Raw genomic sequence first — 922,746 nt, 5'->3', positions numbered from 1 at the left:
GCGAATGGGAGGGCTGGGGGTATTCCGGAGCCGAGAACGAGGAGGATTATCTGATCCGGCTCAAAGCCGTGGTGGATCCGATGTTCTCTTCCCCGGTGATCCAGGGATACTGCTACACGCAGCTGACGGACGTCGAGCAGGAAATCAACGGCCTGCTTACGTATGACCGTAAGCCGAAGGCGCCGCTCGAAACCATTCGCAAAATCATGACGGGACAATAGGAGGCACATAAAATGGGCGGGACGAATGCCTATGAAGGCGTATACCATAACGAGAAAGCCGTGTTTCTGCGGGCAGGAGCTTATGAAGCGGTCATGCTCCCGGATATCGGCGGTAATTTGATAGCGTTTCGGGACATCGAAAAGGGCTACCGGTTTCTGCATGAGCCGACGCCGGAGGAAATGCCGGCATTCAAAGCAAGGCCGATGATTCACGGCATTCCGGTATTGTTTCCCCCGAACCGGTATCAAGATGGCCGGTTCCGGTGGAACGGCAAAATTCTTCAGCTTCCGGTCAATGAAGAGGCGACGGGACATCACCTGCATGGATTTCTGTACAACATTCCATGGGAGGTGGATGAATACGGGCATACCGGGCAGGAAGCTTATGTGACCGTGTCCGTCCGCGTGGACGAACAGCATCCGATATTCGAACACTTTCCGTTCCGGTTCCGCATTCAGCTTCGCTACGGCTTAAGCGATCAGGGATTGTCTCAGCGGTTATTGATCACCAATATGGGCACGGAAGCCATGCCGTGTTTGCTGGCGTTTCATACATCCGTTAACGCGCCGTTTGCCGAGGGGGGCGACGCCCGGGATTACCGCTTAAAGCTGACCGTCGGGAAGCGATGGGAGCTGGATGGGCGAATGCTCCCCACTGGCTCCCATCAGGAACTGTCCGCGAATGAACGGGCCATGCAAGGCGCAGGCGTTTATCCGTTCTTCGAAAGCATGGACAATCACTATACCGCCGTGCCCCAGAACGGAAGGAACCGGATGGAGCTTACCGATGAGGCCGTGAAGGTCACTCTGGTTTATGACGTGGGCACTTCCTACAAGCAATGGATGATCTGGAACAACCAAGCGACCGAGGGATTCTTTTGCCCTGAGCCGCAGATCAACCTGGTCAATGCCCCCAATATGGATATGCCTTCCGAAGAAATCGGGTGCTTCAGTCTCGGGCCGGACGAAATCTGGGAAGAGACCAGCCGGCTGTACGTAAAGGAAAGCCGGGGCTAAAGCCCAATTAAACATAATAAAAAGGAGTTCGACATGACTCAATTAACACTACCGCGTCCCGAATACCCTCGCCCGCAATGGGTAAGGCCGCAATGGATCAATCTGAACGGTTCATGGCAATTCGAAATCGACCATGGCCGGAGCGGGAAGGAGCGCGGACTCCATGAACCGGGACATGAGCTGTCCGGAACGATCACCGTTCCATTCTGTCCCGAAAGCAAGCTGTCCGGCGTTGAGTATAAGGATTTCATGGCAGCGGTCTGGTATAAGCGGGAGTTCGAGGTCCCCAAGGATTGGAATGGCAGAATTCTGCTTCACTTCGGGGCGGTGGATTATGAAACCGAAGTCTGGGTAAACGGAGTATCCGTAGGAACGCATCGCGGGGGATATACGCCTTTCGGTTTTGATATCACATCGCATGTGAAGCCGGGCGGGAATATCGTTACCGTCTGCGCGGAAGACGATGTCCGTTCCGGACGCCAGCCGCGCGGAAAGCAAAGCGGACGCTTCTATTCGCATGGCTGCGATTACACCCGTACGACAGGGATTTGGCAAACGGTATGGCTGGAGCAAGTGCCGCAGGCTTATATGTCCGACATGAAGCTGGTGGGTGACCCGGATAATGGCTGTGCCCACCTCGAGATTAAAATCGACGGGAACGCAGCAGGCCATAAACTGACCGCATCCGCCTTGTATGAGGGAAATGCGGTAGGGAATGCAAGTGCTGTCGTATCCGGGCCGTCCGTCAAACTCACCATTCCACTGTCGGAGGTCCATTTGTGGGAAACGGGTCAGGCCAGGCTGTACGATCTGGAATTATCACTGCAAGGAGATGGCCAGGCGAGCGATACTGTCCAATCGTATTTCGGCCTCCGAACCGTCATGCTGGACGGCATGGCTTTCCGCATCAACGGCAAATCCGTATTTCAGCGCCTTGTGCTGGACCAAGGCTTCTATCCGGATGGAGTCTATACGGCTCCAAGCGATGAGGATCTCCGCAAAGACATCGAAATTTCGATGGGACTGGGCTTTAACGGCGCCAGGCTTCACGAGAAGATATTCGAACCGCGCTTTCTGTATTGGGCGGACCGATTAGGGTATCTGGTATGGGGGGAGCATGCGAATTGGGGGCTGGACATTACCACTTCCGAGGGATTGTCCCATTTCCTGCCGGAATGGCTCGAAGGCATGGAACGCGATTTCAATCATCCGGCCCTCATCGGCTGGTGCCCGTTCAACGAGACGTGGGACCGGGACGGCGCCAAGCAAAATAACGATGTGCTGCGCATTGTATACGAGGTCACGAAGAAAATGGACCCGACGCGCCCCGTGATTGATACGAGCGGCAACTTCCATGTGGTGACCGATATTTTCGATATCCACGATTATGACCAAAATCCCGAAACGTTCAAGCAGCGATATGAGCCGATGAAGAACGGTGGAGAGGTATACAACAGCTTCCCGAATCGGCAGCAGTATGGCGGCCAGCCTTATTTTATCAGCGAATACGGCGGCATTTGGTGGAATCCGGATCAGAAAGACGAGAAGTCTTGGGGTTACGGCGACAGGCCGACATCCGAGGAAGCGTTTCTGGAGCGTTATGCGGGCTTAACGAACGTGCTGCTGGACCATCCCATGATGTTCGGGTTCTGTTATACCCAATTGTACGACGTGGAGCAGGAAGTGAACGGATTGTACACCTATGACAGACGATCGAAATTCGATCCTGAAGTGATCCGCCGCATTAACGCCCGCAAAGCCGCGATAGAGGATTAAGCGCCCATTATGACCGGTATCTTGAAGTAGGCTTGTACCATGTTTGGTGTATGATTGCACATTATCCGAAAGGAACGTGACGAAAGGATGAAGGTGAATTACCGGAATAAATTGTTGCTCACGATATGCGCATTTCTTATTCTTCCGATGGGTCAGGCGACGCATGCGGCCACGCTTCAGAACAACTTTTACAACGTGGTCATGCAGGATGGAGCGGATCCTTGGGTGTATAAACACACGGATGGCTTTTACTACTTCACGAAAACGACCGGCGGCAACGTGACGATATGGAAGTCCGCCCAGCTTACCACGGTGGACGCGGCTCCGACGAGGGTCGTGGAAACGGGCTGCTGCGGGATCTGGGCTCCCGAATTGCATTACATCAATGGCGCCTGGTACATCTACTATGCCAAGGATGACGGGGATAACGTCAACCACCGCATGTATGTCATGGAGAACACGTCGGCGGACCCGACGCAGGGAACCTGGCAGTACAAAGGCCAGATAACGGACCCGACAAACAAATGGGCGATTGACGGCACGGTGCTGCAGGTTAACGGTCAGCTGTATTTTATCTGGTCTGGCTGGGAAGGGGACACCAATGTGCGGCAGAATCTGTACATCGCCCATATGAGCAACCCTTGGACGATTGATTCAAGCCGCGTCGAAATTGCGAGGCCTACGCACAGCTGGGAAACGAATCATTCCCCGCATGTAAACGAAGGACCCCAGGTGATTGTACGCGGCGGCGTCATCAGCCTGGTGTACTCGGCAAGCGGAAGCTGGACCAATGATTATTGCCTCGGCCTGATCACGGCAAGCACAACCAGCGATTTGCTGGATCCGGCTTCCTGGACCAAACGCAGCCAGCCTATCTTCAAGTCCGGCAACGGGCTGTACGGCCCGGGCCACCATTCGTTTACCAAGTCACCCGACGGAACGGAAGACTGGATGCTTTACCATGTCGCCAAATATAACAACGCGGGATGGAACCGTGAGGTCCGAGCGCAGAAATTCACATGGCACGGCGACCATACGCCAAACCTCGGCGTGCCGGCGAATCCGAATGCTCCGATAGCGCTGCCTTCCGGCGAAGCGGCCCACACCCGTTATGAAGGTGAGGAGGGAACGTTCGGCGGCGTCGCCTATGCATCCCAAAGCCCTAACGGCTCGGGAGGCATGAAAGCGGGGCATATCGATACGCCGGAGAGCTACGTGGAATTTTCGGTGCATGCCCCGTCCGCAGGCGACTACATTTTGCTGGCCCGCACGGCGAACGGAACGGCCGGAGGGAATTGGTCCCATCTTATGCTCAGCGTGAATGCCGGAACGGCCGACAAATTCCATATTACGAATAAAGGGTGGGAGAACTGGGGCTTGTCCACGGCGCGGGTTCAGTTAAAGGCCGGCGTGAACACGATACGTTTTTCAAAAGGCGAAGGATACGGAGAAATCGACTTCTTCGACATCAAGCCGGCGAATTAGGACCAGCGGATGGCTTAGTCAACCGAAAAATGAAGTGCTGAGCAAGCTCAATCATGGATGGCTTCCGGTTCTCCCGGAAGCCATTTCTGGCTAGGAAGGGACTGTTTTTCTTCGCTGCTTCCAGGCTCATGCACTATGGCAAAATGCGGGGAGATCATGGATGTAAGCCCTTGCAAGCATGATTGTTTTTCAATTCATTAAGAGATAAGATGAAAGGTAATGAATATGTTTAAAGGAGAGCGGATTTGTGCTGGAACTTGGTTTTAACGACCCGGAAAGACTGGTCACGGTAGCTCATGCCTTGTCAACGCGTTCTCGGGTGGATATCCTGAGGCTCTTGAATTCCAAGAACCTGAATATCATCGAAATCGCCGAGAAACTCAAACTTCCCGTTTCGACGGTGGCGAGCAACATCAAAGTGCTGGAAGCGGCCGAGTTAATCAATACGGAATTGCTTCCGGCTTCGCGCGGGGCCATGAAGGTGTGCAGCCGGAACTATGATGATATCCATATTGCGTTGAATTTGAAGAATTCGGTTCCTAAGGGAGTCACGCATGTCTATGAAGTCGATATGCCGATCGGCCATTACAGCGATTGCGAAGTGGCGCCTACCTGCGGAATGGCCAATGCGGACGGGTACATCATCAAGGAAGACGAGCCGGCGAGCTTTTACCATCCCAAGCACGTGAATGCCCAGATCATCTGGCTTCGCAAGGGATACCTGGAATACTTGATGCCGATGGATATTCCGGCAGGAGCACGAATCGAATCGCTGGAACTGTCCATGGAGATGTGCTCAGAGGCCCCCAATTATGATCATAACTGGCCTTCGAATATTTCGGTGTGGGTCAATGGCGTGGAGATCGGCATGTGGACAAGCCCCGGCGATTTCGGGGATCGCCGCGGCAAGCTGAACCCGAACTGGTGGTACGATTGGGCAACGCAATACGGGTTTCTGAAAATATGGCGCGTGGATGATGAGAAAACGACGCTGGATATGGAGAAGATATCGAGCGTTACTTTGGATCAGCTGAATATTGCTGCAAGCCCCAAACTGCGGCTGCGCATCGGCATCAAGCCCGATGCCGTGAATCAGGGAGGGCTGAATCTGTTCGGCCGCCAGTTTGGCGATCACGAACAGAATATCATCATGCAGGTGAAATATACGATGGATCAGGATGAGGAAGAGCTTTAAAAGGTTTTACGTTCACTAGTGGCTGAAGAAGGCTTTGCAGTGGATGCACAAGAACCGTCCGTAACGCATTTCGGCAACGGGGGTATTCGTTTTCTGATAAGACATACCGTGGTGGCAGTGCAGTGATTTTTTCTGCGCTGTCACTTTTTTTGTTGAGGGATAGCAGGGGCGTTGTGTACTGCCGATCCCCGACTCTGATGGTAGAGGGTTATTTTTCGAGCCTATTCTTCTCCCGGTTTACATTCCGTTTAAGTAGGGGTGTTACGATCCAAACATCATCTGTTAAGCGAATAGGAGGAGTCATAATGGAGCATGCAAACAGAAGGAACATGGAATACAGCCCTGGCGACTTGGCTGTCGAGGCTTACGGGCTGGTCAAAACGTTCGGCGATAACCGCGCCGTGGACGGCGTGGATTTGAACGTGCGCGCCGGTACGATTTATGGCGTGTTGGGACCGAACGGCGCAGGCAAGACGACGACCATCCGAATGCTGGCCACCTTGCTAAAGCCGGATGCGGGTTCGGCCCGAATCTTCGGGCACGATGTGCAGACGGAATCGCAGATTGTCCGTCAGTTGATCGGGGTCACCGGCCAATACGCCTCGGTGGATGAATCGCTCAGCGCTACGGAGAATCTGATCATTTTCTCCCGCTTGTTGGGGCTGGGACGCACGGAGGCACGGCAAAAGGCGGGTGAGCTGCTTGAGGAATTCGGGTTGTCGGAAGCCGCCAAACGGCCGCTCAAACATTTCTCCGGCGGCATGCGGAGAAGGTTGGATCTGGCGGCAAGCCTCATTGCCCAGCCGCCGCTCATCTTCCTGGATGAACCGACGACGGGGCTGGATCCAAGGACGCGTTCCCAGATGTGGGATACGATCCGCCGATTGGTGAAGACCGGCTCAACGGTGCTGCTGACCACGCAGTATCTGGAGGAGGCGGACCAACTGGCAGACCGGATCGCCGTTATTGATTACGGGCGGGTCGTGGCCGAGGGGACGGCGGATGAACTGAAGATGTCGGTAGGGACTTCCTCGCTGCACTTGACCGTCCAGGATGCAGTGGATATGGGCCGCGCCCGCCACACCGTGGAACAGGTGCTGGGCGTTCATGCCAACATATCGCCGGAAGCCGGAAAGATAACGGCGCCGATGGCTAATGCGGGTCTTGTTACAGACCTGTTGATCGAGCTGCGCACGGCAGGCATCGGCTTGTCCGAGATGAGCGTGCAGAAGCCGACCCTGGATGAGGTGTTCCTGACGATCACCGGCCACGGCGTGAAGGAAGACGATGTCCCATCGTCTAATGAACCCAACGATAGAGAGGTGACAAGAGTATGAGCAGCACGATCATGAAATCGGGGACGGAACGCCGGCTTAAAAACCGCACGAGTTTCGGTCAGACGGTACGAAACTCGTTGACGATGGCCTACCGGGGTCTGCTGAAGCTCCGGCGCACGCCCGAGCAGCTGTTTGACGTTACGTTCCAGCCCATTATTTTCACGCTGATGTTCACCTATATTTTTGGCGGCGCCATCTCCGGCGACGTGGCCAGTTATTTGCCTGTCATCATTCCCGGCATCCTCGTTCAAACCGTGATTACGACCTCCGTCGTCACGGGCGTTCAGCTGCGCGAGGATATGGATAAAGGCGTATTCGATCGATTCAAGTCGCTGCCGATAGCGCGAATTGCTCCGCTTGCAGGGGCCCTGCTGGCAGATACCGTTCGTTATACCATTGCAACGGTGCTTACCTTTTCGATGGGATACGTCATGGGTTACCGCCCGGGCGGGGGCCTGGGTTACGTTGCTCTTGCCGCGCTGATCGTCATTGTATGCTCATGGGCGATCAGCTGGATATTCGCGTTCTTCGGCGTGATTGCAAGATCCGCCTCCGGCGTGCAGGGGATATCGATGATCGTGCTGTTTCCGCTCACGTTTCTCTCCAACGCCTTCGTGCCGGTAGATACGATGCCGGGCTGGCTGCAGTGGTTCGTGAACATCAACCCGATATCGCATCTGGTGACGGCTGTCCGGGATCTGACGAACTCCGGAACCGTGGGCTGGGATCTGACGATATCCTTGGTCGGCGCCGCGATCATCGTGGCGATCTTTGCTCCGATCACGGTTCGTGCATATATGCGCCGCACCTAATATTCTGGGGACACCTCCGGCGGTATTCACCCATGCTGCCGGGGTAAGCGGGACGTCCGTCCAAAACGGAGTTGACATCGATTTATTAATTCACTATACTGTCTGTAATCTTATAAGCGACATACGTTGAAAGAGCCCAGTAGCAGCTTGGTCCCTGTTCTAGAAAGCCGGGGGGCGATGGAACCCGGTACATACCAACGCAGCGAATTACACTCTGGAGTATCTCGGGTAATGCCGAGCGGAAACGGCGAACGATACCTCGTCTAATGAGCGGCATGAATGGCGCGCGGCAAGCGCTGCAGACCATTCGTGCAATCTGGGTGGTAACACGGTTAATAATCGTCCCTATGTCTGTAACAGACAAGGGGCGATTTTTTGTTTTTCAACGGATGGGCGCTTCGTTATAAGGAAAAATCATGTATTGAAGGAGTGTTAACGCTGTGAATATTATCGACGAACTGGAATGGCGCGATGCGATCAACCAACAGACGGATGCCGAAGGCCTCCGGGAGCTTACGAATGAAAAGTCGATTTCGCTGTACTGCGGCGTGGATCCTACGGGCGACAGCATGCATATCGGTCACCTGATTCCCTTCATCATGCTCAAACGCTTCCAGCTTGCCGGCCATCGTCCGGTCATTCTGATCGGGGGCGCGACCGGCACCATCGGGGATCCAAGCGGACGTCAAACCGAGCGCTCCCTCCAGACGCTGGAGCAGGTTCAAGCTAACGTGGACGCGCTCACCGGACAAATGAAAAAGCTCTTCGTGACGGAGGGCGACAATCAAATCCGCATGGTCAACAACTACGACTGGACGCATAAGATCAACATTATCGAATTCCTGCGCGATTACGGGAAGAACTTCAGCATCAACTCGATGCTGGCGAAGGACGTGGTTGCGAGCCGGCTTGACAGCGGGATTTCGTTTACGGAATTCTCATACCAAATCCTGCAGTCGGTCGATTACCTGCATCTGTACCAGCATGAGGACGTGCAGCTGCAAATCGGCGGATCGGACCAATGGGGCAACATTACAAGCGGCCTGGATTTGATCCGGAAGAAGGAAGGACCCGAAGCCAAAGCCTTCGGCCTGACCATACCGCTCATGCTGAAGGCCGACGGCACGAAGTTCGGCAAAACGGCCGGCGGCTCGATCTGGCTTGACCCGAACAAAACGACGCCGTTCGAGTTCTACCAGTTCTGGGCGAACACCGACGACCGAGACGTCGTCAAATACTTGAAATACTTCACCTTCCTGACCAAGGAGCAAATTGACGAGCTGGCCGAAAAGGTGCAGAGCGAGCCGCATAAACGCGAAGCGCAAAAAACGCTGGCCGAGGAAATGACGAGATTCGTGCACGGCGAGGAGATGCTGGAGCAGGCCAAGCGCATCACGGCGGCTCTGTTCAGCGGCGATATTAAATCGCTCACGGCCGATGAGATCGAGCAGGGCTTCAAGGAGATGCCGACGTTCGAAGCGACGCCGGAAACGAAGAATATCGTGGACTGGCTCGTGGATCTGGGCATCGAGCCTTCCAAGCGGCAAGCGCGCGAGGATATCACCAAAGGCGCGATCTCGATGAACGGCGAGCGCGTCAGCGATTTGGGCCACGAGGTGACAGCCGACCAGGCGATTGGCGGCCGGTTTATCATCATTCGCAAGGGCAAGAAAAACTACAGTTTGGTGAAAATGTCCTAGAAGGGTAACCATCAGGGAAATAGGTCTCCCCGGACGAATGCACCCGCAAAAGCCGCTAAGCACTTTTCATGTGCTTAGCGGCTTTCGTATGATTCAGGTTAGCCAGAATCTTCTGGTTGGCCTTTATATTAGAGATGAGAAAAAACTTCGAAGGCTTACTCTCCTGATCTCGCCAAAAAAAATGCTGTATGCGGTCTGTCTTCGAGAGGGTACGTCGATTGGCGTTTTTCTTTTATTTGAAAGTTTCTCTCTTTTAATAGGATAATATCTGTAGCGTTAAAGGAGGTAGATGATATCATGAACATTCAACTGCAGACCGAGCTGTGCGATCGGTTTGGCATCCGTTATCCGCTTATATTGGCTGGAATGGCCGGAGGGCCGACAACCGTTGAGCTGGTCGCCGCCGTATCCAACGCAGGCGGGCTCGGTACGCTGGGTGCGGCTTATATGGAGCCGGCCGCCATTCGCCATAGCATCCAGGAAATCCGCAAGCGGACGGATCAACCTTTTGCCGTCAACCTTTTTGCGTCCCGGGCCTCGGATCGCCAGGAGCGAATCGAAGATGTTCAACAGGAGTTAAACCGGATGCGCGGCGACCTTGGCATTCCCCATGCGGGGTCGGAACACGTAACAACGCCCGATTGGTTTGAGCAGCAATTCGCGGTTCTGCTCGAAGAGAAGGTGCCCGTTATCAGCACGGCATTCGGTATTCCGGATGAGCCCCTTATGCGGCAAGCGAAAGAAGCTAAACTGCTTGTGGTTGCGATGGCAACCACGGTGCGCGAAGCTATCCTGGCCGAGCAAGCAGGCTGCGACGCCGTCGTTGCCCAAGGCAGCGAAGCAGGGGGGCATCGGGGCACGTTTGATATTTCGGAGCACCCGATGGGGGCCCAAATCGGAACGTTTGCTTTGGTGCCGCAGATCGTGGACCGGGTCAAGATTCCCGTCATTGCCGCCGGGGGCGTCATGGATGGACGCGGACTTGTGGCCTCGCTTGTTCTTGGCGCCCAAGCCGTTCAGATGGGGACGCGGTTTCTGACGGCGGCCGAATCGGGTGCGCATGAGGTTTACCAGCAAGCGCTGCTTCGCAGCACGGAAGAGAGCACGGTCATTACCAAAGCGTTCTCGGGGCGGCCGGCGAGAGGCATCCGCAATGCCTTCATTAAGCAATGGGATGCAAGCGGCATAGAGCCGCTGCCTTTCCCTACGCAGAATACGGTGACCCGCGACATACGAAATGCCGCCAATCGCCAAAGCAATCCGGAATATATGTCCTTATGGGCAGGGCAAGACACAAGAGGGCTCACTTCGGGCCAATCCGCAGCAGATATCGTAGCCGAGACGATCCAAGAAGCGCTGTTGATTTGTCCATATCGCAACTCCGACGATGAGAGCTGAGAGAGGTTATGCGTCTAAACTTAGGAAATTCATTTATGCAGCAGGCCGCCTAAGGAAGAACCTTTGGGTGGCCTGCCAGCCTTTTATCAGAAATCGTAAGTATTTCCGCCAAACTTGAAGGATGGCTTGATCATCATATAAAACCTTCTCACTAATTTCGACATTCAACCGTTCAGTCGGAATCGCTGCATTGCGTTGTTCTCTCTTACGCCTATAACCTCGCCTTTGAATCGGACTCCTGTTAAAGCGCTCTAATTATAAAATCTTTCATCGTATGCCCAACCCTTCCAATCATGCTTCCTGTCCGACTGCAGCGAGCGGAGGTAGCGCACAAGAGGGAAAACCCTGCATCCGTCGAACACTTAAACATAGCAAACAATAAGTTGAAAACTGCTGCAATGACGGCATAACGGGGGTTATGATGTCCACGACGATTTTGTCCACGAAATTATATATTCCTTCTTCACGGTCCCAGGCTGTCCTTCGTCCCAGGCTGATCGAACGTTTGAACGAGGGGCTGCGTCTGCACCGGAAGCTGACCACGATTTCCGCCTCTGCCGGGAGCGGCAAAACCACGCTGCTCAGCCAATGGATCGGGGGTTGTCCGCAGCCCGTTGCCTGGCTGTCCTTGGAAAAGGAGGACCGTGAGCCATCCAGATTTTTCGCTTACCTCTTGGCTGCCCTGCAAACCATCGGGGTTGATATCGGAGAGAGGGTGGTGAGCACACTCCACGCCCCGTCACCGCATCCTCTGCCAATCGAAGCCATCGTTATGGCCATGCTGAATCAAATCACGGCCAAACCGGACCGTGTCATCCTTGTGCTTGATGATTACCACGTGCTTGATTCCAAACCGATAGACCGCGCTCTTGGCTTTCTCATTGAGCACATGCCGCCGCAGATGCATGTGGTTATTGCCAGCCGCAAGGATCCCGATCTGCCCGTGGCCCGGCTCCGTGCAAGAAACCAGCTGACGGAAGTGCGGACACCGGATTTGCGGTTCACCTCCATTGAAACCTCCGAATTCATGCGGCATGTGATGGGGCTGGACCTGTCAGGGGAGGATGCAGCGCTTATTGCATCCCGTACGGAAGGCTGGATCGCCGGCCTGCAGTTAGCGGCGCTGTCCTTGCAGGGCCATCGAGACGCTGCGGGCTTTATTCGATCCTTCAGCGGCAGCCACCGCTACGTGCTGGACTATTTGATTGAAGAAGTGCTGCAGCAGCAGCCTGAGAGCGAGCAGGATTTTTTGCTGCGCACTTCCATTCTCGACCGGCTCAGCGGTTCCTTGTGCGAATACGTTTTGCAGAGGGAAGACGGTGATTCCCCGATGGCGGCCGTTTCCGGACAAGAAACCCTGGAGTACCTGGAGCGTGCCAATCTGTTCATCGTTCCGTTAGATAACGAGAGGCGCTGGTACCGGTATCATCACTTGTTCTCGGATGCATTGCGGCAACGCCTATCCCGAAAAAGCAAGGATGCCGAAGACGGGAAGAGGATCGTGGCGGAACTGCATCGGCGTGCCAGCGACTGGCATGATCGTCATGATTTTTGGCTGGAGGCTTTCCAGCATGCGGCTGCTGCCCAGGACATGGATCGCGCCGCGCGTCTGATTGAAGGGGAGAGGATGCCCCTGGTCTTCCGTGGAGCGATCCACCCCGTGCTCGATTGGCTGGATTCCCTGCCGAAGGCAGAATTGGACGCAAGGCCGGCGCTTAATGTCATGCATGCCTCCGCTCTCCTGATGGTCGGCCAAATGAACGGCGTCGAACGCAAACTTCAAGCTGCCGAGGTTCATTTGCCAGCCGAGGAGAACGGCAATACCCGGGACCTCATAGGACATATTGCCTCCATACGTGCGACGCTTGCCGTCAGCAAGCATCAGCCGGAAGTCATCATGACGGAATCGCGACGGGCCTTGGAATATTTAAGTCCGCATAATCTGCCTGTCCGCACGGCCGCGATGTGGACGCTGGGATACGCTTACCAGCTCCAGGGCGATCGTGCCGCAGCAGGCCGGGCCTATGAGGAGGCCGTTGCCATCAGTCAGAAGATCGGACATTTTATGATCGCCATGATGGCAACGCTCGGACTCGGACTTCTTCAGGAAGCGGATAATCAATTATATGCAGCAGCCGTGACCTATCGACGCGTTCTGGAATTGGCGGGTGACCCTCCGCCGCCGGCAGCATGCGAAGCGCATTTGGGCCTGGCCCGAATCTGCCGTGAGTGGAACGATCTCGATGCCGCTGAACGGCATGGGCTGAAGGCCCTTCAATTAGCCGGGCAGTTTGATCAAACCGACAGAGCCGTGGCTTGCGAGGTGTTTCTCGCGAGGCTGAAGCTATCGCGAGGAGAAGTGAGGGAAGCAGCCGCCATGTTAGCTAAAGCGGATCGCCTCGGGCGTCAGCAGCAGTACATGAGTCAGCTACCCTTCATTGCCGAAGCGCAGGTGCTTGTCCTGCTTCAACAAGGAGATTTCAGTGAAGCTTCCCAGCTGGCGCAGGAGCATGGAATTCCTCTCAGCCAGGCCAGAGTTTTGTTGGCTAAAGGGCAGGCGGGGGCTGCTCTGGCGATCATGGAACCCTTGCTGGCGCAGATGGAAGCTAAGGAATGGGCCGACGAGCAGCTTAAGGTCATGGTCGTGCTGGCCCTGGCTCTGCATGCCCAGGGTGATAGGCTGAAAGCTGCCCGGATCGCCGCAAAGGCTGTGGCGAAGGCCGAGCCCGGCGGTTTTATCCGGTTATTCATCGATGAAGGGCCGCCGATGCAGGAGCTGCTCAGAGCAGCATCTGCCAGCCAACCGATACGAGATGCAACCGGAACCCAACCGATGCATGATTATCTGGAGAAGCTGCTGCATGCTTTTGAGATGGAAGGACTGGAAAGCGCGGGCAAGTCCTCTCCAAGCCAGCTTCAGCTTGCAGAGTCTCTGATCGAGCCCCTGAGCCGGCGGGAATTGGAGGTGCTGCGTCTCATTGCCCAAGGACTTTCCAATCGCCAGATCAGCGAAAAGCTTTTTGTTGCGCTTAGTACCGTCAAAGGGCATAACCGGATCATATTCGATAAACTCCAGGCTACCCGCCGTACCGAAGCTGTTGCGCGTGCGCGCGAGCTGGGCTTGCTGTAGGTGACAGCCCGGTTTGAATACCGTATTTCATTCGAAAACCATACTAAAGTATCTATATCCCGGTGCGTCTCGGCAGATATACTGATTGCAAAAGCAGGTTTGGAGGAAACCCATGAAAGCAATGGTATGCACCGCATACGGACCACCGGAGGTGTTACAGCTCCAAGAGGTAGCGAAGCCTATTCCTAAGGATCACGAAGTTCGGATCAAAATTTATGCCACTACCGTCAATTCGGGGGATTGCCGCGTGCGGGGATTTCGCAGTCCCCTATTGTATAAAATTCCCATGCGATTGGTGCTGGGTCTGAGGAAGCCGAGACAACCGATTCTCGGGGTGGAGCTGGCGGGGGAAGTGGAAGCGATAGGCCAGGATGTTACAAGGTTCAAGATCGGCGATCAGGTTCTGGCATTCAGGGGAATGCGATTTGGCACGTATGCGCAGTACATCTGCATGCACGAAGACGGGATGATCGTAATGAAGCCGGAGCACGTGACTTATGACGATGCGGCCGCGATCTTTTTCGGAGGGACGACGGCCCTGCATTTTTTTAGAAAAGCGAACATCCGGCAGGGGCACAAGGTTCTGATCTATGGTGCATCCGGCGCGGTGGGGAATTTAGCCGTACAGCTTGCCAAACATGCGGGAACCGTGGTTACCGGCGTTTGCAGCACCGTGAATGTAGAGCTGGTGAAGTCGCTCGGAGCCGATCAAGTCGTGGATTATACCCAAGAGGATATTTCGAAAAGCGGGGATCGGTACGACATCATTCTGGACGCGGTCGGCAAACTGCCGAAATCCCGTTGCAAGCATTTGCTTGCCGCGGGCGGGAGTTATGTAACGGTAGAAGGGCAGGGAGTAGCCAAGGTGCTGATGGAGGATTTGCGACGGCTTACGGATCTGCTTGGGGAAGGGAAGATCAAACCGGTCATCGATAGAAGGTATGCATTGGAGCAAATCGCCGAGGCACACCGATACGCGGATACAGGGCGTAAGAGGGGCAGTGTTGTCATCACGGTGGGGCATGATCATTGAGGAAAGAAAAGTTGACTTCGCGATGCGCATGAAGTATGACAGCAGAAGAAGCAGGAACCGTCGTCGTTCACGGTGCGTATGAGTGTGACAGCAGATGAATGAGGAACAGTCGCCACTGTGCTGAATGTGACAGCAGATGAATGAGGAACAGTCGTCACTGTGCTGAGTGTGACAGCAGATGAAGCAGGGACAGTTGTCGTTCACGGTGCGTATGAGAGTGACAGCAGATGAAGCAGGGCATCATCTTTCCGTTACATCTAGTCGACAGCCATCCAAGCATGCCACTGACCACGTACCGTGCGCGTGGGAGTAGTGTGCACGATGTACAAAATCAGGCCGATCCTGCAGCGGGTCGGCTTTTCTCATTGGGAGCGCTGGACAACGTCAGAGCGCAGCAGCAGGAAGAATATCTCCAAACCTTCTAAGGAAGTGAGATATAATAGAACAAACGGCAAACGAAGGAATTCCAAGGGAAGGACGGCTGCACACGATGTCCAAAGCGGATAATATGCTGGAAATTCTTTGGCTGCTGAAATCGCGCAAAAGAATTTCGGCAAAACAGCTATCGGAGGAACTGGGCGTTCACATCCGAACGATTTACCGGAATATCGATGCCCTATGCATTTCGGGAGTGCCTGTCATTTCGGAGATGGGACGCGACGGAGGGTACTCCATTCCGGATCATATCAAGCTGGAGCCCTTGTTTTTTGATGCCGATGAGCAAAAAGCGCTTCTTCATGCAGCAGCATTCGCACGGGAAGCGGGGTATCCATCCGAAGAGCCGCTGAATCGGGCCATATCCAAAATCAAACGATATACGAATCCGGAGCAGTTGAAGCGTTTGGAGCAACAGGAGAACAGCATCGAGGCCATCCATCCGCCTGCAGCTTCCGGGCTTACCTCCATACTGCATGAGATCGAAGCCGGGATCGACCGGCAAACCAGTCTCGAGATCGATTACACAACAGGCTATGATGGCGTTAAGCAGACACGGACCTTAGATCCTTATGGGCTCGTTCACTGGAAGAGCAAATGGTATGCGGTTGGCTATTGCCATCTGCGCGGTGAAATTCGCTCCTTCCGTGTCGACCGCATGGGCCAGATTCGGCCTACCGACGTCGTGTTTAACCGCCCGGCGACATTTTCCCCGCGTGAATTTTTATTGGACAGCCTGTTGACGGAGCAAGGCTCCGAATCCAATCCCCATTTGGTTTCCGTGCATATCCAAGGCATCCCCCAAGCTTTGGACGATTTATGCGGGCATTGGCTGCTCGGCCACGCGCTCGTCGAACGTACGGCGGAGGAGGCGGTGTTTAGACTGGATGAGTCTACGTTGTATACGCAAGTTGCCTACTATCTTCTATCCTTCGGCGGTAAGATTCGCATCGTCGGGCCCGAGGAGCTGAAATCAGGTTTGGCCGATATTGCCGAGTCGTTATTCAAATATTATCAAAGCTGATGATAAACACTGACCTTCTTTGTCAGTGTTTGTGTTATATAATGAACTCCATCAGATCGTATCAGGAGGAGAGCGCGCGATGGTTGGCTCCATTTTTAAACAAGAAGTGATAAAGGCAACGGAACGTTCGTGGGAAGCATGGGTCGTAGCCCTTGGGCAGGAAGTGGACCCACTCTGGTCCCATGAGCAGATCAGAAACCACATTGTCGAGCAGCATCAGGTATCCGGGGAGTGGGGCGAATGGATCGCCACGATGTACGAACAGCTGATGGGCCGGGTGCCTGTCGGCGTTACGAAAGATGCCGGGGTTCAGATCGGGGTCAGGAAAACGATGGCCGTGACAAAGGAGAGCCTGTGGGATTTCCTCACGTCTCCAGAGGGCCTGTCATTATGGATCGGAGCTGTTCCTTCTCTGGAGCTGCGGGTCGGGCAGGAATATGAGTCGAAGGAAGGCGTGTCCGGCAAAATTACGGTGGTCGTCCCTTACCATAAGCTGCGCCTGACCTGGAAACGTAAGGAGTGGGACAACCCGTCCCGGCTGCAAATTTATGTGCTGTCCACGAAAACGGGAAACACGACCATCGCGATCCATCAGGAGATGTTGGATGACGTTTATGTGCGAGAGATCATGAGGCGTTTTTGGGATGAGACGCTGATTGAGATCCAGCGTCAGGTGGAGGGCAGAAGTAGTGAGGTTTGAGGACTGAGGTTCCGCTATTTTTGTAGGTACGGGCTCGCGTTTGTGACCGTTGCAACTTGATGAGGACCGAGGTTCCGCTATTTGGTCTTAAATGGCGAGTTTTGGGTTATATGAGGACACCAGATCCGCTATTGCTTAGAAAATGGCTGATAATCATGGTGTTTAGAGTAAATAGCGGATCCTGTGTCCATAAATTAGGATAAAGTGGCGGTTTATTTCGAAATAACGGATCTGGTGTCCACTTAGTGCAACTAATATTCATTTCTCTGGTCTGTAATATCTGCAAGAACTACATGAACTTCAAGAACTGCAAGAACTTCAAGAACTTCAAGAACTTCAAGAACTTCAAGAACTTCAAGAACTTCAAGAACTTCAAGAACTTCAAGAACTTCAAGAACTTCAAGAACTTCAAGAACTTCAAGAACTTCAAGAACTTCAAGAACTGCAAGAACTGCAGAACTTCAAGAATTGCAAGAACTGCAAGAACTGAAGAACTGCAATATCCGCAAGAACTCCAAAACTGTTGCATTCCCCCATCATCACTACCATTTACTAGCGGAGTTTGTAGGTACGGGCTCGCGTTTGTGACCGTTGCAACTGATGAGGACCGAGGTTCCGCTATTTGGTCTTAAATGGCGAGTTATGGGTTATATGAGGACACCAGATCCGCTATTGCTTAGAAAATAGCTGATAATCATGGTGTTTAGAGTAAATAGCGGATCCTGTGTCCGGAAGTTCGGATAAAGTGGCGGTTTATTTCGAAATAACGGATCTGGTGTCCACATAGTGTAACTAATATTCATTTCTCTGGTCTGCAATATCGCCGGTACCCATCACAAGCCCCCCCTCCTTGCTGTCCTCATATTCTCACTTGGAAGAACGCATGTCTCCCTTCTTCTTCCAAGAACTGTTGTATCCCCCCGTCATTACTACCATTTACAAGCGGAGTTTGTAGGTCCGGGCTCGTTGTTCTCCGCTTGCGATGTCCAGAATCCGGAGCTCCACCAGTTTGTGCAATATTCGTCGGGTATGCCGGTCGCTTATCCTAAGATGGGCGGCAAGCTCCAAAGGGGTTATCGGGCGCAGAAGTCGCCGGGCAAATCGCACAGCTTCAGCCTCCAGCCAGCTTAATGATGCAGGTACATCGGTTGCAACGAATCTGCCGACGAAGGATAGGATGAGCTGCTGGCACTGCTTTGGCTCTTCGACGATGGAGGGATAGGCTATGGGAAGGAATGTCCAGCCATCCAATGCCAATAAACAATGGCGGCGGCATAAATCCTTAAACCTTCTGACGTCCAGATCGCGGGCATGCGGCCCGTACCCTTGTATTTCGATGCCTCCTCTAGCATCACCTGGCATATAGGCGAGGTCCAAATAACGATAACCATTGCTGAAATCGCGTACTTCCCATTCCGGATGCAAGTCATTGAAATGACCGATCGCTGGAAACCATACGGAACGCAGAAACTCGAAGGTGCCATGGCCTAGGCCTTTATTAAGGATTTCGAGCCTGCGGGGATTCTTTTCATTGAGGATATTCGTGTGTATCCAGAGCTCATATTGTTGATCGAACCGTGACATGATCAGTTACCCTCCTCAGTATAAGACGGAATGCGATTTTGCTAGAAAATAAAAAAGCCGCCCCATACAATGCAACCCCAATCCTTCATTGGGGCACTTTGCATAGAAGCGGCGTGTTCTTCACGTCCTTATGTTGGCTAGTATAACTTGTGTTTTGCGGGTTTAGCAATAGGTATTGTTCTCATGATTGAATGGATACCGATATTCGGATCCTAATTACATCAGTCTATATCGACCATGAAAAAATGCCCCTGATGAGAAGCCGATGCAATGCTGCCTAAATCATGGGGCTTTTTTATTGGTTTCACTATAAGCCTCCAAGCAGACATCAGATGAAACTCGTTTCTTTCGGTACCTCTGGTACGAGCTCATTGGTATAAGAGGGGAGGTGAAGTATCCAACCAGCACTAGCAATTGAAAACCCAAATAACTTTGAGATATTCACCGAATTAGGCTCTGAGCCAATTATCTTTCGTCACCGATTATCTGATCTTGTCTGGGAAGCTTCATGAAGTATCCCAACCAGCACAAGCGATTAAAAACTCAATGACTGCGACATATCTCCTCCACAAGGCATGATGGACATTGAGGAGACACGGAACGATAGTTTGTTTAATATGACGTCATATATAATGAAAATAACTATTTTTTGAATATATATTGTGTATTATATATTTATGGTGTACATTAATTACAACCGATTCATATTTAACATACTTAATTGGAGGTGAATCGAACCCAAAGAGAAGTAGCGGAAATGGAGGTTCGGTCTGTAGGTAAGCAGGAAGCACATGGCTGGAAGTTCTGAACACAAATCTGATACCAAGAGAGGATGAGTGAAGCATGAACGATTCCGTTAAAAAGGTGAATATGGGTGTCATCCTATGCAGACATTGCAACGCTCTAATCGATACGGTGGATACGAATCGAATCGCGACCTTTTATGGCGTATGCAATCAACCGGAATGCCGGCAGCAGCGCAGCGCTACGAATGCGTCGATACGTGATGTAACAGAAGAAGAGTAAATGGACAGGAACCGGCTATTATTCTCAAATGAACGCGCCACTTTTATGTGGTGCGTTTTTGTGTTATGCGAATACGGCGAGGATCCACCCGGCTTGGCAAAAAAGAGCTTGTAGTGCGCTTGACTTGATTTGGCTGCTTCCGGGTTAACCGTGTTGATCATCTGCGCCGGGGATGAATTGGCACGGTCTGCCCGATGAAAAGTGGCCCTTAAGGATGCTTATCCATCATGCTAAGATGGAACTGCAATTCCAATTTACGACAGGACCAGGGCCCCTTAATGTCTTTCACTCTCGAAGGGTTCCATTCATTTTATATCTAACGAACAGGAGGTTGTCAGTTTATATGAACATATTTGTTGCAGGCTCTACGGGAGTCATCGGCCAGCAGCTGCTTCCCAAGCTGGTGCAAGCCGGTCATGAAGTTACAGGCATGACCCGCAATAATCAGGGTAAAGGGTTGATCGAATCCTGGGGAGCAAGAGGGATCGTTGCGGATGCTTTTGACCGCGAAGGAATGATCGCCGCAATCGGGGAGATCCGGCCGGATGTCATTATCCATCAGCTTACTTCGTTAAGCCAATGGAATCTGGAGGATAATGCCAGGATTCGGATAGAGGGAACGCGTCATTTGGTGGAAGCCGCCCAAATCCATGGCGTTAAGCGAATGATTGCCCAGAGCATTGCTTGGGCGTACGAGCCGGGAGAGCATCCCGCCACCGAAGACGCCCCCCTGGATGTCCAAGCGCTTGCACCTCGCAAGTCGACGATAGACGGTATCGTATCGCTGGAGCATGCCGTTGCCCAAATGCCGAGCCACGTCATTCTAAGGTACGGAATGTTCTACGGACCCGGCACGTGGTACGACGCCAACGGAATCATGGCGGAAAAAGTACGAAGTCGAGCTCTGCCGGCAACGGATGGCGTTCAGTCCTTTCTCCATGTCGAGGATGCGGCGCTTGCCGCTCTGCTGGCATTGGACTGGCCGTCAGGCCCGGTCAACATCGTTGACGATGAGCCTGCCGCGGGAACGGCATGGCTGCCGGTGTATGCCGATGCGCTGCAAGCACCAGCTCCAGCCTATCAAGCAGGGAGCAAGCGCGGCGAGCGCGGCGCATCCAACGCCAAAGCCCGGAAGGAGTATGGCTGGCAGCCGCTCTATCCCACGTGGCGAACCGGGCTAGCGCAATCGCTGAGGTGAAAGAGCTTAACTGTCCGTCGCCAGGCTAGGGTTTAAGAGTCGATACGCTCGGAGTATGATATTCCCCTTTCTCGCGTTCATTTTTCTGCATGAACAACTCCCTGATGTAACAGGTTTTTGTACATCGTGCGCACTGCTCCCTGCGCGCACGATGCGTGGTTCGGGGCATGCTTGGATGGCTGGTTGCCATATGCCTTTCATGAAGGATCGCTATTTTCGGTAATATGCGTTTCCGTCGAATATTGCGTATTCATAGACGTTAACCGATCTCGCCTTTCTTGTGGTGATAGATCCCGAAGATAAGAGAGCTCCTTGTTGATATGGGAATGAAAAGAAAGCTATAGTTAATAGAGGAAATTCATGGCCATGAGAAAACAGGCCGGGCTCCAGCTGAGGTGGACTTACCATAGAGTAGGAGCCGGGCTCCAGCTGAGTGGACTTACTAGAATAAGGAGGGGACCGCATGACAGAACGGCTGCCATGCCGAAGCGAAGGATGTTCGGCAACGATATTGCCGGCAACCGCGGCCAAAACCGGCGGTTATTGCATGCCGTGCAAGCAGGAGATGGAGCGCGCAGAACGGCAGCGTTACATAGAACAGCACCGGAGAGATATCGACTTGTACGAGGGGATAACGGACCCGGTAGAGATCCTTAAGATCATGCATGCCCCGGTGAAGCGGGATCCATTAATCCGATATATTCCCTATCATCTGAAAAGAGAAGAGGTATATTCCGCTTTATCTGCGGGTGATGCCTACCGCATGCTGAATGCAGCCCTTGAACTGCTCGAATCGGGCGATGAGGACACCTGCCAGGAGATTCTTGTGTCCCTGATCTGCTATCGGGACTACTCGCTTGAATCCTGCATACCGATACTGCTGGAGCGGGGGATCTATTACCCCGGCATTTTGTTCAAAGATGCCCCTACCCGAGGCCGGGACCGGATGCTTCAATTCGTTGAGCAGGACAGGGAGAACCGCAACCATCTGCTGTTGGCCTTGGCTTGGATCGGCGATGATCAGGTTGTGCGCCAATTTCAAGAATGGAGGTCCAATCCTCCATCTTGGGCTAAGGAGCTGTATGTTCCGCCTGAAGCTTATGCGCATGAGGGGGGCTGGGAGCTCACGGAGAATGGGAGCAAGCGCCGACTATTCTACCATGACAGCTACGCCATAGCGAAAAAAGTGCCAACAGAAAGCACCTATGCAGTTGAACCCGAGCCCGGACAATTTTTGAAGGAGGATTCCGCTTCCTGTCCATGGTGCGGAAGCAGCCTGACCATTTTGGCGGATCTGGACATCAGCCATCCGAAGCTTCGATTCCTGGGGTTGTCCGGAGAGAGGCTTCGTGTGAGCACCTGCGTGAACTGCAGTTGTTACGAAACGATATACATGGATGTGGATTTTCACGGAAAATCCGAATGGAGCCAGACTAATATTAAACCGGAATATGTGCCTGGGCCTGATTCCGGGGAGGATGAGCGAAGCTTTACGTCCGCGGGACGCTCCTTGCGGATTGCGGACAAGCCTCGCAGCAGCTATTATGCCGCCTATTGGGCGCTCGGTCCGGCGGTCTCGCAAATCGGCGGTTATCCGGCTTGGATCCAGGACGCCGTCTATCCTTCCTGCCCTTGCTGTTCCCGGAGCATGACATTCATCGGGCAGCTGGATTGGGAACAGATCGAGGAGTACGGGGAAGGCATCTATTATATGTTCCTGTGCGCGGACTGCAAGGTCACGGCAACTCTATTCCAACAAACATAGGCTGAATCCTGCCATGTTTGAATAACGGCTTCCAGCTATCAGAAAGCGAGTATACTATTTTTTCCCTACCATCTTTTGATATGGTATTATATACCATTATAGATTGAGAATGGAGGCCTCATTCATGAAGAAAATGAATGGCAGAGTAGCATTTATGTTAGTGACGATACTATTAGCAGTCAATTGTACGGTGCTTGGCGCTGCGGGAGCGGCGGAAGCAACGAATGTAGATTCCCGCTCCATACCGGTAAGCGTGGCTGGGGGCAGCGGACATGGTGTTGCGGCATGGAGCGACGGCTCCGTGACCGCCTGGGGTTATAACAAGTCAGGTCAAGTAGGTGACGGGACCAGCATTCATCAATTGGTGCCCAAGCAAGTCGCGGGTCTGACTGATATTGTTCAGGTGGCGGCAGGCGACAATTCTTCATTTGCCTTGGACAAGAACGGGGACGTGTGGGCTTGGGGCGATTATTACTCGCCTTATATTAACGGGGATCCGTTGTTGCCTTTCCAAAAAAGGGGAGGGCTGATCAAGCTGGAAGGACTTAAGGATGTAGCCAGCCTGGCCATTTCAAACCATGGTTCTGTCGCATTGCATAAGGATGGGTCTGCAACGATATGGAGTCCGACGTTTGATCCGAATGATCATTTAAAGATGACGGTGAAATACTTTCCTATCAAGGGAGTCACGAATGCAAAAACAATAGTGGTCGCCGGACATGAGGCCCTGATTCTCGCTAAAGACGGCAGCGTCGATATGTTAACGGTATATAATAGTTTCTACGACCGGTTCCGCCTGGAACGCGAGTTTCGCGAAGTTAAACCGCTGGTTGCTTCCTCCATTACCGGAATCGCCGCGCATTGGTATGACGTGTTTCTGCTGCATGAGAACGGAACGGTGCTGCGGTGGAATGTGAACACGAAGCAGCAAGCGCCGGCTGCGGTGAAGGGATTAAACGATATCCAAGAGATAAGAACGGGGAACAACCGTTTATTTATGCTTAAAAACGACGGCACGGTCTGGCAGTGGAATTACAACGATCCGACGGCAAAGCCTTTCCGAGTGAAAGGTCTGACAGGTATAACGGCACTTTGGGGAAGCAAGGGATATACCGGTTATGCAACCAATCAGGACGGCAAGGTCCTGGCTTGGGGAGAAGAGAAATATCAAGGCAGCGGCTCGCCTAACGAGAACGATGGGAATCCGGTCATGGTGCAGCCTCCTTTATCTTGGACGGTAAACGGACAAACGGTTAGCTTCTACGGTTCTTCCGCCATGGTGGAAGGCAAGCTGTATGTACCGTATAATAGCGTATTTGAAGCCCTGGGGATCAAAGTGAAGCGCGGGCAGTCCAATCCGGATCCGAAACAGGGAAAACAGCGGTTTCCGATATGGTCTTTCTCTTATGGCGGAAATACCGTATCCATTAAATCCAGTGATCCCGCCGTTGTATTGGTGAACGGGAAGGTGACGCGAGAAGATGCAAGCGTTCCATTCCTGGCGAATTCGACCATGTTTCCATTGGAGTTGATCACATCAAAGCTTGGCATTCCGATGTCCTGGAATAAGACGACAGGCGAAGTGATCCTGGGGAAAACGCCATAAGAATAGGATGAAGGCACGCCCAAACGGCGTGTCTTTCGTTATTTTGAGGAACTGCATCCATAGGAACTGTATCCATAACGATAAATAGAGAGCTTCCAAAATAATTGGCGTATGGGCTGGAAGCGCGCCACTGTTCGTGGATATTCTAAAAGATCGCCACCCCGTTTCCGAGGGAAGCGATCTTTTGTAGTTTGAATTACTATCAGTGGGCACCTTTAGCGCCTTTGGTCACGGCCCAAAAAATAAGAGCAACAGCGCTGACGGAGGCCCCGAGCACGCATACCCCATGCCAGCCGAAGTGTGCGTAAACATGGGTCGAAGTTACGGAACCGGCAGCACTTCCGATGGAGTAGAACATCATGTAGCCGCCAACGATCCGACTGCGCGCCTTCGGCCGCAATGCAAAAATCATGCTCTGATTCGTGACATGCACGGCCTGTACAGCCAAGTCCAACAGAATAATGCCAATGACCAAGGCGAACAGCGACCGTTCCGTGTAGCCGATGGGCAGCCATGACAGCAATAGCAGGAACAATGCAATTCCCGTCGTTCGCTGTCCATAACCTCGATCGGCCAGCTTACCGGCCTTTGCTGCAGCCATTGCCCCGACGACGCCCACGAGGCCGAACGCCCCGATAGCCGAGTGCGAAAGGGATAGCGGCGGCGAGCTCAGAGGCAGTACCAATGGGGTCCACAACATGCTGAAAGCCGTAAAAATCAGCATAGCCAACACAGCGCGGATACGTAATAGCCGTTCTTGCAGGAACAACATCCATACCGACTTAAGCAGTTGAGCATAAGAAAGAGTCTTTACCTTGCGCGCAGCATTTGGCAGCACCTTATATAATGCGTAAACCATGAGCAGCATCAACGCAGCCGAAACCAAATAAACGAAGCGCCATCCTGCAAGATCCTTCAGGATTCCCGAAACGGTTCGCGCAAGAAGGATCCCCATCACGATTCCGCTGGTTACCATGCCGACGACACGCCCTCTTTCGGCAGGGGCAGCCATAGTTGCCGCGAATGCCACGATGGTCTGCGTCACAACGGCAAGCAGTCCTACCAAAGCCAACCCTGCGAAGAGCATCGCACCGGAGGAAGCAGTACCAACGATAACCAGAGCTGCTGCGGAGATCGTCATCTGACCGATAATCAATCGGCGCTGGTTCAGCAAATCTCCCAGAGGTACGAGCAGCAGCAGTCCCATTGCATAGAAGACCTGCGTGACGGTAATCACAATGCCGATGATGGAATAATCCATGTTGAACTCGATTGACAGCTGATCGAGCAGCGGCTGTGCAAAGTAGATGTTAGCAACCGACATGCCGCAGGCAATCGCAAACAATAACGTCACGTAACGAGTCATTGGAGCAGCATAAATGCCTTCAGACGAACTTGGCGCCCCCTGTGACGTATCAGCCCCCGTTTCGTTACGGGCTGCTTTTTTATCCAGCATTCCCTCCATTTTCATATCCAATCCTTTCGTTTTTTTGTGTACCGATCAGTATAATAAAATCATCGATAAATATATCCCACAATGACAATTCATGTCAATACGTTTATTGAAATGATTAGAATTATACTTGCGGGTGTTGATATAGATGTAAAAATCGGATGTTCGGTGTTTGACAAAAGCATTCGTAGATCTTAAAATTAATTTACTGATTGGTAATGAAATTAAACTATTTGCTTACCGCCTGTGATCATCGAGCTTCCTTTAAATCTAAAGTAACGAGAGGTAATTAACGATGGGACGAGTCCGCGAATTTGATGAAGAGAAGGTATTGGATGCCGCGATGCAGCTGTTTTGGGAGAAGGGATATGAGGCTACTTCATTAAGCGATTTGACCTCCAGAATGGGCATTCAGCGGCCCAGTATTTACTCTGCGTTCGGAGACAAAAAAGAGCTGTTCGAAACCGCGCTGCGCAAATACACGAGAGGGCATGCTTCCGAGGTGCGAACCAGGCTGCAAAATCATCGATCGGTCAGGGATGCGTTTCGAGCCTATTTTGAGAATGTGGTGGATGAGGAATACGCCGAAAGCCGCAGCCGCGGATGTTTTTGCATTAACACGATGGTCGAGCTTGCGCCTCATGATGAGAAATTTGAAATTCTGACAAGGGAGCATCAGATGTATCTGGCGGTCATATTCCAAGAAACCATTGAGCGGGGCATACAATCGGGCGAGCTTGCGAAGGGCACAGACGCCAAAGCTTTATCGCAAGCGCTGATCGTATCCTTGATTGGGCTGACCGTGATGTTGAAATCCCGTCCGGAGCGCTCTTTCGTAAACAATACGATAGAGGTGACTCTTACATTGCTTAAATAGGATGCTTTCGAGGGTCATGCGTTACGAGTTGTTGCAGCCGTCCAACCATAGTAAACTGTTCTAAAAAAACAATAGTAGGTGTTTCGATGAATATGAACATACGGACGGGACGGACAGAGGACCTTCAGGAAATCATGGCTTTGGTTGCACGCTGCGTTACGTTTATGCAGGCTGGAGGCAGCGATCAATGGGATGATCAATATCCGAACCGGGAGGTAATCGGTGAGGATTTACAGCGCGGAACGTTGTTTGCGGCTGAAGGCGAAGGCCGTATTTTAGGGATCGTTGTTCTCGACGAATCGCAGGCAGAACAGTACCAAACCATTAGCTGGAAGCAGGACGAGGGACCGCATCTTATGATGCATCGCCTTGCCGTCGATCCGGAAGCACACGGGCAGGGCATCGCGCGAACATTGGTAGCTTTCTCCGAAGAGTACGGCGCGCGCCAGGGTTACCGAAGCTTACGACTGGACACCTATGCCAAGAATACGGCTGCGCTTAAGCTGTATCAAGGCTTAGGTTATGACCTGCGGGGAGAAGTGAATTTCCCGGATAGAGCAGCAAGCTTTCCGGTATTCGAGAAGGTGCTTGGATAAACAGGCCGTGGAGCAAGCCTGCTATGGATCAGCGTGTAACGCGGGTCCGTGGCGGGCTTTCGTCGTTTATAGGCAAACAATAATTACGACCATGGCGATGGGGATTGACGGGATGCCCATTTTGCATTCTATTTAGATTTTTTTCAAAATAGGTATTGCAATTGAATGCAGATGTAAGCGATAATGTATTTAGATGAAATTCTAAATAGAAATATGGGTGATGCACATTGGGGTTTCCGGAAACATTCAAGGCGTTATCTGATCCGGTGAGACGGGACATCCTGGTTATGCTCAAACGCGGCAAAATGTCTGCCGGAGAGATCGGTCAGCATTTCGATATGACCGGGGCGACCATTTCGTATCATCTGTCGCAGCTGAAGAAGGCCGGACTGATATTTGAAACAAAATATAAAAATTATATTTATTATGAGATCAACGTGTCCGTCTTCGAAGAAATCATGCTGTGGTTTTCACAATTTAACGGGGGGAAACAAGATGAGGAAAAAAAATAGCTCGATGCTGGTTTTAACAACGCTGATATGCTTATTGCCGATTATTTTATCGATGACGCTGTACAGCCAATTGCCTGAGCAAGTGGCTGTTCACTGGAATGCGGCGGGCAATCCGGATAATTATGTGCCGAAGGCGGTTGCGGCGTTTGTGCTTCCGTTGATTACGGCGGTTATTAACGTCATTGTCAATGTGGGGCTTAACAACGATCCTAAGAAAATGAACGCTGCCCCGGTTTTAAGAACGATGGGTCTATGGCTCATCCCCGCACTGTCTCTCATTCTCATGCCAATCACGCTGTTTAAGGCTATGGGGGCCGAGCTGCCGATCCAGACGATTGCACCGGCTCTAGTGGGCATGCTGCTCGTGATCACCGGCAATTATTTGCCGAAGAGCAAACAGAACTATACGGTGGGCATCAAGCTGCCTTGGACGCTGAACAGCCAGGATAATTGGAATAAAACGCATCGTTTTGCCGGGTACCTGTGGATGGCAGGCGGAGCGTTCATGATACTGACGGCGTTTCTGAAGGTGAACCTTGCCATCGCCATCGTCCCTGTCATTATTCTGATCGCGGCGGCTCCGGCGATTTACTCTTTTTCTTTGTTTAAAAAGGGCGTGTAACGGACAGGGCTGCAACAGATGAACAATATTGCGAACGGCAACAAGCTGAATCCATAATGTGGGTCAGCTTGTTTATTTTACGGCATAGCTTGTGACGGCTTATTTGCCGTATGGGTTAATCGTCTCGATGGTGCCGTCCTCGTTGTAGGTCAGCTCGGTAAATTTGACGCTGCGTTTGTTGTCTGCTCCGCCGGACAGGGAACTGTCATGGTAGAAGAGATACCATTTGTCCTGGAACTGAACGATGGAGTGATGGGTCGTCCAGCCGATAACGGGTGTCAGAATCGTGCCCTTGAACTCAAAGGGGCCCGTCGGACTTTCACTCGTGGCATAGACGATTTTGTGCGTTGATCCGGTGGAGTACGATAGATAGTAGATGCCTTTGTATTTATGAACCCAAGGCCCTTCAAAATATCTTCGCTCTTCATCCCCCGCAACGATCGGGTTGCCCTTCTCATCCACGATGGATATTTCTTGGGGCGACTCCTTAAAAGTAAGCATGTCGTCGCTCAGCTCAGCGACCCGCGGTCCGATGGCAGGCGCATCTGCTGCAGGTCCCTCCGCATCCGGAATGTGTGAACCGGTCTGCCATTGTTCCAGCTGTCCGCCCCAGAGACCGCCGAAATAAATATAGGCCCGGTTATCGTCGTCCACGAATACGGCAGGATCGATGCTGTAGCTGCCCGGAATGTAATGGGGCTCCGGCTTGAATGGACCGGAAGGCGAAGAGCTTGTAGCTACGCCAAGACGAAAAATATCGTCATGGTCCCTGGCAGGAAAATATAAATAGTAAGTGTCGTTCTTGAAGGCAGCATCCGGTGCCCACATTTGCTTCTTCGCCCATGGAACATCCTTCACATGAAGGGCTTCGCCATGGTCCACGCATGGAGCATTCACATCCTCCATCGAGAGAACGTGGTAGTCCTCCATGTCATATTGGTCGCCGTTATCATTGGACGTGTTCTCGTGATCCAGGTCGTGGGATGGATAAATATAAATTTTACCCTCGAATACGTGGGCGGAAGGGTCTGCGGTATAGATATGGGTTACGATCGGTTCGTTAGGCTTTACGGGCTTGGTCATCACATGTCCTCCTCGATTCTTGCATTGTAAGCGCTTGTATATATTTTATCAGACGCTTTCCACTCAAAAAACCTAATAAAATTAGGTTTTTCACCTAAAAATATTAGATCTTTTGGGATAAAGGGGAGTCGGATATAATCAAGCATAGAAAAGACAGGAGGTGCATGATGCAAAAATACTTGTCCATTCTCTCGGAGCTGGAAACCAAAATTTCGGAAGGACAGTATCGTCCGGGGCAGAAGCTGCCTTCCGTGCGGCGTGCGGCAGCCATGTACGGATGCAGCATCAGCACCGTACTGCGGGCATACGCCGAGCTGGAGAAACGGCATGCGATTTATTCCGTATCCCAAAGCGGGTATTATGTGGTTGACCGTCCGAAATCGGAGGAGGACGGGAGCGTTCATGCGATGATCGATTTTTCTTCGGCCTCCCCGGACGTGAATGTATTCCCGTATTTGGATTTTCAACATTGCCTGAACAAGGCGATTGATACCTATAAATATGAGCTGTTTACGTATGGCGATACGCAAGGGATGGAGAAGCTTCGCCATACCCTGGTCTCTCACCTGGCCGGAAATCAGGTGTTCACTACCGCCGAGAGAACCGTGGTCACGGCAGGCGCTCAGCAGGCGCTCGAGATCTTGGCGAAAATGCCGTTCCCTGGCGGAAAGTCCATCATTCTGGTGGAACAGCCCAGCTACAATAACTACCTGAAGTTTCTGGAGAGCGAGGGGTTCCCCGTTATCGGAATCGCGCGCACGGCAGCTGGCATCGACCTGCAGGCTTTGGAGGAGCAATTCCGAACCGGACGCATTAAATTTTTCTATACGATGCCGAGATATCATAATCCGCTGGGTACTTCCTACGGCGCCGAGCAGAGGAAGGCCATTGCAAACCTGGCAACCCGATATCGCGTTTATATTGTGGAAGACGACTATATGGCCGATTTAGGCGAAGAACGGGGATACGATCCAATCTATGCGTACAACAGATCCTCTCACGTGGTGTATCTGAAGAGCTTTTCGAAGATCATTTTTCCCGGACTGCGATTAGGGGCCGTCGTCCTGCCGGAACGATTGCTCGAAACGTTCCATGCCTACAAAAGTTACGGGGATACGTCGCTGCTTTCCCAAGCGGCACTCGAAATTTATATCAGCAACGGGATGTACGAGCGGCATAAACAGAAAATTTACAGCCAGTACGAAACCCGAATGCAAGTTTTGAACGCTGCGGTGCAGCGGATCGAGGGGACCGGGTTCATTGAAGCCGTGCCCGGCGACGGCGGTATATATCAGTTGTTTAAGCTGCCCCAGACCGTGAACCTGGAGCGGTTGATCAGGCGGCTGAAGGAACGGAACGTTCATGTGGTGTCCGGCAAGCTGTTTTATCTGTCCGACTACCTGATGCGCGAGAAGTTTATACGTATCAGCATTTCCAGAGCGCGATTGGATCAGATCGAGGAAGGTGTTCGTGTTATAGTGGAAGAAGTAAAGCGGGAGATCGGAAATCTGTGGTAATGCCATATGTGTAACGAAGGAGCGAGGCTTGCATGGAGTCTAAAGAAAAAGTGTACAACACGGCGGTCGAAGCTACGCTGGAGGTCATTGGCGGAAAGTGGAAACCGGTCATTCTCTTTCATCTTACTTTCGGCAAAAGGCGAAATAGCGAATTTTTAAGCCTGATTCCCCAGATCACCCAGAAAATGCTGACACAGCATCTGCGGGAGCTGGAAGAGGAAGGCATTATAGTACGCAAAACGTACAATCAGGTTCCACCCAAGGTGGAGTATGAACTGAGCGAGTATGGCTGGAGCCTGAAGGAGATTCTTCATCTGATGTGCCGATGGGGAGATGCGCATATCGAGCGAAAATACGGCGAGTCCGCAACCGTGCTGGAAAAGCCTGCGCTTGAAGGAACGCATTAACCTGCAGGAGAAGAGCGGCTATTCCTCTTATAGTCGGCTCTTCGTCATGCAGGTTGCGCGTTCGCTTATGGAATGACTTTACGCCGCCGGAGCTCGTCAAAGATGTTCATGAACATGGCCTCCGTATCGACATACTCATGAAACCCGAAGCGGCGGGCCTTCGAGCCGTCTGCAAAGAAATCATAATCCCAGGAGAACACGAAATCACCGAACTTCCAGGATGAAAGCTCTTCATAATCGTGCTTCGCAAGCCCATGCTTCTCAATCATGCGATTCCAAACCGGCTCTTTATCCGCCATGACCGTTTCCAGATTCATCTGAAGGGGCGGTGCGGTTTCCATCTCAAAATACGATGCGATCTTCGGCCACAATTCGTTCCAGCGGAACAGGTCCCCGTTCGTAATATTGAAGGCTTGATTGGCGCAGCGTTGATCGGTCGCCGCCCAAACGGTCGCCTTCGAGAGCAGATCGGCATCGGTCATCTCCAGCAGGCTGTGATAGGCTCCCGGCTTACCTGGAAAACGCAGAGGAATGCCGAGCTCTTTCGAGATCGAGGCATAGACGGCAATGACCATCGCCAGATTCATCGGGTTTCCAAGGGCGAATCCGCTGACAACGGAGGGGCGCAGCGCGGACCAGGTCCAGGCTTTGCCTTGCTGCCGTACCTCCAGGAAGTTCTGCTGATCCACATTGAACTCCGGCGGCATATGATTCGCATCCGTTTCCCGGGCCGGCGTCTTGAACGGACCGAGATGCGCGCCGTATACCTTATAGCCCTGCATCAGGCTGACATGCTGCAGATTGTTGGCAATGGGCTCGATCGCCTCCACGACATGAACGAGCATGGCCAGATTCGGCGCGACAAGTTCGGCCCATGTTGGCCGGTCCTGATAGGCTGCGTAGAAGATATGCGTCACTTCGGTCAAGGAGCTTAATTTGGCGATCGTATCCTCCCGATCAAGCAGGTCCGCGGAGATATAACGTACGCGGTTCGTAGATTCCCCGCCTCGGCGCGATACGCCGATGATATCCCAGCCTTGAAGCGTCGCAAGGTACTCGATGAGGTTGCGGCCGATCACCCCGTTGGCCCCTACAACCAAAGCCGTTTTTTGCGAATGATGTGAACGTTGATCTGTATTCATATAAGTTCATCTCCTAACGTCATGTTCTTGATTAATGTCATTTTGCACGTTAGGGTTCGGCTTGAGAAGTACGCACTTTGAAGTGATGTAATTACTTTTTGGTAACGTTTAAGCAGTACCAGCCCTTTTAACCAAGGAAATATTTGAACTGCATTTATTGAGGACAAGAACTTGCAACGTGTATCCTTATCAATATCCGTGTAATGCTGCTAAGTGTAGGGCACGATTTGCGTCCGTAAACCAAAAAAAGAAGCAGCTCATGAGCTAACTTCTAAAACCTGCTTTCCTCATCGGATTCTGATAATAGCAAAGACAGAAATTGGACTCGACAGCCTGCTCCCATCGGTGATTGAGCGACCACACCCGCAGTAAAAGGAACCGGGGCATCCATTCCGAAGTATCGAATCAATTTCCAAACCTCACCATCGGATGAGTAGTAAAAGGAAATCGTTTTGTCTTTCTTCGTCATTTTCAAATAAGGATTGCTGACGAATACACGCTCAGAATTACAGTCATCCGAAACACCGTTCCGAGTAACAACGGAAACGATGGTAGCATGCTCGCCATTGAATTCATAACATAGCTTGGCCCAATTGTTCTCGTCTGCCATCAACATCAAGCACCCGGAATCATATAAATGGTGCATGTCTACCTGAAGCTGCGTTATTAGCTGGAATGTTGAATCAACCTGAAGATGAAGATAGGGTGCAGAATGAGCAAAATGTTTTCCTGCAGGGTCTTTGAAAAAATCAGCTTTCGATGGAGCATCCATGATGAGCCCGTCATCTGTCGTAAACTCCCAATGTCCAGGTTCATTAAGCCACATTAGTTTCTCTCTTGCTTCAGGATGAAATAAATTGTTACTCATCGCCATTTCTCCTCTTTTACGTATATGATAACGCGGATAGCATCAATTGCAAACTTTTTCCTCATTATCCCATAAGACCCAGACGATATGAGATCAAGATATCCTTAAACTGGCGGATCCCAAAAAAGACTTCCGGTAATTTCCCGGAAGCCTTTTTATCGAGAGGGATGGTTAATCCCAAGTGCTCGGTTAGATATAGGTAAGAAACAGGGTAGCGATGCCAAAGTAGATAACAAGCGAGAGAATATCGTTAATGGTTGTAATGAGTGGACCGGAAGCCACAGCCGGATCGATCTTGAATTTGAACAGAATGAGGGGGATGACGGTGCCGGCCATCGTGCCCACGATCAGCGTGGCAATCAACGAGCTTCCGACCACAAACCCCAAGTAGAGGTTGCCCTGCCAAAAGTATGCGATCAGGGAAATCAGAATGCCGCACGTCACCCCGATCATCAGCCCGACCTTCAGTTCCCTGGCTAACAGCCGAAACACCAGCGATTTGGTCATTTCTTTGGTGGTCAAGCCTCTTACGATGACAGCAAGCGACTGCGTTCCGGTATTTCCGGTCATTCCTGCAATCATGGGCATGAAGAAGGCCAGCGCCACAACCTGCGCCAGCGTCTCTTCAAATCTGGAAATGATCGTTCCCGAGATCAGCCCGATGAATAAGAGCAGGATCAACCACGGCAATCTTCGATAGGCGGCAACGGTTGCTTTGGTGTTGAAGTCGATGGTTTTGCCTCCGGTGGCGTTCATTTTCCGAATGTCCTCATCGGCTTCCTTAATGACGACGTCCAGGATATCGTCAACCGTAATGATCCCAACAAGACGGTTGTCCTGCTCAACGACGGGGATGGCAACCAAATCGTATTTTTGGATTATGTGCGCAACTTCCTCCTGATCGGCATCCACGGGCACGGACAGCACCCGGCTGTGCATGATGTCCACGATATATTCCTCCGGCTCGGCCAAGATGAGTCCCCGGTAAGACACCACGCCCATCAGCTTCTTGTCATGATCAATGACGTACAGATAGTTGATGGTTTCCGAAATGGAGACGTAGGTTTTCAGCTTCTGGACCACCTCCGAAACGGTGTAATGCTGGGGGATCCACACATAACGGTTCGTCATGATTCGGCCGGCGGTTTCCGGCGGGTATTTCATCAGGTTCAGGACAAATTGGGATTCCTCGTCCCGCATTCCCTTGAGAAATTCGTCCTTCTGCTCGGGTGACAGCTCGTCCAGCAGAATGGCGAGGTCGTCGTTATCCATCAAGTCCAGGATGATGGCCGTTCTCTCTTTGCCCAGCCTGCCCAGAACTTCGATTTGCTGGTCATGCTCCATTTCCTGAATCATGTCGGCAAGTTGTTCCTCGTTCAGAAACTGCAGAAAGCGGGTTTGTTCCGTGTCGCTCAGGTGGCTATGTATTTTTGCCAGGTCATAAGGGAGAAATTCGTCGATGATGCGCTGAAAATCATTTGACGTCTTTGCCTTTAGACTCTCTGTAATGTCCGGCATCCATTGCTCAAGTGTCCGGGAATTCACGCCATGACTCCTCCTTTCTTGTTCCGTCCCATGATAACGAAATGTACGTATTATAGGGTTCACCATAACGACTTGTTGTTAAACAGCATGGATACGGCGAGTGCATGAAAAAAGGATCGGCGAACGAAAAAAGAATCCTCGGCAAGAGTTGCAAACGCTTGCATTTTACAATAAGATATAGGCGCACAAATTCATGAGTAGGGGTGAGTATATGAAATACAGACGTCTCGGGAAAACCAATTTGAAAGTATCGGTAGTCGGTGTGGGAACCTGGCAGTTTGGCGGTGATTGGGGGAAGGATTTCAACCAAAAGGAAGTCGATGCCATCTTGACGCATGCCAAGGAGCTGGGCATTAATTTGCTGGATACAGCCGAATGTTACGGGCCCCATCATATGTCCGAGAATTTCATCGGTGATTTCTTGGCGCGCGACCGCCGCGAGGATTGGGTCATTGCCTCCAAGTTTGGCCATCGATGGCATGAGCAATGGGAGAATGCTTGGGATGCGAAGCAGATCCGAATTCAGCTGGAGGAATCACTTAAAGCGCTTCGTACCGATTATATCGACCTGTATCAATTCCATTCCGGCTCGGATGAAGTGTTCAACAATGATGAGATGTGGACGATGCTGGACAAGCAGGTCCAAGCGGGAACCATCCGCAATCTGGGCATATCCATCGGAAGCAACAGAAATATCTATCAAACCGACAAGGCGGCGGAGGTGAATGCCAAAGCCATCCAGGTCGTGTATAACCGTCTCGATCAGGCGCCGGAGGAAGAGGTTCTCCCTTCATGTTTGAAGCAGGATCTTGGCGTATTGGCGCGAGTTCCGCTTGCGAGCGGCTACTTAAGCGGAAAATACAAGCCTGGAACGGTGTTCAGCGACAATGTGCGCAAGAACCGTGACCAGGATGAGATCGACGCCAAGCTGAAGCTTGTGGAGGAGATCAAGCAGAATGAAGTGCCGGAGGGCGTGAATATGGCCGAGTGGGCCTTGGCCTGGTGCTTGAAGCATCCGGCCGTCAGCTGCGTCATTCCCGGCTGCAAGAGCGTGGAACAGGTGGAGATGAACGCGAAGGCCGTGGAGCTGGATTTGGTGCAGGACGACCATCCGGGAGCCTGGAAATCTTAATACCCGCCCCGAATCGATAGCGAAGAGGGCGATAGCAGAAAAAGCACCCGCGGGTGCTTTTTCTTGTGTCATCCCTATCCTGCCTGCGAACCGGCAACCGTCCGCTTCGCAGGCAGGAATCTGCGATTTTACAGAGCTGGTATAGGGTAATAGACTCACTGTACGGGACTTTGTTATAGTAAACCTAACGGGATTTTTTGGGGAGGAACAGATGAAACCTATTAATAAACTCAGCATACAAGATGATTTTGTCGGTTTTTATTTGTTAAAAGAATTGAATATGAGACAGACCAACGGCACGCCGCCGAAAGACTATTTCGATATTGTTCTCGCGGATGCCAGCGGTCAAATATCGGCCAAGTACTGGGATGTGACCATACAGGATAAAGAAACGTTCCTGCCGATGCAATTGGTCAAAATCCAGGGAACCGTACTGAGCTACAGGGACCAGCCTCAAGTCAAGATCAGCCGTATCCGCAAGGCCACCGATGCGGATGGCGTCTCGTTAACGGATTTTGTGAGGGCGGCGCCCATTCGCCCCGTGGATCTGTTACATACGATCAAACTTACGATGAACGAGATTACGGAGCCGCAGGTGCGAAGCATCGTACAGTATTGCGTGTCGAAGGTGGAAGAGAAGCTGATGCATTATCCGGCTGCCAAAACCTATCATCATGCCTATTACGCCGGGCTGGCTTACCATATCGTCCGCATGCTGGAGATTGGCGATTTCATCTGCAAGCAGCGGCCGTTTCTGAATCCGGATTTGATCAGGGCGGGCATTATCCTGCATGATATCGCGAAGCCGGAAGAGATGATCGCGCAGATGGGCATCGTAACGGATTACAGCAACCAGGGAAAGCTGATAGGGCATATCGCCCTGGCGTCCAACTGGATCGTGGAGGCGGCGATCGAGAACGGCATCGCGCTTGAATCCGAAGTAGTTTTGGGCTTGCAGCATTTGGTGCTTTCCCATCATAACCTCGGAGAGTGGGGCAGCCCGGTTCAGCCGCAAACGGCCGAGGCCGTCGCGCTGCATCATATCGATCTGCTGGATGCCAAGATGCAGATGGTAGAGGACGCCCTGGATACGACGATTGAAACGGAGCCGTGGACACCAATGATCCGCGGCCTGGATAATAAAGCGATTTATCGGTTGAAGGTATGACGATAAAGGCATTCCCCGATCCATTGGATTGTGGGCATGCCTTTTCATTATGGTGTAGGACGGCTCATGTTCCCTGGATCGGCAGCGTAAACCGCACCGTTGCCCCGCGAATCGGGTTGTTCTCGGCAACAATATGTCCTCCATGGTGCTGAACGAGAAGTTTGGCGATATACAGTCCCAGACCGGAATGCCCTTTTTGCCTGGAAGAATGAACCTGCCCCTGATAAAAAGGCTTAAACACCTGCTGCAGATGCCGCTGCTGCCCAAAGCCTGTTCCGTTATCCGTGACGGCCATCACTACCTGCTGCTCGGTGATCTCGATGTGCCATAGAATCCGCCCGGCTTCAGGGGTGTAGCGAAGGCTGTTGGATACGAGATTGTCCAGAACCTGGATGATGCGATAGGGATCGAGCATGATCGGAGTCTTGGCCGTTCGGTTATCGTAAACCTTCGATTGGAAGGCGATGTTCTTCCCCCTGCATAAAGCGGCATATTCCCCGGTTTTTTCGTCCGCCAATTCTTCGATATCCACGGGAAGCGGCTGGAGCCGAAAAGACACCTTCTCGATCTCCGCCATGGTGTTCATGTCTTGAAGAAGCTTCGAAGCGCGGGTTGTGTTCCGTTTGATGACCTGCAGGTACTGCAGCCGTTTGCCTTCATCAGGCTCCCCGTTCATCTGCTCCAGCCCCTCGACATGGCCTTGAACAATCGTTAGCGGCGTCCGAAGGTCGTGAGCGAGCGCCGCAAACATGGTGCTTCGTTCTTGCTCCATTCTCCACTCCCGCTCGATGGAATGCTCCAGCTCCTGACGCATGTCTTCAAAAGCCTTCGTTAGCCGGTTTACCTCCGTAATGGACGAAGCCCCGGACATGCTAAAGCCTAAATTACGCTCTTTAATCATTTCGGCTCCTTGCAGAAGCTGCTGCAGCGGAGCGCTGATTTTTCGGCTGAACCGCCTGCCGAATACCAAGGTGAACAAAACGATATACAAAAATGGCGTCAGGAAGAACGCAAGGAACCCAAAGGTCACCAAGGGATTCAGCGCAGGATTGGCCGCCGTTACCTTCAGGCTGTATCCAACCAACAGAGCCCCGATCAGATTGCCGTCCCGGGAGACAACCGGCTTGTATACTACGATTTCATTCATGCCGCTGCGCGTCTGGTTTAATCGCGCCAGGATCTTCTGCCGGTTAAGCGATTCATGGATATGAAGATCCCCGTACAAGGGTTTGCCGGTAAGGGACACGACCAGGTAGGACATGCCCTGTGAGGGAATCACCTTTTCCAGCTCGGCTTGCCCCTCCGTGCTCATGATGGAGTCGCCCCGGCTCTGGGCGTATTCCGTAATCACGGGGATTTGCGCCTCGTAATGATTTGCCGGGAGCGCGATGTCATGGTTGAACAAGTAACCCAGCAGCATCACGAGCAGTCCCCAGGTCACAAGCGTAGCCAGCAAACTGCAGAGCAGAATCGAGACGAAATGGCGGGCGAACGTATTTTTGATGGAACGATGTTTCGTCATTGGGGATCCCACTTGTAGCCGATGCCCCAGACGGTTTGAATAAAGCTGCGGTTCTGTGCGTGGGCGGCCAGCTTGGCCCGGATTTTCTTGATATGCTCGGTGATGGTAGAGTCGTCCCCATCGGCGTCCAAACCCCATAACTTCTCGTAAATCTGCTCCCTGGAAAAGACCTGTCCCTGATGCATCGCCAGCAGTTCTACGATCTGAAATTCCTTATTTGTTAGCGTGAGGTCGTGCCCGTTGCAGCTAACGGCATGCCCCCTGCAATCGATCGTCAGGGCTTGGAACCGCAGGATGCCCTGTTCTTTTTGCGTGTGGATTCGCTGTTCCCGCCGCAGATGGGCATGGATTCGGGCTTTTAATTCCGCGAGGCTGAATGGCTTGAGCAGATAATCATCCCCGCCTGCCGCCAGACCTTTAATTCGGTCCATTTCACTCTGGCAGGCGCTCAGGAACACAATGGGGCACAACGTCGTTTCCCTTAGCTGCTTGCAGACCTCAATGCCGTCCATCTCGGGCATCATCACATCGAGTATGATCAGGGACGGATGCTGCTTGCTCTGGATTAACGCCTCCTGTCCGCTTCCGGCCGTGAGTACGCGGTAGCCTTCAAGCTCCAATGAATCTTGTATAAAAGAGATGATTTCTTCTTCATCATCCACCAATAGGATCGTTTCGTTTGCCATATCCATTACATCCTCCAAGAAATAGCTATTCAAAAGGTCTATCTGGTAAGTGTACACGTCATTTCTAAAGAAAGAATAAAGAAATGGCCTGTTACTTGAAGTTTATATATGCCCCTACTTCAACGGAGCAGGCGGAATCGTTCTGGAGAAGCGGCAGCGGTCGCCTGAAAGCTTTCCAAAGGAGCTGGCATCGGAAGCAAACACTGCCCCCGAATTTCAACCATTCTTAAATGGATAGATAGAAATCTGGGGGCAACAGCGATCGGAAGAATGATCCGCATGCGCAGTGATGCTTAAGCTGCTGTATACTTACAGGCCAATTTGAGTTTCTTTATCCTTTCTTTATGATTGTACCTTAACCTGTAGGCACAATGATAAGGAGGTACGATGATGGCAACGAATTCACAGCCCAGAATACAGCTCATCGATAGCTTGAGGGGATTTGCACTATTAGGCATCTTTTTGGTGAACATTACGTTTTTTACGACATCGCTGCAAACCATTTCGATCGGGGTCGAATTATGGTCGGGCTGGTACAATGAAGTCCTGATGATGCTGCGCGGGATTGTCATTGACGGCAAATTCATTTTGATTTTTTCCTTCCTGTTCGGCTACGGCATGGTGCTGTTACGGGAAAGCAGTCAGGCGAAAGGCCGCAGTTTTAACCGCATCTATGCCCGAAGATTAACGGCTCTGCTTCTGATCGGCCTGATCCACGGAATCTTGATATGGTACGGGGACGTTCTAACGCACTACGCGCTTATGGGATTCCTCCTGATGCTGTTTCAGCGCTGCAAGCCGAAAACGCTGCTGATCTGGTCGGTATCCCTGCTGCTGCTCGTTCCCGTTCTGCTAACGGGGGCAAGCCTGCTGAACCCGGCATCCGGCCAGGTATTCGAGCCGTTTAGCCCGGCGGATGCACAACAGATGGGGATCTATTTCCAGGAGCGGGATGCCGCTATTTACGGGGAAGGGTCGATGGCCCAGATCATGGCTCAGCGGCTGAACGATTATATCAGCTCGATATTCAACATGGTGATTTTTTACCCGCAAATTTTAGGCATGTTCCTGATGGGCGCCTACTTCTGCAAGCGCCGGATATTGCACGAGGTCCCGAAGCACCGGCAAGGGATTATCCGATTGGCCCTTCTGGGCGGAATCGCAGGTCTTGCGCTTCAGGTCGTGATGACGCTGGCGGTTGGACTTCCGTCCTGGGTCGAGGCCGCAGCCTTGTTCGTGGGGGCACCGCTCTTGGCGCTGGCCTACATCGGAGTGTTTGCACTTTTATACCAGAATAATTTCTGGAAGAAGGTGCTTCAGTGGTTTTCCTATCCCGGCAAAATGGCCTTCACCAACTATTTGATTCAATCGATCCTGTGCGGATTGATTTTTTACAGCTACGGTCTGGGGTGGTACGGAACCATTGAGCCGGTCTGGCAGATGCTGATGGCCGTGATTATTTTTATTGTGCAGGCAGCCTGCAGCAAAGTCTGGCTCAAACGGCTCCCGATCGGCCCGTTCGAATATGTTTGGCGCCTGTTTACGTATTGGGGAAATCCCGTGAAACAAAGAGAAAGGGTGCATGCACGTTCCTGAAGAATCAGGCCGCCCATTTAAATCATCGCTGCATCAAAGCACCCAAGCTTTAAATAAAACTCTTGCAATTTCAATCCGGGGTGTAATACAATGCTTCTTAATTAACCAACACGATATGTTATAACAAGCGATGATGGAAAGAGTAAGCGAAAGAACGTTCCTGACAGGAAAGGGCTGCCACCGACTGAGAGCGCCCAGGTGAAGGTTCTCCGCCGAAGTTCATTCCGGAGCTGGTATTCTGATCGTTTGCATGTTTCGTGCAAGCCGTAGGTTTACCCGTAACCCTTGCGTTAAGAGGTTCAAGTGAGATGTGCTTGCTATATTTTTCGCATATCTAATAAGGGTGGTACCACGACTCCTCGTCCCTTTCCGGGCGGGGGGTCTTTTTGTTTATATATACCAGAAAAAAATGCGAGGGAGAGATTCTAGATGAGTCAAGGACGTTTGGAGCAATTGAGATCGGAGCTTGATACCGTCAATCTTCAGCTGTTGGAACTGCTGTCGGAGCGGGCGCGGATCGCCAAGGAAATCGGTCAGGAGAAAGTGAAGCAGGGAGTGCCAGATTTCGATCCGGTACGCGAGAAGAAAATGCTGGACACCTTGGTGGAACATAACCAAGGCCCTTTCGATAATGAGACGGTGCGTCATTTGTTTAAACAGATTTTTCAGGCATCCTTAAAGCTGCAGCAGGTCGATCATAAGAAGCATCTGCTGGTGAGCCGGAAGAAGAAGCAGGAGGATACGCTGATTCAGCTGGGCAGCACGGTGATCGGCGGCGGCACGCCGGTGATGATTGCAGGACCTTGTTCGGTTGAGAGTTATGAGCAGGTGCGCCAGGTTGCGGCAGCCCTCAAGGAAGCCGGCATTACCGTCATGCGCGGAGGAGCGTTCAAGCCGAGAACATCGCCTTACGATTTTCAGGGCTTGGGCGTGGAAGGCCTGAAAATTCTGAAGGAAGTGGCGTCCGAGTTCGGGCTGAAGACGATCAGCGAAATCGTGGATCCTGCCCATATCGAGCTTGCGTGCGAATACATTGACGTCATTCAGATCGGCGCGCGGAACATGCAGAACTTCGAGCTGTTGAAAGCGGCGGGGGATGTCCAAACGCCGGTGCTGCTGAAACGCGGGCTTGCGGCTACGATCGATGAGTTCGTGCACGCTGCGGAATACATCGTGTCCCGCGGCAATACCCAAGTTATGCTGATTGAACGCGGCATTCGGACGTACGAGAAGGCAACGAGAAACACCTTGGACATCTCGGCGGTGCCGATCCTGAAACAAGAAACGCATCTGCCGGTGCTGGTGGACGTGACGCATTCCACGGGGCGCAAAGACATTCTGGCCCCATGTGCCAGAGCGGCGCTGGCTGCGGGTGCAGACGGCGTGATGGTCGAGGTTCATCCCGATCCGGCCACGGCGTTGTCCGATGCGGCGCAGCAGCTGAATATTCCGGAGTTCCATGATTTCCTGGCTAACGTTAGGAAGTCTGGATTGTTGTAAGAAGCGTCGTTTTTAACTTCTGGAAAATGAAGGGTTGACAAATCGCCGTTCATTCCCTAAGATAGTTATCAAAATTCATATCGAAATGTTTTGATTAGAAATAGTAAAAGCGAAATGACTTTTCAGAGAGCCGTTGGCAGGTGCGAAACGGTAACGTCGTTCCCTTTGAACTCGTCTATGAACAGCTGCCTGAACATGTAGGGTTAGCCGGAGTTCCACCGTTACAGGGATAGATGGTGATGGCCATCGAAGAAGATCATTTTGCATAAAATGAATTAGAGTGGTACCGCGGGTTCAACCCCGCCTCTATACGTAGAGGCGGGGTTTTTTGTTGGTTAAATTCCGGGTTTAACCAACCCTGCTTGATATAGATAAACCAAGATCAGCGACCAAGGAGGAATTCCGAATGGAACGAAATATTATCGTATTGGACACAACCTTGCGCGACGGAGAACAGGTTCCCGGCGCCAAATTGAACGTACAGCAAAAAATCGAGTTTGCGCAGCAGCTGAAGCGGTTGAACGTCGATATTATCGAGGCGGGCTTTCCCGCGTCTTCGGCAGGAGACTTTCAGGCGGTTCAGGAAATCGCCCGCACCGTGGGCGACAGCGTATCGATCACTGCGCTTGCGCGCGCGGTGAAGGGCGATATCGATGCCGTATATGAAAGCATTAAGCTTGCGCAAAACCCGCTGATTCATATCGTGCTCGGTACCTCGAACATCCATGTGGAGAAGAAATTCAACCGCTCCAAGGATGCAGTGCTTCAGATGGGCGTAGATGCCGTGAAGTATGCCAAAACGCTGCTGCCTCAAGTTCAGTATTCGACGGAGGACGCATCCAGGTCCGATTTTGAATATCTGTGGAAAACGATCGAGGCCGTGGTAAAGGCCGGGGCAACGATGATCAACGTGCCGGACACGGTCGGTTATGCCGTGCCGGACGAATTCGGCGAATTGATCCGCAAAATCAACGAACGCTTGAAAAACCTGAACGATCAGGTGATCCTCAGCGTTCACTGTCATAACGACCTGGGGCTTGCTACGGCGAACACGCTCAGCGCCGTGCGGAACGGCGCCGAGAAAGTGGAATGCACCATCAATGGTTTAGGGGAGCGCGCAGGCAATACTTCGCTGGAAGAAGTGGTCATGGGACTGAAGGTCCGGGAGAATCATTTCAAAGCTTCCACCAATATCCGGCTCAAGGAGCTGATCCGAACCTCCAGGCTGCTGACGCATTTGACGGGCCTGGATGTGCAGGTGAACAAAGCGATAACGGGCGAGAACGCATTCGCGCACTCTTCCGGTATTCATCAGGACGGTCTGCTGAAGGATAAGCAGGTCTATGAAATTATGTCGCCGGAGGAAGTCGGCGCCGACAGCATGGAGCTGATCCTGACGGCGCGTTCGGGAAGGCATGCGTTCAAGAACGCGGTGGAGAAGCTGGGCTTCGAGACGGGCGAAGGCGAAGATTTTGAAGCGCTGTTTGAGAAATTCCTGCTGCTGGCCGATGCCAAGAAGGAAGTATATGACCATGACGTCTTTTATCTGGTGACCCAGCACCGCACCCATGAAGAAGTCAGCAGCCATCTGTACGAGCTGGACTCCTTCCAGGTCGTCACCAATGATCTGTATCCGACGGCAACCGTGAAGCTGAAGAAAGGCAGCGAGACATTCAGGGACAGTATGGTGGGGGATGGTCCGATCGATGCGCTGTACAGTGCCATTAAAGCGTTGGTCGGTTTGGACGTGCAGCTGAAGGATTACAAAATCAACAGTCTGTCGAGGGGAAAAGAAGCCATCGGCCGGGTAAACATTCGTATCGAATACCAGGGCAAAATCTATTCCGGACGCGCGATGGATACGGATATTATCAAGGCCAGCGCGCTGGCATTTCTTAACGGAATCAACGCGGTATTGCTTGATGCCGGCCACGATTCGCAGGCTCAGGCGCAAGCGCCGGTGAGTGCACGATAATAATGCCGATGAAACGGTTTGGGCAGCGGCAGGACATCCGAAATCCGTGTTTGCCTGTACGCCCCATGAGTTGGCTGCGTTCACCGAAGGGCAAGTAATAACAGTAAGTAATATAAATGAAAGAACCGACTTCGCGTAGCCCCGGAGTCGGTTTTTTTGTGCGTTGCGTAAAGTAGCGTTGATGACAGCGTTCCGATCCGGGCATATAACGGGCCAGCATAGGAAAACACAGGCGGGCTGAAAAAAGTACATGTCAACCGACGGGATTTGAATGATATTATGAAAGCGTTTTATAACCTAGGGTGATACTCTTCGGGGGGAGCGGGCTATCCGGCTTCATCCAAAGCCGGGGAGACTCGAAATCCGGGCAGTCATGTAGAAGCAACTGGATAGGCAATCTGCAAGAATAGGGAAGGAAGCGATGTGGATGAGAAGAAAATGGAGTTTTATTGTGATGAGTGCGCTAATCGCCTTAACGGCAGTCGGCTGTAACGGTGCCAAGGAATCGGATGGAGGGAAAGCCGGTTCGTCCGGGGCCGCGGCCGATGGCAGGCTGTCCTTTACGATGTCCATGGCAACCAGCGGGAACAAACACGCCGAGCGTTCGAAGGATGTGAACGAGGAGAGATGGGTGAAGGAGCTTGAAAAGCGGACCAATACGGACATTCATCTGACGATGCTTCCGCTGAAGGATTTCGATAGCAAAATGACGCTGATGTTCGCTTCCAACGATATTCCTGACGTTGTCCAGAACGTGGGAGGGGCCACGAGCAAGGGGATGTCCGGCTCCGTAGAGGCCGGCGTATTCATGCCGCTTGACGATTTGCTGAAGGAGCATGCGCCGAACTTGATGAAGAGCGTGCCGAAGGAAGCGTGGCAGGAGACCAGCTATGACGGCAAAATATACGGAATCCCGGCCTGGCTGTCCAATCCGTCCCGGCGGGCGTTGTTCATCCGTACCGATCTGCTGGAGAAAACCGGCCTTCCGGCGCCCAAGACGGTGGACGAGTTTCTGGACGTGATGCGTGCGATGAAGAAGGAAGGCGTGGAATTCCCGTATCAGATGCGGGAGAATTTTAAATATGCCGATACGATATTAGGCGCTTTTGATGTGCTGCCGTCCCAGTTTGAGCTGCAGAACGGGGAGGTCGTACCCAAGTTCTTCGACGTGGAGAATATGACGAAGGCGCTGGAGACCTATAAGACCATGTACGACGAAGGCTTGATTCCGAAGGATTTTGCAACCTTGACATCCAGTGACTACGGCAAAAACAACGAGAGCGGCAAGTCGGGCATGTGGTCGGCCAACGCGCAGCTGCTCGCGGAATACCGCGGCAAGCTGAAGAACGCCGTGCCGGAGGCTAAACTGGACATCATTCCTGCGCCGAAAGGACCCGAGAACGTCGGAGGCCATCTGCTATACTCCAGCATTAATACGTCTTACTACATTAACAGCAAGGTGTCGGAGGAAAAGGCGATCGGCATCATCAAGTTTTTCGATTGGATGCTGACACCGGAGGCGGAAACGTACTTCTCGTTCGGAATTGAAGGCGAAACCTATACGAATGAGAATGGAACGGTAAAGTTCACGGCGCCGACTACGCCGGAGGCCATGGATGAGGACCGCTTCCGCGCCATGTTCTGGTTTGTGCACGATATGGTTTATAACAAGGCAAGAGAAGAGCTGACGGAAGACGGGCGGGACATGATCAAGTATATGGATACCGTGGTCTTCAAGGAAGGGCTCGGATCGATACGCTTCTCGCCTGCACTGGACGCGTATGCCAAATATCCGGATGCTGCCCCGCAGGGCGATGACGTGGGCCCGAAGCTGGTTCTTGATCATATGATCAAAATGATCTATGGCAGGGAACCGATCTCGGACTGGCCGAACGTAATCGAGGAATATAAGAAAAAAGGCGGCCTTGAAATCATCAAGGAAGCGACCGACCGTTACAACGAAGGGAAGGGCGTCGTCGTTTCGGAAAATCGAAAGTAGGCGATTTTTGAAGCGAAGGAGATGTTGGCATGAGCCTGCATGATAACGGCGGCAAACAAGCCGTGTTTTTTGAGCGAATTATGGGACTGCCGGTCTTTGATACCCATACCCACCTTGTCGGCGATCGGCTTGGCGCAAGGGATTTCTGGGAAATCGCGCACTACTTCTGGTTCTATCGGGAGCTCCAAGCCGGAGGCTATCCGGATGGAGCGGAGAAGCTGCCTGAGGAGGAACGCATAGCTGTATTTCTGAATGCCTACCGCTCGACGAGAAGCACGCTGATGAACTGGACATTCACTTCCATTATGCGCGAGTTATACGGGATCGGGATCAAGGATGAAGATTCGATCAGGGAAGCCATAACCGCAGTGCGGCATTCGGCCGCCGAAGAGGGATGGGCACAGCAAACGGCAGACCGGATGAATATCCGCCGGTTTGTCGTGAACCATCCGGAGCACGCTGCATTTCAAGGCATGCGGGATCCTGCGGTATGGATTCCCCGGATTGACGGAGCGCTGGGCCGATGGGTCGATCAGATCGTGCAATCCGACGAACCGGCCTGGACGTTTCACGCGATACGGGACGAGATAAACCGGCAGCTTGACGGTTATAAAGATGCGGGCTGCCCGGGCATTATGACCACGCTGCCGCGGTATGAATCGAGCGCGAACCTCCGCCAGGAGATCGGCTCGGCAAGCGGACGTGACGACATCTTGATGGAGCTGCTGCACTTTATCTGTGCGGCAGCCGATCGAAACGGCTTGCTAGTCCAGCTGTTTCTGGGCGTCGAGAGGTCATGGTGCGGCACGGCGTTCCCTGCGAACGATACGGAGCGGATCCTGAAGCTCGCCGCTTTATTCGAGACATACCGTTGTCCTTTTGAGCTTGTGCTTGCGTCGGAGATGAACAATCTGGATGCGGTGCAGGATGCCTGGAATTTTCCGAACGTTCATGTCGGGGGGATGTGGTGGTTCAACTTCCGGGCAAGCACGTACCGGGACAGCATGCAGTACCGTCTGGAAGCACTCCCGGCCAGTAAAAGCTCGGTGATCGTTTCGGATGCCCGATGCATGGAATGGAGCTACGGCAAGATCCTGCTTGTGAAGAAGCTGGCTGCCGAGTTTCTGTGGGAGCGGGTCACGTCAGGCTGGATCGATGAAGAAACGGCGCTGCAGACGGCAGAAGAATGGTTCTACGCGAGTGCCGTGAAACGCTACGGTATATCCGCCGGAGGAGCTTGACGGACAACGAAAGTTTTTATGCAATAGTCGATCCTAACGGGATCGGCTATTGCTGGTTCAACAAGAAACCGTAGGAATCAGGATTGACATATCGATAAATCTCGATATAATGATACGTATGAAACCAATCGAAGTGTTTAAAGCGTTGTCCAATGAATCAAGACTGGAAATATTGCAGTGGCTCAAGGAACCGGAACAGCATTTTACGCCCCACGAAGGGATTGATATGAGGGAAATCGGGGTATGCGTAAGCCAGGTGACCGAGAAATTGAACATGACGCAGTCCACAGCATCGCAGTATTTATCGATTCTGCATCGGGCAGGCCTGATCAAGACGGAACGCTTGGGGAAATTTACGTATTATAAGCGGGATGAAGAAGTGATCCGGGAAATCGGAGAGTATTTGAAGCAGGAGATATAGAACAGGAACTGAATGTTTCCTTAGAGTAAGGAATATTCAGTTTTGTTCCGCATTACGTATCTATATATTGCGATATGTCTTTTCATTGGTTTAACATATCGACAATTCACGATATGTAAATATAAAATAAAGGAGTGGAATCATGACAGGTTCATGGAAAATTTATGTTTTGGCAATCGTCAGTTTTTTAGTAGGGACGTCGGAGTATATCATATCGGGGGTGTTGGATAAAATCGCGGATTCGTTAGGGATTACCATCACCGCTGCCGGCCAGCTAATCACGATTTTCTCGTTGGTATACGCAATCTTGACTCCCGTGCTTATGGCATTGACGGCTAAGGTGGAGAGACGGAAGCTGCTGGTCTATTCGTTAGGCGTGTTTGTGGTTGCCAATCTTTTGTCATTCGCTCTGCCGGGATATATCCCGTTTGTCATCGCCCGCGTACTTATGGCGATGGGCGCTGGCATGGTGGTTGTCACGGCGCTTGGAATCGCCGCCAAAATCGCGCCGCCAGGCAAGCAGGCGAGCTCGATCGCCACGGTGGTCATGGGCTTCACGGCTTCGCTCATCATAGGCGTTCCGCTCGGACGAGTCGCAGCCGCTGCTTTTGGATGGAAGTCGGTGTTCGGGTTGATTGCCGTCCTGGGGATTCTTTCGATGTTTGTCCTGCATAAGGCCATTCCCAAAACAACAGGCGATGCCCCTGTCCCGCTGCTCCAGCAGTTCGCCTTGCTCAAGAAACCCAAAGTGGCACTTGGTTTGGCGATTACGTTCTTCTGGCTGGGCGGGTATTCCGTCGCCTATACGTACCTGTCCCCTTATCTTCTGAACGTGAGCGGTTTGAACGAACAATGGATCAGTTCAGCCCTGTTTGCCTTCGGCATTGCCAGTCTCATCGGCTCCAAGTTCGGAGGGTTCAGCACGGACAGATGGGGAGTACCGCTTACCTTAATCGGCGGCATGCTTCTGCATATTATTGCTTTAATCGTCCTGACTTTTACCGATGCGGGCGCATCCGTCATGCTCGTGTTTGCCGTACTCGTGATTTGGTCGCTGGCCGCTTGGTCATCCGGGCCCACGCAGCAGTATAATCTCGTCCAGCTGGAGCCGAATTCCTCGGGGGTCATGCTTGGCCTGAACCAGTCCATGATGCAGCTGTCCATGGCGGCAGGCGCGGGTATCGGAGGAATCGCGATCGAACGAATTTCGTTGTCGTCCATTGCCTGGATCGGCGCTGCGGGCGTTGCAATAGCCGCGGTTGTGTCGCTTGTACTGTTTCAATCCAACAAGCAGGAGAGCACGGATCACGCGGCACTCGATGCTTGAAGGCATGACCGATTGTAACAGCCTGCTGCTCCGGGACCTGCGATGCTCCGGCAGCATCGCTGCTGAGACCGGCTTTGTTACTAAAATTCGATAAGGGAAGAAAGCAGTAGCTACGGCTGAGGCCGAGACTCCTCGTACAGCCAAATGGACATCCATTTGACGCCCTCCAACCGGAACGTTTATGCTATGATCAATGATAGCGGAAAATTTGGTTCCAAATTTTGCAGGAGGAGGAGATCGATTGGCTAAGCTTAAAGACATCGCCGAAAGGGTCGGCGTATCCATATCCACGGTTTCTCGGGCCATCAGCAACGATGCTAACCGTCCGGTCAATGAAGAAACCAAGCAGAAAATTCGGGAAGCGGCGCTTGAACTCGGTTATAAACTACATGAACCACCCCGAAGCGTACATGCTTACAATACGGCCGACAAACGGGTTGTCTGTGTCGTCCCCCAACATCTGATGGACGATCACCCGTATTTTTCAACGGTTCTAGCCGGTTTTCATAAAAAAATGGAGGAGCTGGGCCAGCCCCCGGCTATCGTCCGCACATGCGAAGAGGTCGGGGATGCGGACCGGATACGGCTCATGCTGAGGGAGACGGGAGCGCAGGGTATTGTAGCCATCAGCTGGTACGACAAGGAGCTGTTTGAGTTGATGCAGCAGGCCGGAGTTGCCATCATGGGCGTGAGTTTGAATGATGACCGGCTGAACGTCCCGGTAGTAGACTGTGACCGGATCCTATCGGCGAGGGCAGCCGTACGCCACCTGATCGACCAAGGGCATTCGCGGATCGCTTATATCGGAGGCCCCGCATATTCCAAGCAGATGGAAAGCGAGGAACGGTATGTCGGATACAAATTCGCTATGCTCGAGGCCAACTTGGAGGTGCGCGAGGAGTGGCAGATGAACACCGGATGGAACGTGGATCGAAGCTTCAGTAAGTTGTCCGAGCTATTGGGAGGGCTTCCCAAAGGGCAATGGCCGACGGCAGTTTTTTGTGCAAGCGACATGCTTGCCATTCCAGCCATGCGGGCCGTCGTCGAGAACGGCGGCCGCATACCGGAGGATATCGCGATCGTAGGAATGGATAACATCGATGTGGCCCAGTATACAACGCCGCCGCTGTCCTCCGTATCCGTTCCCAAATACGAAATCGGCAGGGTAGCGGCCAAATCGATTGTGGATTATTTGGATGGCCATTTCCCGATGGCAACCAAGATATTGCTGCCATGCTCATTGATTGTGCGGGAATCCTCCAGATTTACCCGAAACGAGTAAAATATAACTTATCATGTTTAATTAACTGACATATGAAGAAGAGAGAAAATGATCAAACAGCCGTCGGCTTGAAAACCGGCGGCTGTTTTTTGCTGTTGCTCACCAAAAAATAAATCATTTCACGCCAAAAATATCCAAAAAAGTGTTTGACTTTGCCAAATGCCTATATTATTATGATTGAAAATCAATGAGGCGTTTGGCGCTGAATCTTCCTTTTTTGGAGTTAGGTAATCAACGCCTGTATCATGCCATTCATATATTTGATTTCGTTTTCATTTCTTTGATATAAAGGTAATCTAGTGATACAAAATATTCCCCGTAGAGAAGTTGAAGCCCCTTCGATTTGCAAGTTCAAACTCATGCAAGTATCGATAGCTATCCAAAATAAATCCAATTATAACATGGTATTGTCCAAAAATAATTCCAAATCACTAGAATAACGTCCGACTCCATCGGATTTATTTATAAACTCAGAAGGTGTCATTATTGATGACATGGAATTCCTGGAATGCCGCATTGAATAACTGAGCCTTAATGCGGTTGTCGTTTTGTCAGATGACGATAACGGAGCAAAGGAGGGAAATCGTAAACCGAGTGCTTTACCCGCTGGATCCATAGGAAGAGAACACGATCCCCAGAAGGAATCCGGTTGAGCAGGGGGACCATGGAATGTAATTGTTTGTTTTGTTGGCGTTTCTAGATTAACCAATACATACCGAGGTGATGCTCATTGGCAAATACGACCCTGCAGCCCGCAGCAAAAGCGGTTTCCGATACGAAGCGTAAGCGCTTCATGTGGAATCGCATCCTACGTAATTGGCAGCTTTATGCTCTGATTTCACCGGTCATCGCCTATTACGTCCTGTTCCAGTACGTTCCGATGTACGGCATCCAGATCGCCTTTAAGGACTTTATTGCAACGCAAGGGATATGGGGCAGTCCGTGGGTCGGCTTTGAGCACTTTGACCGATTTTTCAACAGCTATTATTTCTGGCGCTTGATCAAGAACACGCTGGGCATCGGTTTATACAGCCTGGCCGTCGGTTTTCCGATCCCGATTATTCTGGCATTGCTCATGAATGAGATACGGGCCGAACGTTTCAAGAAATTCGTGCAGACCATCACCTATGCTCCTCACTTTCTTTCTACCGTGGTCGTTGTCGGGATGATGATGATCTTCCTGTCCCCCCGTTACGGCATCATCAACCATTTCATTGAAATGTTTGGAGGCCAGCCGATCAATTTCATGACGGAGCCCTCCTGGTTCAAGTCCCTGTACGTGCTGTCGGATGTATGGCAGACCATGGGCTGGAGCTCCATTATTTATTTGGCTGCCCTTGCCGGCATTGACAACCAGCTGCACGAAGCCGCGCGTGTCGATGGTGCGACCAGGCTTCAGCGCATATGGCATATTAACATCCCGGGCATCATGCCAACGATCATCATCCTCTTGATCCTGAACATGGGCAGCATTATGGGCATCGGGTTCGAGAAGGTGCTCCTGATGCAAAACAACCTGAATATGGAGAGCTCCGACATTATAGCCACCTATGTCTACCGAATGGGGATCCAGAATGCCGAGTACAGCTTCTCCGCGGCGATCGGATTGTTCAATTCCGTCATCAATTTCATTCTGCTGGTTGCGGTGAACTTTATTTCGAAGCGGGTTAGCGAAACAAGTCTTTGGTAAAGAGGGGAGCATCGAACCATGCAAATTGAATCCAGAGGGGACCGTATTTTTAATGTCATCAACTATGCGATTCTGATCCTGGTCACCATCATCGTCATGTACCCGCTGCTTTTTGTGCTCAGCGCATCGTTTAGCGACCCGCAGGCGGTTCTGCGGGGCGAGATGCTGTTGTGGCCAAAGGGAGTCAACCTGAATTCCTACGCGAAAATATTCCAGAACCAGGATATCATCAGCGGCTTTACCAACACGCTGGTGTACACATCGCTGGGCACGTTCATCAACCTCACGATGACCATTCTTGCGGCCTATCCGCTGTCGCGGAAGGATTTTGTCGGGCGAAATGCCATCATGGCACTATTGGTTTTCACGATGTTTTTCAGCGGAGGGCTTATTCCGACGTATTTGCTGATCAAGAACCTCGGCATGCTGAACACGCTCTGGGTCATGATTATCCCGAATGCCGTATCCATCTGGAACATCATCATCATGCGCACCTTCTTTCAGCAGTCCATTCCCGGCGAGCTGCAGGAGGCCGCGACCATCGACGGCTGCTCGAACATCAAAATATTGACCCGGATCATATTGCCGTTGTCCATGCCGATTATCGCGGTGACCATTCTCTTCTATGCGGTCGGTCATTGGAATGCGTTCTTCAATGCACTGTTGTATCTATCGGACAAAGATAAATTTCCGCTGCAGCTCATCCTGCGCGAAATCCTGATTCAGGGACAAACGAACGACATGGTCAAAATGTCACCGAATCGGCGATCAAGCAGCAAAGGGAAGTGGAGGGCATCAAGTACGCGGTGTTGGTCGTGGCCAATATTCCGGTGCTGGCGCTCTATCCGTTCCTGCAGCGATATTTTGTCAAAGGCGTGATGATCGGGGCCATCAAAGGATAAATTCCTTGCATGGATAAATGGATGGAACACGATAAAGGGGAGGATTACGGATGAAGCTGAAGCAATGGGGAAGTTTTCTGTTGACCTGCATGTTGTCGGTATCGCTGGCGGCGGGCTGCAGCCCGAAGGGTTCGGGCGGAACGGACTCGGCCGATGAAGGGAAAGCCGCGATAAATGAAACGGGATTTCCGATTGTCGACGACAAGATGACGGTGACCGGCTTTGCCGGAAAGTTCTTTGCCAATGCCGACTGGAACAACATCAAACTGTGGCAGGAATATGAGAAAATGACCAATATCAAGGTGCAGTGGGACACGGTGCATAAAGACAATTTGGCCGAAAAACGCAACCTGCTGCTTGCCGGCGGCGATTATCCGGAGATGTTCTATGCTTCCGCATTCCCGAGGGCGGATTTGCTGAAGTACGGCAAGCAGGGCGCTTTTATCCCGTTGAATGACCTGATAAATCAATACGCGCCGAATTTTAAAGCGTTGATGGAGAAATATCCGGTCATCGAGAAGGGGATTACGATGCCGGACGGCAACATTTACGGGCTGCCGACGCTGTATGACCCGGAATTCCGGTCCGTGCTGTACGGAACGCCGTGGGTGAAGACGGAGTGGTTGACCAAGCTTGGGCTTCAAGAGCCGCAGACGCTGGATGAATTCTACGATATGTTGAAGGCGTTCAAGGAGAAGGATCCGAACGGCAACGGCCAGAAGGATGAATATGCTTGGGGTGGCGTAGGAACCGCCGGCATCGTCAACTATTTGCGGGGTTCGTTCGGCCTTAATTATCACGGAACCTCGAACATTAACGTGGATACCGACCCGGCGAGCGGGAAGGTCCGGTTCATTCCGACGGATCCAAGATACAAGGAACTGCTTCAATTCGTGAACAAACTGTATAAGGACGGCCTGCTGGAGCAGGATATCATGTCCGTGAAGAGCACGGAGGTGGACGCTAAAGGCGTGGAAGGCCTTCTCGGCGTTGTCGATAACGTGGACCCGGTCGCCATCTACAACCAGGAGGGTTATGTGGGGCTTCCGGTATTGAAGGGGCCGCACGGCGATCAGATGTTCAGCGCTACAGGCTCCCCGCTGGGGAACATCGGGATGTTTGTCCTGACCGATAAAGCGAAGAATCCGGCCGCGCTGATCCGCTGGATGGATTATTTCTACAGCGACGAAGGCATCCGCATGTTCTTCATGGGCTGGAAAGACGAAACGTATAAGGAAGATGCGGCCGGCAATGTGGATTACGTGGACGAAATCAAGAACAATCCGGAGGGTCTCAACCTGGACCAAGCGGTCGGGCAATATCTGATATGGCCCGGCGGATATTATCCGGGCTTCGTGACGCAGAAATATTTCAAGGGAGCGGAAGGCCTGCCGACGTCCGTAGAAAACGCAAAGAAAGCCGAGCCGTACGTCATCCCTCAAGACAAGGTCTGGCCGCCGTTTAACTTTACGGCCGATGAGCAGTCCGAGCTTACCGGAATCCAGACCGACATTCACACGTACGTGGATGAGATGCGGGACAAATTCATAGCCGGCAACGAGTCTTTTGATAACTGGGACCAGTATGTCGCTAACCTGCAAAAGATGGGGTCGGAGCGCTATCTGTCCATTTATCAATCCGCGGCCGACCGATATACCGAATAAGACAAGTACCAGAACATTAAAGGAGCGACATGAGATGACACAATTGAAAGCCATATTGATCGGGGCAGGCGCGCGCGGCGCCGGGGGGTATGCCCCCTATGCCCTGGACTACCCGCATGAACTGGCCTTCGTGGCCGTAGCCGAGGCCGATCTGGCGCGGCGTACCCGATTTGCCGAGGAGCATGGCATCCCGCCGGAGCGGTGTTACGATACCTGGGAACCGCTGCTGGCCGAGGCCCGGCTTGCCGATATCGCCGTCATTTGTACGCAGGACCGTATGCACTATGGCCCAACCATGCAGGCATTGGAGAAACAGTATCACGTGCTTTTGGAGAAGCCGATGTCCCCGGAGCCGAAGGAATGCCTGGAGATGGAGCAGGCCGCCATCCGTAACAACAGGCTTTTGACCATATGCCATGTGCTGAGGTATACCCCCTTTTGGAGTGCCATTAAACGCGTGCTTCAGGAAGGGACCATCGGCGAGGTGGCTTCGATCCAGCTGAACGAGAACGTGGGATATTGGCATATGGCGCACAGCTTTGTGCGGGGGAATTGGAATAACTCCGACAAGGCAAGCCCGATGATTCTGGCCAAATCGTGCCATGACATGGATGTGCTGTCTTGGTTGATGGACCGTCCCTGCACGCAGGTCACTTCGTTTGGCTCGCTGATGCATTTTCGTGAGGACCAGGCGCCCGAAGGCTCGGGGGACCGATGCCTGGATTGCAAAGTGGAACCCGTCTGTCCCTATTCCGCTCCCCGGTTTTACTTGAGCGATGAGTACAAGGGCTGGGCAAGGCATTTTACCCAGGAGCTGACCAAGCCGAACATTATTCAGGGGCTTCGCGAGACGGACTATGGCCGCTGCGTATATCGGAGCGATAACAACGTCGTTGATCATCAGGTCGTCAATATGGAGTTTGAGGGCGGGGCCACCGCGATGTTCAGCATGTGCGGATTTACGCATGAACAGGAGCGCAGAATCCAAATTATGGGTACCCTCGGCGAGCTTCGGGGAGAGGAAGGCAAGATCACGGTATACGATTTCCTGACCGGTCAGAAGACGGAGATTACGATTCCTTCGCAATCCAGCGGACATGGCGGGGGCGACAGCGGGATCGTGGCCAGCTTCCTGAGAGAGGTTCGGAGCTATAATGGACAGGAGAGCCTGACGTCGGCAAGCGCCTCCGTGCGGAGCCATCTTATCGCGTTCGCAGCGGAGAAATCGAGGCTGAATCAAGGCCGGTCCATCAATCTGAACGAATATGCGCGGGAATTGATGGCTGAAGAAAACGCGGTAAAATAAACGGAAGTATATTTAAATTTCATCATATGAAAAATTCAGAATAGATTTAAAAGAAGAAGCGGGCTGATCCTGGGGACAGCCCGCTTCTTCTTTTTATTTGACCTGGTCAATGGACAGGCTGACTTTATAATTCCCGTACTTCAGAAGCTCTTCCAGAAAATCGTTCAAATCCTTGGGCGAACCCGCCCGTACCCTGAGCCAATAACAGCCCTCACCGCTGACGCGGTGGGTTTCGGCGACCATGTCGTGCGACTGAATAAAGGACAGGAAAGGAGAGTGAGCCGTATGTAACGCCAAGAACACGGTGACAAAAGCGTGTACGGTCAGACCGATTTTGTCCGGATTCCAACGAAGCGTAAAGCCTTCAATGACACCCAGATCCTGCAGCTTGCGAACGCGGGCCCCGACGGCTTGTCCCGTCAAATGCACCCGCTGTCCGATCGCTTTGTGAGACAGGCTTGCATCCTCGAGCAGGTGCTGCAATATGCGAAGATCGACTTCGTCGAATTCATGAGCGCTTGGCATGCGAATGTTCCTTTCACGATGAAAGTGAGTTCCCCTAATTCCTTTCACGAAGCCGTAGGCAGGAATTATAGCGATCTCTATAATGGGTTTAAGAACCATATTAATTGAAACAAAGGGGAAATGAAAGTGAAACTTCAGCTTATACGTAATGCTACGTTAAGAATACAGTACGCCCATCTTGAACTGCTGGTCGATCCGATGTTTAGCGATGCCAAGGCGAACCCGCCCGTCTTCAACTCCGCGAATGACAGACGGAATCCGCTTGTCCCGCTGCCGTTCTCCATGGCTGACAAGCTCCGTCCGAACGCGGTGCTGGTCACGCACCTGCACCCGGATCACTGGGATCAAGACGCGATCGACGCACTGCCGAAGTCAACGCCGATCCTGTGCCAACCGGGAGATGAGGATACCATATCATCACAGGGTTTTGCGTCCGTGACGGCAGTATCGGAATCCTTGGAATATGAAGGAATCTCGATCATCCGAACCGGCGGCCGGCATGGAACCGGTGAGATCGGCCAGATGATGGGGCAGGTATCCGGCTTTATTCTGAAAGCAGAAGGACACCCGACGCTTTATATAGCGGGCGATACCATCTGGTGCGATGAAGTGGAAGAAGCGCTCGATGCACATAAGCCCGATATGACGGTTGTCAATGCCGGCGGAGCCCGGTTTCTCGCGGGGGACCCGATCATCATGGATGAGGACGATGTGATCGAACTGCTGCGGTATGCTCCATATACGAAGGCCGTTGCGGTCCATATGGAAGCCATCAACCACTGCCTAGTGACAAGAGAAGCGCTGTCCGGTCGTCTGGCAGCTGAAGGCCTTGGCTCGCGAATCGAAATTCCGCAGGATGGCCAATGGGTCGAGTGGAAAGCGTAAAACCGCAACATGTTGCCGTTCGTTATAGCAGCGGGAAAAGCTTGCTGCCATCCGATGGCTTCAGCAGCAGTGAGACCGTCTGAATATGATATAATCTATGCAGGAAGCTCCGTGATACGGAGCTTTTTTGTTGTCCCGCCTCATCTACTGCTTTTCATAAAAATAATCCCTATTTCAACGGGAACGTAATTCAATCCTGACATGCTAGATGTCAGGATTTATGGTTTAACATTCGATTCAGAAGTCAAAAAGGACGAAACGCAAGGAGTGTAAACGATGAAGCTGGACCGGCTGCTTGGCATTACGATGGAATTGTTGACCAAAAGAAGAGTGACCGCCACGGCGCTGGCTGCTAGGTACGAGGTTTCGGTTCGCACGATTTACCGCGATGTGGACCTCATCAATCAGGCCGGCATTCCAATCGCTTCCTATCCCGGTGCGGATGGCGGGTTTGAACTGATGAGCGGGTTCTACCTGACGAGGCAGCACTTCTCCGTGGATGACTTTTTGGCTATCTATAATCTCTTAAAGGGCATCGAAGGGACTGTGAAAGGGAGATATACAGCGATCATGAATAAGCTCGGAACCCTGCAGCCTGCCCTGTTGAACGGAGGATGTCATGAACAAATCATAGTCGAGATGAGCACGTCGGAACATGAGCGGACATGGGTCCGGCAAATGTTGAAAGCCATTGAAGGCTCGAACCTGATAACCCTTCATTATACCAGCGCATCCGGCAGCCGCTCAGAGCGGCAAGTGGAGCCGCTGCAGCTGTACTGGGAACAAGGCGTCTGGTATTTGGAGGCTTACTGCTTGCTCCAGGAGTCGAAGCGAATTTTCAGGGTATCTCGCATAACCGGTCTTGAAATATCCGAGAACACGTCCGAAGAGAGGGCCTGGAGCGGGAGGAGCAAGAGGAAGTGCAGGGAATTGAGGCGCATCTTCGTTTCGATCCGTCCGCCGGTCCGCGGGTGATCGAGCAGTTTCCGGATGCATGCGCCTCCAGCGAGGGATGCTTGGATGTCCAAACCATCTTCTACACCAAAGCGTATGCTGTCTCGGTGATCCTAAGCTACGGTGCCAAGGTGGAGATCCTCTCGCCGCCGGAGCTTAAGGAAGATTTGCTGAAAGAGCTGGAGGACATCCGTAAACGTTACGAACCATGACGCAACAAATATACGCGTACCTTTAATCAACGCACAAGGAGGATTTCCATATGACCATTTTAATAACAGGCGCTACCGGAACCGTTGGAAAACACATCGTGCAGCAGCTTGTGCTGCAAGGAAACGAAGTGAGAGCGATCTCACGCCATCCGCGGCAGGCGAAAGTGCCCGAGGGCGTTCAGATGTATGCCGGCAATCTCAATGACCCGGATAGTCTGATCCCCGCCCTGCAAGGCGTAACCGCGATGCATCTGATCATTTCCAGCGATGAGGCTTACGGAACCCTTCAGACGGATCCGCGGATTATCGAGCTGGCCGAGAAGGCGGGCGTAAAGCGGGTAACGGTATTGGTGGGCTATGAAGAAGGTCCCGTAGAAGCAGCTCTGCGAAACAGCGGAATGGAATGGACCCTGCTCAAGCCCGGTGAGTTTATGGCGAATATACGGACCGATTGGCAGGAATCGATCCGTGACGAAGGCGTTGTCCGCGAGCCGTTCGGCCATGCGTTGAGTGCGAGAATCCATGAAGCCGATATCGCTCGCGTGGCCGTTGCCGCACTTCTGGAGGAAGGTCACCATGGCCAAGAATATTTCCTTACGGGACCGGAGGCCCTCTCGCGAACGGAAGCGGTTCGGATCATAAGCGAGGTAACAGGCAAGGAGATCCGTTTTGTCGAACTGACCGAGGAACAGGCGAGAGAGCAATGGAGAGAGCAGGGCTACGACGAAGAGTCGATTGAGTTTTTTGTGCAAATGGGAAAAAATCCGCCCGAGATCGGTTATACGGTACTGCCGACGGTGGAGGAGGTCACCGGGCGGCCGGCAGCAACGCTTGCCGATTGGGTCCGTGATCATCTGGACGATTTTTAAGAGCGGGCCTTCTTAAGATGATGGAGACCGCGATGATAAAGGAAGAGAAGGGAATGTGATACTTGTCTTACGCCATTGAAACGAAAGGGCTTCGTAAATCCTATAACGGAACGGAGGTCGTTCGAGGAATCGATCTGCGAGTCGAACAAGGAGAGCTCTTTGCCTTGTTAGGTCCGAACGGCGCCGGAAAAACAACCACCATCCATATGTTATCCACCCTGATAAAGCCGGATGGCGGGTGCGCCAGCGTAGCCGGATTTGATATCGTGGGCTATGCCCGAAACGTTCGGAGAAGGATTAGCTTGACGGGCCAGTTTGCGGCACTGGATGAAGGACTCTCCGGTCTTCAGAATTTAAAGCTGATCTCCAGGCTATACGGTCATTCGGCAAAAGCGGCCCGGTCCGTAAGCGAGGAGCTGATCGAAGCCTTCGGACTCAGCGAAGCGAAGGATCGCGCGGTGCAGCATTACTCCGGCGGGATGCGGAGGCGGCTGGATATTGCCGCCAGTATCGTTACCGAGCCCGATGTTATTATTCTGGATGAGCCGACGACGGGACTGGACCCGCAAAGCCGTGTTCAAGTGTGGGATGTTGTAAGGTCGCTCTTGAAACGGGGGACAACGGTGCTGCTCACAACCCAATACTTGGAGGAAGCTGATCAACTGGCGGACCGGATTGCCGTGATGGATAAAGGGAACCTGATAGCCGAAGGGACGCCCCGGCAATTGAAGGCTTCGATTGGCGACAGGACGTTAACCGTCCAATTCAACGAGCAGGCCGATCGGGATAAATTGGGTACGTGGTTATACGAGGCGCACGCCCTGACCGTATTGCAGGACGATCATCCGTTGGTACATAAGATCCCGGTGAAGGATGCGATTTCTGCCCATCGGGCCATCCATACGCTGATGGAGAACGGGTTCGCCATTGACTATTTTGCCTTAAGCGAGCCGAGTCTGGATGAGGTCTTTCTGTCCCTGACCGACGCAAAGTCGAAAGGAGGCGCTCCATGAGTGCAAACCAGCATACAGCGACAGCGAATAAGGACGGCTTGCCGACGGTTCGGCGAGCGGTCATCGATCCTCCCTCTATCCTGACGTCGATCCGAATCTTTATGTGGAGAACCTGGCAGCATACCAAGCATAACGGGTTTGGTCTGGTGATGGATGCGGTTCTGTCGCCGGTTCTGCTGCTGCTCATCTTCAGTTACCTGTTCGGCGGTGCCATGGCCGGGTCAACCGGGGCTTATATTCAATTCCTCTTGCCCGGCATCCTGATCCTGACGGTCGTTCCCATGACAGTGTACAGCGGAACCACGATATGCTCGGATATTACCAAAGGGGTGTACAATCGTTTCCGAACGCTGCCCTTCTGGCAGCCCGCATCCGTGATTGGCTCCATCCTTACGGATGGGCTGCGTTATGCGGCCGGCGTTACTGCTGCCCTCGGTACGGGCGTGGCGCTGGGTTTCCGCCCCGAAGGCAGCGCCGTTCAGGTGTTGTGCGCCATAGCCTTCATCCTGTTGTTTGCCTTCAGCGTCAGCTGGATATTTGCGCTGGTCGGCGTCGTGGCCAAGCGGCCGGAGACGGTGTCGGGGTCCAGCATGATCGCGATATATCCGCTGCTGTTCGCCAGCAGCATTCTGGTGGATTCGTCGACGATGCCGAAATGGACAGCGACCCTCATTGATCTGAATCCCGTCAGTATGGCGGCAACCACCGTCAGGGCGCTGATGAGCGGTACGCCAGGCCCGGCCGTGATTATGACCGGAATCGGAGTCTGCGTGCTGTTTATGGGGATATTTGCCCCGCTTACGCTTTATCTGTACCAGACGAAAAACGAGCGGTAACAAGCACAAAAAAACCAGGCCTGCATGAACATGCAGCCTGGTTTTTATCTATGGTACGTCATTTGCAGTCTATGTCCATCGTATCGCTATTTTTGGACCCACGATAAATACACAATACTACAACGGAAAGTATAAGTCTATATTTTTTTCGGGAAACCCCTATACTTAGAGCTATTCTTTAGCGAAGAGGGGGAAATCGGAGTGCTGAATCCAAACGAAAACGCAGAGCGGGAATATCTTGCATTGGTATTAAAGGAGCTTCAACGGGCATCGGAGGAATTAGAGGGGAAGGTGTCCGATTCGTATAAGGATATCATTGAAGCCAAGAAATACCTGTGGGTCAACATGGCCCAATTGGATGCGGCGGAGCGTGCGGCCAACCGGGTTGATATTTCTTTGTCGATCGATACCGGAGAGAAACAGGCGGCCAGGCTGCAGAGGATGCGCAAGCTGCTTGCCTCGCCTTATTTTGGGAGGGTGGATTTTCGTACGAATGAACCGAAGGAAGAAGAAGGCGCCTACTATATCGGCACCCATTCGTTCACGAACCCGGAGAGTCAGGAGCATCTCATCTATGATTGGCGCTCGCCGGTGGCCAGCCTGTTTTATGATTACAATGCCGGCCCTGCGTCGTATGAAGCGCCCATGGGGAGGCTGCAGGGCGAAATTACCGTCAAAAGGCAGTATAAAATCAAAGACGGCCACATGGAATATATGATCGAGAGCTCCATGAACATCAATGACGACGTGCTGCAGAAGGAGCTCAGCAGCAACTCGGACGAGAAGATGAAGAATATCGTGGCTACCATCCAGCAGGAGCAAAATGCCATCATCCGAAACGAAACCGCGCTTGAGCTGATCATTCAGGGAGCGGCAGGCTCGGGCAAAACCTCGGTGGCCCTGCACAGGGTGGCCTTTCTCCTGTATCGCCATAAGGAAACCTTGACTTCCAGCAACGTGCTAATCATATCCCCGCATAAAGTGTTCTCGGATTATATATCGAGCGTGCTGCCGGAGCTTGGCGAAGAGAAAATCATGGAGGTCACGATGGAGGAGCTTGCTGCCAAAGAGCTCCGAGGATTATGTCAGTTCCAGACCTTCTCCGAACAGGTGGACGAAATCGTACACGCCCATGACGAGCAGGCCATCGAACGGATCCGGTACAAGGCCGGTTTGGATTTTGTGCATGAGCTGGATGCTTATCTGGAATATGGTGATCAGCAATTTTTCCAGCCAACGGATATTCAGATGAAGGGGGTGCTCATACCGGCCTCGGAGGTTATGGATAAATACCTTGGCAGCATGAGTTTGCCGGTCAGGCAGCGATTGGAGAAGACCGCCTCGGTCCTGTCGGGGCAGGCCCGTACGGAGGACGGTGAGAGGCTGACTTCGGCGGAAGCCAATAAAGTCAAAGCCGCGATCCGAAAAATGTTCAAATATCAAAATGCTTTAAGCCTGTACAAGGCATTCTTCTCATATCGGAACATACCGGATCTGTTCATCATGAAGGGGAGGAGAACGATCGAATACGCTGACGTTTTTCCGCTGATTTACCTCAAGATGCATCTGGAAGGGAGTACCTCCTACGATATGGTAAAGCATCTGCTGGTCGATGAAATGCAGGATTATACTCCGATTCAGTATGCCGTCATCTCCAAATGGTTTGCTTGCAAAAAGACGATTCTCGGCGACAGCAACCAATCGGTCAACGTGTATACTTCAACCTCGCTGCCCGATATCCAGCGCGTGTTTCCTCAAGCCGATACTATCGAACTGGTAAAAAGCTACCGCTCCACGCTGGAAATCATGAAGCTTGCAAAGCGGATCCATCCGCGCAGCACCATGATTCCCGTGGAGCGGCATGGTGAAGAACCGCTGCTGATCCGGTGTCATGATGCGGCGCAGGAGCTGGCGTTCATTCAAGAGCTCACCCGAAACTTTCCGAATGCCGGGATGCAGACGATGGGGATCATATGCAAAACGTCATCGCAAGCCCGGCAGGTGTACGAGTCGGTCAAGGGGTTAACGGACAACGTGAGCCTGCTCGATTTTAGCAGCGACCGCTTTCCGGAGGGAATCACGATTACCTCCGCCCATATGGCCAAAGGGCTGGAATTCGACCAGGTTATCGTTCCTTTTGCGGGCGCCGCAAACTATCGTACCGAGATGGATCGAAGCTTGCTCTATATTGCCTGTACCCGGGCCATGCATAAGCTGCTGCTGACCTATTCCGGCGAGCCCGCGGTATGGTTGGCCGGCTCGGCGTAAACCGGATCAGGATTTTGCCATGCATAAGAATATATCGTTATCCGGAGTCGCGCCCCATGGGCGCGGCTCTATCTTTAGATTATTGGACTCGAATGACCTTGATTGACGTTATGTCTAAATTTAAATAAAACATCAGGCGGTTTAGGAAGGAGGACTCCTTTATATCTAGAACCTATTAATATGGGAGCATCACAGCAAACGTATGGAAGGGGGAACGTAACGGACTGAATAATCCAATAACAGGACAGGAAGTGATATGGGACATTGGACTCTCATCGAATACTTGGAGACTTTTTCAGGAAGACGTGGCCATTTTATGTGTTGTCGATTTGCTGTCACTTGGTAGCCAATATCATCCACGTGAATTTCCCGAGGGTGCTGGGCAATTTCACGGATGAATTGAAGGATGGTTTATTGTCGGTCGGCGGCGTTGTGCAGTACAGCTGGACGCTGCTGGGTATCGGCGTCGGCTTTGCCGTCATCGGCGGGATCGGCCAGTTTCTGGTCATGTACACGGGACGTTATTTCGAATTTATGAACCGGCGCCGCCTGTTTGTCCATTTTACGGGGCTCAGCGAGCGGTTTTATTCCAAGAACGGCGTCGGCAAGCTGCTAAGTTATTTCATGAACGACGTGACGACGGTAAGGGAAGCGATCTCGATGGGGATCAATCAGACGGCAAACGCCTCGATCCTGCTGGTCTCCACGATAGTCATGCTGCTGATAACGAATGTTCCGCTGTATCTGGTGGCCGCAAGCATCGTTCCTTTGCTGCTGATACCGATCATCGTTGTCTGGCTCGGGCCGATCATCAGGAGAAGATCGCTTCAGGTTCAGGAAGCGCTGGGCGTGATGACGGAATCGGCGGAGGAGCAGTTTGGCGGGATCCGCGTCACGAAGAAGTTTGCGGTGGAAGAGACGATGAAACGGCGCTTCGGGACGACGGTGGACAGCATCCGGGACAAGCAGCTGCGGCTGGTGCGCGTGTCGTCGCTCTTTCAATCGATCATTCCGTTTCTAGGCGCATCCTCCCTTATTATCGCCCTCTCATTCGGCGGTTACTTAACGATCATGGGACGCATCTCGGTCGGTAACTTTGTCGCATTGACGCTTTACATTCGCATGCTGATGAACCCGCTGCAGCAGATCGGGAATGTCATTAATGTCGTCCAGAGAGCGAGGGCCTCGCTTGACCGCTTGAACGATCTGCTTGATAAGCAGGCCGACATTAAGGAACTGCCTGGCGCCAAGGAGCTGAATCTGGAGTATCCAGGGATTGAGGTGCGGGATTTATCTTTTTCCTACGATGCTTTGGACGGCCATGAAGGAGGTTCCAGGCAGGTGCTGCGCGGCATTCGGCTGAGCGTTCCGCCCGGCGCGACGCTGGGCATCATCGGCCGTACGGGAAGCGGAAAAACCACGCTGATGAAGCTGCTGCTGCGCACCTACGACCCGCCTCCGGGGAAGGTGCTGATCGGCGGCGAGGACATTCGGAAGCTTACATTAAAAAGCCTGCGCGAAGGAATCGCTTACGTTCCCCAGGACGGCTTCCTGTTCAGCTCGACCATCCGCGAGAATATTGCTTTCTATAGAAGGGACACGGAACCGGCCGTCGTCGAGGAAGCGGCGCGAAAGGCACGGGTGCATGACAACATAGCGGAGTTTCCGGACAAGTTCGAGACCCGCTTAGGGGAGCGCGGCATTACCCTTTCCGGCGGACAGCGGCAGCGGACAAGCCTGGCGAGGGGAATCATCAAGGATGCGCCCATCCTCATTCTGGACGACAGCGTAAGTGCCGTCGATGCGGTGACGGAGACGGAAATCATGGAGACGATTCGCGATATCCGCCAGGGGAAGACCACGATCATCATTGCCCACCGGATTAGTGCATTGAAGCATGCCGATGAGATCAACGTCCTGGATCAGGGAGTGATCGTCCAGCGGGGTACGCATGAAGAACTGCTGTCTACGGACGGACTGTACCGGACGCTGCATGACATTCAGGAAGAGGGGATGAAGCAACATGGCACAGGCCATTAACAATTGGCAGCTGGATCAGAAGGCGGATTTGAACGCCCCTCAGTCCAAGCCAAAGTATATTTCCACGTTCCGGGCTTTGTCGGGTTATATGAAGGAACACCGGCTGACCTTTGCCGGGTTTATCGGCTGCACCTTGATTGCCATCTCGGCAGAGCTGCTGCAGCCGTACCTGATGAAAATCGCGATCGACGATAATCTGATGGTCGGCAAGAACGATTACAAGAGCCTGATGATCATCTGCGGCATCTATTTTTCGTTATCGCTGCTCAGCATGATGTTTACCTATCTGCAAAATAATTTGCTGCAAAAAGCGGGGCAGAGCATTGTAGCGAGCATTCGCAAACGGCTGTTTGCCCATATCTCGAGGCTGTCGATGTCGTATTTCGACAAGGTGCCGAGCGGCAGCTTGATTACGCATGTATCCAGCGATACCGAAGCGATCAACCAGTTTTTTAACCAGGTGCTGCTCAGCCTGTTTCGTGACGGCTTCACGCTGATCTTCATCCTGGTGATGATGTTCCAGCTGGACGTCACGCTGACCTTATACTGCCTCATCCTGCTGCCGATCATTGCAGGGATCGCGATTGCGTTCCGGCGGTATATGCGCCACACCTACCAGATGGCGAGAACGCGGTTATCCCGGCTGGTGGCTTTCGTGGCGGAGAATCTCTCAGGCATGAACCTGATCCAAGTGTTCCATCAGCAGAAGGAGCAGGAGAAGCAGTTCGAGGAGCGGAACGACTCTTATTTCAAAGCCAACATCCGGGAGATCCGGACCAATGTGCTGTTTAACCGCTCCTACGAGATATTGAACAACCTGGCGATTGCGTTCGTGACGTGGCTCGGCGGGCAAGCCGTTCTGGGGACGACGCTGGAGTTCGGCGTGCTGTATGCTTTTATTACGTATATCCGTTTGTTCTTCCAGCCGATCAATACGATCACCCAGCAGTGGAATACGCTGCAATCGGCGACGGTGGCGATTAACCGGATATGGAGCCTGCTCGCGATTCAGCCTGAGGTTACGGATCGACGCATGCCGGAGGCCTTGGAGAAGTCGAAGGTTCAGGGCCGCGTCGACTTCGACCGGGTCACGTTCGGTTACGAAGGCGGGGCTCCGGTCATTCGGGATTTGGATCTTCATATCCAACCCGGGGAAATGATCGGGATCGTCGGAACCACCGGCGCGGGAAAAAGCTCGCTCATTAGCCTGCTGTGCCGTTTTTACGACGTGAACGAAGGGAGCATTCGGATTGATGGAATCGACATCCGGGAGCTGGCGCAGTCCGATCTGCATCGGATCGTGGGCCTTGTGCAGCAGGAGCCCTATCTCTACTCCGGAACGGTGCTGGACAATGTACGGCTGTTCGATGAGGACATATCCAGGGAACGGGTGATCGAGGCTTGCCGCTTTATCGGCGCGGATTCAATCATCAGGAGGATGAAGGAGGGATATGACACCCGGCTGTCGGAGCGGGGCAGCGGCTTGTCCGCCGGCGAGCGGCAGCTGATCTCCTTCGCGCGAATCATCGTGTTCCAGCCCAAAATTCTCATTCTGGACGAAGCGACCGCCAACCTGGATTCGCACACGGAGCAGCTCATCCAGAATGCGCTGCAGCTCGTTGCCGAGGGGCGGACGACCCTTGTCATTGCCCACCGCTTATCCACCATCATGGGGGCGGACCGCATCTTGGTCATGAGCAGAGGCCGAATCGTGGAGCAAGGAACCCATGAGGAACTGTTGGATTCCCATGGGTATTACGAAGAGCTGTATCTTCACTCCCAAGGACAGAAGCAGGAGCGGGAGGGGGTCGCAGGCTCGTTGTATCGCACGAAATAAACGGCACCCTGTTGGAGGACGGAGCTTCATTAGCTCTGTCCTCTTTTTGCTGCTGGACATCCGATGAGGTTCGCAAATCTATAAGGTGCTAGCCAACAGGTCAATGAAGTTCAGCGCCGTTCTGGAGACATGGTGATCCTTCAGCCAGATTAAGGCCGAGGAGGCCGCAGCCGGGGTGTCCTTGATTTTGAAGGCATGCACCGCTGCGGGCAGCCGCTGTTTGATCAGGGTCTCGGGAACGATCGCCACGCCGAACCCCGAAGAGACCAAGCGCAGCAGCAACGAAATGTCGGAGCATTCGGCTACGATGTTGGGCTGCAGCTTCTGCTCCGAGAAAGCCATCTGGATCGTATAATACACGCCCAGCCCTTCCGTGCTTGGCAGAATAAGCGGATGCTGCGCGATATGGGGGAGGGTCGTCTCCTGTTCGATGGATGGCTCCGAGGTGAGCATGTAAAAAGGCTCCGTCTGCAGATGAAGGATCGAGAAATCGTCCAATTCAAGCGGCAGGCGAACGATCGCTACTTCGAGCGACCGGTTTCGCACGAGCTCACAGAGCTGATACGACTCGTTTTGCTGAATTTTATACGAGACTTGGGGATATCTTGCCCTGAACTCATGGAGCCATGACGGCAGCTCTACCGAAGACAGGGTATTGATACCAAGGCTCAGCGTTCCTTTATCGCCGTTCCCGACCTCTTTCACTTCGGCTTTAGCCTCTTCCATGAGCTGGGTCATTTGGAGCGCGTATTTGTACAGCGCTTTCCCCGATTCGGTGATTTCCAGCCGCTTCCCTCTTCGATATACCAAGACCGATCCGAGTTCTTCCTCCATGGCTTTCAGCTGCTGACTGAGCGGCGGCTGGGATATATGAAGCCGGTTGGCGGCGAGCGAGATGGTGCCTTCCTCCACGATGGCAATAAAATAGCGGAGCTGCCTGATATCCATATGCTTATGCAAACCTCCTTGTATATGAAAAACCTTCATAAATTCAATTTTTTAAGTATTTTTCATATGGTTCTGTCTCATGGTAGCATACCCATATATACGATAGAAAGAGGGGGAGTATCGGGTGCTGCGTATAACAGCTATGCTATTGATCCTTTTCCTGTCGGCCTGTCAACCAAATTCGGAGAAACACGAGGTGAAGAAGAATATGGATCGTCAACTCATTGAATCCGCCGAGCAAGGGAATACGGAGCAAGTACGACAGCTTCTTCAATCCGGCGCTAACATCGATGCGACGGATGAACAGGGAAGAACGGCGGTGATGGCGGCAACCTACCGCAATCATGTCGATACGGTAGACGCCTTGATTCAGGCTGGCGCCGATATCAATATTCGGGATCATCAACTGAATAATGTGTTTTTGTATGCCGGTGCTGAAGGAATGCTGGACATCCTGAGGTTGGCCATTAATGCCGATGCGGATGTGACGCTCACGAACCGTTTTGGCGGTACGGCTCTCATTCCGGCCTCCGACCGCGGTCATGTGGAGATTGTGCAGGAGCTGCTGACCCGGACCAGCGTCGATGTGAACCATATTAATAATTTGAACTGACCGCGCTGCTGGAGGCTGTCATTCTCGGTGACGGCAGCGAGAACTATCAGCGTATCGTGAAGCTGCTGCTGGATCATGGGGCAGACCCTGAGCTTCCGGACGGGAACGGCGTAACTCCCCTGCAGCACGCCCAGGAGCGGGGATATCAAGAAATCGAACGCATCTTAATGGAGGCTGCGAACTAAGGGATATCGAAAAGAGGGCAGATATTAGCGAGAAGGGGATGAAGGTTATATGAACAAACACAGCAAGGCATACTGGCTGCTGCATGTCCGACTGGAAACGGGTTACCGCTACGAGGATGACGTGGTGACCGGAACCGAAACGGGACTTTTTCATGTGAAGATAGAGAATGGGGCTTTTTCTGAGATTCGTCCCGCGGAGGCTTTGCCGGATTCGCTGCTGCCGTCATGGGATATGAAGGGGAATCTGATGCTGCCCTCTTTTAGAGATATGCATATCCACCTGGACAAAACCTATTATGGAGGACCATGGAAGGCACCGCTTCGTCCGGCTCACGGAATCTTCAGCCGGATCGAGGAGGAAGAGAGGCTGCTTCCCGAGCTTCTTCCCACCGCCAAGGAGCGAGCGGAGGGACTGCTGGATCTGCTGCTGGTTTACGGTTCTACCCATGTCCGCTCCCACTGCAATGTGGATCCCGTCGTCGGTCTGAAAAATTCGGAAGCCACCTTGCAGGCGGTTGAAGGATATAAGGAAAAAGCTTTTGTGGAGATCGTTGCTTTTCCTCAGCACGGCTTGCTTCGCAGCCAGTCCGTATCCCTGGTCAGGGAAGCGCTCCGGAACGGAGCCGCGCTGGTAGGCGGGCTGGATCCCACGACGGTGGACGAGGATATGGAGAAATCGCTGAACACCGTGATGGAGCTGGCGGTGGAAGCCAACGCCGGCATTGATCTGCACCTGCATGAGTCGTCCCAGATCGGACTGAATGCCTTTAAACGGGTAGCTGATCTTACGGAAGAGGCGGGTTGGAACGGAAGAGTCACGCTCAGCCATGCCCTCGCTTTCGCGGACGTCTCACCAAGCGAGGTGGATGAAGTGGCGATTCGGTTAGCGGACTTGGGTATTTCCGTCACCTCCTCCGTACCGCTTGGCCGAACCATCCCGATCCCGCAGCTGCACCGCCGCGGCGTGAACATCTCGCTTGGGCAAGACAGCATTATGGACCATTGGTCCCCGTTCGGCAAAGGGGATAATCTGGACAAGGCGGGCACGCTGGCCGAACGCTTCCATATGAGCGATGAGCGTTCGCTCGGACAGGCCCTCGGGTTTATTACGGGAGGCGTGACGCCGCTAGACCAGGACGGCCGCTATGCGTGGCCAAACGTCGGGGATGCGGCGGATGCGGTGATTGTGGAAGCCAGCTGCTCCGCAGAAGCCGTTGCCAGGCGGTCCCGCCGCCATGCTGTGCTGTTTAAGGGAAACCCGGTTTACGGAATATGATAAAGGGGCAGCCGCTGCATGCCGGACTTTTCCGGCCTGCAGCGGCTGTTGTTGGTTGATGGGCATTAAGGCGCCAGGCCCCTTATTGATGAACGCCTTTGACAACGAAACCGTCTCCCGCCCGGTTCGGATTGGAGGGAATGGAGGTAACGGTTGAATTCTGAAGCATAATGCCCCCATCATCCGCCGTGAGTTTGGGGCGTTTCCCATTGACGCGGCAGCAGGAGAAGACAACGGGGGACAATCGTGCCATCGTGGCAAGCGCCCCATTGATTTGCGGCGCTTCGACGATCCATTCCGCCGAGGTCTGGGGACCGCCGTACCGCTGCAATGTTCGAAAGGTCCAGTTCCGGGATACGTTGCGAAGGCAGATCAGCCAGTTCGACCCGCTGCACTTGATGATGCTGGCATGCATGCGGTCACCCGGCTGAATGGGCAGCGGAATGATCGTAACCGAGGCGGGGAGAATCTCCCACCAAGCATAATAATAAGCCTTGCCGTCTATCCAATCATGACCCGTTCCGGTCTGTATCAAATTGCTGTTGCTGAATCCGTCAATGCCGATCCAGGCCGAGGAGTAGGACGCCCCGCGGCTTGGCCGAACAAACGGCACGTTCCATTTGGCGGAGACCCGTTTGAAAGCCCCTTTTTTTCCAGTGATAGAGTATCCGCTCCAATTGCTTGATATCCATCCGATGTTACGACGCGGCTTGGCTGAAGTGTCAAGTTGGCATGTGTGATTCCACTGACCTGTCGTGGAAATCTCCATAATCTCCACCGCCTTTACTAGATTGATAGTATATCTAATGAAGGATCGGTAGAGTTGGTATGGGTTATGTGTTAGAAAGTTTGAACGGCGGCTCTTAAATCTAGTTTTCAGGTTTATCCAGTCTTAAGGGATATGCCGTAAGGCAAAAACAAACAGGATCATGGCCCCTATGGAGGTGACCGTCCGGACATGGTTCCAGGCCGTCCATTTACTTAGGTAGGCATTCCAGACCTCGCTTCCTGCGCTGCTCGCAGGATCAACGGCAGCCAGCGCGTCATTGAGCGGGACATTGAAGGCCATCGTTACGATGAATCCCGTCAGATACAGCAGACCGGCCGTCAGCAAGTAGACGGATCCCGGTTCTCCCCAGCGGAGGACGGATAGGACCGCAAGAACGATACTGGTTAGGGCGGTACCTGTAAACAGTGCACCGAACGTGGGGTTGAGTATCGTTGCATTGATGGACTGCATGGCGTTAATTCCCTGTTCGTTCGGAATCCGCGATAAAGCGGTCATCATGAAGGATGAGAAGGCGAAGAACAGGCCGGCTATGAGGCCTGAGCCAGTCACTGAAAATAGAGCCAGCAAAAAAATCAAGCGATCACTCATGGGCAGGTTACCTCCAGTTTTAGCTGTGATTCTGACATTTGATTCCATGTATATCCACTTAATAATTGTTTGTACATACAAATATATTAGCGTTTTCGGCAAAAGTAAAGACCTAAAATTGAAGGAATGAAGATATAGAGGGATCTGTATACTTGTTTTTACTATATATGGTAATGAGCATATCTACGCTATTTACTAAATAGAGTTGAATATACGCTTTCGTAAGCGTATCCAAAATTTGGATCATATATTCAATGTGTTCAGCCAAAAGGAGGGATCCGTATGAAGTCAGGCAAGAGGGGGATTTGGCTAGTAACGACGGCTTTATTAAGCGTTTCTTTGTTGTTCGGTTGTACCGGTGGCAAGGGAACGCCGGCCGATACCGGCGATCCGGAGCCGGGAAAGGACGGAGAGACGGCCAAGAAAATCATTACCGTTACGTTTCGGGATGACGGGATCGGCGAGAACGGAGCGTTCTATAAATGGCTTAAGGAAGTGTCGGCCAGTTACCCTGACAAAAGCGTAGAGATTAAGCCGACACCGATTCAGGCATCGGAAGGCGATTATTTTGCCAAGGTGGCCCTGGCGCTGAAATCCAAAGATACGGCGCCCGATATCGTGACGGAAGATACCTTCATCTTGAACTCGGATGCCAGCGCCGGCTATCTGGAGCCGCTCGACGATAAATTGGCGGGATGGGAAGACTGGGGCAACGGCTCCTTCATCGAAGCGATGAAGAAGGGCGTCACTGCCAGCGATGGCAAGGTATACGGCGTGCCGTATAACACGGATTCCAGGGGCCTTTGGTATAACAAGGATATTTTCAAACAAGCGGGTCTTCCGGAGGATTGGCAGCCTAAGAATTGGGAGGAGGTCTTAAACGCTGCGCGAACGATCAAGGAGAAGGCGCCCGACGTTGTACCGATCTGGATGAACATGGGCAAGGCTACAGGCGAAGCTACCTCCATGCAAACCTACGAGATGCTGCTCTACGGAACGGGCGAAAGGCTGTATGACGATGCCAGCGGCAAATGGATTACGAAAAGCCAGGGCATTCTGGACGCGCTGACTTTTGTGGAAACGGTCAACAAAGAGAAGCTGGGACCGCCGCTCTCCAAAGTATTGAACGGCCAGGCAGGCAACACGGCTTCCCGCGAATACCTGCCGCAGGGCAAGCTGGCGATTTCGCTGGACGGCTCCTGGATCACAGGCAACTACATGGAAACAGGCGCGGCGCCATGGCCAGAATACAAAGACGTGCTCGGCTTTGCGCCGATGCCGACCAGCCAAGGACAGGAGCCCGGCTCGATTACGCTGGCCGGAGGCTGGGCGCTGTCGATTCCAAGCAATTCCAAGAACAAAGACGAGGCATGGGAATTTATCAAGTATGCGCTGGGCAAGGAAAATACCCAGAAGCTCGTCATGTCCTCCGGCAATATTACGGTGCGTGCCGATGTTGCCAAGGATCCGGAATATACGAAAATGCCGTTTAACGAAATCGCGACCGAATACCTGCAGAACGCAGAGTTTAGACCGGCTCAGGAGAAGTATCCGGAAGTGTCGACGCAGATCCAGACGATGGTGGAATCCGTAGCAACCGGAACATCGCCTGCGGATGCCATGAATAAATACGCGCAGGATGTTACCCGCATCGTTGGTGCGGATCATATCGTGGAGAAATAACCTGCTATAAGCAAAACCGGCTTGCTCAAGCGCTCCCGTCATCGCGGAGACTTGGGCAAGCGGTTTTTCAGATCATCCGTATGGAAGGAGAACCACACATGAGCAGTCTGTCCGTGGACGTTTACCCGAAACGAAGAAAAACGTATACCTGGCTCTTTTTTTTGCTGCCTTCAATCGCGATTATGCTCGTGTTTTTTATATATCCCATCCTGTTAACGTTCTTCTATTCCTTCACCAATCTGGCCTTGACCGGGGAAGCGGCGAGGGAGCTCAAATTTATCGGCCTCGACAACTATACTCGGATGTTCCAGGATCCCACGGTTCGGATCAGTATTTGGAACACGCTGGTTTTTCTTATCGGTTCGGCGGTGATCGGGCAGCAGGTGCTGGGATTTCTGATTGCGCTGCTGATGAAGCAGAGGAACAAGACCTTTCGGCGCGTGATTGGAACGATTGTGCTTGCGGGCTGGGTAACGCCCGAGATCGTGTGCGCCCTTTGTCTGTACAGCTTCTTCGGGGATGAAGGCACGCTGAATGCGATTATCACATTTTTCGGATTTTCGGAAGTGACCTGGCTGTTTACCGTACCGATGCTGACGATCATTCTTGCGAATATTTGGCACGGCACGGCCTTCTCGATGCTGGTATTTCAAGCCGCGCTGGATGACGTGCCGAACGAAATCGAGGAAGCGGCGGTAGTGGATGGAGCCTCCAAGTGGAAAATCTTCACGCGCATCATCATCCCTTACATCAAAAGCACCATTACCACGAACATGATGCTGGTTACTTTGCAGACGCTCGGGGTGTTCGGGCTCATCTATGCGATGACCGGAGGCGGTCCGGGCAACTCCACGACGACCCTGCCGATCTTTATGTACAATCAGGCGTTTGTGAACTATCAATTAGGCTATGGAACCGCTATTTCGCTGCTGCTGCTGTTGATCGGGATTGTGTTAAGCCTCCTGTATATCAGGTCGATGAAAGAGTAACCAGGGGTGAAATCATATGAATGCCAAACAACGTAAATTAGTCTATCGAATTCTGCCGTATGCGATTCTTGCGGGGATCGGCATTTGCTTCGTGCTGCCGCTGCTCTGGGTGCTTGTGGCTTCCGTCGATCCGAATGCAATGCAATCCCTGAAAGTGCCCAGCAAGATTACCGGCGCCAATTACGTAGAGGTGATTACCAGCAGCGAGAACCAGCGCGCTTATCTGATCGGCCTGGTGATGTCGCTTGGCCAAGCCGTATTGGTTGTCCTGCTGGCGCTGCTAGCGGCTTACCCGTTATCCCGTTATCAGATGAAATATAAGAAGCCCTTCATGCTCACCATTCTGTTCATGACCTCGCTGCCGATTACGGCCGTTATGGTCCCTGTCTACCAGCTGTTCCTGGGGTTAAAGCTGTATGACAACATTTTTGGCGTCATCTTGTTCTATGTAGCGTCGTCCATGCCGTACGGGATATGGATGATGAAGAATTTCATGGATTCCGTGCCGAGCGATCTGGAGGAAGCCGCATGGGTGGACGGGGCCTCGGTGTTTACGGGGATCCGCAAGGTGGTGGCGCCGCTGATGGTTCCGGGGATATGCACGGTGTCAATCTTTACGTTCTCGGGCAGCTGGGGCAATTTCTTCGTTCCGTATATCTTGCTGCAATCGCCCGAGAAGTTCCCGGCATCCCTGAAGCTGTACCAGTTCTTCGGGCAGTACGGCATGGTCGACTACGGCAGCCTCGCGGCCTTCTCGGTGCTGTACGCCATCCCGGCGATCATCATGTATATTCTATCCCAGCAGTTCATGTCCAAGGGCTTCGGGCTGCAGGGCGGAACGAAAGGATAGCATGCGAATAAAAGGCAGGGCCGCTTGGTGCCCGACATAAAAAAACGGCAGAAATGCCGTTTTTTTATGTTTGACTGACGAATCCCTTCCGTTTTGCTGTTCGTATCCGATCGGGTTTACGTTTCGTGCGTGCCGAAGTCCAATGAGTCGCGAAGACGTTTGATATCCCGGATCGGAGGCAATCCGAACATGCGGGCATATTCCCTGTTGAACTGGGTGGGGCTCTCATAACCGACCTGAAATCCGGCGTCGGCGGCCGCGAAGGTTTCCGAGAGAAGGAGCCGCCTGGCCTCTTGCAATCGGATTTGCTTTTGATATTGAAGCGGGCTCATGGCGGTGATTTCCTTGAAGTGATGATGAAGCGAAGAAGGGCTCATATTGACGGCTGCGGACAGCTTGGCGATGTGCAAGGGCTGATTATAATCACGCTCGATCAACTGGGCAGCCGCCGCGATGCGCTGCGCATGACTGCCGCTGACGGCAAACTGCTTCAGGGATTGCCCTTGGTCGGCTTGAAGGATTCGATAAAGAATTTCCTTCGTGAACAGGGGGGCCAGGACGGGAATATCCTCCGGCGTATCCAGAAGGCGCACCAGACGGACGACGGCATCCAGCAGCGCTTGATTCATCGGGCTGACAAACAGGGCTTTTTGGGAGTCGGATTTCTTGGGAGGGGTCTCTTGGCCGGGTTTGATTAGCTCGAAAATCTGATGCTTGTCAAAGTCCAGCCGAAGGCACAGATAAGGCCGCTCGGGTGCCGCCTGGATTACTTGGCCGGATATGGGCAGCTGCAGCGAGACGACAAGATAGCTGGACGGGTCGTAAACATAGCATTCTTGTGCCAGCATGATTAATTTTCGGCCTTGGACCACGATGCATAGCGCGGGTTCATGAATCGTGTGGACCAATTCCGTCTCGCTGGATGCCCGTATAAAATGCAGAGCGGGTATCGACGTACTATATGTACCGTCCATGCCCGTGTATTTTTCAATGTATCCTGCAAGTTCGTTGTGCGGATGGCTTCCTTCATGGTTGAACATTCAGGGTCGGTATCCTCCTCCGATGGTATATGGTTCAATCTTAATCAATCATGCAGGAATAGGCAAGAATCATGGTGGATTCGGCTACCGGATGAATGCGGTGTGAACGCATAATAGAACTATCCTCAATGGTTAAAGGCAGACAGCTATAAATGAAACTCAAGAGGATTAGATAAGAGCGAAGAGGAGGGAATGGAATGAATCCAGCTCTTGATGCGAATGGGGCGAAGCATCCCTATGCAGGCATGTGGGTTACGAAGGACGGATATATCCGCCACGAGCTCCTCCCGAACGGGCGTTATGATGAAGCAAGAGGACCGCGGCAAAGCGCCTATCAAGGCCGCTATTTCATGGAAGGCGATCACATCGAATATGTGGATGATACCGGGTTCACGGCCGACGGCGATTTTCGGGACGGCGTTCTCTATCATGCCGGAATGGTATTGTATCGGGAAATCTAAGTTATGTCATGGCAAAAATGCGGAATGGATTTCGAAATACAGAACAGGAACGGGAGGAGCGTTGTTGCATGTCTAGCGTAAAAGGAAAAGTCGTGGCCATTACAGGCGCGAGCAGCGGGATCGGCGAAGCGGCGGCCCGGCTGCTTGCTCAGCATGGCGCACATGTGGTGCTCGGGGCGAGAAGAACGGACAGGCTGGAGACGCTGGCTGCCGCATTGAACGGGGAAGGCGGCTCAGCCGTTTACCAATCGCTGAATGTCGTTCATCTCGATCAGATGGAATCCTTCATCGACTTGGCGGTGAGCCGATTCGGGCGGGTGGATGTCATCCTCAACAATGCAGGCGTCATGCCTCTATCGCCCTTGGAAGCCTTGAAGGTGGACGAATGGAACCGGATGATCGACGTGAACGTCCGCGGCGTCCTGCATGGCATTGCGGCAGGGCTGCCGTTGATGCAGAAGCAGGGCTTAGGTCAATTTATCAATATCGCTTCCATCGGTGCGTATGAGGTATCGCCTACCGCGGCCGTTTATTGTGCCACCAAGCATGCGGTTCGCGCAATCTCGGAGGGGCTGCGACAGGAGGTCGGGAGCAAAGGTATCCGGGTTACGCAAATATCGCCGGGCGTGACGGAGTCGGAGCTGGCCGACAGCATTTCCGATGATACGGCCAGACAAGTCATGAAGGAGTATCGAAGAATATCGATCCCGGCGATATCGATTGCGCAAGCGATTGTGTATGCCATCGAGCAGCCGCCGGAAGTCGATGTGAATGAAATCATCATTAGGTCAACTGCATCAGGGAGCTAACGAATCAGCTGTTGAGTTCAATCTCAACAGCTTTTTTTGTTGGAAGGATTTGTTATGCTTTTTATCAAGATGTGTTGGGACTGGATAGGATCATGGATCACGGCTGGATCACCACTTATGGCTCGCAGGAGAAGATGAGCGTTCAGATCAGCTTTGCTTCCGAGGGGGGCGGCGGCACGCCGGCAGCTCTCTGCTAAGACCCTGATTCGCCCTCTTTACCTATGGATGATGAGATGTGTTATACTGTTTATAATATAAACAATTATTTAATATCAGATGCAAGGATGCAGAAAGGAAACATGATCATGTCTAACGATGAGACGATAGATCCGGATATTGGATCCAAGCTGCCCAGAGGGGCGGCTCTCAGCTGGGGATTGGTTAAGCCGCCGCAGCGGGGACCGAAACGGGAGATGAGCCTTTCCCAGATTGTAGATACGGCCATCGACATTGCCGATAAAGAAGGGCTTTCAGCTGTCTCCATGAATCGAATTGCGTCCACTTTGGGTTTTACCGCCATGTCGCTGTACCGGTACATATCCAGCAAGGACGACCTTTTGGTGCTGATGCAGAACGCCGCGTGCGATATTCCCATTCCGGCGGAAGATTCTGCTGACTGGCGCGAGAATATGCGGGTCTACGTCAAATCGACGATGCAGGTATTCCGGGATCACCCCTGGTTCGGAGACATTCCGATTACGGGTATTCCCATTACGCCGAACAATCTGCGATTTATCGATTGGGGTCTGCGGTTCATGAAGGATCTTCCGCTGAATGATTATGAGCGGATGTCCTTGATTCTCTTGTTAAGCAATTATGCCAGAACGAGCGGCATGATGCAGCGGGATATGGACCGCGCCATACAGGCAGGCTCCACCCCGGAACAGTTCAGTGGACTCGATTATACGGAAGCGCTGAAACAGCTTATGAAGCCGGATCGGTTTCCGTTCCTGTACCCGGTTGTGATGTCGGGGGTCTATACGGAAGACAGCGAGGAAGTGAATCCGATAGGCAATGACATTGATTTCGGGTTAGAACGCATTTTGGATGGCATCGAGCAATATTTTCAAGCCAAGAAACAACAGGAACCCTCGGACAAGCCATGATGTCGGCCAAGTTACGGGGCTTGGTCGATCCAAAAAGTGCAGCAACAGCCGAGCAAAAAAAACGATCCTCTCATGAGGATCGTTTTTTTTTGCTGATTGAGTCGGCCCAAGCCCGACTTGTTCAGCGCCCGGTTGGTTGGTATCGTTCCGGCCGGACTTTCATTAACGTTAGTTACGGGGGTACTGGTGGAATGACCGACTATGAGATAGGAAGGACACGGCAGCCTTTTGGAAGCGGATGGAGTATCCTTCGCGCGCCCTTAGTAAAGCAGCCACCCGTATTTAGCGTCGTCCGGCTTTCCTCTTAAACGTCCACATGCTCCATACCATCGAGCCGATCAGGATGAACAGGCACCATCCGATCGCCCAGCCGATCTGATCCTGGATGGAGCCTCCCGTCAGTAATCCGCGAATGGATTCGATGACCGGCGTAATCGGCTGGTTGCTTGCGATCCCTTGCAGCCAAGCCGGCATCGTCTCGGTGGGAACGAAAGCACTGGAGAGGTAAGGGAGAAAGAGCAGGATGAATCCATAACTGCTGGCCGCTGCCGGACTGCCTGCAACGAGACCGATAGCGGCGTAGAGCCAGGTGAAGGCAAAGATGAAGAGCGCGATCAAGCCGATGGCGAGTATCCAATCCATAAGCCCTGCTGATGGCCTGAATCCAACGAGCAGAGCCACTGCGATAACAACGCCTGTCGCAAGCATGTTCCGGGCAAGGCTGGCGACCACATGCCCCGTGATGACACTCAAGCTTTGAATGGGCATCGTGCGGAAGCGGTCAATGATGCCATTGGTCATATCCTGGGAGACGTCGACGGCCGTGCTGGACGATCCGAAGCCGGCGCATAGCAGGATGATCCCCGGAACCACGTAGTTAACATACTGTCCGCTGGGATCGAGGGCACCGCCAAATACATAGGTGAACAGCAGCATCAGCATGATCGGCAGCACCATTGCCGTTATCATCGCCTCCGCGTTGCGGATGCTGTGACGCAGGCTGCGGCCGATAAAGACAGACTGGGTAACTGCTAAGGACGTTGTTTTTGTTTTCGTAGCCGTTGCCGTTGCTCTTATCATACAATTCCCTCCATTTTCTTGTCGGTAAGCGACAGGAATACATCATCCATATTGGGTCTGTGAAGACTTACGCGCGTCTCATTCGGGAGCAAGCGTATGAACTCCTGAAGCGTATGTGCGACGTCGCCGATGCTGCCGCTTGTCGGAATCCTGTGGATCACTTCGTCACGTGCGTCGCGAAGCTCCAGCATTTCACCACCGACCCGGGTCTTCAGCTCGGCCGGACTACCTTCAGCCACGATTCGTCCCCCATCCAGAACCGCAATCCGGTCCGCGAGCTGGTCGGCTTCCTCCAAATACTGCGTGGTCAGCAGGATGGTGATGCCTTGACTTTTCAATTGAAGGATGATATCCCACAGCGCACGGCGGCTGCGCGTATCAAGTCCTGTGGTCGGTTCATCGAGGAACAACACGGGCCGCGGTACGACAAGGCTGATCGCCAGATCAAGCCGTCTCTTCATCCCGCCGGAATACGTCTTCACGCGCTTGGCCGCCGCGGCCGCCAGATCGAAGTGCTCCAACAGCTCGGCGGTTCTCCGCCCGGCTTCCGCCGCGGATAGACCCGACAGCCTGCATATCATCCTGAGGTTTTCTTCGGCGGTCAGCACTTCGTCAACGGCCGCGAACTGGCCGGTCAGACTGATGGACTGCTGAACCTCCTGCTTGTGATCGCGGAGATCGAACCCGTTGATCCTCACGCTCCCGGCATCGGGCGTCACCAACGTGGACAGGATGTGAATCAAGGTTGTTTTGCCGGCCCCATTAGGACCGAGAAGAGCAAATACGTTTCCTTGCGGCACGCTCAGGTCGATCCCGTCCAGAACGGTCTGGTGCCCAAAGCTTTTGCGAAGCTGACGAATTTCAACAGCATAGGTAATCATGAACCGAACATCTCCTTTAAATAATTGTGTATTATATAAACAGTTTAATTGATAATTAGTATATTGCATAAACAGTTATTGTGCAATACGATTTTTTTGCGTTTTGAAAACGGCATGATGATCTTGGGAGGACGAGGCGTCCGGACATAAAAAAGCCTGACGCGATGTAACGAAACATCGAGTCAGGCTCTTATAGGGATTAGTTCATGTATAAGCGATCTTATCGTTACGAACGATCCGATTCGTCATAAAGCTCCAGTTCAATGACGGTATTGCGTTTGTCGGGGAGCGGATAGGTAAAGTGTTCGGGACGCGCGAAGTTCACGAATGCGTCCTCGACGAATTCGGCGGCGCTCCATGGGCGGCTGAGGAACAATTCGTATCCGTCCGCGAGCAGCCGGGCCTTCTTCACCTTGTCGGCCATGCCGATGAGATTGATCGGTCCGATGGACTCCTCAAAGACGTGGGCATACAGTGTATTGCCTTTTTGGGTATAACGACCCCACTCCGGTTTCGGATAATCGGCAGCCGCGCAGCCATAGATGCTGTCTCCGTTCTTGCTCATCCAGTCGCCGATCTCCTCCAGCACGTCGAGGCTCTCCTTCGGAATGGAACCTTTCGCGTCAGGACCGACGTTCAACAGCATGTTGCCGTTCTTGCTGACGCATTCCACCAGCTTGCGGATGATGGTGGTTGCCGATTTGTAATTGCGGTCAGCTGCGGCATAACCCCAGTTGTTGTTCAGCGTGATACAGGCTTCCCATGGAATCGGGGCACCTGTCTGGTCCACAACCCCGTGCGGCGGAATGATCTGTTCCGGCGACGCGAAGTCGCCGCTGTATACGGACGGATCGGTGGTATAGATGCTGCCGCCGCTCTCGCCGCTTCCCTCCAGCCGATTGTCGATAAGAATGTGCGGCTGAAGCTCGCGGATCATTTTCATCAGCTCGGTGGCGCGCCACACCTCGCCGCGCATGTTATCATAAGAGAAGTCAAACCACATGATATCGAGTTTGCCATAGCCTGTGAGCAGCTCACGCACCTGCCCATGCATGTAATCCAGGTATCGGTCGAAGTTTTTCGGATCGCGCTTGAAGGCTTCGTTCGCCCGCATCGGGTGAATCCGGTCTCCATAAGCCGGGTAGTCCTCATGATACCAGTCGATCAGCGAGAAATAGAGGCCGACTTTAAGGCCTTCTTCACGGAAAGCTTCCAGAAATTCCTGCACGAGATCCCGGCCGGCTTTGGTATTCGTTGACTTATATTCCGTCAGCTTGCTGTCGAACAAACAGAATCCGTCATGATGCTTGGCCGTCAGCACCGCATATTTCATGCCTGCTTTCTTGGCCGCTTTGGCCCACTCCCGAGGATTATAGTCAACGGGATCAAATTCATCGAAATAGGCCTGATAGTCCTCGATGCTCATCTGTTCCGTGCTTCGGAGCCATTCGCCTCGGGCCGGGATGGAGTAAAGCCCCCAGTGAATGAACATGCCGAAACGGTCGTTCTGGAACCATTGCACGCGCTGGTTTCGATCATGGATGACTTGATTGGTTGGAGTGGTAGTCGTTGTCATGGATTCAAACCTCCGATTCTTGGAATTGTCGAGTTTGATTTTAACAAGAATGTGTTAGTATGAATAGATAATTACTTAACTCCGACGGGTATTATAATAACTTTAGAGGATAATTGAAGATGAAGAATGAACGAAATGAACATGAAGCCATTCAGCAGATGCTCCTGAACATGCAGGTTCAGATCTGGGAGGCCGAAAGAACGCAGTGCTGGCCGGAATGGAAGGAATTCGACTACACCGTGTCGTACAACAAGCTCTATTTTATCCTGGATGGGGAAGGGTGGGTGAAGATCGGCGATGAGGAGCTGTATCCCGTACCGGGTCAATTGGTTCTGATGCCGGCACGGACGCGGCAATCCTACTCTGTCATCAGCGGCCGTCCCTATCTTAAATACTGGTCTCACTTCTCGGCGACCGTGGGCGATTCCGATGTGTTTTCCTGGCTGAACGTGCCCCATTGCTACGATTTGTCGGGAAACGCGGAGATGCCGGCATTATTCCAGCAGCTCGTCGATGCGCATCGTTCCGATACCCTCGCCGCGCGATTGAGGGAAAAGTCCGTGATGCTGGACATTCTCTCCCGCGTGTTCGAACACCAGCAGCCGCAGATTCATGCGGACAAAATGGAGGATATGGGCAGGCTCCACAAAGTGCAGCAGTACATCAAAAATCATCTGCATGAGGAAATTACGCTGGAGCAGATGGCGGGAACGCTGCATTTGCACCCGAATTATTTTATTAAGTATTTCAAACGGCATTTCGGAATCACGCCGCAAAAATATTTAAGCCTCAAACGGATGGAGCAGGCCAAACTCATGCTGAGGACGACGTCTCTAAGCATCAAGGAAATTGCGGATGCCACCGGCTTTGAATCGGCGAACTATTTCTCGAAAACCTTTCGGAAAGAGGTAGGCTACAGCCCCTCGGAATATCGTAACAATATATAGCAAAAAAGAGGCTGCTCCTGAATTTCGATTCGGGAACGGCCTCTTTTATTCCTAACCGGAATTGAATTGCCTAAAACCCTTTGCCTCCAAGCGGCTTAAGCCTGAGCGGCTCTGCGCCGGCAATCAGCGCCCGCCCGCGCTGCAGCAGCTCGGACGTATCCGCTCCCTGCAAGGAAGCGGCATGCGCGTCTTGGCTGCTCCACAATTCCGTGACCCATACGGCATTCGGATCGCTGTCCGAGACGTTGACGATATAAAGCTCACAGTCTTCGTTATCGCGAAGCATCGCGGCTGCTTCAAGCAGGATCTCCGCAAGTTCATCCCGTTTGCCGGGATGGGCGATCAATTTCCCGTACATTGCAAATTTCTCCATGGGTATCATCCTTCCTTTTTGGTCATGCCGATTAACATGTGTTCGTAATGGAGTGCTAGGCTTGTCGTGATCTCGGACAGTTTCAGGACGAGCGAAGCTGGCTCCAGAATGGTTAAAGCTTTGCCGTAGGGGAGAAGGAAGTAGGGCACATAGGACGTCAGCGAAGACGTGTCCAGCCCGAAACGAGCCTCGCCATCATGACGCGATACGAGGGTATGCCCAAACAACCAATGCTGGCTCAATTCATTCAGAACATGCTCGTGGGCTTGGATGACAACATCGACCAGGGGTTCCGTGCTGCGTGGATCCGGGAGAAGACTGCCAAGCAAGACATCCTTGGCAGAAAAATCAACGGGCCGCTCAAAGACCAGGTCTGTCGTCTCCAGACCGAGGATCCGGTCCACGCGAAAATTGCGAATCTCTTGGCGCAGACGGCAGTAGCCCGCAGCATACCATTGGCCTTTCCAATGGATAATGCCGTAGGGATCGAAGTCTCGGACGGTTCCGGCGCCTTCCCGGCCCTTCGAATACGTCATCTTCAGGGTTTGTCCCTGTGCCGCGGCATTCTCCAGCGTCTGCAGCAGCGGGCGAAGCCCGTCATGGACAGGAGGCTGCAAAACCGCGATGCCGCTGCTGTGCCGTTCGATCTGATGAAGCTGCTCCTCGTTCGTATAAAGCTTCAGCTTGCCGATCGCCCGCTCCAGCGCGTCCGTGAACGGATAGCCGGTTTCTTTGGCAAAAATCGAGGCATGCACCAAAGCCTTCTGCTCTTCCGCATCAAACATCAGCGGGGACTCGGCGAACGGTCCGAGAATCCGAAAGCCGCCGTTCGGCCCGGAATCGGCGATGATGGGCGCGCCGCTGGCGCATAACGAATCGATGCAGCGGTACACCGTTCGAACATGGATTTCCAGCTCATCGGCGATTTGCTGCGCGGTCATCTTTTTGCCCGAGCGAAGCATCCACAGGATCGACAGCATATTATCCGCTTTGGACATCAAAACGTGCTCCTTCCTTAGGGACGATCCCAACCGTTTACTTTTAAGTAGATTGTATCTTTTTTATACGAGCGGGTCCATGCCCTTGTCGATCCAGGAATCGTAGGTCGGACCGTAGAGCTCGGGAATCCGCAGGCCGGCTTGTCTCATCAGCACCGTCATTTGTCCGCGGTGATGCGCTTGATGAACCAGGGTAAAATGCAGGAATGCCGCATTGGTCCAAGGCTCTCCGTCGAATTCACGGGTAGCGCGAAGATCCTCCTCGCTCCACTGCGACTGAACCGCATCCAGAAGGGCATGCCGGATCCGGCGGTAGCTGTCGGTAATTTCGGCAGCCGAATCGGGAATTTTCTGCTCGCGGGACGGGCCCTCAAATTGCAAACCGAGCATGGTCATGTATTGAATCGACATGACCAAATGCCACGCCAGCTGACCGAGCGTGCGATGCTGCTCCGTCATGGCGGTTTTAAGCGAATCGTCGGTTAAAGCGTTCATGACTTGTTCCGTTATTTGAGCCTCTTTTAACCATTCTGTCGTAAAATCCGCTTTGCTCATGTTCATGTGTTAACCCTCGCTTTGGTTTAGGATGTGTGCTGCAAATCGAGTATATTACATCATTCCTGACAGTTACGGTCAGTGATTATAGGCCAAAATAAAAAAAAATGGGATTGTATGCTCAACTATTTCGCAGCAGGATGTCTGGCTTGAGGTCAACACGGGTGACCCGAAAGGAGGCTGATATTGTCATCTGAATGGTCTAAGTTTCCTTCTTCATTTATAATGAATGAGGCTCAAGGATCGTGAAGAATTTGGATACAGGAGGTGCAGGGCATGCAGGAAGCGATTCGTGATATCCCGGGGGCTGACGGATGGATTGTCATTCAAGCGGTTGACAAGGGCTGGTCGGCAGATCGTAAATATTATATTCAGGATATGCAAGGCAAGGAGCGGCTCCTCCGGCTATCCGATATCTCTCAGTTCGAGAGGAAGAAATGGGAGTTTGAAACGGTTAAAAAGCTGGATCCCATCGAAATGCGAACGTCTCGCCCGATTGATTTTGGAGTCTGTCATGGTGCCCGGCAAGTGTATTCCCTGTTCACCTGGGTTCCGGGAGAAGATGCAAGGGAGGCGATTCCTTTGCTGGATTCAGAGGAGCAGTACCGGCTTGGCGTTCAGGCAGGCGCATATTTGAACAGGATGCATGGCATTCCGGCCGACAGCGGATTGGATACGTGGGCGTCATATTATAATTCAAAAATGGATAGGTACATAAACAATTATGAGAGCTGCGGCATCCGGCTTGCAGGCGCTGAGAACTTCATCCGTTTTATGGAGGCGCACCGGTATTTGCTAGAAGAGCGTCCCGTTGCTTTTCAACATGGGGATTATCATGTCGGCAACATGGTGGTTACGCCTGAAGGGGAACTCGGCATCATTGATTTCAACCGGGCGGACCACGGTGATCCTTGGGAGGAGTTTAACCGGATTACGTGGGATGCCGCGGTTAGCCCGTGGTTCGCTTCGGGTCGTATTCACGGATATTTCCAAGGACGAGAGGTGCCGGATTCATTTTTCAGATTAATGGCGCTTTATATCGCGAGCAATCAGATTTCCTCCATTCATTGGGCCATCCCGTTCGGAGAGCAGGAAGTGGAGATTATGATGAACCAGGCTCAAACCGTGCTGAATTGGTATGATGGATTCCGGACGCATGTGCCCAATTGGTATATAACGAAAGCCGAGGTTATGGCAAATCGCCGCGAATAACAGCAATCCAGAAGAATTTAACCCAGCTGCTGCATGATAAAATGGCAAAAAACCACAATGGAGGTTTGCACTCATGACATCAGCGGACATTCAGTTTATCGGCGGAAATAATATTGCCATTAAAATTCCGAAGCACAAGTATGAGGAGACCGTGCATTTTTACAAAGAGGTTTTAAGGCTGCCATATTTGGGCTTCAGGGACGGGTCGCATGCTTTTCAGCACGGCCCGAATACCTTATGGCTGGATTGCATGCTCAACTATTCGCAGCAGGATGTTTGGCTCGAGGTCAACACGGAGGTTCCGGAGGAGGCTGCCCGATATTTGAGAGAGCACCGGGTGGACCGCAGGGATGAGGTGGAGGTCTACGAGAACTCGCGGGGCTACTGGATATCGGATCCGTGCGGGACGATCATCCGGGTGAATCCCAGAAAAACGAGTGAATAGACAGCCTCCCCGGTAAATGTGGTTGCCGTTGACTACGCACCCCTTAGACGTGCGAAGTTATGTCGAAGCGCTTAACTCGCACCCGGCGAACTTTTAGGCTCACAACCTAAATTCCATGAACCGGGACACAAAAAACCAAGCATCTCCTATCCAAGATAAAGGATGTGACAGGGAATGCTTGGTTTATCTTTTTTCTGTGGAATTACGCTACGGCTTCAGAACGACCTTGGTGCATTCGTCCTCGTGATCGCTGAATATTCGATAGGCATCGCTTGCCTGTTCCAGGGGAAGCCGGTGGGAGACAATCTCCGTCGGATCAAATTCGCCGGCGGTGATCTTCTTGAACAGCTCCGGCATGTAATGAATAACGGGAGCCTGCCCCATGGTAAGGGTAATGTTCCGTTCAAATATATGGCCGAGCGGGAACATATTGTACAGCGAACCGTATACGCCGGTCAGCTGGACGGTGCCGAATTTGCGCACGGCCTGGATGGCGATATCAATCGCGCTCAACGTTCCGCCTTGGAGCTTCAGCTTTTGGCCGATGGCTTCCATCGTCGACTTCTTCCCGTCCATGCCGACGCAGTCGATCACGATATCCGTGCCGCCTTTAGTGATCTCTCGAATGTATTCGCCCATATCGTCATAGTCTTCAGGCAACCTGCACCCTGTTCGCACGGTACGTGGTCCGTGACATGTAAAGGCTGTCTACCATATTGTATACTTCGGGCTTTAGCGGACACAGGATACGTTATTTGCTCTGATAAGAGCTAAACTTTGATACTTGCGGACATGAGGTCCGTTAATTGCATAAAAAGTCCGTTTTTTAGCGGCGAAAGGGTTAAATAACGGAATTGGTATCCGTTACACTTATAGAATGGCCTGATTTGTGGTAAATAACGGATCTGTAGTCCGATGGGTATGGGGATAACGGCGCTTGTTTGGCGTGGGAACCGCATGTGATGGGAAGAAGCTACCTGTTTAGAATGGAAACCACAAGTGTGTTGAAAAAACTGCCTGTTGGTGTGGAACCGCATGTTGTGGTGAAGGGCTGTCTGTTGGTAGGGAAACCACCGCATACATAGGACCAGCAACCATTTAATATGGCACCGTCTGATTGGGGACCTGCAGGTGTTTAGTCGTGCAGACACGTCCATGGCCGCTTTTCGTCGGTAAATCGAGGCTCCCGCGAGGCTTAAGAATGGCAAGTTGCTCTCACGCCAATGGCCGGCTTAAGAATGGCAAGGGACTCTCACTAAAACAAAAGAACGCGTATTGGAAGGGATTCAATTTATCCCGCCATACGCGTTCTTATTTAGGATGTTACTATGTTACTTTCGGACTGTCGGCGTCACCGTTATACCAGCTTCAAATATTCTACGATCGTCAGCAAGCCCTTATCGAAATTCTCCAAATTAAAATGCTCGTTCGGCGCATGCAGATTCTCGTCCGGCAAGCCGAAGCCCATCATGACGGCAGGGGCGTTCAGCGTGCTGGACAGCTTCTCCACGATCGGAATCGATCCTCCGTCTTTCGTGAACAGTGCACGCGTGCCGTACACGTTCTCGAAGGCGTCTGCGGCTTTTTGCAGCATCGGATGGGACGGATCGATATTGAAGGCGAATGCCTTTTCCTTCGGCTGGAAGGTGATCTTGGCTCCGACCGGGGTGTGCGCATGCAGATGCTTCTCGATCGCGTCAAGTACAGCCTGCGGATCCTGATCGGCGACCAAGCGGCAGGTGATTTTCGCATGGGCTTCCTTCGGAATGACCGTTTTGCTGCCTTCTCCCTGGAACCCGCCGTATACGCCGTTCAGCTCAAGGGTCGGCCGCGCTCCCACGCGTTCAACGAAGGAGAAGCCCTCTTCGCCGTACAAGGAATCAAGGCCGAGGTCCCGCTTCAGTTTATCCTCGTCGAACTCCTGCTTGGCAAATTCCTCGCGCATTTCGGGCGACAGTTCGAGTACGCCGTCATAAAAGCCATCAACCGCGACGCGGCCCTGCTCGTCATGGAGCGAGGAGAGCAAGGACACCATTGCGTGCAGGGCGTTCGGCACGCCGCCGCCGTATGTACCGGAATGAAGATCGGTGTTGGCTGTTTCCAGGGACAATTCCAGCGAGCACAGCCCGCGAAGACCCGTGGAAATGGCCGGTTTGCCAGGCGCGAGCAGGGATGTATCCGAGATCACGATGGCATCTGCCGCCAGCTTGTCCTTGTTGTTGTCAAGGTAGAGCGGCAGGTTGGGGCTGGATACCTCTTCTTCGCCTTCAATGCAGAATTTGATGTTGACCGGAAGCTCCTTCTCTTGCTTCAAAATGGCTTCGACGGCTTTGACATGCAGGAAGAGCTGGCCTTTGTCGTCCGTTGCTCCGCGCGCGTACAATTTGCCGTTGCGGACAGCCGGCTCGAACGGCGGCGTCTCCCATAGATGAAGCGGATCTACGGGCTGAACGTCATAGTGGCCGTAGACGAGCACGGTCGGCTTGCCTTCGGCATGCAGGTAGTCTGCCGTAATAATCGGGTGCCCGGCCGTCTGGTGAACCTCCACATGCTCAAGTCCGGCTTCGGTCAGCTTTCCTGCGAGCCACTCGGCAGCCTTTGCGACATCGCCTTTGTGCTCGGACAAGGCGGAAATGCTCGGAATGGACAACCATTCCTTCAATTCATTCAGATGGGTTTCGCGGTGTTCAGCGAAATACGCTTTATAATCAACGCTCATGAATATGGATCCTCCTTCGATTTACATTGGCATTCGAAAAGATGCCGTATCTTACTATTCTAACCGTTTTTCGGAGAATACGAAATACAGCCGGATCAAATCGGAAACCTGTCTTGAATCTAATCGGGCAGCTGTCATGCAAAATTGTCCAAAAGGTTCTCCAGAACATGCGCAGTGCCGGACTGATCAGCTTTTGCGGTGTCGAACCGCATAAATCCGGCGTTCAGGCATCCAGGACGGAATAGGTCGTGTATGCAGCTTCCCCTCTGCAACACTCCTCTTGTATCGCGGCTTCCGCAATCATGCCGTATCCCAGCCGGAAGCTGAGAATAACCGGAGCATCCGGTCTTCCTAAAATATTATAATTCCATATTAAAAAGAAATAAGCAGCATCATGACGAATCATGATGCTGCTTATTTCAATGGATGACCCTCCATCACCGAAGGGTTAATCAGAATTTATCCCAGCCGTTTCCAATTAGCTGGCGCTGCAGGAATGGCAACTGCTGCTGTTGTTGGATGAACTGCTGACGCTGTTGTTCATGTAATTGCTGTTGCGAACGGAACTGCTCTTGTGCTTGAGTTGGGATTCGCTGCGGTTCAGCAGCATACGTTCCATGCTGCGTTTGATCCTGCGCATTGAAATGCTGCTGGAACAACTGCTGCTGTTGCTGGAACTGCTGTTGCTGCTGCTGCTGCTGAAGAAGCTCATAATCTCGATGGCCAGGGGCTCCTTGATGATAATAGTGCTGATTAAGATGAGATGCGTGAGGCTGATGTTTCATCTGTCCTTGCACTTGCCCTTGCTGCGGGCAGTTTTTTGGCGGCCCGATGACAACCGTGTCGGTGATCGGCGCCAAGGTCTCTTTGACTTTGGCTTCATCCAGGCAGTAGGTATGAGCGAACACGCTGGCCGGCGTCAATCTCAAGAGATCCGAACCTCCAATGAATTCAGGCACCGGCGCGTCAAAGACCGCGATCAGATGCGTATTGTCGACCGTCGCCATTTCATAATGCCACCAGCCTTGGGGCACGAGCGCAACTTGACCGGGCGTTACCGTGAAGTTCAGCAGTTCTTTCGTAAACGGATTGACAAGGGAGACGATGGCCGAGCCGGAAACGACATATACCAGCTCCGATGCATTTTGATGGATATGCGGCTCCACTACGTTTCCGGTACTGAGATATATATCCAGCAGGGAAGCGTTGCCGAGCGTGTTCAATTCTTTTACGGATAGAGAATTAATGTAATTTTGGCTATCTTTTTTGAAAAACGGGTTATTGCTCATATCGTAAGTATACCGAACGGACGGTGAGGTGAAATCCATATAAGAGACTGCCACTGTGACTCCTGCCCTTCATCATGTAGTAGGCGTTGACCCATAACATACGTTATGCCCATGGGCAAACATCCGTGAGCCCATTTTTAAGAATCAGCAGGATGCAAGCCGCTCGTTGACAGGGCGGCTTGCGCTAAACGCTCATAGGGTGGAGCAGGCGAGGTCAGGCCGATTTCGGAATGGAAACCGGCGACTTCCGTCCGGCCGAGAAGCTGACCAGTCCTGCCGCCAAGCCAAGCGCGAGCACGAATCCCCCGAGCCATGGATGGTATTGAAGCGTGGATGACGTATTGACCATGAAGCCTCCTGCACCCGCTCCTGCGGCTAACCCCAGATGGACAATGGAGGTGTTTATGCTGAGAACCAGATTGGAAGAACCCGGTGCCCGCTGGATAAAATAGCTCTGGACAGCCGGGCCCGCCGCAAACATGGACATCACCATGACTCCCATCAGCGAAAGTCCAATGACCGATTGACCGGCGAGCAGCGGAAGCAGCGCAAATACCGCAATATGAACGAGCGTGCTGAGGACAATCACCTTGGCCGCCCCAAAACGGTCGACGCCATAACCGCCGAGCCTGGAGCCGATGGCTCCCAATAGGCCAAAGCCGAGCATAATGATGCTGATGCCGGATGGCGCGATGTGAAAAATATCCTGGATAAACGCCGTCACATACGTGAACAGTACCGAGTTGCCCGATTCCCGGAAGAACGTAAGCAGCAGGGCGCTGACGATCACGAGACTTCCCAGCACTTTGAATTGCTGGCGGAAGGGAACGGGGGCATCCCCTTGAACATCCGGCAGGAGCCTGATAAGGACAAAGGCGACCAACAGACTGAGCAGAGCCAGCAGCAGGAAAATGGACTGCCAGTTCAGCAGATTCGTGATCCATATGCCGATCGGAACGCCCAGCACCATGGCGCTGCTGAAACCCAGCACGATGGTGCCGATCGCACGGCCTAACGTTGCCGGTGGCACCATTTTGGCTGCGGTACCCATTGCGGCAACGAGATAGACGCCTGAGCTTACGCCCAGAATGACACGGGAAGCCATGAACATCCATACCCCGGTGCTGAAAAAAGAAACAAGACTGCCGGCAATGAATAGCAGAAGCGAGCCGAGCAGCACCTTTTTTCGATTGATTCGAGCGGTAAGCGAGACCAGAAATGGTGTTCCGATCGCAAAAGCAAGCGAATAGGCGGTAATCAGCTGGCCGGCAAAAGCCAAGGAAATATGAAGATCGTCAGCAATCGCGTACAGAATACCCGAGACGACCAGTTCCGAAGTAGCGGTAAGAAAAACCCCGAGCGCCAATAAATATATCGTATATCGATTCATATCCATTATCCTTTCCGTTGGGAGATCGATATCCTCAATCGGATCATGGCTAGCACATGCCGTTTCGGATAGTAAAGCATGAAATTTCTTTGTGTTTGTATTATAAGCAGCGCGCATATATGATGTAAGAAGGCAAAGTATTTGGATATTATCCAGTCATTTTGACTAACTTACGATTAGTTAGTGATGGGGTGAGGCAATGGAGCCGGTTAAAGAAGACTTTCAGGAAAAGCCAGGGTTCAATCATATCTGCTCAGTGCTGCAAATTCTTGGAGCCAAATGGGCGTTCCTTGTCATCGCGCAATTAGCCCAAGGACCGAAACGGTTTAATCAGCTTCACCGGGATGCAGCCATCATCAAGACGCAATCCTTGACGGATGTCCTGCGCCATTTGGAAAGCAGCGGTATCGTGAGACGCGAGGTATTCCCTACCGTTCCGGTCTCCGTGGAGTATTCATTGACCGAGAAGGGGATGGACTTCCTGGCTTCTTTGAAGGAGATGGAGAAGTGGGCCGAAAAATGGGGAGTGGAACAATCCTCCTGACGTTGCCGCTGCCGCCAAAATGGTATGATATCAGAAAACTCATTTCCGACGCGTATACAGCGGAAATGAGTTTTCTTTTTTTTGAAAATTTCGTATTCTTATAGATAACATTTTCGAAAATGGGAATGAAGTGATAGGGAGGTGGTTGCCGTTTGCGAATCCATAAGATTAACCTGCTGACCAAGTTGTTGATTTCCTATTTGCTCGTGCTGATGTTTCCCGTGATCGTCATCCTGTGTTATTACTATCCCTATTCGGCAGACGTTGTGAAAGAGAAGGAAATGGACTGGAATGCGCATATTACGGAGCAGTTCATGACATCGATGGATACGTTTACCCGGTATGTATACAATTTGCCGTTCGAGATGGTGCAGAATCGGGAATTCAAGATGTACAAGGCCGAGGAAAGCGACTACCAGCGTGTCCTCATTGCCAATGAGATGAAAAAATACAATGCAACCGATGCATTTATTTACAACACCTTGCTGTATGTAAAGAACATCGGTTATTTGTTTTCCAAAACTGGAAGCGCATACAGTTTGGACGACCTGTCCATTCCGGGCGTCGGTTACTACTATGAAAACTGGGCCGGCGAAGATATGATCCAGACCTTGAATGATCTCGAGTCTCCCATCGTCAGGCCTGTTGAGAACGTGATTGTGCCCGGCAATAACCGGGTTCGAATGCTGACCTTCGTGCAGCCGCTGCCGGTAGGAGGCACGAATTCCCCCGGAGCCGTCATGATCATGGTAAGGGAAGATACGATCGTCCGGATGATGAAGTCCGTCTCGGAAACCTATAGCGGCGATTTTTTTGTGTTTGACGGCCAGGGAAGGCGATTGGTATCTTCCCATGATACGTCATACCAATCCTCCGATGACTTCCGGAAGCTTGTGCAGGGCATAGGGGATGAGACATCTTCCTCTTCGGGCATTTATGCGATCAGCGGATCGGATTATCTGGTATCGTCCTCGGTTTCGGACAAGAATGGATGGAAATACGTGAGCCTGCTGCCGGTATCCTCAACCCTTCAGGGCATTCGGACGATTCAGTTGAATACGGCCATCCTGGTCGGCCTGATCCTGCTGCTTGAAGTGTTTATCATCTATATATCGATCCGGAACAACTATCAGCCGATCCGCCGTCTGGTTGATCTTGCCGTTCAAGTCTTCGAACCGCGGGACCGCAAGCCCATGAACGAGATCGATACGATCAAATATACGCTGGAGGAGCTTTCGCTGGCCAACAGCAAGCTTGACGAGCATGTGAAGGGATCGCTGCCGATTATGCGGGATAACCTGCTGTTTGAACTGGTGAGCGGACATCTTGCAGGCTGGGATGATTTCGAACGGGAAGCAAGAAAGGTCGGCCTCCGGTTTCAGCATGATTGCTTCTCGGTTGCCGTACTATGCTGCGAAGCGGATGGAGCAGAGATGGAGAAGATATTGGATTACTGCCGGCGCTATGAAGGACGGCTGCCGGAGGATATCCAAGGTTATTTCTTTAAAAGCATCTATCCGCAGGAATTGATTCTGGTGTGCTCCCATGCGGAGAATGTCCCGCTCACATCCTGCCTGGAACGGATGCAGGATGAAATATTGGAGCACACGGGCCGGCGAACGGTGATCGGCATCGGCAAGCCTGGCGAAGCCCCGTCTCCGCAGGACCTCCATCTCTCATATCTGCAGGCACTCCGAACGGCGGAGTTTCTGCGCATCCGAAAGACCGACGCCGTGCTGGTCTTTGATAACATCGGGATTCCCCAGACCGGAGCCGTCTCCTATTATGCCGAAATCCTGCAATCCCTCGAGCTTGCGATCCTCAAGAATGATGCAGCCATGCTGGCCTCTCTAGCAGAGAGAATGATCGGTTACCTAAGCAATGACAGCCTGCCGCCACATATGATTCAGAGCGTGTATCTCAATACCGTTACCGTCATCTTCAACGGCCTCCAGCGGTTCCGTCATGACGATCAGAGCCTGCTGCGGCTTACGGATGCGGCATTTAACCATCGTTATACGCTGGAACAGATGATCGGGATCATAAGGGAAAGCTATGCCAAGCTGTGCGATATGATCAAGGAAACCCTCCCCGTTTCCCGGGCGGCAACCCAGGATGAGATCCTGTCCCTGATTGCGGAGAAAGGGATGGATCCGAACTGTTCGCTGCAGATGATGGCCGATTATTTTGATATGTCGGTCTCCAACTTCAGCCATCACTTCAAAAAAACGATGGGGCAAAATTTCAAAGAGCATATCGATCAGCTTCGGATCCAGAAATCCATTCAGCTTCTGCGGGACAGCGAGGAGACGCTCGAAGCCATCTCCCAACAGGTCGGGTACACCAATACCTCGAGTTTTATCCGATCCTTCAAAAAAATGGTGGGCACGACGCCGGGGCAATATCGAAATACGCATAAAGCTTAAAACGAAAGACCGCTGATGCCGATGACAAGGCCGATTACAGCGGTCTTTTATAAACCTGCTTGCTTAGAAGCTATTTCTAGGCAGCTGTTTCACAGGCTAAGATGTTTCAATTTTTGAACATATACAAAATTTGAATTCCAAGCGCCGGTTTGTAATGGATGCGTTTACATTTATGGGATGATAGGCGCCTTCAAAAAATGAGGATGCCTGAAAAACTGTCCGTTTACGGTGCCCGCCGCCTTCATTTAGAGTGAAAACTGTCCCAAGGCAAGGCCGACTCAAGGCCGTATACCCCCATGGACCAGACCAACAAACGAAACCAGGAGGTAATGGAATGAAGAAAAGGGTAAACGTTTTCATCTCGCTTGTCGCCATGACGGCCATGTTGTTAACAGGCTGCAGCGGGGCCGGAGGCGGCCAGAACGACTCGGCGGAGACTCCCGGAGACCAAACCGGCAGCAAAGTAAAGCTTACCGCCATCATTACCAAGCACCCGCTCACGAAGCCGCTGGCCGAAATGGAGTGGCTGCAAAAGGTTGAGGAGACGGCGGGCGTGGACATCGAATGGCAGGAGATTACCGCGGATTGGGGACAGAAGAAAGGGACGATGCTGGCCAGCGGCGATATTCCGGATCTGTTCATCGGGCCGAACGTCATTACGGATGCGGACTTTGCGCAATTCCAGGGTTTGTTCCAGGATCTATCCGGCATGCTGGAGCAGGCGCCCAACGTACAGAACATGTTTAATGAAAAACCGGATACGAAAATAATCGCCACGCAGTCGGACGGCAAAATCTACGGTCTCCCGAAATATCAGCGGTTCTGGCCCGCTACCGCCAGCAGGCAGTTCATTAACCAGCAGTGGCTGGATCACCTCGGTCTGAGCATGCCGACCACATGGGATGAGCTGTATGAAGTCCTGGTGGCTTTCAAAGAGAAGGATGCCAACGGCAACGGCGATCCGAATGACGAGATTCCGATGGATTGGCCGGGAGGCATCGGCGGATATTTTAACCCTGCGGTGCTCCTGGGCAGCATGGGCATTACGCTGACGGACGGCAGCGGACAGGGTTATTTCGTTGAAGACGGTCAGGTGAAGAACTTCCTGACGGATGAACGGTACAAAACGATGGTCGCGTTTCTGAATAAATTGTACAAGGCGGGTCTGATTAACCCGGAAGTGTTCACGCATGATTATACGAAATTTCAATCCATCGCGCGCGGGGAAGGGGATACGGCCAAGGTCGGCTTTACCTGGGGATGGGTGGCGTCCGACCGGTTCGGCGAGCAGTTGGCACCGCAGTATGCTTCCATGCCGCCGATGAAGGTGTCGGCAGATTATGCAGGGGAGCTGTCCTGGAGCTACGATCATTACTCCCTGAATTATGGCACCAACCATATCGTCATGTCCGCCAAGACCAAGAACAAGGAAGCGGCCATGAAATTCATCAACGAGCTTTATGCGCCCGAGGTGGGCATGCAGGTGCTGTTCGGATCCCTCGGACCGAACATTAAAGATAACGGAGACGGTACATATGCCGTTCTGCCTCCGGCCGATGCCAAGATGGATCCGGGCACGTGGAAATGGACCTCGACGATGGCGGACAACGGCGCATTTTATATTCCCGATACCTTAAAGCTGACGCTTGGCACCGATATGCAGGAGGTGCTGGGTCAATCGGAGCCGCTGAAGGCGGCCTTGGGCGTGGATCCCGATAAAGACGTGTTCCCCGGCATGTTCATCAAGTATTCCACCATGGACAATAACGCCATGAGCCTGAACAATACCAACGTGATGAATCTGGCGGAATCCAGCTTTGCGAAATGGGTCACCAAGGGCGGCGTGGAAGCCGAATGGGACGCGTATATCAAGGAAAGCGAGAAGGCAGGCCTGAAGCAGAATCTTGAGATTATGCAAAAATATTACGACGATTACATGAATCAAAACTAGGAGGGAGGATATGGGGCCTCGCAAAAGATTGGACACCTTCAGACGTGATTACCAGCTGTGGATCATGATTTTTCCGGCGATTGCCGTCATTCTGTTGTTTAACTACGTGCCGATGTACGGCATCCAGCTTGCGTTTAGGGATTACGATTTCAGCCAAGGCTTGACCGGCGGAGAGTGGCGCGGACTCGCCTACTTTCAGCAATTCATCGACAGTTACCTGTTCACCGATTTGATGCGAAACACGTTTCTGATCAGTCTGGCCACGATCGTGCTCGGCTTTCCGGCCCCGATCATCTTAGCGCTCATTCTAAACCAGATTCGCCGAAAAAGAATGAAGCAGGTGATGCAGACCACCGTATACCTGCCCCATTTCATATCCATCATCGTGCTGGTCGGGATGCTGAACGTGCTGCTGTCCTCCGAAACCGGGGTTGTCGGTCACTTTATGAAGGCCGTGGGGCTGGGGCATATCAATTTGCTAGCCTCCACCTCGACCTTTATTCCGGTGTACGTGCTCTCCGACATATGGCAGCACTGCGGCTGGAACAGCATTATCTATCTTGCGGCCTTATCCACCGTGGATCCCCAGCTGTACGATGCCGCCAAGATCGATGGGGCCAGCCGCTGGCAGACGATCCGGTACGTCGACATTCCCGCTCTCGTTCCAACCATTATCATCCTGTTCATTCTTAGCATGGGGAATATTCTCGGGACCGGCTTCGAGAAAATATTCCTGATGCAGAATTCGCTGAACCTTCCCGTCTCGGAGGTCATAGCCACCTATGTTTACAAAATCGGGATCATCTCCAACCAGTTCAGCTTGGCTTCGGCCATCGGTTTGTTTAACACGCTCATCAATTTCGTATTTCTGTATGCGATGAACACGATATCGAAGAGAATGTCGGAAACGAGCTTATTCTAATGATCGGGGAAGGAGAAACGGTTGTGGAACATGAAACTGCCAGAATGCGCATCAACGGCAAGGAGCTGGGATTTAAGATCATCTTGGGTTTTCTGTGCGTTTTGATTTTTCTGCTGATTGCGTATCCGCTGTATTTTATCATCATTGCTTCGTTCAGCGACTCAACGCTCGTCTCTACGGGGAAGGTCATGTTTATCCCCAAAAATGTTAGTTTTTTCGGTTACCAGGAAATTTTCAAGGATATGCGGATTTGGACCGGGTACCGAAATACGTTGTTTTACACGGTGTTCGGCACCCTGGTGAACATGCTGTTCACGCTCCCGGCAGCTTATGTGCTGTCCAGAAAGGAATTTCGCGCCAGACGCATCATCATGTTTATTTTCGTGATCACGATGTTCTTCAACGGCGGGCTGATTCCGACCTATTTATTGATGAAGGGTCTTGGCTTGACCAACACGATCTGGGTGTTTATTCTCCCGTTCTCCGTGAATGTGTTTTATTTGATCATTGCGAGGACGTTCTTTGAAAACTCGCTGCCGCAGGAGCTGCATGAAGCCGCCGTCATGGACGGCTGCTCTCACTTTACCTTCTTCTTCAAAGTGGCTTTGCCGCTGTCCAAAGCGCTGGTCTCCGTCATCGGGCTCTATTATTTGGTGGGGCATTGGAACGATTTTTTTACGGCGCTGATCTATATCCGGGATACGAAGCTCCAGCCGCTGCAGATCGTTCTGCGGGATATCCTGCTGTCGAACCAGGTATTCTCGAGCGGTGCGGGAACGGGCGGGGATGCCGGAGGGTACGCGCAGCGATATGCCGACCAGATCAAGTACGGCGTCATTATCGTCTCGACGCTTCCGATTCTGCTCATTTATCCGTTTATGCAAAAATATTTCGAGAAAGGCGTCATGATCGGCTCCATTAAAGGGTGACGCGCCGCGATTTACATTTGGATGATAGACAATAAAAGGGGGCTGTCCCGCTTGATCCTGGATCTGGCGGGAAGCCCTTATGTTATGTCAAATAGCGGGAAAAGGCACCTCCGGCATTTAAGACCGGAGGTGCCTCATGTATAAATGAAAATCAGGATTCGTGCTTGCTTTCATCCGTAAAGTAGATTCCGTTGCCGGAATCATCTTTGGCACTCAACCAGAGGCCGTCGGGAGTTTCGCCCGGTTCGCCGATCAATTGCAGCTTGCCGGGGTTGTTCTCGTATATATCCCGGACAGAGGGCACGAGAAAAACAGGTCCGGCAGCATCCTGGCTTCCTTCCGAGACTTGTTCCACCATCAATTCCACTTTGGTTCCCGGGAGCTTAAAAGCAACCGTGTAATCCCCTTCGCGCCATGATTCTTCCAAACCGAGCGTGTCGCGATACAGGGATTTGGCTGCCTTGATATCTTTGACCGGAACAAAATAAAAAATAACGTTTCCTTCCATGTTCTCACCTCGAAATAGAATATGGTTTCGTGATGTAAGATAATTAGGTTATATTAAACATAACCCAGTTATGTAATTTGATCAAGCTATTTTTGGAAAATGGTTCATTTGCAGCTATGAAAGATTTATATATCTTAAAGAGCAGCTATGTTAGAATTTAAATATCTATGCATGAACGTTTTCGGAGGGAGTTACATGAGTCATATACCAATACCGGGCACCACGCAGCACAAACTCATACAGGCAGGATTAAAGCGTTTTGCCGAGATGGGCTACAACCAAGCGGAAGTTGACGACATTGCTGCCGATGCCGGAGTGACCGTGGGAGCTCTTTATCATCATTACAAATCCAAGAAGAAATTTTACGGCTTGCTTCGGGATGACATAACGCTTCGAATATTGGACCGCATGGAAGCTGTTGCCGATGCGGCTCCTCCCGAGTTGCGCCTGAAATTGGTTCTATTGACCGCCTACGACAGCATGATCCGCCTTAAAGTGGGCCGACTGTTGTCTGAGCCCGATCCCCGCAAAGGAGACAATCCCGTTGCGCGTTATCTCGGTGAACTGGCCGCAGCATCAGGAGAAGAGGCTGGCGAAGAATTGGGCATCATTCTGGCGGAGGCATTGCGTGCCGCATTTGCGCAAGTCGTGGAACACGGAGGCGATGAGGCTGCGATGAGGTCGGTATTAAACAGATTATTATCGTCATAAATGAATGTTATGGTCATCCTTCACATGAATAGAGTAATGATGCTTATTGCTTGATGGCAGCTTTGGTGCTGACGTTAACAGGGGAGACATCGGGGTTATGCCAGTTTCGGCACGCCAGAAAAGAGAAGCCAGGCAGGCAATAATATGTATTAGGGAAATGTAACGGTTCAATGATCGTATGAAAACGATAGGGTAGATACAAGTGAAAATAACGCAAAAAAACAACCCGTATGCCGGAGCAGCATACGGGTTGTTTTCACAGATAAGGCCCAAAGGAACTAATGCAGGCAAGCTCCAAAATGCGCAGCTCCATCTTCCCAAACGACATACGATTAACTTATGGCCGTTCTCGGATCAGCTCCACGAAATTCATGGCGGCAGCGGATAATGCTTCATGCTTGCGGGTGCAAACCGCAATGATATTTTGCAGCTCGATGCCATCGACGTATACCTGGCTGAGCTCACCGCGCTCCACGTATTCCCGCACCACGAGCGAAGACACGAAGTTGGCTCCGTATCCGGCAACGACGGCCGTGATCGCTTCGTGCAGGCCGTTGAATTGCAGCGTGATGCGGGGCGAAGGCGCGCTGTGGGTGCGGCATAAGGCAAATAACCGTTCCCGCGTCGAGCTTCCTTCCTCCCGCATGACAAAGGGCTCTCTCATCATCTCGTCCAGGGAGATATGCTGATTGGCATAACGGTGGTCGGGGGAGACGACAAACCACAGCTCATCCCGGAACAGCTCCTCGGTCTGTATCGTATCCGGCGATTCCTCAGGGAGGCCGCCGTATATCGCAAGATCCACGTCCATGTTCAGCAGCTGCTTAAGCGCATCGCTGGAATTCGTGGTGGTAATGCTCATTTCCACGTCTTCGTACCGCTGCTTGTATTTTGCGAGCCAGGCCGGCAGAAGAAAATGGGAAGGGAGGTAGGTTGCGGCCAGTCGGATATGTCCCCTCGAACCGCTGCGGTAATCCCGGCAGAATTGTTCGATCTGCTGCTCAACCGAGAAGAGCCTTTTGGCAAGCGGGAGCAGCTCGGCGCCAGCCTGCGTCAATCCGATGCCTCTGCCCTGCGGCTTGAACAGGGTAAGGGAAAGCTCCTTCTCGAATTTCTTAACCTGTGCCGTTATGGCCGGCTGGCTTATATTTAATAATTCGGCAGCCCGGGTGACGCTGCCGGTTGTGGCAATGACGTGAAACAGCCGTAAGGCATGTAAATTCATATGGAGCCGCACTCCTGTCTAATTTATATATTATATTTATATAACCCATTTAATTATATATTATTTTTATAATACTAAATCACATACAATGAATGTGTAAAATCCAATTTGAAGTTTAAGGGAGGAAACAGGCATGAAAGCGAATGCGAATGATGCTGCGACTTGGGGCAAAGTCGACGATTATGTGACGGAACATTTGATTCCTTATGACGAGGTGCTGGAGAAGGTGTTGGCCGCAAACCGGGAGGCAGGGTTGCCTGAGATCGATGTATCTCCCGCTCAGGGCAAGCTGCTGAACGTGATCGCTCAGATCAAGGGAGCGAAACGAATCTTGGAGATCGGTACGCTTGGCGGTTACAGCACGATCTGGATGGCTAGGGCGATCGGGGCAGAAGGGCGGCTGATTTCATTGGAGCTCGATCCGCATCATGCGAAGGTTGCCAAATCCAACGTAGCGTTGGCTGGACTGGAGGATAGGGTCAGCATCCGCGTAGGCGATGCATTGGCGCAGCTGGAGCAGCTGGCTGAGGAAAAGGCGGAGCCGTTCGATCTGATCTTCATCGATGCCGATAAACCGAACAATCCGAATTATTTGAAGTGGGCGCTGCAGTTCTCCAAGGCCGGCACCGTCATCATTAGCGATAATGTCATCCGGAACGGAGAAGTCATCGATTATCACAGCACAGACCCTCGGGTGCATGGCATCCGAAAATTCATGGATATGCTGTCGGCAGACTCCTCGATTGCCGGCACGGCCATTCAAACGGTTGGAAGCAAGGGATATGACGGGTTTTATATCGGAATTGTGCAGTAGAGGACATAACGGCCCGTACCATGCTCTGAATGCGATAGCCCTACCCTTACGGGAGAGTGGCATGAAGATTCCGATATTTGGGAGGAAACGACAAAAGGGCTGCATCCCCCGTATGCCTAACGAGGGTGCAGCCCTTTTTATCGTATTCAAATTGTTAATTACATCTTCAGGTCATATCCCGTTCTGGATGCGTCGCCCTGTTCCTTAGGGCTGAACGGCCACCAGTTGGCCCGGCCGAAGATGCGAACCATCACGGGCACGAAGAATGGCAGGAACAGGAGAGCATAAAGCACAAGTCCAACCAAGACGACCGTGGCGATCTGCATCATGGACAATACGCCGGATGGATACATGGCCGCAAAAGTACCGCCAAGAATGACCACCGCGGACAGTATGACCGTGCCCATGTTGCGCATGGCATGGAGAATGGCATCCTGAACGTTCCAGGCTTTGTTCTCGTTGAAGCGTGCCATCAGGAAGATGCTGTAATCCACCCCTAGCGCGATCAGCATGACAAAGCTGAAGAACGGCGTGGCCCAAGTAATGCCGGAATACCCGAAGCCGTGGACGAAGATCATCTCCGTAACGCCGACGGCGGTAAAGTACGTGATGACAAGCGAAATAATCAGGTAGATCGGCATCACGATGGATCGCAGCAGCACGACCAGGATAATGAAGATTCCGCTCAGCATGAGAATCACGGTACGCGTGTAATCTTCATTCGAGATGCTCTGCAAATCGTTGTTGGTGCTGGTAATGCCGCTGATGGCAACCTCGGCGTTCTCCAGCTTCGTGTCTTTAACTGCACGGTCGACGGCTGCCTGAATCTGTTCGACGCTGCCCAGCGCTTCTTCGCTGTACGGATTGGTTGACAGCACCACATCCAGCGTCATCACTTTGCGGTCATCGGACAAGTAGGTATCGAATACCGTCTGGAATTCTTCGTTCTCCAGGGCTTCCTGCGGGATGAAGAATCCGCTGAGGTCCTCATCCTGAACGTCCTGAATTTGCTGCAGGTAATCCTGAGCGGAATGCAGTCCGTCCGAAATTTGTTTCAGCCCGTCGGCGCTGGAATTCAGTCCTTCCGTCAGCTCTCCGATCTGTCCGGTAAGATCGCCGAACCCGTCGGCAAGCTGCTTCTGGCCGCCTTGCAGCTGGTCCAGTCCGCCCGTAATGGAAGGGATCTGGCTTACGATTTGGCCCTGCCCGTTAGCGGCTTGCGAGAGGCCGGATTGAAGCTCTGCGATTCCGGACACAAGCTGCTGAAGACCGTCGGCAAGCGCCGTTTGACCTGCGGCTGCCTTGGCGTAGCCGGCGTTGGCTTCCGATAAGCCTGCCGATGCGCCCTTAAGCTGCTCGGAGATCTGTCCCAACCCCGCGGCCAGCTCTGCCGTGCCTGCTGCCGTTTGGGTAACGGTGCCTTTAATCGTTTGATAATCGGTATCCTGAACGAGTTCCGGATGGCTGCTCTCCAATCCCGTGAAGGAGCCTTCAAGTCCTTTCAGAGCAGCGGCAACGCCGCCCAGCTGTTCCTGGATTCCGGCAACGCCGCCGTTTAGGGCCGCTAATCCGGTGTCGAGCTGCTTGTAGCCTTGAAGCAGCTGGTCGTGGGCAGCAGCCAACTCTTTCGCGCTTTGCGCTGCCTTGGCAAGTCCGGCTTTCAGCTCGCCGGCACCGGCGCTTCCGCTTTGAATCCCTTTTTGAATGGCGCTGAGACCCTGACCAAGCTCGGTGATGCCGTCCTTCAGGTCGGCCGTTCCCTTCGTCAGCTCTTGCGCTCCCGCAGCAGCCTCATTCAGCTTCGGCGCATTCTCGCTGAGCTGCTTGCCTGCTTCGGAAAGTCCGTTCTGAATTTGGGTCAGCCCGTCTTTGGACTCTCCCAATCCTTCATTTAACGTTTTGACTTGAGTCGGAATGAGGAAATCGTTGATTTGCTCGCCGGTTGGTCGCGAAAGTCCGCGAACGCTCGCAACGCCTTCAACCTTTTCCACTTCCCGGCTGATTTTTTCCGCAAGTCCCATGTACTCCGCCGTATCCATCCGGTCATCGTTCTTGATCACGATGGTGGAAGGCAGCGACTGCCCGGGACCGAAGCTGTCCGAAATGATATTAAACCCCTTGACCGAATCATAACTCGGACCGATTTCCTCCAGGCTGTTAAACGACAGCTTACCGCTGTACGTAGCGAGGAATGGCCCGACGATGACGGCCACGACGAGCATGGCGGCCCAAGGACGCTTGAGGGAGAAGGAACCGGCCGCTCCCCATAGTTTATTTTCGCTGTGTTCCAGCTTGCCGCGTGACGGCCAGAAGAGTTTCTTCCCGAGGACCGCCATGAAGAACGGCACGACCGTGACTAACGCAAGAAGCATAACCGCGATGCCGATCGCAACCGCAACCGCGGATTTATACAGAATGAACTTGGATAAACCGATCGCTGCAAAGCCGACGAATACGGCAAGACCGGAATAAAGCACGGTGCCGCCGGCTTTCCGATAAGTTTCGATAATGGCCGATTGGGTATCTTCGGACGTGGTGAGTTCTTCCTTAAACCGGCTGATCAGCAGGATGCAGTAGTCGGTTCCGATCCCGAACATGACGGCCACCATAAAGATCTGGGTAAAGGTGGATATCGGGAAGTTGAACTGGTCCACGAGAAATGATACGACCGACTGGGACACGAGATAACTGAGCCCTACGGTCAACAGCGGCACGAACGGTGCCACGAAGGAACGGAATACAACGAACAGGATCAACAGAATAAAGATGACCGTAATATATTCCGTTTTCTTCAGGCCTTCCTCGGAGCTGACGATGGTATCTTCGTTGATGAGACCTTCGCTGGTCAGATAATGATCGGCTTGAACGCCTTCGAGCACCTGATCGACCTTCCCGGGCAGCTCTTTCACGGCCTCCTCGCCTCCGCTGACCTGAAGCGCGACCATGATGGTCTTGCCGTCTTTAGCGATGAGCGTGTCTTCCAGCTCCGTCTGCGTGAACGGTTCATTTATGGAATCGATATGTAGGCTGTCTTTATTGTCGTTTAAAGCTTGAACGCCCTGCCGGATGCTTTCCTTATCCGCTTCGCTTAACCCGTCGGGTTTGTTGAAGACAAGCGCAACCTGGTTCAGGGTTTCCCCGCCCTCGCCCCCGGAGGCTTCCTTCAGGATTTCAGCCGCGCGCGAAGAGGTATATCCATCCGGCACGGATAGCTGGCCCTTCTCCCGCACCAGGTCCGCCATGGATGGCGCGAACATAAACAGCGCGACGGCGGCCACCAGCCACAGCACGATGATGGCCCATCTTGCTTTCAGTATAGCTCTCAATTCTTTCTCCCCCCTGATTCAAACATCAATTGCCCCAGTTTCTCAAACATGGAGATAAACATTTCGATATCTTTTTCTTCAAAATGCTGCAGGTAAGGGGAGATGATCTCCCTCATCTGCTCCTGGGCCGATTCAAAAATCGTATGTCCATACTCCGTTAAAGTCAGATACACCAGCCTGCGATCCGCTTCGTCCCGGGTTCTGTCGATAATGCCGGCATCCACGAGACGGTTTACGATGGCCGTGACCGAGCTTTTGCCGACCGCGAGCGCTTCCGCCAGATAGGATGAGGTACAGCGATCCATGCCGTTGATCAAGCGTACCACCTGAAACTGGTCGCTGGTCAGGTCTTCGCCGAGCTGCTCTCGAATCTGGGCATTGATCCGCCGCGATACCAGCAGGTAGACATCGACATACCGGTCGATCCACTGCCTTGCTTTGTCGTTCAATGATAGTTCTCCTCTCAAATAGTTCACGTATGAAATAGTTTCATTAATGAACTATATGGCAGAAGGAAGGAAAAGTCAATCTCAGCATGAGAACACATGCAGGCCGCCTCGGAATCAAGCCCTTTGGCATGTCCGCAAGGCCTTTTGATAAAACGAGAAATGTACGAGACAAAGAAGGGGAGAGGAGCGTTATCGCGGATAATACGAAAATCCCGGATACTTTACGACGGGCCACTTCTCCTTGCGCAAAGCGTCGGTGACTTCGTTTCCGACGTTCAGGTTATCCCGGACCAGGTCCCGAGGGGTCAAGGCCATCCATTGATTCAAGGATATATCCTCGAACCGGTCGCTTCTGAACATTTCCAGAAACCATAAGGATTCCGTCCCCGTGTTCTGTATGTAGTGACCGAAGGCAAAAGGCACGTAACCGACGTCGCCGGCTCTGTAATCGAAGGTCCGAGCCGCTCCATTGCCGGCAAATACGGTCATTCGTCCCTGCCCGGTCAAGTAATACTGCCATTCGTCCTGATTCGGATGCCAATGGAGCTCTCTCATGGCGCCAGGTTTGATCTCGACTAACGCGGCCGCAACGGTTTTAGAGATCGGAAAATTGCGGGAATCCACGATTCTTACGCTTCCGCCAGGGGTTATGATCGGTTCTTGCGCTAACAGCCGGTGCTTGAAGCTGAGCGGCACCGTTCCGTAGGGAGACTGCACCTCCTGGCTGGCAAGCGAACCCGGTACCTGGTCTTGAAATATATAAACCTGCTCCTTCGGAATATGGGCAAACGCATCCTCCGGGACGCCGAAGTTGGCGGACAACACGTCCTTAGGCGTGTGGGCAAACCAGTCGGAGATCGATAAGGTGTTCAGGTCCGAGAAGTGGCCGTCGTCAAAGACCAGCAGAAATTCACAGCCTTCCTCGAGTCCTTGGATCGAGTGGGGGAGGCCGGCCGGAAAATACCAAAGGTCGCCCGGTCCCACATCCGCGATAAAATTCCTGCCGCTTGCATCCATGGCCGTAATCCTGGCGCTGCCCCATATCATATAGGACCACTCCGCCTGCTGATGCCAATGCAGCTCCCGAACTCCGCCGGGCGTCAGGCTCATGTTCACGCCGGCCAGCGTGGTCGCAATCGGCAGGTCCCGTACCGTAATTTCCCGCGACCAGCCGCCATGATTCAGCTGCATATGCGTGTCGGAGAACGACATTTTCAGATTCGGCATCAAGCCTGCATCCGTGACCGGAGGTACAAGCATGTCGGGATTCTCGATATCCCTCATCACATCCCGCGGACCATAGTCCGGCCCGCCTGCACCGTCGCTGCGAATCGGCTGGGGTATACGGCCAGCATGTTCTCGTTTCTGGTTCTGATCCTCCATCATCGGTATCTCCCTCCATATGGTGTTTACGTAACGTATCCGGTTTAACTGCCATCCATTAAGCTTATGAGCCGGCGCTTGGCTAATATGTTGAGGAAAACGAAGTCGTCCAGGGGGAGATTCGCAATGACATATCTCACATTTAATCGAAAAGAGTGTTGACTTTTGAAAGCGCTGCACATACAATAGGTCTCAAATAGATCTATGATAGATCTATCATAGATTCAGGAGGGACGAGCATGAACGATAATGAGCTGCTGCTTGCTTTCTATGGCGATGATTTTACGGGTTCGACGGATGCGATGGAGGCGCTGGCCCGAAGCGGTTACCGCACGGTGCTGTTTTTGGAAGCTCCTTCACTCGATCGGCTCAAAAAGTTTGAAGGCCTGCGCTGCATAGGGGTAGCGGGCACCAGCAGAGCCAAATCCCCGGAGGATATGGAGGCCGAGCTCCGGCCGGTATTTGAGAAGCTGTCCATGAGCGGCGCGCCGCTCGTTCACTATAAGACGTGCTCTACCTTCGATTCGTCACCGGAGGTTGGCAGTATAGGCCGCGCGATCGGGGTGGCCAGAGACTATTTTTCCTATCAGGTTACGGTTCCGCTGCTGGTCGGAGCGCCACGCCTCGGACGCTATACGCTGTTCGGACAGCATTTTGCGAAAATGCATGATACGGTGTACCGCTTGGACCGGCATCCCGTCATGTCGCAGCATCCATCCACGCCCATGCATGAGGCGGATTTGCGTCTTCATCTCGCGGAGCAGACGGCCGATACGATTGCATTGATGGATATTATCGAACTGGATGGAGACGCGGATGCGGTTCTTGGCCGATATCGTGATAAACTGGGAGAGAAGCCGGGAATTCTGCTGTTCGATGCCTTGGATGAGGACAGGCTCAAGCGGTGCGGCCGGCTGATTCAGGACAAACCCGAAGGGGCGGGGGCATTCGTTGTCGGTTCGTCCGGCGTCGAATACGCTTTGGCTGCCCATTGGGATGAGCTCGGACTCGCTGCCCCTTCGTCTGAGAAAATCGCGCCCGCAGCGCCCGTCCGGCCTACCGATACGATTCTGGCAGTGTCCGGGAGTGCTTCGCCGGTCAGTCGGCTTCAGATTGAGCGGGCGATAGCCGCAGGTTTCCGCGGCATTCGCATTACGCCGGACGCCATTGAAGATACCCTGGGAACGGCCCGGTCGGAACTTGTTCGACAAGCTGTAGACGTTCTCGCAGAAGGACAAAGTGTTGTGCTCTATACGGCGCTTGGCCCGGAGGATGAAGCGATCGGCGAGACCCGAACGCGATTGAAGGCTATGGGTTTCACCGGAGCGGAAGCGGGCGAGTTTATCGGCAGAAGCCTCGGGAAGTTAACCAAGCAGATCATGGGGCAAGCCAAGCTCGGCCGGATTGTCGTCGCTGGAGGGGACACCTCCGGTTTTGTCACCAGCGAAATGGGCGCCTACGGGCTGGAGATGATATGGGACGTATCCCCGGGAGCTCCGCTCTGCAGGGTATATTCGGACGACGCCAGCCTTGACGGCCTTGAATTGGCTCTCAAGGGCGGGCAGCTGGGATCACCGGATTATTTTATCAGCGTACGGGATGCCGGGTTCCCTGAACCGGATCAATAGCACGGATCAATTGCCAAGATAGGAGAATCAACGAATGACGATGGATAAAAGCAAAGGGACCGCTTCTTCACTTCTGTTAAAAGACGTGGCCTACAATGAAATCAAGGAAAGCATCCTGAACGAGAAGTTCGAGCCGGGGCGTTTCTTGTCCGAGCGGGAATTGATTGAGCTGCTGGGAATGAGCAAGACGCCGATTAAAGCGGCGTTGACGCGGCTGGAAGCCGAGGGCTTTGTCACGGTTTCATCAAAACAGGGCATTATCATCAACGATCTGTCCGTGAACCGGATCGTGGATATCTACGATCTTCGGATCGCGCTGGAGACGTTCAACTGCCAGCAGGTCGAATCTAGGCTTACGCCTGAGCAGATGCAGGAGCTGGAGAGCAATTTAGCCGAAACCGCCGATATCGTCAGCCGGCTTGACGTCAAGAATTTCGCACAGGCCGACCATGATTTCCACCTGATCATTTGCGAGTGTACGGGCAATCAGGAAATCCACAGGGTGCTCCTGAACTACCACGATCATCTTCAGCGAATCACCCGCCGGCATCTGCGGAAGGATCCGCACAGGATGGAGAAGTTCCTTGAGGATCATTGGAAGATCTATGAGGCCTTGAAAACCGGCAAGGAGAGCAGCGCCGACGTGATGCGCAAGCATCTGCAGGAATCGAAGCAAGCGCTTTTTATATAACAGAGAGATACGGGATCAGACCGCCATCTTGAATTACTACGAGGGGGAGAGACAGTGAAGGCTGTATATGTGGAGGATGCGTACAAAGTTGTCGTTAAAGACGTAGACGTACCGGAGATCGGGGCAGGGGAAGTTCTGATCCGGGTCAAAGCCGCCGGTATTTGCGGATCGGATATTCATACCTACAAAGGACTGCACTTGTTCCGGAAGCCGCCCGTCATTATCGGCCACGAAGTGTCCGGCGAAATCGTGAAGGTGGGCAAGGACGTCACATCTTTCAGAATCGGCGATCGGGTGACAGTGGAGCCCCAGGTCGGCTGCGGCAAATGCGATTACTGCCTGACGGGAAGGACGAATTACTGCGCCGAACGGGGAGCGCCGGGCCTCAAGGGATGGTACGGTTCGATGGCCGAGTATTTCGCGGCGCCGGAGGCATGCGTATTCAAACTGCCGGATCAGCTGGACCATGAGCTGGGCGTGCTGGTTGAGCCCTTCGCGGTAGGGGTCCATGCGGTACGCAAGGCCGGGATCGAAGTCGGAGACAAGGTCGCCATCCTCGGTGCCGGACCGATCGGGCTGCTCGCCATGACGGCTGCCAAGGCTGCCGGCGCTACCACGCTTATGGTGACGGACGTCATGGATTATGCGCTGGCATCCGCGAAAGATATGGGGGCGACCCATACCCTGAACATTCGCGGCAAAGAACATTGGACCGAGGAAGCCAAGAAGGAGATTGCCGGCGAGTTCGATAAGGTGCTGATTGCTGCCGGGGTACCCGGGATCGTGGATGATGCCCTTGCCTTGCTTCGTAAAGGCGGCCGCTGCGTAACGATCGCCATGTTCCATGGCACGCAAACCTTCGATATCGTGAATCTGCAGCAAACCGAGAAGGAGATTGTGGGCTGCATGACATACACACGCGAGGATACCATTTCCGCCATCGATTTGTTGGCAAGCGGTGCGGTGGACGTCAGAGCCGTCATATCCCACCGGCTGCCTTATGAAGATGCCGCGGAAGGGTTCCGCCTGGTCGACAAGAAAGAGGACTCATCCCTGAAGGTCATCGTCACCTTTTAATTACCAACATGTCCCCGCAGCTTCTGCTTTCAGTGGCGGAGGCTGCAGGAACTTCATATCAGATTGGGGGAACGACAAATGTGGAAAAGACTCGCAGTTGTCATGGTGGCTGCATTGCTCGTTGTAAGCGCTTTATTTATGACGAAGCCGAATACGGATGATGGCCCGCTCAAGCTAAGGCTCGGTCACATTACGGGTGAATCCGATCCGTGGCATCTGGGCGCGCTCAAGTTTGCGGAACTGGTCAAGGAGAAAACGGGCGGCGAGATTGAGGTAGAGGTGTACGCCAGCTCGATGCTCGGGAATGACCGTGACCTGATCGAGGGGATGCAGATCGGGTCCGTGGATTTTGCCCTGCCGGCGGGCGTGTTATCGAATTTCTACAGTCCTTACGCCATCTTGGAGCTGCCGTATTTGTTCCGGGACAAGCAGCATTTGGAGAACGTGCTCTATGGAGACGTCGGCGATGAACTGAAGCAGAGCCTGCTTGACAATGCCGAGGTCCGCGGCCTGGAGTTCTGGATGAGAACCCCGCGCGAGCTGACGGCCAACAAGAAGATCGAAACGCCCGGCGATCTGCGCGGCTTAAAAATCCGCGTACCGGAAATTCCGGCTTCCATTGCGGCTTGGGAGGCGATGGGCGCGACGCCGACGCCTATGGCTTTTGGCGAAGTGTATTCATCGCTTCAAACCGGGGTTATTGACGCGCAGGAAAATCCGGTTGCTTTTACCGCCAGCTCCAAGATTCAGGAAGTCCAGAAGTATATGATGATGACCGATCATGTATACGGTTACGTGATGCTCGCGATGAGTGAAGTGACGTATCAACGCTTGAATGAGTCTCAGCGTCAGGCTATTGAAGAAGCGGCCAAAGAAGCGACGGAATACGAGAATCAACTGGTCTTTGAACAGGAAGAGCAGATCATCAATGAGCTTAAGGATTTCGGCACGGAGTTCGTGGAAGTGGATAAGGGACCGTTCGAAGCGGCGGCCAAATCGGTGCATGAACGCTTTGCCAACCTGTACGGAAGAGAGCTGTACGACAAAATCATCAACACGCCATAACCATTTTTTCTTCAAGAGGGGGGATAAGCCATGCGGCAGACATTAAAAGCGATCGATACGCTCAACAAACTCGTGGGCATCGCAGTGGCCATGATCCTGGGTGTCATGTCCATCCTGATTATCATGCAGATTATTTACCGGATTGTCGGGTATCCGCTTCACTGGTCCGAGGAGCTGGCCAGATACTTGATGGTATACCTTGTTTTCCTGGGTTCCTCACTGGCGCTGCGCCATCATCGGCTGGTAGCGATCGAGCTGCTGCCGGAACTCGTGAGTGAAGTCAACCGAAAGGTGATTCGCATCACCGTCATGGCGATATGCATCGTGTTTTTCGTTCTTTTGCTGGTCCAGGGCATCGATATTTTGAACCGGGTCTCCGTGCAATCGTCGGCAGCGATGGGGCTTAGCATGTCGGTTCCATATGCAGCTATTCCGATTGGCGCGGTGCTGCTCATCATCAATGCGGTAGCGGTCATTTTGGAAACGATCGTTTCCGATACAATTCCGCCAGCGAAGGAGGAAGGTCTATAATGCCTATCGTATTATTCGGATGTTTGATCCTATTCTTCGCCATCAGCGTTCCGATTGCCGTCTCGATGGGAATGGCGTCTGCGGTAGCGATCTGGTGGGAAGGCGGCACGCCGCTGCTTGTACTCGTCCAGCGTTCGTTCACGTCAACGGATTCATTCCCGCTCATGGCGATTCCGTTCTTCGTATTCGCCGGCACCTTGATGGAATTCGGCGGAATTTCAAGACGGCTGGTGAATCTGGCGAATGCACTTACAGGCCATTTGCCAGGCGGACTTGGACTCGTAACGATTGTAACCTCGATGTTCTTTGCCGCCATATCCGGTTCCTCCGCCGCGGCAACCGCTGCGCTTGGCAGCATCCTGATCCCGGCTATGATCTCCCGGGGCTATCATAAGAACTTTACGGGTGCCCTTCAAGCGACGTCCGGTGAGCTGGGGGTTATCATTCCGCCAAGCATCCCGTTGATTCTATACGGGGTCGCTGCCGAAACCTCGATCGGTGATCTGTTTATGGCGGGGCTTATTCCAGGAATTATGATTGGTTTATCGCTGATGATTGCCGTTTATATCATTGCGAAACGAAAAGGCTATGCACGCGAGAAGAGAAAGACCCCAGCTGAAGTATGGCAGGCTTTCAAGGAATCCTTTTGGGCGGTCCTTATGCCGATCATCATTCTCGGCGGAATATACGGCGGCATCTTCACGCCGACCGAAGCTGCGGGCGTAGCCGTAGCGTATGCGTTCATCGTTGGCGTATTTGTGTATAAGGAGATTAAATTCTCCAAGCTGATCAACATTCTGACGCAATCCACGATTACGACTTCCGTCATCATGTTCATTATTGCAAGCGCAGGATTGTTCAGCTGGATCATGACGCGGGAAGGAATACCGCAGGCGGTTGCAGGCTTCTTCGTGAACATATCCGACAACCCGATCGTGTTCCTGCTGCTGGTCAACGTGTTCCTGCTCATCGTGGGCATGTTCATGGAGTCCAATGCATCCATCATCATTCTGGCACCTCTGCTGGCGCCGGTAGCGGCCGAATTCGGCATCGACCCGACGCATTTCGGCATCATCATGATCGTGAACCTGGCGATCGGGATGTGCACGCCGCCGCTCGGCATCAATTTGTTCATATCGGCCCAAATCGCGAAGATCCGGCTGGATCAAATCACAAGGGGCATGGTGCCGTTCTATATCGTGTTGATCATTGACCTGATGCTGATTACGTATCTTCCGCAATTGTCGATGTTCCTGCCAAACCTGTTAGGCGGCAAATAGCAGCATGCGGGTACTCGTCTTATAAGTAGTTATTGGTTGTAAATTAGGTATTGAAATACAGGAGGTATTGATCATGGCTAGCGCGGAAACGATTAGAAAAGAACTGCAGCACACCGGCAAATATATGATGCAATATGACCTTGCTTGGGGCAATGCGGGGAATATCTCCGCCAGAACGGAAGGGGACCGTTACATCGTTACGGCGAGCGGGACGTTCCTTGGCGAATTGGAGGAAGCGGACTTGATCGAATGCGATTTGTCCGGAAACGTATATGGCGCAAAGGGGCGCAAACCTTCCAAGGAAACGCCCATGCATCGGGCGATTTACGAGAGCCGTCCGGAGATCGGGGCGGTGCTTCATGCTTCTCCGTTCTACACAACGCTGATTGCCTGCTCCGACCTGGAGCTCCCCTCCAATATGTTCGTCGAGACGATGTATTATCTCGAGCGGATCGAACGCGTGCCTTACTATCATCCGGGGAGCGACGCGCTGGGCGAGGGCGTTCGGGAAAAGGCCAAGCTTGCCAACGTGCTGCTGTTAGAAAACCATGGCGTGGTGGTGTACGATACGACCATTCGCGAAGCGCGGATGGCCCTGCAGACCTTGGAAGTGGCCAGCCGGATGCTGATTACTTCGATGAGCGCCAAGGTTGGAATTCAGGGTCTTGGCCCAGAGACGGAGCGGGATTTCCTGGAGAAGGCAGGTTATAAGCCAAGGCGCAACTGGAGCTTGTAGGATAACGCCAATTAGTAACGAATCGAAATGCCGTCGGATGATCGGATCCGGCGGCATTTTTTCTTGTAATGCAGTTTTTGGCGAGGCTATCCAACTCTATTGTTTTAAGAAAAATACCGCTAAATGCGGCCTGACTGCCGAGAAAGTACGTCGATAGACGTTTCTTGTATAGTTCTGCAAGCTGCAGCTTGAAATGTCGAGCAGTCGCTGTTTTTTTTCTGCAATGCACGTATCGGAGCCTACGTATTTATGCGGTGCGGCGCGATTCGTTTACCAAGCGTTAAACCAAACCAGACCAGAAACAGAATGAGAGGCAGGGAGATCAGGGTTCCCATCGCGAATGCCGTGGCATCCACGATTCCAGTGGACAGCAGGCGGTTGAGCGCATAAATTCCGTATGGAATTTCAAGGACCGCAGTTGTAATGACGCCAGGGGTGTATGCCTTCAGCGCGATTGAGGCCCCCACATGTTTCACGCCGTCCAGCAGGAACACCGTAACGAACCCCGCGAACAGGCCGTTGAACGGGCTGCCGATATCGAAGGCGCGCGCCGTTAGAAACGTTACGCAGGTGAGGATGAACCCGATCAGCAGTACGGCAAAGGAGAATTGCAGGGTGATGTTCTTATCCCACGGAATGGAGACGGGCGAAAATTTCGTGATCCAGGGGCTGTTCTTGTTCTTCCTGAGCCACCATTCCATCGTGGCAATCTCTTCTCCGTCGTGAATGAAAAATACAACCGGCAGCAGCCACAACAACATGACGAAATTCCAATCTGGCATGAATGACAGCATAATCCTCATTTCTCCCTTCAATCTAACCATATTAGCGATGCCTAAAGAAAAGAAACTGAGTAAACACTCAAATTGAGAGGATAAAAGAAGCTGATGCAGCATGTTCTATACGGCCATCAGCTATTTGTACACATCGTTCTTCACGGAGAGAAGACGTCATGATCCGGTTCTTCGTTCATCCCATGCAGCAGCAGCCGGACGAGCTCGCGAATATAGGATTCGTCCCCGAGCGGGAGCGCCTCCTCTCCGAAACGGAAATGGAGCATGCTATAGACCAGGATGGACGAGGTCATCATCATCATGGCAACCTGAACCGTGTGTTCCGGTTGACGACTCGATCCCGCCGCCTGTTTGAGCATGCTGCTGCCTGCTGTCCCAAGACCACCGATCAGCCGCAAAACCTCTTTTGATACCTCGGCATCCTTCATGAGTTCAGGTGACCAGATGAGCATCAGATAATCCATGTTCGTCCTGAGGAACTGGAGATATGCGATGCCGTATTGAAACAGGGCCTCGTCCGCAGGAAGCTTAGACAATTCACCTGCATCCTCTTGAAGCTGCGCAGCAAAGGAAAAATTGTTCACAAGAAAGAGCAGCAGTTTCCGTTTATCTCCAAAGTGGTAGAAGATCAGCCCTTCGGCCACGCCGCTTTCGGCCGCAATCTCTTTGGTTGTCGTTGCATGGAATCCCTGCTGGGAGAACAGCTTCAGAGCGGCGTTCAATATCCGTTCCTTCTTGGCATTTCGACGGGTTGTTGTAGGCATAGGCAGATGTCTTTCTCCTTTGGAATGAAATAGGAAAAACTTCCTTGTGGAGCTTCCGGTTTCCATGGATGCTAAATAGTCATGAGGGATGAATTCAAAATACTGAGTGTTTACTCAAAAGTATAATCGTTCCCCAAATATTGTCAACCCTCGAAGTATCACCGCAGGGACTGTTCATTGTGGTCATGTTCTACCAAGGTGCACGGACAGACAACGTGCCCAAATGGAATAGCCAGGGAGTGAAACGGCGCTGCAGGGTTTGAAATTTCGATATCATAAAAAACCACGTCGTTTACGACGTGGTTATGTCTCTCTTACCGTGATCCGCGTAATATTCGACGAGGTAATCGCGGAAGGAAATCGCGGCCTTGGACAAGTATCTGGATTCCAGCCATGCGATTTGGAATACCCGGCGTGCGAGAGGCTCTTGAATGCTGAGCTTCGTCAGCTTTAATTCCTCGCTGCTTCTGCATTCCCCAATTAAAGCCACGCCAAACCCCGAACGGACCAGATCGGCGATGGTCCCGGGGTCTTCCACCTCGCAGACGACCTTCGGTTGAAAACCGGCTTGTTTGCAAAACTCGTTATTCATCTTCTGATACGGATGGCCCTCTTTATAACCCACAAAGGATTCTCCGGCAGCCTCGCTTAAGCGGATGCGATTGTTTCCGGCTAAGCGGTGGGTGGGGGGAACTGCCAAGAACACCTCTTCCACGTGCAATGGCAAGCTGCGTATATCCGGATGCCGAACGGGCATGGAGGTCAGAAAGAAGTCCACTTCATTATGTTCAATCGTCTGAACCATATCCTCCATCGAGGACTGGATAATATGAAAGTTGACCTTCGGATGTTTGCGCAGAAACAAGCGTAAAGGCTCGCGGAGCTGCTCCATGTTGGACAAGGCCAAATGAATGCGCCCATGCTCCAGCCCCGCAAGATCTTCCACTTCCCGCCGTCCCTCTTCCAGCAGCTGCAGGGCAGCTTTGGCTTTCGCCAAAAATGCTCTGCCGTACGGATTGAGGCGGATTTGCCTGCCTTGGCGTTCAAATAACGGAACCCCGAGATTCTCTTCGAGTCTGGAGATCGTCTTGCTGAGCGCCGGCTGAGCAATATGGAGCTCCTCTGCGGCTTTGGTCATATGTTCAAGCCTTGCTACGGTAACAAAATACTTCAGCTGCAACATTTCCATTACGGTTCACCGTCCCTGCTTATATACTCCAGTATATATATACATAGATTATTTTGTATTTTTTATTATCTATCGATGATTATAGAATGGTCTCAGAAACAAGATCAAGGGATGCATGAAAGGATGATCGTTATGAGAGCCGCTGCGTTCAGTACGATTGGACCGCCGGAAGTTTTGCGCGTTATGGACTTCGAAGATCCTCAGGCCGGCAACGGCCAGATAAGAGTTAACGTCAAGGCGGCTGGCGTGCAGCCGGCCGACTGCGGAATCAGGGGAAGCGGCTGGGCGCCGCCCGGGGTGACATTGCGGATGCCGCAAATCCTCGGCAACGAATTCGCCGGAACGGTTGATCAGGTCGGAGAGGGAGTGACGAACTTTGAAATTGGGGATGGCGTCATTGGCTGGTCATTACTCGCCTGCTACGCTGAATATGTCGTGGTCAGCGCAGACCAAGTTGTACGGAAACCCGATTCGATGCCATGGGAGGAAGCGGGTGCCTTGACCGCATCGGGGCAAACCGCCCATACGGCACTTGGGATGCTAGGGGTTGGCCATAAGGATACGGTTTTGATTCATGCGGCAGCGGGGGGAGTCGGCTCTTTTGCCGTCCAGATCGCACGAGCCTGGGGAGCGCGGGTCATCGGTACCGCAAGCGAGCGAAATCATGATTATCTTCGTTCGCTGGGCGCCGTTCCCGTTGTTTATGGACCAGGCCTTGTAGACCGGGTCAAGGCTTGCGCCCCCGAGGGAGTGACAGCCGCGCTTGATGCCGCCGGCGAAGAAGCGCTGCGGGCCTCGGTGGCGCTTGTCGGCGACCGGAGCCGCATCGGAACGATCGTGGCTTTCGATCTGGTAGAAGAATTGGGGGTGCGTCCGATCCGCAGCCAGCGATCCAAGGATCGATTAGCGGAACTGGTCCAAATGTATGAACAAGGGAAGGTGAAAATCCATGTGTCGCAGACGTTCTCGCTGAGCGAAGCTGCTGAGGCGCATCGTGCCGTGGAATCCGGTCATGTCCGGGGAAAGGTCGTGCTGCGGATAGACCAGCCATGAGATCCGCGCATGATTTCAGAGAAAAGGGTTGTTCCAAGAGTAGATCTTTTACTGCCGGAACTCCCTTTTCTTTTTTTTAGCTTGGTCCCCGAATTTCTACCGTTACAAAACCATGATTGAAATTTGGGGGCAACAGCGATTGGAAGAATGATCCGTACGTGCAGCGTCATACAAAAGACGGAGGGGGCGTCCCAGACTAAGGTCCAGGAAGAAACTGGTCCGCGGCAGAGTGTGAACTTTTTCCTCCACGATATAATGGACATATACATAAACAGGAATGGACGTGGAGGATTTGAAGAGAAAACAGAGCATGATGGCCGTGAAAATTTCGTCGCTGTTGATATTTGCCGTGCTGGTCGGATGCGATGCTGCCCAAAATGCCGATGAAGCCGTAAACCGGGAGCTTGATAAATTAGCGCAAATCGGGAACCTAGCCGGCGAATCGGCGATAGCCATCAGCGATCAAGTAAAACGGGAAGGGAAGGAGTTCGAATGGACGACGGCTCAGGAAGCCGGCACGGCCGAGGGACTGGTCATCGACCATGCCGTAGGCAATATCGAGCTTATCGCGGTACCCGGTAGCGAGGTCAACGTGAAAACAACCGTGTGGTTCAACGAAAGTTTTTTCAAGAACGATAACATTCGCACCCGGGTGACGGAGCAGGCCGCTACCTCCTTGGCGCTCCAGGATGGCATGCTGGAATTAAGGACGCATCCTAGAGACGACTCCGGCATTAGCCTGTGGGACTGGTCGCAGAAGCAGTTCGGCGATTCCGGATTCATGATCGATTATGTGATCGAGGTACCGGAAGCCCTGCAGAATATCCGTATCAAGAATGATGTCGGGAAGGTAAGGGTGAACGAGCTGAAGGGGGCTTTCGAGCTGCAGCTGGGAGCCGGGGAAGTTCAACTCAACCAAACGGAAATCACGGGCAGCTCCAGGATCGTATCCGAAGCGGGCAGCATCAAGCTGGATATTGGGCAGATCGACCCTGACGGCTCGCTGACGGCCAACACATCGGCAGGCAGCATCACCGCTGCGTTCGCGCCGTCCATGAAATATACGCTGAATACCGAAACCGAGCTTGGACAGATTACAGGAGCAAGCCGGGGACAGAGCGACGTCAACGGCGGCGGAGCGAAAATATCCCTGACGACCTCGGTCGGTTCCATCAAGGTTAATCCATAAGCGGCACATACACACAAACAAACCCGGATGAGGCTCCGGGTTTGTTTTTTTGTTACAGCAATAACCAATGTGCGAATGGATAGCGGATTACATTAACTTCAATACTTGGCACAATTGATATAAGTAGTGCACGCCACGTATCTGGTTATGATTGAGGTGATTGAGGTACACCAGCGTGTCCTTGAGCACCCGTCTGGCGTTATGAACCTGATGATGCTCGAGCTCATGCAGGACGTCCTTGATGACTTCAAGCGGGTAATTGGCTGAGCGGAGAATCCGAATGATCATAATCTGCCGGATTTGGGCACCATCGAATTTCCGGTAGCCGTTATCCTGATCCCGCGGCAGAATAAGGACGCCTTCCTTCTCCCAATGGCGGATGGCCGAGGAGGGAACGCCGATCTCGGCCGCAACCTCCCCGATGGTCAGCTCTTTCTTGCGGCCTCGGGCATCGACTGCGTCAAGCTGCTCCGTTTCCAGAATGCGGATGGTCCGCTCCGCAAGGATTTTATCCTGCTGGAGGCGGGCTTGCACCTCGCTTACGATCCAGAGCGCATCATCCAGCTCCCTTTCCTGCAGCTTCTTCATGACTTGCTTCGTCACGTCTACGCCGAAACCGGGAAACATGGCGCGGATGCACTCGAAATAAGCGGCATGCTCCTCGGTATATAACCGGTAGCCGTTCGGCGCACGCTCGGCAGGAGGGACAATTCCCCATTTCTCATAGTGCTTGAGCGCACTTGTGGTAATCCCGAGTTTCTTGGCGATATCAATCGGTCGGATGCCCATGATGTCCCCCCTACTTCATCCGGATCTGCCTGAATCCTTACTTATTGGGGGATTGTATCATGAAGTGCGTTTCCGAGAAAAGACGGATGAAAAAATAACCTATCACCTTGGGTGTGAATCATGCTCAGAATCATTGCCGTTCCAAAAATGCCCGAATGTATTGAACGATTTCCGGTCCATGGGATTCCAATGCAAAATGACCGGCACCCTTTAGAAGATGCAGCTCGGCATGAGGCAAATCACGCAGATACGGATGGGCTCCGTTCTCAGGGAAGATGTGGTCGCCTTGCCCCCACACAATCAGGGTTGGCGGCTGAGCATTGCGGAAATATTGCTGCCAAGCCGGATACAAGGGAGGATTCGATCCGTAATCCAGGAACAAATCCAGTTGAATTTCCTGATTGCCGGGACGGTCGAGCAGCGCTTGATCCAAGGTATAGGTGTCCGGGCTGATGAGGGAGGCGTCATCGACACCATGCGTATACTGCCACTTCGTTGCCTCGATGCTGGTAAGCCAGCGCAGAGCCTCGCGTTTATCCGGGTTTGCCGGATCTTCCCAATAAGCTTTAATGGGATTCCAGAATTCTTCGAGTCCCTCATCGTAGGCGTTCCCGTTCTGAATGATCAGGCCTCGGATCCGCTCGGGATGTCGCGCCGCGATCCGGAACCCGACGGGTGCACCATAGTCCATCAAGTACATATAGAAGGTCTGGATATTTAATTGTGCCAGCAATTCTTCGATGAGCTGACTGAAATGGTCAAAGCTGTAACGGAACTGATCATGGTCTGGCGCGCTGCTGTAACCAAATCCCGGATAATCAGGTGCGATCACATGATACTGATCGGCAAGGGACGGAATCAATTGACGATACATATGGCTGGAAGTCGGGAAACCATGCAGCAGTAATACGACAGGCGAGCCGGGAGCTCCTGCTTCACGGTAAAAAATGTCCAAACCGTTGATTTGAGCCGGATGATACTGGATTTTATGTTCCATTGGATAAACGCCTCCTTGAATACCTGCGATTTTTTTATGAAGCGATTGCTATGTAGATCCTTTGGACTGGTCGTCATTTATTTGTAGAACACTTCCTTCCTTTTTATTAACCATCATAACTAATTTAAGGGTATTATATATCCCGAATATTAACCTGTAAAGCTTTATTTTGGGTATTAAAAAAGGAATCTTAGACGATTTATCTAAGATTCCTTCGTTTGTTGTTTCTGACGCTCCAGATAGGCAGCGACCTTCATGCGGTTTCCGCATGTTTTGGGGCTGCACCAGCGCCTTGTGCCGTTTTTGCTATTGTCGTAAAAGCGAAGCACGCACGCCGGATTTTCGCATTTTTTCACCAGCTTCAAGTCATGGGTCGTTAAAAAATCAACGGCAGATGCGGCGATCGGGCTCAGCAGGTCCAGCGGCTTCCGAAAAAGCATCCGGCTTTTGCGGCTGTACGCGCTGCCTTCGGCCACGAGCACGGTGCGCATGATTTGCTCCTTCAGCAGCCCGTTAATGAACTGCAGGCTTGCTTCCGTTGAACTCTCGTTCGCAGTGCCCGGCTGAATCAGATGAAAGAGGTGGTCGCGGAGCAATCTGGCGGACTCCACGATCCGGGCTTCCTCCTCGTTGCCGTTATATACCGCCTTGCGCAGGTTGCGTTCCGCCTCCGACAGCAGGTTCGCCTTCACCATCCAATCCATTAAAGAATCGAAAGTATCCAGCAAATCCAGCGGCTGAGCGTTGACAGCGATCTTGGTATTCACGAAATCCAGCACGGGATGGTTGCCAATAAAATAAAATTCGGGTGCGATTTTTTTCGGCATGGGTACCTCTCCTCTGAAAACACGATACGTAGCGTAGATATTCATAGCCTATTATAAAGTCAATTGCGGTGCACAGACAACCAACAGGGCTTCAAACATTGTACATAAACCTTAAAGCTCCGTGACGGCTTTCGCCGTTGAAAACAGTGGTGGAGCAACCTTCGCAGGTTTGAAATTTTGTACTTGCATCAATGTTGTAAGATGGGTTTGTAAAATGAAGGAGGTAGGGAAGATGGAAGGAACGATTAAGATTCGCGGTGCCAGGGAGAACAATCTGAAAAATGTTTCGCTTGAGATTCCCAAATACAAACTGGTCGTCATGACAGGTCCGTCCGGCTCGGGCAAGTCCACGCTTGCCATGGATACGCTGCAGCGGGAATGTCAGCGGCAGTACATGGAATCCATGGGCATGGTGTCGGACACGGTCAGCAAGCCGAAGGTGGATTCGATTGAAGGGCTCTCCCCGTCGATCAGCGTGGGTCAGCACATTACGAACCGGAACCCGAGATCCACCATCGGAACGGTGACGGATATCTATACGCTGCTCCGGATTCTGTTTGCCAAGCTGGGGGAACGAAGCTGTCCTTCCTGCGGCGACAAGGTGATACCGAGTGTGGACGGAGAAGCCTATCACGGTCCTTCTGACGAGGAAGAAATCAGCGATTCCCACGAGACGGTTCATTGTAGGCGATGCGGTCATGGTCTCGACAAATTGACGATGTCGCATTTTTCCTTTAACAAGCCGGAAGGCGCATGCGAAACGTGCAGCGGACTCGGTCAAACGGTCAGCCTGAACATGGAAGCCGTGTTCCAGCTTGATTTGAGCCTAAGAGACGGCGGGGTGGCAATATGGTACAGCGCTCTTACCGATTATAACATCAGCATTCTGAAAGCAGCAGCCAAGTATTACGGGTTTGTGTTCGATGAGTTTATGCCGCTTCGGGATTATGGCGACGTTCAGCGCGATCTCCTGTATTATGGCGTGGAGAGTGAGCCGTTCAGCCGGCATTTTCCTGACGTGAAGCCGCCGAAGTCCGTAGGACAAGGCAAGTACGAGGGCGTAGTCACCGGAATATGGAGAAGGTACCGGGAGAAGGGGAGCGAGTCCGGGGAAGCGTCCCTGTTTCATGAGCATGTCTGCCCGGATTGCCACGGAACGAAGCTGAAGGAGGACAGCCGACGCGTCCGGATTGACGGCGTCTCCATTAACGAAGTTAACGCATGGTCGATCGGGGAAGCGCTGAATTGGATGGAGGCGCTGCTGAAGAAGCTGACGGCGGACCAATTAACGATCGTGGAACCGCTCATTTATGATTCCGTCGTGAGACTAAAGCGCATCATGGATGTCGGGCTAGGTTACATGTCCATGGAGAGGCAGGTCGTCACGATGTCGGGCGGGGAAGCTCAGAGGCTTCGGCTCGCATCGATTCTGGGCTCCGGCCTCACGGGCGTGCTGTACATTTTGGACGAACCGACGACGGGTCTGCATCCCAAAGATACCAGGGGACTTATCCAGGTTCTGAAGCAACTGAGGGATCTCGGCAACACGGTGCTTGTCATCGAGCATGACGAAGAAGTGATGCGGGCCGCCGATCATATCATTGATATCGGACCGGGTGCGGGAACGATGGGCGGCACGGTCGTCGGTCAAGGAACGCTGGAGGAATTGATAGGGAATCCCGAGTCCGTGACCGGATCGTATTTCCGGGATCCCACGATGTTGGCGGCTCCGAGTCGGCGGAGGACCGGAAACGGCAGCCTGCTGACGATCGAGAATGCACATCTGAGAAATCTGAAACATATTACGACCTCTTTCCCGCTAGGCTGTCTCATATCGGTGACAGGCGTATCGGGATCTGGTAAATCCACGCTTTTATTTGATCTTCTGGCGGAATCCGGAAGCGATCAATCAACTCCAATCCGCTGCAAAGCCATCACGGGCTGGGAATCGGTGGGACAGCTGATCAAGGTTGACCAATCGCCGGTATCCCGAATGCAGCGCTCTAACATTGCTACCTATACGGATGTTTACACTCATATCAGAAACTGGTACGCCAGCTTGCCGGAAGCTAAACAGAATCAACTGACGGCCAAGCACTTCTCTTTTAATACGCAAGGCGGACGCTGTGAGACATGCCAAGGCCTTGGCGTCGTGTCCGTGCATATGCACTTTCTGCCGGAGCTGGAAGTACGCTGCCCGGACTGCAAGGGCAAGCGCTTCAAGGAAGAGGTTCTCCGGGTGACTTTTAACGGTTACACCATTTCCGATATTCTGGATATGACGATTGAGGAAAGTCTTGCCCTGCTGGAAGTGAAGCCAAAGATCATGGAATTGACCCGGCTGCTCTGCGATGTCGGACTTGGATATTTGAAGTGGGGACAATCGGTGAGCACCCTGTCGGGCGGCGAGGGACAGCGGATCAAATTAGCAAAGGAACTGAGTAAAAAAACGAAAAACCACACGCTCTATTTGCTGGACGAACCCTCGACCGGACTTCACCCGGGCGATGTCCGGCAGCTTCTCGTTCTGTTAAACCGTTTGGTGGATGCGGGGAACACCGTGATTTTGGTTGAGCACAATCTGGACCTGATCTGGAATTCCGATTGGATCATCGATATCGGGCCTGGCGGGGGAGCAGCCGGCGGCTCGCTGGTGGCGTCAGGAACACCCGAAGAAGTGGCTGCAGTGGAAGCCTCGTTTACCGGCCGCTTTATCAAAGAAATCTATATGTGACGGGTTGAACGAGAAGGGAGGAAGTCGGAATGGAGCAAACCGTAGATGAGAGAGGCAAGGTAACAAAAACCACGGTTCGATATTTTATCAAGCTGCTGCGTTCTTCGGGCATTCCGAAGCTGGTGCTCTTTCTGGCGATCGTATTAAGTTTGGTCGGGGCGGTGACGGGACTTATCGTCCCGCTCATCACCGGCCAGCTCATCGATAATTTCGCCGCAGATGCGTTTAATATTCGCATGGTCGGCTTTCTGGCCGTCCTCTTCCTGCTGGAAGCCGTGGCCAGTGGTCTTTCGTATTATATGCTTGCCTATGTCGGGAACCAGACGGTGAACAAAATTCGGAAACGGCTCTGGACGAAGGTGCTGGCCCTGCCGGTTCCGTTCTTCGACAAGCATCGCTCGGCCGAGACGATGAGCCGTGTAACCAACGATACGAATGAAGTAAAGACGCTGATCACGGATCATCTGATCGCTTTTTGCTCGAATCTGCTGACCGTTTTGGGGGCTGTTGCGATCCTGTTTTACCTGGATTGGCGGATGACCCTCATCATCCTGATTGCCGTTCCGGTCGGGTTCGGCATTTTGATGCCCATCGGCGGAAAAATGTACAAAATCTCCATCAGCATGTATGGACAGCTGGCCCAGCTGTCCGCCATGCTGACCCAGGTGATCGGCGAGATCAGGCTGGTGAAAGCCTCCAATGCAGAGCGGAGGGAGGAGAAAAGCGGGTATGAGGATATGGACAGCCTGTACCGTTTCGGCATGAAGGAAGCCAAGATTAACTCGGTTCTGATTCCGTTGATGTCGATGGTCATGGTCGTTCTGCTGGTGGTCATCATCGGATACGGCGGCGTTCGCGTTTCTTCCGGTGCGCTCAGCGCCGGCGAGCTGGTATCGTTTATCCTGCTGCTCTTCCAAATTATGTTTCCTTTCAGCCAGTTCGCCACGTTTTACTCCCAGCTCCAGAAGGTGATGGCGGCAACCGAGAGATTGCGGCTTATTCTTGAATTCGAACCGGAGAGCGATCATCGTGCGGTGCGGCTGGCACCGGAAGGTCATCGGGACGTTGAATTCAAAAAGGTTACGTTTGCTTACCATGAAGGTGAAACCATTCTGTCCGACGTAACCTTTTCCATTCCAGCCAAGAAGGTCACTGCCCTGGTCGGGCCCAGCGGCAGCGGCAAAACCACGGTTTTTTCCTTGATCGAGCGTTTCTATGCGCCATCCGGCGGGGAGATTTGCTTCGGTTCGGAAGCAATCCGCGATTATACGCTGGAGTCCTGGCGCCGAAAGCTCGGATATGTGTCCCAGGACAGCCCGCTCATGACCGGAACGATCCGGGACAATATCGTTTATGGACGGGAGGAGCCGGTCTCCGACGAGGAGATTGCGGAAGCAGCGCGGCTCGCGTACGCGGAAGGGTTTATCGAGGCCTTGCCGAGAGGGTACGACACGGAGGTTGGGGAGCGGGGCATCCAGTTATCCGGAGGTCAGCGCCAACGGGTGGCGATTGCAAGGGCTTTGCTGCGGAAGCCGGACATCCTGCTGCTGGATGAAGCGACGGCAAGCCTGGACAGCGACTCCGAGCACGAAGTGCAGAAGGCGCTGAACAATCTGATGGTGGAACGAACGACCGTGGTCATTGCCCATCGGTTATCGACCGTCGTCGAGGCGGACCAGATTATTGTGCTTGAGAAGGGTCATATTACGGGAAGCGGCACGCATGAAGAATTGATCCGAAGCCATCCGTCCTATGTCGAGTGGGCAAAGAAGCAGTTCCAGACGGGGGAATAGGGACGGGGCAGGAAGGATTATTTACAGCCTGAAACGAATATAACGACAAGGTGACATAGCCTTTAGTTTAGATGAGATTAGAGGAGATGAGCAGAGCATGGCACAGATCAAAATTTACGGCTTCCGGGAGCGGCTGAACCCGGTGAAGGAGCAGCTGTCGGAAGTGATACATTCGTGCGTGGTAGACGCATTTGAACTTCCGGCGGATAAGAAATTTCATCGTTTTTTTCCCATGAGTCGGGAGGATTTCTACTTCCCTGACGGGAGAACGGATCGTTACACGGTGATCGAGATCAGCATATTTGAAGGCCGGACGGTGGAGGCTAAGAAACAGCTGATTCGATTGTTGTTCGAGCGGATTCAGCATACGCTGCATGTTTCTTCCCAGGACGTGGAGATTACGATTTTCGAAACACCGCAGCACAACTGGGGAATCCGTGGGCTTCCCGGGGATGAACTGGCTTTAGGGTATAAGGTGAATATTTAGAGGCTTAGCTAGTATTAACAATTGCAAACAAGCGCTCGATTACCGCTGGCTCCGGAAGCCTGGTGATCGGCGCTTGTTTTTTGTTCATTCGTGTTTATTTACGGTGGCACTCCCGATTTCGTAAGGCGTGTAAACCCCCTCATACATGAGATGCATCGACATCCCGGCCGCGGCATGGTCCAAATTGTGGCAGTGATCCATCCAAAGTCCCGGGTTGTCGGCTTCAAACGCTGCTTCATACGTCTCGCCTGGCGCTACATTCAGCGTATCCGTCCACCAGGGACTTCCTACGACGGGTTCTCCATTACGCTTCAAGACGAGAATATGGTGACCATGCAGATGCATCGGATGATCCATGAAACCCCGATTCACAAACTTCATTTTTACGATATCCCCTTCACGTACCATGAGAGACGGCGTATTCGGAAAGACATAACCGTTGATGGTCTGCACATTGGTCATCGTGCCGTTATAGAAGCCCACGCGGTTGTCGAGCACAAGCGTAAAGTTACGGTCATAGACGGTATCGGCGTCAAAAGGAACCGAGGACGGCGTGCCGTACTTGGCCGGATTGAATACCGGGCCCTCCCGGCCAGGAAGCGGCAGGTCCCGATCATTGCCGGCCATAACAATCGCTTCGCTCCGTTCGTTGATCGCATCGGCAGCATGCGTCAATGATACCGCATGATCCGGCATGGCAAAGGAAATATCGTAGCGTCCGCCGGCAGCCAGCAGCAGCTTTTGATTTTGTATCCACTGGGGACCGTTGAGATCCACGCCGTCAATGGAGGTTACTTTAAAGGATGCTCCCGATAAATAAAACATTTTAGGCATGTTATGTGCATTGATTAATCTTAACCTCACGGTTTTGCCCGGCATTACGGTCTGCCGCTGGAGCTTTCCCGTGGCTCCTAAGGTGAGCGTTGTTCCATTGCTCGTTCCTTTCGGATGAGCCATCACGGTTAAATCGACGTCTTCCAAAACGGTAGCGTCATCCGGTTCGATGACAAGCGTGCCATACAGCCCTTTGGCAACCTGCACCGAGGATTGCTGATGGGAATGATACCAGTATGTGCCCGTCTGTTCCGCGATGAACCGGTAGATAAACCGTTCTCCTGGCATGACGGCATTCTGCGTTAATCCTGCCACGCCATCTTCTCCGTTCGGAACATTTAGTCCATGCCAATGGATCGTAACGCCATCCTCCACATCGATATTGACCAGGTTAACCTCGACCAGCTCGCCTTCCTGAATACGGAGTTCCGGACCGGGAACGAGGCCGTTAAAAGCCCATACCTCTTCGGTTTCGCCTGAGGGCATGGTGAGCAGCTTTTTCTGTGCGCTTAATTCGAATGTGCGGTCAGGCGTTGAGGTCTGCGGTCCGCGCAAGCTGGCTACACTGATCGATTCTATATTCTCTGCAGATATGCTCGATGCTTCCGCATGACTTCCATGATGGCTATGGTTCTCGGGGCTTCCGCTGCTGTCATGACGGCCATGGTCCATCATGCTCATTCGGTCAGGCAGCCGGGACGAGATCAAGCCCGCGGAAACCATTATGGAGGTGATGGCAATGACGAGCAGGCACTTCCATGAGAATCGGATAAGTCTCTGCTTGTAGGTTACACGGTGATCCATGTTCAATGAATGCTGCAATTCCTTGAATTGTCATCTGCAGGAAACCCACGCCATGCCCATCAGGATACCGAATGCAATCCAGACGGTTATAAAACTGCTGAATCGGAGTGGAGATTGCGAGAGAAACAACATGTATAAGCAGGAGCATGCTGCTGCGTAGAACGCTGCCGAAAAAGGCGCCGCAAGGATGCGGTTGTTCAGGTATCCGCTTGAACCGTCGTTTAACTTTGCATGAAGCTCCGATAATTTGCGACTCGTTAATAAAGGCAGCGAGAAGAAAAAGACGGCGGAAATCGAGAGCGCATAGAGCGGCCACTGGATGAACACCTTGTCTTCGACAAACGCCCAATCGGCATTCCACAGCACCGCACCCGCAGCGAATTTAAGCCCTGTCATGATTTTGGCGGGCCACAACCAGAAGCGAAGTTTGTTTAGATGCTTAAGCAGGTCTTCCTTCGGTTGCGGCAGGCATGTCTTTTTTGCTCTGTAATAGACGATCCACCATATAAAAAAAATTAGAAACGTTAATACGTAGTCAAACATTAGCCAGCTTCTCACCATTGTGTACGCCCCTTTACATTTGTTTTGCATTCAGTGTACAGATCAAATGTGTAGAACTGTTGGAGATGATCTTTTCATTCTGTGTAGGATCACTTCTTATGCTGGAAACGGGTTATAATGGTTCTAAAAAGTGAGAGGTTATCGCAATGGAAACGACGCTGTTGCTTGTGGAAGACGAAGTGGCGATGCTGAAAACGATGAAGCTTTATTTAGAGGGCGAAGGGTTCCGGATTCTTGCCGTAACCAATGGTCAAGATGCGCTTGAGTGCGCCCGAAGAGAGCAACCCGCGCTTGTGGTGCTGGATTGGATGCTGCCTGGAAAGAGCGGAATCGAAGTGTGCAAGGAGCTGAGGCAATCCAGTGCTTGTGGAATCATCATGGTGACGGCGAAATCAGAGGAAACGGACAAAATTATTGGCCTGGAGCTTGGTGCGGATGACTACATAACCAAGCCCTTCAGTTTGCGGGAGCTGACCTCCCGCATTCGTTCGGTTCTCAGACGAACGGCTCCAATCCAGGTTGAGGCGTCGCCCTTGCAGCGCGGAGATCTGTTGATATCGGAAACCAAATGCCAGGTTACGCGAAACGGGGAGCTCATCCCGCTGACTCCGACCGAGTTCAAGATCTTGCTGACGCTGGCCAACAGGCCGGGGGTTGTGTTCAGTCGATTGCAGCTTATGAAGGCAGCTATGGATGATGATTTCATGAATTATGAACGCACCTTGGACTCTCATGTCAGTAAACTGCGCAAGAAGCTTGAGCCTGATCCTGACCATATGAAATACATTCAAACGGTGTATGGGTTTGGATATCGATTCGGTGAGCCGAGATGACGGTGCGCGGCAAGATATTCATGGCGATGGGCGTCCTGGTTATGCTTGTAACGGCCGCGTATATCGGCACAACGCAAGGCTACTTGGGAAGCCTGTTTGCCCGGTATGCTCCCGAGGGAAGCGGGGGTGGCCTCGGAGGGGAGCATCTCGAGGGATTAAGTAAATATGTGCTTGGCGAAATGAAGATGAAAGCTCTTATGGTGACGTTGTTTGTTGCATGCGCTGTGGTCGTTTTGGGTTACTGGCTTTCAGGTCTAATCATTCATCCGCTCCATAAACTGATCGCGGTCATGCGAAAAGTGGCCGATGGAGACTTGACAACGGAAGTGCCGATCATGCAAAAGGACGAGTATGGTCAGGTTGGGGAGGCGTTCAATTCCATGACGCACCAATTACGAGAGGCCATGGACCTTCGAAAAAGACTTGTCGAAGATATAGCGCATGAATTAAGGACGCCGCTATCCATCGTTCAATCCAAGCTGGAGTTGATTCAGCAGTCCCCAACCGATGTGAAGCCGGAAGTTTTGCTTCCCCTTCACGACGAAGTGCTGCGTCTGGTGTATTTGGTGGATGAGCTTCATCTTCTGAATACGGCGGAAGCGGGGGAGTTAGTCTTATATAAAGAGAAGACCGATCTGAACTTGCTATTGGGCAATCTCATGGAGCTCCTACAGCCGGAGGCGGATGCTTGCTGGGTTACGTTAAAGGGGCCTGAATATCGGGATTCGGCATGGGTTCTGGTCGATCCGAAACGGCTGAAGCAGGTATTACTTAACTTGTTAACCAATGCGCTGCGGCATACGCCGGAAGGTGGAAACATTTCGGTTCGAATCGATGCGAGGGACCTGTCCGGGCAGATTGCGATAAGCATAACGGACACGGGCACGGGCATACCTGCTGATGCGCTTCCTCATGTGTTCGACCGATTCTACCGGGTGGATAGCGGAAGAGGCAGGTCGACAGGAGGCTCCGGTCTGGGGCTTTCGATTGCTAAACAGATTGCAGCGGCTCACGGTGGATACATCCAAGTACAAAGCGAGCTTGGCAAGGGGACGGAATTTACGGTAATCCTTCCCTGGAGCCATGATAGCAGTAAAATTTAACGTGCGAATGTTATCCTTGAAAGTATAAAAAGGGGGAATCACTTTGACCTTACAACAATTAAAGTATGCCATCGAAGTTGCCAACCGTGGTTCCATGAACGAGGCGGCCAAACGATTATTCATTTCCCAGCCCAGCCTTTCCAACGCGATCAAGGATCTGGAGGAAGAGCTTCGCATTACGATATTCGAGCGGACGAACAAAGGAATATCCTTGTCCAAAGAAGGCGCGGAGTTTCTCGGCTATGCGCGGCAGGTGGTGGAGCAGGCAGAGCTTCTGGAAGGGCGTTATCTGAACGCAAAGCCTTCCCCGCAGCATTTTTCGGTATCCACGCAGCACTACGCCTTTGCGGTCAATGCCTTCGTGAAGCTGGTCCAGGAATACGGGCAGGATGAGTACGAATTGGCGCTGAGAGAAACGAAGACCTACGAAATCATCCAGGACGTCAAAACCCTGCGCAGCGAGATCGGCATTCTCTACCTGAACGAATTCAATGCCAAGGTGATCAACAAGCTGCTGAAGGATGCAGGGCTTCAATTTACCAGCTTGTTTACGGCGAGGCCGCATATTTTTATCAGCATCAAAAATCCGCTGGCCAAGCAGTCGATCGTGACCATTGACGAGCTTCAGAATTATCCGTATTTATCCTTCGAGCAGGGGGAATACAATTCGTTCCACTTCTCGGAGGAAATCCTCAGCACGCTGTCTCACAAAAAAAGCATCCGGGTCAATGACCGTGCAACCCTGTTCAATCTGCTGATCGGTCTGAACGGGTATACCATTTCGACCGGGGTGCTGAGCGCCGACCTGAACGGGAACGAGATTATTCCGGTTCCGCTCGCCTGCGATGAGACGATCAACGTCGGATGGATCAGCCATAAAAACGCGACCCTGTCCAAGCTTGCCGCAGCTTATGTCGAGGCGCTGCATGAAGCGATTGCCACCTGATTTTGATGGGATAGCTTCATACTATAGCTGGCTATAGTTAATTAGAGTTACTTATAACAGCAGCATGATGGATACCCTTTCTTACTCGCCCAAACGGAAGAACAGCAGTTGGAGAAACTGAGATTCATTAAAGATTTCGTGTACGAAATTTGGGCCTCGTAATTAATCTATCACCCTTTAGTACTCATAACGGCAGGCTGGTTGGCAGCCTACCATGAATGCTGAGGGGATTTTTTTGTCAGAAAATCTAATATAACATATTTATGTACAGGATATTGCATGAGTGTGACTTTTTGCATACAATGGAATGGTAAATGATATGTACGTTAAGATACTTCGGATCCACGGGAGGAATTTCATATGTCCAGTCAATCGTTAAGCGCTTTCTTACAGGATAATCTAACGGAACTCAAGCAGCAAGGGCTCTATAATACCATCCAGCCTCTTGAAAGTCCGAACGGTCCGCTCATTACCATTCAGGGTCGTGAATTCGTGAATTTATCTTCCAACAACTATCTCGGACTGGCAAATGATGAGCGACTGAAAGAAGCAGCCATCCGGGCTACGACCGATTTCGGAACAGGAAGCGGCGCCGTTCGCTCCATTAACGGAACGCTTTCACTTCATGTAGAGCTTGAGGAGAAGCTTGCGCAGTTCAAGGGAACTGAAGCGGTGCTGACGTATCAGTCCGGTTTCAATTGCAATATGGCGGCGATCTCGGCGGTGATGGGTGCCGGGGATGCCATTTTGTCGGATGAGCTGAACCATGCGTCCATTATTGACGGCTGCCGGTTGACCAAGGCGAAGGTTATTCGGTTTAACCATTCGGACATGGACGATTTGCGTTCGAAAGCAAAAGAAGCGAGAGAATCCGGTTTATACGGCAAGATCATGGTGATTACCGATGGCGTGTTCTCGATGGATGGCGACATTGCAAAACTCCCCGAAATCGTGGAGATCGCCGAGACCTATGATCTGATCACTTACGTGGATGACGCGCATGGATCGGGCGTGCTTGGCGGCGGTGCAGGCACCGTGAAGCATTTCGGGTTGTCGGATCGGGTGGATATCCAGATCGGAACCCTGTCCAAGGCGGTTGGCGTTGTCGGCGGTTATGTTGCCGGATCGCGCGACCTGGTGGATTGGCTCAAGGTTCGCAGCCGTCCGTTCTTGTTCTCGACTGCGCTGCCTCCAGGTACCGTAGCCGCTTGCATTACCGCTATCGACATCCTGCAGAACAGCAAAGACCTGCAAACGAAGCTGTGGGAGAACACCCGTTATCTGCAGGAAGGCCTTAAGCGCCTTGGTTATTCCGTCGGCCGCACGGAAACTCCGATTACGCCTTGCATCATCGGAGATGAAGCAACGACCCAGACATTCAGTACGAGATTGTACGAAGAAGGCGTGTATGCCAAATCGATCGTATTCCCGACGGTACCAAAAGGTACGGGAAGAGTTCGGAATATGCCAACCGCCATGCATACGAAGGAGATGCTGGATCGCGCACTTTCCGCATATGAAACCATCGGACGCGAGCTGGGTCTGATCTAATAAGGGGGCACGAGTTTATGAAACGAATTATGGTAACCGGCGCACTCGGTCAGATCGGCTCAGACCTGGTGGCGAAATTGCGCCAGATTTACGGCGAAGAAGCCGTTCTTGCAACGGACATTCGCCAAATCCATCATGAAACAGTCCTATCGGGACCGTTCAAAACACTGGACGTAACCGATCACCATGCATTTCACGAAGCGGCTAAAGAGTTTCGGGCAGATACGATCATTCATCTAGCGGCTCTTCTGTCGGCCAAGGCAGAATCCAATCCGGCACTGGCCTGGAACCTGAACATGGGCGGTCTGTTAAGTGCGCTGGAGACGGCGCGGGCCTTGTCCTGCCAGTTCTTTACGCCGAGCTCCATCGCGGCATTCGGGGCGGACACCCCCAAAAACGCAACGCCGCAAGACACGCTGCAGCGTCCACTAACCATGTATGGAGTCAGCAAGGTCTCCGGGGAGCTGTTGTGCGACTACTATTACCATAAATACGGAGTGGATACCCGGGGATTGCGCTTTCCGGGACTGATCTCCCATTCCGCGCCTCCGGGAGGGGGAACGACGGATTATGCGGTTGAGATGTATGTGGCCGCGATCCGCAGCGGAAGCTACACTTCTTTTATTGATAAAGGGACCTACCTTGATATGATGTACATGCCAGATGCGATCTCCGCCATCATTGCATTGATGGAGGCGGATCCGGCTAAGCTGAAGCATCGCAATGCTTTCAATGTTACGGCAATGAGCGTCGATCCTGAAGGAATTGCGGCCAGTATTCGCCGGCATATTCCGGATTTCAGCCTCGACTATGACGTGGATCCGATCCGTCAAGCGATTGCAAGCGAATGGCCGGACTCGCTTGACGCAACTGCGGCACGCGAAGAATGGGGATTTGATGTACAATATGATTTGAACCATATGACCGATGATATGGTGTCAAAGCTTATGGAGAAGCGGCGGACTGATCAGAGCAAGATCAGTTAACGGCTTAGTTTCAGAAGGAGGATATGGTTACACTTGGAACCCATTCATAAAAAGGTAGGGAGAAATCTGCAAGCCATCCGTAAATCACGAGGCCTCAGCCTCGATAACGTAGCCGAGTTGACCGGTGTCAGCAAAGCCATGCTGGGACAGATCGAGCGTGGGGATTCCAACCCGACGATCTCGGTATTGTGGCGCATCGTCAGCGGCCTCGGCATTTCATTCACCACACTCATCGAGGAGGCGGAAACCGAAGTGACCGTGGTCTCTCCGGATGAAGTGGAGCCTTTTCACGAGGCAGAAGGCGCGTACCGGGTGCACCCTTTGTTCTCCTACAACCTGCGTACCAAATTCGAGTCTTATATGGTCATCATGGATCCGGGCTGCGATCACGGGTCCGAAGCTCATAATGACGGCGTGGAGGAGTATATTTTTGTGCATCAGGGAGAGCTTGAGCTTTGGCGCGAAGATGAAAGCTATACCGTGCCTGCCGGAAGCTCCGTCCATTTCTCGGCTAACCGGCCTCATCGGTACGTCAACCCTGGTAACGAAACGACGAAATTTTACACGATTATTTTCTACGCGGATGCCGCAGCCAGGGGATGAATACCTTCGTGTTGGCGGGCCAGTGATCGTGGTACTCTAGCGACCGTTTACGAGTTAAACGTGCTGTGAGTTGAGTTGTATGGCGGTGTGACGGGGATGCTTATACAGGTGTATCCGGCATTGCGATGGAGCGATACCTTCAGGGTGCTTGCCAGCGTGGAGCGTCCAAAGCCCTGGCAATGCGGCTTGGGAGTGTGGTCAAAGCCTGGCAAAGCCGCTCGGCCGTGTGGCGCGGCTAAAGTCCGTCAATGCGGCTTGGGCGTGTTGAGCGTCCAAAGCCTGGCAATGCAGCTGGTCTTGTAGTGCGGCGAAAGCCTGGCAAAGCCGCTTGGCCGTGTGGCGGCTAAGCCTGGCCTTGCGGAACAATGGTAATTGCCGTCCTGCCATGCCTTGGTATTCTGCCCAGTGTACACGCGGTGTTTAGCGGACACAGGAGACCTTATTTCGTAGAAAATAGAGGTTTGAGCGAAATTATCGGACAGGGAATCCGTTATTCTCTGAAAAGAGCGGTATTATGGCTGCTTTCGGAGTAAATAACGGATCTGGTGTCCGTTAGAACGTTTAATGGACCTCATATCTGGAAAATAACGGATCTGCTGTCCGTTAGCGCGATACGAGGGCCTCTTATACGGGAAAAAACGTATTTGATGTCCGTTAGCTACGGCGTGGGCGTTCGGCGGGTGTTCTTGTCCCCCGTCGCCGCAGCTTCAATCTAGGCAGAATCACCAAAGCCGAGTGTGGACCGACAAACGCTAGTTTCCTTTGCCGCCTATGCTCCTTTAAGTAGTTAGTTATCGATTTGTCTGACAGTGCATCACCGTTTTTTTGCATACCCATTATGAACAGAGGCGAGATCAGGAATGTAACCTGAAACTTGCCTTTTTGTTTTACCCTCCTGAAAAGCAAAACTCCCGGCAGTATGGGTCATCCTCGTTCCTGTTCCCAGCTATTCTCTCTGTACCTTATTTCGCACATTTCTCAAAGTACCGTTACCAGTTACCGCATTTACGCATTTTCCCCCATGTCTCTATTCATAAAAAAGAGGGGCATTTCTGAGCTTTCTTTCCCTTCCAAGTCATTCCCCCGTGTATCCAATCTCAATAAACACATTATGATCGACAGCCAACCAAGCAAGCCCGGACCACGCACCGGAGGCACGATGCACTTTACTTTGACAAAATAAATTAACTTGTGTTAATTTATTTACAAGAGTTAATCAAAGGTGGTGTATTCCCTTGCAACATCCGGATATCCCATTAAGGGAGTTAAAAAAAGCCAAGAACAAAATCGCGCTGTACGAAGCGGGATTATCTTTGATGAAGGATCGGATGTTCAGCCAGGTCATGCTGGAGGACATCTGCAGGAGCGCCGAAATATCCAAGGTCACTTTTTTCAAGTTCTATCAACGCAAAGAGGATTTGCTGATTTATTTTATGCGGGTTTGGCTGACCGAGCGGATGATCGAGATCGACCAGGAAGGGAAAAAAGGGTTTCAGGCATTCCGCCATCTGCTGTCCGAGGTCGCTAAGGAGCATCAAGTAAGGCCGGGCATGATGCCGAGTTTGATCTCTTTTCTCGCGGAGCAGAACATGCAGCCCTGCATGCCGGAGCTGAGCCGGGCGGAAGTATCGCTGCTCTTTCCCGGTCACGAGGAAGCGGGAAGCGAATCGCCCAACATGCATGCTCTATTCGAGCGGTTCATGAAGGAGGAAGCTCAAGCCGGCAGGCTGAATAAAGCCTTAACCTTGGAGCAAGCCGTACAGATTTGTTTCACCGTTTTTTACGGGGCGTTTCTGACGGCTCAGTTGTACAATTCCACGGAAATCGGCTGCTTTTACGAAACGCACCTAGGTCTGCTCGAAATCAAGGAAGGGGAGTGAGCAAGCATGAGCAAAGTGATTCCAGGTCGATATACCGCACATATGGACGGATCTTTCGTTGTATTCGTGATCGGGTTTCGGATTAACAAGTGGTGGGCGGTCCATAAGTGGCTGCCTGTCATGAATGCCATGACCCCGATGCTTCAGGAGCTGTACCGGAACAAGGAGGAGCTCGGCTTCATGGACGGTACCTATCATTTTTCAGGGTGGGGACTTACCCTCATCCAATATTGGAGAAGCTTCGAACACCTGGAGCATTATGCACGCCACGGAGCCAATCACCTGAAGGCATGGCGGGATTTCAACCGCAAGGTCGGAACGGGAGGGGACGTAGGGATATTTCACGAAACCTATCTTGTTCAGGAAGGGCAGCATGAATGCCTGTACAACAACATGCCGAGATTCGGTTTGGCCAAAACAGGAGCTCATGTTCCTGCGACGGGCCGCAGGGAAACGGCAAGCCGGCGGCTTGGACGTGAGGGAGAACCGGCGGTGCCCACTCCTCCGAATCCATAGTTCCGGTCTGTCGGCGGCTGACCGCTCTTTGCCGAGCAATGGATAATTACCATAGGTTAAGGGCGGTGTAAATGCTATGGAAGTCGTGATGCTTTAGACTTGTTTTTCTTCCGAGGTTCAAAAAAGTGTTGGTAAACCCCGTCCGTTCTTCTATGATGAAATTACTTTCAATCGATGACGAGATAAGGAATTAATCGCTCAGGGGGATGCCTATGGGAAGGAAAGCGTGGTTTTACCGTCAGCTTTTATCGTATATGCCGGTCTTCTTTATCGTGATTTCCTTTGTGTTTTTTGTCTTTTTCCAAATGCTCGGGGAACAGTCGCGGCAGGGCGCGATCCAGGCTAATGAGACGATGATTCAGCAGGCGATGCGTTCGGTCGACAATTCGCTGAAGGCCATCGATCAGATGCTGGTGCAGGAATTGCTGTTCAACCCTGATATGTCGGGATTTTTCAATCAAGAGGATCAGGACAACGTCTATTTGAACATGCAGGCCGTGAAGGCCATGAAGCAGTTCAAGGTTTCCAACCCGCTTGTGGATTCCATGGTCCTCGTTCGAACCCAGGATGAATTCGTCCTAAGCTCTTCGTCCACTTTCCGTTTGCAGGATTATGCGGATTATGACTTTCTCCAGCCTTATCTGAGCCAGGTCAATAGCGAAGCAAAGTGGAGTGCCCTGCGGAGTTTCCGGGAATTCAGCTTTAACAGCACGCAGCAGGTGGTCACCCTGGTACGGGATGCCCCCTTCGTTACCCATGGCAAAGGCGTGATTGCCGTCAATATCAAGGTGGACGCCATACATAACATGATTCAGGGCATGGTTAATCCCGAAGTTAGTTTCATTCATGTGATGGACACGGGGGGCCGTTCCTTGATCGCCGGCACCTCAGGCGCCGAGCACGGGGAACTTGTGTCCCAAGCGGTATCCCCTTACACCGGATGGGTTTACGAAGGGGGGCTTACCCAAGGCAGGGTGGTGGGTATCGTCAGCCAATTGTACAATGTCTGGTTTATCGTCGGCCTTCTGATGTGCATGGCCGGCGTGGTCTGGATCGTATTCGTCACGCGCCGGAACTATAAGCCGATCGAAGCCATCGTGTCCCGGATTTCGAAATATTCGCAGACCAAAACGAGCGTTCTGCTCCATGGCGGCAAACAGGATGAGTTTGCTTTTATCGAATCGGCGCTGGAGAGCCTGCTGGAACAGGCGAGCAGCTTTCAGCAGCAGCACCGGGAAGATTTGCTCCTGCGCAAAGCGTACCTGTTTCAGCAGCTGATGGAGGGACAGTATCCTTCTCATCTGGAGCAGTGGAACGAGCAGCGCGAAGCCATGGGGCTGCCGGACCTGTCCCAACCACAGATCGTCAATGTCATCGAAATCGATAAATACCCGCTGTTTTGCGAACAGTATCCCCAGCAGGACCAGTATCTGATCAAGTTTGCCTTAAAAAGCGTCGTTCAAGAAATTGCAGCCGGGCGGGAAACGATGCTTTGGACGGAATGGATTTCAGCCTCGAAGCTGGGAGTTCTCGCGGCAGCGGAAGATCAGGATCAGAATCGGCATGTGGCCACGCTGCTGGAGCAAGCCCGCCAGTGGGTGGAGGAGCACCTGAAGCTGACCATAACCGTTGGCATCGGGGAGAAAGCGGAGCGGTATACGGATATCCCGGAATCCTATTGGCAGGCACGCGCCGCATTGAAATACAAAATGATCCTCGGCGACAACCGAATCATTCATTACGCCGAAGTATCCGGTGAGGACCGGGGGAATGCATTCGATTTTCTGAACCTGATCCGCTCGATGGCGCAGTCCTTCCGGCTCGTCAACAAGGATTGGCAGGAGAAATACAGCACCCTTATCCATAACATCGAGCAGAACATGCTGGACCGGGACGGCGTGGTGAACCTGGCGGATTACATGATGTACTCGCTGGGACGCGAAATGTCCTGCATGGCGAAGGAATTTCAGGAATTATGGCTTACGGAGGGGCAGCCTGCTTTACGGAACGCGCTTCAGTCGTCCGATACGCTGGAGGAGCTGGAACAGGAACTCGGGGAGGCTTTATCCGCTCTGTACGACAGCATCCTCGCTCTCATGGAGGGCCGAAATCATGCGGACACGATTCAAAAGGTGCGCTTGTTTATGGAGCAGAACTCGAGCAACCCGGACCTGTCCCTCAATTTTTTAAGCGAACGCTTCGGCATGAACTGGAAAACGCTGAGCAAGCTGTTCCGGGAGGAGACCGGCCAGAAATTCGTGGATTATTTGATCGAGCTGCGGATGACCCATGCCCGAAGACTGCTGGAAGAAACCCTGCTGCCCGTACAGGATATCGCCACCGAAGTCGGGTATTCCAACGCCATCTCGTTTGGCCGGATGTTTAAAAAGCTGATGGGAATGTCGCCGGGGGATTATCGTGAGCAAGCTGCTATCAAGCAGCAGAAATTCGGGAATTAACGAGTCCCTCGGAGTCCCTTCCATGCATACCCGAACTAAGTATAGAGCCCTGCGGACGATGCTGTCCTGCGGGCTTTTTTGCCGTCAACGGAGAGAGGTTTAGCGGCGGAAAAAGGTTTATCGCTCTCACGGCCTGCCGGCTCTGAAATTTTCCCCTGCTCGCGGAAATACGTTGATTCGGAGAATCTTGTTTATTGATCGGATGGAACCGTCCGCTCTAAACTTGGGACCAACACAAAGCGAAGGAGGGTGACCCCATTGGCTCGTATGAGCAGCGCAATCCCAGTACCTGCAGATGCACAGGCACCAACGAATCTACCATCGAACAAGCCCATGAACCGAACGAGGAAGAAGCTGATGAAGCACTGGCAGTTCTACCTGCTCGTTTTCTTCCCGTTAGTCTACATCATCCTCTTCAAATACGTTCCGATGTTCGGCGTACTGATTGCATTCAAGGAATACAACGTCGTACAGGGGATCTTCGGCAGTCCCTGGGTAGGGTTCGATTATTTCCGGCAATTGTTCGACGCGCCGTTCTTCTGGCAGTATGTCCGCAACACGCTCGAGATTTCCCTGTACGGCCTGCTGGTCGGATTCCCTGCACCCATTCTGTTGGCGCTGGCACTGAATGAGATCAGGAACGGCCGATTCAAGAAAACCGTCCAGATGGTGACCTACGCGCCGTACTTTATTTCAACGGTTGTTATCGTCTCGATTCTGATCGTGAACCTCTCGCCCAACACCGGGCTGATGAGCAACCTGTTCCGGGCGCTGGGACTGGAAACCGTTGATTTTCTCGGCGTGCCGGAGCTGTTCAAATCGATCTATGTCTGGTCCGATGTATGGCAGTTCACCGGTTATGGCGCCATCATCTATATTGCGGCCTTGGCGGGAGTCAATCCCGATTTGTACGAGGCGGCCCGAGTGGACGGGGCGACCCGGTTTCAAAAAATCATCAATATCGATATTCCCAGCTTGTTTCCGGTCATCGTCATTTTGCTCATATTGAATCTGGGCAATCTGATGAGCCTGGGCTTCGAGAAAATCTATCTCATGCAAAACCCGCTGAATCAGAACACGTCCGAGGTCATCTCCACCTACGTGTACAAGGTCGGCCTGCTCGGAGCGAACTTCAGCTTCTCCGCCGCCATCGGCCTGTTCAATTCCGTAATTAATTTCATTCTCTTGGTCATCGTCAATTACGTATCCAGAAAAGTCTCATCCACAAGTCTATGGTAGGAGGAATCGCATGAGCAGATCAACCGTACGGGAGTCCGCTGCAGACCGGATTTTCCTTGGTATCGTGTATTTGTTTCTATCCGTCGTCCTGATTGTCATCCTGTTTCCGCTGCTGCATATTGTAAGCGCATCCTTCAGCTCCCCGGGCGCAGTGTCGTCGGGCAAGGTGTGGCTGTGGCCGGTGGACGTGACCCTGATCGGCTACAAAGCGGTATTCCAGAATTCCAATATTCTGATCGGGTTTGGCAACTCGCTGTTCTATGCCGTTGTCGGCACGCTTGTCAACGTCGCATTCACGGTGATGCTTGCATATCCGTTAGCCCGAAAGACGTTTTACGTTCGCAACCTCATCATGATGCTGCTGGTGTTCACGATGTTTTTTGACGGCGGGCTCATTCCGAACTATCTTCTCGTGAAGTCGCTCGGCATGCTCGACACGCGCTGGGCCATGATCATACCGGGTGCGTTAGCCGTGTTTCAGGTCATCATCGCCAGAACCTTTTTTCAAACCACGATCCCGGAGGAGCTCGCCGAAGCGGCCGAAATGGACGGCAGCAGCGACATTACCTTTTTTCTGAAAATCGTCCTTCCGTTATCCAAGCCGATCCTGGCCGTGCTCGCGCTGATGTACGCCGTCGGCCATTGGAACTCCTATTTCAACGCCCTGATTTATTTAAAGGACAGCAGCCTGTTTCCGCTGCAAATCTTCCTGAGGGATATTCTGATCCTGAATTCCGTCAGCGCCGAGATGGTGACCAACGTGAATGAGCTGCTGGTCCGCGAAGGGCTTAAGGATCTGCTGAAGTATTCGCTGATCGTGGTGGCAAGTGCCCCGGTACTGGTCATTTACCCGTTCGTGCAGAAGTATTTTGTCAAAGGCGTGATGATCGGGTCCTTGAAAGGGTGATTCCTGCTTATTGTGAAGGAGGTGAGGCCGGCAGTATAGAATGGGTAATTCCGATGATCGGACACATAGGGGGTATATGCAAAATTAGGTTTCGTTTATGAAGTACGGGCAAGCATTTCATATTAGGGAGGAATTGATTTGAAAAGGTTCACTGGATTAGGTTTAAGTCTGATTCTCGCGGCAGTGCTGGTTTTATCCGCTTGCGGCAAATCGAGCGAAACAGGAACTGGAAATCCGGCAAGCCCTCCGGAGTCGGGGGCACCCGTTGAACTATCGGTATTCGCTCCTCAGTCCGCCGGCATCGAGAGCCTCGAGGTCAATCCATTCTCCAAGCATATCGAAGAGAAGCTGGGGATTACGTTCAAATGGAATACGACGCCCGACGCGGTATTCAACGACAAGAAACTGCTGATGCTGGCCAGCGGGGATTATCCGGCGCTTATTATGAATGCCGGCATATCCAAGGCGGATCAGATCAAGTACGGAATGCAGGGGGCCTTTATCCCTTTGAATGATTTAATCGACCAGCATGCGCCGAACATCAAGAAGGCATTGGAGGAAGTTTCCTATTTGAAATCCGCCATGACGGCCCCGGACGGCAATATATACGCGCTTCCGAAGGTGAACGAGTGCCTGCACTGCACGTATGGCCAGCGGATGTGGATCAATACGACCTGGCTCGAGAAGTTAGGGCTTGAAATGCCAACGACCACCGACGAGTTCTATGAAGTGCTGAAAGCCTTTAAGGAGCAGGACCCGAACGGCAACGGAAAGGCTGACGAAATTCCGATGACCACTTCGCTCGATGTATGGGGAGGAGGAGTTGACGCCTTTTTGATGAATGCTTTTATATACAACAATGGCACGACTTATCTAAGCGTGAAGGATGGCAAGGTGATTTTGTCGGCGGCTGAGCCCGAATGGAGGGAAGGGCTGAAATATCTGCGTAAGCTTTACAGCGAAGGACTGATCGATAAAGGAGCCTTTACGCAGAACGGCGATGCCGTCAAGCAGCTTGGCAACAAAGCGGAGAATGTGGTCGGCACCGTCGGTTATGCGCTGATCAGCAGCGTGCTGGAGCCGACCGACGCCAAGCCCCGCCATAAGGAATACGATGTCGTTCCCCCGCTGAAAGGACCGAATGGCGTGCAGCTAGCAGGTTATAGCGTCGGAGCAGGGGACGGGTCGTTTGTCATTACGAACAAAGCGACGGAGGAGCAGCGGATCGCAGCGATCAAGCTGGCGGATTACTTGTTCTCCGAAGAAGGCACCGTCATGACTTCCTGGGGGTTCGAGGGAGACGGATGGCGAAAGGCGGAGTCCGGTGCGCTTGATTACAACGGCGAGCCGGCCGCATACGAAGCGTTGAAGCGGGATGTGCCCGAGGGATCCCTTGACGTAACCTGGTGGCAGCTCGGCACGATGCTGATGGTGAATTCCCTCCGCGAATCCTTTGTTGCTCCTGAAGATTCGCTCGGCAACGGAGCATACGAGTATCGTTTATGGCTGGCTGCCAAGAAATATGAGCCTTTTGCCAAACCGGAGTTAGTGTACCCGACCGATGTGTTCATCGATCCGAAAGACGCAACCTTTATCGCGCAGATTCAGAAGACGATTCAGGATTACGTGAAATCGAACCTGGCCCAGTTCGTAACCGGCAGCAAAGACATCGAGAAGGATTGGGATGCCTATGTCAGCGGATTTAAGGGGCTTCAGTTGGATAAGTATCTGGAGATTCATCAGAAAGCATTAGACAATCAAGGATGAGGTATGGGAGGTTTATCGCTTGCACAATTTCATTGAATACGCTGCCAACATCGAGCCCTCGGAACGTCAATTAGCCGTACAGGAGATGGAGTTCTACGCCTTCTTTCATTTTACCATCAATACGTTCACGGATATGGAATGGGGCACGGGAAAGGAAGACCCGGCGCTGTTCAATCCGGCGAAGCTGGATGCGGATCAATGGGTCAGCGCTTGTGTCAGCGCCGGGATGCGCGGCCTGATCCTGACCTGCAAGCATCATGACGGCTTCTGTTTATGGCCGAGTCAGTATACGGAGCATTCCGTGAAGAGCAGCCCTTGGCGAAACGGACATGGGGATGTGGTGAAGGAGGTTGCCGATGCCTGTAGGAGAAAGGGGATCAAATTCGGCATCTACTTGTCCCCCTGGGACCGGCATGAACCGTCGTATGGGGATTCGCCGCGGTACAATCAATTTTTCCTGAATCAGCTAAGAGAGCTCCTGACCGGCTACGGCGAGATTTTCAGCGTCTGGTTTGACGGAGCCTGCGGCGAAGGGCCGAACGGCAAGCGCCAGGAATACGATTGGGATGCGTATTACGCCCTGATTCGGGAACTGCAGCCGAATGCCGCCATCTCGGTATGCGGGCCGGATATTCGCTGGTGCGGGAATGAAGCGGGGCATTGCAGGGAGTCGGAGTGGAGCGTCGTTCCGGCGTCGCTGCGCCAAAATGAAGCGATCCAGGAAAAGTCGCAGCAAACGGATGACCGGGAGTTCGCGCGCCGCTATGAATCCAGCGAAGAGGATCTCGGCAGCAGGAGCGTCATTCAAGGCGAGAAGGAGCTGGTATGGTATCCGGCCGAAGTGAATACCTCGATCCGTCCCGGCTGGTTCTACCATGCGTCCGAAGACGATAAGGTTCGATCGCTGGAAGAATTGCTGCATATTTATTACGGCTCGGTTGGCGGTAATGCCACCTTTCTGCTCAATATTCCGCCGGATACCCGCGGACTCGTTCATGAGAACGATCTGCGGCGTCTGCAGGAACTCGGGGACGCCATCCGAACAACGTTTGATACCGATTTGGCAGCCGGCGCGGATATTACGGCTTCCGAAACGAAAGCCGGATCGGATGCTCGAAATATGGTCGATGGTAACAAGGATACGTATTGGAGCCCCGAGGAGGGTACGGAATACGCCATGATTGAGCTGGACCTCGGGCGGGCGATCGATTTCGATCATATCGTATTGGCCGAATACCGGTACGGGCAGCGGATCGAGCGCTTCGAGCTTGAATATATGGAAAACGGGAACTGGCACACGATCCAATCCGGGACGGTAATCGGGCGCAAGCGCATCTGCCGCTTTCCCGCCGTACGCAGTCAATATATCCGCCTTACCATTTTGGAATCGAGATGGTGTCCGCGCCTGTCCGGCATGGAAGTTTACCGGAGCTCGAGGGATTGATGGGAGGACTGCAGATCTGCAGCCTCCCCTAAGGATTGGCAGTAATAAGGCGGCCATCGCAAAAGAGCGGTGGCTCCTTTTTTTCGAAAACGCAAAATTTACCTTCCGTTCCATCCAGATTAGTGTAAGATGTACGTGAAAGTACCTCATTCCATTGTAGAGAGGATGCAATCTGCATGAGTCATTCCATAACGTTTGAAACCCGGCTGTTAAGCTCTCTGTCCAAAGTATTCGCCGATGAAGAACTGTCCCCGGCCTCGTACGACGCAGGGGCAGCGTTTAGCAATGAGACATTCTCGTTTCAAGTTGCCTACCGTTCCAATCGCTTGTTGAAAAACATCCGGGTTATTCTGCAATCCGAGTTAAGCGAACGGGTTACCGTCCGCTCCGTAGGCCTGGTTCCGTCGGAGCTGCCTACGTATCATGACCATGACGAGTTTATCTTAAGAGCTACGCCCGGGCTATATCCGGACCCGCTGCTGCCTCTGGCATCAGATCCTGTTATAACCGGATGCCCGGGCCAGTGGAGAAGCCTCTGGATCACGGTACAGCCTGAGGAAGCGATCCAGGGAGGTACATATGAAATCCGGATCCGTTTTGAAGCGGAATCGGGAGATACGCTTGGAGAAGAGGTATTTACGCTGGAAGTGATTCCGGCAGCCTTACCTGCGCAGAAGCTCATTCATACGGAATGGTTCCATGCCGATTGCCTGGCAAACTACTATGAGGTGGGGATTTTTAGCGAGCGGCACTGGATGTTGATCAATCAATTTATGCAGACCGCGGCACAGCATGGGATCAATATGATCCTGACTCCGGTGTTTACGCCTCCGCTGGATACGGAAGTGGGCGGAGAGCGGCCGACGGTACAGCTGGTCGATGTCGATGTGAGCGAAGATGGAAAATATGCGTTTGGGTTTGACAAACTCGACCGCTGGGCTGACCTGTGTGATTCCAATGGCATTCAGTATCTGGAATTCTCGCACCTCTTCACGCAGTGGGGAGCCCGGCATGCGCCGAAGATTATGGCTAACGTGAACGGACAGCCGGAGAAGCTGTTCGGTTGGGAGACGGATGCGACTGGAGAAGCGTATCATTCCTTCATCAGACAATTCATTCATGCTTTGACCGGTTGGATCGAAAGCCGGGGACTTGAGCAGCGCTGTTATTTCCATGTATCCGATGAGCCGTCCGAGTCCCATCTGGAGGCTTACGGGCATGCAAGCCGGTTGATGAACGAGCTGCTGCCGGATTACCCGATCATCGACGCACTCTCCGATATTTCGTTCTATGAGCAGGGGCTGGTGAAGCGTCCGATTCCGGGCAGCAACCACATCGAGCCTTTCCTGGATCAGCAGGTAACGCCGCTGTGGACCTATTATTGCTGTGCCCAGTACAAGGAAGTGTCCAACCGATTTTTTAATATGCCTTCGGCGAGAAACCGGATCATCGGGATTCAGCTGTATAAGTTTAACATTGAGGGATTTCTCCATTGGGGATATAACTTTTGGAATTCGCAATACTCGAAACGCGCCATTGATCCGTTCAAGGTGACGGATGCGGATTGCGGTTTTCCTTCCGGAGATGCATTTGTGGTATATCCCGGCGAAGAAGGGCCGATCGAATCCATTCGGCTGAAGGTATTCCAGGAAGCTCTTCAGGATTTGAGAGCGCTTCAACTGCTGGAAACCCAGATCGGCAGGGAGGCAGTTCTGCAGGCGCTGGAAGAAGGGCTTGAAGAGCCGATCACCTTCAAGACGTACCCAAGGGATCCGGAATGGCTGCTGTCGAAGCGGCAGTGGATCAATGATAAGATCAGGGAAAGCTTGGCTGTGAAGTAAGCGGGCCGGGAGTACGGCTTATTTAGACGAATCAGGGCCGTATAGGCCGAACGAATACGGCGTAATACTGCCCCATCTTCCTTTGAGAAGGTGGGGCAGTTTTTGATTTTCCGATCTGTTTTTTCACCAGATGGGTACCAAGAATGTTTCATTCTTGCTTGTGCATGATCCCGTATGGTTCCATGATATAGAGAACGTGCATGTCATCAAGGTATACCGGCGCAAAGGGCAGTCCAATCCTAGGGATGAGATGGCCGGGATTCTGCCAACGATATCGGCAAACCACGCCCGTGGCGAAAGAGGCCTGCTGTGGTTCTAGTGGTGCCGCCGAAATTATGCCATCATAAGAGCAAGGGGGAAATGAACGATGTATTTGGATTTCAAGCTGGCGAATGACCGCCCGGCGTATATTCAAGTCAAGGATTACATGAAGCGCTTGATGACAACCGGGGCGCTGCAAGCCGATCAGAAGCTTCCCTCCACGCGTGAGCTAAGCGCGCTGTTTCGAGTGGGCCGCAATACGGTGCTGAACGCATACTCCGATTTGGAGGATGAAGGCTATATCTACGCGGTTAAAGGGCAAGGACACTTTGTTTCCCCTTCGATCAGCGGGGCATCCGCACAGCCGGAAGGCAAGCGGCTGGACTGGGGTCCTCGCCTGAACGAGTATGCCAGGCTTGCGGAAGCGAACGATTTGATGAAGCACGGGATCCGTGCTGAGAAGGGCTCCATATCGTTTACAAGCATCGCTCCCGACGAGAAGCTGTTCGACCTGCCCAATGTCAAACGTGCATTCCTGGACCGGATGTCGCTTGAAGGCGATATCCTACTAAATTACGGTTACGCCAAAGGCTATAAACCGCTTATTGATTATCTTCTCCGTTACATGGAGAACAAAGGGGTGAATATTCAGGGCAAAGATATGCTGATCACCAGCGGTTTTACGGAAGGCTTAAGTCTGGTGCTATCCGCCTTGAACAAAGGACATGGCCGCATTCTATGCGAGAATCCCACCCATCATACCGCCATTAAAAATTTTAAAATGCACGGGTACGCCATTACCGGCGTCGAGATGGAGCAAGACGGCATCAGCCTGACAGGGCTCGCACGCGAGCTGTCGGAGCGGTCGTACGACATGGCGTACCTTGTGCCTTCCTATCATAATCCTACCGGAATCGTGATGTCCCACCAGAAGCGGCTGGAAGCGCTGCGGCTGCTGAACGAGCACGAGATTCCCGTGATCGAAGACGGCTTCAACGAGGAGCTGCGTTATTCGGGCTCCCACATCGCGCCTCTCGTTGCATGTGCAGGGGGGGAGAACAACAGCGTGATTTACCTGGGCAGCTTCTCCAAGATTCTGTTTCCCGGCCTGCGAGTCGGATGGGTGCTGGCCGACAAGACCCTGATTCATTATCTGGAAAGCGTGAAGCGGGCCCGCAGCATTCATACGTCGACTCTGGATCAGTCCCTGCTCTTTCAATATCTGTACAATGGCAACTTCGAGAAGTATTTAAAGAGAGCGAAGGCCGAGTACAAGCGAAAATATGAACTTGCGATCCGCTGCTGCGAGGAGTGGATTCCGATGGAACGGCTGTCCGGCGATGGCGGGCTTCACCTGTTCGTTGAATTCGGTCCGGACTTCCGGACGCGGGAGCTGCTGGAGGCTTGTTCCGCCCAGGGCGTGGTGTTTACGCCGGGCGATATTTTCTATACCGATGGCGGCGGCCAGCACACCATGCGTCTTGGATTCTCCCGCGTTTCCGACGAGAACATCGAGAAGGGGATTCGCATCATTGGCGAGGCGGCGAGGAAGCTGGTGTAATGTGACTTCAACGGAGAAGGCGGAATTATTGTGGAGAAGCGGAGCGTTCTCCTTTGCCGTCGGATTTCAACAACGAAAATTCAAATCAGTGGAAATCTGAGGGCAACAGAGATCGGAGGAATAATCCGCATGCGGAGTGATGATTAACATACAAAAGAATGCTTCTCCGAGAAATCATGGGCTGCAACGGAGAAGGCGGAATTATTGTGGAGAAGCGGAGCGCTCTCCTTTGCCGTCGGATTTCAACAACGAAAATTCAAATCAGTGGAAATCTGAGGGCAACAGAGATCGGAGGAATAATCCGCATGCGGAGTGATGATTAACATACAAAAGAATGCTTCTCCGAGCAATCATGGGCTGCAACGGAGAAGGCGGAATTATTGTGGAGAAGCGGAGCGTTCTCCTTTGCCGTCGGATTTCAACAACGAAAATTCAAAATCAGTGGAAATCTGCGGGCAACAGAGATCGGAAAAATAATCCGCATGCGGAGTGTTGTACAGGCAATCAGCTTGAAGAAATTATTGAGGAGGTCTACATCATGAAGGTTGGCGTCATCATGGGAGGCGTATCATCCGAGAGGGAAGTTTCGCTCATGACCGGCAAAGAGATGATCGCTCATTTGGATAAAAGCCGCTACGAGGTCTATCCGATCGAGATTCACGATAAACGCGAGCTGATCAGCAAAACCGAAGGCATCGATATGGCGCTGCTCGCCCTGCACGGCGCGTTCGGGGAAGACGGAACGGTGCAGGGTACCCTCGATACGCTGGGGATTCCGTATACCGGCAGCGGCGTTCTGGCCAGCAGTCTCTGCATGGATAAAGATTTGAGCAAGAAGCTGCTGCGTTACGAAGGATTGCATACGGCTGACTGGATCATGGTCGGCTGCTTGGAGGAGCTGGCGGCCGCCGACGTGGAGGGGCTCGGTTTTCCCGTTGTGGTGAAGCCGAATGCGGGCGGGTCCAGCATCGGTACCCGGATCGTGCGCGACTCGGCTGACCTAACATCCGCCGTCGAAGAGGCGCTGCGGTGGGACCGCTCCGTCATGATCGAGCAATGGATAGAGGGAGAAGAGATCACCTGCCCGGTCTTGAACGGTGACATGCTGCCGATTGTGTCGATCAAGCCGAACTTCGAATTCTTCGATTATGCATCCAAATACGAAGAAGGCGAAGCGGATGAGCAGGTGATCGAGCTTCCCGCAGAACTTCAGGAGCAGGTGCGCACAGCCGCGCTTCAATGCTATAAGGCGATGAAGTGCAGTGTATATGCCCGGATCGATATCATCCTGAAGGGAAAGATTCCTTATATTTTGGAGGTCAACACGCTTCCGGGTTTAACGAAGACCAGTCTGCTGCCAAGAAGCGCGGAAGCGGCGGGATATTCGTTCAGCGGACTTTTGGATGCCTTGATTGAAACCTCATTATCGGAACGAAAAAGCGAAGGCAAGGAGTAGAAGGATATGAAGACAACGAGCAGCTTTCTAACATCGACGGTGCAAGTCATGCCGCCATCCGGCATCCGGCAATTTTTTAATGCTGCGGAAGCGGATGACGAGGTCATTTCGCTCGGCGTGGGCGAACCGGATTTCGTGACGCCCCAGTGTGCGATCGATGCATGCAAACAGGCGCTGGAGCATGGGCGCACGATGTACACGCCGAATGAAGGGCTGATGGAGCTGAGGGAAGGAATTGCAGACTATCTGCATGCCGGCTTCCAGCTGCAATACGAGCCGTCGAGGGAGGTCCTGGTTACGGTCGGCGGCAGCGAAGCGATTGATCTTGCGCTGCGGGCGCTCATCTCCCCGGGCGATGAAATTATCATTCCCGTACCGGGATATGTCGCCTATGCTCCTCTTGTGCAATTGAACGGCGGCACCGTCGTTGAGCTGGAGCTATCCGCCGAGCATGGCTTCAAGTTGACGGCAGATGCACTGCAGCAGGCGATCACGCCCCGGACGAAAGCGATCGTTGTTAACTTTCCGAGCAATCCGACAGGAGCCGTCATGACCCATGAGGATTGGCTTCCGATCGCGCGCCTTGCGGTCGAGCACAATTTGGTGGTGATTTCAGACGAGATGTATGCCGAGCTTACTTATAGCGGCACGCATACGAGCGTCGCTTCCCTGCCGGGGATGCGGGAGCGGACCGTCATCATCGGCGGATTCTCCAAAGCCTTCGCCATGACGGGCTGGCGGGTCGGCTACCTCTGCGGCGATGCCGGGCTGGTGAGCGCAATGGTCAAGATCCATCAGTATACCGCGCTCTGCGCGCCTATCATGGGACAGATTGCGGCCATCGAATGTTTAAGGAACGGGCTCGGGGATCGGGACGAGATGAGGCAGGCTTACGATGAGCGCCGACAAATGTTTGTGCAGGGACTGAGCGATATCGGCCTGAGCTGCCGCGATCCTCAGGGAGCCTTCTATGCATTCCCCAGCATAACCGGAACCGGCCTCGGCTCGCAGCAGTTCGCGGAGCGATTGCTTCGGGAGGCCAAAGTAGCCGTTGTGCCGGGCCATGTGTTCGGTACCGGGGGCGAAGGCTTCATTCGCTGCTCGTATGCCGCTTCGTCCGCTCGACTCTGCGAAGCGCTCGAACGAATGGAACGCTGGCTTCAAACGCATGTACGTGCCGAAGGTCTTCATGCCTTACAGAATTCTTGACAGCTTCCGGTAATCGGTAGCGGTAATCCCCTCCAGCCTCCGGAAGATGCGGCTGAAATAATGAATGTCCGGGTATCCGACGCCTTCGCCAACCATCTCGATCGAGATGTCGGATTCCCTGAGCAGCCGGCGCGCTTCCCGGTGACGAACGGATTGCACGAATTCGCTCGGCGGCATCCCGGCAAGGCGCTTAAACAATTTGGCGGTATGATCCGCGCTTAACATCAAATGCTCCGCGATGACTTTGTTGCTCCAGTCTTTGGCTGGAGCTTTTTCGATTTGAGCCATCAGCTCGATCAGCTTGGCCTCGTGCGGCGACGTTTCCGTCAATGCCCGGGAGGGGTGCGTCCGAAACAGTTGAACCAGCACATCCAGCATCAGTCCCTTGCAGGCAAGCTCGTAGCCGGCGGGACGCAGGGTGAATTCCTCTACGATGCGTTCCATCATCTGTATGCATGGCAGGGGAGGCGTATAGATAATCCGGGAAGAAAGGGGAGGGAAGGCGGATGACACGGCTTCATGAGCGAACTTATCCGTATCCACCACGGCTTCGTTCACGATCATATCGGCTTCCGTCTGGATGTCCAACTCATCGAAAAAATCAAAATGGATACCCAGAAAACGCGCGTCGGGATGGGAAACCACCTCATTTTGGTGGTAAACGCCGGACGGCAGAAAGATCAGCTGGCCTGCTTCGACGACATGCCGGTTCCCGTACATCGTGGTAACGGCTTCCCCATGGCATACATAGAGCAGCTCGAAATCATATAACCTGCGCTGCGGGAGAGCTCCCGTCGCCATGCGTTGAAACTGCGCATAATGAATGCTGGGCGACCATTCGCGGAAAGGCGCTTCGCGTTTTACCGGATAATCGGGGTCCATATCGGCCATCGTAGATTCACTCCCAAATGTTATTAAGAGAATAGAACGGAATTGTCCAAATAATCGCTTTTCTTTCTAAATCATTTCTTGGAATGTTTATTTATTATATAAGTATTATTACATCCAATTGGTTTATTTACAACTTGACGGAAAAAGTCAAATGATGCGTTTCAGAAAACATTTGTAACATCATCAACCTATGAATTTTTGGAGGGGTTTGCGATGAAAAAAGGGATTAATATCTGGTCGTTCCCGGGAGAGGCTTCCATCTCCGACTGTATCCGATTGGCAAAAGAAGCGGGCTTTGACGGAATCGAATTGTCGCTGAACCAAACGGGGGAGCTCGGGCTCCAGGCAGGCGATAAGGAAGTGCAGAGCATAACGGCACAGCTGAAGGACGCAGACCTCGATATTGCAGGATTGGCGACAGGCTTGTATTGGGACTATCCGATGACCAGCGACGACCCGGCCATCCGTGAAAAGGCCATGGACGTTTGCAAAAAGCAGCTGGAACTCGCGGCTGCATTCGGTGTGGATGCCATTCTTGTGATACCAGGGGCGGTCGGCGTCGATTTTGTTCCCGGTTCCGCAGTCATCGACTACGAATATGCTTACGAGCGGGCTCAAGAATCCATTCGCAAGCTGGTTCCGTACGCGGAAAGCGCCGGCGTTTCGATCGCGCTCGAGAATGTATGGAACAAATTCCTGTTGTCCCCGCTGGAATTGCGGACCTTCATTGACGAGATCGGTTCCGACTATGTAGGCTCTTATTTCGATGTAGGCAACGTCGTGCACAACGGTTATCCGGAGCATTGGATTCGGATTTTGGGCGAGCGGATCAAGAAAGTTCATTTCAAGGATTACCGCAGGCAGGCAGGCGGATTGCACGGCTTTGTCGACCTGCTGGCAGGAGACGTCAATTATCCCGCAGTGGTGGAAGCTCTGCGCCTGATCGGCTACGACAACTATGTCACGGCAGAGATGATCCCGGCCTACACCCATTATTCGGAGCAGATCATATTTAACACGTCCAATGCGATGGATGCGATTCTCGGACGGACGCCGTCTTTGCGCAAGCCGGACGCGCGGCAGCATCAAGGACAATCATAATCATAAGGGATACGGAGGGAATGAGAATGCTTAAGATCGGAATATTGGGTTTTGGTTTCATGGGCCGCATGCATTTCGACAATTATCTTCGTTTGGCTCAAGAAGGCGCAGACATCGAGCTGGTGGCGATTTGCGATCTCCTCATCGATGAGCTTAAAGACAGCAAAGCCAACGGGAATATGGCGACCGAGCGGGATGTCTACGACCTGGAGCCCTATCGTCTTTACGATCATGTGGACAAAATGCTCGAGCATGAAGAGCTGGATATCGTGGATGTGTGCCTGCCAACGTATTTGCATGCGGATATGTCCTGCATGCTGCTGGAGCGCGGCATTCACGTCCTGTGCGAGAAACCTGTTGCGGGCAGCTCGGAAGAAGCCTGGCGCATGGTGAAAACAGCGGAACGCACGGGCAAAACGCTGATGATCGGACAATGCCTGCGTTTCTGGCCGGCTTATGAATATTTGAAAGAATGCGTGGAGGACGGCCGCTACGGCAGCATCGTTGCAGGCGAATTCTTCCGGGGATCGGAGCCTCCTAAGGGCTGGTTCCTGGAAGGGGAGAAAAGCGGAGGCTGCATCACGGACATGCATGTGCATGACGCGGACATGATCCACTGGCTGATGGGCAAACCGGAGCGGGTGTCCACATTCGCCAAAACGATCATTGATGGAAGCTCGTACGATATCGTATCCACCCATTACACTTACCCTGACGGGAAAGTGATTAACGCCCATGCGGATTGGACGCTGCACGGCGAACATGGCTTCCATATGGGATACCGGGTAAATTTCGAGGAGGCTACCCTGGTGTTCGAGAATAATGAATTGAAGGTGTATCCTGAAGACGCACCGGGCTTTACAGCCGAACTGTCCGGAGATTCCGGCTACTACCGCGAGCTTCAGTATTTTATCGAGCATGTTGCGCAAGGAAAGCCGGTAACGGTATGTACGCCAGACAGCGCGGCAGGATCGCTGGAAATTATCGAAGCCGAGATCCGTTCAGCGAGAGCGAACGGGGCTTTGGAGACCGTGACGGGGAAACAAGCGGTATCTTAAGGTATACAAGTTTCAAGTTCCAACATACATCATGGTGCGACAATGAACAGGCCGATCAGGAAATTTCCTGATCGGCCTGTTGTTTGTGTTTATCAAGTCCGTTCCAAGCGAACGTTGCGGTTTGCTTGGAACGGTCTCAAAGCTTGCGTCGGTTTATGCTCTGAACGTCTTCAAGAAGTCCACGGCAAGCTTGATGTCCGCTTCCGGATTGGTCTTCACTTCGCGTTCGATTGTCAAATAACCGGTATAGCCGATATCTTTAAGGGCTTGCAGGTAAGCATTCCAGTTAACGCCGCCTTCGCCAAGCGGAACCTCACGGAACTTCTCGCCGGATTCCGCCATATCGGCAATTTTGTCATGGTCAAGCGCGGGTGCTTCATATCCGAAATCGCCGTATACGTCACGAGGATCGATGTAGTCTGCCAGCTTGATTCCGTCCTTCGCGTGCGTATGGACGATATAATCCTTCAGGTTGTATACGCCCTGTACTGGATCGTCGCCCGTAACCATGACCATATTGGCCGGGTCAAAGTTAACGGATACGCCGTTGGAACCCAGGCCGTCCAGGAATGATTTCAAGTGAGCCGAAGGCTCCGGCCCCGTCTCGATGGCAAAAAACGCGTTCATCGAGTTCGCGAAGGTGCTGAGCTCTACGCAGGCCTTATGCATCGTTTCGTATACGCGGCCGGTGTGATCCTGCGGCACGATACCGATATGGGTCGTAATGATATTGGTTCCAAGCTCCAAACCGAGCTCCATGATCCGCTTGGATTTTTCGATTTTGGCCGCATTTTCGGCAGGATCCTGAAAGCCGTGTCCGCCAAGGTCACCGACGAGGGCGGAAATTTCAAGTCCCAGGGAATCGATATAATCCTTCAATTCTTTTCGAGCGGAAGCGGAGAGGTTGGCTGGATCCATTTCGCCGTGAACGGCATAAATCTGTACGCCGTCCGCCCCGACCTCCCGTGCTTTGACAAGACCTTCTCTTACGCCAACCCGAAAGCTGTCAACGATAACGCCAATTTTGTTAGGCATGATAGGCTTCGACATCCTAATATCCCCCTTATATCATCCTTGTGTGATCCATAAGCCTTCTGCCTTAAGCTTCGTTCCAGGCTTTACGGACATATTCCAAACCAAATTTAGCACCCGTGCGGCAATCTTCCATCCCTTCGAATTCGATCGAGATATAGCCGTCGTAACCGGATTCCTTCACGATGCGAACGACTTCCGGCATATCGATATCGCCTTGGCCGACAATCGCGCCGCGCAGCCAGTTGCCGCTGGAGGTGTTAAACCAGCCGGATCCGGGCGCGCGGTTAGCCGGACGATAGTAGAAGTCCTTGAAGTGAACCATGGACGCGAGGCCGATGTTGTTCGCGACAGCCACGGTGGATACCTCGTCTGCACAGAGGAAGTTTCCGATGTCCAGGGTAGTTTTGAAATTAGGGTGGTTCACGGTCTGAACCAGAGCTTTGACGCGGTCGCTATGCTGAATGAAGTAACCATGGTTCTCCACGCTGGTGGTAATGCCGCGTTCTGCCGCGTAATCGGCAATGATGCGGCATGCATTGGCCAGCCGCGGAAGTTCCTCCAGGAAATGCGTGATGGACAAGTCCTTGGAAGAGCCTACGTCATGGCGCATCAGCTTGACGCCAAGCGCAGCCGCAATGTCCACTTCGCCTTTAACTCGTTCAATCTCCGCTTCATAAGCAGCGTCATCCAATTCCGCAAAATTGGCGCCGATGGCGTAGTTGGAGATTTCAAGTCCTTTGGAGGCGGCACGGGATTTGATCGTATCGATCAGCTCCGGCGTTTCCTTGAGGTTAAAGCCGAGCGGAACGATCTCGATATGCTCTCCGCCGATCTCCGCAACGTAGTCGATGACGTCGGTAATGGTCATTTCGCCTTTGTTCATGGCCTGGTACAGGCTGTACGAGCTTATTCCGAGTTTCATAGGAGAACTTCAGCCCCTTTCTCGGCGGATTCATAGATGCCGCACAGAATCTTCATGATCTCAACGCCGTCTTCAACCGGGCTGAGCGGTGTTGTGCCGTTCTCGATACAGGAAATGAAGTGATTGACCTCGCTTTGGAAAGCAGCATCGAAGTCGAATCCCTTGTTGTCGGTTTGCGGCTGGATGTTGATGATGGTATCGTGCTTCTCGGTTACGATGGAAACCTCAGGGTCGATCTCGAATCCGCCCTTGTCTCCATACAATTTAACGGATTGCAGATTTTCCTTCGAGTGCAGCGTGAAGCTTACGTCCACCAACAAAGAGGCGCCGTTTTCAAAACGGATCATTGCATTCGCCATATCCTCGACGGTGTTCTTCTCAGCATCATAATCAGCTGCTTTATAGAAGGACAGGTTGCGCACGTTAGAGCGATTGCCCAACTTCCGGTATGTATTGGCGCTGACGGCAACCGGCTTCGGACGGCCCATCATGTACCAGCACAGATCGATGACGTGCACGCCGATATCGATGAGCGGTCCGCCGCCGGAACGTTCGATGTCGGAGAACCAGCCGCCCGGATTGCCAAGGCGGCGAATGGAGGAAGCCTTCGCGAAGTAGATCTCCCCGAATTCACCCTTGTCTGCAAACTCGCGGAGCATCTGGGCGTTAGGGTCATAACGTCTTACGAAACCGACCTGGAGCATCTTGCCTGAGGATTTCACGGCCTCCTGTACTTGAAGCGCTTCCTCAACGGTGCGGCAAAGCGGTTTCTCAACCAGAACGTGTTTGCCGGCATTCAGTGCCGCAATGCTGATTTCGGCATGCGTATTGTTCCAGGTACAGATGCTTACCGCATCGATTTCCGGATCGGCCAGAAGTTCTTTATAGTCCGTGTAGACTTTGGTAGCGCCGTATTTTTCAGCTGCGCGCTGTGCTCTTTCTTCGTTTAAATCGCACACGGCGAGCAAATTCGCGTTCGCATGTTTTTGATAGGATTGCAAATGCATAGCAGAGATTGATCCAGTGCCAATGACGCCAACATTAATAGATTTCATGAGTTCACTCCTCTGAATTTACTGCATTACACTTTCGTATTATAATGCTTTTAGAGGAAGACGCCATGATAAACCGTGCTGTTTGTTTGTACAATTGTGCTGTCTTACTGGAAGGAGATCAGAGCATTGGACAAAACACTGCGAGAACCGATGACGATGCCGGATCCTCAGTTTCCGATCAAGGTTCATCGTTGCGAGTTTGATGGCCGGGGACAGGTATTATTTAATCATCACTGGCATGAGCATCTTGAAATATTATATTTTGTTTCGGGGGAAGCGACGCTGGAATGCGGCTCGACCACCTTTACCGCCAAGGAAGGCGATATGATCGTCATTAACCGGAATGAACTGCATTATGGCCTCAGCCAGTCGGACCATTTGTTTTATTATGCGTTAATCGCGGATTTTTCGCTGCTGCAGAGCCATTCCCTGGATGCGCCCGAGATGAAATTCATCACGCCGATCACCCAGAACCGGCTGATCTTCGAGAACCGAATCAGCGGGGCTGATGCGCTGGCGCCCATGCTATCCATTATCAAGGAGCTGGAACGGCAGGAATTCGGTTATGAGCTGGCTATCAAATCGGAGCTGTACCGATTGCTTACGCTCCTGCTTCGAGGTTATGTCGCAACGGTTCTGACGCAGGATGAATACGTCGAGCGGATGAAGAACGTCGAGCGGTTTGCACCGATATTCAAGTATATCGAGGAGCATTACCGGGAGGATCTGTCGGTGGAGCAGTTATCCGGCATGGCCGGCCTCAGCCGTTTTCATTTCAGCCGGTTGTTCAAGGAAATCAGCGGCCGAACCGTAACGGAGTACGTGAATGAAACCAGGCTCAACCGGGCGGATTACCTGCTCCGCGAAAGCCCGCTTACGGTATCGGAAATCGCGGCTGCTACCGGATTCAACGATATTTATTATTTCAGCCGGACCTTCAAGAAATATAAGCGGATGGCTCCATCGGCTTTACGGAAAAAGTGATCCCGGGGTTTTGCGGTTCTATCAGGTTCCATATAGACATAAATATAAAAGCGACATATAATGAGTAATCATATTGATTGCATAAAGCGGCGGAGACGACGGAGAACCCTTTTGCTTACATGCATACCGTATTTGGTATGCATTCCGAGCAGAAGCGGTTCTTTTTTTTTAGATTATTGAATGTAAAAGTTATCAGCGAAGCTGAACCCATTCGATAATCGCAAGAAAAACGTCCACTAAATGCGGTCTGTCTTCTGTGAAGGTACGTCGATAGATGTTTTTCTTATTATATGTTGAGAGAGGAGAATGTCAGGTGGACACAAGCTTATCCGCCAAGATGCGGACCCGTTATTTACAGGACATGTCGGCAAATAAGCTGGATGTGCTGGTGATTGGCGGCGGTATCACGGGGGCGGGCATTGCTTGGGACGCCAGCTGCAGAGGGATGAGCGTGGGCTTGGTGGAGATGAATGATTTTGCTTCAGGAACGAGCGGCAGATCAACGAAGCTGATTCACGGGGGACTCCGTTATTTGAAGCAAGGGGAGATCGGCCTGATACGGGAGGTGGGCTCCGAACGGGCACTGCTTCACCGCAGCGCTCCGCACCTGGTGGAGCCGATCCCCATGCTGCTCCCTATTTATAAAAAAGGCACCTATGGTTATTTTGCCAGTTCCGTCGGACTGTATCTGTATGATTGGCTGGCGGGTGTCAAGCGCAGCGAACGGCGGAAGATGTTTCGAAGGGAGAGCACCCTGGCCCTTGAACCGCTCTTTCGGAAGGAGGGATTGAAAGGTTCCGGTTATTATTACGAATACCGCACCGATGATGCGCGTTTGACGGTCGAAGTGGTAAAGTCTGCAAGGGCTAAGGGAGCGCACATCGCGAATTACGCCAAGGTGCAGGAATTTATATATCGAGGAGGAAAAGTAGCAGGAGCACAGGTGGAAGACCAATTGAGCGGGGAGACCTATGCGATATACGCCAAAAAAATCATAAACGCCGCCGGTCCATGGGTGGATCAGGTCAGGCTGAAGGATCATTCGCTCAAGGGCAAGCAGCTCCTCTTAACAAAGGGCGTTCACCTGGTGGTGGATCATGCCAAGCTTCCCGTACGACAGGCCGCTTATTTTGATGTGCCGGGCGGCCGAATGATTTTTGCCATTCCACGGGAGGGCAAGACATATATCGGAACGACCGATACTCTCTATAAAGGGGCGATTGAGACGCCCGGCATTACCGAGGAGGACCGCCGCTATCTCATCGATGCGGTCAATCATGCGTTTCCGGATGCAGGGCTGAAGCCAAGCGATATCGAATCCGGATGGGCGGGGCTGCGGCCGCTCGTTCGCGAGGAAGGAAAAGGTCCTTCGGAAATATCGCGAAAAGATGAGTTGTTTATATCCGATTCCGGGTTGATCACGATTGCGGGCGGAAAGCTGACCGGATTCCGGAGAATGGCCGAAAAGGTTGTCAACCTTGCTGCCAGACAGCTTCAGGACGCCGATGGCACCATCTATCCTCCCTGTACGACGGATCGGGTTCCGATAAGCGGAGGAGACCTGAACGGACTCACCTATGCGGAAGCTCAGGAGAAGCTTATTAAACAGGGCGAATCCCTCGGCATCAGGCACGATGACGTGAGGAGCCTTATGACCAGGTATGGTACCGATACCCTTGAACTGTTTAAACGGATCAAGGCTGCTTCCGACAAAACAGAAGCTGTCGGATTTAGATTGCTGCGTGCCGAAATCGAGTATTCCATCGAATGCGAAATGACGATGAGTGCCGTGGATTTTCTGTTAAGAAGAACAGGCTGGATGATATTCGACCGGCCCAAAACCGAGCGAGTCATTGCTTCCGTCATGAGCTTGATGGGAGAATACTTAGAGTGGGATCATGAGGAAGTCGACAGGCAATGGGAACTGCTGCAGGACCAATTGCAAGCGGCATGGGGAGTGGCGGAAGGCAGCAGAATAGAGCTGGCTGCAGCTCCGACGGATCGGGAACACGGCAATGAAACGGTCTCCGAAGAAGAAGCCGGGCATCCATCGGCCGTGTCGGCGATGAACCGATAAGGTTTATCATCATGATGATCTTGTCAAATGTAAAATGTGGATGTAGTATAACCATATAAAGTTATAGAGCGGGCAGAGATGATGAGAAGCCCTTTGCATAACGAGAATCTTTCATTTGTCATGAATGAAGGTTTCTTCCATGCAAAGCGCTTCTCATTTTTTTGTATCCGCAAGGAACCGCCGGTCCAGGGACTAAAGGACATGGCGCTGTCATATGTATACCTTACGGACAGGGGCTGGAGATATAACAGAGATATTTGACCAGACCTGTCCCATGACGTTTGCAGGCGAAATTACAGATTGAACATGCAGAGGAGAACGAGGTATGGATCATTTTGCAGGGTATATTTTTGATTTGGACGGAACGATTTATCTTGGGGCCGAGGCCATCGACGGTGCCGTGGAGACCATTCATTACTTGCAGGGACTGGATAAGAGGCTGTTGTTTTTGACCAACAAAACGATAGACTCTAGGGAGAATTATTTAAAGAAATTAGCGAAGCTTGGCATTCAGGTTGAATTGAATCATATTCTGAATCCCGCGCTTGTTACGATTCATTATCTTCAGAAGCATCATCCGGACGCAAAAGTGTACGTCATTGGCGAGGATATATTGAAGGATGAGCTCCTGGACAATGGGATACGATTCGCCTCATCCCCGGAGGAAACCGACGTCGTGGTCGTATCGTGGGATCGGGATTTTCACTACCGTCATCTGGATTTTGCATATCAGGCGATCAAGGGGGGCGCTGAGGTTATTGCTACCCACCCGGATCGAACATGTCCGATGCCTGGCGGTGATGTTCCGGATTGCGGCGGCATGATTGGTGCCATCGAAGGCACTGCCGGCATTACCATTACGACGGTCATGGGCAAACCCTCCGTCTTGACGGCATTGACGGCTCTTGATATTTTGGGAGTGAAGGCCGAAGATTGCCTGATGTCGGGGGATCGGCTGGAGACGGATATCAAGATGGGCAATCAGGCGGGAATGAGCACGGCTTTGGTGCTGACCGGGGTGTCGACCAAGGAGGATCTGATGGACAGCAGCGTGAAGCCCACCTATGTGCTGAATTCGGTTCACGATATTTATCTCAGCGGTACTGCCTTGCAGCAGGCAAACGAAGCACAATGACGAGTATCTACAAAAATATGCCGGGGCAACGGGAGAATTGGAGAGGTTGCGGCGGCAACGAGGTGAAGACATGAAAACCAGTGTTGAAGGTGCACAACGAATTTCGTATTGCTTGAAGCGTAAACCCATTATTACTTCATTAATGAATGCGGATGAACTTCCTGCCGTGTTATCGACCGAATCGAACATCGTATTTATTCTCAAGACCGATATTTTTATCATTGAATCGATCGTCGAGGAGATTCGCGAGGCAGGCAAGCTTTCGTTTGTGCATTTTGATCTGATTGAAGGGATCGGCAAAGATAAGACGGGAGTTAAGTACTTGGCTGAGAAGGTTGGCATCGACGGGATTGTCACGACAAAAAACACGGCGATTGTGGAAGCAAAGAAGCTGGGCTTGTTAACGGTTCAGCGTCTGTTCGTATTTGACTCCGTCTCCCTGGACAACGGGATCAAGATGATTAAGGCCTCCAATCCCGATGCCATTGAAGTGCTCCCGGGCATGGTGTGCCAGCGGATTATGGAACGTATTCGCGCAGAGGTGGACGTGCCTGTCATTGCAGGGGGGCTCATGATCGATTTGGAGGATTTTGATACGGCTCTAAAGAGCGGTGTAATCGGCATATCCACCTCCAGCAAAGAGTTATGGCGCTGGCAGGATGAACATATGGCATAACGAAGAGCCGCCTTACAAGATGAAGATGGGTGGAGATTAGGAATGGATGTGTTTCAACTGGATACGGAGACCATGCTGATGCGGCTGCTGTTCGCTGCATTGCTCGGCGGTTTGATCGGTTGGGAGCGGGAACGCCGGAATAAGCAGGCCGGGTTAAAAACCCATCTCTTGGTGGCCGTCGGATCGACGCTGATTATGCTGACTTCCATCTACGGGTTTGATTCTGCACTGATCAATCATCCCAATGCGAGGTTTGATCCTGCCCGGCTGGCGGCACAAGTTGTAAGCGGTATCGGTTTTCTTGGTGCCGGAGCCATATTGCGGCGTTCCAATCATATCATTTCAGGTCTGACCACGGCCGCCACTTTATGGGTGGCAGCGGCTATCGGTTTAAGCGTGGGCTCCGGTTTTTACTGGCCTGCGATCATCACGACAGCGATCGTTCTGGTCAGCACGCTGGTGCTGAATAAATTGGAATCGAGGTTTCTCTTTATCAAAAAGTCCGGCAGCTTAAAGATTATCATCGAGGCGGGTGACCGTCCGGTACATGTGAGCACGATTACGGAATTGCTGCAAAAGGCCAATATGACGGTGGAAGGCATGATCGTGAACAATGACACGACGGAAGACGATTCGACCAAGGTCACAATGGAATTCCGGGTATACTCGTTCAACAGCAAGGGAATTAACGGATTGTTCGAGCAGTTGTGGCAGGTAGAGGGGATTAAGCAGGTTCGCATGAACTGGCGTGATTGAGGACTCGGCGTTGCTTCGTTGCTTGATAGGGGAGTTATGGACCGACATATCATGGAACATGAAGCGGTGAAATGTCCTGTAAAAGCTGAGCCCGGGGGGAACCCGGACTCGGCTTTTTTTGGTTTTCTAATGGATGGCGGAAGCATTGAGCGACGAGTCGCCCCTGCTCCGCGCTTTCGTCCAGTTAAAAGCCGAGATGCTTCTGGCTATCAGAAACTGGGCTGCATAATACGTGGTCATGATCCATACGTTCGAATAAAGGATATCGGAAACAAACATGTTCCAGGACAGGATCGAGTCCGAGATGACAAAGAGCAGACTTCCAAGCATGGCTAACCGGTTTCCGGTCATGACGGAGGTCCAGAGCATGGTCGAAATGACCGCAATATAAGCGATGACGGGAAATATCAAAGCCTGCTCCCCATTTGAGTTGAGAGAGGTTACCAATTGAATGCCCATCCAGACGGAATAGGCCGCAATCGGAACGATGCTGAGGAGGCGGGGAAGCGAATATCGCCATTGTCCCAGAAAGCCGGCCGTATAGAACAGGTGACCGATCAGAAAAAAGGTAAGGCCGACGACAAACCAGATCAGCGTACCGTCACCGATCATGCAGAAGAACAGTCCCGATAACAGAAGATAGTGAACTTTCGTGGCACGGGGCGGGAATTGCCGATATGCAAACAGGATGATGAGCCACATGGGGATGAGCTTGAACAGCAGTTTGACGAGCATGGGCTCGGAAGGAATGAAGAAAATGTAAAGCAGACTCATGATCAGGATGAATAATGGCAGCAGATATCGTTTCAATAAGAATCCCCCCGGTAGAAATATAATCTCATGCTTAGACAAGTTCTTCCTCAGCGTCTCAATTCCTCTTTCCTGATCCTTGACTGTATAAAAGGTATGTTGAGTAAATATAAATGGGGGGTTAGGCATAGCGAACCTGGGGCGTGAGGGGAGTGCATATCCAGTGGCTGCACGGAGTAATCGGCAATTGCTTTATGGATGGGTCTATGGGTTATAGACATTTTATAATGGAAATGGAAAAAGAGATAGTGAACTGAGCAGAAGGAGGGGATAGTCTGTGATGAAGAAACGTCAAGGAGTGAAAAAGCTGCTGGCCGGTATGATGGCGGCAGCGATAGGGATCGCCGGTTTCCTGTTTGGAGGAGAAGAAGTTTGGGCTTCGGGCACATCTTCAGACAAACCTATTGAAATTAGGGTGAATGGCGGCAAATTGCTGCTGGATTCGCCTGCTTTTATTCATCAAGGGAGGGTGATGGTGCCATTCCGCGGCATTTCGGAAGCTATGGGTGCCGAGGTGCGTTGGAATCAAGCCGATCGGTCGGCGATCGTGAGCAATGGCAAACATACGACGAGTTATACCGTTGGGCATACCCGTGCCGTGAAGGACGGCAAGGTCGTGACCCTGGATGCTCCGCCTCTTCTCAGGGAGGGACGGGTTTACATCCCGCTCCGTTTCTCGGCTGAAGGGCTAGGAGGCAAGGTATCCTGGGATAACAAGGCTAAAGAAGCTATGATTTATCCGCTGCTCACGCCGAAAGAAGCAGAAGCCGCCCTGTCCAAAATCAGTGCTGAAGCGATCGCATTTTTGAAAAACAAGGATTTTGAGAAGCTGGCCGAACTCGCTCATCCAGACGGAATCACCTTCTCTCCGTATGCTTACGTCGACCGGCAGAAGGACGTAACGCTCAGCAAGCAGCAGCTGCGGCAGGGATTGAACAACGACGCCGTTTACCGATGGGGTGAGTTTGACGGCAGCGGAGAACCGATTTCGATGACTCTTGATGGCTATTACAAGAAATTCATTTATTCGCTGGACTTTGCGAAGGCGCCGTGGATCGGATATAACCAATCGAAGAGCGAAGGAAATACGGTGAACAATGCCAGCAGCCAGTACAGTGAGGCCGGCATCGTGGAGTATTATTATGATGGAGTTGATCCTGATTATGCGGGCATGGACTGGGAAAGCCTGCGGCTAGTGTTTGAGCGGTATGAGGATCGTTGGGTATTGTCCGGCATCATACATGATCAATGGACGATCTGAGACTGGCCTGATTAGTCGAAACCATGATGAAATGATGGTTTCGACATTTTTTTTGAAAAAATGCTTGCTTTTTAGATTGGGGCGTAATATACTCTTAATTACGGTGATCAACACGATCACGACTTACATAATATGCGGTCGTGGCGGAATTGGCAGACGCGCACGGTTCAGGTCCGTGTGGGCTTACCCCCGTGGAGGTTCGAGTCCTCTCGACCGCATCTATGAAGCAAAGCTGTTTTTCAAGTGGAATTCGACTTGAAAAACAGCTTTTTTCGTTCCTCTTCATGTGGAAATCGCGTTATACTGAATAGGAGTACCGTTCCGTATGAGGGTGATGGAATGGGACGAATAGCGTAAATAGCCGTTTTGGTATTTAGAACATAAGGGGTGTGATCGCATGATAAAACCTCGAAACAGGATGGGCTTTATGCTGATGATGTTGATCGCAGTCAGCGTAGCTGTCGGATGTCAGCCATCGGATAAAGGGAATGGGGCCGGGTCTTTGCCGACTGAGGCATTGGGAAACTCCCTCAAGGGAGATATTCCTGAGACAAAGCCGCCTTCCGGCACGGATGAAACCTCAGGCCATACGGATGGCAGCGCAGGAAACGGTTCCGCAGCAGACACGCAAGAAGATCCAGCGGCCGAACCCGATGTGGATTTATCGGATGTGACGGCAGTCCGGCTCGTTAATCATAACTCAGGCTGGATCGGCGGAGAAGGCTGGATTGCTTTTAGTGATGACGGAGGCACCGAATGGGAGGTTCAAGCTCAACTGAAGGGCACAGTACGCCAAATCTTTGCGCTGAACGGAAAGCAGGCCTGGACCGTGATGGAGAATAACGATCTGTACCGTACAACGGATGGCGGAGAAACATGGAACCGGATAGGAAGCACGCCGAATGCCGGCTTTCTCCATTTTATCTCGCCCGAAACGGGATTCAGCGGTCAAGCCAAAACCGAGGACGGAGGCAAGACCTGGAGCATTCAGGATATGCCGGATACGACCACCCGAGGCCATGACCAAAGAGCCGCCATTGACGGAGTCGTTCAACATTTCAAAAACGATGGCGTTAAGCCTGGGAAATGGTACGTTATAAACGAGACGAAGACCCATAACTAATCATATCAAAGCAGACCGGAAAATTACCGGCCTGCTTTTTTTGAGCTTATGCCTGAACGTTCAGCAAGAATCAGGCAGAACGACGAGCCTCACATGGTTTTTAAGGGAGCTCTTTGAATATTCTTCGGGAGCCTGCCCAAAGACCGGCTGCAATACCGAAAAAACCGAAGAGGGAAACCAGGACCATCAGATTGTAGGAGTGCCATCCGAGCAGGAATCCGATGCCGCTTCCCATGGTCGTTCCTGCCAGCAATCCCAGTGAAGCGCCAATTTCCTTCTGACGCAGCTTCATTGGTCAGTCACCTCATTCCTGGATGCTTTCGTATGCCCGATGTTACTTGTATTCCCTGAAAACCTCAAACTATGCCATGACACAAAATAAGCCCGGCTTGGCCGAATGGAGTCCGGCAAGCAGAGCATTTGTGTCAGATCATAAGTATGGTTATTGGTTTAACGGCTAGTTTTATCGGGACTCTTGCTTCAGTGCGCAATCTGCGAATAACACAGACTTAGGGATTCGAAAGAACTGTTCCGCTTTCTCCTGAAATGCTGCTGAAGGTACGGTGCCTTGGTGCAGCCATTTGCGGAACGTGCCGGGATGCACGCCGATCCAGCGGCTGACATCGCTCACCGACAAATCATGAACCATGCACAGGCCTGTCAGAATCCGATTGCTGACCGGAGAGCGTGTCAGGGTGCGTTTCATGAATCGGGAAGGCGCTGGCTGACAGATCAAGGGCGACTTGTCCAGCAATTCTTCTCTGAAGAGAATGTGGCGGGGATAACCCAAGTAGTCGCAGGCTTTCTCCAGGTTGTTTTTTCCGGGAACGCGTCCCTCATATACCCAGGCGCTGACGCTACGGGAGGATACTCCCAGTTCCTCGGCCAATTGCGACAATTTGATATCGTTGGCCATAAGTACGGCTAGCAGGACGCGGTTACGAATTTGGCAGCGGGTCGGCCGACGAAAGCGCTTGACTCGCACGCCTTTCCCCAAATATTTACGGTTGATCAGGGACCACGCCTCAATGGAGTGTTTTTCTTGCTGCAGTTGTGTAGGCATAATTCCTCCGATTTTTTTTAACACAATACTACAATATTCGACACTAGCTTTTCAATAGCCAATCACTAAACATTTGTTTCCATTTCGTTGTTACATGATTTATGGAGCCGGTGCGGTGGTTCGATAGACCTACAATGTGTATTTGGTCTTGTTGGAACATTGTTCGTATTTATATAAAAATTAACGATCATTCCCCTGTATAAATCGAAATTTATCGCAAAAGACGAACAATTTCAAATATTCGTATTGACTCATTCGTAATTCCGATTTATATTAACTATGGTTGTTGAAGAGAAAAATAGGCTTATTCGTATATCCCTGAAAATAAGGTTCAGGGGTTTCTACAAGGGACCTTAAATTCCTGACTACGAATAGGGTGCGCAAGCATACCTATTCGGAGCAGGGTTTTTTTGTGCCTGAAATCGGTGTGCGCAAACGACATCAAACACACAGGGGGATATGATGAGCAAATATGATGTTATCGTTGTTGGTGCCGGTCCTGCGGGAATTTTTGCATGTTATGAGCTGACATTGAAATCACCGGGCAGCAGGGTGCTGCTGGTTGACAAGGGACATGATATTTACCGGAGAAGCTGTCCGATTCTGGAGGAGAAGATTAAGCTGTGTCCTCCGGCGGTAGGCCGGAAGGAATTCGCCGGTTGCCTGCCGGCCTGCTCGATTACGGCCGGATTTGGTGGAGCCGGGGCATACAGTGACGGCAAATTCAACATAACCACAGAGTTTGGCGGCTGGATGACCGATTATTTGCCCGGATCCAAAGTCATGGAGCTCATTCAATATGTGGACGCCATCAACCTGGAGCATGGGGCGACGCCTGCCATTACAGATCCGACGACCCATGCGATCCGCGATATTGAACAGCGAGGATACGCAGCAGGCCTTAAGCTGCTTCGCGCACAGGTAAGGCATCTTGGAACCGAGCAGAATTTGGAAATCCTGAAGTCGATTTATGAATATTTAAAGACAAGGATTGATATGGCATTCCGGGCGGAGGTCGAGGACATCGTCACCGTCAAGGAGGACGGCACCCACCGCGTCACCGGTATCGTGATGAAGGGCGGAGAGGTCCATGAGGCGAATCTGGTGATGGTTGCCCCCGGCCGCGACGGGTCTGCCTGGTTGACCGGCATTCTTAAAAAACGCAGATTGAAAATGCATAATAACCAAGTGGATGTCGGCGTGCGCGTCGAAACCTCGGATGTGGTCATGCGTGAAATCAACGAGCATTTGTATGAAGGCAAATTCATCTTCAACACTTCGGTCGGGACCCGCGTGCGGACATTCTGCAGTAATCCTTCCGGCCATGTCGTGGTGGAAAACCACAGCGGCGTCATGGCTGCCAACGGCCATTCCTACAAGGATCCGGCATTGGGCTCGGCCAATACGAACTTTGCGCTGCTGGTATCCCATAAGTTTACGGAGCCGTTTGATAAGCCTAACGAATACGCGCGCGAAATATGCAAGCGGGCGAATGATCTGTCTAGCGGCGGGGTCATCGTGCAGAAATTCGGCGACGTGCTTCGCGGCCGGAGATCCACCGAGGGCAGAATCCGCGAAGGGTTTCTTGAGCCGACGCTGAAGGAAGCCGTTCCAGGCGATCTTGGCTTGGTGCTGCCATACAATACGATGAAAAGTCTGATCGAGATGGTTGAAGCGCTTGATAAAGTCACGCCGGGGATTGCGTCTGAACACACGTTGTTCTACGGCGTCGAGGCCAAGTTTTACTCCGCAAGGCCGAAGCTGTCGGATTCCTTCGAGACGGAGATCAAGGGGCTGTATTGCGGCGGGGATGGCGCCGGAATTACCCGAGGGCTTGCTCAGGCAGGAGCCGCCGGGGTCTGGATTGCCCGGAACATGCTGAACCATATTTAGCGCATAAATCCAAATGACCGGCTTTTTTAATAGGATGTTCATTCAGGAGCACGTTCTGGCGCCGTCCAGTAGGTGCTCCTGTTTGGTTATATCTGGCGAGCCTTGTATGTTCCTCATGTTCGTGGGAGCGATTTCTTTTTCCGGTCGAACGGGGTATGATAGATACGAGAGATTTACATATATGCTAGAGATGGAGGAACGGACGATGATTAAACATATTGTTTTTTTTAAATTGAAGGATCCAACCGCAGAGAATATTGAGAAAACCGTGCAGGTGCTGCGCGACATGGACGGGAAAATTCCGATGCTGAGATCCCTTGAAGCGGGTGCCGATGTGATCCGCTCCGAGCGCTCTTATGATTTGGCTTTGATCGTTGAAGTAGACAATCTTGAAGATTTGCAGGCTTATGCCGTTCACCCCGTACACCAGGAAGTGATCCAATACATCAATACGGTGAAAGATCATACGCTTAGCGTTGATTTTGAAGTGTAGGCGTAGATAGACTTACAACAACAGGCTGGAGGAGATTTGCGGTGTATTATGTGAATCAAGAGCAAATTGAACGGCGGCTGAACGCAATTCCGGACATTGCGGAAGGTTTGCGGGCCGCGGCGCAATCGTGGGACGGAGGCCTGGTGCTGGGCCTGGTTCAGGAGCGTGCGCTTCATCTGGCGATCGAGGTCGTCACCGATGTGGGCAGCTACCTGATCGACGGATTTATTATGCGGGATGCCAGCAGTTACGAAGATATCATGGATATCAATCATGAGGAAAAGGTGTTTCCGCAAGAGGTTCATAAGGTTCTGATGGAGCTGGTTCGTTTACGTAAGCCGCTCGTACAGGATTACTATGATTGGGACCGGCAGGCGTTGCATTCTTTAACGCCCGTACTTCCCGATGTGCTGGAGCAGTTTGCGGGAAACGTTCGCGAATATTTAAAGAACGAACTGTACTGATGGCTGCTTAGCTTTGCTTGAATGATATCTCCCATGCCCGCATGGGCTCGCTCATCCATATGACTCATGGAAGAACAGACCTTCAGGGAAGTCCTCTGAACGGTCTGTTTTTTGTTGAATTCGTACCGTTGCCGGCATGTTCCTTGAGCGTGCGGGGATATTCGTTGTTCTCTGTCCGCAATAAAAAGATCGCCGATGTTGTGTCAAGACAAGCCCATCCTGCTTATAATGCATCAAGCGACTAGGCATTCGCCCGGTCGGACGAAAGGAGGAGTTCCCGATGACAGAATGGAGTGCGCTGGCCGCTGCCGCCGGCATCGTGCTGATCGCGGTTGCCGCGGTGGTCATGATGCTGTCGATTAGAAAGCTGATGCGGCGGGCTGAGACCATGCTGGGCCGGCTTGAAGAAGACAGCGCCCGATTGGCACAGGAGGCTTCGCAAGTGCTTGAGCAGGCTTCCGTCTCTTTGGAGATGATACAGCGTCAGCTGGCAGCCGGCGAAGCTTTTGCCGCTTCCATGTCCAGTGCAGCGACAGCCGTAGCCAAGACGGCCGATGCGGTTCATGCTGTTGGGAAAAAAGCTTCCATAACGGCCATTGAGCATCTGGAACGTGCTCGCCTCGATAATGAACGGCAGATCGGGGAGATGTTCCGTTGGGTGGATGCCGGGATGACGCTCTGGCATTCCTGGAACAAATATGCCTCCAAGTCCGGCGAAGGGCAAGCCAAATAGAAGGAGAGATGGGATATGAAAGAGAAGAGCAAAGGACTCCTCTGGGGAGTATTGATCGGCAGTGTTGCAGGTTCTGTTACCGCACTTCTTCTGGCTCCGAAATCCGGCAAAGAGCTTCGGGATGACATTGCTGACGGCGCACGCGGAATCGGTGCCAAGGTGCAGGAGGCAGCGGAGAAGGTAGGCGAGCAGGGCGTTAATCTGATCGGCATCATGACGGATCGTGCCGAGCATGTCATCTCCGACATTCAGTCCTGGCGGAACCGGCAGGAGAGCTGGCTGGCAGAAGAGGAAATCGCACAGGTGTCCTCGTTTGATGAGGATTTTGAAGAAGAGGCGTATGTGCCCTCTGTTTCGGAAGAGAAGATCAACGATTAAAACCAGGATCATCAGTCTTCAGCACATCGATTACGGGAATAAGATCACGCCAAAATACATGAAAAGCCGGGGCGGCGCCAAACGCCCCGGCTTTGCTGCGTTTAGTGTTGAGCACGGTCAGGCGGGATTATTGTCCCTTGTTCCTATAATGGAAATTCGGCGAACGCATGTCATTATGATAGGAGGCATGGAAAATATGCGTGGTGGCCGGCGAAACGGGAGGAATCAGCCAGCTCCAATCTCCGGTTAGCTCGCGCCCGGCCTCCGCTTCACGCCGTTCGAACAGACCGAACTGGGCTGCAGCCGAGTGATGGTCCACGATGCTGACGCCCGCCTTTTTGTAGGAATAAAGCACGGCCACATTGAGTTCGACCAGTGCACGATCCCTCCACAAGGTGGCTTCGCTTGAAGTCTCCAGTCCCATCAGCTTGGCGATGAGCGGAAGCTTGTTGTAACGGGCCACATCTGCGAGGTTGCGGGCACCGATTTCGGTTCCCATATACCATCCGTTGAACGGAGCGGCCGTATACGTAACGCCCCCGATCTCAAGCAGCATGTCCGAGATGAGAGGCACCCCGTACCATTTTAACCCTTCCTCTTTAAGCTCCGGAAGATCAGGATGCTCCAGGCAGACCTCCAGCACGGAGGATTTCGGTATCGGCAGCCACTCGGGCGGCTCATTCCCCTGCTGCACCACCAGCGGCAGCACATCATGGGCGGTCAAGTCACCCTGCCAACCCATCTCCATGCATTCCTTCGTGAAGGCGATCGAAGCCGGGTCGCCAATCGTTCCGTCCGGCGTTTCGTAACCCGCATACCGAATCAATTGATGGTTTTTGATCATTAGGGGAGCTTCCCCGGGACGCGCAGCTCTGAAAATGGTAATCGTAGGTATGATCTTTCCGCCATTGGTGGCACTCTCGATATGGTGGAGAAGCGCCGAAAAGATGTCGGAGGTCTCCGTTAAGTGTCTGGCATCAATGACCTTCAGGCGATCCCAAAAGAGTCTCCCGATACAGCGGTTGCTGTTTCGCCAGGCCATTTTGGCCCCGTGCGTCAGTTCCTCTAGCGTATGTTCATATGTACCTGTCCGCTCGATCTGTGAGCGGATGTCGCGGATCCGGGACTGCACTTCTTCCCCGGTCCGGTTTAACTCTGCATAACAGAGCCCGATAAACTGCTCCGCAGCCTGAAAAAGGCCCGTGCGATGTATGCTGTCATTCACGTGAGATTCTCCTTTTCTATACGCGCGCTTACTATAGTATAAACTACCTAAGCTCCGCATCTGGAGCAAGAGTCCTACAATTGCTTGAACATCGTATCCAAGGTTTTTCACAACGGCGCCCTTGTTGAAGATAGGGGGGAATTGGGGTAAGATTTAAGGTACATTTCGATCCGAAATGACATATGGTATCACTGTAAACCATGAATTTGACAAGAAGGAAGCGGTGGGTTCGTGCAGCAAGCAATCGCAATACTAGACTCGGGTGTGGGCGGGCTGACTGTCGCCAAAGAAGTGATGAGACAGCTCCCGAGAGAGAAGATTATTTATTTCGGAGATACAGCCCGCGCACCCTACGGACCCCGTACACCGGAAGAAGTCCGTTTATTTACGGAGCAAATCGTAGATTATTTAATTCAATATGATCCCAAAATGATCGTTATCGCCTGTAATACGGCAACGGCGGCGGCGCTTGATTATATTTCGTCCAAAGTGCCCGTGCCGGTCATCGGTGTCATTCATCCAGGGGCACGAGCCGCCATAAGCGCTACGAAGACCGGACACGTCGGCGTGATCGGTACGGTCGGAACCATTGGCAGCGGAGCGTATACAGCGGCTCTGAAACAGCTGTCACCATATATCGGGGTAGAGAGTCAAGCCTGCCCCGAATTGGTACCGCTCGTCGAACACGGATTGTTCCGGTCCAAGGATTCCCTGCAGGTGGTGGAGCGATCGCTACGAGGCATCAAGGATACCTCCATTGATTGCCTGATCCTGGGTTGTACCCACTATCCGTTTCTCATGAATACGATTCAAACCGTCATGGGGCCGAATGTGAAGCTGATCAGCTCCGCCGATGAAACGGCACGCGAAGTCAGCACGATTCTGTACGATAAAGGCCAGCTCGCGAGCAGCATGGAAGGGCCGGTGCATCAATTTTTCTGTACAGGAGATCCGGAAATTTTTCAGAGCATTGCAACCGAATGGCTTGGTGAGCATATCAAGCGGACGCCGGTGGTATGGCAGATTACGAAGCTATAATTCACGGTTCATACTTTAAAGCTTATTAGAATGATTGCGAATACGAGAATGCGAGGCAGGCAGGACAAGGGATGGGGCCCTTTCCTGCCTTTCTTTTGTTTCACGATCGCCTTCATACGATAGGAAGGGGCTTGGCGCCGTTTCGATCGGCTGCATCACTCATGTCGGACAAGCGGCTGCTCATATACATGGATTGGACACTAATTGAAGCGGCTTAGCCGCGGAAAGGAATCCATTATGCAGCAATATGTCGTACAGAAAGGCGATACACTAAGACGCGTGGCTGCCAGACATGGTCTGGCGTATGAACAGCTGATTACGGCAAATCCATGGGCCGCGCAGCAGCCGTATCTCCAGCAGGGACAAATGCTCTATCTTCCTTCATCGCTGCGCCGGCGGTATGTCATTCAGGAGCATGATACGTTTGATCGTATTGCCAGTGCGTTCCGGTTTCGCAAGGAAGCCTTGGAAGAATTGAATCCCGGTTTATCGGCTAATCAGCTGCCCCAGGGAAAAACGATCGTTCTGCCGGGCCCAACGCATAAGCATTTGATACGGTTAACCGGCGAATATGGGCCGGGGGATCTGGAGCGCGATATCCAAGAGATGCAGCTGCTTTACCCTGCCATCGAGTGGAGCGTCATCGGACGGAGCGTGCTCGGCAAACCCATATATGCGGCCAAAATCGGCAAAGGCCCGAAGAACCTTCACATGAATGCGGCGCTGCATGCCAATGAATGGATCACCACTCCTTGTCTGATGCGATTCATGGAGGAGTACGGCAGGGCGTTGGTCCAAGATTCAACGGTTTATCATCAGGAACCGACGGCCTGGTACCAGGACTATACGCTGTGGGTTGTCCCGATGGCAAACCCGGACGGAGTAGAACTCGTACAAGAAGGAATCACGCCTTCTCATCCCTATTATGAACGTCTGCTGGAATGGAATGGCGGTCGTGAGGACTTTCGCCGCTGGAAGGCGAATATCAACGGCGTGGATTTGGGGGACCAATTCCCGGCGCATTGGAACGAGGAAGTTGCTCGCAGGGGCAAAACGCGTCCTTCTCCGCAGGATTATGCGGGGGCTAAGCCGCTGAGCGAGCCGGAAGCCGAGACCGTCTATCAGCATACCCTGTCGATCTCTCCGGAACGAGCCGTTTCCCTTCACAGCCAAGGCAGGGAAATTTATTGGAATTACAGGGACTACGAACCTCCGGAAAGCGAGAACATGGCCAGAATAATGGGTCAGGCGGGCGGTTACAGGCCGGTGAAGCTTCAGGGGAGCGATGCGGGCTACAAGGATTGGTTCATTCAGCATTTCAGGAGACCGGGCTTTACGGTGGAGATCGGTTATGGGATTAATCCGCTGCCGCTCGAGGATTTCGAGGACCTGTGCGTCGAGGTGGGATCGATCCTATCGGCGTTCATGTCTTTGGAATAACCTGATAATGAAACGAGAAGCATTCCTAAACGTATACAAAGATAGAAGAATCGGCCGCTGCTTGTCATGGATCAAGGCAGTGGCCTCTTTTCGCCCTCTGATTGATTGCGGGCCGCATAGGAATGGCCGGGATTTCTTAGAGCTTCAGAAATTGGGTAATATATATTCATGCAATTGGAATGGAGGTATGCACCATGAAGTGGAGAAGATTATGGTCGCTTCGGCGCTGGTCGCACGTATTCCAGCGGATATTCGGGTACTTGGCCTCTTCCCGGGTTGCTTTAGGGGACAAGCTGTTATTCCTGGTTCCGGTTGCGCTGTACTGGGTACTGCCGGATTTCATGCCTTTCCTGCCGATCGATGATATCGGAGTCACGATGCTGCTGATGAACTGGTTCGTATCCCGCGTCGAACGGAAATATCCGGGTTTGCTCGATGAGAACCAAGGCACGGTCAAGCGCGCAAGGTAAGCGGCCTTCAGTCAGCAGCAATACGGACAGAACCCTTGCGAAAAAGTCGGCAGGGGTCTACAATAACATATTGAATGAAACATCCGTGAGGAGATGAATATACGTGAAATGTAAAATTACCCGCAATGCGGCCAAAGTGATAAAGCGAGAGCTGGACAAGGAAGAAAACAAGGACAAGAAACTTCGCGTGCTGGTTACCCATGCGCATGGCGATCATGCCCACTATGGACTGGATCTGGACACACCTAAGGAAAGCGATGTCGTCGTATCGACGGATAAAGAGATCGACGTCATTTTGGAGGCTGGACAACCTTTTCTGGACGGCGTCAAAATCGACTATCTTTATTTTCCCGAGGAAGGCTTTGTCATTACGAATCCATCCCAAGGGAATCACGGCGACCACTAGGATACTTCAGAACAAAGAAGGTAATGAATAATGGCTAATGATATTCGCGTCTGCGAGAAATGCAGGCATACGAAATTGAAGACAATCATCCCGAAGATTCAGAAAATGGTGCCGGATGCCGACATTAAGATCGGCTGCAAATCCTATTGCGGTCCTTGCGGCAAACGCGCATTCATTTATATCAACGGCCGGTATGTCAGCGCACCTACAGAGGATGAGGTGCTGGCAAAGGCGCTGCCGTTTGTGAAGTAACCAACGGGCTGTTTGGGCCCCCAATCGAAGATTCATGGATTTCCCATTTCTACGGGTATAGTTCCTGGCTCAGCCATCCATGCTAAGAGGGCAACAGGAACAACGACTTTAGAAGGGAGCATCCGTCATGAACAGTCACGATTCCAGTCTTCACTCCAACAGTCCAAGTAACAGCGCGTTAGATTCCGTGGAGAAACTGCACCGTGCCGTATCCTCGGCCATGTCTCATCCGACGGAACAGTTAATTCAGCAAGCGGAGAATTCGTTATCCCATACAGAGCAAGCGGTCGCTCAGGTGATCGAGCAGGGGAACCGAAACGCCGTGGAATTGGCGGAAGAGTTGTTAGGTGAAGAGAAGGAACGCCTGTCCAAGCTTCGTTCGGCTAAAAAGTAAATCATCCTGTGCAAGCCCGTTCCAGAGCTTTCAAGCTTTGAACGGGCTTTTTGGCCAACTTATATGAAGCTGGGGCGGCCATCCTAGAAGAAGCTCAGGTGATATGTGGTGAAGCGTTTGCCAAGATGGGAAACCGACTCGAGTCAGTGTTCTATTGGGCAGGGTGGAAGAAGCAGGCGGCAAGAATAAGGGTCTTCTTGTAAGGGGACATGGTCTTATCGGAAATCGCATTAAAAAACAGGCTGATCATCATGATCAACCTGTTTTTTTGGTTAAGCGGGGCGCCTGGGTCTTGGGTTGAACCTAAATCGAAGCTGTTCTGTTACTCCATTTCACCCTTGCCCTGTGCTTTAAATAACTTCAACAGATCGTACGTGATGACTTGGTCCGAGATTTGCAGCTGCTTCCGGGTTTCGTCGTACCCGTCACGGCAGGCCTGGATATCGGTTGGCTGACGCTTTGTCAGATCATAACAGGTTCCACCTTCCAGCCCGGCCGTTTCAGAAGGCAGGTAGAACACCTTCTCTTCGGAAAAAGCGCCGCTGCGCAGCGGAATCAGACGCGGCTTATCATCAAACAGATGGCCCCCGATCCAGTAATACGGCGCTTCCGATACGCCGAGAAGATGAAGGATGCTCGGCGTCACGTTCATCATGCCGGCGGCCTCGGGATATACTCCGGCATTCCCGCCGTCAGGCAGGCGAATGAGCAGGGGGACCTGGTTCATGATCTGTTCCATGTCGAGTGCGTTCAGATCCCGTCCAAGAAACTTCTCATAGTCCGATATTTCCTTGATCGAATTATCGTGATCGCCATAGATGAGCAGTATGGTATTATCCCACAGCCCTTGCTGCTTCATCTGCTCCTCGAACTGGCCGAAGGCTTCGTCCACATAATGGATCGACTGCAGATAATCCCCGAACATCGTGCCTTCAAACTCTCCAGTATCCAGCTTGCGGGCATCCTTCGGGACATAATACGGATGATGGCTCGTTAACGTAATCAGGAAGGAATAGAAGGGCTGCTCGATGCCTTTCATACGATCCAGCGATTGCGCGAAGAATGCTTTGTCGCTCAGCGACCATCCGAGCACATCGTTCATTTCATAATCCTTCTTGCTGTAAAAACGGTCATAGTTCATTTCCCGATACATCGTCGTCCGGTTCCAGAAGCTGCTGTCATAGGCATGGAACACGTTTGCTGCATAACCCTGCTCCTTCAGAATCTCCGGAAGAGTATCGTACTCGCGGTCGGCATATCGCGTAAACACGGAACCCGTGGGCAGGGGAAGCAGGGAGCTGTGCGTGACAAAGTCCGCATCGGACGTTCGTCCTTGCCCAGTTTGATGGTAGAAATTGCTGAAATACATGCTGTCCTTCATCAAAAGGTTGAAGTTGGGGGTAATTTCCTGCCCCCCAATCGACTGGCCAATGACAAAATTCATGAAGGCCTCCGTCTGGATCATGATGACGTTGCTGCCTTTATACTTGCCGAACAAAGCCCCGGTTCCGGATGCTTTACCATGCTTGGCATCAAACCATGCCTTGACCTGGTTGACCTCTTCATCTGCCAGCTTCGGCTGGCCGATGAGATGATCCCGGCCGTAACGGTACAGATCATATCCGTGAAAACCGATCAGTCCCGTCACGTTATATAGCGTAATATTCCACCAATTGCCTTCAAAGAGGCCGACAGCCCAAGTATCGGACGCTTTCTTGATGGGAACGAAAGTCATCACCATGCCAAGGATGAAGACGAGCGTACCAGCTGCCAACCGGCCAAACACCCGTTTCCGCCGATGCCGCTGAAATTCACCCGGGAACCCGTACGTTTCGGAGGTCGATGTTCGTTTGCGGAACACCATCACGGCCGTAAACGGGACGATGACAACCCAATCGATAAAAAAGAACAGGTCGGCGCCGTGTATAAGGGAACGGATGCTGTCTCCGAGCGAGCCGACTTGCCCGGCCTGCATGAGCACCGGCACCGTTATGAAATCATCGAAGTACCGGTAATAGATTAAATCGGCGTACAGGATCCCCGTCCATACCAGATTCAGTAGGGTTAATGAAGCAAGCCGGCCTCTTGCCGGGAGCCATAAGGTCCAGAAGGAGATCAGCAGGAGCGAGCCGACGGCGATCACATAGTCGGCCCGGTCCAGCTTCATGTTGGCAATATGAAGCTGATGATCCAGCATGATCAGCTTGTACATCATGAGGATAAGGAATAACAGATAGGCGGTGTACCGGTAATGCAGTCCTTTGGAGACCCGGCTGCGGATATCGATCCATGACGGCGATGAGAGCACAAGGGTATCCTCCTTTATATAAAAACTAAAACATTCTCGAATCGTTGTCTGGCTTCTAAGTATGAATGTCGATAGGCGCTTTTCTAATTATAGCTTGGCCCGGCATGAATTCAAACGGCGATGCAGACAAAAAAGCCGCCCGAAGGCGGCGGTTCAAGCGGCGTCATGACGTTATTCCACCGATTTGTTACGCGGTGGCAAGGGCCCCAGATATTGATAATACTGGCACTCGATCCGGCCGTTGAACAGCTTGCGGCGCTTGTCCGCCTTGCGGCCGAAGTAATGCTCGAATTGCTTGGTCGGGCTGATCGCGAAGAAGGACCAGGTCGGAAGCGAATGCATGACGGAGCCGAATTGGCGGATCAAACGTTCAACTTCCTCTTTCTCGCTTAACCGTTCGCCGTAAGGCGGATTAGTGATAATACAGCCGAATTCGCCATCAGGGATGGCTTTGGCCGCTGGAAGGACCTTAAAGTCGATTTCGCCGGCAAGGCCCGCGCTTTTGGCAGCGGCTTTGGCTACTTCGATGGCTTTCGGGTCGATATCGCTTCCTGCGATATGGAGCGGAATATCGTCCTTCACCGCATCAAACGCCTCCTCGCGCGCATCCTCCCACAGGCTGTCTCCGATGATATCCCAGTGCTCGGACGGGAACGACCGGCGCAGGCCAGGCGCAATGTTCCAGGCCATCATGGCGGCTTCAATCAGGATCGTGCCCGAACCGCAGCACGGGTCATACAGCGGGCGATGCGGGCCCCAGCGGCTTAACTGCAGCAGGGCGGAAGCCATCGTTTCTTTCAGCGGAGCTTCCGTCACCAGCTTGCGGTAACCTCGTTTATGCAGGGCTGGCCCTGTCGTATCCAGCGTCAGGATGGCTCGATCCTTCAAGAGAGATATCTCGACTACATAACGGGGACCGTCCTCGGGGAACCATTCCGTGCGGTGCGAGAGCTTCAGCTTCTCCACGATTGCTTTTTTAACGATGCCCTGACAGGCGGGAACGCTGCTAAGCTGCGATTTATGGGAACGTCCTTCCACGGGGAATTCGCCATCCGCCGGAATCCATTCCTCCCACGGCAGCGCTTTGGTTCCTTCAAAGAGCTCGTCGAAGGTCAGGGCCGTAAATTCCCCCATCTTGACGAGGATTCGGTCCGACGTCCGGAGCCATAGATTGCAGCGGCAAATATCGATCAGGTCACCCGAAAAGGTAACTCTTCCATTCTCTACTTCCATGTCGGCATACCCGAGCTCTTTCAACTCGCGGGCAACGACGGCTTCCAGCCCCATCGGGGCCGTCGCGATCAATTGTAATCGAGGCATTAACGATGTCAACTCCATTTAACATGTGTACGGCGAGAGTCGCCGCCGGTTCAATCTATATAGTATAGGCGATTGCATTGACTAAGACAATTATCATATGATAGTTCTCGTTAGGTTTAACGGAGTCAAGGCATGTTATGAGAAAAAGGAGGCAGCTTCATTGCTTACGACCCCTGATGATTATGTTAACCAATTATACCCTGAAGATGAAGAGCTTCAGCTTGTAATAGAAGCCATCCGCGAGCACGGGATGCCGGAGGTTTCGGTGGCACCGGCATACGGCCGGCTGCTGACCATGCTGGTACAGGCTGCCGGCGCAAGGAATATTCTCGAAATCGGCGCCCTTGGCGGCTATAGCGGCATCTGTCTGTGTCGCGGACTTGCAGCCGACGGCAAGCTCACGTCCTTAGAGCTGAAGGAAGAATACGCGGCACTCGCAGGACGTCATCTGGAGAAGGCCGGATTCAAGAATCAGGTGGAGTACCGCATTGGTCCGGCGGCGGATAGCCTGGAGGCGTTGAAGCAGGAAGGGCGGACATTCGATTTTTTCTTTATTGATGCGGATAAGGAGAACTATCCTCTGTACTTGGAATATGCCATGGAGCTTGCCAATCCCGGTGCCCTCATTGCCGGAGACAATTGCTTTTTGCGGGGCCGGACGCTGAACTCGGAGAAGAACGGTCCTTCGGTTCAGGCCGTCCGCCGCTTTAATGAAATCATCGCGACGGACGAGAGGCTGATCAGCACGCTGCTGCCCGCCTATGACGGGCTGATCCTTGCGCGCGTGAAGGGATGAAACAGATAACACAAAGGGGCTGTCCTCGGGTCGGTTAGACCACGGGACAGCCCCTTTTTGGATAAGACGGTTGCTGTTATTCTGCTGGCAGGCTCAACGGTATTTGGGCGAAGGCTTATGCGAGAACAGTTTCCGTCTCACCCATAACATATTGATGATCAGCAGGCAGCCGGATGTAATGAACAATCCTTCGATTCCGATGAATCCGGATAAGAATCCGCCGATTACCGCGCCCAGCATGTTGCCAAGCGCAAGCGAGCTTGTGTTGAAGCCGAAGGAGCGGCTTTCCATGCCGTCCGGCGTGTAGGAGCGAATCAGCGCGTTGACGCTTGGCAGCAGCCCGCCCATGAACACGCCCATCATGAACCGCACGATGATCAGCTGCCACACGGATTGCACGAAGGCTTGCGGGATCAACGTAAGTCCCGTACCGATCAAGGCGTACGTCAGTATGCGGTGCGCGCCGACCTTGTCGCTGAGCTTGCCGAGAATCGGGGAGGCGATCATGTTCGACAGCCCCGTGACCGCCACGACGAATCCGGCCCATATCGCGATATCCACCGCGGATCCATGAAGCTTCTGAACATACAGCGGGAGCAGCGCCATAGGGCTGATCATCGCGAATTGAAGCAGGAACGTGACGGCGAATAACGCCGGCAGCTGCGGAATGTGGCTCAGCTCCTTGAGCCCGGCGATAACCGATGGCTGCGGCGCCTTGGCCGCCCGCTCGCGGTTGAAGTTTTCCTTGACGAGGAACAAGGCGAGCAGCGAGGCCGTAAAGATTAACCCGCCTGTAATATAGAAAATCGGCCGGAAGCCGACCCAGCTGGCCATGAGTCCGCCGATCAACGGACCGAGTATGGTGCCGGCGACTTGTCCGGATTGCATGATGCCCATCGCAAACCCCATCCGATTCTTGGGCGTCGTGCCCGATACGAGCGATATCGCCGCAGGGTTAAATCCCGATATGGTACCGTTCAGCAGCCGAAGAGCCAGCAGATGCCACGGATGGGTGGCAAAGCCCATGCATGCGATGACAAGCGCCATGCCGAAGCCGGAGCGCAGCAGCATGATTTTGCGTCCGTACTTATCGGCGACTTTTCCCCAGATCGGCTGAAAAATAAACGAGGTCAGGAAGTTGGCCGCAAAGATCAATCCGGCCCATACGCCTATCTCCCGGTCTCCTACGACATTCAGGTCCTGCGCCAAATACAATGTCAGGAACGGGGTGATCATGGTCATCCCGGAGTTGACCAAGAACTGCCCGAACCAAAGCACAATGAGATTGATTTTCCAATTGGTCAATGTGCCTTTCACTTCCTTTCTAAGCTGTCGAGTCCGGCGCGAACCGGACGTATGTGGAATTACCCTAAAAAAGCCGTTCTTCCAGTATAACATATTTAAAAAGTGCCAAATGCTAACAATGTCATAAGATTGTCATGCGATTTTCATAGGATGTCCATGTAAGACGGTTGTTACTTACTTTTAAAAAGGGCATAATGTTCTTTAGGAAACTTTATACACATTGATGGGGGCCTAATCATGACCTATAACGATCAATTCATCCGCGCTTGCCGCAAGCAGGAAGTGGACCACGTTCCTGTATGGTACATGCGACAAGCGGGACGCTACGACCCGGAGTATCGAAAGATTAAAGAAAAGTACTCCCTGCTGGAAATATGCAGTCAACCCGAGCTGGCGGCAGAAGTGACCCTGATGCCGGTACGGAAGCTCGGCGTGGACGCGGCTATTTTATATTCCGATATCATGAATCCCGTTGCCTCGATCGGGGTAGACTTCGATATTGTGAAAAATATCGGTCCCGTAATCGACAATCCGATCCGATCGGCAGCGGATGTAGAGAAGCTTCGCCCGATCGACGTGGAAGGTGATCTCGGCCATGTATTGGAGACGATCCGCATTCTGGACAAGGAGCTCGACGTTCCGCTCATTACGTTTGCCGGTGCTCCGTTCACGATTGCCAGTTATCTCATCGAAGGCAGACCTTCCAAAAATTATCTTCGCACGAAAGAGCTTATGTACAGCGAGCCGAAGGTATGGTTTTCGCTGATGGACAAGCTCGGCGACATGGTGATCGCTTATTTGCGCGCCCACGTGGCAAACGGCGGGAAAGCGTTTCAATTGTTCGACAGCTGGGTTGGAGCTTTGTCTCCAAAGGATTTCCAAACGTTTGTCCTTCCAACCATTCAGCGTATCTTTGCCGAGCTTCAGGACCTAAGCGTTCCGAAGATCTATTTCCCGGGGGTAAGCTCAGGAGAGCTGCTGCCTACGCTTACGGATCTCAGCACGGATGTCATCGGTCTCGACTGGCGAGTGTCCATTACGGAAGGACGCCGCCGTTTGGAGCATAAATATGCCGTTCAGGGCAATTTGGATCCGACGGTTCTGACCGGGCCGATGCCGGTCATTCAGCAGTATGCCAAAGAAATTATCGATCAGGGGATTCAGGAGCCGGGCTTTGTGTTTAATCTAGGACACGGTTTATTCCCGGAGGCTTCCCTGGAGAAGCTGCGTGAGCTGACCTCGTATATTCACGAATACTCCGCTCAAGCATTGCAGGCAGGAGCACAACGCTCTTAAACGTTGAATATTTTATTAGCCAGAGGTGAGATGGTATGAAGAATAAGATTGGCGTATTGGTCATGTCCTACGGCACGCCGGAGAGCATGGAAGGAATCGAAAGTTATTATACGCATATCCGCCGCGGAAATAAGCCGTCGGAAGAGCAGCTCAAGGAGCTGACGGACCGCTATGAGGCGATTGTGGGAGGCGTGTTTCCGCTCCGCGAGAACACGGACCGGCAGGTCCGCACGCTGCAGGATACATTAAATGCGGATCCCCGGGCCATCGATCTTGAGTTCGTGTGTTATCAAGGCTTGAAGCACGCGGCTCCGTATATCGAAGACGGCGTGGAGCAAATGGTCCGGGACGGCATCAAGGAAGCCGTCGGCATCGTGCTGGCTCCCCACTACTCCACCATGAGCATCGGATCCTACGTGAAGCGTGCCCAGGCGAAGGCCGATGAGCTGGGACTTCAGATTTCGTTCGTGGAGAGCTATCACATGCATCCGAAACTGATCGAGGCTTTTGCAGACCGGGTGTCGGCGAAGCTGAACCAGTTCGAGCAAGCGGGGGCTGTCCGGGACAGCGTGAGGGTGCTGTTCAGTGCCCACAGCCTTCCGGAACGCATTTTGTCCGTCGGAGATCCTTATCAGGATCAGCTGCTTGAGACATCCAAGGCCGTAGCCGAGAAGGCAGGCGTGAAGCAGTGGCAGTTTACGTGGCAAAGCGCCGGCCGGACGGCGGAGCCTTGGCTGGGCCCGGACATTCTGGATACGCTGCAGGCGCTGAACAAAGAAGAACAGGTGGAGGACGTGCTGGTCGCGCCGGTCGGTTTCGTATCGGACCATCTTGAGGTGCTGTACGATTTGGATATCGAAGCCAAAAGCATTGCCAAGGAGATGGATATGCGGCTTGAGCGCATCGACTCCTTGAACAGCGACCCGCTCTATATGGAGGCGCTGAGCGACTCCGTGATCACCTTGATTGGACTGTAAGCCGTATTACCCGAATTTCGAATTTCTCAACAGAATGCTTTGATATGGAACTCCCCGGCGACGGGGGGTTCTATTCTTTATGGGGAAGCTGGTATAATGGGGGAAGCGACTTATTGCGCGAGCTCATGAGTGAATAAAGGAGTGACCTATGCAGCATCTGTCACGATCAGAGAAAAGCAAGGCCGAGAAGAAGGCCCGTAAGCAGCGAACCGGACAGGTTTGGCTCATTCTGAACCTATGCCTGATTTTTATGATCGCTGCTTTGCTTGTTTATCATTTTAAATTCAAGGAAGATCCGGTTCCGCAAACGGCTTATCCCCCTGGTATGCCGGACTTTGGCATGGAAGGGGAGCAGGCGGGAAGCACCGGCTCCGGGCAGCAGGATGTAGGCGCGGGAACGGATTCGGATCCTTCGACGACGACGGAGCCCGGCGAACCTCCCGATTCCGCTATAACGGGGCCTGATGGCAGCGCAGCGGATGAACCTGCCGATGACGAGATGGCAGCGCGGGTGGTCATGCATTTTGCAGGGGACACGTTGTTCTCGGGCAAGGTGGAGGCTGAGCTGAAGAAGCATGGATATGATTATCCCTACAAGCACCTGGGTACCGCATTTCTGGAGGACGACCTAACCGTGCTTAATCTGGAAACCCCGGTTACGACCGGAGGCGTTGGCGCCGCCAACAAGAAATTCGTATTCAAGTCCTCTCCGGACGTATTGCCCGCCCTCCGGGATGCCGGGGTGGAAGCCGTTAATCTGGCTAACAATCACATTCTGGATCAGGGGCAGGAGGGGCTATTGGATACCTTGAAGCACCTGAAGGACCATGATATCCGTTATATGGGAGCAGGAAGGAATGAGGAAGAAGCCTTTGCGGCCGAATATTTCGAGCTTCAGGGCATGACGGTTGCCTTGCTTGGGTTCAGCCGCGTCCTGCCGGAGACGACCTGGTATGCGCTGGAGAACAGGCCGGGGGTCGCCGGGGCTTATGACCATGTGCTGCCCAGAGCGGTTGAAGCGATCCAGGAGGCAAGGAACAAGGCCGATCTGGTGGTTGTCATCGCCCATTGGGGGGAGGAGCTTCACAAGACGCCGAATGTCCATCAGATCAATCTGTCACGCGCATTCATTGACAGCGGCGCCGATCTGATTATCGGCGGCCACCCGCATGTGCTGCAGGGATTGGAGCAGTACAAGGGCAAGTGGATTGCGTACAGCACCGGCAATTTCATCTTTACCAAATCGTCGAATGCGGATACGTGGAAAACAGCCGTGTTCCGGGCTTCATGCAGCAAGCAAGGAGACTGCGACCTGAAGCTGACGCCTTACCGTACGGAGATCGGACAGGTCATTCCGCTTGAAGGCAAAGAAGCTGAAGCCCTGCTGAAAGAGGTCCAGGAGCGATCCGTCGGCGGCGTCAAAATAGCGCTTGATGGTGAAGTTATAGCAGGCAAGGCCGCAGACTAATTCGTTAAACGTTACATCAAGGAGGTCCCACCATGAACAATTTATGCGTGGCTCACCGGGGGTTTTCCGGTAAAGCGCCTGAAAATACGCGCGCAGCCATTCAGATGGCGATGGATGAGCCCTTCGTGCATTGGATGGAGATTGATGTGCAGCTGACTCAGGACGGGGTCCCTGTCGTGATCCATGACTTCAGCGTGGATCGTACGACGACCGGGAAGGGCAAGGTGAAGGATCTGACCTGGCAGCAAATCCGGAGGATGGACGCCGGAGAATGGAAGGGACGCCAGTTCAGGGGTGAGCAGGTTCCATCGCTGGATGAGGTCCTGCAGCTGGTCAAAGGCCGATTGAAACTTAACATCGAACTCAAAACGAGCGGGGACATGTATCCAGGCCTGGAAGCCGCTGTCCTGGAGCGGATTCAAGCCCACCGGATGCTGCCGGACGTGGTGCTTACTTCGTTTGAACCGAAAGCTTTGATGAAGGCAAAGGAATTGGAGCCCGACGTGAAAACCGGACTTATCATCGATGCGCACCCTCGCAATTTGCTGGCACGCTTGAAGCAAATGAAATGTTCCTTTTTATCCATCGGCTATTCCCACCTGGATGCGGCTTTTGCGTCGGATCTGGTGAAGAACGGCATTACGCCCATGGCTTGGACGGTGGATGATGCGAAGAGCATGAGATCGCTCGCCCGAATGAATCCCGCCATCATGATCTGTACGAACCGGCCCGATACATGGGGCCAAATCTTTATTCATAAAATTGCACCAAAAGTTCCGTTCTGGCGAAGAAAATGGAGGTTTTAATTGATGTGTGCCCTAGTGAATAACGTTTATTGTGTAGGACGTAATTACCAACTGCATGCGGCGGAGCTCGGCAATGCCGTACCGGAAGAGCCGATGATTTTTCTTAAACCCTCGCATGCCGTCGTTCCGCTGGACGGCAGCGTGCTGAAGCTGCCGATGGACAGGGGCAGCCTTCATTTTGAAGGCGAGCTTGTTATTCAGCTTGCGGAGGATTACGCGCCAGGCAAGACCGTGGACGAGCTTGTAAAATCGATGGCCCTTGGCATCGATTTCACGCTGCGTGACGTACAGACGGTCATTAAGGAGAAAGGACACCCGTGGACGGCGGCAAAGGCGTTTAAATCTTCCGCGCCGCTTACGCCATCCATTGCTTTCCCGGGAACCGCCAAGCTTGAGGATAAGGATTTTACCGTCTGGAAGAACGGCGACCAGGTCCAGCGGGGGAATGTGAAGGATATGATCTTCTCTCTTCAGCGCATCATCGATTACATCGGCGAGCATTACGGTCTTGGTCAAGGGGATTTGATCTTCACAGGCACGCCGGCCGGCGTGGGACCCACGGAATCCGGCGACGTGTTCGAACTGTTCTGGGGAGACGTCCGTCTGGGCCGCTGCGAAATCGGGTAATCTGACAAGCTTTATTATGGGAGGGATCGCGGATGGATTGGCTGATCGGGGCAGCGGGTGCCGTCATCGTGGCAGGAGCCGCTTACAGGAAACGATCGTTATCGGAATCCGGAGCCTTAGCCGCTATTCTGATGGGTACCATATATTACGGAGCAGGGAACGCGTTTTGGTTCGGAACCCTGCTTCTTTTTTTCATAACGTCCACGCTGCTCTCGCGGCATGGGAAGCAGCGGAAGGCGGACCTGGAGAAATCCTATGCCAAGACCGGCCGGCGGGATGCTGGTCAGGTCTTCGCCAATGGCGGCATCGGCATGGTGCTGTGTCTGTTGAACGTATGGATTCCGTCCCATCTGTGGGTGTACCTGTTTATAGGCGTCATGGCTACGGTGACGGCGGATACCTGGGCCACGGAGGTAGGCAGCCTTAGCCGGAAGCCCCCGCGTTCCGTGCTGAACGGAAGGGTGCTGACAGCCGGGGAATCCGGCGGCGTATCCTGGGTCGGCTCCGCGGCGGCGGCAGCAGGGAGCATGCTGATTGGGGCAGGCGGATGGCTGCTGGCCGAGTGGAGCGGCATGAATGCGGATCTGTTGCCGTATGTCCTGGCTGCCCTTGGGGGCGGCATGGTCGGAGCTTTTGCCGATTCGTACCTCGGTGCGACCATGCAGGTAATGTATCGCTGCCCGGCGTGCGGCAAATCGGTGGAAGTGTCTCGACATTGCGGCCAGGATACGGTGCGCATGCGCGGACATGCCTGGATGTCCAACGATGCGGTCAATCTGGTCAGCTCATTGCTTGGCGGCGCGGCAGCTTATGGGATTGCGGCGTGGATTGCGTTATAATGTATCCGTCTTACCGATGAACGAACGATCAACGAAATCTATAGATGTAAGTAGGGATCATAACTATGAATATATTGACCGTGGAACAGGTAACGAAAAGCTATGGAGACAAAATTCTGTTTCAGGATGCTTCCTTCGGGATGGAGGACCAGGATAAAATCGGGATCATCGGCGTAAACGGCACGGGGAAATCCACGTTTATGCGCGTTATCGCGGGGATTGAGCCGCCGGATGCCGGTAAAATATCGATGGGCAATCGCATCCGGGTGCGTTATCTGGCCCAGAACCCCGAGTTTGATCCGGACAATACCGTCCTGCAGCAGGTATTTGAGGGCGATCTTCCAGAGATGAAGGCGGTCCGGGAGTACACCGAAACGATGGAACTGCTGGAGCTGCATCCGAATCGCGAAGACCTGCAGCAGAAGCTGCTGAAGCTCAATCAGACGCTGGATACGCTGCAGGCGTGGCAGCTGGAAAGCGATGCGAAAACCATCCTGTCCAAGCTGGGCATCCGGAATTATGACGCGAAGATGGGGACGCTCTCAGGCGGTCAGCGTAAGCGGGTCGCATTGGCTGCGGCCTTGATTCAGCCTTCCGATTTGCTTATCCTGGATGAGCCGACGAACCATATCGACAATGAATCCGTGGCCTGGCTGGAACAGTATCTGCAGAAGCGCCGGGGTGCGCTGCTCATGATTACGCATGATCGGTATTTTCTGGACCGGGTGGCCAATGTCATGCTGGAGCTGGATCACGGGCGGCTGTTCCGATATGAGGCGAATTACAGCCGCTTTCTGGAACTGAAGGCGGAGCGCGAGGAGCGTGAGGCTGCTTCCGAGCAGAAGCGCCAGAATTTGCTGCGGAACGAACTGGCCTGGATTCGCCGAGGAGCCAAGGCGCGTACGACCAAGCAGAAGGCGAGGATCGAACGATTCGAGAAGCTCAAGGATCAGGAGATGGTACACAGCTCCGGCGAACTGGACGTCTCGGTCGCTTCTACCCGGCTGGGACGGAAAATTCTGGAGATTGAAGGTCTGCGGAAGAAGAGCGACGACAAAGTTCTCATTCAGGATCTTTCCTACATTGCCGTTCTAGAGGATCGGATCGGCATCGTTGGCCCGAACGGCAGCGGCAAATCCACGCTGCTCAATCTGATTGCCGGGCGGCTTCAGCCGGATGCCGGGGAAGTCGTGCTTGGCCCCACGGTCAAGCTCGGTTATTTCACCCAGGAGCATCAGGAGATGGACGGCAGTCAGCGAGTGATTGAGTATATCAAGGATGAAGCGGAGGTTGTCCGCACGGCGGACGGCTCGGCCATTACCGCGGCCCAGATGCTGGAACGCTTCCTGTTCCCGCCGGCGCTGCAGTGGACGCCGATCGCCAAGCTGTCCGGGGGCGAAAAGCGCAGGCTGTACCTGCTGCGGGTGCTGATGAGCGCGCCGAACGTGCTGCTTCTCGATGAACCGACCAATGATCTGGACATTCAGACGCTGTCCGTCCTGGAGCAGTACCTGGATGAATTCCCGGGCGTCTGCATCGTGGTATCCCATGATCGCTTTTTCCTGGATCGAACGGTGGACAAGATCATGGCGTTTGAGGGCAGCGGACAGATCCGTGTCCATGTCGGCTCTTACAGCGAATATGCCGAATGGATGCAGCGCCATGGCGGCGAAGCCGCCGGGGGCAAGGCGGAAGCATCCAGTGCCAAGCCTGCTTCGGGAGGCTCAGGCAGCGGTTCCGCTCAGGAAGCGCCGCGGGAGCGCTTGAAATTCAGTTATAAAGAACAGCGGGAGTACGAGCAGATTGACGGTCTTATCGAAGCCGCCGAGAACAAGCTCGCTTCGATTCAATCGGAGATGGAGACCGCCGGCAGCGATGCGGCCAGGCTTCAGGAGCTGATGAAGTCCCAAGAGGAGACGGAAGGCGAGCTGGAGCATTTGATGGAGCGCTGGACCTATCTGAACGAGCTTGCGGAGAAGATTGAGCAGAGCAAGAAATCTTGAATATGCAAAAGGGGCGTCCCCAGGCTTATGGCCTTGGCGGGACGCCCCTTTTTCTGTATGGAGATGACTTATTTCACGTAGGCAGCCAGCAGCTTAACGGTGTTAAGAACAGCCTGTTTATGCGTTCTTTCCATCGCATGGGATGCATGAACGCCGGGACCGATCAGCGCAGCCTTGATGTTGCTGCCGGCGGAGAGCGCCGCGGATGCATCGGAGCCGTAATGCGGGTACACGTCCACCGCATAAGCAATGCCTTCGCTTTCAGCCAGCTGGATCAGACGGCTGGTCATGCCGTAGTCGTAGGGACCGGAAGAATCCTTTGCGCAGATGGATACATCGGTTTCCTTGCAGCTCAGGTCATCGCCGATGCAGCCCATATCGACCGCAATCAGTTCATGGATGTCGGCAGGAATGTAGGCGGCGCCATGTCCGACCTCTTCATAGTTCGAGATGAGAAGCTTCACATTGTAGGCAGGCTTCCAGTTATCCCGTTTCATGCTTTCGAGCAAGCCGAAGAGGGCGGCGACGCTGGCTTTGTCATCCAGATGGCGCGATTTGATGTAACCGCTCGGCGTAATGACCGCACGCGCATCAAAGGACACAAAATCACCAACGCCGATTCCGAGTTTCTTCACATCTTCGGCAGACTCCACCCATTCGTCGATCCGGACCTCCATATGGGCTTCCTGGCGCTTGAAATCACGGGCATCGCTGTACACGTGAACGGAAGGATGCGTGGACAGGATCGTGCCCGTATATTTCTTGCCGCTGCGCGTATGGATGATGCAGTATTCATTCTCGATGCTGTTCATCATGTATCCGCCGACGGAGGTAAGCCGGAGCGTACCTTCCGATTTCACGGCACGAACCATGGCGCCGAGCGTGTCCACATGGGCGCTCAGGCCGACGGTTCGGCTGCCGTCTTGTCCGGGAACGGACAGGATGGCTCCGCCTTTCTCATTCCATTCCAGGGAAACTCCAAGCGAAGCGGCTTCCTGCTCGATCCGCTTCATGATGTCGTGGGTATATCCGGTAGGGCTCGGCGTATCCAGCAGTTCTTTTAGCAGGTCCAGCACGTAAGTTTCATTCGGTTGTATCGACACGGGTTGTTATGCCTCCTTGGTTCGATGGGACAGCCTTCCCTATTCAATGGGAGCGTCCTTCTGATCTTTCTTGTTTTCCTCTTCCGCAGCTTGTATTTCAGGGGTGTATCCCGTTACTTCACGGATATGTATGAGCTGCTCCGCTAACGAACGGATTTCCTTCTGCATTTGATATTGACGGTAAATCCCGAACGTGCCGACGATCAGTCCCCCGATCAGCGAGCATCCGATAATCAGCAGAATCAGCGGTACGTTGACGGTGCCGAATAACAGGTTCACGGCAACCGGATTGACATTGATGACGGCGAACACAGCCGTAATCAGGGCAAACAATAAGGCTGCGATTAACGACCATTGAATTTTCATGGGGAACACCTCCTTCCTCCAAACAGTATAAAATCCCTCGCCCGTAAAGGGCAAGGGATTTTATTCCACCGGTCAATTGAGATTCGCTTAAGCCCGCGAATGCAGGGCTGTTTATTTCGTCAACAGCTCCATCTGGTTGATGACGTCTTCAAACACGCTCATCGCCTCACGGATCGGCTCCGGAGAAGACATATCCACGCCGGCCTTCTTGAGGATGTTGATGGAGTAGTCGCTGCCTCCGCTCTTCAGGAAGCCGAGATAACGGTCAACGGCAGGCTGGCCTTCCTCCAGGATTTGCTTGGAGAAACTGGTCGCAGCCGAGAAGCCGGTCGCGTATTTGTACACATAAAAGCTGTTGTAGAAATGAGGAATCCGTGCCCATTCCATGCCGATCTCTTTATCCACCTGCATGCCTTTGCCGTGATATTTCACGTTCAGCTCGTAGTAGATGTCGGAAAGATCCTGTGGCGTCAGGGATTCGCCGCTTTCCACGCGTTCATGCACGATCTTCTCGAACTCGGCAAACATCGTTTGACGGAATACCGTCGTCCGGAATTGATCGGCATAGTAGGTAAGCAGATACATCTTCTGCTTCGGATCCTTGGCGTTCTTCAGCAGGTAATCCATCAGCAGCGCTTCGTTTGTGGTGGACGCCACTTCCGCCAGGAAGATGGTGTACTGCGCATCACGGTATTTCAAGGCATTGTCGGAGTAGTAGGAGTGAAGCGCATGGCCCATCTCGTGGGCAAGGGTAAACATGCTGTTCAGATTATCTTTATGGTTCAGCAGAACATATGGATGGGTGCCGTATGCGCCCCAGCTGTATGCGCCGGTCCGTTTGTTCTCATTCTCGTACACGTCGATCCAGCCGTTGTCATAGCCTTCCTGCAGGCTGCTGAGATAATCGTCACCAAGCGGCGTAAGGCCTTCCTTGGTCATTTGTTTCGCTTCCTCGTATGTGATATCCCATTTGTACTCTTCTACGAGCGGAGCGAACAAATCGTACATATGAAGCTCATCCACGCCCAGCAGCTTCTTGCGGAGCTCCATGTAACGGTGAAGGAGCGGCAGGCTCTCGTGAATGGTGTCGATCAGGTTCGTATAGACTTCCTTCGGAATGTTATCCCCATAGAGAGCCATTTCCAGAACGGAAGGGTACTTGCGGACGCGGGAGTAGAACATATTTTTGTTAACGTTGGCGTTCAGCGTAGCCGCAATCGTGTTTTTCTGCTTGCCGTAGGTTTCGTAGACGGCTTTGAAGGCACGCTCGCGAACCTCGCGGTTCGGGCTCTCCAGGAATTGAATATAATTGCCGTGCGTAAGCTCGACGTCCTTGCCGTCCTCGTTTTTGATTTTCGGGAATTTCATGTCCGCATTGTTGAGCATGCCGAAAATGGTCTGCGGTGCAGAGGAGAGGTTGCCGACTTGAGCCAGCAGCGCTTCTTCCGTCTTGGACAGCACGTGCGCTTTCTCCCGTTTCATCTCCGTCAGCGTGAATTTGAATTCCTTCAGGGTAGGGTCCTCGATCAGTTTATCCAGTTCCGCCTCGGACAGGGACAGAATTTCAGGCGTGATGAAAGAGAGGGCTTCTCCGGCTTCGACGTTCAGTTTTTTGGCTTTGGCGGTTAGTGCCTGATATGTAGGGTTTGCCGTATCTTCGTCATGGTGCATATGAGCGTATACGTATAAGCGTTCGGCATGGTATGAGATTTCGTCTTCGAGCTCGAAGCATTCCTTGATGGAAGCTGCGTTGTTTAACTTGCCCTGGTAATCGGCGGTCCGTTTCAGCAGATTCTTCAGCTCCGCAAAGCTTGCATCCCAAGCCTTTTGATCAGCAAATAAATCCTCGAGTTTCCATTGATGCTCTTTAGGGACATCAGCGCGTTTCAACAATTGTTCCATGGAAATCCTCCTTGAATGATATGGATTAGTTGGAGTCCGGGTTCCTTCAGACAAGACTTCGGAGCGGGCAGCGGATAGAGCTAGCAGGCAGATGGCAAGCGTAATGCAGAGCACCTTGGCGCCTCTCATGGCATAATACCTCCTCGAATTGAAGCATCCGAGCGATAGTATGCCGCGTACCCGCCACTTTCATCCTATAAATTTACGAGGAACCCAGATTCAAGAAACTGTATACAATAAGGTAAAAGGCAAACAAGATAAAGGCGACGGCAATCAGGGCCATCCCCCTTCTCAGTCTTTGGGGTATCCGATCCCGGTACATGATCATGATGGCACCCAGACTGAAGGCCAGAATAATGAAGATGACGATATTCGTATAATCCATCCATTACACCTGCTTAAAGGCAGCCATCATTTCTCTCCACTCATCTTCCCGGCCTTCGAAATCTTCTTTGGGAAAGCGGTTTTGAGCCCAGTGCATCAAGGCTGGCCGACTCATGAAGGTATGGGTCTCTTCACCCCACTGGTCGGAAATTTCGCGAAGAACGATGTATCGGCCCTGAACTTCGACCGTCATCATGTTCCACTTGTCTTTTTTGTATATTTCATGTTTTTTGATCATATGCATCTCCGTTTGCTACTTAGGCTTTTGGGTAAATGATAACGCACTCGCGGGCTTAAAAGCAAATCATCTTCTGATTAAAATAGTGTGCCGAAAAAAAGCCCCTTAGGGTGAATTGACGGATTGCATTGTCAGAAAACATGGGATATAATATGGATATTCGCCATAGATGGCGGTATTTTTAGGAGGTTGTTCATTTGAAAGGTACAGTTAAATGGTTTAACGCAGAAAAAGGTTACGGCTTCATTTCCGTTGAAGGTGGCGAGGATGTATTCGTACACTTCTCCGCAATTCAAGAAGAAGGCTTCAAGAGTTTGGAAGAAGGTCAAGCGGTTGAGTTCGACATCACAGAAGGTAACCGTGGTCCTCAAGCAGCCAACGTAACAAAACTGTAAGCTAACTCCCGATACGGAGATCTTATAGAATTACCAAGGCATGAAGCACAGTTCTCTACCGAGAACTGTGCTTTTTTGTATTCTTTTGGGTCAAGCAGGTCTAGTCAGGATCAATCAAAGGCAGGTTCGGATCGATACCCGGTCCGTACTTGCCTTTATTGATCTTATACTCAGGAGCGTTTCGCGCTGTATTCTAGGCGCCGAATCCAGAGGTATGCATCTCCTCCGGCTTGGCGAAGAGGTGCCGGTAGATAAAGCCGAGGCAGGTAGCGAAGGACAGGAGAGCTGCAAGCAGGTAGAAGGACGATCTCCCCGCGGCTTCGAACAGCAAACCGCCGAAAGCTCCACTGAGAAGCCCTGAGACGCTGGACCAGAAAATAATGAAGAGCGCCATCCCGGTCGCCCGGTACTGCCACGGAATGATCCTGGTAATATAACGGACCGCGGTTACATAGAACACGCCGAAGGTAATGCTGTGAAGCGACTGGACGGCGAGCACCGACAACGGATCGGACGCCAGCGCCATGAGCAGGAATCGGAGCGCAAACATCAGGCTTGCAAAGCCGAGCAGCGGCAGCTCCTTCATCTTGTCTCCATACTTGCTCAGCAGGAAAAAAATCGGGATCTCGCTGGCAGCCGAGATCATCAAGGACCACCCGATAAGACCCTCGCCCGCACCAAGCCCCGATAAGGTGAGCGTCAGAAAGGCTTCATTCATGCGGTGGGCGATGGCAAGACAGAAGGTGCAGCCGAAGAACCACAATATTTCTTTCGAACGCAATATTTTGAGCAGGGCTGCCAGTTCCACAGGCTCTGATTTGGCCGCGACGCCATCGCGGATAAGAAAGGAGCATATGAGCGTAAATACGCCGATCCCGATGCCGATCGACAGCGCAGCCGAAGCGCCCGCTGCACCGATGGCATATCCAATGCCAAGGGCGAAGAACGCGTAGCCGAGCGAGCCGAATACGCGGATGACGGTAAAGCTGCGACCGTACCGCTGCGCCGTCTGGATGGCCATCGTATCCGCCAACGGATAGACCGGGTAGTAGAAGAAATAAAACAAGCTGATCGTAATCAATACAACGCCGAAGCTTGTAACCTGCCATAGGATGAGCATCGTGACAAGCTGCCCGATAATCAGAATGTTCATGATGCGCTTGATGGTCCGGTATTTGTCGCTCGTGTAGCTCCAAATCATGTTGGAGAACATGGATATCAACGGGCCGATGGCATACAGATAGCCGATCTGCGCGCTGCTGAAGCCGATTTCTTTGTAATAAAGCGGAAAATAAGAAATGACAAGGGCTGTCGTGCCGAATATCGTAAACATAAAGGCGCGGAGCCAATTCTGATCCGGTCTGGACGAAGCGGGAAGTTTCATGCTGGGGATCTCCGTTCTTTCATGAACCCGTGGACCGGTGGATGAAACGGCATTCGCGAAGTTCATGGTCTGTTGTTCAACTCCGACTAGTATATAACATATCGCTGATTGGAGATAGATGGATAATAGAATGCGTTAACGGCCCACCCCCGTCAATGATCTGTGTTATTTGTGCAAAATGGGCGATCATATTATAATAGGTTTGATTTGGATAGGTATAAAAAGACAACCATGTGGAGGCAGAGTTCATTGAATAATCAAGAGCTAAGCCGTAAGGTTCCGCGCAGTCCGGTCGGGCTGATGAGCCGGGTGTACAAATTCATACTCCCGGAAGTGCGGAGCGAATTGGAGAAGTGGCGCCGGGAGGCTGAGCAAATTCCGGATGAGGAGCTACGAAAGCAGGCACTGGCCAGTATAGATACCAAAAGATTTCACTGCCAGGGCGGTGCGGTGTATGCCGCAGCCAATCTGCCGGAAAAGCACATTCTCATTCCATTGATTGTAGCTTACCAGACAATTAGCGATTATCTCGATAATTTATGTGACCGCAGTACTTCGCTGGATCCAGCGGATTTCAGACAGCTCCATCAGTCGATGCTGGATGCCGTTACACCTGAAATGGAGCCGGCTGATTATTACGCGCTCCGGTCCGAAAGGGAGGACGGAGGTTATCTTCTCCGCCTTGTGCAGAAATGCCGGGATTGCATCGGGCAATTATCAGGATATGAAGCGGCAAAGCCCTACATAAGGGATTTGGCTGGGCTTTATGCCGATTTGCAGGTATACAAGCACATCCATCCGGATAAGAGAGAAGCGGCATTGCTTGAATGGTGGTCCCGGCATGCACACCGGACACCGCATCTGCGGTGGAACGAGTTTGCGGCTGCAACGGGATCAACCTTGGGTGTGTTCATGCTGTTCTTGGCTGCAACCGATCCGTTTCTGGATGACGAGGATGCATCGTCCATTCATGCGTCTTATTTTCCGAATGTATGCAGTCTCCACATTATGCTGGATTATCTTATTGATCAAGACGAAGACAGGCTGGGCGGCGATCTGAACTTTTGTAATTATTACGAAGATGCCGATACGATGCTGAACCGTATAGCTTCCATTGTTGAGTGGGCCCGGAAGGATGTCAGAACGATTCCCTCGACCCCTTTTCATCGTATGATCATTGAGGGGTTACTGGCGTTATATTTATCCGATCCAAAAGTCAGCGAGCAGCAACTGGTTCGCACCGTATCCAAACGTTTGATGAAGAAGAGCCCGATGACCCGGATTTTTTTCTACGTCAACAGCCGATGGATTCGTAAGCATAAGCATGAGTGACATTGAAGGAGGAAAAGAGACATGGCAGAGGTTAAAAAAATTGCAGTTCTTACAAGTGGTGGCGATTCCCAAGGGATGAACGCGGCGCTGCGCGCCGTTGTACGGAGCGGTTTGTATTATGGACTAGAGGTATACGGGATTCAACGCGGTTACCAAGGTCTTCTCGAAAACGACATTATCAAAATGGACCTTCGCAGCGTAGGGGATATCATCCAGCGCGGAGGCACGATTCTTCGTTCCGCCCGTTGTGAGGAGTTCAAGACGGCGGAAGGGCAGCAGAAAGGCGCCGACATTCTGAATCAGCACGGCATCGACGGTTTGGTCGTCATCGGCGGAGACGGCTCGTACCAAGGTGCGAACAAGCTGAGCAAGCTCGGAATCAAAACGATGGGTCTTCCGGGCACGATTGATAATGATATTTCCTTTACCGACTATACGATCGGTTTTGATACAGCGGTCAGCGTCGTTGTAGACGCTGTAAACAAATTGCGCGATACGATGTCTTCCCATGCCCGCTCGTCGGTTGTAGAAGTTATGGGACGCCACTGCGGCGACATCGCCCTTCACGCGGGCCTGGCTTCCGGGGCGGAGACCATCCTGGTGCCGGAAGTGGAGTACAATCTTGATGAAGTGGCGACGCGTCTTCGCGAGAATTTTGCCAAAGGCAAGCGCCACAGCATCATTATCGTAGCGGAAGGCGTCGGACGCGGCGAGGACGTTGTCCACGATCTGAAAGAGTGCCATGCGTCAATCGATGCCCGCGTAACCGTGCTTGGTCATATCCAGCGCGGCGGAGCTCCGACTCCGTTTGACCGCAATTTGGCAAGCCGTCTCGGCGATTTTGCGGTTCGCAGCCTGATTGATGGCCAATCCGACAAAGGATGCGGCATCATCAAAGGCGAACTGGTCCTTACGGACATTGACAAGGTCGTTAACACCAAGAAGGAATTTGACCGGGATCTGTACGATCTGGCATTGCGATTGTCCCAATAAGTCCGTTTTGGCGATAACGATAAAAGACCGTCTCCATGGCAGAATCCATTCTGCTTGGAGACGGTCTTTTTTAGTATAAATGTTAGACCATCCTGATGTCGCGATAACAACTTCCGCGATATGCGGTCCGTTGTCTTATGATGCGGATAAGGACGTTGCCTTTGCCTGGCCAGCGAACTTGCGCTGGACTTTGACCAGGCGCATAAGCATCAGGGCCGCGCCTACCCCAAGTCCCGTGATCAACCCGATCCAGTAGCCGAAGGCTTGCCAATCGGTATAGTTGGCGAGCACGTATCCCACAGGCAGGCCAATGACCCAGAACGATAGAAATGCGAGCATAAAAGCGACGTTAACGTCTTTGTAGCCTCGCAGCGCTCCTTGGGTCGGCGTGGCGATCGCGTCCGAGATCTGGAAGAAAATCGCGAATAGCAGGAAATGCTGGATCAACGCCACGACCTCAGGCTCGTTGGAATATAAACCGGCAACCTGGCGGCCGGCCATAAACAGGACGACAGCGGTGATCAGCGACAGGATGACGGCCGTGCCGATGCCGAGCTTGGCGTACTTCCAGGCATCCTTCATCCGGCCCGAGCCGGCTTCAAAGCCTACAAGAATGGTTAAGCTCATGCATATGCTTAACGGCAGCATGTACAGTGTCGTAGCGAAATTCAAGGCGGCCTGATGCGCGGCAATGGTAGCTGTGTCAAAGCTGCTCATGAGCAAAGTCACCGCGGCGAAGACTGCGGTCTCGAGAAAAATCGAGAACCCGATCGGCAAGCCGATTTTTAACAGGCCCTTCCAAGCGCTCAGGGATACTCCCCGAAGCTGCCTGAAGATACCAAATGGAGAGAATGGGTGATTTCTATGGATGATGACGATGGCGATCGCCAGAACCGTCCAATAGGTAATGGCGGACGCCAGGCCGGCACCTACGCCTCCCAATCGCGGAAAGCCCCAGTAACCATAGATCAACAGGGCATTCAAGCCTACGTTCACCGGGAGGGTAATCAGCGTGATGACCATCGAAATTTTTGTTTGCCCGAGCGCATCGATGAAGCTGCGAAGCACGGTGTAGGCAAACAACGGAATGATGCCGATCGAGATGGCGGCAAGAAAATGGGAAGCAATCCGACGAACCTCAGGCTCCAGGTTCATGGCACCAAGAATGCTCGGTACGACGGCATACCCGATGGCAAGGACGACGATGGCCAGTAAGACGGACAGCCAGAGCGCCTGGTTGACCTGATAGGCGACTTTTTGTTCCTGTCGTCCGCCGACGAGCTGCGAAACGATGGGGGTGATCCCCATGAGAATTCCGCTGAGTCCGGTTTGGACCGGAATCCAAATGCTTGTAGCGATGGCTACGCCTGCCAAGTCGACCGAGCTGAATTTTCCCGACATATTGGTGTCAAAAAAAGTAATGGCCGATAAAGCAAGCTGCGTTACGAGAATGGGGATGAGAATGATCGCGAATTGTTTCAGCTTTCCCCGTGTTGTAGTGGTCGGTTGCATTGTGATTTGCCTTTCTTTCGTTGGAGTTTTATGACGCTGTTCCTATATTGTAGGACCCTGCCCTGAGCGGGTACAATAACGGGCTTATTGAGCGGCAAGCCGTAACTCAACCAGCGTTTGAATCGGGGGGCGTCAGCTTGCTTGTTCAGGGTCGGTAGTCCGACCCTAATCTTCATCATAGCATTGGCTGTCAAGAGAGGGGTTCACCATCGATCAAACGGAAGAAAGGGCCGGCCATAAAAGATGGCCGACCCTTTCGAAACGAATGAGTGATTATTTATGAGTGACGCCTTCCGTATAACGGTTGGAAGCATTCCAGAGTAAGTATTCATCGACGTTCGTGTCTTTGAGGGCGCGAATCTGCTCCTCGATTTCCTTTTTGCCGTATTTGGCATAGTTTCCGCTTCCGAGCCAGCTGGCGGTAAAGTCCTGAATCCAAGGCCGGATGATCGGCTTCTGCTCTCCCAGCTCATCGAGCTTCTTGTGGGTGTCTTCCATGGATCCCTTGATGGTCTGGTAAGGAGCCTTGTCCGGAACGGGGGAGCCGAACCATCCCGCCGTGTAATGGCTCGGATATACCATCGGGCTGATGATATCGACGTTTTTGGAGATTTTCACGAAGTCCTGTCCGATGCCTTCTGCCGCAGGCACGGAGGCCGCATAGCCGAAGATGTCAACGGATACGCGGATGCCGAGCGGTGCAAGCTCTTCCCGGGCATACTGCACGAAATCGGAGACCACGTCCACGCGCGATTGATCCGTCTTGGTATATTTCAGGGAATCGGCCCGTTTCTCGAAACCTTCCGGAAAACGAACATAATCGAACTGGATTTCCTTGAATCCGAGTTTGGCGGCTTCTTTGGCGATCTCGATGTTGTAATCCCAGACCTCTTTGCTGTACGGGTTGACGAAGCTGTCGCCGCCGCCGTTGGTCCATACGGTGCCATCGCTTTTACGGAAGGAAAGCTCCGGGTTTTTCTTGGCGAGAATGGTATCCTTGAACACAACCACCCTGGCGATCGGATAGATATCGTGTTTCTCCAGCCGCTTCATCAGCTGCTTGATGTCTTTGATAAACGGCTGGGATTTGCCGAGCTCCTTCAGTTTAGGATTATCGGTCTTGTACGTTATGTATCCTTCATCATCCTTGATGTCAATGACCATGGCATTGAGATCGGTGTTGTCCAAAAGATCCACCAGCTGATTCATTCTGGAGCCGCCTGCGCTATAAGCCGTTACATAAATGCCCTTGACTTTAGGCGCGTCGACCTGCGGATCGATTGCCGTCGTATTCGGCTTGATGCCGCTTTGCCCCTGGCCTTTGCCCTCGGTTTGGCCGTGGCCTTGGCTGTTGTTTTGGTGCATGCCCTGGATCATGGCGGTGTTTAATGAGGCCTGAAGTTTGGCGGTAAGATTGCCTTCCTGCGGACTGGAACTGCCTAAACCCGCGGATGCCAAGATGAATAAAGCCAAGATGATATTCATAATTACTCTCTCCCTTGTGTACATTCACATCATGATTATAAAGGAACGGTTGCCTTCAAAAAGAACAGGATTGTTACAAACGACAATAAATTGGAAACGGTGGGCGAGCGTACCTAGTTCATTAAACGGGTGAAGGGCGTTTTAAACGCTAAAGTTCGACATTAGCGGCAAGTTTACCGTGAACAACGTGTGAACATGGGGAGTGACAAGTCGGATTAGAAACACAAAGAAGATGGATGCGGTTACATGCGGCCTTTTGCTGCTTAACGGGAAATGACGTGCCTATAGAATTCACATTTTCTCATAAAAAAATGCCGTTTTTCACCGGTGGATTTTACCTGGACCGGAGAAGAACGGCATTTGTCGTGCAATGATCGCGTGTTGCTTTAAAATTAATGAAGCGGAGTTTGATTCTGATGCTCGCAAATGCTGAACTGAATGATCTCAAGAGCGTCCTCCTGCTCCAGAATACTCAGCCCGTCCCTAAGAACGATCATGGAATTCAATTCGTTCTGTCTGAAGAACGGTATCATTTCCGGGAACCACTTCATGACGATTTGTGACAATTTTACCGTTTCCATTTCCATAAAAATCACCCTTTCCTTCCGAATTGGTTAGGCAGGACGTTCTTTTGTAAAACGGAAAAACAATTAAAATTGGGCCTGAGCGTACGCCCGGGAATCAGATCTCATGAATATTGTAGGAACCGCGCACAAATATTATACCACATATTTACCGTACTCTCACACCTGGTAAATATTTAGTTCTTGCGGAATTGCCCCATGACGGCCGTCGTTTCCACGATATTGACGAAAGCCTCGGGATCGGTTTCCGTAATGATTTGCTTCAGCTCAGCCAGCTCATATCGTGTCGTGACGGTCATGAGCATATCCTTCTCTTTATGGCTGAAAGCTCCCTGGGTTTTGATCTTGGTTATGCCGCGGGGGCGCTTGAGCAGCTTCTCCAGCAAGGCCTCCGTCCGGTTCGTGACGATAAAGACGGTCACCTTGATGTGGCTGATGTGAAGCATATCCACCATTTTACCGGCAACATAGATGGAGGCCATGGAAGCGAGCGCCAAGTTCCAATCCTGCTCCAGATATGCTACCGCCATGATGACGATGGCGTTCAGCGTCACCAGTACGCTGCCGACGGGGAAGTCCCGATATTTCGTGACCAGGGAGCCGATGATATCGAAGCCCCCGGTTGAACCGCCGACCCGAAAGGAGAGACCGGTGCCGAACCCGACAAGCACGCCGCCGAAAACCGAGGACAGAAGCATGTCGGTTGCAACGTGATTCACCGGGATAAGCTCCAGAAACAAGGTTGTGACGATAACCGAGAGGATGCTGAGACCGACGAACCTTTTGCCCAGCTTGAACCAGCCGGTGATCAGGATCGGAATGTTGAGCACAAAATACATGATGCTGATATTAAGCGGCGTGAAATAACCGATCACGAGAGCCACGCCGGATACGCCGCCGCTGAGCAGATGGTGGGGAATCAGAAACAAATTGAATCCGGCGGCGATAATCATGCCCCCGAATACGATCGAGAAATAGGTCCATAGACGCTTCAACATAGGAATCACCTCCCGGTTATTATGACTTCTTTAAGCTTGCTGGTATTCCAGAAATGTTTTGTGATATAATGTATTGGATATTCTTGAGTAGTCCGTTACATTGATAACTTTGCAAGCTTATCAGGATGATTATACATTAACCAGTCACCATACTGGTGATAAGAGAAATATACCGGTTCACCTCGTGCAGAAAATCCTGCTGGCCGGGAAAGCCTATAAACGTTACCACTACTTAAGAATACAGAGAAGAAAGTGGAAGTCCACAGATAGAAGGAGTATGAACCTATTGAAAAATTTCGCAGATTTTGGCTTGGAGCCGCGCGTGCTGCAAGCAATCACTGAGCTTGGCTTTGAGGAAGCCACACCGATTCAATCCCAATCGATTCCGATTGCTCTAACCGGCAAGGATATGATTGGACAAGCACAGACTGGTACAGGTAAGACAGCAGCATTCGGCCTACCTCTTATCCACAAAATCGCCAAGGAAGAGGAGCGTATCGTCGCTCTCATTATGACACCGACCCGTGAACTTGCCATTCAGGTTGCTGAAGAAATCGGCAAGCTGTCCCGTTTTAAAGGAATCCGTTCCTTGGCTATTTACGGCGGACAGGATATCGGGCGTCAAATCCGCGCTTTGAAAAGAAAGCCTCAGATTATTATCGGTACACCGGGTCGATTACTTGACCACATCAACAGAAAAACCATCCGTCTTGATGACGTACAAACCGTTGTATTGGACGAAGCGGATGAAATGCTGGACATGGGCTTCATGGAAGACATCCAGTCGATCCTAAAGCTTGTTCCTGAAGAACGTCAAACCTTGCTGTTCTCCGCAACTATGCCCGCTAACATTCAGAAGTTGGCATCCCAGTTCCTAAAGGAACCTGAGCATGTATCCGTTATTCCTAAGCACGTTAGTGCTCCACTGATCGACCAAGCATATATCGAAGTTCCTGAACGTCAAAAATTCGAAGCCTTGAGCCGCCTTCTGGATATGGAGTCGCCTGAGCTTGCGATTGTCTTCGGACGTACCAAGCGCCGCGTCGACGAATTGGCAGAAGCCCTGCAAAAACGCGGATATTCGGCAGATGGCCTCCATGGCGACCTGTCCCAGCACCAACGTGATACCGTCATGCGTAAATTCCGCGACGGCAGCATCGATGTTCTCGTGGCGACAGACGTGGCAGCGCGCGGTCTCGACGTATCCGGCGTTACCCATGTCGTAAACTTCGACTTGCCGCAAGATCCGGAAAGCTATGTACACCGTATTGGACGTACGGGCCGTGCGGGCAAGGAAGGTACAGCCTGGTCCTTCGTGACGCCGCGTGAAATGGATCATCTGTATTTCATCGAGCGTGTGACGCGCCACCGTATTCCGCGCAAGCCGCTGCCAACGATTGCCGAAGCGATCGAAGGTAAACAGCGCATCATCGCTGAGCGCGTGCTTGAAATCATTGAGCAAGGGGAATTGACCGAGTACAAAGGTCTTGCCATTCAATTACTGGAGCAGTACGATTCCGTACAATTGCTTGCAGCTGCAATGAAAATCCTGACAGGCGACAAGAAGGAAGCATCCGATATTCACCTTACCCCTGAGGATCCGATCCGCGCCAAACGCCGGAAGCCGGATATCCGTAATGGCCGCAAGCCTAGCGGCGGTTATGGCGGACGCGGCAACAGCGGCGGATATCGCCGTGACGGCGGAAGCGGCGGCGGCGGTAACCGTGGCGGCTACTCCAAAGGCGGATACAACCGTGACGGCGGTGGTGGTTACAACCGTGATCGCGATGGCGGTGGTTACAACCGTGACCGCAACAACAGCGGTGACCGCAAACCGCGTTCCTACAGCGGCGGCGAGCGTCGCCCTAACCGGAGCGGAGACGAATAATAACGGCTAACTTCCTTTACCGGGAGTAACCTGCCGAAACACCAAAAGACGAAGCAGCAGCCCACGCCAAGTGGAGCCGCGCTTCGTCTTTTGGTGCATGGTTAAAGAGGATGCACCCTGAGTGCATCCCCATTAACCGCGCAGTTTAAACCCACGATCAGCCCATCTGTTTCACGATAATGACTAAGGAGACATTAGATATAGAATGTGCTAAGAATAATTACAAGCAGGATGAACAGAACCAGGACAATACCAACGTTATTTCCGTAGCCGTAACCTCCGCCTTCACAAGACATACATAATCCCTCCTCTTTAAATTTGGAAATTCAAGCTTGTTGAATGGATTACGTGATATCGTATGGAGAAACAGGGCCACTGGATTGGATATACACCCAGGTTCGTATAAATTAGGCTCTGGCAATGCATGTACAAAATAAGGTATATTAATAGATACATGCATGATTTGAGTGAGGAGGAAACGGATTTGGAAATGAAAGGAGCCATGGGTGGCTTATATAAGCTCACCGAGTGGATTACCCGTATTGCTTTTTCGAACATCTTGTGGGTTATTTGTACATCGCCTTTCCTGTTTATCGTTCTAACCAAATTCCTAATGGCCGTTCAGACACCGGAAGCGCATAACGAGCAGCTGCTGTCGAACTGGATCCTGGGAATATTATCACCGTTTGTTTTATTTCCGGCTACGGCGGCTTTATTTACCGTTGTGCGGAAATGGGTAATGGGCAATCCGGACGTGTCCGTGTTCAAAACGTTCTTTAAGGGTTATAAGGAAAATTACAAGCAGAGCATGATCGGCGGTATTTTTTATACGCTGCTGTTCGTGATTATGTACGTGGATTACACGGTTTATATGACGCAGCTCGATGGCTTCCAGCTTGTCGGCATCGTGATGCTGGTGCTTCTCATCGTACTGTTTGTCTCCCTGTTTAATTTCTTCTCCATGACCGTTCATTATGAGATGAAAACGACTCAGCTCCTAAAAAATGCGGTGCTGCTGACTCTGATTCGTCCGTTCCGCGTATTTTCGACTTTGATCGGAAGCGCTGTCTTGGCGTATATCGGCACGCAAATGCCGGTGCTCTTCGTGTTCTTCCTGTTCTGCCTGATGGCCTTGTTCGCGTTCTTTAACTTCTATGCGACCTTTACCAAAATGCAGGAGCAGCAGGAAAAAATGAAGAAGGCCGAGGAAGAGGAGTCGGAAACTGAGCAAGCTCTTCTGGAAAGCATGGATTCTGCCAAAAAGGGAGAGAACGGATCGAAACCTTAAATAACGAGAGGTTTACTTTTCCGGCAAAACCCCCTATAATAAGACTACATCCTGCGATGTTCGTTTCGGTTTTCCGTTGTTTTGAACCAATGACGATGTCTAGGGAGATCTATACGTAATCGTGGCTGAAATGCCCTGTCTATATGACAAGGGGAATTCATAAGCGGTTCTGCGGTCACCCACCTGCTATAGCAGGTTCGAAGACAATGTTTACCGGACGGCATAGGCGGGTTTCGTCAAGCCAATGAATGGGCACCTCTTTTATTTCGAATTCGAAGTGAAAGAGGTGCCTTTTTGCTGTATATAAAGGTTTGCTGAAAGCATAAACAATGTTAAACTAGAGTATGGAAAGGAACGGTCATTTATAAAGGAGGAACGGTCTTTGTCATTAAAACGAGTTCTAATCGGTATCGTGCGCAGCTATGACGGCACAAGCGACCGTGCTAAAGATCCCAAGCTGAAGACGCGTTATTACAATCTTTCAAAAGAAAAGTGTTTTGAAGAGGTTTCCTCGACACTGAAAAAAATTCCGGGTTACAAAGTTCTGCATGAGGTAAAATCCGTGGGAGAAATCACGTTAGAGAAAAGAACCTCCTTTGGACGTACGCTGGACATTACCGTATCCGTGCTCGGCATCAGTCCGGTTCGCAGCGCAGTTGACATGTATTCGGCATCCCGCGGTTCCCTTGGGGATCTGGGGGCGAACTACCGGGTCATCTTGAACCTGTACGCTGTACTGGACAAAAAACTGAGCAAGTATAAAGTGGATGCTTAGTAGAATAAGAAAAAGCGGGAGAGCTGCTCTCCCGCTTTTTAAAGGTGTGCCGCATATGTAGCCTTCGGCGTGTTAACGCAGAGATTTCACGGCATCGATGGCAGCTTCGTAATTCGGGTGCTCCGTCATTTCGCCAAGGTATTCTACGTAGGTGATGGTATCGTTAGCATCCACGACGAAGATCGAACGCATGTCGAGCTGAAACTCCTTGATGAGCACGCCATACGCTTCACCGAAAGAACGCGATTTATAGTCGGACAGCGTAATGACCCGGTCAACGCCTGCAGCTCCGCACCAGCGGGCCTGGGCGAACGGAAGGTCGGCACTGATCGTAAGGATCACGACATCGTCGCCAAGTCCGGCCGCCTCTTCGTTGAAACGGCGCGTCTGTGCGTCGCATACCCCGGTGTCGAGGGAAGGAACGACGCTGATCAGCTTGATTTTACCTGCATAATCTTTAAGAGATACGTCTTCGAGCAGGTTCTTGCTCACGGTAAAATCCGGCGCGGCATCACCAGCCTTGAGCTGTGGTCCGATGAGTGTAATAGGATTGCCCTTGAAAGTGGCAGCTCCTGAACGTTCTTGAGCCATGAGAAATCTCCTCCTTGGATATCAAAGTTTGGTGATCAGGTTCATGGTACATTATAATCTTTTTAAAAAGGGAATGTCCACTAAAGGGCACCCCTGGCCTGGTTTAGGATGAGGAGGATGCTATGATATTCGTACGTTATGAGAATTGGAAAAGTTATTTGCGTTATTATCCCGTTACATCGCTGCTGCTTGTGATCAACCTGGTGATGTTTGTGATCACATCCTTTGACGGCGGTTCGAGGAATCCGATGACGCTGCTGAAATATGGGGCTTTGTCGGATTTGCCGCAGTTCGTCGACCAGGCATGGAGATACTTTACGGCGATGTTCCTCCATAACGGATTTGACCATTTGTTGTTCAACAGCTTCGCACTGCTGGTATTCGTTCCCCCGCTGGAGAGAATCATGGGGAGCTGGAAATTTGCCATTCTGTATCTGCTCAGCGGTGTTCTCGGTAATGTAATCGGATTGGCTTATTATGAGCGCATGGATAGCTATACCTTCCTTGTAGGCGCCTCAGGAGCCATATACGGAGCTTATGGCGCTTATCTGTACATCGCCTTGTTCCAGCAGCATGTCATTGATGAGTCGTCCCGCAAGACGCTGTTCACCCTGCTTATATTGGGGATCTTGTTCTCGTTTACCCCAGGGGTCAGCCTTGTAGCCCATGTCGGCGGATTGGTAGGCGGATTTTTCCTCTACGGTCTCATGATTCGATTATTCAAACGTCGAACATAATCGGACCTAAGAGGGTCTGTTATAATAGAATTGGATGATTTGGATAAAGTCTTCAAGTCTTCTAGGGAATAAGAATGGAGCGATAAAAGGCGTGGAATTACGACAGTTGCAATACTTTGTAAAGGTTGCGCAAAAGGAACACGTTACCCAAGCGGCAGAAGAGCTTCATGTGGCTCAGTCGGCCGTCAGCCGTCAAATACATCAGTTGGAAGAAGAACTGGGTGTTAATTTGTTCATGCAGAAAGGCCGGAATCTGCAGTTAACCCCGGTAGGCCAGCTTTTTTGCAAACGGGTGGAGAGCATTATGAAGGATTTGGACCGTGCGGTCGTCGAGATACATGAATTCCTGGACCCGGAGCAGGGGGAGATCCGTATCGGTTTCCCTCACAGCCTGGGCATACATTTGATTCCGTCCATCGTGGCTGAATTTCGGAAGAAGTACCCGAACGTGAAGTTCCGGTTTAAGCAGGGCATGTTCCCGACTTTGATCCGGGACGTCGTCGGGGCTGAAGTGGATTTGGCGTTTGTGTCTCCGTTTCCGGATCGCCACGATCAAGTGGACGGAGATATCGTGTTGACAGAGGAGCTGTTTGCGATCCTGCCGCCGAATCACCCGCTTGCGGGGGAGCAGTCCATCAAGCTGGAGCAATTGAAAGAGGAGCGCTTTGTGCTGTTCAGCAAGGGCTACTCCTTGCGCCCGATTGTATGGCATGCCTGCCTGGAGGCCGGGTTCACGCCGAAAATTGCTTTTGAAGGCGAGGAGACGGATACGATCCGCGGGCTGGTTGCTGCCGGCATGGGGGTCAGCCTGCTACCTGAAATGGCGCTGTTCCAGACGAATCCGCTTCAACCGGCACGCGTCCGAATCTCGGAGCCGAAGGTAACGCGTTCCATCGGTCTGATTCACCGCGCGGACGAGAAGCTGCCACCGGTTGCGCAAGCCTTCCGTGCGTTTCTGCTTCAATATTTTGGCATTGATCCGTCGCCGAAAAAGGAAGAGAAAGCGGAATGAAGCTTCTCTTCCCCTAAGAGTCTAGAATTCAAGATGGACATCATCAAGTGATTATAAAAAAGAGGGCTTTCCGTCTCCGCCAATCAAGGTAGAGAGGAAAGCCCTTTATCGTTGTCCTTCATGTCAAACGTGTTTATTCGCGGTTGCTCGTAAAGATCATGATGTAACGGATCAGCTCGAGCAGCGAGATCAAAGCTGCAGCGACGTAGGTCAGGGCCGCAGCGTTCAATACCTTAGCGACTCCGCGTTCTTCGTCATTGGCAATATAGCCTTCTTGAACCATCAGCTGACGGGCACGGTTGCTTGCGTTAAACTCGACCGGCAGCGTGACAAGCTGGAAGGCAACGGCGCAAGAGAAGAAGATAATGCCGAGACCGACCAGGTTCATGGCTTGGAACAGGAATCCGGCAATCAAGAGAAACGGAGCGATACCGGATGCAAAGTTAACGACCGGGAACATCTTGTGACGGGCTACGAGCATCGGATAGTGCTCCGCATGCTGGATCGCATGGCCTACCTCGTGACAAGCGACGGAGACGGCCGAGATGGTACGTTCGTAATAAACAGGCTCCGACAACCGGACTACGCGTTTGGTCGGGTCATAGTGGTCAGAGAGCGTGCCTGGCACCGGTTCAATCGGAACGTCATGGAGTCCGTTGGCATCCAGCATATGACGCGCTGCATCGTATCCGGTCATGCCGGTGCTGTTTTCAACCTTGGCCCATTTGTTGAACGTGCCTTTGACCCGGAACTGAGCCCAGAGAGAGAATATAAACGCAATAATAATGAGTATAAACATCCAGTCAGAATACATTTATCATACCCCCATACAAAGTTGTCAATTTGGTGTTGCATCATTACATCGAAGTGAACTGGTTCAGCAAAATTTGCAGCGACTCGATACAGGCAGCTCCCTTGGGAAGAATGTTAGCGAGCACCTCCCGTGCTTGACTGGGTTTTAATTCGCTAAGAAGCGGGTTGAGCTCCTTGACATCCCGTTCCAGCTGTTTCATCTGTATTTCGAGTTTGGTTAGCTTCTCCGTCATTTCGGAATCATCGGCAACCGACTTCCAGCGATCCAGTCTCTCCTTAATCTCATCGAGAGTATATTTCTCTTGCTTCAACTGATTAATACGTTCGAGAGTGCTTAAGGTTTCAGAACTGTACAGCCGGTAGTTTTTTAACGTCCGTTTTTCAGGGGAGATCAAACCCAGCTTCGTATAGTAGTCAATGGTTCTTTCGCTGATTCCGGCAGCCTTGGCCAGCTCACCGATCCGGAAAAGGTTTCCGCTCGTGATCCCCATCATTCATCACCTCGCAAGCCTTCATTGAATTGGACATTAATGAATGCATTTATATTTTCATTTTAATAGAAATATGATACATGATCTTCAACCATACAGTCAAACGTCATAGTTGTGACAAAAAACCTTGAAGCCTAGTTTATTCTTCACTGAGCATGATGTTAAACGATTTGCACTGTATGCACTTAATGTTAGATTATATTACATAAAGTAAGTTTTTTTTGAAAAAAACCGTTGCGGATTTTTAATCTCCCCCCTATAATGACAATAAGAATTCAAGGCGATGTTATATTAGTTAACACAAAGGGGAGTGTAAAACATGAAAAAAAGATGGCTAGGTTTAATGGCGGGAGTAATCGCTCTACTCGCATTCCCGGCGAGCGCGTTCGCCGCTGATGGGGGAGCCACGAACGTTGAATTGACGGCTGGTCTGAACTCCGTATTCGTATTCTTGGCAGCGCTGCTCGTATTTTTCATGCAAGCAGGGTTCGCTCTGCTGGAGGCCGGTTCGGTTCGCATGAAAAATGCGGGACACGTCGCAGGCAAGACCTTTCTGACCTTCGGCATTTCGATCGTAGCCTTCTGGGCGCTAGGGTTTGGTCTAGCCTTCGGTAACGGCAACAGCTTTTTCGGATTTGAAGGCTTTTTCTTAAGCGGAGACAATGCAGCAGGCTCATTTGATTCCTTGTCCGCATACGATGTGCCGACGACCATCATGTTCCTGTTCCATCTGTCCTTTGCGGCCGTATCCTTGGCGATCGCTTGCGGCGGTATGGCAGAACGGGCAAAGCTCAGCGTTTATATCGTGTTTGGATTGCTGTTCACCATCGTGATTTACCCGATCGTTGCTCACTGGGTATGGGGCGGTGGCTGGCTCGGCGCTCTGGGCATGCAGGACTTTGCCGGATCGACGGTCGTTCACTTGACAGGCGCAACGGCAGCACTGGTGGCTACCATTCTTCTGAAGCCTCGACTTGGCAAATATAATAAAGACGGGAAGCCTAACAGCATACCGGGTCATAACCAAGTTTTATCCGTACTCGGCGTATTCATCATCTGGATCGGCTGGTTCGGGTTTAACCCGGGCAGCACCATCTCGGCACTCACAGACGGTTTCTTCGGTTTCGTGGCATTGAATACGAATATCGCGGCGGCGGCAGGCGCACTGGCCGCATTGCTGATCTCTTGGGCGGTTCTTGGCAAAGCGGATATTCCTAGCATGCTAAACGGTATTCTCGCTGCATTCGTTGCCATCACAGGCGCTTGTGCTTTCGTGGAGCCTTGGGCGGCCGTTGTGATCGGCGCCGTAGCGGGTACGGTTACGTTCTTTACGGCGCAATGGTTTGACCGCAAAGGTATCGATGATCCTGTATATGCATTCTCCGTACACGGCATTGCCGGTATGTGGGGTGCCGTGTCCACCGGATTGTTCGCGGCCCCTAGGCTTGTTGAAATCACGGGCGTAGGCAAGGAGGGTTTATTCTACGGCGGGGGCTTCGGCCAGCTCGGCGTTCAGCTTCTGGGTCTGATCGGCACGTTTGCATTCGTTCTGGTGATCTCGTTCATCATTCTGTATATCATGAAAGTTACGATGGGCATCCGCGTAACGGAGGAAGAGGAATTGATGGGTCTTGATATCAGTGAACATGGAACCTACGGATATCCGGAACAAATGAAACTTTTGGTGGAATCGGAAGGGAAATCCCCAGAGTTTCGTTCCGGAAGCAAGGCGGTTCCCGGTAGTGACACGGCTTTATAAGAAGCTCACCATTATCATTGTTCATGAAACAAGTCAGAAGGAGGCCGCGGCATGAAACCTCTGAAATCCGTAAATCTGTTTCCGGCATTGTCGGAAATTCGGAAAGCAGCAACAGCCCAGCAATTACGAGATGAACGGATCGCTTGTCAGAACCATCTCATCGAGATGCGCAGTAACATGGAGCTGAGAGAGTGGATCGCATCCGTGAATACGATGCACGATCTGATTGGACAGCGTGCCGCGGCAATCTGTGAGCAGGACATGTGGGAGGCTGGCTTTGGCCGGCCTCCTGCGCGTTATGCTTTCGTAGCTTTTGGCAGCTGCGGAAGGCAGGAAGCTACGCTGTGGAGCGATCAGGACAACGGTTTGATCATTGGCGATGAGCTGGAAGAGGAGGCGCTCCCCTTCTTTCGGGAATTTGGGCTTCGGCTGGCGAATCTGCTGGAATATCTCGGGTACCCGAAATGCTCCGGAAAAGTGATGTGTTCCGAGCCATTATGGAGCAAGCGGCTTGGCGATTGGAAGAATCAGATCAGCGAATGGTGCGGAGACCGGCAGTGGGAACCGATACGAAACTTCATTATTGCTTCGGACCTGCGCCATATATCGGGCGATACCGAGCTTTCGGAGGCGTGGGTGGACCATTTCCGCAGCTCCGTCGAGCAGCATCCGGACATCGGCCATGCCGTGCTGCGGAACACGGTCAAGCATAAGGCAACGCTGAATGTCATGGGGCGAATCGTGACGGAGCGGTTTGGAAAGCATGCCGGCGAGTTTGACGTGAAGTATGGCGTTTATATTCCGCTGGTGAACAGCATACGCACCATGGCGCTGCAGCGGGGCATCATCGAAACCTCGACGCAAAAACGCATGGAAAAGGTGATGCTGCTTGGAGGAGGGAATCTGCTGCTGGAAAGCGTGCAGCGCGCTTTTTTGACGGCGCTTCGGTTGAGAAACGATACGCCCATTCGAGTGGAGGACGGGCTGATTACGAGCAGCGGGTATATCCCGCAGGAGCAGCTCAAGAAAAAAACCATGCAGTACGAGCTTCGCGATACGCTTGGAGTGGTGAGACGGGTGCACCGATCATTGCAGCGCGAGCATCGTTTTGCGGAGAGGAGAAGCCCATGACTGAACCGGTACAATCGAACGGCGGTTTCTGGAGATCGCTTCGTTCGGGTAACATCAATTCCGCCATCGCCTCCATGCGCGGGGCGCAGACAGCCCAGCAGTTGGCATTCATCCGATCCCAGATGAAGGATAACCGGAGGCCGGAGGTTCTGGGCACCCCGCTGGACGAGCTGGAGGTTGTCGTATTCGATCTGGAGACGACGGGGTTCAATCATCAGCACGGCGATGAAATATTGTCTTTCGGTGCGATCCGGGTCATCGGGGAGCAGGTGATCGAGAATGAAACCTTTCATATGATCGTGAACAGCGGTGCCCCGGTGTCTCCATTCATTGCCGAGCTTACGGGTATCACGCAGCAAATGGTTGATGCAGCCCCGCCTTTAATGGAGGGGCTGCATGATTTCATGGCCTTTATAGGGGGGCGGGTGCTTGTTGCCCATGCCGCCGCGCATGACCGGGGTTTCTTGAACGCCGCCTTGTGGAAGACCTCCAAGGTTCGATTAACGCATCGGCTGCTCGATACGATGATGCTCGCGCAGAGGTTATATCCCGAACAGAAGGATTACAGTCTGGATGAGCTGCTGCGAAGCAGCGGCATTCCGGTGGAGGGAAGGCACCATGCTCTGTCCGATGCGCGCATGACCGCCCGGCTGTGGGCGGATTACATGAAAGACATTCAGGCGCGCGGCCAGGCTACCACGCTAGGAGACTTATACGTCTATCTAAGCGAGGGGTAGCATTGGGATAGGAGATTGGAGATTGGAGGTGTCCGCCAGTTCGTCATTCCTTTAGAATTGCAAAAGGGACCGGGGCAAGGGAATAAAATGCCCTTCCCGGAAGCGACTTGGAGCTTGGCGGCAGCTGGCTGAAGGATTCGCGTTCTTCCTCACTCCGGATAATTTTGTAGGCATGGAGCTGCAATGCGTTTAAGCCGGAGGCGCCGGGAACTGCAGGAGAAGCAATAGCATACACCCGGAGCAACCCGCCGAAGGATTGGAGCTGAAGCAGATCCTCGCCCGAGGGGTTAGGCGTGGTATGCGGGTGACTGTGAAACAAACCGACGATGCCTTTTTCAGCCAATACCAAGCGAGTCCACTGAACGGGGTCCAGATGAAAAGAATGCAGCGGAAATTCCGCTGTATTTTTTACGGGAATAAATTGCGTAACGGTTATGGACCGGCTTGCTTCATCGGCATGTCCGATAAGGACGCCGCAAGCTTCTTCCGGCAAACGATGATGCATATGGTCCGACATATGCTCTTTGACGGCCTCGCGCAGCAGAAGCCGCTCCAGGGACGTGTGAGACGGGTTCATGTATAATCCTCCTGGATCATATAATTGGTCCGATCTTATGATGGCGTCGATCGCGTGTTTGAAAGATCGGGGTTTCAGGGTACAATAGGGACTATAAGTGCGTGTTCAAAAGCGGACTTTTTGAACAACCTCTATAACTAAGTTTAGCAAAGGAACCTATACCTATGAAACGTAACATCATCATTATCGTCCTGCTTCTTATCGCAGCAGGCGCTGTTGTCTATAATCAAGCCGGCGACGATATCCAGGCCGTCTTCATGCAGGAGAAGCCGCTTCCGACGGAGACGGGGGCCAAAGCCGGCCTGCTTGCCCCGACCTTTACCTTGAAGGGGATGGACGATAAGTCCTATTCCGGCGGCGGAGCGCGCGATAAAGCAATGCTAGTCAATTTCTGGGCATCCTGGTGCGAGCCGTGCAAGCAGGAGGCGCCGGAGCTCGACAAGTTGGCTGCAGAGTATGCAAGTGAGCTCGAAATCTACGGCGTGAACGTGTCCAAGTATGACAATGCGAAGAAAGCGCGTCAATTTGTTCAGGATTTTAACCTTCAATACCCGATCCTTCTCGATACAAAAGGAGAAGTGTTCGAGGAGCTGTATAAAGGGCAGGTTTTCCCGACCAACGTGCTGATCGATCGTAACGGCGTGATTCAGGAAATCATTCTGGGCGCACCCGATCCCAAGGATCTTCGTAAAAAGGTGGCCAAGCTGATAAATTAATCGTTTGCTTAGCCAGCTGACGAAACCAAAAAAAGCGCGGCCGCCATGTCCTGAACATGGTGGATACGCGCTTTTTATATTGGACATAACCTAATGATTTACCAAGCCTTGCCTTGCCGCAGACTCATGCACCTGCTCCGGGGAAATCTGGCCGAGCAGCGCATAACGCATACTGTCCACCAGCGCTTCCCAGCTGGCCTCGATGACGTTGCTGGATACCCCGACGGTGTTCCAGGCATTCTCGAAGTTCTTGGATTCGATCAGAACCCGGACCTTGGCTGCCGTTGCATCCTTGTCATCCAGCACCCGCACCTTATAGTCGGCAAGATGCATTTCCTTGAGCGTCGGGAAGTATTGGACCAGCGCTTTACGCAGCGCATTATCGAGGGCATTGACCGGACCGTTGCCTTCCGCAGCGGTATAAATGCTCTCGCCGGCGACGTTGACTTTGACGAAGGCTTCGGAGACGACCGGCTGTCCGGCCGACTTCTCGACCAGCATCTTGAAGGATTCGAAGGTAAACAGCTCCTTGAGCTCTCCGTTCGCTTCCCGAAGAAGCAGCTCCAGGGAAGCGTCTGCGCCTTCGAATTGATACCCTTCATGCTCGAGATCCTTGATCTTTCCGATAATATGCTTGGATTGCTCGCTTGCCGGATCAAAGTCAAGCCCCATGTCCTGCGCCTTCGATACGATATTGCTCTGCCCCGCGAGCTCGGAGACCAGCACGCGCTGTTTGTTTCCGACCTTCTCCGGTTCGATATGCTCGTACGTTCTGGAATCGCGCAGGATCGCCGAAACGTGGATGCCTCCCTTATGGGCGAAGGCGGCGTTGCCGACATACGGCTGGTTAACCGGCATGTTAACGTTGGCGATTTCGCTGATATACCGTGCGGTATTCGTCAGCGTGCGGAGGTTGTCGTCACCGATGCACTCATACCCGAGCTTCAGCTGCAGATTCGGAATGATGGAGCACAGGTTGGCGTTCCCGCATCGTTCACCGTATCCGTTCATCGTTCCCTGCACATGCCGGACACCGGCCTGCACGGCGCTTAGGGTGTTGGCAACGGCAAGCTCGCAGTCGTTGTGCGTATGAATGCCGAGCGGAGCGCCAGGCAATGGACCCGTCAGCGATGTGACAATGTCCGAAATCTCGTGCGGGAGACTGCCGCCGTTCGTATCGCACATGACAAGCCAGTCGGCGCCTGCTTCCCGTGCCTTGGACAATACGGCAACAGCATATTCCGGATTGTTCTTGAAACCGTCAAAAAAGTGCTCGGCATCAAAAATGACCTCGAGGCCTTTCCGCTTCAGGAAAGCGATGGAATCATAAATCATGGCCAAATTCTCTTCGAGTGTCGTTTGAAGCGCCGTATGGACGTGGAAGTCCCAAGACTTCCCGACCAAGGTAGCGGCAGAAACGCCGGATTCCAGAATGCGAAGCAGATTGGCATCCTGGTCGGCAATGGAACCTTTGCGCCGGGTGCTGCCAAAAGCGGTTACTTTTGAGGTTAAGCCGAGATCCTGGACTCTTTTGAAAAATTCGATGTCCTTGCTGTTGCTTCCCGGGATACCGCCTTCAATATAATGAACACCAAGAGCATCGAGCTTCTTGGCGATTTTGACCTTGTCGTCCGCTGACAAGCTGATTCCTTCGCCCTGGGTTCCGTCGCGAAGTGTCGTATCAAAGATGGAAATGGACTTAGACATGATGTCCTCCTTTGGGTGTCCGGGATTGGACCGCATTGTTTATAATTTTGTATTATAGCATTTCTTTGCGGGAAAGTAACAGAGTAAAACAAACTTTTCCCGCAAGGGGCCCATCCTTGACCCTTGCGAAGGGGGACGGTATGCTGGAGGCGTTAAATCGGGGCCAGCCGTGCGTACATGATTTGCTTAGCGGACAAGATCATACAGGCATCGATCTCTAAAAACGGTATAATGGAAGAGGCACCATTTGCCTCAAGTACCGTAACCATCATTCAGACCGAACCTTAAATAATGGGGCTACCCTATTCCCTATAGATTATGAAGAACCGTACCGAAGAAAGAAGGAATGCTGCGTGGGACCTATCGACGATTATTATCCGGCCAGCGGCCGCGTTATCCTGCATGTGGATATGAATGCTTTTTACTGCTCCGTGCATGAGGCGGAGGAGCCGGAGCTCTATCGTGGCAAAGCCACGGCCGTCGCAGGCAGCATCGAGCTGCGAAAAGGCGTCATCGTCACCTGCTCCTATGCAGCGAGGTCGCTGGGGATCCGCACCGGCATGAACGTGAGGCAGGCGCTGCGAATCTACCCTGACCTGATGATCATCCAGCCGGATTTCCATCTGTACCGCAAGTATTCCAATGCATTCATGAACATAGCTTATGCCTATACACCGCAGCTGGAAGCGACTTCGATCGATGAATGTTACCTGGATATTACCGGCTCGAAGCAGTTCGGCACCCCTCTGGATATCGCTCGGGAAATCCAGGAGCGCATCCGCGAGGAGCTGTCGCTTCCGTGCTCGGTCGGCATTGCGCCCAATAAATTGCTGGCCAAGATGGCCTCGGACATGAAAAAGCCCAACGGGCTGTCCGTGCTGCGAATTCGGGATGTCCCGCAGGTGCTTTGGAACAAACCCTGCGCGGAACTGTTCGGCATCGGGAGCAAGACGGCCGACAAGCTGCGCAAGCTGAACATCCAGACCATTGGGCAGCTGGCTGCCGCCGACGAAAGCCTGCTGACCTCGACCTTTGGCGTGATGGGGTCATGGATGAAACGAGCGGCCAGCGGCATCGATCACGCCCCGGTCGTCGCGGAGCGGGAACAGAGCAAGTCCATCGGACACACGACCACGCTCCCGCAGGATGTTACCTCGGCTGAGGAGGCCAGAAGGGTGCTGCTGAACTTAAGCGATCAGGTAGCGCGCCGGCTCCGCAGGCAAGGCTTGGTGACCAGCGGCATTCAAATTACGCTGCGCACGCCGGACATGAAGACGATCACCAGGTCGAGGCATCTTGGCATTCCGACGGAAAATACCGAGGACATCTACCGGGAAGCGTGCGAGCTGTATAACCGGCATTGGAAGCAGGACAAGCCGCTCCGTCTGCTCGGCGTCACGCTGCAGCAGCTCACGGCGAAGGAGGAATCCGCCATTCAGCTGGACCTGTTCGACTACGAGAAGCAGCCCAAGAAAGAGTCGCTGACCCGGGTGATGGACGAGCTGCGCAATAAATTCGGCGAGAGCGCGGTACTGACCGCCGGCATGCTGGGCGATGACCCATCGTCCTTAATCCGCAATCATAAGCGGAGAGGTACTTCTTTACAGATGGATTTTGTAAGGGAACTGGGGAACGATAATAAAAATACCGATCGTCAGGACCGAGATCGCGATTAGCCGTTTTTGTTCGTCACAGAACAGCTCATTGGCCTGCAAGTACAGCCGATTTTTGTCGGAAAATGTTAGGAAATTTATTTGTATTCCTAAAACAATTGTATTAATATATGTAGATGGTGGCGGCAGAACCGTCAGCTTATACTATGTTTATAAAGATGTTTATAGATATACAGGAGGAAGAGAGACTATGGCGAAGTTTACTTGGGTAGATAAAGATACCTGCATCGCATGCGGCGCATGCGGCGCAACGGCACCCGACATTTACGATTACGACGACGAAGGCCTGGCAGAAGTTATTTTCGACGGGGACAACAACCGCGGGGTAACGGAAATTCCGGAAGATATGCATGACGACATGCTGGATGCTTGCGACGGCTGCCCAACAGATTCAATTCGGATTGCAGACGAGCCGTTTAACGCAGAATAACAAATTCCGCTCGATCCCTGATATTCCATCTTGAACTCATACCGACGTCCTCTGCCCGACTAAGGCAGGGGGCGTTTTTTCATATCCGGGGACTCATACATAATCGGAGCGTTTATTCCGATATACAGGATAATAGAGGTAAAAATGTCATTATAGGAGGCTCTCGAATGAACAATTCGCTGTACCTCAAAAGATATGTGGAGACGCATCCTGATAATAAAATGGCCTGGTACCTGCTGGGCAAGGAGTATGAGCAGGCCGGCGAGCAGGGCAAGGCGAACTACTGCTACAACAAAGCCGAAGGGGTCTACGAAGCCTTTGAGCTGAGTCAGGTCCCTTCCGACATATGGAAAAATTACGAGCAGCGCTTATTGGAGATGGAGAAGGACAAAGAGCGCAAGCGAAAGAGGACCCGGCGTTTGCTAGCGGCGCTGGTGCTGCTCCTGCTGGTTTTCCTTCCGCCCGCCCAGGCGCCGGGCTCCGCTACAGGGAATGTTGCGGAAGTTTTGTTCCCGCCGCATGAGCCGGCGTCCGCCAATGCGCTCAACAAAGAGAAGCCGGATTCGCGCAAGGAACCGCTGTACACAGCCGTTGCTTCCGGCCAAGGCAAGGACTCCGCGGGTCCGCTGTCCTCATTGCTTCAGCATCCGCAGCAGCTGCCGAATTGGTCGGTTGCGCTGGGGATGAAGCGTTCGGGCAAATGGCTGCTGTGGAGCCGGGACATGGAACGGTTATACGGTCTGCATCGGAATGATCAAGGCGCGATCGCTATTCAGCCTTACGAGGGAGCAGCCGAAGAGTGCGATTGCGAGCCTGCGGACAGTTCGAGGCTTAAGCGGAGCGCGGGGCAGTGGGCCGATCTGCAGGTAGAGACGGCCGTTCTGCAGGAAGCGGCCAAACAGTATAAGGCTCGGCACGGCCGCCTGCCCAAAAGCTTGGATGAATTGACGCAACCGTTCCCGAGCAATTGGCTGTCCGGCCGCTCGAAAGCGATGGAGCAGATGTTCGAAACGTTAATGCGGCAGCAATCCCAAGGAACTGGCGGTCAGGGGCAACCGGGGCAGCCGGGGAACAGCTTGGAGGAACCTGGATATTGGGGGACTTCGCCGGACGGTGATCCCTTTTTCGAACAGCCGCTTCAGGTCATCATTGACCGGAAACGGCATCGGCTGGCCGTCGTAAGCGGCGGCATCCTGCTGCGTAATTATGCGGTCGGGCTCGGCGGAGCGAAAACGCCGCTGGGTGATTTTCATATCAACGATAAGGTAGTCAATCCGAACGGAACCACGAAGGGTCCCTACGGCACGCGGGGAATGCAGCTTTCCGATACGCTGTACGCGATACATGGGACGCTGGACGTGGACAGCATCGGCGCGAACGAATCCGAGGGCTGTATCCGTATGCTGACTGAGGATGTGGAGGAGCTGTTTGACCTGGTTCCGATGGGAACCGTCGTGAAAATAAGGGAAGGGGTCCTGCCCGAGGACCTGTGGACGCCGAAAGAGCGTTTTAAGCTCAAGCATACCCAGGGTCAGACCAACCCGGGCAAGGTGTATCACTGGCTGGATTAAGGCTGGGCGATCACAATCAGAACGATAATCAGGATAATCAGAAGAGCGATGCCGGAGCTGATCCATAGTATGGCCTTCTTATTAACCTCTTCTTTTTTCTGCTGCAAGGTCGGAGGCTTACGTTTGGCTGACATGTCTTTCCCCTCTTTCTCTCATGATCGTGAAATGATTTGTGCAATCTTCCTTTATTGTAAGGGGTTTGTCCTAAAATTGCCATATCGCTTTCAAGCCGGGACGATCGCTCAGTTTATGCCGAAGAACTTTCTTTTTGAGGAAGAAACGGATAAACTGAAGGATAGAGAAATAACTGGATGAGAGGAAGAGTGGATGTGCTGTACCGCAACATAGGCAAACCTATATTTTTTAGACTGGACCCCGAAAAAGCCCACCACCTTGTGGTTGGCGGCCTTGGACGTGCCTCCGGCGTGGTCGGCGCAGACGCTGTCATGCGGGGGATGTACGGTGTAAACGAAACGCCGGATTTGGCAGTGGACCTGTTCGGGCTTCATTTCCCGACGCCGGTCGGACTTGCCGCCGGATTGGACAAAAACGCTCACGCCGTCAAAGGCTTCTCCTCCATCGGCTTCGGATTTATGGAAGTAGGCACGGTAACCCCGAAGGGACAACCGGGCAATGAACAGCCGCGATTGTTCCGGCTTCCTCCGGATGAGGCGCTCATCAACCGGATGGGCTTCAATAACGAAGGGGCCGAGGCCATGGCCAAAAGGCTGTCCGCACTCAAGGAACGCCGCATTCCGGTTGCCGTCAACATCGGGAAGAACAAGGCGACGCCAAACGAGAAAGCCAACGATGATTATGAAGCTTGCATTCAAGCTTTATTTCCGTATGGCGACTTTTTTGTTGTCAACATCAGCTCGCCGAACACGCCGGATTTGCGCAGCCTTCAGCATGGAAGCGAATTGTCATCCCTGCTGGAAGCCGTCATGAACGAAATGTCGCGGCAGGCGAAGATCCATGGGGGCGAGAAGGCCGTTCTGGTGAAGATTGCGCCGGACGTGAGCGATGAGGAGCTGGAATTCATGGTGGATACGATCAGCGCCAGCGGCGTTTCCGGCATTATCGCCACGAATACGACGCTTTCGCGGGACGGCCTGACGCACAGCAACGCCAAGGAAACCGGAGGCCTGAGCGGCAAGCCGCTGCGGAACCGCTCGACGGAGATCGTGTCGCGGATCTACAAGCAAACCGGCGGTTCGCTTCCGATTATCGGATCCGGGGGGATTTTTACGGCAACGGACGCTTATGACAAAATACGCGCAGGCGCAAGCCTGGTGGAAATTTATACAGCACTTATCTATGAAGGGCCTGAGGTGAACCGCAAGCTTCATTCCGGTCTCCGGGAGCTGCTTGCACGGGATGGCTTCAGCCATATTTCCGAAGCCGTCGGCGCTAATCATCGGTAAAGGGGTAAAGACAGGAGGCAAGGCGATGGACGTTAGAGACTGGGGGACATTTTTGCTTCCGTATGAGCAGACCGTTGAGGAATTGAAGGTCAAATTCAAGACGATGCGTGCCGAACTGAAAAAAAGGGAGGAATACGCACCCATCGAATTCGTAACGGGTCGGGTCAAACGGATTTCGAGCATACTGGACAAGGCGAAACGCCTCAATGTGCCGATGGACCAGTTGGAAACCGGGATTGAGGATATCGCAGGCATTCGCATTATGTGTCAATTCGTGGAGGATATTCGGCGGGTGGCCGAATATATCCGGGCGCGGAAAGACCTGACTGTGCTATACGAGAAGGATTACATTACCAATTTCAAAGAGAGCGGCTATCGGAGCTTTCATATGATCATTGAATATCCGGTGCAAACGGCTTTGGGGCAAAAGAAGGTGCTTGCCGAAATTCAGATCCGCACGCTGGCCATGAACTTCTGGGCTACAATTGAGCATTCCCTTAGCTACAAGTACCGTGAAAGCCTGCCGGATGACATTCGGGCGCGGCTGAAGAAGGCCGGAGAAGCGGCCAATACGCTGGATACGGAAATGTCGAGCATCCGTGAGGATATTTTGGAGGCGCAGCGGCAGTTCGAGGACGATTCCAATATTACGACGCAGGTGCTGAACGCGATACACAAGCTGTACTTTTTCCATCTGGTCAATGAAGCGATCGCATTCCAGAGCCGCTTTAATGCGATATGGCAGGATCATGACATGGATGAGATGAAGGTGCTTCTGGACGAAGTGAAGGAGCTGTTGGCGGCAGCCAAGAAGAAAGTAAATGAAGATGAGCTATGAGCCGCTATATGTCGCTTACCTCGTCTATTTCAACCGGGACCGGGATTACTTCGAATGCCATGAGGTGTTAGAGGAGTTGTGGCTGGAGCGGGATCGCGATCCCAGGTACAAGGGGCTGCTGCAAGTGGCCGTCGGGCTCTTTCACTTCCGGAACAACAACGTACGAGGAGCATACAAGATGTTCACAAGCGCCGCCTCCCGGCTCGAAAGCTATCCCCGGGATGAACTCGGGATCTCGATGGGGAAGCTGGTAGGCGAGGTGCGGGACTACGCCAAGCAGCTGTTATCGTATGACGTTCATCCGTTCCCCTATAGGGATCTGACGATCGAAATTGGGGATACGGAGCTGAAGCGGGCGGTTTTGTTGGCATCGGAGCGGATCAAGCCGAACATTCCGCAGCGGCGCAAGCCGGAGCGGGCACATGCCAAGTAGCGCCGAGAGAATAAGTAAAAAAAGAGCTGCCCGTCTGTAGAAGGATCTACTGTGGGCAGCTCTTTGTTTGTATGATCATGCGATGGATCAGGACTCGGTGCCTTTATATTTGTCATCGATGAACTGTTTGATTTCCTCGACGGATTTTCCTTCGTCATGGAGCCGTTTTGCATCCTGCAGCTCGGTCAGGCAGATGCCGCACTGGGCACCATGGTCCGTCCATTTGACTTCGCCGTCCTTGCTCTCGGCGATGAAGCAGCGGTGAAGGGAATCATGATAGCCGGTCTCCTCGTCCATGCAGCCGCAGTAGCACTTGATTTCCTTGATAATGTCCTCAAGTTCTCCGACCGTGGCATAGGTTGCTTGCGTATTGTCGGTGTAATTGGTCAGAAACTCCGGCATCACCGTCAGGCTGGCCGTGGTCTCGTATCGTTCGGAAGCGGCGCCGTGCTGATGGCTTGCAGCGGATTCTTTGCCGCCGCATGCGGTCAGCAGCATGCCCGATATGACGAAGGTAAAGAGAATGGCGCGGGTGCGGTTCATTTCGTCACGCTCCCTTTGTATTTATCCAGGAATTGCTTGAAGTCGTCGATGGAGTAGCCTTCGCTGGAACCTTCCGGTTTCAATCCGCCGACCATGCGTTCCTTCTCTATGCCGTTCTCGAAGTATACGAGCGTCGGGGTGAACTCGATGTTGTATTCTCTCCAGCCCTCCTGATACTCGCGGAGATTGTACTGGTGCATCGTAATGCCGGCGTCATCGGCCAATGGCATCAATTCCGGGGTCGTCGCCCGGCAGTGCGGACAATCGGAAGCAAAGAAATACACGAAAAAGTTCTCTTTGTTGTCGACCTTGCTCTTCAGCTGATCCGGCAAAATGATTTGCTGGTAATTCGGATCATTAAGGAGCTCCTGTGTAGCCGGGTTCAGGCTGGAGACCTTCTTGCCGCCGTATAAATCGCTTGCTTCTCCTTGACCGTTCAAGAAAACGAGTGCGGCAACCAACAGTACGAAGACTCCCCCGAAGGCGTATAACGCGGTGTATTTATTCTTTTTTTTGCGGTTCATGGATCCACCCCCTAATGAGTAATATAAACAAGGACTTGTCCTTTTTAATGTAGTTTATTATACAATATTAAAAGTCGCAGCGGAACATGCGAAAGTTCGCTTCGGCTGTGCGAACATACACTTCAAACCGATACGATACAGAACAGGTAGGTACTTAGTATGGCATTACGTCTGCCTTCGCCGTTTCTGGCGAAGATGAAATCGCTGCTCGGCGAAAACTATGACAATTTTATGAAGTCTTATGAACAACCCCCGTTTGCCGGCATTCGGGTGAACACGCTGAAGATCGGCAAGTCCGATTTCTTGGAAATATCCCCCTTTGCCCTTGCGCCCATCCCCTGGTGTCCAACCGGTTACTATATTCAGGAGGGGGAGCGCCCGGGGCGGCACCCTTACTATCATGCAGGGCTTTATTATATCCAGGAGCCGAGCGCCATGGCTCCCGTCGAGCTGCTTGATGTTACGCCGGGCGACCGGGTACTGGATTTGTGCGCCGCTCCGGGGGGCAAATCCACGCAGATTGCGGCGAAGCTGAAGGGGCAGGGGGTGCTGATCAGCAATGATCTGCATCCGGACCGCACCAAAGCGCTGGCCAAGAATTTGGAGATGTACGGCGTGCGGAATGCCGTGGTGCTGAATGAGGAGCCGGAGCGGATTGCCGGGGCTTTTCCCGAATTTTTCACGAAAATATTGATAGATGCTCCATGCTCCGGCGAAGGGATGTTTCGCAAAGACGAGTCCATGCTGAAGTACTGGGAGGAATCGTCTCCGCTCAAGTTTGCGGAGATGCAGCGGGACATCCTGAAATCGGCGGCAGCCATGCTCTGCCCGGGAGGTCGGCTCGTGTATTCTACCTGCACCTTCTCTCCGGAAGAGAATGAAGGGATGATTGCGGAGTTTCTGAGCGAACATCCGGATTTTCGCGTGGTTCCGGTGGATCATTCGGAATTCTTTTCCCCGGGAGAAACGGACTGGATGGCGGGCCAAGGGAACGTGAAGGACGATGTGCTGGGACAGCTAGCCGGCACCGCTCGATTGTGGCCGCATAAGGTCAGAGGCGAAGGGCATTTCATGGCCGTGCTTCAGCGGGAAGGCGAGCTGGACCTCCGGGAGGCCGAGAAAGACCAAGCTCCTTGGATCCAGACAGGCAGCCTGAACCACGGTTCGCTTGCTGTCTCCCCGCGGGCCGACTCATCCCGAGAGCGTAAATGGAAACCTGCTCTCCGGGAAGAGCGGCCGGGAAAACCCGGGAGGGGCAGCAACGGCGCTTCGCGTCAGCAGGCATCCCGCCCAAACGGAGGAGATCGTCAGTCCAATCCGATTTCGCTCGACCCGTTCCAGGCCTTTATCCATGAGCAGCTGTACGTAAAGCTGCAGGGATATCCCGTTGTCTACGGCAGCCATGTGTACGTATCGCCACTGCCGGAGGAGCGTCTGAAGCAGCTGAAGGCCATCCGTCCCGGATGGTACATGGGACAGCTGAAGAATGAACGGTTCGTGCCGGGGCATCCTTTGGCCACGGCGCTGCAAGCGGATGAGGCCGCCCGGCATGTGAGCCTGTCTTCCCAGGACGGCGAAGCGGTCCGGTATTTGAAAGGGGAAACCTTGTCGATTCCGGAGGAACGCGTGACGTGCCGACCGGGTGCTGAAGCGAAGGGTTATGTGTTAGTGTGTATAGACGGATACTCGGCCGGCTGGGGCAAATGGCAGTCAAGCATGTTGAAGAACGAGTATCCGGCAGGGTGGAGGTGGACATCGGTATGAGTGGCAAAGGCAGGACTACGCAAAGACTGGACAAGGTGCTGTCCAATCTGGGATTCGGCTCGCGGGCCGAATTAAAGAAAAAAGCGAAGCAGGGGAGCATCGTCGTCAACGGAACGGTAACGAAGGATCCGGGAAAACATGTGGATCCCTACGCGGATATCATTGAGTTTGAAGGGGAAACCATTCAATACCGGGAGTACGTGTATCTCATGCTGCACAAACCTCCGGGCGTCGTCTCGGCAACCGAGGATCTGCGCGATCGTACGGTGCTGGATCTGCTGGATGCGGAATATCGGGTCTTTGAGCCGTTTCCGGTGGGCAGGCTGGATAAAGACACGGAAGGACTGCTGCTGCTTACGAATGACGGCAAATTGGCCCATGAGCTGCTGTCGCCCCGGAAGCATATTCCCAAGACTTATGAAGCGACCGTAGAGGGCCGCGTGGACGAAGAGGATGTGCGTCGGTTTGCCGCAGGAGTCACATTGGATGACGGATACGTAACCTTGCCCGGAGAGCTGGCGATCCATTCCCATGAGGAACGGGACGACGGAGTCTCGCTGTCGCGCATCTCGCTGACCATCCATGAAGGCAAATTTCATCAGGTCAAGCGGATGTTTGAGGCGGTAGGCAAAAAAGTCGTGTATCTCAAAAGAATCAGCATGGGCGAACTTCGATTGGATGAAAATCTCGAGATCGGAACTTACCGGGAGCTGACCGAGCAAGAACTGGCTTTGATCGGAAGAGCCGGATCAGAATAGAGAAATAGAGACTTAAAGGATGGATGGAGAATGGGATACAAATTGGTCGCGCTTGACGTAGACGGAACGCTGCTGAATGATCATCACGAAATTACGGAGAAGACCAGGAACACCGTGATGGAAGCCGCAAAACAAGGGGTAGAGATCGTACTGTGCACGGGCAGAGGGCCGCTGAATTCGATTCCTTTCATGAAAAGCATGGGTCTCGGCGGTTATGTCATCAGTCATAACGGCGCGGCAACGGTCGAAGTGGAGACCCATCACATCGTGCATCAGTTCGGCATGGACCCGGGTCAGCTGGAACCCTTCATGAAATATTGCCGTGAGCACGGGGTGCATTTTGACGTGAATACCGCCTTCGAGATGTACGTGGACCAGGTGGATGAGCTTGCCGGACCGGTACGTTCGATGTACGAAAACTATTTGATGCTGCCAAGCAATCTGCCGTCATGGGAGGAGCTGTCGGACCCGGTCGTGAAATTTACGGTATTCGGCGAATCCGCCGATATCGACCGCGTCTATGCGGATTGGAGCAAGTGGACCCTGCCCTTCAACATGCTGCGAAGCGGCGAGTTCTTTATCGACCTGATGCACAGCCAAGCATCCAAGGGAAATGCGCTGAAGCAGCTGGCAGCCAAAAGAGGCTATCGGCCGGACGAAGTGCTGGCCATCGGCAATTACTTCAACGATATTACGATGCTCACTTACGCGGGCATGGGCATTGCGATGGATAATTCGCCGGTAGAGGTCAAGGCCGCCGCCAATGCGGTAACGGCTTCGAATAACGAGGACGGCGTACACGAAGCGCTGGTGAAATACTGCTTGTCGTAAAAATTGAATACTGCAGAAGCGAGAACCCGCCATGGGACACTTGAAAAAGTGCCCGAAGGCGGGTTTTTTGCGTGAATGGGAGCCGGTTAACCGCATTCTCTAAGAAGATGAAGACAAGCATATCCTTCCAGATTTGGATTGACACGATAGAAGCGTCATGCTATTTTTATCAATGAAAATGATAATCATTATCAGTTATAAAATCTGAAACCCCAAGCCTGCATATCGTTTTATCGAAAAAAGGAGGCAGCTCATGCATACGGAAGAAGAGCAGATCATAGATAACGCATGCGATTCGGATCGCAGCGGAAAAACCAGCCTGGTGGAGATCAAGGAGTACATCGACAGCCATTATCACGAGGCGTTAACCATTGGCAGACTGGCCGGAATGGCTAATATATGTCCCAAGTATTTCGTAGACCTGTTCAAGAAGACATTCGGCCAGACCACGATTGATTACCTGACGCATGTTCGCATGAATCACGCCAAGCGTTACTTGGCCGAATCGGACGATCGGCTTCGGGATATCGCACAGAAGGTTGGTTATAAGGACGAGTTCTATTTCAGCCGGATATTCAAGAAGAAGGTGGGCATGTCGCCGTCGGAATATGCCCGAAATTCGAGGCAGCTGATCGCGGCCTGTTCTTCTGCGATCATCGGGCAGCTGGTGGCGCTGAACGTCATTCCAGCCGCCGCGCCGCTTGATGCGAAGTGGACCCCGTTTTATTACAATGCCTACAATTCGGAGATCAAGTCCCGCTTGAAATTGACGAACCCTTATCCGGACAGCCGCTTTGAGGAGAATATCGAGCAGCTGTTCCGCGCCAAACCCGACGTCATTATCGGCATGGATCACCTGGGTGAAGAGGAAATAGCCAAGCTGGAGCCTATCGCCCCCACCTTCATTGTTCCGTCCCATGCAGGGTGGAAGAAGCAGCTGGAGCTGATCGCGGCATTCCTGAACAAGGAAGAACAAGCACAGTTCTGGATCGGACAGTATGAGCGGAAAGTGGCGCGGGCACGCTCGCGAATGCAGGAAGTGGTGGGGAATGATCGTGTTGCCGCGCTGCGGATATATGGGCAAAATCTCTATTCCTACGGTAACCGGGGGCTTGAGGAAGTGCTGTTTCAGGATTTGCAGCTCAAGGGAGCTTGCCGATCTGATGCCAGCCGGAATCAGCAGATAACGATGGATGATTTGCTGCGGTGCGATCCGGACCGGATTCTGATCGCGGTATGCCCGGAAGCCGCATCGCGGCGCTATTGGCTCGCGCTCCAGCATTCCGCCGAGTGGCATAGGCTTCGAGCCGTCGCTCAAGGAAGGGTCTATACGATCTCGTCCGATCCTTGGTTCGAATACTCCGCGCTTGCCGTGACGAGAATGCTGGACGAGGCGATGCTGCTGTTTACAGGAGATAGTCCAAACGGAGTTCTGGATAAAAGCCATGGTGAATCGTTTGCTACGTAATATATACTCGTCTTAATTGAGAATCATTATCACAGGAGGAGATACATTGTGGCAAAACGTTTCAATCGTGGAAAGAGAATTTGGAGGATCAATATAGCGGCACTTGCGTGTTGTGCCGTCATCATAGGCTTGCTGTCAGGCTGTGGGGATAAGGCGGAGACCGAGGCGCCTGGTGGCGATCAGGAGGCAGCGAAGACCGCAGCGGTGGAGACGTCCGGCAAAGCAGGGAGCAGCCAAGCGTCGACGGAGGAACCAGGGACGAACCGTGAGGAGACGTCCACGAAGGAGGAACGTACGGTAACGGATGAGCTTGGACACGAAGTGAGGATTCCGGCTGAGGTGAACAAGGTGTTTGCGCCGAACATGGAAGATTCCTTGCTGAAGCTCGGCGTGAAGCCCGTTGCCCAATGGGCCAACGGCAAGCAAGGACACTCTTATTTGCAGGAGGAGCTGGACGGCATTCCCCTGATCGATTTTTCGGGTGGCTTGCCTTCGCCGGAGGCCCTGATGTCCTACGAACCGGATCTTATCGTGCTTCACACGGAGACTTACGCGGCGGACGGCACCTATGAGAAATACGCCAAAATCGCGCCGACGTACGTATTCAAAAATGCTTCCGGGAATGTCGAGAAATCGCTGACCACCCTGGGCGATCTGCTCGGGAAGGCGCCGGAGGCCGAGACCACCTTGAAAAATTATCAGCAAAAAGCAAGCGAAGCGAAGGCGAAGCTGAGTTCCGTGGTGGGGGACAAGAACGTGGTCATTATCCGTTTCGCACCCAGAGGAGTCAGTTTGATGGGCGGAAATTACCTGTGCGGATATGTCATCCATCAGGACCTGGGACTGGGCAAGTCCAAGCTGGTCGAGAACGAGAATGCAGCTAACCTATCCCTGGAAATACTCCCGCAGCTCGATGCGGACTATATATTCGTCATCAACGCCTATGATCAAGGAACGGAACGCATGAAGGAAATGACGGAAAGCCCGATCTGGAAAGGCATGCCCGCGGTCAAGAACGGTCAGGTCTATGAAGCCGATAACGAATACTGGCTGGGAAGCGGCCTGATCGCTTACGAGAAAATCGTGGATGACGTCGTTCGCTCCATTACGGGTCAATAGGAGGAACATATGAGCCATCATACGACTTCCGTAGACATGATGAGGCGCAGCGTGGTGTTGACCCGTGCGGAGCATTGGGGGATGCGCTCGAGGGGCGGGCGCCACTATCGAATCATAACGGCACAGCCGACGGGACCGGCCCCGCCGTCCGGATATCCGGTCATCTATTTACTGGACGGCAACAGCGTGTTTCACACGATGGTCGAGACGCTGCGCCTGCAGTGCCACAGGCCGGACAAAACCGGGATATTGCCGGCTGTCGTTGTAGGCATCGGTTACGAGACGGAGGGGCAGTATGCTTCGGACCGGTTCTATGATTACACGCCCTATCCAAACACGAAGTTCAGGAACAAGCTGGACGGGGATTCCGTGCCGGAGCAGGGGGGAGCGGCTGAGTTTCTGCAATTCATCGAGGAGGAGCTGAAACCGCAGATCGAGGGCGAGTTCAACATTGACCGGCATCGCCAGACGATATTCGGCCATTCCCTCGGCGGGCTGTTCACGCTCTATGCCATGTTCAGCAAACCGCAGGCGTTCTCGTGTTACATCGCCGGCAGCCCTTCTATTCACTGGAATTCGGAGTATTTACGCGAGCTGGAGCAGCGCTATGCCGATCAGGTCAAGGAACAACCTTATCCTGTCCGGCTGCTGCTTGGCGCAGGAGAACTCGAAAGGCCCCATGTCACCGGCAATTGCATCCGCGCATCTGAGCTCGCCGAACGTCTGGCTGTTCTGTCCGAGTATGGCATGCATACCGAATTCAAGGAGTTTGAGGGGGAAGGGCATCTATCCGTGCTGCCAGTCCTCATCAGCAGAGCATTACGGTTTGCCCTTCACCCTGAACATGAAGGAGATGATCACCATGGAGAGCGCAGGCATTAGAGGGAAAGTAGCGCTCGTGACCGGTGCCGCCCAAGGAATAGGCGAAGCGGTGGCACGGGCCCTTGCCCGGCAAGGAGCCGTTGTAGCGGCCTGCGACCGAAAGGAGGCCGAGCTGCTCCGCCTTGCGGCCGACCTATCCGGATCAGGCGTTCATGCCGCGGCTTACAAGACGGATGTGAGCCGCAGTGCCGAGGTTGAAGCGATGGTCGAACGTGTTGAGGATGAGCTCGGACCGATCGAGATTCTCGTCAACGTTGCGGGAGTGCTGCGGGTCGGCGGGGTCGAGTCGCTTACCGACGAGGATTGGCAGGCCCACTTCAACGTCAATACCCACGGCGTATTCTACACCTCGCGCTCCGTCGTGAGACGCATGGCGAGCCGTCATTCCGGAGCTATCGTGACGGTAGGCTCGAATGCGTCCAAGTTTCCGCGGTCCCAAATGTCGGCCTACGCCGCCTCCAAGGCGGCGTCCACGATGTTTACGAAATGCCTGGGGCTCGAATATGCCCGCCACCATATCCGCTGTAACGTGGTTTCCCCGGGCTCTACGGATACCGAAATGCAGCGTTTGTTATGGAAGGATGAACATGGTGCAAGGCCCATTATCGAGGGGGCGCCGGACTCCTTCCGCCTCGGCATACCGCTTGGCAAAATCGCAATCCCTTCGGACATTGCGGATGCGGTCATTTTCCTTGTATCCGATCGGGCCGGGCACATGACGATGCAGGACGTATGCGTGGATGGCGGCGCGACGTTGGGATGCTGAGCATTTACGGGTTTTCATGCTTGATGATTTTCTAAATTCAATATACTAGGTAGGCTCATAAGCAGAGAGGAGACTGAAATGTTACGCTATGATGCTCCAACCGCAGCGGAGGCTGCACAACTTATGGAACAATACCAGGTCGGTTCGTCTTTCTTCTTCTCATCCCCTCGCAAGACGCTGTTAACGCATGGAGAGTATTCAAGATTGCAGGTTTCCTCGGGTACCGGGCACAGAACGCTGCCGGAACGCGTCCGTGAATTGCTGGAATTCGCGAAGCAAGCGGGACGGCGGGATGCCGTTGTTGTTGGCGCCATACCTTTTGACATTCAAAAACCGGCCAGTCTGTTTATTCCGCTTTCGGCCCAGTGGCACGATTCCCTTCTATTCTCTGAAGGCGAGGATCCGGAAATGCCCCGAATTTCCAGTTACAAGGTGCTTTCCGTTCCGGAGCCGACGGCGTTCAAGGAAGGCGTGAACCGGCTGCTGGACCTCATTTCTCAAAAGAAACTCCATAAAGCGGTGCTTTCCCGAACGCTGGATATCACGCTTCCTCATGCCCTGTCCATTCCACAGATATTGACTCATTTAGCTTATCACCACTCCCATGGCTACACGTTTGCCGTACCGTTGGCACCCGAATTGTCCCACACTTCAAGCCCGGATGCCGTTGCATCCACCCGGACGCTGTTTGGCGCAAGCCCCGAGCTCTTAATTACGAAGAAGGGTTCGCGAATCAAAGGAAATCCATTGGCGGGCTCTGCGGCACGAAGCGCCGATCCCGCTGAAGATCAGCGGCGGGCGGCAGCCCTGCTGTCATCCGCCAAAGACCGATATGAGCATGCCATCGTAATCGATGCCGTGGCATCGGCCTTGCAGCCTTATTGCAGCAAGCTGGAGGTTCCCGCCGAACCTTCGCTCGTACAGACCAAAGCCATGTGGCATCTATCCACCGAAATCAATGGCGTCCTGAAGGAGGAATCGGTAACGTCATTGGAGCTTGCCTTGGCGATGCATCCGACGCCGGCAATCTGCGGCACGCCGACCGATGCGGCCCGGGATGCCATACAAGAGATCGAGCCGTTCGATCGCGGCTTCTACTCGGGAGCCGTCGGTTGGTCGGATGCCAACGGGGATGGCGAGTGGGCGGTGACGATTCGCTGCGCAGAAACGGAAGGAAACTTATTGCGGGTGTTCGCAGGCGCAGGAATCGTGACCGGTTCCATAGCGGAGGCGGAGCTGGCCGAGACTTCGGCCAAATTCCGCACGATTCTGGCCGCGATGGGTTTGAATGAGCAACAAACAACGATGTTGGAGGAGGAATGAGGAATGTTGGCAGGTTGTAAGGCTTGGCCGGAGGAATTTGCCGCCCGCTACCGGGAGGCAGGCTGCTGGCAGGGCGAAACCTTTGGAGAGCTCTTGCGTAAACGGGCTGCAGCGCATGGGGAACGGGTTGCGGTCGTGTGCGGCGACCGGCACATAAGCTACGCCGAGCTGGACAACCGGGTGGATCGATTGGCCGCGGGATTTCTTAAGCTCGGCATTAAGGCACAGGAGCGGGTTATCGTTCAGTTGCCGAATATCGCTTCATTTTTCGATACGATATTCGCGCTGTTCCGGATCGGAGCGCTTCCCGTCTTCGCTCTGCCCGTTCATCGCCGGAACGAAATCGTATATCTGTGCGGCTTTAGCGAAGCCGCCGCGTATATCATTCCCGATATGGAAACGGGCTTTGATTATCGCGACCTGGCGGCTCAGGTTCAGGCATCGGTGCCTTCCCTCCGCCATGTCATCGTAGCCGGCGACCCGGGTCCGGGGGCGTTCGTATCCCTGGACGATTTGTACCTCGATGATTCGGAGCGCTCTTTGTACGGATCAGACACGGAAGGCCCTGATCCCGGCGATGTCGCGTTTCTCCAGCTGTCGGGCGGGACGACCGGACTGCCGAAGCTCATACCGCGCACGCATGACGACTATATTTACAGCTTGCGCATGAGCGCCGAAATCTGCTCGCTGGATAAGGATAGCGTTTATTTGGCGGTACTTCCCGTCGCGCATAATTTCCCGCTCAGCTCGCCGGGCGTGCTCGGGACGCTGTATGCCGGAGGCAGGGTTGTTCTTGCCCGGTCGGCGAGTCCGGATACGGCATTTCCGCTGATCGCTTCCGAGGGCGTCACGATAGCGGCGGTCGTTCCGCCCCTGGCCATGATTTGGCTTGAAGCGGCACCATCCCGTTCCGAAGACCTCTCCAATCTGCAGGTGCTGCAGGTAGGCGGGGCCAAATTCAGTGCGGAGGCGGCCAAACGCGTGCAAACGGTGCTGGGATGCAAGCTGCAGCAAGTGTACGGGATGGCGGAAGGCTTGGTGAACTATACCCGGCTGGATGACCCCGAAGACATAACGGTGCATACGCAGGGGCGGCCCATGTCCCCTTACGATGAAGTGAAGCTGGTCGATGAGGATGATGTCGAGGTAGCCCCCGGCGAAGTCGGGGAATTGCTGACACGGGGGCCTTATACGATTCGCGGCTACTATAAAGCGGACAAGCATAACGAAAAGGCTTTTACCACGGACGGCTTCTATCGCACGGGTGACCTTGCCAGCATGACGCCTTCAGGTTACCTGGTGATCCAAGGCCGTTCCAAGGATCAAATTAACCGAGGGGGGGACAAGGTTGCAGCCGAAGAGGTGGAGAACCATCTGCTTGCCCATCCCAGCGTGCACGATGCTGCCGTGGTCGCGATGCCGGACGAGTATCTGGGCGAGCGGACCTGCGCCTTCGTTATCGTTCATCATGGCGCGGTTAGCGGCAATGAGCTGAAGGCGTTTCTCAGGAATAGAGGGCTCGCTGCGTACAAAATCCCGGATCGGGTGGAGTTTATGGACTCCTTCCCCCACACGGGTGTCGGCAAAGTAAGCAAAAAGCAGCTGCGGGAGCTCGCGGCTCAGAATCAGGACGCACGGCTGAAACTTTCCAAATAATATCGAAATGAGGAGATATGGATGGCACTTCCTAAGATTTTACCTTATCCCATGCCAGGGGAGACCGACCTGCCCAAGAACAAGGTAGCATGGACGGCGGATCCGAACCGTGCCGTGCTGCTCATCCACGATATGCAGCAATATTTCATCGACGCGTTCACGCCTGATCAATCGCCGGTCGTGGAACTGATCGCCCATATTCAGAAGCTGCGTTCCTGCTGCGCGGAGCTTGGCATTCCCGTGATCTATTCGGCCCAGCCCGGGGGCCAGGCACCGGAGCAGCGCGGCCTGCTGCAGGATTTCTGGGGATCCGGCATCAACGACGGTCCCTACCAGAAAAAGTTCGTGGATGCGGTGGCGCCGTCGGAACGGGATATGCTGTTGACCAAATGGAGGTACAGCGCCTTCCAGAAGACCGATCTGCATGAAATCATGCGCGAGTTCGGCCGCGACCAGCTGATGATCTGCGGGATCTATGCTCACATCGGCTGTCTGTTGACCGCCGGCGAAGCTTTCATGAAAGACATACAGCCGTTCTTCATTGCGGATGCCCTTGCGGATTTCTCGTTAGAGAAGCACCGTCTGGCACTTGTTTATGCAGCGGAACGCTGCGCCGTTACGCTGACCACGGAACGACTGATCGCTTCGCTGACTTCAGCGCGTCACCCCGTCTCGGGTCGTTCCGAAGCTCGAACCGGAGAGGGAAGACCCGCAGATGCTGTGGAGGAGCTATCGCCGCTCACGCTGCAGACGCTGCGAGAGAACGTAGCGGAATTGCTGCAGGAACGGCCGTCGAGCATCGGCGAGGATGACCATTTGATTGAATACTGGGGACTGGATTCCATTCGCATCATGAGTTTGGCCGAGCGCTTCCGGCGCGAGGGCTTGGATATCAGCTTTGTGGAGTTGGCCGAGCAGCCGACACTGGCGGGCTGGTGGGGATTGCTGTCGGACAAGCAGAACGTGCGCGTGTCACCGCCCAATTATGATTACTATACGGTGTAAAAGGAGGGAATTCGTATGCTTGAGCAAAAGAGGGAGCGCTGGTCCCTGTCCGGAGCGCAGCTGGGGATATGGTATGCCCAGCAGCTGGACCCCGACAATCCGATATTCAACACGGCGGAATGCATTGAGATTCGAGGACCTGTAGATCCGGTTCTCTTCGAGAAGGCCTTGCGCCAGGTGGTGGGGGAGGCCGATGCCCTGTTTGCCCGCTTCGGCGAAGATGCGGACGGTCCTTGGCAGTCGATCGATCCGTCTCCTGACTGGCCTCTGCACGTGATGGATGTCAGCGGGAAGGTGGATCCTCATCTTGCTGCCCGAAGCTGGATGGAGCATGACCTTGCCCAAGCTATCGATCTAAGCCAAGGACCGCTGTTTACGGAGGCGCTGTTCAAGCTCGCCGCCGATCGCTACTATTGGTACCAACGCATCCATCATATCGCGATCGACGGGTTCGGCGTATCGCTTCTGCTGCAAAAAGTTTCCGAGGTCTACACGGACTTAACGGGCGGGGACACATCCGGCATAGGCCCGTTCGGCAGGTTCCGGACGATCCTGGAAGAAGATGCGTCATACCGCATGTCGCAACAGCTCGACTCGGATCGCCAATTCTGGCTGCAGCGCTTTGCCGATGAGCCGGAGGTGGTCAGCTTAGGGGGACAGGCGCAGCGTTCGGCGCGGAGCTTCCTGCGCCGTTCGGCGCAGCTCCCGGCCTCTTCAATGCAACGTTTGCAGGCGGCAGCGCAAGCTGCAGGGACAAGCTGGCCGGATGCGATTGCGGCTGCTGCGGCTCTATATGTCCATCGTATAACAGGCGCCGAGGAGGTTGTGCTTGGATTGACGGTGATGTGCCGCTTAGGCTCGTCATCCATCCGCATTCCGGGCATGGTCATGAATTTGCTCCCGCTCCGGGTGCGCGTCAGGCCCGATATGACCCTGATCGATCTGCTGCGGCAGCTCGCACGGGAGAATCGCGAAATCAAGCGGCATCAGCGCTACAGGCATCAAGACATCCGGCGTGATCTCAAGCTGCTTGCGGACAACCGCAGGTTATTCGGACCGCTCGTGAATGTGATGCCTTTTGCGGAAGAATTGAATGTTGGCGGTTTCCGAGGCAGCGTCCGCAATCTTGCGTCCGGTCCCGTGGATGATTTGACGATGAACGTGTACGGCGGATTGGGCGGGCACGGGCTGAGAATCGACATGGATGCCAATCCGCAGATTTACGGCGCAGATGAGTTAGAGTCCCATTTACAACGCTATTTGTATCTGCTGGACAGCCTTGCCGAAGCGGAGGCGAATGATCCCGTCGGGAGCTTGGACTATATTTTGCCGGACGAACGCGAGAAGGTGCTCGTTCAGTGGAACGATACGACCCGCGCCTTGCCGCAGATCAGCGTGCCGCAATTATTCGAGGAGCAGGCTGCGCGTACGCCGCAGGCGGAAGCCGTCATATGCGAAGGGCTATCCGTTCGTTACGAGGACCTGAACAGACAGGCGAATCGCCTGGCCCGCTTGCTGATTGCCCGGGAAATAGGGCCTGAGCGAATCGTTGCCCTGTCGCTGCCACGGTCGGTGGATATGCTTGTTGCCATCCTCGCCGTGCATAAGGCCGGGGCGGCATACTTGCCATTGGATCCGGACTATCCGGATGATCGGATCGCTTATATGCTTGCCGATGCCAGCCCGGCATGCTTGATAACGACCCGGCAGCTGTCTGAACATTTCGCGGCTGTCATGGAAGATAAGGACGTAATCCTGTTGGATGCCGCGGCTACCCTTCAGCGATTGGAGCAGCAGGCCTTTCATAATCCTGTCGATGCTGATCGCGTACGTCCACTGCTGCCGCTTCACCCGTCTTACGTTATTTATACTTCCGGATCAACCGGCCGACCCAAGGGGGTCATGCTCACGTTCGAAGGCCTAGCCAATCTGCTGTCGGATATGCGCGAGCGTTTGGGCATCGGGGAGCGGGACCGCTGGCTGTCGGTCACCACGATGTCATTCGACATCTCGGTCATGGAGATGCTGCTGCCTCTGGCATGCGGTTCGACGCTCGACATCGTGATGCGGGATACCATTCTCGACGCAGCGGCGCTCATACGCCGAATTCGGGAGACGGGGACCACCATCATGCAGGCGACCCCGACGTTATGGCAGTCGATTGTCGCTTGCCGTCCAGGAAAATTTGAGCGGCTCAAAGTCATTACCGGGGGCGAGGCGCTGCCGGTCGGTCTTAAGCTTGCGCTTCAAGACCTGAACTGCGAAGTGAACAATCAATATGGTCCGACGGAGACAACGATTTATTCGACGGCGGCAAAACTCGATCAAACACCAGATAAGCCATCCATCGGAGGACCGGTGTGGAATACGAGACTGTATGTGCTCGATTCTTCGCTCTCCCCGGTTCCGCCAGGCGTAACGGGCGAGCTGTACATTGCGGGCTTGGGGCTTGGCCGGGGGTACTTGGGAAGACCCGACTTGACGGCGGATCGGTTTGTCGCGGATCCTTACGGCCCCCCGGGATCCCGGATGTATCGAACTGGCGACCTTGCCCGCTGGCAGGAGAACGGCTGGATCGATTATTTGGGACGCGCCGACCATCAGATCAAGCTGCGCGGCTTCCGGATCGAGACCGGCGAGATTGAGTCCGTGCTTGCGGCTCATCCAGCAGTGGAGCAGGCCTTTGTCATGGTTCGCGAGGATCGGGTCGGAGATCGCCGGCTTGTGGCTTATATCGTTCCGTCGTCAGACTGGCCACATCCCATCGATTCGGCAGATTTACGGAGTTATGCCGCAGAGAAACTGGCGGAGTATATGGTGCCGTCTGTCATCGCAGCCCTTGAAGCGCTGCCGCTCACGCCGAACAAGAAGGTGGATCGCAAAGCGCTTCCCGTGCCTGATGTCCGGCTGGCGGCCGGGCGTATGCCGCGAACGCCGCAAGAGGAGATGCTTTGCACGATTTTTGGCGAGGTGCTGGGCTTGCCAAGGGTTACCATCGACGATGATTTCTTCGAGCTTGGCGGTCATTCTCTGTTAGCCGGCCGGGTCATGGTCCGTATCCGGGAAGCATTCGGCGCAGAGCTAAGCATTGGCAGCCTGTTCGAAGCGTCAACGGCCGCGAGTCTCGTCAAGCGGCTCGATCATGCGCAAGCAGCCAGACAGGCCGTGCGTCCCGCGGCAAGATGCGAGCGCTTGCCGTTGTCGTTTGCGCAGCAGCGGTTATGGTTTTTATATCGGTTGGAGGGTCCGAGCCCAACCTATAATATTCCTCTTGTGGCCCGCTTGTCGGGTGACCTCGATCTGGCATCGCTGCGTATGGCACTGAGGGATGTAGTGGCTCGGCATGAGTCGCTGCGCACGGTGTATCCTGAACACGACGGGGCTTCGTATCAGCGCATTTTGGATGCCGAGAGGGCCCGGCCGGAGCTAATAGTAACCGAGATCCGCGAAGCGGAGATTGCGGATCGATTGGCCGATGCCGTCAGGTACCGTTTCGAGCTTGCAGCAGAAACTTCCCTTCGGGCAGAGCTGTTTAAGCTGGGCGATCGAGAGTTTGTCCTGCTGTTGCTGCTGCATCATATCGCCGGAGACGGCTGGTCGCTTACCCCGTTGACGCGGGATCTAGCGGATGCCTACGCGGCAAGGTGCCTGGGGAGCGAGCCGACATGGATTCCGTTACCGGTACAATATGCCGATTATGCCATGTGGCAGCAGAAGCTGTTTGGCCGCTCGGGCGACGAGAACAGCCTGATTGACCGCCAGCTGGAATATTGGACCGAAGCGCTTTCGGGCTTGCCGGAGCAATTGGAGCTGCCTACCGACTTTCCACGGCCCGCCGTGGCCAGCTATCAGGGCGGCAGCGTGCCGTTTTCGATATCCCGTGAGCTGCATCAGCAGTTGAATGGGCTCGCGCAGAGCAACAGGGCGACTTTATTCATGGTATTTCAGTCCGCGATGGCTGCGCTGTTTACGAAGCTGGGTGCAGGTACGGACATTCCGATCGGTAGCCCCGTATCGGGTCGGAATGACGACAATCTGGATCATTTAATCGGTTTCTTCATCAATACCCTTGTGTTTCGCGTGGACACGTCGAACGACCCGACGTTCGATGAGCTGCTGCGACGGGTGCGGGAAAAGAGCTTGGCAGCCTTCGAGCATCAGGACGTGCCGTTCGAGCGGCTTGTCGAGACGCTGAATCCTCCGCGTTCCCGGGCGAGACATCCACTCTTCCAAGTGATGCTGGTGCTGCAGAACACGCCGGAAACTTCGCTTGAGCTTCCGGGAATCAGCTCGAAGCTGCAGCTGCAAAACGTGGGCACTTCGAAGTTCGACTTAACCTTCGAACTGACCGAGCGGCGGGATCAAACCGGCGAGCCGGACGGAGTGGACGGCTTCATTGAATTCAGCTCGGATTTGTTTGAGCGCGGGACGGCGGAAGCGATGGCGGAAAGATACGTGCGCGTATTGGAAAGTGCTGTCGTTGAACCAAGTAAAACCATCAGTAAACTGGATATTCTAACCGTTGATGAACAGGAGGAGATTCGTCGACAATGGAGTGCGCCGCTGCCAGTCACCGAGCAAGCAACTTTGTCCGAGCGGTTTGAAGCGCAGGTCAGCCGCTCGCCTCAATCGGTCGCGATTGTCCATGACGGCCAGTCTATGAGTTATGAGGAGCTGAACGAGCGAGCCAACCGGCTTGCCCATTTCTTGATTGCCTCCGGCGTCGGTACGGAGCAGATCGTAGCTCTCGCGCTGCCGCGTTCGGTGGATATGGTCGTCTGCATTCTGGCCGTGCTTAAAGCGGGGGCCGCTTACCTGCCTCTGGATCCGGAGTATCCGGAGGATCGATTGGCTTACATGTTGGAGAATGCTTGTCCGGTATGCATCATGACGAGCGTTCACGTGATGGATCAGCTGCCGAGTTTCGGACAATGGCTGCGCGTTGTCATCGATGGACCTGAAGAGGCTATGCAATGGCAGGGTTATTCCAAGGAGAATCCAAGCGACCGTGAGCGTCTTGGACGGCTTATGCCGCAGAATGCCGCTTATATCATTTATACCTCCGGTTCCACAGGCAAACCGAAGGGCGTGCTGGTGCCGCATCGGAATGTCGTCCGGCTATTCGATTCCACCCGGCATTGGTTCCAGTTTAATGAAACCGATGTATGGACCTTGTTCCATTCGTATGCCTTCGATTTCTCGGTGTGGGAAATATGGGGGCCGCTCTTGTACGGCGGCCGGCTGGTCGTGGTTCCGCATACGGTCAGCCGTTCGCCTGAAGAGATGATAGGCTTGCTGGTCCGGGAAGGCGTGACCGTGCTGAATCAGACGCCGTCGGCGTTCTATCCTTTGATTCAGGCGGATCGGGAGCAGCCGGAGACGGGTCGGCAGTTGTCGCTAAGGTACGTTGTGTTCGGAGGCGAAGCCTTGGAGCTTGGCCGGCTTACGGATTGGTATCGGCGCCATGCCGACGATGCCCCGCGTCTGATCAACATGTACGGCATAACGGAAACGACCGTGCATGTCAGCTACATGGAGCTGAACCGAAACCTGGCGCTCCCGGGAGCCGGCAGCCTGATCGGCGAAGCGATCCCGGATCTGCGGGTGTACGTGCTCGATGACAGGCTTCAACCCGTTCCGTATGGCGTCATCGGGGAAATGTATGTCGCCGGCGCAGGATTGGCGCGCGGGTACTGGGGACGTCCCGACCTTACCGCCGACCGGTTCGTGGCGGACCCATACGGCCCGCCGGGGACAAGAATGTACCGAACCGGCGATTTGGCGAGACGTTTTGCCGACGGCACGCTGGATTATTTGGGACGGTCCGACCATCAGGTGAAGATACGCGGCTTCCGGATCGAGCTTGGCGAAATCGAATCGGTCCTCGTGCGTCATGAGGCACTCTCGCAGGCGGCTGTCATCGTGCGTGAGGATCAGCCCGGAGACCAGCGGCTTGCGGCTTATGTCGTCGGCAATACAGGTGAATCGCCTTCGGGTACGGAGCTGCGCCGCTATGCCGCTTCGCTGCTTCCTGATTACATGGTTCCGTGGGCCTTCGTCATGATGGACAAGCTGCCGCTTACGCCTAACGGAAAGCTGGATCGCAAAGCGCTGCCCGCCCCCGAGATGTCGCCGGATGCGGATGGGCGCAATCCGCGAACTCCGCAGGAGGAAGTGTTATGCGAGCTGTTTGCCGAAATCCTCGGCGCCAAGCGGGTCGGCATCGATGACAGCTTTTTCGAGCTCGGCGGTCACTCTTTATTGGCGGTCCGGCTCATCAGCCGGGTTCGCGAAGCGCTCGGCAAAGAATTGAGCATTGCAGCATTGTTCGAAGCACCGACGGTAGCGGGGCTAGTCGACAAGCTTGAGATGGGCGGCGGGAACAGCGCGCTGCAGGTCGTGCTTCCGCTTCGGTCGCATGGAGATCAAACCCCGCTGTTCTGCGTGCATCCGGCAGGAGGATTAAGCTGGTGCTACGCCGGTTTGATGAAGCATCTCGGCATGAATTATCCGATTTACGGCTTGCAGGCAAGGGGCATTGCCCATGCGGAGGAGCTGCCGGGATCACTGGAAGAGATGACGGCAGACTACATCGGCCATATCCGCTCCCTACAGCCAGCGGGTCCATATCGGCTGCTCGGCTGGTCCTTGGGCGGCAATGTCGCTCAGTCGATTGCGGTACAGCTGCAGGAAGCGGGTGAGGACATTGAATTGCTCGCCATATTGGATGCTTATCCGAGCCATTATTTGCCGATCAAGGAAAAACCCGACGAAGACGAGGCTTTGACCGCGCTGCTGGCGCTTGGAGGCTTCGACAGGGAGAGCATTGAAGCGGGGCTTGGAGACGCGCCGTTAACCATAACGGCTGCCCTTGAACTGCTGCGTAACGAGAGCAGCGCGCTCTCGTCCCTTGAGGAAGAAACGATCATGAATCTGAAGACGACCTATGAAAATTCGGTTCAACTGCTAAAGGCTTACGTTCCGAAGCGGTTTGAGGGAGATATGTTATTCTTTCACTCCACGATCATCCCGGATTGGTTTGACCCCATCGACCCGGAGATGTGGGAGCCTTACGTAGGCGGCAAAATCGAGCGGCACGATATCGAATGCCGTCATAAGGATTTATGCCAGCCGGGACCTCTGGATGAGATCGGCAAGACGATTCTAAACAAGCTTGAAGAAATGGCATCTAAAACAGAGACAACGAGGGACAGGAGGGAACTGATCTATGACCAATCCTTTTGAGCAAGCCGGCGGCAAGTTTCTTGTACTGATGAACCATGAGGGCCAATATTCGCTCTGGCCGGCGTTCGCGGCTATTCCGGCCGGCTGGAACCAGGTTCTCGGACTTAGCTCGCGGGAGGAATGCGTCGCCTATATCAACGAGAACTGGGTCGATTTACGGCCGCGGAGCTTGTATGCCGATGCGGGAGCAATTCCGGAACCCGGACCATGAGCCATGGGCTGAATCCAAAAAAAGTAGTATGCATCGTCTATGTGGCCGCGATGTTTGTGGTTGCCATGGACGCCACCGTGCTGAACGTGGCGCTTCAGACGATCAGCAGGGAGCTTGAAGTGCCCCCTGCGGCTTCAGGCGTGCTGAATGTCGGTTATTTGGTCAGCTTGGCCATCGTTCTGCCGATGGCGGGCTGGCTTGGCGATACATGGGGAACGAAGCGTACGTTTCTCCTGGCACTGGGCCTTTTTACTGGAGCATCCGTATTGTGCAGCTCTGCAGACAGCTTGGCTGCGTTGACGCTTTTTCGCGTGATCCAAGGCATCGGCGGCGGCTTGCTGACCCCGGTCGGCATGGCGATGCTGTTCCGCATGTTCCCGCCGCAGGAGCGCGCGAAAATCTCCCGGGCGCTCATCCTGCCTATCGCGATTGCGCCTGCAATCGGCCCGGTTGTGAGCGGGCTGCTTCTTGAATATTTGACGTGGCGGTGGATCTTCTTCGTGAGCTTGCCGATCGGCATTCCCGCTCTCGTTTTCGGATTATTCTGGCTGAAGGAGCATCGGGAGCCGGATGCCGGCAAGCTGGACGTGCCGGGCCTGCTGCTGTCCGCGCCGGGGCTTGCCCTGCTGATGTTCGCCTTGAGCCAGGGGCCGCTGCACGGGTGGGACGCCCCGCGGGTATGGGACGCCGGCCTAGCTGGCATCCTGCTGTTGTCTGCTCTGGTGAAGGTGGAGCTAAGGGCTGCGAAACCGCTGCTGGATTTGCGGCTGCTGGGCAATCGCTTGTTCCGAACGTCGGGTATCATCGCAATGTGTGCATCTGCAGGTCTGCTGGGCATGCTCTACGTATTTCCCTTGATGTATCAGAACGCCCTGCACGTCTCCGCCTTGGATACGGGGCTGACGACGTTTCCCGAAGCCATCGGGCTGATGGTTGCCTCGCAGCTCGTACCCTGGACGTATCCAAGGATGGGCCCTAGGCGAGTGATCATCATGGGATTTGCGGTTACCGCGCTGATTTTTATTATGCTCAGCATAGTGGACGCCGGGACGAATCCGTGGTTTATACGGGCCCTGCTATTTGGCGTCGGCATTTTCCTTGGTCAAACCGTGGGATCCGTTCAGATCGCTGCCTTCGCCACCATCCCGCCTGCTTCGATGGGGCGCGCTTCCACCTGGTTTACGGTGCAGAACAGGCTTGGTCCCGCCATCGGGCTGGCTGTTCTATCAGGCATCTTGGCTGCCGTTGGAACGGAGACCGTAAACGCGGCGGGGGAGTTGGGGCCGAATCTGACGGCATATCGAGCAGCATTGCTTGGGGCCGCTGGCTTCCTGCTCATCGGTGCAGGCGCGGCGTTATGGATACGGGTTGCCGATGCGGCGTCCACGATTCGCAAACCCGCTACAATACCGGCCAAGGAACAGGCGGCTCCAGCCGAGAAATAACCGTGCTAAACATCCGGATGCCATAGACGAGATCCCCTTGGATTTAGTGGAAATACGCTTAGTTTTCGGCGATGGCCGGAAAGCCGTAAAAGCATTTCAAGTGAAAAAGGGGCTGTACTCCTGCATGCTGGTGCAGAAGAGTACAGTCCCTTTTTACGAAATGAATCAGCAAGCACGCAATGTCTGCTAATTTGATCCATTGGCCTTATCGTAGGCTGAATGTTATTTAAAATCGTATCCGCTGTAACGACAGTCTTTCTCTGTTCGCCACTTTTTGGGGAATTAGAAAGGGGCTACTTGGGATTGCGCAGCCCCTTGGGCAGGTGATTCTTGAGCTGGCCGCCGCTGGCTTTGCCCCAGCCGAGGGGGAGTCCGTCCGTAGTCACCAAAGTCCAGCCCCGATATTCGGAAGGAATGGAGATCACCTCTCCCCGCAAATAAGCAGCCGTTTCGGCAGAATCTGAAGGCAGGTCCCAGCTTCTGGCGGCTTGGCCTGGATTCAAGGACATGGCGAGGGCGTGAGCCGGCTCGATCCGATTCTTCTTCAGGTGGGCCAGATGAAGGCCGGCGCGCGGCATCTTCAGCCCCTTCAGCTGCTTATCGTGCCAAGGGACGCTCTCGCTGACCGGCAGCCAATATAATTCTTCGCCGAACAATATCGGCGTGCCGCCGCCAAGCTCAAAGCCGGGGAGGTCCTGCTTCGCCCAGTCTTGAAAGTCGGCCAGGGCGGAAAGCGCAGGAGCCTGTTTGCCGCCCCGGTTTGATTTGGCCTGAGCCTTACCGCTGTTGGTAAAGGTCTCTTGATCGTCGCTGTAAGCCTCGGCAGCCGGCGTTTTGACCAAGATGGCAACAAAATGCCCCTCGCCCCGCTCCAAATGTGGCCATAAGCGCTTCATTTGCTGCAGTTCCAAATCGGGATACTGCGAGAGAATGCGCTCGATCATCTCCTCATTTTCCGCCGTGTTGAACGTACAGGTGGAATACGCCAACGTTCCGCCTGGCTTGAGCATCCGGTAAGCCTCCTGGACAATGTCCCACTGCCGCGCAACGCACAGATCCACGTGTTCAGGCGACCATTCTGCAATTGCAGCGGCATCCTTTCGAAACATGCCTTCACCGGAGCATGGCGCATCTAGCATGATCCGGTCAAAGCAGGCAACGAAACGGCTGGATAGCTGATCCGGTGCCGCACTCGTAACGACGGTATTCGTTATTCCCATACGTTCCACGTTCTCGGCCAGAATGCGCGCCCGTTCGGGGTGGATCTCGTTGGAGACGAGCAGTCCCCGGCCCATCATTTTCGAGGCGATATGGCTTGTCTTGCCGCCGGGAGCGGCCGCAAGATCCAGGATGGTCTCCCCGGGCTGAGGATTCAGCAGTTCCACCGCGGACATTGCCGAGGGCTCCTGAATATAATATAGTCCGGCGGCATGATAAGGGTGCTTTCCTGGACGAACGCTTTCATCATAATAGTATCCGGTATCACACCAGGACACCGGCGTCAGTTGGAAGTCCCGGATGAGTTTCTTGACGCTGTCTGCGGCATGAACCGCTTTCAGCCGGTTAAGACGCAGCCCATGGGTGCGGGGCGAATCGTAGCTGTCCCAAAAGTCACATGAGGCATCCCCAAGGATTTCGTTCACGCTGGTGACGAAACCGACAGGCAATAGTTCCTTTCCCATTCGTTAATAGCTCCTTCTTTAGAATAAGGTTCATGTTGCTGCGTTAAGGCAGTTAATCCCTGTTCAGAGCCCATTTCTTCTCTGCCTCTAAGGAATCGGTCATTAGTTTATCACGTTGCCGCAGGGGGAGTAAAGAAATGTCAGGCAAAAAAAAGACCGCCCCCTTCATATCGTGGGCAGTCTGCGCCAGTGTTATCCGGCGGATTCCGTTGGTTCGGTGGATGCGGTTTTGAGGGACCGGTAATCGGACACCTTGTTTTTGCCGGTCGTCTTGGAATGATACATGGCTTTGTCCGCCTGTTTCATCAGCTCATCGCCGCGAACGCCTTTGCGCAGCACGCTGTATCCGATACTGATGGTTACGATGCTCTCGCTCGCCACTCGGGCTCGGATCTTCTCGGCGACCTGCGCGGGTTTGGCTTTGCGGTCAACGACCAAGGCGACCAATTCCTCGCCGCCATACCGGCCCGTAATCCCGATGCCTTCAAGCTCTTCCTCCATGATGGCGGCGACCTGCTTCAGCACTTCATCGGCTCTGGCGTGTCCCTGGGTATCATTCAGCTTCTTGAAATTGTCGATGTCGCAGAAGATGGCGGATATCTTCAGCTCCTGCGCCGCGTAATGGTCCAAATGCTTCATAAAGTGCCTGCGGTTGTAAAGCCCGGTTAATCCGTCCGTAATGGCGGACCGGTAAATGGACTGCATCAGCTCCACGATGCGCCTGAACAGAATGAAGAACACGATGCTGTAAAAGAGCACAGGCAGCGCGAGCGCCAGTCCCTGAAGCGCAGGCGACAGGCTGCCGGAATAGGTATGTACCGCTTGCAGAATCGTCCAGATGACGTAAACGGCAAGCCCGAGCGCGTATTTGATCGGCTGTCCGATCCGCGGGGTTACTTGCGTGTAGGCCAGGTAGAGCGCAGCGAGCTGCAGCACGTCAAAATATATGCTTTGCCATATCGGGTCAAGGGTGTATGGAAGGAATGAGGGAAGCATGAATGGAAGCATAAGCAGTGCGGCCGACAACAAGGGAAGCCAATAATGCATGGTTTTGATTTTGCGGTACAGCATGACAACCGAGATGTTCAGCAGAACGAACGAAAAAAGCTGGATGAAACGCAGAACGTCCGACTCTGGTGAGAAAACAGGTTTTCCCGTCCATGCCGAATGGATGTTCAGGCCCTCGTATGTCATAATGAAGAAGAAAGCTGCCGCCATATATATGTAAGCATTCTTGCGTTGCTTGCTGTACATAAAGAGACACATGATCAGCATCATGAGAGCGATATAAGCTCCGCACACGGCAAATATGGTGGGTAGTGGAGAAGTGGACCAGTAGTTCAATTCATAGGACAAATCGATTCACTCCTGAATAGGGATAGGTTTCCTTTGCATGAAACATATGTTCTAATATATCATATCGAAAAAGAATCTGAAAAGAGATTTAGAGAAAGGGGGATCCCCATGAAACTTCTTCAGGCATTATTCTTCCCTCCTGAACAGCCGGGCGGCGTCTCGTCCATGATTCCATATTTGCAGGAGCGCTTTCATTCCTCCCGTTGGGAGATGGAAATGTTCTGGCTGCCTAAGCGGATCCGCAATAAAGGCCAGGAGGATCCGATATTCCACACGTTTGATTGGAGAGAGTTCGAAGGGAGCCCGATCGTGGCCAAATACCTTCAAACCTACCGGGATTATCTGTGGTGGACCCGTCTGCGCATTCAAAAGCCTTATGATCTTATCCATAGTCATCATCCGATCGCAGGCATGTCGATGAAAGCCGTATTTCCCGAGGTGCCGCTCATCCAAACCGTGCACTCCAGTTACGAGCGCGAGCTGATCCTCAACGGAAGAATCAAGGAGGGAGGGCTGGAACACCGGTTCCTGGTGTCTTTGTACAAGGAGCTGGAGCATATCAGCGACCGGCTGCTGACCGTGTCGAACTCCTTCAAGGCGTATATGTCTCCCTACGTGAACACGCCCGAATCGATCGGCGTCATCCATAACGGATTCGATGATAAGAGATTCAAGCCCGTTCCCCATGAAAATGCGGTGCCTCAGCTGATTACGGTATGCCGTTTGGTGCCTGCAAAAGGATTGGATATTCTGCTCCAGGCCTGCGCGGAACTAAAACGGAAGGGATATGATTACGTCCTTCATATTATCGGCGACGGACCTTCCCGCCAGGAGCTCGAGGAGATGGCCAAAACGCTGGGCATCTACCAGGAGACGATTTTTTACGGCTATACGCTGCATCCGGAGGAGTTCATGCCGTTCTTTGACATCTTTGTCCTGCCTTCGAGAGCAGAGGCGTTCGGATCGGTGTTCGCGGAAGCGGCGCTCAGCTGTCTCGCCTTGGTAGGGACCGACGTCGGCGGCATCGCCGAGCAGATTGAGGACGGGGTCAACGGTTTGCTTGTACCGCCTGAAGATCCGATGGCGCTCAGCGTGGCGCTCGAGAAGGTCATCAGTGATCCGCTCTATCGTTACGAGCTGGCCCGGACCGCTTCGGATAAGGCAAAGAACCAATACTCCTTGTCCAGATCCGTGAACGAACTGAAAAAAATGTATTTGAAATTTCAACCCCAGATAGAGAGTTAGGGATCGGTTATGGCTTCTTTTCGATTTATTCACGCTGCGGATTTGCATCTGGACAGTCCGTTTATCGGAATCAGCGGACTCGATGACGATCTGCGGTCTTTCGTTCAGGAATCAACCTTCCGTGCGCTGGAGCGGCTTGTGGAGCTCGCCATCGGGGAGCAGGTTGATTTTATCGTCATCAGCGGAGACGTCTACGACAGCTCCAACATTTCGCTGCGGGCCCAGCTTCGCTTCCTGGATTCCCTCAACCGCTTGGGGCGGGAAGGGATCGCGGTTTATGTGATCCACGGCAATCATGATCCGCTCGACAGCACGAAGCTGTCCATGACGCTTCCCTCCCATGTCCGTGTGTTTGGAGCGGAGCCTGCAGCCGTAACGGCTGTTCGCCGTTCGGACCAACAAGAAGTGGCGGTCATCGCCGGCATGTCGTATCCGACCTCGAAGGTCACGGATAATATTGCGATCCGTTATCCCGCTCCATCACCGGGGCTCTATCATATCGGGCTTCTCCATGCGAACGTGGACGGAGATCCCCAGCACGAAACCTATGCTCCCTGTACGAAAAGGGAGCTGGTTCAGGCCGGATTCCACTACTGGGCGCTCGGGCATATCCACTCCCGCCGCACCCTGCAGGAATCTCCTTATATCGTGTACCCGGGCAATATCCAGGGACGCCATGTCCGGGAGACGGGCCCGAAGGGGTGTTACGTCGTCGATGTGGACGGCAGCTTCAACACGAAGCTCAGCTTCCATGAGCTCGATTCGATGCGATGGAACGTCGTTGAAGCGCCTATCGATGCTTGCCGGGACGTCGACGACTGGCGACGCTCCCTGGAGTCCATCCTCACCGATACAGCCAGAGCCAACGCGGATCGGCTAAGCATGATCCGCGTTCGGGTTACGGGACGAAGTCCGGTTCACCGTCAGCTAGAGGGCGGATACGTGCTGGACGAGCTGCTGACCGATCTGCGGAGAAGAGAGGCCGCAAAGGGCAAGACATGCGGCTATCGGGGCTGCGTCTGGATCGAGAGCTTCTCGCTTCAATCCGGTGATGCGATCGATACGGAGAGGCTGTTGGCGGAAGACAGCTTTACGGGGGACTTGCTTCGCCTTGTCCGGAAGGAGCAGGAACGAATTCATGATCCGGACGGGGTTGTTGCCAAGGGTTTGGAGCCTCTTATGGAACATGCGGAGATCCGCTCGTTGCTTGACGAGACGAGCCCGGAGGAAATGCTGGACTGGGTTCGCAGGGCGGAGGAGCTGACTTTAGGGTTATTGCTGCGCGACCGTTCGCGGGAGGAAGGTGCCGGAAGATGAGGCTGGAACGGATGAACATACAAGGATTCGGAGCCGTCCGGGACATGAGCATTTCCATCGATGCCCCCGTAACCGTGCTGTATGGGCCGAATGAAGCGGGGAAGAGCACGGTCCTGCATTTTATCAGCGCCATGCTCTACGGGTTTCCGGGCAAGGGCTCGCCGGCGGAACGCGGAGAGCCCTCCGGGGAAGGCGTTCACGGAGGCGAGCTGCGTTTTCTTGATAAGGAGGGGATACCTTGGGTGGTCCGGCGCTATAACCGGTCCAGGGAAGGGAATGCCGCCTCCGGCAAGGGCGAACGTGTACATATTCATAAACAAGCGGATAATGGGGTCGTGATCGAGCTCGGGCAGCAGGAGCTGGAACAATACGCTTTGGGCGGCGTGTCCAGGGACATGTTTCGCCAGCTGTTTGCCATCTCGTTAAGCGAACTGCAGGAAATCCGCGGTCTGCACTCCGCCGAGATGAGCGGCTACCTGTTCCATGCCGGGATCGGCGGCGGAGCCAACATCCTGGAGGCCGAACGCAAGCTGTCCCAAGAAATGGACAAGCTGTATAAGCCTCGCGGGAAGGTACAGCAGACAGCCAAGCTGCTGCATTCCATCGAGGATTTAAGAACCCGGGTTGCAGACAGCCGGGCTTACGTATCCCGTTATAACGAGGTCGTAAGCTCCATTCTGGAAATAGAGCGCCGTTTAAACTTGCTGGAGCAGGAACGTGCCAGGACCGGCGAGGATTTATCGCTGCTTCGCAAAGCGCTGGACATCCGTCCGGCTTGGCTGGAATGGCAAGAGGCCGGGGTTGAATTGAAGGATCTGATGGACAGCAGCCATTTCCCCCCGGATGGAATGCCCCGTTATGAGAAGATACTGGAGGAAGAGCGGGTCCTTCATGCCCAGTCCATCCGCGTAGAGCAGGCGATCGAGGATGCGGAGGATAAACTGGGGGCTCTACCCGTGAACGATTTCTTGGAACAATACGGCGAGCGGATTGAGGAGCTGTGGGCAAAACGAAGTCTACATGAAGCCGGGAACCGCGAGCTTGCCGAGCTTACGGCCGAATATAAAGCTCAGGAAAACCGGCTGGAGCAGCTGCTCCGGGATATCGACCCGGCATGGACCCGGCAAGAGCTGCTGTCGTTGCCGGTGTCCGCCTCAGACCGTGAGGAGGTACGGCGGATCGGTGCTGCCTTTGCCGGGTACGATCGCCGGATGGAGGCGCTGTTCATTGAACAGCGCGGGGCCCAGCGCTCGGCGGCTGCAGCCGAATCGACGCTGCGGGAAGCAAGGCGGCAGCTGCGCGAGGAGTCGGAGCGGGGCCAGGAGGCCTTTGCGATGATTAAGCCTGCTGCGCCGCAGGAGACGGCTGCGCTGTGGAATCAGCTGCAGCTGGAAATCGAGCGTTGGCGCGAGCGCAGACTGTCCGGTGCCGAGCCCGGGCCTGTTTCGACACGCCGGCCGGGGAGAGGGCGACTCCCCCGGATGTATGCGGGGCTGCTATCGGGCATGGCGGTCATGACGCTGCTGCTTGCAGCCGTGTTGTTATGGACGGGAGCCGCGGAAGCCGCCGTGGTCTCGGGCATTGTGATGCTGCTTGGTATGGGATATATATACTGGAGCGCTCAACGCGGGCGCGAGATTCAGGAAGAAGCTTCGGAAGGCACTTCCATGCTGGACGGTCAGGGAACGGAACATGTGGACCATCTATACTCCAGTCTGGTCTCAGCTCCCTATGCCGCGGCAACAGGGAGCACGATTCCGGGCAGCCGAAGGGATCGAAACGCTGTTTTGACTCGTGACCCCCTCATGGTGGAGGCGAGAATGCGCGAGCTTCGGTCCGTGATGGAGGGCTGGCAAGCCTGGCGGCAACGGCTCGATCGATTGACGTCTGATTGTGCGGCGGCTGAGGAGAAGTCTGCCCTGCAGGCGGCTGAATTAAAAACGATCCATAGCGCCATCGAGCAGGAAGAGAAGCGGTATTTGGAGCTGGAACGGCAGTGGGAGTCCTGGCTGATGTCCCGGTCACTCCCGCAGAGTCTGTCGCCTGACGTGATGCTGGATGTATTCGTGAAGGTTGAGCAGGGACAGGAGCTGATCCGCCAGCAAAAATCGATTGGTCTGAAGATGGATGTCCTGTTAAGAGAGGCCGAGGATTATATCGTCCAATGCCATGAGATCATTGCGGCGGATCCCGAAGCCGACCCTGACGGCAACCGAAATCCGGGCGTTGCTGAGCTTAGCGGCATCCATTCCCGTTGGAAGGCGTACCAAGAGGATTCAAGGCAGCGTAAAGTCCTATCCGAGCGCATCCAGGAGCTGCGCAAAGAGGCGGCTGCGATGGAAGAGGAGCGGGAAGGGCTGCAGCAGCGCAAAGCGGCATTACTCGCCACGTCCCGATCGGCGGACGAGGAAACCTTTCTTCGCATGGGAGCAGCAGCCAAGCGCAGGGAGGAGCTTGTCCGCACGATCCGCCATCATGAAATTACCATGTTCAGCGGATGGGACGAAACGGGCCGCAGGCGGCTGGTGCAGCTGCTTGAGCTCACCGACGCTGCCGAGCTCGAAGCTCAGTGCGTCGAGAAGGAGGAGGCCGCATCGGCCGCGCACAGCCTAAGGGACGAGCTGCAGGAACGGCGCGGGCGGCTGCTTCAGGAGAGGGAGTCGCTGGAATCGGCGGGCAATCAGGATTCCGCCCTGCAGCAGCTGGAGGAGCACCGATCCGCCCTGCGGGAAATCGTGTCCCAATATGCGGTGCGTTCGATGGCCTCCGAGTTTATCAAACGCACGAGGCGTTTGTACGAGGAAGAGAAGCAGCCGCAGGTGCTGCAGCTGGCTTCCCGGTTCTTCTCGATGCTGACCGGCGGTGCGTATAGCCGGGTTGTGATGCGCTTGGGAGACCAGAGCCTGCTGGCTGAGCGCCCGACGGGTGAGCTGGTGGAGAGCAGCCGATTGAGCCGGGGAACGGCGGAGCAGCTATATTTGGCCATGCGGCTCGGGTTGATCCAATCGATGCCGCATGCGGCGGGCCTGCCGCTGCTGCTTGATGATCTGTTCGTTAATTTTGACGGTGATCGGCTGCGGCATGCGCTCGGGGCTATCCTGGAGCTGTCCCGTAACCGGCAGGTTGTCATGATGACGTGTCATCGACATGTCGCCGAGCAGACGATGGAACTCATGCCGGATGCACGGCTCATCCCGATGCAGCCATAAGATTGGGCTCCCCAAAGGCAGGCGTTACGCACCTTTGGGAGAGCCCTTTTATTTACCCCTGATTTCAGGTGTTCCGAATAAAGTCAGCCGGAGCACCCAGAGCAGGCACAATCCCCCGAACATCGGATAGAGCAGAGAAAGCAGGGAGCTGAAGCCGAACTGGCTGAAGAAATAACAGAACACCATGATGCCAAGGGTGATCACTCTCGGGGAGAGCGAGGTTCGCTGCTGAACCTGCAGGGTGATGCCGTAAATATTGGCAACGAAGGTGCTGAAAATTTCTAGGAAGATGAGGATGAGATAGATGATCTGTACAAACCAGCCCAGCTGGTTGGCGATGCTGCCCATCGGAATCTCGTATTGGCTAATGCCGGGCATATGGGCGGACATCGCAAAATGCGCCGCCATCAGCATAAACCCTACGCCCGTCCCTCCAATGATGCCTCCCCAGGTTACGGTTCGCACGCTTTCGGTCTGGCTGCCGAGCGGGACCAGCACCGGCATCGCCATCACCAGGTTAAAGGCGGTGTAGAGCAGCGGCGCAAGCCAAACCGAAGGCAGGCTGTGGTCGGTGGTCAAGGTTAAAAAACGGGTAGCGCCCGGGGACTGAAGCGTTTGAGAGATCACCGCCACCGATAAGGTCAGCATCATGGGTACGACGAGACTGTTCATCGTCATGATGGACTGGATGCCTTTTCTGAGAATAAAATAAGTCCCGATCATCGTGACAAACAATCCGGTTTGATAACTCAAATTCAGATGCTCCACAAACACGGAACCGGCACCGGCAAGCATGATGCTGTTCACCCCGAGCAGAATGACAAACATGAAGAGGCTGATCCAGACGCCGGCTTTCTCGCCAAACAGGAATTTGTTCAAATCCTCAAAGGATTTGGCTCCGATCCGCCTCGATATCGTCATGATTTTCGTGCCGAGCCAGATGAATAATCCCGTCGTAAGCACAATGGTCAGTGTAGCCCAGTGGCCGTACTGGGTAAAGAATTGAAGGATTTCTCGGCCGGTAGCAAAGCCAGCGCCAACGACGGTTCCGATATATGTAAAGGCGATCTGTAAAACACGTATAAAATTACGCAAGCCTCGCGTCCCCCTTGAAAGTTAATCGTCTGCATAGTACAAGGTATGCTTGGCTGAGCCGGGACATGACTTCTACCTGTCCAAGGCCTTCGACTGGAGGGGATTTGGACGCATAGCGCCAAGCAAGCGGAAAGCTATGTCAGGAATTATGACGGGAACTAGCAAGTTAAATGACGGAGCATCCGTTTGTACTTGCCGTACAGGGAGGAATATGTTACTTTTACGACAAAGGAATCATGGGAGGTCTTTGGGATGGATTGGTTAAAGGAGCGGATTGTTAAAGAAGGCGTCGTGTTGTCGGATCAGGTGCTGAAGCTGGATGCCCTGCTGACGCATCAGGTTGATCCGGCATTGATTATGGACATGGGCCGGGAATTTGCGGCGAGATTTAAAGAGAGCGGCGTGACCAAGGTCGTTACGCTGGAATCCTCCGGCATATCGGTTGCCTTTGCCGCAGCGCTTGAATTGGGAGTCCCCATGGTATTCGCCCGGCGCAAAAAAACGCTGCTCGCCGATCCAGACGCCTTGTGCGAGCGGGTGCCGTCTTTCACCAAAGGCATTGTCACGGATATCATGGTGTCGCGCCAGTTTATCGGCGAGGGCGATAAAGTGCTCTTCATCGATGACATTATTGCAAACGGAGACGCCGCGAGAGGGCTGATCAAAATCATTGATCGGGCCGGGGCGGAATTAATCGGGCTTGGCGTTGTGATCGAAAAGAGTTTCCAAGCCGGGGCGAGAACGCTGCGCGAACAGCATGTTCACGTGGAATCGCTTGTCACCATATCGTCGCTTGAGGGTGGGAAGATTTCGTTCAGCTAAAACTTAAGGTCTCCTTAGGCTTGTCTTGGACCGATTGTCACGGGCCGGGTCTTAGGTCATGAACGGTTGTACCCTAGTCTAAACGAAGAGAAAAAATGGTAATTTGAAGTGAATGATAATGGGATTTCCGCCTAAAATCTCAACTAAATCTTTTCGCCTCCGTGATTTTCGCTTATAATAAAGAGGTAGGCAAGAGAGAGGAGGCAGCAACATGGGGAAACAACCTGTAACCGAGCCGTTTTTGATTGAGAAGCTGAATGAAGCGAAGGTACATTTTGAACGTGCTTTGGATTGTAAACATACGGAGTTTGATGATCTATATCCCTATATGATTGAACATCCTCAGTTCTTCTGGTACAAACGCTATGTTGCCTGGTCAGAACTGCTGACGATTGCCGGATTGTGCGAGGAGGTTTCCTTCGAATGGAAGGAACAGTTTACGCCTCAGCAGGTCGAATATATCGAGAAGCGCGTCATGTCTTCCACCGTGCTGGATTATTGGTACGAGAAGAATGACAGCATCGAGCCGGCTCAGCGTTAATGGGTATATAGAACATCTCTTAATCGGGATGTTTGTCGATATCGCAACGCATTCAAAAGACCTAAATGATTTCATTTAGGTCTTTTTTTGCACAGTAAGTGATGAAGGAGGCATGGCGATGATCAGCGATGAAAGACTCGATGAGCTGCGGATCTCCGGCGAACTGGTCCGGGTTGTGCGGGATGGGCTGGAGACCAATGATATTATAGGGTTCGTCGTAGCCTGGGACCCGGAGCAGGTTATCATCCGCCGCAGAAACCGGCGGGTCGTTAAACTGGATCGGCGCTACAGCTACCAGCTCAAAAAAGAGCCAAGAGTCAGCCCGGTCGAAGAATAAGCATAGATCTCGAATTCGTCGGACAACTTAACCTCGGAACTATTTTTTCGGGAAGAGGTGCTTTTGGTTATGGAAATGTCCAATGACAAGGTCTCGGCATACAAGAATGAAATTCAGAATTTGAAGCAGAGCATGCCGGACATGGCAGAAGCGTATCATCAGTTCACCGGCGTTTGCTTTCAGGATGGCGAGCTGGATGCGAGAACGAAGCAGCTGATCGCGCTTGGGATCGGATTGTTTGCCAACAATGAGCTGTGTACCTTCTACCATATGGAGGAAGCCCGTGCCAAGGGAGCCTCGGATGCTCAGATCATGGAGGCCGTAGCCGTGGCGTCTGCCGCCAGCGCGGGACATGCTCTCTCGCAGGGACTGACCCGCGTGCAGCATAACCTTCATTGATCTGTGATAGAAAATAACCGCCCCCCACAGCGCTTGTACAGCCGGGGAGGCGGTTATTCTTTCGTTTAAGGAACGGCGATGTTAGCGCGCGAAAGCAGCGGCAGGAGGATGGGCTTGCTCGGAGGAATCGCTCTCAGGCGGAACCAGTCCGAGATACGCTCGCATGCGATCCATCATCTCCTCACGGAAGGATGGCCATAGAATGTTCATCGACCCAATGTACCCCCGGCAAGCATATCGTGCCTGAATCCCGTCCTTGCTTTGCCCGATGTCATATACCTTGATCGCCCGCTTGGTGAATTCCTGCTTCACCTCGCGAAGAAGCACTGCAGCACGTTTGGCGCCGTTTCCTACAACCTCTACGTACAATTGAGGGGTTTTGAATACCCCGCTCTCCTGAATGATCCGGCAATCCCGTTCAAACACCTTATGAATGAACATCAGCAGCAGGTAACTCTTGATCAACGCCCGTTCTTCCGTTGTAACAGCCTGAATGGCCATCAACATCACCGCCTTTATATAGAAAATGGATATTGAATGAGAACTTATGTTCTTATTTTAACCGAAAACAAGGTTTTTAATCAAGTTCAAAAAAAGTGTTGACTCGATTTATTTAGCGTGATATTATATATCTTGTCGCCGCTGATAAGAGCTTGGCTCGAAGGTGGACAACATACATGCGGTCGTGGCGGAATTGGCAGACGCGCACGGTTCAGGTCCGTGTGGGCTTACCCCCGTGGAGGTTCGAGTCCTCTCGACCGCATCTTAATGAGAAAGCTCGTAAACTGTTCTTGCAGTTTACGAGCTTTTTTGCTTTGGAATTCTATGGGACTGTTCGATGCAATCGATAGCCAATGCGGCACAGCCCGAAATTACCGCTGACCTCCGCGGCACGAAACGAATAGGAGAGCCAACGATCTTACGGTGGCCGGCAATCTTCTGCAATCCGTCGGAAATGCGCTGCAGGTGATTGCGGAAGCGGAGGATTCCTGATTAACATTTATGCCTGTAATTACATATTTGAATAGCTTTTCTCAAACAATACGGTTAGGTAAGGCTATCATGATGATGAGTGGAAAGGGGCGTAACAATGCGGAAAAGATATAGACAATCGATTATCTTGCTGTGTTTGGTATGGGGGATCTCGAACGGAGCACAGATCGGGTACGGGGCGGGGGTGGTCAATGCTCCTGATTCGTTCAACCATGATACTCGAAAAATGCACGAAGAATCCGATCACAGCAGATCCGGCCAGGAAAAGAAGCCGAATAAGCTGGCCGTCATTATCGATGATTTTGGCAATGATCAGAAAGGGACCGAGGAAATGCTCAATCTGCCTGTCAAAATCACGGTGGCCGTGATGCCGTTTTTGCCGACGAGCAAGAAAGATGCCGAGGCCGCGCACCAGCAAGGGCATGACGTCATTATTCATATGCCCATGGAGCCTAAGCAGGGCCGGTCTTCCTGGCTTGGACCGGGTGCTATCTTAAGTTCGCTCACCGATGAGGAAATTCGTAAACGCATGGAGGAGGCAATCGATTCGGTTCCTTATGCCGTTGGGATTAATAATCACATGGGCTCCAAGGTTACCGGGGATGAACGGGTCATGTCCATCGTGCTCGACGTTTGTAGGGAGAGGGGGCTGTTCTTCGTCGACAGCAAAACGAATTACTACAGCGTGGTCGGCAAACTGGCAGCGAAGAAGGGAATGCCGTCCATCGCCAACGATATCTTCCTGGATGACGTTCATACCGTTCAGCATGTGAGCAAGCAGCTGCAGACCGCGGCGCAGCATGCGGAAGAGAGAACTTCCTGCATTGCAATCGGCCATGTTGGCGTATATGGAATCCGGACGGCAGAGGCGCTGAAAGGCACGATCCCGGAACTGCAAAAAAAGGTGGAGTTCGTCGGGATCAGCGATCTCGTCAGGGAGCACTCAAGCTGGCGGCCTGATCCGCTGCGCTCGTATTAGATCTTCCTTGAGCACAGAAACAGGTCCGGCATCGAGTGACGATACCGGTGGAAGGTCCAAACGTTAAGATCAGCCGAGACCGGGTATGAATATAAAACGAACGGCCTTCAGCGCAAGAGTCCCGGTGATTCCGAGTCTCATGCTTGGAAGGCTGTTTATATGTTGCGCTATATTATCGGATGCGGGCATCGGTGAGTTTGAATTGACCTACCAGCTGCTGCATCGATTTCGCTATGGCTTCGACATTGCCTGAGGTGTACCTTACGCTTTCGATTTCCTGCGACAGCTCCTGCACTTTGCTCTCCACATCCTTGGAAATCTTTCGGTTCTCCTTGCTGACCGAAGCGATTTTCTCCATCAGCTGAACCACTTCATCTACGGCCTGGTGCTTGCGCAGATCGTCTTCGGCTGCGGCGGCAAGCAGCTCGGAAGCCGCGGAAACCAGCAGGTTTCCTTCTTCCACGACCCGGGTCCCTTCCTTCATCGAGAGCACGGCGTGCTGGGCGTCCTGATAGATATGGCCGATAATCCGGTGGACCTCTTCCGTGGACTGTCTGGTCAGTTCGGACAGCTTGCGGATTTCGGTTGCAACGACGGCAAAACCTTGTCCGTGTTCTCCGACCCGTGCCGCTTCAATGGAAGCATTCAGGGCCAGCAAATGGGTTTGGGAGGATATTTGTTCGATCGCGTGCAGTACGCCTGTAACTTCCTGAACGGTTCCCATGAACGTGCGGATGGTCTGATTGGTTTCCTCGACTTTCGCAGAAATATGAGACATCTTGTCTCCGATCCGGACGACTTCATTCTTGGCCACATCAATCTGCTCATTTGCTTGCCGTTCCAGCTGGCGGAGCGTCTCCCGCATCCGTTCCGCGCTGTCCTTCACGGCATCGATATCCTGCAGCTGGCTGCGCATGCTGCGGATCATCTCGCTAATGTTGCTGCTGACACGCTGTGCGGAAGTAACGGTGACGGCGGTGGTGTCGTTCATTACCTGTTGGCTGGAAGAAACATCGCCTGCCGTCAACTTCACCTGCATCATGATGCTTTCCAGCGAATCGATCATATTGTTGATCCATTTGGCTAATTCGCGCGTTTCATCCTGATCGAATTGGCGGGGGTCCAGCCGCTGCGTCAGATCTCCGCTGCCCTCGGCATTCAAGCGGATGAAGCGGTTGAGGCTGCGTAGACGATCCGCGATTCGTCCAATTTCTTTATGGCCGACCAGGGAAGAGGTGAGAAGGCCGGTGACCAAGCAGGCTAACCCTCCCGCCATGGCTGCGAATGCCGGAGATAAATAAACAGCCGTAATAAAAACAATGACAGCCGTCAGGAGGCTCGAGATAAGGGTAGACAAGCCATGGAGCTTAGCATGTCTGAAGCGAATGCCGCGAATACGGTAAACCTCTTCGAGATCCCCTTCGCACATCATCCCCCAAACATCCGGACAATGGGGCAGGCGGAACGTCACACCTTTTCCGATCACCGGAATGTGGCGGTAATCGGAATAACCGGGGAAGTCCACGAACAGATTGCTTCCGTTCGCGATGGTGTTGGCTACGCCTGGATGAAGCTGACCCGTTGCCGGGTCGGTGAACATCAGCTCCAGCTCCGTATGTTCCTGAACCGACACGGTCCCCCAGTCGGTCGTTACGCCGTCCTTCAGGTTCTCCCCGTGTGTGAAGGTCCGGTCTTCAAAGCGGCTTCTGGAAAGGGCCGTGCCCGGAGCAATATGGCGATTCATCTCGGGCTTGGCCATGAATATATAGTTGTCGCCGGAATCGGGATAGACGTGGCCGGATTCCCGCTGAATTAAATCCCCGATCACGTCGTTTGGCACCCGGCCGCAGAGGGTGCCGGCGAACGTATCGTCGACGTAAATGGCATTCATGAACAGCAGCGTCATTTTGTCGTGAAAAGCAGAGGAGCGGGGACCGATAGTGAACGTGACGGAATCCGCATACGGCCCGAAGAGCAATTTGCCGGTATCCGAGCCGGCGAGATGAATGATTGCCTGTCCCAATGGACTGCTCTTGCTGTAGCTGGTTCCAACGTGCGAAGCGTATGTAGAGTACGTGACCTCACCCGAAGGGTTCAGCAAGAATAATTCCGTGAAATCGGCAGCGCGCGAGTACAAAGCGGAGAAGAGCTGCTCCTGGCTCAATGGGGCACTAGTAGAGAAGAGATGAGAATGCTCGCCGCCGACTGATGAACCATGGGGCTTGTCCTTGTCCAGTTGCTCCTTCAGTCGATCCAGATGTCCCCAATATTCATGGCTCCAGGAGAACAGCAGCTCTTTGCGCGTCTCGGCAATGCCTTCGAATATGTCTTCGATGTCTTCCTTCAATTTACGATTCAGACGCCATGAAATCCAAAGCGGAAGTCCTTGGCGATACCCAAGCCAGTCAAACATAACGATCTCCCCCAATTCCCATTTGATTCATCCATCTTTATGTATGTTAGATATACTACCATAATTTTCGGGAAAATTGACTAAAAATTTTGAAAAAAATGATGCTTTTTTCATATTGATGTTAGTTTTTATGACGTAAAAATGGGTTCGAAGGCCTGGAATCAGGATTCTATAGGCCAGGCGCCCAACAAAAAACAGCTCCTATTTAAAGAGCTGTTAAATAACTGATAATCCCGTCAGCAATGGCTTCGGCAATCATCATTTGGCCGTTACGGCTAGTCAATAATTCCCGGTCCTCGATATTGCTGAGGAAGCCGGTTTCCACGATGACGGCAGGTACTTGGGTTTGATTAAGCAGATAATAAGGCTTGCCTACCATGATGCCATTGTTGCTGCGATATACCAAATTCAACTGTTCCTGAATGGTTTCCGCTAGCAAGGTGCTTCGGCCCTCGGATTGATGCAGTACGATGCCGCCGCGCTTGGACGCATTTTTTCCCCAATTCACGTGAACGCTGACTACCAGCTTGGTCGGGATTTCGCTGCTGAGCTGCTTGCGCTGCGACAGATCGCGGCGATGCCTGGAGGAGCTTCGATGCCAGCGGTTATCGTCGCTTAGCGTGTAATCGGCGTCGCGATTCAGCACGGCATGATAGCCTTCCTTGCGTAGCAGCATGAACAGTCTGCGTGAAATGGCCAGATTGATATCTTTTTCGAGAATGTCTCCATGCGACGTTCCGCCGTCGATTCCGCCATGGCCCACATCGATCAGCACGACATCATGTGCAAATGGGTGGAGGTGTCTAAGATATGATTGGTCGATTTCCCGTCCTGAGGAATGGGTTGATTCCGGCGTTTCGGACATAAGCTGGGCTGCCGGCATCACTTTCGGATGAACGGCATGTGCTGGAAGCATCAGGGCCTGCTTCTTTACTGGGCTTGCTTCCGTGACAGAACCGGGGAGTACCAGCGTCAAGAGAAGCAAACATACTCCTGCTGACTTAATCATGATGGATTCCTTCTTTCACGTAAAATTTCGGCTTTATTAGAATGTGCATTAGGCAGAAAAATCATGCCGTTAAACAGGAGTCTAGAATCGGTCGGAATGGAGCACACTGATACTGGGAAGCGGATAAACCATAAGGAGTTGATTCGTATGGCAAGCGGAGATGAATTGATCAAATATATTACCGAACGCGTGGTTAACTATATAGATACGCCTAAGGAAGTTCGGCGCAGGGCGAAGGTGAAGGAATCCTGGACCACAAGGTGGTTCGGCATGATTCCGTTCTCCATGTCGCTGTGGAAAGACGACGTATCCTCCAAGCGCAAAAAAAGGCAAAAGTAAAGCTGCTGCTGTTCGTTTGCTGTATGTTCCTTAACGAAGTCAGCTATTGTACAGCGTGCGCACGGCACCCTGTGCAGCCAGATGCCAGACTTGGGGCATGTTATTGCATTGTATTGGCTGGCAGCCTACGCTTGGAAGTACGGAAGTACGCACTGAAAAAAACAGGTGAAACGATGAAGGACGCGAGCCCTGACCAGGGCCGCGTCCTTTGTCCGTCTGGGATGCTGAAGGCATGAGGGCTTATGGTTGGTTCGCATGAATGACGGACTTGTTAGCCCGCTTACTTGTACTTTCGCGTCATTTGGGTTGAGCATAGAACTGGCCTTGTCCGATCAAGCGGGATGCCGGCAGGAAGCGGAAGGTATCTGTGTTCCGCAATGGAACCGACACATAGAGCGCTGCCGAATGCTTCTGAATCCCTGTCGACCAGCGGTGCCACCCGTTTAAGGTAAAAGGGGCTCCGAAAGCGGCGTTGCTATTTTTGGACTTGAATATCAGGCTGGAGTGCTCCTGCAGCAATTTACGCAGATCGGCACTGCTTCGGGCCGTCAGATTGCTTGAGGTCAGCCACAGCAGATTATCGTAAGGATCCCGGGAATCGCCGGCTGCAATGGTTGGCGCTCCGGCAATCCAGCGAGCGGATGAAGTTACCAATCCCTTGCTTGCCGCCGGCTTGACCGCCGTCGTTGTCTGCTTGAGTTCTTCCGGAAGGACTTCGCTATTCAGTGCACTGATATAAACCGGCTTCTTGCCGGGAAGCTGAACCTGCCAGACAGGGGATACGTCATACAGCTTGCGCACGCTGCTTCCCTTCGGCAAAGATCCGCCGACCTTCAGAAATCCCTCGGCCGCAAGCCGTTCATTCAGCGGTGCTTGACTGTAGGGAAGGGTGGAGCCGATCCCGTATTCGCTCAAGATATATCCACCGTCTTCTCCTGCGCTGATAATCATGTAGCCCTGAGGCAGTCCCTGATCGGAAATCGTGACCAGCCAGCCGTGGGTGCCCGGACCAAGTGGGGTGAAATCCAGCTCTGCTCCGTCCCAGGCAGTAAATGGCGCATGCACCGATAGTTGATCCACGGTCTGTTCTGCAAAGTCTACCAAACTTTCCGGTACTTGAGCCCGGGCGCTGCTGTAGGCGAGGCTGGATGCAGACTGGACAGCAAGCAGAGCGTCTGCCGCACGGACGGCGCTCGCAGGATTGGGGGTGTCTGCTTCACGAGCCGCAGCCATACCTGCCTGCGGGTGGGTCGTGCTGAACCACAGGAGTGCCGTTACGATGACGGAGGCAGACCACCTTCGATATTGGATAAAGCGTTTGTTGTCGATTGATTTAGGTTTGCGCTTGTTGTCCTTGTCATCCTGGTAATGGGGTTCCATGTTCCACAGCTTCAAATCGCTAACCGCCTTTCCTTGGCCCTTACGCGCCATGGATGTGATGGAATCATCATATCGGACAAGCTCTGCAAAGGCTGTTGCAAGCTGTCGCGGCAGGGGAAGGGAGAATGGTTCTTTTTTTGCCTGCTTTTGTAGAGAGGCGTCATGAAGACGCGCCCACGGGCGAACACAGATGAAACAGACCGCAGGTTATGGCGGACAGGCTCACTTTCGGCTCGTACTGCCACTGCATTTCCGACCGGCGGTTCTTGTACTGCTCCTCGATTTGCGCCTTTTTCTCTTCGTCCTGCTCTTTGAGCAAATCCTCGTAGTAGCCGTCGATGACCATCAGCTCGTCTTCGAGGCGTTCCTTAGCTTTTGCCGCCCAATCGTAATCCAGCTTGCTCAGTTTGTTGATCAGATGATTCTCCAGGGCAGCTACGGCCTGCTCAAGGGTGAGAGCCGCCGGTCTGACGTGAACGCTCTCGGGCAGGCGTGGAGTCAATTCGCGCCCATGCAGAATGGCGGGGAAGTCTTCGGTAATCGCGCGGCTGGACAGCGAGATTCCGAGAAAAAACAATTCCTCCCGCTTCAGATCGCAGCTGAACTCCACCTTGAAGCAGACGCCCAGCCACTGCTCATAAGGCGTGGAACGGCCCCTGGGACGCGGTTCGGCATCCCGCTGCTGGAACAGATACACGCATTTGCCCTCTTCGCGGGAGGCATTCCAAATCTGGGCGAGCCGGCTGCTGCCGTAGCCGATATTCTCCCGCTGAATCCGGCCTGACCCCAAGATCGGCAGCACCGGGGCGTTCCCGTAATAGCGCGCCAGCAGCGGATCCTGCGCAGGTGCGTTAAGCTGGGTTTTGGCTTTGGTTTCTTCGGCCTTGGCAAGCCGTTCGTCGTATTTTTCCGGATCAAACACGAAGTTGAACGACAGCGTTTCGGCGGGAGCCCCGGTCCGTTCCACGAACCCCCAGTAATAGGGGCGGTTGGTGAGCATTTTGTCGGCCTGCGGCGACAGTTTCACGGTGACATGCTCGGGCGATTTTTCGATGACGGTGCATTCGGTGGCTTCCAAATAGGCCATGAAGTGCTGCTGCACCTCCTGCGGCGTCATGGTCATATTAGGCTTCTTCCTCTCTGAGAGTTTCTTCGGCCGCGCTTTCCAGCTCGACGTCCTGCTTGATATGGTGAATGGAGTCGCCCAATGTGCTGATGCGCTGGCGGATTTCATCATCATTGCCGGACTCCAGCATGATTTTGTACAGGCTCTTCTCGATCGTTTCCTTCTTCTCGAAGCGCTCCAGGATAACGTCAAGCCCGCCGATGACCATCTCGAACATGTTGATCTTCTCGTGCAGCAGGTTCAGGATATGCTCCTCGATGGTTCCCGAAGTCGACAGGTTGTAGATCTTCACGTCATTGGTCTGGCCTAGACGGTGCACGCGTCCGATCCGCTGCTCGACCCGCATCGGATTCCAGGGCAGATCAAAGTTGATCATATGGTGACAGAATTGCAGGTTGATGCCTTCGCCGCCGGCTTCCGTCGCGATCATGACCTGCGCCTTGCCGCGGAAAAGGTCCATCATCCAGTCCTTCTTGCCGCGGTTCATGCCGCCCCGGTACGGGACGGAGACCAGCCCGTGATCGCGGAAATAATTGAGCAAGTATTCCTGCGTGGCCCGATATTCCGTGAACACGATGACCTTCTCGTTCATTTGCTGAATGAGCTCGATGGCTTTTTCCGCCTTGGTGTTTGCTTTGATGGCCTTGATGAGATAGACGAGCTCCCAAATTTTATCGCGCAGCGGAGAGTCCTCCGGCAGCTTCTTGGACAGATTAACAAGGGTCACGAAGACGGCATCCCGGCTGCTGCATACTTCCCGCTGCAGGGTGACGAGCGACAGCATACTGCTTAAATTTCCCCCAGCTGCCTGATACTGATCTTTGACGAAGGACGTAACGCCGTCGTATAATGACTGTTCTTCAGGCGAAAGGCTGAGTCCCACGTTGCGGACGGACCGCTTCGTGAACTTCACTTCGCCTTCGCCCCGACGGTTTCGGATCATGACCTTGGACAGCTCATCCTTGAGCTGGTCCTGGTTCTTCGGTCTTCGTTTATCCACGACAAAATTTGCGGCAAACTGTCCCTGGCCGCCAAGCTGGCCCGGTTTCAGCAGCGTGATGAGATTGAAGAGCTCGCTGAGGTCGTTCTGCACCGGCGTGGCGGTGAGCAGGAGACAGTATTTTTTGCGCAGCTTTTGGATGAATTGATAATTGGATGTTTTCTTGTTCTTGAGCTTGTGCGCTTCATCGATGATGAGCATGTCGTATTCCTGGTTCAGCAGAATCTCCTGATGCGGATCGCGCTTGGCCGTGTCCATGGAGGCGACAACGATGTCATTGCCCCAGGAGTATGCTTTTTTCTGCGCGACCGCGGGAATGCCGAACTTGGAGTTCAGCTCGCGGACCCATTGCAGAACCAGGGAAGCAGGTACGAGAATCAGCACTTTGGATACCAGTCCGCGCACGATGTATTCTTTTAAAATAAGACCGGCTTCAATCGTCTTGCCAAGTCCCACCTCATCCGCCAAAATGGCTCTGCCCGACATCTCGAACAAAACGCGTCTTGCGGTATCGGTCTGATGGGGGAGCGGGGATAAACCGCCAAGGTGCTTGAGGCACTGCAGTTCTTCAAAGCTTGTAACGAGGCGCGATTTCTCGCCCTCAACGGCAAGCTGGGCCAGACGATAGTCACCCCAAGGGCCTCCTTTGTCCAGTCGGCCAGAGAGATCGTCAAACCAAGAACGGTCGATCTGCAATGGAACGGGAAGGCGCGGGTCGAAAATCATGCCTGAGTCGGCAGATGGCTGTTGGTTCATGTCGATCTCCTCCTGTGATGAAAGATTCCGGGCCAGCGGTGTATATGTAGTATGGACGAAAAAAGAAGTCTTCATAACCTTGCACGGATTCGGCAGCCGCGGAATACCTTATAGAGCGCACGGCTGCTGGAATTGGATATTTTCATCCTTTTTTTTCATAGGGATCAGCGAAAAAGAGAGCGAGAGGAAGAAAGCGGAAGCTTGCGCGCGGGAGCTTGGAACTGTCGGCTTAATTTTCACATTATCGGCATAGTTAACCTATATATAGTGTAGTATAATGAATGAATAGCACTATATGTGGTGTGTATAGTGGTTTTGGATGTTTGACCGGCTACATAACAGGTTATGTTGTTGGTGAGCACATACTTGGGAATCTTTTAAATTTTATATCTTATATAGGAGGTAGTTGCACTTGAGTACGATGCAGAATCAGCGGCTGGAAGGTTTAAGCGAGAAGATCTTTTTGGACCGGTATGCCTGGAAGGATGCGGACACCAACAACGCCAAGGTCGGCGACGTGGTGCTCGTGCTGACAAAGGATGATCCTAAATTTCCGACCAAGGAAGTTGGCGAAATCGTGAAACGCGAAGGCCGCAAGGTCACCGTGAAGACACGGAAGGGCGAGCTTGTGGAGTCGGATGTGGAGAAGCTGACGTTAACCATCGAGAAAACGCCGGAAGAAATGTGGGATCGACTCGCGGCCGCCATGTCATCGGTTGAGGCAACGCCGGAACTGCAGGAAGAGTGGCGCGGGAAATTCCGCGAGATTCTGGATGATTGGAAGCTGGTCCCGGGCGGACGGATTGCTGCCGGAGCGGGTGCAAGCGATGAATTGACGCTGTTCAACTGTTACGTCATTCCTTCCCCGAAGGACAGCCGGGGCGGCATCATGGAAACCCTGAGCGAGATGACCGAGATCATGGCGCGCGGCGGCGGTGTCGGCATCAACTTGTCTTCCCTTCGTCCTCGGCGCGCGATCGTGAGAGGCGTGAACGGATCCTCCAGCGGTGCGGTATCGTGGGGCGGATTGTTCAGTTATACGACAGGCCTGATCGAGCAGGGCGGAAGCCGCCGCGGCGCGCTCATGCTGATGATGAACGATTGGCACCCGGACGTGGAGGATTTCATTACGGTGAAGCAGACGATGGGACAAGTCACGAACGCGAACCTGTCGGTATGCGTCAGCAACGATTTCATGAAAGCCGTGAAGGAAGATCTGGACTGGGAGCTCGTGTTCCCGGATACCACCGATCCCGATTACGATGAGCTGTGGGACGGCGATTTGGATAAATGGAAGAAAGCCGGACGCAGCATCATTCCATATAAAACGGTTAAAGCACGCGAGGTATGGCACACCATTATCGAATCCGCATGGAAATCGGCAGAGCCGGGCGTGGTCTTCATGGAATACTACAACCAGATGTCCAACAGCTGGTATTTCAACCCGATCATCTGTACCAACCCTTGCGGCGAGCAGGGACTTCCGGGCTGGGGCGTATGCAACCTGTCCGCGATGAACCTGTCGAAGTTCTACGATGAAGCGAATCATGACGTCGCATGGGATGAGCTGGCTACGACGACGCGTTACTCCGTGCGTTTCCTGGATAATGTCATCGACCGGACGCCTTACCATTTCGAAGAAAACGAATTGAACCAGAAAAAAGAGCGCCGCGTAGGCCTCGGAACGATGGGTCTGGCCGAGCTGATGATCAAGCTGAACATCCGTTACGGCAGCCCGGAATCGCTGGAGTTCCTGGATAAGCTGTATGGCTTCATCGCGCGCGAAGCGTATCTTGCATCCGCGGATATTGCCGAGGAGAAGGGCTCGTTCCAGGCATTCGATGCCGAACTGTATCTGCAAAGCGGCTTCATGAAAAATATGGCCGAGGTGTATCCGGAAGTTGCCGAAGCGGTCCGCAAAAAAGGCGCCCGCAACGTTACCGTCATTACCCAAGCGCCGACGGGAAGCACGGGTACGATGGTTGGAACTTCGACGGGCATCGAGCCGTACTTTGCCTTCAAATACTTCCGTCAAAGCCGTCTCGGCTTCGACGAGCAGTTCGTGCCGATTGCTCAGGATTGGCTGGACAGCCATCCGGGCGAAGAGCTTCCGGACTATTACGTCACCGCGATGAGTCTCTCCGCCGAGGATCACATCCGCGTGCAGGCGGCGATTCAGCGCTGGGTGGACAGCTCCATCTCGAAGACGGCGAACTGTCCGTCCGACTTCACGGTTGAAGATACGAAACGCCTGTATGAGCTGGCATTCGATCTGGGATGCAAAGGCGTTACAATCTACCGCGACGGCAGCCGCGACGTGCAGGTCTTGCAGACGGAGAAAAAAGAAGACAAAGCCGCCGAAGCGACAACAGCTTCTACCGCGGAAGCGGCGCTGGAGCAAAGCGCGGCAGGCCAAGCCGCTGAGGAAACGGCGAGCGTGGAGCCGGCTGCTGCAAGCGTGGCCGTGACAGCCTCGCCGAGCAAGAGCGGACTGGATAAACAATACAAGAAGCGTCCGCAAGTGCTGCGCGGCGCAACCTATAAAATGAACACGCCGTTCGGCATGGCCTACATCACAATCAATGATCTGGACGGCATTCCAAGCGAAATCTTCCTGAACGTCGGCAAAGCCGGATCGGATGTGTTCGCGATGGCGGAAGCCCTGGGCCGCGTATGCTCCCTGTTCCTCCGTTACGGGGACCACGGCAACAAGGTGGAGCTGCTGATCAAGCACCTCAAGGGCATCGGCGGCACCGGCGCGATCGGCTTCGGCGCGAACCGCGTCGAGTCCATCGCCGACGCCGTGGCGAAGGCGCTCGAGACGCACGTGGCCAACAACGCCGAGGCGGATCATGACCATGATCCGGCACCGGTCGCAGCCACGATGGCGCCTGCCGATGCAGGCGAAGGCGGGGCAACGGCAGCTGCGGGCCACGGCGGACATGGCGCGCACGCAGGCGGCAGCATGTCGCTGGATTTGTGCCCGTCCTGCGGCGGGGCGTCCTTGATTAACATCGAGGGATGCAAGACGTGCGGGAACTGCGGGTATAGTAAGTGCTCTTAAGGAAGTCGTAGGGAAGAGCTCCCTCCGAAATTTGATTTTCCCGCGTAAGCTAACGAATATGATAGATCAATAAAAAAACAGCGGCAGTCAGGACTTTATTTTCTCGTCCATGGCTGCCGCTGTTTCCATAATTAGAGTATGGAATAAAACGCTTGCACCATTCGTAACGTATATATTAAACATATTGAATGAAATGTGGTGATTCAATTGAGCTCTACGGAAAGAATGCCATTGTATCAAAGGGTTCAAGAGTATATACGCGACTTGATATCGTCGCAGGTCCTGAAGGTTGGAGACCGTATACCTACGGAAAAGGAACTCATGGAGCGTTTTGGAGTAAGCAAGATTACGGTCGTTAATGCCCTGGCCGGCTTGGTTAACGAAAAAATCATAACCAGGGTGCCCGGAAAGGGGACTTTTGTAAGCGAGCCCGAATCTCAAATGCCGGCCACTCCTCCTATAAGTACCGCAAAACCTGTCCATAAGACTAGCGGAGAAATGGGGACGCGGTTGATAGGGCTCATTATGCCCAGCATTTATGATTATTTTACGATTCGGCTTATACAAGGTATTCAGCAAGCACTGAATGAGAACGATTACCGCTGCGTTATCTATTTATCAGAGGGCGATATTGATAAGGAAAAAGAGGCGATCCAGACATGCAGTAACATCGGAGTGGAAGGGTTATTGATTTTCCCGGTGGACGAGGAATTATTCAACGAGGAAATATTAAGCATGAAATTTGCGGGGTTTCCGTTTGTTCTCATCGACCGTTACCTTCCCGGGGTGGAAACGCATTATATCGCATCGGACGGCAGGCTTGGCGCTAACATGGCGGTCAATTACCTGTGGGAGCTGGGGCATCGTGATATCGCCATCTGCTCCGATTCGCCCATACAAACCGTAACCGTTCAAGAACGGATCGATGGATATATGAATGCCTTCAAGGAAAAGGGGGCACTCATTAACCCTGCCCATATCGTAACCGGTTTTGAAATCGGAAGCCTTGAGCAAGCTGAAACCCATCCATTGTACCGCTATATCAAAAATCGAATGGCAACGGCTTATATTACGCTTAATGGAATTCTTGGAGTAAAAATCTATCAGATTGCGCGTCAAGCCGGATTGAAGGTGCCTGAGGACATTTCCATTATCAGTTTTGACGATCCGACTTCCATCATCGAAGGATATAGCACGTTCACGCACGTTAAACAGTTTGAACGAGACATGGGCTACCGTGCAGCTTACACGCTGCTTGAGGTGATTAACAGTGAAGACGGGCAACACGGAAAATTCGTTAAAACCCTAGTGGAGCCGGAATTGGTCATTGGCGAGACGACGGGAAAAAACCTTTCATCCACTTCATGATACCAACATCTGCTTCTTCCTATATATGCAACCTAATAACGAGTCCGATGCGCTTTCTATTCGAGCCTGACAATGGAAGCGATGGCTGCGCGGACTCTTTTACTAGGTCAGCTATAACTTCCTCTCATGAAATCCCACCCCATAATAGTTTCCCAAAATCAAATCAATAAAGAAATCCAACAGAAGCTCTTCCATCCATTCGCAGGTCGCTACATCTCAATATCATACTTTTGATCAGACCCTTTTTTATAAGGATATATTGAATATAATGTAACCTTGCCTAGGAATAAGAACGCCTCAAAAGAAGGAAGGGAAAAGGGCTCTTCCCCTGTTTATCTATACCCTAAGGTTACTTTTTACCCAAATGAAGAAATTGTGGAATGTTTCCTACATCATATTGAATATATTTAAACTATAAAATTGAAACCGCTTGCAGTGAAGGAGGGGGAGACAGTCGCTATATACCGTACGACGAAGATGTAGGAGGTGTTCGGAGAATGGTACCAAAGGGTGCTCTTATCCCTGGATTTGAGCAATTAAAAAAGAATAAGAAATTAACTAGAATATGGTATTTCAGGCATATATATTTATTTTTGCTTCCTGCGATCATCTGGTTCCTGGTGTTTGCTTACTATCCGATGTACGGCATTATCATCGCATTCAAAGACTACAAATTCAATTTGGGGATATTGGGGAGTCCGTGGGCGGGCTTTAAATATTTCGAGCAGTTTTTAAACGATTCCAGTTTTTATGATGTGCTCCGAAATACGTTATCCATTAGTGCCCTTAAACTTATTTTCGGATTTCCAGCTCCCTTGATCCTAGCCTTAATGCTCAATGCCGTCATGCACAAAAAAATCAAACGAGTGTTTCAAACGATTTCCTATCTTCCGCACTTCGTTTCGTGGGTCGTTGTCGTTACCTTGCTTCAAAAAATCCTGTCTCCGAACGTAGGGCTTATCAATGACATTCGGTACCAAATGGGTTTGGATCCCATCTTTTTTATGGGAAAGCCGGAATTATTCTATCCATTGGTCCTCATATCCGACATCTGGAAAGGTGTAGGCTGGGGTTCGATCATTTATTTAGCCGCGTTAACGAATATCGATCCACACTTGTATGAAGCAGCGGAAATCGACGGGGCTGGAAGGTGGAGCAAACTATTTAAGATCACGCTTCCATGTCTTACGCCAACGATCGCCATATTGCTTATTTTCTCACTCAGCGGAATACTGAACGCGGGATTTGACCAAATCTGGCTGATGCAGTCCCCGGCAACCTTAAGCGTCTCGGAGATCTTGGACACTTATGTCTTAAAAACAGGCCTCCAACAGGGGCAATTAGCATATTCCACGGCCATCGGTTTATTCAAATCTGCGATCTCGCTGCTGCTCATTGTTGCTGTCAATAATATATCCAGACGCGTGAGTAACGTATCGTTATGGTAATCAGCTAGCACTGAAGATGAGGAGGTGTGTGTTATGGGTGCAAGTAGGCTGTCGCCGGCAGACAAAATGTATATGACGCTTAACTATGCGGCGCTGCTTTTATTCTGCGCTACGGCGCTATATCCATTTATCTATTTTCTAGCCCTGTCTTTCAATGACGGTTACGATGCGATGAAGGGGGGAATCTATTTTTTCCCCAGAGTGTTTACATTAGAAAACTATGCAAAAGCTTTTAGCAACACTTTGATCCTAAATTCCTTCTATATTTCCATTACCCGAACCCTTGTGGTTACGGTTGCCTCCGTGTTTTTGACGGCCTTATTAGCCTACGCCCTTTCGCGGAAAGGTTTGCCGGGAAGAAAATACATCGTATTCTTCTTTTTCTTTACCACGTTGTTCAGCGGCGGACTGATTCCGACGTTCATCCTGTTCAGGCAAATCCACATCCTGGATACGTTTTGGGTGCTGGTGCTGCCGTCCCTATATAACTTTTTCAATGCGATTATCATGAAAACCTTCTTCGACGGGATCCCTGAAGGTCTGTCGGAATCCGCCCGAATCGACGGCGCAAGCGAGTTGTCGGTATTTGCCAGAATCATTCTGCCTCTATCGATGCCGGTGCTTGCTACCATTGCTTTGTTTGTCGGGGTGGGCGTGTGGAATGACTGGTTTACCGGTCAGTTTTTCATACAGAATGAAAAGCTGCAGCCTGCCGCTACGTTCCTGAACAAGATGATCAGCGAAGCGTCTTTCCAGTCGATGACGTCGTCGTCGGGAAATAGCGGATCCGCCATACAAAACATGACCGAGACGCAGATGGAACTGCGAGGCGTAACGCCGGAAGCCTTGCGGATGACGTTCGTCATCATTATAACGACGCCGATCATCTGTGTGTATCCGTTTCTTCAGAAATATTTTGTGAAAGGCGTACTGGTAGGTTCTCTTAAGGAGTAGTCGGTATAAAAGGCTATGCCTTTTATATAAAAAAACTTCCAATGGAAGGGGATTGTAGGATGAGGAAGAACAAGCGCAGGAGTGTTCTTGGCATGACACTAATCGCTTTACTGCTTCTAGCAACCATGACGGCATGTACGGGAAAAGGCGGAGGGGAGGATGCAGGTACGGTTGACACAGGTCCGAAGGAGCAAGGTACTGAAGAAATAAAACCGGTGACCTTGTCTTTCCTCAGTGCTTGGAACGGTGGCGGAGCCGGTTTCCCGCAGGACCAGGAGAATAATCCCGTAGCCCAACAAATTAGAGAAAAAACCGGGGTCACATTGAAACTGGAATCCATCACAACAAGCGAAGTAGAAAAGCTAAACACCATTTTTGCTTCCGGTACGGTTCCGGATATCGTTAACGCACCTTTCTGGTCTACGACAGGAGGAGAAGGACAAGTCATCAAGAAGGCGGCCATGGAAGGGCAGCTTCTGGATTTAACCCCTTATCTCGATAAATACCCGAATATTAAAAGACTTGTGACTACCGGGATCGCGAAGGATTTTGCCGAGTTCGATCTCAATAGTCCCGAATTTGAAGGCAAGACGTATCTCATTCCTACGGAGACCCCGGACGGTACCCCTGAGAGCATTCATAATTGGAATTACGGCCTTTTTGCCAGGGGAGATATCCTGAAAGCTTTAAATGTAAAAGCGGAGGATATTGATACGCAAGAAGAACTAGTTGATCTATTGATCAAGATCCGAGATGGCGGTTTCAAGGATATTGGCGGGAAGCCGGTCATCCCTGCCGGAACCATGTGGAACGGATGGGATTACGGCCAATTCCTTGCCGGGTGGACGGATTACACGATTTCGGACTACCGTGAAGTAGATGGAAAACTGATTCACTGGACGCAGTCCAAGGATCATGAAGCTAGATTGTTATACATGAGAAAGTTATTAACGGAAGGTTTGTTTGATCTTGAAGCCTTCAACAATACGAGTACAACAGCGAATGAAAAGCTGACGACGGGCAAGCTTGCCGTATTCGGAGCCCAGCCTATGTTAGCGGATTTACAAAAAACGCTGTATAAAACGAATCCGGAAATGCAATATGAACTACTCGGACCGATGAAGAATAAGAGCGGAGAGATTCGAACGCAAGTGGAAAAGCCCGGCCGTTCTGGTTTTCCTGCCCTTTTCTTAAGCGCTAACATCAAAGATCCCGATGCCGCATTGCGGTACATTGATTATGTCAACAGCGAAGAAGGCCGATTGCTTGCATATTTCGGAATCGAAGGAACGCACTACACGATGGAAAACGGGGTACCCCAATGGATCTCTGATGTGAAAAAACAATTCGATGAAAACCCGGATCTGAAAAGAGACGCAGGGCTTAATTATCTTCCAGGAAGGTTCATCGGAGCATTCTCCTCTGAAGTCACTTGGCCTACGCCGGAAGATCAAAAAACGGAGTGGCAAAAGCTGGAGGAGAGCTTCTCGGCAAGATTGCCGATCAAAATCATAGACAAGGTAAGCGCCAGCTACCTTGCAAGAGAGTGGCCTAAATATCAGGAATATATCGATAAAACCAGCAGTTTGAATTTCGATGAGGAATTTAAGAAAGCGTTTTTTGCAGGGTCAGATGAAGAAGCTCTCAATATGCTTCATAGCGTTCAAGAAAAATTCAGAGCGGCCGGCGTGGAAGAAATGGCGGAGTTCGTGGCTCAAAAAGCTGCAGAACGTGATGATGTCGGGTTCTAGTGAAGAGGTTTGCGGGATGGTGTTACTGCCATCCCGAATATTTCATGAATATTAGGTCAGTCGCAAGAGAGGGGACAACTCATGTTAAACCCGGTCGTTTCAGCAGGCGCATTCACTGAACTCGATAAGTTTATGTTCGAATCGTGGGGTTATTTTGTCATTCCGAATGTGCTGTCGAAAGAGGAGGTCAAAGAATGCCTGCAGGCATCCATTCGGCTTCATGAAGCGGCAGGTACAGTCGGTTGGGGTCAAGTCGGCAGAGGGTATGAGTCTGAACACGCTCTTGAAAACTTAATGGATCATCCATCGGTTTTACCGAAGATAAGGGGCTTACTTGGCGATCGATTCATTATGCAGTCCGGGTGGAATACGATGCAGCCGGCAAGGGGGAGGATGGGAGGCTGGCATCAAGACGGATCCAGCGCTTTCGATTTTAAGAATCTGGGGTACCCAGTCCCCCTTATTCAGCTCCGTGCTTCATTTTTATTGACCGATCAGGAAGAACCCGGCATGGGGAATATGGAGCTCATTCCAGGCAGCCACCGCAGTCTCGTTCCACTACCGGATTCGATCCGGACAGCAAATTCGGGTACGCCGATCAGCCATGTGATATGTGCATCTGCAGGATCAGTCCTGGTGTTTCACAACGCCGTGTGGCATCGGGCGCACGAACATAATTGGGATTACGACCGCTATACCATGCATTACATCTATAGCCCTCCGTGGGTAAAGCCCTCGGACCGTTTTCATAACGATGTCAACTTTATGCAAAGAACTACGCCTGTGCGAAGAGCTTTAATGGGGGATTTTTCAAGGCCTGATGCGCCATTTGGAGCAAGTTATATGCCACCTCCCTTTGAAGAAAACTAAAATCTTGTAAAAAATATAAACGATGACGGAGGGGAAACGCATGTTGAACGTTGCGATGTTAAGTAAGTGGCATGTGCATGCAGATGATTATGCAAGAAGGTTGCTATCTCACGGTAACGTCAAACTCACGGCAGTCTGGGACGAACAGCCTGAACGGGGAAGCGAATGGGCTGCCCAATTGGGAACGGATTTTGAAGCGGATTTGGATACGCTGCTAGAGCGGGAAGACATCGATGGGGTCGTGGTGGATGCTCCTACAAGCATGCACGCTGACGTCATGGTAGCTGCGGCTGAGGCCGGCAAACACATCTTTACCGAGAAAGCCATGGCTCTTACCGTAGAAGAATGTAATCGAATTTCTGCAGCGGTACGCAAAGCAGGCGTCAAGTTCTGCATTTCATTTCCGGCTCGCACAAGGCCTCACCAATTGTTTGCGAAGCAGCTGATCGATGACCATGTATTGGGGGACGTGACGCTTTTGCGCATTCGGAACGGCCACGACGGCGCATTGAACAATTGGCTCCCGGAATACTGGTACGATGAGAAGCAAACCGGCGGCGGAGCGATGATGGATTTGGGATGTCATCCGATGTACTTAGCCAGCTGGATATTGGGTCAGCCCAAACGAATCACCTCCATGTTTCATTATTTCACCCATCGTGCAGTGGAAGATAATGCGCAGTGCTCCATTGAGTTCGTCAACAATGCGGTCGCACTGGTCGAAACAAGCCTTGTGACGTACAGAACCCCTTCTGCACTTGAGATTTACGGTACGGAGGGCACCTTGATGATCTCGGATGATACCGTTAGAGTCATCTCGAAGAAGCTCGATTCCCCCTTTTCCGGATGGATCTCACCCACTCAACTCCCTAAAGAGCAGCCGCTTCCGATCATCCAATGGGCGGATGCCTTAATTCATGACAAGCCGATGCCCTTCGGTTTGGAAGAGGGAACGAAATTGACGGAGCTATTGGAAGCGGCATACATCGCTCATAAGGAAAACCGAACGGTAGAGTTCAAATAACGCGAGGGAGGGAATTCCATGAGAACCGTAAAAATAGGGATCATCGGTTGCGGAATGATTGCGAACGGGAAACATATGCCGTGTTTATCCAAGGTAGACAACGTACAGATGGTGGCCTTCTGCGACTTGAAGCCGGAAAGAGCCGAGGAAGCCGCGAAAAAATACGGCACGCCTGACGCAAAGGTGTTTACGAATTACAACGATCTGCTTGCCATGGAAGAGATTGAGGTCGTGCATGTGCTAACACCGAACAGCTCGCACGCGACGATTTCCATTGATGCGCTCGAAAGCGGCAAACATGTCATGTGCGAAAAACCAATGGCCGTCACAGGTGCGGAGGCCAAAGCGATGTACGAAGCCCACTTGCGAACAGGCAAGAAGCTTACCGTCGGGTACCAGAATCGTTCCAACGCCAAAAGCCAGCTGTTAAAAAAGATGATTGCCGATGGGGAGCTTGGAGATATCTATTTTGCAAAAGCGGTCGCTACCCGAAGAAGAGGCGTTCCGACATGGGGCGTGTTTCTGGATAAAGAGAAGCAGGGTGGCGGTCCCATGATCGATATTGGAACCCACTCCCTGGATCTGATCCTATGGTTGATGGATAACTATGAACCGGAGAGCGTCGTCGGCAGTGTCTTCCATAAACTGAAGTATACCGAAAATGCCGCGAACGAATGGGGGGCCTGGGATCCAAACGAATTCGAGGTAGAGGATTCGGCCTTCGGGTATGTGAAATTTAAAAACGGAGCGACGGTCATCATTGAAACCAGCTGGGCCCTTAACATTGCGGAAGGTGGCGGCAACCTGCTGTGCGGAACGAAGGGAGGAGCGGATTTTGCTAAAAATGAACTGCGGATCAATGGCGAGCGGGACGGAAGCTTGTTCCTGAATAAAATCGAGGTGAATCCGAATGCGCGAGAACAATTCAGGGGAGAAGAGTTGACCGATTTCGAGTATGAAGCCAAACAATGGATTCACAGTATCGTGAACGATACCGAACCCTTGGTTAAACCGAGGGAAGCGATGATTGTTTCACAAATATTAGAGGCCGTGTATATATCCGCAGAAACAGGAACAACCGTTTATTTTGATAAAGAATAAGGACCAGGAGATTTCCGCGAAGGCGGGGATCTCCTTTTTTATTTGCGTCCTACTCTATGCGAATGAGTTTAACCTCTTTCTTTTGCTTTGTTTTCTCTGAGGTAGCCGTAGCGGCGATATCTAAGATAGCTTCCATTTTCTCAATATGCTGCTCAGGGATTTCATCCAGCAGGGAAAAGATTTTTTTGAAGGATTTTTCATAAGCGTATTGCACGTATTGATCATAAACTTCCTTGCCTGTTTGGGTAGCTTTAATAATAATGTTTTTCTTATTATCAGAGGTATGGTATTTTTCGAGAAATCCTTTCTCCACCATTTTTGTAACATTCTTAGAGAATGCGCTTTTAGATATTCCCAGTCGATTCGAAATTTCAAGCATGTTCTGGTTCTTATCCTCATTCTCCAATATATATTCAAGTACTTGAATTTGGGCAGCCGAAAATAAAAAAGGAGTATTATAGCGATACTCTTTTTTGTATGAGTGCGCATAGGCATTACCAAATTTCACAAGCTTTTCAACAAATAATCTATTTTTCCCCATCCAATCCAGTGACATCATCATCACTCTTTTCCTGTTCATTTAACTCTTAAAATTATATCAAAAAAAATAAATTCCACAAAGGATATATTCTATGTTGCTTTCATTCATAATGTGTAGTATAAAAACAATATAGTTTACAATGGAAACTATATTGTTTTTATACTTCGAGGAGGCATTTTATGGAGAAGAAGAGCATACGAAGGTTATTCGTCGTATCGGTTGTCATGATTATTGTAAGCGTTTGTATATCTAGTTTTTTGCAAACTTCCTTTGGAAAGACGGAAATCATTAATTTTAAGATTCCCACTGAACATGGACAGTGGTTGTCTGGACAAATATATAAACCGAAGCAATCGAGCGCAGAGAACAAGGTTCCGTTGGTTATTACCGAGCATGGTTATCTAAACAATAAACATATGCAGAATGTAAATGCCATTGAATTATCGCGAAGAGGAATTGCCGTCATGACATTCGATGCATACTATCATGGAAAATCAAGCTCGGCGAGTGAACCGGTCATGGAGGCCGTTGTTGCAAATGGGGAGGGAATGATACCTCTAGTGGAATTTGCCTACCATAATCTGGATTACATCGATAACCATCGGATCGGTGTTATGGGACATTCTATGGGAGGGATGTCAACATGGATGACGTTAATGCATTATGGTTCACAATATTATGCTGCAATAGAAAAAGCGAAAGCTCCGGATTCGGAAGGCGGAGAAGACATTACGGATCGTGAAACGGAATATGCAAATTCACTGAATAAAGTATCAGCAGGACTGCCCATAGGAAATATCCGTTTATCAAGCGAAGAAGCTTTTAGCCAAATTCACGCTAACTTAGGAATTATTTATGGTCAATTGGATGAGGGGAATTATGATTTATCCCAAGGAAATGGCGATCTAACCAATAATGCCTTTGAGGGTTTAGTCGCAATTAACTCGATTTTTCCAAAAGATGAACAGCAGACAAGCTTTGAGGTAGGTCAATATTATGGGGATGCAGAACGCCAAACGCTGAGAGTCGTTCATAATCCAAAGCAAACGCATGAATGGGCACATTTTTCCCAAAAGACAGTTGCCGAGACGGTCGATTTTTTCAACCATTCGTTTGGGCTCTCGCCAAAAATAAAAAATACCGATCAGCTTTGGATCTGGAAAGAGCTTTTTAGTTTTATCGGATTATTGGGCATCTTTCTATTGATTTACCCGGTATCCTATTACTTAATAAAAATTCCGTACTTTCAGCAGTTAACATTAACAAACGAACAAAAGAATTCGTTAACGGGTACGAAACAAACGGAAAAGAGCACAAAGAAAACCAGACTTTTTTGGATAAGCTGGCTGCTTAGTTGGCTGTTTTCCGCAGTTGGAGTCATTGTAGCCTTAACACTAGACCGGTTTATCTTTAAAAGCACGTCCAGTTTCATGTCTGTAAAATGGTTTCCGCAGCCGATTACAAACTATATTATGATATGGGCGATTTTTAATAGCCTTGTTGGATTAGCCCTGTTTATGTGGAAATACAGACTGGAGAAAAGAAATAGCGCTGAGCTTTCTATTCAACATCTAGGATTAAAAATCGGTCTGAATCCCTTGATGAAGACCTTTATTCTTGCTCTATGTATCTTTGGAATCTTTTTTACGGTTGTATTTTTGGCAGAATACTTCTTAAATGCTAATTTTAAATTATGGATACTGGGGGTATTTACATTCCATTCAGATAAGTTCTTGGTATGGATGAACTATCTGCCCTTCTTCTTCATTTTCTATATGACGAACGCGTTGTTTATCAACATACTGAGTTTCAGCAATATCAAGTCTGAAAAAGCAAACATGATGGTTGCTGGATTCGGAAATGTGCTTGGCATCCTGTTGATCAATGGAATCCAGTATGCTGTTTTATTTACGACGGGCAATTCATTCTGGCAGGAGACGAGACTTTATCCCATGGTTTTGCTTCCCTTTATTTTCTTATTATTTGCAGCGGCCATGATTAGTCGGAGCTTATACAAATTGACAGGAAACATTTGGCTCGGTGCAATGGTGAATACCTTGATCATCACGATGATTGGAGTTGCGAACACGGCTACCTTAGCTTCTTTTCAGAACTAAGTGTAGCTGAAGTGGCCCTTAGGACATTGGAGTGAATCTTAATTTATTCGATGACATTAGGCTACTCGAATTTTGAAGGAGGCACGTTGTAATATTTCTTGAATGCTTTCGAAAATGTGAACGGATCAGGATAACCGAGGAAGCCTGCGATTTGCTGGATCGTATATTTTTTTTCGTATAGATAATCTCTTGCTCGATTCATTTTGATTTGGGTAATGTATTGTCCCGGCGTGATGCCCACGCTTTTCTTGAAATAGGAGATAAAATACTTCTCGGAGACGCCGGCAATCGCGGCGAGCTCGTTCATCCGAATGGTACGCTGCAAGTTCGCATCCACGTATTGGAATACGTCCAGCAGGACATCCAGGCTTCCTTCTGTTTTTCTAGGCTTCCTGCCATTCAGGAACTTACCGGCGTAGGCACCTTGCCCGTGAAGCTCGAGAATTTTAGCCATCACGACGAGAAGAGAAGCCTTTAAGTAGAGCTGGTTTCCCGGCGGCCCGCTGCCTTGCTTCAACCGATGATAGGCTTTGGTGAAGAGCGTCGCCTCCTCCCGGATCAGGTCGCCTGCCACGATACCCGGGAGTTGAAACTCGCCCAAAATTCGCTGCTGTTCTCCGATGCCGAAATCGAAATGTATGTATAAGAATCGGCAAACATCCCCGGTCGTCGAAGCGATATAGGGCATATCGGGGTAAAAAAACACCACGTCTCCCGGGACAGCCGTATGTTCCAACCCGTCGATGGTGATCTTCACCGAGCCTGATTGAATGAACCAGAGATCGTAATCGGGATGCGACTTGTGTTCGATCCAGCCCTTATCATGAGCTTGTTCAGAAAAAGAGCTCATTCTGAGACTTATATACTCTGAGAGTTCGTTGATTATACTCATGTTCATTTTCTTGGCGCACATCGAATATCCCTCATTTCCTCTACCACATGACATCCATCATTTTAAGTGAGTATTTTGCAGTAATCTAAGCCCTTGCTACGCAAGGATTTTCAGGCATAAAAAAGGGACTTTACCCCAACTTGCAGAAGTTTTCAAGAGACCAATCCAGAAAACTCAAGAAGGGGTAAAGTCTCTTGTATATTCTCCAAGAAAGTCTGTTTTCCTTTGAGGAACTGCTAAAAATCGAGTCAAAAGATCGTTTGCCGATCTTTTTCAGTGTGCTGGACCTCCGTCCTTACGCGAAAGAACTGAGAAGTCGTTCACCCCGAGGAGCCGACGGGCATTGCAGAGAAGGCATTTTGCGCGCCCTTCTTGCTGCTCCTCTAGAACGTATCCAGACATTTACTGGTTTACATCATCGACTGAGTACCGATCTTAGGTTTCGCTATCAATGCGGACTTCCACTCGACCGCGAGGCTCCATCCATCGCTACATTAAGCAGAGTCTTTGCCGAGCTGACGAAGAAAGAGCTGGCCAAACAGTTGTTCGAAGACTTGGTCAATCGCTGCAAGCAAGACGGCATCATCGACGGAAATCATGTTGCGATCGACAGTGCCTCGATTCACGCTTACGAAAAGAAGCAGCCTAAGCGAAAAAGCGAGCAAACGGGCAATGCGAACTGGGGAGCGAAGTTCGACTCCTTCGGTAATAAAGTGACTTGGTTCGGCTATAAGCTCCACTTGGCGGTGGATACGAAAAGCGAACTTCCACTTGCGCTCGAAGTCACGCCAGCGCATGTGAATGATGGAGAAATGGCGCCGAGCCTGATTGAGAAGGTTGCTGTCGATAAACGCACGAGATTCTTCATGCTTGATGCGGGCTATGACCAAATGAAAGTGTACGAAGCGGCTCGAAAGGTGAACGCTCAAGCCATTATTCCTCTCAATCCTCGGGGAGAAAAAGAACCGCCCGCTGGCATGACGACAAACGGAACACCCTGCTGTACGATGGGGTTCGCGATGACTTACTGGGGCGCCGACGGCGATTACTTGAAGTTTCGTTGTCCGCATGCCACAGGCAAAGTAGATTGCCCGTTAGGCATGGCCACTTGCTCAGCGTCCAACTATGGCATGGTCGTCAAAGTCGATACGAAGGACGATCTAAGGCGATATAGTAATCCGCATCGCGATACCAAGCGCTGGAAAGAGCTTTACAATGAACGAACCAGCGTGGAACGGTGCAATTCTCGAATGAAAACGTATTTGTCCGCGGATAGCCTGCATGTCTGGGGCGTTCAAAAAGTCACTACGCAGCAGTATTTGAACGCCATCGTCCTACTCGTATCTGCGCTCTCAACTGCTTCGAGAAGAAAGCAAGCCGCCGCTTAAAAAGTTCAAACTTCAAAAATTCTGGAGGTCTGTCCTTTTTCAGAAAACGCGTGATTTAGAGACGAGACAATGTCTGTTCTTCCTATGATTTATCCAAATTCGGAATTATGCAAAATGCTCAAGTAAGTATACTAAAGAATTCATGAGATATGAATTTTCATACTATATGACATGTTTTGAAAACTATCGTACATTCCGCTTTTCGGCCACTCTCCTATAATGGACTTATATCCTATGAGGAGGGTTAATCATGAATGGTTCCAACATGCAGCAGCCGAAGGTGGTCGTCATCGGAGCAGGGAGCCTGTTTTTCGGTCGTCAGTCCATATGGCAGATGGTCCATTCCCCATACTTGAATCGGGGAACGCTTGCTTTGGTGGATACGGATGAGGAAAGGCTGTCGAAAATGGTGAGACTTGCCGAGATGGTGGCCCGGGAGAACAACGTCTCCTTGAAGGTGGAGGGCTCGACGGACCGAAGACAGGTGCTTCTCGGGGCCGACTTCGTTGTACTTAGCTTCGCCGAACAATCGGTGAAATATCGGGGCATCGATTGCCAAGTGTCTTTGAAATACGGCATCCGCATGTGCTCCGGGGATACGATCGGACCTGGCGGGATATTCCGAGCGATGCGGGAGCTGCCGGTCATTATGGAATGCGTCAAAGACATCGAGGAGTTGTGCCCTGACGCTTGGGTGATCAACTATATTAACCCATCTACCGTCCATGGTATCGCATTACACCGATATGCGCCGAAGCTAAAATCGTTCGCGCTGTGCGACAGCCATCATATGCCGCATAAGAAGGCCTATTATGCCATGCGGGCCGGCATTATCGGAGACAGAAGCGAGTTCACCGAGGAGATTGACCGGAAGTTCGACTTCCGCGTCGCCGGCGTCAATCATTTCACTTGGCTGCTGAAAGCGGAGTTCGAAGGAAAGAATGTCATGCCTGCGATTGCGGAGGCCATGCGCAAGGCGGCCGGCGAAGAGAACAACGGCGGCGACCACGGCGCAAAAGCGCTTCATAACGACGCCATCACGTATGAACTGTACGATATTTTCGGGTGCATTCCTACCTGCACGGCCCATACCAAGGAGTATGTCCGGTACTGGCAAGCTCTCGGCAAGACGCAGGACTCCATTCCGCCGTTATCAATTTGGGAGACGGAGGACCGATATCAGCGACACGACGAGATGTGGCGCCAGGTGGACGACTTCCTCTCGGGGAACATTCCGATTGCCGATTACATGAGCACCTTCGGCCCCGATCATGCGACAGACATTATTGAAAATATGGTGGGAAATCTGGGGAAGCGGTTCTTCATCAATACACTCAACCGCGGGGCGGTAACGAACATGAGCGACGACTCGTTCCTGGAGCTCCTGTGCGACGTAAGCATGGAAGGGGCAAAGCCGATCCACGTAGGCGAGATGCCGCGGGGAATCCGAGGCATGCAGGAGCTAGTGCTGGATACGCATGAGCTTACGGCTGAGGCCGTCGTGGAACAGAGCTACGAGAAGCTGAGGAGAGCGATGCTGACGGATCCGCTCGTGAATTCCATCAGCGACGCGGACCAGATCATCCAAGAACTGCTGGTACTGGAGCGTGAGATGATCCCGGATGCTTGGTACGAAGATTGACCTGAACTTAAAGTTTTTGCGGAGTACATCAAGACCCAGGTTAAAAGGGAGCCACTCGTTTCAAGTGAAGCATTTGCTCTCAGGTTACCGCTGAAACTAAGAAAAGCAGAGCGATAAGACCACAAGATTCCCTAATCAGGGATCATGTGGTCTTTGGTTTAATACGGCCGAATTGCGTGGAGCCGGCATGCTTCAAGTGGCAGTTGTATTTACTTGGTAGTGTTAAGTATGGTTGAAACAGTATTTAGACAGCCGCAAAGACTCGTGTAAAACCTTATTTGTAACAGATACCAATCCAATGACAATGAAACAACGCTCAGATGGGTAAAAACGGCCATTAGTGATCTTAAGAACTTGTAAATGTTTAACATAACTAATAGTATATGATTTAGAGGTGATTTTTTGTTGAGAAAAATCTGTATCATTTTCGTGTTCATTTTAAGCACCCTGACTCTCGGGTGTTCGCAACAGGAATCAAAACCATTAGTTGTACCAAGCGAATATCAACATGCTAAGGATCTGCTCGATCTTTTAAACAATGAGGGGATCAAAATTCAAGAAATTCATAATTCTAAGTACACTGCATTCTTCAATACAAATCCTAATTACTCGATGTACATTAAATCTGATATGGGCATATTCGAACTTGTACATCTTGAACATAAGAACGGCAAGGAAATAGATATTGTAGTAGAGGAAGCAACTGATAGTGGGGAATATAAATATGTCGTTTCAGAGAATGGTGTAGAACAACTATTAATCCTAGGCTCAGAGAATTATTTTAATAAATCGGACGAATACATTACTATATCGAGAGATAAAGATTTAAATGATAAAATTAAAAAAGCACTAGAAGTTCAATAGACCTCATATGAACAACAGAAACGGACTAGTCACGCTAGTCCGTTTCATTTTACTCCAAAATTCCACAATCATACTTTGCAGTGTAGGCTACCTTAATCAAGTATCAAGGATTATTAGACTATTTAGTCACTAAGAGGGGGAGACTGGCGAATGAAAAAGTCACTACTTCAATGGGTTATCATGCTATCGGCAGTATACTGTATAGGACATATCTTATTTGATTTTAAAGAAACGCGATGGATGAGGATTCTTACCGGGGCAGTTGAAATATCATTCTTTGGAAGCATACTTCTCTATATTTATTTGAAAAAGCGAGAAGATAAGACGGCTCATTCAACAAAACCCAAAAAATAACCCTGCTGTTTAACTGCAGTCAGGGTAGACTTTGGTTGGCAGTCGGCGTTCGAGAGGGGATTATTGCTGATCAAATTAATTGAAGCCGAGGGAAATGAAAGGAATTAAGTATGAAGAGATATATTGAGTTTTCTTTTTATCTACCGTTTTTTGATTTGATAGATGATACGGACGAGGTATTCAATTTAGAAGAAATAATGAGACAACTAGATATTAGTTTTAATAAGATGGAATTGTATAACCAGTATTTATCTTATGGTGAAGGACCATATAGGGCGGGAAAGGGAGACATTTTTGTGTTTTTCAAGAAAAATGATAAGGATAGTTTTCTATTAATAGATTTGTTTAACGATTTTACCGATCAGCATAACATGGTGAAATTAGGAGTGCGTTGTGAAATTAAATATGATAAGCAGATAAGGAATATACTATATAATATTCATTCTGGGGCAGAGATTAAAAGTAAAACAAAAGAGAGTCATGATGATTTACTGAAGTTGGAGATCAGCAGCGAAGATTATCCAAAAGAAATCCGTTATGGGGATCAAAAATACATAAAAAACATTTATTATGACGCTTTCTAAACATCATGTTAGCAGTTCAAGAAGGCAGGAGATACATCTATAACATAATATTCGCGTTGCGGGGGCTTACACCCCTCGATCGTCCGATGTATAATCATGGAAGATAACTCGGATGACATCGAGCCGACCTAAGATAGGAGCTATCTAAGGCCGGCTCTCGTCGTAAATAAAGGAACGTTATCAGAAATTAGTGCAAATTATTAAACCAACAAATCATTTAAGTTTTTCATGGGGGTTATTAATATTGCAAAGACCAATTGCAAGCAGGGTAGATACAATCTTTATTCATGTAAGAGACTTAGAGAAGTCTGTAGACTGGTACAGCAAACTCCTTGGAATCGAAGTGAAAGATATACTCCAAGGACCAATTTATAGGCACTAGCATCTGATAACAACATATTGACGCATTGGGCTATTCGCCTCTCGGTCCGAGTGAAAAATGGTAAAATATAGGGTCTTTATCGAAATGAAGAAGATATATAAATTCTGACGTCAGGAGAGAAAGCACATATGGGCAAGAAGAAAAAAACCTTACCGAAAAATTTTGATGAACTCATTGAAGCAGGCGATTTATCCGCATTACAAGAGGTATTTACCCGATGCGAAGTGGATGCCCGTGGCGGTTACAGTAAATCAACTGCCTTGAGCTTTTACCAAGTACCGAATGAATGGGTTCGCTGGCTCGTGGAACAGGGTGCTGATATCAATGCTAGAGACAATTACGGAGCAACGCCTCTGCACAAGCATGCAATGAGTTGGTGTGGTCATACGGAGCTGCTGCTTGATTTGGGTGCAGATCTGGAAGCCGTTGATGATCAGAACGAGACACCGTTATTTGCCGCCGCAGGTTCATTTAAACCAAAAGCGGTTCACACGTTGGTTGCTAAAGGCGCTAATATCAGCGCAATAAATAAAATGAGACAGACTCCATTAGAAAAAGCTTTGGCCATGTGCAGGAACGCGGATATTGTCAATATGGCGGAAGTTGCCGATATTTTGCTAAACGCTGGAACAACTGTAACGCCGGAGATGCAAGACTCTATTAAGCGAATCGGAAACGACTTTGAATTTCACAGAGAAGGTTTTAATAAAGAATATTTGAATCAAACCGATGAGGCACTTTTACGTCTATATGAGCTATTTGATGTTCCTCCAGTAGAGAAGCGAAAGACGCACGACGGCGCCTCTTCGATAACAGTATCAACAAAGGGATGGCAGGCACAACATCATGAACTCTGGAATTTACTCATTCCTTCAAAAGGACATGCAAAAACCGTACAGGGTGAGGTTATCCGGATTACTGGTAAAGTGTCATACGAAATCTTAGATAATGGCGGTATGAATTGGGATCATCAATATCGTAAAATGCTCAATCGTTTGATACATTACTTTAGCTTGGGTACACCATTAAATCCCGCTTCACTTCAGGAGGCAGGAATATTAGCGAAAGAACTTCACAACGGAAATGGCAGCGATGAGCCTGCGAGACTGTGCGAGCTGGCAGTGCATTGGGTTCTCAGCAATCCGAATCCTATTACTCTGGAGCAGCCTGACTATAAGCGATAACATATATTCGACTTATCAATGTATATAATAAGCATTTTTAAGCAGAATACATTCCCTTTTTCTAAGCACTTCGTAGCTAAGAAAAAGGGGATATTATTTAAATTTAATACATAAGAAATGTAAAGAACGAAGTGAAATGAAGGAACTAATGAAGTGCGTTGTAGAATTACTCGAAGAAGATATTGACATCTGATAACACCATATTCACGCAGCGTGGTCTACACCCCTTGGTCTGCCAGAGACATGGAAGAAGTCATTTCAGGCAGACAACCCTGCACCACCAGAATGCATGGTAGCCAGTCGCTCTGCTCTTTTAAGGGGTTAGGATTCGTGAATACAAGAACGTTATAGAAAATATCCGCAAAATATTAAAGAAAGGGAGTTTTTTATGGAGCTTCAAGAAATCAAACAAAAATTAAAAGAGACCAGAGACGAATTATTTGGAATTCTTACTGGGTTGAGCGGAGATCAATTAAACCAACAGAAAGACTTAAACAGTTGGAGTATTAGTCAGGTCTGTCAACACCTTTTTAAAACAGAGGAATTATATGTCGTAGCTATAAAAAAAGGGTTAAAGAGCAAAGAAGATTCGTTTATAGAAAATAAATCAGTCGAATTTCTGCTTGATAGAAGTCAAAAGCTAGAAGCTCCTGACATTGCTAAACCAACGGATGAATTTTTAGAATATGAAGAGATCATTGAGAAACTAAACAATTCAAGACAGAAGTTACTTGAGCTATTAAATACAGTAGAAGACGAGTCAGTGCTGAGTAGAAGACATTTTATACACCCAGTCTTTAAAGAGATGTTATTAATTGAATGGGTTAAATCACTGTACTTACATGAACAAAGGCATATTAATCAAATAAATGAAATTATTGATAGACTTAAGTAAATAAGCTGCATATTCGAAAAAAAGGTGGATACAACCTTATAGTTGGACGTCGTGAATACATTAACGTTAGCCGAAATAACAAAAACCTAAAAGACAGGAGTTACCTTTAATGTTATATACATTAGGACAAAAAATCGGAGAAGGTGGATGCTCTGAGGTTTTCGAAGTAGGGAATAATAGAATCATAAAACTAGCCAAAGAGAATACAAGTTTCGAAGCTTTAAGAAGAGAGTATTTGAATAATTGCATCGCTTGGGAATGTGGACTCCCTATTCCTCAGCCTTTTGAGTTAACGAAAATGAGTGGAAGACCGGGGATTGTATTCGAACATATTGCAGGTAAAACTATGATGGAGCGTTTTTTTAATCAGGTTATCGTTAGCCATAACAACGAAGTTAAACAAGCGGACGTCCAGCTTACAGCTCAACTACTATTTCGCGTTCACCAAGCATTAGCTGAAGGTAAGGAATTGCCCTGCCAGAAAAGCATAATAAAATCAAACATTTTGAGTGTTAATTACCTGAGTGCCAGTGAAAAAGAGAGCGCAATTTCCTTGTTAGAATCGCTAGAAACGAAACAATGCCTTTGTCATGGTGATCCAAATCCACGCAACGTAATCGTCAAGGATGACGGAGAAGCAATCTTGTTAGACTGGATGAATGCAACCATAGGAAATCCTGAAGCAGATATTGCTGAGTATATTGTAATGATTCGATATGCCGTATTGCCGTCCTCCTTTCCCGAGGAAACTAGAGATATGTTTGATTCGATTCGTGAGGATCTAATTGATATATTTATAGACGAATACTATAGACTCTCGGGGATTTCTTATGATGATGTAGTGCCTTGGATAATACCGATTTTAGCAAGGAAATTGTCTGCTGATGCCATATCTGATGTTGAGAAGAAGAAGCTAGTTGCAGAGATAAGAAGAGACTTAGGGAAACAGAAAAATCGAGTGTAGGCAATTCTTTCACGCTGGGGGCCATCCGGCCCTCTGTCCGGCAGAGGGTTTTCGAGGAGGAATGGCCATACAAAGCTGCGCAAAGCGTACCGATCCTAACGAGTGGGGCGTCATTGCAATGTGTTGGGCTATGAATTGGCAGATTGCCCCGTCTTATTCAAGTAATCTCTTACTTACGTTGATTTTCCGGAACCGTTACCACCCACGATCGTAAGCCATTCTCCTTCATCAAGGGTTAGATTGATTTCCCGAAGTGTCCAATCCTGGTGCGAATCGTACCGGAACCATACGTTATTGAACGAAATAACGTTTTCCATCATTCTGGCCGGATTTGGTTCGTTATGAATCATGGAATAATTTCAAAAACGGTACCTTGGTTAGCATCAGCCACTTTCATCGAGCCATAAACCCCTAAATAGAGTCTGGTTTGATTCAGATTCGTACCCAGACTAACATAATACGCGGATTGAGACCCAAACGGATCATCGGTTTCAATAACATGAAAATCATTTAGCTTACCATCCGTTCTTACCTTGGTGTAGGCTAAGACCCCTCTACCGGGAAGTTGAGATTCAGGCCCTCGAGCCAGGTCGGTAAACACAACGTTTCCTGATAGAGAGGGGATTTCACATCCCATATAGGGCTGTACTCCTGTAAGTGCGGTTGCTCTAAACTTATCGGTTCGGGAATCTTCATGAAAATAACTTGTCAGAGGCTGAAGACGCCGTACGGAAGTTCTTACGGCTTCCTCGTAATAAGCAATGGTTTTCTCGTTCAAAGCCGGACTTGCAGAGCAGCCGGTGATGATCGAGGTCGGAAAAGCACCTTCCCACCCACGCCAGCCCAAGTTAATAAATCCTTCATGGTTAGGTTCCGTTTTCATTAAAGAAGCTTGTATAAGCTGAGTAACCGGTATCGGTTTATAATGAACGAACGAAAAAATCGACTCTACGAGATCCTGTCCGACATTCCCTACGTATTTGATATACTGATTGTAATACCTTTGAAATGAAATGCCGGGTATATTGCGAACACCTTTGGCGATTACCGTAAGCGTCTCCTGAATGGGTACGGGCAGTTCATGAAAACGCGTAACGACGGGCGGATTATCGATATACGTGTTCTTAACGACATCAATTTCGATGATTTTACCTGCGATTTCCATATCGTCTTGGCTTAAATTGAACGGATCATAGCCTGATCCGCCATCACCGGTTGTCAAAACAAGCTTTCCTGTTTCAGGGGAAAAGTTTAGGCTATTGACACCGTTATGATTTAAAAATGGCCTTCTGATATTAAGTAACGTCCGCCTTTTGCGAGGTTGGCCATTCGATTGCAGAATCCATTCTTCGACTGTATCGATATGATCGTATTGATGTTCTCTATTTGCCCACTTTAGGTTTAAGGTGCTAGCATCGCACGGGTTAGGCTTAAAAGATTCAGGAGGAGCACCTGGAAGGGCCCCTGGACCTTGGGTTCCAGCTGCTGAATAATGGAGATAAAACAGACGATTATAATAAAATTGGGGATGAAATGCCAGCCCTAGCAGTCCCCGTTCATCATATCCGCCGCTAGAACCACCTAGTTTCAGGATTCGCGGACGAATATCCAAGAAAGTCTCTATAACTCCGTTTCCTATGTAAAAGATCTCGCCTACCTGAGTCGCAATGAATAATCTTTCGACGGAGTCGCCCGGAAGAATCGTTGTTTTCAACACAGTGGGTAAATTCAGCTTGCTAACGATGGGCCGCAAACTAACTTTAACTTTCGTCAATTCACTTAACCTCTCCTTTTATGGCTTTCTTGTATAAGCTTATGATTAGAACCGGTTATTATTCCGGAGGAGCGGCTGGTAGCGTCCATATCATGGTGCACTACGGTCCATGGATGAAAAGACGAGCAATGATAAAAATCCTCGGAGAAATATGAGCGCAAAACGACAGCAGCACATCCTTTCTTTTAATGAGAGATATGCTCCTAATGTAAAATAATGTAGTAAATATTCCTATTGATTTAATCCAGCACATTTCGTAATACTCTCTCTATATTTACCGGGAGTAATGCCTTCGACCTTCTTAAAAACCCGAATGAAAACCGTATCGCTTGTATAACCGACCATCTTGGCAATCTGTGCGTTGGTCAGTCCAGGATCCGACATCAGTTTCTTAGCGTGATCCATGCGTACGACAGTCAGGTAGTCGTTGAAGTTCTGTCCACTCACTCTTTTAAAAAATTGTGAAATATATTGCGGCGTGATCTGCAAATGCTCAGACACTAAATTCAAGCTCATATTGGGATCGGCGTAATTTGCTTGAATGCAGGTTTGAATCTGCAGCAGGAGCTGTTCATTGTGATCGCTTCGTTCCAGTTTGAACGATTCGGCGGCCGATACATACAGGTCCTTCGCTTTTTCAAACATTTCGTCGGTTGTTTTACAGGAAAGCAGGAAACGCACAGGGTGGATGTCACCTTCTGTAAGCTTCCGGTAGGCCAGCGTATCCGAATCCGATGCCATGATACGCAGCAGGGTCCCGGCAAGACTGAATAATAAGCATCTCCCGAGCTCCGGAGTGATGGATTCATCCCGAAAATTTCGATCGAACAGCCGTGTAAGCAGTTTGACCACTTGCTCTGTATCGCCGCTTCGAATGCAGTTGATTAACTGCAGCTCGGTTTCGACAGGGTAATAATACTGCAGCTTTTTCTGGCGAATATCATGATAGTAAAAGGTCGACAGCTGCCCATTGACCATCCTGTACTCCAAGGCGGCAGCCGCTTCCAAATAGGCTTCTCCAATCTGATGCTGGCCCTTATGAACGCCGCTTATGGCTATGCTGATCTCCAGCTTGAACCTAGTCTCCAGCATGCGATGCAATCCGGATACGATGTCCTTCACCCGGCAAGCCGGATGATCCATCTGATCCGGCAATAGATTAACGAGCAGGGCCAGCCGGTCTTTCTCCAAGTCGATCGTATGTATCGTATGCCCTTCATAGACTGTATCTTCAGCCAAATTGGAGATGATAAATCGCACCAATGCCCATTGTTTTTCACTTTGGTTCGGTGCGAACCGGGTCATGTCGTCCACTTGAACGAGAATGACGATAAAATGAGGAAACGGAAAATGGATGCCCATAAATTCCAGCGATTGTTTCATTTGCTCTGGAGGCTCAAAGTAGCCTTGAAGCACACGATGTAAATAGTTAGAACGCAGAATGGGCAGTTGTTGAGTCAGTTTGTTTTTAATATGCCTTTCCTCGTCCCAGGAAATTTTCATCATTTCCAGGATGTAATCAAATTCATTCACAGCAGGTTTACGTGGATGAGACTTTCCGGCCTGAATCGCCTCTATCATTCTTTTGATTGGAAAATAGTTTCGATACGCGATTCCATATGCAGCCGCGCTCCCCGCAAGGATACATAGCAAGAGAAGCCACAGCGCAAGATGCTCCATTTGTTTCACTTTCTGCAAATATACATTCAAAGGCATCACAGAAATATAGTACCATCCGACTTGTCCCGAGGTTGTGAATGATACCGTTACATCTTGACCGTTCAGATTGTAATTGCGTAAACCGGAGTTCGACTTCAGTTCATTCAATATCGAGTTTGATAACGGACTTGCACCTGGGGTACTGCTGATGAGTTCATGATTTTGGTTCACGATATAAACGGAACTCCCGTTTGCGGACTCGATTTGTCGTGTCATTTCGTGAATCTTGGTTTCATCAATCAGAACCGTAAGATTCCCTTTCATATTGGATGTTTCTTCGACCGGCAACGATTGCATAAAGGTAATCACTTGCATGGGGTCATCCTTCAGGTAGCCGTTTCGTTGTAAGGTGGAGGACGGCAGGTAGGTTTGACTATGATAGCTAGTCATCTGCTTACGCCATTCTTCATAGGTCAGATGTTCAAAGCGATAATATTTATCATAAAAGTTGTGAGAATCGGTTACGAGATTCGGTTTGATAACAGAATCGCTTCGGTCCAAAAAAATATAGAAATCGTACACAAAATCCTTGGTCATTCTCGAGTGCATTTTTAAATAATCCCTTGTAAACTGGACCAAATGATACCGTTCTGACAAGTCTTTGTTTTCCGTATCCAATAAATAACGGAGCTTCGGATTGAGTATAATTTGATGGGATAATTGTTCAATTTCTTTAAAATGGCTGTCTATATTGAGACGCATCTGCTCCAGCATGCCGAGATTGGACCGTTCCGCATTGGATTTCATGATATGTTCAATATTGGTATAGAACACAAACCAAATCAGAATGGGAACCAGGAGCAGAAGACAATTGGATACGAGCATCCTGATGAATAGGCTCCTTCTTTTGCTTCCGGCATTCTTTCTTCGAATGATTGAAAACATGGCGATCCTCCTAGTATAGAAAAGCTTGCTCAATCCCTATAATTCGGGAAGAGCAAGCTTGCTCCCTTCGTTGGATGACCGATTCGTGTGGTGATCATTCTTTTAACGCACCAATCAGGACACCGTGCACAAAATACTTTTGCAGAAACGGGTACAGGCATAATATTGGAAGCGTAGATATGATAATCGTCGCATATTTGATCGTGATCCCGATGTCCAACCGATCTGTGGCTGCTGCATCGGTCGTCATACTGTCCGTACTGTTCGAGATCAGAATTTCACGGAGCACAAGCTGTAGAGGAAATAACTCCCGATCACGCAAATAAATCAATGCGCTAAAGTATGAATTCCAATGCCCCACTGCATACCACAAAACCATGACGGCAATAACGGGCATCGAAAGAGGAACAATGATCCTGCTCATAATGATCCAATCATTGGCCCCGTCGATCCGCGCGGATTCCTCCAAACTAACGGGTACCGCTTGAAAGGCGGTTCGCATAATGATCAAGTTAAATGAACTGATAGCCCCTGGCAAGAGAAGAGCCCAAGGCGTATCCAGCATGCCGAGACTGTTCACCAGCAGAAACGTTGGAATGAGCCCCCCATTGAACACCATCGTGATCACGATGATGAACATGATGAAATTGTTGAAATAGACGTTGCGGCGAGAAAGGGCATAGGCACCGAGCGTTGTCATGAATAGGTTGATGATTGTGCCGCCAGCCACATAGAAGAGGGTGTTCCGGTAACCGGTCAGAATCATGGGATTATCCATGACGGCTTTATACGCATCCAGATTAAACCCGGTAGGGAAAAACAGCATGCCGCGAAATTGGGCGATTTCTGCAGGATCGCTTAAAGATGCGAATAAAACGTAAAGGAACGGATAAAGCGTGACGAAGCAAAGCAAGAGCATGAAGCATGTATTGACGACGGAAAATATCGATTCACCAAGGCTGCGTTTGTGAAACATCCCGTTCCTCCCTTACCACAATTTATGTTCGCTCACTCTTTTGCTAATGGAATTGGCGAGTACGATCAGAATGAAGCTGATGACCGAATTGAATAACCCAACGGCAGCGGTGTAACCGAAATCGGCTCCCAGGATACCTTTCCTGAATACATAGGTGGAGATGACATCGGCCGTCTCATAGGTCATCGGATTGTACATCAAAATAATTTTCTCGCTCCCGACGGAAAGCATGGATCCCATGTTGAGTATAAACAATATTACAATGGTCGGCATGATCCCGGGCAGGGTAATATGCAAGGTCTGTTTCCATCGTCCCGCTCCGTCAATCCGGGCCGCATCATAGAGTGTTGGATCGATGTTGGCTATGGCGGCGAGATAGATAATAGAGCCCCATCCGATTCCCTGCCAGACGCCGGAGGATACGTACATGAACCGAAACCACCCCGGCTCCTGCATGAAGGCAATCGGTTCAAGTCCGATCATGCCAAGAAGTTGATTCACCAGACCGTCGCGGGCAAAGAAATCGATCATCATCCCGACCACAACGACGATGGAGATAAAGTGCGGGAGATAGCTTATCGTCTGTACGATCCGTTTAAAAAAACTCCTGCGAATCTCATTAAGCAATAAGGCAAGTATGATCGAAGCGGGGAACGCAAACAGCAATTCATAGATATTGATCAGCAAGGTGTTCCGAATCAGTCTCCAAAAGTAGTAGTTTCCAAAAAAACTTTCAAAATGATCGAAACCCATCCATGGACTTCCCCAAATTCCGTCTGCAAGTCCGTAATCTTTAAAAGCGATTTGCAGACCATACATGGGTCCGTAATGAAAAACGATGTAGTAGGCAACGACGGGCAGCAGGATAAGATAAATGTAGCGGTTCCGAATAATGTCCTTTTTTATCATGCTCCATTTCTTCTCTGCCCGGTTTCCCGTTGCCGTCTTCACAATGTTTCTCTGTACATTAGGCATGGTTTACTCCTTCTTTGAATACCGGAGAACGGCAAGCCGCAAGCTTTCCGTCTTCAGTGTAGTAGGCATTTTATCGGTTGTTGTAGCGTTCCAATCCGGATTGCTGCATTTGAATTGCCTCGTCGATACCCATGCTTTTCATGGTAGCGACATACTCATCGAACTTATCCAGCGATTCTGCGCCCATAATGAATTTTACGATCATTTCATTTTTATACGTATCGATATCGTTCATGATCGAGGCATATCGGCTATTGTTTTCCCTGGCGATGGTGATCGGAGGCATTCTTTTTTCATTCGAAGGTTCTGCCCAGACTGTCAAAGCCTCTTGCTGCTCCGGTCTGGCCGCATATTGCTCTATATAGCGTACATCCTGCAAGAAAGGACCCGCATCAGCGGACAAGACATGCATTTTAAGGGATTGGGCAAGCGGCAATCCTTCCGGATTGTTCAGGACGGAATCCATATACTTCGGATAACCGTCATCCATCGTATAGGATGTGCCTTCTTTACCGAAGTTCATGATCATTCGTCCTTCTTCACTATAGAAATAATCGAAGAATTTTACGGTTTCAGCGATGTGCTTGTTGCTTTCAGTTATAGCAGTGAATATGCCGACGATCTGATTGTCCATTTGACCGAATATCGGTTTACCGCCGGATTGTAATGTCGGATAGGGTGTGGCAACAAGCTTGAATTGCGGTTCCTTAGACTCCATTAAATCCATAAACCTGCCCATGCCTCCGCCTACAGCCATAACAGCCGCACCGACCTGATTGCCGGTTATTTTGGCATCGTACATTTTGCTGTCATTGGCTGCAAAGTCTTTGTCCAGCAAGCCCTCATTGTACCAACGGTTCATAGTTGTAAGGTATTGCTTATATTCAGGTTGAACAGGGCCATATTTGACCGTATTTCCTTCGTGATAGAAACCGTTCGGGATCCCAAAAGCGCCAGTAAAAGCAAGTTCGCCTGCTCCCATCATGATCGGAATTTCATCCGCCTTTCCGTTACCGTTGGGATCTTGTTCCTTAAACGCTTTCAAAACGGTGTACCATTCATCGATGGTTCTAGGAATAGGCAAATCCAACTTGTCCAACCAATCTTTACGTACAACCGGGCCGGAGTGGGTTTGCAGTTTTCTCACGGGGCGGATGAACGGAAAACCGATAATATCGCCATCGTCCGTCGACGCCTGTCTTCTCCATTCCGGGTTTTCGTCCAGCAGCTTTTTGAAGTTAGGCGCATGGTCCAAATAGTCATTTAATGGAATGATTTTACCATCCTTAATCGCTTTTTGTGCGCCTCCCGGATAATTATTCCACGAATACTCAACGACATCGGGCAGCGATTTCGAGGCCATCATCAAGTTGAATTGTTCGCCAGCTTGGCCTTGGGCCGGGTGTTGGTAATCGATTTTGACACCGGTTTTATTTTCGATTTCTTGAATAGCGGTAATCTCACCATAGCTTTTCATAATGGCGGCTGCGTCGGAATGCATCTGTTTCCAATACGATAAGTTGCTCAAAGGTTGGGTTGACTCTGTGGATTCCGTACTCCCCTTTGGCATTTCCTCACTGCTGCAGCCGACAATCGCTGTGGCAGCCAGTCCCAGACATGTTATAACCGGTATAAGCTTTTTGATGATGTTCCTGCTCATCTGCATAAACCGTAGTTCCTCCTCCATATTTGATGTGCTTTTGACATATTCAGCATAAAGGATGGTTGTTTTTTCCGGAATCATATAAAATCAGGAAAGGGTTGCCATTATTAAGATCAAGCACTGGCGAATATAAAACTGAATCGACCATATTAAAGATTGTCCCTTCTACAGTGGGGAGAATGTGTGAGGAGGGGAAGAAGATGACATTTGTTTATTTAATGAACAATCAAAAACCGTTAAATCATGAAATCATTAAGGGTCATGTGGAGTATTTAAGAGGCTTAGAATCGCAAGGCAAACTTATGCTTTGTGGCCCTTTTGCGGATTATCCTGGAGGAATCGTCATCATTCAAGCAGAGGATTTAATGGAAGCAACGGACATTGCCAATTCTGACCCATTTATTGCATCGGGGTGCAAATCATATGAAATCAGAACGCTAATGCTGGCTAATGAAGAAAATAATTATTTACTTTAAGATATGATACATCTTGCAATTCAACTGTTAGGGAATTCCCGAAAAACAGAAAGGACAAAAAATGATCTATAGAAGAAAAACTTATATAGTTGAACCATCTTTGATCGAGAGGAATTTGTGATAAGCACAGTACCTAGAGAAAAAACAATATTAGATTAGTTGAAATAAGAGTAAAGCGAGGTGCTGAAGTGTATTTTCTCCAAATGTCGGGTTTTCCGGGATCGGGAAAATCAACGCTTGCTAGACGAATTGCCAATATAACTGGGGCTGTCATTGTTGACCATGATATATCTAAAACGGCAATATTAAAGTCAGCAGAAGGACTTGATATTGAAATGAAACATCTTGGCAAAATTTCATACACGGTTGATTGGGATTTGGTCGAGTTTTATTTATCGCAAGGTCATGATGTTATATTTGATGCTCCTTGTTTATATTCGGAGATGCTTGATCAAGGATTGCGATTAGCAAAGAAATATCACGCCAAGTACAAATATATAGAATGTTACCTTAACGATTACAAGGAAATTAGTAACAGGCTTCAAAATCGAAAACGAATGATAAGCCAAATATCGGAGACGACTGAAGAATCATTTATATCTGGTTTAAATGAAAGTAAACGACCATTAGATATAAAGTGTCTGACTATTGATTCTTCGCAATCCATTGAAAGTTACTTAAACAATGTCTTGGATTATCTAAAGGAAAAATAATACTAACAACTAAAAGAAAAGAGCACTCCGCAAGATCGAAGATCTCTTGGAATGCCCCTTAGAATGTACCCTCTATAAACCTCAGTTTATATTTTGCATTTTCGCAGGCGATGGAGCCGCACCGGCTGACTTCCGTTTGGCCAGATCCAGCTTACGCTGCAGCATGCCGAGCACGATATCCGCAACGATTGCCAGCACCGCGGCAGGAATGGCGCCTGCAAAAATCCGCAGGGAGTTGTTGCTGTTTAGTCCAGCGTAAATTTCTCGTCCCAGACCGCCTCCTCCCACGAGGGGAGCGATCGTTACCACGCCGATGGCAATAACGGCCGCGATACGCAGGCCCGACATGATGTACGTCAGCGCCAGCGGAAAACGTACTTTCACGAGCATTTGGAAGGGGCTCATCCCGATACCTTTTCCCGATTCCAGGTAGCTGGGATCCACCTGTTTTAACCCCACGTACGTATTCCGCGCGATTGGATTCAGGGAATACAGGAAGAGTCCCACCATGACCGTTGTCGTTCCGAGCCCCATCCATAACATGAGAACCACGAGCATGGCCAAGCTTGGTACCACCTGTAGAATGTTGGTGATAAACAAAATGACCTTGGCCGCCCATTTACTCTTAGAGCAGAGGATGCCAAGCGGCACCCCGACGATGAATGCCAGCCCCAGCCCGATAACCACCATCGTAATATGCTGGATGAAATACTCCCAGAGCAATTCTTGATTTCGTGATACATACGACAAAAAGTCGGCAAATGTTAAATGTTCACTTTCCATGCTTACCCTCCTTTAGCTTTTCAAGAAGCCCTGCTCTTTCAAGTACGCGATCGCGACCTCACGCTCGCTTTTCTTCTCAATATCCACCTGATAATTAAGCGATATCATCGTATCTGCATCCAGATGACCGATTAAAGGCGCTATCGTCTCCTCAATTTCAGGATGCTTCTTCAAAAGGTCCGAACGCAATACCGGACTTGCATCATAGGGAGGGAAGAATTGCTGGTCATCCTGAAGCGTCTGCAATTGGTAGGCTTTCAGCCGGGAATCCGTGGAATAGGCCAACACGATATCCACCTGCTCATTGGCTACCGCGCTGTAGACCAGGCTGATTTCCATGGGGAAGACCTGACCGAATTTGATGTCGTATGCTTTGGAGAATGCCGGATATCCATCCGTACTTCTCTCCAGCCACGTCGTATCTACCCCAAGCTTCATGGAGGCCATGTCTTTTTTGACGTCGGAAATTTTGGCGTACCCGTTGGCTTCGGCAAGATCCTTTCTTACCGTGAACGCGTAGGTGTTCTCAAAACCCAGCGGATTCATCCAGGTGAACCCGAAGTGTTCCTGGAATCCCTCCTGTGCCTCCTTCAAGACTTTATCGCGGTCTTTGGTGCCGCTGATCGGGAAATGGTTGTTGAATATCTCGCCGGTATATAGCGTCGCCATCTGAACGTCGTTTCGCTTCATCGCATTGATGACCAATGAACTTGATGCCAGATCCGGGATAACATCCACCTTCAGATTGGTTTGGTCTTCAATCAGCGCTTTATACATTTCAGCAATAATCTTGGTTTCGGTATAGGTTTGCGTCCCGATGGTGATGTCACTTTGAATTCCGCATGCGGAGGTAAAAGCGGCAAGGGCCATCAGGCAGACTAACATCGGTATCCTTTTCAGCTTGTTCAGTTTCATCACGCCTTCCTTGTTCCGTCCCGTCCGCTGTTTACGGTTGAAGTTAATCATATCGCAGCGTCCCGGGTTTGATTCTGATGGTAGTGCTTGCTCAGCCAGCCCTCCAGCAGACCAAGCAGTCCGTCAGCTACAAGCGCCAACAGAATTGCACCGATGCCACCGATGAATATCATCTCGGGTTTATTGACCCCAAGTCCAGATACGATGAGCTGGCCTAAACCACCAGCACCGATCAGGGAAGCCAGTGTTGCCCAACTGATGATATACACGGTCGTAATGCGGACACCGGACATGATGTAAGGAAGGGATAGGGGAAGCTGAATTTTCAAAATCGTTTGTGCGGTGCTGTATCCCATTCCCCTGGCCGAATTGAGCACGCCTTTATCCACGGAGTGAAAACCGTCATAGGTATTCCGCAGAATAGGCATCAGGGAATACAGAAACAATGCGAGTATGGCCGGCTTCATGCCGATTCCGAGCAGCGGAATCAGAATCGCCAGGAGTGCCAGGCTGGGAACCGTCTGAAACAGATTCGCAACGAAAAAAACGATGCTGTTCAACCAGCCGACCCGGTTGTAGACCAGCAGGATTCCGATCGGTACGGCAATCACAGTCCCGAGCAGCACGGCAGAGAACGAGAGGACCAGATGCTCCTGCAAAGCCTTCAGAATATCCGGATAACGATCCGTGATGAAGCTCCAAAATGCATTCATATCACTCACCCTCTCCGTTCAGCACCGGAGGAACCATCGTTGGATAGACTTCGGCCAGATGTTTAACCACACTGCCTCTTGTGATTAATCCGAGGAACCGGTTATTGCTGTCTACGACAGGGAGGTTGCTGAGCTGGTGGCTGTCCATAATCTCGATGGCCTGCGGAAGCGTGCTTCCCGAAGCCACGGAAAAACGGACCGGATGCATCACATCAGCGACGGTTTTGCCTTCTTCGCCGTATTGGTCGAGAACCCGGTAGATCGAAACCGCGCCTTGTAGCTGACGGTTACGGTCCACGATCAGCAGCGAATCGACCCGCTTCATTTCCATCATCTTGATGGCTTCAGCCAATCCCCGGCTCGGGAATGCCGTGACCGGATTCGTAATCATCACTTCATCCACAAGCGGAATTTCATATGCGCTTTCATTCTCATTTTGCAGACGTTTCGAACCGATAAAGTCACGCACAAAATCATTTGCGGGATGCCTTAAAATGCTGTCCGGTTTACCCGTTTGAACCACTTCGCCATCTTTCATCAGAACGATGGTATCCGCGATTTTAATAGCTTCGTCCATATCATGCGTTACGAAGATAATGGTTTTATTGAGCTCCTGCTGAAGCCGGATCAGCTCATCCTGAAGCTGCTCGCGGCTGATGGGATCCAGTGCGGAGAACGGCTCGTCCATCAGGATGATATCGGGTTCCGCCGCAAGCGCCCGCACGACGCCTACGCGCTGCTGTTGTCCGCCGCTTAGCTCGGATGGATAGCGTGTACCATAAATGGTGTGATCCAGTCCGACCATGTCCAACAATTCATTTACTTTTTGATCTGTTTTGTCTTTATCCCACTTCTTCAGACGCGGAACCACGCCCGCGTTCCTGGAGATATTCATATGCGGAAATAAACCGACGCTTTGAATGACATAGCCGATATTGCGCCGCAGTTCAACCGGATTCAATCTGGAGATATCCTGACCGTCAATCAGAACTTTGCCCGAGGATGGCGTATTGAGCGCGTTGATCAGCTTCATGGTTGTTGATTTGCCGCAGCCGCTCGGACCGATGAGGACGGTAATTTCCCCTTTTTTAAATTCGAGATTAATGTCCTTCAGCGCGTGAAAGCCATTATCATAAACCTTGTTCACATGCTCCAGTACTATCATTCAATCGCCCCTTTGCAAGCAGTATCCATATTATGCGGAGCATTTGGCATATCATCCATCGGGGACCCAAAAAAGAGTTGAGGAAAAGTATATTGCTGAGTAGGGAAGGCGGCAGCCTCGTTATGTAGAAACAGAAATGAAGCTAAGCAAGTTAGCTCTAAAAGAAATCAAAATGGAATAGGATTAAGCGCATCATCAAGGGGTGGAGAAAACCAAGAGGAAACCCTGAGGGTATTAACAATTTAAGCCGGCAATCTTTGTTATGGCATAGACTTACATGCCCCAAATTCCACCTTTATATGCATATTAGCTTTCTAAGCGGTGTGCAATCCCTTATTACATCCATCCGAAGGAAGTATTCCAAGCCTTTTAGCCCCTATTCGTATATAAGGATCATTTGTGTCTTCATCCATGAATCCTGATATACCTGTGAGAATCAAGCAGCTACGCCACTGCTTCTCTCAGCCCAAATGGATATATGCAAAATGCGTTTGCAGGCAACGAGTCCTTGTTGAGTAGGACCGTATAACTGCAACGGTGCAATAATATGTTTTATACATTTACCCACTTTGTCAAGGGATGAAACATGTACATCGAACGATTTTGAAGATTTGGTCCCTAGGGGCCAGAAGCGTCCTCGGAGGTGGGAGATATCCTGCCAATGGCTGAGAGTATTTACGAAGAGCGCGAATACACGTAATATGGAGGTACTGATGAAGTGCGGAGATAAGATGTTAGCTGAAAAATCACCTGAAGCCGGAGAGGATGGAGACCATGAAATTAGAGATTTTAACGGTGCCCTCGTTTTGGAAAACGGAAATGAAACAAAAATATTATCAACTTCAAGAGGACAATAGTAAATTGGTTGTTCTGTTTCCTGGAAAAAACTATCCCTGTGATAAGCCCGTTCTACATTTTGCTGGAACTTCCGCGATTCAAAGTGGTTATGACTTAATGGTACTTGAATATGGATATCAAGCCGCGAGAACGGATTTGGATATTCATGATCTGCAAAGAGTAATAGAAGAGTGGCACGAATCGGTTCAACGAATCATAAGCAAGTATAAAGAGGTTGTTTTTATTAGTAAGAGCATAGGCACAATCGTCGCTGGAGAAGTTCATGAAAAACTTGAAATGCCAATAAAACATCTATTTTTGACGCCGATTAAAGACACCATTCACTATATCAACAGGTTTAAGGGACTTGTGGTTTATGGTTCGAAGGATGAAGTGTTTAATCATGAACTTGCCAACCAAGTTATACTAGACAAGGCCACAGAGGTCATCGAAATTCCTAATGCCAACCATTCTTTAGAGACCAATCATGCTTCGGAAAGCGTTGAGGTTCTAAGCAAACTGGTAGGGATATATAGGAACTTTCTAAATGAAGGTAGAGGGTGATCCTCATGAAGATCTCGCAATCTTTTAATTCAGAAGAAATCGCAATGCTGAATAAGGAAGTTCATGAAATTCATGTCTCGCTCTATCCGGAGTATTTTAAGGAATATGATTTTGAAGAAGTGAATGAATTTTTTAAGAAGATAGTATCAACACCTAATTATTATTTTTATATCGTTACAGATGAAGGTCAATCTCTTGGTTATGCTTGGCTAGAAATTCGGGAATATCCGGAGAACGTATTTATGAAATCATATCGATCCGTGTACATTCATCAATTAGGAATAATAAAAGTGCATCGAAATAAAGGGATTGGACGACTCTTAATGAACTTTATTAATAACTTTGCCAAAGAGAATGGAATAAACAAAATACAATTAGATTATTGGTCGGACAATGAAAGTGCTAGTCATTTCTATATAAAAAATGGTTTTAAGAGCTATCGAAATTATCTGTATAAGGGAGTAGATTCCCTGTAATGACCCAAACCAAGTAAGGAGAACAACATGCCTCAATTCCCCCTATTAGAAACGGAAAGATTGGTATTAAGACAAATTAAACCAGAGGATTCTAGAGACATCTTTCATTATTTCTCTATGGACACCGTTACGAAATTTTATGATGTGGAGAGTTTTACGCATATTGAACAAGCAGAAGAACTGATTCGTAGATGGAATCACAGGTTTGAAAACAATCAGGCCATCCGTTGGGGAATCACTTTACGGTCGGAAAGCAGAGTTATTGGAACATGCGGATATCATGGTTGGATGAAACATCACTATAAAGCTGAGATTGGATATGAGCTGGCACCAGAATATTGGCGGCAAGGTTACATGACGGAGGCGATTCAGAAGATCATGGAGTTCGGATTTAACCATCTTGAATTAAACCGGATTGAAGCATTCGTAGAGCCAGAGAATACGGCATCAAGAAAGTTGCTGGAGAAGATGGGATTAAATGAAGAAGGGACATTGAAGCAGCACTTTTATTGGAGGAATCAATTTGTTGATACGGTCATCTATGCATTACTTAAAAGAGATTTTCAGGCGCGTTAAGTAGTGGTTTAATGCATCAGTGATTTATGTTGTTTACACACGATGTTGAAGTGAAGGAATCCCAATTTATATAAGGAGGCTGCGGGGAAATGAGCGTACTTAAGAAATTAAGAAATGACTATGTCATTTGGCATGCCAACCGGGTTAAGTTACCTGAATGCACACCGGGCAACATCGTCAGAAAAAAAGTTGTTTTTTCCGGTAAGGTGCAGAAGGTAGGATTTCGCTTAGAAATATATTGCATCGCTCGAAGAATGAATATAACGGGATGGGTGAGAAATTTACAGGATGGAAGTGTGGAAGCGGAATTTCAAGGGGAAGCGTCACAAATTGATTTTCTGGTCCATTGCATGCGTTCATTGAAACGGGCGTCCGTACAGAAGGTGACGGTAGCTGATCTGCCTATTGAAGAGGAAGAAGAAAGCTTTATGATCGCAGAATAAAATACATACAGTAGCCCCGGATTCATCATGGGAAGGACTTGTACACATTGCGGAAGAGGATGGAATCTATGAGGTAATGCCCGAACCTCTTGTTCAAGGACCGTGCTGTTGGCATCGCCGGCAGGCGGTCTTTTTTTATTGAATGGAATTTGGCGCTGCGGGACCGTTTTATAGTAAGCTGATATCAGTATGAATTTATAACTTGGGAACTGTGAGGACATGAAGATGACAAAGAAGCTGTATTACGAATCCGCTTATACCCGGGAGTGGGAGACACGAATCACGCAGAAGCTGGAACGGGAGGACGGGACCTACCTGGTACTGGAAGAGACGGCCTTTTATCCGCATGGCGGAGGACAACCCTGTGATCTCGGGTGGATCGATAAAATCCCGGTTCTTGATGTCGTTCAGGAGGACGGAGAGATACTGCATAAAATTGAACGTTTACCGGAGAGGGAAGAGGTAACCTGCCGGCTGGATTGGGACAGAAGGTTCGACCATATGCAGCATCATAGCGGTCAGCACCTGCTGTCGGCCATGTGTCTGCAGGTATGCGAGGCGGAGACGCTCAGCTTCCACCTGGGTCAGGATTATGCCACCATCGATATCGCCCGATCGGATCTGCCTCAGCATCAGCTGATGATGCTGGAGCTGGAAGTCAACGACCAGATTTACCTTAATCGACAGGTAACGAATTATGTTGTGAGCCGGGAGCAGGCTGCCGCCCTGCCGCTGGTGAAGCAGCCGAAGGTAACCGACGATATTCGGATCGTTGAAATCGAAGGTATCGAATATAACGCATGCGGCGGCACCCATGTCTCGGCAACGGGTGAGATCGGCATGATCAAGCTGCTGAGAGCAGAGAAACAGAAGGGACATATGCGTCTTTATTTTAAGTGCGGGTATCGGGCGTTGAAAGAATTTAATGCCGGAATAGAGATCCTCGGAAGCCTGTCAGCCAGGTTCAATACGGCAAAGGAAGAGATTCTGGACCGGATTGCCAAATGGGATCAGGAGCAGAAGCAGCTCCAAGCTGAACTAAACGCAGTGAAGGCCGAGAATGACGCTTACCTGGCCGGGAAGCTGTTGGCTGAGCGCCAAGGCAGACTGGTCAAACATGTTTTTGCGGACAAGCCGATGAAGGATATGCAGAACTTGGCAGCCAAGCTAACCGAACAAGCCGAGGTTATCGTGCTTTTTACGTCCAACTCGGACCATAAGGTGGTTCTCGCCCGAGGAGGGGAGAGCGGACCTGCTTGCGGTGCTTTTTTCAAACAGCATCTGGCGGATTATCGAGGAAAAGGCGGAGGCAGCGATAAGATAGCCCAGGCTGGTTTTAACACCGTGGAGGATGCCATGGCATTTTACCGGTTTACGGCGCAGTCATTAGGTCAGCCAGAAGAGGAATAAGCGATCCGATTAGCAGAAGCCGTTCCTCAGCAGTATGCTTGATGCTAATGCCGAGCATGAACGAAGAATACACACATGAGGTGAACAGGGGATTCAGTTTCGGCTAGTGTACAGAAGGTACCCTCGGGGCTCGGCTTTCATTGATAAAGGTCGGGCCCCGTCCTGTTTCGAGTTCTCTATGCCTCAGTCAGAAAGCACAATGCAATTAAGGACTTCTGTCTCTTTTGTCGGGTACTAGTGGATACCAATATCATGATCTGTATCTTAAGTCGTCATCTTTTTTTGAGTCCGGGTTAAGAATACGATGCACGTGAGCAAAACAACGGCTAATGCGATCCACTGCGAAGTAGCGAGAGCACCGAACTGGCCTCGGATGATATCGCCTCTGAAAAATTCGATAATAAATCTACCTAAACTATAAAGTATGAGATAAAGACCTGCTATTAGGCCGTTAGGTCTTTTTCTTCTAGCCATATAAATCAGCAAGAAAAAAATAGAAAAGCTGAATACGCTCTCTAATATTTGCGTAGGAATGAGTTTGACGTCATTCGGGGCAAGCTCGGAATCGTGAAACGTAATTCCAAACCAACCCTCCGTTTCTTCACCATAACAGCAACCGGCGAGAAGGCAGCCGATTCTTCCAAAGCCCTGCGCTAATGCAAGGGAGGGCACAAAAAGATCAAGGTATTTTAGAAAGTTTATCTTTTTCTTCTTGCAATAGGCATAACCGACCCCAATCCCCCCGATAATTCCACCGTACACCACGAATCCTTCCGAAAAATTCAGAACCATCGAGGGATCCCGGATGATATGGTTCATTTGAGTGATCCAAAACAAAAGCTTAGCGCCGACCAACCCGCCTAATAAGCTCCAAAAAGTCAGAGAGGAAACATGGGATAGTTCTACTTGTCTAGAAGCTGCTCTATAAGCAACAACCTTGTAAGCTATCAGGATACCGATTGCAATCATCAATCCATAGCCGTAAATGGTCAGAGGTCCGATATGAATGAGTTCATTGTGCATATGTTCATCTCCTATTTGATAAATTCTTCCGTCTAAACGCAATGCGATTGAACTACACATCGTAGTGTAATCATTCAAAAAAAAGGGATTATGAATCCCCGCCCAACATGAGGAGCAGCAAAATGGAACAGGATCTCAGAAAAGGCTTCAGCAGGGCTAACGGAACATTGACCCCTCGATCAGGCTCAAGAACCTGCAGTACCCGGTACTCCAATGTCGTATTCGCAAAATGCACGGCTGTCTCATACCGCTGAAGCTTACCGAGTTTCGCTAATTGTAATAAGACGCTGCCTAAATACAGCTCCGTACCCATCTGCCGGATGGCGTAGCGGTCAGCAAACAGCTCTTGCCACGTCTGATAGTAACGAAGAATCGGTTTAACGATCGGCAAATATCCAAAGGCGTCTGCCAGCAAGGCCGAAAAAAACATTTTTAATCCATCGTAATTGCGGCAGTGATATCGTTCATGCAGTAAAATGGCCTTTATTTCCTTGTCAGTAAACATCGCTAAAACGGTAGTGGAAACGACAATTTTCGGTTGCAGAAGACCCATCGTCAGAGCCACAAAGGCATCGTCCTGTACCACGATGATTTCCGTGCCCCAGTCGCGGTATTTGTAGTTGAGCCGCTTGGTTAATTTGTCGTGCCTGTTGGCACGGAAGTGCCTTAACCATTTGTGCGATAAAACCAACTGCCGGGTGCTTCGCCAAATGATCTGAACAAGGGTATACGCAATGACAATGTCGATTAAGGCGTAATTCAGTACGGGGCCTTGAACCACTCCGTTTCGAATCTGGTATGTAATGAGCATTCCCATATGTACCATGACAACAGCTACGAATGCGATCATCAGCGCGTAGGCACATCTTAGCCGTATGGTAGGATTCATTGCTTTTTCCCGCGTTTGATATCGTTTAATTTACGCTCCAGCTTTGCGATCACCTCGGGATCGACATCATCCAGCGCATCGATCATGTGGTTCACGACCAAGCTCCCATATTCTTGAATGAGTCCCTGCGACACTTCTTTCGTCTGTTCGGTGAGAAATTGCTCCCTTGACTGCAGCGGACTGAACTTGGCTGCCCGTGTCCGGCCGGTTCCCGTCATCGCCTTTGTCAGCAGGCCTTTATCCAGAAGACGATTCATGACGGTCATCACCGTATTGATCGAGATCGGGCTCTCCTGATTCAGGATCGACTGCACTTCCTTGATACTCAGTGCCTCCGAAGACCAGAGAATATCCATAATTTTTGACTCCAGTGGTCCAAAAAATCGATTCAGGCCCTCGCCCTCGATATTCATTTTCTTAATCTTCATTCCTAACTCACCCCATACTACACATCGTAGTATGGTTATGGATAAAAGTCAACTTCCCTTCGTTCACCGCATACCTGAGCGATCAATAGCTTTTTCCTCTGTTCGTTCTGTAGTGTATCCTTCATTTGTCGGGCGCTGCATTGGTGACTGGAAACGTCCGTGACAAAAGGTTTTTTGCCGTGCAGTCGAGAATAGAAGAGTATAGGAGAAGTCAATCAAGAATAGACGGATGATTCAGGAGGAGAAAGAGTGACCGAAAGATTTCAATTGAAAAACGTTGGAGTTGAGGATCCTTCAGATGAAAGCGGCATGTCGGGGTTTGGGTATCTTGCGTTGTTCCAATGTAATGTTGAATATCGTTTTAGCACGGAAGATATGAGTGCGAAGGAAGCGGAAATTTACATACAAGACGTGTTGAATCAGCTGCCGGCTGAAACCGTACATGAAATATGCAAGAAAGCATGCGAGTGGAAAGACCTCAAAATGTCCAGCGATACGGCTGATTATCCTCCAGGGTTAGGTGAGGTATCTGGAGCGGATATTTTGGAGTTTATGTCCGTAGGGGAAGTTGACCTTTATCGAAATCCTTATGATCGAAACGATCATACTTTCGGAGCCATCCTGGGTGGAGGAGCAGAGTGGGACTCTGAAAATGGCCTGGAAATTGTGATACGGGGCAGTGAGGTTCTAGAGGTGCGTGAGTATTTAGGGTATGGCGCAGACGCCATTTGGAGCGAAACCGACGAAAGTGAATAAGAAAGAGCGGTGCATCGGCAGCCAGCGATTTTTAAATCGTTTAGGGCTCTGACATCCTATAACAAGGTGTCTGAGCTGTGTGATGCTTGTAAAATGGGGGTGGTGTTTTGGTCAGGCAAGCGGTTTTTATAGATAGGGACGGAACTCTTGGAGGAACTGACCGGGTTGTTTTGCCCGGTGAATTTGAGCTTTATCCGAAGGTACAGGATTCGATTCAATCTCTCAGAGCCGCTGGGATGCTTATTTGTTCGTTTACGAATCAACCTGGAATTGCTCGTGGCGAAGCAACGATGGGAGAATTCGAGTCGGAATTGTCAGCCTTTGGTTTTGACAAGATCTATCTTTGTGCGCATGAGCATGGAGCAGGTTGTGAATGTAGAAAGCCATCCGCAGGGATGCTGTTGAAAGCCGCAGAAGACAATCATCTGGACTTAGCCAAGTGTTATGTCATTGGGGACAGGTGGACGGATATGGTGGCTGCCAAAGAAGCCGGCTGCAAGAAAGCGTTAGTGATGACGGGGGCCGGAGCCAAGGAACTGGAAAAATATAATAACCACGAGTACTTCGGCAAATGGAAAGATGCGTATCCTGATTTTATCGCGACAGACTTGAATGAAGCCGTGACCTGGATATTAGAAGGGGGAGTAAATAAATGAATCCAGCCAAGCATTTTGTGTCTGCCGCTGCCATCGTAATCAATGAAAAGGACGAGATTTTGCTCATTAAAGGACCGCAGCGAGGATGGGAAATGCCTGGGGGCGTCGTGGAGATCGGAGAATCTCCCGCACAAGCTGCGATTAGGGAAACAAAGGAAGAATCGGGGATCGATATAGAAATCATGCAGTTTTGCGGTATCTTCCATAATGTGAAAGACAGTATATGCAATACATTGTTTCTGGCTAAGCCCGTTGGAGGAGTTCCGATCATAACCGAAGAGAGTTTGGAGACAGGTTTTTTTTCAGTCGAAGAAGCACTGCAGATGGTTAACTTTATGAACTTCCGGGAGCGAATTGAAATGTGTTTAAACCCGGCGACTCATCCGATCTATGTCGAGTTCTAGAATCGTGAGGGTATAGGAATGCTGCTTATTTTTACAAGAAAGGCTGTGTTAGGATGCTATATGATTTGCAAGGTGAAGGGAATATGTCAACGATCGTGGGCATGTTATATGGCGCTGTCAGAGAGAACAGTGAGCGGCTAAAGTCCGTATCCGAGGGCATGTCGCAAGAGGAAGTTGACTATAAGGGACCTGGTGGCCATTATAATAGCGCCGCTCAATTAATAAAACATATCACGTACGTCGATCTGAATTGGGTTTATCGGATCAAAGGAGAGGCGCTCCCCCCGTCGTTAAAGGACGAATACGGCCCGATGATCGATGAACATAACAAGCTGCCGATGGTCAGAGGGATCTCTTTGGACACGCTCCTATCTAAATATGAAGTTGTATTCAGTTTGCTGAAAGATGCATGTTCGCAGTTAACGGATGCGGATCTTGAACACATCGTCACATTTGGACACGAGAATGAAAAGCAAGCCACCCTTCGCTGGGGCTTGTGGCATATGGCCGACCATAACCGTTATCATCAGGCCCATATTAATCAGCTTAGAAAGTGGTATTCGGGGCAAAGGAGGGGAATGGAAAGTGAGTAGAAGGATAATCTCCATGCTTGTATTTTCCTTGAGTTTGCTGTCGCTGCTTATTTCGATGAAATTATTTTGGAATATGGGTATTTTTGTGGATGAATACGGTTTGAGCCCAGACATTGTGAATGGCGGAGACTTCTGGCTTCTGATGGATTGGTTAAGATTAGGATTACTATTCTTAGTATGCGTTATATCCGGCGTGAGCGTTTTTAAAAGCTATAATGAATAAACTGGGTTGGCTTCCCCCTAAGAAAGGACATAAAACCATGATGACGCATAAAGAAATGATACATATCGTGCAGACCCAGCTGGCGATTGATCTGAATTGTACGGTGGATGACTTAAACGGGGAAAAAGACCGCGTGATTTATGTAGACGCCAGAGAGAATCCAGGGCGGAGACCGTATCCGAGAAACGAACGTTATTTCGAAATGTTGTCGATGGGCAAATCGATTGTGGTGTCGGCTACGCCGGAACGGCTGGCGATTGCCAAAACGTTTATGCAAGGGAAAGACAGGGATACGATTTTTTCGCTGCCGTTTATTAGGGGGCTTTATTTGCATTTTCTCCCGGATCTAGAGAGAATCCAGCCGATGCCGCCACCGGCCGGGTTTTCGTATGAAGTGGTGGAGGAGAATGAGATTTCAAGGCTTAGGGGGCTTGAGGGATTGGAGGATGCCATTGTAACCGACCCGGGGCGTCCTTATCAGACGGTATTGGCCGTAATCGCCAAGCACAATGGCAAGATTGTTGGCATGGCAGGGGCTTGTAACGTGTGTGCCGCGATGTGGCAAATCGGAATCGAGGTACTCCCTGGCTTTCGCCAAATGGGATTGGCGTCTTATCTTGTAAACCGTTTAACGTTTGAGGTATTACATCGCGGACGCGTGCCGACTTATGATGTGATCTCTAGCAATATCGCCTCCCAAAGAGTGGCTTACCGAGTGGGATACTACCCGGCGTTCGTGACGGATTGGCGAGTTGATTTTAGGGATTTCGAGTCTAACTAAACCAATATTCAAAAAATAAATTTACCGAAGGGGGCGTATGCCAAAAATGAAGATTGTCGAACTCAATGGAATGAATTTAGTAGGAATAAGAGTAGTATGCCCTGGCGACCAGTATGTCCATGAGATTCCAAAGGCTTCTGTCGTACTTAAGGAAAGGCTGAATGAGATATCTGGGGTTGTACAACCAGCAAGATTGATTGGGGCATTCTTCGTTGAGGATGTAACGGAAGAGGAGGATGGTTACTGGGTATGTGTTGAAGTGAATGACATAAGGGAAGTTCCAGAAGGTATGGTATCTGTAGTAGTTCCGAAACAAAAATATGCAGTCCAACGACATAAGGGACCTAATTATGAAATTAGAAATACATATGACGAGCTCCACAACTGGATAAAAGAAAATAAACATGAAAGATTGCTAAGATCCTGGCATCTGGAGATTTCAGATGAATGGGGACATGGGGATGTCAATCATATCGAAGTAGACTTGTATGACACCATTAAATAGATGCAGCAGCTAATTGCGCCTTCCATAACTTGCTGATATAATTTTGCGTATGAAATGGGATTGGGGGTTACACCGATGGCAATGCTGAATTGCTCATTAGCTAGGAAGTCCTCATGCAAAGCCTGATCTGGGGCGATACTTTGCGTGGGGTGCGATAGGATGAATTCGATCGCCCAAACTTAACTTTATCGTTTCTAATAACAGGCTTTGCACCTTATTGAACTTTGAATAAGAATAAGGGGCTGAAAGCTATGAGTACGACATTTATTAGAAACCACCAGTTTAACGTGATTAAAAAACAATCGGAATTCCTTCTGAAGACGCTGCGAACCGTTGCGGATCGACGCGTTCTGGAAACCGTCAGGTTCAGTTCTGTTGCCAACATCATGGATGCCTTTCCATCGCTGACCGAGGATCAGAAGCGGATGCTGGGCCAAGTCTCCACATTCGAGAAGGCCGAGGATTTCGAGCGATATCTGAACGACTTGGAACCTTACCTGGAGTCTTTTCCGACGATTACGCCAAAACAGATTCAGAAGTTATTTCCTAAAAATAAGAAATTGAAATTACCGGATCTGACCTCGATCGATTTTCGATACGTAACCTATTTGGGCTGGGTCGATATTGCCAGCAACAGGTTATTTATCGTATATCCGTTCGAAGGACGCTTCATCGGGATCGAGGGGAGAATCACCCCGACCAACAAGAAAGGGTACTGCCTCTTCTGCAATCGGCATCAAGAGCTCGCCTTGTTCTCGGTCAAGACCAAGCCGTCCGGTGCTTCGGCGGATAATCTGTCTGCCATAAGCCATTATGTTTGTCTGGAGAGCCAAGGCTGCAATCACAGCATTACCGACACGGCAGCTCTGGAGAAGTTCATTCTCTCCGCCAGCAAATAACAAATTAGAAATAGGCTGCCCTAGAGGCAGCCTATTTAGGTCTCGTCCGCTTTGTTCACATACTCCACCGAGTAAATATGCGTCCTCGTTAGATCAATGACCTCTTTTATGAAATCCTCCTGCGATTCCCTGAAATCGTTTCGAATCCAGTTCAGAATCAACCCATGAAAGCCGTAGGCGGTGTATCGCTTGAAGTAGTCCATGTTCACCGGGATCTGGTTAATCGTTTCGAATATAAATCGTTCCTGATAGATTTTTACGATCGTTTGAGGAAATTCCGTATGCAATCCCGGCAAGGTATCCTCGTATTTGATCAGCTCAAAAAAATCGCGGTGCTCGTAGATGTAGGCCACGATATTAAAGGACGGGGCACTGAGGTTCGCCGTATACACTTTGTGTCCCGGTATGTAGGGCTTGCCCACCGATTCTTCCAAGCCCTGGAGTTTGGAAGCCAGCACATCGTCGGCTAATTCGATTTTGTCCTGGTAATGGACGTAGAAGGTGCTGCGGTTATAAGCAGCCTTATCCACGATGTCTTTCACCGTTACAGCATGATAACCCTTCTCTTTTACAAGTTGAATAAAGGCGGATTTCAAATGTTCTTTCGTCCGATTTCTTCGTGCCGATGTCACGATTTGTTCATGATTCACGAAAAGAGCGCCCCCCAAAAAGACAGTTTGGTTCCAAGTGTTGACTAGATCGACACTTCATCACAGGTTAATGATTGTTAAATGTGAACAGAATAGTACAATTGAATTGTAAGCAAAATAGTACTAAATTTAATATCTTAATTTAATTGTAATCAATATAGTACTATTTTAATCCATTATACGGGGGTATCCAAGATGGGAAAATTACAAAACAAGGTTGCTGTAATTACCGGTGGTGCATCCGGCATCGGTGCGGCGACCGCGCGTCTTTTCGTTGAAGAAGGAGCCAAAGTGGTGCTTGTCGATCTCAATGAGGACAAAGGCAAGGCGTTTGAAGCCGAATTGAAGGCGCTTCATCACGAGGCGTTGTTCGTTAAAGCGAATATTACCAGCGAGGAAGAAGTAGCCAATATCTTTAAGCAAGCGACGGAAGCTTTTGGCAAAGTGGATGTTGTATTTAACAACGCTGGCATCGGGCGCGTTCATTCTTCGCATGATCTAGAGTACTCCGAGTGGCGAAACACCGTAAACGTGGACTTGGACGGCGTATTCCTGGTCGCCCGGGAAGCTATCCGTGAAATGTTAAAAGCAGGCGGAGGCACGATCGTTAATACCGCATCCATGTACGGTTGGGTCGGCTCGCCCGGTTCCGCGGCTTATAACGCCGCTAAAGGAGGAGTCATTAACTTGACGCGTTCCCTGGCACTGGAGTATGCCGAGCACAATATTCGGATCAATGCGCTGTGCCCGGGCTTTATCGACACACCGATCATTCCGGAGGAGAGCAAGCAAGCGCTGGCAGCGGCCACTCCGATGAAGCGTTTGGGACAAGCCGATGAAATGGCAAAGGCTGTTCTGTTCATGGCTTCGGATGACTCCTCGTTCATGACGGGGAATACCTTGACGGTTGACGGTGGATATACAGCCCAATAATGGGTGAACTTAGACATACAGAGAATCATGACATCTTACTAGGAGGCATACACCATGAGCAAATTTGATGGAAAAGTGATTGTGATTACTGGCGCAGCAGGCGGGATCGGAACGGCAGCCGCCAAAAAACTGGCAGAACAGGGGGCCAAGCTTGCGCTGGTCGATTTGAACCTGGAAGCCGTCCAACAAGTGATTTCCGATTTGGGCCTGGACGATTCCAGAGCAATTGCGCTGCAGGCCAATGTCGCCAAAGAAGAGGAAGTCAAAGCGTATGTGGATGCAACGGTCGAGAAGTTTGGTAAAATCGACGGCTTTTTCAATAATGCGGGGAACGAAGGGATCACTGCCAATGTAGAGGACTATCCGACCGAAACCTTTGAAATGGTCTTCAATGTCAACGTCAAGGGTGCTTTCCTTGGACTGAAATACGTGGTTCCTGTCATGAAAAAGCAAGGTTACGGCAGCATCGTGAATACCTCCTCCGGCGCAGGCCTTATCGGTTCGCCCGGATTTGTCGGATACAATAGCTCCAAGCATGCCGTGATCGGCATGACGAAAGTGGTTGCATTAGAAGCTGCTCCGTTCGGCGTGAGAGTGAATGCCGTAGCGCCTGGTGTGATCAATACCCGCATGATGCGCCAAATCGAGAAAAATACGGTGCCTGAGGATGCCGAAGGTGCAAGAAAAGCATTCGGCGCCGCCGTTCCGCTCGGACGATACGGGGAAGCGGAAGAGGTAGCCAACGTAGCTGTTTTCTTGCTGTCCGATGATGCGTCCTATGTAACGCAATCCATTTATACCGTGGATGGCGGCCAAATCAACCAATAAGTTTACAAATTGCTTAGTTAAAGGGTCTTGTCCGGTGTTTATACCGGTCAAGGCCTTTTTTATATTCGTTAGGAGTGGTGGTGCAGCGGCCTGTTCTCCCCGGTTATTAGCGGGCCATTTTTCATGTTGGGATCATGCGGATTTTGGAATATAATGGTGTGTAGTAAGGGAGTGCAGGTGCTGATTTGGGTTTGTGCCGCTTCATGCGAAAGATCCGGAAACTGTAATGCACAGTTACTAAAAATTGAAAGGGGATATGAAATGACGGAGATCAGCCAAGTCCATATGGAAGATCTGTGGTCGGTTCGAAGAGAACGCTTAGGCAATCGATGGTTAATCGGCGTTCAGAATGAGCTTCCGCAATCCTATGAGGACGAACAGCGCTTGTTTTCAACCCTTAGATCCGGAAGAGACGAAATACAGCATCAAACTGCCGATCCGAATACGTACATGGTAATCCATGATGACGGATCGAAGATGACGGTAGCCTTGATGGTAAGTCGTATCGGGGAGATCCCGGAGGGCATGGTATCCTTGAATCTTCCGGAAGAGGAATACGAGGTTTTCCGGTTCGAGGAGAAACATATTTGTTCATTCTGGCAGTATTTCTGCGAAACCGATCATCGGAGCAAATATGGCGTCAATGCTGCCAAGGCAAGATTTGAAACCTTTAACGACACCTTGCAGCCGAATGGCGTAACGGAAATTTATTATCCGAAAGAATAGGAAGGATGCCCGAACATGTATCATAGATGACAGAAGCCGTAAAGGGAGGAAGGAATATGCGAGCGACTGAAGATATCATGCAGGTATGGAGGAAGTTCAACGATTTTCCGATGGAAACCTTAACGAAAGCCTGGCACAGCTTAATAGACCCGGAATGCAAACAACGAACAACGGATGTCATGAAAGAGCATCGCGCATTGTATGGAACGTCGGGCAATTGTTTTGATTTGGCGATTTGGTTAATCGATGAATTCAGACAGAACAAACGCCCCTGTTATGGAGTGCTGACGGAGCATTTGCATGTCGCCGTGGTCGCCGTCAACGAAGAGGGCAATAAATATTTCTGCGATCTTGGAGATCAATGGATTGAGCCCATTTTGTTGGAACCGGGTCATGAAGCGTATACGGAAGAATTTGTCGACGGTTTCTTTCCAGGTTCACGCATTAAACTGAACACCCGAGCGAATCGTCTCCTGATAACCTACGGAAGGCCAAACGGAAAGGAAAGCAGCCAAGCATTCGACTTGACGCCTGTATCCGATGAGGCATTGATCATCGCAGGGCAAAAAACGCAGCGCCTGTTCAGCGATCCGCTTGTAGAAAAGAGGATTTTTACGGATCAGGAGGTTCTCCATTGGGAATTCGATCATTACGAAAGCTACCTAAGTTCCAAGGAAGGCAGAATAGCGGAGCCTCTGCTGAAGGATATCGGGGAATGGGCAGAACGAATACATATGATGAGCGGGATCCATGAAGAAGTCGTCATACGGGCATTGGAAGTTTACTCGAAGAAGTCTTCGCATCCTTAACGCTAGGCTTTTAACACCTTAGTCTGGGGAGAACGTTACATCCAAAAGGAAAAAACAGCTATTGCCGTGCGGCTCCAAGGGATTTTCCCTGGCTAGGGCTTGCCGGCAATAGTCCTACCGACGATCGTATTAGAAAGGCTGATTTTACGCCGGTTCAGTTTAGAAGATGCAAAAGTCGTACAGGAACTGGCAAGCGATAAATATATTGCAGAAACAACACTATATATTCCGCACCCGGGTGAATATGAAGACCTTGCGCATTATGGTCTGTTGAGGGAAGAGTATGTATCAGAGAATAGCTAAGGACTCTGGTTGATATCAAAAACTGGATCGCGGGTACATCCGAAAAACAAACGATTAAACGGTGGTTTCTGTCTTTTACCATTCTATGACTCTGGTAATATACTATATCATTCCCAGCTAAGGAGTGATATAGATGGCAAATCGTGATGTGCGTCTTGCGCTTTGGTCAGGTACTAATTTCTCCGTTCGTCGGATTCTCTTCAGACGAGGAGGCGTTGCGGTTCGTGACCTCGGAGCATTTCGGTTTAACAACGTTCTTTCGAGTTTTCGGCTTCGGAATGTGGTGCAGCGTTCTGAAGTAACGCTTGTATTGTTCTCGGGAATTAACTTTCAGGGATCGTTCCGTGTGTTCAGAGGAAGCCAAAATGTAGCGAACTTGGAAAACTTTAATTTCAACAACGTGACATCTTCGTTCATTGTGGTAGGACGCAACCTTACGGACGCAGAAATAACCCAAATTCAAAGAACTGCCAGACCGCCTCAAGACATCCTCGTCATAAGACAGTAAGATAAGCAGTTTTGCAAAAAACCAGAAGCACAAACAAAAAACGGCTCATCCCTTAATACGGGATGGGTCGCTTTTTGTTTTTTCAGATAACAACGGCCTTGACAACGGAAAGCGGCATGATATGATATTACCGACAGACAGTCGGTCTAGTAAAGGAGGGGGAAGCATGCGAATCGTAAAAAAAGCGGAGGAACGCAAGAATGAAATCCTTGACGCAGTGGATACGCTTTTCGGTCAGAAGGGCTTTGACGGCACAAGTACCAACGATATTCTCGAAAAGGTCGGCATTGCGCGCGGAACTTTGTATCATCACTTCAAGTCGAAGGAGGATATCATGGATGCGCTGATTGACCGTTATACCGTCCGATTGTTGGATCGGGCACAGGCCATTGCCTTGGACAAGAGCATACCGGTAATCGAGCGCATCATCCGCGTTGTGATGGCGCTGAACATAAGCGGCGATGGAGAGAGCAGCAAGGAAATCATGGAGCATATTCACAAGCCTCAGAATGCGCTCATGCATCAAAAGATACATAAGGTCATTATTAACGGTGTTCCGCCGATCCTGACGGACATCATCCGCGAAGGCATCGAGCAGGGGCTGTTCAGCACGCCGTTCCCGTATGAATGCATGGAAATGGTAGTGATCTACGCGAATACCGTTTTTGATGAAGATCTGGTAACGATGACGGACGAGGAGCGAGGGCAGCGAGTTCTGGCCTTTGTTTGCAACGTCGAGAGGCTCCTCGGCGCGGAAAGCGGAAGCCTGATGGACGTTATGGGGATGTTTGGTGGAGGAGATGAAAACGGCCATGCATGAATCAGCGCGGGAAAGTTCATCAGCAGGGGCGACGGCAGAGATGCAGTCTTTTCTCCTCTTCATCTTAGGAAAGCTGTTATGGTAGACATCGGTTAAAATGCTTGAACACAGGGGGGCCTTATGTATTTCAGAATCATCCGAAGGGATATATCCAAAAGCAAATGGATCACGTTGATGACCATGATCTTCGTTGCGGCAGCAGCGATGCTGGTTTCGCTCGCGGCCGTGCTCATTTTAAATTTATCCGGAGCGGTACATACACTCATGACGCAAGCCAAAACCCCGCATTTTATGCAAATGCATTCGGGTGACATCGATACTGAACGGCTAGCAGCTTTTGCGGAGCAGCACGCCAATGTCGAAGATTTTCAAGTGACAGAATTTCTCAACATGGACGGTGCGCGGATTCGGTTAGGGGAGCATTCGCTTGCCCATAGCGTTCAGGATAACGGATTTAGCATACAGAGCAAGAAATTCGATTATCTGCTTGATTTGGACGGGAACATCATTCACGCGGACGACGGCGAGTTATATGTTCCCATAAATTATATGAGAGACAATATGGCAAGGGTTGGCGATGCTGCGGTGATCAGCGGGAAGGCATTTACCGTTGCCGGATTCCTCCGCGATTCGCAGATGAATTCCACGCTCTCCGCCTCCAAGCGTTTTCTGGTCAGTGACAAGGATTACGCGGAGATCAAAAACTCGGGCAGTACGGAATATTTGATTGAGTTCAGACTAAGGGATTTGTCGGAGCTAGGCGCATTTGAAGCAGACTACGCTTCCGCGGGTCTTGAAGCGAATGGACCTACGGTTACCTATAAGCTGTTCCAAATGATGAACGCCCTTTCCGACGGGATGATGATCGGCGTCATCCTTCTCGTTAGCATTCTTGTCGTAGCGGTATCTCTGATGTGCATACGCTTTACCCTCTTAGCCAAAATCGAAGACGATTACCGTGAAATCGGCGTCATGAAGGCGATAGGGCTGCGTGTTTCCGACATGAAAAAGATCTATCTCGCGAAATATGCTGCGATTACCGCGGCAGGCAGTATTCTCGGCTTTGCGCTTTCGGTGCCTTTCAAAGGATTGCTTCTTGAGAACATACGTCTCTATATGGGAGAAAGCAGCCATTCTTCTTATGCCTTGCCGTTCGGACTCATCGGCATACTGCTTGTCTTTCTGACGATCATCGCCTATGTAAGCAGAGTTCTGAATCGCTTTCGGACCATATCGGCTTCAGAAGCGATACGCTTTGGCACTTCGCCCGAGAAAAACACGGGCGCCGGAAGCTTTAATCTGAGCGGAAACAGGCTGTTTAGCACCAATGTTTTTCTCGGGATGAAAGACGTACTCGCCAGGAAAAGACTTTACGCTACAAGCCTGACGGTAATCGTGATCTCGGCATTTATCATGATCGTACCGCAGAACCTGCACAACACGATCTCGTCCAAAAGCTTTATTCAATATATGGGCATCGGAAGCTACGACATGCGGGTTGACATTCAGCAGACCGAGCAAATGTCGGAAAAAACGGCCGAGATTCTATATACGATGAACAACGACCCTGCCATTACAAAGACAGCCGTCCTTACAACCAAAACATTCAAAATCAAAACGGGAGACGGGACGGAGGAAAATATCAAAATCGAGCTTGGGGACCATACGGTGTTTCCTATAGCATATGCCAAGGGCAAAGCACCCGCAGAAGACGAGATTGCGCTTTCGGCGATAAACGCCGATGAGATGGGCAAAAAGGTCGGCGATATCATCACGGTGGTGATCGAAGGGAAGGCGAAAGCCCTCACGGTAAGCGGAATCTACTCCGACATTACCAACGGCGGCAAAACCGCAAAGGCTGTATTCACCGACGATACGGCGGACACGATGTGGAGCATTGTCTGCGCTGAGCTATCCGATCAAACGCTTGTCCATGAGAAGGTCTCCGCCTATGCGGAGAGGTTCGATTATGCAAAGATCTCGGACGTTGACGACTTTGTATCGCAAACGTTCGGCTCGACGATTAGCTCCGTCAAAACGGCCTCCAACGCTGCCGTTACGGTTGCGCTGATGATAGCGGTTCTCGTTACCTTGCTGTTTATGAAAATGCTGGTTGCCAAGGACCGGCATGCGATTGCCGTCATGAAAGCCTTTGGCTTTACGAACTCGGATATGAAGGTGCAGTATGTCTCGCGTTCGGTATTGGTCCTGATTGTCGGCATCATGGTTGGAACGCTTCTGGCCAACACGGTCGGTGAGATGCTTGCAGGTGCCGCAATTTCCTCGTTTGGAGCGTCGACATTTCATTTTGCGATCGATCCGCTTTCGGCGTATCTGTTCAGCCCCATGTTGATGATCGGCGCGGTGCTTTTCGCAACCGTGATCGGCGTTTCTGGCGCGGGACGAATCAAAATATCCGAACATATGAAGGAGTAACTTATGAAAAAGTTGATTATCTGTGATGATATCGTAAAATCTTTCGGCAAAGGTGATGAGCAGCGCCGTGTTCTAGACGGCGTGTCCGCCTACATTCACGAGGGCGAGTTCGTTTCGGTTATGGGGCCTTCGGGTTCGGGAAAATCAACGTTCATGTTTGCATTGAGCGGGACGGATGGCGTGAATGGCGGAACGGTCTTTTTTGACGGCAAGGATTTATCGGCAGCCTCGGAGAATGAGCTTTCAGATATACGGAGGACCCATATGGGGTTTGTCTTCCAGCAGCCAACGATGCTGAAAAACCTCAATATCCTCGATAATATCATTCTTCCATCCATGCGGGACCAACGAAAAAACGTTGCATCCATAACAAAAAAAGCAAGAACTCTTATGAACAGGGTGGGAATCGCAGAGCTTGAAAAGCGAGACATCACTCAGGTTTCGGGAGGACAGCTTCAGCGTGCGGGAATCTGCCGGGCGCTGTTGAACAGCCCGAGAATCATTTTTGGCGATGAGCCTACGGGCGCGCTCAACTCCAAATCCGCGCAGGAAATCATGGACATTTTCTCCGAAATCAACGCGGCAGGCACGGCGGTCATGCTTGTAACACATGACGCTAACGTGGCGGCCCGGACGGAGCGCATTATGTTTATGCGCGACGGGAACATGGTCAGTGAACTCAAGCTTCCCAAGTACGACGGAACGGATATGGATCGCAGGCTTGAGAATGTGAGGGAGAGAATGCTGGAGATCGGAATATAATGTATAATGATGGAAAAATAAAAAACGCTTCAAACGAATTCTTCACTTGATCAGTCATTGAAATGATAGATAAAACATGGAAATGGCGGTGTTAATCGATGTTTGAGCAGTCAAAGCATTTGGTTGCTGTTTCAGCTTTAGTGAAGAATAGAGACGGACATGTGTTGATGGTTCGGACGCATTTGCGTTCGGATACGTGGGAACTGCCCGGAGGCTTCGTTGATGCCGGGGAGCCGCTGGATCAAGCCGTGTGCCGGGAGTTTCTGGAGGAGACGGGCGTGGTTATACGCCCTTTAGGCATTTCAGGAGTCTACTACAATGAGAGGCTGCACGTGTTGTCCGTCGTTTTTCATGCGGAATACGTCAGCGGAGAAATAACCGTTCAACCGGAAGAAATTGTGGAAGCGAAATTCGTAGACTTGGTAGATTCCAACCTGCATGAATACATAAAAAGGCCCCACATTCAATCGCGCACGTTGGACGCCATCCGTGCAGAGCGTTCGGTCCCTTATGAGACTTGGGATTTGAACCCGCCTCAGTATAAGCTGCTGTCCAGATTGGACGGGAAACCGCTGAATGCCAAAACGGCATTTTTACTCACGGGGAAGCCGAGGATGGGCAAAACGACCCTGATCAAGAAACTCATACATCTCGTCGGCCCTGATCTTTGCGGCGGTTTTTATACGGAGGAAATAACGAATGCAGGCGATCGAATCGGTTTCAGATGCGTGGCTGTCGATGGAGAAAGCGTAGAGATTGCAAATGTGGAAAGTCCCAGCCATATTCGAATTGGCAGGTACGGCGTAGATGTTGAGAAATTCGAGGATTTTGCTATTCATAAACTACGGGAAGCCTTGTCCTCCAAGAAAATCATCGTCATTGACGAAATGGGGTTTATGCAGATGCTGTCTGCCTCTTTTCAAAGCATGGTACATGAGATTATTAGTGATCGCCGGATTGTACTAGGAACGATACCCGTCGAGAGTCACCCTGAAATAGATGCAATTAAATATCGGAAGGAAGTCGGCATCATCAGCTTGAACGAATTCAATCGTGATAGGATGCCGGAATTATTGATAAAGGATATTTTGAAGGCATTGGAGGGATGAGGGACATGCGGATAGAGGATATCTTCTCAGATCTGCCAACATTAGAAACAGGCCGAACGATTTTAAGAAAATTAAGAAGCGAGGACGAGCCAGATATCTTTCGTTACGGATCGGATGATGAGGTATCGAGATATACCTCCTGGCCGACGCATCAAACGATGGAAGATACCCGCCATTATCTAAACAAGGTGCTGCAAAAATATGACCATCATGCCGTGGCCCCGTGGGGAATCGTGGACAAAGAAACCGGAAGGGTCATCGGAACTTCAGGATTTATGGCTTGGAACGTTCATCATGACAAAGCAGAACTGGGATATGCCTTGTCCAAGGATTATTGGAATCGCGGTTACATGACCGAAGTGATCAGGACCATCATCTCTTATGGATTTGAACGAATGAAGCTGGTTAGAATCGAAGCCAGCTGTCTTCCGTCAAACCTAGGATCAGCCAGAGTGATGGAAAAGGCCGGCATGACCTTTGAGGGAATCATAAGACAGTCGATATTCGTGAAAGGCAAACATGAAGATCTGAAATTATATTCCATTGTCGTGGATGACTACCGGAATCAGAACAAGCCCCGTTAACGGGGCTTGCCGGATAACGGCCATCGCAAAAATCCCTTCGTGCATGCACGAAGGGATTTTTACATGAATGGTCGACAGCCTGGAACGATCACTTCGCGGATATCCCGGCATACATGTTCCGGTACACGGCCGGGGTGAGGTTCTCGAACTTTTTGAACGTTTTGATGAAATAGCCCGTGTCGCAAAAGCCTAGATCATCGCTCACTTGATGGATCGGCGAATCGGTGGATTCCAGCAGCCGCTTGGCCCATTCAATCTTAAGCCGGGCGATGAAGACGGAGAAATTCTCCCCGGTCTCTTTCGTAAATATACGGCTGAAATAGCTGGGGCTGATGTGGCACAGCTTGGCCATCTCCTTCAGGCTGAAGTTTTCATGCTTGTGCGTAAAAATGTAATCAAACGCGGGCTGAAGCACCGGATTCGAAGAAGCAAACCGCCCGGCGCCATTCTTCAATTTGGTGTCGATCAGCGCCCCTGACAGCTCCTGCTGGATGGATTGAATGCTGCGGACCGCGCGATCGGACTCGCTCAGCGTTTCAACCGACACTGGCGCGTCCATGTTAGACGTGAGCACTTTTTTGTACATATCCACCGTGGTATGCTTTTGAATGGCTTCCTCCACGATATACGTGCTCAATTGCAGCAGCAGATCCACGCACCTTGTTACTTCCTCGTATGACAGGACTGGCAGGGCGTTGTAATCCCCTTCGAGCTCCTTGAACTTCCGGTTTGACTCCACATTGGGCGGCCGGGACACGATCTGCTCCAGCATCGGCGCGTCAGGCTCCCGGAGCTTGAGCTGTCCGGCCATGATCGCGCCAAGATATTGGTTATCGATGATGATCGGAATGGCGATATCGATAATGTTAAAATGGCACAGATAGATGTATGGCTTGTTCTGGCGAACCGCTTCAATGCCGGCTCGCGCATCGCATTTTTGGCAATACTGCGAGAGATGGCCGTCTTGGCGCACGCCTTGGCAGAAAGGCTGGCAGTAGCTGTGCTTGGTCACGGGAACGCCCTTGTAATCGACCGTAAGGATCGCCATTTTGGTCACAAGCGATAAGGAATCCTGCAGCTTCTCCCATTTCTCCAAATCGATGATTTCTTCTAAATCGAACCGGGATTTGGACATGACGATATTCTCCTATGAACGTAATAGAAATTCTATTCATCATTATAGCGAATAACTCTACTTAAGGACAAGATAATACAATTTGCCATCGAGATGACAAAAAAATACGATAAGAAAACGCTTTATTCCGATCTCATTGTTTCATGCTTCCCGAATGAGCACAACCTATAATAATACATATAGTCAAATTAGGAGGAATGAAAAATGAGAAGGGCATTTATCAGTCCGACAAAATATGTGCAAGGTGAGAACGAACTGTTGAATCTGGGGTATTTCGTTAAGACATTCGGAGATTCCGCGCTGCTGATCGCCCATTCGGATGACGTTGCCCGCGTGAAAGACAAGCTGGACGCAACGAAACAGACATTTAATATAACGCTCGTTGAAAGCGGCTTCCGTGGAGAATGCTCCCGGGAGGAGGTTGCCAGATTGCAGGCTTTGGCCAAGGAGCATCAATGCGCCTGCACGATTGGCCTCGGCGGAGGCAAAGCGATCGATACGGCAAAATGCGTAGCCGAAGGCGAGGCGCTGATTATCGTTCCGACGATTGCGGCAACGGATGCACCGACAAGCCATTCGGCGGTTCTCTATACCCCCGAAGGCGAATTCGACGATTACGCTTATTTTAAGCAAAGCCCAAGCGTCGTCATGATCGATACAACGGTTATTGCGAAAGCGCCAACTCGATTCCTTGTTGCTGGAATGGGGGATGCGCTCTCGACTTATTTCGAAGCAAGAGCGACGGCTCAATCGTACTCCAATGTCAATGCCGGATTGCCTTGCGGCGGCGAGGCCAAGGGAACGATCACCGCGTTGGGACTTGCCAAGCTATGTTACGACACCCTGCTCGAGAACGGATATCGGGCGAAACTGGCCTGCGATCAGAACATCGTGACGCCTGCGCTGGAGAATATCATCGAGACGAATATTCTGTTATCGGGTTTGGGCTTCGAGAGCGGCGGTTTGGCAGCGATTCATGCGATTCATAACGGCTTGACGGCTTTGGAAGGAACGCACCATTATTATCACGGCGAGAAGGTAGCCTTCAGCACGATTGCCCAATTGGTGCTTGAGAATGCGGAACAGGATGAAATGAAGGAAGTGCTGGATTTCTGTCTGTCGATCGGTCTTCCCGTATGCCTGGCGGACATCGGCGTAGAGCATGTCACTTACGAGGAATTGCTTGAGGTTGCCAAGAAGGCATGCATTGCCGAGGAATCCATTCATTCGATGCCGTTCCCGATTTCGGAGGAAGCGGTAGCATCGGCCATTATGGCGGCTGACCAGTTGGGCCGTCAATATAAATCAAGCAAGGAGATCTAAGATGAAGAAAATCATGAACAAACCGGAAACCTTGGTTCGGGAAATGTGCAATGGGCTGGTACTGGCGCATCCCGAGTTGGCGTTCGACCCTAAATACAAAGTAATTTCCAAAAAAGAGATCAATCAAGGTAAAGTCACCCTGATCAGCGGCGGCGGAAGCGGGCACGAACCGGCCCATGCCGGATTTGTGGGAACCGGGATGCTGGATGCGGCGGTGTGCGGGGACGTATTTGCTTCCCCATCCCAAATCCAGGTGTACCAAGCGATCCGCAGCTCCGCCAGCGATAAGGGGACGCTGCTTATTATCAAGAACTACAGCGGCGACATCATGAACTTCAAGAATGCAGCCCATCTCGCAGGCGAAGACGGCATTGAAGTGGATTACGTCAAGGTGGACGATGACATCGCCGTGGAAGACAGTCTCTACACGGTTGGGAGAAGAGGAGTTGCCGGAACGGTGCTCGTTCATAAGGTGGCCGGAGCCGCCGCGGAAGCGGGGCTGTCCCTGCCGGAAGTGAAAGAAGCTGCGCAGCATGCGATCAACCATGTCCGCAGCATCGGCTTCGCGTTTAGCTCCTGCACCGTTCCCGCGAAAGGTACCCCGACGTTTCAGATCGAGGATGGCGAGATGGAATATGGCGTCGGCATTCACGGCGAACCGGGAATCCGCAGGGAGAAAGCCGTTCCAGCGGGTGAGCTGGCGCAGCGGATGGTTACGTCTTTGCTGGACAACCTGGAGCTGGATGATGCTTCGGAATCCGAAGTTGCCGTATTGATCAACGGGTTTGGCGGCACGCCGCTGCAGGAGCTGTATTTGCTGAACAATTCCGTGACGCGTGAATTGACGGCTCGAAACAAGCGGGTGTTCAAAGGATTTGTCGGCAACTATATGACCAGCATCGATATGGCCGGTGCCTCGGTAACGATCATGAAGCTGGACGAGACGCTCAAGAAGTGGCTGTCTGCGCCATGCGATACGCCGGTACTATCGGTTAAGGGCGCGTTCGAGCCCGTGAATTATACCGAGGTGATTCCACAAGAGAAGTCAGAAGGCACGGTATCGTATAAAAACAATACGGATGCCGCGGCAGCGGTGATTAAGAACAACCGGTTATCCTTGCAAAATATCGTGTACCTGATCGATCAGATGAGCGAGGTCATCATCGAGAACGAGGTGCCGTTCTGCGAGCTCGACGCCCATGCGGGAGACGGCGATTTCGGGATGAGCGTCGCCAAGGGCTTCAAGCAGCTAAAATCGGAGTGGAACGATCTGCTTACCCATCACCTTCGCGATATCGGCGATTTCCTCGACGCCTGCTCGATGATCATTATGGAGCACTGCGGCGGGGCTTCGGGACCGATCTGGGGATCGGCGTTCCGAGCCGCAAGCAAATATGCAGGGCAGAAACAGGAGCTGTCCGTTCATGAGGTTGCGGAGATGATGCAGGCCGTGGTCAAAGGAATCCAGGATACCGGCGAAAGATCCTTCGGAAGAGGAGCCGTCGTCGGCGATAAGACGCTGATCGATGCGCTCGTGCCGTTCGCGGATGCCTGGACGCAGAGTGGAGAGCAAGGCGAAGACATGAAGCCGGCAGCGATCAAAGCGGCCGAAGCGGCGGTGCTCGGCGCGCAGAAGACGGCGGATATCGTTGCCCGAATGGGTAGAGCGGGCACGGTAGGGGAACGCAGCATCGGATACCCGGATGCGGGCGCGTATGCGCTCGGGGTTATTTTCACCGAGCTGGCTAAAGTGATGAAGTAATTCCGAAGCAAGAAAGAGAACAATAAGCTACTACTACTAACTAAAAGAATTCATAAAAAAACCACCAATTAAAGTTGGTGGTTTTTTTTATTTGGATAGGTGAATGGTCAAAGGGAATGAAATGGACAGAGACATTTTCATTCTGCCCTTCCTTGTTCTCGTGCGAATTAACGCATATTCGGTGTTCGTAGGCCATGTTCGCACAACGCTTGATGGAGCACAATGTGTAACATATGAATCCTGATAACAGGTTCATATGTTACACATACTCCGTATTAACTATGATCAAAAATCGCGGAGATTCGGATGAAAAATAAAGGACAGCAGCGGGATTTCGCCGGACAGACGGGTGACAATGCACATCTTACACATTTACGATGTCATGCTGTCTTCTCTACACTTTGGAATGTAAGCGTTACCTGTTAATCACTGAAACGTGATGTACGTGAGTGAACCAGATAACCTGACATGAATCGATATGTAAGAAAGGAGGGGAAACATGAAGGGAAAAAGACTGCTTGCTGTGATATCCGAAAGACGTTCCATCCATCGCGAAACGAAGCCGCCTAATCCAGGTGTAAACCAAACGTCTCTTGGTAAACGAATCAGGGTGAACTGGGAGCTCTATCTGTTCTTGGTGCCGGCCTTATTGTATTTCCTTGTATTTCACTATGCACCCATGTACGGCATCCAGATTGCCTTCAAGAACTTTATCCCTAGCAAAGGAATCATGGACAGCCCATGGGTGGGCTTCGATCATTTCGAGCGTTTCTTCAATTCCTACTATTTCTGGGATCTGCTCTGGAATACGTTCAGCCTCAGCTTCTACGAGCTGATCATCGGGTTTCCGCTGCCGATCATCCTGGCGCTCGCTTTCAACGAAATCCGGACGGGTCCCTTCAAGAAAATCGTCCAGACCGTTACGTATGCGCCTCATTTTATATCCGTTGTTGTCATGGCGGGTATGATTATTACCTTCTTATCGCCGTCCACAGGCATCCTGATCCAGTTGATCAAATGGATGGGCATCGATGCGCCGAACTTTCTGTCGGATCCGGCGTGGTTCAAGACCGTGTACGTTCTGTCGGGGGTCTGGCAAAGCACCGGATGGGGGACCATTATCTATCTGGCCGCGCTGTCCGGGGTCGATCCCCAGCAGCATGAAGCCGCGATTGTGGATGGAGCCAGTCGTTTCAAACGATTGTTGCACATCAACCTCCCGGCCATTCTCCCAACGATCACCATTTTGTTGATTTTGAACATGGGCAACATCCTTACGATTGGCTTCGAAAAAATACTGCTGCTGCAGAACTCGCTGAATATGGAATCTTCCGATGTCATTTCAACTTATGTTTACCGGACCGGTCTGGTCGACGCGCAGTACAGCTTCTCGACAGCCGTTGGCCTGTTCAACTCCGTGATCAACGTCATTCTATTGGTAACGGTCAACCGGATTGCCAGACGCACCAGCGAGAACAGCCTATGGTAGAAAGGAGGAAAGTGCATTGGTTACCGCGATGAAGGAATCGAAGTGGGACAAGATTTTTCTCGGCAGCGTTTATATCTATTTATGCATCGCCCTGATTGTTGTTCTGTATCCGCTCGTTTATATTCTCAGCGCATCGATCAGCAGCCCGCAGCAGGTGAATTCCGGTGCGATGTGGCTGTTTCCCAAGGAGATTACCTGGGCCGGATACCAGCTGGTCTTCGAAAATCCGAAGATTTGGAACGGATATCTGAACACGATCGTCTATACTGGAATAGGAACGCTGTTGAACCTGGCCGTGACACTGCCTGCAGCTTATGCCCTCAGCAGGTCGGATTTGGTCGGCCGTCAACTGTTCTTGGGATTTATTCTGTTCACGATGTTCTTTACCGGAGGGCTTGTGCCCACGTATCTCGTCGTCCGGAATTTGGGGCTGATCAACACGATGGGGGCGCTCATTCTTCCCGTAGCAGCATCGGTATGGAATATCATCGTTGCCCGGACGTTCTTCCAGACGACGATTCCCAAGGAACTGCAGGAAGCGGCATATATGGACGGCTGTACCAACCTGAAGCTGTTCGTCCGCATTATTCTGCCGCTGTCCGCGCCGATTATTGCAGTCATGGCATTATTTTACGGGGTCAGTCACTGGAACAGCTATTTTCCGGCTCTGATCTATCTCAACGATGAGAGCAAGTATCCTCTGCAGATGGTGCTGCGGCAGATTCTGGTTCTCCAGGAAATGACGGCGGAGACGACCGGCGCCGGAATCAGCGGGGATGCCGCCAGGGCAATGAATTCCAAAGCCGAAACCGCATCATTGATCAAATACGGGGTTATCGTTGTATCTACGCTGCCGATTGTGGCTCTCTATCCTTTTTTACAGCGATACTTTGTCCAAGGGGTTATGATCGGCTCTGTAAAAGGATGATGAATGAAAGCGTTTTATAAGATATGAGCTTGAGTATGCAAAGGGAGGAAACATGGATGAAGATGACAAGCAAACCTTGGAAGCTGGTGTTGACGGGGATGACAGCCCTGTCCCTGCTCGCCGGATGCGGTTCGGCCGGCGATACGAATTCTGCCGGAACAAAGTCAACGGAAGCAGCCGCCGTGAATAAGGAAGGCTTCCCGATTATGAATGAACCGATTACGCTGACCATGATGGCACCTGATGTCGGTGTTCAGAACTGGAAGGATATGGTCGTGCTGCAGCAGATGGAGGAAAAGACGGGCATTTCGTTCCGATACTTGAACGCACCGAAGGATAGCTTTGATACGAAGAAGAATCTCGTATTTGCCAGCGGCGATTACCCGGATGTCTTCTATGCTGCAGGGTTGACCGCGGCCGAACAGATGAACTATGGCGAGCAGGGTATTCTGATTCCGCTGGAGGAGCTCATCGAGGAATATGCTCCCAACTTTAAGGCGCTGATGGACGAAATTCCGGAGATCCGTAAATCCATTACGGCTCCGGATGGACATATTTACTCTTTGCCTGCGGTCGATTTAAGCCAGCACTGGTATCGCAACCCGCTGTGGTACAACGGTGATTTCCTGGAGGCCCTGAATATCGACAAGCTTCCGGAGACGACCGAGGAGCTCTACACCTTCCTGAAGCGGGTAAAAGAAGAGGATCCGAACGGCAATGGAGTCGCCGATGAAATCCCGATCTCTTCCGTATCGACGGCTACGACCAATGCTCGTGATTTGCGTACTTGGCTTCTTGGCGCTTTCGGCGTTTATGAAGACGAAATTTATGTAGACGATGCGGATGTTGTTCATTATACCCCGATAGAAGAAGGCTTCCGAGAGTATCTGGCCTATATGAACCGTCTTTGGAAAGAGGATCTGCTTGACCATGAAAGCTTCTCGCAAACCGCAGAACAGAAAAAGGCCAAGGCACAGAACAATCAGGTGGCCCTGTTCTCCGACTGGCATGCTTACATGACCAAAGGCGGAGAACCGTCCACCAAGGATCCGATGTTCGCTCCGGTGAAAAGCGGTTTGGTAGACAAGCCGGCCATCGCCAAGAACAGAGGGATTACGACAGGGGCTTTTGCCATATCGGCTACCAATCCTGCTCCTGAAGCATCGATCCGTTGGGTGGACTACCTTTACTCTTATGAAGGGTCGCTTTTTTTCAACAAAGGACCGGAAGGGATGCTGTGGGAGTACACGGATGAAGCCAATCGCGTGAAACGCTATTTGTCTGTGCCGGAGGGCATGGAGATGGAGGATTACCGCGCGACTTTGACGCCAAACTACGGCATTCCGGCTCCTACCATCAACACGGACGATATCAATAAAGGATTGAAGACCGACTTTGATCTGTGGGTTGAAAAGGAAACGAAGGAGAAACTGCTCGATCGGGGAGCAAGACCTCCGTTCCCTGCCTTGTTCCTTACCGTGGAAGAGCAAACCGAGATCAACAGCCTGAACTCGGATCTGAGCACGTATGTACAACAGATGGAGGCGAAATTCATAACCGGCGCAGAACCGTTGTCCAATTGGGATAACTATCTGAACACGATGAAGAAAATGGGTGCCGACCGAGTTGTTGAAATCTATCAAGGCGCATATGACCGCTGGAAGTCGAGCTAAACATAGAATGATAGAGGGCCTGATAAATCTCCTGAATATTATACAAATGTGGAGGCATAGCCTATGAAAATGACGAGACATCCGAACAATCCGATCGTCGTTCCAGGAACGTACGAATGGCGTAAAGTCACCGTATTCAATCCTGCGGTTATTATAGACAACGGGAAGTTTTACATGATTGAGCGAACCGCAGGCTCGCTAACGCCTTGCAAGAATGTTTTGGGACTGCTGGAGAGCGAAGACGGGGTGAATTTTACGCACGTGAAAGACGAGCCGATCGTGACGCCTGACATGCTGGGCTTTCCATATGGAAGCGTCCAGGACCCGCGGATTGTCAAAATTGACGGGACGTACTATCTAAACTATGCCCTTAGGCCATGCGCCATGAGTTACTATCCGACGGGAGCGGGGATACCGGAGCGGTCGATACCCAAATATCCGGACGGCTGGGGGGAGGAGGAGGGCCACTGGCTCACTCGCTCTTCGATCGTGAAGTCGGACAATCTGATCGACTGGGAGTTCGTTGCCGATACGACACCGCTCGATATCAATGACCGCGACAACATTTTGTTCCCTGAGAAGATTAACGGAAAGTATGTATTGCTGCGCCGTCCGGAGGAATACGTGGGTGCAGCTTACGGAACGGACAGCGCGGCGATATGGATTACGTACTCCGAGGATCTGGTTCATTGGGAAGAGCCGAAACTTCTGGCCAAAGCCGAGAATCCGGCGTGGGAATCCAGGAAAATCGGCGGAGCCACGCCGCCTGTGCGAACCGATAAAGGCTGGCTGGTCCTTTACCACGGCGTTGATGATCAGGTCGTTTACCGTGTTGGGGCGATGCTTCTTGACCTGAACAACCCTGAGAAGGTCATAGCAAGAACGAAGAATTACATTATGGAACCGGAAACCTATTACGAGAAATTCGGTTATCAAATTCCGAATGTGGTGTTCCCGACAGGAAACGTGGTCAAAGACGGTCTGCTCTATATCTATTATGGTGTGACCGACACAGCAATTGCACTGGCTACCGTGCCGGTCGATGAGCTGGTTGAGCATATCTTGAACGAACCGCAGTGAGTGAAGTAGAAGCATCCGGGCCCTTTCGAGACAAGTTCTCCTAAAGGGCCCTTCTGTTATATATCCAGCCTATTCGAACGATGTTGTTTGCGGTACTGACCGGGCGTAAGCCCGGTTTCTTTCTTGAATTTGCGGATGAAATTGGGTGCATCCAGGTAGCCCACCTGTTCGATGATTTCCTTCAGGGGAGCGCTTGTCGTCACAAGCAGCCGAATGACTTCCTCCGTACGCCTCTTCCAGATATACTGCGAGAAACTGATCCCGGTCTTCTCTTTGAAGCTGCGGCTTAAGTAAGAGGTAGAGACGGAAAATTTAAGGGCAACATGCTCCAGGCTGAGCGTATAGTCCGCAAACTGCTGATTTACATAATGTACGATATCATCGATCAGTTTTGGCGCTGCTTGCTCATGGTTCCGTTCAACCTTCTCGCAAACCTCTGTCGTGAGCGACAACAGCTTGTCCTCAAATTCTTCCAGCGTCTCAAACGACGTATAGTCCGAGATGCTGCTGAATGCTTCGTTCATTCCAACCTCAGAGGCGGACCGAAGCAGCGCGTTCAGCAGATCGAAGCAAATGCAGCGCAGCAGATGAATTTGCAGCGGTTCGCTGCGGATGGTCTCCATCATCTCGGCGATCATCTGCACAGCCACCGACTCGTTGCCTTGCTTTAGGCTTTGCTCCAGCTTGAGCAGCGACTTTCTTGGAAGCCATACGCCTTTGGCGACAGGATGATTCTGCTCTGCCAACTGGTCGAAATAGGTGATCCGGCTGCTGCCGACCATTCGGTGCTCGAGTGCGGTTGCGGCTTCGATGAAGGATTGGTTCAGCTGCCCCAAATCCCGGTAGGGCGTACCTACGCCCATGCTCGGATCGAGCCGAGTGTTCTCGGAGATCAATCCCTGGACCGCGCGAATGATCTGCTCCATCCGGAGCTTCAGCGAATCTTGACCAGGGTCAGGAAGCGATACGATCAGCGCAAATTGATTATCGGCTGAGAATTCAACGCCATAGATATTCGCTTGAAGCCCTGATGGTTCAACATGGCTGAAAATTTCATGCACCTGCTGACGATCCTTCTGGACGACTTCCTCGGCCGCATCGTTTTCTTCCCAGGACAGAATCACACAGAAATAAATGACTTGTTCTTGGGGAGATTCCAGTCCGACTCCGGCGATCATTCGCTCGATTTCGGGATCATCCGGCTTTCCGTGCTTCAGCAGAAGCAGCATGCATTGGTTGCGCACGAAGGGCTCCTGCATATCGATCCGGGTGCTGTAATCGTGAAGGGTCTGACGAATCCATTCCCATTCATTGCGCGTTTTGGGCTCTGGGGAATCGCTAACTCTGAGCTTGGCGAATTCCATCAAATCCTTAATCGGGTGATATTGGCGTCTAGCCAGCACAAAAGCGGCAAGCACTCCGGTTATGACGGCGATGCCAAACACCAGCAGAATGAGCGTCTGTACATGAGCGACCCGGCTGAAGAACTGGTAGCTTGGCATGATGGTCATATAGTTCCATCCATTCTCCCCGGATTTGACGGATACGACGGAATACTTGTCATTATTCAGGGAGAGATTGTGTATGCCGGCATCAAGCGCAGCCAATGTCCCGAGATGCTCTTGAGACAGGGTTACGCCGTGATTGCTCGCTGTAAGCACTTCATCATTTTGATTGAGAATGTAGCTGCTCCCGGTGAAATCGCTAAGAATGGAATCCATGACCCCGGTAAGATTGGACTCTTTTACCATATAAACAACGCTCCCGTACGGATAGGGGGCATTGGGCTTGATCGGTACGATGATGGTCAGCATCGTCTCCTGCCTGGAGCTGTTGATCGTTACATTCTCGGCCGGCCGTATTACCATCTGATTCGTTTCGTTCAGCGCAAGTGTGACATCTTCCAGACTCCAATTCTCATAACGGTAGAAGGAATCAAACGCAACGTTAACATTCGTCAGGCCGCGGTAAGAGTAGATAATCGGGTCGTTATGATAGTATAAGAAGATGTCTTCAATGATGCTGCTGTTTGCCTTATAGTTGGCCAAAGCTTGTATGGCTTCCACTCTGTAATAATCATCACGGACCATATAAGGGGTTAAGCGTCTGTCGTAAGCGATTCGGCCTGAAAGCTCCCGAAGCTCCGCGATACGGGAGTCGATGGTCATTGACACCTGGTTCAATTGATTGATGTTGGATTGTTCAATCTCGGTACGAAGCCCGCTGACAGCGCTATCATAAACAAACAACGTTACCCCCGTCAGGGGAATCAGGAATATCAGAATATAAGACAGAACGTATTTTAAGAGCAGCTTCGACTTAAAATGATTCCAGTTTATTCGGAAAGTGAAAGTGGATACGATGAATGATTTGAGGTTGTGAATGGTCATTTTGGGTGAGTCCTCCATTGCATTCTTTTCATGTCGTGTGAAAATCCGATTTCATCAACAAGGATAGGGTTATTTGAAACATTATATCATTATAATGATTGTTCGGAGAAATATTAAGTAAATTCATCATCATTATTCATTACATGACATGACATAACTCGTAGTTTTCATAGTTTCACGGCTTCAATCCAACTCAGTCAGATTTCGATCATCTTCGCTTTATAGGAAGATTTTGTTATGATAGGGACAAGAAAAAAATGGGAGTGGGAAGCTGTGGACAAAAAGGCGAAAAAGGTTTTACTTCAAACGTTCTGGTCATCCAGCGGCTGGAAAAGCAGTCCTTTGCCGTTCGTTGGCGAGGACTTTGATTACGCAAAGAGCATGAGGCTGATGTTCGACCCCATCACCATCGGACATGATGAGCTGATCCAGCGGCTTCATAGCTTACATAAGACGGTTACTAAAGAAAGGGCTGCTGCCGCATTTCTGCACAGTCTGTCCACGAGACAAGTGCATCTGCGAAGCGCGCTTTCCAGTTGGGCGCTTACATCGCGCCTGCCTCTGCATCAGTACGAAGAACGACGCTCGGCCATGCCGAATTACAGCAGCTGCAGAGATTGTAACCATGCCGGGCTCCAGTCCGACCGGAATTACGTGAATGCCGACCTGAACGTGCTGAATTTCGAACGGGTCAAATGGGGAGGCATCCGCTTGAATCAGCTTCTCTACTGCTGGCTCGATCTGGAGCTGTTGAGCCATGAGGAGGGCCTGACGGTGGACGAGGAGGATATCGCCATTCTGAGGAAGCTGATGACAGCCGTCGACGGATGCGCCGAATCAGAAAGCCCGCGTCATCTTGAGAAGCGCTTGAAGGATGTTCTGCCTTCAAGCAAGCATGAACGAGACGTGCTGATGGAAATTCTGGGATATGCCGGCGTGCTGGTTCCGAAGGATACGCCCCGCACGCGTCCGAGAAGGGACGACGATTTCTTCTCGATGTCGGAGTGGCAGGGAAGCGACGGATATTCCACTGAAGCGCTGCAGTTTTATTTCGGCGAATATCTGTAGACCGCGCTGCATCATTATAGGTTACAGAATACGTACCGGTTTAGGAGTTTAAGGGAGGGTTAGAATGGAGCCGCAATATCATACGCTGTATGATCACGGAGTGCTGCCTTATACGAGGGAAAGCTTGGACGTCCTGGGAATGCACGATAAGACGGTGGAAACGCTTGTGCATCGGGGAATGCCGGTCTTTGATCCGCAGGAGCCACCGTTGGGTCTTCTGTTTCATGAAGCGTTACCGCTACAGGATATTCATGGAGCCTATATCGCGATCGGAAGGGAGATCTGGAGCGAAGGGCTGCATGTCGCGATCCAAAAGGATACAGGGGGAGTGTGGGCAGTAACGGAGGGCGGTACACAGAAACCGACCTACATAAACGCCTCCATCGACAGCCTGCTCGCCTTTATGGACCGTGTGCTTCGATTCAAACAGCAAACGGAGCGCTTGCAGCCTGATCCACCTCCCATGATTTTGACGGCAGAACAATTTCGCGAGAAACTTGAGAAGTTCAGAAGAGGAGAGATCAAGCCGGGAACCCGTCCGGACGCCTCGCAGGCTCAGCACGAGTGGAAGTCAGCCTTCGAACAAATGAAGCGGGAGCTGAAAGAGATGGATCTCCCTGCTGTACGTTCCTCTTCATGGTGGGGAAATGTGCTGGAGGAAATGAAGGATCGTTTGAGGTAGCCGATGAGCATTTATTGACGGGATGGGAGGATGAACGTTGGGCTTTCATGACACGTACAGATTTGGTGTGCATGCCATCATATTGAACGCTGACGGCAAGCTGCTCTTATTAAAACGGACCTATGGGAATAAGGGATGGAGTTTGCCCGGGGGCGGGGTGGATTCCGGCGAAACGATCCATGAAGCGATTTTTCGCGAATGCCGCGAAGAACTGGGCCTTACCCTGCAAGATGCGGTCTTGACCGGATTTTATTATCACAGTCATATCAACGCGCAGGTCGGCATATTCCGCTGTTCGATCCCGCTTCACGAGGAAATCGTGCTCAGCTCCGAGCATTCGGAATACAAATGGGCCGAGTTGTCGGAGCTGAGCGAGGTTCAGCGGTTAAGGGCCCAGGATGCATTGGCTTATCAAGGAGAAGTCAAAAGCCGGGCGTTTTAGCATTCATCCTGTTCTTTTAAAAACCGGATTACCGTTACTGTCCGATGCACAACATCAGGGTTACGCTTACGAACTCTGTTGACGATGTTCCATCCGAAGCGGCAGAGGTTGCATCCACAAAGACATCCAGCATATAAAAAAAGAGGCTAACCGTGAGAGCGGTTAGCCTCTTTGATTTCAGTAAAACCGGGTTACCTGCTTATGTCCTGAGATCATGGCATGTGGATAAAACCCTTACTCCTTCAAAGAGCCAATCAGCAGCCCTTTTATGAAATACCGCTGCAGGAACGGATAGAACAGCACCACCGGACCGATCGTCAGAATGGCGGTGGCCATCTTCACCGATTCTTGCGGCAGCGTCTGGCTGCCGAGGATGGCACCGCTGCTCTGCATCTGCTGAATCATGCTGATCTCGGAGTTCAGCTTAAACAGCAGGTATTGAAGGGGATACAACTTCTCGTTGTCCACCAGCATGATGGCGTTGAACCAGTTGTTCCAGTAGGCAATGCCGTAGAACAGCGTAATCGTGGCCAGAACGGGCATGCAGAGCGGAAAGTAGATCCGGAACGCGATATAGAAGTCGCTCGCGCCGTCGATCTTGGCCGCCTCCGTCAGGGAAGGCGGAATTTGGGACATGTAGTTGCGCACAAGAAACAGGTTGAACGGATTGAACACCAGGGACGGTATGATCAGGGCCCAGATGGTGTTGTTCATGCCGAGATTCAGGTTGATCAGATACCAGGGCACCAGGCCCGTGTTAAACACCATCGTAATGAAAAAGAACAATCCGAGCCCGTTGCGGTAACGGATATGCTTGGCGGCCAGCGTATATCCGGCCATGGACGTGATGGTGACCGCAAGGATCGTGCCGACGACCGTCACGATGATCGAGATCATGTAACTCCGGTACAGCGGCGTGCTGCCGAACAGGAGCAGCTTGTAGGCATCCAGCGACAGCTCGCTCGGAAACAGCTGGTAGCCGAATTGTTTAATGCTGGCTTCGTCGGTAAAGGACACCATGAGTACAAGTAGCATCGGCAGGATGCAGAGGATGGAGATGATGCCGATCAGGACGGTGTTTACGGCATCGAAAAATTTGGGTCTGGACGTCATCTAAGTTTCGCTCCTTTCCGAGTGGTTCCGGCACGCTTTAGAACAAGGCATGGTCCGGATTCACCTTTTTCACGATTTTGTTGCTGCCCCATACAAGAATAAAGCCGACCACGGATTGATACAGTCCGACGGCCATCGCCTGAGCCGGATTCCCGATGGTGCGAAGGGAACGGAACACATACGTGTCAATAACGTCGACGGTCGGATACAGCAGTCCGTTGTCCTTCACGATGGCGTAGATCATGTCGAAGCTACCGTACATGATTTTGCCCAAGGCCAGCAGGGTCAGGATGGATATGGTCGGCAGCATGAGTGGAATCGTAATGTGACGAATGAGCTGCCAGCGGGTTGCACCGTCGATCCGGCCGGCTTCGTAATAACTGTCATCGATTCCCGTAATGGCAGCCAGGTAGATGACGAGGTTCATCCCGAGGTCCTTCCACACCGCCGCGGTCGTAAGAATCCACGTCCAGTACTGTGGCGAGGCGTACCAGTTGACGGGATCAATATGGAAGAACGCCAGGATCCGGTTCAGGATGCCGTAATCGGTCGACAGCAAGCTATAGATGATGTAGCTGACGATGACCCAGGACAAGAAATGCGGGAAAAGAATGGTGGATTGCGTCACCCTCGAGAACCAGCGGCTGCGCAGTTCATTGAACAGAATGGCCAACGCCATGGCTCCGAGCGTGCCGACAATGATGAATAGAAAATTGAGCTTCAAGGTGTTGAAGGTGACCTCCCATGCCCGGGGCGACGAGAAGAAGAACTTGAAATTGTCAAAGCCGACCCAGGCGGAATTGAAGAGTCCTGTCTTGAAGTTGAATTTCTGAAACGCAATGAGCATGTACGGAAGCGTGAAATAACCGAAGACCAGCGTATAGATGGCAGCCGGTACGACGAGCAGATAGGCGGATCCGTTCGAACGGATTTCGCTCAGGAAGCCGGAGCGGCTTTTTTTCATGAGTAGGCACGTCCTTTCGTAAGTGATGTGGGCTGCAAGCGTAGCAGTTCTGATTCGAGTGTAAAGAGAGTTGCCGCGTGCAGTAAACTATGAAAATGGAGTTTGAGCGGATTGAAAGGGGGAACGCCTGCTTTAAAAAACGGCAAAAACTTCGAATTTGAGTATTTCGCACAGTGTCGCCAGGATTGAATAATAACCGAAAAAGCTTGGTATTATAAGGGGTTTAGCCGATGAAGTCTATGAAGAGGAGTTTGGGGAGGAAAATAAAGAATGCGTTTTCATATTGATGTATGCCCTGAGCAAATGTAAGATGAGAATAAAATATCGATCCGTTCCAAGCGATCGGATGGCTAGGCAACCCTATTAAATTAACATGTATATTACATATAATGTTAGTAATTTTCATGAATGATAAGATCTCAGTTGACTATACAGACCGAATGATAAGGAGGGAGAATATGATCCGGCAGCGATTATTCCGTTATGCGGTGTACCGAAATATGTTTCTCAGCTTTGTTTTGCTCACGGCAGCCATGATTGCCCTTGTAACCGTCGTCCTGTACATGATGTTCTCCTGGAGCACCGCGAAGGAGGTAGGGAAAATATCCGAGTCGATGCTGAAGCAGAACAGCGCCGTATCCAGCGTCATCCGCGACCAAGTGTATAACGTGGGCAACCTTTTGCTCAGCGATAAGGAGATCGTGAACGCCCTATTGGACAAAGAGGCCGATCCGGTGAAACAGTATGGCGTGTTCGGCACCCTTAACCGGGTCCAGTCCACCTATCCGTTCATCCATTCGATCGGGATCTATAACGGCTCGAATAACACGTATCTGAATACGAAGGGGATTACCAAGGAGCAGGAGAAGGCGCTGCTGGAGGAGATCAACAGCAAGAATACATCTTATTTTCACCTGTTTCCGCGCAAGATTTCTTCCGCCACTTCGGCGAACCGGAGCGAAGATGTTCTGACTTTCGTCCTCCTTCCGAGCTATTATTCGCCGTTAAGCTCCAAGGGCGCGATCGTGATCAATATGAGTACCGACACCATCCAGGATCTGATCGGAGGCTACCGCAACGAAGCGGTGGATTCGCTGCACGTCATTGACGACAAGGGAACCATCATCACCCATTCGGATCGGTCCCGGTTCATGGAGGATGTATCGCAGGAATCCTATGTCCAGTCCATTCTGGGAACGGGCGCGGAAAGCGGTTACTTCACCCGCTCCATCGACGGCCGCAAAAGCCTCGTTACCTACGTCAAATCCAGGGATATGAACTGGACGTTTATCAGCGTAAGCCAATATCAAAATCTGTTGTTCAACATGCAGGCCCTCCGAACGTCGGCGCTGGTTCTCGCTTTGGCATGCTTCGTCGTCAGCATGTTCTTGTCGATCTGGCTGACGCATCATGCGTACAACCCGATCCGCCACCTGCTGGAGAAAATGAGCGCCATACCGAAAATGAAGGAAAACCGGCGGCAAATCAACGAATTTGCCATATTGGATACAACCTATGCCGAAATGACGGAGAAAATGAAGTCGATGGAGTCCGAGGCTTCCGTCGCCAGGCAGGCGCATGTGCTGCAGCTGCTGAAAGGCGGCGACGAGACGGCATTCCGCCGTTTGGCCCGGGAAGGCAAGGGGCCTTATTTCTTGGCGGCTGTCCTTCTGCTCGACAGCTTAGACGGCTCGCCCGGGGGCGAGGACGAGGAGCTGCAGTCCTATACCTGCGCAGCCGTCGCCCAGGCGGCCCAGCAGATGCTGGAACCGGAGGGAGCGAGCGTGGCAATGGTGGGGGACGGGACCATTGCGATCATTCTCCCCATGAAGCAGAGCCGGCTTCCGCTCCATGTATTGGGCATGCTGGAGGAGCTGCAGGGCGAGATGCTCCGCACGCTCCGCGTGTCCGTCACCGTCGGCATCGGAACTGCCGCGCAGACGTACGAGGAGCTGCGCGAATCGTTCGATTGCGCGCAGTCCTGCTTCCAGCAGCGCTTCTTCGCAGGCAAGGGCAGGATGTTCCATGGCGATCCGGTCATCGCCGCGGAGTCGGAGCATACCGAGGCGCAGTATCCGGACAAGCGGGAGAAGCGCATCATCGAGGCCATCAAGCTGCAGCAGCAGGATAAATTGGAGAAGGAAATCGATCAGTGGATTAAGGAAATTCGCGATTACAACTATCATGAAGTCATGTTTTTCATCAACCAGTTCATCGTGGGTCTGTACAAGCAGCTCAATGTCCATACGGTGAAAAATCGGGAAAGCGCGGATCTCTTCCTTGACTTTACCCGGCGGATTACCCGTTTTCAGACGCTGCAGGAAACCGCGGATGCCCTGAAGGATCTTGCCCTTAGGCTCTGCAGCCTGTCCGAGGAATCGGGAGCGGTCCGGCATGCGGAGGTAGTTGATTTTATCCAGATGTACGTACGCAAGCATTATGCAAGGCCGGATATGTCGCTCGAGCAGGTCGCGGGCGAGGTGAAGCTGTCCCGCAGCTATGTCGGCAAGCTCTTCAAGGCGCATTGCGAGCTGTCGTTCAACGATTACCTGAATGCCGTTCGACTGGAAAAGGCCCGAGAGCTCCTCGCAAGCACCGAGGAGTCGGTTCAATCGATCAGCGAGCAGGTGGGCATTCTGAATACGACCTATTTCTATACGCTGTTTAAAAAGCACTACCAGATCTCCCCGGCCCAGTTCCGAAGCCAGCATGCGATCGAGACGAAAAAAGCGCAATGACGGGCATTTTCAATGTTTTAAAATGGCGAAAATCATCATTTTGAAGTATACGCCATCCCTAATGTCTCCTTAAGATAGGAATCGTATCGCATAACGAAACCAAATGAAGACAGGGGGAGACACACATGAAAAAAAGGAAAGCGCTAGCACTATGGCTAGCCGCGATATTTATGGTATCCGTAATCGCAGGCTGCTCCGGCGGGGGTGATGCCGGCGGCGAGAACGGATCGGCGAGCGGCGAGAACGGCGGAGGGGACAAGCTGCCGGTCCGGTATCTGCTTCCGGGCTCCGCGCCGCAGGATTTGGAAACGGCGGTTAAAGCGATCAACGAGAAGCTGGAGGCCGACGGTCTGAACCTCACGTATGAACCGACTTACATCGCGTGGGACGTATGGGATCAGAAGACCAACCTCATGATGTCGACGGGCGAGGAGTTCGAGCTGATTGCCATCATGCACGATACAAAAGGACCGACGGTGCTTGCCGGCAGCGGCGGAATCATTCCGATCGACGATCTGCTGGATCAGTATGGCAGCGAGCTGAAAGCTTCCATGCCGGACTGGATCTGGGAGTCGTCGAAAATCAACGGCAAGATCACGTACGTGCCGAATTTCTGGGCGGATACCGCTTATAACGATGGCATGTTCACGATCCGCACCGATCTGCTCGAGAAAAACGGTCTGAAGCCACCGACATCGCCTGGGGAGCTGCTGGATGCGGCGGAGACGCTGCAGAAGAACTGGCCGCAGGACAACAAGAACGTGTATATCAAGATGCTGGAAGAGCCTGCCTACTTCCTGCATACGACGTACGACACCTATCCGTTTACCGTGGCGGACAACATGATATACATCGATCAGCAGGGGAACGTGAAGTCCTGGTTTGAAACCGAGGAGTTCAAAAAAGACGTGTTGTACATGAACGAGGCATACAAGCGCGGGCTGATCATGAGTGATCTGCTTACGACACCGACGGAGGTCATCAATCAGGAGGAGCTGGCCGGGCGTTATCTGTATCGACCGGGCGACGTCGGTTTGAGCGACGCCATTCTTCAAACATTCCCGGACGCGAAGCTGGATATTTACTATTTGGCGGACCAGCCGAAATTCAGATCCTACGCGATCCGGAATTCCAACGGGATCTCGGCTACGTCTCCGCATCCGGAGGCCGGCATTCAATTTTTGAATTGGGTGTACAGCAGCCAGGAGAACATGGATCTCGTACAGAGTGGCGTGAAGGACGTCCATTGGAAGGATACCGGCAAGAATACGAAGGATTATCTGGCCAAGAACGAGAACGGTTCTCCGGCTTATGAGCTTCCGTACTGGCTGCTAGGCCACGTCGAGATGAACCGTTACCCGACGAATACAGATCCTGCGCGGCTGGAGCGCCGTACGACGGTTGCGGACGATGCCGTGAACAGCATCACGATCGGCTTCACCTTCGATCCGGCAAACGTCGCTTCCCAGTACGCGAATTGCATCGCAGAGCTGAAGACCAGCGTCTATCCGGTCATGCATGGGGTCGTTAAATACGAGGACGCCTACGATAAAATGCTGGCCGCGATGAAGTCCGCCGGTCTCGATGAAGTCGTGGAGGAATATAAACGGCAATTCGATGAGTGGAGAGCCGGTCAGTCGTAAGTGCAGGCACACTAACGGCTAAGAAACATTGGAACAGGGCAATCCTTTACCCGGTTTGATAACCGGGGAGGGGTTGCTTTTTTTCTTGCGTCACCATGGAGCGTTCTGTGAGGAGTACAGAGGGAATTCCAAGGAGACTCCAAGGGGATTCGAAAGTGATCAACGTTACCGTTTAGGACTTCAATTCTCCGATATTGGCCAAAATCAAAGTTTTCTCTTAAAAGTAAAGTGTTCAAGACAGGGATTCCCGGGCTAGAGTAAAGGTCATATGAAGCCTTGAGACTGCTCAAAGAGTTAGAAGCGAAAGTCTTTATTAAGGCTGGCCGCACGGCAAAAGCCGTGCAGAATAAGGAGGACGTAGTTCATGACCAAGCAAACACAAGCCATCTGGGAAGGCTGGCAATGGTTTACGGAAAGCCGGTACGGCATGTTTATTCATTTCGGGCCTTATGCCCAATACGGGCGCGGCGAGCAGGTTCTGTTCCGGGAGCATTTGGACCAGGCCGAATACGCGCGGAAGGCCTGCGAGTGGAATCCGGAGTTCTTTGACGCCGAGCTTTGGGCGTACACTGCGCGCAAGGCGGGGATGAGATATGCCTGCTTAACAACGCGGCATCATGACGGATATTGCTTGTGGGATACGGCCACGACGGATTATTCCAGCGCGAAGCAGGCGCCCGGCAGGGATCTGGTGCGCGAGTTTACCGATGCGTTCCGGGCCCAAGGACTTCGGGTTGGCTTATATTATTCCTGGATCGATTGGCGGATTCCGGCTTACTTCGACGGACCGGAGAAGGATCCCGAGGGCTGGGAGACGATGAAGCAGTATTTGCATGCCCAAGTGGAAGAGCTGGTCACGAAATACGGGCGCATCGATCATTTCTTTTTTGACGGGGTCTGGCCGCGAACCGCGGAGGACCTGGACAGCATCAAGCTGGTGGAGCGGATGAAGTCGTTTCAGCCGGACATCCTGGTGAACAACCGTCTTGGGCTGTCCGAGGAGGAGAAGCTGCATGCGGACGGCGGCGGCGGCTCGGGCGATTCCGAGGTGCTGGGCGATTTCGGCTCGCCGGAGCATGTCATCGTCCCGGATCAGAAGCGGCTGTGGGAATCCAGCCAGGTCACCACGTGGAGGCTGTGGGGGTACACGAACGGCGAACGATGGCGTCCGGCCGACGTTCTGCTCGACATGCTGTGCGAGTGCGCGGAAAAAGGGGGGACCGTGGGCGGCAATCTGCTGCTTAACGTCGGACCGCAGCCCGACGGACAGCTTCCGCCGGCGTTCGTGGAGCGGGCGCTGAAGATCGGGGAGTGGCTGGACGTTCACGGCGAGGCCATCTACGGCTCCGACGGCGGGAACCTCACGGAATTCATCACCTACGGGCGGCAGACGATGAAAGACAACAAGCTGTATCTCATCATCCGCTTCTGGGATGGGAGGCCGGTGCTGAGGCTGGCGGATCTGGTGACGCCGGTATCACGGGTGACGCTGCTGACAACGGGGCAGGAGCTGTCGTTCCGACAGGAAGGCGACGTGCTGTGGATCGAAGGGCTGCCGCGGGAACGTCCGACCGAGCTCTTCCCGGTCATCCGCATCGAATGCGAGGAGCGGCCGCAGACCAATCCATGGGGAGTGAACCGCCTTTGGACCGGCGACCCTTCCCGGATCGCCGACTGGGCGCGAACGCGCGGTACATCCGTATACGTCGACGGCCAGCCGCGGACAAGAAAGGAGTAGGCGATGAGAACGCTGGTATTTTACGACGAGCATTTTCCTTACGAAGGCGAACGTCCGTCTGCTGAAGCACTGGAGCGATTGCGGGAATGGGCGGTGGTCTCAGGTGCTGCGGACGTGGCTGATCGTCTGACGGAAGGCGGCTGGGACGCGCTGGTTCATCTGCACGGGCCATACTTTCCGAAAGCGGCTTGGGCCGCCATCGAAGCCCACCTGAAGGCCGGCGGCGGTCTGGTTCATGCCGGAGGCGTGCCTTTCCGCAGGCCGGTTCGAGAGCTGAACGGAAGCTGGCATGCCGAACGCGAGCAGCTGGCTTACCATCAGCGAATGGATATCCATGATGCGCTGGCGGTTGACGTATCGCGCGTCCGGGAGCTGAAGGCCTCCGCCGAATGCCCGATCCTGCTGGGGCGCGAGGAGCTGTTCGGCATGGAGCCGACCTGGGGCTTGACGCTGCATCCGACCAAAGCGAGCGACATCCCGGCCGAGATGGGGGCATGCGGTCCGATGGACGCCGTCATCTCGCCGCTGTTGATCGGCATGGACCGTGATCGACGCGAGCGGTCCGCTCCGGTCGTCATGCTGGAGCAGCATAAGGGCGATTACGCCGGGGGCCGCTGGATTCTGATCAACCAGCAGCTGAGGGCATCGTTCTGGGAGACGAAAGGGATGGACGTCCTGAAGGATCTGGCCGAATACGCGGGAACAGGCGTGACGGAGCTGTGGCTGAAGCCGAACTACGCCTCCTACGAGCCGGGCGAGCAGATGCGGCTGACGATCCAGCTGCAGACGCTGTCCCGGACGTCTGCCCCGGCGCAGACCTGGTATTTTGCAGTGAGTCTTATCAAGGAAGCCGACGGCGAGACCGTCTGGACCGGACAAGAGAAGTCGGAAGCCGGCATGGAAAAGCGGGATCTGCAGCAGCTTCGCTTGTCCGTACCCGTACGGCTGGAAGCGGGCTTGTACCGGATCGTTTGCGAAGCCGAGTCCGATTCCGGGGAGCGCCGCACCCTGACCCAAGCGGTATGGGGCGTCGATCGTCCGCTGCTGCAGGCGGGAGAGCGGCTGGAATGCGGGCGCGATTACTTCCGCCGCGGCGGGCGGACGGTTCCGATCGTTGGCATGACGTACATGACCTCCGACGTCGCGCGCAAATTCCTCCATCTGCCGAACGTGCAGCGTTGGGATGCGGATATGGCGGAGATGAAGCGGGCAGGAATCAACCTGATCCGGACGGGCATATGGACGGGGTACCGGATGATCATGTTTGCCGACGGCCATGCGGCCGAGGACGTCATGCGGGCGATCGATGCCTTTATCCTGACGGCCAAGCGGCATGAGCTTGAAGTGACGTTTACGTTCTTCTCGTTTGCGCCCGAAGCGTGGGAAGGCGTGAACCCCTACCTGGATCCGCGATCGGTGGAGGCGCAAAAGCGCTTCGTCGCCTCCATCGTCGGACGTCACAGGGGCACGACCAACGTGCATTGGGACCTGATCAACGAGCCTTCGCTGTTCGATCCGAAGCGAATCTTCGAGGGGCCGGTATCGATGGGGGACCGGTTCGAGCGGCAGGCCTGGTCCGAGTGGCTGCGGCAGCGCCACGGGGATGATCTGGCGCTGTTTCAGGAGCGCTGGAACATGACGCCGGGCGAGCTGCCTTCATTCGAGTCGGCGCCTGCGCCGAGTCCGGACGACAAGCTGTTCAACAGCGTGCTGCAGCCGAAGAAGTGGGGACCGTGGATCGATTTCACGCTGTTCACCATGGACATGCATAATCGGTGGGCGTCCGAGCTCATCGGCACCATTCGCCGCTCCGATCCCCGCCAGCTGGTAACGGTCGGGCAGGATGAGGGCATCTGCTCCCAGCGTCCGTCGCCTTCGTTCTATGGCCCCGCGGTCGATTACACGACGGTCCACTCCTGGTGGCAGAACGATCACCTGGCCTGGGACGGCATATTTACGAAAACGCCGGACAAGCCGAATCTGATCCAGGAGACCGGCATCATGCACGTGCAGCGTCCGGACGGCATCGCCAAGCGGACGGAGGAAGAGCTTCGCAGCATCCTGGAGCGGAAGTACGCGTATTCGTTTTCGACCGGGGGCGCGGGTGCCGTGCAGTGGATTTGGAATATTAACTACTTCATGGATAATGCCAACGAATCCAACATCGGGGCGCTTCGGGCGGACGGAACGCAGAAGCCGGAGGCCGATGTGTCCTATGACTTCGGCCGTTTCATGAAGGAAGCAGCCGGCCTGTTCGACGATGAACGGCAGCTGGAGGATATCGCCGTCGTTTACCCGTATTCGAATGATTTTTCCAGCCGCAAGCTGGCGTACGAAGCGACGACGAGAGCCATGCGCGCATTGACGTTCGGCATGAACGTCCATCCGCGGGGCATCGGCGAATATCAGCTGGAGGACCTGAAGCGCTATCCGGCCAAGCTGATTATCGTGCCGTGCGCGCATAATTTCGACGATGGCGCGTTTGCCCAGCTCCTCGACTTGGCAAGGGAAGGGAGCACGGTCTTGTGGACCGGCCCGCTTCGCACCGATGCGTATTGGGGACCGGCACCGCATCGTCTGCAGCAGGAGATCGGCGAAACCGTCCATGCCAACGTTCTTCGGGAAGAAACGCTGGAGCTGGCGGGAGAGCATTTCGCCGTTTCGTTCGGCGAGCGGAAGATTAACGCGCTGGCGGTGGATCGTCCGGCGGGCCGGTTGGATGGGACGCTGGCACCCGTCACGGTGACCTTGGGCTCGGGACGGTTCATCTGGTGCCCGCTCCCGGTCGAGATGAACGAGCGCTGGGAGCCGATCCAGGCGCTGTACGCGGAAGCTATCCGCTCCGCAGCCGTTTCGCCTGAGCTGGAATGGCCGAAGGGAGGCGAGCTTCCGGGTATTTACGGCCGCAAGCTGACGTTCGGGCAAGGAAGCTTGTACGTCTTCGTCTCCGAGCATGGGGCAAGCGCAGAGGTCGAGGTAAAGGACCCGGCAACCGGAAAGGTCTACGCTTTCGAATTGGAACGGGAGCGGACCGTGATGTTTACGACCGATGCCGGGGGACAAGTGCAGACGGTTTACCGGCCGGAGGAGGTTCGCATCCGGCAGATCCAACCATCTTGAGGCGTGCTCGCCCATGAAAAGGTTGGAAGACGGTTCTAGCCGTTGATCTGGTTTGTCCAGGTGCGGTGCAGCCATTCTGCAGGATACGCATAGTGGGAGGTTCTTCGGCCGAGCGGATCGTGCCGGAGAGCCTTTTTCTTCCATCGGGAATTTCGGCAGGGCTGCTGCTTAGGCGGTGTGGCATTGAATCCGATGGGGAAGAGCATAAAACCGAAACCCCATAGGATGCGGGAACATTCAACGAACGGTTGCATGAGATCAATAAGAACGAATCTAACAGGAATAGGAAATGGTGTGCGCCATGGACTACAAGGACGCTGCATGGCCGGTCTCACGGCGGGTCGAGGACTTGCTGAAGCGGATGACGGTCGAGGAGAAAATCGGGCAGCTGATCCAGCCGTTCGGCTGGAAAGCTTACATAAGAAGCGACGACGGTACGATCAAGCTAACCGAGGAGTTCAAGTCGCAGCTTGCGGAGGGAGGAATCGGTTCCTTGTACGGAACGCTGCGGGCCGATCCCTGGACCGGGGTGACGCTGGCGAACGGTCTGTCCCCGCGGGAAGGGGCGGATGCGGTTAATGCGATTCAGCGTTATGCGATGGAGCACTCGCGGCTGGGGATTCCGATTCTGTTCGGGGAAGAATGCTCCCACGGGCATATGGCGATCGGGGCGACGGTGTTTCCCGTACCGCTTACGATCGGCAGCACCTGGAACACGGAGCTGTTCCGCAGCATAAGCCGCGCCGTTGCCGCCGAGACAAGAGCTCAGGGGGGATCGGCCACCTATTCGCCGGTGCTGGACGTGGTACGGGATCCCCGCTGGGGCCGTACCGAAGAAACCTTCGGCGAGGACCCCCATTTGGTAACCGAATTCGCGGTTGCCGCCGTGCAGGGACTGCAAGGCGAGCGCCTGGATTCGCATACCAGCCTGCTGGCTACGCTGAAGCATTTCGCAGGCTACGGCGCTTCCGAAGGGGGACGCAATGGGGCCCCTGTTCACATGGGCCTTCGGGAGCTTCACGAGGTCGATTTGCTGCCGTTCCGCAAGGCCGTTGAAGCGGGTGCCTTGTCGGTCATGACGGCCTATAATGAAATCGACGGAGTCCCTTGCACATCCAGCGGGTACCTGCTGCAAGACGTTCTTCGGGAGGCGTGGGGCTTTGACGGCTTCGTCATTACCGATTGCGGCGCTATCCATATGTTGGCATGCGGTCACAATACGGCCGGATCGGGCGTGGAGGCGGCGGCCCAGTCGCTGAAGGCCGGTGTCGACATGGAGATGTCCGGGACCATGTTTCGGGCACATCTTCACCAAGCGCTGGAGCAAGGGCTGATCACTGAAGACGATCTGAATAGGGCAGCCGGACGCGTGTTGGAGCTGAAGTTTCGCCTGGGACTCTTTGATCGGCCTTATGTGGATCCAGCCTGGGCAGAGCAGGTCATAGGCTGCAAGGAGCATATCGCTCTGGCCTACCAGGCGGCGGCTGAAGGCATCGTGCTCCTGAAAAACGAGGGGGACCTCTTGCCTCTGGATTCAAGCAGCAGAACCATTGCCGTCATTGGCCCCAACGCCCATGCGCCGTACCATCAGCTTGGCGATTATACCTCCCCCCAGCCGCCGGGGCAGATCGTAACGGTGCTGGACGGCATCCGCCGACGGCTGGGAGACAGCCGCGTGCTGTATGCGCCGGGCTGCCGCATACAAGGCGATTCAAGGGAAGGGTTTCCTCGGGCGCTGGCATGCGCCGAGCAAGCCGACGTCATCGTGATGGTGCTCGGCGGCTCCAGCGCACGGGATTTCGGGGAGGGCACCATCGATCTGAGAACCGGTGCTTCGGTCGTGACCGGGCATGCCGAGAGCGATATGGAATGCGGGGAAGGGATTGACCGCTCGACCCTTACGCTGATGGGCGTGCAGTTGGAGCTGCTGCAGGAGCTCCATAAGCTCGGCAAGCCGGTGATTGTTGTCTATATCAACGGACGGCCGATTACGGAGCCGTGGATCGACGAGCACATCCCTTCCATCGTGGAAGCCTGGTATCCCGGCCAAGAGGGAGGCAGCGCGATTGCGGACATGCTGTTTGGCGATATCAACCCGTCCGGTCGTCTGCCGCTGTCCATTCCGAAGGAGGTTGGCCAGCTGCCGAACTCTTACAATGCCAGACGGACCCGGGGCAAGCGTTACCTGGAGACGGATCTTGCGCCGCGGTATCCGTTCGGCTTCGGCTTAAGCTATACGGAATTCCGTTACGGCCGTCTGACGGTCGAGCCGGCCGTTGTTCCCATAGGCGGCGAAGCCACGGTCCGGATCGACGTGACCAACGCGGGAGCACGGGACGGCGCGGAAGTCGTTCAGCTGTACGTCTCGGATCTGGCCGCCTCCGTTACCCGCCCCGAGAAGGCCTTGAAAGGGTTCCGAAAGGTGTTCCTGAAGGCCGGGGAAACGCAGGAAGTAACGTTCACCATCGGCAGCGAGCAGCTGGAATTGATCGGCCTTGACCTGAAGCCGGTGGTGGAGCCGGGCGAGTTCCGCATTCAGGTCGGTCCCGACTCGACGAGAGGAGAGGTCGCAAGCTTGATGGTGGAAGGCTAACCGGTCCGTCCCTCCCAAACATAAAGAATCTTAACGATACAGGTTCAACCCGGCGAAAGCGGATATCCCGAAGTTGTCGGATGTCCTTGCTTTAGCCGGGATAACCGGTCGTGAACAATCGTGTAACCGTTATGGTCCGTTTTTATTCTGTTCATCGGTTAGGCGAAGCGATCATGGTAACGAAGTGGAGGCAAGCGATGAAGCTGCTGTGGTTCAAATCGATTTACCCAAAAATCGTGGCCGGCTTTTTGTTGGCCATTATGCCGGTTTACGCCGCTGCCCTGTACATGAACGAGTCCGGGCTTGCGAGCGTGGAGCAGGAAATTACCCAATCCTTGAATGCGAGGACTAATTTTTTCATGCGTACGCTGGAACAGGAGCTGCGATCGACGGTGCTGCTGATGAACGATTTGTCGCAGGACTCCGACCTGCAAAAGCTTAGCACCATAGCACCCGCCATGAGCCGTTCCGAATATTTTCAGGCGATCAACCGCCTCCAGGGCAAAATGCGGCTGCTGCAAAGCTCCAATCAATACGTTCAGGAAGCCAAAACGTATATTCCGTTGATTGAGAAAACGATTGAGCAGGTGTCGTACGAAGGAGCCATGCCGCCAGAGCAGATGAAGGCGCTTGAGGAGCATCCCGATCGGGTCATTTTCGAATGGAAGAACAAACTTCTGCTGGGTATGGTATACCCGGAACGATTGCGAAACGGCCATCCGCCTAATTTTGCGATTGCGGCGGAGCTCTCCGTTCCGAAAATGCAAACGGCGCTCCTGCAGCTGGCCACGGGGGACGGGGGCGCCGTTCTCATCGGCGTGGACAATAGCTGGGTCCTGACTCAGGAGGACGGAGGCGGCATCGGTCCGCGATTGGCCAAGCGCATTGACTTGGAAGCGCTAACAAGCACCGAGTTTTCAAAGCTTCCCTACAACACGAAGATCAAGGCGGATGGGGCCAACTATTGGGTTAGCGTGGAGCGCTCCGCCTTTTTGAATGCCGACCTGGTGGTGTATGTCCCCGAAGCCGAATTCTTAGGCCCGCTCGGGAAATACCGCATGATCTTTTTCGGGCTGTCGGGCTTCTCCCTGCTGGTGGTTATTCTGTTCTCGGGCTGGATCTACAGCCGAATTCATCAGCCGCTTCAGCGGATGGTGAGGGCATTCCGCAACATCGATTTCGACAGTCCCCGGGTGGAGCTGCGCCATAAGCATCATGACGAGTTCCACTATCTGTACGAGCAGTTTAACCATATGGTGAAGCGCCTGCAGGTACTGATCCACGAAGTGTTTGAGCAGAAAATCCGCTCGCAGCGTTCCGAGCTGAAGCAGCTCCAATCCCAGATCAACCCCCATTTTTTATATAACAGCTTCTTTACGCTTCATCAGATGGGAGAGATGGAGGATTACGAGAATATCGTTCGTTTTACGAGGCATTTGGGGGAATATTTCAGGTTCATCACCCGCAACGCTGCCGACGAAGTTTCGTTGAAGGCGGAAGTGGGGCATGCCAAGGCTTACGTGGACATTCAGTCCATCCGTTTCCATAACCGGATATCGGCTTATTGGGATGACATCCCCGGTGATTGGGAGCAACTGGACGTTCCGCTGCTCATTCTTCAGCCCTTAATCGAAAATGCATACGAGCACGGACTTGAGGAGAAGGAGGCGGACGGGCAAATCTGGGTTACCATGGCCGCTGAGCGGCATGTCCTGCATATCATCGTGGAGGATAACGGGGAGACGTTGACGGACGAAAGGCTGCAGAACCTGCAATCCATGATCGCGAATTCGGACGTGAAGGGAGAGATCACCGGTTTATCCAACGTGCACCGACGCCTTCGATTGAAATTCGGGCCTGCTGGCGGATTGACCTTTTCGAGAAGCCGGTTGGGCGGTTTGAGAATCGATATGACACTGCCAAAGCAAGAAAGGAGCGAGATGGATGAAGAGCAGGTACAGAATACTGATCGTGGATGACGAACCTTTTATCGTGAACGGGCTTGCGGAATTGTGCCTTGGCGCGGAATTTCTCGAGCTTGAGGTGTACAAGGCTTATTCCTCTTCGGAAGCCTTGGGCTGGCTTAAACGGGCGAAAATGGACATCGTTTTGTCGGATATCAAAATGCCGGGATTAAACGGCCTTGCCCTGCAAAAGGAAATATCCAGGCAGTGGCCCCATTGCAAAGTGATTTTTTTGACCGGATACGACGACTTTTCTTATATCCAGGAGGCCACCCGGCAAGGAAGCGTCGATTACGTTCTCAAGGCCGAGGGAAACGATGCCGTGCTGAGCGCGATCGAGAAGACCGTGGAGCTGCTTGACCAGGAGATTGAAGCGGACATTCTGCTTGCCAAAGCGAGGGACAATATGCGCATGGCGCTGCCTTTTTTACAGCAACAGTACGTTCTGGAGCTGATGCAAAAAGCACCTGGTCACATTCGGCGGGAGGAACTGGAGCAGCGCTTTGCGGAGCTGGAGATGAAGCTGGATCCCCGCAAGCCATGCCTGCTGCTGTTATGCAGGCTGGACGGCTGGCAAAGGCAAGAAAGTCCATCGGCCCAGTCGCTGATGCTGTACGCAGTCCAGAATATCATCGGCGAGCTGCTCGGCCCGATGACCGACGGCATGGCCGTGGAGTTCGGCAGGGCCAAGATGATCTGGATTTTGCAGCGCAAAGAGGAGGGGGAGGAGCATCCGGAGGAGATTCAAAGTCCGGCGGCGGAACGGGTCCAGCGTTTTGTCCACGGGATGCTGGAACAAATTCAGGACGTTTGCAAAACGCTTCTGAAATTGAAGACGTCGTTTGCCATGGCTGGCGAGTGGGTCGATTGGGAACGGCTGCCGGACAAATTCGAAGGACTGAAGCAGCTGCTGGACAGCGGCCTCGGGATCGGCCACGAATCTTTGTTGACCGAAGCCGGTGAGCGCAACCGCCCGGATCGCATGGGGCATTTTCTGGGGCGCTCTCGCACGCATCTGAAGCGGATGGAGCTGCTGCGCGGCTGTCTGGACAATGGGGACCGGGAGGAATTCATGCAGCTGCTCCATGAGGTGACCGATACCTCTTCCTTCCCGCCGGAGGTTGAATATTTGCTGAAGATGGAGGTGTATTACGGCCTGGTGTCCGTGATGATGCCGTCCCTGGTGGATATGGAAGCTCTCTGCCGGAACGTGGAAGGGGAAGGGGCGGTGGATTATATCACATTGACTCATCTGGAGGAGCATGATTCCTGGACGGAGGCGGCCGAATATTTCGAAAGGCTGGCGGACATCATCTTCAACCGGAAAGAGCAGGGGAAGCAGGATCAGCAGCATGAGGTGATTGCCAAAGTTCAGCGGTATATCGAGGATCACTTGAGCGGCGACCTGTCCTTGACGCAAATCGGGGAGGCCGTGGGACACAACCCTTCGTATTTGTCCAGATTGTACAAACAAGTGACCGGTGAGGGCCTGTCCGAGTCGATTAATGCGGCACGGCTGGCCAAAGCGAAGCAGCTGCTGAAGGAGACGACGGACAAAATCCATGTCATTGCCGCTGCGGTGGGTTTCAGTTCTCCGCCGTATTTTTACCGCTTTTTCAAAAAAACGACCCATTTGACGCCGCAGGAATACAGAGAACTGCACAACATGTAAAGAGAAGATATCAAAGTAAAGAGCTTGAAGTAGATAGCTCTTTTTTTGTTCCCTTATACTCTAAACAAACAACGAATTCAAGGAGGTCGCAAACATGAAGAGAAATAAGATCTTGTCCGTATTGTGGATCAGTATGCTGGCTTTCGTGTTTATTTTAAGCGCTTGCAGCAAAGGGGAAGGAGGCGGAGGCAGCGCGGCTGGTTCATCCACCGATAGCGAAGCCTCAGCCATGGAGCCGGGTGACCCGTTCGGCAAGTATGATCCTCCCATTCAGCTGGATGCCGTCCGGTTTGTGGGAGAAGAAGTGAAGTTCCCGTCCGGACAGGATATTAAAAACAACGTGTGGACCGACCTATATAAGGAAATGGGCATCAACCTCAACTATAAATGGGTGGTAACGGGCCAGGAGCAATATGAATCCAAAATGAATATCGCGATTGCTTCGAATGACCTCCCGGATATCATGCAGGTGACGCCGGAGCAGCTGCGCCAGCTTGCGGACGCCGGGCAATTGGCGGACTTGGCGCCCGCTTTCGAGAATTACGCCAGCGATGACCTGAAGAAGGTCATGGAGATCGAGAAAAACGCGCTCCCTTCCGCGACGTTTGACGGCAAGCTGTTGGCGATCCCGTCCACCCAGCCGGTAATCGGCGGCTCGGCTCCCCTGCTGTGGGTCAGGGAGGATTGGATGGAGAAGCTGAATCTTCCTGAACCGAACACGATGGATGACCTTGTGGCCATTGCGGAGGCGTTTGCCCAGCAGGATCCGGACGGTAACGGCAAGGCGGATACCTACGGACTTGCGCTGACCAAGGATATCGGATTAAACAGCTCTTCGGTAGGTTTCTTTAACGGCTTCGGCGGTTTCCCGCAAATTTGGATCGAAGACGCGGAGGGGCAACTGCAGTTCGGCAGCATTCAGCCGGAGATGAAGGAAGCGCTGGCCAAGCTGCAGGACATGTTCAAGAACAAGCTGATCGACCCCGAGTTCGGCGTAAAGGATACCGTCAAGGTCTTTGAATCCGTGACCACCCACAAAATCGGCATGCTGATCGGACCAAGCTGGTATCCGGCATGGCCTTTCTGGGACATGGTGAAAGAAGATGAATCGGTGAATTGGAAGTCCTACCCTATCCCGTCTTTGGAGGGCGGTCCGGCGACGGTGCAGATGCCTTTTGCCGTATCCCAATATTACGTGGTCAAAAAGGGGTACGAGCATCCCGAGGTCATCGTCAAGCTGGCTAACCAGTACTACGAGAAGCTGTACAGCGACAATGCGGAATTTGACAAGTACGGCCAAATCATCGAAGACGGCGTATCCATCGGAGTCAACAAATATTCGCTGGTCGAGGTCGTCAATCCGAACAAAGACCTGATCCGGCAGGAGGAGCTGGCCAAAGCGCTGGAATCCGAAAGCGACGCGGACATCACCAGCGCCGAAACGAAGATCATGTTCAAGGAATTTCAGGAATATCTCGCAGGCAACAACCCGATGGGCTGGTCCGGCTATGCCGCCAACGGGCCGGAAGGCTCCATGAAGCAGCTTCGCGATTTGAACGATGCGGGCAAAGTCATCTCGAACGGTTATGTCGGCGCTCCGACCGAGACCATGGCCGACAAAAAAGCGACGCTCGACCGGCTGGAACAGGAAACGTTCATCAAAATCATTTTGGGCGAGGCGAGCATCGACGCCTTTGATGAGTTCGTAGCCAATTGGAAGAAGCTCGGCGGCGACAAGATTACGGAAGAAGTTAATGCATGGAAGGCCGCCAGATAAAGGAGTTCGGCTAACGGGAACAGGGGAGGGAGGTTTCTGACACCCGCCCCTGTTCTCATTTCACCACCTGCTGAAGGCGAATGGGATACACATTGACAGACAGGAGGATCGCCATGTTAAGCAAAAAATTTCGGCGGCAGTGGCCGCTTCATTTGATGATCTTGCCCGGCATCGTCATCGTACTGATCTACAGCTATTGGCCGATGATCGGCATCGCCATGGCCTTTCAGAAATTCGTTCCGTTCAAAGGCCTATTCGGCTCGGACTGGATCGGGCTGGACAATTTCCGCTATGTGTTCGATCTGCCGGAAACCGGCCAAATCATTTGGAATACGGTGTTTATCGCCTTCATGAAAATCATCGGGGGATTGGTCGTGCCGATCCTGGTTTCGCTGCTGCTGAATGAGCTGAGGAACGAGCTCATCAAACGGGGCGTGCAGACGCTCGTCTATTTGCCGCATTTTTTGTCGTGGGTCATCCTCGGCGGAATCTTTATCGACATTTTGTCGCCGACGAACGGGATCGCGAACCAAATATTGGGCTGGTTCGGCATCGAGCCGATTTTTTTCCTGGGCAGCAACCAATGGTTTCCTTATACCCTTGTCATAACGGACATCTGGAAGGAATTCGGCTTTAGCACCATCGTCTATTTGGCCGCGTTAACCTCCATCAATCCTTCCCTGTATGAGGCGGCTACGGTCGATGGCGCAAACCGCTGGAAACAGACCTGGCACATCACGCTTCCCGGCATGATGCCGATCATCATTTTGCTGGCAACCCTCTCGCTCGGGAACGTGCTGAATGCCGGTTTTGACCAGGTGTTCAACTTGTACAGCCCGCAGGTGTATGAGAGCGGGGACATTCTGGATACGTTTATATACCGGATCGGCATGCAGGGTGCCCAGTATGGGGTAGCCACGGCGATCGGCCTGTTCAAATCCTTGATCTCGTTCGTCTTTATCGTGACGTCCTACGCCCTGGCATCCAAGTTCGCCAATTACAGAATATTTTAGGAAGGAAGGTGTCCCGTATGCATAAACCGTCACTCAGCCGCAAATTTTTTCTTGGCTTCAACTACGCTTTTCTGATCGGTCTGGGGCTGCTCTGCTTTCTTCCCATCGTTCATATCCTAGCGGTTTCTCTCAGCTCCAAAGGCGCGGCGACGGCAGGGATCGTGAAGCTGTGGCCCGTCGATTTTACGCTCAGCTCCTATCAGTACGTATTGAACAAGCCGCAATTTATGGTAGCGATGTGGGTCACCGTGCAGCGCGTCGTTCTTGGGACCGGGATCAGCATGCTGCTGACCCTGCTCATCGCTTATCCGCTGTCGAAGGAACCGCGGGATTTTAAATTCCGCACGCAATATGCCTGGTTCTTCGTGTTCACGACCCTGTTCTCCGGAGGCCTTATTCCAAGGTATATGACGATAAGGGATACCGGACTGATCGATACGATTTGGGCATTGGTCATCCCGGGTGCGGTAGCTGTGTTCAACGTGATTTTGCTGCTCAATTTTTTTCGCGGCCTGCCCAAGGAGCTGGAGGAATCCTGCTTCATTGACGGCGGGAGCTACATCACCAGCCTGTGGAAAATATACGCGCCGCTGTCGCTGCCGGCCATGGCTACCGTAACGCTGTTTACGATCGTCGGCCAATGGAACGAATGGTTTGACGGACTGTTGCTGATGAATTCTCCGGAAAAATACCCGTTGTCGAGTTATCTTCAGACCGTTATCGTGCAGACCAACCTGACGTCGATCAATGCAGACGATGCCGCGGCACTCTCCGAAGTGTCCAACCGAACGTTTAAAGCCGCGCAAATATTCATCGGCTCGCTGCCGATTCTGCTGCTGTATCCCTTCCTCCAGCGTTTTTTCGTCAAAGGCATCGTGCTTGGCAGCGTCAAAGAGTAATCCGAAAATATGCGTTGTGTTTCGTTTGATCTCCGTGCTTTTTCGTTATATATGGTATAATTTTCTAGTGGACTGCTAGGGGCTAGGTGCTATGGCTAGCATCGTAAATTCAGGCTTACCGATCAAGCGATCAAGAGAGGAGAGTGCACCATGAACGAAGCGTATCTTCAATTGTACGATTATCACATTTGGGCGAACGAAAGATTATTGGACCATTTGCAATCCTTGCCGGAAGGCGTGTTTCTCCAGGAAGTGAACCTGGGCTTTACATCCATCGCCGAAGTCTTCGGTCACCTTGCAGCTGCGGAGGAAGTTTGGTTTGCCCGGATCAAGGAGGAAAGTCCTCCGTCGCTTGCCGCGAGACCGTTCGGGAATATGGCAGCAGCTCGTCAATACCTGAGCCGGCTCCAAACCGAACACCATGAATATTTGGCGTCGGTTGGCGATATGGGGAAGGTTGTGACTTATCACAACACTGCGGGTGAGGCGTTTCAGAATTCGATTTCGGAAATTCTCCAGCAGGTCGTAAATCATGGAACCTACCATAGAGGCAATATCACGACCATGCTTCGGCATTTGGGACACAAAGGAATCATAACGGATTATATTGCTTTTTTAAGAGTGTAGTTTAAACGCACCACACATAAGGGACTTCCTGCTGCCATGATCACATGAGCCAGGGAGTTCTTTTGCTATTTTTACCAAACGGAAAAGAGGATGTAAAATAGAATAAGAATGCCAGGTTTACAAGAGGGATGATGAGGAGTCGGTTTTGGTAGAGAATGTTTATAAATATCGTTGGTATAGAGCTTCCTGCGGCTCTCTTATATGATGTAAGGAATGCCCTCATAGCTATAGAAATTCATAGGATCAATAGAGCGACGCGGGTGAATCGCTGACACATTCGAGGAATACCAAAACACGAAGCCATATACTGCCTATAATCGGAAGGTGATTCATATGAAAAAGATTCGGAGATCCAAAATCGTTGAAGGTACTTCCATACCGGGAATAATCTGCAACGGAGGTCAGTACTTTTATATTGGCGTAGATATCTATGAAGACGGCATGATCAATTGCTGGGAGCTGGTTGACCTCAAAGGCCTAAAAAACAAGATCGATTCGAACTGGCTGACGCCTGTCGTTCCGCTTGGCGAAAATCTGTCGATCCATGGACTGGGTGCGTTCCGAGTCAAGGAAACGAACTGGAGATTCCATCCAGACAGCTATTATGAACATATTAAGCAGACCATTCGCGTGATGAATCCGGAATTCGTGAATATCTATGAAGTTTCGGAGCGTGAGCAGAAGCAATGGGAGACCAGAAGAGTGGCCCACTCCCCTCGTCCCACTGATTTTTATGTGAAGGATGAAATGTTCTATCAAACGGTGGAGGGCGACGGTTTCCACATTTTTATGAAATATGAGGGTGCGAATTATTTAGTTTATTTGAATGTGTACCAGGACGGTCAAGTCTTGGTACACGACCTGCCCCTTGACGTCCGCAGCCATCTCGATGAGCTAAACGAATGGTTTCAGGACGGGACGCTGTTCACGACATTCGATGGAGCGCTGCCTCTTAGCATAGCGGGACTTGGCGAGGTTACGCTGTCTGAACCGTTGTATGCGGCAGACAAGGAGGAGAAGTTCAAGGAACTTATCGACATCCACAGGAAATTGAACGGGGAGAAATCAGCGCATGAAGAATGCAGGGACGCTTATTATTTATATCTAGAAAATCCCACCGAGTTTTACAGGGAACATTTAAGAGAGAAATATGAACGGGTGCCCGAGCATGAGCGGATGTACTTGGGTGATATGGATTCTAAAGATTGGGACTACCAAAGAATCCTCTATCGGCCGGATGAGAAGCGGGAAGTGTAGCGGGTTATCATATCAGCCGGGTGGATGGGAAACAAAAAACATTTTAAAGAAAGTGAGGCCATTTCAATGTATAGTTCGTACGGAGCGCTGTGTACGGAAGTGTATGATCTGAGCAAACCGTTAGGTTTCTCGTTTGGCGACGTGGAATATTATACAGAGCGCCTAAAAGACGTTAAAGGCAAGGTGCTGGAAGTTGGATGCGGATCGGGCCGGGTATTAATCCCGTTGCTCCAAGCAGGCATCAACATCGAAGGCGTGGATAATTCGGCTGCGATGCTGGACTCCTGCAGAAGAAGATTAGCGGAATTGAGCCTTGAGGCGAAGCTGTTTGAAGACGAGATGCATAACTTTTCGTTGGCGGATGCCTATGAAGCCATTATCATTCCAGCAGGATCTTTTCAGTTAGTGGAAGGACGCGATCGGGCTGAATCGGCTCTGAAGCACTATGCTTCCAATTTGACCCCTGGGGGCAGGTTGATCGTGGATTTGTATATTCCTACGGATTTCGACGCGAATCACACCTCGACTAGAAGCTGGGAAACTTCCGATAACGAAGTCATCGTTTTGGAGGAAAGACGTACGGAATGCAATCTGCTTGACCAGCGCATCGTATCGATCCTGAAATATGAAAAATGGAAGGAAGGCCATCTGGTTCAGACCGAGCTGCAGCGGTTTCCTCTAAGCTGGTATGGGATGCATGAGTTTGAACTCATGTTAGAGAAGCAGGGATACGATGAGATTACGAAGTCGGCTGACTATCGCTGGATGAATCAACCTGTAAATGCGGGTCAGATGATTACATACGAGGCTAGGAAGGCTTCAAGGGGGCGTTAACAGGCATCAGGGCGTTTGTATGAAGTGCCATGGGTACCTTGCGCGGTGACGAATAAAAATCAATGAGGTGACGGTATGCCGTATGACTCAGACTTAACTGCTTCAGATGTGGAGCGGTTGCTCCCATACCTCGAATATTTCCAAAATCCCGGGTCCGTTTTTTGCCATGACGTTAATGGATATCGATGTGAAAGCAAAGAAATCGGAAGTTTTCGTAAAGCGTTGGATGACGTCGGCTTCCTCATGGTATTTAACTGGAGCGAATGGTTAGCGGAGAATGAGGCTTATCGAGATTTAGATAACCCTGTGGGGAGCAGCATTCGCAGCGCCGATCTGGTAACCCTTAGAAAATTGATGACCAGTTATGTTCGCGGTGACCGATTCAATGAAGGGTTATACCTCAGCGTATGCATGAAAGGATATGTTGCTGAAATTTTAATGCGACTGAGAGAGTTGAAGAGCTCGCTATAATATTTGGAAGGTTGAGCGGGGAAATATCGCATTTTTGAATATATTGATACTCTGAAACTTATAAGAAAGGTGCCTTTATGGAGATCTTTGGAGAGAACGTCATTTTATCAAAAATCACTATACATGATCTGGATTTTATCTGCGGAATGGAATGCGATCGGGATCTATGGCATTTTGAAGAATCGGTTGAGTCAGATCAACAAGTTGTTCGCAGCAAATATATGGCCAGAATCAATGAGGGAGGCGAAGCAACAGCCTATGATTTTATAGTCAGATTAGCTGATGATGAGATGCGGGCACCGATCGGACTGGCTCAAGTATGGAGTTATATTGGCTTTAGGAAGAGTTGGGAATTGGGCTTCGCTATTCTCCCGGAACAAAGCGGTCAAGGGTACGGGAGTGAGGCGGCCAAGCTATTGTTGAAGTTTGCTTTCGAACAGTTGAGCGCTCATAAAGTGGTAGGCATGTGCAACTCGCTAAATAATCGTTCAGCAGCGCTAATGGAGCATATCGGGATGACCAAAGAAGCTGTTTTTAAAGAAGAACTATGTTGGAATGGGAACTGGACGGACCAGTTTTATTACTCCATTCTTGAAAAAGAGTTTTTTGGTGACGAGGAAGACGGGATTAGGTAAGCTGTGAATTATGAAACGGAACTATATCTATAAGATGGAGGGATTTAATAATGACTCATACCCCAATGCCCATTCAGAAAAGGATAGCGTCTGTATTTATTCATGTTAACGATATGGAAAAAGCTGTAGAATGGTATGCAAGGCTTCTGGGTGTGCCTTTCAGATCCGGTCCCTATGAGGAGATGTACAGCATCCAGCTGGACAATCTGTTGATCCTGCTGGACAGCCACCGATCCGGTCGGTTTACGCCTGCAGAGCAGGCTTTATTCGCACTGCCGACGGATGACATTGACCAAACCTACGAATATCTAAAATCCATTGATGTGACGATCATCGGAGAGATTGAGCGGTTTCCGGATATTTCGTTTGTTTCGATTCAAGATCCCGACGGGAATCTCATGATGATCGTGCAGGAGGATAACTAGAAACAAATATTGAAGACTAGCTGCATACTCAACCTTAAGGAGCTGGAAGGACATGATACAATCCATTGTTCATATCGCGTTAGTCGTGAAGGACTATGACGAGGCCATTGCATTTTATACCGAGAAGCTGAATTTTACTTTGATCGAAGATACATATCAGCCCGAACAAGACAAACGCTGGGTGGTTGTTGCTCCTCCCGGGTCGGTCGGCACGACGATATTGCTTGCCAAAGCATCCAAGCCGGAACAAGAGCCGTTTATAGGCAACCAGTCGGGCGGCCGAGTGTTTCTGTTCCTGAATACCGATGACTTCTGGAGAGATTATCGCGAAATGGTGTCGCGGGGAATCGAGTTTGTAAGAGAGCCGAAAGAGCAGGATTACGGCATGGTAGCGGTATTCAAGGATTTGTACGGGAACCTGTGGGATTTGCTGGAGCTGAAAGAAGATCATTCATTGATGAAACGTTTGAAGTAATCGATACATCGATCGTTTATTGAAGAAACGATAAGGAGGAAGCAATAGATGTCCACTATTCTCAATGTGATTGTCATTGCAGCGCATCCCGATGAACCCGAAATCTATGCAGGAGCGATCTCCGCAGCCTACGCAGAGATGGGCCATCGGGTGAAGTTCGTTACGTTAACCGATGGATGCTGCGGTCATCATGAAATGAGCGGGCAGGACCTGATCGACCGTCGTATACGGGAAGCCCATGAGGCTGCCCGGCATCTTGGGGTTCTGGAATATGTCGTTCTGCCCATACCCGATGGCGAATTGATGCCGACACCGGACGTACGCAAGGAAGTGATCCGTCAAATCCGCGGCTGGGAGGCGGATATCGTCATCACGTTCCATCCGGACGGTCCCGGCCATGTGGATAACCGAAATGCCGGGAAGGTCGTGCGGGATGCCGCAGATTTTGTGGCGAATGTACCTAATGCCGTGCCCGAAGTACCGTCATTAAAAAAATCCCCGATCTATCTGCTGATGCCGGATTACGCGGCACGGGCGTCATATCAACCGGATATGGTCATCGATGCCGGAGGCGTCATCGAGAAGAAATTGCTGGCCTGCGATGCCCATGCTTCCCAGTTTTACGAGTTTGCCCCTTGGCAGGGCGGTTTCTTGCATGCCGTACCGGATACGTGGGAAGAGAAGCGGGATTTTATTCTGAAGTTTTGGAATCGGTTTCTGCGCGTGTCGGACGAAATGCTGCCTACGCTTGCCAAGCTGTATGGTCAAGAGTATGCAGCCGGCGTACAATATGCCGAGCCTTTCGAAATTGCGGATTATGGCCGAAGACCGAATGACGCTGAGATGAAGGTATTGTTCCCGATGCTAACGGGTACTCGCGTGTAATCGATTCTCGGTTAAGCCATAAAAGAGCGGATTTCCTCTTCAGGGAAATCCGCTTTCTTTATATGACCCTCCAGATAAGCTTACACCTTCTCTATTGGTAATTCTGTGACGGGACAGAATCCGGGATTCGCCGAATTTAAAAGCTCGGCAAATGGCGGCTGGAGCTTGGCAAGCTCCGCATAATAACTGCTGATTACATGATTGCCGCTAACCGACCCATTCTGGAAGTTCAATGGCCAATGAGTATGGACGTGACTGTAATAGTATTTCTTTTCCCGTTTCGGCAGTTTGTAGATACTGGGCGGTGCATGAGTGACGACATCGAACAGGTTGGCTATACGAAAGCTGCTTCGAACATATTTGGCAAAGGCCTTGGCAAAATCGGGATCCCCTACGCGCGGTGATCCGTAAGTGAAAACATGGGGGGATTGGTGATCCGTGTTCGCGGCAACATCCACGGCGCACAAGGTAGCAAGTGCCCCTCCGAGACTGTGGCCTGTAATGAACAAGGTCTTATCGACAGGCAATCTTGCAAGCGCCGACATGATCTGCCCGCGGGCGGAAGCGTAGATGCTGGTGAAGCCGCGGTGCGTGAGCGCGGGATCTTTGATGTATTTGAAGTTCTTTTGGGAGGCTATGGCATCCGTGATCCAATCCGTGGAGGACATGGTACCCCGAAAGGCGATTATAATCTCCTCCGGCGATTCAAGGATAAACCCGAAGCGTTCCGACACGCGGATCAAGGAATTCGCTTCAATGGTGTCGAACAGCGAGAAGTTTAGCGGAAGGACAAATGAGCCGTCCGTGCTGGTGAATTGTGTATAGGTTTGTCCGCAGATCGCCGCCAGGAAAATGGCCCATTGTTCTTGCTCCGTGCTCGCAACCATGTACATCCCGCCCTTCTGTTCTCCTACACTATATTAGGGAGAGGAAGGAAAGGTGCCTATTGCCCGTTGGTTTGTCAAACGGTTATCAAGCGAAGAGAGTCCGCGGGATTTCCTGACTTCGAAGGTTTGGGAAGAACCAAGTTATATGGTACCATTCTATAGACAATGGATTGGTCTTTGGTCTAACCGTGTAAAGGCATTCGAGGTTTCAGATTGTACTAATAAGATACATAGAGGGCAGGGTTAAATAGAAATGACGGATAATAATCAACAACGCTTCCGTTTCAGTGAAGCACCCATCTGGGAACTACAGCGGACATATTATGAAGAACTGGGGATGAAGGCGTGGAATAATGATCAGGTCCCGCAGTATATTACGAGCAACCCCATGATTGCTACGGCTTACGCAGAAATGATATTCGGATTCCTTCGAGATCGCGCGGATCGGGGCGATATCATCGAACCCGTGACGATTCTGGAATTGGGCGCCGGAGCCGGACGCCTCGGTTACCATGTGCTGCACAAGCTGTGCGAGCTGAGAGATGATACGGGGATAGCGCTGCCTCCTTTCCGCTATGTCATGACGGATTTGCCGATGAAAAATGTGACGGCATGGCAGCAGCATCCTGCCATGCAATCGTATATTGAGCAGGGACTGCTGGATTTCGGGAGGTTCGATGCCGTGCATGATACGGAATTGAACTTGGTAGTGTCGAAGACCACGATTCGTCCCGGAGACTTGAAGCAGCCGCTGCTGATCGTCGCCAATTATTTTTTTGACGGCATTCCGCAAGAATTGATCTACGTCGGGGAAGGCCAGATTTATGAGAGCGATGTGGTCATCGAATTTCCGGAGCAGCACCATAAGCTCAAGCCCGCTGAAGCGCTGGAACGCATGAAGCTGGCCTACGAGCACCGCCGGGAACCAAGATACGAAGAAGATACTTATCCTTATCGCGATGTGATTGCTCATTACCAGCAAGAACTGGAGGATTCGCATATCCTGTTTCCGGAGGTGGGCTTGACCTGCTTGGAACGTCTGAATCGGTTATCCACGTCAGGTTTCATGCTCCTCACGGCGGATAAAGGAGATCATCGCATCGATAATTGGAAATTCGCCGAGCCGCCGCAATTAATTTACCATGGCAGCTTTTCGCTAACGGCTAATTATCACGCGCTGCAGCATGTGTTCGAACAGCGAGGCGCACTGGCCATGTTCCCTACGCAGCATTATAAGAATATTAACGTCGGCTGCATTCTCATGCTGGAAGCACCGGCTAGTTATGCCAATACCCGGCTTGCTTACCGTCAATTCATCGAACGCTTCGGACCGGATGAATTCTTCAGTATGAAGGAATGGGTCGACCGGAATATTGAAAGCATGGGCTTGCAGCAAATTTTGTCCTTCTGGAGATTAGGCGGGTATGACGCCGAGTTCTTCATTCAGAGCGCGAAGCGCATCTCGAATCTGCTGCCGGAGGCCAATGACGAAGAAATGCTGGATATCCGTGCAGGCATCTTCAAGATGTGGTCATCGTATTATGTGATGGAACAGCGTTATGATCTGGCTCTGGACGCGGGACTGGTGCTGTTTGAGATGGATATGTACGAGGAGGCCAAGTTCTTCCTGAAGGAATCCGTGGACACGGATGAAGACGAGCCGGTGCCAACGGTATTATACTGTTTGGCGATCTGTTGTTACGAGCTTGGCCTGGACGAGGAGGCTCTGGAATATACGCGCGAGGCGCTCGTTCTGGAGCCCGATCATGAAGAGGCTTTGGCTTTGCTGAAATGCTTTGAGTAAATGGATTGCGTTTTTTTCATGATCATGAAGGAAGTTAATCATTCTTCCCTATGCAAAAGAACAACACGTCAGACCCGGCCTCCCGAGATCCTTACTTGGCCGGGTCTGTTTATTTTGAAACGCTTAATGCTCAGATGGCTCTGCGCGTTTCCGGGAAGTGGAGTATAATGTATAAGGACATCGATTGCAATGATACGGACAGACCAACATATAACGACAGGTGAAAAACAATGAGAATAGCTTTTTTTGATTCAGGTTTAGGCGGTTTAACCGTGTTAAGGGCGGCTATGAAAAAGCTGCCCCATGAAGACTTTTTATTTTTTGCGGACACCCTCCATGTGCCATATGGCACCAAAGCTAAGGAAGACGTGAAAGCTTACATACATCAAGCGATGGAAACCATCATGCAGGAAGAGGTCAAAGCCATCGTCGTTGCGTGCAACACGGCTACAAGCATGGCGATCTCCGATTTAAGGAAGGCCTATCCGATTCCGGTTATCGGGATGGAGCCTGCCGTAAAGCCGGCTGTTGAGATTAACCGTGCCAGCGGGAAGCGGATCCTGGTGCTTGCCACGCCGCTGACCCTGAAGGAGTCGAAGTATAAGGACCTGGTCCGGCGAGTCGATAGCATGCATATCGTGGATTCCCTGCCTTTACCGGAGCTGGTCGAGCACTGTGAGGCTTTGAATTTCGACCCCGAGATCATGAACGCATACTTCACGAAGAAGTTTGAAGCCTTTGATCTGAATGAGTATGGAACGATCGTTTTGGGCTGTACGCACTATCCTTTTTACAAAAGGATTTTGTCGGATCTGCTGCCGGATCATATCCGAATTATCGATGGCAGCGAAGGTACCGTGAACAGACTCATCCAAGTATTGAGCAGCCAGGATCTGCTCAGCTCCAGCGGGAGTCAGGATGTTAAGCTGCTAAATTCAAGCCAATCCGCGGAGTATACTCAGAAGATGGAGAAAGCGCTCAGCATATACAGGGAGATTGAGAGATAGGGAAACTGGAGGCCGACCGTTGAGTATAAGAAAAGATAAGCAGCGGAGGTGTTATAGTGACGACGATACCGGAAGATTTCACCTACTTAGAGCCCTGGGAAGACGAGACTTCGGATCGATTCGCGGATGAGTTATCTAAGGAAATTTCGAGCGAGCATATATTGTTTGGAGTACAAGTGAAGACATTAGCAAGAAGATGCGATCGGGATGATTTTTTGTTTTCTCTAATAGAACAACCGGGTATGTATGCGCAGGTGCATTTAACCTGGAAGCATGAAGAGTCGGCTGATTGGCCGAAGACCTTGTTGTTCAGCAGCTTCGAAGACTGGGTGAATACATCGATGTTACCCGATAACAGGGATTATTAGTTCAATCATAAAATGGAAAGGATGCACGCTATCTATGATCGGTTTCATTGTGATTATCTTGATTGTCGGCTTGGCCGGGATTATCAGCAATCAATATTCTGCCCTGAGAAGAATGGAGCGCATGCAGCGTTCTCTGGATGAGCTTAATATGAGAATACATGAAATGAATAATGATGAATCCAAGCGATAACCTATCAAACGGCAGGTGTATGATATGAACCCTTTTAATCAATCAAAAAAAGAAATCAGAACAACGTTTGAGATCGACTTGCTGCGCTTTGCCCAAGCGAAAGAACCTACAAAACCGCCTCGCCCCTGGACGGCTGAGGTCATCATTCCGGCTTCCGGATGCATCGCTTGCGGTTGGGATGCCGATGAGAATCTGGTTCTGATCAGCAGCTCCGGTTACAGTTTGACGCAGGCCATAACCGGAACCGTCATTCACAGAGACCGGGATTCCGACCTAACGGAAGATCATATGAGCGGAGACCACTTAAGTTTTCGTATTCCGCTCAGCGGACAGGACATTTCGATTTTTGGATTTGAGTCGGGGGATGGGATTCACGCAACAAACGATGGCTGGATGCTGGAAGTCATTCATCCTTGGTGGCCAAGGGCTTCCGTTATTTTGGACCAGGTGTTCGTCTCTAATTATGAGTATCTGAAGCAAGCCACGATGATTGATTTGAACCGGCTGGACGGAAAAATAAAATGTGGTTTTTCACCGTCGGGCAAACATTTCGTTATTTTGGGGTCTGGCGGTGCGCTTTTGTATTCGAGGGAATAAATGAGATCCATTACCTGACGTTCTTGTATCCAATTTACATAGTGACGGATTGCTGATCCGCTCAAGGAGAAATGAAATGACAAAGCCGCAAATAACCTATGGCATGTATACAATGTGCATGATTCGGAATGACGACAAGGTTTTGCTTATTAATCGTCCGGACCAGCTCGGTTTTCCCGGTTACCTTGGGCCTGGAGGAAAAGTGGAGTTCCCGGAGAGCCTATCGGAAGGTGCAATTCGTGAGGTTTATGAAGAAACCGGGCTGATTATTAACAACCTGGAGTATAAAGGCATAGATGAGTATGTGGTTCCCCAGACGAATTATCGTTACATGGTATTTAACTATTTGACAGATTCTTACGAAGGTGAACTCTTAGCGAATCCGCCAGAAGGGGAGCTCGTTTGGGTACCGATTCAAGAAGCGATGGATTTACCTATGCAGCCCTGGTTCAAACGAAGATTCCCCCTTTACTTTGAAGAGGGGACTTTTGAAATCTCCATTGTCTGGGATGAAGATGGACAGAAGCCGATCGAAGAGAAAATCAGAAATTTACGATGATATGATGGATTGCGGTGTAACCAGAATGGGAGAAAACAATCGATGATGAAATACAATATTTGTTTCGTTCGACGCGGTGATGAGATTTTATTATTAAACCGTGATAGAGCACCATGGATGGGATGTTGGAATGGAGTGGGGGGCAAGCTTGAATATAACGAGGCGCCCAGAGACTCCATGATACGTGAGCTGTATGAGGAGACGAACATTCGGGATAAGGATTGCCGATTAACCTTCAAAGGCCTTGTCACTTGGACATCGGAAGGCAAGAGCTTGGGAGGAATGTACCTTTATCTTGCCGAAGTACCTGAGGACTACATTTATGAGACCCCAATAAAGACGGACGAGGGCATTTTGGATTGGAAATCCACGCAATGGATTCTGACTGCAGGAAATGCCGGAATCGCAGCCAATATCCCTAAGTCGCTCGAGCTGATATTGAATGATCCGAATTGTTACGAACATCATTGTACGTATAAGGATGGTAAACTACTGCAGCACACATCGGTTGAGATAAGTTCTATGGTTGAAACGAACGAGGAGATAAGAGCCGAATTATTTAAGAAATATCTAGAAGAACAGGTTAGGTATTAACCTGGCATAAAATCTATCACACCAGATGACCCGACTCAGATTGGAATGATCTTAGGCGGGTTTTGTTGTTATATGCGGGAGGAATCATGCGAATTAAAAATATGTGTTTACTCGCTTTACTGCTTCTGGTTGCATGCTCTCCGGTCGAAGAATCCGTCTCGGCTAAAGCTTCGACACCCACAAACGAACAAGCGGACGCTGTAGACCTTCAGGCTAAGATATTAAAAGTATCTACAGATTTGCCATATGATTCGAATTGGTGGGTTGTATCTAGGGATACCCATAGGATGACCATCCATGTTGAGGCAGAACATATAGAGTCGGTTCTGTTCTGGGTAGCGCCAACGGGTACAGAAACTTGGAAGGAAAGGGAGCTTATCGGTTATGACATCGACGGATCGGATGGGTGGTCGTTATCCTGGGAGTTTGGCAACCGGAAATTCCACGATCATATCGCTGTTCAAGCTTTAGGCATGGACGGCCGTACGCTGGCTAACGAGAGCATCAATGTACATACACTCGAAGAATGAAAAAATTTTGAAGGTGCTGAATGGTTTGAAAAAATGGATTGTTCCAACCATCATGGTTTTCTCGATTTTTTTGATTTTGTCTTATAAGTGGTATACACATCCGAGACAAATTGTTCAGAACATAGAAGCAGTAGAGTTTCAATTAGGAAAGAATGCGGACCAGGCGATCATGCCGGTTCGTATCGAAATCGATGGTTATCTGGCACGGTCCATCACTGGAGAGAAGCGTTTTGACGGCTCAATCCAATTATTTAGCGATGACAAACGATTTACAAACGAGAAAAGTTATACCCAAATCGTATTTAATCTAAGTGGGGGAGGAGGAGTCCTGGTCTATGATGAAACAGCCAATGGAGTTCCAAAACTGAATTCATATGGATTGATTTTTATCGATAAGGATTTTAGCAGCGTAGCTATAGCCAAACATGTAACCGAGAATGGAGAAACAAATACAAAGTCGTGGGAGGCCACACGTGGGATGATGATTGCCGGACCGTCTAGCAGCAGAGAGGAGGGGCTGCGTGTATCCAATACTTTGATGGCTGACTTTTTAAAGGTGGTAACATTAGTTTGAGGTTTACCAGGTGGATCCAGCTTACCGAGGGAGGAGTAAAGATGGATACGATACAATTCAAATCCTATATCCATGAGCTTTTCGGCACGTTATTGAATGATTTTGAGGAAGACGACGAGTATGGCTACCATCTTTTTTCATCGAACCACTATCTACGGATAGGCTACGCCACCAATCTGACACCGGAGGTTGTCCAACAAGCGGCAGTCGAAAAGGTCGATCTGATTATCACGCATCATGATGCATGGAGCTTCGTGTACGGGATGAAGGAACGGTGTTTAGAGTTGCTGCAGGAGCATGACATCGCTCATTTCTATATCCATCTTCCCTTGGATTATGCCGAGTTCGGAACCTGCAATTCGTTGCTGCGTGAATTGGGGGTGGAACATATTGTCCAATCATCCCGGCATATGGAGGGGAATAGCTCGATAGGTATCGGAGAACTGGAGTCTCCGGTCTCGATGGAAGAGCTTGTTGAAACCATGTCCTCCGCTTTGGGCGAACACGTGTTTTATCAGCAGAATAGCAATAAACCTGTTCAAAGGATCGGCATGATAACCGGAGCAGGTAACGGCACGAATCAATTGAAAGAGGCCTTGGACCACGGCTGCGATGTTTACATTACCGGGGAAAAAACGCTCTATACGGTTCAATATGCCAGGTTCGTCGGATTGAATCTCATCGTGGGCAGTCATACGTTTACCGAAATTTTCGGCGTACGATCGCTCGCCCAGAAGCTGCAGGAAAGGTATCCAGATGTGGAAGTTATCCAGTTGTACGAGGAGCATATGGAAGTAGTGAACTAAAAAGCGCATCGGAGGGATAACGGTTGAAGGACTCCAGCTTTGATTTTTACGAAGAACTTGCGGATACGTATCATTTGATTTTTGAGGATTGGCATGAAGCGGTAAGATGGCAGGGTGAATTCTTCAATCGGTTTATTCGTTCGTTACATGACGAGAACCCTGAGGCTCGGTTCCATCTCCTGGACGCATCATGCGGAATAGGGACGCAGGCTTTGGGATTGGCATGTCATGATTTTGTCGTAACGGCTACGGATTTGAGTCCCAAGTCGGTGGAGCGGGCCAGAAAGGAAGCCGAGAAGCTGGGGATTCCCATTGATTTTGGAATCGCCGATTTTCGGTCTCTAGAGCAAGATATTGCTGGGCAATTCGATGTCGTATTGTCTGCCGACAATGCAATCCCTCATTTATTGTCAGATGAGGAGCTAAGACAGGCATGCCGCAACCTGTATGCCAAACTTCGTAGCGAGGGTCTGCTTGTCGTGTCCATTCGGGACTACGACGCTATTATTCAGAACCGCCAGCATGCAACGGTTCCAAGAGTCATGGATGAAGGGAAACGTATGGTTTTTCAAGTTTGGGACTGGGCGGAAGGTGGATTTCACTATGAGACGAACCAATTTATTATGCAAGAAATCGATGGAGCATGGCATACCCAAGTCAACAGCACATCCTATAGAGCATTAATGCGATCAGAATTAAGCAGTTTGCTGGCGGAAGCGGGATTCATCGATATCCAGTGGCACGTGCCTTCAGATTCTGGCTTTTATCAGCCGATCGTTACGGCAAGGAAGCCAGGAGCATAGACATAGGCCAATAAGGCGGGATGAGTTAATCCAGTATAAAAGGAGGAGTTAAGAATGGCACAATTGCGGGGTCAAGAACAAGTCGAGGAGTATCTTCATCAACTTGAGCATCCCTTGAAAAAAGAAATCGAGGAGGTCCGAAATTTCATCCTGAGTGTTGATGATCGAATCACGGAGCATATCAAATGGAATGCACCCAGCTTTTGCGTTCAGGGCGAAGACCGGATCACCATGAATTTGCAGGGGAAGGGTTTTATTCGGTTGATTTTTCATTGTGGAGCCAAGGTAAAGGACCATGATATAAAGGGAACACTGACTGAGGATGCGGCGGGGTTATTGAAATGGGCGTCGCATGATCGGGCCATCGTGAAAATCGTTGATACAGACGATTTGGAGCAAAAGAAGGAACAGTTAAAAGCCGTTATTGCTAGATGGATTGAAGTGACGAGTTGATGACTAGTAGAGTGTCGAAGTTTACTCTGGAAATCGAGTTCCAATCTAAAGCGAAGAGGCCATTTATAACAGATGGTTGCCAAAGGAACATGGAATTACGTGCGTAAATACTGGAATTGAACATACAGTCGAAAGGCTCAAGAGGGAGATTAAACAACATGATCATTCATGAAATTACCGATCTCGGTGCCGTAGATCTTACCGAACTCTTGACTGAAAGCCAGGAAGAAGGATTCAGGAATATCCATCGATTAGTGCATGAGTATCATAAGGGTATCAATACCTTTCATCATGAAAATGAAGCCTTGTTTGAATGTCGAGTTGGCCATAGAGTCATCGGCATCTGCGGGTTAAATCGGGATCCGTATGCAAACGGAAGCATAGGCAGGATCCGCAGATTATATGTACTAAAGGAATTCCGGAGTCAAGGAGTCGGGAGAAGGCTGGTTGAAGCTGTGGTTCGTATGGCGAGCAGCCATTATACGAAACTCGTATTAAAAACAGACAATCCCAAGGCGTCTGCATTTTATAAGAATCTAGGTTTTCGGGAAATTGCCGACGGTGGATTGGTCACGCATGAACTTGTGCTATGATGTAATCATGGTTGCCCCGTCTTAAATGGATAGAACTTTCAAGCATAAAAAAGGCTGCCATGAAGGCAGCCTTCCCTATCCTTCATAGGCTTGCTGTAGCGTTTGCATATCGATTTTGGATTTCGTCTGGAGTAAGGCCTTCATCACGCGTTCCGATTTAGCCGGATCGGGATCGGTTATCATTTTGTTTAAGTTAGCCGGAACGATCTGCCACGATACGCCGAACTTGTCCTTCAGCCAACCGCATACTTGCGCTTTTTCGTCACCGCCTTCGGCCAGTTTCTCCCAATAGTAGTCAATTTCTTCTTGCGAATCGCAATGCACAATAAACGAAATAGCTTCGTTGAATTTAAAATGCGGACCGCCGTTGAGCGCAACAAAATGTTGTCCCTCTAATTGAAATTCCACCGTCATTATAGCTCCTTCGGCGAATGGCGAGTGATCGTTGCGTTCTGCGCCGTATCGCGTAAATCGTTCGATCCCCGAGTTTTTGAAAATCGAAACGTAATGCTGAGCTGCCTCCTCGGCTTGGTGATCAAACCACAAGTTAGGGGATATCTTCTGGACTCTATTCTTCATCATCCCAACTCCTTCATCACAGTTACTAGAATGTAATGTCATTGTATCAAATCACTCGGATCATGATTTCTTACCGATTGCGATCTATTCCTGCCGATCATGAATTTCGGATAACAACGGGCAGATTTGCGTTCAGAGAAAAATAGTCCTTTTCCATTTGGAGGAAGATAAAGGTAAAGCTCATGCCCGCGGTGAAGAAGTAGCAGTATAAATTAATGAAGCTATCTTTCTAGGATACGCTAACGAATTCTAACGGGTCTTGTCATAGTTTGTGGGATATCTTATCTATCGGAGGCTGTTGTCATGATGATGCCAACGCATATTGTTGCCATAGGCGGCGTGGTTGAGAATGAACGCGGTGAAATTCTATTGGTGAAGGATCGTAACGGATGGGTGTTTCCGGGGGGACAGGTGGAGGCCGGAGAGAATCTCATGGATGCGCTGATTAGGGAGATCAAAGAAGAGAGCGGGATCGAGACCATCGTCTCTCATCTGATCGGCGTCTATTCCAATACATCAACCTATCCGGGACACAGCGGAGTTGCCGTGGTTTCAACGAAAGTGATGATGGATTTCGTGTGTAAGCCTACGGGCGGCGAGCTGAGGACTTCGGAAGAAACGACGGACTGTCGTTGGATCCATAAGGATGAAGTGCTTCAATACATTACGGCCCCGGCCATTCGTACGCGTTTCCAGGCTTATTTGGATTTTAACCGAGCCCTCGTCTATATGGAATATATCACGAAACCGGAGTTTGAAATTAAGCTGAGACGGAATATATAGGCATTCGAGGTTTGCTATCTGCTATCGAAAGGAAATGACCCATGGAAGAAGTGATTGTCACACCATACAACCCGGACTGGAAAGATGAGTACAACCGGGAAAAAGCGAAAATTGAGTCGGCACTGAAAGGCCTCGACGTTCACATGGAACATATCGGGAGCACGTCCGTTTCGGGTTTAGGGTCCAAACCGACCATCGATATGATGGCTGGCGTTCTTAGCCTAGAGGAAGTCGATGAGCATTACATTGAGAATCTGGCTGGGATCGGCTACGAATATGTTGTTAAACCGGAGTTCCCGGAGCGGCTGTTCTTTCGAAGAGGGCAATGGCGGGCAGGAACGCATCATCTGCATATTTACAAGTACCAGGGCCAACAGTGGATTGACCAGATTTTATTCAGGGAGTATTTAAAGAAACATCCGGAAATAAAGGATCGATATTATGCTTTGAAAAAAGCACTCGAAAATCAATATAAACACGACCGCGTAGCCTATACGAACGGCAAGGCTGATTTCATTCGTGAAGTGATCCGTAAGGCAAGGCTGGAACAGAGTTAGACTCCTGATGCAGAGAGGACGTAAAGAGGATGTCCGAATATTACTGGGATTCCAAAATCGAATACCTGAGGAATACCAGATGGTTATATTACAATGACGACTACCTGGAGTTTTTGGTTAAGAACGTCTGGAAAATGAATACGCCCATTAACATGGTGGATTACGGTTGTGGTTATGGGTATCTAGCACTAAAGCTTCTCCCGCTTTTACCCGATGGGTCAACCTACACAGGTATAGACAAAGGTGAAGATTTGATCAAGGAAGCAAGGGGAATCTTTGACAAGCTGCCATATTCCGTTGAATTGATTCAAGGGGATATCGAAGAAATCCAGGTGCATCGGCAGTACGACATTGCGCTCTGTCACGCGTTTCTATTACATATGAAGAATCCCCGAGATATCCTTCAAAAAATGATCGGCAGTGTGCGGAACGGCGGCCGGGTCATTTGTTTTGAGCCCCATTGGATCGCCAATGCGGCGAATTTTGGCTTCGATGATGGATTGTTGCATTCCGAAGTGGTCCGTCTGGGCGTATTACAGAAGCTGTATGAGGTGGACGCCAGCCGCAGCGGCAAAGACGGGAACATCGGCATAAAGCTCCCTATTCTTCTAAGTCAGCTGGGGTTACGGAATGTTGAATGTCGAGTAAGCGATAAAGTGAATTTTTTGGATCGGCATATGGACGATGCCAGCAAAGAACGGCTGTATCAATCCCTAAGAGAAGAGGGGATTGGGCAAGAGCCCGATGAACCTTCAATGACAATGGAGCAGCTGGTACGGAGAGGTTTAACAGCGGAGGAAGCACAAGCCCAATATGCCGCTGAACTCAAGCTGTTCCAGAAGTTTGATAGCGATTCGTGGTTGACTTACGCGCCGAATATGAAGATTTCTTTTGGCACGGTTAGCCGAGAATAAACGTAAGTAAGGAGCCCTATGAAAAGGGGATGGGTAAGACATCACAACGACTGCCTCCAATAATAGATCGCCAATTGGGTTCTGTCCCGGAGCTCCAGCTTATCCAGAATGATCGAGAGGGTATTGCGCACGGTTCCTTCGCTGATAAACAATTGCTCGGCAATTTCCCGATTCGAGCAGCCTAAGGCAACCAGCTCGAGAATATCGTTTTCCCGCGGGGTAAGGTCGGAACGATTCTCTTTTTCGGGCAGCATCAAGGTCTTCAGCACATTGGCATCCACAACGGAACTGCCGGAGGCCAAAGCACGAAGCTGTTGTGCCATACTGGAGACCTGCGTCGACTTCAGCATATACCCTTCGGCTCCGGCTAGCAGCGCCAGGCGGATACTATGCTCATCTTGAAACGTGGTCAGCATCATAATCTGCACTTGGGGCCATTTTTGCTTGATTTGCCTTGCCGCTTGGATTCCGTCCATACCAGGCATCCGAATATCCATGAGGACGATGTCCGGCAGGACCTCTTCACAGCATCGAATGGCTGCAGCGCCGTCATTCGCAGTGGCCGTTACTTCCATATCCGGTTCTCTGGATAGAAGCAGCCGGAGACTCTGACATATCAATGGATCATCATCCACAATGAGAATGTTCATCGAATGCCCTCCTTTTCCATAGGTAATACGCAGACCAATTGAAAGCCGCTGGATGTATTGGTGGAGATGCTCCCGCCTGCCGCCTGGGCTCTTTGCCTTAGGTTGCGGAGTCCGGTTCCAGGCAGCGAGGAGGAATCCAAAACGCCGTCATTTTGGACGCTTAACCGCACGATATGTTCATTGACGTCCAACGATACTTCAACGTGTTTGGCTTTGGAATGACGCACCGCATTGGTCAAGGCTTCCTTGAGGCAAGCATTCAGGATGACCCACAGATGGGCAGCTATACGGGATGTATCTCCATAAATTTGCAGCTGTACAGGCATCGCTTTGAAATTGCGGCAGATCTCCTCCAGGCTCCGAATGCCGATCGCTTGGACAGGTAGCATATTATGGACCGTTTCCCGCAGCTCCAGGGCACTGCTCGACAAACGCATCTGGGCTTGAGCAAACATGTCTTCCGCTTGCGGGTCATTCTCCCTCCATAATGTTTCAAAAGCTTGTAAGGCTAACAACGCGGCTGTTAATTCATGGCCGACCTCATCGTGCAGCTTCTGGGAGATTCGATGCCGCTCTCTCAGCTCTGCAAGCTGAGCCGTTTGGACATTGGCCATGAGCAGCTCACCTTTCAATATTTCCAATTCGTAGCGATCGCGACGCTCCTGATCTGCCTCCAATCGATACTGATGAATTTGCTTGGACCAACATAAAACGATCCATCCTGCAAATGAAGCTTGAACGAGCATGAGAAGAAGCGAGAGGTCCGGATCGACATAACCGATGACAAACGCTGCGAGGATGGGCAGGGAAAACAGCGGTTTACCGGCAAGCATGGTTTCAAATAGCGGCAGAGCCAGTCCGAAGCCGGCCTCCGGCCAGTATGGAATGATGGACATGCATAGAATCTGGTCGACCAGTGTTGTCCATGAAGGAAGGGAAAACCGCCATCGGGCTATTGCCAGGATCGCTAAGGCGAAGACCAGGACGAACCCTTCGGTCCCGGCATCTCCCATAAACCACAGAGCGGCCAGAAGCAGCAGGGCAAACATTCTCCAAATCACGACCGCTATGCTTGGGGACCACGAATCGGTATAGCTTCTCATGAAAACCTCCCATGGCATACGTACTCTTTTCCCCATATCGTAACATATTTTTCAAGCCAGTTTCCTTCGGCTGCCAACCAGCATAAAAGCGATCGCAAACAACAGCAGGATCCCGAGCGGAGTGAGTTGTTCCGCGAACAAGCCTCCGTTCTTAGCAAGCATGATTCCCTCATGGAACCAATAGGTAGGGGATAACATGGCGATTTTCTGCAGGGATGCAGGCATAGCCTGAATGGGAAATAAGGTTCCTCCGAGCACCGCCATGATCAAGATGATTCCCAGCATAACGGCTGTAGAAGATTCAGGCTGGCGGAACATGGAGCACCACGCGAGAGAGAAGCTAATCGCGGTGACCGAGAACACGCTGAACATGCTGAAGAGTTGAATCAGACTGCCAAAAACATCGGCATGCAGCAACCAGGCGCTGAATGTGACCACGGCGCTTTGTCCTACGAGCAGCAGAGCGAAAGCAAGCAGATTCTGCGATAAATACTTGAAGTGGGTCACAGGTGCAACGCCGATCCGGGTCATCATTTTATTCTTCCGATCCTCCATGATCATATGAACGAGTTTGGAGGCACAGAATAACAGCAGGATTCCATAGAAGTGATACCCCAGCGGTAAGCCATGCCAACCGCCCACCGGGAGGACAACGACGGCTGCGGGAAGGCCTAACAGCAAAATAAGGTTGGGCAAGCTGCGTACGCTCCGGATGAGCGCGAAGTTAAATATCGTCAAGCGAGCTTCCTCCTCCCAAGCCATGCGCTGATCATCATGCATATCACGGTTAAGGCTAACAGCAATAGTATGCTTAGGTACGCTGTCCCTTGCCCGCCATCGACAAGCATCTCCAGGACGGCCATCTTTCCGAGGGATACCGGATTCCCATAGGACGACATGAACTCAAAGAAACGATGATCCGGGAGAGGAAACATTAATCCGGTTAAGATGATGAAGCCGATTCCAAGGACTTCAGATACCCTTTCAGCCAATTTTATGTTATGGATGGATAATGTCAGCAGCAGATGTACGGACTGCGCGAAGAAGGAATAGATAATAAATACCAGCAAGACCCAGCCGAGCGATCCCCACGCGATCCCGAACACCCAGGTTGTGAATAGCACCAAGACCAATCCTTGCAAAGTGCTGAAGAGCGTGCAGGCAAGAATAAGAGAGCTTGAATAAACCGCTACGTTAATAGGGAGCGAATAGATTCTCCATTTCCGGGTTTTAAGTAAATCGATATCCAAATAACTCATCAAATACGTGCCGCCAAAAAACTGAACGCCCATAATGGTCGTAACGGCCATCAAGTCCAGCGGGGGAACCCCCTTCATGCCTTCATAGGGTCCAATAACGACACCCAGCACGGTAATGACGACCAGTGGCAGGCCCACCAGAAGCAGCTGCCCGATGGGTTCACGTATCAGGCGCAGCAAGGAGAAGTACGTCATTCTGAATACAAGCATGTTAAGTTCCCTCCGCGTCACGTAGTTGCTTGCCGGTAAGCGTAAGGAATACGTCTTCAAGCGTAGGTTTCTCCGCATGGATGGATAGGACGCCCCCCGCGCTTTTGGCCAACGACAGGATGCGATCCAGATTTCCTGCACCTACCCGTGATATGATCTGAATTTGCGTTCCATTCAAAACCACGTGCTTGACTCCATCCAGCTGTTTGATGTTATCGATCAGATCCTTCGTCAGCTCCACGACTTCCAGCTTGATCTTCTCTTCATGGTGGATGTTCTTTACCAACTCATCGATCGTCCCCTGCGCGATGACGTGGCCTTGATCCATAATCACGACGCGGGATGCGAGGGACTGCACTTCTTCCATGTAATGGGTAGTATAGAGAATGGTCGTCCCCCTTTTTTGCAGCTCGCGGACCGATTCCAGGATGTGATTTCTGGATTGGGGGTCGATTCCAACCGTAGGTTCGTCCATGATCAGGAGCCTGGGTCTGTGAATAATAGAGCAGGCGATATTCAGTCTCCGCTTCATTCCTCCGGAAAATTTGGAAGGACGTTTATGGGCTTGATCCGTTAGTCCGACGAACTGGAGCGTTTCCGTGATTTGTCTTCTCAATTCCGTGCCCCTTAACCCATAGATTCCGCCAAAAAAGGCTAGATTCTCGTGAGCGGTTAAATCCTCAAACACGGTGATATCCTGCGTAACCAGTCCGATCTTTCGTTTAACCTCCAACATAGGGCCGCTTGGCCGTTCCCCAAACAGCTCGATGCTTCCGGAATCGATGCCAATTAAGCCGGATAACGCATGGATCAATGTGGTTTTACCTGCACCATTCGGCCCAAGAAGGCCGAGTATTTCTCCCTGCCTGATTTCTAGATGGATATGGTCCAGGACAAGCTGGTGCCCATAGCGCTTAATGATATGGTTCATGGTAGCGATTGTCATCCGAATCCTCCTTTGCTTGAGTGCTTAGCTTTTATTATGGCCACCGGACGAAAGCGTTCATAGTTACAATTGTAATGAAATCGGCAGGGGAGCGCTGTTGAAATATGATGCCGGATACGTTACCATCATGGAATTAGCAAATGTGTAATCGGCCAGTAAAGGAGTCGTATCTGCGATGACCAAGGTACTTGTTGTAGATGATGAGATCAGTATCTCAAGCGCAGTTGCTTATGCGCTGCGAAGGGAAGGATATACGGTAGAGACCGCAGGGGACGGGCAGGAAGCGCTGGAGCGCGTGGAATCGTTTGATCCTGACGTGATGGTGCTCGATGTCATGATGCCGAAGCTTAGCGGGTACGATGTTTGTCGCAAGCTCGGGGATCGGCAGCGTCCTGCCATTCTGCTGTTGACGGTGAAGGACGATATTGTGGATAAGGTGCTCGGGCTGGAGCTTGGTGCCGATGATTATATGACAAAGCCCTTTGACATGCGGGAGATCATCGCCAGGGTAAAGGCATTGTCCCGAAGAAGCCGTACTCCCGAGGCAGCCGGGAAGCAAGCCCCCGAAACGCATGTGATCCGGATAGCCGGACTTACCATTAACCTGTTAAATCGAACCATTCATGCCGATGGCAAGCCTCTTGAACTGACGCCGAAAGAGTTTGACCTCATGGCTCTCCTGGCCCGGAATCCGGAGCGGGTATATTCGCGAGAGGCCTTGCTTGAACAGGTATGGGACATGGATTTTGCCGGCGGCACGCGTACGGTAGATATTCACGTCCAGCGATTGCGCAAAAAGCTGGGAAACCAGCATGAAGTGATCCAGACCGTGTATGGCATCGGGTATAAAAGCACGGAGATTCCATCATGAACAAAGGAAAAGTGCGTTTCGGCTTAAAGTGGAAAGTCGCACTGCTTCTCGCTCTGCTGCTGACCGCCGTTGTGGTTGTTCTAAGCACGTTGGTTCTGGCCGGGATACGGGAGGACCAGCGGGTGCGCCTGGAGCAAACCTTCGCCCAGGAAGCAGAAGCAGCCAATCTCAGGATTCATCAGGAATTACTGACGAATCCTCAAACGCAGCCGGATGATTTTATGGAAAATGTCGGCCAACGGCTGGCCGTCGATCTCGGAACCCAGAGCGGTATGCCGGTGACCCTGTATAAGATAGATGGTACATTCACGGGGACTTCCCTTCCGTTCCAGCCGAAAATGGATGTACAGGACGCGCTTGCTCACACGGCGCAAGGGCGTTCCGCCTATATTACCGAGGGCGACCAGCTGTTATATCTTGCCCCGCTTCGGAATATGGAGCAGCCGATCGGAACGATTCAATTCCACGCCTCCCTGGCCGAGCAGCATGCGTTCTATGACCGGATCCAGACAATGTTTATCGTGACGGGTCTTGCGGTGCTGGCCGCCGGCTTCCTGATCGGTTTTCTGTACGTATGGCGGCAGGTGCATGTCATCAGCAGATTGAACCAGGCAGCGCAGAGGATCGGCGAAGGCGTCTATCTTCGTGAGCCGACGGTGAAGCGAAACGATGAGCTCGGCGAGCTGGCGCAAGGGATATTTGAAATGAGCGGGCGGATTTCCTTGTCGGTGAACCAGCTCACGGAAGAGAAACAGAAGCTGCTGGATGCCATTGATCGGCTGCGGGAGCTGGAACAGCAGCAGAAGCAGTTTATCGGAAATATCAGCCATGAGTTGAAAACGCCGCTGACCTCCATACTGGCCTACGCGGACCTGCTTGAGATGTATCGCGACGATCCCGCGCTGCTCGAGGAAGCCCGAGGACAGATCAGCCAGGAAGCACAGCGGCTATATCGCCTGGTAGAAAAGGCGCTTCAGTTATCGTCCATGGATATATATGAATTCGAAACCCACGCGGAACACGTAAACCTCATGCCGATTCTGCAAGAGGCGGCAGCCCGGCTGGAGGCCAAAGCAGAGCAATCGGGCATAACGCTGCGATCCTCATTATCCGAAGGCAAGGTATGGGCCGATCCGGAGAATCTGATGCATATGATTTTGAATCTGCTGGATAACGCCATTAAATATAACAGGCCCGGTGGGACCGTTACGCTATCGAATGAAGTGGACCGGGATCCACAAGGCAATGATCGCATGGTCATTAAGGTAAGCGATACCGGAATCGGAATTCCGGACGAAGCCCGGGAACGGATCTTTGATCCGTTTTATACGGTGAGCAGCGACCGCTCCCGGGTACATGGCGGTACCGGCTTAGGGTTATCCCTGGTTCGCAATTTGGCGGAGAAGCAGCGCGGTTATGTGGAGGTTGCGGAATCCAGCCCAAACGGTTCTACGTTTGTGGTCACCTTGCCGATGGAACGGCCGCAATCCCAGGAGGTTCATTCGGTGGAAGAAAGCTCAGACTTGGAATAGGTCTGGGCTCTTTTTAAAATGTACATCTTTGTTTACAAGTTCGTTACAAGCTCGATATCGTATCGAGATATTCGCATTCTATACTGAGTTCAACAGGGAAAGAGGCGGCATGACAAGTCACATGAGTTGCAGCTGCCGAAGCTCCTTGGGGGAGAAGCATTGGAGGAAACCTGTTATGAAACATAGATTTGGGAAGCATGGGATCAAGTTGCTGTCTATCGTTGCTGTGGCTGCAGCCCTTGCGGCCTGCCAGTCTCAGGATCGGTTGACGATCGTGGAACCGGGCAGTCAAACCAGCCAGCCGCCTGTATCGAATGCCGGAGGAGGTAAGACACCGGGAGAGCGCAAGCTCAAGGTAGTTGACGGGGAGAGCGGGCAGGCCGGTCGGGAAGTGGTCGTGAATCAGACGCACCGGATTGCCTCGTCCAACATCGAGACGTGGATATCGGAGGATATGGTCAGGGTCACTACCACCAAAATGGTCAAGGAAGCAACCGCAACGGAAGAACCGAAATATGCGTACGCCACCGAAGAGGTGAACGTAAGCACGGGCGAGCGGCGTGAGCTCACGAATCATGAAGCGTCGCATCCAGGCCAATATCTGGTCAAGGAAGAAGTCTCGCCGGACGGTAGATATAGCTTTGTACAGAAATGGAGGGATAAGTACACGGCAGACAATTTCATGAAGGATCTTAATACCGGCAAGAGCATTCCGGTAAAAGGGGACAACTACATGGAAATTGGCGGTTGGCTCGATGCGGATACCTATGTTCTTGCGGCAGGCTCCATGAGCGGCAAGGGAGAGATTCGTCTCATTTCCACGGACGGTACTTACACCACCACCGCCATTGAGGATGAGGACGTTGAAGTTTACAACCAATTCGGAGCGAGTAAAGGCCGGATCTATTATACCGATGTGAATCAGGTGCTTAAGGTGGTTGAACCGGGGCAGTCGAAGCCGGTACAGCTCATCGAAAATGTATGGAGTTTCACCATCTCCCCGGATGGAGAGTACATTGCCGTCTCCACAGCAACCAACACGGAAGGGAACTCAGGCAGCAATTTACTGATCTATGACGCAGCCGGCAGCTTGCAAGGATCGCTAATCGGAAAAGGCAATCTGATTTCTTACCCGTCCTGGTCGCCGGATTCTGCCAGATTAGCCTTTGATGTGTACTCGGAGAATGAAAGCGGAATGAACGGCGTGTATGTGTTTGATACGGCTTCCGGGAAAGTAAGCTGGATGGCGCCCTATTATTCAGCGGTGCATCCTGCGGCCCATCCGGTCTACCCGCTGACTTGGAGCCCATCTGGAAAAAGACTGGGAATTACGATTGACGATAAAGAAGCTTTAATTGCGACGCATGTCATTGATTTTCAATAAAGTTATTGCGCTTCATACTATGACTCATCGACTTGGAAGGTTGGTGAGACAAACGAGAGGGATGAATGAAATGAAACAGTTGAAAAAATCAATCGCGGCGGTTGCCGTGCTGGGAATGACCTTAACGGGAGCGGCAGGTGTTTATGCGGGAGCCAACCTGGAGAAAATCTCGGCTTACCTGAATCACAGCATCGGCATCAAAGTGGACGGTACCGTCTATAACACGGGCAAGAAATTGACTCCGATCACGTATCAGAATACAACGTACTTGCCGGTACGCGCGATTGCCGATGTGCTGGAAGTTCCTGTGCGATACGATGCGAAGAATAACCAGGTGTTAATCGGAAGTAATCCTGGAAACGGTCAGACGATCGAGCTGACCAACGTGAAATACAGCGATACCCAACTAAAAGAGATCAAAAGCGCATTCGCCAAATTTGATGGTTTCCAAACACCGTACGCTCCAAGTCAGATGGTAAAAGGCGATGTGTATCAAAAGACGGGCGCATCGGCAGATGGCGTGAACATGGTCTTCAAACATATGACGGTGTACATCTCTCCAAGAGACTACTCTCATGGATATGACAGCAAACCGGTTACATTGTCCAATGGGGTTAAAGCGAAATGGTATACACCGGATGACACGGATTTGCTGGGATTTCAGATCAATGACCGCTTCGTGACGATCAGCTCTCCGGATCATTCCTTAAGCAAAGCGCAGCTGGAGAAGGTTGCAGTAAGCGTTGCCCAATTGAAATAAAGATAGAGATAATTCTAAGGTGATAGAGATATATTTCAGATATGAAAAAGGAAATAGAGGTTCTTACGAGGAAGCTTGCAGGGTGAACGGAATAGCCTGCGAGCTTTTTCATATTAGAAACTCGTAGATAAAAAAGAAGCAGCAAGACGCTGCTCCTCCCATCGTTTCATTAGTTGCGCTGCAATAACAGGTAACCGCTAATGTTGGATGTTCTTTGACGAAATACGATTTTGAAACCTACATCATGATCCTGCAAGCAGGCCAAGGCGGTTCTAAGCAATGCATTCGGCGTCAAATCAGCCCGGCAAGGTGAAGCATTGCCGATGACGCGGGCAGCAACAATTCTGCGAGGAGAACCCGCAACCAGAGGATTTCTGGACCAGCTGATTAATACTAAATCTGGTTGAGGAACAGCAGTGATACGACCCATTCAAATCACCTCTTATACTATAGTAGAGTCAGTATAATAAATGATCATCTGATATGAAGTGTGCGCAGCAAAAGGCGGAGTTTTTCTAAAACAGGGTTGACGCCGATGATAGCTCTTCTGCATGAGGAGATCGAATTCAGAAATAGTTCTAGCGGATCGGTGGACGTGGAGACAAAAGGCATTGAGGAATTTCGGGAAATAGCCGAACGGTCCAAGTCGTTATTCTCCCACCGTTGTCAGACTATCGTTGGTTCTTCGTTTGAAGATGGCAAGGTTCAGATTGAGATTGACTACGAGGGTATCCTCGCTAAGGATCTACCTAACGGTATGAAGGCCGGGGAGAAGATTCATATGAAGGGAAAGTCCGTATTCGCGTTTAAAAACGGTAGGATCGCCGTGATAGAAGATTATAGTTGATAAGGTTAGAAGTATTTAGGAAAAGTTTATCTAAAGTCATTTAATCCCGGAAATAGGGTTTCTTTATATGGTATTATTTGGGTTAATGCATGCTCGCTTGGGGGGGCCATGATATGGACATGGAGTTGAAGCCGGTTGACCGAAAGAACTGGGAAGAAGCATTGGCAATGCAGGTTTCGGTCCAACAGCAGGGGTTTGTACCGGCGGTAGCCGTATCTCTCGCCAAGATCTACATCAAACCGGACGGTGATGAAGTCGAATACCTTCCCTTTGCGATATACGTGGGGAACCGAATGGTTGGATTTATCATGCATGCCTATGTGATGAATTCATCCGATATGTATTGGATTAACGGCTTTTTAATAGATGCGGGGGAACAGGGTAAGGGATATGGCAAAGCAGCTTTACTCCAGATGATTACATGGATCCAAAGCCAATTTACGCAATGCGAGGAAATACGCCTGACCGTGCATAAGGATAACCGGACAGCGAAAAATTTGTACAGCAATCTAGGTTTTGTTGAAACGGGTAACTGGTTCGGCGATGAGGAAGTTATGAAGCTGAATGTTCAATCCAAGCAAGAGGTTAAGAGAAGGGGGAGTGACCCATTGTCGCAAATCAACATCAATCGAAGCAGCCCGGAAGAAGCGCTTGCGGTACGGACAAACCTGATTCAATTTAATGCACGGTTTATCGCAGAAGATTTGCAGCAGAATTACGAGGAGATCAACTTACATATAAAAGATGAGCAAGGAGAGATCGCAGGCGGCATCAACAGTGTATTTTGCTGGAATTGGATTGAGGTCGATATTCTGTGGATCGATGATCGATATCGAGGGCGGGGATATGGCTCAAGATTACTACAAGAGATTGAGACGATCGCAAAAGAAAAGCAATGCACCTTCATCAAGCTCAATACCTTCAGCTTTCAGGCGCCGGCATTCTACCGTAAACATGGATTTCAAGAGATAACTCGCATTGACGATGCCCCAAGGGGTCATCAGCACTATTATTTTGTTAAACATTTGGCGTAAACTAGTGTGATATCATCAACGATTCGAAGGAGCTTGACATGATTAGACTGCAGCCTGTAGATAAGGATAATTGGACCGAATGCATTAAACTGAAAGCGAAACCGGAGCAAGAAGGCTTCATTGCCTCCAATCTGTATTCGATTGCCCAGTATCAATTTCTCGAACAATTTGAAGCGATGGCCATTTATGATGATCAGACGATGGTCGGGTTCGCGTTATATGGCTTGGACGCCGATGACGGCAACTATTGGATTTACCGTTTCATGATCGACGGGAATTTCCAAGGAAAGGGCTACGGGAAAGAGGCTTTGCGATACATCGTTGAAGAAATCCGAAACAAGCATGACCGGACAGATGTCCTTATGCTAAGTTTTGATCCGAAGAACGAACGGGCCAGACAGTTGTACATCAGAGCGGGTTTTGAGGAAATCGGCGTTATGCCGTGGTCGGGTGGTGAATCCGTAGCGAAGCTGGGGCTCTGAGACATCAACTTAGTGGTGTTCGAAAAAAGCGTGATGGGACGACAAGCATTGTATGACAAAAAAGGGAGTGCATACTGTATGCAACAGTTATGCACTCCCTTGTGTCATTTTAATTGGAGATTGGGTTCATACCATACGGCTTGGGTAAAGTCCTGGAACGTATCAGCGTAATAATACATAACTTCAATGTTGTTATTTTCGCCGGTTGCTTTTTGACCCTTGCTTCGGATAATGGGGATGAATTCCGCATAGTATGCGCCATTCAAGGGGATTCGAACAGGCTGCTTAGGGTTGCTCAACTGCTCGTAAGTATAATAGGATGGCTCCCCGTTCACGTTGATCTGCAGGTCGATTTTCTCCGAAGCCTTCAAGGCCAGATAGAATTCCGGCAGGGCATCGGAATTCACCAAAGCAAAGTCATAAACCGGACTTTGTCCGTGTCCTGATGGGGAACCCGCATAGATAAAGTTTCTTGTGCCATTCGGAATGAGATCATCCGGCGATGGTTCCCGAACATAGCTGCCGCCATCAAAATAGTCGTAAATTCGATGCAGGACGACCGCCGTTTCGGCTAACGTTACCTTTTGATTCGGGCGAAAATAGCCTTTGGCGTCGGGTTTCATGATGCCGGCCTCGGCAAAGCCGAGCAGTGCATAGGCTTTGACGTAATCCAGATCGGAGGCTAAGGAAGGCCCGTATTTTTTGTCTTGCATCAATCCGATTTCGGGTGCCAGTGGCTGATAGGCATACTTCCATTTGTCATAATGCTTGTAGGAATTGAAATATCTTTTGGGCAGGTCTTTAATCGCCCGCAATCTCGCGATATCCTCACCGTCCGATAACTCCAAGGAATAACCAATATCATCGAACAGCGCATTCAGCGTAATCAACAAGTCCCAGCGTGTTAACACTTTCTCCGGTATATACTTGAAGGTTTCATCGTCGTAATTGATTCTGTCTGCGGCTCCGATTAATCCGTTCGGCGCCGAAGGTATGCTGCCGTAAACATCCTTAAAAATCTGGTAGGATGGGTGCCCGTTAGGGACGCCGGGAATGTTGAACTTCTTATCGGCATCGACTCGGAAATCGGTAAACAGCCGGTGAACCATAAGGGTAAGATCGGCTTTGGTCACCATCCTGCCTAACGTTTTTGTCCGATACTCCATGTTCTCAAAAACCCCATGGGATCTAAGGAAGTCAATGGACTCATTGGCCCATGCATACTTGGCTTGACCAGATTCCGCCGCACTTGCCACGGATGTCATGCAAAACGATAAAATAAGGGTTAAAGATAATAATTGACGCCACCTTTTTAAAAACATGAAATCCTCCTGTATGTATCGATAGATTGGATGAATATTCCTCCATTGTAGACGACAAATTATGACAATAGCAATGCTTTTTTAGTCCTCCTTACCTATTGAAAAAAAGAGTCGGTTTGCATTGTTTTTGATCCGAAGCGTATTGGACGCGAAGACGAATGCCGGGGAAATCGATTAAAAGTGGATGATTTTCGACGGGTAATTTCAATGTAACCGTTGACATTGCGGAACAAAATGGTAATATTTTAAGACATTAGCAATAAGCGGTTGATTCGTTGATTCGGTACCTGTTGGCATGCACAAGATCATGTAACGACAGGGTTGTGCCATCTTGGATTGTGAATGCAGTACAGCCTATCACGGAGGGGGGAACGCATGGGAATCGACTGGTATGACATGATCGCGCGCAGGAATGGCGGCTATAGAGGAAGAGCGGTGTGTACCGTAGTCGGAAGATCGGCGGAAGAAGTGTTTGAGGAGCGGCTGGTGGAGATGCTGCCGCAGTATCATTCCGTGCTGGACGCAGGCTGCGGGCATGGCGAGTTCACGCTTCGGATGTCCAGACATGCTGAGAAAATCGTTGGCTTTGACAATTCCGCGGAGATGATTCGAATCTCCCAATCATTGCTCGACAGCAGCGGAACCCGGAATGTGGAATTCGTGTTTGCCACGACGAAGACACAGATGCCTTTTCAAGACGGGCAATTCGACCTTATCTATGACCGCAGAGGACCTACCTCCATCCTGGAACATCCCAGGATATTAGCTTCAGGCGGCACCATCTTCGGGATACATACCGATGTGACTCACGTTCGAAGGCGATTGTCGGAGAATGGCTACATGAATGTCGAGATTGAGGAGTATAATGAAGCGATTATGTACTTCCCGAATGCCCACGAATTTGCATTAAACCTGTCGGATACGCCAGGCAATCCCGATTATACTTTACCGGAAATGAAGGGTGAGCTCGAGGCCAGGATACGGGAGAACCAGATCGACGGCCAGCTTGGAGTTCGCGAGCACAAATATATCTGGAAAGCGATGAAGGCGTGAATCAAGGATCTTTTATCATACCGAATAAGGAGTGTGCGATATGGATCATGAGTTCAACCGGAAGTGGCTGGAGGACAAATTTGAAAACATCCGCAGCCGTATCTTGAAAGCGTTGGTGCAGTTAAACGATGAGCAAGTGAATTGGCGGCCCAATCATTCCAGTCTGAGCATATCTACGTTGATCAGGCACATCGAAGGCAACATTCAAGAACGGGTCATGAAAGGGATATTGCAACAAGACGTTGCCCCGCGAAACCGGGAGCAGGAGTTGACCCAGGTATTTGTCAGCCGGGATGATCTGATCCAGATTGTGAAGAATCGGTTCCAGTTCCTGATCGATACGGTAAAATCCATGTCGAGTCAGGACTTTGAAGGGGTTCAATCGGTCCGGGGAAAAGAACGGAGCAATCTCGACATCCTGCATCAGTGCGCTACGCATTATTCGGAGCATATGGGTCAAATTTTTTATATCGCCAAGCAGTGTTTGACGGTTCAATATAAAACCACATCGATCTAATGAACGAGCCCCCCTTAGATGGCGTTTCCAGCTAAAGGGGCCTTTTTTCGGTACAATTATATAGACAAGTGCACAAGATTAATTCAGGGAAGGCGTTACGCTGGCTTTCAGCACATTCCCGCTGGTGGTCCAGTTCACATGGGCTCCGAGCAGGGATTGTTTTGATGGGAATCATGGTTATGCCATTCTTCATGATGGCCGCTTCGCTGTTGTACACCGCCTTGCCATCCATTTCATAGATTGACTGTCCGATCGGGACGGTTAAGTTTTTGCCCGGGGCGGTTGCTAAGGCCGCATGCCGTTTAGGGTCCCACTCCACTTCATATCCCAAACCTTCAGCGAGCGGACGGAGGGGAACATAGAACTCATCCCCGATGATGGAGGAGCCTAGTGCCGAGCCGTTGATGGCGATCGACAGCTTAAGATTGTTGATAAAATGCCGCTTATGAATCAGCGCATGTATACCTTTGGTTTTGTCCACTACTTGGGAGACCTCGTAGTCCGTAGCCGCACTCATGTAGGCGTAGGCCGTTGCGCGATCCATGCCCAGCTTCTCATTCAAGAAGCCAAGGGCTTCGCGCACCGCTTCCTTCATGGCCTCATCCAGATCGGGGTCGAGACCGACGGGAATCCAGTAATCCTCCGTTTCGGCAAAAGGCTGCTTGAGCTCTGCACGCGGCAAGGATGGATCGCCAGCTTTCAGCACCGTCAACCGGAAGGTACCGCGAAGGGAGGCCTCCATTGCGGTCAAGGCAACCTCGCCGTCTCCCTGTGCAAAATGAGGATCGCCGGTATAGAAGAGCCCGCCTTTTACCTGAATCGGAAGATACAGTGTAGATCCGACGCCAAGCTCATTGATATCGATATTGCCTCCGGTTTCGATCGGCGGGACGCTGCTAACTTTTTCACTGGTATCCGGTGCGACGCCCATAAGTCCCATAAAAGGCTTGAGCGGGAAGCGGACATGCCCGCCCTGTTCAACGGGAAGCACGCCATAGAGTTTACCGTTGATTTCTTCTACCGGCGTGAATTTGGAAATATTTTGGTATAACTCCGGATTTGCTGCGCTTGCTCCTTCCTTGCGCCCTTCATTCTCGGGATATTCGCCGGGAAGGGCACCCTTATAATGCCGGTTGGATATGACGCCGTAGGGAACCCGGGGGGTGAGAGAAAGAACCTCGACCTTCAACACGTCTCCAGGTTCTGCTCCCTGGATTCCGATCGGTCCCGTTACGACATGCGGTCCATCGTTGTCAAAATCATGCTGCAGCTCAGAGGCAGCAACCGCTTTAGCGTCATCTAGCACTTGATCCGGCCGGATGCCGAAGGAAGCAAAGTACTTCTCCGGATCCCTTCCCTGGTCTTCAAGGATGCCTTCATGGGATATCGTATCAAACGTGACGGTGCTGCCGGAGGTAACGGTCATGATGGATTTGCTGTCCCGATTCGGTAGATGCCCCCAACTGATATTCTCTACGGTGCTGGGGACATAATAATCGGCTCCGAGTTGCTCATTGCTGGTGGATTGCAGGATGGGAAACGAATCGAGGGCAGCGGCTTGCGCGGGTACAGCGGCGAACAAGGAAATCGTACATAAAGCTGCGGTGATGGAATGAAAGCGAGTATTCCTTTTCCTTGATGACATATTATCTCCCCCATATCCTGTGCATATTATCAATCTAGCAGCATTATACATGGAGAAGGATAAGTTTAACAATATTTATGTTATGTTATATGACATGAAAAGATGAAATTAATTACATAGAACTAGATTTCTGAGGGTGAATACCTAAAAAACCTTCCACGCACCATGAGCCTGAGTCATGGCATGTGGAAGGTTTATCTGTTTTTTTGGAGTATGAAGCTTACGGCTGACCAGGGGAAGGGCGCTGAAATGTGTCTTTTTTCTTCATAATGCTCATCAGCGGCGCAGGCTCCTGATAGGTGATCGATTCGTTCACTCCGGCATCCAGCTGTCCGTTATTAAACTGGACCCCTACGAGATGCGTGCCGGATGGCGATGAAATACCCAAGGAACGTCCGCTGGTGGAGGTTCCGTTCAGGCCCTGATTGTTGCCCGGCGTGAAGACGGCAAGCACCTGAGACGGTAAGAGCTCATCCCCTTCGGCATGATAGTTGGCAAGGAACTGCTCCAAGCTCAGGTCATAACAGCAAGGCTGCTTCTTGATCCAGACCACCTTGGTTTCATTCGGGCCGATAAGGGTGTTGGTGCTGTAGCGATCCTTCGTAATGGTCCAGCGGTTGGACTTGGATTTGTCGAACGGAAGGGCAGGGTCGTAATAGTAGTAGATTTGATACCCTTCCAGGTCGATTTCCCGGTTCGTGGGGTTATAGATCTCCACATAATTGTAATTCCCTTGCTCGTTCGAGTTGGCGACCACTTCGGTGATATGCAGAGCCGTGGTCAAGGGCTGCTTGGGCACCGTTTCTCCGGTGGTTTTGTTGGATTGTTGCAGGGTGCCCTCCATCATGACGGGATAATGATCGCTAGGGTATTGGTCGTCTTCCTTGTAGTTGATAATCTCGCTGTGCAGGACATTCCAACCTTGGCCGTGCAAAATCCAGTCGATCCGGTTTCCGCTGCCGCCGCCCGTAGGGTCCTTGTAGTTATGGAAGGTTCCCAGATCATCGTTGGTTCGCTTCTTGGCCGTGACATGCGCATCCGACAACCCGTTGCTTGTAAAAATCGAATACGTATCGCTCCCCGGAAGCGTGTTGAAATCGCCGGTGATTACAACGGGGATATCCGGGTCAAATGCCTTCATCTTATCAACGATAAGTGCCGCACTCTTCTGCCGGGAAACCTCGGATTGATGATCCAGATGCGTGTTCACCATATAGAAGGTTTTGCCGTTTCGAAGATCCTGAAAGCGAACCCAGGTTGCCATCCGCGGAATTTGGTTGCCCCAGCTGGCCGAGCTGATCGTCTGGGGCGTATCGGACAGCCAAAAGTGAGACTGCTCCAGTGGCCTCAGCCGTTCCGTATTATAAAAAATCGCCATATATTCCCCTAGGCTTCCGCCTTCACGTCCGACTCCGATCCGATCATATCCCGGCAGATCATTCTCCAGATCCACGATTTGCCGGTGAAGTCCTTCCTGCGTTCCAATGACGTCCGGCTGATGCTCCAGGATGAGGTTTCTGGTGACTGGGCGGCGGTTCTCCCAGGGCTGACTGTCATTGGCGGCATACCGCAAGTTGAAGCTCATAACCTTTAAAGGACCCGACGAGGCTTCCGCGGTGCTTCCCATTTCGCCGGAAGCGGATAGCGATGCCGTCGTCAGAAATGTAAGCATCATGAACAGGCTGGTGATTTTGGGGATTCTCATTAAAATTCCTCCTTTGTCATGTGCAAGAATATGTTCCTAATGGATGCTAAGCAGGTCACTTGTCCTCCCTTCCTGATTTGCCCATATCATATCGTATTTTTAGCGGGCTGCGTATTTACATTTTTTTAGGTTTTTGCTGTTGTTTTGGTTATTCGTGGAGGAAAGCCACCTGTGATCCCTCGCGGGTTGATCCATGAAAAGTCCATCAGGCTGTTCGTAATATGTAAACCTAGCTCCGCCTCTCCGGTTGTTTCCGGCTCCGCAGTGGTAGGGAACAAGAATGAGGCCAAGAAGACCATTGTCCTGCAGGCCCCTTTGACCTCAATACCGTCATGAACGTAAATAACGCCTCAAGAAGCACAGGCTTCCGAGTTTTTTGTAACCACCCATTTCAGGTTTTTAAGAATACGCCGAGTTCCCTTACTTTCCCTGTGCCCGATGTGGCCGCCAGCTTTACATACCGGGTGAAATGCGTATTTTGCAGCAGCAACGCTTTTTCCGTTTCCGGCTCGCCGCCTGATTCCCAGAAGAGCATATCAGTAATGCATTGATTGATTTTCCGCATAAAAGCGTTACGGATATCTTGGTCTCCCATATGATGATAAAAAACGGTTAACAGGAGGCCGATCTCATACCGCTGAAGTCTTGATGAAGATTCGAAGCGGTCCGGAAGCAGGTCAAAGTTCACCCTTTCCAGCCGATTCAGCCGCAAAGCCAGATCATAATGCTCAGCCAGCGGCTCCAATCCGGTTACGTGCGCACCTTGGCGGGCGAAATGCCGCGCGTAATATCCGATATTGCAGCCGATATCGATCACTTTCGTGCCGAGAAGAGAACGTGTACCCAAGAAATCCATAATGACATCAAGTCTTGTCGGATAGGCTTGATCGCGCTCGCTCTTCAAATGAAGATAGGAAGGGTGCAGTATGGGGGTATAAATAAGGCTCCGTTGATATCTCTGAAAAGAATCGGCAACCTCTGACAGCCCTTCGATATTCATCCAGTCCATATAATCTTCGCTGGACATTTTGACTTTCATGCTCCGTTTACCTTGGCAATACAAAAAAGTCGACCTGTGATGTCCGTCCCTCAGGTTAAAATAACCTCCTGCGCGATTAAATTTCACCAAAGGCGGGTCTTGGTGAAAAAAAGCGCTATTGGACGACAGATCCACCTTCATCATGTGATACTGGTTTTTCCTAAAGGAGAGGACTTCTTCATCCTGTAAAGGCGGGTCGATTCCCCTGGCGAGAAAGATCTTCTTATACCAATCCAGGTACGCGGACGGGCTGGCTTGTTCGTTCATGAAATATCGGTACAGGCTCTTGTGCGAATCAAAACGCATGATCGGCATATCAGCGGAAAGCTTATGATGTTCGTACCAGCCATCGGTGTAGTTGGGAATATCCTTTTTTCTTTCCTCCGTAATCAGATCCGTGAACAGCAGTTCGATCGGGACATCAACATTTACATACCCGGACATCGCTCAACCTCCAATTTATCGTAGTTTCCTTATTTCGAAGAAAATAAATAGGTAGAAAAATCTCCGATGGGAGTGTTCAGTAGAACATGCTTGCTTCTTGCAATACTGGCATTCAGAAGGGTGACCGGAGAGTTTGACATCATGATCATGGGGCGATGTTCTGGAGCATTCAGTCTTCAATAATATACTCTCTGCCTTATTAGCTTGACCCGACGCGTGACTCTATCTTTAAAAAAGACTTCTAGCAGCGGTGGGCCAAATGCTTGGGAAGGAGAGGCATTCGAGTTGAAGGCTCAACAACGTCGTGCGATTGCGTGTTATGTGCGTTAACGGTAGAATAAGGGGAGTTACCAGATATTTCATCCAAGAACCCTCCTCGTGGTTAACGCCAAAGGCGGGTTCTGTTTATGTAGATCATGTGCAAAGGATTGTGGATATGACGGAAAATGGGATCGTGCTTGTGGTCAGCGTTACCCTCGTACAGGGAGATCAAGTGTTTATTATCCAAGAAAATAAACCTTCGGTTCGGGATACCTGGAACTTCCCGGGAGGGCGCATCGAGCCTGGGGAAACGATGTTTGAGGCGGCTATTAGAGAAGTGAAGGAAGAAACAGGGTATGAAGTACAACTGACGGGCACAACAGGGGTTTATCAGTTCATCAGCAGTTTGAATTACCATGTCGTCATGTTTCATTTTACCGGAATCGTGACGGGGGGCTCGCTTGAGTTGGGTGCTGACGAGATCAAGGATTGCCGCTGGGTCACGCTGCCTGATATCTTCGCGGATGACAGCATGATATTCCGGGATGCCGAAGTTATGAGGCGGATTGTGGAGAGCCTCGAAAAAGGCGTACAGCACCCGCTTGCGCTGTTTCATCCGTCTTAACGCTTCTAACTTCGGGGGCATCGCATAATCATAATTCTTAGCGGTGTTATGGAAACCGGAAATACACATGCTGCTTTCCGTATTATCCGGTGTATTGTTTATTCGATCTATCTGCGACTAGAAACATATGAAGGGTACGATGATGTATTGAGGAGGTAAGGAAGTGGTGGTCAGCATCCGTTATCCCCTGGGCTCCTTTGAGCCATTGGTGGAGCCAACTTTGGAGGACAGACAGAAGTTTATGCAGCAGATCCCTTCAATCGTACCGACGCTTCGGCAAATCATCATGAAGTGTCCTCTTTCCCAGCTGCACATGCCATACCGTGAAGGTGGCTGGAGCATTCAGCAAATCGTGCACCACCTCGCCGATAACGACATGAACGCTTACTTGCGATTCAAACGGGCATTGACCGAGGATGAGCCGCTGGCAAGCTCGTACCGGGAGGATTTATGGGCTGAGCTGAGCGATTACACGGAAGTTCCCGTGGAGAACTCGCTCTCGCTTCTGGAAACACTCCATTTTCGTTTTCTTATCCTGCTTAAGGATCTACATCCCGAGGATTTCAAAAGAACCATGAGAACCCAAGTGCTCGGCAGCTTTACCCTGGACATTGCCCTGCAGCGATTCGTATGGCACAACCAGCATCATATCGCACAGATTAGATCCATAGCGAACCTCGAAACTGTGAAGTTACATAAGGAGTGAGCCCATATGAGCTGGAGATCCAGGCAGAAGAAGGTAGATTCTAAGCCTTCCATGTCAGCATGAAGAACAAAACCAAAGGAGCGTAAAGCCATGGGAATGTCGGATTACTATAAAGATTTGAGAGACAAGATCGGAGATCAGCTGATATTCATGCCGTCCGTTGCAGGCATTATCCGAAATGATCAGGATGATATTTTGTTCGGAAGAAAGCATCAGGAAGAATTATGGGGCCTTGTAGCAGGTGCCATCGAGCTGGGTGAGTCGCCGGCGGAGGCGATGATTCGCGAGGCGAAGGAAGAGACGGGGCTTGATATCAATCCTGAGCGAATCATTGGGGTGTATGGCGGAAAAGAACGCCGATATACATACAGCAATGGGCACCAAGTGGAGTACCTGACCATTGTGTTCGAGTGCAGCGTTGTGAGCGGTGAGCTGGACCCGGAGAATGACGAGTTTGCGGAGCTGGCGTTCTATCCGGAGGATCAGCGGCCACAGACGGCTTTGAAATATCCGGAACCTATCTTCATCAAGGGAAATGGAGAGAGAGCCCATTTTTAATAGAAAGCAGGCGCCTATGACAGTAAAAGCGATCATCTTCGATCTGGATGAGACATTAACGGACAGAAGGGCAGCGATTAACACGTTCATCAAGCGGTTGATTGCCAGGTACTTTCCCGATTCCGATGAAGCTGCCCAAATGATGATAGCCAAGCGATTCAAGGAAGCGGATCATAACGGCTATCGGGATAAGCGCGAAGTGTATGAGATGCTGGTCGAGCAGCTTCCGTGGGTGAATCCCCCGAAGGCGGATGAATACCTGTCATTTTTCAGAGGGGAAATCGCCAGTTGTATCCAGCCGATGGATCAGCTGGTTTCCATCCTGCGCGAGTTTAAGACTTGGGGACTTAAGCTTGGCATTATCACCAATGGAACCGTTCAAGTCCAAGAGGGCAAGATCCATCAGCTGGGGATTCGCGAATACTTCGATTCTATCGTGATCTCCGAAGAGGCTGGCGTCAAAAAGCCGGAGCCGGCAATCTTTACGAGAGCTCTGAACCAACTTCACGTGACGCCATCAGAAACATGGTACGTCGGAGACCATCCGCATAACGATATAATCGGGGCCGCACAATGCGGTATCAAAGCCATCTGGTATACAAGAGACGGGAGATGGGACGACTCTTTGGACGTGAAGCCATACAGGACCATACATAAGCTGGAACAATTGATCCCTATATATGCCGAACACCATGAAGGCAAGTGCATAAGATAAATTTTATGTCATTGGAGGTGCAGGCATTGAAGCGATTCAAAAGCAATCATGGACAAAAGCTCGTCTATGCATCCTACGACCGCCTGCTGTCAGCGTGGACGGTACCGTATGAGCAGCATAATATTTCTACTTCCTACGGTATGACCCACGTTATAACAGTAGGTTCTTCGGATCTTCCTCCGCTGCTGCTACTGCATGGAACGGGCGATAACGTCGCCATGATGTGGATATATAACGTGGAGGAGCTATCCCGTAACTTTCATATCATCGCGGTGGACAACATCGGAGGGTCCGGGAAGAGCGAGCCGAACGACAAGTATGCTCGCGAATTCAATCAGGCAACATGGTTGGACGAGGTCCTTGAGGCAATGAACGTGGACGCTGTCTATATCGCGGGCGTATCCTACGGAGCTTATCTGGCCTATCATTACGCCATCGTCAGACCGGATCGTGTGAACAAGATTGTATGTTTGGCTGGAAGCATTGCCGGAAGCCAGTTAGAAGTGATGAGCAAAATGATGCGGGCTTTTCTGCCGGAAGCCTTATTCCCTTCGGAACGGAATGTGCGTTCATTGCTTCGTAAGCTGTGCGGTACCCATGCAGATGCATTTGAGAACAACCCGGAGCTTATGCAGCACTGGTTCTACTTGCTGAAGTACTTCAACAATCGCTCCATGATGAAGCATGCGATTACGATCCATTCGCCTGCCGACATTCAGGCTATTCGCAGCAAGTCCATGTTCGTTATTGGCGAGCGGGATTTGCTTAGTCATTATCCGAAAGCGGTTGCCAGATTGGAGACGAACGGGATGCGCTACCGCATCGTTAACGGGGCGGGTCACGCCATTAACCATGAGATGCCGGAGCTCGTTCATGAAGAGATTATAGGCTTTTGCAAGGAAGCTTGAGCGAGGTGTGCCGATATGAAAATGAGACGTTTTGCCGCTTTAATCATCATTGCGCTTGCCTTGCTAGGCGTGGTTCTATTCGGCAATATGATGACGCCTCGACCTGGCAGCAGCTCCGGAAACGGCAATCCTGCCATCCTGCTGCTCATCCCTTTAAGCATTCTTTTTCTTATGTTGGTCTATCAATGGATTCGTATTTTTAAAGATCTGAAGATGCCTCTCAGCTGGTTAAGCCTCGTGATCTTAGCTCTGGCTGGCTATATCACAGCGGGTTATGCATATCAGCTTCATCGACTCGAAATCTATAGAGAAATCCTAGCCGAGGCTTTCCAATTGAGGTGGGGCCAAACGGACTGGGATCACATCGAATCGATAACGTCCGGCGGACTCCTTTCGATACATATGAACAATCAATTTTTCAATTGGAACACGTATTTTATGATGATTGCCTTCTCGCTGCTGCTGTGCTTCATGTACAAACTGATACAGCACATCATGAACAGAAGACAAGGAACATCCGCGGAGAATTAATTCCGTAAGCGGGCTGGATAGGGGGACAAATTGTGTCTATTGATGAAATTTACGACAAGCAGGCTCAAGCCTATGAGGCCATGGTTAGCAGACAGCCTGATTTATCTGGACTTATCCACAGGGTCAAACCGTACGAAGGACTGGATGTCCTTGATTTGGGGGCAGGATCAGGCCGATTATCCATGCTGCTTGCCGCCGACGCTAGATCATTGATCTGTACCGACATATCGCAACCCATGCTTGATATTTTGGACGATAAATGCTCTGAAGCTTTAGATGCTCGCAATTGGACCTCCATGGTTGCTGATCATCGCAATCTCCCGGTTGCTTCATCGAGTGTAGATCTGATTGTATCGGGCTGGAGCATTAGTTATCTGGCCGATTCCAGCCACGAGGAATGGCGTGAGAATCTTGAACTTGTGATGTCGGAGCTGCATCGAGTTTTGAGACCCGGGGGGACGATCTTGATACTGGAAACGATGGGAACCGGAACGGAGACGCCGAATCCTCCCGACTTCCTAACCGGTTATTACGCTCAATTGGAGCAGCAATACGGATTCAGCCATCAGTGGATTCGGACCGATTATGTTTTTGATACGGTAGAGGAGGCATTGCTAAACACAGGCTTCTTTTTCGGTGAAGAGTTAACGGACAAGATCATAGCGAACCAATGGTCAACGGTGCCGGAGTGCGCGGGGGTCTGGTGGAAGCATGTTTAACTAGGAGGTGACGCGGCCACGTGGAGCTTCTAATCTATGTCGCGTTGTTCATCCTGAATATTCCGATCTATAAGTGGATCTTTAGACGGATATTCGATGACGTGGATGATCTGAAGCAGTCGGTGAAGTATTCGTTAACGCCGGATATTATCTCCTTGTTCCGCAGACGTTTTTGGAAGGATCAGTTCGGGGAGCTCAAGCTGTCCGTTTTCTATTTTTGTTGTTTACTGATCTTCGTCATGGAGTGCGTGGTCGTGGCGAAGGTGATTGGCGTGATCTTTCGATGAGTTAGCAATGCTTTAGATCAGTGGCTATCGTGGGTCATTCCGCAAGGTTGGTCTTCTTATGTCAAGAATAACGGCTAGGTAACTTTAGGTATGAATAGGTCTGACGAAGGGCGCCTATAGCAGGTGTCCTTTTTTAATCTGCAATCATGCACATAAAACCACACGATTCGACGGCAATCCAAAATTTCCATTTGGTTCAAATGGCTGATGGTGGGAATTACGCTATGTATGGCACAGTATTACCAAGTCACATATGAAACCGCATTCATGAACCAGTATCCAAGTCGGGAGGGAAATGAATGAAACGAAACAGAAGGCAAGGGATTGCCGCAGTTATTGCAGTATGGATAGTACTGTTATGGCTGCCGACAGCCGAGGCGGCCAAAGACCAGCCTGAATTGCGAAACCTCGCTGCAGGTATCGGGTACACATGGTCGGAGCAGCCGGAACCAAGCTATGGGGATGCGGGGAATAAGTTAACGGACGGGAAGTACGGTTCGACGCTCTTCACGGATCCGGCATGGACAGGACATCTCCGCAAGTCCACGCGCAGCGTCATCTTCGACCTAGGGGAGAAGAAATCGATCGCTCGGATTCAAGCGCATTTCCTCCAAGATTCTTCGGTCGGAATTGCCTATCCGAACACGGTGTCCGTGTATGCGTCCAACGATGACTCGCAGTGGGGAACCCTCGCGCACATCCCTAGCCGTGAAGTGAGATGGGCAGAAGTTCCGGCAGGCGCTCAAAACTATATCTGGGACGGCAGCGAGGATGGGTTGGTTCAGCATCACCCCAATGCGACAATGGCCTATGCCCAATATGTCAAAGTTACATTTACCACCGATGTGTTCGTGTTTTTGGATGAGATCGAGATCTGGGGGACGGATGGCAAATTGAACAAAGCCAAGCAGGTATCTGCGGATCGGCTTGCATATCACGAACCTGGGAAAGCAACAGGCGGAATGCGTAATCTCGTGCTATTGAATAACGAGAATGGTCCGAGTGGGGCTGATAGGTGGACGAAAGATAACCTAATCCCTTACGTCAGTTACGTGAATGAACAAGGTGAACCGGAGGATTGGTTGTTCGAGGGGGTGCTGTTCCACAGCGTGTTGTCACCGAGTGGACAGGATTTCACGAAAGGAACTGCTACCTTCGGCGATTGGAAGGGTTATTTAGACCAGATGTTCGCGGATCAGGGCGATCTGCAGCAGTTGAACGAAGCGGTGACCGAAGCGGGCAGGAAACTGGGAGAACGGGGTCATAAGGTGAACGTCGTGTTGATGATGCCGAACCCGGGTGATACCGTGACGGATTTCGGCGATGTGGATGGCGATGGTGCGACTGAGAATTTTAATTCCACCGCCATTGGCGCCGAAGCGGCTTCCGCCAATAAGCAAAAGGCGGTTACCTGGTGGATTCAGCAGCTCAAGCAGCGTTGGAAGGAAGAGAAGTACTCAAATCTGAAGCTGAACGGCATCTATTGGGGCGGCAAAGGCATTAGCATGACCGATCTGAACGAAACGAATGTAATCCAGGCAACGAGTAAGCAAGTGCATAAGCAGGATATGAACTTCTACTGGATTCCAAGCTTCCAAGGCAACCGGAATTATGATTGGAGGTATTTGGGGTTTGACGCCGCGCTGCTAGAGTCGGGCGCTTACGCTTCCGCTATTCCGCAGCGAGTAGAGGATGCCGCGGTCTTAGCGAAGCAATATCAGATGGGAATCGAGCTGGAGTTCGATGAACAGATCAATACCGACACTGATAAGCAGGCACGATACGTCGATTTGCTGAACGGAGGCATTGACTATGGCTATATGAGTCAAGCATTGTTGGCATTCGATCAAGGCCGTACGGCTTCATTACTCCGCAGTGCCAAGAGTACGGACCCGATGGTTCGTCAGAATTACGACCTCATGGTTCAGTTCGTGAAAGGGACGTATGCGAAGCCAAAACCTTGCTCTAAACAGCCGGAAGGTCCCGTGGCTTCGGATGCGACGCAATACGTCGTGAAATGCGGCACCGAAATTACGATTGCTCACAAATACAAAGACCAAAGCGATATGTGGATCGTATTCGACCGTTTTGGTGCGAATAAGCTGGAAGGTCTTAAGGAGTGGCGACTGGCCGAGAATACGGGAACGACTGTGAATCCGGATATGTCTCGTCCATCGACGCTTCTTCAGGCGGATGTATCGGACTGGATTGGGCCCTACGTGGTTAGAGCGAATGCGAACGGAAACGGAAATGCTTGGGATTTCACGGGAGGCAACCACAACTATGATGGCGGCAGCACCAGTTCGCCTACGGGAACGACGGATTCGTTCCGCGTTTGGGCGGACGGTGTGGAAGTAGCTGACGGCACCGTGACGGCGAGCGTTTATACGAAGATCGAAGTGGTCAATCTGATCCAAGCCTATAACACGAAAGAGGCGGATGGTTCCGGAAGACCTGTGCTTAAGGAGACCGTTACGTACGAGATCTCGAACGGCCATATACAGGTCCATAATGAAATCGAGGCGCTGGAAGACATCACGTTCGATACGTATTACGGACTTCAGTCGGTGAATGGCGCATGGAACGAAACGGTTCGCTACTTCGCAGGCGATCAGGAAGTTGCTTCAAGCCCTGCGAATATATATAGCGATTCGGGCGCGAAAGCCGTGAAACCGAATGTCGACAGCTATCTACTTAGCTCTAGCGATCAGGGTGGGTTCCAGCACAAACTGCGTGTAAGACTGGATCGACAATATGGGCTAGGAGCTTTGGCAAATCTCGCTGACCATATGCCTGTCATCTTCACGCAGGAATACGGCAAGACCTATTTCTTGCAGATCAAAGGGACGACACCGGAACTAAAGCAAGGAGAGAAGTTCGCATGGCAGGGCAGTTATGATTTTTATGCAGAGAATCCATAACTGTTCTCTGCTTCGGCGCGTGATTGGAATGCAATTTGATGTTCTCTCTATCAAAATCCATACGGAAACAGGTTATCCGGGGTGCTAAGTCGCCCTGCGATAACCTTTTTTTTCTGAACGGGTTATTGTCAGCAATCGGCGGAAAGTGGCCATATTGCATTTTAACAAATCGGTCGCTCCAGATGCGTTATATCCCGATATGGATCGGAAGATCGTTGTATAGTAAGCGCTTTACCCTCGCTTCTATAATGGTAGCAAGCTGTAAAAGGCGCTTGATGCGATAACGGCCTGAATGCAGCATAGATGCACGCAGAAGGAGGCAATCCACAGATGTTAGGAAGCAGCGATACGGCGGTGAACGTGGGGGTGAATGCAGAAACTCACATTCGCTTGGCGAATGGCCTGGTGGCCATTGAGGTGGATTTGGAAAAAGGCGGTTACGCCTACGCAGGCAGCAGGGGATTCGCTCTGCAAGAAGTACGAAGCGGCTTTCGATGGCAGGGCCGGGAATACCATACGGGACATTACGACCGCCACTATATGATGGGACAGCCGGAGAAGATCCAAGATCCGTTCGGTACGGGAATCCATGCCGTGATTAAGCATGAATCCGATCTGCTCCCAGGCCTGGAACAGCATTTTTACGTCTATGAGGGAACTTCATCTTTCATCACACGGGTCGTCATTGTCGGCCAAGAGGAATTAAAGGTAAACCGCATCGCGGTGGTGAAAACCGATAGCGTATCGAACGGGACCGAGACGGTTCCGGGAGAATCGCTGCATGTGCTGCGCGTGCCGTATGACAATGACAAATGGGTGCGCTACCTGACGGAGACGGCCCCGCTGGAGACGGAAAGCTACGAAGTGACGGCCTTGTTCCAGCCGGATAGCCGCAATGGATTGATCCTGGGATCGATCAGTCATGACGTGTGGAAGACCGGCATTCGCGTGAAAGGGGAAACCGCTGGCAAGCTGGATGATCTGGAACTGTACGCTGGCGCGGCCGACATCATGACCCGAGATTCCCAGCCGCATGGCTACGTAAGAGGAACTCGCGTTGCATCGCCGCTGGTTATGGTAGGGGATTACGACGATTACCGGACAGGACTCGAAGCGTATGGGGAAGCGAATGCGAAGGTAGCGCCTGCTCTGAGCTGGGACGGCGGCGTCCCGATCGGCTGGAACAGCTGGTCGGCCGCCATGAGCACGCTGGATTACGATCTCTATGTGGCGACGAGCGATTTTCTGAAGCGGGAGGTTCAGCCGCAGGGCTTTCACAACGAGGATACCCTGTACATGAATTTCGATGCGTTCTGGGATCGCCTGACGCCTGCCGAGATGGAGGATGCCTTGAAAAGGGTCCGCGAGAACGGGCACAAACCCGGTACATACTGGACACCGTTTGCGTTTTGGGGAAGTCCGGCTGGGTTCGGCAGCCCCGTGGAGGGCACCGATGGGAAGTACACCTATGGCGATATCCTGCTTCGCGACCAGGATGGCGAGATTTTGCCGGATGTTGACGGCGGACTTGCGATTGATCCTACGCATCCCGGGAACCTGGCGCGAATCGATTGGTTCATGGATAAATTCGTCTACGAGGGATTTGAGTATATCAAGCTGGATTTCATGGCTCACGGGGCTCTGGAAGGCAAGCATTACGACCCGGATATTACGACGGGGATCGCTGCATACAATTACGGATTGTCGTATCTGACGGATAAACTCTCCCCGGAGCGGATCGGCAGACCGTTTTTCATCAACCTGTCGATTGCCCCGCTGTTCCCTTATTCCTATGCGCACAGCCGCAGAATTTCCTGCGATGTGTTCGGAACGATCAAGGATACGGAATATTTGCTGAACTCGCTGACGCACGGGTGGTGGATGAACGATACGCTGTACCGTTTTAACGATCCGGACCATGCCGTGATCTATAAAAGCTTCAACCAGGATTCGACGACCCGCCATGAAGGGCGAAGCCGTCTGACCGCGTCCGTGATCTCGGGAACGGTGCTGCTGCTGGGCGATGACTTCCGGCATGAGGAAGCGGCATGGCGCGCCAAGAACTGGCTGGGAAATGAGGCGATCATCGAGATTGCGAGACTGGGCAGAACCTTTGTGCCCGTAGAGGGGAATCTCGGGAAACAGGCTGCGGATACGTTTGTGCTGACCCATCCGAGCGAAGCGGGAACTACGTATATTGCCGTGTTTAACTTTGACGGGGCCGAGTCCGTGCTGAAGACGGTTTCCTTGGGACGCTGCGGCCTCGAGGCGCACGCATCTTATACGGTTCTGGATGTGTGGGAAGGAACGGCAGGTCAATCGGAAGGCACGCTTGTGGTCGAGCTGGCGCCAGCCGAATCGAAAATCCTGAAATTAATTCGAAATCAATAAAAGGAGGAGAGGTTCAGTGCGTATTCATCCGTTCAAATTCTTCCAAAAGCCATTCATGCTCTTCTTATCGATTCTGTTAGCGGTGTCTGGGCTAGGCAGCTCCTTGGCTTCGGCAGAACCGCAGCGGCCGAGTCAAACGGCCGGAGGCATCTTTTCCTACGAGGCCGAGGCATCTCAGAACACGTTTACCGGCAATGCAGGAGCGGTCGATTGCGGCTTCTGTTCAGGCGGGCAAAAAGCCGGCAATCTATACGGCGGCTCCACGCTGACGTTCAACGGGATTCAGGTCGATAAGGCCGGTATCTACAATATGAACATGTTCTACATCTCCGGGGATTCCCGCGCGGCTTCGATCTCCGTGAACGGAGCGGAGAAGGAGAATTTCAGTTTTCCGAAAACGGCGGATTGGAACACGATCGGCACCTATCAGATTCAAATTTACTTGAATCAGGGCAGCAACACGATTCTGTTTGATGACGCAGGCGGATACTCGCCCGATTTTGACAAAATTGAGCTGACCTTTGATTCAGCCGGCGAAAACGGATCAGGCCCGGATGGCAGCATTGGCGATTTAGGCAAGCAAAAGAAAGCCACGAGCTATGGCTCCATCACCTTAACCGAATATGCCAACGGCTTCAAGGTATCCAATCCGACGTATGAGCTGCTGTACAACACCTCGACCGGATTGTCGCAATACAATTGGAACGGCAAACCGGTTGCCAAGGGGTTATACAGCGAGATCCAGCTCGACCGGATGGTTGCAAGTACAGATTATAAACATCATAAATTCTATAAAAATCAAGTGGTCCCATTCCAGGATGCCACCGGCAAGGGCATCAAAGTGACGGTCGTGAATGAGGATGGGGGAATGCCATCGCTCAGCCAAATCTATTACGTCTATGAAGACGGGCCGTATCTGCTTACGGAAACGGTCGCTTCCCATCATTCCGCAATTTCTACGGGGAACATAGCACCCATCGCGATGGAAGCGAGAGGCGGCATCGACATCGGCAGCTATGACGATAACCGGGTCCTCGTCGTTCCGTTCGACAATGATGCTTGGTCCAGATACCAAGCGAAGTCGATGAATACCGGCCTCAACAACGGGCTGTATGTCAGCTCGGAGCTGACGGCCATCTATGACAATACGAGCCGGAACGGCCTCGTCATCGGATCGGTGACGCATGACACGTGGAAGACCGGCATCTATTGGAGCGGCTCGAATGACAAATTGAACAAACTGCGCGTATATGGCGGATTTACGTCATCCACCTCTACGTGGGACACGATCCCGCATGGAAAGGTAACGGGCAAGCAGATTGCTTCGCCGAAAATCATGGTCGGATTTTTCGAGGACTACCGGACCGGGCTGGAGGCGTTTGGCCAGGTGAATGCAGCGATCCAGCCTCCGTTAGCCTTTGGCGAGGATATTCCTGAAGGCGTTCCGGTCGGCTGGAACAGCTGGGGAGCGTATGCCAGCGATTTAAGCTTTGACAAGGCGGTTTCGGTCTCGAATTATGTTAAAGACCATATTCAGAACCATTCCTTCAACAATGAAGGCCATATCTACATCAATCTCGATTCCTATTGGGATAACATGACGGTTCAGCAGCTGACGGATCTGGTTCAGCTCATTCACAGCAATGGACAGAAGGCCGGCATCTATTATTCGCCGTTCGTGTACTGGGGCAACAATATGGAGCAGGAAGTCGAAGGGACGAACGGCAAATATAAATACGGCGATATCGTGCTGCGCGATATGGACGGCAACGTGCTGCCGACGCTGGATGGCGCTTATGCCGTGGATCCGACGCATCCGGGCGTGAAGCAGCGGATCGATTATTACATGAATAAGTTCAAGAGCAAGGGCTTTGAATATATCAAAATCGATTTTCTGAGCCATGGGGCAATGGAAGGCAAGCATTATGATGCCAACGTTCAAACCGGCATCCAGGCCTATAACCAAGGGATGGCTTACGTGAATGAAGTGCTGGACGGCTCCATGTTCATCAGCGCTTCCATCGCGCCGCTGTTCCCTAGCCAATATGCGCACAGCCGCCGCATCTCCTGCGATATCGACGGCAGCATCGGCAGCACGGAATACCAGCTGAACAATCTCACGTACGGCTGGTGGCAGAACGGAACGATCTACCATTATACCGATCCGGACTATATGCACTTAACCAAAGGCGGATCGATGGAAGGCGCGCAGTCGCGCGTCAATGCGGCCGCGATCTCCGGTACGGTCTTCCTGAATTCGGATGACGTCACGGATGCGACGGCACGGCAGTACATGGAAACGCTGCTGACCAACCCGGAAGTGAACGGGCTGGCGATGAAGGGCAAGGCGTTTCGGCCGGTAGAAGGCAACACGGGCACCCAGGCAGCAAACGTATTCGTGCTGGACGATCAGGGAACCCACTACGTAGCTGTGTTTAACTATACACAAAATGCGGCACAGCACACCGTGGATCTCGTTCGTGCCGGTATCGCTTCGGAAGGGGTGGCGTCCTATACGGTGACGGATGTTTGGAGCGGCCAATCTCAGACGGCGTCTGGCTCTTCGCTGGATGTGACGCTAAAAGCGGCCGAATCCAAGCTTTATAAAATCGTCCCTAATCCATAACAAGAAGTCATCGATTCATCATGTACATCTGCAAGTTCATCGCGGTTCCCGGCTTCATCCGGGGATCGCGATTTCTTGCTTTTGCTGTAAGGGTAGTGCTTGTCGCGATATTGGAAAATCATATGAAGAGGAGAAAACAACATGACAGATATGAAGCTTTGGTATACGAAACCGGCCCAGGGCTGGTCGCAAGGGCTGCCGATCGGCAATGGCCGAATGGGGAACGTGGTGGTATCCACTCCTGACAAAGAAATATGGAATATCACCGAAACCACCTATTGGTCCGGCCAGCCGGAGCCGGCTCAAGGGCGAAGCAACAGCAAAGCGGATTTGGAGCAGATGCGGAAGCACTTCTTCCAGGGCGATTTTCGCGAAGGCGATCGACTGGCTAAGAAGCTCCTGGAGCCGGAAAAATTGAATTTTGGCACCAATCTGGGACTATGCCAAGTCGTTCTGGAGTTTGATCACAACATGAAGTCACCCGAAGGCGGGAGACAAGATGCAGCAGCTGAGCCGCTGTTCCATCGGGAACTAGATCTGGAGGAGGCGGTGGCACGTTCTTTTTGCGAGATCGATGGAGCCGAGATGACGCGAGAGGTATTTGCTTCCCATGCCGATCAGGTCATCGTTTCGCGGAATCGCAGCAGCCATGGCTCGTTAGGCGTGTCATTCCGCATTTCGATTCGAGGGGAAAATGGTCCTTTTCATGCTGTCGCTACTAGTAAGGATACGATCGAATTCCAGGGACAGGCGTTGGAAGGCATACATAGCAATGGGGAGTGCGGGGTGTCCTGCCAAGGCCAGCTGCGCGTCGTAGCGGAAGGCGGGCAGTTGAGCTGCACGGATGACACCATAAGCGTATCCGGGGCGGATGAGGCGGCGATTTATTTTGCGGTGAATACGGATTACCGTCAAGAAGGTGAGAGCTGGCGTGAGAAAAGCGCGTTGCAGCTGGAGCAGGCTGTGCTGCTGGGATATGACGCGCTGAGAGCCAAGCATCTGGCGGATTATCAGCCGCTGTATGCCCGTGTACGATTGGAGCTGGGAAGCTCCGAGCATGCCAGTCTGCCTACGGACGAGCGGATCGGCAGGTTTAAGCAGGGCAAGGGGATGATCCGGCGTTGTTTGCGTTGTTTTATCAATACGGCCGGTACTTGACCATTAGCGGGTCACGACAAGACTCCATCCTGCCCATGCATTTGCAAGGCATATGGAATGACGGCGAAGCCAACAAAATGGCCTGGAGCTGTGACTATCACCTGGATGTGAACACCCAGATGAACTATTTTCCGACGGAGGCCGCGAACCTGAGCGAGAGCCATGAGCCGCTCATGCGGTATATCCAGCAGCTATCGGTGGCCGGTCGCTCGGCGGCGCGCCATTATTACGATGCCGAGGGCTGGGTGGCCCATGTATTCTCCAATGCTTGGGGATTTGCGTCACCGGGGTGGGGGACTTCCTGGGGGCTGAACGTGACGGGCGGATTATGGATCGCGACGCATATGATGGAGCACTACGCGTACAACCGCGATCAGGCTTTTCTGGAGGAGCTGGCTTATCCCGTCCTGAAGGAGGCCGCAGCCTTTTTCATGGATTATATGACGGTACATCCGAAATATGGCTGGCTGGTTACAGGTCCGTCGAATTCGCCGGAGAATAGCTTTTATACCGGCCATCCGGAGGATGGGCATCAGCAGCTGTCCATGGGCGCAACCATGGATCAGGTCCTGGTCCGGGATCTGCTGAAGTTCTGCGTGAAGGCGGCACAGACGCTGGGCGTGGATGAGGCGCTTCGGCAGCAGTGGCAGACGGCGCTGGATCAACTGCCTCAGCTGATGATCGGCAAGAAAGGGCAGCTGCAGGAATGGCTGGAAGACTATGAGGAGGCGCAGCCGGAGCATCGTCATCTGTCGCATCTGTTTGCCCTGTATCCCGGCAGCCAAATCACGCCGCATCGTACGCCGGAATTAGCTGCGGCAGCCCGAGTGACACTGGAGAACCGGAACAGCCGGGCGGACCTGGAAGATATCGAATTTACCGCGGCGCTGTTCGGACTCTTCTACGCCCGATTGCATGACGGAGACCAAGCCGTCCAGCATATTGCTCACCTCATCGGGGAGCTGTGCTTCGACAACATGCTCACCTACTCCAAACCCGGCGTAGCCGGAGCCGAGGCCAACATCTTTGTCATCGACGGCAACTTCGGCGGCACCGCCGCCATTGCGGAAATGCTGCTGCAGAGCCACGAAGGCGAGATTCATCTTCTGCCTGCACTGCCGGCCATGTGGCCGACAGGCAGCGTGAAAGGGCTGAAGGCGAAAGGGAATATCGAGGTGGATATGAGCTGGGAGAATGGGAAGCTGATTGAGGCAAGGGTGAAGGGGAATGAGAGTGGGAGTGTGCGGGTGTTTTATGGGGGGGAGGAGATGGAGGTAGGTCTTGAGAATAGGGGATGTGCAATGTGGGAGGAATGTGAGTAAAATTATGAATTAAATAGAAATCAATTGATATGAAAGTAGCGATAGACGAGTTGTAATTGGTATTTCAAGAGATGATAAATGATTTGTATTCTATGTATTATATTGAATCTATTAATCAGTTTGTGTGAATCTCAACGACCATGCAGATTCATCACACTCGCAAGGTATAGCCAGTTTTCATCGGTAGGGATATACGTAATATCTGTGAGCCATTCCTCACTTGGTTTACTGGTTTTCAAAGTTTTGATAAGTACGTTATCTACGACATGCAGATTGTGAGTGGAGTTCGTTGCCGCTTTAGATTTCTTGACTACTTTAGACCCGTATATCATTTGCCTTCCATGAGACGAGCTACTCGGGCCCAACTCCCTTTCTGGTCGATCGATAGATTCTTGTTATTTGCGGTGATCCATAGATCTTACGGTTATGATTAAGAAAGTGCGAATCGTTTCAAGGATTTTCAATACTCTATTTCTCTCTGTTCACTTGACAAGCATAGTAGCCCCTCTTGATCCAGAAGAGCCTAACACATCTTTGCAATCAACCATGTTTCTTCAGCCAAGGACTACCTGTTCCTTAAATGCGTTGTCGTATGTTTTCCTTTGCCCAATTGTAAATCTAATCGGGGAAGGTCAGATGACCGAAAATTGCAGTAGCATTTGGCTAAACGCGGCCGGTCCATTTTCGTGTCACATCCATCGTAGCCTGATAGAGCATTTTAAGCAGGACTTCGTCCGTTGGGGAAATGCTCTTTCTCTTCGTTATGTCGAGTTCCGAAATTTATGAATGATACACTGATACACTTCTGGATTTCTGTCGTAGGCTAGGCCGTAAACCGCTTGAGAGAACCCCATTAGATTGTCCACATAGATAATGTAGATGTCCTGAACTCCTCGGTTTAACAGGTAATTCAGCACACTGAATCAGAATTTAAAGGACTCGATCTCCCCAATCCGCATCCCTATGCGGAATAAATTAACTGTAAAAACCGTGACTTTTTACCAAAAAAAAGCGTTTTAATAATTGAGTATTTTGCAGTAATCTAAGCCCTTGCTACGCAAGGATTTTCAGGCATAAAAAAGGGACTTTACCCCAACTTGCAGAAGTTTTCAAGAGACCAATCCAGAAAACTCAAGAAGGGGTAAAGTCTCTTGTATATTCTCCAAGAAAGTCTGTTTTCCTTTGAGGAACTGCTAAAAATCGAGTCAAAAGATCGTTTGCCGATCTTTTTCAGTGTGCTGGACCTCCGTCCTTACGCGAAAGAACTGAGAAGTCGTTCACCCCGAGGAGCCGACGGGCATTGCAGAGAAGGCATTTTGCGCGCCCTTCTTGCTGCTCCTCTAGAACGTATCCAGACATTTACTGGTTTACATCATCGACTGAGTACCGATCTTAGGTTTCGCTATCAATGCGGACTTCCACTCGACCGCGAGGCTCCATCCATCGCTACATTAAGCAGAGTCTTTGCCGAGCTGACGAAGAAAGAGCTGGCCAAACAGTTGTTCGAAGACTTGGTCAATCGCTGCAAGCAAGACGGCATCATCGACGGAAATCATGTTGCGATCGACAGTGCCTCGATTCACGCTTACGAAAAGAAGCAGCCTAAGCGAAAAAGCGAGCAAACGGGCAATGCGAACTGGGGAGCGAAGTTCGACTCCTTCGGTAATAAAGTGACTTGGTTCGGCTATAAGCTCCACTTGGCGGTGGATACGAAAAGCGAACTTCCACTTGCGCTCGAAGTCACGCCAGCGCATGTGAATGATGGAGAAATGGCGCCGAGCCTGATTGAGAAGGTTGCTGTCGATAAACGCACGAGATTCTTCATGCTTGATGCGGGCTATGACCAAATGAAAGTGTACGAAGCGGCTCGAAAGGTGAACGCTCAAGCCATTATTCCTCTCAATCCTCGGGGAGAAAAAGAACCGCCCGCTGGCATGACGACAAACGGAACACCCTGCTGTACGATGGGGTTCGCGATGACTTACTGGGGCGCCGACGGCGATTACTTGAAGTTTCGTTGTCCGCATGCCACAGGCAAAGTAGATTGCCCGTTAGGCATGGCCACTTGCTCAGCGTCCAACTATGGCATGGTCGTCAAAGTCGATACGAAGGACGATCTAAGGCGATATAGTAATCCGCATCGCGATACCAAGCGCTGGAAAGAGCTTTACAATGAACGAACCAGCGTGGAACGGTGCAATTCTCGAATGAAAACGTATTTGTCCGCGGATAGCCTGCATGTCTGGGGCGTTCAAAAAGTCACTACGCAGCAGTATTTGAACGCCATCGTCCTACTCGTATCTGCGCTCTCAACTGCTTCGAGAAGAAAGCAAGCCGCCGCTTAAAAAGTTCAAACTTCAAAAATTCTGGAGGTCTGTCCTTTTTCAGAAAACGCGTGATTTAGAGACGAGACAATGTCTGTTCTTCCTATGATTTATCCAAATTCGGAATTATGCAAAATGCTCAATTAAGAAAGCATAATTTTAGTAATTCATTTATTCTGAATTAGGAATAGGATCCAAGAAATTTGATGACTGATTTTATGGTTAACTTGGAGGTGGTTTTATAACAACAAGATTCTCAGCAATAGCACATGGTTAGAGTTTTGCGTACGTGTTGCCTAGCGGTGAACATCCGAATATTTGGTATTACCTCCAACATACACTATTCAGATTATTCTTTTAAATGCGTACCATTCTTCTCCGCTAACTTTCGAACTATTAGCAGAGTCATCAATCTGTTGAGAATTGATGTTTTGAAGGTATTATGTGGGTGTTTATTTTGCAGATCCAACAGAGGTAATTGGTTTATGTTTGGTATAGAGGTAACATATATGTAATAAAAATGAATTTTATTACATTAATTTCATTTTTATTGCATAATATATTCTAAAACTAGTTAGGAGGGATACAATGAAGTATCCAAAATTAATCATGTTAGTTATTGCTCTAATCATCTTAGCAACAGGTTGTAGTTCAAACTCTAATAAAACTGGGAGCAGCGACTGGACATATAATTTTGTTGTGTGGGAAGGTAATATGTATACATTCGACGACAAAATGATCATTGAAGATATAGAAGAACAAATAGGGGAAGTAGAAGAATATTCTGATAATGAAGCAAATATCTTTTCTTCTAACACCTTCTCTAATATATATGTCACAGGAACAAAGCTTTATAAAATCAAGAATATTTCTACCGATGAAGCAATTGCAGTTCAAATTAATAATAAATATTTAAAAGGTAAAAACATCGGAGAATACGGATCATAATGTATCCCTAATATATGAATATATTTAAATTTGAAATAATATACAAAAAAGAATTTACTTACCATATTATTTGCTATATTATGTAAGTTGATTACACAAATATATTTTGGAGGTAGTATTAATGATCAGAAAAAGTTTAGTTTTATTATCTTCACTCTTTTTTTTGTCGGTATTATTTGTTGCTCCTTCCCCCACACAGGCATGGAATCCATTAGGAGGGAAATATGGTGTCAATACAATAGGTTATACATACCAAGGAACTTCTTCTACCTATAGTTTGGCCACTGCCACTGGGATTAGTGCATGGAATAACGCAGGAGTAGATGTTAGTTTTGTTACACGTACTCCAGGGGAAAAAAACACTATTATTTTTTATAATGCTAGCTATGGTAAGAACATAGGATGGAATGCTCGTTGCGCTAACAAACCTGTTCACACATCTGGTATCTACACTCAATCTATAATTGATTTTAATAGTAGTACCATGGATGATATGACTAACTCTCAAAGGCAAGGAGTTTCTGCACACGAAATTGGACATGCTCTTGGGTTAGATCATGTCTCAGATATTTACCAAGTTATGTGTACGTGGGGTGGAGGAAGAGTGGCCACTGCTCCAGGTAGCGATGATAGAGCAGGTGTCAACTCACTTTATTAATTTTCGAAAGGATGATTTTCATGAATAATTTAATAAGGAAAAAAGCATTTATTGTAACGTTAGTGTCATCCATTGTTATTATTGTAGGACTGAGCCTGACATTTTTAAATACAAGTGCCTCAAATAGTAACGACAAGGTGATTATGCATTTTGACCTTACCGAAAGTTTTGATTCTCCTGAAAGCTTAAAAGAAAGTGCATCGTTAATAGCTAGTATCAAAGTGAATTCAGTAAATAGTTTTGAATACGAGAATGTGGTGTTCACACAATCAGATGCTTTAATACTAAACACGTTCAAAGGTGATTTACCGAGTGATTCAAAAATTAAAATTCTTGAAACAGGTGGGGTTGGAAATGATGGATTATATTACTCTGTAGAGGGTAATAATGTATTTTCTGAAAATGAGGAAGCAATTGTCTACTTAGAAAAGTATGATGGGCCCATAGCAGAAAATGCGTATGTTATAAAAGGTGTATATGAAGGTAAGTTCTTAATAAAGGACAATAAACTGATTCCACCTTTTGAATCTTCTGAAGAACTTCAACAAGTAAGATCAATTGATGATTTAAAAATAACTGAATGATTTAAAATAAGCCCTGTTACCTTTTATTTGGTAATAGGGCTTATTTTAAATCTTCAAGGGTTTAATAGTTCGTGATGAAGTTAAAATATTGGAGAGCAATTTATTCAACTACGAGATAATTGGAAAAATTAGCGTGTTTGGAGTTCTGCAAAAAGTACCGAATCCTATTTTTCATGGTACAATATACCAATGATGCTTAAGGCTCCTTTTGTCAGATATTCATTTCTTCAGTATGACGCTTTAATCTTAAATAAATCTAGACGCTAAAACTTGATGATTTGCAGGAAATGAGCATTATTCGCATACGGTTGTTGCACATATTTCTAGAGATGGACACCATTAGATTCATCCAGATATATTACAAAATCGTTCTATTACTGTTAGAGAAGCCGCTAGAATTCAGTCGTTTCCAGATAATTATTTCTTTGAAGGGCCAAGGACTTCAAATTATATCCAAATTGGCAATGCGGTTCCTCCATTGATGGCTGAGAAATTAGCAACTAGGTTTAAAGGGAGGATCGAAATAATTGATTGAATTGTGAAAAGGCAACCATTTATGAGTTGCCTTTTCACATTTTCTGATCTTGTTAAAATTTCAATAATTTTCGTACTATCCAAGAACAATCACTAGATTATACAAGTTTTATTGTTGGAATGAATGCATATTAACATAATAATATGTTGATCATCATAAACAAGTTTACTTGAAGTTTCGAAATTATTGAATAGTACTCTTCTTATAAGAATTTTTGCGCATTTATTTTGAGTATTTTGCAGTAATCTAAGCCCTTGCTACGCAAGGATTTTCAGGCATAAAAAAGGGACTTTACCCCAACTTGCAGAAGTTTTCAAGAGACCAATCCAGAAAACTCAAGAAGGGGTAAAGTCTCTTGTATATTCTCCAAGAAAGTCTGTTTTCCTTTGAGGAACTGCTAAAAATCGAGTCAAAAGATCGTTTGCCGATCTTTTTCAGTGTGCTGGACCTCCGTCCTTACGCGAAAGAACTGAGAAGTCGTTCACCCCGAGGAGCCGACGGGCATTGCAGAGAAGGCATTTTGCGCGCCCTTCTTGCTGCTCCTCTAGAACGTATCCAGACATTTACTGGTTTACATCATCGACTGAGTACCGATCTTAGGTTTCGCTATCAATGCGGACTTCCACTCGACCGCGAGGCTCCATCCATCGCTACATTAAGCAGAGTCTTTGCCGAGCTGACGAAGAAAGAGCTGGCCAAACAGTTGTTCGAAGACTTGGTCAATCGCTGCAAGCAAGACGGCATCATCGACGGAAATCATGTTGCGATCGACAGTGCCTCGATTCACGCTTACGAAAAGAAGCAGCCTAAGCGAAAAAGCGAGCAAACGGGCAATGCGAACTGGGGAGCGAAGTTCGACTCCTTCGGTAATAAAGTGACTTGGTTCGGCTATAAGCTCCACTTGGCGGTGGATACGAAAAGCGAACTTCCACTTGCGCTCGAAGTCACGCCAGCGCATGTGAATGATGGAGAAATGGCGCCGAGCCTGATTGAGAAGGTTGCTGTCGATAAACGCACGAGATTCTTCATGCTTGATGCGGGCTATGACCAAATGAAAGTGTACGAAGCGGCTCGAAAGGTGAACGCTCAAGCCATTATTCCTCTCAATCCTCGGGGAGAAAAAGAACCGCCCGCTGGCATGACGACAAACGGAACACCCTGCTGTACGATGGGGTTCGCGATGACTTACTGGGGCGCCGACGGCGATTACTTGAAGTTTCGTTGTCCGCATGCCACAGGCAAAGTAGATTGCCCGTTAGGCATGGCCACTTGCTCAGCGTCCAACTATGGCATGGTCGTCAAAGTCGATACGAAGGACGATCTAAGGCGATATAGTAATCCGCATCGCGATACCAAGCGCTGGAAAGAGCTTTACAATGAACGAACCAGCGTGGAACGGTGCAATTCTCGAATGAAAACGTATTTGTCCGCGGATAGCCTGCATGTCTGGGGCGTTCAAAAAGTCACTACGCAGCAGTATTTGAACGCCATCGTCCTACTCGTATCTGCGCTCTCAACTGCTTCGAGAAGAAAGCAAGCCGCCGCTTAAAAAGTTCAAACTTCAAAAATTCTGGAGGTCTGTCCTTTTTCAGAAAACGCGTGATTTAGAGACGAGACAATGTCTGTTCTTCCTATGATTTATCCAAATTCGGAATTATGCAAAATGCTCATTTTATATAATGTTTTTTATATACTCACTTGTAACAACGAGAATAAGTAACAGTTCCTCCGGACGCCTAAGCAAAACAGCCCTTACCGCAGAGGCGGTGAGGGCTTTACATTTCCCCACAAATCTCTAACTCTTTATAGCCCCCATCATAATCCCCTTCACAAAATACCTTTGCACAAAAGGATACACCATAATGATCGGCAGCGTGGCAACCATGGTCACCGCCATCCGGATGCTCTCGCTGGAGACCGGGATCCGCTTGGAGCCCTGCGCCAGCTGCTGGGCATCGGACATCATGCCGGCGGTCTGGAACTGGTTGAGGATTTTGACCAGAACCGCCTGCAGGGTCTTGAGCTCCGGCTTGTAGGTATACACATAGGAGTCATACCAGGAGTTCCAGTGACCGATGGCCAGGAACAGGCCGATCGTGGCGAGCACCGGCACGCACAGCGGCATGATGATGCGGAAGAACGTCTGCAGGTCGTTGGCGCCGTCGATTTTGGAGGATTCCTCGATCTCGCCGGGGATCTGCTCCATGAAGGTGCGCACCAGAATCATCAGGAACACGCCGATTAAGCCAGGGAAGATGTAGACCCAGAAGGAGTCGATTAGCCCCAGGGATTTGATGATCATATACGTTGGGATGAGCCCGCCGCCGAAATACATCGTGAACACAAAGAAGAAGGAGAAGTATTTCCACCCGAGCAGATTGCGCTTGCTGAGCGGATAGGCGAGCAGCGTGATGAAGAAGATGGATACTGCCGTCCCGACGACGGTCCGCAGCACGGTGATCTTGATGGCGCTCCAGATCTCCGGATTCCGGAAGATGGTCAAGTAGCTCTCGATGGTTGGCACGCGCGGCCAGAAGTACAGGTTGCCCCGCATCGTATCGGTTGCATCGTTCAAGGAGATGACCAGAATGTTCCAGAACGGATAGAAGGTCACGAGAAAGATGCCGGTCAGGAACAGGTATAAAGAGGCATCGAAGATACGCTCGGGCACGGTTTTTTTGCTTAACATGGATGAACCTCCTTATGGATTAGAATAGGGACTGCCCGTTCAGCTTCTTCGCCGTATAGTTGACGATAACCACGATGATGAACGCGACCACGGAGCTGAACATGCCGACGGCTGCCGCATAGGAGAACATGCCGTTTTGGATACCATAGCGGAACGAATAGGTGGACAGGACGTCGGAGTAATCCCGCGTCAGGTCATTGCCGAGCAGGAAGTGCTGGTCGAAGCCCGCGTTCAGGATGCCGCCAAGCGCCAGAATCAGCAAAATGACAATCGTTGGCTTCAGGTGGGGCAGGGTGATGTACCGGATCTGCTTAAAACGGTTGGCGCCGTCGACCTTGGCCGCTTCATAGAGCTCCTGGTTGATGGACGAGATGGCCGCCAAATACATGATCGAGCTGTAGCCCATATCCTTCCACGTATTGCCAAGCGCAACGATCCACCAGAAATACTTGCCGTTCTGCAGGAATAAAACGCTTTCATCGGTGATGTGTAGGAATTTCAATATGCCGTTAATCGCGCCGTCCGAGGAGAGCAGGGTCACGATGATGTTGGCCGCGATCACCCAGGATATGAAATAGGGAAGATAGGAGGCGGTTTGCACCGTCTTTTTGAACTTCACGTTCTTGATCTCATTAATCGCGATGGCGATCAGGATCGGCATCGGGAAGGAGAAGAGCAGCGTGATCAGCGTGGAAGCCAGCGTATTTCGCATGACGATCCAGAAGTCGCCGTTGTTGAAGAAGTAACGGAACCATTCCAGGCCGACGAACTCGCTCGTGAACAGGGTCGACCAGAAGCCGCCGAGCGTCGGCTGGTAATTGACGAAGGACATGTATAGGCCAACCATGGGCGTATACGCAAACACAATGGCCCAGATCAATCCGGGCAGCATCATCAGGAATAGATACTTCTGCTGCTTCAGCATGGCCCAGCGGCTTTTTCGATGAGGACTCAAGTTCAAGTCACTCCGCGTCTGTAAGGTTGTAGCAGGTTTCATATGGGGCACCTCGCATCTCAAGTTAACTCAAATTATAAGACTCGGAAAAAATGAGTGTCGATATGACAATGTAACGAAAGATGCTTGAAAATGACTTACATCGCGAATTCCCATAGTTAAAATAACGAAATCGCTATAATATTAAGGGATAAAGCCGACACAGGGGGTATGAGCATGTATAGCATTTTTCTCGTAGATGACGAAGAGCTGGAGCTTGAGATGATCCGAGATTATATTCGTTGGGAAGAGATGGGGATATATGTAGCCGGAACAGCCCTGAACGGCAGGGATGCCCTGGAGAAGATCGAGGTGATTCAGCCCGATATCGTACTGACGGACGTCCAGATGCCCGTCATGAACGGGCTTGATATGGCGAAACGGGTGAGTGAGTTATTCGACTGGATTCAGTTCGTCTTCCTGACCGGACACGATGAATTCAATTATGTGAAGTCGGCCTTAAACGTGGGAGCCGTCGGCTATTTATTGAAGCCGCTGGATCTGAGCGAAATTGTAAGCGTTATCGATAAAGTCAAGCGGCGCTGCGAGGAAGTGCGGATGAAGAACCGCTCCATTCGCGTGACCAAATCCAATATTGTACGAGAGATGATATTCGAGCAGAACGAGGAGCGACTCCGAAACCTCGCTGCCAGCTACCATAAGCTGTCCCGCCATACGGAGCCGAGAACGTATACCCTTACGCTGCTCGGCATCGATGCTCCGCACGCTGCACAGCCGGGACCGTCCCTCGAGGATGGCATGGCGCGCCTGCAGACGTTTATGGAGGAGTGGCTTGCGGACAAGAAACTCGAGGCGGATCTGGTCGTCTGCCGGGAAGGCGAACTGGGCATCTTCATGGATGCCGCCAGCCATCTGAGCCGCTTTACGTGGGAGGATCTGCTGAAGCAGATGCAGAATACGCTGGGCTTTACGATGACTGCAGCCGTGAACGAGGAGCCGGAGGAGCTGTCCCGCATCCAGGATATATACCGGGAGACGCGGCAGATGCTGGAGGAGATGTTTTACGTCGGCAACGGGAGAGTCATCTATGCGAAGGACGTGCTGCGGCAGCTGGAGAGCCGGCAAATTCCTCCTTTCCAAGAAACGGTCTATTTCGAGGATATTCATCAGCTGGCGTCCGAGCAGGCCGCGCAGAAGCTGCGGGATTACTTCAACCGGCTGGTCATGCTGCGAATCCGAAAAACCGAAGTGTGCGACTTTGCCATCGGACTGGTGGAGTCTCTGCTGGAGGGGATCCACGAACCGATCACGGAGAGCCACAAACGGGCGGAACTTTACCATGCCATCTATCAGTGCCGAACCATTATCGAAATCGAAGCAATCATCATGGATTTTGCCGGGCATGCGATTCGGACGCTGGAACACCGGTTCATGGACAAAAATGCAAGGCTGGTGCATCAGGTGCGCACGACGATCGACCAGACCTATCACCAGGCCATCACGATCAACAGCTTGTCCGATCAGGTGTATCTGTCTCCCAACTACCTGCGTTCCATCTTTAAGGAGAAAACCGGCATGACGATCCATGATTACCTAACGAGAATCCGGCTGAACAAAGCCAAGGAGCTGCTGGCCGACGATTCGCTCAAAGTGCAGGACATCGCCCAAAGGGTCGGTTATGAGAGCACATCCTACTTCATTTCCTTATTCTTAAAAAGCCAAGGAGTTACGCCGAATGAATACCGCAAAAACATCTAGCCCGTCCGGCCCGTGGAGCCGGCTGGCAGGGGCTTTCCCGTTCGCGCACTTACGCGCATACACCAATTGGCGGCTCCGGCACAAGTTCTTTTTCATCTTTCTGATCGTGATCATCCTTCCGTTCTCGCTGCTGATCTATTATTCGTATTCTTCGACCCGCAGCACGATTACGGAGCATACCTATACGGCCTTGGGCGGATCGCTGGCACAGATTAACACCAACGTGGAGAAGCGGCTGGAGTATTACAATCAGCTGTCGAACATCCTCTACATGGATGCGCAGCTCCGCAATTATCTGTCTACCGATTATGAGCAGGCGTACTATTATCTGGACGCCTTCCAATATATCAACCGGACGCTGCCGTCCCTGATGACCCTGAATGCCAACATTCTGGGCATCACGATTTATACGGGGAACCATACCCTCTATTCCGACGGCCAATACGTCAAATATACGGAAGAGCTGCCCGGGGCGATGGAGGAGCAGGTGCTGGATGCCGCCGGCAATACGGTGTACTTCCATTCCGGGAATTTCAAGGCCGATGATGCACATATCACCATTGCCCGTTCGTTAAGTTATTTCAGCCTGCAGCATCCGTACGGGATATTGACCATGGACATTAACGCGAACGAATTCTACTCCCTGATCAAAATGGAGAACGACAACAAAAGCGTCTATATTATCGACGAGTTTGGCGGCGTGATCAGCACGGGGGATCAGAACCTCCAATCGAACCAACTGTTCGACGTGTTTCCGATTCAGGAGCGGATGACCCAAGATGCGGGCTCATTCGATATGAAGATTAACGGCCAGGAGCGCTTTTTCACGTATAAAAAGCTCAGCAACGGCTGGTCCACGGTCATCACCGTGCCCTACGACGAGCTGCTGGCCAATGCGAATCAGGCGACCAGGAACGTCATCTGGTTCTCCGTGCTGGCGATTGGCATTGCCATCCTGCTGCTTTATTTTACGACGAAGGTCATGACCAAGCGCATCGAGGTGCTGCTCCAGCAGATCCGGAAGGTGGAGCGCGGGGATTTTCGGCTGTCGATTAAGCCGATGGGGCATGACGAGATCGGCCAGGTGTCCTTTGCGTTCAATAAGATGGCCTCGACGATACAGTCCCTGATCCATGACGTATACGTGAAGGAAATCGCAAGGAAGGAGTCGGAGCTGAATACGCTCCAGGCCCAGATCAACCCCCATTTTCTATACAACACCTTGTCCTCGATCTCTTCCCTGGCGATCAAAGAAGGGGCTATGCAGGTGTACCAGATGGTCAATTATTTGGCCAAGTATTACCGAGTTTCGCTGAATAAAGGAAAGCGCATCATTCTGCTGGAGCAGGAAATCAATCTGGTGAAGAATTATGTCGCGATCCAGAAGATCCGGTTCCGGGACAAGCTTCATATGCATTACGACCTGGATGAGCAGCTGTTCGGGAACACAACGATCAAGCTGATTCTGCAGCCGTTCATCGAGAACTGCATCAATCATGCCATTGGGGACGAATCGGGAATCAACATTAACGTGAAGCTCAGACAGGAGGGAGACGACATCTTGCTCCAGGTCATCGACGACGGCATCGGAATGACCCCCGAACAGCTCGATCGCGCGCTGAGCAAATCGGATAATCTGTCTGGATATGGCGTGAAAAACGTGAATGACCGGATCAAACTGACCTACGGAGAGGAATATGGCGTCAGCATCTTCAGCCGGCTCGGCATCGGAACCGCGGTGACCATTCGGATACCTGTAATCTCCGATAGGCATCCTGCAAACGAACGGGACCCGCAGCAGGCGTTACCCTGAATGAAAGACATTTTGCATCATGGATTGTAAGATTGCGTTATAGATCAATGAACTCCCGATTTTTACAATGATAGATATATTCGAGCACATGAATATGACGACCTTAGAAAGGGGTTCAGGGAATGAAGAAATTAAAATTGATGCTGGCAGCAGCGCTCGTTATGACAACGCTTTCGGCTTGCGGCGGCAACCAGAAGACGGCATCGGGCGGAGACAGCGGTACGAATGCGGACAGCAGCGCGCCGATCACGTTAACCTGGTTTGACCAAAACACGGGGGATGCCTTTACCAATCCGGTCGCTAAAGTGATTACGGAAAAAACAGGCGTGACCGTCGAGATCCAGCAGCCTACGGGCAATCCGGTCGAGAAGCTGAATCTGATGTTGGCCAGCGGCGATCTTCCGGACGTTATTTTGATGAGTCGTGGAAGCGATATCATGAACAAGTATATTACCTCGGGCGCGGTGATCCCGCTGAATGACCTGATTGAAGAGCACGGACCGAATATCCAAAAAATGTACGGCGACACGCTCGCCAAAACGCGAAGCGAGGACGGCAACAATTATTATTTCTCCAACTGGTACGGCTTGGAGCAGTACCCGGTATTCGGCTTCATGATGCGCATGGACATCATGAAGGAGCTGGGCGTCGGCGATAAGGTGAACAACGGCGAGCCGTTTACCGCGGAGGAATTCGAAGAGCTGCTGGTTAAGTTCAAGGAGAAATATCCAACCATCGACGGAAAAGAAAGCATTCCGATGACGCTCAACGGCGAGAATGTCGGAGCGGTGACCGGCAGCTTCAAGGGCATGTACGGCATGATGCCGTATTATGAAACGAACGGAGAGCTGAAGAAGGACGTCCGCGATCCGCGCTATCTCGAAATGGTCAAATTTCTGAATTCCCTTTACCGCAAAGGCCTGCTCGATAAAGAATGGGCAACGATGAAGACCAAGCAGTTCGAGCAGAAGCTCGGCAACGGCAACGTGTTTGCCACGGCGGAAGCGCTCTGGAATGTAGGCAATGCGAATGCGCTGCTCAAAACCGAAGCAGCCGATAAGGCCACGGAGGAAGAGCGTCAGTTCTACCAATATAAAGTGCTGGCTCCGGGCGTGAAGCCGGAAGAGGCCACTTACGGTCCGAAGAGCTCCCTGGGCTGGGACGGCGTCGCCATCAGCCGCTCCAACAAGGATCCGGTCCGGACGATGAAGCTGCTGGATTTCCTGGCCAGCGAGGAAGGCCAGTATCTGCTGATGTGGGGAGTAGAGGGTGAGCATTGGGACATGAAGGACGGCAAGCATGTGCCAAGACAAGAAGTGCTGGACGCTTTCAAGAAGAATTGGGACGAAGCTTCCCGTACGACGGGCATTCGCAAGTGGACCTGGATGATCAAGAATGGTCCCGGCGAGGACGGAACCCCGTATGACCTGATGGGCCGTTACCAGACCGATCCGGTCACGGATCTGGCGATCAAGAACCTGGCCGATACGTCGTTTGATACGGCGCCGTACGATAACCTGGGTCCGGCTGGCGGAACGCCGGAAGCCATTATGGAAACGAAGGTGAACGACACCATCAATAAATATTTCCTGAAGATGGCCCTGTCGCCGTCCGAGGACCAAGTGGTGGAATCCTATAACCAGATGATGGCCGAGATCGAGGCGGCCGGCCTGGCCAAGCTGGAAAAGATTTATACGGACAACTTCAACAAACGTCAAGAGCTGTGGGGCAAATAATCTGGCTAAAGGGAGTCAAAAGATGCTTCGTCTTTTGGCTCCCCTTTTTTTCTTGAACAGGCAAAAACCATATCAACACGAATCGGAAGGATGATATTCTGTGACCATTCAATACCAAGAACAGTTTCGCGTGTTTGCGATACAAACCGATAACAGCTCCTATCTGTTCGGCATCAACGACAGCGGCAACCTGCAGCATCTATACTGGGGAGAGTCCATCGCGATCGAAGACGCGGCGCCGCTGCTGCGGCCGAGATCGCACAGCTCGTTTGACGCGGAAGTCCATTCGGAGGTGGAGGAATACAGCTTCTGGGGCGGAGTCAAATACAGCGAGCCCAGCCTGAAGGTCCGCATGCCGGATGGCGTCCGCGATTTGGCGGTTCGTTATGCCGGGCACCGCACGCTGCAGACGGAAGGCAGGGAGACGCTGATCATCGTTATGAAGGACGAAGCGTACCCGCTTGAAGTGGAGCTGTCCTACCGGGCGATTCCCGAGTGCGACCTGATCGAACGTTCGGCCCGGATCGTCAACCGCGGCGAGGCGGATATCGTGCTGGAGAACGCGCAATCCGCGGCATGGGTCATCCCCTATCTGGCGGATTACCGCCTCACGCACGTGACGGGAAAATGGTCCGGCGAATTTCAGCTGCGCAGCACCTTCCTCACCGAAGGAAAGAAGGTGCTGGAATCCCGCAGGGGCTTTACGGACAGCCATGCCAACCCGTGGTTTGCGATGGATGACGGACATGCCACGGAGTCGGCGGGGCAGGTCTGGTTCGGGGCGCTGGCCTGGAGCGGGAACTGGAAGATTACGGCCGAGCGGACGGTGTTCGATCATGTTCGGGTGACCGGAGGCATCAATGATTTCGACAGCGAGTGGGTGCTGGGAGCGGGAGAAGCCTTCGATACGCCCGGCTTCGTCGGGGGATACAGCAGCGGCGGCTTTGGCGGGATGAGCCGGCGGCTGCACCGCTATCAGTATTCGGATGTCCTGCCGGGCCGCGAAACGAGACCGGTCTTGTATAACTCCTGGGAAGCAACGTACTTCGATGTCAATGCCAAGGATCAAATGGCTTTGGCCGAAAGAGCAGCGCGTTTGGGCGTGGAATTGTTCGTCGTGGACGACGGGTGGTTCGGCGGGCGCAACCATGATCGCGCCGGGCTTGGCGATTGGTTCGTGAACCGGAAGAAGTTCCCGAACGGTCTCGGCGAGCTGATTGACAAGGTGCATGAGCTCGGCATGGATTTCGGCATCTGGGTGGAGCCGGAGGCCGTCAATCCGGACAGCGACCTGTACCGGGAGCACCCGGATTGGGTGTACCATTTCGAGACGCGGGAGCGCTCGGAGCTTCGCAATCAGCTGCTGCTGAACATTTCGAAGCCGGAGGTTAAGGCTTACATTTTGCAGTTTATGACGGACCTGCTGGAGAAGCATGACATCAAGTTCATTAAATGGGACATGAATCGAACCGTGACCGAACCCGGCATGAAGGACCATCCGCTTCACTGCCAGAAGGAGATCTGGATTCGCCATGTTCAGAGCCTGTACGAGATTTGGGCGGAGCTGCGGCGCAAATTTCCGCATGTGGCGTTTGAAACCTGCGCCGGCGGCGGAGCGCGCATCGACCTTGGCATCTTCCGGTATGCCGACCAATCCTGGCCGAGCGATAACACCGATGCCTTTGACCGCCTCAGCATTCAGGAGGGCTTCTCGTACGCATATGCTCCGCGGATGATGACCTGCTGGGTGACGGAGTCGCCGACAGGGATGAATCGCAGACAGGTATCCCTGAAATACCGCTTCCACAGCGCCATGATGGGAACGCTCGGCATCGGCTCCAACCTGAATGAGTGGAGCGATGAGCGGATTGCGGAATCGGCCGAATATGTGGCGCAGTATAAATCCATTCGCCATCTGGTTCAGTTCGGCAGCCAGCATCGCCTGGACTCGCTTCGGCATAAAGGCGTAACGGCCGTGCAGTACGGCAGCGAAGACGGCAGCGACAACGTGCTGTTTGCGTTCCTGCACAGCCAGAAGCTGGGCGAGCCGCTCCCGAGACTGCGGCTGACCGGGCTGCAAGCCGATCAGTCGTATGCCATTGAGGGGGTGGCCGGTACATGGAGCGGCAGGGCGCTCATGAACATCGGGATCGAGCTGCCGCTGCGCGGGGATTTCGACAGCTTGGCGTACCGGATTCAGAGACAGGGATGAGATGAAATAGAAGAGCGTCGTATTGCCTTTCGCGATACGACGCTTTTTGCGGTTGAACTATACAATGTATAAGTATTACCCATATTGGATTCTCTGTTTTAGGAAATGGGTCCATATTCTATTGTTGTCATGCTAGCCCTCTATCGTAAATCCCATTTCCTTTTTGGAATCCGATATGCCGTCAAGAATGACGACAGTCCAAACGTTGTTTACATCGGAGTAGCGTATAGACTTAATGAAAGGTACTTCAATTTGATCAAAATGCTCCAATGTCATAACGATTACTTCTTGTTGACCGAATTTGGAAGATTTAGGACGTTCGATTGTCAGGATATCTATGTCTTTAGCTGAAGCTTGAGCTGGATAGGAGGTTTCGATACCTCCGTCAATTTCGATCGAAACTTGTTGCCCTAACTCTATTTTTCTTTTGGTTCTGATCCATATTGCGTCGTTCAAATCTGATTTTTCATCATAACGGGTTACCAAAATCCTACCCTCTTCTTTTTGAACGACGTACCCTACATATTTATTCACAGGCTCGTCTTTTTCTTTGCTGTTATTGCTGCATCCACAAATAATAATGGCAAACATGACTAGACAGGGTATGAATTTGTTAATCATGATTTCCTCCCAATCGAAAAATAGTGTGGTCAATCGAACGAAAGGTTGGGTTCAGTATAAGGAAATAACCAGGAAATCCTACCCCTTCCGGGTATCTCGGTATTCGGAAGGGGATTTCCCCATGATTTTTTTGAACAGCCGCGAGAAGTAGTAGGGATCCTGGAAGCCGAGACGGTGGCTGATCTCCTTGACGCTCTCGCCGGTCAGGTCCAGATGCTGGCAGGCCCGCTGGATTTTGAGCCGCAGATAGTAATCGATGGGGGAGTAGCCCGTCGCTTCCTTGAACCGGAAGGTGAAGTGCGGTATGGACAGATTGGCGTAGGCCGCCAGCTCCTTCAGGCTCACATGGCCCTCCAGATGCTCGGTCATGAACCGAAGCGTCTGTTCCATGTCATGTTTGTTGTGCTGGTGTTGCCCTCGCTGCGGTTGGAGCCGGGAGAGCCGGATGACGGCCGCCAAGTGGCCGGCGAGCTGCGAGACATGGATGATATGGTTCAGCGTATACCCTTTTTGCAGCAGCTCGTAACTCTCCTGAAACAGCTCCGCGATGCTCCTTGACTGGTCGACCGGAACGATGGCGGGTTCGGCTGCGCCGGTAAAGCCCTCGAACAATAAACCTGCATGCGTACCCTTCATGTGCCACCAGTAAATGCTCCAGGGCTGAAACTCCGATGAAGCATATTCATGCGGCGTATCCGGCGGAATGACAACCGCCTGCCCCTTGAGCAGAGAATAGGTTTTGCCGCCGTTCAACCGGTACCAGCCTTCCCCCTCCACGCAGTAGATTAAGATGTACGCGCCGCTGCCCTCCGGGCGTTCCCGGTAGTGATGCAGCGCACGCGGAAAGTACCCGACGTCGGTTACGTGCAGTGGTTCCACAAGCGGATGACGGGCAGCCTCTTTCATAATATGATCCGGGAGGACAATGATTTTCTGGGACTCGAATCCGTCTGGTTTTCGTATGGTATCCATAGCTTTACTATGAATCGTAACGGAATTGTTGTCAACCGGATGGAGCGCCCAACAATCAGAATATAATCCATCATCAACATGATATCGTCAATGGCTCTTCGGCAGGCCGGCTTATAAGATAGAGACATAACGCAGCCAACGCGGATGCTAATGGAGGGATGACGACTCATGACAAAACAACGGCAAGTGAGCGTACGGGAAGAGGCCGTGGAGATTCCCACGTATGAAGTGGGGAAGCCGGACCTGAACCCGATGTTTTTGGAGAAACGGGTGTATCAGGGGAGCTCGGGGCGTGTCTATCCGCTGCCGGTCATCGATAAAATTTACGATGAGAAAGTATTAAAGCCCTACCGGATCATTTTCCTTGAAAATGAGTACGTGCAGATTCAGATCATGCCGCAGATTGGCGGCCGGATCTACCGGGCCATCGATAAAACCAACGACTATGATTTTGTATACCACAATCAAGTGATCAAGCCGGCTTTGGTTGGCCTTGCGGGTCCATGGATATCCGGGGGAATCGAGTTCAACTGGCCGCAGCATCACCGTCCGAACACCTATGGCGAGGTGGAGTGGAGTCTAACGGATCACCCGGACGGCAGCAAGACGGTATGGGTCGGCGAGATCGACCGGATGTACGGCACGAAGGTGTCTACCGGCTTCACGCTGTATCCGGGCAAGGCGTATCTTGAAATTCACGCGCAAATGTACAATCGGACTTCGGAGCCGCAGACCTTTCTGTGGTGGGCGAATCCGGCCGTAGCGGTCAACGATCATACCCAATCCGTATTTCCGCCGGACGTTCATGCGGTGTTCGATCATGGGAAGCGGGACGTGTCCAAATTCCCGATCGCAACCGGCACGTACTATAAGCAGGACTATTCGGCGGGCGTCGATATTTCCATGTACCGCAACATTCCCGTTCCGACCTCCTATATGGCTTATCATTCGGATTACGATTTCGTAGGCGGATATGACCATGGCTTGAAAGCGGGGATTCTGCATGTCGCCAATAAACATATATCTCCCGGCAAAAAACAGTGGACGTGGGGGCACGGCGAATTCGGCCAGGCCTGGGATCGCAACCTGACCGACGAAGACGGTCCGTATATCGAGCTCATGACCGGCGTGTATACCGATAACCAGCCCGATTTCACCTGGCTGGCGCCGTATGAGGAGAAAAGCTTCAAGCAGTACTTCATGCCATATAAAGACATTGGGCTCGTGAAGAATGCGTCCATTGACGCCGCCGTAAATCTCGAAGTCCACGGTCTTAAGGCCGTCGTACATGCTTATGCAACCTCGGTTATCGAAGAGGCTCGCATTCTGGTGACGGGAGCGGGAAGCATCTGCTTGGATCGAAAGGTCAAGCTGTCGCCGGCCGACACCTTCCAGGCCGAGATCGAACTCGCCTCAGGTATGAGGGAGGAAGATGTACGGGTCGCGGTACTCGCTGCGGACGGCAGAGAGCTGGTCGCTTACCAGCCCAAGCCGCGTACCTTGGAGCGAACGCCGGACCCGGCTACGGCGATTGGCAAGCCGGAGGAACTGAAGAATACCGAAGCGTTGTTCTTGGCTGGGCAGCATCTGGAGCAGTACCGGCACGCAACCTATGAACCGGAAGCCTATTATGTGGAAGGTCTAAGGCGCGATGCGGGAGATGCAAGGCTGAACAATGCCTATGGTTTGCTCCTGCTGCGCAGAGGGTGCTTTACGCAGAGTGAGGTTTATTTTAAAAAAGCGATCGAAACCTTGACCCGACATAACGCCCGGCCCTATGACAGCGAACCGTTCTATCATTTGGGCAAAGCCTTGAAGTGGCAGGGCCGTTTGGATGAAGCGTACGCTTATCTGTACAAATCAGTCTGGTCGGGGGCATGGCAAGGGGCTGGATATCTGGCTTTGGCCCAGATTGCCTGCGGGAAGGGGGAATATGAGGAAGCGTTCGAGCTGATCGAACGATCCCTGGCTGCCCAGTACCGTAATTATAAGGCGCGGCATCTCAAGAGTATCGTCTTAAGAAAGCTGGGACGCTTGGCGGATGCGGCATCATGGCTTGAGGAAACGCTCAAGCTGGATCCCATGGATGCGGGCGCGATGAACGAGCAGGCAGCCGTATATCAAGAACTGAAGCAAGAGGAAAAGAGCCGGCATGTCTACGAATCGCTTGTCCAGCGCCTGCGAGATAATCCGCACCATTATATTGCCATAGCTCAGGACTATGCGGATGCAGGCCAATATGGCGACGCTTTGGATGTGCTGCAGCGCATCGAACGCCTTACGGCATCAGCCGTCTATCCGATGGTTTATTACTACCAAGGCAGTGCGCTCATGAAGATGAACCGGGCGGAAGAGGCATCCGCTTGCTACCGATTGGCTTCGGAGGCCGATCCCTCGTACTGCTTCCCGAATTCCCTGCATGACTACGTGACGTTAAAGCAGGCGCTCAGCGTACAGCCGCAGGATGCGAAGGCGTTGTACTACTTAGGGAATCTGCTGTACGACAAGAAGCGCTGCGAGGAGGCCATAAGCAGCTGGGAAGCTTCGGTTGCTTTGGATGGCAGCTTCGCTACGCCGCATCGGAATCTGGCGCTCGCTTACTATAACAAGAGGCAGGACCACGATAAAGCATTGTCATCCCTGCAAACCGCCTTCTCGCTGAATCCGGCGGATGCCAGGATCTTCTACGAACTGGACCAATTGTATAAAAAGCTCGGTCATGCTCCGGCTGATCGCTTGAAAGCGATGGAGGAGCACTTGGAGCTGGTCGAGCAGCGGGATGATGTATATCTGGAATATTTGACGCTGCACAATACGCTGAATCGTTATGAGGAGGCGCTCGGATTGATTCTGAAACGCAACTTTCACCCTTGGGAAGGCGGCGAGGGCAAGGTGCCGGCCCAGTATGTATTGGCCCGCGTGGAGCTAGCGAAGCAGCTGCTTCAGGATCGCCGCTATGAGAAAGCCTTAGAGCAGCTGCTTGCTGCCAAGCAATATCCGCTCAACATCAATGAAGGGAAGCTGACGGGAGCGCAGGAGAATAACATCGATTATTACTTGGGCTGCGCATACGAGGGGATGAGCTTGTCCGAAGAGGCGGAGGCGTGCTTCCTGAAAGCTTCGGAGGGGCTGGATGAGCCGACCAGCGCGATGTATTACAACGATCAGCCGCCGCACATGATTTTTTATCAAGGGGCCGCGCTGCATAGGCTGGGCCGGGAGAATGAAGCCCGCAGCCGGTTTAACAAGCTGATCGATTACGGGGAGAAGCATATATTCGAGCCTCAGAGCATTGATTACTTTGCCGTATCGCTTCCGGACTTCCTGGTGTTTGATGAAGATCTGGACCGAAGGAACGAAATTCATTGCCGCTATATGATGGGGCTCGGTCATCTTGGACTTGGTGACCGGCAGTCCGCGGAAACCCTGTTCCGCGAGGTGCTGCAGCTGGAGTCTCACCATCAAGGAGCTGCGCTGCATTTGGCGCTTTGCAAGACGTTGGTGTAAGAGATTTACACTTCATTCTCAAGGGCCGTTACGAACGGTCCTTGAGAATTTGTACATTCCGGGTGATGCGTTGACTAAACGGAGGGGATGACGATGATGATCTGGAGCAAAGGGATGCTAGATGGATATGAGGTTTGGACAGGGCGCACGGAGGTGATGGAGATGGTCGTGGTACCTGAACTCGGAAGCAGGGTCATCTCGCTTCGCAATCGAATGACAGGCCGGGAATGGCTGGTGCAGCCTGCTGGAGTTCTGGAAAAGAACGGGTATGCAAGCTCCTTCGGAAAGCGGGACGGCAGCGGCTGGGACGAAATGTTTCCAACGATCAATGTCTGCCGGTATCCCGCGCATCCATGGGAAGGAACGGAGCTTCCGGATCATGGCGAGGTATGGTCCATTCCATGGAAGGCGCACAGCGAGGAAGAACAGCTTCACTGCAGCGTGCAGGGAATCCGAATTCCTTATCGGCTGCGCAAAACCTACTCCTTCCCCCGTGAAGATACCTTACGGATCGATTATGCCGTTCATAATGCGAGTCCGTTCCCATTCTCTTTCCTATGGGCTGCGCATCCGTTGTTTCAAATCGATGAAGGCGCAGAGATTATCGTTCCACACGAGCTGAGGGAGATCATCGTATCGTACTCGGCGAACGGTCGATTGGGAGAATCCGGCGATATTCGGAAATGGCCGCAGCCATGGGAGGAACACCCTCATGTCCGCTTGAATCGTACCGCCAGCAGGCTTGAAGCATCGGCGGAGAAGTTTTATTTTGCTGGTGAGCTGCCGGAGGGGACAGCCTCCATTTACGATCCGGTTGCAGGTGAAGGACTACGCATGATGTTTCCTAAAGAGCAGGTGCCTTATCTAGCGATATGGGCGAACTATGGCGGCTATCAGGGACAGTATCATCTTGCGCTTGAGCCTACGACGGGGCTGCTCGATGATCTCTCGCATGCGATGCATCGTCAGGCAGCGGCCGAAGTGCCGGCCGGCGGCACGTATACGTGGTACCTTGAGATTAGCTGGATTAACGGCAGAAGAACGAAGTGAAGTCTTCTTGATCGACAGTGGACCGGCAATCGCTTAAGGATAAGCCAATTCACGAATGCGCTGGTTGGGATTGTCCGTAAATAATCCGCCGTGGTAACAGATCACGTTGCGGATATCATAGTGAGTGAGCTTCTGCAAGGAGAGCCGGGCGAACGCCAAATCAAAAGTAGTTGCCGGATCCGGCCCGATCAGTTGCCCCTCTCTGACGTTCAGCGCATCCGCTGCAATCAGGGTTTTGCTTGGTATATGATATAAACTGGTGTGGCCGGGGGTATGGCCCGGCGTATGGATCGCGATGATACCGCCGCCAAACGGCAGCTCTTCGCCGTCGCGCAACATGCGGTTCACGGGTGCTGAGGGCGGGTTCTCCAGCGTGTGTTTAAACGCGTTCCTCCACTCCGGCGGCACGTTATCCGGCAACGAAGCCAGCGCTTGCGCGATAGCCTCGGGCGATAATTTGACAAGCCTTGTATCTCCTTCGATATAAGGCTTTTCGATTTCGCTGGCGAACACTTCCGGGGCTTGCTTGCAGTGCTGGATAATAGCTGGCAAACTGCCGATATGATCCAAATCCTGGTGTGTTATAATAATTTTGCTTACATCCTGAACGGAAAAGCCGCAGTCCGATATCTGCTCCTGAATCAGCGGGAGCTGACCGGGATAGCCAGTATCGATAAGCACCCGATTCTGATGATCCCAGAGGAATGTCGGGTGGATCGTTTCGGTACGTCCCATCATGGCTGCGGAAATTTCCAGCATGGCAACGCCTTGATCGATTAGTAGCATGTTTACATACCTCCACTATATTGGAATGTCTTCTCCAAAATTCAATGTCCAGAGAAGAACGAGCAGAAGTAGATTATCAAATCAACAAACCTTTGTAAACAGAAAAATATTTTATTGTAACATAAAAGTAATTATTTGTCAATATTTAATTTATGGAACTAAAATCCTCGTTTAGGCATGAAATGTCCTGCCTGGCATACTTCGCATGATTCCAAGTCGTAGGCGGATCACAAGGCGGGGTTTCATCTCCCTATTGAGGAATATGTAATTGCTGGTATAATCCTTGAAAAGAGAAACGAAATGGCGCAGCAGATTGAAGAAGGAGAGGGAGCGGCAATGAGCACGATGATTGAACTGAATGACGTAACCTGGAGACGGGAGCAAAAGACCGTTCTTACAGGCGTGGATTGGACCGTGCAGCAAGGGGAGCATTGGGCGGTGCTCGGACTGAACGGCTCCGGGAAGACAACCATTTTGAATATGATTAACGGTTACATCTGGCCGACCAGCGGCACGGTTTCGGTGCTCGGGCATCGCTTTGGCAGGGTGGATTTAAGAGAACTGCGTAAATCGATAGGCTGGGTCAGCTCCTCGCTGCAGGAAAGAATCCGCCCGAGCGAATCCACGCTGGACGTCGTGATTAGCGGCAAACACGCCTCGATCGGACTGTATCAGAAGGTGGATGAAGCAGACCGGGAACGGGCCGAGCAGCTGATGAAGGATTTTAATTGTATTCATCTGCTGGGGCGTACATATGAAACTTGTTCGCAAGGGGAGAAGCAGAAGCTGCTGATCGCCCGGGCCCTCATGGCTTCGCCAAGGCTGTTGATACTGGACGAGGCCTGCAACGGACTGGATTTTCTATCGAGGGAAGCGCTGCTGTCCAGCATTACGGCACTGGCTTCAAAGCCCGATGCGCCGACCTTGCTGTTCGTTACGCATCATATCGAAGAAATTCTGCCGATTTTCTCGCACTCCTTGCTCATCCGCCGGGGCACCGTCTTCGGAAAGGGACGTTCCCGGGACATGCTGACCAGCGACAATTTGACCTCGTTCTTTGAGACGCCGGTCGAGGTGAGCTGGCAGAATGATCGGGCATGGATGTCCATTCCGGACTTGAAATAGAAGCTTTGCGTCCGACAATATTCATGGCCTGGGAGAGTGGATAGATGTGCTAAGCCAAACCATAGCGAATCAACGGCTCTACAATCAGCGCATAACAGGGATGAAGCATGTGAGCCCGGTAGAAGCAGTAAGAGAATTAGGCGCTGTTCAGGCACAGGATTACCACCAAGCGGTATGGGGAATCGGTCTCCGTACGCAGTCCGCCAAGATATCCGATGTGGAGCAGGCCGTGATCGATCGCAAAATCGTGCTGACTTGGCCGATGCGTGGAACGATTTTCTTCGTGCCTGCGGAGGATGCCAAGTGGATGCTGAAGCTGACGGCATCGCGGTTGCACACGAATGATAAGAAGAAGCAGGCCGAACTTGAGCTTGACGAAGGTACGCTCCATCAATGCCGTACGATCATTGGCAACGCGCTGAGAGGCTGTTCACCCGTATCCCGTCCCAAACTGATGGAGCTGCTGGAGGAAGCGGGGATCAGCACCAAGAATGGGCGCGGCTATTACATTCTCGGATATTTGGGGCGGACCGGCATGATCTGTTTCGGCCCGCATGAAGGCAAACAGCAAAGCTTCGTGCTGCTCGACGAGTGGGTCCCGAATTCAAGGGAGCTATCGCTAGAAGAATCGCTGGCGGAGCTTGCGCTCCGCTATTTTACAGGTCATGGGCCTGCAACGGTCCAGGATTTTGCATGGTGGGTCGGATTAACGCTGACAGAAGCTAAACGAGGCTTTGAGGCCGTCCGATCCAATCTTCGTTTAGATGTTGTCAACGGCACGGAATACTGGAGCTCTGTTGCTGGGCCATCCGCGTCCGCTGATACGGATTCGGCGGTTCTGCTTCCGGGTTTTGATGAATATTACTTGGGGTACAAGGATCGCAGCGCAATTATTGAGTCAGAGCATGATGCCAAAATCGCTCCCTTTCGCAACGGGGTTTTCCAACCCATCATGGTCGCAGGGGGAGAAGTGGTCGGTATCTGGAAGCGGGAGATCAAGCGCAGCGGCATCGAAATCACGTTAAGCCCGTTCTCGCCGCTTGGCGATCGAAAAGAGGCGTTTTGGGAGGCGGCTAAGCATTACAGTGATTTCATGGGCCTGCCGATTACACGAATAGAATCATGAACGAGAAGGAGGAATAACGCATGGAATCCATTATGAAGCTGGAATCCTTGATCTCTGAAGTAACGGAGATTGTAACGGCAATCGACGAGGTGGAATTCAATCTGAAGCTTACGCCTGATAAATGGTCCAAGAAGGAGATCCTGGGCCATCTGTGCGATTCGGCGGTCAATAACCATATCCGGTTTGTAAAAATATTGGTGTCGGATTACCCTATCGCGATTCAAGGTTACGCGCAGAACGATTGGGTCCGGGTGAACGATTACCAGAATCGATATGATCAATCGGATGTCCTGGCACTGTGGCAGCAGGTTAACCGGATGATTCTGCGGGTCATGCAAAGAGCCGATTCATCCGACTTCCAGAAGAAATGCGTGCTGCCCGATAAAACGGAGGTCACGCTGGAGTGGTTGTTTAACGATTATGTTGATCACCTGATCCATCATTTGGAGCAAATCGAGCTTTGATGCCTGCGGTAAAAATAAGCGCATGACTGAAACGGAAGGTGTCCCTCCATGTTCAAAGTACTGAATCTCGCCCTCCGATTTATGTTGGAATTGATTCTGTTATTTTCGATAGGTTACTGGGGCTTCCATTATGGCACTGGGCTCTTGGCACAGGCAGTTCTCGGGATCGGATTGCCGCTGCTGGCAGCCGTCATCTGGGGCATGACCATATCGCCGAAGGCAAGGGTCAAGCTGCCGCTTGCCGTCGTGCTGCTTATTGAATTCTTCATTTTTGCGACCGCGGTTGCTTGCCTGATCGACTCTGGTTTAATAACCTTTGCCATCGTGTTCGCTATCGTGGCTATGGCCAACCGCTTCTTCGTGATCAAGTGGAGGATGCAGCCATAGTATATTGAAAGTGCGCATTATGCAATTGCATAACACATTTATAAGCTCATGCGAAAGACGGCCCCTCATCTGGTTGACAGATGGAGGCGGTCTTTTTGTATTGGATCCAGGTGCAGGATAAAAGACGATTTAAAGTCACGTCCTTTAGTCGAACAGGATGATATGATGGTTGAAAGAAAAGCCTATGTCCGGCAGCTGGATATCCTCAGTAATGTAGTGAGTGGAAAATCAGCGTGATCATCTAAAATGCTGAAGGTAAAGGAGAATGAACTTATGAATATGAAGATCGGTATGATTGGTTTGGATACATCCCATGTTTCCATTTTCGCGAAAATGCTCCATGACAAGGCGCATGCATATCACGTTCCGGGTGCACGGGTGACGGCGGCATTTCCCGGAGGGTCGCCGGACTTTGAGCTGAGCATAAACCGAGTGGACGGATATACAAAGGAACTCGCGGCATGGGGAACGGAGATATTGGAGAGTCCGGAAGACGTGGCCAAACAGGTCGATGCCGTCATGCTGGAAGCGGTGGACGGAAGGTCGCATCTGTCTTTATTTCGCGCGATTGCTCCTTATTGCAAACAGGTATTTATTGATAAGCCGTTTGCGGTGAGCAGTAAGGACGCAAGGGAAATTGCCGAATTGGCGGAGCAATATCAGGTGACCGTTATGAGTTGCTCGTCTCTCCGGTATGCGCAAGGATTACAGGATGAATTGGCTCGGGGCGGGGCGGATAATATCATTGGCGTGGATTGCGCAGGACCGCTTCCCCTTCAACCTACGCAGCCGGGATTTTTCTGGTACGGCATACATGCGGCTGAAATGCTGTACCGTGTTCTCGGACCCGGATGCGTAAGCGTCCATGTAGCCGCAACGGAGCTGCACGAGGTGTTAACGGCGGTTTGGAATGACGGGAGGATCGGAACGATACGGGGCAATCGGGCAGGCAACGACCGCTTCGGGTTGACCGTTCATCGCGCGGAGGCCAGCAGCTTCGTGGACATCATGGAGCACCCCAAGCCCTATTATGCCAGTCTGCTGGATCAAATCATGAAGATGTTCACGACGGGGGTTTCCGATGTTCCCTTATCCGAAACGCTGGAGATCGTTCGTTTTTTGGAGGCGGCGAATGTTTCCCGCGCAACGGGAGAAAACGTGAGACTGGATGATAGCGATCGAAGTGAATGATAGCAGAACAAACACGGGATATACTGACTAGCGATATACTGAGGAAAGGATGCATCATATTTCCATATCGGCCGCGTTGATTGTATGATAGACAGATCAAGTACGTTCGGCCGTTTTTTGTAAGCCGGGAGAGGTGGTTATGATGACGTATCACATTCGGGTGAGACCCACAGCCTTGGTTCTGAGGGATGAGTCTGTGTTATTAGTCGAGTATGTAGATGAGAACGGATTGCATTATAATTTACCAGGGGGCGGGGCCGAGCCAGGGGAGTCGATCGTGGAGGGAGCCTTGAGGGAATTGCGTGAGGAAACCACGCTGGAGGCGCAGGTGGGGCCTGTTGCATTCGTGTACGAGTATGCTCCGCATAAACAGTCCAGAGATAACATATCGGGCATCCATACGTTATACATCGTGTTCGAATGTTATCCGCTTGAAGGGTCATTTCCGAAGCTTCCGGCCGTGCCAGATCCGAATCAAACCGATGTGAAATGGATACCGCTCGAGCAGCTGGACGACATTATTTTGTATCCGAATATTAAGAAACACATCAGACAGTACGCTATGGATCGCAGAAATATTGAAATGATCGAGGATTTTGTCTTGGACAAATATTCGTAAATTGCTGGAGAGACCTGAAATGAAATCCCATATAAGATTAACTGCCCGCATTCTCCTTCTCGGCTATACGATGTTGTTGTCTTACTGGATGTTCTGGGGATTCGGAAGGATAAAGAAACCGGAATACAGTTACAACCTGGTGCCATTCTCGACGATGGCCAGTTATTTTCCCATTCGCGGGATGGACTCCTTGATCAATATAGTTGGAAATATCACTGTGTTTATACCCTTTGGAGTGCTGATTCCGCTTGCATTTCGGGTGGGCTTCCGTAAAATACTGGGTTTCTTTTTGGCCGGGTTATTCTTGCTCGAAATGATACAGTTGATCTCAAGGCGGGGCAGTCTGGATGTAGATGATTTTATGTTGAACTCGATCGGCGTTACCCTTGGTTATGGTTTGCTGGGGGTCGTCAGGAAATGGAGGAGCGGATAGCTGCATAATCCGGCCAACGGCACAATATTGTATATCAAGCAGAAAGGAATGGCTTCACTACAACGTAGGAAGTCATTCCTTTCTTTTATGTGGCGAATGTTGTTGCGTGTAAAGGTTATTTACTCCTTGATATGACGACAACGGAATGGGGAAAAGTGGAAAAACTATTGTTCGATCGGGAACCGAAGCTTACAATGATATCAGGGATTTGGAAAATGTTGTGTGGAAAGAGGCGTTCTATGAACCATAAAGTGATGGGTATGATATTTATCTGCATTTCGGTGTTCTTGTATGCTGTCCGGTATCTGGCAGCTGCCATATTCGGATCCAACTTGACGTCGTGGAGCAAAGAGATGTTTGATTCGATGTTGACCTATGTAGGCAAAGGCCCGCTGGTATTAAGCTGGATCAGTCTGATTGTCGGCATCTTGTGTTTCTTAGGTCCGAGCATCGGCAAATGGAATTCGGAAGATTTGAATAAGATCAAGAAGAACTGGAAGGAATTCGATCCGCCTAATAACAAATGAAGTGTCGGCAGGAAGTCTTTTTTGAGTATGGAGTGAATTCAAGGGGGAGTCGTGATGACCGATAACCAAGTGGCCGGCTTTTGGATCAGGCTAGGGGCCAACATTCTGGATGGACTTATTGTGTCGCTTCCGCTAACGATCATAGCTGGACTTATCACGGGGAATTATGAGAATGAGCCGATCAGTAACTTGATATTCGGTTTATACGGTATCCTGGTGCCGGTGTATTGGAATGGGTATACGATCGGTAAGCGCATGTGCGGCATTCGTATCCGCAAATTCGATTTTCTTGAGCCGCCGGGCCTCGGGACGATGCTGCTTCGCAATCTCGTGGCCGGTATCGTATACGCGTTAACGTTAGGAATCGGGCTTATTGTGAGCATTTTTATGGTTGCGCTGCGCGAGGATAAGCGTTCGCTGCACGATTTTATCGCCGGTACGGAAGTTGTATATGATTAGGGAATGAAGGGGTTAACAAGGATATGCGAGTAAGTATTAGCAGAAGGCTAATGCTCACCATGATTGCTACCATGTTATTGATGGTTGGGTGCCATGGACAGAGAAGTAATGATTTCAATGAAGCACAAACTTTGACGGAGGAAGCCCGCAAAGCCGCTGAGATCAAATACATGCAAGTTCCGTACACGCAGCTCCTATATACCAAAACGGCTCCGGAATTCACCTGGGAGCACCGTTCGGTTGAGCACCTTGATCCGGATATTCAACAGCTTTATGATGACGGCATAAATAGGGCTCCGGGAGGATGGGTGCTTAAGGAAACGGATCAGGAAATTTATCTGTTGGTCAGCGGGGGGCAGCTTCCTTCAGCAAAAGGTTTTCGGATTGCATCCTTGAAGATGACCGACCAAAAGATAGGGGATCAAAAGAATCATCTATACATCACTTTATCTTCTTATGAGGATGATGGGACAGAGGGTTACCCCGGCCAGGCAAGCGTCACATCCTTGGTCGCCATACGCAAATCAGGATTACCTAGCGGAGCAGCCATTCATGGCGTTACCATGACGGGAGTTGATTAGATATCGAGTTTAAAATAAAAGGGATTGTCTTTGATATGGATAATACGCTGCTGCATTCCAGCATTGATTTTGGAGCGATGAAAAGAGACATCTATGCCTTTTTGTGCAGTCATAGCATTCTGCCCCCCGGCCTATCCATGGACACCCATACCACCTCGACCGTCATCGCTGAAGCCATGAATACGGGGGCAGCTGTCGGAAGAGCTGAGCTGCATGATGTGGGATATCGCCAAGGAACTTGAGATCCAAGGGATGATGGGAGCAAAACTTGAAGATGGAGCTATGGAGCTCGTCCAGCAATTACATGGACAGCTGCATCTTGCTATCGTGACGAATAACGCGGTGGAAGCAGCGATGACTGCACTCGAAGAGAACCGGATTGCTCATTACTTCGATCTCATTGTCGGCAGGGAAGCCATGGGCTTATTAAAGCCTGCACCGGATGGATATATGGCGGTGCTGAGGCATTTTCACCATACATCGCCGGAGGAATGGCTGTCTGTCGGAGATGCCTGGGTGGACGGCAAGGCCTCCGAGAGTGCCGGAATTCCGTTTATCGCATATCGTGGGGACATCGCCAAAATGAACCGCATGGGAGTTTTTCCGTTTGCCGAGATTCAGGACATACAAGAAGTTTTGGGGTATCTTCAGCCGCATATCACTAAATAATTTTCGGAGGTGCCAACCCTATGCTGAGTTTTATAAGGGAAATTCCTCAAAAGAATGAGGTCGTTCGCAGAGCCGGCATTCTGTCGGGCATGCTGGCCGAGGTTACGTGATGAGATGGTATTTGTCCCATGTGTCTCTGACATTATTTATCTGCATCACCTTGTTCACGCTGTACAGCTTCATGTTTCCGCCGGAGGCAGGCAGTCCCTTACAGGGACTGTCGTATGCGTCGATTCTTCTGTTGTCGCCCGTGGGGATTCTGTTGGCACTCATTAGCATGACTCGTGGTGAACTATCACGAACCGGTATCACAGCCGTTGTAGGGCATTCCGTACTGCTATTATTTCTTTTTCTATACATGACACTGGGATACCTGATTCTCGGTGTGTAAGGTTACCAAAGAAAGGGCAAGTCATGCCTGCTCTCCGTTCATTCGTTCCCAATGCCTGCAAACAATGTATCCAACACCCGATGTACATACTCATTCTGCTCTTCATCGGACAAGGGGAGGCCTAGGAAGTTTAATTGAAAAGCATATTGATAGCAGCTTCCCAGCAGCTTGTCCGCAGCGGATCTCGGGTTAACAAACTCCGATACTCTCCCGATTCGCTGCTCCTCGAGCAAATAGGATTCAACGGCTTCATTTGCCCGGTGGGGGCCTTCATTCCGAGCGGTGAAGCCTTCCCGATGCTGCGCTAACAGACCTGGCTCAGAAATAAACGCGTATTGAAGCGAAATAAGCAATTAAGCTTTACCATCTTCATCCCGGAAGTTGTATAATCATGGAAGACGTCTAACTCACACGTATGGCCCAGTCTTGGCATGAGCTATTCTAAGGCTGGGTTTTGTCACATACCGGACGGCGAAGGAGGACTGCTTCACTATGAAAAAAAGAGCATATATTACGGATCTCGACGGGACGCTTCTGCGATCGGATCAAACCTTATCACCCTATACGATGAACGTTGTCACGGATGCATTGGAGCGGGACTTGATCGTCACGTATGCGACTGCCCGCGGTTATATTAGCGCTCAAAGCGTCGTTTCGGATATCCCGTGGAAATACCCCGTGATTCTATATAACGGCGCTTTGATATATGACGGGTCGAATCAAACCGTTGTGGATGGATACTGGCTGGAGCGCGACATTTCGAATGAGATTATCGGCGTTGGGAAAAAGCACGGCATTACACCCTTTTATTTCTCGCTCGATAAGGACCAGCGGGAGCGTGTTCTGCATGAGACGCTGCGCAGAGAGGGAGAGATGTCTTTCTACGCCGGTCGCCCCCATGATCCGAGGTTCCTGGAAGTGAATAATTTGAACTGTCCGCCGGATTATCGCACTTTAGCCCTTACCTACATCGGATTACATGAAGAATTGGAGCCGATTCGTCAAGAGGTGACGACGTTATACGGCGACGTGATTCATGCTCATATGATGCCGGATTATTACATTCGCAACCACTATTTCCTCGAATTCAGCCATGCCAAAGCAAACAAAAGAGACGGCCTCCAGTTATGGTCCGCCCACATGGGGATTGATCTGGAGAACACGGTGGTGTTCGGCGACCACATCAATGATGTCGGCTTGTTCGAGGCCGGAGGCACCCGGATCGCGGTCCGGAATGCGCACGAGACAATCCAGCAGCTGGCTGATCATATTATCGACTCGAATGAGCTGGATGGCGTGGCGCATTATATCGAGCAGCAGATGGAACTGGCGGGAGAGCATACGATTATATCCACACTGGGAGGACCATGAGGAGCTTTTAGCTGCAGGGAATATTGATTAGGCTTGAGAAGAACATTACGAAACATTTCAACGGCCGGACGGTTTGTTCAAGAGGAACTATCGCCTGCATCTCACGGCTGGTTAAATCTCAGCGTGATGTTCAGACCTCCGTCGTTATTTATAACTCATGATCTTCCCTTCATCTCAAAATTGACCTTAACCAGCTCGGCAAAAGCGGATAACGCCTTGTTCCTGAACCGGTCGTTGCGCCGGACCAGGCTTATCGAGGTGTGCCGGAAGGCTTCCGGGATCGAGTAGCTGCCCAGATTGGCATATTCTCCGCTTAAGACGGAGCTGGGGAGCAGCGCAGCCGCAAGTCCTGACCGCACGATGCTGAGCTGGGTTTCCAACGAGGAGACCTCGATCATATTGGTTAGCGGAATGCCTTCGCTCAGCAACCATGCTTCAAGAGCGCTTCGAAACGGGCATCCCGCGGGGGCTACGGCCCATTTGGTTACCGCAAGATCGGGAAAGGGCTGCTCTTTGGATTTGGTCAACAGCATGACTTCATCCTCTTCTATATAATCGGCTACCAGCTTCGGCGGAATGGTTCCTGTCACAAAAGCCCCGTCCAGCTGATAGTTCAGAACTTGAGTAATCAGCTCCGAGGAGCTGCCGGTCAACAGGGACAGCGTGACGTCAGGGTACTTGGTTTGATAGTCGGACAAGGATTGAATGAAGTGCCCGCAATGAACCGTGTCCACGACGCCAATGGCTAATGAACCGCTTGGATACGGCTGTTCCTGCACGGTTCTCACTGCTTCTTCGGTCAGGTTGATGATGGTACACGCATAGTCCAGGAACATACGCCCTTTCTCCGTCAAGGTGACTCCATTGGAGTGCCTGTTAAACAAGGGAACCCCCAATTCATTCTCCAGTTTTTTGACCCGTGCCGTTACATTCGACTGCACATACCCAAGCTGCTCCGCGGCGCGGGTGATGTTACCTTCCTCCGCAATCCTGAGAAAAACCCTTAGATCAGTAAGCTCCATGCCAACACTCCTCTCCTTCAGACATCACTAAAAATGATGGCATCATTATTAATGATCATTATACAGCATGCCAAATTTGGATTACAATCACAACGACATTATAAACCGATTTAAACAAATACAGAGTGGAAGGGATGTTGGAGGATGAAGAAGGCATGGTGGCTCTTATTATTGGCGGGAGCGCTGGAGGTTGTCTGGGTATCCGGTTTAAAACATTCTGATGTATGGTGGCAGTGGGTCATCACCATCGCATCGATCGTATTCAGTTTTAAAGTTTTTTTGGACTCCGCGGCGAAGCTTCCCATCGGCACGGTCTATGTGATCTTCACGGGACTCGGCACAGCCGGCACGGTGCTGGTGGAGATTCTCGTGTTTGGCGAGGAAGCGAATCCCGTCAAGCTCCTACTGATTGCAATGCTGGCCGCAGGCGTGCTGGGGCTTAAGCTGGTCACGAAGGATACGGATCGTCAAGCGAAGGAGCGTGGCGTCTAATGGAATGGATCGCTCTGACTGCAGCCGGGTTGTGCGAGGTACTGGGTGTCATTGCCTTAAGACGGGTAACCCTGCATCGCAGCTTGGGTTCCTACGTTTTTTTAGCCTGTTCGCTTGGCTCCAGTTTCCTGCTGCTGACGTATGCGATGAATTTCATTTCCATGGGAACCGCCTACGCGATTTGGACGGGAATGGGGACGGCAGGCAGCACGCTGCTGGGGATGTTTGCGTTCGGAGAACCGAAGGAATGGCGTCGTATGTTCTTCATCGCTTTGATTCTTGCTTCAGCCATCGGACTTAAGATTATGACGTAACCAGTCGGGGCGTACAGAATTTCATAGACTGTGAAGGATATTCGGATTTGTATATAGAATTTACATATAGTTTGGTGATTTGAAGCCATGTGATCAAACGCCAGGATGCATTTTTTATTTTGGAAAGGACAGGTGTATCTTATGAAATTCAGCGAGTATCGCTATGAACGCCCCGACGTAAAAGCTTTTGAGCAAAAGTTCAAGGAACAACTGAACGCCTTCACCTCCGCCGGCACGTACGAGGAACAGGATGAGGCGATGACCCGTATTAACAAACTTCGCAGCGAGATGGATACCCTGAGCCAACTGGTGTACATCCGTCACTCGATTGATACGAACGACGAGTTCTATAAGGCAGAGCAGGATTTCTTCGACGAGAACGGACCGGTCATCCAGGAATACATAACGGATTATTACCGCGCCCTCGTGGATTCGAAATTCAGAGCCCAGCTGGAGGACAAATGGGGACGGCAGCTGTTCCAGCTGGCAGAGTTATCGCTCAAAACCTTCAGCCCTGAGATCATCGAGGATTTGCAGCAGGAGAACAAGCTGACCACGGAATATGCGAAGCTGATCGCTTCTGCAAAAATCCAGTTCGAAGGCGAAGAACGCACCCTGTCGCAGCTGATTCCGTTCCAGCAATCGACGGATCGCGATATGCGCAAACGCGCAATGGAGGCTTCCAGCGGTTTCATGGCCGAGAACGAAGCCACCTTCGACCGCATCTATGATGATCTGGTCAAGGTGAGAACCAAGATTGCCAAGAAGCTTGGCTTCAACAATTACGTGGAGCTGGGTTATGCCCGCATGGCCCGCACGGATTACAATGCGGAGATGGTGGCTAATTTCCGTAACCAGGTGCTCGAGCATATCGTTCCGGTTGCGTCCAAGCTGAAAGAACGTCAGCAGAAGCGGATCGATGTGGACCAACTGCTGTACTACGACGAGAATTTTTCCTTCAAATCGGGGAATGCCACGCCGAAGGGCGACCCGGATTGGATCGTGAACAACGGCGCGAAGATGTACGAGGAATTGTCTCCGGAAACTCACGAGTTCTTCACCTTCATGCAGGAGAACGGCCTTATGGACCTGGTTGCCAAAAAAGGCAAGCAGAGCGGCGGATACTGTACCTATATCAGCGAGTACGGCGCACCGTTTATCTTCTCCAACTTCAACGGGACTTCCGGCGATATTGACGTGCTGACGCACGAAGCCGGTCATGCGTTCCAAGTGTACGAGAGCAGAGGTTTCGAGGTGCCGGAGTATGGATTCCCGACTTATGAGGCATGCGAAATCCATTCCATGAGCATGGAATTCTTCACTTGGCCGTGGATGGACCGCTTCTTCGAGGACGAGGCGGATAAATACCGCTTCGACCATCTGGCGAGCGGACTCATCTTCATTCCTTACGGGGTAACGGTTGATGAATTCCAGCACTTCGTTTACGAGAATCCGGATGCTACGCCGGCGGAACGGAAACAGGCATGGCGCGAGATCGAGCGGAAATATCTGCCGCACCGGAACTATGATGATAATGCGTATCTGGAGCAAGGCGGCTTCTGGCATAAACAAGGACATATCTTCAATTCGCCGTTCTATTATATCGACTATACGCTGGCTCAAATCTGTGCATTCCAATTCTGGAAGAAGATGCACGAGGACCAATCCGCGGCATGGGCGGATTATCTGCACCTGTGCCGTCAAGGCGGAAGCAAATCCTTCACTGAATTGGTGAAGGTCGCAGGACTGATCTCTCCATTCGAGGATGGCTGCGTCACTTCCGTCATCGGCAGCATCGAAGCTTGGCTGGACAGCGTGGACGATACAGCTCTTTAAATCGTAAATAAGTTATGCAAAGACATGCAGGAGCACACGAGTGGGTACATACTCAGGTGTTTCCTGCATGTTTTTCATAGTGAGCATCTCAAAACGCGACTCACTTTTTAATGCCCATAAACCAGGAGGAATAAAGACCATGATTACGTACAAACCGTTAAGCGAGCTTCCGATCCGGGAAGTATCCGAGCTTTGGAATCTCTCGTTTGAAGGCTACATGGTGAACGCTTCCATGCCGCTGGACCGCTTCATTGCCCGGATCGGGAATGACGCTTTATGTCTGGAGCGCTCACTCGCTTGTTACGTGGATGGCGTACCCGCCGGCATCGTCATGAACAGCTTTCGATTGGATCGCGGCGAATCCATTGCGCGTAACGGAGGGACGGCAATAGCTCCGGATTTCCGGGGCAAAGGGATCGGCAAATCCATGATGGAGAAAAACGACGACCTCTATAAGGAGCAAGGCGTGCGTCGTGCCTATTTAGAGGCGATCAGCACGAATGCGGCCGCGATTGGCCTTTATGAAAGCGTTGGATATGAAATTATCGACCGGCTGCTCATCATGACAAATGATCAATCGTTAGAGACGCAGGATCATCATAATGCATCGACTCCGTTTACGTTGGTCAGAGGCCTAGCCGCGGAGGCTGCCTCCGCAGACTTCTATCGATCCGGCGAAGTCTGGCAGACAGACGCTGCCAGTATCAAGGATGGCGAGTGCGTGCTTGTTTATGAAGGGGAAGAACTTGTGGGCTACGGTTTGTTTAAGCGGGCGTTCGATGCTGCGGGCCGTTTGCAGGCGATCACGCTGTTCCGCTGCGAAGCCGCTCCTGGTTACCGGGATGCCCAAGCCGTGTTGAAGGCAACCGCGCTCGAGATGATGCAGCCTGGTTCCACTTGCAAGCGATCCGCATTCAATATCCGGGCTTCGCATAAGGAATTGGTGGATGTGCTGGAGGCGCTTGGGTTCGCCAGCTCGATAGAGCAGGTGCTCATGGTCCGCGAATACAACGCTACATAGGTTGTATGAATATCTGCAAGGCTGGAGGAATTACGCTTATGAGAAAAAGCACGGATCTAACGCTGTATCCGGCCCTATCGAACGATATCCATTGGGGCGTGGTGCGAGCCCGGTTTGCACTTGGTGAAGATTTCGAAGAATCGATGGTCAGCAATGTCACGATTATTCCATTCGCCGGGGAACGCTGCGTTATTTTTCAGATAGCGGACGGCAGCTGGGAGCTTCCTGGCGGAACCCTGGAGCCTGGCGAGTCTTATATCGAGGGACTCCGGCGGGAAGTAAGGGAGGAGCTTGGCGCAGAACTCGAGTCATACCGGGTCTTTGGCCAGTTTCGCTGCGAGTCCAGCAACAAGACGCCTTATCGGCCGCATATTCCCCATCCTCAATTTGTCCGATTGGTTGGGTACGGGGATGTACGCATCGTTGGGGAGCCGCTGAATCCCGAGGATGGGGAGCAGGTCATCGCAGTGGAGGCGGTTGATCTGGAGGTAGCCGTAAGACGATTGGAGGAGACGGGCAGGCAGGATATCGCGGATCTTTACAAGCTGGCATATACCATACGACAAGGTGACCGCTTAGAGTAATTGACGATGACTCACTAGGTAGGGAGGATCGGTTGTGGGATCTGCCTTACATCCATCCGACATGCATGAGCAAGATCGAGCTGACCGATGACGTCCCTTCCATCCTCCTGCATGGGGATGTCACCATTATAGGGAGAAGCAAGGCCCATAGATCGGTTGGTAGCTGCCGGAGATTCATTATTCTGGCTGATTACCAGCTTGACTCCATAGCACATGGTCTCAAACTCCCCGAAATCCAAACAACTTCTAGGATGTGATGGATGCTGTGAGATTACCTTATAAAATAGGTTATGCCGTTACGTTGGTTTGGCTGGTCTGGATTGTATACGGTTATATGAATTATGACGATATCGCTGAGCGCGGCCAACTGTCCATCGTTCTGTTAAGCGCCGTGATTGGCATCATCCTGCTGCCGATCTATTTTATATCCGTACTGCTGTACTCTGTTTACAAACGGGATTCGGGAAAGAAAAAGTAAGGGGGGATATCTTGAAGGATCGATATCTATTTTTGCTTGGCGGTCATTCATTTCAAGCCGAAGCGAATCGACGGTTTCTAGAGCAAGCGGGCGGTTCTCATGCCAGGATTGCGTTATGCATCATGAACCGGCCGGGCTGGGAGGAGTATGTTCCGTTGTTTCAGCAGATGTGGACTGAAGCGGGAATGACCCAGAACGTGAGCGTGATCGTTCCCGATGAAGACGGGAATCTGGACATGGAACAAGCTGAACAGGTACTGTCATGGGCCACGGGAATATTTATTGGCGGGGGCAACACGGAGAAATACCATCACTATTACGCGACGGGGCCTTTTAAAGAGCTGTTAATCGACCGCTACGAGAACGGCGTTCCGATTGCTGGCAATTCGGCAGGTGCCCTAATTCTTCCGGAGACATGCCTGATATCCCCGCTTGATAATGAACAAGGCATCATGATGTTTAAGCAAGGCGTAGGGCTGTTCTCGAATGTCTTGATCAGCGTTCATTATACGGAGTGGGACGACCAGTCCAACCTGCTGCAAGGAATGAAAACAAGGAAAGTGCGTTACGGCATCGGCATTGATGAGCAGGCATGCGCCGTTTTTATCAATGGACAGCTGGCGTCCTCGTTGGGGGAATCCGTCTACACCGTAACCTACGAGGATTTTGACGAGGACCGATATTCGATTGTGAAGAGGACATCTTGAAGGATGTCTTCTTTTATAGTTCATCCGAAAAGAAGGTCACCTTGAAATAACGTATCGGGGATCTGGTTTTTCTATCGCAAGTGTGTCAAGATAAACGGAAAATAGACGGAGGAGATTGGACGGAATGATCTATCATATTATTTCGAAGCAAGCATGGATGGAAGCGCAAGGCAAGGACATGTACGAGCCGCCAAGCCTGCAGACTGACCGATTTATTCACTGCTCGACCGAGGCGCAAGTCAGCGGCGTAGCTAACACAATGTACACTGGCAGAACCGATCTGATCGTTCTGGGGATTCAAGAAGATCAGGTGGACGCGGAGATCATATTTGAGGATTTATATGAGCTGAATCAGCTGTATCCGCATATTTATGGCGGGTTAAACCTGAATGCGGTCCGGAAGGTTTATCGTTTGGAGGCGGATAAGGACGGCGCTTTTGCGTTCCAGGCTTCTCCTGAGCTTGAGTATAAAGGATAGAAAGGCCGTCATACCTTAACATAATCCACAGGAGGAGGCATGTATGATACTCGAAGTCGCCATGCTGCAGGTAAAGCAAGGACAAACGTCGGATTTTGAACGGAATTTCCAAGTCGCGTCAGGAATTATCTCGAAGATGAAGGGCTACATCCATCATGAGCTGAAGCGTTGTTTGGAAGATGATCATAAGTACATTCTGCTCGTGAAATGGGAGACCCTGGAGGATCACACGATAGGTTTTCGGGAATCCGCGGAATATCAGGACTGGAAACAACGGCTGCATCACTTTTACGATCCGTTCCCTGTTGTAGAACATTATGAAGAGGTGTGAATCGAAGCATTATTTTTAAAGCCCCTGAACAAGCCATGCCCACCGGTATATTATCTTATGATGAAACGATGGATAAGCTGAATCGAGTACGGGAAACAACGAAGCAGATCATAACGAAGCTGGCTGAGCGAAATACGAATGATCTGCACGATCCTCACCCGTATGGATTCGAGCTGAATGCTGAACAATGGGCCCATTTTATAGCGATACACGAGACCCGGCATATCAGACAGCTGGGACGTATCCGGGAGGCGAATCAATAACCGTTAAGGCAGGTGTTCATGTTGAACGTCGAAGAGTTGATGACAGAGGTATACGGCATTCTGCCGTTTAAGGTCGAGCCCATGTCATTCGGCCATACCAATCAGGTGTACAGCGTAACATTTCCGGACCGGCAAATCATTCTCCGAACCAATCGCAAGCCCGACGTCCTGAAGCATACTGCAAACAACATAGCGATCCTAACATCGCTGGGCTTGCCGGTACCGAGCGTGATTCGAACGGATGTGTCCCTTCAGAAGGTCCCCTATGCATACATGATGCTGGAGCATGTTCCGGGCCGTGATCTGCGATATGAGCTTGAGGGCATGACGGATGAACAATTGGACGATCTCGCCGGACAGATCATCGTTTTCCAGCGCAAGGTGTCCGAGCTTCCCTTGGGCACCGGATTCGGATGGGTTCCGATCGGAGAGCAGGGGCCTTTTACATCCTGGTCGGAGATCATCGATCGTGATATCCGCGATCATATCGGCAACATAACCGGTGAGGTTGCCCCGGACATCATCGTTCATTTGCAGTACATCAAGCGGCGATACGAGCCTGATTTCGACCGGATAGAGCCTGTCTGTTTCCTGGATGATCTCACGATCAAGAACGTGATTGTGTCCGATGGCACGCTGCAAGGTATCGTGGATTTCGATTGGGTCTGTTATGGAGACCCGCTGTACATGATCGCCCTCACCCAAACGGCGGTGGTCTCTGATATCGGAGACCGGGGAATGGCCTACGTGGAGGCGTTATTCAGGCATTGGGGAGCGGACCGGGAACAGCGGGCACTGATTGATTTTTATTCCGTCGTACATGCGCTGGCTTTTATCGGCTATCATCAGAGGGAGCGGAACGAGGCCTGCAAACAGCGTATGGTTTCATTCATAGTAGACAAAATAAAGCATGATGCAAACAGAACCGCATGAGCTTAAGAGCCCATGCGGTTCTTGTTGTCTTATCAAGAAGTTGGCGCAAATCCCACTCTCGGTTTGTCCCGTTCCTTGGTATTCACCGAAACGTAGCGGATCGCGGTTAACGGTACATACAGCATCTCGTATTCATCTTTGTATCGGATGAATTGTTCGCCTACTTCCTCCAGCGTGCCGTTCCGCACATAACTTCCATCCGTAAAATAGATGCTCACTTCCTGATTCAGCAAATTTTTCAGCATATACGGTTCACTCCTTGTGAATAAAATAGAGTATCGGGGCTAAACGGATCATGGGCATTCATCGGATAGCGTCACAGTTTGGTGACGATGTCGTCAATGATCCCATATTCCTTCGCTTCTTCCGCCGACATAAAATAATCCCGCTCCATATCCTTTTCGACGCGTTCGACGGACTGACCTGTGCGCTCGGATATAATATGCGCCAGCTTCTCACGGGTTTTCAGGATGCGTTTCGCCGTAATGGCGATATCGGTGGCCTGCCCCTGTACACCGCCCAGCGGCTGATGGATCATAATTTCGCTGTTCGGCAGAGCGAGGCGCTTGCCTTTGGCGCCGGCCAGCAGCAGGATCGCACCGTATGACGCGGCGAATCCCGTGCAGATGGTGTTGACTTGAGGTTTGATAATCTGCATGGTATCGTAAATGCCAAAGCCCGCGGATACCGAGCCGCCCGGACTGTTGATGTACATGTGGATATCCTTCTCAGGGTCCTCGGCCGCAAGAAACAACAGCTGCGCGATAATGCTGTTTGCGATGGCGTCATCGATGGCTGCGCCCACAAAGACGATCCGATCCTTCAGCAGTCGGGAATAAATATCGTATGATCGTTCGCCACGGTTGGTTTGCTCAACAACATAAGGAACAATATTCATGGTTTCATCCTCCATCTTCATAAGGTTTTCGTGATTCAGCAAGTAAACGAAGATACAACTGCAAAAGATACGAAAGAAACCATGAAATATATTTTTGATGACCGAGTAACGAAAAGCACGCTTCATTCGTTTACCTATAAGATATCCTACCGAGATGTGGAAAGGAGTTGGATTCCGATGACGATCTATCGACTGAGCGCCACCACGGCGGCCGACCAGGGCCTGGCGGAGCTGAATGCTGCCCTGCACAGGTATTGTCTGTCCCTTACAAACTCCTCATGGGATTCCGATGATCTGGTGCAGGACACATGGATCAAGGCGCTGGAGCATTTGCGGCAGCGGAGCCATGCCAATCCCGAAGCTCTCCTGCTTCGGATCGCCAAGAACACATGGATTGACCGGGTCCGCCGGGATCAGACCTACCGACGAATTCTGGATGAGAAGCTGGAACACGTATTGCCTAAAGAAGAAGCCTCGAACGAGGACAGCAAGCTGAACATCGAGTTCGCCTTTCAATGGCTGATGGAACATTTGTCGCCTCTGCAGCGAACGGTGCTGCTGCTCCGTGAGGTGTACGAATATTCCATTTCGGAAACCGCGAATATGCTGCAAACGACAGACGGAGCGGTAAAAGCGGCCCTTCATCGAGCTCAAAAGGTGCTGCAATCGTTGAACCCGGAGGAAGAGGAGCTTGGATTGGCTATGCCCGAAGAGGCAGAGATGACCCTGAATCTTCAGGCATTGGCAGAGGCATACCAATCCGGGGATGTCGAAGCTGTCGTTAGGCTGATTCAATGGAACAGCAGCGGGGCATCGGCCATTGGAAGCATGGCTCCGATGGAGGTTCAATCGCCGACCGCGAGTTATATGATGTATGGCGGGTATTCGGCCGACATGCGAATGGCCGCGTAAAGCGAAGATTCGACCAGGTGGATCATACATGGCCGTTAAGGCCGGAGCAGAAGCTGCTCCGGCCTTTTTTGACGAGGATTAACAACCGGTGAATAGGGACAACCGATATACATGAATCTCCGTCCATCGTATCGTCTTCCAGCCCTTGGGGATGTATACTATAACCAAGCAGATCGGACAGGAATGAGGGATGAGGTTGCAGACCGAAGTGAAGCTGTACACCATGTGCATGATCCAAGACGGAAGCAGAATTTTGCTGATGAACAGACCGGATGACAAAGGATTCCCCGGATATATTGCCCCCGGCGGCAAGGTGGATTTTCCGGAAAGCATTGTAAACGGAGCCATTCGGGAGGTTCGGGAGGAAACCGGCTTGATTGTGAAGGACATCATCTATAAAGGCCTTGAAGAATCCTGTGAACCGAATACGGGGCTTCGGTACATGGTATTTAATTATTTGGCCACTTCCTTTGAAGGGGAGCTGCTGGAGCATCCTCCCGAAGGGGAGCTGTTATGGGTGGATCGCGAAGAGGCGTTGAAACTGCCCATGCAGGATTGGTTTAAACGAAGGTTTCCTTTGTTTTTCGAAGAGGGGACATTTGAATTAAGCGAGATATGGGATGAGCAGACAGGACACGTTCTGGAGGAAATGGTCAGGCGGTATCCTGCAAGAATACCACAGGCGGCAGGTCTCGCCGATTAACGAAGGGAGCGTTGCGGCATGGCGGTCAAGGCGGTGTTCTTCGATTTATATGAGACGTTAATCACGGAGTTCGCAGACGGCAAGCGGGTATCCAAGAGATCCTATGACTACATGGATAGACTCGGGCTTTCGGACGCGGAGTTTAAACAGGAGTGGAGCACTTGTTCGGAGCGAAGAATGAATGGGCATTTTCCCGACTATCATTCGGTGATCCGTGACATTCTGGATTCTCGCAGTTTGCCCTATCCTCAGGAACACGTGGAATTCCTATATCAGTCGAGAGTCGGCGAGAAGAAAATTCCTTTCCAAACAATCTCGAAGGAGATCTGCAGGCTGCTGGAACTTCTGCGTGAACGGGGACTGAGGCTGGGCTTGATCAGCAATTGCTCGGAAGAAGAGGTGGTTTCTTTTGGCCAGAGCGGATTGGCCCCCTACTTCGATGACGTTATCTTCTCTTATCAGGTAGGGGTAGCCAAGCCGAATGCAGAAATCTATCGCTTGGCTTGTGAGCGCTTATCCGTAAGACCGGAGGATGCCCTGTTTATCGGGGACGGCGGTTCAGATGAGCTGAGAGGCGCGGGGAGTGCCGGATTAAGGCCATATCACGCCTATTGGTACAATACGTTTATGGAGAGCGGGTATGAGAAGATCCGTCAACCGCTGCATGTGCTGGACATCATTGAATCTATATAGAAAGGGAGCCGCCGAACAATGAATCTGCAGGCCATTAACCATCTCTGCTTTTCAGTTTCGCACTTGGGACGGTCCATTGATTTTTACAGGGACGTGTTTGGAGCCAAGCTTCTGGTCAGAGGGCGAAAGCTGGCTTATTTCGATTTGAACGGGCTGTGGATTGCTCTAAACGAAGAAGACGTGGACCGAAGCACGGCAAACAGAACCTATACGCATATTGCATTTACCATCGATGAGCAGGATGTGGAACCGACGCTGCTTCGCCTTCAATCGCTCCAAGTGGAGATTTTGCCAGGTAGGGCAAGGGACGAGAAGGATAAGAAGTCGATTTACTTCCTGGATCCGGACGGCCACATGTTCGAGTTTCATACGGGCGGATTGCAGGACAGACTGGACTATTACCGAACGGACAAAGAGCATATGATCTTTTACAATACCGAGTAGTTGGGAGAGGAACGATTCCAATTCCAGGGGAGATGAGACGATGAACCTTGCCAACCGCATAACGATAGCCAGGATGTTATTGATTCCCGTATTTATTTTGTTTTTTGCCGAGTATCCACTATGGTTGACCGAGAACAGCCCCTTCTTCGGATTCATTCATGCTTATGGAACCTACATCGCGCTGGGCGTGTTCATTCTTGCATCGGCTACGGACAAGCTGGACGGTTACATAGCACGGAAATTGAACCAAATCACGAACCTTGGAAAATTGCTGGACCCGCTCGCAGATAAACTGCTCATATCGGTCGCCTTAATCATGATGGTTCAATCCGGCATGGTTGCGACTTGGATCGCCGTTGCCATCATCGCCCGGGAGTTCGTCATTACGGGACTTCGGATGGTCGCCTCCGAGCAGGGAATCGCTTTGTCCGCTGATAGACTCGGCAAACTGAAAATGGTGCTTCAAGTCACAGCCATAGCGGCCGTGTTGCTGGATAACGCTCCTTTTACGTTCATCAGAATGGTCCAAGTGGACGAAATGCTCATGGTTGCGGCAGTAGCCTTAACGATTTACTCAGGCATCCATTATTTGGTGAACAACGTTAAACTCATTAAACTTAGCTGAAGAGTAGATTTTTTTGAACAGCCGAAGATGGGAAAATATCCTACTTTGTGCCCATTTTGGGCTCGGAAGGTAACGATTTGAGCCGGGACTGTCGATATACAGATAGACTGGAATAAAAGCCTGCGAGACAGAAGGTACAAAGGAGAGAAATAAATGAGCTTAAACAGAAAGACAACGAAGATTTTTCTTGTCGTTGTGATGATGTTGGCGATGGTTTTTCCAACCAGCGTATTCGCCGCCTCCGGGGACGTAACATCGATTGAATTTGATACGAACGAGAGCAAAATTTACTTAACCGTTAATGAAACAACGGAACAACTTCGCGTATTGGCTAACATTGAAGGATCTTCCACGAAGAAGGACGTAACCAATGAGACGACGTGGACTTCTTCCAACACGAGGATCGTAAAGGTTGACGGCGGTCTCATTATTCCGCTGGAGAAGGGGACGGCCCGTATTACGGCAAAATACAAAGGCGCAATCAAAACGATTGATGTCGACGTCAAATTTGCCATCGACGAGTTCAAGCTGGATCAGCCGGATAAAGTGGAGCATAAGCTTGGAACGGAAGGTTTAACTGTTAAAGCACTGGCTGACGGAACGAACGACGTGACAACGGAAGCGAAGTGGACCACTTCCGATGACAGCGTAGTGAAAGTAAGCAAAGGGGAACTGACCCTCGTAGGTCTGGGCAGCGCAACCGTGACTGCGGATTACAAAGGGCTCAAGGCTTCCTTTACAGTCAAAGTCGTCGCTCCTTACCAAAAGCTTGCGATCGTTCCGGGCGAGGATCAGGAGCTGCTAGTCGGTGATGCGCCTGTGGATCTTAAAGTATTCGCCAAGCAGTCGGAGACCGATGCAGGTACGGACGTAACGGACAAGATAGAGTTGAAATCGTCCAACACTTCCGTAGCAACGGTTGAAGATGGCAAGCTGAAGCCGGTGGCATTGGGTAAATCCACGATCAGCGTGAGCTATCTGGGTTCGACTGCCAAGCTGGATGTGTATGTGCGCAATCCATATGAAGCTTTGATACTGGATCAGACGGATTTCGTCAAGAATCCGGTTATGTTTATGAATGATTCGATTACGGTAAAAGCCAAGGTTCGTAATGCGGCTTCCCAATCCGTCGACGTGGCCGGGGAATGGACCTCATCCAATCCGCTGGCGGTATCCGTCAACGGTGGCGTGATCACAGCAAGAGCTAAGGGAACCTCCACCATCAAGGTGAGTTACCTCGGAATCAGCAAAGAATTTACCGTTAAGGTTTATCCGACGGTAACCAAGTTTGAAACAGAGGACACAAAGGTGGATGTGCTGAAAGACGAATCCAAATCCTTCCCTAAAGTGACGGGAACGCTTCTGGACGACGAGGAAGAGGATTTCAGCAGCGCGGTAACCTGGACTTCGAGCGATGAGAACGTGGTAACGACCGAAGACGGCAAAATCAAAGGTATCGATGCCGGCACAGCAACAATCACCGGTAAGATCGGTTCCAGAGAAGTAGCGACGCTGCCGGTTACGGTTAACGAAAAAGTGCTGGTGCTGCTGCCGGATGTAGAGGAGTATCAGCTGGTTATAGGCAGAAGCAACGCGCTGCCGAAAGTAAATGCCGTATTCGAGGATGGCGAAGAGAGCGATGTGACCTCTTCCATCGAATGGTCGCTGACAGGATCTGCGGCTGTCATTAAAGACGGTACGATCAAAGGCTTAACGAAAGGCTCGACAACGCTGAAAGGCACTTACTTGAATAAAGAAGTCAAGATTCCGGTCGTGGTTGAACAGGAAGTCGTTAAGTTTGTCGTAGACCCGGAGAATATTGACCTCAACATCAAGAAATCCAAATCGATTAAAGTTACAGGCTACTACAGCAACGGCAAAACGGTTTCGCTCTCATCCAAGATGAATTGGAGTTCTTCGGACACCGCGATTGCAACGGTATCCAGAACCTCCGTTAAAGCGGTTGCCGAGGGTAAAGCAACGATTACGGGTTCATACCAAGGGAAAGAAGTCACCGTTAAGGTTAACGTGGTTCCGAAGATGACGAAATTGATCGCCAGCGAGAAGAAACTGAACTTGAAGCCCGGTGACGTCAAAACCGTAACGGTTACGGCCGAATATGATACCGGCGCAAAAACGAGTGTTGGGGACACCGCCGTGTGGACAACCAGCAACTCCAGCGTGGCCAAAGTAACGAACGGACGCATTGAAGCGATCGCGAAGGGAACCGCCCGCATTAAGGGGCAGTACAATTCGAAGACCGTAACCATTACCGTCTCTGTTAAATAGTTAGAACAGCATGCTGCAACAGCCCGGCTCTAAAGATGAGCCGGGCTGTTGTCTGTTCATAAGAATCTTTCTGGGTAAAGCGGGATGAGGTCAAATTCCAGGCTGCTGCGTTCTCAGAAACCAGGCAAGCAGATGGCCGTTATAGATCTCCAGCGATTTCACCTGAAAATTCGTCGCTTCGGCGAGTACATACATTTCATCGATCGAATAATATTTCATCTCGGCATCAACAAAACCGTCTCCTATCCGGTAGTAAGGCATATCGAGGAGATCAGGATCGTGACGAGCAGGTGCAAAATGCCGTTTCCAAGGCGTTGAAATAAGCAGGCTTCCGCCAGGCATCAGTTTATCATGGATTTTGCGGAGAACCGGTATCGGATTGTAGTTCATATGCTCGAGCACTTCCGTAAAGAGAACGATATCGTACCGTTCGTTTCCCGGAATATCCTCGGCTTCCACATTGCACTGGCTCCACCGGATCCCGTAGTCCTGTTCCAGCTCCGCGGACCAGTAATCCGCCATGTGATCCAAGCCGTGTGCTTGAGCTCCGGACAATACGCTGTACATTAGCAGCGTACCGTAAGCAGCGCCGATATCTAGCACCTTGGCGCCCCGGTTCACAAGCAACGAGTCCAGGATCGGAAGCAGCGGGTACCAGTAGCTGGCTTCTTCATCCTTGTAAACAGACAGATAGTGGCTCCCATTCCGCTTGGCATGATAGGAAGAGATGATCGTTTGGGCACGGGACAGTTTCTCGTCAGGCGATAGATCATCATCAAAAGGCTGCCTGCATTGCCGCTCGGCAGCCTCGGGTAACGGTCCGACCGTTCCAACGCTGACGAGCAGGTATCCGGGCACATTCCGCTTCTCGTATTCAGGGAGTCTATGGTACCACATTGTCAGCCAATGCTTGACGGTCTGGGAATCCCGGATGAAATCAAGAAAATCCAAACTGTCCAAAAAGCCGATGCTGCTCTCCTCGATCAACGTTATACCGCATCGCTCAAATTGATTTCTGAGCGTGGAGGCTGGATGCTCCGTGCCATACATCCAGGTGCCCAGCTGTTCGGCGGCTTCTTTTCCCGCACGATACGGCAAACATTCCGCAAAAGGGGTGAGGATCAGCATCGTTCCTCCCGGCTTGGTAACCCGTTTCATTTCCCTTAATATCGCGATCCGCTCTTCTTCCTCAAAATGCTCCAGCACCCCCGCATTCCAGGTTAGATCAAAGTGCTGGTCAGGAAGCCGCATCTCCCTAATATCGGAGAGAACAAAGGTGCCCGGAACCTTGGCGCTGTAAAAGGCGCTCCGGCTGTTGTACAGCGCATTCTCGGAATAATCGACCAGCGTCACTTCCGCATGCTCAGCAGCCAGGCGCAGCGAAATCTTGCCCGTTCCGGAACCGGCCTCGAGTATTCGCTTCCCTTCGATGCCTCCTGTAACCTCCATGATCTTATCGTAGATGGTTTGGCTTAGTGAATCCCAGTGATAGGATATCTCCCGGGACCATAGCTGATCCCAAATCTTCTTCTGGCGTTCATCCGGCAGCATATCATTCGGTCACCCCTTTGTGTTCTGGCGTGTACTTGCGAAACAGCCGGTGGAACTCACCGGAGCCGTTGTGAATCTCAGCCAGTTCTCTCAATCCGTACGCCCCGTATTGATGAAACAGGCCAGCCTCGTTCATGGAAAATTCGGTGTATTTGTCCGGCATCGACATGCGTTGGGCCATGGTTGCGTGGTATACCCAGGAGGCCAGGCAGCATTTCGGCTTCCATGCCGTGCGCGTTCCCATATAATACCGCATGCCCAGAAGCAGACTGTCATCCTCATAGCCCTGCTTGCCGGATAAGAATCGAGTATCATAACCTCCAATATGGCGAAGGGCTTCCGCACGGTGAACGACCGGATGCACGAATCCATCCGCAATCCCTTCTCTTGACAGCCGCTGGAGCGTTTCGCTGAGCTCACCCGGTGTTTTCGGAAGAACAATGAACTCACCCAAGGGCTGCAGTTCTCCGGTTGAAGTAACGATGCCGGGCGATACCATAGGCTCGTCGTTACATTCCAGATAACGAAGAAGAGGTTCGTGCCAATCCGGAGGAAAGAGCATGTCGACATGAATTTCGGAGATGTACCCCGCTTCTGGGAAGTGCCCCCATATGAATTCAAAACACGCTTGCCTGGCGGCAGCGATGCCGATATTCGCTCCGTTCCCGAGAATAACACCGGACAGGCCTAACGTTTGCAGCCATTCTTGCAGCTCTTCATTCGTAAGGCATCCTTGATTAAACAGAACCGTCCTATGCTCCCGGGAGCGCCGCAGACTGCTTAACGCCAGGCTGGCCATGTGTAAATCATTCTCGCGCGAGCTCTCCCGAATGAATAAGGGCAAGGTATGAATGATCTTCAATTCCATCGCTTCCTCTTATGGTTATTCGTTATTCCATCCATTCAACAAGCGTAGGCGATTCCTCCAGAATGGAGTCGTATTGTTCTTTCGAGCCGAACTCTGCTTCAGGATCAAGCTGACGATAACGCCTGAGCTTCTCCAGCCTGTATTCCGGTTTGGCCCACCCGTAATGCTTAAGGCGAATGGCTGAAAGATGGTGGGGAAGATCGAATACATTCGCCGGGAACCGTCCACAGTGCTGAGGCGTCTCTTTCCAGCAATACTTCATTTCGGGACGGTAACGCAGAAGAAAAGGGCGATAGGTTCTATGCGAGCTCCAGAATTCATCGTCCCGGTAATGGGTTTCGTTCCAAAAATCATAGAGCCGAAAGCAGTACAAATCGAACTCGTTTTGCTTCAGCATGGAAGGAAGCTCAGCCGTAAAGGAAGACTCAAACCATTCGTCCGCATCCAAATTCAGAATCCATTCGGGATGAACATTCAAGGTTTCGCGCCATTGTTGCTTTCTCAGCTCAACCTCGTTGTGAAACAGGGATGCCTCGTTGCTGATCAGACGCAGCGGAATTCCCTTCAAAACTTCCATACATACATCCAGCGTGTTATCCGTACTTGCATCATCGATAATAACGGCTTGGTCAATGTAGTCCCGATGCCGTTCAAGCGCTTGCCGCAGATAGCGTTGGCCTTCATTCTTCAGAACCATCGTCAGGGTGAGCGATGGGCGGGCCGTGCGGCGATTCGCATCAATGGGGCTGAGACAGCCCTCTTCTCGTTCCTCGAGGCAGCTTCGAGTAACCTCGGGGATGGATGTAGTCTTATCCGTTGCCTTCAGGAACAGTCCGGCATGGTGAAGATCGCTTTCACGGTAGATATGGTAAGCCGGGTAGTGCGTATCTACATACAAGGTGAACCCCAGCGCAGCCGCCCGAATGCTGAAATGCCGATCCTCTCCCCAGAAGGACAAATTGTAGATGGGTTTATAGTTAACCCCGCGCACAAGAGCCCGGCGGCTGATTAAAGTGCAAGCTCCGAGTCCGCCGACTTCATACACGCCGGCCTCCGCTAACCGGCTCACGAATTGTTGATAGCGATGTTCCTTTTGGGCTTCGTCCAACGTTTCGCCCGCCTGTTGTTCGTATTGGGTATATTCATCCTTGAGCCACACCTGGGGATGGGGGCGTGAGTCCGGCTGCCAACGGGTCCAGAAGATTTCCGAAATGATCTCTTTGTCGGTGGCGATGAGGTGAATCAGGGTCTGCGGTGCCAGCAGCAAATCCGAATCGACCAGAAACAGATAGTCAAACCGTAAGTCAAGCGCATATTGAATGATCTTGTTCTTATAATCGGCTACCTTCCAAATCAATCGATCGTTCCAATAATGGGTTGTCTCGTCGCGGATATATTCGTGATCATCAGGCGTATGGGCGCTGTGGATAACCACCCGGTTAACTTCTTTCATAAATCGGCTCAATCTGGCGCTGGATAATTCATCGTTGTTGTCATCGATAAAGAAGTAGCAAAGCTCCAAGGAATTTTGCTCCAGCCGCAGCAATGAGGTTAGGAAATGGTCCAGAATCTCCGGTTTCTGCCGTACAGGACTGCCGATCAAAACGCGTCTGCGCCCCTGGGTCGTCATGAGCTCTGCCTCTCATCGTCACGCTGAAGCTCCTGCAGCTTGTTTCGAAAATATTCTTGGTTCGCCAGCATGGTCTCATCGCCCGGTCGGTAGGCAAGCGCCTTCTCATTATGCTGATTGGCAATCGCATAAGCTCCGATTCGGTCGTAACAAACGGCCAATTGCAGATGGGGAAGCCATGTGGAGAAGGAGGGGTTATGAAATCCCATGTAATCCGGAGGCAGCTCAAGCTCGGTAGCCAGCTTATACCAGTAGATGGCCGTATCATATTGGTTTTTCTCGAGAAAATGGTAACCGATGCGGCAGCAGAATTCGGACCGCGGCGGCGCATACTGCAGGGATCGGAGAGAGGATTCAAATGCGGCTTGCCCGTTTCCGAGCTCGTGATGGCAATCGGACAGCCTGCTGCAGGCCGAGAGAACATCCTCGATCCAGCCTTTTTCCGTATGTAAGAATCGTTCGTAATAATCGATCGCTTTCTCGAAAAGACGGTGATCCTTTAGTTCATTCGCATAATAGAACAGATCCCGCGGGGTGAACGATTCGCCGGCTGCCTCGCGCTGCACATAGATTCTGAGATTCCGGCCGGTGTCCGGATCATGATTCGAGCTGAGATGGGTAATGGCAATATCGCTATTCATAACATGACCGTAGACTTCCAAATATTCGTGGACGGGCCCGATCCATCGAAAGGCCCTGCTCCGTTTGACAAGACGGTTGCGCCGCAGACGGAAGGTGACATTGCCGAATTCGTCCGAGCTCAAATGATAGAGCATGGTCACGGAATCGATGTCGGGCGCAAGGTTTTCTTTAAGCGCTATTAGTTTCAGCCGGTCTTCTTCAAGCAGCACGTCGTCGGCATCGAGCCACAGGATATAGTCCTGGGTGGCCTTGCTAAAAGCAAAGTTTCGCGCAGCCGAAAAATCGTCGATCCATTCAAAATCATAAACGGCCGCCTGAAAGGATCGGGCGATTTCTTTCGTGCGATCGGTGGAGCCTGTATCCACAACGACGATCTCATCCACGATGTCTGCAATCCGGGACAGACAGCGGTTCAAATGATGTTCCTCATTTTTTACGATCATGCATAGGCTGATAGCGATCAATACATCACCCCCGCGTATAATCCATTCCAAAGAATATGCCAGATATATATTCAGGTCGGCGTACGAAATGAACCGTCGAGCGCCAAATTGAACCCGTGCGTATCAAAAAATGACGAATATCGCTTCTTTAAGCTCGTTTTTTAAAGCGGCTGACAAAAAAACGGTCACATAGACCGTTTTTTGGCTTGCACCTCGTCGAACAGCAGGGACTGGCGAAACGAAGTTTGGCGGGTGAAGGCTGCTGATTGTAAATTTGGTCTGGATTTAATCCATGTCCAATGGTAAAATCTTCTCAAATTTTGTTCTCCGTTTAAGTCATTATTGGAAAGAAGGAATCTAAGGACATGAAATCCATAAACGTACTTCATTATGATGCATTCTCCTTACAGCCTAATATGGGTAATCCTGCCGGCGTGGTCTTGAACGCAGACGAGCTGACAGACAAGGAGATGCAGGCCATCGCCCATAGCGTAGGGTTCAATGAAACGACCTTCATAGTAAAATCGGAGCGAGCAGATGTCCGATTAAGATATTTTACGCCCGGACATGAGATGAATTTGTGCGGCCATGCCACCATGGCTTCGATGTATGCCTTGAAGACCAAGGGGCTGCTCCCTGACAAAGAAACCGTGTGGATTGAGACAAGAGTGGGCAATTTGCCGATCGGATTTCAGAATGCTCAGGGAAAGCTAATCATGAAGATGAAGCAGGATCATCCTCAATTCCTGCCCTTTGAGGGAGATGTTGAACGCCTGGCAGCATCCATGGGTCTGCAACGCGAGGATTTGGATTTCGCAATGCCGATCGTATATGGAAGCACGGGAATATGGACATTGCTGGTACCGATTAAGGGGCTGGAGCCGTTTGGGCGGATGGTGCCTCATAATGCCATGTTCCCGGATATATTAACGGACAATCCGAAAGCTTCTCTGCACCCTTTTTGCCTAGAAACGATCGACGAGTCTTCGTTTATGCATGCCAGACATTTCTCTTCACCGTACTCAGGCACCGTCGAGGATCCGGTAACAGGAACCGCGTCAGGCGTAATGGGAGCTTACTATTTAACCTATTTGAATCCCGAGGCGCCCTCCGCACGATTTATCGTTGAACAAGGCAAGGAAATGGGGAAAGACGGTAGAGTCGATGTTCAAGTGAATCGCTTTGAAGAGACCATGGACGTCTATATTTCCGGTACGGCTGTATTCGTCAAAGAATTCGAGGTTAGCTATGATTCATAACGATCGGATAATATCATCAAGATATTGTGAATAGAAACAGGGAGTGCAAGTAATGCAGGAACAAGAAGAAATCAAGATTTATCCCAAGGTAACCAAAATGCTGGTGGGTTCTCTGGCATTTGTGTTGGTAGGCAGCGGGTTAGTGTACGGAGGGTTAACCTCGGACAACGTCTTTATCGTAATAATTGGAATCATTTGCGCGTTGTTTTTTGGCATGGGACTGGTGTTTTCCATCGTCAACTTGTTCAATCGGAGCCGGCGCTCTTGATCCATCGGGAGGGAATCGTTGATAAATCCTCCTATGCGAGCGCCGGAGCCGTCGCGTGGAGCGAAATCAAGAACATTCACATCTATCAGATTAAGAATGAGAAGTTTATAGGGATCGATGTATATGATCCTGAACTTTTGATGTCCAGGCATCCCGCCTGGAAAAGGAAGCTCATGAGTTTGAATAAAGGCATGACGGGTTCTGCCATCCATATATCCGCATCAAGTATCTCATGTAATCTGTATGAGTTGTTTCCTCTGTTATATCAAAGATGGAATGCGTCCAAAAACCTGAATACGGAGATGAAGGAGGGGCAAGGGTTATGAAGACATTCAAGCCGGAGATGACTTTGGATAAGGCGGTAAGCCATCTCCGGCAGATTGAAGGAGAAGCGGTGCTGAATGTCACCCCCATCGAGATGGGAGAATTAAGCAAGGTATTCAGTTATCGTAAAGGCGATGCCGATTATGTCATTCATTTTAAAGATAACGGGGACAGCCTTCATAAAGTAAACAAAATCTACAGTATGTACGGTGATCAATCCTTGCCCATTCCTCGAATCCATAAGATCGGAAGCGTGGGGAATATCCATTACTCGATATCGGATAAAGTACCCGGTACGCCGATAAGCGCTCTTGAGCCGGCACAGATTAGAGGGCTGGTTCCCGACATCGTCCAGCAATTCATGCGGATCCTTCAGATCCCGATCGGGGAGTCCCATGAGGGGTTCGGGTGGATTACTCCCGAAGGCAAGGCTGCTCATCATTCATGGCTGGACTACCTGACGTCTGTATTCGATGCGGAGCAAGAAGGTTTCTACCATGGATGGCAGAGCCTGTATGAGCACAGTTTTCTGGAAAAAGCATTTTTCGAAGAGATCTACCAAACGATGATCGAACTTGTTCGCTATTCGCCATCGGAGCGCTATCTTGTCCATGGTGATTTCCATTTGGGCAACATGCTTGGAGAGAACGAACACGTAACCGGTATCGTGGATTGGGAGATGGCCATGTTCGGCGATTTCATGATGGACGTCTCCGTTATTCATATGTGGTATCCGATGCTGGGATTTCCCAAGCGGCTGCAGGAAGCGATGGAGCAGCAGGGCGAGAGGATTCCTTATTTTGAAGAAAGGCTGCTGTGCTATCAGCTATTTCGTGCGCTGGACGGGCTTCGTTTCTATGCGAAAAAGGATGATCAGGGCAGCTATCAGTTCATGAAGAATCATATCACCTCATTATTAAAAGGATAGATCCCTTCGGGGCAATGTCATTTAGTTAAGGCTCAGGACCAAACATCAAGAAAAGAGCAGGTTATCGAAAAGATAGCCACGCTCTTTTTTTTGTATATGGCATAAAAAGACTTGACAAGTCGTTAGAAATGTGTGGCGAAGCCCCTTGAAAAACGAGGAGGTTTTGCCAATGAATGAGTACGCGAACGCGCTAAAACAAACACTGACATCCCTCATACGAGAGATGTCAGCCGATCCAGCACCTTATGTCAAAAACCCTGAAAAGGATTTTACCCGAAAGAAAAAGCTGCCCTTTGAAACGGTCATGCAGCTCCTGATCTCCATGGGCGGCAATAGCATTTATAAGGAACTCTTGGAATCTCAGGGCTATAACGTACACACCGTGACCACGTCTGCCTTTGTCCAGCAGAGGAATAAAATCCTGCCAACTGCTGTGGAATCCTTATTTCACAAATTTACGCAATCGTATACGGATATCAAGTACTACCGAGGATATCGATTGCTTGCCATTGACGGTTCGGATTTGCATATCGCAACGAACCCTGCCGACACGGATACATATTTTCAAAGTCAACCGAACACGAAAGGCTTTAACCTTCTGCATTTGAACGCAGCCTATGACTTGTGCAACAGACTTTACGTGGATGCCATTGTTCAGCCCCGTAGGTTGTGGAATGAGGGCAGGGCACTGGCCGATATGGTGGACCGCTCCCCCATCCAAGGAAAAGTCATTGTTATTGCCGATCGCGGCTATGAGAGCTACAACAATTTTGCGCATATTGAACGTAAAGGGTGGAACTACGTCATACGCGTAAAGGATTTGAACTCCAATGGTATTCTTTCAGGCTTGCGTTTGCCCACTAGCGGAGAATTTGATCTTGACGCTCAAGTGATACTCACCAAAAAACAAACCAAAGAGGTCAAGGCTCATCCTGAAATGTACAAGTTCGTCCCTTCCCATTCCTCATTTGAATTTGTGGATTTGCAGAAGAACTTGTTTTACCCGATTTCCTTTCGGGTTGTTCGTTTCCTCCTGCCTACTGGCGCTTATGAAACCGTCATTACCAATCTATCTGCAGACGAGTTCTCACCCGTCGAAATCAAGTCCATTTACAGCATGCGATGGGGTATTGAAACCTCATTCCGGGCATTAAAATACACCGTAGGTCTTACGAGTTTTCACGCAAAAAGACAAGAGTCCATCGCTCAGGAGATTTTCGCAAGATTAATCATGTACAATTTCGCCGAAATGATTACCTCGCACGTAATCATTTCCCGAAAAGATAAACAGCACCAATACCAAGTCAACTTCACGGTTGCCGTTCACGTTTGTAGACATTTCCTGCGCTCGCGGGACGATGAACCCCCGCCTAATGTAGAAGCGCTGATAGGTAAGAATATTTTGCCGATTCGACCCATCCGCCCAGGACAGCAGAATACGCGCAAAATCCGCTACAAATCAGCTGTTAGCTTCGTTTATAGAGTAGCATAAACCGGCCCCAATGAACATTTTTAAAGCGGGTATATCGTCCGCTTAGTTTGCTGTACGCATTTTCACTTGTCTCCATGAGAAAACAAACGGCACAGGGCGCTTCCCCATGCCGTTTCAGAATCCATCGTATTTCCAATCTTGCCTTTGAGCTTATCTTAATGACATTGCCCTCGCGGGCAGCTTTTTCTATAGATCCAGCTCCATTTTGACCACTAATCGTTGATCGTCGCTTGCGACCTCCGTCGCTTTCAAGAAAGAAACCAGCTGCTTGGGATAAAAGTTCATGTCGAATTCTTCCTGCAGCGCTCTGCGCGTTGTGTCGGGCAATTCCAGCCGGTTGAACACAAGTTTGTCGACTTCAAACATAATGGCATTCTCCGGTTCGTTAATGACGGTGTATTTCCCTTCAATCAGCAGCGACAAATTTCCGCTTTCGCCGGAAGCTATTACTTTTCCATCGTCAAAATGAAACGCAAAGCTATTAAAGATTTCGTCTTCGGATCTTAAAAACGTGTTGAGATCATCTTCATGGATGTCGATGGTGTATACCTTGCCGTTGGTCTTCAGTATGTTCTTGCTGCCTTGGACGAACGACGGCAGATTTTCCATGGCGCTAGCCAGGGCCTGGAAATGACGCTTCACCTCGTACAGCCCTACATTCTCCCAATAGAGGGTAAACTCCTCGATCAGCCTCTTCATGGCATCCGGATTGCCGCTGGCTGTGAGTGCTCCATCTACCTGCTGCTCAAGCGCAAGCACCCGTTCGCGCTGCTTCACCAGGCTGTCCTTTACTTCGGCGAGCTGGGACGCATTCCGTGCTGCTTCAGCCTGAGCGGAAGCAAGGGAGCGGTACTGATTGTTATACACGGTAAGCGTATCCCGGTCGTTCTGAATAATAATATCGTAAAAGTCCATGACGCGGAAAAAGCCGGCTAAGTCTTTTGCAGACAGCAGCATGAAAAATAAGTTATCCCGCTCACCCATGTAATATGACCGAAGGACGGCGGCCGCCCGAGCTCGCCGGTCTTCAATGCGCAAGCCCATATCCTGGATTTGGGTTTGCAGCTCATTCTGAAGAGTCTGCAATTCCTCCATGCGTTTGGTTATCCGTTCGATTTCATGATCGATTTCCACGATGGAGAGGCTGTCCTCCAGAAGCTTGCGCGCCTCTTCCGAGTCAGGCATGACGGGGCTGACATCCTGCTGGGAATAAACCGCAGCGGGAGCGCCGATGAAGCAGAAGAACAGGGTTAAACACAGCAAGACCGGGAGGAGTGGGTATTTTACTCGTACTTTCAAACGGGAGTCCTCCTTGCATGGTTGTTAGTCGAAAGGATACCAACCATGGTCTGTCCCTTCATTTTAACCAATATATGACGCGTACGACTCAATTATCAACCTTTAGGCACTAAAAAAGCGATCCGGCAGCTAAAGCACCTGATCGCTCTTTTAAGTACTTGTTCTCTAATCGCAAGGAAAATCCACAAGCGCAGCCTCAGGTTGTCCAGGTTGACCGCCGGCGGATCTCGTTTATCGCTTGCATGGTTTACATATTAGAGTGGTTTGCCCATAATGAAGACCGTCCAGTAGCTAAAGCCTGTGAAGGTCACGATCATATAAGCCCAGAAGAGAAGAATATAGGTTCTCTCCGTGAATTTCAAATATCCCAGGATCACGAAAAATGCGGTCTGCAGGAAGAAAAGCAGTGCCATTTCAATATGATCTCCGGCAAAGGCCATCAACCCGATGGTCAGGGTGAAAAAGCCAAGGACTCGAAACATCCGTGCCACGATTATATCCTCCTCTCGTATGTACGCACATAATGCTGCTATGAACATTATAGCGTTATGGGAAAAACGTGTAAACGCCTAACTCAAGAAAACCCTTTATTTTTTATTATTAACCAGAAGCAGGACATTGAATTCGGGAACAATTTGGGTGAAACGCCCCTTTTCCCTCCGTAAGAGTATGATCTGTAATCAAAATGGAAATACATTTTAGTATCAAATAGATTCTATGAACTCTATGAGAGGCATAGAAATGAACTAAGCAGTTTTTATACCCTATTCAGCAGCCGATTTACGGTATTGAAGACGGTTATTTTAGGATGTCGTTAGGAGGGTTTTATGGTATGTCAGCAGTGAGACAGGATGCATGGAGCGCAGAGGACGACCTAATACTGGCGGAGGTAACCCTGCGTCATATTCGTGAGGGCAGCACCCAATTGGCTGCCTTTGAGGAAGTCGGAGAAAGAATAGGCCGGACATCGGCGGCTTGCGGATTTCGTTGGAACAGCTGTGTTCGCAAGAAATATGAGGATGCTATCAGCTTGGCGAAATCTCAGCGTCAAAAGAGAAGTTATTATAAAAAACAGCCTTCCGCCAGCGGACCACAAGTTGCAGGATTGGCAGCTCCGGAAATGGAGCACGATGTTTATAAACATGATGGCGCAAGCGAAGAGACGCTGTCCATCGATGCGGTGATCCGTTTCCTTCGTCAGTGGAAGGGCGGGCTGCAGGAAAGTTCACGCCAGTACAAACTGCTTGAGAAGAATTTGCGTGAAAAAGAGGATGAGCTTGCAAGGCTCCGCAGCGAGAATCAACGGTTGTTGAAGGAAGTAAGCGAAGTGAAAACCGATTACCATGTGGTCAATGACGATTATAAGGCACTGATTCAGATTATGGATCGGGCACGGAGGCTGGCTTTTTTGAATGAAGAGGACGAGGAACTGAAGACCCGCTTCAAAATGGATGCCAACGGTAATCTGGAACGAATCGAATAGGTAAAGGTTATCCTGATCCGCCGTAACCCGCACTAGTGCATTTCATGCGCTTTGGCGGGTTATTTGTGCGTATTGAAGATTATTCTGATATATACTAAGACTAGCACATCATGTTTAAAGACAGTAATGGGGGATGATCATGAATATACATATCATCGGGGCCGGCTCTTTGGGCCTGTTGTATGCCGGCAAACTTGCGGCTTCAGGCTGCGGCGTCACGGTATGGTGCCGCAGCGAGGAGCAGGCGAGCAAACTCCGGGCATCCGGCATCACGATCGAGGAGATGGAGGGGAAGCCTCAGACCGTTGCCCCCAATGCTTTTTCGGTCCGTGCATGGGATGCCTTTGCCGAGTCGGGAGCGGCAGCGGATGCGGATTATCTCTTTCTCATGTTGAAGCAGCAAGGGATCGAAGAGATGGCTAGGGAAGTGCTGGCACCATTCGGACACCATCGCCGCAATCTCATATGTTTTCAGAACGGTACAGGCCATTTGGAACGGCTTCGGGAGCTGCTGCCTATGTGGAAGCTCTATGCGGCGATTACCACGGAAGGGGCCAAGCGTACAAGCAGTTCCTCGGTTCTGCACGCCGGCCACGGAACGACAACAATCGGCAAAATGATGCTTGCTGCAAGCTTTATAGGGGCAACATCCCGCGAAGATCATGAAATTGAGCTGGTTAAAGAGCTGAATAGAGCAGGATTTGAAGCTTTATTGTCGAATGAGATGGATGAGATGATCTATCGTAAACTGCTGATGAACGCGGTCATTAACCCTTTGACTGCATTGTGGCGGATTCCTAACGGAGCGCTGTTATCCTCCCCTGAACGGGTCGGGCTTATGAAGCAGCTGTATCATGAAGGAATCCTTGTATATGAAGCTGCAGGAATTCCGTATGGAAACAAGCTGTGGGAATGGATTGTAAGCGTCTGCCAATCCACTTCGGGTAACACGTCCTCCATGCTAAAGGACGTGATGGACGGCCGAACGACGGAAGTTGCCTGGATTAACGGAAGTATTGTCGAGCTTGGTCACAAATATGGCGTTTCAGTGCCAAAACACGAGCTGATCACGCAGCTCATCGAGGGGATGAATCTATAGGGGGGCATAGTATGGGATTTTTACAGGGGCTGTTTAACACATTGAGTCTTTTTCCGTTCATTCCGTTTCTGATCGTGTATATCATAGTGCTCCAAAGAAATAAGAATCGAAAACAAGCGCTGGAGCTGGCCATGGATATCACCACCTTTTTTATGCTGTTCTCGGTTTCCGCCTTGTTTAATAATACGTTCCAGTCCAAATTCGGATTTTATCTGATACTTCTGATGCTGCTTATCGCGGCGGGGCTGATCGGGAGTGCGCAAAACCGCTGGAAGGGCAAGGTAAACGGAAAAAGGCTGATGCGGGCCGTGTGGAGGCTCGGCTTTGTGACAATGAGTTTTGGTTACATAGTTTTTACATTTTTTGGTCTACTCTCCTACATAATTAAGATGATGTAAGTACAATCTAATAACTAGTATTATATGAAAAATCTGTTTGATCATTGGATCAGGCAGATTTTTCAATTTATTGATTTCTGGATTTTTTTGACCACTGGTTGTATAATCGATAAGCATATACCTAAAATCTATGAGGGGGATACCGCAAGATGAAGAAACAAAAGAAACTACTGCTTCTCATGACGCTGATTCTTGCCTTCAGTTCAGTGCTGGCAGCATGTGGAGCTAACAAGAATGATCAAAGTGCCAACAATGGGGAAGCGGGTAACAAACCGAAAGAGCAAGTCTTTCGCATGAACCTTGCTTCCGACCCTCCAACATTGGATCCGGGATTGTCTCAAGACAATACATCGAATACGGTAATCAATGCTGTGTTCGAAGGTCTGGTTCGTAAAGGTGCAGAAGGCACTGAAGAGCCGGGCGTGGCTGAAAAATGGGATATTTCGGAAGATGGACTGAAATATGTCTTCACCCTTCGTCAAGATGCCAAATGGAGCAACGGCGATCCTGTAACGGCCAAGGACTTTGAATACGCATGGAAACGCGTACTTGATCCAAACTTTACTCCTGCATCACCGTACGCGTATCAGCTGTACTATATCAAGAACGCTGAAGCTTACAATCTTGGAGAGATCAAAGACGCCAATGAAGTGGGCGTAAAAGCTACCGATGATTACACGCTGGAAGTTACGCTGGAGAACCCAACGCCATACTTCCTCAGCTTGATGTCTTTCCAAACGTACTTCCCGGTTCACAGCTCCGTGGAAGGTAATGCTTCTTGGGCGACCAAACCGGATACTTTGATCGGCAATGGTCCGTTCAAAGTTTCACAAATGACAAAAGGTCAAAAGATCGAGCTTGTTAAGAATGACCAATATTGGGACAAGGACTCCATCAAACTTGAAAAAGTCCAAATGAGCATCGTCAACAGCTCTGCAACTGAACTTTCAAGCTACCGTAATGATGAATTGGATTATGCAGGTCATCCAACAGGCAACATCCCGACGGATCAACTGACGGCGATCAAAAAGGAACTGGGCGATGAACTGATGATCAAAGGGATTTCATCGACGTATTTCTATATCTTTAACACAACGGAAGAACCATTCGACAATGTGAACATCCGTAAAGCATTTTCTATGGCGATTGACCGTAAAGCGATCGTAGAGAAAATTACGCAAGGCGGACAATTGCCTGCTTACGGCTTTGTTCCTCCAGGCATCAAGGGTGAGTCCGATGAGTACCGTAACGAGGTGCCGGATACTTACTTCCAAGAAAATCTTGAAGAAGCCAAGAAACTGCTCGAGCAAGGTATGAAGGAAAAAGGCTATACCACAATGCCTGAGGTTACTCTGATCCACAACTCCGATGACAACCACAAGAAAATTGCGCTTGCCATTGCCGATATGTGGAAGAACAACCTTGGCGTTACTGTGAAGGTTCAAAACCAAGAGTGGGGCGTATTCCTTAAGAATCGTGATGACTTGAACTATCAAGTGGCACGTTCCGGCTGGGGGGCGGACTACAACGACCCGATGACTTATATCGATATGTGGACATCCAACGGCGGTAACAATGACACTGGTTTCAAAAACGAAGAATACGACAAACTTGTGAAGGATGCCTATGCGACAAGCGATAATGCCAAGCGCATGGAGCTGATGTCCCAAGCTGAGAAAATTCTCGTTGAAGACAACCAAGTGGTCATGCCGATTTACTACTACTCCAGTGTGTCCCTGGTTAAACCATGGGTGAAGAACTTGCATCTGGATTATAAAGGTGACATTGATTTCACACGCGCATATATCGAGTAGTCTTTTGTAAACCATTATCAAAGGTTACGTTTCGGGATATATATGTGGGGCATTCTAAACCTCATATATATCCCGATTTTTTATATGAGCGCAAGGTTTCCAAATCTTGTGTCCGTTGGGGAAAGTTAAGGGATGCCCAATCCGTCCTGGAATTATACAATTATAGAGACGGCTTGGTTTAGAAGAACAGATCAGGAGGCTAGCGAAATGCTGAGGTATGTGGCGAGTAAGTTTTTTTATATGCTTGTATCGTTGTTCATACTGATCTCAGCCACTTTTTTTCTTATGAAAGCCATACCGGGCGATCCGTTTATGGGAGAGAAAAAGCCATCGCCTGAAATTCTGGCGAGGCTGATGGAGCAGTATGATTTGGATAAACCGGTATTTCAGCAGTATACGAAATACTTGGGCAATATCATCCAGGGTGACTTTGGCTTGTCCATGAAGAAACAGGGACAATCCGTAACAGATATTATTGTAGACACGTTTGGCCCGTCACTACGTTTGGGTCTTATCGCGATTGTGGTATCCGTCATTGTGGGCGTTCTGTTGGGGATGCTTGCAGCCTTGTATCACCGCAAGCTGATTGACAACATCGCCATGATTATCTCGGTTCTGGGCATCGCGGTACCGAGTTTTGTGCTCGCGTCCTTGTTGCAATTCGTTCTCGCGGAGAAAGCAGGCATATTCAACGTCATGGGCTTTGAGGGACCGCTGGACTACGTGCTTCCGGTCATGGCGCTGTCTGCACAACCGATTGCATTTATCGCTCGTTTGACAAGATCCAGCATGCTGGAAGTTTTGCATTCGGATTATATCAAGACGGCGAAGGCCAAGGGCCTTAACTGGTTTGCGATTATGTTCCGTCATGTTATCCGTAACGGTATTTTGCCGGTCGTGACTTATGTCGGTCCAATGACAGCGAACATTATCACGGGTTCGGTCGTCATTGAACAGATTTTCGGTATCGGCGGCATAGGCAAGCAGTTTGTTGAAAGTATCACGAACCGTGATTATACAGTTATCATGGGAATTACGATTTTCTACGGCATCCTGCTGATGCTGGCTCGTTTTGTCACGGACATCGTGTATGTATTTGTGGATCCACGCATTAAATTGACCGGCGGGAAGGAGAGGTAGACATGGAGAAAGAACAGCGTATGCCTCATCCTGCGGCACTAAACTTGAAGCCTGAAGATTTTCAGAAGATTGGTCCTGATGAGAAGCAATCCGAGGTAATACAGCGTGAAAGCTTGTCTTCCTGGAGAGATTCCTGGGAGAGATTGCGCAAGAACAAGCTGGCAATGACAGGCTTGATTATTATGATCCTGATTGTCATCATGGCCATCATCGGCCCGATGATCTCTAAATATGATTATGAAACGAATGATTTGATGAATACGAATATGCCGCCTTCATCAGAACATTGGTTTGGAACCGACGATCTGGGCCGCGACGTTTTTGTTCGTACCTGGATGGGAGCTCGGATATCCTTGACCGTTGGTCTTGCAGCAGCTGCGATTGACTTGATGATTGGCGTAATATATGGCGGCATCATGGGTTATTTCGGTGGGCGCGTCGATGAGTTCATGAATAAGTTTGCGGAAATTTTGTATTCCATTCCGTACCTGCTCGTTACGATCTTGCTATTGGTTGTATTCGAGCCAAGTTTAGGCACGATCATACTCGCCTTAACCATCACGGGGTGGATTAACATGTCCTGGATCGTGCGGGGCGAGATCATGCAGCTGAAGAGCAGAGAGTATGTGCTCGCTTCACGCTCGATGGGTGCGGGGACTGCGCGCCTGCTGTTCCGGCATTTGATTCCGAATGCAATGGGTCCGATCATCGTTACCTTGACCTTGTCGGTTCCAAGCGCAATCTTTGCCGAGGCTTTCCTGAGTTTCCTTGGTCTTGGCGTTCAAGCACCGGTTGCATCATGGGGCTCCATGATTAATGATGCCTTGTCCGGATGGATGTATTATCCATGGCGGATGTTGTTCCCTGCTCTATTTATCAGCTTGACGATGTTGGCATTTAACATTTTCGGTGATGGATTGCGTGACGCGCTGGATCCGAAATTGAAAAAATAGGAGGTGGGAAGGTATGGAACCGATCTTGCAGGTGAAGGACCTCAACGTATCGTTTCGTGTTCGCGGCGGTGAAGTAAAGGCAGTCCGCGGCATGAATTTTGAAGTCGGCAAGGGGGAGACGGTTGCCATCGTCGGTGAGTCCGGAAGCGGTAAAAGTGTTACCGCCCAGACCATTATGCGATTGATTCCGTCCCCGCCCTCGGAAATAAAAAAAGGAGAGGTCATTTTCCAAGGACAAGACCTTCTCAAAAAAACGAACAAACAGATGGAAGCGATTCGCGGCAAGGATATCGGGATGATCTTCCAGGATCCGATGACTTCGCTCAATCCAACGATTAAAATAGGAAAACAAATCACGGAAGTGCTGGTCAAGCACCAAGGGATGTCATTCTCGGAAGCCAAGAAACATGCCATCGAAATGCTGAAGCTGGTGGGCATCAAAAACGCGGAAGAGCGCTTCAACCAGTATCCGCATGAATTCTCCGGCGGTATGCGCCAGCGCGCGATGATCGCGATCGCCCTTGCGTGTAAGCCGACCCTGCTGATCGCGGATGAGCCGACGACTGCCCTTGACGTTACCATTCAGGCGCAGATTATGGACGTGATGAAGGAGATGCAGGAGCGTTTGGGCACATCCATCATTCTGATCACCCATGATCTCGGCGTTGTTGCCGGCATGTGCGACCGCGTGATCGTCATGTATGCGGGCGAAGTGGTGGAAACGGGAACGAAATGGGAGATTTTCAAAAATCCGCAGCATCCTTATACCAAAGGCTTGCTTCGTTCCATGCCGCGCCTGGATCAGAAGAAGGACGAGCCGCTGATTCCGATCATCGGTACGCCTCCCGATCTCATTAAGCCGCCGGTGGGCTGCCCGTTTGCCGCTCGCTGTGATGAGGCTATGCGAATTTGCGAACGGGTCGACCCGGGCGCAACGGAATTCAGCGATACGCACATCGCGCGCTGCTGGAATCTGCACCCGATGGCGAAGGAGGCGCAGGGCTCATGAAGGATAACCATTTGATTGAGGTAAAAGGCCTGAAGAAGTATTTCAACGTTGGCAAAGGTCAAGTGCTTAAGGCGGTTGACGACCTGAATTTCTTCATTCGCGAAGGCGAAACGCTTGGTATGGTGGGTGAGTCCGGCTGCGGCAAGTCAACCGCAGGACGGACGATTCTTCGCCTCTATGAACCTACGGCCGGGAGCGTTAATTTTAACGGAACGGACATTTACAAGCTGTCCCTTGGCAAGATGAAAGCGATGCGCCGTGATATGCAGATGATTTTCCAGGATCCGTATGCCTCGCTGAATCCAAGATTCACGGTGTCGGACATTATCGGCGAAGCCTTGGATATTCACGGAATGGCAGGCAGCCGCGCCGAACGCAAGAAGCGGATTGAGGAGCTGCTGGATATGGTCGGCTTGAACAGCGACCACGCGACGCGTTACCCTCACGAATTCTCGGGCGGTCAGCGTCAACGGATCGGGATTGCCCGCGCCCTTGCGGTAAACCCTAAATTCATCATTTGTGACGAGCCGATCTCCGCGCTTGACGTTTCGATTCAGGCGCAGGTTGTCAATTTGTTGAAAGATCTGCAGGATCGGCTTGGTTTGACTTATCTCTTCATTGCGCATGACCTGTCCATGGTTAAGCATATCAGCGACCGGGTAGCGGTGATGTATTTGGGCAAAATGGTGGAGTTGGCAGACAGCGAGGAACTGTATGCGAACCCGATCCATCCGTACACGAAAACCCTGCTGTCCGCGATTCCGATTCCGGATCCTGAAATTGAGGCAAACAAAAAGCGCCTCAAGCTGGAAGACGATTCGCAGGGGCCGATTTCGGCAGCCAAAGGCGAAGACGGAACGGTTCAGCTGGACGTAAAGGATTCGGAGCTGGTCGAAGTGTCCAAAGGACACTGGGTTGCCAAAGCCTACGCTTAAGTCATCCATACCTGCTAATAGGAAGCTGCATCAAGAATAGCCGCTGGCATCGTGCCGGCGGCTATTCTTTTCCTTTGACGCACAATGCCAACATTCGGTACAATCAAGAAAGGCAAAAAATAAAGAAACAAATTTACCTGCATGCACAATCTAGATTTGGTTGCGACGTAGAATAGGAGGCATACCTCATGAATATCGTTCCGGAACCATTATCCCTCGCTTCGCGTCTCGCCCATGATTATATTCACCATTTCGACCGGGTAAGCGGGTTCTACGGTGAAGATCACCGCGGCGAGCACGGCTATGCCGAGCGGGTACAATGGCTGGATCTTTCGGAAGACAAACGAATTCAGCGCAAGTCGCTGGCAGCATGTCTTCGGACGTATAACCAGAAACACAATGATCACCCCGCCGTACATAAATCACTTCAACTGCTGGAACAGCCCGGAACTGTTACCATGGTTGGTGGACAGCAAAGCGGTTTGTTTACCGGCCCCCTGCTTGTCATATATAAAGCCATTACCGTGATTCAGGCTGCCCGCGAAGCGGAGGAACGCTTGAATCGTCCCGTTGTTCCTGTATTTTGGATCGCCGGAGAGGACCATGACTGGGATGAAGTCAATCACACGTATTTCCTGACTCCGGATCAGCAGCTGTCCAAAATCAAGCTGGATGCCAAGGACGGGCTCAGGACATCGGTGAGTTATACCGATGTTCCTGAAGAGGACTGGTCGATGATGCTGGTAGAGCTTCAGACGCAGCTGGCGGACAGCGAATACAAGGCAGACCTGCTGAAGCTTGCGTCTCAATCGTTTGACGGATCGGCCGGATTAAGCGAGGCATTCGCTAAACTCATCGGCTGCATGTTCGGCAAATATGGACTGATCCTCCTGGATTCCGCAGACCCGGGACTTCGAGCGCTGGAAGTGCCCATATTCGAATCGCTGATTACCCGCAACGAGACACTAGGACTTTCGTACCAGCAGGCTGCAAGGGATATCGCCGGACTGGGCTACGAGGTCCAGGCCGACGTATCCGAGAACGGTGCCAATCTGTTCTACTTGCATGAAGGCAGACGCCTGCTGCTGTACCGGGAAGGAGGCGTGTTCTCCGACCGCAAGGGCATCGTTTCTCTCACGGAGGAAGAATTGCTTCGGGATTTGCATCAGTTTCCTGAGCGCTTCAGCAATAACGTGCTGACCCGGCCGATCATGCAGGACTCGCTGCTCCCCGTGCTTGGGACGATACTCGGTCCTGGCGAAATCTCTTACTGGGCGATTACGCGCTATGCATTTGCCGATATGGGCTTGCAGATGCCGCTAATCATACCGAGAATGTCTTTCTCCATTGTGGACGGCGCCGTCCACAAGCTGATGGAGAAATACGGATTGTCCTTCGAGGATGTTCAGCTTCGCTTGTCCGAGAAGCGCGAGGCTTGGCTGGCAAGCAAGGACGAACTGAATCTGGAGGAACGCTTCAGCGAAACCCGGAAACAATTCGAAGCATTATATCAACCTTTAATAGAAGATCTTGGCAAAATGCAGAGCGGACTGTTAAAATTAGGTCTAACCAATAAGGATAAAATATTGGAGCAAATGGATTACCTGTTAAGTAAATCCCGGAATGCCCTGGAACAGCAGCATGAGGCCGCCTTGGCGCAGTGGAAGCGCATCGAGCAGACGCTGCTCCCGGAAGGGAAGCCTCAGGAGCGGGTATACAACATACTGGAATACATGAATCGTTACGGATTGAATCTGGTGGATCGCCTGATGGAAATCCCATACGATGCTTCGGGCATGCACCGCGTCGTTTACGTATAATGATCAGGAATTCAAACATCAGATCCTAGGAGGCTGTTAAATGAGCTCATCATCAATACAAACCAGCAATATTGCCGACCTGAAACTGGCGCCGGAAGGTCATCTCAAAATTGATTGGGTGCAGGCGCACATGCCGGTATTGAACCGGGTACGCGAACAATTCGAGAAAGAACAACCGTTCAAAGGCTTGAAAGTGGCCATCTCGCTGCATCTGGAAGCGAAGACCGCGTATCTGGCGAAGGTCATCCAAGCCGGCGGAGCCGAAGTGACGATTACCGGCAGCAATCCGCTGTCTACGCAGGATGATGTATGCGCGGCGTTGGTGGAAGACGGAATCACGGTGTTTGCCAAGTACAACCCGGATCCGGAGGAATACAAGCAGCACCTCATCTCGACGCTGGAAACGAGACCGGATCTGATCATCGACGATGGCGGAGATCTCGTAACGATCCTTCACTCCGAGCGCACGGATCTGCTAGAAGGAGTGCGAGGCGGCGCCGAAGAGACAACGACGGGCATTCTGCGCCTGAAATCGCTGGAGAAAGAGGGCGCTCTGAATTTCCCGATGGTTGCCGTGAATGACGCGTACTGCAAATACTTATTCGATAACCGTTACGGTACGGGGCAATCGGTCTGGGACGGAATTAACCGAACGACCAACCTGGTGGTTGCAGGCAAAACGGTCGTTGTCGTCGGCTACGGCTGGTGCGGCAAAGGCGTGGCGATGCGCGCCAAGGGTCTCGGCGCCAACGTCATCGTGACCGAGATTGATCCGATCAAGGCGGTCGAGGCTTACATGGACGGCTTCCACGTTATGCCGATGCGCGAAGCGGCTAAACGGGGAGACTTTTTCGTAACCGTCACGGGCAACCGCGACGTCATTAGCGGAGAAGACTTTGATGTCATGAAGGATGGCGCCATTTTGTCCAATGCCGGGCACTTCGATGTGGAAGTCAACAAACCGGATCTGTCGGAGCGATCCCAATCGGTTCGGACGGTTCGCCGCAATATCGAAGAATACCATTTGAAGGACGGCCGTAAGATCTATTTGCTTGCAGAAGGCCGTTTGGTGAATCTGGCGGCAGGAGACGGACATCCGGCAGAAATCATGGATATGACGTTTGCGCTTCAGGCCTTGTCGCTCAAACACGTGAATGATCAGTACCAGAGCATCGGCAACCGCGTCGTGAATGTTCCGTACGAGCTGGATCAACAGGTTGCATTATATAAACTGGAAAGTCTAGGTATCCATATCGACAGCCTGAGCGCTGAGCAGAAATCCTACTTGGACAGCTGGGCCCAGCATTAAACCGCAGCAGCTTCAGATCATTTGCAGACCTCCTTTCCATCCCCCGACGGGATGAAAGGAGGTTTTTTGCGCGGTTGTTCTGAGAGAAAGTTCCAAAAAAACAAATGCAGCTCAGAAGGGATTTGATTCTTGACGCCGAATCTATTATCCTAAAGTGGTGGAAAGTGGTGCAAAGTGGGGAATCGGGGTTAAGGAGTGGAATGCCTGATGTTTATGGGGGAGTTTCAGCATAGCATCGACGATAAGGGGAGAATCATCATCCCCGCTAAATTTCGCGACCTCCTGGGCACCTCGTTTATCGTAACCCGCGGATTGGACAATTGCCTCTTTGTATACCCCAAAGATGAATGGGCCATCATGGAGCAGAAGCTCAAATCCCTACCGCTCATGAAGTCGGATGCACGCGCATTCACCCGGTTTTTTTTCTCCGGAGCGACGGAATGTGAATGGGATAAACAGGGAAGGGTAAATTTGCCGGGCAATTTGCGCGAGTTCGCCAAGCTCGAGAAGGAATGCGTCGTCATCGGCGTATCGAGCCGCGTGGAGATCTGGAGCAAGGAGCAATGGCAGAATTACTATCAGCAGTCGGAGGAAGCGTTCAACGACATTGCTGAGAAGCTGGTAGACTTTGATTTTGACTTATGACCAGCTAGGAAAATCCCGTAATCGAAATGAAGTTACACTAAAAATCATGTAAGAGACACAATGGAGGGCTGCAGCTTTGTTCCATCACATCACAGTGCTTAAGCAAGAAGCGACAGAAGGGCTGCGCATCAAACCAGACGGTATATATGTTGACTGTACGCTCGGGGGGGCGGGGCACAGCTCGCTCATTGCTTCCCAACTAAGTTCGGAAGGCCGGTTGATCGCTTTGGATCAGGACGACTGGGCATTGAATAACGCCCGGGAGGCCATGAAGCCTTATGCGGACCGGATCACCCTCGTTAAGACCAATTTTCGCGATTTGGAGGAGGTGCTCCGACGCGAAGTGGGGGCTGGCGAGAACGGGCAGCCGCAAGTTGACGGTATACTGTTCGATTTGGGCGTATCTTCTCCGCAATTTGATGAAGGGGAGAGAGGGTTTAGCTACAATCATGATGCCCCGCTGGATATGCGGATGGATCAATCCGCCGAGCTTACAGCAGCCAAGATTGTAAACGAATGGCCGGAACAGGAAATCGCGCGGATATTGTACCAATACGGCGAAGAGAAGTTTTCAAGGCGGATTGCCAAGGTCATCGTTGAAAGAAGGGCACAGAGTCCTATTCAGACAACCGGAGAGCTTGTCGAAATGATTAAGGAAGGGATACCGGCCGCGGCTCGAAGAACGGGCGGCCACCCGGCGAAGCGAAGCTTTCAAGCATTTCGCATCGCGGTAAACGATGAGCTGGGCGCTTTCGAGGATGCGCTTCATCAAGCCGTAAGATGTCTTGCGCCGGGAGGAAGGGTCTCGGTGATTACCTTCCACTCGCTCGAAGACCGGATATGCAAGCAGATTTTTAACAGTTACATTCCGAAGTGCACGTGCCCTCCAGACTTTCCGATGTGCGTATGCGGAGGCGGCCAAGGCGATCTGAAGCTGGTAAACCGTAAACCGCTTATCCCGTCGGCGGAAGAAATTGAGAGTAATCCAAGGGCGCGTTCGGCGAAGCTGCGGATTGCGGAGAAACTGTAGAAACATTAAATCCCTGAAGAAGGAGAATCAGCCATGGCTTACACGCGCGGCAATTTAGCCGTACAGGAGAGACAGAAGGAAACGCAGCAGTCCGCTTATCTCGAGAAGACCAAAGTCGTTAAACGTCGTTCCCAGCTTCCGCAAAAAGAAAAGCTGCTGTATTTGTTGTCCGTGGTGTTCGTGGTTGCCGTCATGGGCGTCATCGGCATGAGTCATGTTCATTCCTATGACTTGAACCGGCAGATCCAGGCGACGGAGAATGAGATACTTAAAGCTAAACGAAACATCAGTCAACTTCAGGTAGAGAAGCAGACGCTGGAGATGCAGGTATTGGACAAGGCGAAAGAGCTCGGTTATGTGCCGATTGAGGACGATAACATGATCCATCTATCACCTGTCTCGGGAGCAACCGGGACACAGGATTCAGACTCGGGACAAAATGATTGAAGTGTGAGGTTTTGACCGATGATTAAAAAAATCAAACTGCGTACCGTGCTAATAGGGGGATGTATAACCCTCTTTTTTGCTTTATTGATTGGTCGGGTATTTTGGCTGCAGGTGATCGATAACGACTTCTGGAAGGAACAAGCCTTAGCGAAATGGTCCAGAACCCAGGACTTGCCGGCATCCCGCGGTACGATCATGGACCGGGACGGCGACATCCTGGCCATGGACGCCCCCGCCTTCACGGTCATAGTAAACCCTGCGGTCATCCAGGCTAACGGCCTGGAGGATGAGGTCGTTAAAGGGCTGCACGAAACCCTCGGCAAGGATGAGGATAAGCTTCGCGAAATGGTTCAAGCCAAAGGCAAGGACGGGGAATACCTCAAGGGCGTGGAAGTCCGCAACGAAGGATGGAAGATCAGCCAAGAGAAGATGGAAGAGGTTAAAGCGTTCAGCCAAAGCTTGAATGATAAATTGAAGGCCGCAGGCAAAGTCCCCGATTCGGGCATCGGCTTTCAACGCGAGCAGAAACGCTTCTATCCCAAAGAGACATTGGCAGCGCATATGCTGGGTTATACCGATCGTCAAGGACAGGGGATCGGAGGCATTGAGCAGTTTTATGACGAGATGCTGAAGGGGACCGACGGATTCGCTTCTTACAAGAGCGACAAGAAGGGAGTCAAGCTGCCTAGCGAGGATGATTTATACCAGCCTGCAATAAATGGGAAAAATTTAGTACTGACGACCGACGATACAATCCAGTATTATATCGAGGAAGCGATGCGCGACACGTATAACCAATATAAACCAATCAGCATGACGGTGATCGCGGCGGATCCGAACACGATGGAAATACTGGGGATGGCCAACATGCCGACTTTTGATCCCAATACATATTCGAAGTGGAATCAAAAGAATTTTATCAACCATGCCGTGCGGTCCATCTATGAGCCGGGATCGACCTTCAAAATTGTAACCCTGGCCAGCGCAGTGCAGGAAAAGCTGTTTAACCCGGGTGATATCTATCAATCCGGATCCATCAGAGCGGGGGGAAGAACCCACCGGGACATTAACAGCGTAGGGTGGGGCCCGATCACCTACCTGGACGGCGTGAAAAAGTCGAGTAACGTTGCTTTTGTTAAACTCGGATACGAGATGCTCGGCAAGGAGCGGTTTACCAATTATATTCGGGAATTCGGTTTTACCGAGAAAACGAATATTGACCTGCCGGGGGAAATTCTCGGTACCTTGAACATGACCTATGATTCCGATATTTCAACCATGACCTACGGTTACGCCGTATCCGTAACGCCTATACAACAGATTGCGGCCATTTCCGCCGTTGCCAACGGCGGCAAGCTCATGGAGCCGCATATGGTGAAGGAGATCGAGGACCCCAACACGGGCGAGGTTCAGAAAATCGAGCCGAAAGTCGTGCGCCAGGTCATATCTCCCGAAGCCGCAAGAGAAACGGGCACTTACCTTGAGCAAGTCGTAGCCGACCAATTAAACGGCACAGGCAAGCTTGCGTATATCGACGGCTACCGCGTTGCGGGCAAAACCGGTACCGCCATTAAATCCGGCGGCGGATATAAAGACCGTTCGAAACAGGTGGTTTCGTTCATCGGGTACGCACCCGTCGAAAACCCGAAGATTGCCGTGCTGGTTATCATCGACGAACCGAACGTCGAGAAGGGCGGCGGTGCGCTGGCGGCACCGATTTTCAAAGAAATCGTCTCCAAGTCATTGAATTATTGGGGCGTTCCCAAATCGACTGAAACTCAGGACAAAGAAAAATCGAATACGGGAACGGCGCCGAAGGATTCCCTTAAAGCACCGGACTTTACGGGAATGAAGCTCAGCGATGTAAAGGCCAAGCTGCTGAAGGACGGAGTTGCGTTTGAGACATTGGGCAATGGAAGCACCGTGAAGGAGCAGTATCCGCCCGCAAATGCGACCATCAGCGTTGGACAGCGCATCTATCTTCTTACAGAGGACAGCCCATCGATGAAAATCCCGAATTTAGAGGGAGAATCGCTTAGGGACGCCATGGAGGTGCTCACCTTGATGAAAGTAAAGGTGAACGTTCAGGGCGAGGGTTTCGTTGCATCGCAATTGGAAGCCAAAGAGAATGGCCAGCGGATCGTGCAATTAACGCTGAAATCGGCTCAAGAGCTGATAACGGGGAGCAGCAGTACCGATGAAACCTCCTCCGCTGGCAACGAAAATGCGAACGGGGAAGAAACCGGCGACAAAGAGACGGAAGGAACCGCCGATAACGAAGCCGAAGCAAACGACCCAGGACAAGGCGATACAGAAGGGGAATAGCTTGTTCTAACCCGGGTTTGTCCCGAATACTCATGTGAAGAACGCATATCATGAGCTTTCGGGTTCAAACAGGGAGGGAAGCTTAGGTGAAAGTATCCAAGGTATCGCAGCGGAGAAGGCTGCTCTGGAGCCTGCTGCTGCTGCTCCTGCTGTTCTCTGCGCTGATCATCAGACTGGCCTATGTGCAGATCGGGAAAGGCGCGGAGCTGTCGGCGAAGGCGGAGGACCTCTGGCGCCGCGACATTCCGTTTGCGGCACAGCGGGGCGAAATTCTGGACCGTAACGGAACCGCATTGGTTACGAATATAACGACACCGACCATTTGGGCGATTCCTGTACAAATCAAAGATCCGGACCATACAGCCGAGACGTTGGCCGGGCTGATCAGCATGGACAAGGCCGATATCAAGAAGATCATTACGAAACGTTCGAGGTTGGAACGGATAAATCCCGGTGGACGAAAAATTACGATGGAGCTGGCTCAGGAAATTCGTGATTTGAAGCTGCCGGGTATCGTTGTTGCTGAGGATAACAAACGGTATTATCCCTACGGCGATCTCGCGGCCCATATTTTGGGGTTTACGGGAGCCTACAGCCAGGGACTCACCGGCCTGGAAGCCATGCATGACGACAAGCTGAAGGGCTTCGAAGGCGGAATATCCTATTTGTCCGATGCGGGCGGAAGAATCATGCCGGGCTCCTCGGAGAAATACGTAGAGCCCCGCGACGGTCTGAATCTGGAGCTGACGATCGATAAATCGATCCAGTCCATCATGGAGCGGGAGCTTGACCAGGCCATGGTGAAGTACCAGGCGAATGGAGCATGGTCGATTGCCATGAATCCGAAGACGGGCGAGATTTTGGCGATGGCCAGCAGGCCGGGGTACTCTCCTGCCAACTATCAGGAATTTTCAGCGGAGACATACAATCGCAACTTGCCGATCTGGATGACCTATGAGCCGGGCTCGACGTTCAAGATTATTACGCTTGCCGCTGCCCTCGAAGAGGACAAGGTCGATCTGAAGAACGACCATTTCTTCGACAGCGGGGCGGTAGAGGTCGGCGGAGCCAGGCTGCGCTGCTGGAAGAAAGGCGGCCATGGCAGTCAAACCTTCATGGAGGTTGTGCAGAACTCCTGCAACCCGGGCTTTGTGGCATTGGGCCAGAAGCTGGGCAAGGAAAGCCTGTTCCAGTATATCCGGGATTTCGGCTTTGGAGCGAAGACGGGCATCGATTTGAACGGGGAAGAGAACGGCATTCTGTTCAAGCTCGATAACGTTGGCCCTGTGGAGCTGGCCACAACGGCGTTTGGCCAAGGCGTATCGGTTACGCCGATCCAGCAGGTTGCGGCCGTGTCCGCCGCCATTAACGGCGGTAAGCTGTTCAAGCCGCACGTCGCCAAGGCTTGGGTCAATCCGGAGACGGGCGAGACGGTTGAGGAGATCAAACCGGAGCTCGTCAGACAAGTAATCTCGGAGGAAACCTCCAAGCAAGTGCGCGAGGCACTCGAAAGCGTCGTCGCCAAAGGAACCGGACGTCCGGCCTTCATCGACGGTTATCGTGTGGGAGGGAAGACCGGTACCGCCCAGAAGGTGATTAACGGCCGTTACTCTTCAACCGAGCATATCGTCTCCTTCATCGGATTCGCGCCAGCCGATGATCCGGAAATCGTGGTGTACACGGCGGTGGATAACCCGAAAGGCATACAGTTCGGCGGCGTCGTGGCAGCCCCGATCGTGCAGAATATCCTGGAGGATGCGCTGCACTATATGAACGTTCCGCCGCGCAAAGACCAGCTTGCCCGCGAATACAAGTACGGCGAGACGCCGACCGTGACCGTACCGAACCTGGTCGGTGCAACCGTTCAGGATCTGTATGAGGACTTGAATATGAACTTCATGCTGGCCAAGTCCGGAACCGGCAATACGGTAATTTCCCAGGCGCCGAAGCCGGGAAGCCGGGTGGAGCGAGGGTCCACCATTCGGATTTACATGGGTGAAGACCCGGGGGAATCCAAGCACGAACACTAAGGCATCATCCGGTCGGCAAGCGAAGGGCGGATGATGCAGATATATAGAGAGAGGGATAACAATGAACTTAAAGCAATTATCATCCGTATTGGCCGCTGCTGTTATCGAGGGATCCGGAGATGTTGAAATTACGGGGATAGAAACAGACTCCAGACAAGTAAAACCGGGGGATTTGTTCATTTGCCTGCCGGGCCATACGGTGGATGGACACCAGTTTGCAGCCCAGGCCGCCGGCAAAGGCGCCGCGGCGCTGGTCGTTGAACGCAAGCTGGAGGTTGACCTCCCGCAGGTCATCGTGAAAGACAGCCGCTTCGCGATGGCGGGTTTGGCAAATGCCTTTTATCATCAGCCGAGCTCCCGCATGAAGATGATCGGCGTAACCGGTACGAACGGAAAGACAACGACAACGTATTTGATCGAGACGATCATGAACGATTTCGGGTTGAAAACCGGATTGATCGGCACGATTCAGATGAAATACGACGGCCAGTCCTTCCCGATGCCGAGAACGACGCCCGAGGCGCTGGAGCTTCAGCGTTACTTGAACGATATGGCCAATGCAGGCACCGAGTGCTGTGTGATGGAGGTATCCTCGCATGCGCTCGAACAGGGGCGCGTGAAGGGAACGGATTTCCGGACGGCCATCTTCACGAACCTGACCCAGGACCATCTGGACTATCATCACACGATGGAAGAATACCGCGGCGCAAAAGGGTTATTTTTCTCCCGGCTGGGCAACGCTTTTGCCAAGGATGAATCCGCGCGCAAATATGCCGTCCTGAATGCGGATGACGATGCTTCGGCATATTTCGCCAAGCAGACCGCGGCGGAAGTGATTACCTACGGTTTGGGTGAAGATGCGGATGTGCGGGCGAGCAATATATCGATCACCGCGCAAGGCACCTCGTTCCATGTGGATACGTTCCGCGGCAGTGCGGACATTTCGATTCGAATGGTAGGGAAATTCAACGTGTATAACGCCATGGCTGCGATCGCGGCAGCGCTCCTGGAAGGTGTGCCGCTCGAAGATATCAAGAACAGCCTGGAGTCCGTGCCCGGAGTCGATGGCCGCGTAGAGGTCGTGGATGAAGGCCAGCCGTATGCCGTGATCGTGGATTATGCCCATACGCCGGACGGACTTGAAAATGTGCTCCGCACCGTCAATGAATTCGCGGAAGGCCGGGTGCTCACCGTTTTCGGCTGCGGGGGCGACCGGGACCGGACCAAACGGCCGATCATGGGTAAAATCGCTGCGAAATACAGCGATGTTGTATTGGTAACTTCCGATAATCCCCGTACCGAGGATCCGGAGTTGATATTGAAGGATATCGAGGCCGGATTGGTTGAGGACGGTGTGGCAACCGAAAGCTACAAGCTCATCGTCGATCGCCGGAAAGCGATCGAAAAGGCTATTGAAATGGCAAGCCCGGGCGATGTAGTATTGATTGCGGGGAAAGGTCATGAGACCTATCAGCTGATTGCGGGCGAAGTGCTTGATTTTGACGACCGCATCGTAGCCAAAGACGCGATAAGGGGCAGACAATAGTGATCCATAAATCATTAAAGAGCATCGCCGACATGTGCGGCGGAACGCTCTCACGTAACCAAGATGACAACATCATCATTCAAGGAGTCGGTACCGACTCCCGAACCATACAGCCGGGCAACCTGTTTGTTCCGATTGTCGGCGAGAAGTTTGACGGGCATGAATTCGTGGAGAGCGTGCTCGCCGGCGGAGCCGGCGCGGCATTCTGGCAGAGGGATCATCAGCCGGTTCCCGCCGACCTTCCGCTCATTTTCGTGGAGGATACATTAAAGGCGCTCCAGTCGCTTGCGGCGGCCTATTTGTCCGAGAGCAGAGCCAAGGTGGTGGGCATAACCGGCAGCAACGGCAAAACCACCGTGAAGGACATGGTGTCGGCACTGCTTGAAACCACGTATAACGTTCACAAAACGCAAGGCAATTATAATAATCATATCGGGCTTCCGTTAACCGTACTGGCAATGAAGGAAGGCACCGACATTATCGTGCTTGAGATGGGTATGAGCGGACGACATGAGATCGAGCTGCTCTCGAATATAGCCCGCCCGGATTTAACCGTGATCACCAATGTCGGGGAAGCGCATTTGCTGCAGCTCGGTTCCCGGGAAGAAATCGCACGGGCCAAGCTTGAAATTATCAGCGGCATGAAGCCCGGCGGTTTGCTGATCTATCATGGGGACGAACCGCTGATCCGTCAGGTGCTTGCTGAAGAGGGAACGGTGAAGCCGGAGGGGCTGCGTACGTTTACGTTCGGAAATCAAGATACCAATGACGATTATCCGACGGGACTCATGTTCCATGCCAGAGGAATCATTTTTACTTCGAGCCGGCATGCAGGCGAAGGCTTCAGCCTGCCGCTCCTCGGCCGCCACAATGTGGTAAACGCCCTGGCAGCCATGGCCGTGGCGACCCATCTGGGCATCGGCGATGAAGCCATTCGCAGCGGGTTCGCCCATCTGAAGCTGTCGAGCATGCGGATCGAAGCCGTAGAGACCGCGTTCGGGGTAACCGTGCTGAACGATGCCTACAATTCCAGCCCGACGGCGGTGAAGGCGGCTGTAGACGTGCTTGGCGATATGAAGGGCTACCGCCGCCGGATCGCCGTGCTCGGGGACATGCTGGAACTTGGTCAGCGGGAAGAGTCATTCCATGCCGAAATCGGAGAGTATTTATCTCCGGACAATGCGGATCTGGTATTCACCTACGGTCCATTGTCTCTTCATACGGCGAATAAAGCGAAAGCCCGCTTCCCGGAAGGGGCCGTGCTTTCTTTTACGGATAAAGAAAAGCTGATCGAAGCCCTGCTGGAGCAGGTTACGGAGAAGGATATCGTATTGGTGAAAGCCTCGCGCGGCATGAGGCTGGAGCACGTGGTTGATGCCTTGAAGGCACTGCCGGGCAGCAACAACGGAGTGAGGGGGTGAGCTGATGGACTTTCAATTGCTGTTATTGACAATCGGTGTAGCGTTTGTGCTTGCGGTGATATCGGCTCCGCTGCTCATTCCGCTGCTGCGGCGTATGAAGTTCGGCCAGCAGGTCAGGAACGACGGTCCGCAGAGCCACTTGAAAAAAGCCGGGACGCCAACGATGGGCGGCGTCGTCATTCTTCTAGCTTTTACGCTGACTTATATTAAATTTTCGCCTGTCGATACCGATTTCTACGTGCTGATCGTAGCCACGCTCGGTTTCGGTTTGATCGGCTTTCTTGACGATTACATCAAGATCGTGTTTCGCAGATCATTAGGACTTACGGCCCGGCAGAAGCTGTTTGGACAGCTTCTGTTTTCCGGTATTATGTGCTGGCTGTTGATTTCCAACGGCCACAGCACGGCAATCAGCGTACCCGGCATGGATTGGTCCTTTGATTGGGGCCCATGGTTCTATTATCCGTTCATCGTGGTCATGATGCTTGCAATCAGCAACGCGGTCAATTTCACCGACGGATTGGACGGCCTGCTGTCCGGCGTCAGCGCGATTGCCTTTGGCGCCTATGCCATCGTCGCGATCCAGTCCACCTCGTTCGCGGCGGCGTTCTGCGCGGCTGCCATGATCGGCGCGGTGCTCGGGTTTCTGGTATTTAACGCTCATCCCGCGAAGGTGTTCATGGGTGATACGGGTTCTTTAGGCATCGGCGGTGCCATCGGCGCCATTGCCATCGTAACCAAGAGCGAGCTGCTGTTCCTGATCATTGGAGGGGTCTTCGTCATCGAGATGCTATCTGTTGTGCTTCAGGTGATCTCCTTCAAAACCCGGGGCAAACGAATATTCAAAATGAGCCCGATCCACCACCATTACGAATTGTCCGGGTGGTCGGAGTGGCGCGTTGTTTTTACATTTTGGGCCGTGGGACTGGTACTTGCGGGACTCGGACTCTATATCAACAAGGGGTTGTAACATATGAAGCAGCTAGATGTTTATCGGGATAAGCATATCGTCGTGTTGGGTCTTGCCAAAAGCGGAGTGCAGGTGGCCAAGGTGCTGCATCAAGCCGGCGCCTCCGTCATCGTGAATGATCGAAAGGAAAGAGAACAGTGTCCTGAAGCCTCGGAGCTCGAGGCTTTGGGTATTTCTGTTATTTGCGGCGGGCATCCCGATGACCTCATTCATCCCGGCGTGGCGCTCCTTGTCAAAAACCCGGGAATTCCGTATTCGGTCCCGCCTGTCCAAAAGGCGATCGAGCTTGAAATTCCTATCGTGACCGAAGTCGAAATCGCCTATCACCTCTGTGAAGCTCCCATAATCGGCATCACGGGCTCGAACGGCAAAACAACCACGACGACTTGGGTGGGCAAGCTGCTGGAAAACGCCGGCCTTTCTCCGATCGTTGCCGGCAATATCGGCACGCCCCTATCCGAGGCTGCAGCGACAGCCACCGAACATGACTGGATGGTCGTGGAGCTGAGCAGTTTTCAGCTAAAAGGAACGGAGGCGTTCCGGCCGCGCATTGCCTGTCTCCTCAACGTGACGGAAACGCATCTGGATTACCATGGCGGAATGGATGATTATGTGGCATCCAAAGCCAAGCTGTTTGCCAACCAGACTTCGGAGGATACCGCTGTGCTCAATTGGGATGATCCCGTGTGCAGAAACCTTGTCCCGTATATCAAGGCGCACATCGTGCCTTTTTCGATGAGCGAGAGCCTTCGTGAAGGGGTTCACATCACGCCGCCATATGCTCCCGGTACCCAGGATTCGGACGACGACGATCAGGGGCGCAGAATCATTTATACAGACGGCGAAGGGTTTAACCATGAGATCATCCGTGTGGAGAACATCGGACTGCCGGGAAGATTCAATGTGGGGAACGCAATGGCGGCTTGTGCCATCGCCATAGCGGCGGGCGTTGCCCCCGATAAGCTGGAGGAAGCTTTGTCCAGCTTTCGCGGCGTTGAGCACCGCCTGGAATTTGTGGCGGAGCTTCAAGGCGTATCCTATTACAACAATTCCAAGGCAACCAACTCCAAGGCGACGCACATGGCTTTGACCTCGTTCAAGGAACCTGTCGTTTTGATCGCGGGGGGGCTTGACCGGGGATCGGATTACGAGGAGCTGATCCCATCCATGCAAGGGCGGGTGAAAGCGGTCGTGCTTCTTGGCGAAACCAGGGAGAAAATCGCGAACGCTGCCGCCAAGGCCGGATTAAAGGACATCATCCTCGTCGATAATGGGGAGGACGCCGCTTCGACATTGACCTCGGCTGTCCGGAAGGCTGCCGGGCTGGCGGAGAGCGGAGACATCGTTCTCTTGTCCCCCGCGTGCGCGAGCTGGGACATGTTTCCTTCCTATGAGACGCGAGGACGCATTTTTAAAGAGGCGGTGCATAACCTTTAAGTAGGGGGGTGGAAAAGCCCCTACTAAGGATGTACGAGGTGGCCTTTCCATGAACAAGAACCGCCAGGCGCCCGATCTGTGGCTGCTTATCTGTATTTTGGCCCTGCTGGCCATCGGAATCGTCATGGTATACAGTGCAGGCTCCGTCCTCGCTTTTCATGACTATGGCGATAAGTTTTATTTTGTGAAGCGTCAGCTGTTTTTTGCTTGTCTGGGGCTTGCTGCCATGTACTTCACATCGAGGATCGATTTTCGGGTTTGGAAGAAATACAGCAAGATTGCGCTGCTGGTCTGCTTTTTTTTGCTGATTATCGTACTAATTCCAGGAATCGGCGTTGTTCGCGGCGGAGCCAGAAGCTGGCTCGGCATCAGCTCGTTCGGCATTCAGCCCTCCGAGTTCATGAAGCTGGGCATGATTCTGTTTCTATCGCGCTGGCTTAGCAAGCAAGACTATGATATTACATCATTTACCAGGGGGCTGATGCCGCCGCTAGGTTTGATCGGACTGGCATTCGGGCTGATCATGCTCCAGCCTGATTTGGGTACTGGGGCCGTTATGCTGGGTGCTGCGATGATGATCGTATTTACGGCAGGAGCACGGATGAAGCATCTGGGCTTTCTCGCTTTAGGCGGGATAGCCGGATTCATAGGCTTGATTCTGACAGCGCCCTACCGGCTGAAGCGGATAACCGGCTTTCTCGATCCATGGTCCGATCCGCTCGGCGCAGGCTACCAGATCATCCAATCCCTCTATGCGATAGGGCCGGGCGGACTCGGCGGACTCGGACTAGGCATGAGCCGTCAGAAGTACGCTTATGTGCCCGAACCGCAGACTGATTTTATTTTTTCGATCCTGGCCGAAGAGCTGGGGTTCATCGGCGGCTTGATTGTACTGCTCTTGTTCGCCGCCTTGGTGTGGCGGGGCATGAGGGTGGCCATGACGGTCACCGACGGCTTTGGCAGTCTGCTGGCCGTAGGGATCGTAGGCATGGTCGCCATCCAGGTCGTCATCAATATCGGCGTCGTTATCGGTTTGATGCCGGTGACAGGGATTACGCTGCCGCTCATCAGTTACGGAGGCAGCTCGCTGACGCTGATGCTGACGGCGCTCGGCATTCTATTAAATATTTCCCGTTATGCGAGGTGAAGGGTATGCGTGTCGTTTTGACCGGCGGCGGAACGGGGGGGCATATTTACCCCGCCGTTGCCATAGCAAGACAATGTGAGAAGGAAGATCCGAAGACGGAGTTTTTATATATCGGAGGCGAGCGAGGCCTCGAAAGCAAGCTGGTGCCCCAAGAGAAGCTGCCGTTCGAGAGCATCGATATCACGGGGTTCCGGCGCAAGCTGTCGATGGACAACGTGAAAACGATCATGCGTTTTTTCAAAGGCGTGAAGCGATCGAAGGCCCTTCTGAAGGAGTTTAAGCCCGATGTCGTGATCGGGACGGGCGGATATGTGTGCGGCCCTGTCGTTTACGCCGCCGCCAAGCTGGGAATACCGACCATGATTCATGAGCAGAACGCGATTCCGGGCCTGACCAACCAATTCCTCAGCCGATATGCGGATACGGTTGCCGTCAGTTTTGAAGGAACGGAGTCTTCTTTTCCTAAAGCCAAAAGAACGGTATATACAGGAAATCCACGTGCGACAACGGTTTTATCCGCCAATCGTGAACGTGGATTTGCTACGCTCGGCATTCCGGTGGACAGCCAGGTCGTTCTGATCGTCGGCGGAAGCCGGGGAGCCAAGGCGATCAATAACGCGATGATCGGGATGGCGCCGTTCATTCACAAGCTGCCGAACGTCCATTTTGTATTTGTTACGGGCGATACGTATTTCGAGAATACGCGGGAATCCATTCGGTCCCAGCTCGGCACCATGCCGAATCATCTTCATATTTTGCCCTATATTCATAATATGCCGGAAGTGCTTGCGGCTACTTCGCTGATCGTAAACCGTGCGGGAGCCTCATTCCTGGCGGAAATTACATCGCTTGGCATCCCATCCGTCCTTATACCATCACCTAACGTCACCAATAACCACCAGGAGGCGAATGCGAGGCAGTTGGAGGAAGCGGGGGCATCCAGCATGATTTTGGAAAAGGACTTGACGGCTGAATCGCTGTTCCGAAAGCTTGAGGAGATCATGACCAACCGCTCTGCAAGAGAGTTGATGTCTGCGGCTTCGAAAGAGCTCGGCAAACCGGACTCGGCGGCCGTCATAACCCAAGAAATCCGCCGGTTAACCGGCAAACGCTAAAACGGCTGGGCGATTGTCACACACCTATGGAGCCTGACATAAGATACTCTATAATCGTGACACACCCATGAGGCCGGCATTACTGACAGCGGCCATCTCTTCATCCAGTTGAAGGAATGGCCTTTTGGTTTTGAAAGTCAAGGGAGGTTTATTTAAAATGCAGCAGTGGAAATCGCTACTATCAGAGGCCAATGTCGGAGCAGTGTTATGGAATGAACCGCTGGCAAAATATACGACATGGAAAATAGGCGGACCAGCCGATTGCCTGATTGTTCCTGAGAACAAGGAACAGCTCAAGGAACTGGTCACTCTTCTCCATGCCCATCACATACCTTGGACACAGCTGGGCCGCGGTTCAAACATGCTGGTTGCCGATAAAGGAATTCGGGGAGCGGTCATCAAGCTGGGCCAGGGTTTTGAGGAGCTTCGTTTTGACGGAGAGACGGTAACTGCAGGCGGCAGTCTGTCTTTTGTCAAACTTAGTGTTCTGGCCGGAAAACAAGGATTATCCGGGCTCGAATTTGCCGGAGGCATTCCTGGATCGGTCGGAGGGGCCGTCTACATGAATGCGGGTGCCCATGGGTCTGATGTGTCACGCATATTCAAGTCCGCTGACATTGTACTGGAAACAGGGGAATTGGTTACGTATGCTGCGAAAGATATGGCGTTTGATTACCGACACTCCATTCTGCATGAACGAAAAGGGATTGTGACTGAAGCGGTATTTGAGCTCCGTCAAGGAGACCGCAAGGAGATTACAGCCGTTATGGCCTCCTATAAGGACCGTCGCCGGCGTACGCAGCCACTCCAATCCGCAACGGCAGGCAGCGTATTTCGCAACCCGCCCGGCGACCATGCGGCGAGGTTGATCGAGGCTGCCGGTCTCAAGGGCCTGCGGATCGGAGGCGCGGAAGTTTCTTTACAGCATGCCAATTTCATCGAGAACACCGGTCAAGCGACAGCAGAGGACGTGCTCGCTTTGATGGAACGCATCAAGGAAACCATATCGGAGAAGAACGGAATTCAAATGGTGCCTGAGGTGTACGTTCTGGGCGAGCGGTAAACTCGGAGGTGATACATTGGACAAATTGGTGATTGAGGGCGGAAGGCCCCTATCAGGAACCATACGTATCCATGGAGCAAAAAATGCAGCTTTACCTATTCTAGCAGCAAGTCTTCTTGCAGAAGGGACTGTAAGATTAAGCAATGTCCCGCATCTGCTGGATATTGAAGTGATGCTCAGCATTCTCGGCCGTCTCGGCTCCAAATGCAAGCATGAGCTGGAGACGGTGACCGTGGATACCTCGTCGGCCAATTCGTTTCATGTCCCGGAAGATTTAATGAAGCAGATGCGATCCTCCATCTTTTTGATGGGACCTCTGCTGGCCCGTTTTGGCGAAGTGACGATCTACCAGCCCGGAGGCTGCGCGATCGGAGAACGCAAGATCGACCTCCATCTTAAAGGATTGCAGGCGCTTGGTGCGGAAATCGAGGAGAGCAACGATAAGATCCATTGCAGGGCCAGCCGTTTGATCGGAACCGATATTCATCTGGATTTTGCCAGCGTGGGGGCGACGGAGAATATCATGATGGCAGCTGCAACGGCGCTCGGCACGACGGTGCTCACCAATGCCGCGAGAGAGCCTGAAATTCAGGACCTTCAGCATTTCCTGAACAAAATGGGAGCGAACATTATCGGGGCAGGAACGGATACCATAACGATCCATGGCGTGGAGCGCCTGGAGCCTTGCGAGTATGAGATCATTCCGGACCGGATCGTAGCCGGAACTGTCATGATCGCAGCAGCGGTTACCCGCGGCAGCGTAACGCTTACAAAGACCAATCCGTCCCATTTAACTTCCCTTATACATGTGCTGAAGCGCGCCGGTGTTCAAACCAGTATATGCAATGATATAATAAATATAAGCTGCATGAGCCGTCCTAAAGCTGTGGAACGAATCGTGACTTCGCCGTATCCTTCTTTCCCGACTGATTTGCAATCCCAGGTCATGGTCTTGCTGTCCTTGGCGGACGGGTTTAGCGTGATGAAAGAGACGGTATTCGAAGGACGGTTCAAGCATGTGGAGGAACTCTCCCGCATGGGGGCGGACATTTCCACGGATCTGAACTATGCGTTCATACGCGGCGTTCAGAGAATTTACGGAGCCACCGTGGAAGCAACCGATCTTCGGGCTGGAGCGGCGCTCGTCATTGCCGGTTTGGCTGCGCAGGGAACGACCGTGGTGGAACAAGTTCACCATATTGATCGCGGTTATGATCGTATTGAAAACATGTTCCAAGGTTTAGGCGCACGGATCTATCGTCAGTCCCCGGTGCCAAAGCCGCTTGATTTAGCCAATTGAGGTCCTGAGCATCCCCTCCAGGAGGAGGGGATAACAGGTCTTTATGGAGAGAGTGGATATGTCCAAGACACATATGCCTGTCCTGAAGCAGGACAAGCCCAAACCGAAAACGGCCAAAAAAATCATATGGATTCTTTTGCTGCTGTTTGCAGCTCTGCTGACGATCCTGTTTTTCCGGTCGTCGGTCAGCCAAGTTACCGAGATTCATTTTACAGGTAATACGTTTAATACAAATGAGCAGCTTACCAAGCAAAGCGGACTCCACATCGGAGACCAGTACTTTGGCGTCGACCCCGCACTCGTGCAGGAGCGCCTGATGAAGCTGGGCACGATTAAGACGGCCGAAGTGGTCAAGAGCTTTCCCGGCGAAGTCAGTATCGCGGTGACGGAACATCCTACGGTTGCCTATGAGCTGTCCGACAGCGGCGAGCTCCAAGCGATTCTGTCGAGCGGTACCTCGGTTCCCGTCACGGCAAGCGGCATTGCCGTGGAGAAGCCGATTCTGACCAATTGGGATGCAAACGACCCCAACAAGGCCAAGCTCAGCAAAGTACTTGCCGAGATTCCGGGCAGCTTGACTTCGGACATTTCGGAGATCATGCCATCGCCAACGTTATCTTTTCCGGATCGGATCAAGATGTATACGCGTTCCAAATTCGAGGTCATTACTTCGGTTTCCTTGCTCCGTGACAAGGTAGAGTACTTGAATCAGGTTACCGAAATAGAGCGGCCGGGCGTGATTACGATGCTGGAAGCCGATTCTTACGTGCCGTTTGAAGAAGAAGTTGGAGAAGACGCCGAGGAAGGGCAATAACCCCCTACTCAGGCATAGGAATAAATGGTACAATTGAAAGTATTGACAACTTGTTTCGGCTCTTCTTTTTTGAATGACTTTTACGGCCTGCTATAGCAAATGTTGGCAGTAAAAAAAATGTTGAAAAAAGAGGGAAAGACCCGCGAGTGTTGAATAAGTAGAAATGTATTCTTTATAATCAAAATTAATTTGCTAAAAACAGGAGGTGCCAGGGCTTGAGCAACAATGACATCATTGTTAGTTTGGACATCGGTACATCCAAAGTTCGTGCTATTATTGGGGAAGTTAATAATGGAACCTTTAATATTATTGGAGTTGGATCTGCCGACTCGGAGGGAATTCGCAAAGGTGCAATTGTAGATATCGACCAGACCGTACAATCCATTCGCAGCGCTGTTGATCATGCGGAGCGTATGGTCGGTATTCAAATATCCGAAGTTTATGTCGGCATATCTGGAAATCATATCGGACTTCAATCCAGCCACGGCGTTGTGGCAGTATCGAACGAGGATCGCGAAATTGGTGAAGAGGACATTGACCGCGTGCTGAAGGCAGCGGAAGTCGTTGCGCTTCCTCCCGATCGTGAAATTATCGATGTGGTTGCTAAACAGTTTGTAGTTGACGGTTTGGAAGGAATCTCTGATCCGCGAGGAATGATCGGCGTAAGGCTGGAAGTGGAAGCGACGATTATAACTGGCGCCAAAACGGCAATACATAACCTGTTACGCTGCGTGGAGAAATCAGGTCTGAAAGTGAAGGATCTGGTGCTGATTCCGCTTGGTGCGGGACAGCTGGCCTTGTCCAAGGACGAGAAAACGATGGGGTCCGTGCTGGTCGACGTCGGAGCGGGCTCAACCACGCTGGCTGTGTTCGAGGGAGGCAGCATTGCCGCAACCTCCACGCTTCCGGTAGGCGGGGATTTCGTGACGAATGATATCGCATACGGCCTGCGAACGCTGACGGATCAAGCAGAGAAGGTTAAACTGAAGTACGGGTGCGCGCTGATCGAGAGTGCCGCACACGAAGTAACGTTCAAGGTAACGAGAATTGGAAGCAATGTGGACAAGGAGTTCACTCAAGAGGATCTGGCAGCTATCATAGAACCTCGCGTTCAGGAAATATTCCAATTAGTGCGCCAAGAAATCAAGCGCTTGGGTTACAGTGAGCTTCCTGGTGGTTATATACTTACTGGGGGCACTATGTCCATGCCTGGTGTGCTGCAGGTGGCACAAAATGAGCTGGCGACTTCCGTACGGATTGCGGTTCCCGATTTTATCGGTGTTCGTGATCCGGGATACTGCAGCGGAGTCGGCATCCTCCATAATGCAATCCGGAACGTACGCGTACGGAATACAGGAGGAAGCAACAACAGCAGCGGAAATAGCAAGAAACCGGTGAACCGCGCTAAGCAGCAAAATCCTGTCGCAGCAACTCAGGAGACCAGCCAGAAGCCGGGATTTATTGAACGCCTGAAAAAGATGTTCAGCGAGTTTATATAGCGGATTCATTCGACTGTGGACGTGCCATCCACGCACATTGAGGGGGAGATGGATTAGATGTTGGAATTTGATTTTGAAATGGAGAGCTTAGCTCAAATAAAAGTAATCGGAGTAGGCGGCGGCGGAAGCAACGCCGTTAACCGAATGATTGAAAATGGTGTGCAGGGCGTTGAATTCATTACGGTCAATACGGATGCTCAGGCACTCCACCTTGCAAAATCCGAACATAAACTGCAAATCGGGGACAAGCTCACTCGCGGTCTTGGTGCCGGCGCCAATCCTGACGTAGGCAAGAAGGCTGCGGAAGAATCCCGTGATTTGATCATGAACACCCTGAAGGGTGCCGATATGGTATTCGTTACAGCCGGTATGGGTGGCGGTACAGGTACTGGAGCTGCGCCTGTCATCGCTGAAATTGCTAAGGAGTGCGGGGCATTAACGGTTGGGGTTGTCACTCGTCCGTTTACGTTCGAAGGACGCAAGCGTGCTTCCCAAGCGGAGCTTGGCATCGAAGCATTGAAAGAGAAAGTGGACACACTCATCGTCATTCCGAATGATCGCTTGCTGGAGATCGTGGATAAGAAGACACCGATGCTGGAAGCGTTCCGAGAAGCAGATAACGTATTGCGTCAAGCCGTTCAGGGCATTTCTGATCTGATCCAAGTGCCGGGTCTGATCAACCTTGACTTTGCCGACGTGAAAACGATCATGACAGAACGCGGCTCGGCTTTGATGGGTATTGGACTGGCTACTGGTGAAAACCGTGCCTCCGAGGCTGCCCGCAAGGCGATCATGAGCCCGTTGCTTGAAACCTCAATCGAAGGTGCCCGCGGTGTGATCATGAATATTACGGGAGGAACCAATCTTTCCTTGTATGAAGTGAATGAAGCGGCCGAGATTGTAACATCTGCTTCCGATCCGGAAGTGAACATGATCTTCGGTGCGATCATTGAGGAAAGCATGAAGGATGAAATCAAGGTCACGGTTATCGCTACCGGCTTTGAGAGCAAGCCTTCTCCAATCCCGCCGGGACGTCGTCCTGCAATGCCGCAAGGGGAACAACAGCAACAACAGCAGCCGGAAACGGACAAGAGTAATGTGAATCTGAAGCCGTTTGGCAATCAGAGCAATGATCAGCTTGATATTCCTACTTTTCTTCGCAATCGTACCCGTAATAATGATTAATAACGGTAAGCCTGTGCTTCGTCATCATGATGAAGACAGGCTTATTTTTATATCCAAGCCTCGTCATCTTCCTTTTATTTCATTTACAAGGCCAACAGCTGATGCTGTCACACTTTCACGAATGAAAGCCCAATCAGCAATTACTGGGGAAATTACGGATATTCCCCGAGCCTTCCCGCCAAGATAGAGATCGCCGATAACGCTAAGAGGCTGCTCTTGGTACAGGTCTCTAAAAACTGCCCTTCATCGACAAAAAAAGTCCGAAATCCGCCCACAGGTTTAGACAGACTTTGAATTCTATTCTTCTTATACTAGTAACATCTCCCATAGCCCAGAATTCAACAGAAGGATAACGGTAGAGGATTCTTCGACTAGGCAGGTGAACAACCTGGTTGTTTATATTGATCTCATATTTTTGGCAAACCTCGTCATTGACGCCGTTTTGCTGGCTTTGACCGCCTGGATGCGGAGAGTGAAGCCAACATGGTGGAGGCTTGCATTATCCTCTGTGATCGGCGCTCTGTATGTCGTCATGATGTTTGTCCCGCAATTGTCGTTTTTGTTTACCTTTCTCATCAAGTTTGGACTATCGTTGATCATGCTGTGGGTGGCTTTCGGCTTTGTGAGCTTGCAGAGTTATCTTCGGAATTTGGGAGCTTTTTACATGGTGAATTTTGCAGCTGCCGGAGGCATTATCGGTTTTCATTACTTGGTCCAAAATTCGGGAGAGTTGTTCAGCGGGATATGGTATACGACATCGGGCGGGCTATCCTTTGAATTGAAGGTGGGATTCTGGTTTGCGTGCATTACCTTTTTTGTAGTTGTATTCGCGTTTAAAGCCGTTCAGACCACGAAACGAAAAACCGAGAACCGGGAAGCCTTGTTGGGAGAAGTGTCCGTATGGATCGGCAGCGCCAAAATAGGCTGCGTGGGTCTGCTTGATACTGGTAACCAATTGAGCGATCCCTTGACACGCACGCCGGTTATGGTGATGGAAGCAGAACTATGGGAAGCCTACCTGCCCCAGGGATGGAGCAAACAGCTGATGGAGGGGGAACCGGACAAATTAATCATGGGGCTGGCGGCAGAGGAATTCGAATGGCAGGACCGCCTGCGGCTTGTTCCGTATCGCGGCGTCAACCGGGGGGCTGCATTTATGCTTGCGCTGAAGCCTGACATGGTGCATGTCGAGCTGGGGGGATTTGAATACGCGGCATCCAAGGTGCTGATTGGTCTTGACGGCGGGACGCTTTCGGGAGACAGGGCATACAGGGCCATCATCCATCCGGCGTTGACGGAAGGTGAGGGGACGCCGAAGAATGCACAACCTGCCATAACGGGCGATTCTCAGAATCATGAGGCGACCGGTCTGAAATCAGGCGAAGCCAAGACTGCAGGATAATGACAGGTGAAGCCATTTTCATAGTGTTCGAGTCTGTGACCCAACGTTCGAGCGATGGATAAGTCTTTGAAAATCTTCATGAAAATCCATCCTTTCCGGATTAGGAGCCTAAAGATGATCTTTATGAAGTCAGTTAAACCTTCGGGAAAACGCATTAGGAGGATAAGAGATGCCCGTTAAATGGAGATTAGCATTGCAGCTGCAGTATTACCGCGTACTTTTTATGCTGGGTTTGAAGAGTCAGGAAATCTACTATATCGGAGGAAGCGAGGCGCTTCCGCCTCCGCTAACGAAAGAGGAAGAGGAGTTCTTGCTCAAAAAGCTGCCTACCGGCGATGCGGCCACCCGGGCCATGCTGATCGAACGTAATCTGCGTCTGGTCGTTTATATCGCCCGCAAATTCGAGAACACCGGCATTAACATCGAAGATTTGGTATCGATCGGTGCCATCGGTTTGATTAAGGCGGTGAATACGTTTGACCCCGAGAAAAAAATCAAGCTGGCCACGTATGCCTCGCGCTGCATTGAAAACGAAATTTTGATGTACCTGCGCCGGAATAACAAAACGCGAAGCGAGGTCTCGTTCGACGAGCCGCTGAATATCGATTGGGACGGCAATGAATTGCTCCTGTCCGACGTATTGGGCACCGAGAACGACACCATCTACCGCAACATCGAGGAGCAGGTCGACCGGAAGCTGCTGCAAAAAGCACTCGATAAATTGAGCGACAGGGAACGCATGATTATGGAGCTTCGTTTCGGCCTGCAGGACGGGGAAGAAAAGACGCAAAAAGACGTGGCAGACCTGCTTGGAATCTCGCAATCCTACATTTCCCGATTGGAGAAGAGAATCATTAAACGGCTCCGCAAAGAATTCAACAAGATGGTGTAACTGGAAATCGCAAGGAATAAAATAACCCCCCTCGGAGATAATGTACAGTAATGTTTCTCCTTGGGAGGTTAGTCATCATGACGCGAAACAAAGTTGAAATTTGTGGTGTGGATACGTCAAAACTGCCTGTTCTGACGAACGTGGAAATGAGGGAGCTGTTTCATAATCTGCAGCAGAACAATGAACGGTCGGCCCGAGAAAAATTGGTGAACGGCAACCTGAGACTGGTGCTCAGCGTCATCCAAAGGTTTAACAATCGGGGAGAGTTCGTTGATGATCTGTTTCAGGTAGGCTGCATCGGATTGATGAAGGCCATCGACAATTTTGATTTATCGCAAAATGTTAAATTTTCCACTTATGCCGTACCGATGATTATCGGAGAAATACGTCGATACTTAAGGGACAATAACCCGATTCGCGTCTCCCGATCACTGCGCGATATTGCCTACAAGGCACTTCAGGTCCGGGATCAGCTGACCAATGCGAATTCGCGCGAACCAACGATTTTTGAAATTTCCGAAGCGCTGAATGTGCCCAAGGAAGACGTAGTTTTTGCACTCGATGCCATTCAAGATCCCGTTTCGCTGTTTGAGCCGATTTATCATGACGGTGGCGATCCGATATATGTGATGGATCAAATCAGTGATGACAAGAACAAGGATGTGTCCTGGATTGAGGAAATCGCTCTCCGGGAAGCGATGCACAAGCTCGGGCAGCGCGAAAAAATGATTCTGTCCATGCGGTTTTACGAAGGCAAAACCCAGATGGAAGTTGCCGATGAAATCGGTATCTCCCAAGCCCAAGTGTCGCGCCTGGAGAAGTCGGCGATCAAGCAGATGCAAAAGCACGTCAAAACTTAAGAAGCCCAGCAATCAAACGAATAGACAACGATCCCGTTTATGGGGTCGTTTTTTTCGTTTTAAATAAGCTATTTTACCCAAGCGGATCATATATTGAACAGAGGGATGCGGATTGAACAGGGATGGACGGATAACCTTCAAATACATCTAAGGTGTGATGCTCATGATACCTGATAATCAAATGGTGGGGAAAAAGATGAAAATTTCCGATTTTCAAACAAAGGATGTTATTAATATCATCGACGGCAAGCGGCTTGGGCAAATCAGCGATTTGGAGCTGGATTTGCGGCAGGGCCGGATTGAAGCGATCGTGGTGCCGAGCTACGGCAAATTCATGGGGCTGTTCGGCGGCGGAAGCGATCTGATCATACCGTGGCGGAATATCGTCAAGATCGGCTCGGACGTGGTCCTTGTCAAAATGGAGGAACTTCGGAGAACGCCGGATGATCAGGAACCGGTGGAGTATCTGGATCGTCCTGACCGTCGATCCTTCTAACCAAACGGCGGGTTCATATGTCTCCGGCGTATGTTTTCTGTTACACTGGTCATAGAGGTGAATGTTCATGGAACCGTTTGTTAGTCAAGATCGGCAGACACCGAGTCTGTTTGTGCTCGAAAAATGGGAAGGGAAGTCAGCGGCCGCACTCACGGTCGGGTTCACGGGCCGGCATGGCGGCGTGAGCCGGATACCCTATGACAGTTTGAATTTGGCCTTTCATGTCGGAGACGAGCCGGGCGACATTGTCGAGAACCGGAAGCGGGTCGCCGCGGCGCTTGGCTTTTCTCTCGAAGACTGGACGTGCGGCGAGCAGGTGCACGGCATCCGGATTGGCGTCGTTCATGATAAGGACAGGGGCAGAGGGAGCTTGGACCGGGCCTCGGCCTATCAAGATACGGACGGGCTTGTAACCGATGTTCCCGGCGTGCTGCTGACTTCCTTCTACGCGGACTGCGTGCCGCTGTATTTCTGGGACCCGGTCACGGGCGCCGTCGGTCTGGCCCACGCGGGCTGGAAAGGAACCGTTGGCGGCATAGCCGAACAAATGGTGGTCAGGATGTCTGCGGAATACGGAAGCTTGCCTCGGAACCTCCATGCAGCCATCGGTCCGTCGATCGGCGAATGCTGTTACGAGGTGGACGATCGGGTCATGGAGCGTGTCCGCGAACTCGGAATCGAAGGATTCTCAGGCGATAAAGTTACAAATTCAGCTTTTTATATCGACAAGGGACACGGGAAATACATGCTGAACTTGAAAGAAATAAACAGACACATTATGATTAAAGCAGGAATATTGGCGGAACATATCGAATGTACATCATGGTGTACAAGCTGCAATCACGATCGGTTCTTCTCCTATCGCAAAGATGGAGGGATTACGGGTCGGATGGCGAGTTGGATCGGGATGAGAAAGAGGTGAGTCGTCCCTTGAGTTTGAAGGAACGTATCGATCAAGTGGAACAGCGAATAACGGAGGCTTGCGCAAGAAGCGGCAGGGACCGGAATGATGTGAATATGATTGCGGTCACGAAATATGTCTCCTTGGATATGACGGCTTCGGTACTGGATCACGGACTTTTGCATATCGGCGAGAACCGCTGGCAGGATGCCCAGGCGAAGTGGAATGCACTCGGCAACCGCGGCACATGGCATTTCATCGGCCATCTTCAGACCAATAAGGTCCGGGATGTCATTGATAAATTTCAATATATTCATTCGCTCGACCGCTTGTCCTTGGCCCATGAGCTGGAGAAGCGGGCGGCTGCGCTGAATCTGCAGGTATCCGCCTTGATGCAGGTCAATATCTCGGGTGAGGAATCCAAGTACGGCTTGCCTCCCGAGCAAGCAGCCGAGTTTTTGAAGGAAATCAACAGTCTTTCGCACGTAAAGGTAACCGGACTCATGACCATGGCTCCATACGAATCGTCGGCGGAGCAGACGCGTCCTGTATTTCGTGGTTTAAGACAACTAAGAGATGAGCTGAACGAGCAGGCGCTTACGGCGGAGCCATTGACCGAATTGTCCATGGGCATGTCCAATGACTTTGAAGTTGCCATAGAGGAAGGGGCGACCTGGGTGCGTCTCGGCTCAATTTTAGTAGGGAAAGAGGAGGATTGACGATGGGCGTGATGAACCGGTTTATGAATTTCTTGGGACTGCAAGAGGAAGAAGAAGTTGTGGAACGCGAGGTTCTGGCCTCGCAGGAAGAGCCGGTGGAGGCAACGCCGTTTGATCATCGGAAAAACCAAAAGAGCGGCAACATCGTTAGCATTCATTCGCAGAAGAACGTTAAGGTTGTATTAGTCGAGCCTCGTTCATATGATGAAGCACAGGAGATTGCAGATCATCTGCGGTCATTCCGAACGGTTGTGGTCAACCTTCAGCGCGTGAGGAATGATCAAGCCCTGCGCATTATCGATTTTCTTAGCGGAACCGTTTATGCGCTTAGCGGCGGAATCTCGAAGGTGGGCGGGAACATCTTCCTATGCACGCCGGATACCGTTGAGATCCAAGGTTCGATCTCGGAGATTCTAGCAGACGAGCATGAATATAACAGAATGAGGTGATTTAGGCTTTGACCTACGAAATTTACAGTATCGTTGGAACGCTGTTCCAAATTTATTTTTACATGATCTTGGTCTACGTCTTAATGTCATGGCTTCCGAATGTGAGGGAAAGCTTTGTCGGAGAGCTGCTTGGCAAGCTGGTAGAGCCATACTTGGCGCCTTTCCGCCGGTTCATTCCGCCGATTATGGGCATGATCGATATTTCCCCGATTATCGCGCTGTTCGTGCTGCAGCTGGCACAGCGCGGCGTATACGCCATTCTCGGATATTTCCTCTAGCAGGTGAATGAATGATGAAACTGGACATCTACGATCATTTTCACAAGGACGAACGGGAATTTGTGGACCGGGCTTGGGAATGGGTGGTCAATGCCGGACAATATCATGAAACCAAGCTGACGGATTTCCTGGATCCCAGGCAGCGGTTCATTCTGGAATCGCTCGTGAATCGTCATCCGGACGTGCATGCCGTGTTTGATGGCGGACATGCTGATGCCGAACGCGTGCGGGCGATGATTGCTCCGGATTACCGGGCGCTTGAAGGCGAGGATCTGAAGATGAAGGTGCTCAGCATCTCTTCCGGAGATCAGAAGTTTCTGGAGCTGGAGCATGGCGATTATATGGGGTCGATACTGGGTCTGGGCATTAAGAGATCCAAGATCGGTGATATCCATGTGCTTGCGGACGGCTGCCATGCGGTCGTTGCCGACGATATCAGCGCCTTCCTGCATCTGAATCTCAGTCAGGTCCACCGGGTGCATGTCATGACGGATCTGCTGCCGCTGGACAAGCTTCAGGTGGCCCGCACGAATTTCGAGGCGATGGACATTACGGTATCTTCCATGAGACTGGACGGAATCGCCAGCGATGCCTACCGAATCAGCCGCACAAAAATCGTCGTGCCGATCAAGGCCGGCCGGTGCCGCGTCAACTGGAAAGTGGAAGAGGATCCCTCCACGAATTTAAAAGAAGGCGATGTCGTCTCCATCCAAGGATTTGGACGTTTTAAAGTACTGGAGACGGGCGGCCTGACGAAAAAAGGGCGGTACCGTATCAAGGTTGGGAAATATGCTTGACCTTTGAAGGAATTGCCGTTTTTTTGTCGAAACCATACAGGGAACATTCAAAATGACAATGGATTTGCCGATAAATCGTAAATGACCGCTATTGTCTTCACGGACGGGTGGTTTGGCTAACACAGCGGACGGACCGTCCTGTAAGGCCCATATATTTAGGAGGTGCACACCATGCCATTGACACCGCTTGATATACATAACAAGGAATTCGCCCGTCGAATTCGCGGTTATGATGAGGACGAGGTCAACGAGTTTTTGGATCAGATTATTAAGGATTATGAAAGTGTGATCCGGGAGAATAAAGAATTAGGCAACCAGCTGATGGCGATGCAAGAAAGACTGGATCATTTTTCGAATATTGAGGAAACCTTATCGAAGACCATCATTGTCGCCCAGGAGGCGGCGGATGAGCTGAAGAACAACGCGAAGAAGGAAGCTCAGCTGATCATTAAGGAATCCGAGAAGAATGCGGACCGGATCATTAACGATGCGCTCGGGAAATCCCGCAAAATCGCGCTGGAGGTTGAAGAGCTGAAGAAGCAGGCCTCCATCTACCGCACCCGTTTCCGCTCCTTGGTAGAGGCTCAGCTGGAGCTTCTGAAGCAGGAAGGCTGGGAGACGCTGGAGAACCGCGAACCGAGTCTGGAGCCGAAAGAGGTATACTAGGCGGGTATCCGGTTGACTTTTTCCGCGAAGTCGTCTATAACTAATAACATATTGTTGATTCATACCGTAATTCGTTGATGGGAATAGTACGCGAAGGATCTGTCCCCCAGAGAGCCGGCAGTTGCTGAAAGCCCGGCGTTCAGGCCTAGCAGAAGATCATCCCGGAGAAGTGAAGCTGAAGCGCTGTGACCGCGTGCGTAAGCTAAGCCGTCTGCCGAACGTTATATCGGACCTTGCCTTACGAACAGGCATGGACATTGAGGTGTCGTTTGAGCAGGCTTCCATTAGAAGTCGGCCGGGCGAAATTAGGGTGGTAACGCGAGAACAGGTTCTCGTCCCTTGGGGGACGGGGCCTTTTTTATGTTCACAGAACATTTACGAAAAAGGGCGAGTTCAAAAAGATCGGTTTTCAGCACCGAAGCCTATGCTTCCGCTGTGCGTTTTTTCAAAACGCTTCAGTTGGAGGAAGCTAGGGAGTGAGGAGCGGAGCGTACGTAGTTTGTACGTGAGCACCTGAAATGTTTCCGCAGGAAACATACTTCGAAAGCATCTGCTTAGGCCCGGCTGAATTCAAGATTCGATGCCGAATTGCTTCTTGATTCACTTCGTGTTAGATATAGAATTTATGAGTTATCAGTGGAACTGATGAAATTCTATATCGCAAGAAAACCTACCTATGCATCGCGGTCGCTCATCTTTGAAGTGGCCTCGATAGAGGTTTTCTTATCAAAATCGGACTTTTTGAACAACCTCGAAAAAGGGCGAAAGGAAGATCTGCATGAACAGAGTAGACGTCAAGGAGAAGGCGCGGGCAAGAGAGCTGCGCATCTTGAACAAATGGAACGAGGAGAACACGTTCAAGAAATCAATCGAGCTGCGGGCCGGCAAGCCGAATTATGTATTTTACGAAGGTCCGCCGACCGCGAACGGCGCGCCTCATATCGGTCACGTGCTCGGCCGCGTCATCAAGGATTTTGTAGGCCGCTACCAGACGATGAAGGGCTATCATGTCGTTCGTAAAGCGGGCTGGGATACGCACGGGCTTCCGGTTGAGCTGGGCGTAGAGAAGCAGCTGGGCATCTCCGGCAAGCAGGAAATCGAGAATTATGGCGTGGAGGCTTTTATCAAAAAGTGTAAAGCCAGCGTATTTGAATATGAGCATAAATGGCGCGAGCTGACCGAAGCGATTGCGTATTGGACCGATCTGGATCATCCGTACATCACGCTTGAGAACAACTACATCGAGAGCGTATGGAACATTTTGGCGACGATTCATGACAAGGGCCTTCTGTACCGCGGCCACCGCGTAAGCCCGTACTGCCCTTGCTGTCAGACGACACTGAGCTCCCACGAAGTGGCACAGGGGTATGAGGATGTTAAAGACCTGAGCGCAACGGCGAAGTTTAAGCTGCATGACAGCGGAGAGTATGTGCTGGCATGGACGACGACGCCTTGGACGCTGCCATCCCACGTGGCACTGGCTGTTAATCCGGATATGGATTACGCCCGCGTCGAGCAGGAGGACGGCATCTATATCGTGGCTAAGAATCTGGTAGAGGATGTCATGAAGGGCGACTTCACCGTTCTATCGACGCTGAAAGGCTCCGAGCTGGTCGGCAAGACTTACGACCCTCCGTTCCCGTATGTAAAAGCGGAAAAAGCGAACCTCATCGTCGGCGCATCCTTTGTTACCGATGCAAGCGGTACGGGGATTGTGCACATGGCTCCTGCGCACGGCGAAGACGACTACCGCGTATGCCGCGAGAATGGCATCAGCTTCGTGAGCGTCGTGAACGGCCACGGCCGTTATACCGATGAAGTGACGGATTTTGCCGGACGCTTCGTCAAGGATTGCGATCTGGACATCGTGAAGGCATTGTCCGAAAAAGGACTTCTGTACAGCAAGGAGAAATACGAGCACAGTTACCCATTCTGCTGGCGCTGTAAATCCCCGCTGCTCTATTATGCGATGGAGAGCTGGTTTATCGAAACGACGGCGGTTAAGGATCAGCTGATCGCCAACAACAACGAGGTGACCTGGTATCCGGGCCATGTACGCGAGGGACGCTTCGGCAAATTCCTTGAAGACCTGGTCGACTGGAATATCAGCCGGAACCGTTACTGGGGAACGCCGCTTAACGTATGGGTCTGCGATTCTTGCGAAGGGCAGTTCTCGCCGCACAGCATTGCGGAGCTTCGGACCAACGCCGTAGGCGAGGTAGCGGAGGATCTGGAGCTGCACAAGCCTTATGTGGATGAAGTGAAAGTGAAATGCCCGCATTGTGAAGGCGGCGTAATGGAGCGAACCTCGGAAGTTATCGACGTATGGTTTGACAGCGGATCGATGCCGTATGCGCAATACCATTATCCATTCGAGGACAAGGAGAAGTTCGAACAGCAGTATCCTGCCGATATGATCTGCGAAGGGATCGACCAGACGCGCGGATGGTTCTACAGCTTGCTGGCCGTATCGACCCTCTTCACCGGTAAAGCGCCTTATAAAGCGGTCATGGCCACGGGCCATATTCTCGATGAGAACGGACAGAAGATGTCCAAATCCAAGGGCAACGTCATCGATCCTTGGGAAATCATCGAGGAGTACGGCACGGATGCGTTCCGTTGGGCCCTGCTCGCCGACAGTGCGCCATGGAACAGCAAACGTTTCTCGAAAGGAATCGTCGGCGAAGCCAAATCCAAGGTTGTGGACACGCTGGTGAACACCCATGCGTTCCTGACATTGTATGCCGGCATCGACGGCTATGATCCGAAGGAGCATGACTTCAAGGGATCGGACCACAAGCTGGACCGCTGGATTCTCTCCCGCCTGAACAGCTTGATTCAAGTGGTTGACAAGGGATTGGCCGTCAATGATTTCCTTAACGCGGCCAAAGCGATCGAAGCTTATGTGGATGAGCTGAGCAACTGGTATATCCGTCGTTCGCGCGATCGTTTCTGGGGCAGCGGACTCGGTGAAGATAAGCTGGCCGCTTACGGGACGCTTACGCACGTGCTGTTGACGCTATCCAAGCTGATGGCTCCGTTCACGCCGATGCTGTCCGAAGATATCTTCGTCAACCTGGGCGGCGGCGAGAGCGTGCATCTGGCCGACTTCCCGCAAGCCGACGAAGCGTTGATCGACAAAGCGCTCGAGCAGGACATGGAGACGGCAAGACAGATCGTAGAGCTTGCGCGGAACGTCCGCAACGAGACAGGAATCAAGACGCGTCAGCCGCTGTCCAACCTCATCGTATCCATGGATCGCGAGTTCGATCTCGCGGGGTATGAAGACATCATCAAGGACGAGATCAACGTCAAAGCGATTGAGGTGGAGACCAGCGACAGCGGATTCGTTGATTTCGCGCTGAAAATGAACCTGAAGGTCGCAGGCAAGAAATACGGTAAAAATATCGGCTTCCTGCAAGGTTTCCTAAAGGGAATGAGCAGTGACGAGACCCGCAAGGTGGTCCAATCGGGCGGCGTGAACGTAACTTCACCGGAAGGCGAAGAATTGCAGATCACGTCCGAAGAGCTGCTGGTAGAGAAGAAGGCGAAGGAAGGCTTTGCATCCGCTTCGGGTTACGGGTTAACCGTTGCGCTCAATACGGATATCACGCCGGAGCTGGAGCAGGAAGGCTGGGTTCGCGAAGTGGTGCGTGCCGTGCAGGATACGCGCAAGAAGCTGGACCTCCCGATCGAGAAGCGGGTGAACTTGACTCTCGATACGGATGATGAGCTTCAAGCTGCGATCACCGCATTTGAAGATGTGCTGCGCGAAAACGTTCTGGTTAACGATTTGCAATACGGACAAAGCGAAGGCATGGAGCGGGTTGAGCTTGGCGGCAAAACCATTGGCATCCATATCGTCTGAGAATCGTTGATATTATTAAACCACCGCCATGAAATGGCGGTGGTTTTTTGCTGTCCCCAATAAGCACTGGCTTTGTTCGGAGGATTCCGTGCGAATGAGATGCTTCCAACAGATGCATAATAATCAGCGAATTCTCATGCATGTTATGTATGGTTTCAAGCAGGAAGAAAGCGGATCCTGATCTGTTTTTTCCAGAGTCTGCCTAGTATAGTGGCAAGGGGGCGGTGAATATGGCAGAGAAGCCGGAAAATGCGTTATCAACCGAAAAGAATAAATCGCTTGTGGAAGCAGAGCGGGACCAATTGGGCGCCATACACCGCATGACCACGGACATCGCGCAGCAGCTGGAGAAGGCCCGGATCGCGGAATACACCCAGCTGTTGAACCGCCCCTGGAAATTGATATGGACCAATCTGCTGGCTGGGTCGGCACGCGGCGTGGGAATCGCGATCGGCTTTACTTTTTTTGCGGCAACCATCATATATGCCCTTCAGGCGCTTGGCGCGCTGAATTTGCCTATTATCGGCGATTACATCGCGGATATTGTCCGGATTGTCCAGCGGCAGCTTGAACTGACGTAATGGATTATGTAATGCCCGGCAGCCGCTGCAAGTCATATGCTGCCGGGTAAGACGCTTAATCAGCTGAATGATTCATCATCCGGGTCGCCATTGGGGTCAAGGAGATAGCTTCCTTCGCCCCGGTTCAGGTAATCGACATATTGGGGACTGCGTACGATAAACACTTCCGAGCCATCGATATTGGTGGCAACGAAGTTTTCGTACACCTCCACGAACCCGCCTTGATCGTCGCCATTCTCGATATCCATTTCGTTATAGCTGTCCATTTCGTTACCTTCCGCCAAAGCCGGGGAATTGGAGTTCCCCCAGCTCTCAACGATCTGCCAGGCGTCCTCGCCGTCAAATGCAGCATATTCGTGCTCATCCATACTGGATTTTCCGAAAGCGGGAGCTAGAACGTCCTCCTCGACCGGACGGTCGCGGGACACGCGCTCCCGAGGCGTATGTTCTACGCAATATTGCGTATCCGGGATAACCTCCAACCGCTCGTACGGAATGGGCTGGCCGCAGGTAAGGCACACGCCGTAACGGCCATGATGAATGGCTTCCAGCGAAAAAATAACCCGCTGCAGCTCCTGATCCACCCTGTCCTGAAGCGCGAGGTCTTTTCCTCTTTCAAACACTTCGGTTCCCACATCGCCAGGGTGATTATCAATATGGGACAGCTCGCCGGTCATATCTCGCTCCGATTCTCCCAGCCCGTGTTGGTCGTTATTGACCATGCGCCGTTCAAGTTCAACCTTTCGATCCATCAGCTTTTGTTGCAAATTATGAAGTTGCTCCTGAGTGAGATGCGACATGTCAGGCTCCTTTCATGATCCCGAAGTTGACCTTCTTGGTTCATAGGTATAGAGTGCACCCATCGATAAGGTTTTACTGACGGAAAATGTTCTCGCCGCTGGACAGGAATGGACGGTTTCTGAGCCGCTGTGCTACAATAAGACGAGTTACGGACCGATCAGCGAAGATGTTCGCCTGATTGGAGAAGACAAGAACGGAGTGACATAAACAAGTGGTATATTATTTGATTGCATTTGTTTTATTTCTTATCGATCAGGGAACCAAGTACTTGATTGCTACCAAGCTCGAGCTTTATGAACAGATACCGGTCATCGGGGATTTCTTCCTGATCACGTCCAGCCGGAACCGGGGAGCCGCGTTCGGCATACTCCAGGACCAGTTATGGTTCTTCATCATTGTGACAATAATCGTTGTGGGCGGAATCGTCTGGTACCTGCGGAAGGTATCAAAAGAAGGACGCAAGCTGCTGCCGACCGCGCTTGCGCTTGTACTTGGAGGGGCACTCGGAAACTTCATCGATCGATTGATAATGGGAGAGGTCGTCGATTTCCTGCAGTTTAATTTTGGCAGCTACACCTTCCCGATCTTCAATATTGCCGATTCTTGCATCGTGATCGGCGTGGGATTGATCATATTGGACACGCTTCTGGAAGGAAGACGCGAGAAGATGCAGACAACAAGTGAAGTTTCAGGCACAGAAGGGACTGAATGATGGTGCAAGACGGTAAGGATACAGATACGGATTGGACAGATGAGAACGGTCAGGAAACGGAAGCCATCGAATGGACGGTGGATGCCGACGCTGCCAAAACCCGTATCGATAAATACATAACGGAAAATCTTGGGGAAGATGTGTCGCGTTCCCAAGTGCAGTTATGGATTGCGGACGGACATGTGAGCGTGAACGATGGCCCAATCAAGTCGAATTACAAAGTGAGTCAGGGTGACCGCATCGTGCTGAAGGTTCCCGAGCCATCGGCCGTCGAGATCATTCCCGAGGACATCCCGCTTGAGATCGCGTTTGAAGACGGGGACGTGATTGTCGTAAACAAGCCGAGGGGAATGGTTGTCCATCCGGCTCCGGGACATTCGTCCGGCACGCTAGTGAATGCATTGATGTTTCACTGCAAGGATTTATCGGGAATCAATGGAGAGCTTCGCCCCGGCATCGTCCATCGGATCGATAAGGATACTACGGGCCTGATCATGGCCGCGAAGAATGATAAAGCCCATGCTTCGCTGGCCGCCCAGTTGAAGGAGCACAGCGTGAACCGCCGTTATTTGGCGTTGGTGCACGGCAATATCAGCCATGATCAGGGAACCATTTACGCACCGATCGGCCGGGACGCCCAGGATCGCAAACTGTATACCGTCACGGACCGGAACAGCAAACATGCGGTTACGCATTTTACCGTGGTGGAACGGTTCGGAGATTACAGTCTCCTCGAGCTGAAGCTGGAGACGGGTCGTACCCATCAAATTCGCGTGCACATGAAATATATCGGGCATCCTCTCGTAGGGGATCCCGTTTACGGCAAGAGCAAGGGGATCAAATTGAACGGACAAGCGCTTCATGCGGCCGTATTGGGTTTTGTCCATCCTTCGACCGGGGATTATAAGGAGTTTTCGGCACCGATGCCGAGCGATATGAATGAGCTGTTGACGATTTTAAGGGGCCGCTAGCGGTCCCTTTTCGCATGTATAAGCACTGGGTCCCACAAAGGTTTAGAGTAAGCATCAAAGCATGGGCTCCACTTTGCTGGGCTATTTGTCTTGCCTTCCAAACCATGGATATGGTATAGTGACGATAACTTTGATGAAGGAGGTGAGCAGGATGAATATCGAGATGGTCAACAACCGTATTAGCCAGCTGCCTATCGCTATGGCTGGCATTGTTCATGCATTTCTCAACAACGGGAGAGGTCTGTCCAATTTTAATGATACGAGTTGTACCATCGCGAGAAGTCACCTGCCTGCCTGCACGGATTAAGCCGATTTAAGGCTTACGATTCTTAAGGGTCCGCGGAGCTTGCTCTGTGGACCCTTTTTGCGTTGCAGTCCGGTTCTTCTCCCTAATTCATGCGCTCGAACAGAGTTTTGGTATTGTTCGCAGCATACAGGAGGAACCAAGAATGAATATGATCAATGTACAGAAACTGACGCAATACCACGGGGCCCAGCTGGTATTGGACGGGATATCGTTTGAAATACAGGAAGGCGAGAGAGTAGCGCTTATCGGCAGAAACGGAAGCGGCAAGTCCACGCTGATGCGCCTGCTTGCCGGATTGGATCAGCCGAACGAAGGGCAGCTTGCCATCAAGAAGGATACAGTAATCGGGTATGTGGAGCAGATACCGAGCCATATGGATTCCTGGACGGTGCTGGATGTACTGTCCCATGGGTTGATTCACTTGAAGGAATACCGCACGGAAATGACGGAACTGGAGAAGAGAATGAGTGATCCGGACATCGCCGGAAATGCAGAGCTGCTCGATCGAGTGCTGCGGAAATATGCAGCGCTTCAGGAACGGTTTGAAACAGAGGGCGGCTATGAGCTGGAAGCGAGCATCGATAAAATCGCTACCGGGCTGCAAATACCCAAAAGTGAATACGGACTGGCTTTTGGTTCGTTGTCGGGCGGAGAAAAGACCCGTGTCGTGCTGGCATCGCAGCTGATCGTACAGCCGGATCTGCTCCTGCTTGATGAACCGACCAACCATCTGGATTTGGCACGCACGGAATGGTTGGAGGAATTCTTACACGAGTATCCGGGTACCTGCGTCATTATCTCCCACGACCGATATTTTCTGGACCGGGTCGTGTCCAAAACGATTGAGCTTGAAGATGGCGAAGCTTTCACTGCCTATGGTGGCTACACTGCGTTCATGAAAGATAAGGAAGAGCGTTTGCTGCAGCAGTTCGCCGATTACCAGGAGCAGCAGAAAGTGATCAAGAAGATGAAGGAATCCATCAAGCAGCTTGAAGAGTTCGGCCGGATTGGCGGCAATGAGAAGTTCTTCAAACGCGCAGCTTCCATGAGGCGGGCACTGGAGCGGATGGAGCGGGTCAAGAGACCTGTGCTGGATCGAAGACAGGCCGATTTCGAGCTTTATCCTCAGGATCGTTCCGGCCGCCGCGTGGCATACTTTGAACAAGTTGAGGTTCGCTTTGGGAATCAGGCGGTGCTGGGAGGGGCTTCCGGTCTTATCGAATTCGGCGAAAAAATTGCGCTGATGGGTCCGAACGGCAGCGGAAAAACGACGCTGTTCAAAGTGCTGGTGGGCGAGCTTATGCCCGACTCCGGATCCCTTGAATGGGGCGCGCGAGTCGACGTGGGATATCTGGCCCAGCAGGAGGAGCCGAAAAATCCGAAGGAAACGGTGCTCCAATATTTTCGGGAGAACGCCGGGGTTGAAGAGGGAGAGGCCCGGGGGATTTTGGCAAGATATCTGTTCTATGGCGCGGCCGTGTTCCGATCGGTGGGCCAACTGTCAGGCGGTGAATGGACACGATTGAGGCTGGCGCTCCTAATCCATCAAAAGCCGAACCTGCTGCTCCTGGATGAACCTACGAACCATCTGGATATTGCTTCCCGGGAGGCCTTGGAGGATGCGCTGCAGGGGTATCAGGGGACCGTTCTTGCCATTTCCCACGACCGTTATTTCGTAAACCAAGTGTCAGGCAAGGTGTGGGATTTGAACCAAGGGACGCTGACCGTCTTTCATGGAAATTATGATGATTTCCGGGCCAAGAAAGACCAGCTTGAAGCCGCATTGCAGTTAAGAGAACTCTCAGCTGGTACGAATGTCGTTTCTTTACCAAGGGGGACGCCGCCGTCCAAAGCCAACGAAAAGCCCGGCCAGAAATTCGAACGCAACCATCCTGATCGCTCTGCCGCGGAAAGATCCAAATGGCTGGAAGAGGAGATCGCCCGTTTGGAGACCCGCATCCGGCAGCTGGACGGCTGGCTTGAAACGGAAGGCTCGATAAGCGGCAATTCGGACATGTCGCTGCTCGAAGAGCGTTGGAACGAGCGGGAGTCCCTGGCAGCAAGCCGCGACGAGCTCCTAGCAGAATGGCTGGAGCTGTCTTAACCGACTTCGTGCAGGGAGGCCATGGTGTGTATCAGCTCCGACTCAACCTAAAAAGTACAAATCATCTGATATATAATGCATGGCTCCAGTCGTGATTTTCCTGCATATTTAGGATGTGTAACAAAGCTAGAGTAGGAGATGAATACAAATCATGAGCATGGATAAATATCAGGAAACGTACATTCAACAGAGCTTTGCCGATCGGATTGGCGGTGCTAATTACGGTAAAGATACGGCCATTTATAAATTCGAGAAGATCAAGAGAGCAAAGGCGGCTGCGAAGCAGGAGCATCCTGATACCGAATTGATCGATATGGGAGTTGGCGAGCCGGATGAGATGGCGGATGCAGGCATCGTGGCAAAGCTGGCGGATGAGGCGGCGAAGCGGGAAAACCGCGGATATGCGGATAACGGGATTCCGGAGTTCAAGGAAGCGGCTGTTCGCTATTTGAGCAATGTATTCGGCGTCGAAGGCATCGATGCGTCCACGGAAGTGCTGCACTCCATCGGCTCCAAGCCGGCGCTGGCCATGCTGCCGTCCTGCTTCATCAACCCGGGCGACATCGCGATCATGACGGTTCCCGGATATCCTGTGCTCGGAACGCATACCAAGTATTTGGGCGGCGAAGTCTACAATGTGGAGCTGAAAAAAGAGAATGCATTTCTGCCGGATCTCGGCTCGATCCCCGAGGACATTGCCCGCCGTGCCAAACTGCTCTACCTGAACTATCCGAACAACCCGACGGGGGCCAGCGCAACGGCCGAATTTTTCGCGGAGGTTGTCGAGTGGGCCCGCAAATATGGCGTGGTGGTTGTTCATGACGCACCTTATGCTGCGCTCACTTATGATGGTTTGAAGCCGCTGAGCTTCCTGTCCGTTCCTGGAGCGAAGGATGTCGGCGTGGAGCTTCACTCCCTGTCCAAATCCTACAACATGACGGGGTGGCGCATTGGCTTCATCGCCGGCAACCCGCTGGTGGTTAAAGCGTTTGGCGACGTGAAGGACAACAACGATTCCGGACAATTCATCGCCATCCAAAAGGCTGCCGCTTACGGTCTGGATCATCCGGAAATTACGGAGAAGATCGCCGAGAAGTATTCCCGCCGCCACAACATGCTGGTCGACGTGCTGAACGGACTCGGTTTTACGGCGGAGAAGCCCAAAGGTTCCTTCTTCCTGTATGTGGAGGCTCCGAAAGGCGTCAAAGGCGGACGCCGTTTTGAATCCGGGGAAGACTTCTCCCAGTACCTGATTCGCGAGAAATTGATCTCCACCGTTCCTTGGGATGATGCAGGACACTTCGTTCGTTTCTCCGTTACCTTCATTGCCGACGGCGAGGAGGAAGAGAAACGCGTCATTTCCGAAATTCGCAGAAGACTCAGCGATGTGGAATTCGAGTTTTAATTCAAGGCTATGAACATGCTTGGAACGCGACAACGTTCGACATGATTGCTGTTGACATCTCTTGTAGGGTCTGTCATAATGGGATCAATCGAATAGCACCTTTAAATCAGTCCCGTGAGGCTGGCAAGGTAACGTGAACCGAGGTTCATTAACAGGAGGCATGGCTCTGTCTGCGGATAGATGCTGCGCTTTCCACACCATCTCTATGAGATCAACTCCTTGTCCAGCCGGGCAAGGAGTTTTTTTGTGTGGAATGAATCCACGGATCGTCAGGAACGATAAAGGGCTAATCAAACGTTTAGAAGGAGGACAAGAGGATGAGCAACGAACAGCATGTGATTATGGACGAGACGGCCATCCGCCGCGCGCTAACGAGAATTGCCCATGAAATATTGGAAAAAAATAAAGGGATCGAGGATTGCGTATTGGTCGGGATTCGCACGCGCGGGGTGTTTCTGGCCCAGAGAATCGCGGAGCGAATGAACGAGATCGAAGGTACTCCGATTCCTTGGGGAGAGATCGACGTGACCTCTTACCGCGATGACCGGGACAGCAATGGAGCCGCTGCGGAACGGGGTGAGGGAGCGAAGCACAGCCTAGCGCACCTGAACATCCATGACAAGAAGGTTATTTTGTTTGATGACGTGCTGTACACCGGCCGGACGATTCGGGCAGCAATGGACGCCCTGATGGACTGCGGACGGCCTAGAATGATACAGCTTGCGGTTTTGGCAGACCGGGGGCATCGCGAGCTGCCGATCCGGCCGGATTATATCGGAAAGAACGTTCCTACCTCCAAACAAGAGGAAATTACGGTGGCATTAACCGAAATCGACGGCAAGGACGAAGTGACCATTAGCCAAAGAGAGGAACGATAATCATGACAACAGCCATTTCATTGAAAGAACGCAGCCTCTTAGGTTTGAAGGATATTAGCAGAGACGAAATCGGATCCATCCTGAATCGGGCAGCATATTGGGAAGCGCAGTCCGAGAAAGTGGTGCCGGTACTTCAATCGAAATTTGCGGTTAATATGTTCTTCGAGAACAGTACCAGAACGAGATTCTCGTTTGAAATGGCTGAGAAAAGACTCGGTGCCGAGGTCATGAACTTTGCGGCGGCAGCATCCAGCGTCGAGAAGGGCGAGTCGATCTACGATACCGTCAGAACGCTGGAATCCATGGGAATCGACGCGGGCGTCATCCGGCTGAAGCCAGCCGGCGTGCTGCAGGAGCTGGCGGAGCGGATCTCGATTCCGCTGGTCAATGCGGGCGACGGCAACAATGAGCATCCCACGCAGGCGCTGCTTGATCTATACACGATGAAGAAAAGCTTCGGCGAGCTTAAGGGATTAACGGTGTCCATCATCGGGGACATCAAGCACAGCCGGGTTGCTCGTTCGGATCTGTGGGCCCTGCAGAAGTTCGGAGCCCATGTGCAGTTCTGCGCGCCGGAAACGATGCAGGCTCCGGAGCTGGCTCAGTATGCGCCTTACGTATCGATGGAAAAGGCGCTCAAGGCCGATGTGGTGATGATGCTGAGAGTACAGCTGGAACGCCATAACGAAGGGGTGTTCAAATCCAGCGCGGAGTACCGGGAGCAGTACGGCTTGACGGAAGAGCGGGCGGCCAAGCTGTCGGGGCACACCATGATTATGCATCCGGCACCGGTGAACCGCAACGTTGAAATCGACGACGCGGTCGTGGAAAGCCCGAGATCGATGATATTCAAGCAGATGGCGAACGGAGTGCCCATTCGCATGGCGGTCATGGAACGGGCGATGGTCTGATTCGAACATGCGGAATACGGTTTACAGAATGAATAAATATTAATAATTATACACAAACATGAATTTTTATTATACAATATACAAAGAAGCGAACGGTGCTTCTGCTGCGGAGGGGAACCAAGATGCAAATGCAAGTGATAAAGAATGCCAAAGTGATCAATGAACAAGGACAGCTCGAAGATAAACATATCGTCATTGCAGACGGATTGATTCAGTCGGTTGCGAGCGATATCGCAGCCTTGCCGGAACCGGGCGATCACGTTCAGATCATCGATGCCGAGGGCAAGCTGGTCACGCCGGGATTCATCGATATGCATGTGCACTTGAGAGAGCCGGGTTATGAGCACAAGGAAACCATCGAGAGCGGCAGCCGCTCGGCAGTCAAAGGCGGTTTCACCACCATCGCCTGCATGCCGAACACAAGACCGGTGACCGATACGCCGGAAACGGTGAAGCTCGTGCTGGATAAGGCCAGCGAGGCGAATCTTGCGAAGGTGCTGCCATATGCAGCCATTACGAAGAACGAGCTGGGCCGCGAACTGACGGACTTTGAGGCCTTGAAGGCCGCGGGTGCGATCGGATTTACGGACGACGGCGTCGGTGTGCAGAACGCACAGATGATGAAAGATGCCATGAATAAAGCGAAAGCGCTGGGCATGCCGGTCATTGCGCACTGCGAGGATGACTCGCTGGTAAAAGGAGCTTGCGTGACCGAGGGCAAATTCGCTCAGCAGCACGGCCTGAAAGGAATACCGAACGAGTCGGAAGCGATCCATGTCGGGCGCGACATTCTGCTGACCGAAGCCACCGGCGTGCATTACCATGTATGCCATGTGAGCACGGAGCAGTCCGTAAGATTGATCCGCCAGGCAAAAGCGATCGGCATCTCGGTAACGGCCGAGGTATGCCCGCATCATCTGGTTCTCTCCGACGAAGACATTCCCGGCCTTGATGCAAACTGGAAGATGAACCCGCCGCTGCGCACACCGCGTGATGTGGAGGCTTGTATAGAAGGTCTGCTGGATGGAACGCTTGATATGATCGTAACGGATCATGCGCCGCATAGCGGGGAAGAGAAAGCAAAAGGCATGGAGCTGGCTCCCTTCGGCATCGTGGGATTCGAAACGGCGTTCCCGCTGCTCTACACCAAGTTTGTCGCCACGGGAAAATGGGATCTCGCCCTGCTCGTAAAACGGATGACAAGCGATCCGGCAAGAGTATTCGGTCTTGCAACGGGTGTGCTGGAAGCCGGTAAAGCAGCGGACCTGACCATGATCGATCTCGAAGCGGAGAAAGAAGTGAACCCGGAAGAGTTCGCAACAAAAGGCCGGAACACGCCATTTACAGGCTGGAAGCTGAAAGGCTGGCCCGTCATGACTTGGGTGGACGGCGAAGTGAAATGGTCCGAACAAAACGGATTCTAAGTAACAAATAGGCAAAAGACTTATAAAATAAATTACACATAGATGACAGGAGTGATCGGGATGCAGGCAAGATTGTTACTGGAGGACGGAACGCTGTTCAGCGGAAAATCCTTCGGCGCGGATGCTGAAATGACCGGAGAGGTTGTTTTCAATACAGGGATTACAGGATATCAAGAGGTGCTGAGCGACCCGTCCTACTGCGGACAGATCGTAACCATGACGTACCCTTTGATCGGCAACTACGGCATCACGCGGGATGACTTTGAATCCATTCGGCCGTTCGTTCACGGATTCGTCGTTCGTCGTCATGAGCCTGTTCCCAGCAACTGGCGCGCAGAATACAGCGTTGACAGCCTGTTGAAGGAATACGGAATTCCGGGGATCAGCGAGATCGATACGCGGATGTTAACCCGTATCATCCGTCATTACGGTACGATGAAGGGCATTCTGACCACTTCCAACAAACCGGTGGAAGATCTTAAGGAGATGCTCGGGGATACGACGATCGCTGAACTCCGCAACCAGGTGGCAAAAACCTCGACGCCGCAAATGTTTACGAGTCCAGGGCCAAAGGAACGGATCGTACTGGTCGACTTCGGTGCAAAAAGCGGGATTCTGCGCGAATTGACGTCCCGCGGGTGTGACGTCATGGTCGTTCCGCATGACACGACGGCCGACGAAATCCGCAGACTTCACCCGGACGGCATTCAGTTGTCCAACGGCCCTGGGGACCCGAAAGACGTGCCTTACGCCGTCAACATGGTCAAAGAACTGCTCGGCGAATATCCGATCTTCGGCATCTGCCTTGGCCACCAATTGTTTGCGCTGGCTGCCGGCGCGGACACCGAGAAGCTGAAATTCGGACACCGCGGCGGAAACCATCCGGTAAAAGAGCTTGCCAGCGGACGCTGCTACATCACTTCCCAAAACCACGGATACACCGTAAACGAAGAATCCGTCAAAGGGACGGATCTGGAAGTTACGCATATCAACAACAACGATAAAACGATCGAAGGCTTGAAGCACTCGAAATTCCCGGCCTTCTCGGTGCAATACCATCCTGAAGCTGCGCCTGGTCCGCACGACAGCAGCTATCTGTTCGATCAATTCCTTGAAATGATAAGAGACCATAAACAGAATGAAATCCGGAAACCGCGCCAGGCGGTTCTGGCCGCAGCCGTGAAAGGAGCTCAATAATATGCCTAAACATGATACATTGAAAAAAATTCTCGTCATCGGCTCCGGTCCGATCGTCATCGGGCAAGCAGCGGAATTCGACTACGCTGGAACCCAAGCCTGCCAGGCACTGAAAGAAGAAGGCATGGAGGTCGTGCTGATCAACAGTAACCCGGCGACCATCATGACCGACACCAACATGGCGGATAAAGTATATATCGAGCCGATCACGCTGGACTTCGTTACCCAGATCATCCGTCAAGAGCGTCCGGACGGACTGCTCCCGACGCTTGGAGGACAAACGGGACTGAACATGGCGGTTGAGCTTGCCCGCGCCGGAATTCTGGAGCAGGAGAATGTGAAGCTGCTCGGAACGCAGCTGGAATCGATCGAAAAAGCCGAAGACCGCGACTTGTTCCGCGAGCTGATGCGCGAATTGGATCAGCCCGTGCCGGAGAGCACGATCGTAACGACCCTGGAAGAGGCGCTTGAGTTCGCGAATGAGATCGGTTATCCGGTGATCGTGCGTCCGGCCTACACGCTTGGCGGCACCGGCGGCGGCATTTGCGCAACCGAAGAGGAGCTGCGCGAAACGGTCAGCTCTGGACTTCGCTACAGCCCGATCACGCAGTGCCTGATCGAGAAGAGCATTGCGGGAATGAAAGAAGTCGAGTACGAGGTTATGCGCGACGCCAACGATAACTGCATCGTGGTATGTAACATGGAGAACTTCGATCCGGTCGGCGTTCATACCGGCGACAGCATCGTCGTGGCGCCAAGCCAAACGCTGTCTGACCGCGAATATCAAATGCTCAGATCCGCATCGCTGAAAATCATTCGCGCCCTGAACATCGAAGGCGGATGCAACGTGCAGTTCGCGCTGGATCCGAACAGCTATCAATATTACGTCATCGAGGTAAACCCACGGGTCAGCCGCTCATCCGCGCTGGCTTCCAAAGCAACGGGCTACCCGATCGCGAAGATGGCAGCAAAAATCGCGATGGGTTACACCCTGGACGAGATCGTTAACCCGGTAACGGGCCAGACGTATGCTTGCTTCGAGCCTACGCTGGATTACATCGTCAGCAAAATTCCGCGCTGGCCGTTCGACAAGTTCATCCATGCCAACCGGAAGCTGGGCACCCAGATGAAGGCAACCGGCGAAGTGATGGCAATCGGCCGCACCTTCGAAGAATCGATCCATAAAGCGGTCCGCTCCCTGGAAATCGGCGTGCACCGTCTATACCTGAAAGGCGCGAACGAGCTGAGCGATGAAGTGCTCCAGCAGCGCCTGATCAAAGCGGACGATGAGCGGATGTTCCTGATCGCGGAAGCGTTCCGCCGGGGCTATGATCTGCAGCAGATTCAGGACCTGACGAAGATCGACTGGTGGTTCCTGGACAAAATCGAACGCCTGATCAAGTATGAAGACCATATTCGCAGCGAAGCGTCGCTGACTTACGAAACGCTGTACGAAGCGAAGCGTCTCGGCTTTACGGATCGTGCCATCGCCGAGCTCCGCGCAGAAGGCAAGGCCAGCACGCACACGACCGAGGAGTCGATCGGATTCCTCCGCCGCGAGCACGGATTGCGTCCGGTTTACAAAATGGTGGATACCTGCGCAGCGGAGTTTGAAGCAACGACGCCGTACTACTACTCCACCTACGAAACGGAGAATGAAGTCATCGAATCCGCGAAGGAGAAAGTCATCGTGCTCGGCTCCGGTCCGATCCGGATCGGTCAAGGGATCGAATTCGACTACTCCACGGTGCATGCCGTATGGGCCATCCAGAAGGCGGGATATGAAGCGGTTATCATCAACAACAACCCGGAGACCGTATCCACCGACTTTAATACGTCGGACCGTCTCTACTTCGAACCTCTGTTCTTCGAAGATGTCATGAATGTCATCGAGCAGGAGAAGCCGATCGGCGTCATCGTACAGTTCGGCGGGCAGACGGCGATCAACCTCGCGGAGCCGCTCAGCAAAGCGGGCGTGAAGATTCTGGGCACAAGCCTGGAGAGCATTGACGAAGCCGAGGACCGCAAGAAATTCGAAGCGCTTCTGTTCCGATTGGAGATCGCCCAGCCGAAAGGTAAAACCGTAACGTCGGTCGATGATGCCGTAGAAACGGCACAATCGCTGGGCTACCCCGTGCTCGTAAGACCTTCGTATGTACTGGGTGGACGCGCCATGGAGATTGTATACTCCGACAGCGAGCTTCTGAGCTACATGAAAGAGGCGGTTAAGATCAACCCGGATCACCCGGTTCTGATCGACCGTTACATGCTGGGCAAAGAAGTGGAGGTTGACGCGATCTGCGATGGCGAGACCGTGCTGATTCCGGGCATTATGGAGCATGTAGAGCGCGCAGGGGTTCACTCCGGCGACTCGATTGCGGTATATCCGCCACAATACTTGTCCCAGGACCTGAAGGACAAGATTGTCGAAATTACGATCAAGATTGCCAAAGAGCTCAATACACGCGGACTTGTCAACATCCAGTTCGTCATCTATAAAAACGAAGTGTACGTAATCGAAGTGAATCCGCGTTCTTCCCGGACGGTGCCGTTCCTGAGCAAGGTGACGGGCATTCCGATGGCGAACCTGGCTACGCAGGCCATTATGGGCGGCAAGCTGAAGGATCTCGGATACGAGGAAGGCATGTGGCCGGAAAGCGAGCATGTATCGGTTAAAGTGCCGGTCTTCTCCTTCGCGAAGCTTCGCCGCGTGGAGCCGACCCTCGGACCTGAAATGAAATCGACCGGCGAGGTTATGGGCCGCGACGTGAAGTATGCCAAGGCACTGTACAAAGGCCTCATCGGTGCAGGCATGAAGATTCCTTCAACGGGCGCGATCATCGCCACCATAGCGGATAAAGACAAAGCCGAAGCGGCTGCGCTGCTGAAGGGCTTCCATAAGCTGGGGTATAAAATCATCGCAACCGGCGGTACGGCGGCAGCGCTCAAAGAAGCGGGTCTTGACGTGACGACCATCAACAAGCTGTCCGAAGGCACGCCGAACATTCTCGATATGATCCGCACAGGCGAAGCGAACTTTGTCTTCAACACATTGACCAAAGGCAAAACGCCGCAGCGCGACGGATTCCGAATCCGCCGGGAAGCGGTAGAGAATGGCGTTGTATGCATGACCTCGCTCGATACGGTTCGCGAGCTTCTGACGATGCTGGAGACCATCAACTTCTCCTCTGAAGCGATGCCGGTTTAAAATCGAGAAGGAGGGGTACAGATGAACGCCAGCTACAATGAAATGGCGGGCCGCCTGATGGTGGCCCTGGATTACCCGGATGCCGAGCGTGCACAAGCATTGGTACGTCAGCTGGAGGGCATCCCGTGTTATATGAAGGTCGGCATGCAGCTGTTCTATGCGGCCGGTCCTGACTTTGTGAAAGAATTGAAAGCGAAAGGCTATTCCGTGTTCCTGGATGTAAAGATGCATGATATTCCGAATACGGTCAAAGGCGGCTCGCACAGCGTAACGCGGCTGGGCGTGGACATGTTTAATGTCCATGCCGGCGGCGGCGCGCTCATGATGCAGGCGGCAAAAGCCGGGGCGGAAGCCGCAGTGGCGGACACCCCGGGTCTTGCCATGCCTACGATCATTGCGGTAACGCAGTTGACCAGCACGAATCAGGATGTCATGAATAACGAAATCGGCATTCCCGGCCAGGTGGAGGATACCGTCGTGCGTTATGCTGAGTTGGCCCGGCAGTCGGGACTTCACGGCGTCGTGGCATCCTCCCTGGAAGTGGAAGCCATTCGATCCGCCTGCGGCAAGGATTTCAAAACCGTCATTCCGGGTATCCGCCCTGCCGGTGCGGATATCGGTGACCAAGCGCGGGTGCTTACACCTGGGGAAGCGATCCGCAAGGGAAGTCATTACCTGGTTGTCGGCCGCCCGATCACCGAGTCCCATAACCCGAGACAAGCTGCAGAACAGATTATTGAGGAGATGATTCAAGCATGAGTACCATCGCGAATATTCCGCATCAGATCGCATCTTATTTGCTTAAGATCGAGGCCGTTTCCCTAAGACCTCATCAGCCGTTTACATGGACGTCGGGCATCAAGTCACCGATCTACTGCGACAATCGCCTGACCATGTCCTATCCCGACATTCGCGATTACATTGCTGAATCGTTCGCGGCCGTCATTCGGGAGCAGTATCCGGAAGCCGAGGCCATTGCCGGAACGGCCACCGCAGGGATCCCGCACGCGGCCTTCGTATCCCAGAAGATGAACCTGCCGATGTCCTATATTCGGGACAAAGCCAAAGGCCACGGCAAGGAAAACCTGATCGAAGGTTTGATCAAGCCCGGCCAGAAGGTCGTTGTCATCGAGGATCTGATCTCCACGGGCGGCAGCTCCCTGAAGGCGGCGCAAGCGGTCAAGGACGCAGGAGCAGAGCCGCTCGCGGTGCTCGCCATATTCAGCTATCAGTTGGATAAAGCGGTACAAGCCTTCGCCGAAGCGGGAATTCCGCTGCAGAGCCTGTCCAATTACGGTGCACTCATTGATGTAGCGTTATCGGAGAACCGGATTCAAGCAGAGGACGTGGAGCTCCTACAATCCTGGAGATCGAATCCAACCTCCTTTGGCGTATAGATATTCTTCATCCTCAGGCCGCCGTCTCTGTGAACTGACACAGAGGCGGCTTTTTTTGGTTTCCTGAAACAAGATAACGTAATATCGGCCGCGGGTTGACAGTCGAAGGACGGATCGTTACATTAGGACTGTAAGCGGCTGATTTAGCCATAAACATCCTGAAGCCGAATAGAAGGGATCTAATCTACCGATGAACGCAAAAAAAGAAGCGGTGCTTGAGGCCGGAAAGCGGTTGTTTCTGGAGCATGGGATTGTGAAAACCAGCATGGAGCAGATTGCCGAAGCTGTCCCCGTTTCCAAGATGACGATTTATAACTATTATCAGAGCAAAGAGGGCTTACTGGATCATGTGGTGGATCGCATGGTCGAGGAGATGATGGCGATCTATCGCGGGATCATGGAGCAGGCCAAAGATCCGCTGGAGGCCTTAACCGTGTTCTACAGGGATCAGGAGAAGTTTTCGGGGCTCGTCTCGCAGCAATTTGTGTCGGATCTGGCCAAGTTTCCGGAACAGATGGACAAGCTGCTTCAGTTCAATCAGAAATACGTTGTCCCGGAATTCGAAATGCTGATTTTTAAAGGCCAGCAGCTGGGACAGATCCGCAAAGACATATCCCCGCAGGTACTGGTCGCGTTTTTGACTTTTATCAATGAATTTACGGCGCGAACGGAATGGTACCATGGTCTGGGCAGCCTGAATGCGGTCAGCGAACAACTGATGACGATTCTATATCACGGCATTATCCGGAAGGATGAGCCGCTTAATCCAACATAACCGCTCAAACATTCCAGAGGTGATTGCCTAAGCCCGGGAATGTTTTTTTATATTTTGCCGCTTGGTGGTTTGGGAGCCGTCTGATTTGGGTATATGTTCCTATAAATTTAGGGCCAGGATTTGGTAGAGGGGAAGGATACGTCTCACCTATAATAGTAATGATAACTTCGAAAACAAACACAAAATAGGCGGGACTGACCGTAAGGAGGAGAGATCTTTGGAAATTCCGTCCAGGATCCAACTGACCGGCAAGCAATTCTTTGTATTAACCGGCATTGTCGGTGCGCGGGCTGTCATCGGGTTGGAGGACCCTTTTCGCGGAACGCTCACGGAAGAGATGCCTGTCGAAGTAGCCAAGATTGAGCAGGAACTGCTGGAGAAGGGTTTGATTCAAACGGCCGATAACGAGCCGGTTCTTGTGCAGGAGCTCCTGGAATACATAGAAGTATGCAGCCGGACCTTGTTAACGATTCATATGAGGGTGGCCGGTTCGGAGGAAACGTCGAAGGAGTGCTTCATTTATTACAGTTCCGGCCTTGTCGTGAAGGCAGATATCGAAATCGGGCCAAGCGGTGAAAGGCTTTATGTGCTGGAAGAGCTCGGAACCCCTTCGGAGGCTTGGCTGAAGATCATCGGTTACCTGCAGCTGGAGGACCGAAAAAATCGCGATACAGGCTCACTGGCCTTGCCTAAGGGCTGGTTCCAGCAATGGATGAACGCCGAGCAAGGGGAGCAGGAGCCTCGGAAGCACCTGCTTGCTCAAGGCTATCCGGAATCGGTCGTTAATGACTTGGCTGATTGCGTCAGCCATCCGGAGAGATATGCCACCTTCACGGCGTATTATTGTCCGGATCTCAACTGCCGGATTCAGGGAATCGAGCTGTTACGGGGAGCGCAATCCAATTGGCTGATTCGCAACGAAGGCGAACAGGACCAAATATGGGGCGCTACGGTAACCGAGATCATCCGGGAACTCGGCGCGGTCATCGAGCGTATTAAGTGAGAGATGTTGCATCCTGATCCCGCATACTGTAATTTTTGCCTTCTCGATCAATGACATGGAGGATTGTTAGCTATGACCAAAATACGTGTGGTACCTGAAATGCTGAACCAGCAGGGCGCAGCGGTATCTGATATTGCACGGGAAGTCCAAGCGCTTCAGGAGCGGATGCAGCAGCGCATCCAGAGCATGTCCTGGGAATCGCGCCATCGCGCCCAGGTAGAGCAGCGTCTTGCGCAATGCCGGGCTGCGTGCCAGTCTGTCGTAGGCCGTCTGGAGCAGAATCGCGGCCAGCTCGTGAAGAAAGCGGGGGATTTTTCGCAGACCGACCAATCGCTCGGGAACAATCTGAATTTCGGCAAACAATCGGTCGCCCAGGTGAGTCCGCATCTGCTGCTTCAGGCGAGTATGGCACAGAACGGAAATAAGAAGACGGATCCGCCCGTGACGGCGGCGGGCGTCGAATTCAATGCGCTCGCGCCATTCGGCGGCACGGCGGATCAATGGAAGGGCAATCCGCTTGCGGCCGCAGGGGTATTGTTCGGAACGGCAACCGCATCGGGCACGATGTACAAATACTGGGATATGTACCGGAACGGCTTCGGCGTATGGCTTGAAAAAGACAAGCGCGGCAACATGCGTGCCAATGTGACGAACGGCATGCTTGCCAATATCCGCAAGAAATCCTATGCCGAGTACAATTGGCGGAATCACCCCCGAATTCCGAAATACGTCCTGCCCGGCGCAGCCGTGAAGGACTCGCTCAGCTGGAAGGGCGGCAAGCTTGGTTATGCCGGCATCGCCATGCAAACGGTGGGAAATCTGGTCACGAATATCAATGAAAACAAGAGCGGGGCGAAAATAGCCGGAGACGCCGTCGTCGACGTGGGTGTCGGCGTGGGAACCGTGGTCGCTTCCGCGGCGGCTGGCGCTAAAGCCGGCGCGCTGATCGGGACGGCGGTGGGCGGTCCGATCGGCACCCTGGCGGGTGCGGCCATCGGCTTCGGCGTGTCGGTCGGCGCTTCCTACGTCATGGACGGCATCAAGTTCGCGGATTTTGACGGGGACGGGAAGAAAGATACCGTAACCGAAGGATTGAAAATGGGGGCGGAGAAGATAGGTTCTACGATAGCCGGATGGTTCAAATAAAGGGAGTGTTATAGATGAGCACGAAGATTTCAGAGGAAGAACAGTTTCATTTCCGGTTAATCCCCGCCGAGCAAATTCGGGGCGGCATCGTATGTTTTTTATTCATTATGCTCATCCCCGCGCTGGTCACGCTGGCGGCGCCGATGATGTCGGTATATTTTTATGCGGCTGCGGCAGTGTGGGCGGCCATGCTGCTGTGGGGAATTGGCCTGAGCGTAAATCCGTACCGGTCTGAGGTCGGTTTTGTGCTGTACTTGGGGATTTACGGATTGGCGTTGGCGGTCACTTGCCAGCTGGCTATCTTGAAAATGATGTATGACATGGCCGGTGTCGAATCGATCGGATATGGACTTAGCTCGATCGCGTTGATGCTCCTGCTGCTCGTTGCGTTTTATGTTCTGCACGCAAGAGCGCTGCGGCAAGGGACGTACCAGTCCATGGAACGCAAAGGCGGCATCGGCAAAGCAGGCAAAGCGGCCTTGCTGTTGGCAGGCATCGGTTACACAGGGTATTACGTCGTGGTTGCCGTTACCGGGGACCTTGGCGGATTCGTCATGGGCATGGCGGCTTTTTCCGTTCTGTTGATTCTCGGCCTGTACCTGGCCGTTGTGTTCATCCCTCGATATCGGTTCATCCAGAACAATATGGAAAAGCTGAGGGCTCATTATCCCGTATTGGGATTGCCGAAGGAGCAGCGGAATGCCGCGTTTCTGAACAAAATGAATCAGGGCCGCACGCCGGCGGCACCGCATCGTCAGAGTAAGAAAAGGAGAGGATCGTAATGACGCAACAACAGCAGCTGCTGCCCAACGGATCGATCGTCATTTTGAAGGAAGGCGAGAAAAAGCTGGTGATCTATGGACGCAAGCAAATTTTGGCGCTTGAGCAGCCGCAATTGTTCGACTATCTGGCTTGTCCGTATCCGGAAGGGTATGTCAGCCCGGAGTTTGCTTACGTGTTTAACCATGAGGATATCCAAGAGATTATTTTTACGGGTTACCAGGACGAAGAGGAAGAACAATTTCAGGCCGTACTGGCTGAGACGAAGGCTACTTATCTTGCCAGGGATTAAGGGAGGAGCGTGAGGCGGATCTATGTCAGGACGTATAGAGGTATCGCCCGAGGAGCTGCGCCGCGCGGCGGCAGACATTCGCAGCGGGAGTGACTACGGCGGGGAATTGGTCGCGAGGTTGTCCCAGGTCATTGAAACGCTGAATGCCGAATGGGAAGGCGTTTCCCAGCAGCGTTTTCGCACAGAGGCCGAGGAGACGAAGGCGCAGCTGATGAATTTCATCCAGATGATGCATTCGATGGAGCAGGAGCTGATGAGCATCGCTGCCCGGTTTGCAGAGGCCGACGGCCAATAAGCGAATGGGTTATAACCCAAGACAACAATCAGCATATACGTATCCGGCACGGTATACGGCATGGCTGATTGTTTTTATTATGGGGAGGGACGGAGAACTTCGGAGGACGGCGTTTTTTTTGTGGAAGTTTGGACATAATATGACAGCATTACATTATCATTTCGGTAAGGAGCCGCATAGGATGAACTGGGTATATTACGGAAAGCTCTATACAACCAAATTTCAGGCTGGGTGCTTCGCTAAACGTCTGGAGCAGGATGGCTGGCTGTTCGGGTATCATGATCCGCGGATGGTAGAGGTTTATCGTTCCAAGAAGGGGCGTTATGGCGTGCGATTCCTGCCTTGAGGAATTCCATTAAAACAGCACTTGACTTGATGCAGGGGAATGGTGTATATTTATTCTTGTCGCTGTTTGATACAGCATTGACGCGGGGTGGAGCAGTTCGGTAGCTCGTCGGGCTCATAACCCGAAGGCCGCAGGTTCAAATCCTGCCCCCGCAACCAATTTTTAAACGATGTATGTATGACGTCCTTATGTTTATGTGTACATGTATGTTCAGGGCCCTTAGCTCAGTTGGTTAGAGCGGTCGGCTCATAACCGACTGGTCGGGGGTTCGAGTCCCTCAGGGCCCACTTTATGAAAACCCTTGCGATGCAAGGGTTTTTTGCTGTTTATAGGACGGTTTAGACCGAACGATATGAGATTTTACGATAAGGTGAGATTGCTGCTGAAGGCATCTAAGCTTATCGGTTTATTTTTAGAAAAATTGCCCATACATAAGATATACGGTAGAAAGGAGTGTATGGGTCTTCATGCTAGAGCACATGATTATTTTACTTCGTAGTATATCAGCATTCGTTATTTTGTTGATTATTACGCGGTTTTTGGGCAAACAAACGTTGTCTAACATGAATTTTCATGAATTTGTTACGGCCGTGATATTAGGTGCAATTGCTGCGAACTTTGCTTTCAATGAAAAAATGGAAGTCATACACCTGCTAATCTCGCTTGCCGTATTTACATTTACATCATATTTTTTATCAAAGATCGTGGTGAAGAATCGTAAATTCCGCATGTGGGCTGAAGGGACGCCGAGCGTAGTTATAGAAGGTGGCAAGATCCTGGAAGAGAATCTAAGGAAAAATAAGTTAACCTTAGATACGATCAATCAAATGTTGCGGCAAAAGGATATATTTGACATCTCAGAAGTGGAGTACGGCGTATTAGAGATCAATGGAAAGATATCTGTAATGAAGAAAAAGGAATACCAGAATGTAACTTTAAAAGATATGAAAAAGGGCTTGAAAGGGAATCAGCAGTTTCCGATTGAGCTTATCATGGATGGACAACTATTAGAAAATAATCTAAAAATCAATGATTTGTCCCCAGAGTGGATTATAGAAAAATTAAAAGTCCGGAACAAAGAAATTGCAGATGTTTTTTATGCAGTGAAAGGAACCGACGGTCAGCTGTACATCGATCTTTATCGGGATAAAATACAGCATCCCGTTGATGTAGAGTAACGACGCATCACATACAGCCGGAATCTATATAATAGGAGAAGCTAAAACCCTTGCGATGCATGGGTTTTTTGCTGTTTACAGGACGGTTTGGCAGACGCCTGAAGACACTGAAAGTATGGGGAATACCCTTAACATTAGCACAATCTGATCATGATTGCCGAAATGTCCAGACTAAGACCGTCTATGTACATAAACTGTACCATTCCACAAAGCAAGGAGGTTAAATCGGTGAGCTGCGAAAAAGGTGGTTACAACGGATACGGTAATCCAGTAGGAACTGTCCTGGTTTTATTTATTCTCTTGGTTATTATCTTGGGAACGTTTTGGATTTAATGAAGCTCCTTAATGAAGCATTCATTCATTGATTTAATTTAATTCATCAAATTACGATACTGCACCCATGTGGTATCCCCAATTACGATAAACGGGGACGGCAACTTTCCGTCCCCGTTTTTAGCATTTTCATTGTACTAAAACTGAACATTAAACAACGACACCGCAGGAATCAGTGTGGTCGTCTTAGGAACTGAAAAAAATGTGACAAAGGCCAACAGGTCATCAAACGGTATAAGATCATGGTTCATACGCTGGGTGCTATAAGCCGGAGGATATTTTCATTTGAGAAAATTGAGTGATTTTGACTAATCTATTGTCCATATCCATTAATTCAATGGACTCATATATATGTTAAGGATTTCGTTGATAAAAAGGAGGAAGCACAAATGTACAAAAGAACAGTATCTGGAAAGGCAAAAAATACGGTCAAACAACTGCAAACGCCTAGAAGACATAGCGGAATATGGGCGGGTAGCGTTGCAAAGGCAATGAGAACGGTGATTGCCGCACAGAGATCATTGAGTGCACAAAATCCGGTTGTTATTAGTCAACGAACCAGAAGAATAAGTACGAATCGAAATTGGGTAAATGCACTAGAAATCGAGCGAAATCCGGCGTGGGTGGCGCCGCAAGCCGGTGAATCGTACGTTTGGGGAAGAAATGATCCTAACGGTCCTGCTGCTGTGGTCGCCAGAAGATTTACGATTAGAGACGATATTGAGAGAGCTAGCTTATTCCTGTCCGTGGATAACTTTGCCATCGTTTTAATCAATGGACGGTCGGTCGTTATCGACAACCCGCAGGGCAACGTTTCATTCTTTAATCCGGGAAGAACTTTTAATATCAGACGCTTCCTTCGGAGAGGTACAAACGATATCGTGATCGCCGCTTTTAACTTCCCGTCAAATGCAAACAGAAGCGGAGATAATCCAGCTGGTGTCCTTGCCCGTATCGAGATTGAACTAGAAGATTAGTCCGGTAGTAGCTCAAAGTATCCACCGGCTGAGTAGCGGCCCGTCGAGCGCGGCATTGAGCTGCTTTCGCGATATTAGCATTCCATCATAACGGAAGCGAGGGGAAGTTATCATTCTTCCCCCGATTCCGGATGTGGTCGTTGCTTTTTTTTGCGTTTACTTAATTGCTTTGCGATGGTGTAGCCGATAAGATATGCAGCAGAAGAGGTGTTTCCGTCGACTGTATATGGAACTAAGGACGCATCGGCAACGATCAAATCTTGAACCCCGTGTACCTTTCCTTTACGGTTAACGACTCCTCCTGCGGATAAAGGAGCCATCCGCAGAAATCCTTGCTGATGGTGATTGTGATCGAAATTTTCCTTAATAAATTCTTCAAGCCTGTCATCGTCATCGATAATATCAAATGTAGGGGATAAGAGACGATATGAAGAATCAATCTGTTCCAACTCTATGGCAATATCTTTGATATACGTTCTATAAATTCTTTTTACCGCCTCCATGTCGTCTGGATTTGAAAGAAATCCCTCATCTGCCAATACGATATTCAGCGGATCTTTGCTTTGTATGCGGATCGTCCCATTGCTCTTGGGTCGCAAGTACAGAATCGCTATCGTCAATTCTCCATCGGATCCAATGCCAACGAGTTGAACAGCCCGCTCATCCGGATCGATGCCAGATGGATCTGGCAAGAAAGCTCCTCCCGTATACAGTGCGTTGGGGTCTAAGGGAGGGAGGGGACGATCTTGTGAATTGGTAGCAAATACTGCGAAATTTAACGTATGGTTTTTTAACCTTTGCCCTACGTTTGGATTGTCGAAGATGACAGGGATTCCAGCCTTTTTCAGCATTTTGGCGGGTCCGATTCCTGACAACATCAACAACTGAGGGCTGTTGATCCCCGCCGAAATAATAACCTTTTTGCGGGAATACGCATAGCAGCACTTGCCATCCTTCAAATATTCAACGCCAATGGCCCGCTTACCGGAGAAAAGAATACGGAGAACCGTTGTTCGAAACTTCACAGTTAGTTTTCTGTTATTCACTCCCCGACCAGTTCCCGTCATAATATCGCGAGACAGGAAGGCTGTGGAGGAGCTCTCCCTACGGCCATCAGGCTGTTGGTATAATTGCCAACGGGTGAACGGTCCCATGGGAGTATTCGGATCATTATAGTCAAGAATGGTCGGATAACCTGTTGCCCGCTCGATCGCAGTTGTCAGCTTGTGAGCCATCGGCGTTGGAGTTTCGGGTGCTTGCCGGATGTTAATTCTTCCTCGATACCCGTGTGCATTGATATCTGTGGTTTCTCCGTTATAATTCTCCAATGATTTGAAACGTCGAATCGCTTTCTCGGGTGACCAGAGAGGTCCAAGCAGCCGTTCCACTTTCGGAGCACGGCGGATGTCGGTCTAACATATTGTTCTCCGTTGATTGAAGAACCGCCTCCCGAGAGTCGACCTGTTGTCCATTCGAATGCGCGTTCATCAAGTTCCTCTTGGGGGATGCCTTCTCCCTGCCAAAAGTAATTCGGAAAGAAACTTTCTTCCAATTCAAGGGCAAAGGCTGAATCCTTAATCGGTTTGTCTTTGTCATGGTTTCCGCCCGATTCTAAAACAAGCACGGAGGTTCGCATGTCGTCAGTAAGTGTCTTCGCAATCACGGCCCCAGCCGGACCTGTGCCTACAACGATGTAATCATAAGTTGATTTTTTCTCCATTAAAGCACTCCTTTTGGAAATGAACTAATTCAGAATATTAATTTGCTCTGACAACTGTGCTTAACTCTGCAATATGATCATGATTCAAGTGAGGCTCAAATCCAGAGAAGCCTAAAAGATCCATCAGAAGACCCGATCAGCGAGATTTGTAATCGGGAACAACTTACGGTACATTTTAATGGAGTCGTTAGGGACATGTACTTCCAAACGCCGAGGCTGGTGGGATGCAGCTCATTTTCGTACATAGGATGGGGGATCAAGGTGTCAGAGTGGGTATTGAATCAGTCCTGGGGATTGCCCGTGTTGCTTGCCTTCTTAGTGATCGTATTCGTATTCGAGTCAAGGAAGGCTTTTAAGGCATATCAGGAAAAAAGACGTTTTGAACTGGGATGGGCCCTATTGTTTGCGCTTGTGGCTTTATTGGCGATTATTGTCCTGGTGGCTTATTAATACATAACAACGAAACCTAAAGACCCTGCCGGAAGTTTCCGGCAGGGTCTTGTTCTGTCATTGTCTAAGACGAGAGAGTATGTTGTTTCAGCGTATGATTACCGCTCATTCGTGACAGCTTCCGTAGCAGCCCAGGCTCTGCCGGCACGCATGGCCAAGAAAAAGCAGAGGATGAGGACGATCGATGCAGAGATGTATGGGAAGTTGATGTCCAAATCAAACAGATAACCTGCGACAAGGGGCCCCGCGATGTTCCCCAGACTGGTATAAGCCGAGTTCAGGCCGGCGACGTAGCCTTGCTGATCCTTTGCCAGCTTGGACATTTGCGTGCCGATGGCAGGACGCAGGATGTCGATCGACAGGAAGACAAGGAACGTCACAAGGAAGATTAGCCAATATTTATGCACAAACAGCGTTAACAGAATGCAGATTCCCGCTGTGAGCAAGCTGAGCGTAATGACCCTTTTCTCGCCGAACCGGTTCAGGATCCAGCCGAATATCGTTGCCTGCACGACAGCGCCCGCAATGGAGCCAAACGTAATGATCATGGCGATATCTTTAGGGGTGAATCCGAATTTATGATCCACGAACAGGCCGAACACCGTTTCATAATTGGCAAGACCGAACGACAGAACAAATACGATGATCAGACTAAGGAAATACGGCTCCCTGAACGAACGGGCCAGCTGGACCGCCAGGCTCTCCTGTTTCCGTCCCAGCACGGTAGGTGCTTCTTGCTTGGCGGATGATTCCGGAAGCAGCAGCAGCGTCACCAGAGCGGCAATGCCCCCGGCTATGGCTGCAGCGTAGAAAGGAACGCGAATGCCAAACTCGGCGATGAAACCCCCGATGCCGGGTCCGATAATGAAGCCTGTCGTAATCGCTGCATTAATGAATCCCATGCCCCGGGCACGTTCCTCATTGGAAGTGACGTCAGCTGTATAGGCCATGACGGCGGGCATGATGAGGGCGGCGCCGATGCCGCCCAGCATTCTTGCCGCGAACAACAGCGTCGGCGTGCTGGCCGCTCCGAATAACCATTCCGATATGGCGAATACAATCATGCCGGAGATGATGATTTTTTTGCGGCCCATGATATCGGACAATCTCCCCGCAAGCGGCGAGAATAGCAGCTGCGTTAATGAAAAGGCGGCAACGAGCATGCCCACCGTGCTTCCGCTGATATGCAGCTCCGTCATATAGGTAGGCATAATGGGAATGACAAGCCCGATGCCGGTGAAAACTAAAAATATATTGAACATGAGGAGCAGAATGGCTCCATTGTTTCGCAAAAGTAATGACATGATGATTCCTCCAAAGATAAACAACGATTTAATGATGGTGTACGGTTTTCTTTCTATACTGAACGTTCGGTTTATAATAGAGCATAAAAAAGAGAAGGTGTCATTTACGATTTCTTTTCGATGCCGTGCAGGAATACTTGAATGGCCGTATGATAAAGGGCAAGCGGATTTTTTACCTTCGTAATGCGGGACATCTGGCTTAAGCCCACGATGAGGCTTTCAAAAATGAGGGAGAGCTGCTCCACGTTATGATTCTCAAACTCCCCTTGATCAATCCCTTGCTGCAGCAACTTCTGATTGAATTCCAGGTGGCTTCGGATAATCCGGACGATTCGCTGCTCTACTTCCTCGGACACGTCTCCATTGTTGTTCATGAATTCGTCCAGAGCTTTGGAGAAGGGGTGGTTCAGATCATCAAACACCAGTTGGTCGGCAATTCCGTACAATTTATCAACGGTTGTGGTGTATTGCTGCTCCTTACTGCTCCATTTCTGTTCCCACTCGAGGTCCCATTCCTCGATCAAATACAGAAACAGCCCTTCCTTGCTTTTAAAGTGATAATAGATATTCCCTTTGCTGCTGCCGGTGGCTTCGACGATTTCCTCGATCGACGTTGATTTGTATCCCTTCTGCATAAATAGCGCCTTGGCGGCTTCGGCAATGCGTCGCTTGGTATCTTCGGTTTGTTGTTGTTTTTTGTTCACGCATGCACCCCCTTATCCCCTAGGCTATCGTCAAAATTGTATATACTGAACGTTCGTTCTGTATCTTAACAAATGGGTTTAAAATATTCAAGAAAAAAATCTATCCGGCGCTCCGGGATCGAAGCCTGTCCAAAAAAATAACCGTTACCTCCAATAGGCAGCGGTCATTGTCTTACATGCAAACGGCTTATTAATGGTTGACTTCAATGAACTTGCGTGATTTCTCATGGTAGGACATCAGCTCGGATACGGTAACAAATGAATAACCTCTTTTTTGTAGCTCCGGCAAAATCACCTTGAGGGCTTCAACCGTCTGCGTACTGCTGGGTACAAAATCGTGCATGAGTACGATGTCGCCGTTACGGGCGTTATCCAGAACCTTTTGGACGATGCGGCTGACGCCGGGCTTTCGCCAGTCGAGGGTATCCTGGTGCCATGACCATAATACGGTCAGCATGCCCAAATCCTTGCTTGTACTCACAATCGCTTCATTATAGCTGCCCCCGGGCGGGCGGAACAGTACGGTTTTCATGCCGGTGGCTTGATAGATCGCATCCTGCGTTTGATTCAGCTCACTTGATAACTTCGTGACGTTAATATTGTGAAAGGGAGGATGCGTATAGGAGTGGTTGCCGATTTCATGTCCTTCCTGCAGCTCCCGCGCGACGATGTCGGGATGTTTCTCCACCCGGCTGCCTACAACGAAGAAGGTCGCTTTAGCGTCATACCGCTTTAACAGATCCAGAATTTGAACGGTATTATGCTCGTCCGGGCCGTCGTCAAAAGTGAGGGCGATCACCTTGTTCTGCGTGGGGACTTCCCACACGATCTCGCCGCGCTCCTCATAATAATCTCTGCCTTTGGAGGCGGAAGGCACGTGCTCCGCATGCACATGGCCTGGATAACCAAGAATCAGCGCAAGGGCAAGCAATGAGAAGGCTGAGCATGTTCGTTTTTTCATGGCGATGGGTTTCCTTTTCTACTGTTGTTCTAGTCTCCGCATGAAGCACGCGAGCTTCATTTAGGATGCGCGGTAACCGAAAAATTATTCCATAGGAAGCTCCAGCGGGAAGAGCATGGTACCGATTGCAAAGGAGCCCCTTGATTTGCTTTCAGTACCTAAAGCTAAAGCAGAGCGATGGCGAGGGTCATCGAGAAGAATCGTGCTTGGCCCGGGGTGATGCGAAAAATTATGAGTTTCATATATTGACATCATATGGTTGCACATGGTATTATCGATTTTGTCGCTAAGACGAAATGTGCACACCTAGATTTCGGGATGATCTCGCAAAATATTGCGAATTCCACGCGTACCTTCGGGCTTTCCAAGTGAACGTGAACGACGCTAGGAACATGCGCGGATACAATATGCCGGGGTGGCGGAATTGGCAGACGCACAGGACTTAAAATCCTGCGGTAGGTGACTACCGTACGGGTTCGACCCCCGTCCTCGGCATTATAACGAAATGGGCGCGGTAACATCACGTTAAATTAGCGAAATTAACGTTGAGGTCCTGCGTATCTGATACGGAGTTATCCGCAGGTACACAGGACTCGCGCAAGGTATACGAAGACGCCACCGAAAGGGAGGCGTTTTTGTTTTGGCTAGAGTACGTAGTATTAAACCGTCGGATGGAGGGCGGTCGCATTGGCGCGATGTCCTAGCGGATTTCCAGCAGCGTAAGAAATTAGACAATATCAGCGACCAGACAGCGGATGATTACGATCGCACCGTTAATCTACTGTTCAAACGGTATCCGGACGCCTGGGAGTCGGACAGTGCGCTTGAGACAGCTGTTCTGACGCATATGTCCGATGATATCGCGCCGGCAACGTTTAACAGCCGTTTAGTTTATCTCCGCGCTTTCTTTAAGTACTGCGTTAAGGAGAAGCATATCGCGACCAATCCGCTCGAAGGTATACGGAAACGTAAGACGGAGAACCGTGCGGTAGCAATCGAGGAGCAAGTCTTAAAGGCGTTGCTTGCTGCGCCGGACCAGACGACGTTTACAGGGCTCCGCGACTATACCTTGATACTTTTGACCTTGGACACCGGAATCCGTCCCTCAGAGGCTCTCAGGCTGATACCGCAGGATTTTAACGCTTCGGCGCGCGAGATATATGTACCGTCAAAGGTTGCAAAAAGTCGCGTAGCCCGTACGCTGCCTATCTTGGACATAACGATTAAATCATTGCGGAAGCTTATCTCGGTACGTGCGGAGGAGTGGGCGGACGAAGTGCCGATATTCTGCTCATACGAAGGAAAGCCCCTTAATCGGCATACGTGGGGCGATCGGCTCGAAGTTTACGGAAAACGAATCGGAAAGCACATTCGGCCGTATGACTTGCGCCATGTGTTTGCGCTTGAGTTCTTACGTAACGGTGCCAACGCGTTTGATACGCAGCGAGCACTCGGTCACAGTACAATGGAGATGACTAAACGTTATGTCGCGCTAGTTAATGCGGATCTAAAATCGAAACATGCGGTAGCTAGTCCGCTTCATAAGTTGACCGCGAAAACTCAACGTAATACGAAAATATGATATGAAAAAAGCCGCGCCATCTCTGAAGAAATTCCAGAGGTGGCTTTTTTGCGTTAACCATTTTGTTCCTGTTCGGTAACTTGGGCATATGGTACAATTTAGGAAATGAATGTTCGGGAGGTTGAGCGGTGGGAGTGTCTTATCAACACCAATCAGTAACAGAAGAGAAGCTAAAAGACTTCGCTTCAAATGACTATTTTGTAGAAAGTTGGGGGAAATCAACAAGCTTTAATATAGGGGCATTCCTATTCACACTCTTCTGGTTGGCTTATCGAAAAATATACCTCTACACGTTTTTGTACGTTGTAATTCATTCGGTGTTGTTTTATGTTCTAACCGCGACAGTAGACTCAAATATCTATGCTTGGATCGTCAATCTTGTGTTATGTATTGTATTCGGATTCCTCGGTAACCGGCTGTATTTACATTTTGCGGAGTCTAAGGTCGCCAGGATAGCGAGGATGTACGCAGATCCTGACGAACAACAGAAACGTATATCTCAGGCCGGTGGAACTAGCCTCGGAGCCGTTTATGTGGTCGGAATTTATTACGCGGTCATGTTCGTAATATACATGAACATATAGGATTAGGCGCACGATCAACGGCGGTCGGGTGTTTTTTTTTGCTAATGCCTACAATCTAGACTATCAGTCGGATTAACGTTTACGTAGATGTTTGAAATATGGTAAAATATTCTCCTATTACATAAGGGAGTTGGATACTAAATGCAAGTCAGCGAGATAAGGCAAAAAGTACTTAAGAACAGCATACGTACAAGTGAAATGGGAAAGAGAATTGGGCCAGTTAAAGAAAAAAGACAGAAGTTCGAAGAAACTCACCGCCGAAAAACTTTTTGGCTCCAAAATGATATTGCGGATCAAGTTGACCAAGAAATCCGCGACGACCACGGATCTATGACTAAAATCATAAATACTCTACTAAGGGAGTATTTTGATAAAAGAGATTAAATGAAATAAAAAGGACCGCGCCCATTTACGGGTTAGCGGTCTTCTTTTTGTTGAGGTATGTACTCAAGGACATCGGTTAATGTGTATCGGCGTGCAGTCATCGAGTTCAATGTATCCAGAATATTACTCAACGTCTCCAAATCAATCCTCTTCGTTTTGCCCTCGCACATATCATAAATAAGATTCGGTCTTACTTTAGCCTCACGAGCAAGTGCGTTCTTGGTAACGCCCGCACCGTTTAATGCGTCATCGAGTTTGATTAATATTGCCACGGACATTCACCTCTCACCTCCTATTATATCCTCTCGATAAACTTTTTAAAATAATCTATTGACGTTTAACGATAGGCGATATATACTTCGTTTATAGATTAACGACAGACGTTAAACGTAATACGTTAAAACATATTAGGAGGTTTCAAATATGATTGAAAAAAAATCTATCGTCGTATTCGAACGCACCGGTCGCCGCGGCTTCTACAGCGTCACACTTAACGGTCAACGCAGCTATATCCCATTCCGCTTGTTTTACGCAATCTTCCCACGTATGAACCGCAAGGTAATCAAAGGTACTGTCGAAGCCAACGAACGCCAGCTTGAAGCACTTGTCGCCGTCGCGGAGATTATGGACAAGGACCGCCACCAAATCCGTTACACAGTCGAAATCGGCTATGACATTTACGGTCGCCCTTGCGCCACCAACTACATAGTCAACGCGCTTGGCATCGGTCAGACTATCGCAATAGTGCCGGCCGCATTCCGACGCATCACAGGCGCCCATGAACGCGCGACTGATGGCTGCATGGATATTACTAGCGATCAGCTCGACGAACTCGGCTTTATCCGGAAGGAGGTCGCCAGCAATGCCGCAAACAACGCAGTATTATCCGCCTAGAACTCGCAGGACAAGGGTCCGGACGCTATTCCGGAGATCCGCGCCAGGCTCGAGAGTACCAGCGCGTTACAGTTCCTTTGTCGCGAGGTTCTGGATACCGGCGTGGACGTTGAATTTTCGCTTTGATACCGAGAAGGGTGTCGGTTAAAACTACACCCTAACGGAAAGTCCCCGATGAGGCCAGTCGCGCGAACGGCTGATGATTCACATGCGGAGGGGAGATCGGATATGTGACCTGGACAGGTTAAACGTAGGCTACGTACCTACCGGCGGCAACCGGTTAGGAACTCCATGCGTGGTTAAATCGCTTGGATGGCGCCAAACATTCAGGTGATCAGTTAATTTCGCGATATTTGAGGGGCGCCAAACTCTCACCGGAAGATATCGCATGATTCTCGCTAACAGGCTGAGCGGGAAGGCAATTGCGGATGGAGGCGGCAACCTTCGTCCGCTTTTGTTATGTAGTACGGTCGAACATATGTTTGGTTTCAAAAAGTTTTAAGTTGTTTTCCGGAAAATGTAGGTATGTGAACGGGGAAAAATTTGGCACGGAAAATTTATCGCCAGGACGTACGGAATCGCAATCGAGACTGTCTACGTTTATGTATACGGTATAACGCGAAAAGGAGGCGATAACATTGAGCGAAGTGATCACGCAAACGACGCAACTATCAGCGGATCTCCCAACGATAACGGCCGAGATCAACGCGTATAAACGCGTGGCTGGCGAAGCTATCTTCGAAATTGGTCGGCGCTTGAAACACGTTAAGGAGAACGACTTGGCGCACGGTCAATGGGAACGGTGGTGTCGCGATGAGCTTGAGATGGCGCCGTCACAGGCGAGAATGTTCATCAAAGTTGCAGACGAGTTCGGTTCAAATCGTTGCACGTTCAACGATATGGGACTGCGCGCACTATACGAAATCGCAACGCTCCCACCCGAAGAACGAGACCGCGAACATACGCTCAAATCTGGCGAAGTTAAAACGCCTGACGAGATGACGGTGCGTGAGTTGCGCGAAGTTAAAGCGGCGTTGAAGGAAGCGCGCGAACGATGTGAGCAGGAGCGTGAGGCGCGTGAGAAAGCGGAAGCGGACTACGAGACGGTGCGCGACACGTTGGAATCGATGCAGGCTACCACTCATACCGAGTATATTTACGTTGAGCCTGTTCTAAGACTCTACGACCAAGTTACGGAGGCTAATCACCGAAAGGCGGCAAGGTTAATCGATAAGAAAATCCCGCGCAGTGTCATAAAGGCATACGGAGTGATGTCTAAAATTGAAGAAGCAATCCAGCTAGAAAAGGAAAAGGTTTTAACATCATAAGGTGCGCGTGTTGCTACTCCATTCCGTTATCACTTTTTACTACGTTCCTTATAGGATAGCGCGAGAAAACCCAGCAATGACGCGGCTTTTCAGACACGTTTAGCACTTTTTTGTGATAACCGTTTCCGACGCGATTGCCCTTTATCGCGGAAGGTGAGGAACGAAGTGACGAAAGCCCTTAACTCCGGGAAAGATCGCCCGTCGTTCCGAGTCCGCTAAAGCGTCCACGGGTCATATCAAATTCTATCGCGAACAAATGTGTTATCGGATATACGAATCACTGCGGGTAAGCCATGGAGCGATCCCAAGACGTATCTCATGTAGGCAATATTATAGAAGGCACGCTAGTCTTTAACGAAGTCACACGAAAAGAAGTCGCTTGGAGTAGTAGCACCAAATTTAAGGAGGCGGTCATATGACACAAGTAACGGTAATTGACTCGATAATGGGAAGCGGAAAAACATCGTGGGCGATCCAGCATATCAATGAAGCGCCGGCGCAGGAACGTTTCATCTATATTACGCCGTACCTGGACGAGATATCGCGTATTAAAGGGGCGGTAACATCGCGGCGAATTATCGAACCAAATAACCGGAATCATGCGCGGAAAAAGATGCACAGTCTCAAGGCGTGCATTGCGGCGGGCGACGATATTGCGGCCACTCACTCGCTATTTCAGACGGCTGACGAGGAGCTGACTGAACTACTTACCGGGGCTGGTTACACTCTTATACTTGATGAAGTCATGGACGTGATCGAGGCGGTGAACATAAGCCGCGCTGACATTCAGACGCTTCTGAAATCTGAACGAATAAAAGTAGAGGACAACCGCGTCATATGGGCCGACGAAGGGATCACTGAGACGCGCTTCAACGATATTAAGTATCTCGCCAAGGCCGGCAATCTCTTTTGTCATCGGGACAATTTCTTTATATGGACGTTCCCGCCCGCGATATTTAACGCCTTCGATCGTGTCATCGTCATGACATATCTTTTTGACGGACAACTACAGCGTTACTATTACGATCTGCACGGAATTAGTTACGAATACAAGTCCGTTAGAAATGCGGAGGGCGGTCGTTATGCGTTGGCGGATTATTGCCGCGAAAACGAAAGACGAGAAGATGTTATCCGCTTGATCGATATACACAAGGGGCCGATGAACTCAGTTGGCGATATGCATAATGCGTTTAGTAGCAGTCGATTCAGCTTTTACAGTGCAGATGTTTTCGCGCAAGTCAAACGGAATCTCAACAACTTTTTTCGTAATATATGCGGTGCCGCAAGTCACGAGATTTTATGGACGACTAAAAAGGATTATCGGTCGCGGCTAAGCGGAAAGGGGTATACGAAGTCGTTCCTTCATTGTAACGCGAGAGCAACGAATGAGTATGCGGATCGATGGGCGCTTGCATATGTGTTTAACCGGTACATGCATCCGTACGAGAGTGTGTTCTTTCAGGATAGGGGGATACCGATTAATCAAGACCTATTAGCGGTGTCCGACTTGCTTCAATGGATATGGCGGTCGCGTATCCGCAAAGGGGAACCGATAAAGTTGTACATTCCATCGAGCCGAATGCGTTCGCTGTTGATTGCGTGGAGTAAATACGAAATTTAAGGGGAGGAATTAAACATGGCCACAATCGCACCTGTTGCACGACCAATAACTCGCAAAGAAGTATTTCGCCGCCACAGCGAACATTTCTCGTCACTCCACGCGTCTAAGATGCCGGCGGAAGTCCGCGCTGCACTGCCGAACACAAAGCGGAAGCACTACCGTCTTTATGCGGGAACCTCGCAAACGGACCGGACAGCTATTGTCGCGGATATGGCCGATATCTCCGATCGGTACTTTCGGGAGACACAGCCGGACGGTTACGTTACGGAATACAGAAAGCCAGCTCGCCGTCCTAAGCTGCGTACACTTAACGCCTGCCAATCGCTCGAACTGCTTACGGATTATTTGTTGGCGGAAGATCATTCTAAGGGGCTGTCACTGCGCGATAAGGCCAAGATAGAAGCTGATGAGGATGAAGAGTATCCACCACTAGGAGCCGGAGCTCGTGCTTACTTAGACTACGTTTACTTTCTTGAATGCATCAGGGAAGGGTTGTCTGAAAAGGAGAGACGTCGGCTTAAGGTATGCGAGACCTGTCGCTGTGAATTTATCGACACATCGCCAGCCATTAACGCATTAGTATGCGGAGATAAATGCCGTCTCAAAAAGGATGCCATTCGTAAGCGAGTCGAACGCAACGATGACGATAGACTCAAGCGGTATCGCGAACGGCAGGCGCAGGAATACCCGTTCTACTCTCCGGTAGAATTGTACGAAATAACAACGCGGGGAGAGTCCGTTCGCGCGGATGTAATAGAAGCTGCAGATCGCGCTAGGATTAAGCAAGAACGAGGTAAACGTAAACCTACGAATGTGACGATGGACTCAGACCGCCAGTATTATCCAAACAATCATAAACGTTGGCGTTCGCAGAAGGAAGGGAAGGAGCTGGCCGGGGAGGTAGTAACGTATAATCTTCGAGATCAGCCTCTAACAGAAGAGTGGAAGAGCTGTCGACACCTCGGACATTTATCCTTATAGTTGGGAACGGATGTTCCTTATTTCTTATGCCTATAGTGTGTTATTTCTATAAAATTAAGGGGGTTTGTGATAATGAATGGGTTTGCAGTCCGTGCTATTAGAATTAAGGAGAACCTGACGCAGTCAGAGTTTGCGGAAAAATTACGCGTTAGTCCGTCGCTTATTTCCGGTATCGAAAGCGGCCAACGACGGGTTACAAGAGATATGCGGATTAAGATTGCGCAGGTTTTTGGTACTGGCGATGAGATAGACGAAGCGATTGCTCGAGCACGTGAGTCGGAGAAATGGGCGCATTAATTGGCGTCCTTCATATTTTTTTTGAAATCATCATATGAAAAAGATTATATTTACCCATTATTATAGTACACAAAAATCAAACGGAGGTCAAGACTTGGGGGACCAAATTTTAAAAAGAATCCAAACACTCGCCCGCAATCAATGCGCAGCCTTCACCGGTACTGACGGATGCCGATACGAGCCAAACGGCCAGGCACGCTGCCAATGGTTCCGGACTGATCCGCAGGCGCTGCCGTTCATTGAGGCCGGCGATATGCGGTGCCTGGAATTTGAACGCGCTGTGTTGCCGACTGATCATGAATTAGAATCGCGCTACTTTAACCGCGAAGAGAACACGGCCACATGCGAGCGCTGTTCAACTCCGATCGTTAAGACGTCGAACCGTACGAAATATTGCGGAGAGTGCCGCGAGATAAAACGTAAGCAAGGTGCGGCTGATCGGGCTAGGAAACGGTATTGGGCAGCCAAAATCTAACGTTTTAGGGCGTGAAAAACCGCGTAGTGGTGCGGGTTCTCAGGTGCTATTTTGCGGTGGTAGGGTAACGATGGCTTAAAGCTAGGTAGATGATTAGAACGAGGAGTTGAACGAAATGATTAGCGTAGATTACGGCGCGCGTTGGCCGATTAAATTCGAGCCGTTTGCAACGGATGAGGTGCCGGAGCTGTACGAGGAATTGATTAGATTTGTCGGCAGCCGGATCAATATCGAAACCTGGCGCGGCATGGATGACGTTAAGAAATGTCGGCTAATTGAAAAAATCACGATCGAATTTTGCAAGGAAACATCGCCTAAGAAGACATACGGAGTCGGACAGGCTATGGTGCGCGGCGGCATTATTGAAGCGCTGGACATTTTCGGAGGAGGCGGCAGTCAGTGGCTAAGCAAATACGGGTCGTATCAATCGAACCCATTGAGTATTACCGAAGACTCGTCACCTTGCGAGACGAAGACGGAACCGAGTATACGATTCATTACGGCGAGGCGGTCTCCGAAGAGTTCATACGTAGGTTCGCGCCGATGATGGTTACCGCAAAACATAAAAAACGGAGGTAATGAGGAATGAAATCATTTATCGAAGAATTTAAGTCGTTTATCAACACAAAAACATGGAGTGGCGGGGCAGGAACAGGGGAAGAGATCGAAATCATAGGACCAAGCCTTGGAAAAAGCACTCGCAAAAATAGTTTACAGCAAGCCGCAAGTTACCTCGGCAAAGACATCGGAAAAGCTCTCGCTACTGTAACAGTGGGGGTAGAAACAAGTTCGAATCGATTAACCGGTACCGTAATCAAGTACAACGACCCAGCGGGCTACGGTTTTGTTGAAGTACGTAGTACAGGGGAGCGCCTATTCTTCCATATTAAAGAGTCGATCGACCCCGGCCTCGGGTGGCTCTCATATGGGGAGAAAATTTCGTTTGAAATCGGGGAAGACGCAAAGGGCCGCAAACAGGCCGTAAAAATCACATTAATCGGAGGTAGAAACTAATGAGCAAGAAATTAAACGAGTTGCGGAAGCAGCGGTCACAGTTAGCCGCAAAATTACTGAAACTGAGCCAAGTTAAGAAGGAGGTAAAAACCAATGACTAAACCAGCAGATTACTACGTGTTACATCGGGTTTATGAGATCGGATTCTGCGAGTACGCAACGGACACCGTCGTCTTCATTGACGAACAGCCTACGCAATTTGAACAAGTATACGCGAATGTAAAACCGGAAGAGGCCGTCAATTATTCGCTGTCTGAGGCGGTAGAGTTTGCGCATAATGCGATCGGGCCGGAAGCGACATGCATCATCAATACCAACGGTTCGCCGTTCGTAGACTGGGCTTTATTCAACGCAACACAATACGAGGAGGAAACAGTATATGCATAACGTTTACATGCTTCAAGATCACGTAGACCACGACCAGACAAGACGCTTAGAAGGCAAGGCATACGCGGTCGATGCGGACAAGGCTCAGGACTTAGTGGCGCGAGGGCTCGCTGTTAAGGCGGACTTCCCAACGTTGGACAACATAAAGCGCAATATTGACCGCGCGGTCGAAATGTACAAGGAACACGCCGACCGTATCGATAAAAACGCCGTCATGAGTGCGCATGAGCGGCAATACTCCGTACTTAAAGCACGCGAAGCGCTTGACGAGAAGGTCGAGCAGCTAAAAAAGGACTACGAAACGGAGATCAAAGCGCTGACAGTCGTTGCGGCGCAAAATGCATTTAAGGCGGAAGCGCCCACCCCGGAAGCACAGGCGTTTGTTGACGGCGTACTCCTGCAACTTAGAACGGGCAAGGCGGAGGATGTCGCGGAGATGATCCGTACCCAATTGCCGACAATGCCAGCGGCTACAAAGGCTGAGTTAGTGCGCAGGTTTGATGAAATCGAAAAGTATGCGCCGGCAACCGTCAACTCGTCCGGATCTGTTAGCGGTAAGTCTGCGGGGGTATTCCGTTCCCTGTTGCCGGCACTTCGCGATAACAGTTCCGCACTTGAATACAAGATGCTGACTACGATTCAAAGAGACGGATCACCGGATATACCATACCGTCTCCTTAAGATGGAACACCGTACGTACAAGCCGGGTTATCTTGCGTCAGAGGTATTCGGTCAGTACAGATCGGACCGCGAATATGAGGCGGCTATGGCTGCGCTAAAGGCGGGTGAATAACCGATGGGTAAACGATTGAGATTGCCGCTTAACCTGCAGCTATTCGCGGAGGAAATAGAAGGCGAGGAACAACCGCCAGTCGAGAAGACATACACGCAGGAGGAGGTTGACGCCTTAACCGGTAAGATAGGCGAGTTAACAACGGCAATTAAGCGTCAGACGCTCGCCAAACTCGGATTGAAACCGGAGGAAATCGACTATGCAATCGAGCACATCGATGCGGACAACGAACGAGACATCCTGACCGCGATATCCCAATTTGGCGATGACTTGCCGGTTTTAGTCCGCGTTAAGCAATTGCAGCAATCGAGTTTTCACGGGGCTGACCCAAACCTTAATAACGGATTTAGACAAATGCCGAAGCAGATTGACTACGCCACCAGGGCTAGGCAAACAATCGATCGATTAACCGCAAGTGGAAAAATAAGAAGATAACGAGGGACCTTGGGGTCTCTCTTTTTACTTTATACGGAGGTGTGACAGGTGATTGATTTACAAAAAGCCGATCAACTAACGATCGAATCCGCAGAGTTGTACGACATGCTGATAAACGGCAAGCCGGCGGAGGAAGAATACGCCAGGCTTCGCAAAAAGTATGAAGACGTTGATATTTTCGGACTGCTGCCGGCGGTCTATGGGCTACGCAGTTACAGATACGAGAGTCGCGGATGGAGGCGCCAAAGAGAACGCATTTTTAAGAAGTCTCGGCGCTATTTAGCTTATTGCGAGGAGGCGCGTTATATTGTCGTTTGAATTAGTTGGTAAAATAAAGATTCGCGATGACGGTGCAAGTAAGGCTTTTAATGACGTCAATAGAGCCGCAGAACGTGCGCGTCGAGCAACGATGGGCTACAAAGATGCGAATGATGCTCTTAACAGAGCACAGGCGCATGTAACGTCAGAATCGCGGAGCCTCACTCGCATGTTAGATCGCGCTAAGTCGGCCGCAGTGGGCACCGGAAGGGCCGTAAGATCGAGCGCCGGCATGATGAGCGGTGCTGCGCGTTCAACGGCGGGCTTAACTCGGCAAGTGGCTGCGCTCGGGGCGGCCTATTTGACGGCGAGGGGCGCGAAATCGCTATTCGACAAAACTATCAGCGCAGCGGCGCAGTACGAGATGAGAGAAGTAACGGTCAAGGCGATGTTCGGCAAGGAAAGCGAGAAGAACGCCAGGCAGTACCTCGATTTCGTACAGAGCCGCGCAGATATCTCTATGTTCACGATGGACGACTTCCTAGACGCAGGTAAATCGTTCATTCCGACCACGAAAGATAATAAGCAGCTCGAGCGGATGATTAACCTGGCCGAACGTCTCGGCGCGATCGATCCTGAGCAAGGTCTGACCGGCGGTGCCTATGCATTGCGGGAATATTTCTCGGGCGACGCCGTATCTTTGGTGGAACGATTCGAGATGCCTCGTAGTGTATTGAATGCGTGGAAGGAGCTGCCGCTAGAAGAACAGTTAAAGAATCTTGATTCCTACTTCAATAAAATTGGAGCTACAAATGAACTCCTTAACGCTCAGTCGAAAACTTCGCTCGGCCAGTACCGCAAATCAATCGGCCAGATTAACCGCGCATTCCGCGAGATGGGCACGGAGGGCTTGCGCAAGATTAATCCGTTGCTCGAGGATTTTAACAAGTATCTGAGCGGTGAGAAGTTCAAAAAGCTCAAGGTATGGGCTACAGACGCGTTTAGCGGTTTGGTAAATGGTGCCGTGAACATGGTACGTAAGGCGACGGACTATATTAACCGTAATTTCATCGATAACCCGGAGTTTCAAAGTCTCGCACCGGAGATGAAGGTCCGCTATATCTTTAATAAGCTGTCTGATGATTTCACCGCATGGTATAACGAGTCCGGTAGGGCCAAGGTTGCGGGGATAGCGAGGAGCCTAACAGACACGTTGGCAGGCGCGCTTAAGGCATCCCAGCCGTTAATTGATGCGGCGATTAAGCTAGGCACTGCGCTCGGCAGCGGTATCATCCAGGGCGTGCTGTCCGATCCGTTACTCGCAACGTTACTTGGCGGTGGAGCTGCGGCTAAACTGTTCGGCGGTGGCGGAGATAAAGGCGGAGGTAAGGGCGGCGGCAAAGGTGGCGGAGGTAAAGGCGGTAAAGTCGCAGCATTAGCGATTAATCCGTATGTGCTCGGCGGTGGTGCTGCGCTGGCCGCGATGGGCTACAGTTCAAGCGTATGGGAAAGCGTGAAGAGTAATCCGGACTCGATCTATAGCTCGAAGGTCATCGGCGGAGGAAGCAACGCGCCAGTAGTACCAAACACAACGAAGATAACGGATTCGCAGGTTGACGCCCTGGTCGGACATTTGAAGGGTCATAACGGCGGATTGCAGAATGTTCCGTACAATGGATACGTTGCAAAATTACACGCTGGTGAGTCCGTTTTGACTCGCGAAGAATCTAAACGGTACCGTGGTGAGAGTGGCGCTAATTACGGTGACGGCGGTTCTGGTAACGTTGTTATAACCGGCAATACGTTCCATGTACGTGAGGAAGCCGATATACAAAAGATTGCGCGGCAACTGGCGTATGCGATGGCGAGATAATTAACACTTGCGGAATCATTGGCGTTTAACACTGCGCTAGTGGTTCCGCCTTTTTAGGAGGAGAGTTCTTGGTAGATATCGATCGTTTAAAGCAGAGAATAGAAGAGCATAAGGAGAGGACGCGAGATAAACGGATTGCTACAGGCTTGCCGGCTGAACGTCCATATATTGACGGATCGGAGGAGCTTAAACTCGGGTTGTACTCGCGACTACTACCGTTTAAACGTATAGCCGTTAAGTATCTGCAGATTAAACTTGCTGGCGGAACACCGAATATTGACACGAGCAAGCTGGTCCAATACCGAGAAATGACGGAGGTTCTTAAAAGCATAAAGCTGCGCGAACCGAAATCGTCAGACAATACGCTCCTGCATTTCAACATAGGGCGATTTGCTGCCGCATGTGTGACCGTCTTGGATATGATGGACGACCCGGAAGACAACCGACGTAGTTTAACCTTCGTTGTCAATTCCTTTAAATGCAACGTATCCGTCGGTAGGTATGATGACTCTGCGTTCGAAGAGGAATACGCCAAGGCTCGCGCTGCTTATTACGAAATAAAACACTTAATTTAGGGGGAAACAATATGAGTAAGATGCGTGTTATGTTAGAATCAAGACTATCGGAAGAACAACGGATCGCTGCGCAACGGATCATTGAGAATGAGTGGTCCGAGTTAACGGAAGGCGTTAAGAAAAAGACGTCGCAGGAATTGGCGAAGGATATCGGTATCGCCAGGTCTACGCTGTATAAATGGCGCCAAGACGAGGACTTCATCGCATACATGGCGCACCTGTCTGATTCGCGGCGAAATGAACGCCATGACGAGTTTAACCGCAGCTTAATCAAGGCAATTCGCGGAGGCAATAACGGAATCCCGTCCGTGAAGGCACTGGAACTGTACGCAAAACTGAACGGACTTGTGAAGAACGTGGATATCATCGAAGATAGACGGAGTATGGACGCAAGTGCGTATAAAACTAACGATGAACTCCGCCAGGAATTGGACGAATTAGATGCGTTACTTGCGGACACAGGCGGACAAAAATAGCGTTTCACCCGCCGCATGCCTGCGACAGGGACGCGCCTGCCAACTCGGGGGTCAACCGGTCATTTCGCTGTATAAACGGTGCATATTCGGTGAATAATGCGGAATATTACGTTTTGAATCCGGACGGAAAACGGAGAATGGCGTAACCACGCGGTTTATCGGATTCAGACATAGGAGCAAAATCCGAATTTTGTGTAAGTGCCAGCGCGTTAATGCGTTAAAGTATGACCGGGGGGCATGACCGAAATCGAGTCGCTCACCAGGCGTACGAGAAATCCGCGCAAAATTTTTATCTCGGGAGTCCGATTTTTATTTCGCAATAATTTTAACGATATAGGCGCAGTCTTAGCGGATTAATCTCCGTTCGGGGCTGCGCCTTTTTGCGTTATAATAACTGCTTGTACCAACGCGATATTTACCGTATAATAGAAAAACGTGAAACGCACAGTAGCGATGGGGCACGCTATAACATCACGGATAAATTAACGGTGAGGTCCTCGTGTACCTATCGCCGATTTAACGTATAAAACCGCTGTAAATCCGCAATGGGACTGCGTTAAGTGGTGCAAACCACTTAAAATCCTGCGGTAGGTGACTACCGTACGGGTTCGACCCCCGTCCTCGGCATTATAACAGCGTCTGGTATGATGCAAAATAAGTCGGCCCCTGTATGGGTGCCGGCTTATTTTTTAAATCGACGCAAATTCATCAGCGGGCGTTGTTCCTGCAGACCTAAGCGGAAGATGCCGCGTCCCGATTAAAGTGATCGCATTTCTTTTATGATTCCATGCTGACCTGCGTGAGGAGAAGGGAGAGGAGACATGCGGATGTTTAACAATGATTGGGACCTTATCCTGCAGGGAGAAGTGGATAAGCCTTATTTTCAAGCTTTGATGGAACGGGTGGAAGAAGAGTACCGGCGCAGTACGGTGTATCCTCCTAAGGAAGATATATTTCGGGCTCTGCAGCAAACATCGTACCAATCGACGAAGGTCGTTATTTTGGGACAAGACCCTTATCACGGTCGCCGGCAGGCGCAGGGACTGAGTTTCTCCGTCTCGCCCGGGGTTACGATTCCTCCGTCTTTACGCAATATACATAAGGAGCTTTCATCGGATCTGGGGATTTCGGCCCCGAATCATGGATCCTTGCAATCATGGGCGGACCAGGGAGTTCTGCTGCTCAATGCCGTGCTGACGGTTCGCGAGGGCGAGCCGAACTCGCATAAAGGCATCGGGTGGGAGACCTTCACCGATAAGGTCATCGCGAAACTGAATGAACGTGAAAGGCCCATAGTGTTTATATTATGGGGCAGTTATGCACAGAAGAAAGGTTCCTTCATAGACCGAAGCCGTCACAAGGTGCTTGAGTCCAGTCATCCGAGCCCGTTTGCAGCGCACAAAGGATTCTTCGGCAGCCGTCCATTTTCAGCATCGAATGCTTTTTTAATGCAAGAGGGTATGGATCCGGTGAATTGGGACATCCCGAACACGCCGGACGATGGAGATGAATAATCCGCGAGAGGTGACCTTCATGAAGCATTGGATTGGTCGTCATGTTGTCATTCAGCGTCTAGACGGGGCGAAAAGCACGGTTGAAGGTGTGCTGAAAGGGTGGGATCCCGTTCAGGAAAAAGTGGTTCTAGGCCCGGGCGAGCTTATCATTCCGTTTCGAGCCATTCATAGAATTATGCCGAGGAACTCCTATCCGGCCCTGAACTCCATCGGTTATATCGTGAGTCATACCATTCAATTCGATAATGCCGTTTATTTTGGATCCTGCGTCATGGTATGGAGGGGCAACCAGTTGGTGTCTTCCCAGGCCATCCTGACATCTCACGATGAGGATACCGTCACACTGTCGAATGGCACGATATTGCGTAAGGACGAGCATGATTTCGTGGTTCGATCCCTGCGCGGCAATGCGTGATTCTTTTAAAATAAAGGATGTCCCACTAGCCATCGCAAAGTTGGCGGGGACATCCTTTTTTGCTGTGAGGCGCCATCATGCGTCCTCTACTTTTTCGGCGAGGAACAGCTCATAAATTCGCACCGCGACAATTTTGATGATCATGTAGGCCGGAATGGCCAGCAGGATGCCGAGAAGTCCGAAGAAGTCGCCGCCTACAAGAATGAGGACAACCGTAGTCAGCGGGTGAATATCCAGCTGTTTCCCGTAGATGACGGGCGTCAGGATATTATCTTGAATCTGCTGGGCGATGACAATGACCACGACGGACCATATCGCGATGGAGGGTGATTCGATAAATCCGATGATGACGACTGGAATGGTCGCCAGCAGTGCACCGATGTATGGAATGAAATTCAAGAAGAAGGAAATCACCGTCAAGAGCAGGGAATAGGGCAGTCCGATAATCAAAAATCCGATATAGATCATGACGCTAAGTATAAGATTCAGGATCACTTTGCCGATAATAAAATTGCTGAGTGCCGTATCGATCTCGCCCAGCACCTCCTGGCCGTCGCGGCGGTATCGTCTGGGCAGGACGCTGAGCAGTCTTGGCGGAAGTTTGCTGCCTTCCTTCAGCATGTAGTACAAAATGATCGGAATCGTAGCGATAATGACAACGACGCCGGATACAACGGAAATCAGATTATTGATGGAATTGCTGATCCAGGTGATGATGCGGTTCATGTATTCCGTCAGGGAGGTCGACAATTCGGATTCCGTTGGTATATAGCGGGACCAGAATTGATTTTGTTGAAGCTGGTCGATCTGCTCCTCCACGCCCTCAACCAGGAAGGGGGCGTTGCTGATGAAGTTTTCGATCTGTTCACGGAGCGTCGGCCATACAACGATGCCAAAGATCGCGCAGAGACCGGCAAACACGAAATACAGCATCAGGACGCCGATGGATCGTTTGATTTTGCGTCGCTCCAGGTAGTCCACGATCGGCCTGAGCAGATAATAGAAGAAGCCGGCCATGGCCACCGGAACGATCAGCATGTTGAACATGGAGACGATGGGGCGAAACAAAAAGCTGATTTCGGCTCCGAGGTAGATGATTAAGAGCAGCGCGATTATGCCAAAGCATGTCCTGAAATATTTGCTCTGCATCATGGGCAATCCCTCCATAACAACGAGTAGGTAAAATACACGGGTACCATGTAACATTTGTATTTAACCAATTTGGAGGGATTTGAAATCACCAGTTTATGTTATTAGTTTCGTATGGTGACCCTGGTATGGATGGGCACGAGGGAAGCGAGCTCCACCACGTCCTCGTTATACATCCGAATGCAGCCATGGGAAACGGAGCGTCCGATGGATGAAGGGTCATTCGTTCCATGGATGCCGTAGTGGGGTTTGGACAAACCTAACCAGTAAGCCCCGAAAGGACCGCCGGGATTCGGTTGTTTGTTGACAATGGTGTAATTGCCGGGCGGCGATTGCGTAGCCATTTTGCCGATGGCGACCGGGAACGTGCGTACCACGATGTTGCCGTCGAGCAGGTGCAGCTGAAAATCGGACAAATCGACAATAATGCGGTATTGAGGCATGATCATCCATCTCCTTCAAGATTCATGCTATGAAACAGGGGGGAGAACGGCCCCAAAATGCTCTAAAATAGGCAAATTACACCTTCATGACTTGGTAGAAATTTCATCCGTTAAGGACGGTCGGCCGATGTTATATTTAATATGTTAAGCAGTTACAACGTTTACACCAGGAAGGGGAAGCCGATGTCTCCCGCAAGGCTATATCTAAAATATATTAAAAATAATATGTTTACCAAGATGCTGCTGTTAATCGCCCTGATTGCAGTAGTTACCATCGTCACCTTATCGTTTCTTATGTATTACTTCTTGTTTCAATCGGCCGTCCGCAGCGAGCTGGACATCCAGCGAAGTGCGGTGGAGCGGGTGGAACGACACCTGAATCAAAAATACGAGAATGCCCAGTCCTATGTGAACGACTTATACCGCAACAGCTCTTTGGGCATTGATACTTCCTATTTTCTCATGAACTCGTTCAACGAGTATATGGCCAAGCGAATGAATCGGATCGCGGGCGGGGGGCAGTCCAATTCGGACAGCGTAGTCGCTTATTTCAAGCAGAGGCTTGACGATGATCCGGATATAGAGAACATCATGCTGTACAGCGCGGAGAAGCAGTATGTCTACGTGTACAAGCAGGGCAGCATGACAAGGCTGTATCAGGCGAATGCCACGCATTCCTACATTCCCGACGTGATGGCGCTCGAAAGCCAGAGCGTCACATTGCCGAATCTATGGATACGCAAGCTGGCCGGAGACGTGACATTGCCGTTGTTCTCGATCCGAAGCCCGATTAATGATATGACCACTTACAAAAATTTGGGACAGCTGCTTATTTTGTATCGAACGGATGCGCTGGATGCCGTGCTGAACAACAGCGACGATTCCCTGAAGGGCTCCGTTCTGGTGTTGTCGGGCGACGGCCGCGTGATGTTTGACTCCTCCGGCAAATATTACGGCGAGAAGTATCCGTATGCCGACCAGCTGCTGAATTCCAAGGAAACCGTGACCCTCGATGAGGAATCCTATATTACAACGGCAGCCCATAATCAGGCAGGCTATACGGTGGTGGGCATCACGCCCAAGCGCGAAATCGCGGAATCGTTCCATGGCTTGCAGAGCACCATTATCATTGCGGCCCTGCTATGCATCGTGATTGCGGTGTCCATCCCTTCCCTGATGATCGTCAATTACTCCAGAAGAACCGATAACATTATCCGTTTTATGCGCAAGGTCGAGAAGGGAGAGTTCGTGGCCCGGATGCAGGATACCAAGGACGATCAGCTGGGGCAAATCGCAGGCAGCTTCAATGAAATGCTGGATGAGCTTTCCCGTTACATCGATAAGGTGTATAAAGCGGAGATTAACCAGAAGAACGCGGAGCTGTCCGCGCTGCAGGCGAGAATCAACCCGCATTTTTTATACAACACGCTTGAAGTGATTCGAATGAGGGCTCTCTCGCAAGGTGCGCAGGACGTCGGCGATATGATCTACAGCTTGTCGATGCTGTTCAAGAATATCGTTCAGCATAAGTCCCACTATACGCTGAAGGATGAGCTGGAAGCGTGCAGGCTTTATCTGGAGCTGTTTCGCATTCGCTATAAGGACAAGTATATTTACAAAATGCACTGCGACGATCAAATCAAGCATGTGCCGATGATCAAAATGTCGCTGCAGCCGCTGATTGAGAATTATATCGTTCACGGCCTGCGCAGCGATCAGGACGATAACTGGCTGACCATCAACGCGACGCAGGAGGATGATGAGGTCCATATCGAGATCAAGGACAACGGGAAAGGGATCCCACCGCAGCGGCTCGAGGAAATCAAATCCCGGCTGGATGTGGCCGAGTCGAGCGGAGAATCGTTTGGTCTGCGGAGCGTGAATGAGCGATTAAAGCTGACATATGGAAGTTCGTACGGAATGGACATCCAGAGTGAGCCGGGTAACGGAACGACGGTGACAGTGAAATTTCCGGTGACAGAGAGGAAGCTGAATAACGATGTATAAGGTATTTATCGTGGACGATGAGCCGTTCATTATAGAGGGATTGGTTGATGTCGTGGATTGGTCGAAGTATGGCATCGAGGTGGTCGGTCATGCGGAGAACGGCCGTCAGGCACTGGAGAAGATGGCGGTCGTTCCGGTCGACATTCTTATAACGGATATATCGATGCCCGTGATGACGGGGCTTGAATTGATCGAGGGCGCACGCAAATTAAACCGTAATCTGAAGGTGATTATCCTGAGCGGTTTCGACGACTTTGCCTATTTGAAGGAAGGCATGCGGCTCGGGATCGAGAATTATCTGCTCAAGCCGATTAACCTCAAGGAGCTGGAAGAAACGATTGCAAGCACAACGGATAAAATGAACAAATCCAGAAGGGAAATGAGACTGGACGAGTATGACATCAATATTTTGCGGAGCAACATCCTGTATCGCTGGATCACCGACCGGATTGAGCCGGAGGAGCTGGAGGAGCGGGCGACCCTTCTGGGGTTGAATCTCAATTTGCCCTATGTTATGGCATCTATCCTGAGAGCGGACTTCACGCCGCTGGAGAACTGCCTGTATCAATTAATGGACCAGGAGCCGGGCGTTCTGTATTTCCGGGACAACGACGGCGACCATGTGGTCATCTTCATGATGAAAGACCCGGATACGGAAAAAGCGAGGGCAATCCGCCTGCTGCAGCAGGTGCGGGAGCAGTGCTATGAAGAAGAGCTGAGCATCTCGCTCGGCAGCGTGGAGAGCCTCGGCGGAAATTACAAGGACAGTTATCTCCATGCCAAGGAAGCCCAGGAATACTATCTTGTTCTGGAGCAGCCCTCCTACGTGGATTATGTTGATGTTCAGGCCAAAAAGGGAGAAGCGGCGGAATCCTATTCGGTACAGTGGCCCGAGTATGCCAAAGGCATCGCCGGAAGGGATAAGCAGGTGCTGTTCGATCTGATCGACAGCGATTTTGACCGGCTTCGCCACACCCAGGGAATGAACCCGACAACCTTGAAGAGCATCGCGGTCGAAATGGTCATTCGCCTGAAACTGGAGCTGAACGATATCCAGTATACGGCCGCCCCTGATTTCGTGAAAAATACGATTACCGATATTATGGATTCCGTATCGATCGACGATCTGATCACTGCGGTAAAGGATGGGGTCGGCGGGCTGGTCGATTCGCTCAACAATGACGTGAAGAGTCCTGTCATCCAGCAGATTCTGAATCATATCCAGCACCATTACAACGAGGATTTGTCGTTGAAGGTGCTGGGAGCTAACTATCATATCCATCCGGTCTATCTGGGTCATCTGTTCCATAAAGAGACGGGAGAAAACTTCACGGAGTACATTAACCGGTACCGGATTGAGCGGGCCAAGGAGCTGCTTCGGAACTCTTCGACAAAAGTACAGGATATCGCAAAAAATGTCGGTTATTGGGAAACCGGTTATTTCTATAAACAGTTCAAAAAATTCGTTGGCGTATCGCCGAGGGATTTTAGAGGAATGCTCTGATTGATAGAATCAGAGTTTTTTTCTTTATTTTCACCATAATACCTTTAATTTTTCGCCTATGTGAAACTGCTTTCATGGGATAACCTTATATGTGTAGAGACACAAGGATTCAAAAGGGAGGATAAACATGAGTAAATCGAAAAAGAAATGGCTCCTGCCGCTAACGCTTTTATTGTCCGCGTCCATGCTGTTGTCTGCATGCGGAGGCAATAAAGAAGAGAGTGCAGGAAACGGCGGGGGAACTGCCGAGAAACCGGTTGAGCTGATCTGGTACACCATCGGAACACCTCAAAAGGATGTTGACAAGGTTGAGGCAGAAATCAATAAATACACTGCTGAGAAGATTGGTGTAACCGTTGACATGAAAATGATCGACTTCGGGGATTACAACCAGAAGATGCAGGTTATGGCAGCTTCCGGCGAACCGATGGATATCCTGTTCACAAGCTCATGGGCGTTCGATTATGTGCAGAACGCACGTAAAGGCGCATTCATGGAATTGGACGAGCTGATCGAAAGCCACGGAAAAGGCATTAAAGAAGCAATTGATCCGGCGTTCCTGGAAGGTTCCAAGGTTGACGGACACAACTATGCGATTCCGGCCAACAAAGAACTTCCTGCTCAAGAAGCATGGCGCTTTAACAAAACATTGCTCGATAAATACAATCTCGATATTTCGAACGTAAAATCGATGGAAAGCTTGGAGCCGCTGCTCAAAACGATCAAGGAAAACGAACCGAACGTCGTGCCTTTGGCCATCAGCAAAGACTTCGGACCATTGCTTCCATTTGACTACATCATCGAAAAAATGCCAATGGCCGTATACCTGGACGACAAGGAAGAACTGAAAGTCGTGAACTTCCTCGAAATGCCGGAAACGTTGGATATGCTTAAGTTGATGAACAAGTACTACAAAGCGGGATACATCTCCCCAGAAGCTGCAACAACAACTTCGACGCAAGATCTGATGACATCCGGCAACTGGTTCACGGACCGTGCGGCTACACAGCCATTCGCGGACAACCTGTGGAGCCAAAGCTACGGCTATCCGGTCGTATCTACTCCTGCCGGCGATGCAAACATCTTTAACTGGTCGGTTATGGGTTCGATGCAAGCGATTTCCGCAAACTCGAAATACCCTGAGAAAGCAATGGAGTTCCTGAACCTGCTGAACACCGACGTATATCTTCGTAACCTGGTTGACTCCGGTATCGAAGGCGTGCACTACAAGAAGCTTAGCGAGAACGTAATGGAAAACTTGCCAGAATCGAAAAACTACGACATGCCTACTTTTGCGCTTGGCAATGTCATGCTGACTTACTTGAATCCTGAAGATCCTGAGAACAAATGGGAAGAGTTCAAGAAGTTTAACGAGTCCGGCCAGCCTGCTCCGCTTCTCGGCTTCAACTTCGATCCAACCAAAGTATCCACAGAACTCGCTGCTGTCAACAACGTAAAAGAAGAGTTCTGGGCGCCGCTGATGACAGGTACCGTCAATCCTGAAGAGTTCCTGCCAAAAGCGAATGAAAAGCTGAAAGCTGCTGGTCTGGATAAGATCATCGCTGAAGCACAAAGCCAAATTGATGCTTGGAAAGCAAGCAAGTAATAACAATGCATGAAGCGGCCTGCCTGCCCTAAGGGGCAGCAGATGCCGCTGCAGCATGAACAAGGACGGGGCGGCGGATGTTCACCGCCCTTCTTTTGTTCATTTCATGCACATCACGAGGAGGGGTAAGCGTGAGAGCAATCGGACAGTTTTTCAAAAATATTATGACGAATAAGGCCATGCTGTTCATGGTTTTGCCGGGGACCCTGTGGTTTCTCTTATTCTCATATTTGCCCATGTTCGGGACCATTATTGCATTTAAGGAATACCGCTTTAGCCGAGACGGGTTCTGGGCAAGTATCGTTAATAGTGAATGGGTAGGATTCCAAAACTTTAAATTCCTGTTCAGTACCAACGATGCTTACATCATTACGCGCAACACCGTTCTTTATAATTTCGTGTTCATCATATTAGGTCTCATTCTATCCGTAGCGCTGGCTATCGTATTGTCTGAAATCGTGAACAAGAAATTGGCGAAAGTCTATCAAACCGGCATGTTTCTGCCGTACTTCCTGTCCTGGGTTATCGTAGGTTATTTCGCATTCAGTTTCCTGAGCATGGATAAAGGGATGCTGAATCAGATTCTGGGCTGGTTCGGCATGGAGCCGGTTCAGTGGTATTCCGAAGCCAAGTATTGGCCGATATTCCTGACGTTGATCAGTTTGTGGAAATCCGTAGGTTATAACAGCGTCGTCTACCTGGCGGCGATCATGGGGATCGACAAATCCTTGTACGAGGCGGCGATGATTGACGGAGCGAACAAATGGCAGCAGATTAAAGCCATCACGCTTCCGATGCTGAAACCGCTGATGACCATTTTGACTCTTCTTGCGATCGGTAAAATCTTCTACGCTGACTTTGGTCTCTTCTATCAAGTGCCAAGGGATTCGGGAACCTTGTATTCCGTAACGAACGTCATTGATACCTATGTATATCGCGGTCTGAAAACAACGGGCGAGATCGGCATGAGTACGGCTGCGGGTCTGTACCAGTCGGTAGTCGGATTTATTCTGGTTATGGTATCGAACTATGTCGTTCGTAAATATGACAAGGATAACGCATTGTTCTAATCGATCAATCTACCAAGAAGGGGGTATGTGATGTGTTCAAATCTAAAAGCAAGATGAAGGATTTCCATCAGCTTTCATCCGGGTGGAATGTCGTATTCAACCTGATTGCCGGTATTTTCGCGTTCCTGTGTGTATTTCCGTTCCTATTCGTTATGATCATTTCATTTACAGATGAAGGCTCACTGGCCCGCAACGGATACCAAATCTGGCCGGAGAAATGGAGTCTTGAAGCTTACAAATATGTATTCCAGACAGGCGATACGCTTCTTCGTTCCTACGGCGTTACGATTTTTGTCACGGTAGTGGGTACGCTGATCAGTTTGTTTATTATTTCGCTGTATGCCTATGCTGTCTCCCGTAAAGGGTTCAGATACCGGAACTTCTTCTCGTTCTTTGCATTTTTCACGATGCTGTTTAACGGGGGTCTGGTACCGACTTATATCGTTGCAACGCAATTGCTCGGCCTAAAAGATTCGATCTGGGCTTTGATCCTGCCATTGGCGGTCAATGCTTTCTATATTATGATTCTTCGAACCTTCTACAGCACCAGCGTTCCGGATGCCATCATTGAATCCGGTAAAATCGACGGTGCGAGCGAGTTTAAAATTTTCTACAAGCTGGTATTGCCGCTATCCCTGCCGGGTCTGGCAACCATCGGGTTGTTCAGCACCTTGGGGTATTGGAACGACTGGTTCAACGCATTGCTCTACATTGATGATCCGAACCTGGTTCCGCTGCAATCCATGCTCATGCGGATTGAGACCAGCATGCAGTTCATCCTGCAGAACTCTCAGAATTCATCCCTTAGCATGGCCGCTCTGCAGAGCATGCCGCAGGATACTTCGCGGATGGCGATGGTCGTTCTGGCAACCGGACCGATTATTCTGGCCTATCCGTTCTTCCAGCGCTATTTCATTCAAGGTCTGACCATCGGCGCGGTTAAAGAATAAATTCTTCATGTACCGGAGGGTATGAGATGACATATAAAGATTCCAGTAAAACCATTACGGAAAGAGTGGAACATCTTCTTGGCCTGATGAACCTGGAGGAAAAGGTTGGGCAGCTGATCCAGCCGTTCGGCTGGAAGACCTATGAAGTGAATGAAGGCCGGATTACCTTAACGGATTCATTTAAAGAGCAAGTGAAAAATGGCGGCGTCGGATCCCTTTACGGGACCCTACGCGCCGATCCATGGACCGGTGTAACACTTGAGACCGGTCTTTCTCCGCGTGAAGGAGCGGAAGCCGTCAATCACATCCAGCGCTACGCAATTGAGCAATCGCGTCTGGGTATTCCGATCCTGATCGGGGAGGAATGCTCGCATGGGCATATGGCCATCGGCGGCACGGTCTTCCCGGTGCCGCTGTCTATCGGGAGCACATGGAACGTGGATTTATACCGCGATATGTGCCGTGCCGTCGCGCTGGAAACACGCAGCCAGGGCGGAGCGGTCACCTATTCGCCGGTCCTCGACGTCGTGCGCGATCCAAGATGGGGACGTACCGAGGAGTGTTTCGGTGAAGATCCATACCTGATCAGCGAATATGCGGTCGCATCGGTCGAAGGCCTTCAAGGCGAGTCCCTGGACAGCCCGAGCAGCGTTGCGGCGACGTTGAAGCATTTTGTGGGCTATGGCAGCTCCGAAGGCGGAAGAAATGCCGGACCCGTGCATATGGGCACGCGCGAGCTGATGGAAGTGGATATGCTGCCGTTCAAGAAAGCCGTGGAAGCGGGAGCTGCATCCATTATGCCGGCCTATAACGAGATTGACGGCGTGCCGTGCACCGTCAATACCGAGCTCCTTGACGGTATTCTCCGCAAGGAGTGGGGCTTTGACGGCATGGTAATCACCGACTGCGGTGCCATCGATATGCTGGCGAGCGGCCATGATACCGCTGAAGACGGAATGGATGCCGCCGTACAGGCCATTCGTGCCGGCATCGATATGGAGATGTCGGGCGAGATGTTTGGCAAGCACCTTCTGAAGGCCGTCGAGTCAAATAAGCTGGAAGTCTCCGTATTGGACGAGGCTGTACGCCGTGTATTGACGTTAAAATTCAAACTTGGATTGTTCGAGAATCCTTATGTGGATCCGCAGGTAGCCGAGGAAGTAATCGGCACCGAGCAGCATGTCGGACTTGCCAGGCAGCTTGCGGCAGAAGGCATCGTTCTCCTTAAGAACGAAGCAAAGGCCCTGCCGTTATCCAAGGAAGGCGGCGTGATTGCCGTCATTGGACCTAATGCCGATCAAGGATACAATCAGCTTGGGGACTATACTTCTCCTCAGCCACCGGCAAGCGTGACCACCGTACTGGACGGAATTCGTGCGAAACTGGGGGATGAAGCGAAGCGTGTATTATATGCTCCGGGCTGCCGCATTAAGGACGATTCCAGGGAGGGCTTTGAATTGGCATTAGCTTGTGCGGATCAGGCCGATACCGTGGTCATGGTACTGGGCGGTTCCAGCGCACGCGACTTTGGCGAAGGCACGATCGATTTGCGCACAGGGGCATCAAAGGTTACGGATGACGCTTTAAGTGACATGGATTGCGGCGAAGGCATCGACCGGATGACGCTCCAGTTATCTGGCGTTCAATTGGAATTGGCCCAAGAGATTCATAAGCTTGGCAAGCGGATGATCGTTGTGTATATCAACGGCCGGCCAATTGCGGAGCCGTGGATCGACGAGCATGCCGATGCCATCCTTGAAGCGTGGTATCCGGGTCAGGAGGGCGGCCATGCGGTAGCGGACATTTTGTTCGGCGATGTGAATCCGTCCGGCAAACTGACGATGTCGATACCGAAGCATGTCGGACAGCTTCCGGTTTATTATAACGGCAAGCGGTCGCGTGGCAAGCGTTACCTCGAAGAGGATTCTCAGCCGCGTTATCCGTTCGGATACGGGCTTAGCTATACCGATTTCAGTTATTCGGATATTCAGATTACTCCTGAAGTGATCGGAACAGACGGTACGGCCGTTGTTTCTGTGAACGTTGCAAATAGCGGTGACCGCGAAGGCTCCGAAGTTGTACAATTATACGTAAGCGATGCTGCCAGCAAATTTACGAGACCGGCGCGTGAGCTGAAGGGCTTCCAGAAAATTTTCCTGCAGCCCGGAGAGCGGCGCAAGGTGGAATTCACTATCGGTCCGGAACAGCTTCAATATATCGGTCAAGATTTCCGGCAGGTGGTTGAACCCGGGCTGTTCCGTGTTATGCTAGGCAGGCATGTGAACGATACGCTGAGTACAGATCTGACCGTACAGGAGGGTTAAATGAATGGAACGGATTCGACGCTTTATACGCGAACTGTCGGAGCGGCAGTGGCTCGAGTCGACGGAACTTCGAGATTGGAACATTACCCGGACCACTTACATGGTTCCGGGCGTGTACGAAGATACGGCCCCTTATGCTGAAGGACAAGATTTCAACAGGTTCCCGAGTACGCAAGGGACAACCTACTTTTTTCGGAGGAACCTTGAATTGCCCACGGACTGGGTGGACGGTGCGATGGGACTTGTGTTCTACTCGGGGGGCGAGGGCTTACTGCGCATAAACGGAGTATCTTATCAGGGCTTGGACCGAAATCATACCTTCGTCAAGCTCGATCCAAAACGCACCGGCATGAATATGGAGCTTGAGATCGAGTTGTACGATCCGATTCCGGAGCCGGTGGATCCGCTGAATCAGCAGGCTGTCATACAGCCTCCGATTACTAGGGTGCAAAGCTTGCTTGTTAACGTGAACGTACCGGTTCAGAGCCTGATGTACACCGCAACCGTGATTCGGGATTCGCTTGTCCTGCTGCCGGATAGCGATATGCGGCGCATCCGCTTATTGGAGGCGCTGTATCAGGCGATGGACCGCTTTGTCAGCCTGGATGACGCCGCCATCCGGGATGGCGCTCAGGTAACCGGGATTGAGCAAGATCTGAAACAGGCGGTTACTGCCATTGGCGGCCATGCCGAAGGCACCGAGCATATGGTGGGTCAGTCGCATATCGACATCGCCTGGCTGTGGCCCGTCCGGGAAACCGTGCGGAAAACCAGCCGGACCTTCTCCAGCATGGATGCGCTGATGAACGAATATCCCGAATTCAAGTACGCGCAGAGCCAGCCTTTGCTGTACCAATTTCTGAAGGATCACGATCCCGAGCTGTACGAGAGAGTGAAGGCCAGAATCAAGGAAGGGCGCTGGGAGCTTGTCGGCGGGATGTGGGTCGAACCGGACCTGAACATTCCGAGCGGGGAGTCCCTCATGCGTCAAATGCTGTATGGGCAACGCTTCTATCAAGAAGAGTTTGGCTTGACATCTCATATTGAATGGCTGCCGGATACGTTCGGATACTGTGCATCCCTGCCTCAGATCTTGAAGCATGGGGGCATTCGTTATTTCATGACAACCAAGCTTGGCTGGAACGATACGAATGTGTTTCCTTACGACCTGTTCCATTGGGTTGGGATCGATGGAACACCGATGTTATCCTATCTCAATCACGGCGTGAACGAAAACACGCTGCCAAAAGATGTTCACGAGCATTGGCAGTCCTACCGCCAAAGAGCCGTTCATCCGGAGCAGATGCTGCTTTATGGACATGGTGACGGCGGAGGCGGCGTAACCCGCGAAATGTTGGAATATATCGACCGGGCCGAGCTTATGGTGGGTCAACCGGCCAGCAAGTACAGCACGGCTGCCGAGTTTTTCGGCGGGATCGAGGAAACACAGCCGAAGCTGCCGAAATGGCGCGGGGACTTATACCTTGAGCTTCATCGCGGTACCTATACGACGCATGCACGAAACAAGCGCCATAACCGGAAAGCGGAAATCCTGTTCCGCGAGGCGGAGCTATGGAACTCGGTGGCTTTCCCGTCGATGGACAACGAGAAGAAGCAGGGCATCGTCAGCGAGCTGCATGACGGCTGGAAGTTGATTTTGCTGAATCAATTTCATGATATTATTCCGGGCTCTGCCATTACGGAGTCTTACGTCACCTCTGAGAAGGAATACGCAGAGGTGTTCCAAAAAGGAAACCACAGCCTCCATGTTGGACTTCAGGTATTGGCGGACCAGGTCGATACAGAAGGGGAAGGCATTCCGTATGTCATCTTCAACGGACTTGGATGGAGCAGAGATGCCGTCATTTCGATTGAAGGAGAGCAGGGACTCGCTCCGTATGATTCAGATGGAGCGCTGCTGCAGTACGATGCCCAAACCGAAGAGAACGGTAAAGTCTCTCACCGCTTGAATGTTTATGTTCAAGGCATCCCGGCTTTGGGATACAAGACCATTTGGTTAAAGCAGCCGGCAGGAAACAAAGCGGTGGCGGAGAATTCTACTACAGTGTTCGCAGATTCCTGGGAAACGGATTTTTATAAGGTCAGCTTCAATGAGCGCGGCGAAATCACGAGCCTGTGGGATAAAGAGGCTCATCGGGAAGTGGTCAAGCCGGGCGAAGCCGCGAACCGCTTCCACTTCTTCCATGACCGTCCGACGCTGTGGGACGCATGGGATATCGATACCCGTTACGAGGAGCAATTAGCCGGAGAGGCGGAGCTGATCGAGAAGAAGCTGGTGTCTGCGGGCGAAGTCCAGGATGTGCTGCGTTTCCGCTGGCGCATTCATCAGTCGGAGATCACGCAGGATATGATTTTTTATCATCATGACCGACGGATCGACTTCAAGACGTTTGTCAGCTGGAACGAATCGCATAAATTGCTGAAAGTCGGTTTCCCGATCGGCGTCGTTGCCGAGAAGGCCACCTACGAGATTCCGTTCGGAACCATTGAGAGACCGACTCATCGCAATACGAGCTGGGAGCAGGCGCAATATGAAGTCTGCGGACACCGCTTCGCGGATGTGTCGGAGCATGGATACGGCGTCAGCCTGATCAACGACTGCAAATACGGATATGATGTTCAGGACAGCACGATCCGGCTGTCGCTGCTGCGCGCGCCGAAATGGCCTGATGTCACGGCGGATTTGGGAGAGCATGAGTTCACGTATTCCCTCTATCCGCATAACGGAGACTGGAGAAGCGCCGGAATCGTCCGCAAAGCAGCCGAGCTTAATCATGATCTGCCATGGGTGAGAACAAGTTCGAAGAAGGGTTCGCAGCCTGCCGTGCATTCGTTTATTCCTTTCGAGAGCGATCACGTTATCCTGGATACCGTTAAGCCGGCAGAAGACGGCACGGGGTACGTCCTTCGGATGTATGAGTCCGCGGGCGGCCGGGATGCGGCAACAGTGAGCTGGCCTTATCCTTGCGAAAGGGTCCATCGATCCAACGCCTTGGAAGAAGAACTCGAACAACTGGATATCGCGGAAGGAAGGTTAACCCTTCAATTCCTGCCGTACGAGATCAAAACCATCAAATTGACCACACAACATACTTAGTCAAAGGAGCCAGAACAAATCATGGAACAATTCAGACTCCCCAAAATACCAATGCCGGAGCTAGAGCTGCCGCAATCCATTCAGGCGGTTTTGCAAGAGGCCGAAGAAAAGCTGGCGCACCGTCCCAAGCTGCTTCAGCTGTTCAAGAACACGTTCCCGAACACGCTGGAAACGACCACCAAATTGATGGAGGATGGCACGACGTTTGTGATCACCGGCGATATTCCGGCCATGTGGCTGCGCGATTCGGTAGAGCAAGTGATCCATTACATTCCGTTTGCCAAGAACGATCCGCAGCTTCAGCGGATTTTAAGCGGATTGATCAAACGCCATTTTCAATATATTCATATCGATCCTTATGCCAATGCCTTTAATGAATCGGCCAACGACTGGCACTGGAACACGACCGACGAAACGGACATGTCGCCATGGGTATGGGAGCGCAAATTCGAAATCGATTCGCTGTGCTTCTCCGTTCGCCTGGCCTACCTGTACTGGAAGGAAACCGGCCTGACGGATGTGTTCGACGCCAACTTTAAGTCGGCTATGATCAAAATCATCGAGCTGTTTAAAACCGAACAGCACCATTTCGAGAAATCGCCTTACCGTTTCACGCGGGATAACGGAATTCCAACCGACTCCTTGCGCAACAACGGTCTCGGCATGCCTGTGAATTATACGGGCATGATCTGGTCGGGCTTCCGTTCAAGCGACGATGCCTGTGATTTCCACTACAACATTCCGGGGAACATGTTTGCCGTTGTAGCCCTTCGTCAAATGCAGGAATTCGCGGAATGGGTGTTCCGTGACATGAAACTGCTGGATGATTTGAAACGACTTGAAGCCGACGTGGATCACGGAATTCAGCTGTACGGCATCTATCGTCATCCGGAGTTCGGTCCGATCTACGCCTATGAAACGGACGGTTACGGAAATTACTGCCTGATGGATGATGCGGGCACTCCAGGATTGATGTCCATTCCTTATCTGGGATATTGCTCTGCAGATGATCCTATCTACCAGAACACCAGACGGTTCGCGCTCAGCAAAGAAAATCCTTTCTACTACGAGGGGACCGTTGCCAAAGGCATCGGCAGTCCGCACACGCCGCCGGATTATATCTGGCATATGGCCTTGTCGATGCAGGGGATTACGGCGCAGACGGCAGAAGAGAAGCTGGAGATGATTGCGCTGCTGGAAGCGACCGATGCCGATACCGGCTTCATGCATGAAGGGTTCCATGCCGACGATCCGAAAGTCTTCACCAGATCGTGGTTTGCCTGGTCCAACAGCCTGTTCTCGCAATTGGTGTATCAGGCGATGAAAGCAGGGATTCTATGAGCGGGCGCTTGATTGTATTCTACGATCCGTCCTTTCCGGCAGCAGAAGCTGCCGGTTTGCCGGCTAGCGCCGCGGCTCTGAATGCATTCGATGCGGTGTGCGGCGCCGAGGACCTCGCTGAAGCGCTGGCATCGTCAGGCGGACAAGGTGCAAGCTTTGTCAATTTGCACGCGCCTTATTTTCCGAAATCCGCCTGGAGAGCGATTCTGGACTTTCTGAGAAACGGCGGCGGCTTGGTCAGCGTTGGCGGCGCACCCTTCAAGCGTCCTGTCCGCAAAGAGGACGGCGCTTGGGTGGTGGAGCACGAACAGACGGCGTATCACCAGCAGCTTCATATTCATGAGGTGCTGCCTGTGGACAGCGGGCGTGTCGATCATTTGATTGCAAGCGACGTTATACCGCTGATGGAGGGCAGCCGGGAACGGTTAACCGTCAGCGATACGTGGAATTTGGTTCCGCATGTCACCAAGAGCAGTGATCTGCCTCATCAAATGGGATCGGCCGGGCCGATGGATACCCGGATTTACCCGCTCCTTAAGGGAAGCACGGCGAACGGGAGAGAGGTCGCCGCTCCGGTTGTTTTATGGGAAAATGTCGGCGGACCTTTCTTGGGCGGACGCTGGCTGTTTGTGAATCAGCCACTCACCGCTTCCTTCTGGGAACAGGATGGAGGAGCAGAGGTGCGCCGCTGGGCGGCATTCTGCGCGAAGGGGATTACCGAGCTGTGGATCAAGCCGAATTATGCGACCTACGAGTCCGGCGAGCGCGCGATTCTGACCCTGCAGGCCCAAAGGCTTGGCCGGAGCCTGCCGGTTCATGAGCCGCAGCACTGGACGTTCCGCATCTCTGTCAAGCGAGACGGGGATGAATCTTCCGAATGGAATCATACCGTTACCGTCGACGTGACCGGGCAATTTCATGTACAGCGCATCCCGGTTGCGCTCGATATCAAGCCGGGAGCTTATCGCGTGGTGTGCGAAGCCGAAGGGCCGGACGGAGAAATCCGCAGGCTGAGACAAGGCTTCTGGGGAGCTGATCCGCAGCTGCTGCAAGCAGGCTCGCCCGTAACCTGCAACCGGGATTACTTCATCAAGGACGGCCGTCCGCTGCCGGTTGTCGGCATGACGTACATGACGTCCGATGTCGCGCGTAAATTCCTGTTCCTTCCGAATACGGATGTATGGGATCGTGATATGGCGCAAATGCGGGGTGCCGGCATCAACTGGATCCGTACCGGCATTTGGACCGCTTATCGCAATATTATGCAGGTGGACGGGCATGCATCCGAGGAGGTTATGCGTTCGATTGACGCCTTCCTGTTAACGGCGAAGAAGCATGATCTGCAGGTAACGTTTACCTTCTTCTCCTTCACGCCGGAGACATGGGAAGGCCAGAATCCTTACCTCGATCCGCGAAGCGTGGAAGCGCAGAAGCGTTTCATACGTTCCATCGTGACAAGGCACAAAGACACAAAGAATGTGGACTGGGACCTGATCAACGAGCCTTCTATGTTCGATCCGCCGCAAATTTTCTCGGACGGTCCGCGTTCGGCGAAGGATCCGTTCGAGCGGCAGGCTTATGTCGATTGGCTGAAAAAGCGTCACGGCTCGATTGAGCGTTTACAGGAACGCTGGAACATGACGGCCGATCAGCTGCCGGGTTTTGACTCCGTGGTACCTCCGGAGCCTCAAGCCATAAATTTTGACGTTCAAGACATGCACCAGGGGAAAAAGGGCGGGCAATGGCTCGATTATGTATTGTTCTCCATGGATATGCATAACCGCTGGGCCAAGGAATTATATGAAGATATCAAAGCGGTGTGCCCGGATCATATGGTGACCGTCGGACAAGACGAGGCGCTTGGCGCACAGCGTCCATCCCCGTTCTTCTATGCCGAAGCGGTGGACTATACGACGGTTCACTCCTGGTGGTTCAACGACTATTTGATCTGGGACGGCATCTTTGCCAAAACCCCGGATAAACCGAACCTGATTCAGGAAACGGGCATTATGTACGTGGAAACACCGGACGGCCGGGCGAAGCGGAGCGAAGCCGAGCTTCGGAACCTGCTGGAGCGCAAGTATGCTTACGCTTTCTCTACCGGTGGCGCAGGAGCCATTCATTGGATCTGGAACACGAACTTCTACATGGATAATGCCAATGAATCGCATATCGGAGCTGTCCGCGCCGATGGCACGGAGAAACCGGAAGCGGACGTATCCTATGATTTCGGCGCCTTCATGGAAGGCATCCGGGATTTGTTTGCAGGCCGGAAGCTTGAAGAGACCGCGGTCATCTTCCCTTATTCCAACGATTTCTCCAACCGGAAGCTTGCGTTTGAAGCGACGACGAAGGCGACGCGCGCGCTTGCTTACGAGCTGAACGTGCCGTTCCGTGCCGTTGGGGAGTATGATTTAAGCTCGCTGCGCAGCAATCCGGCGAAATTCATCATTCTGCCGAGCGCCCACAATGTGGATGACCAGGCGTTTGCCGAATTGATAACGATCGTGGAGGAAACGGGAGCCACGCTGCTCCTGACCGGTCCGATCGGTCTGGATGCTTACTGGCATCCGGTTGATCGCATGACCGCAGAGCTGGGCGAGCGCAAGCTGGCAAATGTGCGCCGGGAAGAAAGCTTGCGCCTAGGGGATCGTGCATGGCCCGTTTCATATGGGCACCGCAAGATTGCCGAGCTGAGCAAGGAAATTCCGGCAGGCAGCGTGGCTAAACCGGCAGACGCAGCCGGCGACTCGATCGTGGACGTGAAGCTTGGGGCAGGACGTCTGCTCTGGAGCCCGCTTCCGGTAGAACTGAACGACCGGATCGACGCCATTTCGGCTTTGTACCGGCATGCATTGGAGCTTTCCGCAGCCGACACGGGGCTGATCTGGAATCAAGGCGGAGAACATTCGGGCGTATACGGACGCAAAGTAACGTTTGAAGAAGGAGCGCTCTTCGTCTTCGGCTCAGAGCAATCGTGGGATGCGAACGTCGAGGTGAAGGATCCTTCAACCGGCCTTACCTATTCATTCGTGCTTGAGGCGGATCGCTCGGTCTTGTTCGCAGTGGATGCGAGCGGCGACCTGTTATCGGTGTACCGTCCGGATGAAGTCGAAATCACCGTATCGAAAGGCTAACATAAGGGGGACTAAGTAGAGATGGACCAATCCAGAAAGGCACATATCATTTCTCATACTCACTGGGACCGCGAGTGGTATTTGCCGTACGAAAAGCACCATGTGCGGTTAATCGAGCTGATGGACAGCTTGCTTGAGACGATGGAAAAGGACTCGGAATACCGCAGCTTTTTCCTTGATGGCCAGACGATTATTATCGAAGATTATTTACAGGTAAGACCTGAGAAAAAAGAACAGCTGGAGAAGCTGATCACGGACGGCCGCATCATCATCGGTCCTTGGTACATCCTGCAGGATGCTTACCTGACGAGCAGCGAAGCCAACGTGAGAAATATGCAGATCGGGCACCAGGATGCGAAGCGGTACGGCACGGTTGCCAAAATCGGGTATTTCCCGGATACGTTTGGACTTACGGGCCAAATCCCGCAGCTGATGCTCCAGTCCGGCATCGATAACGCCTTCTTCGGGCGGGGCGTGAAGCCGACGGGCTTTAACAATACCGTCTCCGACAGCGGCTATGAATCTTCGTTCTCCGAGCTGATGTGGGAAGGTCCGGACGGCTCCAAGGTGCTGGGCATCCTGTTTGCCAACTGGTACAGCAACGGCAACGAAGTTCCCGTGGATGAAGCCGAGGCGAAGGCGTTCTGGGACCGCAAGCTTGCGGATGCCGAGAAGTACGCTTCCACGCCTGAGCTGCTGTACATGAACGGTTGCGACCATCAGCCGATTCAGACTGATCTTCCGGAAGGCATTCGTACAGCGACGAAGCTGTATCCGGATACGGAGTTTATCCACTCCAATTTCGACGATTACTTGAAAGCGGTCCGCGAGAAGCTGCCGCAGGATCTTTCCTCCGTCAAAGGAGAGCTCCGCAGCCAGCGCACCGATGGATGGGGAACGCTCGTGAACACCGCTTCTGCGCGCGTATACCTGAAGCAGATGAACCAGCGCGGCCAGACTCTGCTGGAAAAAGTGGCCGAGCCGCTGGCATCCTACGCCAGCCTGCTTGGCAAGGAGTATCCGCATCATCTGTTCACCTATGCGTGGAAGACGCTGATGCAGAATCATCCGCATGACAGCATCTGCGGCTGCAGCGTGGACGAAGTTCACCGCGAGATGGTCACCCGCTTCGAGAAAAGCGCCCACGTGGCGGAAAATATCGTGGACGACAGCGTGCGCGTCATCGCGGATGCGGTGGACACGACCGGATTCGAGCAATGGGGCACCGACCCGCTGCCGCTGGTCGTATTCAATACGACAGGATGGGAACGCAGCGGTACGGTCAGCATCGAGCTGGACGCGAAACGCCTCTATTTCCGGGAAGGCTATTCGCTTGAGGAAACCAGCCGCCGGATGAAGGAAGTCGACTTGTCCGGCCGCGTGCTGGTTAACGCTGAAGGTCAGGCCGTGCCTTGCACCGTAGAGGACCTCGGACTTCAGTTCGGGTACGATCTGCCGGACGACCGTTTCCGCCAGCCGTACATGTGCCGCCGCGTGAGGCTGACTTTCGAGGCAAGCGACATTCCTGCCATGGGCTTGACTGCCTATGCTTGGGTGAAGAGCGAAGTGAAGCCTGCCGAGACGGGATCCCTGATCAGCCAGTCGAACGTGTTGGAAAACGACCTGATCAAGGTCGAAATCCAAGCGGACGGTTCCTTCTCCCTGACGGATAAAAAGAACGGACAAGTATACCGCGATCTGGGCGTTTATGAAAATACCGGAGACATCGGTAACGAATATATGTACAAACAGCCGGACGGCGAAGTTCCATTGACAACCAAAGGACTGACCGCCGAAATTACGGTTCTGGAAGACACGCCTTACCGGGCATCCGTTGAAATCGTTCATAACTGGTCCATACCGGCTATGGCGGACAGCAAGCTGGATGAAGAGCAGCATGAGCTTGTGTATTATCCGAACCGCAAAGCGCAAAGATCAAGCGAGATGGTGCCGATGCGCATACGTACCGTGGTCAGCTTGAACCGCAGCGGCAAAGGCGTGGAGATCGAAGCCACGTTGGATAATCAGGCGAAGGATCATCGGGTGCGTGCTTTGTTCCCGACCGATTTGGAGGCATCTTCCCATAACGTGGATTCCATGTTCGAAGTGGCGAAACGGGATAATAACCCGGCTGCCGAATGGGAGAACCCGAGCTACACGGCTCATCAACAGGCCTTCGTGGACGTTACGGCGGCTGCGGCAGGACTGACGGTGGCCAACCAGGGCTTAAACGAGTACGAAGTCCTGCGGGACGGTCGGAATACGATTGCCGTTACGCTGCTTCGCTCCGTAGGCGAGCTCGGCGATTGGGGTTACTTCCCGACGCCTGAAGCCCAGTGCATCGGCGTTCATACGGTACGTATGGAGGTCATTCCGCATCAGGGCGACGGCATCGCTTCAGGCGCTTATGCCGAGGCTTACCAGTTCCAGATTCCATGGACGGCTGCCCAGACCGGCGTTCATAACGGGCAGGTGGCTTCCACCTCTGCGCCGCTGGCATGGAGCCGCGAAGAGCTTGCATTCTCTTCCCTGAAAGTGAATCCGAACACAGGGGACTTGATGCTGCGCTGGTTCAATATGGCAGGCACAGATGCTGAGCTTGCGCTGACATCTTCCCTTCCGTCCCAGGGCGTGTATAAGAGCAATATTCTGGAGGAAGAGGGAGCGGTTCAAAGCTTTGACAATCACGGAAGCTTTACGCTGCCGGTGAAACCTTATGAGATCTTGACGCTGGGCGTAAAAGTTTCAGCCGAGTAAGTTTCGATCAAATATACGCCGGGCATGGTGATCCATCCCGGCTAGCAAAAGCCCGATTCCGAAATGACAGGGATCGGGCTTTGCTGTCTTGCAAGGTGATAGGCAGCATCTCAAAAACGAAAACGGAATGGAGGTATGGACATGAAGATCTATTTTGATAACCTGCCGGAGAAGCTGCTTGAAGGGGTTGGCGAGCTCTCGGACATATTGGATATCCGCATTACGGAGGGAGAGGGCCTAAAGATTCGGGTCATTCAGGCTCCAGGACCGATCCAGGCGTCATTAAAGGATGGGCAGGGGACGATCCGATACCAGGAGAAGATTCATTTTTTTCGTGCTTTAGGGGTGTTTCTGGAGCAGGCGAGGGAGCGTGACCGGTTCGAGCTAACCGAGGAGCCCAGGTTTGACTTCAACGGCACGATGCTTGACGTTTCGCGCAATGGCGTGCTTAAGGTTCCGGTGATCAAGCAGTTTATCCGCTATATGGCTTTGATGGGGCTGAACGGGCTGATGATGTATACCGAGGATACGTACGAGGTGAAAGAGCAGCCGTATTTCGGTTATATGCGCGGCCGGTACACGGCTTCGGAAATGAAGGAATGCGACGATTACGCGGACCTGTTCGGCATCGAGATGATCCCCTGCATCCAGACTTTGGGGCATCTGCAGCAAGCGCTGAAATGGGGCTATGCCGCGGATTTGAAGGATCATGCGGATATTTTGCTTGCAGGCGAGCCGAAGACGTATGCTTTCATCGAACAGATGATCACCGCCGCATCCGGGATGTTCCGTTCCAAGCGGATTCACATCGGGATGGACGAGGCGTTTCAGGTCGGCCTTGGCAAGTATTTAAAATTGAACGGCGTCCAGGACCGGTTTCAGATTATGAATGACCATGTCAGCCGGGTGCTTGCCATTACCGAGCGTCTCGGACTCCGGCCGATGATCTGGAGCGACATGTATTTTAATTTGCTGGCCAACGATTATCAAGGTTCGCTGTACAATCTGGATGCGGATTTTTCCGACGATAATATGAGCCGCATTCCCCAAGGCGTCCAATTCGTGTATTGGGATTACGGACGTAGGGATGAACAGGGGTATGAGCGGCTGTATGAGAAGCATATGAAGCTGGGCTCCAAGCCGATTTTTGCCGGCGGCATTCATATGTGGAACAGCATCAGCCCGAACAACGGCAAGACCTGGATGACCAGCCATCCTGCCCTGCGCGCCGCCAAAACGAAAGGGATCCGCGAAGTCATCGCAACTGCCTGGGGGGATAACGGAAACGAAACCAACCACCTGGTCATCCTGGCGGGCCTCCAGCTGTTTGCCGAGCATGGGTACGGAGACGATATCAGCGACGAGCTTCTGGCAAGAAGGCTTGCGGCCTGCACGGGCATCGATTTGTTCGGACCGCTGAACGCGCTGAAATATATGGATGAGGTTCCCGGCGTGTCGGAGGGAAATCACTGGATGGCCAATCCCTCGAAGTATTTGTTGTGGCAGGATCCTTTGCTGGGGCTGCTGGACAAGCATGTGGAGGGGGAAGCGGATTCCGTTCTGCCTGGACATTACGCCGGTCTGGAGCAGAGATGGCGGGAATGCAAGGAACAGTACCCGGCACCGTTTAACCGCCTGTTTGATTTTTATGAAAAATTGGCCTCGGTCCTCGTTATCAAGAGCACCCTGGGCGTTACGTTGAAAAGGCTCTACGACACAGGCAACAAAGACCGGCTTGCTGAGCTTGCTTCCGCGGCGGATTCCCCGTTAAACGACCTGAAGCGGCGCATCGAGGCATTGCGTTTATCGCACAGGGGACTGTGGATGAGCACGTATAAGCCATTTGGCTGGGAGGTGCTGGATCTCCGCTACGGCGGGCTGCTCGCGCGAATCTCCTCTACGCGGGACCGCCTTGCGGATTATGTGGAAGGCGTAGTCGACGAAATCGAGGAGTTGGAAGCCGACCGGATGCTCTTCGATCAGAATGGTCTAACCGACAGACCGCTGGAGGTTAATGTAACCTATCAGGCGGCCGTGACGGCGGCCTGCTTCATCTAATGAAAAAGCTGCTCTTCCAAGGTCACTGTAGACGCTTGGAGGGCAGCCTTTTTTCTAAGGGGCTTGGGTTATGGCTTCTCCCCTTGTGTTTGTTCTTTCTCGTAGGCAATCAGCGTAATCTCTTTGCCCGTCAGCTCGGCAATTTTGGTTTCGGCGTCTTCAATTGCCTTCAAAGTGCCTTCATTTCCGTTGAGCGCAGCGATTTTGTATTCATTCGAATGGATATCCATGGTGAACTCCCCCCCTTGGCTGGTTAATTCATGTTATATAATGATAAGGTATCCTTTACAATAAAGTTACATACCTGGGGGTGGGATTCATGATTCAATTTGAAGGACTGCACCATGTGAGCTTGGCGGTGCGCGACTTGGAGAAGGCGAAGTTTTTTTACTCGGACGTTCTCAAGTTTCGGGAGCTGCCGCGCCCGCCGTTTGATTCGAAAGGGGTATGGTATGCCGTCGGGGACCAGCAGCTCCATCTGTTGGAGCATCCCGTCAGCGATACGCTGCGGGAGCGGGGCATCGATACAACGGACGGACATTTCTCGGTATGGGTGAAGAGCTACCGCGAAACCAAGGAATGGCTGGACCGGATGAACGTCGAGTATGTAGCCAAACCCGACAGCGTTGCAGGCTTCGCCCAGATATTCGTGCTCGATCCGGACCGCAACATTATTGAATTCGGAGCCGAGTACGGCTCGTAAAACGTTAAACCTAAAAAGCCAAACACTTGTGCAGTGTTTGGCTTTTTCATGGTCGCGCCTTATTTTTGGATGAGGACGGGGGTGTTCATTTTCACCTTGTCGTAGAGCCATCGCACGTCCTTGTTGTGCATCCGGATACAACCCGCGGATACGTACTTTCCGATCGAATTCGCGTTGTTGTTGCCGTGGATGGCATAAGCGTAACTGGTTCGGCCGTTCACTTTCACATTAATGCCGAGCCAGCGGTCCCCAAGCGGGTTGCGGGGGTCTCCTCCCTTGATGCCTTCCTTGTAGTACGGTCTGTTCTTCACTTTCTCGTGGATTTTGAACAGTCCTTCCGGCGTATAGGAGGGTTTTTTGCCGGTGGCCACGGGGAATGTTTTTATGACCTTGCCCTTTTCGTAATACGTCAGCTTGTTGGTGGATTTGTCAATGACGATAAACTGTGCGTACTTGGTGTACTTACTGTCCAGCTTCTGTCCTGCTGCCGCACCTTGGGTAACGGAGGGGAGAAAGAATACGAGCAGTAAGGCGAAGACCAGTATGCGGCCGATGCCCTTAATGATGTCCGATCACCTCTTTTCGTTCTCCCCCATATATATGCGGGGATTCGCGAATGTTGACGGAAATGTGCAGCTGCCGGAAATAGAACAAGTTGTTTTCAAAGATCAAGCGACAGGGGCATTATGGGACATTCCATCTAAAAAACGATAGTGTCATGGCTGCGCTCAATTTGTGCTTTTAAGGGACTTTGCTGTAAGGGGTAGCGTAAATTACTGATGGTATTTGAAAACGACATGAGTGTCGTTTATAATATGACATAAAAAACGATACCAGTGTCAGTTTAAGGTCGAAGGTGGGGAGGATTATGTGTCCAAGGGTCAGCGACGAATACAAGCAGCAGAAAAAGCTTGAAATCTTGAGAGCAGCCAGGCGCGTCTTTATTAGGAAGGGCTATACCCGCACCGTGATGCAGGACATCATGGAGGAAGCCGGCATGTCCCGCGGCGCCGTGTACGCGTATTTTGGCAATGTGCAGCATGTTTTTCTGGAGGTTCTGCGTTATGACGATCAGGAGGCGATCCGTTTTTTTGAACCGGATTCGCCATATTCGATATGGAAGCAATTGTTGGACTGGATCAAGAAACAGCAGGAGGACATCTCGCTGATCCATCACTCGCTTGTACTCGCCAGGGCGGAATACTTCCTGTCTTCCTCTTATGATCATGCGAAGCAAGAAGATCCCTATATTACCGAACGCTATCAGATTACGGTAGAGGCTCTATGCGGGGTCATCCGGAAGGGGCAGGAGCAGGGGGAGATTCGGCCGCGTCTGGAACCGGAAGCCATCGCACGGTACATGATCTCGTTTCTCAACGGACTCATGCTGGATACCTTCCAGCTTGGGACTGGGGTGACTTGCGTGCCGGAGCAGCTGGAATCTTTCCTCTTCTCTCTCGGCGAAATGCTAAATCCGATAACCATAGAATCATGATGACAGAAAGGGGCTTATAGCAATGCTGTTTGATTCCGCTAGATTGTCTTGTCGAAAAATGACCATGGATGACGCGGAGCTGTATCATACCTGGCGCAATGACCTAGAAGTGATGCAATCCACCAGTCCTAGCTTGGATACTTACCAAATGGACGAGACCAGGGACTTCGTTCAGCATGTGATCCTCGGCACTCCGTCCTCGAAGAGCTATCTGATCCAGGCGAAGGAAACAGGCCAACGTATCGGCATCATGTCGTTGGTCGGCATCGATTTCAAGAATCGCAATGCGGAGTGCATCATCGACATCGGCGATAAGAATTATTGGGGCAGGGGATACGGCTCGGAAGCGATGAAGCTGCTGCTGGATTATGCCTTTTTGGAGCTGAATCTGCACCGGGTAAGCCTGCGGGTGTTCTCCTTTAACCATAAAGCGATCAAGATGTACGAAAAAATCGGCTTCGTCCACGAAGGCAGCTCCAGACAGAGCTTGTACCGGAACGGTGCCTGGCATGACATTGTGCACATGGGGCTTTTGCAGAGCGAGTATACCGCCAACGGTTGATTTTCCCGCACTTCCATAATAAGGTAGGTATGAGATGACAAAAGAGGGAATGGGAGAATCAATCATGTCCGAAAATGAAGTGTTATCGATTGAAGACCTGCGCATGAAATATGATAACCGTTATGTATTGAACGGGATCGATCTGAAGGTCAACCGCGGCGAGATGATAGGATATATCGGTCCGAACGGGGCGGGAAAGAGCACGACGGTTAAAATTATGCTTGGGCTGGTTGAAGGGTATACGGGAACGGTCCGCATATTCGGCCAGGATATTTCCGACGGGAATATCGATTATAAACGGAGAATCGGGTATGTGCCCGAGGTGGCGGAATTATACGATCAGTTAACGGCCGCGGAATATCTGACTTTTATCGGCGAATTGTACGGACTTACATACGATGCTGCGGATTATAAGGCAAAACATTTGATGGACTGCTTTGACATGCAAAAGGCTTACCATGCTCGGATCGCCACGTTTTCAAAAGGAATGCGGCAAAAGGTGCTGCTGATCTCGAGTCTCCTGCATGACCCGGATCTCTTGTTCCTTGATGAGCCCTTAAGCGGGCTGGATGCAAACAGCGTGATGGTGGTCAAGGAGGTACTGGCGCAGTTGTCGGCACAGGGCAAGACGATTTTTTATTCCTCGCATATCATGGACGTCGTCGAGAAAATCAGCAGCCGGATCGTTCTGCTCGCAGACAGCCGGGTGGTGGCGGACGGAACGTTTAAAGAGCTGCAGCAGCATTCCCATGAAGGGTCGCTGGAAGAGGTGTTCAATCAGCTGACGGGCTTCAATGACCATGCCAGCATCGCAGAGCGGTTCGTATCGATCGTTCGGGAGGGAAGCTGATATGGCGGGCCCGGAAGTTTCATTTCGAATGCTGAAGCTGCTGGATCGGTTTCAAGGGGTTATCTCGAGACTGGGCGTCGACTATGAAACGCTGCGGCGGATCCTGCATGTCAAGCTGCTGATGGACTCGAGGCGGGCACCCGTCATATTATCTTCAAACAGCCGGAAGGCTGAAGAGCAGGACAAAAACCTGTTTGTCAGTTCCCTCTGGTTGTATGGCTTAATCGGGCTTGTCCTGACGCCGTTTGTGTTCTGGAGCGATCCGGAATATCTGATGCCGATGAGCATCTTGTCCGCCATCCTCATGTTCCTGATCATGACCTCCATGATTTCGGATTTCTCATCCGTGCTTTTGGATGTGCGCGACCGCAGCATTCTGATGACGAAACCGATCGACGGCCGCACGGTCGGCGTGGCCAGATCGATTCATGCCGGTATTTATTTGCTGCTGCTGACCGGAGCGCTATCGGCCGCTTCACTTGCCGTGGGGCTGTTTAAGCATGGCGTGCTGTTCTTCCTGATCTGCATCCTTGAGCTTATTCTCATGAATATGCTCATACTGGTGAGCACCTCCATGATTTATCTGGTGCTGCTGAAATATTGGGACGGAGAGAAACTGAAGGATCTGATCAATTATGTACAGATTGGGCTTTCCGCTACGCTGGCCATCGGCTATCAGTTCGTGATCCGTTCATTTGATTTGATTGATTTCAATTTGGTATTTACGCCGGCCTGGTGGCAGGTCCTGCTTCCGCCCGTATGGTTTGCGGCCCCATTTGAATGGATGTTCGGCGAGGGGAGCGGGTGGCTGATTGTCCTATCCTTACTGGCCGTGTTCGTTCCGGTTCTGCTCATGGTGGCGTACCTTCGTTATATTCCATCCTTCGAGCAGTATCTGGAAAAGCTGGCGCACAGCGAAGCGGGAAAAGGGCGGGAGCGCGGTCGGTTTGACAGGTTTTTGGCCAAAATCGTATGCCGGTCCCTCACGGAACAGGCATGTTTCCGGTTATCTGCCAGCATGTTGAAGAACGAGAGAGAATTCAAGCTGAAGGTGTATCCTACGCTCGGGTTGTCCGTTCTGCTGCCCTACTTGTTCTTTTTCTCCACGATCCGTAATTCCTCCCTGGCGGAAATCGGCAGGGGATCGTCGTACTATGTGCTGCACGTCATGCTTATCATGATTGTAACCGTCGTGATGATGTTGAAATTCTCCGGCAAACCCAAGGCCTTCTGGCTGTTTGGGGCGGCCCCGCTGCCAAGCATGAGTCCCTTATATCAAGGAGCTTTAAAGGCCTTTGCCATAAAAATGTTCCTGCCGTTGTTCACTGTGAATGCGATCGTATTCCTGATCATATTCGGTATTCGGATCCTACCGGACGTTCTCATCATTCTTCTTACCGGCTTGGTGTTGATTCCTGTGTCGGCCAAGACGATGCTTCGCCATCCGCCGTTCTCCCAAGCGTTTAATATGGCTCAGCAAAAAGACGGCTGGTGGGTGCTGGTGTTCATTATCGTTGTCGGCGGGTTATGCGGCTTGCACTATTTTAGTAGCACGGTTACCTACGGTATATCGGCCTATATCGTCGTGCTGCTGGCTGCCAATGGTTTGGCTTGGACCAGACTGTATAAGTGACTGCTTTACTCATACACAAAAACATTCCGGCTAACAAGGCGCATCCCTTTGAAAGGTTGGGGACGAGAACGGAATAAAAGGGGAGGGGCATCCGGCGGATGCCTCTTCTTGGAATGCAGATTAGTTGATCCCTAACTTAATATCTAATTGTGTAAGGTTTATGTCAGAATAAAATAAATTCTGTCGTTCCTTAATGGTTGAACAGGAACGTAGGTTCGTATATAATAGAGTTATATCTAGTTATCTCCTTTTATAAACTCTACACTTCATAGATCCATGATGGATTCCCCCACATATGTATTTAATTACCTGTTGTTATGCCTACATGGCCTTATATAATCGACTTAGATGATGATGTCAGGATGTTACGCATCGTGCGACACGAGTTTATTCTGGCTTAGTCATGTTCATAAGGTCGTGGATTCTTGATCATTGATGCTCGTTTTTTGTTTTGCGGATTGAACGTTGCAGTGGTTTGCTTCGTCTTGGCGTTATAAGTTCCGGGCCGTTGTGCTTGGTAATTGTATACCAGCCGGAGCTATTGACGCCGTTCGATGTTATTGCATTTTTCATCAGAGCCTCCAGACATATAAGAAATGGCAGGCGCCATCGGAATTGACCTCAAGAACATGCATCATTCAGGGACGACTCGATAGAATCTGAAGGCTGAAGATATACGTTTCTTAGAGACGTTATAACCATTCAGCTCAGCCAGGATGAATCGGGAAGTGGCGTTGTACACATTAAACCATTTCTTTACGGTGTAGGGAGGAAATCTTTGAATGGAAGCTATTTGGTTTATGGTGTTTTCGACTTTTGAAACACTGGCGATTTATTCACTGATCATGACATTGCTTAGATTTAAAACAACGGAGTACATATGGCAAGCCCTGCTGGTTATGATCCTTGCCAATCTACAGAGTTACATCATGCGGAATGAACTCTCGCTCGATTTTCTTGCCCCGCTTATTACGGTAATGATCTTTGTGTTCTTGTTCTCGGCCATCATTAAAATTCCAGTCATTTGGTCGGCGATTTGCACCATTATAGGCTACATGTTCTACGCGTTGATTCAAACCGCCTATTTGACTACGGTGTTCGGATCGATCAATGCCATTCAGACCGATCCTGCCAAAGGTTACATCCTTCAAGTTCTGTCAGGAGCGACGGGACTGCTGATATCCTGGTTGATGTACAGGTTCGGTATCGGGTTTAAGTACGACCTGGAGAAGCTGCGCATTAAATTTGAACATATTCTGTTGATCGCTTTAATTATCGTAGTGCTGATATTAATTGCCATTCTGTTTTACCTCAACCGCCTGTGGCTGCATCTTCTCTTCTTTGGAATCACATTTGGAATCTTCTTGTATTATGCCATCAATACAGAGGAGCGGGAGTCTTATGATCATAGAAGGGCTGTCAGAGCGGATAGCGGAGAGGATCAAACGTCAGGTTCCTGATCATCCGTCCTCCGTTCCTGTTTTGAAGCACGCGCTCGCCATTCTATTCAACGTGATGTTCATTGTCGTATTCACGCTGCTGATTTCGATCTTCTCGGGTAACGTGAGAGAGGCGGTCATAGCCTTGACGGGCTTCGCAATACTGAGGCAATTCTCGGGAGGGTATCACCTTAAGACGGGGGCCGGCTGTATTGCGTTCACGACAGCACTGTTTACCTTGGTGACTTTCGTTGATATGGGGATTGCAGCTGTGCTCGTTATGAATGCGCTTAGTCTGTTGCTGGTTATGCTGTTTGCTCCCAGCCGAATCGAGAGACAATCCCGGATACCGAGCAAGCATTACTCTAAGCTCCGCTTGATTAGCTGCTTCATCGTGATGTTCAATTTTGTCCTTCAGTCCCCAACATTGGCTGTCATATTTTTAATCCAGGCTATTAGTTTATTACGCTGGAAAGGAGGACAAGCTCATGTTATGGATCCATAAGATTCGTCATCGTTTTTTTTCGTTCATCGCATCTGCACTGACGTTGGTGGCCGTATTTGTCGTTAATACTGCAAGTCCCGTATTTGTGTATAGCGGAGAGACGCCGGAAGAACTTTTGAAATAAATCTTGATCCAATTGATACGGGGACTGGGGTACACCAAATTTGTGGTAAGTTCATGGTTGTTGAATGAGATATGGGTCGTAGTAGCCGGTGCCGGTTGGCGCCGGTTTTTATTATGACTTAGGAAGCTACAGCTGAGTCCTTAACGGTCGGTTCCATCGATGCTCCAATGATTGCGAGTTTGTTAGTAATGGATGCCAAGCCGATTAGGGTAAAATTAACATTGATAAAAGAACGAGTGTTCGCATATAATACAAACAAATGTTCTTATCAGAGGTGAGTGCATCATGTTTGAGAAATACCTGGAGCAAATCGTAGAAATCATATACGAAGACCGTAAGGGCAACATTACCCAGCGCAAAATACAGATACACAGCATTAAGGATCAGCGGATTCGGGCAACGTGCCTGGAGACGGGAAAGCCCCGGGTATTCAATGAAAACAACATCCTGTCCTGGAGGCCCCAGAAAGGAAGAGGTTCGCATGCTTCCTGATCTGGAACGAAAACTGCTCCGAATTTTGATCAACTATCCGGCGCATCGCAGCCGTGTCCCGACCTTACGGTTACTTAAGTACCTAACGGGACGTAAACCGAACGAAATTATGGAGGGCATAGCTTCATTGGAGGAACAAGGCTATATTATGTTTAAGAACAAGCGGGAATTGCAGAGCCTGATTGTGCTGAAAGAAGAGGCACAGCCCATTCAAAGAGTGGAAAGAGCTGCGGATTACTGGACGACACATTGAGTCGGCAGGAGGTATAGAGATGCCTGTGCTTAGAGATTGCACGGATGAGGGGACACGAGCCGAATTTCATTTTATATCTCGTATCCCTGGAAAGTACGAAGGATGCCAAATCAACTTTAAATTTTATGATTCCAACCGATTCATCTATGATTTGAATTTCGGTTGGACGAATCTAACGATTCGTAATTATATTACAGTAACTACGGAATTTCCGTTGGACACACTGAATGGATTCAAATTAGATGGATTATATATGTCATTCGAAAAACATCTCTATCAATTAAGCTGGAGAAGAAGCCAATCAGAAGGTATTTATGAGTTGGGCTTTTTTGGGGCTGATCAAGATTTCACGCTTACGGATGATATAGACTCTGTCAGAAAGTTTGGTTCTCAATTTAAGTTGGAATGGGATCAAGCACCGATATTCGATTGATTTTTTTGCGTCTTAGGTAAGGACAAAAGACGGGGACTTGGCCCTCTTTAGTTTCCCCCATCGTCCCCCGAGACTCGCTGAATGGTTTTTTTTTATGAAATGGGCTGTCCCGCAGCCATTTCATGGCTTTTTGGAACAGCTTCTGTTTTCATTATTTTTTAGATCCAAAAACCTGCTGCCAAAATGATAACGAGAAGAATGTACAGAACCAAGACAAAAGCAGCACTACGGCCATAGCCATACCCGGCATCAGCGCTCATGGTTATTCCTCCTTTGTTTAGAGTCATATTATTAATATGTGGTCACTTATGTATAAGCTTGGGTAATTAACTAAGTGTTTAGCCTAATTTTCAAGCCTATCTCGATTGCTGCTTGGGTGAAGTTTTTAACGTGAGGGAGTTGTTGCAGCCCCTATGTATTTTTGGATGATGTACATATGAAAATGATTAGCAAAGTGGCATTTCTGTGAATATACATGAGAGTGTAGCCCGCCAACTACAACTCAGGTTTCCTTCTTTAAAAAAAAGAAGCTGTCCCGCAGTCATTTTTATGGCTTTTGTGACAGCTTCCTCTTTTTGTACGGCGTCATATGCTCCATTTTCCGTCCCCATTGACGGGAAGGAGAAAAAACTCGGGTAACACACAACCCGTGATATCCATGTGGTCAGCGCCGCATCGGTAAAAAGAACCTCGCTGGCTTAGGCTGGCGTTTTTTTTTGTTAATAAGAATATTGGCCCTAGCATTGCTTGAGTTTTTGAATACTTTGTATCGAGATCGTTGAAAGGAGGAGTCCTCATGGGTGAAGTTGGTTACGAAGGTGGATACGGCGGTAAAAACTCAGTCGGAGCAGTTCTTGTTCTCTTTATCTTGTTGGTCATCATTTTAGGTTCTTTTTGGGTATAATACTCCCCCGGATGACAAAGCCCCTACGTGATTTGAACAGTTGTATTTATGTGAGAGGATCCCTACCGGCTTAGGCTATCGGGGGTCCTTTTTCTTTGTCTTCTATCGGTTATACTGCGATGCTCGATCAGATGCCAATCGTTGTGTTCATTGCGGATGAGCTCATTGGCAGCGGGAAGATAGATTATTGATAAATACTTACAAAAAGCTGAACAAATACATTTAGATCTTGATCATCATCAGGAAGTACTTATGGGTAAATATTATGAAATGCAAGATAGAGAATTCTTTAAGTCTAGAAAATAAAGTCCGTAAACACCGGACTCCGTAGCATTCCGGATCTCGTCCAGTTCCGCCTTCTCACATGTGCTCTAATCCGCAGATCAACGTAGACGAAATTGCGGTCCTCTCCGATACTAACGACTTTATAACGTTATAAAACGCCTTTTTATGCGTAGGATTTGCGCCTAGCTCGATAATACGGGCTGGGCGCATTTTTGCGTTATCAAGTGCAGTACGGCCGCCAGCCATCGAACAACGCCATTCTGCTGCGAAAAAATCAAGCGGTTGCCATCGATTTTAGGTTCAAATATGAAGCGCGAGTCTGAGAATGGAGCGGGCGCTGTTGCGAGTAACATCGGTTCAATAAACATAGAAACACCTCTTTACCTGAATTATAGCGCTTGGCTATGTAATAAAGAGGCGAGAAGTAATGGTAGGATTAATGTCATGTCATCTATTCTAAAAATAGCCCGGACAAATGCGAACAATTGACAAAGATAAATCTGGAATGAAAAATACATAATTATACCATTTAATGGTTCTAACATACTATATACTCCAATGATATCCAGATGATACAATTGATATGGGTTATGTAAATTAACTTTTATAAATATCTGGAGGTGTTAGCGTGGTTAGAATGGGGAAAAAATTTGTAATATTCTTTTCGATCATTGCTGCTTTTATGACTGTAGCAGCGCCAGTATCTGCAAGTCCTATCTCACAGACAGAATCTGAGATAACGCCTCAATATTGTAACCCATGTAAAGTAAAAGCGGGTTATATGTACCCAAAAAGTCAGTACAGCAGAGACTATTTCACGCCATTACATTACATTACAGTTGATGGAGTGGAGTACTTTTTTTGGTACATAGATGATGATAAATCTACAGCAACACATTGGTATACTGTTTGGAAAGAAGAATAACGAAAAATCCTTGGGGTTTAAATAACCTCAAGGTTTTTTTGTATACATAATAAGGCTGGGATGTAACGAAATTGCGTAAATGTTTTAACATCACGTTTCGGTTAAGATCGGAGGACACTATAAATGACAACGACACGTAAAAAGCTTGAAGGTAACGGTCTTTGGGATATAGCCGGATGATGCTTCCGGAACATAAAGAAACGATCATCCGCCGGCAGCTGGAAGAGGGTAGGAAGAACTAAACCGGTTCTTGATCCGCAGGAAATGGAATTGATTGAGCAGGCGCTCGCAGAGTCATTTCATACGCACCGTACAATCAAATTGCGTTTGTTCGATGAATATGAGGACCAGGAACTGACCGGCACGGTATCCGTAATTCACACCTACCGACGTGAAATCAAGCTGGCTACCGGAATAGGCGAATGGGAATGGATAAAGATTAATGACATAGTTTCGGCAAATTGAAAATACTCGGCAAATGTAATCCCGTTGGCGTAGACTGAGGGGGTTCTTTTTATCTTTCTTTATATAAAGAAGGCGTTACCCTTGAACAAATGATTATAATAGTAGAAATGAGGTCAAATAAGACCAAAAAGCGGGCTTAAAAGTAGTGTCTAACTGACTCTGTCCCCCAATTCGTCCCCAAAAAGTGAAATTCAGATAGACAACCATTAGAAGAAAAGAGAAAAACCCTTGCTGCGCAAGGGCTCCTCGTGATGATCTGTAGTGGGCTCGAACCACTGACCCCTACCCTGTCAAGATAGTGCTCTCCCAGCTGAGCTAACAGATCATGAAATATTTAAAAAGGTAATTCATATATTACCAGCAGACAAGGCGGCTGTCAATGGTTTTCTCGTTATAAAATACCACGTTCCGGTTCAGACTAAATACAACATGATTTTGCCAATGAAGGAGCGTGAATGGCATGACAGGTGGGAAATCCCATCGTATCAAGCGAGTAGGACTGGTGTTCTCGTTATTGGCGGTATCTATTGCGGGCGGCGGCTGCAGTGTCCCGGAAAGAACATCGGTGCAATTGGAGCCGCTGCATGCCCCTGCAGCGCCCGTGATGCTGGATGTGTACGGGCGCTCTGTTGATCAGGACGTATATTCCAAGCAGGGAAGCGGGGCGCTGGAGCCGGTATCCCCGATGGATGCGGCGGACACGTTAAGGGATCTCCATCCATAAAGAGCTCCAGGAACGGCATTATGCTTAACGCGGGCCAACCATCATGATGATCTCTGATCGAACCGTGAGCAGAACAAACCGCCGGCTGGCAGGCTGGCGGCTTGTTGTAAGACGGCCGATGCTATTCCTCATCCCATTTGCGGGAATAACCTTTTTTGATCGTCCAGAAAGTGGGATAGATGATCAGGGCAGCAATGACCACAGCCCAAAATATCGTGGCTCCCATGCTCATAAAGGCAATGCTCCTTTCGTGAAGACCTTAGCTTCTACTACTATACAGGAAAACGAATATTTTGTATAATATCTCGACCTGCGATATCACGAGGAAATGATTCTACATAAAGAGGTGTTGAAATGGCAGCAGAAATCATCAATGTATCAACGGAAGAGCAGTTGCAGCAGGCGCTGGATATCCGAAAGGATGTGTTTGTCCTAGAACAGAAGGTGCCGATCGATTTGGAGATCGATGATTACGACCGCCTGGAATCGGATGCACACCATGTCTTGATCAAGTCGGAGGGGCAGTACGCCGCAACCGGGCGTATTACCTATTACAATAAGGATTCCGCCAAAATGCAGCGGATCGCGGTGCGGAAGCCGTTCCGTTCCAAAGGGATTGGCCGTGTGCTGATGATGGCGCTGGAAGCGCAGGCTCGCGAACTAAAGCTGCAATATTCCGTGCTCGATGCACAGGTGCAGGCAGAGGCTTTTTACCGCAAGCTCGGGTATGAGACGATTTCGGACGAGCCGTTTGATGATGCAGGCATTCCCCATGTTCGCATGAAAAAGGAATTGTAGGCCTCTAACCAAACCAAATAAGATGCCGGTCATTCCGCATCGTCCCCAAAAAAAGAAAAGACCTCGAGCATCGCCTCGAGGTCTTTTGCGCATGAATTAGAACGTCGGCAAATTGTCCAGGTTGTTGCTTGGATCGCCATCCGCATTGGAACGAAGATGTTCGTCTCCATCACGTCCACGGAATACGTTCAGGTTCTTGATTTCCTTATTCTTGGCCATCTGTTGGGCCGTCTTGTAGTCCACGACGCTGCCGTTATCCAGCTTTAGTTCGATGATGTCGCCATCACCATTTTTACGTACGCCTACTACTTCTTGTTGTTGATCCATATGAATCGCCTCCCGGCCTTATTATTCCCGGGAACCCTCGTAAACTATGCATTGACGCATATTGAACTACAATTCGTATACCCGCTGCTGCTCCACGAATTCCATGTTTCCGGTCTTGCCGATGAAAGCTTCGACCTCATCGCTGTAATGCATCAGATAGGTGCGCTCCTGAATTTCTTGAGGCAGGCTGAGCAGTTCATCGAGTGTCGTGTGCACCTCCCCCGGGCCCTGCAGCTGGCATTCATGCAGAATCACTTCGCAATCCCGTTCATTTACCAATTGCTTCAGGAGGATGGGGTCGAATACCATGTCCGCGCTGTAAAAAATCCGATCGTTCAAATAAAGCGAATAGCTGTCTTTGCCCGGAATATGCTGCGTATGAATCAGCTCCACCGAGATTCCGGATGAAATAGCGGCCTTCACGCCCGGTTTCAAAGGATGCACGTCAAATACATCCTGTAGGGAAGAGATATGTCCCTGCTGGTATAAGCCGCCCTTGAGTGTATGTTCCCATATCGGTTCCACCAGCGCTTCAGCAATATAGAGCGGGAGTTTGCGATTGTATTTCATCTTCATAATAAACGCAAGCTCCTCCAAACCGCCAACATGGTCGGCATGAATATGCGTGATGAGCACGGCGTCCACATCGTTAAAAGTCTTGTTCATCTGATGCAGCGCCAACGGAGCGGTGATTCCGCAGTCGATGAGCAGCGTGAAATTTCCGTCATGTATCAGTGCGTTATTGTTATAGTAGTTCTTGGCAAACGCACTGCCGGTGCCAAGCATTTGCAATGTCAGTGTCAATGGATGAAACCTCCTGATGAAATGATGTATAGTCCAAGTATGCTTATGTGTATTTTAACGAATTTCTTATGTATTTACACGGAGTATATGCTCGAAACGGAGCCGTAATGCTGCAAAAATCGTGATAAGATCAAGCCTTGAACCACGAGAAAAAAATTTTACCACAAAGTGCAAAATTGTCCGCAACTTGTTTTTTGACATGTAGTATACACATATAACAACAAGAAGAGCCAATGGAGGGAACGTATGAAATGAAGTGGAAAAAAGTGATGGCATGTATGCTAGTGCTCTCTTTAATGGGTGGCAGCACCCTTTTGTTTGCGGATTCCGTCAATGAGCGTGTTCGGGTTTGGCTGAACGGACGCGAATTGAAGGATGGCGGATATTTGATTGATGGCAAAACCTATGTGCCGGTCCGGGAATTTGACGGGGCTGTGGACTGGAATTCGGCGAATGGACAAGTCCAGGTCGTCAAGCCGAATGTGCATATTTTTCTCTTTAAAGGAGATACTGTATTCGGCAACGTAAACAAAGGCAAACTGAAATTCAATGTATTTAGCCAGGTAGACAGCTTAAACAACAATATTCATGCCGTGAAAGTAGCGATTGAGGATCCTTCGGGCAATATCAAGGACATCCAGTCCCAGGAAGTGAAGGACCGCAAGGATAACTTCTGGTTCCGAACCTATGATTTCACATACGATTTCAAAACGGCCGGAAAATACTCGGTAGGCTTTTATGTAAAAGTCAAATCGGATGACGGGTTTGTGAAAGTTGCGGAGAAAGTGATTACCGCCCTAAATTGATGGGTCCATCGCCGCTTGGCAAAAATTGACCTGAAGAAGCTATCCGTGATACGATACGAAAGTATGATAATTTAACCGAAGTGAGGTTTTTTCAATGAGCGAACACAAACATGAACACGGAGATGCTTGCGGCTGCGGTCACGATCATGACCACGACCACGAGCATGAAGAGTTTGTGCTGACATTGACGGATGAAGAAGGAAAAGAAGTAGAGATGGTTCTCGTGGAGACATTTGATGTCGGCGAGAAGCTTTACGCGCTTTTGCTTGAACGCGAGAATCCGGAAGCGGACGGCGTCATTCTACGTATGGAAGAAGAGAACGAGGAAATGGTTCTTTACAATATTGAGGACGAAGACGAATGGAATGAAGTAGAGGCGGTTTACAACGAACTGGTCGCTGCTGCAAACCAGGAGTAACACTCCCTAACGAAAAACCCGATGCGAACCACTCGCACCGGGTTTTTTGTATTTTGCCTTAGAATATAGGATCCGTTTCCACGATGACTTTCACGTTCTGAATGCTGCGGTCCTCAGGACCTTTGACAGGCAGGCCGACCTCGACATGGTCGGTAATGTAATCGATGTTTTCCTGGGAAATCACTTCGCCCGGAAGCAAAATCGGAATCCCCGGCGGGTAGACATAGATGAATTCGGCAATAATGCGTCCGGCCGATTCCTTGAACGGCACGACCTCCGTATCCCCATAAAACGCATCGCGGGGAATAAGCGACAGCTGCGGAATTTCCGGCGTTTTCACGACCAGCTCATTAATTTCGTTCACGTGCATGTACTGGTCCGAAAGCTCTCGGAGCGCCGTCAGCAGAATATCGATCGTCTCCCGGTTGTCCCCCGGTGTAATGAGGCACAAAATGTTGTACATATCGCTGAGCTCCACTTCAATATTGTAGTGGTCCCGCAGCCAGTTTTCGGTTTCATATCCCGTAATGCCAAGATGGCGTACATGAACGGTCAACTTGGTCGGATCATAGGAGTACGTTGCTTCTCCGCCCAGTATTTCCTTCCCGAAGCAGTACAGGCCTTCGATTTTGTTGACTTCGTTTCGTGCATATTGCGCCAATTCAATCGTCCTTGCAGCCATTTCCCGTCCATGCAGCGCCAGGCTCCGGCGAGAAGTATCCAGCGATGCCAGCAGGATGTAGGAGGTCGACGTTGTGGTCAGCATACTGATGATGGTCTGCACGCGGTAAGGATTGATGTATCCGTTCTTGGTGTTCACGTTCAGCACGGAGCTTTGGGTCATCGATCCGCCGAGTTTATGAACGCTGGTCGCAGCCATATCGGCACCGGCTTCCATTGCCGACATCGGAAGTTCTTCATGAAAATGGATCAGAACCCCGTGCGCTTCGTCCACAAGCACGGGAACATTGTAACTGTGGGCCAAATCGACGATTTCCTTCAGGTTAGCGCTCACCCCGAAGTACGTCGGATTGATGACCAGTACGGCTTTGACGTCAGGGTGACGCTTTAGCGCTTTCCGTACAGAGCTGATTGTGATCCCGTGATCGATCCCCACATTGGAATCCTGGGCAGGCGATACGAACACAGGCTTGGCACCGGTAAAGATGATGGCGGAAAGCACGGATTTATGAACGTTGCGCGGTACGATGATTTTATCACCGGGGGAGCATACCGACATGATCATGGTCATGATCGCTCCGCTTGTCCCTTGGACACTGAAGTAAGTGTGGTCGGCACCGAATGCGTCGGCGGCCAGCTTCTGGGCTTCTTCAATGACGCCTGTAGGCTGATGCAAATCATCCAGCGGCGCAATATTGATCAAATCTATAGAAAAGGCGTTATCCCCTATAAATTCCCTGAATTCGGCATCGGTGCCGAGGCCCTTCTTATGTCCCGGAATGTGAAATTGCACGGGGTTTTTGGCCGCGTGTTCTTTAAGCGCGGTGAAGAGCGGTGTACGACTGTGGTCCATGGACGTTGTCACAACCTTTCCTTATGTTTATTTTCTTATGATTTGTCGATTTCTGTTTTTATATAAACAAAATTGAGTATAGCAAAATAGGGGGGGAATGCAAGAAGAATGACCGGCTTTTTTTGCACGGACCGGCAGCGCTTCATACTTTGGACATATTAAGGGGGAGGGATGCGTTCTTCATCGTTCCTTCATTAAAATATCATCCATAAGATAAACGTCAATCGACGTACTTTCTCAGAAGGCAGACCGCTGGTTAAAGAAAGTTTTTCTTGCGATTATAGAATTGTTCAGCTTCGCTGAAAATTTATAAATTCTATAATCTTAAAAAAAGAGCTGCATCCGCAGCCCATTTTCGTAAATATCTCACGCCAGTTTAAAACGCCATTTTATAAAGCGGCAGCAGCGTCTCAAACGTCTCCTGCACTTTTTGCACCAGCTCGTCCCCTTCAAGCTTGACGGCTTCCTCGCGCGGAATGCGCAGTCCGCACATGACCTCGGCTTTTTTTACCTGTTTCAGCTTCTCAATGAGGCGAACGAAATCCTCCTCGCTCATATCCTGGTGAGGGGTGCCTGCCGGATTCATATGATCCATGGACCAATAGAAATGTTTAGGCAGCGCCTTCGCTGTTTTCTTGAGCTTGGCTTCCAGGTTGCCGGCAAATACGGTTTTGTTGGGGCTTTCGTAAATAATCGCGAAGATAACAAATAGATGGGTTCCGAACATGCCCACCTCAAAATGAGGCAGCGCTTTGTAGCCCCGTTTGCTGGCAGCCCATGCGACCCAGGTGTCAATCGGGGGATTAACGGTTCGTCTTGCATGCTTGGCCACATGCACAAACATCTCTTCCCCGACCAGCGCGGACACATAGGGGGCAAGCTCGGCCCCCAGCGTCTCAAGCTTGGGTCTTACCCGTTCAATGAGAACCTCCATACGGGCTTCGAGCCCTGGAACGGAGAATACGTCGAAATCCTGATCTTTAAATCCGGTAACCGTCATGAATGTGATGGCCTCCCTGTTGTTTATGATGAACACTTACTAAACTCCGCTTTTGGATAACCCATTATACCATAAGCCGAGTGGACGTCAGGCATGGCCCAGGAAAGTTTCACCGTATTTTCATGCGGGTTAAAAATAGTCAATAAACCAAGTTACCGTTACATAAGATGGAGTATAAGATATAGATAAGACAACATCAAAAGCAGCCATGGGGGAAATCTTCACCGTCGTTTTTCAGATCGGTAGTAAACCGGAGGAGGGAGTGCCGTGAATAAGAGCGAGGAAGTGGAGTATTGCAACCTGGAGCTCCGGTTTGATCGCCGGCATATCCAGGACCTAATCAAGGAATTGATCCAGGAAGGATATTCGCTTTACTGGAGCGAGAATGAAACGCAGTTTGTCATTTCGATCCGAACCGGACGCAAGCTGGTAAAGCTGCGGTTTCAACGGACAGGAAGCGGTTTTAAGCTGGTAGGCGATTATATGATCCGCGATCCCAAGCTTGCGGAATGGATGGAGAAATTGATCGAGAATACCCGTGGCCACGCTGTCGTCAAACGTTTCAAGGACCGGCAGATATTGATCGAGAATATTTTGTTTGGCGAGGTTATAAGGCTGGTGGAAATATCCGGTTACCGGCAGCGTGTGCTGTTTCAGAAGGGGACGCCGATGACGGAGCAGGAAATGGTGCGGTTGTTCGAATCGGATGAGGGGGAACAGCGGCTCCTTCTGTCCAGGCTGGAAACCGATGATGAGCTTGAGAAGCTCCATGCCGCCCTTCAAGAGGGGAATCAGGACAAAATCGCGGCCTGCAAGCAAAGACTCCGCGAGCTTTCCTTAGAGCTGATGAGGCTGGAGTGGTAATTCACTTCATCGAACGATACAAGAGTAAAGCACGAACAACACTCCGAAACCGAAGGGGTGTTTTCGCGCGTGTTCTCATTTTGTGACAGGGGTTCACTTGTCAAATGAAAAACGTTAATATAAGATTATTGCAAATCATCTCGTAGGGATGGGTTGTTTAAAAATATATTGGAGCAAAGGATGGAGAACCAGATGTCAAAACAACAAATCGGTGTGATTGGCCTTGCTGTAATGGGAAAAAACCTGGCCCTGAACATCGAAAGCAAAGGCTTCACCGTTTCCGTATATAACCGCTCTCCGCAAAAAACGGAAGATATGCTGAAGGAAACCGAAGGCAAGCAAGTGAAGGGAACGTTCTCGATCGAAGAATTCGTGGATTCCCTTGAAACTCCTCGCAAAATCCTGATCATGGTACAGGCAGGACAAGCTACGGACGCTACGATTGAACAGCTGATTCCTCATTTGGACCAAGGCGATATCATCATCGACGGCGGTAACGCTTATTTCCCTGATACGCAGCGCCGCAGCAAAGAGTTGGCTGAAAAAGGCTTTAACTTTATCGGTGCAGGCGTTTCCGGCGGCGAAGAAGGCGCATTGAAAGGCCCATCGATCATGCCAGGCGGACAGGAAAGTGCCTATAAGCTGGTTGAGCCTATTCTGACAGCCATTTCCGCGAAGGTTAACGAAGAGCCTTGCTGTACATATATCGGACCGGACGGTGCCGGCCATTATGTAAAAATGGTTCACAACGGTATCGAATATGGCGATATGCAGCTCATTTGCGAAGCGTATCAATTGCTGAAAGACGTACTCGGCCTCGATGCGAAGGATCTTCACGGAATCTTCACGGAGTGGAACCAAGGCGAACTCGACAGCTACCTGATCGAGATCACGGCTGACATTTTCTCCAAATACGACGAAGAAACCGGCAAGCCGATGGTTGACGTCATCCTGGATACGGCGGGTCAAAAAGGAACGGGCAAATGGACAAGCCAAAGCTCCCTGGATCTGGGCGTGCCGCTTTCCATGATCACCGAATCCGTATTCTCCCGTTTCCTCTCCGCGATGAAAGAAGAGCGCGTTGCGGCAAGCAAAATCCTGAATGGTCCAAAAACGGCTGCATTTGACGGCGACAAAGCCGAGTTCATCGAAAATGTGCGCAAAGCGCTGTTTGCGAGCAAGATCGTATCCTACGCTCAAGGCTTCGCACAGCTTCGCGTAGCGTCTGATGAATACGGCTGGAACCTGCAATACGGCAATCTCGCTAAAATCTGGCGCGGCGGCTGCATTATCCGTTCCCGCTTCCTGCAGAACATCACCGATGCGTATGAGAACAATCCGGAGCTTAAGAACCTGCTGCTGGATCCGTTCTTTACCGATATAATCGAATCCTATCAAGATGCATGGCGTAAAGTCGTAGCTTCCGCGGTTTCTTTGGGCATTCCGGTGCCTGGATTCTCCAGCGCGCTTGCATACTACGACAGCTACCGTACGGCGAACCTGCCAGCGAACCTGCTGCAGGCTCAGCGCGACTACTTCGGAGCGCACACCTTTAAACGCGTTGACAAAGAAGGAACCTTCCACTACAACTGGATGGAGTAATCCTGCTCTTTTATCGGCAGCGTGAATTCGACTCTTCCCGGATGGACTAATTCTGCTCTCTTGCAGCAGTATGGATATCGTCCTCAGGGATCGAGGGCATCGATTCAAACGTGCGGGCTTTAGTAGGGGAGATAGCCTCCGCCAGCTCGGGAAGCCCGTGCATGGCTTCTAAGAGACAGGTGCGGATGTCGCCGTTCTTTGTCTGAAAGTGGTTTCCGCTTCCGAGCAAGAGCAGCGCGGCTTCGCAATAACTGTTGAAATTTTGCAGCAACCGTGGCTTTGAAAGATCTTGCAGCGCAGGATCCTTCAGAGCCACTTTTTTTTGGACAAAATGAAGCACCCACATCACGTCCTCGCGGCACAGCGGGTAGGATGGATCGAGCATCCGGCGGATCCGCTTGGCCGAGGAAGAGAGTCCGGTTGGATGAAATGGCACCATGGGTTCATTCCTTTCTTCTAATCTTGCATTCTTGTAACAGTGTATGATGCTTGGGAACAAGATAGACTCCATAAATAGAGGCTTGGCTTGAGGCATTTGGATTACAATTTAGAGAGTCGGGTCCATTGTCGAAAGATTTGGGGCTGTGGTATGATATGAACAACCTTTACAGTGAAGCAGCGAATGGGGTGTGAAATTGGATAAGCTGGGTAGAAACATCATTCTGATCGGGATGATGGGGACGGGCAAGTCAACCGTGGGGCGCCTCGTGGCAGACTCGCTCGGCTACAACTTGATAGATCTGGATGCGGAAATTGAGAGAATGGAAGGCAGAACGATTTCCGAGATGTTTGAAACGGAGGGAGAGCCGTATTTCCGCGAGGCTGAATCCGCTGCATTGCGCAGCGTTTTGCTCCGGGATGGAATCGTCCTGGCATCCGGCGGCGGAGCCGTCCTTCGTTCCGACAATTGCGACGTAATGAAACGCGGGGGCTGGGTCGTTGCCCTCACAGCGGATGCGGCCAGCATCGTGGAACGCGTACGGGGCGATGCCAACCGGCCGCTGCTTGCGGGCGATGTGGAAGAGAGGGTTCGGCGCATCCTCGATGAGCGAAAGGACAAATACCGGTTTGCGGACGTGATGGTGGATACGGTTGGCCGATCCGCGGATGAAGTGGCGGCTGACATTTTAACGCATTACCGCGGCTAAGATGATAAGCGGACCCGGCTTGGCATGGAGATGGATAAGACCTGAGGGTTTAAACAAGGGAGCTTGCGAGCAGGATTCAAGCACAAGCAAAAAAAGGCGGGGATCATGTTCATCCCGCACCTTCTTTACGGCTTGCCTATACTTCATCGTCATGCCACTGCAGCATGCCGCCCTTCATGTTGATCACGTTGTTCAAGCCCTGGTGATTGAGAAATTCGCATACGTGTTGACTGCGTCCGCCGCTCCGGCAGATAAAGACAACCTCTTGGTCGCGCGGAATTTCGTCCAGGCGGTTCGGAATCTCGCCCATCGGGATATGCTTGGCACCGCTGATCATCCCGGCGGCAACCTCTTCATCCTCGCGGACATCAATCATGTACACCTGTTCGCCGTTTTGAAGCCGGCTTCTAAGCTCCGAAGTTTCCATTTGAGGGATCGGTTTCATCATATAGACCTCTTTTCTTAGCATAAATGAGTAAGATCGCAAACGATCTGATTTTCCGGTTCACATGAACTATGATAACCAAGCGGTTCTTTCCCTGTCAATTTATCCTAGGGAGATTGTAATGCTGGTAATCGCAACACTATATACAAGGGAGAGATACATACGATGGATGTTATCGTCAGGCCTACGCCTATATTAAAAGGGGAGATCGGAGCGCTGTCCTCCAAAAACTATACCACCCGTTACCTGCTTGTGGCTGCCCTAGCGGAAGGAACGAGCACGATTTATTATCCTGCCCACAGCGAGGATAGCGACGCGATGAGACGCTGTATCCGGGATCTCGGAGCCGTGATCGAGGAGGACGAGGAAAAAGCCGTGATTACGGGCTTTGGCAAATCGCCGCGGGATGTGAAGGAGCTGAACGTTGGCAACGCCGGTGCCGTCCTGCGCTTCTTGATGGGCGTAACGGCATTGTCTAAAGAGGTTACCTTCGTCAATGCGTACCCGGAATCACTGGGCAAGCGTCCTCATGACGATCTCATTGAGACCCTTGGCCAATTGGGCGTGGAAGTGGAGCATAACGATGGCAGGCTGCCCATCACCATTCGCGGCGGCCAACCGAAGGGCGGCAAGCTCACCGTTTCTGGCGAAGTAAGCTCGCAGTATTTAAGCGCCCTGTTGTTCTTGACTCCATTGCTTGCCGAAGACAGCGAGATCACCGTTACCGGAGATCTGAAATCCAAGGTCGTGATCGGTCAGACCCTGGAAGTGCTGGAGCAGGCCGGCATTACGATTCACGCAGCGGACGACTATACGTTCTTCCGGGTTCCCGGAGGGCAATCCTACGAAGCCAAGACCTATACGGTTCAAGGCGATTATCCGGGGTCTGCTGCCGTGCTGGCGGCTGCCGCGGTTACGCAGTCCGATGTAACGATCCGCAATCTGTCGGAGGACAGCAAGCAGGGCGAGCGCGCCATTATCGACGTTCTTCGAATGATGGAGGTTCCGCTCACCCATGAGAACGGAAATGTCCATGTGCAGGGCAACCGCACCCTGAAGGCGCTCCAATTCGACGGAGACGCGGCGACGGACGCGGTGCTCGCGATGGTGGCGGCAGCCGTGTTTGCCGAAGGAACCTCCCGGTTCTACAACGTGGAGAATCTCCGTTACAAGGAATGCGACCGGATTACGGATTATTTGACCGAACTGCGTAAAGCAGGAGCCAACGTGGAGGAGCGCCAGGCCGAGATTATCGTTCATGGCCGTCCGGACGGCGTCGAAGGCGGGGTTGAGATCAATGCCCATTACGATCACCGGGTGATCATGGCCCTCACGGTGGTCGGGCTGCGCGCAGGACAGCCGATCCGGATCAAGGACGCCCACCATGTAGCCAAGTCGTACCCGCAATATTTTGATCACATGAAGGCGCTTGGCGCCGATGTAGAATGGGTAAAATAGAGGAATAGGACAAGATTCTCATCGATAAGGAACGGAAAGGTGGTCATGAACCATGGCATTTGAAAATCCTACGCGCGAAGAAATCGCGGATATTTTACGAAATGCGGGCAATATCGCTGTCGTTGGCCTGTCCGATCGGCCGGACCGCACATCCCATATGGTTTCTGCCGCGATGCAGCAACGCGGATACCGGATCATCCCGGTAAACCCTGGTGCAACCGAAATCCTCGGCGAGAAAAGTTATCCTTCCCTGAAGGACATTCCCGAGCCGATCCATATCGTCAATGTGTTCCGGCGCAGCGAATACTGCGCCGATGTAGCACGGGAAGCCGCCGAGATCGGTGCGAAGGTGCTCTGGCTGCAGCAGGGAATCATCAGTGAGGAGGCGGCGGCCATCGCCGAAAGCAGCGGCATGATCGCGATTATGGACCGCTGCATCAAGGTCGAGGATTCCATCGCATTGGGCGGCCGTTAAACTTCAAAGCGTATTTCGGAAGAATAGGCAAGTCTTGCGTAGAAAACAGCCGGTGGCAGACTGGACATGGTCCGGTTCTGTCGCCGTTCTGTTTGCAGGGCTTGCTTTTGCTGTGGGCATTTGCCCTTAATTCTTTTTGACAAAAACAGGCGCAGCGCTTACCATCAAGGATAGAAAGGAGGGCTCGCCTTGAATTGGTTGGGATCGTTGCAACAGCTGGGCAGAGCAGTCATGCTCCCTACTATGGCGCTTCCGGCGGCAGCTCTCCTGCTTAGCGTGGGGAGTTTGCCATGGTCGGCTTGGGGCTTCGGAACCTTGGGCGAAATCGCTCAGGCAGCGGGGCATGGGGTGTTTTATTACATGCCGTATTTATTTGCCATTGGCGTCGCATGGGGACTCTCGAATCAGGGGGGTCCCGCCGGACTCGCCGCCCTTGCCGGCATGTTCATCTATGATCAGGTCATATCCCGTCTGGGAGACGGGAGCGTACAGCCCTCGACCTTGATCGGCATTATATTTGGGGTAATGTCCGGTTACGTGTATAACCGGTTCAAACATATTAAGCTTCCCGAAGCCATACAGTTTTTTGGAGGCTCCAGATTTGTACTGCTGTTCATGGGATTGTTCTCAACGATATTCGCTTGGATCATGCTGGGGACAGCACCCCTTGTGCAGCGCGGGTTAGATGCTTTTTATGATCTGACCGTACATATGGGAGCTTTCGGTTTGTTTCTATACGGAATTTTGTACCGCGTACTCACGGCCTTCGGTCTGCATCATTTGTTAAACAATGTGTATTGGTTTCAGTTGGGCTCCTACGAGACGGAGGATGGTACCGTCGTGCAGGGGGATCTGCCTCGGTTCTTCGCGGGGGATCCCACGGCCGGCGACTTCATGGCCGGTTTGTTCCCGATCATGATGTTTGCCCTGCCGGCGATCGCGTTTGCCATTATCCAGGAAGCGCGTGAAGATCTGAAGCCGAAAGTGAAAAAGACGTTTATGCGGTCCGCGCTTGTCTGTTTTTTGACCGGGGTTTCGGAGCAGATCGAGTTCGCGTTTTTATTTGCGTCTCCATATCTGTATGTGCTCCACGCCTTGATGGCCGGTTTCGCGATGGTCCTTACCTATGCATTTGACATCCATCACGGTTTTTCGTACTCGGCCGGATTCATCGATTACGTGCTCAACTTCCATTTATCGCAGAACGCCTGGATCATCATACCGATCGGGGCCGTGTACGGCATCGTCTACTATTTTCTGTTCCGCTGGGCGATACGCACCTTCGAAATCCCCACGCCGGGGCGCGAGGAGGGCTCGGCGCTGGAAGGCCGGGCAGGCGATATTCCCTATCAGGCGCCGCTCATTCTGGAGGCGCTTGGAGGCAAAGACAACATCGTTCAGGTGCAGTCCTGCATGACGCGTCTGCGATTGACCGTGTACAATGATCGTCAGATTGATTCTGACGCACTGAAATTGCTCGGTTCAGCCGGCATTATCAAGCTGGGCGGAGGGAACGTGCAAGTGGTGTTCGGGACGTATTCCGAGCTCATCCGTGAAGAGATAAACAAGCTGATGCAGCAGGATTTGCCGCGCGTTCTGTTCAGCGCGCCCGTACAGGGACGCATGCTTCCGATTGACGAAGTGCCGGATGATATTTTTGCCGCGAAGCTGGTCGGCAACGGCGTCGCCTTCATACCGGAAAAAGGAGAGCTTGTATCACCGGTATACGGCACGGTCATGCACGTGTATCCGACGATGCATGCCATCGGGATTTCAACGCCGGAAGGGCTTGAGGTATTGATTCATATCGGGATCGACACTTCCCAGTTGAAGGGACCGTTTACGGCTGTGGTCAGCGAAGGGGATACCGTTGAACCGGGGCAACTGCTGGTCAAGTTCGATTTGGCGTATTTAAAGACGCATGCCGCATCGCTGGCCACGCCAATGGTAATCACCAATCCCGATAAAGTAAGATCCTGGAGCTATGCTCCGTTCAAGACCGTGAAGAGAGGACAGTCATCTGTCATGTCCGTCGTATTAAATGAGAGTAATGCTGGGGGTAGAGAATCATGATACAAGGCATTGGCGCAGCAACAGGCGTAGCTATCGGTAAGGCTTTCGTACTGCCGCATTGGGAGCTGGATCTTCCGGATTCCGAAATGGACGCTGTCGATTTAGCCAAAGAGTTCGAGCGCTTATATGAAGGCATACGAACCTCCAAGAATGAAATTGAATATATCAAGAACGAATTCAAGGAAATGGTGGGGCACGAGGAGTCGCAGATTTTTGACGCGCATCTGGCCATATTGGAGGATCCCGTGTTCATGAACGAAATTCAAGGGATCATTGAGCGCCAGTACAAGGCTGCCGAGGTGGCGGTAAAAGAGGCGATCGATCATTTCGTATCCATGTTCGATCTGCTGGACGACGAGTACATGAAGGAGCGGGCGCTTGATATTAAGGATGTCGGCAATCGGCTGCTGAAGCATCTTCTTGGTGCACCCGAAGTGAAGCTCCCGGCCGATACGCAGCCTTATATTTTGGTTGCGAAGGAGCTCTCCCCGTCGCAGCTCGTTCACCTGAACCCTTCCCACGTTCTTGGTATCGTGACGATGACCGGCGGCAAGACCTCTCATTCGGCGATCATGGCCCGCGCGCTGGGCATACCGCTCGTTTCGGGGATCGAGAACAAGCTGGATAAACCGATCCAGACCGGACAGCAGTTGGTGGTGGACGGAGATGAGGGGTTGCTCTATTTGGAGCCTGACACGCTCATCGTGGAGCGGTATGAAGGCATCCGGGACCAACAGCGGAAAAAGAAAGAGCAGCTGCAGCTCCTGGCAGCCGTTGATGCGGTAACGAAGGACGGAGCATACTTTAACCTGGCCGCGAACATGAACTCCGTTAAGGAAATGGAGATTGCGCTGAAGAACGGCGCGCAGGGAGTCGGATTGTTCCGAACGGAGTTTTTGTATATGGACCGGCACAACTTCCCGACGGAGGAAGAGCAGTTCGAAGTGTATAAACTGGTTGCGGAGAGCGCAGGCCAGGCGTCCGTCGTGATTCGTACGCTGGATATTGGCGGCGATAAGCAGCTGGATTATTTCGCGCTTCCGGAAGAAGAGAACCCCTTCCTCGGGTACCGCGCCATCCGCATCAGCTTGGACCGAACCGAACCGTTCCAGACCCAGCTTACCGCGATTCTGAGAGCGAGCGCTTACGGCAGCGTCAAAATCATGTATCCGATGATTTCATCGGTAGAAGAAGTCAAGCAGGCCAATGCCGTGCTGCGGCGTGCCATGGCTGATTTGGACCGGCGCGGCATCGCCTATGATCCGAACATCAAGGTCGGCATCATGATCGAGGTGCCTGCTGCGGTCACGATCTCGGATTTGCTGGCGGAAGAGGCCGATTTCTTCAGCATCGGGACCAATGACCTGGTTCAGTATGTTCTGGCTGTGGACCGGATGAATGAGCAGATCGCGCATATGTATCATCCGTTTCATCCTGCCATTTTGCGCATGCTCCGGACGACCGTGGAGGCTGCCCACGGGGCAGGGATTCCAGTCAGCGTATGCGGAGAACTGGCAGGAGACGAAAGAGCGATTCCGCTTTGGCTTGAGCTCGGCGTTAAGGATTTGAGCATGTCTCCGCAATCCCTGCTCCGCGTGAAGCATCGCATTTTGAATACGAATGCGGCAGAAGCGAAAGGAGAGGCGGCGGCTTGCTTCAAGCTGCGTACCAGCTCCGCTGTCGAAGAACGTCTTAGCGCTTTTGCCGAACGGAGCAGTTATCTGAACGGAACCAACGGGACGGACAGCACGGCGTCTTAACCGTTAAGATAGGGATCATCGACTTTTTTCAGTCTTCTTTTTTTAATGGACAAGCTATATGAGCATAAAAAAACAGCCGCCTATCTCACCAGGGAGCCCTGGTGACAAAGGCGGCTGTTTCTGTATATGGGGGCAAGGAGCAATTATTTGCCTTGCTGTGCCAGCGCATCGCAGAAGGCTTTGCCGTATGGCGGAAGATCCGGAGGCCGGCGTGCGGAAATAATATGTCCGTCGGTCACGACCGCCTCATCCTTCCAGATCGCACCGGCATTTTCCATATCGTCGCGGATTCCCGGCGTGGAAGTAACGGTAACTCCGTCCAGGATTTTGGCGGAGATCAGCACCCATCCTGCATGGCAGATCTGTCCGATCGGCTTCTGGTCCTCATTCATTTCTTTCACCAGTTGCAGCACTTTATCATATCGGCGCAGCTTGTCCGGCGCCCAGCCGCCCGGTACGAGTATTCCGTCATAATCCTTGCTGTTCAGCTCTTCAAACGAATACTCGGCCTGAGCCGGTACGCCATATTTGCCGGTGTAAGTTTTACCCTTTTCCAGCCCGGCGAGATGGACTTCCGCCCCTTCCTCGCGGACCCGGTAAACGGGATACCATAGCTCCAAATCCTCGAATTCTTCATCTACAAGCGCTATAACCTTTTTTCCAGTCAATCGCATAATTGGCCTAGCTCCTTTCTCAAAAATCTTGATAAAACCGTAACGCTGCGCATTCGGTCCTTTAAGACTGTATTCATTGTAACAAATATGGAGAGGAGTTTCATGGAAGCGTCCGAAGAAGGAACATTTGAAAACAGTTCTGGTAAATAAAGCATTATCACAAATTTGCAGGATTCTCTGGTATGATAGTCGAATAGAACTAATTCAGGTGACAGATTTGTGACATAGGACTGTTGGTTTTAGATTACGTGATAGGATTTGGGGTGGGCATTTTGTTCAAAACCTGCAACTGCGGACAAAGTATGAAATTGGAATTAAGAAAGCTGATTCATGAAAGAAAAACTCGGATATGTGATGTTCCTGTTTATGCCTGTCAGGCCTGCAGGAAGTATGAGCTTCTGCCTCTTATTAAACCGGATTTGCTGCGCTATCTCGCATCGATTAACAATGAGACCGAGCGAATACGCGTTTCGTTCGCAGATGTCAATGAAGCCGCATATGTTCTTCGTGAAGTGTTCCGTACATACGATGATGATTCGTCACCAGAATGGCAGGCGCGCTGCATGGAAGTGTTTGACGAGCGCATTAATATGCTGTTGGATCTATTTCGTTATGCCCAGAGCCTGGCCGACGGCGACTGGATGAGACAAATTGAGGGGCGTCTCGAGCAATTAAGCACCATAAAATCTCTCATTCCTGAAAATTCGAGCAATTATGCAAGATAATTTTCAGAAAATTTTCGTGGTTGTTGGATTTTTCACGCACTTTTTGTTAGGATAGAGGATAGGAACTTCAATACAATGAAGGGAATGTATATCCTATGGCGACGTTGACGAAAATGACTACTATAGAAGAGCTGCGCAGCACGCTGGAATCTTCCGATCGGAAGCACTTGCTTTTGTTCAAACATAGTAGTACCAGATGCCCAATTAGTGCCGGAGCCTACAGGGAAGTGCAAGCTTACCTTGAGGACCAGCCGAACGAGCGGATCGACTATGTGTGGATCGATGTCATTGCGGACCGACCGGTGTCGAGCCAGGCTGCCGAAACTCTGAACATCCAACACGAATCGCCGCAAGTTATACTTGTGAAAGAAGGAGCGCCAGTCTGGCATACATCCCATTCCCATATTACGGCTGAAGCGCTGAAAGCTCAATTGGACGGCATATGATGCCGTGTCGTTGCACAAAGCAGTAATTTGTCGTATCATAAATTCAATTGGTATTGAACGAATGAAAATCTATTGGCAATGGAGAGAAGGAATTTGACGGTAACCATTTACGATGTTGCGCGCGAAGCAGGCGTTTCCATGGCGACGGTATCCCGGGTTGTAAACAATAACCCGAACGTTAAGCCTCAGACCCGGAAAAAAGTATACGAAGCGATTGAACGTTTAGGGTATCGTCCGAATGCGGTAGCCAGAGGCCTGGCCAGCAAGAAGACCACAACCGTCGGCGTTGTGATCCCTGACATTTCAAACTCGATCTTTGCGGAGATTGCCCGTGGTATTGAGGATATTGCTAACATGTATCACTATAATATAATTTTGTGTAATGCCGACAAACGTAAGGAAAAGGAAATCCGCGTAATCAACACCTTGCTCGAGAAGCAAGTGGACGGGCTGTTGTTTATGGGTGGAACGGTGACGGACGAGCATATCCAGGCGTTCCAGACATCGGCTGTGCCGATTGTTCTCTGTGCGACCAGCGATGAGAGAGGTTCTTATCCTTCGGTCGACATCGATCATGAACAGGCTGCGTTTGATGCGGTCAACACGCTGATTCGGCACGGACACCGTGAGATCGCTATGATCAGCGGCACGCTGCAGGATCCGGCAAACGGCTATGCTCGTTTCCAAGGCTACAAAAAAGCGCTGGAAGCGGCAGGCATCGAGTATCAAGAGGATTTGGTGCGGATCGGTAACTATCGTTATGAGTCCGGCGTGGAAGCGATGAAGTACTTCCTGGGCCTCAAGAAGAAACCAACCGCTATATTTGCCGCTACCGACGAGATGGCGATTGGCGCTATTCATAGCATTCAGGATGAAGGCTATAAAGTGCCGGATGACTTCTCGATCATCAGCGTAGACAATATCCGGATGGCTTCGATGGTACGCCCACAGCTGACAACGGTGGCCCAACCGATGTATGATCTGGGAGCCGTAGCGATGCGTTTGCTTACCAAGCTGATGAAGAAGGAAAATGTGGAGAATCCTCGCGTGATTCTGCCGCATGAAACGATTCTTCGCCTCTCGGTCAGCCATGTGAACGAATAGGCTGCTTGAAACCAAGCGTTTAGATGAACAAGATGGATTCGAGAAAAGCTCCTGGTTTTAAGGGGCTTTTTTCTGGTGGGATTTTTTATGCGCTCTTATAATCAGGAGGGATATCGACATGACAACACAGGTGATCGGCCTTATCGGGGCGATGGACGAAGAAGTGGAGCTGCTGCTCGGTCAACTGGAGAATAAAGAAACAACCGTTAAGGCAGGAGTTACCTATGCATCGGGAACGATCCATGGCAAGCAGGTCGTCGTATGCAAGAGCGGGGTGGGCAAGGTCAATGCAGCGGTCACCACGCAGATCTTGATCGACTTCTTCGACGTTTCCAAAATATTGTTTACCGGCGTAGCGGGCGCGCTGCATCCGGAGCTCAACATTGGCGATATCGTGATCTCCTCCTCATGCATGCAGCATGATATGGACGTGACGCCGTTAGGCTATGCACGCGGGGTGATCCCGTATCAGGAGCTGTCCGATTTTCCCGCCGACGCCTCTTTGATCCAGCTGGCGGAGGAGGCCTGCAAAGAGCAGGCGGTGAATCATTACATCGTAGGGAAGGTTCTGTCCGGGGACCAGTTCATTGCCAGCCGCGATACGGTGCAGACGCTCTACGAGGAATTGAACGGGGCTTGCGCGGAAATGGAAGGCTCTGCCGTTGCCCAGGTATGTTACATGAACGGCGTGCCTTATGTGGTGATCCGATCCATGTCGGATAAGGCCGACGGTTCTGCGCATGTCAACTTCCCCGAATTTACTGTAAAAGCTTCCAAGCGTTCTCATGAAATCGTGAACTATATGCTGGGCAAACTCTAGCAGCAAATGATAGGAAGCGCTCGTTATGCTTAATCCGGCATGAGCGAAAGATACACAAACTCCCCTGAGCAAAGCCCAGGGGAGTTTGTTTTATTGAGAATCGAATTAATACATAAACCGCTGTCTGAAACGGATCCGGTCGAATTGTTCTTGCGATGAAAGCGGCACGTGCCGTCCGATTTTGACCATGAGGCAGTTGGCGGGATGGGAGCAGATTTCCGGATCGTCGGTTGCGTACCATTCCATATCCACGACTTTCATTAAGCGCTCCATCATTTTGCGATAATCCCACACGTTAAGTCCGCTGCCTTTTAGGTCCCAATGCCAGTAGTATTCGGTTGTAAACACGATGTAGCGCTCCATCTGGCCTTCCTCGAATGCGGTTTTGATCATCCGCTGCCCAAGGCCTAGGGAACGGTAGTCTTTCGCAACCTCGATGGCACCAAGCTCGATCAAATCTTCCATATTGCCCTCAGACCAGCGTTCCTGCTCATCCGGGTGATGAAACGTTACGTATCCTACGATCATATCTCGGTCTCTCGTGATGATGATTCTGCCTTCGGGCAGGCCTGCAATTTCCACCAAAGCCTCATGCTGCTCCGCAGGACGACGAAAAGCCTTGAGATCAGGGTGCATGGTCAGTTCGGATAGCTGCTCGGGAGGTACAGGTCCTTCGATGATCAGGCGGCGGTCTTCAGGGAACAAAACATGAGACTGGTATACCTTGCAGTGTTCCATCCGTTACGCTCCTTTCAATTCCATACCCTACTTATAGCAAAAAAATAAAAAAATGAAAAGCAATGACAGGCAAACAAAAGCTATGATATAATCTTTTCGACATAAAACCTTCACAATTGTATCGTACTTAACGATATGTTTCCTTGCGAATTCCAAGGGTTAATGACTCGATGACTGTGACAACGTGATAACCCGCCGCAATGTGTAAAATGTATGTTTCATTCAATCATTTTGTAAGCGCTGTCCACTATGAGGAGACCGATTTGAGAATGAGGAGGATGTTATCATGAATCAAACGCATAGCGAAATATTGCCAAGTGAAGTATCACATTCCAATATGAAGAGTTACGAGCAGGCACGCTCCGAATTTTCATGGGACGAAATCGAGAGACATTTTACTTGGTATGAGACGGGTAAAGTAAACATGGCGTACGAGGCAATCGACCGTCATGTAGCGGAGGGACGAGGAGACAAGGTAGCACTCTTGTACAGTGACGCCGCCCGCGAGGAGACTCTTACTTTTGCGCAATTGAAAGAGAAATCCGACAAGTTCGGCAATGTGCTGCGCAAATATGGCGTGAACAAAGGCGATCGGGTATTTATCTTTATGCCGCGCGGCCCAGAGCTCTATGCCGGTTTGCTTGGTATTTTGAAGGTTGGTGCCGTGGTAGGCCCATTGTTCGAGGCGTTCATGGAGACGGCGGTAAAGGATCGCTTGGAGGATAGCGGAGCGGTTGCGCTGATTACGACGCCTGCGCTGTTGTCACGGGTGAAACGGGATGAGCTGCCCGAACTGAAGCATATTTTTGTCGTTGGCGAAGTGGAAGAAGAGGATCCGCGCCTAGTAAACTACCACAAGGAAGTTGAAGCCGCATCCAGCGAGCTGGAGATTGAATGGCTCGAGCGGGAAGACGGATTGATCATGCACTATACATCAGGCTCAACCGGGAAACCGAAGGGCGTGTATCACGTGCAGAACGCGATGGTGCAGCATTATTATACAGGCAAGGTTGTTTTGGATTTAAGGGAAGACGATATATATTGGTGTACGGCGGACCCGGGTTGGGTAACCGGTACGTCATACGGTATTTTTGCGCCATGGTTGAACGGCGTGACCAATGTCATTCGCGGAGGCCGCTTTAGCCCGCAGGACTGGTACAGCACATTGGTAAACAACAAAGTAACGGTATGGTACAGCGCTCCGACTGCCTTCCGGATGTTGATGGGGGCAGGTTCCGATCTCATCGACCAATATGATTTGAGCCATGTACGGCACGTGCTGTCCGTTGGCGAGCCGCTCAACCCCGAGGTGGTGCGTTGGGGACACAAGGCTTACAAGCAGCGTATCCACGATACATGGTGGATGACGGAGACCGGAGGACAGCTGATCTGTAACTATCCGGGGATGGCGATCAAGCCGGGATCCATGGGGCGCCCGTTGCCGGGCATTACGGCGGCGATCCTGGACGATCACGGGAAAGAAGTTGCTCCATACACGATGGGGAACCTGGCCATCAAGACACCTTGGCCGTCCATGATGAGAACCATCTGGAATAACGAAGCGAAGTATCAAGAGTATTTCCGTATTCCGGGCTGGTACATTTCCGGCGACTCGGCCTATATGGACGAGGATGGATACTTCTGGTTCCAGGGCAGAATCGACGATGTGATCAATTCGTCCGGGGAGCGAATCGGGCCATTCGAGGTGGAGAGCAAGCTCGTTGAGCATCCGGCCGTAGCCGAAGCCGGCGTTATCGGTAAGCCTGATGTAACACGCGGCGAGATCATTAAGGCCTTTATCTCCCTGCGTGAGGGCTATACGCCTTCTCAGGAGCTCAAGGATGAAATCTATCGTTTCGTGAAGGAAGGCCTTTCCGCCCATGCCGCCCCGCGTGAAATCGAGTTTAAGGATAAACTTCCGAAGACGCGCTCCGGTAAGATCATGCGGCGCGTATTGAAAGCCTGGGAACTGGATCTGCCGACTGGCGATCTATCCACGATCGAAGATTAATAAGCAGATCATAACAGAGCTGGCATGAAGATGGCTAACCGCCATGTTCATGGCCGGCTCTTTTTTTATTTCAGAGCGTTGTCTCCAGTTAAAAATAAAACCAGCCCATCCACAGAGTAATGTCTGTAGAAGGGCTGGTTTTTACGTAAACGATCTATTTCTTCTCAAAATATACGGCTGGCGAAGCTGCAGATTCACCAATCGGATTGACGGCAGTAATTCTAAAGGTGCCGCCAATCGGGTTGCCCGAGGTATAGTAGAACTCCGTGCTCTTGCTGGAGCCGAGAATCTGGTAGTTCCCGTCACTGTTCGGACTGATATAGATATTGTAGACCATGACCTCTTCTTCCGGAGCGTTTCCGCTCCAATTGGCCTGGAAACCCTCCGGTGTAGCTGTGAGTGTCGGCTGGCCAGGTGCAGACGGTACGGTCGTCGCGCCTTCATTCCCAAGTCCGGGATCGATACCGGGCTCTTCCTCGGCGATGCCGTCATCAGGCTGGTCGATGGTGTCATCCGGGTTCGTTTCGGTGTCGCCCGGTAATGGGAATCCAGATGCTGTGCCGCCCACAATAGCGCTTGGCTCAGACGTCTTGCCGGCTACGTCAACGGCGACGACGTAATAGGTCGTAAATACACCGTCAGCTCCAAGACCTGAAAAGACAAGGCTCTCGTCGCCAAGAATGACCTGACCTTGATGTGTGTACGGGCTGCCGTTCACGGACTTAAAGAGCCGGTATCCGACAACATCAGGCGATCCGCTGGCATTAAAGCTGATGGAACCGCTGCCCACCGAATAGTGTACGTTTTTCGGTGGAGTAGGGGCCTTGCCGTCGTCCGTTCTCGGGTCGACCTTGCTTGGCATTCCTTTTTTCGCGTCTTGCGGAAGATAGGATTCCAGCGATTTCTTTTCACCTTTCATAACCTTCAAGGCGTTCTGGAGTTCTACAATCAGCTCGTCAATCGGCTTTTCGCGCTTGATTACGATTTGTTCTCTCAACATATCCAAAGGCGTTGCTTCCTGTGGAATATAATTTACGCCCCGATAGGTAATGTATTTTGCTTTGGCGATGCCGTCATCGCTTTCGGTAGGCACGAACTTCGCGTTGAACAGATCCGTTACGAATTTGTCCGTTAAGGAAGTCGGCAGCTTGCCGCTGTAAGCGGAGACCGTCTTGGACGTTATGCCTTCAGGCTTCTCGAACGATTTGGTTGGGAACAGCTCCGGCTTCACGTCCGTCGCTTCGTTCATGATTCTGGCCCAGATGGCCTGGGCGTGTTTGCGCTGGTCGCCGACAAGCGTATTTTTTTGCTCCTTGTATCCGACCCATACGCCAAGCGTAACATCGGGCGAGTACCCCATGAACCAAACATCCCCGTAGTTCTGGGTGGAGCCGGTTTTACCCACGACGGGAACCTCATTGAATTTCTTGTACGTATCCCGGACCTTGCTGGCGGTTCCGTTCGTAATGACGGTACGCAGCATATCCGTCATGAGGTACGCTGTCTGCTCGGAGAATACCTGCTCCGGCTTTACTTCGTGTTTATAAACAATATTGCCTTTGGAGTCCACGATTTTCTCGATCATGAATGCATCCGTGAATTTGCCTTGATTGCCGATGGAACTGTAGGCGTTCGTCAGCTCTTCCACGGTCACGCCGTAATGCAATCCGCCCAGTACGCCGGTTGAGGCATTATAATCGTCTTCCTCCAAGGTAGTGATGCCCAGCTTCTTGGAAAACTCCCAGGCCTTCTCAATGCCGACCGTGTTGTTAAACAGCTTGAGTGCCACCGTATTGGTCGAATCGTTCAGCGCCTGTCTTGCCGTCATCAATCCTCTGTACCCGGTGTACGAGTTTTTAGGGATATGGAATACTTTGCTGTAGTCCTTTAAGATGATCGGTGAATCGTCCACCACGCTGGCAGGCTGAATCGCCCCCGTATCAAGTGCCGGTAAGTAGGCGGCAATAGGTTTCATGGCAGATCCGGGCTGCCGTTTCATTTGCGTAGCATAATTCATTTGTTCCGTGTTGAAGTCCCTGCCCTCAATCATACCGAGAATGGCGCCGGTTTTGTTGTCGATCATCATCGCGGCGGTTTGCTCCATTCCTTTTTCGGCGCTGTCAGGCAAGTAGTTGCTGTCATCCTCAGCAATGGAACGCATGGTCTTGTAGAGCGTCCGGTCGATGGTGGTGTACACACGGTATCCGCCGGTGCTCAGCTGAGCACGGGAAGCGTCCATCAGATCGGAGTTCGCTTGCGTGCCTTTTGCGTTCTCTTCAGCTTCCTGGCTTAGCTGCATCAGAATGTTCGATGCTTGACGTTCGACTTCCATCATGAGATAAGGATAAGTCACATAGGCTTTCTGCGTGCGAGGAGCCAGCGATTTTTTGATATCGAATGCTTTGGCCTCATCGTATTCGGCTTGCGTTATTTTACCTTCTTCCAGCATGCTTGCCAGCACGCGGTGCTGGCGGTTTATGGCCCGGTTGAACGATTTCTCATCAAATTCTCCTTTGCCGTTGAAGGCCGAGTAGGAGGATGGCAGCTGCGGAAGACCTGCCAAGTATGCAGCTTGGGCCACATTCAGATCATTCAGATTGTTGATGTTGAATATTCCTCTTGCCGCTGCCTTGATCCCGAACAGCTGATATCCGCTCGAGCCGTTGCCGTATGGAACCTTGTTCAAGTAGGCCGTCAAAATCTGGTCTTTACTTAAGAAGCGCTCCATCCGCATGGCCAGCAGCATTTCTTTTACCTTACGGTTATCCGTTTTGTCACGACTTAAAAAAGTAAGCCTGGCCAGCTGCTGCGTCAATGTGCTGCCGCCGGTTTGAACCGGCTCATTCAACACGCGTTCCTTCACGGCGCGAGCGGTACCTTTTATGTCAACACCCTTATGTGTATAAAAACGGTTGTCTTCTATGGATACGACGGCATCTTTAACAAGCTGGGGAATCTCCTTGAACTCCACAGGTCGTCTGTCTTCTTCGGTTCTAAGCTGTCCGATCGGTGAGCCATCCGCGAAGTAGGCAAAGCCCGTTATGGCATTATCGTTCACCGTGTTCTCAATGAGCGCACGCGATCGTACCGGCTCATTCTCGACAATAGAGGTTACATAACCGGCTACGGCTCCTCCGGCGAACAAAACGCCCATCAGACCTACCACAAAGAGCCATCCGATGACGGATCCCAGCACCCGCAGAAAGGACCGTTTTCGCGGTTTTTTCTGTTGTTCAGGCTCTTGTTTTTTCTCCTCAACCATGAATGTATACTCCTCCTTTTAACGCACCTATTATAGCATAAATCGAAGGTTTTGAATCATGTGTACCTATATAGGGTGTCCTTTTTTGAGGAAGAATGACTTTTTTGGGAAGGGTGCAATACATATGCCGCCAAGTTCATACGGGAAAAAAGCTTTGAAGGCCCCTGGTTTAAGGCGGAGCCTTTTGATTCGAAGAGATCCGCGCCCAACAAAAAAACCTGAAGGCCAGGGCCTTCAGGTTTTTTGGGTTCCGAATGAATCTTAACGGTTGTAGAATTCGACGATTTGTTTCTCGTCGATGTCTTGGGAAAGCTCGGAACGTTCTGGAAGACGGATGTATTTCCCTTCCATTGCTGCTTCATCAAACTCGAGGTAAGCTGGAAGATGCACGCGGTTAGCCAAAGCTTCCTTGATGGAAGAGAGGCTGCGGCTTCTTTCACGAAGGCCGATTACATCGCCAGTGCTTACAGCGTAAGAAGCGATATCGACTTTCTTGCCGTTCACAGTCACGTGACCGTGAGCTACCAATTGACGAGCACCCGCACGGGAGTTGCTGAAGCCAAGACGGTAAACCAGGTTGTCCAGTCGGCTCTCAAGCAGGAACATAAAGTTCTCACCAGCGATACCTTTCATGCCAGTTGCTTTGTTAAACAGGGTTTTAAATTGCTTCTCGCCCAAGCCGTACATGTGACGCAGCTTTTGCTTTTCTTGAAGCTGCATACCGTAGTTGCTTACTTTTCTCCGTTGGTTAGGACCATGCTGACCTGGAGGGAAAGGGCGTTTTGCCAATTCTTTACCTGTACCGCTCAGGGAGATTCCCAGACGACGGCTTAATTTAAATTTAGGACCGGTGTAACGTGCCATGTTATATAGACTCCTTTTTAATTAAAGTTTCATTAGGGCTCTATTTGCGCCGTATTTGTTTGCTCTATCCGTCATCTTCCGGAAGATCTGCCAGGAAAGTTCAGCCGCTGTCCTGTCAGTAACAAATAACGTGAGGGTGACACAACCCGCCCAAATTCATCGAATGCATTGCATTCTTACTCAACAATAAATATTATATGAAGTAATGATATAAAGTCAAGTTCAACCTGCAACTTACTATAACTTGGTTTTTGTCTAATTTTGTCGATAGGACCATGGACCTAAAATTATTGTGAAAAACGCATAAATTCTGATGCAAAAATGGGTAGAAAAGAGTAATATGATATTGGAATAAGTAGTAGCAATTATCTAGTTACATATCGTAGTATTTTTTGGTGATTATCATTCCCCAACATGTTGAACAGCCGGGTTGCCGCCATGCGGCAGCCGAATGGATCCTTACATTATGAATCGGAACGCCAGTCTTGGATAGGCCTTTTATAATGGTGCAAAGGAGCGCCCAATATGTCAGAAGAACAACGGAAAGTGTATGAAAGCTCTCCCGGTTCTGCGGTCATGTTCAATGATGCCGGGCCAATTCCTGGAAACGAGCCTCGTCTATGGCTTCAGGGCTTGGATATTACACCTCATGATTTCCCTTATATTCAGCCTCTCATATCAGACAGCTATCTGGAGTGGCTAAGAGAAAGCGCTGGCACGCAGGCGATGCGGAAATTAAGCTGGGCCCTTCTTTCTCATGAGGGAGCTTGGCTGACAGGGGCACCCGAAATAACGGAATACGTTCATGCAAGCGAGGATGAGACGCTGACGCATACGCTCCGTTCGAAAGAAGCCGCCCAAGGCATGGGCAAGGGTTCGCTTGAGGGAAGGGTGCTGTGCGCTGTCCCGCTGTTCACGCGCGTCCATGGCGATTTTTTTGCGGTGATGGTCAGCGTTGCCTCGGGGAGGATGGAGCCGGAGCAGTCGCTCATGCTGACGGAAACTTACGCATTGCTGTTCCGTTCCTGCTTCTACCGCCAGATGGAGTACATCTTTGCGGATGACCTGGAGAAGGTCCACCGCCAAGCCGAACGTGAAGTGCAGAGGCGTTCCATCTTGTTTCAGTACGTGAAGCGGATGCATGTGCAGATCAATGTGGACAGCGTGCTGGTGGAGGCTATTGATAGCGTCCTGGCTCTGTATCCCAAGGCGAAAGTCGAATTGTTTATGTCACAGGACCATGAAAGCGTTCATCCGCTCGTGCGTCCGCTGCTGCTCCATCATTGGCAGGAAGAGGTTTATGTTCGCACCTTTATGGAAGGTTCCCTGACGATTCATGAGCATGAAGAACCTGACACGCTGGTGGAGATCGGGATTCCCATGGGAGGCAAGCAGGGCGTCTATGGGGTGCTTCACGTTGAAGTGGACAAGTCGGAACTGCCCGATATGGATCTGGAGCTGCTGGGGATGATGGCCGATGCCGCAGGCACCGCCTTCGAGAACGCCAAACTGTACGAGCAATCCAACCTGATGATTCATGAGCTCCGCATGATTAATGAGCTGACCCAGCGGCTGAACAAAAGCTTGCATTTGGCGGAGATATTTCAATTCGCCAATCATGAGCTGCTCAAGATCCTTGAGGCGGATTACTGCTGCATTCTGATCCATAATGAGGAGCTTGGCGGTCTAGAGGTGGTATCCTGCAACGCCGAGTGGCTGGCCAAGGAGGTCTTCGAGAAGGACTACGGCCTGGGGGGCCTCGTCTATCATTCGAAGGAGCCGCTCATTCTGTCAGACTATCAGGAAGAGCGTCCGGCAGAATCCAGGCTGATGGAGAGCACGCGGTCCAGCTCGATGATTGCTACTCCGCTAATGGTTAACGGCGAGGTGAGGGGCGTCGTCCTGCTCACCCATGCGAAGCGGCATTATTTCTCGTACGACAGCTATCGGCTGCTTCAAGCCTTGACAAGTCATATCGGCTTGGCGATCGGGAATGCCTTCCTGCATGCGGAAGTGAGAAGAATGGCTAACCGGGATATGCTGACCGAACTGTACGCCAGACATTATCTGGATGAAATAATCCATGAATGCCAGAATCGTGATTTTTGCGGCTCGCTCATCGTGGTGGACATCGACGAATTCAAGTTGGTCAACGACACGTTCGGGCACCAGCGGGGGGACAAGATTCTGAAGCAGGTCAGCAGCATCGTAAAAACAACCATTCGTCACAGCGATATCCCAGCCCGTTGGGGCGGTGAGGAGCTTGCGGTGTATTTGCCGGGACTCGGCATTCAGCAGGCGGTGCAGGTGGCCGAACGGATTCGCTTACGGGTGGCCGAAGAGACCGATCCGCGCGTAACGGTGTCCTGCGGGATTTCCGAGTGGAACTGGACCAATGACAAGATCAGCGTGGAGTCGCTCTTCTATCGGGCGGATATGGCGCTCTACGAAGCCAAAAATGGCGGCCGCAACCGGATCGTCGTGGAGAGGGCCGAAGCCGAGATCGGAATGGATTAGATACCCTGCAGCTAAGAGAGGCTGCAGGGTTTTTTCTGTAATCTGCATAATGTAAGGGGCCGCGGATAGCCTAATAGCAAGATCAACGAGAGGCTGATGATTATGCGAAACAGAAGGTTACGAAGCGTCATCGCAATGATGGTATTCATTTTTGGCTTAACCGGATGCGCCTGGCAGGATCAGCTGACTGCCGAAGAAGCGTTTAACCGTGCTTTGTCGGGGCTGTCCGGCATCGATAATTTCTCTTTTCGAGGAGAAACGGCGATTCGGAGCGGAGAAACAGGACCGTTTGAGGAAAGCCTGGCGTTTGAAGGGAATCTGCGGCATCATTCCGACCTGACCTTATCTTCAAAAGAGAGAAGCACCGTTATAAAGAATGACAAGATGTCTGCCGAGTCGGCATATAAATCGAATGAACTTACCGTGACGCTCAAGCGAAAGGATGGCAAGTGGAGCACGCTCTCGTCGGAGCATGCCGGGGGAATGTGGATGAACCGGTTAAATCCGCTGGAATTGCTGGAGTACATGGGCAAGTCGGAGAAGACCGTAACCCGGGAACTGGGGGCCGCAAGAGGAACGAAGGTGCTGCGTGTCGAGTTGTCGCCCGAGGCGGCTGCCCATATGGTGCGGGAGTCGCTGGATGATCAGATGAAGGCGTTGGCTGAGCGGATTGAACGCAAAGACGACCCGTTATACAGCGACGATCCGAAGGTTCGCAAGCGGCTGAAGGAAATCTGGGAAAGGGACTACCATGAAATGAAAAACATGCTGAATGAGGCGGATGCCGTTTCGGTCTGTCATGTAACCATTAACAGAAAAAGCCAGCTGCCTACCAAGATGACCATGGAGCGCAGGTTATCCTTTGTGGACGAACAAGGCAAAACACGTACCGAAACACTGCTGTCGGATGTTACGTTTACCGGTTATTGAGCCATTAAAAAATTTTTCACGATGAGCGCTGACGCGAGGCTGCCCGGCGTGCTACAATAATATAAATTTACCGCTGTTCAATTTATACAATAGGGAACAGTCATCATAAGGAGGATAAGACATATGCGTGATCCCAGAATTCAAAAATTGGCTCAGAATCTCGTGAACTACTCCGTGGATATGCAGCCAGGGGAAAATGTGCTCATCGAAATGATCGGATCCGAGCGCGATCTGCTGAATGCCATTATCGAGGAGGTCTCGAAGGGAGGCGGCCGCCCGTTCGTGCAATTGACGGATCGTACGGTCCAGCGAGCGATGTTGAAGAACGCAAATAAGGAGCAGCTTGAGCTGTGGGCAGAGCTGGATCTTGAACGCATGAAAAAAATGGATTGTTACATCGGCATCCGCGCAGGCGAGAACGTCAACGATATGGCTGACGTGCCCGAAGAGAACATGAAGCTGTACAATGCCCTTTACTCGCATCCCGTACATAGCGAAGAGCGCGTGAAGCGCACCAAATGGGTGGTTCTCCGTTACCCGAACGCCAGCATGGCGCAGCTTGCCAACACCAGCACGGAGGCCTTTGAGGATTTCTACTTCGATGTGTGCAATCTGGATTACTCCAAAATGGACCGCGCCCAGGATCCTTTGGCCGAGCTGATGAGGAATACCGACAAGGTTCGCATCGTGGGACCGGGAACGGACCTCAGCTTCTCGATCAAAAACATCGGCGCGGAAAAGTGCTCCGGCCAGAAGAACATTCCGGATGGCGAGGTGTACACCGCGCCCGTTCGTGACTCGGTTAACGGGACGATCGCTTACAACACACCGACTCTTTACAATGGAGTCACCTTCGAAAATATTAAATTCCGCTTTGAAAACGGGAAAATCGTCGAAGCAACAGGGAGCGACACGAAGCGGCTGAACGAGATCCTGGATTCGGATGAGGGTGCGCGGTACATCGGCGAATTTGCCATCGGCTTCAACCCGTACATTTTGACACCGATGAAGGATATTCTCTTCGATGAGAAAATTGCAGGAAGCCTGCATTTTACGCCAGGCCAAGCATATGATGTAACAGACAACGGCAACCGATCCTCCATTCACTGGGATCTCGTTTTGATCCAGCGTCCGGAGTACGGCGGCGGGGAAATCTACTTTGATGATCGCCTGATCCGCAAGGATGGCCTATTCGTTATTCCAGAACTGGAAGCATTAAATCCGGAAAATCTTAAATAGATTGGAAAAAATGTTGCATAAGAAAACGGATTCAATGTATCATGAAGGTGCAGTGATGAGCTTTATTCAGATCCTAAAGTTACGGAGGGATTCGTATGTCCAATAACAATCAATCTATCGTAGAAATTTCGCAAACAGCCAGCCAGTTCACATCCTCCATCGTTTTGCAGGCGGAGAACAAGTACATTGATGTTAAGAGCATCCTGGGTCTGTTCACAACGCTTGTCAACAGCCAAAGCTATGAACTGCATGTACATGGTCCTGATGCCGATGAAGCTAAAAAAGCAATGATCGACGTATTCACCAAGCATGGCTTGAACGTATCCGTCGTGGCTGAATAACATTCGCCAAAAACACCCTTTCAATCCATGGAAGGGTGTTTTTTCGTAGAGAAGGGGTCTATTTTGTTCAGGTCCTTGTATTGAGAAACGATTTCGACTAATATTAAAGATAGTAACTGTGCTGTGATTTTTGACATAGGGGGGAAGATCATGACTTCATCTGATTTACAGGAACAGCTGAATCTCAAAGCGATCAGTCTTCTTCATGAAGATGCAGATAAAATCCTAAAGCTTATTGAAGTACAGATGGAGAATCTGGCGACCCGTTATTGCCCTCTCTATGAGGAAGTGCTGGATACCCAAATGTACGGTTTTTCAAAAGAGGTTGATTTCGCGGTGCGGGCCGGGCTTCTTCCGGAAAGTACGGGAAAGCAGCTGATCAGCAAGCTTGAACGCAATCTGGCGGTCCTGTACGAAGCCATGAATCAATCCAAATAGCCTGTACTCGTACAGGCGCATACATAGAGAAACGCATGTCGCGCTCCCGCGACATGCGTTTTTTTCTAGCTTTTCGATTAGATTTGAATCCGTGGCAATCACCGCCTCCAAGGTTTATACGAGGAAGAAGGAGACGCCCAGTATGACGTATACGGCGAGCAGCAGCAGGCCTTCATACCAGTTGGAGGCGCCGTCCTGCGTAATGGACCTGGCTATGAATACGGCGACGCCGATGGCGACCAGCTCCAGCGTGGTGAAGACGAGATCCATCGTATCCCCAAGGAAGAAGCTGATGAACACAAGCACGGGAGCAACGAACAGGGCGATCTGCAGGCTGCTGCCGACGGCAATTTCTACGGCCGCGCCGATTTTGTTCTTCATCGCAAGCATGATGGCAGCACTATGCTCTGCGGCGTTCCCGATAATCGCTACCAGGAAGGCCCCGATGAACAGCTCGCTGAGGCCATATTCGTGACTGATGGGCTCAAGCACCCCGACAAGCCATTCGCTGACAAACGCAACCATCACGGTGGCGATGACAAGGTACAGAATCGAGCGCTTCTTGGACCAAGTGGGACCGTGTTCGTGCGGGAGCGCATCCTGGTCGTGGTCGTCGCTGACATCCGCCAAATAATTTTTATGGGTGATCATCGAGAATCCAAGCCATGCGATGTAGGCCACGATCAGAATTCCCGCCACAATGAGGCTGAGCGTCTTGGTTTCACCCTCCGTAATGGAGTGGGTATTCAGAAAGACCGCAGGGATGAACAGGGCGATAATGGCCAGCGTCATCAAGGATCCGTTCAGACCAGCCAGCGTCACATTGTATTTCTGGATTTTAAATTTGAGGCCCCCGGCAAACAGGCTGAGCCCGAGGACGAGCAGCAGGTTGCCGATAATGGAGCCGGTGATGCTGGCTTTCACCATGTCGTACAAACCTTCCTTAATCAGCAGGATGGCGATGATCAGCTCTGCCGCGTTGCCGAAGGTAGCGTTCAGGAATCCCCCGAGCCGTTGGCCGGCGTAATGCGCGACGCTTTCCGTTGCTTTGCCGAGAAAACCGGCGACAAAAATAACCGCGATGGCAGACAGAATGAATTGGAGCGTGAAGTTCCAATTCGCAAAATGTCCCAGCGCACTAAGCAAAAAGGTAAAGATCAGAAGCGCGGGATTGAGCCATTTCTTCATAACCGACACCTACCTTATGGTTTATGTACTGATGAGTACTTGCGAGCGAAAACGACGATTCTCGTATCGCTTTTTACAATATACCCAAATTTTTCGAAAAATTATCGTTCTTTTCAGAAGCGAGCATTTGCTTTTTAGGCCCGTTACCATTTACAATAACGGATAATGAGGTGAAGGAGGAAATGGCATGACGGAACAACTTCAACTGGATAACGGTTTGATTCGAATATCGGATGATGTCGTCTCGAAAATTGCCGGATTGGCTGCCTTGGAAACCCCAGGTATTGCAGCCATGTCCGGTGGATTGTCCGAGGGCTGGGCGAAGCGGCTGAGCGGCAAAAATGTGCAAAAGGGTGTTACGGTAGAAGTAGGGCAGCTGGAGGCAGCGATCGACCTGCGGATTATCGTGCTTTACGAGACGCCTATACATGAAGTGTGCCGCATGCTTCAACAGAATGTCCGCGAAGCTGTCGAGAGCATGACAGGGCTTCGCGTGGTTGAGGTCAACGTGAAGGTCGAAGGTGTAGCTTTCAAAGACGACGAAATCGACGATATTCAGCTTCGAGCCAAATAAGACGAACCTTGGGGGATCAGCCCCCGCTAATAATGAAAAAAATGAACAAAAAAGACTACACGGTTGCCCGGTAGTCTTTTTTAATTACGGATTTAACCTGCTCCTCTTTCATCGGACGGTTGCTGTCCCTGGATATGCTAAGCACGATGCCCATGCTGAGCATCATGACCAGCAGCGAGGAACCGCCGTAACTGATGAACGGGAGGGTAACGCCCGTAATCGGAATGGTATTGGTCACCCCGCCGATGTTGATGAAGGCCTGAATGGCGATAAGTCCCATGATGCCGACGCCGGTCAAGGTTCCGAACGGATCCGAGCAGCGAAGCGACACGATGATCCCCCGCAGGATGAAGTATAAATAGAGCAGCAGGAATATCGCGGTTCCGATAAAACCGAATTCTTCGCCGATGACCGAGAAGATGAAATCGTTGTAAGGATTCGGCAGATAATGCAGCTTCTGCACGCTCTCCCCGTAACCCGCTCCGGTAACGCCGCCCTGGCCGATGGCAATCAGCGATTGGACCAGATTGTAGCCCGTGTCCGATTCGTCATGGAACGGGTCCATGAATGCCTCGATTCGTCCCATCTTGTAGTTCTTGGAGGCCTGCTCCTGGTCTCCGCCGGAGTTGAAGAGCGATCCGACGCCGAGCGTGAGCACCAGGCCAAGCGCAACAAGCGAGATACAGCCGAGAATATGCTTAAGGCTGGCGCCCCCCGCATAGATCAACAGCCCGCTGGTAGCCACGAGGATGAAGCAGGAGCCCAGGTCGGGCTGAAGCATGATCAGGCCCGCTACGATCCCTACAATAATGAGTACGGGGAAGAAACCGCCCTTCCATTGACGGATTCGTTCCCCTTTTTTGGTGATCAGCGCTGCCAGATAGACGATGGTCGCGATTTTGGCCAGTTCGGTCGGCTGGATGCCGAATTTCCCCAAATTAAACCAGCTTGTGGCGCCGTTGGTTGCGGAACCGATAATCACCACAAGAATCAGCAGCATCAAGGTTAGAAAAAACACCGGTATGAATAGCTTCTTGTATTTCTTATAGTTGATGTTCATGGCCACAAACATGACAAACGTGCCCAGAACCGCAAACGCGGCTTGCCGCTTCGTGAAGTGCAGCGGATCGTTATTGAATTTTTCATTGAAAACGGCCAAGCTGGAGCTGGAACTGAACACCATGATCAGTCCGAATCCCACCAACAGCAAGGTAAGGATCAGCAGTTGGAAATCAGGCGTCCCTCTCTTCGGCTGAGGTTTGGTCGTATTCATCGTGTTCGACCTTACGCTTCCAGAAGAGCTTTGAGCTCTTGAAGCTTCTTGGTGGCCACATTCATGACAGGCTGCGGAGCCATGGATTCATACTCGAGACCGTGCGGGAACGTGGCTTTGCCAAGGTATACCGCTTCGATTTTGAGGATGGTGTCGGGTTTCTCCAGCTTGCCTTCAACAGCGCGGGTGTTAATGCGCAGGAAGTATTCAGCCTGATTTTTTTTATCTTCGATTTTCAAGTCGTATGTAGCGCGGTAGTATTCCCACTGCCAACGAATGAAGCCTACTTTCTCGGCACATTCATCGAGGTAAGCTAAATCGCTGTGCAATCCGTCCAAGCCTGTATTTTCGAAAATCATGTGGTCGTAACCCCCTTAATAGTCCTTGCAAAGTTCTTTAATATGATAGTATGTTTCAAGAACTTGTGCAAGCCTGTACCGCCCGTCACGCTTCAATTGAGACCATTTATCCAGATAAGATTTTGATAACGGCAAGCATTCTTCTTTTCTGTTAAAATAAATGCAAGTGAAAACGCTGTGAAATGTACGCTTTCCATCCTGGTGGTTATATATTCATAGGACTTCAATTCAAGCGAAGGGTGGATACGGCCTATGAACCGCGTCGTTTACCGCACGGAGTATTATGCAGTGGAAGAAAACGGGCAGAAGGAAATCGTCGTGATCGACCGGATTCCGGATTCGGCAGCGGTTGTGGCCGTCCATCAAGGGTGCCTGCTACTGGTATGCCAGCATCGGGAAGCGGTGAATGAGATCACCTGGGAGCTTCCCGGCGGAACGGTGAAGCCCGGCGAGGAACGCGCGCTTGCCGTTAAGCGGGAGCTTGAGGAAGAGGCAGGCGTGCAGTGCAAGGACCTGTCCTACATGGGCAGTGCTTATCCGATGGCTTCTCTGGCCAACCGGAACGTTTATTTTTATTTCACCGACGATTTGAAGGTGTCCGGGAGCCGGGAGTCGAATCAAGAGGAAGACGAAGACGTTAGAGCGGTGTGGGTCCCGCTCAGGGATGTATATCGCAAGATCAAGGAGGGCGGCCGGATGGATGCCATGGTTGGGCACGGACTGCTGCTGAGCAAACTCCACGGCTTACTTGCGATCGATTGAGCCGCCAATAGCGGGGGAAGGATGATGAACTTGATGAAGGAAGCATTTTGGGATCAATGGTATCCACGGATGGTGGAGTGGCGGCGTCATTTACATATGCACCCGGAGCTTTCGTTCCAGGAGAAGGAAACTTCGGCATTTATAGCAGCCCGGCTGCAGGAGCTCGGTCTTGCGGTCAAGACCGGTGTTGGCGGGCATGGAGTTATAGGGACATTAAAAGGGGATAAACCCGGCAGGACGGTTGTGCTGCGGTCCGACATGGATGCGCTGCCGATCGAGGACGGCAAGAGCTGCGAATACAAATCCAGGGTGCAGGGAGTGATGCACGCTTGCGGGCATGACGGGCATGCCTCCATGCTGCTTGGAGCCGCCGCATATTACAGCACGTTCCCGGAAGAAATTCAGGGGGAGATTCGTTTTATGTTCCAGCCGGCGGAGGAAGTATGCCCCGGCGGCGCGGTGGAGATGATCAAGGACGGGGCGCTCGATGGGGCCGACGTCGTCTACGGCCTGCATCTGTGGACGCCGTTACCTGTAGGCACCGCAGCGAGCGCGCCGGGTCCGCTGATGGCGGCGGCGGATGAGTTTTTCATTGACATTACGGGGCGCGGGGGGCATGGCGGCATGCCGCATGTGACGGCCGATGCCCTGGTTGCGGGGGCTGCGCTTGTCATGCAGCTTCAAACCATCGTAAGCCGCACCGTGGATCCGCTGCAGCCTGCCGTCGTTACGGTAGGGACAATGCAGGCCGGAACGGCGCAAAACGTCATAGCCTCCTCCTGCCGGATCACGGGGACGGTTCGCACGTTTGACGAACCTACCCGGGCGTTGATCCGGGAGCGGATCGAGCATATGACCCGGACGGTTTCCGAAACCTACGGCACAAAGGCGGCGGTTCGATATCTCGTCGGCTACCCACCCGTGGTGAACGATGAAGCCGAAACCGCACGATTTTTCCGTACGGCACCCCGAGTGTTCGATGCGGATCAGGTCACCGTCTCGCCCAAACTGATGCCGGCGGAGGATTTCGCTTATTACTTGAAGGAAATTCCGGGCTGCTTCATTTTCGTTGGAGCCGGCAACCCCGACAAAGGGGCGATTTATCCGCATCATCATCCAATGTTCGACTTTGATGAAGATGCGATGCGCTACGGGGCGAAGCTGCTGGTCGAGATGGTGTCAAGCTATCAGAACGGGGAATAGACTTTCACAAAATCGCAATCTTCGCGCATGAACGCTCGTTATTTGGAAATCCTATTGATCATAGGGGAAGTTCAGATCCAGGACATGGATGTGGACTTCTTTTTTTTAAGATGACCGAATGTCACGAGGAGGAATAAGGGTGCACAACAAGCCTTGCATCGTCCAGCGCGATCGGACCATACTTCTTGAAACCGCCCATGCGGATGCGGAGGCTGCGCGCGAGCAGCTAGCCCAATATGCCGATTTGATCAAAAGTCCCACGTCTTTTCATACATATCGCTTGACCCCTTTATCTTTATGGAACGCCGCTGCAGGGGGCATGTCGGCTGAAGCCATTTGCTCGAGCCTTCAGTTGTTGTCGCGTTGGGACGTGCCGGCCGCCCTGCTGGAAGAGGTTCGCCAGCTCGTTGGGCGTTATGGGCAGCTGTCGCTGCTCCCGCATCCAACGCTTGAACGTGCATTGCTGTTATCCGGCAATGAGGAAGCCCTGATGCAGGAGCTGACGTCCCATCGCTCCCTGAGGGAAATCGGCGTCCGGTTGATTTCGCCGAAGGAAGCAGAGGTGCCTTCGGACCGCCGCGGCGTGTTAAAGCAGGAGATGACCCGGCTCGGCTATCCTGTGCTGGACCACGCGGGATATATGGACGGGCAATACCTGAACATTCTTTGGCGGGGAGAAAAATCGGGCAGCGAGCGCCTTCAAGATTCGAACGGCGAATCCAACGATCAGCGGTTCGAGCTTCGCGACTATCAACAGAAGGCTGCCGAATCCTTCAGGGATATTGGCGGCGAAGGCGGCAACGGTGTGCTGGTCCTGCCATGCGGGGCCGGGAAAACGGTCATTGGCATCGCCGCCATGCGCGAGCTTCAATGCGAGACGCTGATCCTCACTTCCAATACCACATCGGTAAGGCAGTGGATCGCCGAGCTGATGCAGAAAACGACGCTGTCCGTGGATGAAATCGGCGAATACTCCGGTCAGCGCAAACAGGTCAGGCCGGTGACGGTCGCTACCTACCACATCTTGACCCACCGGCAGGGCAAGGGGGAGGAGCAGCAGCATATGAAGCTGTTTAATGAACGGCGCTGGGGCTTGATCATTTATGACGAGGTTCATCTTCTTCCCGCACCGGTATTCCGCGCGACGGCCGACATCCAGGCGACCCGCAGGCTTGGTCTGACCGCCACTTTGGTTCGCGAGGATGGAAGGGAGAGCGACGTGTTCTCCCTGATCGGTCCCAAACGATATGAAATGCCGTGGAAAAGGCTGGAGGCACAAGGGTGGATTGCTTCGGTGACCTGCACGGAGATTAAGGTGCCGCTGCCGGACGAGATCAGAGAAGCCTGCGAGGCGGCTGGCAAAAGGGAGCAATATCGGCTGGCTGCCGAGAATCCCTCCAAACTTGATGTGATTCGGCAGCTCGTGGATGTCCACAAGGATGCGCAGACGCTCATCATTGGACAATACCTGGATCAGCTCCATGCCATTTCCAGGGAGCTGCAGGCCCCGCTCATCACGGGACAAATGACCCAGGATCAGCGCAACGAATGGTATAACGCCTTCAGGGAAGGAAACGTACGCGTGCTTGTCGTATCGAAAGTGGCAAACTTCGCGGTCGATTTGCCCGATGCTTCCGTAGCGATCGAGGTTTCGGGCAGCTACGGCTCGCGGCAGGAGGAAGCGCAGCGGCTTGGACGTTTGCTGCGGCCGAAGTCAGGGGAGAATCGGGCTTATTTTTATGCATTGGTAACGGAGGACAGCCGGGAGGAGATCTTTGCGATCCGGCGACAGCTGTTTCTGATTGAGCAGGGGTACGAATATCACGCGATACATGCAAAGCAGCCTGCGGCTTCCCTGGATCTGATCGCGATGCGAAATACCCGCTCTTATCAGCATCCCGACGGGAAGGAGGTCTCGTGGAGATGACGAGGCAGCAGGACATGGCGGACACGATGAGCCTGGAACGGCTTCTTCCGAAGGAGCGATCGGTCCTCCACCATATCTGGCGCCGCTTTGCCGGGCAGGGTTTCGATGACGACAAGCTGCGCTCATTGCGATTTCCCCGCTTGAGCGGCGTGGAGGCGCAGCTTGCCTTCATCTCCTTGAGACAACAGGGATGGGTGCGAGCGGTCAAGCGGGGTTGGGGCGAGAGGCTGTATTTCATTCCTTTTGACAAGCTGCAGATCCTCCAAGAAGACTGTGGTCCTGTGAAGGCTCTTGAAACAGGCTCCATCCCTCCTGCATCCGTGAGGCTTCAGCAGGAAGCAAGAAACGGCATAGCGATCGATATGTTCAATGTTCTCGTATATATGGCCAAAAACCGCGTATCGTTGACGGCTAAAGGGATTTTGCATAAGAAATGTATTCAGAAACTGGGGGGCGAGATCGCCTTAACGCCATACGATGTCGAAGGGCTCGCCCTTCACTATGATCATGCGGATGCCTACCCTCCACATGTCGCGATGGTTTTGGATCTGCTGTTTACGTTTGAGCTGGTCGTTGCCGAGCAGGGGGAACTCAAGCTGAACCGAAGCGCATTGCGGCGTTGGCTTATGCTCTCCCGGGAAGCGATGGACAGGTCCGTCCTTCTTCACATGATGGAACTCTACATTCCGAGCTCGGCCGAGTTTCAGCATTGGACTTGGAGGATATGTCACTCGTCGCTGTCCGGCGGGGTGTGGTACCGCGCTCGGCAGATGCCCGCTGCAGTCTCAGAGCCTTTGGAAGGAGGGGCATCCACCGGAAAAGAATTATTGCCGGAGGAAGCCGCTTCATGGCTCCGGTTATTAACCGGCTGCGGATACACCGATTTGGGCATCGATGACGATGGTCAATTCCTGTTCCGCTGGCGTGTGGCTCCCTCCTCCTTGCTGGATGGAAGCGAAGGGGCTGATTCCGAATCCTCGGGTCTGTTCATTCAGCCGGATTTTGAAATTTTGATACCGCCCGATGTGCCGAATTCCGTTAAGTTTCAAGCTGCTTGCTGCACGGAGCGGATTTTGGATGATGTGATGACGGTCTATCGCCTGACAAGGGATTCGGTGATGCAGGCGGCAAAAGCCGGAATGGAGCCGGAGGGAATCGCGGCCTTTTTCACGAAACATGCAGCCGCGGGAATGCCGGAGAACGTGCAAGCTGCCTTATGCCAATGGGGCAAGGAGGTGGACAGGGCGGGCCTGAACGAGTCGCTGCGCTATGCAGAGACTCCTCCGGAAGAGGATGCGGAACTTGCGGGTACTGATGGAAATGACCGTTACCCTATGCAGGGGGGGACTCGCAGCCTTCCCTCCTGCGGATTGATCCGCCCGGCGCGAAGCGAGCTTGCACTTGAACCTGATGACACGCTGCCGGATCCATCGTCGATCATTCCCGATTTGAACCGGATTCCTGTCATGTGGACACGGGATTGGCGCTCTTACCACGGCTCGACGGCCAAACAAATGATGGAGCAGGCGCTGGAGCTGTCGGCCAAATTGGAGATTGCCGTCGATGGCAGCCGCATGGAATTCATTCCATTTCAAATCCTGCGTCAGCCGTGGAAAATTTCGGGGGCGTTATACGATCCGGATTCGGATAAGACTGGAGCCATCGTGGAGTTAGGCGAAGGGGAATGGAGGGAAATGCGGCTTGTGATTCCGTAAAAGCGTTTGAATTCCCCCTTCTTAAGATACGAGCGTTATGCTATGATGAAAGAGTCCACGATCAACACGCGGGCCAAATTCAATAGAAAAGCGGGATGAGTTCATGAGCGTATCGGAAATAAACACGGTCGATATGGCCGAGGTGCTCACCTATGCCTACGAAATAGGCGACATGATTAATGCTTCCGTCGAAGTGGCGGATTATCTATATTGGAAGCAGGCAGTTGAGAATGACCCCATGATTCAGGCTTTGGTCAGAAAGCTTGAATCGAAGAAGGAGTTGTTCGAAGAGACGCAGCGGTTCGGCCACTTTCACCCGAATTATCATTCGGCCAAGGATGAAGTAGCCGCGGTGGAAGCGGAACTGGAAGCTTTTGAGCCCGTAGCCCGGTTCAAACAGGCCGAGAAGAATCTGGACGATCTGCTGCATTCCATGTCGGAGAGGATTGCTTTTTCGGTTTCGGAGAGCATCAAGGTTCCCGGCAATGACCCTCTTCCGAAGAAGGGGTGTGGCAGCGGCGGAGCCTGCTCGTGCGGATAACAGGCATATACTCGTGCGGATAACAGGCATATACTCGTGCGGATAACAGGGATATATTAGAGATAGAGACGAAAGTGAGGCGAGGAGCTTAGGATGTTGGCTGAACGGACCGGTTTTATTATATGGGTCAGCGATGTGAAGGCAGCAAGGAATTTGGAGAAATACGGCAGCGTCCATTATATATCGCGCCGCATGCATTACGTTGTCATGTACGTCAACGCTGACCGTGCCGAAGAGACAATGAAGAACATCCGGAGATTGTCCTACGTTCGTAAGATCGAGCGCTCCTACCGGAACGAGATTAAGACAGAGTACAGCAGCAAGGGGCCGGATAAAGCCAAATTTTACGGTCCCTAGCAGGATGTGCCTGCTCGTGAATCTGTGCAAATCGCATATCGCGTATCTTGTAAGAATGCGAGAAAAGCGTGAAGCGGCCCCTTTGGGGCCGCTTTTTTTAAGGCCTTGGAAAGTATTGGCCTCGCATGTCGCGCATGAACTTCCAAAGATTATTTCGATTTGCGGCGATAGATTGGCATAAATCGGAAGGCGATTTGATAAAATAGTATAAGTAAGGTACAATTTACATTTTAATGGGACCCATCATTCCATCCGGCTTTGCACCTACCGCACCAGGATGCAATTAGAGCTATTTCTAAATTTTCGGTGATTGTTCACAAGAAGCGAGGTTTCAATCTTGTGAATGACAGTGGAATGATGTAATATGTTGGGTATATATACATAGATACAAAGACCCATTTGGTGGAGAGTGATATTCCATGCGCGACAAAGGGACTGAGCGGTGGAGCACCTATGAGCCGTTTTATATTACGTTAAATGATAAAAAGGTAGCCGATATCGTGATTACCAACCATGCAAAGAGCCGTTATACGGACCGGGTGGAAGGGCATGACACCTCCCACGAGGAAATCGGGACTTGGATGTGGGAGTGCTTGAAGCAGGACCGGATCGTGCCGTATTACCGCAACGAACAGGATGTCTATCTGATCGACGACGACCTGGTGGTTGTGGCGGAGTTCTCGGAGCTGGAGCATGAACGCGATCTGATTGGCAACCCACTGCATCGGATGATCATTGTAACATTTTTGGGGCGTATGTCCGAAACCATTGAGCTTCGGGACCTGAAGTCTTATTACTCCTGGCTTCGTCATTCGCGCCGCATGACGCTGATCAAGAACAGCCGCAAGCGTAAATAAAGAAATAAAGTCATGAAATGGCATGCGAGCGTAAGCGCGGATGTCTTTTTTTGTATGCGCTGCCGCGATCCGCTACAATATAAAACAAGAGCGGCAGCGAGAGGGGAACCGAAACGATGAATTTTCACCAGCTACATATCTTTTACACGGTGGCCGAGCGGGGAAGTTTTTCCGCTGCTGCCCAAGCGCTTCATATGAGCCAGCCGGCCGTGACGATGCAGGTGCAGGCGCTGGAGGAGTACTTTGGGACAAAGCTGCTTATCCGTTCCACCAAGCGCATGGAGTTATCCGAGGCCGGGAGGACGCTGCTCCCCTTTGCCCGCAGGAGCCTGGAGCTGTCGCAGGATACGGACGCGGCCATGGCGGCTTTCTCGAACAAACTTCAGGGAAGACTGCAGCTCGGGGCAAGCCTGACGATCGGGGAGTATGTGCTGCCGCGATTGCTGGGGCCCTTCGGCCGGGAGTACCCGGACATATCGATAATGCTCAAAGTGATGAACACTACGCAGATTCTCGAGGAAATCGCAAGCCATCAACTGAACTTCGGACTGATCGAGGCTCCGGTGGAACATCCGGACATGGTGCTGGATGCGGTCATGGAGGATGAGCTGAAACTGATCGTTCCTTCCAGCCATCCTTTAGCGCAAAGGGATGATGCGATATATTTGAAGGATGTGCTGACGTATCCGTTTGTGCTGCGCGAGAAAGGTTCCGGCACCCGGAAGGTCATGGAGGACGTGCTGCTGGAGCGGGGGCACGATCCCGAGAGCATCCAGACGGTGATGGAGCTGGGGAGCACGGGAGCTGTCAAGTCGGCGGTAGAGGAAGGACTCGGCATCACGATGCTGTCAACCTCTACGGTTAAGCACGAGACGGCGCTCGGGTTAGTCAAAATGATCGATATCGCGGATGCGTCATTTAAACGGAATTTCTATTCCATTCATTTGCGGTCGGCGCTCTTGCCGATGTCGGCGATGACGTTTTTGGCCTATTTAAGAGAGCGTCGGCGTTAATGCAAGCATACCCGAATATACAACGAAAGGAGATTGAACGCCATGGATAAACTCGCGTCTCGAAAGGGCTGCGATCTCCATTCGCACACCCAGGCTTCGGATGGAATGAATACGCCTTCGGAGAACGTGCAGCTTGCCTATGAGCGGGGGCTGGGGGCTTTGGCCATTACGGATCATGATACCGTAGCCGGCATCGAGGAAGCGCTGCAAGCGGGAGAGCGCTTGAACATCATCGTGGTCCCCGGCGTAGAAATCAGCACCATGGCAGGCGGGACGGATATTCACGTCCTGGGCTATTACGTCGAACACCGGGACCCCGTGTTTCTGGATCGGCTGGCAGCGCTCCGCCGCACGAGGGATAAGCGCAATGAGAAGATCTTGGCAAAGCTTCGCGAGCTTGGCATCGAGCTTACGATGGAGGAAGTCATTGCGGTATTGGGGAGGCCGCTGGAACCCGATGAGAGCATCGGACGCCCGCATATTGCGGATGCGCTGGTCCATAAAGGACATGCCCTGGATCTGCGGGATGCCTTCGACCGGTATCTCGCCCAAGGCGCGGCAGTCTATGTACCGCAGCCGCGGATCCATCCCAAGGAGGCCTGCGAATGGATCCGTGATGCCGGCGGCGTGCCGGTGCTTGCGCACCCCGGACTCTACGGCGATGATGCGTTGGTCAGAACGGTGATTGAAGAGTCAGGGTTCAAGGGGATCGAAGTCTATCATTCGGACCATGGGGTATCGGAGGAGGAACGTTACTTGGCGATGGCCGAGGAGTACGGCTTCATCGTGACCGCCGGATCGGATTACCATGGCGAGAGGCAGGGCCAGGTATTCCATGGGGATATCGGCAGCCGCCAGGTATCCACCCAGGTGCTGGACCAGCTTCAACAGGCGCGGGCAAGGAGCTAGCTAAATTCGCCAATACTGTCCGGTTTCGAAGGGATTCAGTTTGTGCAGCTCCGGCGGATTCGGATAGGGAAATTCCGGCATGACAGTAAGAAAAAAACGGGTACTCCGGCTGGTCATACGACCTTTGGGATACCCGTTTTTTGATTAAACTAACGATATATCGATGTCTTTGCTCATCTTAATTGCGATTATTTTTTACCGAATTGGGCATCGCCTTGATCCGCTGCTCGTCCGGCGTGACGAACAGTGTTTTCTGATTGTCATAAATGACAAATCCGGGCTTGGCACCATTCGGCTTGCGTACATGGCGAATGAGCGTATAGTCGACGGGCACGCTGCTGGATTCTTTGGCCTGGCTGTAATAAGCCGCCAGCTGTGCCGCTTCCTGCAGCGTTGCATCCCCGTACTCGCTGCTGCGGATGACCACGTGGGAACCCGGGATATCCTTGGTGTGCAGCCATGTGTCGTTTGAGGAAGCGAGACGGTTGGTCACGTATTCGTTTTGAAGGTTGTTTTTGCCCACATAGAGCTCGACGCCTTCGGATGAAGTATAGACATGCAGCGTCGGCTTGTCGTTTTTCTTCTTTTTCTTCGTTTTGCGGCTGCGGTCTCTTAAATATCCCTGCTGGACCAGTTCGTCCCTGATTTCATCGATGTCGTTCAGGGAAGCATGCGACAGCTGCTGCAGAAGATTCTCGATATAGTTGATCTCTTCGCGGGTTTTGATTAACTGTTCGTTGATGACCGCGAGGCTGTTCTTATACTTGTTGTACTTTTTGAAATAACGCTGGGCATTATCCGATGGGGTCAGGAGCGGATCCAGCGGTATGGTAACGGTCGCCTGCTCTTCATCGTAGAAATTGATCAGTTGGACTTCGCGGTCGCCCTTCTGAATCTGATGGAGCGAGGCGAAGAGAAGCTCGCCAAAAATCCGGTACCGATCGGCATCGCCGGCTTCCTCCAAATCTTTGTTCAGATTATCCAGCTTCTTGATGTTTTTGGTCCGTTCATTCTGCAGGAATCGGAGGAGATCGCTGACCTTCTGTTTAACCGTGTCCCGCTGTGCCTTATCCCCGTAATAATCCTCCATGCATTGGCTGACCGATTCGTAGGTTCTGGTCTCGTCCGCAAGCAATGTCAGCGGTATGACGGAGAACACCGATTTGCCCTTGGGATTGACACCTGTAACAGGCGTATATTGATGGCTGCGGACTTGTCCCATCACCTCATCGAATGCACGCCACAGACTGCCGCAATCTTTTTCTTTTTCCCCTTCGTTTCCCCCCGGATGGCCTTCTCCTGCACGGTGGGCTATTTCCTGCGCTGCCAGCGGGCTTAGGCCGCTGAATTCGCCGACCAGCCATGAGACCGCCGACTCCTCGTTCACCAGACAGGACTCCCGGAAAGCTTCCTGCCCGGTTTCGAGCGGATTCCGCTTATGCTGCTCCGGCGGATTCGTGTAGGAAAATCCCGGCATGACCACGCGGTAGCTGCTGATGGCGGGCGTCACATGGTTGATGCCGTCCAGTATGGTATCACTCGCGGGATCAAGCAGAATGATGTTGCTGTGTCTGCCCATCAGCTCCACGATGATTTTCTTGGAGGAAACATCCCCGAGCTCGTCGCGCTGGCGAATCGTCATATGGATGATCCGCTCCATGCCCACCTGCTGGATGTCCTCGATGATGCCGCTCTCGCAATGCTTGCGCAGAATCATGCAAAACATCGGCGCTTCGGCCGGATTGAGAAACGTTTCCTGCGTCAGATGCACCCTGGGATACGTGGGGTTTGCGGACAACAGCAGCTTGGCGTTTCCTTGCTGGGTGCGTATGTGAAACACGATGTCCCGATCGTTCGGTTGATATATTTTATTGATTCGTGCGCCCCGGCAGGCTTGAAGCTCATGCACGATCGCGCGCGTGACAATGCCGTCTAGTGCCATCCTTCATTCTCCTATCTGTCTGTTACCCTTCCTAATCGTACTTCTCTATGATGCCATATTTCCCTTAAAAACTTAAGGCCCCTTCTGTGATAATTCAGGACCTGTCCGAATACATTTACGTAGAAAGGGTGGAAAAGCTGTCATCCGTCGGAACTTGCAAAACCAACCGGGAGGGAAAGGAAGCATGGAACAAAAGCAATGGCACCAGATGGACACGGATGAATTGCAGCAAGTACTGCAGATGCATCCGGAGCAGGGCCTCACGGAAGAGGAAGCCGGGGAGAGACGAAAAAAAAGTGGCTACAACGAGCTCTCCGAGGGCGTTAAAATTTCTTCATTTGTTCTGTTCTTGAATCAATTTAAGGATTTCATGATGCTGGTGCTTCTTGGGGCCACCCTGGTATCCGGCCTGCTGGGCGAGTATCTGGATGCCGTCACGATCGTGGCCATCATCCTGATCAACGGGATCCTTGGTTTCATCCAGGAATTCAAGGCGGAGCGGTCGCTTCGGGCCTTGAAGCAGCTGTCCGCGCCGACCTCCAAGGTCATCCGGGACGGCAAGGTGGTGCAGCTAACGGCCAGAGAGCTCGTACCTGGCGATGTCATTCTCGTCGAGAGCGGAGACCGTATCCCGGCCGACGTTCGCTGGCTCGAGATCAACAGCTGCAGCGTCGAGGAGTCCGCCTTGACCGGCGAGTCCCTGCCGGTAAATAAGCATGCCGAGCCGATCCACGATGCGGAAGTTCCGCTGGGCGACCGGAAGAACATCGGGTTCATGGGAACGATGGTGGCCCGCGGCACGGGTAAAGGCGTTGTCATCCGGACCGGAATGGATACGGAGATGGGCAAAATCGCCGATTTGATCCAAAACACGGAATCCCAGGAGACGCCGCTGCAGCATCGCCTGGAGCAGCTGGGCAAAATTCTGATCGCCGTGTCGTTGGGGCTGACGGTCTTGGTCGTAGTCGCAGGCATTCTGCATGGACAGCCTGCAGCAGGGATGTTCTTCGCAGGGGTCAGCCTTGCCGTAGCGGCCATTCCCGAAGGGCTGCCGGCGATCGTCACGATTGCGCTATCCCTCGGCGTGCAGCGCATGATCAAGCGCAAAGCGATCGTGCGCAAGCTGCCATCCGTGGAGACGCTGGGCTGCGCATCGGTGATCTGTTCGGATAAAACGGGGACGCTCACGCAGAATAAAATGACCGTGACCCAGGTTTGGCTGGGAGGACGTACGCTGGAAGTGACCGGGCACGGGTATGACCCGACGGGTCAGATCCTCCACAGAGGCAAGCCTGTCGAGCTGAGATCCGATCAGGGGCTTCGCAGACTGCTGCAAATCAGCGGGCTGTGCAACAATGCGGAGATCTATGAGAATGTGCAGGAGGAAGCCCGGAGCAAGCGCAAGGGCAAGGAGGAGCCGGCGGCAGCTGCTTGGGAGTTAAAAGGGGACCCGACAGAAGGAGCGCTGCTGACGCTGTCGTCCAAAATGGGATTGACGAAGGGCAGCCTGAACTCTATCTACCAAAGAGACAAAGAGTTTCCTTTCGATTCGGAGCGGAAGCTGATGTCCGTCATCGTCAGTCATCAGGGCGGACGCTTGCTCTGCACGAAGGGCGCACCGGACGTCCTGCTGGACGCCTGTGCTTATATCATGTGGGACGGGAACGTCGTGCCGCTGACCTCCACGCTCCGTCAGAAGGTGCTGGCCGCCAATGAAGGCATGGCTTCCAACGCGCTGCGCGTGCTTGGTTTGGCTTACCGGGATTTGCGTTCCTATGATAAGCCGGAAACGGAGAAAGAGGCCGAGAGCCAGCTTATCTTTGTGGGGCTGGCCGGAATGATCGATCCGCCGCGCCGTGAAGTGCGCGACGCGATTGCGACGTGCCGCCGCGCCGGAATCAAGACCGTGATGATCACGGGCGACCATCGGACAACGGCGGAAGCGATCGCGGCCCAGCTCGGGATCCTGCCAAGGAACGGTCTGTCGCTATCGGGACAGGAGTTATCCCGAATGGACGACAAGGAGCTGGATGCGAGGGTGGATCAAACCTTCGTTTATGCCCGCGTCTCTCCCGAGCACAAGCTTCGCATCGTGAAATCGCTCCAGCGGAAGGGGCATGTGGTTGCCATGACGGGGGATGGCGTGAACGATGCACCGGCCATCAAAGCCTCGGATATCGGGATTGCCATGGGCATTACCGGCACGGACGTAACGAAGGAAGCGTCGTCGCTGGTGCTCAGTGACGATAATTTCTCCACGATTGTTTCGGCGATTGAGGAGGGGCGGAGCATTTATGAAAATATCCGCAAATTCATCCGCTATTTGCTGGCCTCCAATGTCGGCGAGATCCTGACGATGTTTTTTGCGATGATGATGGGGCTTCCGCTTCCGCTCGTTCCGATCCAGATTCTGTGGGTAAACCTGGTCACCGACGGGCTCCCGGCCATGGCGCTCGGGGTGGACCAGCCGGAGAAGGATCTGATGGAGCACAAGCCGCGGGGGGCCAAGGAAAATATTTTCGCCAGACGCCTAGGCTGGAAAATCATCAGCCGCGGCATCTTGATCGGCCTGTGCACGCTCGGCGCATTTTGGGTCACGCTGCGCATCGCGCCGAATGATCCGGCGCAGCTGGCCAAGGCGCAGTCCGTTGCTTTTGCTACCCTCGTCATGGCCCAGCTGATCCATGTGTTCGACTGCCGCAGCTCGCGCTCGATTTTCCATCGGAACCCGCTTCAGAACAAAGCATTGGTTCTGGCCGTGCTGTCCTCGGTATTGCTGATGCTCGGCGTCATGTACATCGAGGCGTTCCAGCCGATCTTCAAGACGGTTCCGCTTGGCCTGAAAGAGTGGGCATTGACACTCGTCGCCGCCGGCATTCCTACCTTTCTGATGGGGGCCGGAAGCGTGTGGGGCGGCAGACGGAACCGCAACCGGAACCGCCGCGGCATGATGACGAAGAGTGCAAATATTTCGGCGTAAAATGAATGGATAGCCCATCACCTTTGCGATATGCTAAGCACGAGCGTAGCAATTGCAGAGGAGATGGGTTTTTATGATGGAATTTACGAAAATGCATGGATTGGGCAACGACTTCGTTGTCGTATACGGCGAACGGGAACTTCCATCCGCTGCATCCGAATTGGCCGTGAAGCTGTGCAATCGCTTCTTCGGCATCGGTGCTGACGGACTTGTATATATTTTGCCTTCCGCGAAGGCTGATTTCATGATGCGGATTATGAATTCGGACGGTTCCGAAGCGGAGCAGTGCGGCAACGCCATCCGCTGCGTCGCGAAGTATGTGTACGATCACGGCCATATCGACCGCGAGGAGATTACCATAGAAACCATCGGAGCCGGCGTGCAGCAGGTGCGTCTTACGGTGCAGGACGGTCAAGTAAGCAGCGTAAGGGTCGATATGGGCGAACCGGTCCTGAACGGACTTAGCGTGCCAACCTTGGTCGATCTCAATCCGGTGGTGAATCATCCCGTTGAAGTGGACGGCCGGGAATTCCGATTCACTGCCGTTTCCATGGGCAATCCGCACTGCGTCATTTATGTGGACGATGCGGTGAACTTTGATCTCGGCGTATGGGGGCCTAAGCTTGAGGTGCACCCGCTCTTTCCGAGAAAGATCAACGTGGAGTTTGCAACGGTGAATTCACGCGGTCAAGTGGACATGCGGGTATGGGAGCGCGGCGCGGGACCGACCCTGGCCTGCGGCACTGGCGCCTGCGCGACGCTGGTATCCTCCGTGCTGAACGGTGCCACAGACCGCAACGCGACGATCTCGCTTAAGGGCGGGGATCTGTTCATCGAGTGGGATGAGCTTGACAACCATGTGTACATGACGGGACCGGCCGAGGTTGTATATAAAGGAAAGTTGGCAATTTAGGGCATGCGCTGGCCGCTTCTCTTCCTCCGGCAGTTGAAAAAAACAGTATGTTCATAAGTTTGTCCTGCAGGGACGGACACGGTAGGGAGGCCTTCGAACGGCCTCCCTTTTGTCTCTTTATCTTTGCAGAGGTTTTATGATACATTAGTTGAAAATAAACGTCGGGTGGAGGAGAAAACGCGATGAAACCGAATCTTCGGCAGGCATGGGAGAATCAGGTACTGGTCGGTGACGGCGCGATGGGTACTTATTTATATCAAAAAGGATTTCCTGTAGGCATTTCATATGAAGAACTGAATTTAACCTCTCCGGAGGTCATCGGGAACGTTCATCGCCAGTATGTTGAGGCTGGTGCACAGGTCATCGAGACCAACACGTTCTCTGCCAATTATGACAAGCTGTCCAAATACGGCTTGGAGGCGAGGGTAGGAGAGATTAACCGCGCAGGCGTGAGAATTGCGCGTGAAGCCGCCGGCGATCAAGGATATGTGGTGGGAGCGGTCGGCTCCATTCGGGCAGGCAAAAGAAGCAATGTTTCCACGAGCGAGCTCAAGCGTTACTTCGAAGAGCAGCTGTCCGTACTCATCTCCGAAGGCGTTGACGGCATCCTGCTCGAGACGTTCTACGACGTGGATGAAATGCAATTGGCTTTGGCGCAGGCACGGATGCTGAGCGACCTGCCGGTCATCTGCCAGTTCGCGGTGGAGGATATTGCCCGCACACTGGACGGCTTCACGATGCCGGATGCATACCGCATATTGAGTCAAGAAGGCGCGGACGTGATCGGGTTTAACTGCCGGACGGGGCCCAACGGCATCATGCGCGCGCTGGAAACCCTGAACGGCATCATGAATCTTCCGGCTTCGGTCTATCCGAATGCGGGAATCGCCGATTATGTGGACGGGGAATACCGGTATGGCGCGAGTCCCGAGTATTTCGGGAAAACGGCCCTGGAGTTTGCGGATCGCGGCGCACGCATTATCGGCGGCTGCTGCGGGACGACGCCGGAGCATATCGCGGAAATTTCCTCGGCGCTATCCGGCTACGTTCCTTCGCCGCTCCCTGCAATCGAAGAGGCGGAGATCAACCGGATCGTGATTCACGAAACGGCCCAGGAGCAATTCTACGAGCGCAGCGGGGAGCCGACGATTGTCGATATCGTAAAGGAGCGGCATACGGTTATCGTGGAGCTGGACCCTCCGAGGGATTTGGATATCACCAAGTTCATGAAAGGCGCGGAAGCTTTGAAAAAAGCGGGAGCCGATGCACTGACCCTTGCGGATAACTCGCTGGCTGTAACCCGCATGAGCAACATGGCCCTCGGACATCTGGTACAAGCACGCACGGGACTGCGGCCGCTGATCCACATTGCTTGCCGCGACCGGAACCTGATCGGCACGCAGTCGCACATGATGGGCTTCGACGCGCTCGGCATCGACCATGTGCTTGCGGTGACGGGGGATCCGGCCCGCTTTGGGGATTTGCCAGATTCCAGCTCGGTTTACGACATGACCTCGTTTGAAATCATTCGGATGATCAAGCAGCTGAACGACGGCATTGCTTTCTCCGGAAAGCCGCTGAAGCAAAAGGCCAAATTCGTTGTCGGGGCAGCGTTCAATCCGAATGTAAGGCATCTGGACAAAGCTGTTGCCCGCTTGGAGAAGAAGATTGCTTCGGGTGCGGATTACGTCATGACGCAGCCCGTTTACGATCCCGAGTTAATGGTTAGGCTTCGGGAAGCGACGGCGCATCTGGATATTCCGATCTTCATCGGCATCATGCCGCTGGCAAGCGGGCGCAATGCCGAGTATTTGCACAATGAGGTGCCGGGCATTCAGCTGTCGGACGAAGTCCGCAGCCGCATGGCGGGACTTGAAGGCGAAGCGGGCCGGGCGATGGGCGTCAAGATCGGCAAGGAGCTGCTGGATGTTGCGACAGAGCATTTTAACGGCATCTATTTGATGACGCCGTTTATGTTCTATGAAATGAGCGTACAATTAATGGAGTACGTCTGGGAGAAATCGGGCCGCCGATTGACCCCCTTGTTTCATTAATAATTATCAATTACAATAGTGTAATGGATGTGATTCCGATGTCATTGAGCATGACCGGATATGGGCAATCCGTTGTCGATTTTCAAGGCTACAGTATCTCTTTCGAAGTGAAGTCAGTCAATCACCGGTACTGCGAGATCGTCTTTCGCATGCCCCGTGAATGGGCACTCTTCGAGGATTCGCTTCGACGGGCGGTACAGAGCCGGATCGGACGCGGACGGATTGATGTTTATATTAACAAGGAAAACAACGGCGAGTCTCAGGGTGCCGTGCTGAACCATGCCATGGTTCAAGCGTATTTACAGGCAGCCGAGGATTTGAAGTCATACGGAATCACGGGAGATCTGGCGGTGCGGGATATTTTGACGCTGCCAGATGTTCTTGTTACTCCGAGCGGACTTTCCATGGATGAAGCGCAGCAGAAGTTATGGAACGATGCGCTTCTTCAAGGTCTGGAACAAGCGCTTGAGGGACTGGTCCAGATGCGCAGCAGGGAAGGCGCTTTTCTCGCGAAGGATATCGGGCAGAGGCTTGACCGCTTGCAGCAGCTGCACCGGGAGATGACCGAGCTTGCTCCGGAGGTTCCGGCCGAATACCGGAAGCGCCTGCGGCAGCGCATTGAATCCCTTGATGACGGATCGCTTGCTGTTGATGAACATATATTCGGAATGGAAGTCGCTCTGTTTGCTGAACGTTCCAATGTGGACGAGGAGTTGATTCGACTTCACAGCCATTTGGAACAATGCAGGGAGCTGCTTCTTCAGAAGAGCCCTGTAGGCCGTAAACTGGATTTTCTGATTCAGGAAATGAACAGAGAAGTCAATACGATTGGATCGAAAGCCAATCATCTGACTCTGGTAAACCGTGTTGTCGAAATGAAAGCGGAACTGGAGAAGATTCGTGAACAAGCCGCCAATGTGGAATAACCGCAGTTTCATCGGCAAGTAAGAGTCAAATGTATAGGGGGAGCAACCGCACTATGGCAATCAAACTTATTAATATTGGCTTCGGAAACATCGTATCGGCCAATCGGATCATTTCAATCGTGAGTCCTGAGTCGGCTCCGATCAAGAGGATCATTCAAGAAGCACGGGACCGTCATATGCTGATTGATGCTACATATGGCCGAAGGACACGGGCTGTTATCATTACCGATAGCGACCACGTGATTTTATCGGCCGTACAGCCGGAAACGGTGGCTCACCGTCTGTCCAGCAAAGATGACGACAACGACGAATAAGATGAGGAGTACTATGTCTAAAGGATTATTGATTGTATTGTCCGGTCCTTCCGGGGTTGGAAAGGGAACCGTCTGTACGGCACTTCGCAGCCGGGTTCCGGAACTGGTGTATTCGGTGTCGGCTACGACGCGTTCGCCGCGGCTCGGCGAGGTAAACGGCGTAAACTATTTTTTCAAAAGCCGGGAACAATTCATGGATATGATTGAGAACGACCAGCTTCTCGAATATGCGGAATACGTCGGGAACTATTATGGAACCCCGCGTGATTTTGTGGAAGAAACATTAGCCACCGGCAAGGATATTATACTGGAGATCGAAGTGCAGGGCGCGCTGAAGGTCAAGGAGAAGTTTCCGGACGGTATCTTTGTGTTTCTGATGCCGCCTTCGCTGGACGAACTGAAAGATCGGATCCAGGGCCGGGGGACAGAGAGTCAGGCCACGATCGACCACCGTATGTCCGTAGCTGTTGACGAAATCAATCTGCTGCAGCATTATGATTATGCCGTAGTGAACGATGAAATCAATCTTGCTTGCGAGAGAATACAATCTATCATTATAGCCGAACATTGTAAGGTGAGAAAGTAAGCTGTCTTTTCATAGACGGCGTAAAACTTTCAAGTAAATAAAGAAGAGGTGCTTCGACTGTGTTATATCCATCCATTGATGAAATGATGAATAAAGTGGACAGTAAATATTCTCTTGTGGTTGCGGCTTCCCGCCGTGCACGCCAATTGCGTGAAGGAGAAGTCAGCGAGTTGAAACATCCGAAATCCCATAAGTTCGTCGGTGTCGCTCTGGAAGAAATCTATGGCGATTACGTGAAGATTGAGCGTGGAGAGGACTAAGGCTTTTTTTCAACATTCGAATACCATGCGTTAGCGCGCGAAAATGTGACAACCGAAAGGTTGTTATTTTTTTGAGAAGATATGAAAGTACAGCCTTCATACAAATGGAAAGCGGGGGATTGTCATGTTGAACGGAAAAGTCGTCGTACTTGGCGTTACAGGTGGCATTGCCGCGTATAAAGCAGCGACTTTATGCAGCAGGCTTGTCCAGAGGGGAGCGGATGTGCATGTTATCATGACGGAATCCGCTAAGCAGTTCATTCCGGAATTAACGCTGCAGACGCTGACCAAAAACCCGGTTTATAGCGATACTTTTGACGAAAGGGACCCCTCGGTCGTCTCGCATATCCACTTGGCCGACCTGGCCGATCTGGTGCTGATTGCTCCGGCGACGGCCAATATCATCGGCAAGATGGCACATGGCCTGGCGGATGACATGCTGACCACGACGCTGCTTGCGACCACGGCTCCTGTCATGATCTCGCCGGCGATGAACGTGCATATGTACACGCATCCGGCCGTCATGGCCAACATGGAGACGCTGGTTTCCCGCGGGGTGTCCATGATTGAACCCGGAGAGGGACTTCTGGCATGCGGATACGTCGGAAAGGGACGGATGGAAGAGCCCGATACGATCGTGGATGTGGTTGAACGGTTTTTCCAAGGGCGCGCAGCCGAGTCCGCGGCGTCGAATCAGGACATGGAAAGCGGCTCGACAGGCATATTGCACGGCAAAAAAGTGGTTGTCACGGCCGGCGGTACGATCGAGCGCATAGATCCGGTCCGTTATATCACGAATGATTCCTCCGGAAAAATGGGGTTTGCGATTGCTAAAGCTGCCAAGCAGCTGGGAGCAGACGTCCACCTCATTGCGGCTCATACCGATGAAGCCCCACCAGAGGGGATTCCTGCCGAGAGAGTGGAGTCGGCCCAGGATATGTACGAAGCGGTGCAGCGCGTGTTTGAAACGAGCGATATCGTAGTTAAGGCGGCAGCGGTCGCCGATTATCGTCCTGTGGAGGCTGCGACGTCAAAGATCAAGAAGAGTGGGGAAACGATGACGCTGGATCTTGTCAAGACCACGGATATCCTGGAAAGCCTGGGACGCCAAAAGACCTCCCAGTTCTTGATCGGATTTGCCGCCGAGACGGATACGGTGGAGCAGTTCGCCAGGGAAAAGCTGAAACGCAAAAATTGCGACCTGATCGTTGCCAATGATGTTACGCAGGAAGGCGCCGGCTTTGGCACGGACACGAACAGCGTTCATATATTCGATGCAGAAGGGCTCGTCCTGCAGCTGCCCGTGATGTCCAAGGAGGAAGTGGCCATGAGGCTGTTAACGCTGGCGGCCGAACGGTTGACCGGGAGGTTATCCTGATGGAAATGGCCCGTGTGATTGTGGACGTGCCGTCCAAGGATACGGACCGTCCATTTGACTATCTGATTCCGGAGGAGCTCCGGCCATGGGTCGAGGTAGGCAGCCGGGTCGGCGTGCCGTTCGGTCACCGTACGCTTCAGGGATTCGTGGTTTCGCTGCATCCCCGGCCCGAGATGGATACGGCCAAAATGAAGCCGATTCAGGAAGTCCTTGATGTGATGCCTCCGCTCTCGCCTGAGCTGATTGAGCTTGGAGAATGGATGAAAGAGCGGTATGCATGCCGTTATATATCCGCTCTTCAATCGATGCTGCCAACGGCGCTGAAGGGAAAAGCCGAGCGGTATATTTCCCTTGGCGAGCCGGATGCGGGCTTGTCGGATGAAAGCGGCGGATTATTCGCGCTCCTCCCGGAAAGCGAATTGGAGCAGGAGATCATCCGGTTTGTCAGTCAGCGAGGCGAGGTGTCGCTCCAACAGTTAACGCGAGCGTTTCCGGATGCGGCAGCCACCGTAAAAGCGCTGATCGGCCGGGGGCGGTTAAGCGAATTCCAGCAAATCAAGGACAAACTGCAGAAAAAAACGATGAAAGCGGTAGAGCTTGCCGTTTCGAGCGAGGAAGCGCATGTGGCGCTGGCTTCGTTTCCGGCTAAGGCTCAGCGGCAGAAGGAAGTGCTCCAATATATCGTAGAGATGGAGGACTTCCTGCCGATATCGCAGAAGGATCTGCTGCAGACGCTAGGTGTCACCGCAGGCACCGTGAAGGCGCTGGCCGACAAGGGACTGATTACCCTTGAGGATGTCGAAGTGTTCCGCGACCCGTACCGGGGACGGCACTTTACGCCCAGCGCCCCGCTGGCGCTCACGCCGGAGCAGCAGGCGGTGTACCGGAGCATCGTGCGCAAGCTGGATGAACGCAAGCATGGCGCGTTTCTCCTACACGGGGTAACGGGCAGCGGCAAGACCGAGATCTACCTGCAGACCATTCAGCGCTGTATGGATCAGGAGCGTCAGGCGATTGTCCTGGTGCCTGAAATATCGCTCACACCCCAAATGGTGGAGCGGTTCAAAGCCCGGTTCGGCGACCGCGTGGCCGTCATGCACAGCCGGCTTTCGGATGGTGAGCGCTACGATGAATGGCGCAAAATTAGGGAAGGCCGGGCTTCGGTTGTCGTGGGAGCACGATCGGCGGTGTTTGCGCCGTTTGACCGACTTGGCCTTATTATTATGGATGAAGAGCATGAAAGTTCATATAAGCAGGAAGAAACGCCGAAGTACCATGCCAGGGACGTGGCGATTCACCGTGCCTCGCTGACAGGCGCAGCCGTCATTCTGGGCTCGGCAACGCCTTCGCTTGAAAGCTACCATGCGGCGAGATCGCAGGCTCAGGATGATTTTGCTCCGCATCTGCTGGAGATGCCGAGCCGTGCGCTGGGCAACCAGCTGCCGGCTGTTCAGGTCGTGGATATGCGGGAGGAGCTCCGGGAAGGGAATCGCTCTATGTTCAGCCGCTCCCTGCATGCCGCGATTTCGGCGCGGCTGGAACGCGGAGAACAGACGGTGCTGCTGCTGAATCGGCGGGGGTATTCCACTTTCGTGATGTGCCGGAGCTGCGGATATGTGGCAGGCTGTCCGGAATGTGATATTTCGCTGACCTACCATCAGAAATCGAACAATCTGCGCTGCCATTATTGCGGTTACGCCGCACAGGCGCCGGAGGTTTGCCCGGATTGCGGGAGCGAGCATATACGCTATTTCGGAACGGGCACGCAGCGTGTCGAGGAAGAATTGGCCAAGCTGTTCCCCGGGATTCGCGTCATTCGGATGGACGTGGACACGACGACCGAGAAGGGGTCCCACGAGAAGCTGCTGAAGCAGTTTCGGGATAAAAAGGGCGACGTGCTGCTTGGAACCCAAATGGTCGCCAAAGGCCTGGATTTCCCGGATGTCACCCTGGTCGGCGTCATTACGGCCGATTCGGCGCTGAACCTGCCCGACTTCCGGGCGGCCGAGAAGACGTTTCAGCTGCTGACCCAGGTGGCCGGAAGAGCGGGACGCCATCAGCTGCCGGGTGAAGTGGTCATCCAATCCTACACGCCCGAGCATTATTCGATTATTCATGCAAGCAGCCATGATTATTTATCCTTCGTCAAGGATGAGCTGAAGCACCGCAAAGCGCTCCATTATCCGCCGTACTGCAGGCTGATTCTGGTGACGCTGTCGCATGAACAGCTGCCGCTGCTCGTACGACTGGCAGAGAATTTTGCCGCCGCCATCAAAAGCGAATCCGACCGCCGGGGATGGTTCGGCAGCCTGGACCGGTTCGACGCAAGCGCGCTCGATATCCTGGGTCCGGTGGCTTCCCCCATTCCGCGGTTAAAAAATAGATACAGATTTCAATGTATGATAAAATGGCGGGGAACGATGGATGCTGTCTCGCTGGTGCGTTCGGTTGCCGAGAAGCTTCAGGATTCGGCGCGGGACGGCAAGCTCCAAATCAGTATTGACGTTGATCCGCAAATGTTAATGTAATAGCGCATATAATGATGAAAAGCACAAGGATGGTGTCGTAGACATGGCGATTCGTATTATCGTTAAAGAACCGGATGAGGTTCTTCATAAAAAGGCAAAGGAAGTTACCAAAATTACGCCGAACGTTCAAAAGCTCCTGGACGATATGGCCGATACCATGTACGATGCGGAAGGCGTCGGGCTGGCCGCGCCGCAGGTCGGCATACTGAAGCGCCTGATTGTTATCGATGCGGGCGATGAGCACGGCTTGATCAAGATGATCAATCCGGAGATCGTGGAGAGCGAGGGCGAGCAATTCGGGCCGGAAGGCTGCCTGAGTATTCCAGGCTGGAACGGGGATGTTCGACGTGCGGAGAAAGTAACGGTTAAGGGGCTTGACCGCGAAGGCAATGAGCTTGTCATTACGGGTACAGGGCTGCTTGCGCGAGCATTTCAGCATGAAATCGATCATTTGAACGGGGTGCTGTTTACGGAAATCGCCGACCGGGTGTATGAGTATGTTCCAGAACAGCCGAGAAGTGAGTTGGAGAACCGATGAATATCGTATTTATGGGCACCCCCGCCTTTGCAGTACCCAGTCTGGAAATGCTGATTGCCGAAGGATACACGATAGCGGCCGTCGTTACGCAGCCGGACCGTCCGCAGGGGCGCAAAAAAGTGCTGACCCCGACGCCGGTCAAGGAAGCCGCCCTTCGTCACGGCATCCCTGTCCTGCAGCCGCAGCGACTGCGGAATCCGGAAGCCGTGGCCGAATTGGCCCAATATAAACCCGATCTGATCGTCACGGCCGCGTACGGCCAAATCCTGCCGAAATCGGTGCTGGATATGCCGGCGCTTGGCTGCCTGAACGTCCACGGCTCGCTGCTCCCCGCTTATCGGGGAGGAGCGCCGATTCAGCGGAGCATCATCAATGGAGAGTCCGTCACAGGTATCACGCTGATGTATATGGCGGAGGGACTCGACACTGGGGACATGATCGCCCGCACCGAGGTCCCTATTGAAGACGATGATACTGCTGGAACTATGTTCGAGAAGCTGAGCCAAGCCGGCGCGGAGCTGCTTCGGCGGGAGCTGCCGCGGCTCGTGAAGGGCAAAGTGGAGGCCGAGCCTCAGGATGATTCGAAGGCAACGTATGCTCCGAATCTGACCCGGGATGACGAGAAGATCGACTGGAGCCGCACTTCCCGCGAAATCTACGATCAGATTCGCGGTCTGGTTCCTTATTCCGGCGGGTTCACGCTGTGGAACGGCGAAGTGTTTAAAGTATGGGCAGCGGCTAAGCCGGACAGCGCCCAGAAGCCATCTGGCGATGCGCAGCCCGGGACCGTGCTTGAGCTGCATGAGACAGGGGTCGTCGTGAAAACAGGCGACGGTACGCTGACGCTGCTAACGGTTCAGCCCAGCGGCAAGAAGGCAATGGATGCGGCGCAATTCGTCCGCGGGACGAGCCTGACGGCCGGGACGGTGCTGTCGTGAGCGGAAACCGCAGCCCGAAGGGACGCCTGGACTCTCCCCGGGAGCTGGCGATGAATGTATTGACTCAGGTTGAGCAGGAGGGGGCGTACAGCAATCTCCTGCTCAACTCCGCTCTGCAGAAGTCCTCGCTTGCCAAGAGCGACGCGGGACTAGCCACGGAGCTGATCTACGGCACGATCTCGCGACTGAACACGCTTGATTATTTTTTGGACAAGTTTGTCAACAAAGGGGTGCGGAAGCTTCAGCCTTGGGTAAGGGCGCTGCTTCGCATCAGCCTTTATCAGATCGTGTACCTGGATCGGATCCCGGACCATGCGGTTGTCAGCGAGGCCGTTAATCTGGCGAAGCGCCGCGGGCATCAAGGGATCTCCGGCATGGTGAACGGGGTACTTCGGAATATTCTGCGTCAGAAGGAAACCCTGGCCATTCCGGAGGATATGACGGACGCCCAGCGCATTTCCCTTCTGCATTCCCATCCGCAGTGGCTGGTGGAGCGCTGGATTTCCCAGTACGGTACGGAGGCAGCAGAGGCGATCTGTGCCGCAAACAATGAACCGCCGGCTGTCAGCGTGAGGGTGAACACCACGATGATCAGCCGCGATGACATGCTGAAATTAATGGGCAGTCATGGACTGGATGCTTCCCCATCGTCGGTTAGTCCCTACGGGATTGTCGTGAAGGGCGCGGGCAATATGGCCTTGACCGATTGGTATCGTGACGGGATGATCTCGATCCAGGACGAAAGCTCGATGCTCGTGGCCGAGGCCGTTCAGCCCGAGCCGGGCATGCGCGTGCTCGATTGCTGCGCGGCCCCGGGCGGAAAGAGCGCCCATATGGGCGAGCTGATGAAGGACGAGGGCAGCATCGTCGCCAACGATATTCATGTCCATAAAGGGAAGCTGATATCGGATCAAGCCAGTCGTTTGGGGCTGGACAGCATTTCGATCGTGACGGGGGATGCGCTGGATTTGGCAGACCGATTCGAGCCTGCGTCTTTTGACCGAATTTTGCTGGATGCTCCCTGCTCGGGCCTTGGCGTGATCCGGCGCAAGCCGGATCTGAAGTGGGGCAAGTCCCAGGAGGACATCCATGAGATTGCGGCGCTGCAGCTCAGGCTGCTGGAGTCGGTCTCGACCTTGCTGCGTCCCGGAGGGATCTTGGTATACAGCACGTGTACGATTGAACCGATGGAGAATGAAGGCGTGGTATCTGCTTTTCTGGAAGGCCACTCCGAATTTGCCATTGCTGAAGACGGCCTTGGAGCCTTAAACCGGCTGGGCGTGAATTCGCTTGCGCGAGGCGGCGGCATTCAAATCCTGCCCCAGCACTATCACAGCGACGGCTTTTACATTGCCAGACTCGGCAGACGTTCCTCTTAAGGGCGCTTGCCGCCATGACTATAGTCGTATCCCGCCTATGCCGGCGGGTTTTCCTCTTTTACCGTCTCTTTTATTTATGTTAGAATAGGAAGAATGAAAAAAGAGATGCATATGAATGAAATAGGGAGCGTTCGGAAGAATGCTGGCCGGACATCCTTTAAACTAGACAGGTGTGGTGAGAATGAAACCTTTTATATATGATTATTCACTGGAAGAGCTTCAAGCATGGGCTCAAGAGAACGGGGAGCCCGCGTTTCGGGGAACCCAGATTTATGACTGGCTGTACGTGAAGCGGGTGAACGACTTCGCGGAAATGACGAATCTGTCCAAAGAGCTTCGGGCCAAGCTGGAGCAGGAATTCAGCTTCGTGACCCTGACGGAGATCACCAAGCTGGAATCCAAGGACGGAACGGTCAAGTTTCTGTTCGGCCTTCATGATGACCATGCCATCGAGACCGTCATCATGCGGCATAACTACGGCAACAGCATCTGCGTTACGACGCAGGTCGGCTGCCGTATCGGATGTACGTTCTGCGCATCCACGCTGGGAGGCTTGAAGCGAAACCTGACCTCCGGCGAAATCGTTGCCCAGGTGGTTCAGGCACAGAAGATTCTCGATAAAACGGGAGAACGCGTCAGCAGCATCGTGATCATGGGTTCAGGCGAACCGTTTGAGAACTATGAGGCGACCATGAAATTCCTGCGCACGATGATCCATGAAAAAGGATTGAATATCGGCCAACGCCACATTACCGTATCCACGAGCGGCATTGTGCCTAACATCTATAAATTCACCGAAGAGGATACCCAGATTAATCTGGCCATCTCCATTCATGCGCCGAACGATAAGCTGCGCTCCAAGCTGATGCCCGTGAACCGCCGGTTCCCGTTTGACGACGTGATTGAATCGCTTCGTTATTACCAGGCTAAAACCGGACGCCGCATTACGTTTGAATACGCCTTGATCGGCGGAGTGAATGATCAGGTGGAGCATGCCGAAGAGCTTGCGGACGTCATCAAGGATATGAACTGCTTCGTCAATCTGATTCCGGTTAACCATGTGCCGGAACGGAAATATGTTCGCACATCGCGTAACGATATTTTCAAATTTCAACGTGCGTTAGCAGACAAGGGGGTCAATGTGACCATCCGTCGTGAACAAGGCCATGATATCGCTGCCGCTTGCGGCCAGCTGCGGGCCAAGCATATGGAGTTGAGGTGAGAAGATTTGATCAAGACGGTTCATGTAAGCCATGTGGGACGCGTTCGTCCTGTTAATGAAGATTCGGTATTTGTTAGCACATTGGAGCATGGCTATACCTTGGGTGTGGTTGCCGACGGCATGGGAGGCCACCTTGCGGGCGACACCGCCAGCAGGCTTGCGGTAGATACCGTGGCCGCGGATTTGTCCTCTTTGGAGCAGGACATGTCCATGGACGGCGTTCGGGCTGCGCTTGGCGATGCCATATTGCACGCAAATGCAGTTATCTATCAGGAAGCCTCGGCAGATGAGCGGCTTCACAATATGGGCACGACGATCGTAGCGGTGCTGCTGCGAGGCTCCGAAGGTTATATCGGTCATATCGGGGACAGCCGGGCTTACAAAGTCGTTCCCGGGCAAGTCATTCGGCTCACGGATGATCACACATTGGTTAATGAGCTTTTTAAGAGTGGTCAGATTACGGAAGATCAACTGGAAACCCATCCCCGGAAAAACGTATTAAGCCGGGCACTTGGAACGGATGTGGACGTGACGGTTGAGCTTACGCCGGTTACGCTCGGGGATGGCGAAGTGCTGCTGCTATGCAGTGACGGACTCAGCAACCGGGTCAGCCGCGAGCTGATCGGACAAATTTCCGGTTCACTTGACCTTCCTCTGGAAGAAAGAGCGGATCGCCTGCTTCAACTGGCACTTCTCGCTGGCGGTGAGGACAACATCACAGTCGCAATGTTTGAACATCAAGAAGAGGTTGTCGGGCAACGTATAAAGGGGTGGGATTCATGATCGGACATGAATTGGCTGGTCGTTATAAGATTATTGAACGCATCGGCGGCGGCGGCATGGCGCTGGTCTACAAGGCTCAGGATATTTTGCTGAACCGGAACGTAGCGATCAAAGTGCTGCGCCAGCAGTTTGTGCACGACGAGGAATTTATTCGCCGTTTCCGGCGTGAGGCACAATCGGCGGCTTCATTGTCGCATTCCAACGTGGTCAGCATCTACGATGTGGGCCAAGAGGAAGATGTGCATTACATCGTCATGGAATATATCGAAGGTCAGAATTTAAATGAAATCATTAAAGAACGGGCGCCGCTGCAGGTCGAAGAAGCCGTGCGGATTGCGACCCAGATCTGCGATGCATTGGGGCATGCCCATCATAACCAGATTATTCACCGCGATATTAAACCGCATAACATTCTGATTGGCCGTAACGGGAGGGTCAAAGTAACCGACTTTGGCATTGCCAGGGCGGTCACGTCGACAACCATTACGCAGACAGGCTCCGTTGTGGGATCTGTGCATTATTTCTCGCCGGAGCACGCCAAGGGCGTCGTGACGGGCGAGAAATCGGATTTATATTCACTTGGTATCGTATTATATCAAATGCTCACGGCCCGTCTTCCTTTTCTGGGCGAGAGCCCGATCAGTGTTGCACTGAAGCATCTGCAGGAGGAATTTGACGAGCCTAGGGAAGTGAACCCGCTCATTCCTCAAAGCGTGGAGAACATCATCCTGAAGTCCATGCGCAAAAATCCGGAGGAGCGTTACCAGTCCGCGGAAGAAATGATGGACGACCTCGAAACGTGCTTGATGCCGATGCGCCTCAATGAGCCGAAGATGGAGTTCGAGGATGATGCCGATTCTACCCTGGTCATGCCGGCGCTCAAAACGATGCAGCGCAGCAGCCAGCATCATCATGACCAAGATGACGACTTGGATGACGATGAGTTTGAGGAAAAGCCAACCGGCAAGCCGAAGAAAAAGTGGGTCAAGCCGACCATCATTATCGGCTCGGTTCTCCTGTTCCTCGGCCTTATGTTAGGCGTCGTCATGTATGTGAACAATATGCTGGAGGTGCCGGAGGTTAAGGTGCCGCCAGTGGTAGGCATGACGGAGGAGGAAGCGATCCGTGAGCTAGAGGCCCAAGGTTTGACGGTGAATGAGGAAGTCATTCGCGAATATAAACCGAATGTGGATGAAGGCGTCGTGTTTGCACAGGACAAGGAACCAGAGACCATGCTGAAGAAGGGCTCGCCGGTTCAATTGTCGGTCGGGGATGCGAAGCCGCTCCCGGAAATGCCGGACCTCTCGGGTAAGACATTTGATCAGGCAGTTGCTGCATTAAAAGAGATTGGAGTCAAGGAAACCTCCATCAAGCGATCGTCTGAAAAAAATGATGAAGTACCTCAGGGCAAGATCTTTAAACAAAGCCCGGAAGCCAGTACAAAAATCGATCCAGAAACTGAAGTAATCAGCGTAACGGTGAGCGAGGGCAAGAATTTGGTCCCTATGCCGGGCGTGGTTGGCTTAGAGCAGGAGAATGCCGTCAATATTTTGGAGTCAAATGGCTTTAAGATTGCAGCAATCAAAGAGAGATCTAGTTTTGAAGTGAAAAAGGGCATCGTAATAGAGCAATGGCCGCATGAGGCCAATCAACAAGTTGCACCAGGCTCCGAAATCACGCTGTTCGTCAGCTCCGGCTATCCTTCGGACGCGCTCGAGTATAATTACAGCGTACCGGTGTCGCCGAGCGCCGAAGGACAAGAAAGCAAAATCCGGGTGGTCTTCAGCGACGCGCTGGGAGACAACCAGGAAGCCGTAAACAAGACCATTACGACTTCCGAGATGGTACCCGTTAAGCTGCTGCTTGCTCCCGACAAACACGCGACGGTCATGATATTCCGTGACGGCCGCCAGGTGGATACGTACAGCGTAAGCTACACCGACGTCAAGAACGGAACCGTGCCGCAGCCGACCTTTGAGCAGCCGCCTGAGCAACCTGATGTACCGGTGGACACCAACCCGGATGAAGGAAATGGCGAGGACGGTTCGAATGAGGAAGATGATGCTGCTTATCACTGGGATAACGGCAGCGAAGGAAACGGCAAGGGTAAGGGCAAAGGCAAAGGCAACGATTAGAAACAAGTCATGAGAACACTAATTTCAACAAGAAAGGTGAGGCCTATTATATGCTAGAGGGACTGATCGTGAAGGCACTAAGCGGATATTACTATGTCAAACCACTGCAGGATGGCAAGATTATATCCGGGGAGGACCCAGCGGTTCAATGCAGAGCCCGCGGCATTTTCAAAAAGAAAGGCATCTCTCCGCTCGTTGGAGATCGCGTGAAGTATTCATTGACTGAGAATGGGGAGGGGACCGTGGATGAAATACTTCCACGGTCTTCCCAATTAATTCGCCCGCCGGTCGCGAACGTCGACTTGGCGGTGCTGTTGTTTTCGGTCAAGGAACCGGACTTGAGCCTGCATCTGCTGGACAAGTTCCTGGTACATATTGAGCATTCGGGCCTTGAGGCGTTGATCTGCCTGACGAAGCAGGACCTTGCAGACGACTCGGACGATGTATTGGAGCAGGTCAAGCGCCAGTACGAAGAAATCGGGTATGAAGTGCTTATAACCAGCTCCTTGCAAGGCATCGGTACCGAAGAGGTGAAGGACCGCCTGGCCGGTCGAATCAGCGTATTCTCCGGTCAATCCGGCGTCGGCAAGTCGTCCCTGCTCAATGCGTTGATGCCGGGCCTCTCGCTGGAGACCAGCGAAATCAGCCTGCGCCTTGGCCGCGGCCGGCATACGACGCGCCACGTGGAGCTGATTGAGCTTGATAACGGAGGCTATGTTGCCGATACGCCCGGCTTTAGCCAGCTGGATTTTCTGGAGCTGGGTGTCGAGGAGCTGTCGACCTGCTTCAAGGAGTTTGCTCCTTACGCGGCTGAATGCAAATTCAGAGGCTGCAGTCACATGCAGGAGCCTGGCTGCCGGGTGATTCAAGCCAAAGAGGATGGAATCATCCTGGCAAGCCGTTATGAGCATTACGTGGAGTTTTATACCGAGATGAAAGACAAGAAGCGGAGGTACTGAATCATGATAAAAATTGCGCCATCCATATTGTCAGCGGACTTTGCAAAGCTGGGGCAGGAAATTAAGGAAGCCGAAGCGAGCGGAGCCGACTGGATTCATGTGGACGTCATGGACGGGCATTTCGTGCCGAATATTACTCTGGGGCCGCCGATCGTCCAAGCGATCAGACCGCATACGGGCCTGACGCTCGACGTGCATCTGATGATCGAACAGCCGGAGTTGTATATTGCCGACTTCGTCAAGGCAGGAGCAGACTTGATCACGGTTCATGCCGAGACCTGCCCGCATCTTCACCGCGTCATCCATCTCATTAAAGAGCATGGCGTGAAGGCTGGCGTCGCGATTAATCCGGCCACGCCGGCCCATGTCCTTCAGGAAGTGCTTCCTGACGTGGATTTGGTGCTGGTGATGACCGTGAATCCCGGCTTCGGCGGACAGGCATTTATCGAGCGGACCGTAAGCAAGATTGCGCAGCTGCGTGAATGGATTTCAAACTCCGACAATCCGAATATCCATATCGAAGTGGATGGCGGCATTACGGCGGAGACGGCGCCGCTCGTGGTGGAAGCGGGAGCGGATGTCCTGGTTGCGGGCAGCGCGGTCTTCGGCAAGCCGGATCGGGCGGCGGCCATTGCCCAAATCCGAGACAGCGTAACATCTTGACCTCAGAACGTGAGCACGGGATGCATAGGGCGGGGGATTCCCGCATAAATATGGTTACATGAGCTGGGTTCTCATGTAGCCTTTTTTGTCTGTGTTCACATCTAAGGGCTTGGTGCATAACATAATCTAGGAAGGCATGAGAATGATTGGGGAGGGTGAGACATGAAATTCTATACGTTCAAGCTGCCGAAGTTTTTGGGAGGTTTTGTGAAGGCCATCTTAAATACGTTTCACAAGAGCTGACAGCTTGTCCCGGCGTAACAAAACCTCCGCCTGGGACCGACGCCGCCAGCCGGTTTACGGGGGATGAGGCAAGAGAAGAGCACTCCGATAGATCGCATGGAGGACATACCGCATCTTGTATGCGGAGGTTTTTCTTGCGGTATAAGAAAGCCAATGCGCGCATGGCCTCTGCCGCTTTCTTGTATCATAAGAAGAGTGTCTAGCGACGTACTTATCGAAGACAGACCGCGTTCGACCGGAAGTTTTTCTTGCGATATAAGAAAGCGGGAGTTCGGCTCTTTCATTTTTCTTATATCTAAATAAAAAAAGCACCTGTTATCTGCTCAGGGTGCTTTTTGTTTAGGTGAAGAATATGTATCTAAACGCAAGAAAAACTTCCTTGTCCCGGATCGCCCACAAATGGTGCCTGGAGATTTAGAAGTTTTTCTTCATATAACGAGATGATTATACGCGAGTCACTTTACCGGATTTCAAAGCGCGAGTGCTGACGTATACACGTTTTGGCTTGCCATCCACCAAAATGCGAACCTTTTGAACGTTGACACCCCAAGAACGCTTGTTGTGGTTGTTAGCGTGAGAAACATGGTTACCACTGCTTGGTTTCTTGCCTGTTACATAACATTTGCGAGCCATTCATTACACCTCCTTGTTCCTAACCCTGCATGAAACAATACTTAAATATAATATCACAGTAAAAATTGCTCCGTCAACTGTCCTAAAAACATTTATTTCTCTTACTCATTATAGTACAATGTTGATTAGTCCATAATATTTCCGAAGATCTGTATATTGTGGGCTGGTCGGCATGTTTCGAGGAGGTTTGGAGCTGCCGAATGACGTAGAGGACGAGAGGGCAGCCCATCAAGATGGTATGATCCATTTAATCATGCAAGTCTATTATTTACTGGTTGGGCATTTCGTCAGCTATAAGCTATGAAATAGATATGAAGTTTACGACAAGAAGTGTTATGGGTATCAAGCCAGGAAGGGGAATTCTCATTGAGTAAGCGTTCTTTGAATGGAACAGAATTTACCGCTATGGTCCTTGCCGGAGCGGAGCAGCTGCAGCAGCATGCAGAACACGTCAATTCCCTGAATGTGTTCCCGGTGCCGGACGGCGACACGGGGACCAACATGAATTTGACGATGACGGCAGGCGTAGCAGAACTGAAGAGTAAGTACTCGGAGTCCGTCGGGCATAGTGCTGGTGTGCTGTCCAAGGGGCTTCTGATGGGAGCCAGAGGGAACTCGGGGGTGATCCTGTCCCAGCTGTTCCGTGGTTTCAGCCGGTATGCGGCACCTTATACAGAACTTAATTCTCATCAATTTGCCGCAGCGCTGCAGACAGGCGTGGAAGCTGCGTATAAAGCTGTTGTAAAGCCTGTGGAAGGCACCATCCTGACCGTAGCTAAAGAAGCGGCCAAACATGCCGTTTATTTCTCGCGCCGCAGCAACGATATCGTGGAGCTGATGGAGCAGGTGCTGGCCAAAGCCAAAGAAACGCTGTCCCAGACGCCGGATATGCTTCCCGTGCTGAAGCAGGTTGGCGTTGTGGACTCGGGCGGGCAAGGCCTGGTGTACATCTACGAAGGGTTCTTGCAAGCGTTGAAAAAAGACGGCGCGTCCGGATCCTTCGCTTCTGCGGAAGGACAAGCAGAACAGAGCAGCGCGGCACCAGCCTATCATGCGGTTCCTGATTTCTCGGCGGTTCAAGCTCCGGCTTCGGCCCAATCCCGACTGTCCACGGAGGACATTGAATTTTTATACGACATGGAATTCTTTATTAATAGGCAGCTTGGAGAGGGAACGAGTGCGGACTTTGATGAAGATAAGTTCCGGAAAGCGCTTGCAGTGAACGGTGATTCCATCATTGTCATTGCCGATGACGAGACGATCAAAGTGCATGTCCATTCCAAGGCGCCGGGCGAAGTGTTGAATTTGGCCCTCATGTATGGAGAGATCACCCAGATTCACATTTTGAATATGCGCGAGCAGCACCGCGACTTGCTGACAACCGGAATGGATATCGCGCCGATGCCCGAGCTGTTTGCGGATATTCCGGCAGAGACCGTGACGCCGGAAGCACCGGCTGTTCCTCCTGCAGACGAGATCGCGCCGTACGGGTTCATTGCGGTTTCGTCAGGGGAAGGCATTTCCGATATATTCAAGAGCCTGGGCGTCGACGTCGTTCTCTCCGGAGGACAGACGATGAACCCGAGCACCGAGGATTTCGTCAATGCGATTTCTTCGATCTCGGCCCAGCAGATTTATATTCTGCCAAACAACTCCAACATCGTGCTTGCTGCCCAGCAGGCCAGAGAGCTTCTCGAAGGCGAGCGCAGCGTAACGGTCATCCCGAGCAAGACGATCCCGCAGGGAATCGCGGCAGCATTTGCTTTCCAGGAAGACGAGAATGCGGATATGAATACCGACAACATGCTGGATGCCATCACTCGCGTGCAATCGGGGCAGGTCACCTATGCCGTGCGGGACACAACAATTGATGATCTCGAGATCAAGGCTGGCCAGTTCATCGGTATCCGCAATTCCAACATCGTGGCAGCAAACGAGGATCTGATTACGACATCCCAGGATTTGCTGGGTAAAATGCTGGAATCCGGCGATGAAATCGTAACGCTGCTTACCGGCGCTGACGCAACCGAGGAATCGACCAGCGCACTCACGGAGTGGCTGGGCGAGCAGTACCCTAACGCGGAGGTTGAAGTACACTACGGCGGACAGCCGATCTATTCCTATCTGTTCTCCGTGGAGTCTTGATATAAGAGATAGGCAGGTACCTCAAGAGGCTTTCCTTCCCTATCTCGGTAGAAAAACTTACGCTGCATGCGGCCTGTCTTCGGAGAAAGTACGTCGATAGAGTTTTTTTTCATAACGCTTTGATATTATGCATGGTACATTTTTAGGAGGGGTTCCGGTGAATAAGACCGTTATTGTGACAGACAGCACAGCGGATATTCCGGCAGACCTGGCGAAGCAACACAACATTCATATTGTGCCGCTGAGACTTATGTTCGGGGAAGATACGTTTTTGGACGGAGTGGAAATCACGCCGGGAGAGTTCTACCAAAAGCTGGTGCAATCGCCTCAGCTTCCGACGACCTCCCAGCCTTCGCCCGCAGATTTTGTGGCTGTGTATGAGTCCATTCTGGAACAGCACCCAGGCTGCTCCATTGTGTCCATTCACATCTCATCCGGCCTGAGCGGAACGTATCAGTCCGCACTGCTTGCAACCTCTCTTATTGAAGGAGAAGCGGATATTACCGTATGGGATTCCAAATCGGCCTCTTACGGTTTCGGGTTATTCGTGGTTCATGCAGCGAAGCTCGCGCAAGAAGGGGCCGCTGTTTCGGATATTCTTTCATCGCTTGAGGACCTTCGTTCCAAGCGCCGCCTCTACTTCTTGGTAGACACGCTGGAATATTTGCAGAAGGGCGGACGAATCGGCAAGGCGTCGGCCGTGCTCGGTACGCTGCTTAACATTAAGCCGATTTTGTCCATTGACGGCGAAGGGATTATCTTTCCGGTAGACAAGGTCCGGGGTCGGAAGAAAGCGACAGCCAAAATCATTGAGCTGTTTCAACAGGATCTATCCGGCGTGAAAAATATTAAAGTGGCTGTGGGTCATACAGCTGACCCTGCTCTGGTTGAGGATTTTCTGCAGCAGCTGTCCGCTGTGTTCACGATCGAGGAAACCGTGTTCTCCGAGATCGGTCCGGTTATCGGTACGCACGTCGGACCGGGAACCATTGCAGCATATATATGGCCTGCTTAAGTGAGGTAGATGATATGAGTCTCAAACTCGATCAAATATCCGTCAGACAGCTCAACGGCGTGAGCGCCCTGAAAGAGGGGGAGCTTCACGCCTTTGGCGTCTCTACGGTCAAGGATCTTTTGGAGTATTACCCTTTCCGGTACGAGGATTACCGGCTTCGGTCCTTAAGCGAAGTTAAGGACGGGGACAAAATCACCATTCAAGCCAAGATTGCGAGCGTGCCGGTTCTGCAGCGTTACGGGCGCAAATCCCGATTAACCTGCAAAATGCTGGCCGAAAACTGGATGTTCACCGCGACTTGGTTTAACCGGCATTTTCTGAAGGACCAGCTTACGGCTGGGCGGGAGATCGTGCTGACGGGCAAGTGGGACCAGCGCAGAATGCAGCTTACGGTGTCTGAATCCGAATTCCCGGATAAAGGAGCCTTCCGCAGCGGAACGCTGCAGCCGGTGTATTCCATCGGCGGAAAGATTACGCAATCCTGGATCCGAAAAACGATGGGACAGGCATTGGAGCAATACGGGGAGATGATTCCCGAGATTTTGCCGCAATCCCTGCTCCGAAAATATGATCTGATGCCCCGTAAAGCGGCGATTATGACGATCCATCAGCCTGTCGACTCCAGGGAAGGTCAGGAAGGGCGGCGCCGCATGGTGTACGAGGAGCTCTTCCTGTTCCAGTTAAAAATGCAGGCATTCCGGGCACTGAACCGGGGACGGATGGACGGGGTGGTACATACGGCCGACAATGCAACCATCCGGGAGTTCGTGCGCAGCTTCCCGTTTGAGCTTACCGACGCGCAGAAGAAGGTGGAGCTGGAGATTTTGCATGATATGCGATCCCCTTACTGCATGAACCGTTTGCTGCAAGGGGATGTCGGCTCGGGTAAAACGATTGTTGCCGCCATCGCGTTGTTTACGACGGTCCGCTCGGGCTTCCAAGGCGCATTGATGGTGCCGACGGAGATTCTTGCCGAACAGCATATGCGCTCCCTGCAGAAGCTGTTTGAACCCTTCGGCATTACGGTCGGTCTGCTGACAGGCAGCGTAACTGGGAAGAAGCGGAAGGACCTGCTGGCTTCCTTGCAGATGGGGCTGACGGACATCGTCGTGGGTACCCATGCCCTTATCCAGGATGACGTCTACTTCCGGGAGCTGGGGCTCGTCGTGACGGACGAGCAGCACCGCTTCGGCGTGAATCAGCGAAGCGTTCTAAGGCGTAAAGGGTATAATCCGGACGTGCTCACGATGACGGCGACGCCGATCCCGCGGACGCTGGCCATTACCGCCTTCGGAGACATGGACGTATCCACGCTGTCGGAGCGTCCGAAAGGGCGTATTCCCATTACGACCTATTGGGTCAAACATGAACTGATGGACCGCGTGCTCGGATTTATTTCCCGGGAAGTAAATCAGGGACGCCAGGCATATCTGATCGCCCCGTTGATCGAGGAATCGGACAAGCTGGACGTCCAGAATGCGATTGACCTGCATGTTCAAATGCAGCAGGCGTTCCCCGCATATTCCGTCGGACTTCTGCACGGCCGCATGACGCCGGCCGAGAAGGATGAGGTCATGCGCCAATTCTACAGCAATGAGGTTCAGCTGCTGATATCCACGACGGTTGTTGAGGTTGGCGTTGACGTGCCGAACGCAACCCTGATGATCATTATGGACGCCGATCGCTTCGGCCTGTCCCAGCTGCACCAGCTTCGGGGCCGGGTAGGCCGAGGGCAGCATGCATCCTACTGTGTCCTGGTGGCTGGTCCGAAGTCGGAAGTGGGTCAGGAGCGGATGCAGGTCATGACGGAAACCGAAGACGGCTTCGAGGTATCCCGGCGGGATCTGGAGCTTCGGGGACCGGGCGACTTTTTCGGTACGAAGCAGAGCGGGCTGCCGGAGTTCCGGCTGGCCGACATGGTCGCCGATTTCAAGGTAGTCGAGGAGGCCCGGGGCGACGCGGCGGCTCTCGTTAGCGACAGCTCCTTCTGGACGTCGCCGGAATATGAGCCGCTGCGCGACTTTTTGCAGCAGGAGAAGATCTTCCAGGGCGATATCATGGATTAATGGCATGAATCTGTTGGCACAATGGACAGACCTTCGTCATATACTCAAAAAGGGTAGCAGCATTTATGACTGGAGGTGCTTCAACATTGGGTTATCAGCAGTATGGCATTAGTCCGCAACTGGTGGAGCGTATCAAGCTAAAAATGAAAAACCCGGCCATCAAGGAAAGAATCAAGGGACTGACTCAGGGCTTGACCAAAGCGGATCTTCAAAATAGCGCAAAAGTACATCAACTGATCCGGACGGCCAGCGGCATCTTGAATGAAAAGCTGAGCTCCGCCCAGGAGCAGCAAATGGTTCAATTCGTGCTTGCACAGCGCATCGATCCAAACAACACCTTCCATTTGATCAAGCTGTGGGGAATGTTTCGTTAACAACTGGATGACATCAAGGAATAACAAGCATAGAAGAAGCCCCTCTCGGGAGTGTTTTCTCCTAATGAGCAGGGGCTTTTGATATGGCTTGAGCAGGGATGAGGCGATCTTATGCGGATTCCCGTTTAGAGGAGTCCCTCGCTAATGTGGTCTAACCGGCAGCGGCGAAGCCGGTATGCTGTGAAAAAGCGCGGCAGTTGAAGAGAGATCCCAACCTTTTCGGAATATCTAGCTGCCCGTAATGGAGCGGATGCAATCTTCCGTGTCGTTCTTGACGGAGTTTACGGTTGTGCTTACCGGCACTGTCTGCATTTCCTCCGCGGGATAGGGTCTCAACAGCTCCTTGAGCGATTGCAGGTGGGAAGGGTGGTTCCCATGGGTATGGAAGGACGGCTGCCGTTCAAGCCATAGCGCTTCGTCAGCGGGTCTTAGAATGACCGGCATCCGGTTATGGATCGGCTCCATGAGCCTGTTGGGCTCGGTCGTAATGACGGTACAGGTGCTCAGCTTCTCGCCCCCTGGGGTGATCCAGGTGTCGTACAGGCCGGCCATGCTGAATATTTCGCCATTCTTCAATCCAATGCGAAAGGGCTGCTTGCCATTGCCGTTTTTCTGCCATTCGTAAAAACCGTCTGCAGGAATCAGGCATCTTTTCCGATAAAAGGGCATCCTATAGGCAGGCTTGTCTTCCAGCGTTTCACTGCGGGCATTGATCATTTTGGCTCCGCCCGAGGAATCCTTGGCCCAGGAAGGGACAAGCCCCCACTGCAGCTGCCCGATCCGGTTGGTGCTCCCGTCATGGATAATGGCCGTGACCATCTGCGTAGGCGCGATGTTGTACCTGGGAACGTGAAAGGGAGAGACCGATTCGGGATCAATGAGATACCTGGTCATCAGCTCTTCCCAAGTAACGGTGAGCGTAAAACGTCCGCACATCGTTTCAAGGCCTCCTCTCATTCGAGCCGCTTTAGATCTGAACATCGACTTATGCTGGCATTCCCGACGGAATGGCCATATAAGGATGACGGCTCGTTTGTGTTTGAGTATATCAAATATTGCACAACTTACCAAAAGGGTCCGGCGCTCAGCCGGGCCGAGCATCATGAATGGAGGATTTTTCGTGTTTGATTTAAAAGCTAACGGCACCTCGGTCAAGACCGAGGTTGTTGCCGGGACCACGACATTTTTTACGATGGCTTATGTGACCGTGGTGAATCCGCTGATACTGTCGCAAGCGGGCGTGCCGTTTGAACAAAGCTTCACGGCTACGATTATTGCCGCCGTCATCGGTACGCTGCTCATGGGGCTCGTAGCCCGCTACCCGATTGCCGTGGCGCCGGGGATGGGGCTGAATGCTTATTTTACGTATTCCGTTGTCCAAGGGCATGCCGGACTTGGTTATATTGAAGCCTTTTCCGCCGTTTTTATCGCCGGTATTCTGTTTCTGCTGTTATCGATGACTTCCCTGCGGCGCAGGTTAATTGAGATGATCCCGGCGAACCTGAAGCATGCGATCACGGTCGGGATCGGCCTGTTCATTGCTTTTATCGGTCTGCGGATGAGCGGCATTATCACCGCGCATCCGGATAATCTGGTAGCGCTCGGCGATTTGCACCAGCCATCGGTCGTGCTCGCCTTGGTGGGCTTGGCGGTTACGCTACTGCTGCTGTCCCGCGATGTGAAGGGCGCCTTGTTCATCGGCATGATCATCACCGGAATTATCGCTTATTTTGCCGATATGCTGTCCTTTACCGGCGGGATTATGTCCGTTCCCACGCTGCCGGAAGGCATTCTGGTATGGAACCCCATTACGGCGGCCTCGGATGTGATCAGGCACGGGCTCTATGCCGTGGTGTTCTCGTTCCTGCTTGTAACGCTGTTCGATACCACGGGCACGGTCGTTGGCGTGGCAGAGCAGGCGGGGCTGATGAAGGATAACAAGCTGCCCCGCGCGGAACGTGCCATGTTCTCCGATTCGGTGGCAACCGTGGCCGGTTCCATGGTCGGCACAAGCCCGACCACGGCGTATATCGAATCCGCAGCCGGTGTCGGCGCAGGCGGCCGCACAGGCTTAACCTCGGTGGTCGTTGCCGGGCTGTTCGTGGTTGCGGCCTTCTTTAGCCCGCTGATCGGGGCGGTGGCCGGATTGTCCGCCATCACGGCACCTTCGCTTATCGTGGTGGGCTGTCTGATGCTGAGCAACGTTCAGCACATCCGGTGGAATGATTTTGATGAAGCGTTCCCTGCGTTTCTCGTGATTTTGACCATGCCGCTTACGTCCAGCATCGCAACTGGGATTGCGCTCGGTTTTATTTCATACCCGCTCATGAAAATCGTGAAGGGCAAGTGGAAGGCGGTTCACCCGCTGATGTATATTTTTGCCGTGCTGTTCGTGCTGCAGCTCGTTTTTGTTCCGCATTGATAAGGAGCGCGGAAATCCCCTGCAAGGTCTTTAGAGCAGACCCGGCAGGGGATTTTTTGGCATGGCGGACGACCGTATGGCGGGTAGATCCCTTGTTGCGGATCAGGCGACGTTATAACGGTTTCCCGGCTGACGCTGCCGCAGCAAGGGGGAACACTGACAGCCGGGGATGGACGGGGCTCAGCGAGTCCGGCTCCATACGTCCGCGTACGTTGTGACAAGGCCGTGGTCGTCAACCCCCAAATCCGCTTGATACGCTCCGTGGTTGCTCTCGTAACGGTAGGCGCATTCGCCCGTCCGCGTGTATCGTTGGGGGAGGGGAGCGACGGTTAGACTCGGGAATTGAATCCATACGGCCGTCATGGTTGCGCTCTCCCCGGGCTCCAGCTGCAGGCGGCGGATCGGGAGCGTGTTGGTGGACGGGGTGATCCCGAGATCGATGTCGGTCATGCCGGCAAAGGCCGTGAGCTCGGTATCGCCGTTCCACCAGCGGCCCTCATCATCCCGTTCCAGGTGAAGGGACTGTTCTTCCGTGCCGCTTGAGAGCGTAATCCGGACTTTCCGGGTCTCCCAGCAGCTTGTGGTTTCGACCTCGTAGGAACAGTGGAGAGTCCGGCCTTCCAGGCTGGCTACGACCGTTCCGGTGAGCGTAAATCCATCGTGATGCCGATAGAGCCGGCCATGCTCCAGCGAAGGAAGATCGTGCCGGTTCCATAGCAGCGATTGCAGAAGCTGGCCGGAGCTTGCGTTTTTTTGTCCGATGGACTGCAGGTCTTGTTCAGCGTGCATATTGTCGTTCAACGTGATCCCATCCTTGATCCGTAATGTAACGAATTGGCCGTATCCCCTGGCTCCGATGATCCGAGAGGGCAGCAGGCAGGGGATACGGCATGGGCAAGACGGCGGCGCGGCCACGGCGCGGATATGGATGCGCGCGGCAGTCAATCACACGTCTCGGCCGTTTCAACCTCCAGTATATCTACCAAATTAATCCATGTATCCCCGACAAGCAACCGCTCGTTCAGGGTATTGATTCGGGAGATCCTTCCGTTCACCGCGTAATTTCCGTACTCCCCGTATACTTGCAGCTGTATGGGTTCCTTGTTCCGGTAAGCTGTGCTGATCTTTTCTATAATCCACTGCATCTGCTGCTCATCCAGAAGAGGGTGGGTCTGCTTATGCTTCTCGCCCTGCTTTTCCAAAATGGCGTCGCGATGCTCAAACAGCATCATGCGGCTGGATTCCCATAGACCGTTTCCCGTTAGTTTTTTCATTTGTAGTGTCCTCCGATCTTGGCGTTCAGAAATTTCAGCTGGCTGGTTTTGGTTAGCGATGAGCCGAAGTAAACGGAGGAGGGACCGTATTGGTTGTTGATATCGTCCATCGTATGTTCCAAATACATGAGCCGCTCCCGGTCGCCGAAGAGAGACAGCTGGTAAACGGCGTCACTCTGCAGTTCTCCGAGGGAGACCCAGATTTTGCGGACAGGGCCGCCGTCCCAGTGCTTGCGGAACAGCTCCTTGGCAGCCGCATACACTTCGCGGGACAGATGCGTGGGCTCGGCAATCTTCATTTGGCGGGAGAACCCCACCGGCCGGTCAAAATCGGCGCCCTGGGCGCCGGCGTGGACCACGTTGCCCATGTAGCCTTTGGCCCGCGCCCGCTGGCAGATGAGCATGGAAAGCTCGTTCAGCACGACATCGATGTCCTGCTGGTCGTGATAATCGACGGGAAGCGTGGTCTGGCGGCCGATTCCTTTTTGCCCGTCGAATGCATCGGGCGTCACTGGGGAATCATCATAACCATTGGCGGTTCGCCACAGCACTTCGCTCCAGATGTCGCAGTTTTTTTTCATGTAGCGCTTCATTTTGAATTTGAGATCGGGAAGCGGCGTATGGGCCAGCTCCCCGATGGTCTGGATGCCCAGCCGTGCCAGATGCTTCGTGGTCCGCGAGCCCACGCCGAACATTTTATGGGTGGGGCAGGCCCAGAGAGCGTCCATGGTGGCCTCGTTCAGCTCAAAGATGCCGTCCTCATTCTTCTTGGCAAAATTGTCGCAGGCCAGCTTGGCAAGAATCTTGTTGCGCCCGATGCCGACTCGGGTATAGATGCCGGTCTCGCGCCGCACCCGCATCTGAATATGCCGGGCAAGCTCCTTCGGCGTGCAGCCAAAGTGCGCCAAGCTTGCCGTCACATCGATGAATTGCTCATCGATGCTGAACGGCTCCACGAGATCGGAATAGGATTCGAGAATGCTCATGATCTGCAGGGATACCCGGATATAGGCGCTCATGCGCGGTTTCATCACGACCAGATCGGGGCATTTCTGCTGGGCCTGCCACAGGGGCTCCGCCGTGGTGACCCCGTGATCCTTCGCAAGCGGGCATGCCGCGAGGATGATGCCGCTTCGCCGGGAAGGGTCGCCGGAGACGACCAAGGGTCTGTTTTGGTATGCGGGATTCGCCGCTTTTTCAACAGAGGCATAAAAGGACTGGCAGTCCGCCAGAAAAACGACGCGCTGCTTGCGTTTATGCATGATGATTCCTCCTATTCGAGACGAATGTGAAATGTTTCAGCCAGACGCATTTGAATATCGGCCCTCACAAAATCCCACATCAGCTCCATGTCATGCTGGTAGCCGCGACATCGGTAGCGGATGGTGACGGAGTGCTTCTGGCGCCGGGTTTCCAGAATGGCGATGCCGCGTGAACGGCAGCTTCTCTTGAGCTCGGCGAGCTTCGCGAACGTAATCTTCTGAATGGTCTGCAGGTGGAACACGTAATAGTCGCTTATGCCGTTATGCTTCATGCTGCGGATATCCCGTTCCAGCACGTCCAGCAAAATCGGCAGAATGACGCAGTCCTTGACGGACAGCAGCTCTTCCTCGGTTTGCAGCGGAGACGCCGACATACCTGATGCCTCCTCATCGTTCTTCATATGCTCCTCACTATTATATAACGAACATACGTTCGTTATGCAACTGGTAAATACAGAGCATGATGCGGCATTCCATATATGGACTCCAAAACGTTTGTGAAGTAATATGAAAAGATCGTGTATTCATCCGGAAAAAATTTCATAAGAGTAGGGGTACAGCCTCCATGAACATACCCAAACGACGCCTCAAAATCAGTCTTGCGATGGTCATGCCCGCATTGGTTTCATTATCCATCCTGATGACGATGTCGATCATGGTCTACATCCAGTATAAAAACGAGAAACGATCCCTGTACGACACGACCATGTCGCTGAATTTATCATCCGCGCAAAAAATGGCGGTTACCATTGAAGCGCTTTTCTCGGGGATGCGCCAAAGTCTGCGCGCTGCCGCAAGCAACCCGGCCATTGAGGCAAGAGCGGCATCCGACGAGAAGGAGCTGCAGGTCATTTTTGATCTTTTGCTCCAGAGCAGCCCTTATTTCAATTCCGTATTTTGGGCCGACGAAAGGGGAAGCATTCGGGTCGTCTCTCCTGCGGGGAATCAGGTAAACCATGCCCGATTAATAACGGAGGGGGCCATTCAAGCATTAAACGAGAGAACATCCTATCTTTCGGTACCGTATAGGAGTCCGACCGGCCGCTGGATCGTGTTTGCGAGCGAGCCGATTTTTGACGGATCCGGCAAGTACTGCGGCATGATAGCAGGCACGATTTATCTGGAAGAAAACAATATATTGCATCGGATCCTCGGATCCGGTGCTGGAAATGAAGAGGACTCCTATTCCTATATCGTGGATTCCGGCGGGAAGGTGCTCTACCATCTGGAGGAAAGCCGGGTCGGGGAGGACGTGAGTTCTAACGTGGTCGTGAGACGGCTCATGGATGGCGAGAGCGGCGTGCAACGCGTGACGAATACGCAGGGCGCCGATTACTTGACGGGTTATGCCAGCGTGGCGATGAATGGCTGGGGGATCGTTATGCAGACGTCGGTAAGCTCCATCCTGGCCGATGTCAATCGAAATTTGCAGGACCAGCTGAGAAGCATGCTCTTTCCCATCGCGCTCATGCTGTTCATTGCCGTATATACGGCCGCAAGAATTGCCGCCCCGTTTACCCGGCTCTATAAATTAACGAAATCGGTAGCAGCCGGCCAAACGGTGTCTTCCGAGGAATTCCGGCCGCATTGGAACCGGGAAGCCGACCAGTTGAACCGGATCATGGGAGCCGCTGCGGAAACGATGGCCAAGCAGACCCAGTCGCTGCAGCAGGAAGCGATCACGGATCCATTGACGGGGCTGTCCAATCGCCGGGAGCTGGAACGCTGCCTTGAGTCTTGGGATGCGCTCGGGGAGCCGTATGCCATTATTCTCCTGGACATCGACCGTTTCAAAGCGATAAACGATACATATGGCCATCAAACGGGCGACCAGATCCTGAAGCTCGTGGCGGCCGTCATGGTGGATTGCGCTCCCGCGGATGCGGTATGCTCCCGCTTTGGCGGGGAAGAGTTTGTCATTCTTCTTCGCGAACACAGCCTGGATACGGCATACCGTATGGCTGAACAGATACGCAGGGCGATCCTGATTTCCCCGACCCCTTATTCCGGAACGCTCACCGTATCGATCGGCGTATCGCTGTATCCGGAGCACGGGGGAAACCGGGAGGATGTATTTCAAGCGGCGGATATGGCGTTGTACCGGGCGAAGGGGGAAGGACGCAACCGCACGGTGGCGGCGGGATTATCGGCATGAGAGACATCCTGTCCGCTTTGGTGAACCGGATATCTTTTTTTGTATATCGGGGTGTGATTCCGAGCACACTCCTATACAAATCAAAAAAAATGGATGCTTGACGTGCTGCGGATCGGTTGTTACAATCATCCCATCAAAATAATTTGATGGGAAAATGAGGTGACAACATGAAGGTCTCTACCATACATAACGACGTATTAAGTTTGTACGAACAGAAATTCAAAGCATTATCCGATAAGAATCGTTTGAGAATCATATATGAGTTAAATCAACGAGGTAAAGTATGTGTATGTGACCTAACGGACATGCTGGATCTCCCTCAATCGAAACTGTCTTACCATCTGAAAATGCTGCTGGATGCAAATATTATTTTGATGGAACGCATCGGAAAATGGAATTACTATGAGCTTAACGATGAGGAAGTCAAAGCGCTGTTATCCGAAAAGCTTTGTTGCGTTTTTTATCCAAATTCAAAAGCATAATTTTTTTAACTAATATATCAAAAAAAATTGATGGGTTTAAAAAAGGAGGATTTCCGTATGAAAAACATTGAGTTTAAGGTAACCTCATCTTCTTGTTGCACACCCCGAGTACCCTCATACACCAAGGAAACCGTCAAGGAGGAGCATGCTTCCTATAACGATAACCTGCCCGTGGCGATAATCGGAGCCGGACCGATCGGGTTGGCAGCAGCAGCGCACTTAGCGGAGAGAGGACAAAATTTCATCCTTTTTGAAGCCGGATCCAGCATTGGCCACAACATCCTCCAATGGGGACATGTACGACTATTCTCGCCGTGGCAGTACAACATCGATAAAGCCGCCGAGCGTCTTTTGCGCAAACAAGGATGGAAGCCTCCTGTATTAACGGAACTGCCATTCGGTCAAGAGATTGTCCATCAATATTTAAAACCTTTAGCACAGTTGCCTGAACTGGAGCCCAACATCATATTAAATTCCAGAGTGGTCTCCATATCGAAAAAGAATATGGATAAAATGAAATCGGCTCATCGCGAAGCTGCACCCTTCGTGCTTTATGTCAATACAAATAACGCCGCGGAACGTTTTGAAGCTAGGGCCGTGATCGATGCATCCGGAACCTGGGGACATCCGAATCCGCTGCATGCTGACGGAATATGGACACGGGAAGAGCGTGATTTGAAAGATCATATTTATTATGGAATTCCAGATTTATCAGCAGAACAAAGGCAGAAATACGCAGGGAAACGCATTGCCGTCGTAGGAGGCGGACACTCGGCGATCAACACTTTATTGGATCTGGCCCAGCTCAAAGAAACGGATTCGAATACGGAAGTGATTTGGGTGATGAGAAAGAAAGCGGTGGAAGAAGCCTATGGCGGGGAAGAGAATGATCAACTCGAGGCTCGTGGGGCGCTTGGAAGCCGCATCCACCAGTTGATTGATGCAGGCCAAATCCAAGTGGTTACTCCGCTGATGATCGAGGGGCTTTCCCAAAAAGATGGGAGGATCGGCATCAAGGGGACTGCCAATGGCGAAGGCAAGGAAATACAAGGAATCGATGAAGTGATCGTAAATACGGGGAGCCGACCTGATTTTACATTTCTGAGCGAGATCAGGCTTAGCATGGATCCTGCCACGGAGAGCGTTGAGGCGCTGGCTCCGTTAATTGATCCGAATGTACACAGCTGTGGCACCGTAAGACCTCATGGCGAGAAAGAACTTCGTCATTTCGATAAAAACTTTTATCTTGTCGGGATGAAGAGTTATGGCCGGGCTCCGACTTTCCTCATGGCTACAGGGTATGAGCAGGTCAGATCCATTGCAGCCTATTTGGACGGCGATCTGGAGGCAGCGTTAAAGGTTGAGCTGGAGCTGCCGGAGACCGGCGTATGTGGCATTAGCAGTGGACCAAATGCCAACGATTGCTGTTTGCCAACCTCATCTGCTTCGGGCTGCAAATAAATCGCTTATACGATTGAAATCAGGCACACTTTCCATTAACATATAAGCATTGACTTATATGGGACAGAATCGTCATTTTATTTTGCCGGAGGAAAGGGATGAATCTTAATGGAGCCCATGAACGAAATAGCCGAGAAACTCAAATTGCTTGGGGATAAAACAAGGCTTACGATGTTGACGCTCCTTAAGGAAAGAGAATGGTGCGTTTGCGAGTTCGTGGATATTTTCGATATGTCGCAGCCGGCGATCAGTCAGCATCTGAGAAAGCTGAAGTCTCAGGGAATCGTCAATGAAGCCAGGCGAGGGCAATGGGTTTATTATTCATTGAATGTGGATGACAAGCCGTATATCCAAGCCGTATTAAATGAGATGCCAGGCTCGCAAGAAGTATTGTCATCCATGAATAAGGAGGTTAACTGTACTTGTAACTAACCGAGAGTCAGCCGGCATTCGCATAAAGTAGATTTGTCGTTCATTATATAAGGATATAGTTATATATTGATTCACCGAGAAACATAATTGTATTCCGGCTCAACACGTCATTGGAGGTTTGTACATTGGTTTCTGTTGTCCTGGCCAGCATCATTTTTATTGTCACTTTAATTTTTGTCATTTGGCAGCCTAAAAATCTATCCATTGGATGGTCGGCTTGCGGAGGCGCTTTGCTGGCGCTTCTCGTTGGAGTCGTGGACTTCCAGGATGTGTGGGACGTCACCCGGATCGTATGGAACGCAACGCTCGCCTTTGTTGCAATCATCATTATTTCGTTGATATTGGATAAAATCGGGTTATTCGAATGGGCTGCGCTGCATATGGCCAATGCCGCCCGGGGAAACGGCATCCGGATGTTTGTGTACGTCTCCTTGCTTGGAGCGGTTGTTTCCGCATTCTTCGCGAATGACGGAGCGGCTCTCATCTTGACACCGATCGTACTTGCCATGGTACGAGCACTGAATTTCGATGAACGAAAGGTATTTCCGTTTATTATCGCAAGCGGCTTTATTGCGGACACCACCTCGCTTCCGCTTGTCGTCAGCAATCTGGTGAACATCGTATCTGCCGATTTCTTCGGCATCACGTTCATCGAATACGCTAGTCGCATGCTGGTTCCGAATCTGTTTTCTTTGGCAGCAAGCGTTCTGGTGCTTTACTTGTTTTTCCGCAAAAGCATCCCGCGAAAGTTTGACGGTACCCAGCTGAAGCAGCCATCCACGGCAATTCAGGATCCTGTCATGTTCCGTTTATCATGGATCGTATTGAGCATGCTGCTGATCGGTTACTTTGTGTGTGAATTTGCAGGTATCCCCGTATCGATCGTCGCTGGCGTTATCGCAATATTGTTCCTGCTGATGGCGAGAAAAAGTCCGGCTGTGCAAACCAAGGAAGTGCTTAAAGGGGCGCCATGGGCGATCGTGTTTTTCTCGATTGGCATGTATGTCGTCGTATATGGCTTGCGCAATGCAGGCCTTACGGATCTGCTGGCCGGCGTCATACAGAGCGCAGCGGATCAAGGGTTGTTTGCCGCTACCATGGCCATGGGTTTTATTGCCGCCATGATTTCGTCCATTATGAACAATTTGCCGACGGTGATGATCGATGCACTCGCAATCGATGCAACCCATACGTCGGCAGCCATTAAAGAGGCCTTAATTTATGCGAACGTGATCGGTTCCGATTTAGGTCCCAAAATTACGCCGATCGGCTCGCTGGCAACCTTGCTTTGGCTGCATGTCCTTTCCGCCAAGGGCGTCAAGATCAGCTGGGGAACCTATTTCAAAACAGGGATCATATTGACCATCCCGACGTTATTCGTAACCCTCTTGGGTTTATATATCTGGTTGACCCTATTGTAAAAGATCAGGATAAGAGGAGAGGGCAAAAGAAAACATGAAAAAAGGTTAGCTTTCGGAAAGCTAACCTTTTTTGCTGCTTAAGGGCAGGGGAGCTTCTCTCCCGGCTTCTCTCCCGGTGCTGCCCTAATGAATGGCGGCATGCAGGGCTTGGGCGAACTTGGAGATTCCGGAAGGGATATCCTCGGCCCTGGCACGGGCATAAGTGAATCGCACATATCCGGAAGCCGATCCGTACACGCTTCCCGGCGCGAAAATAACGCCTTTTTGAATAGCGGCCTCCAACAGCTTGCTGTCGTTCACTTCCGGCACGATCTTGCACCAGAGATGCAGGCCGCCCTTCGGCACATGGAAATGAACCAGGCCTTGCAGCTCTTTCTGCAGGGCCTCGATCAGTAAATCCCGCTTGTACAGCAAGCTCGCTCGCAGCCTGTCCAGGTGGGGAGCAAAATAGGAAGAGTCGATAAACTGGACGGCAAGGCTTTGGGGCACCACACTCAGCCCGAAATCCATCTGCTGCCTGGCGTCTGCGAGCCGCTCCACAATGGAATTCGGGGCGACCATCCAGCCTACGCGAAGGCCGGACGCGGCTATTTTCGAGAGTGACCCGATGTAAAGCACCGACCCGATGGAATCCACGGATTTCAAAGGAGCCGGCGGCGGGCACTGGTAGGCGGTCAAACTGAAGGGATCGTCCTCCACGATGGGAAGTCCAAGTTCACTGGCTGCATCCAGCAGCTGCGACCTTCGCTCCTGAGCCATGACAGTGCCGGTCGGATTCTGAAAATTCGGATTAATGAAGATCATCTTGATCCGGTGTTTCTTGTACAGCGAGCGGATGTCCTCCGGCCGCACCCCTCGTTCATCGACAGGGAGTCTGAACAGGCGAAGGCCGGCCGATTGAAACATCGGCAGCGAATAGCAGTACGACGGATCTTCAATGGCCACCGCATCGCCAGGCGACAACAAGCACTGCGTAATGAGATACAGCGACTGCTGAGACCCCGACGTGATCAATATGGAGGATTCGGTGGTCTGGATCCCCCGATATTTTTTCAGATACGTAACCAAAGCCTGCCGGAGCGGACCATATCCCTGCGGGTTGTCATATCCGAAATAGGACGTGTTCGATTTTTGACTCATTAACGTATTCATTTCTTGGATCGGCGCCAAATCGCCGGCAAGCTCTCCGCTGGCAAAATCGATCAATGAGGGATCATGCGCCAGCGCTTCCCGAATCCGGCGAAGAAAAGGGAGATTCGGCAGGAAATTCCCTCCCTCTGCATAGCGGCGCCAGTTCGGCGTATGCTTGGGCGTGGCTCCCCATTTGGAGTTGCTGACCCGCGTTCCGCTTCCGGAACGGCTCTCTATGATTCCAAGCGCCCGAAGCTCCGAGTAAGCCAGAACCACGGTGCTTCGATTAACCCCTAACTGCTCCGCAAGCTTTCGTTCGGATGGGAGTAAGCTGCCCGGTGGAAACTCACCATAAGATATTCTTTGCTCCAGATCATCGGCAATTTGCTGATATAGAGGTCGTGTGCTGTTACGATCCGGCTTCCACACCTTCCTCATCCTTTCGTGACATATTCAGGCGGTTTCTGTCTGTAACCTTAATCATATCATTTAGCCTAAATAAAGGCTTTTCATAATTTCATCATTACGATGACAAATCTTGAGCCATCCCTTCAATATGGACGGGATATCGGACTGCGAGTTGGACGGGCAACATGACCGACTTCCCGAAATGCGGCTGTAAGTTGCTCCGATTTCTTGACAAAACATAAAAACGGGAATAAAGTATATTTTAATTAATCGTAATTATTACTATTTAAACAAAAGGCAGGAGGTGCTGAATATGCGAGTGACCATAACATTGGCATGCACGGAAACGGGGGACCGTAACTATACAACGACCAAAAATAAACGAAATCACCCGGAGCGGATGGAATTGCGCAAATATTGTCCGCGTTTGAAGCGGGTGACGCTGCATCGGGAAACCCGTTAGCGCATGCTTTAACGCAAGCCGGACCAGCCGTCCGGCTTATTTGACTTCAAACGAAATGGGACTACACTAAAAGTAACAGCAAGAGACCATGTCAATGAGGGGGATGGACGGGATGAACCAGGAACGACAGGATTCCGGCGGAGAGATGCTCCTGAGCGCACATACCCCGGAACAGTGGAGACGGAGAAGGCAGGAGCTAAACGAGTGGATCAACAGACCCAAGGTACGCAAACAGCCCAAACGCACGCGGTTGTTCGGCAATGCCCCTGTCGACGAGCAATTGTATCCGATATTGATGTCGCTGCAGCAGGCGGGCTTGGAGACCGAGTTTTCCTGCGCGGGCGTAAGCCCTCTCGATGAGCCCGTGGATCATTCCCTGTACGCCTACCTAACCTTTTTCGCAAAGGGTCCAGCGGAGCGGTTCGCTGACATACTTATCGAAAATATGAAGCATCGCGCTCTGATTACTTATGAGCCAGCCCGTCATCGCTATGACGTATCGTCGTTTTTTATCGGACATAACCGGTCCTTCTGCCTTCTTCTGCAGCGCAGCGCGGATCAATTACTGAGCGATTCAGCCCGGTAGAATGCGGGGCTTTTACATAGGGTATCATCATTTAGCCGGCTCAGAGCCTTGAGCAGCTTAGTCTCGGACAACCCCATTGGTTAACGCTTCTGTATCAATTGCCACAGCGGCCGTGCCGCGTGCGGTGATATATTGAAGCAGGACACGCACCAGCCTGCCCTATATCGATAACGTCCAGCAAAGGGGAGAAAACCATATGCCGAGTAAAGAGAGTACGGCTGTAAAAGAGCAGCTGACCGCCGAGGGATTTCATCATAAATGGGAACATGCCGGAACGATTCGGCAGTATATCGAAACATTGCCTCCATATCCTGCGTTGTCCGAGGAACAGGAAGGATTTGAGACCCGCCGTTTCCATAGCGGATCGGGCGCAAGCATGAATTATTATGTATCGCATGGCACGAAGGAACGGGGGACCGTCGTTTATTTGCACGGCGGAGCCTATATCGAAGAGATTCTGCCGCCCCACTTCGCGTTTGCCAGGCAGTGGACGAAACGAACCGGTTTCACCGTCATCCTACCCAATTACCCCACCGTTCCGGCTGCCGATGCGAAAAAGCTGACGGGGCTGATGCGCGAGTTTTACGTGCACGTATGCGCCCAAGCCGGGAGCCCGGTACTTCTTATGGGCGATTCGGCCGGCGGCGCGCTGGCTCTCGACATGGCCCAGTCGGTCAAGGAGACGCCGCTGCAGGCACAGGGGCTGATTCTGATCTCGCCATGGGTGGATGCAGCCACGGACAATCCGCAGATATCCGCGCTCGGCATCCCGCAGCGCGACGTCTTTCTCCAGCCGGCCGGGCTCGGAGCGGTAGGAAGGATGTATGCAGGAGGCCTTCCGATGGACCATCCTGCGGTCAGTCCTCTGTTTGGCGAGATGGGAAGCCTTCCCCGCACGGTCATTCTCGCAGGAACCGACGATTCCCTGCTGCCGGACGCTCGCCTGCTGCGCGATAAGATGGCCCGGGAAGGCGTCGATACCGAGTACTGGGAATACGAGAACATGATGCATGTGTGGCCCCTGTTTCCGATGCCTGAAGCCGATGAGGCACTGGAACGGCTGCATCAATGGACGGCCCGCGAAGGTTGAAAGCCGTAATGGAGGGTGACCCGCCATCCAATTGGATGGTCACAACTGTCGCGCAATTGGATGGTGTGCATCGGCCGATTGTTCATTATAATGAGGCAGAAACGACCATTTCATGATGATATAGGTTGATCCTGAAGCCTCAGGTTCTATAATAGATTGTATATAATGAATAATCGAATGGGGTTGTTTGTGGTTGGTTATGTATATTATCGTCATCGCGCTGGCATTAATTGGAGGAATATCAACGCTTCTAGTAGGATTATCTCAGGAGAATAAGAAGGCAAACCCGAACTATGAGCGGAAAACGAGAACCAATCTCACGAAGCTGCTCATCATTTATCTTGTTTCGTTAATAGCGTTTATTGTGATATGGATGATTTTCAGATAGGCTGAGTTCGCTCCCGGTCCATGACCGAAGAGCGGGCTTTTTTTATTCAAATAAAGGAATTGAGGACAAGGCCGACGAAACATGATGCTTGCCGGGCTTTTCCGGTACTATGATAATGAAGAAGAGCAGGGCATCGTCTCTAATGGAAGGGGAGGTTTTAGGATCAGATGGCATTCAACATAGGAATGATCGGTACAGGCTGGTTCAGCAGAGTGCATGCAGATATTTTGTCCAACATGGACGGAGTGAACGTTGCCGCCTTTGTCGGGACGAGTCAGGAGAAAGCGGAACAAGCGGTGCGGGGCTATGCTGGCGCCAAGGCGTACAGCAACGTTGAGCAGATGCTGGATGCAACCAAGCCCGATGCGGTTTATATCTGCGTTCCGCCGTTTGCGCACGGAGAGATCGAAGCCCAGGTGGCGGAGCGGGGCATTCCTTTTCTGGTCGAGAAGCCGCTGGGCACGAACCTGGATGCGCCACGGCAGATTCTGCATGAGGTGAAGAAGGCCGGTTTAATTACGTCTGCAGGGTATCATTTCCGTTATACGGATGCGGCCATCAAGGCCGCCGAGCTGCTGGAAGGCCGGAAGATCGGGATGGCGCTTGGCTACTGGTTGGGAGACATGCCGCAGGTGTACTGGTGGAGACAGCAGGAAGGCTCGGGAGGGCAATTCATTGAGCAAACCACCCATATGGTTGACCTCCTTCGCTGTCTGCTGGGCGAAGCGGATGAAGTGTATGCGGCTTTTGCCCATCGAGCGATGAAGGATGTTCATGAGGGGGTAACGGTACACGACGTGGGCACTGCGACGCTGAAATTAAAATCCGGCGCCGTGGCAACGATCTCCAATACCTGCATGCTGCCGGAGTCGGATCGGGCTGGCTTGGATATTTATACGGAGCAGGGGGTCATCGGCATTCAATCCGATAAACTCATCGTCAAGGAAAAAGGAAGAACGACGGAATACCGCAATGCGGCTAATCCGTATCTTCGGGAGAACGAAGCGTTCATCCATGCGGTTCGCACCGGCGATGCCTCCGGAATCTTATCCTCCTACGAGGATGCGTTTAAAACCATGGAAATTACCTTTGCTGCTTTGCAGTCGGCCGAAACGGGGGTCCCGGTGAAGATCGGGGAATGATCCTAAACATCCAGCGGTCGCAACAGAATCCCAAGGTGTCCCGCAAGATCATCAGATCTTGCGGGACATCTTTTTTTCGTTTCGCAAGACGATCCGTGCTCGGATCGCCGCCTGACGTTAACCAAGGGAATTCTCGAAGGAATATAGGAGTTTCCCTAATAGGAACCGAGGGTGAGGCCGCTCATAATGAAGCTATACGAAGAACGGCACATTGATTCCCCAATCATTGTCATTCAAGCAGAAGGAGTTGAAGTGTCCTATGAGACGAAAGTCGGGGCTGAAGTTCTTCAAGAGAATGGAAAGCTACTCTGGCAATTGGTCCGTTCTGGAGGAAAAAAGCAGGGAATGGGAGGATATGTACCGCAAGCGCTGGTCGCACGACAAAGTGGTACGGACCACTCACGGCGTGAACTGTACAGGCTCCTGCAGCTGGAAAGTGTTCGTAAAGAACGGGATCATCACCTGGGAAAACCAGCAGATCGATTATCCTTCCTGCGGGCCGGATATGCCGGAATTCGAACCGCGGGGATGTCCGCGCGGGGCGTCTTTCTCCTGGTATGAATACAGTCCGCTGCGGGTGAAATACCCTTACATGCGCGGCCGGCTGTGGCATATGTGGAAAGAGGCATTGAACGAGCACGGCGATCCGATTGCCGCTTGGGCCAGCATCGTCGAAGATCCGGCGAAATCCAAATCCTATAAACAAGCACGGGGAAAGGGCGGTCACGTTCGTGTATCTTGGCAGGAAGCCACGAAGCTGATCGCCGCCCAGTTAATCTATACGATCCGCAAGTACGGCCCGGACCGCATCGCCGGCTTCACGCCGATTCCAGCGATGTCCATGATCAGCTACGCTTCGGGGGCAAGGTTCATCTCCCTGCTGGGCGGCGAAATGCTCAGTTTTTACGACTGGTATGCCGACCTGCCGCCGGCTTCCCCGCAAATTTGGGGAGAGCAGACCGACGTGCCGGAATCGAGCGACTGGTACAATGCGGGCTACCTGATCATGTGGGGCTCGAACGTGCCGTTAACGCGTACGCCGGACGCCCATTTCATGACGGAAGTGCGATACAAAGGGACCAAGGTCGTGTCGGTCGCGCCGGACTATGCCGAGAATGTCAAATTCGCCGACAACTGGCTGGCCCCGAACCCCGGGACCGATGCGGCGATTGCACAGGCCATGACGCATGTCATTTTGAAGGAGTTCTATCATGAGCGTCAGGAGCCGATGTTCCTGAATTATGCGAAACAATATACCGATATGCCTTTCCTGATTCTCCTGGATGAGTTTGAGGGGGGGTACAAGGCCGGCCGCTTCCTGCGGGCAAGCGATTTGGGCGATGCCTCGCAGCATGCCGAGTGGAAGCCGGTGATTATCGACGAGAACACGAATGATATCATCGTTCCGAACGGTACGATGGGCCAGCGCTGGGAGCAGGACAAGAAATGGAACCTGATTCTGGAACGCGAAGACGGGTCGGTCATTACACCGGCGCTTTCCGTGGAGTCCCAGGGAGCGGAGCGGCAGACGATCCTTTTCCCGTTCTTTGATAACCGGGCCAACGGCACCTTCAAACGCCAAATTCCGGCGAAGAAAATTCAGCTGGCCGACGGAACCGAGCGTCTCGCCGCCACGGTATACGATCTGATGCTGAGCCAATATGGGATAGGGCAAGCGGAGAGCGGACTTGCGGCTTCGGGATATGAAGATGCCGAATTCGACTACACCCCGGCCTGGCAGGAGAACATTACCGGCGTGAAGGCTTCGGTCGTCGTTCAAATCGCCCGAGAATTCGCGCAGAATTCGCTGGATACCGGCGGCCGCTCCATGATCATCATGGGTGCGGGCATTAACCACTGGTTCAACAGCGACACGATCTACCGCTCCATTCTGAACCTGGTCATTCTGACGGCTTCCCAGGGCGTGAACGGCGGCGGCTGGGCACATTATGTGGGGCAGGAGAAATGCCGTCCGATCGAGGGCTGGTCCACGGTTGCCTTCGCCAAAGACTGGCAGGGACCGCCGCGGCAGCAAAATGCCACTTCGTTCTTCTATTTTGCGACCGACCAGTGGAAATACGAAGAAATGGGGGCCGATTCCCTGAAATCGCCGACGGGCGGGGAGATCCGGTACCGGCATCCGGCAGATTACAACGTTCTTGCCGCTAGGCTCGGCTGGCTTCCGTCCTATCCGCAGTTCAACAAGAACAGCCTGACGTTTGCCCAGGAAGCGGCGCTGCAGGGGAAAACGAGCAATGAAGACATCGTGAAGCACACGCTTGAACAAATCGTGTCAGGAGATACCAAATTTGCGGCCGAAGATCCGGGTGCGCCGGAAAACTTCCCGCGATCGCTGTTCGTATGGCGCTCGAACCTGATCTCAAGCTCGGCCAAAGGGCAGGAATACTTCATGAAGCATTTGCTTGGCGCTTCGGACAGCCTGCTCTCGACGCCGAACGAAGAGGATAAGCCGGAGGAAATGGTGTGGCGCGAGGACGTGGAAGGCAAGCTGGATCTGCTGGTCGCGCTCGATTTCCGGATGACCTCGACGCCGATGTATGCCGATGTGGTGCTGCCGGCAGCGACCTGGTACGAGAAAACCGACTTATCCTCCACCGACATGCATCCCTTCGTCCATCCGTTCAACCCGGCGGTGGATCCGCTCTGGGAATCGCGTTCGGACTGGGATATTTACAGAACGATCGCTGAAGTCTTCTCGGACATGGCCAAAACGCATCTGCCTGGCGTATACAAGGATCTTGTGACAAGCCCGCTGGCCCATGACTCGGCAAGCGAGATCGCCCAGCCGTACGGTGAGGTGAAGGATTGGCGCAAGGGCGAGATCGAAGCGGTTCCGGGCAAAACGATGCCGAACCTGACGGTGGTCGAACGCGATTATACGAAAATTTACGATAAATATGTGACGCTCGGGCCGAATCTGGCCACAGGCAAAGTCGGGGCGCACGGCGTCAGCTTCTCGGTCGCCGAGGAGTATGAAGAGCTGAAGCGCTTGAACGGAACTTATTATGACGACTCCATCAAAAATGGCCTGCCGAAGCTTCATACCGCAAGACATGCGGCGGATGCCATTCTGAATCTGTCTTCGGCTACGAATGGAAGAGTAGCGCAGCGGGCATGGGAATCGGCGGAGCAGGATACCGGCGTGCAGCTGAAGGATATTTCCGCGGACCGCGCGGCGGAGCGCATCACGTTCCAGAGCATCACGGCCCAGCCGCGGGAAGTCATTCCGACGCCGGTGTTCAGCGGCTCGAACAAAATGGGAAGAAGATACTCGCCGTTCACGACGAACATCGAGCGGCTCGTGCCGTTCCGCACGCTGACCGGCAGGCAGCATTTTTATATCGACCACGAAATCTTCCTGCAGTTCGGCGAAGCGCTGCCGGTGTATAAACCGACGCTTCCGCCGATGGTGTTCGGCCCGCGCGACAAGCAGATTACCGGGGGCAAGGATACGCTGGTGCTCCGCTATTTGACGCCGCACGGCAAATGGAACATTCACAGCACGTATCAGGATAACCTGCACATGCTGACGCTGTTCCGCGGCGGCCCGACGGTATGGATCAACAATGACGACGCGGCGGCAAACGACATCCAGGACAACGACTGGCTGGAAGTATACAACCGCAACGGGGTCGTCACCGCCCGCGCCGTCGTCAGCCACCGGATGCCGAAAGGCACGATGTACATGTATCACGCGCAGGACAAACACATCAACGTGCCGGGCTCGGAAATCACGAAGGATCGCGGCGGCAGCCACAACGCGCCGACGAGAATCCATGTGAAGCCGACCCAGATGGTCGGGGGCTACGCCCAGCTCAGCTATGGATTCAACTACTACGGACCGATCGGCAACCAGCGGGATGTGTACGTGGCTGTCCGCAAAATGAAAGAGGTGGATTGGCTTGAAGATTAAAGCGCAGGTCGCCATGGTCATGAATCTGGATAAATGCATCGGCTGCCATACGTGCAGCGTCACCTGCAAGAGCACCTGGACGAACCGTCCGGGCGCGGAGTACATGTGGTTCAACAACGTGGAAACGAAGCCGGGCGTCGGCTACCCGATCCGCTGGGAAGACCAGGAGAAATACAAGGGAGGCTGGACGCTGAAAAAGGGCAAGCTGCAGCTGAAATCCGGCAGCAAGCTGTCCAAAATCGCGCTCGGCAAAATTTTCTACAATCCGGATATGCCGGAAATGAAAGATTACTATGAGCCCTGGACGTATAACTATGAACATCTGACGAATGCCGGGGAGAAGAAACATCAGCCGGTGGCCCGTCCGAAATCGGCGGTGACCGGCGAAACGATGAATCTGGAATGGGGCCCGAACTGGGAAGACGATCTGGCGGGCGCCCACGTGACCGGTCCGAAGGATCCGAATATCGAAAAGATCGAGGAAGAGATCAAATTCAACTTTGAGCAGGCGTTCATGATGTATTTGCCCCGCCTGTGCGAGCACTGCCTGAATCCAAGCTGCGTGGCGTCCTGTCCGTCGGGTGCGATGTACAAGCGGGACGAGGACGGCATCGTGCTGGTGGACCAGGAGGCCTGCCGCGGCTGGCGGTACTGCATGACCGGCTGTCCTTACAAAAAGGTGTACTTCAACTGGAAAACGAACAAGGCCGAGAAATGCACCTTCTGTTTCCCGAGAATCGAAGCAGGGCTGCCAACGGTATGCTCCGAAACCTGCACAGGCCGTATCCGTTACTTGGGCGTGCTGCTCTATGACGCAGACCGCGTACAGGAAGCAGCCTCCACGCCGGATGAGAAGGATCTGTATCAGGCGCAATGCAGCCTGTTCCTTGATCCGCATGATCCGGCGGTGATCGAGCAGGCGCGCAAAGACGGACTGTCCGAGGAATGGATCGAGGCGGCCCAAAACTCCCCGGTCTATAAGCTCGCGATCGAATACAAGCTGGCCTTCCCGCTTCATCCGGAGTACCGGACGCTGCCGATGGTATGGTACGTGCCGCCGCTCAGCCCGATCATGAACTATTTTGAAGGCAGGGATTCCATCGAGAATCCGGACATGATTTTCCCGGCGATCGAGGAGATGCGCACGCCGATCCAGTACCTCGCGAATCTGCTCACGGCAGGCGACACGGTCACGGTGAAGGAAGCCCTGCAAAGAATGGCGATGATGCGTTCTTATATGCGCGCACAATCGTCGGGGGCCGAGTTTGATGAGACTCGTCTGGCACGGGTCGGCCTGACTGCCCATCAAATGAAGCAGATGTACCGGCTTCTTGCCATCGCGAAATACGATGACCGGTTCGTTGTTCCGACTTCACATAAAGAAAGCCATATGGATGTCTACCGTTCCCAGGGCTCTGAAGGATTCGGCGCGAGCTGCGGCGGCTGCGGTCCGGAAGGTCTGCAGGGCAAAACCGGCAAGGAGCTGTACGAAGAAAATTTCTATGGAGGGATCTGGCGTGATTAATCTCGGAAAGCTGCATGATTGTAAACATGTTTTCGGTTTTTTTGCTCAGCAGCTCACGTATCCGGAAAAGCTGGATTTCCATCCGTCCGTCATGGAGGAGCTGCTTGACTCCGCCGATCCGGCCTATGAATCCGTCAGAACGTATTGGACGATCATGCATGAATACAGCATGGAGGAGATTGAAGAGCTGTATGTCCAGACCTTCGACTTTCAGGCGAAATCCACATTGTATATGACCTATTACAAATTCGAGGACGGCCGGGAACGCGGGCAGATGCTCGCCAGGCTTAAGGAGACGTATGAGATGTTTGGCCTTGGCATCGAAGGCTCGGAATTGTCGGATTATCTTCCGCTGATGTGCGAGTTTTTGTACGCGGCGCCCTGGCAGGGCCGCGAGAAGGAAGCCGCGGAGAGCCTGAATTTGATGATGGCCGTCATGGAAGACGGCACCTATCATCTGCTGAAAGCCTTGGAGAAGTATAACAGCCCGTATGCTTATCTCGTTCAAGGGCTTCGCGGCACGTTCAAGGCGTGTCTCAGTCAGGAGGCTGCCGCTCATGAACATGATTGATCAATTTTTGTGGGTCATTTTCCCCTATGTATGCATCGTTGTATTTATCGTCGGTCATATTTACCGTTATCGTACGGACCAGTTTAACTGGACGGCAAAATCCAGCGAGTTTATCGAGAAAAAACATCTCAAGCTGGGCAGCCTCATGTTCCATCTTGGCATCATTCCGGTTATCGGGGGACACGTGGCCGGCCTGGCCATCCCCCAATCCTGGATGGAGTCGCTCGGCGTCAGCGACCATATGTACCATATCGGCGCGGTGTATATCGGAAGCGCGTTCGGCTTTTTAACGCTGGGGGGCATGATCTTGTTGACCGCCAGACGGTTTGCCATCCGAAATGTCCGAAAACTCAGCACCGCTTCCGATATGGTGGTCAATGTCCTCCTGCTGTTTATCGTCTTCATGGGGATGTACAGCACGCTGGTCACAAACGCGGTGCAGCCGGAATTCAATTATCGGGAAACGGTCTCGGTCTGGTTCCGCGGACTGTTTATGTTCCGACCGGAGGCTTCGCTGATGGAGGATGTGCCGCTGTCGTTCAAAATTCACATTCTTTCGGGATTTGGTATTTTCGGTTTGTGGCCGTTTACCCGTCTGGTCCATGTGTGGAGTGTTCCGTTGAATTATGTGGGCAGAAGATATATCCTGTATAGAAAGCACCGCAAATTTGAGTCGTAGGACGAGAGAAGGCTTCTTTAGCCTTCTTTTCTACGTCAGAGGAGTAATGGGGATGAAGAATCAGCCGATCTATGATTACCAACGTGAAATGGATAAGCTTCGGACCCGGTTTCATTTCGATTTCGTGTCCATGGCATTGGTGCAGCCGGCTGAAGACCGATTTGTATTGACCTGGCAGTATGCCTCGGGAAACATCAACGAGAGGTACAAGCGCATCGTGCTGCATTCCGGCAAGGGCATCGCCGGCATGGTGTTTAAGACCGGGAAACCGATGCTGATCCCGAATGTGAATGCGGATATTGAATCAAGGGACTTGTATAATTATCCGATTATCGTTGCAGAGCAGCTGAAGAGCCTCGGTGCCATACCGCTGTGGGAAGGCACGCGCGTCATGGGGGTTTTGCTTGTGGGATACCGTAAGGAGAACATGCTGGATCACAAGGCCTTTGCGTCTTTTCAGGAAGGTATAGGGATGGAATTTGGCGCTTTTTATGCCAAGGAGGTATCACGGCCGTGATTCAAATGACGGATGAGCATCTGAGCGAATTGCTGAGAAACATGTATCAGAACAGCATGGAAGCCATTTTTTTTATGGACGAGGACGGCAGCGTGGTCGCGATGAATCCGGCTGCGGAGAATATCCTTGACATTGAAGTGATCGAGAGGATGCACTCCGGACAGGACGGGTCCTTCTGCCAGACCTGCGAAGGGTACACCGACGAACAGGATCTCATCTCCTGCTCCAAATGCTATCTGGATTATCCGGATGGAGAATTCTCGTCGTTCCAAGTCTATCTGAAGACGCGGTCCGAAGGAATTGTTCCTTATGCGGCCAGTTACCATACCATCGATGAAGCCCGCGGCATCCGGGTGATGATGCTCCTCGATCTGACGAAGCAGCAGAAAACGCAGGAAATGCTGCAGCGGACGAATATGCTGAAATACGTCATCAAGGCACAGGAGGACGAGCGCAAGCGGATCTCGCGCGAGCTGCACGATAGCGTGGCTCAGGAGCTCTTAAGCTCGCTGGTCGACCTGCGCGTCGTTAAATATATGAATGTGGGCGAGGATGTGCTCAAGAAGCTGCACCAGACCGAGGTGTCTTTAACGAGGCTGCTGGATGATATCCGGCATTTGTCGGTCGAGCTCCGGCCCGCTTCCCTCGATGATTTGGGGCTGGAGGCTGCCTTCCGCTCCCATTTCAAATGGATCGGGAAGAATTACGGCATGCTGGTTGAGTTCTCTGCCGAGTTGGCGGCGGCCCGCTATGGCAGCGAGATTGAAACGGTGGTGTACCGGGTTTGCCAGGAAGCGGTGTTAAATGCCTTGAAATATTCGGGAACGGACGAGGTTCATGTCCGATTATGCGAGGAGAACGGCTGCCTTCAGTTAACCGTCCGGGACGATGGCGCCGGATTTAACATGATCATTGACGAAGCCAAGGGAACCGGACTCGGGCTGTACGGAATGCGCGAACGCGCTGAGCTCGTCGGTGGCCAGTTTACTTTGGTTTCCGCTCCCGGCGAGGGGACGACGGTTCAGCTGAAGATCCCGCTTACGAGCAGCGGCAAGGCGGAGGTGAGGGGAACATGAAAATTGTGATCGCGGATGATCATGCCGTGGTCCGCAGCGGATTTTCCATGATTCTGAATTACCAAGAGGATATGGAGGTCGTCGCGACGGCGGCAGACGGCATCGAGGCATACGCCATGGTGGCCAAGCACCGGCCGCATGTGCTGTTGATGGATTTAAGCATGCCTCCCGGCGAGAGCGGATTGATTGCCACAGGCAAGATCAGCAGCGAATTTCCGGAAACGAAAATTTTGATCCTGACCATGTATGACGATGACGATTACCTGTTCCATGTTTTGAAGAACGGGGCTTCGGGTTACGTGCTCAAAAATGCGCCGGATGATGAATTGATTTCGGCCATCCGCATGGTCCATAAGGGAGGAACCTACATCCACCCCCAGATGGCCACGTCCCTGGTCCGGGAATTTATCAAGAAAGACAGCGAGAGCGCGGAGCAGGATCCGTTCAACAGTCTGTCCCAACGGGAGATTGAAATCCTGCCGCTGATCGCGAAGGGCTATGGCAACAAGGAAATCGCGGAAAAACTATTTGTATCGGTCAAAACGGTGGAAGCGCACAAGGCCAAAATCATGGAAAAGCTGAAATTGAAGAGCCGCCCGGAGTTAGTGGAATATGCGCTGAAGAAAAAACTGCTGGATTTTTAATTATGGCGCATAAGCAGGGTGATTGCGGTAAGGAATAGGGAAGTTCCCCGGAGAGATTCAGGGAACTTCCCTATTCGCATTGTGAATAGGTGCACGTACAATAGGAGCTGGGGATCAATATGCCATTCATTACGCTTTGGAAAAGGTGATGGGAATGATCAAAAAGCTGCAGCTTCCGCTGCAAACAATGAATCTGGTGCTTGGTTTTATGGTATGGGTCATCATCTCCGCGCTCCTGCCGTTCATAAGAGAAGATATCGCCATTCCGGCAGACCGGATCGCCATTCTGACGGCCATTCCGGTGGTCCTGGGCTCGGTTCTGCGGATACCGCTCGGCTATTACGCCAACGTGGTCGGAGCACGAATTGTTTTTATATCCAGCTTCATCCTGCTGCTGTTTCCGGTCTATTTTATCAGCGTGGCTTCATCCTTTACGCATCTGGTCATCGGCGGCTTGTTCCTTGGGATCGGTGGGGCCGTGTTCTCGGTGGGCGTGACCTCATTGCCGAAATACTATGCAAAAGAGAAGCTGGGACTGGTCAATGGGATCTACGGGATGGGCAACATCGGTACAGCCATTACGACGTTTGCCGCACCGGTCATCGCGACGGGGATCGGATGGTCCAAAACCGTCCAGCTGTATTTGATCCTGCTGCTGATATTTGCATTATTCAATGTTTTTTTAGGCGACCGCAAAGAAATCAAGGTGAAAACACCGGTCATGGAACAGATCAAGGGTGTATATAAGAATGAAAAACTGTGGTTTTTCTCGCTTTTTTATTTCATTACCTTCGGTTCGTTCGTAGCCTTTACGGTGTACTTGCCGAACTTCCTGGTTTCTCATTTTGAGCTGGCCAAGGTGGATGCCGGGATGCGGACGGCCGGGTTCATCATGATCGCGACTTTTTTGCGTCCCGTCGGCGGCTGGCTTGCAGATCGATTTAAACCGCTGTTCTTATTAATGGGCGTATTCCTGGGGCTGACGGCTGCGGCTATCCTGTTGGCATTCTCCCCGCCCATCGGCTTGTATACGGCCGGCTGCTTAACCATAGCCGTTGGTGCGGGTCTCGGCAACGGGGTCATTTTCAAACTCGTGCCCCTTTATTTCAACAAGCAGGCCGGCATCGTGAATGGCATCGTGTCCATGATGGGCGGTCTTGGCGGTTTCTTTCCGCCGCTGATGCTTTCCTTTATCCATTCGGTTACGGGGCAGTATTCCATCGGCTTCATGGCTTTGTCGCAGGTTGCGCTTGCGAGCTTCGTCGTTGTGGTATGGATGTACTACCAGGACAAACTTGCCGTGCAATCCGAGGTGTTTAACTCCACCGGCCAAGGAATTCTGGTAACGGATCCAAGCGGAAGGATCAGTGCCGTCAATCCGGCATTCACGAAGTTAACGGGATACTCGGAGGAGGAAGTGCTCGGCAAAAATCCGAGCGTGCTGAAGTCCGGGAGGCAGTCGCCGGCGTTTTATCGCGCGATGTGGTCTGAGATCATGGAACGCGGAAGCTGGCAGGGGGAGATTTGGAACCGCAGAAAAAACGGGGAGGAATATTTGGAGCTGTTGACCATTAATGCCGTAAGGGACGAATCCGGCGACATCATTCATTATGTAGGTACCTTTAGCGATATTACATACCATTCGTCCGGCAATGCTTCGAGCGGCTGACAAGAGATGAATCGTTGTCGGTGCGAGTTGATGGATGGAGAGGGAGAGAGGCATGAAAAAGACGAGGATTGTGATTCCGCGGGAGCATGGAGGCTGGGCCATGGTCTCTGTACCTTATTTCATCGGGATGGTGGCTGCCAAGCCGGCCCTTCTGCACCTTCCGCTGTTTTTGGCGTGGTTGTTTCTATATATGGCGTCCTATCCGTTTCTGCAATCCTTAAAGACCCCGGCCAAACGCAAAACCTGGATATCCTGGGGGACCGTTTATGCTCTTGTTGCCGCCGTGTTTCTGGTTCCGGTACTTGTTCTCAAGCCGTCGATGCTCTGGTTTGCGCCGGTCCTCCTCGTGCTGATCATGGTTAATGTCTGGCATGTCCTCCGCAAAGCGGAGCGTGCGCTGCTGAACCATATTTGTGCGATCCTGCTGTTCTGTACCGGAGGCGCCGCTGCATACATGCTGGGAGGAGGAGGCTTCGATCAGCTTCTAGCTGCTGTTGTTGCTCTGAATTTCCTATATTTCACGGGAACCGTATTCTTTGTCAAATCCGTATTTCGGGAGCGGAAAAACAGGCGCTGGACGGCATATGCCATCATGTATCATTCGGTGATGCTGATTCTGCCGATATTCCTCGGGCATCCGTGGATGTGCCTGCCGTTCTTGTTTCCGTTTGTGAAGACACTGCGGTATGCCGGAAAAATAATGAAACCGATGAAGGTCGGCATGATCGAGATTGCGGGTTCCATCCAGTTTTTATTGCTGTCATGGATCTTGATGTAATCTGCTTTTGCTATCGCGATGGCGAAATATGCACAGCTGCCTTCGGTCGGCTTCCATGCGAATCGACTCTGTCGTCCATTCTGTTATAATAAGGGAATGGATACAGAAGGGAAGAATGCAAATATGGCATATACAGCACAGCAGGTGGCCGAATGGATGGTGGAGGAAATCCGGTTTACGGGCAATTTGTATCAGACGGAAGCCATCCGTTATGTACGCGAGAACTTCGGAGAAGAATTTGTCTTCGTGAACGAGAATGGAAATGCTTCGCTGTCCAAGGACGTGAAGAAGGCCTTCCGCAAACTGCATGGCGGCCGGATTGCCTGGGATCGCGACGGATTCATGTGGGCCTGGACGTAATCCCGCTATAACCGAATAATCAAAAGACAGGAGAGGCCGGATCGACAGGCCACATCCTTATATTAATGAGAACGAGGGTGCCCCAAAAGATCTTAGATCTGGCGGGATGCTCTCTTTTTCTGTTAGGAGGCGCTCCGAGTACGAATCGTTCCTCCCATCGCTGTTGCCCCCAAATTTCTTGGGACGGTTCTAAGCAAGGATGAAATTCGGGGACAAAGGCGACCGCTCTCGCTTGTCCGGAATCGTTTCGTCCTCTCCGCTACGTTGTGCAGATCCCTCACTTTAATTAGCATACGAAAAAAACCGTCTCTTGGTAAAATGAAAGTGTTACCTATCATTTACGAAAGAAACGGTTGGAACACTATTTTGTCGACGGTACCAAGATCGAAGCCAATGCCAACCGCTATACGTTCGTCTGTGGTAAAGCGGTTGTCAAGCACAAGGCGAAATAACAGAAGAAAGTCCAGGCGCTGTTTTCAACCATCGAAGATGCCGGGATGGCTTACACTTGCCGATAATCTGCTCAAGGCGGCAACGAACCGAAAAGCAAGAAATGGCGGTGCAAGGATAATATCCTGAGCACCGTCATTACTTCATTTGACACATTTTTTAATCTGACGAACCGTCCGTCAAGTGAACAACCCTACTTATTTATGGGGCAGCTGTTCTTCATCATGAATCAATGGATCCGATGGACCGTGAATTGTCCGGTCGAGGCGTGCAGCGTCTTCGCCGTTTGCTGGGGGTCCAGCTGGCGATGGCGTTCTACCGCATAGCGGAACTCGTAGAAGCCGCCGAGCGTAGCCTTGAAATTGGTCTCCCAGTAGTTCGTCAATATCCAGGCATACGTGGAAGGACGGCTGTCCGCCGGCTGCATGGTGTGAAGCTGGCGCGGCCCGTGCTCCAGCGTTCCGAGCTGTACGAGCGGCGTGTCTGTCATGGACAGGGTCAGCGCTTCCCGGTCTTTAGCCGAGTGCCAGAATATTCCCTCCTGCACGCTGGTGTAATCGAGGCAGCTTCCAGGAATTTGATCCTTCCAAGGCCGGATATGGCATCCGGCTTTTTCGGCGTATAACTCGGCTTCCGTCCCCAGCGAGAACGGCAGTGCCACATAGACATTTTCCGGCAGCCAAACGCTGTCCTTGTGGAAGCGGACGGACACCTCGACACGAGGCTGGTTGGCAAACATTTTGATGTGGAGGGCATAGTAGCTGAGTCCCTTCACGTCGAACACCAGCTCGACCAGGGCAAACAGCGGTCCGTTGTCCAGCACGGTCGCCCGGGTTAAGCGCCCGGCATCCCGCTGGACGTTGGTGCCCTTCCGGTTGCGTCCCATGCGGCGGCGGGTCGAGCATATTTCGGATGGATTAAACTCATCCTGTGCCGGCGTAACCTCGTAGACAGGAGTGAATGCCCCGTGCTCGCGTTCGCCGTCCAGCAGGTCCGCCGAGCGTGTCTTATCGATCCAGGCCGTAATGCCATTGTTCATTTCCCATTCGATCCGGAAGAAGTCGGATTCGAGCGAACTCTTGCCCGCCACGATCGGATAGGGAGTCAAGGGCTGGGTCCAGATGTCGGCGATGCCTTCGCATGCGATCGGTTCGGTATTCCGCGCGGTCGCCATATTCCCGGAAGCAGCGGGAACATCTGACGATTCGTGCGCATGAATAAACAATATCCGGGACTCTCCCGCTTCAAGCGTGAGCTCCGTAACGAGTGCCCCCGTATGTGTCAATTGGTACGGTAGAGGCTTCCCGGTCGTTTCGTCGATGAGCTCGAACCTTTTCTTCAGAATTACGTGTTCCCAGCCATCCAGCGGTATGGCAACCTGCAGCGTAGCTGCGGCCGGTTCCGTGTTGATCACCTCGTAGCGTAAGGAACGATGGGGGGCAAGCAGTGCGCCCTGACGGGCAACGAGCGTTTTATCCAGCGCCCGGTAAGCCAGCTTGCTGGCTTCCGCCGCATAGGCTTGCTTTCGCACCTCCAGCATCTGCACCTGCGGATGCCAAGGCTCATACACGGAGGAATGGTAGCCCCAGGTATGCTCGGCGTACATGGTCAGCGCCTGCGAGGCCTCCTCGATCTCGGCGAGGCTCGCCGCTGCATGGCCCGGATCGAGACGCTTGACTTTGCGAAGCGTGCGCTGGGCATCCCGGTAAATCTGGGTATGCATCGCCGTGGAGGCGACCCCATCGGTCCACCAGTCCGGCCAATCCCCGCGGTGCACCGGAAGCGCGGACAGATCCTCCTGCTTCAAGACGGCAAAAAATTCGGAGAGCGTGGCCATTTTAATGGTGATTTGGTCGCCGTATTGTTCATTCCATGCGCTTATCCATTCCGCAATGTCAGCATTCGGGGACGCATTGTCCGTACCCAGGCCGGAGACCATGACGGGAACGAAGGAATACGGGTAGGACTCCTGCTCAAGATTCCATAAATACCGGTTAATCCGCAGGGCAGCAATGTCGTTGTGCCGCTCCTCGGGCTCCATCAGATTATGCTGAAGCTCATCCTTGATGATGTATTTGCCGAGTGCGTCAGGGCAGAACCCGAGCTCGTTGCCGAACATGTAATGCTCGCCGTTCCATACGAGCAGCCTGCCGCCGCTGTGGCTTTCCCACCAGAACGGGGTTTGTTTGCGGCCCAGCGGATACATGCCGTGGTGCGTATGGATGCAGGAAAACAGATGCTCGATGTTATTTTGCAGCAGGCTATCCGCATAACCCCAGCTGTACCCGTTGATGTCGGCGGTCATGGCACTGTCGATCCGATGTCCGAAAGTGTTTGCATACCTTTGCGCCTTGCCGTGATTGCGCAGAAGGAGGTCGAAGTCCGGAAGCTCCGTCATGTTGAGATAGGTTCCGGACAGTTCGATATCACCGCGGATTACCGCTTGCTGAAAAGCCTCCTTTTCTTCCGTTGTGGCCGATTCGAGGAATTTCTCAACCGCCCAGAATGTTTCGCAAGTCCAGCGGAACGATTTCCATTCCGGACGTTCTCCGCGGTGTGCGGCATCCGTGATGCCCAGAGCCTGGCGGATAAAATCGACATGGTACTGCTCGATCCGTTCCTGACGCTCGGTGTAACCGATATCCGTGTGAGAATGATGGATGGCATAGATCGTCCAGGGACGGGCGGGTTTATGGCTTCCTTGGCGTGATATGTTCTTGTTCATATGATAGGACCTCCTAATGATAATATGGAGCGGATCGTTCGCCCGCCGTATCGTCAAACAGCTTATCAATGCCGTAAAACACCGCGGACGTACCGTCCTCGAGACAGTCGATTGGAACGCTGTGCGTACTACCCAAGGCCAGCTGCATATCCCTTTCCCATAAGGGCAGGCTGCCCGAGATCTGTCCGCCCAGCACCAAGCGGTCCGGCCGGAATCCGGATAGGTAGGGCCGCAGCATGCCTCCCAGATTGCTGCCGTATTCCCGGAATAATTCGCGGGCCTGCCCATTACCTCGCGTTGCCGCTTCCGCCAGATCGGCTACGTCGATTCCGTCCGTCAGGAGTCCACGCTCCGAGGCCATCCTCAGAATGCCTCTTCTCCCGAAATAGCTGTCCACGATGTGGTCCCGGTAAGGCTCCGCATACAGCATGCCGCTGCCAGGGATACCGTCCTTGCCGGCTACGATCCGGCCATTCTCCACGAAGGCCGAACCGAGGCCCGTACCGAGCGTCAGGCATACGAGACGTTCCGCCCTGAACCGGATGGAGGCGCCCAGCCCGAACATGAAGGCGTCGTTCCCGAACCGGATATCGGCAGCGGTCAAACGATTCATCATGGCACCCGGAAAGGATGGTTTGAGGCTCTGGAACTTCGAACGGAGCAGATCCCGAACCGACAGTTTGTACAGCCCATCATATTTGCCGATGCCTTGAAGAAGGGCAACGCCTTTTGCGTAATCGAAGGGCCCCGGAAAGGCAAAGCCGATCCGGATCGAATCGCGATAGTCCACCGGCCGGAAGGCCGAGGCGTAAAAGCGTAACAAATCATGGCAGGCGCCGGCGAAGCTGGCGATCGCTTCCTCCGCCGTTCCTTGCGATGCCGAAGGCCGGATGAGGAACGAGCCGGGGACAAGCTGCCCGTTCACGAGCAGCGCCCCCTTCAAAGCGGTTCCCCCGGCATCAAGCGTTATGGTGATGGGGGCAGGGGGAGACGGGCTTCCCGGATCGTCCCAATCAGGGCGGTTCATGAAAACTCTCCGCTTGCCGCTCTCCGGGAAGGCGGAAGCAGCGGGAGATTCCATTCCGGATTGACCCTGGCCGCAATCAAGGTGCATGGGGATCCGGACAGGTTCTCCAAACGGTATTCGCCTATACATGCCGGAACGATGTAGGATTCCGCGTAGCCCCATTCAACGGCCCCACCCTCGTTCGCTGCCGGTACAAGGCGGACGCGGTCGCCTTCCACGAGATTGTACATAACGAACTCTCCTTGGGTATCCGCTTTCCAGGTATCCTGCAAATTCAGCCTGCTGACCTGGAACAGAAGATCTTCCCGTTGTCCCAGCAGTTCCTCCGTGCTGCCGCCTTGACGGCTTACGACGGAAGGCCTAGCGATAAGCCCGTCCTCAACTGCCGGCGTATTCATGGCGTCATTGATATTGTGGCGCGCATGCTCAGGGTTCATCGGGCGTGGCTTGCCATCGGCGTCCAGCCGCAGATAATCATAAATCTTGAACGTAAACCACCAGGTGGTCGAGGAGATTTCCAGCACGAGATTATCCCTGCCGGAGCAGTGGACCGTACCCGGTGGAATAAGGTAGAGATCCCCTGTTTGCGAGCGGTACTCGTTAACGTAGTCTGAGAGCTCCAGCGGCTCTTCATGAAGATGGGCATTATCGACGGCTTCAAGGAGCCGTCCGCCGGTGATCCCTTCCTTCAGTCCCAAATACACCTTGGCTCCCGGGACATTACGCATGATGTAGTACGACTCTTGCTGTGTCATATGTTCATTGAACTGCGCCTCTGCATATTCCTGCAGCGGATGCACCTGAAGCGACAGCTCGCCGCCCTGCATCGTATCCAGATAGTCAAACCGGATCGGAAAATAATCGCCGAACAGCTCGAAATTACGCGTTCCCATAATTTCCTGGGGGGCTGCCTCCATCAACAAAGTGAACGGAACCTCGAAGGTGACTTTCTGCACGCGCAGCAGCAGCGTGTTCTCGGGAGCGATGGGTTCAAAGCTCCAGGCGCAGTTCGGCCATTCTTCGGGAAGGCCGCACAATTCCTTAAGGTATTGCCCTCCCCATATCCCCGGGGCAAAAAACGGCTTGACCCGAAACGGCTGCCGGGCCGCTTGATGCAGCACGCTTGCCAATTTCGCTGCAGGCAGCCAGACAGGAGCTTCCGAACGATTCAAATCCATATAGTACGCTTGGTTGACCGAATGCTGGACATGATGGTCCAGCCAGTCCCAGCGGTAAGTCTCCCAGACGGGCCATTCGAGAAACAGGCAGTTCTTGTAGGTCTCAACCTTATCGCTCGAGATGCCGAGGCCGAAGCTGCCCATACGCTCCGCATGGCGCCGCTGCTGGTTTTCGCGGGAGTAATCGGCGTAGAAGCGAAGATCGGGAGTTCTGCCTTCCAGCAGCGAGGCACCCGGGCCGTGCAGCACGTGAATGCCGCACATCGCGTCAAATTGCAGCGCGCTTTTTTGCAAGGCAGCCTTAGCGCCCGGTTGAAAATATTGAATAGGACGGACATCCGAGGCTTTATAGCCGAATGCCCGGTTATCGGTCAGATAAGGAGCCATCTCGGCCCGGAGCTCGGCTTCGGGTTTTACGTAATGGGACGTCGAATCGCTCGAGAAGGCGATGCCCTCTTGTTCGCAGGTTTGCTGAAGGTGGATCAGCAGTTTATCGAAATCGGCACCGTGCGTTCCGTCAAGCGTAATGTAGACGCCGCGCTTTTCGGGGGGATGAAGCTGCGATTTTTGTTTGTGGGTCGACATGATGAACGAGCACCAGGAGTCGATCCCCTGATTCATGAACAAGGGCTCGTGGCGAAAATCCACAGGATTGATCGGATGTGATTGAAAGGCAGTTGCAGGTTTCATGGATTGGATGTATCCTCCCTTCCGGAATGTCTGTTACGACTTCATTGTAGAAGGCAAGGGAGGATACGTCTTTATAAAAAGAGGAAGTGTTTTTGTACGATCAGGACATCGGCGGGCCTTGGGCGCTAAACCTCGGAGTCGTAGCGTCCTTCCGAAAACTGCGAGCGCCGGAAGCGGGCCGGGGTTACGCCAAGTTTGGACGTAAATACCCTGGTGAAGTAATGCACGGACTCGAATCCGCAGCAGACGGCAATCTCCTTGATCTGGCGATCCGTATGGAGGAGCATATGCTTTGCCTGCTGCACGCGCTGCTCCTGTACATAATGGACAAAGGATTGATGGCCGTATTTGCGAAACAGCCGGGTTAAATGACGGGTCGTGATGTGGAGATGGCCCGCCACGCGCTCCAGCGAGAGCGGTTCGTTGAGGTTGTCCTTGATAAACAGTTCGGCCTGATGAAACATGGAGGTTCCTTCATCGTTTGCTTCGGCTCCGGAAGGCTCATGATGGAAGCCCGGGCCATGGACGGTCAGAAAGGATACTATCAGTGATGCGGCCAAACTGTTCAGCATTTGCGGCGGGTGCTGTTTGCCGGAACCCGTATGAAACAGCGATAACAGCGAAAGCCACAATAATCCGGACGCCTGCCGGGCACCTTCTGCAACCACCGGATTGCCTTGTTTGGCCAACAACCGGAACGCGGCCGCATAAAACTCGCCGGTTGCCCTTTCTTCCGGTTCAAAGGCGACATAGCATAAGGCCAAGCCGTCCTTGCTTCTTATTTGATGCTGGACGCCCGGCCGTGAGAGAAACAGCGTGCCCGAATGGAGATGAAACTCTCTCTCGCCTTCGATATAGGTTCCGTTGCCTGTTAACACGTAACAAGCTTCAAAAAAAGAATGCTTGTGCTCCGTATTGTCGTAGTGGCGCGGCATGAACCCCCAGTAATGGATCCGGATGCTCAGCTCCTGTTGTTCAATACGGCTCAAGGTACGATTTAATATGGAATTGGCCCGTTTGAATAACGGGATGAAAGCATCGTCATCGATTTGCATGGGAGATGGTTCTCCTTCGTTCATAAGGCAATGTCATCTGCCTTTAATATAGGTTGGATGTATCTTGGGTTGTCTCTCTATTATATATCACAAGATAAGATATAAAGAAAAAATGGGTATAGTGATGTAATGCATAGACAGCTACATAAGTTCTTCACAAGTCGCTGTTATGCTATGAATATTCACTATAAGAGAGGAGTTCGTCATATGTCAGCAAAAAAACGATTAAAGCCGCTTATTCTGGTTGCCTTCGCATCCCTCGTCCTCGTGCTGGGCGCCTGCGGAAATACGGATGGCGCGAATCCGGATCAAGCGGAGAGCGTGGATACTACCGGCGGCATGGAAGGCATGGATCACGGCAGCATGAACCATTCCGGATCGGGCGAGGTTCCGGAAGGGTTGAAGACGGCGGACAATCCTGCCTATGCGGCCGGGACCCAAGCGATCATCGAATCCGACCACATGCCCGGGATGAAGGGGGCCCAAGCAACGATAGTCGGAGCTTACGATACGACGGTGTACACGATATCGTATACGCCGACGAACGGCGGGCCCGAAGTGAAGGATCATAAATGGGTCATTCATGAAGAGCTCAAGGATGCGGGCAAGGAGCCCCTGGAGCCGGGAGCGAAAGCCGTCGTGAATGCGGATCATATGGAGGGGATGAACGGTGCGACGGCCGTTATCGATTCCGCCGAGCGTACGACGGTCTATATGGTGGACTTCACGTCAACATCCGGAGAGGAAGTCAAGAACCACAAATGGGTCACGGAGAGTGAGTTATCTCCGGTCCAATAGCGTTCATCGAATAAAACAATCGCTCCCTTGAGATCAAGAGAGCGATTGTTTTTTATGCGCAAGGAGGGTGATTCAGCTTCCTTTGATCTGCTGCAAGGCGGCCGTCAATTCCGGATATTGGAACTTGAAGCCGTGGCGCTGGGCTTTGGCCGGAAGGATCCGCTGGCCCTTTAACAGAATAAGCGACATTTCGCCCAGGATGCCTTGGAGCATGAATGCAGGCAGGGGCAGCCAATGCGGACGGCGATAGACCTTGGAGACGCTACGGCCAAATTCCTCGTTCGTGACCGCATGCGGGGAAGCGGCGTTCACGGCTCCGGAAATGTCTTCGTGCCGGATGCAATAATCGATTAATTCCACGATGTCGTCGATATGGATCCAGGAGAGCCATTGCTTGCCGCTGCCGATGTTGCCGCCGACCCCTAATTTATACGGCAGCAGCATTTTGGGGAGGGCACCGCCTTGATCGCCCAGAACGACGCTGATGCGCAGCTTGATTAACCGGTCGACCGGGATGCAATCGGCTGCCTGCTCCCATTGCTGCACAACCTCGGACGGGAAATCCATGATCGTGGCCGGACTGTCCTCATCAAACGCTTCAAACTCGGATGTACCGTATATGGCCATTGCCGATGCTTGAAGAATGACCGGAGGTTTGTGCTCCAGGCGCTGCATCAGGTCCGCTACGGCAGTTACGGTTCGTTGCCGGGACTGAAGAATTCTCTTCTTGCCTGCTTGCGTCCAGCGTTGGCTCAGGGAGGAGCCGGCAAGGTTAACGAGTGCGTCCAAGCGCTCGAACCGCTCCGGATGGGATTTCATCTCATCCCAGGTTAAGTAGGATAATGACCCGTTCTGCTGCACAGCGGGGATCTCCGGCTTCGACCTGGTGACGATGATCATGTCATGTCCGTCGCGCAGCCAGCGCTTGCACAATGCTTGGCCAATGAAGCCGGTACCCCCGCAGATGGCTATTTTCATGAGTGAACCTCCTTGTTAAGTTATCATTAACCCCGATAAAACATGGCTGGGAATCATTACCCTTCATAGGCTGAAGTGAGCCGAGAGGGGAATAACGATACGTTACTTGTCAGAATCGTACATCCAATATTATACAACCCATTATACAGGAAATGCGGCATGGCACCGCTATATGATATTTCAGTCAACGCTTCAGCTTCTGCCTGGCTAGGAGCGGAAAGAAACCGCAAAAAACAGTTTGCCGCACCCCATGCCTTGGAGCCAGGGGGTGAACAAACTGTTTTTTGCGCAAGTGCAAGCCGGTATCGATTTATCACGCAAACGCCTGCCTTACGATCGCCGCCGCCTGGTCCAGTTCTGCTTTGGTGATGATGAGCGGAGGGGCGAAGCGGATAATGGCTTCATGGGTTTCTTTGCAGAGCAGGCCGAGATCTTTCAGTTTCTCGCAATAGGATCTGGCCGGGACCTTGAGCTCCATGCCGATGAATAGACCTCTGCCGCGCACCTCCTGGATATCGGGATGCGGGATGGAACGAAGCAGCCGGAGAAAATATTCGCCGAGCTCCAGGGAGCGAACCTCCAGCGCTTCCTCAATGAACACGTCCATGGAGGCGATGGCCACCGCGCACCCGAGCGGATTTCCGCCGAAGGTGGAGCCGTGGGAACCCGGCTCGAATACATCCAGAATATCCGCGTCCGCCGCCACGGCGGAGACGGGAAAGACGCCGCCGCCCAGCGCTTTTCCAAGAATGTACATATCCGGCTCGACGTCCTCCCAGTCGCAGGCAAAGCGTTTGCCCGTCCTGCCGAAGCCGGTCTGGATTTCGTCCGCTAGCATAAGGACGCTGTGCTGCCTGCACAGCTCCAGTGCCCCGCTCAGGTATCCGTCAGGCGGAATCACGATGCCGGATTCGCCTTGGATCGGCTCCACGAGAAAAGCAGCCGTATTCGGCGAAATCGCCTGCTCCAGCGCCTCAAGGTCGCCATAGGGAATGACTTTGAATCCCGGCGTAAACGGACCGAAGTCCTCGCGGTATTCGCGGGATGAGGAGAAGGAGGTAACCGTGATCGTACGGCCGTGGAAATTGCCCTCGCAGACGATGATTTCAGCCTGATCTGCCGGAATACCTTTCTTCCGGTAAGCATAGCGACGCGCTGCCTTAAGCGCGGTTTCAACCGCCTCGGCTCCCGTATTCATGGGAAGAATCATCCCTTTGCCGGTTAAAGCGGACAGCTTCTCGTAAAAGTCGCCTAGTTGATCATGATGAAATGCGCGCGAGGTCAGGGTCACCCGATCCGCCTGTTCCTTTAAGGCCCGGATGATGCGGGGATGACAATGACCTGCGTTAAGTGCCGAGTAGGCGCTTAACATATCGATATACCGTTTGCCGTCCGAATCCGTCACATGAATGCCTTCAGCTGAAGCGATGACGATGGGAAGAGGGTGGTAGTTTCTCGCGCCGTACCTTTCGGCTTTCTCGATATAAGGGTCGGGAGCGTCCATGGCGTAACCTCCTTGGGAGTCTAAAGAAACCGCAACGCGGAAAATAGAGCATGCCCGCGGAAGAGGCTCTCATAATCAAGCGTGATGCCATGTCATGAAAATGTCATAAGATGCTTTCGCCCAGCATGGAGGCGATTAAACCGACAAGCAGCCGGGACGTCTTCTGCCCGCGGTCCAGCAGCGGGTTGTTCTCCACGAATTCGGCTGACGTCAGAATGCCGGATTCCGACAGCATCTCCATGGCCAGGTGCGCTTCCCGGTAGCTGAGCCCGCCTTGAACCGGCGTTCCTGTTCCCGGTGCGATCTTCGGATCGACACTGTCAATATCAAAGGAAAGATGAACGCCATCCGTTCCCGTTGACGATATGCGGATGGCTTCCTCCATGACCCGGAACATGCCCATGCGGTCGATATCCTGCATCGTGAAGCAGGCGATGCCTTCCCGGCGGATGAAGTCCCGCTCGCCCTGATCAAGTGAGCGCGCGCCGATGAGCACGACATGCTCCGGCTTAATGGTTGATTTAACGCCGCCGATCGAGGTTAGCCGCCGATCGCCTTTTCCCAAGCTGACAGCCAGGGACATGCCATGGATATTGCCGGTCGGGGTAGTATCCGGCGTATTGAGATCGGAATGGGCATCGATCCAGATGACGCCCAAGTTGCGGTAATGCCGGGTAAGTCCGGCGAGCGTGCCGATGGCTATGCTATGGTCGCCGCCGAGCACAAGTGGGAAGGTGCCCGCTACTGCCAGGGCGGATACGCGTGCTGCCAGCTGCTCGTTCATCGTCACGACTTCTGTCAAATGTTTTAATCGGGGATGATGCGCTTCATCCTTGCGCTCGGGGAGCGCAGCAGGGTCATCGACCTGGTAAGTTACACCGAGCGCGTTAAGCTTGCGTTTCAGACCGGCTTCGAATATGGCGTCCGGTCCCTGTCCGGCGCCGCGGCGGGTAGCTCCCCGGTCGAAGGGCACCGGGATGATCGATACGGTGGACGGAAGATTGTTCATCACTTTGCTCACCTCCACTTTGTAACAGTGTATTCCGGAGCCGGGCTGAGTGACTTGGGCAAAGCCCTATACAAGCTGATCAAATATGGAAAGTTTTGGATCGAACAAAAAATACCCTTTATGCATGATTCACGGGGTGACCGCAGAGGGCCCCATGAGGCAGCATAAAGGGTGTTAATGAAATGACTGCAATTCGAATTAGGTTTTATCGCATGCTTACGCGGCATGCCCGACGTTTATTTTACCGTTTTATTATAGGTCTCGATCTTGGAGCTGATCTCCTGGGCAGCTTTATCCAATGCTTCCTGCGGTGTTTTCTGACCGTTCAGCACTTCCTCGATGGCCGTTTCCGTCAGCTGGCGGGCCTCAGGGAACACGCCCATGACAGCGCCCTGCGTTGCCAGGTTGGCGGTCGTTTGATGCAGTTGATCCACCGCCGTCTGGAATTGAGGATATTTCTCCAGGTTTTCTTTTACCAGGGATTCTTCGTAAGCTTTGGTCGTGACCGGGAAGTAACCCGTGTTGACATGCCAGTAGGCTTGGGTTTGCGGCTCGGCCAAATACTTCATGAATTCCCAGGCGGCCTGCTGCTCTTCTTCCGATTTGTTGTTCATCAGCCACAGGCTTGCACCGCCGATGATAACGCCGCCTTCGCCGCCGTCAGCCGGTTTGGGCAGGAAAGCCGTGCCGACTTCGAATTTGCCTTCCGCTGCGCTGACGATTCCCCGGAGCGAAGCCGTGGAGTCCAGCGTCATGGCGACTTGGCCGGCTGCAAAGGCTTTTTTGGTGTCATCCGTTTTACGTCCCAGGTTCAGCAGGACTTTATCGTCCAGCATTTGCTTCCACCATTCCAGCGTTTTCACGGCAGCGGCGTTGTTGACTTGCGAAGCGGTTGCCGGAGAAGTGCGGCCGTTGCCGTTGTTCAGCAGCTCAACGCCTTGGTTCGCAAGGAATTGCTCCATGAACCAGCCGTATATTGCGAAGGATGCGCCGGTTTGGCCGCCTTTCGTTAGCGCTTTAGCCGCTTTCGCTACCTCTTCGTAGGTTTTTGGAGGATTTTCCGGATCCAGACCTGCCGCTTTAAAGGCATCTTTGTTGTAGTAAAGGATCGGGTTGGAGGAGTTGAACGGCATCGAATACAATTTGTCGTCGAATGTATAATAATTTTTGATATTCGGTTCCAAGGAGGAAATGTCGTATGCTTCAGCATCCATGAAGTCTTGAACCGGACGGATCGCCTTGGTGTCCATCATGAAACGGCTGCCGATTTCGTACACCTGAATCATGGTCGGTCCGCTGTTCGATCCCAACGAAGCCTTCAGCTTGTTCAAGCTTTCATCGTACGTGCCTTGAAACACGCCCTCTACCTGAATATCCTGGTGGGCTGCGTTAAAATCGGAAATCAGCTTGTCCGCAACGGTTCCGAGCTCGCCGCTCATGGAATGCCACCAAACGACCTTAACAGGTTCCTTGGCAGGTTCGCTGCCGGCGGCAACGGTCGTTTCTCCGGCGGCTGGCGTATTGCTGCAAGCGGCGCTGATCAGCATGAAGCAGGAAAGCAGGAGCATCGCGAAGGACCTTTTACCATAACGTTTCATGATCGGTTAATCTCTCCCTTTTTGAAAATAAAGTATGGTTTGATCTATCAGAAATTGCGTGAGCCCGTTTGATATCGATAACCGGCACGCAAGGCTGATCCAATATGGTCTACTGGGTCGGCATCGTGGCCATTAGCCCTTCAAAGCACCTGCGGTGATGCCGCGCACAAGGGGTTTCAGCCCGAGCGCAAGCAGCAGCAGGGAAGGCAGCAGCAGCAGGAGCACGCCGGAGAGTATCAGATTCCATGAGTTCATCTCTTCGAACTGCAGCATGCCGATCCCGATTTGGACGGTTCGCATCTCGACCCGGTTGGTTGTCAGAAGCGGCCACAGGTACATGTTCCAATTATTCAAGAACGAGTAGACGCCCAGCGTGGCGATTCCGGGGATGGATAACGGCAACACCATGCTCAGGAAAACGCGGACATGTCCGCAGCCGTCCACGCGGGCCGCTTCAAACAGCTCCTTCGGCAGCTGCAGGAAGGTCTGCCTGAGCAGGAAGGTTCCGAAGGCCGTGGCCAGAAATGGAATGATGAGCCCTTGATAGGTGTCCAGCCAGTTCAGGCTTTTGACCGTCAAGTAATTCGGAATCATGATCACCTCCCACGGGATCATCATCGTCGCGAGATAGAGGCTGAACAGCAGCGTTTTTCCCGGAAATCGCAGGAAGGCGAAAGCGTATGCTGCCAGACTTGCGGTCACGATCTGTCCGAGCATGATGGCAATGGAGACAACCAGGCTGTTTCCGATAAAGGTAAGGACAGGAATCGTATCGATCACCTTGGCGAAGTTGGACAGATTGACGGCTTCGGGAAGCAGAGGCGGCGGATAGACGGCCGCTTCGGCCTCGCTCATCAGCGATGTCGACAAGGTATATAGGAGCGGGAAAAGAACGGCCAACGAACCGAGAAGCAGCGCGATGTAGATGAAGCTTTTGGGCATGAGACGCATGTTCATTGGTAATGCACCTTCTTCTCGACGAATTTAAATTGAAAGACGGTCAGCAGCAGAATGATGGCAAACAGGATGAGGGCCTGCGCGCTGCCGATGCCGAAGCGAAAATTGACGAAGGCATCCTGGTAGATGTTGAATACCATGACGTTGGTGCTGTTCATCGGACCGCCTTTGGTGAGGATGTTGATTTGCCCGAATGCTTGGAAGGCACCGATAACCGATACGACGGACGTGAAGAATAACGTAGGGGAGATTAGCGGCATCGTAATCCGGAAGAACGTTCTCAGCGGACCGGAGCCGTCAATCTTGGTGCTGTCATAGATATCCTCGGACACGCCCTGCATGCCGCTCAGCATCAGGATATAGTTGAATCCAAGATTCATCCAGACGGTCATAAGCGCGACGGAGATCATGGCCCATTTCGGATCGGTAAGCCATTGGACGGGCTGCGTGCCGAGCAGCGTCAGAAAATAATTCAGTATGCCTAAGGTCGGATGGTATAGAATCATCCAGATCATCGAGCCGGTACCGACGGACACGGCCATCGGAAGCGAGAAGATAAAGCGGAATATTTTCATGCCCTTGAGTTTGTTGTGCGTCAGGGCAGCCAGCAGAATCGCAGCCGCCATGCCGGTCGGAACCGTCAGCACGATGAACAGCAGGGTATTGCCAAAGCTTGTATAGAACATGTCGGAGGCCAGTATTTCCCTGAAGTTGTCGAATCCTACGAATTCCGCTACCCGGCCTTGCGGATCGGTCAGGAACAGGCTAAGATAAACCGACTTGAGCAGCGGGTAGAATAAGAACAGGCCGAATATGAGCAGCGAAGGCGCTAAACATGCATAAGCGAGCAGAATTTCTCTGCGCCTTGTTCTCTTGATCGAGACGGGTTTCGCCGCGGTTGATACCTCCGGCTCGTTGACGTTCGGCGATAGAGAGTGCCCCGGAGAAGGAAGCGTGAATTCTTTTTCCATCATCATGTTTTACCTCACTTTCCAGCTTGGCCTTACAGCCTTGAGTATAGGAGCCGGATGTAAAATCCAGTAAGGGGTTTTGTAAGAAAACCGTAATTTATTGCAGGACATGGCAGTTGCTGAAGGCGAGCTTGCCAGTGCCGGTACAAGAATATTCCATTCCCTAAAAGCTTGCACGTTGAAAAGAGATGTGATATCTTATACCTGTAACCGGTTACACATGAATGAGGTGATGACGGTATGGCAACGATCAAGGATGTGGCGAATCAGGCGGGCGTATCCGTAGCCACGGTTTCGCGGGTTTTAAATGGAAACGGTTACGTGCATGAGGACACCAGGTCCAAGGTGGAACAGAGCATTCGAGAGCTGAATTACACGCCGAATGAAGTGGCGCGTTCTTTATACAAGAGGAAATCCAAATTGATAGGACTTTTGCTTCCCGACATCATGAACCCTTATTTCCCGCAGCTTGCCCGCGGGGTAGAGGACGAGATGCAGGAGAATGATTACCGATTGATCTTCGGAAACAGCGACGAGAGCAAGAAGAAGGAAATGGAGTACATTCAGACGTTTGTCCAGAATAATGTGGTTGGCGTCATATCATCGACCAACGATCCGGATGCCGACATGTATACGGGACTGAACATTCCCGTCGTGTTTCTCGACCGCACCTCGTCGGACCGCCCTTCCGTGTACGCGGATGGCCGTCAGGGAGGAAGAATAGCGGCTGAGGAAATCGTACGGCGAGGGAGTAAAGCCATAACGGTAATTCAAGGTCCGGCGGATGTGCGGCCTGCACAGGAACGTTTTGAAGGAGCTGTCGAGGTTCTGGAGCAACAGGCGGCTGCGTACCAAGTGCTGAAGACGACATCGTTTTCTTTAACCGATGCCGAAGAATTCGCCCAGAAAGTGTTCAGCGAATATCCGGACACGGATGGCATAATCGCGAGTAACGATATTATGGCATCCGCCGTGGTGAAGGAAGCGTTTCGGCTGGGGAAAAGGGTGCCGGAAGACGTACAAATTATCGGATTTGACGATATTCTGCTCAGCAGGCTGCTGGCCCCGCCGCTGTCAACGATTCATCAGCCGGCGTACGAAATGGGCCGGGAAGCGGCCAGATTGCTTATCGGACTTATCGAAGGGCAGCGCATAGAGAAAAGCAATATCGAATTCTCGGTAGAATTCATAGAGCGGCAGACAACGAGAAAGGTGGAATCGTGATGGCAAAAATCGTGGTAATCGGAAGCGCGTCGATGGACTTGGTGGTGACCTCCGCCAAGCGCCCCGGCGCGGGAGAGACGGTGCTGGGCGACAGCTTTAAGACGGTGCCCGGAGGGAAGGGAGCCAACCAGGCCGTCGCGGCGGCAAGGCTGGGTGCAGAGGTGACGATGGTTGGCTGCGTCGGTGACGATTCCTTCGGCGAAACGATTTTGAGCAATTTGCAGTCGAATGGTGTTCTTACGGATTATGTGGAACCGGTTACAGGTATGGAAAGCGGCACGGCGCACATCATTTTGGCAGAGGGAGACAACAGCATCGTGGTGGTGAAGGCTGCCAATGATCGGATCACTCCGGAATACGTAGATCAGGCGGAAAAGGCAATCCAGGCGGCGGATATCGTGTTGATTCAGCAGGAGATTCCGGAAGAAACGGTGGTGCACGTGAGTGCGATATGCGCCAAGTATCAGGTGCCATTGATGCTGAACCCCGCTCCTGCCCGTCCGGTGCCGAGCGTCGTTATAGAACGGGCGGCATACATTACGCCAAACGAACATGAAGCCGCTATCCTGTTTCATGACGAGCCGCTCGGCGACGTGCTGCGCCGGTATCCGAATAAACTCATCGTAACGGAAGGGAAAAAGGGCGTTCGTTATTTTGACGGTATGCAAGAGGTCGTGGTTCCGGGCTACAAGGTTGAAGCCGTAGATACGACGGGTGCCGGCGATACATTCAACGGCGCATTCGCCGTGGCGCTGGCCGAGGGCATGAGCCTGACCGACAGCCTCAGATTCGCGAACCGCGCCGCTTCCTTGTCGGTCATGAAGTTCGGAGCGCAGGGCGGAATGCCGTCGCGTCTCGAAGTGGAAGGGAGCCTTTGACCATGAAGAAGAACGGCATGCTGAACAGCCACATCGCGAAAGTGCTGGCGGATCTGGGGCACACCGATACCATCGTGGTCGGGGACGTTGGCCTTCCGGTTCCTCCAGACGTTCCGAAGATCGACCTGGCGCTAACGCTGGGGACGCCGAGCTTTATGGAGGTGGTGGAGGCGATCGCCGACGATATGGTCGTTGAAAAAATCGTCATTGCTGAAGAAATGAAGCGGGAGAATAAGGAAACACTGCATTATATAGAGGAACAATTTCAGGATTGCGAGATCGAGGCTTGCACGCACGAGCAGTTCAAGGAACGGACTCGAAACGCCAAGGCGGTTATCCGTACAGGCGAAGCCAAGCCCTATGCGAACTGCATTTTGCAGGCCGGCGTTCATTTCGGTTAAAGAGGAGGAAGCATCATGAACATTCAGATGACGAATATCCATAAATCCTTTGGCACGAACCGGGTGCTGGCGGGCGTGGACTTTGATCTCCGGGAAGGAGAGGTTCATGCCCTGATGGGAGAGAACGGCGCGGGCAAATCGACGCTGATGAATATTTTAACCGGGCTTCACAGCCGGGATGAGGGCAAGATCTTGATCGACGGTCAGGAAACCTATTTTGCGAACCCGAAGGAAGCCGAAGAGAGAGGCGTCGCCTTCATCCACCAGGAGCTCAACATCTGGCCGGAGATGACGGTTCTGGATAACTTGTTTATCGGCAAGGAGATGACATCCGGCCTGGGATTCCTCAACATGAAACAAATGAAGGCGCTTGCGAAGGAACAGTTCGGCAAATTGGCGGTGACGATACCGTTGACGCAGGAGGCAGGGGAATGCTCCGTCGGCCAGCAGCAGATGATTGAGATCGCCAAAGCGCTCATGACCAAAGCGAAAGTCATCATTATGGACGAGCCCACGGCGGCACTGACCGAAAGGGAAATCGAGAAGCTGTTCGGCGTCATCCGCTCATTGAAAAAACAAGGGGTATCCATCGTCTACATCTCCCACCGCATGGAGGAAATCTTTACGATCTGCGACCGGATTACGGTCATGCGGGACGGTAAATCCGTTGACACCAAAGCCATTCCGGACACGGATTTTGACGAAGTCGTCAAAAAGATGGTCGGCCGGGAGCTGACCGAGCGATATCCCGCGCGGCATCCGTCTCCGGGCGAACCGGTGCTGGAAGTGAAGAATATTACCGGCAAGGGCCGGTTCGAGAATGTGAGCTTCTCGGTTCGAGCCGGCGAGATCGTAGGCGTATCCGGTTTGATGGGCGCGGGGCGCACCGAGATGATGCGAGCGATCTTCGGGCTGGACCCGCTGGACAGCGGGGAAATCTGGGTGCGCGGCAAGAAGGTTCATATCAAGAAGCCGGATGATGCCGTGAAACACGGCATTGGATTCATAACGGAGGACCGCAAGGATGAAGGACTGGTGCTGGATTTCTCGGTCCGTGAAAATATGGCGCTGCCCAACCTGTTCAGCTTCTCTTCCAGAGGATTCATCTCCGGGAAGAAGGAGCAGGATTTCGTGGATACCTTGACGAAGCGGCTGCAGATCAAGACCCATTCATCCGAAACGCATGCACGCAATCTGTCGGGGGGGAACCAGCAGAAGGTGGTTATCGCCAAATGGATCGGCATTGGGCCGAGCGTGCTCATCCTGGACGAGCCGACCCGCGGCGTGGACGTAGGAGCGAAGCGCGAAATTTACCAGCTGATGAATGAGCTGACCGAACGCGGCGTGGCGATTCTGATGGTTTCGTCGGAGCTGCCGGAGGTGCTCGGGATGAGCGACCGGATTCTCGTCGTTCACGAGGGCAGGATATCCGGTGAACTGGATCGCGAACAAGCCACGCAGGAACACATCATGACTCTAGCTACAGGGGGACAGTAATATGACAACTATTAACGATGCCAAGGCGGGAAAAGGGTTCAAGGTCTCAGGTTTGACGCAAAAGCTCGGTCCGCTGCTCGGACTGATCATTCTGATCGTCATCGTTTCCGTCCTGAATCCAAGCTTCTTGGAACCGCTTAACATTCTGAACCTGCTGCGTCAGGTATCGATTAACGCACTGATTGCTTTCGGTATGACGTTTGTTATCTTGACGGGCGGCATTGACCTGTCGGTCGGTTCGATTCTCGCGCTCTCCAGCGCATTTGTCGCCAATATGATGGTGGCCGGGTTTGACCCGATTCTCTCGATCATTATCGGCGTTGCGCTTGGCGGCGTGATGGGCATGATCAACGGTCTCATGATCACCAAGGGGAAAATGGCGCCGTTTATCGCCACCTTGGCTACCATGACGATATTCCGGGGACTTACGCTGGTTTATACGAACGGTAATCCGATTACCGGGCTTGGCGACAGCCTTGTATTCCAATTGTTCGGCCGCGGATACCTGCTGGGCATTCCCGTGCCGGCCATTACGATGATCATCACGTTTGCCGTGCTGTGGGTCATCCTGCATAAAACGTCGTTTGGCCGCAAAACGTATGCCATCGGCGGTAACGAAAAGGCATCGCTTGTATCCGGCATTAAGGTACCGCGCGTAAAGATTATGATTTATTCCCTGGCAGGGATGCTGTCCGCGCTGGCGGGCGCGATTCTGACCTCCCGTTTGAATTCCGCGCAGCCGACTGCGGGTACCTCCTATGAATTGGATGCCATCGCAGCCGTTGTGCTGGGCGGTACAAGCCTGACCGGCGGACGCGGCCGGATTGTCGGCACGCTGATCGGGGTGCTGATCATCGGAATTCTGAACAACGGGCTCAACCTGCTCGGCGTGAACTCATTCTATCAAATGGTTGTCAAAGGTGTCGTGATTGCGATTGCCGTACTGCTCGACCGCAAGAAATCGGCTTAAGGGGGAGAATGAACGATGAAAAAAACAACTTTGCTGCTCGTATCACTCATGCTGATCTTCATCACGGGCTGTTCCCTGGAGCCGCCGGAATGGGCGAAGCCCAAAGCCGGCGGGGACGTCAAAGACATCAAGATCGGTCTTTCCATCTCCACCTTGAATAATCCGTTCTTCGTCTCCTTGAAGGATGGCGTCGTCGCCGAAGCGGCGAAGCAGGGAATGGAGGTCGTTGTCGTTGACGCGCAGAACGACTCAGCCAAGCAGAGCAATGACGTCGACGACCTGATTCAGCAGGGCGTCAATGCACTGCTGATTAACCCGACGGATTCGTCCGCGATCTCGACCGTGGTCCAAACGGCGAACAGCCTGGGCATTCCGGTCATCACGCTGGACCGTTCGGCGGATCAAGGCGAGGTCGCTGCGCTGGTCGCCTCGGATAACGTGAAGGGCGGCCAAATGGCAGCCGAATATATCGTGGAGCAGTTAGGCAAAGATACGAAGGTTATCGAGCTCGAAGGGGTGCCGGGCGCTTCCGCGACCCGCGAACGCGGCAAGGGCTTCCATGATATCGCGGATGAGCAGCTGAACGTGGTTGCGAAGCAGGCAGCGGATTTTGACCGGACGAAGGGTCTTACCGTCACGGAAAATCTGCTGCAAGGTAATCCGGACGCCAAAGCGATTTTTGCCCACAATGACGAAATGGCCCTGGGCGCAATCGAAGCGATTCAAAGCTCGGGCAAAGACATCATGGTCATCGGCTTTGACGGCAACGACGATGCGCTGAAGTCCATCGAAGCCGGCAATCTGACGGCAACGGTAGCCCAGCAGCCCGAACTGATCGGTCAGCTCGCCGTCGGCGCAGCCAAGGACGTGCTGCAGGGCAAAGAGGTGGAAGCGAATATCGCGGCACCACTGAAGCTGGTCGTGAAGGAATAACTCGCGAAAATCAAGAAGCGTTGCCCTGCGATAGAAGCAGGGTAACGCTTTTTTTTTGCCATCCTGCTCATTCCATTCCGGACTGCGATGTAACTCACAGCCTTGCGATGGCAGCAGGAATACAATATCGTAAAAGAGAACAGTTATTTCGCATATGATATTATAATGGTTGTGTATGCGTTTACTGCTTAGATGTAAAAAAGGAGCTATGTATCTATGACGACGGAAAAAAGAAAACAAGCGATCGTGATCGTGGGCTACGGCGGAATGGGCAGCTACCATGCCAAGCTGATTAAGGACAACGCGTTTCTTGAGGTGACCGGAACCTACGATATTCTGGAAGAGCGCAGGAAGGCGTCCCGGGAGGACGGGTATGCTGCCTACGAGAGTTATGAGCAGGTGTTGAACGATGCCGCGGTTGACGTGGTGCTCATTGCAACGCCGAACGACGTGCATAAGGAGCTGGCCCTTCAGGCGTTTGCGGCCGGCAAGCACGTCATCTGCGAGAAGCCGGTAACATTGTCCGTAAGCGACTTTAAGGACATGGTCTCCGCTGCCGATGCGGCCGGACGGGTGCTGATGGTCCACCAGAACCGCCGCTGGGACGAGGACTTCCTGACGATTAAGCAAATGTACAACGAAAAGACGATTGGCGATTTGTTCCGTATCGAATCCAGGGTGCACGGGGCGAACGGCATTCCGGGCGACTGGCGCCATCTGGAAGCCCACGGCGGCGGCATGCTGCTGGACTGGGGCGTGCATTTGCTGGACCAGATCCTGTTCATGGTGGACAGCCGGATGACCAGCCTGAGCAGCCGCTTGAGCTTTATTCTCGGCGATGAGGTGGATGACGGCTTTGAATCGGTCATCGAATTCGAGAACGGCGTATCGGTTCTGATCGAAGTGGGAACGACGAATTTCATTACGCTTCCACGCTGGTATGTCAAAGGAACCGAGGGAACCGGCATTATTGAGGACTGGTCGTTAAACGGAAGAGTCGTTACCCGGAATCAGGATGCCGCGAAAGTGGAGCCGAAGCCGATTCAAGCCGGGGTAGGCTTGACCAAAACGATGGCCCCTCCTTCCGAAGAAGCTACCATTACGGGTGCCCTGCCGGAGCCGTACCGTCAATCCAGCAGCTTCTTCGATAACTTTGCGGCCGTGACCCGGGGCGAGGCAGAACCGATCGTGAAGAACGAGGAAGTGCTGCGCGTCCTGAACCTGATCGAAGCGGTGTTTGAATCCGCCAGAACGGGCGAAACGCTGAAGGATTTCGACATTTACCCTGCGTAACCTGACGAAGGACAGCACTTATTGAAAGAATATCTTAAAAAAGTACCGCGGCCGCTAAGCGATTGTGCTTGAGGCTGCGGTACTTTTTATGTTGACTTCGTCTACCTGCCAATTCTTCATGGATTGCCAGTGCATGCTGCGGTTATTTTGCGTGATCCACCTTCCCGCTGCCTCCGCCTTGCAGCACCCGCCTGTAGTCGCTGGGCGCCCAGCCCGTATCCTGCTTGAACAGCTTCGAGAAGTAGGAATAGTTGGCGTATCCGACCTTCGCCGCAATCTGATACACGGACAACGGAGTCGATTCCAGCAGATGTTTGGCCGCCCGGATGCGGGCCTGAATGATATAAGTGCCTAAAGATACGCCCGTTTCTTTCTTAAAGACGCGGGCCAAATAATCCGGGTTCAGAAAGACGATTTCCGCCAGGGTCGTTCGCGTCAGCTCCTCTCCGTAATGGCACCCGATATAATGCTTGATTTCCTCCACCACGGTATGGGAATGGCCGGCGTAGGCTTGATATTCGGCTGCCGTGCGGACGAGATACGCCATGTATTTTTCCATGTCTTCAATCGAGTTTAACGACTGCAGAAATAACTGATCATTGGTTTTGCCGGTATACAGCTTATGAGCCTGGATCTCTTTGCCCTTCAGGTAGGAGTACACGAGCTGCACCATATCCAAGCGGAATAAACGCAGCACCGAAGCGCTGTGGACGCCGCTCTTGGCCAAATTCTGCAGGTACCGGCGAGTTTCTTCGAGAAAGGCGGCCGGGTTGTTTTCGGCAAGCAGCGCCTCCCAGTCTTGGAGCGGGGGAGGGGTATACGCGGCTTCTTGCAGCGAATGCCGTTCCAGAAACATGATCTGGTTGCGCTTCTTGATCATGTCCTCGTTCATTTGCAGCAGGTCCCGTATGGATTTGTTGATCCCCTCCAAAGCCGCCGAGACCGAGACGTTGCAGCACGCATCGCTCCGAAGGAACCGGTTGGCTTTCTCAATGAAGGACGTGCAGATGGATTCAATGACCGCGGTATCCGGAGGATGATTCCATTTCAGCATGACCATCCATTCGTAATCCCTATACTCCATGACGGTCTCGACCGTAAAGAGCGGATCCTGGAACAATTCGGACAGCACGTTGAGAAACGCGTAATCAAACAGGTCCTTGTCTTCTTTGCCCAAGCTTTGATCATACGGAAAAATCGTGATCAGCAGGGGGAGAAACAAATCCGACATCGCATAGGACAGATTCTGCTCCGCGATATACCCGGCGATGGCCGCCCGGTCCGACGAAGCTTTTTTTTCCTTGATCAGCTTGCTCCAGAAGTGCTCTTGCAGCTTTCTTTGGTTTTTCTTCCACAGCTGCCCGTCCTGTATCGCTTCCTGGTCGCTTTGCTGTTCCTTAGCTTTGTACACGGCCTTGGAGATGATGAGGCTGAGCTTATCGAATTCAATCGGCTTCAGGAAATAGTCGAAGCTTTGCAGCTCAATCGCTTTCTGCGCATAGTTGAAATCGGCGTAATTGGTCAGGAAAATCGTCTGTATGCCGTATTGTTCCTCGCGTATCCAGGCGAGAAGCTCCAGTCCGCTGCCCTGCGGCATTTCGATGTCGCAAATGAGGACCTGAACGGAATGACTCTGCAGAATCTCCCTTGCCTGCGCCACGCTGTATGCGGTATGGACTTGTTCGATCGAGAGTGCCTTCCAATCAATCTTCTTTTCCAGCGCGGCCACGACAAAATAATCGTCATCAACCAGCAATACATTCATCGAATGTCTCCTCTCCTTTCCTGCAATGGCTGGGGCAGCGTTAGTGCGACGCTGGCACCGCCGCCTTCCGGGTTCGAAAATTCCACCTGCGCCCGATGATGGTAGAGCAGCTCCAGCCGCTGAAGGGTGTTCATGATCCCGATGTGTTTCCCTTCGCTTTGATCCAGCGGCTTGCCGTTTGCCAGCTTATCCAATACGTCTTCCGGAAAGCCGGGACCGGTATCGGAGATCCGGATGACCGCATAAGTCTTATCGTCCTCCACCCGCAAACTGACGGTCAGGCGAATTTGGAGCACCCGATCTCTGGATACGGCGTATTTCACCGCGTTTTCAATAAAGGTCTGGAGCACCAGGGGGGGAATCGTGAGGCCGGCAAGCTCTTGTTCATGCCCGATATGATAAGAAAAGGCATCGCGGTAGCGGTGCTTCTGAATCTCCAGATAAATCCGGACGTGCTCGATTTCGTCCTCAAGCCGCACGAGGTTATCGCCGCTCTGAAAGATGTAACGAAAATATTTGGACGTGGACAGCGACATATATTCGATTTCCTTAAACATTTGCATTTGCGCCATGCTGTAGATGTTCGTCAGGCAGTTCAGGAAAAAATGAGGGTTGATCTGCAGCTTCATATAATCGAGCTGGATTCTTTGCTTCTCGAGCTCCTGCTCGTAAATATCGATTTTAAACTTCTTGATCTGTTCGATCAGGTGTTTGAATTGGGAGTTCACCTGCTCGAGCTCGATGATCTCGCTGCTCATGAAATCCAGATTTTCGCTATCCTCGTGGATGCGCCTTACGTTTTCCGAGAAATTCTGGATCGGCTTCAACACCTTCTTCTTGAAATACAGCATGACCACGCTGAGCGTGCAAGTGAGCAGCACGAACAGCAGCATAATAAGCAGCTGGGCGATCATGATGGTCTCGAACACGCCGAACTGGATGACCAGCTGCACGTTGAAGGAGGCATTCGAGAATCCCTCAGTGACCGTAGTCCGCGGCTGTGACAGGCTGAACAAGGAAGCCTTGGCTCCTTCGAGCGGCTTGGCCCCCGCCTCTCCGGCACCTGGGCTCGTAAGGGCGGCTCCTTGGGCATCCACCAGAGAGACGAACCCGTCCTCTCCCAAATCCAGTTCCTGGAGCGGCCGGACCAGATCGTCTGCGGAGATGAGGCAGATCAAGTACCGGTTGTGATAGGGCACGATGTTGATGACGTAGTGCGTGTCCTGCACAAGGATCGGGTTCCAGTTCGAGTAGAACGTTTCGTATACGTTTTTGGAATCCGTGAGGGAGACGATCTGTTCCTTTAGCTCCTGGAACTCCGTATACGATAGGGACATGGGGGCATAGTTCTGGAAGAAATCCTGATCTTTTAAATAGAAGAAGAAGTTGTATTCCTGGCCATAGTTTTTTTGAAGCTCATTAAACCGTTTATGCACTCTTTCGCTCGACTTAATGTAATCCACGTAATCGGTGCCGGGGGTATCCATGATCTTGACGCTTTCGTCGTTCGCGAGCGTCCAGCCCATATAGTGGTTGATATACGAGAAGTCATGATTGATCTGCCGGATGTACAGATTCGCCGTATCCTGCAAATAGCGGGTGGATTGCTGCTTCACGATGAAGATGGAGGCGAAGCTGATCACCAGATCCACCACCAGGGCAAAGATCGAGATGAAGAGCATGATTTTCACATAGTGACGGATGGGATAAGGCTTGTTATTCAGTGCTTTAACCATAGGGATGCCGTGATTCCTTTCAGTTCGCCTATATTATGAAAGCGTTTTTATATCGGTAAGGATATTATAAATGGAAACGTCGAAAAAAACAGGAGCGAACGCTCGGGCATTATCCATAAAGTCCGGATAACACATCGTAAAGTCCGAATACCGGCATGTTTGAGCGGAGGACGCGGGGACGGCGGTGAAATGGACAAGGCAAAGGTCCGGATAGCGCATCATGAGGTCCAAATCATGCCGCCGGATCGCAGTATACTGAAATTGCTTACGTGACATACCGGATTCACGACGACGCGAACAGAAAGGGGAATCGATTTGAAAGCAGGCCAACTGAATAGAACCACACACCCAACCCTCGGGCGGATCGGAAAAAATTGGGGCCTGTATTTGCTGCTGCTGCCTGCGGTAGTGCTGGTTTTATTGTTTTCTTACGTGCCGATGTACGGCATTTTGATCGCATTCAAGGACTACAGTCCCGCTCTCGGGATTATGGACAGCCCCTGGGCCGGCCTGAAGTATTTCGAGAAGTTTTTTAACTCCTATCAATTCTCGACCACCATAACGAATACGCTGGTCATCAGCTTATACAGCGTTGCGACGTTCCCGATTCCGATCATGCTGGCCTTGATGGTCAATCAAATGCGCCAGAATTGGTTCAAGCGCTTCTTCCAGACCGTAACCTACATGCCGCATTTTATATCGACGGTCGTGATGGTGGGACTCATGCTGATTCTGTTCTCGCCGGGCTCGGGATTGATCGGGAATATCTTCCGGCTCTTCGGTGCGGAAGCGCCGAATCTGATGGGATCGGCCGGCCTGTTCAGCAGCGTGTACGTATGGTCGGACGTGTGGCAGCATACGGGCTGGGACAGCATTATCTATATCGCGGCGTTGTCTGCGGTGAGCCCCAGCTTGTACGAGGCGGCCACCATGGACGGGGCAAGCAGATGGCAAAAAATCCGTTTCATCGACATCCCGATGCTGATGCCAACGGTCGTAACGCTGCTCATTTTGCGGATCGGGAGCTTGCTTGGCGTCGGCTTCGAGAAGGTTTATCTCATGCAAAACAGTCTCAATATTACCTCCAGCGAGGTCATCTCCACGTATGTGTACAAAATCGGGATGCTGAGCAGCCAATACAGCTTCTCGTCGGCCATCAATTTGTTTAATACGGTCATCAATTTTGTTCTGCTGATTCTGGTCAACCAGATTTCGAAAAAATACAGCGAAAACAGTTTGTGGTAACGCAAGAGAGGAAGGGTTCTATGGGCGTAGTGGAAGTAAGAGAGAAGACGGGGCCGCGGCAGAGGAATACCCGATCTTCCGACAGGGTGCTGGAAATCGGCCTGTATGTATTCGCCGTCTTGATGCTGATCGTGCTGATTTATCCGCTGTACTTCATCATCATCGCTTCGTTCAGCGAGCCGGCAGCGGTCGCGAATGGACAGGTATGGCTGTGGCCTAAGGATTTTACGCTGGCAGGCTATCAAGAATTGCTGAAGCACTCTAATATATGGATTGGGTACCGAAATACGATTGTGTATACGATCGTGGGTACAGCCATCGGCCTGGTGGTTAACATATCCGCGGCTTACGCGCTGTCCCGCAAAGACCTCGTGGGCCGCAAGTATATATCGCTGCTCTTTATATTTACGATGTTCTTTAACGGCGGCTTGATTCCGACCTTCATGACGATCCGCGATTTCCAGCTGTACGATACGTTTCTTGTCATGGTGCTGCCGTTCTCGGTTGCCGCCTTCAACATCATCGTGGCGCGGACCTTTTTCCAGAGCAGCATCCCGGAGGATTTATGGGAGGCGGCACAGCTGGATGGCTGCGGAAATCTCAGGTATTTCGTGACCATCGTGATTCCGCTTTCGAAAGCGGTCATCTCGGTCATCGCCTTATGGACGGCCGTGGGTCATTGGAATTCTTATTTCAACGCCCTGATCTATTTAAAAGATTCGAATCTGTACCCGCTGCAGCTCATACTGCGCAATATTCTGGTCACCAACCAGATGCAGTCCGCCATGGGTACCGGGGAAGCCGCGGCCATTGCGCTGCGTCTGGCCAATATTATGCGTTATGCGGTCATTATCGTCGCCACGGTGCCGATCATGTGCATCTACCCGTTTGTGCAAAAGTATTTCAATCAGGGGGTGATGATCGGAGCCGTCAAGTCGTAACACCGCGATGGATTGATGAAAAATAAGTATTGGGGGAATGGTGGAATGGGAACAAACAATGCAAAGAGGAGACATCGCCTCAAGCTGGCTGCCGTCATCATATTGACCGCAATCCTGCTGTTGAACCTGGCGGGCTGCAGCGGCGGCAAGAAGGAGGACGCCAAGTCGGATGCCGAAGCCGCTTTTAACAAAGAAGGCCTGCCGATCGTGAATGAACCGATTACGCTGGACGTGCTGACCGTTCGCTGGGGCAACATGGGGGATACGTTCCTCCAGAACCAGTGGCTCAAGGATTTGGAGAAGGAGACCAACGTCAAAATCAATTGGCAGATCATGTCCTCCAATGATTGGGGCGAGCAAAAATCGATCATGCTGGCGAGCGGTACGCTGCCGGATATCATTTTCGGGGATATCGTATTCAGCGATTCCGATATCGTCAACAACCTGTCGTATTTCCGTCCGCTCGACGACTACATCGATCAATACATGCCGAACCTGAAGGCGGCGCTGGAAGAAACGCCCGAGATGAAAAAGATGAGCACCTTCCCGGACGGGAAAATCTATTCCTTGCCGGCGCGGCTGCCGTCAAGGCCGAAAGCATCGATCCAGCCGATCATCAACAAAGCCTGGCTGGATCAGCTCGGACTGGACGTTCCGGACAACACGGACGAATTGTATAACGTATTCAAAGCGTTCAAAGAAGGGGATCCGAACGGCAACGGCAAGGCCGACGAAATTCCGGTCAGCGGATCGGGGAACATCAGCATCGATTTGCTGAATCCGTTCGGCATCACCGACATCAACGGAAACAGCATGATGGTCATCGATAACGAGCCCGTGTTCTATCCGGTGACGGAGAACTACAAAGAAGCGATCAAGTGGGCCCATAAGCTGTACGCCGAAGGCCTCATAGACCAAGAGATCTTCACGCAGGACAGCACCATGTCCACGGCAAAACATCAGAACCCGGATGCGGCGCTGATCGGGTTCTCCAACCAATGGGTACCGGACGCGGTATTCGGAAAATGGAAGGATCAATACATCGCGATTCCATCCATTGCCGGTCCTGACGGAAAACGGTACCAGGGCGGCGAGCCTGAGGGCATGAGCCTGCGCAGAAACGAGTTCCTCATCACCACGTCGAACAAGCATCCGGAAATTTCGGCCCGCTGGGCGGATCAGTTCTACACCAATGAAGCGAGCATCCAGAATTTCTGGGGAGCCATCGGCACGGTGATTCAGAAGAACGACGACGGCACGTTTACGCTCATGAGTCCGCCGGAGGGAACGAGTGCGGATGCCTGGTACTGGGAGCAATCCGTAAGGGATTTCGGTCCCAAGTACGTAAGCCCGAGCTTCGAGAAAAACATCATATTGGATGAGACCACGGGCGATGGCTTGAAGCTGGTCATCGACAAGCTGGGCAGCGATTACGTGACGACGCCGTTCCCGAACGTCATGTACAGCGCCGAAGAATTCCAGGAGCTGCCTACGCTGACTACGGATATCGATGGCTTTGTCGGCACGACCCGCGCAAAATGGATATCCGAAGGCAATATCGATGCGGAATGGGACGCGTACGTCAAGAAGCTGAACGATATGGGACTGGAGCGGCTGGTACAGATCCGCAAGGAAGCCTATCAGCGGTATATCAGCGTCAAATAAGGATTGACGGCAAGCGTCATGAGCTGCCCCGCAGATCGAAATGCTGCGGGGCAGCGTGATTTTGACATGGGATGAAAAAGGATTGTGATCAGTATTCATGTATCAGACTTCAACGGAGAAGGCGGAATCATATTGGAGAAGCGAAGCGGTCCCCTTTGTCCCCGGATTTTTACCATATAACAAAGCGCAAAAAAATCTGGGGGCAACAGGGATCGTAAGTATGATCCGCATTCGAAGTGATGATTAAGCTTTTATTGAATCGACTTCTAGGGAACTCAGGAGGCAGCAATCATGGGAAACATCAAAGTCACGGTATGGAATGAATACCGGCATGAGAGACATAATGAACAGGTAGCCGGCATATATCCGAATGGGATTCATCGTGCGATAGCGGATCATCTCGAACAGGTGGAAGGTTTGGAAGTAGCCACCGCCGTACTGGATGAGCCGGATCACGGATTGACCGATGAGCGATTGGCGAACACGGATGTACTGCTGTGGTGGGGCCATCTGGCACATGACGAGGTCCGCGACGACATCGTCGAGAAGGTTCGGCAGCGGGTGCTGGACGGCATGGGATTGATCGTTCTGCATTCCGGTCACGGATCCAAAATCTTCTCCAGGCTCCTTGGCACGAACACCGGGATGCTGAAGTGGCGCGACGACGGCGAGATCGAGCGTTTATGGATCGTTGAACCGAGCCATCCGATTGCACGAGGGCTGAGTGAATATATCGAGATTCCGCGGGAAGAAATGTATGGAGAGCGGTTCGAAATTCCGGCGCCGGATGAGCTTGTGTTCGTCTCCTGGTTTGAAGGCGGCGAAGTGTTTCGAAGCGGGTGTTGTTACAGGCGCGGCAGAGGGAAGCTGTTTTATTTCCGTCCGGGCCACGAAATGTTTCCGGTCTACCACCAGCCCGAAATTCTGCAGGTGATTACCAATGGCGTGTTCTGGGCCGCTCCAGTTGAAGGAGCTAAAACGGCTTACGGGCGGGTGGCGCCCATCGCTCCTGTCGCACAATCCTAATGAGAGACCTAATATGAGGAGTGTTCTAACGATGAATAAATTTCGAATCGGCTTAATCGGTTTGGGCGGGATGGCGCAGGAGCACATCCGCTGGATGAATGCAGAGAAAGTCTATCAGTTTGTGGCCGTGAGCGACGTCAACGGGGAAGCGGTGGCCAGAGTAGGCGATCAGCTGGGGATCGAGGACGGGAAACGCTATGCGGATTTCAAGGATTTAATTGATGATCCTGACGTCGATGCCGTCATTTCGGTCACGCCCAACAACGTGCACGCTGATATCATCAGCGCATGCTTGCAAGCCGGCAAGCCTTTTTTGGCGGAAAAACCATTCACGCGAGTCTTCGAAGAAGCCATCTTCTTGCTGGAGCTGTATGAGAAACAGCCCGTTCCCGCCATGATCGGATTTACGTACCGATATACGCCCGCTTTTCGTTATGCCAGGGAACTTATCCGTACGGGCAAGCTGGGTACGATCCGTCATTTCTCCATTCAGTATTTGCAGGGGTTTGGCGTGCCGAACCAGCAGGTTCCCTACATGTGGAGATACAACAAAGCCATCACGGGGACGGGAACGCTGGGAGATCTCGGTTCGCATATGATTGATATGGCCCGTTTTCTGTTTGGAGAGTTCGAAGAAATCACGGCCCAGCTACATACCATCATCCCGGAACGCCGGGACCCGGTGACGGGAGCCATGGCCAAGATCGAGGTCGATGATTTTGCCAGCTTCCAGGCCCGGATGGAGGGTGATATTATGGGCGTATTCCAGACGTCACGCAATGCATTCGGTTCAGGCAATCAGCATGAAGTGTCCATTTATGGCGACCACGGCACGGTCCACGCGAGCACATTGGATCCGGAGCGGGTGGTGTGGATTCGCGAAGAAGAGCCCGGGCAGCTCGCCAGAACGGCAATGGAAGTGCCGCAGCATTGCAAAGTCAAGCAGTATGCCGATTTTGCCGCGATATTGCGGGGAGCGCCTGCCGACGGAGTGCCCGGGTTTATGGACGGCTACCGGAATCAAGAAGTGCTGGATGCGGTCGTCAGGTCAAGCGAGACCAAAACGGTGGTTGAGCTGGGCAAATCCATCGGCCAACGGATTCAGAGTTTGTCATAACGTTTTGCCCATCCAAATATAGAGCGCCATCAAACTGAACAGAAACAGGCAGAAGTTAACGCCCACAAACAATCCGCGTTTAACGGGCGAGCGATGGAACTGAAAAGGGGTACGCAGTTCCCCCGTGCCTTCGATCAGAAACAGGATCAACACCGTGTGAATGATCATATGGCCGATCACTTCTTTGTAACCGAATACAAGGCTTGTCATAATAAAAATGCCGGATACCAGCAGTGCCGTGAACCGGTTCATGATGCCTACGATGAATGCCCATGCCAGTCCGATTTCAACAAAAGCGCTAATCATGACAAAATGCTCAATGGTAAAACCGAAGGTAGGAAGTCCATAGCTGCCCAGAACCGTGCAAGCGAGCTCGGGAATGGTCAGCTTTTCCATGGCAAGCCAAGCGAGGGACATGCCTGTGCATATATACAAGACCGGGGCTGCCGATCTTTTGATGGGAGTGCCGCACACAAACAGGTAATAAACAATGCCGAGATAAAGCAAATAATCGATGGAATGAAAAAGACCGTAGGATAAGGACGCCTGAATATAGAGCAGGAATAGGATGGCGCCGCTCACCGGCAAGGTGCGTTTATAGAGAAGGCACGCTGCGGCTGCGGACAGGCCGAGGATGATCCACATGGAATTGGTTCGGAATTCGGGGGCGAGGTAAGAGCCGCTCAGAAGCTGCAGCACAAGCCCGATGGCCAGCCCAATACGCAGAATCACCTCGGTGTGGGGCCCAAGCCTGTGCAGCCATCCGTGGATTCGCACGACGGGCCGCATCTTTCCCAAGGGATCGTGTAATGCGCATGTGAGCAACAAGATCAGCAATGTAAACGCTAACCAAAATAGGAACGTCAGCGTAACGATACGGGGAAAGGGCAGAGGGACCCATTCGAAATTGTCCGTGAACCATTTGACATGAATATAGATGTTGCTAATCTTGGAGAAATGCATTACCATTCAATAAGTTCCTCCCTTAACCAACTCTAGTCACCTAACCAAGATAATACATATTTAACTAAAAAAGTATATTGGTGGATGAATATATCCCTGATAATGATAATATTATCCCTTAGCGAGCATACCTGGGCAGCGTCTGATTTTACAGGCATAACAAACAAGCCGATCCTACCGGATCGGCTTGTTTGTTATGCAACTATTCAATATACAGCTAGCATTTTCAGGCTGATAAAGTTCAAGGGGGTTTATCTGATTTCATGAGGTCGGACTCCTTCATCAAACGGTTTGCTATAATGATGGGAGTAAACGGCTTAAGTAAGGGAAAAGGGTGAAGAAGATGAATGAAACGGAATACATAAGGGAAACACCCGCGAAGATCGGGAAAGGACAAGGAGCGGTGCTCATGCTGCAGGGCACGGCTTCGGATGTAGGCAAGAGCATCGTAACGACCGCGCTGTGCCGTATTTTTCTGCAGGATGGTTATCGCACGGCTCCATATAAGTCGCAAAATATGGCGCTTAACTCCTACGTGACGCTCGATGGCAAGGAGATCGGCAGAGCGCAGGGCGTGCAGGCCGAAGCCTGCGGCATAGCCGCAACAACGGACATGAATCCGATCCTGATCAAGCCGATTAAAGATATGCATTCCCAAATCGTGATCCACGGCGTGCCCGAAATGCAGATGAGCGCAATGGATTACCGGACGAAGTTTCTGCCGAAGGCCAAGGGGATCGTATTGGATGCGCTGGACCGGCTCCGGGAGAAGTACGATATCGTGGTCATGGAAGGCGCGGGAAGTCCGGCAGAGATCAATCTCAAGGATCGGGATATCGTGAACATGAATTTGGCAGGATGGGCGGATTCTCCGGTCATTTTGGTTGCGGATATCGACCGCGGTGGCGTGTTCGCCTCGATTGTAGGAACGCTCGAACTCCTGGAGCCCCATGAGGCGGCCAGGGTCAGAGGGTTCATCATCAACAAATTCCGCGGGGATTTGGCGCTGTTGAAGCCGGGACTGGACTGGCTTGAAGAACGGACAGGCATACCGGTGCTTGGCGTCCTTCCTTACATTCAGGACATGCGAATCGAGGCCGAGGATTCCGTAGTGCTGGATGAGCTTCAATATCAAAGACAGGAAAAACGCGACCTTGATATTGTCGTTATCCGGTATCCGCGCATTTCGAATTTTACGGATTTTGATGCGCTTCGCTGGGAGCGGGATGTCGTCGTTCGCTTCGTCCAATCGGTGGATGAGCTCGGCACGCCGGACGTCATCATTTTGCCCGGTACGAAGGATACGATCAGCGATTTGGGGTTCATCCGGGATCGGGGCCTGGCGGATGCGATATTAAGGTTGACGCAGACGCGGGATGTGCAGCTGGTTGGCATCTGCGGAGGATATCAAATGCTGGGCGAGCGGTTGTCGGATCCGCATGCGGTGGAAGGCAGCGCCCGGGAAGCGGCGGGACTTGGACTGCTGCCGATGCGGACGGCTTTTTCTAAGAAAAAAAAGACCGTTCGCGTAAGAGGGGAATTGTCACAGGAACATCCTCTGAAGCTCGTTTTATCGGATACGAAGGCTATTTCGGCAATAGGGGCCTACGAAATCCATATGGGCGTCACCGAAAGGAGCACGGAGCCTGGCGGATCAGAACACCGAACGTTGTTTTCGATTGAAGCAGATTCGGCGGATTCTTTGGAAGCCGGAGAAGATATTCAAGCACATCCTGAAGGTTTAGCCACCGCCGATGGACGCATCTGGGGGTGTTATCTGCACGGCTTGTTTGACAACGATGCCTTTCGCAGGTCCTGGCTGAACGGCATTCGGGTAAATAAGGGACTGGATGCCATTTGTGAAACGTTCCAAGCGGAAGAACGCAAACTCGCAGAATACGACCGTGTGGCGGACATCGTGCGGAATCATGTGGATATGGAGAAGATTTATGAAATCATCGGCTGTACGCACCGAAAGCCATAAGGAATAGATCCTTTAGTTTGGGCGATAGTGAAGAATAGGAGGATAACACCATGCGGCGGCATGGTGTTATTAGCGTGGAGAGCGCAAATGGATCAGGTGCTATTTTAGAAAAAAGTTGATTAATTATAGGATAGGGGGGTATACTAATTACAGAAACGGATGATAAGTCATCTTACAGCATATCCAATGAATGGAGTGATAGCGCATGTTGAATAAGAAGGGTACTGTGCTAACCTTAACGAGCATACTTGCAATTGGATTAATGACATCATGCGGTAATGCGAAGCAGGCCCCGGATACAGGCAGCCACGGCCACGGCGGGAACCATAATCAGGAAACCGTAAATCCGGAAGAGAACGGGCACAGTGGGCACGGAGGCGGGCATGAGACGGCCTCGAACAACTACCAGGCTGAATTTACATGGAATGAACCGGCAAGCGCAGGCACCGAAACAGAGTTAACGATACAGATTACGGACAACAACGGTGGACCCGTCCAGGAATTTGATGTCAATCATGAGAAGCTGCTGCATCTGATCATCGTGAATCGCGATTTGTCATTTTTCAACCATATCCATCCCGATTACAAGGAGAACGGCGAGTTTACCGTGAACACCACGTTTCCCGCCGGCGGCGAATATAAATTGATTGCGGATTTCGTGCCGAAGGGCGCTGGAGGGAGCACGCTCAGCGAATGGGTTCAGGTGGAGGGAGAAGAAGGAGAACCTTCGGCCATTGAGCCTGACTCCAGCCTGATCAAACAAGTCAACGGCAAGGAAATCGAACTGAGCCTGAGCAATGCCTTATCGAATGAAGAGGTCGTGCTCACCTATCATATTCAGGATGCGCAGACGAAGCAGGGAATCAGCAATCTGGAGCCTTACCTAGGCGCGGTCGGTCATGTTGTCATTCTGTCCGCAGACGCCGAGAAGTACATCCATGTGCATCCTCTTGACGAATCGAGCACCGGTCCCAAAGCGGAGTTTGCGACTACCTTTCCGCATAGCGGCATCTACAAAATCTGGGGACAATTTCAGCATCAAGGTGAAGTGATGACCGTGCCTTTTGTTGTTGAAATCAAATAATTTTTGTCTAAGGAGTGATCGACATGACAGAGCCATTGAAAATCTACACCATACCCACTTGCAGCGATTGCCATCATGCCAAGCGTTACTTCAAGGAGCAGCAGGTTCCGTACACGGAATATGATTGCACGCAGAATCCGGAATATCCGGAAGAAGTGAGACGTCTGACGGGAAAACAGATCGTGCCTACGATCGTTATCGGCGACAACGTATTTATCGGATTTGCCGATAACTTTCAGGAAATCAGGGAATTGATTAAATAAGCTAGGTTCATGGATATAAAAAAAAAAAGAAGCATGGATCGGTCCTCGGCGGATGATCCATGCTTCTTTTGTATGGAGGATAAAGAATCGCTGCGCATGAGTTACCAAAGTTCGACGCAGGTCAGGTCGTACGTCGTCGCCAGTTCCTGCCGATGCCGATAATAGCTCTCTTCTTCCTGTTAAGACGATGGACGCTTACGGATCAGCTCAATCACGCTGACGAAGTCGTCCCCGCCATAACCTTCCTCCACCCGTCGTTTCATCAGTTCGAAGATCGGCGCGAATGTTTCGGCGCTGACGCCTTGTACCCTGCTGACCTCCCCGATGGTGTCATGAGCGGCTTGCATCGCCAGACTCGCATCCTTGGCGGAATAATCTCCGGTATCGATCTGCTTCGCCATTTCCGGCATGGTGGAGATCATGGCTTGCAGAAACGGAATCAGCAGCGTTGTCGTGAAATCCGCTGCCTTCGTGCCTTCGGAACCCGCAAGCGCCACGGCATGGATGAAGCCGCCGAACATGCCGTACATGCCGCTTAGCAGTGCCAGGTCATTCAGTGGAGCGAGAGCAGGGTCGGAGCCTAAATAGTGACTAGTCCCTAAGCTTTCTAAGACCTGTTTATATGTTTCGTAAGCAGTTTGAGAACCGCTGTAGAGTATGACGGCATGAGGCGTGGCGATCAGGGAAGGCACGGCCATGATGCCGCCATCCAGATATTCGGCGCCGTGGGTCCTCATCCAGGTCCCCATCGTGCGGGCTTCTTCGGGAGTGCCGGTTGTCAGATTTACGACAACCTTGCCGGAAAGCTTCTCCCTCATGGGTTCAAGAATATGGCGGGCGGCATCATAATCAAGTACGCATACAATCAAGAGGGGACTGGCGGCGATGGCATCCGCGATGTCCGTAGTGCCGGAGGCACCCAAGCCTACAAGTTCAGCGGCTTTTTCAGGCGTGCGGTTCCAGACGGTGGTGACATATCCGTTGTTCACGAAGGTGCGGGACAGTTTGGAGCCCATGGCGCCTAATCCGATCACGGTTACCGGACCAAGGATAGAGCCGTCCGCCTGCGCATCGTAAGGATGATTACCATTAGAAAATTTCTTTGGATTTGTATTCATCGGTATAACCCCTTTCTGGGTTTGGGATGATACCCATCCTAAAGTATGACACTAGTGATAATGTCAAGAGAGACGATGGTCATGAAAATGGATGCTACACCTTATAAAACGTAAATAATCAGGCATTGCGCGTCTAGAATGTTCGTTTTCAAGAGTTTTTTAATGGTAATTCGAAGGTGTAAATAATCAGTAGCGATGTTATTATATGGATTGTGTCTTTTTGCAGCAAATTTTTCGTCCAAGCGCCGATAGCCCATCATAGATTTTTGAAACGATTCCCAATATAATGCGTAACAATACTCACTGCTTTAAATGGAAGGGGTTGTCATCATGGATTATGGAATGAACGTTATTTTGTTTGAAAAAAGACCGGACGGTGAGCTGGTGCAGATTGAAGAGCGGGCATGGACGATGAACATGGTCGCTGCGCTGGAGCACGTGAATTATATCGTCGCGGGCGGCAGGGAATATGAAACGATCGAAGGCAGATTAAACGTGGACACGGGCAAACTGGAGCTTCTGCTCGTTCCGATGCGGAACGATTAATTCTGTCCGAAAGGAGACATCATCTTGAGTAATGAAAAAGACAAAAAAGACCAGCCCGCTTCCAAATGGCTGACGCCGGAAGGCAAACCGATTCGAGTCTTGTCAAGCTCGCTCGGCATCGCCTTGTTGGCGAATGCGTTTCTGGTGTCGGGCGCGGCAGCGAAGGATCTCGCTTCGGAAGCGGTTACCTCATCCGAAGAGCCGCAGCTGGTATCCTGGTCGACGGAAGAAGTAAAGAAGTATTTTGACAAGAACGTGGACTGGAACATCCCGTTCCCTAGCTCAGAAGAATTCGAGGAAGAGCCGGCGGAAGGAGCATCCGCAGGATCAGGCGGGGGAACGACGGTAATCAATAACTATGGCGGCTACAATTCCGGTTTCGGCTGGGATGATCTGCTGCTCTACCACATGCTGTTCAACAACGGCTCCTACTATTCCTCCAGCGGATGGTACAACAATCATCGCGGATATTACGCGAATAACGGCAAGCCTTACAAACCCCGCACGTATTCGAGCGGTACGTTCCAGAACAAACCGGTGGTGAACTCCAATGTCCGTCCCAAGACCTCAACGTCCTCTTCGGGAACGATAACGCGCCGCTCCACATCGTCCAAGTCCGGCGGCATTGGCGGCAATTCCAGCGGCTTCAGCTCCTCGGGTTCGAAATCCAGCTCCAGATCCGGCGGTTTTGGCGGATGAGCCGCGAAAGCGTGTTTACCGTTTCGGGACAGCCTGACCCCAATCGGGATGAGCGGGTATCGAAGCTCGCCGAGCTTGGCTTTACCTGGGCGAATCTGGAAGGGGAAGCCTACTGGATAGACCAAATCGTCACCATACGTCAAGAGACCTATCGCGAGCTGGAAGAAGCCGCTGCGGTACTGTGGGCGACGCTGGACAAAACCGTACGTTACGTCCATCGCAACCATCATATTTACAGCTTGATCGGCATTCCGCCGATTCTGTGGCAGATGCTGGACGAATGTCCGCTGCCGGAGGAAGGGGTGATCAGCCGGTATGCCAGATTTGACTTTGCGATTGCCCATGACGGCAGCATCAAGCTTCTGGAGCTGAATGCGGACACACCCACAGGGTATGTTGAGGCTTCCATTGCAACGCCGTGGATGTGCGCTCAGGCCGGCATCTATTCTCCCAATGAGCGGATGGAAGAGCTGGTGGCACAAGCGTGGGCGGCAGAGCGTCCGGATACGGCCGCATGCATTGCTTACGGCGAGCATCTGGAGGACTCCGGCACGATCGAAGCATTGGTCCGGCACAGCGGGCTGGATATCAAGCTGGTGGATTGTCTGGATCTATGGGTGGACGAAGGCATGCTGAAGGACGGCGAAGGCCGGGAGATTCACCGGATGTTTGCTCTTTATCCGAAGGAATGGATGTCCGTCGATGATGGCGGAGATGCGCTTGCTTATGCCATCGAGACGGGGCGACTCCAGCTGTTCAACTCGCCGCACAGCATTCTGCTGCAGTCCAAAGGCTTGCTGGCCGCCATGTGGGGCATGTATGAGCTGGGCCTATTGTTCGATGAGCAAGAACGTGAAGCGATCGTTAAATATATGTTGCCGACATACAACAAACCGGTGTTCTCCGGCAATTTCGTATCAAAGTCGATGTTCGGCCGAGAGGGTGGTTCTGTCAAACTGTACGACCAGACAGGACAACTCGAGGTAGAGGATCAGGACGGATATGATACTAGCGTCATGTTTCCGACGGTCTATCAGAGGAGGGCCGAGCTGGCTCGCGTCGAGACGGCGGAAGGGGAATTTCATTTGCTGACGGGGTTGTTCGTCCTTAATGGTATCCCATGCGGTTTGCTGGGACGGGCGGGCGGTTTGATTACGGGCAATTCGAGCCATTTTATCGCAATGGGAGTGAAATAAATGCAGTTGAAACAAGAGAAAAGGCAGCAAAGCGGTGCTCCGAAGGGAAAGAGGAAACCTCCGGTCGTCCTGTCGGTGCTTATCTTATCCCTTTTGGTTTTAGCGCTGAGCGCATGCTCCAGCGGCAGCTCCACCGTGTTCCATACCGGATCGGAGGAAGTATCTTCAACCTCTAGCCGCGTGCCTTGGGACTATCGCATCATTGAAGGGACCGTCGGCGATTTGATTGGCGGCGACATGACCGTCCTGCCGGATAACGAGCTCCTGCCTAACGATAACAACTATGCTACAGGGGACAAAATTTGGACGCTGCAATTCATGGACGCCGAGCTGACCACGGATGCGAATCAGCGCAACGATATCCGGTTATCGTCCTGGCAGACCATTAAGTCGTTCAAGGATAAAAAGACGGCGGAATCGGATTTGGCCAACCTGAAAGTGACCGTCAAAACCGACGTGAAGCTGGTTGGGGTATATAAAACAACATACAAAAAAGACACCAGGCATTTTGCCGTCGTTGAGCTGCCGACGGGCAACCGGATCAAGCAGCCGATCGACGAGAAGCGTTATGCCGCATTGGAGAAGAAGGACACGGTTGATGTTGTATTGGAGGAAGTGCATGATTTCGCCGATTACGACTTGGCCTATGCAAAATTTCGGGGGTGGGCGGATTGACGGTCGTCATTAATATTGTTATAAGTGTGATCTGTATTATCGTGCTTCAATTGCTGGGCATGCTGATTTTCAGCTGGATGACCCGGTTTAACGACATGGAAGAGCTGAAGAAAGGCAATGTCGCGGTTGGTCTGGCATTCGGCGGCAAATTTTTGGCAACGGCCATTATTTTGGGCATATCGGCATATACGAATTCATCGATATGGCATATGATACTGTGGTTTGCCGTTGGATATGTATGCTTGATCGTTGCCTACTGGGTATTCGAGCTGGCGACGCCGGGTCTTCGAATTTCCGAGCACCTGCAAAAGGGCAACGTAGCGATCGGCATCCTGCTGGCCATGGTGTTCATCGGAACAGCCTTTGCGATCAGCAGCCTGATCATTTAGGCCGATTTGCACCCATGGGGAGAGGAGCAGGAGCGTGCACTTTTTTCTGAGATTATCTTTGAAAATGATGCGTCTGCGTAAAACAACGATCAGCGTGATCGTGGTGCTGTTTGTGGTGCTTTGCTCGACCCTGGCATTCCTGCTGGAGCCGGAAACGTTTCACCATTGGTTTAACGCCCTTTACTGGGTGCTTACCACGATGGCCACCGTAGGTTATGGCGATTATTATGCAGCTACCGTACCGGGCAAGATATTAACGATTTTCATCTATATCTTCGGTATCGGGCTGCTCAGTTTAGTGATCGGTAAAGTGATCGAATCGTTTGGAAGCATGCAGCGGCAGAGAGGAGCGGGCAGGTTGAACTTTAAGGGCAGCGGCCATGTCATCATTATCAATTGGAGCAAAAAAGCGATGTCCGCGATCGACGAGATTCTGTCGTATTCGCCGCAGTCCGAGATCGTGGTCATCGACGATTCCAGCCGGCATCCCGTGGAGCATCTCGAACAGGTGCATTTTGTAAGCGGCGATCCTGCATCGGATGACGTGCTGATGAGAGCCAACATTCTGGAGGCCAAATCGGCCATTGTCTTCGCGGACGCCCGGATCGACGAATCGGCGCTGGTGGACGGCAAGTCGCTCCTGATTGTTTCCAGCATCGAGCGGATAGCGCCGGACGTACATACCACGGTGGAGATCATGCAGGAGAAGCATGTGCAGAATTTCCGCCACAATCAAGTAAACGAGTTTGTCCTCTCGCACGATGCCGTGTCCCGATTGGCGGTGCGGGCAGCGCTGCAGGAAGGAAACTCGGATGTGCTGATGCAGCTGCTCAGCCGCCAGCACGGCGACGATATTTACGAAGTGGCATTAAACCCCGCATGGAAGACCTACGGGGATGCATTTCAGGATCTGCTGCGGCAAGGAGCGACGCTGATCTCCGATCGCAGTGACCTCAGCATCAACCGCAAGCTCGATTTGTCGATTCCGCGGGATGCGAGGCTGTATGTGGTTTCGGACGAAGCGACCATGAACCGGATTGCCGGTAAGCTTGCTTGAGGGGCTGCGAACATTTCAATAAAAGACGATGCTGTCTCACGTGAACGGGTGAGGCAGCATTTTTTATTGCGAAGCTGCCAATTACGAATTGACGTTTCGAAATCATATGCGTTAATCTGCTTGTTCCAGGTGGTCGGTGTAAATCGACTGCTTGAACTGCTGGATTCTCGAAAATGACACTTGGGTCAGCGGTCGGATGTCATGGGTAACGGCAGCTGACTCCTCGTTTGAGGGCTGTCCGCAGCCAATGTATGGGACATCCGTCGCGGATGCATGGACATACTCCAAAGTGAAAACGCCCCTGTTTAAACAGTGGGCGTTTTTTCCTATGGGCTTCAGATCATGTCTCTTAGCATGTTCACGCTGCTCTTCTCCAGTGCCATGGGAAACAGCTTCACCTTGCCGGGAGCTAACGATCGAACCTCTTCATATACGGCATTAGAGGCATACACCTGATCGGATTCCGCGATCCGCTGCAGCAGGTCTTCCCGATGATCCAGACCAGCCAGGCTGGAACGGACCCCATCGATACCGGCTTCTTGAACACGGCTGGCCATCCACTGCGCACCTGCCTTCCCCAGGCAGACAAAACTGAGATGGCTGCCAGGTGTCAGCCGGGCAATATCAAGCAGGACCGACGTTTCCGCATTCGCGCCAATAACGAAAGCTTTTTTGTCGTATTTGCTGCACAGGGCTTTGACTTCGGAATCATGATTAAGCGTCGTGACAATGTGGTTCGAATAGTCGAACGCTTCGAGCAGCGATTGTTCTCCGGCCAACAAATCCTCCAGAAACACCGTTTTGACTTCCGCGCCCGTAATTTCCTCAATCGCTTTCTGATAGAAGGGGAAATCATGCCCTTTACATTCGATGAACAGAATTCGCCGCTCTGCGTTCAAGACAGGCTCCTGCAGCAGCGTATAGGCAAGGGATGCGGCAAAGAACTCGCTCGCCGGGATATGAAGGGAGCCCAGCTCCTCCGTCGTTCGCTCTGCGAGCTCATGCATCAGCTTTCTGCGATTTCGAAGCTCTTCTACCTGAGGGTTGTTCAGAACCTGCGTTCCTTTGCCTTTATGCATGGAGACGATCCCCTCGTCCTTCAGCTGGTTGTACACCAGGTTTACGGTGTTGCGGTTCAGCCCGAGGTTGTCCGCGAGCGCGCCCGCCGGGGGCAGCATATCGAATGGTTCGATCTGTCCAATACCAATCAGCCACTTTAGCTGTTCCTTGACTTGCGTGCTTACATTCATGGGAGCGTGCGGGTCGACTCGAAGCATGAGCTTGTGCGCCATATCGAGACCTTCTTTCCTAGTCAACTAGTAATTCAACTTTACACAATAAACTGAAAATGTACAACAAAGGTATTGACATATATGGTTGTAAATCGTTATTTTATATATAACTAAATAACTAGTTAAATATGAATATGGAGGATTTGTTATGAAGGATCAAGCTGATTCTTATTTGCAGAAAATGAAAGGGGGGGCTAGAAGTCCGTTGACCGTTCGTCCCATGAATATCGCCGTTGGCTTTATCGGGGGCGCCGTTTCGATCGGCTTACTGGCCCTTCTCTCCGCGCTCGCAGGAAGTCCATGGATCATGGCGCCCTTTGGGGCAAGCTGCGTGCTGGCGTTTGCAGTCTGGGATGCGCCGTTATCACAACCAAGAAACCTGGTCGGAGGGCATCTTGTTTCCACGCTTACGGGACTTGTAACGCTGGAGGTCCTGGGTGACGGAATATGGGCCATGGCGATCGGGGTGGGAGCCGCGATCAGCCTGATGGGAATGACCAAGACGACCCATCCTCCGGCCGGCGCAGACCCCTTGGTCGTTATTATGGCTGGCAGCGGCTGGTCATTCCTGTTCACGCCTGTGCTCGTCGGATCGGTCATGATCGTGGTGGTGGCTCTACTTGTCAATAATGCGGTAAAGGAACGAAGATATCCGACTTTTTGGTGGTGAAGGCAGTTTTTTCTTTGATGAATAAACGGTAATCATGGCAAGTTCTTCAATCTCATATCGTCAACAACAGACCCGGACCGACAATGGACCGGGTCTGATTTATGTTGTCGCACCGCAGATTTGAACATTAACCAAACTAATTTATATAACGCAATGAGGGGAAATCCAAACCGAAATCCCGAAAAATAGGCGATACTTACCACTTGATCCTGGTTATCAAATCTATAGAATATTACACAATCCCGGTACAGGACTCTATTCTCATTTTGGATAAAAGGTTAATATTGCCAAACCTTTACAGAATGCGGTTCTCAGCCGTTTTTTTATACGACTTTGGTATCAAATTTGTCATAACTATGGATAATGATGTAAAAATGACCGGAACTTTAGCAATTTTTTTGCGTTTAACATTACGATTCGCGAAAATTTTCTGAAAATATTCGTAAATCTCGCTGTATCTCACGGATGGGATGAAGTCGTTCGGTTCCAGCCTTGTCAGGGCAAACGCACATTGGTTTCACACAACTAACATCAGGCTGTGAAGTTGTCAATGAACAGGCAGGAAGGAGCAGCGATTTGATTTATCGGGGGAAAATTATGGAAGAAGTTTGTTTTACTTCTTTTTGACTACTATCGAGATCGGAAAAGTTGGTAAAGAAGGAATATGGTATCGGGAGCGCATCGGCTATAGAATGACGAGTATGGCTCAGTCGTCATATGTCGGTGCAGCAACAAGCATGTCAAAGAAAGGGCAGGTGAGCAACGAAGACGATGAGCAGGCGAAAATGGTGGGTGGTCGCAGCATTTTGCACTATAGTGCTTCTCTGCGGTGCCGCTGTAATCTTAGGATATCTACGGCCGTCATTAAAAACGTATGCGGATGCGGACGGCGTGAAAATGAAATTCAAAACAGAGGGAACCTCCTTACTGGTATATGAGGATGAAGAGGTTTGGAAAGAGGTTTTTGCCAAGGGCGTGAACCTGGGCGCAACCGTACCCGGGCATTTTCCCGGCGAGCTGCCGGCCACCGAGGAAGATTATCTGCGCTGGTTCAAACAGATCGATGATATGGGAGCAAACGTCATTAGGGTCTACACGGTGCATAATCCGGTCTTTTATTCCGCGCTGGTGAAATACAACCGGGATAAAGGCGATGATCCCCTGTACTTCATGCAGGGCATCTGGTCGCCGGAGGAGCAGCTAATCGAGCGTCGGGATGCGTATGACGAAGAAATCGTCCAAACGTTTAAAGCGGAGATCTCGAAGGCTGTCGCTGCAGTTTACGGGGATATCAACGTTGAGCCCAAGCATGGGCAGTCGAGCGGCAAGTATAAGGTCAATGCGGGCAAGTACCTCATGGCCTGGCATGTGGGTACGGAATGGGACCCAGCCATGGTTGATAACACCAACAAGGTACATAAGGGTGTCCCTCAGTATAAGGGGTCCTATTTCTCGGGGACGAAGGACGCAAGTCCCTTCGAGAATTGGCTGGCATCTTTATTGGACTACACGGCTGCCGAGGAGCAGAAGTACGGATGGCAGCATCCGATGACATTTACCAATTGGGTCACGACGGATGTGCTTGAGCATCCGGGGGAACCGCTGTTTGAAGAAGACCTGGTGTCCGTCGATGCAAGGCATGTCGAACCGGTGAACTGGGATGCGGGATATTTTGCGGCATACCATGTGTACCCGTACTATCCGGATTTTTTCCGGACGGACAAAACATTGCAGACCCTTCCCGACGGGGACGGTGGCTACAACACGTACAAAGCCTATTTGCGAAAATTGAAAGCAGAGTTCGAGGATATGCCGATCATGGTTACCGAGTACGGCGTGCCTTCCTCCATCGGTATTTCCCACCACGGTCCTGGAGGGAAGGATCAAGGAGGACATGACGAGGCGGAGCAAGGCGAAGTAAATGTCTCGCTGACCCAGGATATTTACGACGAAGGCTATTCCGGAGCGATCTTGTTCATGTGGCAGGACGAATGGTTCAAGAAAACATGGAACACGATGCCTTTTGAAATACCGGCAGACCGCCGGGCATTCTGGTTGAATGTGCTGACCAACGAAAAGATGTTCGGCGTTCTGGCGATGCAGCCGGGTAAAGCGGAACAAATTACGATCGACGGGGATTTGACCGACTGGGATCAGGTTCCTGAAGGGGAAGTCAAAACCTGGTCCGGTACGGCTCCGGGCGTAAAGAACATGAAGTTGACGCATGACGAGGCTTATCTGTATATCGGCATGGAGCTGGACGAAGCATTTGATCCGAAACGTTCCAAACTCTTCATCGGAGCGGACACCATCCCTGGCGGCGATATACCGAAGAAAGAGCTGGCGGGACGAACGCTCACCGGCGGGGCTTTGGAAACGTTGATTCAGGTAGGTCAAGAGGACGAATCCCAGGTAACCATAGCGCCATCTTACGATTTCCACAGCCGGCTGTACGGCAAGGAAGGCTATTGGATGCTGCCGGGAGAGGAAGTCAAGGGAACGAAGGACGATCCCGTCGTACCGGGCGGCTCGTTCCATTCCTGGAAGCTGGCCATCAGCCTGCTGATGAATCCGCCGGACACCCGATTCTCCCATCCCTTTGTGGATGAGACGGTGGGGACGCTGAAACGGGGAACCAGCGATCCGGAATCTCCGGATTTCAACTCCCTTACGGCATGGCAGTACCAAGACCGCTTCGTCGAGATGAGGATTCCCTGGATGCTTCTAGGATTCGGAGATCCGAGCTCGCTGCAGGTGCTGGACTACGGTCCGCTTCAAGACAAGCGCACGTTCAGCACGACCACGGCGGACGGTATCCGGCTGGTTCCATGGATCACGGAAAGATCCGAGAACACCAGCAAACCAGCTTCAGGATCGGGGCAGTCCATTAATCTGCAGGACATCGAGCCTTATACATGGGAGCTGTGGGAAGCAACCCAATACAGCGAACGCTTGAAGCAAAGCTATTACGATATGCAGGAAATATTCACGCGTCTCCCTGAAACGGGGCGGCAGCCAGATGCTAAATAAAAGGAGGAGCCATCGGAGATGTTTTCAAATTTAGAAATGGCATACGTCTTTGTCTATGTATGCCTCGGCCTGATTGCAGCCGGCATTATCCTGTTGTTCCAAATGAAGATCAAGCATAATGCCATACAAAGAGAAACGGAACGATTTACGGAAAAAAACCATGATTACTTTGTGTATGTGCAGAGTCATCTGCATGATGATACTACGCTGGAGCTGCCGCCAGGCAAATTGACGTCGGCCGAACGCCGGGTCATTCAAGCCAAGTTTATGGAGTGGATCGAGCAATTCAAAGGCGACGCCAGAGAGAAGCTCCTGCGTTTGTGCCGGGACGCCGGGTTTGTGGAACAGGAAATTCGGGCATTATCCAGCATGAGGAAAGACCGCCGCATTGAAGCGGTCTACCGCCTCGGCGGGATGCGGGCGGAAGAGGCCGTTCCCCAGCTCCAGCAGCTGATGAACCGGACGAAATACGGTCCGATGACCATCATCATTGCGCGGGCAATTGCCAAAAGCGCGGTTTCGTCCCAGCAGATTCGGGAAATGTTGTCCAAGCTGCTGTCTTACGATAAAGCCATTCACCATATGGCTGCCGATATTTTGCTGGAGACCCGGCTGGATTCGGCCAGCCTCATGCGCAAGCTTCTGGACGATCCCGATCCCGGGCTGGTCAAGGTTTCGCTTGTTGCCATGTGGGGACAGGCCATTCCGGCAGTCGTGCCGGCACTCGACCGATTGGTCGGATCCGAGGAGAAGGACGTGCGTGCCGAGGCCGTCAAGCTGTATCTTGGCTCGAACCCGGCCCTGAAGGATGACACTATTGTGGCACTCATGAATGATCATGAGTGGGAAGTGCGGGCGGCAGCGGCGAAAGCGCTCGGACGGCTTCATGCCGCAGGCAGCATTCCGCTCCTGGCTTCAGCCCTGAAGGACGAGAATTGGCATGTGCGGAACAACAGCGCGGAGAGTCTTGCCATGTTGGGAGAACAAGGCTTCGAGACCTTGTGCCAAGCCGCGCTTACAGGAGAAGGTCCAGCCAGGGAAACGGCCCTGTACCGGATCGAACGGATCATGTCCAACGAAGGCGAATACGAGCAAGTGGAGCAAATGGTGGCATTTAATAAAAGAAAACTGGTGTACGATCGTTATTTCGGCGTTCAAACGAACAAACGGATCGGCACGGTTGCAGGAGTAGGAGGAGATTACACTGCTTAGAGATATCCTGCTCACTTACGGGATGGTGGCGATTTATTACGTCATGATCGTTAGCGCGCTTTATTTTGTAATTCTGATGTTTTCTTTCAGAAATATTAAGGATATTTTCAGACGCGCGACGTATTCGAAATACAATACGCTTTCGGGATCGGAACTGGTACCATCGGTATCCTTGCTGGTCCCGGCCTATAACGAAGAGCTGACGATCGCGGAGAATGTCCGCTGCCTCATGACGCTGAACTATCCAACCTACGAGGTCATCGTCATCAATGACGGATCCTCCGACGAAACGCTGAAGGTGCTGATTGAGGAGTATGGTTTGACACTGCTGCCCAATCCGGAGATCCGAGGCAACATCAGCACGAACAAGGTGCGGGGCATTTATTATAATCCGCAGTACCCGCAGCTATACCTCATCGACAAGGAGAACGGCGGTAAGGCGGATTCCTTGAACGCGGGCATCAACCTGTCCCGTTATCCGCTGATTTCTTCCATCGATGCGGATTCATTGCTGGAGAAGGATGCGCTGATCCGGATGGCCCGGATGTACATGGAGAATCCCGAGGAGACGGTGGCGATCGGCGGCGACGTCCGGATTGCCAATGGCTGCGTGATCGAGAACGGTGAGGTTAAGGACGTATCCTTGCCGCGCCGGATGTGGCCGATGTTTCAATCGATCGAATATTTGAAAGCTTTTCTGGGGGGCCGAATCGGGTGGAGCCATTTCAACGGGCTCATCATCGTCTCCGGGGCCTTCGGTTTGTTCCGGAAAGACTATGTCATTGCGGTTGGCGGCTATCGCGGCGGTTACCCCGGCGAAGATATGAACATCATTATCAAGCTGCACCGCTATATGCTGGAAAATAAAATCAAATACCGCGTTTCCTTTTGTCCGGAAGCGGTGTGCTGGACGCAGGCGCCGGACAGCTACAACATTTTGTCCAATCAGCGCAAGCGCTGGGGACGCGGAAACTTGAAGAACATGATCGAGAACCGGGATATGGTGTTCAATCCGAAATATAAAGTCATGGGCTTGTTGACAATGCCCTACAACGTTATTTTCGAAGCGCTAAACCCTTACTTCAGAATTACGGGCCTTCTGGCTCTGCTTGGATATGTTTTGCTGGATATGACAAATTGGCATGTGCTGGTCGTGTTCGGGCTCGTCAATTTTTTAAGCGGGTACCTGCTCAGTGTGGGAGCCCTCATCCTGGAGGAGATGGCCTTCCGCCGGTATACCAAATTGTCCGACCTGGTGAAAATGCTCCTCTTCTCGGCGCTCAAGTTTGTGGGTTACCATCAGCTTGGCGTGCTGTGGAGAGTACAGGGACATATTCAATATTTGCAAAACAACAATTCATGGGGCACCATGACCCGGCAGAGCTGGAAAGATAAGAACGAGGCGGCTTGACTTCAAGGCCCGGTTCAAATGCAGCATCAAAATATAAAGAGAGGTGGGACTTACTGTTATGTCTCAATCGGCAACATTGCAACGCGTGCAGGCCGTTGATTTTTACGGCCGCGTGGAGGAGGAAGTGAGAGAACATCCCAATGGAACAGCATTGCTGTTTCTGTACTGTGCTGGCAATCCGTCCGGGACGGAGGCTGAGCTGGCGGAGGTTCAGAGCTTTATGGACCAGCTGACCGGCGTAAACGGCGAGGTTCTGCACGACGCCAATACCGGCGTATCGGCTGTTACCCTGCCTGGCTACACGCTGGATGCCGCCCATTATCAGGCACTGCTCCTGAAGCAGCATCTGCAGGGCCGTTTCGAGCAAGCGGACCCGCGTATTACGCTTGCAGCGCTTACGGAAGCGCCGCCTCGGCAGACGTTGAAGCAGATGGCGGAAACCGCCAGGCTCAGCACCTCTTCGGATATTCATATATTTACGCAGGAGGAAGCGGACAGCGGCCAAAACCGCATTCTCATTGTGGACCAAGATGCCACGGTGAGGGAATTTTTACAGATTCGCTTGGCCATGCAGGGTTACGAAACGCTGGAAGCGGTGGATGGTTTGGAGGCACTGGAGCTCATCCCGAAATGGGAGCCGGATCTTGTCCTGACCGAGCTGAACCTGCATGGCATCGACGGCCTGCCGTTCATTCATCATATCCAGCAGCTGGACGTGAAGGAGCCGCCGAAAATTGTCGTGTTAACCGAGAAGCGGGTAGAGCAAACCATCAGCCAATGTTTCCAAAACGGGGTCGATGACTACGTAACCAAACCGTTCTCGCCGGTGGAGCTGGATGCCCGCATCCGACGCTGCCTTCATTAAACACATGGTTATTAAAGCTTTTAGTTAGATGAGATTCAGGATTGATACGTGATTAGTTGAGCTGAAGAGGTTCTTTAATCGCAAGGAAAGAGTTCAACAAACAAGTCTGTCTTTTGGCCGACGAACAAAAGAAATAGACGAATAGACTATACATCCGATGGAGGTTGAATACTTGTGAATGAGGAATATGAAACTTTATTGAGTGCCATTGAAAATAAGAAAGCTGTACTGGGTGTTGTGGGACTAGGTTATGTAGGTTTGCCGCTGGCTGTGGAAATGGTGAAACAAGGATTTACGGTCATCGGCATCGATCTGGATTCCGACAAAATCGACCGCATTTACCGCGGCGAGTCCTACATTACGGACATCTCGTCCGAAGAGCTTGCGGCATGCATGGAGACCGGACGCTTTAAGCCGACAACGGATTACAGCATGATCGCCGTCATTGACGCGGTCAGCATCTGCGTGCCGACGCCGCTCAGCGAGAATCAGGACCCGGATACTTCCTACATTACAATGGTAGTCGATCAGCTCAAACGCTTCATGAAGCCTAATCTGTTAATTACGCTGGAGAGCACGACGTATCCGGGAACCACGGAGGAACTGATTCAACAACCGATCGAGAAGCTCGGTTACAAGGTCGGCCAGAACTTCTATCTGTGCTTCTCGCCGGAGCGCGTCGATCCGTCCAACAGCCGCTTTAATACGCGGAACACGCCGAAGGTGATCGGCGGAACGACGGATGCCTGCCTGAAGCTGGGCGAAGCGCTGTACAAACAGTACGTGGAGACGGTTGTACCTGTCAGCAATCCGAAAGTTGCGGAAATGTCGAAGCTGCTGGAAAATACGTTCCGCAGCGTGAATATCGCCTTCGTCAACGAGATGGCGATGATGTGCGACCGTATGGGCATCGATGTATGGGAAGTGATCAATGCGGCGGCCACCAAGCCGTTCGGTTTCATGCCGTTCTATCCGGGGCCAGGCATCGGCGGCCACTGCATCCCGCTGGACCCCATGTACTTATCGTGGAAGGCCAAGGGCTTCCGCTTTTACAGCAAATTCATTGAGCTGGCACAATCCACCAATGACAACATGCCTTACTACGTGATCAACAAAACGGCGACGATTCTGAATGAATATGCCAAATCGATCAAACGCTCCAATATCCTGTTGTTAGGCATGGCCTACAAACCGGACATCAGCGATTTGCGCGAATCCCCGGGCCTCGAAGTTTACGAACAGTTCAAGGAGAACGGCGCTTATGTGGATTACTACGATCCGTATGCCAACAGTTTCGTGGATAAGCAAGGCGAAACGATTCGCAGCGTGGAGTATGATCTCGCGAAATTCAGCCGGTACGATTGCATCGTCCTCATTACGAACCACAGCAATCTGGATTATCATTCGATCGCTTCGGCCGGCGTGCCGATCTTGGACACGCGGAATGCATTTAAAGCGTATGCCGAGCCTCATATTTACAAGATCGGTCATTCCGTTCAGCATGTGCCTGAGCCGGGCGAGGCTGTCTTGATCTGATGAAATGGACGAGAAGACTGAGGCATATCGATGCAAAAGCGAAGTGGATCATCTTGGCTGCCGGCATCTGTCTTTTGCTGCTGATCCTTTTTCTTCTTCCGTCAGGCAAGGTGAATCAAAACAAGGCTACCTGGCTGTGGGATGCAAGTCTGATCCGAAGTGAAACGGAGGAGATTGTAGCCTTTAGCGGCAGGGAAGGCATTACAACGATCTTTTTGCAAATTCAACAAGAGGTTACGGACGAGGAGTACCGCCATTTCGTGGCTGCGGCACATCGGCAGGGCATCAGCGTCCATGCTTTGAACGGCCACCCCGACTGGGCTTATGAGGAAGGCCGGCAAAAAGGGATGGACCTGCTGGCCTGGCTGGAAGAGTACAACCAGGCTTCCGCCCCCGAGGAGAAATTCGAGGGCGTGCAGTTCGATGTGGAGCCTTACGTGCTTCGCAGGTGGGATCGCGAACAGGAACGGGTAGTGGAAGAATGGAGCGCCAACACGGAAGTCTGGGTCCAGGAGGCCAAGCGTCAGGGTCTCCCGTTCAGTGCCGCGGTTCCGTTCTGGCTTGATTCGATACCTGGACCGAGCCGAGCGGATACCGATTCGTTCAGCCGCTGGATGATCCAAAATACGGATGCGATTGCCGTTATGGCATACCGCGACAGCGGGGAGCAGATGTATGAATTGTCCAAGGAGGAGCTGGAGCAGGCCGACGAACTTGGCAAATCCGTGTGGATCGGCATGGAGCTCGGGGATACGGACGAAGGCGAGCATTTGACCTTTTATTCCAAGAGCGAGCAGGAGATGGAGGACGAAGCCCTGCGTGCCGCCAAGCTTGGCAGCGACCATTCCTCCTTCGCGGGATTGGCCGTCCATCACTATCAGGCCTGGGTCCACAAACGAACCGCGATGGGCGGGGAAGAGCGGTGATATTGCCATGATGGCCTGCCGCCTCTGCTCCGTGTTACAAGGAAACAACTTCATATCATTCACTCATTCAACGTACCTCCGAAGGTCTCCAAGAGACTTTCGGGGGTATTTTTTTGTCCAAGGAAGGGAAGAGAAATCGGGTCTGCGCGGTATTGTCTAGAAATTGTAGAGAACCGAATTCTATAATGGGAATCATTGAGCGGCAGGCAGAGGAACATGCTTTGAATCAAAAGGCAAACATTGACATAAGGTGGAAGACGATTCCTAAGCTCTTAAATTATTGATTTTTGAAAAAGGTGGAATTTTATGAATTTTTTCAAAAAAGCATAGCAATTACGTCAGGTTGGTGTTAAATTCTAATGGTTTGTTCAGGAGGGGCTCCACAATAAGCCCTGTTTGAAATGTTAAAGGAGTATTCAAATGAAGAGAGTTTCTAGTAGTAACCGAGTGTTTTGCATGCTTTCCCGAATGACCGCTTTGCTGGCGATCCTGGCGTTTTTGGGCGGCTGCGGTTTTTTTGGCGGTAAGGCAGCCTCCAGCGATGAAGCGGGAGGTCCAATAGCGCCTGCTCAAAAGGTGGAGCGGTATACGGGGGAGAAGAGCAGGGAAATTCCGTACGTGTATACGGCCAGGAAGGAATTGGCGCTTACCTTTAACGGCATGGGGGATAAAGCCACCATGACGGCACTGATCGATGAACTCGAACGTACGGAATCAAGGCGACCTTCTTTCTTCCGGGCATCCGAGTGGCGGAGGAGCCGGACATTGCGGGGGCAATCTTGGCCGGAGGCCATGAAATCGAGAACAATACGCTCAATCAGCTGGATATGAACAAGCTGGATTACGATCAGATCTATAAGGAGATCAAGCTGGCAAACGACGTTATTGAACGGGAGACCGGCGCCCAGCCCCGCTATGTCCGGACGCGTTCGGGCGATTACCCGGAAGATGTGCCGCTGGCGGCAGCGCATCTTGGAATGAAGGCGGTTGTCAGCTATAACATCAATCCGAAGGACCGCGATATGCAGAGTGCCGAAGCCATCGGAGAATACGTGGCGAGGTTCGTCTCCAGAGGCGGCATCATCTCCATGAACACCGACGTCAATCCGGAAGTGGTCTCTTCTATAAAATACATTGCCAAGGCCGTGGACGATATCGGATATCGGCTGGTTACGCTGGATGAGCTGGTGCAGAACGGGGGCGAGCGTAAGCCGCTCGAGCAAATTCCGGGATATGACGCTGCCCGCATCAATCCGGATTATCAACGGGCGAAGTATGAGCTGGTTTATCAAGTCGATACCGACAAAAAAGAAGTCGCCCTGACGTTTGACGATTTCGGAAGCGATAAAACGGTGACCCGCATACTCGATATTTTGGCCGAGCATGATGTCAAAGCGACCTTCTTCCTGAGGGCCAAAGGCGTGGAAAGCAATCCGAATTTGGCGCGGGCGATGGTGGAAGGCGGGCATGACGTGGCCAACCATTCCTACAGCCATCCCGTCGTTACATCGCTGACGCCCGAAGAGCTTCAGCAGGATGTCGTCAAGGCGCATCAGGTCATTACCGAAGCCATCCAGCAGCAGCCTGTCATGCTGTTTCGTCCGCCGACCGGCGTGGTCGACGATAAACGGGCCAAAGCGTTGGCGGCAGTCGGTTACCCGGTGATTGCCATGTACGACGTGACGACGCTGGATTGGGATATTTCCAATAGTGCAGACGATATTGTGAACGGGGTTATGACCAAGACGCAGCCGGGAAGCGTCATCTTGCTGCATATGCTGGATGACATTCATACCATTGAGGCGCTGCCGCGCGTGCTGGAAGGCCTCAAGGATAAAGGGTACACGTTTGTAAAAATGGCGGACATGATGCAGTTGCAGGACCAGGCCGCAATGGAGATGGAGTAAAATGGAATTATATGAAAACATGCTGGACCGCGTGGATAAATTGGCGGTCGTCGGACTGGGTTATGTCGGACTGCCGCTGGCGGTCGCGTTCTCGAAAAGGCTGGATGTCATCGGCTTTGATCTGAGCGAGGCGAAGGTGTCTCAGTATCGCAGCGGATTCGATGCTACCGGTGAGATCGGAGATGCCCTGCTTGCGGGCAGTGCGGCCGATTTCACCTCGGATCCGGACAAGCTGAAGGAGGCTCGCTGCTTTATCGTGGCCGTTCCGACACCCGTAAAAAGCGGCAATGTGCCGGACCTGAAATTCGTGCGGAATGCCAGCCTTTTGGTCGGCCGCGCCTTGAAGCGGGGAGCGGTGGTTGTCTATGAGTCAACGGTCTATCCGGGCGTTACGGAGGAAGTCTGCATTCCGATTCTCGAAGAGGAGTCGGGCCTGCGGCTGGGCGAGGATTTCAAGGTGGGGTATTCCCCGGAACGGATTAACCCCGGAGACCAGGTCCACCGGCTGGAGTCCATCGTGAAAATCGTGTCCGGCAATGATCCGGAGGCGCTGGAGACGGTTGCCAGACTGTATGAGCTGATTATCGAGGCAGGCGTTCACCGGGCGGAAACCATCCGGGTGGCGGAAGCGGCAAAGGTCATCGAGAATGCGCAGCGCGACATCAACATTGCCTTTATGAACGAGCTTTCGATGCTGTTCAACCAGATGGACATCGATACGAATGCCGTGCTGCGCGCAGCGGAAACGAAATGGAATTTCCTCCCGTTCCGCCCTGGCCTCGTCGGCGGGCATTGCATCGGAATCGACCCGTATTATCTGACGTATAAGGCCGAGGATACGGGGTATCATTCCAAGATTATTTTGGCAGGACGGCATATCAATGACGGAATGGGAAAATACGTCGCCCAGCACGTCATTAAACTTGCGATTCGCCAAGGGATAGATCTGATGAAGGCGAAGGTGGCCGTCATGGGCCTTTCGTTCAAGGAGGACTGCCGGGATATCCGCAATTCCAAGGTCATCGATATTATTCGGGAGCTGCAGGATTACGGAATCCGGCCGATGGTGGCGGACCCGCACGTAGACCCGAAGCAGGCTTATGAGGAATACGGCATCGAGCTGTCGGACATGAGCGAGCTGAGCGGAATCCAGATTGCGGTTGTGGCGGTCGCTCACCGGGAGTTCAAGCAGCTCGGGATTGCGGCATTCAAGGAGATGTTCAGCTCGGAACAGGCGAAGCTTCTGATCGACGTGAAGGGAGCTTATCCAAAAACCGAATGCGAAGCCCATGGCTTTCATTATTGGAGTTTGTAAGATAACGATGGGAGAAGGCAATGAGGATTATAAAAAGAAAGCAACCGAAGAGCACCAAGGAAGTGCTAACGCTTCCGCGCACGGACAGGCGGACTCTTTCCTATGTGCCCGATCCGGAGCAGATCCGGATGAATGCGGACCGAAGAGGCAACCGGGCGCAGAAGCCCGGGGAGGATTTGTCCAGCTCTGACTACGTCAACAAGCTGCGGATGCTCAGCCTGCGTTACGAGGCGGATTTTGAAGTTTTGCTTGTCCCGAACGGGAAAAAGAAAAAAGCCGGGATTAAGGGCGTGGCTACCGATATTTCGGCCACGGGCCTTCTGCTCAGGCTGCCGGATGCCTCTTCAAGCCTCGAAGTCGGCGACAAAGTGAAGGCGCGATTCCGCATCCCGCCGGGGGCTATGCCCGAGGGCTTCGAATCGGCCGTCAGAATCGATGCAGCCGTTGTCCGCAGGGCCTCGAATTCGACGGAAGCCGGCGAAGAGCATCTGCTTGCCTTGGAGTTCGAGAAACCGCTCACGGATTATTTTCAGCCAAACGGTGGGGGTATTCCGTATATTCCGCCAGCGCATTGCTGTTCATGGCGGTGCTCTTCATCATGCTGATGCGGGCGGAGAGCATCATTTATTTCAAATACAACATGGTGCTGTATTTATACAGCCTGATCGCGGCCCTGTTTCTGCTGACGCGCTACCTGTTCGGAGCGTTGTACCGCGATGTGCCGATCAATCCGGATTATACGCCGGGAGTTTCCATTATCATCCCCTGCTTCAATGAAGCGGAATGGATCAAACGCACGATACTTAGCTGCATGAATCAGGACTATCCCGTAGACAAGCTGGAGGTCATTGTGGTGGATGACCGATCGACGGACCAGTCGGTACAGCAGATCCAAGACATGATCGAGTTGATTCATTCCGAGGCGGAGCGTTACGCTACCCGGGAGCGCTTGTCCTATATGGTGCTGCCCGAGAATGCGGGCAAACGGGCCGCTCTGGTCACAGGCGTCGAGATGGCCAAGCATGACCTGGTGGTCTTCGTGGATTCGGACAGCTTCTTGGATCCGACGGCGATTCGCCACCTCGTCCAGCCCTTTCAGGATCCTAAGATGGGCGGCGTTGCCGGACGGACGGACGTCGAGAACAAATATACCAATAACATGACGAAGCTGCAGACCGTCCGTTATTATATCGCCTTTCGGATCATGAAAGCGGCAGAGTCCTGGTTTGACAGCGTGACCTGCCTGTCGGGTCCGTTATCCTGCTATCGGAAAGAGCTGATCGTGCAGCATGCGGACGCTTGGCTGAACCAGAAGTTTCTGGGCAGGCCCGCCACCTTCGGAGACGACCGGAGCATGACGAACTTTATTTTGAAAACGCACCGGACCGCTTACCAGGATTCTGCCATTTGCTCGACGATCGTGCCTTCGCAGATGAAGGTGTTTCTGAAGCAGCAGATGCGGTGGAAGCGCTCCTGGCTGCGCGAATCGCTGCGGGCCGGAAGTTTCATATGGCGCAAAGAGCCGTTTATGGCGTTGTTTTTTTACATAGGCCTGATCGTGCCGATTGCCGCGCCTGTCGTGGTTGCCTACAACCTCATGTACGTGCCGATCGTTCACGGCATTTTCCCGGGGACCTTCCTGATGGGATTGCTGCTGATGGCGCTGCTGATGAGCCTGGCCCACCTGCTGTTCCGGAAGAGCAGACTTTGGGTGTTCGGCTTCGTATTCTGTCTCTTCTATGAATTCGTCCTGTTATGGCAGATGCCGGTGGCTTGGTTTACCTTCTGGAAATCGACGTGGGGTACCCGGGAAACGCCGCAGGATATCGAAGCCAGGGAGAAGAAGGAAGCCCGCAAGCGCAAAGGCAAAAAATTCGGATTACCGTTCTAATCGTGTCAAAACGGTTGAAGTGAGGATTGAAGTGAGGATTGAAGTGAGGATGACATATGGCTAAAAAACAAAAAACAGCCCTCAATGTTCGGCGAAAAAATCGCAGGAAAATCATCAAAGTAACGGCACAGGTCATTGTATTGGCCGTTGCAGCCGTCCTGTTGGCCAATGCGATTTTCGATTTTCGAACATATAAGGAGCCGGACAGATCCGCCTGGCGTCAGGATCAGGGCTTTATTGCCCTGTCCTATTTCGGGGTCGGCCGCACCGGGACGTCCAAGCACGTATCCAAGGCCCAGCTGGATGCCCAGCTGAAGGCCTTATACGAACAGGGCTATACGACGATTTCGCAGCAGGATATCATCGATTATTACAGCCATGGCAAGAAGCTGCCCGACAAGGCGCTGTACCTGTCCTTTGAAGACGGGCGGAATGATTCCGCGCTGTTTGCGCAGCCGCTGCTTGAAAAATATAATTATAAGGCTACCTTTTTGTCCTATGCCAACAAAATGGGCAACAGCGAACGGAAATTTCTGCAGCCGAAGGACATGCTGAAGATGACCCGCACCGGGTATTGGGAGCTTGGGACTAACGGCAACCGGCTGACCTATATCAATATTTTCGATGATGAGGGCCGTTATGTCGGCGTTAAAGACGAGCGCGAGCTGACGGTCAAATCCAACGTGGAATATTACAACCACTATTTGATGGATTTCATCCGCGACGAGAACATGATTCCGCTCGAGAACCGCGCCGAGATGGAAGAGCGGATCCGGGCCGACTATGCGGCAATGGACAAGGTTTACACGGAATCGCTCGGTTACGTTCCGCTCACGTATATGATCATGCATGCCAATGCGCTCGGCGGAGGAATGAATCAGCTTGTGGCGAATGCCAATTCGGATCAGATTCAGAAGCTGTTCGGGATGAATTTCAACCGGGAAGGCGTTGCCTTCAATTCGAAGGATAGCGATCTGTATAATCTGACCCGGGTCAAGCCCGCGCCGTATTGGTCTACCAATCACCTGTTAATGAAGCTGCATAAGGACCAAGGGCAGCCTATGCAGTTTGTACGGGGCGACACGGAGCAGGCTGACAAGTGGGAGCTGCTTGGCGGAGCGGCAGAATTTACGGATAACCGGATGGTGGTCACATCGCCCCCGTCCCAGGCAGGAACCGTGTATTTGAAGGGCAGCGGGGAGCAAGACGTCACCGTCTCGGCCAAAGCGCTCGGCAATGTGGTAGGACGGCAGTCGGTTTATGTCCGTTACGACCGAACGAAGGGTTCGTATCTCAGGCTTCTGCTGGAGAACAACTACGTGGTGGTGGAACAGAAGATAGCGGGCCAAGCTCCCGAGGAGCTGTTCACGTTTGCCTTGCCGAAGGTGGCATGGGGCGAAGAGGATCTGCAATTCGATAAGGCTTCGGTCTATACAAAGGAGCAGACGCTGTCCGGAGACCGGGATGATGAGAATGAGTACCCTGTCAACATACTCGGAAATCGGTGGCTGGAGATTTCGGTGAAAGGCGATGCCCTGTCCGTGAGCGTTGATCGGCAGGTGCTTTTGGACCGGCAGCCTGTGGATGCATCGATTGGCGCAGGAGGCGTGGCGCTTGAATCGGAGTATCATGAGCAGAACGAAAAGGATGATATTTACGACGCCGTCTTTGAAGATGTCACGATTGTGTCGGAGCAACCGGGTGCCGAACGTAAGCTGCTGTTTACGAACAAGCCGTCCGGACTTGCCGGTGTCCTGACCGGCGTGCAGCGAAGCATGAATCGCGCGGTCGACTGGGCTGTCGAGACTTTCTAAAAATTGGGCGTAGGACGTGAACAACGAATGAAGAATCGCAGGAAGAAATGGGCGGCAGCTGCGGGGTTTGCCGTATTGTGCGCTGCCGTCTCCTTCTGGTGGTTGGAGGATCAAAAGAAGGAGCCATCGATGCTGCCCCAGCCGCTGCAGGCGCAAGTCAAGCTGTCTGCCTGGATTACGGATTGGCAGTGGGAGACGGGCATGACAGATTGGAAGCAGCTCGGTGATGGGCTTGAAGAAATCAAGCTGTTTGCAGCCTATTTCAATCATAAAGACGAGCTTTACTTGACGTCGGATTTTCGGGAGGCGCTGCCTGCGTTCCTGGAGGCGTCCAAGGAAGGGGGGCCGGCTCGCGGCGTCCTGACGATCGTCAACGATCGTTTCCATCCCGATGGAACGGCCAAACAGAAGGATCCGGAGCTGATATCCCGGCTCGTCGCTACTCCCGAAAGCCGCAGCCAACATATCAGGCAGATTCTGGACATGGCATCCCAGCACGGCTTTGACGGCGTGGAATTGGATTACGAGAAGGTCCGCAAGGAGGATGGGGCCAACCTCTCCGCGCTGTACGAGGAGCTGTATGATCGTCTCCTGGCGGAAGGCCTCTCGCTTCGAATCGTGCTGGAGCCTGGCGTATCCCTGTCATCGCTTAAGCTGCCGGAGGGGCCGGATTATGTCCTGATGGCATACAACCTGTACGGGGGGCATAGCGGACCCGGACCGAAGGCGGATTATGCCATGATCAAGGAGCTGGGGGGCAAACTGCGGCAGCTGCCGGGAGACCATGCCATCGCGCTGTCGGTTGGCGGGTTTGACTGGGCGGAGAATGGCAAGGCGGTTTCTTTAACGGAGAAGCGTGCGGTAGAGCTGGCGCGTGCCAGCCCGGACGAACCGAAGCGGGATCCGGACAGCGGGGCCCTATACTTCGAGTACACGGACGACCAAGGCATCGGGCATACCGTATGGTATGCGGACGGAACGACCCTTGCCGGATGGATGGATGCGGCGGGGGAGGCGGGCATTTTGAAGATTGCGATCTGGCGGCTCGGCGAAATGGATGCCAATACGCTGCAGAAGTTGAGCGAATTTCGACAGCAATCCCATCATGAATGATTTCGCATAACCACCCAAAAGGACACCCCGCGGCTTCAATAAGAAGCCGCTCGGGGTGTCCTTTCGCGCATGGGCACATTCGGGGGGAGTCCGCTCGTCATTCTGTCCGTCCCCATCGAAAGGGGAGTCAATGGATGAGCTTCGAAGCTTTCGCTTTGCGGATCAGCCCGCTGCTGGCCCGGTTGATCGGCTTCTTGAGCACGATCCCGATCACAAGCGCGATCGCCGCGAAGACCAGCATGAGCAGCATATCGCGGATGACGATATCCCACAGGATGCCGCCGACGGCTTCCCGCATCATGCTGATGGCATAGGTGAACGGCAAATACGGATGCAATGCCTGGAAGAACGGCGGCGTCATCTGGATCGGAAAGGTCCCGCCAGCGCCCGCCAGCTGCAGCACGAGCAGAACGATCGCCATCGCTTTTCCGACATTGCCGAACACGGACACCAGCGTATAGACGATCAGCATGAAAACGCAGCTGATCAGCAGCGCAAACAGAATGAACCAGCCGGGGTTCACCACGTAGGTTCCCAGCAAATAAATATCGCCTAGGGTAACGAACAGCGCCTGGAACAGGGCAATGGTCAGAAAGGTGAGATAGCGTCCGAAGTAAACCTCGATGCTGCGGAAGCTTCTCTCCTCATCATGTACGTCAACGGAGAGCAGGGAAACGAGCAGCAGGGCGCCAACCCACAAGGACAAGGTCGTGAAGAAGGGCGACATCGCGGAGCCGTAGTTCGGGATGGGGTACAGGCGATTCTCTTCCAGCGTAACCGGCTCGGCAAAAAACTGGCTCTCGAGCTCGAAATTGTTTTGGAGAAGATCGATGATCTCTTGAATATCCCCTTCCGCTTCCATCTCGCGCAGCCGGTTGGCCAGCTGCGTAATCCGAAGCTCCGCCTCCGGCAGACGATTTTGGGCGAGCTGTACTTCTTGGCCTCCCACTTTGAGCCCTTTCCGTGCATCTTGAAGCAAACGCTGGATGTCGGGGACGCTGGCAAGCGCCTGGGTCAATTCCTGCTGAACGCGCTTGGCCGTATCGGAGCCCTTGGTGAAGGCCTTGCTTATCGCCGGGCCGATTTCGCTGTCGTACCGGCTTAGCAGCGCGTCGGTCAGCCCCGTAATGTCATCGGTCAGCTTCTTCAGCTTATCGATGGAATCCGCAGGTGCTTCCTCCCCCCGTTCCACGGCTTGGGCAATGGTTTGGAGCGCGGCTTGAGCCGAGGTCCATCGTGCCGCAATGTCCTCGAGTTTGGCCGCCGCGGAAGCCGCCGCCGGGGAGATCGAGCCCAGCCGCTTGAACAATTGCCCCAGCCTGGCCGCGGCTTGCGCTGCAGTCTGAGCGCGCTCCTTCGCAGCGGTCAGGCGGCTGGCCAGCTCTTTCGGGTCGATGCCTTTTTGCCCTAGCGCGTCCAGCACTTGCGAAAGCGCTCCGGTGGCTGCACCCAGCACCTCCAAGTCCTGTCGCAGCGCAGGCTCCAGCGATTTCGAGGCCCCTGCGGCCTGATTCGCGAACTCCGCCAGCGCACCGGCCATTTCCTTGCCGTCCGTGGCAATCCCTTCAAGGCGGGGCAGAGCGGCATCGGCCTGCTGAACCAACCGGTTGGCCAGCTTGATATCCTGCTGGGCCGTGCTCACCGCCTCGTTGAGCTCGGGAAAGCTTTTTTCGAGCCGGAACAGCAAGCTTCGTACTTTGTTGATCGCAGGGAGCTGGTTCTCGATCTCGATCCCGAGCGTGTTGAAAATCTCGAAGATGGTGCCGTTGGCGGTTTTGATGAAATTTTTGCTGACTTCCTCCACGACGGCAGATGCCCCCTGGGCCGTCACCTTGGGCGAAATGGCGTTGATTTTTTCGTTCGTGTAATAGAGGATCTGTGCCTTGACGGGCTCATTGGTCAGTACGGTGCCGATCCGGGCGGAGAAGTTCTCCGGAATGACGATAGCGGCATAATCGGTGCCGCGCCGCACCCCCTGTATCGCATTCTCGCTGTCCTCCGTAAACCGCCACCCCAGCTTCTCATTGTGATGCAGGGACTCCACGATTTCTTTGCCCAGGTTAATGGGCTGGTCGCGAAGGGTGGTGCCTTTATCCAGGTTGGCAACGGCAATGGATACACCTGAGGTTTGGCCGTAGGGATCCCAGGAAGCTTCGATGTTAAACCAGGCATATAGAGAAGGAAGGAGGGCAAGACCCCCGATGATAACGGCTGCAGCCCAATTGCGGACGATTCTACGGATATCGGCAGAATATATATGGATAATATTCTTCATGAGCGCTCCTGTCTTGTACGTAGTTGGAGCTAGTATGCCGCCAAATCCGTGCCAAGATACGAAACGAGCCGCTCCTTTATCTCTTCCTTGAGAGAGGGCCGATCGCAGAGCAGGCTGCCTTCATACCCGCGGCACAGATAATGCACCTGCAGCCCTTCCTCGGGGGTACGGTCCTGGCTTTGAATCCGGATGCCGCGCCGCTTCATCTGCTGTTGAATGGACCAGGCGCGTGCCGAAATCCCTTTTTGGATATGCTGCAGATTTAAAATATAGATTTCGGCCATTTTGAGCTTGAGGGTCTTGAGGATTCCAATATCCCGTTCGAGAACAGATTGAAGCAGGTCATGCAGCAGATAATCTTTGATCAGGGCTTCGTCTTCGACCGAAGGCGGAGGAGGAGTGGAAGGTTTCATCATAAGAGACACATCCCCGGACATGAAAAAAATATAAGAACGCACGTTCTATTATATACATGGTATGCCATCCTTATTCGGCCTGCAACCATTAATTTCTGGCATTTGTGATCACCTCAGTGGATTCATGGCGGCATATCGTTTACACTCCTGATAACTGCATTTTTTCTGGAGGAGATTAACCATGATACTGCATAAAGGCGAAATATTGTTCCGGCAAGGGGATAGCGGGGATCATTTATATCACATTCGGAGCGGATTGTTTAAGGTGACCCGTCTGCATGCCAACGGCAATATGGTGCTTTTCAATATTTTATATCCCGGCGAAACGGTACCCCATCACTCGCTGATCAGCCCGAAGGAAACGCATGGAACCGCGATCGCGCTGATTCAGAGCGAAGTGGAGGTAATATCGGCTGAAACTTGGTATCGACAGCTGGAGGAGGATCCGCGAAAACCGCTCGAGGTTGCCAGATTGCTGCAGGAAAAGGTGAGGTTCATGCAGATGAGGCTGGATCACTTAACCGTGGGCGGGCCGGCGGAGCGGCTGGAGCTGCTGATTCAATGGCTGGATGAGTATTCCCAAGGGATACATTTGACCGAATATTTGACTCAGGAAGAGATCGGACAACTGATCGGGGTAAGGAGAGAAACGGTAAACCGGCTGCTGCGGGAGCACGGCAAGCACGTTTAGCCCATATCCCTTTGCCGACGCCTGAACCGGCTTTATACATCGGTTTATAAAACCCTGTACGAGCATGCGCCGGACAAAGCAATGAGTCGATGCACCCTTCGCGGCTGATCGATGCCGCCGGAAGGCGCCAAACCAAAAAAGATGCCCCTTTTGCAGAAGAGGGGCATCTTTTTTGGTTTTGAGATACGGTTAACCTAATATTAACTTTCCAGCGTACCGGCAGGACCAAAGAATTCATAGTGGATCCGGTCAGCAGGTACCTCCATCGCTTTCAAATGGCCGTTCACGGCACGCATGAACGGAACCGGCCCGCAGAAATAGAAGTCGGCTTTCGGATCGACCGTTTTGCGAAGGAACTCCAGATCGATGTAGCCGGTTTGGTGGTGGCAAGTGTCTTCCGTTTCCGGCTGTTCATAAATGACGTACGTGCTTAGCTGCGGATGCTTCGAGGCGAGCTCATCGATATGCAGCTTCATTGCATGCTGACTGCCGCATTTGGCCGCATGGATAAAGCTTACTTTCCGTTCCGGCTGTTCCAGCAGCACGGTTTCGAGCATGGCTACCATCGGGGTCAAACCGACGCCGCCACTGATCAAGACAAGCGGAAGATCGATTTCCGTATCCAGCGTAAAGGTTCCGGCCGGAGCCGTGACCTCTAGAACGGTTCCAACCTCTGCATGACGGTGCAGCCAGTTGGAGACGATGCCGGCAGGCTTTCCATCCAGCTCGTCTTCTCGTTTCACCGTAATTCTGTAGTAAGGATGTCCGGGTGCGGACGAGAGGCTGTAATGACGATTATGATAATAGGCTTCGCCCTCAGGTTTTACCCGAAGCGTGATGTATTGGCCGGGCAGATAATCGGAAATTTCCCCGCCGTCCTGCGGTACCAGATAAAAGGAAGTAATGACGGAGCTTTCCTCCACCTTCCGGTCAATGACGAAATTACGGTATCCGCTCCAGCCGCCGGCTTTGTTTGCGGCTTGCTGGTACATATCCGCCTCGATCCCGATAAAGACATCAGCAATGACGCCATAAGCTTCGGCCCAAGCCTCGATAATTTCGGGCGTTGCGGCATCGCCAAGCACATCCTTCATGGCGCCGAGCAGCGTTTCGCCGACGATCGGATAGTGTTCCGGCAAAATGTTTAATGCCCGGTGCTTGTGTCCGATTTGTTTAACAACCGGGACGATGGCTTCAAGACGGTCGATATGGGCCGCGGCTGCGTATACGGCATTGGCCAGGGCAAAGGGCTGTTTGCCTTCTCTTTGATTCGCATGGTTGAATATGTTAAGAAGTTCCGGGTGATGATGAAACAACTTTTGGTAAAATGCGCTTGTGATTGCCGTGCCGTGGGTTTCCAGAACCGGCACGGTCGATTTAACGACCTCGATCGTACGTTGGCTTAACATGCAGACTCCCCCTTGATTCATATGATACTTAGTCGAGTTGGTGTTCCCTTTAAGTATAGACAGGCGATGGAGGGGCTCTTGTGATTAAGATCACATCGGATTCAGCGAATATGTGAACAATATTTTTACGCGCAGGAGGTTCTTAAAGCTGGATTTTTTACATATTCCATATAGAGATTCCAATTCATTCTAGCCAGCTGTTTAGCTTGTATGCCAACTGTGTTATAATAATGTTAGCACTCTAACTAAAACGAGAAAGGATCAGGATACCATGTGTCCCCGAAGGACGAATCCCCAAAGGACGATTTGGAAACGTTATGATCTCTCATACACATAGCTTCCTTTGTAGAGCGAAGTCGGACGTCTGAAGACAAGGACGGTCTCTACGAAAGGATGGGAACTATGGTTCGAAGGATGAACTCCTCCAGGTTGCCTCAAGGTAGAGATTGGCCTATGTCTGACCAATCTACTACGACAAGAGGGATCCTGTATGAGGAAAAGACAAAACACATTTATCACCATGTCGGCGATGTTGTTCGGAACGTTTTTAATGGCTTTTACGTATTATCACATTAATTTTCACAATCATTTGACCGAAGGCGGCTTTGTCGGCCTTGCGCTGCTTGGCAAATATGCGCTTGATATTCCGCCAGCATTGAGTATGGTCCTTATGGACATACCGGTACTGCTGATTGCCTTGTTCATCAAGGGCCGGAAATTCATATTCAATACCGTTGTTGCGGCGAGCATGTTTACCTTGTTCTACGCATTGATCGAGCGGTATTCCACGCTGGTTATCGATCTGAATCATAACCTGCTGGCAGCCGCGCTGCTGTCCGGATTATTGACGGGCTTTGGAGCCGGCATCGTGCTCCGCTATGGCGGGGCGACAGGCGGTGACGACGTAATCTCCGTGCTGTTCAGCGAGTGGAGCGGGCTTAAGGTAGGGACGGTGTTTTTCCTGATGGATGCCGTAGTACTGCTATTATCGCTATTCTATATGCCATTGGTTGAAACCTTATATACTATATTAGCCGTATCGATTGCCGGGCAAGTGATCACCATCACAGTGACGTACGGTACCGAGAAAGCGGAAAAGAAACCGGTTCGGAAGGCGGTCCGTGCCCCAAGCACTCCGGTTACTCCGAAAACAGCGCAGCATACCGTTAGCGGCCGTTCGTAATGCGGTCCCAATAAGAGAAGCTCACCCGCATGCAGGGTGAGCTTCTTTCATGTGCTTTAAATCGATTACTTCTCGTCCTTGGGGTGGTTCTCGTCCCACTCCTGTGCCTTGGCGGTGGCGATGGCGATGGCACGTCCCTCATCGTAGTTCTCCTCCAGCAAGGCATTGGCAATTTCCACGGCTTTATTCCTCACCCGGGGCTCCAGATTTTTCATGGATGGTGGATAATCATTTTTGCTCCAAGGCATGGTACGATCCCTCCAATTCAACTGTTCATTGCATGTACTGTATATTACCCCGTGCAACCAAATTGAATAAACGGGTTCAACCGCACAAAAAAATGCATTACCCCTGAGGGGCAATGCATTTGGAAATTTGGATTTATTCGAACAGCTGCAAATACTCGCCGTAGCCTTCCCTCTGCATTTCTTCCTTCGGCACAAACCGGAGCGCAGCGGAATTGATGCAGTAACGTAGCCCGTTCGGTCCGGGCCCGTCGTCGAACACATGGCCGAGGTGAGAGTCGCCTTTTTTGCTTCGTACCTCGGTGCGGACCATCATGTGGGTAAGATCCATTTTTTCCTTGATGTTGTATTCGCGAATCGGACGGGTGAAGCTCGGCCATCCGCAGCCGGCGTCGTATTTGTCCGTAGAACTGAAGAGCGGCTCGCCGGACACGATATCGACGTAAATGCCTTCCCCATGATGGTCCCAATACTCATTGTGGAACGGGGGTTCGGTGGCGTTGTTCTGCGTCACTTCATATTGTATCGGCGTCAGGCGCTGCTTAAGCTCGGCGGTATCCACAGGCTCCGACCAGTGCTGCTCAATGAAATCCTCCCGTCCGGAGCCTTTGCGATAGCGTTTGTAATGGCTCGGATTTTTCTTGTGGTAATCCTGATGGTATTCCTCGGCTTCATAGAAGGTGCTCGCCGGGATGATCGGCGTCACGATCGGTCCGTCGAAACGTCCGCTGGCCGCCACGGCCTGCTTGGATTGCTCCGCAAGCTCGCGCTGCTCCTCCGTATGGTAAAAAATAGCGGTGCGGTAGGATGTCCCGCGGTCATGGAATTGTCCGCCCTCATCCGTAGGATCGATTTGCTGCCAGAAAAGCTCGAGCAGCTTCTCATATGGGAAAACTTCAGGGTTATAGGTGATTTGAACGGCCTCATAATGGCCTGTGGTATCGGAGCATACCTCTTCATAGGTTGGATTTTCCTTGTGGCCGCCAGTATAACCGGAAACGACCTTCAGAATGCCCGGCAGCTCGTCAAAGGGAGAGACCATACACCAGAAGCAGCCTCCCGCAAAGGTAGCCAATTCGCTTGGGGTTGAACGATTATTCATATATTATCCCTCCATCGTTTTATAACAATATAAAATGTAAGTCTTATTGTTATTATAATCATTTTGGTCAAGGAAACCAAAAAATTGCTCCGATTATGTCGTTCTCCCCTTATACCACCACCGGAAAGCGGCCATGAACAAAGCGGTTAGCAGCATAAGTCCAGCCGCTACAGCCGCGAAGATGACCGGATGATCGGCCAATCCGCTGCCAAGCCAGGCGTACAGGAGGATGGCTGGAATTTTGCCGATGGCGGAAGCGGCGGTGTACGTCCAGAATGGGATCGAGGCGACGCCGGCATATAGATTGACGGCCATTTGGGGTATCACGGGCAGCAGGCGAGCGAGCAGGATCGACTGAAAGGGGCGCCGTTCAACCGCGGTCGTAAACCTGTGTATGGCCGTGTATTTCCCAAGCAGCCGTCTGCCGGACTCCTGATATAAAGACCGCACAGCCGCATACAGGATGACGGCGGCGATCGTCGTTCCGAACCACGATATGGCTGCCGCCCAGACGGTGCCGTATGCATACCCGAGAATAGCGATAACCACTTTGTAGGGGGCTATGGGAAATAAGGCAAGCAGGGCTGCCAGCAGGATCATGAGGAAGAGCGGGGGATCGCTCTCCAGCCACTCCGTGATATCATGCCTGTATGAAAAAGCAAGTGCCAGTACTGCCGCATATAGGATGGGGATGATCCATCTCTTCATGTAGAATCCTCACTTTGCATCATTGACCTGAATAGCACCATGATAGCAAAAAAACAGGCATGCTGCCCGTCTTTGGAAGACTCTCGCAATCGATACTATGGAAAAATTTGAATATACAAGCGATTTTTCGTATGTTATAATATGTCCAACCGAATAGTTCCCAAAGGGGAGTAGCTTCATAAGAAAACCTCGGTCGTGGCCTTATCAAGGATGAACAACCGCGACTTCAACGGTAGGTTTTCTTGCGATATAGAATTTCATGGGCTCTGCCGATGACTTATAAATTCTATATCGTAAGTAAAGTCGTCATTACGGGACTAACCCTCCCCGGCTTTATTGGCAACGATGAGTTGTTTAGCGAGACCTTTGCCTGATTGTTTCATGATGAGGTGGAGGTCTATTTTTGCGTCCAAAAAACGCTGTAGACCCTACCGATGAAGGGAACAGCGTTTTTTTGGGTGGAGGACATCGGTAGGTGAAAACCTAATCAGAACATGAAAGAAAGGGTGGGGAATCATGGATTTGCTGTCGATGGAATTTTGGACCGCGCTGCTGTCGATTGTCCTCATTGACCTCGTGCTGGCAGGCGATAATGCTATCGTTATCGGTCTCGCCGCTCGCAATGTCCAGAAAGAGGACCAGAAGAAGGTCATCCTGTGGGGAACCGTCGGTGCGATCATCATACGGATCGTAGCCACGCTGCTCGTTGTCCAGCTCTTGATGATCCCCGGCTTGCGCTTGATCGGCGGCATTGCGCTGCTGTGGATTGCCTACAAGCTGCTGGTCGATGAGAAGCAGCATGAAATTTCCGCGGGCAACCAAATGTGGGCGGCTATCCGTACGATCATCATCGCGGATGCCATGATGGGACTGGATAACGTTCTTGCCGTAGCAGGCGCTGCCGGTGAAAGCTTCATGCTCGTTATTGTCGGACTTGCGATTTCCGTTCCGATCATGGTGTGGGGCAGTACCATTATCCTGAAGCTGACGGATCGCTTCCCGATTATCATCACGATCGGCGCTGCGGTGTTAGCCTGGACCGCATCGAAGATGGTGGTGGAAGAGCCGATGATTCACGGCTGGTTCGCAAATGGCGTCGTGAAGTACGGGTTTGAGGTTATCGTCATTGCCATCGTCATCGGCATCGGAACCTGGATGAAGAAGAAGAATGAGCACAAAGCGAAGAGCAACCCGGTACAGGTAAAGATGGTCGACTAGTTTAAGACTTTGTCTGAACCGGAACCAAGCGGTATAATGTCTTCATGAACGAACAGAGCTCATAACGCCCTGTTCGCATGAGGAGGAGTAAATGCATGGAATCTGCGGGGAAGTCCGTAGAAGAACGGATAGCGGAATCGTACCGTCAGGATGAGGATATGATGATCCTCGTGTTTGCCCAGTGGTGTGTGAATCACAGTCTGGATCCGGCTGAGCTGTACCGTAAAGCCTATCCGGATCAGCCGGACAATGAGCGGTTGACGCGCGTGCTTGAACTGACGGTGCCCAAAGAAGAGGCTGGGGAAATACCGGATCAGACCTTGCTTGGCGTCCTGTCGATGTTCGGTAATGAAGACTTGGCTATCGTTGTTGCCGAGGCAGCGGCCACCCTTGGTCCTGACAAGAAGTAACGGAATCATGGAATATCTTACATCCGATTCAAAGAAGAAGCGGGTCGATCAAGGAAAAACCTTGGTCGGCCCGCTTTTTTACAGTGGAGGTATGACCATTAATTGGAGGTTCGGCTGGACATGCGGAATTGCTTAGGCGAAACGCCGAATCGGGAACGGAAAACGCGGTGAAAATAAGTGTAGTTCGCAAAGCCGGAGGTTTCGGCGACATCCTCCAGGGAGAGGGGGCTGAAAACGATCCGTTCCTTTGCCATGCTCAGTCGCACGTCCATGGTGTACTGCATGATGGTGGTGCCGAATGCTTCCTTGAACAGATGGACTGCCCGGGAAACGCTGATGCCGACATGGGCGGCGACATCCTCCAGCTTGAACATGGAGGAGGCATTCTCTTCAATGTAGTTCTTCATGCGGTAGGCGAGATACGTCTTGGGGGTTGTTGACGGCTGCTCCGATAACAGGCGGTCCACCTCCAGGCACAGAATCCGCACGGTGTAATCCGAAATCTCGGGATAAGGATCCGATACGCGCCGCTGCTCGAGCAGAATTTGCCGAAACAGACTCAGGTATCGCTCCTCCAGCGGCACCCTGATTTTGGTCGGGCGTTTCTTGGAATTCCACCACGCGTCCGCCCAAGGCCCTTTGAAAAAAATATGATAATCGCCGCTTTCGATGGTCAATTCACCCAATGCGTTGTATTCGTCATCGATTCGAAGTTCATAAGGCTGTCCGGGCGTGAAGATCAACAGATCCCCTGCCTCGACGAGCGACAGCTTGCCGTCGATTTTGGCGCGGCATTTGCCGTCGGTCTGCCAACGCATCAAATAGGTGTCGAAACCGTCCGCCAGGGACATCTTGAAAGGTTTGCGATGAAATGAGAAATCCGCTGCTACGACTTGGTTGGAAAGATTTGAATCCATTGCTAAAGTCCCCTTTGAAGAATAAGAAAATAATGACCAGATTGTTCATGTTTTAATCATATTCTTCATTTTAAACGAAAGCATAAAAGAATACCATTGTACTAGTCCGAGCACATCTATTGGTTCAAGGAGTGACATCGATGAAAAAAATGAGAGCAGGTATAATTGGCTGCGGAACCATCAGCGGCGTATACTTCACGAACTTGAAAAACAGCCCTTGGGTTGAAATCGTGGCATGTGCCGATCTCATTCCGGACAACGCCAAAGCGAAAGCGGAAGAGTTCAACATCCCGAACGTATACACGGTTGAGGAGATGCTCGCACAGACAGATATTGAGTTTATTATTAATTTGACCATTCCGGCCAGCCACGCTAATGTCGATATCGCCTCCCTGGAAGCAGGAAAGCATGTCTACAGTGAAAAACCGCTGGCCATAACCCTTGACGAAGCCCGCCGCGTTCTGAATATCGCGGATCAGAAGGGGCTTCGCGTCGGCTGCGCACCGGATACGTTCCTAGGCTCCGGCGTACAGACGGCCAAAGCGGCCATTGAATCCGGGCTGATCGGCAGACCTGTTGCAGCAACGGCGTTTATGATGGGGGCAGGACCGGAAGCATGGCATCCCAATCCCGAATTTTTTTACGCGTCGGGCGGAGGTCCAATGATGGACATGGGACCTTATTATGTGTCGGCCCTGGTAGAGCTGCTGGGTCCCGCAAGCCGGATCAGCGCATCCACAGGCATCCAGATCCCGGACCGTTCCGTCGGCTCCGGCCCGCTTCAAGGAAAGCCGATCACGGTTCAGACGCCGACGCATTTGGCAGGGACGCTGGATTTTGAGAACGGTGCCATTGCAACCATGATTACCAGTTTCGATATCTTTGGCGGATCCAATCTGCCCTGGATCGAAATCTACGGCACGCAGGGCAGCCTGAGTCTCGGCGATCCGAACTACTTCAACGGGGAAGTGAAGCTGCGCAAGCACGGCTCCGAGGAGTGGGAATTGCTTGAGCCCGCCTTCGAATGCGGGAAGAACGAGCGGGGTCTGGGCATCCATGATATGATCCAATCGATTCATGAGCAGAAGGACCACCGCGTAAGCGGGCGCCTGGCTTATCACGTGCTGGAGATCATGCAGTCCTTTCAGCAGTCTTCGCTGGAGGGAAGACATATCGTTCTGCAAAGCACGTACCGTTATGGCAAACTTCCGGCACCTCAGCAGGCAGAATCGGCAGAATAGGGAACTGGAAGCCTGGTCCATATTCTTGTAAACTGGTTATGAACAACAGGCAAACCAGCTTCTGACGGATCTGGCAGGATGATGAGCTCTTGCCCGGCGATCCGCATGAAAGCGTTGCACTAATATTGGGACAGCTCCAATAAGATCAACAGTATGGGGAGGAAATGGACATGTCGAACACGTTGAAAATCGGAATTATCGGCTGCGGGGGAATCGCCAACGGCAAGCATATGCCGAGCTTGAAGAAGCAGGCACAAGCCGAATTGGTCGCTTTTTGCGACATCGTGGAAGAGCGTGCGCAGAAGGCAGCTGCCGAATACGGGGTTGAAGGCGCAAAAGTGTACACGGATTTCAGGGAATTGCTGAATGACGGCAGCATTGACGTCATCCATGTATGTACGCCGAACGACTCGCACTCCGAAATCACGGTAGCATCCCTGGAAGCCGGCAAGCACGTGATGTGCGAGAAGCCGATGGCAAAAACGGTTTCCGAAGCACAGGCAATGCTGGATGCCGCAAAGCGCACAGGCAAAAAACTGACCATCGGTTATAACAACCGTTTCCGGGACGACAGCATGTATTTGAAGGGGATCTGCGAGGAAGGCGAGCTGGGCGAGATCTACTACGGTAAAGCCTTGGCCGTCCGCCGCCGCGCCGTTCCGACCTGGGGCGTATTCCTTGACGAGGAGAAGCAAGGCGGAGGTCCGTTGATCGATATCGGAACCCATGCGCTGGATTTGACCTTGTGGCTGATGGACAATTACAAGCCGAAAAGCGTGCTGGGATCCACGTTCCATAAATTGGGTCAACGCGAGAATGCGGCGAATGCGTTCGGTCCGTGGGATCCGAAGGAATTCACGGTAGAGGATTCGGCATTCGGATTTATTACGATGGAGAACGGAGCCACAATCGTTCTGGAATCCAGCTGGGCGCTTAACGTCCTCGAGATCGGCGAAGCGAAAGCCGTATTGGCGGGAACCGAAGGCGGAGCCGACATGAAAGACGGCTTGCGCATCAACGGCGAGAAAATGAGCAGGCTGTATGAAACCAAAGTGGATCTGAACGCCGGCGGCGTAGCTTTCTATTCGGGCTCCAAGGAAAACGACTCGGACCGTGAAGCAAGAATGTGGCTCGAAGCGATTATAGAGGATAAAGATCCGGTCGTTAAGCCGGAGCAGGCGTTTGTGGTGACGCAAATCCTGGAAGCGATCTATGAATCTGCGAAGACGGGTAAAGCGGTTTATTTCGACAACTAAATTTTGCAATCAATATGATGACTAAGCTAAACCAGGAGGTTATACAATGAAATTAGGCGTATTTATGGTATTGCTGAGTGGACGTAAACTGGAGGATGCTTTGGACTACGTGGCATCCAAGGGCCTTAAAGCAGTTGAAATCGGAACAGGCGGTTATCCCGGAAATGCACATTGCAACCCGGTCGAGCTGCTTGAGAATGAAACCGCGTTGAAAAACTTCAAAAACGCGGTGGAATCCCGCGGGCTGATCATTAGCGCACTGAGCTGCCACGGCAATCCGCTTCATCCGCAAAAGGCAATCGCTAAAGAATTCCATGACACATACGTAAAAACGGTGGAGCTTGCCGAAAAGCTTGAAGTACCTGTTGTCAACACATTCTCCGGCTGCCCAGGCGACCACGAGGATGCCAAATACCCGAACTGGCCGGTAGCGCCTTGGCCTAACGACTATCAAGAGATCCTGACTTGGCAGTGGGATAACAAGGTCATTCCTTATTGGACCGAGTGGGGTAAATTTGCGGCAGACCGCAATGTCAAAATCGGTTTGGAACTGCACGGCGGCTTCTCCGTTCACACGCCGGGCACGCTGCTCCGTTTGCGCGAAGCCGCAGGCGAAGTGATCGGTGCCAACCTGGATCCGAGCCACATGTGGTGGCAAGGGATTGACCCTGTTCAAGCGATTCAAATTTTGGGCCGCGAAGGAGCGATCCACCACTTCCATGCGAAGGATACTAGCATTGATCCGATTAACGTGAACAAACACGGTCTCACGGATATGCAGTCGTATGCGAACATGCTGGATCGCGCTTGGCAGTTCCGCAGCGTAGGTTACGGACACGATGTGAAGGAATGGGCGGATATGATGAGTGCTCTTCGCCTGGTTGGATATGACTATGTCGTGAGCATTGAACATGAAGACGGACTGATGTCCGTTGAAGAAGGCTTCTCCAAAGCGGTGCAAAACCTTCAGCAAGTGCTGATCGAAGAGCCGCTCGGAGAAATGTGGTGGGTCTAACAGCGTAGAGAATAACGAATAAGCAATTAGGGGGAACAGCAACATGCTTAACGTAACCATATGGAATGAATTCGTGCACGAGAAAATCCATGATGAGGTTCGGAGCGTTTATCCGACGGGCATTCACACAGCTTTGGCGGAGGGTCTGCAAAATCCGGATTTCATCATTAGAACGGCAACGCTCGACCAGCCGGAGCATGGATTGACGGACGATGTACTGGATTCAACCGATGTGCTGTTGTGGTGGGGGCATATGGCTCATGACCAGGTTAGTGACGAAATCGTAAGCAAGGTCGTAAAACGCGTGCAGGATGGTATGGGACTGATCGTTCTCCATTCCGGACATTTTTCCAAACCGTTCAAAGCTTTGATGGGCACGAGCTGCGATTTGAAGTGGCGCGAAGCAGGAGAACAGGAAATTATTTGGAGCGTGAATCCGACGCATCCGATTGCGGCGGGAATTACGGGACCGATGATCATCGAGCACGAGGAAATGTACGGGGAGTTCTTTGACATTCCGGCCCCCGATGAGCTGGTATTCGTCAGCAATTTCGAGGGCGGGGAAGTGTTCCGCAGCGGATGCACATTCAAACGCGGGCATGGGAACATTTTTTACTTCCGTCCAGGGCATGAGACCTATCCAACCTACTACAACCCCGAAGTGCTGAAAGTGATCTCCAATGCGATTAACTGGGCTCATTCCACGGCAGGCAAGCAAACGTTCGGCAACAGTCAGCCGGTTCGCGCGCTTCCCGTTTTAGTCTAAGCAATAAACAGCGCATTATCTTAATCATCAACGAACGAGCCGTTCAAGGTACAGTCCTTGTTCGGCTCGTTTTTTTGGTATGTTGGGGCTGCTTTTTCGAAATGTTTTTTGCCGGCTGGGGATAGAATATACGTGAATATGGGGTATTGTATGATATAGGAGAGGGGGGCTGTACACATGAACGAAGTACAAAGCGCACCTGTAGATCCCGCAATCATCGCCATATGCCGGGCCAGGCTCGTCCATCAACCCGTTGAGGGCTTCCTGCTCGGAAGGGGAGTCCGCTTTGCGAAAATCATGTTCATCGGGGAAGCGCCCGGAGCTCATGAAGTATTGGAAGGCAAACCTTTCGTAGGGCAGGCCGGACAAGAGATGAACGCGTACCTGGAACGTCTGAAACTGACGCGGGACCAGGTATATATTACCAGTGCCATGCGAAGCAGGCCCTACAAGGATAAAGTGCTCGTGAGGCCTTCGGGCGAGAATGTCATCAGCCGATCGAATCGCACGCCGACCAAGGCGGAAATTTTGGCGCATGCGCCTTTGCTTGATGAAGAGATCCGATGGGTCCGCCCGGACATCCTGGCACCGATGGGAAATACCGCGCTGCACCGGTTAATCGGAAGCCATGAAACGGTGACGTCGCTGCACGGCAAGCTGATGGAGGGCCCGGTTCAGCAAGCGGCAGATCCGAAAAATCCCGGAGCAGGCTATGTTTTTTCACCGGAGACCTATAAGATATTCCCTCTGTTCCATCCAGCGGCGGTGCTGTATAATAGGAAATTATCCACTTTGATTGAGGACGATTTGGATATTTTGGCTCGGATATTAGGGGGATAAGCGCTGATTTTCTGGGAAAAAGGGGCTAGGAGGTTTTCAGCTTCTCGAAAATATGCTAAAATGAAACATACTTACAATTCGTAAGTTTTCTAGATTTTTGGGTAAGCTTATGAGTTTCTATAAACAAGGTGACTTCGTAAAGAGGTGAAGGGATATGGAAGTTACAAATGTTACGATGTGTCCCCGTTTCGAATCGGCCTTTTCTTTTCTGGGCAAACGGTGGAATGGCTTGATTATTCAAACGCTGATGAGCGGGCCTAAGCGCTTTAAGGATATTTCGAATTTGATTCCGTCCATGAGCGATAAAATGCTCTCCGAGCGGATGAAGGATTTGGAATGCGAAGGCATACTGATTCGTCATGTCTATCCGGAAACTCCGGTACGTATTGAATATGAACTGACTGAAAAAGGCAAAGCACTGCGTCCGGTGATGGAGCAAATTTCATCCTGGGCAGAACAATGGGTCGACAGATGAGTCATCTTAAGACTCCCGTTGACGATTAAACCCTGGCATGAGATATCCTCATTTCAGGGTTTTTTTTCTAACCAGCATGGCTGATTTTTCGTTTCGTCCTGCAAAAATATCCGGACATGCACCAAGCTGACGCACCTTCTATATGATGTAATAATCCAGGCGGCATATCAAGGAGGCGAGCCCATGATCAAGCGAACGAATATCTCCCGGTTCCATTATGGACAAGAGGACATCTCAGAGCTTGAAAACGCTTCATTACAAGTGCTTCATATATTTGAGAAAACCAAGCGGGTGCTGAGCCAGTATGTACCGGAATCACTGTGGTCGGCCGTGTGTGGAACAAGCCCAGACGCTGTAGCATCCCTTAGCCAAGACGGCACAGCTCGGGTCGACATGTTCCAGAAGTGGGTCAAAGCTCCCGGCGGATGGAAGTTCATTGGTTATGAAACCGAAACATTGAATTCGTCTTCCGAGCAAAATAAGGGACGGATGGGAAGATTCCTGCATATGATCATCTGGTCGCTCTACGAGAAAATCGTGATGCTGCATCCCTTCCTCGGCAGCGAAGCGTTCTTCGACGGGGAGGAGCTGGACGTGATCGCCCATTATTTTGTGCCTACGTATATTAGTGCCTTACCTTTGGTGCAGCAAGGAAAAGCCTATAAGACCATTCAGGCCGGCATCGTACTGTACCAGGAGCATATCGAGGCACCTGCCGTCATCATGCAGTCGGAAGGAGGCCTTTTGGAGGGGAATTGGATGACCGGGGTGAACCTGGATGCGGGGGGATTTGCCGGAATTCGTCCCTATTTAAAAGTGCCCGGCGGCGAACGAGCCTATATGGAAGCCGAAATCATATAGCATGCGGCTGTTTAGGATAACCTTGTTCCAATCGAACAGGGTTATTTGGTATTTTTATTTAAATTTTAAAGATCAATGTGAAATTAATCACAAAAATATATGCCTTTACACGATATAATTTACTTGTAAGCAGTGGAGTACACGAGAACAAGATCACGTGTTGGGGAGGAATCAAACGATGTCCAATATAAAGAGAGATAAGTTGGTTGTCATTGGCAACGGTATTGCAGGCATAAGCACGGTCGAGCAAATCATTAAATTGGGTGGGAAATTTGACATCACCGTCATTGGACAGGAGCCTCACCCGAACTACAATCGCATTATGCTGTCCTATGTGCTGGAAGGCAGCAAAACCTTGGACGACATTGTATTGAATGACTGGAAATGGTACGAGGACAATCAGATCACCCTGCATACGGGTGTGACCGTCACCGCCATCGACGGGGAGCGCAAGGTAGTGACGGCCGATAACGGATTGACGGTTCCTTATGACAAAGTGATTATAGCTACAGGTTCGAAACCTTTTATATTGCCTGTACCGGGCAGTGATAAAGAGGGAGTTATCGGATTTCGAAACATCGCCGACTGCACGCAGATGCTTCAAGCCGCCAAGGCATACAAGAAAGCGGCCGTCATCGGCGGAGGGCTGCTGGGTCTGGAAGCCGCTAAGGGATTGGTCAGCCTGGGCATGGAGGTGACGGTGGTTCATCTCATGCAGGATTTGATGGAGAGCCAGCTGGATTCCATGGCATCGGGGATGCTGCAAAGGGAGCTGGAGCGGCAGGGCATCCGGTTCTTATTAGGCAAACAAACCACGGAAATCATGGGCGATGAGAGGGTCACGGGGCTGCGGTTCAAAGATGGGGATGAGCTTGAAGCGGAACTCGTGGTCATGGCCGTGGGGATCAGAGCGAACGTTGCTGCCGCCCAAGCGAGCGGTATCGAAGTGAACCGGGGAATCGTAGTCAACGATTATCTTCAGACCTCCTGGCCGGATGTGTATGCGGTCGGCGAATGCTGCGAGCATCGGGGGGCATGCTACGGCTTGGTTGCGCCGTTGTTCGAGCAGGGACAGGTTCTTGCCAAGCATCTCTGCGGCGTGGACGGCCAGCCTTACGAGGGCAGCATCGTATCGACGAAACTGAAAATCAGCGGCGTTGATGTATTCTCCGCAGGAGAATTCATGGAGCAGGCTGAGCACTCGGTGATCGTGGCAAAGGACGATTGGCGCAAGACTTATAAGAAAATCCTGCTGCGCGACAATATCATCGCCGGTGCGATATTGTTCGGGGATGTCAGCGATTCGGCCAGCCTTCAATCCATGATACGAAAAAAGACGGCCATGACCGAGGAGATCTATCATTCGATCATGGGCACCGAATGTGCAGGGAAAGGAACCGGCAAGGCCTTCTCGCTGGATAAGATGCCCGACGATGAAATCGTCTGCGGCTGCAACGGCGTAACCAAAAAGGCCATTGTGGATGCCGTGACGCTTCAAGGCCTCACGACGGTGGACGAAATCAAAGCTTGCACGGGAGCGACCCGTTCTTGCGGAGGCTGCAAGCCAGTCGTGGAGCAAATCCTTCAGAGCGTACTGGGCGATGGCTTTAAGACGGCAGGCAAACAAGGCATATGTCCGTGCACCACGCTCGACCGGGACGAAATCGTCGCCGAAATCAGCGCCAAGGGGCTGACTACGACGAAGGAAGTCATGCATGTTCTGAACTTCAGCAACCCTGAGGGCTGCTCGAAATGCCGTCCCGCCATCCATTATTATCTGGCGATGCTGAATCCGGTGACCCATCAGGAGGAGAGGGAGTCCCGCTTCGTCAACGAGCGGATGAACGCCAACATTCAGAAAGACGGCACTTACACGGTAGTGCCAAGAATGTACGGCGGCGTTACCACGCCGGAGGATTTGAAGAAAATTGCGGACGTATCGCTTAAGTACAATGTTAAGGTCGTTAAGGTAACCGGCGGACAGCGACTGGATCTGATCGGCGTGAAGAAGGAAGATCTGCCAAGCGTATGGGAAGAGCTGGATATGCCGTCCGGTTATGCTTATGCCAAATCGCTGCGGACCGTCAAGACCTGCGTAGGCTCCCAATTCTGCCGCTTCGGCACGCAGGATTCGATGGGCATGGGTGCATTCCTCGAGGAGAAATTCGAGCGGCTGGATTTTCCGGCGAAGTTTAAAATGGCGGTCAACGGATGTCCGCGAAATTGTGCCGAATCGTGCACGAAGGACATCGGGATCGTCGGCAATGACGGCGGATGGGAGATATTCGTCGGAGGCAACGGCGGAACGAAGGCGCGCCTGGCCGATTCGTTCTGTAAGGTGAAGACGGACGAGGAATTGATCGAGATCTGCGGCGCCTTGATGCAGTACTACCGTGAAACCGGCAAGTACCTCGAGAGAACGTCGGAATGGGTAGAGCGTCTGGGACTGGAACAAATCCGTGCGGCGGTCCTTGATGATGCTAAACAGCGTAAGGAGCTGGTGGAAAGAATTGAGCTGGCCCTGCAGCAAGTGGAAGATCCGTGGAAGAAAGTGCTGAACGACGATAAGCTGCGCAATACGCTGTTCCAGGACGCAAGACCGGTCGGCAGCAAGTAATCGAGGGGGAGAACGGTTCCCCCTCGGCTGCCGGATTATAGAGAGCTTATTGCTTGGATAGGAATCGAACAAGAGAAGTGGAGGCTGCGCATTATGGAAACCGGAACTTATATCACGGTAGGGAATGAACATGAATTTCTGTCGCAACTCGGAAGGGTGGTCCAAATCGGTGACCGGGAGATTGCCGTCTTCCGGACCTCGGATCATCAATGGTTTGCTTTGGAGAATAAAAGCCCGCATCCCAAAGGAGGTCCGTTAGCCGAAGCCATCGTATCCGGGCATTACATTTACGATCCGTTATACGATTGGAAGATCGAGCTTTCGACAGGGCTTGTGCAGGCTCCGGATAAGGGCCAAGTTCGGATATATCCGGTTCGCGCCGTGGACGGAAAGGTTGAGGTAGGTGTATAAGGCCGTAATAAGCAGCTTCAACAGACGAAACCAAGAGGTGGTAACCCATGTTTAACAATGATGTGGAAGCCGTCGTCAATGCCGCGGTTGCGAAAAAAGAGCAGATGAACAACAACTTGCTGCGTTACATGGTATCGGCCATGCTAGCCGGCGCTTATGTCGGCATTGGGATCGTATTAATCTTTAAGCTGGGCGCGCCGCTGGCAGCCGCCGGTTCGCCTTTCCAGTCCCTCGTCATGGGAGCCGCATTCGGGATTGCGCTCACGTTGGTTGTGTTTGCCGGTTCAGAGCTGTTCACCGGAAATCATATGTTTTTTACGATAAGCACGTTATCCAAACGAACGACGATGGGGGACACGCTGAAAAACTGGGGCCTTGTGTTTATCGGCAATTTGGCGGGAGCGATCCTGCTCAGCTATCTGGTTTACGCTTCCGGCCTGTTCAAAGGGCTGCCGCCCGATCATCTCATCTTCACGGCTGCGGCCAAGAAAATGAACGATCCGTTCATGGAGCTGTTTTTTAGAGGCATATTATGTAACTGGCTTGTATGTCTGGCCCTGTGGATGGGGATTCGGGCCAAAGGAGAAACCACGAAACTGATTTTAATATGGTGGTGCCTGTTTGCCTTCATTGCGACAGGGTATGAGCATAGCGTAGCGAACATGTCGCTTCTGACGCTGGCGACGATATTGCCGGGACATCCCGAGACGGTATCCATCGGCGGCTGGATAAGCAACATGGTGCCGGTCACGCTGGGGAATATCATTGGCGGCGGGTTGTTTGTAGGCATGGCTTACTGGTTTATCTCTTCGGGAAAAGGGAACAAGCAAAAGTAAGCTGTGATAGGCGGTGAAACGGAGGAATTCCATCCTCCTAGTTCATTGTCAGAAAAAGTCCAACCTGGTGAATAAACAAAGAAACCGTTCTTGGTTAATGGTCTGTCATTCGTCCATTCGCCAAGCAACGGTTTCTTTTTTTGTAAAGACACAACCATTCCAAGAAATTTGGGACAAAGGCAATGGGAGGAACGATGCGCACACGGAACGTCCCCAAACAGAAATAGTGGGCTCCCCGTCAGATGTAATGTTCTTTTGGGAAATCCGCTTTTTTTGGATATGTCATCGCTGAAGGGAGCAGGAGGGCAACAGCATAAATAAGCTGTCCTCCTCAGTCATTGAACTGAAAGGACAGCCGTGAGAATCTTGCCTTCCAAATCGTTTACCGATGTTCCACCAGGTCGATCGCACCAAGCACCATATGAGCCAGTCCGAAGCCTAGAATACCGGTTGCAGCGAATTTATACCTGCTGCAAAGCAGAGCGGCACCCGAAGCAGAAACCACGGTTCCAAGAACTGCAGGAATCAAACCTTCACGCATGCTGAGCACTCCCTTTGATTTGGATTGGAAAGACAAGGCTTATTGTAAGCAGATGCCCATATATTATGCACCGAAGGGGCTTTAGGCGGATCAAATCCGGCAGATTTCGTTCGGACACAGCTCGCAGTGGCATATTTCCTGCAGCATCGGCAGATCTTTGATAACAATCATGCCGCCGGCATATTCGATGGCGTCCTTTTTGCGAAGATCGCTCAGCATCCGGTTCACGCTTTCGCGGGTGGCCCCGATCATGTTCGAAAGATCGGTGTGGGTGATCTTTTTGTTGATGAGAATGGTGCCATCCTCTTGATGCTGCCCGTAGGTATTGCCCAGACGAATCAGCGTCGACGTTAATGCGCCGGGCTTGCCGTACATCATGAGATCACGGAATTTGGTCTGCGTGATGCGGTGGTGTATACCCATCCACTTCATGAAATCAATCGCGAAGTCGCAATGCTGGCAGATCAATAGCTCAAGGTCCTTGTGCTCGATGACCCCGACTACGCTGTCCTCAAGCACCTCTGCCGAAAAACTGTGGTTGTTGCTGAAGAATGGATCGGCTTGCCCGACCATGTCTCCTGGATGGTACATATATAGAATAAGCTCTTTGCCTTCATCCGTCGATTTGGTTAATTTAATTCTTCCTTGTTTAACGAAGTACAGCTTGTCGGCGAAGTCGCCTTCCCAGAACAAATGCGATCCTTCAGGGAGTACCCTTTCCTTCATGGTGACCAGCAGACGGTTGCGGTTTTGTTCCGAGAAGCACTGCGTGTTCCCTAAGTTTTCGATTTCCATTACATGGTCTACAGTTTTCATGGTGGTATCCCCTAACATCCTAAAATTTGATCTGTTTAATCTTTAAATACATTATAACGTGAAAACATTCACTTGTGGGGCGGAACAAGAGGGAAATCATGGCGAATTTTCAAACATTGTGATCTCTTTCACTTGAAAGAGGGAAAAGACAGGTATAAATCACACAGAAAAGATAAATTTTAATATTGTGAAATATTTCACATGATTTAAGGAGCGTCTGTGTTACGATCGAAGCGTAGACAAAAAAGAACATGAACCATGGGAGGATGAGAGATATGGCTGTGAGCAAAGGAACAACGGTTGAAGTGAAGGGACAAACGGCAGCAGAGTACATTCAAGGTCTGATCGACAAGGCGAATCGGGCAAAAGAAAAGTTTATGAAACTCGATCAGGAGCAAGTCGACGGAATTGTGCAGGCCATGGCCATGGCCGGACTTGAGAAGCACATGCAGCTGGCGAAAATGGCGGTTGAAGAAACGGGCCGCGGCGTGTATGAAGACAAAATCATCAAAAACCTGTTTGCCACGGAGTATATCCACAACAGCATCAAGTACGACAAAACGGTAGGTATCATCGAAGACAATGCCTATGACAGCTTCCAAAAAATTGCGGAGCCGATCGGGATCATCATGGGGATCACACCGGTAACCAATCCGACCTCGACCACCATATTCAAGGCGCTGATCTCCATCAAAACAAGAAACCCGATCATCTTCGGTTTCCATCCATCCGCGCAGGCATGCAGCAGGGAGGCCGCGCTCATCCTGCGGGACGCCGCCGTGAAACAAGGCGCTCCGGCCGACTGCATCCAGTGGATCGAGGCTCCTTCCATGGATAAAACCAATACGCTCATGAACCATCCTGACGTTGCCTGCATTCTGGCTACGGGCGGATCGGCGATGGTCAAAGCAGCATACAGCTGCGGCAAGCCTGCCCTCGGCGTAGGTCCCGGCAACGTGCCGTGCTTCATCGAGAAAAGCGCGGACCTCGATCAAGCGGTGAACGACTTGATTCTATCCAAGACGTTTGATAACGGCATGATCTGCGCATCCGAGCAAGCCGTCATTATAGAGGAGCCGATCTATCATACCGTGAAGAAAAAAATGATCGCCAGCGGCTGTTATTTCGTGAACAAGGAAGAGCTGGCGAAGCTGACTGCGCATGCCATGGTAGCGGATAAATGCGCCGTCAATCCTACCATCGTCGGACAGCCGGCAGCCAAGATTGCCGAGGCTTGCGGCTTTGAGGTACCGGAAAGCACCAAGATCCTGGTCGCCGAGCTGGAGGGAGTCGGTCCTGCTTATCCGTTGTCCGCCGAGAAGCTGAGCCCGGTGCTGGCCTGCTATAAAGTGAAAGATGCGGAAGAGGGCATCGCGCGCGCCGAAGAGATGGTAGCTTTTGGCGGCATGGGCCACTCGTCGGTCATCCACTCGAACAATGAAGACGTCATCCTGAAATTCTCGGATCGCATGAAGACCTGCCGCATCCTGGTCAACCAGCCTTCCTCGCAAGGCGGGATCGGGGATATCTACAACACGAACCTGCCATCGCTGACGCTCGGCTGCGGTTCGTATGGCCGGAATTCCACGTCGTCTAACGTGACGGCCGTCAATCTCATCAACGTGAAAAGGGTGAACCGCAGAACCGTGAATATGCAGTGGTTTAAAGTGCCGGACAAAATTTACTTTGAAAAAGGCTCGACGCAGTATCTCGCCAAAATGCCTGACATCACCCGCGTCGCGATCGTAACCGACCCGATGATGGTGAAGCTGGGATATGTGGAGCGGGTAGAGCATTACCTGCGTCAGCGCAGAGTGCCGGTAGCCATCGAGGTGTTCTCGGAAGTCGAGCCGGATCCTTCGACAACGACCGTGGAACGGGGGACGGAGATGCTGGAACGGTTCCAGCCGGACTGCATCATCGCCCTCGGAGGCGGATCGCCTATGGATGCCGCAAAAGCGATGTGGCTGTTCTATGAATATCCGGATACGGATTTCAACAACCTGAAGCAAAAATTCATGGATATCCGCAAACGGGTCTATAAATATCCGAAGCTGGGACGAAAGGCGAAATTCGTAGCCATTCCGACAACGTCGGGAACGGGCTCGGAAGTAACTTCGTTTGCCGTCATCACGGACAAAGTGCAGGGAAATACCAAATACCCGCTGGCAGACTATGAGCTGACGCCGGACGTGGCGATCATCGATCCGGAATTCGTATACACCTTGCCTAAAACGGCGGTGGCCGATACCGGCATGGACGTCCTGACGCATGCGATTGAAGCCTACGTATCGGTGATGGCCAGCGATTACACGGATGGGCTTGCCATCAAAGCCATACAGCTGGTGTTCCAGTATCTTGAGCAATCGGCGCTGACCGGCGACAAACTCGCCCGCGAGAAAATGCATAATGCTTCGACGCTTGCAGGCATGGCCTTTGCGAACGCGTTCCTGGGCATCAACCACAGTCTGGCGCATAAATGGGGCGGACAGTACCATACGGCGCACGGACGGACCAATGCCATACTGATGCCGCACGTCATTCGCTACAATGCCAAGAAGCCGACGAAATTCGCGGCATGGCCGAAATACACCCACTTTGTGGCCGATGAAAGATATGCCGAGATCGCACGGATTCTTGGACTGCCGGCAAGAACGACGGAGGAGGGCGTAAACAGCCTGATCGCCGCCATCCGCGAGCTGAACAGCAAGCTCGGCATCGAGGAATCGTTCCAGCAGCTTGGCATCGATCCTCAGGACTTCGAGAGAAACGTCGAGCATTTGGCGGACCGGGCTTTCGAAGATCAGTGCACGACCAGCAATCCGAAGCTGCCGCTGGTGACGGAGCTGGCAGAAGTATATCGCAACGCCTTCTATGGACGTTTCTAAACAGGAATGGGACAGAAGGATGATCCTAAATTCCATTATAAATGGTGGTAGAAGCCAGGGGAGCCCGGAATCAGAGTGATAAAAATCACGGATAACCACAACTTTGTGATTTTTATCACAGATGCTGCGGATCAACAGGACTACAATAAAGGTGTAGCAGAAAGCTGAATCTCAGATCTTTGATATAGAAGCTTGAAGGCACATGGCGGGGCAGAGATGCCATTGATCTTGAAAATAATCACATTTAAGATCTGAGATAGATCAATGTGTGTCCCCGCCAGTCCCTGCAGGCTGCAGCATAATCTAGGAGGGATTCAATATGTCGGTGATTGAAAAAGAAGTTGGCTGGAAAGGTTTTAAATCAGGTAAATGGACCAAGCGCGTTGACGTTAATGATTTTATTGCAGAGAATATTACCCCTTATTATGGCTCTGATGATTTCTTGGCGGGACCTACGGACAACACCAAGGCACTGTGGGATATCGTATCGGATTTAACCAAGAAGGAGCGGGATAACGGCGGGGTTTTGGACGTGGATGTCCATACGCCTTCCACCATCACCTCCCACCGGCCCGGCTACTTGGATAAGGATAAAGAACAGATCGTCGGCGTGCAGACCGACGAGCCGTTCAAACGCTCGATTCAGCCTTTCGGGGGCATCCGGATGATGATTGATGCGTGCAACGCATACGGCTTCGAAATGCCGCAGGCGGTTGTGGATATCTTCAACGGCATCCGCAAAACGCATAACCAGGGCGTATTCGATGCCTATACTCCGGAGATGAGAGCAGCGCGCAAAGCCGGGATTATTACGGGTCTTCCCGATGCATACGGCCGCGGCCGCATCATCGGCGACTACCGCAGAGTATCGTTATACGGCGTGGACGCGCTGATCCAGGACAAACTGAGAGAACTCGGCGAGCTTGAAGTGGACGCCATGGACGAGCCGGTGATTCGTCTGCGTGAAGAGCTGTCCGAACAAATGCGCGCCCTAAAGGAACTGAAAGAAATGGCCGGCATGCACGGCTTTGACATTTCCAAACCTGCGAATACGGCGAAGGAAGCATTCCAATGGCTGTATTTCGGTTATTTGGCCGCGATCAAGGAGCAAAACGGCGCTGCCATGTCGCTTGGCCGGGTATCTTCTTTCCTCGATATTTATATCCAGCGGGATTTGGCTGAAGGCATCCTGACGGAAGAGAAAGCCCAGGAGCTGGTGGACCATTTTGTCATGAAGCTGCGGATCGTGAAGTTCCTGCGTACGCCGGATTACAACGATCTGTTCAGCGGCGATCCGACGTGGGTGACCGAATCCATCGGCGGCATGTCGTTGAACGGTGAAACGAGAGTAACCAAGAACAGCTTCCGTTTCCTGCACACCTTGTACAATCTGGGACCTGCGCCGGAACCGAACTTGACGGTGCTGTGGTCGGAGAAGCTTCCGGAGGCCTTCAAAAAATACTGTTCGAAGGTATCGATCGAAACGAGCTCGATCCAATATGAGAATGACGATCTCATGCGTCCGATCTATGGGGACGATTACGGCATCGCCTGCTGCGTATCCGCCATGCGCATCGGGAAGCAGATGCAGTTCTTCGGAGCCAGAGCGAACCTGGCCAAAGCGCTGCTGTATGCAATCAACGGCGGGAAGGATGAGAAATCCGGCGCCCAGGTCGGACCGGAATATCCGGCGATCACCGCTGAGGTTCTGAGTTATGACGAGGTCATGAAGCGCTTCAAGCCGATGATGGAATGGCTCGCGAAGCTCTACATGAATACCCTCAACGTGATTCACTACATGCATGACAAATACAGCTACGAGCGGATTGAAATGGCACTTCACGACCGCGATATCCTGCGGACGATGGCATGCGGCATAGCGGGCTTGTCCGTAGCAGCGGATTCGCTGAGCGCGATTAAATATGCGAAGGTGAAGCCGGTACGCAATGAGCAAGGGATTGCGGTGGATTTTGAAATCGAAGGCGATTTCCCGTGCTACGGCAACAACGACGACCGCGTGGACGGCATCGCCGTTGAACTGGTCGAGGCCTTCATGAGCATGATCCGCAAGCACAAAGCCTACCGCGATGCCATGCCGACCCAATCGGTGCTCACGATTACGTCGAACGTGGTATACGGCAAGAAGACAGGAACCACGCCGGATGGACGCAAAGCAGGCGAGCCGTTTGCGCCGGGCGCAAACCCGATGCACGGACGCGATAAGAAGGGAGCCCTCGCTTCGCTGACTTCCGTGGCCAAGCTGCCTTATGAGGATAGTCTGGACGGCATCTCGAATACGTTCTCGATCGTGCCGAAAGCCCTGGGCAAAGAAAGCGACATTCGGGTAAACAATCTGGTTGCCATGCTGGACGGCTACTTTGGCAGCAAGGCCCATCATTTGAACGTGAACGTGTTTGACCGTGAGCAGCTGATCGATGCGATGGAGCATCCGGAGAATTATCCGCAGTTAACCATCCGGGTATCCGGCTATGCGGTCAACTTCGTCAAACTGACGCGCGAACAGCAGCTCGATGTCATTAACCGTACCTTCCACGGATCGATGTAAGGATGGAAGACAACCATAGCGGATACAGAAAGGATGACGCACCATGCTAAAAGGTCATGTACACTCCATAGAAACGTTCGGAACGGTGGACGGTCCGGGTATCCGCTTTGTGCTCTTCATGCAGGGCTGCCTCCTGAAGTGTCAATACTGCCACAACCCGGATACCTGGGGACTTCATGAAGGACATGAAATGACGGTGGATGACGTCCTCCGAGAGATTGAGCCTTATCTGAGCTACTACCGGTCATCGGGTGGAGGACTCACCGTTTCGGGCGGTGAGCCGACGCTGCAGTATCCTTTTGTCACGGAGCTGTTCAAGGAAGTGAAGCGCCGCTGGAATTTGCATACGACCCTGGACAGCAACGGGTATAATGAGCCGGATAAAATATCGGAATTGCTGGAGCATACCGACTTGGTCCTCCTTGATCTGAAGCATATCAACGACGAGAAGCACATCAAGCTGACAGGCAAGTCCAATGAAAGGACGCTGAAGACCGCCCGCTGGCTGTCCGACCATGGTCGGAACATGTGGATCCGGCACGTCTACGTGCCGGGCATCCATGACAGCGAGGACGATTTGGTGGCGCTCGGTCAATTCATCCGCACGCTGCGCGGCGTGGAGAAGTTCGAGATCCTGCCATACCATCAGATGGGCGTGTACAAATGGAAGGAGCTCGGTATGGCCTATCCGTTGGAGGGCGTACCTTCACCGTCCGAGGAAGAAGTCGCACGCGCCTACCGATTGATTGGCGAAATTTCCGAGAAATAGCCGTCGGTTCTGAACTCATTTTAGTTGTATAATATTAAACACAATATGTTATCATTAATAACAATAACCTTTCCTCTTAATGGAAGGGTTATTGTTTTTTGTAGAGGATATTATCCCTTGGATAGAAAAATATCGACCTATCGTAAAGTGGAATCGCTTTCTATAATGAAGATGTAAGGAAAGCGCCTATCAATATACAAACACTTCGGGAGGGTCAAAGACAATGAAGAAAAAGGGTCTGGCATTATTCATGTCGCTTTTGTTCGTCTCATCCACGCTTTTGTCTGCATGCGGCGGCGGTGACAAGGCGGCAGAAAAGCCGTCAGGCGGCTCGGAAGGAACGGTGAGCAATGAGCCGTTTGAAATCACCATTCGCCATACGCAAGTTGGCGAATCCAAGAAGTTCCGTCTCGCATTGCTGAACGATGTGGTCAGCAAAACCGAAGAAGCGGTGCCCGGGCTTAAAATCAAGCTGGACGCTGTAGACTCTGAAGTGAATCGTAAAGAGAAGCTGAGAGGCGAGATGGCTGCCGGCAAGCCGCCGGAAGTATTCGACGTATTCGGAAGCCCCGATGCAGGCGTATATTCCAAAGAAGGCTTGATGCTCGATTTGACCCCAATCTTGGATGAGCTCGGCATAAAGGACAAATTTACGACACTGGACCCGTTCACGCATGACGGCAAGATCTATGGTTTGCCGATCGGCGGTTCCATCGAAGGTATTTTCTATAACAAGGATTACTTCACCCAGAAAGGTCTGAGCGTACCGAAAACGTTGGCGGAACTTGAGCAGATCGCCGAAGCCATCAAGGCCGACGGCAAAATTCCGTTCGCGCAATCTTCCAAGGATGCATGGATTCCGCTCATGACCACGAATAACCTGTGGAGTTATTATGCAGGAGCGGAGGTGACTTACGGCTTCAAGACCGGGGAAACCAAATGGACCGATCCGAAAGTCGTGGAAGGCGTGAAGAAACATCAGGAATGGGTGGAGAAAGGGTACTTCAAAAAAGGCGAGCTCGGCTTTGAATACGCGGACATGAGAAATCAAATCATCACCGGGGAAGCCGTCATGATGATGGACGGATCGTGGGCGAACTCCGTATTTAGAGATCCGGCGCAAGCGGGCGACATGGTCGGCAAGATCGGCTATTTCAATTTGCCTCCGGTGAATGAAGGCGACCCTGTCATCGTCATGCAGGACGCTAACAACGGATATGGCTTCTCGGCGGCAGTAGCAGAGGATCCTCGCAAGCTTCAAGCGGTTAAAGAATTCATCAAAAATATGTGGACGGATGAAATGCAGCTGCGCGGGCTCAAGGAAGACGGAGTACTGCCGGCGATGAAGATGGATCTGGAAACGATGAATTCCACGTCGGATGATCCGCTGATGCAGGACATTTTCAAAGGCGTCAGCGAAATCAACAAATCCTTCCCTGCCTTCGATGCGCTTGTCCAAGCCGACGTAAACACGGCGCTGAGCATGGGAATCCAGCAGGTGATCGGCGGCGAGCTCGATGCCGAGAAGATGCTGGAGAATGTTCAAGCAGCACAGGAAGCGGCTAATGCTTCAGAGGAATAACTAAAATTCCAGACGAAAGGGCACCACCCGCTAAAGGCATATGGGGGTGCCCTTTCGCCTAAACAACATCAGACATCAATACGGAGGTTACCATGAACAGAGCGCTGAGAAATCCTCTGATTTACATCGTTTTTGTGCTGCCGGCATTCTTGCTGTTTCTGGCTTTTTTCATATATCCCATCTTCACTGCGTTTGACAACAGCTTTACGAGCTGGAACGGCATCTCCAAAGACGTGAAGTACATCGGGCTCGATAACTATGTGACCGCCCTGAATGACGATGCCTTCTGGAAGGCGGTCCGAAACAATGTCTATTTCATACTTTTTTCCTGCTTGATCCAGGTTCCGATCATCGTGGTTTTCTCCCTGCTTATCGCGAGCGTCAAACGTTTGAAGGGGCTGTATAAAACAGCGGTTTTCGCACCTTCCATCATGTCGACGGCTGTCATCGGCATTTTGTGGGGATTCATCTACAATCCGGACTTTGGCCTGATGAATGAGATGTTGGGCTTGGTTGGCATCGAGCCGATCTACTGGCTGTCGGATCGCAAATGGGCCATGATCGCCATCTTGATTACGAACGCTTGGCAATGGACCGGCTTTTACATTGTGATGGTCCTTGCCGCAATTCTGTCCATTCCCAAGGAGCTTGACGAAGCTGCGGCGATTGACGGAGCGACAGGCGTCCAAAGGGCTACCAAAATCACGCTTCCACTAATAATGCCTATTATCTCCGTTGTGATCATGCTTTCGATTGCGGGAGCCATGAAAGCCGCGGACATTATCCTGGTTATGACCAAGGGCGGGCCGGCCGGCTCCACCGACGTTATGGCAACATATATGATTCGATACGCGATTACGAGTTTCAAGCATGGCTTCGGCAATTCGATCGCCGTGTTGATTTTCCTCTTCACGATTATCGTAACGGTGCTCTACCAGGTGCTGATCGCCAGACGCAACGAAAGGATTGAATACTGATGAGGGCACTAAAGAAACTGATTCCGCACATTTTCCTGATGGCTTATTTGCTCGTCATCCTGTATCCGTTCCTGTTCGTCCTGTTCTCATCCGTTAAGGTGGATAACCAGTCCATTGCAACGAACCCGTTTGGATTGCCAAGCACGTTGGTGTTTGATAACTACGTGAACGCTTGGGTGAGCGCCAAGATCAGCACGTATTTCTGGAACAGCTTATACATCGGCGTGCTGTCGGCCTGCTTATCGATCCTGTTTGCGGCAATGCTGGCTTTTGCCGTGACGCGGATGAGATACAACCGGATCAGCGCGATCATCTTTCAATGTATTTTGATCGGGATGCTGATCCCGAATAACTCCCTCTTGCTGCCGATTTATGGCATCATGAGGCAGCTGGATATTCTGAATACGCATATGGCCCTGATTCTGCCCTATGTTGCCAATGCCATCCCGTTTTCTGTGATTATTCTGGCCGCCTTCATGCGGTCGCTGCCCGGTGAAATCGAGGAAGCCGCGGTCATAGACGGATTGAGGTCCGGAGGCTTGTTTGCTAGAATTATCTTACCTCTGACCGTTCCGGCTATCGTTACCGTGTTCATCATCAATTTCCTGGGTAACTGGAACGAATTCTTGCTTGCTAACTACTTCCTATCGAATGATGAACTGAGAACGCTGCCTGTCGGAATGGTCGGTTTCAGGGACGCTTACAATATGAACTACGCCCAGATGTCGGCGGGGATCGTATTCAGCGTGCTGCCGGTCCTTATCATCTATGCCGTTCTGCAAGAGAAAATCATTGAAGGCGTCACCGCAGGAAGCGTCAAGGGGTAATACAAGGAGCAGGAGCATGCGTATGAATTTGCGGAACAAACTATTCACGGCCTTTTTGGGGCTCATTATTATTCCGTTATTTGTGCTGGGCCTATTTACATTCTTTATTACCTACAACTCGATTGAGGAAAAGTACAGCCAGCAAGCCGAATATTCGCTAAAAGCGATCAGCTACAGCATTTTGAACGTGTTTAAGGAGATGGAGTACGTCACGGATAACGGGATTGCCACCTCCGTCTTCGCAATGGCGCTGAATGCCAAGGATCCTGATGCGCAGAACCTGATTAAGGAATCCAATGCGGACCAGCTGAAATTGAACGACAGGCAGCGAAGCTTTCGCAATCTCCTCTATAATCACCCTGCCATCAGTTATGCGTTTCTATATCATTTCAACAAAGAATCAGCACCCATTCCGATATTCAGTAAAGAGGATTTCAGGACGCTTCCTTATGAGCAGTTTAAGAACAGTCCCTTGTATGAAGAGGTTGTGAAGCTGAACGGGATTCCCAAATGGCTGGCTCCGCACGAATTTCCGGAACTGACGGGGGCGGATCCGGTGTTTACCCAGATCAGGCTGATAAAAGACGTCACGACGCTCCGCAAGCTGGGAATTCTCGTCGTCCAGATCAAGAGATGGGAGTTCGAGGAAATTTTCCGCAATCTGACGCTCCCTAACAACCTGCAGAACACCTCATTCATGCTGGTCAACAATGAAGGCTTCATTCTGTTTGACCCGCAGAACGGCATGGATGGTCAAAATATCAGTCAATACATGAAGCGTGACGTTGAGTTTAAGCAAGGCTATCAAAGCTTTAAAGCCAAGTTTAACGGCAAAGAAAATATTGTTTCCATTTATCATCTGAACGATTATGGCTGGAATATCGTCTCGGTGACCGATTGGAACTCGCTGTCGCAAGAGGTAACTTCCTTTGCCAAATGGTTTTTTGTCATCATGGGGATCTGTCTGGTTACCGCGATTGTGTTCAACCGCCTGTTCATGAACCGGATTACCGGCACGATTGCCGTCATCGTGCGGTTTATGCGCCGCGTGGAGGATGGGGATTTGAATGCAAGAGTGGAAGAGAAGGGCGAGGATGAGCTTCTGCTGCTGTCGAAAGGGTTCAACAATTTGATGAACCGGATCAACAATCTGTTCGCGCAGATCAAGAAGGAGCAAAGGCAGAAGACCGATGCGGAAATGCGTGTGCTGCAAGCACAGATCAAGCCGCACTTCCTGTTTAACACGTTGGAGTCGATCAATGTCCTTGCGGTCCAGAATGAAGGGCGCAAGGTCAGCGAGATGGTGTACCGGCTTGCCAGCATATTGCGGATCAGCATACAGGACAAGGAAGAAATTACGCTGGATGAAGAAATCAAGCATCTTCAAAGTTATCTTGAAATTCAAAAGTTTCGGTTCGAGGATCTGTTCGAATACGAAATCGACGTGCCGAAAGAGCTTATGCACAGCCGCATTCTGAAGCTGACGCTGCAGCCCCTGGTGGAGAACAGCATCCAGCATGGCTTTGAGGGAATTTCCTATACGGGATGGATACGCATCTCTGCTTGGAAGGAGCTCGGCAATGTCGTAATCCGGGTGGAGGACAACGGACTCGGCATGACCTCTGAGCAGTTGTCCATGTTCGAGTATATGGTGTCCGAGGATGGCGTATCCGAGCAGACGACGATGCAGAACCTGAAAGTAAACCAGGAACGGCGGGGACTTGGACTGCGAAGCGTGGCCGATCGGCTTAGAATTCAGTACGGTCCTTATTATGGGCTGTTCATATGCTCCAGCCGCCCCGGCGGCACCGTTATACAATGCGTCATACCCAATTATGACAGGGGGGAAGGGCAGCATGCTGAAGGCATTATTGGTTGATGATGAGGCTCCCATCCTGAACAATCTCAGCAAGGTTCTGCCTTGGGAAGAGATGGGCATGAAGGTGGTCGGACTTGCCCGCAGCGGGATGGAAGCACTTGAAGTAGCGGATCAGTATAACCCGGATTTGATTCTGTGCGATATCCGGATGCCCGTCATGGACGGGCTGACTTTCATTACGAAGATCCGGGAGAAAGGAAGCCGGGCGGAAATCTTTTTGCTGACGGGTTATCAGGAATTTGAATATGCCCGTGAAGCGATCAAGCTGGGGGTTAAGGATTATATCAGCAAGCCGATTCATTACGGGGAGCTTGAGATGAAGATTCGGGAGATCGGGGAGGAAATTCGCAAGAAGAGGGCGAAAGAAAAGTATTACAATACCGTTTCGCTGATCGACGAGGCTCCGAACCCCGAAGCCGTTAAGAAAACGCCCGAACAATTGGTATCGTCCGCCCTGGAGTACATCAACACCCACATGGGACAGGATTTGGGGATCGAGGAGCTTTCGGAGCATCTGGGCATCAGCTCCAGTTATTTCTGCTTGCTGTTCAAGAATCATGTCGGACTTACCTTCGTGGAGTATTTGACGAGACAGCGGATGGAGGCGGCCAAATTCCTGCTAGTGAACAGCGACAAGAACATTGCACAGATCGGTTCCTTTGTCGGTTATCATGAACGGCGGTATTTTACCAAGGTATTTCAAAAGGCTACCGGCATGACGCCATCCGAATTCCGGGAAATGTCCGGAGAGCCGAGTCTCTGAGTCTTTGATGGGACGAAAGCAGGCAGATAATCATCAGGACTTCTACTTCCGACTTGCGGGCGTCCTCTAAATTGATAGAAAGTAGGTTTGGAATCAATGAAATGGACGGCAGCAGATTTAACGCTAGAGCAAAAGGTAGGACAAATGTTTATATGCGGCTTCAACGCATTGACGCCGAATGAGCATGCCAACATACTGATCGAACAATTTCAGGTGGGGGGCATCTGCTACTTCCGCCGGAACGTGAAGACTCTGCCTCAACTTGCCGAACTGTCGGCATCTCTGCAGCAGCTCGCTTCGGGCAGCCAACCGTTTCCGCTTCTGATCTCGATTGATCAGGAGGGCGGCATGGTCGCGCGAATCGATCATGAAGGCATCAGCCGAATTCCGGGCAATATGGCGCTTGGAGCAGCGGGCAGCGCAGAGGATGCCTACAGGGTGGCGCAAATCGGGGCGCGCGAATTGCGTTCACTCGGCGTGAACATGAACTTCGCGCCTTGCCTCGACGTCAACAACAATCCGCGCAACCCGGTTATCGGCGTGCGCTCCTTCGGCGAAGATCCCCATGCCGTTGCCGAGCTCGGGACTGCGGCGATTAAGGGTTATCAGGAAGAAGGGGTGTCCGCTACAGCCAAGCACTTCCCGGGTCATGGCGACACCAGCGTAGATTCCCACCTGGGGCGGGCATCCGTACCGCATGATTTGGAACGGCTCCGCAGCGTTGAACTGTTCCCTTTCGCACAAGCGATCAAGGACGGCGTCGATGCCATCATGACGGCTCACGTCAGTTTCCCGGCCATTGAGCCGAGTGATCTGCCTGCAACGCTTTCTCATGCTGTATTAACGGGGCTGCTGAGGGAGGAAATGGGCTTCGAAGGTTTGATCGTGACGGATTGCCTCGAGATGCATGCGATCTCCAAGGAGTACGGCATTCCGGAAGGTGCGATCCGCGCGATCGAAGCAGGTGCGGACTGCGTGCTGGTCAGCCATACGCTGTCGGAGCAGACGGCAGCGATTACGGCGGTCATCGAGGCTGTCCGCGGCGGGAGACTCCCGGTAGAACTGATCGACAAAGCCGTTGATCGGATTTTGGCGCTCAAACAACGTAATGCGAAACTCGCTGAAGAGCTTCCCGTCCACCCGATTGGCGAGGTTGCCGAAGAGACCAAACAGCTGCTCGCTCAAATCGCAGGCAGGGGAATCACGCTGGTAAAAGACGAAGGGCAGCTGCCTCTTAAGCCGGAGCAGGCGGTTACCGTAATCTGGCCGGAGCTGCTTCAGGCGACCCAGGTCGACGAAGCATGGAGCAAGAGCTACACGCTAGGGGATGCCCTGAGAAGTTACGGCGTGCAGGCGGACGATCTGCGCGTCGGGACGGATATGTCCGACGAAGAGGTAGAGCAGGCCGTTAAAGCCGCGGAAGGATATAAGCAGATCGTGGTGGCTACGTACACCTCCGAGAGCCGTCTTCCGCAAGGTCAGCAGAAGCTTGTAAGCAGGCTGAGCGAGCTTGAGGATGTGACGCTCGTTATCGTCGCAACCCGCAATCCGTACGATATCAATGATCTTCCGCCAGTTCCCGCATATTTGTGCAGCTACGAGAATACGCCTTACTACATGAATGCCGCCGCGGGTGTATTGGTTGGCAAAGTTAGGCCTGAGGGTAAGCTTCCGGTAGGGATCAGCAAGACCTATCCTCTCGGCTGGACCGGTAATCAGGACTATGTCAATAATTAAATAATGGTTGCCCAAACCGGAGTCTTCCTGCCTAGGAATGCTCCGGTTTTCCTATTTTCCAGCCATTTCTGAGCAACTTTTCGGGAAAGTCGGCGTCTAATAGTATGTCCAATAGAGGCAGACAGACTATACTGAGAGTTTTAAAGGAGTAGAGAATGAATTTCAAACGAATCTCGATGATTACAGTCCTTGCCGCGGCCCAAGTATCCATGGCATTTCCCGTGGCAGCTGAATCACCGGATGTTACAGCTCCGGCGCTAAACGGGCAACCGGCGCTGCAGTCCCCGGTGGAAGGACAAGGCCAGGCAAACAGAGAACAACAGACGGACTTGCAGCAAGCGGAGGAAACGCCGGCAACGCCAACAGAAACACCTTCCGATTCAATCGAAGGCACGACCAGCGATCCGAATGCCACACCTTCTGAACCCAATGAACAGCAGGAGGACTCGGCAAGCGATCCTTCCGATAATGAAGTATCTGAGAACGAAGAGGGAAGCCCGGCCGAAAGCAAGCCCGAAGCCGGCATTACCAATGCAGCCGCTAACGAACTGGTGCTGCTGATGAACAGCAATGTGATGTACCATAACGGCAAGCAGTACAAAGCGGGACAGCCGATGGCCGTGAAGCAAGGGGTATCCTATGTCGCCATTCGCGCCATGGTGGAGCGCGCAGGACTTAAGCTGTCTTACGATAATAAGACGAAGGAAACCATTATCATTAAGGATGGCAATGAGCTCCGATTCACGACAGGAAGCAGCAATTATAAAGTCAACGGACAGGTGCGTCCGATGAAAGGCCCTGCCTACCAGAGCAACAACGTGTTTATGGTACCGCTGACCGCGATCACGCAAGCGCTTGATATTCCATACACGGTGAACCAGCCGGAGAAGAAAGTGATTCTCGATCTGTCCGGAATGGGCAGCGGCAGCAACAGCGGCGAACAGCCGGGGGGCAGCAGCGGCGGCGGATCCGGCAGCGAGGTTCCGAACATACCGAACCTCGGTCCGAATGACCTGATCCTGATGATGAACAGCAACAAGATGTATCAGAACGGAAAAGCGTATACCGCCGGACAGCCTATGGCAGTCAAGAATGGCGTATCCTATGTCGCGATTCGATCCCTCGTCGACCGTGTCGGCCTGAGACTGACCTATGACGGCAAGACAAAGGAAACGATTATTATCCGAGGTAACGATGAGCTGCGCTTTAAGACGAACAGCAGCGTATACACGGTGAACGGCGTTCGAAAATCGATGAAGGGACCGGCTTACCAGTCCAATAATACGTTTATGGTGCCGCTGACCAGCATCACGCAAGCGCTGGACATCACCTACCGGGTCGACCAGCCGAACAAGCGGATCATCCTGAGCCTGAGCTCCAAGCCGGTGGCATCCTTTACGGTGCAGCCTGGTGAAATCTTTGCAGGACAAACCAAGGTAACGTACAAGACGAATGCCTATTCGCCGACAGGCCTGGCTATCGTAGACGAGCATTGGGAAGGCCGGGAAGATGTGTTTGACGAGCCTGGCGTGCATACGGTTTCCTATTCGGTACAGGACGCCAGCGGGGAGTGGAGCGATCCGTATATTTTGAGCATTCATGTATCCGCACCGAATACGCCGCCTGTGGCCATGTTCGACACGGATAAACAGCAATACAAGATCGGCGAGAAAATTACGTACATTAACATGAGTTATGACAGCGATCCCGGCGATGAAATTACGTTTAAGTGGGAAAACAACGACCAGGCTTTCTTTACGGCAGGGCCGCATAAAGTGCTGTTGATCGTGACCGATAAGCATGGAGCGACCAGCTCATACGAAAAAATCATCAACGTAACAAGCGAAGTGTTGTATACACGCGATCAATTCAATCAATTATTTACGGGCATCGGCGACAAATACACGTTTGACGGATCGGCCGTGCCGACATGGAATCTGATGCCGATTACGAGAAGCTCCGAGCCGTACCTGTTGATTCGCAGCAACTCTCCGGAAACCGTCTATCAGGAAGGTATCGTATATCGCGAGATCGGCAATGCCAGCACGCGCTTCATGATTCACCACTTGAATGCAACCGGGAAGAACATGAAGATGTATGTCGTAGCGACCAACATCAACACGATGACGGCGCGTCTGACCACCGAGTATACCGGTTTGGGCGGTCCGATCAACATTCCGACTGCTACGGGGAAAGCGGCTGTGCAGCGCTATCTCGAGTCCATGCAGTCAGCGGATGCATTCAAGACGATTTCGCTCGCCCCTGGCGAAAGCCGGATCATCCTGCAAGATTTGAGCGCGCAAACAATGAAGAATCAGCAGGTGCTGTCCATGTTTGCCGACCTGTATTCGGATTCGCCGATTCGATATGATGTCATCATGATCGATGAAGCCAAGGATCCGATCCAGAAGCTGCCATACCTGAAGCTTCACCCGGCCGATGGCATTCATAACCGGGGAACCTACCCGGACTCGACCCGAATCATTGAATCCTATGATTTGGTAGGCAACACGCCTACGCGTCTTGCGATTGGTGATAAGACAAACGATCCGAACCTGGAAGGGTATGACGGCATTAACGGTTCATATCAATCCAACGCCGGTAACTTCGGCGTTCTGTACAAAATCAAGCTGCACCGCGTAGCACCCAATACGCTGATCACGCTGAATCCGCGCGGAGGCAAATACATGGGCGCGATGATGGTGAACGGAAACATCATTCAGACGCCGAACACCAGCGGTGGTGCGGTATCTGCACCGAATGAAGCCGCCGTTCTCTATCGTACGGGAAATTACGAGCAGACGGTGGAAATTCTGTTTACGGCAGCACCGGGAAGCAGCCTGCCGATCAACATTCTGCTCCAGCCGCTGCCGCAAGTGAAGAACTAATCCTATTTATTCATAACAACAAGCGGACAGCCCATCAGCCGAAACACGGCCCGGGCTGTCCTTTTTGTTGGTTTATGCCGAGGGAGGGGCAGGTTTATGCCGTCCGTTAGCCTTTCAAGCTCCTGGCTGCTTGGCAGGCGGTTTACCTGTTCACAACCGCTTTCATTGACGCTGTCATTTTTTTCAGGCATTATAAGGAGAGAGTATCTTCAAGTAGAGGAGGTTATTGCGTATGCTTACGACGGAACAGATCATCGACGCCATGTCGGAACATGGGCTGCGCATTACCGATCAGCGCAAGACGCTTGCCAAATTGTTTGGGGAACATCCTGGATATTTGACGGCCAAGGATGTATACGAATATATGGGCCGGAAGTACAGCGGTTTGAGCTTTGATACGGTATACCGGAATCTTCGGGTATTGTACGAGCTTGGCGTATTGGAGCAAGTCGTGTTCGAGGAAGGCGTCAAGTTCCGGGGACGCTGCAGCGAAGAACACCATCATCATCACATGATCTGCCTGCAGTGCCAGAAGACCTATCCGATTACCTTCTGCCCGATGCAGCTGACCGATGCACCGGACGATTTCCAGGTGGTCCAGCATAAATTCGAAGTGTTCGGATACTGCCGGGACTGCGGCAAGGACAATAACGATAAGGAAACTTCGCAGGCGGGTGGAGGAAATCGGGACAGCCGGGCATGAGCACGGCGCGCAGGGTAGTGAAGGTGCCGATACACTTCTATCGGAAATTCATTTCTCCTCTGAAACCGGCGACTTGCCGCTTCTATCCAACCTGCTCGGCATATGCCCTGGAAGCGATTGAGGTGCATGGTGCGCTGAAGGGCTCCTGGCTGGCTGCTAAGCGGATCGCGAGATGTCATCCGTTTCATCCTGGAGGCATCGATTTGGTCCCGCCGCGCAAGGATAAGATGTCGTCTTCATTGACAGAGGAATAGCGATTTTTTTTGGGTATCATATGGATGATAACCGAAAGCATGCCGCCCGCAGCCAGGGGATGCCTTGGATCGATGCACACCTTGACACGCTGCGGCTCGTTTGATTAAAATGTAAGAAATTATAGGTATATCCGAGGAAGAGATAAGTACGAAAAGCTTGCCTTGAACAGAGAGCCGGAGGAGCTGGAAACCGGTCTTGGCGAATTTCGGAAAATGGTCTTGGAGGATCCGTTTTTGAGCGCTGCAGCCAGTGGCTGCCGTAAAGAAGCGGCGTGAGCCAGCGTTAATGGACGCCGTATGACGGCAGATGAGCCTGTTGCCCGCAAGGGTACGGGGAATTTGGGTGGTAACACGTGAGAATAACTCTCGTCCCATAGGGGCGGGGGTTTTTTGCTGTTTACTGCTGGTTTTCCTAAGGAATCGCTTGATTTGACAATCAATTTCACGGTAAAGGAAGGTTACAATGGCAGACAAAAAGACGTTTTATATTACGACGCCGATCTATTATCCGAGCGACAAGCTGCATATCGGACATGCTTACACAACGGTGGCCGGCGACGCCATGGCCCGCTACAAACGGCTTCGCGGATACGATGTCCGTTATTTGACGGGGACCGATGAGCACGGGCAGAAGATCGAACGCAAAGCGGCAGAGGCCGGAAAAACCCCGCAGCAGTTCGTTGACGACATCGTGGCAGGCATCAAGGATCTGTGGAAAAAACTGGACATATCGAACGAAGACTTCATTCGTACCACGGAGAAGCGCCACACCACGGTGGTGCAGGAAGTATTCGAACGTCTGCTGAAGCAGGACGACATCTACAAGGGCGAATACGAAGGGTGGTACTGTACGCCTTGCGAGTCGTTCTTCCTGGAACGTCAGCTGGTCAACGGCAATTGTCCGGACTGCGGCCGGCCGGTGGAGCTCGTGAAGGAGGAGAGCTACTTCTTCCGCATGAGCAAGTATGTGGACCGCCTGCTTCAGTATTACGAGGAGAATCCGGATTTCATTCAGCCGGTATCCCGCAAGAACGAGATGATCAACAACTTCATTAAACCAGGTCTTGAGGATCTGGCTGTGTCCCGTACAACCTATGAGTGGGGGGTTAAGGTCAAGAGCGATCCGAAACATGTCATCTACGTGTGGATCGATGCACTCCTGAACTACATCACGGCACTCGGTTACGGTACGGAGGACACCAGCCTGTATGACAAATACTGGCCGGCGGACGTTCACCTGATGAGCAAGGAAATCGTGCGTTTCCATACGATCTATTGGCCGATCATCTTGATGGCACTCGATGTGCCGCTTCCGAAAAAAGTGTTTGCCCACGGCTGGCTGCTCATGAAGGACGGCAAAATGTCCAAATCCAAAGGGAATGTGGTCGACCCGGTCACGATGATCGACCGGTATGGTCTCGACGCGCTTCGTTATTACTTGCTGCGCGAAGTTCCGTTCGGGGCGGACGGCACGTTTACGCCGGAAAGCTTCGTAGAGCGGGTGAACTCCGACCTCGCCAATGATTTGGGCAACCTGCTGAACCGCACCGTGGCCATGGTCGATAAATACTTCGGCGGGGAGGTTCCGGCTTTCTCGGCAGGCGTAACGCCTTTTGATGCCGCGATCGAGGAAGCGGCCAAGTCCGTTTATGACAAAGTCGAAACCGCCATGGAGAATATGGAGTTCTCGGTTGCGCTGACCGCGATCAGCCAGTTTGTCAGCCGCAGCAACAAATACATCGATGAGACCCAGCCGTGGACGCTGGCCAAAGACGAGAGCAAACGGCATGAGCTTGCTTCCGTTATGAGCCATTTGGTCGAGACGCTGCGGATTGCATCGATCCTGCTGCAGCCGTTCCTGACCCGCACGCCGAAGAAAATGTGGGAACAGCTCGGCTTGGCGGAAGGGGAATTGACAACTTGGGAAAGCGGACGCCAGCTCGGAGCGATACCGGCTGGTACGAAGCTTCAAAAGGGCGAGCCGATCTTCCCTCGCTTGGATGCGGAGCTGGAAGTGGCCTACATCGCTGAAGCGATGACTGGCGGCAAGAAGGCAGCCGAGGAAGAGCCTACGGGTTCGGCGGCAGCTTCGTCCGCCGATAGCGGAGCGGAGCCTGTGGAGCTCAAAGAGGAAATCGGCATCGAGGATTTCGCCAAGGTTGAGCTGCGCGTAGCACAGGTCATCGCCGCCGAGCCGGTCAAGAAAGCGGACAAGCTGCTGAAGCTGCTGCTGGATCTCGGGTTTGAGCAGCGGCAGGTGGTGTCCGGCATTGCGAAGTTCTATACGCCGGAGGAATTGGTGGGACGCAAAGTGATTTGCGTGACAAACCTGAAGCCGGTGAAGCTTAGAGGCGAAATGTCGCAAGGCATGATTTTGGCCGCTTCCTACGGGGATCAGCTCACGCTGGCAACCGTGCCGGAGGGCATGCCAAACGGCGCCATCGTGAAATAAATGACGCCTGCGTTGAATTAAGTTGGATCAGACGGTGTACCCTGTTAAGGGTACGCCGTTATTTTTTTCCTCTAATACGCGGGGTACCTGAGTTCTATATGAAAAACTAATAGTAACTTTTACGATTTGGTTGACAATCACGTCGAACTGCTCTTATAATCTTTTTAGTAAAGTTTACGATTAGTTGAGCGGAGCGAATGTGGGGGAGATGAACATGAACAAGAGAAAGAGCAAGAACAAACTGAACGGCTGGACCTGGAGCGTTACTTCGATGTTGCTGGCGGTGCTCATCCTGTCGGGCTGCGGAAGCAAATCCGGCGGAAGCATTGTTGAAGGCAAGGTTAACGTCATTACGACCTTCTATCCAATATATGAATTTACGAAGGAAATCGGCGGAGACGAGGTCAATGTCGTGAATCTTCTGCCAACTGGCGTGGAACCTCATGATTGGACGCCGCGGAGTCAGGATATCGTCAATACATCCAAGGCTCAGCTGTTTCTTTATAATGGTGCAGGGCTGGAAGGCTGGGCGCCTGGATTCTTAAAGGGTCTCGATAAAGATACGCAAGTGAAACCAGTCATCGTTTCCCAAGGGATCCAACTGATCGACGCCGTGGGGGATGATGGCCACGGGCATGGTGAAGCAGCCCATGAAGAGGAACACGACCACAGTCATGGAGAAGGCGCTGAAGCGCACGACCACAGCCATGAGGAAGGCACCGAAGAAGATCATGCTGGCCATGATCACGAGGAAGAGGCAGCCGAGACGAATACGGATACCCATCATACGGATCCGCATACTTGGGTAAGCCCGAAATCCGGGCTGGTCATGGCAGAAAATATCAAGAACAGCCTGGTCGAGGTCGATCCGGAACATAAGGACGGCTATGAACAGCGCTATGAAGCGTTAAAAGAGAAACTGGTCAAACTGGATAACGACTTTGCGAGCGAGCTGTCCAAACTGCCGAAAAAAGATATCGTCGTATCCCACCAGGCATTCGGTTATCTATGCCGGGACTACGGTTTGACGCAGCATGCGATTATGGGACTGTCGCCAGACGCCGAGCCGAGAGCGCAGGATATCGTGAACCTGACCAAGACGGTGAAAGAGAAGGAAGTGAAATATATCTTCTTCGAAGAACTCGTATCGGATAAACTGGCCAAAACGCTGGCCAATGAAGCGGGCGTGGAAACCTTGGTGCTGAATCCGGTGGAGGGGCTGACCAAGGAGCAGGCAAGCAGCGGCGAGAATTATTTCACGCTGATGGAGAAAAATTTGCAAAATCTAACGAAGGCTTTACAATAAGGAAGAAGGGGGATCATATCCCCCTCTTCTTTCGTGTTATGAACGTATACGGACTCGTATATTTATTATAGAGAGACTACAGAGAGAAAGGCGGCCTGTTTATGGAGCCGGCAGCGCAGGATTGCCACCAACCTATCGTACAAATCAAGGATGTATCCTTTCATTACCGGGATCAACAGGTGATCAAGGATCTTAATTTCACCATAAAAGAGCGGGACTTCGTTGGCATCGTCGGATCTAACGGCGCGGGTAAAACCACCCTGCTCCGCATGATCGTCGGCTTGCTTCCCGCCGCGGAAGGGACCATTGAACTGTTCGGCCAGCCGATCCGTAAATTCCAGGACTGGGAGCGAATAGGCTATGTTCCGCAAAAAAATGCGTTCAACCCGCTGTTCCCTGCCACCGTGCGCGAAGTCGTCATGTCCGGTCTATATAATCGAAAAAAAATGTTTCGCCGTTTGAGCCGCCTGGACCATCAGAAATGCGAGGACGCGCTGGAAGTGATGCGCATTCAGGATATTGCCGATAAACGGATCGGCGCCTTGTCCGGAGGCCAGCAGCAGCGCGTATTCCTTGCTCGCGCGCTGATTAATCGTCCGGATCTGCTTATACTGGACGAGCCGACAATCGGCATTGATGCGGAGACCCAAGCCGGATTCTTTGAATTGATCACCCATATGCATGCCCATCACCATATGACGTTCCTGATGGTCACCCATGATTTGGACATGGTCAAAGACTACCTGGGCGAATCGCCGGTATCGCAAAACGGAAAGATTCAGTTTTTCGTCCGGCATTCCCATGAAATCGAAAACTGCGCGGAAGTGGACTTGCAGCATTCGCTCGTATAATCATAGAAACAAACTTATGGATGCAGGAGAAGGAGACGTTGTCATTGCTTGATATTTTGCTTAGCGATTTTTTCCAGCGGGCGCTGATCGGTGGGGTTCTGATCGGGATTACGGCCCCGCTTATCGGAATATTCCTCGTGCTGCGCAGGCTGTCGATGATCGGCGATACGTTGTCGCACGTCACGATAGCGGGCGTGGCACTCGGATTTTTGATCGAAGTCTACCCGCTTGCCGCAGGATTGGTATTTGCGGTGCTGGCCTCTTTTGCGATTGAGAAGCTGAGAAAGGCCTACAAAAGTTATGCCGAGCTGTCCATCGCCATTATTATGTCGGGCGGCGTTGCGCTGGCCTCGCTGTTTTTCACGCTGGGAATGGGCTATAATACGGATGTCATGAGTTATTTGTTCGGAAGCATCTATACGCTGGATTCCACGGATATTTATATGGTAGGCGGCGTTACCGTCGTTGTCATTGCGGTAGTGGTAATGTTCTTCAAGGAATTTTTCCTGCTCAGCTTCGAGGAGGATGCGGCCAGCGTCAGCGGCCTGCCCGTCAAATGGATGAACATGATCATTACGGTGCTGACGGCGCTTGTCGTAAGCACCGCCATCAAGATTGTGGGCGCGCTTCTGGTCTCCGCATTGCTGACCATTCCGGTAGCGATCAGTTTATTGCTGGCGAAAAGCTTCCGAAGCTCCATCGTATTATCGGTGATCATCTCCGAAATTGCCGTAATCGGGGGACTGATGCTTGCCGGCGTATTTAATTTGGCACCCGGCGCCACCATCGTGCTGCTGCTGATCAGCCTGCTCATCATTACGCTTGTCGGCAAAAAGGGCTTTACGACATAAGGGGGTTCTAAAATCAAATGGCTGATATTAATATCGGCATCGCGTTTGCGGCCGGTTTCGCTTCATTTATATCTCCATGCTGCCTGCCGCTGTACCCGTCCTATTTATCCATTATTACAGGCATGTCGGTCAATGACTTAAAGAACGAACAGAACCGCAAGGAGGTCCGTTTCCGGACCATGACGCACACACTCGCGTTCATCCTTGGGTTTTCTGCTGTTTATTACACTCTCGGTTGGGGGGCAGGCCTGTTCGGGGAGTTTTTCACGGAATACCAGGATCTGATTCGACAGTTATCCGCGCTGCTGATCATCGTGATGGGACTTATGCTTATCGGCATTTTCCAGCCTAAGTTTCTCATGAAGGACCGGAAATTCAATTTTAAATCCAAACCGACCGGATACATAGGAACATTTCTATTTGGTATCGGCTTCGCCGCAGGCTGGTCGCCTTGCGTAGGACCGATTTTGACAGCGATCATCGCGCTTGCAGCTTCCGATCCGGGAACGTGGTTCCCGCTGATCACTTCATATTCGCTCGGGTTTGCGGTGCCGTTTTTCATCCTGGCCTTTTTCATCGGCTCCACCCGCTGGATTCTTAAATATTCAAGCACGCTGATGAAGGTCGGCGGCGTCTTGATGATTCTGATGGGGGTTCTGCTCTTCACGGATCAAATGTACAAGATTACGATTTGGCTGCAAGGCATTACGCCGGAATGGCTTAAATTCTAATGGCGTTGGGTAAGGCTGGTTCAATTCATAGGTCCATATTGACATAGGCCCATATTGACATGAGGATTGGACCAGGACTTGCCAAGGGGTCTCAAAAACATGTATCATTACTAATGCAGGTAAAACAGTTTTATGGCACGGGTTATGTAATTATAGAAAAGAGGGAATAAGATGCCGACACCTAGCATGGAGGATTATTTGGAGCGCATCTACAAGTTGATCGACGAAAAAGGATATGCGCGCGTTTCGGATATTGCCGAAGGCTTGGAGGTTCACCCCTCATCCGTCACGAAAATGATTCAAAAGCTGGACAAAGACGAATATTTGATCTATGAAAAATATCGTGGTTTGGTTCTGACCAGCAAAGGCAAAAAAATGGGCAAGCGGCTCATGGAACGTCATCATTTGCTTGAGGAATTCCTTGAGATGATCGGTGTACAGGATGAAAACATTTACAGGGACGTTGAAGGAATCGAGCATCACTTGAGCTGGGATTCCATTACGAGAATTGAGACGCTTGTGGAATATTTCAAGCGTGATGAGAATCGACTTCAGGATTTGCGTGACGTTCATAACGAATTAGTCAACGAATCGTAATGTGGCATCTGTCCGCTTGTGACAGATGCTTTTTTAAACTGAACCGTCATATTTACATGGTTATAGTAATAGGTTAGATTACCTGCAAATTTCATATTTTCGGAGGATTAATAGAAATGAAGCTTCGTAGATGGTTGTTGGTGCTGATCATGCTGTTATTGTGTCTCCCGTCGGTGGTCCCAACCGCGCAAGCGAAGGCGGCTCGTATCAGCATTCAGCTGGACGGTGTAAACCTGAACAGTGACGTATCTCCTTACATATTGCCGAAGGTTAACGTAACCATGGTTCCTACGCGGATCATCAGTGAAGGACTTGGCGCTTCGGTCGCTTGGAATCAGAAGTCGAAGATGGTAACAATCGGAAAGGACGGTTCGAGCCTGCAATTGACATCCGGCAAAAAAACCGCCCTCGTGAATGGATCATCGGTAGCACTGGATGCTTCCGTTGAAATCAAGAACGGCCGGGTCATGGTTCCGCTGCGTTTCATCAGCGAGAATCTGGGCGTTCAAGTGGAGTGGAATCAGGCGGCACAGCGCATCTCGCTGTCCACGGGCTCGGTCGTCGTTCCTCCGCCGGTATCAACCGGGGATGAAGTCAGAGGGGCCTGGATATCCACCGTGTTCAATCTGGACTGGCCGAAAACGAAGACCAGCGCGGAACAGCAGCAAGCCTCTTACATCGCCTTGCTGGATTCGCTCCAGGATGTCGGCATCAATACCGTGTACGTGCAGGTACGTCCGGCCGGTGATGCATTGTATCCTTCCACCATGGTACCGTGGTCGAAGGTGTTGACGGGCATTCAAGGTGCCGATCCGGGTTACGACCCGGTTGCTTTCATGGTAGAGGAAACGCACAAACGGAATATGGAATTTCACGCTTGGTTTAATCCTTTCCGGGCGAACACCGATATTTTGACGGCATCGCTCCATCCGTCCCATGTTGCGCTAAGCCATCCGGATTGGATCGTGAATACAGGCAAGCAGCTGTACATCAACCCTGGGATTCCGGAAGCCAGGCAGCATATCATCGATACGATCATGGAGGTCGTTAACGGATACGATATTGACGGCATCCATCTGGACGACTACTTCTATCCGTCCAATACGGTCTTTAACGATGACGCGGCATACCGCGAGTTCAATAATGGGGCCTACGCCAATCTGGCGGATTGGCGCCGCGGAAATATCAATGCCTTTGTCCAATCGCTCGGAGAGAGCATTCATCGCGTGAAACCGGACGTCGAATACGGAATCAGCCCTTTCGGCGTATGGCGTAACCAGTCCGTGGATAAGACGGGTTCGGATACGAAAGCAGGTGTAACGGCGTATGACAGCATGTATGCCGATGTGCGGACCTGGATCCAGAACGGCTGGATCGATTACGTTGCACCGCAGATCTACTGGAGCATGAGTAACCCGGCAGCCGACTATGATAAGCTGGTGGACTGGTGGGCCGGCGAAGTACAAGGAACCGGCGTAGATCTTCTGATCGGCCATGCCCCCTACAAACTGGGAACCAGCGAAATCGGCTGGCAGAGCGCATCGGAAATCATCAATCAATTGAAGTACAATCAAAACCATGCCGAAGTGAAAGGCAGCATTTTCTTTAGAGCAGAGAATATTTTAAGCAATCCGTTAGGCATTAAAGATCAATTGCAATCATATTATAGATAAATCTGCACGTCCTATAGGTATGAAACATCCCCCGCGCTCATACATAGTCATTAGACCATGTGAGGCGGGGGATTTTTATATGCAGATCAATGCGGTTTTTGAAGGCGGGGGGGTCAAGGGCATCTCGCTTGCCGGGGCTGTCAAGGCGGCGGAGAATGCCGGCATGGTATTCAGCCGCGTTGCCGGAACGTCCTCGGGCTCCATCGTGGCATCCGTGCTGGCAGCTGGTTACCGTGCTGACGAAATCAAGCGCATTATCGAGGAAACGCCCTTTCATTCGTTTCTCCAGAGGGCACCCATTTTTAATACAAAGTTTATCGGTCCTGCCTTGCGGGTCTTGATTAAGAAAGGGCTCTATTCCGGAGAAGCCCTGGAGAATTGGATAAGGGAAATCCTGCTGGCCAAAGGGATATTTACCTTCTCGGACATCCCGGCAGGGAAGCTTTATATCGTGGCATCGGACATCACCAATGGCAGGCTGCTGGTGCTTCCGGATGATCTCCGCCAATACGGGATCAATCCTGCCACCTTTCCGGTAGCCAAGGCTGTGCGCATGAGCTGCAGCATCCCCTATTTTTTTGACCCCGTCATCCTGCGTTTGTTGGGCAGGGCCGCAAAAGGCAAATCGTTCGGCGAGCAATTTGTTTATATCGTGGATGGGGGACTGCTCAGCAACTTACCCTTATGGCTCTTTGATCGCGAATCGAAGGGTGGGCCTAAGCCCCTGCCGGTGCTGGGCTTTCAGATGGTCGGGAAGAACAGCAACCTGCCTCATCTGATCGAAGGCCCGATCGGGATGTTAACCGCCATGTTCGAGACGATGCTCTCCGCACACGATGAACGTTATATCGAGCAGCAAAACCGAAATCGCACGATCAAAATTCCGACGCTCGGCATCGGCACCACCCATTTTAATCTGACCAAAGAGGAAAGCGAGAATTTATACAATTCCGGTCTGACGGCCGGCACGATGTTTTTCACCCGCTGGAATGCCGAACATTAAAAAAACCGTCCACCCGGCATATGCATGCGCGGGCGGGCGGTTTTTCCGGTTAATGGTATTTAGGAACATCATCGGATGGGTCGGATTTTCCTTTGTGCCCATCGATCACTTGAAACGGATACTGTTTACGTTTAGCCGTTGGGTTGCTTTTGCGTACGGTGCTGTTCTTAGCCGCCGCCAGTTTCGCGGCCGTCCGCTTGGAAGGCTTCACCTTGGGACGTTTGTTAAAACGGCGTGGCGGGAACTTGTAAAGCACATACACGACAGCAACAATAATTAGAGGAATCAATATTCTCATTCTTGATCCAGGGTCTAACAGGAATACCAGTAGCCCTATGGCGGCCAACGTAATCGCCGTCCAAAAAATGATCGCATGCCTTCTCATGGATTATCACCCTTTCGCGGGATCCAGCACACTTCCTGTCACAGATTGGTGAACTGTAACATTCTCGTATTGAGCATCTAACTCACGCATTCTGTTAAAGGATGCGATGGATACTTCAACTTGATCATCAGTAGGTTCCTTCGTCGTCAGAAGCTGCAGCCACAGACCGGGATATCCGAGGAAACGGAGTACCGGCAGGTCCCGCATGGCATTGGTCAATTTCAGGAATTCAAAGGAAACGCCAAGCACGACCGGAAGAAGCGCAATTCTTTGAATGACCCGCTGCGTCATGGTATCCCATGGCACCACCGAGTAGACAACAACGCCGAGCACAATGGTCAGCATCATGAAGCTGCTGCCGCAGCGATAATGCAGCCGCGTATATTTCTGAACGTTCTTCACCGTCAACTCTTCGCCGGCTTCGAATGCGCTGATGACTTTGTGTTCGGCGCCGTGGTACTGAAAGAGCCTTTTTATGACCGGAGTTTGGGAGATCGCCCATAAATACACGAGAAGCAGTATTAATTTAATAACGCCTTCAATCAGGTTATGCACGATATAGTGATCAAATGTATCGCCAAAAAAGAGATCCTCTACAAAAACAGGAACGAGTGTAAACAGCAGCTTGCCGAAAACAAAGGAAAGCACGCTGACGGCGGCCACACCGATAATCATGCTTAAACTCCAGCCGGAGTCTTCTTTCTCTTTCTGCTTCTCGCGTTCTTCGGGCTCCAGCGTATCGTCAGCATAAGCATCGGCAGAGTAATTCAAATGTTTGGAGCCTTTGATAGTAGAATCTATGAGACTGACGATGCCGCGAAGAAGCGGGATCTTCCGCAGCTTCCGAACCCATGCCTTGTCTTCGCGAGGCACCTCGAGAAACTTGATTTCATTATTTTTACGCCGCACGGCCGTCACATTCACATGCTTGCCGCCGAACATAACGCCTTCGATTACAGCTTGGCCTCCATAGCTGATCGGGGTTGACTTATCGGACAACCAGTTCACCCTCCCTGACATGTTATTCGTTCTATGAACTATTGTATCGAATTTTGAAAGTAATTTCTAGTTGGATTAGGGCAGGGGAAGCGGTGCATACTACTTTCAGAGATGAAATGGAGAAACAGCGGGGCTTTTCGATAACCGAAGAAGAGGAGAATCAATCCATGCATGAACATCAATTTCGTAAGCAGAACCAGATAACCAATCCGTTTACGTTTGCCCTGGAGCTGGGCTATTATGCCGGCCTGATCTGGGGGGGCGTGCTTTGGATCTTTTACTGGTTGAGATTCACGAAGGTCGTGCCCGGTTTTTTGCTGGAGCCATTCTTCAAACATGAATTCCTCAAGACCACAGCCGGGCAAATCGCCGGGTGGCTGTCCTTCATCGCCTTTTCCGTCATCGCTTCCCTCATTTATGTAACCCTGTTCAGGAAGCTGAAGGGCCCATGGCCCGGGATTGCTTACGGAATCGTGTGGTGGGCGGTGCTGTTTGTTGCGCTCAATCCCTGGCTACGGCTGACGGACCCAGTGAAGAAGCTGTCCTGGGATACAAACATTTCGGAGGTTTGTATTTTTATATTATGGGGCCTCTTTATCGGTTATACGATTGCGCAGGAATTCACCGACGAGAAACTGCGTGAACCGAAGAAGCTGACGGGTTAGCCAAGAAAAACTTCTCAACCCGATGCCGCCTATGGTAAAATAGCTTTTGGTTATTTGACGAAAAGGTGGGAAGCCCTATGAAATCCATATGGGTGATAAACGGACCGAACTTAAACCTGCTCGGCTTCCGGGAACCGGGCATTTATGGTTCGCTCAGCCTGCAGGCGATCGAAGATAATTTGCGTAAACAGGCGGATCTCGCCGGTATCGGTATTACCTTCTTTCAGTCTAATCATGAGGGTGCTATCATTGACCGTATTCATGAAGCGATCGGACAGGCTGACGGCATACTTCTTAATCCGGGAGCACTGACTCACTACAGCTACGCTGTGCGTGATGCCATCAGTTCTGCCCGCATTCCGACAGTGGAGGTTCATCTCTCGAACATTCACGCCAGAGAGGAATTTCGTCATACCTCCGTCATAGCGCCTGTGGCTGTCGGACAAATCGCGGGTTTTGGCGCGGCGAGTTACACATTGGGCTTGTCGGCTCTACTGCAAGTCCTGGTCGAGCAAGAAGGGTAGCTCCTATTTCGGGATAAGGGTGAGAGGAGAGTGGTTAGAATGAGTAACAAACGAGTGGTTAAACTGCGCGAACAGCTTCAAGCCAAAGGTTTGACGGCTATGCTGGTTGCAAGCCCGATCAACCGCAGATATTTAACGGGCTTTACCGGTTCAGCCGGATATGTGCTGATCACACGCGATGCGGCCTATCTGTTGACGGATTTCCGCTATATGACGCAAGCACCGCAGCAAGCCGTCGGTTTTAAAGTGGTCGAGCACGGGCCGAAGGTGATGGAGACGGTCAAGGATCTGTTGTCTTCCGAAGGCATCGCATCGCTCGGATTCGAACAGGACCATGTTACATACGGCGTGTTTTCCGCATATTCGGAACAGCTCGCGCCCATCAGCCTGGTGCCGGTTTCGGGCCTTGTAGAAGATTTGCGTATATTCAAGGATGCCGAAGAGTTGAGCATTATGCAGCGGGCAGCGGATTTGGCTGATCAGACGTTCAGCCATGTCCTGACGATTCTGGCTGCCGGCAAAACGGAACGGGAAATCGATCTCGAGATGGAAATGTTCATGCGCAAGCATGGCGCAACCGCGTCTTCCTTCGACACGATCGTTGCTTCCGGCGAGCGTTCGGCGCTTCCTCACGGCGTAGCCAGCGAGCGGGTCATTCAAGGGAACGAATTCGTTACGTTTGATTTCGGCGCGCTGCTGGACGGGTACTGCTCCGATCTCACGAGAACCGTGGCGCTCGGCAGTCCTGATCCGAAGCTGAAGGAGATCTATGATATCGTGCTCGAAGCGCAGCTTCACGCACTGGATCATATTAAACCAGGCATGACGGGACGCGAAGCAGACGCTTTGGCTCGCGATATTATTTCGCGTTACGGATACGGGGAATATTTTGGCCACAGCACGGGGCACGGATTGGGCATGGAAGTTCATGAATCGCCGCGGCTGTCCAAGCTGAGCAATGACGTGCTGCAGCCCGGCATGGTCGTAACGGTGGAGCCGGGCATTTACCTGCCTGGTCTTGGCGGTGTCCGCATCGAAGATGATATCGTCATCACGGAAACGGGCATTCGCATACTGACAAGCTCGTCCAAAGATTACACCGTACTGTAAAAAGGGTTCAAAAAGCAGCCTTGTTGAGCTTATGCTTTAAGAAAATTGTGTACTATATTAAATAGACCGCATCCATAGGAGGGAATCTTAGTGATTTCAGTTAACGATTTTAAAACAGGTTTGACCGTAGAAGTAGATGGCGATATTTTCACCGTATTGGATTTCCAGCATGTTAAGCCGGGTAAAGGCGCCGCTTTCGTACGTTCCAAATTGAAAAACCTTCGCAACGGCAACACCGTGGAGAAGACGTTCCGTGCAGGCGAAACGATCGGCCGCGCCATCATCGACAACCGTGGCGTTCAGTATCTCTATGCCAGCGGTCAAGAGCATGTTTTCATGGACAACGAAACTTACGACCAGTTCAGCTTGACCAGCGAGCAGCTGGAATGGGAGCTTAACTTTCTGAGAGAGAACATGAACGTTAACATTATCAGCTACCAAGGCGAGATCCTCGGGATCAACCTGCCTAACAGCGTCGAGCTGAAGGTCGTTGAGACCGAGCCGGGTATCAAAGGCAACACGGCTACCGGCGCTACGAAGAACGCCAAAGTGGAAACCGGCCTCAATGTACAAGTACCGCTGTTCATTAACGAAGACGATGTGCTTCTGATCGATACACGCGAAGGTAAATACATTTCCCGTGCATAACATGCAATAAGCGGGACCCTTCAACGATGGACGGGGTGCCAATATCTTCTAAACCAACGCGACTCCTGTACGAATGTACGGGAGTTTTTTGCAATAAGCGGGCTCGGCGTCCTAAGTCTGTTTTCTTTTTGCCTTGAAAAGCCTTGACGGGGTGACTCACTTTCGTATTATACTGTTTTAAAGTGAGAAACCACCTGAGCACTGTTACATACCGATATTAGTGGGGAGTGAAAGAAGCATTGTCACTGTACGTCATGAAATTCGGAGGCAGCTCTGTAGGGGATACAGAACGCATGAAGCGCGTTGCCAGAAGAATTGTAGAGAAACAAGATGAAGGTCATCAATGTGTGGTCGTGGTGTCTGCCATGGGGGATACGACGGACGATTTGATTGACCAGGCAAAGCTGTTAAACGAGAATCCACCGGCACGGGAAATGGATATGCTGATGACCACGGGGGAGCAGATATCCATCTCGCTGCTATCCATGGCGATTCACGGTCTTGGACGCAAGGCAGTGTCCTTGACCGGCTGGCAGGCGGGATTCCGCACGGAAGCCGTCCATGGTAAAGCCCGCATTACAGATATAAAGCCGGAGCGCGTGCACAAAGCGCTTGGCGAAGGAAATGTCGTCATTGTCGCGGGATTCCAGGGCATGTCCGAAGACGGAGAGATTACAACGCTTGGACGCGGGGGCTCAGATACCACCGCGGTAGCTCTTGCGGCTGCCATTCAAGCGGATGTATGTGAAATATATACGGATGTGGACGGGATATACTCCACGGATCCGCGGGTAGTCAAATGCGCGCGGAAACTGAAGGAGATTTCCTATGACGAGATGCTCGAGCTTGCCAATCTTGGCGCGGCTGTTCTTCACCCGCGTGCGGTCGAGTATGCGAAGCATAATCAAGTCAAGCTTGTCGTCAGATCCAGCTTTAATCATAACGAGGGTACGGTTGTTAAGGAGGAAACAAGCATGGAACAAGGTGTGGTTGTCAGCGGAATTGCATTCGACAAGAATGTAGCGAGAATCAGTATTCTGGGCGTAGCCGATACGCCGGGCGTTCTGGCCCAAGTGTTCGGAGAGCTTGCAAAAGAATCGATTGACGTTGATATCATCGTGCAGAGCGGCGTTCAGAACGGCGAAGCGGACTTTTCCTTTACGGTGTCCCTGGCGGATCGGGAGCGTGCGTTGTCCGTGATCGAACACATTCGCGGCAAGCTGCCGTATCGCGACGTTACCTCGGAAGATCATCTTGTGAAAGTATCGATTGTCGGCGCGGGCATGGTCAGCCATCCCGGCGTGGCGGCACAAATGTTTGACGTGATCTCCCGGCAGGGGGTCAGCATCAAAATGGTCAGCACGTCCGAGATCAAAGTATCCTGCGTCATCGAGGGAAGCAATCTCGAAGGGGTCGTGCAGGCGCTTCATACCGCGTACGGACTGGATACGGATCAACAGGCTTCCGTAGGCGGACCGCAGGTTCGCCGATAACAGGATTCAACCGTCATCATCGATATTAATAGAGTTCATCCCGGTCATTTATGACCGGGATTTTTTGTGCTGTCCGAAAGATTCGAAGTTCCTTTCTATGAAATTGAAAAAATAGAGATAAAACGAGAGGGCCCCGCATATTTTTAATCATCACACATGTGAAGAAGGAAGAAGGAAGAGGGAGGATATATCGCATGCTGGACAAGTTTGTCGCAAGTATGGCAACGCTTCGGATTTTCTCGGGCAGCCTTGAGATCGTCGCGGCCATCATCATGCTGCGCCTGAACCAAGTCGATAAAGCGCTTGCCGTGAATTCGGCATTGGCGTTTACGGGTCCGCTCATTTTGATTTTGACCACAACGATCGGTCTGGTGGGAATGGCAGATAAATTGTCATGGGGGAAGATCGGCTGGATATTGTGCGGCGTCTCCTGTCTCTTATACGGGGTTTTAAAAAAATGATAGATTCGCTGCATATTTTTCAGGTACAAGCATACACATGGGATATGAAGTTCTCTTATTAGAAGATGATCACAAAGGACAACCTGGGGGAAATTGATATGACATTGAATTGGTTAGACCTGTTTCCCGAAACCGTAAAACGCATGCTGCTGAACCTATCGAAAGAGCTTCTCGAACATGTGGAGGAGGTACGGATCCGGGAAGAGCGTCCGCTGGAGATCAATTCGGCGGGCAAGCATCATTTCCTGGACAGGCGAGGCGGACTCACCTTGCGGCCTGAAGAGGCATATAAGCCGACGCGTGAAGATGCCCATAGGCTGCTGGACCTTATCAGCAATCATTCCCTCTACACCATGGAAGAAGAGCTGCGAAAGGGGTTTATCACCATACCAGGGGGCCATCGGGTCGGGCTTACGGGCCGGACGGTGCTGAGCGGCGGCAGGGTGGAGCACATTCGGGATATCAGCGGATTTAATGTCCGGATTGCCAAGGAAATACAGGGAGCGGCGGACGACATCCTTCCTCATCTGCTTGACCGGAAACGGAAAAGGGTGATGCACTCGCTGATCTTATCTCCGCCCCAGCAAGGCAAAACGACGCTGCTCAGAGACCTCGCTAGACAGATCAGCTACGGCAAGTGGGGAAACTCGTCCGTGCATTGGCCGGGAATGAAGGTGGGCATCATCGACGAGCGTTCCGAGATCGCGGGTTGTTTGCGCGGCGTACCCGGATTCGATGTCGGCCCTCGCACGGACGTAATGGATGGCTGTCCGAAAGCCGAAGGGATGATGATGATGATCCGTTCGATGTCTCCGGACGTGCTCATTGTGGACGAGATCGGCCGGCCGGAGGATGCGGAAGCGGTGATTGAGGCTTTGCATGCCGGCATCAGCGTGATTGCAACGGCGCATGGCTCATCCGTTCAGGACATGCGGGGCCGGCCCGCCCTCTCGGGACTTCTGGAGAACCGGATGTTTGAAATGTACGCGGTTCTTAGCCGAGCGGGCGACCACCGATCATACAAGCTGTATGACGGAGGCCAGCGAACGCTTCAGACGGCTATCAGCGGCCAGCCGGGAGGTGATGCCTATGCTTAAACTGGTCGGGGCCGTGCTCGTGCTGGGTGCAGGAACCTTAGCCGGATTCTACCAAGCCCAGCAATTCGCAGCAAGACCCAGACAGCTGCGAGAACTTATTCTCGCGCTTCAACGGCTGGAGACGGAAATCAGCTACGGCTTTACGCCGCTGCCCGACGCGCTGGAGCGAATCGGCGTTTCCCTTCGTGAACCGCTCAAATCTTTGTTGGCCTCCGCAGCGCTTTACATGAGACCCGATTACGGGTTATCCGCACAAGACAGCATCCGCAAGGCGCTTGGCGAATATTGGAGACGAACATCGATGAAAAGTGCCGAGCGTGAGGTGTTGGAACAGCTAAGCGGCGTACTTGGCACCAGTGACAGACAGGACCAGATCAAACATATCGCTCTGGCCGTGGGACAGCTCAAGCATGAAGAAGCAGCGGCAAGGGATGACCAGGTCAAATATGAAAAAATGAGCAAAAGTCTGGGACTGCTCATTGGAGCATTGATCGTCATATTGATCTTTTAGCGAGGTGCCAAGGGAAATGAACATTGAAGTGAACGCGATCTTCCAGATTGCCGGTATTGGCATCATCATTGCCATGATTCATACCGTCCTGAAACAGATGGGGAAAGAGGATATGGCGCATTGGGTGACCCTCATCGGGTTCGTGGTTGTATTGTTTATGGTCGTAAGGCTGCTAGACGATTTGCTGAAGGAAATCAAAAGTATTTTTCTATTCCAGTAGGTGGACATTTATGGAAATTATCCAGGTGGTAGGACTCGGCATCATCGCTACCGTGCTGATCTTGATTGTCAAGGAACAGAAACCGCTCTTTGCCTTTCTTCTCGCCGTGGCGACATCGCTCCTCATCTTCCTGTTCCTGATCGGAAAGATCGGTAATGTCATATCCATGCTGGAAGATCTGGCCGAGAATTCCGGCGTTCAGATCATCTATCTGAAGACGGTTCTGAAAATCATCGGAATCGCCTATATCGCGGAGATGGGGGCACAGATCGTTCGAGATGCCGGACAGGAATCGATCGCATCCAAAATAGAACTGGCGGGAAAAGTGCTCATATTGGTGCTCGCTGTACCGATTATCGGGATCATCATCGAGACGGTCCTGAAGCTCCTCCCGGCTTGAAAAAAGGTGGGGGGACATGGTGACAGGAGCAACACTTCGAAGAGGCTTGGCCGTGTTTTGCCTACTGATCCCAATGCTGTTGTTGCTGTCCGGATGGTTCTGCGGGACGATCGATGCGACTGCAGCCGCCAATCCGGCCGATGAGTGGGTCGAGCAGCAGACGCAGCAGCTGCCAACGGATCAGGTCGAGAAATACTGGGACCGGCTCATGAAGGATTACGGCGGGTTTTTCCCGGATGGCAAGACGCCCTCCCTGATGGATATGCTGCTGCCGGGCGGCGACGGGCTGAGCTTCAAAGGGGTTATGTCCGGTATCGGAAAATATCTGTGGCACGAGGTGCTCTATAACGGCAAGCTGCTGGCGACCATCGTCATGCTGAGCATTATGAGCTTGATTCTAGAGAACCTGCAGACGGCCTTCGAAAAAAGCACCGTGAGCAGGGTAGCCTATACGATCTGTTACATGGTTGTCCTGGTCATCGCGGTCAACAGCTTCAGCATCGCGATCGGATATGCGCGGGACGCCATCACCCAAATGATCGATTTCATGATGGCCATGCTTCCTTTGCTCTTTGCGCTGATGGCCTCGATGGGCAATGTCGTCACCGTCTCGGTGGCCCATCCGCTGGTCATATTCATGGTACATACGGTAGGCACGCTGATCAGCACGATTGTGTTTCCGCTTCTGTTCTTCTCGGCTCTGCTGCATCTGGTTAGTTCCTTATCCGAAAAGTACAAGCTGACCCAGCTTGGGAATCTGCTGCGAGGGATCTCGATGGGCGTCCTGGGTGTGCTGCTTACCGTGTTCCTGGGAGTTATCTCCGTTCAAGGGCTGACCAGCTCGGTTACGGACGGCGTAACCATCCGGGCAGCCAAATACGTAACCGGCAATTTCGTTCCGGTAGTCGGCAAGATGTTCGCAGATGCGACGGATACCGTAATCTCGGCTTCGCTGCTAGTTAAGAATTCCATCGGGCTGGCGGGAGTCATCATCATTTTGTTCCTTTGCGCATTTCCTGCGATCAAGATCTTGACGCTTGCCTTGATATATAACGTCGCGGCGGCCGTCATGCAGCCGCTCGGCGATTCCCCGATCGGCACCTGCCTCCAGACGATCGGTAAGACGATGCTGTACGTTTTCGCAGCCTTGGCCGCGGTGAGCTTGATGTTCTTTCTCGCCATTACGATACTGCTCACGGCTGCCAACATCACCGTCATGATGAGGTGAGGCAGATGATACGCGGCGCCAAAGCTTAGGAGGTATGACGAATGGACTGGCTTGGAGATTGGCTGAAAAGCGTCATCATGGTGGTTCTCTTTGCGGCCTTCGTTGATTTGATCCTGCCCGGGAAGGCGCTTGAACGCTACGCCAGGCTAGTCCTGAGCTTGTTGATTCTGCTCACGCTGCTCAGTCCCATCATTACATTAATTGCGGATCCCCCGGAGAACCAGCTGGCGATGGAACTGGAGCGGCAGGAGAAGGGGCTGCCGGAGGAAATTCAGCTGGAGCATATCATGGCCCAGGCCGAAAAGCTCAAGGATACGCAGCAGAGTCAAAGCCTGCAATGGGCTGGCAATGAATTAGCCAAGGTGATGAAAGAAGAGATCGCGGCTGAAACGGGGGAAGCCGTTCAAGAGGTCAAGGTGGTGCTGGCCGCGGTTGCCGGGCAGGGCAAGGAATATGCCGGCGCTGCGATACGCTCCGTTGACGTAAGGCTGGCTGGGGATGAGCCGGCGGATGCAGAAGTAGGGGAAGACGATAGACGTCCCATCGGTGTAACGCCAGTGAATCCTGTTCAGGTGAACGTGGATTCCATGGCAGAGGAGAAGGATGGGAAGGCGGCAGTAAAAGAAAACGCAGAGGCAGTCAGCAAAGCCGAGGAAGCCAGAGCAGAACCGGTTCGGGACTACATTAGCCGCCGGTGGGATTTGGAGCCGGAGCTGATCACGATCTATGCACCGGGGCAGGATCAGGATAACAAGCTGTAGCGGAGGTGAGGATGATGGGAAATTGGTTGAAGCGGTTGGAGCAGTGGCTTGGCGGAGGAGCCGGCGGTGCTAGGAAGATGCAGACCTTCAGGTGGCTGATCATTCTTGGCCTGATCGGCGTCGCGATCATGCTGTTCAACTCCTTCGTCAATGTCAAGAAGCTGGATCATGAGAATATCGGCCGCGAACCGCCGCCGGACACCGCCGCGGTCTCAACAACCCAGGGGGCTGCGAGCAGCAGCGGCGGCGGTGAATTCGAAAGCATCGAGCAGGATTTCGAAATGCGCACCAAGACCATGCTGGAACAGATCGTTGGCGTCGGGTCCGTGGATGTCATGGTGACCGTGGAGTCTACGGAAGAACTGGTGGTGCAGCGAAATATGAAGGATACGCAGGAACTCACGGAAGAAACCGATGCCAGCGGAGGGAAACGCCATGTCACGAGTTACCAGCGCGACGGCCAGATCGTCACCTATGATTCTTCGGGCGAAGAGACGCCGATCGTCACCAAGAAGATCAAACCTCAGGTCCGCGGCGTGCTCGTCGTAGCCAAGGGGGCCGAGAATGAAGTCGTAAAGAGCTTGATCGTGGATGCGATCCAGCGGGGTCTGAACGTTCCATCTTATCGTATATCCGTTGTCCCTCGCAAACAGGAATAACGTAAAGTCCTGCGGATGATCCGATCATTCGTGCCACAGGTTTTCAATTAAAGGAGGAAAAGTTCAAATGAATAACAAAAGACAAACCATATGGTTAGTATCCATGCTTAGTTTAATGGTCATCCTGTCCGCTTACTACTTGTTCACGGACGATTCGGGAACGAAAGCGCCGCCGGTTGCCGAGAGCACGCAGGTAGACGGTCAGAAGCCCGGCGCAGGACAGGAAGCCAATGGAACCGCAGTCGACGAGCTGGTTGTGAACGAAGTTCTCGAAGAAGGCACGGACGGAGATTCCGGAGCCAACGAGCAAGGGACCGGAACGACGGATACGGGCGTAACCGGCACGGAGGATCCTGCAGAGGCAACGCAAGGTGAGCAGGATGACCAAGGGAAAGCGGCTGGAGAAGCGGATAAGCCGCAAGAACCGGAAGTGAAGGAATCCACGGATGGAGCCGATAAATCCAAAGACGCCAGCAGCACCGGCAAGGACGAAGCAGAGACTTCCAAGGACACCAGCAGCACGAGCGGCGAAAAATCGGATAAAGAAGTGCTGGAGGAAGTGGCAGCCAACGCAACGTCTGCAATCGCACAGCTGGATTCCTATAAACTGGACCGCGCACAAAAAAATAATAAATTATACGATGAATTAATGACAAAAATCGACAACCATGAAAATAAACCGGAGGAAACAGCACAAGCTACCCAGCAGCTGAAAGCGGCGGAAGCGAAAGAGGAAGTCATTCTCAGCATCGAGGAAACCCTGCAGCAGCAATTCGGCAACGCCGTAGTAAAGGAAGAGAGCGAGAAATATAATGTGGTCGTTCTGAGCGAGAAACTCGATGCCAAAGGCGCGGCGGACATCGTCAGTCTTGTGATGAAGGAATTGAAGGTTTCGCCGGATAAAGTAACCGTCCAATATGTTGCGCCATAAGCTTGTCCGCAGATTTCAACATAAACCACGGATATACGATAAACCCGAAAGAGTCTAAGGATTGCCTTGGGCTCTTTCTATTTCGCTCGATTGTGATATAATACTCTAAGCTATTGACTGACTGTCCTAAGCAAGGGCTTCCAAGAAAGTGAAGGAGTGAACGTCGATCATGTTTAAATTAAACGAAATTAAGGAACTTATTAAGCTGGTGGATCAAACTTCCGTGCATGAACTGGAGATTGAGAGCGAAGGTACACGCTTATCCATTAAGAAACCCAATGCAGCCGAGGTCGTTAACAACTATCAGGCCGCGCCGCAAGCGTACATACCGGCTCAGCAAGTGATGGCACCGCAGATCGTACAGCCGAATACGGGGAATCAAGCACCTGCAGCGGCACCTCAGCAGGATTCAGCGGAGGATAGCAACAGCTCATTACATAAAATCGTATCACCGATGGTAGGAACCTTCTACCGTTCCCCATCGCCTGAGGCTGGGCCGTTTGTAAGCCCGGGGGACAAGGTGACGGAGAAATCGACGGTCTGCATCATCGAGGCCATGAAGCTGATGAATGAACTGGAAGCAGAGATCAAGGGCGAAATCGTTGAGGTTCTCGCGCAGAACGGTCAGCTTGTAGAATTCGGGCAGCCTCTGTTCCTGGTGAAGCCGGAGTAATATGGAGGGACTCGCCAAGAACGAGAGTCGTATGAGTCCGAAGGAGGTTACTGCATGACATTTCAAAAAGTGCTTATCGCGAACCGCGGAGAGATAGCCGTCCGTATCATCCGGGCTTGCCGGGAGCTTGGCATCGCAACCGTTGCCGTTTACTCGGAGCCGGACCGGGAATCTCTGCATGTTCGCTTGGCGGACGAGGCCTATTGCATCGGCCCTACATTATCGAAAGACAGCTATTTGAATTTCACGAATATCATGAGCGTGGCTACGCTGACCGAGTGTGACGCGATTCACCCCGGTTACGGCTTTTTGGCCGAGAACGCGGATTTCGCGGAGATCTGTGAATCCTGCAACATTACCTTTATCGGCCCTTCCGCCGACGCGATCAACCGCATGGGCGACAAGGCGGTGGCGAAGCAAACGATGAAGGATGCGGGGGTTCCGGTTATTCCCGGGTCCGACGGATTGGTCGAGGATCTGGACGAGGCCGTCATGCTCGCACGCGACATCGGTTATCCGGTCATTATCAAAGCGACCGCAGGCGGCGGAGGTAAGGGGATTCGAATCGCCGAGGATGAGGAATCGCTGATCAAACAGATTACAAACGCGCAGCAGGAAGCCCAGAAGGCTTTCGGCAATGCTGGCGTGTATCTTGAAAAATATCTCACCGGCATGAAGCACGTGGAGATTCAGATTATCGCCGATAAACACGGCAACGCCGTGCATCTCGGGGAGCGTGACTGTTCCGTGCAGCGCCGGAGACAGAAGCTGGTTGAAGAAGCTCCTTGTCCGGTGCTAAGTGAAGAGGTACGCAGCCGAATGGGTGAAGCCGCCGTTCGCGCGGCAAAAGCGGTAAACTACTCAGGTGCCGGCACGCTTGAATTTTTGCTGGGCCAGGACGGACAGTTCTACTTCATGGAGATGAACACGCGGATTCAGGTGGAGCATCCGGTAACGGAGATGGTAACCGGCGTGGACCTGATTCAGGAAATGATCTCCGTTGCTGAAGGCAACACGCTTTCCTTCAGTCAAGAGGATGTCGTCATTAACGGATGGTCTATCGAGTGCCGGATCAATGCCGAGAATCCGGACAAGGGCTTCATGCCTGCACCGGGAACCATTCAATTCTATTTGCCACCGGGGGGGCCTGGCGTGCGGGTGGACAGCGCGGCATATCCCGGGTACACGATTTCGCCTTATTACGATTCGATGATTGCCAAGCTCATTGTATGGGCGCCGACCCGCGATGAAGCGATCGCGAAGATGAAACGCGCTTTGGCTGAATTCGAGATTGAAGGGATCTATTCGACCATCCCGTTCCATCAGAAACTGCTGAAGCATCCTACCTTCTTGAAGGGCGACTTCGATATTAAGTTTTTGGAAGAAAATGAGATTTAAAACCTTTGGCCAAGTTTGTCATAAACTTGGCCAAATGGTATAGTATGAGTAATAAGAGCGCATGCGTTATGCAGTTCGGGTGCATCCGCTAACTTATTCTGAAAGGTGTGTTGAGACAATGGCGGAAACTTTGCCTACAGAATTTGAACGTACAGATATCGGTGAGATTCAGATTGCACCGGAAGTAATTGAAGTCATCGCCGGACTCGCTACGGTCGAGGTACGCGGTGTTGCGGGGATGAGCGGAGGCTTTGCAGGCGGCATTGCGGAGCTGCTCGGACGCAAGAATTTATCCAAGGGCGTTAAAGTTGAAGTCGGACAACGGGAAGCTGCCGTTGACGTATCCGTCATCGTGGAATATGGCCATCGACTTCCGGAAGTTGCCGGGGAAATCCAGCGCAACGTGAAACGTTCGATTGAGAATATGACAGGGCTTACGGTGATTGAAGTCAATGTACATATTCATGACGTCCATTTCATGAAATCCGTGGAGAAGACGGAAGAACTGGATTTGGCTCAACGCGTCAAATAGAATAGTTTCAGGCTAGCCCTGGGCAGCGATGTCGAGGGTTTAATCTAATTTAAGGAGGCTGTGCTGAATCGTGGCCAAAATCATGGACAGACTTTTGCTGTTTATCTACAGCTTAAGTATCGGTGTTATATCCGTAGTTGCCATCCTCCTGTTGAGTGGCGCTGTTCCTTACGAATTAACGAATGTTCAGGAACAACGCCTTTTCTGGGCTGGAATTATCGTAGCTGCGGTTTTGTTTTTGCTGAGCATCCGTTTTTTCTACATCTCCGTCAGGCGCGATCGCTCGAACCTGAACTCCATCGATCAGCGAACGGAATTCGGCGATATCCAAATCTCCGTGGAGACGATCGAGAATCTCTGCTTGAAGGCGGCTTCGCGCGTCCGCGGAGTGAAGGATCTGAAATCGCGGATCAAGGTATCCCAGTCGGGTCTTGATATTGCGATTCGCGCCGTGGTTGATGGCGAGGAATCCATTCCTACGCTGACTACCGAAGTGCAGAAGCAGGTGCACGACTTCGTTGAAGATACAACAGGAATACCCGTATCATCCGTATCCGTATATATTGCTAACGTGGTTCAGGCACCAAGCTTCAAGAGCCGCGTGGAATAGAGGTGAGCTTCCCAAATGCCTTGGAAAGAAATATGGGAGAGTCACAGAGGAAGAATTGCCGGGGTGGCCGGCGGGCTTGTGTGCGGACTGATTTATTTATTATCCGGTTTTTGGGATATGCTGTTCTTTGCATTAGTGGTATTTATCGGCTATATATTTGGCAAGCGCAAGGATCTGAACCAGGGCTCCATCTTCCACTTTCAGGAATGGGGACGCTGGCTTTCCGAGCGCTGGCGGCCGTTTAAATGAACCCTGTGATATGCTTTCTCCGGAAAAAATGCTGAGGACAGGTGTAGTGCGCCTTTTTTGCGGAGAGAGATATTCACAGGTTTTTTTTTGGCGTTTAATTGTTGTCAAGTCTTGACGGCAAATGGATCATACTAATTAGAAAAATGGATTCGGCAGGGTCCACAGGAGGAACATAATGAAAAGACGTGTAGCTAGAGAGATTGTCGTTCAGAGCCTTTACCAGATGGAGATGAACGAAGTCGACAGCATGGAAGCCGTGTCGATGCTGCTCTCCGAAGCGGCCGAAGAGAATGAGACCGAGCGGGTCATTGGCGATGAGGTTCAAATGAAGGAATATGTGCTGCAGCTGGTCAACGGAACATGGGAATCCAAGGATTCGATTGATGAACTCCTCGCTCATTATTTGAAAGGCTGGCAGGTAAGCCGTCTTTCCCGCGTGGATCGTCAAATCCTGCGACTGGCCGTGTACGAGCTGACTTATCGCGATGACGTGCCCGGGAAAGTGGCGGTTAACGAAGCGATCGAACTGTCCAAGCATTTCGGAACCGAGGAATCGGGCAAGTTCGTCAACGGCGTACTGGGCCGGATGATTCAAGAGCTGGATCAAGTCAAGGTGAAGCTGCGTCAGTCCTAAATCTGCACGCATGTTCATGCCCAGCTTGAAACGTAATGATTCAATCATAATGGAGGAGAGATCAGGATGACGGAAGCAACGATTATTAGCGGAAAACAGATTTCGGAAGAAATTCGCAAGGGGATTGCGTTAGAAGTAGAACAATTGTCCAAGCAGAATGTACGTCCTGGTTTGGCTGTTGTACTTGTAGGAGATGATCCGGCTTCGCATGTCTACGTTCGCAACAAGGAGAAAGCGTGCCACGATCTGGGCTTTTATTCCGAGGTGCATCGTCTGCCCGCGGATTCCAGCCAGAACGAAGTGCTCGCGCTTGTGGACAAGCTCAATGCCCAGGAATCCATCCATGGGATCCTGGTCCAGCTACCTTTGCCTAAACACATCGAGGAAAAGGCCGTCATCGATGCGATTGCGGTGGAGAAGGACGTGGACGGTTTCCACCCGGTTAATGTGGGTAACCTCGTAATAGGCGATGACAGTCTCCTGCCATGCACGCCGGCCGGCGTGATTGAAATGATCAAGCGGACAGGCATTGAGATTGCAGGCAAACATGCGGTCGTGATCGGGAGATCCAATATCGTCGGAAAACCGGTATCTCTTCTTCTTCAGCGCGAGAACGCGACCGTTACGATGTGCCACTCCAAAACGGGGAATATGGCGGAAATCGCGCGTCAAGCGGACATCCTGGTCGTGGCGATCGGCCGAGCGAACATGATTGATGCCAGCTACGTGAAACCCGGTGCCGTCGTTATCGATGTCGGCATGAACCGCCTGGAGAACGGAAAGCTTGCCGGGGACGTTGACTTTGAGAGCGTGAAGGCAGTGTCCGGCCCGATTACTCCGGTTCCCGGAGGTGTGGGACCGATGACCATCACGATGCTCATGCAGAATACACTGATAGCCGCCAAAAGGCTGAATGGGCTGGCTTGACATGAAGACGGCCGATCCAGGACGAGTATTATCCGTTAAGGATTTAAACCGATATATTCGCATGAAGATGGAAGGCGACTCCAGGCTATCCGACGTATGGATCCGTGGCGAGATATCGAATTTTACCCATCATTCCAGCGGACATATGTATTTTACCTTAAAGGATGAAGGCAGCCGGATCCGTGCGATCATGTTTGCGACTCATAACCAGAGGCTGCCTTTTATCCCCAAGGAAGGGTCGCGAGTCATAGCGCGGGGCAATGTGTCGGTGTATGAACGGGATGGTCAGTACCAATTCTACGCCGTCCAAATGCAGCCGGACGGCATCGGCAGCTTGTACCTCGCTTATGAACAGCTGAAGTCGAAGCTGGAGGAAGAGGGCTTGTTTGCTGCCGATCGCAAGCGGCCGCTGCCGCGCTATCCCAAGACGATCGGCGTGATCACGTCGCCAACGGGGGCTGCCGTGCGGGATATCATGATTACGATCCGGAGGCGCTATCCTCAGGCGAACGCCATTTTGTATCCGGTGCTGGTTCAAGGCAAAGGGGCTGCGCCTTCGATCGTCAAGGCCATTCGGACGATGAACGACATGGCAGAGGCTGATGTGCTAATCGTTGGGCGCGGAGGCGGATCACTGGAAGAACTCTGGGCGTTTAATGAAGAGATCGTTGCAAGGGCCATTTATCAATCCCATATTCCAATCGTTTCAGCCGTCGGGCACGAAACGGATTTTACGATCGCCGATTTTGTCGCGGATCTTCGAGCCGCCACGCCAACGGCCGCAGCGGAACTTGCGGTTCCGAGCAGCGCAGAACTGAGAGGGCAGCTTGCCCAAAGACAGCGCCAGCTGAATCAGGGGCTGCAGCAGCGCCTTCAGCGGAGCCGGGAACGTTTGATATCGCTTCAGCGATCCCCGGTCCTGGTACATCCCCGTCGGTATATGCTTCAGCATGCCGAACGGCTGGACATGCTGTCCCAGCGGCTGCAGGGCCACCTGAAATCCAGGCTTTCCCTGGTCCGCCAGCATCAAAAATCGCTGCACCAGGGCCTGATCCGATATAATCCGCGGACTCAAGCAGAGTTCGCCGCCAAAAGGAAAGAGCAGGCCAACCGGCAGTTAATGAATGCGATGCAGTCGATCATGAAGTCCAAGATGTCGCAGCTGCAAACCGAGATGCGTCATCTCGATGCGCTCAGCCCGTTGAAGATCATGTCGAGAGGATACAGTCTCGTGTATGACGAGAAAGAGCAAAAGCTTGTCAAATCGATAGAAGACGTGCAATTAGGTGATTTGGTGAACGTAAGGGTCAACGATGGACAGCTGCAATGTCAAGTGTGGGGAATGAAGGAGGATGAAGAGATTGGCGAATGAAACACTGGAGATCAGCTTCGAAGAAGCGATGGCTCAGCTGGAGACGATCGTTGAGCAGCTGGAAGACGGAGATGTGCCGCTTGAAAAAGCCATCGATTTATTTCAACAAGGCATGAAGCTGTCGCAGATATGCAGCAAAAAGCTGGAGCAGGTCGAGCAGAAAATCGAAATGATCGTGGAAGAAGGCGGAGAATTGAAGCGGAAGCCATTCGGCGGGACGCTGGATGAGACAGGTGAACTGGGTGAATAACAGACTTACGATCCATCAATATATGAATGAAATTTGTGACAGGCTGGACAGCGAGTTCACGAATCTTTTTCCGTCAGGCTGGAAAGTTCCTGAAACCCTTTCGCGGTCCATGTCGTATTCTTTAATGGCAGGCGGCAAGCGAATGCGTCCGCTGCTTGTCATTGCGGCATGCGAGGCGGGCGGCGGCAACCGTGAAGCAGCCGTTCCGGTAGCCTGCGCGGTGGAAATGGTCCATACATATTCCCTTATCCACGATGATCTGCCGGCGATGGACGATGATGATTACCGCCGCGGCAAGCCGACGAATCATAAGGTGTTTGGCGAGGCCAGCGCCATTTTGGCGGGGGATGCCTTGCTCACGCATGCTTTTTACAGCGTCATCCAGGCTGCCAGAAAGCATGGGGTTCCAGCAGAGCGCGTGCTGTCGATCGTGGAGGATCTTGCGGTGTATGCAGGTCCGCGGGGGATGGTAGGCGGTCAGGTGGCCGACATGGAGGGGGAGCAAGGGATCACGACGTTAGAGCAGCTTGAGTATATTCACCTGCACAAGACCAGTGATCTAATCATGTTCTCGCTGATGGCTGGCGGCCATGTTGCCGGGTGCTCCGACTCCCAGATCGAATCCTTGCGTACCTTCGGGCATCATATCGGCCTTGCTTTTCAGATTCAAGATGATATCCTGGATCTCGTCGGGGATGAGTCCAAGCTCGGGAAGCCGGTACAAAGCGATGTGAAGCAGGAAAAGGTGACCTATCCGTACTTCATCGGTTTGGACGCATCGAGGCATGAAGTCGAGCGACTGACAGCAGAAGCCAAGCGGGTCATTTCCGAAGGGAACTTCGCCGACCCTACAAGGCTGCTGGAGATCGCAGATTTCTTGATGGCCCGGGACCACTAAGCGCGCGCTACATGCAAACGGTTTTTTTGTGATATAATGTCTGTTAATGGCTGAATTACTATCGGCTTAGTAACGTAAACTTAATCAAGGAAAGCGGGGAGATTCTTCGTGCTTCTTCCAAATATCAAACAACCAGAACAACTTAAAAATCTATCGGTGGACGAACTCGAGGATTTAGCGGGACAAATCCGTCATTTTCTAATCGAAAAGCTGTCCGTTACCGGTGGCCATCTTGCACCGAATCTGGGAGTGGTTGAACTCACGCTGGCCTTGCACTATTGCTTTGACAGCCCTCGTGACAAGATGATTTTCGATGTGGGCCATCAAGCCTATGTACACAAGATCTTGACCGGACGGATGGATAAATTCGATACGCTCCGCAAATACAAAGGCTTGTGCGGCTTCGTCAAGCGGTCCGAGAGCGAGCATGATGTCTGGGAAGCCGGTCACAGCAGCACCTCGCTGTCTGCCGCAATGGGCATGGCCATGGCCCGGGATCTGAAAGGCGAAGACAATCGGGTTATCGCCATGATCGGAGACGGAGCCCTTACAGGCGGCATGGCGTTTGAAGCGCTAAACCATATCGGCCACGAGCAGAAGAAGCTCATGGTCATCCTGAATGACAATGAAATGTCGATCGCACCGAATGTCGGTGCTATGCATAACTACTTAAGCAAGATCCGTTCGGACCGTTTTTATCTTCGTGCCAAAGACGAAGTGGAGATGGTCTTGAAGAAAATCCCTGCCATCGGCGGCAAACTCGCGAAGACGGCAGAGAAGATGAAGGACAGCCTTAAATATATGATGGTTCCGGGTGTTTTATTCGAGGAACTTGGTTTTACGTATCTCGGGCCTGTGGACGGACATGATCTGAACAAACTGATCGATACATTGAAGCAGGCGGACAATGTGGATGGTCCCGTGCTGATCCATGCCGTAACAACCAAGGGCAAGGGATATCGTCCAGCCGAATCGGATTCGCATAAATGGCACGGAATCACCCCTTATAAGATTGAATCCGGCCAAGTGCTTAAGGCAGTAGGCAATCCGATGTACACGGAAGTGTTCGGACAGACTTTGGTCGAGCTGGGGGAACAGGATAAACGCATCGTCGCCGTTACGCCGGCGATGCCGGGCGGCTCGGGCCTGATCCCGTTCAGCAAGAAATTTCCGGACCGCATGATCGATGTCGGGATTGCCGAGCAGCACGCGGCAACGCTGTGCGCGGCTCTGGCCATGGAAGGCATGAAACCCGTGTTCGCGGTCTATTCCACGTTCATGCAGCGTGCGTATGACCAAATCGTGCATGATATTTGCCGCCATAACGCCAACGTGATGTTTGCGATTGACCGTGCTGGCTTTGTGGGTGCAGACGGCGAAACGCATCAAGGGGTATACGATGTGGCCTTCATGCGTCATATCCCGAATATCGTCATCATGATGCCAAAAGACGAGAATGAGCTTCGACACATGATGAAGACGGCGCTTGATTATAATGAAGGACCGATTGCTTACCGTTACCCTCGGAACAATGTGCGCGGCGTTCCGATGGACACTGAGCTGGTGCCCATTCCAATCGGAACCTGGGAAGTCGTCCGTCCCGGAGAAGGGTATGCCATCCTGGCTTCTGGTCCGATGGTTCAGCTGGCCGAAGAAGCAGCGGAGCAGCTCAAACGGGAAGGCATTGCGGTAGAAGTCGTGAATGCCCGTTTCCTTAAACCGCTTGACGGAGATATGCTGGCGAATTTGGCGAAGACGGGAACGTCGATGCTGGTCCTGGAGGAAACCTCGCAAGCAGGCAGTTTGGGGAGCGCGGTTCTGGAATATTTTGCAGAGCAGGGAATACATGATGCGGTCGTATCCTTGATGGGGATCGAAGACCGGTTCATCGAGCATGGAAGCATTCCGCAGCAGCGGGAGGAAGTAGGTCTCACGCTGGAAGGGGTTTGCCAGGAAATCCGGAGCCTGAAGAATGCCCGGACCGCCGTACTCGGCAAAAGAAGTTTTATGTCTTAGTAACGATCGGGAGTATAATATGGATTCATCTCAGAAGGAACGAATTGATGTCCTGCTCGTGGAGCAGGGTTATTATGAGAGTCGCGAAAAAGCAAAAGCCGCGATTATGGCGGGTCTGGTCTATGCCGGAACCGAACGGATCGAGAAAGCCGGCATGAAAATTCCGAGGACGTCCGAATTGAAGGTCAAGGGCTCGGTTCATCCTTATGTCAGCCGAGGCGGACTAAAGCTGGAGAAAGCGATTCGTACGTTCGGCCTCGACATGAAGGGACGCACGATGCTGGATATCGGATCATCGACAGGCGGTTTTACGGATTGCGCGCTTCAGCATGGGGCCAGTTATGTGTACGCGATCGACGTTGGTTATAACCAGCTGGATTGGTCGCTGCGTAACGATGAACGCGTATGCGTCATGGAGCGAACGAATTTTCGCTATATGACGCCGGAGGACCTGAACGGTCCTCTGCCTGATTTTGCGAGCATCGATGTTTCGTTTATATCGCTTCGCATTATACTGCCGCCTCTCAAGTTGCTGCTGGGTAAACCGGGAGATGTAGCCGCCCTGATCAAACCTCAATTTGAGGCGGGGCGGGAGAAGGTCGGTAAATCCGGGGTGGTTCGGGATCCGAAGGTCCATAAGGACGTTTTAACGCAGGTGCTGACTTTTGCGGACGGCCTTGGATTCAAGCTGAAAAACCTTACGTTCTCTCCGATAACGGGAGGGGAAGGAAATATTGAATTCCTGGCCCACTGGCGATTAGAGCCGGAGGCATCTGAAAGCTCGGAAGAACCGACTCAGGAAGATGGACAAACTTCTGTCCCATTGAGTCAATGGATTGACACCGTCGTCACGCAAGCGGCTCATACATTCACAGGAAACTCATCGAAATGATGGGTTTCTTTTGCTGAAAAAGAGGAATTTATGTTCTCATCCGCGAATACAAAATTCGAGGTGAGAGGATGAATGAGCGTTATGATTGGTTATTAATGATATTGCTTGGTGTCGTCATTGCCTTGCTTATCGGCTATAGGCTGAATCGTTGGCTGATGTCACCATCACCGGACCGGCTGCCGGGCATCCCGATCAATGAGCACATTCCAGATCACCCAGTCATTGGGATGCTTGAACAAGAAGGATATGATGTGGTTGGGGGTAAAGTAAAAATAAACTTGTCGTTTGAAACGGGACATAAGCCCATCATAAGTCGGTTGTTTATAGATTACGTTGCATCCGACGACAGCGGCGAACTGTACATGGTGAAGCTGGCGAGGGAACGAATGCCGGTGGATTGGACAGGCTCCGGCATTCGCGATCGGTTGATGCCGTTTTTGCTGCTGTATCCCGAGTGTGCGGGCCTCCTCTACATCGACGTGAATGAGGGGACTATTAACCGTTTAAGCATGGATTGGACGGACGAAGAATGGATTGGTCATGATGAATACAACAGTTAATACTCAGGAGGCTCTTTATGAAGGGACAACGCCATATTAAAATCAGGGATATCATTACCCACCAGGATATTGAAACGCAGGATGAGCTTGTGGACGCATTGCGCGCGGAAGGCTTTCAGGTTACTCAGGCTACGATATCACGGGATATCAAAGAATTGCTGCTCATAAAAGTGCCTACAGATGACGGGCGATATAAATACTCCATGCCGACAGATCAGCGGTACAACCCTGTTCAGAAGCTCAAAAGAGCGCTCGTCGACAATTTTGTTTACATTGACCGAACCGGCAATCTTGTGGTCATGAAATGCTTGCCCGGAACAGCCAACTCGGTTGCCGTGCTGCTCGATAACATGGAATGGTCACAGATCATGGGGACCATCTGCGGGGATGACACGATCTTGCTGATTTGCCGTACGGAAGCAGACGGCGAACATGTGGTGTCCCAAATCAAAAATTTCATTTCCTGATCAGGTGTAGAGACATATCGATCATTTTTTTAGCAGTAGCGGAGGTGGTAAACATGTTAAACACGCTATCCATTCGGAACCTGGCTGTTGTAGAAAGCGTGGATGTGCACTTTTATCCCGGATTTCACGTCCTGACAGGGGAAACCGGGGCCGGTAAGTCCATCATCATTGATGCGCTGGGTTTAATTGCCGGCGGCCGCGGCTCGGCTGAGCTGATTCGGTACGGGTGCGACAAAGCGGAGATCGAGGCGCTGTTTGAGCTGCCTGCGGAGCATCCGGTATGGAGTACGCTCAAGAAGCTGGGGGTTGAAGCGGATCCGGAAGAGCACTTGCTAATTCGAAGAGAGCTGACGTCTCAAGGTAAAAGCACGTCGCGTATTAACGGACAGCTGCTGAACCTCAGCATGCTGCGTGAAGTCGGGGAAAAGCTGATTAATATCCATGGACAGCATGAGCATCAAAGCCTGCTGCGTTCAGAGCAGCATATGAGCCTGCTGGACACTTACGGAGATAAGACCATAGGGCCTGCCAAGCGCAAATACCAGGAGCTGTACGGCGAATTCAGCAAAGTTGAGAAAGAGCTTAAGGACCTGCAGGAAACCAGCCAGAAAGCATATCAAATGCTGGATATGTACCGTTTCCAGCTGGAGGAAATCGCGGCTGCCGGGCTGAAAACCGGCGAAGACGAGGCATTGTCCGAAGAAAGAACCAAACTCTCCCACAGCGAGAAGATGATGGATTCCGTAGCGGGAGCCTATGACCTGTTGTACGGATCATCGGGCCTTGAGTCCGTCAGCAGGGCTTTGTCCAGACTTGAGGATGTATCCGGATACGATGAGAAGGGATTAAAGCCGCTTGTCGAGCAGCTTCAATCCGCTTATTATCAGCTTGAGGATGCGGTCTTCCAGTTAAGGGATTATCGTGACGGCATCGAATTCAATCCCGAACGGCTCAATGAAATTGAGCTCCGTCTAGATATGATCTCCGGTTTGCGCCGAAAATATGGGGATAATGTGGAGCAAATTCTGGAATACTACGTGAGAATTCAGCAGGAAACCGATATGCTGGAGAATAAGGACGAATTTATTCAAGCGTTGGAACAGCGCCGTGACGAGTTGTTAAGCGTGCTGCTCGTAAGCGCGAAAGAGCTGAGTCATGCCCGCAAGCAATGCGCGCAAGACTTGGCTAGGCAAGTCGAGGGGGAACTGAAGGATCTTCAAATGGAACGCACCTCGCTGGAAGTCCGCCTGGAATTGCAGCTGGATCCGAACGGCTACGAGTATGAAGGCCAAAAAGTCCGGTTGACGAGACAAGGCATGGATACGGCGGAATTTCTCATCTCCGCGAATCCGGGCGAGCCACTCCGTCCGCTTGCCAAAATTGCTTCGGGTGGGGAAATGTCCAGAATTATGCTGGCGATGAAGAGTATATTTGCCCGTCATGATCAAATACCGGTCTTAATCTTTGATGAAGTCGACACGGGTGTCAGCGGAAGGGCTGCCCAATCGATTGCTGAGAAGCTGTTTTTGCTGGCCAAAACCTGTCAGGTATTCTCCATTACGCATTTGCCGCAGGTGGCTTGCATGGCGGATCATCAATATTTAATCGAGAAGAAGCTTGAAGCCTCCAGAACGATGACGCAAGTAGAAAACCTGAATGAAGAAGGGCGTGTAAAAGAGCTTGCCCGGATGCTTGGCGGAGTCGAAATTACCGAAAAGACGCTTCATCATGCCCAAGAAATGCTCAATCTGGCGGCAGCGCAAAAGGCTTCCAGAAAGGCTTTGGGTCAATGATTGACAGTTATAAAACCATAAGGGCAGGGTAACTTAAAGGTACGCAATTGGCGACCACCTTTTCGTCAAGCGAAAGAAGAAAAAGGGAGCGTGACAGCCATTGAAGCCCAACCTCAGGAGAAAACTGCTCGGTTTCGTTCTTGCTTTCCTTCTTTGTTTCATTGGAACTGCTGATCCTGTCCAATCTTTTGCCTCATTGCCCGATGAACTGAGATTGATTACCGGTCAGCAGTCCCGACTTGATGTTGCCATGCCTGTGCAAGCCCTCGCTTCAGTTGATCGACCGGATGTCCTGCAGCTAAACGGCTCCCGGGAATCGAAACTTCAAGTATCGTTGAAACAGCCGCTGCAGCTCAATCCCCAGCAAAGCGGAAACGCAGAAGTGACCCTGAAATTATTCGGTACAATTCCTCTGAAGACTGTCCATGTCAAAGTGATGCCGGAACTTAAAGTCATACCGGGAGGCCAAACCATAGGCGTCAAAGTGAAATCCTCCGGTATACTGGTGGTTGGACATCATCTGGTACGGGTTCAAAACGGGGCCAAAGTGTCTCCCGGCGAAGCTGCCGGCCTAAAGCTTGGCGATCTGCTTACAACGATGGATGGAAAGCCGCTTAACGATGTCACGAAGGTTGCCGAGATCGTCGAGAAGGCCGGTAAAGGGAATCGGCCGCTGGACATATCCTTTAAACGGGACGGCAAGGTAATGAAAACAAAGCTGAGTCCCGCTTATGACCAAGAGGATCAAAGCTGGCGCCTTGGCCTGTATATCCGTGATTCCGCAGCAGGCGTAGGGACGCTTACCTTTTATGCGCCTCACCAGAAGGTCTACGGAGCGCTCGGTCATGTCATCACCGACATGAATACTCAGACCCCCATTGATGTTGGAAGCGGCCAAATCGTTCAATCCAACGTCACCTCGATTAGCCGTAGCGAAGAAGGCGAGCCCGGAGAGAAAAGGGCAACCTTCACCAAAGACGGCAAGATTTTAGGCAATGTCGAGCGCAATACCCATTTCGGCATTTTCGGTAAAATGAATCAGCTTCCGGATCACGGACTGTATCAGGAGCCGATTCCCGTTGCTTTTTCCCATGAGGTGAAGGAAGGTCCCGCTGAAATATTAACCGTCGTTGAAGGCCAGGAAGTCGAACGCTTTACGGTGGAGATCGTTCACGTCTCCAAACAGGACGCTCCAGCGACCAAAGGAATGGTGCTGCGCATTACCGATCCAAGACTGCTTAAGAAAACCGGCGGGATCGTGCAGGGCATGAGCGGCAGTCCCATCGTTCAGGACGGTAAGCTGATTGGAGCGGTAACCCATGTGTTTGTAAACGACCCTAAGTCGGGATATGGGTGCTTTATCGAGTGGATGCTTCAAGATTCCGGCGTACTACAATCTACAGAATCAACACCTCAAAATCTTAAGGCAGGTTAATGCCTTGAGATTTTTTGTCGTAAAAGAACGAAATAGAGATTAATTTGAAACAAAATATTTAATTATAAATCAACTTCAAAAAAAAATAAAGAAAAATAATTTTCGACAGAAGGAATTTAAATAAGCATGTCGAAAACTTTATAAACAGAAAATTGTTCTAAAATAACAACTGATCTGATAAAGGAGGAGCACGAATTGCAAAAGATTGAGGTATTATTGGCAGACGACAACCGTGAATTTACAAACCTGCTCGGCGAATACATTTCGGATCAACAAGATATGGTGGTATCCGGAATCGCTTATAATGGCGAAGAAGTACTGAGCATGATTGAGGAATCCGGAAAAGTACCGGACGTACTGATCCTTGATATTATTATGCCTCATTTGGACGGGCTTGGGGTACTCGAGCGTTTACGCGACATGAATCTGTCTCCGCAGCCGAAAGTCATTATGCTCACGGCGTTCGGCCAAGAGAATATTACGCAGCGCGCGGTGCAGTTGGGTGCTTCCTATTATATTTTAAAGCCGTTTGACATGGAGGTGCTCGCCAGCCGCATTCGACAGCTTGTGGGTTCGCCAAGCAGCATTTCCTCCGGCACTCCGTTTACAAGCATGAAATCCAATGTGGTTCCTATGGGCAAGGGCAAGAACTTGGACGCGAATATCACTTCCATTATCCATGAAATCGGCGTTCCGGCTCATATCAAGGGATATCAATATCTGCGCGAAGCCATTACCATGGTGTACAACAATATCGAAATTCTTGGCGCGATTACCAAAACGCTGTATCCGGCCATCGCTGAGAAGTTCAAAACAACGCCATCCCGAGTGGAGCGGGCGATCCGGCATGCCATTGAAGTGGCTTGGACGCGCGGTAACATCGATTCCATCAGCCACTTGTTCGGCTACACCATTAACATCAGCAAATCCAAGCCGACCAACAGCGAGTTCATTGCCATGGTGGCAGACAAGCTTCGGATCGAGCATAAGGTCTCTTGAAAGGGTAAGGACTAAGAGGAAGGGATTTAGGGACATGGACGATGCACACCTAAATGTCTACTTGAGCGATTTATTGAAATCACTCCTTTATTGGTTGCGGCTATCGTAACCTGTGAAGGAGTGATTTTATGTTTCAGGACGGAATTCATCAGCACAAACAACCAGCCGGATCAGCGGCTGGTTTGTTTTGTTTTACTAAGGTTACATCACCACCCGGTAATCTCCTTCCGGTGCTGCGTACCATCGATTTCCTCACAGATAATACATTTTGAACTGGATATCCTGGGCATGGTTTCCGAATTTCTTGCCGAATAACGTAGCGCCTCCAACATGCTTCGCGTCTTCCTTGACTTCGATACGAAAGGTCCAGCGATCACATGCCGAATTCAGGTCGTCCACGGAGACGGTTGAGAGAGGATCGCCATCGATATACGTGCCGTGGCTGGTAATCCGAATCGTTTTCAGCAGACCGTATTGGTTGATGTTGTGCGGCCACCATTCAGGCGTATATTTCCCCCGCGTATCCGCAAAATCCCCTGGGCTCGTCCACGTGCCGAGCTCCATTCCGTTCAAGGAAAACGTAATGTCCGATGGCCACACATCATTGGAAAAAGGAAACTCGGACGATATCTCCAAACTGATTTCGAATTGCTGCAGCTTCTCATCCTTTTGCAGAAAGTTGGCGATGTTGTATTGGATGAACCCCTCGGTAAACCACAGGATTTCCGCATCCACGCGCTTGGGATCCATAAAGTACTTGGGTTCGTCAACCCGTCCGATGAACTCCTTCTCGGTAGCAAGGCCGCACGTAGGCTTCAGGTCATAGTCGGTGTAATGCCCGATCGGCACCGAGGCTTCATAAGAAGCAAAGGAATGGAAGATCTTTTTGGGGAAGTTGATTTCAATGTGATCCACCTTCAGGATCGAAATTTTCTGCTGCCCCGATTTTCCCGGCACCTTCTCTGTCCGGATAATGCCGGCATCTTCAAGTTTTTTAATATGCTTTGTCACGATCGGACTGCTGATTCGAAGCTCCTGCGCCAAATCTTTGATGTTCATTTTGTTTCTGGAGAGCAGCTGAATAATCTTGATGCGAACTTCGCTGGCCAAAGCCTCGTAAACCACAAGCGATGACTTGTCTATTTCCAATTGCATATGACCACTTCTTTCAACAAGTTTTTCAATTATTAACTAATATGTATCATAACACAGGCATTATTAACCTGTACATAAATCTTGGTAATTAAACACACATTTTTTCAACAATATAATTAACAAAAAAGTTAATCAAATATAAAAATTATAATTAAGATTTATATATAAGTTATTGACACCGCTTTCAGTGCGAGTGTATACTGAACCAAAGTTAATCGTTTTCATGATTCTGGCCGGTGAATGATTAACCAAATGATTAGTAATAGGAGGAGAGTTTGTTGAAGAAAAAAATGGGGGTTTCACTGATACTTGCATTGTTAGCGGTAGCGGTACTGGGAGGTTGCGGCAACGGCGACAAGAACACCATTACCTTCTGGACGCCATTGACGGGTGATGACGGGGCTTACATGGATCAGCTCGTTAAGGATTACAATGCCACCAATCCCGAGTATAAAGTGAAGCATGTCATCACTTCGGACATGTATACCAAGATATCCACCGTTCTTAATTCCGGCAAAGGCGTTCCCGATCTTTCCATCATCCACGCGGACCGCGTTTCAAGCTTCGTTAAGCAGGGCGTGTTGGAGCCGATGACGGCGGTCATGCAAGCGCAGCCGGAATTGAAAGAGGACAATTATCTGCCGCAGGCCTGGGCAACCGGAAACGTGGAAGGCACCCAATATACGGTACCGCTTGATATCCACAGCAACGCGATGTACTACAACAAAAATCTGCTCAAGAAATACAATGTTGAAAGTTTCCTGGATGACGATGTCGTGACCATCGATGAAATGTTGTCGCTGCAAGGCAAGCTGGATGAAGGCGATTACGTGGTCAATGACGCGCTGTTGGGCTGGGTTGTGTTGGCTCAAATACAGAATCTGGGCGGAGACATCCAGCAAGACGGCAAACCTGCAGTCAATACGGAAGCCATGAAGCAGGCATTTACGGAGATTAAGAAAATAGCCGATGCGGGTTTAATGACTCCTTTTGGCGAAGACGGATACCTGATGTTCCAAGCTGGAAACGTTTTATTCTCGACAGACGGCACATGGAGCTCGACGGCCCATGCCACGGTTGACGGCCTGGACTTTGGCGTAACCAACATTTATTCGACGAGTGCGGATACATATACAAACCGAGCATCCTCCCACCTGTTCTCCATGCTGAAGAACGAGAAGAGAACGGATGAAAAAGAGCAGGCCATCGGCCAGTTCCTGGAGTTCATTCGCCAACACTCGATCGAGTGGGCAAAAGCGGGTCAGATCGTAGCGAGTAAACAAGTCATTGAGAGTCCGGACTACAACAACTATATTCAATCATTCTTCACGTCCAATGAAAAAGAAATTGAATCCTTGTACATTTACACTTACGAGTACTATCCATATGTTGCCGAGGCTGTAGATACATATGCAGCGGATATTGTGCGGGGCAACGTCGATATCGACGAAACCCTGGCGACGATGCAGAAGTTCGTAGAGGATAAAATCGCAGAAGGCAACAGTGCCACAAAGTAAATGAAGGCAGAGCCGATTGAAAAAAAGAAAAGCGTCCAAACCTCATGACGCTTTTCTTTTCCAAAGGAGAAATGAAAGGGTATGAAAAAGAAGTCGCTGACACCTTATTTCTTTGTAGGTCCTCATCTGATTCTATTCATCGTGTTTATTCTATTACCGACCCTATACGGGATCTATGCTTCGTTTACGCAATGGAATCTGATCAATGACCCGGTATGGGTCGGCCTGGCCAACTATAAAACGATTCTGTTTGATGCGGAGTCCACCTTCTATACCCAATTTATGAACGGATTAAAAAATACGTTGATCTTCGTAGTTTTGAGCGTACCGATATTAATCGTTATCCCGTTAATGATCGCGGTGTCGCTCGAACACAAAAAAGTGAAAATGAAAAACGTCATTCAATCCATTCTCTATATTCCCGGATTAATTTCGATCTCCGCAGCGGCACTGATCTGGTCATTGATTTTTAACAAGCAGCTTGGGATCACGAACAACGTCTTCGGCTCCGAAACGGTCTGGGCCGCCAACCAGCCTTATGCCTGGCTGATCATTATTGTCATTACGGTTTGGGGCGGAGTCGGTGGAAACATGATCATCTACCGGGCTTCCATCAGCGGAGTATCCAAGGATTTGTACGAGTCGGCCGAGATGGACGGAGCGGGGCCCGTCCGCAGATTTTCGAGCATTACGCTGCCCTCCATTCGTTTCCCGCTGATTTATACCTTTGTCATGACGACCGCCGGAGCTTTCAACGTATTCGGTCAGCCATTAATGATGACGGACGGAGGACCCAGACAGAGCACGACGGTATTGATGATGTATATTCGCCAGCTGGCCTTCGGCCACGGGGAATCCATTGCCGGCATGGCATCCGCGATGGCGGTGCTGCTCGGACTGGTCATTCTGGTCATTTCAGCCCTTCAATATTATGTGATGAACCGAAACGCGTCCTAGCGGCATGTTCTGCCTGCAAACGACGGAAACGATAAAAGGTAGGTGTACTGTGCAATGTCGAACCCGGTAGTACATGAAGCGAACGCGGATACTAAGCTTACCCGCTCCGGTCCGAAGAAGGCTTCAACCAACATTAGCGTGTCCAAATATATGGCTTATACATTTCTCATCCTGTTGTGCGTGATATGGGCGATTCCGGTCATCTTTGGCATTACCACATCGTTCCGGTCCCAGGCGGAGGTCGTATCCAGCGGTTTCAGTCTGCTGCCCGACAACTGGATATTCGATAATTATGTCACGATCCTGCAAAATACGTCGACGGCCCCGATCCTGCGCTGGTTGATGAACTCCGTCTTTATCGCAACGATGCATACGCTGCTGGTGATCGTGGTCATTTCCATCACCGGCTACGGGTACTCCCGCATGAACTTTAAAGGAAGAGACACCTTGTTCTTTACTTTGCTGGGGATTTCCTTCTTTCCCGGAGTCGTGAACCTGATTCCGTCCTACAAAATCATAGATGCGCTGGGGTGGGTAAACACCTCATGGGCGATGATTATTCCAGGTTTGGCAGGCATGGGGAACATTTTCTTGGTCAGACAATTCATGATGGGCGTTCCCAAGGATCTGGACGAATCGGCACGCGTGGACGGCGCGGGTGACTTTAGAATCTATTATTCTATCATTTTGCCGCTGATGAAGCCTGTGTTGATTGTATGCGGCCTGTTTTCATTCACGGGTTCCTGGAATGATTTCCTCTGGCCGGTCATCGTGTATACCGACGTGGAGAAGATGCCGGTTACGGCAGGATTGCTGCTGCTGCAGGACATCTACGGCAATTATCGCATGATCGGACAATTGATGGGTTCCGCGATCCTGGCCATCATTCCGACGCTGCTGTTGTTCCTGTTTGCCCAGAAATATTTTGTGCAGTCGATCAACTTAAACGCGGGTATCAAAGGATAGTTTTTTGAAGAACGGAAATGAAGAGCAAGTAAACCGAAAGCTAACGAAGTCAAACTACAAGGTATAGGAGTCGTCACCATGACTGAATTATATATAAAAAATCCCCTGATCGAGCAGAGGGCAGATCCCTGGATCTATAAACATAGCGATGGTTTTTATTACTTTACCGGTTCCGTGCCGGAATATGACCGGATCGAGCTTAGACGCTCGGAAACGATCCAAGGGCTTGCGGATGCGGAAGGCCTAACGATTTGGCGCAAGCATGATTCGGGTTTGATGAGTGCCAATATATGGGCGCCCGAGCTTCATCACATTGAGGGCAAATGGTACGTGTATTACGCAGCGGCCCATACGTCCGAAACGAGGGACGGGTTGTTTGATCACCGCATGTTCGTGCTGGAGAACGCTTCGGCGAACCCGCTGGAAGGGGAATGGGTGGAGAAGGGACAAGTGATCACGAAGTGGGAGTCTTTTGCACTGGACGCAACCACGTTTGAGCATAAGGGAAGGCGGTATTATGTATGGGCCCAGAAAGATCCAGCCATTCCGGGCAACTCGAATCTCTATATCTCCTTGATGGAAAATCCCTGGACCCTGACAGGGGAACAGGTTTGCATATCGGTTCCCCAATATGATTGGGAGAAGATCGGCTATCTGGTGAATGAAGGAGCCGCCGTCCTGAAGCGAAACGGCCGTATATTCATGACCTATTCGGCAAGCGCCACGGACCATAACTATGCGATGGGCCTGCTGACGGCCGATGAGGACAGCGATTTGCTGGATCCGGGCTCCTGGGTGAAATCACCCTTGCCCGTATTTACGACATCGGAAGCCAATGGCCAATACGGGCCGGGACACAACAGCTTCACGGTCTCCGAGGATGGCCAGCTGGACATCCTGGTCTACCATGCCCGTAGTTACAAGGAGATCGTGGGTGATCCGCTGTATGATCCGAACCGCCATGCGCGCGTACAGATCATCCGGTGGAATGAAGACGGTACGCCGAATTTCGGTGTGCCGAGAGCGGATCATGCAATGATATCCAAGTCATGACCTTGAAACCGACCCAGCTTAAATGCTGGGTCGGTTTTTTAAATTCCGAGGCAGGCGGCTGCATAATATTAAATAGGAGAAAAGAAGGAGTCTGCGATACGGATGGAGAAAAAAGGACAGGAAACCTGTTTGAATGGTTAAGGGTGTAGTAAGAATCGTTTTTATTAACGATATACTTATTTCCTGGTAGGGAGGAATTATAAATGGCAAAGATATTAGTATTGGGCGGAACCCGCTTTTTTGGCAAAAGGCTGGTTAACCGGCTGGTGGCTAACGGCGATGCCGTTACGATTTTGACGCGCGGACAACACCAGGATCCATTCGGGGGGGCCGTTTCGCGGCTTGCCGCGGATCGGAAAGATCCGGAGAGCTTAAAGCAGGCAGTGGGGAGCCAGGATTTTGATATCGTATATGATAATATATGTTATACGCCGGAAGAAGCGGGACAAGCAGCGGATTTATTTGCCGGACGTGTAGGACAATATGTGCTGACCTCCACGTTGTCGGTATATGATTTTGCGGATCATCCGGTGAGGGAAGAAGACTTTGATCCTTACAGATACCCGGTCATGATGAATGAAAGCAGGGACTACAGCTACAAGGAAGGCAAGCGCCAGGCGGAGGCGGTTTTGTTCGGTCGCCATAACCTCAATGTAACCGCCGTCCGGCTGCCGATTGTGCTTGGACCGGATGATTACACGCGAAGGCTGCTTTTCCATATTGAACATGCTGCGAGCGGGGAAGCCATTGGTTTGCCGGATCCCGACGCGCAAATCTCGTTTGTGCATGCCGAGGAAGCGGCAGAATTTCTGGAGTGGGCAGGCCAAGTCCAATTGGAAGGCCCGGTTAATGCATGTTCGAGCGGCACGATTTCGGTACGGGAAATGATGGGCTTGATCCAGCAGGAAATCGGAAGGACGGCTCCGCTCCAGTCATCGGCGGCACCGGATCACATGTCTCCGTTCGGCATTCCGGGAGATTGGACGATGGATCATGCCAAAGCGGCAGCCGCAGGCTTTAAATTTTGGGATCTGCACGACTGGATGCCGAAATTGATTGCCGAATTGTCCGCCGATTTGAAGGTTCGTTAATGATACGGGCGTAGGAAGCATGGGGTTGAAGACGGAGAATAGGGAATTGCCCTGAAAGGAAGATCAGCATGAGCGACAAGATGGAAGCATGGAAAGAGCGTATACAGGAGGCGGAATCCAAGGGAGGTTTACCTCCGGATGCCCTGACGTTAATCCATGCGATGTATGAAGAAATCGAAGCTTTAACGAGACAGAATGTCAATCTGCGGAGAACCGCCCTAAAAGCGGCCTCCAAAGAAAATAGAATGTCGAGTAAATTGAAGGATGCCCTCATGGAATAACAACTTGGGCCAAAGCAAACAAACACCGGGGAGCGCTCCCCGGTGTTTGTTTTGTATGGGTGAATCAGCTTTTGGACGGGGTTCCTGATTTCGGTGCCGGGGGCTTCTTTTTGAATCTCGGACCGACGTAATTCCGTTTGCGGTCGCGGAACAGAATCCAGCCGCCCAGGAAACCGATGCCGATGACGAACAGGGCCAGTCCGCCAAGAAAAGAAAGCCAACCGAAAGCGGGGTTCGCCACGTTGTCGTCCCCATGCACGGCAATATATAGAAAAACCGCATCCTTCATCATCAAGAAACCCTTCATTGCCATAAAACCCGGAATAACCAAAATCAAGATGGCAATAAAGCGGGAAATTAACATTTTCATAGAAGATTCCTTCCTGCGACTGATGTATTAAACTACCGTTTATCATACCTTTTTCATAAGGGGATGTCTATTTCGATTATGGATGACGATTTTGTAATCCGAAAAAAAGAGAGTACAATGAAAGTGTATAACTGGACTTATGATGGAGGTGCCGTTTGTGGCTATAACATGTGATGTAGCAATTCTTGGCGGAGGTACCGGTGGATATGTTGCAGCCATCCGTGCAGCCCAGCTCGGTAAAAATGTGGTTATTATCGAGCAGGACAAATTGGGAGGGACCTGCTTGCACCGCGGGTGCATTCCGAGCAAAGCTTTGCTTCGAAGCGCCGAGCTTTATGCGGAAATGAAGGATAGCGAGAGCTATGGAATCGAAACGGACGGAGTCCGGCTATCGTTTAACAAAGTGCAGAAACGGAAGGACGGCATTGTGGAGAAGCTGCACCAGGGCGTCCAATATTTGATGCGAAAAAATAAAATCACCGTCGTGCAGGGCAAAGGGAGAGTTATCGGCCCGTCTATTTTCTCTCCGCGCAGCGGGGCCGTAGCGGTTGAGCTTCCGGATGGCGAGATGGAAACCGTGGTTCCCACCCACCTGATCATTGCGACCGGATCGCGTCCGCGTCACTTACCGGGATTAGAGCCTGACGGCATACATATATTGACTAGCGACCATGCGCTTCAGCTGGATGAGCTTCCCTCATCCATCATTATCGTGGGGGGCGGCGTAATCGGCGTGGAATGGGCCTCGATGCTGAATGATTTCGGAGTTCAGGTCACGATTGTGGAAGCTTCATCCCATTTGCTGCCTACGGAGGATGAGGAGATCGGACGCGAGCTGTCGAAGATGCTCAGCGCCAGGGGCGTAGAGGTTATCACGAACATAAAGCTATTAACCGACAGCTGTGAGATCCGGAATCAAAGCGTGTCCATCGCGATCGAGCATAAGGATGACACAAGAACTTTGTCAGCGGACAAGCTGCTGCTCTCTGTCGGAAGAGTTGGCAATACCGAGAATATCGGACTTGAGAATACCGATGTTCGCGTGGAGAACGGCTTCATTGCCGTGAACGGGAATATGCAGACAACGGAGCCCCATATTTACGCGATCGGCGATTGCATCGGGGGTCTTCAGCTTGCGCATGCGGCCAGCCATGAAGGGATTGCTGCCGTGAACCATCTGGCAGGCGAGAAGACGGAGGCCTTCCTTAGCGAATGGATCCCGCGCTGTATTTACACCCGTCATGAGGTAGCCAGCGTCGGGCTGACGGAGAAGCAGGCGAAAGAACGCGGACATGAGATCAAGATCGGCAGATTCCCGTTTTCGGCGATCGGCAAATCTTTGATCCACGGAACAAAGGAAGGGTTCGTAAAAGTCATTGCCGATCAGAAGACGCAGGATATTCTGGGAGTGCATATGATGGGTCCGCATGTAACCGAGCTCATTGGCGAAGCGGCTCTTGCACAAGTGCTGGATGCGACCCCATGGGAAGTCGGCACGGCGGTCCACGCCCATCCGTCATTATCCGAAATCATCGGCGAAGCGATGCTTGCCGTGGATGGACGAGCGATCGGTTTGTAGGAATGAGGATATTCTTTTGTGGAATCCCTCATTTCTTTTTGCCGAGAAAGGGATTATAATATCATTAAGCCAAGTCTTAGTACCAGGTTTTAATACTTGATCTAATATGCCTCAAACTCAGGTTGCGAGGCGGATCAAGCCTGAAGTCATGGCTCACATAAAGGAGGGATCTCCATGAAAGAACATGAAACGGTTACGGCAAACAACAATAGGCATGAGCAGCTTGGACTGACCGACGGACAAGTGCTGGACATGTACAAATATATGGTGCTGGCGCGAAAATTCGATGAGCGCAATCTGCTGCTGCAGCGTGCGGGCAAAATTAATTTTCACGTTTCCGGAATCGGGCAGGAGGCATGTCAGGTTGCTGCTGCCTTTGCCCTCGACCGGGAGAAAGATTATTTTCTACCTTACTACCGCGACTACGGATTCGTATTGGCGGTTGGCATGACGCCTCGGGAATTAATGCTGTCGGCTTTTGCCAAGGCCGAGGATCCGAACAGCGGCGGACGGCAGATGCCGGGCCACTTCGGCAGTAAACGCCTGCGGATCGTGACCGGCTCCAGCCCTGTAACGACCCAGGTTCCGCATGCCGTAGGCATCGCGCTTGCCGCGAAGATGCAGAAGAAGGATTTTGTATCGTTTGTTACGTTTGGCGAAGGCTCGAGCAATCAGGGCGATTTCCATGAAGGCTGCAACTTTGCCGGCGTTCACAAGCTCCCCGTCATTATCATGTGCGAGAATAACCAATACGCCATTTCGGTTCCGCTTCATAAACAGATTAGCGGAAAGGTCAGCGACCGCGCGCTCGGGTACGGTTTTCCGGGTGTTCGAGTGGACGGCAACGACGCTCTGGAAGTTTACGCGGCCGTGAAGGAAGCGCGGGAACGCGCGATCCGAGGGGAAGGACCCACGTTGATCGAATCCATGATGTACCGTTTGTCTCCGCATTCCACATCGGATAACGATTTGGCGTACCGGACCAAAGAAGAGGTTGAAGAGAACTGGAAGAAAGACGGCGTTGCCCGTTTTAAGAACTATTTGATCGACTGCGGGCTCTGGGACGAAGCACGCGATCAGGATCTGATCGCGCAGTTAAACCTGGAGATCAAAGAAGCGACGGAATCTGCAGACTTGGCTCCATTTCCGAAGCCTGAAGATACGCTTCTTCACGTATATGCCGATGCTGAAGGAGGCGCGTAAGAGATGGCGGTAATGGAATATATCGATGCAATACGCCTGGCCATGAAGGAAGAGATGGAGCGTGACGAGTCCGTATTCGTGTTAGGCGAGGACGTGGGCGTCAAAGGCGGCGTGTTTACTACCACCAAGGGCTTGATGGATCAATTCGGCGAAATGAGGGTGCTCGATACCCCGCTGGCGGAGTCCGCGATTGCCGGTGTGGCTATTGGTGCAGCCATGTACGGCATGAAGCCGATTGCCGAGATGCAATATTCGGACTTCATGTTCCCGGCAACCAACCAGATCATTAGCGAAGCGGCGAAAATCCGCTATCGTTCCAATAACGATTGGAGCTGCCCCGTCGTGATCCGCGCGCCGATCGGCGGCGGCATATTCGGAGGTTTGTATCATTCCCAGTGCCCGGAATCGGTGTTCTTCGGAACGCCAGGTTTGAAAATCGTTGCGCCTTACTCGGCCTATGATGCAAAAGGGCTGCTGAAAGCGGCGATCCGCGACCCGGATCCGGTTCTGTTCTTCGAGAACAAGAAATGCTATAAGCTGATTACCGGCGATGTGCCGGACGACGATTACGTTGTCCCGATCGGCAAAGCGAACCTGCTGCGCGAAGGCTCGGATATTACGGTGATCAGCTACAGCCTGCCGCTGCATTTCGCCATGCAGGCTGCCGAAGAGCTTGAGAAGGAAGAAGGCATCAGCGCGCATGTGCTGGACCTGCGTACCATACAGCCGCTGGACCGGGACGCGATCATCGCCGCAGCCCGGGCAACGGGGAAAGTGCTGATCGTTCACGAGGATAACAAGACCGGCGGCGTTGGCGGGGAAGTATCCGCGATCATAGCGGAGCACTGCTTGTACGATTTGGATGCTCCGATCATGCGCCTATGCGGTCCGGACGTGCCGGCTATGCCTATCAGTCCGCCGATGGAGAAATTCTTTATGCTTAACAAGGACAAAGTCAAAGAATCCATGCGTCAATTGGCGCTTTATTAAGAACAGGGAGTTGTGAGCATGTCCGAAAATCAGAAATTGACCGATGTTACGATGCCTCAGCTGGCAGAATCCCTTGTTTCGGCGACCATTGCCAAGTGGCTGAAGAAGCCCGGGGATTCCATTGAGCAATACGAACCAATCTGTGAAGTGATCACCGATAAAGTCAATGCCGAGATTCCATCCACCCTGGACGGCGTCATGGGCGATATTCTTGCCCAAGAAGGCCAAACCGTCAATGTTGGCGATATTATTTGCCGGATCGCGGTCGCTTCCGGAGAAGGGATAGCATCTTCGCCCCAGCCGGCAGCAGCAGCTTCAGCGAGTCCGCAGCAGGGAGCAGGCAGCGAGGAAGGCTCGATGCGTTTCCGTTACTCGCCTGCCGTACAGACGCTGGCCGCGGAACATGGGATCGATCTTTCGAAGGTCCAGGGATCTGGCATGGGCGGAAGAATAACCCGTAAGGACGTATTGGCTTATATCGAAAAAGGGGGAGCAGCCCAAGGCCAAGGCCAAGGCGCTCCTGCCGGAGCGCCGTCTTTCCCTAGCGCGCAAGCGCAAAGCGAAGCAGTGCAGCCGAGCGGGACTTCGCCGTTTCAAGGGCTCCAGCATCAGACGCCTGCGGAACCGTCGCCTCCTCTGGGCACAGCCATTCCGGATGTGCGCCATTCGGGGCTGCATTTGACGGAATCGCCGAAAATTCCGACCATTGAAGTGGAGGGCATGGAAGGCGGAAGATCCGAATACTTCATTGATGTAACGCCGATGCGGAATGCCATTGCCCGAAACATGCGTCAAAGCGTTACGGAAATACCGCATGCCTGGACGATGATCGAAGTCGACGTGACCAACATCGTGCTGCTGCGCAATCAATTGAAGGATGAGTTCAAGCGCAAGGAAGGGGTTAATTTAACCTACCTGGCCTTTTTGCTGAAAGCCGTAGTGAACGCCATTAAAGATTATCCGATCATGAATTCGTTCTGGGCCGTGGATAAAATCGTGGTGAAGCGCGATATCAATCTGTCCTTGGCCGTCGGTACGGAGGATTCCGTGCTGACGCCGGTCATCCACCGTGCCGATCAGAAGAATATCGCGGGCCTTGCGAGAGAGATCGAGGATCTAGCGCGCAAGACACGTGAAGGCAAGCTGAAGCTGGACGATATGCAGGGCGGTACCTTTACGGTTAACAATACGGGGTCCTTCGGCTCGATTCTGTCCTATCCGATCATCAATTATCCGCAGGCTGCGATTCTGACATTTGAATCCATCGTGAAAAAGCCGGTGGTTATCAATGACATGATCGCGGTTCGTTCCATGGCAAACCTGTGTTTGTCCCTGGATCATCGGATTTTGGACGGGGTGATCTGCGGGAGATTCCTCCAACGCGTCAAAGACAATCTGGAAGGCTACACCCTGGATACGAAGCTCTATTAATCAACGTCTGCTAGCATGATCTGCGGACTGATTCTTTTCGAAGAGGTTCGCAGACGTTATTCATTTCAAGTCAATCGAAGGGGGATCCATCGGTTGGCTTTGAACCCTATGAAAGAAGGCGTTAGCACATGAACAAACCGTTAGATGTATCGTATACGCCGATTGTCGATTACGGCATGGCTTGGGAGCTTCAAAAAAACCATGTTTCCGCCATCGATCAGGGAGAGCGTCACGAGAGTCTGATGCTCCTCCAACATCCTCCGACCTATACGATGGGGTCGCAGCGGCATCCGGAGCACCTGCTGCTAAGCAAAGAGGAGTTGGAGAAACAGGGTATCGGCCTGTTTGAAATCGATCGCGGCGGAGATATTACATATCATGGTCCCGGACAGCTTGTCGGGTATCCGCTGTTGCTGCTGGATGGCGGCAAGAATTTGAACCTCCACGGGTTTCTGCGCGACGTGGAGCAGGTCATCATCGATTACTTGGCATCATACGACATCGAAGCAGGCCGAAAACCCGAGTACACCGGTGTATGGGTCGGGGATTCGAAGATTTGCGCCATCGGCGTGAAATTCAACAAATGCCGCCGACATCGCGGGTTTGTGACGAGCCATGGGTTTGCGTTTAACATCAAATCCGGAATCGCGGACGCGGGATTCTCGGGCATTATTCCTTGCGGCATACAGGAATACGGCGTAACTTCACTGGAGGATTGCACGGGGCAGATGTTCGAGGTAGAGGAAGTAGCCCGGGAGATCGTGCCTTTCTTCACCCGGGTATTTCCATATGAGGCTCACTGGCTGTCATAACTTCGCTGCCTAGGGTAGCGTTACGGGCGTTAGCGAAGGAACAAAGGCTCCAGGATAACCAGAAGCGTTGAACCGACCATGGCAATCAGCATGAGATAGATTACAATTCGAAACCACTTTTTACGTTGCATTGTGTAACTCCTTTAGAATAAGTTTAATGATGAACATACATGCAGCAGCATCATTTAGTTGAGATATGGATATACAGACATTGTATCGTATCTGCGAAAGAGAGGGAAGTCCAGTGATCTCAGAAGAGCGTATCATTCAAGAGTTTATGGAACTGGTTCAAGTGGATAGCGAAACCAAACATGAAGAAGAGATCTCGAAAGTTCTCCAACAGAAATTTTCCGGTCTCGGCTTCGAAATCATAGAAGACGATGCCAAGGAAAAGACGGGGCACGGAGCAGGCAATCTGATTATTACCTGGAAAGCGGACGAGGCGGCCCAGCATGCGCCTAAGCTGCTTTTTACCTGCCATATGGATACCGTAACACCCGGGAAAGGCATCAAACCGACTCTGGGCGATGACGGTTGGATCCGAAGCGACGGAACGACCATCCTCGGGGCGGACGACAAAGCCGGCATCGCTGCTTTGCTTGAAGGCATTCGGGTCATTCAGGAAAATAACATTCCGCACGGGCAAGTCCAGTTTGTCATTACGGTAGGAGAGGAATCGGGGCTGGTCGGAGCGCGGGCGCTAAATCCCGATGTTTTGGATGCGGATATCGGCTTTGCGCTGGATTCCAACGGGGAGCTGGGTTCGATCGCAGTTGCCGCCCCGACCCAGGCGAAAATCAAAATGATTATCAAAGGCAAGTCTGCCCATGCCGGCGTAAATCCGGAGGACGGCATCAGTGCCATTCAAGTCGCGTCCAAAGCCATTGCCAAAATGAAGCTCGGACGCATCGATAAGGAGACCACGGCTAACATCGGCAAATTCCAGGGCGGAAGCGCTACGAATATCGTGTGCGACTTTGTTCAGATCGATGCCGAAGCACGCAGCATCGTTCAGGAAAAGGTCGATAAGCAAGTGAACGATATGCGTGAAGCGCTCGAAACCACGGTTCGTGAATACAATGCCAATTGCGAGTTCATTAGCGAGATCGTTTATCCGGCCTTCAGCTTCAATGAGCATGACGAGGTCGTTCAGCTTGCGCAGCGGGCCATCGGCGGATTGGGTTTGCCGACCCGCACGTTCCGGTCCGGCGGCGGCAGTGACGCCAATATTTTTAACGGCCTCGGCATTCCAACCGTCAATCTGGCAATTGGATATCAAGACATTCATACTACGCAGGAGCGCATTCAAGCTTCTGATTTAGTGAAGGCGGCGCAGATTGTGGTTGGAATTATCCAGGAAACGGCCAAAGCGTAGTCGATGATGATGAAATAAAGCCCGCTGCGGATGCTGGATGTCCGCAGCGGGCTTTTTAAATGCAACTAATTCAGGAAAGACATCGTCGGGGAGGTCTCTACCCTTTTTTGGGCAGGCGTCCAGGTGGTGTGCCAGTTCGTACTCTCGACAACATGCAATGCGGCATTAATGTTGTCGAGGTATAGCTCGATTTCCTTCCTTGCCGCTGCAGAGGAATAACTCTCCTCAAGACGGGCGGAAAGGGAAATCAACGCGGACTGCAAATAACAAGCGGCTTCGCCGAAGCGAGCCTCCGTATGCCCGGGAGAAGCGAGCCTTAGCTGCTCGAGCATGGATGCGGCCTCGTCATATTTACCCAGGTCATACAAATGTTCAGCCGCTATGAAACATACCTTCTTGCTGTAGCTGTCTTGGTCCTGGAGAGGTAACGCTTCCAATTGATGCAACCTGGAAATTGCTTGTCCCCTGTAGCCTTCATCATAAAGAAAACAGATAAGAGCATAATAAGCACGTTCGCCGCTATCGGCAAGCAGATGTTCCGCGATGGAGATCATGTTGAGCGATATGGCAGTGCGAGCTAATTGTAAAGCCTCCGACATGACGATGAATCGGTCAGGCAGCGAATGCTGAAGGCTCCACTCGCAGAGCTGCCGGATTCGGGTCAGCTGAGCCATTTCGGATCCTTGCGGACGCGGCAGTTCCCGCGGCTGACGGGTGGAATCCCGAAGGTAGCTGTCAATGAACTGCATGGCTTCTGCGGTTTGACCCGCCATGATGAGGCAAGTCACGTACATGATACAGGTATCGGAATATAAACTTCCCTGCTCAGCAAAGCAGCGGGAGGCAAACGGATAAGCCCCGATGTAATATAAAGACCTGCCAACCATGATATGGGATGCCGGAAAGCCGCTTGTTTCGTCCAAGAGCCGTTCGCATATGGCTTGGTCCGGGGTTCCTTGCAGAAGCAGGAGTGCGGCCCATTGATTCAGCGCCTCTTGGGCGTGGGCACCGGAATGAAGCACGACGGTTCTGAAGGCCTCCTCGGCTTTGCCGTAGGAACGCATTCGCATGCTTAATAGCCCGTACTCAAGCCAGCTTAAATCGACTTCCTTCCATCCCGAGCTCGTTGTATCGGTTGTTGCGGATTGTGCAGCATCCTTGAAGCTCTTCAAAGCCTTCTCAAGATACCCCCGTTTTTTGTACCATTTTCCGCGCTCATATTCAGTTGAAGGTGGATTTGTAATCGGATCGGTTTCAATAATAGGTAGTTGTCGCATGTCGAAGCCTCCCAATGATATAAACACCCTTATAGGTGAAAAGGTCATGGTCCGTATTCGAAAAAAATAGAAAAAAGTCGAAAAACAGGTCTACAGAACTAATTTCCCGATCTATTTTCATAAATATTTTTAGAAGATTTAGAAATAATATCCACAATCATCGTTTCGGAGCCCCATTGCTGCTGCCATTGCTTCAGCATAATCCGAATCTGCCAGGCCTGTCCTACCAAATGTATCGAATGGTCACCTTTGTAGCTTTTCATGGGCGGCTTCCTTCTTTCTTGGAAATTTTGATATAATACATCTTATGCACTAGCATGGTCCGCCATGCCGTTTTTAAACAAAGGAGGTCATTTTGTGAGCGATATCGGCAGTAAGACCCGTGAAGCATCGGATAAATTGCTGGAAGAAACCACCTTGTCCACCCAATCTATTTTTGAAGGGAAAATCATATCGCTGCAGGTCGATACGGTGACACTGCCCGATGGGCAGACGGCAACCCGTGAGGTTGTCAGGCATCCCGGCGCCGTAGCGGTGCTTGCGTTAAAAGACGATAAAATGCTGGCCGTCAATCAATTTCGTCAGCCTCTTGGGCGCTGTGAGGTTGAAATCCCTGCCGGCAAGCTGGAGCGGGGGGAAGATCCGCTTGAAGCGGCCAAACGTGAACTGCAGGAGGAAACCGGTTATACGTGCGGCTCGATCCGAAAACTGCATTCCTTCTATACATCTCCGGGGTTTGCCGATGAGATCATTCACTTGTACCTGGCAGAGGATCTGGTCGGAGGCGACATGAACCCCGATGAGGACGAGTTCATAGAGATGATGGAAATCTCGCTGGAAGAGGCGTACTCCCTCATCCAAGAGGAGAGAATCAGCGATGCCAAAACCATTCTCGCCGTCTATGCTTGGAATATGTACAGCTTGACGGGTAAGATCTGATATGCAGCATCCTGATGAGAACGTCTCGGCCGGGAAGCTTCAGTCCTATTACTGCGACATGCATATTCATATCGGTCGCACAAGCAGCGGACAAGCTGTGAAAATAAGCGCAAGCAACAACCTGACCTTTGAAAATATAGCCGTCGAAGCTTCGGAGCGGAAAGGCATTCAGATGATCGGCATCATCGATTGCCATTCTCCTTCGGTGCAGGAAGACATTCTGCAGTGTTTGGACAGCGGCGTCATGCAGGAGATCGACGGGGGCGGAATTGCGTATCGGGATACGGTAATCCTGCTTGGCAGCGAGATTGAAATACGTGAAAGCGGCCGAGGCGCGGCCCATGTGCTGGCTTATTTTCCCGACCTGGGCACGATGCAGGAGTTCACCGGCTGGATGGCCGGATATATGAAAAACGTCCAGCTGAGTTCCCAGCGCATCTATGTCAGTCCGCTGGAGCTGCAGCAAGAGATTACGGCACGCGGCGGGCTGCTGATACCCGCTCATGTCTTTACGCCTCATAAGGGGCTTTACGGCAGCATGGCTGACCGTATGAGCGAGGTGTTCGATCTGAACGGGATCGCGGGCATCGAACTTGGGCTCAGCGCCGATTCCTCGATGGCAGGACGGATTAGCGAGCTGGATGCCTATTCCTTTTTGACCAATTCGGATGCGCATTCCCTCGGGAAAATCGGCAGGGAATACAACCGGATCGACATGGCCAAGCCTTCATTCGCAGAATTTCGCCAGGCGCTTCAGGCTAGCAACCGGAGAAGAATCAGTGCGAACTATGGGCTGAATCCCAGACTGGGAAAATACCATCGTACCTATTGCGTGGGATGCGACAGCATTCTGGATGAAGGGAGCGACGTTCATGATTTGGTCCGCTGCCCGTACTGCGGCAGTACCAAGCTGGTCCAAGGCGTGTTTGACCGAATTCTGAACATCGCTGACCGCACGGAGCCTGTGGTGCCGGAGAGTCGGCCGGCGTATCACTACCAGGTTCCGCTAGAGTTCATCCCGGGTCTAGGGAAGTCCTCCATGTCGAAGCTGCTTGACGCCTTCGGCACCGAAATGAATATCCTTCATCAGGCTACGGAAGCGGAGCTGGCGGCCGTTGCCGGCGAGGGACTCGCGGCAAGCATCGTGATGGCCCGGAATGGGACGCTGCCCTTATCGGCTGGCGGCGGAGGCTCTTACGGGAAGGTGCTCCGGTAAATCGGGTCAACTCTTTCAACCAAGCAGGTCATACAAGGCTGACGATTGTCATAGAGTAGAGTAGAGACACAGAAAGGAGACTCTATTCTATGCAATCATTCCGCCAAGCCTTTAAGGATCAGACGATGCTCTATGTGTTTGTAGGCGTCTTGTTTTTAGTGGGCGTGCTGTTCGGAGCGTTGATGGTCAATGCACTTTCATTGGAGCAACAGCAGGAAATGGCCCGCTATTTAAACCACTTTTTTGTTAACGTGCAGGACGGTGGAGAATCCATGAGTCAGTCTTCTTACTGGAGCATCGCAGCCCTGCATCTGAAATGGATCGGATTGATATGGATTCTGGGATTGTCCGTCATCGGGCTTCCGGGAATATTGATATTGGATTTTCTAAAAGGGGTTCTCATTGGGTTTACGGTCGGTTATCTGGTGGGGCAGTATTCATGGAAAGGTCTGCTGTTCGCCTTGGTCTCGATTGCGCCGCAAAATTTGCTTATCATACCGGTGCTCATGATGTGCAGCGTAGCCGCAATTACCTTCTCGCTCTACATCATCAGGGACCGATTTATCATGAATCGCGGAGGCAGCATGATGAAGCCCTTTGCTTCGTATGCCATGCTGACATTTTTCATGGTCATGCTGACGCTCGGGGTCGCTTTTTTTGAAACCTGGGTAACCCCCGCCATGATGCGCTGGGTTACGCCCATGTTGCTATAATCCGCGAATTTTTCCATAAAGCAAAACCGTTTGACTTTGTTTGTCAAATCCCCCTATAATGAAGGAAGTGAACAATAACGTGCAGTGATTTCCAAGGGGGAGGGAAACGATGGAAGCGCGGATCGACAAAATTAAGCAGCAGCTACAATCCCAAGGATACAAATTAACGCCCCAACGGGAAGCCACGGTAAGCGTATTGTTGGAAAATGAAGACGACCACCTTAGCGCAGAGGATGTATTTATGCTCGTGAAAGAGAAGGCTCCGGAGATCGGTCTGGCAACCGTGTACCGTACCCTAGAGCTGCTCAGTGAGCTTCATGTTGTAGAGAAGATAAATTTTGGCGATGGTGTCGCCCGTTACGACTTGCGGACGGATACTTCGAAGCATCACCATCATCATTTGATATGTACTCAATGTGGAAGCATGGATGAAATACGCGAGGATTGGCTCGGTCCGTTGGAAGAGCGGTTAGAGCGAGAATTCAACTTTACCGTTCATGACCATCGGCTTGATTTCCATGGCATATGCTACCGTTGCAAAGAGAAGGGCAAGAATGACCAGGACAAATCCTAATTTTATATCTTTCAACAAACCGCAGTGATGATCATCACGGCAGCCCTCTACGGCGGTAAGCCGGGAGGGCTTTTTAGATAATTAACTATATTAGGCGGTTCATGCACGCTTATCGTATCGTTCACTTTTCAGCACAAATTATACTTTTACATCATCCAAGTACGTCGATTAGACGTTTTTTTTATTCTTCAGAATAACCGCCGGACCCAATGGCTGATCGGAGATAAGAGGGATGCGGTCATAATCCTGCAGCTTGTATCATAGGCTTTACGTGAAATGATACCTGCAATACCCGCTTTCAATTGAGCGATCGATGCCATGTGAAAGAGAGGCGCTGCCAGTGATTATATCTATTCGAAAAATAGGCTCACTGATCCGTTTTATTTCGATGTTTGCCGTGTTGACCATGTTTTTTTACTTCGTGCTGGGATGGGTAGGCGATTGGCTAACACCAGTGGATCCTTACCGTGCGCCTTCGGGACAAGCGGTAAAGGCTTTTCAGCCGGAGAGCACCATGGACTCCCGTTATTCGCCGGCCGAGCGTCTCCGATTGTATTACTGGTACGGAGAGTGATCGTGCTTGCAAAGGGCCGCGGGAATAGGAGCAAAAGATCATGAAACCATATCTGGACGAATATGTACAATACCTGGAGGACGAGAAGGGACTGTCCCGAAGCACGATAGCATCGTATCGGGCCGACCTTCAAGGATTCCTTGCATTTGCAGCTGAAAGGGAGGTCACCCATCCGCGAGAGGTGAATCGAACGCTGCTCGGGCTGTATGTGGGAAGATTGAGGCAGCAGGGGAAGGCGGCATCGAGCCTGCTTCGATGCACGGCTTCCCTGCGTTCCTTTTTTCAGTATTTGGTGCGTCAAGCCGTTATTGTACAGGATCCGACTCAGCTGCTGGATAATCCGAAGCCGGAACGGAAGCCGCCGAAGTCGCTAACCGTGGAGCAGGTGGACAAGCTGCTGTCGGCTCCCGATTCCGGTACCCCGCAGGGCGCCAGGGACAAAGCGATGCTTGAGCTGCTGTACGCTTCGGGCATCAAGGTCTCGGAATTGGTGAATCTGTCCATCCATGACATCCATTTGGAGATGCGCTTTTTACGCTGCGCGGTTTCCGGTGGGAAGGAGCGTATTCTGCCGATCACCCCGATTGCAGCCGAGAGCGTTGCATTTTATGTGCGAGATATGCGGGACAAGCTGATGCGGGATGCCGGGGAAGACGCGTTATTCCTGAATTCGCTGGGAACGCGCTTGACACGGCAGGGTTTTTGGAAAATTATTAAAAAGTATGGCAAGCTTGCCGATATTGACGAGGACATCACGCCGCATACCCTTCGGCATTCGTTTGCCATGCATTTGCTGGGGAACGGCGCGGACTTGCGTTCGGTTCAGGAGATGCTGGGACACTCGGCATTGTCCACAACCGGGATGTATCAATCTGCCAAGAAAAGCATGAAGGAAGTATACGATCATTATCACCCGAGATCATAGGGCGGAACTACCGGCACTAGGATCTACAATTTATCATCAGAATAGGAGCGGTATGAATATGAGTTCAGTCCATCAGCAAAGCATTAAGGAAGCAGCAGCATACATACGAGGGCAGAATGGCGTCCAGCCCGAGGTCGGCCTGATATTGGGTTCGGGGCTCGGCGTGTTGGCGGAATTGATTGAGAATCCGGTTTCGATCGCTTACACGGACATTCCTCATTTTCCCGTATCGACGGTGGAAGGACATGAAGGCGAACTGCTGCTGGGCACGATCCACGACCGGCCTGTCGTCCTGATGAAGGGCCGTTTCCACATGTACGAAGGCTACGGCCCGGAAGTGACGGCTTTTCCGGTACGCGTCATGAAGGAGCTTGGCGTAAAGAGCCTGCTTGTTACCAATGCGGCCGGAGGCATCAACACGTCCTTCGAGCCGGGCGACCTCATGCTGATCTCCGATCATCTGAACATGACAGGAACCAACCCGTTAATCGGGCCTAACGATCCGGCGCTTGGCGTGCGCTTTCCGGACATGTCTCAGGCTTACAGCCGTCAACTTCGCCAATTGGCAAAAGAAGTCGCCGTGGGTCAGGGCATCGTACTGAGAGAAGGGGTTTACGCAGGTTTGCTGGGACCGACTTATGAAACGCCGGCCGAGATTGTCATGCTGCGCACGCTCGGTGCGGACGCGGTAGGCATGTCCACCGTGTCCGAGGTCATTGTAGCAAGGCATGCGGGGCTCGAGGTGCTGGGCATCTCCTGCATCAGCAACATGGCTGCGGGCATACTGGATCAGCCGCTATCCCATGACGAAGTTATGGAAACAGCGGAGAAGGTCCGTGAGAAATTCCTGGCGCTCGTTATGGCCATCATTCCCAAAATGTAATGGTTGTTAGCATGAGGCTGGGCTTTTCGCAGATTTACATCTGCAAGAAGCCCAGCCTCTTTGTTATGTCCTTTTAGATGAATGGCAACAATTTTCCGTAAAATACTGGAATAATTTGTTTTCAACCTGACGACAATGAATAGCAGACCCGCGTACAGCGGGATGCCATTACGAATGTCAGGAGGGGACGGAAGTGAAAAAAGCGTTAATCGCTGGATTTCTGGTTCTAGCCGTGGGATTATCCAGTGCAGCTGTACCAAGTTATGCGGAAGAAAATAGCAAACCCGGCGGAGGATCATCTCAAGAGGAGCTGGCGCCAAGTGCCCGTTCCGCTATATTGCTGGATGCGGATACCGGAACCATTATTTACGAGAAAAACAGCCATGATAAGCTGCCTCCGGCCAGCATCACCAAGGTAATGACGATGCTGCTTACGATGGAAGCCATCGATGAAGGACAATTGAAGTGGACCGATAAGGTGCGCACCAGCGAATATGCGGCATCCATGGGCGGATCCCAGATTTTTCTTGAGCCCGGCGAGGAAATGACCGTGGACGAGATGCTCAAAGGCATTGCCATGGCATCGGGCAATGATGCTTCCGTTGCGATGGCGGAGAAGATTGCCGGCTCGGAAGAAGGCTTCGTGAAAATGATGAACGAGAAAGCGGCGGAGCTCGGAATGAAAGATACGCATTTCGTGAACTGCAACGGACTTCCTGCAGAGAATCATTATACATCGGCCCATGACATAGCGGTCATGAGCAGGGAATTGCTGAAATACGACCAGATCACCAAATATACCGGCGCTTATCAGGATTACTTGCGCAAAGATTCGGAGAAACCGTTCTGGCTGGTCAATACGAACAAGCTGGTGCGGTTCTACACGGGCGCGGACGGATTGAAAACCGGGTATACGTCCGAAGCCAAGTTCTGTTTATCGGCAACGGCCAAACGGGACGGGCTGCGTGCTGTAGCGGTTGTCATGGGGGCTCCGGACACCAAGACGCGGAACAATGAAGTGTCGCGCATGTTTGATTATGCCTTTTCCCAATACACGATGCACTCCATCTATAAGCCTGGCGAAGTGCTCGGTATCGTAAAGGTGCAAAAGGGCAACGTGCCCGAGATCTCGATTCAAGCGGAAAAAGACTACAGCGTGCTTGTCAAGAAAGGCGTAAAGAATCCGGACATCCGTCATGAGATTCAGTTGGATCCGAACCTGAAGGCACCGGTAGCCGCCGGACAAGTCATCGGCAAGCTGTCTGTCTATCAGGGGGAACAGCTCGTGAAGGAGTTCGAGCTGACGTCGCCTGTTAAGGTGGAAAAGGCCGGATTCTGGAAGCTGTTCAAACGGACAACCGGCAAGTTGTTTCATGTAGATTAATGGGAGTTTTCTTCTAGTTTTGTCGTGATGCAGGAATGTCTTTTTCGAATGTAGAAATCCTTGTTCATGTCAGGGAGGAGAGTGAACAAACATGAATCTGCATGTTGATATGGAGCATCACAGGCATGTTCTGATCGTCCGTCTGTCCGGCGAGCTGGATCATCATACGGCCGATCATGTCCGGATGCAGCTGGATGAAGCCATTCAGAGACGTCAAACAGAGCACTTGGTGCTGAGCTTAAAAGACTTGGATTTTATGGACAGCTCAGGGCTGGGAGTCATTCTGGGACGCTATAAATTCATCAAGCAAAAGGGCGGAAAGATGGCGGTGTGCGATGTCAAGCCGCAGGTTTACCGCTTGCTTGACATGTCGGGGCTGTTCAAAATCATGCCGATATACGAGAACGAGGGCACGGCACTCTCGGGTCTGGAGGTAGTGTCATGAGTGAAGGAAGAGCACAGCATAATTTTATGTCGCTGCAGTTTGCCGCTAAGTCGGAAAACGAATCCTTTGCCCGTGTCGCCGTGGCTGCATTCATCTCCCAGATGGATCCCAACATGGATGAGCTGAATGATCTGAAAACGGTGGTTTCCGAGGCCGTCACGAACAGCATCATCCATGGTTACGATAGCGACCCGGAAGGGGTCGTCAAGATTGAAGCCTCGATAGACGGGGATATGATCACGCTGCGCATCGAAGATTCCGGCCACGGGATCGAAGATCTGGAGATGGCGAAGCAGCCGCTGTATACCTCGAAGCCGGAGCTGGAACGATCCGGCATGGGATTCACCATCATGGAAAATTTCATGGACGAATTTGAAGTGGTCAGCGAACCAGGCAACGGTACGTCGATCAAAATGAAAAAGAGGATCGAATCTAAGAAAGCTTTATATAATTAGGGGTTGGACAAATGGATGCCGATGTGAAGAAAACTTCGCAGACTTATTTGGACGACGCGGAGGTCAAACGACTCATTGCACTTAGCCAAAGCGGGGATAATGTCGCCCGGGACACGCTCGTCAACTGTAATATTCGTCTTGTCTGGTCTGTCGTTCAACGGTTTATGAACCGGGGGTATGAGCCGGATGATCTGTTTCAGATCGGCTGTATCGGTCTCCTCAAATCCGTGGACAAGTTCGATCTCAGTTATGACGTAAAGTTCTCTACCTATGCCGTACCGATGATTATCGGTGAAATTCAGCGTTTCTTAAGGGACGACGGGACTCTGAAGGTCAGCCGTTCGCTTAAGGAGATGGCCAACAAAGTCAGGAAGAAGCGGGACGAGCTGTCCAAGCAGCTCGATCGTCTTCCCACGGTGAAAGAGGTTGCCGAAGAGCTGGGGGTAACGCCCGAGGAAGTGGTGTTTGCCCAGGAGGCGAACAAACCGCCAACCTCGATTCATGAGACCGTATTTGAAAATGACGGGGATCCCATCACGCTAATGGATCAGATTGCCGATGATTCGCAGGAACGATGGTTTGACAAGCTGGCCTTGAACGAAGCGATAGGGGGCTTGACCGAACGGGAGCGACTCATTGTATATCTAAGGTACTATCGGGATCAGACGCAGTCGGAAGTTGCCACCCGGCTGGGCATATCCCAGGTGCAGGTATCGCGGCTCGAGAAAAAAATATTGCAGAGCATTCGAAACGAGATCGCGCAGTAGCGGGATCTATACCGTATCCTAAAGCCTGCACAAAGAAAGCGCCGTCCTTCTGGGACGGCGCTTTCTTGCGGAAATAAGACCGTAACCACTTCAGCGTCTTCCCCCTTTATCTCACTTGACGAACTTTCCCTAAAGGGGGCCTGTCTTCTAAGTGAGATGTCGATGGTTGATTAGCTTGTTTTTTTTGTATAACGATCCTGGCCGATCCGGCGATTAAAGAAAGTATGGTAAATCCGAGTAGAAACGATGGCAATTTCCCATACTAACGGTAATTTAGCAGTAAAGGAGTGTTTCGGATGAAGGTTAATCCCACTCCGACGGTGTTTCTGCAGCTGCGGAGCCGAATACGGCTGCCGAGAGACCAGACCGTCAAACTAGGTGATGTCGCCTTCATAGTCTGTGAGCCCGAATGGGAGAAACGGCTCAGAGCCCTGCCGTTGACTCAGCCGAAGGATATCGACGGCAACCGTCTTGTCATGGATCTGATTCAAATCATTCCGAAGATACAAGGGTTGATTCCGAGCGCCCATATTGAACCGATGGGTAACCATCATACCCTGGTGGAGCTTGTCGGTCCGGACAGCAAACGATCCAGACTGTGGTTCCCGCTCATTTGGCTGCTCTTGTTTTTCGGTTCTGCGCTCACCATCATGAACTTTCATGCAGACGTCAACATGCTTGAGGTCCAGATCCGGATTGTCGAAATGGTGACGGGAAAACGAGATGAGCATCCCTATTTGTTCCAGATCGCATACTCTCTGGGGCTCGGATTCGGCATGACGGTGTTCTTCAATCATTTGTTCAAGAAAAAATGGAATGAAGAACCGACCCCGCTGGAGGTGGAAATGTACCTCTATCAGGAAAATCTGGATCAGTTCGTGGTCGCCGAAGAATACCGGAAAATGAATGCCAGTGCCGATACGACGGGGGAAAAACCATGATGTTGTCCATTCTGCAAGGGGTATTTACCTGTGTTCTCGGCGTTGCCGGAGGCATCGCCGTCGGCGGCGGCGTGATTGCGCTCATCATTGTGCTGGACATCATACCGAGATTGTCCCAGTTGACGGCGACCTACAACCGGGTGCATTGGTACGAAGGAGCATTGATAACGGGATCCTTCATTGGCACGGTGGCCGATTTCTGGAGATGGTCCGTTCCTTTGGGACCGGTCGTGAGTACCGTAATCGGACTGATGTGCGGAATATTTATCGGCATGCTGGCAGCCGCACTGACGGAAGTATTGAATGTCCTGCCGATTCTGGCCAAGCGGCTCCGGCTGAAGGGGTATTTGTTTGGTCTTCTGATGGCGATGGTGGCAGGCAAGGTAGCGGGTTCCCTGTTCGACTGGTTTGTTTACAGCAAGTGACAGTTATGGCTAGGAGGTAGGTTATGGACGAGAAAACAACGCATGGCGGCGAACTGGAGGCCGGGATTCCGATCATTCCTCCATCGGAGATCAAAGCGCTGGAGGAAGAAGCGCTGAAGGAAAAGAGGGAGGCGGAAACCTCCGACAGCACCAAGGAATCCGTCATTTATTGGCAGCAAACGGACGATGTTCCCGCGAAGCTGAGCGTACTGAAAGAAACGCTTAAGGAAGTGATCGGCCTTGGTGTTTCGTTTGACGTGGTATTCCGCGAGATGAACTTTGCCGGCAGAAATGCGGGGCTTCTCTTTCTAAACGGGTTCACCAACGATGTCGTGGTGACGGAAATTTTGACAAGGCTGACGTACCTGACGCCAGACGACGTTAACAACCATGCGCTTTCCGAAATCATGAACCGCTATATTCCCCATGTTCAGGTGGAGCGGGATACCAGGCTCAGCAAGGTGATTGACGAGGTCCTGTCAGGCCTATGCGCGCTGTTCATCGAGGATGCGCATTCCGCCATCATCCTGGACACCCGGAAATATCCCGTACGGGGACTCGAAGAGCCGGCTGTCGAACGCGTTGTTCGAGGCGCCAGGGACGGGTTTACGGAGACGCTGGTGACAAACGTTAACCTCGTGCGGAGACGGGTTCGTGATCCGGGACTGCATGTGGAGATCATCAAAGTGGGAAGGCGTACGAGAACGGACGTCAGTTTGGTCTTCATCGATGACGTAGCCGACCGTACCCAGGTAGAAGCCATCCGGAAGAAAATCCAGGAAATCGATTTGGAGGGGCTCCCTCTAGGCGACAAGCAGCTGGAGGAAGCGATTGTAAACAAGGGCTGGCACCCCTATCCGCTGGTCCGTTATTCGGAGCGGCCGGACGTGGTATCTTCCCACCTGCTGGAAGGCCGGATCGTCATTATGGTGGATACATCGCCGAGTGTGATGATCATGCCGACCACCTTCCTGGATCTCTGCCAGCATGCGGAAGAGAACCGGCAGACCCCGTTTATGGGGACTTATCTTCGCTGGATACGATTTATAGGCATTTTTGCTTCCATGTTCCTGCTCCCGTTGTGGATGCTGCTGGTTGTCCATCCTGAATTGAAGCCGCCGGGACTCGATATCATCGGTCCGCAGGAGAATGCGAAAATTCCCATTATTTTGCAGTTTCTGATCGTGGAATTCGGGGTGGATTTACTCCGTTTGGCCGCGGTTCATACACCGACGCCGCTCGCATCGGCAATGGGCTTGATCGCTGCGATTTTGATCGGCGATATTGCCGTTAAAACCGGATTGTTTGTCAACGAGGTTGTCTTGTATATGGCGGTTGCCTCCATCGGGATGTATGCAACTCCGAGTTACGAGCTGGGACTTGCCAATCGGATGGTCAGGCTGATCCTTCTGCTGGCCACAGCCTTGTTTGGGGTGAAGGGCTTTGTCATCGGCACAACGCTCCTGATTCTGCTCCTGACGACCCACCGTTCCTATAACTCGTCTTATTTATGGCCGTTTATACCATTTAGTGCAAAAGCGATGGGCGAAATTTTATTCCGCAAACCGCTGCTTCTGTCAAGAAGACGCCCGGCTCTCAACAAAACGCGTGACAACACGAAAATGGGCCCGGAAATGAATCCGAGGGGCGAGCACTAACAATAACACAAATGTTGTGTTGAAAAATCCATTTTGATTACCTTCCGTTGTCTGCTATACTGTGAACAATTATTCGATTACCCTATTTTTGAAACAATGGATCGGAGGAATTGTAAGCATGTTTTTACACGGTACAAGCAAGATTAACGATCAGGGGCATTTGGAAATCGGCGGGTGTGACACATCCGATTTGAAAGCTCAATATGGAACACCACTATATATCGTAGACGAGCAGTCGGTTCGCAACCGCTGCCGGGAATACATCGAGGCCTTTAAGGCTTCCGGTTTGAAGTTCCAAGTCGCGTATGCAAGCAAGGCGTTCTGCGTTATGGCCATGTGCCGATTGGCCGACGAGGAAGGCATGTCGCTCGACGTTGTTTCCGACGGAGAGCTGTACACGGCGCTTCAAGCCGGATTCCCGGCGGATCGGATTCATTTCCACGGAAATAATAAGACGCCGGAAGAGATCGAGATGGCGCTGGATGCCGAAATCGGCTGTTTCGTTGTCGATAACGTGATCGAACTGCATATGCTGCAGGCCATCGCTGCCGAGAAGAACCGCAAGGTCAACATTTTGCTTCGCGTGACACCGGGCGTCGAGGCGCATACGCATGAATATATCTCGACAGGACAAACCGATTCGAAGTTCGGCTTTGATATCGGCAACGGCTCTGCGTACGAAGCGGTGCAGCTTGCGGAAGCACAGGCGAATATTCATCTCATGGGCATCCATTCCCACATCGGTTCCCAGATTTTTGAGGTGGAAGGCTTCCAGATGGCTGTTCAGCGCGTAGCTGAATTTGCAGCTTCCGTAAAAGAAGGCCTGGGCGTCGTGTTCAAGGTCGTGAACCTGGGCGGCGGATTCGGTATCCGCTACGTGGATGGAGATACGCCGCTTCAAGTATCCCAGTATGTAAAAGCGATTACGGATGCGGTAAAGAACCATTTTGCGGGCCTTGGTTCCGAGCTTCCTGAAATTTGGGTGGAACCGGGTCGGAGCATCGTCGGTGACGCAGGTACCACGCTCTACACGGTGGGAACCAGCAAGGATATTCCCGGGGTGCGCAAATATGTTGCCGTCGACGGCGGCATGACGGACAATCCGCGTCCGGCGCTCTACGAGTCGAAATACGAAGCGCTGCTTGCAAACCGGGCTAAAGAAGAGCCGGAAGAAACGGTATCCATTGCCGGCAAGTGCTGCGAGAGCGGAGACATGCTGATTTGGGACCTGGAGCTTCCGAAGGTTGAAACGGGCGATCTGCTGGCGGTGTCCTGCACGGGCGCATACAACTATTCCATGGCCAGCAATTACAACCGGATCCGCAAACCTGCGGTCGTATTCGTGAAGGATGGGCAAAGCAATCTGGTCGTTCGCCGCGAATCGCTTGCCGATATCATCAGCAACGATGTCGTGCCGGCGGGTGTAACAAAAGAAACCGTTACGAGTTTATAAGACGTCAATGTCTCTGGATAGGAAGGGCCCGCCAAAGCCTCCGGCTGCGGTCAGGGCTCTTCGTCCTGCCTTCCGTCGGATATGGTCGCGAGGACGGGGACAAGTTCGTTTTGCTTCGAGGCTCAATTCATAGTAAACTATAACTTGCATTGTAAAAAAATCGATAAAAGCGTTTGAGATAACGGAAGGAGATACACACATATGGCAAAAAAAGCGAAGATCACCTTGGAAAACGGCAAAGAGGTTGTGCTTGACCTGTTCGAGAACGATGCACCGAACACGGTGGCTAATTTTGAGAAATTGGCCAACTCCGGCTTCTATAACGGTCTGGTATTTCACCGCGTAATTCCTGGATTCGTCGCTCAAGGCGGATGTCCGCAAGGAACGGGAACCGGCGGACCGGGTTATACCATTAATTGCGAGATCAATCCTAACAAGCACGAGCGCGGAAGCTTGGCCATGGCGCATGCCGGCCGGAACACCGGCGGAAGTCAGTTCTACGTGTGCTACGAGCCGCAGCCTCATTTGGACGGACAACATACCGTATTTGGCAAAGTCGTTGAAGGCATGGAGTATGTGGATGCATTCAAAGGCCGCGACAAAATGGAAAAAGTAGAAGTGTACGAAGCATAATAAATTCAGCATCATGCAAAAACAGGCTCACCCTCAGAGGTGAGCCTGTTTTTTATGGCCGCCGCAAAGGGGCGGATTACGCAGGGGCTGGGAACAATCGGCGGAGTTCTTCGGGGACGGGCCGGCTTTTACGTGAGTTTACATCCATCGCCACGCTGGTAACGATGGCATCCGCGCAAAGCTCATGCTGTTCGTTGTATATCCGCTGGGCCATGACGTAACTCCTGCGGCCCATGGACTCGGGTTCCGTCACGACGGTCAGCCGTTCGCCTTGGCCGCACTCCTTGCGGTAATTGATATTAATATTGACGGTGACGGTCTGGACCCCGAGCCGTTTCAGCACATCATACCGCAGATCTCCCGCTTCGTACCATTTCTCCCTGCCCCACTCCAGGTATTCGAGGTATTTTGCATTGTTTACATGTCCGTTGACGTCGATCTCCGTGGGACGGACGATAATGTCCAGCGAAGTTTTCATCGTGGCTCGCTCCTTTTCAACTACTTCTTACCTCCTTGCTTACCCTACTTAACTGTTCTCCTTTCGGGAAGCGTTCTCCTTCAAAAGTCCATGCTAATGACAGCATTAAAGTTATGCGCTTTAAAAAAGTTAGTTGTTTTTTCTTGCAATTTTCAAAAGGGGGTGATAAGATTCTTCATAAGATCAAACAATTTCATAGGTTTAATCCTTCGGGGCAGGGTGAAATTCCCTACCGGCGGTGATGAACGCAGTGATTGAGCTTATCGAAGCAGAGTGCTGCGTCTTAGTCCGTGACCCGGATATGAATGTGACGTTTCACATCGTATGCGGTGGACCTGGTGCAAATCCGGGACCGACAGTATAGTCTGGATGGGAGAAGGAGTGAGGGACACATAAGCAGCACATGTTATTGTGTCTTTGCGCACAGCGTGACATGCGTTATGTGCAGGTTTTCACATGCAATTCAAAGCTGTGACGGCGTTTTTTTGGTTTCGCCTGTGACGGATTTGGGTCGCTTGTTATACGCGAAATCTGCATTCATGACGGTTATTTATCGTGTCAATGATTAACTTCCATCAAGCCCTGTTTAAGGATTCTTCGGAATCTTTGGCAGGGCTTTTTTGTATGAACGTTGGGAAAGGGGCATGTTTAGCATGGATATCGTCAACGATGAATTCTATATGTCACTTGCGCTGGATCTGGCTGAACGTGCACAGGGCCAAACCGGGATCAACCCGGTAGTCGGCTGCGTCGTCGTTAAGGATGGCGCTCTCGCTGGGGTGGGCACGCATTTGGAACGCGGAACGCCGCATGCCGAGGTTCATGCCCTGAATATGGCCGGGCCGAAAGCGGCAGGCAGTACCGTGTACGTGACATTGGAGCCCTGCAGTCACTACGGCGCTACGCCGCCTTGCAGCGAGAGGCTTATCGCCGAGGGCGTTCGGCGGGTGGTTGTGGCCTGCGAGGACCCGAATCCCCTCGTGGCGGGCAGAGGGATTCAGATGCTGCGCGCAGCGGGAATCGAGGTTGAAACGGGTATCCTTAAAGATCGCGCTCTTCGCCTGAACGAAGCTTTTATTAAATTCATTACGACGGGCCGGCCCTTCGTGACGTTAAAGACGGCGAGCACGCTGGACGGCAAGATCGCATCGAAAACCGGGGACAGCAAGTGGATCTCCAATGAAAAATCCCGGGAGCTTGTGCATACGCTGCGCCATCGCCATCAAGGCATCATGGTCGGCGTGTCTACGGTTATCGCGGATAACCCGAGCCTGACGACCCGGCTTGGCGTTGAGGGGCTCCACCCGGTCAGGATCATCGTGGATTCGAGCCTGAGGATACCGCTCGACAGCCATGTCGTGTCAGACGGATTGGCGCCCACCTGGATCTTGACGACGGAGCAGGCGGATGTTACGAAGCGGTCCGAGTTGGAAGAGCTTGGTGCTCAGGTCATCCCCTGTGGACCTGGACCGCGGGTGGATCTAAAGGGAGCGCTGCTGCAACTGGGACAAAAGGGGGTCGCCTCGATATTGCTGGAAGGCGGCGGTACGCTTAATGGCTCGATGCTGGAGCAGAAGTTGGTGGACCGGCTCATCCAGTTTATCGCCCCCAAAATCATCGGCGGGTATGATGCGCCGGGAAATTACATGTTCAGCGGTTATGAACAGATGAACCAAGCGATTTCGCTGACAGGACTTGAGACCGAAAGACTGGGCGACAATATCTACGTCACCGGCATTCCGGTCTGGAAATAAGGAGCGAGAAAGGAGGGAAGCCTGTGTTTACTGGATTGGTCGAGGAGATCGGCGAGATGCGGCGTATCGGGCGCCAAGGGGAGGCCATGCTGCTGAGCATTTCCGCTAACCGGATTATGGACGATCTGAAGCTGGGCGACAGCGTATCCGTAAATGGCGTCTGCTTGACGGCTACAGCGATCGACAAGGGCGTATTTACGGTTGACGTTATGCCGGAAACCTATAGAAACACGAATCTCAAGGAGCTGCAGCCGGGCGGGAAGGTTAATTTGGAACGGGCGATGGCAGCCGGAGGGAGATTCGGAGGCCATATCGTTCAGGGACACGTGGATGGCATCGGCGTCATTCGGAGCGTAAAGTCCGATCAGAACGCAGTGGTATACGAGATTTCGCCCGCGAATGGGGACGTATTCAAATATATCATACCGAAAGGCTCGGTCACGCTGGATGGAATCAGCTTGACCGTTGTCAAAACGACGGATTCCTCCTTTACGGTGTCCATCATTCCCCATACGCTGGCGGAGACGGTGCTCGCTTATAAAAAAGCGGGCGACACGATTAATATCGAATGCGACATTTTGGGGAAATATGTAGATCACCTGCTGCATTACGGTTCGGAAGGCGCAGGAAGCAGAAGCGGTACGAAATCGGGGATCAGCAGGGATTACCTGGCAGAGCATGGCTTTGCCTAAGCCGTTTCTTGCATATAGAGATATCTCCATGAGAAGAAGGAGGAATAGGGATGGATGAGCGCTTTTCATTTCATACGATCGAAGAGGCGTTATCAGATTTGAAGGAAGGCAAGGTCGTCATCGTTGTTGACGACGAGGACCGCGAGAATGAAGGAGATTTTATCGCATTAGCGGATAAAGCTACCCCCGAGGTCATCAATTTCATGATCACCGAAGGCCGCGGGCTGGTCTGTTTGCCAATGACGCAGACTAGGGCTCAGGAACTCGATCTCAAACCGATGGTGACGCAAAACACGGACTATCATGGAACGGCCTTTACGGTCTCCATTGACCATAAGGACACCACGACGGGCATATCCGCCTATGAACGTTCCATAACCGTCAACGGCATCTTGGATCCAAATGCATCGGCCGCCGATTTTCGAAGACCGGGCCATATGTTTCCGCTGATTGCCAAAGACGGCGGCGTTCTTCGCCGGGCAGGACATACGGAGGCTGCTGTCGATCTAGCCCGCCTGAGCGGCTCCTATCCGGCAGGCGTCATCTGCGAGGTGATCAAGGAAGACGGCACGATGGCAAGGCTTCCAGACCTGGTGGAGATCGCGAAAAAGCATGATCTGAAGCTGATCAGCATCAAGGATCTGATCCATTACCGCAACGAAAAAGAAAAGCTCGTACAGCGCGAAGTGGCCGTGCGGATGCCCACCGACTACGGCGTGTTCCAGGCCGTAGCTTATACCAATGACGTGGACAACAAAGAGCATGTCGCATTGGTAAAAGGGGAGATCGACCCGAGCGAGCCGGTTCTCGTCCGCGTGCATTCCGAGTGCCTGACAGGGGATGTGTTCCACTCCCATCGCTGCGACTGCGGTCCGCAATTCGAAGCGGCCCTCCGCCAGATCGATGAAGCAGGCAGAGGCGTGCTTCTCTATATGCGCCAGGAGGGGCGGGGCATCGGCTTGATCAACAAGCTGAAAGCCTATAAGCTGCAGGAAGAAGGGCTCGATACCGTCGATGCGAACCTGAAGCTAGGTTTTGCGGCGGATCTGCGCGATTACGGCATCGGAGCCCAGATCCTGAAGGATTTGGGCGTAAGGAAGATCCGCCTGCTGACAAACAATCCGCGTAAAATAAAGGGTCTCGAAGGTTACGGCCTGGAGGTCGTGGAACGGGTCCCGATTCAAATGCCGGAGAACGAGGATAATACGGGCTACCTGCACACCAAGCAAGCGAAGCTCGGTCATATGCTGAAGTTCAATGATATCGAGCAGAACGAGAGTGCTAACTAATCACCAACCAATAAAAGGTCCATCATGGAGGAGGTTTGCCTCATGGAATGACCCAGCGAAGAGGGCGGAATGCTGCTGGAGAAGCGCCAGCGGTCGCCTTTAACTCCTGATTTCCACCTTGAATAGATAGTTCATGAAATCGGGAGTTAACAGCGATCGGAAGCAGCAGCCGTCAGCGCAGCGGGCAATAACATCGATGTCATCCCAAATCCATGTTTGACCTTATATTAACTCCAACCCGAAAGGAAGTCATCCAACATGGCAACAATATTTGAAGGTCATTTAGTATCCGAAGGTTTGAAATACGGCATCGTAGTAGGTCGTTTCAACGAATTCATCACCAGCAAGCTGCTTGGCGGCGCACTGGACGCCTTGAAGCGTCACGGCGCGCAGGACAACGAAATCGACGTCGCTTGGGTGCCGGGGGCGTTTGAAATTCCGCTCATCGCCCAAAAGATGGCAGAAAGCGGCAAATACGATGCGATCATCACCCTGGGAACCGTCATTCGCGGCTCCACCACGCACTATGATTATGTGTGCAACGAAGTGGCCAAGGGGGTGTCCGCCATTAACCTGAAGACCGGCGTACCAACGATTTTCGGCGTCGTTACGACGGAGAACATTGAACAGGCCGTCGAACGCGCGGGAACGAAGGCAGGCAATAAAGGCTGGGATTCCGCCATGGCGGCCATTGAAATGGCGAACTTGACGAAAAGCCTAAAATAGTGCTTATTTAATGTAGTGCTCTTTTTATAGGGCACTGCATTTTATTTTTGGCGGGAGGATTCACCGTGACCGTATTATACAAGCTGGAAACGTTTGAAGGACCGCTCGATCTGCTGCTGCACTTGATTGATAAAGCGGAAATCGACATCCAGGATATTCCCGTCAGCGAGATTACCGAACAATACATGGCCTATTTGCACAACATGCAGGAGCTGGAGCTGGAAATTACGAGCGAATTTCTGGTGATGGCTGCAACGCTGCTGTCTATAAAGAGCAAGCTATTGCTTCCGAAGCCTCCGGTTATCGAAATGGACGAGTTCGATTTTTTTGAAGAGGATGACATGGATCCGAGAGCGGAACTCATCGCGAAGCTGATCGAATACCGCAAGTACAAAGGAATCGCCCGACATCTGCATGAGAAAGAATGGGAACGCAGCATGATTTACTCCAAGGAAGCGGAGGACCTGACTCCTTACATGCCGGAAGTGGAAGAGAACCCGGTGCAGGGATTACATATCTCGGATTTGATCGCAGCTTTTCAAAAAGCGTTAAGAAAAGCCGTCAAACGGACTTCGTATGCCCGCATCCAGCGGGATGAAATATCGGTTAAGGACCGGATCCGGCAGGTGATGGACGCTCTGGAGCAGGTCGGGCCGGGAGGCCGGATTCTGTTCTCCAAGCTGCTGCACGAGGAGATGGAGCGCCATGAAATCGTGGTGACCTTTCTGGCTATCTTGGAGCTGATGAAGATGAAGCAAATCCTGTGCTACCAAGAGAAATTGTTTGAAGATATCGTCATGGAGTGGAGAGGGGAAGAACGCATTGATGGATTATCCGAAGCTGAAATCGATTATTGAGGGGCTTCTGTTCTTGGCGGGAGAAGAGGGCTTGTCGGTAAAGCAAATTGCTGAAATCACCGAGCAATCGGATGGCCTCGTTGGCGAAGCGCTGGAGGATATGAAGGAAGAATGGGAACGATATGAACGGGGAATTCAGATCGTGCAGATTGCAGGGAGCTACAAAATCGCGACGCTGGCCGAGCACGCCCCGTATTTCGAACGTCTGGCGTATTCGCCTTCCCGCTCCTCATTGTCGCAAGCCGCGCTCGAGACGCTTTCCATCGTGGCCTATCGGCAGCCGATTACGCGGGTGGAGATTGAAGACATTCGCGGCGTCAAGTCCGAAAGAGCCATCCATACGCTGGTAAGCAAAGGGTTGATCGAAGAAGTCGGACGCGCGGAGGCGATTGGCAGACCGATTCTGTATGGAACGACCAAATCGTTTCTGGATTATTTCGGACTTGCGAACATCAAGGATTTGCCGGAGCCGTCGCAATTCGAGGATAACGATCAGCTGGAAGAGGAAACCCAGCTGCTGTTCGACAAGCTTGACGGACAACAGCTTACGTTTGATGATGTGGGGGAAAGCTAGCCATCATATATTGTATAATGCTTCATTTGAGAAATGGGTCCTGAGCGTGGATAATCCGCGTCCGGGACCTTTTTTGTCGTTCCGGCATATATGAAAGCAGAGGATCGGAGCAGTTTCGCATCTTTTGAAGACCCTTTTGCCATACTAAGCCAAGCGGATTACATTTTACTAAGTTCGTTTTGGGGGTTACTTCGTGAGGATATGGATCTTTCTTGCGGTCGGTCTGGTCGTTCTCCTTATCGTATTGCTGATCGTTGTGCTGAGCTCGAAGGTCACGATAAAGCTGGATGTGGTTCTAAGAAAAAATGAATATAAAGTATTGGCGGAAATGAAAATGCTCTTTGGATGGATCACGCGCAAATACGAAGTTCCCTTTCATTTGGCCAACGGTGGCATTGAGTATAAAAAAGAGACCGTTCCCGTGGACGAGGGGACTGGGCTCGGTTCCAAAGAAGACAAAGAAACTTCAAGACGAACCATACGATACAGGGACTATGTGCGGGTCTTGCTGACTACGAAGGGATTTAAAAAGTGGGCAAGGCAAACGATGGCGGCCGTTCATCTCATGGATGTGCGCTGGTCAACCCGGATTGCCTTGGAGCATGCGGCCGATACCGCGGTTGCAACCGGATTGCTTCATGCTGTTAAGCATACCATTATGGGTTGGATGTCGTACCGGCTGATTATGGATGAGCTGCCGGAAATCCAGGTGGTACCGGTCTTTAACGGTCCGCCGCAAATTTCCACAGAGCTTTGCTGCATAGCGAAAATCTCCTGCGGAAAAGCTATGTATGCTGGACTGGTACTTATAGTTCGCGTGTTAAAGGTGAAAGGAGGAGTAAGATCATGGCAGAACACCCTATTCAAGGCTTGATGCAAACGGCTATGGAGAACATCAAGGGAATGGTGGACGTGAATACGATCGTAGGCGACCCCGTGAATACACCTGACGGCAGCGTCATTTTGCCAATCAGTAAGGTGGCGTTTGGTTTCGCAGCGGGCGGGAGCGACTACAACGTTGAAGCAGGCGGCACACACCATAATACCGCTAACGGGACGCATACCGACCATAGTGCCCTACCTTTTGGCGGCGGCAGCGGCGGCGGCGTGTCCATCCGGCCCATAGCTTTCCTGGTCGTGGGTAAAGAAGGCGTGCACATCGTTCCGCTGGACAACCAGACACATCTGTTTGAACGGATTATCGATGCGACCCCGTATTTACTTGATCAAATCCAGTCGATGTTTCAATCGGGAAGCAATGCCGCAGGCAGCACGACGCCTCCCCCGGCATACTGATTGAAGCGGGCAAATCCCTTTCGTTCATAACGGAAGGGATTTTTGCTGCAATGAAATGGACATACCTTCAGCGAGGACGACATATACTTGTACAAGATTTCTGAACACCGGAGGATAAAATGATGAAAATGAAATGGACGAACCGCAAGTCTATGTTATCCATGTTGATCGCCATATGCTGCTTGCTGGTTACGGTTGTCCCTGTACACGCAGATCACGAGCAAGGCCCGTCTAATCATGCACAGGCAGCTGCGCTGATTGACGTGACGTCCGGGAGAATGCTGTACAGCAAGAACGGGGACGAGCGTTTAAGAATCGCCAGCTTGACCAAGATAATGACCGCCATCGTGGCCATTGAACACGGTAAGCTGGATGATCGCGTCAAAGTCTCCAAGAATGCTTTTGCCAAAGAGGGCTCCTCGATCTTCCTGAGGCTTGGAGAGGAGATGACCCTTGAGAATCTGCTGTACGGCTTGATGCTGCGCTCCGGCAACGATGCTGCCACGGCCATTGCGGAGCATGTCGGCGGTACGGAAGAAGGCTTTGTGTTATTGATGAACGAGAAGGCCGCCTCGCTCGGCATGACGAATTCGCATTTTATGAATCCGCATGGACTGGATCACGACGAGCATTACTCGTCAGCGCATGACGTAGCCAAACTGACGGCATATGCCCTCAAGAATCCGGTCTTTAGCGAGATCGTCAAAACCCCTACCAAGAAAGCGCCCAACCCGAATGAAGCATGGGACTACAAATGGGACAACAAAAACAAAATGCTGCGCTTCTACGAAGGGGCGGACGGCGTCAAAACGGGTTACACCAAAAAAGCATTCCGCTGCCTGGTGAGCTCGGCTACTCGTAACGGCCAGCAAATCGCAGCGGTAACGCTGAATGACGGCAACGATTGGAACGACCATTCCAACATGCTGGATTACGGCTTTGCTCATTTTCCACTGAAAAAGGTCACGGAAAAGGGACAGAAAATCCAGGGCTATCCGCTCGTCACGGGCAGTTCCTTCACTTATGCGTTCGCGCATGATGAGGAAGCGCGCCTGGTGAAGAGACTGGTCCTGCATAAAGCAAGCACGCCCGACTTGTCTTTTGGGCTGCGGGGGTATATTGAGCTGCTGCTCGATAATGTCAGCATCGGCAAGGTTCCGGTCTACGCGGAAGGAAGCAAACTTCCTGAAGTCCCTGAGGCCTTGCAAAAGTCCAGGAGCGCTCTGGGACCTGTCGGTTCCTTGTCGCTTTGGCAGTCTGCAGGAGAAGTGCTTCGGCATCTGTTCAGGGGCGCACATAACTAGCCTTCGCTAAAGAATCGTGTATTCTCTTAACAGCGGGGCAGCAAAACGGGGGCGAAGAGATGATCAATTTGATTTGGATGGGGATGCTTGTGATCGGGTTTGGTTTTGCGGCCGTCAACGGGAACATCGACAGCGTCACGAAAGCCGCATTCGACGGAGCCCAAACGGGCGTGACCGTCTCCTTCGGTCTTATCAGCATACTGGTATTCTGGCTTGGCATGATGCGGCTCGCAGAGGACGCGGGTCTGCTGAAAAAAGTGGCCAGGCTGCTGGGGCCGGTTGTCCGCTTCCTGTTCCCGGATGTACCGAAAAACCATCCCGCAATGGGATACATATTGTCCAATATGAGCGCGAATTTGTTCGGTCTGGGCAATGCGGCGACTCCGATGGGAATCAAAGCGATGCAGGAGCTTCAGAAATTGAATCCGGATAAGGAAACGGCGTCTGCCGCGATGTGCACGCTCCTGGCGTTAAACACGGCCAGCATTACGCTGATACCGACAACGCTGATCGCGATCCGGCTTAATTATGAATCTGCCAATCCTTCGGAAATCGTCGGAACCACGCTATTGGCCACTGCGATTGCGACGGCCGCAGCTATTATCGCCGACCGTTGGTATCGCAGACGAACGATGCGCCGCCAGAAGCCGCCCGGAATCGGTACAGGCCTGAACCCGGACGTGAAGGGGTGATGAGTCTTGCTGTCTTGGATTAATATCGTTTCCGCCTGGTCAATACCCATTATTATCGCATTTATTCCTCTTTATGCTTATACACGCAAAGTGCCCGTATACGAATCGTTTGTGGACGGAGCCAAGGACGGCTTCTCCACGGCGATCGGAATCATTCCGCATTTGGTCGGCATGATGGTAGCCATAAGCGTATTCCGCTCTTCCGGCGCCCTGGAGTTTTTTGTCGGTTGGACGGGCCCTTTTCTGCAATCGCTCGGCGTACCGAGCGAGATACTGCCTTTGGGAATATTACGGCCGCTGACAGGTACGGGCTCCCTCGCTTACACAACGGAGCTGATCCGCGCATACGGACCGGATTCGATGATCGGCCGAATCGCTTCGACCATACAGGGAAGCACGGACACAACCTTGTACGTGTTGACCGTCTATTTTGGCGCCGTGGGTATCCGCAATGGCCGCTATGCGTTGAAGGTCGGACTGTTCTCCGATTTGGTCGGGTTTATTGCGGCGATTGCCGTCTGCTTGCTGGTGTTCGGTTAATTGATTTCATCGACAACTGTCAGAAAGCCAAAAGCAAGGCATATAGTAAGAAGGTGCGTTTTTTCAATGTAACAGGACGTATGCCTATACCCTTGATTCCGCCATGTCATATACTGCTGCAATCACAATTTGTAGTAGGGGTGATGAAATGGAAATCGAGGGTTTTGTTATTCATCATACCGTGTGCGCGCAGGAACCGCGAAACTGGGATTTTAAGATCCATCCGGACGGCTCCGTGTCCGCTTCTTCCGTGCTGGTCCAACCGGGACAGATCCACATCTGTCTGGAAGGCGACTTCAATGCCAGCTACGAGTCGATGACGCTGGACCAGAAAACGCAGCTGTTTACCGCCAGCAAAATCATTTTGGAGCTGTCCAGACTCCATGATATTTCCCCGCTATACTTATTTCCCCACTCCGACTCCTGCCCAGGGGTACATTTTCCATGGAACGCGCTTGTGATTTATCCTGTCGATGGTTATCATTAGGAATGAGGTGACCTAACGAACATGGAGAGATTACAGAAAATTATGGCACAGGCCGGAGTCGCTTCCCGCCGCAAGTGCGAGGAATTGATTCTTGAAGGCAAGGTGCAGGTAAACGGGGAGACCGTTACAGAGCTCGGCACGAAGGCCGATCCAGCCCAGGATATCATTACGGTTTCAGGCAAACCGATTAAGAATGAGAAAAAGGTATATGTCATGCTGAATAAGCCGAAGGGAGTCATTACAAGCGCTTCTGATCCCGAAGGCCGTAAAATTGTATCGGATTATCTCAAAGGCATTAAAGAGCGGGTATACCCGATTGGACGTTTGGACTACGATACGGAGGGGCTTTTGCTCCTGACCAACGACGGGGAGTTTGCCAATCTGCTCAGCCACCCCAAATACCATGTGCCCAAGACTTATTTGGCTACCGTGAAAGGGGTGCCCCACGGCACCGAGCTGGACAAGCTTCGACAAGGGATTATGCTGGAGGACGGAATGACGTCTCCTGCGGAAGTGGAATATAAGGACGTGGATCCGGACAATAAACAATCCGTTATTTCGATCACGATTCATGAAGGTCGCAACCGTCAAGTGAGAAGGATGTTCGAAGCGATTTCCCATCCGGTATTGAGATTGAAGCGGATATCTTACGGGGATCTGCTGCTGCAAAATTTAAAGCGGGGCCTGTACCGCCATTTGACGGCGGACGAAATCAACCAGCTCCTGCAAATGGCGAAAGCCGCAAAGCCGGGCGGGAAACCGAAGAAAAAACGTTAAACCCGACACATAATATTCAAAATGGCGAGCGGCGTTTATGACAAATTTCGTTATAATTGTTCATAGGATGTTCACACCCGTAGTATGCGATATGATGAATGTCATAGAAAGGAAGCTGCTGCTTTATGGGCAAATCTAAGAAAAGCGTACAGATTGTTATTCTGCTTGCCATCATCCTGATCGGAGTGTACGCCGTTGCAACCGTTGTATTCGGCACTGATGAGGTTCCCAAAGTAGGGCAAAAGGCAGCGGATTTCGAACTTCTAGGCATGGATGGCAACGTACATACCATGAGTGAATACGAAGGCAAGGCCAGGGTTATTAATTTCTGGGGCACCTACTGTCCGCCGTGCGTGCGGGAAATGCCGGCACTTCAAGCCCAGTGGGAAAAATGGAGCAGCCAGGGCGTTGAGATCATCGGAATCAATGTGGGCGAAAACAAAATGACCGTGGAGAATTTTGTTGCTCAAACCGGCGTGAAATTCCCCATTCTGATGGATCCCAAGCGGAACGCTGTTGCCAGCTTCGGAGTTGGGCCGATGCCAACCACCTTTTTTGTTACGGCCTCCGGCAAGATTGACCATATTCGCATAGGCGAACTGGATTTGAACACCCTTGACAAACAAATTGAACAGTTGGTGAATGCGAAATGAGTCAAGGTTCCAAGCCTTTGATCCAGAATACGAAGTGTGATTGTGGACACCAGAATCCAACGGGGACGGTCCTCTGCGAAGCTTGCGGCAAGCCGCTGACCGAGGAAGCGGAGGCCCAGCCGATTCTGGAAATGCGGTATGACGGCGTTGCCCGTCGATCGCAGAAAGAAAATCCCGGAATTATCGATCGGGTATGGAATTTCTTCTCTTCGGTAAAAGTAGCAATATATCTCATATTGCTAACCTTGATCGGCTCCTCGCTGGGGACCATCTTTCCGCAGGAGAGCACATTCCTTAACATTGACCCCTCTGTCTACTACAAAGAGGAGTACGGACAGCTGGGGCATATTTATTACTTGCTCGGGCTGTCACATACATATACGTCTTGGTGGTTCGTTCTGCTGCTCGTCATGATCGGCGCATCGCTTGTCATTTGCAGTCTTGACCGTGTCCTGCCGCTCTACAAAGCGCTCAGCAGACAACGGATTCCGAAGCATATGTCCTTCCTTACCCGGCAGAAGGTGGTATACCAAGGACAAGTCCAAGAGGACGGGGCCGACTGGGTTGAGCGGATTAAACCGGTCATTAAGAAAAAGGGCTATCGCGTTCGAACGGACGGCGGGACGCTTCTGGCTGAGAAGCAGCGGTTCAGCCGCTGGGGCCCCTATGTTCTTCACATCGGCCTGATTATCTTCCTTCTTGCTGTTTTGGGACGGAACCTGCCGGGACTGCATATGGACGAGCATATGGCCTTTCCTCAGGATGAGCCGGTGCACATCAAGAACACCAGCTACTATTTATTGAACGACGGCTTTAAGGTTGAATTCTATACCGAAGACGATATGCCTGAAGAATTCAAAGGCAAGAACAAAGTGCTGCCGAAGGAATTCCAAACCCAGGCCATCCTGTATATGTGCGAGGCCAATTGCGACGATCTGGATAAAGAGCCCCAGCTCGTGGAATTGACGCGCCATAACATCGAGGTGAACCATCCGCTCAATTACAAAGGGTTAAAGGCTTATCAATTCGATTATGATCTGACCCCGATTCTCCGTACGGTTTCGCCGGTGCTGATTGACAGCAAGAGCGGTAAGGAATACGGCAAAATCACGCTGTCCATCAACGATCCCCAAAGAGAGTATCAGGCAGGGGAATATACGTTAACGCTTACACAGTCCTTCACCGATTTTGGGCTGGGCGATAACGGCAAGCCGGTCAACCTGTCACCTAACCCGAATGCGCCTGCATTCTTATTTCTGATTAAGGGACCTGATCTGCCGAAGGAAGGCCTTCAGTACTTCTACTTCCCTAAACAGATCGATAAGGAACGCTTCAATCAGGAAGCGATCAATGCGCAGCTGGCGGGTGGCGAGGCACTCGTAAAACTGGATGTGCTCAGTATGGACGATGTGGACTTTTCGGAATCGACGACTTATCTGAATATTCGTGTGGATAAAGCCATGCCGTTCATTTGGGTTGGTTGTTTCATTGGTATGATCGGCCTGGTCATGGGCTTTTATTTCACCCATCGCCGGATCTGGCTGCGTATTGATAACGGAACGCTGACGCTGGGCGCGCATACGAACAAGAACTGGTTTGGACTTCGCAAGGAGATCTCCGGAATCCTCAAGCAAATGAATATCGAAGTCGATGAAAAGTCATTGGAGAATAACAGGGGGACTAAGCATGAATCTAATTGATTTCAGCGGCGACGCATTTATCGTTGCCTTTACCTTATACTGCGTGGCATTTATCATGTACGCACTTGCCGTCATGGGACGCCGGTTCCGCAAACGCGACCCGGAAGCCCATTTGGCGAAGTGGGGCAAGATCGCATTTGTTACGACAACGATCGGTTTGATCGGACACTTGCTGTACTTCTTTACTAGATGGGCGGGCTCGGGGCATGTGCCGGTCAGCAATATGTATGAGTTCATGTCCTTCTTGTCGATGGCAATCATGATTGCCTTCCTCGTACTTTATTTTATCTACAAAAAATCGCTGCTCGGATTGTTTGCACTGCCGCTGGCAATCCTGATCATGGCCTATGCCGCCGTGTTCCCGCAGCAGGTGCAGCCGCTCATTCCTTCGCTTCAGTCCTATTGGCTGGGTATCCACGTTACATTGGCGGCACTGGGGGATGCGTTTTTTGCGGTCGGCTTTATTGCCGGCTTGATGCATCTGCTCCGGACCGTTAACTTTGGCGGAACGGACAAGGGCTCTCGCAGGGAACAGCGCTGGCTTGAGCTCGTCATGTTTGCCATCGTGGTGCTGCTCGGATTTATTTTGTCGGTGTACAGCTTCCGTGCAGGCGGTTACCAGGCGGAGTTTAACCAGACACTGGTTGACCCGAAGACAGAAAATAGTACAATAGTAAAAGTGGAATATAACATGCCTCCGCTAATCGCGCCTTACCAGAGCGAGACCGAGAGCATGCAGTCCTTCTTGGGCATGAAATCCCCGCTCATGGAAGCTCCGTCCTGGATGCACGGCGTGAATGCAGGACGTAAGCTGAACACGGTGGTATGGTCGCTGGTCACCGGATTGATCCTTTACGGATTGCTCCGCCTGATCCTGCGCAAACCGCTGGCTAAATTCATTCAGCCCGCACTCCATCGACTGGATCCCGATGATCTGGACGAAATCAGTTATCGAGCCATCGCGATCGGCTTCCCTGTATTTACGCTTGGCGGTCTCATCTTCGCCATGATCTGGGCAGAGATCGCATGGGGCCGGTTCTGGGGCTGGGATCCGAAGGAAGTATGGGCGCTTATTACTTGGTTGTTCTACAGCGTGTACCTTCATCTCCGGCTATCGCGCGGCTGGCAGGGCAAATATTCGTCCTGGCTGTCCGTTATCGGCTTTATCGTGGTCATGTTCACGCTGGTCGGCGTCAACTTGATTATCGCGGGTCTGCATTCCTATGCAGGCACCGACTAATGGCAATTGAATAGATGTGAATTAACAATCAGAAGGGCCCTTTCTTAATCAAGAGGGCCACTTCTGATTTTCCCTATAAAAACGAAGGAGTTGGCTGCCAATGTCTGAGCACGGAAATCGCATTCTTGTTGTTGATGATGAGGAACGGATTCGCCGTTTGTTGAAAATGTATCTGGAGAAGGAAGGATATGAAATCGAGGAGGCGGAGGATGGGGAGACCGCTCTTCGCAAAGCAAGCTCGGAGGATTACGGGCTCGTTATTCTGGATGTCATGCTGCCCGGCATGGACGGCGTTGAAGTATGCACTCGCCTTCGTCAGGTAAAGTCTACGCCGATCCTGATGCTGACCGCCAAAGGCGAGGAGATTAACCGTGTCCAGGGATTCGAGGTGGGCGCCGACGATTATGTGGTGAAACCGTTCAGTCCTCGCGAGGTGATCTATCGCGTTAAAGCCATATTGCGCCGTTCGTCCGCCACGGCTTATCTGAGCAAGGAACCGAATCCAAGCAACAGCATCGTATTCCCTCACTTGATCATTGAACACGATGCCCACCGCGTGACGGCCGGCGGGCATGAAATCAGCCTGACGCCGAAGGAGTACGAACTTCTGCACTATTTGGCCTCATCCCCGGACAAAGTGTTCTCGCGGGAAGAGCTGCTGAAGGATGTTTGGAATTACGAGTTTTTTGGCGATCTTCGCACGGTCGATACCCATGTGAAGCGTCTGCGCGAAAAATTGAATAAGGTATCCGCGGAGTCCGCAGCGATGATTACGACCGTATGGGGAGTAGGCTACAAGCTGGAGGTACCGAAGTAACGTGAGTTTTTGGAGATCACTTGTCGGCAAGCTGTGGATTACGATAACCTGTTTGGTCGCGTGCGTACTGCTGACGCTCGGTTTATTCTTGCTCCCTTATATCGATACCACCTTCGCGAATTCGGATGCCATCAAGCGTTTATTTACTTATGTGGCCATTATCGGCTTTTCGATGACCACCTTTTTCGGGTTGTTCCTGCTGACGAAAATTACGCAGCCCATGCAGCAGCTCATTGAGGCAGCCAACGATATCCGTAAAGGGAAATACGGCACGCGGTTGAACCTTGTGACCAGTGATGAGATCGGCGAGCTGGCCAATACGTTTAACCATATGGCAGCGGAGCTGGAAACGAACATCCGCAATTTGAACCACGAGAAGGAGCACCTGTCCAGCGTGCTGAGAAGCATGAGCGACGCCGTGATTACGTTTGACAATCACGGGCAGGTCATCCTGGTGAACCCGCCGGGATTGGAAATCATGAAGACCTGGAAAGGGCTGCAGTGGGACGATGAGCTTCAGGGCGGAGGCTGGGCGGCCGATGTCATGCCAAAACCGCTCAGCGAGTTATATTACGCCACCGTCAACGAAGGCAAGGACCAAAGCGCCGATCTGCATGTGAAGCAGGGAATCTGGTCAGCCCATATGGCCCCCTTGTATTCGGATGACGTGATCCGCGGAGCCGTCGTGGTGTTAAGGGACATAACCGAACAGGTTACATTAGAAAAAATGCGGACGGACTTCATTGCCAACGTGTCGCACGAAATACGGACGCCGCTGTCCATGATGCAGGGTTACAGCGAAGCGCTCCTGGACGGCATGGCAGCTTCACCCGAAGAGAGCAGGGAGCTTATACAGGTCATTCATGAGGAATCCCTGCGGATGGGGCGTCTGGTGAAGGATCTGCTTGATTTGACGCGCATGGAGGCAGGGCATGCCGAGTTATCCCTGCGGGAGATGGATGCAGGCGAATTGTGCGAGCGGGTATTCCGTAAATTTGCGGTTCGTGCCAAAGAGCGGGATATCGATCTTCAGCTGAACAAGCTCCATTCGAATCTTCAGCTCGAAGCGGCGGATGAAGACAAGCTTGAACAGGTGCTGACCAATTTGCTGGATAACGCTTTCCGTCATACGCCTTCAGGCAAGAAAATTCAAATTACGGCAGACCGGATCGCCTTATCGAACACGGAGGCGCTCCAGGTGAAGGTTTGCGACCAGGGAGTCGGCATTCCGCCGGAAGACCTGCCTTTTGTATTCGAACGATTCTACAAGGCCGATAAGGCGCGTGTGCGGGGGGAGACGGTGGGAACCGGCATTGGCCTTGCCATCGTGAAAAATATCGTGACCGCGCACCACGGAACGATCAACGCGACAAGCGAAGTGGGGAAAGGCACCGTGTTTACGATGACGATCCCGACAAAAGCGGCAGAATCCTAGGGAATGCCCGCGCAAAAGACAAAACACGCTCGCAAGGAGCGTGTTTTTTTGTTGAAATAAAGGGGTTAATCTTGTTCTACGTGGAACAATGATTAACCCCTTGGATTAAAGCTTAGCCTAGCGCGATTTGCTGCGCCGTGTTGAGTTCCGACAAGCCGGTAAGCTTGATCAGAACGTCCTTAGGAACGTCTTTATCTACCGTCAGCAGCATGATGGCCTCGCCGCCGATCACTTTACGTCCCACCTGCATGGAGGCGATGTTGACATCGTTCTCGCCGAGCAGGGTTCCGACACGTCCGATAATGCCCGGTTTATCGTTGTGGGAGATCAGAATCAGATGGCCTTCCGGTGAGATATCGACAGGGAATTTATCCAGACGTACGATTCGTTCGCCGTATCCCAGAAGAAGCGTACCCGCAACGATTCGTTCCAGGCCGTTTTGCGTTTTCAGCGTAACGGTAACGAGATTGGTGAAGTCTTTGGTTTTTGGCGTCTGCGACACAACGACATGCAAATCGCGGCTCTTCGCCAAATGCATGGAGTTGACAATGTTCACTTCGCTTCCGAGGTGGCGTTCCAGCACGCCCTTAACGATGTAGCGGGTCAGGGCCTGCGTATCGACTTCAGCCAGCTCGCCTGCATAGTCGACGTGAATCTCCTTTACCGCGTGTGCGGTGATCTGGGCCGCTACACTGCCCAATTTCTCGCCGAGCGAGAAGTAAGGCTGCAGCTTGTTCATGACGCTTGCGGCTACAAGCGGGAAGTTGACCGCATTCTTAAAAGGTTCGTTGCGCAGGATATGCAGCACTTGCTCGGAAACGTCGATCGCAACGTTCTCCTGGGCTTCAATAGTGGATGCACCCAGATGCGGAGTGACGATAACCTTCGGATGGTTAAGGAACGGATGATCGCTTTCAGGCGGCTCATGTTCGAATACGTCAAATGCGGCTCCGGCTACAATGCCTTCATCGATGGCTTCCACGAGCGCGCGCTCGTCAATGATGCCGCCACGGGCACAGTTTACGATGCGCATGCCGCGTTTCATGACCTCGAATTGCGGTCTGGCGATCATGTGGCGCGTCTCCGGCGTAAGCGGAGTATGAACCGTGATGAAGTCTGCGTTCCGGATAATGTTATCCACGGAGGAAAGCTTCACGCCCAGTTTATCCGCACGTTCTTCCGTCAGGAACGGATCGAAGGCCAGAATGTTCATGCCGAAAGCCTTGGCGCGTTTAGCTACCTCGCTGCCGATCCGTCCCATGCCCATAACGCCCAGCGTTTTGTTGCGAAGCTCTACGCCGAGGAAGGATTTGCGATCCCAGGTTCCGCCTACCGTTTTGGCATAAGCTTGAGGGATGTGGCGGGCGAGGGCAATCATCATAGCAAACGTATGCTCTGCCGTCGTAATCGTGTTGCCGTCAGGTGCATTGATGACAACGATCCCGCGCTTTGTTGCCGCTTCAAGATCAATGTTGTCCACGCCTACGCCGGCACGGCCAACCACCTTGAGATTGGTTCCTGCATTCATGATGCGTTCTGTAACGCGCGTCTGACTCCGAACGAGGAGTCCGTCGTATTCACCGATAATGGCAGTGAGCTCGTCTTCGTTAAGCCCGGTTTTTTTGTCTACCTGCACATCGGCGGCGTCCATTAACTGCTGGATCCCCAAATCGCTGATCGGATCCGATACCAATACTTTAAACATGGTTTCTCTTCCTCCTTAAAATCCACTATAAAATGCGGTACTGCAATATTGAATAAGGATTACGCTTAGCGCGCGCTCCGTTATACACCAGAGATTCCGATAAAGCTGCAAGAGGTCTATACAGGTTTGACGCGGTGTCGTGGCAAAGAGACAGGAACATAAAAAACTCTCAATCCGCATACTACCTCCGTAGTAAGGGACGAGAGTTATTCGTGGTGCCACCCTTATTCGCTGCCAAGATGCGGCAGCCTCAAGCGGTCTGTTCAGACCATGATTGGTAACGGATATCATCCGATTTGCGCCTACTCCAAGTTTCAGCGAAATATCTCAGGAACGCTCAAGAATACTTTACGCCACCGATTTGCACCAACCATCGGCTCTCTGAGGACGTTACGGTTTCTTTTTTCCGTCATCGGTTTTCACAGATTAATTTTTTCATAATGTATCATGGCTCTAACATTGTGTCAATAGGTGTTTATTTAGGCCAACCGCCTTGGAGCAGGGGAAGAAACAAGGGATAGCCTTGAATGTCATGCCGTTAATTTGCTATGATGCATATGCCCGCCTATGATTAAATTATACTAATATTACTGTGGTTGTACACGAAGATATCTTAAAAATCAAGATGAAAGACAGGCCCATCTTCTATGAAAAAATTTAAAATACGTGTTAAAAGAATCGAAGCCCACCAGTTGAACGATCGGCTGCTGCTCATCAATCTGTATCTTACGCAAGCGTTGACGCTTATCGTCGGTTTGATCTGGATTTTGTTTCAGAACCGGAATCCGTTCGGATTATTTGTTTTTCCGAAGGAAATCGAGTTTGTTTATTGGGGTCTGGGACTTGCTGCAGCGATGCTGGCAGTCGACTTTGTATTGTCCCGGTTTGTGTCGGAGGATAGCATGGACGACGGCGGGATCAATGAAATGCTGTTCAGGAAAAGGCCGGTTTGGCATATATTCGTTATCGCCCTGATCGTTTCCATCTGCGAGGAATTATTGTTTCGCGGAGCGATACAGCATGCGTTCGGACCGTATTGGACAAGCATCTTGTTCGCGCTGATCCATGTCCGATATTTAAAGCATTGGCTGCCGACTGGATGGGTTTTCTTGAGCAGTTACGGTCTGGGCTACGTCTATATACAAACGGGTACCATTTGGGCGCCAATTCTGTGCCATTTTCTGATAGATTTCATATCGGGAATGTTGATACGGTTTCGGAGGAAAGAGGAACATGAACGAGCTTAGCAGAATGCAACGGCATCAGGGCCGAAATAAAGGCCGGAAGAACAAGTCATCGGCTCAATCCGAAAAAAGAGCGGCGGAAAAGCCGCTGCAGGCAGGAGGGAATCGGAGTCGATCTAAATCCCAAGCTCCCGCAAGCACTGCGGTACCGAAGCCGCGGGGCGGCAGCGCGGCGGATGGATTAAGCCGGTCCAGATCGACAAGGTCAAACCAGAATCCGATAGAGGAAGAGGTTTCGGCGCCTAAACGAACGAATACATATTCCTCCTATCGCGTAAGAATGAGCAAGTGGTTTGTGAACTCATTAATTGTCATCTTCATATTGTTAATGGTAGGTCTTCTGTGGTGGGGACTTATCGGAGCGCCTCCATTAAGGGAATTGTTAAAGGAGATATTATGAGTGTGTTGATGTGGATAGCGGGTGCTGCGGCACTCGGTGCAGGCGCAATCGGCTGGATGAGGGCTGAAGCCCAGGGCTATCGGCTGCGTGAAGAGGAAGTGGTATCCGAGCGTATTCCGCGGTCGTTTGACGGGTTTCGGATGCTGTTCATCACCGACATACATCGCAGACAACTGTCTGAAGAGAAGCTATTATCCAATATATCATCGGTGGATTGCGTGCTCCTGGGCGGAGATATTACCGAAAAAGGGGTGCCCTTTGAGCGGTTGAGACATAACATGTCGGTTTTGGCCCGCCTCGCCCCCGTGTATGCCGTACTGGGAAATCACGACCTGTATGCAGGCAAGGACGCCGTTCGCAAGGTATTGCGGGATAGCGGGGTCATTCTGCTGAATGACAAGACCGTCAAGTTGAAGCGGGATGACGAGTGCCTTGTCCTTAGCGGAGTTAGGCAGCCGGCAAGCAGGAAACATCCGTATACGAAATTCCGGGGAAATGCTGCCGAGGACCAGTATCACATCATTCTGGTGCACGATCCGATATGGCTCAAAGGCAAGGAAGAAACGCACGGGGATCTCCTGCTGGCAGGACATACCCATGGAGGACAGATTGTGCTGCCGATTGCCGGAGCGGTTCGTCTGGAGCGATTTTACAAGAATTTTAAATCCGGATGGTATACGCTGCCGAGGAAGGCAGGAGAGCCTATCCTCTCCTCAAGGCTGCTGATCAGCCGGGGGTTCGGCACTTCCCATATTCCGCTGCGCTTGAAATGTCCGGCGGAATATCATGTGATTACATTACGCAAAAAACCTTAATTCGATCGTCGGATGTTTGACGGCAGAATTAAGGTTTTTCCGGTTTTTCGGGTTATCTTATTTTAGGCTCGATCCATTGCGGATCCACGAATTCGTACCCTTTGGCCTCGAGCTTGGTCAGCAAAGTGTCCAGGGCTTCGGCAGTCCACGGAAGCTCATGCATCAGAATATTGCTGCCGGGATGAAGCTGCTCGAGCACGTTGCTCACAACGGCATCGGGTTTGTTTTTGTTTTTGCTTTCCCAATCCAGGGAACCGTTGGACCAAGTCATAAACAGCAGGTCATGCTCCAGTGCGACTTCCTTGACGGTATCTCCGCCGGAGCCGAACGGAGGCCGGAAAAACTTCGGTTCCGCTCCCGTCGCTTCCTTAACGATCTTCTGGACGTCCCCGATCTGTTTCTCGACCTTCTGTTTGCTTTCCTTTTTCAGGTCGATATGATCCCAGGAATGATTGCCGATGACTTGACCGCGGTCATGGATCAGCTTCAGCAGTTCGGGATGCTCCTTCGCGCGGTATCCATTCACGAAGAAAATGGCTTTGGCTTCATGCTTGTCGAGCGTATCGATCATGCGGTTGATCATTTTTTCATCCTTGGGACCGTCGTCAAATGTGAGCAGCACCACCTTTTCGGGTACGGATTCATCGTTTGGTACGATTCGGTACACCTTATTCATGTGGTATTTCGGTTCGGACGGAGCCTCGACTTCCGGATCCTTGACGGCCTCTTCGGACGGGTCCGGGGAATCCGGGGATTTACTCGAGCTCGTGCTGGACGGGTCTTCAGGCTTGTCCTGTTCGGCCGAAGGATCGGTGCTTTCTTTCGGAGGGGACACCTGCCCGGTGGATTCGTTTTGCTGCTTCGTCTGGGTATTACTGCCTTCCATAGCCGCGCCTTGCTTCTGAGCGGCGCCGTTGCTGCCGCATGCACTGAGCATCAGGCAGCAGGCCAACAGAAGGACTGTTCGTGTTCTAACCATGATTCCATCTCACTTTCCTGTATTTATGTAGCATGAGTTCCTGGCGGTGCGAGAACAATAAACTCGAGTTTATCATAGAAGGAGGTATCATTTGTGAAGACTTCGTCATTTCTATATGGTGTCATTATCGGTGCCGTTGCATCCCGGATGATTTCCCGGAAAAACGGCACGTTCTTCTCCTCGATGATGAAAGACGCGAATCTTGGCCGGTTTGCGAATACCGCGATGAGTAAAATTCAAGGCAACAAGAGCCAGTTTAGCGGCTCCAGCCGAGAAAGCGTGTCTCCCAGTCCAGGCCGACATGATTCCACTCATTCCAATGGAACTGCAGGGGTACAGGCATCGACTCATTCGAAGGCTGCCAACCTGAAGCAGGTCAAGGATTTCATCCGAAACAACCCTGATGTGAAGACCGAAGTCGAACAGATTTTGAAAGAGACCCACACCGTCATACCGGGTTTGTAAACGGCATCAACCTTTTTGAATCATTCTCGGGGAACGGCCTCACGAATCCCTGTGAATGATTCTTTTTTCTTCAGCTACATATTTACGTGCATTTGTGGGTATTAAATGATAAAATCAATTATATAAAACCATTTTTATCACGTCATAATCCAGACATCATAATTTGTTATAAACTTTTGTTTACGTAAGGAGGATCCTGTCATGAAAATAGAGCGTTTGAGTCAAGATAAGATACGGATTTTCCTCACGTTTGACGATCTGAGTGAGCGTGGGATCCAGAAGGAAGAGATGTGGCAGGAAATACCGAAAGTTTATGACCTGTTTACGGAGATGATGGATCAGGCATACAGTGAACTCGGATTTGATGCCACCGGACCTCTTGCCGTTGAGGTGTTTGCACTGCCTGCCCAAGGCATGGTGGTTATTGTGACGAGAGGGAAATACGATCATCATTTCGGCGGCTTGTCCGAAGAAGATATGCCGGACGAGATTTATGAAATGGAAGTAACGCTGGATCAAAGTGATACCATCGTCTATGTTTTTCAGGATTTTGAAGTGCTCATTGAAGCATCGCATATGTTGAAGGACCTTGTAGGCGGAGCGGGCAAGCTCTATCACTATATGGATAAATGGTTTTTGTACTTCGAGCCCGAGGAATTGGATAGCGAGAAGCTGCCGGCTATAATTGCCATGCTGGCCGAGTTTGGCGAATCCTCTTCGGTAACGGAGGCTGTGCTGGAGGAATACGGGAAGAAAGTGATGCCTCAGCAGGCGGTTGAGGTTATCTGTACACACTTCCAGCGTCAGCATTAATCAATGTGGGCGTGCGTGCCGGACTTCAGGCCCGCAACTAACGGAAGGGGAATTTCAGTGCTGGTGTTCTCGATCATTGCGTCAGCTTTGGCGCCGGGACTCGCATTGCTCACGTATTTTTACCTGAAGGACAGGTATGATCAAGAACCCCTGCACATGGTGATCAAAGTGTTCATGCTAGGGGTTCTGATCGTTTTCCCGGTCATGATTTTGCAGCGGGGAATGATACTATGGCTTGGCGACAATCCGGTAGTCAACTCACTGTTCGTTTCGGCGGGCGTTGAGGAATTTTTAAAATGGTTCGTGATGTATCATATTATTTTTAACCATACGGAATTTGACGAGCCTTATGACGGCATACTATATGCAGTGGCGATATCGCTGGGATTTGCTACGGTAGAGAATTTACTTTACGCTTGGTACAGCCAGGCAGCCTTCGGCCCGATGTTCATGCGGGCGTTGCTGCCCGTTTCGGGTCACGCAATGTTTGGCGTTATCATGGGATACTACATGGGACATGCGAGGTTCACGGAAGGGAAACGAAGAAGATTCTTCCTCGTGCTGTCCATGGTTCTGCCTTGGATGTGGCATGGTCTTTATGACCTGATTCTGAATTTGCTGACCCACACATGGGTATGGTTTATCGTTCCGCTAATGGTTCTGCTGTGGTATGGCGGCATGGGCAAAATCTCCAGAGCGAACAACCGCTCTCCTTTCCGCTTCATTAACCGGGAGGAAGAGGTTAATACGTAACAAATCAGGGCACACTTCATTCTATAGACCTTGGCTGACAGCCAGGGAATCATAGAAAGGGAGGTGCCTTTTTTGCGTGTAAAAGTGAAAATTCTTTGCAAGGATTGCGGTGAGCGATTCGTATTGCGCGGAAAGAAGGAGCAGGGCCGGATCGAAACCGGATTTAAGCAGTGCCTGTGCAACAACCGGGATCACTTCGATATTGAGGAAGATTTCTAATTGATGAAGGAATGATCCAGGGATGCATAAGACTTCTTTCTTCTAGTCAAACTAACGGCAGTGAGTAGAAGAAAGGAGACTATCGCATCATGTACAAACGATTAAGCGCTATTCTGTTTCCTGTAGCCACCATATTATTGATCGGGGCTCTGGTTTGGGGATATCAAGAAAATAAAGAAAAGAACGCCATATTGATTAACGCCGAGAACCAGTACCAACGGGCTTTCCATGACTTGTCGTACAATATGGACAGGATTCATGCCGAGCTCGGCAATACGCTTGCGGTCAGCTCGACTTCGCAAGGGATGCACCGGAAGGGTCTGATGAATGTATGGCGCCTGACCAGCCAGGCGCAGAACGAAATCAGCCAACTGCCGCTAACGCTGCTTCCGTTCAACAAAACCGAAGAGTTCCTGTCCCGGATATCGAATTTTGCCTACAAAACGGGCGTGCGCGATTTAACGAAGGAACCGCTTAGCGAGAATGAGGTCAAAACGTTGAAATCGTTATACGCCAACTCCGGCGAAATCACGAAGGATTTGCAGCATGTGCAGAACAAGGTCATCGCTAACAGTCTGCGCTGGATGGACGTAGAAACGGCCTTGGCTACGAATAAAGTCGAAGATAACTCGATTATTGACGGATTCAAAACGGTGGATAAAAAAGTAGAGGCTTATCCTGAGCTTGATTGGGGACCATCGGTAAGCAGCATTTACGACAGACGTTCCGTGAAGCAGCTGGCAGGCATGCCGGTCTCGGAGGAGGATGTGAAGCGCAAAGCGCTGAAATTCTCCGACACGGGCAATCAAGCCAACGTACAAGTGACGAAGAACGGTAGCGGTACCGAGTGGGTATCCTACACGGCCAAAGTCAAACACCCGAAAGGCCATATGCTCAGCATGGATTTCACCGAAAAAGGCGGCCAGCTGATCTCCTACACGGATGAACGGAATGTCGGCGCCAAGAGAGCATCCGTTCAGGATGCCATCGACAAAGCCCAGCAATTCCTGACGAAAAAAGGCTATTCCGACATGACGGTCGTATCGGCCGACCAATACGATAACCTGGCCAACTTCTCTTTTGTGCGCGAAGAAGACGGCGTGCTGATATATCCTGAGAAAATCACCGTGCGCTCGGCCATGGATAACGGTGAGGTCATCGGATTTCAGGCGAGCGACTTTGTTTACGAGCACCAGGTGAAGCGCGATATCCCGCAGCCGAAGCTCAGCCTCGCCGAAGCGGAGAAGGTTTTGAACCCTGAATTCAAGGTGCTCTACCACCGCAAGGCCTTAATCAAAAACGACCGTTCCGAAGATGTGCTGTGTTATGAGTTCGGCGGACGCATCAACGGCTCCCAGTATCGGATTTACATTAATGCGGATACGGGCCTGGAGGAAACGGTCGAGGTCGTTAAGGATGCGCAGGCAGGAATTAAATAGCCGTTTCTTGATGCCATATAAGCCGGTTCAGGCGATTTCCTGAATCGGCTTTTTTGCTTGCGGAGAACTGCTGCAGAGCAGCCAGTATAGTGTCTAAGGAATACATCTGTATCCCGGGGAAAGACATGAATCGACCGGATTCGAAGATTTTATCCCATGGTCCCGCTCATCCCGTGATATAATGGAAAATAATGATTATGATGAATTAGTGGGTGAGCGCATTGTATCCAAAGATCAACGACGTCCTCTATATCCAGTTGGATACGGGGGATGAGAAGGAAGCCAGCATTGTTTACAAATCCCGCATTTCCGACATGGATGACGAATCGATGTATATGGAGGTTCCGCTTCAGGAAGGAACGGGGAGGCTGAAGAAGCTGTATATTGGGGACGAGCTTTCCGCTTATTTTTTGACGGAGGGCGGAGTCAAGAACTTCTTCAATTCCTATGTCCTGAGTCACCATGAAGACGTTATACGCCTGGTTCGCATCAAAAAGCCGGAGCCGGATCAGATCACGAAGGTGCAGAGAAGGAGCTTTCTGCGGGTACAAGCCGAGCTCGAGTTAGCGGTGATGGCCAAAGACGGCACGCGGTTGCTGACCAAAACCGATGATGTCGGCGGAGGAGGGGTATCCTTTTACCTGGAACCCGACAAATCGTTTGCGGAAGGGAGCTTATTAAGCTGCTGGATCCTTATTCCGTTCAAGAACGGATCGGTGGAGCATGTCCCTTTTGAAGGCGAAGTTGTCAGGGTCAAGCAGCTGCCAGGCAATCGAAGCATCGTCATGCTGAAGTTTAATCAGATCGTAGATATGGAGCGTCAGAAACTGATCCGTTATTGCTTTGAGCGCCAGTTTGATTTTCGCAACCGTTGATGCATAAAATGGACAAGCCGGTGGCACACTAGCGGAAAATTTTGTGTCGGAAGGACCGTGTGCTTATGTCCCAGTCATCTAACGATCAAAATCAGCTGCGGCGAAAAACTAGGCAGGATCCCATGCCCGACGATAAAGGACAAGCTCTTCATGACCGATACGGTCAAGTACTGCTTAAGCTGCTGATAGGGCTCGCATTCGCTTTGGTGATCGTCCAGCTGCTATTGCATTATGAACCAAGCCGGCCCTACCTTTCGCCGATTCAGCAGATGGAGGGCGTTCCCGTTAATGAGCCAAATGTAAACGATTGGATGGGAGAAAACACCCCTTCTCTTTTGCATCGCTCTAGCTAGTGTGGTATAATTTTCACGTCGCAGGCGGGCGCCTGCTTTTTTCTTGAAATATAAGATCGTGCCTTGTTTATCTCGGACTTTCTTGTATATTTTCACTAGAGGAACGGTGATCCCGTCCCTGATCGGATGGTAAGCCCTTTCGATTTCGAGGTATATGTTTGAGGAGGAATGCCCCGTTGGTTATGCAGGGGACAGGTTATCGCGACAGAATTAATATTGCCATCGACGGTCCGGCAGGCGCGGGCAAAAGCACGGTAGCGCGTATGGTAGCCAGCAGGCTGCAGTACATCTACGTGGATACCGGCGCCATGTACAGGGCAGTCACCTGGTTCATGCTGAACCAAGAGATTTCTCCGGAAAATCCCGAAAAAGTGCTTCAACATGCACAAAACATGGTGATTGAATTAAAACCGCATGAAAATGGTCAAATGGTTTGGCTGAACGGGGAAGACGTCACGCCATATATTCGTTCACATCAGGTTAGTGCAGTGGTATCCCAATATGCACGAATCGAAGGTTTGCGAATAAAGCTTGTCCGTTTACAGCAGCAAATGGCACTGGATAAGGGCGTTGTCATGGATGGACGCGACATCGGCACGACGGTTTTGCCGGATGCCGAAGTGAAGATTTTCATGACGGCCAGTGTCAAGGAACGTGCGCTCCGCCGCTTCCATGAGTTAAGTGATGAAGGCATAACGCTGGAACAATTGGAAAGAGATATCGCAGAACGCGACAGGCTGGACCAGGAACGTGAAGTGTCCCCGCTCCGATGCGCAGAGGATGCCATCATACTGGATACGACGCATATGGATATCAATCAGGTTGTCGAAGCGATTCTTTCATATTGCGAAACTTAATGGGGATGGGGAGAAATAGGCATGATTTACGTTTTTTGCAGAGCGGTGGTCCGCGGTTTGTTCGCTATTCTCTACAGATTCGAATCTGTCGGCGTACATAACATACCTTCGGAAGGCGGCGTGCTAATCTGCAGCAATCACATTAGCGTACGAGATCCGATTTCTGTCGGAATTCACGTCAAGCGCCAGGTGAAGTTCATGGCCAAAGCCGAGCTGTTCAACATTCCGGTGTTCGGATGGCTGGTTCGTCAGCTTGGGGCCTTTCCGGTTAAGCGCGGGGGCGTAAGTAAAGATTCCATCAAAACCGCTCTTACGATCTTGCGTTCGGGCGAGATTATGGGAATCTTCCCTGAAGGCACGCGCAATTCGGATGCAACCGCGGCGAAACGTGGCGCGGCAAGCTTCGCTCTCCGCAGTGGGGCAACGGTCGTACCGGCTGCCATCATTGGAAACTACAAGCCGTTCCGAAAGGTAAAAATCATCTACGGCGCACCCGTGGATCTGTCCCGATTCGAAGGTGACAAGTCACCGGAGGCACTGGATGGGGCAACCGAATTGATCATGGCCAAGATTCACGAAATGCGAGCCAGCGGCAAACCAACCGAGAACTGATTTATTCGCTCCATGCATAAAAAGCATGGGAAGGTTGGAAAGATACTACAGCAATTATGTTTTGAACTTCGCGAATGCGAGTTTAAATAAATGGGGTTTGAATTGAGGAGGTTATTTGACATGTCGGAAGAAACAAGAAATCAAGAGGCTGCTGAAAACCAAGAGCAGCTGGACCAAATCGTATCCTTGAAAAAAGGGGACACCGTGAAAGGGACGATCGTCAAACTGGAGGACAACCAAGCTTACGTAAGCATTGGATATAAATATGACGGCGTAATTCCTGTTCGCGAACTGTCTTCTGTACAGCTTGATAATGCATCGGATGCGGTTCAGGTTGGCCAAGAGGTAGAGTGCAAGGTCGTTAGCATCAACGACGACAAGGAAAGCCTGGTTCTTTCCAAGCGCGCGATCGACACCGAGAATTCTTGGGAGGAGCTTGAGAAGCATTTTGCGGATCAGGACGTGTTCGAAGTAACGGTGGCCGACGTGGTTAAAGGCGGACTTGTAGCCGATGTCGGCGCACGCGGCTTTATTCCTGCTTCCATGGTCGAGCGTCATTTCGTTGAAGACTTCAGCGACTACAAAGGCCGCACGCTTCGCGTAAAAGTGAAAGAGCTGGACCGCGAGAACAACAAAGTGATTCTTTCCCAGAAGGACGTTCTGGAAGAAGAGTTCGAAGCGAACAAACAAAAAGTGATGTCCGAGCTTCAAGACGGACAAGTGCTGGAAGGCACCGTGCAACGCCTCACGCAATTCGGCGCATTCGTTGACGTTGGCGGCGTGGACGGTTTGGTTCACGTATCCGAGATCGCTTGGAGCCATGTTGACAAACCATCCGATGTATTGTCCGAAGGCGATCAAGTGCGCGTGAAAGTGCTGAAAGTGGATCCTGAAAAAGGCAAAATCAGCCTCAGCATCAAAGCGGCTGCTCCGGGTCCTTGGGAAACAGCTGGCGAGCAATTCAACACGGGCGACATCGTAACGGGCGTCGTAAAACGTCTGGTTACTTTCGGAGCTTTCGTTGAATTGGCACCAGGCGTAGAAGGTTTGGTTCATATCTCCCAAATCTCCCACAAGCATATCGGTACTCCGCAAGAAGTACTGAAGGAAGGCCAAGAAGTTCAGGTTAAAGTACTTGACATCAACACTTCCGAGCAGCGTATCAGCCTGAGCATCAAAGAAACCGAAGAAGCGCCAGCTCAAGCTCCGCGAGCTGAAAAACCGTCCAAAGGTCCTAAAATCGACCTGAAAGACAACCCGAACGTTTCTTTGAACAACCAAGGCATGAGCGTTACGCTTGGCGAGCGTTTCGGCGATAAGCTGAGCAAATTCAAGTAAGCCCGGGAACAGTTTTGTTCGGTCTATTGACCTATCATAACGAAGTCGGCGAACCCAGAAATCTGGGTTCGCCATTTGTTTTTTTAGGGGACGAACGTTTACGGATGTTGTAACATGGGGTAGAGCATAATAGAAATGCAGATGAAAGGTTAGCCAATTGTAACGTTTTTTGCTATGATGATAATCGTAAGAATTGACAGGAGGAGTGACTATGGCAAGACCCGTAGTGGCTATCGTCGGAAGGCCTAACGTCGGTAAATCCACCATATTTAACCGATTGATCGGCGACAGATTAGCCATCGTTGAAGATAAACCGGGGATTACCCGTGACCGGATTTACGGCAGTGCTGAATGGAACGGTAAAGCGTTCAGTGTCATCGATACAGGCGGTATCGAAATCGACGGCGATGACATGATTTTGAAATCCATACGCATGCAAGCCGAGCTTGCGATTGAAGAAGCGGATGTCATCGTATTTATGTGCGATGCGAAGACGGGGGTTACCCAATCGGACGAGGAAGTTGCACAGATTCTGTTCCGTTCCGGTAAACCTGTCATACTCAGCGTAAACAAAGTGGATAATTTGAAGCGTGCTGATGATATCTATGAGTTCTATTCCCTCGGATTTGGCGATCCTGTCGGGATATCAGGCAGCCACGGCACAGGGATCGGCGACCTCTTGGACGTTGTCGTCGAGAACCTGCCGGAACTGGAAGACGACGAATATGACGAGGATGTTATTCGTGTCGCCTTGATCGGCAGACCGAATGTAGGCAAATCTTCTCTCGTCAATGCCATTCTGGGAGAAGAGCGCGTCATTGTCAGTGACGTTGCGGGCACGACCCGCGATGCGATCGATACGCCATTCGAGAAAGACGGGCAGCGGTATGTCCTCATCGATACGGCAGGCATGCGCAAACGCGGAAAAGTGTATGAAACCACCGAGAAATACAGCGTCATGCGTGCCATGCGGGCCATCGAGCGGGCGGATGTCGTTCTCGTGCTCATCAACGGGGAAGAAGGCATTATCGAGCAGGACAAGCATATCGCCGGTTATGCTTATGAGGCCGGTAAAGCGTCTTTATTTGTCGTCAACAAATGGGATATGGTCGAGAAAGACGACAAGACGATGCAGCAGTTCGAGAAAAAGATCCGGGACCATTTCCTGTTCATGACCTATGCGCCGGTCGTATTCTTGTCGGCCAAGACGAAGCAGCGCCTGCAGAAGCTGCTCCCTGTCGTTAAACATGTGGCCGATCAGCATTCCCTTCGCGTGCAGACGCATTTGCTTAACGATGTTATATCCGATGCGATTGCGATCAACCCGCCTCCAACGGATAAGGGAAGAAGATTGCGCATTAACTATTCAACACAGGTGGCGGTCAAGCCGCCGACCATGGTCGTATTCGTCAACGATCCGGAATTGATGCACTTCTCATATGAGCGTTACCTTGAGAACAAGATTCGGGCCGCTTTTGACTTTGAAGGTACACCCATCAGGATATTTACTCGAAGAAAGTCTGATGAGAGTTAGGGGAGAATAGCTTGATTCTGGAGATCGTAGCGATTGTAGTTTGTTATTTACTTGGTTCGGTAAGCTTTAGCGTACTGCTTGCCAAAATCCTGAAAGGGATCGACATTCGTCAGCATGGCAGCGGGAACGCCGGGGCAACCAATACCCTTCGCGTCCTGGGAAAAGGACCTGCCATTCTGGTATTGGCTTTGGATGTAATTAAGGGCATCGCTGCGGTTTGGATCGGACGATGGCTCGGAGGAGACAATGCGTGGCTGCCGGGGTTATGCGGCATTGCCGCCATCATCGGTCATAATTGGCCTCTTTACTTCCGCTTTCGAGGCGGCAAAGGAATTGCAACCGCCATTGGGGTGCTTGCTACGCTCTGCTTCATTCCAGCGCTTATAGCCGGCGTTATCGCCATTCTATCCATTGTTTTTACCCGTTATGTATCTTTGGGTTCCCTTATTTTTGTAGTGCTTACCCCTGTTTTCCTCTTGATCGCGGATTATTCCTGGCCGATCTTTTGGACAAGCTTGATCATATGCGTATTCGCCTTCTGGCGTCATCGCTCGAACATCGTGAAGCTTGTACAGGGACGTGAAAACAAGCTTGGTTCCGGAAAAGGAAAGGACAAAGGAGGGAAGCGCGTTGTCTGACAAAGTCGCTGTTCTGGTGGCAGGCAGTTGGGGAACCGCTTTGGCAAGTGTTCTCGCTTCGAATGATCTGGATGTTGTCGTCTGGACGAGAACGGAGGAACAGACCCGTGAAATTAACGAACTGCATACCAACAACCGTTATTTGCCCGGGGTGGAGTTATCTTCGAACATTCGCGCCACGACCGATATGGAAGAGGCGGTCTCTTCGGCTGCTGCCGTGGTTATCGTTGCACCATCGTCCGCGATGCGGGAGGTTTCGGGCCAGCTGAAGCAGTATTGGAGCGAAGATATGCTGGTGATTCACGCAACTAAAGGATTCGAGATTGAATCCCTGAAGCGGATGTCGACCGTCATATCCGAAGAGCTGGGCTGCGAGGAAGGCCGCGTAGTCGTACTATCAGGACCCAGCCATGCGGAGGAAGTGGTGAGACGCTGCCCTACAACGGTCGTTGTGGCATCCTTGGACGCCAAGGCCGCCGCCGCCGCCCAGGATCTGTTTATGAACACGTATTTCAGAGTGTACACGAACCGGGATATGATCGGCGTGGAATTGGCCGGAGCGCTGAAGAATATTATCGCTTTGGGCGCCGGCATGTCCGACGGATTGGGCTTCGGCGACAACGCCAAGGCGGCGCTTATTACGAGGGGATTGGCAGAAATTTTGCGAATCGGCATGGAGATGGGCGCGAATCCGCTGACGTTTGCCGGGCTTGCCGGGATCGGCGACCTCGTGGTTACCGCTACGAGCCAGCACAGCCGGAACTGGCGTGCAGGCTCGATGCTTGGGCAGGGCAAGAAGCTTGATGAGGTTCTCGCATCCATGGGGATGGTGGTGGAAGGAATACGCACGACCAAAGCCGCGCATGCCATTTCCGAGAAATACGGGGTGCAGATGCCGATTGCCGACCAACTGTACCATGTGTTGTTTAAAGACCGGAATCCCCGCGTCGCCGTGGAAGCCTTAATGGGCCGGGACCCCAAGACCGAGATGGAAATGATGCCGCTCGAGACTTGGGAACAATGGCACACCTAGCTTATTCACCATTCCGAGGATTGACTCATATATTGATGTGAGGATGTCGGAGGAGGGGTGGAAATGAGCAAAAGCTTTCACAAGGATGTACTGAATGCGATTAACAAGAAAAGCGGTAAGAAAATTTCTTCAGGGGCTGTCAATAAGCTGGCTAGCACGGTTAAGCCGTCTACTATGCAAAATGAAGCCCAGCTCCGCCAGCTGATCAAGCAGGTATCTGCTATGGCGAACATACCTGTCAGCGAGGACACGATTCAGGAAATTGTCGGAGCGGTGAAGAAGAGCGGCATGAATCCGAGCAATATGGAAGCCTTGATGAAAATGATGATGAACAAATAAGATATGCTGATCATGAACAAAAGACGCATCCTTTGCGGGAATGCGGCTTTTGTTCTTTTTTTCGCCATACTCAGGGTGAGGCACTATCATTTTCGTGATATAATAGGTTGAATAATTTGAAGAGAGATTGGAGAGTTTCGTGACATGGATCCGATGCAAAAGATGTGGCTGTCCCTTGTCGCATTATTGATTATGGCGCTGTCCGTCATCGTGGTTACGCTTGCGCGAAGCAAGACCAAAGGTTTTCTGCGCGGCACGCTATCGTTTGTGGCCTTTATGATGATGATTTTCGGTTTTATTATCGGACTGGCTTCCATCATTTAATATGGGAAGCCGCTTCCGGGATGATACGGTAAAGGGGTGCAGCATGACGCTGAATGATCTGCCGGAATTGGAGAAGGCGTTAGCTACCGCCATTCGCAAACTGAATCAGGCGCCTGTCGCTTGGCTGCTGGGTGGAAGCTGCTGCTTGCTCCTTCAGGGCGTAGAATTAGGCAAGCCGCCGAGGGATATCGATATTTACGCCGATGCAGGGGGGATTCAGCCGCTGCATGAGACGCTGGCCCTTCTGGCAGCAGACGCTCCCCGGCTGGATCAGGAAGGAATATATTCTTCCATTCTGAGCCACTATGAATTAGAGAAAGTCCCGATTGAACTTGTAGGCGGATTTGAAGTGAATTCGGAGGGTTCCTCCTATCGCGTTGAAATCGATCAATTGCTCTATCCTGCAGCGCAAGCGCGCCACATACGGGACGTCACGGTACGGCTGATGCCGTTATCCCACGAACTGGTGTTTAATGTGCTTCGAGACAGACCGGATCGTTACGATGCCATTGCGGAGACGATGTTGAGGGATATGAACCAACATTTGCCGCTGCTTCAGCGGTTGTTAAGCCGAAATCGGTTGAGCGAGGAACATCGGATGGTATTGAAGCGATTAATCGGACTACAGCCATAGCACGGTAATCGAACCGGCAGCATGGAAGAGCGGGTACATAAGAAAAGGAGCGGTTTGCCGTTGGAGTACGAGGTATTATTTCTGCCGGATCAGAAGAAGGTCAAGGTTCGTCCGAACACGAATGTGCTGGATGCCTCGCGTCGTGCCGGTGTACGCATTCCGACCCGTTGCGGAGGCAAAGCAGGCTGTCTGATGTGCAAGATCCTGGTACCGGATGAGGAACGCGGACATTGCTCTGCTCCTGAGACCAAGGAAATCAGGAAGCTGGGAACGTCGATGATGGAACAAGGCTACCGGTTATCCTGCCAGACGAGGATTACGAGCCATTTGAAGGTGATAATCCCCGAGGATCCCCTTAAGGCCGCGATACGCAAGCAGCTGGAGGCAGCGAGGAACCGGGAGTCCGATGACTTTATTTAAAGCGCGAGTTCAAAAAGATCGGTTTTCAGCACCGAGGCCTATGCTTCCGATGTGCGTTTTTTCAAAACGCTTCAGTTGAGTGAAGCTACTTCTGAATCGCGGTCGCTCAGCCTTGAATTTGCCTCGATTGGTTTTCTTATCAAAATCGGACTTTTTGAACAACCTCTTAAAGCGAAGGATGATGTTAGTTGAGTATGAACACTTGGATGACCCAAGCGGCTGGCCGTACGAAGCGAATGTCTGCCGTCTTAGTCCTGGTGCTGTTTCCAATGTTGCTGACAGGTTGTCTATATCCTGACGAGAAGCTGCAGGAGAACAAGGTTTCCTATAGGGAAAGTGTCAAACGGATTCAGTCGGCCGTGGACGATTTTTATCAAGAGCAAGGAATTCTGCCGATCATTACGGCAGGCGCGGAAATTCCGAAGTATGAGAAATACCGGGTCGATTTGGATCAGCTGAAGGGCCGAGGATATATCGACCAAATTCCGGATACGGCTTTCGAGAAAGGCGGCAGCGGTTATTTTCTCATTATTAATGAGGAAACCGAACCGACCGTGAAGGTCATGGACTTAACAACGGCTCAGAAGGTGAATGACGTTCAGCGAGCCGTGAATCTGTACAAAATGGCGAATGACAACGCCCTTCCGGCAGGGGAAGCCCTCTACCCGGGTTATACGGCGGTGGATTTGTTGAAAACCGAGGCCAAATCCCTTAAGTTGATGAGTGTATACTCGGGCCAGGAAATGCCTTTTATGATGGATGAAGAGGGCACGGTGTACGCCGATTATGCCTTTGATATTATGCAGGCTATCCAGAAAAACGGCTCCGAGCCCAAAGAAGGAGAGGATTTACGGGTGTTTCTGGAGAAGGAATCCTATTATGTACCCGTAAAATCCGTACCCTATGCATGGAAGGACGGGCAGCCTGTGGCTCAGCCCCTATCCTAAACCCGTACCCGCCGATATCGGCGGGTATTTTTTTTGGTCCCGCCTGGTTGCCGGTTTCTGCCTGAAGAATGAGGTACGGCAGCCATAAGGCGGGTCTACTTTTTTACCCTCGAGTCTCTTCTTCGATCGTTTTTTCGAATAAGGCTGAATCTCTTTGGAATATCTAGTAAAGTCCGCGCATATTCATAATCTGAAAGAGTAGTGCGGGCAAGAGCCGGTTGCCCACATCATGAGGCACTAGAAAGCGTCTGAAAGGCGTGACAGCGCGAAGACAGACCGTGCCCCGAGCGGTGGTTTTTCTTACGGTATTCGATTGCGTGTCTGGCAGTTGCAGGCATATTCGATATCTTAAAAAAAACTGGACGGACTTTAAGGGGCAACCGTCATATTTTTGAACCCGGTACATATGATGTTACTAGTCCAAATGCATGTACGAGTTACGCCGCTTTGCCGTTTCCATCCAAACTCATGGAATACCGGCGGCGGGATGCTGGCGACATTGTAAAGGCTGCTCATCTGTTGCAATGGCTTTGGCTATGAGTGGAACACGAAGCGGATGCTCTTAAAGCATTTTTCCTTCGGAGTAATTTGAGGAGGGGATCTCTTTTGGAAAAAGTGGACATTTTTAAGGACATTGCCGAACGGACCGGAGGGGACATTTACTTAGGTGTTGTCGGTGCCGTCCGTACGGGAAAATCAACTTTCATCAAGCGGTTTATGGAGACGGTTGTTCTCCCGAACATTACGAACGAGGCGGATCGAGTAAGAGCTGTCGATGAGCTGCCTCAAAGTGCTGCAGGGAAAACGATCATGACGACCGAGCCGAAATTCGTGCCGAACAACGCGGTACAAATCAAGGTTACGGATGGCCTTGAGGTCAACGTAAGATTGGTCGATTGTGTTGGTTATGCCGTTGAAGGCGCCAAGGGTTACGAGGACGAGAATGGCCCGAGAATGATCTCGACGCCATGGTTCGAAGAGCCGATTCCGTTCCAGGAAGCGGCCGAAATCGGAACCCGCAAAGTCATTCAGGAGCACTCCACGCTTGGCGTCGTTGTCACGACGGACGGAAGCATTGCGGAGATCCCGCGAAGCTCTTATGTTGAGGCCGAGGAGCGCGTCATCGAGGAACTGAAGGAAGTCGGCAAGCCGTTTGTTGTTGTCATTAACTCGACGCGTCCCCGCAGCGAAGAAGCCCTTCAGCTGCGCAATGAGCTGGCAGAGAAATACGACATTCCGGTCATGACGCTGAGTGCGGCTACCATGACCGATGATGACGTGACCGGTGTGCTTCGTGAGGTATTGTATGAGTTCCCGGTGCATGAAGTGAATGTCAATCTGCCTAGCTGGGTTATGGTGCTTAACGAGAACCACTGGCTCCGCAGCAACTATGAAAACTCGGTGAGAGATACCGTGAAAGATATCCGCCGTCTGCGTGACGTGGATCGTGTGGTTAGCCAGTTCATGGAATATGATTTCATCAACCACGCCGGACTCAGCGGCATGAATATGGGTCAGGGCGTTGCCGAGATCGACCTCTTCGCGCCTGACGAACTGTATGACCGGATCTTGATGGAGGTCGTGGGTGTCGAGATCCGAGGCAAGGATCATCTGCTGCAGCTGATGCAGGAGTTCTCCCATGCCAAACGGGAATACGACCGCTTCGCCGAAGCGCTTGAGATGGTCAAAACGACGGGGTACGGCATCGCCGCTCCTTCCCTGGCCGAGATGGCGCTTGATGAGCCTGAGCTCATCCGTCAAGGCACCCGCTTCGGGGTAAGATTGAAAGCGACCGCTCCATCCATTCATATGATTCGGGTGGACGTGGAATCCGAGTTCTCGCCGATCATCGGCACGGAGAAGCAGAGCGAGGAGCTTGTGCGCTACCTGATGCAGGACTTCGAGAACGATCCGATCAAAATTTGGGAATCCGACATATTCGGACGCTCGCTGCACTCGATCGTCCGTGAAGGAATCCAAGGAAAAATCGCGATGATGCCCGATAATGCCAGATACAAATTGCAGGAAACCTTGGGTCGCATCATTAACGAAGGCTCCGGCGGTTTGATCGCAATCATTCTTTAAGTGGGCGCCGAAAAGGTGTTGAAAATGCAGTCGCTAACGGGTCAAAAGTCCCGATTAGCGGCTGTTTTTCATGTTTTCTTTGACCCAGCAAAGCAAAACGCTTGAAATTATGAGATGGCTGTATTACTATAAATTTGTTCCGCGTCATGCATTCTAAACGCGAGATAGGGGTAAAATACCCGATTGCACGTATAATTTGCGGTAAAACGGAAACAGTGAATAGCAAGTGGAGCACATTCCTTGTTAGGGAGGTGAAAGAATGAATAAATCGGATCTGATTACACAAGTAGCTGAATCTACTGAGCTTTCCAAGAAAGATGCAACTAAAGCGGTTGATGCCGTTTTCGATGCAATCTCCGAAGCATTGCAAAGTGGAGACAAGGTACAACTGGTCGGTTTTGGCAACTTCGAGGTTCGCGAGCGTTCCGCACGGAAAGGCCGCAACCCGCAAACAGGTGAAGAAATCGAAATCCCTGCGAGCAAAATTCCTGCATTTAAACCTGGTAAAGCGCTCAAAGACGGAATCAAATAAAGATTTCTACATATTACCTAAGAGCACAGGTCGTGAATTCGTTCACGGCCTTTTCTTTTAGGCTTACGGCGAGGAGGCCTGGAAAATGGAGAACGTTCAGAACGGCGATTATTTTATTGTCAAAGCACTGGACCATGGCGTGCAGGTAATCGGTCTTACCCGCGGTCAGGATACCCGCTTTCATCATACCGAGAAGCTGGACAAAGGCGAAGTCATCATCGCCCAGTTCACGGATCATACGTCCGCGGTGAAAATACGCGGCAAAGCCGAGATCATGACCAAGCACGGGAAGATCGAATCCGGCAACTGAGGAAAATCATCATATAGAAAAAGCCCCACCATTTCGGTGGGGCTTTTTTGTATTTCGAGTTTATTCGCGCAGAATGTGTGTTAACAAATTGTTAAAGGCACTTGCCGCTTTGTCGAACAATGGATATACTAGCGGGAATGGAATGAATAAAAATGCGAAAGGATGATTGCAGAAATCATGGCGAAACAATACAGAGACGGACAGTATATTGTGGTCCCTGAAAATCCGATATCCATGTTTTTGTTCAACAGTACGCGCTCGGCGTGGATATGGCTGCTGGTCAGGCTGTATCTCGGTTACGCGTGGTTAACGTCGGGCTTGAAAAAACTGACGGCCGAAGCCTGGACGGGAAGCGAAGCCGGAGCGGCCATTAAGGGCTTTGTCGGCGGCGCGCTGGCAAAAGCGGAAGAAGGAAAGGACGTAACCGGATGGTATGCTTCTTTCCTAGAGGGGTTTGTTCTTCCCAATGCCAAGCTGTTTGCCTATATGGTGGCCTTCGGCGAGGTACTGGTAGGACTCGGGCTGATTTTGGGCCTGCTGACCGGTATTGCCGCATTTTTCGGCGGATTAATGAATGCCAGCTTTTTATTCGCGGGCACGGTAAGCTCCAATCCGTTGTTGTTTATTTTGGCGACATGGCTGGTGCTGGCTTGGAAAGTCGCAGGCTGGTACGGCTTGGACCGCTGGGCCCTGCCGCTGCTGGGTACGCCTTGGAGCCGCAAGCGCAAGGATAGGGATATTCCGGAACAAGTTTGATCCTGCCCAAAAGTAACATTCGTCACTTTCATCACGCGTTTGTCAAGTACAATTCGAACAGACCGCGGCCATGAAATCCTTTAATCTGAAATCAGATCAATATGGATAAAGGATGATGGTCATGGGAATCCGTGCTTTTTTTAAACTGGTGGAAATTCAGACGAAGGTTGCCAGCATGATCCCGTTCCTGTTCGGAACCTTGTATGCGCTGTTTCGTTTTCAGCAGTTCAATGGGTATCATTTTGCCCTGATGCTCGCATCATTGCTGTCGTTTGATATGGCAACAACGGCGATCAATAATTATTACGATTACAAAAAAGCGATTAAAAAGAACGGCTTCGGTTACGAGCAGCATAATGCCATCGTACGTTATAACCTGAAAGAGCCGGCGGTTGTGTCCGTCATCGCTCTGCTGCTGCTGACGGCCGTCGGATCCGGCATAGCGCTGTTCCTGTCCACGGGCTGGTTAATTCTGCTGCTTGGCGGAATGTCCTTCGCGGTAGGGATATTATATTCGTTCGGACCGATTCCGATTTCGCGGATGCCGCTAGGCGAGCTGTTCTCCGGATTGTTCATGGGGTTTGTCATCATCTTCATCTCGGCTTGGATCCATGCTGAGGGCAGCCATCTGGCGGTTATGGATATTCAAGGGAGCGTCCTCTCCCTTCAGGTGAACCTGCCCGAGGTGCTGCTGCTGCTGGTCGTGTCATTGCCGGCCATTCTCGGGATTGCCAACATCATGCTGGCCAATAACATCTGCGACATGGATGAGGATTTGGAGAACAGACGGTATACGCTGCCGGTATATATCGGCTTCAAGCATTCGCTGAGACTGTTCCGGGTTCTGTACTGCCTTGCTTATCTGGACTTGGCGGCTCTTCTTCTGATGAAGGTGCACCCTGTGCTGGTTCTGCTGGTGTTCGTCACCATTGTCCCGGTATATAAAAAAGGAGCCGCATTCACCGCACATCCATCCAAAGAGAAAACCTTCGTGATCGCGGTGCAAAATTTCGTGGTCATGAATTTGGCCAGGATCGCGGCGCTGGCTGTGGCCGTGACATTGACCTCGCTTTCGCTTTTCTAACCGAATCCCGTTCGTTTTACCAGAAGCAGGCATAGCCTGCTTTTTTTCTTTATACAATGAGGTATGGACTTCAGAGGAGCGGAAGAAACTAGGAACAGAGGAGGTTTCGGTCATGAAGCATTGGCAATCCGTACAAGCGGTACTCTTGCCTGCGGCGATTGCATTCATCCTGCTTGGCCTGTTGATGGGGCTCCAATCGCAAGCTCGTTATAAGGTCGGCGCTGTACCCGCGGCGGTGCCTTATCACAGCCGCGAATTAAGCGATGCCGGCTTGGTGGATTCCCTGATGAGTCTACCTCTGAATCTGCAGATAAGCCGGGCGGACTATGAAGAAGGCGCTTTGACGCTGGATATCAAATTGAGCGATGCCACAAAGACGGCCTCCGAGGTTTACGAGGACATCGCCAGCATTATGTCCTATTCGTTCGATGGCACGGATAATGTGAGGCAGCTGTATCTCAGGGTGGTTGCCATCGATCGCTGGGGAGGAAAACGGTATATGCTGCTGGCCTCGAATATGAACAGGGAAGCATGGGATTCACGCTATGCGGAAGTCCTAACCCAGCTGGAGAACGAGGATGTGCCGCCTTCCGTCGCTGCTGCCCTGAACCTGACCTTTACGAATCTTTGGCCAAAGCAGTTCAGCGGCCCTGGAAAGGGGTAAAATAGTAGATGACAGGGCATGTACGTGCCCTGAACATGTGTTATAATAGATTGGATTGTGGGCTCAATTGGACAAAAGAACATCAAGTGCACGGAGGCTGAGAATGAAACCGTATCGCGTACCAGAACTGGCAGAGAAATATATAAACTATGATATGATTCAGAACCACACGGAACTTCCGGGTTTTCCGGATGCCCGTGTTCATTTGTTATACATATTTTTAATGGATTCGGGACGGAATATTGCCGGACACGAAGAATTGTACGCGCTGGTTACCTCACTGGTTCAGGTGGGACTCGATACGCATGAAAGCATCGACGTTACGGAAGGCAATCAAGGAGAGGCAATGATGCGATCCCGGCAGCTGAAAGTGCTCGCAGGGGATTACTTCAGCAGCCGTTTTTATCAGCTCCTGGCCCTGAAGGGCGAAATTGCCGTCATCTCGCTTCTGAGCAAAGCGGTTAGCGAAGTGAACGTGATGAAGATGAGATTATACGGCAAAATGAAAAAAAACCTGCTGCCTTCTGAAGAATATCTACAGCTAACGGTACAGCTGAATATGCAGCTGTTTCTTTCTTTTACTCCGCTGCTTGAGGTGTCCGTGCAAGAAACATGGGAGAAGCTGCTCAAGGAAATTACGGAATGTGAAACGCTTGTGCAGGAGATGGAACGCTGTGCGACGCCTGACATCGGCAGATGCGGCTACGCGTACTGGCATCTGATCGAGTCGGGAAGCGACGAGGAACGGAAAATGCTGGTGGGCAGAAAAACGGATATGAAGGATTGGCGGAAGCTGATTCTGAAGCATAAGGCTTCGGAGAAGCTGCTGGACAAGCTCCGGGAATCCGTCAGCGCCGTACAGCAGCTGCTGGGAGGCCGCGTGGGCGAGAGCCCGTACGCCGGTGTGCTGGACCCGTTTCTGAAACGGCTCAGCACATATCGGTCCGTCGTAAGTGAAGGGTAGGGGGATGCAGTGGATAATCAAACAACCAAGTTAGACGCAATCAAGCATGACGGCAAAAATCCGAAAGAGCAGTACGTCCATTCCGTCTTCGAAAGCATATCGGGCAAATACGACCTGATGAACGACATTCTCAGCTTTCGAAGACATAAAGCCTGGCGCAAGTATACGATGAAAAAGATGAACATGCGCCATGGCGATACGGCCATCGACCTATGCTGCGGAACTTGCGACTGGACGATTAGCATGGCCCAGGCAAGTGAATCCGGACACATAGTCGGACTCGACTTCAGTGAGGGGATGCTGAACGTCGGCCGGGAGAAGGTTGCCAAGCATGGACTCGAACCACAGATCGAGCTGGTTCAGGGAAACGCCATGAGCCTGCCGTTCGAAGATAATCAATTCGATTACGCGACGATCGGTTTCGGTCTTCGCAATGTGCCGGATTACATGCAGGTTCTGCATGAGATGAAACGCGTGGTTAAGCCCGGCGGGATGGTGGTATGTCTCGAACTGTCCAAGCCGACTTGGCAGCCGTTCAAAGGCATTTATTATTTTTATTTCCAACAAGTGCTGCCTCGGATGGGGAAACTGGTAGCCAAGCGTTATGAGCAGTATAAATGGCTGCCCGAATCGCTAGCTTTGTTCCCGGGACGAGAGGAGTTAGCCGAAGCTTTCCGTCAGACCGGACTTCAACAGGTTCAGGCCTTTCCCTTGACTGGTGGCATAGCAGCCTTACATATTGGGATCAAGGAGAATCTGGATGTTTAAGAAAATAGGAACTTATCTTGAAATGATTAAAGTGGAGCATACGCTGTTTGCTCTGCCTTTCGCTTTTATGGGGGCGATTCTAGGATCGGCCGTCGTGTTTGACCGATTACCGTCCTGGGGAGATATCGGCTGGATCTTTCTTGCCATGTTCGGTGCGCGAAGCGCAGCTTTCGGACTCAACCGGCTCACCGACCAACATATCGATGCCAAGAACCCCCGCACGGCTAATCGCGCCATTCCGGCAGGCCTGCTGAAGCCGCTGGAGGTCATCATATTTATTATTCTGTCTTTCGCCGTGTTTTTCTGGGCTACTTACATGCTGGACCCGTTTGCTTTCCGTTTGCTGCCTATCGCTATTTTCATGCTTATCATTTATTCCTTTACCAAACGGTTCACATGGCTATGCCATCTGGTGCTCGGGCTTACAACGGCGCTTGCACCGCTGGGCGGATGGGTTGCGGTAACCGGTCAAATCGACTGGAAGGCGATGGTGTTTTATATCGCGCTTGCGTTTTGGACGGGCGGATTTGATATCGTTTATGCATGCCAAGACGAGAAGTTTGATGCAAAAGAAAGGCTGTACTCGATTCCTTCCCGGTTCGGCCTGCACAAAGCGCTCTGGTTCGCTCGCGGGTTCCACGTCGTTACGGCTGTCGGTTTTATCGTTCTTTTCTTTGTAACGCCGGTGGGCTGGTGGTATTTGGCGGGCATGGTGATCGCTTGCGGAATTTTGTTCTATCAGCACTACATCTTGTCGCCAAATGATATGAGCCGCCTGCAAACCGCGTTCTTTACCATGAACAGTACGCTGAGCATCATTCTGTTCGTATTCACTCTCATTGATTTGGTGGTGCGTTATATCTGATGAAATCCATGCGCAGAAAGAGCTGGGTTGTCGGCATTACGGGGGCTAGCGGCAGCATATACGGGGTTCGTCTAACGGAGACCCTGCTCTCGCTGGGCTACGATGTGCAATTGATTATCTCTAATGCGGGCTGGCGCGTGCTGAAGGAGGAAATGGGCTTTCAGGCGGGCAACCGCGAGGAAGTGCTGGCCGAGAAATTCGGCGGTTTCGAGGGGAACGTGATATACCATCCGATCTCCGACATCGGAGCTACGATTGCCAGCGGCTCTTACCTGGTGGAAGGCATGATTATCATGCCATGCTCGATGGGCACGTTATCCTCAGTGGCGCACGGATCTTCCGATAACCTGATGGGCCGCGCCGCCGACGTCATGATGAAGGAGGGCCGTCCCCTGGTGCTTGTCCCGAGAGAAACGCCGCTGCATGCCATTCACCTGGAGAACATGCTGACGCTGGCCAAGCTTGGGGTCAAAATCATTCCGGCGATGCCAGCCTTCTATCACGGACCGAAAACGATTGATGATATCGTCCATTTTCTGGTCGGCAAGGTATTGGACAGCTTGCGCATCGAACATGAATTGTACACCAGATGGGGTGACTAGCAACAACAATGGTTCAGGCATTAACCTGTGCTGCGATTTGATGAACGACAACAGGAAGGGTTACGCTTAAATTTCAAGTTCGCATCAGAGCTTGGCCTGCTGAAATCGCAAGGTAGCGCCGGAGTTATGGAATGAGAATCTAAGCATACGGGTGAAGAGATGAAACGATTTGACATATTCGGAACATTAAAAAAAGATATGGACGTTATCGAAAGGGAGCTCTACCTCAGCGTCGAAGGCGACAGTCCCGAGCTGACAGAGACTTCCCTGCATCTGCTTAGAGCAGGCGGCAAGCGCCTCCGTCCCGTTTTTGTCCTGATGGGCGGCAAATTCGGCGACTATGACATTGATAAGCTGAAGCATGTGGCCGTGCCGCTGGAGCTGATCCACAGCGCTTCCCTCGTTCATGACGACGTGATTGACGATGCGGACACGCGGCGCGGCAAACCCACGGTGAAGGCCAAGTGGGACAACCGGATCGCCATGTATACCGGCGATTATATTTATGGCAAGGCGCTCCAGTTGACGACTCACCTGAAACAGCCTGAAATTCATCAGATTCTGGCCAAGGCCATGGTTGAGATGTCCATTGGCGAAATGGAGCAGATACGTGATTTCTTTAATACCGAACAGGACGTCAGAAGATATCTTCTCCGCATCCGCCGCAAGACGTCGCTCCTGATTGCCGTCAGCTGCCAGCTCGGCGCGTTGGCTGCGGATGCGGACCGCAAGGTGGCCAACAGCCTGTATCGATTCGGATATAATGTCGGCATGGCATTTCAGATTCAGGACGATCTCCTGGATCTGTGCGGGACGGAGAAGCAGATTGGCAAGCCTCCGGGGAGCGATATGAGACAGGGAAACATTACGCTGCCCGTCATTTTCGCTCTCGAGGACAGCCAGCGGAGAGAGCCGCTGCTGCAGGAGCTGGAACGGATTCATGCACTAAATGGCCAGTGCGATGTATCGGGCGCCGTAAAGCTTGTAACCTCAAGCGAAGGCATATCGAGATCCGAGGCGCTGGCTGATCGGTATATAGGTAAAGCATTGGCTGCATTGGATACGCTGCCTGACATCAAGACCAAAAAACAGCTTAGAGATATCGCAAATTTTATAACAAAGCGGTCATATTAGCCTTACCCATGAGGTTGCTTTCTGTTAAAATACGGGTACAAACATGTAACATCACCTGAGCATGGAATGAAGGTTCAATTGTTCAATTACCTAGGATGAGGGGAAGCGTGATGAGGCCTATGGAACGTACTTTTTTAATGATTAAACCCGATGGTGTGCAGCGTGGGCTGATCGGCCGAATCGTCGGCCGTTTGGAGGATAAAGGATTCAAGCTGGTTGCGGGCAAGTTTATGCAGATTTCGGACGAGCTGGCCAAGCGCCATTATGCGGAACATGAAGGCAAGGATTTTTTCGATAACCTGGTAGGGTTCATCACGTCCGGACCGGTGTTTGCGATGGTTTGGGAAGGTGACGACATCATCGCTTTGTCTCGCCAGGTCATCGGCAAAACGAATGTGAAGGATGCGCTGCCAGGTACGATACGCGGGGATTTTTCGGCCCATACGCCGCATAATCTGATTCACGGATCGGATTCGCCTGAAAGCGCGCAGCGCGAGATCGCCAATTTTTTTGATGATCGGGAATTGGTTGAGTACAACAAGACGCTGTCCCCTTGGCTGTAAGCGAAGCGGGAAGCGGAATAATCTGATTAACAGGATGATACGATGACGGAACATGAACCAGTACTGGAGGATCCCGATTATATCGGCTTTGTTCGCAGCATCGAGCGAAGCACGGGGATCAACCTTGCCGATTACAAGGAAGCGCAGATGAAGCGAAGGCTGACGACGCTGCGCATGAAGAAGGGGTTTGAAACCTTTTCGGCCTTTTACGATGCGATGATGAAGGACAAGCCGCTCTTTCATGAGTTTTTGGACCGGATGACAATTAACGTCTCGGAGTTTTGGCGCAACCCGAACCGGTGGGAAGTGCTCCGGGACAAAATATTGCCGGAGCTGGCCAAGCAGAATCCCGGGGTGTTGAAGGTTTGGAGCGCTGCCTGCTCGACCGGCGAAGAGCCCTATACGCTTGCCATGATCCTGGCGGAACAAAACATGCTGGGCCGGGCGCGCATCATGGCGACCGATATCGACGACGGTGCGTTACATAAAGCGAAGGAAGGCCTGTATGTCGAGAGGTCACTCAAGGACGTCCCTTCCGGAGTAGCCGCCCGCTATTTTAAGGAAGAGGGCTCGCTGTATCGATTCAGCGAGAACTTGAAGAAGGAGGTCTCCTTCCACAAGCAGAATCTGCTTACGGACCGGTTCGAAGCCGGGCATGATCTGATTGTCTGCCGGAACGTGATGATTTATTTCACGGAAGGGGCCAAGCACAAGCTGTATCAGAAATTTGCCGCGAGCCTGAAGCCGGGCGGGTTTCTGTTTGTGGGCAGCACCGAACAGATCTTTAATCCGGGGCAGTACGGCCTGGAAAGCAACGAGACCTTTTTCTACCGTAAAATTCAATAGAGACGGCAGTCTTAACGCATAAAGCGCTTTTCAATCCGCAGGATGAGAGGCGCTTTTGCTCGTTTGTCGACATTCTTGTCAAAGCGTTAGACCTATACTATAATGAGCAGAAGATGTTCACGGAGTTTAGCGGTTTAACGCTTAAAAGCCTAAAGGGGGAAAAGCATCATGAGCTTACGGTTTTTAACCGCTGGGGAGACGCACGGGCCTCAGCTGACAACTATAATCGAAGGGCTTCCAAGCAACTTGGAGCTTGATTTCGACGCACTGAACTTTCAGCTCCATCGTAGACAGAAGGGGTACGGCCGGGGACGCCGCATGCAGATCGAGAAGGATACCGCGCAAATCCTTGGCGGTGTGCGCCACGGCTATACAACCGGTGCGCCGCTCGCGCTGGTCGTCCAGAATAACGATTGGAAGCATTGGCAGAACATTATGAACGTGGAGCCGATTGAGGGCAACGACGAGGCGAAGAGACGGGTACATCGTCCAAGACCGGGTCATGCCGACCTGAACGGCGGATTGAAGTACAACCTGAAGGATCTGCGTAACGTGCTGGAACGCTCCAGCGCCCGTGAAACCACGGTCCGCGTTGCCGTTGGCGCTATCGCCAGACAATTCCTGGCGCAGTTTGGCGTCAAAGTGGCTGGCCAGGTCATCCGGATCGGCGAAATCGAGGCTCCCCCGCACAATCTTTCGATCGATGAGCTGATCGAGCGTACGGAAGCTTCTTCGGTTCGCGTGGTAGACGAAGAGACCGAGAAGAAGATGGAAGCCTACATAGACGAGATCAAAAAAGAAGGCGACTCCATCGGCGGCATCGTGGAATGCATCATCGAAGGATTGCCGGTCGGATTGGGCAGCCATGTCCAATATGACCGCAAGCTGGATGGACGCATCGCGCAGGGCGTGATGTCGATTAACGCTTTTAAGGGCGTTGAGGTAGGCATCGGATTCGAAGCAGGCGAGCTGCGCGGCTCCCAGGTGCATGACGAGATTATGTACAGCGAGGAGCGCGGATACCACCGTGCGACCAACCGCCTGGGCGGATTCGAGGGCGGGATGACAAACGGCATGCCGATCGTCGTGCGCGGCGTCATGAAGCCGATTCCGACGCTGTACAAGCCGCTTCAAAGCGTGGATATCGACACGAAGGAAGCCTTCACGGCTCAGGTTGAACGCTCGGATGCCTGTGCGGTTCCGGCAGCCAGCGTCGTGATGGAGCACGTTGTGACCTGGGAGGTAGCTAAGGCGTTCCTTGAGAAGTTCGGCGGCGATTCGATGGAGGAAATCCATGCGAATTACCAAAACTACCTGAAACAGCTGGAGAACTACTGATATGAGGACATTACATGTGGAACTGGGAGAGCGTTCCTATCCGATTTATATCGGTGCGGGGATTCTGAATACCCTCGGCGAGCTGAGCGCGAAGCATGGCATAACCCGCAAGAGCCCGCATCTGATCGTAACGGATGATCAAGTGGCGCCTCACTATTTGGCGCAAGTGGAGGAGCAGCTGAAATCGGAAGGGTACACGGTCATATCCCATATCGTCCCTTCCGGCGAGTCCTCCAAGTCGCTACAGGTCTATGAAGAGGTTATGACCACGGCCATCAACGGCAAGCTGGACCGCAGCTCGGCTGTCTTCGCGCTGGGCGGAGGCGTTGTGGGCGATTTGGCCGGATTCGTTGCGGCGACATACATGCGCGGCGTGACGTTTGTTCAGATCCCGACCACGATCCTTGCCCATGACAGCAGCGTAGGCGGCAAAGTGGCGGTGAACCATCCTCTGGCCAAAAATATGATCGGCGCTTTTCATCAGCCCGTCATGGTGGTTTATGACGTGAATACGCTGATGTCGCTCCCGGCGCGCGAGGTGTCTTCAGGCCTTGCGGAAATGGTGAAGCATGGCTTGATCCTGGACCGGGATTTTGCCTATTGGTGCCGGGAGAACGGCTCCAAGCTGCTGAGCCTGGAACCGGAAGCTTTGATCTACGGCCTGGAGCGCGGCTGCGCGATCAAGGCGGACGTGGTATCCCAGGATGAGCGGGAAGGCGGCCTGCGCGCCATTCTTAATCTGGGGCATACCATTGGCCATGCCATCGAAGCCGTTGGCGGTTACGGCCGATTCTTGCACGGCGAGGCGATTGCAATCGGCATGGCGGGATCGGCCCGACTTGCTGAGAAGCTTGGCAGACCTGCGGATCTGCACGAAGAGACGGTGAGCATGCTGAAGGCGGTGAATCTGCCGGTAATCTTGCCGGATGACGTCTCGGTCGATCGCATCATGGATGCCATGCAGCATGATAAGAAGTTCGCCGAGGGGCAAATGGTATTTATCGTTCCGGAATCCATCGGTTCCGTCAGCATCGTTAAGGATGTACCGGTAGAAGCTGTTCGATCCGTGGTCGAACAGTTGAAGGGAGAGGGATAGTTCATGATGAATCGGGGAATCCGGGGGGCGACAACCGTCACCCGCAACGATGAGCAGGAGATCGTACAGGAGACGCTGCGTCTGCTGGAAGAGATGGTGAGACGCAACGAGCTACAGCCTGAATATATCAGCAACATATGGATTACGATGACGCAGGATTTGGATGCAACGTTCCCGGCCAAGGCGATACGCCAGCTGGAGGGCTGGGATCTCGTCCCTTTGATGTGTTCGGTTGAAATCCCCGTTCAGGGCAGTTTGCCGCGCTGCATCCGGTTTATGGTGCAGGTCAATACGGACAAAAGCCAGAGCGAGATCAAGCATGTGTATTTGAACGAAGCCAAGCGGCTGCGTCCGGATTTATCGGGCTCCAACGCTTGATATTGAAAATTAGGGTTGCGGTAACACGGCATTATCCTGTATAGTGATATCAGAATAGCTGAGTAGAGTTAGGTTTTACAGATGAGTTGAGTTGAGAAGAGCTGAGGCATTTTAGGGAGTAACATCATCGGGTTATAGGATACACTTGATTCCATGATGAATCTTACGGCATGTTCGTGGCCGGTTACAGGTCTATTTCTTGTATCCGTTCCATGGAACGTCAGCGCTGTAGGTTGTCGATGAACGGGTTGAATGTCCTTTGACCGCGCTCTTTTTTCATAGACTTATTCTGAACGTTAACCTCTACTTCGGTAGAGGTTTTTTTGTTGTATACATTCATTAAGGAGGGATTGACATGGCGAATCCATCAATGGAGCAAGTGGTGGCAATGGCAGGTGAATACAACCTGATTCCGGTAGCGATCAGACTGTTAGCCGATATGGAAACCCCGATTCGCATTTTTCAGCGCTATGCGGAGCGGAAACGGGCATTTTTACTAGAGAGCGTTGAGGGCGGCGTACAGTGGGCACGGTATTCGTTCATCGGAACAGACCCCTTCTTAATGATAACGGGTAAAAAAGGAAAGATCGAGATTGAAAAGAACGGGGAACGTTCCTTGCTGGAAGGCAAGCCCGTCGAGGAGCTCAAAGCGCTGCTGCGTACGTACCGCAGCCCGCAGCTGAAGGAGATGCCTCCTTTTACCGGAGGGGCCATCGGATTTTTTGGATATGATCTGCTTCAATATTATGAGAAGCTGCCTGCACACGCGATGGATGATCTCGGGATGGATGATATCCGGTTCATGTTTTGCGATCAAGTCATTGTCTTCGACCACGTGAAGCAGCAGATCATGCTGGTCGGCAACGTGCACGTGAAACCTGGAGATTCGGACGACACCATCCGTCAGACCTATATGGATGTATGCCGTACCCTGGAAGCGGCGGCCGAACAGCTGCAGGATCAGGGGCCGCGGGAGAACGTGAACTCCAGAGGCATCCCGGCCGATGTCGACATGGGCGATATTAAATCCAACATGACCAAAGAGAAGTATCTCTCCAATGTGGAGCAAGCGAAGGAATATATTCGTGCAGGCGACATTTTTCAAGTTGTGTTGTCCCAGCGCTTCCATATCGAGACCGAAGTATCGCCGCTTCACGTCTACCGGGTGCTGAGAACGCTGAATCCTTCGCCGTACATGTATTATCTCAAAATGGACGACGACATTATCGTGGGAACGTCTCCTGAAGCCTTGGTGAAGGTGGATGGACGAAGGCTGGAAACAAGACCGATCGCGGGCACAAGGCCGAGGGGCAGCAACGAAGCCGAAGACCAGGCGCTGGCGGATGATCTGCTGCAGGACGAGAAGGAACGCGCGGAGCATTTGATGCTGGTGGATCTCGGCCGCAACGATCTGGGCCGTGTATCGGAGTTCGGCACGGTGAAATGCGATACGTTCATGGAGATTGAAAAATACTCCCACGTGATGCATATGGTATCCAGCGTATCCGGCCAGCTGAGCGAGAATAAGGATTTCTTTGATGCTTTTCTGTCCTGTTTGCCGGCAGGAACGGTATCCGGAGCTCCGAAACTGCGGGCAATGGAGATCATTGCCGAATTGGAGCGGGAAGCGAGAGGCGCATACGCCGGGGCTATCGGTTATCTGGGCTTTGGAGGCAATATGGATTCCTGCATTACGATCCGCACGATCATTTTTCGCCAGGGCAAAGCTTATGTTCAGGCAGGGGCCGGAATCGTATGGGACTCGGTTCCCGAGAAGGAGTATGAGGAAACCATGAATAAAGCCAAAGGGATGCTGAAGGCGATCCGCGTCGCGGAAGCGATGTTTCCGTCCAGCACGGGGGCCAACGACTTAATCAATCAGGATTATCTGTATCAATATACACCTTAACATGAAGGAGGAGATCGTAATGAACGTGATGGAGACGATGCAATCCAGCCTTTCAAAGCTGATCGGCGGTCAGGATCTGAGCCGGGATGAGGCCCGCGGGGTGATGCAGACGATAATGGAAGGCCATGCGACCCATTCTCAAATCGGCGCGCTGCTGACGGCCTTAAGAATGAAGGGAGAAACCGTAGAAGAGATAACCGGTTTTGCCGAAGCGATGAGAGGCGCGGGCGGACGTGTCGTTACCGAGCGGAACCAGCTGCTCGATACGTGCGGCACCGGAGGATCCGGCATTCACAAGTTTAACATTTCTACCGTATCCGCCATTATCTCCTCCTCGGTTTCGGTCAGAGTGGCCAAACACGGCAACCGTTCGGCATCGGGCCGGGCGGGCAGCGCCGATGTGCTGGAAGCGCTTGGCGTCAATATCCACTTGACCGCAGAACAAGCCACAGCCTGCCTGAACGATATCGGAATCTGCTTCCTGTTCGCCCAAATTTATCATCCGTCGATGAAATATGCGGCTGCTCCTCGCAAAGAGCTTGGGGTCCGGACCGTATTTAACATGCTGGGGCCACTGACGAACCCGGCGGGCGCGGACCGGCAGATGCTCGGGATATACGATATGAACAAAACGGAAACCATTGCGCAGGTCCTCAAAGAGCTCGGTTTGAAGCGAGCCATGGTAGTGACCAGCCACGATGGGCTGGATGAAATCAGCGTCTCGGCGCCTACCCGGGTATCGGAGCTCCGGGGCGGAGAAGTCCGCACTTATGATATCCACCCCCATGATTTGGGTCTGTCGGTTCATCCGATGAACGATATCCTGGGCGGCGATGCACAAGAGAATGCGGCCATCATCGGCTCGGTACTGCGCGGAGAACGCAGTGCTTATCGGGACATCGTGCTTGCCAATGCCGGTGCCTGCATCTATGTGTCGGGACTTGCGGATAGTTTGGCCGAAGGCGTGCAGCGTGCAGCGGGAGCGATTGATTCCGGGCTGGCGCAGTCCAAGTTGGAGCAGCTGATCTCAAGAACGGGGGAAATGAGTTATGTATCTTGATCGAATCGTAGAAACGAAACGCAATGAGGTTGCACAGCTGCGAGAAACGTTCAGCATCTCGGAAGCAGAGAGGCAAATTGCGGATTTGCCACCGACTCTCGGGTTTGAGAAGGCGTTGTCCATGGGACGCAAACGCAGCATGGGGTTAATCGCCGAGGTCAAAAAGGCTTCGCCCTCCAAAGGGTTGATTCGTCCCGACTTTGACCCGGTTATGATCGCCAAGGCTTACGAAGCAGCCGATGCCGATTGTCTGTCCGTGCTGACGGATAAGGACTACTTTCAGGGAAGTGGAGAATATCTGCAAGCGGTAAGGGCGGCCGTCAACATCCCGTTGCTGCGCAAGGATTTCATTATCGACGAGACTCAGATTTACGAAGCGCGCCTGCTGGGTGCGGATGCCGTTCTCTTGATTGCGAGCATCCTTGCGCCGCAGCGTATCGCGGAGTTCATTGACGTTGCAGACTCGATCGGATTGGATTGCCTGATTGAGGTTCACGACGGGCAAGAGCTGGAATCGGTAATCGGACTGGGAACGGCCCGTCTGATCGGGATTAACAACCGTAATCTGCGGACCTTTGAAACCTCATTGCAGACAACGGCAGATATCGCGGCGCAGGTTCCGCAGGAAGTGACGCTGATCAGCGAAAGCGGAATATCTAGCCCGGCCGACATTTCCTACTTGCATTATGTGGGAGCACACGGGGTTCTGGTCGGGGAACATTTCATGCGCCAGCAGGACGTGTTCCGCGCTGTGAACGATCTGATGGGACCGCTGCCGATAGCTGCAGACATGGAATAAAGGGGACATTCGATGATGAGTACGGCTCTAAAAATATGTGGACTTCAAAGCGTTGAAGTGCTAAAATCTATGATAAACTTACCTGTAGATTATATCGGATTCGTATTTGCCAAGAGCCGGCGGCGGGTAACGCCGCAGCAGGCTGCGCAGCTGGTGCAAGTATTGCGGGAATGGGAGCATGACAAGATTCCCGCTGCTGTCGGCGTCTTGGTTAACCCTGAGTTGAGCGAGCTCGCAGAGCTTCTTCAAGAAACGGCGCTTGACGTCGTGCAGCTGCATGGTCAGGAATCGCCGCAATTTTGCCGGGAAGTGAAGGAGCGCTTCCCGGTTTCCGTTTTTAAGGCGGTATCGATCGGAAGTGACCGTCCGGAAGCGGAACGTCTGTCGGCACTGGATTCGTATGCGGGCTGCATCGACGGACTGCTGATCGACACCTATGATCCGGTGTACGGCGGAGGGTCGGGCAAGACGTTTGCCTGGGATCTGATCCCGGCGTACCAGCAATGGGCTGAACGGCAAGGGATTCCCTTGTTTGTAGCCGGCGGGCTCGATCCGGATAATGTTGCTCATTTGATCGGCCAGTACGCTCCGTACGGGGTGGATGTATCCAGCGGCGTAGAGAGCGAGCCTGGCGTGAAGGATATAAACAAAGTGACCGCATTTGTAGAAAGGGTGAAGGGGAAATGACACAGCTTCCTGACCGTAATGGACGTTTCGGGGTGTTTGGAGGCCGGTTCGTGCCGGAAACACTGATGAACGCTTTAATAGAGCTTGAGCAAGAATATAATCGTTTTTCGGAGGATCCTGCTTTTAAAGAGGAGATCGCCTATTTGCTGAAACAGTATTCCGGAAGGGAAACGCCACTTTATTACGCGGAGCGGCTCAGCCAACATCTCGGCAAGGCTAAAATTTACCTGAAGCGCGAGGATTTGAACCATACCGGCGCGCACAAAATCAACAACGCCATTGCACAAGGCGTGTTAGCCAAGCGCATGGGCAAAGGCAAGGTCATTGCCGAAACGGGTGCCGGACAGCATGGCGTAGCGACCGCGACGGTAGCCGCTCTGCTGGGTCTTGAATGCAAGGTATTTATGGGCGAAGAAGATACCAAACGGCAGCAGTTGAACGTATTCCGCATGAAAATGCTCGGTGCCGAAGTGATTCCGGTCACGTCGGGAAGCCGAACGCTGAAAGATGCCGGCAACGAGGCGCTTCGCTACTGGGTCAGCAACGTCGAGGATACCTTTTATGTGCTGGGCTCCGCTGTAGGGCCGCATCCGTATCCTATGATGGTGCGGAATTTCCAGCGCATTATCGGTGACGAGACCCGGAGGCAGATACTGGAGACGGAAGGAAGGCTTCCAAACGTCATTCTTGCGCCGATCGGGGGCGGTAGCAATGCGATCGGCATGTTCTATCCGTTCCTTGAAGACAAGGAAGTCGGTTTGATCGGCGTCGAAGCGGCAGGCAAGGGAGTGGATACCGATTTTCATGCGGCTACGATGTCCAAGGGGACACAAGGCGTATTCCAAGGCTCGATGAGTTATTTGCTGCAGGACGAGTACGGACAAGTACAGGAGGCGCATTCCATTTCAGCCGGCCTTGATTATCCCGGGGTTGGTCCGGAGCATTCCTATTTAAAAGACATTGAACGCGTGCAGTACGTACCGATAACCGACCAAGAGGCGCTCGATGCCCTGCAGCTGCTATGCCGCACGGAAGGCATTATTCCTGCCCTGGAATCCGCGCACGCCGTAGCGCAAGCCGTAAAGATGGCATCTACGTGGACCGAGAACGATATCGTCGTGATTAATTTATCCGGTCGCGGCGACAAGGACGTGGAGTCCATCATGGCTTACACGGGAGGGAAAACCGAATGAACCGAATCGATCAGACCTTTGCGTCGTTGAAGCAACAAAACAAGACCGCCATGATCCCTTATCTCACCGTCGGGGATCCGGATGTGAAGTCGACGCTGGATATCATCCATGAGCTTGAAATCGCGGGAGCCGACATTATTGAACTCGGCGTTCCTTATTCGGATCCCCTTGCCGACGGACCGGTCATCCAACGGGCTTCCGAGCGCGCGCTGAAGGGCAAGGTGACCATTCGCACTTGCATGGAAACCGCGCGCCTGGCAAGAGAGCGGGGCAGCAAGCTGCCGTTCATCCTGTTCACGTATTACAATCCGGTACTGCAAACCGGACTGGACGTTTTCTTCGAGGAAGTGGTAAGGCACGACATCAGCGGCTTGATCATTCCCGATCTTCCGGTGGAGGAATCCGAGGAGGTTCGGAAACGCGCCCACGCGGCGGGCGTTCATCTGATTCCGCTGGTGGCTCCTACCTCCCATGAGCGGATCGCGAGCATCGCTTCGGAAGCGACCGGCTTTGTGTACTGCGTATCCTCCCTTGGCGTGACGGGCGAGCGCACCGATTTTTACGCGGGGGTGGAGTCTTTCCTTGAGACGGTAAGGCAGTACAGCAACGTGCCGATCGCGATCGGCTTTGGCATTTCATCCAGTGAGCAGGTGGCCAGATTCTCAAAAATCTGCGACGGCGTCGTTGTCGGGAGCGCGATTGTGCGTCAGATTGAATCGACCATTCCTCTGCTGGAGAAGGAAGAGACAAGACAGCAGGGACTTTTGCAAATCAGGGAGTTTGTGGCACAATTAAAAGGATAGTGTTGTCCATAGCAGTTATGAAAGGTGAGGCGAATATCGTATGAAACCGAAAGCGCAAATTGTTAATCTTCCCGTATATCAGCCCGGGAAACCGATCGAAGAAGTCAAAAAGGAATTAGGGCTGGATGTTGTCATTAAACTGGCCTCCAACGAGAATCCGTACGGCTGCTCGCCGCGCGCAACCGAAGCGATTACCGCCGAACTGGGAACGCTCAGCCTGTATCCGGACGGAAGTGCGGCCGATTTAACGGCTGAGCTTGCTGGCCAGCTGGGAATTGAACGCAATCAGATTATTTTCGGCTGCGGATCCGATGAAATCATTGCCCTCATTATCCGGGCATTCCTGCAACCGGGGGATGAAACCATCATGGCGGATCAGACCTTCTCGGTGTATAAAACGAATGCGGATATCGAAGGTGCGACATGCATCGAGGTGCCGCTGGTGGACGGTAAGCACGATTTGCCGGGCATGGCCAAAGCCGTTTCGGACAAAACCAAAATCGTGTGGGTGTGCAATCCGAATAATCCGACCGGAACCATCGTTTCCGAAAGCGAGCTGGTTTCCTTCCTGGATGAAGTCCCGGCCCACGTAATGGTTGTGCTTGATGAAGCTTATTATGAATATGTAACGGACGCTTCGTACCCGGACAGCATCAAGTTAATGGAGCGTTATCCGAATCTGGTCATCCTGCGTACCTTCTCCAAAATATACGGCTTGGCCGCCCTCCGGATCGGCTACGGCATCGGGCAGCAGGAAGTCATTTCCTTGATCAATCGGGTACGTGAGCCGTTTAATACGGGACGCCTGGCTCAAGTAGCGGCGAAGGCAGCCCTGAAAGATCAGGAGTTCGTAGCGAAATGCCGTCAAATGAATGCCGACGGGATCCATTACGTGCAAGGGGAATTTGATCGTCTTGGACTATCTTATTTTCCTGCGAACGGTAACTTCATTATGGTGGACGTGAAGAAGCCAGGCACCGAAGTGTTTAAGTCGCTGCTTAGCAAAGGCATTATCGTACGGCCTGGATTTGAACTGTATCCGAACCATATTCGCGTAACCGTAGGCTCCGAAGAACAGAACAAGGCTTTTATCGGCGCTTTGGAACAAGTGCTGAGCGAAGTGAATGCGCCAGCCTGATCGAATGACACAACAATAATCGCAGCTTGAAACGAGTGAGAGAGAACATGACAATGCAAATTTCCATATTCGGCGTCGGCTTGATCGGCGGTTCGTTAGCTTTAAACTTCAAAGGAAAACCTGGCATAACCGTTACCGGTTATGCCCACACCCAAGAATATGCCGACCAGGTCATTGCTAAGGGCGTCGTTGATAAGGTTACGCTTTCGGTAGAAGAAGCTGCCCAAAACGCGGACGTCATTTTTTTATGCGTTCCCGTAGGCAGTCTTGAGATGTACATGAAACGTTTGAGCGAAATGCGGCTGAAGCCGGGATGCATTATTACGGATGTTGGCAGCACCAAAGCAAGCATTGCCGAATGCGCATCCCAGCTTGCCTTTAAGGATGCGTATTTCATCGGCGGTCATCCGATGGCGGGCTCGGAGCGATCCGGTGTTGGAGCTGCCTCCACCGTATTGTTCGAGAATGCCTATTACGTGCTAACTCCGCCGGACGATGTCCCTCAGGATAAGCTGAACGTGCTTGTAGAGCTTTTGTCTCACACGCGTGCCCATATTGTGAAGGTAGAGCCGAGACTTCACGATGAGATCGTTGGAGCGATCAGCCATCTGCCCCATGTGATCGCAGTGGCGTTAGTCAATCAGATCAGCTCCTATAATGACGATAATCCGTTGTACCGCACCTTGGCTGCAGGGGGCTTTCGGGATATAACCCGCATCGCTTCCAGCGACCCGGTCGTATGGCGGGACATTCTATTAAACAATCGCAGGGTCATGCTGACGCTGCTGCAAGACTGGAATGAAGGAATCCGGCGATTCATGGATATGCTGGAGTCGAAGGACGGTGCTGCGATCGAAGAGGCTTTCCGCATGGCAGGGGAATTCCGCAGCGTACTGCCAGAACGGCGCAAGGGCATGATCGTGTCCCAATTTGATCTGTATTTGGACGTGCCTGACCATCCGGGCATCATCGGCCGCATCGCGACGGAGCTCGGGACGAACAGTATCAACCTAAGCAACATGCAGATTATCGAGAGTCGGGAAGATGTGCCGGGCGTGATGAGGCTTTCCTTCCGCAATGAAATCGAACAGGAGCGAGCTAAAGAGCTGTTGTTATCGCAAGGACACTCGGTGTATCAGTAATTTTCCGGTTGTTTTTAAACAACCGGAAATAAATGCGTTTTCAGTGTTGACAAAATGAAAACGTATACATATAATAAAAGTACAGTATGGTTTC

868 protein-coding genes, 6 tRNA genes, 1 other RNA gene, 9 pseudogenes, 2 riboswitches and 3 other annotated features (1 of these 889 running past the window's edge) are annotated in these 922,746 nt (G+C 51.7%); of the genes and pseudogenes, 693 read left to right on the top strand and 191 right to left on the bottom strand.

The features are described 5' to 3' along the window. The 13 genes from AC3RCL_RS23700 to AC3RCL_RS23640 form a co-directional block, all read left to right on the top strand. Window positions 1–221, top strand: the 3' portion of a protein-coding gene (locus AC3RCL_RS23700; RefSeq protein ID WP_492532352.1) for a glycoside hydrolase family 2 protein. Its footprint begins 1,564 nt before the window's first position; only the last 221 of its 1,785 coding nucleotides appear in the window; the start codon falls outside the window, past its left edge; the stop codon is at window positions 219–221. A gap of 12 nt (window positions 222–233) precedes the next feature. After that, window positions 234–1,238 (top strand): aldose 1-epimerase, encoded by a 1,005-nt coding sequence (locus tag AC3RCL_RS23695; RefSeq protein WP_492532350.1) that lies wholly within the window; start codon window positions 234–236, stop codon window positions 1,236–1,238. Between the two features lie 33 nt (window positions 1,239–1,271). Continuing rightward, window positions 1,272–3,014 carry a glycoside hydrolase family 2 protein gene (locus AC3RCL_RS23690; protein ID WP_492532348.1) on the top strand — a complete coding sequence of 581 codons (1,743 nt, stop codon included), beginning with the start codon at window positions 1,272–1,274 and terminating at the stop codon, window positions 3,012–3,014. Between the two features lie 87 nt (window positions 3,015–3,101). Then, complete coding sequence (locus AC3RCL_RS23685) at window positions 3,102–4,499, top strand: family 43 glycosylhydrolase (protein ID WP_452518499.1); 1,398 nt, start codon at window positions 3,102–3,104, stop codon at window positions 4,497–4,499. A gap of 247 nt (window positions 4,500–4,746) precedes the next feature. Further along, a complete protein-coding gene (locus tag AC3RCL_RS23680; RefSeq protein WP_096776185.1) occupies window positions 4,747–5,694 on the top strand; it encodes an ArsR/SmtB family transcription factor in 948 nt (315 codons plus the stop codon). 305 nt (window positions 5,695–5,999) lie between these two features. After that, the gene (gene tetA(58), locus AC3RCL_RS23675) at window positions 6,000–7,031 is read left to right on the top strand and encodes a tetracycline efflux ABC transporter Tet(58) subunit A (protein ID WP_492532345.1); all 1,032 of its coding nucleotides are present in this window, start codon (window positions 6,000–6,002) and stop codon (window positions 7,029–7,031) included. Beyond that, complete coding sequence (gene tetB(58), locus AC3RCL_RS23670; protein ID WP_009591880.1) at window positions 7,028–7,843, top strand: tetracycline efflux ABC transporter Tet(58) subunit B; 816 nt, start codon at window positions 7,028–7,030, stop codon at window positions 7,841–7,843. Before tetA(58) ends, tetB(58) begins: the two co-directional genes overlap by 4 nt. Before the next feature lie 117 nt (window positions 7,844–7,960). Continuing rightward, window positions 7,961–8,193, top strand: a binding site (T-box leader). 90 nt (window positions 8,194–8,283) lie between these two features. Further along, window positions 8,284–9,543 (top strand): tyrosine--tRNA ligase, encoded by a 1,260-nt coding sequence (gene tyrS / locus AC3RCL_RS23665; protein ID WP_090909291.1) that lies wholly within the window; start codon window positions 8,284–8,286, stop codon window positions 9,541–9,543. Window positions 9,544–9,840: 297 nt separating this feature from the next. Continuing rightward, window positions 9,841–10,941 carry an NAD(P)H-dependent flavin oxidoreductase gene (locus AC3RCL_RS23660; protein ID WP_492532342.1) on the top strand — a complete coding sequence of 367 codons (1,101 nt, stop codon included), beginning with the start codon at window positions 9,841–9,843 and terminating at the stop codon, window positions 10,939–10,941. 421 nt (window positions 10,942–11,362) lie between these two features. Beyond that, a complete protein-coding gene (locus tag AC3RCL_RS23655) occupies window positions 11,363–14,071 on the top strand; it encodes a winged helix-turn-helix domain-containing protein (protein ID WP_492536456.1) in 2,709 nt (902 codons plus the stop codon). A 112-nt stretch (window positions 14,072–14,183) separates the two neighbouring features. Beyond that, the gene (locus AC3RCL_RS23650) at window positions 14,184–15,104 is read left to right on the top strand and encodes an NAD(P)-dependent alcohol dehydrogenase (RefSeq protein WP_015736847.1); all 921 of its coding nucleotides are present in this window, start codon (window positions 14,184–14,186) and stop codon (window positions 15,102–15,104) included. A 490-nt stretch (window positions 15,105–15,594) separates the two neighbouring features. Further along, complete coding sequence (locus tag AC3RCL_RS23645; RefSeq protein ID WP_492532339.1) at window positions 15,595–16,563, top strand: helix-turn-helix transcriptional regulator; 969 nt, start codon at window positions 15,595–15,597, stop codon at window positions 16,561–16,563. Window positions 16,564–16,642: 79 nt separating this feature from the next. Further along, entirely contained in the window at window positions 16,643–17,263 is a 621-nt protein-coding gene (locus AC3RCL_RS23640) for an SRPBCC family protein (protein WP_492532337.1), read from the top strand. 936 nt (window positions 17,264–18,199) lie between these two features. Here AC3RCL_RS23640 and AC3RCL_RS23635 read toward each other — a convergent pair. Further along, window positions 18,200–18,847 carry a transcriptional regulator gene (locus AC3RCL_RS23635; protein WP_492532335.1) on the bottom strand — a complete coding sequence of 216 codons (648 nt, stop codon included), beginning with the start codon at window positions 18,845–18,847 and terminating at the stop codon, window positions 18,200–18,202. Window positions 18,848–19,690: 843 nt separating this feature from the next. Between AC3RCL_RS23635 and AC3RCL_RS23630 the strand changes: the two genes are divergently transcribed. The 4 genes from AC3RCL_RS23630 to AC3RCL_RS23615 all read left to right on the top strand — a co-directional run bounded on the left by AC3RCL_RS23630 (window position 19,691) and on the right by AC3RCL_RS23615 (window position 24,442). Continuing rightward, window positions 19,691–19,873, top strand: coding sequence for a GapA-binding peptide SR1P (locus AC3RCL_RS23630; RefSeq protein ID WP_492532333.1), 183 nt, complete (start codon window positions 19,691–19,693; stop codon window positions 19,871–19,873). A gap of 343 nt (window positions 19,874–20,216) precedes the next feature. Then, window positions 20,217–21,071 (top strand): NAD-dependent epimerase/dehydratase family protein, encoded by an 855-nt coding sequence (locus tag AC3RCL_RS23625; protein ID WP_492532331.1) that lies wholly within the window; start codon window positions 20,217–20,219, stop codon window positions 21,069–21,071. 463 nt (window positions 21,072–21,534) lie between these two features. After that, window positions 21,535–22,836 carry a DUF1963 domain-containing protein gene (locus tag AC3RCL_RS23620; RefSeq protein WP_492532329.1) on the top strand — a complete coding sequence of 434 codons (1,302 nt, stop codon included), beginning with the start codon at window positions 21,535–21,537 and terminating at the stop codon, window positions 22,834–22,836. 124 nt (window positions 22,837–22,960) lie between these two features. Then, the gene (locus AC3RCL_RS23615) at window positions 22,961–24,442 is read left to right on the top strand and encodes a stalk domain-containing protein (RefSeq protein WP_492532327.1); all 1,482 of its coding nucleotides are present in this window, start codon (window positions 22,961–22,963) and stop codon (window positions 24,440–24,442) included. 202 nt (window positions 24,443–24,644) lie between these two features. Here AC3RCL_RS23615 and AC3RCL_RS23610 read toward each other — a convergent pair whose 3' ends face one another. Further along, window positions 24,645–25,808: an MFS transporter gene (locus tag AC3RCL_RS23610; protein WP_492536455.1), complete on the bottom strand. Its 1,164-nt coding sequence runs from the start codon at window positions 25,806–25,808 to the stop codon at window positions 24,645–24,647. Window positions 25,809–26,190: 382 nt separating this feature from the next. Between AC3RCL_RS23610 and AC3RCL_RS23605 the strand changes: the two genes are divergently transcribed. The 4 genes from AC3RCL_RS23605 to AC3RCL_RS23590 all read left to right on the top strand — a co-directional run bounded on the left by AC3RCL_RS23605 (window position 26,191) and on the right by AC3RCL_RS23590 (window position 28,502). Beyond that, window positions 26,191–26,772 (top strand): TetR/AcrR family transcriptional regulator, encoded by a 582-nt coding sequence (locus AC3RCL_RS23605; RefSeq protein ID WP_036660054.1) that lies wholly within the window; start codon window positions 26,191–26,193, stop codon window positions 26,770–26,772. Between the two features lie 92 nt (window positions 26,773–26,864). After that, window positions 26,865–27,368: a GNAT family N-acetyltransferase gene (locus AC3RCL_RS23600; RefSeq protein WP_492532325.1), complete on the top strand. Its 504-nt coding sequence runs from the start codon at window positions 26,865–26,867 to the stop codon at window positions 27,366–27,368. A 227-nt stretch (window positions 27,369–27,595) separates the two neighbouring features. Next, window positions 27,596–27,880, top strand: a complete 285-nt coding sequence (locus AC3RCL_RS23595) for an autorepressor SdpR family transcription factor (RefSeq protein ID WP_096776170.1) — start codon at window positions 27,596–27,598, stop codon at window positions 27,878–27,880. Beyond that, on the top strand, window positions 27,864–28,502 hold the full coding sequence (locus tag AC3RCL_RS23590; RefSeq protein ID WP_096776169.1) for an SdpI family protein: 639 nt from the start codon (window positions 27,864–27,866) through the stop codon (window positions 28,500–28,502). Before AC3RCL_RS23595 ends, AC3RCL_RS23590 begins: the two co-directional genes overlap by 17 nt. Window positions 28,503–28,601: 99 nt before the next feature. Here AC3RCL_RS23590 and AC3RCL_RS23585 read toward each other — a convergent pair whose 3' ends face one another. Continuing rightward, entirely contained in the window at window positions 28,602–29,585 is a 984-nt protein-coding gene (locus AC3RCL_RS23585; RefSeq protein ID WP_192570939.1) for a glycoside hydrolase family 43 protein, read from the bottom strand. A gap of 167 nt (window positions 29,586–29,752) precedes the next feature. Between AC3RCL_RS23585 and AC3RCL_RS23580 the strand changes: the two genes are divergently transcribed. Together AC3RCL_RS23580 and AC3RCL_RS23575 are read left to right on the top strand one after the other, a co-directional pair. Beyond that, window positions 29,753–31,102 (top strand): aminotransferase-like domain-containing protein, encoded by a 1,350-nt coding sequence (locus tag AC3RCL_RS23580; protein ID WP_332296261.1) that lies wholly within the window; start codon window positions 29,753–29,755, stop codon window positions 31,100–31,102. Between the two features lie 32 nt (window positions 31,103–31,134). Next, window positions 31,135–31,509, top strand: a complete 375-nt coding sequence (locus AC3RCL_RS23575; protein ID WP_096776166.1) for a winged helix-turn-helix transcriptional regulator — start codon at window positions 31,135–31,137, stop codon at window positions 31,507–31,509. Window positions 31,510–31,574: 65 nt separating this feature from the next. Here AC3RCL_RS23575 and AC3RCL_RS23570 read toward each other — a convergent pair whose 3' ends face one another. The 3 genes from AC3RCL_RS23570 to mgtE all read right to left on the bottom strand — a co-directional run bounded on the left by AC3RCL_RS23570 (window position 31,575) and on the right by mgtE (window position 35,064). Beyond that, complete coding sequence (locus tag AC3RCL_RS23570; RefSeq protein WP_492532322.1) at window positions 31,575–32,651, bottom strand: SDR family oxidoreductase; 1,077 nt, start codon at window positions 32,649–32,651, stop codon at window positions 31,575–31,577. 271 nt (window positions 32,652–32,922) lie between these two features. Further along, a complete protein-coding gene (locus AC3RCL_RS23565) occupies window positions 32,923–33,519 on the bottom strand; it encodes a DUF1349 domain-containing protein (RefSeq protein WP_492532320.1) in 597 nt (198 codons plus the stop codon). 189 nt (window positions 33,520–33,708) lie between these two features. Continuing rightward, complete coding sequence (mgtE, locus tag AC3RCL_RS23560) at window positions 33,709–35,064, bottom strand: magnesium transporter (RefSeq protein ID WP_492532318.1); 1,356 nt, start codon at window positions 35,062–35,064, stop codon at window positions 33,709–33,711. Window positions 35,065–35,275: 211 nt separating this feature from the next. Between mgtE and AC3RCL_RS23555 the strand changes: the two genes are divergently transcribed. Then, on the top strand, window positions 35,276–36,196 hold the full coding sequence (locus AC3RCL_RS23555) for an aldo/keto reductase (RefSeq protein WP_213579457.1): 921 nt from the start codon (window positions 35,276–35,278) through the stop codon (window positions 36,194–36,196). Between the two features lie 211 nt (window positions 36,197–36,407). Beyond that, window positions 36,408–37,364: a 3'-5' exoribonuclease YhaM family protein gene (locus AC3RCL_RS23550; RefSeq protein ID WP_192570946.1), complete on the top strand. Its 957-nt coding sequence runs from the start codon at window positions 36,408–36,410 to the stop codon at window positions 37,362–37,364. Between the two features lie 64 nt (window positions 37,365–37,428). On the opposite strand, the gene AC3RCL_RS23545 is transcribed toward AC3RCL_RS23550, so the two are convergent. Both AC3RCL_RS23545 and AC3RCL_RS23540 read right to left on the bottom strand, forming a co-directional pair. Continuing rightward, on the bottom strand, window positions 37,429–38,886 hold the full coding sequence (locus tag AC3RCL_RS23545; protein ID WP_492532315.1) for a sensor histidine kinase: 1,458 nt from the start codon (window positions 38,884–38,886) through the stop codon (window positions 37,429–37,431). Next, window positions 38,883–39,578: a response regulator transcription factor gene (locus tag AC3RCL_RS23540; protein WP_192570948.1), complete on the bottom strand. Its 696-nt coding sequence runs from the start codon at window positions 39,576–39,578 to the stop codon at window positions 38,883–38,885. The genes AC3RCL_RS23545 and AC3RCL_RS23540 overlap by 4 nt, the downstream gene beginning before the upstream one ends. Before the next feature lie 381 nt (window positions 39,579–39,959). Here AC3RCL_RS23540 and AC3RCL_RS23535 point away from each other — a divergent pair, with 381 nt between their 5' ends. The 12 genes and pseudogenes from AC3RCL_RS23535 (at window position 39,960) to AC3RCL_RS23480 (ending at window position 56,475) form a co-directional block, all read left to right on the top strand. Beyond that, window positions 39,960–41,168 (top strand): DUF418 domain-containing protein, encoded by a 1,209-nt coding sequence (locus tag AC3RCL_RS23535; RefSeq protein ID WP_492532312.1) that lies wholly within the window; start codon window positions 39,960–39,962, stop codon window positions 41,166–41,168. Between the two features lie 429 nt (window positions 41,169–41,597). Next, on the top strand, window positions 41,598–42,668 hold the full coding sequence (locus AC3RCL_RS23530; RefSeq protein ID WP_096776156.1) for a bifunctional 3-deoxy-7-phosphoheptulonate synthase/chorismate mutase: 1,071 nt from the start codon (window positions 41,598–41,600) through the stop codon (window positions 42,666–42,668). 81 nt (window positions 42,669–42,749) lie between these two features. Continuing rightward, window positions 42,750–42,979, top strand: a binding site (T-box leader). A 95-nt stretch (window positions 42,980–43,074) separates the two neighbouring features. Beyond that, on the top strand, window positions 43,075–44,643 hold the full coding sequence (locus AC3RCL_RS23525) for a 2-isopropylmalate synthase (protein ID WP_192570950.1): 1,569 nt from the start codon (window positions 43,075–43,077) through the stop codon (window positions 44,641–44,643). Window positions 44,644–45,070: 427 nt separating this feature from the next. After that, a complete protein-coding gene (locus AC3RCL_RS23520) occupies window positions 45,071–46,642 on the top strand; it encodes an extracellular solute-binding protein (protein ID WP_492532309.1) in 1,572 nt (523 codons plus the stop codon). A 29-nt stretch (window positions 46,643–46,671) separates the two neighbouring features. Then, complete coding sequence (locus AC3RCL_RS23515) at window positions 46,672–47,883, top strand: glucuronate isomerase (protein WP_492532307.1); 1,212 nt, start codon at window positions 46,672–46,674, stop codon at window positions 47,881–47,883. Between the two features lie 118 nt (window positions 47,884–48,001). Beyond that, window positions 48,002–48,304: an ArsR/SmtB family transcription factor gene (locus AC3RCL_RS23510; RefSeq protein ID WP_009591021.1), complete on the top strand. Its 303-nt coding sequence runs from the start codon at window positions 48,002–48,004 to the stop codon at window positions 48,302–48,304. Between the two features lie 142 nt (window positions 48,305–48,446). After that, complete coding sequence (locus AC3RCL_RS23505) at window positions 48,447–49,631, top strand: MFS transporter (protein ID WP_096776152.1); 1,185 nt, start codon at window positions 48,447–48,449, stop codon at window positions 49,629–49,631. Between the two features lie 241 nt (window positions 49,632–49,872). Further along, entirely contained in the window at window positions 49,873–50,913 is a 1,041-nt protein-coding gene (locus AC3RCL_RS23500) for a LacI family DNA-binding transcriptional regulator (RefSeq protein ID WP_096776151.1), read from the top strand. A gap of 730 nt (window positions 50,914–51,643) precedes the next feature. After that, window positions 51,644–52,603, top strand: a complete 960-nt coding sequence (locus tag AC3RCL_RS23495) for an ABC transporter permease (protein WP_192570954.1) — start codon at window positions 51,644–51,646, stop codon at window positions 52,601–52,603. A gap of 18 nt (window positions 52,604–52,621) precedes the next feature. Further along, window positions 52,622–53,505: pseudogene (locus AC3RCL_RS23490) on the top strand (carbohydrate ABC transporter permease). A 50-nt stretch (window positions 53,506–53,555) separates the two neighbouring features. Further along, window positions 53,556–55,169 (top strand): extracellular solute-binding protein, encoded by a 1,614-nt coding sequence (locus AC3RCL_RS23485; protein WP_090909321.1) that lies wholly within the window; start codon window positions 53,556–53,558, stop codon window positions 55,167–55,169. Window positions 55,170–55,203: 34 nt separating this feature from the next. Continuing rightward, complete coding sequence (locus AC3RCL_RS23480) at window positions 55,204–56,475, top strand: Gfo/Idh/MocA family protein (protein WP_492532303.1); 1,272 nt, start codon at window positions 55,204–55,206, stop codon at window positions 56,473–56,475. A 93-nt stretch (window positions 56,476–56,568) separates the two neighbouring features. Here AC3RCL_RS23480 and AC3RCL_RS23475 read toward each other — a convergent pair whose 3' ends face one another. Beyond that, the gene (locus AC3RCL_RS23475) at window positions 56,569–57,000 is read right to left on the bottom strand and encodes an Lrp/AsnC family transcriptional regulator (protein ID WP_036660077.1); all 432 of its coding nucleotides are present in this window, start codon (window positions 56,998–57,000) and stop codon (window positions 56,569–56,571) included. A 126-nt stretch (window positions 57,001–57,126) separates the two neighbouring features. Here AC3RCL_RS23475 and AC3RCL_RS23470 point away from each other — a divergent pair, with 126 nt between their 5' ends. The 9 genes from AC3RCL_RS23470 (at window position 57,127) to AC3RCL_RS23430 (ending at window position 67,914) form a co-directional block, all read left to right on the top strand. Then, the gene (locus AC3RCL_RS23470; RefSeq protein ID WP_213579449.1) at window positions 57,127–57,885 is read left to right on the top strand and encodes an MBL fold metallo-hydrolase; all 759 of its coding nucleotides are present in this window, start codon (window positions 57,127–57,129) and stop codon (window positions 57,883–57,885) included. 276 nt (window positions 57,886–58,161) lie between these two features. Further along, entirely contained in the window at window positions 58,162–58,860 is a 699-nt protein-coding gene (locus AC3RCL_RS23465; protein WP_492532300.1) for a helix-turn-helix transcriptional regulator, read from the top strand. Further along, window positions 58,806–59,051 carry a WCX domain-containing protein gene (locus AC3RCL_RS23460; protein ID WP_492532298.1) on the top strand — a complete coding sequence of 82 codons (246 nt, stop codon included), beginning with the start codon at window positions 58,806–58,808 and terminating at the stop codon, window positions 59,049–59,051. Before AC3RCL_RS23465 ends, AC3RCL_RS23460 begins: the two co-directional genes overlap by 55 nt. 50 nt (window positions 59,052–59,101) lie before the next feature. Then, window positions 59,102–59,920: an NAD(P)H-binding protein gene (locus tag AC3RCL_RS23455; protein ID WP_492532296.1), complete on the top strand. Its 819-nt coding sequence runs from the start codon at window positions 59,102–59,104 to the stop codon at window positions 59,918–59,920. Between the two features lie 62 nt (window positions 59,921–59,982). After that, window positions 59,983–60,933, top strand: coding sequence for an ATP-binding cassette domain-containing protein (locus AC3RCL_RS23450; RefSeq protein ID WP_492532294.1), 951 nt, complete (start codon window positions 59,983–59,985; stop codon window positions 60,931–60,933). Beyond that, window positions 60,930–61,769, top strand: coding sequence for an ABC transporter permease (locus AC3RCL_RS23445; protein ID WP_492532292.1), 840 nt, complete (start codon window positions 60,930–60,932; stop codon window positions 61,767–61,769). Before AC3RCL_RS23450 ends, AC3RCL_RS23445 begins: the two co-directional genes overlap by 4 nt. Before the next feature lie 201 nt (window positions 61,770–61,970). Continuing rightward, on the top strand, window positions 61,971–64,037 hold the full coding sequence (locus AC3RCL_RS23440; RefSeq protein ID WP_492532290.1) for a HelD family protein: 2,067 nt from the start codon (window positions 61,971–61,973) through the stop codon (window positions 64,035–64,037). A gap of 264 nt (window positions 64,038–64,301) precedes the next feature. Next, complete coding sequence (locus AC3RCL_RS23435; RefSeq protein WP_492532288.1) at window positions 64,302–66,077, top strand: ABC transporter ATP-binding protein; 1,776 nt, start codon at window positions 64,302–64,304, stop codon at window positions 66,075–66,077. Beyond that, window positions 66,061–67,914 (top strand): ABC transporter ATP-binding protein, encoded by a 1,854-nt coding sequence (locus AC3RCL_RS23430; RefSeq protein ID WP_486047862.1) that lies wholly within the window; start codon window positions 66,061–66,063, stop codon window positions 67,912–67,914. Before AC3RCL_RS23435 ends, AC3RCL_RS23430 begins: the two co-directional genes overlap by 17 nt. A gap of 78 nt (window positions 67,915–67,992) precedes the next feature. Here AC3RCL_RS23430 and AC3RCL_RS23425 read toward each other — a convergent pair whose 3' ends face one another. Next, entirely contained in the window at window positions 67,993–68,862 is an 870-nt protein-coding gene (locus AC3RCL_RS23425; protein ID WP_492532285.1) for a LysR family transcriptional regulator, read from the bottom strand. A 142-nt stretch (window positions 68,863–69,004) separates the two neighbouring features. Between AC3RCL_RS23425 and AC3RCL_RS23420 the strand changes: the two are divergent. Continuing rightward, a pseudogene (locus AC3RCL_RS23420) lies at window positions 69,005–69,660 on the top strand (ankyrin repeat domain-containing protein). Between the two features lie 49 nt (window positions 69,661–69,709). Further along, window positions 69,710–70,936, top strand: coding sequence for an amidohydrolase (locus AC3RCL_RS23415; protein WP_492532283.1), 1,227 nt, complete (start codon window positions 69,710–69,712; stop codon window positions 70,934–70,936). Window positions 70,937–71,018: 82 nt separating this feature from the next. On the opposite strand, the gene AC3RCL_RS23410 is transcribed toward AC3RCL_RS23415, so the two are convergent. Both AC3RCL_RS23410 and AC3RCL_RS23405 read right to left on the bottom strand, forming a co-directional pair. After that, window positions 71,019–71,705 carry a G1 family glutamic endopeptidase gene (locus AC3RCL_RS23410; protein ID WP_492532281.1) on the bottom strand — a complete coding sequence of 229 codons (687 nt, stop codon included), beginning with the start codon at window positions 71,703–71,705 and terminating at the stop codon, window positions 71,019–71,021. 123 nt (window positions 71,706–71,828) lie between these two features. Then, window positions 71,829–72,314: an anthrone oxygenase family protein gene (locus AC3RCL_RS23405; RefSeq protein WP_492532279.1), complete on the bottom strand. Its 486-nt coding sequence runs from the start codon at window positions 72,312–72,314 to the stop codon at window positions 71,829–71,831. 282 nt (window positions 72,315–72,596) lie between these two features. Here AC3RCL_RS23405 and AC3RCL_RS23400 point away from each other — a divergent pair, with 282 nt between their 5' ends. The 3 genes from AC3RCL_RS23400 to AC3RCL_RS23390 all read left to right on the top strand — a co-directional run bounded on the left by AC3RCL_RS23400 (window position 72,597) and on the right by AC3RCL_RS23390 (window position 75,836). Continuing rightward, the gene (locus tag AC3RCL_RS23400; RefSeq protein WP_213579440.1) at window positions 72,597–73,997 is read left to right on the top strand and encodes an ABC transporter substrate-binding protein; all 1,401 of its coding nucleotides are present in this window, start codon (window positions 72,597–72,599) and stop codon (window positions 73,995–73,997) included. Between the two features lie 98 nt (window positions 73,998–74,095). After that, window positions 74,096–74,986 carry a carbohydrate ABC transporter permease gene (locus AC3RCL_RS23395; RefSeq protein WP_009591023.1) on the top strand — a complete coding sequence of 297 codons (891 nt, stop codon included), beginning with the start codon at window positions 74,096–74,098 and terminating at the stop codon, window positions 74,984–74,986. Between the two features lie 16 nt (window positions 74,987–75,002). Continuing rightward, the gene (locus AC3RCL_RS23390) at window positions 75,003–75,836 is read left to right on the top strand and encodes a carbohydrate ABC transporter permease (protein ID WP_492532276.1); all 834 of its coding nucleotides are present in this window, start codon (window positions 75,003–75,005) and stop codon (window positions 75,834–75,836) included. 116 nt (window positions 75,837–75,952) lie between these two features. Here the strand turns inward: AC3RCL_RS23390 and AC3RCL_RS23385 are convergent, their stop codons facing one another. Further along, window positions 75,953–76,876 (bottom strand): AraC family transcriptional regulator, encoded by a 924-nt coding sequence (locus tag AC3RCL_RS23385; protein WP_277746660.1) that lies wholly within the window; start codon window positions 76,874–76,876, stop codon window positions 75,953–75,955. Window positions 76,877–77,073: 197 nt separating this feature from the next. Between AC3RCL_RS23385 and AC3RCL_RS23380 the strand changes: the two genes are divergently transcribed. From AC3RCL_RS23380 to AC3RCL_RS23365, 4 genes and pseudogenes are all read left to right on the top strand, one after another. Then, entirely contained in the window at window positions 77,074–77,337 is a 264-nt protein-coding gene (locus AC3RCL_RS23380; RefSeq protein ID WP_096776132.1) for an Atu4866 domain-containing protein, read from the top strand. 68 nt (window positions 77,338–77,405) lie between these two features. Then, a complete protein-coding gene (locus tag AC3RCL_RS23375; protein WP_492532273.1) occupies window positions 77,406–78,146 on the top strand; it encodes an SDR family oxidoreductase in 741 nt (246 codons plus the stop codon). 8 nt (window positions 78,147–78,154) lie between these two features. Then, window positions 78,155–78,328, top strand: a pseudogene (locus AC3RCL_RS23370) (VOC family protein); the annotation flags it as partial. A gap of 123 nt (window positions 78,329–78,451) precedes the next feature. Next, window positions 78,452–79,252, top strand: a complete 801-nt coding sequence (locus AC3RCL_RS23365) for a TetR/AcrR family transcriptional regulator (protein WP_096776681.1) — start codon at window positions 78,452–78,454, stop codon at window positions 79,250–79,252. Window positions 79,253–79,534: 282 nt separating this feature from the next. On the opposite strand, the gene AC3RCL_RS23360 is transcribed toward AC3RCL_RS23365, so the two are convergent. The 3 genes from AC3RCL_RS23360 to AC3RCL_RS23350 form a co-directional block, all read right to left on the bottom strand. Beyond that, on the bottom strand, window positions 79,535–80,332 hold the full coding sequence (locus AC3RCL_RS23360) for an ABC transporter permease (protein WP_096776130.1): 798 nt from the start codon (window positions 80,330–80,332) through the stop codon (window positions 79,535–79,537). Further along, window positions 80,329–81,213: an ATP-binding cassette domain-containing protein gene (locus tag AC3RCL_RS23355; RefSeq protein WP_213579437.1), complete on the bottom strand. Its 885-nt coding sequence runs from the start codon at window positions 81,211–81,213 to the stop codon at window positions 80,329–80,331. Before AC3RCL_RS23355 ends, AC3RCL_RS23360 begins: the two co-directional genes overlap by 4 nt. Before the next feature lie 226 nt (window positions 81,214–81,439). Beyond that, on the bottom strand, window positions 81,440–82,789 hold the full coding sequence (locus AC3RCL_RS23350; RefSeq protein WP_009591280.1) for an alpha-L-fucosidase: 1,350 nt from the start codon (window positions 82,787–82,789) through the stop codon (window positions 81,440–81,442). Between the two features lie 119 nt (window positions 82,790–82,908). On the opposite strand from AC3RCL_RS23350, the gene AC3RCL_RS23345 reads away from it, so the two are divergent. Then, entirely contained in the window at window positions 82,909–83,736 is an 828-nt protein-coding gene (locus tag AC3RCL_RS23345; RefSeq protein WP_015736793.1) for an AraC family transcriptional regulator, read from the top strand. A gap of 70 nt (window positions 83,737–83,806) precedes the next feature. Here AC3RCL_RS23345 and AC3RCL_RS23340 read toward each other — a convergent pair whose 3' ends face one another. The 3 genes from AC3RCL_RS23340 to AC3RCL_RS23330 form a co-directional block, all read right to left on the bottom strand. Then, the gene (locus AC3RCL_RS23340; RefSeq protein WP_009591286.1) at window positions 83,807–84,109 is read right to left on the bottom strand and encodes a putative quinol monooxygenase; all 303 of its coding nucleotides are present in this window, start codon (window positions 84,107–84,109) and stop codon (window positions 83,807–83,809) included. Window positions 84,110–84,114: 5 nt separating this feature from the next. Continuing rightward, window positions 84,115–85,107, bottom strand: a complete 993-nt coding sequence (locus tag AC3RCL_RS23335; protein WP_492532268.1) for a helix-turn-helix transcriptional regulator — start codon at window positions 85,105–85,107, stop codon at window positions 84,115–84,117. A gap of 63 nt (window positions 85,108–85,170) precedes the next feature. Beyond that, window positions 85,171–85,668 carry a DinB family protein gene (locus AC3RCL_RS23330; protein ID WP_036660103.1) on the bottom strand — a complete coding sequence of 166 codons (498 nt, stop codon included), beginning with the start codon at window positions 85,666–85,668 and terminating at the stop codon, window positions 85,171–85,173. 270 nt (window positions 85,669–85,938) lie between these two features. Between AC3RCL_RS23330 and AC3RCL_RS23325 the strand changes: the two genes are divergently transcribed. Both AC3RCL_RS23325 and AC3RCL_RS23320 read left to right on the top strand, forming a co-directional pair. Next, complete coding sequence (locus AC3RCL_RS23325) at window positions 85,939–86,874, top strand: aminoglycoside phosphotransferase family protein (protein WP_492532266.1); 936 nt, start codon at window positions 85,939–85,941, stop codon at window positions 86,872–86,874. 73 nt (window positions 86,875–86,947) lie between these two features. Continuing rightward, window positions 86,948–87,319 carry a hypothetical protein gene (locus AC3RCL_RS23320; protein WP_492532264.1) on the top strand — a complete coding sequence of 124 codons (372 nt, stop codon included), beginning with the start codon at window positions 86,948–86,950 and terminating at the stop codon, window positions 87,317–87,319. Window positions 87,320–87,526: 207 nt separating this feature from the next. On the opposite strand, the pseudogene AC3RCL_RS23315 reads toward AC3RCL_RS23320, so the two are convergent. The 4 genes and pseudogenes from AC3RCL_RS23315 to AC3RCL_RS23300 all read right to left on the bottom strand — a co-directional run. After that, window positions 87,527–87,973 (bottom strand): annotated as a pseudogene (locus tag AC3RCL_RS23315) (MDR/zinc-dependent alcohol dehydrogenase-like family protein); the annotation flags it as partial. 703 nt (window positions 87,974–88,676) lie between these two features. Beyond that, window positions 88,677–90,038 (bottom strand): dipeptidase, encoded by a 1,362-nt coding sequence (locus AC3RCL_RS23310; protein WP_096776125.1) that lies wholly within the window; start codon window positions 90,036–90,038, stop codon window positions 88,677–88,679. A gap of 452 nt (window positions 90,039–90,490) precedes the next feature. Then, a complete protein-coding gene (locus AC3RCL_RS23305; RefSeq protein ID WP_492532261.1) occupies window positions 90,491–91,381 on the bottom strand; it encodes a cupin domain-containing protein in 891 nt (296 codons plus the stop codon). 160 nt (window positions 91,382–91,541) lie between these two features. Then, entirely contained in the window at window positions 91,542–92,717 is a 1,176-nt protein-coding gene (locus AC3RCL_RS23300) for an MFS transporter (RefSeq protein ID WP_492532259.1), read from the bottom strand. Between the two features lie 199 nt (window positions 92,718–92,916). Here AC3RCL_RS23300 and AC3RCL_RS23295 point away from each other — a divergent pair, with 199 nt between their 5' ends. The 5 genes from AC3RCL_RS23295 to AC3RCL_RS23275 all read left to right on the top strand — a co-directional run bounded on the left by AC3RCL_RS23295 (window position 92,917) and on the right by AC3RCL_RS23275 (window position 99,489). Then, the gene (locus AC3RCL_RS23295) at window positions 92,917–93,261 is read left to right on the top strand and encodes a winged helix-turn-helix transcriptional regulator (protein WP_096776122.1); all 345 of its coding nucleotides are present in this window, start codon (window positions 92,917–92,919) and stop codon (window positions 93,259–93,261) included. 152 nt (window positions 93,262–93,413) lie between these two features. Further along, entirely contained in the window at window positions 93,414–95,687 is a 2,274-nt protein-coding gene (locus AC3RCL_RS23290; RefSeq protein ID WP_492532257.1) for a helix-turn-helix domain-containing protein, read from the top strand. A gap of 334 nt (window positions 95,688–96,021) precedes the next feature. After that, window positions 96,022–97,638, top strand: coding sequence for an ABC transporter substrate-binding protein (locus AC3RCL_RS23285; RefSeq protein WP_492532255.1), 1,617 nt, complete (start codon window positions 96,022–96,024; stop codon window positions 97,636–97,638). A gap of 10 nt (window positions 97,639–97,648) precedes the next feature. Then, the gene (locus AC3RCL_RS23280) at window positions 97,649–98,560 is read left to right on the top strand and encodes an ABC transporter permease (protein WP_009595317.1); all 912 of its coding nucleotides are present in this window, start codon (window positions 97,649–97,651) and stop codon (window positions 98,558–98,560) included. Then, window positions 98,560–99,489 carry a carbohydrate ABC transporter permease gene (locus AC3RCL_RS23275; protein WP_015736778.1) on the top strand — a complete coding sequence of 310 codons (930 nt, stop codon included), beginning with the start codon at window positions 98,560–98,562 and terminating at the stop codon, window positions 99,487–99,489. Before AC3RCL_RS23280 ends, AC3RCL_RS23275 begins: the two co-directional genes overlap by 1 nt. A 151-nt stretch (window positions 99,490–99,640) precedes the next feature. Here AC3RCL_RS23275 and AC3RCL_RS23270 read toward each other — a convergent pair whose 3' ends face one another. Continuing rightward, entirely contained in the window at window positions 99,641–99,997 is a 357-nt protein-coding gene (locus tag AC3RCL_RS23270) for a VOC family protein (RefSeq protein ID WP_492532252.1), read from the bottom strand. 195 nt (window positions 99,998–100,192) lie between these two features. Here AC3RCL_RS23270 and AC3RCL_RS23265 point away from each other — a divergent pair, with 195 nt between their 5' ends. Beyond that, window positions 100,193–100,708 (top strand): TetR/AcrR family transcriptional regulator, encoded by a 516-nt coding sequence (locus tag AC3RCL_RS23265; RefSeq protein WP_192570981.1) that lies wholly within the window; start codon window positions 100,193–100,195, stop codon window positions 100,706–100,708. A 337-nt stretch (window positions 100,709–101,045) separates the two neighbouring features. On the opposite strand, the gene AC3RCL_RS23260 is transcribed toward AC3RCL_RS23265, so the two are convergent. After that, window positions 101,046–101,933 (bottom strand): LysR family transcriptional regulator, encoded by an 888-nt coding sequence (locus AC3RCL_RS23260; RefSeq protein WP_452520131.1) that lies wholly within the window; start codon window positions 101,931–101,933, stop codon window positions 101,046–101,048. 133 nt (window positions 101,934–102,066) lie between these two features. On the opposite strand from AC3RCL_RS23260, the gene AC3RCL_RS23255 reads away from it, so the two are divergent. Beyond that, window positions 102,067–102,747 carry an O-methyltransferase gene (locus AC3RCL_RS23255; protein ID WP_492532249.1) on the top strand — a complete coding sequence of 227 codons (681 nt, stop codon included), beginning with the start codon at window positions 102,067–102,069 and terminating at the stop codon, window positions 102,745–102,747. Between the two features lie 158 nt (window positions 102,748–102,905). Here the strand turns inward: AC3RCL_RS23255 and AC3RCL_RS23250 are convergent, their stop codons facing one another. The 3 genes from AC3RCL_RS23250 to AC3RCL_RS23240 all read right to left on the bottom strand — a co-directional run bounded on the left by AC3RCL_RS23250 (window position 102,906) and on the right by AC3RCL_RS23240 (window position 107,908). After that, window positions 102,906–106,073: an MMPL family transporter gene (locus AC3RCL_RS23250; protein WP_492532248.1), complete on the bottom strand. Its 3,168-nt coding sequence runs from the start codon at window positions 106,071–106,073 to the stop codon at window positions 102,906–102,908. Then, window positions 106,070–106,522: a MarR family winged helix-turn-helix transcriptional regulator gene (locus AC3RCL_RS23245; protein WP_090909359.1), complete on the bottom strand. Its 453-nt coding sequence runs from the start codon at window positions 106,520–106,522 to the stop codon at window positions 106,070–106,072. The genes AC3RCL_RS23250 and AC3RCL_RS23245 overlap by 4 nt, the downstream gene beginning before the upstream one ends. Window positions 106,523–106,711: 189 nt before the next feature. After that, window positions 106,712–107,908: an oxalate decarboxylase family bicupin gene (locus tag AC3RCL_RS23240; RefSeq protein ID WP_213579426.1), complete on the bottom strand. Its 1,197-nt coding sequence runs from the start codon at window positions 107,906–107,908 to the stop codon at window positions 106,712–106,714. 236 nt (window positions 107,909–108,144) lie between these two features. On the opposite strand from AC3RCL_RS23240, the gene AC3RCL_RS23235 reads away from it, so the two are divergent. The 7 genes from AC3RCL_RS23235 (at window position 108,145) to AC3RCL_RS23205 (ending at window position 114,913) form a co-directional block, all read left to right on the top strand. After that, on the top strand, window positions 108,145–109,533 hold the full coding sequence (locus AC3RCL_RS23235; RefSeq protein WP_492532245.1) for a four-carbon acid sugar kinase family protein: 1,389 nt from the start codon (window positions 108,145–108,147) through the stop codon (window positions 109,531–109,533). Window positions 109,534–109,567: 34 nt separating this feature from the next. Further along, the gene (locus AC3RCL_RS23230) at window positions 109,568–110,224 is read left to right on the top strand and encodes a GntR family transcriptional regulator (RefSeq protein ID WP_090909362.1); all 657 of its coding nucleotides are present in this window, start codon (window positions 109,568–109,570) and stop codon (window positions 110,222–110,224) included. Between the two features lie 54 nt (window positions 110,225–110,278). Continuing rightward, entirely contained in the window at window positions 110,279–111,301 is a 1,023-nt protein-coding gene (locus AC3RCL_RS23225) for a zinc-dependent alcohol dehydrogenase (protein ID WP_304146240.1), read from the top strand. A 78-nt stretch (window positions 111,302–111,379) separates the two neighbouring features. Continuing rightward, on the top strand, window positions 111,380–112,366 hold the full coding sequence (locus AC3RCL_RS23220; RefSeq protein ID WP_492532242.1) for a TRAP transporter substrate-binding protein: 987 nt from the start codon (window positions 111,380–111,382) through the stop codon (window positions 112,364–112,366). A 30-nt stretch (window positions 112,367–112,396) separates the two neighbouring features. Beyond that, a complete protein-coding gene (locus AC3RCL_RS23215; protein WP_090909365.1) occupies window positions 112,397–112,897 on the top strand; it encodes a TRAP transporter small permease in 501 nt (166 codons plus the stop codon). Next, window positions 112,897–114,177: a TRAP transporter large permease gene (locus AC3RCL_RS23210; RefSeq protein WP_426198117.1), complete on the top strand. Its 1,281-nt coding sequence runs from the start codon at window positions 112,897–112,899 to the stop codon at window positions 114,175–114,177. The genes AC3RCL_RS23215 and AC3RCL_RS23210 overlap by 1 nt, the downstream gene beginning before the upstream one ends. Before the next feature lie 73 nt (window positions 114,178–114,250). Next, on the top strand, window positions 114,251–114,913 hold the full coding sequence (locus AC3RCL_RS23205) for a class II aldolase/adducin family protein (RefSeq protein WP_492532239.1): 663 nt from the start codon (window positions 114,251–114,253) through the stop codon (window positions 114,911–114,913). 239 nt (window positions 114,914–115,152) lie between these two features. On the opposite strand, the gene AC3RCL_RS23200 is transcribed toward AC3RCL_RS23205, so the two are convergent. From AC3RCL_RS23200 to AC3RCL_RS23190, 3 genes are all read right to left on the bottom strand, one after another. Then, complete coding sequence (locus AC3RCL_RS23200; protein WP_492532237.1) at window positions 115,153–115,707, bottom strand: HXXEE domain-containing protein; 555 nt, start codon at window positions 115,705–115,707, stop codon at window positions 115,153–115,155. A 140-nt stretch (window positions 115,708–115,847) separates the two neighbouring features. After that, complete coding sequence (locus tag AC3RCL_RS23195) at window positions 115,848–116,471, bottom strand: TetR/AcrR family transcriptional regulator (protein WP_096776113.1); 624 nt, start codon at window positions 116,469–116,471, stop codon at window positions 115,848–115,850. A 292-nt stretch (window positions 116,472–116,763) separates the two neighbouring features. Next, the gene (locus AC3RCL_RS23190; protein ID WP_452520140.1) at window positions 116,764–117,660 is read right to left on the bottom strand and encodes a LysR family transcriptional regulator; all 897 of its coding nucleotides are present in this window, start codon (window positions 117,658–117,660) and stop codon (window positions 116,764–116,766) included. A 132-nt stretch (window positions 117,661–117,792) separates the two neighbouring features. On the opposite strand from AC3RCL_RS23190, the gene AC3RCL_RS23185 reads away from it, so the two are divergent. Both AC3RCL_RS23185 and AC3RCL_RS23180 read left to right on the top strand, forming a co-directional pair. After that, a complete protein-coding gene (locus AC3RCL_RS23185; protein WP_492536453.1) occupies window positions 117,793–118,713 on the top strand; it encodes an NADP-dependent oxidoreductase in 921 nt (306 codons plus the stop codon). 283 nt (window positions 118,714–118,996) lie between these two features. Then, complete coding sequence (locus tag AC3RCL_RS23180; protein WP_492532234.1) at window positions 118,997–119,902, top strand: DUF4097 family beta strand repeat-containing protein; 906 nt, start codon at window positions 118,997–118,999, stop codon at window positions 119,900–119,902. A gap of 87 nt (window positions 119,903–119,989) precedes the next feature. Here the strand turns inward: AC3RCL_RS23180 and AC3RCL_RS23175 are convergent, their stop codons facing one another. The 3 genes from AC3RCL_RS23175 to AC3RCL_RS23165 all read right to left on the bottom strand — a co-directional run bounded on the left by AC3RCL_RS23175 (window position 119,990) and on the right by AC3RCL_RS23165 (window position 122,515). Next, complete coding sequence (locus AC3RCL_RS23175) at window positions 119,990–120,691, bottom strand: MerR family transcriptional regulator (RefSeq protein WP_492532232.1); 702 nt, start codon at window positions 120,689–120,691, stop codon at window positions 119,990–119,992. A 130-nt stretch (window positions 120,692–120,821) separates the two neighbouring features. Next, window positions 120,822–121,688, bottom strand: coding sequence for an alpha/beta fold hydrolase (locus tag AC3RCL_RS23170; protein WP_492532230.1), 867 nt, complete (start codon window positions 121,686–121,688; stop codon window positions 120,822–120,824). Between the two features lie 203 nt (window positions 121,689–121,891). After that, complete coding sequence (locus AC3RCL_RS23165) at window positions 121,892–122,515, bottom strand: CGNR zinc finger domain-containing protein (protein ID WP_452520148.1); 624 nt, start codon at window positions 122,513–122,515, stop codon at window positions 121,892–121,894. Between the two features lie 232 nt (window positions 122,516–122,747). Here AC3RCL_RS23165 and uvrA point away from each other — a divergent pair, with 232 nt between their 5' ends. The 3 genes from uvrA (at window position 122,748) to AC3RCL_RS23150 (ending at window position 127,529) form a co-directional block, all read left to right on the top strand. Further along, entirely contained in the window at window positions 122,748–125,249 is a 2,502-nt protein-coding gene (gene uvrA, locus AC3RCL_RS23160; protein WP_492532227.1) for an excinuclease ABC subunit UvrA, read from the top strand. A 29-nt stretch (window positions 125,250–125,278) separates the two neighbouring features. Further along, complete coding sequence (locus AC3RCL_RS23155; RefSeq protein WP_492532225.1) at window positions 125,279–127,042, top strand: ABC transporter ATP-binding protein; 1,764 nt, start codon at window positions 125,279–125,281, stop codon at window positions 127,040–127,042. A gap of 97 nt (window positions 127,043–127,139) precedes the next feature. Further along, window positions 127,140–127,529, top strand: coding sequence for a tautomerase family protein (locus tag AC3RCL_RS23150; protein WP_492532223.1), 390 nt, complete (start codon window positions 127,140–127,142; stop codon window positions 127,527–127,529). Window positions 127,530–127,613: 84 nt separating this feature from the next. Here AC3RCL_RS23150 and AC3RCL_RS23145 read toward each other — a convergent pair whose 3' ends face one another. Both AC3RCL_RS23145 and AC3RCL_RS23140 read right to left on the bottom strand, forming a co-directional pair. Continuing rightward, entirely contained in the window at window positions 127,614–129,167 is a 1,554-nt protein-coding gene (locus AC3RCL_RS23145; protein WP_492536451.1) for a multicopper oxidase family protein, read from the bottom strand. 30 nt (window positions 129,168–129,197) lie between these two features. Beyond that, window positions 129,198–129,728 (bottom strand): hypothetical protein, encoded by a 531-nt coding sequence (locus tag AC3RCL_RS23140; protein WP_492532221.1) that lies wholly within the window; start codon window positions 129,726–129,728, stop codon window positions 129,198–129,200. 146 nt (window positions 129,729–129,874) lie between these two features. On the opposite strand from AC3RCL_RS23140, the gene AC3RCL_RS23135 reads away from it, so the two are divergent. The 19 genes from AC3RCL_RS23135 to AC3RCL_RS23045 all read left to right on the top strand — a co-directional run bounded on the left by AC3RCL_RS23135 (window position 129,875) and on the right by AC3RCL_RS23045 (window position 152,290). Beyond that, on the top strand, window positions 129,875–130,561 hold the full coding sequence (locus AC3RCL_RS23135; protein ID WP_492532219.1) for a response regulator transcription factor: 687 nt from the start codon (window positions 129,875–129,877) through the stop codon (window positions 130,559–130,561). Further along, a complete protein-coding gene (locus AC3RCL_RS23130; protein WP_492532217.1) occupies window positions 130,558–131,664 on the top strand; it encodes a HAMP domain-containing sensor histidine kinase in 1,107 nt (368 codons plus the stop codon). Before AC3RCL_RS23135 ends, AC3RCL_RS23130 begins: the two co-directional genes overlap by 4 nt. Before the next feature lie 43 nt (window positions 131,665–131,707). Then, window positions 131,708–132,610, top strand: a complete 903-nt coding sequence (locus AC3RCL_RS23125) for a LysR family transcriptional regulator (RefSeq protein ID WP_009593611.1) — start codon at window positions 131,708–131,710, stop codon at window positions 132,608–132,610. Window positions 132,611–132,970: 360 nt separating this feature from the next. Continuing rightward, window positions 132,971–134,161, top strand: a complete 1,191-nt coding sequence (locus AC3RCL_RS23120) for a glycine C-acetyltransferase (protein ID WP_213579417.1) — start codon at window positions 132,971–132,973, stop codon at window positions 134,159–134,161. 17 nt (window positions 134,162–134,178) lie between these two features. Continuing rightward, window positions 134,179–135,147, top strand: a complete 969-nt coding sequence (locus AC3RCL_RS23115; protein WP_492532214.1) for an NAD-dependent epimerase/dehydratase family protein — start codon at window positions 134,179–134,181, stop codon at window positions 135,145–135,147. A 33-nt stretch (window positions 135,148–135,180) separates the two neighbouring features. Beyond that, window positions 135,181–135,750 (top strand): helix-turn-helix domain-containing protein, encoded by a 570-nt coding sequence (locus AC3RCL_RS23110; RefSeq protein WP_492532212.1) that lies wholly within the window; start codon window positions 135,181–135,183, stop codon window positions 135,748–135,750. A 96-nt stretch (window positions 135,751–135,846) separates the two neighbouring features. Next, window positions 135,847–136,053, top strand: a complete 207-nt coding sequence (locus tag AC3RCL_RS23105; protein ID WP_492532210.1) for a hypothetical protein — start codon at window positions 135,847–135,849, stop codon at window positions 136,051–136,053. Window positions 136,054–136,985: 932 nt separating this feature from the next. Further along, window positions 136,986–137,630 (top strand): TetR/AcrR family transcriptional regulator, encoded by a 645-nt coding sequence (locus AC3RCL_RS23100; RefSeq protein ID WP_375120497.1) that lies wholly within the window; start codon window positions 136,986–136,988, stop codon window positions 137,628–137,630. Between the two features lie 6 nt (window positions 137,631–137,636). Beyond that, window positions 137,637–138,146: a DUF4188 domain-containing protein gene (locus AC3RCL_RS23095; RefSeq protein ID WP_492532207.1), complete on the top strand. Its 510-nt coding sequence runs from the start codon at window positions 137,637–137,639 to the stop codon at window positions 138,144–138,146. Between the two features lie 212 nt (window positions 138,147–138,358). Further along, on the top strand, window positions 138,359–140,605 hold the full coding sequence (locus tag AC3RCL_RS23090) for a helix-turn-helix domain-containing protein (protein WP_492532205.1): 2,247 nt from the start codon (window positions 138,359–138,361) through the stop codon (window positions 140,603–140,605). A 267-nt stretch (window positions 140,606–140,872) separates the two neighbouring features. Continuing rightward, complete coding sequence (locus AC3RCL_RS23085) at window positions 140,873–141,844, top strand: ABC transporter permease (protein ID WP_015736745.1); 972 nt, start codon at window positions 140,873–140,875, stop codon at window positions 141,842–141,844. A 10-nt stretch (window positions 141,845–141,854) separates the two neighbouring features. After that, on the top strand, window positions 141,855–142,751 hold the full coding sequence (locus tag AC3RCL_RS23080; protein ID WP_096776089.1) for a carbohydrate ABC transporter permease: 897 nt from the start codon (window positions 141,855–141,857) through the stop codon (window positions 142,749–142,751). A 138-nt stretch (window positions 142,752–142,889) separates the two neighbouring features. Beyond that, on the top strand, window positions 142,890–144,518 hold the full coding sequence (locus tag AC3RCL_RS23075; protein ID WP_492532203.1) for an ABC transporter substrate-binding protein: 1,629 nt from the start codon (window positions 142,890–142,892) through the stop codon (window positions 144,516–144,518). Window positions 144,519–144,537: 19 nt separating this feature from the next. Continuing rightward, window positions 144,538–145,962 (top strand): alpha-L-fucosidase, encoded by a 1,425-nt coding sequence (locus tag AC3RCL_RS23070; RefSeq protein ID WP_492532201.1) that lies wholly within the window; start codon window positions 144,538–144,540, stop codon window positions 145,960–145,962. Window positions 145,963–146,138: 176 nt separating this feature from the next. Then, window positions 146,139–147,803: a DUF4091 domain-containing protein gene (locus AC3RCL_RS23065; protein WP_492532199.1), complete on the top strand. Its 1,665-nt coding sequence runs from the start codon at window positions 146,139–146,141 to the stop codon at window positions 147,801–147,803. Window positions 147,804–147,957: 154 nt separating this feature from the next. Continuing rightward, the gene (locus AC3RCL_RS23060; RefSeq protein WP_162939100.1) at window positions 147,958–148,122 is read left to right on the top strand and encodes a hypothetical protein; all 165 of its coding nucleotides are present in this window, start codon (window positions 147,958–147,960) and stop codon (window positions 148,120–148,122) included. 48 nt (window positions 148,123–148,170) lie between these two features. Continuing rightward, window positions 148,171–149,625 (top strand): aminotransferase-like domain-containing protein, encoded by a 1,455-nt coding sequence (locus AC3RCL_RS23055; RefSeq protein WP_492532196.1) that lies wholly within the window; start codon window positions 148,171–148,173, stop codon window positions 149,623–149,625. A gap of 538 nt (window positions 149,626–150,163) precedes the next feature. Continuing rightward, window positions 150,164–151,081 (top strand): D-alanine--D-alanine ligase, encoded by a 918-nt coding sequence (locus AC3RCL_RS23050; protein ID WP_492532194.1) that lies wholly within the window; start codon window positions 150,164–150,166, stop codon window positions 151,079–151,081. Between the two features lie 6 nt (window positions 151,082–151,087). Continuing rightward, window positions 151,088–152,290 carry an aminotransferase class I/II-fold pyridoxal phosphate-dependent enzyme gene (locus tag AC3RCL_RS23045; RefSeq protein ID WP_492532192.1) on the top strand — a complete coding sequence of 401 codons (1,203 nt, stop codon included), beginning with the start codon at window positions 151,088–151,090 and terminating at the stop codon, window positions 152,288–152,290. Here AC3RCL_RS23045 and AC3RCL_RS23040 read toward each other — a convergent pair. After that, the gene (locus AC3RCL_RS23040; protein WP_145037198.1) at window positions 152,276–153,181 is read right to left on the bottom strand and encodes a helix-turn-helix transcriptional regulator; all 906 of its coding nucleotides are present in this window, start codon (window positions 153,179–153,181) and stop codon (window positions 152,276–152,278) included. The genes AC3RCL_RS23045 and AC3RCL_RS23040 overlap by 15 nt on opposite strands. Window positions 153,182–153,394: 213 nt before the next feature. Between AC3RCL_RS23040 and AC3RCL_RS23035 the strand changes: the two genes are divergently transcribed. Next, window positions 153,395–154,282 carry a sugar phosphate isomerase/epimerase family protein gene (locus AC3RCL_RS23035; RefSeq protein WP_015736736.1) on the top strand — a complete coding sequence of 296 codons (888 nt, stop codon included), beginning with the start codon at window positions 153,395–153,397 and terminating at the stop codon, window positions 154,280–154,282. 26 nt (window positions 154,283–154,308) lie between these two features. Continuing rightward, window positions 154,309–155,340, top strand: a complete 1,032-nt coding sequence (locus AC3RCL_RS23030; protein WP_492532189.1) for a Gfo/Idh/MocA family protein — start codon at window positions 154,309–154,311, stop codon at window positions 155,338–155,340. Between the two features lie 153 nt (window positions 155,341–155,493). Here AC3RCL_RS23030 and AC3RCL_RS23025 read toward each other — a convergent pair whose 3' ends face one another. From AC3RCL_RS23025 to AC3RCL_RS23015, 3 genes are read right to left on the bottom strand one after another with little or no spacing between them, the layout of a single operon-like run. Continuing rightward, window positions 155,494–156,390: a sugar phosphate isomerase/epimerase family protein gene (locus tag AC3RCL_RS23025; protein WP_015736734.1), complete on the bottom strand. Its 897-nt coding sequence runs from the start codon at window positions 156,388–156,390 to the stop codon at window positions 155,494–155,496. Between the two features lie 49 nt (window positions 156,391–156,439). Continuing rightward, complete coding sequence (locus AC3RCL_RS23020; protein WP_015736733.1) at window positions 156,440–157,297, bottom strand: sugar phosphate isomerase/epimerase family protein; 858 nt, start codon at window positions 157,295–157,297, stop codon at window positions 156,440–156,442. Continuing rightward, window positions 157,294–158,352, bottom strand: a complete 1,059-nt coding sequence (locus AC3RCL_RS23015) for a Gfo/Idh/MocA family protein (RefSeq protein ID WP_015736732.1) — start codon at window positions 158,350–158,352, stop codon at window positions 157,294–157,296. Before AC3RCL_RS23015 ends, AC3RCL_RS23020 begins: the two co-directional genes overlap by 4 nt. Before the next feature lie 126 nt (window positions 158,353–158,478). On the opposite strand from AC3RCL_RS23015, the gene AC3RCL_RS23010 reads away from it, so the two are divergent. The 5 genes from AC3RCL_RS23010 (at window position 158,479) to AC3RCL_RS22990 (ending at window position 163,980) form a co-directional block, all read left to right on the top strand. Beyond that, window positions 158,479–159,336, top strand: coding sequence for a helix-turn-helix domain-containing protein (locus AC3RCL_RS23010; RefSeq protein WP_015736731.1), 858 nt, complete (start codon window positions 158,479–158,481; stop codon window positions 159,334–159,336). Window positions 159,337–159,649: 313 nt separating this feature from the next. Beyond that, entirely contained in the window at window positions 159,650–161,413 is a 1,764-nt protein-coding gene (locus AC3RCL_RS23005; RefSeq protein ID WP_492532185.1) for a glycerol-3-phosphate dehydrogenase/oxidase, read from the top strand. Window positions 161,414–161,738: 325 nt separating this feature from the next. Further along, window positions 161,739–162,548 carry an HAD-IIA family hydrolase gene (locus AC3RCL_RS23000; protein WP_015736729.1) on the top strand — a complete coding sequence of 270 codons (810 nt, stop codon included), beginning with the start codon at window positions 161,739–161,741 and terminating at the stop codon, window positions 162,546–162,548. Between the two features lie 70 nt (window positions 162,549–162,618). Next, on the top strand, window positions 162,619–163,224 hold the full coding sequence (locus AC3RCL_RS22995) for a glycerol-3-phosphate responsive antiterminator (protein ID WP_015736728.1): 606 nt from the start codon (window positions 162,619–162,621) through the stop codon (window positions 163,222–163,224). 42 nt (window positions 163,225–163,266) lie between these two features. Further along, window positions 163,267–163,980 (top strand): MgtC/SapB family protein, encoded by a 714-nt coding sequence (locus tag AC3RCL_RS22990; protein ID WP_009593619.1) that lies wholly within the window; start codon window positions 163,267–163,269, stop codon window positions 163,978–163,980. A gap of 126 nt (window positions 163,981–164,106) precedes the next feature. Here the strand turns inward: AC3RCL_RS22990 and AC3RCL_RS22985 are convergent, their stop codons facing one another. Then, window positions 164,107–164,790, bottom strand: a complete 684-nt coding sequence (locus AC3RCL_RS22985; RefSeq protein WP_375120492.1) for a lysoplasmalogenase — start codon at window positions 164,788–164,790, stop codon at window positions 164,107–164,109. 280 nt (window positions 164,791–165,070) lie between these two features. On the opposite strand from AC3RCL_RS22985, the gene AC3RCL_RS22980 reads away from it, so the two are divergent. The 3 genes from AC3RCL_RS22980 to AC3RCL_RS22970 all read left to right on the top strand — a co-directional run bounded on the left by AC3RCL_RS22980 (window position 165,071) and on the right by AC3RCL_RS22970 (window position 167,174). After that, window positions 165,071–166,051 carry a copper amine oxidase N-terminal domain-containing protein gene (locus AC3RCL_RS22980; RefSeq protein ID WP_213579403.1) on the top strand — a complete coding sequence of 327 codons (981 nt, stop codon included), beginning with the start codon at window positions 165,071–165,073 and terminating at the stop codon, window positions 166,049–166,051. A 134-nt stretch (window positions 166,052–166,185) separates the two neighbouring features. Continuing rightward, window positions 166,186–166,269, top strand: a tRNA-Leu gene (locus AC3RCL_RS22975). A gap of 179 nt (window positions 166,270–166,448) precedes the next feature. Beyond that, window positions 166,449–167,174: a WD40/YVTN/BNR-like repeat-containing protein gene (locus tag AC3RCL_RS22970; RefSeq protein WP_249732768.1), complete on the top strand. Its 726-nt coding sequence runs from the start codon at window positions 166,449–166,451 to the stop codon at window positions 167,172–167,174. A 100-nt stretch (window positions 167,175–167,274) separates the two neighbouring features. Here AC3RCL_RS22970 and AC3RCL_RS22965 read toward each other — a convergent pair whose 3' ends face one another. Then, window positions 167,275–167,466: a hypothetical protein gene (locus tag AC3RCL_RS22965; RefSeq protein WP_090909398.1), complete on the bottom strand. Its 192-nt coding sequence runs from the start codon at window positions 167,464–167,466 to the stop codon at window positions 167,275–167,277. A gap of 171 nt (window positions 167,467–167,637) precedes the next feature. Then, window positions 167,638–168,237 carry a helix-turn-helix domain-containing protein gene (locus AC3RCL_RS22960; RefSeq protein ID WP_009593788.1) on the bottom strand — a complete coding sequence of 200 codons (600 nt, stop codon included), beginning with the start codon at window positions 168,235–168,237 and terminating at the stop codon, window positions 167,638–167,640. Between the two features lie 288 nt (window positions 168,238–168,525). Further along, window positions 168,526–168,625: riboswitch (purine riboswitch) on the top strand. A gap of 74 nt (window positions 168,626–168,699) precedes the next feature. Between AC3RCL_RS22960 and AC3RCL_RS22955 the strand changes: the two genes are divergently transcribed. The 5 genes from AC3RCL_RS22955 (at window position 168,700) to AC3RCL_RS22935 (ending at window position 172,198) form a co-directional block, all read left to right on the top strand. Next, window positions 168,700–170,130 carry an NAD(P)/FAD-dependent oxidoreductase gene (locus AC3RCL_RS22955; protein ID WP_492536449.1) on the top strand — a complete coding sequence of 477 codons (1,431 nt, stop codon included), beginning with the start codon at window positions 168,700–168,702 and terminating at the stop codon, window positions 170,128–170,130. A gap of 205 nt (window positions 170,131–170,335) precedes the next feature. After that, on the top strand, window positions 170,336–170,623 hold the full coding sequence (locus tag AC3RCL_RS22950) for a Dabb family protein (protein WP_015736721.1): 288 nt from the start codon (window positions 170,336–170,338) through the stop codon (window positions 170,621–170,623). Window positions 170,624–170,664: 41 nt separating this feature from the next. Continuing rightward, window positions 170,665–171,087: a DUF86 domain-containing protein gene (locus tag AC3RCL_RS22945; RefSeq protein WP_009593787.1), complete on the top strand. Its 423-nt coding sequence runs from the start codon at window positions 170,665–170,667 to the stop codon at window positions 171,085–171,087. Between the two features lie 280 nt (window positions 171,088–171,367). After that, the gene (locus AC3RCL_RS22940; RefSeq protein WP_192571017.1) at window positions 171,368–171,820 is read left to right on the top strand and encodes a DUF948 domain-containing protein; all 453 of its coding nucleotides are present in this window, start codon (window positions 171,368–171,370) and stop codon (window positions 171,818–171,820) included. Window positions 171,821–171,835: 15 nt separating this feature from the next. Beyond that, complete coding sequence (locus tag AC3RCL_RS22935) at window positions 171,836–172,198, top strand: YtxH domain-containing protein (RefSeq protein ID WP_036660184.1); 363 nt, start codon at window positions 171,836–171,838, stop codon at window positions 172,196–172,198. 127 nt (window positions 172,199–172,325) lie between these two features. On the opposite strand, the gene AC3RCL_RS22930 is transcribed toward AC3RCL_RS22935, so the two are convergent. Further along, window positions 172,326–173,423, bottom strand: a complete 1,098-nt coding sequence (locus AC3RCL_RS22930; protein ID WP_492532179.1) for a nitric oxide synthase oxygenase — start codon at window positions 173,421–173,423, stop codon at window positions 172,326–172,328. Window positions 173,424–173,654: 231 nt separating this feature from the next. Between AC3RCL_RS22930 and racE the strand changes: the two genes are divergently transcribed. From racE to AC3RCL_RS22900, 6 genes are all read left to right on the top strand, one after another. Then, window positions 173,655–174,461 (top strand): glutamate racemase, encoded by an 807-nt coding sequence (racE, locus tag AC3RCL_RS22925; protein WP_009593789.1) that lies wholly within the window; start codon window positions 173,655–173,657, stop codon window positions 174,459–174,461. A gap of 237 nt (window positions 174,462–174,698) precedes the next feature. Further along, entirely contained in the window at window positions 174,699–175,901 is a 1,203-nt protein-coding gene (locus AC3RCL_RS22920; RefSeq protein WP_492536447.1) for a M14 family zinc carboxypeptidase, read from the top strand. A 194-nt stretch (window positions 175,902–176,095) separates the two neighbouring features. Then, complete coding sequence (locus AC3RCL_RS22915) at window positions 176,096–176,371, top strand: hypothetical protein (protein ID WP_192571020.1); 276 nt, start codon at window positions 176,096–176,098, stop codon at window positions 176,369–176,371. Between the two features lie 103 nt (window positions 176,372–176,474). Continuing rightward, window positions 176,475–176,777, top strand: a complete 303-nt coding sequence (locus tag AC3RCL_RS22910) for a HesB/IscA family protein (protein ID WP_009593786.1) — start codon at window positions 176,475–176,477, stop codon at window positions 176,775–176,777. Window positions 176,778–176,807: 30 nt separating this feature from the next. Next, complete coding sequence (locus AC3RCL_RS22905) at window positions 176,808–177,029, top strand: YuzB family protein (protein ID WP_015736716.1); 222 nt, start codon at window positions 176,808–176,810, stop codon at window positions 177,027–177,029. Between the two features lie 127 nt (window positions 177,030–177,156). Beyond that, a complete protein-coding gene (locus AC3RCL_RS22900; RefSeq protein ID WP_009593780.1) occupies window positions 177,157–177,423 on the top strand; it encodes a hypothetical protein in 267 nt (88 codons plus the stop codon). A 322-nt stretch (window positions 177,424–177,745) separates the two neighbouring features. Here the strand turns inward: AC3RCL_RS22900 and AC3RCL_RS22895 are convergent, their stop codons facing one another. Together AC3RCL_RS22895 and AC3RCL_RS22890 are read right to left on the bottom strand one after the other, a co-directional pair. Continuing rightward, window positions 177,746–179,731 carry an LTA synthase family protein gene (locus tag AC3RCL_RS22895; protein WP_492532175.1) on the bottom strand — a complete coding sequence of 662 codons (1,986 nt, stop codon included), beginning with the start codon at window positions 179,729–179,731 and terminating at the stop codon, window positions 177,746–177,748. Between the two features lie 171 nt (window positions 179,732–179,902). Continuing rightward, on the bottom strand, window positions 179,903–181,051 hold the full coding sequence (locus AC3RCL_RS22890) for a THUMP domain-containing class I SAM-dependent RNA methyltransferase (protein WP_492532173.1): 1,149 nt from the start codon (window positions 181,049–181,051) through the stop codon (window positions 179,903–179,905). A gap of 160 nt (window positions 181,052–181,211) precedes the next feature. Here AC3RCL_RS22890 and AC3RCL_RS22885 point away from each other — a divergent pair, with 160 nt between their 5' ends. Beyond that, the gene (locus AC3RCL_RS22885; protein WP_492532171.1) at window positions 181,212–181,847 is read left to right on the top strand and encodes an O-methyltransferase; all 636 of its coding nucleotides are present in this window, start codon (window positions 181,212–181,214) and stop codon (window positions 181,845–181,847) included. Between the two features lie 93 nt (window positions 181,848–181,940). On the opposite strand, the gene AC3RCL_RS22880 is transcribed toward AC3RCL_RS22885, so the two are convergent. Then, entirely contained in the window at window positions 181,941–183,152 is a 1,212-nt protein-coding gene (locus tag AC3RCL_RS22880) for an MFS transporter (RefSeq protein ID WP_041622038.1), read from the bottom strand. A 237-nt stretch (window positions 183,153–183,389) separates the two neighbouring features. On the opposite strand from AC3RCL_RS22880, the gene hemE reads away from it, so the two are divergent. The 7 genes from hemE to taeA all read left to right on the top strand — a co-directional run bounded on the left by hemE (window position 183,390) and on the right by taeA (window position 191,168). Further along, window positions 183,390–184,448 (top strand): uroporphyrinogen decarboxylase, encoded by a 1,059-nt coding sequence (hemE, locus tag AC3RCL_RS22875; RefSeq protein ID WP_015736711.1) that lies wholly within the window; start codon window positions 183,390–183,392, stop codon window positions 184,446–184,448. Between the two features lie 35 nt (window positions 184,449–184,483). Next, window positions 184,484–185,425, top strand: coding sequence for a ferrochelatase (gene hemH, locus AC3RCL_RS22870; RefSeq protein ID WP_096776066.1), 942 nt, complete (start codon window positions 184,484–184,486; stop codon window positions 185,423–185,425). Window positions 185,426–185,573: 148 nt separating this feature from the next. Beyond that, window positions 185,574–186,893 carry a CapA family protein gene (locus AC3RCL_RS22865; RefSeq protein ID WP_492532168.1) on the top strand — a complete coding sequence of 440 codons (1,320 nt, stop codon included), beginning with the start codon at window positions 185,574–185,576 and terminating at the stop codon, window positions 186,891–186,893. Window positions 186,894–186,925: 32 nt separating this feature from the next. Beyond that, window positions 186,926–187,699 (top strand): glycerophosphodiester phosphodiesterase, encoded by a 774-nt coding sequence (locus tag AC3RCL_RS22860; RefSeq protein ID WP_009593791.1) that lies wholly within the window; start codon window positions 186,926–186,928, stop codon window positions 187,697–187,699. 3 nt (window positions 187,700–187,702) lie between these two features. Beyond that, window positions 187,703–188,326: a fumarylacetoacetate hydrolase family protein gene (locus AC3RCL_RS22855; protein ID WP_492536445.1), complete on the top strand. Its 624-nt coding sequence runs from the start codon at window positions 187,703–187,705 to the stop codon at window positions 188,324–188,326. 32 nt (window positions 188,327–188,358) lie between these two features. Further along, window positions 188,359–189,165: a DUF92 domain-containing protein gene (locus AC3RCL_RS22850; RefSeq protein WP_492532166.1), complete on the top strand. Its 807-nt coding sequence runs from the start codon at window positions 188,359–188,361 to the stop codon at window positions 189,163–189,165. Window positions 189,166–189,230: 65 nt separating this feature from the next. Beyond that, window positions 189,231–191,168, top strand: a complete 1,938-nt coding sequence (gene taeA, locus AC3RCL_RS22845) for an ABC-F type ribosomal protection protein TaeA (RefSeq protein WP_492532164.1) — start codon at window positions 189,231–189,233, stop codon at window positions 191,166–191,168. A gap of 68 nt (window positions 191,169–191,236) precedes the next feature. Here taeA and AC3RCL_RS22840 read toward each other — a convergent pair whose 3' ends face one another. The 5 genes from AC3RCL_RS22840 to AC3RCL_RS22820 form a co-directional block, all read right to left on the bottom strand. Continuing rightward, a complete protein-coding gene (locus AC3RCL_RS22840; RefSeq protein ID WP_213579392.1) occupies window positions 191,237–192,271 on the bottom strand; it encodes a M42 family metallopeptidase in 1,035 nt (344 codons plus the stop codon). Window positions 192,272–192,310: 39 nt separating this feature from the next. Continuing rightward, window positions 192,311–192,637: a LapA family protein gene (locus tag AC3RCL_RS22835; RefSeq protein WP_492532161.1), complete on the bottom strand. Its 327-nt coding sequence runs from the start codon at window positions 192,635–192,637 to the stop codon at window positions 192,311–192,313. A gap of 111 nt (window positions 192,638–192,748) precedes the next feature. Next, complete coding sequence (gene pepF / locus AC3RCL_RS22830; RefSeq protein WP_492532159.1) at window positions 192,749–194,539, bottom strand: oligoendopeptidase F; 1,791 nt, start codon at window positions 194,537–194,539, stop codon at window positions 192,749–192,751. 202 nt (window positions 194,540–194,741) lie between these two features. Further along, window positions 194,742–194,924: a hypothetical protein gene (locus AC3RCL_RS22825; RefSeq protein ID WP_015736702.1), complete on the bottom strand. Its 183-nt coding sequence runs from the start codon at window positions 194,922–194,924 to the stop codon at window positions 194,742–194,744. A gap of 3 nt (window positions 194,925–194,927) precedes the next feature. Continuing rightward, window positions 194,928–195,161, bottom strand: a complete 234-nt coding sequence (locus tag AC3RCL_RS22820) for a hypothetical protein (RefSeq protein ID WP_009594800.1) — start codon at window positions 195,159–195,161, stop codon at window positions 194,928–194,930. A gap of 197 nt (window positions 195,162–195,358) precedes the next feature. Here AC3RCL_RS22820 and AC3RCL_RS22815 point away from each other — a divergent pair, with 197 nt between their 5' ends. Next, window positions 195,359–195,556, top strand: a complete 198-nt coding sequence (locus AC3RCL_RS22815; RefSeq protein ID WP_006211711.1) for a cold shock domain-containing protein — start codon at window positions 195,359–195,361, stop codon at window positions 195,554–195,556. Window positions 195,557–195,749: 193 nt separating this feature from the next. Here the strand turns inward: AC3RCL_RS22815 and AC3RCL_RS22810 are convergent, their stop codons facing one another. Further along, complete coding sequence (locus tag AC3RCL_RS22810; RefSeq protein ID WP_492532156.1) at window positions 195,750–196,940, bottom strand: MFS transporter; 1,191 nt, start codon at window positions 196,938–196,940, stop codon at window positions 195,750–195,752. Between the two features lie 249 nt (window positions 196,941–197,189). Here AC3RCL_RS22810 and AC3RCL_RS22805 point away from each other — a divergent pair, with 249 nt between their 5' ends. After that, window positions 197,190–198,272 (top strand): tetraprenyl-beta-curcumene synthase family protein, encoded by a 1,083-nt coding sequence (locus AC3RCL_RS22805; protein ID WP_096776059.1) that lies wholly within the window; start codon window positions 197,190–197,192, stop codon window positions 198,270–198,272. A 21-nt stretch (window positions 198,273–198,293) separates the two neighbouring features. Beyond that, complete coding sequence (pfkA, locus tag AC3RCL_RS22800) at window positions 198,294–199,265, top strand: 6-phosphofructokinase (protein ID WP_009594803.1); 972 nt, start codon at window positions 198,294–198,296, stop codon at window positions 199,263–199,265. Between the two features lie 135 nt (window positions 199,266–199,400). Here the strand turns inward: pfkA and AC3RCL_RS22795 are convergent, their stop codons facing one another. The 4 genes from AC3RCL_RS22795 to AC3RCL_RS22780 form a co-directional block, all read right to left on the bottom strand. Continuing rightward, window positions 199,401–200,777 (bottom strand): MATE family efflux transporter, encoded by a 1,377-nt coding sequence (locus tag AC3RCL_RS22795; protein WP_096776058.1) that lies wholly within the window; start codon window positions 200,775–200,777, stop codon window positions 199,401–199,403. Between the two features lie 273 nt (window positions 200,778–201,050). Next, window positions 201,051–202,262, bottom strand: coding sequence for a putative glycoside hydrolase (locus AC3RCL_RS22790; RefSeq protein ID WP_015736698.1), 1,212 nt, complete (start codon window positions 202,260–202,262; stop codon window positions 201,051–201,053). A gap of 392 nt (window positions 202,263–202,654) precedes the next feature. Continuing rightward, window positions 202,655–202,849, bottom strand: a complete 195-nt coding sequence (locus AC3RCL_RS22785; RefSeq protein ID WP_006211704.1) for a hypothetical protein — start codon at window positions 202,847–202,849, stop codon at window positions 202,655–202,657. A 173-nt stretch (window positions 202,850–203,022) separates the two neighbouring features. Continuing rightward, complete coding sequence (locus tag AC3RCL_RS22780) at window positions 203,023–203,844, bottom strand: YitT family protein (protein ID WP_015736697.1); 822 nt, start codon at window positions 203,842–203,844, stop codon at window positions 203,023–203,025. 286 nt (window positions 203,845–204,130) lie between these two features. On the opposite strand from AC3RCL_RS22780, the gene cshA reads away from it, so the two are divergent. Further along, window positions 204,131–205,732, top strand: coding sequence for a degradosome RNA helicase CshA (gene cshA, locus AC3RCL_RS22775; RefSeq protein WP_009594830.1), 1,602 nt, complete (start codon window positions 204,131–204,133; stop codon window positions 205,730–205,732). A 194-nt stretch (window positions 205,733–205,926) separates the two neighbouring features. Here cshA and AC3RCL_RS22770 read toward each other — a convergent pair whose 3' ends face one another. Then, window positions 205,927–206,028 carry a hypothetical protein gene (locus AC3RCL_RS22770; RefSeq protein WP_015736696.1) on the bottom strand — a complete coding sequence of 34 codons (102 nt, stop codon included), beginning with the start codon at window positions 206,026–206,028 and terminating at the stop codon, window positions 205,927–205,929. 188 nt (window positions 206,029–206,216) lie between these two features. Here AC3RCL_RS22770 and AC3RCL_RS22765 point away from each other — a divergent pair, with 188 nt between their 5' ends. From AC3RCL_RS22765 to AC3RCL_RS22755, 3 genes are all read left to right on the top strand, one after another. Beyond that, window positions 206,217–207,020, top strand: a complete 804-nt coding sequence (locus AC3RCL_RS22765; protein WP_015736695.1) for a YesL family protein — start codon at window positions 206,217–206,219, stop codon at window positions 207,018–207,020. 45 nt (window positions 207,021–207,065) lie between these two features. After that, a non-coding RNA gene (gene ssrS / locus AC3RCL_RS22760) (6S RNA) lies at window positions 207,066–207,257 on the top strand. Window positions 207,258–207,402: 145 nt separating this feature from the next. Continuing rightward, window positions 207,403–207,795 (top strand): DUF1499 domain-containing protein, encoded by a 393-nt coding sequence (locus AC3RCL_RS22755; protein WP_006211699.1) that lies wholly within the window; start codon window positions 207,403–207,405, stop codon window positions 207,793–207,795. Window positions 207,796–207,867: 72 nt separating this feature from the next. On the opposite strand, the gene tpx is transcribed toward AC3RCL_RS22755, so the two are convergent. Next, window positions 207,868–208,386: a thiol peroxidase gene (gene tpx, locus AC3RCL_RS22750; RefSeq protein WP_009594784.1), complete on the bottom strand. Its 519-nt coding sequence runs from the start codon at window positions 208,384–208,386 to the stop codon at window positions 207,868–207,870. Between the two features lie 122 nt (window positions 208,387–208,508). On the opposite strand from tpx, the gene AC3RCL_RS22745 reads away from it, so the two are divergent. Both AC3RCL_RS22745 and gltC read left to right on the top strand, forming a co-directional pair. Continuing rightward, entirely contained in the window at window positions 208,509–209,123 is a 615-nt protein-coding gene (locus AC3RCL_RS22745) for a rhomboid family intramembrane serine protease (protein WP_145037234.1), read from the top strand. A gap of 91 nt (window positions 209,124–209,214) precedes the next feature. Then, on the top strand, window positions 209,215–210,135 hold the full coding sequence (gene gltC / locus AC3RCL_RS22740; RefSeq protein ID WP_009594790.1) for a glutamate biosynthesis transcriptional regulator GltC: 921 nt from the start codon (window positions 209,215–209,217) through the stop codon (window positions 210,133–210,135). A gap of 133 nt (window positions 210,136–210,268) precedes the next feature. Here gltC and AC3RCL_RS22735 read toward each other — a convergent pair whose 3' ends face one another. Continuing rightward, entirely contained in the window at window positions 210,269–210,949 is a 681-nt protein-coding gene (locus AC3RCL_RS22735; protein ID WP_009594846.1) for a zinc metallopeptidase, read from the bottom strand. Between the two features lie 43 nt (window positions 210,950–210,992). Further along, window positions 210,993–211,442 carry a MerR family transcriptional regulator gene (locus AC3RCL_RS22730; RefSeq protein ID WP_009594823.1) on the bottom strand — a complete coding sequence of 150 codons (450 nt, stop codon included), beginning with the start codon at window positions 211,440–211,442 and terminating at the stop codon, window positions 210,993–210,995. Between the two features lie 316 nt (window positions 211,443–211,758). Between AC3RCL_RS22730 and AC3RCL_RS22725 the strand changes: the two genes are divergently transcribed. From AC3RCL_RS22725 to AC3RCL_RS22715, 3 genes are read left to right on the top strand one after another with little or no spacing between them, the layout of a single operon-like run. Then, the gene (locus AC3RCL_RS22725; protein ID WP_492532148.1) at window positions 211,759–213,198 is read left to right on the top strand and encodes an ammonium transporter; all 1,440 of its coding nucleotides are present in this window, start codon (window positions 211,759–211,761) and stop codon (window positions 213,196–213,198) included. A 51-nt stretch (window positions 213,199–213,249) separates the two neighbouring features. Continuing rightward, window positions 213,250–214,329, top strand: a complete 1,080-nt coding sequence (locus tag AC3RCL_RS22720; protein ID WP_492532146.1) for a DUF294 nucleotidyltransferase-like domain-containing protein — start codon at window positions 213,250–213,252, stop codon at window positions 214,327–214,329. Beyond that, on the top strand, window positions 214,326–215,066 hold the full coding sequence (locus tag AC3RCL_RS22715; RefSeq protein WP_015736691.1) for a 3'-5' exonuclease: 741 nt from the start codon (window positions 214,326–214,328) through the stop codon (window positions 215,064–215,066). Before AC3RCL_RS22720 ends, AC3RCL_RS22715 begins: the two co-directional genes overlap by 4 nt. A 43-nt stretch (window positions 215,067–215,109) precedes the next feature. Here AC3RCL_RS22715 and AC3RCL_RS22710 read toward each other — a convergent pair whose 3' ends face one another. Continuing rightward, window positions 215,110–215,643: a M67 family metallopeptidase gene (locus AC3RCL_RS22710; RefSeq protein WP_492532144.1), complete on the bottom strand. Its 534-nt coding sequence runs from the start codon at window positions 215,641–215,643 to the stop codon at window positions 215,110–215,112. A gap of 164 nt (window positions 215,644–215,807) precedes the next feature. Here AC3RCL_RS22710 and AC3RCL_RS22705 point away from each other — a divergent pair, with 164 nt between their 5' ends. Beyond that, window positions 215,808–216,359 (top strand): TlpA family protein disulfide reductase, encoded by a 552-nt coding sequence (locus AC3RCL_RS22705; protein WP_096776051.1) that lies wholly within the window; start codon window positions 215,808–215,810, stop codon window positions 216,357–216,359. A gap of 90 nt (window positions 216,360–216,449) precedes the next feature. Here AC3RCL_RS22705 and cimA read toward each other — a convergent pair whose 3' ends face one another. Beyond that, the gene (cimA, locus tag AC3RCL_RS22700) at window positions 216,450–218,066 is read right to left on the bottom strand and encodes a citramalate synthase (protein WP_015736688.1); all 1,617 of its coding nucleotides are present in this window, start codon (window positions 218,064–218,066) and stop codon (window positions 216,450–216,452) included. Window positions 218,067–218,419: 353 nt separating this feature from the next. On the opposite strand from cimA, the gene AC3RCL_RS22695 reads away from it, so the two are divergent. The 3 genes from AC3RCL_RS22695 (at window position 218,420) to AC3RCL_RS22685 (ending at window position 221,740) form a co-directional block, all read left to right on the top strand. Then, complete coding sequence (locus tag AC3RCL_RS22695; RefSeq protein WP_492532141.1) at window positions 218,420–219,742, top strand: DNA polymerase IV; 1,323 nt, start codon at window positions 218,420–218,422, stop codon at window positions 219,740–219,742. Window positions 219,743–219,929: 187 nt separating this feature from the next. After that, window positions 219,930–220,169 (top strand): ferredoxin, encoded by a 240-nt coding sequence (locus AC3RCL_RS22690; RefSeq protein ID WP_009594795.1) that lies wholly within the window; start codon window positions 219,930–219,932, stop codon window positions 220,167–220,169. A gap of 167 nt (window positions 220,170–220,336) precedes the next feature. Then, complete coding sequence (locus AC3RCL_RS22685) at window positions 220,337–221,740, top strand: L,D-transpeptidase (protein ID WP_192571034.1); 1,404 nt, start codon at window positions 220,337–220,339, stop codon at window positions 221,738–221,740. Here the strand turns inward: AC3RCL_RS22685 and AC3RCL_RS22680 are convergent. Beyond that, a complete protein-coding gene (locus AC3RCL_RS22680; RefSeq protein ID WP_015736685.1) occupies window positions 221,737–221,874 on the bottom strand; it encodes a hypothetical protein in 138 nt (45 codons plus the stop codon). The genes AC3RCL_RS22685 and AC3RCL_RS22680 overlap by 4 nt on opposite strands. Before the next feature lie 195 nt (window positions 221,875–222,069). On the opposite strand from AC3RCL_RS22680, the gene AC3RCL_RS22675 reads away from it, so the two are divergent. Genes AC3RCL_RS22675 through AC3RCL_RS22665 form a run of 3 tightly spaced genes read left to right on the top strand, consistent with a single transcriptional unit; the run spans window position 222,070 to window position 224,435 of the window. Next, window positions 222,070–223,164, top strand: coding sequence for a quinone-dependent dihydroorotate dehydrogenase (locus AC3RCL_RS22675; protein ID WP_213579864.1), 1,095 nt, complete (start codon window positions 222,070–222,072; stop codon window positions 223,162–223,164). A gap of 25 nt (window positions 223,165–223,189) precedes the next feature. Further along, entirely contained in the window at window positions 223,190–224,002 is an 813-nt protein-coding gene (yjbM, locus tag AC3RCL_RS22670) for a GTP diphosphokinase (protein WP_096776046.1), read from the top strand. Continuing rightward, complete coding sequence (locus AC3RCL_RS22665) at window positions 223,992–224,435, top strand: DUF309 domain-containing protein (protein WP_090909553.1); 444 nt, start codon at window positions 223,992–223,994, stop codon at window positions 224,433–224,435. Before yjbM ends, AC3RCL_RS22665 begins: the two co-directional genes overlap by 11 nt. An 87-nt stretch (window positions 224,436–224,522) precedes the next feature. Here AC3RCL_RS22665 and AC3RCL_RS22660 read toward each other — a convergent pair whose 3' ends face one another. Then, the gene (locus tag AC3RCL_RS22660; protein WP_492532138.1) at window positions 224,523–224,978 is read right to left on the bottom strand and encodes a PCYCGC motif-containing (lipo)protein; all 456 of its coding nucleotides are present in this window, start codon (window positions 224,976–224,978) and stop codon (window positions 224,523–224,525) included. Further along, entirely contained in the window at window positions 224,975–225,502 is a 528-nt protein-coding gene (locus AC3RCL_RS22655; protein ID WP_096776045.1) for a thioredoxin family protein, read from the bottom strand. The genes AC3RCL_RS22660 and AC3RCL_RS22655 overlap by 4 nt, the downstream gene beginning before the upstream one ends. Window positions 225,503–225,661: 159 nt before the next feature. Between AC3RCL_RS22655 and AC3RCL_RS22650 the strand changes: the two genes are divergently transcribed. The 13 genes from AC3RCL_RS22650 to AC3RCL_RS22590 all read left to right on the top strand — a co-directional run bounded on the left by AC3RCL_RS22650 (window position 225,662) and on the right by AC3RCL_RS22590 (window position 245,975). Further along, window positions 225,662–227,266 (top strand): RsmB/NOP family class I SAM-dependent RNA methyltransferase, encoded by a 1,605-nt coding sequence (locus AC3RCL_RS22650; protein WP_492532136.1) that lies wholly within the window; start codon window positions 225,662–225,664, stop codon window positions 227,264–227,266. Next, window positions 227,263–228,024 carry a pseudouridine synthase gene (locus tag AC3RCL_RS22645; protein ID WP_096776043.1) on the top strand — a complete coding sequence of 254 codons (762 nt, stop codon included), beginning with the start codon at window positions 227,263–227,265 and terminating at the stop codon, window positions 228,022–228,024. The genes AC3RCL_RS22650 and AC3RCL_RS22645 overlap by 4 nt, the downstream gene beginning before the upstream one ends. Before the next feature lie 30 nt (window positions 228,025–228,054). After that, entirely contained in the window at window positions 228,055–228,855 is an 801-nt protein-coding gene (locus AC3RCL_RS22640; RefSeq protein WP_015736678.1) for a Cof-type HAD-IIB family hydrolase, read from the top strand. A 253-nt stretch (window positions 228,856–229,108) separates the two neighbouring features. Next, on the top strand, window positions 229,109–230,323 hold the full coding sequence (locus AC3RCL_RS22635) for an ABC transporter substrate-binding protein (RefSeq protein ID WP_492532133.1): 1,215 nt from the start codon (window positions 229,109–229,111) through the stop codon (window positions 230,321–230,323). A gap of 48 nt (window positions 230,324–230,371) precedes the next feature. Beyond that, window positions 230,372–231,442, top strand: coding sequence for an ABC transporter substrate-binding protein (locus AC3RCL_RS22630; protein WP_492532131.1), 1,071 nt, complete (start codon window positions 230,372–230,374; stop codon window positions 231,440–231,442). Between the two features lie 9 nt (window positions 231,443–231,451). Beyond that, window positions 231,452–232,324: an alpha/beta hydrolase gene (locus AC3RCL_RS22625; protein WP_492532129.1), complete on the top strand. Its 873-nt coding sequence runs from the start codon at window positions 231,452–231,454 to the stop codon at window positions 232,322–232,324. Further along, window positions 232,305–233,090, top strand: a complete 786-nt coding sequence (locus tag AC3RCL_RS22620; RefSeq protein ID WP_492532127.1) for a 2,3-dihydro-2,3-dihydroxybenzoate dehydrogenase — start codon at window positions 232,305–232,307, stop codon at window positions 233,088–233,090. Before AC3RCL_RS22625 ends, AC3RCL_RS22620 begins: the two co-directional genes overlap by 20 nt. 78 nt (window positions 233,091–233,168) lie before the next feature. Continuing rightward, window positions 233,169–234,413, top strand: a complete 1,245-nt coding sequence (gene dhbC, locus AC3RCL_RS22615) for an isochorismate synthase DhbC (RefSeq protein ID WP_492532125.1) — start codon at window positions 233,169–233,171, stop codon at window positions 234,411–234,413. A 3-nt stretch (window positions 234,414–234,416) separates the two neighbouring features. After that, window positions 234,417–236,069, top strand: a complete 1,653-nt coding sequence (locus AC3RCL_RS22610; RefSeq protein WP_492532123.1) for a (2,3-dihydroxybenzoyl)adenylate synthase — start codon at window positions 234,417–234,419, stop codon at window positions 236,067–236,069. A gap of 21 nt (window positions 236,070–236,090) precedes the next feature. Next, entirely contained in the window at window positions 236,091–237,074 is a 984-nt protein-coding gene (locus tag AC3RCL_RS22605; RefSeq protein WP_492532121.1) for an isochorismatase family protein, read from the top strand. A gap of 15 nt (window positions 237,075–237,089) precedes the next feature. Then, window positions 237,090–244,319: an amino acid adenylation domain-containing protein gene (locus AC3RCL_RS22600; protein WP_492532119.1), complete on the top strand. Its 7,230-nt coding sequence runs from the start codon at window positions 237,090–237,092 to the stop codon at window positions 244,317–244,319. After that, entirely contained in the window at window positions 244,303–244,530 is a 228-nt protein-coding gene (locus AC3RCL_RS22595; protein ID WP_277746601.1) for an MbtH family protein, read from the top strand. The genes AC3RCL_RS22600 and AC3RCL_RS22595 overlap by 17 nt, the downstream gene beginning before the upstream one ends. Then, window positions 244,527–245,975, top strand: a complete 1,449-nt coding sequence (locus tag AC3RCL_RS22590; protein ID WP_492532116.1) for an MDR family MFS transporter — start codon at window positions 244,527–244,529, stop codon at window positions 245,973–245,975. Before AC3RCL_RS22595 ends, AC3RCL_RS22590 begins: the two co-directional genes overlap by 4 nt. A 293-nt stretch (window positions 245,976–246,268) precedes the next feature. Here the strand turns inward: AC3RCL_RS22590 and AC3RCL_RS22585 are convergent, their stop codons facing one another. Together AC3RCL_RS22585 and AC3RCL_RS22580 are read right to left on the bottom strand one after the other, a co-directional pair. Beyond that, the gene (locus AC3RCL_RS22585) at window positions 246,269–247,657 is read right to left on the bottom strand and encodes an RsmF rRNA methyltransferase first C-terminal domain-containing protein (RefSeq protein ID WP_492532114.1); all 1,389 of its coding nucleotides are present in this window, start codon (window positions 247,655–247,657) and stop codon (window positions 246,269–246,271) included. A gap of 192 nt (window positions 247,658–247,849) precedes the next feature. Then, window positions 247,850–249,013 carry a GGDEF domain-containing protein gene (locus tag AC3RCL_RS22580; RefSeq protein WP_213579372.1) on the bottom strand — a complete coding sequence of 388 codons (1,164 nt, stop codon included), beginning with the start codon at window positions 249,011–249,013 and terminating at the stop codon, window positions 247,850–247,852. A 108-nt stretch (window positions 249,014–249,121) separates the two neighbouring features. Between AC3RCL_RS22580 and AC3RCL_RS22575 the strand changes: the two genes are divergently transcribed. Genes AC3RCL_RS22575 through AC3RCL_RS22565 form a run of 3 tightly spaced genes read left to right on the top strand, consistent with a single transcriptional unit; the run spans window position 249,122 to window position 254,784 of the window. Further along, on the top strand, window positions 249,122–250,258 hold the full coding sequence (locus tag AC3RCL_RS22575) for a glycosyltransferase family 4 protein (protein WP_015736665.1): 1,137 nt from the start codon (window positions 249,122–249,124) through the stop codon (window positions 250,256–250,258). Between the two features lie 9 nt (window positions 250,259–250,267). After that, on the top strand, window positions 250,268–251,575 hold the full coding sequence (locus AC3RCL_RS22570; protein WP_096776030.1) for a metallophosphoesterase family protein: 1,308 nt from the start codon (window positions 250,268–250,270) through the stop codon (window positions 251,573–251,575). Between the two features lie 11 nt (window positions 251,576–251,586). Further along, window positions 251,587–254,784 carry an AAA family ATPase gene (locus tag AC3RCL_RS22565; protein ID WP_492532111.1) on the top strand — a complete coding sequence of 1,066 codons (3,198 nt, stop codon included), beginning with the start codon at window positions 251,587–251,589 and terminating at the stop codon, window positions 254,782–254,784. Window positions 254,785–254,832: 48 nt separating this feature from the next. Here the strand turns inward: AC3RCL_RS22565 and AC3RCL_RS22560 are convergent, their stop codons facing one another. Next, entirely contained in the window at window positions 254,833–255,879 is a 1,047-nt protein-coding gene (locus tag AC3RCL_RS22560) for a YkvI family membrane protein (protein WP_096776028.1), read from the bottom strand. Between the two features lie 252 nt (window positions 255,880–256,131). Here AC3RCL_RS22560 and AC3RCL_RS22555 point away from each other — a divergent pair, with 252 nt between their 5' ends. The 4 genes from AC3RCL_RS22555 (at window position 256,132) to AC3RCL_RS22540 (ending at window position 257,978) form a co-directional block, all read left to right on the top strand. Next, window positions 256,132–256,701 carry a xanthine phosphoribosyltransferase gene (locus AC3RCL_RS22555; protein WP_119851127.1) on the top strand — a complete coding sequence of 190 codons (570 nt, stop codon included), beginning with the start codon at window positions 256,132–256,134 and terminating at the stop codon, window positions 256,699–256,701. 211 nt (window positions 256,702–256,912) lie between these two features. After that, window positions 256,913–257,242, top strand: a complete 330-nt coding sequence (locus tag AC3RCL_RS22550) for a hypothetical protein (protein WP_009594840.1) — start codon at window positions 256,913–256,915, stop codon at window positions 257,240–257,242. A gap of 118 nt (window positions 257,243–257,360) precedes the next feature. Then, window positions 257,361–257,579 carry a hypothetical protein gene (locus AC3RCL_RS22545; RefSeq protein WP_015736661.1) on the top strand — a complete coding sequence of 73 codons (219 nt, stop codon included), beginning with the start codon at window positions 257,361–257,363 and terminating at the stop codon, window positions 257,577–257,579. Between the two features lie 69 nt (window positions 257,580–257,648). Then, window positions 257,649–257,978, top strand: a complete 330-nt coding sequence (locus AC3RCL_RS22540; RefSeq protein ID WP_009594838.1) for a carboxymuconolactone decarboxylase family protein — start codon at window positions 257,649–257,651, stop codon at window positions 257,976–257,978. Between the two features lie 81 nt (window positions 257,979–258,059). Here AC3RCL_RS22540 and AC3RCL_RS22535 read toward each other — a convergent pair whose 3' ends face one another. Beyond that, on the bottom strand, window positions 258,060–258,479 hold the full coding sequence (locus AC3RCL_RS22535) for a YhjD family protein (RefSeq protein ID WP_096776026.1): 420 nt from the start codon (window positions 258,477–258,479) through the stop codon (window positions 258,060–258,062). A 178-nt stretch (window positions 258,480–258,657) separates the two neighbouring features. Here AC3RCL_RS22535 and AC3RCL_RS22530 point away from each other — a divergent pair. Continuing rightward, window positions 258,658–258,741: transfer RNA gene (locus AC3RCL_RS22530), tRNA-Leu, on the top strand. Between the two features lie 327 nt (window positions 258,742–259,068). After that, window positions 259,069–259,950 (top strand): divergent polysaccharide deacetylase family protein, encoded by an 882-nt coding sequence (locus tag AC3RCL_RS22525; RefSeq protein ID WP_492532108.1) that lies wholly within the window; start codon window positions 259,069–259,071, stop codon window positions 259,948–259,950. A gap of 172 nt (window positions 259,951–260,122) precedes the next feature. Here the strand turns inward: AC3RCL_RS22525 and AC3RCL_RS22520 are convergent, their stop codons facing one another. Together AC3RCL_RS22520 and AC3RCL_RS22515 are read right to left on the bottom strand one after the other, a co-directional pair. Next, complete coding sequence (locus AC3RCL_RS22520) at window positions 260,123–262,363, bottom strand: methyl-accepting chemotaxis protein (protein WP_492532106.1); 2,241 nt, start codon at window positions 262,361–262,363, stop codon at window positions 260,123–260,125. A gap of 205 nt (window positions 262,364–262,568) precedes the next feature. After that, entirely contained in the window at window positions 262,569–263,372 is an 804-nt protein-coding gene (locus tag AC3RCL_RS22515; RefSeq protein WP_492532104.1) for an N-acetylmuramoyl-L-alanine amidase, read from the bottom strand. 147 nt (window positions 263,373–263,519) lie between these two features. On the opposite strand from AC3RCL_RS22515, the gene AC3RCL_RS22510 reads away from it, so the two are divergent. Then, entirely contained in the window at window positions 263,520–263,711 is a 192-nt protein-coding gene (locus tag AC3RCL_RS22510) for a YqzE family protein (RefSeq protein WP_036660256.1), read from the top strand. A gap of 297 nt (window positions 263,712–264,008) precedes the next feature. Here AC3RCL_RS22510 and AC3RCL_RS22505 read toward each other — a convergent pair whose 3' ends face one another. The 3 genes from AC3RCL_RS22505 to AC3RCL_RS22495 form a co-directional block, all read right to left on the bottom strand. Beyond that, entirely contained in the window at window positions 264,009–265,106 is a 1,098-nt protein-coding gene (locus AC3RCL_RS22505) for a hypothetical protein (RefSeq protein WP_492532101.1), read from the bottom strand. Between the two features lie 145 nt (window positions 265,107–265,251). Then, on the bottom strand, window positions 265,252–266,214 hold the full coding sequence (locus AC3RCL_RS22500) for a YqhG family protein (RefSeq protein WP_492532099.1): 963 nt from the start codon (window positions 266,212–266,214) through the stop codon (window positions 265,252–265,254). Between the two features lies 1 nt (window position 266,215). After that, the gene (locus tag AC3RCL_RS22495) at window positions 266,216–267,973 is read right to left on the bottom strand and encodes a DEAD/DEAH box helicase (RefSeq protein WP_036660260.1); all 1,758 of its coding nucleotides are present in this window, start codon (window positions 267,971–267,973) and stop codon (window positions 266,216–266,218) included. 421 nt (window positions 267,974–268,394) lie between these two features. Here AC3RCL_RS22495 and AC3RCL_RS22490 point away from each other — a divergent pair, with 421 nt between their 5' ends. The 8 genes from AC3RCL_RS22490 to AC3RCL_RS22455 all read left to right on the top strand — a co-directional run bounded on the left by AC3RCL_RS22490 (window position 268,395) and on the right by AC3RCL_RS22455 (window position 279,553). Beyond that, window positions 268,395–271,037 (top strand): adenosylcobalamin-dependent ribonucleoside-diphosphate reductase, encoded by a 2,643-nt coding sequence (locus AC3RCL_RS22490; RefSeq protein WP_442789409.1) that lies wholly within the window; start codon window positions 268,395–268,397, stop codon window positions 271,035–271,037. Window positions 271,038–271,262: 225 nt separating this feature from the next. Then, window positions 271,263–272,405, top strand: a complete 1,143-nt coding sequence (locus AC3RCL_RS22485) for a GntR family transcriptional regulator (protein WP_492536442.1) — start codon at window positions 271,263–271,265, stop codon at window positions 272,403–272,405. A gap of 497 nt (window positions 272,406–272,902) precedes the next feature. Beyond that, on the top strand, window positions 272,903–273,853 hold the full coding sequence (locus AC3RCL_RS22480; RefSeq protein WP_009590053.1) for an ABC transporter permease: 951 nt from the start codon (window positions 272,903–272,905) through the stop codon (window positions 273,851–273,853). Between the two features lie 33 nt (window positions 273,854–273,886). Further along, window positions 273,887–274,807, top strand: a complete 921-nt coding sequence (locus tag AC3RCL_RS22475) for a carbohydrate ABC transporter permease (protein WP_015736650.1) — start codon at window positions 273,887–273,889, stop codon at window positions 274,805–274,807. A gap of 92 nt (window positions 274,808–274,899) precedes the next feature. Next, window positions 274,900–276,558 (top strand): extracellular solute-binding protein, encoded by a 1,659-nt coding sequence (locus AC3RCL_RS22470; protein WP_492532096.1) that lies wholly within the window; start codon window positions 274,900–274,902, stop codon window positions 276,556–276,558. 81 nt (window positions 276,559–276,639) lie between these two features. Beyond that, window positions 276,640–277,428, top strand: a complete 789-nt coding sequence (locus AC3RCL_RS22465; RefSeq protein WP_492532094.1) for a phytanoyl-CoA dioxygenase family protein — start codon at window positions 276,640–276,642, stop codon at window positions 277,426–277,428. Between the two features lie 40 nt (window positions 277,429–277,468). Then, a complete protein-coding gene (locus tag AC3RCL_RS22460) occupies window positions 277,469–278,452 on the top strand; it encodes a Gfo/Idh/MocA family protein (RefSeq protein ID WP_015736647.1) in 984 nt (327 codons plus the stop codon). Window positions 278,453–278,470: 18 nt separating this feature from the next. Continuing rightward, window positions 278,471–279,553, top strand: coding sequence for a Gfo/Idh/MocA family protein (locus AC3RCL_RS22455; RefSeq protein WP_492532092.1), 1,083 nt, complete (start codon window positions 278,471–278,473; stop codon window positions 279,551–279,553). Window positions 279,554–279,602: 49 nt separating this feature from the next. Here AC3RCL_RS22455 and AC3RCL_RS22450 read toward each other — a convergent pair whose 3' ends face one another. Next, the gene (locus AC3RCL_RS22450; protein WP_213579361.1) at window positions 279,603–280,115 is read right to left on the bottom strand and encodes a MarR family winged helix-turn-helix transcriptional regulator; all 513 of its coding nucleotides are present in this window, start codon (window positions 280,113–280,115) and stop codon (window positions 279,603–279,605) included. Between the two features lie 158 nt (window positions 280,116–280,273). Between AC3RCL_RS22450 and AC3RCL_RS22445 the strand changes: the two genes are divergently transcribed. Next, entirely contained in the window at window positions 280,274–282,211 is a 1,938-nt protein-coding gene (locus tag AC3RCL_RS22445) for an alpha/beta hydrolase family protein (protein WP_492532089.1), read from the top strand. A 61-nt stretch (window positions 282,212–282,272) separates the two neighbouring features. Here AC3RCL_RS22445 and AC3RCL_RS22440 read toward each other — a convergent pair whose 3' ends face one another. Beyond that, entirely contained in the window at window positions 282,273–283,124 is an 852-nt protein-coding gene (locus AC3RCL_RS22440) for an AraC family transcriptional regulator (protein ID WP_492532087.1), read from the bottom strand. Window positions 283,125–283,297: 173 nt separating this feature from the next. Here AC3RCL_RS22440 and AC3RCL_RS22435 point away from each other — a divergent pair, with 173 nt between their 5' ends. The 8 genes from AC3RCL_RS22435 (at window position 283,298) to AC3RCL_RS22400 (ending at window position 291,360) form a co-directional block, all read left to right on the top strand. After that, window positions 283,298–284,491 carry a transposase gene (locus tag AC3RCL_RS22435; protein ID WP_028407136.1) on the top strand — a complete coding sequence of 398 codons (1,194 nt, stop codon included), beginning with the start codon at window positions 283,298–283,300 and terminating at the stop codon, window positions 284,489–284,491. A gap of 250 nt (window positions 284,492–284,741) precedes the next feature. Continuing rightward, a complete protein-coding gene (locus AC3RCL_RS22430) occupies window positions 284,742–286,133 on the top strand; it encodes a family 4 glycosyl hydrolase (protein WP_492532085.1) in 1,392 nt (463 codons plus the stop codon). 402 nt (window positions 286,134–286,535) lie between these two features. Further along, the gene (locus AC3RCL_RS22425) at window positions 286,536–286,997 is read left to right on the top strand and encodes a hypothetical protein (protein WP_492532083.1); all 462 of its coding nucleotides are present in this window, start codon (window positions 286,536–286,538) and stop codon (window positions 286,995–286,997) included. 464 nt (window positions 286,998–287,461) lie between these two features. Next, complete coding sequence (locus AC3RCL_RS22420; RefSeq protein ID WP_492532081.1) at window positions 287,462–287,935, top strand: hypothetical protein; 474 nt, start codon at window positions 287,462–287,464, stop codon at window positions 287,933–287,935. A 190-nt stretch (window positions 287,936–288,125) separates the two neighbouring features. Then, entirely contained in the window at window positions 288,126–288,317 is a 192-nt protein-coding gene (locus AC3RCL_RS22415) for a VOC family protein (RefSeq protein ID WP_492532079.1), read from the top strand. A 128-nt stretch (window positions 288,318–288,445) separates the two neighbouring features. Continuing rightward, complete coding sequence (locus tag AC3RCL_RS22410) at window positions 288,446–289,501, top strand: ankyrin repeat domain-containing protein (protein ID WP_492532077.1); 1,056 nt, start codon at window positions 288,446–288,448, stop codon at window positions 289,499–289,501. Window positions 289,502–289,889: 388 nt separating this feature from the next. Further along, window positions 289,890–290,396 (top strand): DinB family protein, encoded by a 507-nt coding sequence (locus AC3RCL_RS22405; RefSeq protein WP_213579356.1) that lies wholly within the window; start codon window positions 289,890–289,892, stop codon window positions 290,394–290,396. Between the two features lie 109 nt (window positions 290,397–290,505). After that, entirely contained in the window at window positions 290,506–291,360 is an 855-nt protein-coding gene (locus AC3RCL_RS22400) for a phosphotransferase family protein (RefSeq protein ID WP_492532075.1), read from the top strand. A gap of 173 nt (window positions 291,361–291,533) precedes the next feature. Here the strand turns inward: AC3RCL_RS22400 and AC3RCL_RS22395 are convergent, their stop codons facing one another. The 6 genes from AC3RCL_RS22395 to AC3RCL_RS22370 all read right to left on the bottom strand — a co-directional run bounded on the left by AC3RCL_RS22395 (window position 291,534) and on the right by AC3RCL_RS22370 (window position 299,355). Further along, on the bottom strand, window positions 291,534–291,677 hold the full coding sequence (locus tag AC3RCL_RS22395) for an ATP-binding cassette domain-containing protein (RefSeq protein ID WP_492536440.1): 144 nt from the start codon (window positions 291,675–291,677) through the stop codon (window positions 291,534–291,536). Between the two features lie 29 nt (window positions 291,678–291,706). Then, window positions 291,707–293,134: a PQQ-dependent sugar dehydrogenase gene (locus tag AC3RCL_RS22390; protein ID WP_492532073.1), complete on the bottom strand. Its 1,428-nt coding sequence runs from the start codon at window positions 293,132–293,134 to the stop codon at window positions 291,707–291,709. Window positions 293,135–293,365: 231 nt separating this feature from the next. Continuing rightward, window positions 293,366–295,738, bottom strand: a complete 2,373-nt coding sequence (locus AC3RCL_RS22385) for an AraC family transcriptional regulator (protein WP_492532071.1) — start codon at window positions 295,736–295,738, stop codon at window positions 293,366–293,368. A gap of 94 nt (window positions 295,739–295,832) precedes the next feature. Then, a complete protein-coding gene (locus AC3RCL_RS22380; protein WP_015736632.1) occupies window positions 295,833–296,714 on the bottom strand; it encodes a carbohydrate ABC transporter permease in 882 nt (293 codons plus the stop codon). A gap of 12 nt (window positions 296,715–296,726) precedes the next feature. Next, the gene (locus AC3RCL_RS22375) at window positions 296,727–297,689 is read right to left on the bottom strand and encodes an ABC transporter permease (protein ID WP_251497678.1); all 963 of its coding nucleotides are present in this window, start codon (window positions 297,687–297,689) and stop codon (window positions 296,727–296,729) included. Window positions 297,690–297,759: 70 nt separating this feature from the next. Continuing rightward, window positions 297,760–299,355, bottom strand: coding sequence for an extracellular solute-binding protein (locus tag AC3RCL_RS22370; protein WP_492532068.1), 1,596 nt, complete (start codon window positions 299,353–299,355; stop codon window positions 297,760–297,762). Between the two features lie 197 nt (window positions 299,356–299,552). Here AC3RCL_RS22370 and AC3RCL_RS22365 point away from each other — a divergent pair, with 197 nt between their 5' ends. Further along, on the top strand, window positions 299,553–299,828 hold the full coding sequence (locus tag AC3RCL_RS22365; RefSeq protein WP_096775998.1) for a YciI family protein: 276 nt from the start codon (window positions 299,553–299,555) through the stop codon (window positions 299,826–299,828). Between the two features lie 188 nt (window positions 299,829–300,016). Then, window positions 300,017–300,541, top strand: coding sequence for a P-loop nucleotide/nucleoside kinase family protein (locus tag AC3RCL_RS22360; protein ID WP_492532066.1), 525 nt, complete (start codon window positions 300,017–300,019; stop codon window positions 300,539–300,541). An 81-nt stretch (window positions 300,542–300,622) separates the two neighbouring features. Here AC3RCL_RS22360 and AC3RCL_RS22355 read toward each other — a convergent pair whose 3' ends face one another. Genes AC3RCL_RS22355 through AC3RCL_RS22340 form a run of 4 tightly spaced genes read right to left on the bottom strand, consistent with a single transcriptional unit; the run spans window position 300,623 to window position 304,117 of the window. Then, complete coding sequence (locus tag AC3RCL_RS22355; RefSeq protein ID WP_192571082.1) at window positions 300,623–301,324, bottom strand: ABC transporter permease; 702 nt, start codon at window positions 301,322–301,324, stop codon at window positions 300,623–300,625. Window positions 301,325–301,336: 12 nt separating this feature from the next. Continuing rightward, entirely contained in the window at window positions 301,337–302,239 is a 903-nt protein-coding gene (locus tag AC3RCL_RS22350; protein WP_492536438.1) for a glycine betaine ABC transporter substrate-binding protein, read from the bottom strand. 47 nt (window positions 302,240–302,286) lie between these two features. Further along, entirely contained in the window at window positions 302,287–302,952 is a 666-nt protein-coding gene (locus AC3RCL_RS22345; RefSeq protein ID WP_009589947.1) for an ABC transporter permease, read from the bottom strand. A gap of 1 nt (window position 302,953) precedes the next feature. After that, entirely contained in the window at window positions 302,954–304,117 is a 1,164-nt protein-coding gene (locus AC3RCL_RS22340) for an ABC transporter ATP-binding protein (protein ID WP_492532063.1), read from the bottom strand. Between the two features lie 774 nt (window positions 304,118–304,891). Here AC3RCL_RS22340 and AC3RCL_RS22335 point away from each other — a divergent pair. The 5 genes from AC3RCL_RS22335 (at window position 304,892) to AC3RCL_RS22315 (ending at window position 308,423) form a co-directional block, all read left to right on the top strand. After that, on the top strand, window positions 304,892–305,518 hold the full coding sequence (locus tag AC3RCL_RS22335; protein WP_492532061.1) for an alpha/beta hydrolase: 627 nt from the start codon (window positions 304,892–304,894) through the stop codon (window positions 305,516–305,518). Window positions 305,519–305,523: 5 nt separating this feature from the next. Continuing rightward, complete coding sequence (locus tag AC3RCL_RS22330) at window positions 305,524–305,994, top strand: GNAT family N-acetyltransferase (RefSeq protein WP_492532059.1); 471 nt, start codon at window positions 305,524–305,526, stop codon at window positions 305,992–305,994. A 27-nt stretch (window positions 305,995–306,021) separates the two neighbouring features. Continuing rightward, a complete protein-coding gene (locus AC3RCL_RS22325) occupies window positions 306,022–306,570 on the top strand; it encodes a GNAT family N-acetyltransferase (protein WP_096775990.1) in 549 nt (182 codons plus the stop codon). A gap of 89 nt (window positions 306,571–306,659) precedes the next feature. Further along, a complete protein-coding gene (locus tag AC3RCL_RS22320; protein ID WP_492532056.1) occupies window positions 306,660–307,013 on the top strand; it encodes an acylphosphatase in 354 nt (117 codons plus the stop codon). 225 nt (window positions 307,014–307,238) lie between these two features. Further along, window positions 307,239–308,423: an alanyl-tRNA editing protein gene (locus AC3RCL_RS22315; protein WP_492536436.1), complete on the top strand. Its 1,185-nt coding sequence runs from the start codon at window positions 307,239–307,241 to the stop codon at window positions 308,421–308,423. A gap of 264 nt (window positions 308,424–308,687) precedes the next feature. Here the strand turns inward: AC3RCL_RS22315 and AC3RCL_RS22310 are convergent, their stop codons facing one another. From AC3RCL_RS22310 to AC3RCL_RS22300, 3 genes are all read right to left on the bottom strand, one after another. Beyond that, complete coding sequence (locus AC3RCL_RS22310; protein ID WP_492532054.1) at window positions 308,688–309,446, bottom strand: prolipoprotein diacylglyceryl transferase; 759 nt, start codon at window positions 309,444–309,446, stop codon at window positions 308,688–308,690. Between the two features lie 88 nt (window positions 309,447–309,534). Further along, window positions 309,535–310,335 carry a M56 family metallopeptidase gene (locus tag AC3RCL_RS22305; protein WP_492532052.1) on the bottom strand — a complete coding sequence of 267 codons (801 nt, stop codon included), beginning with the start codon at window positions 310,333–310,335 and terminating at the stop codon, window positions 309,535–309,537. Beyond that, complete coding sequence (locus AC3RCL_RS22300) at window positions 310,332–310,763, bottom strand: BlaI/MecI/CopY family transcriptional regulator (RefSeq protein WP_492532050.1); 432 nt, start codon at window positions 310,761–310,763, stop codon at window positions 310,332–310,334. The genes AC3RCL_RS22305 and AC3RCL_RS22300 overlap by 4 nt, the downstream gene beginning before the upstream one ends. Before the next feature lie 249 nt (window positions 310,764–311,012). Here AC3RCL_RS22300 and AC3RCL_RS22295 point away from each other — a divergent pair, with 249 nt between their 5' ends. The 7 genes from AC3RCL_RS22295 to AC3RCL_RS22265 all read left to right on the top strand — a co-directional run bounded on the left by AC3RCL_RS22295 (window position 311,013) and on the right by AC3RCL_RS22265 (window position 315,580). Next, window positions 311,013–311,519: a DUF6985 domain-containing protein gene (locus AC3RCL_RS22295; protein WP_492532048.1), complete on the top strand. Its 507-nt coding sequence runs from the start codon at window positions 311,013–311,015 to the stop codon at window positions 311,517–311,519. Window positions 311,520–311,626: 107 nt separating this feature from the next. Beyond that, window positions 311,627–312,175 (top strand): HAD-IIIA family hydrolase, encoded by a 549-nt coding sequence (locus tag AC3RCL_RS22290; protein WP_492532046.1) that lies wholly within the window; start codon window positions 311,627–311,629, stop codon window positions 312,173–312,175. After that, window positions 312,172–312,579 carry an NUDIX hydrolase gene (locus AC3RCL_RS22285; protein ID WP_492532044.1) on the top strand — a complete coding sequence of 136 codons (408 nt, stop codon included), beginning with the start codon at window positions 312,172–312,174 and terminating at the stop codon, window positions 312,577–312,579. The genes AC3RCL_RS22290 and AC3RCL_RS22285 overlap by 4 nt, the downstream gene beginning before the upstream one ends. A 53-nt stretch (window positions 312,580–312,632) precedes the next feature. Then, window positions 312,633–313,172, top strand: a complete 540-nt coding sequence (locus AC3RCL_RS22280; RefSeq protein ID WP_277746543.1) for a DinB family protein — start codon at window positions 312,633–312,635, stop codon at window positions 313,170–313,172. A 260-nt stretch (window positions 313,173–313,432) separates the two neighbouring features. Then, window positions 313,433–314,176, top strand: a complete 744-nt coding sequence (locus AC3RCL_RS22275) for a GNAT family N-acetyltransferase (protein ID WP_492532042.1) — start codon at window positions 313,433–313,435, stop codon at window positions 314,174–314,176. A 46-nt stretch (window positions 314,177–314,222) separates the two neighbouring features. Next, the gene (locus tag AC3RCL_RS22270; RefSeq protein WP_213579336.1) at window positions 314,223–314,681 is read left to right on the top strand and encodes a GyrI-like domain-containing protein; all 459 of its coding nucleotides are present in this window, start codon (window positions 314,223–314,225) and stop codon (window positions 314,679–314,681) included. A gap of 251 nt (window positions 314,682–314,932) precedes the next feature. After that, window positions 314,933–315,580 carry a FusB/FusC family EF-G-binding protein gene (locus tag AC3RCL_RS22265; protein WP_096775980.1) on the top strand — a complete coding sequence of 216 codons (648 nt, stop codon included), beginning with the start codon at window positions 314,933–314,935 and terminating at the stop codon, window positions 315,578–315,580. Window positions 315,581–315,615: 35 nt separating this feature from the next. Here the strand turns inward: AC3RCL_RS22265 and AC3RCL_RS22260 are convergent, their stop codons facing one another. Continuing rightward, window positions 315,616–316,230 carry a TetR/AcrR family transcriptional regulator gene (locus AC3RCL_RS22260; RefSeq protein WP_096775979.1) on the bottom strand — a complete coding sequence of 205 codons (615 nt, stop codon included), beginning with the start codon at window positions 316,228–316,230 and terminating at the stop codon, window positions 315,616–315,618. 195 nt (window positions 316,231–316,425) lie between these two features. Here AC3RCL_RS22260 and AC3RCL_RS22255 point away from each other — a divergent pair, with 195 nt between their 5' ends. The 10 genes from AC3RCL_RS22255 (at window position 316,426) to AC3RCL_RS22210 (ending at window position 326,048) form a co-directional block, all read left to right on the top strand. Continuing rightward, window positions 316,426–317,163 (top strand): SDR family NAD(P)-dependent oxidoreductase, encoded by a 738-nt coding sequence (locus AC3RCL_RS22255; RefSeq protein WP_036664246.1) that lies wholly within the window; start codon window positions 316,426–316,428, stop codon window positions 317,161–317,163. 54 nt (window positions 317,164–317,217) lie between these two features. Then, entirely contained in the window at window positions 317,218–317,991 is a 774-nt protein-coding gene (locus AC3RCL_RS22250) for an SDR family NAD(P)-dependent oxidoreductase (protein ID WP_492532039.1), read from the top strand. A 261-nt stretch (window positions 317,992–318,252) separates the two neighbouring features. Beyond that, window positions 318,253–318,717 (top strand): GyrI-like domain-containing protein, encoded by a 465-nt coding sequence (locus tag AC3RCL_RS22245; protein ID WP_492532037.1) that lies wholly within the window; start codon window positions 318,253–318,255, stop codon window positions 318,715–318,717. Between the two features lie 56 nt (window positions 318,718–318,773). Next, window positions 318,774–319,526, top strand: a complete 753-nt coding sequence (locus tag AC3RCL_RS22240; RefSeq protein ID WP_492532035.1) for a hypothetical protein — start codon at window positions 318,774–318,776, stop codon at window positions 319,524–319,526. A gap of 436 nt (window positions 319,527–319,962) precedes the next feature. Beyond that, complete coding sequence (locus tag AC3RCL_RS22235) at window positions 319,963–320,337, top strand: hypothetical protein (protein WP_213579327.1); 375 nt, start codon at window positions 319,963–319,965, stop codon at window positions 320,335–320,337. A 166-nt stretch (window positions 320,338–320,503) separates the two neighbouring features. After that, complete coding sequence (locus tag AC3RCL_RS22230) at window positions 320,504–321,157, top strand: TetR/AcrR family transcriptional regulator (protein WP_492532033.1); 654 nt, start codon at window positions 320,504–320,506, stop codon at window positions 321,155–321,157. A gap of 120 nt (window positions 321,158–321,277) precedes the next feature. Beyond that, window positions 321,278–323,593 (top strand): ABC transporter permease, encoded by a 2,316-nt coding sequence (locus tag AC3RCL_RS22225; protein ID WP_492532031.1) that lies wholly within the window; start codon window positions 321,278–321,280, stop codon window positions 323,591–323,593. Between the two features lie 3 nt (window positions 323,594–323,596). After that, window positions 323,597–324,355 carry an ABC transporter ATP-binding protein gene (locus AC3RCL_RS22220; RefSeq protein WP_492532029.1) on the top strand — a complete coding sequence of 253 codons (759 nt, stop codon included), beginning with the start codon at window positions 323,597–323,599 and terminating at the stop codon, window positions 324,353–324,355. A 98-nt stretch (window positions 324,356–324,453) separates the two neighbouring features. Next, entirely contained in the window at window positions 324,454–325,464 is a 1,011-nt protein-coding gene (locus tag AC3RCL_RS22215) for a nucleoside-triphosphatase (RefSeq protein ID WP_492532027.1), read from the top strand. Between the two features lie 5 nt (window positions 325,465–325,469). Further along, on the top strand, window positions 325,470–326,048 hold the full coding sequence (locus tag AC3RCL_RS22210; protein ID WP_192571108.1) for a GNAT family N-acetyltransferase: 579 nt from the start codon (window positions 325,470–325,472) through the stop codon (window positions 326,046–326,048). A gap of 88 nt (window positions 326,049–326,136) precedes the next feature. Here the strand turns inward: AC3RCL_RS22210 and AC3RCL_RS22205 are convergent, their stop codons facing one another. Further along, the gene (locus AC3RCL_RS22205) at window positions 326,137–327,183 is read right to left on the bottom strand and encodes a PocR ligand-binding domain-containing protein (RefSeq protein ID WP_492532025.1); all 1,047 of its coding nucleotides are present in this window, start codon (window positions 327,181–327,183) and stop codon (window positions 326,137–326,139) included. Between the two features lie 204 nt (window positions 327,184–327,387). Here AC3RCL_RS22205 and AC3RCL_RS22200 point away from each other — a divergent pair, with 204 nt between their 5' ends. From AC3RCL_RS22200 to AC3RCL_RS22175, 6 genes are all read left to right on the top strand, one after another. Then, window positions 327,388–328,506 (top strand): glycerol dehydrogenase, encoded by a 1,119-nt coding sequence (locus tag AC3RCL_RS22200; RefSeq protein ID WP_492532023.1) that lies wholly within the window; start codon window positions 327,388–327,390, stop codon window positions 328,504–328,506. A 1-nt stretch (window position 328,507) separates the two neighbouring features. Then, window positions 328,508–330,268 (top strand): dihydroxyacetone kinase subunit DhaK, encoded by a 1,761-nt coding sequence (gene dhaK / locus AC3RCL_RS22195; protein ID WP_492532021.1) that lies wholly within the window; start codon window positions 328,508–328,510, stop codon window positions 330,266–330,268. 499 nt (window positions 330,269–330,767) lie between these two features. Then, on the top strand, window positions 330,768–331,757 hold the full coding sequence (locus AC3RCL_RS22190) for an ABC transporter permease (protein ID WP_096775961.1): 990 nt from the start codon (window positions 330,768–330,770) through the stop codon (window positions 331,755–331,757). A 16-nt stretch (window positions 331,758–331,773) separates the two neighbouring features. After that, window positions 331,774–332,685: a carbohydrate ABC transporter permease gene (locus AC3RCL_RS22185; protein WP_009589981.1), complete on the top strand. Its 912-nt coding sequence runs from the start codon at window positions 331,774–331,776 to the stop codon at window positions 332,683–332,685. Window positions 332,686–332,741: 56 nt separating this feature from the next. Next, window positions 332,742–334,358, top strand: coding sequence for an extracellular solute-binding protein (locus AC3RCL_RS22180; RefSeq protein ID WP_492532018.1), 1,617 nt, complete (start codon window positions 332,742–332,744; stop codon window positions 334,356–334,358). 63 nt (window positions 334,359–334,421) lie between these two features. After that, window positions 334,422–335,438, top strand: a complete 1,017-nt coding sequence (locus AC3RCL_RS22175) for a glycoside hydrolase family 130 protein (RefSeq protein WP_096775959.1) — start codon at window positions 334,422–334,424, stop codon at window positions 335,436–335,438. A 56-nt stretch (window positions 335,439–335,494) separates the two neighbouring features. On the opposite strand, the gene AC3RCL_RS22170 is transcribed toward AC3RCL_RS22175, so the two are convergent. After that, the gene (locus AC3RCL_RS22170; RefSeq protein ID WP_492532016.1) at window positions 335,495–337,828 is read right to left on the bottom strand and encodes a helix-turn-helix domain-containing protein; all 2,334 of its coding nucleotides are present in this window, start codon (window positions 337,826–337,828) and stop codon (window positions 335,495–335,497) included. Window positions 337,829–338,101: 273 nt separating this feature from the next. On the opposite strand from AC3RCL_RS22170, the gene AC3RCL_RS22165 reads away from it, so the two are divergent. From AC3RCL_RS22165 to AC3RCL_RS22155, 3 genes are all read left to right on the top strand, one after another. After that, the gene (locus tag AC3RCL_RS22165) at window positions 338,102–338,896 is read left to right on the top strand and encodes a hypothetical protein (protein WP_492536434.1); all 795 of its coding nucleotides are present in this window, start codon (window positions 338,102–338,104) and stop codon (window positions 338,894–338,896) included. A gap of 64 nt (window positions 338,897–338,960) precedes the next feature. After that, window positions 338,961–339,578, top strand: a complete 618-nt coding sequence (locus AC3RCL_RS22160; RefSeq protein WP_452520387.1) for an SUKH-4 family immunity protein — start codon at window positions 338,961–338,963, stop codon at window positions 339,576–339,578. Window positions 339,579–339,615: 37 nt separating this feature from the next. Next, entirely contained in the window at window positions 339,616–340,020 is a 405-nt protein-coding gene (locus AC3RCL_RS22155; protein ID WP_009589775.1) for an NUDIX hydrolase, read from the top strand. Window positions 340,021–340,254: 234 nt separating this feature from the next. Here AC3RCL_RS22155 and AC3RCL_RS22150 read toward each other — a convergent pair whose 3' ends face one another. Both AC3RCL_RS22150 and AC3RCL_RS22145 read right to left on the bottom strand, forming a co-directional pair. Next, a complete protein-coding gene (locus AC3RCL_RS22150; RefSeq protein ID WP_492532013.1) occupies window positions 340,255–341,133 on the bottom strand; it encodes a carbohydrate ABC transporter permease in 879 nt (292 codons plus the stop codon). 37 nt (window positions 341,134–341,170) lie between these two features. Beyond that, a complete protein-coding gene (locus AC3RCL_RS22145; RefSeq protein ID WP_076325245.1) occupies window positions 341,171–342,097 on the bottom strand; it encodes an ABC transporter permease in 927 nt (308 codons plus the stop codon). A 458-nt stretch (window positions 342,098–342,555) separates the two neighbouring features. Here AC3RCL_RS22145 and AC3RCL_RS22140 point away from each other — a divergent pair, with 458 nt between their 5' ends. The 18 genes from AC3RCL_RS22140 to AC3RCL_RS22055 all read left to right on the top strand — a co-directional run bounded on the left by AC3RCL_RS22140 (window position 342,556) and on the right by AC3RCL_RS22055 (window position 366,863). After that, window positions 342,556–344,835: a helix-turn-helix domain-containing protein gene (locus AC3RCL_RS22140; RefSeq protein WP_492532011.1), complete on the top strand. Its 2,280-nt coding sequence runs from the start codon at window positions 342,556–342,558 to the stop codon at window positions 344,833–344,835. Window positions 344,836–344,960: 125 nt separating this feature from the next. Further along, window positions 344,961–346,478 (top strand): DUF3502 domain-containing protein, encoded by a 1,518-nt coding sequence (locus AC3RCL_RS22135; protein ID WP_076325243.1) that lies wholly within the window; start codon window positions 344,961–344,963, stop codon window positions 346,476–346,478. A gap of 364 nt (window positions 346,479–346,842) precedes the next feature. Further along, a complete protein-coding gene (locus AC3RCL_RS22130) occupies window positions 346,843–348,216 on the top strand; it encodes an alpha-L-fucosidase (RefSeq protein WP_492532008.1) in 1,374 nt (457 codons plus the stop codon). Between the two features lie 3 nt (window positions 348,217–348,219). Continuing rightward, on the top strand, window positions 348,220–351,336 hold the full coding sequence (locus AC3RCL_RS22125) for a glycoside hydrolase 5 family protein (protein WP_492532006.1): 3,117 nt from the start codon (window positions 348,220–348,222) through the stop codon (window positions 351,334–351,336). A 301-nt stretch (window positions 351,337–351,637) separates the two neighbouring features. After that, entirely contained in the window at window positions 351,638–353,929 is a 2,292-nt protein-coding gene (locus AC3RCL_RS22120) for a glycoside hydrolase family 3 N-terminal domain-containing protein (RefSeq protein WP_492532004.1), read from the top strand. A 110-nt stretch (window positions 353,930–354,039) separates the two neighbouring features. Further along, window positions 354,040–355,908, top strand: a complete 1,869-nt coding sequence (locus AC3RCL_RS22115) for a sensor histidine kinase (RefSeq protein ID WP_492532002.1) — start codon at window positions 354,040–354,042, stop codon at window positions 355,906–355,908. Then, window positions 355,874–357,565, top strand: a complete 1,692-nt coding sequence (locus tag AC3RCL_RS22110) for a response regulator (protein WP_036664202.1) — start codon at window positions 355,874–355,876, stop codon at window positions 357,563–357,565. The genes AC3RCL_RS22115 and AC3RCL_RS22110 overlap by 35 nt, the downstream gene beginning before the upstream one ends. Before the next feature lie 94 nt (window positions 357,566–357,659). Continuing rightward, window positions 357,660–359,342, top strand: coding sequence for an extracellular solute-binding protein (locus AC3RCL_RS22105; RefSeq protein WP_492531999.1), 1,683 nt, complete (start codon window positions 357,660–357,662; stop codon window positions 359,340–359,342). Between the two features lie 113 nt (window positions 359,343–359,455). Beyond that, complete coding sequence (locus AC3RCL_RS22100) at window positions 359,456–360,355, top strand: ABC transporter permease (RefSeq protein WP_009589934.1); 900 nt, start codon at window positions 359,456–359,458, stop codon at window positions 360,353–360,355. A 17-nt stretch (window positions 360,356–360,372) separates the two neighbouring features. After that, window positions 360,373–361,254 carry a carbohydrate ABC transporter permease gene (locus AC3RCL_RS22095; RefSeq protein WP_009589917.1) on the top strand — a complete coding sequence of 294 codons (882 nt, stop codon included), beginning with the start codon at window positions 360,373–360,375 and terminating at the stop codon, window positions 361,252–361,254. Window positions 361,255–361,404: 150 nt separating this feature from the next. Continuing rightward, window positions 361,405–361,881, top strand: coding sequence for a DinB family protein (locus AC3RCL_RS22090; RefSeq protein WP_492531997.1), 477 nt, complete (start codon window positions 361,405–361,407; stop codon window positions 361,879–361,881). A 333-nt stretch (window positions 361,882–362,214) separates the two neighbouring features. Then, window positions 362,215–363,138, top strand: a complete 924-nt coding sequence (locus AC3RCL_RS22085) for a DUF7638 domain-containing protein (RefSeq protein ID WP_492531995.1) — start codon at window positions 362,215–362,217, stop codon at window positions 363,136–363,138. A gap of 66 nt (window positions 363,139–363,204) precedes the next feature. After that, a complete protein-coding gene (locus tag AC3RCL_RS22080) occupies window positions 363,205–363,972 on the top strand; it encodes a class I SAM-dependent methyltransferase (RefSeq protein ID WP_452520397.1) in 768 nt (255 codons plus the stop codon). A 75-nt stretch (window positions 363,973–364,047) separates the two neighbouring features. Continuing rightward, the gene (locus tag AC3RCL_RS22075) at window positions 364,048–364,443 is read left to right on the top strand and encodes a DUF6508 domain-containing protein (protein WP_492531992.1); all 396 of its coding nucleotides are present in this window, start codon (window positions 364,048–364,050) and stop codon (window positions 364,441–364,443) included. Between the two features lie 77 nt (window positions 364,444–364,520). Then, entirely contained in the window at window positions 364,521–365,078 is a 558-nt protein-coding gene (locus tag AC3RCL_RS22070) for a GNAT family N-acetyltransferase (RefSeq protein WP_492531990.1), read from the top strand. 50 nt (window positions 365,079–365,128) lie between these two features. After that, window positions 365,129–365,503: a VOC family protein gene (locus AC3RCL_RS22065; protein ID WP_096775942.1), complete on the top strand. Its 375-nt coding sequence runs from the start codon at window positions 365,129–365,131 to the stop codon at window positions 365,501–365,503. A 52-nt stretch (window positions 365,504–365,555) separates the two neighbouring features. Then, window positions 365,556–365,978 (top strand): VOC family protein, encoded by a 423-nt coding sequence (locus tag AC3RCL_RS22060; RefSeq protein WP_492531988.1) that lies wholly within the window; start codon window positions 365,556–365,558, stop codon window positions 365,976–365,978. 48 nt (window positions 365,979–366,026) lie between these two features. Beyond that, window positions 366,027–366,863 carry a PIG-L deacetylase family protein gene (locus tag AC3RCL_RS22055; protein WP_096775941.1) on the top strand — a complete coding sequence of 279 codons (837 nt, stop codon included), beginning with the start codon at window positions 366,027–366,029 and terminating at the stop codon, window positions 366,861–366,863. 80 nt (window positions 366,864–366,943) lie between these two features. Here AC3RCL_RS22055 and AC3RCL_RS22050 read toward each other — a convergent pair whose 3' ends face one another. Next, window positions 366,944–367,750 carry a lipase family protein gene (locus tag AC3RCL_RS22050; protein ID WP_192572586.1) on the bottom strand — a complete coding sequence of 269 codons (807 nt, stop codon included), beginning with the start codon at window positions 367,748–367,750 and terminating at the stop codon, window positions 366,944–366,946. Between the two features lie 253 nt (window positions 367,751–368,003). Between AC3RCL_RS22050 and AC3RCL_RS22045 the strand changes: the two genes are divergently transcribed. From AC3RCL_RS22045 to AC3RCL_RS21985, 13 genes are all read left to right on the top strand, one after another. Beyond that, window positions 368,004–369,554, top strand: a complete 1,551-nt coding sequence (locus AC3RCL_RS22045) for a tetratricopeptide repeat protein (RefSeq protein ID WP_492531986.1) — start codon at window positions 368,004–368,006, stop codon at window positions 369,552–369,554. 230 nt (window positions 369,555–369,784) lie between these two features. After that, window positions 369,785–370,561, top strand: a complete 777-nt coding sequence (gene murI / locus AC3RCL_RS22040) for a glutamate racemase (RefSeq protein WP_492531984.1) — start codon at window positions 369,785–369,787, stop codon at window positions 370,559–370,561. Between the two features lie 56 nt (window positions 370,562–370,617). Beyond that, on the top strand, window positions 370,618–370,929 hold the full coding sequence (locus tag AC3RCL_RS22035) for a hypothetical protein (RefSeq protein ID WP_192571131.1): 312 nt from the start codon (window positions 370,618–370,620) through the stop codon (window positions 370,927–370,929). 34 nt (window positions 370,930–370,963) lie between these two features. After that, window positions 370,964–371,119 carry a hypothetical protein gene (locus AC3RCL_RS22030; RefSeq protein ID WP_176502513.1) on the top strand — a complete coding sequence of 52 codons (156 nt, stop codon included), beginning with the start codon at window positions 370,964–370,966 and terminating at the stop codon, window positions 371,117–371,119. A 24-nt stretch (window positions 371,120–371,143) separates the two neighbouring features. Then, window positions 371,144–371,716 carry a hypothetical protein gene (locus tag AC3RCL_RS22025; RefSeq protein ID WP_492531981.1) on the top strand — a complete coding sequence of 191 codons (573 nt, stop codon included), beginning with the start codon at window positions 371,144–371,146 and terminating at the stop codon, window positions 371,714–371,716. Between the two features lie 76 nt (window positions 371,717–371,792). Next, the gene (locus AC3RCL_RS22020; protein ID WP_492531980.1) at window positions 371,793–372,275 is read left to right on the top strand and encodes an 8-oxo-dGTP diphosphatase; all 483 of its coding nucleotides are present in this window, start codon (window positions 371,793–371,795) and stop codon (window positions 372,273–372,275) included. Between the two features lie 42 nt (window positions 372,276–372,317). Beyond that, on the top strand, window positions 372,318–372,869 hold the full coding sequence (locus tag AC3RCL_RS22015; protein WP_192571134.1) for an NUDIX hydrolase: 552 nt from the start codon (window positions 372,318–372,320) through the stop codon (window positions 372,867–372,869). A gap of 287 nt (window positions 372,870–373,156) precedes the next feature. After that, complete coding sequence (locus AC3RCL_RS22010) at window positions 373,157–373,399, top strand: hypothetical protein (RefSeq protein WP_255250614.1); 243 nt, start codon at window positions 373,157–373,159, stop codon at window positions 373,397–373,399. 25 nt (window positions 373,400–373,424) lie between these two features. Beyond that, window positions 373,425–373,973 carry a hypothetical protein gene (locus AC3RCL_RS22005; protein ID WP_492531977.1) on the top strand — a complete coding sequence of 183 codons (549 nt, stop codon included), beginning with the start codon at window positions 373,425–373,427 and terminating at the stop codon, window positions 373,971–373,973. 41 nt (window positions 373,974–374,014) lie between these two features. Further along, complete coding sequence (locus tag AC3RCL_RS22000; RefSeq protein ID WP_492531975.1) at window positions 374,015–374,779, top strand: Nif3-like dinuclear metal center hexameric protein; 765 nt, start codon at window positions 374,015–374,017, stop codon at window positions 374,777–374,779. A gap of 23 nt (window positions 374,780–374,802) precedes the next feature. After that, window positions 374,803–375,582, top strand: coding sequence for a class I SAM-dependent methyltransferase (locus tag AC3RCL_RS21995; RefSeq protein WP_492531973.1), 780 nt, complete (start codon window positions 374,803–374,805; stop codon window positions 375,580–375,582). A 54-nt stretch (window positions 375,583–375,636) separates the two neighbouring features. Next, entirely contained in the window at window positions 375,637–376,035 is a 399-nt protein-coding gene (locus AC3RCL_RS21990; RefSeq protein WP_492531971.1) for a DUF1801 domain-containing protein, read from the top strand. 158 nt (window positions 376,036–376,193) lie between these two features. Continuing rightward, window positions 376,194–376,628, top strand: coding sequence for a GNAT family N-acetyltransferase (locus tag AC3RCL_RS21985; protein WP_492531969.1), 435 nt, complete (start codon window positions 376,194–376,196; stop codon window positions 376,626–376,628). Between the two features lie 75 nt (window positions 376,629–376,703). Here AC3RCL_RS21985 and AC3RCL_RS21980 read toward each other — a convergent pair whose 3' ends face one another. Then, window positions 376,704–377,207: a VOC family protein gene (locus AC3RCL_RS21980; protein ID WP_492536432.1), complete on the bottom strand. Its 504-nt coding sequence runs from the start codon at window positions 377,205–377,207 to the stop codon at window positions 376,704–376,706. Window positions 377,208–377,510: 303 nt separating this feature from the next. On the opposite strand from AC3RCL_RS21980, the gene AC3RCL_RS21975 reads away from it, so the two are divergent. Genes AC3RCL_RS21975 through AC3RCL_RS21965 form a run of 3 tightly spaced genes read left to right on the top strand, consistent with a single transcriptional unit; the run spans window position 377,511 to window position 379,461 of the window. Then, window positions 377,511–377,990 (top strand): NUDIX hydrolase, encoded by a 480-nt coding sequence (locus tag AC3RCL_RS21975; RefSeq protein WP_492531967.1) that lies wholly within the window; start codon window positions 377,511–377,513, stop codon window positions 377,988–377,990. A gap of 41 nt (window positions 377,991–378,031) precedes the next feature. After that, a complete protein-coding gene (locus AC3RCL_RS21970; RefSeq protein ID WP_492531965.1) occupies window positions 378,032–378,547 on the top strand; it encodes a GrpB family protein in 516 nt (171 codons plus the stop codon). A gap of 29 nt (window positions 378,548–378,576) precedes the next feature. Next, the gene (locus AC3RCL_RS21965) at window positions 378,577–379,461 is read left to right on the top strand and encodes a class I SAM-dependent methyltransferase (RefSeq protein WP_492531963.1); all 885 of its coding nucleotides are present in this window, start codon (window positions 378,577–378,579) and stop codon (window positions 379,459–379,461) included. A 41-nt stretch (window positions 379,462–379,502) separates the two neighbouring features. Here AC3RCL_RS21965 and AC3RCL_RS21960 read toward each other — a convergent pair whose 3' ends face one another. Genes AC3RCL_RS21960 through AC3RCL_RS21940 form a run of 5 tightly spaced genes read right to left on the bottom strand, consistent with a single transcriptional unit; the run spans window position 379,503 to window position 383,629 of the window. Beyond that, the gene (locus AC3RCL_RS21960; protein ID WP_192571141.1) at window positions 379,503–380,111 is read right to left on the bottom strand and encodes a response regulator; all 609 of its coding nucleotides are present in this window, start codon (window positions 380,109–380,111) and stop codon (window positions 379,503–379,505) included. After that, entirely contained in the window at window positions 380,108–381,214 is a 1,107-nt protein-coding gene (locus AC3RCL_RS21955; RefSeq protein ID WP_492531960.1) for a sensor histidine kinase, read from the bottom strand. The genes AC3RCL_RS21960 and AC3RCL_RS21955 overlap by 4 nt, the downstream gene beginning before the upstream one ends. A 51-nt stretch (window positions 381,215–381,265) precedes the next feature. Next, entirely contained in the window at window positions 381,266–381,952 is a 687-nt protein-coding gene (locus AC3RCL_RS21950; RefSeq protein WP_492531958.1) for an ABC transporter permease, read from the bottom strand. After that, window positions 381,949–382,683, bottom strand: a complete 735-nt coding sequence (locus tag AC3RCL_RS21945) for an ABC transporter permease (protein WP_492531956.1) — start codon at window positions 382,681–382,683, stop codon at window positions 381,949–381,951. The genes AC3RCL_RS21950 and AC3RCL_RS21945 overlap by 4 nt, the downstream gene beginning before the upstream one ends. A 1-nt stretch (window position 382,684) precedes the next feature. Beyond that, window positions 382,685–383,629, bottom strand: coding sequence for an ABC transporter ATP-binding protein (locus tag AC3RCL_RS21940; protein ID WP_492531954.1), 945 nt, complete (start codon window positions 383,627–383,629; stop codon window positions 382,685–382,687). A gap of 175 nt (window positions 383,630–383,804) precedes the next feature. On the opposite strand from AC3RCL_RS21940, the gene AC3RCL_RS21935 reads away from it, so the two are divergent. From AC3RCL_RS21935 to AC3RCL_RS21920, 4 genes are all read left to right on the top strand, one after another. Beyond that, window positions 383,805–384,500, top strand: coding sequence for a response regulator transcription factor (locus AC3RCL_RS21935; RefSeq protein ID WP_492531952.1), 696 nt, complete (start codon window positions 383,805–383,807; stop codon window positions 384,498–384,500). Further along, window positions 384,497–386,032, top strand: coding sequence for a sensor histidine kinase (locus AC3RCL_RS21930; RefSeq protein ID WP_492531950.1), 1,536 nt, complete (start codon window positions 384,497–384,499; stop codon window positions 386,030–386,032). Before AC3RCL_RS21935 ends, AC3RCL_RS21930 begins: the two co-directional genes overlap by 4 nt. Before the next feature lie 175 nt (window positions 386,033–386,207). After that, window positions 386,208–387,416: a TolB-like translocation protein gene (locus AC3RCL_RS21925; protein WP_492531948.1), complete on the top strand. Its 1,209-nt coding sequence runs from the start codon at window positions 386,208–386,210 to the stop codon at window positions 387,414–387,416. A gap of 70 nt (window positions 387,417–387,486) precedes the next feature. Next, window positions 387,487–388,176, top strand: coding sequence for a stalk domain-containing protein (locus tag AC3RCL_RS21920; RefSeq protein ID WP_277746494.1), 690 nt, complete (start codon window positions 387,487–387,489; stop codon window positions 388,174–388,176). Between the two features lie 169 nt (window positions 388,177–388,345). Here the strand turns inward: AC3RCL_RS21920 and AC3RCL_RS21915 are convergent, their stop codons facing one another. Then, the gene (locus AC3RCL_RS21915; RefSeq protein WP_096775918.1) at window positions 388,346–388,606 is read right to left on the bottom strand and encodes a hypothetical protein; all 261 of its coding nucleotides are present in this window, start codon (window positions 388,604–388,606) and stop codon (window positions 388,346–388,348) included. Between the two features lie 105 nt (window positions 388,607–388,711). On the opposite strand from AC3RCL_RS21915, the gene AC3RCL_RS21910 reads away from it, so the two are divergent. The 4 genes and pseudogenes from AC3RCL_RS21910 to AC3RCL_RS21895 all read left to right on the top strand — a co-directional run bounded on the left by AC3RCL_RS21910 (window position 388,712) and on the right by AC3RCL_RS21895 (window position 390,539). Beyond that, entirely contained in the window at window positions 388,712–389,023 is a 312-nt protein-coding gene (locus tag AC3RCL_RS21910) for a nuclear transport factor 2 family protein (protein ID WP_492531945.1), read from the top strand. A 113-nt stretch (window positions 389,024–389,136) separates the two neighbouring features. Beyond that, window positions 389,137–389,586: pseudogene (locus AC3RCL_RS21905) on the top strand (GNAT family N-acetyltransferase); the annotation flags it as partial. Further along, the gene (locus AC3RCL_RS21900) at window positions 389,578–390,057 is read left to right on the top strand and encodes a GNAT family N-acetyltransferase (RefSeq protein ID WP_492536431.1); all 480 of its coding nucleotides are present in this window, start codon (window positions 389,578–389,580) and stop codon (window positions 390,055–390,057) included. The pseudogene AC3RCL_RS21905 and the gene AC3RCL_RS21900, both read left to right, overlap by 9 nt. Window positions 390,058–390,095: 38 nt before the next feature. Beyond that, window positions 390,096–390,539 (top strand): GNAT family N-acetyltransferase, encoded by a 444-nt coding sequence (locus AC3RCL_RS21895; protein WP_492531943.1) that lies wholly within the window; start codon window positions 390,096–390,098, stop codon window positions 390,537–390,539. A gap of 104 nt (window positions 390,540–390,643) precedes the next feature. On the opposite strand, the gene AC3RCL_RS21890 is transcribed toward AC3RCL_RS21895, so the two are convergent. Next, window positions 390,644–391,705: an S-layer homology domain-containing protein gene (locus tag AC3RCL_RS21890; RefSeq protein ID WP_492531941.1), complete on the bottom strand. Its 1,062-nt coding sequence runs from the start codon at window positions 391,703–391,705 to the stop codon at window positions 390,644–390,646. Window positions 391,706–392,236: 531 nt separating this feature from the next. Here AC3RCL_RS21890 and AC3RCL_RS21885 point away from each other — a divergent pair. Together AC3RCL_RS21885 and AC3RCL_RS21880 are read left to right on the top strand one after the other, a co-directional pair. Beyond that, entirely contained in the window at window positions 392,237–392,914 is a 678-nt protein-coding gene (locus tag AC3RCL_RS21885; protein ID WP_492531939.1) for a class I SAM-dependent methyltransferase, read from the top strand. A 40-nt stretch (window positions 392,915–392,954) separates the two neighbouring features. Next, complete coding sequence (locus tag AC3RCL_RS21880) at window positions 392,955–393,431, top strand: DinB family protein (RefSeq protein ID WP_492531937.1); 477 nt, start codon at window positions 392,955–392,957, stop codon at window positions 393,429–393,431. 31 nt (window positions 393,432–393,462) lie between these two features. Here AC3RCL_RS21880 and AC3RCL_RS21875 read toward each other — a convergent pair whose 3' ends face one another. The 3 genes from AC3RCL_RS21875 to AC3RCL_RS21865 all read right to left on the bottom strand — a co-directional run bounded on the left by AC3RCL_RS21875 (window position 393,463) and on the right by AC3RCL_RS21865 (window position 398,264). Further along, entirely contained in the window at window positions 393,463–395,076 is a 1,614-nt protein-coding gene (locus AC3RCL_RS21875; RefSeq protein WP_492531935.1) for an acetamidase/formamidase family protein, read from the bottom strand. A gap of 220 nt (window positions 395,077–395,296) precedes the next feature. Next, window positions 395,297–396,781: an endonuclease/exonuclease/phosphatase family protein gene (locus AC3RCL_RS21870; protein WP_492531933.1), complete on the bottom strand. Its 1,485-nt coding sequence runs from the start codon at window positions 396,779–396,781 to the stop codon at window positions 395,297–395,299. Window positions 396,782–397,172: 391 nt separating this feature from the next. Continuing rightward, entirely contained in the window at window positions 397,173–398,264 is a 1,092-nt protein-coding gene (locus AC3RCL_RS21865) for a class I SAM-dependent methyltransferase (RefSeq protein WP_492531931.1), read from the bottom strand. Between the two features lie 436 nt (window positions 398,265–398,700). Here AC3RCL_RS21865 and AC3RCL_RS21860 point away from each other — a divergent pair, with 436 nt between their 5' ends. From AC3RCL_RS21860 to AC3RCL_RS21800, 13 genes are all read left to right on the top strand, one after another. Continuing rightward, the gene (locus AC3RCL_RS21860) at window positions 398,701–399,150 is read left to right on the top strand and encodes an NUDIX domain-containing protein (protein ID WP_192571158.1); all 450 of its coding nucleotides are present in this window, start codon (window positions 398,701–398,703) and stop codon (window positions 399,148–399,150) included. Window positions 399,151–399,313: 163 nt separating this feature from the next. Beyond that, on the top strand, window positions 399,314–399,856 hold the full coding sequence (locus AC3RCL_RS21855; RefSeq protein WP_015736525.1) for a YfiT family bacillithiol transferase: 543 nt from the start codon (window positions 399,314–399,316) through the stop codon (window positions 399,854–399,856). Window positions 399,857–399,946: 90 nt separating this feature from the next. Next, window positions 399,947–400,414, top strand: coding sequence for an NUDIX domain-containing protein (locus tag AC3RCL_RS21850; protein ID WP_096775906.1), 468 nt, complete (start codon window positions 399,947–399,949; stop codon window positions 400,412–400,414). A 16-nt stretch (window positions 400,415–400,430) separates the two neighbouring features. Beyond that, a complete protein-coding gene (locus AC3RCL_RS21845; RefSeq protein WP_492531928.1) occupies window positions 400,431–401,129 on the top strand; it encodes an HAD family hydrolase in 699 nt (232 codons plus the stop codon). Window positions 401,130–401,155: 26 nt separating this feature from the next. After that, the gene (locus AC3RCL_RS21840) at window positions 401,156–402,037 is read left to right on the top strand and encodes an alpha/beta fold hydrolase (protein ID WP_492531926.1); all 882 of its coding nucleotides are present in this window, start codon (window positions 401,156–401,158) and stop codon (window positions 402,035–402,037) included. Between the two features lie 15 nt (window positions 402,038–402,052). After that, window positions 402,053–402,568, top strand: a complete 516-nt coding sequence (locus AC3RCL_RS21835; RefSeq protein WP_096775903.1) for a hypothetical protein — start codon at window positions 402,053–402,055, stop codon at window positions 402,566–402,568. A 32-nt stretch (window positions 402,569–402,600) separates the two neighbouring features. Beyond that, window positions 402,601–403,287 (top strand): class I SAM-dependent methyltransferase, encoded by a 687-nt coding sequence (locus tag AC3RCL_RS21830; RefSeq protein WP_492531924.1) that lies wholly within the window; start codon window positions 402,601–402,603, stop codon window positions 403,285–403,287. A gap of 20 nt (window positions 403,288–403,307) precedes the next feature. After that, window positions 403,308–403,574, top strand: a complete 267-nt coding sequence (locus AC3RCL_RS21825) for a hypothetical protein (RefSeq protein ID WP_096775901.1) — start codon at window positions 403,308–403,310, stop codon at window positions 403,572–403,574. A 299-nt stretch (window positions 403,575–403,873) separates the two neighbouring features. Continuing rightward, window positions 403,874–406,495 carry a DUF4855 domain-containing protein gene (locus AC3RCL_RS21820; protein ID WP_492531921.1) on the top strand — a complete coding sequence of 874 codons (2,622 nt, stop codon included), beginning with the start codon at window positions 403,874–403,876 and terminating at the stop codon, window positions 406,493–406,495. Between the two features lie 330 nt (window positions 406,496–406,825). Next, window positions 406,826–408,886: an alpha-galactosidase gene (locus AC3RCL_RS21815; protein ID WP_492531919.1), complete on the top strand. Its 2,061-nt coding sequence runs from the start codon at window positions 406,826–406,828 to the stop codon at window positions 408,884–408,886. A 16-nt stretch (window positions 408,887–408,902) separates the two neighbouring features. Beyond that, on the top strand, window positions 408,903–411,512 hold the full coding sequence (locus AC3RCL_RS21810) for a carbohydrate-binding protein (protein ID WP_492531917.1): 2,610 nt from the start codon (window positions 408,903–408,905) through the stop codon (window positions 411,510–411,512). 141 nt (window positions 411,513–411,653) lie between these two features. Beyond that, on the top strand, window positions 411,654–412,670 hold the full coding sequence (locus tag AC3RCL_RS21805; protein WP_492531915.1) for a glycoside hydrolase family 95 protein: 1,017 nt from the start codon (window positions 411,654–411,656) through the stop codon (window positions 412,668–412,670). Continuing rightward, window positions 412,634–413,992 carry a glycosyl hydrolase family 95 catalytic domain-containing protein gene (locus tag AC3RCL_RS21800; RefSeq protein ID WP_492531913.1) on the top strand — a complete coding sequence of 453 codons (1,359 nt, stop codon included), beginning with the start codon at window positions 412,634–412,636 and terminating at the stop codon, window positions 413,990–413,992. Before AC3RCL_RS21805 ends, AC3RCL_RS21800 begins: the two co-directional genes overlap by 37 nt. A gap of 632 nt (window positions 413,993–414,624) precedes the next feature. On the opposite strand, the pseudogene AC3RCL_RS21795 reads toward AC3RCL_RS21800, so the two are convergent. After that, a pseudogene (locus AC3RCL_RS21795) lies at window positions 414,625–414,957 on the bottom strand (transposase); the annotation flags it as partial. Between the two features lie 186 nt (window positions 414,958–415,143). Between AC3RCL_RS21795 and AC3RCL_RS21790 the strand changes: the two are divergent. The 6 genes from AC3RCL_RS21790 (at window position 415,144) to AC3RCL_RS21765 (ending at window position 420,590) form a co-directional block, all read left to right on the top strand. Further along, the gene (locus AC3RCL_RS21790) at window positions 415,144–416,337 is read left to right on the top strand and encodes a transposase (protein ID WP_028407136.1); all 1,194 of its coding nucleotides are present in this window, start codon (window positions 415,144–415,146) and stop codon (window positions 416,335–416,337) included. A gap of 567 nt (window positions 416,338–416,904) precedes the next feature. After that, on the top strand, window positions 416,905–417,264 hold the full coding sequence (locus AC3RCL_RS21785; protein WP_492531910.1) for a hypothetical protein: 360 nt from the start codon (window positions 416,905–416,907) through the stop codon (window positions 417,262–417,264). Window positions 417,265–417,385: 121 nt separating this feature from the next. Continuing rightward, entirely contained in the window at window positions 417,386–417,922 is a 537-nt protein-coding gene (locus tag AC3RCL_RS21780) for a matrixin family metalloprotease (protein ID WP_492531908.1), read from the top strand. Window positions 417,923–417,942: 20 nt separating this feature from the next. Then, window positions 417,943–418,506 (top strand): hypothetical protein, encoded by a 564-nt coding sequence (locus AC3RCL_RS21775; RefSeq protein WP_492531906.1) that lies wholly within the window; start codon window positions 417,943–417,945, stop codon window positions 418,504–418,506. A gap of 343 nt (window positions 418,507–418,849) precedes the next feature. Next, on the top strand, window positions 418,850–419,041 hold the full coding sequence (locus AC3RCL_RS21770; RefSeq protein WP_492536430.1) for a DNA cytosine methyltransferase: 192 nt from the start codon (window positions 418,850–418,852) through the stop codon (window positions 419,039–419,041). A 355-nt stretch (window positions 419,042–419,396) separates the two neighbouring features. Beyond that, entirely contained in the window at window positions 419,397–420,590 is a 1,194-nt protein-coding gene (locus AC3RCL_RS21765; protein WP_028407136.1) for a transposase, read from the top strand. A gap of 246 nt (window positions 420,591–420,836) precedes the next feature. On the opposite strand, the gene AC3RCL_RS21760 is transcribed toward AC3RCL_RS21765, so the two are convergent. Together AC3RCL_RS21760 and AC3RCL_RS21755 are read right to left on the bottom strand one after the other, a co-directional pair. Continuing rightward, a complete protein-coding gene (locus AC3RCL_RS21760; RefSeq protein WP_213579266.1) occupies window positions 420,837–421,730 on the bottom strand; it encodes a carbohydrate ABC transporter permease in 894 nt (297 codons plus the stop codon). 19 nt (window positions 421,731–421,749) lie between these two features. Further along, the gene (locus AC3RCL_RS21755; protein ID WP_076325175.1) at window positions 421,750–422,727 is read right to left on the bottom strand and encodes an ABC transporter permease; all 978 of its coding nucleotides are present in this window, start codon (window positions 422,725–422,727) and stop codon (window positions 421,750–421,752) included. Between the two features lie 174 nt (window positions 422,728–422,901). Between AC3RCL_RS21755 and AC3RCL_RS21750 the strand changes: the two genes are divergently transcribed. The 4 genes from AC3RCL_RS21750 (at window position 422,902) to AC3RCL_RS21735 (ending at window position 430,204) form a co-directional block, all read left to right on the top strand. Continuing rightward, window positions 422,902–424,443, top strand: a complete 1,542-nt coding sequence (locus AC3RCL_RS21750; RefSeq protein WP_492531903.1) for a response regulator — start codon at window positions 422,902–422,904, stop codon at window positions 424,441–424,443. Continuing rightward, window positions 424,421–426,256, top strand: coding sequence for a cache domain-containing sensor histidine kinase (locus AC3RCL_RS21745; protein ID WP_492531901.1), 1,836 nt, complete (start codon window positions 424,421–424,423; stop codon window positions 426,254–426,256). Before AC3RCL_RS21750 ends, AC3RCL_RS21745 begins: the two co-directional genes overlap by 23 nt. A 122-nt stretch (window positions 426,257–426,378) precedes the next feature. After that, the gene (locus tag AC3RCL_RS21740) at window positions 426,379–427,992 is read left to right on the top strand and encodes an ABC transporter substrate-binding protein (protein ID WP_492531899.1); all 1,614 of its coding nucleotides are present in this window, start codon (window positions 426,379–426,381) and stop codon (window positions 427,990–427,992) included. A 100-nt stretch (window positions 427,993–428,092) separates the two neighbouring features. Continuing rightward, window positions 428,093–430,204, top strand: a complete 2,112-nt coding sequence (locus AC3RCL_RS21735; protein ID WP_492531897.1) for an alpha-galactosidase — start codon at window positions 428,093–428,095, stop codon at window positions 430,202–430,204. 132 nt (window positions 430,205–430,336) lie between these two features. Here the strand turns inward: AC3RCL_RS21735 and AC3RCL_RS21730 are convergent, their stop codons facing one another. Together AC3RCL_RS21730 and AC3RCL_RS21725 are read right to left on the bottom strand one after the other, a co-directional pair. After that, window positions 430,337–430,825, bottom strand: coding sequence for a DUF3221 domain-containing protein (locus AC3RCL_RS21730; protein WP_492531895.1), 489 nt, complete (start codon window positions 430,823–430,825; stop codon window positions 430,337–430,339). A gap of 78 nt (window positions 430,826–430,903) precedes the next feature. After that, window positions 430,904–431,797, bottom strand: a complete 894-nt coding sequence (locus tag AC3RCL_RS21725) for a helix-turn-helix domain-containing protein (protein ID WP_492531893.1) — start codon at window positions 431,795–431,797, stop codon at window positions 430,904–430,906. Window positions 431,798–431,965: 168 nt separating this feature from the next. Here AC3RCL_RS21725 and AC3RCL_RS21720 point away from each other — a divergent pair, with 168 nt between their 5' ends. Together AC3RCL_RS21720 and AC3RCL_RS21715 are read left to right on the top strand one after the other, a co-directional pair. Next, window positions 431,966–435,304 (top strand): tetratricopeptide repeat protein, encoded by a 3,339-nt coding sequence (locus AC3RCL_RS21720; protein WP_492531891.1) that lies wholly within the window; start codon window positions 431,966–431,968, stop codon window positions 435,302–435,304. A gap of 96 nt (window positions 435,305–435,400) precedes the next feature. Continuing rightward, entirely contained in the window at window positions 435,401–436,354 is a 954-nt protein-coding gene (locus AC3RCL_RS21715; protein ID WP_492536428.1) for an aldose epimerase family protein, read from the top strand. A gap of 33 nt (window positions 436,355–436,387) precedes the next feature. Here AC3RCL_RS21715 and AC3RCL_RS21710 read toward each other — a convergent pair whose 3' ends face one another. Next, on the bottom strand, window positions 436,388–437,140 hold the full coding sequence (locus tag AC3RCL_RS21710; protein WP_492531889.1) for an MBL fold metallo-hydrolase: 753 nt from the start codon (window positions 437,138–437,140) through the stop codon (window positions 436,388–436,390). A gap of 336 nt (window positions 437,141–437,476) precedes the next feature. On the opposite strand from AC3RCL_RS21710, the gene AC3RCL_RS21705 reads away from it, so the two are divergent. The 13 genes from AC3RCL_RS21705 (at window position 437,477) to AC3RCL_RS21645 (ending at window position 445,112) form a co-directional block, all read left to right on the top strand. Next, window positions 437,477–438,265 (top strand): ABC transporter ATP-binding protein, encoded by a 789-nt coding sequence (locus AC3RCL_RS21705; protein WP_192572590.1) that lies wholly within the window; start codon window positions 437,477–437,479, stop codon window positions 438,263–438,265. Between the two features lie 46 nt (window positions 438,266–438,311). Then, entirely contained in the window at window positions 438,312–439,391 is a 1,080-nt protein-coding gene (locus tag AC3RCL_RS21700) for a winged helix DNA-binding domain-containing protein (protein WP_492531887.1), read from the top strand. Window positions 439,392–439,411: 20 nt separating this feature from the next. Next, entirely contained in the window at window positions 439,412–439,855 is a 444-nt protein-coding gene (locus tag AC3RCL_RS21695) for a DinB family protein (protein ID WP_015736499.1), read from the top strand. Window positions 439,856–439,903: 48 nt separating this feature from the next. Continuing rightward, window positions 439,904–440,242, top strand: a complete 339-nt coding sequence (locus tag AC3RCL_RS21690) for a YrdB family protein (RefSeq protein WP_192571177.1) — start codon at window positions 439,904–439,906, stop codon at window positions 440,240–440,242. A 273-nt stretch (window positions 440,243–440,515) separates the two neighbouring features. Beyond that, the gene (locus tag AC3RCL_RS21685) at window positions 440,516–441,433 is read left to right on the top strand and encodes a Gfo/Idh/MocA family protein (protein ID WP_492531884.1); all 918 of its coding nucleotides are present in this window, start codon (window positions 440,516–440,518) and stop codon (window positions 441,431–441,433) included. A gap of 142 nt (window positions 441,434–441,575) precedes the next feature. After that, window positions 441,576–442,052 (top strand): NUDIX domain-containing protein, encoded by a 477-nt coding sequence (locus AC3RCL_RS21680; RefSeq protein ID WP_096776849.1) that lies wholly within the window; start codon window positions 441,576–441,578, stop codon window positions 442,050–442,052. 19 nt (window positions 442,053–442,071) lie between these two features. Next, the gene (locus AC3RCL_RS21675; RefSeq protein ID WP_492531882.1) at window positions 442,072–442,485 is read left to right on the top strand and encodes a VanZ family protein; all 414 of its coding nucleotides are present in this window, start codon (window positions 442,072–442,074) and stop codon (window positions 442,483–442,485) included. Between the two features lie 239 nt (window positions 442,486–442,724). Next, window positions 442,725–443,012, top strand: a complete 288-nt coding sequence (locus AC3RCL_RS21670; RefSeq protein ID WP_277746466.1) for a hypothetical protein — start codon at window positions 442,725–442,727, stop codon at window positions 443,010–443,012. Window positions 443,013–443,066: 54 nt separating this feature from the next. Then, window positions 443,067–443,471: an RDD family protein gene (locus AC3RCL_RS21665; RefSeq protein ID WP_090908012.1), complete on the top strand. Its 405-nt coding sequence runs from the start codon at window positions 443,067–443,069 to the stop codon at window positions 443,469–443,471. Window positions 443,472–443,530: 59 nt separating this feature from the next. Beyond that, window positions 443,531–444,052 (top strand): hypothetical protein, encoded by a 522-nt coding sequence (locus AC3RCL_RS21660; protein WP_492531879.1) that lies wholly within the window; start codon window positions 443,531–443,533, stop codon window positions 444,050–444,052. Window positions 444,053–444,087: 35 nt separating this feature from the next. Then, window positions 444,088–444,294: a hypothetical protein gene (locus AC3RCL_RS21655; protein ID WP_492531877.1), complete on the top strand. Its 207-nt coding sequence runs from the start codon at window positions 444,088–444,090 to the stop codon at window positions 444,292–444,294. Further along, window positions 444,266–444,721, top strand: a complete 456-nt coding sequence (locus AC3RCL_RS21650) for an HAD family hydrolase (protein WP_492531875.1) — start codon at window positions 444,266–444,268, stop codon at window positions 444,719–444,721. The genes AC3RCL_RS21655 and AC3RCL_RS21650 overlap by 29 nt, the downstream gene beginning before the upstream one ends. Before the next feature lie 109 nt (window positions 444,722–444,830). Then, a complete protein-coding gene (locus AC3RCL_RS21645) occupies window positions 444,831–445,112 on the top strand; it encodes a YnaG family membrane protein (protein WP_096776817.1) in 282 nt (93 codons plus the stop codon). 38 nt (window positions 445,113–445,150) lie between these two features. Here the strand turns inward: AC3RCL_RS21645 and AC3RCL_RS21640 are convergent, their stop codons facing one another. Further along, complete coding sequence (locus AC3RCL_RS21640) at window positions 445,151–445,465, bottom strand: TetR/AcrR family transcriptional regulator C-terminal domain-containing protein (protein WP_492531873.1); 315 nt, start codon at window positions 445,463–445,465, stop codon at window positions 445,151–445,153. 139 nt (window positions 445,466–445,604) lie between these two features. Here AC3RCL_RS21640 and AC3RCL_RS21635 point away from each other — a divergent pair, with 139 nt between their 5' ends. Beyond that, on the top strand, window positions 445,605–446,483 hold the full coding sequence (locus AC3RCL_RS21635) for an HAD family hydrolase (RefSeq protein ID WP_492531871.1): 879 nt from the start codon (window positions 445,605–445,607) through the stop codon (window positions 446,481–446,483). A gap of 155 nt (window positions 446,484–446,638) precedes the next feature. On the opposite strand, the gene AC3RCL_RS21630 is transcribed toward AC3RCL_RS21635, so the two are convergent. Continuing rightward, window positions 446,639–447,505, bottom strand: a complete 867-nt coding sequence (locus AC3RCL_RS21630; protein ID WP_492531869.1) for a LysR family transcriptional regulator — start codon at window positions 447,503–447,505, stop codon at window positions 446,639–446,641. A 144-nt stretch (window positions 447,506–447,649) separates the two neighbouring features. Between AC3RCL_RS21630 and AC3RCL_RS21625 the strand changes: the two genes are divergently transcribed. The 11 genes from AC3RCL_RS21625 to AC3RCL_RS21575 all read left to right on the top strand — a co-directional run bounded on the left by AC3RCL_RS21625 (window position 447,650) and on the right by AC3RCL_RS21575 (window position 454,942). After that, a complete protein-coding gene (locus tag AC3RCL_RS21625) occupies window positions 447,650–447,997 on the top strand; it encodes a DMT family transporter (protein ID WP_277746461.1) in 348 nt (115 codons plus the stop codon). Then, window positions 447,997–448,311: a DMT family transporter gene (locus AC3RCL_RS21620; RefSeq protein WP_492531867.1), complete on the top strand. Its 315-nt coding sequence runs from the start codon at window positions 447,997–447,999 to the stop codon at window positions 448,309–448,311. Before AC3RCL_RS21625 ends, AC3RCL_RS21620 begins: the two co-directional genes overlap by 1 nt. 141 nt (window positions 448,312–448,452) lie before the next feature. Beyond that, complete coding sequence (locus tag AC3RCL_RS21615; RefSeq protein WP_036664314.1) at window positions 448,453–450,147, top strand: M3 family oligoendopeptidase; 1,695 nt, start codon at window positions 448,453–448,455, stop codon at window positions 450,145–450,147. Window positions 450,148–450,286: 139 nt separating this feature from the next. Next, window positions 450,287–451,168, top strand: a complete 882-nt coding sequence (locus AC3RCL_RS21610; RefSeq protein ID WP_492531865.1) for a GNAT family N-acetyltransferase — start codon at window positions 450,287–450,289, stop codon at window positions 451,166–451,168. 38 nt (window positions 451,169–451,206) lie between these two features. Next, a complete protein-coding gene (locus AC3RCL_RS21605; RefSeq protein WP_492531863.1) occupies window positions 451,207–451,752 on the top strand; it encodes an NUDIX hydrolase in 546 nt (181 codons plus the stop codon). 256 nt (window positions 451,753–452,008) lie between these two features. Further along, window positions 452,009–452,230: a hypothetical protein gene (locus tag AC3RCL_RS21600; RefSeq protein ID WP_015736480.1), complete on the top strand. Its 222-nt coding sequence runs from the start codon at window positions 452,009–452,011 to the stop codon at window positions 452,228–452,230. A gap of 11 nt (window positions 452,231–452,241) precedes the next feature. Continuing rightward, window positions 452,242–452,937: a cyanophycinase gene (locus tag AC3RCL_RS21595; RefSeq protein ID WP_492531861.1), complete on the top strand. Its 696-nt coding sequence runs from the start codon at window positions 452,242–452,244 to the stop codon at window positions 452,935–452,937. Between the two features lie 124 nt (window positions 452,938–453,061). Further along, window positions 453,062–453,415 carry a DUF952 domain-containing protein gene (locus AC3RCL_RS21590; protein WP_192571190.1) on the top strand — a complete coding sequence of 118 codons (354 nt, stop codon included), beginning with the start codon at window positions 453,062–453,064 and terminating at the stop codon, window positions 453,413–453,415. A 43-nt stretch (window positions 453,416–453,458) separates the two neighbouring features. Further along, window positions 453,459–453,746, top strand: a complete 288-nt coding sequence (locus tag AC3RCL_RS21585; RefSeq protein ID WP_096776807.1) for an antibiotic biosynthesis monooxygenase family protein — start codon at window positions 453,459–453,461, stop codon at window positions 453,744–453,746. Beyond that, window positions 453,743–454,009, top strand: coding sequence for a DinB family protein (locus AC3RCL_RS21580; protein WP_277746456.1), 267 nt, complete (start codon window positions 453,743–453,745; stop codon window positions 454,007–454,009). Before AC3RCL_RS21585 ends, AC3RCL_RS21580 begins: the two co-directional genes overlap by 4 nt. A gap of 18 nt (window positions 454,010–454,027) precedes the next feature. Further along, complete coding sequence (locus tag AC3RCL_RS21575; RefSeq protein ID WP_492531858.1) at window positions 454,028–454,942, top strand: phosphotransferase family protein; 915 nt, start codon at window positions 454,028–454,030, stop codon at window positions 454,940–454,942. 32 nt (window positions 454,943–454,974) lie between these two features. Here AC3RCL_RS21575 and AC3RCL_RS21570 read toward each other — a convergent pair whose 3' ends face one another. After that, window positions 454,975–455,187 (bottom strand): hypothetical protein, encoded by a 213-nt coding sequence (locus AC3RCL_RS21570; protein ID WP_009590043.1) that lies wholly within the window; start codon window positions 455,185–455,187, stop codon window positions 454,975–454,977. Window positions 455,188–455,258: 71 nt separating this feature from the next. After that, on the bottom strand, window positions 455,259–455,840 hold the full coding sequence (clpP, locus tag AC3RCL_RS21565) for an ATP-dependent Clp endopeptidase proteolytic subunit ClpP (protein WP_036664303.1): 582 nt from the start codon (window positions 455,838–455,840) through the stop codon (window positions 455,259–455,261). A 177-nt stretch (window positions 455,841–456,017) separates the two neighbouring features. Here clpP and AC3RCL_RS21560 point away from each other — a divergent pair, with 177 nt between their 5' ends. The 6 genes from AC3RCL_RS21560 (at window position 456,018) to AC3RCL_RS21535 (ending at window position 461,506) form a co-directional block, all read left to right on the top strand. Continuing rightward, a complete protein-coding gene (locus AC3RCL_RS21560) occupies window positions 456,018–456,752 on the top strand; it encodes an RNA polymerase sigma factor (protein ID WP_492531855.1) in 735 nt (244 codons plus the stop codon). A gap of 190 nt (window positions 456,753–456,942) precedes the next feature. After that, entirely contained in the window at window positions 456,943–457,455 is a 513-nt protein-coding gene (locus tag AC3RCL_RS21555; protein WP_192571191.1) for an 8-oxo-dGTP diphosphatase, read from the top strand. Between the two features lie 18 nt (window positions 457,456–457,473). After that, the gene (locus AC3RCL_RS21550) at window positions 457,474–458,148 is read left to right on the top strand and encodes an HAD family hydrolase (protein WP_492531853.1); all 675 of its coding nucleotides are present in this window, start codon (window positions 457,474–457,476) and stop codon (window positions 458,146–458,148) included. A gap of 18 nt (window positions 458,149–458,166) precedes the next feature. Beyond that, a complete protein-coding gene (gene fosB / locus AC3RCL_RS21545) occupies window positions 458,167–458,592 on the top strand; it encodes a metallothiol transferase FosB (RefSeq protein ID WP_492531851.1) in 426 nt (141 codons plus the stop codon). A gap of 40 nt (window positions 458,593–458,632) precedes the next feature. Then, on the top strand, window positions 458,633–459,217 hold the full coding sequence (pgsA, locus tag AC3RCL_RS21540; RefSeq protein ID WP_492531849.1) for a CDP-diacylglycerol--glycerol-3-phosphate 3-phosphatidyltransferase: 585 nt from the start codon (window positions 458,633–458,635) through the stop codon (window positions 459,215–459,217). 153 nt (window positions 459,218–459,370) lie between these two features. Beyond that, window positions 459,371–461,506 carry an Ig-like domain-containing protein gene (locus AC3RCL_RS21535; protein ID WP_492531847.1) on the top strand — a complete coding sequence of 712 codons (2,136 nt, stop codon included), beginning with the start codon at window positions 459,371–459,373 and terminating at the stop codon, window positions 461,504–461,506. Window positions 461,507–461,596: 90 nt separating this feature from the next. Here the strand turns inward: AC3RCL_RS21535 and AC3RCL_RS21530 are convergent, their stop codons facing one another. The 4 genes from AC3RCL_RS21530 to AC3RCL_RS21515 are packed head-to-tail and all read right to left on the bottom strand — an operon-like array spanning window position 461,597 to window position 466,661. Further along, complete coding sequence (locus tag AC3RCL_RS21530) at window positions 461,597–463,057, bottom strand: methyltransferase domain-containing protein (RefSeq protein WP_492531845.1); 1,461 nt, start codon at window positions 463,055–463,057, stop codon at window positions 461,597–461,599. Window position 463,058: 1 nt separating this feature from the next. Next, window positions 463,059–463,925 carry a glycosyltransferase family 2 protein gene (locus tag AC3RCL_RS21525; RefSeq protein ID WP_492531843.1) on the bottom strand — a complete coding sequence of 289 codons (867 nt, stop codon included), beginning with the start codon at window positions 463,923–463,925 and terminating at the stop codon, window positions 463,059–463,061. Window positions 463,926–463,947: 22 nt separating this feature from the next. Further along, window positions 463,948–465,555, bottom strand: coding sequence for a glycosyltransferase (locus AC3RCL_RS21520; protein WP_192571197.1), 1,608 nt, complete (start codon window positions 465,553–465,555; stop codon window positions 463,948–463,950). Further along, window positions 465,552–466,661 carry a glycosyltransferase gene (locus AC3RCL_RS21515; RefSeq protein WP_492531840.1) on the bottom strand — a complete coding sequence of 370 codons (1,110 nt, stop codon included), beginning with the start codon at window positions 466,659–466,661 and terminating at the stop codon, window positions 465,552–465,554. The genes AC3RCL_RS21520 and AC3RCL_RS21515 overlap by 4 nt, the downstream gene beginning before the upstream one ends. Window positions 466,662–467,005: 344 nt before the next feature. On the opposite strand from AC3RCL_RS21515, the gene AC3RCL_RS21510 reads away from it, so the two are divergent. The 5 genes from AC3RCL_RS21510 (at window position 467,006) to AC3RCL_RS21490 (ending at window position 470,911) form a co-directional block, all read left to right on the top strand. Beyond that, complete coding sequence (locus tag AC3RCL_RS21510) at window positions 467,006–467,899, top strand: PhzF family phenazine biosynthesis isomerase (RefSeq protein WP_492531838.1); 894 nt, start codon at window positions 467,006–467,008, stop codon at window positions 467,897–467,899. A 52-nt stretch (window positions 467,900–467,951) separates the two neighbouring features. Then, a complete protein-coding gene (locus tag AC3RCL_RS21505; RefSeq protein ID WP_492536513.1) occupies window positions 467,952–468,167 on the top strand; it encodes a hypothetical protein in 216 nt (71 codons plus the stop codon). Next, on the top strand, window positions 468,095–468,493 hold the full coding sequence (locus AC3RCL_RS21500) for an STM3941 family protein (RefSeq protein ID WP_492531836.1): 399 nt from the start codon (window positions 468,095–468,097) through the stop codon (window positions 468,491–468,493). Before AC3RCL_RS21505 ends, AC3RCL_RS21500 begins: the two co-directional genes overlap by 73 nt. Further along, window positions 468,490–469,419: a phosphotransferase family protein gene (locus AC3RCL_RS21495; RefSeq protein ID WP_492531834.1), complete on the top strand. Its 930-nt coding sequence runs from the start codon at window positions 468,490–468,492 to the stop codon at window positions 469,417–469,419. The genes AC3RCL_RS21500 and AC3RCL_RS21495 overlap by 4 nt, the downstream gene beginning before the upstream one ends. Before the next feature lie 169 nt (window positions 469,420–469,588). Beyond that, window positions 469,589–470,911 (top strand): IS4 family transposase, encoded by a 1,323-nt coding sequence (locus AC3RCL_RS21490; protein WP_492531316.1) that lies wholly within the window; start codon window positions 469,589–469,591, stop codon window positions 470,909–470,911. Window positions 470,912–471,097: 186 nt separating this feature from the next. Here the strand turns inward: AC3RCL_RS21490 and AC3RCL_RS21485 are convergent, their stop codons facing one another. Together AC3RCL_RS21485 and AC3RCL_RS21480 are read right to left on the bottom strand one after the other, a co-directional pair. After that, entirely contained in the window at window positions 471,098–472,210 is a 1,113-nt protein-coding gene (locus AC3RCL_RS21485) for a coiled-coil domain-containing protein (protein ID WP_096773063.1), read from the bottom strand. Window positions 472,211–472,464: 254 nt separating this feature from the next. Next, window positions 472,465–472,701: a DUF2626 domain-containing protein gene (locus AC3RCL_RS21480; protein WP_006209059.1), complete on the bottom strand. Its 237-nt coding sequence runs from the start codon at window positions 472,699–472,701 to the stop codon at window positions 472,465–472,467. 341 nt (window positions 472,702–473,042) lie between these two features. Between AC3RCL_RS21480 and AC3RCL_RS21475 the strand changes: the two genes are divergently transcribed. The 38 genes from AC3RCL_RS21475 (at window position 473,043) to AC3RCL_RS21290 (ending at window position 516,053) form a co-directional block, all read left to right on the top strand. Continuing rightward, on the top strand, window positions 473,043–473,693 hold the full coding sequence (locus AC3RCL_RS21475; RefSeq protein WP_009590829.1) for an RsfA family transcriptional regulator: 651 nt from the start codon (window positions 473,043–473,045) through the stop codon (window positions 473,691–473,693). Window positions 473,694–473,832: 139 nt separating this feature from the next. Further along, a complete protein-coding gene (locus AC3RCL_RS21470; RefSeq protein WP_492531831.1) occupies window positions 473,833–474,792 on the top strand; it encodes a ketopantoate reductase family protein in 960 nt (319 codons plus the stop codon). Window positions 474,793–474,803: 11 nt separating this feature from the next. Then, window positions 474,804–475,190: a DUF3397 domain-containing protein gene (locus tag AC3RCL_RS21465; RefSeq protein ID WP_492531829.1), complete on the top strand. Its 387-nt coding sequence runs from the start codon at window positions 474,804–474,806 to the stop codon at window positions 475,188–475,190. A 149-nt stretch (window positions 475,191–475,339) separates the two neighbouring features. Beyond that, complete coding sequence (locus AC3RCL_RS21460) at window positions 475,340–477,004, top strand: peptide ABC transporter substrate-binding protein (protein ID WP_015734226.1); 1,665 nt, start codon at window positions 475,340–475,342, stop codon at window positions 477,002–477,004. 207 nt (window positions 477,005–477,211) lie between these two features. Then, a complete protein-coding gene (locus tag AC3RCL_RS21455) occupies window positions 477,212–478,144 on the top strand; it encodes an ABC transporter permease (RefSeq protein ID WP_009590847.1) in 933 nt (310 codons plus the stop codon). A 2-nt stretch (window positions 478,145–478,146) separates the two neighbouring features. After that, window positions 478,147–479,097, top strand: a complete 951-nt coding sequence (locus AC3RCL_RS21450) for an ABC transporter permease (RefSeq protein ID WP_009590830.1) — start codon at window positions 478,147–478,149, stop codon at window positions 479,095–479,097. A gap of 13 nt (window positions 479,098–479,110) precedes the next feature. After that, window positions 479,111–480,106 (top strand): ABC transporter ATP-binding protein, encoded by a 996-nt coding sequence (locus AC3RCL_RS21445; protein WP_009590828.1) that lies wholly within the window; start codon window positions 479,111–479,113, stop codon window positions 480,104–480,106. Continuing rightward, entirely contained in the window at window positions 480,103–481,041 is a 939-nt protein-coding gene (locus tag AC3RCL_RS21440; RefSeq protein ID WP_492531826.1) for an ABC transporter ATP-binding protein, read from the top strand. Before AC3RCL_RS21445 ends, AC3RCL_RS21440 begins: the two co-directional genes overlap by 4 nt. Before the next feature lie 188 nt (window positions 481,042–481,229). After that, a complete protein-coding gene (gene bshC, locus AC3RCL_RS21435) occupies window positions 481,230–482,861 on the top strand; it encodes a bacillithiol biosynthesis cysteine-adding enzyme BshC (protein ID WP_492531823.1) in 1,632 nt (543 codons plus the stop codon). 40 nt (window positions 482,862–482,901) lie between these two features. Then, complete coding sequence (locus AC3RCL_RS21430; RefSeq protein ID WP_492531821.1) at window positions 482,902–484,170, top strand: adenosylhomocysteinase; 1,269 nt, start codon at window positions 482,902–482,904, stop codon at window positions 484,168–484,170. A gap of 207 nt (window positions 484,171–484,377) precedes the next feature. Further along, window positions 484,378–484,815, top strand: coding sequence for a division/cell wall cluster transcriptional repressor MraZ (gene mraZ / locus AC3RCL_RS21425; protein WP_009590832.1), 438 nt, complete (start codon window positions 484,378–484,380; stop codon window positions 484,813–484,815). 76 nt (window positions 484,816–484,891) lie between these two features. Further along, entirely contained in the window at window positions 484,892–485,845 is a 954-nt protein-coding gene (gene rsmH / locus AC3RCL_RS21420; RefSeq protein ID WP_036666015.1) for a 16S rRNA (cytosine(1402)-N(4))-methyltransferase RsmH, read from the top strand. Between the two features lie 33 nt (window positions 485,846–485,878). Then, a complete protein-coding gene (locus AC3RCL_RS21415) occupies window positions 485,879–486,292 on the top strand; it encodes a cell division protein FtsL (RefSeq protein ID WP_192569216.1) in 414 nt (137 codons plus the stop codon). A gap of 18 nt (window positions 486,293–486,310) precedes the next feature. Beyond that, complete coding sequence (locus AC3RCL_RS21410; protein WP_492531818.1) at window positions 486,311–488,617, top strand: penicillin-binding transpeptidase domain-containing protein; 2,307 nt, start codon at window positions 486,311–486,313, stop codon at window positions 488,615–488,617. A gap of 86 nt (window positions 488,618–488,703) precedes the next feature. Then, window positions 488,704–490,647 carry a stage V sporulation protein D gene (locus tag AC3RCL_RS21405; protein ID WP_015734232.1) on the top strand — a complete coding sequence of 648 codons (1,944 nt, stop codon included), beginning with the start codon at window positions 488,704–488,706 and terminating at the stop codon, window positions 490,645–490,647. Window positions 490,648–490,708: 61 nt separating this feature from the next. Next, a complete protein-coding gene (locus tag AC3RCL_RS21400) occupies window positions 490,709–492,193 on the top strand; it encodes a UDP-N-acetylmuramoyl-L-alanyl-D-glutamate--2,6-diaminopimelate ligase (protein ID WP_486049980.1) in 1,485 nt (494 codons plus the stop codon). Continuing rightward, window positions 492,193–493,614 (top strand): UDP-N-acetylmuramoyl-tripeptide--D-alanyl-D-alanine ligase, encoded by a 1,422-nt coding sequence (locus tag AC3RCL_RS21395; RefSeq protein WP_492531815.1) that lies wholly within the window; start codon window positions 492,193–492,195, stop codon window positions 493,612–493,614. Before AC3RCL_RS21400 ends, AC3RCL_RS21395 begins: the two co-directional genes overlap by 1 nt. A 4-nt stretch (window positions 493,615–493,618) precedes the next feature. Next, on the top strand, window positions 493,619–494,584 hold the full coding sequence (gene mraY, locus AC3RCL_RS21390) for a phospho-N-acetylmuramoyl-pentapeptide-transferase (RefSeq protein WP_009590845.1): 966 nt from the start codon (window positions 493,619–493,621) through the stop codon (window positions 494,582–494,584). A gap of 3 nt (window positions 494,585–494,587) precedes the next feature. Further along, on the top strand, window positions 494,588–496,021 hold the full coding sequence (murD, locus tag AC3RCL_RS21385) for a UDP-N-acetylmuramoyl-L-alanine--D-glutamate ligase (protein ID WP_492531813.1): 1,434 nt from the start codon (window positions 494,588–494,590) through the stop codon (window positions 496,019–496,021). Between the two features lie 49 nt (window positions 496,022–496,070). After that, entirely contained in the window at window positions 496,071–497,168 is a 1,098-nt protein-coding gene (spoVE, locus tag AC3RCL_RS21380; protein ID WP_009589659.1) for a stage V sporulation protein E, read from the top strand. Between the two features lie 5 nt (window positions 497,169–497,173). Continuing rightward, window positions 497,174–498,283: an undecaprenyldiphospho-muramoylpentapeptide beta-N-acetylglucosaminyltransferase gene (gene murG, locus AC3RCL_RS21375; RefSeq protein ID WP_009589637.1), complete on the top strand. Its 1,110-nt coding sequence runs from the start codon at window positions 497,174–497,176 to the stop codon at window positions 498,281–498,283. A 157-nt stretch (window positions 498,284–498,440) separates the two neighbouring features. Then, window positions 498,441–499,346 carry a UDP-N-acetylmuramate dehydrogenase gene (gene murB, locus AC3RCL_RS21370; protein ID WP_015734237.1) on the top strand — a complete coding sequence of 302 codons (906 nt, stop codon included), beginning with the start codon at window positions 498,441–498,443 and terminating at the stop codon, window positions 499,344–499,346. Between the two features lie 16 nt (window positions 499,347–499,362). After that, window positions 499,363–500,646, top strand: coding sequence for a UDP-N-acetylglucosamine 1-carboxyvinyltransferase (murA, locus tag AC3RCL_RS21365; RefSeq protein ID WP_009589613.1), 1,284 nt, complete (start codon window positions 499,363–499,365; stop codon window positions 500,644–500,646). Between the two features lie 58 nt (window positions 500,647–500,704). Further along, the gene (locus tag AC3RCL_RS21360; protein WP_213577470.1) at window positions 500,705–501,460 is read left to right on the top strand and encodes a cell division protein FtsQ/DivIB; all 756 of its coding nucleotides are present in this window, start codon (window positions 500,705–500,707) and stop codon (window positions 501,458–501,460) included. Between the two features lie 215 nt (window positions 501,461–501,675). After that, the gene (ftsA, locus tag AC3RCL_RS21355; RefSeq protein WP_009589690.1) at window positions 501,676–502,959 is read left to right on the top strand and encodes a cell division protein FtsA; all 1,284 of its coding nucleotides are present in this window, start codon (window positions 501,676–501,678) and stop codon (window positions 502,957–502,959) included. A 57-nt stretch (window positions 502,960–503,016) separates the two neighbouring features. Next, window positions 503,017–504,144, top strand: coding sequence for a cell division protein FtsZ (gene ftsZ / locus AC3RCL_RS21350; protein ID WP_009589569.1), 1,128 nt, complete (start codon window positions 503,017–503,019; stop codon window positions 504,142–504,144). Window positions 504,145–504,532: 388 nt separating this feature from the next. Beyond that, the gene (gene spoIIGA, locus AC3RCL_RS21345; protein WP_492536425.1) at window positions 504,533–505,546 is read left to right on the top strand and encodes a sigma-E processing peptidase SpoIIGA; all 1,014 of its coding nucleotides are present in this window, start codon (window positions 504,533–504,535) and stop codon (window positions 505,544–505,546) included. A gap of 169 nt (window positions 505,547–505,715) precedes the next feature. Further along, entirely contained in the window at window positions 505,716–506,438 is a 723-nt protein-coding gene (sigE, locus tag AC3RCL_RS21340; RefSeq protein WP_009589674.1) for an RNA polymerase sporulation sigma factor SigE, read from the top strand. 77 nt (window positions 506,439–506,515) lie between these two features. Further along, window positions 506,516–507,298 carry an RNA polymerase sporulation sigma factor SigG gene (sigG, locus tag AC3RCL_RS21335; RefSeq protein ID WP_006209087.1) on the top strand — a complete coding sequence of 261 codons (783 nt, stop codon included), beginning with the start codon at window positions 506,516–506,518 and terminating at the stop codon, window positions 507,296–507,298. 163 nt (window positions 507,299–507,461) lie between these two features. Further along, window positions 507,462–507,794 carry a YlmC/YmxH family sporulation protein gene (locus AC3RCL_RS21330; RefSeq protein WP_009589579.1) on the top strand — a complete coding sequence of 111 codons (333 nt, stop codon included), beginning with the start codon at window positions 507,462–507,464 and terminating at the stop codon, window positions 507,792–507,794. Window positions 507,795–507,861: 67 nt separating this feature from the next. Next, window positions 507,862–508,716, top strand: a complete 855-nt coding sequence (gene pgeF / locus AC3RCL_RS21325) for a peptidoglycan editing factor PgeF (RefSeq protein ID WP_492531808.1) — start codon at window positions 507,862–507,864, stop codon at window positions 508,714–508,716. A gap of 8 nt (window positions 508,717–508,724) precedes the next feature. Then, complete coding sequence (locus AC3RCL_RS21320) at window positions 508,725–509,414, top strand: YggS family pyridoxal phosphate-dependent enzyme (RefSeq protein WP_041621955.1); 690 nt, start codon at window positions 508,725–508,727, stop codon at window positions 509,412–509,414. 2 nt (window positions 509,415–509,416) lie between these two features. Next, a complete protein-coding gene (locus AC3RCL_RS21315) occupies window positions 509,417–509,863 on the top strand; it encodes a cell division protein SepF (protein ID WP_009589651.1) in 447 nt (148 codons plus the stop codon). An 8-nt stretch (window positions 509,864–509,871) separates the two neighbouring features. After that, window positions 509,872–510,141 carry a YggT family protein gene (locus tag AC3RCL_RS21310; protein ID WP_090913083.1) on the top strand — a complete coding sequence of 90 codons (270 nt, stop codon included), beginning with the start codon at window positions 509,872–509,874 and terminating at the stop codon, window positions 510,139–510,141. 11 nt (window positions 510,142–510,152) lie between these two features. Then, window positions 510,153–510,938, top strand: coding sequence for a YlmH family RNA-binding protein (locus AC3RCL_RS21305; protein WP_096773077.1), 786 nt, complete (start codon window positions 510,153–510,155; stop codon window positions 510,936–510,938). 171 nt (window positions 510,939–511,109) lie between these two features. After that, window positions 511,110–511,604 carry a DivIVA domain-containing protein gene (locus tag AC3RCL_RS21300; protein ID WP_090913079.1) on the top strand — a complete coding sequence of 165 codons (495 nt, stop codon included), beginning with the start codon at window positions 511,110–511,112 and terminating at the stop codon, window positions 511,602–511,604. Window positions 511,605–512,382: 778 nt separating this feature from the next. Continuing rightward, window positions 512,383–515,472 (top strand): isoleucine--tRNA ligase, encoded by a 3,090-nt coding sequence (gene ileS / locus AC3RCL_RS21295; RefSeq protein ID WP_492531804.1) that lies wholly within the window; start codon window positions 512,383–512,385, stop codon window positions 515,470–515,472. Between the two features lie 230 nt (window positions 515,473–515,702). Beyond that, window positions 515,703–516,053, top strand: a complete 351-nt coding sequence (locus AC3RCL_RS21290) for a DUF5665 domain-containing protein (protein ID WP_015734246.1) — start codon at window positions 515,703–515,705, stop codon at window positions 516,051–516,053. Window positions 516,054–516,112: 59 nt separating this feature from the next. Here the strand turns inward: AC3RCL_RS21290 and AC3RCL_RS21285 are convergent, their stop codons facing one another. Beyond that, the gene (locus AC3RCL_RS21285) at window positions 516,113–516,853 is read right to left on the bottom strand and encodes a TraR/DksA C4-type zinc finger protein (RefSeq protein WP_036665987.1); all 741 of its coding nucleotides are present in this window, start codon (window positions 516,851–516,853) and stop codon (window positions 516,113–516,115) included. Between the two features lie 212 nt (window positions 516,854–517,065). On the opposite strand from AC3RCL_RS21285, the gene lspA reads away from it, so the two are divergent. From lspA to AC3RCL_RS21165, 24 genes are all read left to right on the top strand, one after another. Beyond that, window positions 517,066–517,566 carry a signal peptidase II gene (gene lspA, locus AC3RCL_RS21280; RefSeq protein ID WP_096773081.1) on the top strand — a complete coding sequence of 167 codons (501 nt, stop codon included), beginning with the start codon at window positions 517,066–517,068 and terminating at the stop codon, window positions 517,564–517,566. Further along, window positions 517,566–518,537, top strand: a complete 972-nt coding sequence (locus AC3RCL_RS21275; protein ID WP_492536423.1) for an RluA family pseudouridine synthase — start codon at window positions 517,566–517,568, stop codon at window positions 518,535–518,537. The genes lspA and AC3RCL_RS21275 overlap by 1 nt, the downstream gene beginning before the upstream one ends. 151 nt (window positions 518,538–518,688) lie before the next feature. Continuing rightward, window positions 518,689–518,844 (top strand): RAxF-45 family protein, encoded by a 156-nt coding sequence (locus tag AC3RCL_RS21270; protein ID WP_009589583.1) that lies wholly within the window; start codon window positions 518,689–518,691, stop codon window positions 518,842–518,844. 142 nt (window positions 518,845–518,986) lie between these two features. Further along, complete coding sequence (abc-f, locus tag AC3RCL_RS21265; protein WP_492531800.1) at window positions 518,987–520,948, top strand: ribosomal protection-like ABC-F family protein; 1,962 nt, start codon at window positions 518,987–518,989, stop codon at window positions 520,946–520,948. A 151-nt stretch (window positions 520,949–521,099) separates the two neighbouring features. Then, the gene (locus tag AC3RCL_RS21260; RefSeq protein WP_492531798.1) at window positions 521,100–522,353 is read left to right on the top strand and encodes an LL-diaminopimelate aminotransferase; all 1,254 of its coding nucleotides are present in this window, start codon (window positions 521,100–521,102) and stop codon (window positions 522,351–522,353) included. 317 nt (window positions 522,354–522,670) lie between these two features. Next, a complete protein-coding gene (gene pyrR / locus AC3RCL_RS21255; protein WP_096773084.1) occupies window positions 522,671–523,231 on the top strand; it encodes a bifunctional pyr operon transcriptional regulator/uracil phosphoribosyltransferase PyrR in 561 nt (186 codons plus the stop codon). Further along, window positions 523,231–524,142 carry an aspartate carbamoyltransferase catalytic subunit gene (locus tag AC3RCL_RS21250; RefSeq protein ID WP_277749023.1) on the top strand — a complete coding sequence of 304 codons (912 nt, stop codon included), beginning with the start codon at window positions 523,231–523,233 and terminating at the stop codon, window positions 524,140–524,142. Before pyrR ends, AC3RCL_RS21250 begins: the two co-directional genes overlap by 1 nt. A 122-nt stretch (window positions 524,143–524,264) precedes the next feature. Further along, entirely contained in the window at window positions 524,265–525,566 is a 1,302-nt protein-coding gene (gene pyrC, locus AC3RCL_RS21245) for a dihydroorotase (protein ID WP_492531795.1), read from the top strand. A gap of 60 nt (window positions 525,567–525,626) precedes the next feature. Further along, window positions 525,627–526,763: a glutamine-hydrolyzing carbamoyl-phosphate synthase small subunit gene (carA, locus tag AC3RCL_RS21240; RefSeq protein ID WP_492531793.1), complete on the top strand. Its 1,137-nt coding sequence runs from the start codon at window positions 525,627–525,629 to the stop codon at window positions 526,761–526,763. A gap of 1 nt (window position 526,764) precedes the next feature. Further along, window positions 526,765–529,971: a carbamoyl-phosphate synthase large subunit gene (gene carB / locus AC3RCL_RS21235; protein ID WP_492531791.1), complete on the top strand. Its 3,207-nt coding sequence runs from the start codon at window positions 526,765–526,767 to the stop codon at window positions 529,969–529,971. A gap of 21 nt (window positions 529,972–529,992) precedes the next feature. Beyond that, entirely contained in the window at window positions 529,993–530,730 is a 738-nt protein-coding gene (gene pyrF / locus AC3RCL_RS21230) for an orotidine-5'-phosphate decarboxylase (protein ID WP_009589605.1), read from the top strand. Beyond that, entirely contained in the window at window positions 530,727–531,368 is a 642-nt protein-coding gene (pyrE, locus tag AC3RCL_RS21225; protein ID WP_009589603.1) for an orotate phosphoribosyltransferase, read from the top strand. The genes pyrF and pyrE overlap by 4 nt, the downstream gene beginning before the upstream one ends. A 190-nt stretch (window positions 531,369–531,558) precedes the next feature. Continuing rightward, on the top strand, window positions 531,559–532,143 hold the full coding sequence (locus AC3RCL_RS21220; RefSeq protein ID WP_213577486.1) for a TetR/AcrR family transcriptional regulator: 585 nt from the start codon (window positions 531,559–531,561) through the stop codon (window positions 532,141–532,143). A gap of 217 nt (window positions 532,144–532,360) precedes the next feature. Beyond that, complete coding sequence (locus AC3RCL_RS21215; protein ID WP_492531788.1) at window positions 532,361–533,146, top strand: hypothetical protein; 786 nt, start codon at window positions 532,361–532,363, stop codon at window positions 533,144–533,146. Window positions 533,147–533,218: 72 nt separating this feature from the next. Further along, the gene (locus AC3RCL_RS21210; RefSeq protein ID WP_251493684.1) at window positions 533,219–534,292 is read left to right on the top strand and encodes a WXG100 family type VII secretion target; all 1,074 of its coding nucleotides are present in this window, start codon (window positions 533,219–533,221) and stop codon (window positions 534,290–534,292) included. A gap of 14 nt (window positions 534,293–534,306) precedes the next feature. Further along, window positions 534,307–535,074 carry a hypothetical protein gene (locus tag AC3RCL_RS21205; RefSeq protein ID WP_213577490.1) on the top strand — a complete coding sequence of 256 codons (768 nt, stop codon included), beginning with the start codon at window positions 534,307–534,309 and terminating at the stop codon, window positions 535,072–535,074. Next, window positions 535,074–535,364 carry a DUF4176 domain-containing protein gene (locus tag AC3RCL_RS21200; RefSeq protein ID WP_492531785.1) on the top strand — a complete coding sequence of 97 codons (291 nt, stop codon included), beginning with the start codon at window positions 535,074–535,076 and terminating at the stop codon, window positions 535,362–535,364. The genes AC3RCL_RS21205 and AC3RCL_RS21200 overlap by 1 nt, the downstream gene beginning before the upstream one ends. Before the next feature lie 22 nt (window positions 535,365–535,386). Next, window positions 535,387–535,659 carry a WXG100 family type VII secretion target gene (locus tag AC3RCL_RS21195; protein ID WP_009589633.1) on the top strand — a complete coding sequence of 91 codons (273 nt, stop codon included), beginning with the start codon at window positions 535,387–535,389 and terminating at the stop codon, window positions 535,657–535,659. A gap of 181 nt (window positions 535,660–535,840) precedes the next feature. Continuing rightward, the gene (locus AC3RCL_RS21190) at window positions 535,841–536,005 is read left to right on the top strand and encodes a hypothetical protein (RefSeq protein ID WP_009589607.1); all 165 of its coding nucleotides are present in this window, start codon (window positions 535,841–535,843) and stop codon (window positions 536,003–536,005) included. An 81-nt stretch (window positions 536,006–536,086) separates the two neighbouring features. After that, window positions 536,087–536,163 (top strand) — tRNA-Met (locus AC3RCL_RS21185). A gap of 55 nt (window positions 536,164–536,218) precedes the next feature. Beyond that, window positions 536,219–536,292, top strand: a tRNA-Ile gene (locus tag AC3RCL_RS21180). A 180-nt stretch (window positions 536,293–536,472) separates the two neighbouring features. Next, a complete protein-coding gene (locus AC3RCL_RS21175) occupies window positions 536,473–537,183 on the top strand; it encodes a DUF421 domain-containing protein (RefSeq protein WP_492531783.1) in 711 nt (236 codons plus the stop codon). A gap of 228 nt (window positions 537,184–537,411) precedes the next feature. Continuing rightward, window positions 537,412–537,516, top strand: a complete 105-nt coding sequence (locus tag AC3RCL_RS21170; RefSeq protein WP_374705851.1) for a YjcZ family sporulation protein — start codon at window positions 537,412–537,414, stop codon at window positions 537,514–537,516. A 389-nt stretch (window positions 537,517–537,905) separates the two neighbouring features. Next, window positions 537,906–538,493, top strand: coding sequence for a hypothetical protein (locus tag AC3RCL_RS21165; RefSeq protein ID WP_213577494.1), 588 nt, complete (start codon window positions 537,906–537,908; stop codon window positions 538,491–538,493). Between the two features lie 110 nt (window positions 538,494–538,603). Here the strand turns inward: AC3RCL_RS21165 and AC3RCL_RS21160 are convergent. Next, window positions 538,604–540,213: pseudogene (locus AC3RCL_RS21160) on the bottom strand (GMC family oxidoreductase). Between the two features lie 261 nt (window positions 540,214–540,474). Here AC3RCL_RS21160 and AC3RCL_RS21155 point away from each other — a divergent pair. Further along, window positions 540,475–540,663 (top strand): hypothetical protein, encoded by a 189-nt coding sequence (locus tag AC3RCL_RS21155; protein WP_228468767.1) that lies wholly within the window; start codon window positions 540,475–540,477, stop codon window positions 540,661–540,663. Window positions 540,664–540,761: 98 nt separating this feature from the next. On the opposite strand, the gene AC3RCL_RS21150 is transcribed toward AC3RCL_RS21155, so the two are convergent. The 3 genes from AC3RCL_RS21150 to AC3RCL_RS21140 all read right to left on the bottom strand — a co-directional run bounded on the left by AC3RCL_RS21150 (window position 540,762) and on the right by AC3RCL_RS21140 (window position 543,632). Continuing rightward, on the bottom strand, window positions 540,762–541,967 hold the full coding sequence (locus AC3RCL_RS21150) for an MFS transporter (RefSeq protein ID WP_492531779.1): 1,206 nt from the start codon (window positions 541,965–541,967) through the stop codon (window positions 540,762–540,764). A gap of 104 nt (window positions 541,968–542,071) precedes the next feature. Continuing rightward, window positions 542,072–542,671: a TetR/AcrR family transcriptional regulator gene (locus AC3RCL_RS21145; protein ID WP_009589588.1), complete on the bottom strand. Its 600-nt coding sequence runs from the start codon at window positions 542,669–542,671 to the stop codon at window positions 542,072–542,074. A gap of 190 nt (window positions 542,672–542,861) precedes the next feature. Next, window positions 542,862–543,632 (bottom strand): polysaccharide deacetylase family protein, encoded by a 771-nt coding sequence (locus tag AC3RCL_RS21140; RefSeq protein ID WP_492531777.1) that lies wholly within the window; start codon window positions 543,630–543,632, stop codon window positions 542,862–542,864. A gap of 409 nt (window positions 543,633–544,041) precedes the next feature. On the opposite strand from AC3RCL_RS21140, the gene AC3RCL_RS21135 reads away from it, so the two are divergent. The 4 genes from AC3RCL_RS21135 to AC3RCL_RS21120 all read left to right on the top strand — a co-directional run bounded on the left by AC3RCL_RS21135 (window position 544,042) and on the right by AC3RCL_RS21120 (window position 546,182). Beyond that, window positions 544,042–544,127: transfer RNA gene (locus AC3RCL_RS21135), tRNA-Leu, on the top strand. A gap of 145 nt (window positions 544,128–544,272) precedes the next feature. After that, the gene (locus tag AC3RCL_RS21130; RefSeq protein ID WP_492531775.1) at window positions 544,273–545,214 is read left to right on the top strand and encodes a tyrosine-type recombinase/integrase; all 942 of its coding nucleotides are present in this window, start codon (window positions 544,273–544,275) and stop codon (window positions 545,212–545,214) included. Between the two features lie 128 nt (window positions 545,215–545,342). Beyond that, complete coding sequence (locus tag AC3RCL_RS21125; RefSeq protein WP_492531773.1) at window positions 545,343–545,798, top strand: DUF2628 domain-containing protein; 456 nt, start codon at window positions 545,343–545,345, stop codon at window positions 545,796–545,798. Between the two features lie 141 nt (window positions 545,799–545,939). Further along, on the top strand, window positions 545,940–546,182 hold the full coding sequence (locus AC3RCL_RS21120; RefSeq protein WP_492531771.1) for a hypothetical protein: 243 nt from the start codon (window positions 545,940–545,942) through the stop codon (window positions 546,180–546,182). Between the two features lie 32 nt (window positions 546,183–546,214). On the opposite strand, the gene AC3RCL_RS21115 is transcribed toward AC3RCL_RS21120, so the two are convergent. After that, window positions 546,215–546,460: a helix-turn-helix domain-containing protein gene (locus AC3RCL_RS21115; RefSeq protein WP_492531769.1), complete on the bottom strand. Its 246-nt coding sequence runs from the start codon at window positions 546,458–546,460 to the stop codon at window positions 546,215–546,217. 145 nt (window positions 546,461–546,605) lie between these two features. Between AC3RCL_RS21115 and AC3RCL_RS21110 the strand changes: the two genes are divergently transcribed. The 5 genes from AC3RCL_RS21110 to AC3RCL_RS21090 all read left to right on the top strand — a co-directional run bounded on the left by AC3RCL_RS21110 (window position 546,606) and on the right by AC3RCL_RS21090 (window position 551,303). Next, window positions 546,606–547,076, top strand: coding sequence for a hypothetical protein (locus AC3RCL_RS21110; RefSeq protein ID WP_492531767.1), 471 nt, complete (start codon window positions 546,606–546,608; stop codon window positions 547,074–547,076). Between the two features lie 647 nt (window positions 547,077–547,723). Continuing rightward, on the top strand, window positions 547,724–548,404 hold the full coding sequence (locus AC3RCL_RS21105) for a DUF3102 domain-containing protein (RefSeq protein WP_492536421.1): 681 nt from the start codon (window positions 547,724–547,726) through the stop codon (window positions 548,402–548,404). A gap of 415 nt (window positions 548,405–548,819) precedes the next feature. Then, the gene (locus AC3RCL_RS21100; RefSeq protein WP_492531765.1) at window positions 548,820–550,025 is read left to right on the top strand and encodes a YonV family putative phage-derived protein; all 1,206 of its coding nucleotides are present in this window, start codon (window positions 548,820–548,822) and stop codon (window positions 550,023–550,025) included. 15 nt (window positions 550,026–550,040) lie between these two features. Continuing rightward, window positions 550,041–551,006: a hypothetical protein gene (locus AC3RCL_RS21095; RefSeq protein ID WP_492531763.1), complete on the top strand. Its 966-nt coding sequence runs from the start codon at window positions 550,041–550,043 to the stop codon at window positions 551,004–551,006. A 72-nt stretch (window positions 551,007–551,078) separates the two neighbouring features. After that, window positions 551,079–551,303 (top strand): helix-turn-helix domain-containing protein, encoded by a 225-nt coding sequence (locus AC3RCL_RS21090; RefSeq protein ID WP_404564300.1) that lies wholly within the window; start codon window positions 551,079–551,081, stop codon window positions 551,301–551,303. A 109-nt stretch (window positions 551,304–551,412) separates the two neighbouring features. Here AC3RCL_RS21090 and AC3RCL_RS21085 read toward each other — a convergent pair whose 3' ends face one another. Further along, on the bottom strand, window positions 551,413–551,601 hold the full coding sequence (locus tag AC3RCL_RS21085; protein ID WP_492531760.1) for a hypothetical protein: 189 nt from the start codon (window positions 551,599–551,601) through the stop codon (window positions 551,413–551,415). A gap of 292 nt (window positions 551,602–551,893) precedes the next feature. Between AC3RCL_RS21085 and AC3RCL_RS21080 the strand changes: the two genes are divergently transcribed. The 11 genes from AC3RCL_RS21080 to AC3RCL_RS21030 all read left to right on the top strand — a co-directional run bounded on the left by AC3RCL_RS21080 (window position 551,894) and on the right by AC3RCL_RS21030 (window position 559,518). Beyond that, window positions 551,894–552,325 carry a hypothetical protein gene (locus AC3RCL_RS21080; RefSeq protein WP_492531758.1) on the top strand — a complete coding sequence of 144 codons (432 nt, stop codon included), beginning with the start codon at window positions 551,894–551,896 and terminating at the stop codon, window positions 552,323–552,325. 38 nt (window positions 552,326–552,363) lie between these two features. Further along, a complete protein-coding gene (locus AC3RCL_RS21075) occupies window positions 552,364–552,792 on the top strand; it encodes a cold-shock protein (protein WP_492531756.1) in 429 nt (142 codons plus the stop codon). A gap of 93 nt (window positions 552,793–552,885) precedes the next feature. Further along, complete coding sequence (locus tag AC3RCL_RS21070; RefSeq protein ID WP_492531754.1) at window positions 552,886–553,179, top strand: hypothetical protein; 294 nt, start codon at window positions 552,886–552,888, stop codon at window positions 553,177–553,179. A 133-nt stretch (window positions 553,180–553,312) separates the two neighbouring features. Next, window positions 553,313–553,972, top strand: coding sequence for a hypothetical protein (locus tag AC3RCL_RS21065; RefSeq protein ID WP_492531752.1), 660 nt, complete (start codon window positions 553,313–553,315; stop codon window positions 553,970–553,972). A 3-nt stretch (window positions 553,973–553,975) separates the two neighbouring features. After that, the gene (locus tag AC3RCL_RS21060) at window positions 553,976–554,407 is read left to right on the top strand and encodes a hypothetical protein (protein ID WP_492531750.1); all 432 of its coding nucleotides are present in this window, start codon (window positions 553,976–553,978) and stop codon (window positions 554,405–554,407) included. A gap of 48 nt (window positions 554,408–554,455) precedes the next feature. Further along, on the top strand, window positions 554,456–554,725 hold the full coding sequence (locus AC3RCL_RS21055; RefSeq protein ID WP_492531748.1) for a hypothetical protein: 270 nt from the start codon (window positions 554,456–554,458) through the stop codon (window positions 554,723–554,725). Beyond that, window positions 554,715–556,538, top strand: coding sequence for a hypothetical protein (locus AC3RCL_RS21050; protein WP_492531746.1), 1,824 nt, complete (start codon window positions 554,715–554,717; stop codon window positions 556,536–556,538). Before AC3RCL_RS21055 ends, AC3RCL_RS21050 begins: the two co-directional genes overlap by 11 nt. Before the next feature lie 68 nt (window positions 556,539–556,606). After that, entirely contained in the window at window positions 556,607–557,113 is a 507-nt protein-coding gene (locus AC3RCL_RS21045; RefSeq protein ID WP_492531744.1) for a hypothetical protein, read from the top strand. A gap of 11 nt (window positions 557,114–557,124) precedes the next feature. After that, a complete protein-coding gene (locus tag AC3RCL_RS21040) occupies window positions 557,125–557,589 on the top strand; it encodes a phBC6A51 family helix-turn-helix protein (protein ID WP_492531742.1) in 465 nt (154 codons plus the stop codon). Between the two features lie 827 nt (window positions 557,590–558,416). After that, window positions 558,417–559,103 carry a uracil-DNA glycosylase gene (locus AC3RCL_RS21035; RefSeq protein WP_492531740.1) on the top strand — a complete coding sequence of 229 codons (687 nt, stop codon included), beginning with the start codon at window positions 558,417–558,419 and terminating at the stop codon, window positions 559,101–559,103. A gap of 19 nt (window positions 559,104–559,122) precedes the next feature. Beyond that, entirely contained in the window at window positions 559,123–559,518 is a 396-nt protein-coding gene (locus AC3RCL_RS21030; protein WP_433939076.1) for a hypothetical protein, read from the top strand. A 75-nt stretch (window positions 559,519–559,593) separates the two neighbouring features. Here the strand turns inward: AC3RCL_RS21030 and AC3RCL_RS21025 are convergent, their stop codons facing one another. Both AC3RCL_RS21025 and AC3RCL_RS21020 read right to left on the bottom strand, forming a co-directional pair. Continuing rightward, on the bottom strand, window positions 559,594–560,670 hold the full coding sequence (locus AC3RCL_RS21025; protein ID WP_433939077.1) for an AI-2E family transporter: 1,077 nt from the start codon (window positions 560,668–560,670) through the stop codon (window positions 559,594–559,596). A gap of 101 nt (window positions 560,671–560,771) precedes the next feature. Then, on the bottom strand, window positions 560,772–561,110 hold the full coding sequence (locus tag AC3RCL_RS21020; RefSeq protein WP_036671045.1) for a L,D-transpeptidase: 339 nt from the start codon (window positions 561,108–561,110) through the stop codon (window positions 560,772–560,774). Between the two features lie 183 nt (window positions 561,111–561,293). Here AC3RCL_RS21020 and AC3RCL_RS21015 point away from each other — a divergent pair, with 183 nt between their 5' ends. The 11 genes from AC3RCL_RS21015 to AC3RCL_RS20965 all read left to right on the top strand — a co-directional run bounded on the left by AC3RCL_RS21015 (window position 561,294) and on the right by AC3RCL_RS20965 (window position 582,982). Continuing rightward, complete coding sequence (locus AC3RCL_RS21015; RefSeq protein WP_456289759.1) at window positions 561,294–563,117, top strand: sensor histidine kinase; 1,824 nt, start codon at window positions 561,294–561,296, stop codon at window positions 563,115–563,117. Next, a complete protein-coding gene (locus AC3RCL_RS21010; RefSeq protein WP_009589604.1) occupies window positions 563,110–564,621 on the top strand; it encodes a response regulator transcription factor in 1,512 nt (503 codons plus the stop codon). Before AC3RCL_RS21015 ends, AC3RCL_RS21010 begins: the two co-directional genes overlap by 8 nt. Window positions 564,622–564,748: 127 nt before the next feature. Beyond that, window positions 564,749–566,227 carry an ABC transporter substrate-binding protein gene (locus AC3RCL_RS21005; protein WP_458714232.1) on the top strand — a complete coding sequence of 493 codons (1,479 nt, stop codon included), beginning with the start codon at window positions 564,749–564,751 and terminating at the stop codon, window positions 566,225–566,227. 140 nt (window positions 566,228–566,367) lie between these two features. Beyond that, window positions 566,368–567,297, top strand: coding sequence for an ABC transporter permease (locus AC3RCL_RS21000; protein ID WP_165789694.1), 930 nt, complete (start codon window positions 566,368–566,370; stop codon window positions 567,295–567,297). A gap of 53 nt (window positions 567,298–567,350) precedes the next feature. Then, window positions 567,351–568,247 (top strand): carbohydrate ABC transporter permease, encoded by an 897-nt coding sequence (locus AC3RCL_RS20995; RefSeq protein WP_164817402.1) that lies wholly within the window; start codon window positions 567,351–567,353, stop codon window positions 568,245–568,247. Window positions 568,248–568,273: 26 nt separating this feature from the next. Beyond that, on the top strand, window positions 568,274–570,571 hold the full coding sequence (locus tag AC3RCL_RS20990; protein WP_492531736.1) for a glycoside hydrolase family 3 N-terminal domain-containing protein: 2,298 nt from the start codon (window positions 568,274–568,276) through the stop codon (window positions 570,569–570,571). Window positions 570,572–570,575: 4 nt separating this feature from the next. Then, window positions 570,576–573,689 carry an alpha-mannosidase gene (locus AC3RCL_RS20985; protein ID WP_492531734.1) on the top strand — a complete coding sequence of 1,038 codons (3,114 nt, stop codon included), beginning with the start codon at window positions 570,576–570,578 and terminating at the stop codon, window positions 573,687–573,689. A gap of 21 nt (window positions 573,690–573,710) precedes the next feature. Further along, a complete protein-coding gene (locus AC3RCL_RS20980) occupies window positions 573,711–575,030 on the top strand; it encodes a glycoside hydrolase family 125 protein (RefSeq protein WP_492531732.1) in 1,320 nt (439 codons plus the stop codon). Beyond that, window positions 575,027–578,167 (top strand): beta-galactosidase, encoded by a 3,141-nt coding sequence (locus tag AC3RCL_RS20975; RefSeq protein ID WP_492531730.1) that lies wholly within the window; start codon window positions 575,027–575,029, stop codon window positions 578,165–578,167. The genes AC3RCL_RS20980 and AC3RCL_RS20975 overlap by 4 nt, the downstream gene beginning before the upstream one ends. Window positions 578,168–578,188: 21 nt before the next feature. Continuing rightward, window positions 578,189–580,924 (top strand): alpha-mannosidase, encoded by a 2,736-nt coding sequence (locus AC3RCL_RS20970; RefSeq protein WP_492531728.1) that lies wholly within the window; start codon window positions 578,189–578,191, stop codon window positions 580,922–580,924. Between the two features lie 141 nt (window positions 580,925–581,065). Further along, window positions 581,066–582,982, top strand: a complete 1,917-nt coding sequence (locus AC3RCL_RS20965) for a beta-N-acetylhexosaminidase (protein WP_492531726.1) — start codon at window positions 581,066–581,068, stop codon at window positions 582,980–582,982. Window positions 582,983–583,050: 68 nt separating this feature from the next. Here AC3RCL_RS20965 and AC3RCL_RS20960 read toward each other — a convergent pair whose 3' ends face one another. Further along, window positions 583,051–583,212, bottom strand: a complete 162-nt coding sequence (locus AC3RCL_RS20960; RefSeq protein ID WP_192569190.1) for a hypothetical protein — start codon at window positions 583,210–583,212, stop codon at window positions 583,051–583,053. Between the two features lie 89 nt (window positions 583,213–583,301). On the opposite strand from AC3RCL_RS20960, the gene AC3RCL_RS20955 reads away from it, so the two are divergent. Next, window positions 583,302–583,685, top strand: coding sequence for a VOC family protein (locus tag AC3RCL_RS20955; protein ID WP_096773105.1), 384 nt, complete (start codon window positions 583,302–583,304; stop codon window positions 583,683–583,685). Window positions 583,686–583,744: 59 nt separating this feature from the next. Here the strand turns inward: AC3RCL_RS20955 and AC3RCL_RS20950 are convergent, their stop codons facing one another. After that, window positions 583,745–584,119, bottom strand: coding sequence for a L,D-transpeptidase (locus AC3RCL_RS20950; protein WP_255250458.1), 375 nt, complete (start codon window positions 584,117–584,119; stop codon window positions 583,745–583,747). Between the two features lie 434 nt (window positions 584,120–584,553). Between AC3RCL_RS20950 and AC3RCL_RS20945 the strand changes: the two genes are divergently transcribed. The 10 genes from AC3RCL_RS20945 to AC3RCL_RS20900 all read left to right on the top strand — a co-directional run bounded on the left by AC3RCL_RS20945 (window position 584,554) and on the right by AC3RCL_RS20900 (window position 591,471). Beyond that, complete coding sequence (locus tag AC3RCL_RS20945; protein ID WP_492531723.1) at window positions 584,554–585,180, top strand: TetR/AcrR family transcriptional regulator; 627 nt, start codon at window positions 584,554–584,556, stop codon at window positions 585,178–585,180. Between the two features lie 22 nt (window positions 585,181–585,202). After that, window positions 585,203–585,742 carry a GNAT family N-acetyltransferase gene (locus AC3RCL_RS20940; protein ID WP_492531721.1) on the top strand — a complete coding sequence of 180 codons (540 nt, stop codon included), beginning with the start codon at window positions 585,203–585,205 and terminating at the stop codon, window positions 585,740–585,742. A gap of 64 nt (window positions 585,743–585,806) precedes the next feature. Continuing rightward, on the top strand, window positions 585,807–586,592 hold the full coding sequence (locus AC3RCL_RS20935) for an ABC transporter ATP-binding protein (RefSeq protein ID WP_015734287.1): 786 nt from the start codon (window positions 585,807–585,809) through the stop codon (window positions 586,590–586,592). Between the two features lies 1 nt (window position 586,593). Continuing rightward, complete coding sequence (locus AC3RCL_RS20930) at window positions 586,594–588,225, top strand: hypothetical protein (RefSeq protein WP_492531719.1); 1,632 nt, start codon at window positions 586,594–586,596, stop codon at window positions 588,223–588,225. A 782-nt stretch (window positions 588,226–589,007) separates the two neighbouring features. Continuing rightward, window positions 589,008–589,685 (top strand): hypothetical protein, encoded by a 678-nt coding sequence (locus AC3RCL_RS20925; protein WP_492531717.1) that lies wholly within the window; start codon window positions 589,008–589,010, stop codon window positions 589,683–589,685. Further along, window positions 589,627–590,169 carry an accessory gene regulator ArgB-like protein gene (locus AC3RCL_RS20920; protein WP_051425425.1) on the top strand — a complete coding sequence of 181 codons (543 nt, stop codon included), beginning with the start codon at window positions 589,627–589,629 and terminating at the stop codon, window positions 590,167–590,169. Before AC3RCL_RS20925 ends, AC3RCL_RS20920 begins: the two co-directional genes overlap by 59 nt. Beyond that, window positions 590,153–590,293 (top strand): cyclic lactone autoinducer peptide, encoded by a 141-nt coding sequence (locus AC3RCL_RS20915; RefSeq protein ID WP_009589655.1) that lies wholly within the window; start codon window positions 590,153–590,155, stop codon window positions 590,291–590,293. The genes AC3RCL_RS20920 and AC3RCL_RS20915 overlap by 17 nt, the downstream gene beginning before the upstream one ends. 285 nt (window positions 590,294–590,578) lie before the next feature. Next, complete coding sequence (locus AC3RCL_RS20910; RefSeq protein ID WP_492531714.1) at window positions 590,579–590,785, top strand: hypothetical protein; 207 nt, start codon at window positions 590,579–590,581, stop codon at window positions 590,783–590,785. Further along, window positions 590,775–591,038 carry a hypothetical protein gene (locus AC3RCL_RS20905; RefSeq protein ID WP_492531712.1) on the top strand — a complete coding sequence of 88 codons (264 nt, stop codon included), beginning with the start codon at window positions 590,775–590,777 and terminating at the stop codon, window positions 591,036–591,038. Before AC3RCL_RS20910 ends, AC3RCL_RS20905 begins: the two co-directional genes overlap by 11 nt. 19 nt (window positions 591,039–591,057) lie before the next feature. Continuing rightward, the gene (locus AC3RCL_RS20900; RefSeq protein WP_492531710.1) at window positions 591,058–591,471 is read left to right on the top strand and encodes a hypothetical protein; all 414 of its coding nucleotides are present in this window, start codon (window positions 591,058–591,060) and stop codon (window positions 591,469–591,471) included. A 158-nt stretch (window positions 591,472–591,629) separates the two neighbouring features. Here AC3RCL_RS20900 and AC3RCL_RS20895 read toward each other — a convergent pair whose 3' ends face one another. Then, window positions 591,630–591,731: a YjcZ family sporulation protein gene (locus tag AC3RCL_RS20895; RefSeq protein WP_096773114.1), complete on the bottom strand. Its 102-nt coding sequence runs from the start codon at window positions 591,729–591,731 to the stop codon at window positions 591,630–591,632. Window positions 591,732–592,267: 536 nt separating this feature from the next. Between AC3RCL_RS20895 and AC3RCL_RS20890 the strand changes: the two genes are divergently transcribed. The 3 genes from AC3RCL_RS20890 (at window position 592,268) to AC3RCL_RS20880 (ending at window position 594,050) form a co-directional block, all read left to right on the top strand. After that, complete coding sequence (locus AC3RCL_RS20890; RefSeq protein WP_192569185.1) at window positions 592,268–592,375, top strand: sporulation protein YjcZ; 108 nt, start codon at window positions 592,268–592,270, stop codon at window positions 592,373–592,375. Window positions 592,376–593,288: 913 nt separating this feature from the next. Next, a complete protein-coding gene (locus AC3RCL_RS20885) occupies window positions 593,289–593,585 on the top strand; it encodes a hypothetical protein (RefSeq protein ID WP_452519971.1) in 297 nt (98 codons plus the stop codon). 264 nt (window positions 593,586–593,849) lie between these two features. Then, window positions 593,850–594,050: a YolD-like family protein gene (locus AC3RCL_RS20880; protein ID WP_492531707.1), complete on the top strand. Its 201-nt coding sequence runs from the start codon at window positions 593,850–593,852 to the stop codon at window positions 594,048–594,050. Between the two features lie 252 nt (window positions 594,051–594,302). Here AC3RCL_RS20880 and AC3RCL_RS20875 read toward each other — a convergent pair. After that, window positions 594,303–594,375, bottom strand: a tRNA-Val gene (locus AC3RCL_RS20875). A gap of 135 nt (window positions 594,376–594,510) precedes the next feature. On the opposite strand from AC3RCL_RS20875, the gene AC3RCL_RS20870 reads away from it, so the two are divergent. Further along, window positions 594,511–594,774 carry a hypothetical protein gene (locus tag AC3RCL_RS20870; protein WP_096773116.1) on the top strand — a complete coding sequence of 88 codons (264 nt, stop codon included), beginning with the start codon at window positions 594,511–594,513 and terminating at the stop codon, window positions 594,772–594,774. 354 nt (window positions 594,775–595,128) lie between these two features. After that, window positions 595,129–595,572, top strand: coding sequence for a GNAT family N-acetyltransferase (locus tag AC3RCL_RS20865; protein WP_015734297.1), 444 nt, complete (start codon window positions 595,129–595,131; stop codon window positions 595,570–595,572). Window positions 595,573–595,668: 96 nt separating this feature from the next. Here the strand turns inward: AC3RCL_RS20865 and AC3RCL_RS20860 are convergent, their stop codons facing one another. Continuing rightward, window positions 595,669–595,899, bottom strand: a complete 231-nt coding sequence (locus AC3RCL_RS20860; protein ID WP_015734298.1) for a DUF3892 domain-containing protein — start codon at window positions 595,897–595,899, stop codon at window positions 595,669–595,671. A 66-nt stretch (window positions 595,900–595,965) separates the two neighbouring features. Then, window positions 595,966–596,703: an MBL fold metallo-hydrolase gene (locus AC3RCL_RS20855; RefSeq protein ID WP_192569183.1), complete on the bottom strand. Its 738-nt coding sequence runs from the start codon at window positions 596,701–596,703 to the stop codon at window positions 595,966–595,968. 251 nt (window positions 596,704–596,954) lie between these two features. On the opposite strand from AC3RCL_RS20855, the gene AC3RCL_RS20850 reads away from it, so the two are divergent. Together AC3RCL_RS20850 and AC3RCL_RS20845 are read left to right on the top strand one after the other, a co-directional pair. Further along, window positions 596,955–597,509 (top strand): copper amine oxidase, encoded by a 555-nt coding sequence (locus tag AC3RCL_RS20850; RefSeq protein ID WP_015734300.1) that lies wholly within the window; start codon window positions 596,955–596,957, stop codon window positions 597,507–597,509. 94 nt (window positions 597,510–597,603) lie between these two features. Beyond that, window positions 597,604–597,927 carry a DUF1292 domain-containing protein gene (locus AC3RCL_RS20845; protein ID WP_009589641.1) on the top strand — a complete coding sequence of 108 codons (324 nt, stop codon included), beginning with the start codon at window positions 597,604–597,606 and terminating at the stop codon, window positions 597,925–597,927. Between the two features lie 58 nt (window positions 597,928–597,985). On the opposite strand, the gene AC3RCL_RS20840 is transcribed toward AC3RCL_RS20845, so the two are convergent. Together AC3RCL_RS20840 and AC3RCL_RS20835 are read right to left on the bottom strand one after the other, a co-directional pair. Further along, complete coding sequence (locus AC3RCL_RS20840) at window positions 597,986–599,461, bottom strand: aminotransferase class I/II-fold pyridoxal phosphate-dependent enzyme (protein ID WP_096773119.1); 1,476 nt, start codon at window positions 599,459–599,461, stop codon at window positions 597,986–597,988. A 376-nt stretch (window positions 599,462–599,837) separates the two neighbouring features. Then, complete coding sequence (locus AC3RCL_RS20835; RefSeq protein ID WP_009589608.1) at window positions 599,838–600,461, bottom strand: DUF1054 domain-containing protein; 624 nt, start codon at window positions 600,459–600,461, stop codon at window positions 599,838–599,840. 267 nt (window positions 600,462–600,728) lie between these two features. Here AC3RCL_RS20835 and AC3RCL_RS20830 point away from each other — a divergent pair, with 267 nt between their 5' ends. Then, a complete protein-coding gene (locus AC3RCL_RS20830; RefSeq protein ID WP_015734302.1) occupies window positions 600,729–601,325 on the top strand; it encodes a YkzI domain-containing protein in 597 nt (198 codons plus the stop codon). Between the two features lie 192 nt (window positions 601,326–601,517). After that, complete coding sequence (gene gnd, locus AC3RCL_RS20825) at window positions 601,518–602,927, top strand: NADP-dependent phosphogluconate dehydrogenase (protein WP_175320731.1); 1,410 nt, start codon at window positions 601,518–601,520, stop codon at window positions 602,925–602,927. Between the two features lie 46 nt (window positions 602,928–602,973). On the opposite strand, the gene AC3RCL_RS20820 is transcribed toward gnd, so the two are convergent. Continuing rightward, complete coding sequence (locus tag AC3RCL_RS20820; RefSeq protein WP_492531701.1) at window positions 602,974–603,366, bottom strand: hypothetical protein; 393 nt, start codon at window positions 603,364–603,366, stop codon at window positions 602,974–602,976. 190 nt (window positions 603,367–603,556) lie between these two features. Here AC3RCL_RS20820 and AC3RCL_RS20815 point away from each other — a divergent pair, with 190 nt between their 5' ends. After that, complete coding sequence (locus AC3RCL_RS20815) at window positions 603,557–604,075, top strand: shikimate kinase (protein ID WP_015734304.1); 519 nt, start codon at window positions 603,557–603,559, stop codon at window positions 604,073–604,075. 136 nt (window positions 604,076–604,211) lie between these two features. Here AC3RCL_RS20815 and AC3RCL_RS20810 read toward each other — a convergent pair whose 3' ends face one another. Beyond that, window positions 604,212–604,520, bottom strand: coding sequence for a rhodanese-like domain-containing protein (locus AC3RCL_RS20810; protein ID WP_175320732.1), 309 nt, complete (start codon window positions 604,518–604,520; stop codon window positions 604,212–604,214). A 165-nt stretch (window positions 604,521–604,685) separates the two neighbouring features. Between AC3RCL_RS20810 and aroA the strand changes: the two genes are divergently transcribed. The 4 genes from aroA to ptsP all read left to right on the top strand — a co-directional run bounded on the left by aroA (window position 604,686) and on the right by ptsP (window position 610,286). Continuing rightward, a complete protein-coding gene (aroA, locus tag AC3RCL_RS20805) occupies window positions 604,686–605,978 on the top strand; it encodes a 3-phosphoshikimate 1-carboxyvinyltransferase (RefSeq protein WP_096773122.1) in 1,293 nt (430 codons plus the stop codon). A 52-nt stretch (window positions 605,979–606,030) separates the two neighbouring features. Then, window positions 606,031–606,453, top strand: a complete 423-nt coding sequence (locus AC3RCL_RS20800; RefSeq protein WP_096773123.1) for a CoA-binding protein — start codon at window positions 606,031–606,033, stop codon at window positions 606,451–606,453. Window positions 606,454–606,642: 189 nt separating this feature from the next. After that, a complete protein-coding gene (locus AC3RCL_RS20795) occupies window positions 606,643–608,526 on the top strand; it encodes a glucose PTS transporter subunit IIA (RefSeq protein ID WP_036665939.1) in 1,884 nt (627 codons plus the stop codon). Beyond that, entirely contained in the window at window positions 608,523–610,286 is a 1,764-nt protein-coding gene (gene ptsP / locus AC3RCL_RS20790; protein WP_492531697.1) for a phosphoenolpyruvate--protein phosphotransferase, read from the top strand. The genes AC3RCL_RS20795 and ptsP overlap by 4 nt, the downstream gene beginning before the upstream one ends. 143 nt (window positions 610,287–610,429) lie before the next feature. Here ptsP and AC3RCL_RS20785 read toward each other — a convergent pair whose 3' ends face one another. Next, window positions 610,430–610,960 carry a type 1 glutamine amidotransferase domain-containing protein gene (locus AC3RCL_RS20785; RefSeq protein WP_015734308.1) on the bottom strand — a complete coding sequence of 177 codons (531 nt, stop codon included), beginning with the start codon at window positions 610,958–610,960 and terminating at the stop codon, window positions 610,430–610,432. Between the two features lie 302 nt (window positions 610,961–611,262). On the opposite strand from AC3RCL_RS20785, the gene AC3RCL_RS20780 reads away from it, so the two are divergent. The 4 genes from AC3RCL_RS20780 (at window position 611,263) to AC3RCL_RS20765 (ending at window position 614,055) form a co-directional block, all read left to right on the top strand. Continuing rightward, the gene (locus AC3RCL_RS20780) at window positions 611,263–611,685 is read left to right on the top strand and encodes a hypothetical protein (protein ID WP_492531695.1); all 423 of its coding nucleotides are present in this window, start codon (window positions 611,263–611,265) and stop codon (window positions 611,683–611,685) included. Between the two features lie 95 nt (window positions 611,686–611,780). Beyond that, the gene (ytxJ, locus tag AC3RCL_RS20775) at window positions 611,781–612,131 is read left to right on the top strand and encodes a bacillithiol system redox-active protein YtxJ (protein WP_492531693.1); all 351 of its coding nucleotides are present in this window, start codon (window positions 611,781–611,783) and stop codon (window positions 612,129–612,131) included. 93 nt (window positions 612,132–612,224) lie between these two features. Further along, window positions 612,225–613,235 carry a catabolite control protein A gene (gene ccpA, locus AC3RCL_RS20770; RefSeq protein WP_015734310.1) on the top strand — a complete coding sequence of 337 codons (1,011 nt, stop codon included), beginning with the start codon at window positions 612,225–612,227 and terminating at the stop codon, window positions 613,233–613,235. A gap of 118 nt (window positions 613,236–613,353) precedes the next feature. After that, entirely contained in the window at window positions 613,354–614,055 is a 702-nt protein-coding gene (locus AC3RCL_RS20765) for a 5'-methylthioadenosine/adenosylhomocysteine nucleosidase (protein WP_492531690.1), read from the top strand. 105 nt (window positions 614,056–614,160) lie between these two features. On the opposite strand, the gene AC3RCL_RS20760 is transcribed toward AC3RCL_RS20765, so the two are convergent. Beyond that, a complete protein-coding gene (locus AC3RCL_RS20760; RefSeq protein WP_492531688.1) occupies window positions 614,161–614,793 on the bottom strand; it encodes a GNAT family N-acetyltransferase in 633 nt (210 codons plus the stop codon). 286 nt (window positions 614,794–615,079) lie between these two features. Here AC3RCL_RS20760 and acsA point away from each other — a divergent pair, with 286 nt between their 5' ends. Then, entirely contained in the window at window positions 615,080–616,804 is a 1,725-nt protein-coding gene (acsA, locus tag AC3RCL_RS20755; RefSeq protein ID WP_096773127.1) for an acetate--CoA ligase, read from the top strand. A 154-nt stretch (window positions 616,805–616,958) separates the two neighbouring features. Here the strand turns inward: acsA and AC3RCL_RS20750 are convergent, their stop codons facing one another. Both AC3RCL_RS20750 and rpsD read right to left on the bottom strand, forming a co-directional pair. Beyond that, complete coding sequence (locus AC3RCL_RS20750) at window positions 616,959–620,066, bottom strand: transglycosylase domain-containing protein (RefSeq protein ID WP_375121002.1); 3,108 nt, start codon at window positions 620,064–620,066, stop codon at window positions 616,959–616,961. A gap of 261 nt (window positions 620,067–620,327) precedes the next feature. Continuing rightward, complete coding sequence (rpsD, locus tag AC3RCL_RS20745) at window positions 620,328–620,930, bottom strand: 30S ribosomal protein S4 (RefSeq protein ID WP_100536080.1); 603 nt, start codon at window positions 620,928–620,930, stop codon at window positions 620,328–620,330. 525 nt (window positions 620,931–621,455) lie between these two features. On the opposite strand from rpsD, the gene AC3RCL_RS20740 reads away from it, so the two are divergent. The 5 genes from AC3RCL_RS20740 to AC3RCL_RS20720 all read left to right on the top strand — a co-directional run bounded on the left by AC3RCL_RS20740 (window position 621,456) and on the right by AC3RCL_RS20720 (window position 626,395). Next, entirely contained in the window at window positions 621,456–623,447 is a 1,992-nt protein-coding gene (locus tag AC3RCL_RS20740) for a sensor domain-containing diguanylate cyclase (RefSeq protein WP_492531685.1), read from the top strand. Window positions 623,448–623,549: 102 nt separating this feature from the next. Beyond that, window positions 623,550–624,377, top strand: coding sequence for a hypothetical protein (locus tag AC3RCL_RS20735; RefSeq protein WP_492531683.1), 828 nt, complete (start codon window positions 623,550–623,552; stop codon window positions 624,375–624,377). 123 nt (window positions 624,378–624,500) lie between these two features. Continuing rightward, the gene (locus tag AC3RCL_RS20730; RefSeq protein WP_015734316.1) at window positions 624,501–625,616 is read left to right on the top strand and encodes an aminopeptidase; all 1,116 of its coding nucleotides are present in this window, start codon (window positions 624,501–624,503) and stop codon (window positions 625,614–625,616) included. A gap of 95 nt (window positions 625,617–625,711) precedes the next feature. Continuing rightward, on the top strand, window positions 625,712–625,957 hold the full coding sequence (locus tag AC3RCL_RS20725) for an HPr family phosphocarrier protein (protein WP_009589671.1): 246 nt from the start codon (window positions 625,712–625,714) through the stop codon (window positions 625,955–625,957). A gap of 150 nt (window positions 625,958–626,107) precedes the next feature. Next, a complete protein-coding gene (locus AC3RCL_RS20720) occupies window positions 626,108–626,395 on the top strand; it encodes an Fpa/YlaN family protein (protein WP_009589686.1) in 288 nt (95 codons plus the stop codon). Between the two features lie 114 nt (window positions 626,396–626,509). Here the strand turns inward: AC3RCL_RS20720 and cax are convergent, their stop codons facing one another. Beyond that, the gene (gene cax / locus AC3RCL_RS20715) at window positions 626,510–627,583 is read right to left on the bottom strand and encodes a calcium/proton exchanger (protein ID WP_015734317.1); all 1,074 of its coding nucleotides are present in this window, start codon (window positions 627,581–627,583) and stop codon (window positions 626,510–626,512) included. 187 nt (window positions 627,584–627,770) lie between these two features. On the opposite strand from cax, the gene AC3RCL_RS20710 reads away from it, so the two are divergent. Beyond that, complete coding sequence (locus tag AC3RCL_RS20710; protein WP_009589611.1) at window positions 627,771–628,157, top strand: Asp23/Gls24 family envelope stress response protein; 387 nt, start codon at window positions 627,771–627,773, stop codon at window positions 628,155–628,157. Window positions 628,158–628,212: 55 nt separating this feature from the next. Here the strand turns inward: AC3RCL_RS20710 and ftsW are convergent, their stop codons facing one another. Further along, on the bottom strand, window positions 628,213–629,430 hold the full coding sequence (gene ftsW / locus AC3RCL_RS20705; protein ID WP_009589615.1) for a putative lipid II flippase FtsW: 1,218 nt from the start codon (window positions 629,428–629,430) through the stop codon (window positions 628,213–628,215). Between the two features lie 11 nt (window positions 629,431–629,441). Continuing rightward, on the bottom strand, window positions 629,442–629,789 hold the full coding sequence (locus tag AC3RCL_RS20700) for a YugN family protein (protein WP_009589628.1): 348 nt from the start codon (window positions 629,787–629,789) through the stop codon (window positions 629,442–629,444). A 252-nt stretch (window positions 629,790–630,041) separates the two neighbouring features. Between AC3RCL_RS20700 and AC3RCL_RS20695 the strand changes: the two genes are divergently transcribed. The 9 genes from AC3RCL_RS20695 (at window position 630,042) to AC3RCL_RS20655 (ending at window position 639,073) form a co-directional block, all read left to right on the top strand. Further along, entirely contained in the window at window positions 630,042–630,551 is a 510-nt protein-coding gene (locus AC3RCL_RS20695) for an NUDIX hydrolase (protein ID WP_492531678.1), read from the top strand. 24 nt (window positions 630,552–630,575) lie between these two features. Next, the gene (locus tag AC3RCL_RS20690) at window positions 630,576–631,754 is read left to right on the top strand and encodes a M20 family metallopeptidase (protein ID WP_213579784.1); all 1,179 of its coding nucleotides are present in this window, start codon (window positions 630,576–630,578) and stop codon (window positions 631,752–631,754) included. Between the two features lie 139 nt (window positions 631,755–631,893). Continuing rightward, window positions 631,894–633,681, top strand: coding sequence for a DNA repair helicase XPB (locus AC3RCL_RS20685; RefSeq protein WP_492531676.1), 1,788 nt, complete (start codon window positions 631,894–631,896; stop codon window positions 633,679–633,681). Beyond that, the gene (locus AC3RCL_RS20680; RefSeq protein ID WP_492531674.1) at window positions 633,678–635,396 is read left to right on the top strand and encodes a helicase-associated domain-containing protein; all 1,719 of its coding nucleotides are present in this window, start codon (window positions 633,678–633,680) and stop codon (window positions 635,394–635,396) included. Before AC3RCL_RS20685 ends, AC3RCL_RS20680 begins: the two co-directional genes overlap by 4 nt. Before the next feature lie 103 nt (window positions 635,397–635,499). Further along, window positions 635,500–635,937 (top strand): YlbF/YmcA family competence regulator, encoded by a 438-nt coding sequence (locus tag AC3RCL_RS20675; protein WP_009589694.1) that lies wholly within the window; start codon window positions 635,500–635,502, stop codon window positions 635,935–635,937. 93 nt (window positions 635,938–636,030) lie between these two features. Then, window positions 636,031–636,294, top strand: a complete 264-nt coding sequence (locus AC3RCL_RS20670) for a YlbG family protein (protein ID WP_006209210.1) — start codon at window positions 636,031–636,033, stop codon at window positions 636,292–636,294. Between the two features lie 419 nt (window positions 636,295–636,713). Beyond that, window positions 636,714–637,151, top strand: coding sequence for a hypothetical protein (locus AC3RCL_RS20665; RefSeq protein WP_009589660.1), 438 nt, complete (start codon window positions 636,714–636,716; stop codon window positions 637,149–637,151). A 116-nt stretch (window positions 637,152–637,267) separates the two neighbouring features. Beyond that, window positions 637,268–638,164: a selenium metabolism-associated LysR family transcriptional regulator gene (locus tag AC3RCL_RS20660; RefSeq protein WP_492531671.1), complete on the top strand. Its 897-nt coding sequence runs from the start codon at window positions 637,268–637,270 to the stop codon at window positions 638,162–638,164. A gap of 42 nt (window positions 638,165–638,206) precedes the next feature. After that, window positions 638,207–639,073 carry a PHP domain-containing protein gene (locus AC3RCL_RS20655; RefSeq protein WP_492531669.1) on the top strand — a complete coding sequence of 289 codons (867 nt, stop codon included), beginning with the start codon at window positions 638,207–638,209 and terminating at the stop codon, window positions 639,071–639,073. Between the two features lie 178 nt (window positions 639,074–639,251). Here the strand turns inward: AC3RCL_RS20655 and AC3RCL_RS20650 are convergent, their stop codons facing one another. Continuing rightward, window positions 639,252–641,015: an Rqc2 family fibronectin-binding protein gene (locus AC3RCL_RS20650; RefSeq protein WP_492531667.1), complete on the bottom strand. Its 1,764-nt coding sequence runs from the start codon at window positions 641,013–641,015 to the stop codon at window positions 639,252–639,254. Between the two features lie 184 nt (window positions 641,016–641,199). Between AC3RCL_RS20650 and AC3RCL_RS20645 the strand changes: the two genes are divergently transcribed. From AC3RCL_RS20645 to spoVM, 18 genes are all read left to right on the top strand, one after another. Further along, a complete protein-coding gene (locus AC3RCL_RS20645; protein ID WP_492531665.1) occupies window positions 641,200–643,995 on the top strand; it encodes a calcium-translocating P-type ATPase, SERCA-type in 2,796 nt (931 codons plus the stop codon). A 76-nt stretch (window positions 643,996–644,071) separates the two neighbouring features. After that, window positions 644,072–644,908, top strand: coding sequence for a diaminopimelate epimerase (gene dapF, locus AC3RCL_RS20640; protein ID WP_492536417.1), 837 nt, complete (start codon window positions 644,072–644,074; stop codon window positions 644,906–644,908). 182 nt (window positions 644,909–645,090) lie between these two features. Next, entirely contained in the window at window positions 645,091–646,962 is a 1,872-nt protein-coding gene (locus tag AC3RCL_RS20635) for a bifunctional homocysteine S-methyltransferase/methylenetetrahydrofolate reductase (protein ID WP_492531663.1), read from the top strand. 38 nt (window positions 646,963–647,000) lie between these two features. After that, window positions 647,001–647,888, top strand: a complete 888-nt coding sequence (locus AC3RCL_RS20630; RefSeq protein ID WP_090912925.1) for a YicC/YloC family endoribonuclease — start codon at window positions 647,001–647,003, stop codon at window positions 647,886–647,888. A gap of 53 nt (window positions 647,889–647,941) precedes the next feature. Next, window positions 647,942–648,202: an extracellular matrix/biofilm regulator RemA gene (gene remA / locus AC3RCL_RS20625; protein ID WP_006209218.1), complete on the top strand. Its 261-nt coding sequence runs from the start codon at window positions 647,942–647,944 to the stop codon at window positions 648,200–648,202. Window positions 648,203–648,215: 13 nt separating this feature from the next. Continuing rightward, a complete protein-coding gene (gene gmk / locus AC3RCL_RS20620; protein ID WP_009592584.1) occupies window positions 648,216–648,788 on the top strand; it encodes a guanylate kinase in 573 nt (190 codons plus the stop codon). Between the two features lie 59 nt (window positions 648,789–648,847). After that, window positions 648,848–649,048 carry a DNA-directed RNA polymerase subunit omega gene (gene rpoZ, locus AC3RCL_RS20615; protein ID WP_009592612.1) on the top strand — a complete coding sequence of 67 codons (201 nt, stop codon included), beginning with the start codon at window positions 648,848–648,850 and terminating at the stop codon, window positions 649,046–649,048. Window positions 649,049–649,172: 124 nt separating this feature from the next. Further along, window positions 649,173–650,426, top strand: a complete 1,254-nt coding sequence (coaBC, locus tag AC3RCL_RS20610) for a bifunctional phosphopantothenoylcysteine decarboxylase/phosphopantothenate--cysteine ligase CoaBC (RefSeq protein ID WP_492531660.1) — start codon at window positions 649,173–649,175, stop codon at window positions 650,424–650,426. After that, window positions 650,426–652,954, top strand: coding sequence for a primosomal protein N' (priA, locus tag AC3RCL_RS20605; RefSeq protein WP_036665915.1), 2,529 nt, complete (start codon window positions 650,426–650,428; stop codon window positions 652,952–652,954). The genes coaBC and priA overlap by 1 nt, the downstream gene beginning before the upstream one ends. Window positions 652,955–652,997: 43 nt before the next feature. Beyond that, the gene (gene def, locus AC3RCL_RS20600) at window positions 652,998–653,492 is read left to right on the top strand and encodes a peptide deformylase (protein WP_009592578.1); all 495 of its coding nucleotides are present in this window, start codon (window positions 652,998–653,000) and stop codon (window positions 653,490–653,492) included. After that, complete coding sequence (gene fmt, locus AC3RCL_RS20595; protein ID WP_492531657.1) at window positions 653,489–654,430, top strand: methionyl-tRNA formyltransferase; 942 nt, start codon at window positions 653,489–653,491, stop codon at window positions 654,428–654,430. The genes def and fmt overlap by 4 nt, the downstream gene beginning before the upstream one ends. 50 nt (window positions 654,431–654,480) lie before the next feature. Then, the gene (rsmB, locus tag AC3RCL_RS20590; RefSeq protein ID WP_492536415.1) at window positions 654,481–655,809 is read left to right on the top strand and encodes a 16S rRNA (cytosine(967)-C(5))-methyltransferase RsmB; all 1,329 of its coding nucleotides are present in this window, start codon (window positions 654,481–654,483) and stop codon (window positions 655,807–655,809) included. A gap of 181 nt (window positions 655,810–655,990) precedes the next feature. Beyond that, on the top strand, window positions 655,991–657,031 hold the full coding sequence (gene rlmN, locus AC3RCL_RS20585; RefSeq protein ID WP_009592630.1) for a dual-specificity RNA methyltransferase RlmN: 1,041 nt from the start codon (window positions 655,991–655,993) through the stop codon (window positions 657,029–657,031). Window positions 657,032–657,037: 6 nt separating this feature from the next. Next, entirely contained in the window at window positions 657,038–657,814 is a 777-nt protein-coding gene (locus AC3RCL_RS20580; protein WP_492531654.1) for a Stp1/IreP family PP2C-type Ser/Thr phosphatase, read from the top strand. Beyond that, a complete protein-coding gene (pknB, locus tag AC3RCL_RS20575; RefSeq protein ID WP_492531652.1) occupies window positions 657,811–659,949 on the top strand; it encodes a Stk1 family PASTA domain-containing Ser/Thr kinase in 2,139 nt (712 codons plus the stop codon). The genes AC3RCL_RS20580 and pknB overlap by 4 nt, the downstream gene beginning before the upstream one ends. A 50-nt stretch (window positions 659,950–659,999) precedes the next feature. Beyond that, window positions 660,000–660,908 (top strand): ribosome small subunit-dependent GTPase A, encoded by a 909-nt coding sequence (rsgA, locus tag AC3RCL_RS20570; protein ID WP_492531650.1) that lies wholly within the window; start codon window positions 660,000–660,002, stop codon window positions 660,906–660,908. A 3-nt stretch (window positions 660,909–660,911) separates the two neighbouring features. After that, complete coding sequence (rpe, locus tag AC3RCL_RS20565) at window positions 660,912–661,571, top strand: ribulose-phosphate 3-epimerase (RefSeq protein ID WP_277748492.1); 660 nt, start codon at window positions 660,912–660,914, stop codon at window positions 661,569–661,571. 162 nt (window positions 661,572–661,733) lie between these two features. Continuing rightward, window positions 661,734–661,814 carry a stage V sporulation protein SpoVM gene (spoVM, locus tag AC3RCL_RS20560; protein ID WP_034273235.1) on the top strand — a complete coding sequence of 27 codons (81 nt, stop codon included), beginning with the start codon at window positions 661,734–661,736 and terminating at the stop codon, window positions 661,812–661,814. 444 nt (window positions 661,815–662,258) lie between these two features. Here the strand turns inward: spoVM and rpmB are convergent, their stop codons facing one another. Next, entirely contained in the window at window positions 662,259–662,447 is a 189-nt protein-coding gene (rpmB, locus tag AC3RCL_RS20555; RefSeq protein WP_006209230.1) for a 50S ribosomal protein L28, read from the bottom strand. A 366-nt stretch (window positions 662,448–662,813) separates the two neighbouring features. Between rpmB and AC3RCL_RS20550 the strand changes: the two genes are divergently transcribed. The 4 genes from AC3RCL_RS20550 (at window position 662,814) to AC3RCL_RS20535 (ending at window position 668,047) form a co-directional block, all read left to right on the top strand. Beyond that, window positions 662,814–664,592, top strand: a complete 1,779-nt coding sequence (locus tag AC3RCL_RS20550) for a DAK2 domain-containing protein (RefSeq protein ID WP_036672418.1) — start codon at window positions 662,814–662,816, stop codon at window positions 664,590–664,592. Window positions 664,593–664,749: 157 nt separating this feature from the next. Next, a complete protein-coding gene (locus AC3RCL_RS20545; RefSeq protein WP_375120990.1) occupies window positions 664,750–665,607 on the top strand; it encodes a DegV family protein in 858 nt (285 codons plus the stop codon). A 14-nt stretch (window positions 665,608–665,621) separates the two neighbouring features. Then, window positions 665,622–667,673, top strand: coding sequence for an ATP-dependent DNA helicase RecG (recG, locus tag AC3RCL_RS20540; protein WP_492531646.1), 2,052 nt, complete (start codon window positions 665,622–665,624; stop codon window positions 667,671–667,673). An 86-nt stretch (window positions 667,674–667,759) separates the two neighbouring features. Beyond that, a complete protein-coding gene (locus tag AC3RCL_RS20535; protein WP_009592565.1) occupies window positions 667,760–668,047 on the top strand; it encodes a stage VI sporulation protein F in 288 nt (95 codons plus the stop codon). 228 nt (window positions 668,048–668,275) lie between these two features. Here the strand turns inward: AC3RCL_RS20535 and AC3RCL_RS20530 are convergent, their stop codons facing one another. Then, complete coding sequence (locus AC3RCL_RS20530; RefSeq protein WP_492531644.1) at window positions 668,276–668,983, bottom strand: SOS response-associated peptidase; 708 nt, start codon at window positions 668,981–668,983, stop codon at window positions 668,276–668,278. Window positions 668,984–669,167: 184 nt separating this feature from the next. Here AC3RCL_RS20530 and AC3RCL_RS20525 point away from each other — a divergent pair, with 184 nt between their 5' ends. Further along, the gene (locus tag AC3RCL_RS20525; RefSeq protein WP_492531642.1) at window positions 669,168–670,469 is read left to right on the top strand and encodes an NCS2 family permease; all 1,302 of its coding nucleotides are present in this window, start codon (window positions 669,168–669,170) and stop codon (window positions 670,467–670,469) included. Window positions 670,470–670,649: 180 nt separating this feature from the next. On the opposite strand, the gene AC3RCL_RS20520 is transcribed toward AC3RCL_RS20525, so the two are convergent. From AC3RCL_RS20520 to AC3RCL_RS20505, 4 genes are read right to left on the bottom strand one after another with little or no spacing between them, the layout of a single operon-like run. After that, on the bottom strand, window positions 670,650–671,414 hold the full coding sequence (locus AC3RCL_RS20520) for a putative glycolipid-binding domain-containing protein (protein WP_492531640.1): 765 nt from the start codon (window positions 671,412–671,414) through the stop codon (window positions 670,650–670,652). Then, window positions 671,411–671,743 (bottom strand): YolD-like family protein, encoded by a 333-nt coding sequence (locus tag AC3RCL_RS20515; protein WP_304140986.1) that lies wholly within the window; start codon window positions 671,741–671,743, stop codon window positions 671,411–671,413. The genes AC3RCL_RS20520 and AC3RCL_RS20515 overlap by 4 nt, the downstream gene beginning before the upstream one ends. Further along, on the bottom strand, window positions 671,740–673,005 hold the full coding sequence (locus AC3RCL_RS20510) for a DNA polymerase IV (RefSeq protein ID WP_492531638.1): 1,266 nt from the start codon (window positions 673,003–673,005) through the stop codon (window positions 671,740–671,742). Before AC3RCL_RS20510 ends, AC3RCL_RS20515 begins: the two co-directional genes overlap by 4 nt. Before the next feature lie 11 nt (window positions 673,006–673,016). Continuing rightward, the gene (locus AC3RCL_RS20505; RefSeq protein ID WP_492531636.1) at window positions 673,017–673,379 is read right to left on the bottom strand and encodes a YhjD family protein; all 363 of its coding nucleotides are present in this window, start codon (window positions 673,377–673,379) and stop codon (window positions 673,017–673,019) included. 191 nt (window positions 673,380–673,570) lie between these two features. Between AC3RCL_RS20505 and AC3RCL_RS20500 the strand changes: the two genes are divergently transcribed. The 5 genes from AC3RCL_RS20500 (at window position 673,571) to AC3RCL_RS20480 (ending at window position 678,956) form a co-directional block, all read left to right on the top strand. Next, on the top strand, window positions 673,571–675,160 hold the full coding sequence (locus AC3RCL_RS20500; protein ID WP_492531634.1) for a sensor domain-containing diguanylate cyclase: 1,590 nt from the start codon (window positions 673,571–673,573) through the stop codon (window positions 675,158–675,160). Between the two features lie 167 nt (window positions 675,161–675,327). Continuing rightward, window positions 675,328–675,642, top strand: coding sequence for an ArsR/SmtB family transcription factor (locus AC3RCL_RS20495; RefSeq protein ID WP_096773151.1), 315 nt, complete (start codon window positions 675,328–675,330; stop codon window positions 675,640–675,642). A 57-nt stretch (window positions 675,643–675,699) separates the two neighbouring features. Next, window positions 675,700–677,103: an FAD-dependent oxidoreductase gene (locus AC3RCL_RS20490; RefSeq protein ID WP_492531631.1), complete on the top strand. Its 1,404-nt coding sequence runs from the start codon at window positions 675,700–675,702 to the stop codon at window positions 677,101–677,103. 108 nt (window positions 677,104–677,211) lie between these two features. After that, on the top strand, window positions 677,212–677,535 hold the full coding sequence (locus AC3RCL_RS20485) for an ArsR/SmtB family transcription factor (protein ID WP_015734350.1): 324 nt from the start codon (window positions 677,212–677,214) through the stop codon (window positions 677,533–677,535). Between the two features lie 125 nt (window positions 677,536–677,660). Continuing rightward, window positions 677,661–678,956, top strand: coding sequence for an arsenic transporter (locus AC3RCL_RS20480; RefSeq protein ID WP_492531629.1), 1,296 nt, complete (start codon window positions 677,661–677,663; stop codon window positions 678,954–678,956). A gap of 123 nt (window positions 678,957–679,079) precedes the next feature. Here the strand turns inward: AC3RCL_RS20480 and pdxR are convergent, their stop codons facing one another. After that, window positions 679,080–680,516 carry a MocR-like pyridoxine biosynthesis transcription factor PdxR gene (gene pdxR, locus AC3RCL_RS20475; protein WP_492531627.1) on the bottom strand — a complete coding sequence of 479 codons (1,437 nt, stop codon included), beginning with the start codon at window positions 680,514–680,516 and terminating at the stop codon, window positions 679,080–679,082. Window positions 680,517–680,808: 292 nt separating this feature from the next. On the opposite strand from pdxR, the gene rpmG reads away from it, so the two are divergent. The 14 genes from rpmG to AC3RCL_RS20405 all read left to right on the top strand — a co-directional run bounded on the left by rpmG (window position 680,809) and on the right by AC3RCL_RS20405 (window position 695,917). After that, entirely contained in the window at window positions 680,809–680,958 is a 150-nt protein-coding gene (rpmG, locus tag AC3RCL_RS20470) for a 50S ribosomal protein L33 (RefSeq protein WP_009592608.1), read from the top strand. 112 nt (window positions 680,959–681,070) lie between these two features. Continuing rightward, the gene (locus tag AC3RCL_RS20465) at window positions 681,071–681,544 is read left to right on the top strand and encodes a hypothetical protein (protein ID WP_096773156.1); all 474 of its coding nucleotides are present in this window, start codon (window positions 681,071–681,073) and stop codon (window positions 681,542–681,544) included. 196 nt (window positions 681,545–681,740) lie between these two features. After that, complete coding sequence (locus tag AC3RCL_RS20460) at window positions 681,741–682,634, top strand: alpha/beta hydrolase fold domain-containing protein (RefSeq protein ID WP_213577548.1); 894 nt, start codon at window positions 681,741–681,743, stop codon at window positions 682,632–682,634. Between the two features lie 555 nt (window positions 682,635–683,189). Beyond that, window positions 683,190–684,164, top strand: coding sequence for a Gfo/Idh/MocA family protein (locus AC3RCL_RS20455; RefSeq protein ID WP_492531624.1), 975 nt, complete (start codon window positions 683,190–683,192; stop codon window positions 684,162–684,164). A gap of 259 nt (window positions 684,165–684,423) precedes the next feature. After that, window positions 684,424–688,098, top strand: coding sequence for a nitrate reductase subunit alpha (locus AC3RCL_RS20450; protein ID WP_492531622.1), 3,675 nt, complete (start codon window positions 684,424–684,426; stop codon window positions 688,096–688,098). Beyond that, window positions 688,088–689,623, top strand: coding sequence for a nitrate reductase subunit beta (gene narH, locus AC3RCL_RS20445; RefSeq protein ID WP_096773160.1), 1,536 nt, complete (start codon window positions 688,088–688,090; stop codon window positions 689,621–689,623). The genes AC3RCL_RS20450 and narH overlap by 11 nt, the downstream gene beginning before the upstream one ends. Then, on the top strand, window positions 689,616–690,194 hold the full coding sequence (narJ, locus tag AC3RCL_RS20440) for a nitrate reductase molybdenum cofactor assembly chaperone (protein WP_096773161.1): 579 nt from the start codon (window positions 689,616–689,618) through the stop codon (window positions 690,192–690,194). The genes narH and narJ overlap by 8 nt, the downstream gene beginning before the upstream one ends. After that, window positions 690,181–690,873, top strand: a complete 693-nt coding sequence (gene narI / locus AC3RCL_RS20435; protein WP_492531619.1) for a respiratory nitrate reductase subunit gamma — start codon at window positions 690,181–690,183, stop codon at window positions 690,871–690,873. The genes narJ and narI overlap by 14 nt, the downstream gene beginning before the upstream one ends. A gap of 52 nt (window positions 690,874–690,925) precedes the next feature. Next, window positions 690,926–691,390: a GAF domain-containing protein gene (locus AC3RCL_RS20430; RefSeq protein WP_492531617.1), complete on the top strand. Its 465-nt coding sequence runs from the start codon at window positions 690,926–690,928 to the stop codon at window positions 691,388–691,390. Next, a complete protein-coding gene (locus AC3RCL_RS20425) occupies window positions 691,387–692,466 on the top strand; it encodes a sensor histidine kinase (RefSeq protein WP_492531615.1) in 1,080 nt (359 codons plus the stop codon). The genes AC3RCL_RS20430 and AC3RCL_RS20425 overlap by 4 nt, the downstream gene beginning before the upstream one ends. Next, the gene (locus AC3RCL_RS20420) at window positions 692,463–693,110 is read left to right on the top strand and encodes a response regulator transcription factor (RefSeq protein WP_009592555.1); all 648 of its coding nucleotides are present in this window, start codon (window positions 692,463–692,465) and stop codon (window positions 693,108–693,110) included. The genes AC3RCL_RS20425 and AC3RCL_RS20420 overlap by 4 nt, the downstream gene beginning before the upstream one ends. Before the next feature lie 154 nt (window positions 693,111–693,264). Continuing rightward, window positions 693,265–694,779, top strand: a complete 1,515-nt coding sequence (locus AC3RCL_RS20415) for a nitrate/nitrite transporter (protein ID WP_492531612.1) — start codon at window positions 693,265–693,267, stop codon at window positions 694,777–694,779. 52 nt (window positions 694,780–694,831) lie between these two features. Beyond that, the gene (locus tag AC3RCL_RS20410) at window positions 694,832–695,557 is read left to right on the top strand and encodes a YwiC-like family protein (RefSeq protein ID WP_492531610.1); all 726 of its coding nucleotides are present in this window, start codon (window positions 694,832–694,834) and stop codon (window positions 695,555–695,557) included. 123 nt (window positions 695,558–695,680) lie between these two features. Continuing rightward, window positions 695,681–695,917: a DUF6953 family protein gene (locus tag AC3RCL_RS20405; protein WP_009592569.1), complete on the top strand. Its 237-nt coding sequence runs from the start codon at window positions 695,681–695,683 to the stop codon at window positions 695,915–695,917. Between the two features lie 679 nt (window positions 695,918–696,596). Here the strand turns inward: AC3RCL_RS20405 and AC3RCL_RS20400 are convergent. The 4 genes from AC3RCL_RS20400 to AC3RCL_RS20385 all read right to left on the bottom strand — a co-directional run bounded on the left by AC3RCL_RS20400 (window position 696,597) and on the right by AC3RCL_RS20385 (window position 703,042). Next, a complete protein-coding gene (locus AC3RCL_RS20400; RefSeq protein ID WP_492531608.1) occupies window positions 696,597–699,092 on the bottom strand; it encodes a glycoside hydrolase family 38 N-terminal domain-containing protein in 2,496 nt (831 codons plus the stop codon). A gap of 13 nt (window positions 699,093–699,105) precedes the next feature. After that, the gene (locus AC3RCL_RS20395; protein WP_277748508.1) at window positions 699,106–700,119 is read right to left on the bottom strand and encodes an ROK family protein; all 1,014 of its coding nucleotides are present in this window, start codon (window positions 700,117–700,119) and stop codon (window positions 699,106–699,108) included. Continuing rightward, a complete protein-coding gene (locus tag AC3RCL_RS20390) occupies window positions 700,116–701,987 on the bottom strand; it encodes a class I mannose-6-phosphate isomerase (RefSeq protein WP_492531606.1) in 1,872 nt (623 codons plus the stop codon). Before AC3RCL_RS20390 ends, AC3RCL_RS20395 begins: the two co-directional genes overlap by 4 nt. Window positions 701,988–702,112: 125 nt before the next feature. Continuing rightward, on the bottom strand, window positions 702,113–703,042 hold the full coding sequence (locus AC3RCL_RS20385; protein ID WP_492531604.1) for a helix-turn-helix domain-containing protein: 930 nt from the start codon (window positions 703,040–703,042) through the stop codon (window positions 702,113–702,115). 207 nt (window positions 703,043–703,249) lie between these two features. Between AC3RCL_RS20385 and AC3RCL_RS20380 the strand changes: the two genes are divergently transcribed. Beyond that, entirely contained in the window at window positions 703,250–703,840 is a 591-nt protein-coding gene (locus AC3RCL_RS20380) for a YdhK family protein (protein ID WP_192572539.1), read from the top strand. Between the two features lie 72 nt (window positions 703,841–703,912). Here the strand turns inward: AC3RCL_RS20380 and AC3RCL_RS20375 are convergent, their stop codons facing one another. The 6 genes from AC3RCL_RS20375 to AC3RCL_RS20350 form a co-directional block, all read right to left on the bottom strand. After that, window positions 703,913–704,818, bottom strand: coding sequence for a TIGR01777 family oxidoreductase (locus AC3RCL_RS20375; protein WP_096773169.1), 906 nt, complete (start codon window positions 704,816–704,818; stop codon window positions 703,913–703,915). A 313-nt stretch (window positions 704,819–705,131) separates the two neighbouring features. Next, a complete protein-coding gene (locus AC3RCL_RS20370; protein WP_096773170.1) occupies window positions 705,132–706,322 on the bottom strand; it encodes an ornithine--oxo-acid transaminase in 1,191 nt (396 codons plus the stop codon). A gap of 103 nt (window positions 706,323–706,425) precedes the next feature. Continuing rightward, window positions 706,426–707,331 carry an arginase gene (gene rocF / locus AC3RCL_RS20365; RefSeq protein ID WP_096773171.1) on the bottom strand — a complete coding sequence of 302 codons (906 nt, stop codon included), beginning with the start codon at window positions 707,329–707,331 and terminating at the stop codon, window positions 706,426–706,428. 236 nt (window positions 707,332–707,567) lie between these two features. Continuing rightward, window positions 707,568–708,929 (bottom strand): ABC transporter substrate-binding protein, encoded by a 1,362-nt coding sequence (locus AC3RCL_RS20360; protein ID WP_192572538.1) that lies wholly within the window; start codon window positions 708,927–708,929, stop codon window positions 707,568–707,570. 132 nt (window positions 708,930–709,061) lie between these two features. After that, window positions 709,062–709,886 carry a carbohydrate ABC transporter permease gene (locus AC3RCL_RS20355; protein ID WP_492531600.1) on the bottom strand — a complete coding sequence of 275 codons (825 nt, stop codon included), beginning with the start codon at window positions 709,884–709,886 and terminating at the stop codon, window positions 709,062–709,064. Continuing rightward, window positions 709,883–710,863, bottom strand: a complete 981-nt coding sequence (locus tag AC3RCL_RS20350; protein ID WP_096773173.1) for a carbohydrate ABC transporter permease — start codon at window positions 710,861–710,863, stop codon at window positions 709,883–709,885. Before AC3RCL_RS20350 ends, AC3RCL_RS20355 begins: the two co-directional genes overlap by 4 nt. 234 nt (window positions 710,864–711,097) lie before the next feature. Here AC3RCL_RS20350 and AC3RCL_RS20345 point away from each other — a divergent pair, with 234 nt between their 5' ends. The 7 genes from AC3RCL_RS20345 to AC3RCL_RS20315 all read left to right on the top strand — a co-directional run bounded on the left by AC3RCL_RS20345 (window position 711,098) and on the right by AC3RCL_RS20315 (window position 718,053). Next, complete coding sequence (locus AC3RCL_RS20345; RefSeq protein ID WP_192572536.1) at window positions 711,098–712,081, top strand: LacI family DNA-binding transcriptional regulator; 984 nt, start codon at window positions 711,098–711,100, stop codon at window positions 712,079–712,081. Next, on the top strand, window positions 712,081–712,959 hold the full coding sequence (gene rbsK, locus AC3RCL_RS20340; RefSeq protein WP_090912864.1) for a ribokinase: 879 nt from the start codon (window positions 712,081–712,083) through the stop codon (window positions 712,957–712,959). Before AC3RCL_RS20345 ends, rbsK begins: the two co-directional genes overlap by 1 nt. A gap of 2 nt (window positions 712,960–712,961) precedes the next feature. Continuing rightward, complete coding sequence (gene rbsD / locus AC3RCL_RS20335) at window positions 712,962–713,360, top strand: D-ribose pyranase (RefSeq protein ID WP_492531597.1); 399 nt, start codon at window positions 712,962–712,964, stop codon at window positions 713,358–713,360. Between the two features lie 15 nt (window positions 713,361–713,375). Next, window positions 713,376–714,857, top strand: coding sequence for a sugar ABC transporter ATP-binding protein (locus tag AC3RCL_RS20330; RefSeq protein ID WP_492531595.1), 1,482 nt, complete (start codon window positions 713,376–713,378; stop codon window positions 714,855–714,857). 1 nt (window position 714,858) lies between these two features. Next, entirely contained in the window at window positions 714,859–715,827 is a 969-nt protein-coding gene (rbsC, locus tag AC3RCL_RS20325; RefSeq protein WP_090912858.1) for a ribose ABC transporter permease RbsC, read from the top strand. A 15-nt stretch (window positions 715,828–715,842) separates the two neighbouring features. Beyond that, on the top strand, window positions 715,843–716,760 hold the full coding sequence (gene rbsB / locus AC3RCL_RS20320) for a ribose ABC transporter substrate-binding protein RbsB (protein WP_096773177.1): 918 nt from the start codon (window positions 715,843–715,845) through the stop codon (window positions 716,758–716,760). A gap of 216 nt (window positions 716,761–716,976) precedes the next feature. Continuing rightward, window positions 716,977–718,053: a Gfo/Idh/MocA family protein gene (locus tag AC3RCL_RS20315; protein WP_096773178.1), complete on the top strand. Its 1,077-nt coding sequence runs from the start codon at window positions 716,977–716,979 to the stop codon at window positions 718,051–718,053. A 142-nt stretch (window positions 718,054–718,195) separates the two neighbouring features. On the opposite strand, the gene AC3RCL_RS20310 is transcribed toward AC3RCL_RS20315, so the two are convergent. Together AC3RCL_RS20310 and AC3RCL_RS20305 are read right to left on the bottom strand one after the other, a co-directional pair. Next, window positions 718,196–719,818: a response regulator gene (locus tag AC3RCL_RS20310; RefSeq protein ID WP_492531591.1), complete on the bottom strand. Its 1,623-nt coding sequence runs from the start codon at window positions 719,816–719,818 to the stop codon at window positions 718,196–718,198. Then, window positions 719,815–721,554 carry a sensor histidine kinase gene (locus tag AC3RCL_RS20305; protein ID WP_096773180.1) on the bottom strand — a complete coding sequence of 580 codons (1,740 nt, stop codon included), beginning with the start codon at window positions 721,552–721,554 and terminating at the stop codon, window positions 719,815–719,817. The genes AC3RCL_RS20310 and AC3RCL_RS20305 overlap by 4 nt, the downstream gene beginning before the upstream one ends. 315 nt (window positions 721,555–721,869) lie before the next feature. Between AC3RCL_RS20305 and AC3RCL_RS20300 the strand changes: the two genes are divergently transcribed. From AC3RCL_RS20300 to AC3RCL_RS20280, 5 genes are all read left to right on the top strand, one after another. Further along, complete coding sequence (locus AC3RCL_RS20300) at window positions 721,870–722,799, top strand: ABC transporter permease (RefSeq protein ID WP_096773181.1); 930 nt, start codon at window positions 721,870–721,872, stop codon at window positions 722,797–722,799. 20 nt (window positions 722,800–722,819) lie between these two features. Continuing rightward, window positions 722,820–723,740, top strand: coding sequence for a carbohydrate ABC transporter permease (locus tag AC3RCL_RS20295; protein ID WP_036665812.1), 921 nt, complete (start codon window positions 722,820–722,822; stop codon window positions 723,738–723,740). A gap of 45 nt (window positions 723,741–723,785) precedes the next feature. Continuing rightward, the gene (locus tag AC3RCL_RS20290; protein WP_340965556.1) at window positions 723,786–725,405 is read left to right on the top strand and encodes an extracellular solute-binding protein; all 1,620 of its coding nucleotides are present in this window, start codon (window positions 723,786–723,788) and stop codon (window positions 725,403–725,405) included. A gap of 291 nt (window positions 725,406–725,696) precedes the next feature. Further along, complete coding sequence (locus AC3RCL_RS20285) at window positions 725,697–726,431, top strand: ThuA domain-containing protein (RefSeq protein ID WP_015734387.1); 735 nt, start codon at window positions 725,697–725,699, stop codon at window positions 726,429–726,431. A gap of 31 nt (window positions 726,432–726,462) precedes the next feature. Further along, window positions 726,463–727,548: a Gfo/Idh/MocA family protein gene (locus AC3RCL_RS20280; protein WP_492531587.1), complete on the top strand. Its 1,086-nt coding sequence runs from the start codon at window positions 726,463–726,465 to the stop codon at window positions 727,546–727,548. On the opposite strand, the gene AC3RCL_RS20275 is transcribed toward AC3RCL_RS20280, so the two are convergent. Beyond that, window positions 727,543–728,517, bottom strand: coding sequence for a hypothetical protein (locus AC3RCL_RS20275; RefSeq protein WP_492531585.1), 975 nt, complete (start codon window positions 728,515–728,517; stop codon window positions 727,543–727,545). The two genes, AC3RCL_RS20280 and AC3RCL_RS20275, sit on opposite strands and share 6 nt — an antisense overlap. 337 nt (window positions 728,518–728,854) lie before the next feature. Between AC3RCL_RS20275 and AC3RCL_RS20270 the strand changes: the two genes are divergently transcribed. The 3 genes from AC3RCL_RS20270 (at window position 728,855) to AC3RCL_RS20260 (ending at window position 731,842) form a co-directional block, all read left to right on the top strand. After that, entirely contained in the window at window positions 728,855–730,495 is a 1,641-nt protein-coding gene (locus tag AC3RCL_RS20270) for a cobyric acid synthase (RefSeq protein ID WP_492531583.1), read from the top strand. A 205-nt stretch (window positions 730,496–730,700) separates the two neighbouring features. Next, window positions 730,701–731,579: a DUF8832 domain-containing protein gene (locus AC3RCL_RS20265; RefSeq protein ID WP_492531581.1), complete on the top strand. Its 879-nt coding sequence runs from the start codon at window positions 730,701–730,703 to the stop codon at window positions 731,577–731,579. Between the two features lie 23 nt (window positions 731,580–731,602). After that, window positions 731,603–731,842 (top strand): glutaredoxin family protein, encoded by a 240-nt coding sequence (locus tag AC3RCL_RS20260; protein ID WP_036665795.1) that lies wholly within the window; start codon window positions 731,603–731,605, stop codon window positions 731,840–731,842. Window positions 731,843–732,021: 179 nt separating this feature from the next. Here AC3RCL_RS20260 and AC3RCL_RS20255 read toward each other — a convergent pair whose 3' ends face one another. Continuing rightward, window positions 732,022–732,960, bottom strand: a complete 939-nt coding sequence (locus AC3RCL_RS20255) for an NAD(P)-dependent oxidoreductase (RefSeq protein WP_492531579.1) — start codon at window positions 732,958–732,960, stop codon at window positions 732,022–732,024. A gap of 330 nt (window positions 732,961–733,290) precedes the next feature. Here AC3RCL_RS20255 and AC3RCL_RS20250 point away from each other — a divergent pair, with 330 nt between their 5' ends. From AC3RCL_RS20250 to AC3RCL_RS20225, 6 genes are read left to right on the top strand one after another with little or no spacing between them, the layout of a single operon-like run. Beyond that, the gene (locus AC3RCL_RS20250; protein ID WP_015734394.1) at window positions 733,291–733,506 is read left to right on the top strand and encodes a hypothetical protein; all 216 of its coding nucleotides are present in this window, start codon (window positions 733,291–733,293) and stop codon (window positions 733,504–733,506) included. Window positions 733,507–733,530: 24 nt separating this feature from the next. Then, window positions 733,531–734,205 (top strand): hypothetical protein, encoded by a 675-nt coding sequence (locus AC3RCL_RS20245; RefSeq protein ID WP_492531577.1) that lies wholly within the window; start codon window positions 733,531–733,533, stop codon window positions 734,203–734,205. Next, window positions 734,202–735,401 carry a glutathionylspermidine synthase family protein gene (locus AC3RCL_RS20240; RefSeq protein WP_492531575.1) on the top strand — a complete coding sequence of 400 codons (1,200 nt, stop codon included), beginning with the start codon at window positions 734,202–734,204 and terminating at the stop codon, window positions 735,399–735,401. Before AC3RCL_RS20245 ends, AC3RCL_RS20240 begins: the two co-directional genes overlap by 4 nt. Continuing rightward, window positions 735,402–736,076, top strand: coding sequence for a signal peptide protein (locus AC3RCL_RS20235; RefSeq protein ID WP_492531573.1), 675 nt, complete (start codon window positions 735,402–735,404; stop codon window positions 736,074–736,076). Then, window positions 736,073–736,465, top strand: a complete 393-nt coding sequence (locus tag AC3RCL_RS20230) for a DUF350 domain-containing protein (RefSeq protein WP_492531571.1) — start codon at window positions 736,073–736,075, stop codon at window positions 736,463–736,465. Before AC3RCL_RS20235 ends, AC3RCL_RS20230 begins: the two co-directional genes overlap by 4 nt. Window positions 736,466–736,499: 34 nt before the next feature. Further along, on the top strand, window positions 736,500–737,522 hold the full coding sequence (locus tag AC3RCL_RS20225) for a potassium channel family protein (RefSeq protein WP_492531569.1): 1,023 nt from the start codon (window positions 736,500–736,502) through the stop codon (window positions 737,520–737,522). Between the two features lie 335 nt (window positions 737,523–737,857). Here the strand turns inward: AC3RCL_RS20225 and AC3RCL_RS20220 are convergent, their stop codons facing one another. Further along, a complete protein-coding gene (locus AC3RCL_RS20220; RefSeq protein WP_492531567.1) occupies window positions 737,858–738,814 on the bottom strand; it encodes a GntR family transcriptional regulator in 957 nt (318 codons plus the stop codon). Between the two features lie 148 nt (window positions 738,815–738,962). Here AC3RCL_RS20220 and AC3RCL_RS20215 point away from each other — a divergent pair, with 148 nt between their 5' ends. The 12 genes and pseudogenes from AC3RCL_RS20215 (at window position 738,963) to AC3RCL_RS20160 (ending at window position 756,504) form a co-directional block, all read left to right on the top strand. Beyond that, window positions 738,963–739,484 carry an HPP family protein gene (locus AC3RCL_RS20215; protein ID WP_492531564.1) on the top strand — a complete coding sequence of 174 codons (522 nt, stop codon included), beginning with the start codon at window positions 738,963–738,965 and terminating at the stop codon, window positions 739,482–739,484. 771 nt (window positions 739,485–740,255) lie between these two features. Further along, window positions 740,256–742,514 (top strand): hypothetical protein, encoded by a 2,259-nt coding sequence (locus tag AC3RCL_RS20210; RefSeq protein ID WP_492531562.1) that lies wholly within the window; start codon window positions 740,256–740,258, stop codon window positions 742,512–742,514. An 18-nt stretch (window positions 742,515–742,532) separates the two neighbouring features. Further along, entirely contained in the window at window positions 742,533–743,726 is a 1,194-nt protein-coding gene (locus AC3RCL_RS20205) for a HEAT repeat domain-containing protein (protein WP_492531560.1), read from the top strand. 43 nt (window positions 743,727–743,769) lie between these two features. Continuing rightward, complete coding sequence (locus AC3RCL_RS20200) at window positions 743,770–745,137, top strand: glycosyltransferase family 2 protein (RefSeq protein WP_176502381.1); 1,368 nt, start codon at window positions 743,770–743,772, stop codon at window positions 745,135–745,137. Between the two features lie 58 nt (window positions 745,138–745,195). Then, window positions 745,196–746,002, top strand: coding sequence for a response regulator transcription factor (locus AC3RCL_RS20195; RefSeq protein ID WP_096773198.1), 807 nt, complete (start codon window positions 745,196–745,198; stop codon window positions 746,000–746,002). A gap of 174 nt (window positions 746,003–746,176) precedes the next feature. Continuing rightward, window positions 746,177–747,538 carry a nucleotide sugar dehydrogenase gene (locus tag AC3RCL_RS20190; protein WP_015734405.1) on the top strand — a complete coding sequence of 454 codons (1,362 nt, stop codon included), beginning with the start codon at window positions 746,177–746,179 and terminating at the stop codon, window positions 747,536–747,538. Further along, on the top strand, window positions 747,538–748,464 hold the full coding sequence (locus AC3RCL_RS20185) for a hypothetical protein (RefSeq protein ID WP_096773199.1): 927 nt from the start codon (window positions 747,538–747,540) through the stop codon (window positions 748,462–748,464). Before AC3RCL_RS20190 ends, AC3RCL_RS20185 begins: the two co-directional genes overlap by 1 nt. Window positions 748,465–748,920: 456 nt before the next feature. Next, a pseudogene (locus AC3RCL_RS20180) lies at window positions 748,921–750,371 on the top strand (polysaccharide deacetylase family protein). A 1-nt stretch (window position 750,372) separates the two neighbouring features. Next, window positions 750,373–751,686, top strand: coding sequence for a nucleotide sugar dehydrogenase (locus tag AC3RCL_RS20175; protein WP_492531556.1), 1,314 nt, complete (start codon window positions 750,373–750,375; stop codon window positions 751,684–751,686). A gap of 20 nt (window positions 751,687–751,706) precedes the next feature. Next, window positions 751,707–753,577, top strand: a pseudogene (locus AC3RCL_RS20170) (glycosyltransferase family 2 protein). 56 nt (window positions 753,578–753,633) lie between these two features. Next, a complete protein-coding gene (locus tag AC3RCL_RS20165) occupies window positions 753,634–755,391 on the top strand; it encodes a polysaccharide deacetylase family protein (protein ID WP_492531554.1) in 1,758 nt (585 codons plus the stop codon). A gap of 27 nt (window positions 755,392–755,418) precedes the next feature. Then, window positions 755,419–756,504, top strand: a complete 1,086-nt coding sequence (locus AC3RCL_RS20160; RefSeq protein WP_492531551.1) for a glycosyl hydrolase family 18 protein — start codon at window positions 755,419–755,421, stop codon at window positions 756,502–756,504. A 127-nt stretch (window positions 756,505–756,631) separates the two neighbouring features. Here the strand turns inward: AC3RCL_RS20160 and AC3RCL_RS20155 are convergent, their stop codons facing one another. Then, window positions 756,632–758,779: a YhgE/Pip domain-containing protein gene (locus AC3RCL_RS20155; RefSeq protein ID WP_492531549.1), complete on the bottom strand. Its 2,148-nt coding sequence runs from the start codon at window positions 758,777–758,779 to the stop codon at window positions 756,632–756,634. A gap of 29 nt (window positions 758,780–758,808) precedes the next feature. Continuing rightward, window positions 758,809–759,195: a YhjD family protein gene (locus AC3RCL_RS20150; RefSeq protein WP_492531547.1), complete on the bottom strand. Its 387-nt coding sequence runs from the start codon at window positions 759,193–759,195 to the stop codon at window positions 758,809–758,811. Window positions 759,196–759,376: 181 nt separating this feature from the next. Between AC3RCL_RS20150 and AC3RCL_RS20145 the strand changes: the two genes are divergently transcribed. Next, window positions 759,377–759,886: a Crp/Fnr family transcriptional regulator gene (locus AC3RCL_RS20145; RefSeq protein ID WP_096773206.1), complete on the top strand. Its 510-nt coding sequence runs from the start codon at window positions 759,377–759,379 to the stop codon at window positions 759,884–759,886. Between the two features lie 200 nt (window positions 759,887–760,086). Here AC3RCL_RS20145 and hmpA read toward each other — a convergent pair whose 3' ends face one another. Next, window positions 760,087–761,295: an NO-inducible flavohemoprotein gene (hmpA, locus tag AC3RCL_RS20140; RefSeq protein WP_492531545.1), complete on the bottom strand. Its 1,209-nt coding sequence runs from the start codon at window positions 761,293–761,295 to the stop codon at window positions 760,087–760,089. A 490-nt stretch (window positions 761,296–761,785) separates the two neighbouring features. Here hmpA and AC3RCL_RS20135 point away from each other — a divergent pair, with 490 nt between their 5' ends. Continuing rightward, window positions 761,786–762,478: a YitT family protein gene (locus AC3RCL_RS20135; protein WP_009592920.1), complete on the top strand. Its 693-nt coding sequence runs from the start codon at window positions 761,786–761,788 to the stop codon at window positions 762,476–762,478. A gap of 65 nt (window positions 762,479–762,543) precedes the next feature. Here the strand turns inward: AC3RCL_RS20135 and AC3RCL_RS20130 are convergent, their stop codons facing one another. The 3 genes from AC3RCL_RS20130 to AC3RCL_RS20120 form a co-directional block, all read right to left on the bottom strand. Beyond that, window positions 762,544–762,726 (bottom strand): DUF2188 domain-containing protein, encoded by a 183-nt coding sequence (locus AC3RCL_RS20130; RefSeq protein ID WP_015734417.1) that lies wholly within the window; start codon window positions 762,724–762,726, stop codon window positions 762,544–762,546. 133 nt (window positions 762,727–762,859) lie between these two features. Next, on the bottom strand, window positions 762,860–763,825 hold the full coding sequence (gene msrA / locus AC3RCL_RS20125; protein ID WP_375120954.1) for a peptide-methionine (S)-S-oxide reductase MsrA: 966 nt from the start codon (window positions 763,823–763,825) through the stop codon (window positions 762,860–762,862). Window positions 763,826–763,918: 93 nt separating this feature from the next. Then, the gene (locus AC3RCL_RS20120) at window positions 763,919–764,533 is read right to left on the bottom strand and encodes a TVP38/TMEM64 family protein (RefSeq protein ID WP_492531541.1); all 615 of its coding nucleotides are present in this window, start codon (window positions 764,531–764,533) and stop codon (window positions 763,919–763,921) included. A 516-nt stretch (window positions 764,534–765,049) separates the two neighbouring features. Between AC3RCL_RS20120 and AC3RCL_RS20115 the strand changes: the two genes are divergently transcribed. Next, entirely contained in the window at window positions 765,050–765,751 is a 702-nt protein-coding gene (locus AC3RCL_RS20115; RefSeq protein WP_015734420.1) for a TerC family protein, read from the top strand. A 95-nt stretch (window positions 765,752–765,846) separates the two neighbouring features. Next, entirely contained in the window at window positions 765,847–766,161 is a 315-nt protein-coding gene (yxiS, locus tag AC3RCL_RS20110; RefSeq protein WP_492531539.1) for a protein YxiS, read from the top strand. 98 nt (window positions 766,162–766,259) lie between these two features. Here yxiS and AC3RCL_RS20105 read toward each other — a convergent pair whose 3' ends face one another. Beyond that, a complete protein-coding gene (locus AC3RCL_RS20105) occupies window positions 766,260–767,078 on the bottom strand; it encodes an AraC family transcriptional regulator (RefSeq protein ID WP_090911011.1) in 819 nt (272 codons plus the stop codon). A gap of 140 nt (window positions 767,079–767,218) precedes the next feature. Between AC3RCL_RS20105 and AC3RCL_RS20100 the strand changes: the two genes are divergently transcribed. The 10 genes from AC3RCL_RS20100 (at window position 767,219) to AC3RCL_RS20055 (ending at window position 777,396) form a co-directional block, all read left to right on the top strand. Then, window positions 767,219–768,319, top strand: a complete 1,101-nt coding sequence (locus tag AC3RCL_RS20100; RefSeq protein WP_009592824.1) for a Gfo/Idh/MocA family protein — start codon at window positions 767,219–767,221, stop codon at window positions 768,317–768,319. 170 nt (window positions 768,320–768,489) lie between these two features. After that, a complete protein-coding gene (locus AC3RCL_RS20095) occupies window positions 768,490–769,575 on the top strand; it encodes a Gfo/Idh/MocA family protein (protein ID WP_492531536.1) in 1,086 nt (361 codons plus the stop codon). Window positions 769,576–769,621: 46 nt separating this feature from the next. Continuing rightward, window positions 769,622–770,590, top strand: a complete 969-nt coding sequence (locus tag AC3RCL_RS20090; protein ID WP_009592834.1) for a sugar phosphate isomerase/epimerase family protein — start codon at window positions 769,622–769,624, stop codon at window positions 770,588–770,590. A gap of 43 nt (window positions 770,591–770,633) precedes the next feature. Next, window positions 770,634–771,356 (top strand): ThuA domain-containing protein, encoded by a 723-nt coding sequence (locus AC3RCL_RS20085; RefSeq protein ID WP_492531533.1) that lies wholly within the window; start codon window positions 770,634–770,636, stop codon window positions 771,354–771,356. Window positions 771,357–771,533: 177 nt separating this feature from the next. Then, window positions 771,534–772,196 carry a uracil-DNA glycosylase gene (locus tag AC3RCL_RS20080; RefSeq protein WP_492531531.1) on the top strand — a complete coding sequence of 221 codons (663 nt, stop codon included), beginning with the start codon at window positions 771,534–771,536 and terminating at the stop codon, window positions 772,194–772,196. A gap of 154 nt (window positions 772,197–772,350) precedes the next feature. Further along, window positions 772,351–772,671, top strand: coding sequence for a winged helix-turn-helix transcriptional regulator (locus AC3RCL_RS20075; protein ID WP_009592832.1), 321 nt, complete (start codon window positions 772,351–772,353; stop codon window positions 772,669–772,671). Window positions 772,672–772,854: 183 nt separating this feature from the next. Beyond that, a complete protein-coding gene (locus AC3RCL_RS20070; protein ID WP_277748533.1) occupies window positions 772,855–773,532 on the top strand; it encodes a hypothetical protein in 678 nt (225 codons plus the stop codon). A 178-nt stretch (window positions 773,533–773,710) separates the two neighbouring features. Further along, window positions 773,711–776,149, top strand: coding sequence for a nitrite reductase large subunit NirB (gene nirB / locus AC3RCL_RS20065; protein WP_492531528.1), 2,439 nt, complete (start codon window positions 773,711–773,713; stop codon window positions 776,147–776,149). A 93-nt stretch (window positions 776,150–776,242) separates the two neighbouring features. Next, window positions 776,243–776,560 carry a nitrite reductase small subunit NirD gene (nirD, locus tag AC3RCL_RS20060; protein ID WP_009595012.1) on the top strand — a complete coding sequence of 106 codons (318 nt, stop codon included), beginning with the start codon at window positions 776,243–776,245 and terminating at the stop codon, window positions 776,558–776,560. Between the two features lie 47 nt (window positions 776,561–776,607). Next, window positions 776,608–777,396 (top strand): formate/nitrite transporter family protein, encoded by a 789-nt coding sequence (locus AC3RCL_RS20055; protein WP_096773213.1) that lies wholly within the window; start codon window positions 776,608–776,610, stop codon window positions 777,394–777,396. Between the two features lie 382 nt (window positions 777,397–777,778). Here the strand turns inward: AC3RCL_RS20055 and AC3RCL_RS20050 are convergent, their stop codons facing one another. Beyond that, window positions 777,779–777,937, bottom strand: coding sequence for a hypothetical protein (locus tag AC3RCL_RS20050; RefSeq protein ID WP_009595014.1), 159 nt, complete (start codon window positions 777,935–777,937; stop codon window positions 777,779–777,781). A gap of 90 nt (window positions 777,938–778,027) precedes the next feature. Beyond that, entirely contained in the window at window positions 778,028–778,753 is a 726-nt protein-coding gene (locus AC3RCL_RS20045) for a Crp/Fnr family transcriptional regulator (RefSeq protein ID WP_009595016.1), read from the bottom strand. Window positions 778,754–779,028: 275 nt separating this feature from the next. Here AC3RCL_RS20045 and adhE point away from each other — a divergent pair, with 275 nt between their 5' ends. The 20 genes from adhE to AC3RCL_RS19945 all read left to right on the top strand — a co-directional run bounded on the left by adhE (window position 779,029) and on the right by AC3RCL_RS19945 (window position 806,050). Next, the gene (gene adhE, locus AC3RCL_RS20040; protein ID WP_492531525.1) at window positions 779,029–781,641 is read left to right on the top strand and encodes a bifunctional acetaldehyde-CoA/alcohol dehydrogenase; all 2,613 of its coding nucleotides are present in this window, start codon (window positions 779,029–779,031) and stop codon (window positions 781,639–781,641) included. Between the two features lie 319 nt (window positions 781,642–781,960). Beyond that, a complete protein-coding gene (gene pflB, locus AC3RCL_RS20035; protein WP_492531523.1) occupies window positions 781,961–784,207 on the top strand; it encodes a formate C-acetyltransferase in 2,247 nt (748 codons plus the stop codon). A gap of 43 nt (window positions 784,208–784,250) precedes the next feature. Further along, window positions 784,251–784,976 (top strand): pyruvate formate-lyase-activating protein, encoded by a 726-nt coding sequence (gene pflA, locus AC3RCL_RS20030; RefSeq protein WP_492531521.1) that lies wholly within the window; start codon window positions 784,251–784,253, stop codon window positions 784,974–784,976. Between the two features lie 223 nt (window positions 784,977–785,199). After that, window positions 785,200–786,558, top strand: coding sequence for an ABC transporter substrate-binding protein (locus AC3RCL_RS20025; RefSeq protein WP_452519647.1), 1,359 nt, complete (start codon window positions 785,200–785,202; stop codon window positions 786,556–786,558). A 92-nt stretch (window positions 786,559–786,650) separates the two neighbouring features. After that, the gene (locus AC3RCL_RS20020; RefSeq protein ID WP_096773217.1) at window positions 786,651–787,535 is read left to right on the top strand and encodes a carbohydrate ABC transporter permease; all 885 of its coding nucleotides are present in this window, start codon (window positions 786,651–786,653) and stop codon (window positions 787,533–787,535) included. Then, window positions 787,535–788,362 (top strand): carbohydrate ABC transporter permease, encoded by an 828-nt coding sequence (locus AC3RCL_RS20015; RefSeq protein WP_015734433.1) that lies wholly within the window; start codon window positions 787,535–787,537, stop codon window positions 788,360–788,362. Before AC3RCL_RS20020 ends, AC3RCL_RS20015 begins: the two co-directional genes overlap by 1 nt. A gap of 22 nt (window positions 788,363–788,384) precedes the next feature. Next, a complete protein-coding gene (locus tag AC3RCL_RS20010) occupies window positions 788,385–790,241 on the top strand; it encodes a cache domain-containing sensor histidine kinase (RefSeq protein WP_090910995.1) in 1,857 nt (618 codons plus the stop codon). Then, on the top strand, window positions 790,219–791,004 hold the full coding sequence (locus AC3RCL_RS20005; RefSeq protein WP_015734435.1) for a response regulator transcription factor: 786 nt from the start codon (window positions 790,219–790,221) through the stop codon (window positions 791,002–791,004). Before AC3RCL_RS20010 ends, AC3RCL_RS20005 begins: the two co-directional genes overlap by 23 nt. 96 nt (window positions 791,005–791,100) lie before the next feature. After that, complete coding sequence (locus AC3RCL_RS20000; RefSeq protein ID WP_192572506.1) at window positions 791,101–792,741, top strand: glycoside hydrolase family 3 protein; 1,641 nt, start codon at window positions 791,101–791,103, stop codon at window positions 792,739–792,741. Between the two features lie 155 nt (window positions 792,742–792,896). Further along, window positions 792,897–795,629 carry a copper amine oxidase N-terminal domain-containing protein gene (locus AC3RCL_RS19995; RefSeq protein WP_192572505.1) on the top strand — a complete coding sequence of 911 codons (2,733 nt, stop codon included), beginning with the start codon at window positions 792,897–792,899 and terminating at the stop codon, window positions 795,627–795,629. A gap of 232 nt (window positions 795,630–795,861) precedes the next feature. After that, on the top strand, window positions 795,862–796,332 hold the full coding sequence (locus AC3RCL_RS19990; RefSeq protein WP_009595022.1) for a Fur family transcriptional regulator: 471 nt from the start codon (window positions 795,862–795,864) through the stop codon (window positions 796,330–796,332). Next, window positions 796,329–796,586 (top strand): membrane protein insertion efficiency factor YidD, encoded by a 258-nt coding sequence (gene yidD, locus AC3RCL_RS19985; protein WP_096773220.1) that lies wholly within the window; start codon window positions 796,329–796,331, stop codon window positions 796,584–796,586. The genes AC3RCL_RS19990 and yidD overlap by 4 nt, the downstream gene beginning before the upstream one ends. Before the next feature lie 463 nt (window positions 796,587–797,049). Then, window positions 797,050–799,038, top strand: coding sequence for a methionine--tRNA ligase (gene metG / locus AC3RCL_RS19980; protein WP_492531516.1), 1,989 nt, complete (start codon window positions 797,050–797,052; stop codon window positions 799,036–799,038). A gap of 214 nt (window positions 799,039–799,252) precedes the next feature. After that, window positions 799,253–800,344, top strand: a complete 1,092-nt coding sequence (locus tag AC3RCL_RS19975) for a metal ABC transporter solute-binding protein, Zn/Mn family (protein ID WP_492531514.1) — start codon at window positions 799,253–799,255, stop codon at window positions 800,342–800,344. A gap of 101 nt (window positions 800,345–800,445) precedes the next feature. Next, window positions 800,446–801,195 (top strand): metal ABC transporter ATP-binding protein, encoded by a 750-nt coding sequence (locus AC3RCL_RS19970; RefSeq protein WP_036665754.1) that lies wholly within the window; start codon window positions 800,446–800,448, stop codon window positions 801,193–801,195. A 20-nt stretch (window positions 801,196–801,215) separates the two neighbouring features. Then, entirely contained in the window at window positions 801,216–802,046 is an 831-nt protein-coding gene (locus AC3RCL_RS19965; RefSeq protein ID WP_492531511.1) for a metal ABC transporter permease, read from the top strand. 17 nt (window positions 802,047–802,063) lie between these two features. After that, window positions 802,064–802,777, top strand: a complete 714-nt coding sequence (locus AC3RCL_RS19960) for a cytochrome c biogenesis CcdA family protein (RefSeq protein ID WP_009591263.1) — start codon at window positions 802,064–802,066, stop codon at window positions 802,775–802,777. A gap of 171 nt (window positions 802,778–802,948) precedes the next feature. Beyond that, window positions 802,949–803,374, top strand: coding sequence for a transcriptional regulator MntR (gene mntR / locus AC3RCL_RS19955; RefSeq protein WP_009591262.1), 426 nt, complete (start codon window positions 802,949–802,951; stop codon window positions 803,372–803,374). 116 nt (window positions 803,375–803,490) lie between these two features. After that, entirely contained in the window at window positions 803,491–805,047 is a 1,557-nt protein-coding gene (locus AC3RCL_RS19950) for a family 10 glycosylhydrolase (protein WP_492531508.1), read from the top strand. A 79-nt stretch (window positions 805,048–805,126) separates the two neighbouring features. After that, window positions 805,127–806,050, top strand: coding sequence for a patatin-like phospholipase family protein (locus AC3RCL_RS19945; RefSeq protein WP_492531506.1), 924 nt, complete (start codon window positions 805,127–805,129; stop codon window positions 806,048–806,050). A 49-nt stretch (window positions 806,051–806,099) separates the two neighbouring features. On the opposite strand, the gene AC3RCL_RS19940 is transcribed toward AC3RCL_RS19945, so the two are convergent. Continuing rightward, on the bottom strand, window positions 806,100–806,435 hold the full coding sequence (locus tag AC3RCL_RS19940; protein WP_009591231.1) for a hypothetical protein: 336 nt from the start codon (window positions 806,433–806,435) through the stop codon (window positions 806,100–806,102). A gap of 6 nt (window positions 806,436–806,441) precedes the next feature. Then, on the bottom strand, window positions 806,442–807,434 hold the full coding sequence (locus AC3RCL_RS19935; RefSeq protein WP_492531504.1) for a DUF1385 domain-containing protein: 993 nt from the start codon (window positions 807,432–807,434) through the stop codon (window positions 806,442–806,444). A gap of 167 nt (window positions 807,435–807,601) precedes the next feature. On the opposite strand from AC3RCL_RS19935, the gene AC3RCL_RS19930 reads away from it, so the two are divergent. From AC3RCL_RS19930 to spo0A, 31 genes are all read left to right on the top strand, one after another. Further along, window positions 807,602–808,099, top strand: a complete 498-nt coding sequence (locus AC3RCL_RS19930) for a YqhR family membrane protein (RefSeq protein WP_096773508.1) — start codon at window positions 807,602–807,604, stop codon at window positions 808,097–808,099. A 77-nt stretch (window positions 808,100–808,176) separates the two neighbouring features. Beyond that, window positions 808,177–808,623 (top strand): type II 3-dehydroquinate dehydratase, encoded by a 447-nt coding sequence (aroQ, locus tag AC3RCL_RS19925; RefSeq protein WP_009591244.1) that lies wholly within the window; start codon window positions 808,177–808,179, stop codon window positions 808,621–808,623. 39 nt (window positions 808,624–808,662) lie between these two features. Then, a complete protein-coding gene (locus AC3RCL_RS19920; RefSeq protein ID WP_492531501.1) occupies window positions 808,663–809,733 on the top strand; it encodes a M24 family metallopeptidase in 1,071 nt (356 codons plus the stop codon). Window positions 809,734–809,823: 90 nt separating this feature from the next. Beyond that, the gene (efp, locus tag AC3RCL_RS19915; RefSeq protein WP_009591242.1) at window positions 809,824–810,381 is read left to right on the top strand and encodes an elongation factor P; all 558 of its coding nucleotides are present in this window, start codon (window positions 809,824–809,826) and stop codon (window positions 810,379–810,381) included. A 239-nt stretch (window positions 810,382–810,620) separates the two neighbouring features. Next, a complete protein-coding gene (locus AC3RCL_RS19910; protein WP_015734447.1) occupies window positions 810,621–811,874 on the top strand; it encodes an aspartate kinase in 1,254 nt (417 codons plus the stop codon). Between the two features lie 194 nt (window positions 811,875–812,068). After that, window positions 812,069–812,335, top strand: a complete 267-nt coding sequence (locus tag AC3RCL_RS19905) for a YqhV family protein (RefSeq protein ID WP_015734448.1) — start codon at window positions 812,069–812,071, stop codon at window positions 812,333–812,335. A 98-nt stretch (window positions 812,336–812,433) separates the two neighbouring features. Then, window positions 812,434–813,432 carry a stage III sporulation protein AA gene (gene spoIIIAA, locus AC3RCL_RS19900; protein WP_015734449.1) on the top strand — a complete coding sequence of 333 codons (999 nt, stop codon included), beginning with the start codon at window positions 812,434–812,436 and terminating at the stop codon, window positions 813,430–813,432. Further along, window positions 813,425–813,943, top strand: a complete 519-nt coding sequence (gene spoIIIAB, locus AC3RCL_RS19895; RefSeq protein ID WP_015734450.1) for a stage III sporulation protein SpoIIIAB — start codon at window positions 813,425–813,427, stop codon at window positions 813,941–813,943. Before spoIIIAA ends, spoIIIAB begins: the two co-directional genes overlap by 8 nt. A 16-nt stretch (window positions 813,944–813,959) precedes the next feature. Continuing rightward, a complete protein-coding gene (gene spoIIIAC / locus AC3RCL_RS19890) occupies window positions 813,960–814,163 on the top strand; it encodes a stage III sporulation protein AC (protein WP_007129715.1) in 204 nt (67 codons plus the stop codon). Window positions 814,164–814,173: 10 nt separating this feature from the next. Further along, window positions 814,174–814,563: a stage III sporulation protein AD gene (spoIIIAD, locus tag AC3RCL_RS19885; RefSeq protein WP_009591272.1), complete on the top strand. Its 390-nt coding sequence runs from the start codon at window positions 814,174–814,176 to the stop codon at window positions 814,561–814,563. Between the two features lie 16 nt (window positions 814,564–814,579). Then, on the top strand, window positions 814,580–815,791 hold the full coding sequence (gene spoIIIAE, locus AC3RCL_RS19880) for a stage III sporulation protein AE (protein ID WP_015734451.1): 1,212 nt from the start codon (window positions 814,580–814,582) through the stop codon (window positions 815,789–815,791). 41 nt (window positions 815,792–815,832) lie between these two features. Further along, window positions 815,833–816,552 carry a stage III sporulation protein AF gene (gene spoIIIAF, locus AC3RCL_RS19875; RefSeq protein ID WP_015734452.1) on the top strand — a complete coding sequence of 240 codons (720 nt, stop codon included), beginning with the start codon at window positions 815,833–815,835 and terminating at the stop codon, window positions 816,550–816,552. Window positions 816,553–816,566: 14 nt separating this feature from the next. Further along, window positions 816,567–817,211, top strand: a complete 645-nt coding sequence (gene spoIIIAG / locus AC3RCL_RS19870) for a stage III sporulation protein AG (protein ID WP_186326435.1) — start codon at window positions 816,567–816,569, stop codon at window positions 817,209–817,211. 67 nt (window positions 817,212–817,278) lie between these two features. After that, window positions 817,279–818,142 carry a SpoIIIAH-like family protein gene (locus tag AC3RCL_RS19865; protein ID WP_015734454.1) on the top strand — a complete coding sequence of 288 codons (864 nt, stop codon included), beginning with the start codon at window positions 817,279–817,281 and terminating at the stop codon, window positions 818,140–818,142. A 169-nt stretch (window positions 818,143–818,311) separates the two neighbouring features. Continuing rightward, window positions 818,312–818,815, top strand: coding sequence for an acetyl-CoA carboxylase biotin carboxyl carrier protein (gene accB / locus AC3RCL_RS19860; RefSeq protein ID WP_009591273.1), 504 nt, complete (start codon window positions 818,312–818,314; stop codon window positions 818,813–818,815). Between the two features lie 54 nt (window positions 818,816–818,869). Next, window positions 818,870–820,213, top strand: a complete 1,344-nt coding sequence (accC, locus tag AC3RCL_RS19855) for an acetyl-CoA carboxylase biotin carboxylase subunit (RefSeq protein ID WP_015734455.1) — start codon at window positions 818,870–818,872, stop codon at window positions 820,211–820,213. 118 nt (window positions 820,214–820,331) lie between these two features. After that, entirely contained in the window at window positions 820,332–820,745 is a 414-nt protein-coding gene (locus tag AC3RCL_RS19850) for an Asp23/Gls24 family envelope stress response protein (protein WP_009591235.1), read from the top strand. Window positions 820,746–820,815: 70 nt separating this feature from the next. Continuing rightward, complete coding sequence (amaP, locus tag AC3RCL_RS19845) at window positions 820,816–821,355, top strand: alkaline shock response membrane anchor protein AmaP (protein WP_009591270.1); 540 nt, start codon at window positions 820,816–820,818, stop codon at window positions 821,353–821,355. Window positions 821,356–821,370: 15 nt separating this feature from the next. Further along, on the top strand, window positions 821,371–821,604 hold the full coding sequence (locus AC3RCL_RS19840; protein WP_009591264.1) for a DUF2273 domain-containing protein: 234 nt from the start codon (window positions 821,371–821,373) through the stop codon (window positions 821,602–821,604). 175 nt (window positions 821,605–821,779) lie between these two features. Continuing rightward, window positions 821,780–822,238 (top strand): transcription antitermination factor NusB, encoded by a 459-nt coding sequence (nusB, locus tag AC3RCL_RS19835; RefSeq protein WP_009591251.1) that lies wholly within the window; start codon window positions 821,780–821,782, stop codon window positions 822,236–822,238. A 66-nt stretch (window positions 822,239–822,304) separates the two neighbouring features. Beyond that, on the top strand, window positions 822,305–823,165 hold the full coding sequence (gene folD / locus AC3RCL_RS19830; protein WP_015734456.1) for a bifunctional methylenetetrahydrofolate dehydrogenase/methenyltetrahydrofolate cyclohydrolase FolD: 861 nt from the start codon (window positions 822,305–822,307) through the stop codon (window positions 823,163–823,165). Window position 823,166: 1 nt separating this feature from the next. Next, window positions 823,167–824,537, top strand: a complete 1,371-nt coding sequence (gene xseA / locus AC3RCL_RS19825; RefSeq protein ID WP_015734457.1) for an exodeoxyribonuclease VII large subunit — start codon at window positions 823,167–823,169, stop codon at window positions 824,535–824,537. Further along, window positions 824,527–824,787 (top strand): exodeoxyribonuclease VII small subunit, encoded by a 261-nt coding sequence (xseB, locus tag AC3RCL_RS19820; RefSeq protein ID WP_285857208.1) that lies wholly within the window; start codon window positions 824,527–824,529, stop codon window positions 824,785–824,787. The genes xseA and xseB overlap by 11 nt, the downstream gene beginning before the upstream one ends. Then, window positions 824,762–825,685 carry a polyprenyl synthetase family protein gene (locus tag AC3RCL_RS19815; protein ID WP_492531490.1) on the top strand — a complete coding sequence of 308 codons (924 nt, stop codon included), beginning with the start codon at window positions 824,762–824,764 and terminating at the stop codon, window positions 825,683–825,685. The genes xseB and AC3RCL_RS19815 overlap by 26 nt, the downstream gene beginning before the upstream one ends. A gap of 108 nt (window positions 825,686–825,793) precedes the next feature. Then, the gene (dxs, locus tag AC3RCL_RS19810; RefSeq protein ID WP_015734459.1) at window positions 825,794–827,701 is read left to right on the top strand and encodes a 1-deoxy-D-xylulose-5-phosphate synthase; all 1,908 of its coding nucleotides are present in this window, start codon (window positions 825,794–825,796) and stop codon (window positions 827,699–827,701) included. Between the two features lie 19 nt (window positions 827,702–827,720). Continuing rightward, window positions 827,721–828,593, top strand: a complete 873-nt coding sequence (locus AC3RCL_RS19805) for a TlyA family RNA methyltransferase (protein ID WP_015734460.1) — start codon at window positions 827,721–827,723, stop codon at window positions 828,591–828,593. A 68-nt stretch (window positions 828,594–828,661) separates the two neighbouring features. Continuing rightward, on the top strand, window positions 828,662–829,153 hold the full coding sequence (locus AC3RCL_RS19800; protein ID WP_492531487.1) for a hypothetical protein: 492 nt from the start codon (window positions 828,662–828,664) through the stop codon (window positions 829,151–829,153). Window positions 829,154–829,170: 17 nt separating this feature from the next. After that, the gene (gene ahrC, locus AC3RCL_RS19795; protein WP_015734462.1) at window positions 829,171–829,620 is read left to right on the top strand and encodes a transcriptional regulator AhrC/ArgR; all 450 of its coding nucleotides are present in this window, start codon (window positions 829,171–829,173) and stop codon (window positions 829,618–829,620) included. Window positions 829,621–829,673: 53 nt separating this feature from the next. Continuing rightward, window positions 829,674–831,413 (top strand): DNA repair protein RecN, encoded by a 1,740-nt coding sequence (recN, locus tag AC3RCL_RS19790; RefSeq protein ID WP_015734463.1) that lies wholly within the window; start codon window positions 829,674–829,676, stop codon window positions 831,411–831,413. A 100-nt stretch (window positions 831,414–831,513) separates the two neighbouring features. Next, entirely contained in the window at window positions 831,514–832,848 is a 1,335-nt protein-coding gene (gene spoIVB, locus AC3RCL_RS19785) for a SpoIVB peptidase (RefSeq protein ID WP_492531484.1), read from the top strand. A 195-nt stretch (window positions 832,849–833,043) separates the two neighbouring features. Beyond that, window positions 833,044–833,847, top strand: a complete 804-nt coding sequence (gene spo0A / locus AC3RCL_RS19780) for a sporulation transcription factor Spo0A (protein WP_009591253.1) — start codon at window positions 833,044–833,046, stop codon at window positions 833,845–833,847. 252 nt (window positions 833,848–834,099) lie between these two features. Here the strand turns inward: spo0A and AC3RCL_RS19775 are convergent, their stop codons facing one another. After that, complete coding sequence (locus AC3RCL_RS19775) at window positions 834,100–835,002, bottom strand: ArsR/SmtB family transcription factor (protein ID WP_492531482.1); 903 nt, start codon at window positions 835,000–835,002, stop codon at window positions 834,100–834,102. Between the two features lie 275 nt (window positions 835,003–835,277). On the opposite strand from AC3RCL_RS19775, the gene AC3RCL_RS19770 reads away from it, so the two are divergent. The 6 genes from AC3RCL_RS19770 to AC3RCL_RS19745 all read left to right on the top strand — a co-directional run bounded on the left by AC3RCL_RS19770 (window position 835,278) and on the right by AC3RCL_RS19745 (window position 840,867). Further along, entirely contained in the window at window positions 835,278–836,519 is a 1,242-nt protein-coding gene (locus AC3RCL_RS19770; RefSeq protein WP_492531480.1) for an extracellular solute-binding protein, read from the top strand. Window positions 836,520–836,600: 81 nt separating this feature from the next. Then, window positions 836,601–837,476, top strand: a complete 876-nt coding sequence (locus tag AC3RCL_RS19765; protein ID WP_009591261.1) for a carbohydrate ABC transporter permease — start codon at window positions 836,601–836,603, stop codon at window positions 837,474–837,476. 54 nt (window positions 837,477–837,530) lie between these two features. After that, on the top strand, window positions 837,531–838,442 hold the full coding sequence (locus AC3RCL_RS19760) for a carbohydrate ABC transporter permease (RefSeq protein WP_015734467.1): 912 nt from the start codon (window positions 837,531–837,533) through the stop codon (window positions 838,440–838,442). Window positions 838,443–838,520: 78 nt separating this feature from the next. Further along, window positions 838,521–839,495, top strand: a complete 975-nt coding sequence (locus AC3RCL_RS19755; protein WP_492531477.1) for a glycoside hydrolase family 43 protein — start codon at window positions 838,521–838,523, stop codon at window positions 839,493–839,495. Between the two features lie 203 nt (window positions 839,496–839,698). Then, a complete protein-coding gene (locus tag AC3RCL_RS19750) occupies window positions 839,699–840,586 on the top strand; it encodes an NAD-dependent epimerase/dehydratase family protein (RefSeq protein ID WP_492531475.1) in 888 nt (295 codons plus the stop codon). A 68-nt stretch (window positions 840,587–840,654) separates the two neighbouring features. Beyond that, window positions 840,655–840,867: a hypothetical protein gene (locus AC3RCL_RS19745; RefSeq protein WP_015734470.1), complete on the top strand. Its 213-nt coding sequence runs from the start codon at window positions 840,655–840,657 to the stop codon at window positions 840,865–840,867. Between the two features lie 64 nt (window positions 840,868–840,931). Here AC3RCL_RS19745 and AC3RCL_RS19740 read toward each other — a convergent pair whose 3' ends face one another. Then, window positions 840,932–841,237 (bottom strand): DUF2627 domain-containing protein, encoded by a 306-nt coding sequence (locus tag AC3RCL_RS19740; RefSeq protein WP_145035518.1) that lies wholly within the window; start codon window positions 841,235–841,237, stop codon window positions 840,932–840,934. Between the two features lie 157 nt (window positions 841,238–841,394). On the opposite strand from AC3RCL_RS19740, the gene lpdA reads away from it, so the two are divergent. From lpdA to lipB, 5 genes are all read left to right on the top strand, one after another. Next, window positions 841,395–842,816: a dihydrolipoyl dehydrogenase gene (gene lpdA, locus AC3RCL_RS19735; RefSeq protein WP_145035520.1), complete on the top strand. Its 1,422-nt coding sequence runs from the start codon at window positions 841,395–841,397 to the stop codon at window positions 842,814–842,816. A 174-nt stretch (window positions 842,817–842,990) separates the two neighbouring features. After that, window positions 842,991–844,019, top strand: a complete 1,029-nt coding sequence (locus AC3RCL_RS19730) for a thiamine pyrophosphate-dependent dehydrogenase E1 component subunit alpha (RefSeq protein ID WP_015734473.1) — start codon at window positions 842,991–842,993, stop codon at window positions 844,017–844,019. A gap of 3 nt (window positions 844,020–844,022) precedes the next feature. After that, window positions 844,023–845,009, top strand: coding sequence for an alpha-ketoacid dehydrogenase subunit beta (locus AC3RCL_RS19725; protein ID WP_015734474.1), 987 nt, complete (start codon window positions 844,023–844,025; stop codon window positions 845,007–845,009). Between the two features lie 18 nt (window positions 845,010–845,027). Beyond that, window positions 845,028–846,440, top strand: a complete 1,413-nt coding sequence (locus tag AC3RCL_RS19720) for a dihydrolipoamide acetyltransferase family protein (RefSeq protein WP_145035522.1) — start codon at window positions 845,028–845,030, stop codon at window positions 846,438–846,440. A 128-nt stretch (window positions 846,441–846,568) separates the two neighbouring features. Next, the gene (gene lipB, locus AC3RCL_RS19715; protein WP_015734476.1) at window positions 846,569–847,252 is read left to right on the top strand and encodes a lipoyl(octanoyl) transferase LipB; all 684 of its coding nucleotides are present in this window, start codon (window positions 846,569–846,571) and stop codon (window positions 847,250–847,252) included. Window positions 847,253–847,281: 29 nt separating this feature from the next. On the opposite strand, the gene prli42 is transcribed toward lipB, so the two are convergent. Further along, window positions 847,282–847,383 carry a stressosome-associated protein Prli42 gene (gene prli42 / locus AC3RCL_RS19710; protein WP_015734477.1) on the bottom strand — a complete coding sequence of 34 codons (102 nt, stop codon included), beginning with the start codon at window positions 847,381–847,383 and terminating at the stop codon, window positions 847,282–847,284. A gap of 113 nt (window positions 847,384–847,496) precedes the next feature. Between prli42 and AC3RCL_RS19705 the strand changes: the two genes are divergently transcribed. Then, window positions 847,497–848,627 carry a tripeptidase T gene (locus AC3RCL_RS19705; protein ID WP_036665723.1) on the top strand — a complete coding sequence of 377 codons (1,131 nt, stop codon included), beginning with the start codon at window positions 847,497–847,499 and terminating at the stop codon, window positions 848,625–848,627. A 65-nt stretch (window positions 848,628–848,692) separates the two neighbouring features. Here AC3RCL_RS19705 and AC3RCL_RS19700 read toward each other — a convergent pair whose 3' ends face one another. Both AC3RCL_RS19700 and mciZ read right to left on the bottom strand, forming a co-directional pair. Further along, entirely contained in the window at window positions 848,693–849,904 is a 1,212-nt protein-coding gene (locus tag AC3RCL_RS19700; protein WP_015734479.1) for a tetratricopeptide repeat protein, read from the bottom strand. Between the two features lie 98 nt (window positions 849,905–850,002). Then, window positions 850,003–850,167 carry a Z-ring formation inhibitor MciZ gene (gene mciZ, locus AC3RCL_RS19695; protein WP_015734480.1) on the bottom strand — a complete coding sequence of 55 codons (165 nt, stop codon included), beginning with the start codon at window positions 850,165–850,167 and terminating at the stop codon, window positions 850,003–850,005. A gap of 94 nt (window positions 850,168–850,261) precedes the next feature. Between mciZ and AC3RCL_RS19690 the strand changes: the two genes are divergently transcribed. The 16 genes from AC3RCL_RS19690 (at window position 850,262) to AC3RCL_RS19615 (ending at window position 863,889) form a co-directional block, all read left to right on the top strand. Further along, window positions 850,262–850,843 (top strand): NUDIX domain-containing protein, encoded by a 582-nt coding sequence (locus AC3RCL_RS19690; RefSeq protein ID WP_009595101.1) that lies wholly within the window; start codon window positions 850,262–850,264, stop codon window positions 850,841–850,843. A gap of 1 nt (window position 850,844) precedes the next feature. Then, entirely contained in the window at window positions 850,845–852,059 is a 1,215-nt protein-coding gene (locus tag AC3RCL_RS19685; protein ID WP_015734481.1) for an endonuclease Q family protein, read from the top strand. Between the two features lie 89 nt (window positions 852,060–852,148). Continuing rightward, window positions 852,149–852,772 carry a stage II sporulation protein M gene (gene spoIIM, locus AC3RCL_RS19680; protein ID WP_492531468.1) on the top strand — a complete coding sequence of 208 codons (624 nt, stop codon included), beginning with the start codon at window positions 852,149–852,151 and terminating at the stop codon, window positions 852,770–852,772. Window positions 852,773–852,881: 109 nt separating this feature from the next. Further along, on the top strand, window positions 852,882–853,346 hold the full coding sequence (gene fur, locus AC3RCL_RS19675) for a ferric iron uptake transcriptional regulator (RefSeq protein ID WP_006209405.1): 465 nt from the start codon (window positions 852,882–852,884) through the stop codon (window positions 853,344–853,346). A gap of 340 nt (window positions 853,347–853,686) precedes the next feature. Beyond that, window positions 853,687–853,920, top strand: coding sequence for a YqzK family protein (locus tag AC3RCL_RS19670; RefSeq protein WP_009595237.1), 234 nt, complete (start codon window positions 853,687–853,689; stop codon window positions 853,918–853,920). A gap of 40 nt (window positions 853,921–853,960) precedes the next feature. After that, complete coding sequence (locus tag AC3RCL_RS19665; RefSeq protein ID WP_145035528.1) at window positions 853,961–854,845, top strand: site-specific tyrosine recombinase; 885 nt, start codon at window positions 853,961–853,963, stop codon at window positions 854,843–854,845. Window positions 854,846–854,903: 58 nt separating this feature from the next. Further along, window positions 854,904–855,728, top strand: coding sequence for a purine-nucleoside phosphorylase (locus AC3RCL_RS19660; protein ID WP_015734483.1), 825 nt, complete (start codon window positions 854,904–854,906; stop codon window positions 855,726–855,728). A 193-nt stretch (window positions 855,729–855,921) separates the two neighbouring features. Further along, window positions 855,922–857,112, top strand: a complete 1,191-nt coding sequence (locus AC3RCL_RS19655; RefSeq protein WP_015734484.1) for a D-alanyl-D-alanine carboxypeptidase family protein — start codon at window positions 855,922–855,924, stop codon at window positions 857,110–857,112. A 91-nt stretch (window positions 857,113–857,203) separates the two neighbouring features. Beyond that, window positions 857,204–857,557: an anti-sigma F factor antagonist gene (spoIIAA, locus tag AC3RCL_RS19650; protein WP_009595152.1), complete on the top strand. Its 354-nt coding sequence runs from the start codon at window positions 857,204–857,206 to the stop codon at window positions 857,555–857,557. After that, window positions 857,554–858,012: an anti-sigma F factor gene (gene spoIIAB / locus AC3RCL_RS19645; RefSeq protein ID WP_015734485.1), complete on the top strand. Its 459-nt coding sequence runs from the start codon at window positions 857,554–857,556 to the stop codon at window positions 858,010–858,012. Before spoIIAA ends, spoIIAB begins: the two co-directional genes overlap by 4 nt. Window positions 858,013–858,023: 11 nt before the next feature. Further along, entirely contained in the window at window positions 858,024–858,779 is a 756-nt protein-coding gene (gene sigF / locus AC3RCL_RS19640) for an RNA polymerase sporulation sigma factor SigF (RefSeq protein ID WP_009595135.1), read from the top strand. A gap of 296 nt (window positions 858,780–859,075) precedes the next feature. Further along, entirely contained in the window at window positions 859,076–859,720 is a 645-nt protein-coding gene (locus AC3RCL_RS19635; protein ID WP_145035530.1) for a stage V sporulation protein AA, read from the top strand. Beyond that, entirely contained in the window at window positions 859,717–860,145 is a 429-nt protein-coding gene (locus tag AC3RCL_RS19630) for a stage V sporulation protein AB (RefSeq protein ID WP_492531462.1), read from the top strand. The genes AC3RCL_RS19635 and AC3RCL_RS19630 overlap by 4 nt, the downstream gene beginning before the upstream one ends. Before the next feature lie 23 nt (window positions 860,146–860,168). Next, window positions 860,169–861,803, top strand: a complete 1,635-nt coding sequence (locus AC3RCL_RS19625; protein ID WP_015734488.1) for a spore germination protein — start codon at window positions 860,169–860,171, stop codon at window positions 861,801–861,803. Between the two features lie 118 nt (window positions 861,804–861,921). Beyond that, the gene (gene lysA / locus AC3RCL_RS19620) at window positions 861,922–863,256 is read left to right on the top strand and encodes a diaminopimelate decarboxylase (protein ID WP_015734489.1); all 1,335 of its coding nucleotides are present in this window, start codon (window positions 861,922–861,924) and stop codon (window positions 863,254–863,256) included. Window positions 863,257–863,457: 201 nt separating this feature from the next. Further along, complete coding sequence (locus tag AC3RCL_RS19615; RefSeq protein WP_009595227.1) at window positions 863,458–863,889, top strand: peptidylprolyl isomerase; 432 nt, start codon at window positions 863,458–863,460, stop codon at window positions 863,887–863,889. Between the two features lie 76 nt (window positions 863,890–863,965). On the opposite strand, the gene AC3RCL_RS19610 is transcribed toward AC3RCL_RS19615, so the two are convergent. Next, a complete protein-coding gene (locus tag AC3RCL_RS19610; RefSeq protein WP_492531459.1) occupies window positions 863,966–864,367 on the bottom strand; it encodes an acyl-CoA thioesterase in 402 nt (133 codons plus the stop codon). A 201-nt stretch (window positions 864,368–864,568) separates the two neighbouring features. Beyond that, window positions 864,569–864,752, top strand: a riboswitch (FMN riboswitch). Window positions 864,753–865,020: 268 nt separating this feature from the next. On the opposite strand from AC3RCL_RS19610, the gene ribD reads away from it, so the two are divergent. The 18 genes from ribD to AC3RCL_RS19520 all read left to right on the top strand — a co-directional run bounded on the left by ribD (window position 865,021) and on the right by AC3RCL_RS19520 (window position 881,200). Further along, window positions 865,021–866,121: a bifunctional diaminohydroxyphosphoribosylaminopyrimidine deaminase/5-amino-6-(5-phosphoribosylamino)uracil reductase RibD gene (gene ribD / locus AC3RCL_RS19605; RefSeq protein ID WP_096773257.1), complete on the top strand. Its 1,101-nt coding sequence runs from the start codon at window positions 865,021–865,023 to the stop codon at window positions 866,119–866,121. A 23-nt stretch (window positions 866,122–866,144) separates the two neighbouring features. Continuing rightward, window positions 866,145–866,813: a riboflavin synthase gene (gene ribE / locus AC3RCL_RS19600; protein WP_096773258.1), complete on the top strand. Its 669-nt coding sequence runs from the start codon at window positions 866,145–866,147 to the stop codon at window positions 866,811–866,813. A 50-nt stretch (window positions 866,814–866,863) separates the two neighbouring features. Further along, window positions 866,864–868,102: a bifunctional 3,4-dihydroxy-2-butanone-4-phosphate synthase/GTP cyclohydrolase II gene (locus AC3RCL_RS19595; protein WP_015734493.1), complete on the top strand. Its 1,239-nt coding sequence runs from the start codon at window positions 866,864–866,866 to the stop codon at window positions 868,100–868,102. A 258-nt stretch (window positions 868,103–868,360) separates the two neighbouring features. Continuing rightward, window positions 868,361–868,828, top strand: coding sequence for a 6,7-dimethyl-8-ribityllumazine synthase (gene ribH, locus AC3RCL_RS19590; protein ID WP_009595158.1), 468 nt, complete (start codon window positions 868,361–868,363; stop codon window positions 868,826–868,828). A gap of 65 nt (window positions 868,829–868,893) precedes the next feature. Beyond that, window positions 868,894–869,685, top strand: a complete 792-nt coding sequence (locus AC3RCL_RS19585) for a segregation and condensation protein A (protein WP_096773259.1) — start codon at window positions 868,894–868,896, stop codon at window positions 869,683–869,685. Beyond that, the gene (scpB, locus tag AC3RCL_RS19580; protein WP_492531455.1) at window positions 869,654–870,259 is read left to right on the top strand and encodes an SMC-Scp complex subunit ScpB; all 606 of its coding nucleotides are present in this window, start codon (window positions 869,654–869,656) and stop codon (window positions 870,257–870,259) included. The genes AC3RCL_RS19585 and scpB overlap by 32 nt, the downstream gene beginning before the upstream one ends. A 193-nt stretch (window positions 870,260–870,452) precedes the next feature. Continuing rightward, entirely contained in the window at window positions 870,453–871,133 is a 681-nt protein-coding gene (locus tag AC3RCL_RS19575; protein ID WP_492531453.1) for a DUF2953 domain-containing protein, read from the top strand. Continuing rightward, complete coding sequence (gene ytfJ, locus AC3RCL_RS19570; protein ID WP_213577746.1) at window positions 871,106–871,555, top strand: GerW family sporulation protein; 450 nt, start codon at window positions 871,106–871,108, stop codon at window positions 871,553–871,555. Before AC3RCL_RS19575 ends, ytfJ begins: the two co-directional genes overlap by 28 nt. Before the next feature lie 119 nt (window positions 871,556–871,674). Further along, on the top strand, window positions 871,675–872,859 hold the full coding sequence (locus AC3RCL_RS19565) for a D-alanyl-D-alanine carboxypeptidase family protein (protein WP_492531450.1): 1,185 nt from the start codon (window positions 871,675–871,677) through the stop codon (window positions 872,857–872,859). Window positions 872,860–872,918: 59 nt separating this feature from the next. Continuing rightward, window positions 872,919–873,551, top strand: coding sequence for a nucleoside recognition domain-containing protein (locus AC3RCL_RS19560; protein WP_096773262.1), 633 nt, complete (start codon window positions 872,919–872,921; stop codon window positions 873,549–873,551). 6 nt (window positions 873,552–873,557) lie between these two features. Beyond that, window positions 873,558–874,091 carry a spore maturation protein gene (locus AC3RCL_RS19555; RefSeq protein ID WP_015734499.1) on the top strand — a complete coding sequence of 178 codons (534 nt, stop codon included), beginning with the start codon at window positions 873,558–873,560 and terminating at the stop codon, window positions 874,089–874,091. A 148-nt stretch (window positions 874,092–874,239) separates the two neighbouring features. Next, window positions 874,240–874,578, top strand: a complete 339-nt coding sequence (locus AC3RCL_RS19550; protein WP_492531447.1) for an N-acetylmuramoyl-L-alanine amidase — start codon at window positions 874,240–874,242, stop codon at window positions 874,576–874,578. A gap of 21 nt (window positions 874,579–874,599) precedes the next feature. Further along, window positions 874,600–875,355 (top strand): pseudouridine synthase, encoded by a 756-nt coding sequence (locus tag AC3RCL_RS19545; RefSeq protein ID WP_009595165.1) that lies wholly within the window; start codon window positions 874,600–874,602, stop codon window positions 875,353–875,355. Window positions 875,356–875,480: 125 nt separating this feature from the next. Continuing rightward, a complete protein-coding gene (locus AC3RCL_RS19540; protein WP_492531445.1) occupies window positions 875,481–876,008 on the top strand; it encodes a redoxin domain-containing protein in 528 nt (175 codons plus the stop codon). Continuing rightward, complete coding sequence (resB, locus tag AC3RCL_RS19535) at window positions 876,005–877,708, top strand: cytochrome c biogenesis protein ResB (RefSeq protein ID WP_492531443.1); 1,704 nt, start codon at window positions 876,005–876,007, stop codon at window positions 877,706–877,708. Before AC3RCL_RS19540 ends, resB begins: the two co-directional genes overlap by 4 nt. Next, window positions 877,695–878,948, top strand: a complete 1,254-nt coding sequence (gene ccsB, locus AC3RCL_RS19530; RefSeq protein WP_015734502.1) for a c-type cytochrome biogenesis protein CcsB — start codon at window positions 877,695–877,697, stop codon at window positions 878,946–878,948. Before resB ends, ccsB begins: the two co-directional genes overlap by 14 nt. A 100-nt stretch (window positions 878,949–879,048) precedes the next feature. Then, window positions 879,049–879,765: a response regulator transcription factor gene (locus tag AC3RCL_RS19525; RefSeq protein WP_009595176.1), complete on the top strand. Its 717-nt coding sequence runs from the start codon at window positions 879,049–879,051 to the stop codon at window positions 879,763–879,765. Between the two features lies 1 nt (window position 879,766). After that, complete coding sequence (locus tag AC3RCL_RS19520; protein ID WP_015734503.1) at window positions 879,767–881,200, top strand: ATP-binding protein; 1,434 nt, start codon at window positions 879,767–879,769, stop codon at window positions 881,198–881,200. A gap of 112 nt (window positions 881,201–881,312) precedes the next feature. Here AC3RCL_RS19520 and serA read toward each other — a convergent pair whose 3' ends face one another. After that, window positions 881,313–882,905: a phosphoglycerate dehydrogenase gene (serA, locus tag AC3RCL_RS19515; protein ID WP_213577755.1), complete on the bottom strand. Its 1,593-nt coding sequence runs from the start codon at window positions 882,903–882,905 to the stop codon at window positions 881,313–881,315. Window positions 882,906–883,097: 192 nt separating this feature from the next. Continuing rightward, window positions 883,098–883,327, bottom strand: a binding site (T-box leader). Window positions 883,328–883,552: 225 nt separating this feature from the next. Here serA and AC3RCL_RS19510 point away from each other — a divergent pair. Genes AC3RCL_RS19510 through AC3RCL_RS19500 form a run of 3 tightly spaced genes read left to right on the top strand, consistent with a single transcriptional unit; the run spans window position 883,553 to window position 885,364 of the window. Then, the gene (locus tag AC3RCL_RS19510) at window positions 883,553–884,152 is read left to right on the top strand and encodes a CPBP family intramembrane glutamic endopeptidase (RefSeq protein WP_015734505.1); all 600 of its coding nucleotides are present in this window, start codon (window positions 883,553–883,555) and stop codon (window positions 884,150–884,152) included. Beyond that, entirely contained in the window at window positions 884,139–884,549 is a 411-nt protein-coding gene (locus tag AC3RCL_RS19505) for a hypothetical protein (RefSeq protein WP_096773267.1), read from the top strand. Before AC3RCL_RS19510 ends, AC3RCL_RS19505 begins: the two co-directional genes overlap by 14 nt. Beyond that, on the top strand, window positions 884,546–885,364 hold the full coding sequence (locus AC3RCL_RS19500) for a metallophosphoesterase (protein ID WP_492531438.1): 819 nt from the start codon (window positions 884,546–884,548) through the stop codon (window positions 885,362–885,364). Before AC3RCL_RS19505 ends, AC3RCL_RS19500 begins: the two co-directional genes overlap by 4 nt. Before the next feature lie 52 nt (window positions 885,365–885,416). Here the strand turns inward: AC3RCL_RS19500 and AC3RCL_RS19495 are convergent, their stop codons facing one another. Further along, entirely contained in the window at window positions 885,417–886,343 is a 927-nt protein-coding gene (locus AC3RCL_RS19495; protein WP_492531436.1) for a polysaccharide deacetylase family protein, read from the bottom strand. A gap of 93 nt (window positions 886,344–886,436) precedes the next feature. Here AC3RCL_RS19495 and AC3RCL_RS19490 point away from each other — a divergent pair, with 93 nt between their 5' ends. The 42 genes from AC3RCL_RS19490 to AC3RCL_RS19285 all read left to right on the top strand — a co-directional run bounded on the left by AC3RCL_RS19490 (window position 886,437) and on the right by AC3RCL_RS19285 (window position 922,652). Continuing rightward, complete coding sequence (locus tag AC3RCL_RS19490; RefSeq protein WP_492531434.1) at window positions 886,437–886,808, top strand: hypothetical protein; 372 nt, start codon at window positions 886,437–886,439, stop codon at window positions 886,806–886,808. Window positions 886,809–887,009: 201 nt separating this feature from the next. Next, the gene (locus AC3RCL_RS19485) at window positions 887,010–887,621 is read left to right on the top strand and encodes a genetic competence negative regulator (RefSeq protein WP_015734510.1); all 612 of its coding nucleotides are present in this window, start codon (window positions 887,010–887,012) and stop codon (window positions 887,619–887,621) included. 57 nt (window positions 887,622–887,678) lie between these two features. Continuing rightward, window positions 887,679–888,374 (top strand): glutamic-type intramembrane protease PrsW, encoded by a 696-nt coding sequence (gene prsW, locus AC3RCL_RS19480; protein WP_090911039.1) that lies wholly within the window; start codon window positions 887,679–887,681, stop codon window positions 888,372–888,374. A 72-nt stretch (window positions 888,375–888,446) separates the two neighbouring features. Then, window positions 888,447–888,593, top strand: coding sequence for a hypothetical protein (locus AC3RCL_RS19475; protein ID WP_009595221.1), 147 nt, complete (start codon window positions 888,447–888,449; stop codon window positions 888,591–888,593). Window positions 888,594–888,682: 89 nt separating this feature from the next. Then, entirely contained in the window at window positions 888,683–890,032 is a 1,350-nt protein-coding gene (gene ypeB, locus AC3RCL_RS19470) for a germination protein YpeB (protein ID WP_096773271.1), read from the top strand. Window positions 890,033–890,244: 212 nt separating this feature from the next. Next, the gene (locus AC3RCL_RS19465; protein WP_015734514.1) at window positions 890,245–890,907 is read left to right on the top strand and encodes a flagellar brake protein; all 663 of its coding nucleotides are present in this window, start codon (window positions 890,245–890,247) and stop codon (window positions 890,905–890,907) included. A gap of 65 nt (window positions 890,908–890,972) precedes the next feature. Then, window positions 890,973–891,260: a DUF5359 family protein gene (locus tag AC3RCL_RS19460; RefSeq protein ID WP_192572475.1), complete on the top strand. Its 288-nt coding sequence runs from the start codon at window positions 890,973–890,975 to the stop codon at window positions 891,258–891,260. A gap of 176 nt (window positions 891,261–891,436) precedes the next feature. Then, a complete protein-coding gene (gene cmk / locus AC3RCL_RS19455; protein WP_492531430.1) occupies window positions 891,437–892,117 on the top strand; it encodes a (d)CMP kinase in 681 nt (226 codons plus the stop codon). A gap of 21 nt (window positions 892,118–892,138) precedes the next feature. Then, entirely contained in the window at window positions 892,139–892,729 is a 591-nt protein-coding gene (locus AC3RCL_RS19450) for a lysophospholipid acyltransferase family protein (RefSeq protein WP_492531428.1), read from the top strand. A 120-nt stretch (window positions 892,730–892,849) separates the two neighbouring features. Further along, window positions 892,850–894,067 carry a 30S ribosomal protein S1 gene (rpsA, locus tag AC3RCL_RS19445; protein WP_009595202.1) on the top strand — a complete coding sequence of 406 codons (1,218 nt, stop codon included), beginning with the start codon at window positions 892,850–892,852 and terminating at the stop codon, window positions 894,065–894,067. 211 nt (window positions 894,068–894,278) lie between these two features. After that, window positions 894,279–895,601 carry a ribosome biogenesis GTPase Der gene (gene der, locus AC3RCL_RS19440; RefSeq protein WP_009595099.1) on the top strand — a complete coding sequence of 441 codons (1,323 nt, stop codon included), beginning with the start codon at window positions 894,279–894,281 and terminating at the stop codon, window positions 895,599–895,601. An 11-nt stretch (window positions 895,602–895,612) separates the two neighbouring features. After that, window positions 895,613–896,239, top strand: a complete 627-nt coding sequence (gene plsY / locus AC3RCL_RS19435) for a glycerol-3-phosphate 1-O-acyltransferase PlsY (protein ID WP_015734519.1) — start codon at window positions 895,613–895,615, stop codon at window positions 896,237–896,239. Beyond that, entirely contained in the window at window positions 896,232–897,272 is a 1,041-nt protein-coding gene (locus AC3RCL_RS19430) for an NAD(P)H-dependent glycerol-3-phosphate dehydrogenase (RefSeq protein ID WP_015734520.1), read from the top strand. The genes plsY and AC3RCL_RS19430 overlap by 8 nt, the downstream gene beginning before the upstream one ends. Window positions 897,273–897,335: 63 nt before the next feature. After that, window positions 897,336–897,611, top strand: coding sequence for a stage VI sporulation protein F (locus AC3RCL_RS19425; RefSeq protein WP_009595189.1), 276 nt, complete (start codon window positions 897,336–897,338; stop codon window positions 897,609–897,611). 144 nt (window positions 897,612–897,755) lie between these two features. After that, window positions 897,756–897,935 (top strand): DUF2768 family protein, encoded by a 180-nt coding sequence (locus tag AC3RCL_RS19420; RefSeq protein WP_006209457.1) that lies wholly within the window; start codon window positions 897,756–897,758, stop codon window positions 897,933–897,935. 43 nt (window positions 897,936–897,978) lie between these two features. Further along, the gene (locus tag AC3RCL_RS19415; RefSeq protein WP_492531423.1) at window positions 897,979–898,569 is read left to right on the top strand and encodes a hypothetical protein; all 591 of its coding nucleotides are present in this window, start codon (window positions 897,979–897,981) and stop codon (window positions 898,567–898,569) included. A 60-nt stretch (window positions 898,570–898,629) separates the two neighbouring features. Next, window positions 898,630–898,989, top strand: coding sequence for a 2Fe-2S iron-sulfur cluster-binding protein (locus AC3RCL_RS19410; RefSeq protein ID WP_009595225.1), 360 nt, complete (start codon window positions 898,630–898,632; stop codon window positions 898,987–898,989). Window positions 898,990–899,183: 194 nt separating this feature from the next. After that, complete coding sequence (locus AC3RCL_RS19405; protein ID WP_492536413.1) at window positions 899,184–899,936, top strand: YphF family lipoprotein; 753 nt, start codon at window positions 899,184–899,186, stop codon at window positions 899,934–899,936. 606 nt (window positions 899,937–900,542) lie between these two features. Continuing rightward, window positions 900,543–902,021 carry a stage IV sporulation protein A gene (gene spoIVA / locus AC3RCL_RS19400; protein ID WP_009595160.1) on the top strand — a complete coding sequence of 493 codons (1,479 nt, stop codon included), beginning with the start codon at window positions 900,543–900,545 and terminating at the stop codon, window positions 902,019–902,021. Between the two features lie 259 nt (window positions 902,022–902,280). After that, a complete protein-coding gene (locus AC3RCL_RS19395) occupies window positions 902,281–902,553 on the top strand; it encodes an HU family DNA-binding protein (RefSeq protein ID WP_006209463.1) in 273 nt (90 codons plus the stop codon). An 85-nt stretch (window positions 902,554–902,638) separates the two neighbouring features. Then, the gene (gene mtrB / locus AC3RCL_RS19390; RefSeq protein WP_492531420.1) at window positions 902,639–902,863 is read left to right on the top strand and encodes a trp RNA-binding attenuation protein MtrB; all 225 of its coding nucleotides are present in this window, start codon (window positions 902,639–902,641) and stop codon (window positions 902,861–902,863) included. A gap of 177 nt (window positions 902,864–903,040) precedes the next feature. Continuing rightward, entirely contained in the window at window positions 903,041–903,619 is a 579-nt protein-coding gene (locus tag AC3RCL_RS19385; RefSeq protein WP_492531418.1) for a DoxX family membrane protein, read from the top strand. Window positions 903,620–903,740: 121 nt separating this feature from the next. Further along, entirely contained in the window at window positions 903,741–904,703 is a 963-nt protein-coding gene (locus AC3RCL_RS19380) for a prenyltransferase (protein ID WP_096773278.1), read from the top strand. A 112-nt stretch (window positions 904,704–904,815) separates the two neighbouring features. Next, on the top strand, window positions 904,816–905,367 hold the full coding sequence (locus AC3RCL_RS19375; protein WP_492531416.1) for a hypothetical protein: 552 nt from the start codon (window positions 904,816–904,818) through the stop codon (window positions 905,365–905,367). A gap of 103 nt (window positions 905,368–905,470) precedes the next feature. After that, complete coding sequence (locus tag AC3RCL_RS19370; RefSeq protein WP_015734527.1) at window positions 905,471–906,331, top strand: heptaprenyl diphosphate synthase component 1; 861 nt, start codon at window positions 905,471–905,473, stop codon at window positions 906,329–906,331. 9 nt (window positions 906,332–906,340) lie between these two features. Next, window positions 906,341–907,099 (top strand): demethylmenaquinone methyltransferase, encoded by a 759-nt coding sequence (locus tag AC3RCL_RS19365; protein ID WP_096773280.1) that lies wholly within the window; start codon window positions 906,341–906,343, stop codon window positions 907,097–907,099. Next, on the top strand, window positions 907,092–907,964 hold the full coding sequence (locus AC3RCL_RS19360; RefSeq protein ID WP_009595147.1) for a UbiA-like polyprenyltransferase: 873 nt from the start codon (window positions 907,092–907,094) through the stop codon (window positions 907,962–907,964). Before AC3RCL_RS19365 ends, AC3RCL_RS19360 begins: the two co-directional genes overlap by 8 nt. Further along, window positions 907,964–908,566 carry a UbiX family flavin prenyltransferase gene (locus tag AC3RCL_RS19355; protein WP_015734528.1) on the top strand — a complete coding sequence of 201 codons (603 nt, stop codon included), beginning with the start codon at window positions 907,964–907,966 and terminating at the stop codon, window positions 908,564–908,566. Before AC3RCL_RS19360 ends, AC3RCL_RS19355 begins: the two co-directional genes overlap by 1 nt. Window positions 908,567–908,725: 159 nt before the next feature. After that, window positions 908,726–909,700 (top strand): polyprenyl synthetase family protein, encoded by a 975-nt coding sequence (locus tag AC3RCL_RS19350; RefSeq protein WP_009595187.1) that lies wholly within the window; start codon window positions 908,726–908,728, stop codon window positions 909,698–909,700. 119 nt (window positions 909,701–909,819) lie between these two features. Further along, window positions 909,820–910,263, top strand: coding sequence for a nucleoside-diphosphate kinase (gene ndk, locus AC3RCL_RS19345; RefSeq protein WP_009595207.1), 444 nt, complete (start codon window positions 909,820–909,822; stop codon window positions 910,261–910,263). Between the two features lie 42 nt (window positions 910,264–910,305). Then, on the top strand, window positions 910,306–911,109 hold the full coding sequence (locus tag AC3RCL_RS19340) for a CheR family methyltransferase (RefSeq protein ID WP_015734531.1): 804 nt from the start codon (window positions 910,306–910,308) through the stop codon (window positions 911,107–911,109). Window positions 911,110–911,277: 168 nt separating this feature from the next. Further along, window positions 911,278–912,447, top strand: a complete 1,170-nt coding sequence (gene aroC / locus AC3RCL_RS19335) for a chorismate synthase (protein ID WP_015734532.1) — start codon at window positions 911,278–911,280, stop codon at window positions 912,445–912,447. 1 nt (window position 912,448) lies between these two features. Next, the gene (gene aroB, locus AC3RCL_RS19330) at window positions 912,449–913,543 is read left to right on the top strand and encodes a 3-dehydroquinate synthase (protein ID WP_015734533.1); all 1,095 of its coding nucleotides are present in this window, start codon (window positions 912,449–912,451) and stop codon (window positions 913,541–913,543) included. 3 nt (window positions 913,544–913,546) lie between these two features. Next, window positions 913,547–913,921: a chorismate mutase gene (gene aroH, locus AC3RCL_RS19325; protein WP_009595253.1), complete on the top strand. Its 375-nt coding sequence runs from the start codon at window positions 913,547–913,549 to the stop codon at window positions 913,919–913,921. 355 nt (window positions 913,922–914,276) lie between these two features. Further along, window positions 914,277–915,830 carry an anthranilate synthase component I gene (gene trpE, locus AC3RCL_RS19320; RefSeq protein WP_096773282.1) on the top strand — a complete coding sequence of 518 codons (1,554 nt, stop codon included), beginning with the start codon at window positions 914,277–914,279 and terminating at the stop codon, window positions 915,828–915,830. Window positions 915,831–915,849: 19 nt separating this feature from the next. Continuing rightward, window positions 915,850–916,890, top strand: a complete 1,041-nt coding sequence (gene trpD, locus AC3RCL_RS19315) for an anthranilate phosphoribosyltransferase (RefSeq protein ID WP_015734535.1) — start codon at window positions 915,850–915,852, stop codon at window positions 916,888–916,890. Continuing rightward, the gene (trpC, locus tag AC3RCL_RS19310) at window positions 916,880–917,689 is read left to right on the top strand and encodes an indole-3-glycerol phosphate synthase TrpC (protein ID WP_492531410.1); all 810 of its coding nucleotides are present in this window, start codon (window positions 916,880–916,882) and stop codon (window positions 917,687–917,689) included. The genes trpD and trpC overlap by 11 nt, the downstream gene beginning before the upstream one ends. Window positions 917,690–917,701: 12 nt before the next feature. Next, complete coding sequence (locus AC3RCL_RS19305) at window positions 917,702–918,376, top strand: phosphoribosylanthranilate isomerase (RefSeq protein ID WP_486047443.1); 675 nt, start codon at window positions 917,702–917,704, stop codon at window positions 918,374–918,376. Next, on the top strand, window positions 918,373–919,569 hold the full coding sequence (gene trpB / locus AC3RCL_RS19300; RefSeq protein WP_015734538.1) for a tryptophan synthase subunit beta: 1,197 nt from the start codon (window positions 918,373–918,375) through the stop codon (window positions 919,567–919,569). The genes AC3RCL_RS19305 and trpB overlap by 4 nt, the downstream gene beginning before the upstream one ends. Then, the gene (trpA, locus tag AC3RCL_RS19295; RefSeq protein WP_452519562.1) at window positions 919,566–920,372 is read left to right on the top strand and encodes a tryptophan synthase subunit alpha; all 807 of its coding nucleotides are present in this window, start codon (window positions 919,566–919,568) and stop codon (window positions 920,370–920,372) included. The genes trpB and trpA overlap by 4 nt, the downstream gene beginning before the upstream one ends. 40 nt (window positions 920,373–920,412) lie before the next feature. After that, the gene (gene hisC, locus AC3RCL_RS19290) at window positions 920,413–921,510 is read left to right on the top strand and encodes a histidinol-phosphate transaminase (RefSeq protein WP_492531407.1); all 1,098 of its coding nucleotides are present in this window, start codon (window positions 920,413–920,415) and stop codon (window positions 921,508–921,510) included. 53 nt (window positions 921,511–921,563) lie between these two features. Continuing rightward, on the top strand, window positions 921,564–922,652 hold the full coding sequence (locus AC3RCL_RS19285) for a prephenate dehydrogenase (protein WP_492536411.1): 1,089 nt from the start codon (window positions 921,564–921,566) through the stop codon (window positions 922,650–922,652). Window positions 922,653–922,746: the final 94 nt, after the last annotated feature.

The organism is Paenibacillus sp. MT86, assembly GCF_058792535.1.
The sequence above is the reverse complement of the archived record's forward strand: the minus strand, read 5'-3'. Positions and strand labels throughout refer to the sequence as shown.

Excerpts from the sequence above, each read along its gene's own strand:
- AC3RCL_RS22015 (WP_192571134.1), top strand. The coding sequence starts at position 372,318 with ATGATGAAATACAATATTTGTTTCGTTCGACGCGGTGATGAGATTTTA.
- AC3RCL_RS19865 (WP_015734454.1), top strand. The coding sequence starts at position 817,279 with ATGAATAACAAAAGACAAACCATATGGTTAGTATCCATGCTTAGTTTA.
- AC3RCL_RS21955 (WP_492531960.1), bottom strand. The coding sequence starts at position 381,214 with ATGAGAAGCTATACCGATTCGTGGTCCCCAAGCATAGCGGTCGTGATT.
- AC3RCL_RS21860 (WP_192571158.1), top strand. The coding sequence starts at position 398,701 with ATGACGGAAAATGGGATCGTGCTTGTGGTCAGCGTTACCCTCGTACAG.
- AC3RCL_RS21750 (WP_492531903.1), top strand. The coding sequence starts at position 422,902 with ATGTATAGCATTTTTCTCGTAGATGACGAAGAGCTGGAGCTTGAGATG.
- AC3RCL_RS23345 (WP_015736793.1), top strand. The coding sequence starts at position 82,909 with ATGAAGAATGAACGAAATGAACATGAAGCCATTCAGCAGATGCTCCTG.
- AC3RCL_RS19500 (WP_492531438.1), top strand. The coding sequence starts at position 884,546 with ATGAGTGTGTTGATGTGGATAGCGGGTGCTGCGGCACTCGGTGCAGGC.
- AC3RCL_RS22160 (WP_452520387.1), top strand. The coding sequence starts at position 338,961 with ATGGAGCCGCAATATCATACGCTGTATGATCACGGAGTGCTGCCTTAT.
- rlmN (WP_009592630.1), top strand. The coding sequence starts at position 655,991 with ATGAAACCTTTTATATATGATTATTCACTGGAAGAGCTTCAAGCATGG.
- AC3RCL_RS20075 (WP_009592832.1), top strand. The coding sequence starts at position 772,351 with ATGGAAGTTACAAATGTTACGATGTGTCCCCGTTTCGAATCGGCCTTT.
- AC3RCL_RS22565 (WP_492532111.1), top strand. The coding sequence starts at position 251,587 with ATGAACATACAAGGATTCGGAGCCGTCCGGGACATGAGCATTTCCATC.
- AC3RCL_RS19750 (WP_492531475.1), top strand. The coding sequence starts at position 839,699 with ATGGCAAAGATATTAGTATTGGGCGGAACCCGCTTTTTTGGCAAAAGG.
- AC3RCL_RS22770 (WP_015736696.1), bottom strand. The coding sequence starts at position 206,028 with ATGTCTTGTGAAGGCGGAGGTTACGGCTACGGAAATAACGTTGGTATT.
- AC3RCL_RS22635 (WP_492532133.1), top strand. The coding sequence starts at position 229,109 with ATGCATACGGAAGAAGAGCAGATCATAGATAACGCATGCGATTCGGAT.
- AC3RCL_RS20120 (WP_492531541.1), bottom strand. The coding sequence starts at position 764,533 with ATGAAGAGATGGATCATCCCCATCCTATATGCGGCAGTACTGGCACTT.
- AC3RCL_RS23310 (WP_096776125.1), bottom strand. The coding sequence starts at position 90,038 with ATGAGCGTTGATTATAAAGCGTATTTCGCTGAACACCGCGAAACCCAT.
- bshC (WP_492531823.1), top strand. The coding sequence starts at position 481,230 with ATGAATATCGTTCCGGAACCATTATCCCTCGCTTCGCGTCTCGCCCAT.
- AC3RCL_RS21690 (WP_192571177.1), top strand. The coding sequence starts at position 439,904 with ATGTTCAAAGTACTGAATCTCGCCCTCCGATTTATGTTGGAATTGATT.
- AC3RCL_RS21525 (WP_492531843.1), bottom strand. The coding sequence starts at position 463,925 with ATGGAATTGAAGATCATTCATACCTTGCCCTTATTCATTCGGGAGAGC.
- AC3RCL_RS22950 (WP_015736721.1), top strand. The coding sequence starts at position 170,336 with ATGATTAAACATATTGTTTTTTTTAAATTGAAGGATCCAACCGCAGAG.
- AC3RCL_RS23240 (WP_213579426.1), bottom strand. The coding sequence starts at position 107,908 with ATGATGGAGGATCAGAACCAGAAACGAGAACATGCTGGCCGTATACCC.
- AC3RCL_RS21090 (WP_404564300.1), top strand. The coding sequence starts at position 551,079 with ATGAATGGGTTTGCAGTCCGTGCTATTAGAATTAAGGAGAACCTGACG.
- AC3RCL_RS21095 (WP_492531763.1), top strand. The coding sequence starts at position 550,041 with ATGGCCACAATCGCACCTGTTGCACGACCAATAACTCGCAAAGAAGTA.
- remA (WP_006209218.1), top strand. The coding sequence starts at position 647,942 with ATGGCAATCAAACTTATTAATATTGGCTTCGGAAACATCGTATCGGCC.
- pyrC (WP_492531795.1), top strand. The coding sequence starts at position 524,265 with ATGCAAATGCAAGTGATAAAGAATGCCAAAGTGATCAATGAACAAGGA.
- murG (WP_009589637.1), top strand. The coding sequence starts at position 497,174 with ATGCGTGTCGTTTTGACCGGCGGCGGAACGGGGGGGCATATTTACCCC.
- AC3RCL_RS21620 (WP_492531867.1), top strand. The coding sequence starts at position 447,997 with ATGGAATGGATCGCTCTGACTGCAGCCGGGTTGTGCGAGGTACTGGGT.
- AC3RCL_RS22640 (WP_015736678.1), top strand. The coding sequence starts at position 228,055 with ATGGGATACAAATTGGTCGCGCTTGACGTAGACGGAACGCTGCTGAAT.
- spoVE (WP_009589659.1), top strand. The coding sequence starts at position 496,071 with ATGAACAAGAACCGCCAGGCGCCCGATCTGTGGCTGCTTATCTGTATT.
- AC3RCL_RS20635 (WP_492531663.1), top strand. The coding sequence starts at position 645,091 with ATGAAACCGAATCTTCGGCAGGCATGGGAGAATCAGGTACTGGTCGGT.
- AC3RCL_RS19525 (WP_009595176.1), top strand. The coding sequence starts at position 879,049 with ATGTCTGAGCACGGAAATCGCATTCTTGTTGTTGATGATGAGGAACGG.
- AC3RCL_RS23335 (WP_492532268.1), bottom strand. The coding sequence starts at position 85,107 with ATGTCCAAAGCGGATAATATGCTGTCGATCCTGTGGATGCTTCGCTCG.
- AC3RCL_RS22150 (WP_492532013.1), bottom strand. The coding sequence starts at position 341,133 with ATGACGTCCAGACCCAAATTTTTCGATGCCGTAAACACCGTCCTGATC.
- AC3RCL_RS22215 (WP_492532027.1), top strand. The coding sequence starts at position 324,454 with ATGTTTGAGCAGTCAAAGCATTTGGTTGCTGTTTCAGCTTTAGTGAAG.
- AC3RCL_RS21740 (WP_492531899.1), top strand. The coding sequence starts at position 426,379 with ATGAAGAAATTAAAATTGATGCTGGCAGCAGCGCTCGTTATGACAACG.
- AC3RCL_RS20840 (WP_096773119.1), bottom strand. The coding sequence starts at position 599,461 with ATGGACCACAGTCGTACACCGCTCTTCACCGCGCTTAAAGAACACGCG.
- AC3RCL_RS23375 (WP_492532273.1), top strand. The coding sequence starts at position 77,406 with ATGTCTAGCGTAAAAGGAAAAGTCGTGGCCATTACAGGCGCGAGCAGC.
- trpD (WP_015734535.1), top strand. The coding sequence starts at position 915,850 with ATGAACGTGATGGAGACGATGCAATCCAGCCTTTCAAAGCTGATCGGC.
- AC3RCL_RS22485 (WP_492536442.1), top strand. The coding sequence starts at position 271,263 with ATGCCATTGTATCAAAGGGTTCAAGAGTATATACGCGACTTGATATCG.
- yxiS (WP_492531539.1), top strand. The coding sequence starts at position 765,847 with ATGGAATCTGCGGGGAAGTCCGTAGAAGAACGGATAGCGGAATCGTAC.
- AC3RCL_RS23585 (WP_192570939.1), bottom strand. The coding sequence starts at position 29,585 with ATGACCAAGCCCGTAAAGCCTAACGAACCGATCGTAACCCATATCTAT.
- pyrE (WP_009589603.1), top strand. The coding sequence starts at position 530,727 with ATGAGTACCATCGCGAATATTCCGCATCAGATCGCATCTTATTTGCTT.
- AC3RCL_RS21210 (WP_251493684.1), top strand. The coding sequence starts at position 533,219 with ATGACCAAAATACGTGTGGTACCTGAAATGCTGAACCAGCAGGGCGCA.
- AC3RCL_RS21475 (WP_009590829.1), top strand. The coding sequence starts at position 473,043 with ATGTCAGCAGTGAGACAGGATGCATGGAGCGCAGAGGACGACCTAATA.
- AC3RCL_RS19965 (WP_492531511.1), top strand. The coding sequence starts at position 801,216 with ATGCAGGAGAAGGAGACGTTGTCATTGCTTGATATTTTGCTTAGCGAT.
- AC3RCL_RS21120 (WP_492531771.1), top strand. The coding sequence starts at position 545,940 with ATGCAAGTCAGCGAGATAAGGCAAAAAGTACTTAAGAACAGCATACGT.
- AC3RCL_RS22125 (WP_492532006.1), top strand. The coding sequence starts at position 348,220 with ATGAGAACGCTGGTATTTTACGACGAGCATTTTCCTTACGAAGGCGAA.
- AC3RCL_RS20330 (WP_492531595.1), top strand. The coding sequence starts at position 713,376 with ATGAACATTCAGATGACGAATATCCATAAATCCTTTGGCACGAACCGG.
- AC3RCL_RS20285 (WP_015734387.1), top strand. The coding sequence starts at position 725,697 with ATGGGAAACATCAAAGTCACGGTATGGAATGAATACCGGCATGAGAGA.
- AC3RCL_RS23045 (WP_492532192.1), top strand. The coding sequence starts at position 151,088 with ATGAAGACAACGAGCAGCTTTCTAACATCGACGGTGCAAGTCATGCCG.
- AC3RCL_RS20940 (WP_492531721.1), top strand. The coding sequence starts at position 585,203 with ATGCTGTTTGATTCCGCTAGATTGTCTTGTCGAAAAATGACCATGGAT.
- AC3RCL_RS19505 (WP_096773267.1), top strand. The coding sequence starts at position 884,139 with ATGAACGAGCTTAGCAGAATGCAACGGCATCAGGGCCGAAATAAAGGC.
- AC3RCL_RS20505 (WP_492531636.1), bottom strand. The coding sequence starts at position 673,379 with ATGTCGGCGTCTCCGCTGCAAACCGAGGAAGAGCTGCTGTCCGTCAAG.
- AC3RCL_RS19840 (WP_009591264.1), top strand. The coding sequence starts at position 821,371 with ATGCCTTGGAAAGAAATATGGGAGAGTCACAGAGGAAGAATTGCCGGG.
- AC3RCL_RS23645 (WP_492532339.1), top strand. The coding sequence starts at position 15,595 with ATGTCCAAAGCGGATAATATGCTGGAAATTCTTTGGCTGCTGAAATCG.
- AC3RCL_RS20375 (WP_096773169.1), bottom strand. The coding sequence starts at position 704,818 with ATGAAAATAGCCATCTGCGGGGGTACCGGCTTCATTGGCCAAGCATTG.
- AC3RCL_RS23260 (WP_452520131.1), bottom strand. The coding sequence starts at position 101,933 with ATGAATTTACATGCCTTACGGCTGTTTCACGTCATTGCCACAACCGGC.
- spoIIIAD (WP_009591272.1), top strand. The coding sequence starts at position 814,174 with ATGGAAATTATCCAGGTGGTAGGACTCGGCATCATCGCTACCGTGCTG.
- mntR (WP_009591262.1), top strand. The coding sequence starts at position 802,949 with ATGCCGACACCTAGCATGGAGGATTATTTGGAGCGCATCTACAAGTTG.
- AC3RCL_RS20405 (WP_009592569.1), top strand. The coding sequence starts at position 695,681 with ATGGCATATACAGCACAGCAGGTGGCCGAATGGATGGTGGAGGAAATC.
- AC3RCL_RS19905 (WP_015734448.1), top strand. The coding sequence starts at position 812,069 with ATGCTGGACAAGTTTGTCGCAAGTATGGCAACGCTTCGGATTTTCTCG.
- AC3RCL_RS20275 (WP_492531585.1), bottom strand. The coding sequence starts at position 728,517 with ATGGTAATGCATTTCTCCAAGATTAGCAACATCTATATTCATGTCAAA.
- AC3RCL_RS20985 (WP_492531734.1), top strand. The coding sequence starts at position 570,576 with ATGGAACGGATTCGACGCTTTATACGCGAACTGTCGGAGCGGCAGTGG.
- fmt (WP_492531657.1), top strand. The coding sequence starts at position 653,489 with ATGAATATCGTATTTATGGGCACCCCCGCCTTTGCAGTACCCAGTCTG.
- AC3RCL_RS23220 (WP_492532242.1), top strand. The coding sequence starts at position 111,380 with ATGTGGAAAAGACTCGCAGTTGTCATGGTGGCTGCATTGCTCGTTGTA.
- AC3RCL_RS20735 (WP_492531683.1), top strand. The coding sequence starts at position 623,550 with ATGCGAAACAGAAGGTTACGAAGCGTCATCGCAATGATGGTATTCATT.
- AC3RCL_RS19355 (WP_015734528.1), top strand. The coding sequence starts at position 907,964 with ATGAAATCCATGCGCAGAAAGAGCTGGGTTGTCGGCATTACGGGGGCT.
- AC3RCL_RS21330 (WP_009589579.1), top strand. The coding sequence starts at position 507,462 with ATGATACCTGATAATCAAATGGTGGGGAAAAAGATGAAAATTTCCGAT.
- AC3RCL_RS21755 (WP_076325175.1), bottom strand. The coding sequence starts at position 422,727 with ATGAAACCTGCTACAACCTTACAGACGCGGAGTGACTTGAACTTGAGT.
- AC3RCL_RS20960 (WP_192569190.1), bottom strand. The coding sequence starts at position 583,212 with ATGGATATCCATTCGAATGAATACAAAATCGCTGCGCTCAACGGAAAT.
- AC3RCL_RS23015 (WP_015736732.1), bottom strand. The coding sequence starts at position 158,352 with ATGAAATCTATTAATGTTGGCGTCATTGGCACTGGATCAATCTCTGCT.
- AC3RCL_RS20290 (WP_340965556.1), top strand. The coding sequence starts at position 723,786 with ATGGGAACAAACAATGCAAAGAGGAGACATCGCCTCAAGCTGGCTGCC.
- AC3RCL_RS21290 (WP_015734246.1), top strand. The coding sequence starts at position 515,703 with ATGGCAGAGAAGCCGGAAAATGCGTTATCAACCGAAAAGAATAAATCG.
- AC3RCL_RS23285 (WP_492532255.1), top strand. The coding sequence starts at position 96,022 with ATGAAGAAAAGGGTAAACGTTTTCATCTCGCTTGTCGCCATGACGGCC.
- AC3RCL_RS20750 (WP_375121002.1), bottom strand. The coding sequence starts at position 620,066 with ATGGTTGAGGAGAAAAAACAAGAGCCTGAACAACAGAAAAAACCGCGA.
- AC3RCL_RS22175 (WP_096775959.1), top strand. The coding sequence starts at position 334,422 with ATGAAAATGACGAGACATCCGAACAATCCGATCGTCGTTCCAGGAACG.
- AC3RCL_RS20130 (WP_015734417.1), bottom strand. The coding sequence starts at position 762,726 with ATGCCTTGGAGCAAAAATGATTATCCACCATCCATGAAAAATCTGGAG.
- AC3RCL_RS23415 (WP_492532283.1), top strand. The coding sequence starts at position 69,710 with ATGAACAAACACAGCAAGGCATACTGGCTGCTGCATGTCCGACTGGAA.
- AC3RCL_RS23300 (WP_492532259.1), bottom strand. The coding sequence starts at position 92,717 with ATGAATCGATATACGATATATTTATTGGCGCTCGGGGTTTTTCTTACC.
- AC3RCL_RS20645 (WP_492531665.1), top strand. The coding sequence starts at position 641,200 with ATGGAACAAAAGCAATGGCACCAGATGGACACGGATGAATTGCAGCAA.
- AC3RCL_RS21555 (WP_192571191.1), top strand. The coding sequence starts at position 456,943 with ATGAGGTTGCAGACCGAAGTGAAGCTGTACACCATGTGCATGATCCAA.
- AC3RCL_RS23365 (WP_096776681.1), top strand. The coding sequence starts at position 78,452 with ATGTCTAACGATGAGACGATAGATCCGGATATTGGATCCAAGCTGCCC.
- sigG (WP_006209087.1), top strand. The coding sequence starts at position 506,516 with ATGACGCGAAACAAAGTTGAAATTTGTGGTGTGGATACGTCAAAACTG.
- AC3RCL_RS22090 (WP_492531997.1), top strand. The coding sequence starts at position 361,405 with ATGAACGAAGCGTATCTTCAATTGTACGATTATCACATTTGGGCGAAC.
- AC3RCL_RS22400 (WP_492532075.1), top strand. The coding sequence starts at position 290,506 with ATGTTATATACATTAGGACAAAAAATCGGAGAAGGTGGATGCTCTGAG.
- AC3RCL_RS21600 (WP_015736480.1), top strand. The coding sequence starts at position 452,009 with ATGGATGCTGTGAGATTACCTTATAAAATAGGTTATGCCGTTACGTTG.
- AC3RCL_RS19720 (WP_145035522.1), top strand. The coding sequence starts at position 845,028 with ATGTCCGAAAATCAGAAATTGACCGATGTTACGATGCCTCAGCTGGCA.
- AC3RCL_RS22445 (WP_492532089.1), top strand. The coding sequence starts at position 280,274 with ATGGAGAAGAAGAGCATACGAAGGTTATTCGTCGTATCGGTTGTCATG.
- AC3RCL_RS22745 (WP_145037234.1), top strand. The coding sequence starts at position 208,509 with ATGATATTCGTACGTTATGAGAATTGGAAAAGTTATTTGCGTTATTAT.
- AC3RCL_RS23155 (WP_492532225.1), top strand. The coding sequence starts at position 125,279 with ATGGAGCAAACCGTAGATGAGAGAGGCAAGGTAACAAAAACCACGGTT.
- AC3RCL_RS22300 (WP_492532050.1), bottom strand. The coding sequence starts at position 310,763 with ATGAAGATTAAGAAAATGAATATCGAGGGCGAGGGCCTGAATCGATTT.
- AC3RCL_RS19305 (WP_486047443.1), top strand. The coding sequence starts at position 917,702 with ATGATGAGTACGGCTCTAAAAATATGTGGACTTCAAAGCGTTGAAGTG.
- AC3RCL_RS21430 (WP_492531821.1), top strand. The coding sequence starts at position 482,902 with ATGAGCTCATCATCAATACAAACCAGCAATATTGCCGACCTGAAACTG.
- AC3RCL_RS19920 (WP_492531501.1), top strand. The coding sequence starts at position 808,663 with ATGAGTAACAAACGAGTGGTTAAACTGCGCGAACAGCTTCAAGCCAAA.
- AC3RCL_RS23465 (WP_492532300.1), top strand. The coding sequence starts at position 58,162 with ATGAAGCTGGACCGGCTGCTTGGCATTACGATGGAATTGTTGACCAAA.
- AC3RCL_RS20185 (WP_096773199.1), top strand. The coding sequence starts at position 747,538 with ATGAAATGGACGAGAAGACTGAGGCATATCGATGCAAAAGCGAAGTGG.
- AC3RCL_RS22490 (WP_442789409.1), top strand. The coding sequence starts at position 268,395 with ATGCAGAATCAGCGGCTGGAAGGTTTAAGCGAGAAGATCTTTTTGGAC.
- AC3RCL_RS23525 (WP_192570950.1), top strand. The coding sequence starts at position 43,075 with ATGGAACGAAATATTATCGTATTGGACACAACCTTGCGCGACGGAGAA.
- AC3RCL_RS23630 (WP_492532333.1), top strand. The coding sequence starts at position 19,691 with ATGAACGATTCCGTTAAAAAGGTGAATATGGGTGTCATCCTATGCAGA.
- AC3RCL_RS21010 (WP_009589604.1), top strand. The coding sequence starts at position 563,110 with ATGTATAAGGTATTTATCGTGGACGATGAGCCGTTCATTATAGAGGGA.
- AC3RCL_RS23340 (WP_009591286.1), bottom strand. The coding sequence starts at position 84,109 with ATGGAGAAATTTGCAATGTACGGGAAATTGATCGCCCATCCCGGCAAA.
- AC3RCL_RS21880 (WP_492531937.1), top strand. The coding sequence starts at position 392,955 with ATGGATCATGAGTTCAACCGGAAGTGGCTGGAGGACAAATTTGAAAAC.
- AC3RCL_RS21005 (WP_458714232.1), top strand. The coding sequence starts at position 564,749 with ATGAGTAAATCGAAAAAGAAATGGCTCCTGCCGCTAACGCTTTTATTG.
- AC3RCL_RS20810 (WP_175320732.1), bottom strand. The coding sequence starts at position 604,520 with ATGAAACCGATCCCTCAAATGGAAACTTCGGAGCTTAGAAGCCGGCTT.
- AC3RCL_RS21305 (WP_096773077.1), top strand. The coding sequence starts at position 510,153 with ATGATGAAACTGGACATCTACGATCATTTTCACAAGGACGAACGGGAA.
- AC3RCL_RS23140 (WP_492532221.1), bottom strand. The coding sequence starts at position 129,728 with ATGGTGAGAAGCTGGCTAATGTTTGACTACGTATTAACGTTTCTAATT.
- AC3RCL_RS21930 (WP_492531950.1), top strand. The coding sequence starts at position 384,497 with ATGAACAAAGGAAAAGTGCGTTTCGGCTTAAAGTGGAAAGTCGCACTG.
- AC3RCL_RS20905 (WP_492531712.1), top strand. The coding sequence starts at position 590,775 with ATGCTTCCTGATCTGGAACGAAAACTGCTCCGAATTTTGATCAACTAT.
- AC3RCL_RS23235 (WP_492532245.1), top strand. The coding sequence starts at position 108,145 with ATGAACGATAATGAGCTGCTGCTTGCTTTCTATGGCGATGATTTTACG.
- AC3RCL_RS21695 (WP_015736499.1), top strand. The coding sequence starts at position 439,412 with ATGGAATCCATTATGAAGCTGGAATCCTTGATCTCTGAAGTAACGGAG.
- AC3RCL_RS21455 (WP_009590847.1), top strand. The coding sequence starts at position 477,212 with ATGCTGAGGTATGTGGCGAGTAAGTTTTTTTATATGCTTGTATCGTTG.
- AC3RCL_RS22545 (WP_015736661.1), top strand. The coding sequence starts at position 257,361 with ATGATCAGCGATGAAAGACTCGATGAGCTGCGGATCTCCGGCGAACTG.
- AC3RCL_RS21780 (WP_492531908.1), top strand. The coding sequence starts at position 417,386 with ATGATCAGAAAAAGTTTAGTTTTATTATCTTCACTCTTTTTTTTGTCG.
- AC3RCL_RS22535 (WP_096776026.1), bottom strand. The coding sequence starts at position 258,479 with ATGGCCATTCAGGCTGTTACAACGGAAGAACGGGCGTTGATCAAGAGT.
- AC3RCL_RS23580 (WP_332296261.1), top strand. The coding sequence starts at position 29,753 with ATGCAAAAATACTTGTCCATTCTCTCGGAGCTGGAAACCAAAATTTCG.
- AC3RCL_RS22470 (WP_492532096.1), top strand. The coding sequence starts at position 274,900 with ATGACACTAATCGCTTTACTGCTTCTAGCAACCATGACGGCATGTACG.
- AC3RCL_RS21625 (WP_277746461.1), top strand. The coding sequence starts at position 447,650 with ATGAAGAAGGCATGGTGGCTCTTATTATTGGCGGGAGCGCTGGAGGTT.
- AC3RCL_RS22570 (WP_096776030.1), top strand. The coding sequence starts at position 250,268 with ATGGCTTCTTTTCGATTTATTCACGCTGCGGATTTGCATCTGGACAGT.
- AC3RCL_RS19940 (WP_009591231.1), bottom strand. The coding sequence starts at position 806,435 with ATGAGAAGGCATGCGATCATTTTTTGGACGGCGATTACGTTGGCCGCC.
- spoVM (WP_034273235.1), top strand. The coding sequence starts at position 661,734 with ATGAAATTCTATACGTTCAAGCTGCCGAAGTTTTTGGGAGGTTTTGTG.
- AC3RCL_RS20345 (WP_192572536.1), top strand. The coding sequence starts at position 711,098 with ATGGCAACGATCAAGGATGTGGCGAATCAGGCGGGCGTATCCGTAGCC.
- AC3RCL_RS21535 (WP_492531847.1), top strand. The coding sequence starts at position 459,371 with ATGAGCTTAAACAGAAAGACAACGAAGATTTTTCTTGTCGTTGTGATG.
- ftsW (WP_009589615.1), bottom strand. The coding sequence starts at position 629,430 with ATGAATACGACCAAACCTCAGCCGAAGAGAGGGACGCCTGATTTCCAA.
- AC3RCL_RS20265 (WP_492531581.1), top strand. The coding sequence starts at position 730,701 with ATGTTGAATAAGAAGGGTACTGTGCTAACCTTAACGAGCATACTTGCA.
- rbsD (WP_492531597.1), top strand. The coding sequence starts at position 712,962 with ATGAAGAAGAACGGCATGCTGAACAGCCACATCGCGAAAGTGCTGGCG.
- AC3RCL_RS20020 (WP_096773217.1), top strand. The coding sequence starts at position 786,651 with ATGAACAGAGCGCTGAGAAATCCTCTGATTTACATCGTTTTTGTGCTG.
- AC3RCL_RS20220 (WP_492531567.1), bottom strand. The coding sequence starts at position 738,814 with ATGGCGCACAAGCTCATGCTTCGAGTCGACCCGCACGCTCCCATGAAT.
- abc-f (WP_492531800.1), top strand. The coding sequence starts at position 518,987 with ATGAATATGATCAATGTACAGAAACTGACGCAATACCACGGGGCCCAG.
- AC3RCL_RS19460 (WP_192572475.1), top strand. The coding sequence starts at position 890,973 with ATGTCCCAGTCATCTAACGATCAAAATCAGCTGCGGCGAAAAACTAGG.
- AC3RCL_RS22905 (WP_015736716.1), top strand. The coding sequence starts at position 176,808 with ATGGCTAATGATATTCGCGTCTGCGAGAAATGCAGGCATACGAAATTG.
- AC3RCL_RS20410 (WP_492531610.1), top strand. The coding sequence starts at position 694,832 with ATGAAAAAGACGAGGATTGTGATTCCGCGGGAGCATGGAGGCTGGGCC.
- AC3RCL_RS19285 (WP_492536411.1), top strand. The coding sequence starts at position 921,564 with ATGCAAATTTCCATATTCGGCGTCGGCTTGATCGGCGGTTCGTTAGCT.
- def (WP_009592578.1), top strand. The coding sequence starts at position 652,998 with ATGGCGATTCGTATTATCGTTAAAGAACCGGATGAGGTTCTTCATAAA.
- AC3RCL_RS22075 (WP_492531992.1), top strand. The coding sequence starts at position 364,048 with ATGCCGTATGACTCAGACTTAACTGCTTCAGATGTGGAGCGGTTGCTC.
- AC3RCL_RS23265 (WP_192570981.1), top strand. The coding sequence starts at position 100,193 with ATGAGTCATATACCAATACCGGGCACCACGCAGCACAAACTCATACAG.
- AC3RCL_RS23635 (WP_492532335.1), bottom strand. The coding sequence starts at position 18,847 with ATGTCACGGTTCGATCAACAATATGAGCTCTGGATACACACGAATATC.
- AC3RCL_RS22345 (WP_009589947.1), bottom strand. The coding sequence starts at position 302,952 with ATGAATGCATTTTGGAGCTTCATCACGGATCGTTATCCGGATATTCTG.
- AC3RCL_RS23085 (WP_015736745.1), top strand. The coding sequence starts at position 140,873 with ATGAGCAGCGCAATCCCAGTACCTGCAGATGCACAGGCACCAACGAAT.
- AC3RCL_RS20455 (WP_492531624.1), top strand. The coding sequence starts at position 683,190 with ATGGCATTCAACATAGGAATGATCGGTACAGGCTGGTTCAGCAGAGTG.
- AC3RCL_RS20310 (WP_492531591.1), bottom strand. The coding sequence starts at position 719,818 with ATGAATGTATTGCTGGTTGATGACGATTATTTTGTCGTGGCCGCGCTG.
- AC3RCL_RS20720 (WP_009589686.1), top strand. The coding sequence starts at position 626,108 with ATGACTTCATCTGATTTACAGGAACAGCTGAATCTCAAAGCGATCAGT.
- sigF (WP_009595135.1), top strand. The coding sequence starts at position 858,024 with ATGGATGCCGATGTGAAGAAAACTTCGCAGACTTATTTGGACGACGCG.
- AC3RCL_RS21530 (WP_492531845.1), bottom strand. The coding sequence starts at position 463,057 with ATGCTGCCGGATGAACGCCAGAAGAAGATTTGGGATCAGCTATGGTCC.
- ypeB (WP_096773271.1), top strand. The coding sequence starts at position 888,683 with ATGTACAAACGATTAAGCGCTATTCTGTTTCCTGTAGCCACCATATTA.
- AC3RCL_RS20400 (WP_492531608.1), bottom strand. The coding sequence starts at position 699,092 with ATGAACAAGAACATATCACGCCAAGGAAGCCATAAACCCGCCCGTCCC.
- AC3RCL_RS22605 (WP_492532121.1), top strand. The coding sequence starts at position 236,091 with ATGGCACTTCCTAAGATTTTACCTTATCCCATGCCAGGGGAGACCGAC.
- AC3RCL_RS21560 (WP_492531855.1), top strand. The coding sequence starts at position 456,018 with ATGACGATCTATCGACTGAGCGCCACCACGGCGGCCGACCAGGGCCTG.
- AC3RCL_RS21865 (WP_492531931.1), bottom strand. The coding sequence starts at position 398,264 with ATGTCCGGGTATGTAAATGTTGATGTCCCGATCGAACTGCTGTTCACG.
- AC3RCL_RS19380 (WP_096773278.1), top strand. The coding sequence starts at position 903,741 with ATGGGAATCCGTGCTTTTTTTAAACTGGTGGAAATTCAGACGAAGGTT.
- AC3RCL_RS23065 (WP_492532199.1), top strand. The coding sequence starts at position 146,139 with ATGAGTCATTCCATAACGTTTGAAACCCGGCTGTTAAGCTCTCTGTCC.
- AC3RCL_RS19550 (WP_492531447.1), top strand. The coding sequence starts at position 874,240 with ATGGAAATCGAGGGTTTTGTTATTCATCATACCGTGTGCGCGCAGGAA.
- AC3RCL_RS20785 (WP_015734308.1), bottom strand. The coding sequence starts at position 610,960 with ATGCGATTGACTGGAAAAAAGGTTATAGCGCTTGTAGATGAAGAATTC.
- AC3RCL_RS23520 (WP_492532309.1), top strand. The coding sequence starts at position 45,071 with ATGAGAAGAAAATGGAGTTTTATTGTGATGAGTGCGCTAATCGCCTTA.
- AC3RCL_RS22440 (WP_492532087.1), bottom strand. The coding sequence starts at position 283,124 with ATGTGCGCCAAGAAAATGAACATGAGTATAATCAACGAACTCTCAGAG.
- AC3RCL_RS21945 (WP_492531956.1), bottom strand. The coding sequence starts at position 382,683 with ATGCTTGTATTCAGAATGACGTACTTCTCCTTGCTGCGCCTGATACGT.
- AC3RCL_RS21615 (WP_036664314.1), top strand. The coding sequence starts at position 448,453 with ATGAAATTCAGCGAGTATCGCTATGAACGCCCCGACGTAAAAGCTTTT.
- AC3RCL_RS19665 (WP_145035528.1), top strand. The coding sequence starts at position 853,961 with ATGAAACCATATCTGGACGAATATGTACAATACCTGGAGGACGAGAAG.
- spoIIAB (WP_015734485.1), top strand. The coding sequence starts at position 857,554 with ATGAGTGAAGGAAGAGCACAGCATAATTTTATGTCGCTGCAGTTTGCC.
- AC3RCL_RS21980 (WP_492536432.1), bottom strand. The coding sequence starts at position 377,207 with ATGAAGAATAGAGTCCAGAAGATATCCCCTAACTTGTGGTTTGATCAC.
- AC3RCL_RS22235 (WP_213579327.1), top strand. The coding sequence starts at position 319,963 with ATGGCAAATCGTGATGTGCGTCTTGCGCTTTGGTCAGGTACTAATTTC.
- AC3RCL_RS20000 (WP_192572506.1), top strand. The coding sequence starts at position 791,101 with ATGAAATGGACGGCAGCAGATTTAACGCTAGAGCAAAAGGTAGGACAA.
- AC3RCL_RS20155 (WP_492531549.1), bottom strand. The coding sequence starts at position 758,779 with ATGAAGAATATTATCCATATATATTCTGCCGATATCCGTAGAATCGTC.
- AC3RCL_RS23695 (WP_492532350.1), top strand. The coding sequence starts at position 234 with ATGGGCGGGACGAATGCCTATGAAGGCGTATACCATAACGAGAAAGCC.
- AC3RCL_RS22825 (WP_015736702.1), bottom strand. The coding sequence starts at position 194,924 with ATGGATTATACGAATATCGTCATCTTCATTATTCTGGCCTTCAGTCTG.
- spoIIIAB (WP_015734450.1), top strand. The coding sequence starts at position 813,425 with ATGCTTAAACTGGTCGGGGCCGTGCTCGTGCTGGGTGCAGGAACCTTA.
- AC3RCL_RS23120 (WP_213579417.1), top strand. The coding sequence starts at position 132,971 with ATGTCCAGTCAATCGTTAAGCGCTTTCTTACAGGATAATCTAACGGAA.
- AC3RCL_RS20105 (WP_090911011.1), bottom strand. The coding sequence starts at position 767,078 with ATGGATTCAAATCTTTCCAACCAAGTCGTAGCAGCGGATTTCTCATTT.
- AC3RCL_RS23555 (WP_213579457.1), top strand. The coding sequence starts at position 35,276 with ATGAAATACAGACGTCTCGGGAAAACCAATTTGAAAGTATCGGTAGTC.
- AC3RCL_RS23280 (WP_009595317.1), top strand. The coding sequence starts at position 97,649 with ATGGGGCCTCGCAAAAGATTGGACACCTTCAGACGTGATTACCAGCTG.
- AC3RCL_RS19375 (WP_492531416.1), top strand. The coding sequence starts at position 904,816 with ATGAAGCATTGGCAATCCGTACAAGCGGTACTCTTGCCTGCGGCGATT.
- AC3RCL_RS20760 (WP_492531688.1), bottom strand. The coding sequence starts at position 614,793 with ATGGAACACTGCAAGGTATACCAGTCTCATGTTTTGTTCCCTGAAGAC.
- AC3RCL_RS20970 (WP_492531728.1), top strand. The coding sequence starts at position 578,189 with ATGGACCAATCCAGAAAGGCACATATCATTTCTCATACTCACTGGGAC.
- AC3RCL_RS21035 (WP_492531740.1), top strand. The coding sequence starts at position 558,417 with ATGTTTAACAATGATTGGGACCTTATCCTGCAGGGAGAAGTGGATAAG.
- AC3RCL_RS21815 (WP_492531919.1), top strand. The coding sequence starts at position 406,826 with ATGTTAGGAAGCAGCGATACGGCGGTGAACGTGGGGGTGAATGCAGAA.
- AC3RCL_RS21205 (WP_213577490.1), top strand. The coding sequence starts at position 534,307 with ATGAGCACGAAGATTTCAGAGGAAGAACAGTTTCATTTCCGGTTAATC.
- AC3RCL_RS20235 (WP_492531573.1), top strand. The coding sequence starts at position 735,402 with ATGCAGTTGAAACAAGAGAAAAGGCAGCAAAGCGGTGCTCCGAAGGGA.
- AC3RCL_RS21970 (WP_492531965.1), top strand. The coding sequence starts at position 378,032 with ATGGAAGAAGTGATTGTCACACCATACAACCCGGACTGGAAAGATGAG.
- AC3RCL_RS20200 (WP_176502381.1), top strand. The coding sequence starts at position 743,770 with ATGATCGTTAGCGCGCTTTATTTTGTAATTCTGATGTTTTCTTTCAGA.
- AC3RCL_RS22205 (WP_492532025.1), bottom strand. The coding sequence starts at position 327,183 with ATGTCCAAATCCCGGTTCGATTTAGAAGAAATCATCGATTTGGAGAAA.
- AC3RCL_RS20780 (WP_492531695.1), top strand. The coding sequence starts at position 611,263 with ATGAAATTGGAATTAAGAAAGCTGATTCATGAAAGAAAAACTCGGATA.
- AC3RCL_RS21410 (WP_492531818.1), top strand. The coding sequence starts at position 486,311 with ATGATTAAAAAAATCAAACTGCGTACCGTGCTAATAGGGGGATGTATA.
- AC3RCL_RS21900 (WP_492536431.1), top strand. The coding sequence starts at position 389,578 with ATGAAGCTGAATGTTCAATCCAAGCAAGAGGTTAAGAGAAGGGGGAGT.
- AC3RCL_RS22380 (WP_015736632.1), bottom strand. The coding sequence starts at position 296,714 with ATGTTTCACAAACGCAGCCTTGGTGAATCGATATTTTCCGTCGTCAAT.
- gnd (WP_175320731.1), top strand. The coding sequence starts at position 601,518 with ATGTCAAAACAACAAATCGGTGTGATTGGCCTTGCTGTAATGGGAAAA.
- AC3RCL_RS21575 (WP_492531858.1), top strand. The coding sequence starts at position 454,028 with ATGTTGAACGTCGAAGAGTTGATGACAGAGGTATACGGCATTCTGCCG.
- AC3RCL_RS22450 (WP_213579361.1), bottom strand. The coding sequence starts at position 280,115 with ATGATGATGTCACTGGATTGGATGGGGAAAAATAGATTATTTGTTGAA.
- AC3RCL_RS20920 (WP_051425425.1), top strand. The coding sequence starts at position 589,627 with ATGATCATAGAAGGGCTGTCAGAGCGGATAGCGGAGAGGATCAAACGT.
- AC3RCL_RS22515 (WP_492532104.1), bottom strand. The coding sequence starts at position 263,372 with ATGATTAAGTCAGCAGGAGTATGTTTGCTTCTCTTGACGCTGGTACTC.
- aroQ (WP_009591244.1), top strand. The coding sequence starts at position 808,177 with ATGAAATCCATATGGGTGATAAACGGACCGAACTTAAACCTGCTCGGC.
- AC3RCL_RS22920 (WP_492536447.1), top strand. The coding sequence starts at position 174,699 with ATGCAGCAATATGTCGTACAGAAAGGCGATACACTAAGACGCGTGGCT.
- AC3RCL_RS20865 (WP_015734297.1), top strand. The coding sequence starts at position 595,129 with ATGGCAGCAGAAATCATCAATGTATCAACGGAAGAGCAGTTGCAGCAG.
- AC3RCL_RS22715 (WP_015736691.1), top strand. The coding sequence starts at position 214,326 with ATGACTGAACCGGTACAATCGAACGGCGGTTTCTGGAGATCGCTTCGT.
- pflA (WP_492531521.1), top strand. The coding sequence starts at position 784,251 with ATGCTAAAAGGTCATGTACACTCCATAGAAACGTTCGGAACGGTGGAC.
- AC3RCL_RS21845 (WP_492531928.1), top strand. The coding sequence starts at position 400,431 with ATGACAGTAAAAGCGATCATCTTCGATCTGGATGAGACATTAACGGAC.
- AC3RCL_RS21850 (WP_096775906.1), top strand. The coding sequence starts at position 399,947 with ATGGGAATGTCGGATTACTATAAAGATTTGAGAGACAAGATCGGAGAT.
- AC3RCL_RS22575 (WP_015736665.1), top strand. The coding sequence starts at position 249,122 with ATGAAACTTCTTCAGGCATTATTCTTCCCTCCTGAACAGCCGGGCGGC.
- AC3RCL_RS22045 (WP_492531986.1), top strand. The coding sequence starts at position 368,004 with ATGACGGATAATAATCAACAACGCTTCCGTTTCAGTGAAGCACCCATC.
- AC3RCL_RS20350 (WP_096773173.1), bottom strand. The coding sequence starts at position 710,863 with ATGATGATGGAAAAAGAATTCACGCTTCCTTCTCCGGGGCACTCTCTA.
- AC3RCL_RS22990 (WP_009593619.1), top strand. The coding sequence starts at position 163,267 with ATGGATGTGTTTCAACTGGATACGGAGACCATGCTGATGCGGCTGCTG.
- AC3RCL_RS20670 (WP_006209210.1), top strand. The coding sequence starts at position 636,031 with ATGTTGGCTGAACGGACCGGTTTTATTATATGGGTCAGCGATGTGAAG.
- AC3RCL_RS22585 (WP_492532114.1), bottom strand. The coding sequence starts at position 247,657 with ATGGGAAAGGAACTATTGCCTGTCGGTTTCGTCACCAGCGTGAACGAA.
- AC3RCL_RS21895 (WP_492531943.1), top strand. The coding sequence starts at position 390,096 with ATGATTAGACTGCAGCCTGTAGATAAGGATAATTGGACCGAATGCATT.
- AC3RCL_RS23320 (WP_492532264.1), top strand. The coding sequence starts at position 86,948 with ATGACATCAGCGGACATTCAGTTTATCGGCGGAAATAATATTGCCATT.
- AC3RCL_RS20710 (WP_009589611.1), top strand. The coding sequence starts at position 627,771 with ATGACGGAACAACTTCAACTGGATAACGGTTTGATTCGAATATCGGAT.
- AC3RCL_RS20250 (WP_015734394.1), top strand. The coding sequence starts at position 733,291 with ATGGATTATGGAATGAACGTTATTTTGTTTGAAAAAAGACCGGACGGT.
- AC3RCL_RS19385 (WP_492531418.1), top strand. The coding sequence starts at position 903,041 with ATGGCGAAACAATACAGAGACGGACAGTATATTGTGGTCCCTGAAAAT.
- AC3RCL_RS23530 (WP_096776156.1), top strand. The coding sequence starts at position 41,598 with ATGAGTCAAGGACGTTTGGAGCAATTGAGATCGGAGCTTGATACCGTC.
- AC3RCL_RS20880 (WP_492531707.1), top strand. The coding sequence starts at position 593,850 with ATGGAATTGATTGAGCAGGCGCTCGCAGAGTCATTTCATACGCACCGT.
- AC3RCL_RS22730 (WP_009594823.1), bottom strand. The coding sequence starts at position 211,442 with ATGATGGGGATCACGAGCGGAAACCTTTTCCGGATCGGTGAGCTGGCC.
- AC3RCL_RS22100 (WP_009589934.1), top strand. The coding sequence starts at position 359,456 with ATGTTAAGCAAAAAATTTCGGCGGCAGTGGCCGCTTCATTTGATGATC.
- carB (WP_492531791.1), top strand. The coding sequence starts at position 526,765 with ATGCCTAAACATGATACATTGAAAAAAATTCTCGTCATCGGCTCCGGT.
- AC3RCL_RS20050 (WP_009595014.1), bottom strand. The coding sequence starts at position 777,937 with ATGCGTGAAGGTTTGATTCCTGCAGTTCTTGGAACCGTGGTTTCTGCT.
- AC3RCL_RS19545 (WP_009595165.1), top strand. The coding sequence starts at position 874,600 with ATGGAGAGATTACAGAAAATTATGGCACAGGCCGGAGTCGCTTCCCGC.
- prli42 (WP_015734477.1), bottom strand. The coding sequence starts at position 847,383 with ATGCAACGTAAAAAGTGGTTTCGAATTGTAATCTATCTCATGCTGATT.
- AC3RCL_RS19850 (WP_009591235.1), top strand. The coding sequence starts at position 820,332 with ATGGCGGAAACTTTGCCTACAGAATTTGAACGTACAGATATCGGTGAG.
- adhE (WP_492531525.1), top strand. The coding sequence starts at position 779,029 with ATGGCTGTGAGCAAAGGAACAACGGTTGAAGTGAAGGGACAAACGGCA.
- AC3RCL_RS20070 (WP_277748533.1), top strand. The coding sequence starts at position 772,855 with ATGATCAAGCGAACGAATATCTCCCGGTTCCATTATGGACAAGAGGAC.
- AC3RCL_RS20965 (WP_492531726.1), top strand. The coding sequence starts at position 581,066 with ATGAAGATCTATTTTGATAACCTGCCGGAGAAGCTGCTTGAAGGGGTT.
- aroC (WP_015734532.1), top strand. The coding sequence starts at position 911,278 with ATGAGCTTACGGTTTTTAACCGCTGGGGAGACGCACGGGCCTCAGCTG.
- AC3RCL_RS19775 (WP_492531482.1), bottom strand. The coding sequence starts at position 835,002 with ATGCAATTGGAAATAGACAAGTCATCGCTTGTGGTTTACGAGGCTTTG.
- serA (WP_213577755.1), bottom strand. The coding sequence starts at position 882,905 with ATGTTTAAAGTATTGGTATCGGATCCGATCAGCGATTTGGGGATCCAG.
- rpsA (WP_009595202.1), top strand. The coding sequence starts at position 892,850 with ATGTCGGAAGAAACAAGAAATCAAGAGGCTGCTGAAAACCAAGAGCAG.
- coaBC (WP_492531660.1), top strand. The coding sequence starts at position 649,173 with ATGTTGAACGGAAAAGTCGTCGTACTTGGCGTTACAGGTGGCATTGCC.
- AC3RCL_RS22025 (WP_492531981.1), top strand. The coding sequence starts at position 371,144 with ATGAACCCTTTTAATCAATCAAAAAAAGAAATCAGAACAACGTTTGAG.
- AC3RCL_RS23185 (WP_492536453.1), top strand. The coding sequence starts at position 117,793 with ATGAGAGCCGCTGCGTTCAGTACGATTGGACCGCCGGAAGTTTTGCGC.
- AC3RCL_RS23230 (WP_090909362.1), top strand. The coding sequence starts at position 109,568 with ATGACGATGGATAAAAGCAAAGGGACCGCTTCTTCACTTCTGTTAAAA.
- AC3RCL_RS20675 (WP_009589694.1), top strand. The coding sequence starts at position 635,500 with ATGAGCGTATCGGAAATAAACACGGTCGATATGGCCGAGGTGCTCACC.
- AC3RCL_RS21920 (WP_277746494.1), top strand. The coding sequence starts at position 387,487 with ATGAAACAGTTGAAAAAATCAATCGCGGCGGTTGCCGTGCTGGGAATG.
- accB (WP_009591273.1), top strand. The coding sequence starts at position 818,312 with ATGTTTAAATTAAACGAAATTAAGGAACTTATTAAGCTGGTGGATCAA.
- mraZ (WP_009590832.1), top strand. The coding sequence starts at position 484,378 with ATGTTTATGGGGGAGTTTCAGCATAGCATCGACGATAAGGGGAGAATC.
- AC3RCL_RS23685 (WP_452518499.1), top strand. The coding sequence starts at position 3,102 with ATGAAGGTGAATTACCGGAATAAATTGTTGCTCACGATATGCGCATTT.
- AC3RCL_RS22900 (WP_009593780.1), top strand. The coding sequence starts at position 177,157 with ATGAACAGTCACGATTCCAGTCTTCACTCCAACAGTCCAAGTAACAGC.
- AC3RCL_RS23145 (WP_492536451.1), bottom strand. The coding sequence starts at position 129,167 with ATGGATCACCGTGTAACCTACAAGCAGAGACTTATCCGATTCTCATGG.
- AC3RCL_RS20510 (WP_492531638.1), bottom strand. The coding sequence starts at position 673,005 with ATGCATAAACGCAAGCAGCGCGTCGTTTTTCTGGCGGACTGCCAGTCC.
- AC3RCL_RS22055 (WP_096775941.1), top strand. The coding sequence starts at position 366,027 with ATGTCCACTATTCTCAATGTGATTGTCATTGCAGCGCATCCCGATGAA.
- AC3RCL_RS19615 (WP_009595227.1), top strand. The coding sequence starts at position 863,458 with ATGGCAAAAAAAGCGAAGATCACCTTGGAAAACGGCAAAGAGGTTGTG.
- AC3RCL_RS23515 (WP_492532307.1), top strand. The coding sequence starts at position 46,672 with ATGAGCCTGCATGATAACGGCGGCAAACAAGCCGTGTTTTTTGAGCGA.
- AC3RCL_RS23620 (WP_492532329.1), top strand. The coding sequence starts at position 21,535 with ATGACAGAACGGCTGCCATGCCGAAGCGAAGGATGTTCGGCAACGATA.
- ftsZ (WP_009589569.1), top strand. The coding sequence starts at position 503,017 with ATGTTGGAATTTGATTTTGAAATGGAGAGCTTAGCTCAAATAAAAGTA.
- AC3RCL_RS22190 (WP_096775961.1), top strand. The coding sequence starts at position 330,768 with ATGAAGGGAAAAAGACTGCTTGCTGTGATATCCGAAAGACGTTCCATC.
- AC3RCL_RS20305 (WP_096773180.1), bottom strand. The coding sequence starts at position 721,554 with ATGGTTAAAGCACTGAATAACAAGCCTTATCCCATCCGTCACTATGTG.
- AC3RCL_RS19765 (WP_009591261.1), top strand. The coding sequence starts at position 836,601 with ATGAAAAAGAAGTCGCTGACACCTTATTTCTTTGTAGGTCCTCATCTG.
- AC3RCL_RS21685 (WP_492531884.1), top strand. The coding sequence starts at position 440,516 with ATGAATATGAAGATCGGTATGATTGGTTTGGATACATCCCATGTTTCC.
- AC3RCL_RS22305 (WP_492532052.1), bottom strand. The coding sequence starts at position 310,335 with ATGAATCCTACCATACGGCTAAGATGTGCCTACGCGCTGATGATCGCA.
- AC3RCL_RS22250 (WP_492532039.1), top strand. The coding sequence starts at position 317,218 with ATGAGCAAATTTGATGGAAAAGTGATTGTGATTACTGGCGCAGCAGGC.
- AC3RCL_RS22480 (WP_009590053.1), top strand. The coding sequence starts at position 272,903 with ATGGTACCAAAGGGTGCTCTTATCCCTGGATTTGAGCAATTAAAAAAG.
- AC3RCL_RS20660 (WP_492531671.1), top strand. The coding sequence starts at position 637,268 with ATGAATTTTCACCAGCTACATATCTTTTACACGGTGGCCGAGCGGGGA.
- fosB (WP_492531851.1), top strand. The coding sequence starts at position 458,167 with ATGAATCTGCAGGCCATTAACCATCTCTGCTTTTCAGTTTCGCACTTG.
- AC3RCL_RS21585 (WP_096776807.1), top strand. The coding sequence starts at position 453,459 with ATGATACTCGAAGTCGCCATGCTGCAGGTAAAGCAAGGACAAACGTCG.
- AC3RCL_RS22430 (WP_492532085.1), top strand. The coding sequence starts at position 284,742 with ATGAATGGTTCCAACATGCAGCAGCCGAAGGTGGTCGTCATCGGAGCA.
- AC3RCL_RS21610 (WP_492531865.1), top strand. The coding sequence starts at position 450,287 with ATGATTACGTACAAACCGTTAAGCGAGCTTCCGATCCGGGAAGTATCC.
- AC3RCL_RS23330 (WP_036660103.1), bottom strand. The coding sequence starts at position 85,668 with ATGAACATGAGCAAAGCGGATTTTACGACAGAATGGTTAAAAGAGGCT.
- spoIIIAG (WP_186326435.1), top strand. The coding sequence starts at position 816,567 with ATGGGAAATTGGTTGAAGCGGTTGGAGCAGTGGCTTGGCGGAGGAGCC.
- pyrF (WP_009589605.1), top strand. The coding sequence starts at position 529,993 with ATGAACGCCAGCTACAATGAAATGGCGGGCCGCCTGATGGTGGCCCTG.
- AC3RCL_RS19595 (WP_015734493.1), top strand. The coding sequence starts at position 866,864 with ATGGATGAGCGCTTTTCATTTCATACGATCGAAGAGGCGTTATCAGAT.
- AC3RCL_RS23150 (WP_492532223.1), top strand. The coding sequence starts at position 127,140 with ATGGCACAGATCAAAATTTACGGCTTCCGGGAGCGGCTGAACCCGGTG.
- priA (WP_036665915.1), top strand. The coding sequence starts at position 650,426 with ATGGAAATGGCCCGTGTGATTGTGGACGTGCCGTCCAAGGATACGGAC.
- hmpA (WP_492531545.1), bottom strand. The coding sequence starts at position 761,295 with ATGTTAAGCCAACGTACGATCGAGGTCGTTAAATCGACCGTGCCGGTT.
- AC3RCL_RS20195 (WP_096773198.1), top strand. The coding sequence starts at position 745,196 with ATGTCTCAATCGGCAACATTGCAACGCGTGCAGGCCGTTGATTTTTAC.
- trpE (WP_096773282.1), top strand. The coding sequence starts at position 914,277 with ATGGCGAATCCATCAATGGAGCAAGTGGTGGCAATGGCAGGTGAATAC.
- AC3RCL_RS23030 (WP_492532189.1), top strand. The coding sequence starts at position 154,309 with ATGCTTAAGATCGGAATATTGGGTTTTGGTTTCATGGGCCGCATGCAT.
- AC3RCL_RS23025 (WP_015736734.1), bottom strand. The coding sequence starts at position 156,390 with ATGTCGAAGCCTATCATGCCTAACAAAATTGGCGTTATCGTTGACAGC.
- hemE (WP_015736711.1), top strand. The coding sequence starts at position 183,390 with ATGACCTATAACGATCAATTCATCCGCGCTTGCCGCAAGCAGGAAGTG.
- clpP (WP_036664303.1), bottom strand. The coding sequence starts at position 455,840 with ATGAATATTGTTCCTTATGTTGTTGAGCAAACCAACCGTGGCGAACGA.
- AC3RCL_RS20395 (WP_277748508.1), bottom strand. The coding sequence starts at position 700,119 with ATGAACCGCCCTGATTGGGACGATCCGGGAAGCCCGTCTCCCCCTGCC.
- AC3RCL_RS20800 (WP_096773123.1), top strand. The coding sequence starts at position 606,031 with ATGGCATTTGAAAATCCTACGCGCGAAGAAATCGCGGATATTTTACGA.
- AC3RCL_RS21935 (WP_492531952.1), top strand. The coding sequence starts at position 383,805 with ATGACCAAGGTACTTGTTGTAGATGATGAGATCAGTATCTCAAGCGCA.
- AC3RCL_RS20270 (WP_492531583.1), top strand. The coding sequence starts at position 728,855 with ATGAATGAAACGGAATACATAAGGGAAACACCCGCGAAGATCGGGAAA.
- AC3RCL_RS21870 (WP_492531933.1), bottom strand. The coding sequence starts at position 396,781 with ATGAGAATCCCCAAAATCACCAGCCTGTTCATGATGCTTACATTTCTG.
- AC3RCL_RS20390 (WP_492531606.1), bottom strand. The coding sequence starts at position 701,987 with ATGAAACCTGCAACTGCCTTTCAATCACATCCGATCAATCCTGTGGAT.
- AC3RCL_RS22085 (WP_492531995.1), top strand. The coding sequence starts at position 362,215 with ATGAAAAAGATTCGGAGATCCAAAATCGTTGAAGGTACTTCCATACCG.
- AC3RCL_RS22550 (WP_009594840.1), top strand. The coding sequence starts at position 256,913 with ATGGGGAAACAACCTGTAACCGAGCCGTTTTTGATTGAGAAGCTGAAT.
- AC3RCL_RS23655 (WP_492536456.1), top strand. The coding sequence starts at position 11,363 with ATGTCCACGACGATTTTGTCCACGAAATTATATATTCCTTCTTCACGG.
- AC3RCL_RS23035 (WP_015736736.1), top strand. The coding sequence starts at position 153,395 with ATGAAAAAAGGGATTAATATCTGGTCGTTCCCGGGAGAGGCTTCCATC.
- msrA (WP_375120954.1), bottom strand. The coding sequence starts at position 763,825 with ATGAATAATCGTTCAACCCCAAGCGAATTGGCTACCTTTGCGGGAGGC.
- AC3RCL_RS23385 (WP_277746660.1), bottom strand. The coding sequence starts at position 76,876 with ATGTTCAACCATGAAGGAAGCCATCCGCACAACGAACTTGCAGGATAC.
- rbsB (WP_096773177.1), top strand. The coding sequence starts at position 715,843 with ATGAAAAAAACAACTTTGCTGCTCGTATCACTCATGCTGATCTTCATC.
- AC3RCL_RS22540 (WP_009594838.1), top strand. The coding sequence starts at position 257,649 with ATGGAAATGTCCAATGACAAGGTCTCGGCATACAAGAATGAAATTCAG.
- AC3RCL_RS22210 (WP_192571108.1), top strand. The coding sequence starts at position 325,470 with ATGCGGATAGAGGATATCTTCTCAGATCTGCCAACATTAGAAACAGGC.
- mraY (WP_009590845.1), top strand. The coding sequence starts at position 493,619 with ATGGACTTTCAATTGCTGTTATTGACAATCGGTGTAGCGTTTGTGCTT.
- AC3RCL_RS23575 (WP_096776166.1), top strand. The coding sequence starts at position 31,135 with ATGGAGTCTAAAGAAAAAGTGTACAACACGGCGGTCGAAGCTACGCTG.
- AC3RCL_RS20980 (WP_492531732.1), top strand. The coding sequence starts at position 573,711 with ATGGAACAATTCAGACTCCCCAAAATACCAATGCCGGAGCTAGAGCTG.
- AC3RCL_RS20665 (WP_009589660.1), top strand. The coding sequence starts at position 636,714 with ATGCGCGACAAAGGGACTGAGCGGTGGAGCACCTATGAGCCGTTTTAT.
- AC3RCL_RS23040 (WP_145037198.1), bottom strand. The coding sequence starts at position 153,181 with ATGGCCGATATGGACCCCGATTATCCGGTAAAACGCGAAGCGCCTTTC.
- sigE (WP_009589674.1), top strand. The coding sequence starts at position 505,716 with ATGCCCGTTAAATGGAGATTAGCATTGCAGCTGCAGTATTACCGCGTA.
- AC3RCL_RS22050 (WP_192572586.1), bottom strand. The coding sequence starts at position 367,750 with ATGGTTGCGAGCACGGAGCAAGAACAATGGGCCATTTTCCTGGCGGCG.
- AC3RCL_RS21590 (WP_192571190.1), top strand. The coding sequence starts at position 453,062 with ATGATCTATCATATTATTTCGAAGCAAGCATGGATGGAAGCGCAAGGC.
- AC3RCL_RS23540 (WP_192570948.1), bottom strand. The coding sequence starts at position 39,578 with ATGGATATGGCAAACGAAACGATCCTATTGGTGGATGATGAAGAAGAA.
- AC3RCL_RS23175 (WP_492532232.1), bottom strand. The coding sequence starts at position 120,691 with ATGGGCATCCGACCGATTGATATCGCCAAGAAACTCGGGATTACCACA.
- AC3RCL_RS21140 (WP_492531777.1), bottom strand. The coding sequence starts at position 543,632 with ATGAAAAAACGAACATGCTCAGCCTTCTCATTGCTTGCCCTTGCGCTG.
- scpB (WP_492531455.1), top strand. The coding sequence starts at position 869,654 with ATGGATTATCCGAAGCTGAAATCGATTATTGAGGGGCTTCTGTTCTTG.
- AC3RCL_RS19420 (WP_006209457.1), top strand. The coding sequence starts at position 897,756 with ATGGATCCGATGCAAAAGATGTGGCTGTCCCTTGTCGCATTATTGATT.
- AC3RCL_RS21990 (WP_492531971.1), top strand. The coding sequence starts at position 375,637 with ATGGCACAATTGCGGGGTCAAGAACAAGTCGAGGAGTATCTTCATCAA.
- AC3RCL_RS19990 (WP_009595022.1), top strand. The coding sequence starts at position 795,862 with ATGCTTACGACGGAACAGATCATCGACGCCATGTCGGAACATGGGCTG.
- AC3RCL_RS23565 (WP_492532320.1), bottom strand. The coding sequence starts at position 33,519 with ATGAGTAACAATTTATTTCATCCTGAAGCAAGAGAGAAACTAATGTGG.
- der (WP_009595099.1), top strand. The coding sequence starts at position 894,279 with ATGGCAAGACCCGTAGTGGCTATCGTCGGAAGGCCTAACGTCGGTAAA.
- AC3RCL_RS19340 (WP_015734531.1), top strand. The coding sequence starts at position 910,306 with ATGACGGAACATGAACCAGTACTGGAGGATCCCGATTATATCGGCTTT.
- rpe (WP_277748492.1), top strand. The coding sequence starts at position 660,912 with ATGATAAAAATTGCGCCATCCATATTGTCAGCGGACTTTGCAAAGCTG.
- AC3RCL_RS22810 (WP_492532156.1), bottom strand. The coding sequence starts at position 196,940 with ATGAAACTTCCCGCTTCGTCCAGACCGGATCAGAATTGGCTCCGCGCC.
- AC3RCL_RS21680 (WP_096776849.1), top strand. The coding sequence starts at position 441,576 with ATGACGTATCACATTCGGGTGAGACCCACAGCCTTGGTTCTGAGGGAT.
- AC3RCL_RS22610 (WP_492532123.1), top strand. The coding sequence starts at position 234,417 with ATGTTGGCAGGTTGTAAGGCTTGGCCGGAGGAATTTGCCGCCCGCTAC.
- AC3RCL_RS21720 (WP_492531891.1), top strand. The coding sequence starts at position 431,966 with ATGACAAAACAACGGCAAGTGAGCGTACGGGAAGAGGCCGTGGAGATT.
- AC3RCL_RS21715 (WP_492536428.1), top strand. The coding sequence starts at position 435,401 with ATGATCTGGAGCAAAGGGATGCTAGATGGATATGAGGTTTGGACAGGG.
- rbsC (WP_090912858.1), top strand. The coding sequence starts at position 714,859 with ATGACAACTATTAACGATGCCAAGGCGGGAAAAGGGTTCAAGGTCTCA.
- AC3RCL_RS21460 (WP_015734226.1), top strand. The coding sequence starts at position 475,340 with ATGAAGAAACAAAAGAAACTACTGCTTCTCATGACGCTGATTCTTGCC.
- AC3RCL_RS23275 (WP_015736778.1), top strand. The coding sequence starts at position 98,560 with ATGATCGGGGAAGGAGAAACGGTTGTGGAACATGAAACTGCCAGAATG.
- AC3RCL_RS22855 (WP_492536445.1), top strand. The coding sequence starts at position 187,703 with ATGTGTGCCCTAGTGAATAACGTTTATTGTGTAGGACGTAATTACCAA.
- AC3RCL_RS21660 (WP_492531879.1), top strand. The coding sequence starts at position 443,531 with ATGATTGCTACCATGTTATTGATGGTTGGGTGCCATGGACAGAGAAGT.
- AC3RCL_RS22655 (WP_096776045.1), bottom strand. The coding sequence starts at position 225,502 with ATGAACCGCAAAAAAAAGAATAAATACACCGCGTTATACGCCTTCGGG.
- AC3RCL_RS22145 (WP_076325245.1), bottom strand. The coding sequence starts at position 342,097 with ATGAAAAAAAGCCGCTCCGGCTTCCTGAGCGAAATCCGTTCGAACGGA.
- AC3RCL_RS19930 (WP_096773508.1), top strand. The coding sequence starts at position 807,602 with ATGCATGAACATCAATTTCGTAAGCAGAACCAGATAACCAATCCGTTT.
- AC3RCL_RS22095 (WP_009589917.1), top strand. The coding sequence starts at position 360,373 with ATGCATAAACCGTCACTCAGCCGCAAATTTTTTCTTGGCTTCAACTAC.
- AC3RCL_RS20935 (WP_015734287.1), top strand. The coding sequence starts at position 585,807 with ATGTCCGAAAATGAAGTGTTATCGATTGAAGACCTGCGCATGAAATAT.
- AC3RCL_RS22650 (WP_492532136.1), top strand. The coding sequence starts at position 225,662 with ATGGCATTACGTCTGCCTTCGCCGTTTCTGGCGAAGATGAAATCGCTG.
- AC3RCL_RS21675 (WP_492531882.1), top strand. The coding sequence starts at position 442,072 with ATGAAATCCCATATAAGATTAACTGCCCGCATTCTCCTTCTCGGCTAT.
- AC3RCL_RS20450 (WP_492531622.1), top strand. The coding sequence starts at position 684,424 with ATGAGACGAAAGTCGGGGCTGAAGTTCTTCAAGAGAATGGAAAGCTAC.
- AC3RCL_RS22265 (WP_096775980.1), top strand. The coding sequence starts at position 314,933 with ATGAGTACGACATTTATTAGAAACCACCAGTTTAACGTGATTAAAAAA.
- aroB (WP_015734533.1), top strand. The coding sequence starts at position 912,449 with ATGAGGACATTACATGTGGAACTGGGAGAGCGTTCCTATCCGATTTAT.
- AC3RCL_RS23215 (WP_090909365.1), top strand. The coding sequence starts at position 112,397 with ATGCGGCAGACATTAAAAGCGATCGATACGCTCAACAAACTCGTGGGC.
- AC3RCL_RS23205 (WP_492532239.1), top strand. The coding sequence starts at position 114,251 with ATGGCTAGCGCGGAAACGATTAGAAAAGAACTGCAGCACACCGGCAAA.
- dhaK (WP_492532021.1), top strand. The coding sequence starts at position 328,508 with ATGAAGAAAATCATGAACAAACCGGAAACCTTGGTTCGGGAAATGTGC.
- AC3RCL_RS21910 (WP_492531945.1), top strand. The coding sequence starts at position 388,712 with ATGATAGCTCTTCTGCATGAGGAGATCGAATTCAGAAATAGTTCTAGC.
- AC3RCL_RS22245 (WP_492532037.1), top strand. The coding sequence starts at position 318,253 with ATGACGGAGATCAGCCAAGTCCATATGGAAGATCTGTGGTCGGTTCGA.
- AC3RCL_RS21985 (WP_492531969.1), top strand. The coding sequence starts at position 376,194 with ATGATCATTCATGAAATTACCGATCTCGGTGCCGTAGATCTTACCGAA.
- AC3RCL_RS22780 (WP_015736697.1), bottom strand. The coding sequence starts at position 203,844 with ATGTTGAAGCGTCTATGGACCTATTTCTCGATCGTATTCGGGGGCATG.
- AC3RCL_RS20380 (WP_192572539.1), top strand. The coding sequence starts at position 703,250 with ATGTCAGCAAAAAAACGATTAAAGCCGCTTATTCTGGTTGCCTTCGCA.
- AC3RCL_RS21030 (WP_433939076.1), top strand. The coding sequence starts at position 559,123 with ATGAAGCATTGGATTGGTCGTCATGTTGTCATTCAGCGTCTAGACGGG.
- AC3RCL_RS22405 (WP_213579356.1), top strand. The coding sequence starts at position 289,890 with ATGGAGCTTCAAGAAATCAAACAAAAATTAAAAGAGACCAGAGACGAA.
- rsgA (WP_492531650.1), top strand. The coding sequence starts at position 660,000 with ATGCTAGAGGGACTGATCGTGAAGGCACTAAGCGGATATTACTATGTC.
- AC3RCL_RS21470 (WP_492531831.1), top strand. The coding sequence starts at position 473,833 with ATGAATATACATATCATCGGGGCCGGCTCTTTGGGCCTGTTGTATGCC.
- AC3RCL_RS23485 (WP_090909321.1), top strand. The coding sequence starts at position 53,556 with ATGAAGCTGAAGCAATGGGGAAGTTTTCTGTTGACCTGCATGTTGTCG.
- AC3RCL_RS22315 (WP_492536436.1), top strand. The coding sequence starts at position 307,239 with ATGACAAAGAAGCTGTATTACGAATCCGCTTATACCCGGGAGTGGGAG.
- AC3RCL_RS20080 (WP_492531531.1), top strand. The coding sequence starts at position 771,534 with ATGAACGAAGTACAAAGCGCACCTGTAGATCCCGCAATCATCGCCATA.
- ptsP (WP_492531697.1), top strand. The coding sequence starts at position 608,523 with ATGATACAAGGCATTGGCGCAGCAACAGGCGTAGCTATCGGTAAGGCT.
- AC3RCL_RS22335 (WP_492532061.1), top strand. The coding sequence starts at position 304,892 with ATGAAATTAGAGATTTTAACGGTGCCCTCGTTTTGGAAAACGGAAATG.
- AC3RCL_RS23690 (WP_492532348.1), top strand. The coding sequence starts at position 1,272 with ATGACTCAATTAACACTACCGCGTCCCGAATACCCTCGCCCGCAATGG.
- AC3RCL_RS21655 (WP_492531877.1), top strand. The coding sequence starts at position 444,088 with ATGGATAATACGCTGCTGCATTCCAGCATTGATTTTGGAGCGATGAAA.
- AC3RCL_RS23090 (WP_492532205.1), top strand. The coding sequence starts at position 138,359 with ATGGGAAGGAAAGCGTGGTTTTACCGTCAGCTTTTATCGTATATGCCG.
- AC3RCL_RS22420 (WP_492532081.1), top strand. The coding sequence starts at position 287,462 with ATGAAGAGATATATTGAGTTTTCTTTTTATCTACCGTTTTTTGATTTG.
- AC3RCL_RS22795 (WP_096776058.1), bottom strand. The coding sequence starts at position 200,777 with ATGCAACCGACCACTACAACACGGGGAAAGCTGAAACAATTCGCGATC.
- trpB (WP_015734538.1), top strand. The coding sequence starts at position 918,373 with ATGACACAGCTTCCTGACCGTAATGGACGTTTCGGGGTGTTTGGAGGC.
- AC3RCL_RS19685 (WP_015734481.1), top strand. The coding sequence starts at position 850,845 with ATGCAGCATCCTGATGAGAACGTCTCGGCCGGGAAGCTTCAGTCCTAT.
- AC3RCL_RS21300 (WP_090913079.1), top strand. The coding sequence starts at position 511,110 with ATGCCATTGACACCGCTTGATATACATAACAAGGAATTCGCCCGTCGA.
- AC3RCL_RS23195 (WP_096776113.1), bottom strand. The coding sequence starts at position 116,471 with ATGCCTACAACAACCCGTCGAAATGCCAAGAAGGAACGGATATTGAAC.
- AC3RCL_RS22270 (WP_213579336.1), top strand. The coding sequence starts at position 314,223 with ATGAAGATTGTCGAACTCAATGGAATGAATTTAGTAGGAATAAGAGTA.
- AC3RCL_RS22690 (WP_009594795.1), top strand. The coding sequence starts at position 219,930 with ATGGCGAAGTTTACTTGGGTAGATAAAGATACCTGCATCGCATGCGGC.
- AC3RCL_RS20515 (WP_304140986.1), bottom strand. The coding sequence starts at position 671,743 with ATGAAAAAACTAACGGGAAACGGTCTATGGGAATCCAGCCGCATGATG.
- AC3RCL_RS23200 (WP_492532237.1), bottom strand. The coding sequence starts at position 115,707 with ATGCTGTCATTCATGCCAGATTGGAATTTCGTCATGTTGTTGTGGCTG.
- AC3RCL_RS20740 (WP_492531685.1), top strand. The coding sequence starts at position 621,456 with ATGTCAGAAGAACAACGGAAAGTGTATGAAAGCTCTCCCGGTTCTGCG.
- AC3RCL_RS21925 (WP_492531948.1), top strand. The coding sequence starts at position 386,208 with ATGAAACATAGATTTGGGAAGCATGGGATCAAGTTGCTGTCTATCGTT.
- spoIIAA (WP_009595152.1), top strand. The coding sequence starts at position 857,204 with ATGAATCTGCATGTTGATATGGAGCATCACAGGCATGTTCTGATCGTC.
- AC3RCL_RS20460 (WP_213577548.1), top strand. The coding sequence starts at position 681,741 with ATGCCGAGTAAAGAGAGTACGGCTGTAAAAGAGCAGCTGACCGCCGAG.
- AC3RCL_RS22850 (WP_492532166.1), top strand. The coding sequence starts at position 188,359 with ATGGATTGGCTGATCGGGGCAGCGGGTGCCGTCATCGTGGCAGGAGCC.
- trpC (WP_492531410.1), top strand. The coding sequence starts at position 916,880 with ATGTATCTTGATCGAATCGTAGAAACGAAACGCAATGAGGTTGCACAG.
- pepF (WP_492532159.1), bottom strand. The coding sequence starts at position 194,539 with ATGGAACAATTGTTGAAACGCGCTGATGTCCCTAAAGAGCATCAATGG.
- AC3RCL_RS22000 (WP_492531975.1), top strand. The coding sequence starts at position 374,015 with ATGGATACGATACAATTCAAATCCTATATCCATGAGCTTTTCGGCACG.
- AC3RCL_RS22200 (WP_492532023.1), top strand. The coding sequence starts at position 327,388 with ATGAGAAGGGCATTTATCAGTCCGACAAAATATGTGCAAGGTGAGAAC.
- nusB (WP_009591251.1), top strand. The coding sequence starts at position 821,780 with ATGAAAAGACGTGTAGCTAGAGAGATTGTCGTTCAGAGCCTTTACCAG.
- AC3RCL_RS21490 (WP_492531316.1), top strand. The coding sequence starts at position 469,589 with ATGAATGAGTACGCGAACGCGCTAAAACAAACACTGACATCCCTCATA.
- AC3RCL_RS21445 (WP_009590828.1), top strand. The coding sequence starts at position 479,111 with ATGGAACCGATCTTGCAGGTGAAGGACCTCAACGTATCGTTTCGTGTT.
- pgsA (WP_492531849.1), top strand. The coding sequence starts at position 458,633 with ATGAACCTTGCCAACCGCATAACGATAGCCAGGATGTTATTGATTCCC.
- AC3RCL_RS20240 (WP_492531575.1), top strand. The coding sequence starts at position 734,202 with ATGAGCCGCGAAAGCGTGTTTACCGTTTCGGGACAGCCTGACCCCAAT.
- AC3RCL_RS20370 (WP_096773170.1), bottom strand. The coding sequence starts at position 706,322 with ATGGACGCTCCCGACCCTTATATCGAGAAAGCCGAAAGGTACGGCGCG.
- AC3RCL_RS22330 (WP_492532059.1), top strand. The coding sequence starts at position 305,524 with ATGAAGATCTCGCAATCTTTTAATTCAGAAGAAATCGCAATGCTGAAT.
- rpmG (WP_009592608.1), top strand. The coding sequence starts at position 680,809 with ATGCGAGTGACCATAACATTGGCATGCACGGAAACGGGGGACCGTAAC.
- AC3RCL_RS23390 (WP_492532276.1), top strand. The coding sequence starts at position 75,003 with ATGAATGCCAAACAACGTAAATTAGTCTATCGAATTCTGCCGTATGCG.
- AC3RCL_RS22140 (WP_492532011.1), top strand. The coding sequence starts at position 342,556 with ATGATCCGGCAGCGATTATTCCGTTATGCGGTGTACCGAAATATGTTT.
- cax (WP_015734317.1), bottom strand. The coding sequence starts at position 627,583 with ATGAAGAAATGGCTCAATCCCGCGCTTCTGATCTTTACCTTTTTGCTT.
- nirD (WP_009595012.1), top strand. The coding sequence starts at position 776,243 with ATGGAAACCGGAACTTATATCACGGTAGGGAATGAACATGAATTTCTG.
- AC3RCL_RS21670 (WP_277746466.1), top strand. The coding sequence starts at position 442,725 with ATGAACCATAAAGTGATGGGTATGATATTTATCTGCATTTCGGTGTTC.
- AC3RCL_RS23550 (WP_192570946.1), top strand. The coding sequence starts at position 36,408 with ATGAAACCTATTAATAAACTCAGCATACAAGATGATTTTGTCGGTTTT.
- pknB (WP_492531652.1), top strand. The coding sequence starts at position 657,811 with ATGATCGGACATGAATTGGCTGGTCGTTATAAGATTATTGAACGCATC.
- AC3RCL_RS22240 (WP_492532035.1), top strand. The coding sequence starts at position 318,774 with ATGCGAGCGACTGAAGATATCATGCAGGTATGGAGGAAGTTCAACGAT.
- AC3RCL_RS21635 (WP_492531871.1), top strand. The coding sequence starts at position 445,605 with ATGAAAAAAAGAGCATATATTACGGATCTCGACGGGACGCTTCTGCGA.
- AC3RCL_RS20765 (WP_492531690.1), top strand. The coding sequence starts at position 613,354 with ATGACAACACAGGTGATCGGCCTTATCGGGGCGATGGACGAAGAAGTG.
- ccsB (WP_015734502.1), top strand. The coding sequence starts at position 877,695 with ATGAATCTAATTGATTTCAGCGGCGACGCATTTATCGTTGCCTTTACC.
- AC3RCL_RS21760 (WP_213579266.1), bottom strand. The coding sequence starts at position 421,730 with ATGTTAAGCAAAAAAACCGTGCCCGAGCGTATCTTCGATGCCTCTTTA.
- AC3RCL_RS19950 (WP_492531508.1), top strand. The coding sequence starts at position 803,491 with ATGAAGCTTCGTAGATGGTTGTTGGTGCTGATCATGCTGTTATTGTGT.
- AC3RCL_RS21270 (WP_009589583.1), top strand. The coding sequence starts at position 518,689 with ATGAATATCGAGATGGTCAACAACCGTATTAGCCAGCTGCCTATCGCT.
- AC3RCL_RS21495 (WP_492531834.1), top strand. The coding sequence starts at position 468,490 with ATGAAGACATTCAAGCCGGAGATGACTTTGGATAAGGCGGTAAGCCAT.
- AC3RCL_RS22080 (WP_452520397.1), top strand. The coding sequence starts at position 363,205 with ATGTATAGTTCGTACGGAGCGCTGTGTACGGAAGTGTATGATCTGAGC.
- AC3RCL_RS21875 (WP_492531935.1), bottom strand. The coding sequence starts at position 395,076 with ATGTCATCAAGGAAAAGGAATACTCGCTTTCATTCCATCACCGCAGCT.
- spoIIIAF (WP_015734452.1), top strand. The coding sequence starts at position 815,833 with ATGGACTGGCTTGGAGATTGGCTGAAAAGCGTCATCATGGTGGTTCTC.
- AC3RCL_RS21275 (WP_492536423.1), top strand. The coding sequence starts at position 517,566 with ATGGTGCAAGACGGTAAGGATACAGATACGGATTGGACAGATGAGAAC.
- AC3RCL_RS20700 (WP_009589628.1), bottom strand. The coding sequence starts at position 629,789 with ATGATTTTCGAAAATACAGGCTTGGACGGATTGCACAGCGATTTAGCT.
- AC3RCL_RS22595 (WP_277746601.1), top strand. The coding sequence starts at position 244,303 with ATGACCAATCCTTTTGAGCAAGCCGGCGGCAAGTTTCTTGTACTGATG.
- AC3RCL_RS23095 (WP_492532207.1), top strand. The coding sequence starts at position 137,637 with ATGAGCAAAGTGATTCCAGGTCGATATACCGCACATATGGACGGATCT.
- AC3RCL_RS23210 (WP_426198117.1), top strand. The coding sequence starts at position 112,897 with ATGCCTATCGTATTATTCGGATGTTTGATCCTATTCTTCGCCATCAGC.
- pfkA (WP_009594803.1), top strand. The coding sequence starts at position 198,294 with ATGGCAGAGGTTAAAAAAATTGCAGTTCTTACAAGTGGTGGCGATTCC.
- AC3RCL_RS23535 (WP_492532312.1), top strand. The coding sequence starts at position 39,960 with ATGATGGCAACGAATTCACAGCCCAGAATACAGCTCATCGATAGCTTG.
- AC3RCL_RS20955 (WP_096773105.1), top strand. The coding sequence starts at position 583,302 with ATGATTCAATTTGAAGGACTGCACCATGTGAGCTTGGCGGTGCGCGAC.
- pflB (WP_492531523.1), top strand. The coding sequence starts at position 781,961 with ATGTCGGTGATTGAAAAAGAAGTTGGCTGGAAAGGTTTTAAATCAGGT.
- AC3RCL_RS23380 (WP_096776132.1), top strand. The coding sequence starts at position 77,074 with ATGAATCCAGCTCTTGATGCGAATGGGGCGAAGCATCCCTATGCAGGC.
- AC3RCL_RS20025 (WP_452519647.1), top strand. The coding sequence starts at position 785,200 with ATGAAGAAAAAGGGTCTGGCATTATTCATGTCGCTTTTGTTCGTCTCA.
- ndk (WP_009595207.1), top strand. The coding sequence starts at position 909,820 with ATGGAACGTACTTTTTTAATGATTAAACCCGATGGTGTGCAGCGTGGG.
- AC3RCL_RS23360 (WP_096776130.1), bottom strand. The coding sequence starts at position 80,332 with ATGATAAGAGCAACGGCAACGGCTACGAAAACAAAAACAACGTCCTTA.
- AC3RCL_RS20280 (WP_492531587.1), top strand. The coding sequence starts at position 726,463 with ATGAATAAATTTCGAATCGGCTTAATCGGTTTGGGCGGGATGGCGCAG.
- AC3RCL_RS19805 (WP_015734460.1), top strand. The coding sequence starts at position 827,721 with ATGGATTCATCTCAGAAGGAACGAATTGATGTCCTGCTCGTGGAGCAG.
- AC3RCL_RS20315 (WP_096773178.1), top strand. The coding sequence starts at position 716,977 with ATGACGACGGAAAAAAGAAAACAAGCGATCGTGATCGTGGGCTACGGC.
- AC3RCL_RS19800 (WP_492531487.1), top strand. The coding sequence starts at position 828,662 with ATGAATGAGCGTTATGATTGGTTATTAATGATATTGCTTGGTGTCGTC.
- AC3RCL_RS22130 (WP_492532008.1), top strand. The coding sequence starts at position 346,843 with ATGACCAAGCAAACACAAGCCATCTGGGAAGGCTGGCAATGGTTTACG.
- AC3RCL_RS23170 (WP_492532230.1), bottom strand. The coding sequence starts at position 121,688 with ATGGAACATAAAATCCAGTATCATCCGGCTCAAATCAACGGTTTGGAC.
- AC3RCL_RS23480 (WP_492532303.1), top strand. The coding sequence starts at position 55,204 with ATGACACAATTGAAAGCCATATTGATCGGGGCAGGCGCGCGCGGCGCC.
- AC3RCL_RS21570 (WP_009590043.1), bottom strand. The coding sequence starts at position 455,187 with ATGCTGAAAAATTTGCTGAATCAGGAAGTGAGCATCTATTTTACGGAT.
- AC3RCL_RS23430 (WP_486047862.1), top strand. The coding sequence starts at position 66,061 with ATGGCACAGGCCATTAACAATTGGCAGCTGGATCAGAAGGCGGATTTG.
- AC3RCL_RS23590 (WP_096776169.1), top strand. The coding sequence starts at position 27,864 with ATGAGGAAAAAAAATAGCTCGATGCTGGTTTTAACAACGCTGATATGC.
- AC3RCL_RS20490 (WP_492531631.1), top strand. The coding sequence starts at position 675,700 with ATGAAAAACATTGAGTTTAAGGTAACCTCATCTTCTTGTTGCACACCC.
- AC3RCL_RS20910 (WP_492531714.1), top strand. The coding sequence starts at position 590,579 with ATGTTTGAGAAATACCTGGAGCAAATCGTAGAAATCATATACGAAGAC.
- pyrR (WP_096773084.1), top strand. The coding sequence starts at position 522,671 with ATGAGCAACGAACAGCATGTGATTATGGACGAGACGGCCATCCGCCGC.
- AC3RCL_RS22645 (WP_096776043.1), top strand. The coding sequence starts at position 227,263 with ATGAGTGGCAAAGGCAGGACTACGCAAAGACTGGACAAGGTGCTGTCC.
- spoIIIAA (WP_015734449.1), top strand. The coding sequence starts at position 812,434 with ATGACATTGAATTGGTTAGACCTGTTTCCCGAAACCGTAAAACGCATG.
- fur (WP_006209405.1), top strand. The coding sequence starts at position 852,882 with ATGGAAGCGCGGATCGACAAAATTAAGCAGCAGCTACAATCCCAAGGA.
- murB (WP_015734237.1), top strand. The coding sequence starts at position 498,441 with ATGCAGCAGTGGAAATCGCTACTATCAGAGGCCAATGTCGGAGCAGTG.
- AC3RCL_RS22525 (WP_492532108.1), top strand. The coding sequence starts at position 259,069 with ATGCGGAAAAGATATAGACAATCGATTATCTTGCTGTGTTTGGTATGG.
- AC3RCL_RS22970 (WP_249732768.1), top strand. The coding sequence starts at position 166,449 with ATGATAAAACCTCGAAACAGGATGGGCTTTATGCTGATGATGTTGATC.
- AC3RCL_RS22890 (WP_492532173.1), bottom strand. The coding sequence starts at position 181,051 with ATGCCTCGATTACAATTGATCGCGACGGCCCCGATGGGGCTGGAAGCC.
- AC3RCL_RS22065 (WP_096775942.1), top strand. The coding sequence starts at position 365,129 with ATGACTCATACCCCAATGCCCATTCAGAAAAGGATAGCGTCTGTATTT.
- AC3RCL_RS20845 (WP_009589641.1), top strand. The coding sequence starts at position 597,604 with ATGAGCGAACACAAACATGAACACGGAGATGCTTGCGGCTGCGGTCAC.
- AC3RCL_RS20210 (WP_492531562.1), top strand. The coding sequence starts at position 740,256 with ATGAGCAGGCGAAAATGGTGGGTGGTCGCAGCATTTTGCACTATAGTG.
- AC3RCL_RS21550 (WP_492531853.1), top strand. The coding sequence starts at position 457,474 with ATGGCGGTCAAGGCGGTGTTCTTCGATTTATATGAGACGTTAATCACG.
- AC3RCL_RS21710 (WP_492531889.1), bottom strand. The coding sequence starts at position 437,140 with ATGCTACTAATCGATCAAGGCGTTGCCATGCTGGAAATTTCCGCAGCC.
- ileS (WP_492531804.1), top strand. The coding sequence starts at position 512,383 with ATGAACAGAGTAGACGTCAAGGAGAAGGCGCGGGCAAGAGAGCTGCGC.
- AC3RCL_RS19995 (WP_192572505.1), top strand. The coding sequence starts at position 792,897 with ATGAATTTCAAACGAATCTCGATGATTACAGTCCTTGCCGCGGCCCAA.
- AC3RCL_RS21195 (WP_009589633.1), top strand. The coding sequence starts at position 535,387 with ATGTCAGGACGTATAGAGGTATCGCCCGAGGAGCTGCGCCGCGCGGCG.
- AC3RCL_RS22520 (WP_492532106.1), bottom strand. The coding sequence starts at position 262,363 with ATGTTTGACTGGCTTGGGTATCGCCAAGGACTTCCGCTTTGGATTTCA.
- aroH (WP_009595253.1), top strand. The coding sequence starts at position 913,547 with ATGATGAATCGGGGAATCCGGGGGGCGACAACCGTCACCCGCAACGAT.
- AC3RCL_RS23510 (WP_009591021.1), top strand. The coding sequence starts at position 48,002 with ATGAAACCAATCGAAGTGTTTAAAGCGTTGTCCAATGAATCAAGACTG.
- AC3RCL_RS21440 (WP_492531826.1), top strand. The coding sequence starts at position 480,103 with ATGAAGGATAACCATTTGATTGAGGTAAAAGGCCTGAAGAAGTATTTC.
- AC3RCL_RS22170 (WP_492532016.1), bottom strand. The coding sequence starts at position 337,828 with ATGACCATTCACAACCTCAAATCATTCATCGTATCCACTTTCACTTTC.
- AC3RCL_RS23255 (WP_492532249.1), top strand. The coding sequence starts at position 102,067 with ATGAAAGCGAATGCGAATGATGCTGCGACTTGGGGCAAAGTCGACGAT.
- AC3RCL_RS20165 (WP_492531554.1), top strand. The coding sequence starts at position 753,634 with ATGGCTAAAAAACAAAAAACAGCCCTCAATGTTCGGCGAAAAAATCGC.
- cimA (WP_015736688.1), bottom strand. The coding sequence starts at position 218,066 with ATGTCTAAGTCCATTTCCATCTTTGATACGACACTTCGCGACGGAACC.
- AC3RCL_RS23545 (WP_492532315.1), bottom strand. The coding sequence starts at position 38,886 with ATGACGAAACATCGTTCCATCAAAAATACGTTCGCCCGCCATTTCGTC.
- ytfJ (WP_213577746.1), top strand. The coding sequence starts at position 871,106 with ATGGCAGAACACCCTATTCAAGGCTTGATGCAAACGGCTATGGAGAAC.
- AC3RCL_RS20495 (WP_096773151.1), top strand. The coding sequence starts at position 675,328 with ATGAAGGTCTCTACCATACATAACGACGTATTAAGTTTGTACGAACAG.
- AC3RCL_RS20205 (WP_492531560.1), top strand. The coding sequence starts at position 742,533 with ATGTTTTCAAATTTAGAAATGGCATACGTCTTTGTCTATGTATGCCTC.
- AC3RCL_RS23625 (WP_492532331.1), top strand. The coding sequence starts at position 20,217 with ATGAACATATTTGTTGCAGGCTCTACGGGAGTCATCGGCCAGCAGCTG.
- AC3RCL_RS21915 (WP_096775918.1), bottom strand. The coding sequence starts at position 388,606 with ATGGGTCGTATCACTGCTGTTCCTCAACCAGATTTAGTATTAATCAGC.
- AC3RCL_RS20820 (WP_492531701.1), bottom strand. The coding sequence starts at position 603,366 with ATGGTGCCATTTCATCCAACCGGACTCTCTTCCTCGGCCAAGCGGATC.
- AC3RCL_RS19485 (WP_015734510.1), top strand. The coding sequence starts at position 887,010 with ATGAAAATAGAGCGTTTGAGTCAAGATAAGATACGGATTTTCCTCACG.
- AC3RCL_RS20655 (WP_492531669.1), top strand. The coding sequence starts at position 638,207 with ATGGATAAACTCGCGTCTCGAAAGGGCTGCGATCTCCATTCGCACACC.
- AC3RCL_RS21605 (WP_492531863.1), top strand. The coding sequence starts at position 451,207 with ATGAGAAAAAGCACGGATCTAACGCTGTATCCGGCCCTATCGAACGAT.
- AC3RCL_RS22960 (WP_009593788.1), bottom strand. The coding sequence starts at position 168,237 with ATGCCTACACAACTGCAGCAAGAAAAACACTCCATTGAGGCGTGGTCC.
- AC3RCL_RS22070 (WP_492531990.1), top strand. The coding sequence starts at position 364,521 with ATGGAGATCTTTGGAGAGAACGTCATTTTATCAAAAATCACTATACAT.
- metG (WP_492531516.1), top strand. The coding sequence starts at position 797,050 with ATGGCAGACAAAAAGACGTTTTATATTACGACGCCGATCTATTATCCG.
- AC3RCL_RS20890 (WP_192569185.1), top strand. The coding sequence starts at position 592,268 with ATGGGTGAAGTTGGTTACGAAGGTGGATACGGCGGTAAAAACTCAGTC.
- AC3RCL_RS21100 (WP_492531765.1), top strand. The coding sequence starts at position 548,820 with ATGACACAAGTAACGGTAATTGACTCGATAATGGGAAGCGGAAAAACA.
- AC3RCL_RS22720 (WP_492532146.1), top strand. The coding sequence starts at position 213,250 with ATGAAACCTCTGAAATCCGTAAATCTGTTTCCGGCATTGTCGGAAATT.
- AC3RCL_RS22685 (WP_192571034.1), top strand. The coding sequence starts at position 220,337 with ATGAACAATTCGCTGTACCTCAAAAGATATGTGGAGACGCATCCTGAT.
- yjbM (WP_096776046.1), top strand. The coding sequence starts at position 223,190 with ATGGACGTTAGAGACTGGGGGACATTTTTGCTTCCGTATGAGCAGACC.
- AC3RCL_RS21785 (WP_492531910.1), top strand. The coding sequence starts at position 416,905 with ATGAAGTATCCAAAATTAATCATGTTAGTTATTGCTCTAATCATCTTA.
- AC3RCL_RS22020 (WP_492531980.1), top strand. The coding sequence starts at position 371,793 with ATGACAAAGCCGCAAATAACCTATGGCATGTATACAATGTGCATGATT.
- AC3RCL_RS20925 (WP_492531717.1), top strand. The coding sequence starts at position 589,008 with ATGGAAGCTATTTGGTTTATGGTGTTTTCGACTTTTGAAACACTGGCG.
- AC3RCL_RS22620 (WP_492532127.1), top strand. The coding sequence starts at position 232,305 with ATGGAGAGCGCAGGCATTAGAGGGAAAGTAGCGCTCGTGACCGGTGCC.
- AC3RCL_RS23600 (WP_492532325.1), top strand. The coding sequence starts at position 26,865 with ATGAACATACGGACGGGACGGACAGAGGACCTTCAGGAAATCATGGCT.
- AC3RCL_RS23130 (WP_492532217.1), top strand. The coding sequence starts at position 130,558 with ATGACGGTGCGCGGCAAGATATTCATGGCGATGGGCGTCCTGGTTATG.
- AC3RCL_RS20160 (WP_492531551.1), top strand. The coding sequence starts at position 755,419 with ATGAAGAATCGCAGGAAGAAATGGGCGGCAGCTGCGGGGTTTGCCGTA.
- AC3RCL_RS20630 (WP_090912925.1), top strand. The coding sequence starts at position 647,001 with ATGTCATTGAGCATGACCGGATATGGGCAATCCGTTGTCGATTTTCAA.
- AC3RCL_RS20255 (WP_492531579.1), bottom strand. The coding sequence starts at position 732,960 with ATGAATACAAATCCAAAGAAATTTTCTAATGGTAATCATCCTTACGAT.
- recN (WP_015734463.1), top strand. The coding sequence starts at position 829,674 with ATGTTAAACACGCTATCCATTCGGAACCTGGCTGTTGTAGAAAGCGTG.
- AC3RCL_RS19630 (WP_492531462.1), top strand. The coding sequence starts at position 859,717 with ATGATGTTGTCCATTCTGCAAGGGGTATTTACCTGTGTTCTCGGCGTT.
- AC3RCL_RS22110 (WP_036664202.1), top strand. The coding sequence starts at position 355,874 with ATGAAGAGCAGGTACAGAATACTGATCGTGGATGACGAACCTTTTATC.
- AC3RCL_RS20360 (WP_192572538.1), bottom strand. The coding sequence starts at position 708,929 with ATGAAACGTTATGGTAAAAGGTCCTTCGCGATGCTCCTGCTTTCCTGC.
- aroA (WP_096773122.1), top strand. The coding sequence starts at position 604,686 with ATGGATGTTATCGTCAGGCCTACGCCTATATTAAAAGGGGAGATCGGA.
- AC3RCL_RS21505 (WP_492536513.1), top strand. The coding sequence starts at position 467,952 with ATGCAGGAACAAGAAGAAATCAAGATTTATCCCAAGGTAACCAAAATG.
- AC3RCL_RS21885 (WP_492531939.1), top strand. The coding sequence starts at position 392,237 with ATGGGAATCGACTGGTATGACATGATCGCGCGCAGGAATGGCGGCTAT.
- AC3RCL_RS22865 (WP_492532168.1), top strand. The coding sequence starts at position 185,574 with ATGCAGCATCTGTCACGATCAGAGAAAAGCAAGGCCGAGAAGAAGGCC.
- AC3RCL_RS21025 (WP_433939077.1), bottom strand. The coding sequence starts at position 560,670 with ATGATGCAGAGCAAATATTTCAGGACATGCTTTGGCATAATCGCGCTG.
- AC3RCL_RS19395 (WP_006209463.1), top strand. The coding sequence starts at position 902,281 with ATGAATAAATCGGATCTGATTACACAAGTAGCTGAATCTACTGAGCTT.
- AC3RCL_RS22255 (WP_036664246.1), top strand. The coding sequence starts at position 316,426 with ATGGGAAAATTACAAAACAAGGTTGCTGTAATTACCGGTGGTGCATCC.
- narI (WP_492531619.1), top strand. The coding sequence starts at position 690,181 with ATGAACATGATTGATCAATTTTTGTGGGTCATTTTCCCCTATGTATGC.
- AC3RCL_RS21665 (WP_090908012.1), top strand. The coding sequence starts at position 443,067 with ATGACCGATAACCAAGTGGCCGGCTTTTGGATCAGGCTAGGGGCCAAC.
- AC3RCL_RS20100 (WP_009592824.1), top strand. The coding sequence starts at position 767,219 with ATGAAAAAAATGAGAGCAGGTATAATTGGCTGCGGAACCATCAGCGGC.
- AC3RCL_RS20850 (WP_015734300.1), top strand. The coding sequence starts at position 596,955 with ATGAAGTGGAAAAAAGTGATGGCATGTATGCTAGTGCTCTCTTTAATG.
- AC3RCL_RS19405 (WP_492536413.1), top strand. The coding sequence starts at position 899,184 with ATGAACACTTGGATGACCCAAGCGGCTGGCCGTACGAAGCGAATGTCT.
- AC3RCL_RS22660 (WP_492532138.1), bottom strand. The coding sequence starts at position 224,978 with ATGAACCGCACCCGCGCCATTCTCTTTACCTTCGTCATATCGGGCATG.
- ahrC (WP_015734462.1), top strand. The coding sequence starts at position 829,171 with ATGAAGGGACAACGCCATATTAAAATCAGGGATATCATTACCCACCAG.
- AC3RCL_RS23475 (WP_036660077.1), bottom strand. The coding sequence starts at position 57,000 with ATGCCAAGCGCTCATGAATTCGACGAAGTCGATCTTCGCATATTGCAG.
- AC3RCL_RS22180 (WP_492532018.1), top strand. The coding sequence starts at position 332,742 with ATGAAGATGACAAGCAAACCTTGGAAGCTGGTGTTGACGGGGATGACA.
- AC3RCL_RS19975 (WP_492531514.1), top strand. The coding sequence starts at position 799,253 with ATGAACAAGAGAAAGAGCAAGAACAAACTGAACGGCTGGACCTGGAGC.
- AC3RCL_RS20530 (WP_492531644.1), bottom strand. The coding sequence starts at position 668,983 with ATGTGCGGACGTTTTACGCTCACCGTTACTTGGGAAGAGCTGATGACC.
- AC3RCL_RS22365 (WP_096775998.1), top strand. The coding sequence starts at position 299,553 with ATGACATTTGTTTATTTAATGAACAATCAAAAACCGTTAAATCATGAA.
- AC3RCL_RS21175 (WP_492531783.1), top strand. The coding sequence starts at position 536,473 with ATGCTAGAGCACATGATTATTTTACTTCGTAGTATATCAGCATTCGTT.
- AC3RCL_RS20175 (WP_492531556.1), top strand. The coding sequence starts at position 750,373 with ATGGAATTATATGAAAACATGCTGGACCGCGTGGATAAATTGGCGGTC.
- AC3RCL_RS22310 (WP_492532054.1), bottom strand. The coding sequence starts at position 309,446 with ATGCACAATGAACTCATTCATATCGGACCTCTGACCATTTACGGCTAT.
- AC3RCL_RS23115 (WP_492532214.1), top strand. The coding sequence starts at position 134,179 with ATGAAACGAATTATGGTAACCGGCGCACTCGGTCAGATCGGCTCAGAC.
- ytxJ (WP_492531693.1), top strand. The coding sequence starts at position 611,781 with ATGGCGACGTTGACGAAAATGACTACTATAGAAGAGCTGCGCAGCACG.
- AC3RCL_RS21450 (WP_009590830.1), top strand. The coding sequence starts at position 478,147 with ATGGAGAAAGAACAGCGTATGCCTCATCCTGCGGCACTAAACTTGAAG.
- AC3RCL_RS22060 (WP_492531988.1), top strand. The coding sequence starts at position 365,556 with ATGATACAATCCATTGTTCATATCGCGTTAGTCGTGAAGGACTATGAC.
- AC3RCL_RS20680 (WP_492531674.1), top strand. The coding sequence starts at position 633,678 with ATGACGAGGCAGCAGGACATGGCGGACACGATGAGCCTGGAACGGCTT.
- nirB (WP_492531528.1), top strand. The coding sequence starts at position 773,711 with ATGTCCAATATAAAGAGAGATAAGTTGGTTGTCATTGGCAACGGTATT.
- AC3RCL_RS22820 (WP_009594800.1), bottom strand. The coding sequence starts at position 195,161 with ATGATCAAAAAACATGAAATATACAAAAAAGACAAGTGGAACATGATG.
- AC3RCL_RS22980 (WP_213579403.1), top strand. The coding sequence starts at position 165,071 with ATGAAGAAACGTCAAGGAGTGAAAAAGCTGCTGGCCGGTATGATGGCG.
- AC3RCL_RS19425 (WP_009595189.1), top strand. The coding sequence starts at position 897,336 with ATGAGCAAAAGCTTTCACAAGGATGTACTGAATGCGATTAACAAGAAA.
- rsmB (WP_492536415.1), top strand. The coding sequence starts at position 654,481 with ATGAATGTATTGACTCAGGTTGAGCAGGAGGGGGCGTACAGCAATCTC.
- folD (WP_015734456.1), top strand. The coding sequence starts at position 822,305 with ATGACGGAAGCAACGATTATTAGCGGAAAACAGATTTCGGAAGAAATT.
- AC3RCL_RS21730 (WP_492531895.1), bottom strand. The coding sequence starts at position 430,825 with ATGATTAACAAATTCATACCCTGTCTAGTCATGTTTGCCATTATTATT.
- AC3RCL_RS23055 (WP_492532196.1), top strand. The coding sequence starts at position 148,171 with ATGTATTTGGATTTCAAGCTGGCGAATGACCGCCCGGCGTATATTCAA.
- AC3RCL_RS22275 (WP_492532042.1), top strand. The coding sequence starts at position 313,433 with ATGATGACGCATAAAGAAATGATACATATCGTGCAGACCCAGCTGGCG.
- AC3RCL_RS20990 (WP_492531736.1), top strand. The coding sequence starts at position 568,274 with ATGACATATAAAGATTCCAGTAAAACCATTACGGAAAGAGTGGAACAT.
- AC3RCL_RS23400 (WP_213579440.1), top strand. The coding sequence starts at position 72,597 with ATGAAGTCAGGCAAGAGGGGGATTTGGCTAGTAACGACGGCTTTATTA.
- AC3RCL_RS23000 (WP_015736729.1), top strand. The coding sequence starts at position 161,739 with ATGGATCATTTTGCAGGGTATATTTTTGATTTGGACGGAACGATTTAT.
- gmk (WP_009592584.1), top strand. The coding sequence starts at position 648,216 with ATGTCTAAAGGATTATTGATTGTATTGTCCGGTCCTTCCGGGGTTGGA.
- dhbC (WP_492532125.1), top strand. The coding sequence starts at position 233,169 with ATGTTACGCTATGATGCTCCAACCGCAGCGGAGGCTGCACAACTTATG.
- AC3RCL_RS19350 (WP_009595187.1), top strand. The coding sequence starts at position 908,726 with ATGAAACGATTTGACATATTCGGAACATTAAAAAAAGATATGGACGTT.
- AC3RCL_RS21805 (WP_492531915.1), top strand. The coding sequence starts at position 411,654 with ATGACAGATATGAAGCTTTGGTATACGAAACCGGCCCAGGGCTGGTCG.
- AC3RCL_RS21705 (WP_192572590.1), top strand. The coding sequence starts at position 437,477 with ATGAGCACGATGATTGAACTGAATGACGTAACCTGGAGACGGGAGCAA.
- AC3RCL_RS20115 (WP_015734420.1), top strand. The coding sequence starts at position 765,050 with ATGGATTTGCTGTCGATGGAATTTTGGACCGCGCTGCTGTCGATTGTC.
- AC3RCL_RS20995 (WP_164817402.1), top strand. The coding sequence starts at position 567,351 with ATGAAGGATTTCCATCAGCTTTCATCCGGGTGGAATGTCGTATTCAAC.
- spoIIM (WP_492531468.1), top strand. The coding sequence starts at position 852,149 with ATGCAATCATTCCGCCAAGCCTTTAAGGATCAGACGATGCTCTATGTG.
- spoIIIAC (WP_007129715.1), top strand. The coding sequence starts at position 813,960 with ATGAACATTGAAGTGAACGCGATCTTCCAGATTGCCGGTATTGGCATC.
- AC3RCL_RS19625 (WP_015734488.1), top strand. The coding sequence starts at position 860,169 with ATGGACGAGAAAACAACGCATGGCGGCGAACTGGAGGCCGGGATTCCG.
- AC3RCL_RS21165 (WP_213577494.1), top strand. The coding sequence starts at position 537,906 with ATGTACAAAAGAACAGTATCTGGAAAGGCAAAAAATACGGTCAAACAA.
- AC3RCL_RS22510 (WP_036660256.1), top strand. The coding sequence starts at position 263,520 with ATGGCAAGCGGAGATGAATTGATCAAATATATTACCGAACGCGTGGTT.
- AC3RCL_RS21080 (WP_492531758.1), top strand. The coding sequence starts at position 551,894 with ATGATTAGCGTAGATTACGGCGCGCGTTGGCCGATTAAATTCGAGCCG.
- AC3RCL_RS21940 (WP_492531954.1), bottom strand. The coding sequence starts at position 383,629 with ATGACAATCGCTACCATGAACCATATCATTAAGCGCTATGGGCACCAG.
- AC3RCL_RS21315 (WP_009589651.1), top strand. The coding sequence starts at position 509,417 with ATGGGCGTGATGAACCGGTTTATGAATTTCTTGGGACTGCAAGAGGAA.
- AC3RCL_RS20090 (WP_009592834.1), top strand. The coding sequence starts at position 769,622 with ATGAAATTAGGCGTATTTATGGTATTGCTGAGTGGACGTAAACTGGAG.
- AC3RCL_RS19755 (WP_492531477.1), top strand. The coding sequence starts at position 838,521 with ATGACTGAATTATATATAAAAAATCCCCTGATCGAGCAGAGGGCAGAT.
- AC3RCL_RS19510 (WP_015734505.1), top strand. The coding sequence starts at position 883,553 with ATGAAAAAATTTAAAATACGTGTTAAAAGAATCGAAGCCCACCAGTTG.
- AC3RCL_RS20430 (WP_492531617.1), top strand. The coding sequence starts at position 690,926 with ATGAAGAATCAGCCGATCTATGATTACCAACGTGAAATGGATAAGCTT.
- AC3RCL_RS20860 (WP_015734298.1), bottom strand. The coding sequence starts at position 595,899 with ATGGATCAACAACAAGAAGTAGTAGGCGTACGTAAAAATGGTGATGGC.
- AC3RCL_RS22665 (WP_090909553.1), top strand. The coding sequence starts at position 223,992 with ATGAGCTATGAGCCGCTATATGTCGCTTACCTCGTCTATTTCAACCGG.
- AC3RCL_RS21360 (WP_213577470.1), top strand. The coding sequence starts at position 500,705 with ATGTCCAAGACACATATGCCTGTCCTGAAGCAGGACAAGCCCAAACCG.
- AC3RCL_RS21285 (WP_036665987.1), bottom strand. The coding sequence starts at position 516,853 with ATGTCGCATCTCACTCAGGAGCAACTTCATAATTTGCAACAAAAGCTG.
- AC3RCL_RS23355 (WP_213579437.1), bottom strand. The coding sequence starts at position 81,213 with ATGATTACCTATGCTGTTGAAATTCGTCAGCTTCGCAAAAGCTTTGGG.
- resB (WP_492531443.1), top strand. The coding sequence starts at position 876,005 with ATGAGTCAAGGTTCCAAGCCTTTGATCCAGAATACGAAGTGTGATTGT.
- AC3RCL_RS23410 (WP_492532281.1), bottom strand. The coding sequence starts at position 71,705 with ATGGAGATTTCCACGACAGGTCAGTGGAATCACACATGCCAACTTGAC.
- AC3RCL_RS20055 (WP_096773213.1), top strand. The coding sequence starts at position 776,608 with ATGTTTAACAATGATGTGGAAGCCGTCGTCAATGCCGCGGTTGCGAAA.
- AC3RCL_RS22680 (WP_015736685.1), bottom strand. The coding sequence starts at position 221,874 with ATGTCAGCCAAACGTAAGCCTCCGACCTTGCAGCAGAAAAAAGAAGAG.
- AC3RCL_RS20385 (WP_492531604.1), bottom strand. The coding sequence starts at position 703,042 with ATGCAAATCGATGACGATGCTTTCATCCCGTTATTCAAACGGGCCAAT.
- AC3RCL_RS20215 (WP_492531564.1), top strand. The coding sequence starts at position 738,963 with ATGAAGGATCAAGCTGATTCTTATTTGCAGAAAATGAAAGGGGGGGCT.
- AC3RCL_RS22395 (WP_492536440.1), bottom strand. The coding sequence starts at position 291,677 with ATGGAAAACGTTATTTCGTTCAATAACGTATGGTTCCGGTACGATTCG.
- AC3RCL_RS20945 (WP_492531723.1), top strand. The coding sequence starts at position 584,554 with ATGTGTCCAAGGGTCAGCGACGAATACAAGCAGCAGAAAAAGCTTGAA.
- AC3RCL_RS23270 (WP_492532252.1), bottom strand. The coding sequence starts at position 99,997 with ATGGAAGGAAACGTTATTTTTTATTTTGTTCCGGTCAAAGATATCAAG.
- AC3RCL_RS21085 (WP_492531760.1), bottom strand. The coding sequence starts at position 551,601 with ATGATCAGTCGGCAACACAGCGCGTTCAAATTCCAGGCACCGCATATC.
- murD (WP_492531813.1), top strand. The coding sequence starts at position 494,588 with ATGAAGCAGCTAGATGTTTATCGGGATAAGCATATCGTCGTGTTGGGT.
- AC3RCL_RS20045 (WP_009595016.1), bottom strand. The coding sequence starts at position 778,753 with ATGAAAACTGTAGACCATGTAATGGAAATCGAAAACTTAGGGAACACG.
- AC3RCL_RS20005 (WP_015734435.1), top strand. The coding sequence starts at position 790,219 with ATGCTGAAGGCATTATTGGTTGATGATGAGGCTCCCATCCTGAACAAT.
- AC3RCL_RS20900 (WP_492531710.1), top strand. The coding sequence starts at position 591,058 with ATGCCTGTGCTTAGAGATTGCACGGATGAGGGGACACGAGCCGAATTT.
- AC3RCL_RS21650 (WP_492531875.1), top strand. The coding sequence starts at position 444,266 with ATGATGTGGGATATCGCCAAGGAACTTGAGATCCAAGGGATGATGGGA.
- AC3RCL_RS23650 (WP_015736847.1), top strand. The coding sequence starts at position 14,184 with ATGAAAGCAATGGTATGCACCGCATACGGACCACCGGAGGTGTTACAG.
- AC3RCL_RS20485 (WP_015734350.1), top strand. The coding sequence starts at position 677,212 with ATGGAGCCCATGAACGAAATAGCCGAGAAACTCAAATTGCTTGGGGAT.
- AC3RCL_RS22785 (WP_006211704.1), bottom strand. The coding sequence starts at position 202,849 with ATGGAAATGGAAACGGTAAAATTGTCACAAATCGTCATGAAGTGGTTC.
- AC3RCL_RS22355 (WP_192571082.1), bottom strand. The coding sequence starts at position 301,324 with ATGGAAAGTGAACATTTAACATTTGCCGACTTTTTGTCGTATGTATCA.
- ribD (WP_096773257.1), top strand. The coding sequence starts at position 865,021 with ATGGATATCGTCAACGATGAATTCTATATGTCACTTGCGCTGGATCTG.
- AC3RCL_RS22370 (WP_492532068.1), bottom strand. The coding sequence starts at position 299,355 with ATGCAGATGAGCAGGAACATCATCAAAAAGCTTATACCGGTTATAACA.
- lysA (WP_015734489.1), top strand. The coding sequence starts at position 861,922 with ATGTTTTTACACGGTACAAGCAAGATTAACGATCAGGGGCATTTGGAA.
- AC3RCL_RS23570 (WP_492532322.1), bottom strand. The coding sequence starts at position 32,651 with ATGAATACAGATCAACGTTCACATCATTCGCAAAAAACGGCTTTGGTT.
- AC3RCL_RS20870 (WP_096773116.1), top strand. The coding sequence starts at position 594,511 with ATGACAGGTGGGAAATCCCATCGTATCAAGCGAGTAGGACTGGTGTTC.
- dapF (WP_492536417.1), top strand. The coding sequence starts at position 644,072 with ATGGAATTTACGAAAATGCATGGATTGGGCAACGACTTCGTTGTCGTA.
- AC3RCL_RS19370 (WP_015734527.1), top strand. The coding sequence starts at position 905,471 with ATGAAACCGTATCGCGTACCAGAACTGGCAGAGAAATATATAAACTAT.
- rocF (WP_096773171.1), bottom strand. The coding sequence starts at position 707,331 with ATGAACAATCTTCCGTCCACCGTATCGATCATCCCGGTGCCCTTCGAC.
- AC3RCL_RS19560 (WP_096773262.1), top strand. The coding sequence starts at position 872,919 with ATGATCAATTTGATTTGGATGGGGATGCTTGTGATCGGGTTTGGTTTT.
- AC3RCL_RS21725 (WP_492531893.1), bottom strand. The coding sequence starts at position 431,797 with ATGGATACCATACGAAAACCAGACGGATTCGAGTCCCAGAAAATCATT.
- AC3RCL_RS22135 (WP_076325243.1), top strand. The coding sequence starts at position 344,961 with ATGAAAAAAAGGAAAGCGCTAGCACTATGGCTAGCCGCGATATTTATG.
- AC3RCL_RS23325 (WP_492532266.1), top strand. The coding sequence starts at position 85,939 with ATGCAGGAAGCGATTCGTGATATCCCGGGGGCTGACGGATGGATTGTC.
- mtrB (WP_492531420.1), top strand. The coding sequence starts at position 902,639 with ATGGAGAACGTTCAGAACGGCGATTATTTTATTGTCAAAGCACTGGAC.
- AC3RCL_RS22955 (WP_492536449.1), top strand. The coding sequence starts at position 168,700 with ATGAGCAAATATGATGTTATCGTTGTTGGTGCCGGTCCTGCGGGAATT.
- AC3RCL_RS22860 (WP_009593791.1), top strand. The coding sequence starts at position 186,926 with ATGAACAATTTATGCGTGGCTCACCGGGGGTTTTCCGGTAAAGCGCCT.
- AC3RCL_RS19415 (WP_492531423.1), top strand. The coding sequence starts at position 897,979 with ATGACGCTGAATGATCTGCCGGAATTGGAGAAGGCGTTAGCTACCGCC.
- rpsD (WP_100536080.1), bottom strand. The coding sequence starts at position 620,930 with ATGGCACGTTACACCGGTCCTAAATTTAAATTAAGCCGTCGTCTGGGA.
- AC3RCL_RS23605 (WP_036660054.1), top strand. The coding sequence starts at position 26,191 with ATGGGACGAGTCCGCGAATTTGATGAAGAGAAGGTATTGGATGCCGCG.
- AC3RCL_RS20095 (WP_492531536.1), top strand. The coding sequence starts at position 768,490 with ATGTCGAACACGTTGAAAATCGGAATTATCGGCTGCGGGGGAATCGCC.
- AC3RCL_RS22320 (WP_492532056.1), top strand. The coding sequence starts at position 306,660 with ATGAGCGTACTTAAGAAATTAAGAAATGACTATGTCATTTGGCATGCC.
- AC3RCL_RS19495 (WP_492531436.1), bottom strand. The coding sequence starts at position 886,343 with ATGGTTAGAACACGAACAGTCCTTCTGTTGGCCTGCTGCCTGATGCTC.
- AC3RCL_RS19360 (WP_009595147.1), top strand. The coding sequence starts at position 907,092 with ATGTTTAAGAAAATAGGAACTTATCTTGAAATGATTAAAGTGGAGCAT.
- AC3RCL_RS19725 (WP_015734474.1), top strand. The coding sequence starts at position 844,023 with ATGGCGGTAATGGAATATATCGATGCAATACGCCTGGCCATGAAGGAA.
- AC3RCL_RS22285 (WP_492532044.1), top strand. The coding sequence starts at position 312,172 with ATGAATCCAGCCAAGCATTTTGTGTCTGCCGCTGCCATCGTAATCAAT.
- AC3RCL_RS22725 (WP_492532148.1), top strand. The coding sequence starts at position 211,759 with ATGAAAAAAAGATGGCTAGGTTTAATGGCGGGAGTAATCGCTCTACTC.
- AC3RCL_RS21075 (WP_492531756.1), top strand. The coding sequence starts at position 552,364 with ATGAAATCATTTATCGAAGAATTTAAGTCGTTTATCAACACAAAAACA.
- AC3RCL_RS20145 (WP_096773206.1), top strand. The coding sequence starts at position 759,377 with ATGATACTGCATAAAGGCGAAATATTGTTCCGGCAAGGGGATAGCGGG.
- AC3RCL_RS23455 (WP_492532296.1), top strand. The coding sequence starts at position 59,102 with ATGACCATTTTAATAACAGGCGCTACCGGAACCGTTGGAAAACACATC.
- AC3RCL_RS21835 (WP_096775903.1), top strand. The coding sequence starts at position 402,053 with ATGAAAATGAGACGTTTTGCCGCTTTAATCATCATTGCGCTTGCCTTG.
- AC3RCL_RS20085 (WP_492531533.1), top strand. The coding sequence starts at position 770,634 with ATGCTTAACGTAACCATATGGAATGAATTCGTGCACGAGAAAATCCAT.
- AC3RCL_RS23190 (WP_452520140.1), bottom strand. The coding sequence starts at position 117,660 with ATGGAAATGTTGCAGCTGAAGTATTTTGTTACCGTAGCAAGGCTTGAA.
- AC3RCL_RS20690 (WP_213579784.1), top strand. The coding sequence starts at position 630,576 with ATGAACTTGATGAAGGAAGCATTTTGGGATCAATGGTATCCACGGATG.
- AC3RCL_RS20420 (WP_009592555.1), top strand. The coding sequence starts at position 692,463 with ATGAAAATTGTGATCGCGGATGATCATGCCGTGGTCCGCAGCGGATTT.
- AC3RCL_RS22915 (WP_192571020.1), top strand. The coding sequence starts at position 176,096 with ATGAAGTGGAGAAGATTATGGTCGCTTCGGCGCTGGTCGCACGTATTC.
- AC3RCL_RS22465 (WP_492532094.1), top strand. The coding sequence starts at position 276,640 with ATGTTAAACCCGGTCGTTTCAGCAGGCGCATTCACTGAACTCGATAAG.
- AC3RCL_RS21745 (WP_492531901.1), top strand. The coding sequence starts at position 424,421 with ATGAATACCGCAAAAACATCTAGCCCGTCCGGCCCGTGGAGCCGGCTG.
- AC3RCL_RS22500 (WP_492532099.1), bottom strand. The coding sequence starts at position 266,214 with ATGACCATGACGCCGCAGGAGGTGCAGCAGCACTTCATGGCCTATTTG.
- AC3RCL_RS20010 (WP_090910995.1), top strand. The coding sequence starts at position 788,385 with ATGAATTTGCGGAACAAACTATTCACGGCCTTTTTGGGGCTCATTATT.
- AC3RCL_RS22220 (WP_492532029.1), top strand. The coding sequence starts at position 323,597 with ATGAAAAAGTTGATTATCTGTGATGATATCGTAAAATCTTTCGGCAAA.
- murI (WP_492531984.1), top strand. The coding sequence starts at position 369,785 with ATGAGAATAGCTTTTTTTGATTCAGGTTTAGGCGGTTTAACCGTGTTA.
- AC3RCL_RS23395 (WP_009591023.1), top strand. The coding sequence starts at position 74,096 with ATGAGCAGTCTGTCCGTGGACGTTTACCCGAAACGAAGAAAAACGTAT.
- AC3RCL_RS22340 (WP_492532063.1), bottom strand. The coding sequence starts at position 304,117 with ATGATAGTACTGGAGCATGTGAACAAGGTTTATGATAATGGCTTTCAC.
- AC3RCL_RS23020 (WP_015736733.1), bottom strand. The coding sequence starts at position 157,297 with ATGAAACTCGGAATAAGCTCGTACAGCCTGTACCAGGCCATGAACAAA.
- AC3RCL_RS22735 (WP_009594846.1), bottom strand. The coding sequence starts at position 210,949 with ATGTATTCTGACTGGATGTTTATACTCATTATTATTGCGTTTATATTC.
- AC3RCL_RS21020 (WP_036671045.1), bottom strand. The coding sequence starts at position 561,110 with ATGCCTCAATACCGCATTATTGTCGATTTGTCCGATTTTCAGCTGCAC.
- AC3RCL_RS23615 (WP_492532327.1), top strand. The coding sequence starts at position 22,961 with ATGAAGAAAATGAATGGCAGAGTAGCATTTATGTTAGTGACGATACTA.
- AC3RCL_RS21965 (WP_492531963.1), top strand. The coding sequence starts at position 378,577 with ATGTCCGAATATTACTGGGATTCCAAAATCGAATACCTGAGGAATACC.
- AC3RCL_RS20695 (WP_492531678.1), top strand. The coding sequence starts at position 630,042 with ATGAACCGCGTCGTTTACCGCACGGAGTATTATGCAGTGGAAGAAAAC.
- hemH (WP_096776066.1), top strand. The coding sequence starts at position 184,484 with ATGAAGAATAAGATTGGCGTATTGGTCATGTCCTACGGCACGCCGGAG.
- AC3RCL_RS22225 (WP_492532031.1), top strand. The coding sequence starts at position 321,278 with ATGTATTTCAGAATCATCCGAAGGGATATATCCAAAAGCAAATGGATC.
- AC3RCL_RS21820 (WP_492531921.1), top strand. The coding sequence starts at position 403,874 with ATGAAACGAAACAGAAGGCAAGGGATTGCCGCAGTTATTGCAGTATGG.
- AC3RCL_RS22995 (WP_015736728.1), top strand. The coding sequence starts at position 162,619 with ATGAAAACCAGTGTTGAAGGTGCACAACGAATTTCGTATTGCTTGAAG.
- AC3RCL_RS22350 (WP_492536438.1), bottom strand. The coding sequence starts at position 302,239 with ATGAAACTGAACAAGCTGAAAAGGATACCGATGTTAGTCTGCCTGATG.
- AC3RCL_RS19730 (WP_015734473.1), top strand. The coding sequence starts at position 842,991 with ATGAAAGAACATGAAACGGTTACGGCAAACAACAATAGGCATGAGCAG.
- AC3RCL_RS21115 (WP_492531769.1), bottom strand. The coding sequence starts at position 546,460 with ATGTCCGTGGCAATATTAATCAAACTCGATGACGCATTAAACGGTGCG.
- AC3RCL_RS21400 (WP_486049980.1), top strand. The coding sequence starts at position 490,709 with ATGAACTTAAAGCAATTATCATCCGTATTGGCCGCTGCTGTTATCGAG.
- AC3RCL_RS20260 (WP_036665795.1), top strand. The coding sequence starts at position 731,603 with ATGACAGAGCCATTGAAAATCTACACCATACCCACTTGCAGCGATTGC.
- AC3RCL_RS21040 (WP_492531742.1), top strand. The coding sequence starts at position 557,125 with ATGAGTAAGATGCGTGTTATGTTAGAATCAAGACTATCGGAAGAACAA.
- AC3RCL_RS19745 (WP_015734470.1), top strand. The coding sequence starts at position 840,655 with ATGAGCGACAAGATGGAAGCATGGAAAGAGCGTATACAGGAGGCGGAA.
- AC3RCL_RS21975 (WP_492531967.1), top strand. The coding sequence starts at position 377,511 with ATGATGATGCCAACGCATATTGTTGCCATAGGCGGCGTGGTTGAGAAT.
- AC3RCL_RS19945 (WP_492531506.1), top strand. The coding sequence starts at position 805,127 with ATGCAGATCAATGCGGTTTTTGAAGGCGGGGGGGTCAAGGGCATCTCG.
- trpA (WP_452519562.1), top strand. The coding sequence starts at position 919,566 with ATGAACCGAATCGATCAGACCTTTGCGTCGTTGAAGCAACAAAACAAG.
- AC3RCL_RS20725 (WP_009589671.1), top strand. The coding sequence starts at position 625,712 with ATGTCCAATAACAATCAATCTATCGTAGAAATTTCGCAAACAGCCAGC.
- AC3RCL_RS23505 (WP_096776152.1), top strand. The coding sequence starts at position 48,447 with ATGACAGGTTCATGGAAAATTTATGTTTTGGCAATCGTCAGTTTTTTA.
- AC3RCL_RS21960 (WP_192571141.1), bottom strand. The coding sequence starts at position 380,111 with ATGAACATTCTCATTGTGGATGATGATCCATTGATATGTCAGAGTCTC.
- AC3RCL_RS22030 (WP_176502513.1), top strand. The coding sequence starts at position 370,964 with ATGATCGGTTTCATTGTGATTATCTTGATTGTCGGCTTGGCCGGGATT.
- taeA (WP_492532164.1), top strand. The coding sequence starts at position 189,231 with ATGAATATATTGACCGTGGAACAGGTAACGAAAAGCTATGGAGACAAA.
- AC3RCL_RS20150 (WP_492531547.1), bottom strand. The coding sequence starts at position 759,195 with ATGATGAAACCTTCCACTCCTCCTCCGCCTTCGGTCGAAGACGAAGCC.
- AC3RCL_RS19960 (WP_009591263.1), top strand. The coding sequence starts at position 802,064 with ATGGCTGATATTAATATCGGCATCGCGTTTGCGGCCGGTTTCGCTTCA.
- AC3RCL_RS19610 (WP_492531459.1), bottom strand. The coding sequence starts at position 864,367 with ATGAAAACTTCGCTGGACATTATCGTCCGTCCCACGGAGATCGACGTC.
- xseA (WP_015734457.1), top strand. The coding sequence starts at position 823,167 with ATGAAGACGGCCGATCCAGGACGAGTATTATCCGTTAAGGATTTAAAC.
- tpx (WP_009594784.1), bottom strand. The coding sequence starts at position 208,386 with ATGGCTCAAGAACGTTCAGGAGCTGCCACTTTCAAGGGCAATCCTATT.
- AC3RCL_RS19970 (WP_036665754.1), top strand. The coding sequence starts at position 800,446 with ATGGAGCCGGCAGCGCAGGATTGCCACCAACCTATCGTACAAATCAAG.
- uvrA (WP_492532227.1), top strand. The coding sequence starts at position 122,748 with ATGGAAGGAACGATTAAGATTCGCGGTGCCAGGGAGAACAATCTGAAA.
- rpmB (WP_006209230.1), bottom strand. The coding sequence starts at position 662,447 with ATGGCTCGCAAATGTTATGTAACAGGCAAGAAACCAAGCAGTGGTAAC.
- AC3RCL_RS22230 (WP_492532033.1), top strand. The coding sequence starts at position 320,504 with ATGCGAATCGTAAAAAAAGCGGAGGAACGCAAGAATGAAATCCTTGAC.
- AC3RCL_RS20015 (WP_015734433.1), top strand. The coding sequence starts at position 787,535 with ATGAGGGCACTAAAGAAACTGATTCCGCACATTTTCCTGATGGCTTAT.
- AC3RCL_RS23445 (WP_492532292.1), top strand. The coding sequence starts at position 60,930 with ATGAGTGCAAACCAGCATACAGCGACAGCGAATAAGGACGGCTTGCCG.
- AC3RCL_RS21890 (WP_492531941.1), bottom strand. The coding sequence starts at position 391,705 with ATGGAGTATCGGACAAAAACGTTAGGCAGGATGGTGACCAAAGCCGAT.
- AC3RCL_RS22710 (WP_492532144.1), bottom strand. The coding sequence starts at position 215,643 with ATGAACCCGTCTCACACGTCCCTGGAGCGGCTTCTGCTGCGCGAGGCC.
- AC3RCL_RS22555 (WP_119851127.1), top strand. The coding sequence starts at position 256,132 with ATGGATTGGTTAAAGGAGCGGATTGTTAAAGAAGGCGTCGTGTTGTCG.
- AC3RCL_RS22325 (WP_096775990.1), top strand. The coding sequence starts at position 306,022 with ATGCCTCAATTCCCCCTATTAGAAACGGAAAGATTGGTATTAAGACAA.
- spoIIIAE (WP_015734451.1), top strand. The coding sequence starts at position 814,580 with ATGGTGACAGGAGCAACACTTCGAAGAGGCTTGGCCGTGTTTTGCCTA.
- yidD (WP_096773220.1), top strand. The coding sequence starts at position 796,329 with ATGAGCACGGCGCGCAGGGTAGTGAAGGTGCCGATACACTTCTATCGG.
- acsA (WP_096773127.1), top strand. The coding sequence starts at position 615,080 with ATGAATCAAACGCATAGCGAAATATTGCCAAGTGAAGTATCACATTCC.
- AC3RCL_RS20500 (WP_492531634.1), top strand. The coding sequence starts at position 673,571 with ATGAACATACCCAAACGACGCCTCAAAATCAGTCTTGCGATGGTCATG.
- accC (WP_015734455.1), top strand. The coding sequence starts at position 818,870 with ATGACATTTCAAAAAGTGCTTATCGCGAACCGCGGAGAGATAGCCGTC.
- AC3RCL_RS22790 (WP_015736698.1), bottom strand. The coding sequence starts at position 202,262 with ATGAATATCATCTTGGCTTTATTCATCTTGGCATCCGCGGGTTTAGGC.
- AC3RCL_RS19450 (WP_492531428.1), top strand. The coding sequence starts at position 892,139 with ATGATTTACGTTTTTTGCAGAGCGGTGGTCCGCGGTTTGTTCGCTATT.
- AC3RCL_RS20895 (WP_096773114.1), bottom strand. The coding sequence starts at position 591,731 with ATGAGCGCTGATGCCGGGTATGGCTATGGCCGTAGTGCTGCTTTTGTC.
- AC3RCL_RS22940 (WP_192571017.1), top strand. The coding sequence starts at position 171,368 with ATGACAGAATGGAGTGCGCTGGCCGCTGCCGCCGGCATCGTGCTGATC.
- AC3RCL_RS23425 (WP_492532285.1), bottom strand. The coding sequence starts at position 68,862 with ATGGATATCAGGCAGCTCCGCTATTTTATTGCCATCGTGGAGGAAGGC.
- AC3RCL_RS20730 (WP_015734316.1), top strand. The coding sequence starts at position 624,501 with ATGCGTGATCCCAGAATTCAAAAATTGGCTCAGAATCTCGTGAACTAC.
- AC3RCL_RS20975 (WP_492531730.1), top strand. The coding sequence starts at position 575,027 with ATGAGCGGGCGCTTGATTGTATTCTACGATCCGTCCTTTCCGGCAGCA.
- AC3RCL_RS21015 (WP_456289759.1), top strand. The coding sequence starts at position 561,294 with ATGTCTCCCGCAAGGCTATATCTAAAATATATTAAAAATAATATGTTT.
- AC3RCL_RS21110 (WP_492531767.1), top strand. The coding sequence starts at position 546,606 with ATGATTGAAAAAAAATCTATCGTCGTATTCGAACGCACCGGTCGCCGC.
- AC3RCL_RS21415 (WP_192569216.1), top strand. The coding sequence starts at position 485,879 with ATGGCTTACACGCGCGGCAATTTAGCCGTACAGGAGAGACAGAAGGAA.
- mciZ (WP_015734480.1), bottom strand. The coding sequence starts at position 850,167 with ATGAAAAGCTACAAAGGTGACCATTCGATACATTTGGTAGGACAGGCC.
- AC3RCL_RS22410 (WP_492532077.1), top strand. The coding sequence starts at position 288,446 with ATGGGCAAGAAGAAAAAAACCTTACCGAAAAATTTTGATGAACTCATT.
- AC3RCL_RS21775 (WP_492531906.1), top strand. The coding sequence starts at position 417,943 with ATGAATAATTTAATAAGGAAAAAAGCATTTATTGTAACGTTAGTGTCA.
- AC3RCL_RS21070 (WP_492531754.1), top strand. The coding sequence starts at position 552,886 with ATGACTAAACCAGCAGATTACTACGTGTTACATCGGGTTTATGAGATC.
- pgeF (WP_492531808.1), top strand. The coding sequence starts at position 507,862 with ATGGAACCGTTTGTTAGTCAAGATCGGCAGACACCGAGTCTGTTTGTG.
- AC3RCL_RS22455 (WP_492532092.1), top strand. The coding sequence starts at position 278,471 with ATGAGAACCGTAAAAATAGGGATCATCGGTTGCGGAATGATTGCGAAC.
- AC3RCL_RS22375 (WP_251497678.1), bottom strand. The coding sequence starts at position 297,689 with ATGCCTAATGTACAGAGAAACATTGTGAAGACGGCAACGGGAAACCGG.
- hisC (WP_492531407.1), top strand. The coding sequence starts at position 920,413 with ATGAAACCGAAAGCGCAAATTGTTAATCTTCCCGTATATCAGCCCGGG.
- AC3RCL_RS22965 (WP_090909398.1), bottom strand. The coding sequence starts at position 167,466 with ATGAAGCTGCGTCAGAAGGAAATTGGCGCTTCACTGGGATTGCTGGCA.
- AC3RCL_RS23165 (WP_452520148.1), bottom strand. The coding sequence starts at position 122,515 with ATGCCGAAAAAAATCGCACCCGAATTTTATTTTATTGGCAACCATCCC.
- AC3RCL_RS22705 (WP_096776051.1), top strand. The coding sequence starts at position 215,808 with ATGAAACGTAACATCATCATTATCGTCCTGCTTCTTATCGCAGCAGGC.
- AC3RCL_RS19760 (WP_015734467.1), top strand. The coding sequence starts at position 837,531 with ATGTCGAACCCGGTAGTACATGAAGCGAACGCGGATACTAAGCTTACC.
- AC3RCL_RS19565 (WP_492531450.1), top strand. The coding sequence starts at position 871,675 with ATGATGAAAATGAAATGGACGAACCGCAAGTCTATGTTATCCATGTTG.
- AC3RCL_RS23050 (WP_492532194.1), top strand. The coding sequence starts at position 150,164 with ATGAAGGTTGGCGTCATCATGGGAGGCGTATCATCCGAGAGGGAAGTT.
- AC3RCL_RS22385 (WP_492532071.1), bottom strand. The coding sequence starts at position 295,738 with ATGTTTTCAATCATTCGAAGAAAGAATGCCGGAAGCAAAAGAAGGAGC.
- AC3RCL_RS23640 (WP_492532337.1), top strand. The coding sequence starts at position 16,643 with ATGGTTGGCTCCATTTTTAAACAAGAAGTGATAAAGGCAACGGAACGT.
- AC3RCL_RS22935 (WP_036660184.1), top strand. The coding sequence starts at position 171,836 with ATGAAAGAGAAGAGCAAAGGACTCCTCTGGGGAGTATTGATCGGCAGT.
- AC3RCL_RS21150 (WP_492531779.1), bottom strand. The coding sequence starts at position 541,967 with ATGTCATTACTTTTGCGAAACAATGGAGCCATTCTGCTCCTCATGTTC.
- AC3RCL_RS19740 (WP_145035518.1), bottom strand. The coding sequence starts at position 841,237 with ATGAAAATGTTAATTTCCCGCTTTATTGCCATCTTGATTTTGGTTATT.
- AC3RCL_RS22835 (WP_492532161.1), bottom strand. The coding sequence starts at position 192,637 with ATGAAAATTCAATGGTCGTTAATCGCAGCCTTATTGTTTGCCCTGATT.
- AC3RCL_RS20650 (WP_492531667.1), bottom strand. The coding sequence starts at position 641,015 with ATGGCACTAGACGGCATTGTCACGCGCGCGATCGTGCATGAGCTTCAA.
- AC3RCL_RS23080 (WP_096776089.1), top strand. The coding sequence starts at position 141,855 with ATGAGCAGATCAACCGTACGGGAGTCCGCTGCAGACCGGATTTTCCTT.
- AC3RCL_RS23295 (WP_096776122.1), top strand. The coding sequence starts at position 92,917 with ATGGAGCCGGTTAAAGAAGACTTTCAGGAAAAGCCAGGGTTCAATCAT.
- AC3RCL_RS21060 (WP_492531750.1), top strand. The coding sequence starts at position 553,976 with ATGGGTAAACGATTGAGATTGCCGCTTAACCTGCAGCTATTCGCGGAG.
- AC3RCL_RS19635 (WP_145035530.1), top strand. The coding sequence starts at position 859,076 with ATGAAGGTTAATCCCACTCCGACGGTGTTTCTGCAGCTGCGGAGCCGA.
- lipB (WP_015734476.1), top strand. The coding sequence starts at position 846,569 with ATGAACAAACCGTTAGATGTATCGTATACGCCGATTGTCGATTACGGC.
- AC3RCL_RS19660 (WP_015734483.1), top strand. The coding sequence starts at position 854,904 with ATGAGTTCAGTCCATCAGCAAAGCATTAAGGAAGCAGCAGCATACATA.
- AC3RCL_RS20465 (WP_096773156.1), top strand. The coding sequence starts at position 681,071 with ATGAACCAGGAACGACAGGATTCCGGCGGAGAGATGCTCCTGAGCGCA.
- AC3RCL_RS22010 (WP_255250614.1), top strand. The coding sequence starts at position 373,157 with ATGACCATCCATGTTGAGGCAGAACATATAGAGTCGGTTCTGTTCTGG.
- AC3RCL_RS23610 (WP_492536455.1), bottom strand. The coding sequence starts at position 25,808 with ATGACTCGTTACGTGACGTTATTGTTTGCGATTGCCTGCGGCATGTCG.
- recG (WP_492531646.1), top strand. The coding sequence starts at position 665,622 with ATGAGTCTCAAACTCGATCAAATATCCGTCAGACAGCTCAACGGCGTG.
- AC3RCL_RS21510 (WP_492531838.1), top strand. The coding sequence starts at position 467,006 with ATGAAATCCATAAACGTACTTCATTATGATGCATTCTCCTTACAGCCT.
- AC3RCL_RS22590 (WP_492532116.1), top strand. The coding sequence starts at position 244,527 with ATGAGCCATGGGCTGAATCCAAAAAAAGTAGTATGCATCGTCTATGTG.
- AC3RCL_RS22625 (WP_492532129.1), top strand. The coding sequence starts at position 231,452 with ATGAGCCATCATACGACTTCCGTAGACATGATGAGGCGCAGCGTGGTG.
- AC3RCL_RS20915 (WP_009589655.1), top strand. The coding sequence starts at position 590,153 with ATGTTATGGATCCATAAGATTCGTCATCGTTTTTTTTCGTTCATCGCA.
- AC3RCL_RS22600 (WP_492532119.1), top strand. The coding sequence starts at position 237,090 with ATGCTTGAGCAAAAGAGGGAGCGCTGGTCCCTGTCCGGAGCGCAGCTG.
- AC3RCL_RS21630 (WP_492531869.1), bottom strand. The coding sequence starts at position 447,505 with ATGGAGCTTACTGATCTAAGGGTTTTTCTCAGGATTGCGGAGGAAGGT.
- AC3RCL_RS23135 (WP_492532219.1), top strand. The coding sequence starts at position 129,875 with ATGGAAACGACGCTGTTGCTTGTGGAAGACGAAGTGGCGATGCTGAAA.
- AC3RCL_RS20135 (WP_009592920.1), top strand. The coding sequence starts at position 761,786 with ATGAGGAAAAGACAAAACACATTTATCACCATGTCGGCGATGTTGTTC.
- AC3RCL_RS22475 (WP_015736650.1), top strand. The coding sequence starts at position 273,887 with ATGGGTGCAAGTAGGCTGTCGCCGGCAGACAAAATGTATATGACGCTT.
- AC3RCL_RS20415 (WP_492531612.1), top strand. The coding sequence starts at position 693,265 with ATGATCAAAAAGCTGCAGCTTCCGCTGCAAACAATGAATCTGGTGCTT.
- AC3RCL_RS21260 (WP_492531798.1), top strand. The coding sequence starts at position 521,100 with ATGAGCATGGATAAATATCAGGAAACGTACATTCAACAGAGCTTTGCC.
- AC3RCL_RS22495 (WP_036660260.1), bottom strand. The coding sequence starts at position 267,973 with ATGAACCAACAGCCATCTGCCGACTCAGGCATGATTTTCGACCCGCGC.
- AC3RCL_RS21465 (WP_492531829.1), top strand. The coding sequence starts at position 474,804 with ATGGGATTTTTACAGGGGCTGTTTAACACATTGAGTCTTTTTCCGTTC.
- AC3RCL_RS19540 (WP_492531445.1), top strand. The coding sequence starts at position 875,481 with ATGGGCAAATCTAAGAAAAGCGTACAGATTGTTATTCTGCTTGCCATC.
- carA (WP_492531793.1), top strand. The coding sequence starts at position 525,627 with ATGCAGGCAAGATTGTTACTGGAGGACGGAACGCTGTTCAGCGGAAAA.
- AC3RCL_RS22280 (WP_277746543.1), top strand. The coding sequence starts at position 312,633 with ATGCTATATGATTTGCAAGGTGAAGGGAATATGTCAACGATCGTGGGC.
- AC3RCL_RS19700 (WP_015734479.1), bottom strand. The coding sequence starts at position 849,904 with ATGCGACAACTACCTATTATTGAAACCGATCCGATTACAAATCCACCT.
- AC3RCL_RS21520 (WP_192571197.1), bottom strand. The coding sequence starts at position 465,555 with ATGACGACCCAGGGGCGCAGACGCGTTTTGATCGGCAGTCCTGTACGG.
- AC3RCL_RS20355 (WP_492531600.1), bottom strand. The coding sequence starts at position 709,886 with ATGAACATGCGTCTCATGCCCAAAAGCTTCATCTACATCGCGCTGCTT.
- AC3RCL_RS23105 (WP_492532210.1), top strand. The coding sequence starts at position 135,847 with ATGCTTATACAGGTGTATCCGGCATTGCGATGGAGCGATACCTTCAGG.
- ribH (WP_009595158.1), top strand. The coding sequence starts at position 868,361 with ATGGCAACAATATTTGAAGGTCATTTAGTATCCGAAGGTTTGAAATAC.
- AC3RCL_RS21645 (WP_096776817.1), top strand. The coding sequence starts at position 444,831 with ATGAGATGGTATTTGTCCCATGTGTCTCTGACATTATTTATCTGCATC.
- AC3RCL_RS22460 (WP_015736647.1), top strand. The coding sequence starts at position 277,469 with ATGTTGAACGTTGCGATGTTAAGTAAGTGGCATGTGCATGCAGATGAT.
- rbsK (WP_090912864.1), top strand. The coding sequence starts at position 712,081 with ATGGCAAAAATCGTGGTAATCGGAAGCGCGTCGATGGACTTGGTGGTG.
- AC3RCL_RS23405 (WP_492532279.1), bottom strand. The coding sequence starts at position 72,314 with ATGAGTGATCGCTTGATTTTTTTGCTGGCTCTATTTTCAGTGACTGGC.
- AC3RCL_RS19815 (WP_492531490.1), top strand. The coding sequence starts at position 824,762 with ATGAGACAGGTGAACTGGGTGAATAACAGACTTACGATCCATCAATAT.
- AC3RCL_RS20930 (WP_492531719.1), top strand. The coding sequence starts at position 586,594 with ATGGCGGGCCCGGAAGTTTCATTTCGAATGCTGAAGCTGCTGGATCGG.
- AC3RCL_RS21200 (WP_492531785.1), top strand. The coding sequence starts at position 535,074 with ATGACGCAACAACAGCAGCTGCTGCCCAACGGATCGATCGTCATTTTG.
- AC3RCL_RS23350 (WP_009591280.1), bottom strand. The coding sequence starts at position 82,789 with ATGACAACGACTACCACTCCAACCAATCAAGTCATCCATGATCGAAAC.
- AC3RCL_RS22120 (WP_492532004.1), top strand. The coding sequence starts at position 351,638 with ATGGACTACAAGGACGCTGCATGGCCGGTCTCACGGCGGGTCGAGGAC.
- AC3RCL_RS20295 (WP_036665812.1), top strand. The coding sequence starts at position 722,820 with ATGGGCGTAGTGGAAGTAAGAGAGAAGACGGGGCCGCGGCAGAGGAAT.
- AC3RCL_RS20835 (WP_009589608.1), bottom strand. The coding sequence starts at position 600,461 with ATGACGGTTACCGGATTTAAAGATCAGGATTTCGACGTATTCTCCGTT.
- AC3RCL_RS22105 (WP_492531999.1), top strand. The coding sequence starts at position 357,660 with ATGAAGAGAAATAAGATCTTGTCCGTATTGTGGATCAGTATGCTGGCT.
- AC3RCL_RS21220 (WP_213577486.1), top strand. The coding sequence starts at position 531,559 with ATGAACGCAAAAAAAGAAGCGGTGCTTGAGGCCGGAAAGCGGTTGTTT.
- AC3RCL_RS23660 (WP_492532342.1), top strand. The coding sequence starts at position 9,841 with ATGAACATTCAACTGCAGACCGAGCTGTGCGATCGGTTTGGCATCCGT.
- AC3RCL_RS21190 (WP_009589607.1), top strand. The coding sequence starts at position 535,841 with ATGAACTGGGTATATTACGGAAAGCTCTATACAACCAAATTTCAGGCT.